Origin of the sequence: Alteromonas sp. Cnat2-8, assembly GCF_022348355.1 — a bacterium.
GTDB classification, from domain to species: domain Bacteria; phylum Pseudomonadota; class Gammaproteobacteria; order Enterobacterales; family Alteromonadaceae; genus Alteromonas; species Alteromonas macleodii.
Genome location: NZ_JAKREX010000001.1, coordinates 57,672 through 980,417, shown reverse-complemented (window position 1 = coordinate 980,417; position 922,746 = coordinate 57,672). Strand labels below are relative to the sequence as shown.

The window sequence follows — 922,746 nt, the reverse complement described above, 5'->3', positions numbered from 1 at the left end:
AAGCTGGTGTTGAAGCTGGACGCACTCTAGTAGAATTCCGCCTAGAAGAAAACGAAGGTGCCGATATTGAAGTAGGCAGTGAAATCACTGTTGAAATCTTTAACGACACTAAGAAAATTGATGTAACTGGTACATCAAAAGGTAAAGGTTTCCAAGGTGCTATCAAGCGCTGGAACTTCAGTTCTCAGCGTATGACACACGGTAACTCTTTGTCACACCGTGCTCCTGGTTCAATTGGTCAAAACCAATCACCAGGTAAAGTATTCAAAGGCAAGAAAATGGCTGGTCAGCTTGGTAACAAGCAAGTGACTACTCAGTCTTTGGAAGTTGTACGTGTTGACGTAGAGAACGGCCTTATCCTAGTTAAAGGTGCCGTACCTGGCGCAACTGGCAACGATGTAATCGTAAAGCCAGCTGTTAAAGCGTAACGTCTGGGGAGTGAACTGATGGAATTAACATTGAAAGACGCGCAAAGCGCTCTTGAAGTATCCGAAGCGACCTTTGGACGTGAATTCAACGAAGCCCTGGTACACCAGGTAGTTGTAGCTTACGGTGCAGGTGCTCGTCAGGGTACAAAAGCGCAGAAAACTCGCGCTGAAGTTCGTGGTGGCGGTAAGAAGCCATGGCGTCAAAAAGGTACTGGCCGCGCGCGTGCTGGTACAATCCGTAGCCCAATTTGGGTTGGCGGTGGCCGTGCTTTCGCAGCAAAGCCTCGTGACTTTGACCAAAAAGTTAACAAGAAAATGTATCGCGGTGCGATTAAGAGCATCCTGTCTGAACTAATCCGTCAAGACCGTTTGGTTGTTGTAGAGAAGTTCGGTGTTGACGCACCTAAGACTAAAGCTCTTATTTCTGCACTTAACGAATATGAACTAAATGACGTTCTAATCGTTACTCCTGAAGTTGATGAGAACTTGTTCCTAGCGGCGCGCAACTTGTACAAAGTTGACGTACGTGACGTAGCAGGCATCGACCCAGTGAGCCTGATTGCATTTGAAAAAGTGCTAATGACTGCTGATGCGGTTAAACAACTTGAGGAGGCGTTAGCATGAAAGAAGAACGTCTACTGAAGGTGCTAGTAGCACCTCACGTTTCAGAAAAGTCTACAATGGCTGCTGAAGCGAACAACACAGTTGTATTTAAAGTAGCTAAAGACGCGAACAAAGCCGAAATCAAAGCTGCAGTTGAAAAACTGTTTGAAGTTGAAGTTGAAGGTGTTCGTACTGTGAACGTTAAGGGTAAAACCAAGCGTCACGGCATGTCTTTCGGTAAGCGCAGCGACTGGAAAAAGGCCTACGTGGTTCTTAAAGAAGGTCAGGACATCGACTTTGTCGGTGGTGCTGAGTAAGAAGGGGATTAGAAATGCCATTATTGAAAGCTAAGCCAACTTCTGCCGGTCGTCGTCACGTTGTTCAGGTCGTAAATCCTGACCTGCACAAAGGTGCACCGTACGCACCTTTGCTTGAAAAGAACAGCAAATCTGGCGGTCGTAACAACAATGGTCGTATTACCACTCGTCACATCGGTGGTGGTCATAAGCAACACTACCGTGTAATCGACTTTAAACGCAACAAAGACAGCATTCCAGCTAAAGTTGAGCGTTTAGAATACGATCCAAACCGTTCTGCAAACATTGCACTAGTATTGTACGCAGACGGTGAACGTCGTTACATTCTGGCTCCTAAGGGTATGCAAGCAGGTGATGCAATCCAGTCTGGTTCGGACGCTCCGATCAAGTCTGGTAACACTCTACCTATGCGTAACATCCCTGTAGGTACTGTTGTACACGCAATTGAAATGAAGCCTGGCAAAGGTGCGCAAATCGCACGTTCTGCTGGTGCTTATGCTCAGATCCTAGCACGTGACGGAAACTACGTTACCCTACGTCTACGCTCTGGCGAAATGCGTAAAGTTCTATCTGATTGCCGCGCCACTATCGGTGAAGTTGGCAATGCAGAGCACATGCTTCGTTCACTAGGTAAAGCTGGTGCTACACGCTGGCGTGGTGTTCGTCCTACCGTTCGTGGTGTTGCCATGAACCCGGTTGATCACCCACACGGTGGTGGTGAAGGTCGTACATCAGGCGGTCGTCACCCAGTAACTCCTTGGGGTGTTCCTACCAAAGGTAAGAAAACCCGAAGCAACAAGCGTACTGATAAGCTTATCGTACGTCGTCGAAACAAGTAATAGCGAGGATTCACCATGCCACGTTCTCTCAAGAAAGGTCCTTTTATTGACCTTCACTTGCTGAAGAAGGTAGAGGCTGCAGTGGAAAAGAACGAACGTAAACCAATCAAAACTTGGTCTCGTCGTTCTATGATCATCCCAGATATGATTGGGTTGACCATTGCGGTCCATAACGGTCGCCAACATGTACCTGTCATTATTAGTGACGAAATGGTCGGCCACAAGTTGGGCGAATTTGCGCCAACGCGTACTTACCGCGGCCATGTCGCGGATAAGAAAGCTAAACGTTAAGGGGTAGGAAGATGGAAGCATTAGCTAAACACCGTTTTGCCCGCACGTCGGCTCAAAAGGCACGCTTGGTTGCGGATCAAATTCGCGGAATGCACGTTGAGAAAGCTCTAGAGCTTCTTGCGTACAGCCCGAAGAAAAGCGCAGCGCTAGTAAAGAAAGTATTGGAATCTGCGATTGCTAACGCAGAGCACAACGAAGGCGCAGACATCGACGAATTACGCGTGTCTAAAGTTTTCGTTGACGAAGGTCCAACTATGAAACGTATCAAGCCACGTGCTAAAGGCCGTGCTGATCGTATCTTCAAGCGCAGCAGTCACATCACTGTGGTTGTAGCGGATAACTAGGAGTAGATAATGGGACAGAAGGTACATCCTACAGGTATACGCCTGGGTATCAGCAAACCATGGACTTCTACCTGGTACGCTAATACTGCAGACTATGCAGACAACCTGTATAACGATCATCAGGTACGTCAGTATCTGACTAAGCAACTAAAGAACGCTTCACTTTCTAAAATCGTGATCGAGCGTCCTGCTAAGAGCATCCGTGTGACTATTCACACTGCTCGTCCAGGCGTTGTAATCGGTAAGAAAGGTGAAGACGTAGAGAAGTTGCGTAACTACGTATCTAAGCTAGCCGGCGTGCCAGCTCAGATCAACATCGCTGAAGTACGTAAGCCAGAGCTAGATGGCCAGCTAGTAGCTGACAGCATCTCTAGCCAGCTAGAGCGTCGTGTTATGTTCCGTCGTGCTATGAAGCGCGCAGTACAAAACGCAATGCGTCTAGGCGCGAAAGGTATCAAAGTTGAAGTTAGCGGCCGTTTGGGCGGAGCAGAGATTGCACGTTCTGAATGGTACCGTGAAGGTCGCGTTCCTCTGCACACTTTCCGTGCGGATATCGATTACGCAACCTCTGAAGCGTCAACTACTTACGGTATCATCGGCGTTAAAGTATGGATCTTCAAAGGTGAAGTTCTAGGTGGTCTACCTACAACTCAAGAGCAAGCACCAGCTGCTCAACCTAAGAAGAAAGGCCGCAACGCTAAGCGAGAGGGCTAATCATGTTACAACCAAAACGCATGAAGTTCCGTAAGATGCACAAAGGTCGCAACCGCGGCTTAGCAGCGGGTAATACTGTTGCCTTTGGTACTTACGGCCTTAAAGCAGTTGGTCGTGGTCGAATGACTGCGCGCCAAATCGAAGCAGCGCGTCGTGCTATGACTCGTCACGTTAAGCGTCAAGGTAAAATTTGGATTCGAGTTTTCCCTGACAAGCCAATTACTGAGAAGCCTCTGGAAGTGCGTCAAGGTAAAGGTAAAGGTAACGTTGAGTACTGGGTATGCCAAATTCAGCCTGGTCGTGTGCTATACGAGATGGAAGGTGTTCCTGAAAATCTTGCACGCGAAGCGTTTGAATTGGCAGCGGCTAAACTGCCATTTAAAACAACCTTTGTAACTCGGACGGTGATGTAATGAAAGCGACTGAACTGAAAGAAAAGAGCGTAGAAGAGCTGAACGCAGAGTTGATTAACCTGCTACGCGAACAGTTCAACCTACGCATGCAGCACACAACAGGTCAGCTTGAAAAAACTGATCAGTTGAGAAAAGTACGTCGTAACATCGCGCGTGTTAAAACCATTCTGACTCAAAAGGCTGATGCGTAATGACTGAGCAAAAAATTCGTACAGTACAAGGTCGTGTGGTTAGCAACAAGATGGATAAGTCTATCACTGTTGTAGTTGAACGTTTTGTTAAGCACCCAATCTACGGGAAGTTCATCAAGCGCTCTACTAAGCTTCACGCCCACGACGAAAACAACGTATGCAATAAAGGTGACGTAGTAACAGTACGTGAATGTCGCCCACTATCTAAGAGCAAATCTTGGATGCTAGTTGACGTTGTTGAGAAAGCTGGCGTTTAATCGCTAACTTTTTTCAAAGTCTTAAAAAAGCCGCTCTCGAGCGGCTTTTTTGTATCTGCAGTTTCTTACACGTGCTTCCATAGGCTTAAGCGTGTTCATTATCAGTGCCGTTGAAGACTAGCGTCTTGTATAAATCAGCGTAGGCATTGGACATCCTTTCTATACCAAATTTACTTGTAACAAGCTTATACAAAGCCTCTCCATATTGTGCTCTTTCATCAGGGGCTTCAATTAGACTAATTAAGCTCTCCCCAATTCCGTCAATATCTCCCGGCGCTACCATAAAACCTGTTTCCTTATGCTTGATAACTTCGGGTATTCCCCCCACAGGACTAGATAACACTGCACATTTATTAGCACCTGCCTGAAGTAAAATATCGCCTAAACCCTCTGAATAGGAAGGATGAACCAGAATATCTACATTAGGGAGTATTTTAGCTACCTCTTTAGTAAAACCGCAAAGCTTCACATGCTCGTCTAGCTTGTGGCGTTCTATAAGTGATTGATAGCTCTCTTTTAGATTTCCCTCGCCAAACAATAAACAGGTTACATTTTCATGCTTGTTCAATACATCGTGCATAGCCAAAATGATATCCGCTTGCCCTTTTTGAGATATGTACTGAGCGAAGTTTGCAATGACGATATGGTCTTCAGGAATAGAGAATGTACGTCGCAGCCAACCGCTATCTTTGCGTTGGGAATACTCTGTTAAGTCTACTGCTGGATATATAACGCGCTGATGTTCTACGCCTTCACAATGTAGTGAAACCACTTTCCTCACACCTTCAGATACGCTGATAACTGCATCGAACTGTTTGTACTTATAAAATGAAAAGTGAGTTTCGGGGTTATCTATTCGCCTTGTGCAAACCGTAGGAACACCTGAAATTTTGGCCAGCATGGCACCCCATACATCCGAACCCCGTTCGCTGTGCACATGAATAATATCTGGGTTAACCCCATTTACGACTTCCAGTAAACGCTTTACACATAGGAAGTCTGACTCACCGGCATACTTAATGGTATGCGTTTCACAATACCCAAAAGCCGTATGACGAATCTCACTGTCTTCAGCGCAAACCAAGTGAAGTGATATATCATCATGGTGCTCTAACGCATTGATGAGGTATGCAACTTGTTCTGCGCCACCGTGAAGATGTATGCCAAGTTCAATGTGAAGAACGCGTATACTCAAATGCCTTCCTTAAAATTTATTTAATATTCTGTATACGCTGCTTTTTTATTTAAGACCGTTTTTTTGCGGCTTTTCTTATATAGTTGTGGTTACATCTTGCTGTTTAAACATCGCTATACGCATAAAGCGAGTGATCAATATATTATTGCCTTTCTCATATACACTATTTACTTACGTATAGGGTCGCTTTGCCCTAGACGCGGGCTATTTAGCCACTACAATGTTGAAAGAATCTATCGGGAACTGCGGCACTAGATAGCTAGAATTACCTGCTTACCGCTGGGAGTGGGTGTTTCGCAGTGCCCAGCACACCGTATTTGAAAAGCATAATTCAACATCGATAGTCGATCACTTGTAGTCGTGCCGTCGAAGTATCTGTATCAAAAAGGATGTATTTATGGTTGTTGCCAATACACGTGGCTATAAACCTACTCTACTTGAAACGCTCTGCCGGTGGGGATATTCGCTTGTATTGGCGATTGCCATTCCCTTCGCATTTATTCATTTATTAATAAAAGCCACGAAAACAAGCGATGACTCGCATCGAGGGAGATTTGAGCGTTTTGGCATAGTTCCAAAGCCGCTCAAGCAGAATGGCTATTTGTTTCACTGTGTTTCAGTGGGAGAAGTCGTGGCTGCTTCATGCGTAATAAAGCGAATAATGCAACACGAGCCAGACGCGCAAATAACCGTTACTACAACCACGTCTACAGGCTCTGCTCGCGTTCGAGATATATTCAAAGACACCGTTCACCATTTCTATCTGCCTTACGATTTGTCGCTGACTATGTCTTCAATGCTGAAACGCATTAAGCCCAAAGCAGTAATGATTACAGAAGTTGAACTATGGCCAAACCTAATTCACGTGTGCTGGAAGCGCAATATTCCCGTTATGGTAATAAATGCTCGCATGACTGAGCGCTCGGCTAAACGTTATAAAAAAATCGGACAACTATTTAACCCTATGTTGGCTAAGCTATCTCACGTATGTGCTCAAGGGCAGAGAGACTATGATAATTATGCATGGCTTGGTGTTGCGCAAGATAAGCTAACCCTCACGAATAATATTAAGTTTGATCAAGCCGCAAATACAGCGAGCTCTTCTGCACATTTTCTCGGGTTAGCTAAGGGTGAAAGGCCAATACTAGTCGCAGGCAGCACGCACGAACCTGAAGAGAGCGTTATCGTTGAATCTGCAAAGGTTTTATGGAACGAGAACCCTCAACTACGGGTGATTATTGTCCCTCGCCATCCAGAGCGTTTTGAAGCCGTAGCAAAATTACTTGAAAGGCATAATCTGAACTTCGTCAAAAGTTCAGAGGTGGATAACGTTCCAGACGATGTGAACGTTATCCTGTTGGATGAAATGGGTAAGTTAAATCATGCTTATGCGGTAGCAACATTTGCCTTTGTTGGCGGCTCTATTGCCGATAGAGGCGGCCATAATGCCCTTGAGCCGGCAGCATTCTCGTTGCCAATAATGATGGGGCCACACACCTATAATAACCCTGTTATCTGCGACTATTTAAAAGAATGTGGCGCATTAAGCATTGTAGAAGATGCTTCTCGCGTTTCTTCAACGGTACAAGAATGGCTTGAATCACCCAGTAAAGCTGAAAAAGCGGGAATGGCCGGTAAAAAGGTACTACAGGATAACAGCGGCGCGTTAGATTCTACTTTAGCGTGTATACATCGCAGTATTCGTTAAATGCCGTCAGTCAAAAACAGCAACTCGTTGTTATTGAACAAAAAAGGAACCCCGCATTTGTGCGTCTGATGCACCAAATTAGGCGCTGTGACAGCTAAAAGATAATGAATAGGGACTTGGGTTTTAGCTATCTATTTGATTATACAGGGATTGTTAAAGTTGGTTCGCTGCTTGCTATAAAGTGTGCGACAGCGTAACAACAGTAAAATCCAAATAAATATGCACCTTTTAAAAAGGGCACTGCGTTGCGCGTTTTCCAGGGAGAGACCTCCTGCCGGTGGGCAGGAGGTTTTCTTACTTTTGCACTTCTACTTTTTCATCTTTTCGTTCTGGTTCAATCAAGCTAATCACACGCCATCCTGCTTTAGGCTGAATACTGTTACCGTTGATAAAAGTATAGCTCTTACCTTCAGCGTTGATCGCAATGAGAGGTGTAGCGCGCTCACCATACTGTTTAATGTACTGCTCGTAAGTAAACTCTTCAGATAAACGGGTGGTTTTCACCATTGAGTCACGGGCAATGGCCGATGCTAAATACCCATAAGTAACGCCTTCATCGAACAGAGTAAGTTTTTTCGCGTATTGTTCGCTAACTTGGTGACTTGGTCGCGTAGATTGTTCGTTATTTGTCAGCGCCCATACTTTGTCTTTGCCCATCGTGTATTCAAAGTGATAAGCAATAAGTGGGTTAAGCTGTTTATAAGGCGACATAATCAGCACGGTACCGAATGTATTCAGATCAAGATGTCGCGCTGCATGGTCAGACATTGGGTTGCCAAAATATACTGGGATATCCTTCATACGCGCTTCTCTTATTGCGTCCCAGTTAGTATCTGCAATGGTAACGTCTAGCTTTTGATTTATCATTTCCGTCGCTAAGGCGCGGTTGAATTTACTGCCACCGAAAATCAGATAGCCAGTTGGCGCAGGCGCTCTCACCTTAAGTAGCGACGCAACAGTGCGTGAAGTAAGGCTCTGTACTACCACTGTTGCAATAATCACCATAAAGACAATAGGAACGATAATACCCGCGCCTTCATAGCCAATTTCTTCAAGCTTTAAAGAGAAAAGGGCTGATACCGCCGCTGCAACAATACCGCGAGGTGCAATCCAGCTTAGCAAGGCTAATTCGTTTAACTTGAGTCCGGTACCAACGGAGGATGCCAATACGGACAAAGGCCGAGCCACAAACATAATGGCGGCAAGCACTACAACGGAGCCCCAACCTACATCCACTACCGATTGTAAGTTCAAACGCGTTGCAAGCAGAATAAATAAGCCTGAAATAAGTAAAACACTGAGGGTTTCTTTAAATTCAAGAATGTCTTCTACGTCTACGTCCTTCATATTAGCCAGTACCATACCAGATATGGTAACGGCCAAAAGGCCAGACTCGTGCGCAACATAATTAGACGCTGCAAACACACCCAGAATAACGGTTAACACTGCGGTGTTAAGCAAATAGTGCGGTATCCAGTCTTTGCGAATAGACAGGCCAAGCAGATAGCCAGAAGCGAGACCAAGTACGGAGCCAATTCCAATGGTTTTGCCAAACGCTATCAGCGTATGGGTAATGGCGGTTTCTTGCGATGCAACGATAAATTCGAAAACCAGTACGGCGAGCAGAGCGCCGATAGGGTCTATGACAATCCCTTCCCAGCGTAAGATATTGGCCAAATTCGTTTTCGGTCGCACGGTTCTGAGCATGGGCACTATAACCGTGGGGCCTGTTACGGTAACAATGGCTCCGAATAGGAAGGATAGCTGCCAAGTAAGATCAAGGCTGTAGTGCGCTGCAGTGGCTGCGACAAGCCAGGTTACAACCACGCCCACAGAGCAAAGGTTGCGAACCATGTTCCCGTGACCCGCGATGTCGCTGAACTTCAGCGTCAGTGACCCTTCAAAAAGAATAATGGCAACAGAGAGAGAAACGACAGGAAACAGCAAATCACCGAATAAGTCGTCCGCGTTGAGCACGCCAAAAACAGGGCCAACCACAATACCGACAATTAATAACGGTAAAATAGCAGGGAGCCTAACCTTATAGGCTAAGTATTGGCAGGTAATTGACAGCAATCCAACTGCAACGAGTGAAAGAAGCGGGTCTGACAAAGTGAGTCCTTAACGTGTTGATATTATTCCATGGTATATCAGCCTAAACATTTGTCATACAGAGACTTTAGGCCAACCTATGTTTATAGCGATATACGCTTGGGCTAAAAGTTTAGACCAATAGACCTTATTTAGCGCACTAAAATGCATGTTAGAGAGTGGGTAGGTTTGATATTATTCGTCACTTATCGTTCTTTTCGGAGCCTTTCATTGAACACTCACTTTAAATTCGCGGCTTTATCAGCATCGCTTGTACTAGCATCGGCATGCGCAGTTCAATATCCCATCCCTTCTGCACAGTTAAAAATAGAAAATATCGTTGAGTTGCCGGAAGAACTTTCAGAAACATCGGGTCTATTTTGCGAAACGGACGGCATGTATTCACTAAATGACTCAGGTAATGCTCCCGTCATTTATCGTATAAATTACCAAGGTGAAATTATTGAACGAACGCGCTTACCGCTCACCAATAAAGACTGGGAAGCAATAACCGCTGACGCTTCATCGTTTTACATTGCGGATGTGGGAAACAATAAAGGCAAAAGAGAGCAGGTCGAAATACATAAAGTAAACCGCTCAAATGTGAATGACATTACCTCTATTACGTTGAAATACGAGGGTAATGACGCTTCGAATAACATTCCTTATGCTCATGATTTCGACTCAGAGGCGATGGTTAAGCATGGCGATGACCTGCTTCTTTTTTCTAAAAGTTGGAAAACTGGTATAACCCATATCTATAAAGTGAACGAAGACGAAGCTGAGCAAACCATTAGTACGTTTGCGTCCATTGATGGACTGCCGGGCGTGGTAACTGGGGTAGACTTCGATCAGCACCAAAATAGGTTTGTTATCACCGGCTACAAATCAGATCCATTTGGAAACTTTGCTACTTTCATGGCTCAAGTATCAAGCGACTTTGCCCTTCTTGATGTATGGCCGCTTGAGCAATATAAACAAGTTGAAGGCATATGCGTGGATAATAGCGGCACATATTGGTTCAGCGAAGAAGCTACGGAAGGTCGCAAAGCATCATTGTCTAGCGCCAGAGTAATGCCATAACAAGTAGCGCCGTAACGAGCAACGCCATAAAAAAGGCGAGCTGATTGAAGTCTGGCAGCCAATCCCCCAAGCTTATTCACGGTTGTGAATAAGCGCTCTTTCACTGTCAGCAGCTGTTCTTTTAAAGTTATCTTTTAGTCGATGTTAGTAAAATGGCTAATACCCAACTGCCTACTTTCCTGTCTATACTGAAATTGTGATCGAATAAGTTGTAGCCAACCACAATTTGAGAGGCAGCGAAAAATGAGGCGATTGAACCAGTCCTTTTTAGCAATGTGTATTTGCCCATGTTTTTTATTGGCGGGTGCAGCAAATGCTTCCGTAGTTGAAAAAGCACAGGAATGGCTCAACAAATACTCAAGCAATGACGATACGTTTTCCCTAACTCTCACTAAAAATAAAATTAAGTTCAAAGGCTGCAAACAAAAGCAGTATCAACTTGCATTTAGCCAAAAACTGGCGCCAATGTTTAACGTTGAAGCTATTGTCCATTACAACAAAGGGTTGCTTGACAACGGTGTTATGTCTCAGCGTGTCAGAAGCCACGAATTTGAAGTGGTTAGCTGGTGGGATAGAGGTGATTATCGGTTGGGGTTAAGCCATAAAGTACGCCCCCGTCATGAGATGAGCATTCCGGTTGCCGATACAATTCGTCTGCCTACCAGTACATCAGCAGGCCTTTATGTAGAAATCCCGTTCAAGGAAGACAAGCACCTTCTTACTGTTGGAGCTATGAGAGAATCGTGGGAAAGTGAAGGAGCATCAATGCAATTGCCATGGCGCTCCAGCCGTGACAATCAAGTAAAAGTAGAATACGCCATCACTTTCTAAATGATGGCGCATAAGGTTGTATTATCTCACCGCTTTGCCATTCATAAGACATAAGTAAACTTAAAGTTTAAATCTGCTCACTTCAGACGAGAGTTCTTGCGCAAGTTCATCGAGCTTGTCACTCACGCTAACCAATATCTTAGTCGCATTCAGGGTTTCTTCACTTGATGCACTAATGTCATTAATGTTTCGACTGATATCTTCAACCACAGTAGCTTGCTCTTCCGTAGCCGTTGCTACTTGCGTGTTCACATCATTAATGTGAGCAATCTCTTCGGCGATATCTTGAAGCAATTTGTCTATTTCATTGGTTGCGGTTACCACATCGATTGTGCGTACTCGACTTGACTCCATTTGCGAAACGGCAGATTTAGAGTCTTGCTGGAACTTATCGATCTTCACCTGTATTTCATCAGTCGCTTGAGCGGCACGTTGTGCAAGTGTTCGCACCTCATCAGCAACGACTGAGAAGCCTCGGCCGTGATCGCCAGCCCGAGCTGCTTCTATAGCAGCATTTAGCGCAAGTAAATTGGTTTGCTCTGAAATACCTCGAATTGTATCGAGGATACCGCCAATGGCTGCGGTGTGTTCATCTAGCGATTGAATAACCCGAGACACATCTTGAATTTGACCCGAAAGACCGTTTATCGCGTGTACTGCACGTTGGGTAATTTCTCGACCGTGAGCGGAGTTAGTGGTTGCCATATTCGCATTTTGCGCAGCATGGGTAGCTGACTGGGCTACTTCATTTACCGTACTGCCCATTTCTGTTAGCGCGGCTGCCGCCTGTAAGGTTTGATCGCGCTGGCTCTTGGTTGAGTTTTCTGTTTGATGAGACTGCTTCGCAACATCTTGTGCTGACGCCTTTAGTGCGTGACTTGTTTTCGCCACTTGCGAAATGGTGCCGTGAAGGTGATCAATAAAGTTATTGAACCCTTCCACTAATCGGGCAATTTCCTTTTGTTCTGGCATAGGAATACGAGAGCGTAAGTCGCCTTGTCCTCTGCCAAGCTGCTGGAAAACATCGGCCAGTGATTCAAGTGGCTTGGTAAGCGTGCCTGCTAGCCAAATACCAATAAGTGCGAAAGCGCCTGCTATCACCAAAGCCCAAATAATAATCTGGCGGCTGCCTGCATTTAGCGATGCGTAGAGCTCATGCTCAGGTACTTGTGCAACCACATACCAACCGGCTTTTTCCACATAGGTACTGGCAAACAGTTGCGTGTCACCTGCCGCGTTGCTGGTGGCCATAGCAAAGCTCTGACGATTGAGTAGTTGCCCTGATGTGCTTGAATCGCTTATGGACGCTAACTTAGCCTTTCCTAATAACTCGGTATTGGGATGCGCGATAATGGTGCCGTTTCCGTCAACAAGAAAGACAAAGCCGGTTTGCGCAATTTTCACCGCATTGATGATATCTAGCAGCTCATCGACCGATTTAGCGACACCCGACATACCTCTGCCGTTTACTTGCTGGTAATTCGCAAAAAGTCGGTAACCTTGACCCGGTTCGTTGTATAGGCTTAGTGAAATTGGTTCGCCGCTATTTTTGTAAGCGAAAAACCACCCATCAAATTCATCGTTTTGTAGCACCCGCAAGAAACCATCTTGGTTCCAATATTTGTAGGTGGTTCTGTCTACAAATGAAGCTACCGTTAAATCGTTAAATTCAACGATATTACTTAAATAGCTAAGGAGACGGCGTTCGCCAGCGCTATCTGCGCCTGCCGACGACCAGGCAAGAATGTCGGGGTTAGAAGCAATGCCGTGAGCAACGGTAAGCATTACACTTGCTTCCCTGTCCACTCGGTTACCAACTTGTTTAAGTAATGAAGGAAGCTGAAGTTCTTCCATGTTCTCTTTAACGAGATCACGGGCAATCCATTGGCTAATAGAACCTACAAGAATAGCAGCAGCGAGCACCGCCACAATAAGAGAAATAATGAGTTTTTGTTTTATACTGAAAGTCATGACTTTCGACCACGTAAGTTAATGCTGAAATTTATGATCAAGGGTGACGTGGCATTGCAGGCACAGCAACGTCTGATACTGAGTCCTAGGCGGGTCAGTACTACTCTCTGATTCTTACGCTAGTGCTATTGTTATTTTTAAAGCGCAGACAAGTTATCGACCTTTTCCCTGCAAAGTTTATACTTTTTGCTAGGGAAAGAGATTGTGAAGCATAATTGACCAATAGGTCAATAGAAAGATGAGGCTTTACAAAAACGTCAGTTACAAAAAAGCCCTCTGCTTTACGAAGAAAACAAGAGGGCCAATGGCGTACTGAAGCTAAATATTTAATTAGCCACAGCTAGGGCCTGTTGCTCTTTGATGTACAGCGAAAAACAACAGGTCCTAGGAAGGGTAAGGACGTTAACTTACTCTTTGCTTTCCTTAGGAATAGGGAAACCACGGTCACGCATCAATGCGTCTACCTTGGCGTCACGACCACGGAACTTGCGATATGCTTCAGCTGGATCCATTGCGTTACGTACGGCGAATAGATATTTCACTAAGCGATCGCCTACTTCTTTATCGTAGAAACCACCCGGTGCTTCCATAAAGGCTTCTGCTGCGTCAGCAGTAAGAACCTCTGCCCACATGTAGCCGTAATAGGCCGCAGCATAACCTTCACCCGAGAACACGTGACCGAAGTGAGGTGAACGGTGACGCATAACGATTTCTTCTGGCATACCAAGCTTCTTAAGCTCTTCACGCTCAAAAGTATCAGGGTCAATCTTGCTAGGATCGGTAGTATGATACTTCAGATCCATAATGGCAGAAGCCATGTACTCAGTGGTTTTGAAGCCTTCATTGAAGGTTGAGGCCTTCTTAATCTTCTCAACTAGTTCTGCTGGAATTGGCTCGCCTGTTTCATGGTGAACCAGATAGTTGTTGATTACCTCATCGGTGGTCAACCAGCGCTCTAATAACTGAGACTGGAACTCAGTGTAATCGCGTACGCCAGAATGCGAAGACGGGTATTCTACGTCAGACGCTAAGAAGTGAAGAGCATGACCAAATTCATGGAAGTAGGTTTCAGCATCATCCCACGAAATAAGTGTAGCTTCGCCATCAGCACCTTTCACGAAGTTCGAATTGTTTGAAGACAATACGGTCTTCTTGCCATCGAACGTGGTGTAAGAGCGATACGTCGTTGCCCAAGCACCAGAGCGTTTACCTTGGCGTGAGAATGGGTCAAGGTACCAAAGACCGATATGCTCACCGCTGTCTTTGTCAGTTACTTCCCATACTTTCACGTCTTCGTGGAAAACGGGTACTTTGCCTTCTTCAACAGGTGTGAAGTTGAAGTTGAACAAGCGACCTGCAACGTAAAACATCGCTTCGCGCAGCTTATCAAGCTGTAAGTACTGCTTTACTTCGTTTGAATCTAGGTCGTACTTCGCTTGGCGCACTTTTTCTGCATAGAAGCGGTAGTCCCATGGCGCAATAGTGATGTCTGCACCTTCTTCATCGGCAATGGCCTGCATGTCGGCCACTTCTTCTTCAACGCGAGCAATAGCGGCAGGCCATACTTTCATCATCAGATCCATGGCGTTTTCTGGGTTCTTCGCCATACGATCTTCTAAACGCCACTGTGCGTAATTTTCGTAACCTAACAGCTCAACGCGCTCGTCTCGAAGAGTTAGGATGCGCTTGATAATGTCATTGTTATCAAACTCGTCGGCATTGTCACCGCGGTTGTAGTAAGTACGCCATACTTTTTCGCGAAGCTCTCGATTGGTTGAGTAGGTCAAGAACGGGTCCATAGACGAACGCGTATTGGTAATCGCATACTTACCTTCTTCGCCGCGAGACTCTGCTGCCGCTTTAGCTGCCTTTACAAACGAAGCGGGTAGGCCGTCAAGCTGGTCTTCAGTAATATAAGTAACGTAGTTTTCTTCGTCTGCTAGCACGTTGTTAGAAAACTTGGTGTGCAGCGTAGCAAGTTCTTGGTTAATTTCAGCATAGCGCTTTTTCGCTTCGCCATCTAACGTTGCACCGTTGCGCGCGAAGCTGTTGTAAGTCATCCACGTAATACGCTGTTCTTCTGGCGTGAGCGATTTCAGTTCATCAGACTCGTACACCGTTTTCACTCTTTCAAAGAGTTTTTCATTTTGCGTAATTTGAGTGAAGAAAGCTGACAGTTTTGGTGACATCTCGGCCTGAATTTCGCGGAATTCAGGGCTAGACTTGTTTGAGCTCCAAATGCCGTAATACGTGAATACGCGTCCAAGCTCTGCACCTGCGCGCTCCATTTCAACAATGACGTTTTCAAACGTTGGTGGCGCTTCGTTATTTGCGATGGCTTCGATCTCTTTAAGATTCAGTTCCATGGCTTTTTCTAGCGCAGGCTTCAAATCTTCCAAATTCATTTTATCGAAAGCAGGCACGCCACCGTACGGGCCTTTAAACTCTTGAAGCAGCACGTTATCAAACTGTGCTTGTTGAGATGTCGCTGTATTTTGTAGATCTGTGCTGGTGGTCTCAGGTGCTTTTTGTTCTGAACATGCACCGAGTGCAACCACAACCGCCATAGCGGTGAGTGATGATTTAAATTTACCCATGAGTTTTCCTGTCTGTTTTTATCTATACGTTTTATGACAAAAACCATCTTAAGATAATGTAAAAATAAGTTAAATGCTCTTTAACGTAATTCCTTGCAGCACAGCGGTTTGAAGAGAAATCGCGCTGATATGCAATTCGTCGAAATTGGTCAAATTTTGATTGGCTTTATGCTGGTTGGAAATTACACTGCGCGCGTTCTGAATAGCTGTCTTCCGCAGCTCGTAAACCACTGACTTTTTTACTGTGATCATCATGTTTGAATTACTTCTTCACGCGTTTCCCGTTGCATTCGCTTTGGCCTCCTTTTGGTCGAACACTGAACGTAAATTACTGCTACTGAATTTAGGGTTATGTATTGCTATTGGCTCACTTTTGGTTTTCGAGCAAGCGTGGGGAGGAGCCGTAGTAATTACGGTGGCGGGGCTGAGTACCAGTTATCGTTTAATAAAACAAAAACTTCTGTCTCCTGTGGCAACCTACATTACATTAATCTCTATGATGGTTATTGTGCTGACGGTGAATAACCTAACCGGTAAAACATCGTTAGTTGAAGCTATGCCGGTGTTAACTTTTATGGCATACCGGTTTGGTGAACTTCACTGTAAGGAAGCGGGTTTAAGGGTATGCATGATCATTGGCTCCATCAACTTCACTGCGTACGGAATAATTACGCAAACGTGGGGATTAGCCATTACTGAAGCCCTGTTTGCAGCCTCGAACCTGTGGTATTACATGAAGCTAAGACGTGCCATGCGTACCAGCCCTGTTTGAAGCATAAAATAGTTCATGTCAGACCGATAACTGCACTAACCTAATGACAAGAATGTGGACGTACTGAAACCGTTGCTTGTATTGAAACCATAGCCGCTTTGTGATTTATTGCGTCTTTAAAGGGAATCAAACTTTCACAGGGAAGACGATGCAACGCAAACCCATCGACAAGGCACTATTTCTTGGTGTTCCAGTGTTTCTACTGGCTCTTTTTATTTTAAATATCACTGCAGAAGGTGAAGTTAAACTCGCGGCTACCCTAGGTAGTGTTGGGCTATGTATAGGCTTTTTCTCTTATTTAAGAAGCAGGCGCTTCGGTAATAGATATCCCATTGAAAAATTGATAGAAAAAGATGGTGATTTTGTGGTGTTTCATTTTTTACAGGGACTTGATCGCCAGCCCCTCAGGGTGAACGCCAATACTATCTATGCGCTTAATTTTTCTCACCATTACCTTGGAGTCATTTTGGAAAGCGGCAACGGTAAAGGGTTTGACTTTCACTACCCTCATAAGGAAGCCGTAATAAAAGCGAGACTTCAAGAGGTTCTTGGTGATGATGGGTTTAACAACGTCAAAGTGAACGTGTAGATAGAGCAAAGGTAGTTTTAGATGGAAGCCCGAAAGTAATGTTTACTCGCGGGCTTTTTTAATTTATCACTGTAAAGACTTACGCAAACACCACGGTCTTATTTCTATGAATAATCACGCGGTCTTCTAAGTGGTAGCGCACGCCATGAGCTAATGCCGTTACTTCACAATCTTTACCCTTACGCACCATATCAGCTGCACTGTCGCTGTGACTAATACGCTTAACGCTTTGCTCAATAATAGGGCCTTCATCTAAATCTTTAGTTACGTAGTGACAGGTTGCGCCGATTAGCTTTACGCCGCGATCATAGGCTTGCTGGTAAGGCTTAGCACCTGCAAAGCTCGGCAAGAAGCTGTGGTGAATGTTTATGGCTTTACCTTGCAATTCTTGGCAAAGCGTATCAGGTAAAATCTGCATAAAGCGGGCAAGCACGGTCAAATCAATTTTGTATTCTTGAAGTAAGGTCATGATTTGCGCAAAAGCGGCTTCTTTCCCTAACGCTTTAAAGTCTACCCAATGGAAAGGGACTTTGTACCAGTCTGCAAACTGCTTCATTTGCGGGTGGTTGCCAATAATAACCGGAATATCACAGTGTAGTTCGCCTGTGTGCCAGCGGTGAAGCAGGTCAACTAAACAGTGAGACTCGAGGCTGGCAAGCAGAGCGACGCGCTGTTTTTTGCTGGAGTCGCTCAGCTTCCAGTTCATCTGATATTCGTTAGCAAGCGGGGTAAATTCTTTAACAAAGCTTTGATGATCTAACTTTAGCGAGTCGGTGCTAATTTCATGGCGCATGAAAAAGCGGCCGGTTTGTAAGTCAGTGTGATGGCTTGCTTCAACGATGGTAGCGTTATGGTCGGCCAAAAATTGCGACACGCTGGCAACGAGCCCAATTTGGTCTGGGCAGTCTATTACTAATCTAAATGTTTGTTGCATTTGGGCAGTTTGAATAAAAAAACAGGCTTTCTTTTTACCTGTGCCGCCATGCGTTGTAAAGGCGACGCGGTACTTTAAACCAGCTTAAATTGCTATAACTCATAATCACACGAGGTCTTAAGCTGAAAAGGTGCGAGTCAAATGGACATCAGTTTACCCAAGTCAGCACTGTATTGCGTTTGCCTTTATTCGTCTGTTATCCCTCGGCGCAGCTTTTCTCTCACCGACATATTGTGTTTTAACGGCCAAGACTGGCGGATAGGGTAGACTACCCCTTGCGGTGTAGAGACAGACTCAAAAAGGTGAAATGCCGAAACGTGAACGTCTACATTGGGGCTGTAAAGGGGAAGAGGCAAGCTCGACGTAGCCTTTCTGACAAGTGTAACGTGAGGCTTATATTCTCTGCTTTCTACCTCTATTGCCGCCTTGCGGGCTGCTTTTCGCGACAATTTGGCGAGTTCACCTAGCGCCTTTGGCGCATCTGTCGGCGAAGCGAAGAGTATCTTAGGACCGTTCCATAATCCCGTCGCATCGAGGGTTAGAGAAAAGGGTTCGCTCACAAGCTGATCGAGTTCATACACCAACGCTTCGTGCTGCCGATGATTTATCTCACCTAAAAAGCTAAGCGTTATGTGGAAGTTCGCCGCCGGCACTGCGTACGGTTGCGCGGGTCCTTGGCTATTGGTGTGCTCGTAGCGCGCATTGGTAGACTTTCGAGAACGGGTATACTCGCTTTTTACCCATTGACGGGGCATAACTTCAGGCAATGCCTGTTGGCGCCAGCTATCTAGAGCAAGTTTTTCTGTGGCGCTAAGATCTAAACCAATAAAGCTTCGCATAGCTTTCCTCCTTCCAATTTGCCCTTTAGCTTGTACATCACGTTAATGTCCATATAAACCTAAGTTTATCATGGCGCTACCTGCGATTTCCAAAACAAGACGCAAGTATTGAGCTATTTGCCAAATCTAAAAAAATAGCAGTGAGGTTCGGGTGCATTGCTCAAATCAGGTACACTATACACATCAACTTATAACACCTTTATGCCCTTTATGTTACAGCCGTTTTCTCACTTACCCGCTTATGAACTCGTTACGCCGCTTGAAGAAGCTGTAGCCGATAGCAACGTCATCATAGGGGCTCCTCCGGGCGCGGGAAAGTCCACCGTACTTCCTTTGTCACTGCTGAAATCATCGCTTAAAGGAAAAATATTACTTATGCAGCCACGGCGCGTGGTGGTGAGAAACCTTGCGGACTACTTAGCTAGGCAATTAAATGAAAATGTGGGCGAAACGGTTGGCTATCGCATTAAAGGGGAGTCGAAAACATCGTCTGCCACTCGGCTTGAGATCATAACCGAAGGGGTGCTGACTCGCATGATTCAGCAAGACCCTGAGCTTGATGGAGTAGCCGCTATCGTCTTCGATGAATTTCATGAACGCAGTATTCACAGTGACTTCGGTTTGGCACTAGCGCTTGAAGTACAGTCTGGGCTTCGCGATGACTTACGATTAGTTGTAATGTCGGCTACCTTGGATGTAGCACCCCTTCAAATGTTGCTCAATGCGCATAGCGTGCCGCCAGTGGTAAACTTGAATACGCAAGGGCGCATGTTTCCCGTTGACATCCGCTACACACAAGATGTGCAGGCGCATGAGTTAGTACCCAAAACCTGCAATATCATAAAGCAGGCCGTAGGCGAACACGACGGTGATATTTTGGTTTTCCTTCCTGGGCGAGGAAGCATCAATGCTGTTGCCAAAGAAATAAAAGGGTTAGCTGAGAGTGCGGACATGGCCGTTCACATGCTCTATGGAGCGTTAAGTAAATCTGTGCAACAAGCCGCTATTACGCCAGACCCGCAAGGCAGACGAAAAGTCATATTATCTACCAATATTGCTGAAACGAGTCTTACCATTGAAGGCGTGACGGTGGTTATTGATAGCCTATGGGAAAACAGTGCTCAGTATCATCCGTCCAGTGACATAACTGCGCTTACCCAGCAGCGCATTTCGCAAGCATCCGCCATTCAAAGAGCGGGGCGCGCGGGGCGTGTAATGGCCGGAACCTGCTATCGTTTGTGTAGCAAAAGCAGCTTCGAGCGTTTGGCCAAATACAATGCGGCGCAAATTGAAAAGGAAGACTTAAGTAGCTTTTTGCTTGATACCTTAGCCTGGGGCAGTAGCCCAGATACCTTGGCACTATTGACTAAACCCACACAGGCGCAGCAGCAGATTGCACAGCAAAAACTTCAGCGCGTTAATGCTATCTCACAATCCAGCATTACTCCCTATGGAAGAATGCTGGCCCAGTTACCCTGTCAGCCCCATTTAGCCCATTTATTGTTGACCGCTAAACAAGGCATTGAGGGGCTTAGCCCACCTGAAAACGAAGCGCTTCGCTACGCCGCACCTTTTGTTGTGGCTCTTAGCGAGAGTAATATCAGTGTAGGTGGCGCAACAAATGTCATGGATGCGCTGCTCCACGCCAATAGCAACACGCGCAGTCAGCTTACACAGCAAGCTACCCGTTATGCGCGCTACGTGCAAAATAATGATGGAAAAGCACAACGCTTTAAGCCTGATATTAACGAACTAGACGAGCAAGCCCTTGGGCTTTGTATCGCTATCGCATTTCCTTTGCAGGTGGGCTATAGGCGCAGTGCGTCAGATAAATCGGCAGAGAGCTCGAATACAACAAATGGTAAGCCTAAGACCGGTATAGTCGAATACAAACTGGCAAGTGGCAAAGGTGCAGAGCTCACTGCTGCTGGTAGTGCGTCCATTTTTAATGAGAGCGAAAATGGCGATGGACCATGGCTGGCAGTGCTCGACGGGCAGCTGATAAAAAGCACGGTGGCAATACGCTTGGCACAGTCAGTGCCTGAAAGCTGGTTGCGTTTAGCCTTTCCTGACGCGTTCAAAGAAAAGCGCAGCGTTATTCTTAACAGCGATACTGGGGTAATGGAAGCCAGAGTAAGTACGGGCTTTTATGAGATAACGTTAAATAGCACACCGGTTTCTGGACAGGAAAAAAGTCGTGAAAAAGCATTCTGGGATGATGCGTTATGCAACTCATGGTTCGCCTATCTTGATGCACTTCCTCTATCAAGCTGGCCGCTTTCTGACGCAGACTGGCAATGGTGGCGAAGAGTGGCAATGGCAGGAAAGCTCAATTTACCACAAGAAAAAGCCTTCGATGAGCCCGACCCCTGGCCGTTGTCATTAAGCGCCCTGGTGCACCAGGCTAAAGACAGTTTAGCGCCTGTCTTAAAAAACTGTAAAAGCATAAAAAATCTCAAGCAGTTACCGTGGAAAACAGCCTTGAATAATGGTTTGTCTTGGCCTCAGCAAGATGCGTTAGCCACGCTCTTGCCAACTCACGTGACTATTCCAACGGGCAGAGAGGCTAGCCTGGATTATCGCGATAATGGAGATGTGGTGCTGTCGGTCAAAATGCCAGAGTTATATTCTCAAGGCACGCCATTAACGATAGCTGGTGGGCGAATTACCGTTGTATGTGAGCTGCTGTCGCCAGCAGGTAGGCCATTACAAACCACCAGTGATTTAGCCGCCTTTTGGCATGACAGTTATAAGGAAATACAAAAAGAAATGAAGGGGCGCTATCCAAAGCACTTTTGGCCAGATGACCCCGCAAATGCATCGCCGACCAGCAAAACAAAAAAGCATATGTAGCGCGCTGATACGGCTACACGAACCATCGTTTTCAGGTGATTTTTGTTTATTTTAAACAAGAGTAGTATCTATACGCCATTTTCCTATATGCCAGTTTCGTACACAGTATGTTTTTTACGACAGTGGTCGTGCGCTGAAACTTGCGCTAAGTTGGAGTATGAAACCTCACTCTTATTTACAGGTTAAACTACGCAATGAAACTATCTTGTATTGCCACTGCTGCTTTTTTATTTGCTACTTCAATTAACGTTCAAGCTCACGATTTTTGGCTAGAACCCACAGCATATCGTTCTCAAGAACCGAATTCGCTGGCATTGCAGTTTAAAGTGGGTCATAAGGAAGATACCTCTCATTGGAACCTTGCATGGGATAGAATAGTCGCGTTGCGCACCTACTCTTTTGACGGTGTAACTGATATGGCTGCTAGTGTTGTACCTAAAACCTCAATGCTGCCGGGCATGGCAAAAACAACCAAGCTCCCATCCGGTACTCACGTCATAGGGTTTGAAAGCTATCACGCCACAAGCACATTAAAAGCGAAGAAGTTTAATCAGTATGCAAAAGAAGAAGGCTTAACTGAGGTATTGGCGCACCGCGAGGCAAGGGGACAAAACGATATCGCCGGCAAAGAGCTGTACTCTAGAAAGGCGAAAACCATTGTGCAAGTTGGCGATGCGGTAACGAACAACGTATTAAAACCCATTGGCCACACATTGGAAATAGTGCCTCTTGAACATCCTTACAAGCTTGCAGGAAACACGCTATCTGTTCAGGTATTATTTAAAGGTAAGCCTTTGAGTAACGCGCTTATTGATGCGTATTCCTTGGTTGATCACAGCGCTAAAGAGCAAGCGGTTAAAACGGATAGTGAGGGCAAGGCGACATTTAAATTTGACGTCGAAGGACCTGTAATTCTGAATACAGTTTGGGGAGTCCCACTTACAAATAGCTCGGCTGCAGATTTCGAAACCTATTTTTCAAGCCTAACGTTTGAGTACTTTCAGTAACCAACAAAGTGAGTGGTTTACACCTTGAAGGCCACTGAAAATACCAAACAGTGAATGCGCGCCAGAAATGGCGCAGCATATATCAAATTTAAGAAGTCGTCGTTTCAAGGTCGATATTAAGTGCAGCCATCACTTCAAGGCCTGGGAAACCATCTGCAATCATGTTGTTACTAATTTGGTAATTGCGAATGCCTTCGCGGGTGGCGGGGCCAATAATGCCGTCAGGCTTACCCACATCAAAGCCCAAATCATTCAGCTTGCTTTGAAGGGCAATAATATCTTTGCGATTGTACGCAGGTAGATCAGGTAACGTGGCTTTAATGCCAGACGCGCCAGCGATGCGGTCGGCCAATACACCCACGGCAATGGCATAAAACTCTGAGTTGTTCCAGCGCATAATAACGCGGAAGTTTTTGTAGGCGATAAAGGCAGGGCCGTTGTGACCAGCTGGCACAATAACATAGGCGGTAGTATCGCCTTCGCCCAATTCAGAACCATCAGCTTTTTTCACGCCTTGGGCGTGCCATTCACTGAGAGATTTTCTATTTTTATAGCCTGACTCTTGATAGTCAAAGTTCTCCGGCAGTTGCACTTCACGACCCCAGCGGAAGCTGCGCTCCCAACCCAAGTTGGCAAGAAAGTTTGCCGCAGAAGACAACGCATCTTCTTCACTTGCCCACAAGTTTATTTGTCCGTCGCCATCGCCATCAATAGCGTAGTGGGTATAGGCCGAAGGCATAAATTGGGTGTGCCCCATGGCACCGGCCCACGAGCCAATCATGTCTTCTTTTTGCAGCTTCTCTCGCTCCATCAATTTCACAGCAACAAGAAACTCTTGGGTGAAGTAGGTGCTTCGTCGTTTATCACAAGCCAAAGTGGCAAGCGAATCGAGTACCGGCATTTTGCCTTTATAAGAGCCAAAGTTTGTTTCTAGTCCCCAAAAAGCGAGCAGATAATGAGGAGGCACGCCGTATTTTTCACTTAGCTTATGCAAAAGTTTGTCGTGCTTTGCATACATCTCTTTACCTTTTTCGGTACGCCAGTCGGTAACGCGCTTGCTGAAGTACCCTGGAAAGGTTTGTACAAATTCTGGTTGGCTTCGGTCTAGCTCAATCACACGATCTTGGTGAACAAGACGAGGAAACACATCATCGATAGTCTGCTGGCTAACCCCTTCCTGCTTGGCTTTATCAGCAAGCGCAGCGGTGCAGCTAGCGAATTGTTCATTGGCTAGCGCTGAATTCATTGTCGCACCCGCGAGAAGCAGCGCCATAGACGTGCGAAGTGACGGTCGAAGAAATGAGGCGTAAGACTTGGCCCCTTTAGGCGAACAAGTAGAGAAAAAAGAAGACTTAAATGAAGCTAAGCGCATAGTACGGTTCCTGTGTTACTTGCCAGCATGCTATCGCATTGTGACCGTGAAACGCGAGTAAAATTCATTTTAGTCCTTCAACATATTAGCGCCATGGGACGTTTCAGAAGTATACAAATTCGGAGTGTGCATATTTGGAAACAGTTGTTGAGAGGCGGCCCGAATGGTAATGTTGATACTATTAAAACTAACGTTTTAAAGGCGTTCGTTAAATCCATATCGCAATATGTGCGATGTCATCCTCAATGATCTTCATGGCGTTTTCACGTGGCAAAAAGACAGACAAAAGACAATCCATCTTCAAAAAGTAAAGCATCAAGCAATGGCAAAGGCTCGGCCAAGCGCTCGTGGTTTTTCAAACTGTTTTGGCGAGTCACTCTTATTGGTTTGGTTGTGCTTGGGGCGTATGCCTTCTACCTTGACGCCCAAATTAAGCATGCGTTCTCTGGAAATAAATGGGAAGTTCCCGCGCAGATCTTCGCCCGTCCGTTGGAAATCAGCAAAGGTGAAGAGATAACGCCCCAAGAAGTCATTGATGAGCTCAATTTGCTGGGCTACCGCAAGGTAACCTTCGCCGACAGCAGCGGTGAATATAGCTATCAAAATAAGGTGCTGACTGTGCAGCGTCGTGCGTTTCAGTTTCCAGAAGGCGCAGAGCCTCTGCGTCATTTAGTGATAACGTGGGAAGGTGCACGTATTGGGGAAATTTATGACAAGTCGCAAGGCCGCCCGTATGGTTCTGCAAAGCTAGAACCTTGGTTAGTAACGCGCATGACTAGCGGGTCTCAAGAAGACCGTATGCTGGTAACGTTAGACACCATTCCTGAAATGTTGCCAAAAGCGCTAACCCTGGTGGAAGACCGCAATTTTTATAATCACCATGGCGTTGCGCCGCTTTCAATATTGCGGGCTCTAATGGCAAACATTGCAGCCGGACGAACGGTTCAAGGCGGGAGTACGCTAACGCAGCAGCTGGTTAAAAACATGTTTTTAACCCGTGAGCGTTCCATTGTGCGTAAGGCAAAAGAAGCCATTATGGCGGTAATCATTGATGCCCGTTACAGCAAATCCGAAATTATTGAAGCGTACTTAAACGAAGTGTTTTTGGGGCAAAATGGCGATATGGCCGTACATGGTTTTGGGCTTGCCAGCTATTTCTATTTTGACCGACCAGCTAACGAGCTCAGTACGCCCGAAATAGCCACGTTGGTTGCTATTATTAAAGGCCCATCTTATTACAACCCACGCAAATATGCTGAGCGCACGAAAGAGCGTCGTGATTTAGTGTTGCGCATGCTGTTTGATGAAAATGAAATTAGTCGTCAAGACTACGAACGTTTTGTGAATATGCCGTTAGGGCTCGCCAGTGGAGCTAGCTTAGCAAGCGGTAAACACCCTGCTTTCATGGAGCAGGTTCGTCGGGAACTCAATGAAATTCTGGCTGAGCCTAGCTTAAGAGATTCGGGCGTAAAAGTGTTTACAACACTTGATATCGTAGCCCAACGACGTGCTGAAAGCGCATTGTCGGGTACGCTAGACGGTTTGCAAAAAGACAGGAAAGTGCCATTACAGGGCGCAATGGTAGTCACAGATAGTGCAAGTGGTGAAGTACGCGCTATCGTTGGCGGAAAAGACTTTGCGTTCAAAGGCTTTAACCGAGCACTAGACGCAAAACGCCCAATAGGCTCGTTGATTAAACCTGCGGTTTACTTAACCGCACTAGAAGATCCAACACAATTTAACTTGGCAACTCCGCTTAAAGACGAGCCCATTACCCTTGAAAGTCGAAATGGAAAAACGTGGTCGCCGCAAAACTACGATAAAGAGTTCAGAGGCCAGGTGCCTTTACTTCAAGGGCTAGTCGAGTCTTTAAATATACCTACGGTTAATTTAGGCATGCAGATAGGGCTTGATGCGCTAGCCGATACGATAGAGCGATTAGGGGTAACCACCCCCGTAGATAAAGTACCGTCGTTGACCCTTGGTGCTTTTGAATTGACACCATTTAGTACAAACCAAATGTATCAGACCCTATCAAATGATGGGCGTTACATACCTCTTCATACGGTGACTTCTGTAGTAACAGCAGATAATGCGCTGCTTTGGAAAAAGGCGGAGTTTTTTGCTCAGCGCACCGATGAAGCAGCAACCTATTTGCTCAACTATGCCTTGTATAAAGTAACCACCGAAGGTACTGCGAAGCGCATCGGTTGGAATTTTGGGAATGTGAATATGGCTGGCAAAACGGGCACCACAGACGATTACCGCGATAGCTGGTTTAGTGGCTTCGATAGAAACAATGTGGTTACGGTTTGGGTAGGCAATGATGACAACCAACCGGTTAATTTGACCGGTGCAGGAGGGGCCTTGCCCGTCTTTATAAACTACATGAAATCTCAGTCACCCAAGTCATTATCAAGGCGTTTCCCAAAAGGCTTAGGCATTGCACATTTTGACGCCAAGACCGGCGCGGTTGTGGTTGCAGGATGTGCTGGGAGTTTAAGCGTACCGGCTATTTTGGATGTGCTTCCTCCACCTCAACAAGATTGTTCAGGCCGTCCTGTAGACAAAGACAGCGACAAGGATGATAAAAGCTGGTGGGAACGGATATTCGGATAAAAAAACTCCAGTAAGAAGATAGAAAACACAATCACTTGGCTGGGATACAGTCCGTGCTTTCTATCTCCCTCTGGAGTAAAAGGCCCAGGGAAGGCAAATCTTTTAGCGGTAGTCGGTTAGGTTCCTATTTGTTTTTATTGCGTTTTCAGTGACCTTTCTGAAGGAATAGGCGCGCTGTTGAAAACACCAGCGCACTGACTCCAAACGCAATAACCGGTCCGAGTACCACCATAAATAGGGTTGCGGCGGTTAACATGTGCATTCTCCTTATGCGTCGTTATCGTCTGAGCTGATAGGCTCAATCGGCGTAATAGTGATGTCAGCAACCAATGCATTTGCTTCTTCTACTTCTGGCTCAAACGTATGGCTTGCAGTTAACACGTCATAAGTCACGCCTAGGTCCAAGTTCTGCTTTACGTCATGCATGGCGCTTTCAACGATGAAATCTGTATGCGAAACAATGTTGTTCTGAGTGTCGTCAGCGAACGCTGATGCGCCCAATACGCTAGTTGCTAAAGTTAGTGCAGTGAAAGTTTTGCGACCGATAAACATAGTAATCTCCAAAAATTAAGTTAGACACTGCACTTGAACATACTGCGTGGCAGCTATCATGTTGCTAAAGGTTTCGATAATAAGTCGTTATCAATTAACAATTAGTTTATAGCGAGGGATGTGCCAACTCGTAAAAATAAGGTAAGCATATGAATTTAATGAATTTTAACTTTTAGTAAAAAATAAAGGTGGAATTGAGGAATTAAATAAATACTAAAATTTAGCGAATTTAATGTAGAGGTGGTCAAAATGACTAACGCAAATTTTTTAACACTTGCGCAGCGACACTGGTGACCATGAGAAAGGTCAGAAATAGGGGCGCAGGTCTATAAAGAAGAGCGGCGCCGCCAATGTATAAAAGAGTGAATAGGTCTAGGACGCTTTACTTCTAAATTGTGAAACCATTGTCACTACTAGCGCAATGATCACACCAGCAGCAATACCAACAACACCATCAGCAAGTATAGACATAACCAGCGATGCGTTAGGGATAAGTGCGGTAAACCAGTCGGTAATAACGTGCAAAAAGCCAATGCTGTGGGTGAGGATGCCACCACCGACTAAAAACATAGCAACAGTGCCTACAACCGCAAGGGTTTTCATTAATGCGGGGGCGGCAACTAATAACGCTCTGCCAATAAATCGTTGAAGGGTGTTCATTGAACCTGTTAACGACTTGCGAAGCATGTAAAGCCCAACGTCGTCCATTTTAACTAGTGCCGCTACCAGCCCATAAACGCCAAGGGTAATCGCTAAGCTTAGTGCTACTAGTACACCAATTTGCGTAGTAAGTGTTGCATCGGTCACTGTGCCTAATGCAATTACAATAATTTCAGCAGACAGTATAAAGTCAGTGCGTATAGCGCCTTTAATTTTATCTTTCTCAAACGCTACCATATCCACATCTTCGTGGGTAAGCGCTTCTATTCTGGCTTCTCGTGTTTTTTCTTCATCTTCGTGGGGAAGATATTTGTGCAGCAGTTTTTCTGCACCTTCAAAACATAAATATAACCCGCCCAGTACCAAAAGGACGGTTATAAGAGAGGGCACAAAAGCACTGATGGCTAATGCCGCAGGAACCAATATTGCTTTATTAATAAGTGAGCCTTTTGCTACTGCCCATACAACAGGTAGCTCTCGGTCTGCTTTAACGCCTTGGACCTGGTCGGCGTTTACCGCTAAATCGTCGCCCAAAACGCCCGCTGTTTTTTGCGCAGCGACTTTCGACATGGTTGCGATGTCGTCCATTAACGTTGCTATATCATCAAGTAGGGCAAGTAAGTTAGCTGCGGCCACGTCGAATATCCTTTGTTATGTATTACAGTTAGAGTAATCCCCAGTAAATAGCAGCTTAGCGTACTTAAAACATGGGTGATATACAATTAGGAATAATGCCGATAAATCACAATTCGTTTTAGGCAATTTTCAAGGCTATCACCAACAGAAAAGGCGAACTCAGAGGAAGTGTGAGTTGAGAAGAGCACGCTCGTGCTCTTCTCATGTTGAAGTTAATTACCCCAAATGTTGTTTACCAGTTCTGGATGATCAACAAAAGGGTTTCGATTGTTCTGGAAATTGAAGGCAGCGTCATTCCTATCGATTTCCTTTTGGCTTACAGGGTCTTGAGAATGCCAGCTTAAAAGCAGAGTTAAGAACCAGCTTTCAAATACTTGATCACTCGTACCATTCAACACTGCGTCGCCATAGGTGCTATTCGTTTCCCAATTTGCAATGACGTTTTCATAACGTGTCGCCATGTAGAAATACGCTCTAGCGAAGTCACCTTTGAACTCGTCGATGGGCTCAAAAACGGTGCCTGTATAACCAGAAGCAGAAGAGCCCGCGCCCAGTTTGGAACCATTCGATGACGTATAAGTAGCACTTGCGACATCACCGTACGGATAGCTACTTCGGCGACCGTTAACGTAGCCGTCGGTTGCAAAAACGTGATGAACATCAGTATTCATAGGCGAGACTGCACCGCCAAACCAGCTGCGCGGGAAGGCGTGTTCGCGGTTATAGCAACTGCCTTCTCCACTATAGCTGCCACACTGGTCAGAACCAGCCGTGTAGCTGTAAGCGTCACTACCATTTGGGTTTTCTGAATACATGTCCAAAATGGAGCCGTCATTTTCATAGTAGCTGTCGCTTGTGTATGAAATATAGAATGTCCAAAGGTCGCCATAGCTTTGTGTATTATGATTTTTGATAATGTTGTAAAGCTCGGTTTTTAACGTATAGCCTGACAGACCGTTGGCACTTGCATAGTAACCAGTGAGTTCTGATGAACCACCACCACTGCCACCGCCACTCGTTGTGCCAACGCTAAAGCTGGTGCTTTCACTCGCGCCGAAAGAGCCGCCATTAGCTACAGACACGCCCTCTATTAGCAAGTTATAGCTGCCAGAGCCATAGGAGCAGCAGATTCCATCGCCATAGGCATCACTAATGGTAAAGGTATATTCTCCATCAGTAAGGCAAACCGCTTCAGTATAACTTTGGTTGCTAGCGTAGCTGCTGCCAGAGGCTTCAACTTGGTTGTTTGCGTTAGTTATTTGCCAACTGGTTTCACTGCCGTAATTGTCGGTAGTTAAGTTCAGTACGCCTGAATGGCTAGCACACGCGCTTCCACCGCCGTTATTGCCACCTGACCCAAGCGTAGTCGGCTCGAATGCGTCTACATAGACGGTTTCTGACCCATCAAAGCCCGTCTGATCATAAAAGCGTAACCCCACCTCAATCTCTTTTGACGCTGTAGCGGAATAAGAGAAAGTAAGCTGTTGCCAGTTTCCAGTTAATGAGTTGTCAGAATAACCTTGATAACCGTCTACATATAGGCGTGCTTTTACAGCACCTTCAGTGTGATATAGCCTCACTGAAAATTCATAATTTTGACCGGCGGTTACATTGATTGTCTGACGGAAGTCAGTTGAACCTTGCGTTGTCGTATTGACGGTAACTGCAGCAGACTTGCTTCCCGAGAATGAGTAGACAGAGTTTTCAGCTACACTAATGCCGGAGTCGATAGTTGACCATGAATTAGGTGCGCCAGACGTCCATGTTTCAAAGTCTCCATTGGAGACCTGACCCATGGCGATAGCGGGTAACAACGCACCTGCCAAGCCGACTATTTGACGTAAGTTTATATTCATTTATTTTCCGTTATTGTCTTTATTTTAAATGTATATTTGTTCCTTAAATGTAGTGTTCGACGCCTTCCTAGGCGTATCAAATATTGCACGTATTTGTGACAAAATGAATAAAAGTGCTTAATCTAACGGCAGAGAGTACTGAGTTAACGGCAAGGAAATAGATGCAAATAAACGGTGAGTTAGGCAAAAGATCAGTACTACCTATTATGGACTGTTGGGAGCAATAAAATGACTGACAGCCCAATTCCATCGCTATCCGTACGCTCATATACGAAGCAAACGTGCCGCCATAAACACAACTACTTTCAGTTAGTGCTGCCCATCAACGGACATATCTTGATAGAAATCGATAATTTTAGCGGGCGAGTCGGCGTAGGCGAAGGCGTATGCATAGCGCCGAATGAGGTCCATTATTTTAGTGCTAACGAACTGTCAAAATTTATTGTGGCGGACTTGGAGTATGTGCCAGTTAATTTAAATGACAGGTTACACCCAATATTTCAGGTAACGTCAGCATTACAGGCGTTTTTATCGTTTGTAGAGATTCAAATTAGCCAGTTTGCTGACCAAGGCCATGAAGAAATACTGGCGCTATTTTTAACCTTGCTAGAAACATCCTTGAAAGGATGCAGCATGGATAAGCGAATGACTCCTGTATTAAGCCATATTCATCGCGACCTTGCCCGAGGCTTTACACAGGTGGAGTTAGCACGGATAGCCTGCATGGGAACAACGCAATTCAAAACACGCTTTAAAGAAGCCACCGGGCATAGTTTACGAGATTACCTTGTAAAAGTGAGGATGGAAAAGGCCAAAGCACTACTTAGAAATACCGATACACCAATGTTGGGTATAGCTCAGCTAACAGGGTATGAAGATGTTGCAGCATTCAGTCGCCGGTTCAAAGCGTATTTCGGGCAACCCCCTAAGTTTTTCAAAAGAAAATAACTATCCTGATGTGACGGTAAATAGTTAAAAGGCGCGGCTAGTTTCGCTCTTCGTCTTTAGGGAGTTTATTGACTCTAGCGTCTATAAAACGTTTGTGGTCGTCCATTTTGGTGCATTCTAAGGTTCCACCAGCAATTCCACTCAATATCGCCAAAGTTTTATTGGTCGTACTGCTACAGTTTACGCGTTTTGAAGGGCGTCGATTTTCATTAGCTTGTATTTGCTGTGTGCTTGGCCCGCTAAGCACAGGACTATTTTTACGCTCTTGAAATGCTTTTGCTGCCTGTTCTGCGTCTTCAGCGACTTTGTCACTGTGATACTTTTCAAAGTAGAGGGCTGCGCCATCTTTTACCGATAGATTCAACGAGCCTGCGCGCCGATTTGCGTCTTTTGATAAAGTGGGCGACGGCAGTGTATTAGTCGGCTTACTTTCAATGGATACCTGCTGTGTATCGGGCTCAGCATTTTTCTGCTGCTTGGGCGCAGGGCTTTCTACAATTTCATTCTTACTATCAAGTGCTTCAGTCGCTTTGGTTGCGTCAGGCTTCAACTCAATTTCTTGCCTTTTAGGGGAAACATCGATTGGTTTAGTTTCTTGTGGTTTAGCTTGGGCAGGAGGGCGTGGAACGGGGGGATAGTACAGTCTGGCGCTTATCTCCGGCGTTCGCTCCAAAACATTTACTCGTGCTTTTTGGTTGTTGATGCCCATTTGAGAAAGTATGACCACTACGATGATCCCAAACACATGTGCACAGCCCGAAATTAATAGTGGGCGCCACGCCGTTTTCTTTGCAACGGAATGGTGTTCAATGCTGCGCTCAGGCGCAAAGAAAGATGGGGTGATAGTCGTCATAGTAAACAACAGACCATGGGCCCTATCGAATAGTTCCATCCTAATTTCATCGCACTTTTTAGTCCTCTCACCTTACCGCAACCTCATACCGCTTCAAAATTGGGCAAATTTTTAACAGTGCACCATTAGTGTGCATTATTTTTGTGCGTTCATGAAGCGTTTGCTTGTATGTATTTGATTTATTTGGCTAATTATTTGTGGCATGGCTCTTGGTTTATCTTCCCATAGTTGGAAACACGACCATAAATCACAGAATAACCAAAACAAACTGGGAGCAACTCATGAAACTAGTCACAGCGATCATCAAGCCGTTCAAGCTAGATGATGTTCGTGAAGCCATTTCAGAAATCGGTATCGACGGTTTGACCGTGACCGAAGTGAAGGGCTTTGGACGTCAAAAAGGACACACTGAACTTTACCGCGGAGCGGAATATCAGGTGGATTTTCTACCTAAAGTCAAACTGGAAATTGCTGTTCAGGATGATCAAGTAGAGCGCCTGGTAGAAGCCATCGTTGGCGCTGCCAAAACAGGCAAAATTGGAGACGGCAAGGTGTTTGTTTACGACCTTGAACACGCCGTTCGTATTCGAACTGGTGAGTCGGATAGCGACGCGCTGTAAGCCACAACGATATATTTGCGGAGAAAACCATAATGGAAATCACTTTTGAACTTGGGTATGCGCTAGATACCTTTTATTTTCTAATCTGCGGTGCACTGGTTATGTGGATGGCTGCAGGTTTTGCGATGCTTGAAGCAGGTCTTGTTCGAGCGAAAAACACCACAGAAATTCTAACTAAAAACGTGGCGCTATTCGCTATCGCTTGCACTATGTACATGATTTGCGGTTACGGCATTATGTACGGTGGCGGCGACTGGGGTCCATTCCTAAGCGGTATCATGGCTGATGGCGCAACAGGTGTCGCTGAAGAGCCAGCAACATATGCTCCTTCTGCTGACTTCTTCTTCCAAGTAGTATTTGTTGCAACAGCAATGTCTATCGTATCTGGTGCGGTAGCTGAGCGTATGAAGCTTTGGGCATTCCTAGCGTTCGCAGTTGTTATGACGGGCTTCATCTATCCAATGGAAGGTGCTTGGACATGGGGCGGCGAAGCAGTATTCGGTATGTATACGCTTGGCGACCTTGGATTCTCTGACTTTGCAGGTTCAGGTATTGTTCACATGGCTGGTGCAGCTGCTGCTCTTGCAGGTGTTCTTGTGCTTGGTGCTCGTAAGGGTAAATACACCGCTGACGGTAAAGTAAACGCGATTCCAGGTGCTAACTTACCGCTTGCAACTTTAGGTACATTTATCCTGTGGATGGGTTGGTTTGGCTTCAACGGCGGTTCAGTACTGGCTACTGCAACTGTTGAAAGTGCAAACTCAGTAGCGATTGTATTTATGAACACAAATGCTGCAGCTGCTGGTGGTGCAATTGCTGCACTTATCGTAGCACGCATTCTATTCGGTAAAGCTGACCTAACTATGGTACTTAACGGTGCACTAGCCGGTCTTGTGGCTATTACAGCAGAGCCTTCAACACCTACACCATTACAAGCTACTTTGTTCGGCGGCCTTGGTGGTATTTTAGTAGTGCTTAGCATTGTTGCACTAGACAAGCTTAAGATTGACGATCCAGTGGGCGCAATTTCAGTTCACGGCGTGGTAGGTCTTCTAGGTCTTATCCTTGTACCTTTCACTAACGATGGTTCAAGCATCTCTGGTCAGCTAATTGGTGCAGCGACTATCTTTGTATGGGTATTCGTAGTGAGCCTAGTGGTATGGCTAGTGATTAAAGCGGTTATGGGTGTACGTGTGAGCGAAGAAGAAGAATTCGACGGCGTAGACATGAGCGAATGTGGTCTGGAAGCATACCCAGACTTCACAAGCAGCCGTTCGTAAGAGAGTCTCGATTAGGCAACGAAACAACAATAACAATAATGCCTTATTACTTCGTTTAAGCCCCGCTAATGCGGGGCTTTTTTCGTTTCATGCAATGTGTTTTAAGACCATTATTGAGCTTAGGAAAAGAGCCTAGGCGTAATGTGACAATAACGCTACACTATGAATCGATAAACTAACGCTAGATTTATTATCGGCAACGTTTTAGTAAAAGGACGGTTATGACTGCAAGTGTGCGACTTCTACCTTTGATACTGGCTTTCTTTAGTATCAGCTGTTTGGGCTATGACAGAATAACGGGGCAACCCTTTGCAAGTCGCTCAGAAGTTATTGCAAAGAACGGCATGGCAGCAACAAGCCAACCATTAGCTACGCAAGTGGCATTGGATATTTTAAAACAAGGCGGCAGTGCAGTTGATGCAGCTATTGCAGCCAATGCCATGTTAGGTTTAGTTGAGCCTACAGGCAGCGGTATTGGCGGCGACCTATTTGCCATTGTGTGGGATGCAAAAGAAGAAAAGCTAGTCGGCTTAAACGCTTCTGGCCGTTCACCCAGACAGTTAACCAAAGCGGTGTTTGCCGAGCGTGGCTTGCATCAAATTCCAAAATTTGGTCCGCTACCCGTTTCTGTCCCTGGCGCTGTAGATGGCTGGTTTGCACTACACGAAAAATTTGGCAAGCTGCCCATGTCTGCGCTGCTTACCCCATCTATCAAATATGCCCGTGAGGGGTTTCCTGTTTCAGAAGTCATTGCCTATTACTGGCAGATGAATCAAGAGCGAATAGGTCATTATGACGGCTTCGCAGAGACTTTTCTTATCGACGGGAAAGTACCGCAAAAAGGCGATGTTTTTAAAAACCCTGGCTTAGCCGTGACCTATGAAAAGATTGCAACAGGCGGGCGAGATGCTTTTTATAAGGGCGATATCGCACGCACTATCGATGCTTACATGAAGTCTCAAGGCGGCTTTTTGTCATACCAGGATTTGTCGTCACATACCTCGGAGTGGGTAGAGCCCGTTTCTGCTAACTATCGCGGGTATGATGTGTGGGAACTTCCGCCCAACGGACAAGGCATAGCGGCACTACAGATTCTCAATGTGCTTGAGCACTATGATATCGAAGGAATGGGGTTTAACTCAGCAGACTACATCCATACCTTTGTTGAAGCCAAGAAGCTCGCCTTCGAAGATCGCGCTAAGTTCTATGCGGATCCAGACTTCAACGATATTCCAGTCGACTGGCTAATTTCGAAAGAGTATGCCGCTAAGCGCCAGAAGCTCATAGATAATGAACGCGCAGCGAATCGCGTTGATGCGGGTATTTATGAAGGGGATACCATTTATCTGACCGTTGCTGATAAAGAGGGCAATATGGTGTCCTTAATTCAAAGTAACTACCGCGGAATGGGCTCAGGCATGACACCTCCAGGGCTAGGTTTTATTCTTCAAAATAGAGGTGAGATGTTTACCCTTGAAGAAGGGCACTTTAATGAATATCGCCCGGGAAAGCGTCCATTTCACACCATTATCCCGGCTTTTGTAACAAGAAACGGTAAGCCAGTGATGAGCTTTGGCGTGATGGGCGGTGGAACTCAGCCTCAAATGCATGCGCAAATTATTGTAAACATTCTCGACTTCGGAATGAATTTGCAGGAAGCGGGGGATGCTCCACGCATACTGCACAGTGGGTCGAGTAGCCCAACGGGCGCGTTGATGACTGATGGTGGCTATGTGAGCTTAGAATCAGGGTTCAGTGAAACCGTTCAGCGAGAACTCATGGAGCGGGGGCATAAGCTTCAACGCGTGGTAGGCGCGTTCGGTGGCTATCAGGCCATCGCTTGGGACGAGCAGAAAGGTGTCTATTTTGGCGCTTCAGAAACGCGAAAAGATGGACAAGCCGCGGGCTATTAAGCACACTAGTGTAAATAATAGGCGGCGGAGTTAATTTGTTCCCCCGTTTGCTGCTTCGCTTTAAAGGGTTTCAAAGTTTGAAGCAGCCGCTACACTTTACGATAAGGTTCGCACAACAAAGCGCGGCGAATGATCGCCAGCAGCGAAACGTCAGAACAAGGCGTTAATAACAACAAGAGCGGCAATGACACAACCACAAAAAGGCCTCTGCGCTGAGCCAAATTTACATGCACAGTATTTACTACTGAACGTCATTGATGACGATAGCCAAGCCGTACGCGCCAAACTATCTCGCGTGCTGGATATATTCGAGCATTTTGAGAATGAGCACTACGAAGCCATGGTAACCGGGGTTGTCGCTATTGGCACCGGTTACTGGGCTGAGGTATACCCCGGTTTGATACCTGTTGAGCTTGCCCCTTTTCCTGATATGCAGTGTGACGATAGAAGTGCCCCCACCATGCCTTGCGATCTCTTCATTCAAATTCGCGCTGATAGGCTGGATATTTGCCATGCGGTTGGCATTGAAGTGATGGATTTGTTGCGTATTCATGTAGAACTGGTGGAGCAGATAAGAGGGTTTAGGTACTTAGATGGCCGTGACCTCAATGGTTTTCTTTATGGCGCAGATAATCCACGTGGAATGAAGCGCAGACAAGTCGGGATTATTGGCGAAGATGACCCTGACTTTAGCGGTGGCAGCTATGTTCACATACAACGCTATCGCCATGATTTAAGGCGTTGGAATAGTCTTTCAAGCCGTCAGCAAGAACAAGTGATGGGCACCACGCAAGAGCACAATTTGGTAAGTAGCGAACAGTCTGAATCTTCGCACTGTGTTAGGGCAAGCACTGTTGCGCCCGATGGCGACGAACCAAGGCTAATTAAGCAAGGCATGCCATACGGTGATATGGCCTCTCAAGGCTTATTCTTTGTAAGCTGTAGTGCCAGTGCGCGGCCATTTAAACAGATGCTCCACAGCCAAATATACGGCAACGGTGAAGGCGATTATGACAGATGGCTGGACTTTACCAGTGCTGAAACAGGTGCTGCGTTTTTCGCGCCATCCATTAATTTTATTCGCCAGCAGGCTAAGTTATCTGAGTCCTAAATTTAACCGTCGCTTATGGCCATTGGGATTAGTAGACTAGCGCACCATCCCAATCCTCCTTAAAATCGACGCTTCTGTAAATTCGACAAACATCTATGTGATGATGCGCTAGCGAATCGTTTGGGCTCATAGCGACAGCGGTCTCAAAAAAAGAAATGGCCTCGTCCCACTGCTGATTTATACGGCATGCGATACCTGCGGCAATCTTGGTCTGAACCGCCAACTTCTTTTCCTGCTCACTCTCTGAAAGGTGGCTTAACACCTCGTATATTTCAATTGGCGCTTTTCGTCCTTTCACTCTTACCCAGTCAAGCAAGCGGGTTTTAATTGGGAAGCCAGACCCTATGGTCTGAAGAACTTGGGCACTTACGATAATATCCGCCTCGTATTTGGGTGTTAAAGCTTCTAAGCGAGAAGCAATGTTTACGCTATCGCCAATGACGGTGGTATCCATCCTATCTTCTGAACCTACCGTACCCATAATAACAGGGCCAAAGTGGATACCTATTCCCATATTAATTGGTTCGTAGTTACTGTTCTTTCTATGGCCGTTATATATTGTCAGCGCTTTGCGTAAGTCGAGCGCAGCATTAACCGCATCCATAGCTTTTTGTTGTGAAGATCCTTCGCGATGATCGAACAGCGCCATAATGGCGTCGCCCATGAACTTATCAATAAAACCGTGGTTTTGATGAATAGGATCGTTCATTCTGGTGAAATAAGAATTAAGAAAGTTCATCAACTCTTGTGGCGTAATACGTTCAGAAAAACCGGTAAAGCCTCTGATATCGCAAAACATAATCGCAACGTCGTTTTCAGCCGCATAGCCAAGACCCAGCGCGTCTACGTCAGAATTCGACATGTGCTCCACAAACTGCTTTGGAATGAATTTTTGAAAGGTTTGTGTAAGCCTTTGGGCCTCATCGGCTGCTGTGTGAAAGTGCGTTTCGTCGTCGTTTTTTGCGACAGTGGTGGAGACATGACGTCGACGTTTAAATTGGCTAGCTCTGTATGCAAACCGACGGCTGCGCCTTACGTGCAAAATTGTGATAGCGACACTGTAGAGAAAAAGCGCGCAAATAGCGCCAAACTGCCAATCCATTGATAACACCACACCTATAAACTGCTTTTAAATGAAGGCTAATAATCTAGCCCGCGAGGAATTCAAGCGTTACGTATGAGAGAAGCAATGAAGAAGAGGCACTAACACGCCACGGTGGGCGTATTAGTGCAAAAATTACCAGAAAGGAATTAACTTAAAGCGTTGAGAACACTTTATCTGCTGCAGCAAGGGTTTGCTCAATGACTGCAGCGTCATGCGCTTTAGAAACAAAGCCCGCCTCATAAGATGCAGGTGCTAAGTAAACGCCTTGCTCTAGCATACCGTGATAGAACTTGTTGAATTGCTCGGTATTACAGTTAATTGCTTGCTTGTAGTTCGTGACTTTCTCTACGTCAGTAAAGAATATCCCAAACATACTGCCGGCAATATTAGTAGTTAGACTAATATTGTGTTTGTCAGCAAGGGCTTGGAAACCATCAACTAGCGTTTGCGTATTTTCGAAAATTGAATCGTAAAGTCCAGGCTGCTTTATTTGCGTTAAAGCAGCAAGACCTGCAGCCATTGCTACCGGGTTACCAGAAAGCGTACCCGCTTGGTAAATTGGCCCTGTCGGTGCTATGTGAGTAATAATGTCACGACGGCCACCAAAACAGCCCACTGGCATGCCGCCGCCAATGACTTTACCCAAGCAAGTCAGGTCTGGTTTGATGTTATAACGCTCTTGCGCCCCGCCGCGAGATACGCGGAAGCCTGTCATTACTTCATCAAAAATCAATACGCTGCCATATTGGTCGCAAATAGCGCGAAGTCCTTCAAGGAAGCCTTCCACAGGAGGGATACAGTTCATGTTACCTGCGACAGGTTCAACGATAATGCACGCAATATCATCGCCATGGGCTTCGAAGATTTCTTTTACGCTGTCTAGGTTGTTGTATTCAACGGTAAGCGTATGCTCAGCAACATTTGCTGGAACACCTGGTGAACTTGGTACACCAAGGGTTAGCGCCCCTGAGCCCGCTTTCACTAGCAGTGAGTCGGCGTGCCCGTGATAGCAGCCTTCAAACTTAACAATTTTGTTTCTGCTCGTGTAGCCGCGAGCCAGGCGAATAGCTGACATAGTGGCCTCTGTACCAGAGTTCACCATGCGTACCATTTCCATAGATGGAACCAGTTCGCTAACCAACTCAGCCATGATCACTTCAGCTTCGGTAGGTGCACCGAAAGATAGGCCGTTATACGACGCTTCAATAACCGCTTCGCGAATTTGGGCGTTATTGTGACCTAGAACCATAGGGCCCCAAGACTGAATATAGTCAATATATTGCTTACCATCCGCATCCCACATGTAAGCGCCATCAGCTTTCGTGATGAAGCGAGGTGTACCGCCTACCGCTTTAAAAGCGCGAACGGGTGAATTTACGCCACCAGGAATGGTTTTTTGGGCGCGGGTAAATAGGGCTTCAGATTTTTGCATGTAATTACTTACTCTTATTGCTGTACCAAACAACGTCACGCTCGTACTTAGTGAGAAGGTTTTCTACACCCAGAGTAAGCGCAAACAATGCCATTCTGACAAGTACACCATTGTCGGTTTGTCTAAAAATGGCGAGGTTTGGATTGAGGTTTAGATCGTTATCTAATTCGTTGGCTTCCATACGTGAATCTCGTGGAAGTGGATGCATGATAACGGTCTTCGACTGAAAGTGTTTCGTGTAAATCGACTGATTAAGGCGGAACTTACCTCGGTATTTGTTGGCTTCTTCTTGAGAAGGAAAACGCTCTTCCTGAATGCGTGTTTGATAGCATATGTCCGCATCCATATTCCCTTCAAGGGTATCGGTAATCGTAAGCTGGTGCCCCGCATTTTCGATGGCGTCTATGATGGGCTGAGGCATGGCCAGCTCTTTTGGCGAAATGAGCGTAAAGCGAATGTTTTTAAACAAACATAACAAGCGAGATAAAGAGTGTACTGTTCGGCCGTAACGCAAATCACCAATCATGGCGATGTGTAAGCCGTCAATGCCGTGACCATTGTATTCCAGTTCACGTTTAATCGTGAACAAGTCCAACAGTGCTTGGGTTGGGTGTTCGTTTGCACCATCACCACCGTTGATAACAGGTACACGACTACCTTCGGCAAATTCTGCCACTGAACCCGCCGCAGGATGTCGCATTGCAATAATGTCGGAATAGCCGCTCAGCACACGGGCTGTGTCGTACAACGACTCACCTTTAGCCAGCGCAGAGCTCGACATACCGGTGGTTTCTCTAACTTCACCACCTAAAAGGTTGAATGCGGTACCAAAGCTAACTCGCGTACGGGTACTTGGCTCAAAGAAAAGGTTACCGAGAATGGCGCCATCTAGCACGGTTGTGCGCTTTTGTCGTTTGGCATAGGGTTGCATGGAATTGGCAACTGAGAACACTTTCTCAATGGCCTCGCGATCGAATTGATTAACCGAAAGAATGTGGTTACCGGTAAAGTCAGACATGCGCTTCTCAATCATCAACGAAAACGGCGCTAGTTTATAATACCGCTGGGGTTAAGTCATTAGCGCAACGTTAATCTTGCCTTACGTTTTTCTCAGTTTGGCGTTTTATTGAAAAGGGCTTTCCACAAATCAAAATGCAAGTGTGCATGTGCGCATATGTCGGCTAATTGTGTTGCTGAGTATAGTGGGTAAAGAGTAAAAGGATCTTTTCAGCCGCGCTATTTACGTGGGCTGTGATCGCTTCGTCTTGAAGCGGAGACTGTATGCCGCACAGCATCATGGTGTGATATTCCCCCTTAAGCAGGGCGCAATAGTCAACTGCCAGCTGTTGGGCGATATCACGGCTTAAGCTACCTTCTCCGAACTTCTCTATGACATCACTCAATGTAGATAGGGAAGCTTCGGGGCCAGCCTGATAAAAAAGTGTTGCCACATGAGGGCTATTTACCGCTTCAGCTATAATTACTCGAAAGATAGCAATGGCTTCAGGATCTTGTAATAGTCGCACAAACTGACAGCCAACTTTTCGTAAACATTCTAATAGTGAGAGTGAACCTGAAGTGGCGTCGATAAGTTGCTGGGTGTCGAGTTGGTATGATCTGCATTTCGATGAGATTGCTGCTTTAAAGAGAGCATCTTTTCCTTCGAAATGAGAATAGACCGTTTGTTTAGACACACCTGAGGCTTTAGCCACAGTGTCCATAGATGTGTTGGCAAAACCTTCTTTTAAGAACAGGCAAGACGCTGCATGCAATATAAGATGGTATTTCTCTTCGCTTTTAGGTCGGCCTTGCTTTCGAGTGGTAGCCACGTTCGTTCTCACTTTATTGACGAATATTTAAATATCAAACTGGACGGTCTAGTATTTATATACTAGCATAGCACAATAAGTATGCAAATATAGCCCAGAGCAAACGCTAAACTGGTTAAAGGAAATGTTATGACTGCTGCAACGACGCCTTCTAAAAGTGGCAAACTCTCACTTATTATCGCTATTGCCGTTTTTACTGCAGCGTTGGTCATTCTTTTGATGACAGCAGGTCTTGGCAATGCGACACAAACGCCAGAGGCAAGAGTTCCCGTTGCAGTGTCCACTGGAACAGTCAAAATTCAATCGGGCTTTGAAACTCCAATCAATGTTTTTGGGCTAATCGAATCCCCGCGGGCCACTTCGCTTTCATTCGATATGGCAGGGCAAGTCAATACATTACTTGTTGAAGAGGGCGATGTAGTAAGCAAGGGAGATGTTCTAGCCCGTCAAGATATTCAGCGTCTCAACGCCAGAAAACGTGAGCTTCAAGCCTCACTTGAGCGTGCGAACGCCGACCTTGAACTTGCTAGAGTAAACAGCGAAAGAACCACGTCGTTGGTTGAGAAAAAGCTAGAATCAGCGCAGCGACTAGACGAAACCAAGGCAAGTCTCAATGTCGCTAAGGCCCAAGTTAGTGAAATGCAGGCCGCCCTTGAATCACTGAATGTAGAAATAGAAAAAACGACCCTTATTTCTCCCTTCGATGGCGTAGTCAATCGACGATTTTTTGATGAAGGCAGTGTAGTTAGCGCTGGAACCCCCGTGTTTGGAATTACGGGCATAGAGAATTATCAGGCACGTTTCGCGGTACCTGCCGATGTTGTGGATCAGTTTGACCTTAATGAGCCGGTGCTGGTTAGCGTCGGGGATATTGATGTGGCGGGTACTGTTACGCAACGCTTACCTGTTCGCAACGTGCAAACGCGAACCATTGATATTTTAGTGACATTAAATAGTAATGAGCGGGTACGCCCCGGTGACATGGCCATTTTGTCTGGCTTTCGTTCTCACTCTGAGACCGGAAGTTGGCTGCCGGTTAACGCGCTAAGCAACGGCTTGCGCGGTTTGTGGCGTGTATTTGTTTTATCAAACGAGCAAAACGCCACCCTTGAAGCCCGTGTAGTGGAAGTTGTATATACCGACGGAAACAACGCGTTTGTGCGCGGAGCGCTTAAAGATGGAGAGGTTTACGTAAGCGAAGGTACACACAAACTCGCACCTGGCCAAATGGTATCAATCCCCAGTCAACATCAAGCTGGGGCACGCTAATGAAGTCATTTAACTTCGGCTCAGATAAATCTTATCCATGGTATACCTTATTTTACCGACGAGGGCATTTACTCATACTGAGTCTTCTGGTGCTAGTCACAGCAGGGTTGTCAGCATTAGGCTCTCTGCCGCGTATTGAAGACCCGCGAATAGATACGCGAAACGCATTAATCATCACTCAATACCCAGGCGCATCGGCGGAACGGGTAGAGGCTTTGGTTAGTGATGTGCTTGAAGACAGGCTTAGAGAAATATTTGAAATAAAGGAAGTGAAGTCCACGTCGCGTGCTGGTATCTCCATCATTCTCATAGAGACGCAAGACTGGATAAATAATTCAAGTAACGAACAACTATTCAGTGAAATTCGCGATGCCATTGGCGCTGCCGCTGAGTCATTCCCTGAAGGTGCAATGGCGCCAGTTTTCGATGAAAAGCGCGGCGCGACAGCGTTCACTTTATTGCTATCTGTGCGAGCAGACCACTTTGAAAATACCCCTATTACACTCACCGCGCGTTTGGCTCAAGAACTTACAGACAGGCTGCGAAACGTTAACGGCACTGAGCTAGTGCGTGTATACGGCGCACCGCAGGAAGAGATTAGCGTCAATATCGACCCTATTAAGCTTGCCGCAACGGGTCTTACCTTACAGCAAGTAAGCAATTTAATAAGCCGCGCCGACCCCAAATTGCCTGCGGGAATGCTTAACTCCCAGCAAAGTAATTTGCGCTTTACAGTGGGAGAGGGCTTAAATGGCGTGAACATGATTGCTTCAATTCCCTTAGTTAACGAGCAAGGCCGCTACTTACGGGTAGAAGACGTCGCTACAGTGGAGCGCAGTTTTACTACCCCTCGCAACGAAGTGGCATTTCTAAATGGTGAAGAGTCTATATTTGTGGCAGCGCGTATGCAGCCGTCACTGCGTTCTGATGTATGGACAGAAAATGCATTAGCAGTAGTGGAGCAGTTCAATAAAGACTTCAGCGGAACCTTAACCGCTACCGTCGCATTTGAGCAAAACGAATATACCGCTACTCGCCTTGCTGACTTATCGATGAACCTGCTTATGGGGTGCGCCGTGGTCATGATGGTTATTCTACTTTTCATGGGGTTTCGTGCTGCGTGGATTGTGGGCCTGGCACTTCCCTTATGCGCCGCTTTTGCCCTGTTCTCTTTAAGTTTTTACGACGAGCAAATTCACCAAATGTCTATCTTTGGCATGATCATCGCCATTGGTTTACTAATCGATAATGCCATTGTTATTACCGATGAAATTCGCATTAATTTACAAGATCCTAATTTAACGCGAGTAGGTGCTATGGCCAAAAGCGTTTCACATCTATTTGTACCGCTTTTGGCTTCAACGCTTACGACCATTTTAGGCTTTATGCCCATCTTTCTTTTAGACGGAAACATTGGTGACTTTGTTGGCCCGATTGCCATTAGCGTGGTGATGGCACTTATTGGCTCGCTGTTTATTTCTCTTACTATCATTGCAGCCCTCGCTGCCCGATTTTTGCCAAAGCACGACAATAGTTTGCAACATGAAATAGCATCGAAGGCGTGGTGGAAAGTGGGATTACAAGCGCCAGAGCTCAGTCTCGCTTTTAAAAAGCAATTGGGTAGATGGGTTAAACAGCCAATTTTGGTGTTACCGGTTATTGCTATCCTTTGTTTATCGGGTTTTGTATTGTCGGGCACCTTGGCGAATGTGTTTTTCCCAAGTGCAGATAGAGACCAGTTCGAAGTGTACCTGTGGACCAAAGAAGGGAGCAGCATCGACAACACAACGAGCTATGTTAAAAAAATAGATAGTGCTATTCGCAGTGAGCAAGGCGTGAAACAAGTTAGTTGGTTAGTCGGGGGCTCTGCGCCGTCGGTGTACTACAACCAGATGATGACGCGTGACAACATGCCTTATTTCGCAAATGCTGTGGTGTCGACAGATACAGTGGATGACGCTGTTGCGCTAGTGGGCAAACTACAACAAGAGCTTGATAGCGCGTATCCAGAAGTACAAATTGTAGTGCGAGCCTTTGGGCAGGGGCCGCCTATTGCGGCGCCTGTTGAGGTAGAGATTTTCGGCCCTGATCTGAATGTGCTGAATGACCTAGGCGACAAAGTACGCATGTTAATGTCTGAAGTCGACGGCATTTCTCAGTCTATAACCAGCGTTTCAATGGGAGAACCCGAGCTTAAAATAAACGCGGACAGCGATAACCTGTCTTACTTGGGGCTTACGCTTTCCGAGCTTGCCAATCAAATGCAGATAAACTTTTCAGGTATTACCGGTGGTTCTGTTTTGGAAAGCACAGAAGAAATTCCTGTACGCGTAAGGCTAGACGAGGCGTATAGACAAAATGTAACGGGCGTAGACGCCATGCCAATTCCGGTTGCAGGAGACAATGCTATTTCTTGGTCGCCACTTGCTGCTGTAACAAACTTAACGCTTCAGCCTGCAACCAGCAGTATTACGCGCCTTGATGGCGAAAGGCTAAATCGTATTCAGGCGTTTTTGCTTCCTGGTGTCCCGGCCATTGATGCAAGTAATCATTTGCGAGATCTTCTCGAAAGTCGATTAATTCTTCCCGAAGGATATCGTATTCATTTAGCGGGAGACGCTGATGAACAGCAGCAAGCATTAGGTAAATTAGCGACCTATGCGCCGGTGCTGTTGGTTCTTATGGTAACAACGCTCATTCTGACTTTTACCAGCTTGCGCATGGCGGGTGTAATCGGATTAGTGGCAATACTTTCTGTAGGGCTGGGTATGTTCAGTCTTTGGATATCTGGATTGCCGGTTGGGTTTAATCCGCTGCTAGGTTGTGCTGGCCTTATTGGCGTAGCAATCAACGGATCGATAGTGGTCATTGCCGCTATCAACGCGAACCCCAAAGCAAAGCAGGGAGACACGAAAGCCATTGTTGAAGAAACCATGAGCTGTAGCCGCCATATTTTATCGACTACTTTCACAACGGTAGGTGGATTGATTCCTTTGCTATTGTTCAGTGAAGGTAGCTTTTGGCCGCCGTTGGCCGTGGTGCTGGCTGGTGGAGTAGGATTCTCGGTAATCTTGTCGTTAGTCTTTACGCCAACTATAGTGGCGGCTTTTCAACGATACCGTTATAGAAATCACACATTGGCATAATTTTACGGTTAAACTATCCCTTTTTAACCCACGTATAAATTTGGCTTACTTAGCGTATGCGAAAATCAAATCCTCTTTTGCGTTGGTGGCAAACCGACTGCGTTAAGTGTAAACGCATGAGACTTTATATCGTTTGGGCCGTAATCATGTTGGTGGTGTATTTTTATGTCTGGTACTAGTGTCGAACCAATCTATATCCGAGCAGCCTCGAAAAGTAACGGTATTAGCAGCCTGGTGCTGGGCTGTATCGGTTTGTGTGTTGCGGCACTGTGGTTAGCCTTTCTTCCCGATTGGCTGTTCTTAGCGGGGATTTTCATCACCAGTGCCGCGTTAGTGTGCTTGCTCGTAGGGTACTTCAAAATTCGTGAGCCCGACTATAGTTTGGAAATAGCCAAAGACTATATTACTTATCGCCACCGTCTGGGCAGTTGGCGTATTCACTGGGACAACCTGCTGCGCGCAGATTGCCCCCGTGTTCGTCATGGGCTGGAGCATATTCCCCTTGAAACCATCGGTTTCAAAATCAAAAGTTACACGGATTTCCTCAATACGATTTCACCACGGCTTGCAACGCACTTGTTAATGGAGCAGCGGCCATTGCTAATGCAGAACACAGATGAGAATTGCGCCTCTGGAAGCTGTTATGAGCAATCTATGTTTGACGATAAGCAGTACGTTATGGAAGACGGGACCATCATTAAAGGCATTAAAGCTATGCTGGCACATCGTATGGTAGAGCTAAGAAAGCGCCTTGGGTATGATATTTTTATCGCGAGCTCAGAGCTAGATAGGGATGCCAGCGAGTTTGCAGGACTTATTGCTCAGTGCCAGAAAGCTAGGCAGTCTTCTGAAGCCAGCTAAGCTCATCGTAGCAATTAGACTTTATTTGCCTAGCTGCGGCTGTCCTTCAATTTACTCTCGTTAAGCACTTTCTTGGCTTCGGCAATAAGGGCTGGTAAGTTTTCCTCGACTAGCTTGTGCTGACCAAGTTTAAGTGAGCTCTCTGTTTCGTTGGCTAAATGCTGCATGCGCGGTAGACCTGTATAGCAACACGCACCGTGTAGTTTGTGAACTTCGGTCTTAAGCCCATTGTAATCTTGATCGTCCCAAAGCGCCGAAAGTGTCTCGATAGTTTCGGGCAGTAACGCAATAAAACTGTCTAACATTTCTTTTGCTGTATCTTGATTTTGATTCGCTCGTTTAAGTGCTAGCTGCCAGTCGATAGAGGGAAAGACGATTTCACCGGGCTCAACATTGTGGCACCACGAATTGATAAGCGTAATAAGTAGCTCAACCTCAATAGGCTTAGGTAAGTAATCGTCCATGCCAGAGGCAAGCAATCTTTCTTGCTCTTCTTTAAACGCGTGGGCTGTCACTGCCACTATTGGGGTACCCATATTCAACGGTGATTTACGAATTTCTCGGGTGGCCTGCAGTCCGTCCATGCCTGGCATCTGCACGTCCATGAGAATTAAGTCAAACTCTTGAGTCTGGCACTGATTGACGGCGTCTTGTCCACTAATCGTTGTGGTGAGCTCGACAGGAGAATGATCGAGCCACGTATGCAGCAGTTTAAGATTCATTTCCATGTCATCAACGGCAAGAATTTTAGCTTTTGGTAGCGTGCCTATTTTCTCTTGTATCGCATTTTTAGCTGGCGTTGTATGGTGGTGCACCAGGCTATCTAACTTGGTAAGCGTCATCGGCATACGCGCTTGTGAATGGAAATGTTGCGACAGGCTTGGGTATTGCGCAAAAGGTTCAGGGCCGGAATACCAAAGTATGCGCTTTTGCGCAGGGAATTGTACAAAACGACTTAAATAGGTATCCCGCAATCCCATCTTACTTACCGGCACAGTTGCCATGAAAAAGTCGTACTGGCCTTTAAGTGACATCAAATAATCTAGTGATTCAACAGAGGTAACCTGCGCACCCAAAATCGATAACATGCTTGCACTTGAGCGACGTGTTGCAGGTACCGGGTCGAAAATAACCACGTTCTTACCTTTCCAGTCTTCACTACTAGTTAACGCATATTTCTGGCTTAACTGGTTCATACGTAGTGATACGTTAAACGTAGAGCCTTGGCCTAATACACTTTTTAGCGTTAGATCACCGTTCATTAAGCGAACCAGCTCTCGACTTATCACGAGACCTAATCCAGTGCCTTGGTAATTACGGTTAAGGGCGTCGTCTACTTGCGAGAAGGCGTTAAATAGCTTTTTTCTGTCTTGTCGGCTTATTCCGATACCTGTGTCTTCAACGGTAATATTTACTTCGTGAATACCATGAGGAAGCGAGCGTCCGCTCACCGAAAACGTAATGGTACCGCTGGACGTGAATTTAAGTGCATTACTTAACAAGTTATTGAGCACTTGCTTAATACGAAACACATCGCCAATGAGTTTTTCAGGGAGCGGGTGCAAATCAAATACAAATTCGATGCGCTTGCTGTGGGAAGATTTAGCCATGATAGTGACCATTTCTTCAAGCAGCTTATTGGGCGAGAAAGGCTGATTATTAATTTGCAGTTTACCGGCCTCAATCTTAGAAAAATCGAGGATATCGTTAACGATTGTTAGCAGGTTGTCCGCAGCCGTGTTAACAATTCTGACTTGCTCTTGCTGGTCAGTGGGCAGCGACGCATTGTTCAACTCTTTGCTGAACCCCAAGATAGCATTAAGAGGTGTGCGAATTTCATGGCTCATGTTGGCCAGAAATTGAGATTTAACGTTACTGGCTTTTATCGCATCTTTGCGCGCGATATCTAAACGGGCATTCTGCTCTTCAATGAGCTCCATATTGTTGCGCAAATCATTTGTTGCTTGCTCAACTTCGCTTTCCAGCTGGCCTCTGCTTTTCTCCATTAATGCAAAGGAAAAGAGCCCTGCTTCTAAGAAAACACCCACCTGAAAACAATAGGTGGTGAAGTCGTTGGAAGGTAAAATTCCGATAAGGCTTAACATACCTATAATTGCGCCTGTGGCGAGCATACTCCATGCAAATATGAAGTAACGCGCGGGCTTAAACTTATTGAAAAATGCTTCGAACCCGGCGTAGATATAACTCAATATCGCCACAAGACCCACGCCGTATACTAGGTTGTTCTTCCAAATAGAAGGAAGCAGATCGACGAAGCACACCAGCCCTGTTAACGCTTGGCAAACCAACAATAAGTTAATGACAGGATGTGCCGTGGGAGAGTGCTTTTCCGTTTCCAAAAATGTCTTGGTAAAAAAGCCTGAGCTTATACCAATAATTACGAATATCAGCTCGGAATGCCCAACCAGCCAAGAGGGGATCCCCTGACTAAACAGCAAGTGCGTATGGCCGCCCCACACAAACTGCCACAGAATAACCGCAGCGATATAGCCAACATAGGCAATCAGACTTTTTTCCCGCACGCCAAAAAATAGAGCAAGGTTATAAATAGCGAGAATAAGCAATCCGCCGTAGAAAAAGCCCCAGAGCAAGCTGTCCATTTGGAAGTAGCTGCTATGTAGCGGTTCGGCTTGAATTCGAAGTGGTGCAATTAGGCTAGACGAGCGACTTTCAATGCGTATGTAAAGGTCGACAGGATCGCTATCAGGCAGCTCAACACGAAAGGTTGGAACACGAAAACGCTGTTCTTTTTGAGCTTTCCCCTGATGGCTTTGCTTTATTACCTTGCCGTTTTGCACCAAATAAAAATCAACACTGTCGAGTTGGCTGAAATTTATTGAGAACACCCAGTGTTTATCGTTTGAAACATTGGCAACAGAAGTGAGTAGCCACATGCCATTATTACGAAACCCAAAGTTAGGGTTGTCATGGGGATGCATAAGGAAGTCATTGCGCCTTCGTGATACATCGCTGATAGTAAGCTGATAATCGGTTTCAAATAAAAAATACAGAGAGTCTGATAAATCTAGCGTACTTTCTTCATCGAAGAGCTGCTCGATATGCTGCGCGCTGGCATTCGAAGGCAGGTAACTGCTTACAACAAGAAATAAAAAAAAGAATACGCGAAAGATAGCCATGATTATCTGTACTTACGTTACCGTTTGATTAGGGGCTTTATTATTTTTTAGTTTTACTCGTAAGAGTGAAAATTGAACGGCAAATTTCACCCAATGCTATTTAACCACTCTCTTTGAAGAATAACAAAACAAACCCTCACCCCATACAGTGAGTAAGACCCAAAAGTCGCGACAATTGGTTTCAAGGATTGCACACAAATGCGGTTTACCCCACAATAGCCTTTAACGCTCGGGAGCTTTCACTAAGTGGTGCGCTAAATTGTCCACAATCGACAGCCTAACTAGCACGAGCGCATTGGTATTAATAACAAAACGAAAAAACTATCATGAGTGACGAGATCATCATTAATCGCGATGGGGTAGAGCAACTTCCTCTTCGACGTTTCACCGAAGACGCTTATCTAAACTATTCCATGTACGTCATCATGGATCGTGCACTTCCACATATTTCGGATGGCTTAAAGCCTGTTCAGCGACGCATCATTTATGCGATGTCAGACCTAGGGTTAAATGCAAACGCCAAATATAAAAAATCGGCGAGAACCGTAGGTGATGTGCTGGGTAAGTTTCACCCTCACGGCGATTCTGCCTGTTATGAGGCGATGGTGCTCATGGCTCAGCCTTTCTCTTATCGCTACCCTTTAGTAGATGGTCAAGGTAACTGGGGTGCGCCGGATGATCCGAAATCGTTTGCTGCCATGCGTTATACGGAAGCTAAGCTCTCGCGCTTCTCTGAGGTGCTGCTGAATGAACTTGGACAAGGTACGGTAGATTGGGTACCTAATTTTGACGGTACGCTAAACGAGCCTAGCGTGCTTCCAGCTCGCTTGCCACATATCCTATTAAATGGCGTGACAGGGATTGCCGTTGGCATGGCGACGGATATTCCTCCTCACAACGTGAGAGAGTTGGCCAACGCGTGTGCCATGTTGTTAGACAACAGCAAAGCCGAGCTTAGCGACGTGCTAGAACACGTTAATGGACCTGACTATCCTACCGAAGCTGAAATTATTACGCCAAAGGCTGATATTCAAAAACTGTACGAGACTGGGCGTGGTTCTATAAAAATGCGCGCGGTGTATATGGAAGAAAACGGTGATGTTGTCATTACCGCTCTACCTCACCAAGCGTCTGGTGCCAAGATACTAGAGCAAATTGCCGCGCAAATGCAGGCGAAAAAGTTACCGATGGTAAGCGATCTTCGAGACGAATCGGATCATGAAAATCCAACCCGTTTGGTGATTACGCCTCGCTCAAATCGCATCGATGTAACTCAGCTGATGCAGCATTTATTTGCAACTACCGACCTAGAGAAAAACTACCGGGTCAACTTGAACATGATTGGCCTAGACGGTCGCCCTCAGGTGAAAGATTTACGTACGATTTTGTCTGAATGGTTGCAGTACCGAAAAGATACCGTGACGCGCCGCTTGCAATACCGTTTAGATAAAGTGTTAGCGCGTTTGCATATTTTAGAAGGTTTATTAATTGCGTTTTTGAATATCGATGAAGTTATCGAAATTATTCGCACGTACGACAAACCAAAACCAGAATTAATGGCGCGATTCGGTTTAAGTGACACACAAGCGGAAGCAATTCTGGAATTGAAGCTTCGTCACTTAGCCAAGTTAGAAGAAATGAAGATTAAAGGCGAGCAAGATGAACTTGCAGAAGAGCGCGACAAGCTCCAGCAGCTTCTAGGCTCAGATCGCCGTCTTAAAACCCTAATTAAGAAAGAAATCCTTGCAGACGCTGAAAAGTACGGTGACGACAGACGCTCACCTATTGTTGAGCGTGGTGAAGCTAAAGCGCTGTCTGAAAAAGAGCTGGTACCTGCTGAGTCTGTAACCGTTGTGCTGTCAGAAAAGGGCTGGGCACGCTGTGCAAAAGGTCACGATATCGATGCGGAAGGTTTAAGCTACAAAGCTGGTGATGCCTATTTATCCAGCGCCGAAGGCAAGAGCAATCAGCCTGCCGTGTTTATGGATAGTTCAGGTCGTACTTTCTCTTGTGACGCTCATGGATTACCTTCTGCACGAAGTCAGGGAGAGCCGCTAACAGGCCGCTTCAGCATAGTGGGTGGCGAGTCATTCCAACACGTCATTATGGCGCAAGACGAAAGCAAATTCTTAGTAGGTTCTGATGCAGGCTACGGCTTCGTCGGCACATTTAAAGATATGGTGAGTAAGAACAAGGCAGGTAAAGCCTACTTATCATTGCCTACTGCGGCGAAAGTGATGAAACCAACACCGGTTACAAATCCAGACTCCGACTGGTGCCTAAGTATTTCTAATGAAGGTCGCATGCTCATGTTCCCACTACGCGACTTACCAAGTTTAGGTAAAGGGAAGGGGAACAAGCTTATCAATATTCCTTCTGCAAAATCGCAATCTCGAGAAGAGTACGTGAAGGTGCTTGCTGTTGTACCTGATGGTGCCGCAATTAAAGTGGGAGCCGGTAAGCGCAACATGACACTGACGGCTGACGACCTTACCCACTATCAGGGAGAAAGAGGCCGAAGAGGGAATAAATTACCGCGAGGACTACAGCGGGTTGATACGGTTGAAGTTGTCTTACCCAGCAAGACCGAAACATCTGAAGATTTGTCATAAAGTTTAAGTTGTTCTTATGCTTAGGTGAACTACACTCAAAAGGGATTAGATGAGGAATTTACATGCTAGGCATAGTTTTTACATCGTTAATCGATATGCTAGAGGAGAAAGTTTCTCCTGAGTTTGCTGACGATGTCATCATGGAAGCTGGGTTAGAAAACGACGGCGCTTATACCGCAGTGGGCTATTACCCGTTTGAACAAATGCAACGCCTGTTAGGTGTGCTGGTGGAGAAAACGGGTAAGTCAGCTAACGAGCTACTCTACGATTTTGGCTATTACTTATTTGGTAAGTTAGGTGCAGTACATGGCGACGTGCTAGCCAATACAGAAGGCATGTTGGATATGCTGGAGCACTTGGACGGCGACATTCATGTTCAGGTTAAGAAGCTCTACCCAGACGCCGACCTACCCCGATTTACGGTGATATCCAGAACCGATAACACCATGCGCTTACAGTATTATTCTGAAAGAGAATTATATCCTTTAGCAGAAGGCTTGATGGACGCAGCCGCAGCTCATTACAACTGCACCCTGGAAAGGGAAACCCATCAACTAGATACGCCTCATACCTACGAATTTAGTATATCTCTCGTTTAACGGAGGCATGTTATGTCAGATGGAACAACGCATAGCACGCCTTCTGGTAGCGACCGTGCTGCGTTACTTGAAAGGCGTTTAAAGCGAGAGCGAAATGCGAGAGAGCAAGCCGAAGCTTTGCTGAGAGAAAAGACGCAAAGTTTGTATGCTACGCTTCAAAAAAGCCAAAGTGCACAGAAAGATTTGGAACTTGCACTATGGGCGTCGCAGGAGTCTTTTTGGAATTGGGAGGCAGAGAATGACATTATGGAATTTCGCTCATTCTCACTACATTCTGAAAGTGTATCTACCTGGTCAGGCACCTTAATTGAGCTTCTAGAGCGGGTACATGAGGACGATTTAGACGGCCTGCAGTTTCACTGGAGCATGGCGCTACACGGCAATCGTGACCGTATAGAGTTTTCCTTTCGCTTAAAGCTCGACAGCGATTTTCAGTGGGTAAGGCTGCGCGGGCGCGTGCTAAAGCGTGGAAAAGCGGGTGAAGCGCTTCAAATTGTTGGTACCACAAAAGACATTACTCAACAGCGAAAAGCTGAACAATCGTTTCACCTAATGGCCTCTGCTTTTGCGAGCTCACGTGAGCCCATGTTAGTACTCTCACCTGATCTTGTTATCACAGAATGTAACGATGCATATATTCAGCTGATTGCTGCGCCTTTCAAAGAGCAATGCATTGGTTTGGATTTCAACCAAATATTCATTGCTGAGAAAGTCGATAAAGTGCAGTTGGCGCTTGATAAACAAATTCGCTTCGAGTCGAAAGTGAAGACGCAAAACGGTGAAATTAAGGTTGTCGATATCTCGGTGGCTTTGTTTGAGACCTACCAGCAAACGTCATCTTATTTGATTGCCACAATGCGCGACATCAGCGATAGAAAACGCAACGAAGCCAAACTACGTCAACTGGCATTGCACGATGAGTTAACCGGCCTTTCCAATCGCAATTCGCTGCGTGAGTCCATCTCCGGGTTAGTACAAAAAGAACAGCACTTTATTTTGGTCTTTATTGATCTGGACGGGTTCAAAGCAATTAACGATAACGCAGGGCATGAAAGAGGGGATATTGAGCTTCAGCGCGTAGGAGCGCTCCTTACTGCCATATTCGGCCCGATAGGGGAAGTCGGCAGGTGGGGTGGTGATGAGTTTATTGCCGTATTGCCTAATCAGAATGTTGAGGAAATTGCTGAACGCTCTGAGCGGCTTATCAGCCAGATAGAAGAAGACGCCATAACCGTAAAAACGTCGGAGCTTAGGCTGTCTGCCAGTATTGGCATTGCTGAATTTCCAGAACATAGTGATAACCTAGAAAGCTTGGTGCAGTGTGCCGACGCCGCAATGTACCGTGCGAAAGAGCTGGGTAAAGGGCAGGCGTTTATTTACGAGTCAGGTCTCTATGAGAGCATGACCCAGCAGGTCAGTATGGTGAATGACTTGCGCAGAACGGTAGAGAACCACCTTCTCGATTTCTATATTCAGGGTAAATATGATCTAAACGGCGAGTTAAAGGGCGGTGAAGTACTGTGTCGCTGGATTTCAGGCTTGCACGGTGTTGTATCGCCAGCAGTGTTTATTCCCATAGCAGAAGAGCACAAGCTGGACAGCGCCATTGGTCTTCAAGCGCTGGAAGCGGCATGTGATTACATTTCAATAATGGAATCGCAGCAGGGTGACGCCATTCCTTTGTCTGTGAATATCAGCGCTAATCAGATGCTTGACCCGGAATTTCCAAATCAGGCAATGTCTATCTGTATGGATAATGATGTGTCTCCCGAATTTATTGAGCTAGAGCTCACTGAGTCGGTCTTTATTCGCGATGAAAAATCAGCACTTAGAGCATTAAACACGTTGAGAGAGCATGGGTTTAGACTGTCTCTGGATGATTTTGGCAGTGGTTTTTCATCTCTTAGCTACTTGCGAAGTTTCCAGTTTGAAGTGGTTAAGGTGGATAAAAGCTTAATTCAGGGTATTCACCAAGATAGCAAAGCCAATGCGCTATTTAATGGTTTGATAGCCATGTTAAAGAGTTTGCAAATAGATGTGGTGGCTGAAGGCGTAGAGTTGGAGTCTTATTTGCCTTTCATGGAGCAGGCCGACATTCAACTAATGCAGGGGTTTTACTTTGATAAACCAATGCCTTACGACCAGTTCTTGGCAAGGCATACTACTGAGCCTAATCGGTAATGTCTTCAGCTAAGCATAAACAAAAAAAGCCCTATCGGGCTTTTCTTAATGACTAAGCAAGCTCGTTACTTAGCATTGGTGCTTTCAAAGATTTTATCTGCCGATGCGGCAACAAAGCCTTTGTAAAGCTTACCATCAGGCATTTCATAGCGTTGTGCAAACTCGTAGAAGCAGCTTGGAATTGCCACAGTTTCGTCGCTAAACGCTACGTCAGCACGGTCAGCCATCGTTGAAGATTGCGCTAAAAATACATCTGGCCCACCTTTAATTTCGCCGCCAGAGGTGTTTAGCACAAAGCCTGCTTCTTTAAGCAATGTGTTTACGTCGGTAAGCTCGTCAGTACGGGTTAAGTGATTAACACTTACCGTAAAGTGGTTAGCACGGAAGCCCCATGCTGCCATCCACGCCGCGTATTCTGATTCGTTAAGCAGTGTGTCGTATTCTGCTTTAGTAACGTCCCAATGCTTACCCGAGTACAAGAAGTTATCTGCATCCACTACAGACTCAGGCATTTGATCAACCATCTTCTTGATAATTGCTTGAGCAGTTTCAGAAAGCTCATTTACACGAAGCTCACTAATAAATACTTTTGGTTTAGTATCGTCAGGGTGCTCGAAATGCTTTGCAGTAAGCTTTTTCGCTTCAAAGTCATAGTCGCCTTTAGCTTCATAACCCAATGCTAAGAAGTGCGCAGCAAGCTTGTCTAAGCGGGTTTTATCAAGAGCAAAAGTTCGAAAAGCTACATGGTCGTTAACGATGTCGTTCGTGTTTTCTTCACCCGCCAAAAGTGCATGAATTTTATGCGCTGAGGGAGTGATGGTAACGTAATCGTCCCACATGTTGCTAAACAACGTATCGATGTTGCTATGCATGGTGGTAGGGTCCTTTCTGTCGTTGACTATTTTTAAACGAATAGTTCGTATAGGGTTGGTACTAAACTGGCCGACACAAAAATCATGTCGGCCTTTTTGTAACGTGAAAAGCTTGGGTTACATCGACAAGCCTGGGCTTAATTTGCCCGGCATAGTAACTTTATCAAGCTCAACTGAAGCAACTGGATACGCACAGTAGTCAGCTGCATAAAACGCGCTTGCTCTGTGGTTACCACTGTCGCCCACGCCACCAAATGGCGCAGCGCTGCTTGCACCTGTAATAGGTCTATTCCAGTTTACGATGCCCGCGCGAATGCGTGCGAAGAAGTAGCGATAATCTTCTTCGTTGTCGCCTAGAAGACCTGCTGATAAGCCAAAGCTGGTGTTATTTGCTTCTGCGATAGCTGCGTCAAAATTGCTGTAACGAATCACTTTAAGTAGTGGACCAAAGTGTTCTTCGTCAGGCAGTGAAGCAAGCATGTCAGTCACATCAATGATGCCAGGAGTAGCAAAACCTTTGTTCTCATCTTTTTGTTCAAGGCGAACCAGTACTTTACCACCAAGGTTTTCAAGCTCTTGCTGTGCTTTTACCATCAGTGCAGCGGCATTGCTTGAGATCATTGCGCCCATAAATGGTTGATCTTCAGCGTCATAATCACCCACCTTAATATTCTTGGTCACTTCGATTAAGCGAGCAAGGATTGCATCACCCTGTGCATCGGCTGGTAAGAATAGGCGACGTGCACACGTACAGCGCTGACCGGACGTAATGAAAGCAGATTGAACGATGTCATGTACGGCAGCATCAACATCAGCCACATCTTTAACAATGAGTGGGTTGTTTCCACCCATTTCAAGAGCCAAAATTTTACCTGGGTGACCTGCGAACTGCTCGTGCAAGATTTTTCCTGTGCGTGAGCTACCCGTAAAGAAAAGACCATCGATATCGTTATGCGACGCCAAAGCCTTACCTGTTTCAACTTCACCTTGTACTAGGTTGAGTACACCCGCTGGCAGGCCAGCAGCATCCCATAGCTTCACCATTTCTTGTGCAACCATAGGCGTCAAATCGCTTGGTTTAAACACAACTGTGTTACCTGCAATAAGGGCTGGAACAATGTGTCCGTTTGGCAGGTGGCCAGGGAAGTTGTATGGGCCAAATACAGCAACAACGCCGTGAGGCTTGTGTCGAATGAAGGCTTTACCTACAGGCATTGGGTTTTCAACGTTACCCGTGCGTTCAAAATAGGCTTTTTCAGAAATACCAATTTTGCCCATCATGGCGCCAACTTCAGTGGCAGTTTCCCACTCTGGCTTACCCGTTTCTTTAGCCATAGCTTTGGCAAGGTGCGCTTTAGCTTCTTCTAGCTTAGTGCCATAAACCTTAATAATCTCAAGACGCTCTTCAACGGTTTTCATGCTCCATACTGGAAGTGCAGCACGAGCAGCGTTAATTGCGTCATCAATTTGAGAGGCTGTCGCAGACTTACCTTCCCAAATCACTTCGTTTTTTGCAGGGTCAATTGACGCTAAGTCATGACCTTGTCCGGCAACCCATTCACCGTTGATAAAATGTGTATGTAGCATAGTGGGTGTCCTTTTAATCTCTGAATGTAACGGGGGCGAAGCGTACGTGCTCTCCCTCTTTGACATTCAATGCAGCAGCGGCTTGGCGAGATAGCACGGCAACTTGCTTTTCTTCGCTTACCGTCATCTCGGTGGCAACTGCACGAAAATCAGATACTGATGTATTAATGATGTAGTGCGTTTGCCCTTGGGCAGCAGCGCTATCGTCAATCACTACAGGCAGTTTTAAACTCGACTGAGCCGTGCGGATGTGGCTTAAGTTTGCTTCTACCGTCGGGCCTGCGTCGAAAATGTCTACGTAGCCGCGGCAAGAAAAGCCTTCTTCTTCAAGAAGCTGAAGAGCAGGGCGTGTTTTGTCATGGACTTCGCCAATGACTTCTTGCGCTTCTTTGCTAAGCAGATTTACGTATATCGGGTACTTCGGCATAAGTTCAGCAATAAACACTTTATTACCAATGCCTGTTAAGTAGTCAGCAGTAGGAAAATCCATTGAGAAGAAATGGGTTTCCAACCACTCCCAAAATGGTGAGCGTCCTTCTTCGTCACTCACACCGCGCATTTCAGCAATAACTGTCTCTGAGAAGCGTTCACGGTGCTCCATCATGAACAAGAATCGAACCTTTGAAAGGAAGCGGCCGTTTATGCCGCCGCGGGCTTGTTCGCGAAGAAACAGCGTACATATTTCAGTAACACCGGTGTAGTCATTACAAAACGTTAGAATGTCTACCGTGTTGTGAATGTTAAGCTCGCGCGAGGCGTGCACTACTTTGCTTAGGTGGTAATGATAGAACGCATCGTCTATACCAACAGCCGCTTCAATACCTGTTGTTCCCACTACCTGTCCGGTAGTGGTATCTTCCATTACAAACAAGTATGACTCATCGCCAGGTTCGGTTACGTTTGGTTTGTTAAACGCAGTTTCTGCACGATCAATTTTACGCTGCAGCAACTCGTCGTTGACAGGTAAAGACGTAAAGCCAATACCTGATTCAACGGCGATTTCTTTAAGCGCGTTATAGTCGGCCTTCGTGATAGGGCGAATGATATTCATGTTCGCTACTCGTGTTGTAATTATTCGGCGTTTACAACGGCAGCAACGGCGCGTTCAAAACGTGCAAGACCTTCTTTGATGTCTTCATCAGGAATAACCAGTGAAGGTGCAAAACGAATAACGTTCATGCCAGCAACAAGACACATAAGGTTCTCTTTCGTTGCAGCCATCATGAAGTCACGTGCACGGCCTTGGTATTTCTCATTTAACGCACAACCTAACAGCATGCCTTGACCACGTACTTCTTCAAATACGTTGTACTTTTCATTGATAGCACCTAGTAGTTCACGGAATAAGGCCTCTTTCTTAAGTACACCTTCAAGCACTTCTGGCTGGTTCACGATATCTAACGCTTTTTCCGCAACAGCACAGGCTAGTGGGTTACCACCGTAAGTACTACCGTGGGTACCTGGCTTAAGGTGTGCAGCGATGTCTGCTGTGGTAAGCATGGCACCAATTGGGAAGCCGCCACCAAGAGATTTAGCGGTTGTTAGGATATCAGGTGTTACGCCAAGACCCATATAGGCATAAAGGTGACCAGTACGACCAACACCCGACTGAACTTCGTCAAAAATAAGTAATGCGTTGTGCTTGTCACAAAGCTCGCGAACGCCTTTTACGAAATCTACATCAGGTGGAATAATACCGCCTTCACCCTGAAGCGGTTCCATCATTACCGCGCAGGTTTTGTCAGAAATTAGCGCTTCAAAGGCAGCTAAATCGTTGTAGTCACAGTGGTCAACAGCGCCTGGCTTAGGACCAAAACCGTCAGAGTAAGCAGCTTGACCACCTACTGTTACGGTAAAGAAGGTACGGCCGTGGAAACCTTTGTTGAAAGCGATGATTTGGTTTTTGTCTTCACCGTGCTTGTCCAGCGCCCAGCGACGAGCTAGCTTCAATGCTGCTTCGTTCGCTTCTGCGCCTGAGTTTGCGAAGTAAACTCTATCTGAAAACGTTGCGTCATTTAGCTTTTTAGCTAAACGAAGGGCTGGCTCGTTAGTGAAAACGTTGCTTAAGTGCCAAAGCTTGCTGCCTTGTTCATTAAGAGCTTTCACAAGCTCTGGGTGACAGTGACCTAAAACGTTAACTGCAATACCGCCTGCAAAGTCGATGTACTCAGCTCCATCTTGATCCCATACGCGTGAACCTTCACCTCGAACAGGTACCATACCTGCTGGGTTATAGTTAGGAACCATTACATCATCAAATGTAGCGCGAGTTACGTTCATCTTTGTTACCTCTGCGTTGGGCGCCAATCACACTGTGTGATTTGGCTTATCGAATCTATGAGCACATTTTAGTACTACTTTGGTCGATAAGCGTTAATTGGGCGCGTAAAAACTAATCGGATTTGTTCAGCAGTATGCCATTTTTTTTAACATTTGTCTTCTATGCAAAGGGCTGCAGCCCTTTATTTATAAGGACTGTGGCTTAATTTGCAGGAAAAGTGAATAACTATTAACTACTGGGCTATATCAATTAGTAATAATCAATTTTTGCGCTGAGAAAAGGGCTGCATACGGGTTTTAATGCACTGTGAGGCAATAAAAAAGGGGGGATAGGACTGGAAGCCTTACCTGTTTAATGTCGCTAAAAACGGGCAAGGCATTGAGCAACCGTCAATAATTTGGGGCATCATGCACATGAAATGAAAAAGGTGCATAACGAGTGCATGAATATCCACTAAAAAATTAATGATTCTCTTCGTTTTTCACCAAAGGAAGGGTGAAAATATCAATAGTTTTGAGTTTTTCGAGTGCACCTGCAGGGTAGCGTTGCTCCATGAAAAGCGGCTTTACTTCTTTCATTTCAACAAGCTTTAACTGGTGTAACATCCGAATTTGTGTGTAGGTTCGGGCTTGATGAAGTACCTTACTGAGTGTTTTAGGCTGTGCGGGTACTTTATCGGCACACGCTCGCATAGGTTCTGCAATAGGCAAGCGCATTAAATGCATCCACTCCAGAATATCCGCGCTGACTGCATCTGCGAATTCTTGCTGTAGAGCAATAAGGTGGTTGGCTGAAGGAGCCACTTTGAGTAGCGCTTCATGTCGCTTTTGCTCTTTGTCTTTCTGGCATTCTTGCAACAGGTGTAGCTGAATTTTATCGAACAGTTTGAAGTAAAGTCTTGTTACGACACAACGCCCCAAATTACTGAGCATCGCAAGGGTATAAGCCTGGTTTTTGTTTAAATCCGTAAGTGCTGCAAGGCGTTTCGCCGTTATGGCAACGCCAGTCGTATAAGGCGTAAGCTTTTGTTTAATTAGCGGGTAAGGGTCGGTAATCTGAGGCATAGCGCGCTTTAAAATGAGCGACGGTATCAATGTGCGTAGGTTTTCAATACCCAAAAAGCTCAATGCTGTGCGCAGTGTCTCTACCACAATGATACGCCCACGGGAGTCTTTGCGTCTAAATTGTGGAGTATTCACCACAACGATTAGTTCATCATAAAGCCATGGCATTGTTGCGGCAATTGGCTCTAGTTTCGAAACCGAGCATGCTTTCACGGAAAGTGCATCAAGAAGCTCGCCGATGTTTTCGGGCAAGTTAAGTACGTTTTGAACGAGTTCGTCGGTATAGCCTAGCTGCTCTGTTAATTCACCTAGAAGGATCTCGTGAAGATGGTGACTCACTGATTCAAGGTATGACGCTTCGGTTTTCTCTTGAAGGCGCTTGTTTTCAATCGCCACTTTTTCAACGTGCAGTAGCAGCCTGCGCGCATCACCTTGCTCCGATTGCTCGAAGCTTACCTCTCCCACCTTGCGCCTTCCTAGCATTTCCAGCACTCGCTCTGGCGATATGATCATATTTTCAAAACGATCATCTATCGTGGGCGGTGTGGTTGCCCCCATTGTCATATTAAAAGCACTCCTGCTCATAACTTTTTGGTGAACGGCAATATTATCGTACATCAGGGGCCTTTATTACTTTCGCTACGGTAATGATGAAAATGGTAGCTACTGCTTGCAAGCAAGCCTTATTTACCCTGCAACTGTTGATATTGCGTGTGCGATGCTTCGTATAATCTTTATTCAGCGCATTGGCTAAAACGAATTATGAAAAGTTAAACGAAAAATCAGTGAATTGCGAGTAATTCTGGCCTTCAAGCGTAACCTTTTACACTATAAAAGCGTATCGGCATCAAACTCGTATACTTAAATTGATTTAAACTGAAGAAATGCATCCAGTACGCTATGACCGTGTTCGGTAAGCAGTGACTCGGGGTGGTACTGCACGCCCCAAATAGGGTGATGATTATGGGAAATTGCCATGATTTCCTTTGTGCCCTTTGCGGTTTCACACCATGCATCAACACTCAGTGAGGCAGGTAGCGATGCGGGATCTAAAACCAATGAGTGGTAGCGCGTCACGTTAAACGGGTTAGGTAAGCCTTTGAACAGGCCACTGTTGCGGTGTGTTAGGGGGGAAACTTTTCCATGCTTAATCTCTTGTGCACCTACTACCTTGGCACCAAACACTTGACCTATAGCTTGATGACCCAGGCATACACCTAAAATAGGAATCTTGCCTGCAAAATGTTCAATCGCAGATAAGCTGATGCCTGCTTCGTTTGGCGTGCATGGTCCCGGTGAAATAACTAACTGTGAAGGCGCTAAGCGAGATATGTCGTCTAAGGTCAGTGCGTTATTTCGCACCACTTCAACGTCGACGCTGAGCTCAGTGAAATACCGAGCGAGGTTATGAGTGAACGAATCGAAGTTATCAATTAACAGCAACACAGCAGTGCTAGTCCTTGGTATTTCTAAGTTGCGAAGGTTTTAGCCATGAAGGATTAAATGAACCCTTCATGGCGTGTAGCAAGATGTTGGAATTCGGCTGTTATGGCTTTGGAATAAAGCCGACCGCTTTGTATACTTTAGCCAAAGTTTCAGCCGCTCGCGCTGACGCTTTCTCAGCACCCTGACGCATTACGTCGTCAAGATATGCTCTGTCTGCGCGAATTTCAGCATAGCGGGCCTGAATGGGTTCAAGTAGAGCAACCACAGCGTCTGCAACATCACCTTTAAGGTGGCCATACATTTTGTCAGTATATTCAGGCTCAAGCTCTTTAATTGATTTACCCGTCGCAAGTGAAAGTAGGGTCAGTAAGTTAGACACGCCTGGTTTTTCAGTTGGGTTAAAGTAGATATTAGCTTGCTCGTCAGAGTCGGTCACGGCACGTTTGATTTTCTTGGCTAACTTCTTAGGATCTTCTAATAAGCCGATGAAGTTATTCGGGTTGTTGTCAGACTTAGACATCTTCTTTTCAGGCTCTTGAAGGCTCATGATGCGCGCGCCAAAGTCTGGGATATACGGGTCAGGTAGACGAAATACATCGCCGTATAGATTGTTAACACGTGTAGCAATGTCACGAGTCAATTCAAGGTGCTGCTTCTGATCTTCACCTACCGGTACTTTATCTGCTTGGTATAGCAAAATATCTGCTGCTTGGAGTACAGGGTAGCTGTATAAGCCTACATTAATGTTATTTTCGTTCTTCGCAGACTTATCTTTGAATTGAGTCATGCGATTAAGCTCACCCATTTGGGCGTAACAATTCAATACCCAAGATAGCTGTGCATGTTCAGGCACATGGGATTGCAAAAACAGAGTACTTTTTTGTGGATCAATACCGCAAGCAAGGTAAAGAGAAAGGCCGTCTAGACAAGCTTCAGCAAGCTGCTTAGGGTCTTGTCGTACAGTAATAGCATGCAAATCCACTATCATATATAAGCAGTCGTGGTCGTCTTGCATGGAAACCCACTGTTTAAGTGCACCCATATAATTGCCAAGGGTAAGTTGTCCTGAAGGCTGACAGCCACTTAATACAACGGGTTTATTACTCATTTCTTTTTACCTGTAATACGTTAAATACTGTGAAAATAAAGCTTGAGAAAATAAAGCTTCAAAAATTATGCTTTAGACAGTGACGCTAGTTCATTGCGCATTTGCTCAATGACATCGCTGTAGTTGGGTTGAGAAAAAATAGCCGAACCAGCCACAAACATATCCGCGCCCGCTTCCGCTATTTCGCGAATGTTATCGACTTTTACGCCACCGTCAATTTCAATTCGAATATCGTAGCCGCTTTTTAATACACGCTGTTTCACCGCGCGCACTTTATCTAAGGTGCTAGGAATAAACTTTTGACCACCAAACCCTGGGTTAACCGACATAATAAGAATGTGGTGCAGTTTGTCCATGGCGTGGTCAAGGTAATGTAGTGGCGTTGCTGGGTTAAATACGAGCCCCGGCTTGCAACCTGCATCGATAATAAGCTGTAGAGAGCGGTCTATGTGCTCAGACGCTTCTGGGTGAAAACTAATATAGCTGGCCCCTGCATTCGCGAATTTTTCAATTAAGTCATCGACGGGCTTCACCATTAGGTGCACATCAATGGGAGCGGTAATGCCGTAGTTTCTTAACGCCTCGCAAATCATTGGCCCAAACGTAAGATTGGGTACATAGTGGTTATCCATTACATCGAAATGCACCACATCAGCGCCAGCCTCTAATACCTTTTCTACGTCTTCGCCAAGTCGTGCGAAATCGGCCGATAGTATTGATGGAGCAATTAGGAATGGTTTCATTGCATGTCCTTTCATTCTAAAAACAACAAGGTGCGTTGCCACTTACGTTTCACCTTTGCGAAAGTTTACCCAAATCCGTGCTTCTTTACTATGCAAAGGGTTAATCAGCGTTAATTTCACGGAAATTTAAGATAAACGGACTTTGTCAGAACGTTGCCCAATTTTGGTGAGCGCGCGTTATGTTGGTGCATTTTTATGCAGCGTTTTTTTGTTTCGGTGACAGCGGATGAATTTTTTAAGTGAAATAATAATTTAAATTTCAATTGGTTAGTTTATTTTTTGCGAGTTTTTTTGATGAACCATAAATGGGCATCAACTTTGCGTTATCCAGACCAAAAAAGAAAACACAGACAGAAAAAACGAATTACAACAAGTTTGAATTTGACTGGAGAACACACATGAAAACATCTACAAAAAGAACAATACTTGCCGCTGCTATTTCTTCAGCGTGTCTGTTAACAGCCATGCCTAGCTATGCAGAAGGTTCATTCACTGCTAACGCTAGTGCAACCAGTAACTACATCTGGCGTGGTCTAACACAAACAACTAACGAAGCCGCAGTACAGGGTGGTATCGATTACGCGCATGAAAGTGGTTTTTATGCGGGTACGTGGGCATCAAATGTAAGCTATGAATCAGACGACATTTACTCTTATGAGCACGACATGTACTTTGGTTTTTCTGGCGAGTCTGAGGGTATCGCGTACGACTTTGGTTACCTTTATTACAACTACGATGATGAAGCAAACTTTGATTTTGCGGAAGTTTACGGCACCGTAGGTATGGGTGGGTTAAGCCTTACTGTATACCTTTTAGCGCACACTGAAGCTGACGAAGGCGAAAATCAAGACTTCGGTTTTGCACAAGCATCGTACACCTCGCTTGATTACAGCATGGAGATCTTAAACGGTACGGAACTTGGTTTCCACGTTGGCTATCACGAAGGCGATTTCGCTGAAGCATTTAACGGCGTAGAGGGTTATGCGGACTACGGTGTTTCGATCGCTAAAGATGGTTTTAGCTTCGCTGTAACTGGCACTAACTTAGATGACGACGGTGCCGATGCATTGGATAACGACGCAGTGAAATTTACTGTAGCATACTCTATGGACTTCGAACTGTAATGACCTTGTAGAGGCCATTGGATGGCCTTTATCAAAACGTTGAGTACTAAAAGCCTAATGTGTTTTCGTTAGGCTTTTCATTTTTCAAAAAGCAACGCATTTTTAACTTGTTCGTAACCTGCTTTTGATTATAATGAGATTAATTTTTAAACGAGTGTAAGGAGTATTCAGGATGAAGGTTCTTCCATTTTTTGCGATTTGTGGAGCGGTAGCGCTTGTTAGCGTTGCGGTTACAAGTACGCCAAATTCACACTCGTCAGTATGCGAATTCCAACCCGTTACGGAGTTCAACCCCAAGTTGCCCGCAAGCCATATTCAAAACCAATGTGCCCGTCATCAAGAGGGTGTTGAGGAAGTCAGTTGGCTGTCATGGATAGCGGGGAAATCATCCTCTTTCCAATTCCACTTTTTAGACCTACTTGAGTTGATGCACAGCGACGAAGGTAATCGAGATTTCACCTCACCTGCTAACGACACTTAGGGGAAAATTATGCAGTCTGGTACTGGTTTTTGGTCAGTTCTAGGTAGTGTAGTTGCTAGTCTATTTGGTGTTCAGAGCCATAAAAACTACGAACGTGACTTTACTAAAGGCACCTTTATCAGCTTCGCCGTCATTGGCGTAATCTTGGTTGTGCTGTTTGTTGTTACGCTTTTTATGTTCGTTAAATGGTATACGGGCTATAGCGCATAGCAATTGCGTGAATACACATTAAAATCGTATGCGGGTAAGGCGGTCGATGCGCTACCTATAAGACGTTTTTTAGGCACCACACACTAAACTGAAGGGCGGTGAAACGTCTTCTTTTTTCGAGTGTTTCGCTTTGGTGCGACGTTAGCTGGAGGGAAATAAGCCAAAATTTCATCCACAGGCTGTCGCTTTGCACCGTTTTGACTTATCGAACGCTTAACTGACAGCATACTGAAATCTGCCCCGTGATAAAGCGACCGAGTTAGCGGTAAATCGTGATTTGAGATGAGGACGGGTATGCCTCGCTTTTTTGACGCGCGGGTGGCGAGCTCAGCCAGCTTCTCTTGAGATTCTTGTCCGAAGCTTCGCGCCGCATAGCTGGTAAACGCTGCAGTCTTGCTGATAGGAGCATACGGTGGGTCACAATAAATAACATTGCCACGCCTAGCTCTAGAAAAAACCTTTTCAAAAGGAAGACAAGTAAACGTCGCTTTTTGCGACTTTTCCGAAAACACAAACATCTCGTCTTCTGGAAAGTAAGGTTTTTTATAGCGGCCAAAAGGTACGTTAAAACGCCCTTGAAGGCTGTAACGACATAATCCGTTGTAACCGTGACGGTTCAAATACAAAAAGAGAATGGCGCGATAATATTCATCTTGTGTGGCGTTAAACTCTTCTCGTAAAGCGTAATACATTTTTTCTTCGTTGCGTTTTCCGTCGAAAAATGAGCGTGCATCGTTAATCAGTGCATCGGGCTGCGCTTTAAGGAAATTGTATAAGTTGATGAGATCAGGATTGATGTCATTAAGCAGGTAGCGTTTGTATTGCGTATTCAGAAATACAGATCCGGCACCAACAAACGGTTCAATGAGTTTATTGGCTTGCGGTAATCTGGCCTGAATATGCTCAACCAAGCTGTATTTGCCACCGGCCCATTTTAAAAAAGCCCGGTTTTTTTTCTGCATCATGCTTAAACGTTACTACCTAGACGGAATGAAGACGGTGGTTTTTCCGTGCGCCGCCGTTCCAAGGGAAAGGGTCGTCTTTATACTTTTATGCTGATCAGTATCAGATATCACCACACTAAAGGTAGATTGTAACTTTCATCAGTAAAACGGACAACCAACAAGTGTCGCAAGAACGGAATTTTGCTCATTTACTGGAAATATTATGACCACACGGTTGTGAAATGACTTAATTTTGCGCTTTGCTCATCTCTGAAAGGATTTGGTTTCCTCGCTTTATAAAAGCATTTTGTTTACCTGGATATTCGGGTAAATTTGTTCGTGCTTGTTGCGCTTGAGATAACGACGTGTAGATTTGCTTGTTAACTACTACAAACCAGTCGCCACCATAGCGCGTCGTTTTATAAATTCGCGTTTGCTCAGTTAGATTGTTTTCTCGTAGGAACTCACTGAGAACAGACTCACTTTTCATCGCTAACAACTGTATAGCGTAGTCATTTTCCCCAATCCAGCCTTCTTGACTCGATTCACTGGCCACAGTGGTTGGCGTTACATTATCGTTGACGCCGTCCGAGTTTGATTTGGCACCTTGAGCAGATTGTTGATCACTTAGCGCACCACTGCTAACCACCTCTGAACCATTGGAATCAGTGGTATTATCTCCAATCGGGGCATTCTCAAACTGGTTACTGTCTGCCTGTTCTGAAGATGGCATAACTTCAGGTAAGGATGAAACCGCATTTTCCCAATTGGTAATCAACGGACCGTTATCTGACGATTCATCAATTAACGAGCCACCAACGTCTGCACTATCATCATTGGGCGCGGAAACAAGCTCTACGTTGCCTATTTGGTTGGTTGCTTGAGTTGCTGAGTTTGATGCTGTTGTTTCGCTTTCATCGGTTTCACCATTGCCTATAAGCTTGTTATAAGCAGAGCCGGGCTCAACCTGCGTTCTTTCAGGTTCTGGCGAAGGTTGACTAATAGGCGCAAAAATCGATGCTAATTTATTACCGTACTGCCAGTAAATAAGGCCAGAAAATGTAGCAAGGAACACGCATATAACAGCGATATAAAACCACTTAGACTTTAACGGGTTGATAAAAGTTTGCGTATTTTCACGCTGTCTATTTTCTAAATGAGCCTGAAAAGCCTCGCGACGTGAAGCAATCATTTTGTCTAGCTCTGACTCGAAGCTAGGCTGTTCGCTAATGACTGACTGGCTGCTAATTATTAGTGGGGTTTCTGTATTTTTTGCAGGAAGCCACTGCTTGGCGCGCTCAGCCCATTCGTTATTCGCGAACAAAAGCACATTTAAATGCTGTTTGTTACCAGCGAACCGGCTTTGTAACACCAAGTCCCATAGTTCTTGCAGTAGTGCATCAGGAAGATTGTGGGCTTGGGTGATGGCTATAAGAATTGGACCTTCGTGACTATTTAGGTCGGAAAGTAGTTCGTTTAGAGGCCTAACGAAGCTACCCACCACTTGACCAAGAAGCTGCCGACAAAGTTGTCGACGGTAGTCAGAGGGCTCCATATTTTCTTGCGCAGTTAAATACGCAATCTCGGTATCATCGTGCTGCTGGAAGACAAAGGCTTCAAGGGTCTTTTGTTGTTGAGCAATAGACTCACCACTGACAAAAATCAGCTGAGAAGAGTAATTGACCAAATATTCCAAACGTTCATGCAGTTCACTTTGCATGGGAGTTTGCCCTTATTCACCGTTGCTTTAAAAACTGTCCTGCAACGCATTTCTTCATGATTCCAACTAACGTAGGGAAGTCAAGATAGACGCGTTGCCTGGTTGTCGCGAGGGCTAATGACTAAGAAAGGATGTCAGTAAGAATGGCGTCCGTGACGTCCTTGGTAACAACCGCTTTGCCTATGCCTTGAGGAAGTACAAATCGAATACTGCCAGCTTCCACTTTTTTATCGCGTTTCATATGCTTAACGTAGTCATCCTTTGTCATACTATTTGGGCCTGCAACCGGTAAAGCAAATGCTTCAAATAGCGACGATACGCGTCGTGTTTCTGACGCTTCAAACCACGTTAATGCTTCAGCAGCTTTACAAGCAATTATAGTACCAGCGGCTACCGCTTCGCCATGCAGCCAGTTACCGTAGCCTTGCTCGGCTTCAATAGCGTGACCGAACGTGTGGCCTAAGTTAAGAATGGCGCGTAAACCACCTTCACGTTCATCTTTTGCTACCACGTCTGCTTTGATTTCGCAGCAGCGAGAAATAGCTTGGGTAAGAATTTCAGTATCAAGCGACGTAAGCGCATCTACATTACTTTCAAGCCATTCAAAAAACGGTGCGTCGTAAATGATACCGTATTTGATGACCTCTGCCATGCCAGCAGCAAACTCTCTCGCGGGTAATGTAGCGAGGGTATCAGTATCAATGGCCACATAAACCGGTTGGTAAAAAGCGCCAATCATGTTTTTGCCGAGAGGATGATTTACCGCGGTTTTTCCACCTACTGATGAGTCGACTTGAGAAAGCAAAGTTGTAGGAACTTGAATGAAGGGCACACCGCGTTGGTAAGTTGCCGCAACAAAGCCAGTAAGATCACCAATTACACCACCGCCAAGTGCGATAAGTGTCGTATCTCTTGCAGCGTTTAGCTCAAGAAGGCGTGTCATAACCACTTCGAATTGGGCAAGATTTTTGTGTTGCTCGCCGTCCGGCAAAATAATGGTTTCAACCTGAACATTACCACACGCCGCTTTAGCGGTTTCTAAATACAGTGGGGCAACAGTTTCGTTGGTAACAATGACGGCAAGTGGGCCTTTTATATAGGCACTAAAAAGGCCAGGTTGCGAAAGCAGCCCAGCCTCTATCTGTATAGGATAGCTACGTTCTCCAAGTTCCACAGTTAAGGTTGACATTGGCGTAGCACCTCCTATTACATATTTAATTTATAAACCAATTTTACTGATAATCTGATTCGCTACAGCACGCGCACTTTGGTCGTCTGTATCAACAATGTAATCAGCAACTTCTTCGTAAAGCGGGTTGCGCATTTCTGCAAGATCGCGAAGTACTTGTTCTGGATCTTCGTTTTGTAGCAAAGGACGACGTTTGTCACGTTGTGTACGGGCAACTTGCTTATCGATTGTCGTTTGTAGGTAAACAACGATGCCGCGGGCAGATAAACGATTACGCACAGCTTTAGTTACAATAGAACCGCCGCCAGTAGCAAGTACAATACCTTGCTTATCTGTCAAATCGTTAATGACGTTTTCTTCGCGTTTACGGAAACCGTCTTCGCCTTCAAGGTCGAAGATCCAGGCAATGTCTGCACCCGTGCGGCGCTCAATTTCCTGATCCGAATCAAAAAAGTCTAGGTGAAGTTCGTCTGCCAGATGTCTACCGATGGTACTTTTGCCAGCACCCATTGGGCCAACTAAAAAGATATTACGTTTTTCAGCCATATTTGCTTATATCACAACTTAATCATGTTAGGGGCAGTGCACTGTTGCCTTACCAGCCTACCCATTGACTCGTGCCTATTTAGTGTCCAATAAGCACCACTCCTTAAACCTCGCTTAAATTTCGAGGCGGGGATTATCTCAGTTTCATGCAAGGCGTTGCAAGTTTTGTTACTAACAAATAGCGTATACCTGTAAATTTAGTTACAAAAAAAGGCTGAAAACCAAAAAAGCGCACAAAAATGCGCTTTTTTGAAGGCTAAAAATGAGGATTATGGTCTTTCAGTGACTATCTTGGGTGTCACAAAGATAAGTAGTTCTCGTTTTTGCTGAAGTTGTGACGAGTTTCTGAAAAGGGCACCAACGACAGGCAAATCACCAAACAAAGGCACTTTCGACACGCCATCAGAACTGGTTTGTTGGAATATGCCACCTAATACGATGGTTTCGCCGTTTTCTACCAATACCTGCGTTTTAATTTCTTGGGTATCGATGGCTACGGCCTCACCAGTAGACGTAGAAACGGTTTCGCCACGGGTATCTTGCGTAACAACTAAATCCAAAATAATGCGATTATCAGGCGTAATATGTGGCGTAACTTTCAGTGACAAAACGGCTTTTTTGAACTCTACTGAAGTCGCACCGCTAGACGTTGCTTGTACGTAAGGTATTTCCGTACCTTGTTCAATGTAAGCTTCATGCTGGTTAGCAACCGTAATACGAGGACTCGCAATAATTTCGCCTTTGTTTTCAGATTCTAGTGCGGAAAGCTCAAGGTCTAATATGGTGCCATCAACCAAGCTCGCAATTTGAAAGCCAATGCTACCCGCGGCGCTGGTCACAGGCAGGTTCACATTAAGGCGATTATCAATGCTAGGCACTATGCCGCCGGCAATGGTGTCTGCGCCCTCAAGGCTTCCCGACACACCATTATCGTCTTGACGGTCGCTGAAACCCCAACGAACGCCAAGCTGCTCGTCTACATCGTCAAGCACAGTAACCATACGGCTTTCAATCAGCACTTGCTTCACTGGAATATCTAACGCATTGATGGTTTTTCTTGCTTCATCAATAGAGGCTAACGTGTCGCGAATAAGTAAAGTGTTGGTTCGTTCGTCTACTGTAACACCCCCTCGCTCAGATAAGATCCCGCCCTCTGTCGACTTTAAGATCGTGGCCAGGGCAGCAGCTTTTGCATAGTTAACAGGAATATTAACCGTATGAAGAGGCGCTAAGTCTGAAACTTGCTTTTTAGATTGAAGGGCTTGGGTTTCACGAGCCGATAGTTCTTCAGCCGGTGCAATTAATAAAATGTTGCCCTCTAAGCGTTTATCCAGACCTTTAACACGCAAAATCATGTCGAGAGCTTGATCCCACGGAACGCCCGACAAGCTTATCGTTACGTTTCCTGTTACGGTGTCGGTGGTCACTAAGTTAAACCCATTAACCTGCGCAATAATTTGTAAAACTTGTCTCACAGGAACATCTTGAAAATCGAGCGAAATGGGGTCGCCTGTGTATTTCTTTTCCGCTTCCAAGGCGTCTTGCTGCGCGCTGTCCATTGGCGTTATCGCCATACGAATTACGCCGTCTTTTACCGTATTTTGAACCGTAACTGGGCCCGAATAATTAACCTCAATACGCGCCCCATCTTTATCTTCGAATGTCTCGATGGTAGAAACCAAGGTGCCGAAATCAGCCACATTAAGTTCTACCAATTGGTCTTCGCCTAACTTGGTGTTTGGTAATGTAAGGGATACTTTTCCTTGTGACTCAATAAGCTGAAGCTTTGGCGCTTGGCCCTCAAAACTCACCAGTGTTACAGCGGTATTGTTAGCTGCTTGAGTAAAGTCGATGTTTGTGACCGTGGTGGTAACGGTTGATGCATTTCGTTTAGTATCAGGGTCGACTAACAAAGGCTCTTGGGCTTTTACTGGCGAAACAAATACGGTTAATGAAAATATTGCAGCCACAGCGAAAGCCAGCCAATACCATCTAGGCACTCTACGATTCAGAGATTTGTTAAATATGTATCGTTCGGCCATGCTTACTCTCCCGCCTTCGATGCTGTAGTCATTGTTGTTGTTTTCCTTTGCCAGCAGCCCGCACCATCAGGTAATAACTGTTCAATAGTAATTGAGTCGGTGCTAATTTGCGTAATTTTGCCATAAAACAAGCCGATACGACTCCCTACTTTAGCTTTATGTAATACGCCATCGTTACTTTTCAATAATGCCCACTGCACTCCTTTAACGGCAAAGTTGCCAGTCAGTGCGAGGGCGTCCACGCCATAGGCTTCCAATGCTTCTTTAGGGCGCTGGAAGTTTGGCTGTAAACAGTTTTCTACCCGCGCTTTTGCTACTGGAGCTGCGTTGTTCTTAGGGCGATCGAACGGGCTTCTTAAGGCGCTTGCCGAATAACTAAAAGGTGGGTGAGTCTTGAATTCTGGATACGGTTCAATTTGTGGCTGAGCACGCTCTTTAACACTCTGTGTATAGGCATGCAGATCGTCGAGTTTAGGTGAACAGCCTGTTACTAACAATATGATTAAAAGAGATAAAAACGAACGAATCATTGTTCATCTCCTTCAATGTCTGTCGAGTTTTCCGAACGATAAGTTTTCGCCTGCAGCTTCAGCGACAGACCATTTGCTTCACGCTTTATGTCAAAATCGTGAAGCGTAACGATACGAGGTAAATCCGCAACTTTGGAAACGAATTCGCCAAAGTTGTGATAGCCACCGCTTACTTCCATTTCGATAGGTAGTTCGGTGTAAAACTCTTTTGGTACTTCTTGTTGCCAGTTAAGCAATTCAAACGTGAGGCCCGATGCGGTACCAACGTAAGTGATATCGTCAAGCAAACCCGGTGTTTCGTTGCTGGTTGGAAGACTTTTCAGCATAGACGAGAAGTCTTCTTTAATTTGCGCGAGTTGGGCTTGGTAAGCTTCTAAATTAGCCGCAATGCGGTACTTTGCTTCGAACTGTAACTTTAGTTCTTGTTCTTTTAATTCAGCCGCATCTTTAATCGGTAATTTGGGGCTTATTAGCATGTAGTAGCTCAACGCACCTACCAATATTGCGACAAACGCCGCCACAACAATGCGAACTTCGTTTGGCCAAATAGCGATTTGTTCAAAGTCGAGTTCGTTGAGTTCTTTTAGTTTTGAAACATCAAACTTCATGGTTATTGCGCCTCACTACTTTCTATTTCTAGCGGAGCAACATTGGGGTTTATCGAAAACGTAAGCGTAAAGTTGCTAATCGCTCTCGCTGCACTGCTGTCAGATTTAATGGTAGAAAGCTCTGCGGCAACGAACACTTTCGAGTTGTCCAGCGCGCGCATAAAGTCGGAAAGACGATTGTTCGAATCACTAGTCCCTTCAATCTCAATACGGTTATTGCTTCTGGTCATAGACTCAAAGGCCACACCGGGAGGAACGAGTTTAGCAAGTTCATCAAATACTATAGGAGCCACATTACGACTTGCTTGCAGTTGCTCAATTAATGCCATGCGCTGCTCAATGGCATTTTTACTATCTTTAACCTTTTTTATCTCTGCAATTTGCGCATCTAAAACCGCGATTTCCCGTTCAAGGTATTGATTACGCGAGTTTTGATTACTTATTTGCTGGTCGATAGCTTGACCAATGAACCAAAAAATCAATCCTACAATGGCGGCAACGGCAAGTAGCCCTGCCAAGTATTGTTGTTTTTGATGTTGGCGCTGCTTCTCTCGCCAAGGTAGTAAATTTACATGTGCCATGGCGTAAAGCTCCGGCTCGCTAGACCCGCTGCAATCGCAAGCTGTGGTGCAATTTTGCTAAGTCTCGTGGCATCAAGTTTAGGGTTTATCGACATGTTGCTAAACGGATTGAAGCAATCAACCTCTAGGCCTAAGTCTTGTTTTAAAATGTCGACTAACGGTTCAATAGTAGCGGCACCGCCGCTAAACAGTATTTTGGTGGGGCGCTCTGCATGTAGCGTGCTCATATACATTTGTAATGCACGGTTGATATTTTGCTGTAGGTTAGCGGCAAATATAGGAAGCGTATCTTCCACCCAATTTCCAGACAGCGTGCCATCAAGTAGCTGACGCTCTGCGGTTTCACGCTCAACCATATGAATGGCGCTAATATCGTTAATTAGTTGATTTAAGCCAAAGGCGTGCTCTTTGGTGTAGATGACGTCGCCGTTTTTTATTACGCATATTTGAAGTAGCGAGGCGCCCACATTAATACAGCAAAGTGGCATGTCTTCGGTATGAGGCGTATGGAAAAAGTCAATGGCATTGCCGATGGCATAATTTTCCATATCAACAATTTTGGGCTCAAAGTTAGCTTCTCTTGCAAGCAGCAAGCGACTGTCTACCAAATCTTTATGCGCAGCGGTAAGTAATACATTTACTTTTCCAGTGTGCGTTGTGCTTGGCCCCATTTCTTCAAAATCCAAATATACTTCTTCAAGCGGATAGGGAATGAGACTGTCGGCTTCGATCTCAATTTGATTTTCTAAATCGTAATCGCTTTGCTCTGGGTCCATATAGACGATTTTACTGATCACTGACGTACCAGCCACAGCAACATTTGCCAGCTTTAATTTTGTTTTTAGCGACTTTCGAATTTTCTTGAGAGCAATGCTTACTGACTCATAATCTTTAATATCACGCTCAGAGAAAGCGATTTTGTTAATTGGCTCACAGGCATACCCTTGAAGGACGAACCCGTCTTTCGATTGCTCTAACCACACCGCTTTTATTTGACGCGTGCCTATATCTAAGCCCACAATGGGCGGCAGCTTTTTCTTAAACAGCGATTTCATGTGCAAGTGTCCAGTTTCAAAGGTAGTTGCTCTAAAGTACAATGTTACTCTAATAGTCTTATGCGTATGGTTCTAGAGATAACACATACGTATAAAATATACGTCATTTCAACAAAATGTCTTGGTATCCGTTACAGTGAAGTACATCAAACCACTTATTTTATTTAGTTTTCTATCAGGCCTTCTTGGTTTTGCAGCACTGGTAGGTATTTACTTTTATATCAAACCTGACCTACCAAGTGTTACTGTACTTAAGGATGTACGCCTGCAAACACCCATGCAGATATACACCAAAGACGGAAAACTTATTTCACAGTATGGAGTTAAACGGCGGATCCCCGTAAAACTTGAGGAAGTCCCGCAAGAATTAATTAACGCCATACTCGCTACCGAAGACAGTCGCTTCTACGAACACCACGGTATTGACCCCATTGGTATAATGCGTGCTGCAGTAAGTTTAGTCCTTACTGGCGAAAAGCGTCAGGGAGCAAGTACGTTAACCATGCAGCTAGCACGAGGGTTTTTCCTCAGTCGGGAGAAAACCTATATCAGAAAGATCAAAGAGATCTTTATAGCACTGCACATGGAGCAAGAGCTTTCTAAGCAGGAAATTCTTGAGCTGTACCTCAACAAAATCGAATTGGGCCATAGAGCTTTTGGTTTTGGGGCGGCCGCCCAAGTGTACTATGGCAAACCGCTTAACGAACTCTCTTTAGCTCAAATTGCTACTATTGCAGGTCTTCCCAAGGCGCCATCAGTGCTTAACCCTATCAGCGGGCCGCAACGTTCTGTCGAACGCAGACGCGTGGTCTTACTTCGTATGCTTGACGAAGAGTACATCACTAAAGCGCAGTTCGATGAAGCTGCCAATGCGCCAGTTTCAGCGAAGAAGCACGGTGCTGAAATTGAAGTGGATGCGCCTTATTTGGCTGACACCATTTATAACGAAATGGTAGAGATTTATGGAAAAGAAGAGGCAGAAACCGGCGGATACCAAGTTTTTGCGACTGCAACGTCAGATCTTCAATTAGCTGCTCAGCGCGCGGTGGTTCGAAATCTTCATGACTATGATGAGCGTCATGGCTATAAAGGTGCCCTTGGCTACTTATGGAATATTCCTAAGCCAGAAGGAAAGGATGACGCGATTCCACAACTTTCATTGAGCTATGACATAAGCGATAAGACAACACGAGAAGAGTGGGATAACGAATCAATCATGCGCGTGCTTGAAGAGATTCCTCACATTAAACCTCTTTTGCCATCGGTTGTTACGAAAGTAAATGAGCAGTCGATAGAAGTGTTGTCTGTAGATGGCAAAGCAATAACGGTAGAGTGGGATGGACTAGATTGGGCCCGACGCTACATTACTGACTTTAGGCAGGGAAGTGACCCCAAAAGCGCTTCAGATGTGACTCAAGAAGGGGCGGTCATTTATATCAGACAGCAAGAAGGGCAGTGGCGCATTTCGCAAATCCCTGAGGTGAGCGGAGCGTTTATCGCACTTAATCCGAAAAACGGTGCGGTTGAAGCGGTTGTTGGTGGCTACAGCTTTTATCAAAGCCAGTTTAACCGAGCAACACAGGCCAAGCGCCAAGTGGGCTCGAACATCAAGCCTTTCGTTTATTCTGCTGCATTAGACAGTGGCTATACCCTTGCATCCATCATCAATGACGCTCCTATTAACCAATGGAATGCGGCGACGGGTGTAGCTTGGCGACCGCAAAACTCGCCAGCTGAATACGACGGCCCAATTAGAATGCGTAAAGCCCTTGGTAAATCGAAGAACGTGGTATCGGTTCGACTATTGCGTGGTGTTGGTCTTAGAGAAACGGCCGATTACTTAACACGCTTTGGTTTTAATAAAGACGATATCCCACTTGACGAAACCGTATCCCTTGGGTCGAGTTCACATACGCCGCTTGAAGTAGTAAGAGGTATGTCGGTCATTGCGAACGGTGGCTACTTAGTAAACCCTCATTTTATCAGCAAAGTGCTTGATGAAAACGGCGATGAGCTTTGGAAAGCAAACCCAGTTTGGGCGTGCAATCGTTGTGAAAATCAAAGCGATCCAGAAATACTACCTGAAGACGAAGAAGCCGATATTGAAGCCTTACTTGCCGCTGAACTAAATCAAGATATTTTACTTGGCGACGTCGATGATGACGAAGCTGCAGAAAAAGTGATTGCGCCTCAGGTTATTACTGCTCAAAACGCTTTCTTAGTGGCAGAAATGATGCGAACGGCTGTGAGAGCAAACGGAAATTGGAGCAAGAAAACCTATTGGTTAGGCACCGGCTGGCGTGCTCGTAATATTCTTCAGCGTACTGACATAGCTGGGAAAACGGGAACCACGAATGACTCGCGAGACACGTGGTTCAGTGGTTTCCACAAAGATTTGGTGGCCACCACATGGGTAGGCTTCGACAACATGGGGCGCCAGTTAGGGCGAGCTACGCGAAACCAAAACCTCATTAACAAGAATGCTGAGAAATTCAACTGGATAGGCAACGCCATGATCGGCATTGAAGATGGAGCTAAAGCTGCTGAGCCAGCGTGGATCAGATTTATGCAACATGCTCTAGAAAATAAACCACATACGCCAATGCCCGTACCAGAGAATATAGTGCGTGTTCGCATTGATCGTACCAGTGGAAAGTTGACCAGACGAACAGACCATACGACACTATTCGAATATTTCCTGCAGGGAACCGAGCCAACGACTTATGTTCGCGATGACGAAGTGTTGGATCCGGCCACGCAGGATACGACTACTGCGCCTGAGCCAGAAGAAATATTCTAATTACTAAGAGGCACGTTGCACGCGTGCCGCTTCAGGCTTAGGTGATGTATTTGCCTGAACACATTATCGGAAAACCAATGTCAGAAGATTCACAGCGATATCTTTATATTCCTCATGCCGGCCCTTCATTGCTGGAAACCCCCCTACTGAATAAAGGCAGTGCCTTCACTGCGCGGGAACGTGCGGCGTTTAACCTGACGGGTCTAGTGCCACCAAGGTACGAAACCATCGAAGAGCAGGTTGAACGTGCTTACATGCAATACAGCAGTTTTGACGAAGCACTAAACAAGCATATTTATCTGCGCGCAATTCAAGACAATAACGAAACCTTGTTTTACCGCCTAATTCAAAAGCACATCGATGAGATGATGCCCATCATCTACACCCCTACTGTAGGTGATGCATGTGAGCAGTTTTCAGATATCTATCGCAGTTCGCGTGGCTTGTTTGTGTCGTATGAAGAACGTCACCAGCTTGATGACATTGTTCGCAATGCTACGAAGCGCAAAGTGAAAGTGATTGTTGTGACTGACGGTGAACGCATCTTAGGCTTGGGAGACCAAGGTATTGGCGGAATGGGCATTCCTATCGGTAAACTATCGCTTTACACTGCGTGTGGTGGAATTAGTCCAGCATACACATTACCCGTAATGTTAGATGTAGGTACTAACAACGAAAAGCTGCTAAACGACCCAATGTATATGGGGGCGCGCCATCCGCGTATTGGACAGGAAGAATACGACGAATTTGTTGATATGTTCATTAACGCTGTGAAGCGACGCTGGCCCGATGTAATGATTCAGTTTGAAGATTTTGCGCAGCCAAATGCTATGCCGTTATTAAACCGCTATCGCAACGACGTGTGTTGTTTTAACGACGATATACAAGGCACTGCTGCCGTTACCCTTGGTACTATTTTGGCGGCATGTAAAACCAAGCAGCAAAAGCTACGCGACATGAAGGTGGTGTTCGTGGGCGCGGGTTCGGCAGGCTGTGGTATTGCTGAAATGCTCATTCAACAAATGGTATTTGAAGGCCTGACTGATGAACAAGCACGTAAGCAAGTGTTCATGATTGACCGTTTTGGTTTGGTAACCGAAGGCATGGAAGGTCTACGCGACTTCCAACAAAAGCTTCAGCAGAAAAATGCTGACTTGGCTGATTGGACGTTCAGTGGAGATTATGCGTCACTACTTGATGTTATGCACTGCGCGCAGCCAGACGTACTTATTGGTGTTTCAGGCCAGCCTGGCTTGTTCACTGAACAAGTTATCCGTGCCATGAAGCAAGGTTGTGAACTGCCAATCATCTTCCCGTTAAGTAACCCCTCACGACAAGTTGAAGCGCGTCCTGAGCAAGTGATTGAATGGACAGAAGGTGACGTGATTATTGCTACAGGTAGTCCGTTCAAGCCTGTAGAGTACGATGGCAAAATATTCCCTATCGCTCAATGCAACAACTCTTACATCTTCCCGGGCATTGGCCTTGGTGTTGTTGCATCTAAAGCGAAGCTTATTAGTGACGAAATGCTGATGGCTGCAAGTAACGCACTTGCTTCAGCGTCGCCATTAGTCAACACGGGTCAGGGTTCACTATTGCCACCCCTTGCTGCCATTGCAGAAATTAGCAGAGAGATTGCTTTTGAGGTGGGTAGAGTAGCGATGGAACAGGGACTTGCTCTTGAAATGTCTGACGACGCATTGCGCGCCAGCATTGAGCGTAACTTCTGGAAAGCAGAGTACCGCCCTTACAAGCGGGTAAGCATCTAGTATCCGTTAACGTTATAAAAAAGCAGGCTTAGCCTGCTTTTTTTGTACTTGTGAGCAACGCTTTCACCATGACTTACAACCCAAAAGCTGAAGTAAGCCACCGTCTCACTGCTCGAACTTCATCCATTTCGCGGCCGAACTCCAACCAAATGTAATATGGTGTTGCCTATGCGCAACATTTCCTATGTGTTGCTCATATGCATTCTCGTTAATAAGTTAGTAACCCACTGTTATTAAATGATTAATTCTTGTTGGCACAATGATTGATATACCTCTTTATAGTTACAACAAGGAGCAAGGGGTGTTATTGATGACCACGTTAAAAAACAAGGTAAGTCCTTTCTACGCGCGAATTATTAAGCGCTCATTCTCTACGTCATTAGTTATGGCCGCTCTTGCAACACTCTCAGCTTGCGATGCACCTAATGTTGATGTTACAGCACAAGATGAAAAGGCTGCTAAAACGGCTGCTAGTACAGTTTCAGAAAGCCCAGTGGATGAGCAAAGTGAAATGTTTGCTTATCTGGATGAGTCCGACTTAATTGATGCCTACTACGAGGTTAAGTAATTCGCGGCTAATCCTTTTTACACGCTATCGATTCTGCCTCGGTTATCGCTGGCATAAAGCTTTATAGCAACTATCGATAGTTCCAGTTTGCGGGCAACGGACTGCTCGCCTTTTATTCATAAAGCCGCGCTCTGGATAAAGCTAAAGCGCGGCTTTTTTATGTCAATAAACGTATATCGCCGTTTATTAGTCGACAGTGTTGAGCTATAAGTCTTTAAAAGCTGTTCTTAGTAGCTATGTATTGCACTAACCTTAACGATAAAGTCATTTAAAGGAATTGCTATGTCGACAGAAAGTAACTACACACCACCAGAAGTTTGGACTCAGGCTGAGGATGACGGCAACAAATGGGCCAGCATTAATCGTCCTGTGTCAGGCGCTACCCATGAGAAGGCTCGTCCTAATGGTGAACATGGTTTGCAGCTATACTCGTTAGCTACGCCTAATGGTCAGAAAGTTACCATCATGCTTGAAGAGTTGTTGGCAGCTGGAGTGAGCGAAGCAGAATACGACGCTTGGCTGATTAACATTGGTGAGGGCGATCAGTTTTCTTCTGGGTTTGTTGACGTTAATCCGAATAGTAAAATTCCTGCTATGGTCGACACGACAACGTCACCAGAAACCAAGCTATTCGAGTCTGGGTCAATCTTAGTTTACTTGGCGGAAAAATTCGGTAAGTTCATTCCGCAAGACGCCCATGCAAAGGCGGAATGTTTCAACTGGCTGTTCTGGCAGGTGGGATCAGCGCCTTACTTAGGCGGTGGTTTCGGGCACTTCTACAGCTATGCGCCATATCCAATGGAATATCCTATCAACCGCTTTACCATGGAAACTAAGCGCCAGTTAGATGTGCTAGACAAGCACTTAGCAAACAATGAGTTTATGGCAGGTAGCGAGTACAGTATCGCTGACATGGCTATATGGCCGTGGTACGGCAATTTAGTGCTCGGAAATCTGTACGATGCAGCCACTTTCCTTCAAGTGCACGAGTACACCAATTTAGTCCGCTGGGCTAAGCAACTAGAGCAGCGAGAAGGCGTTAAACGTGGTCGTATTGTCAATAAGACCTGGGGTGACGATGGTCAGTTAGAAAACCGCCACAGCGCAAAAGATATCGACGACGCACTCACCAAAGCCTAAATAATGGGGTCAGAGTACATTTAATTTGGGTTCAGAGTACATTACTTTGGTTAATCGCCTTTTTAGCATCAGAATGGCTAACGTAGGGCACCAACATAAAACGGGGTCAGAACTTACTCTGGCCCGATAGCTTAAAAAAGTACTCTGACCCCAATTTTCAGATGAGCTCTGCAACACTCTTTAGATAGGCTTTTTGAAGTGGTGTGAAATCCCACTCATTCAAAGCTTCATTAAATTCAAAATTGCCCACACGACCTCGCCAGCGTTCAGTGGGTACTGCCGGCCAATTTTTTATGTACACCAGCTTTCCATGAAGGCAGTGCAACACTTCAATTTGTGGTGATTTGGTATCGGCGTAAGTTACTTTCTCAGAGACAATAGCGCCTTCTTCACAATCTTGGTCGAAAAACACAAAGCCGCGATAGCTGCCGCTTTCTGTAATAGTAATGAGCGATGCATATTCTTTGCTCTTAGATACTTTTCTCAGCGCAGGCAAATAGCCATCGACTCGTTTTATTTGAAGCCCCTGTGATTTGTTGTGCCACTGCCATCCTGAGCTGCCCATAAAAGAAAGCTCGTTATTTTTATCGTTGAAATGGCTTAATGTTTCAAAGGTTTTCCAAGACGCAAAAGTGATAATGCACAGCATTAAAAAACCAGTAATGAAGATGAGTGGCTTTGCCATGTCTCAAGCCCTTAGCATTAGACAAACGTTTGCCTCTTTAGTTACGGACAAAGGTCAAAGCTAGACTTTCATTGCAAAAAAGTAATACGCAGAGAGACAAATGTGCTGTGGCCTTAAAGCGTTCTGGTGCTGGCTTAATAACAGGAGAGACGCCGCTTAACGCTTACCTGACATTAAATACAGCGACATAAAAAGCCTCGCGTATTCGTTGTCTCGATAACACCACATCAATGCATCCTAAGAATGAAACTAATTTCGGACAATGATTCAGTAATTACGATTACAACTATCTATTTTGTTCGTTTTAATTGTTTTATTAAATCAGTGATTATTTGTTTAAACGAAAAGCGTGATTAACACCATTTCTTTAATCACACACTGACACCCAATTTTAGTAAGACTAAAAATCGGTGAGAAATAAACAGAAGGAATTCGCAATGAGTAAGTGTCCATTTTCAGGTGCAGCTATAAAACCTACTGCGCTAACGTCTAGCAATGGTGCGCCCGTTGCCAATGATAATCAGAGCCGAACAGCGGGGCCACGCGGGCCGGTTACGTTCGACAACCATTATTTGTTTGAGAAGCTTGCGCACTTCAACCGCGAGCGGATTCCAGAGCGTGTAGTTCACGCAAGGGGCAGTGCTGCATATGGCACCTTTACGCTAACTAAGAGCTTATCTGACTACACTATTGCAGACTTTCTGCAAAAAGAGGGGCAAAAAACCGACGTGTTTTTGCGCTTTTCTACCGTAGGTGGTGGTCAGGATTCAAGTGACTATGCCCGAGATCCTCGTGGTTTCTCAGTGAAGTTTTATACCGAACAGGGAAACTGGGACATGGTAGGAAATAATACTCCGGTATTCTTCTTACGAGATGGCATCAAGTTTCCTGATTTCATTCACAGTCAAAAGAAAAACCCGCGTACGAATTTGCCGGATCCGCAGGCCGTGTATGAGTTTTGGGCGAACAACCCTCAGTCATTACACCAATCGACAATCTTGATGTCTGATCGCGGTATTCCACTTTCATATCGTCATGTGAATGGCTATAGCTCTCATACGCTGAGTTTCTGGAATAACGCAGGCGAACGCTATTGGGTGAAATGGCACTTTAAAACTAACCAAGGTATTAAAACGCTAACTAGCGAAGAAGCGGCAAAGATGCCTGCTTATGGCGCTCAGCAAGACTTGGTCGAAAGCATTGATAACGGCGAATTTCCATCGTGGACCGTAAATGTGCAGATTATGAATGAAGAGGAAGCGCGTAATTACCACATTAATCCGTTTGACCTAACGAAGGTGTGGCCGCACAGCGACTTTCCATTAATTGAAGTAGGGCAGTTGGAGTTAAACCGTAATGTTGATAACTACTTTGCAGAAACTGAGCAAGCCGCGTTCGCGCCGAGCAATTTGGTACCGGGTATTGGTGCGTCGCCAGACAGAATGCTTCAAGCGCGACTAATTGGATATCAAGATGCGCACAGATACCGCATTGGTGCAAACTACAACCAAATACCGGTAAACGCGCCTCGTTGTCCAGTGCACAATTATCAACGAGATGGAGCCTTTGCGGGAATTAACCCGGCACTTGCAGGAGGTGGAGCCAACTTCTATCCAAACAATCGCGCGCGAGTTGGTGAGCCGGCTGAAGCACCAGAGGTTCAAGAGCCGCCTATGCCGCTAGAGCAAGACGCATGGTTAGATATTTACGATAACCGTGACGAAGATAACTACTCACAGGCCGGTGACCTTTACCGCATTATGAGTGAAGATCAAAAACAGCAGCTGGTAAAAAACATTGCTGACGGCTTAAGCCAAGCTACTAAGGACGTTCAAGAGGCAATGTTCGTGCAATACGACCTAGCTGATAGCGACTATGGTGAACGGGTGAGAAAGGCGGTAGCCAGCAAATAGAGTAAATGGGGTCAGAGTACTTTATTAAAATGTACTCTGACCCCTTTTTTACTGGGTAGCGACGAGGGCGTAAACGTGCAAGCGAATGGCCTGAAGTGCGCGATCTTTCCAGTTACTGTCAGCTAGGCGGTTGCTGATGTTATGCTGACTTAAAGTGATATAACCATGACTTAGCGCCCACAACTGCATAGCCATGTTCTGTTTGTCATCAGTAGAAAGGTCTTTTTTAATTAGCGTCGTGGTGAGTGTAGTGAAGGTGTTGAAAGCTTTTTCACTTACTTTAGCGGAGTCATCACACGGCGTATAACCCTTTAAATTTGAAGAGAAAATAAGCTGGTAGTGAGCCGCATGGGCTTCTGAAAACGTTAAAATACGCTCGCAGCCGTTAATGACTTTCTCTGCTGGAGTATTGCCATCTGATGCCAATATTTCACGCTCTATCAATTCAAACCCTTCAATATAAAGCGCATCTAAAATACCCTGCTTACCTTTAAAGTGACTATAGATACCAATTGTGGACATACCGGCGCCTTTAGCGATGGCGCGAACACTCAGTGCGTTAGTGCCGCCTTTTAGAAATAGCGCAGAAGCGGCATCTAAGATTTTTTCTCGCGTACCTTTTTTCATTTAGTCATCATTTGTATGTTGCGCAATACAACAACGGTATGAAAAGTGATTTATAACGTTGTTATACTTCTTGTTTTACGTTTAACCTGCTGGTTAACAGGTCTTTTATAACAACACTATAGACGACAAATGATGTATTTACCTTTTCTCTAAGTAAGTATTGTTAGCACACAGAATCACGTTGTCACGATGCCGCAACAACACGTTGACTCACACATACTGATTAAAATAATTGGTGACCTTAGGCCATAAATGCTGACATTTACGGGAGAAAAACTTCATGTGACCTATTTCTTTTACGTTGTAGGCCTGTGGATCTAGCTCCTCAACTTCTGCTTCCATATTGGGGAAAACGCTAATCATATCGTGAACGTTATGAATATTAGCAATATCGTCGTCATTGGCGAGCAGCCATTTAGAAGGTATCTGAATGGTGTCGTAGTGATGCTCGTTAACATCACTGCCAAAGCCTGTTTTTACGTAGCCTTTACCGTTACACCATTTTTGCCACTGACGGGCCACTTTTTTAGGTAGTGGCTCTCCCATGCCGACCCACTGAGATTTAGTATGGCCGAACAGTAAATTACTCACGGGAATGTAGAAATTCATGAAGAAATGGGCTTTTAGCAAATAGCTTTTACGCATGTTTCTCAGACTGCCCGAAGAGCTACCAAAATTACAAAAGGCAGTAAGGTCGTGCACATTATGCATCAAACCCAGCAGCTGACCACCTGCACTATGACCAACAAGAAAGTAGGGGACGTTAGGGAAATGAATTTTCAATGTCTCTAGCACCGCTGGCATATCTTGCTCGCCCCATGTTACCAACGACGCATCGCTTTCTTTAACGCTGCTTTTTACCGAACCGCCAATACCTCTGTTATCGAAGGTGATAACACCAAAGCCTTGTTCACATAAATAGGCGGCAAAAGCGCTGTAGAATTGCCGTTTTATACCCGTTGCAGGGCCAATCATAACTGCAGCTTTAGCGGGGGAATGTGGAGTGAAAAGTGAAGCTGCTAGATGAGTACCATCTTCACAGGTTACTTGAATGTCCTTTGTCATCGTCTTGCTCACAAGGCATACCTTAGTTTTCGTTACGCTTCTGGTCATACCAGTAAAGCGCCGATTGTTAAGATTTGCAATAGTACGACTATTTCAATTTCTGATAATTACACATGTTGAACGCAAGTCGCGATTTTCATGTTTTTATGCGCGTGCTTTTGCCGTCTTAACCCAATGCTCAATAGGAGCCGGTTTTCCAAATAAATATCCTTGGAAAATATTGAAACCCATGTCTTTAAGTACACGCAGCTGTGCCTGTGTTTCTACCCCTTCGGCAATGGTCTGCATGTCTAAACTCTTAGCGAGGTCTAGAGTCATCTTAACAATCTTGCGATGTCGTTCAGACGTTTCCACCCTTTCTACAAACTCTCTATCTACCTTTATAACGCTAGCAGACATATCAATAAGCTGGGAAAGTGATGCGTGACCAGTGCCGAAGTCGTCAATAATAATGGTTGCTCCTACATTGGCTAACGACGTTAGGCGTCGCTTAGTCTCGTAATGGCTGGCTAATACAGACGTCTCTGTTAGCTCTAATTTAAGGCGTGCTCCAAGCTTAGGGCTCTCTGAGAAGCGACGTAATAGCTTTTCATAAAAGAGGTCGCTAAGTAATTCTGGCCCCGATAAGTTAATCGCTAGGGGGACCTTGGGTAGGTTGCTAGGCCACTTGTCTAAAAGTGCCAAGGTGCCATCGATAATTTTTTGTGTGAACAGTACTTCCCATTTGTTTTCTTCCACCAAAGGCAGAAACTGAAATGGTTGAAGAACGGTACCAGACTTTGGCTCTTTCAATCTTGCCAGCACTTCGTAGCCCACCGTAACGCCATGGAGCGACACCTGAGGCTGCAAATACAAAGCAAGACACCCATTATCAAGAAGGGCCTTTACCTTATCTTTTTGTTGCGTATTTTCTCGAATAGTTTTCACCGTATTGATACTAAATGAGATGTACGGCGCGAATTCATCGCTTTGGCTTAGCGCTATTGCGCAGCACTCGGCGGCCGCATCTAAACTAATTTCACGACTGGCATGATAATGCCCCGCTCGCCATTTCAGCATATGTTCTACAGTGCCTCGCGCTGAGTTGATAACCATGCTGGTGGGCAATCGACGCTCAAGATAATGTTCTATACTTTGTGTTGAAAGATGTTTGCCTTTTACGGTAAATAAGAATTTAGCGCCAGGGAATTGATATACCGAGACATCATTTGTAAATTCGCTTTGTAAAAGTGACGCTACGCTTAAAAGCAGCTGATCACCTTGACTGTAACCGTATTGCAGGTTTACTTCTCTGAGGTTAGCCAGTTTCAGCAGGACAATATGTCGATTTAAAATACTCTCGCTCGACTCCGCTATTTTCCAAAAGTGATGGTTTTTCAGTCCCGTTAGTTCATTAAAATAGTGCTTCTCATACTGCTGCTTCTTGAATGCATCAAACTCCATCAAGCTTTTTTTATTGGCGGATATGTCATGGCAGTGGATAAGTTGTTTTTTGTGATGCTCAAGGCTAGCAGGTTGAAGCTTAAATTCTCGTTCGGGTGCGTTAAAAATGGAAGCGTGTTGGTTTACGCCCTTTGTAATGGGGTGAGATAAAGAGAAGAGATCTTGAATATATTCACTCTCTGGCCGGTACTTTTTGACTAGCGCTCTTGCAGCCTTGTTAGCCTGAATTATGCGCCCTTGTTCGTCACAAAAGAAAGACGGTGTACCACCATTGTTAAAAATTTCCTGATAACGGCTAACAAGTTTATTAAGCTTTTTGCTTTGTAATAAATTGTGCTCAGACTGTTTTTCTAATGACGACATGACCCGCAGTACAGCCATTGGAATGCAGAAATTGAAAAACAGGAAAATTAACGATGCTAAATACGTGTGGGTATCCGGCAATGTAATATCAATGCCGAACAAAGGAGATACTTGCGTATTGTTCAGCAGTAAATAATACGGAATGAGATTGAATAGCATGGTCGCAATGGATGCTTTCACCCCATACAAAACTCGAACAATAATAGGCAGCGTAAACAGCAAAAGTAAGCCATAACGCGCCGATTCTAAGTCTATTGTGAAGAAGAGTATGCACAGGGAAGCTCCAACTACCGCTAAAACTAAGCACGCAGAAGCGATCTTTATATGCTTCAAGCCTATCGAAAGTGTGGCGAAGAGAAAGGCAGTGAAGCCCAGCGTTAAGTACATAACATAATAAAGTTCCTGTACATACGCAGTATATGAAGAGTGCGCCACGATGGCCGAGGTAAGGACAACGCCAATGAGCAGAATAGTGCGCAGCACACTGAGGCGCCACACGTCAGCATCGGTGGTTCTTAGGTTATCTTCATCAAGTAAAAGATAGTGTTTTAAAATTCTTATTGTTCGAGAAATCACTAGTAAACCGCTGACGTTTAAATAAGTTCAATACTAGAGTGTTGCAAATAATTCACCGGAGTGAATGGTTTAATATAACCCTTTGCTAATGTGAGTGGTAGCAATAAACATAGTCATAACGCTAATATATTCAATATGATATAAAAAGGAGAGGGAAGTTTCCTTACTAATTAACAATAAGGAAACGTCTAAATTGATTGAGCTTAGTGCGTAGGGCCTTATACCGATAAAGTGAATACTTTAGAGTTACGCTGGAAGTTATACAGCTCTTTCTTCACGGCAGGTAGCGCACTTATGTCAGCAGGTTCAAACCCTTGCTCTAAAAACCAGTGTGCGGTAACTGTGGTCAGTACAAAAATGCTGTTAATACCGGCTTCTTTAGCACGGGCGCGCACTTCATCTAAAATCCGTTCGCCACGGTTTTTGCCTCGATAGTCTTGATGGGTTGCCACGCAGGCTAACTCGGCACAGCCGTCTTCAGGGTATAAATACAAGGCTGCACAGGCGATGATCATGCCGTCGCGCACTATCACTATAAACTGGTTAATTTCGTTCTCTAGACGCTCACGAGAACGCTTTACCAATACGCCGCTTTCTTCTAGTGGTTTTATCAGCTTTAAGATACCGCCCACATCTTCGATGGTCGCTGCACGCAGTTGTTCATAATGATGTTCCATTACTAGCGAGCCCGTACCGTCGCGAGTGAACAGCTCTTGAAGCAAGGCACCGTCCTTTTCAAAGCTGATGCAGTGGGCACGGGGAACACCTGCAGCAACGCTGGTGGTAAGGGCACTTAACACCGTATCTTCGGTGGTAATGTCGCCTGCCATGATAAGCTGTTCTAATTGAGGGCGTTCAATGGTGCGAAGTAAACGACCTTCGCGGTTGTATACACCATCAAAATTCGAAAATACGATAAGTTTGTCAGCTTTAAGGGCTATAGCCGCCTGCGTAGCTACATCTTCGTGAGATAAATTAAACACTTCTCCTGTTGATGAATAGCCCATAGGCGATAGCAGCACAATTGAGCCATCGTTTAAGTGGTCGTTAATGCCGGTCGTATCAATACGACGCACTAAACCAGTGTTTTCAAAATCAACGCCGCCTCGCACGCCCATTGGCTTGGCAACGACCAAGTTGCCCGAGCACACGCGTATTTGCGATCCGTGCATAGGTGAGTTTGGTAGCCCCATAGTCAATAAGGCTTCTACCTGAGAGCGTACCGAGCCGGCGGCATCTTTAACGCACTCAAGGGTTTGTTTGTCGGTAATGCGTACACCGCTTTCAAAGCGACCTTCGATGTTGCGAAGGGCAACGCGCTGATCAATCTGTGGGCGGGCACCGTGCACTACGACCACGCGCACGCCTAAGCTGTTAAGTAGGGCAATGTCGTGAATAATATTAGGGAAATTAGGATGTTCGATGGCTTCGCCACCGAACATCAAAACGAAGGTCTTTCCCTGGTGAGCATTAATATAGGGCAGTGAACTGCGAAACAGTTTTATGCCGTCATGATGCGCTAATACCATCTAAGCAGTTCCTTGTCGCTACCCTTGCTTATCCAAGTCTTCCAGCTCTTGATACAGTGCTTTCGTCACGGTTTCTTTGCTGGTGCCGCCCAAGATATTGCGTTGATTCACGCCGTACTCTAGCTGTAGTACCGGGTATACGTCGTCTTCAATTTTATCGCAAATAGCCTGCATGTCGCTGAGTGGTAAATCTTCAATGGCACAGCCTTTGTCGATGGCCTGAAGCACAACGCGTCCTGCAATATCATGGCCTGTTCTAAACGGTACACCTTTACCTACCAGATAATCGGCAAGCTCAGTGGCGTTAGAGAACCCTTGGGTTGCCGCAACGCGGCAGCGCTCTTCGTTTAACTGCAGTGAATCAAGCACTTCGCTGGCAATACATAAACAAATATGCCACTGGTTCACGGTGTCGATAGCGCCTTCTTTGTCTTCTTGCATGTCTTTGTTGTACGCAAGAGGAAGGCCTTTCATGGTAACCAATAGTGCCTGCAAAGAGCCAAACACACGGCCGCATTTACCGCGCATTAGTTCAAGCGCATCTGGGTTTTTCTTCTGCGGCATAAGCGATGAGCCAGAGGTTACGCTATCGCCAAGCTGTAAGAATCCTGCTTCGCCAGAGTTATAGAAAATCATGTCTTCGGCAAGACGTGACAGGTGCATCATGCTAGTGCTGGCTACAAATAAAAGCTCTAGCACAAAGTCTCTGTCCGACACAGCGTCTAGGCTGTTAAGGCATGGAGAGTCAAAGCCCAGTTCTTCAGCAATGGCATGACGGTCTACAGGGAAAGTAGTACCTGCCAATGCGCCAGACCCTAAGGGGCACTGATTCATGCGGACTTTCAAGTCGTCTAAACGACTTAAGTCACGCTTTAGCATTTCAACGTAAGCTAAGCACCAGTGTGCAAAGTGAATAGGCTGTGCACGCTGTAAGTGGGTGTAACCTGGGATGATCGCTTCTTGATGACGGCTGGCGGCATTAAGAAGCGACTTTATTACACCTAAAACATCAGCGCGAAGTGAGGCAATATGTTCACGTACCCACAGACGAAAGTCGGTGGCAACCTGATCGTTTCGGCTACGCCCGGTATGAAGCTTACGGCCAATGTCACCAAGCTTCTCTATAAGCGCAGCTTCAACAAAGCTGTGAATGTCTTCTTCGCTAGATGCGTTAAAGTCTAGTTCACCTGCATCAGCTTTCGCTTTTAACTCGCTCAGTGCGGACTCAAGCTGGGCTTGTTCGTCAACGGTCAATACACCCGCTTTTTGCAGCGCACGCGACCAACTGATAGAGCCTTGAATATCTTGGCTTGCCATAACTTGGTCAAACGGCAGCGAGTCGTTAACCTGTTTAAACATACTACTTGCACCGGATTCAAACCGGCCACCCCACAACGCCATGTGATGCTCCTTAAATGCTGTTCTGACTTAAGCTTTACTTTTGTAGGTAAAGCTTACTGTTCACCTTGTTTTTTCAGTGCTTCGATACGACTTGAAAGGCTGAACAGGCGGATAAAGCCTTCAGCGTGCTTCTGGTCGTAAACATCGTCAGCACCAAAGGTGGCAAAGTCTTCAGAGTAAAGGCTGTTCGGCGATTGACGCTGGGTAACTGTAGCTTGGCCTTTGTATAGCTTAACCACGATATCGCCTGTTACTTTCTTCGCAAAAGAAGCTGCACCAGCTAATAGCGCATCGTTAAGGGCGGTGAACCAACGGCCGTCGTACATCACGTGTGAGAACTCAAGGCCAATTTGCTCACGGTATTTAAGCGCAGCTTTATCTAGCACCATAGTTTCTAGGGCTTTATACGCTTTAAGCAGTACGGTGCCTCCTGGCGTTTCATAACAGCCACGAGACTTCATACCTACAAGGCGGTTTTCTACAATGTCGATACGTCCAACACCATGTGCCGCAGCAACAGTATTAAGTTTCACTAGCGCTTGATATGGCGAGAGTGCCTCACCATCAACGTGGGTCAGTTTACCTTCGTTGAACGACAGGGTTACGCGCTCAGGTGTGTCTGGTGCATCTTCAGGGTCAACGGTCATGGTCCACACTTGCTTGGTAGGCTCTTGCCATGGATCTTCAAGCTCGCCACCTTCGTGTGAAATGTGCCATGCGTTTGCATCGCGGCTGTAAATTTTTGTTGCTGACGCCGTGGTTGGAATATTGCGCTCTGCTAGATAAGCCAATAAGTCTTCACGGCTTACCATGTCCCACTCACGCCATGGCGCGATTACCGTAAGGTCTGGGGCTAGAGCAGCAAAGGTACTTTCAAAGCGTACCTGGTCGTTACCTTTACCCGTACAGCCGTGGCATAGTGCGTCGGCACCTACTTTGCGCGCAATCTCAACTTGCGCTTTGGCGATAACCGGACGTGCCATTGACGTACCCAGTAGATATTCACCTTCGTAAACCGCACCGGTAGTAATAGTTGGGAAGATATATTCGCTTACGAACTCTTCTTTCAAATCAACAATGTGGCATTCGCTTGCGCCAGATGCGATAGCTTTTTCATGAAGCCCTTCTAGTTCTTCATCACCTTGACCCACATCTGCTGCAAATGCGACAACTTCACAGCCATAGTTTTCTTTAAGCCATGGAATGATGGCTGATGTATCAAGCCCGCCTGAATAGGCCAGCACGATTTTTTTAACGTTTTGCATCTAAATAATCCTTCTAAGCGTCTTTTTAGGCGTCTTTTTAAGCGTTAAGTAATTGAGTAAGAATGGCGTTTTGGCCATGCATTCTATTTTCGGCTTGCTGCATTAATAGCGATTTATCGCTATCAATCAACGAGCCCGTAATTTCTAAATCGCGATGGGCAGGTTGGCAGTGCATAACGTAGCTAGCACCGGTTGCTTCCATCAACGCTTCGTTCACCTGATAAGGCATGAACTTTTCTTTGATCACTTCAAGTGGCGTCTCGTCACCCATTGAAAGCCATGTATCTGCATAGATAACGTCTGCGCCGTTAGCAGCACTAAGCTCAGTGCTTTCAACAATCGATACACCCGTTTTCTCGGCAATCGCTTTGGCTTGCGCCACAATTTCAGGTGCCGCTTCGTGCCCCTCTGGCGTGACTACAACTTGGTTGCAACCTAGAAGCGCCCCAACAATTAACAGAGAATGGGTTACATTGTTGCCGTCGCCTACATAGGCCATGGTAAGACCTTCGGTTTTGCCGAAGCGTTCAAACATTGTGAGGTAGTCGGCAAGGCCTTGGCATGGGTGGTACTTATCGCACAGCGCATTGATAACCGGCACGTTTGCCGCCTTAGAAAAGGTTTCTAGCGTCTCGTGAGAAAATACGCGAGCAACAATGGCGTCAGCCCAACACGCAAGGTTAGCGGCGGTGTCTACTGCGTCTTCACGGCCTGCTAATTTGCCCGACTGCACATCTAAATACACCATGTGGCCGCCAAGCTTGTTGATACCAATATCGAAGCTAACGCGGGTTCGCAAAGACGGCTTTTCAAACAGGGCAACAATTGACTTCCCCGCTAGCACGTTGCTGTAACTTGCTGGGGCTTGTTTAATTTCTACAGCCAATTGCAGCAAGTTTTTCATTGCGTCGGGTGTCCAGCCTGCAAAGGTTAGTAGGTCCTGTTTCATTGTACTTCTCCGGCATTGCCTTTTGTAAAGTCGGTGTGGGGTAAATCAGCGTTTTTTGACGGTGTATTTGTCAGGGCTGAGGGCAGTATTTGCGTGCCCGTTTTCTTATTTAAAATGTCGTTGATGTCGGCGGCCCAACTCGCGATGTAAACTGCGCGGCCTAAATTCTCTGCAGACGCGAGTGCCGCATCCACTTTTACTTTCATCCCGTCGGTGATAACGCCTTCATCTGCGTACTTCAATATGCTTGCAGCGTTAAGTTCGCTAATTAGCAATTTGTCACCATCAAGCACACCGTCTACATTGGAAAGGAGTAAAAGTTCAGCGTTAAGAAGCTCGGCAATAACCGTTGCGGCTTGGTCGGCGTTTACATTTAGTAATCTGCCTTGTGGGCTTGAACCAATAGAACTGATAACCGGTAGTGTTGACTGGGCTAATACGCTTTTTAGAAATGATGCGTCTGCTGTCGACGGCACGCCCACGGCACCATACTGGTCAGCTAGAGGCTCACACACCACCATATTACCGTCTAACAACGATAAACCAACAGGGGTTAAGCCTGAAGCCAAAGCCGCTGCGCATAGTTGCTTATTGGCAGAGCCTGCAAGCGCTCCGCAGATATAAGGCATATGTTCATCGGGCGTAACCCGAAGGCCATCTATTTTTGTGCTTTGAAGACCAAGACTCGCCATTAGCGTTTCCACTAATGGTCCGCCTCCGTGAACCACTACAACGGGGCGTGTGGCCTGCACGTCTTTTACGCTTAGAAATAAACGTGTCATTGCGGCGGTGTCGTCGAGTAATGCACCGCCAACTTTAATTACAATTGGTGAAACACTCATAGTACTAACCCTGTCTCTACTGGTTGTTTCGTCATTATGTTAAGGCACTGTATTGCCTGAGAGGCAGCACCTTTCATTACGTTGTCGATTGCAGCGGTAATCACTGCGTATCCAGATGCTTCATCTAACTTCCAATGCAGATCAATAAATGGGGTATGAGCAACGTCATCAATTTTTGGAAAACTCTTGCGCAAACGCACAATGGGTTTATCAGCATAGGCGTCAGTGTACGCTTGTTCAAGTTGTGCGCTGGTGGTACCAGCTTTAACCTTAACGGTTACGGTCGCCAAAATTCCTCTTTTAAAATTACCTAAGTGCGGCGTAAAGATAACGGGGGTACCCAAGTAAGCTTCAATTTCAGGGGTATGGCGGTGACCTAGCACGCCATATGCCTGCAGGCTAACTTCAAAAAAGCTTGTGGTTAGGCTGGCTTTCCTGCCTGCACCCGATACGCCGGAAACAGCGTTAATTACAGGGCGTACGCTTTCATCTAGTAAATTGTTGTGAGCAAGAGGTTTAAGTGCACTAAGGCTCGCAGTGGGATAGCAACCCGGCACAGCGATAACGTCGGCAGAGGCAATTTGCGCTTCGTGCCACTCGGCAAGGCCGTAAACAGCTTGAGCCAAGCTTTGCTCTTGCGTATGTGGAAAGCCGTAGAACTGTTCGAAGACATTCGTGTCTTTTAGCCTGAATGCACCCGACAAATCGAGCACTTTGGCGCTGCCCGAAGATAGGACAGGCATCCAGTCGTGGCTCGCCTCGTGAGGAGTGGCAAGAAAGATAAAATCGACACCGTCAGCCATTTCTTTTAATGCCGCATCCGAAATAGGCGTCAGTGTGGCATTAACGTGAGCCAAGTTGCCGTGAAGCTCTGCAATATTTTTACTCGCATCGCTACTATTCTCAGATACGTAAGTCCCCGCTAATGCAAGTTTAGGGTGCTGAATAACTAACTGAACAAGTTGTGCCCCTGTGTAACCACTGGCACCAATAATCGAAACGCTGTACATAATTAAAAATTCAATAAAAGGAGAAAAAAAACACTTTTTACCTTTGTAAACTGGTTGGGCGTAAATCCTTGCCTAACCGCTACCACATTACAAAGGTAAAAAGTGTGCTACCGCAAAAGCATAGAAAGGCGCACGCATCGTCGTACGCTATGCATCGTGTAGCCAGCCAGGGGAGAGGTAAACTCTTTATCGTTGCCAGTGGTTGAACCAACAACGCGAGTTGGTTGTGTCATCATCAATTCCTATCAAGTCGCAACTCAAAATTATGAGTTGGATGCTTTAACCGTCGACTAGTGTATCTAATCTGAATGTTTATGCAATAAAAATGTATAAATATTTTATTAGGTGGTTGCGGCGACTACGCCACAAAAAATATAACTAATAATATATTTATAGTTGTGACAGTAAGTTGACAAGTTACGCAATAGAACTGAATATTTATACTCACTGTATGGCATGGTTGAGTGGAAATGTTTACCAGTAATGCACGTCGTTCATCATTAATGCGTGATATGACTAGTTACAGTGTCTAACCATGCAAAGCTGGTAAATTGTTACCGTATGTCGACAGTGGCCGTGAGTATTGATTGTTAGGATTAACTCGGAAAATAAAATGGGCAAACTTACCTTGGCGCTTGTTGCGCACGATCATAAAAAGCCTGAGCTACTTGCTTGGGTTAAGCAGCACATTGATGTGCTCAAACAGTGTAATTTAGTGGGAACAGGCACAACAGGCGGTTTAATTGCCAATGAAACGGGGCTAGAAGTTACGCGCTACAAAAGTGGCCCGCTTGGGGGCGACCAGCAGATAGGAGCACTCATCGCTGAGAATAAGCTAGATGCACTTTTCTTTTTCTGGGATCCGCTAAATCCGGCGCCTCACGACCCTGATGTTAAAGCGCTGCTACGACTGTGTTCGGTATGGAATGTGCCAGTCGCCTGCACACCCGCCACAGCTGACCTAGTAATAACGTCGCCGCTTTTTCTGTCACCCGACTACAAGCCAGTTAAACCGAATTTTTAAGATTGGTTAAATCAACGGCCTTGTAGTTTGGTGGGCAGAAGCTGGTCTTTTGATTAATTGAAACCTCGTTGAACGAACTGGTAGGCAGCATCTGCTGCCTTGTTGGTTATTCCGGCGGTTATATCATCAGTCTGAATAGATGCGGTGGCATCACTCGCCTGCGTTTGTGGCGCACCTGAAATGTTAGCACTTACCTTACTGTCGATGCTTGGATTGCTAAAAACTGACGCGAGTAAAGACTGCCCCATCGACCACATATTGTTTGAAATACTTTGACCTGTCACATTCTCTACGGTCAAATCGATAGCGTTATACATTAAGCCGCCAATTCCGCCATATAAAAAACTTCCCGCCAAGCTTGCTGCCGCGGCCGTGTGATTTGACGTGGTTGCTTCATAAATATCCGAAACTATGGGTAGGTGATTTGCAATGTTTAACGCATCAAATCCGTCTTTAAGATCAAGCCCATCGTCTCCGAAAGCGCCGGAATACAAATTATCGAAAAGTGTTGGAGTAGTATCACTTTGATTATTGGCAGCCGTGTTGCTATCACCACTTCCCAGAACGCTAGTAGTAGCATTTACGGACGTATCATTGTTGGTAACTAGTGATTGAAATACATTGTTTTGCAATGCATTTAACAGCGTGCCTTGCATGGTGGCAATTGCATCATCTGATAAAACCCCATTGACGCTACTCGTACCAGAAAGCAAAGATAATGCGCCTTGAACATCGCTGGCTGTGCCGGTAAGTATATTAGATTGTGTTGAGAGATTAGCTTCGCCTGATATTTTGCTGTCGATTGCATCAGCTTCATTCGGTTGATTCTCTATTGCGAGTAACGATGCGAACAAAGACGGCAAAGACTGGCCGCTGGTTGCCGCTTCATTGGCTACTTCTGTTGAATTTTCCGATTTATTTTCAATGTCAGCAGTATGTAAACCAAATTTTGAAAGTAGTGCGCTGACGCCATTTTCAGCAGTGTTAGTTGTTGTGTTTTCTAAGGCCATAACATCCCCTTACCCGCAGGCATATATTTGATTTGTAAAGGTTTTGCAAATAAGTCAAGTGAACGAGATTTCTTTTAATTTGTTCGTTTACACTTGCTCCTGTTAGGTCATGGATGGCACTTAATTTACACACTGCATAAAAACTAATACTGAGCAATGTCATGAAAGTTCGATGCCATATACACACACTAATCGCAATCTTTACACTTGGTGGTTGTGCCCAAACACTCACTGACGAAGAACAGGTTGTTCAAAGTAGCCCTACCAACCCAAATGTGTCGCAACGCGCTGTGAAGCCTGTTGAGGAAGAGCCGTCGCCCGGTGATCCACGCTACTCACCCCCTAGGATGGAGCCAACGTCTACCTTGCGTGTACCCACAGGGTCACTATTTAATCCTGAGCACTCTGTAGGGCTTTATGAACGCCACGCAAGCTTCAAAGTGGGTGATATGATTCTAGTTAAGCTTGAAGAACAGACGCAGTCGGAGAAGTCGCTCGATTTTAATACAGATAAAAACACATCCTTTGATTTGTCTCCCGTCACACTAAAAGTGGGGGGAATTCGAATTGACGAAGATGACGTTGAGGTGGAGCACGAACAGGACAGTGAGTTCGCCAGCTCTGCTAAAACTAAGCAGTCAAATTCGATGAGTGGCAGCATTACCGTGTATGTTACGGGAATAACGCCGGCAGGGAATTTACTGGTAACGGGTGAAAAGTGGATAACGATGAACAGAGGAAAAGAATACATTCGCTTTTCAGGAGAGGTCAGAAAAAAAGATGTGGATGAAAGTAATACCGTATTGTCTTCAAAAGTCGGCAACGCGTTAATTGAGTATAGCGGTACGGGTGAGCTGCAAGATAATCAGCAGCGAACGGTGATTGGCAAGCTGTTTTCAATATTTGGATAAGCGCGATGAAAGGCACTATTTTGCCAAGCTTACGCATCAGTCTTACTGCTTTGCTGGTACTACTTCCTTCTTTGGTTACTCAGCACGCATGGGCTCAATGGGTACAGGGTGAAGCTACAATGGCACTCGCTGGCGCAGAACTTAGCGACGTGAGAACCAGCGCCATACAAAATGCCATTGCTGACGCGGCTTTTCGCAGTGGCAGTACCATTTCCGCGCAGGATATCACGGTAGACGGGCTACTCCTTTCCAGCAAAGCCGAAATTCGTTCTCAGGGCAGAGTTCAAAGAGTAGAGATCATAAGCGAAACACTCAAAGACGACGCGCTTACTGTGGTGGTGAATGTAAACATTACGCCTCTGTTCAATTGCACTAACAACGGACTTGCCCATCGCATTTTAGTGACCGAATTTCCTTTAACATCGCCTCAACAGGCCGCGACTGGCATGCTCTATTCATTTGGCAGCCACGTGTCTCAACGATTTGCTCAGCAACTCAACGGTCTTTATCAAAGTGGAGATGTAAGCCAGATTCCTGTTTCTCTTATTAACGCTAACACCTGGTTAACCTCCAGTCTGTCAGACATTGATTTAACGGCTATGTCGACTTTTCTGCGAAGTGAATATGGGCAGCAGTTCGTGGTATTCGGGTTTGTAAAGGACATTTCTCTTTTCGAACAGGTGTCGCAGGCTACCTCGGTATTTGAAACTGATGGTGTCGCGCTTCGCCGGAATTTTACCGTTCAGGTTTACGTGCTCGACACTTTCAAAGCCAAGGTGATTTTTAATGATAGCTATCACAGCGAGGCCGATTGGCCCTTTTCTCAACATTATTCGGTGGATATGAGCAACAGCTTGTTGTGGCGCAGTGATTTTGGGCGCATGGTCCTCAATACGGTACACGCTGCTATTACTGACATTCACGCGGCACTTCAGTGCGAAACGACTTATGCGCAGGTCATTGATATCTCGCCTGACTACATTGCTATAGATCTGGGTAAAAATAGTGGGTTAGCCGTGGGCGATGAGTTTTCATTGGTTAAGCAACGGGCGCTGCCTGCGTTGGGCTTATCAAGAAAGCCGGGACTGTTTTCAACGAAGACTTTGACTTTGCAGGTGTACGAAGTTTCTGATGACGTCAGCTTGCTTAAAGCGGAGTCAGGTAGTGATAGCGTACATATTGGTGACTTTGTCACGCCGTTAACTCTCTCGGCGAAACGTAGTTTAAAAGAAAGTCAGCAGGTTGGAAGCCAGCCATAAAAAAGGCTGGCCAAGGCCAGCACTTTTTACGGTGGGTTAGGGTGTTACTGAATACTAAGAACGCAGTAAGTCACGTAGCTTTCGACCTTCTTCGCGCTGCGCTTTTAACTCAGCTTGCTGTTCAGGCGTTAGTACTGCAAACATGGCCTGGCGCTGTTTGGCCTTTTCAACACCAGCACTGACAAGGTCGTCTTTGTACTGGGCAACAAGAGCGTTCCAAGAGTCTTGTGAGAAAGACGAGCTTCTAATCAGATCGCGCTGGGCTTCCTTGAAGCTTCGCAACGTTTCTCTATTGGCTTTGGATGTATCCTTGAATGATTCACGAAGTTCAGCAAGATTTGCCAGCTGATCATCGGTCAGGTCAATGCCTTTAAACGGCGTGCCATCCCGCTGGTGATCTCTGTCGCCTCTTTCACCTTTACCGTGAGCACGGAATTTTTTGCCTTTGCCTTCATCATCCATACGTTTTGCAAATTGTGACTTTTGCTCGTCAGACGCGTTGCGTCGCTTATCGCCTCTCGCCGCTCTTTTTTGATCTCTACTTTCTTCGCGTGCCAAGACTTTCGCATGCTGCTCTTCACTTAGCACGTTAAAAATATTGTGGCGTAGTTGCGCAAGCGCAAAGTGTTTCGACTCACGCTCTTCAAGTTGAGTTTGTATAAAGGTGCTGATTTGTGCCTCAGAAGCAGTTTCAAAATCGAAACTTGGCTTCTCACTATCGTGATTTTCAGGTCGAGGGTTAGCGTCTTTAAATGCGCTTATGAGTGTTTTTATCTCTTCGCGTTGTGCGTCGCTTAAGCTTAAACCGCGAAGGTGTTTAACAATTTCTTTAACCGGTTCGTGGTGACGCATACCAGGGCCTGCTGGCTGAGCCAACGCAAGTCCACCTAAGCTAATCGCCGCTACAGTTGCACTAGCAATTAATAACTTTTTCATTGTCGTCTCCTTTTTGTTCGGACACGTTAATCCTAGCGTGATAAATACAAAAAGCAGTCAACACACTGTAAAGCTTCTGTAAAGGTGATGCCGTTTTGTAATTGTAAAGGTCTGAAAAGATATAGTATGCGTTTGTCAGTGTTTTTCGTTTAATTTAGACAAGACTCACCACAAGCGCAGGTTGAAGTTTATAAAAATTACAGGCACTTTCATGAATCAAAGGTCAGCAGTTCCAACCGTTAAAGAGTTTAATACCATGAGTTCAGATTTTCATTTGCAGTCTATCCTTGTTATTGATGATGACCTTGAGCTAACTGAAATGCTCTCCACGTACCTGTCGAGTATGGGTTATCAAGTGCAAGTGCGTAACGACGGCGAAGAAGGGTTATCTGAAGCTGTATCTGGACGACATTACGATCTTATTTTATTGGATGTGATGATGCCAAAGATGGATGGCTTCGATGTGTTGAAAAAACTTCGTGTCAGCCATAGCACGCCTGTACTTATGTTGACAGCAAGAGGCGATGATTACGACCGCATTTTAGGTCTGGAAATGGGCGCCGATGATTATTTACCGAAACCGTTTAACCATCGTGAGCTGGTGGCGCGAATAAAAGCGATTGTGCGTCGTCATAATCTTTCCTCAACGGGAGGAGCGGTGGAACAAGATTTATTTGTGAATGGCATCTTTTTAAGCCCAAGTAGCCAGCTCGCTAAAGTAGACGATGTCGAATTAACGCTAACCACAACTGAGTTTTTAATTTTGCGCTTACTAATGCTAAATGCCGCTCAGCGGGTAACGAAAGAAGAAATAAGCTTAAAGATACTCGGTAAGCCACTGCAAGCTTTTGACAGAAGCATTGATATGCATGTTAGCAATCTGCGAAAGAAAATCAGTGCAGTAGCCGTAGATGAAAAAATAAAAACCATCCGCGGAGTAGGGTACATGTTAATTGTTGGAAGCCATTAATGGTAAAACTGTTACGCAGCATCAGCCCAACGCGGGCCATCATGGGCCGTTTGTTTCTGTGGTTTTGGGCAACGTTCATTGTTACATCGCTTTTGGCCATTTGGGGAAGTCGCCTCTTTTTTGAAGACCTTCAAGTTGTGCAAATAAAGCCTCGCGAAGTAGAAGATTTAAATCAAGCCATTGAGCGGATGCAGCGTGGGCGCTTTCAGGACCTACCGTTACATGAGACGCTAGATCGCAATTCACGTGGCGTGAGAGGTCGACTGGTTGCGGTAGATATTCGCGACAACCGCCTTATTTCAGGTGGAGGCCCTCCGCTTCGTGACAACGATAAAGAAGATTTACTGCGTTTGGTAAATCAAACCTCCCCGATTGCAGTAAAGCGCGGCGCATTCAAAATTCTCGGCCCGGTTTTCTTCGAGCGAGACAATTCACGCTTTGCGCTTTTTGCGGTAAAGCTAGATATGCCCGAAAAGCAAACTCCTCCGGTTCTGCTGTTTTTGGCGATTGCACTTATTACTACCACGCTTTTGAGCTGGCTATTCGCCAAAACGCTGACCAACCCTATTTTGCATATTCAAGGTTCAGCAAAGCGCTTAGCAAGCGGCGACTGGCAAACTCGGGTGGGCAAGGCCGCCAAGCGTCAGGATGAGTTAGGGCAGTTGGCGCGTGACTTTAACAAAATGGCAGAGCAGCTCGAATCGATGTGGGGCGCACAAAAGCGATTATTAGCTGATGTCTCTCACGAACTTCGTTCTCCACTGGCGCGATTGCAAATGGCGTTAGGGCTTGCCCATCAGCAAAACGTAGACCCAGCCACCTTATCTCGCGTAGAACGAGAAGCTGACCGAATGGAAGCGCTAGTTAGTCAATTACTCACACTTAGTCGCGCGGAAGCTGGTGAGGCGAACATGCAAAAGCACGCTTTGTCTTTGGTACTTAACGATGTACTGACCGATGCTAACTTTGAAGCTGCAAATAAAAACAAGCAGTTAAGAATTGACGATATTCCTAAAAAGACGGTGGTCATCGATAGCATGATGTTTTGTCGCGCCGTCGAGAATGTTCTTCGCAATGCCATACGTCATAGCAAACTCGTCACGCATATTACGTTTAGCGAAGATGCGCAGCATTGGTGTATTCACATTACAGATGACGGCGACGGGTTAACCATTGAGGAATGTGAGCGTATATTTTCACCGTTTTACAGGGCAACTCTTGCCAGAGAGCGCGAGTCAGGAGGCGTAGGCTTGGGCTTATCCATTGCAAAAGCGGCAGTTGAGTTGCATCATGGACGCATAATCGCTGAACCTGCTGAGCGCGGTGGGCTACGAGTTACTATGTCATTTCCCAAGTTATGATTGGGAACGTAGATAGCACTCCGTAGCCTAACAAAGAGCGCAATTTGACTGTAATAGGGTATTTATGAACTGGACGTTCACGTCTGAAAATAACTTAGCCAGCACTTTTGCCACGTATATCAATCCCTTCTGGCAAAACAGTGTTACTCAGGGCCACTTCTCTGGGAAAGACAATATCAAGGTACGCTTTGCGCACTGTATCCCAGAATCGCCGCGAGCTACCATTGTAATATGCTCTGGTCGAATCGAATCTTATTTAAAGTACAAAGAGTTCATTTACGATCTCTATCAAAATGGTTTCGCCGTATTCATCTTAGATCACAGAGGCCAAGGTTTGTCAGACAGGATGACCCGTGACCCTCAGCATGGTTATGTTGCCGATTTTGACGACTACGTTGATGACTTCGTTATGTTCGTAGAAACTATTGTAAAGCCACTGCAGCAAGGCCCGTTACAGCTGGTATGCCATTCGATGGGGGGCGCCATTGGTGCACTCACGCTGCTGCGTCTTCCGAATTTGTTTTCAAAAGCCGTTTTAGCTTCACCCATGTTTGGCATTAAACCGGCTCTGCCCAATTGGTTGGCGAATGGCTTAATTCGCACAGGCCTTGCGGTAAATAGGATGAAAAAGAAAGATGCGGGGTACTTTTTTGGTCAAACCCCGTATATCGCGTTTCCTTTTTCACTTAATAAGCTCACCCACAGCAAAACCCGCTATGCCCTATTTCGTGAACTGTATGACGAAGAGCAGGATATTCAGCTTGGTGGCGTGACTACAGAGTGGTTGGCAGCGGCACATCAGGCTATGAACAAAATTGAAAGTAGCGCACGCGCTATTACAACGCCCTCGCTTGTATTAAGTGCAGACGATGACGCGATTATTGATAATAACCGTCAGCGCCGCGTGGCTCAGCTTATGCCAAATGCAAAACTTGAAATAGTGCCCCGCGCTTACCATGAGCTATTCACCGAGTCTGACGACATTCGCGAGCGCTCTGTGGCGCGTATTCTAGACTTTTTGACAGAAGACCCGTCTACATAAGTGCAGCCAAAGCTAACATTTAGTTAGGTAATCATACTTAAGAGCAGCGCTTTCTATTTCACAGGTAATAAAAGTGTGTGCAAGGGTGATGAAGAATGGCGTTTCGGTATAAAATAAACGAGTTGTTAACTGTGAAGGTAATTTAAAAAAGCATGCTCGATATCGTACTCTATCAGCCAGAGATCCCGCCAAATACGGGAAACATCATCCGCTTATGCGCAAACAGTGGCTTTACGTTGCACTTAATCGAGCCCTTGGGTTTTGAATGGGACGATAAACGCGTTCGACGCGCAGGTTTAGATTATCACGAGTTTGCTCACGTAAAGCGCCACGCCAATTTAGACGCTTACCTAAATGATGCTAAGCCAAAACGGGTATTCGCTTGCACAACGAAAGGCAAAGCATTTCACAGCGATGTGTCTTATCAAAAAGGCGATGCGTTAATTTTCGGACCGGAAACCCGAGGTTTACCAGACGACTATATTCAATCGCTTCCCCCAGAGCAGCGTGTTCGCATCCCTATGTTGCCAGACAGTCGTAGTATGAACTTGTCTAATGCAGTATCGGTATTTGTGTATGAAAGCTGGCGTCAGTTTGGTTACGAGGGTGCTCGTTAGTACTTTCTTTAACGCTTACTGTTTTGCTAAAAACTCTTTTAACCATTCAAATCAAAAGCTTATTCAGCCTTTAAAAATGTCTGTAAAGATAGCGTAAATGTAAAGATTGTCTCTCGTGGCGAATCTTTACATTCGCTATATTGCATTCAGTTTTTTTTATGGATCGAATGCTTTGAAACTCCCTCTACCCATTAAAGTACTGCTCATTGCAATTATTGTGTTTGTGCCCGCTTATGCTGTTTATGCATGGCTATACTCACCTCAGACAAATACCGAATATCTCTTTCAAGATGCAAAGATACGAGACATCGAATTAAATTTGGTGTCTACAGGTCAGCTTGAGCCCAAGCGCTACGTAGAGGTAGGCGCGCAGGTTTCAGGTCAGGTAGACAATATTCACGTAGAAGAGGGGGATATTGTTAAAGAAGGCGATTTGCTGGTAGAGATCGATGCCCGTGTATTTGAAACACAAGTACAGAACTCTCAAGCGGCGCTGGACAGCAAAAAAGCACAGCTGGCTCAGCTGCGGGCAGAGCGAGAACTCGCCGAAGTGAGAGCGCAACGCAATCAAAATTTGTTTAAGCAAAATGCAGTCAGCCAAGATGTAGTCGTAAGCAGCGATACAAACCTTAAAGTTATCGATACCAAGATCACGGCGAGCATCGCACAGATTAAAGCTGACGAAGCCTCGCTGGAAGGGGATATTACTAAGCTCGGGTTTGCAAAGATATTTGCGCCAATATCCGGGACTGTAGCCACCTTACCGGTGCGTGAGGGGCAAACCTTGAATGCTAATCAAAACGCCCCCGTGTTGCTTCAAATTTCCGATTTATCAGTAATGACCCTACGCGCAGAAGTGTCCGAAGCCGATGTGCAGAAAATAAAGCGCGGCATGCCAGTCTATTTCTCTACCTTGGGTGATAACAAAACCTTCTACCACTCTACCGTTCGTCAAGTGCTACCTACACCCACCGTACTCAACGACGTGGTGCTATACCAAGTGCTAATCGATGTTGAGAATCCTGATCGCACTTTAATGGACGCCATGACTACTCAAGTGTTCTTTGTGCAAGAGCAGGTGAAAGGCGCGCTTTCTGTGCCGTTAGCGGCAGTAAAAGGACGAGCTCGCAATCAATTCGTGATGCTTAAACAGGGCGATGAGGTGGTTCGCACGCCAGTAAAAGTAGGCATAAAAAATAGAACCCATATTCAAATTATAGAAGGCCTATCAGAAGGTGATGAAGTGGTTGTGGGTCTAGCAGACGGCACCGCAATGCCGGCCGCGGGCATGCGCAGAGTGCCGGGTGGGCAGCCGCCATCAGGCCCACCGCGCCGCCGTGACGGATTCTAATATGTCGTTAATACAGCTTAATGGCGTATCACGTCGCTACAAAACAGAAGGGTTTGAAGTCACCGCATTGGATAACGTTTCCTTATCAATCGATAAGGGAGAATTTGTCGCCATTATGGGGCAATCCGGGTCGGGTAAGTCGACCTTGATGAATATCCTAGGATGTTTAGACACCCCTTCAGAAGGGGTGTACCGTATCCACGGACAGTCAGTATCCTCGCTAAACCCCGATCAACTCTCTGCCCTTCGCTTGAAAACGTTCGGGTTTGTTTTCCAACGCTATCAGCTACTGTCGTCGCTAAATGCGACCGAAAACGTGGCACTGCCAGCAATATACAGCGGTACGTCTAGCGAAGATCGCACTCAAAAAGCGCAACAGCTGCTTGATAAACTTGGCCTTTCAAGCAGAAAAGAGCACAAACCCGGAGAGCTTTCAGGTGGCCAACAACAGCGTGTCTCGGTAGCGCGAGCCTTAATTAATGGTGCAGAAGTAATATTAGCCGACGAGCCCACCGGGGCGCTTGACTCGGCCAGCGGAGAGCAGTTACTGGCATTGCTTCGCGAGCTACACGCAGAAGGGGTGACTATTATTCTTATCACCCACGATAGTGCAGTTGCTGAACATGCCGACAGGCAAATACACTTGCTTGATGGGAAAATTGTAACAGATACCAAAACCGCTGCGCCTAGCACAAGTGAATCAGTTGAAAAGAATGCGGCTTCAGTGCAGCACGCACATTCTCAAGAGCCCAAATCAGTACCGGCAATTAAACCTTTTCCAAGTATCTCACTTTTTTCAGCCCTATCTATGGCGTTCACTGCCCTTAGAATGAATTGGTTTAGAACCTTGCTCACACTCTTGGGGATTATTATTGGTGTAGCGGCAGTGGTGACAATGATGGCCATCGGTGAGGGAGGTAAACAGCAGGTACTAGAGCGCATTGAAACCATTGGCACGAACCTGATATCGATTAGGCCGGGTGGACGAAACATGCGCTCATCCGGTGATATTGCATCGCTGACATTAGCTGATGCCACAGCATTGAAAAGTGTTCCGGGTGTGGCTTATGTCGCGCCGGAAAGAAGTGCAAGGGCAACCATCCGATACAGCGAAAATGATTTTTCAGGACGTATTACAGGCACGACGCCTGACTACTTTCATGCCAAAGACTGGGAAATGGCGCAGGGCGTGTTTTTCAGTGATGAAGACGTAACAAATTATGCGCCTGTGGTGGTAATTGGAGATACGGTAGCTGAGACCTTGTTTGAAGATAAATATCGGGCAGTAGGCGAGTACATTTTGATGCAAAATGCCTTCTATCAGGTCGTAGGCGTACTTCATTCTAAAGGCGCCAGTGCGGGTGGTAACGATATGGATGACGAAGTGCTCATTCCGGTTACAACTGGCCGTTTGAAGGTATTTGGTCGGGATTACTTAAGCAGCATTACCATAAAGGCAGAAAGTACCGAAGTAGCGACTCAAGTAAAAGACGATGTGCTGGCACTGTTGGTAGAACGTCACGGACAAGAAGACGTGATGGTGCGTACCACAGAGTCACTGGTAGAGGCGGTCACGGAAACGCAAGACACGTTAACTTGGCTCTTGGCGTCTGTTGCTGCCATATCTTTGTTTGTTGGCGGTATCGGTGTAATGAATATCATGCTGGTCAACGTATCTGAGCGTAAGAGGGAGATTGGACTACGCATCGCCACAGGCGCAAAACCTCGCGATATCTTGCGCCAGTTCAATATCGAGGCATGGGTAGTGTGTATCTTGGGTGGTATATTCGGCATTCTTCTGGGCTATTTTGTTGTCCTTATCGTTGCTTCATTCAGTGTGCCTGTCGCCTACACGCTAATGCCGCCCGTTTTGGCTTTTGTCACATCTCTCGCTGTAGGGCTCATTTTTGGTTACGCCCCTGCTCAAAAAGCATCAAAGCTTAATCCTATTGACGCGTTGGCAGAGGAGTAACGCCATGCATTCTTTTCGTTTTTCTGTGTCTCTTGCCGCTCGTTCATTACTGTGCGCGTTCTCTTGTATCGTGCTGACCGCAAGCTGCGCTTATTCACCTTCTACAACGTTGCCCGAAACTGACACGCAGGCGCTACAAAAAGCGAAGTCTGTGGACGCGACTAGTCAAATAACAACATCATGGTGGAAGGTGTTCGAGGTGGCTGAACTTGCGCCCGTTATGAAGACGCTTGAAAGCCAAAATTTAACCCTTAATCAAGCCGAGCAGAGGGTGAAACGAGCGCAATTTCTGTTAGCACAAGTTAACGCAGGTGACGTTCCGACTATAACGGCGAGGACATCTGGACGCAGTGGAAGAGACCTAGATAGTGGCCGTTCAAGCCACTCTACCTCAGGTGGACTGGGGTTGAGTTATGACGCGGACATATGGGGTACACGAGATGCTCAGCAGCGAAGTCGTCAGTTAGGTATCGATACTGCACAGTATCAGTTTACCGATGCGCTGTTAGACACCCAGGCGTTGTTTATAAATACCCTTCTTGAGCAGATTTCACTGCAGTCGCGGCTGTCTATTGCGATGCAAAACGTTGAGATTAGCGAAGCGCTGCTAAACCTAGTTCAAATTCGCTTTGAAGAGGGGGATACCTCAGGTATTGAGGTTTCCCAACAGCGCAATACCTTGATCAGTGCTCAGTCGGAGGTGCTGCGACTGAGCAATAGTTTAACGCTTAATGAGCGGGCATTAGCGGTATTGTTAGGTAATGAATCTATGCAATTTAATACGCCTGAACAAAAAGCGCTGCTTTCCCTTTCGCTAACCGATTTTTCACTGCCCGAAGTGGCACCTATATTAAGCGCTGAGGTATTGAAGCAGCGTCCAGATGTTCAGTTAGCTATAGCGCAATTTAAACAGGCTGATTTAGCGTTTTACGAAGCGTCAGTGGCAGGTCTTCCAGGAATGAGCTTAAGTGCAGATATTGGTGTGAGTGATCTTTTAGATTTAGCGCAAGGGTGGACCTTAGGCGCAGCATTAAACTCAGCAGCAACCCTGTTCGACGGGGGACGGTTAGAAGCTGCAGAGAAGGCGGCAAAAACGGATGTTGATTTGGCGATTTTACAGTATCAGCAGACGGTGCTTAGCGCGATAGAAGCGTTGTTAAATAGCCAAACTAACTTGGTATTCAATCAACAAAACTACCGCTACGCGTTAGCCTCGCTCGAGAACAATCAGCAGCTTTATCGTCTTGCGGATATTCGCTACAAAGCTGGTGACACTGACTTTCTGAATTTGCTTAATGCTCAACGTAGCTTTTTCTCGGCTAGGCAATCTGTAATCAGTAGCTATCAAGCCGTACTCTCTTCTGTCATTGCCACCTACAGAGAAAGCGCAGGCGCCGACATCACTTCGTCATAGCATTTAGATTTTCTCAAGCAGCAATACGAAAGCCCTGTGAACAGGGCTTTTTTGTGCATTTTGTAAGGATTGGTATAAAGCCTGTCTGAGTCAGGTTTCGTTCAGCTTCACTCATTAATATAGCCTGTGAACATGCACGAATGATTTTGGAGAAGCATTATGAAACGTATTACCCTGAGTATTATCACCGGCGTTTGCTTAATGATTGCAGGGCAAGCAAGCGCCCATTCAGGTCATCATTCTCACTCGAATAGAGGGGCGAATGAAAGGGTCACTATTATTACGCAACCTGCTCGTCCGATCATTGACGTAGCCATAAGCGCACCTGGCCTGTACGTTAACGTCTTGCCAGGTGCGCATAGGGTAGAGGTTATCGACAATCATCGTTATTACGTTGCTAATAATCATTACTATCGCAAGCATGGGAATCGCTATTTGGTTGTCGATTCACCCTACAAAAAGGTGAAAAAAGTGAAGCACCACAAGCGCAGTCACGCTGGATATCACAACAACACTAAAGTGATCGTGGTAAGAGAAGGCCGCTAAATTCAGGTTAACAAGCTGGAAAAGATAGGAATAGTGGGGCGTTAAGAGGCTGATGGTTTTTGCTACCAAGCAAAAACCATCAAGTATTCACTAGGCTTCTTTTTTGAGGTCTCGACCAAGCAGAGCTAAGGCCGCCTCTTTAGGGGATTTTCCGTGATAAAGCACAGCATAAATTTGTTCACAAATTGGCATTTCTACGCCTACTTTCTTAGATAAAATGTGCACTTCTTCAGTGTTGCGATATCCCTCAACCACTTGTCCGATTTCGTCAATAGCAACATCGACACTCTTGCCTTGACCCAAAGCCAGCCCAAAGCGACGATTGCGCGATTGATTGTCGGTGCAAGTCAAAACTAAATCGCCAAGGCCTGCCATGCCCATGAAGGTCTCTGGGTTGGCTCCTAACTTCACGCCCAAACGGGTAAGCTCTGCTAAACCTCGGGTGATCAGCGCCGTTCGCGCGTTTGCACCAAAGCCAAGGCCATCGGCTAAGCCCGCGCCTATAGCGATAACGTTTTTAACCGCACCACCAAGCTGAACGCCAGTAAAGTCTGAGTTTTTGTATACTCTGAACGACTTTGCGCAATGCAGCTTTGCTGCAAATTCGTCACTCAGCGTATCGTCAGTGGAAGACAGCGAAATTGCAGTAGGTAAGCCTGCTACCATTTCTTTAGCAAAAGTAGGGCCTGATAACACGGCTAGGGGATAGTCGGTACCCAGTATTTCCTCTGCCACATCGCGAAGCAGACGGCCCGTTTTTGGCTCAAGGCCTTTGGTCGCCCAAATAATGCGTTGATGCGGTTTAAGCAATGGCTTTAAGCTTTGAAGCATAGCCGCAAATGCATGGCTAGGTACAACCACTAAAATATCTTGGCTGGCGGCTACCACTTCTTCTAAGTTGGCATTTACCACTAGGGCATCTGGAAATGTTGCGCCTGGAAGATAACGAGCATTCTCACGGTTCGCTTTCATTTCGGCAATGTGCTTTTCATCACGGCCCCAAAGCAGTGTGGGGTTGCCATTTCTGGCAAGACAAAAAGCAAGGGCGGTGCCGTAAGACCCCGCCCCTAATACTGAAACAGACTCTGAAACCGAATGCGACTTCATGTCCACGCCTTTCATGTTCACCTAATTAGGCGTCCATTTTTGGCGCTTCGCCCTGCGCTTGCTGTGCACGTTTTTGCACGTAAGCTGCAAAGATAGCGTCGAAGTTTACAGGCGCCAGGTTAAGTGGAGGGAATGTTCCACGGTTAACCAAGTTAGAAATGGTTTCACGCGCATATGGGAAAAGCATGTTCGGGCAGAACGAGCCCAGCGTGTGCGCTTTGTTTTGGTCTGGCATTTCGCCAATAGCGAAGATACCTGCTTGTTGCACTTCACAAAGGAATGCTGTTTCTTCACCAAGCGTTGCCGTAACGGTAACTGAAAGTACAACTTCAAATACATTTTCTTCTAGCTTGTTAGTGCTAGTGTCGATGTCTAGTTTAATTTCAGGCTTCCACTCTTTAGTGAAAATAGCTGGCGCGTTTGGAGACTCAAAAGAAATGTCTTTTGTGTAGATACGTTGAATATTGAATTGAGCACTCTGTTGCGCTTGTGCGCCCGCTGCTTCGCCGTTATTTGTCTGATTTTCGTCAGCCATGGTATTTCCTATTTAATTGTCGTTTTAATTTAATGTAGTGCGTTGCTGTATGCGCTGACGCTTTACGCCAAACCCAACATTGGATTTAGTTTGCTTTGTGCTTCCAAAGCCATCATATCGTCACAGCCACCAACGTGCTGATCGTCAATGAAAATTTGCGGAACAGTCCAGCCGCCGTTTGCGCGTTCAATCATCTCGTCGCGCAGTTCAGGCTTAACATCTATTGGGTATTCAATAAATTCTACACCTTTTTGCGTTAGCAATGCTTTTGCACGGTGGCAGTAAGGACAGTGGCCCTTGGTGTAAAGTTCTACTTTGCTCATAAAGGTTACCTGTTATTTAGAAACGGGAAGGCTGGCACTTTGCCACGCGTTCATTCCGCCTTTTAATACACTCACATTCGCGAAGCCGTCTTTAAGCATCGCATTTGCTGTACCACGAGCCTGATTACCCATAGCGCATACTACGATAATGGGTTTGTCTTTACTGTTTTCAAGTTTCTTGAAGTTTTTCTCACGCAACTCTTCAGGTTTAATTTGTCTGGCACCCAAAATATGGCCAGCTTTAAACTCTTTCGCAGGGCGTGTATCTAGCACTATCGCATCGTCTTTATTCATCAAAACCGTTGCTTCGTGCGTGCTTAATTCTTTTACTGAAGATGTCCATGCACTGATATAGCTAAATATCAACATGGCAATCAGCGCAACCCAAATACCAGCAAGAATAAAGTTGTTGCTAGCAAATTCAATTAGTTGATCCATTACCTCTAACCCTGTCTACAGACCATGAAAAGAGTGCAAAGTATATAGAAAAATGGGCGAGAAACCAGCTTACCTTTCAGTATGATGAATGTCAGTCATAGCGGGTTTGCGCTAAATACTTTAGATGATTGATATTACGAACAAATTGCACTGGGCATATGGAGGAGCGTCAGATACACTGGAAAACGTTGTTAACAGCAACGATGAAACACATTAAGTCATCAATGAAAAAGTTAAGGTTCTAGGCGCACGTATGTCAGTACGATTATTTCTTTCAATCATTGGGTGCATAGTTGCCCTTGCAATTATGCCGATTGGAAGTAGTGCTATTGCACAAGAAGACGGTGCGAATAGTCAAAAAGAAAAATTAGCTGAGTTACAGGCCGAATTGCGCGCTCGACAGCAAGTATTAGAGAACAATAGAGCCAGTGCACAGGAATTGGAAAATGTGCTGAAGGCCTCTGAACTCGAAATCGCTAAAGTGGCGAAAGCACTATCCAGCACCCGACAGTCACTTAAAAACATTGAGCAAGAACAAGCGAAGCTCGAAGAAGAACAAGAAGGGCTTAAAACGGCTATCCGTAAACAGCAGTCACTTTTATCGAGCCAGCTTAAAAGTGCATTTATGGCGGGGCATTACGACTACGCGAAAATGCTGTTTTACCAAGACGACGCGCGAACCTTCGAGCGTGTCATCACCTATTATCAATACGTGGCAAAAGCGCGCCAAAAAGAGATTGAGAGCTTTAGAGGAAATGTTGCTAGGCTTGAAGAAGTTAACGCAGAGCTTAGCGAAAAAGCCTTGTCACTTGCCGCTTTGAAAGATGAGCAAGAAGGTCAGCGAGCAGTACTTATAACCCGCCAGGACGATAGAAAAGCAACGCTTAAGAAAATAAACAAAACCATAGCCTCTGAAAACCAGCGTATTGCGTCGCTACAAGCTGATGAAAAAGCGCTGAAAGACGCTATTGAAGCGGCGCGGATTGCCGCAGAACGGGCTGCCCGTGAAGCCGAAGTGAGTATGGATGGACTTGCCAAATTAAAAGGTAAGCTGGCAGCGCCCGTAAAAGGCAGAATACGAAACTTATTCGGTAGTCGCCGCCAAGGGCAAGTGTCTTGGAAAGGCATTGTGATAGATGGTGCCGAGGGCGACCCTGTAAACAGCATTGCGCCTGGAAAAGTGTTGTACGCCGATTGGCTGCGCGGATTTGGTCTGGTCGCTATTGTCGATCATGGCGAAGGGTATATGAGTGTTTACGGTCACAACCAAGCGTTACTCAAGCAAGCTGGCGATGATGTCAGGCAAGGTGAACGCATAGCCCTTGTGGGCCGAAGTGGTGGTCAGGAATATCCTAACCTTTACTTTGAAATTCGTCATAAAGGCAAAGCGCTAAATCCAAGCTCTTGGCTAGACTAGGCAGGTTAATCCTAGATTTTCAGAAACTAAGTTGAAACTGAATCAGTTGTTGGTATTCTAGAAAAAACACAGCATTGTGTAGTGTGCGCTTAATAATAATGATGAAAAACGGATGTGACTTAGATGCTTTTGCGTCTGCTAATGCCTTGTATAATCTTTGTTTTATGCGGGCTAATTAGCCTTCAAGTAAAAGCAAAGTCAGACATAATTATAATATTAGATGACCTGGGATACAGGCCGTCCGATGTCGCTGCTTTTTCTCTCCCTAAAGAAATTACCTTTTCTATACTTCCGCAAACGCCGCTGGCTTCTGAAATTGCGTTCCGCGCTGAGCAAGAAGGCAGGGCCGTTATGCTGCATATGCCTATGCAGGCGCAAAGTGGAAAGGACATGGGGCCCCTTGGGTTAACCACTGACATGTTCGCAGGTGCCATTACTTACAATTTGCGAAAGGCAATGAAGAGCGTGCCGAACGCGGTTGGTGTGAATAATCATATGGGAAGTGCGTTCACGGGTCAGCAAAAAGGAATGGAAGCGCTCCTACAAGAAGTGAAACGGCAAGGCTTGTTTTTTGTGGATAGCCGAACCACGGTACTCACAAAAGGTGAAGAAATTGCGCAGCGGTTAGGTGTGCCTAGCGCAAGCAGGCAGGTGTTTCTGGACCATAAGCTTGAGCCTGCATTCTTACTTAAGCAGTTCAACCACATGAAACGTATTGCTAAAAAGAATGGTCACGTTGTGGTGATTGGTCATCCCCACCCAGAAACCGTCGATTTCTTGAAAACTCATTTACCCTCACTTGAAAAAGAAGGTTTAACCCTTACCTCAGTAGCCGACTATTTTTCGCATGCGCCGAAAGTGGCAAAGCAGTTTGGCAAAGAGCGCAATCAAACGGCTTCGCTTAATAACGCCGATGTGAAGGATAGCAAGGTAAGCATGACCGAAGAAAATGCCTTACACAGCAGTGAGCTAATGCACAGCTCCGCAGGAAAAGGCGTTGCTGAGCGTTTGGACACAGCGCCAAACGAATAGCTTTTTTGCCCCATTTTATACGTAGTTAGTTCATTTTCATCTCGTTAAGATCAAAATTTAATGTGGGAACGTTTCTCATTTCTGTGAGTCTGTTATAATATAACGTCTCTGGCGAATAGTTCGCGAACTCATTTTTTCACGGTGGTAATTAGGGTAATGACTCCAATTGACGAGAATCCAACAAAACTAGACAAACTTGGCATTTGGGTGTCGAGCTTGTGTGCGTTGCATTGCCTCGCGCTACCTGTTTTGGTGCCTCTGCTGCCGCTGATCGGTTCTAGCTTTTTTGCACAAGTGTGGTTCGAAAGAACGATATTAACTTTTTCGTTAATTGTAGGTGCGGTCGCCTTGGTTAGCGGTGCAATTCGCTATCATGGCAAATACTACCCGCTGGCACTGCTGTTTACGGGTGGCGCTATCTATTGGCACAAAGATATTTTTGGGCATCACTACGAACCCTTCACCATCGCGATAGGTGCAGCGCTAATTGTGGCCGGCCACTGGGTGAATATGCGATTGTGTAGACAATGTAAGTGCTGCAAAAATACGGTGTTTTCAGACCACCTTTCAACTGAATTTAAGTAGTCAACTAAGCTGCATTTCAAGAAAAGCATTCCAAAAAAAACGAGCCTATGGCTCGTTTTTTTATAGTGTGAGTCTGTATCAGATACGCGCTCTACAGACTTTTCGCACTGAAAAAGTAGGGTTTAATGCGACAACACATTAAGCGCTACATCGGGCACGTTAGTGAATATGCCCGTCACTCCCCACTCTTTAAGCATAAGCATGTCTCTCGGCTCATCTACGGTATAAACGAATACGTCAAATCCGTCTTGCTGCGCCGTTTGCACAAACTGCTTATCAACGGCGTCTAATGCAATGTTTACGGAATAAGCGTTCAGAGCCCGGGCGCTTGCCGTACAGTCGAGTTCGTAGCTTGCAGATAAGGCGCAGATCTTCACTTCGGGCCACTTTAGCGCAATAGCTTGAAGCCAGTGATGGTTAAATGAAGAGATAAGTAGCTTGTCAGCATTAATACCGCTTTGCAGTACCGCCGCTTTAACGTCTTTAATCCAGCTGTCTACGTCGCGTAAGTGTTTTATCTCAATATTGCACCACTTGTCTTTTGGAACACAATTCAGTGTTTCGGTCAGGGTCGGTATGCGCTCTCCATCCCCAATGTCCATTTCTGTAAGGGATTGCCACGGTACGTCAAGTAAATAGCCGGATTCCCGTGCTCTGCGAGACAGGGTTCTATCGTGAAATACAATGATACCGCTGTCGTGCTGATAGGTATCAAACTCAATGCCGTCAGCGTTTTGCTCGAAAGCCAGCCTGAACGCTTTTATTGTATTTTCTGGGGCTGCTTTACTTGCACCTCGGTGGGCTAAAATTAGCATCGACATTTCATCCTCAATTATCTCAGCAAGCGTTAGTCGTCTTTTGTGTTGTGTAATTTATGCGTGTTGAGCGTTTCATAAACTGACGCTGAGGTAATAAGAATTCCACCTAACAACGCACTTAAACCGGGCTTTTCATTAAGCAGTATAATAGCAAGGAAAACACCGTAAAGCGGTTGCATACAGGCAATAAGCGAAAATGTTTTTGCCCTTAAATGACGTAGGCTTGCAGCAATTAGCGCATGAGGCAGCGCGGTAAATACGGTGCCTAAAAGCAATAGCATTAGCCAAGAACTAGAAGATGCAGACTCTATTTCTGCACTACCTACAGGCAGCATTAAAATGCTGATAACTAATGTTTGCCACGCCATAGCCTGCGCACCGCTGTAGTGCTTAAAGTGCTTGCGGTGAATAAGGTTTCTAAACGAATAGAGGATGGCGGAGGCGATACCGATGAGAACGCCAAGGGTAATGTCATTTTCCAGCGATGTCTCAGGCACTATTAAATACACACCAACGACCACTGTAATGGTAGATACGATGTCCTGCCAAACTAATCTTACTCTTTCGAAGAAGGGCTCGATAAGCACCGTGATCACAGGAAAGGTAAAAAGCGCAATCATACCTACAGACACCCCGGCATACTGCATGGCGGCGAAGTAGGTGACCCAATGCAGCGCCATCAGCACGCCTAAGCCCAGGGCAACGCCGTAGTCTTTTTTGGAGTTCAGCTTGATTTTGTTTTTCGCTAATTTCAAAAAGGCAAATAGCGCTATACAGGCAAATACCGAACGAACAAGGGTGATATCACTGGCACTAAGTGGTACAAGCCGAGAGAAAAGGGCTGTACCACCAAGTAAAATTACCGTGAAATGAAGTGAGATTAGGCTTTTCTTAACAGCATCCATAAATTAGCTGTCAGCGCCCTCTGATTTTGTTTCACCCTTCTCATCGCCCGTTGTTTCATCCGCAACTGGTGCATCTTCAACAGAAGCTTGTGCAGTTGATTTAAGCGCCATAGGTTCGCCAAGACGGGTCACCATGCCAGGGGCCAAGTCTTCAAAATCAATCATGTCTTTTTCGAAACACACCACAATGGTCGAACCTAGCTTAAAGCGGCCTAGCTCGGCACCTTTTTCAAGGAAAACAGCTGCTTCGCTGTCTTTTTCATATGACCAGTGCTGAACGTTTTTACCTGCAGGTGGAGTAACTGTGCCTGCCCAAACGGTCTCAATGCTTGCCACTATGGTAGCGCCCACAAGCACCATCGCCATTTTGCCTACAGGCGTGTCGAACAGTGCCACAACGCGTTCATTACGTGCAAACAGCCCCGGAATATTTTGTGCTGTAAGCGGATTTACTGAAAACAGTTCGCCCGGCACATACAACATGTCAGTAAGCGTGCCCTCAATAGGCATATGAATTCTGTGATAGTCGCGAGGGGCAAGGTAAATGGTAGCGAACTTACCATTTTTAAATGGCGCAGCCACATCAGGCTTACCGCCTAATAATGTGGTCAAGCTAAAGTCATGGCCTTTTGCCTGAAAAATGCTGTCGCTATGAATATCCCCAAACTGGCTAACTGTTCCATCAACAGCATGGATAAGTACGTCATCGTTTGCATCAATGGTACGTGCTTCAGGTTTGAGTGGGCGTGTGAAGAACTTATTAAAGCTTCTATAGTGCTCTGGTTCCTCGTGCAACGCTTCTGACATATCAACGTTGTATTGCTTAATAAATGCCTTGATGAAAAAGGTGGTAACGCTACCCATTTCAGCTTCAGCAAGTTTGCCCACAAGGCGTGAAAGCAAATGCTTTGGTGTAACGTATTGTAAATTAACTTTAAGCCAATCTAACACAAAATATCTCCGTTTCTTTTATGCAAGCAATAACGCATTGCATAGATAGCGCTATTGTATAGTAAGTCGTGGTATTAAGAGCAACTTTAGGGTTATGAGTGCTTACACAAAAGCATAAGCATAGGGTTCACACTACAAGACTCATCACCGAATTAGCAGTAGCGATTTAGTATACGGTTACCGTGTACTACTTTGCGGCTGTTACTACAGGTTAAAACCCTACCGTAAAGGCTAGGCACCAGGTGGCTGAGAGTGACTAGGACGCTGCTCTTCCATCGTCGTTAAAATCCGATGGTAGCTATCGAAGCGTTCCGCGCTAATTTTCCCTTCCTCTACAGCTTCTCTTAGTAGGCAGCCGGGGTCATTTAAGTGCTTACAGTCTCTGAATTTACAGCCGCCCAAATAATCTCTGAACTCAATAAAGCCCCATGTAATACGTTCGGTAGGAATGTGCCACAAGCCAAATTCACGTACTCCTGGGGAATCAATTAAATCACCGCCGGCTGGCAAGTGAAGCAATTTGGCCGCCGTCGTTGTATGTTGACCTAGTCCCGAGTTATCTGAAATATCGCCGGTTAATTCATCGGCGTCTGGCAGAACTTGGTTTATAAGGCTCGATTTACCTACGCCGGACTGCCCTACGAAAACGCTGATGTTATCGTTAAGGTATTCATTGAGTTTGCTAATGCCTTCACCGGTTTTGCAACTGGTGAAAAGCACTTCGTAGCCTAAGTTTTCGTACGTCTTAAGCTGCTCTGTAACGGTTGTGCGTTCCTCTTCACTGAGCAATTCTACTTTATTAAGGACAATCAGCGGCGTGATGCCTATGTCTTCACAGGCAACGAGATAACGGTCGATAATATTCAGTGAAAGGGTAGGTAATATGGCGCTAACCACAATAATACGGTCGATATTCGCGGCGATGGGCTTAATACCGTCGTAATAATCTGGGCGAGTCAGGACGGAGTGCCTGTCTTTTACAATTTCAATAACCCCACTTACACCTGACTCAGCGTCATCCCCTTTACTGAAAAACACCTTGTCACCACACACTACTGAGTCTACTGTGCGGCGAATGTGGCAGCGAGATACTGCGCCGTTTGCGTCTTCAACGTCGGCGTGTTTACCAAAGCGACCAATCACAGTACCGCTTTCTAGCGTGCTTTCATCAAGGTTCGCCGCGCCCTTTGACGCGTGCTTTTCACGCAAGCGCTTGCTTCTATTTGCTGCAACTTGTCGTTTCTGTCGTTGTGTAAGTTTTGGTTTTTTCGCCACGATTCTTTTCTAGTTTCACGTATACTATGTCAATAATACCGTTTGTAGGGCATGGTTGCCATGTCTGTAGCGCAAAGAGGAAAGTAATGAGTAAACACGACAGTAACCTTGTTTGGATAGACATGGAAATGACAGGGTTAGATCCTGAAACCTGTGTAGTAATGGAAATAGCGACCATTGTTACCGACGCACAGCTGAATATTTTGGCGGAAGGCCCTGTAATAGCGGTACATCAAAGTGATGACGTGTTAAACAATATGGACGAGTGGTGTACACGAGTTCACGGTGAAAGTGGATTAACTGCACGTTGCCGAGAAAGTAAAATAAGTGTTGAAGAAGCATCAGCGCAAACTATTGCCTTTTTAGAGCAATGGGTAGATGCAGGCAAGTCACCGCTATGTGGAAACACCATAGGGCAAGATAGACGCTTCATGGTTAAGTACATGCCCGAGCTTGAAGCTTACTTCCACTATAGAAATATTGATGTAAGTACAATAAAAGAACTAACGCGTCGCTGGAAGCCTGAAATTTTAGGCGGTTTCGAAAAGAAAGGCGTACACCTAGCGCTTGATGATATTCGCGAGTCTATTGAAGAAATGCGCTATTATCGTGAGAAAGTGTTTACGATTTAGGCATTCAAGCATTGAGGTGCAAAAAAAGTAGAATTAAAGGTTGCGTTACCCCAAAATTTTTGTAAAATGCGCACCACTTCAAACGAAGTACCTCTTTTGTTGCGGGAATAGCTCAGTTGGTAGAGCACGACCTTGCCAAGGTCGGGGTCGCGAGTTCGAATCTCGTTTCCCGCTCCAAATTCACTTGCCATAGGTAAGTACCTATAAGATGCACAGCATCGACTCTATGCGGGAATAGCTCAGTTGGTAGAGCACGACCTTGCCAAGGTCGGGGTCGCGAGTTCGAATCTCGTTTCCCGCTCCAAATTTTTCAGACACCTCAAAAATAAAAACTTATCTTGTTTTTAAGTGCGACCCCTTGATGGGCCCGCGACCGAGTGTCGGCCATCGCTTCACAAAGCACTCAAATTAGTTTTTGCTACAAACCATAACCTCTTATTTTACTGAAAAGCACCGTGCATACTTGCTCAAGAATCGGCAAGTCGTCAGCGCTGAATAACGGTTTAGGACCTACTTTATTAAATACATAAGGTGACCTAATTAACTGCGTATTCTTAAATTTATACGAAAGTATAAATTTGTGTGCGCTTATTACTTCAGCGCCGATTCTGTCTGTCTTTACGCACCGTTGTGAATCCTTATTCATGACTCTTTGCACCTTCCTAGTGCGGTGCCGCCTTGATTTCAACCTAGTTCTCAATAAATCTACATTTTACGAGCTCTTTTGCACATTAAATGTGCATTCGAAAGCCGTTAGTTAAGTCTTTTTGAATATTAAATAGATTTTAGTGGGTAAATATGCATAATGCGCCGTTTTTTAGCGGTAGTTTCACTGTTTACTTGCTTTTTGATAGGCACACCATTTGCAAAATGCATTATGTAAAACGCAAATTGAAAACATATAAAAATAACCATCGCTTTTAGACTCCTCAAAAGTGCCGTAAAGAGCACTCTGGAACGAAAAAGTAATACTTGGAGAAACATACATGGCTTTTGGTTCATCAAAGCAAAACAATATTTCTGCACTAGCAATTGCAGTAGCATCTGCACTTACTGTTAGTGCATCTGCGGTTCAGGCTCAGGAAGAAGCCGCTGTTGAAGAGAAGGATGTCGAAAAAGTAGTTGTAACCGGTTCTCGCGTTGCTCAAGACTCCTCCCTGGAAGCAGCGAGCCCTGTTCTTGCCATTAATGCTGGTGATATCAAAACATCTGGTCAAATAGATTTAGGTGCCATGTTGCGTGAGTCGCCTCAACTACAGGCGTCACTGCCGGGGTCTTTTTCTGCATTTAATGGAACCCCACTAGGAGCAAGCTTACTGGACTTACGCAATCTAGGTAGTGAGCGAACCTTAGTTATGGAAAACGGTCGACGACATGTTTCAGGTATTGAGGGTACGGGCTCTGTTGATGTAAATACCATCTCTACTGCTTTACTTAGAAACGTGGAAGTCCTCACTGGTGGTGCCTCAGCTGTTTACGGCGCTGATGCGGTAACCGGTGTTGTCAACTTTAATATGAGAAACGGAGCCTCGTTCGACGGGCTAGAGCTTCGCACTCAAACAGGTGTGACTGACGATGGTGACGCAAATGAATTCTTTTTATCATTGGCCAACGGCTTTTCTACAGATAAAGGTGATTTAGTATTCGCGGTTGAATACCAAGAAACCAGCCCAGTGTATGCTAGAGATAGAGACTTCGCAGGCTCTGGTCTATATACACAAGTAGCTAATACAGAGGCTACTCAGAGTGCATTTGGTATTGATTCACGCTTCAAGAATACTTGGGTGCCAGATTACAGACTTCCAATTTCAAGTGACAGAGGTGTAATTTCATTAACTGGCAGTGCGTTTGGAGATGTCGCAGGATCCGGCGGCGTGTTAGGTTGCGGCACTATCGGAACGTCCATGTTTCCAACGTGTCAGGTAGTGGGTGAAGACGGCACCTTACGTGCCTACAATCCCGGCGATGTTTATGCTGGACCTTTCGATGCGAGTGGTGGTGATGGTGTACCGGGTAGTCCCGACGCTGAACTTATCCTTCCAGAGTCTAAAAGAGTATTAGTACAGGCAGTGTCAAATTACGAACTAAATGAATTCGTAAATTTCTTTGTAGATGCCAAATTCGTATTTAGCTCGACTAAAGAAACTAATCAGGTGAATGGTTTCAATGACGATATTCCAATCTCACTAGACAATCCGTATATTCCTGCAGCTCTACTATCTCAAATTAATGAATTACAAGCAGAAGGTGAATCACCAAGCTTGGTAATGTCCCGCGATGTTCTTGATATAAACGCTAATTCAAACCCAGAAGCAGAACGTAAAACGTATCGTATTGTTACAGGCTTCGATGGTTATATCCCTAACACCGCTCTAGAGTACGAGGTTTTCTATAACTACGGTCGAACTGATGCCGACATTACTTCGAACTTGCGCATAGAAGATAGATACTTCGCTGCTATTGACGCTGTAACAGATCCAGCAACTGGCAATGTTGTTTGTCGCTCTGACCTAGACAGTTCTGCGCTTCCTCCTACGTCGCCGTTTCCATCTGCGAATGCGAATTTTGGGTTCTTAACTTTCCAGCCTGGTGATGGCTCTTGTGTACCAGTGAATTTGTTTGGAAAGGATTCAATCAGCGCAGAAGCGGCTAACTTTATATTCCAACCTGGCACTGAGCAGAACGATATAACGCAAGAGAATTTCTTAGCAGTAGTATCGGGCGACTCTTCTGATTTATTCGAGCTTCCGGCAGGCCCTGTTATGTTTGCTCTTGGTTACGAATGGAGAAAAGAGTCAAGTACCTATACGCCAGATCCATATTCTGCAGCAGGCTTAACCTTTGGAACATTAGACTCTCGCAACGGCCCAACCAATCCTTCTGACGGTGAGTACGATGTTTCAGAATACTTTGTAGAAGCAACTATACCTTTACTAGAAGGTGTCGATTTCGCTGAGCGATTAGAGCTGCGCACTGCATACAGAAGCTCAGACTACGACCCATATGGTACGCATGACGCTTGGACGATAGGAACAGTATGGTCACCTGTTGATACATTTAGTATTCGAACGACCTTCTCTGAAGCGGTGCGGGTTCCCAACATTAATGAAGCCTTCGCACCTACATTTGCGGCTTCACTTGGTGCAGGAGATGACCCTTGTAACCAAAACTTAATTAGTGCGGGCTCTGAGTTCAGGGAGGCGAACTGTATTGCACTGATTGGCGACGCGGTAGCTGATGGCACTTATGATTCTACTAACTTCCTGTCAGCGTTTGTTTCTGGTTCAACGGGCGGTAACCCAGACCTTGATCCTGAAGAAGCAGAAACCATCACGATTGGTACAGTGTGGAGACCAGATACAGAGCTCGACGGTATGCTGGAAGGTTTAGTAGTGACACTAGACTACTATAATATTGAAATTGATGGCCTGATTGATAGCCTTACTGGTTTTGACATTGCATCTAACTGCGTAGACGCGCCAACAATCAACAACCAATTTTGTGACGCAATTGATCGTGATGCTACAAATGGATTTATCACAGATTTTCGTTCAGGGTTTATCAACCTTGCAGCGGTAGAGACATCTGGTATTGATTTCCGCGTAGATTATGGCTTTGAGTTGGCTAAATTAGTCGACACAGACGGAAGAGTTGAATTCACTATCAACGGAACAAACTTCCTCAAAAATGATGAAGTAAGGGATGTGAGTGCACCTGACGAAGTCACTGATGTTCTTGGAACGTTTGGGCGACCAGAGTGGATCGTAAACATGAGTGCAGACTATATAATTGGTGAACTCGTTGTTGGGTGGAGAGGACGCTACGAAGGAAGCCAGCTACTTCCAGGGCTAGAGAACCAGGATATCGAGAGTGATCCTGATTTTATCAGTCAAACTCACACTGGCTCTGCATTGGTGCATGATTTTTCTGTTTCATACACTTTTGAAGATAGCCTAGAAGTATATGGTGGTATCAATAATGCGTTTGAGGAAGATCCTTACCTTGGCACATTGTCGAGACCGGCAGGGCCTAGGGGACGCTTCTTCTACCTAGGCGTAAATTACACAATGTAACGTCTACACAGATATCAAAAAGCAGCTTTTTAGCTGCTTTTTTTATATCTCTAAATAGGAATTTATTTGCATCACTACTTCGTTGGGATTATGTTAATGTAACTTCATCTGGTCTAACCAGTGGCGCAGGTTTAATAATCACTCGAAAGATAAAAAGCTCCCAACTATCAGCGTGAACAACTATGTCAAAGAATTACGTACTAAATACATATAACAAATTTATGAAGCTGCCCTTTGGCAAGAAGCTATTTAGCTGGTACTCAGCGCGCAGGGCACCTTATTTTTCTACCGTTTCACCACTTATCTCAGACATTAAACCAAACTACTGTGAAGTGCTTATTAGTAAACGTAAAGCGGTAGAAAATCACATTGGAACGGTTCACGTTATTGCTATTTGCAATGGTCTGGAAATGGCCATGGGGTTCATGTGTGAAGCATCCATACCTAAAAACCTTAGGTGGATCCCAAAAGGTATGGAAGTAAAGTATCCGGCGAAAGCAGACTCAGATATTCGTTGTGTAGCAGAAGTGCCAGCTGACGCATGGAAGCCAGGTGATTTACCTATTTCTGTTAAGGCGTATAACGCCGAAGGCACCGTGGTCGTCGAAGGAACCATTACGGTTTGGGTAAGCGAAAAACGCTGATATCACGCTTATAATAAAAGGCCGCGCTTGCGGCCTTTTTTATGCTCTTTTAAAACATTCTATATTAAGTTTTTACTACAGCTACTTTTCTGTTTGACAGAAAATAAAAATCCAACTAAGAATAATCTTGAAAGCGATTAAGGCGCTATATCAGTAGTCTATTTCATTCAACAATTGGTGTTGCAATTTTGTCTGTGTTTACAACGCAGGTATTAGCGGTGGAAGAGGTTAAGATGTCTGTAATCACAAAAGAGCAAGTCGCAAGAAAACCCTTTATAGATAAGAAAAATTACCCGTACGGCTTTGCCCGTTCAGGAGATTTTTCAATTAATGAGAGCAAGCTTCTTCAGGCCCATGGTAGTTTGTTCGCTGCACTAGTGGACGGGAAAATTACGCCAGAGAATGATGAAGAACAAGCCTATTTGGAATCGGCTCTTGGTCATCGAGACCCTGCAACACCGCAAGAGAAAGCGTGGTTGAAATACCAAGCCAGAATAAACCGTCCAAAAACAGCAAGTATTTATGGCTCTAAGCGTGCTGCTGAACAAGATGTTGACGATGACGACGATATGAGCGATAACAGTGATCTTGATATCGACCTCGATGATTAAGCTTATGCCTTTATGCATCTTAAACGTGTAAAGGCGCCTCTCTTAAAGCAATCATGATTATTGTTTGCACTGTTAAAACTGTGTAAATAAATATCCTATTTTCTGTCAAAATTACACTTAAGTCGAAATATTTATCCTAATTATTGCGAATATTGGGATATATATCTCACTTTTACGCAATTTGGTGTTTTATCTTCCTATTACCTTAGATATAGTCGGGGCATCGTCAACGTACGCTGACAAACCCCCCAACCCATTACAGGAGAAAGCACTGTGAAAATGATGTCGGGCGCAGCCATGGTGGTTGAAGCGCTAAAAGATGTAGGAGTGACACACGTGTTCGGTTACCCAGGTGGTGCCGTATTAGACATTTATGATGCGTTATTTGCGCAAGATGATGTCAAACACGTCCTCGTACGTCATGAACAGGCAGCCGCCCACATGGCGGATGGTTATGCACGTTCAACTGGCAAAACCGGCACAGTGCTCGTCACATCAGGTCCAGGCGCTACGAATACCATTACAGGTATTGCTACTGCATATATGGACTCTATTCCGATGGTTATTTTATCGGGACAGGTGCCGTCGAAGCATATTGGTGAAGACGCATTCCAAGAAACTGACATGGTGGGGTGCTCACGCCCTATCGTTAAGCACAGCTTTTTGGTAAAGCGCGCGGTTGATATCCCAGAAGCGATTGCTAAAGCTTATTATATCGCCAACACAGGTCGTCCTGGCCCGGTGGTAGTAGATTTGCCAAAAGATATTGTGAACGTAGCAGAAGAACACCCATACGTGTTCCCAACTGACGTGACCATGCGTTCTTACAACCCAACTGAAAAAGGCCATCCTAAACAGGTCAAAAAAGCAGTTGAGTCGCTACTTAAAGCAGAACGTCCCGTACTGTATGTAGGTGGTGGAGCTGTAGCTTGCGATGCGTCTGCAAAGGTTATTGAGTTAGCCGAGAAGCTTAATGCACCGGTAACTTGTACGCTAATGGGCCTTGGTGCTATGCCGGGTACACACAAGCAATTTATCGGCATGCTAGGTATGCACGGTACGCTTGAAGCGAACAAGACTATGCATAATGCCGACTGCATCATTGCACTAGGTGCACGTTTTGATGACCGTGTTACTAATAACGTTGATAAGTTCTGCCCACATGCGGATATTATTCACGTTGATATTGACCCAGCATCGATTTCTAAAACCGTAAATGCGCATATTCCTGTGGTAGGTTCGGTAGATAAAGTACTTGATCAAATCTTAAGTCAGGTAAATAAGAAAGACTTATCAGGTCAAAGCGAAAAGCTGGCCGATTGGTGGCAACAAATTGAAACCTGGCGCGCTCGTCAGTGCTTAAACTACGCACAGGGCGAAGAGGTAATTAAGCCTCAGCGCGTTATCGAAGCCTTGTACAAACACACAGACGGTAAAGCCTACGTAAGTTCTGACGTAGGTCAGCACCAAATGTTTGCTGCGCTTTATTACCCTTATGATAAACCGCGTCAGTGGATCAACTCAGGTGGTCTTGGCACCATGGGCTTTGGTTTACCGGCTGCAATGGGTGTGCAGTTTGCGCACCCAGGTTCAACCTCTGTGGTAGTAACGGGTGACGGCAGTATTCAAATGAATATTCAAGAGCTATCTACTTGTTTGCAGTACAACCTGCCTATCAAGATTATCTCATTGAATAACCGTGCCCTAGGTATGGTTCGTCAGTGGCAGGATATGATTTACAAAGGACGTCACTCACACTCTTACATGGATTCAATGCCTGACTTTGTGAAATTGGCAGAAGCTTACGGACATGTGGGCATTAAAGTAGACAAGCTTGACGAGCTAGACGCAGCAATGGAGAAATGTTTCAGTTACACAGATCGCTTAGTGTTTATGGACATAGCAGTAGACCAAAACGAACACGTATATCCAATGCAAATTAAGTTTGGCGCAATGGATGACATGCGCTTAAGCAAGACGGAGCGAACCTGATGAAACGTATTATCTCTGTATTAATGGAAAACGCCCCTGGCGCACTATCTCGTATCGTTGGTGTATTCTCACAACGCGGTTACAACGTCGATTCACTGTGTGTGGCACCAACCGACGACGCGAGCCTTTCGCGTCTAACGATTATCACGCACGGCGACGACAAAGTCATAGAGCAAATTACTAAGCAAGTGAATAAGCTTATTGATGTGCTAAAAGTGGTAGACCTTACTGAAGGTACGCACATTGAACGCGAACTTATGCTGATTAAAGTCGCGACTCGCACAGAGTCGGTACGTGCTGAAGTGAAGCGGAACTCTGATATCTTCCGTGCGCGTATTGTGGATGTGAACGTAAACAACTACACCATTGAAATTACGGGCACCACAGACAAGCTAGATGCATTTGCCACGACTATGGGGCAGTGTGCTGAAATTATCGAATCATCGCGCACCGGCGTGTGTGGGCTTGCTCGAGGTGATAGGGCACTTCGTCCTTAAATTTTTTCCCGAGTTTTCGCGCAAAGCGTTTTTTCGAAAGGCTGTCAGTAGACAGCCTTTTTTCATTCTAGGGAATTACCCTAAGTATCGCGCCCATAATAGGCTTCTACGCGCAGGGCTACGCCGTATGAGGTTTTAAAATCCTCTTCACGTAGCCATAAAACGAAAGGCTCTACCTCAAAGAATAGCCAATCGCGCAGCATGTTGTTACGCCACCTAAACCCGCCATAGACTTCTTCTACGCGAAAGTTGGGTTGGCTAAGCCCTTCCACCATAAAGTGAGGAATAACGGCGTTATGTTGATCTACCGAAAACAAATGGTGGACCTCGTGACGCCATAGCCAGTCGTTGGTATCGTCGCGGTAGTAGTAGCGATTATTTTGTCGAACCAGGTGCTTTTTATTGATTTCGTATTGAAAAGCGACGCCCACCTCCGCACCCAAACGGTCACGGGTGTAATAGTAAAGTTCGGCGTCGTATAGCATGGCCCATTGTTTAGAAAAGGCAAAAGCATCTCTGTATCGGGTCATCGCATATAGTTGGTCGCGGCGACCAGCGCCAATTCTAAATGAGTAGTGAGAGTCTTGCTCAGGACGAAAGCGAAGCGCAATGGTCGTTCGATCGCGGTTGTTATTGCCGGTATCCCTCGCGGCTCGTATTGTGTTGTTCTGTGTCTCGTCTTCGTTATCACTTAATAGTAAATCAACGCGTTCTTTTAAAGCCGGTAGGCGAACTCTTACCCTGAAGCGCAAATCCGTATCCGAGAGCATGCCACTTCTTGGCTCCCAGGCAAGTTGAACACGACCTTCGGCTCTGGCTTCCTTCTGTCCTGAAGCACCTATTTCATCTGAACTTTCAAACAAACCATCAAGCTGTTTTACGGTGAAGTCCATGGTGTCGGTGAAGCTACGCTGCCAAATATCAAACCATTGCTCATTAGGTATTGAAGGAGGCAAGGAGTGTGTACTTTCTTTTGTCGAGTTAGCGCGGTTAGAAAGCGTATTTTCTGGCCGAGCAATATCCCGATAGGTTATACCTACACTGGTCGCATTTACGGGGGAGTTCAACGTGTCAGCAGCTGAGTCAGGTGTAACAGGTAAAGCGAGCAATAAATGGCAATAGACCACGGTAAGGCATAGCATTGCTCACTAACTCCTTGTAAAAATTAGCATAGTTGAATGTTTCGACCATTCGCATTGGGGATATACAGAGCATGGATTGTCCCAACCAAAACGTCAATCTTTATTCATTGAAGTAAATATTCAGGTGAAAGCATCAGCAGGCAATGGCATACTGTGCCAATTGATGTAAGGGAGATTATTTTTATGGGTGGTATTAGTGTTTGGCAGTTGCTGATCATACTGGTTATTGTGGTGCTTTTATTTGGTACGAAGCGTCTTAAAGGTATAGGTACTGATTTAGGCGGCGCAATCAAAGGCTTCAAAAAAGCTGTCACCGAAGAAGACAAAGACGCAGACTTTGAACAAAAGAAGCAAGTTGAAGAAAAGTCAGCAGCAGAGCCTGTTTCAACTAAGACGCAGAGCGACGTTAAAGAAAAATCCTAATGTTCGATATCGGCTTTTGGGAGCTATTGGTTATCGGTGTACTGGCGTTGCTTATTTTAGGGCCAGAAAGATTACCGGGTGCCATGCGCTCAACTATAAATACAATTCGTAGCGTGCGTAATGTAGCAACGGGCTTTAAGCAAGAAGTTGAGCATCAGTTGCGCGTGCACGAGTTGCATGAAAATTTGAAAAAAGCAGAGCAGCAAGGGCTTAAAGATCTTTCACCTGAACTTGAACAAAGCGTCGATGAGCTAAAAAAAGCTGCAGAGTCGGTTCATGAACCTTATAAAAAGCAATAGATGTCTGACGCTAATAACCTTATTTCTCATTTAATTGAATTGCGTAGCCGTATTCTCAAAGCCCTTTTGAGCGTACTTATCGTCTTCATTTGTCTTGCGGCGTTTGCGCAAGACCTTTATAAGCTATTGGCGATGCCATTGCTTGAAGCCTTACCTGAAAATGCGAGCATGATTGCAACCGACGTTGCATCACCTTTCTTTGCTCCGTTTAAACTTACACTGGTGTTATCGTTTTTCATTGCTATTCCCTATGTGCTCTATCAAGTATGGGGGTTTGTGGCTCCGGGTTTGTACAGAAATGAAAAGCGCCTGGTAGCGCCTTTACTACTTTCCAGTACGCTGCTGTTTTACGCAGGAATGGCGTTTGCCTACTTTGTGGTATTTCCAATAGCGTTCGCGTTTTTTACAAGCGTAGCACCTGAAGGTGTAACGGTAAGTACAGATATATCCAGTTATTTGAACTTCGTCTTGAAACTGTTCTTTGCATTTGGGGTCTCATTCGAGATACCGATAGCCATTATCTTAATGTGCTGGACTGGGGTAACGGATGCTAAGTCTTTACGAGCCAAGCGCCCGTACGTGGTTGTTGGTGCATTCGTGGTTGGCATGTTGCTAACACCGCCAGATGTTATCTCTCAAACATTATTAGCTATTCCAATGTGGTTGCTGTTTGAAGTAGGGGTTATTGTTGGGGGATTTTACGCGGGTAAAACACCAAAAGACGATACATCTACTGAAACAACAGACAACACATAGATGTTAAAAAAAGAAAGGAATAAAAATGAAAACCCGACTGCTATCTCTTGCCACTATTCTGTGCGCGTTTGGGGCGTTTAATGTACAAGCTGAGACAGTTGCTGATGCATTGGAGAAATGTCGCAACACGGACAATAGTTTAAAGCGACTTATGTGCTATGACAGCGTCGCGAAATCACTCAACAAGTACGAAGGTTCAGACGCTCAGATTGAGCAACTACAGGCCTACAAGAGCAACAATGGTAATCAGATGAAGCCTCGCCCAGCGCCTGTCGCTCAGGGACAAGTTCAAGCCTCTGAACCTAAGAATGACTTTGGACTTGAACATAAGCGAGATTTGTCTGACGAAGCTTCTGAGATTGCGGTCACTATCGCTTCAATCAAGAAGAATGTGCGTGATAAGCATGTTATAACTTTCAGCGATGGTTCTGTATGGCAGCAAACTGATGGAACTTACATGAAGCTTAAGGAAGGTCAGTCGGTAGCCGTAGAAAGGGGCTTATTGGGTGCATTTTTCTTAAGTGTAGAAGGGCTTAACAAGCGCATGAAAGTGAAACGCGTAAAATAAATGCCTTGGTTTGATGCTGGCGTCAACTTGCTTGATAAGCGATTTGACGCCGATGAAGTTATACAACGAGCAAAAGATGCAGGGGTAGAAAAACTCTGCATTATCACCACGCACCCCAGTGAATGGGACGCCGCAGTAGCGCTATATAATAAGTATCCAACCCAATGCTGTTACACTATCGGTGTCCATCCTCACAATGCAAAAGATGTCACGCCAAGTGATTACAAGCGGTTACGCGAACTTGCACAACAGAAAGGGTGTGTTGCAATTGGTGAATGTGGTCTGGATTTTAATCGCAATTTCTCACCACAGCCCGTTCAGTTGGCAGTGTTCGAAGCCCAGTTAGACATTGCGGCTGCATTAGACTTACCCGTGTATTTACATGAAAGGGATGCGTTTGACGAACAAGTCGCGTTATTAACCGAGTATATGCCTCGTATAAAAGGTGGTATTGCCCACTGTTTTACTGGGAATGCAGAGCAGGTTCAGCACTACCTTGCGCTGGGGCTTTACATTGGTATTACTGGCTGGGTATGTGATGAGAAGCGAGGCGAAGCACTACGCGAAGCCGTGAAGTCTATACCTTTAAACCGTCTTATTCTTGAAACGGATGCGCCTTATCTGTTTCCCAAAACCCTTCGACCGAGAAAACGTAATAACGAACCTGCTTTTCTACCCCATATCGCTAAACAATTAGGCGAATATCTGCAAGTTGAGACTGATAAATTACGTATTAGCAGTTATGCTAATAGCTGTGAGTTGTTTTCTCTCAGCTAAACATAGGTTTATATGCAGACAAATCTGAAAGCGATGCGCAAGTATGATGCGGGTCTTATTCTTATCACCCTAGTGGCCGTCGTTGCATTTGTGTCTGTGTTGTTTAGTTTGTCTCCTAACACCAGTGCAACACCACGTTTCTCGCAGCTTACTTATCTCAATGTAGATAATGGCAATGCGCTCGATTTTACTACCATTACTCAAACGCCGCTTACCGACTGGACACCAATATCTTCACCCATTAACTTGGGTATGAACACAAACGTACATTGGTTTTCAATGGTCATTGCGCCAACACAAAGCAATGAAAGTCGATTTCTATTGCACATCGACTATCCCCTTTTAGATAGTTTATACGTTGCGATTTACAGCCAAATAGGCAGCACGCCTATTGCTACTTATTCAGGTGGCGATGGCCTGCACTTTGACAACCGGCCTGTTTCTCATGTGAAGCCACTATTCCCCCTACCAGTAAGCGCTCAGTCGCAGCGGGTGATTATTCGAGTACAAACCTCTGGCAGCGTACGCCTTCCTATTCGTATATGGGAAGAAACAGAGTTTATTGCCTATACATCAAGCCGTAACCTGGCATTGGGGATATTTTTTGGCATCTTGGTAGCAATGGGCGTGAGTAACGCATTTTTAACGGTAACGACAAGTAACGTGTCGTTCCTTTATTACTCTGGCTATGTAATGAGTTTGGCGCTTATATTGGCGACGTTACACGGCTACGGCTTCTCCTATATGTGGCCGGGAAGCACATGGTTTCAAGGTAAAGCAATTCTTGTGTTTGCTAACGCGACTATTATGTTTGCGGCGATGTTTACGCGAAGCCTACTACCTATTAGAGCCCACAGCGTAAAGCTAGATAAAATCACACAGGCAATCAGTTGGGTGTGCGGGTTAAGTATAATCCTCGGCCTTATCTTGCCTTACTCGTTCATGATAAAGGCGTTCCTGTTACTGCTTAGCCTCATCGTTATTTTTACTCTTGGGTTAGGTATTTGGCTAACGCTCAAAGGGGTGGTCGTAGCACGTTATTTTACCATTGCTTGGGGTTTTCTATTAATTAGTGGGCTAAGTGCGAGCCTTGATAACGTTAATATTATTCAGTTGCCTATTTCGTCAAATAACCTGCTGATCATTGGTGGCGCGGTTGAAACGCTCATCTTGGCACTTATCTTAGCGATTAATTATAGCCACAGTCGCGATGATCTCATTGAGGCGCAGCAGTTCGCGCTAGAGCAGGAAAAACAGGCAAATACCGCCAAAGAGAACTTACTTGAAGTACAAAAGCGTTATCAAGATGACCTGGAGTATAAAGTACAAGAACGCACGTTAGAGCTAGAAATTACGTTACGCGAATTGTCTGAAGTTAACCAAGAATTGGAAAGGTTAAATGCAATAGATCCGCTCACGGGAGCGCACAACCGTCGACATTTCGATAAGCGTCTGCGTTCTGAAGGGCGACGCAGTAGACGTGAGCAAACACCATTATCTCTCATCATTGTTGACGTGGATCATTTTAAGCAAATTAATGATCAACACGGACATGATGGTGGTGACGCGTGCTTAATTCACGTCACCAATGTCTTTCAGAAGCACATCCATCGCCCTACAGATGACTTGTGTCGCATAGGTGGTGAAGAGTTTGCCATTATATTGCCTAATACCGATCTTGAAGGCGCTTTTCACGTTGCCGAAAATATGCGAGATAGCCTTGAGTCGACCCCACTTGATTACGAAGGGGAAACCATTAAGCTAACTGCAAGCGCGGGCGTTTCTACAACCATTATTATTGATGAAGAGCACGCGCAAAATCTTTTCAAGTTCGCTGACGAATGCCTTTACGAAGCCAAGGCTGCGGGCCGCAATACAGTAATACATAAACATTTACAGGAAAAACTATGACATCTTCACCTTTCCCTCAAAGAAGAATGCGCAGACTACGCGCCAAAGATGCTTTAAGAGGGCTTGTGGCAGAGCACCGTTTAACCACTGACGATCTCATTTACCCTGTTTTTGTACTACCCGGTGAGAACGCACGAGAAGCCGTACCTTCTATGCCTGGTGTGGAAAGACTTTCTATCGATTTGCTAGTGCAAGAAACGGCGAAATGGGTAGAGCTGGGCATTAGAACGATTGCGCTTTTCCCTGTGACACCTATGTCTCTTAAAACCGAGTGTGCAAGCGAAGCGTTCAATCCTGAAGGGCTTGCTCAGCAAGCTATGAGAGCGCTTAAAAAGGCGTTTCCTGAAGTAATGCTGATGTCTGATATCGCATTAGATCCATTTACGTCTCATGGTCAAGATGGCCTCTTAGACGAAACTGGTTATGTGATGAACGACGAAACAGTCGAGGTGCTCATTAAGCAAGCGTTATCGCATGCTGAAGCTGGCGCTGATATTGTTGCGCCTTCTGACATGATGGATGGGCGCATTGGCAGTATCCGAAAAGCACTTGAAGAAGCAGGTCACATCAATACGTGTATTATGGCTTATTCTGCTAAATACGCGTCTGCGTACTACGGTCCATTTCGTGATGCCGTCGGCTCCGCTGCAAATATAAAGGGCGGCAACAAGAAAACCTATCAAATGGATCCTGCCAACACCGATGAAGCACTCCACGAAATTGCGCTTGATGTAGAAGAGGGCGCTGACATGGTAATGGTGAAGCCAGGTATGCCGTATTTAGATGTTGTGCGTCGTTGTAAAGACGAATTTAAAGTACCGACATTCGCCTATCAAGTAAGTGGCGAGTACGCTATGCATCAAGCTGCTTTTGCTAATGGTTGGCTAAATGAAGACGCGGTAATCCTAGAATCGTTATTAGCGTTTAAGCGCGCTGGCGCAGACGGGATTCTGACTTATTTCGCTCCGCAAGCTGCTGCGCTTTTAGCGAAGCAAAACGACAAGTAATACCAACAACCAAAGGTTCGACAACAAAAAAGCCGTGCAATGCACGGCTTTTTTTTCATGTTTTTTTCCGTTTATCGGTATACATATTTAACGCATTCTATCTGTTTGTAAGTGGTTACTTACAAACGAGTTCGCAGCCAGCTTTATGCTGAAGCCAGCATTCATTTGCTAGCTCTGCGTTGATCAAAGGATGCGATTTCAGCCAGCCTCCAGGGAAAGTAAGTGTCCACTTACTTTCTTCGCACTGCAAAGTTACTTCTGGTATATGTTTATTCTGACGACGCAGACATAACACCACTGCGATACGTAAAATTCGCAATAAGCCTTTTAGCATTGGACGGTAGTCTTCGTGGTACTTTTCAAATACGTCTGGCTTTATGTTTAATCTATGCTGAGCAACTAAATCGCGGATGGCTGCCCGCTGAAGGCGCGTGAAGCCAGGCAAATCAATGTGACTTAATATGTATTCACCATGCTCATGATGGCGCTTATATTCAATGTGAAGACCTATTTCATGAAGCTGTGCGGCTGCACCTAAAATAGTTTCGGTATCTAAATGACAAATATTCTGTTGTGCACAGAGTTGATGGCATAAAGTAAGCGCTACGTGACTAACCGAGTTCGCGTGACTAGCATCTACATGATAACGATGTTTTGCCTGATTAAGGGTCTGCTGACGACGATCATTCTCGGTAACGTTATCTAACATTCCGTAGATAAGTCCTTCTCGAAGCGCACCACCAGAAATATTCATGTGCTTGATATTTAGCGCTTCAAATAAGCTGATGAGGATCGCTAAACCAGACGGGAAAATAGCTTTTCTGTTATCTTCCAATCCGTCGATATCAAGGGTTTTAATGCTGCCGCATTCAATACATTGCTTTTCTAAATGATACAAATAATCTAAGCGGATAGCATCACTAATGCCCTGTGCTACAAGAATCTCAGTAATGGCTTGCGGCGTGCCAGACGCACCTAAACAATTCTCCCAATCGAAACACAAAAATGCGCTAGACACATCGGCAATAAGCGCGTGTGCGGCTTGCTTGGCATTGTCGAAATTGTCTTCGGTGATAGTGCCGCCGGTGAAATAGCGTTCCATAAACGTTACACAGCCCATATCCAAACTCTTAAGATGGATAGGCTGCATGTCGTTGCCGATAATGATTTCTGTGCTGGCGCCGCCAATATCTATGACTAAGCTATTGCCTTGGTTGGCAGATGTGTAGGCTACGCCAAGATAAATTTGTCGCGCTTCTTCTTCACCGCTAATCACTTCAAGTTTGTGATTGAGAATCTCTTCTGCCTTGCGAATGAATACATGCGCATTGGTTGCCAGTCGCAATGTAGCGGTCGCTACAATTTTAATATTAGAAGGGGGGATATCCTGCAGGCGTTCCGAGAATACTTGCAGGCATTGCCAGCCGCGTTCCATGCTTACGTCATCAAGTGCTAGGTCATCATCTAAACCTGCTGCTAGGCGCACTTTCTGTTTAATTTTCCCTATTATTTGCACACTGCCGTTAACAACGTGAACAATCACCATGTGAAAGCTGTTAGAGCCTAAATCTACGGCGGCGTAATACTCGCCGTAGGTTTGTGCGTCGTGCTGGAGTTCTGCCTGCATAAAACCTCGATTCTTATTGAGTACCTTTACGCCTCACTGTTGCGCTCTGTTGTTTCGGTTTTGAGGCTTTCCACGGCCTCTTCCGTTTCCACGACGTGAAGAATTGCGGTTGTTAGGCGTACGTCTTCTACGTGGTTTTGGAGGCGTTACATCATCAAGTAGGGCACTGCGGTCGTAATCGGTAACCGGTATTGCCTTTTGAATGTATTGCTCAATAGCAGGTAAGTTTAGTGCGTATTTTTCGCACGCGAAACTAATTGCAACACCACTTTGTCCTGCACGGCCAGTACGACCAATACGGTGTACATAGTCTTCGGCGTCGTCAGGTAAGTCGTAGTTGAATACGTGCGTTACCGCGTCGATATGAAGACCGCGCGCTGCAACGTCGGTTGCGACTAAAATATCAAGATTGCCTTTGGTGAAATCTTCTAAGATCCCAAGGCGTTTCTTCTGTGGTACATCGCCGCTAAGCAAGCCCACGCGATGGCCATCTGCGGTAAGCCAGTCGGTAACTTTCTCACAGCTATTTTTAGTGTTGGCAAAAACAATGGCCTTTTCTGGCCATTCTTCTTCAAGCAGCGTAAGAAGAAGCAGCATCTTGTCGTCATCAGACGGATAAAATAGCTCTTGAGAAACGCGAGTTGCAGTTGTTTGTTCTGGCGCTACCTGTACGTGGGTAGGGTTGTTCATGTGCTCGTAAGCAAGCTCTTGCACGCGGTAGCTAAGTGTAGCTGAAAATAGCATGCTCAAACGTTCGCTTGCCGGTGGCATGCGGCGGAATAAAAAGCGGATATCTTTTATAAAGCCTAAATCGAACATGCGGTCGGCTTCATCAAGTACGGCAACCTGAATATTCTTCAGTGTAAACACATTCTGTTTATAGTAATCCAGTATGCGTCCTGTCGTACCAATTATAATATCTACCCCTTCTTCCAAAGTTTCACGTTGACTTTGGTAACCTTCGCCCCCATAAATCAAACCAAGCGACAATCCAGTATGCTCACTAAGCAGTTTGGCGTCGTTATAAATTTGAACGGCGAGCTCTCTGGTCGGCGCCATGATAATTGCGCGAGGGCCATTTGATTTGCTGTTATCTGCATTTTCTGCTTTGCTTAGCAAATAGTGAAATGTAGCTACCAAAAAGGCAATGGTTTTACCGGTTCCGGTTTGAGCCTGACCTGCAATGTCGTGACCTTCCAATAAAGGAGGCAGTGCAAGTGCTTGAATTGGTGTACAATGTGAAAAATTAGCTGCCGCCAAGGCGTCAACAACCTTGCCGTTAATCGGCAGGTCAGAAAAGTGAGTATCAGTTAAGTGAGTAGGCATAGCTTATAGCTTATCAGTGCTTGCATTAAAAAACAGTTTCTATATAACACTTATGGTCAGGCTGAGACAAATCAGCGACAGACCAATAATGGAGAAAAGAATGAGCGACAAAATTATCCAGTTATCTGACGATAAATTCGAAGCAGATGTTATCAATGCTGAAGGTCCTGTACTGGTTGACTTCTGGGCTGAATGGTGTGGCCCGTGTAAAATGATCGCACCAATCTTGGAAGAAGTTGCGACCGAGTTTGATGGCAAGTTAACAGTTGGCAAGTTGAATGTCGATGAAAATAACGAAACTCCACCTAAATATGGTATTCGTGGTATTCCTACATTGCTACTTTTCAAAAACGGTAACGTTGCTGCAACTAAAGTAGGCGCGCTATCTAAAGCTCAATTAACAGAGTTTCTTAACGAAAACCTTTAATTGATTTCAAATTGAAAACCGGTGCTAACGAAGCACCGGTTTTTATTTACGCCACAGGGACTAACGTTTCATTCTAGAAGAGCAAGCCACAAATTATTTAACATTTCGGCGGTAAAACGCTGGACGTTGGTTAAATATAGTGCTAACTTTTCTTCAGCGCTCATCCGAGCAGCGTTCTGCTTACGCCCACATCAGGGTGATATCAAATCTAAACTAGAACAGAGTGACTTTAAGTCCTGTAAGCGAAGTTCAAGCACAAAGACCCACCAGTATGAATTTAACTGAATTAAAGAACAAACCAATAAGCGAGTTGGTTAACCTGGCCGAGGAGATGGGCCTGGAAAACATGGCGCGCGCCAGAAAACAAGACATCATTTTCTCAATCCTAAAGACACACGCAAAAAGCGGTGAAGACATCTTTGGTGATGGGGTACTAGAAATTTTACAGGACGGTTTCGGCTTCTTACGCTCAGCTGACTCTTCGTATCTTGCAGGACCAGACGATATTTATGTATCGCCAAGCCAAATTCGACGCTTTAACTTGCGTACCGGTGATACGATTGCCGGGAAAATTCGTCCACCGAAAGACAGTGAACGATACTTCGCCCTGCTAAAAATCCGCGAAGTTAACTTCGACAAGCCTGAAAATTCACGTAATAAAATCCTTTTTGAAAACCTTACACCGCTTCACGCAGCAGATCGCTTGCGCATGGAACGTGGTAATGGCTCAACAGAAGACATTACGGCTCGTGTACTAGATTTGGCGTCGCCAATCGGTAAAGGCCAGCGTGGTCTTATCGTAGCGCCACCTAAGGCCGGTAAAACGCTTCTTCTTCAGAATATTGCACAGTCAATTGCTGCTAACCACCCAGATTGTGAGTTAATGGTATTGCTTATTGATGAGCGTCCGGAAGAAGTAACCGAGATGCATCGTCTTGTTCAAGGTGAAGTCGTTGCTTCAACCTTCGATGAGCCAGCAAGTCGTCACGTACAAGTTGCTGAAATGGTTATCGAGAAAGCCAAGCGTCTTGTTGAACACAAAAAAGACGTGGTTATCCTGCTTGACTCGATTACTCGTCTTGCTCGCGCTTACAACACGGTTATCCCATCATCAGGTAAAGTTCTTACCGGTGGTGTTGATGCGAATGCTCTTCACAAGCCTAAGCGCTTCTTTGGTGCTGCCCGTAATGTTGAAGAAGGCGGAAGCTTAACCATTATCGCAACAGCGCTTATCGATACCGGCTCTAAAATGGACGAAGTTATCTACGAAGAGTTTAAAGGTACAGGTAACATGGAATTACACCTTAATCGCAAAATCGCGGAAAAACGTGTGTTCCCGGCTATCGACTTCAACCGCTCTGGTACCCGTCGTGAAGAACTGCTTACAGCGCAAGATGAACTACAGAAAATGTGGATCCTTCGCAAAATCGTTCACGAAATGTCAGAAATTGACGCAATGGACTTCCTTATCAGTAAGTTGTCGATGACCAAGACAAACGATGAGTTCTTTGACGCAATGCGTAGACAAAAGAGTTAATAGAAACTTAGTAATAAGTTGATATTTAAAGAAAAGGCGCCACTCGGCGCCTTTTTTATTCCCTGCATCGATAAAGCACTTTTCTTATACTTCCGTCTAATACCCTCAGTCTTGTGAATGGGGTATTTTCGTCTGCTTATTGATTTTTAACAGCAATCGTTAGTTCAGTGGTGTGTTCTCCCTTGAGATGATTTACTCTGTCTAAAAAACACCAAAGGAAATAATAGTTATGTACCAGAAATTGCTGTCACTTGCATTTGCAGGATTGGCCTCTGTGTCAGCTGCTAATGCCGCTCAGATCAATGTTGATGAATTAGCGAATAAAGTCGAGCCTGATGTAATTAAATGGCGTCATCACTTTCATGAATTTCCTGAATTATCGAATCGCGAGTTTAAAACCGCTGAATATGTTGCTGACTACCTTGAAAGCCTAGGTTTAGAAGTGCAGACCGGTGTGGCAAAAACGGGTGTGGTAGCTATTTTAGACTCAGGCAAGCCAGGTCCTGTGGTTGCATTACGTGCAGACATGGACGGACTTCCTGTAAAAGAGCAAAACGATTTGTCCTACCGCTCAAAGCAGATGGGCGAATACAACGGAAAAGAAGTGCCGGTTATGCACGCCTGTGGTCACGATACTCACATGGCAATGCTCATGGGCGCGGCAAAAATTCTTACCGAAATTAAGGGCGACCTGAAAGGTAAAGTGAAGTTTATCTTTCAGCCTGCAGAAGAGGGCGCACCCGCTGGAGAAAAAGGCGGTGCGGAAGTTATGGTTGCTGAAGGTGTACTTAAGAACCCTGATGTAGACGCTATTTTTGGCCTGCATATCAATGCTAACACCGATGTGGGTAAAGTGCGTTATAACGCGGGTGGCACCATGGCCGCGGTAGACCCATTTAAAATTGTTATTCACGGTAAGCAAGCCCACGGCGCTTATCCTTGGAAGAGTGTTGATCCAGTGGTTACCGCTGCGCAAATGATCATGTCAATTCAGACTATAGTAAGTCGTGAGTTGAAATTGATTGACGATGCAGCGGTGGTGTCTATTGGCTCTATTCACGGCGGTAACCGTTCAAACATCATTCCAAATGAAGTAGAAATGGTTGGCACAATTCGTACACTCAATGAAGCCGCTCGCGATCACATTTACGAGTCGCTTCCGCGCAAAGTAAAGGCTATTGCTGAAAGTATGGGCGCAGAAGCAGAACTTACGCTACCGCTAGATTACTATTACCCCATTACGTACAACGACCCAGAGCTTACAAAAGCCATGCTGCCTACTATGCAGCGTACCGCAGGCGTTGAAAACACGCTGCTTTCTAAGCCGGTCACGGGTGCGGAAGACTTTTCATTTTTCCAAGAGCAAATTCCAGGTTTATATGTTTGGGTAGGCGGTAAGCCATTGGACGTGTCTGAAGAAGATAGCCCTGCTCATCACACACCGGAATTTTATGTTGATGATGAAGGCATGAAATTAGGCGTGAAGCTTCTAACGAACTTTACCCTAGATTACATGGCTCAACACTAAATCTATTCGCCGGAGACATGCGTTGAAAATTGGCAGTATTTCATTTTCTTTTTCATGGTCTCTGGCCCTTCAAGCACTGCTTGTATGTGTGTTAGGTGCGGGTCTTAATGCTCTCAACCCACCCTTTGATAGCACAGGGATAGCTACATTTGGCATAGGTGCAGCAGTCTACGCTTCACTTCGGTTTTCTCCTTTTATTTCCATTCCTATTGCACTTGTTGTCAGCCTTCCCTTATGGCTTAACGACGGGAGCATAGTTGGAAAAGAAAGCCTTACTCTACTGCCTATCGTGCTTAGCTTTTTTGGCTATAACAAGTCGCTTAAACAGGTGATAAAAGTAGGCGCAGGCTTTTGGTCTATTGTCTTTCTGCCCATTCTCGTTTTAGAGCATTCTCTTTATGATGGCGATAACGCAAATATGCTGTTTTCGGGTGTGCTGGTCACTTGGGTAAGCGGTGTATTTGGTCTTGTAACCGGACACTTTTCGTATTTGGCAGTCCACGGGCTTAAGCGACAAACATCAAGTAAGTCCGAGCGGGTTACGCTGCACTTTCTTTTTGGGTACTTCTTTTCCGGTTGCTTCTTCGTTGCTTCCATGGCAGTAATTTATTTGTCGGTAAGTCTGTTTCAACAACAGCAAGAAAGACAAATTCACAGTTACATGTCGCAGCGGGTGAATGTGCTGGAGTTCCAACTTTCGAATTTTATTCAGCAACACCAAAGTGCCATTATTAGCGCAGCGCAAGTGTTGTCTAGCGAGGTATCAAAAAGCGATTTCGATAATGCAGCGGTGACAAATTTGCGGGTGTTGGCATCGCACAATCCAGAATTTTTGACCTTCCTCATTGCAGATGACAATGGCGATCTTACCCACGCTTACCCGCCTAGCCTGTTGGATAAGGCGAGACAAAGCGGCTTGTCAAATGTGGCTTACAGGCCGTATTTCTTTGAAGTCATGCAGACAGGTAAACCATTCCTTTCAAATGTATTTCAAGGCCGAGGTTTTGGTAACGATCCAATTGTAGCCTTGTCAGCCCCTATTACAGATGCAGATGGCACTCCAAAAGGTATTGTAGAGGGCTCTTTATCGTTAAAGAGCTTTTCTGCTATTGATAACTTAAGCTTGGGTGGTTTTTTGATGCTCATTGAGGATCAAAAAGGCGAAGTTATCTATGCATCTAAAGGCCTGAAGATGAAGCCACTCACTAAAGCACCTTTTTATATTTGTGAACCTGATTGTGCTGTTGAGGTGGAGAACGGGCCTCAGGGGAAAACATGGTTGAGGTTAGCGAAAGATATGCCTTTTGCTAGCTGGAAAGTTAGCTATTACTTCGACAAACGACTGCTAATGGCATCAATGAGTAATTATTTGCTAAAAGACTTGCTGCTGCTATTGGCATTATCTGCATTTGGAACATTCACCGGGTACGTAGTTGCAAAAATGGTCGGCGCGCCTATTCGTCGCCTTGTTCGCTATATTTCCGAATTCGACCCCACACAAAAAGAAGGTGTTAAAGCACCACAAAGGGCACTGCACATTCAAGAGCTCTCGTCGCTAAGCGATGAGTTCGTGAGTTTAGAAGCCCGATTGCTCGATGCATTTGAAGAGCTAAAGGTTGCAAGAGAAGTAGAGCAAAGCCTGAATGTCGAGCTAGGGGAATTGAATCAGTCTTTGGAAAAGCGCATAGAAGAGAAAACCGAGCACCTTGCGTTAGCGCTTAAAGAAGCGGAAGCCGCGAATGTGGCGAAAACGCAGTTTCTCGCTAACATGAGTCACGAGATTAGAACGCCAATGAACGGCATTATTGGCTCATGTGAATTGATGCTCGAGAATGAGTTGCCGGAAAATGTTTCGGCTAGAGCCAAAACAATTTCACGCTCTGCTAGCAATTTACTTATCATCCTGGACAGTATCTTAGATTGGTCGAAGATTGAATCGGGTAAAATGCTTACCGATATTCAAAGCTGTGCCATTCGCGAGTTACTTGAAGCTTCTTGTGACCTCTACCGTCACGCTGCGCAAGTAAAAGGGTACGATATTGCTTTGTATATTAATCAGGGCGTACCTAACGCACTGAACATTGATGCAGGGAAGGTGAGTCAAATCATCAATAACTTACTTAGTAACGCGATTAAGTTCACCAGTGATGGTGTCGTGACGGTTAACGTCAGCTATGCCCACCAAGGACTTAAAATTTCGGTTACCGATACGGGAATAGGCATTGCTCCCAACAAACTACGCCTTATTTTTGATAAGTTTGAGCAAGCCGATCCGTCCACCACTCGAAATTTTGGTGGCACAGGATTAGGTTTGGCCATTTCTAAAGGTTTGGTTGAGCTTCTTGGTGGTGAGCTTTATGTTGAAAGTGAACTGGGTAAAGGAACAAGCTTCACCTTCCACATTCCTGCCACAGTAAGTGAAGAAAAAGAGCATGCAGAAAATGAGGTGATTCCGTCATTACCTGATGGACTACGGGTTTTATTGGCTGAAGACAACGACATTAATGCTGAAATCGTCATGGACATGCTCAAATCGTCCAACATCAAATGTATTAGAACGAAAAACGGGCAAGATGCTGTTAAGGCCGAGAAGAGGCACGATTTCGACGTAATTTTAATGGATTGCCAAATGCCGATCATGGATGGTCATACAGCATCGAAACTTATTCGAAGTGAAGGCAGGAATAAGGACTCGGTCAGGATCATCGCCTTAACCGCCAATGCGTTTATCGAAGACAAAAATGCCTGCTTAGATGCAGGCATGAATGCGCATTTAAGTAAGCCTATTCGCAAGCAGGTTCTATTTGACTGTATTGCCCGTGAACTTGCTCGCGTTTGAGGCTACATCAGTGTTATCGCTCGGCGCTTCGCTAACGAATCGCAGTACAATATACCCTAAGCACGCCGAGACAAGAGAGCCGGTTAAAATGCCCACACGCTCGTCAAAAATTTGATTGATACCTGTCTGTGCAAAGGCTAGTCCCCCAATGAATAAGCTCATTGTAAAGCCAACGCCGCAAAGTAGCGCACAGCCATAGATATGCTTGAAGTTAAGATCCTCTGGTAACTTAGCCAGCTTTAACTTCACCATTAAGTAGCAAAAACCGAATACGCCAATTTGTTTACCCACAACCAAGCCAAGAAAGATCCCAAAGGTAACAGGATGGAAAATACCCTCCGGACTGATGTTACCAAAACTTATGCCGGCGTTAGCGAAGGCGAATAAAGGTAGGATCGCGAAACTCACCGAGCCATTCAAACCGTGCTCTAGTCGCGTTACTGGAGAATAAGATTCGTCTTTCTCATCCCGCATAGGAATAAAGCCAGCAAGTACGACACCTGCCAGTGTGGCGTGAACGCCTGACTTCAACATGGCTACCCACAGAATGATTCCCACAAAAATATAAGGCGGAATATCTACCACATTGCGTTTATTCATTTGCCACAACAGCAATAAACAACCTGCAGCAATATACAGCGCACCCGCGGTAATGTGCTCGGTGTAAAACAGGGCAATAATTACGATAGCACCGATATCGTCAATAATAGCCAGGGTGACTAAGAAAACTTTCAGGCTCGTAGGTACTCGACTACCTAGTAGCGCTAAAATACCTAACGCAAACGCGATGTCAGTAGCGGCGGGAATTGCCCACCCTGCAATGGCTACGGGGTTGTCCCAGTTGATGCCTACATATATCAAGGCGGGTAGTGCCATACCACCTACAGCACCCGCTGCGGGTAAAATAATATCTTTGGGATTGGCCAATTCACCCTCGCAGATTTCTCGCTTCAGTTCCAGACCCACGTGAAAAAAGAATACCGCCATTAACCCGTCGTTAATCCACAGCAATAATGGCTTATCGATAGCCCACGTACCGGCTGATATTTGTACCGGCATACTGATTAAATGATCGTAAAGCGTATCTAGGGGAGAATTAGCAATAATGAGCGCAAGAATCGTTGCACCCATTAACAATATGCCGGGAGCGGCTTCGCGATTTAAGAAGTCAGAGACCACGTCTTGTACTTCTTCTATCACCTCATCAAGTACGTCGGGTTCGTGCTTATCTGTCATCAATAACCTCTAACGCCCGTTCATGGTCAACGTCGCAAAATGTGGAAATAAAAGCGTTCGTTAATCCGTGTAGTCAGGCAACTTTTCTACATAAATTAATTATAGTTAATACGACTGACAGCGAAGAGATAGATCACCCTTATAAGAGAGTAGCCTCAACAACCCTTAAGCGAGTGGCGCTATAATTGACGCCATTTACGGTGGGATTTTGAACGGTTTTACGCTACAATCGCGGCCTTTCCAAGGTTGTCCACTTTACCTACCCCGAGGATCTCTAGATGGCAAAAGTCGCGATTGTAATGGGTTCAACTTCAGACTGGCCTACTATGCAGCAGGCCGCAAAAATGCTGAAGTCGTTTGGTGTTGAATTTGAAGCGAAGGTGGTGTCCGCGCACCGTACACCCAACTTGCTAGTAGAGTTTGCAGAAAGCGCTGCAGATGAAGGTTTTAGCGCAATCATTGCTGGCGCAGGCGGCGCAGCTCACTTACCGGGTATGATTGCTGCACACACGCATTTACCTGTGTTTGGCTGCCCGGTTAAATCAAAGGCGCTCAACGGATTAGACTCACTGCTTTCTATCGTTCAAATGCCGAAAGGTGTTGCGGTAGGTACACTGGCAATAGGTGAGGCTGGTGCAGCAAATGCGGGTCTTCTCGCGGCACAAGTTGTTGCGCTGCAAGACGAAAGCGTACGCAATGCCGTTATCGCTTTTAGAAAATCGCAAACTGATACGGTACTTGCTTCAAGCAATACGTTGGAGCTAGATGAATGAGAGTAGTCGTTTACGGCGCAGGCCAACTTGCTCAAATGATGTACCTGGCGGGTAGCCCGTTAGGTATTGACGTTCAAGCTGTGGACGTAAACAACGATACCGTTGTACATCCAGTTAGCAAAACCCCTCTTGAAATCTCGCTTGCTCAAGCATTAGAAGGTGCAGATGCTCTTACCGTAGAATTTGAGCATGTACCTGAAAGGCTTCTTGAAGACGCGGCGAAAACAAACAAGTTGATGCCAAATATTGACAGCATTCTTGTTGGCGCCGATCGCGTACGTGAGAAAAAGCTGCTTGAAAGCATGCAGGTGGCAAATTGTGAGCACCAAATAGTTACCGACCTTGCCCAGTTAGACGATTGCGTAAAGCAGTTGGGTAGCAAACTTATTCTTAAGGCTAGCCGCGATGGCTATGACGGATATGGTCAATGGCGTTTAAGTGATGAGGCTGACTTACCTGAACTAAAAAATGCACTTCAGGGATTAGATTTGCAGACCGTGCCTTTAGTGGTTGAAAAAATGGTGGCCTTCGACAGAGAGTTGTCATTAATCGGTGTACGCAATGCTAATGGCGACGTACGCACCTATCCACTTGCTGAGAATTTGCATCACCAAGGTCAACTTCACGTGTCGGTTGCACCAGCGACTAACGTTGATGATGCACTTCAGGCCCAGGCTCACGATATTTTTGTGAAACTTGCTGAGGGTATGAACTACGTCGGTGTGCTGGCTGTGGAACTATTCCAAGTAGGCGACAAGCTACTTGTAAACGAACTTGCTCCTCGTGTACATAACTCCGGGCACTGGAGCCAGTCGGGCGCTGTAACCAGCCAGTTTGAAAATCACTTACGTGCAGTCTGTGGATTGCCTCTTGGTGACACGTCAGCCATTGGCCCAAGCGCTATGGTCAACATTATTGGTTGCAGCAGCTTCTCGCGCGATTTGCTAAGCATCGATGGTAGTCATCTTCACTGGTACGGAAAATCTGTTCGTGAAAAGCGCAAGATGGGACACATCAATGTCACCACGAATAGTTATGAAAGCTTGGGTGAAAAGCTCATGGCATTGAGCAAATATTTACCACTTGAGTACTTCCCAAAATTAGTTGGTGAAGCAACGCGATTAAAAGGTTGACACCCACGCGTTTATCGCTAGAATACGCATCCGCTGTCTAGGCAGCGGTTTTTAAAGTGTGCCGACTTAGCTCAGTTGGTAGAGCAACTGACTTGTAATCAGTAGGTCGCCAGTTCGATTCCGGCAGTCGGCACCATTTTTCTTTTTTCCTATGCCAATCTTACGTACACTTGCTTACGAGTATTCATTCGGAGCAGACTGTATGTCATTTTTTTCCAAATCACTTAAACCGTTAGTTATCGTAACTGGCTTATTTTCTTTAAGCATGTCTGCGACTATTTACGCGCATGGCAATGACCATGATAACCATCACATGCCAAAAGAGCAGCACAAGCACGCCAGTAAGCAATCAGAAGTAATGGTAATGAATGGTTATGCCAGAGCGACCTTTGCTTTGGCAAAAACCGGCGCAGTGTACTTTACTTTGCATAATCATAGTGACAGCGATAAAACACTGACGTCTGTTTCAGTATCAAACGATGTAGCAAGTGAAGCGCAAATCCACACAACGGTGATGGAGGAAGACGTGATGAAAATGCGTGAGCTAACTGACGGCGTTATAATAAAAGCGGGCGAAATGGTCTCTTTTGAATCAGGCGGCCGTCATATCATGTTGATGGGGCTGACCAAAGGATTAGAAGAGGGCAGCGAAGTAGCACTAACCCTCACATTTAGCGATGGGAGCGAACTACCAGTTTTGCTACCTGTTAAAAAAGAAGCGGGCGAAAGCCACCATCACCACCATTAATAGAGTGGCTGAGGCAGAATGTATAAAGTCATCGATTAATGCGATGAATGCAATCAACTAAACCGTTAATCTAAATCAAAATTTCTGTAGTACTATTAACTTATATTATTTAAACCAAGATTTTTCAGCGCCGATGAATGGACTGAAGGTAAATCTAAAAAGGGTTTTAACGTTAAGGAGTGTGACATGAGCAAGATTGATATTGGTATTTCTGAGAGCGATCGTAACGCAGTAGCAGAAGGCCTTAAGAAGTTATTGGCCGACTCTTACACTTTGTACCTTCAAACGCATAATTTTCATTGGAACGTAGAAGGTCCGCAGTTCCGTGAATTGCACCTAATGTTTGAAGAGCATTACACAGAGCTTGCCGAAGCGGTAGACGAAATTGCAGAGCGTATTCGTACTCTAGGTGTTGCTGCACCGGGCACATATAAGTCGTTCGCTGAGCTTAGTTCAATTGAAGAAGTGGAAGGTGTACCTGAAGCGACGGAAATGGTGAGATTGTTAACTCACGGTCATGAGCAAGTTGTGAAAACCTGCCGTGAATCGTTAAAGCTAGCGCAAGACGCAGACGATGAGTCATCTGCAGCGTTAATTGGCGATCGTATGCGCGTTCATGAAAAAACAGCGTGGATGCTTCGCGCAACATTACCGAAGTAAATCGCTATATAAGTGCGGTGACAGTGATTTAACATAGGCTTAATCGGCCAGTCACCTTTATCGCATAAGCAAGTAAAATTATCACAAAGGGTACAGCAGCGCTGTGCCCTTTTTTGTATACTGCCTTCCACTAAGAATAATAGAAGAAGCCTGTGTGAACGCGCACACGGCTTTTTAAAATGAGGCTCCTAGCGATGAAACCATCAACTATTTTAGCTGTACCATTCAGACCTGTGAGCGCGCTAGCGCAGTCACTTACTTGTGTATTGGCGCTTACGATCAGCCAATCCGCTTTAGCTCACGGAGATCATAAACATGGCGAAGCGCATGAAATCACCGACAGCGATATTACCGTAACCACGCTCGCTGAAGGGCTTGTTCATCCTTGGGGAATGGCATTTTTGCCAAATGGCGATCTGCTAGTTACGGAACGTGAAGGTGGCATTCAGCGTTTATCAAAAGACGGTAAGTTGTCAGGACGTCTAGGTAATGTGCCTAAGGTGGTTGCGCAAAACCAAGGTGGTATGTTGGACATCGCTATCGACCCGGATTTTGCCAGCAACAACACTATCTACTTCTGTTACAGCAAAGCGAGTGAGGTTGAGGGCAAGCCGGGCAGCAGTAGCAGTGTTGCAAAGGCTAAGCTTACCGACTCAGGCCTTGAAAATGTTGACGTTATCTTTAGTGCCGACTCAGTTGTCGATAACGGCTTTCACTTTGGCTGTCGTTTAGCGTTCGATGCTAAAAAGCACTTGTACATCACCATGGGCGACCGCTACAAGTACATGAAAGAAGCGCAGAACACCGATAACCACTTCGGTAAAATTGCACGCATAAACCGTGACGGCAGCGCAGTAGAAGATAACCCATTCACAGACGGCAAAGCCCCTGAAATATTCAGCTATGGTCACCGCAACGTGCAAGGCGTTACTATTCATCCTGAAACTGGTGCGGTATGGGCGATGGAGCATGGCCCGAAAGGTGGTGATGAAATCAATATCCTTGAACGCGGTGCAAACTACGGTTGGCCTGTGATTACCTATGGCGTTGACTATAGTGGCGACATTATCAGCGACAAAACCCATATGGATGGTATGAAGCAGCCATGGGTGTATTGGGACCCGTCTATTGCGCCAAGCGGCCTAACCTTCTACCAAGGTGAAATGTTCAAAGAATGGAACGGGGATGTACTGGTGGGGTCGTTGAAGTTTACTCACCTTCGTCGCATAAAAGTAGAAGATGGAAAGCCCGGAGAGCAGTTTGAATATGTTCGAGACAATCACGCCCGTATTCGCGACGTTGAAGTTGGCCCAGAAGGTGCCATTTACTTACTGACCGATGCACCGAACGGCAAAGTATTAAAGCTAACCAAATAGCATAATACCAGTCCGCATAGATAAGTGCTCACTCAGAAGGCGCTGGTAAGCTTCATAGCGAAGCGTGGGAATGCAGGAATGGCTGTTCCCTTTCAAATTCTGGTATAAGACGTAGAATGAGAAAAGGCGCCACTTCATTGTTATTGTAAAATGAAGTAAGCGCCTTTTTTATTTATAAGGACATCGGGTCTCGTATTGACTTACTCGCCGTCGTTATTCTTCTTGTAGCGTTCAAACCACGCCACAATATTTCCTACTTTCTGTATTAAGCGAGAAGGGCGGCTTGCAATGCCGTGTGAAGCCCCTGGAATTCGCACCATTGCAGCATCGACACCTTGTAACTTCAGCGCTTGATAATACTGCTCTGTCTCGCTAATTGGCGTACGGTGATCGGCTTCACCGGTTAGCAGCATAGTGGGTGTTACTACGTTGCCCACTAAGCTCAAAGGGCTACGCTGCCAGAGTTTATCCGCAATTGTCCACGGCATATCTGCCATCCAGTAGTTGCTAAAGTACGGGTATGCGTCGGCAGTCAATGAAAAGCTCATCCAGTTAATAACCGGCTTCGCCACAACAGCTGCACTAAAGCGGTCAGTTTTACCAATAGACCATGCGGTAAGGGTTCCGCCGCCTGAGCCGCCAGTAATAAACAGATTCTCTGAATCTATATAGCCTTGCTTAACAACCGCGTCTACCACATCCATTAGGTCGTTATAATCTTCTGATGGGTAGTTATGGTGGATCAAATTACCAAAGTCTTCACCGTAAGAGCTGCTGCCCCTTGGGTTAGCCCATACCACGACATAACCTTGCGCGGCCATTAGCTGAATTTCCATGGCAAAGTGAGGGCCGTAGGCTGCATGTGGGCCGCCATGAATTTCTAAAATTAGCGGGTATTTTTTGCTGCTATCAAATCCTGGTGGCAAAGCGATCCATGCGTCGATAGGCAGCTCGTCCACACTTGATACTACGGAAAGGTCTTGTACTTCTGCCAGTGTTTTATGACCAAGTGCATCGCTGTTTAAATCGGTGAGTTGCGTATCGTCTTTGCCTTTTCTATAAAGCGCCAGGTTGCCAGGCACAGTGCGGCTTGCCGTGGTGTAAACAATGTCGCCTTTATCACTAACTGAGAAGTCGCCCGACGTGTAAGGGCGTCCAAACGCTTGTCCACCTATGCTAACGTCGATAGGTTTCACATCGCCTTTCAGGTTCACTGCAGCAAGTTTAGTTTCGCCATGATCAAGGTAAGAAAAGATTAATCCTCGGCTGTCTTTGCGCCACTCAAATTTGCCTAAGCTTCTATCTAGTGACGTAGTTAAACGGGTGATGTCCCCACTTTCAAGCTCAAGTACCACAAGGTCGCCATTCTGATAAGAAAGCTTTCTGTCGTTGAGCTGAGTAAATGCAAGGTATTTTCCGTCGGGACTCAAGGTTGGTCTACCTTCAGGCCCTTCGATATCGGTAACTTGTTCAACTGCCGCAGTGTTCACATTCACTTTATAGATGTCGCTAAACAAAGGGTGCAGCGCGTAGTCTTCTCGTTGTGGTGTGGCGAAGTAAATCCAGTCATTCTCTTTAGAGAAAGAAAGGGTACCGCCGCTAGGGAATTTTCCAGTTGTTAATTGACGCGGCGTACCGCCTTCAACAGGCAGAACAAATATCTGGTCAAAGCCTTCACGCAAGTAGCCTCTTCCGTCACCTCTATACTGCACCGCATCAATATAGGTGCCTTGGTCAGCCCACTTTGCTCCTTTAGGCTTGCTCGGCATGCCGGTAAACAATGGCTTTTGCTTTTCTTCGGTAAACTGGGTGAAGGCTAAGGTTTTGCTGTCATGAGACCAGGTTAACTGACGAGGTGCTTCGCTGGTGTTGGTCAAGCGCACAGACTGCATGGTATCTAAGTAATAGAGATGGATTTGTGCGCGGCCGTTGACCGATTTTGTATATGCCACCATTTTACCGTTGGGCGATAAGGTAGCCTGTGACAAGTTTTCATCTACACCAATAAACGGGCGATGCTCACCGGATTTAATATTTACTTGCCAAAGTCGGCTTTGTCTTCCGTCAGTCATGACATCCATGCTCTGACGAGAATAAATTACCGTATCCTTATTAAGAAACTGTGGGTTGGCCACAAATTCTAAGTTAAAGGTGTCATCGTATGTCAGCGCATTTAAGCTAGTCGAATCAGAGGTAGATTCCTGCAATGCATTGGCCTGACTTATACCTAAAACCAACAGTGATAATGCAGTCGAGGTAACACATAAGCCTTTTCGTACTGGTCGAAAGGCGAAACGAGACGCAAACATAGTTGTTCCTTTTGTTATTGTTTTTTGCGCTGAGCGCGATAGGTAGAATGTTCGCTGTCGTGTGCTTAGCGTAAATCCTAACGCAAATGTAGCAACCTGCGAACGTTGTCTCTAACCATATCGCTTTCGTTTCTTTTATGTAAAGCGCGTGCGGTGAAGAGGCTGGATTGTCCGTTAAAATTACATATCCAACATTAAGCGCAACGTTTAACAACGCAGGGCGCTAGCAATGGCAGTTGTCATTATTAATAGAGGGCTGGCCGTCCTTTAAGTCATTTGAGCTTTATTCGCCTTTAAGGCTAATTTTGCCCACAAGAATATCTTTAAACATGACCCAGTCGCCCATTAGGCTGTAAAGCGGGTGTTTAAATGTCGCAGGGCGATTTTTCTCAAAGAAGAAATGACCTACCCAAGCGAAACCGTAACCTACTAGCGGAATAAACCACAGTAGCGACCAGCTAGCCATAAATACTGCTAGTGCTATAACGCCGAGAACCAGCCACGAGCCGATAAAATGAAGCGTGCGGCATGTACTATCTCTATGTTCATTTAAATAAAACGGGTAAAACTCTTTGAATGAAGCAAAATGCGTGTCAGCGCTTGTTTGTGTAGACATAAAACCCTCTCGGCCATAAGCATGTATTTTATAGAAGTAGAGTGACTTAGTAGCAGTAGTTTACACTACGTTAACATTCTATTCTGAAATAGATTGTCGTGAATACGACAAAAAGAGAATGAGTTTTTGCAAACATGCGTGCTCACTGGCGCAGATCCAACAAAGTGGCGAATTAAGAGGCGCTTCCTAGTGCAAGGCGCGGTGACCAAAGATAGCCTACTTTAACCTTGTAATTTCAGGCCGTCTGCCCCATATTCCTCTCAATACAAGAAATTAAAGGCCTGCGTTATGGAAAATCTCGTTGCGAATAGCCAAGCAACCATCGTAGATATTACGGTAGAAAACTTTCAACAAATCATCATTGAAGCGTCGCAAGATAAGCTGGTGTTAATCGATTTTTGGGCAGATTGGTGCGAGCCCTGTAAAGACCTTATGCCTATTTTGGAAAAGCTGGCGGGTGAATATAGCCAGCACTTGATCCTGGCTAAAGTAGACTGCGAAGCCCAGCAAGAAGTCGCTGCGCAGTTTGGTATTAGAAGTTTGCCAACGGTGATGGTGGTGCAAAATGGTCAGCCTGTTGACGGCTTTGCGGGTGTGCAACCTGAGCAGCAAATTCGCGAAATGCTCGCTAAATATTTGCCTAATCCTGAAGACGATCTACTTGCCACTGCTGGCAAAGCGATTCAGCAAGGTGATTATGCAGAGGCACTGCCCGCAGCTAAAGAAGCCCTAGCACTTAACCCAGATAACGTAAACGCTAAATATATGCTTATCGATTGCTATATCGAGACCGGATCTATCGATACAGCCAAAGCGTTATTGGAAGAAATTAAGTTGGTTGATCAAGACTCTCGCTATAAGAGCTTAGCGGGAAAAATTGAATTGGCAGAACAAGCCGCCGACACTCCTGAAATTCGTCAGCTTCAAGCAGCGGTAGAAGCGAACCCAGACGACTTGCAGCTTAAAGTTGATTTAGCGGTACAGTTGCAGCAAGCGAACAAAGCACAAGATGCACTAGAGCTTCTTTATAGTGTGTTAAAGAAAGAACTTGGGTTTGGCGACGCCAGAAAGCTGATGATGGATATGGTGAATGCGCTTGCCGACGGCGACCCGTTGAAGTCGGAATACCGCCGAAAAGTTTACAGCTTATTGTACTAACAACGTCAGCGTTTTAGCGGCTGTCGTAGGGGGCAATGAGTCGAGTCTGACTTTGATAAATTGACTGTACTAGGTTCGTACTGGCACTTGCAGGTGAACGAGAACGCATGCTGACGAGTGTCATCGTGTGTATTTCTACTTCGATTGCTGTATTTATTTAGGCGAGAGAATAGGGGAGAACCCCTCTTTGTGCAGCCAATTAAGTGCTTCGAAATACTTTTGAAAATAATCGCGCTCGTAGTTAGCTGATTCAGCGTCACGGTGCTTAGATGGGTGGGTTCGTTCTAATTGGGCCCGCCTAACCATTCCGGTATCCAGCACGTAAGCTGAGCGTGTAAGCCCTCGCGAAATGTTCACCTTTATTGCTTCTGCTAAACGGGTTTGGCATTCAGGCGTAGAAAGCACCCAGCGGCGTCCGTCCATAAGGGCAGCCCAAGGCTTATTGTCGAACTTAGCGATAAGTTCATGCATTTCTTCTATAAAAAACTCTGTCGTTTTCAGGTTCCACGCCCCGGTTGCAAACACCTCAAGTACGTTACCTGAGACATCCAATGAATAATTTCCGTATTTAGGAAAACGCATAAAATACCTTTAATGTTTGTCTGCGTGGAACAGACGGAGCTTGCTAACTCGGCTAACAAAAACATCTTGCCTCTATAGGGTATAGCAGAGTTCTTAAAATTTGCTGTAGTTGTGTTTATATAAGAAATATCACTAAGCACGTCGATTTGGGCAAAACAATTTACACTTAATTTGTAAATAAATGTTTTGTTGCAGGCGCAGATTCATGCGAAAAAGGTAGAAATTTGATAGGGTTTACGCAGTTTTTATATTGGGCACTAGAGCATGGCATATCAGCATTTTTATACGGGTTTTCTTAATGCGAACAAAGGTAAACAGCATTATGCATGTCACAGCCACTACTTTTGGCCCGACTGCACGCGTGATGCAATGCTCAACTACTGGGATGACAGCGCTAAGTATGTTGACGAAAAGTGGGGATATTTCTTCCAAACTTTGGTGCCAGAGCTACAGCAGCGCATTAGCAACATACTGAACACTGGAGCACCACAGCAAATCGTTTTTGCGCCCAATACCCATGAGCTGCTTTATCGCGTAATGAGCTGCATCGATAGTACTGCGCCTTATAAAGTAGTGTCGACAGACAGCGAGTTTCACAGTTTTCAGCGCCAAGCGGCTAGGATGCAAGAGCTGGGTGCGATAGAACTTATTACCGTACCTACTAAACCCTACGATACGTTTGCGTCGCGCTTTAAGGCTGCCATCGCCGAACACGATCCCGAGCTGGTTTTCTTTAGTCAGGTGTTTTTTAATTCCGGATACGTGGTGAACGATGTCACAGATATCGTAAATAGCGTAACTAACGACAATACCCTTATTGTGGTTGATGGCTATCACGGGTTTATGGCAAAGCCTACCGATATAGCGAACATTGCCCACCGAGCCTTTTATCTTGCCGGTAGTTACAAATATGCTCAGGCAGGAGAGGGCGCATGTTTTGCGCACGTACCCGTGGGCTGTGAGCTAAGACCCGCATATACTGGCTGGTTTGCAGAGTTTGGCGAGCTAGATAAGCCTCGTAAGGTTGGCGGCAAAGACAGCGTTCAATATAGCCTAGATGGAATGCGCTTTGCCGGTGCGACGATGGATTTTACCGCGCTCTACAGATTAAGAGCCGTGCTTCGTATGTTCGACGACAATGGCATTGATGTCGCTACAGTTAACGAATACGTAATGGGCATGCAGCGCACATTTCTAGAGAAACTTGCTACCTGCAACCATCCCTTGCTAAACGAAAAACATCTAGCAGTAAGTGATGAAGCAAACCGAGGGCATTTCCTTACCTTTGAATTAGATAGTGCCGATGAAACAAAAGCCCTTGCTTCAGCGCTTAAAGAGCACCATATCCTTACCGATTTTAGAGGAAACCGCTTACGGTTTGGTTTTGGTCTGTACCACACCCCTGAGTACATTGATTTAACCGCACTGAATCAGAAAGCGTAAGTCGTTGCTTTAAACATACGTAAATATTAACGTCACACTTATTTAAGGATAGTTTTATGGAGTGGCTACTACCCGCTTTAGCGTTGGTACTTATTATAGAAGGAATAGGGCCGCTTCTTTTTCCTAATAAATGGCGCAATTATTTACTTCAGATAAGCCAACAGCCCAGCAATCAACTGCGTCAAATTGGCGGAACCCTTGTGATAATAGGCGCACTACTGCTGTTTTATTTCAGTTGAGTTAGCGCCCAGATCTAGGCATTAAGAGGCGTGAAGCGGTGTGAAAACGGAACTCATCAAACACTGCCACACGCTTTACCATAATACATAGTACGAAAAGGAGCGCGACTTTACCGTTGACTGAAAAGTGTGCTCTTAAACCTGTATTCAACATTCAGAGGTATATTTTCAGCCCTTTGAATACCTCATTAGCTTTTAAGCATCCAATGCCCGCGAATAATAGCAAAACGTTATATAAATGGGGCATAGCGCAGACTGCGATAGACCGTCTGTTCAGCTTTTTTACCAGGTAATGTTTAGAAAGCTTTAAAAATTAGCGTCTTAGAATGTTTGTGCTGAAAAATAAGAAGCCAAGCCTTATTTCAAAAAGGCTCGAGCGGCAGTGGGTCATCTTTGTGATTTCAAAAATAAAAATAAAATAGTCGTATTTTTGTTCGAAAAAGAGATGATCCTTGCCCTAGAATTTTGTAGAATCCCCGCCTAATTTTCTTACACATATGATTCATGGCAAAGAACGTTGTGGTACTCGGCACTCAATGGGGTGACGAGGGTAAAGGCAAGGTCGTAGACCTACTCACTGATCGCGCAAAATATGTTGTTCGTTACCAAGGCGGACACAATGCAGGTCACACTCTAGTAATCGACGGTGAAAAAACCGTACTTCACTTAATCCCATCAGGCATCCTACGCGATAATGTTACCTGTATTATTGGTAACGGTGTTGTGCTAAGCCCTGACGCACTAATGAAAGAAATGACTATGCTTGAAGAGCGTGGCGTTCCAGTGCGCGAGCGATTAAAGATTAGTGAAGCTTGTCCGCTTATTCTTCCTTATCACATTGCACTAGACGTAGCGCGCGAAAAAGCCCGCGGCGCAAAAGCAATTGGTACAACGGGTCGTGGTATCGGTCCAGCGTATGAAGATAAAGTAGCCCGTCGTGGATTACGCGTTGGCGACTTGTTTAATGCAGAAGACTTCGCAGCAAAGCTGAAAGAAGTGCTAGACGTGCATAACTTCACGCTTACGCAGTACTATGGCGAAGAAGCAGTAGACTTTGACGAAACCTTAAAAGGTGCAATGGAAGTTGCTGACATTCTTAAAGCAATGGTTGTTGATGTAACTGACGAACTAGACAAAGCACACAATGCTGGCTTGCCTATTATGTTTGAAGGTGCACAAGGTACACTTCTAGACATCGATCACGGTACTTATCCTTATGTTACGTCGTCAAACACTACCGTTGGTGGTGTAGCAACGGGTGCTGGCTTTGGCCCACTTAAGCTAGATTACGTACTGGGTATTGTTAAAGCATACACTACGCGTGTAGGCTCAGGTCCTTTCCCTACTGAACTAGAATGTGAAGTAGGCCAACACTTAGGTGTTAAAGGTCACGAGTTTGGCGCGACCACAGGTCGTAAGCGCCGCACGGGGTGGTTCGATGCAGTTGCGATGAAACGCGCAGTACAAATCAACTCTATTACAGGTTTCTGTTTAACCAAGCTTGACGTGCTAGACGGTCTTGAAAGCCTTCAAATTTGTGTAGGCTACAAAGATGCAGACGGCAACGTGAAAGACGTTCCACCTATGGCGGCTGACGGTTACGAAAAAGTAACCCCAGTTTATGAAGAAATGCCGGGTTGGACAGATAACACCTTTGGTGTAACTGAGTTTGAAGCGCTTCCACAAGCTGCAAAAAACTACATTAAGCGTCTTGAAGAGCTAACAGGTGTGCCGGTTGATATCGTTTCAACAGGCCCTGACAGAAACGAAACTATCGTTTTACGCAGCCCGTACGACGCGTAATAGTTTCACATTAAATATGTTTAAAAGCCCAGTGTTCACTGGGCTTTTTTGTTTGTAATTTTTCGACCTTTTACTTTTATATAATCTTGTTATCGCTTCAAAGTTAACTGTTTATACTTCTTAAGTGTAACGTCAGCCACTTGCACCTAAAATACGAGCTCATTAAACATTAATTAACAATTTAGTTGCGTTGTCTTCGAACATCCCTATTAATATAAGATAGTATCAGTTAATTATTGCGCTGCTTTGCCCGACAACAATCTTAAGACGAGCCATAGAATTGTTGCAGTGGGTGTTATGCTATCGGAGCCTTCTTATGCCAAATAGACCTTCTCTTCACGCAGTGGAAACTGGCGTGTGTTTCGTTGACGTTGTTCACAAGCTTAACGACAGTTTCGATACAGGGAAAACCCAGTCCTTGGAGTGGCGTAAAAGCCAGTTAAAGGCATTAGAAACTTTACTGAAAGACAACCAGCACGACATTTTGCAGGCCCTTAAAAATGACCTGGGCAAATGTAAGACCGAAGCCATGGTAGCGGAACAAGGGTTTCTGCTTTCTGATATCAAGCATACGCTTAAGCATTTGGATAAATGGGCAAAGCCACGCAAAGTATCAACGCCCATGGTGGCATGGCCAGGTAAGAGCTTTCGCAAGCCTGAGCCGCTTGGCACTGTGCTTATTATCGGAGCGTGGAATTATCCGCTTCAGTTATTGCTTGCCCCTTATATCGCCGCTATTGCTGCGGGCAACTGTGCGGTATTGAAACCCTCTGAATTGGCTGAAGAAACCTCGTCGCTGGTGGCTAAGCTTATTCCCCAATATATGGATAATTCATGCGTTGCCGTAATAGAAGGCGGTAAAGATGAAGCGACGGCGCTACTTGCCTGCAAATGGGACCATATTTTTTACACCGGTGGTGAAGTGGTGGGCAAAATTGTCATGAGCGCCGCGGCCAAACATTTAACGCCAGTAACCCTTGAGCTTGGCGGTAAAAGTCCCTGTTTTGTTGATGCAAACACAAACCTTGCTGTCACCGCGCGCCGTTTAGTGTGGGGTAAATGGATGAATGCGGGCCAAACTTGTATTGCGCCTGACTATGTCATTGTTGAAAAGGGCTTTGAGCAAAAGCTTATTGATGCGGTTAAAAAAGAGCTGAAAAAGCAATACGGCAAAGCACCTTTATCGTCACGAGATTACGGCAATATCGTTAATCATCGTCACCTAAAGCGTCTTGAAAGTTACCTTGAAAACGTCAATGTGGTGTATGGCGGCGAGCTAGATGAATCTCGTCCAGCAATGGCGCCTACCCTTGTACTGGAGCCATCGCTAGATAGCCCGCTAATGAAAGAAGAGATCTTCGGCCCTATTCTACCTATTATCACTGTTGACAACATGGAGGCGGGCATTAAGTTTGTGAACAGCAGGCCTAAGCCACTCGCACTTTATGCATTTAGTGATAAGGACGATGTGCTTGATAATATTATCAGCAAAACCAGTTCAGGCAGTGTGTGTACTAATGACACTATGCTGTTTATGACTAACCCTGAGTTGCCGTTTGGTGGCGTAGGAAATAGCGGCATGGGTAGCTATCATGGCCAAGCAGGTTTTGATACATTCAGCCATATTAAAACGGTAATGAAACGTTCATTCGCCCTCGACGTGTTCTTTCGTTATGCACCGTTTTCTAAGTTTAAGCTGTCGTTGCTTAAGAAGTTTTTATAACAGGAGTTTTCATGGTTCAACCTTTTCATCTTGCCATTCCGGTCACTAATTTAACCGACGCAGAAGCGTTCTACGGTGAGTTGTTGGGTTGTGAAAAGGGCCGTAGTGACACCCAGTGGATAGATTGGAACTTCTTTGGCCATCAATTAGTGACCCATTGTGTAGAGGCTATGCCGTCGCTGCCTGCCTATAACGGGGTAGACGATCATGCTGTGCCGGTGCCGCACTTTGGCGTTGTGCTAACCATGGACGATTGGCAAGCACTGGCAAGTAAATTAGAGGCTGCCGATACCGAGTTTGTTATCGCACCTTATATTCGTTTTAAAGGAAAGCCGGGCGAACAAGCCACTATGTTTTTCAAAGACCCTTTCGGCAACGCGTTAGAGTTCAAAGCGTTCGCCGATATTTCTCAGCTTTTCGCTTCATAATAATGGGGGCAGTTGCTCTTTGCCGTACATCAAAGAGCTGCCTGATACTAGGCTAGCGCTTCTTCTTTTTTGGTTTGAAGCGCTTATATAAAAGCGCAACACCTGTAAGGGTGAACAAAAAAGCGCTGCCCGAAAAAGCAATTAACCACGGCGTGTTAAAGTTACTTCTGTCCTTGTAATCCATTATGTGCAACATCCACATAAAATCAAACAGCCGCCATGTGTCGGTACGTACGCGCAGAACACTGCCAGTGTTTGGGTCGATATAAAACCGCGAATTTAGGTCGTCATCGAAGTTTACCTGCCATAATGGCGCAGACAGGTTTTGCACTTCTTGAGGCAACACGCTTAATAGCCGGGTCTCACCAATATCGCCAGTACCTGCGTATTGCCCTTTTGCTGCTTTACGAATAGCGCTTTCTTGCATGGTTTGCAAAGCTTCACCTGTTAATGCGCTGTAGCGATAGGCAATGTTGTCATCCACGACATGATAAACAGGAATAGCATTGAGCGAGCCCGGTTCTGCGAGGCCTACTTCATTTATGCGATGGGTGAGTGATAGCACCGCAGTGCTGCTGTGGTTACGCAAAATATCAGAAGGAGTAACGGAAGCGCTGTGCCATGATGTGGTTACCCTGTTCCTTAAATGGTTACCTCTTACTTCATCTATGGGTAACCAGGCCATAACCAAGCCGCTTAAAAACCATAGGCCTATTTGTACAAATAGTATTAAGCCTAGGTAGTTGTGCGCTTTGCGCATAAATTTCATCATCAGGTTTTTTGGTTTTATTATCAAAAGGCTATAACATCAGAAAACAATAACCGAGTAAACCGAAGAAGAGGGTGGTTTTGAATAAAGCATTAGTGCTGGTAGACGTACAAAATGTGTATTACACCTGCCGTCAGGCGTACAAACGCAACTTTAATTACAACCAGTTTTGGCGTGAACTTACCTACAACTTGGATATAGCCCATGCTTTCGCATACGCCATAGACAGGGGTGACAGCAAGCAGCGTGAATTTCAAAACATTCTTCGTGCTATTGGATTTGAAGTAAAGTTAAAGCCTTTCATTCAACGTGCTGACGGCTCGGCGAAAGGTGACTGGGATGTAGGTATAACAGTAGATGCACTTGAACACGCCGACGATGTTGATGAGATCATTTTGGTGTCGGGCGACGGCGATTTCGATATTCTTGTAAACGCCCTTAAAGCAAAAGGGAAAACCGTAACGGTGTACGGTGTTCCTGCATTAACGGCTGAAAGTATTCAAAAAGTGGCGTCTAAGTACGTGCCTATCGACGCCACGCTGTTGTTGTAGTTTTCAGCTTGTACTTTGTTCAAGGCTGAACTAATAACGCTGAGCCCCCAAAGCTCCACTAATGTGGCTCAGCTAACAGCCCTGTGCTGATAAGGCTGTACTAATATGGTTGTACTAGGCTCTTACCTCGTCCGCTTTTTTCAGATGCGGCTTCTACACCCTCTTTAGTACGCTTAATTAAATGTACATCACCAAAGCGACGGTTATCTATGGTATAGCCCATTGCTTTAAGCTCATTTACCGTTGCCTCTGTAAACCCGTCGTGCATACGAATGGTGTCTTTGGGCAATAGCTGGTGATGAAAACGTGGTGAGTTCACGGCTTCTTCAGCGCTCATATCGTAAAGCAGGGCATTCAATAGCGACTGAGTTACTGACGAAATAATGGTAGTGCCGCCAGGAGAGCCTGTTACCAGAACCACTTGGTCGTCTTTAGTGACCAGCGTTGGCGTCATAGACGACAGCATGCGCTTGTAAGGTTCAATAGCATTCGCCTCACCACCCACTGCGCCGAAGAAGTTAGGCACGCCAGGCTTAGCACTAAAATCGTCCATTTCATCATTCAACAAAAAGCCAGCACCAGTTACAACAACACCGCTACCAAAAGTAAGGTTGATGGTCGTTGTATTAGCAACAGCGTTACCCCATCTGTCCATAATAGAGAAGTGTGTTGTATCTTCGCTTTCTTTTAAACCAGGCTTAACGCTTGGGGTATCAGAAATACTGGTAGGCTGAATATCTGCTGCGCGTTGAGTAATATAGTTAGCGTCAGTGAGCGCTTTTACCGGAACACTAACAAAATCAGGATCGCCCATGTATTCAGCGCGATCGGCAAACACGCGCTTACCAATTTCTGACATAACGTGAATGTATTCAGTGCTGTTTTGCGCTGGCAAATCGTGCGTTGCGTCATAGGCTTCTAGCATGCCGATCCACTGGGCAACGGCAACACCACCAGAACTTGGAGGAGGTGCGGTCACCAGCTCATAACCTTGCCAGTTTAGGTGAAGAGGTTTGCGCCACACGGCTTTGTAAGCCAGTAAGTCTTCATAAGTAATAAGGCCGCCGTTTTGCTGCATAAAATCAACAATATGCTTTGCTACATCGCCTTTATAAAAGCCATCCTTTCCCTGTTGCTGAATCGCTTTAAGCGTTTTCGCTAGCTCTGGCTGTTTGAAGGTAGTGCCTGCTTTAGCGTGTGCAAAATACTCGCTAAAGTTGTTATTGATAGCTGCTTCTTTGGTACGCTCAATATAGTGATCAATGTTATTGGCCAGCTTCTCGTGAACCACAAAACCTTGCTCGGCCAAATCAACGGCTGGTGCGAGTAGACGCTCCCAATCCAATGTGCCGTATTTTTTATGCGCGGCCCACATACCAGCAACGGTACCAGGAATGCCAGACGCTTTAGCCCCAAACAAAGACTCGTACGGTTTTACGTCACCTTGCTCGTCAAGATACATATCGCGATGCGCATTTTCAGGTGCCATTTCACGGTAATCTAAAAAGTCGGTGTTATCTTCAAACTTTATTGTCATAAAGCCGCCACCGCCTACGTTGCCCGCCTCAGGTAGAGTAACAGCCAAGACAAACTGTGCCGTAATAGCAGCGTCAATTGCGTTACCACCTTCTTGGAGTACCTGCATTGCAGCATCGGCACTGTAGCTGTCAGGCATGGCAACGGCCTGTTGGCTAAGCCCTACTGTATTGTTGCTAGCACTATCAACAGGGGGATTTGGCGCATGGGAACATGCTGCCACTACTGAAATAAATGCCACTATTACCGAGATAAACCCGACGTTAGCTATCCGCTTTTTCATTACAAACTCCTTGTTACAGACATTGCTAAACCTTTGCGATTAGCAACTGACTTCCAGCAAGCTTTAATCAACGGCATTAACCAAGCATGATCAAGCTTGCTACAAAATAGGCAATAAGCGTAAGTGCGCCCGCAAATAGTGCGTAGGGAAACTGAGTTTTAACGTGCGTTAATACGTCAGTACCTGCTGCTAGCGAAGATACGGCAGTAGTGTCGGAAATAGGTGAACAGTGATCACCAAATATGCCGCCCCCCAAAATAGCGCCAATGACCAGTGAAGGGGGTAACCCTAAACTTTGAATCAACGGCACACCAATAGGAATTAGGATGGCGAATGTGCCCCATGACGTGCCTGTGGTAAACGACATGATCGCTCCGGCAATAAATAGCATGGGAACAATAAGCACTAAAGGAAGATACTCTCCCACTATGCCCGCGACAAACACGCCCGTTCCAAGCACCTTAAGACTATTGCCTAAGGTTAACGACAGTAACACTATGGTTACTAGAGGAAGTAGTTCACCCATCCCTTTAAAACCAATTTCTACCGCTTCCTTGTGGGTAAAACGTTTGTGGATTAAGAGCAGGCCATAGGCAATGGCAGTGGCTAAAGCAGTAGCGTAAAGTACAGATTTGCTCCCGCTGCCTTCAGACAATACCCCATTACCTGTCCAGAACATGAAGCCAACCATGCTTAATACCATTATTATTAGCGGTACCAACATAAAACGTGCCTTGGTGGCAGGTTCCGTAGTTTGGTTAACCTCTACATGCGTGAGTGCTTTTTCTTCCTCAGCCATGGGGCCGTGCACTTTGTCAGCGGAAATAGTGTAGGCCACAATAAGTAAGGTGAAGATAGCGTAAAAGTTAAAAAATACGCTGCCCCATAAAATTGAGGCTGACGAAGCTGGTAGCTCGTATGCATCGAGAAGGCTGAGTATAAATGCCCCCCAGCCGTTCAATAAAATCAAAATGCAAACGGGCGCGCTGGTGGAGTCGATGATGTAGGCTAAGCGCGCGCGGCTCATGCCGAAACGGTCAAACAGACCTCGGGCGAATATGCCGGCAGTGAGCACACTTAAGTTTGATTCTATGAATACAGCGATGCCAGTGAACATGGTCAAGCCGCCAACTTGTTTGCGACTCTTCGCTACCCCTTTGTTTACTAGAAAGTTGACCGTTGCCGTTACTCCGCCAGAGTCACGTATAAATGCGAGCAACGCGCCCACTAGTACAGAGAAAATAAGCACCCGTGTATTGCCCGGACTCGCGGCGGTATCAACCACGCGCTCTATGGCATTAATGGGCGCCATATAGCTGCTAGCGATATCAGCATTTACCAAAATTAACGCTTCCGCGCACAAAACAGCCAGCGCTAATGCGAGTATGACTTCTTTTTTCCAAAAGACGACGGCAATAGCCACAAGAGGGGGGATGACTGACATCCAATCCATACTTCTTTCCAAACTTAAATTTATGTGTGCCTAGGACTTGTTGAGCTTTGATAAGTTACTACGCTCTACTTGCCCTATAGGTATGTCTATTTGCGTAAGAGAATGTGTGATTGCAGTTCAAAGTTGGCGAACATGCTTCTCTCATTTATGCTAGCGTACCGTATTGTGCTTCGTGTTACCAAGGATTAGATAAACATTGTTATTCCAGCAAGTTATTTGTAAAAAACGTGCTTCATTGATGGGCCTTAGCGCTATCTTGTCAGGCATACTCATTTTATTAAGTGCTTCACTGTTTACTGCTAGCGCAACCGCGCAATCTGAAAGTGCTAACGCTTCGAATAATCCTAAGCCCAGCGCTGATGCCGAAACAATTCGCGCTGTAAAAAACATGCTCGGGCAAAAAATCATTTTGGATTTTCGCTATTTCTGTGAAGACAATACGCCGTCTTCGCGCTGCCGTACGCCCATGACCGTAATTCCACCGTCACTTTTAAATGTGCTTAGTACGCACAACATCGGCGGTGTTATTTTGTTTTCAGAGAACATTCAAAATACCGAGCAGTTAATTACGCTCAATTACACCATGCAGCAGCATATGGTAAAAGCAGGTCGTCAGCCGTTATTTATTGCTGTCGATCAAGAAGGGGGCAGAGTAGCAAGGTTGCCTTCAGACATGCTCTCGCCGTTTGCGGGTAACATGGCCATTGGCGCCACTTTTCATCAGCGAGGCAGCGCATTTGCGCAAAGTGTGGCATCGCATATTGGCCAAACGCTTTTACCGCTGGGAATAAACACCAATTTTGCGCCGTCGGTTGATGTAAATAGCGAGCCGAAGAACCCCGTTATTAACGTACGCAGCTTTTCGGAAAATCCAGAGCAGGTAGCCGCACTCGGGCAGACATTTGTCAGTGCTATGCAAAGTACTGGTGTAATGAGTGCTATCAAACATTTTCCAGGCCATGGTGATACCCATGTAGATAGCCACAGTGGCTTGCCGCAAGTAATGCATAGCAAAGCGCAAGCTATGGCGGGTGACATCCTTCCTTTTGCGAATATCATTAATAGTGCAACGCCTCCTGCAATGGTAATGAGTGCACACATTCAGTACCCGTCTTTAGACGATACGACAATTATTGATAAGCATGGTAAGTCACAAATAGTTCCTGCTACTTTGTCGAAGAAGATACTAAGCAATTTGCTTCGCAACCAATTAGGATATCAAGGCCTTATCGTTACTGACGCGTTAGACATGGCAGGTATTACTCAGTTTTTCTCCCATGAAGAAGCATTAGTCAGTGCATTCAGCGCAGGTGCTGACATTGCGCTTATGCCGTTCACCATAAGAACCCAAGACGACATAAAAAAGTTCGCGTTACTTTTGGATAATGCAGCAAGTCGAATGTCAGAAAGCGCTTTCTTGAAAGCGTCTCATAATCGTATTATTAAGGCAAAACAGCGCTTTGCTTTGCAAAGTTTTATTTCCAAGCCGATGTCATGGTGGCTCAATGAAGCGAAAGAAAATGCTTCAATGAATAATCCTAACAGTTTGAAAAACCGAGGAATTCAAATTGAGAAAGCGCTTTCTAAATCGTCAGTTTCTGTACTCTTCGGGAAGGATGAGTTGCCAATAACTTCAAATCGCTGGTTGGCGCTTATGCCAGACGCAGCAAGATGTTTAGCATTTGAAGCCGCGCTTACACGCGCACGTTCCAACTTCAACAATAAGACTCTGGAGTTTGCGTGTTTGCCGTTAACTGCGTTACCTAAAACCCAATTAGCAATGAATCTACTAAAACAAGCTGACGTGCTGGTGGTTGGTAATATTAGTCCGCTACATGCTAACTATGAATTAGGAGGAGTCGATTTACCTGAGCATGTGAAACGACGCGCAAGCGAGACTGAGGTGATGGCATTTAGCAAAAAAATAATGGTTGCTGCGAAAGCACAGAATAAAACCGTGGTCTTTGCTCCACTGCGCATGCCATATAAAGCGCATGACGTGAAAGAGCTAGCCGATGTTGCTATTGCTACATTTAGTTATGCGGTGAACATTACACAGCAAAGTGATAAAGAAAATCAGCACGTTACGAGCTATAGTCTTAATGCTTTGGTTGATGTAATACTTGGTAGCGCGCTCGCTGAGGGACGTTCACCTGTTTCGTTGAAATAGGTGGCCACGCGAAAGCAGAGACCAAGACCAAAGATATTGCCCATTTAAGTGCGAACAAAGAGCCAAGCCAAAAGCCATTTTAAAAGGAGTTATCGTGAATACAACAAATACATCAGGTGCTACGCAAACTTCATTAGTCGATACGGTATTAAGTGCGTTGTTCCCTTTTGTTCCGCTTCTTGTCGCTATTGTATTGGTAATAAGTGCGCTCATCGCACTGCACTACCTTCTGCTAGCCAAGCAGAGCCATCTTACTAGTGAGCAGAAGTTACCTCGCCAAGTTGGAGTGTTGGTACTTACTATCATTGGCGCTGTTGTAATTGCAATGACGCTCCCTGTAAGTGAGAGTACTAGAAATCAGGTTATTGCACTTATCGGCGTACTTATATCAGGTGTGATTGCCTTTTCTTCTACCACCATGGTAGGGAATTTGATGGCGGGGATCGTACTTCGTGTAAATCGTCCGTTTAAAGTGGGTGACTTTATCAAGGTAGAAGGCTACAGCGGTCGCGTTACCGAAATGGGCTTGCTCGATGTGGAAATTCAGACTGAGAGCAGAGAGCTTATTGCCTTTGCCAATACGCTGATGGTGAATTCGCCCGTTTCTGTGACCAGAGCGTCTGGCGCAATTGTTAGTGTAGATATCAGCTTAGGTTACGATATACATCACAGCATTATTGAAAAGCACTTACTTGTTGCAGCTGAAAATGCCCAGCTGTCAGAGCCATTTGTACAAGTAGTTGGGTTAGGCGACTTTTCAGTAAGTTATCGCATTTCAGGTCTACTAACTGAAGTGAAGAGTTTGCTGAGCGCGCGCTCAAGGCTTCATAAAGCAGTACTCGACGCTTTGCATAATGCCGATATTGAAATTGTTTCTCCTAGCTTTATGAATCAACGCCCCCAGCCCGACGGTTTGAAAATGATAGCTAAATCGCCTGGACACACTAAACAAGAAGAAGCATCTCCTGAAGATGTTATTTTTGACAAAGCTGAAGAGGCCGAGCAAAAAGAAAAAAGTAAAGAAACGCTGATGCAGACGATCGCCGATATTGATGCAAAAATCGCTGAGAGTGACGGCGAAAACAGAGATCAGCTTAAACATCAAAAAGCCACCGCTGAAGCTCAGCTCGCAGCTTTGGTAAAAACAAAAAATGAAGAAGGTTAGTTTTCACTAACTTTTTTAGCTTCCAATAAAGCTGTGTTTATGTGGGTGTGAGTGTTTACTTACATGTTGTATGTTAAGTTTGGCATCGCTATCGCTTCCTCCACATTTACCTTGATAAGAAACCTCAAATCCTCAAGGCTAAAAACGTTTATCTGTACATCAATCCGTGTCTTCGTAAAGCAGGTATGCTTTTCGTTTTTCTCTAAATTTGCTTAACTCTTTCTGCCAACTCTGGCGAATTTCTGCAGGCGTTTTACCGGCTTGAATTTGATATCGTAGCGCATCGGTACCCGCTAATTTGTCGAAGAAATCTGGGCGAGTAAAGAAGGTTTCTTCAGAGGCATCACTGGCGCTGACCATTTTGTTATATTCAGAAAAAAGAGAATAGGCATCTATCAATGTAGCGATATCTAAGCCACTAATTGGTGAGCGCTTGCGAGTTGTTTGCTTAGAGTCAGAGCCTTCCAAAATCAAAGGATCAGCATAAGAAAAGACATTTGCACTTAGCAGAGTATTTTCATGTTTAGGGTGGGGCGCTGCACTATTTGCATTTACCGGTATCTTGGTTTTACCAAATTCAACAAACGGGTGGCCAATAAGTTGGAAGGGAAAGTCAGTGCCGCGACCTATACTCACATCGGTGCCCTCAAAAAAGCACAGCGTTGGGTAAAGGCGTATCGATAAATCGTTTGGCAGGTTAGGACTTGGGGCTACGGGCAATGAATAATGTGCAGTGCGTTGATAATCCTGCACTGGGACAACGGTAAGCTTAGCGTTGTCATAACTGCTCGCGTCAATATCTAACCACTGTTCCCCCACAATCATTCTAGCAAGTTCGCCCAAGGTCATACCGTGTAAGACGGGAATAGGATGCATGCCAATGAACGACGAAAATTCAGATTGAAGTACTGGGCCGTCAACATAACGGCCGTTAGGATTTGGCCTATCTAACACGATAACGTCGATATTACGCGCAAATGCCGCCTCCAACACATAGTGCAAGGTGCTTAAATAGGTATAAAAGCGTACGCCTACATCCTGAATATCGAAAACAATCACATCGATGCCATCCAACATGTCGGGGGTAGGCTTTTTGGTTGCGCCGTAAAGGGAGTGAATAGGTATACCGGTTTTAGCATCAATATTGCTATCTACTTTTTCGCCGGCGCCTTTGTCTCCTCTAAATCCGTGCTCCGGCGACATAATACTTACAACATTAACACTGCGTTGAAGAAGGGCATCAAGCAGGTGCTGATTGCGCTGGCTTGTCTTTATCTTATCTTTTTGTGCAGCCAAGCTGTTGCTCGATTCGCGCTCTTCAGGCTCAACCATGCTAGAAGGCAATGCGCTGTGGCTCGAAACCAACGCGCTTTGGTTTACCACCAAACTAACCCGTTTACCTGCTAGCAAGGGCAGGTATTTCGAATAGCGTTCAGCGCCAACAGTAAACTGCTTAGTGCTTGATACGGGCTGCTTATCCCCTAGTGTAGGCTGCTTTTCTATTAATGTAGGATGCTTCGCGTTGCCACCTGTATCACTTGTATATACATGTGTAGATAAGCTTTGCTGTGCACAGCCGTTAAGCGATAAGCTAATTAGTGCTGAAGATAGTATTGCAATGAATGCGCTCGACGTTAGGCGTCTAAAAACCTTGTTCAATGTGACCGAAGTTAAAACTTTCATAGCATTAGGCTACCGTGGTTATTCGCTTTTATTCACGGCGGAACGTAAATACCCACCGCTAGCATCTAATTGAGCGGCGGCCTGCTCGGCAGATTGCCCCGTTAATACCATTAAAATAGCAACTTTAGCTTTGTTGTTACACGCACTAAGCGCTGCTAAAGCAGCATTTTCACTGCAGTCCGTAGCCTGCATAACTATGCGAAGCGCACGGGCTTTTAGTTTTTCGTTAGTGGCATTCACATCTACCATTAAGTTTTGATAGGTTTTCCCCAGCTTAATCATTGTGCTGGTGCTAATCATATTAAGAATTAGCTTTTGCGCCGTACCCGACTTCATGCGCGTACTGCCAGTAAGTGCCTCAGGACCAACAACTGGGCATATAGCTACATCAGCATGGGTAAAAATAGCGGCGTTAGGGCTACATGCAATAGCGCCAGTAAAGCAGCCAAGCGAACGGGCATATTCCAGTGCACCACTTACATAGGGTGTACGACCGCTTGCCGAAATACCAATAACGGTATCGTTGTGGTTTAAGGACAGCGCTACAAGATCAGCACGCCCCGCGTCGACGTCATCTTCTGCACCTTCTACGGCGTGCTGAATGGCTTTTTCACCGCCAGCTATCACGCCAACAACCAGTTCATCAGGCACGCTAAACGTTGGGCGGCACTCCACCGCATCAAGTATGCCCAGCCTGCCGCTGGTCCCCGCGCCTATATAAACAAGCCTGCCACCATTTCTAATGCTAGTGGTTGCAGCATCCACCGCTTTTCCAATTTGCGGAATTTGCGAGGTAACTGCGTTTGCCACTTTCGCGTCTTCGTTGTTAATGCGGGCAAGAATGCCTTCCGTGTTTAGCGTGTCTATATCGAGGGTGTCTGGGTTTCTGCCTTCGGACACAATTTTATTCAGTGACTGGGCTAATTCGTTAACGGTGGGTTTATTACCTGCCGCTTCATTGTCAGTACTGACTGTATTTTTAATACTGGCGTTGGCGGATGATTCTGAAGTAGAAGAATTGTGCGAAGACATTAAAAACCTTGGGGCAACGAAATTGTGATAATGAGCTAGCGCAAAGCATAACGGTATTTTATGCCATAAGAAACCTTGCGTTAGATGGTACGTTTTTCATTATTAATCCTGCGCAGCTAATACGTTTCTCGTGGTACACTTTGGCTTTCGATATTCTTTCTCATTAAACATTTAAGGAACGTGTTTTTCTGTGAGCCGACAAACGCAAGCTATCATTCATGCTGATGCCCTTTTACATAATTTTAAAGCCCTTGCTGCTTTAGCGCCCTCAAGTCAGTCTATGGCGGTAGTAAAGGCCGATGCTTATGGTCATGGAGCAGTAAATGTAGCGCGCATTCTTCAGCATGTTTCTTCGCGTTTTGCCGTAGCAATAATTGAAGAAGCCATTGCGCTTCGCGACGCGGGAATTTCTGCGCCTATTGTGGTGTTAGAAGGGGCACATCAGGCAAAAGAGTGCCAAATGGCATTTCAGCATAACTGTATATTAGTTATGCACTGCGAAGAACAGCTTACGTGGTTAGAAAGCTGCCCCGAACAGCAGCGCCCGCATATTTGGCTTAAAGTGGATAGCGGCATGCACCGGTTGGGTTTTGCCCTTTCCGATATCGAAGGGATTGCTGCTAAGTACAATCATTTACTTAGCGAGCAAACGGTTATTGCTACGCACTTTGCGTGCGCTGACGATGTAGATAATAACTTTACCAACACGCAAATCGATGCGTTCAATCAAGTAGCGAGTAAATTGGACTTGCCAACCAGCGTGGCTAATTCTCCCGCCACGGTAAACTGGCCTGCAAGTCGAAATGCTTGGAACCGTTTAGGTGTGGGGGTTTATGGCGGTGCCGTTTCTACCTCACAAAATCTCGACATTGAAATCTACCCTGCCATGACACTTCGCTCCAGTGTATTAGCGGTACGAACCATACCGGCAGGCGAAGGAATTGGTTATGGTCAAACCTGGGTAGCAAGTAAGCCCAGCAAAATTGCAACCGTTGGCATTGGTTATGCCGATGGCTATCCAAGACACTGCAAAAACGGTACGCCGGTAATGATTAGAGGTAAACGCGCCTATTTAGTTGGCCGCGTTTCTATGGACATGATCACAATCGATGTAACTCATATCGACAACGTCGCGGTGGGCGATGAAGTTGAACTCTGGGGGCAGAATGTGCCAATTCAGGAAGTTGCGGCTAATGCTGACACTATCGACTACGAATTAATGACCCGCGTTTCTCAACGGGTGCCGCGCATTGTAAAATACCTTTAACTTTCAAAGCAGTGCCAATTTGGCCAATCTTTATATAAGTTTTAATAAAGCACTATTCATTAAAAGAATGAGACTTTTACCCCCATTTTGAGCCTATACTGTATCGGCTTGGTTGCGGGATTGCGGTGAATGTTTCGCCTCCAACTGTGCTGAGCAACAACTCATAAGTGAGGTTTGTATGCGTACTTCGTTTTCTCGTCCAAGAGTGAACCGTGGAGTAGTAAGTCGACCGTCAAGACCTGTTCAGAAGAAGCAATAGGTTTGTTGTAGGCGTCTAGGGATACAAATAAAAGATACAAGAAAGCCCGGTTAGGTTGTGCCTAACCGGGCTTTTTATTTGTTGCCCTAATCATCGCTGCTGTCTCTTTTTGAGGGGAGTAACAGCGAAAATTTATGACCGAATGGCAAAGACTGGCTGAGTAAATTTAGCCGTTTTGTGCGCGAAGCTCGCTGTCTAAGCACTGTTCTAGGCTGTTTTCAGCACGATTTTCCAAGTGATTGGTATCGGCGTTGTTTGACTCAGCGTTTGCCTTTTTTGATTCAGATTCGCCTTGTACTGGGAAGTAACGCTCTGGTCTATGGTTAAGCGAAATAACCATGTTCAAACAAAATGCGGCTAAAATTGAAATCAGCACTAAAGGCCAAGCGATGAAAAACAGAGCACTAAGTAATATACAGCTATCGACGGTTAGCTGGAATGTACCGGCTCTAATATTGAAACGCTGTTGTAAATAGAACGCCATAATACCAACGCCACCAAGGCTTGAGCTATGACGAAACATCATCAGCATACCTACACCAATTAAAATACCGCCAAATACCGCCGCAAAAAATGGATTTACGTGGCTAATATCCACAAACGCTGGAATTTGCTCAGTTAGTACAGAAACCGTGGTGACGGATATAAAGGTGTTAATGGTGAAACGCTTGCTAATTTGCGTCCAAGCTAGGGTGTAAAACGGTAAGTTAATCAGAAAGAATAGCAAGCCGAAGTCCATATCTACGGCATAAGTACCTAACAGCGCTAAGCCTGCCGCGCCACCTACCATTAAGTCTTGAGACTGAAATAAATATACGCCAAAAGCAACAAACAAGCCGGCGCTTATCAGGGCGAAAACATCCTCGATGACACTGTGTTTTGTTTTTTGCATAAGAAAAAGTTTGCGTTAAGAAGACACAGCGTAATTATACGTTTACAACACAGTAGGTTACAGCGAGATGAAAAGTTAACTCGGTGCGATAAATGGCGGAAGGTAAGTTTGCCTTTACGACTTTTAGCGCACCGGTGAATAGGGTGTTGCGTCGATGTAAACGTTGCACCAACCTGGTTCACATAAAACGCAAAAAGTAGAGGAAGCTGCTAGGGAGTCTGATTACTCAACAATAGAGAATACAACGGTATCTTGCTTATTAAATTCTACGCTGCATTTCATAATGCCTAAGTGTAGCGGGCTATATGCTTCGATTTTGCTGCCATTTGCAACAAACTCTGTATCCCACAACAATAAGTTTGCAGTATCTAGCTGGCGTTCGACACTTTTTTTCGATACGCCAGGCGTAAAATTATCGCAGAGAATTATGACTTCGCGCCTTGCTTCTATCCAATAAAACGTCGTAGTGATCAACAGTGCTATTGCCGCTATTGCAACAACATCAGCAATAATGGAACGCTTCATGGCCTGCACGTGCTACTTCTCCTCTACTTCCTTACACTATTCATTTAAAACCTTGCCGCAAAAAATATCGCAACGACAAGGCGCACTTATATAAAGTGCAATTAGGTGGTTTGGATCAAATCCCACTTATTGCCAAACTTATCTCTAAAGATGGCTACCGTACCATACACTTCTTCCCGAGGGGTTTCTAAAAATGCCACCCCTTTGCTTTGCATGGCATTGAAGTCGCGCCAGAAGTCGTCAGTATTCAAAATTAAAAATACTTTATCGGCGGCTTGGCTGCCAATGAGTGCCCTTTCTGTGTCATTTTTTGCTTGCGCCAACAACAAGCTCGTAGCACTGTGTGGTGGGGTTACCAGAACAAAACGCGAGTTTTCGCCGGTTACTTTGTCTTCGGTTAAGGTAAAGTTTAAAACCGTGGTGAAGTATTCAACGGCACTGTCGTAGTCGTCTACAAAAAAAGTAATGGCCGAGAGGTTTTGCGTCATAAATCAGGATCACTTTGAAAGTTAAGCTAAGTTAGCTGCGCATACTACCTAAAAGCTGACTGAGCTGAAATGCGGGTTGTCAGTTATTGCATGAAGTTGAGCGATTTCATTAAGCGCAATATTTTGCGTGGTTTTGTTGATGGACATTTGAATACACTCTGTGGCCACGTCGTTGCGTTTATCGATAACTGTGGTCAATGCTTTACCGTTTATCGTATTCCCGTCTTTTAATACTATGCTCACCTCAAGCCCATACATGCAGGCAATTTCGATGTAGTCGTAAAGCTGGCACGCTATGTTCACATATTCCCCTATTCGCTGTTCAAGTGGCGACCAATTAGTAGAGTAGACCTGACGTTCACAGCAAAACTTTCCGCATCTACCGCGCATACATAGCGCTTCACTTTCCACAGTAAACGACCAATGTTTAAATGCCGCCGCCTCGCGGGGGGCGATTAATTTCCATGAGTCACTTCACAGAAGTCTGACCTTAACAAATGATCTTTTTTTAAGGTTTGCTCAGTATTGTTAGTACTGAAGGATTTATTTTGGTGCGCGATACACCTAAGCGCTTGAACGCCCCTCATGTTTCTTAGAGGCATTTTTTAGCAAAGGGTTCCCGCCAAAAATTCAATACAGGAACAGTAATGAACAAGCTACTATCCGCATTTTCTTTAGTTTCAATAGCCTCGTGCACCTCAAGCTTCGCAAATGCCGACGAACTTCCCTTTAATTTAAGCGGTCATGTTAGGGTTAACTACGGGCATCAAGACTGGCAAATTCCCGAGTTTAGAGATGGTTTCGAATTTGAATCATTCAAACTTGGCGTGTCGGGTGAGTCAGATCAATTTAGCTATAAAGCCGAATATCGATGGTACGAAAACACAGACTTCGACACAGTAAGGTTCGCCGACCTGACTTATCATTTCGATGAGCAAACCGAGATTACAGCAGGTATAACCCAAACACCGTTTGGTTTGCAGCCCTTTGCCAGTAACAACTTTTGGTTCTCGGTAAATTATTATCTAGGCTTCGAAGATGATTACGATGCTGGGGTGAAAATAAACCATGATTGGGGTAACTGGGATTTTCAAGCCGCCTATTTTATGAACGACGAGTACAACGATGCCGCTGAGTTTGGGCGCTATTCGTTCGACGTGGCGGACGACGGTGAATATCGAAATAAAGAAGACGGCCAATACAATTTACGTGCTAACTACACGGCAAACTTTATTCGCGGAGGCACTACCGATATTGGCGTGTCTTACCAATACGGCAACATCTTAAACCTGGATACCCTGGACGATGGTGATATGAATGCCTATGCCGTGCATATGCGCCATACCCAAGGCGACCTAAAAGTCGAACTGCAGTATATCGATTATGAATACGATTTGGCTGCACCAGAAGGGCAAGCAGACGATCGCATAGCGCTATCCTCTTTCACCTTCCCGTTCTTAGCCGCGGCCGACGGTAAAACCTATTCAGCAAACCTTGTGTACTCTGTGCCTTATAAGTTTACTCACATAGAATCACTTACTTGTTACTCAGAGTACAGCGTGGCAAAAGGTGAAGGAAGCGAAGGGAAAAACTCGTCGCAGTGGATAAACGGCTGTAGCTTTGGCTGGGATAAATTGTTTGTATATGTAGATAGTATCCAAGGCAAAAACATGTGGTTCTCAGGCGGTCCGGGCGTGGGACTCGACTTAGGTGGTAGACAAGAAACTACCCACCGCCTGAACATAAACCTTGGTATTTACTTCTAATCACTAACAGGACTTTGACATGCGATTACTATTAATAGCGACATTTATACTAGCGCTAGTTCCAATGCAAAGTTTTGCCCATGCGTGGATGAAACTGCGAATAGCGACCACAGAGTATGCCCCTTATACGTCAACTGATATGCAGCACGACGGTTATATCAATCACATAATCGCTGATGCGTTTTTAGAAACGGGCGTTGTGGTTGAGTTTGTATCTTTACCCTGGGAAGAAGCGCTTGAAGCAACGCTGAAAGGCGAATACGACGCCATCTCATACGGCAATTTTGTGCGCGCCCGGGAAAGTGAGTTTTTCCACAGTAACCCTATTAGTGCGGAAAGCTTGGTGTTTTATGTTAATGCTGAAAAGGGCCCTGATACTTGGGCTGAATTAAGCGACTTAAAAGACCTAAAGATGGGCGTAACAGAAGGGTATTTATACAACGATGAACTTGCCGCTTACATTAAAAGCAGCAGTAATGTTGTGGAAAGTGCCACAGACAAAGACAATTTACAGGCGCTGATTGACGGTAAAATTGACGTTTTTCCCATTGATGAGTTAACCGGATGGTACTTGCTTCAGCGTGATTTCGATAGTGGCGACCGCAGAGATGTGATGCCCATTAAGCCGTTTATCTCAACTGTAACCACGCATTTGTTAGTGCCTAAAGGCGAAAGTGACAGTCAGCTTATTCTGTCGCTATTTAATAAAGGGTTAGAAGAGTTAACGCTGGACGGAAAACTGACCCGCTTTAAACGCCTTCTAAAAGAAGGCTACTATCAGCATCCGCAGAAAAAAGTGAATTTTGACAGACGCTAGCTGGCGTTTCAGGCCTAAGGGGCTATATAAAAGCCCCGCTGGCTAAACGCCAAAGGCATAATAAATTAAACTAAAAGGGCAGTGCGATAATAAAAATAATCTATATACTTCAGTGCACATAATACTGATGTAATGGTTATTTCCTAATGCGCAGCCCTTTATTTGTGCGACTTTACGGGCGTGGTCGTTTTCGCTCGCTGTTGAGCACATGCCTTCTGCTAATACTCGTTGTTATTTGCCCGTTAGCCAATGCGTCGAGTGATGAAATAGCCTTTGATGTCTCTGGCTCGTTTAGAGTGCGCTACGAGTCGTTGAATAACCCTATATTTCCAACATCATCAGCTGCTCGAGAACAAAGTAATCAGCGTCTTTCAACACGCTTTATCGTGAATTCTACGGTAAGTTATCAAAACCTCGCGGCAACGATTGATATACGTGACTCGCGAGTGTTTCTGGATGAAAACGATCCAACGCTAACGGCCAATCAGGTTAATACACTGGAGCCTACACAGTTTTTTATCACCTACAAACCTGAACGAGAATCAGGCTTATACGAAGTGTCTGCGATAAAAGTAGGGCGTATGGAGCTCGACTACGGCAGTCGCAGGCTATTGGCCAAAACAGCCTATCGCAATGCCACCAATAGCTATGATGGAATTGTGGTGGAAGCAAGAGTTGCAGATTGGCAGGTACACGGCGTGTACGTGCTGCCGGTATCTCGCTTTCCTACTGACAGTGAAAGTCTGGACGGGAACGAACGCGCGTTCGACAAAAGCTTTAGCGAGCGAAAATTCTTTGGTGTGTACGCTGCGTCAAAAGACAACAACGTCAAGCTGCAAAGCTACTGGTTAAAAGAAGACGATAGTGAAGCGCTTGCCACCAGAAACCGTGATCTGTACACATTGAGTGTGGACTATACCCAGCCTTTCGATAATGGCCTGATAACAAATATAGAGGTGGTGGGGCAAACGGGAACTTCTTATCAAACCGCATCTGCTAACGATACAGACGAGAAAGACGTTCGTGCATATATGCTGTTTGGTTATGTTGGGAAACAGATTACAGACAACACCTTTCTTAGAGCTGAAGTTGACTATATCAGTGGCGACAACGACACAAGCGATGACACAATCTCTGACTTTGATACCTTATACGGCGTGCGACGTTTTGATTTCGGACCTACTGATGTATATCAGGCTATGCCACGAAGAAACCTAAAAGCAGTGGGGCTTCGAAGCGTGTCTAAGCCAGCAAAAGCGCACAATATTATGCTTGGTTACAAAGCCATGTGGTACCAAAAAGCACCTCAAGACGTGGACAGTTTCATTGGCCATCAAGTGGAAGCTCGCTGGCGTTATCAAGTGCGACCCGAGTTGCGATTAGTGCTAGGTGGAGCCTACCTCAAAAAAGGAGAGGGTTTTGCGCGTGGAGATTACAGCGACAACAGCGCCTTCTTATTCACTGGCGCTTTGTATACCTTTTAAAATCTCCGGCTAAATAGCCCGCGTAAACTGGGTACAGCTGCTTACACTACAAGCCTTGCAGATGAGCGCGTACTCTCTTTTCTGTTTATTATATTACTGATATGGTTAACGGCTATTTTGAAATGCCCATTTAGAGGTTGCCTTGTCGTATTCAGCTGAAACATCGTTTTTTGCCCGTTGTATTGCACTATTAAAATTACTCGGCCCGGGTGTGCTTATGGCAACAGCGGCGGTAGGCGGTAGTCACTTAGTAGCATCAACTCAAGCGGGGGCGAAGTTTGGTTGGCAGTTAGCGCTGCTTATATTGGTAGTTAACTTACTCAAATACCCATTCTTTAGAGCAGGCGTTAGCTACACCATCAGTACAAAACAAACCCTTCAGCAAGGGTACTTGGGAATGGGACGACGATATTTGGCCATTGCCTTGGGTTTGAATACCATTGCGTCGGTGGTCAATGCTGCAGCGCTGTTGTTGTTTGCAGCAAGCTTATTGTCGTATTTTATTCCTTTCGATATCGCCATAACGTTGTCCGCTTCAGTGGTTTTGGCACTTATTTTAATCATTCTACTCGCTGGCCATTTTGAAGGATTGGACAATATCGCCAAAGGCATAATGGGCGTGCTTGTGGTGGCGACTGTCGCCGTATTCGTGGTGGCACTAAGCAATTATTCTGCTTCATCAGCACCTGCCATGGCACCGCCTTCGCCTTGGACGCTCGCTACATTAGGCTTTTTAGTCGTCACAATGGGGTGGATGCCCGCGCCTATTGAAATATCGTCCATTACTTCACTTTGGTTAAAGCGCCAGTGCAAAGGGCAAGCCGTAACGCCAAAGTCGGCCCTTTTCGATTTTAATTTAGGTTATGCAGTGACGGTGCTACTCGCATTGTTGTTTTTGGGCTTAGGTGCATTAATTTTGTATGGCAGCGGTACAGAGCTAAGTACCAGCGGTATCGGCTTTTCCCATCAGTTAATTAGCATGTACTCATCAACCATTGGGCAGTGGGCGCATTGGCTTATCGCACTGGTTGCATTTTTGTGCATATTTGGTTCTGCGCTAACCGTTTACGATGGTTATGCGAGGGTGGTTGCTGAAGCAATAGCGCTTCTTTTTAACAAAGACAAAAACGCACGAAATACGCTGGTAACGCCGGTGTTACTGTTTATGGCAGTGGCGAGTTTTATCATTGTGTTGTTCTTTAAATCTGCGCTATTGGCAATGTTAGGCTTTGCGATGACGCTGGCTTTTGTTACGACTCCAATGTTTGCTTGGCTTAACCATAAGCTTGTGGCACAAACTAAGCTTCATCAAGACGCGGCACCAAACGTGGTAGTGAAGCTGCTTAGCTATTTAGGCCTAATCTATCTATTTGGGTTTCTAATGGTGTTTATATGGTGGAAGTGGTTTAGCTAGTCACTTCCTACCGGAACGAGAGCGCAAAGCACTTTAGGTGCTTCGCAAGTTTCACCTTAGTAAATTAGTTTAATTACGCGCACTTATGCGAGCCCTAGCGCAATACTCATCTATACTGTAGATGACATCGTTTGAGGAGTTCGCAGTTTGGTGCGTGGCAAAAAACTATTTCCTTCAACCCTTTTATTATGGGGTAAGCGTATCATGCTGCTTTCGCTTATGAGTGCGGCAATGTGGGGCTGTTCAAAAGAACCGCAGCAAACTATCCACTGGCACAATGCTTACGATATTGAGCGCGAACTTCATCTTTTGGGGCAGCAAGAAGACCCTCGCGAAATCTACAAAAGGCTTCAAGGTATTAAGCAACAAGCTTCGCTACAGCTTTCTCAAATGCGTGAAGCAGGTAATCAGGACCCGTTATTTAGGGAATGGTTGGAGTCGCTACGCATTAGCTTATCGTTAGCCCCTTTGTACGGCGATACCATTGAAACGTGTAGCGTGTGGCAAGGCGCCATGGAAGACGCTTGGGGAGTGGGAATAGTGCAGTTTAATGAACGAGCCAAACTCGTGTGGCGGGTAATGGTGGCTACCTGCAACGCACGAGTTCGCTCGGTATAGTACTAGGTTTTACTTAGTATAAACGGGGCGAGCCGCTGTTAGCGTTGCCACTTTATCTATCACTTGCTGTACTACTGCATTGTCTTCTGGCGCTGTTAACACATCACAAATCCAATGGGCTAATTGAGCACAGTCTTCTTCACTAAAATTGCGTGAAGTGACCGCAGGTGTGCCAATTCGAATACCACTTGTAACGAATGGCGACTGCGGATCGTTAGGTACTGTGTTCTTATTTACCGTTATATTCACGCTATTTAATATCGCGTCGGCTTCTTTCCCCGTCATTCCTTTGCTTACAAGACTTAGCAGGAACATGTGGTTGTCGGTTCCATTAGAAACTACGTCAAAGCCACGCTTCATAAACACATCAGCCATAGCTTGTGCATTAATGACTACCTGCTTTTGATAAGCGCGGAACTCTGCTGTCATGGCTTCTTTAAGCGCTACCGCTTTTGCGGCGATAACGTGCATAAGTGGGCCACCCTGAATGCCAGGGAAAATTAATGAATTGAATTTCTTTTCAAGCTCGGGGTTTGACTTACACATAATAAGCCCGCCACGAGGGCCACGCAGTGTTTTATGGGTAGTAGTAGTAACCACGTGAGCCGCGTTAATTGGCGAGGGATAAACACCGGCCGCAACAAGGCCTGCAACATGTGCCATATCTACGAGTAAATACGCGCCCACGCTATCAGCGATGTCTCTAAACTTCTGCCAGTCGACCACGCGAGAGTAAGCGGAAAAGCCCGCTACAATCATTTTTGGTTTGTGCTCTTGAGCCAGGGCTTCTACTTGGTCATAGTCAATTTCACCAGTTTCTGTGTTCAAGCCATACTGAATCGCGTTGTATAGTTTTCCCGAGAAGTTAGGCTTTGCACCGTGTGTAAGGTGCCCACCGTGATCAAGGCTCAACCCAAGAATGGTATCGCCAGGGTTTAATAGCGCCATATAAACTGCAGTATTCGCTTGAGAGCCAGAGTGAGGCTGCACATTCACATAGTCAGCTTCAAACAATGCTTTAGCTCTGTCGATAGCAAGCTGCTCTACTTTGTCCACCGCCTCGCAGCCACCGTAATAGCGCTTGCCCGGATAGCCTTCTGCATACTTATTAGTTAGCTGACTGCCTTGCGCCTGCATAACCGCTTTGCTGGTGTAGTTCTCCGATGCAATCAGTTCAATGTGATGTTCTTGGCGTTCGTTTTCTTGCGCAATAAATGCTGCGATATCTGGGTCTTGTTCGTGAAGGTGCTGGTTAAGTGGGTTCATGCTGGCTCCTAAATGTCATTATTTTGTATCTGATACTAGGAGTGTAAAAAGAATAAATAAAATTAATAAAAAATATGGCATTATAATTTTATTAAATGGCCTTGTGAGCAAGTTTGGCATCAGTAAGGCAAAACAGCAGGCAAAGCTAATAGAGAGGTGCAAAGCAAAGTAATGAAAAACTTATCGATAGATTTTCTGCGTTCGTTCGTGCTTATTGCACAGACGGGTAGCTACACTCAATGTGCCGAGCAGCTTCAGCGCACACAGCCTGCCATTAGCTTACAGATAAAAAAACTAGAAGAAATGATTGGGGAAAAGCTATTTTCCCGCGACAAAAATCGCTTGGCACTAACTGGCGCTGGTAGTCGCTTATTGTCGTACGGTGAAAAGATAGTGGCACTGAACGATCAGGCGATGGCCGAATTCGGCAAACCGCAGGTTACGGGAAATATTCGGTTAGGCATTCCCAGCGAATTTAGTACAACGCTTATGCCTAAAATTATTCGACGGTTCACGCAAACCTATCCGGAAATATCGCTAGAGGTGCATTGTGCGCTAAGTAAAGACTTACTTAGTGAGCCGCTTAAAAGCCAGTTCGATTTAATTCTTTCGCTACAAGAAACACCTGCTCCTCAGCAAGACGGCTACATCATTTCAGATCAACTGGTATGGGTGGGGAGTCAGCGCTTTGTAAATAGCGTGCCTGTTAAACTGCCTATTATTGCTGCACCGTCGCCGTGTATTTACCGCAAGCGAGCAACCAATCTGTTATCGGCTATCAAAAAACCGTGGCAGGTGGTGTATACCATTGCTGACTTAAATGGCATACAAACGGCGATTAACGAAGGGCTGGGCATAACCGTTCTTGCAAAGAGTTCAGTGCCACCTGGTCTACACGTTTTATCTAATTCAGAAAGTTTACCCGAGCTTGGGCATGTGGGTGTTTGTTTAGTTAACCCTCAGAAAGTGTCATCGAAAGCGATTAGCTTGCTTACTGAAACCATTACCAACGAAGTCGCAAATTTTTAACAGGAAATAGCAGGGGATAGCTAGCGCGCTTGCTAAACAACAACAAGGCAAGCGCACCGAGAGGAGTAACAGCTTTTCAATAAAGGCCGTCTATGCCTTTTTAACAAATTGTGCAGTTAGCATCATTTCGCCAGCACCATCTACTTTACAATCTAGCTGGTGGTCTTTGGCATCTTTCACATGACGGATAACGGCTTTGGTGCCAATTTTAAGTACCAATGAACTACCTTTTACCTTCAAATCTTTTGCTAACGTAATTTTGTCGCCGGCTACTAACGGTGTTCCGTTGAAGTCTTTTGCTGAGACTTCCTCTTCTACCTCGTTCGGGTTCCACTCGTGTCCACATTCAGGGCAAATAAGTAGAGGCTGATCTTCGTATACATATTCTGATTGGCAATGCGGGCAAGGAGGTAACGACATGTGGAATTCTCTTAAAGTACTAAATTAAAGCGCTCGGGTCATAAAGTGGCTGTTGGGATCGATTGAGTAACTGCCAAATGGACCGCAATCAACAAAACCAAACTTTTTGTATAGGGTTCTGGCCGCTAAAAAGTAGTCTTGCGTTCCTGTTTCTAAACTTACCGAACTAAACCCTTTCATTTTCGCATGTTCTAGGGCAAAAAGTAATAACTGAGACGCTACACCGCATCCTCTAAACGGCTTGGCTGTGCGCATAGATTTTAGCTCGGCGCTATGTGTATCAAGGGTTTTAATAGCGACGCAGCCCGCAAGCTGTTGCTGCTTCCAGCCACTAAAAAAAGTAATGTTCGAAGCTTTTAGTGCTTCAACATCTAATGCATGTACGCTCTCAGGTGGCGATGTAGCATACATATCAGACAAATGCTCTTCTAAAAGCGCTAGCACTTCTCCTCCGGTGAGATCATCAATAATAATCTTCATGTGCTTTGGCCTTTAGGTATATTCTGAATAGACGGCGGTACAAGCCTGTTTGTTATGTGCTTAAGGGTTTAGTCATGTTAAAAAAGCGGTCGTCTTCACTTTTTATGACAAATCCCACTTTTTTATAAAGCGAAACTGTAGGGCTAACTTTGAATACTCGTAAGTCAAGCGAGTTAGTATTGGCCCCTAACGCTAGCCTTTCTGCTTCTTCAATGGCAGCACTGCCTATGCCTTTGTTCTGTGCGCTGGGTATGACCTGAAGGTCGCGCAATATACAGGTTCTACCGTCGTATTGAAGGCGCATAACCCCCACCGTTTCGCTGTCTACTTGAATGTCGTAATTAATGAGCTCTGCGGTAACCCCAAGCACTTTTTCGGCGTCCCAATCAGGCGCAAACTGAGCGTAATAATCGCGCATGTTATTAAAGGTAAACTCAGCAGCCCTTGGTAGGTTCGTACTTGGAATAAAGGTAATCTTCATCGCGTTTTCTTCGTTATTTATTGCAAGCAAGACTCTTATCCGTGACTTCTTGGTGCAAACATAATTATCGCCATACCAATCAAAGCGACAAAGGTGCCCACCAAGTCCCATAACGTTGGCTTCACACCATCAATAAGCCAAAGCCACATAATAGCCATGAAAATGTAAACACCACCGTAAGCCGCGTATACGCGCCCGGCAGCAGTCGGGTGCAGTGATAACAGCCAAGCAAAAAGCGCGAGCGATATAGCCGCTGGTACTAACAACCATATGGACTTATCTTCTTTCAACCATAAGTAGGGCAGATAGCACCCAACAATTTCAGCAAGTGCAGTAATAACAAACAAACCAATGGTTTTTAATTCCAACGGGCAGACCTCTTTTGAAATACTGATGGTGAGCAAACAATGCCCTTTGAAAAGGGCATTAAAGCGCTACTCGCACGCCATGCTAGGAAACTATCTTTCACTAGTTATCGTCGCTTTCAGAGCTAAACAAGCCTCTAAAAAGCGCGGTAAGTGCTCCAGACACCGTATCTTCTATAGCATCGTTTTTGTGGTCACGCTTTTTGCTGTATCGGTTAGTAGATTCTTCTCGCTGTCTTTTTTCAGCACTGGCACTAGCCCCATCAAGAAAGTCTCTTGCAGCCCTATCAGATGTTGAAGCGCACCCTGTTGAGATTACGCATATTGACAAGATTACTATCAATTTAATCTTCATGTTATCTAAATTCCTCTCACCGTATAACGTCTAATAAAGGGCATAATAAAGTGTAGCGTAACAACGATTCGTTATGTACTTTGCTTGCTCATACCTCTAATTGCAAAGAAGTAATAGATTAAAAACCCCAACCACGAAAAGAAAAGGGAAATGACCCCCCATGCTAACTTGTGTATGCCTTTAGCTTTTTTGGATGTTAAGGCAATTAACGCTGGTAGAAGTGTAAGGCTGAAAAGCACGACAAAAATAATGATTTGCCAAAAACTCATATTAAAAGAACTCCTTATCTTTTGGTTTTTAATTACAAGGGCTGCACCAAGCTCACCGAATGTAGACATCTAACCTCTACTCGTTTCTATATCCATTGATTTCAACGAATTATTTTTTATTTACTTGAACTACAGCCTATAGAATCAAGTTTTCTGAATTACACACTATAGTCTTAATCGTCATTTTGTTAAGACATTTACTGCGATTTTTGTTTTGAAGCGTGAGGCATAATTGCGTAAAAAACTGAACAAATTGCTATTACATAAAAAGAATGGAAGAAAAAGCCCACCATATTTAACGCATCTGCTTCACACTGTGTTTGCAGGCCAGAGCAAAAAAAGAACTCCACTACGAATGAAGACAGTACTCCTAAGCCAAAAATTGCCATATAACTGAACAACGGTTTGAGCTTTAGAATTCCAATAATCAGCAAAACAACAACTACTGGAATTACAATAATTAGCGCAGTCTGCATAAATCCCTCTTAGATTGATTTGGCTACTCACAATCCTGTGAAAGAAACTTGGTAGATTACGGCCTGTTAAACCAAATATAAACTGCATACAATTAACAACCAAGTTAGTGATATACCGAGTACTATTTTGAATGTTGGTAACTTAGTTTGTGTTAATGAATAAATCGCATGTGCTGCAGGAATGACAGCGAAACAGCCACCAAGTACTAAGCCTTTAAAAAATCCTGCGATTAACCCCCATTCATCTGCAATAAATGCATAAACCCAAGTGACTCCCCAGGCTACAAAGCAAAATGAAAGCAATAACTTGGCTATTCTGGCTTTTACCTTTACATCTTTGCTTTTCATAAATATCCCGTTAGATAGTTTCCAGAGGTAAATAACGACTTAACATTGTGTCTTCCCTAGGGAAGATACAGTCGTGAGACGAACTTGGCTGATTAGTAAGGCCGACATCTATTTTGAAAGCACACGGCTTGTGGTTACCTGAGCCGTGTTGTCTATTTCATCAGCTTTACTACGCATTGTTTGAAAGGCTCTACTTTCGCACTTAATTCAGGGGGGAGTATTTCGGTACCGTCTGTTAAATCTAGAATGCCTGACACTACTGGTTTGTCAGCTGTCGTATCTATCTTAGCATTTATGGTCATGGAAAAGTTGTAGCCGCTTGGGAGTAGAGATGCGCATTTTTGGACTGAATTTAAGGGAGCTGGGTTACTAAATGATTGAAAGGCTAACAGTGAAGATAGCAAAGTGGCTGAGCCAATAAAAAAAGCTTTTTTGTTCATGGTAATTCCTTTTAACGTATTTTGCTGTCCCAAACTTCGACCTTAACTGATCTACAAAGTTCTGTAGCTAACGTCGCAGCGAACGTGCTCATTGGCTTGTTATATGTGTACAAATTAAAACCTTTCACACCTCACTTTAGTAAAAAACTAGCTACAAAGAGGATGATATTTGTTCTAGGCAATTATTTACTTGCCCATCGGTAACAATAAAACCACCCAACAGGCGGGATCAAGAAGTTGAGCAAGACGGCGTAAATGACAACCAACCCGATATTGTCAGCCTTTCCTTTAGCAAATTTGATGGTAAAGAAAATTACAACTAACGCGAGGATGAAGAGTGCTTGCCCCCAAAATGTTGCATTTAGATTCATAACATTCCTTATTGATGAACTTTCTGAAAAGCATTGGTCTTCCCCATTAAAAGTGGACGTCCATGTTAAGCGTATTTTGCTTCGTATTCATATGGGCTGACATAACCCAATGTTAAATGCCGCCTACTCTGACTTTGAAAAACTTAGTTTTTTCGCTCAAATGTTGATATGACCAAGGAGGGTTTACTACATCAATGTTAGAAACGCCCAGCGTAGCAAGCCCTTCGAGTGAATAGTACCAGCCGATAAAGTCTTCTTTCTCTGCGAACTCTTTATATTCGGAAGATTGCCCTAGTGTTGTTATTCGCTGGTCCACACCAATTTTTTCGAAGAAGTTTCGCTCACGAATTACAGCTGACTTCATATATTTTTCTAAGTTCTGCTTTGTTAATTCCCGCTCTTCCTCTGGAAGAGCATCAATAAACGATGTTATTTCTTTCTCCATTCCGGTTGTACCACCGTGGAAACCAATAATTGCGTGATTTGAAATCCTGTGATGATTTGCTGCAGAAAAAACATAGTTGGCGCATGATGAGAGACAATACTCATTGACCTCAAGCTTTAAATCATAGTCATGAACAATGTCACCAAGATCCATTCCATGATTGATTTCACCGCCTTCGGACGTTATAGACAGCCATTCAACTTTACTCTTACTATTTTTCAGAATTGAAAGAAGTTTCTGATTTGCTGATGGCGATAATTTACCGTGATAAATTACTGTGTTTTCCTTCAAATTGACGGTTGTTTCACTACCTTGTGCTGACACGCATGAAAGAGAAATAATTAAAATAAAAGACCAAAAGAGTTTAAACATGTACCTTCCTTGTGGCATTTAAAGCCCCACTAAGGGGCAAATAGACGTAAGCTATAATACTGAGCGCAGAGAGGGAAGCCTACAAGTATATGTCCCAACCCGCTTGCGTCTACAGCGGTTTGTTATGCCTTACGCCAAAGTTATGCAAGACCTCTAATTATGTCCAGTTTGTTTTCCGGAGCATTTGGAGACATAAAGTTAGAAATGGTTAGGTCGTTTCTTTTAGGGCGCTCTAAAAATTGAACTGGCCATTCAGTTATTCTTTCTTCTTTTATGTGTTCATATTGGCCGGTGATTGGTTCGCTTATGTACTCGCGTTGAAGAACTAGAGCCAACGGTCTTTCTGCACCTGGAATATCGTTGCTACATTCCAATGCTTCTTCAAAAGTGTCGAAAGCGTAGTAATAGTCGCTTCCTTCTTCGAGGTCTGGCGCGCCATCGTGAGGATGACACCATACCCTATATTCGAGAACTTCATCCCAAACATACCCACCTCCGGACTTGGCAACTGCGGGATAGCTTCCAACTTGTTCTGGGTCGAGTACTTCTGGATAAATCTTCATAATCTTCCTTGAGCATAACTTTTAAATAAGGGGCGATAGCACGTAGGGCATAATACCGAAGCGGCCCCGCGAGTTAGCGTCCTAGCGAACGAAGTGTGTGATTTTATTGGCTTGTTAGGTTTGTGGTTAAACATCCTAGTCCTCTGGATACTCTGATAAATAGAGCTCCAGTCCTAAACGAAGCATGATTTCCATGGATTCAATAGACACTTTACCTCCACCACCCAATGCGTCTTCCCTTGGGGAGAAGCCAATATCTGCTGAATACTTACTTGGGGCTAAACTTCTATTTTCTTGCAACCAACTCTCAAACGCTTTCATCTGATCTGGAAGACGCCAGTTGTCTGGTAAAAGCCACGCGATAACTGTGCTTTTACCATTGTCATCTTTGTTTAAATGATCAGATATTTTAATAGGCATGAATGAAAACCTAACACCCTACTAAGGGGCAGTAACACGTAGGCTAAAATTAGGAGCGGAGCGACAGAGCCTACGTACTACTGTCCCAGCGAGAGCCTTGAGTGGTTTGTTATGTGCGAATAAAAACAGCAGCATATTAGTCACGCAGATAACGGACAAATTTAAGCGTTTGTTTGACCGCTAAAAAAGCCATAAATGCTACAGCTACTATAGAAACTATAAAAACGAACCAGGTAGGAAAAAAATTTAGAAATCTAGCCTTTCTGCTTACTAGCTCGAAAGCCGTTCCGTTTTGCCATGCTTCGAAAACAGATTTTGACATCCAGCCAGCTGCAATAGTGACTACCCAGTAAAAAAGAGCTGCCAAAAAAGCAATCTCAGTATCGCCGTTTTCCTTTTGCATGTTAATCCAAGCACATAACACCCGCATAACGGGCAAAAATACGTAGGCTATAATACCGAGCGAAGCGAAGGGAGCCTACGTGTTTTTGTCCCAGCGAGCCCGCGAGCGAGTTTATGCGTTTGTTAGCTTTCATGCTTTTTCAAACCAGAAGTGCATGCTTTTTCAAACCAGAAGTGCATGCTTTTTCAAACCAGAAGTGCATGCTTTTCAGAGCCGCCGATTCACGTTCAGATAGTGGAAAGGATTTAAGTTTCTCTAGTACTATTCCGATTTTTTCTTTTCCGCACTTTTCTACGAAGTAGAATACTAATTCCTCTACGCTTACGTCCCAAGTTGGGAGACAAACTCTAAGCATTTCCAATGGTTCTAGTTTAACTTTAGGTTTGATTTTAAAAAGCATTAAACCAGCATTATTTTGACGCGCAAATGATTCCGGACATGACTCCATAAGGAATATTGAGAATAGCCCGTCAAAAAGAGCTTTAGACTTCGCTTTTCTGAGTTTGTTTTGCAGCTCTCTTCTCTCTGGTTTATTGGTTGAACCATATTTGTCAGAGTAGGAAATAACTAGTTCTGAAACTTCCGTTTTGTTCAATATTACTCCTGAAAGCTAACTTTCCAATAACGGGCGCAGACATGTGGGGCATAATGGTGCAGCCGCCCCGCGTGTATGCGTCCCAGCGAACGTAGTGAGTGTGTTGATTGGGTTGTTATATGACAATGCTAAAATAACCTAAGACCAATAACCGTAGCACGTTAATTGAGGACTTTCTTTCTAAAAAAAAGAGTATAGCTAACCGTTAGCCAGTCATAGTTTACAGAAACAAGTTCCCAGCCTTTATTACCCATATTACCGCAGAGTTCTTCTAATTCTTTGAGCTTTGTGGAGCGCAGCTTGAATACCCCACCTACAGTTTTTACTTCGTATTTAAACCTATCCATATTTGAAAGCGACTCTTGTCATATAACTTTTCAATAACGGGCGCAGGCACGTGGGGCATAATAGCGAAGCGGCCCTGCGTGTATGCGTCCCAGCGAACGAAGTGGGTGGGTTTATTGAGTTGTTATGCATCTAAACCACCGTATATGAGAGTGTAACTGGTGAGCCAATAGAAAAAGAAGCTTTAGTGATAATATTTGGCAGATCAATGACTCTTGAATCGTACTCAGTAACAAATGAAACGAAGATATCTGTATTCTCTACTTCTACACTATTAGAAGTTACAAAACTTCCTATAAATTCCAGTGAAGATGGTGTCAGAGGAACGCACACTACAAAACCACCTAATTTTTTATTAGGTCTACAAGATGAGGCTTTAAGGCTTGATTTGATTTCGTTGGATAATTCTTCTGTAAGCGAAAAGAATCTAAAGCTGATATTTAATTCAATGTCTGAGTCCATTCAATGTGTCCGTAGGTGCATAACTTTCCAATAACGGGCGCAGACATGTGGGGCATAATGGCGAAGCCGCCCCGCGTGTTTGCGTCCCAGCGAACGAAGTGAGTGTGTTGATTGGGTTGTTATATGACATGCCGATTAAACCCTTGAACCACCCCATAATTGCACTGTAGACATTAGCAAGATAGCCAATACAAGCCCAGAGACTAATGATACGCCGATGGGGATCAAGATAACTTGCCATAGTTTCAAAACCATAAAGCGCTTTAAAATGAACGAAAACAACACTATCGATATTACAACTGATGCTGGCTCTACTAAACCCGTCAAATAGGTAACTGAAGCTGAAAAAGCCTGCGTAATTAAAAATAAACCAGTGAGTAACATACTACGCTTGTTTACATTTTCAGTCACTTTGAGTAGGTGGAGAACAATTCGAAAACCTATGAAATTTCCAAGAAGAAATGAAATCAAAAAGAAGACTGGAAACACAAAAGTACCTTTGTCATATAACACTAAGCTAAGGGGCAAATGTACAATGCGATAATCGCGAAGCCGCATTGTATATTTGTCCCAGCAGCCCGCGCAGCGGGATGCGACTTAAGCGTTTTGTTAGGTGCGTGTTTATTCGAAGAAATAACCATACTTGCTCTTAAACTCTGACAGTGGCATATCTATTGCCTTGTATTTAAAACCAACACTTTTTGCCGAAAAGTTAAAGTCACCACCGTGGCCAACTGAAATATGATACGAACCGTTTTCCTCGTTATCGACCTTTTCCACAGAAGCTTGTAGGACTAGGTAAGCGTCGGATGGTGAAGCATCCTTAAAGAATTCCAAGTTAACAGCTAAATCATAAACAGACTCTAGTTCGAATACGACTTCCCAATACTTAGAGTTGATTGTGCCAACCACAGCAAAAGTTAATAAGATCTTTGGAAACTTTGAAAAATCCAGAGTTACATTTGAGTTGTCTAGAAGGTTGCTACAAATAAACTCAATATCCATATCTTTTCTCAAAGTACCTAACTTCCAAATATGGGGCGCAAACACGTGTGCAATAATGGCGAAGCCGCGCACGTGTATGCGTCCCAGCGAGCGGCAGCGAGTGACATAATTTGTTTGTTATACGCAATAGCCAAAATCAACGGCCATATTGCATTATTAAGTAAAAGCCACAAACTAAACATACCGAAACAAAACAAGGAATACCAAATAACTGCAGTTTTTGTTTTAGTGCCAGTGACTTTGAGCAAGCTGAAAGAGCAATATAAGGGAGCAATTGTGATAAGAAAATAGGAATGATGAAAACGCTTATTGGATAACCAACATAATTTGCAATGAAATCGCCTGCATTACCTACATACCAAATTTGAAGTAAAAAATTGAGTAAGCAAACTAATACAACAAGACCAATAAATTCCTTTTTACTCACAGGTTTCCTTTTGCGTATAACTTTTAAATAAGGGGCGCAGGCATGTGGGGCATAATGGCGAAGCCGCCCCACGTGTATGCGTCCCAGCCTGCGCAGCAGGCGACTTAATTTTTTTGTTATACATTTACTTTGTACTTTAAATCGACCGCCTCGTCGCCTGTAACTCCTCTAAAGCCCCACTGATATTTTTCTTGCTCTTTGATGGTGATTTCTACGTCGATTGGCTCAATACCAATAGCGGACTCTATTTCTTTGAAAAGCGTTTTAATAAGTTGCTTTTGCGTATCCGGCTTACGACCTTTCATCAAATTGATTTCGATTACCGTATAAGCATCGCTTCTTCCACCAGGGTAATAAAAGTCGTCTTTTTCTAGAGGCACAAATCTATGTGCTCGTTTGTCTTCGGGCATACCAAGAACTGACTGCATGCAATGATGTATTGCATCTGAAAGTGCAGCTTTAATTGGATTGAGATGTTGATTTATTCCATATATTACAACCACGGATGCTTCCTTGTGTATAACTTCTAAATATGGGGCACAAACAGGCAGGCTAAAATGGCGAAGCCGCCTGCATGTTTGTGTCCCAGCCCGCTTGCGGGCGACATAATTTTTTTGTTAGGTGACATGCTAAATACTACCTTGGATAAACATTACTAATACACCCAACGAAAAGTAAAAAATTGGGAGTAAATCCCAGTAGCCGTAATTGCCATAATTTTTGTAACTACGGACTGATTGCCACACTGACAATGTAAATACCAATAAATACGATGCTGCAATAGCGACTATTTTAATGCTAGAAACTGTCGGATTATTAGTGAAGCCTGCCCCAAATGCGAGAGACATTAGGCTTATAAACAAGGTTAGAGGCAGCAGGATGATGCCCCCGATTAATAAACTAAAATTCCTTGTCAGCCATGTGATCACTTTTGGCACCTAACACCCCACTAAGGGGCGATAACACATGGGCTAAAATTAGGAACGAAGTGACGCAGCCCATGTGTTAGCGTCCTAGCGAGCGAAGCGAGAGCCTTAAGTGATTTGTTATGCACTTGCGGTCTCTCGCCTACCTAAGAAGTATCTTATGTATCTCTTACAAATGAAGTGAACGCCGAGAAACATAAACACCAAATCCACTAAAAAAGTAAAACCAATAACGCCCAATAGCATAGAAGGCTCAAATTCTGGAGAGTTCGGTTGATTTAGGTGATACATCAGTGAGAATGACTCGCAAACCACAGCCCACAACGTTAAGTATGCGATAAGCCTTATTTTTTCGTTTTTGACAAATTGACGTTCATAGTGCTTTGCAAAATGCCAAGATACTGGCAGCAAAGCAATATATAAAATTATAACTAAGCCCATTAAACCTAGATTTTGTTCTGGGAATATTTGACTGAATAATGTGCCGAATCCTAGCCATATGACTGGGAGAATTAGTGCGTAAAGGAATAGTTTAGGTTTTGTTGAGTTGTTCATATTCGAATCATCCATGTCGAGTGCATAACGCCCAATTAAGTAGTGAGCAACGCAATACAAAAGCTACCGCATTGCGCCTTAGACACAATACTCACTGCAAACCAAAACTGCCACGCGTTGCGAATCTGCTTAAATTGTTTGTTATGCGATTTTTCGGCAATGCTAAATTGGCTAGCGAAAACACTACCTTAAACACGAAAAACTACAAACGCGCAGGTAACTTTTTGTGATTCAAGAACCAACGGGCTCAACGTTTTGTAAAAAGACCGCCGCAAGCGCGGAACGCGGCTTTAAAGCGAAGATTTGGCTTTTACTTACACGAAACTCAACGAGCCGAAATTTCAGCAATTACCGACTTTCAGTAAACTTGCCCTTTCCACACTTTGCACACTTTGCACCCGACAAGCTTTCCACGATCAAATGCGATTTTGAATGAGGCAACATCACGAACTTTGACATGTTTTTCGGTTTAAGTGATTCAAGAATTTGAGCCGAAAACACTGATTTGCCGAAACCCAAAAGCGAATTGCCAGAGAGATTAAATTGAAGATATATTAAAATTTAGCCTTGTCGCATAACGGCCCGCATAACGGGCAAAAATACGTAGGCTATAATAACGAGCGAAGCGAAGGGAGCCTACGTGTTTTTGTCCTTAGCGAGCGCAGCGAGTGTTAATGCGTTTGTTAGCTGCCAACGCAATCAGATGGCTGCATAGTAAAACTATGTAATTTTTCCCCATCACTGGTTACGTAGTTTGAAGTCACTGCAACACCCACTTTAGAAAAATAACTATTTTCATTTGAATTGCAGTATTCATTCAGCTGCGCTTCTTCAAGCGGATCAAAAGCCAAAATACCCTCGGATTCATCATGGTCAAGGATATACTCGTAAACAATTGTTCTACCCTCAAGCTGGACTCGATTTAACTTAGTAATGTCGTCAAGAAATATTGGTGTTATTTCATTAATCTGATTCACAACATCTTGTAATTGAGCGTCACTTATTTTCAACGATTCTTTCTTCATGAAAGGCTTCCATACCGAATTCGAAATTAATGAAAGACTTCCGACAGTAACCAGAAAAATAGCTACCATTTTTGTTGCTTTGTCCATGCTCACCTTCTGGCAGCTAACTTTCCAATAACGGGCGCAGACATGTGGGGCATAATGGCGAAGCCGCCCCGCGTGCTTGCGTCCCAGCGAACGAAGTGAGTGTGTTGATTGGCTTGTTAGGACACATACCCACGTTGTTTTAAAAAACCAATTGCGCCACATGTAATGCCAGTAAAAGCACCGATTATTCCATACCAAAGCCCAGCTTCCCCAAGTGGTAATGTGTTATGCATTACTGAATAGGTTATTGCCGAATATGAACAGACTAAACCTACACCAGCACCAATATAACCATAAATTACGGTATTCTGATTCTGAGGTGTTTTTGATGAAATCGGCATAAGCTTTTCTGCTGGGATATTTAATGCGGCAGAAAGCGCTAATTTGGTTTCTAGTGAAGAAGTACCTGAGTTTTCGGCACGCTGGACTGTTCTTAAGCTGAGTCCAGAGGCTGTAGCGAGCTTTTCCTGTGACCACGACTTTTCGAGTCGGAGTGCTTTTACTAAATCTGAGTTAATCATTTCTTCCATTTTTGTGCTCCTTTAAAAAGAGCCTTCAGTTTTCCATTTTAGTTGAAGCAACGGCTACGTCATGTATATGACAAACAACCGCCAAAGGTCAAATTTGGGCCTAACACCCCACTAAGGGGCGATAACACATGGGCTAAAATTAGGAACGAAGTGACGCAGCCCATGTGTTAGCGTCCCAGCGAGCAGCGCGAGCGCCTTTAGTGTTTTGTTATGTGCGTTCACCTAATTCCTTGTAGTAGTGCTCATAATTTAGAGCTAAAACAGACGAAAATATGATGTAAAAGACGAAGCCTATAATGGTGCTCGTAAACAACAATATTCCGAGGCTCAAAACAATGCAACTAGCAATACGTACCCACAACTTTTTTGAATTTGTAAATGTAAGTTTGAGTTCTTTGTTGGTAGTGACGATTGCCCAAGATACTAAAAGGCCAAGAGGAAGCCAAAGTAGATATGCGATGTTTTGAACAGCCATCATTATCGGGATAACTGGAGCGATTAAAACTAGGTTGTTTAAGTAAGAGTTTTGAAACATCTCTTTATTCTTTAGTTCCCTTTAGCACATAACTTTTCAATAACGGGCGCAGGCACGTGGGGCATAATAGCGAAGCGGCCCTGCGTGTATGCGTCCCAGCGAACGAAGTGAGTGAGTTTATTGAGTTGTTATGCACCTAAACCACCGTATATGAGAGTGTAACTGGTGAGCCAATAGAAAAAGAAGCTTTAGTGATAATATTTGGCAGATCAATGACTCTTGAATCGTACTCAGTAACAAATGAAACGAAGATATCTGTATTCTCTACTTCTACACTATTAGAAGTTACAAAACTTCCTATAAATTCCAGTGAAGATGGTGTCAGAGGAACGCACACTACAAAACCACCTAATTTTTTATTAGGTCTACAAGATGAGGCTTTAAGGCTTGATTTGATTTCGTTGGATAATTCTTCTGTAAGCGAAAAGAATCTAAAGCTGATATTTAATTCAATGTCTGAGTCCATTCAATGTGTCCGTAAGTGCATAACTTCCAAATATGGGGCGCATGCGCGTAGGGCATAATGGCGAAGCCGCCCTGCGTGAATGCGTCCCAGCGAACGCAGTGAGTGCCATAATTTGTTTGTTATGTTTCACTTGCTTGATATTCCGCTAGTTCTTTTTGCAAAAGTGCTATGGTTTTCACGGCTTCAAAATTTTGCCGAGCTACATCTCCTTTATACGATGTAAGAAAAGCCGAAACCTTTTTTATTATTTCATCTTGTTCAGAGCTTGATACATTTTTAGAAAATGATAAATCCAGTGTAGGAACGCCGGGTTCGGGACTGGACGGAAATTTTTTAAGAGTATCCTTTACCATTTCCTTCCATATTTTTAGGACTTTTGGGTTCGGATGAAAAAGCTCTCTATCTATTATTGCTTCATTTTGATTAGCCTTAAACGCTTCTAGGCTGGGTAATGTCAATTATGTTGCTCATGTTCATTTTTCCTCCGTGAAACATAAATTCCCACTAAGGGGCGGTAACGCATGGGCTAAAATTAGGAACGAAGTGACGCAGCCCATGTGTTAGCGTCCCAGCGAGCGAAGCGAGAGCCTTGAGTGGTTTGTTAGGGCCGTTTTCGTTTAGTGAACCCATATACTAAAGTTAACGCCCCAACCAATAAAATAACTAAACAGCCTATGATTCCTTTTGGTTCGAATTTAGTATTTTCAATTATTGCTAAAGACAGAATTACAATAGAAAAAAAGGTTAGAATTCCACCTATAGCCATAAATGAAATAGCACTCGGCTTTGCCGCTTTTGTAAAAACAGCTCTAATTAATGCCCAAACACTAAGTGAAAACAACAAATAGTAAAATGTGTAATCAAGAGCTTCTAGTTCACCTTTATATGTCTGATGAATTCCCAAAAATGAAACGGTGCCCGTAATAGTAGAGCATATGAATCCGAGAAAAATCGCTAATATCCTTTCTCTTCTTGTAGGCAGTCTGTCAATAGATTGGGGGTGAGCAATTTTCATAGAGGCCCTAACTTTTAAATAAGGGGCGCAGGCGCGTAGGGCATAATGGCGAAGCCGCCCTGCGTGTATGCGTCCCAGCGAACGAAGTGAGTGACTTAATTTTTTTGTTAGGTTTCACTGCTTAATTCACCTGTGAACTCGATTATTTGCCCGTCATTTAGAGAAACGCCTTCTTCAAGGTCTAAAGTAATCGTTACTGAATTTGATGGGCTAATTACGTACTCGTAATCATTAACCCTTGAAATTACTTTGGCTCTTCCTTTAGTGGTAGCATCTTTGCCCATTTGAGTTACGAATAAATCAAATTCTACAGGCGAAGTATTTGTAACAACTCCAAATTGGATAAAACACTCAAGTCTAACCTTGCTGCCAATCTGAACTAAGGGTAACGATATCTCTTCTGATGATTGAACAGTGACAAAATTTAACAGAGGAACGTTTGTTTCTGACAGTTCAAGTAAAGCCAAATATGGCATACGATCTACTGACTTAATACTTCCATTGACCCTCATGTTTTCACCTGAAACCTAACACCCGCATAAGCGGCACGAAAACGTAGCGGCGTTTAGGTTAAAATTGCGAAGCACAAAGCTAAACGCCGCGCAGTTTTTGTGTCCGAGCGAGCTTGCGAGCGACTTGATGCGTTTGTTATGTACGTGCCAATACGCCCTTGATTTGCTCTTAGATAGACTAATCACCTCCGCCTCCACCGTCGCCGCCAGAATAGTCTGATGAAGAGCCATCGTAGGTTTGACTGTAGTGTGCACTTCCACCATTGCTCTTGCCCCGCTTACTTGGTTTGTTATGTGCTTAGCTCCCGAACTTACCCAGAATATCTCGAAGTAGCTTCTCGGTTTTCTTCGCGTCAGACCTCTTCGGTTTGAATTCTGACAAGCAATCATTCATTTTGGGATGTGAAACAACACCATCAGATTTAGACTTTTCAATGCAATGATTTATTTCTGAACTGGCAAAAACTTCAGTAGCCTCATCGCATGGCACTTCGGTCAACTCTGACCAGCCATGGGTAAGCATACATTCCGAAACAAGCTCTGAGTTTTTATCGTTATTGAATTTACAGGCTTGGTAATCTGCCGTGGGATTGCTTTTTTCTGGATGTAAACGAGCCTTGCAAACTCCCAGATAAACATTCGGATCTGGCTCTTTAGTATTCTGGGTTGCGCAAGCAGAAACAACCGATATACAGACAAATAATATTAAGCCACGATGCGAAAACTCTGTCATTAAAACTCCTTTTGCTGACCGGCACATAACTTTTCAATAACGGGCGCATACACGTAGGGCATAATGGCGAAGCCGCCCTGCGTGTATGCGTCCCAGCGAACGCAGTGAGCGAGTTTATTGAGTTGTTATGTGCCACTGTGCCGTTCCCTCTTATTTGCTAATTGCCAGCCATACCAACATGCGGGAATCATAATGATAGAGCTAAATACTACTTTAGTGTTTAACTCTAAAATACCGAGCAATAAAAATGCTAACGAGAATAGCCCGAAAACGACACACCAAAACTTTAGTGCCAAAGGGGATATTAAACCACCATGCTTTTTAGGTTTGTGAAAAAGCAGCCTATACGAAAGCAACGCAAACCATAGACCTAGGAAGCTTAAAGCCAAAACACCCACTGCTGCGGCAAAGGAAGCTTCACCATTGTCAAAAAGGAAGAAAACTAATCCAAAGAAGATAAGTGAGATAAATGTTGTCACAATGCCAACTAATACTTCACTTAAACGTCCTGTATTTGCTTGATAGTCCATTAATTTTTCCTTGGCACATAACGCCAAGCTAAGCGGCGCGCGTTAGCGCGTCCTTGCTTGAGCGCCTTGTTATGTGTTTTCTGCATTATTGAAAGGAATGGTGCTTGCTAGGCCGTCATCAACATCAAGACCATAAGCAACAGCAATCTCTGCTACAGAGACACCACACTTTTCTCGTAACTTGAAAAGCTCCCGCTCAAGCATCGATGTTTGAACTGGGGTATCGAATTTTGAAAACTTTGGGTGCCCAAGCTTGTTACTAAATTCTTGGCAGGATTTTCTCATTCGCTTTAATGACTTTGCCAAGTTGGAATCACTTGGTAAGGCCTGAAGGGCCTTTGTTAATTCAGATCTAATATCAATGACACTTTGCGCGCAATGGCCTGCATCTTCCATGTTGGCCGGATTGAAAAGAACACGTTTGTCTTCCAGAAACAGGACAATATTTTTCGCCTCATCAGCTTCTATTGTCGGCGCATTCCATTGAATTCCGAATATTGGGCAGCTGAGACCCGTAATATTTTTATAGATTCGTTCAAACTTCAAAGCTTAATCCTTGTATGAACACATAACACCCCAATAAGGGGCAAATACGTGTGCGGCATAATCTAAGGAGGCCGCACACGTATTTGTCCCAACGACCGAAGGGAGTGAGCTTTATTGTTTTGTTATACGCCACGCCAACAATGCTTCTCACAATTCTTTTGTCCCGATCACATTTGGGTAAGGAGTATAACCCCAACGTAAGTACCCGCTAAACAAGTACGTGGTTATAGCGCTAAGGCTAACGAAAAAAGTAATCCAAGACCCACTAGAAACAACATACGCTAATACAAATGAGATGATGCCAACCAGTGCCGCAAAAGAAAACCATCTCTCATGAGCTTTAGTCTCAAAGGTTAACCTGGTCTTGCTGTGCCTCAGAAACTCTTCCGTTAGATTTGTCTTGCAGTTCGGGCACGTAAAGCCTTTCTCAAAGTCCATTTCGCGACCATCTATAGCATCCTTACAAGGGAATATAACTTCACAGTTGCAGCAGCGATATTTCATAATGGCGTATAACTTTTAAATAAGGGGCGATAACGCGTAGGGCAAGATAGCGAAGCGGCCCTGCGCGTTAGCGTCCCAGTGGGCTTTAGCCCACGACTTGATTTTTTTGTTATATTTTGCCGTTTCTTACATCGCGCACTTCTTGCATTCTTAAATGCTCCTCTATTGAGACAAGCACAGCAATAATGCCAGTAAACAAAAAGATTAAAATTGACCAAACAATTATAGGCATCAATGGAATTGCATGTGATAGTGATTCGGTGAATGCCGTCCACAGCGTTACGCCTACTCCTAAAATAAGCATAAAAAGCGAAAAAGTAGCAGCTATTCTGGAAACTAAAAGCAATTTACTAAAATTGCGAGACTCAACAGAGGAAAATGGTTTCAATTTAAACTTCCTTGGTTAATGTACCTTTAAATATAACTTTAAGCTAAGGGGCGATAATACATGGGCTAAAATTAGGAACGAAGTGACGCAGCCCATGTGTTAGCGTCCCGGAGAGCGAAGCGAGAGCCTTGAGTGGTTTGTTAGGTTTTCTCTTGCTGTGAGATAGTGTGCCCATTCTGAGGAAAGTAAACAACTGTTCCTTCTTTGTCTGTAGCCGCGCAGTTTCTAGCACCGCAAAATAGAATGAATAGCGATTCATTTTCATAAGATTTGAGGTTTAACCTTCCAGCTTTTCCTTTTGCTATCGACTCTTGAATTTTTATAGCCTCCTGTTTACCTTTTGATTCAAAGTAAGTCATTCCTATAAAGAAGCTGAAAATAATAAAGACAGTTAACCAAGATAAACGTACTCTTTTTGTGTGCTTTAGCTCAAGAGCAGTGGGCGTTCTCTGCTTGAGTTTAAAAAAACGCCTAAACTTTACAATACGTTTCCCTGCCCCAAAATGAGAACGAACTAACCTGCTCAACTCTATTTTGTATGTGGAATGGACTGTAATTAATATAGCCAAAGCAATGGGAAAAAGCATGATAGTGTTAATGTTAAGGATCATTCCGTGATACAAAATTTGATGGAAATTTCTATCCAGAACATCACTATCTAGTGACAACGCACCAAAATATCCATGTATGTAAGCAGTGCTTGAGCAATACAAAAACACAGTTGAAAATGTAAGGATTAATGCGCTATCTAAAAATCTAATAATAAAGTCTCCAGAAAACTTAACTTTTCAATAACGGGCGCAGGCACGTGGGGCATAATGGCGAAGCCGCCCCGCGTGTATGCGTCCCAGCGAACGAAGTGAGTGAGTTTATTGAGTTGTTATGTACGTGCATAAAACAACCTCGTTTCGTTTGGTGTTAAGCATCGTTAATAGCGTACTTAATAATCCTATCTACTTTTTGTGAAGTCGTCGCTTCTGGTATTGTTTCAATAATTTCCTTGGCGATGAATACTTCCAGAAGGTAACTATATTTGACGCCACAAAAAATGGGATTCAAACCGGACTCATCTTCTGCTGCAACAACAGCTCTAGTACTTGTATTTAATTCCTCATCGACTTTTACCCAGATCGTTGCTTCGTCATCAAGGTCGTCAATTTTTTCAATTACTTCTATTAGTTTCATTTTATGAGACAAAGTACATAACTTTTAAATAAGGGGCGCAGGCATGTAGGGCATAATGGCGAAGCCGCCCTGCATGTATGCGTCCCAGCGAACGAAGTGAGTGACTTGATTTTTTTGTTAGATGGCATTAGCCGCAAGTGTTCGAAGCTCACTTTCGTATCCTTGCAAGTTGAAATTCGTTGAGCACTTATTCATAAAACCATGAAAATAAGGCACCTGCCTAATTTTAGTTCTTTCTGTGTTGCGCAATTCCGAGATTAATTCTGGTACCGAAAAGTGTTTTTCTGTTTTTGGGAAAACAAGAGTAACTGGAAATAATGGAACAACTTTTCGGTTGTTTCTTATTTGAGACCCGTAAAAGCATATGGCTTTTTTTATGCGTGAAGATGCAATACTTTCTGAGAGATTCCAAATGGCAGCAGCACCGATACTGAATCCGACGAGATTTACAGAAGAATCCAAGTTGGTTAGCGAGTTAATCAAATGCTTGCTGTAATTTCCCAAGCCGATATTAGAGGAGAAATACTCATATGCATCGCTTTCTGTTTGGAACATTTTATATTGACCGTCATACGGGTCGACGATGAGATGGTTCTTACAAATGATATTTGCCAACTCTTCAAGAGCTGGTGTTTTACCAAAAATATCTGCAACGATTACAGTAGTCACCTAAATCTCCGTGCCATCTAACACCCGCATAACGGGCAAAAACACGTAGGCTACAATACTAAGCGAAGCGCAGGGAGCCTACGTGTTTTTGTCCCTAGCGAGCGCAGCGAGTGTTAATGCGTTTGTTAGGTGCGTAACTTACTATGAGCTTGAATAATCGAACTCCGAAGCTCGCAAGTAATGTTTACCCACCTTGTTGTTTCTGTTAGCTGTAATTGACAACCAGTTTTGCTAACCAAATTGCAAATATGTGTGAACCACTTGGGATAACCCCATTCTCGGTTTTGCTGACCAACCAAAGCTCTCCGTTTCTGATCCCAGTGAACACCGGCAGCCTCTCGATAAATCATAGGAAAAGAGGATGTTGATGGCATTAAATAAAGGTGTTCTTTGTTATCTATCCCAATTTCTACGATGTCTTCCATTACTACTAGCACCTAACAATTTAGTGTAAGGAAAAAATCCTTTATGCAAAGTGGATAGTTTCCATATATCACATTTATAGTCTTATCACTTTCGCACGTAAATACACTTCCATCAATAACCTACACTTAGTATCTGAAAACACCGTACTTAAGTACGGAATTTTTCCTTTTTATTTTACGATCGAGTCAAAAACCGTAATTCTGTATTTATTTACAGTAATAAAAATCAAAAAAATGAAATCAATGTTCATGCAAATGGTGATTGAGCATATGCGCAACCGTCGCTATGCGAAGCGTTCGATTGAACTCTATAGTAAATGGATAATTAGCTTTATTCGCTTCAATAATAATAAGCACCCATCTGAAATGGGAGACAAAGAAGTTGAAGTGTTTCTGTCTCACCTAGTTAACGCTAAAAATGTGGCGCCGGCCACTCAGGCGAGTGCGTTAAATGCATTGGCGTTCTTATATCGCGATATATTAGAGCGCCCACTTTCATGCGAACTCAACTTTGTTTCAAGTCGTAGGCAAGCCAAGCTTCCAGTTGTATTAACGCAGGAAGAGGTCGTTTCTCTTTTTGAGCAAATTCCTGCCAACCTAAAGTTACCAATATCTTTATTGTACGGAAGTGGTTTGCGGTTAATGGAAGCGGTTAGGCTACGAGTTAAAGACATTGATTTTGACTACAACGCTATTCGCATTTGGGATGGGAAAGGCGGTAAACATCGCATTGTAACGTTGGCTGCGGAATTAAAACCGGGTCTTACACGGCAAATCGCTATGGTAGAAAACTTCTTGGCGGCTGATTTAGAAAATCCAAAATACGCAGGCGTTTATCTACCTCACCGATTACGTTTGAAATACAAAAACGCGCCCAGAGAGTTAGGCTGGCATTATTTATTTCCTTCTTCTCGATTATCTGTCGATCCTGAAAGCAAAAGAGTGCGACGACATCATATTGATGAATCGAGTATACAAAAAGCAATACGGAACACGGCAAAAACTTGTGACATTAAAAAGAAAGTTACGCCTCATACGCTGCGCCACTCTTTTGCAACGCATTTGCTGCAATCGGGCGCTGATATTAGAACGGTGCAAACACAGTTAGGTCATTCAGACGTAAAGACCACGCAAATTTATACTCACGTGCTTCAGCAAGGTGCGCAGGGGGTGATAAGTCCTTTATCTCGTATTTTGAAGTAATCTGAAAAGTAATTAGAATCAACAAAAAAGGGCCCGAAGGCCCTTTTCAATATTTAGCTTTAAAAGCGCTTATTTAAACGCTTATACACGCTCAAATACAGTAGCAATACCTTGGCCTAAACCAATACACATAGTCGCTAAGCCTAGGCTTACGTCTTGTGATTCCATTAGGTTGATAAGCGTACCCGAGATACGCGAACCAGAACAACCTAGTGGGTGACCAAGTGCAATCGCACCACCGTTAAGGTTAATCTTAGTATCTAGGTGGTCCATCCAACCAAGCTGCTTAATACAAGATAGCGCCTGTGCTGCGAACGCTTCGTTAAACTCAGCAAGTTCAATATCGTCCATAGTTAAGCCAGCGCGCTTAAGGGCTTTTTGTGTTGCTGGCACTGGGCCATAACCCATAATTGCCGCATCACAACCAGCCACAGCCATTGCGCGAATTTTCGCACGAGGCGTTAGGCCAAGCTCTTTCGCACGGTCTGCTGACATAAGTAGCATACCTGATGCACCGTCAGACAGCGCAGAAGATGTACCCGCAGTAACAGTACCATTTACTGGGTCGAACACTGGGCGAAGTGCCGCCATGCTCTCAGCAGTGCTCTCTGGGCGTACTACTTCATCGTAGTCAATGAGCTTTAATACGCCGTTTGCATCGTGACCTTCAACAGGCACAATCTCGTTAGCCCAGCGGCCTTCAAGGTGTGCTTTGTGCGCTAGCTGGTGCGAACGTGCGCCAAATGCGTCTTGTTGCTCACGAGTAATACCGTTTTGACGGCCAAGTAGCTCGGCAGTCATACCCATCATGCCCGACGCTTTCGCCGTGTACTTAGCAAGACCTGGGTGGAAGTCTATGTTGTAGTTCATCGGTACGTGACCCATGTGCTCAACACCACCAATCATGTAAATGTCACCACGACCGCTCATGATGCCACTTGTTGCATCGTGAAGGGCTTGCATTGACGAGCCACATAAACGGTTAACCGTTACCGCGCCTGTTGTGCGTGGAATTTTTGTGAGTAGTTGCGCGTTACGTGCAACGTTGAAGCCTTGTTCTTTAGTTTGCTGAACACAGCCCCAAATGATGTCTTCAATTTCCGCTGGGTTTACGCCAGGGTTACGCTCTAGTAGCGCGGTCATTAGCGCAGCAGATAAGTCTTCTGCACGCACATTTCTGAAAACACCGTTTTTTGAACGACCCATAGGGGTACGTACGCAATCGATTACGACCACTTCTTTCATTAGTTTTTCCTCCGGGTCTTATGCGAAATAGGATTTACCAGAAGCGGCCATTTCACGAACGCCGTCTGAGATCTGATAAATAGGACCAAGTTCAGCGTACTTGTCTGCCATAGCAACAAAGTTCGCCAAGCCAATGGTTTCAATCCAACGGAAAATACCACCGCGGAATGGAGGGAAACCTAAGCCGTAAAGTAGCGCCATATCTGCTTCAGCTGCGCTATCTACAATGCCTTCTTCCAGGCAGCGAATTGCTTCGTTTGCCATAGGGATCATAAGGCGTGCAATAATGTCGTCAGCTTCAAAGTCTGTCTTCTCAGCTACGTGTGGCGCCATTAGGGCATATGCTTCTTCAGCAGGTGTTTTAGACGGCTTGCCGCGCTTATCAACACCGTAGTTGTAGAAACCTTTACCGTTCTTCTGACCTAAACGCTCTTCTTTGTAGAACAGTGTTACCGGGTCGTTGTCCAGACGAGCCATACGCTCTGGAATGCCCGCTGCCATTACGTCTGCTGCATGATCGCCCGTGTCGATACCTACAACGTCCATTAGGTAAGCAGGGCCCATTGGCCAGCCGAAGATTTTTTCCATTACCTTATCAACCGCTACAAAGTCAGCGCCGTCGATAAGTAGCTTACTGAAGCCCGCAAAGTATGGGAACAATACGCGGTTTACCAAGAACCCTGGGCAGTCGTTAACCACAATTGGGGTTTTGCCCATTTTAAGGGTAGCGGCTACTACTGCATTGATGGTTTCTTCTGACGTTTTTTCGCCACGAATAATTTCAACAAGCGGCATGCGGTGCACTGGGTTAAAGAAGTGCATACCACAGAAGCGCTCTGGCTTGTCTAGGCTTTCAGCTAGCTGATTGATAGAGATAGTAGAAGTGTTTGAACAGATGATAGCGTCGTCAGCTACGCTCTCTTCAACTTCTTTTAGTACAATACCTTTTACTTTCGGGTTTTCTACAACCGCTTCAATAACAAGGTCAGCATCTTTAAGCGTGCTGTACTCAAGGGTAGGCGTGATAGCGTTAAGTGTTTGCGCCATTTTAGTCGCGTCTACTTTACCGCGCTGCATGCCTTTACCAAGAATTTTCGCTGCTTCAGAAAGGCCAAGGTCTAGTGCACCTTGATTAATGTCTTTCATGATAACTGGCGTGCCTTTCACAGCGCTTTGGTATGCGATACCGCCGCCCATGATGCCTGCGCCTAGCACAGCGTTAAGCTTAGATTGCTTAGTAGCTGCTTTCGCTTGCTTTTTACCTTTGCTTTTAACTAGCTGGTCGGCTAGGAAAATACCAATTTGCGCTTTCGCAGCGTCTGTTTTCGCTAACGCTACAAAGCCTTCATTTTCAAGCTTAAGTGCACCTTCACGGTCTAGGCCCGCTGCTTTTTGAACAGTCTCAACCATTTTGTGCGGTGCTGGGTAGTGTTTGCCAGCTTGCGCAAATACCATAGCTTGAGCAGTACTGAAGCTCATCATGGCTTCGTTTTTGTTTAGCTGTAGTGGGGCTTTTTTAACCGCACGACGCGCTTGCCAATCAAACTTGCCTTCTGCAGCGTCTTTCACCATTGAAAGTGCGCCTTCAACAAGTGCTTCTGGTGCAACAACGGCATCAACTGCGCCTTCAGCAAGGGCTTTCGCGCCTTTTCTGTCGCGGCCAGTGGTCATCCACTCAAGGGCGTTGTCTGAACCAATAAGGCGAGGTAGACGAACCGTACCACCAAAACCAGGCATTAGGCCTAGTTTAACTTCTGGCAAACCAATTGAAGCAGTAGTGTCTGCAATACGCATGTCACACGCCAATGCCATCTCACAGCCGCCACCTAGAGCGAAGCCGTTAACTGCAGCGATGGTAGGGAAAGGTAGGTCTTCGAAGCGGTCGAATACTTGTGATGTATTGGCAACCCACTGTAGTACTTCTGCATCGTCCATGGCGAATAAACCAGTGAACTCGGTGATATCAGCACCTACAATAAATGCAGGTTTTGCACTGCGTACTACTAAGCCTTTAACATCGCCTTTAGCAAGTAGGGCTTGAGTTGCTTCGTCAAGTTCACTCACCGTTTGGCGGTCGAACTTGTTTACTGAACCTTGGGCGTCGAATACCAGCTCAGCAAAGCCGTCTTCTAACAGGCTGACGGAAAGACTTTTGCCTGTGTATATCATTATCATCTCCTTCGGCATTGGCCAGGATGTTAGTGAAGTAATCCAACTAATTTGTAGGGTCGTATGCATTCACTAACGCGTTAGGGTGGCTAGATTCTTTACAAAGCCACACAAAATTTCAACAAAAAATCAAACAAGCGTTTCAATTTTTCTAAGGTAGTGGTCGGATGACTTAAATTCAAGTGTAAATATCGAATTCAAGCTTCATTTCGCCATTGGTGGTTGTATAATGAGCGTTATTGACGCAAAGCGCCAATCCAGCAAAAGAATAATCTACAATCATGTCAACTATGTGTGTAAAGCATAGCTAACGACAGCTGGCACAACATCTTCTTTGGCAAGGAGCCAGGCTGAAATCTTCCCTTCGTTTATCAAACGAACGTAGTGGATCAGTCGCAATGCTGCTTTTTCAGCAACATTTTACAATCAGCTCGATTCGGCAAATTTGCCAGCGCTCATAAGCGTTCGAGTGTAGAGCAGGGTAGGAGTTCTATTGTGTCTGGTTTTTATTTTAGTTCGTGGTTAGGTCAGCGCTCGCTGACAAAAAACAATAAATTGTTCGCCACCGTTGTGGGGGCATTTGTTTGCTCGCTCTCTTCATTTTTCTCTATCGGCGCATGGGCTACACAGCCTTTAACACTACCCGAAGATATTTTCGAAAAGGATCGCGCTCGTTATCTAGAAGTTGAAAAAAAGCTGTTAACGTATTCGAAGCGAAGCGTTCAGCGCCTCGATAACGACATTTATGAACTGGCGCATTATCCGCTTTATCCTTATCTACTTAGACTCAAGCTAGAGCGCACGATGTCAATAAGAACAAAGCGCGAGGTTAAGCAGTTTCTGGAAGATTTCAATGGTCAGCCGGTAAGCTACGGTGTGCGTTATAAATGGCTTAATTACCTTGCTAAGAACGATTATCGCAGCACTTTTTTAGACAATTATCGCCCAGGTATGGGCGCAAGGCTAACCTGTATTGCGCTTAATTACCGTTTAAAAGAAGGTGAAAGCGAACAAGCTATTTTGTCCGAAGTCGACGCCTTATGGCTTCACGGGCAGTCGCAACCGGATGAATGCGATCCGCTTTTTGCTAAGTGGAAAAAAGCGGGCATGATGACACCCGAAATGGTGATCAAGCGCATAGAGATTGCCGCGAAAGAAGATAACCGAAGCATTATCTCTTATCTTAAGCGCCAACTTCCCGGTGATAAGCAATACCTGGCTGACGCGTGGCTATCGGTAACCCGAGACACCAGCCGAGTAAATAGAACGGCGCTCTTTCCACTAAAAAATGCATCGCATGAAGCTGAGGTAATTGTATGGGCGGTCGAGAAACTTGCTTGGCGAAACCCTGACTTAGCCGGCACGGTATTTAACCGCTACAACGACAAAAACGTGTTCTCGCCAGCGCAGCAGCACGTTATGCGAAGAGCAATAGCGCTTAGCTACACGCTAGACCGCCTTCCTCAAGCGCATCATTGGCTTGAACTTGCTGATGTGCAGGGTGCCAGTGAAGATGTAAAGCTTTGGCATATTTCCCATTTGCTTCGCACGAAAAAGTGGCAGGAAGTGGTTAATGTTATTGATAGCGCTCCTGCCAGTTTGCAGCGAGAAGAAAACTATCGCTATTGGAAAGCCCGTGCTTTAGAAGCGCTTGGTCAAACTATGCAGGCTACGGTGCTTTATAAAGAGCTTTCTCAAGAACGCCATTATTATGGCTTTATGGCAAGTGCGCACATAGGCGAAATTCCGTCGCTTGCACACACGCCAGCGCCAAGAGACACAGCGGCTATTGCCAGTGTGGCGAAAACCCCTGCCACCATGCGCTCTGTTGAATTTTTCAGGTTAGACAGAACCACAGAAGCGCGCCGTGAGTGGTTTTATTTACTGTCACATTTACCCGAATCGAAAGTGACCGATGCGGGCATTTTGGCGTATGAGTGGGGCTTGTACGATCAAGCTATTACCAGTTTTGCGCGAAGTGGCTATTGGGATGATGTCGAGCGCCGATTCCCACTGGCCTTTAACGATGTATTCAGCGAAAAGTCGCAGGCATACAGCATTTCAAAATCGCTGGCTATGGCTATTGCACGCCGCGAAAGTTCGTTTAGAAGCGATGCTATCTCTTCGGTGGGAGCGGCAGGACTCATGCAGCTTATGCCGGGAACAGCGCGTTATGTAGCAAAAGAGAAAGTAAGTCGTAACACACTTTTTCAGGTAGACGATAACGTTGAATACGGCGTGCAGTACCTGCGTTATTTAATGGACAAGTTAAACAATAACCCTGTGCTGGTGTCTGCATCTTATAACGCTGGTTGGCGCAAAGTGTTGGAATGGTTACCTGCTAATGAAGCGCTGCCCGTGGATATTTGGATTGAGAATATTCCCTACAAAGAAACCCGTGCTTACGTGAAGGCGGTGATGGCGTATCAGCATATTTACGACCAGCAGTTAGGTGGAAACGAGAATATCTTCCCTCAACTTACCCGCGATATGATCCCATCGGCAGATGCAGTAAGTACACATCCGGTAACAGGTACACTGCAACTAGCACCGCGATAGCTATCAAAGGTTAGGCGTATACGGGTACGCCTTTCATTACGTTATTATTTTACCAGTTTGGGAAACTTAACGTATACAACAGCACAGCGGTCTGAGCCAGTATGCATGTCATGCTGGCCTCGTGATACACTAGTAGCTAACTAACGACTAAAAAGATAAGAGGGGCTATGTCGCAACATAAAGCAACCTACCAACAGCATATCGAAGAGCTTCAAGCTAGAACTCGCGAAGCATTACAGCGAGAAGGGCTAGACGGACTAGTTATTCACTCAGGGCAGGGCAAACGTCTTTTCTTGGACGATAATCACTACCCATTTAAGGTAAACCCGCAGTTCAAAGCATGGGTGCCTGTTATTGATAACCCTAACTGTTGGCTGGTGGTAAACGGTGTAGACAAGCCTACGCTTATTTTCTATCGCCCTGAAGATTTCTGGCACAAAGTGCCACCAGAGCCAAATGACTTTTGGACTGACAGCTTCGACATTAAACTACTTCAACAGGCCGATGCGGTAGAGAAATTTCTGCCTTACGATAAAAGCCGTTTTGCCTATGTAGGCGAATATATTGAAGTGGCAAAAGCGTTGGGTTTTGACAATGTAAATCCAGACCGCGTATTGCATTATTTGCATTATCAACGTGCTTATAAAACCGACTATGAACTTGACTGCATGCGTGAAGCTAACAAGCTGGCGGTGGCAGGTCATAAGGCCGCTGAGCAAGCCTTCCGTGAAGGCAAAAGCGAGTTTGATATCAATCTTGCCTATGCTGCAGCAAGTCGACAAGGTGACAACGACGTACCATATACCAGTATTGTGGCACTTAACGAGCATGCTTCAATTCTGCATTACATGCAGTGTGATACCGTAGCGCCAAAAGAATCACGTTCGTTTCTGATTGATGCGGGTGCAAATTATCATGGCTATGCGGCAGATATTACACGTACTTACGCTCAAGAAGGTGTTCATAATTCAGCGATGTTCCGCGACCTCATTCAAGCGGTAGATAAGGTAACGCTGACCTTAGTCGATTCGTTAAAGCCGGGTGTAGCCTACACAGACATTCACTTGTTAGCCCACGATGGTATTGCGCAAATTCTTCACGATACCGGCATGGTGAATTTAACGCCACCTGAGATTGTGGAAATGGGGATTACACGCACGTTCTTCCCACATGGCATTGGCCATTTCTTGGGGCTGCAGGTACACGATGTGGGCGGATTGGTTAATGATGACAGAGGCACGCCTAAGCCTGCTCCTGATGATCACCCGTTCTTACGCTGCACGCGTATGGTAGAAGCCCGTCAAGTGTTCACTATCGAGCCGGGCCTGTACTTCATCGATAGTCTACTGCGCGACCTTAAAGCGACGCCTGCGTCTAAGTACATTAACTGGGATACCATTGATGCATACAAACCTTTTGGTGGCATTCGCATTGAAGACAACATTATTGTGCATCGCGATAAGAACGAGAACATGACCCGAGATTTGGACTTAAATTAATCGACTTTTTGTGTATAGCCAACACAACCCATCGTTATAAATGCAAAGAGCAGCCTTAAGCTGCTCTTTTTCGTTACGCGCTTTTAAAATGTACGTTCTCTTTGTTGCGTCACCTCGATGTAGAACCACTATACCTGCGGTAACACGCCGCGATTACGAACATTTTAACTCTCGTTGAGTGGGTAATTATCTATGCGGACTGGTATTATTTGTAAACCAATGGTGCTGTGTGTAGTAATCAATAGGAAGATATACAAGTAATGGTTAGAAAGGAGTCGTTATGCCACAAGGCGATATTGTAGGTTTATTAATAATGGCAACGGTGGCGGGTCTTGCTATGCCCGCAGGCGCTATTTTAGCGACTTATCAAGGCATTCAGCCTAAGTGGCTAGAAAAAGAGTTACGCCATGGCATTTTAGCGTTAGGAGCAGGAGCGCTAATTTCGGCGGTGGGACTTGTGCTCGTACCTGAAGGCATAAAAGACGTATCGGTATTTGCGGCCATAATGTGCTTCGTTGGCGGTGCCTTAGCTTTCATGGCCCTTGATATTTACTTGGCGAAAAAGAAAACCGCAGGCAGCCAGTTAGCCGCCATGCTCAGTGATTTTGTGCCTGAGTCTATCGCACTTGGTACTACGGCAGCGTTAGGCGGAGGTACCATGTTATTAGGCCTACTGATTGCAGTTCAAAACTTACCAGAAGGGTTTAATGCATATAGGGAAATGTTGCCAAAGAACAAACAGCGCAGTACCAAACTCATTATTATCTTTGTATTAATGGCGCTACTTGGCCCCTTGTTTAGCTTGTTAGGCTTTTATTATCTAGCGCAGTTCCCCGTTGTAATGAGCGGTATAATGCTGTTTGCCGCAGGTGGAATACTTTATTCGGTGTTTCAGGATATTGCACCGCAAATTCGTATGGAAAACCATTGGCTTCCTCCGCTTGGCGGTATTCTTGGTTTTTTAGTGGGGATGATAGGCTTCATGCTCGAAGGCTAGCTTTTTAATAATTAGCTAGTTTTCGTAATTGGTAATTGCCAATAAAAAAAGCGTGTTGCTTACAACACGCCTTTTCATATCACTTATCGACAATTAGTTATCTATTGCTAGTTAGCTTGTACGCTCAATTGAGATATGTGCCAGCGCGATTAACGCCTCTTTATATTCAGAATCTTCAATAGCGTTTAAGCTGTTAATGGCCATTTGTACTTCTTTTTGCGCACATTCACGTGTGTAGTCCAAAGCACCGGTTTCTTCCATAATGCCTTGAATCCGCGTCAAGTGTGGTAGGCCATTGCTTTGTTCAATAGCTTCTTGAATAAGCGCTTTGTCGTCGTCATTTCTTGCGTGCCACATAGCGTAAAGTAATGGCAGAGTAGGCTTACCTTCAGCTAAGTCGTCGCCCGCATTCTTGCCCATTTCTTCGCTGTCAGCCATGTAGTCAAGTATATCGTCAGCTAGCTGAAAGGCTGTGCCTAGGTGCTTACCGTATTCTTGCATAGCGTGTTCAATGTGCTCATTTTGGTCGGTCAGCACAGCCGCTAACTGCGTAGCAGCTTCAAACAAACGCGCCGTTTTACCGTAAATAACATCAAAGTAACGTGCTTCTGTAGTGCTGGGATCGTTACAGTTCATCAGCTGTAACACTTCACCTTCAGCAATTTGGTTTGTGGCTTCAGACAGTATCTCCATAACGCGCATGCGTTTGAGGCTCACCATCATTTGGAAAGAACGGGTGTAAAGAAAGTCACCCACTAATACTGATGCCTGATTGCCAAAAATGGCATTGGCCGTTTCCCGCCCTCTGCGCATGGTCGATTCGTCAACCACATCGTCGTGCAATAGGGTAGCGGTATGAATAAATTCAACAATCGCCGCAAGGGTATGGTGATCGTTGTTGTCTATTCCCATAGCCCGCGCACTTAACACGGTAAGAAGTGGGCGTAATCGCTTGCCGCCACTGTTTACAATGTAAAAACCAAGCTGATTAATTAGGGCAACATCAGAGTCGACTTGTTGTTGAATCAGCTGGTTGACCGCCTGCATATCATCATTAGACAGGGCGCGGATTTGATCTATATCCATAGGCATGGCAATAAATACTTACTCTTACGTCTTGGGCAATTATTGGTGGCGATTGTACCTTAATCATCTGTACTATCCACCAAATTGTCTTAAAAAATGACGGCTTAACGCATTTACGTGTAATTCCTTAAATACGGTTAAACCAGATGTGAAAAAGGTGGGGCTGCATTCTTCATATAAATTCTGTTCCGTGTTTAGCGGTTTGCCGCATGTACGCCCCCTTAATCGTGCGATCACATGCAATTATAGGTGCTCTCGATAATTTTTCCTGTTAAGTCGCTATTTTTTGACGTTTGTATGAAGAAAACGAAGTGTTTAAGAGCAACTTTGTTTCTCAATTAGGGGAGTAGCATTGCCCCAAATCACAGATACAAAGTGGGGAAGTAGTAATCGTAAAAACGATCCTATTCGTGGGATCCAACAGCTCGATCGCAGTCTGATCGCAATGCATATTTGGGGATCGTTTGCCGATCTCGCTCGCGTGATCTTGCGCTGTTTGGATCGCATTTCTATGTAATTTAACCTATCAATATTTCCATTTTGATTTAATACGACCTAAAAATTTTTACTGTTTTTTTAAAAAAAATTTGTGAATTTTTAACGGTTTTTGGGCATTTGAAGCTGCATCAAATACGCAATTGGGGCATAATTCGCCCCATGTTGGAAAAATAATCTATTTTTCTGCGAATCGGGGTTGTGATTTACGGATGTTTCACGTACAATTCGCGCCCTGTTTTTTGAATTGAAGCGTCAGTGGACGCAGAGCGGAGTTAACTATGTACGCGGTTTTCCAAAGTGGCGGTAAACAACACCGTGTGGCCGAAGGCCAAACCGTTCGTCTTGAAAAAATCGAAGTAGCCCCAGGCGAAACGGTTGAATTTGACAAAGTTTTAATGGTAAGCAACGGTGACGACGTAAAAATCGGCACACCAATCGTTGCTGGTGGTAAGGTGACTGCTGAGGTTGTTACACACGGTCGTGGCGATAAAGTAAAAATCGTTAAGTTCCGTCGTCGTAAGCACTCTCGTAAGCAAGCGGGTCACCGTCAGTGGTTCACAGAAGTGAAAATCACTGGTATCAACGCATAATAGGAGCACGAACACATGGCACACAAAAAAGCTGGTGGTAGTACCAAAAACGGTCGTGATTCAGAAAGTAAACGCCTAGGTGTTAAACGCTTTGGTGGTGAATCTGTTCTTGCTGGTAACATCATTGTTCGTCAACGTGGTACTCGTTTCCACGCTGGTGACAACATGGGTATCGGTAAAGACCACACGTTGTTTGCACTAAAAGACGGTAAAGTTCAGTTCGACGTTAAAGGACCGAAGAACCGTAAATTTGTAAGCATCGTAGCTGAGTAAGCGCGTAAGCTTCTCGCCGAACAGGCTTAGAAAAACCCCGCGCTTGCGGGGTTTTTTGTTTTGTGAAACCTTTCTTTCTTTTTCTGTTCTTAATTAATAGCAATTATATTCTGAAAATGAATTAGCGCTGAGCAAGGTTTTACTTCTCAATTTTTTAGAATGCTGAGTAGACTCAAAAGCGCCGATGCGCAATTTGGTGTAAACTTAGTATTCGCATTAAATAAGTTAATAACCCACGGCATTACAGCCCGGAGTGATAAATGAAATTTGTAGATGAAGCTGAAATTCGCGTTGAAGCCGGTGACGGCGGCAACGGTACAATTGGCTTTAGAAGGGAAAAATACGTACCTAAAGGTGGCCCAGACGGTGGCGACGGTGGTGACGGCGGCAGTGTATTTTTACAGGCCGATGAAAACCTAAATACATTGATCGATTATCGCTTTGAGCGCTTTCACCGTGCTGAGCGTGGCCAAAATGGTCAAGGCGGCAACTGTATCGGTAAGAAAGGTAAAGACCTCACCGTAATGGTGCCTGTTGGCACGCGTGCTACTGATAGTGATACTGGCGAAGTATTAGGTGACCTGACTCGTCATGGTCAAAAGCTTAAAGTGGCACAAGGTGGTTTTCACGGTTTAGGCAATGCCCGCTTTAAAAGCAGTACGAACCGTGCCCCACGTCAAAAGACCAATGGTACACCAGGTGAAATTCGTAACCTTAAGCTAGAGCTTATGCTTCTAGCCGATGTTGGCTTACTTGGTATGCCTAACGCAGGTAAATCAACCTTTATCCGCTCTGTATCAGCAGCTAAGCCTAAAGTGGCTGATTATCCGTTTACAACCCTTGTGCCTAACTTAGGGGTGGTTCGTCAAGATTCACAGCGAAGCTTCGTTGTTGCGGATATTCCTGGTTTGATAGAAGGTGCTGCCGATGGTGCTGGCCTAGGTATACGCTTCTTAAAACACTTAGAGCGCTGTCGTATCTTGCTTCACGTGGTAGATATTTTCCCTGTTGATGAAACCGATCCTGCCGAGCACGCAAAAGCGATCATTGAAGAGCTTGAAAAATACAGCCCTAAATTGGCAGAAAAGCCTCGTTGGTTAGTATTTAATAAAGTCGATTTACTACTTGAAGAAGAAGCTGAAGAACGCTGTCAGCACGTGATCGATGCGTTGGGTTGGGAAGGCCCAGTTTATCAAATCTCTGCGTTCCAAAAGATGAACCTAGATCCTTTGTGTAACGACATTATGGACTTCATTGAAACTCTTCCAGCTGAACTGGAAGAGGAAGAAGAGAAGAAAGAAGTAGAATTCAAGTGGGACACTTACCACAAGAATACACTTGAAGCTCATGATGAGTTTGAAGATGACCTAGATGACGACGACTGGGACGAAGACGATTACGACGTGGAAGTTGAGTATCGTCGCTGAGAAACAGTCGCTGAGAAACAGTCGTTGAGAAACAATCGCTGAGTGACAGTCAATTGCGAAACAATTACTGATAACCAGTGCTCTAAAGCAAATTAGAACAACAAAAAGCTCGCATCGTTGCAAAGACAACGTGCGAGCTTTTTTGTAAGTAACGCGGTTAGGCTAATGCACCCTCATCGTGCTGGCTTACTCATTGGTATGATAGATAACCTTTCCCAGCAATTGAGCGCGAGTAAACTTACCCATGGCCTCTTGGCTTACAGAGTGGGCCTTGTTATCGCCCGTTAAGGTAAACGTTCCGTCGGTGTTAACATGGTCTACCCTTTTGATAATTACGCCGTAAGTGCTGCTTTTAACAACCACGATTTGCCCGCTACGCAGCCACCTAAAAGGCCATCTCATTGCACAGACAAAATCACCGTCGTTTAGAGAAGGCAACATGCTGCTCCCCGTAACCCGCATAATTTTAAACATTTAGAGGTCGGGATAAACCACTTCTTCAGAAGGTGGATAGGGGCACGTTGCTTTTTTGGTTGCGACATCTTTGGTTGCCCAGAAACGCTCGGCAAATTCATTCACTAACGAAAGCAGCTCTTCAGCTTTTTCTCTGCTGACGTGTTGCTTACACCCAGAACCGGCCAGCATGATTTTATGTACAAGCTCGTTAGTGTCTGGAAACTTCTCAAACTGAGGGGCTTTAAAGTAATCGCCCCATATTACCCTGACTTCTTGCTTTACTTTCTCTGCATGGGTTTCCTTTTCTGCTACTAGGCGGCTCATTTGCGCTTGATCTGCGAACGTAAGTGTCTCTTTTTCGGCCAGTTCGTTAAGTAGGTCTACGAAGCGAATAACACTCAACGCAGCCAACTGCGCCGAAAACGGATCGTAAATTTTGCAAGGAATGTCGCAATGTGCGCTAACCGCAGGGAAGGGGCTAACGGCATGAAGTTTTGATAGTAATTGATGAATCATAATTTGTACCCCCTTACTTTGCTGAGCGCTTTTTAGCGTTGAAGTATTTGTAAGCCGCAAAGCCACACGCAGCTGCACAGCCTACAAGCGACGCGTAAAACAGAGCATGCATAACACCGCTAGTCCAGTGTTCATGATCGTGTCCTGCATGAGCGAATGCGCCTGAACTAAATACAGCGGCGTATAGCATTAGAGCTGAGCGTTTAAGGTTAACTTTCATGAATTCTCCTAAAGCGTTAGTAAAAGTAAGGTGAAGTAGTTAGGCGCATAAGTATCGGTGCAACTACACGGCGAAGCGCAGTGGTACATTGCTGTTCACGATGTTGTTCGAGGCGCTGATGACAGTATGAGCTCTGTCGACAATGGCGTTTCGGTGGTGAGGCAGTTTCAGATGAAAGTATGTCTCTTCAAGCAAGCTTGTTAAGCCCATAATCTTAGCTGTCATTGCGCTGTTCTCACCGCCGTCTACCTCAAGCAGAATAACGGCGATATCAAACGCACAGCCAAGGTATGGAATTGCTTCACTGAACTGACCGCTTTGCATAAGCATTGTGCCTTGCATTTCATCGCGCGCCATTACGTGTAGGGCCTGTTCTGGGTTGTTGTAAACCCAATCTGCGTGTTTAGGGCATAGATAGTTTATTTGCATTGTCGCGACCTCCTGTATACACACTAGAACAGTTAAAATAATAATGCAAATGATAACTGTTTCTATTTGTTGGGTGTTAAAGCTATACCCTTTGAGCCAATACACATTTGGTCGCTGATGTTGATATACTGCCGCGGTTCAACAATAAAAACGGCTTTATAGGTAATGAAATGAAGATAGCGATGATTGCTGCTATGGCGAAAAACAGAATTATAGGCGCAGATAATGATATGCCGTGGCACTTACCGGCTGATTTAAAACACTTTAAAGCGATCACCTTAGGCAAAGCCGTCATAATGGGCCGCAAAACCTATGAGTCAATCGGAAGGGCATTACCTGGCAGGCCAAACATTGTTATAACGAGTAATGCTGACTACAGCTTATCTGACGCGACGGTAGTAGATTCACCAGAGTCAGCGATTGAGGTAGCCAAAGCGCTAAGCGCAGAGAACAGCGACAACGATGAAATAATGATTATCGGTGGCGGTACTATTTACCAAACGTTCTTAGATAGCGCTGACACTTTGTATCTCACACATATTGATTTGACTGTTGACGGAGATACACAGTTCCCAGACTATGAGGCGGCAGCAAGTTGGACGGAAGTATCACGTGATGAACATGACGCCGATGAGAAAAATCCTCACCCTTACACATTCGTCACTCTCGTTCGAAACTAACGGAGAGATTGGAACTAGGTTCAATTTAAAATAAAAAAATGCCAGTGTTGTGAAACTCAAAAATTGAGAGCTTCACAACACTGGCATTTTTATTTTTGCGTTGCGCGCAGATGCTACTTCATTTGGTCGAACAGGTTCTCTAATGAAAGACCCTGATGACCCAACATATCGCGAAGACGGCGAAGTGCTTCTACTTGAATTTGACGAACACGTTCACGTGTTAAGCCAATTTCGGCACCCACATCCTCAAGTGTTGAAGGTTCATATCCCATAAGACCGAAACGACGAGCAAGTACTTCGCGTTGCTTAGGGTTTAGTTCTTCAAGCCAGGTTACAATATTACTTTTGATATCTGAGTCTTGTAAGCTCTCTTCAGGGCTAAACTCTTTCTCGTCAGCAATAATGTCGAGGAGTGCTTTATCATTTTCTCCACCAATAGGTGTATCGACAGAGGTAATGCGCTCGTTTAAACGCAACATCTTAGTGACATCTTCCACAGGCTTATCAAGCGCTAGTGCAATTTCTTCTGCAGTTGGCTCATGATCAAGCTTTTGTGAAAGTTCACGAGAAGCACGTAAATAAACGTTTAGTTCTTTCACTACATGAATAGGCAAACGAATGGTGCGCGTTTGGTTCATGATAGCGCGTTCGATGGTTTGGCGTATCCACCATGTGGCGTATGTTGAAAAGCGGAATCCACGTTCAGGATCAAACTTCTCTACGGCACGAATTAGTCCTAAATTGCCTTCTTCGATTAAATCTAGAAGTGCCAACCCACGGTTGTTATAACGGCGAGCAATCTTAACAACAAGGCGAAGGTTGCTTACAATCATACGTTTACGAGAGGCTTCGCAGCCTTTCAGTGAGCGGCGCGCAAAATAAACTTCTTCTTCTGCGGTTAGCAGTGGTGAAAAACCAATCTCTCCTAGATAAAGCTGTGTGGCATCCAGGTTTTTAGGTTGGTCATCCTGACTGAAAATGGCGTCGTCATTTTCTAGTTCAGCGTCGTTAACTAAGGTTTCGTCAGCTTTCATATCAGCTGGCATATCGATGACTTCTAAGTCATCTTGCGGTTTTGATTCTAAGGCTTTATTTGACTTACCCATCATGAATCTCCTGCTACAAGGTTTACCTTATGACGTTTCTCCTTTGTCTTTTTTTATTGTTATTTATTTTTATTATTTTAATGCTGGCAGGTATTTCATAGGGTCTAATGATTTCCCTCTATACCTAACTTCAAAGTGAAGTTTTACCGAATTTGTTCCGCTGTCACCCATGGTTGCAATTTGCTGCCCTGCCGACACCCATTCTCGTTCTTTGACTAAAATAGTGTCGTTGTAGGCATAGGCACTTAGAAAGGTATCTGTATGCTTAATGATAACCAGATTACCGTAACCTCTTAGTGCGCTACCTGAGTAAACAACTTTTCCATCTGCTGCCGCTACGACTTTACTGCCTTTAGCACCAGCGATATCAATACCTTTGTTGCCTGACTCTGACTTACTGAAGGTTCCAACTACCTTACCTTCTGCAGGCCACACCCACTCTTGTACTTTGTCTGGAAAACTCGTCGGTGTTTGTTTTTTGACGCTTTGTGACGGCTTCTTGACAGTTGTAACATTTTGTGGCTTAACAACTTTTTCACTTTCACGATACGCCTGTGGTTGTGGGCGGTCAACCAAACTTTTGTCTACATTTGATGTGGTCGGAGCTGTTGACTGATTGGTCTTGGACTTAGGTATAACGGGGGCTGTAGCCACATTCGAAGGTGGCGTGACGTTTAAAACTTGACCAGGGAAAATGGTGTAAGGAGCTGATAATTGGTTGTATTTTGCTAAGTCGCGATAGTCATTTCCCGTGTACCATGCCACCGCATAGAGGGTGTCTCCCCGTTGAACTTTATAGGTTTTTTTTGTGTATTCTTCGCTTCCATCTGAAACTTGGCTATTTAATAAAACCACGGGAGCGGGTGCACTTCTTCCTGCACAGCCCCCGATGAGTACACAAATATATAACAAAATTCCTATGTGAAGGTGGGGCCTACGCATGTCATCGCAATAGTAAATAAGCGAATATTGCGAGGATGACTACTCCCCATCCAAGCACTTCTACATACTGCCTTAGCTTTTGCTCCATGGCTGCGCCCCCCCAGCGCATGAGTGCTGCGACCAAAAAGAAGCGTGCGCCTCGACCAACAGCTGATGCCAGTACAAATGGCAAGAAGGCCATTTGCAAGAAGCCAGCACTCACAGTGAAAATTTTATAAGGGATAGGTGAGAAACCAGCAAGAAAAACTACCCATACGCCGTAGTCTTTAAACCACTGCATTGCCGTGTCTATTTTGTGGGTATACCCCCAGCTCTCGATAAGCGGAGCCAGCCAAGCATCGAAAGCAAAGTAACCAAGCCAATAGCCAGCTATACCGCCCAAAATCGACGCGATGGTCGTAATAAAAGCGAACTGCCATGCTCTAGCAGGCTGGGACAGTGCCATCGGCGCAAGCATAACATCAGGTGGAATAGGGAAGAAAACCGACTCTGAGAAGCTTAACCCGCCCAAATATTTGGTTGCGTGACGATGTCTCGCCCAGCGTAACGCCATGTCATAACATGGCTCAAAAAGCTTCACATTAGCTCTCCTGCTACAAGGGGAACAAATCGGACCGATTCAATGGTCGATGTTTTTAGTTCACCTTCAATCCTATCAATACACAGTAACGATTGTTGCTCGTTACCTACGGGAATAATCAACCGCCCGCCTTCTTTAAGCTGATCGCACAGATCCTGTGGAAGACTTGCAGCGGCGGCGGTGACAATAATGGCATCGTAAGGGCCCTTGGATGCCCAACCTTTCCAACCATCGCCGTGTTTCATTGCAATATTGTGAAGGTCGAGCTGATTCATTCGACGTTTCGCTTGGAACTGCAATGATTTAATACGTTCAACACTGAATACTTTGGCAAAAAGCTGCGCAAGAATAGCGGTCTGATAACCTGAACCCGTGCCTATTTCTAAGACTTTCTCGGGTTTATTAGGGCTATCTAGCAGCAACTCTGTCATTTTCGCAACAATATAAGGCTGCGAAATGGTTTGGCCTTGACCTATTGGCAATGCCGTATTTTGATAGGCCTTATGTTTCAGCGCGTCGGGTAAAAAGCTTTCCCGCGGCGTACCAGCAATGGCGTTCAATACTGCTTGCGAACGTATTCCCTCGTTATAAAGCAGTTGTGCTAACGCGTCTCCTTTTCTAGAAGCTCTCATGATGTTGCGTACTTTCCTTTATTCTTATCCACAGCCACGCGAGGTTTAGTCTGTTGCGCGCCACGCTTTCTCAATACTCTTTACACCCTGTTAATTGGGGACAAGGTTTCCACGCACTCTCTAAGGACTGAGGTTGCAAAGCAGCCACTTGGAAGCGCAAACGAGATAGTAAATGTATCACCCTTACTCTGCCATTCAAGCTGTGAAGGCCAAATTTTTATCGCACGACGCTCTTGTTCGAACCCGCACTGGCTTAAAAAGTCGATAACTTCACTATTTTGCTCTGCAACAGATTGCTCAAGTGCTAGTGTGTCAGCTTGCGTAACAAGTTCACCTTTACCCCACAGCGGTGCTGAAGGGCATACGTCTTTGGCATTAAAACGACGTTGTGCGTCTTGCTGCTGCTCAGAGTCGTCGGAACCTTCGTTGATGAAAAAGCTATTAGAACCTGAAAGCACCAGTGCGTCGCCGTGAGTGACCTTGTCGAACATGCCTTTTTCTAAGCGTGCAGAAAGCATTTCATTAAATAGCCAGCTGCGCAGTGCAGAAAGCGCCATGGAACGTTTGTTGCGGTGTCTGATGGTTTCACCGTTTACCATTCGCTCGGCCATTACCAAGTTTCCACCGCGTTGCACTTCACCCATGTCATTTAAGCGCATTACGCCAAAGCGTTGTTCGCCGTAATAGTTCGGCACACCGTGCTTTTCAATTTCTTGAAGACGCTCTTCAATGGCCTCAGGATGCAGTACCTGGCGCAAGGTAATCGTAAAGTGATTGCCTTTAAGCTGACCCGTTCGCAACTTTTTATTGTGACGCATTTGCTTAAGCACTTTAACGCCTTCCAGTTCAAAGTTGCTGAAGTCGAAGTCAGGCTTACCCGGCGCGTGAATACCAAACCACTGTTGCGTTACCGCGTATTTGTCTTTGCGACCAGCATAGGTAATTTGGCGTAATGGAAGGTTAACGAAACGGGCTAGCTGCTCAGCGACAAACGCGGTATTGGTGTTGGTTTTTTCAATAAATACAAACTGGTGCTCGCCTTCACCACAAGGGGTATAACCCAAATCCTCTACAACTTGAAAATCGTCGGCTTGGAATTTAAAAATACCGGTGGATACAGGTTTTGCGAAATAGTACTGCCAGTGGTCAGTGTGTAAAGGCTTCATAATTTTTCCAGTAGAACAACGGCGTGAGAGGCAATGCCTTCTTTACGGCCTGTATAGCCTAGCTTTTCAGTGGTCGTTGCTTTTACGTTGATGTCGTCAAGCGATACGTTGCAGTCTTGGGCAATAATCTCACGCATAGCAGTAATATGCGGCGCCATCTTAGGTGCTTGCGCCACAATGGTCATATCTGCATTACTTAAGCGGTAACCTTTCTCCCTTACTACATTGACAACGTGACGCAGCAGCACGCGGCTGTCTGCACCCGCGTATGCGTCGTCTGTGTCAGGGAAGTGCTTGCCAATATCACCGAGTGCTGCTGCACCTAGCATTGCATCACACAGTGCGTGTAGTAATACATCGCCATCTGAGTGAGCTAACAGTCCTTGCTCATAGTCGATACTGACGCCACCTATTGTGATGGGGCCTTCACCGCCAAACTTGTGTACATCAAATCCGTGTCCAATTCGCATTATGATTGTGCCTTTTGATTTTTTGCGCTGTGGCTTTGAACTCTGTAGTTTTGAGCGTTCTGGCCTTGCGCGCTTAATTTTTGCTTAAGATAAAATTCTGCCAAAGGAAGATCGGCCGGATGCGTTATTTTTATATTTGCCGGACTTCCGCTTACCATGGCAACTTTGTAGCCTTCAAGCTCCATGGCAGAGGCTTCGTCTGTGATATTCGCGCCCTGTGATAAACCATTTTGAAGCGCGCGTTTTAGCAATGTTGCTGGAAAAAGTTGCGGCGTTAAAGCGTGCCAAAGACCGTCTCGGTCTTCAGTGTGAGAAATAACATTTGTTGAAGGTTTGACCCGCTTCATGGTGTCACGAACAGGGGTAGCTAGAATACCGCCAGAAACGTTATCACTGTTCATTAATTCGAGCAGCGCGGAAATATCGCTTTCTTCTATACAAGGCCTCGCGGCATCGTGAACCAGTGCCCAATCGTTCTCGCCAAGTGACATAAGCCCGTTCAATACACTATCAGCGCGTTCCTTTCCGCCATCTACAACGCGAATGGGTTTTTCACGTAACCGATATTGATCAAAATACGCGTCACCTGGGCTTATCGCTACGATCACGTCGTCGATTAACGGATGCTGTAGCAGCGCGTCAATCGTGTGTTCAAGAATGGTTTTACCATTTAAGGTGAGGTATTGCTTTGGGCGGTCAGCCTGCATTCGGCTGCCAACTCCGGCTGCGGGGATAACCGCAACAACGCGGGGCGATGTCATTTTCTTCACTTAGAATCTGCGGGCAAAATACGGTAGAAGGTTTCTCCCTTTTTAATCAGACCGAGTTCATTTCGGGCTCTTTCTTCAATGGCTTCTAGACCAATTTTTAAATCGCTAATATCAGCTTTAAGTAGGGCATTGCGCTGAGCGAGGTTGGCATTTTGAAGGGCTTGAGAGTGAACTTCTTGTTTTCGGTTGAAGTAATCGGGAATACTATTTTTTCCAAACCATAGCCTGTATTGCAATAGACCAAGCAGTACTATCAATACAATGGGAAGCCATTTACCTTGCAACACAGATTCACCTGACAATGTGGTTAAGCGGAAAAAAAGCAGAGGCTCTTCGCCTCTGCTGTGTCTTATTATGCCGCGAAGCAGCGTCGAGTCAAAGGCGCATTATTCACCTTGGCCCAATTTTCCCTTCAATTTATCAAACAGCTTACTTTTTTGCTGCTCAACAACGTTGTTAAGTTGAGCTTGAAGCAGCTCCTGAAGGGCGGCACTGTCGCCTTGGGCTGCGCTAAGCATACTGTTTACGTCAACAAGCTCGCCTGATAGCAATGATTGTTCGTTACTTATCATGCTGTTGAGTTTGTTGTTTAATTCATCCAGCTTGTCTTTTTGGCTGGCAGTAAGCTGTGAAAGCGCCGCTTTAGCCAGCTTATTATCAAGATCAGACTTAATGTTAAAGCCAGGATCTGAAAGCGTGCCGTCTAGCAGCATCGTCATGTTTAGGCTGGTTAACGTTTGCAGTGCCTGCGCAATAGCACTGGTGATATCACTGGTGCCAGTTGCTTCCATAACGAGCTGCTGAAGGTCAACTTCGCCTGTACCGGTAAGCATGTTATCAGTGACTTTCATCGATCCATTGGTTTTCATCAGCGCTGATTTAAGCACCGCATTTAGTGTTTCATTACCGCTAAATGAAATGTTAGACATATTCACACCGGCTAGCTGCCATACTTGGCTAGCGTCAACCCCGTTGCCGTCAATCCAGAATTCACCGCTGGAAGTAAACGACTTTAGTAACTCGCCCGCTGCTTCAATAGTAAAGGTGGTGGGGTTACCGAATACTTCGTGAACGTTTGTAATGTTGTTCCATTTGCTGGTGATAGATTCATTTTGCCAAAGCACTGATACATTGGCTTCTTTCACCAAAATCGACGGCACTTCAGTCGGTGCTTCACTTTTTTCTTCACCTTGAATGAGCGGCATAACAATTTGCATTGCTGCCATAAGGTACTCAGTGTATTCCGCCGCTTTGTCGCCAAACACAAAGTAAGTGACTTGAGAAAGTGCCGCTTGGTCACCTGCAATTACCCCTTTTAGCAACGCGTAATCTTCTTGTGGCGCTTTCTTAAGTGCTTCAACACTTTCACTAAGGGCTTGTTTGGCATCGCTCGCTTTTTCCGTGAAATTGCTAATAAGCGCGCGGTCTGCCTGCATTTCTTCTTTCAACTTATCAAAAGAAGACTTTGCCTGTACCAAGGCTTGAGGGTCTTTGTAGTTCGTTTCTTTTAGCTGGGCTACCTGCGTTTTGTAGTACTCAATGCGCGACTTATCAGGTAAAGATTCATAGTCGTCTTTCAAACCTTTTCCATAGGTTTCGTAGGCAGACTTTGCATTTTCAATGGCAGCAGTGGTTTTTAGTGGATTGCGGGCGAGAAGTTCGTCAACCGTAGGCACGGCTTCTTTGGCTTTTGCTTTAATTTCGTCAAATGACAGTGAACGTTCTGGAACGCGATACACTTCACCTTCAGACTCGCGCTGTGTATCGAACTGCACTTTCAGTAAATCAAGATTGTTTACGATAACTTGATCATCTAACAGTGGCTTCAGCTCAACGTCTGCGTGAGCTTCACCTACAAAAACTTGGTTGTGAGTAGGCTTTGTGGGGTTGGTGAGTGCAATACCTTTCAGCGTAACAGTTGTTGGAAAAAGAGAGTGGTCGAACTCGTCGATATTCACTTCTGCTCCATAGGATTCGCCCAGCTTGGACTCAAGAATAGATTTGATGATGGTATTGGCGAACAGGAAATACACCAAAAATAGCAACACGAAAAAACCGACAACCCATAATAAAATAGGCTTACCCTTTGAACCACTGCTCATATTCAACTCCTTGATTTTTTGCGCGTCTGGCTTTTATTGCGCATAAGTCACTACTTTGGTGGCTAGTATATCGCTCAATAAAAAGTAATCGATTAACCGCCACTTATGGTGCCTCTGAGTGTAATGCACTCAGGTCTTTTCTTCCATACGCAGAAGGTAGGTGTATTGATTAAACCATGTGAGCTTTTAAACAACTTGACGTAAGAGAAGCAAAATTCGGCAAAGTTTACTTTTTTTAAAAGAAAATTACCCTGAGCTATGGAGTGGTAGCAGCAGTAAAGTGAGCCTGCTTCTCAATGCTTTGCAGCAAAGCGCAGCAGGCTCGTTGAAATGTGAAATGCTTTAAAGCTTAAAGCGGTTCGCAATGTCCATTATTGCTATACAGCTTGCGCGTAACGCCTGGCTCGCAGCTGCTAATTCATCTGCCGTTCTCAAGCTACTATCAGCAGCACCCGAAAGCGCATTGATGCGCATATTCGCTTCGGTAGCGGCTTCCGCTTGCTGCTCGGTAGCCCGCGCTATTTCGCTACTCATATCTGCAATTTCAGTCATTAAGCGATCAGCTTCTTGTAGATTTTGATTCGCCTGTATAGCGTTGTCTACCGTTTTGGTTGACGCTGACTGGCTTACTTTTACTGCATCTACTGCGCTTTTGGCATTACTTTGCAGCTTTTCTATCATCGCTTGGATTTCATCGGTACTTTGTCCGGTTCGACTTGCCAGTGTACGCACTTCATCAGCTACGACGGCGAAACCTCGTCCTTGCTCGCCAGCTCGCGCTGCTTCTATAGCAGCGTTAAGCGCCAGTAAGTTAGTTTGTTCGGCAATGCCGCGAATTACATCAAGCACTGCACCAATGCTTTCAGTCTGCGCAGCAAGTTCGGTAACAGCGCTACTTACGCTTTCAATATCAGAGGTAAGAGAGCGTATATCGTTTACGGTACTATCCACAACCGAGGCGCCGTTTTGCACGTTACCCCGCGCGCTGCTGGTACTCTTTTCTGCAGAATCTGCGTTATTGCTAACCTCATTTATCTGCGTTGTCATCTCTTCCATGGCAGCGGCAACTTGAAGCATATTTTCATTTTGCGTCTGTGCCTGAGCGTTACTATTTTTACTTGATGTTTCTACAAGTTCTGCTTGCTGGGTCAGTGAATTAATATTCTCACGGATCCCCAACAGCGAATGGCGCATTTTTTCGGTATATTCATTAAAGTAGCGTGCCAAACGCGTTACTTCATCTTGGCCAGTTTCAGGCAACGAGCGGGTGAGATCACCTTCTCCTTGTGAGATATCCTTCATTCGCTCACTTACTTCTTGAACCGGTTTCACTATGCTGCCGCCAATAACATAAACAAGCACCACAACTAGCACTATGCTAACCAGACAAAACACCGCAATCACATTGCGAAGATGAGCAAATTCTTTTTCAAGATTGGTAAGGTAGATACCAGAGCCCACTGTCCATCCCCACGGCTTGAACTCTTTAACGTAGGAAATTTTGTCGGTAGGTGACTCTTCACCGGGAAGCGGCCATACATAATCGACAAAACCTTCACCTTTCGATTTCACTTTTTGCGCCGTTTCTATAAAGAAGGCTTTGCCATTCCCGTCTTTAAAGGTTCGTAAATCTTGACCGTCAAGGGCGGGCTTGATGGGGTGCATAACCATAGATGGCGTTTGGTCTTGGATCCAAAAGTAATTGCTGCCGTCGTATCGTAGCGCTTTGACGGCCTCTAACGCCTGTTGCTTAGCGGTTGCCTCGTCTACGTCGGTGCGCGCCGCGAAGCTACTGAGCATGGTATGAACCACCTCGACCAGGTGCTGATTTTCATCATAAGACTTTTGCTTTAATGCTTCGTAGTGCCTGTTTAAAACAACGGCAGTAAGAAGTACAAATAACAGCGTAATTAGGGCAACGATAATGCCCAAACGTTGAATTAAACTGAATTTTCTTAACCACATCGGCAAATACCTATCTATTTGTATTTTTGTTTTTTTAAAGTGTAGACGGTTTTTATACTTCTACTTATTACTCCAGAGTTAAATTAGACAAATGTACCAAAATTTAAGTATGGCACTTTTTGTGGTGTTTATTCAGCAATCTAAAGGCAGTCGAACTGTTGATTTAAGCTCTTTAAGGGAAATACTTGATGATATATCTGATATGCCGGGGAGTTTTCGCAGTACTGTATCTACAAAGTGGCCGTAATCATCCAAGTCTCTGGCCACCACTTGTAGTAAGAAATCAGCGCCACCTGTGATGTTGTGGCAGCTTAAAACGTTGTCGCAGCGTTGAATAATATCAATAAAGTCACTCGTTGTTTTTGTGTCATGGGCTGTGTAAGTGAGCTGTACAAACGCCAGCACGCCATACCCTAGCTTTCGTTTGTTCAAGTTCGCTTGGTAACTCTCAATGTATCCTTCATTCTCTAATCGTCTTACGCGTCTCCAGCAGGGTGTTTCACTCATATAGAGCTTTTCAGCCAGCTTGGCGTTCGACAATTTTCCGTCCTTTTGAAGTAAGGCTAAAATTTTCTTATCAACATTATCCATGCTCTTCTTTATGTCCTATTTGATGGATTCTTTCCTCAATTAAATATTAATTAAAAGCTTCTTTCAATTTGGGCTATCTAAGCTAATTAGAAAGCAAGGTTATTTCGCGAGTACTCTTTTAGACTTAGTCACAATGGTGTGAACACTTATTAGTCTTATTTTGGAGGGCTGTAATCATGAAAGCTGTGGTATTTGAATCGTTTGGTGGAAAATTAAATATTCAGGACGTAAAGAAGCCCCTGCCAAAATCTCACGGGGTAGTGATACGGGTAAAAGCCACAGGCGTGTGCCGCAGCGATTGGCATGGCTGGATGGGACATGATGATGGAATAAACTTACCTCATGTACCGGGTCATGAATTTGCTGGCGTTGTAGAGTCTGTTGGAAGCGATGTAAAGCGATTCAAAGCGGGCGATAAAGTTACGGTGCCTTTTATTAGTGCGTGTGGAAGATGTTCAGAATGCTCTTCGGGTAATCACCAGGTGTGTGGTAACCAAACACAGCCGGGCTTTACTCACTGGGGCTCGTTTGCAGAATATGTAGAAATCGATTTTGGAGACGTTAATCTGGTTCATCTCCCTGAAGAAATAGACTACGTGACTGCGGCTAGTTTGGGTTGCCGTTTTGCTACATCATTTCGCGCAGTGGTTGACCAAGGTAAGGTGAGCGCAGGGCAATGGGTCGCTGTTCACGGCTGTGGTGGCGTTGGGCTATCTGCTGTGATGATTGCATCGAGTATTGGCGCAAACGTTATTGCCGTTGATATTTCAGATGACGCACTAGCATTGGCGCAAAAGCTTGGCGCTGATGTAATGATTAATGCTAAGAATGAAAAGGATGTGTCTGCGACAATCAAGCGCCTTTCATTAGGCGGTGCGCACGTGTCAATTGACGCCTTAGGAAATCCTATTACCTGTGTTAACTCGGTAAATAGCTTAAGAAAGCGTGGTAAACATGTTCAAGTTGGTCTGCTGTTAGCTGAACAGTCAACGCCCCCTATTCCCATGGATACGGTCGTTGCACATGAGCTTGAAATAATAGGTAGTCACGGTATGCAGGCGTATCGTTACGAGGCCATGTTTGGCATGATCGCCACAAAAAAGCTGAATCCCCAAGCCCTTATTGGAAAGATAATTTCACTTCAAGAAGCGCCTAAAGCGTTGACTGAAATGGACAAATATTCACAACCTGGCGTGACCGTTATTTCTTTTGATGAAAAGTGAAAAACAGGGCTTGTTGAGCAGCGTGTGAAATGTCATCTAACGCACTGAATACGTAGCTTGACAGAGAATCAAAAAAACTTTTCTGGTAGGGGCTTGGCAGGGCGATTTTGTGTGCTACCATCCGCGCAAATTTGGCACTGTCGTGATCTTCATCCAAAAGTATAAAGTTAAAAGAAGAACGACAGGTCAACGCAGGGTTTCGACTTTGCTTGTTTTTTAGCCGCTTCCATGTAACCGTGAGCAGTCTTACACGGCGGGAACGCTTTTTGTTACAGCTATTTCTATGAAAGGGTTGCAATGCTCATTAACGACACACTTCATACAACTTCACCCCTACGCCAGCGTATAAGAGACTACTATCGCATTAGTGAGTCGGTGGCTGTGGATCAAATCCTTCCCATTGCCGAGGTAAACCCACGTGCACGAAGCCGTGCATGGGAACGCGCACGAAAGATGGTGCTTCAAATTCGCCGAGAGCAAGAAGGGCACGGTGGTGTTGACGCATTATTAAATGAATACTCGCTATCTACAGCAGAAGGTGTGGTATTGATGTGCTTGGCTGAAGCCTTGCTGCGTGTTCCAGACAAAGCCACTCAAGATGAGCTTATTCGTGACAAACTGTCTCAGGGACAGTGGACACCTCACTTGGGGAATTCAGAGTCGTTATTTGTTAACGCATCGGCGTGGGGCTTGTTATTTACGGGCAACATGGTGAACTATGCCGACAAGCGCAAGAAAGAACAGTTTGGCTTGTTAAAACAAACCCTTGGCCGCTTAGGTGAACCTGTTATTCGCCGCGCTATGAACATTGCGATGCGCGTTATGGGTCGTCAGTTTGTTATGGGCGAAACCATTGAAGATGCAGTAGATCGCGCCAAAGAGAAAGAAACCAAAGGGTACGTATATTCTTACGATATGCTAGGCGAAGGCGCACGCACTATGCGCGACGCTGAGCGTTACTACGATGCATACGTAAAAGCAATAAAAGTAATCGGTAAAGCGGCTAACGGACGCGGTCCTAAGCGTTCACCGGGGATCTCGGTAAAGCTTTCTGCTATTCACCCACGCTTTGAATTTTCTCACCGCGAACGCGCCATGGCAGACATTCCGCCGCGCTTGAAAGCGCTGTGTATGATGGCGAAAGAATACGATATCGGTTTAACCGTAGATGCGGAAGAAGCTGACCGTCTAGAGCTTTCTCTAGACATTATTGAAGCCGTATTTCGCGATGAAGACCTGAACGGTTGGACAGGCTTTGGCTTGGCCGTACAGGCCTACCAAAAACGCGCAATCCACGTTATAGAGCACTTACGTGAACTTACCCTAGAGGTAGGTCGTCCGCTAATGGTGCGTTTGGTTAAAGGCGCTTATTGGGATACTGAGATTAAGCTTACTCAACAAGCGGGCCTTGAAGAGTTCCCTGTATTTACCCGTAAGTCGTCAACAGATGTGTCATACCATGCCTGTGCGAACCGTCTACTTGAGTATCGCGACACCATTTACCCGCAGTTTGCGACTCACAATGCCTACACAGCGTCTGTTATTGTTGAGCTTGCTGGTGATGACAAAGAAGGTTTTGAGTTCCAGTGTCTGCACGGTATGGGCGATACCCTTTACGATCAGGTGGTAACACAGGATAAAATTCAGTGCCGTGTTTATGCACCTGTAGGTGAACACGAAGACTTATTGGCCTACCTTGTACGTCGTCTTCTTGAAAACGGCGCGAACTCGTCGTTTGTAAACGCTATCGTTGACGATGAAAAACCGGTTGAGTCTTTGCTTGAAGATCCGGTAGAGAAAACACAACGCCTGAAAGTACGCTATAACAAGTTAATCAAAACCCCACGTGGGCTGTATGCGCCAGAGCGCGATAACTCGCGTGGTCTAGACCTTACCGACACCAATGCGGTAACGGCGCTAAAACACGAACTTGAACGCTGGCAGGATTACTACAAAGTGACCGGTGAAGTGCCAGAAGGTGCGACAGCGGTACTTAGCCCAACTAACCACAACGACGTGGTAGGTTATCATCATTACGCTACGCCTGATGATATGCGCAAAGCATTAGATGAAGCCGAAGCTGGGTTTGAAGCATGGTCTAAACGCGATGTAAGCGAGCGCGCTGAAATACTTAATCGAACAGCAGATGCGCTTGAGCGCCACATGGCAGAACTTATCGCTATCTGTATGCGTGAAGCCGGTAAAGTAGCGCAAGACAGTATTGATGAAGTGCGTGAAGCCGTTGATTTCTGTCGCTACTACGCGGCGCGTGCAGAAGAGCTTGCTGAAGATCAACGCTTACTTCCTCGTGGTGTTGTGCTTTGTATTAGCCCGTGGAACTTCCCACTAGCCATCTTCTTAGGCCAAGTGGCAGCGGCACTTGTAACAGGTAACACGGTTATTGCTAAGCCTGCTGAACAAACCAGCATTATTGCGCAGCGTGCGGTAGATATTATGCACTCGGTAGGCCTGCCAGAAGACGCACTGAAACTTATTGTGTCGCCTGGTAAAGAAGTGGGCGAAACCCTTCTACCAGACGAGCGCATTAAAGCGGTAATGTTCACAGGTTCAACGCAAACCGGTACGTTAATTTCTCAAGTGCTTGCAGAACGTGGTGGCGAACAGGTGCCATTGATTGCAGAGACGGGCGGTCAAAACTGTATGATTGTTGATTCAACTGCACTGCCAGAGCAGGTAGTTGATGACGTGATCCACTCTGGTTTCCAAAGTGCCGGTCAGCGCTGTTCAGCGCTTCGCGTATTGTTCGTACAAGATGAAATTGCTGATGACCTTATCGAAATGCTAACCGGCGCCATGAAAGAGCTTACCGTTGGTGATCCAACGCAGCTTGCTACCGATGTTGGCCCTGTTATTGATGAGAAGGCGCTTAAGAGCCTAACCGATCACCAAGAGTATATGGAAGATAAAGCTAAGCTGCTTTATCGCAATGAAATGCCAGCAGGCTTTGAAAACGGTACTTTCTTTGCGCCGACCTTATATGAAATCAAGAACATTGATGTGCTTGAAAAAGAAGTGTTCGGCCCTGTGGTACATATTGTTCGCTTTAAGTCGAAAGACCTTGATAGTGTGCTAGAGCAAATCAATGGCACAGGTTACGGCCTAACTATGGGCATTCACTCGCGTATTGAAGAGCGTGCTAACGAACTAGCGGCCAAGAGCCGCGCGGGTAACGTGTACATTAACCGCAACATGATTGGTGCTATTGTTGGCGTTCAGCCTTTCGGTGGACGTGGATTGTCTGGTACAGGTCCAAAAGCGGGTGGTCCTAATTATCTGCCTCGCTTAATGATGGAGCGTGCCACACCTAAGCCATCGCACATTGATGATGTAGATGGTACTGATGCAGCGCTTGTCGGTGATGAAAAGATTGCCGAGCGTGCGCACGTAATGATGGATAAAGCGAAAGCGGTAGAAGTGCAGTGGCGTCATACGCCGTTGAATGACCGTATTTCTATGGTACGTCAGCTTCTCGCTAAAATTGCGAAAGTGGACATCGTTGACGAGCTTGCTGATGACTTGAACCGTACGCTTGCGACGGCGCGTCAGCAGTTAACCAGTGTTGAACGCAAGCTAGCCAAGCCACAAACCTTGCCGGGGCCAACAGGTGAATCGAACAAGCTTTACCTAGAGCCTCGCGGGATCTTGGTGTGTTTTGCCGATAAAGAAGTAACCTTTGAATACTGGTTACTGTCTATTGTGACCGCGCTATCAACGGGTAACCCGGTAGTATCAGTTGTGTCTGAAATCTTCTATGAAGAAGCCGTTGAAATTCAAAACAAGTTTGAATCAACGGGCGCACCAAAAGGCTTATTCCAGGTAGCGCGTCTTGCGCATCTAGATACCTTGCTAATGGATGAAGATTTATCTGGCGTGGTAGTCGACTCTGGTACTGAGCGTACTGCGCGTATTACAGCAATGCTGTCATCTCGCGAAGGGGCTATCTTGCCTGTTATCACAGCTGAATATAATGACAACCTTATTCAGCGTTTGATGACCGAAAAAACCATCAGTATTGATACTACGGCATCAGGTGGTAACACATCGTTGATGACCCTAGTTGAAGATGATGAATAAGCGGTAATACTTGCGGTAAATACCGACTTGTCAAGATAGCGATTTAATTGAGAGCTATCTTCGCAACATGTCATTCAAAGGCCAGCGCTAAGCTGGCCTTTTTAATACCTTATTCCTACCTTTCTCATTTATTTCTAATTCCTTGCTCTTTCCTTAACCGGACCTTAACCCTGCGTTTGAAATACTCGTGTCAGTTAATTTAAAAAAGCTGCGCATAGACCTTCGAAACTAAGCTGTGCGCCAAATAATAGGCACAAGTCATGGGCAAGATAATACTGACGGTAAATAGCATTACCCTTTGCATTTTGCTGTCTGCATGTACAAGTACTGATGACAGAGCGTTGAGCGAATCGGCATCGTCGTCAACGGGTAACAACGTTGTGTGGCAGTCTCAAGCACGGCAACAAGAATCAACACAAACCTTGCTGCTGAATTCGGACACGACGCTAACCGATGTTATTGATATCAAAGAGTTACCCCACTTAGCTGGTTACATTGATGAAGCCTTGTCTTCTAATGCTAGTCTGCAGCAGTCGTTAATAACGCTTAGAAAAGCACAAGTAGCCATTGATAGTGCAAAAGCGGATAGGAACCTTAATGTTGACGCGAGCTTCTCTGCGTCAAAAAGTGAAACCACTAATAGCAGTGCATCTACCAGCTCAAATACCAACTCCAGTACGAGCTCTTATTCGAGCAGTCCGAGCTATAGCGCGAGCATAAATGTCAGTTGGGAGCTGGATCTATGGCAAAAAATCAGCGATGGAATAAGTGCAGCAAATTTAGATGCAGCAAGTGCCAGAGCCAGCTATCGGTCTGCCAGAGATTCTCTGGTCGCTAACGTAGTAAGAAGCTATATCGACGTACTCACTCAGCAGCAATTACTGAATATTGAGCAGTCTCGGCTAACGGTACTAGAAAATAACGAAGCCGTTATTTTAAAGCGCTATAGCACCGGTCTGGGAAGCCTAGACGATTTAGATACTGCGCGTACAAGCAGTGCAAATACTCGCGCTACTATTGCCCAATATGAAAATGCACTTTTAACAGCAAAGCGCACGTTGGCCGTACTCTTAGGCAGGCAAAACCAATCGCTAAACGAGCTCAACACTCAAGTTAGTTTTCCCGACGTGTTATTGCCGCTAACAACTTTGCCGAAACAGGATCTGGCACGTAGACCCGATCTTCAGGCGGCCTTTTATGCGTTAAAAGCAACAGAGTTTGAAGTCGATGTGGCGTACAAAGCCCTGTTGCCAAGCATTAGCTTGTCTGCATCCCTTTCTGATAATGCCTCTACACCTTCACAAGCTTTGTTTACTAACCCTTTGTGGAGTTTGCTTGGACAGATGACCGCGCCACTGTTTCAGGGGGGCGCTCTAAGGGCGCAAGTTGAAGATGCAAAGCTAACCTCAGCCAATGCCTGGTGGCAGTATCGCGAAAAGTTATTAACGGCGGTACAGGAAACCCAAAATGCGCTGGATAGTGAAACCGCGTTGAGTGCTCGAATTAGCCACACCAACGTGGCATTAGCAAATGCAGAGCGCAGCGTCTCTACCATTGAAGGTCAATATCGACAGGGCCTTGCTGACATCTTGGACTTACTTTCTGTGTATGACACGCGCTTTAACCTACAAGCTCAGGCAGTTGAGCTGCACGCTCAGAAACTACAAAACCGAATTGACTTAGGCCTAGCCCTTGGCCTTGGAGTGTCACAATGAGAAACAAACGAATTATTGTAACCTTACTCGCCGCTGCAAGTATTGCGCTAGCGGTTATGTATACCATGATGAATATGGGCGCCCAACATCCCGGCGCAAAACCGCAGACCGAATCAAAGCCAACGTCTCCAGCAATTTCCGCGAATGCCGAGCAACCACAAAATGCCGTTCAGGCAAAGAAACCTGCAGGTGGTGAAAGGCCAGCAGCATTACCTATTGCCGATAGCGGTGTGAACAGGCTTAAAAGGGCAAGCGACACGTCATCAGTGAATACCACTAATCGCAGCCCAAAGGGAGAACAAAGCGGCAATACTCAGCTGGCTCAAGTAGGCGTTATTGATGTAACCGCCGACAGCTATAACGCTAAGGTGAGGGGGTATGGTCAGGTTGTTCCGCAAGATAGCTTGAGCTTAGTCGCACAGGTTAGTGGTCAAGTTACTGATATATCTTCGTCTTTTAAAACTGGTGCCCTAGTGGCAAATAACACGGTATTGGCACGTATTGATGACACCAACTATCAACAGGCGTTAGCAAGTGCAAATGCTACCTATCAAGCGGCTGTTGTAAGTCTAGAAGAAGAGCGATTACAGGGTATTCAAGCGAAAGATGAATGGACACGTTCAGGGCTTGATGGTGAACCTTTATCGGCATTAGTACTGCGTGAGCCACAGCTAAAGGCGGCTCAGGCCACTTTGGATGAAGCCGAGCAAAGTGTAAATTCAGCCAAGCGAGATTTGGCGTTTACCTCGCTACGTGCACCTTTTAATGCATTGGTGGTCAGCCGTGACATTGCGCTAGGGAGCTATGTTCAAGCTGGCAGTGCGGTCGCCACACTCTATTCTGCAGATATTGCCGAAGTGGCTATTGGCCTTTCACCTAGCCAATGGGCTCAATTACCTTCTGGTGATGAAACGCAGTTGTCTGGTGATGCCTCCCTTAACTGGCCGGTAACGCTTACCGATACCACTACAGGAAATACCTGGGTTGCCAATATCGTTCGCGCTGAATGGCATCAAAGTGATACAACGCGTCAGCGTAACGCCATAGCGGTTATTGAAAAGCCGTTAGCATACTCAACGCCTCTTTTATTCGGCAGCTTTGTGCAGGCAGACATTGAAGGAAGAGCACTCGACAATGTCTGGAAACTGCCGGCTTCTGCTATCTCGCAAAAGCAAGAAGTATGGTTAGTAATGCCATCTACCGGGCAGTTGGCAAAGTTCACGCCTTCGGTTTTGTTTGAAAGCGAAGGTTATGCCTACATCACCCCACCAAAAACCAGTGAAGTTACGGGCGATATTGTGAGTAATGTTGCGGGTAAAACCTCGGGTAACGCTAGCGGCAACAGCATGTCAGAACAGGTTGGCGAAATACGCCAAGCGCTGGTGGTTGCGCGCCCTTTAAACAGCTATCTGGTGAATACCAAAGTATTGCCTGTAGTGGAAGGACAAACAGGAGGGCAAGCTGATGACAAATAATCGAAACAGCGCGCCGTTTGACGGGGGCGAGAGTCCGAAAGGCAATAGGAATAGCGGGAACAACTCCCGGGGAATTATCGCTTGGTTTGCGCAGAACTCAGTAGCGGCCAATTTGCTCATGGTCAGCCTTATCGTGCTTGGCTTGGTTTCCATGAACGATATCCGCAAAGAGGCATTTCCAAGTATGGAGCCACGCTTTGTTACCATTTCAATGACATACGATAGTGGTGACCCTAAACAAGCAGAAGAAGGGATAGCTATCAAAATTGAAACCGCGCTGGAGGCAATCCCGGGGATTAAGCGAATTACGTCTACCTCGAACGCCAGCGGCGCCAGTGTGCAGGTAGAAAAGGAAACCGAATACGATTTAGACACGCTTTTCAACGACATCAAAACCGAAGTAGATAGTATTTCTAACTTCCCGTCGGATGCTGAAAATCCAGTTATAAGCAAAGCACGCCGACAAGAGCACGCTATTTGGGTACAGCTCTATGGTGACGTCGACCACGCTTCACTTCAATACTTGGGGGAGCAATTAGAGCGAGATTTACTGGCAAAAGAGGACATCCGGGAAGTCAGCGCCGGCAGCTTTGTAGACCCTATGATGTCTATTGAAATAGACGAAGGTAAGCTTCAGGCCTACGGATTAACGCTGTCAGACGTAGCTGATGCCGTTAACCAAGAATCGAATACCGCGCTTACAACCAGCTTGCGCAACAAAGAAAAAGTGATTCGTTTAAAAGCGTCTGAACAGTCTTACTGGGCGAAAGATTTTGCCGACATTCCTCTAATTACCGATAGTAATGGCGTCATACTCACCGTTGGTGATGTTGCTACAGTGCGCGACATGTTTGCCGATGATAGCTATCACTTGTCGCGTTACAACGGCACAAATGGGTATGGTATCCAGGTGCTTATGGATGAATATGGTGACGTAACCAAAATGGTACAGCAGGCTCACGAAGTAGTTGATGCGTGGCACGAAAAAGGCTTGCTACCTGAAGGTGTAGAGCTTGAAACCTGGTATGACAAAAGCACGCTTATCACCGAGCGCTTGGCATTACTTACCAGCAATGCGCTTATGGGCATTGTGTTGGTGTTTGTTACTCTTGCCGTATTTCTTAATTTACGCGTGGCATTTTGGGTAGCGGCGGGCTTGCCCTTTATTTTCTTTGGCACCCTGTACTTCATGACCGACAGCTATACGGGAATGACGCTAAACGAAATGACCACATTCGGTTTTATCATGGCCCTTGGCATTGTGGTGGACGATGCTGTGGTGGTGGGAGAGAGCGTGTACGCCACGCGTAAGCAGCACGGCGATACGCTTCAAAACACTATTTTAGGTACCCATAAGGTGGCGGTTCCTACACTGTTTGGGGTGTTGACCACAGTCGCTACCTTCTTCGCGCTATCGAACGTATCGGGTGGCTTAGGTACGCTTTATTCTCAGTTCGGCACTATCGTTACCTTGTGTTTGTTGCTGTCGGTGGTTGAATCGAAGCTGATCTTACCTTCTCATTTAGCCCATCTGCCAACCAAGCAAAAAGCGCGAAGGGGCTTAGGTGGCGTATGGAATAAAGTGCAGCAAAAAGCAGATGGTGGGCTTCAGTGGTTTAACTACCGCGTGTATCAGCGCGTGTTGAAAGTTACCGTAGCCTACCGCTATGCCGCCGTACTGTTGTTTGTTGCCTTGTTTGTCATGGTGGTTAGCTTACCGCTAACGGGGGTGGTAAGAGTAAGTTTCTTCCCTAGTATGCAGGGCGACACCGTATCGGCCAATATGTCGCTTTACAGCGATGCTAGCTACGGGCAAAACGAACGCAACTTAATGCTGCTAGAGAAAAATGCGCTTGAGGCAGACCGCCAACTAACCCAAGAAAACGGCGCAGATAAAAGTGGTATCAGCAGTTTGCAAGTGACGGCGAGTGGCGATCAAAGCGGCACAATCACCATTTCACTTGATGAAGACGCCTCTTATTCTCTTGATGAATTGTCGGCACGCTGGAATGCCTTAACCGGCAATCTAGAAGGCGTAAAAAGCCTCAAAATACGCTCAAGGCGAGAAATGGTTGATGGGTTTAATGTTGAAATTAAAAGCATCAACGACGATACCCTGACGGCAGCTAATGATGCCTTTGTTGAGGTACTCAACAACATTGACGGCGTATACGCAGTTGAGAGTTCACTAACACCCGGTGAAGCCATGATGCGTTTTGAACTTACCCCTGAAGGACGTGCACTGGGATTAAATACCCAAAGCCTATCGCAACAGCTGTTAAAAGCATTTGGTGGAGAGATTGTTCAGCGCTACCTGCGCGATAAAAACGAAGTGAAAGTGCGGGTGCGTTATCCTGAAAAAGACAGGATGAACCCGTCTGATGTAATGAATACACAGGTACGTCTGGACGATGGCACCGTCGTACCGCTTTCTGTAGTGGCTAACGTTATTCAAGATGTACAAGAAAAACAGGTGGTACGTATAGACGGCCTACGGGCCTTAACGGTAAGCGCGTCGGTGGATAGCGATGTTATTACTTCTACAGAATTGGTGAATTATCTTAATAGTGAGTTTGTCCCTCAGTTGGAACGCCAGTACCAAGATTTGGCGCTTTATTTTGCCGGTGAAGCCGAACAGCAAGCTGAAACGCAAAGCTCTATGCAGAGCGTGTTTATATTAGCTTTGCTGTCTATTTTTGCGTTGTTAGCGATACCGCTTAAATCCTACGTACAGCCGCTTATTATAATGACCGCCATCCCTTTCGGTATTGTCGGAGCTATTATCGGCCACTGGTCGAATGGACTAATGATAAGCCTGCTTTCACTGAACGGCATATTGGCGCTTAGCGGCGTAGTGGTTAACGACAGCTTGTTGTTGGTTTCACGATTCAACGCTTTGCGAGAAGAAGGTGTGCCGGTGGAAACGGCAGTTATTGAAGCTTGTACCAGTCGCTTGCGAGCTGTGTTGTTGACCTCAATTACCACCTTTGTAGGCTTATATCCCATATTGGGCGAAACGTCGGTACAAGCGCAGTTCTTAATTCCGGCAGCCGCGTCGCTGGGTTACGGTATATTGTTTGCCACCGTCATCACACTTTTATTAATACCCGCATTACTGTTAATTTATGACGATGTAAGCTGTCTAATGGCAAAGCATTTGGTTAAACCTTTAACGGAGAGTACGGCTAATGATCCGCGTGTTACTAGTGGAAGATGATATAGGTCTGGCGGGCAATATTATCGACTATTTAGAGCTTGAAGACATGGTATGTGACCACGCTGCAAACGGTGTAGCCGCGCTGTCTCTTATCCAAAAGCATCCGTTTGATGTTGTGGTGCTGGACATTAATTTACCGCGACTTGATGGCTTAAGCGTATGTGAGAGGGTGCGGGAAGACGGCAACGATACGCCTATTATTATGCTAACCGCCCGTGACCAGTTGGAAAACAAGCTAGAAGGGTTTCAAAAAGGCGCCGATGACTATTTAGTGAAACCGTTTGACATGCCCGAACTGGTTGCTCGGGTTTTTGCACTGGCGCACAGGCGTTCATCACAAGTGAAAAAGCTGCGCTTTGGCAACGTAAGTTTAGCAATGGGAAGCGACGTAGTAAGTGTTGAGAACGTGCCTATTAAGTTAAGCCCCACAGCATTTACGCTGCTAAAGGCATTGTTACAGCAACAAGGAAAAGTTATGCCACGGGAGCGTCTTCTCGATGCGGTTTGGGGAGAAGATGCGCCAGAGAGCAATGCGCTTAAAGTGCATCTTCATAATTTGCGTAAATCACTGGTGCAAGCGAATGCCAGCATAGAGGTAAAAGCAGTAGCCAGCACAGGCTTTTGTGTGACGTTAAAACCAGAGCAGTCCAATTCAGTGCAAAGTACAAGCGCGGAACCAAAAAGTACAAATAAAGGAAACGATCAGTGGTAAATGGCCTTCGCATCAGCTTAAGACGCTACGTCTTGTGGTCGCTATTAAGTTTGGCCGCCGTAGTTATCGTGCTCTTTTCAATACAAAGCAGCGATAGCTTTTTCGATGGTATGGACGGCATGCTGAGAAATACCATGATACGGGCGGCAGAAAGCGCAGAGCTTGATGACAACAAGCATGCTCAAATTCTCGATTTACATGTTTTTGCGAACTACGAGAGTTTGCCTGTCGAAGTGAAGCAGAGCTTTTCCAAAGAGAGCTTTATACCGTTTTCACTTATGAAAGATATCAACAAACCTGATTGGTTTTCCCGTCCTATTTCGGCTCACTTTGCCGTGTTAGTTCCGTTAGAAAATGGAGAATCGCGATACGTTACCCAAGTGTTTGTTGCGCCACCTTCTGACGGCAAAAAACACTTTAGAATAAACCATGTTATTTACAGCGCCATTGTGGGCGTAGTTGCACTGGTTTCGTTTTTTGTCGCCTTGCTTTTTCTTATGCGCAGCGTGTCTCGCCCCATAGAGTCATTGCAGAGGTGGGCGGCGTCTTTGGATGAACAAGAGCTCGATAAGCCTATCCCAGAGTTTCGTTATAAGGAACTTAACGCGCTAGCAGGGATGATACATGGCAGTTTGCAAAACGTGCGCAACACCCTAAATCGAGAACGGGAATTTGTTAACCATGCGAGTCACGAGCTTAGAACGCCGATTGCCGTCATTAGAAGTAGCGCGGCATTACTGCACAGAGTGATCGATAGTGAAAATACTAAAGGCAATAACGCGCTTGCGCGGGTGGATCATGCCTCAAAAACCATGGCAGATTTGACCGAAACTCTACTTTGGTTAGGAAGAAATGAAGAAGCAGCTTTACCCAAAGAAAAGGTTAATCTTAAAGCAATGGTTGAGGCTCTAAGCCAAGATTTAATGTATTTGCTGTCGGGAAAAGACGTGAGTGTGCAGCTGCAATTGAGCGATTGTGAGTTAACGCTGGCGAAAACGGCGAGCGAAATTGTGATAGGAAATGTGATTCGAAACGCTTATCAGCACACGCAGCAAGGAAGAGTCACAATAAGTCTTTCAGATGCAACGCTCACCGTGTTCAACGAAGAGGACGGCCTTGAAGAAGAGGCGCTTAACGAAAAAGGCCAAGCGACTTTATCTGCGCCGACTATCAGTGAATTAGATGGCGGATTTGGGATAGGGTTAAAACTCATTGATAAGCTTTGTGCGAAGCTTAAATGGGGTTATGCACATGAGAGGATAACAGCTCGAGGGTCAAACGATGAACAAGGTGATATTTCTCGTATGACAAGTGGGTATAGAGTGGTGCTTACGGTACGATAATAGGCGCATATAACTCATCAAAGTGTTTGTACTTTGTCACTTCTAATTCAATTTACCGAAATAAGCTCAATAAAAAACGCCGATGCTAACATCGGCGTTTTTTCGTTTTTTAGCGTTCAGCTATAAAACCTACACTACATCCACTCGCTGCTTCTGCGTTTGCGCTTGGGAAGGTAAGTCAGCATTACGCCCAGTAATATACCCACACCGGCTACCATACCACCGCGTGTAAACCAGGTAACTAGCTCATCTTTATTCGCGCTATCTACTTTGGCGGTAAGACGAGTTATCTCAGAGGCTTGTTCCTCGCTAGTTGTTGTAAGCTTCGATACCTGCTGACGTGCATCGTTAAGTTGCTGGCGAAGTCTGGCGTTTTCAGACTGCGCTGTTTGCAGTGCGCTTTGGCTCTCAGCTAGCTTCTCACTTATGATTGGCAATTGCTCGGCTTGCGACATGGTATTGGACACAAAGCGGCTTTCAACCCAGCCTTCGCGACCTTCATTGTCGGTAATTTGCGTGAATTCAGCATCGTTATCGCGTGCAAGCACAGTAATAGGTGTGCCTGCTTCAATTGAACCTAGAATGCGGTAGTTACGACCAGGTCCAGTATGCATAAAGATAAACAAGTCATCTCTAATGTAATGCGAAGAAGACGCTTCTAAATCAGCGGTATCTTGTAGCGAAAATGCTTGAAAAGAGCATGCAATAAGGGCTGCTGCTAACCACTTTCGAATCATATGAAGTCCAATTTTAGAATTTAAAACGTGAAGATGGTATTGGTTGACCGCGATAAAGGCAAGTTTGTTCCACTTTTGTCTAATTAAAGCATCTTGTTTCATGGCGCCAGCATTGCGAAAAGTAAGCGACAAAGGTAAGGTGTCAGCATCATAAGCTGTGCCTAGCGCAACCATGTCAGAAATAGAATTAAAATTTGTAACGGGTGACAACGCCCACCATGCGTTTAGTCAACGTGTACTTCCTCTTTTCGAAAAAAACAGTATTCAGGTTAACTCTCATCGTGAAATGCGCCTAGAGAACGACTATTACGATACAGATAAGCTCGATTTTCAAAACAATAAAATGGGCTTTCGTGTTCGAGGTAACAATGGTGAATACGAACAGACGCTAAAGACTAACGGCGTGGTCAGCGGTGGTCTGCACAAACGCATGGAATACAATGTGAGCCTTGATAATTCAAGGCCCGACCTCACGCTATTTGAAGCCAGCGCTTGGCCCCAAGATTGGGACGTGGCGGCAAAAAACACGCGTCTATCTAAACAGTTTAGCACTCACTTTACTCGCAATGCCTATGTGGTTAGTGTGGGTGAAAGTGTGGTTGAGATTGTGCTGGACTGTGGCGAAGCAAGTACAGAAAAAGCCAGTTCCCCAATCAACGAAATAGAGCTTGAATTGATGTCAGGTGATATCAACAGTTTGTTTACGTTGGCGGTGCTAATAAACGACAACATGCCGGTACGCCTTAGTGATGTATCAAAAGCGGCGCAGGGATATCAATTACTTCACGGCTTTAACGCTAAAGTTCGACACCTGCCAGATTTCCTTGCGCTTGAAGACACAACCACCACGGAAGAAGCATTTAGCCACGCGGTTCAAACTGCATTGGCGCATTGGCAGCACCACGAGCATGTGTTTTGCGAAAGTGGCTCAATAAAAATGCTGGCTGAAGTTGCTAAAAGCGTACGTTTGTTACTGCAAAGTGTATCGCTTTACTTGCCGGTTCTGCAGTGCCCTGAGCTACTCGCCCTGCATAAAAAGCTGGTCACCCATGCGCAAAAGTGGGGCTGGCAAGACGACTTACAAAGTTTGCGTTACTTGCTCTCTAAAAAGAGCATGTTTAACAAAACACTCAGCAAACATCCTGCAGTAGTAAGCTATTTGCAAGGACGACAAACAGGCTTAATGCAGGCTCATGAGCCTGAAAAGCTGTTTTTCGACAACGATGCCACAGACATTAAGCTACACGCCATAAGTCTTATTCAGAATAAGCCGTGGCAAAAAGTCGCAACGGGTTTTGATCATCCGGTGCTTGATCATGCAAAAGGTTGGCTGTCGCAAGGTTGGCAAACTGTACAGCAAAGCATGCCGCTAAACAAAACCATGGGGCCTGCCAATTACAGCGCTGTAGAAGTGATGCTTAGGCAAACATTATGGAGTGGATTTCTGCTTGGTGACTTGTTTGTAGAAGAGCGGGGTAATTTTCGCGCGCCGTGGTTAGATTTGCTCACTGGTATTGATGAGCTGAATGCGCTGCTTATGTTAAAGCAGTCGATAGACGACGCCGAAGTAGACTCCCATGACGAAGTGCGTAAATGGACAGCAGAGAAACTCAGCACGCTTATTCGAATTATGGAACGAACTCGCACAGTGGCTATGCAACGTGACGTTTACTGGTAATTGTTTTCTATGCATATGTGGTTACTGTAAACATGCACGGTAAAGGCAACTCGAATCTCAAGGATGGAGGGCGCTGATGACCTCAGCCATAAATGACTATTTCCTTTACGCACTGCTTGGCATTTATGCCATTGGCTTTGTGCGTCTGTTTGTTCAAAAAGTCAATTTACGCAGTGGACGCTGGCTAACGGCAGCGTTTTTGTGCTGGCCAGTGTTTATGCTGGATGAGTGGCTTCGTATGGCAAATGCCACAGGGCTGGCTAGTATCTACGGGTTATCAGAAGTATTTGCTGTAATCGCGATTACGTGTTGTTACCGCGCAATAAAACCCATGCTGTTAGCTTATCCTACGGCACGAAAGCGGCTGTGGTGGCCGGTAGTAGTGACCGGCGTTTTTCAGTGCGCCATTCTCCTGATACCCGTAGACGATAAGCAGCAATGGCTCTCATCGTCTCCTCATGGTCAGCCTCTGCTATTGTGGCCTGCCTATATTGCATCACTGTTAACGGGGTTTAGCGTGTTGCTCATAGGTATTCTTATTACCGAGCATATTCAAATGTACCATAGGCACTTACCAGAGCAGGCGGTGGATATAAAAAACCTGAAAATGCCTAGGCTTGCCGGAGTAATGGGAAGCTTGGTTGGCGTTGCGTTTATGAGTATTCTACTTGTGACGGCCGCAACATTCGGCTTCTTCCCTGTTCCTTTTTGGGAAGGGTTTCATCATCTGATGATTGGAACGGCAATTCTAATTGTACTGTTTTCACTAACCTTTATACGACGGACGTCCCCGTCGCCACTCGATTACGAACGCTTAGATGAAGGCAAGGCAACACCTTATGAAATTAGCAGTATTATTTCTAAAGCAGAACGCTACACCATAGAATCAAAGGCGTACAAGGTTCGCTTCCTTACCCTCAGTGAGTTTTGTAAAGGGGCAGATATCGACCCCACCTCGCTCGCATTGGCCTTGCAACTTACTGAAAAGAAAAACTTTAGACGTTTCATTTTCCACTACCGCTTAGAGTACGCCAAGAATGTTCTGCTGCGCAGCGACGCTAAACTTGAAGCCGTGGCAAAACGCATGGGGATAAATTCAGAAAAATTCTTGAGTGAGTATTTGGTTAAACACCTAAACTCCACGCCGCTAAGATAACAAGAGTATTGTGCTAGACGTTGAGTTCGCGTTAGCCACCAAATGCATTTATCAATATTTGATGGGTGAAGGTTTTACGTAAATAAAAGCCGCGAGGACGGGTTTTAATACGCTGACCTTCTGGCCCCAACGCGTCGGTGAGCACTTTCCCGTTTGCCGCCTTAGGACGAATGTGTAAGGCCTCGCCTTGACGAGAGGTGATCGACTCAACCTGTCCAGTTGCAATTTGCTCGACCAGTTCCTCCCAATCGTGTCTTAATACCGCATCTTCGTGTTCATTCGGTCGCCAGTAAAAGCCTGTTGCTACCCGCCTATGGGCCAGCGGAATAGCTCTGTCACCTTCAATAGGTAGCCACAATACCTGCTGTAGTTTGTTTCGCACGTTAGACGTTTCCCATGTAATGCCGGGCGCCATCAAAAGCGGGGCAAAACAGACGTAGGTGGTTTCTAAAGGCGAAAAATGGGCGTCGATGGGAATGGTTTTAAGTTCGATGCCAAGTTCAGGAAAGTCCTGTTGAGGCTTCGAGCCTGCACTCGCGCCCAGCCATTTCTCTATCAGCATGCCTGGCCACCCCTTATGACGTTGTAAATTGGCCGGAATGGCTACATTTGCCATATCCGCAAGCTCTCCAAGCGTCAAGCCTGCTATCGCATGACAACGGGCTAAAAGGCTATCTGGAGATGACGGGGGAGACACTGGTGGCTGCATAAATATGGCTAATTTCCTGTTTGAAAAGCGGGTACGAATATTAAGACTATGATTGGAGCATAGTTTGTGGAAGAATGAAAACATATAACAGTATAGTGTGCCCGGGAGTCTATGTGATAGATGCCGATGGATTCCGTGCGAATGTGGGCATAGTGATTTGCAACAAAATGGGTCAAGTATTTTGGGCAAGACGTTATGGTCAACATTCATGGCAGTTCCCTCAAGGCGGAATTGATGAAGGGGAATCTGCTGAACAAGCTATGTACCGCGAGCTTCACGAAGAAGTAGGGCTGACACCGAAAGATGTCACTATTTTAAGTGTTACCCGTAACTGGCTTAGATATAAGCTGCCGAAGCGATTAATTCGACAAGGCAGTAACCCTGTTTGTATAGGGCAAAAACAAAAATGGTTCTTGTTGCAGCTCGATTGTAACGAGCGAGACGTTAATGTACTTAAAACAGGTCATCCTGAATTCGATGACTGGAGGTGGGTAAGTTACTGGTATCCAATAAGAAACGTTGTATCGTTTAAGCGCGATGTATACAGACGAGTAATGAAAGAGTTCTCGCCTGTAGTTATGTCTGCGCAGCATCGGCCTCAACAGCGCCAAAACGCAGCGCCACATAAACGTGGCAAGAAACGCAGGCGTGGATAAGCGTATGCGAAGTTCAGGTACGCAAGACAGAGGTGTGCGGAGTAAGCAGCGAGTAAACTGCGAGTAAAAAAGGAAAAACCGGTGAGCCCTCAGAGCCAGCAAGGAACAATGTTAACCACGTTAAAGCGTATCGTGCAGGAAATGAATCAAATTCCTGCTCTCGATACGGCGTTGTTTAGGCTAGCCTCACGGGTTAAACAGACCCTAGATGTCGATTCATGCTCTATTTACCTTGCCGATTACGACACCCAAGAATTTATCCTTAAAGCCACTGACGGACTACATCCCGATGCAGTCGAGCAGGTACGCATTGGCTTCTCAGAAGGGCTTATCGGGCTGGTAGGTCAGCGGGAAGAGCCTCTTAATATCGTTAATGCTCATAGCCATCCTCGATTCAAACATTACCCCGAAGTTCAGGAAGAAAACTATAACGCCTTTTTAGGTACGCCTATTATCAACCAACGGCGTGTGCTTGGTGTTATTACCCTTCAGCAATCACAAATGCGCCGCTTCAGTGAAGACGAAGAAGCATTTTTAGTCACCCTTGCTGCGCAGCTCGCGTTAGAAATAACCAATGCTGATATTCGCGGGGCTTTGACGCTGTCAAATTCGAACGACAATACTGCGCGGCAAAAAAATGTGCGTGGTATTGCGGGTTCTCCAGGCCTTGCTATTGGCAAGGGAGTGTCTCCAGACAAATCTATTAACCTTAAAAACTGGGTCGTAAAGCGCACGCAATCTCCTCAAGATCAAATTCAACTCTATCGCAAAGGGGTTGAAGTTACGCGAGGTCATGTCGATGCGTTATCGAAGCGGTTAGATGACGGCATTCCCGACGATGTTAAATCCATTTTTCAGCTATATCATCATCTGCTAGATGCCAACAGCCTTGGGCGGGAAGTAGAAGAAAAAATTCGCCAAGGTTGGGATGCGGCGTCTTCATTAAAAATGGTTGTAGAAAGCTATGCCGCACGCTTTCAAGCAATGGACGACCCTTACATGCAAGAGCGTGCCATTGATATTGTCGATTTATCCGACCGTATTCTTGCCAACATTTTGTATGAAGCGAATGGCAAAAAGGTTACTGAAAAAACGATAACCGAAGCCAGTATTCTCGTAGCTGATGAAGTCTCAGCGCCTATGCTTGCCGAATTTCCAAGAGGTAAGCTAAAAGGCATTATTTCTATTCGCGGTTCAAATAACTCTCACGCGGCAATATTGGCTAGAGCCATGGGCGTGCCTGCAGTGATGGGCTGTCAAAACGTCACGCCAGCACTACTCGAAGACAAAGAGATTTTGCTTGATGGGTATTCAGGCGAGGTCATTGTATCGCCTGAACGTAACATCAAGTCTGAATTTATACAGCTCATTGAAGAAGAGTCGGCCATCGCAGAGAAAATTGACGCCGAGGCTGATAAACCTTGCGAAAGCGTTGATGGCTGTAGAATGTCTCTTTATATCAACGCTGGCCTTTCAGCTGAAGTCGAGCTAAACGCTGAACAAATTGGCGCGGGTGTAGGGCTTTATCGCACCGAGATCCCCTTTATGTTACGCGAGCGTTTTCCTTCAGAACAAGAGCAAGTAAAGCTGTACCGCCAAGTGCTTGAGGCCGCGCCTTCACTGCCTATCACTATGCGTACTCTCGACGTAGGAGGCGATAAGCCACTACCGTACTTCCCAATTAATGAAGAAAACCCATTTTTGGGGTGGCGAGGCATCCGCCTAACCCTTGATCATCCAGAAATTTTCTTGGTTCAGGTTCGCGCCATGCTGCGTGCAAGTGTAGGCCTAAGCAATTTGCAAATTATGCTGCCTATGATCTCCACCGTATCTGAAGTGCAGGAGTCTAAGCGGCTAATTAATCAGGCATATTATGAAATTTGTGATGAGATTGCAGAGTCAGGACAAACGTTAACCAAGCCTAAGTTAGGTATTATGCTAGAAGTCCCGTCGGTACTTTATCAGCTACCTCAATTAGCAAAGCACGTGGATTTCTTTTCGGTAGGCAGTAACGACCTGACCCAATATCTGCTCGCGGTGGATAGAAACAATACGCGGGTGGCAGGGCTCTACAATAGCTATCATCCTGCGGTATTAGGGGCGCTTTACGACGTGGTTCAAAAAGCCAATCAAAATCAAGTGCCCGTGACTATCTGCGGTGAAATTGCAGGTGAGCCAGCTGGAGCATTACTGCTAATGGGAATGGGTTATCGCCGCCTAAGTATGAACGGCTTTAACTTAAGAAAAATAAACTGGCTTATTAGAAAAGTCACGCTGGATGAATGTAAGCAGTTACTTTCATTGGCACTCACCTCTGTTAGCCAAGAAGAAGTCTTTGTGCACTTGAATCAATATCTTGAAACCAAGGGCCTGGGAGGCCTTATCCGAGCAGGTGCTTAAGGAATGGAACCATTAGTTGTAATAGTTCTCAGCTGCCTTATTTTAGGTTCTGTGGTAGGTGTTTTGGCGGGTATGCTGGGCATTGGCGGTGGGCTTATCATCGTTCCTGTGTTGTCGTATTTGCTTATACATTTCATGGGAATGACCACTGAAACCGTAATGCCTGTCGCTATCGCTACCTCATTATCTACCATCATCTTCACAGGAATGTCGTCGGCCTTCGCGCATTACAAGCTGGGTAATATTCAAAGGCATGTTGTGCTTTACACAGGCTTAGGTATTGCTTTTGGCGCATTTGCCGGAGCTCAGGTAGCAAGCCATATTTCTGGTGAACTGCTTAAAGATGTGTTTGCGGTGCTGGTTATTTTAATTGCGATGCAGATGATATTTGGTAAGCAAAAAGCCTCAGAAAATGACGCATCAAAAGGTACGCTTGCGACTGTTGGTGGTGTAGCTGGCTTACTAAGTGCACTTATGGGGATTGGTGGCGGTGCATTATTGGTACCTGCGCTGGTATGGTTTCGTGTTAATGTACGCGCGGCAATTGGCTGTGCTGCCTTTTGCGGACTTATTATTGCCGTTTTTGGTACCACGAGTTTTATTGTGGCCGGTTACAATGCGATAGATGTACCAGAACATAGTTTAGGTTATGTGTATTTACCGGCAACAGCTGGTATTGTTGCCACCTCTATGTTTACCGCAAACATAGGTGCAAAGCTTGGGCAGCGAGTAAATGTTCGTGTGTTAAAAGCGATGTTGGCGTGCTTACTCGTGTTGGTGAGCATTAGAATGATTTTAGGAATTGAATAAAGTAATGGAACAGAGCAGTTATCTGGTATTTCCCAGTATCGACCCCGTTATCTTCAGTGTCGGTCCGTTAAGTGTCCGCTGGTACGGCCTTATGTATTTAGTGGGCTTTATCGCCGCTTACCTATTGGCACAAAAGCGTCTTTCACAAACCAACTGGAGCCGTGAGCAATTAAGCGATCTGCTTTTCTGGAGCTTCGTAGGCGTAATATTAGGCGGACGAATAGGCTATGTGCTTTTCTACCAGTTTGGTATGTTCCTCGACGATCCCTTGTACTTATTCAAAATTTGGGCTGGTGGAATGTCCTTCCACGGCGGGCTTTTAGGGGTGCTAACAGCCTTATTCTGGCGCGCCAAGTGTATGAACACGACCTTCCTTCGACTAGGGGACTTTGTTGCCCCGTTAGTACCCATTGGCTTGGGTGCCGGACGCATAGGTAACTTCTTAAACGCTGAACTTTGGGGGCGTAGCACCGATGTGCCTTGGGCGGTCATTTTCCCTAACGCGGGTAATATCCCTCGTCACCCATCACAGCTTTACGAGTTTGCGCTTGAAGGCGTACTACTCTTTATTATCCTATGGCTATATTCTGCCAAAAAGCGTCCAGTAGGGGCGGTCAGCGGCTTGTTCTTACTTGGTTACGGCACCTTCCGGTTTATCGTCGAATACTTCAGAGAGCCCGACGCACATATTGGCTTATATCAAATGGGACTAAGCCAAGGGCAACTTCTTTGTTTACCTATGATAGCTTTAGGAATAGGATTAATAGTCCGTGCTTACATGCGCGGAAAAGACCATGTTGAACAGCAAAAAATATAAGAATAACGATGAAAGAATATCTCGCTCTAATGCGCCATGTACGTGATACGGGTGTGAAAAAGGAAGATCGAACTGGTACAGGTACGTTAAGTGTATTCGGCTATCAGATGCGTTTTAATCTACAGGAAGGTTTCCCCTTGGTGACAACAAAGAAGTGTCACCTTAAATCCATTATTCACGAACTACTTTGGTTTCTTAAAGGCGAGACGAACATCGCTTATTTGAAAGAGCACGGTGTGAGTATTTGGGATGAGTGGGCTACCGAAGAAGGCGAGCTTGGTCCGGTTTATGGACATCAGTGGCGCAGTTGGGATCGCGGTGATGGCACATCGGTAGACCAGATTGCCGAAGTGGTTGAGCAAATCAAAGACAATCCAGATTCTCGTCGACTTATCGTTAGCGGCTGGAACCCTGCGGTACTCCCTGATACCAATTATTCTCCTAAAGAAAATGCAGCGATGGGCAAGCAAGCACTGCCACCTTGCCATACACTTTTCCAATTTTATGTATTAGACGGTAAGCTTAGCTGCCAACTTTACCAGCGAAGCGGCGATATTTTCTTGGGCGTTCCTTTCAATATCGCAAGTTATGCTTTACTGACCATGATGATGGCACAAGTGTGTGATTTAGAGCCCGGTGATTTTATTCATACGCTAGGCGATGCGCATCTGTATTCAAACCATCTTGAACAGGTAGAGTTGCAGCTAAGTCGTGAGCCTTTCGAGCGCCCAACGATGGAAATTAATCCTGAGGTGAAAGATATCTTCGGTTTTTCCTTCGACGACTTTACGCTTAAAAATTACCAGTCACACCCACACATTAAAGCCCCTGTTGCCATATAAGGAGTTACCATGAGTACTCCTATATTGATTTGCGACGACTCAGGTTTCGCAAGGCGACAGATGGCGCGCAGTTTACCTGATGGGTGGGACGTGGATATTTCGTTTGCCGAGAATGGTGAGCAAGCCCTCGCGCTTGTTCGCGAAGGCAAAGGCGATGTGGTGTTTCTCGACTTAAACATGCCGGTAATGGACGGTTATCAAACCATGGAAGCCATTCGCCAACAGGATCTTCCTTGCTTGGTGGTTGTCGTTTCCGGTGATGTACAAGCGCAAGCGCGAGAAAAAATGCTCGCTCTTGGTGCCCTGGATTTCATAAGAAAGCCAATTGATAACGAAAAACTCAGCCACATCCTAGCCTCTTACGGGATTTACAGTGGCGAGACGCATTCTTCTGGCGCGAGCTTACAAAAAGCGCAAGACGATAGCGACTCAAATGCCGTTTTAGCCAAGCGCCAGATGAGTAAAGAAGATCAATTAGACGCATGCCGTGAAATGGTCAATATTGCCATGGGGCGTGCGGGTGAGAATCTTGCTCAACTGCTAGGCGAGTTTATTGATTTGCCTATCCCAAACGTCAACTTAATTGAAAGCAACGAACTGTCTATGGCGGTTGCGGAAATTAACCGTAACGACAGCGTGTCGGCAGTTTCAAAAGGCTTTATTAGTGAAGGTATAAGCGGCGAAGCGCTGGTTATTTTTAACGACACAAACTCTCAAAACATCGTTGAACTATTAAAGTATCCGCCGTCGGCTTCCTCCGACAAACTAGCGCTAGAAGCACTAATGGATGTTTCCAATATTCTTATCGGGGCCTGTTTAAACGGTTTGTCAGAGCAGTTAAATGTCGCCTTTAGCCACACGCATCCGGTGTTACTGGGGCAGCACCAAGGACTATCAACGCTTTTAAGTGATAACGTGCAGCGTTGGGGCAAGCTCATGGCTATCGAAATAGGTTATGCCATTAAGGCCAGAGATATTTCCTTTGACCTGCTGTTGCTATTTCCTGGTGATGCCATGAACCATATCTATTCTCGGCTGCTCGATGATGACGCTGTGACACAAGACAAGGAAAGTCTATGAATGCATCTACAGACGCACTTTCCACCGGTGCTTTAGTTAATTCTTCTCAAGTACCCGCAGAGCTTCTCGATTCCATTGAAGTGGGCATTGCAGTGCTAGACCGCAACTTCAACGTTCAAGTGTGGAACAAGTTTCTTGAAAACCATGGTGCAAAGAAAGCGGAAGCAATCATTGGAGACAGTCTTTTTTCTCATTTCCCAGAAATAGAAGAAAAATGGCTGAGAACCAAAGTCGACCCTGTGTTCAATTTGAAGAGCCCGGTGTTTATTATTTGGGAGCAGCGCCCTTACTTATTTAAGTTTGGTTGTAATCGCCCTGTAACCAGCGCTGCAGAGTTCATGTACCAAAATGTGACCATGTTCCCTATTGTTGATAAGCGCGGCAACGTAGAGCGGTTTTGTATGCTTGTTTACGATGTCACTGAGCAGGCGCTCGGTAAGCGTGGAATGGAGCATCTTAACGAAGAGTTGAAAACTGCGAGCCGCGTGGACGGTCTAACTGGGCTATATAATCGTCGCTACTGGCAGGAACGCTTTGATGAGATGCACAAACTTTGTGTGCGCCGAGAAAAGCCAAGTACTGCGCTTATGCTCGATATCGACCATTTCAAACGCATTAACGATACTTATGGTCATCAGGCTGGGGATAAGGTGATTAAGATGTTAGCAGCGCTGATTAAGCGCTGTGTGCGGGAAACCGACCTTGCAGGGCGCTACGGCGGCGAGGAATTTGCCATTATTCTGAATGACTCTTCGGTTGAAGATGCCAAGATAGTTGCTGAACGTATCCGACAATTAGCACAGCGTTTAGTGGTAGAACACGAAGGTGAGTCAATAAGTTTCACTGTAAGTTTAGGCCTTGCACAATTCTCTCCTGATTTTAAAGGAGCGATGGCATGGCTTGAGTGTGCCGATCAGGCGCTTTATGAAGCAAAAGAAAACGGCCGAAATCAATATCGCATTTATGCAGCACCTGGCGCGTTATAGTGCTAGGCGTAGGGTGTTTTTGAGCTCTTGAAAGGTGACAGGCTTCACTAAGTGATATCGAATACCTGCCTGCAGCGACGCTTCTTTATCGCTTCTGTGGGCATTGGCCGTAAGGGCGATGATCGGAAGGTCAGGGTGACCTTCTTTCATTATTTTAGCGACTTCCAAACCATTGATATCTGGTAAGTTGATATCCAACAGCACACAGTCAAACGCATTTTCACTCACTCTAATAATAGCGTCGTCACCGGTGTAACTCACAGTAACTTCGTGGCCCATACATTGAAGCATATACTCCACCATTTCTGCATTAATGGGCTCGTCTTCTACCAGCAATACATTGGCCTTTTTCGTTGTTTCAACAACTCTTGCGTTACTTGCTGTAAGGTGATGGAGCGCATCTACAAACCGGTTTCTATCGATGGGTTTTACAAAGCTTTGATAGATGGGCAGTTCACTGTTTGCAATAATGTTGGCAATATCTGGTGTTGCTGATAACACAATAACGGGCGGTACCCGTTCACCAAAAATCGCCTTAAGCGTCCTCACTAGTTCAAGACCATTCATGCCCGGCATATACAAATCGGCAATAATGCCTGAAAACTGGAGTATTTCTTCGTGCAGATTGAGCAAGTTCGCACCAGATGAAAACGTGCGTGCGCTAAAGCCCTCTTTGGTAATAATTGATTGTAAATGCAGCCTAGATATCTCTAAATCGTCAACTACGGCGAAGGTCGCATTAGACGGTGCTGAATTTGTAGCGGGAAGATCCTCAATAGGTTTCAGAGGCAGTAAAATTTTAAACTCTGTACCCACTCCAACTGTACTGGTTACCTGTAGTGCACCGCCCAGCTTATCAACGCTGCGTTTAGCTACAGACAAGCCAATCCCTGCCCCTGGGAAGCGTTGGCCAGTTGAGTGTTCGCCGCGATAGAAGCGTTCAAACATGCGCTTTTGCGTCGCCTCATCAATTCCTATTCCAGTATCACTAATTATAATAACGAGAAAAATCCCTTGGTTTTTCACCAAGGTTGTAACGGTGACGTCGATAAGTCCATTAGATGTAAATTTAACGGCGTTATCAAGAATGTTAACTACCACTTTAGAAAGGGCGACAGGATCCGTTTCAGCGTAATGGGGCACACTGTGACTACAGTGCATATTAAATTCGATTTTTTTGTCTTTTACGCGCACAGAAAACGGCGAGATACATTCGTCGAGCAAGCTGATTAGGTCGACATCTGAAAAGTGCAGGTCGTCTTCAGTGTTATTGGTTAATACATCGGTAAGGTTGTTGGTAAGATTAAGAAGTCGATAGCTGGATTGTTCAGCCTGCTGAATTAGTCTGGTGCGCTGCTCTTCCATGTTAGGAATAAGTTCAAGAGCACTGATAATTGCACTTATTGGCGCTCTGAATTCATGGCTAATCAGCTGCAAAAACTCTTTGTTTTGCAAATCTCTATCGTCATCCACCATGGCAAGTCTCAACTTCGATTTACCAAACTTTTTAGGCGACTTGTTTGCGTTACTTTTGTAAAAAAGCCATGCGATAAAATACCAAAGTACAATGACGACTGCGCCCAAAATAGTAGTGAGAAGCATCTTATTGCGCAACGCCTGAATACGCAGTAACAACGCGTTTTCTTCCGCCTGCATGGCATTGACCATAGGCAGCAGGCTAAATTGCTGTTGAATACGTTGAGTTGCGTCGGCTATCGGCAACTCAATAAGAGTATGAAGTAAATCTAGTGTGGTTTGCGCGACCTGCCGTGCAGACGCGCTATTCAATCCTTCTTTTGCTACTGCAAAGTCTCTTTCGGATAAGACTGTGGGCGAGATTGCTTGGCCTGCACTACTGCGAAGGTATTCAGATATACCTTGAACGGTGACCTGTAGCTCGCGCTTTAAAATAGTGTAATTCGCGGGTCCAGAAAACGCGCTGCTCTCCATCCGAAACGTAAATTGATTGATACTAGACTCAGTGGCAAGAATATTATCCTCTAAATAACTCTGCTGCTTTAAGGCTGTTATGAGTGCTTGTTGCTTGCTCATCAGCGCGATTAAAACCGCAATAACAACCATAGCGATCAACAGTGCTGTAACACTCACTTTTGAAAAAGTGAATGTCCGCGAAATTGATGATGATTTGCGCTGCGACTGGCCAGCCTGGTTTGAGCTCACGTTCATCCTTGCAAGTAATATGCGGTAGAGATACCTACCTTAAATGTAGGCAACTAACGCTAACTTGCAAGGAAGTAGAAAAAAATTACGGTGACTCAACGCGCTTTATGTGGTGCCTAATTGAATACAAAAAGCAAAGGCTGGGAATTACCATGACTGCTGTGAGAATAAAGAACAAGCTCCAATTGCCTTCAAGACCATCTACAACAAAGCCGCTGCTAGAAGCGACCAAGGTTCTGCCCGCAACACTCAGGGAGGCCATGAGTGCGTATTGGGTTGCACTAAACGCCCGATTACACAATAGTGAGATAAACGCGACCATGGCAACGGTGCTCCAAGCCCCTGTAAAGCCATCGACAATAACGGTTATGGCTAAAAGAGATGTGGAAGGGCCTGTTTGCGCGATCAGTGCAAATAGTAAGTTAGACGCGGCCATGGCCACACCCGCAATCATTAATCCGCGGTAAATACCGTAGCGAATGTTAACCAATCCACCTAACAGTGAAAACACAATGGTTACCCACCAGTTGAGTAATTTTGAGTAAGTAGCGATATCGCTATTAGAAAAGCCAATTTCTTTATAAAACACGATACTCATGCGGCCTAGAAAGGCTTCACCGATTTTAAATAGAAAGATAAACAGTAAAAACGACGCCGCTAATTTAACGCCGTTTCGATTGAAAAATTCGGCGAATGGCGTGACCAGAGTAGTTTGTATCCAGTGAAAAACGGGAGACTGCTTTGTATCTTTGGCTGTTATCTTTTCAAGCAAGGCTTCGCGGTCAATTTGTGGCTCGTTCGCTAAACACGTGGCGCACATTAATAAAGCCATGAGAGCACCGAGTAAAAGATAAATGTTTGGCCAAGTCCAAGATGTCATGTCAGCCAAGAAGAACGGGATAGCACCAAGCCCGCCATAACCTGTCCACCAGCCGGCGGTGGCTACTGAAGACGCAGCTGACATGCCGTCTTTGTCGTCTTGGGCAATACAGTCAATGCGAAAACCATCGATGGCGATATCTTGCGTGGCTGAGGCAATAGCAATAAGCAAACCGATTAATGCAACATAAAACAAATCTTGGTCTGCAGTGAGTTGAGACATCACTAAACACAGCAAAACTACACAGCCTTGCATAGCGAAAATCCAACCTCGTCGTTGACCTAATAGTGGGGGCTTGATTTTGTCGACAAGCGGAGACCAGAGAAAATTAAAAGAGTATGTCGCGAAAATAATGCCGAATAAGCCGATGGCCGAGCGAGACAAACCTTCATCTTTGAGCCAAGCAGATAGCACTGAACCAATCATGATCCAAGGGAAGCCACTGGAAATGCCGAAAAGAAATATACTGAGGTATCGTTTGTCGTTAAACGTTTTTAAAGCGTTGAGCAAAACTGCGGCCTTAGGCAAGAATACAAAAGCATATTGAGCCATGAACCACAGTGAGAAGCAATAACGCGTTGAAGTGAAAGTTTTACTATGGACGAATGCCTACGCAGTCGAGTGGGCAATGACCCAAACCTTCAAGGAAATTCACGCAGTTATTTAGTTCATCTACAAGAAACTGGTCGTTAATTAGCTTATCTTCATTCCAATAGTGCACTTGGTGAAGTAAATGCCAAAAAACTCGTTCTTTTTGTGTGTAGGGCTGCGTTAAGGTGTAATCAATTTGCCCCCATTCTTCCATACTATCCCAAAAGAATAGCTCGATCTCCTCGATAGGAAGCTCTCCTTGCCAAAATGCTCTCAAATAGAAACACAGCTGCTTTGCTTTGTTATCTACGAAATCTTGAACACTCACAAGTAACTCAACCGTTTATGTTTGCTAAAAGTATTATAGTTCATAACAATCTTACTGCTTAGGACAGAGGCTTGCTATTTACACCATTAAATTTAGGTAATTGTTTTGGATACTAATTTAGCGTAATCGGTTAATTATCGAATTACCAGCCTAGGTGGCGAGTCCAACCAATAGTGCTATTTGCAACTATCTGAATATGAGGGGATTTCTGAAACTCCTTTATACTAAAGGCTAATAAATTGCTGGGAATAATTATTTGTCGATAGTGCATCTTTAGTGCGTTTTTTGCGCTAATTTTTCGCTTTTGCGTGGTACTGTTCGCCCAGTCGTTAAATCCACTTAGTGACAGATCCAATATTGGAAAGCTGGACTGCGCTATATTATCTATAACTAATGTGTTCGTTGATTCTTCTGGCCAAAAAGGTGAAATGGCTACGAAAGTGTCTGGATGAAGTTGAGGCTGTTGCTCTACGACGGACAAGTAAGTTGTGGCCAGCATGCCTTGTGCAATGACCATACGGTAGCCTGAATTGTCTTGTAAATAATTATTCAATGCATTGAGTTGTAAACTCAGCGCTGAAGTTGCTGATTCAAAATTGAGATACTGCGTAAGTTGATTACTTCTGGGGTGGATATTTTGGGCTGACATAGACGTAGTTTCAGAGTCTGACATGTCGGTGTTTGTAGATTCAGCAGGTAGGTTCTGCTGGGACGTGACATTGACCGGCAAATTAAACGGACTTATCACTACATTCCAGCCTTTTTCAGCAAGCATGTTGGCAAGGCTATTTCCCTGCGCGAGCGTAAGGCTAGAGGGAAAAGGCTCTGTGAGTATGATAGCCACACCCAAAGGTAATGGTGTTTGCGCTTCAATTTCAATAATTGGGGATTCAACTTCTCCAATCATCAAAGGTTTCACTTCTCCAGGCAGATAGGCGTGACTAACATCTGTGAAAAAGTCACAGTGAGCTGTCATAGGCAATAGCGAAACAATAACAGCAAATGTTAAAAGGAGAGCGTGCCTTTTCATAAAATGTGGTTTGCCTTTACCTTAATCTGGATCTATTCAGCTTGGACAGCATCAAATTAATTCGTACATCAAGCGTTATACGAAGGTTATCGGCAGGGTGCGTTAAAACTAAAATGGAGTCTATTGATAAAGTTGAATAGCGTTAAAACGCTACTCAAAACTTTCTGAGAGCGGCTTTGGGCAAAACGGACTAAAAGGGATGGCGACATTAAAGTGCAGCCAATGCCCAAGTGTCGGGTGCGAAAGACTCAAGCTTTCAGCATGAAGCTGTAAACGAGGCGCCATGGATAACGCTTCTTCATGCGCATAGAGTCTATCTCCCAAAATAGGGTGACCCAAAGCAAGCATATGTACTCGCAGTTGGTGAGAGCGACCGGTAATGGGATAAAGGGCAACGAGAGAATAGGGTCGCTCTTTTTCATCCAGTGTGCGCTCAATGACGTCAAAGTGCGTTACGGCTTTTTTACCGCGCTCGAAGTCTACCATTTGCTTTGGCCTGTTTGGCCAGTCGCAAATAAGGGGAAGGTTAACCTCTCCGCTGTCTTGTTCTACATGCCCATGAACACGTGCGAAGTAGCGCTTTTTAGTTTGACGTAACTCAAACTGTTTCGAGATATGGCGATGGCTATCTTTATTAAGCGCCAGCACCAAAATACCCGAAGTCGCCATGTCTAAGCGATGCACTACTGTGGCGGTGGGGTACACACGGTTCACCCGGCTAATCAGCGAGTCGCGGTGCTCTAAAGCTTTGCCCGGAACGCTCAATAGCCCGCTAGGTTTATGCGCAACCACCATGTCCTCATCTTGATACAAAATATCAAGATAAGGTGTCATCGGTGGGTTATAAACAAAACTTGGGTTCGCCATTATGTACTCGTTACTTCACAGTCGCTCTTGAATGTTTAACCTTTCGAGGTTACGGGTTATTTACCACAATACGAATGGCGTCCAGCTGAACATCTGCATCCTGAATAACTTTATCAAGGGCGTTCATTTGCGTTTCAATAAACTCAATTTCGCTGTCACGTACTGCTGGGTTACGCTTTTGAAGATCGCGCAAGCGCTGTATTTCTTCGTTAAGCGTGCTGTGCATTCTGTTAAGTGCGTCGTGTTGCTTTTGGTTAGCTTGCTGATGGGCAAGCTTACGCGCCTTTTCAATGGCAAGCTCAAGCGGCTGTTGCAAGGCTTTTAGAAGCTGAGCCGAGATCTTACGTCCAATTTTACGCTTAACGTCGAAGCTTAATTCAGACGGGTTTCCTTGCGCATCTAAACACACTCGCACGGGCGTTTGAGGTAAGAAGCGACCCAACTGAAGCGCTTTAGGCGCTTGCGCCTGCAGCACAAACAACGCCTCAACCCAATAAGCGCCTTTTGGCAAAGACGGCTCGGCAACGAAGCCCATGCTGCTCTTTCCGTGTACGTCGGTGAGTACTACGTCCATGGCTGTATGCACAAGTGGATGATCCCAACTTAAAAACTGTACGTTTTCTAGCGTTGTGGCTACACGGCGCTTGTAAGTAACCGTCATGCCTTCTGGGTCAAGACCTGGAAGCTGGCTCACCATCGATTCAGTTGGCATAAGAATAAAGCAGTCATTGCCTTTTTCGTCCTGCTGAACACCAATAGCATCGAATACGCGACCCATAAAGCGCGACAAATCTTGTTCGCTATCAAGGGTAATAATGTCTTCAAGCAGTTGTTCTACGCGGCCTTCACCCGAGGCATTAAGCTCAAGAAGACGATCGCGACCGGCTTCTAGTTGCGCTACGAGCTGGCTATTAAGCGTAACACTCATGTTCACTAGCTCGTCACGCGCGCTCATATCGTCAGGGTGTAAGCACGCACCAATAAGCAGAGGCTTAACGTCGTCGAATACACCAGAGCCCGTGGGGCAGGTCTTTTCGAAGGCATTCAGCCCTTCGTGATACCAATCTAGTAATACGTGCTGCGCGGTTTTCGCTAAATACGGCACGTGAATTTGTACGGTTTGGGTTTGGCCAATACGGTCAAGACGACCAATACGTTGTTCAAGCAGATCTGGCGTAATAGGCAAATCGAACAGCACCAAATGGTGAGCGAACTGGAAGTTACGGCCTTCGCTACCAATTTCACTACACAGTAGAATTTGTGCGCCGTCTTCCTCATCGGCAAAATAATGAGCCGCTTTGTCGCGCTCCACAATGCTCATGCCTTCGTGGAATACACTGTGGCGAATACCGGTTTGCGTGCGAATAACCTCACCTAACTCTTGCGCTGTACGGGCGCTTGCGCAAATAAGCAGAATCTTTTCTGGCTTAACGCTTTGCATGAAATCAAGCAGCCATTCAACGCGCGGGTCTTGCTTGGTCCAGCTGTTAACCACGCTTGCCATACGTTCAGGATACAGTGAATAGGTTAAGTCGCCGCCGCTCACTGCATCTGAATAAACCTCAGGCAAAGCCAGTTCGTAAGCGCTTAATTTACGCATCGGAAAGCCTTCGATATTGGCGCGGCGGTTTCTAAACAGCATACGGCCTGTGCCGTGACAATCGATAAGTTGGTGCAGCAGCGCATGGCGATTTTCCGGCGAGCTTAAATCACCCGCATGTTCCATTACGTCAGGCGCGAATTCTGCGAGTTTGCTGCGTTGTTTGTCGTTAGGCTCGGCGTCTGAAAGTAATGGCGCTACCGCATCGGCCAGTTGGCTGTATTTCGATTCTTCATCTAAGAATGCATCGTAGCTATGGAAGCGAGCCGGGTCGAGCAGGCGCAAGCGGGCAAAGTGACTTTCGTGACCAAGTTGATCAGGCGTTGCGGTAAGCAGTAATACACCAGGCGTTTGGTTGGCTAATGCTTCTACACACAGGTATTCGGCTGAGGGAGCCTCACTTGACCACGCAAGGTGATGGGCTTCATCGACAACCATTAAATCCCATCCTGCAGCTTGAATTTGCTGCTGGCGTTTTTCGCTTTTGCTTAGGAAGTCGATACTGCAAAGTACCAGCTGGTCGTTTTCAAATGGATTCACAGCGCTCGCGTCAGACGTTTCGTCATCTTCTAAGCCTTCGCTCTTTTCTATGGCTTCGCAGCGACTTTCATCGTAAATGGCAAAAGGAAGGTTAACGCGGCGAAGCATTTCAACTAACCATTGGTGCATGAGCGAGTCTGGAACCAAAATAAGCACGCGCTCTGCACGGCCTGTTTTAAGCTGCTGGTGAATAATCAATGCGGCTTCAATGGTTTTACCAAGTCCTACTTCATCGGCAAGTAATACGCGCGGTGCGTGTCTGCCGCCTACCTCTGACGCAATGTGGAGTTGGTGCGGAATAAGCGATATGCGCGCACCTGCAAGACCAATGGTGTTTGAACGTAAGTAATCGTATTGATGATCTAAAGCACGCTCGCGCAAATCGAACCATTTAGGGTTGTCTAATTGCTGACTGAACAGGCGCTTTTCAGGTTGGTTCAAGCGAATGTGGCTGTCTAGCATGGTTTCAGGTAATCGCGCTTGCGCTTTGGTGTCTTCGCGAAGCCCGTGATAGATGAAAAGATCTTGGCTTTCTTCTTTTTCAGTAATGGTCATTTCCCAGCCGTCTTGGCTTTTGACCGTTTCGCCAATTTCAAAAATTAGTCGCGTAAGCGGCGCATCTTGCTTAGTATACTTTCGCGCTTCGCCTGTTGCTGGATACAACACTTCGACAGAACGGAAGTCGCTACCGATAACGACACCTAACCCCAGCTCTATTTCTGTGTTGCTTAACCAACGCTGACCAACTGAAAATTGACTATCTGAACTCATAAATCACCAACCTATTTTTCGGGGGGCGGTATTGTACGCATTGCGTTGTGATAAGTCATTAATACTAGCTCATTTGATTTGCGGTTGCAGGTGGGGGGATTGAGTACCTATGCCTTGCGTTAACAAGACGATTAGCACTAGTAGGCCTTCTTTGCTTCACAACGAGAATGCTGGTAGCAAAAGAATAAGAACGTTGACGTGCCCATCAGGCTTGCTTTGTCACAGGGTTGGCGTAAAACTGTCGTATCACTGACCATGGATATTTCTTACTGTTAACCGCGTTACGTTTTTAACGTATGTGAATCGCAGCTAACAGGAGGAAGCGCGAGATGGATATGAAAGTAGACAGTCAAAAGCTTATACAACTTCGCAATGCTAGGGCATGGAGTCAGCAGCATCTGGCAGATGTGTCTGGATTGAGTTTGCGTACTATTCAGCGAATTGAGAAAACACAATCTGCATCACACGATTCAATAGGCGCACTTGCTTCAGTTTTCGAAACGACGCCCGATGCGCTTTTAATGGGTGAAACCCACGCCACCACAAGTCATCCTCAAGGGCTGCCAACCTCGCAAACTTCTACTGCGGGCGAGAATGCCGCAGCTCATCATTCAATTAAGCTGCAGGGTGACCGGCCAGCGTCGTTGAATCCCCAACATGTTCTTTGGATCACGCTAGCGCTCGCCATCAGTTTGTTCGTTGCTATTTATTATGCGCAAACGGTCAATGCAAACAATGGTAGCAACCAAGTAATTGAAGCTGGCAAGCCAGTTAATGTCAGTAGCGAAGTCCTTGAAGATGCAACAAGTTGGCTGGAACTTATCGACAGCGGTGAATATGAACAAAGCTGGAAAGAGAGTGGGGCTATTTTTAGAAGCGGTATTTCAGTAGCTAAATGGACCGAGGCGATGCAGCTAGTCAGGGAGCCATTGGGGGCGGCCAAGTCGAGGGAAATCGCGTTAGCACAAGCGCCAACTTCACTGCCTGGATTGCCTAAAGGAAACTACCTAATTTTGTCGTTCACCACTGACTTTGATTCCCAGACCACAATGAAAGTAGAGACCCTTTCTATGGTGGAAGTTGATGGCGAATATAAAGCAATAGGCTACTTCATTAAGTAGCCTACTCAGGTAACTGGTGCAAAGTTTCAATTCCTTGAATGGCTTTGAAAGCATCATCGCTCGTTGCATTGTTGATGGCTTTGATAAGTTCAGGTGCATTGTAGGGCTCTAACAAGGTTAGGAACGTCGCTGTGCCAGGTGGCATGCCACTATTCACTGCTTTTTGAAGTCGCTTCCATACGGTGAACAGCGACTCCTCACCTAACGTTTTTTGTTGCACCACGCTATCAATGGCGCGGTGCATTATCATCCCGCATGAATAATAAAGATTGAAGTGTCCGTTTTTATAAGCACGAGCCAGCGTTGTTTGCGCCAGCCCTTCAGTACAGCTCTCGAAAGCGCGGGTCATTCGGCTTTCAACGTAGCTATTGGCGTCTTCGTAGAGGAAGTTCATGGCGATTGCCGCAAAGTAGTCGGCGTTGCCCTCGTGCAGCCAAGACTGCTCCTCGTTTTCTGATACACCTTCAGTACTGCCGGGCTGATATAAATGGGCGACTTCGTGAGCAAAGAACCAAAGTGTTTGGTTAACAAAGCTGCTGTTATTGGCCTGCTCATTTAAGTCTTGTCTGTTCCAATGCATAAATATCTGGTTAGGTAGTGTTCCACCTTGTGTAGAGTGATCGTCTACGTTTGCGTAAGAGGCAAATAACATGGGCTTTTCGCCCTTAAGCGGATTAAGAGAATGGGAGAAAAACGCCATCATGTTGGGTATATCTTCTTCTAGCGAAGCTTTAATGCTTTCAGGAAGCCCGGGATCAATTAGGGCAACCACATCATCGGTAATAATTGGCTGTTGCTTACCCACATACACGACTCTTCCATCATTGTTATCTGTCCACGACACGCTGCTTTTCATTACTTTGCCATTCAACAATATGTGTTCATCACTGGGAACATTGAGTGTCAGGTGCCATTTATTATCTTCTTCAGTACAGGCATTAGCACAAGCAAACAGTCGCCCAGAGTGAAAGGTATTTCCACCATCAGAAAAAGGAGAAAATGGTGCGTAATCTTTACCCAAATGTTTATAGGTGGGCGTCAGTAAAAATGACACGGTAGAGAGGGACTTGCCTGACTTCGAGCGCACAAGTTCTTGGTGTTTGGTGTCATCAAAGACGATTTCTATGTCGTTGTCTTGCGCGAACCAACGTGTTGTTCTTGATGTATCTGGGTTTCTAACAAAAGCCAGCGTTTTGGCTGGCGTAGTTAATGTGTAAGTGACTACCCATTTTTCAGACGTATCAGCCGTGCTTTTCTCAACCTTGATTAGAATAGTAGAAGGGGAAGAATCATTGAGCGCTTGGCTATTCGCCCATGCAATTTCAACGTTAAAGCACGCCAGTAGCGCCAACGTCACGCTTATGGCCGTTTTTATTTTTGTGATGTTAAGCCAATTCATAGCTGATCTTTCCCTGAGTGTTATTAATTTAAACGCATCCACTTTATTGAGGTGTTGTGGCATTGGGTTAGCACCCGTGTTTAATTCACCGCTTCAACAAATACACCTTAGCCTATTTGGGTATTAAAAACGCAACTAAAGCTGCGCTAACTGTAGTTAAAGTGTGAGCATTTGTTACGAACCAAGTATGCCAGTTTCTTGTTAATGCAGAATGGGAGCGCTGTGCTATCTCATATTACGTGAAGGGACTGCTCTTCGCTTATCACTTGCTCTAACGAAAAATAAAAAAGAAAAAACAGTGCTAAATCTCAAAAACTGGATTATGGTGGAATTAAGGGTTCGCTAATTTAACAAACGAACCTTTGAGGCAGAAAGAGTAGTACTGCTTCTCAGTCGACGCGAGTAGGGGAAGAAGTCCTGTTTCGAGCGGCATTCTCCTACAACCGTAACTGTAGCTTGTTAGCGCGTGCGTTCATAAATGAACAATACGTCTAACCTGGCTTTATTTACCGGAGTGAAGGATGCCAAGAAAAAATTCTACCGATACTAAGATTTACGTCCTCGATACCAATATTCTGCTGCACGAACCTCACGCTTTTCTCTCCTTTAAAGAACATGACGTTGTTATTCCAATGACCGTATTGGAAGAGCTCGACTACATCAAAGACAGCAAAAAAGACGTGGCGCGTGATGCACGGGTATCCATTCGGGCTATGGAGGATTTGCTCCACGACGCAACGCCAGAAGATATGCTAGCGGGTGTATCGATGGACGGGTTGGGCGCGGGTCAAACGGCACCTACAGGGAGTCTATCTATATTCGCCGACCTCAACATGGTTGAGGCTCAGCAAGTGTTTACCAGCAACGAGAATGACAACCGCATTATTAACGTAGCGCTGCACTTACAAAAGACGTTCGCGCCGCAAAAAGTGGTGTTGGTTACCAAAGACTTAAACATGCGCCTTAAAGCGAAAGGGGCAGGCCTCGCTCATGTTGAAGACTACCGCACCGACCAGCTAATTACTGACATCAAATATTTATCTCGCGGGTTTCATACCTTTGAAGGTAATTTTTGGGATAGCGTAAAAAGCGTGGATAGCCGCAGCGAAGGGCGCGACACTATTCACACTATCCCCAAGTCTATGTTGCCAGAAGCGTATGTAAACGAGTTTTTGCTCGACGAAACTAAACAGTTTGCAGGTTTAGTAGAAGAGATCACCGACGATCATTTAGAGGTGTTGGATTTAGGTTATGAACGCTTGATGGGTCGTCATGCCTGGGGCATCACACCCAAAAATATAGGGCAGGCCATGGCGCTTCATGCGCTGCTAGACCCACACATTGATATGGTTATTCTCACTGGCCCTGCCGGTAGTGGTAAAACGTTACTTGCGTTAGCGGCAGCCCTTGAAATGGTGGTAGAGCGTAACATGTATGACAAAATCATTGTCACGCGAAGCACGCCGGAAATTGCTGAGTCGATTGGTTTTTTACCGGGGACGGAAGAAGAAAAAATGTTGCCTTGGTTGGCAGCAATTACCGATTCTTTGGAAGTACTCCACAAGCACGACGAAAATACCAAAGGTTCTATGAATTACATCATGGAAAAAGCCAACATTCAGTATAAGTCGGTAAACTTTATGCGAGGCCGAAGTATTCAAAATGCGATTGTGATTTTGGATGAGTCGCAGAACTTAACCGCGTCACAGCTTAAAACCATCATCACACGTTGTGGTGAAGGAACGAAGCTGATAGTGGGCGGTAACTTGGCGCAGATAGACAGTAACTATCTGAGCGCAGTGACATCGGGGCTTACTTACTTGGTTGAGAAGTTTAAAGACTTCTCGGGCAGTGCCACCATAAACCTAGACGGCGTGGTAAGAAGTCGTCTTGCGAGTTTTGCTGAAGAAAATCTTTAACCTAAGATAACGCGTAAATTGGTAGTATTGTTTTTATAACAGAATACTGCCCTCACTGTTATACTCCGCTGGTGGGAACTATCGGAGTATAACGTGGCTAAATACGAAGTTTTAGCTCACCAACTTAAAGAGCAGATTGAGCGCGGCGTGTGGGTAGAAAATGAAAAGCTCCCATCGCTTCGCAAACAGGCAGCACAAACAGGCTTCAGCCTAATGACAGTGCTGCACGCCTATCAGATGTTAGAAAGCCAAGGCATAGTCAGCTCCCAAGAACGTTCTGGCTTTCTGGTAACAGCTAAAGCGAGCAATGCCTCAAAAGAGCGTGTACAGGCCACAGAAGCCGTCAGCATTAACGACTTTGTATATGAAGTGCTGCAGGCCTCTCGCGACCCCCACATGTTCAGTTTAGGATTTGCTTACCCCGACCCAAGCCTTTATCCAAGGCAACATTTAAATAAGTCTATTGCAGCTGCCGCCCAGCAAATTTCCTTGACCAGCGCCATGGATAATTTGCCTCCAGGTAACCTGGACCTTAGAAAAATCATCGCTAAGCGCTATGCCGCCAAAGGCGTGAATATATCGCCTGATGAAATCATTATTACCGCTGGTGCGCTAGAGGCGCTGAACTTGAGTTTGCAGGCATGCACCACACCAGGAGACTGGGTGGTGGTCGAGTCGCCGGTGTTTTATGGAACGCTTCAGGCGCTTCAACGTTTAGGTCTAAAAGCGATTACTGTAACGGTATCACCCAACACTGGATTGGATGTAGCTGCACTTGAGCGCGCATTTAAAAATCATAATGTGAAAGCCTGCTGGCTTATGAGCAACTTTCAAAATCCAGTTGGATACTCATTGAGTGACGGTCAAAAACAGCAGGTGGCCGTGTTACTCGATAAGTATAATGTTGCCCTTATTGAAGATGATGTGTATGCCGAGCTTTATGCTGATAAGCGTCCACCTCTGCCAATTAAGCATTTTATGAAAGAGGGAGATAGCATGTTGTGTTCATCGTTCTCCAAGTCTTTAGTGGCAGGGTACAGAATAGGGTGGGTCGCCGCAGGTAAGCGTGCCCTTGAAATACAAAAACAGCAGCTTATGAGTACATTGGCAACCAGTGCGCCGATACAGCTTGCGCTTGTAGACTATTTATCCACAAAAAATTACGAGTCTCATTTAAAGCAGCTGCGAAAAAAACTCATCGCTCGTAAGAAGACGAAAACGGCGCTGCTTGCCGACCTTCTATCAGACGTTGCGACTATTCATACACATAGCGGCGGCTATTTTTTGTGGGTGGAATGCCGGGGGCATGTTGATGCAATGGCTATTTATAAAGAAGCGTTGCGTTTACACATCACCATTGCGCCTGGAAAGCTGTTTAGCTTAACCAATGAGTTTAACCATTGTTTTCGTTTAAACGCGTCGTTTGCTCTGAATGAAGCGAAGCGCAATCAACTGCTTAAGCTTTCGTTATTTATAAAAAGTCTTTCATAAATAACGTGTTATCACTCTGCGTAACGCAAACCGTAGTTTTTGCACATTCTGCATAGGGCGCAGGTTTGAAACAAGAAAAACATACACCTTAAAAATCTGCGACTTCAAAGCCTACACCTCAAAAATTATAGCAACTGATCTATAAAGAAACCCCTAATCTGTTTCTATTTTAACGGCCTTAAATCCCTACCATTAGCGCAAAATTTTCGGAGAAAGCTAATGACGGCAGTTAAAATTCGGCAAGAAGACATCATTGCTTGTACACCCGTAGAAAGCAAAAAAATCTATATCCGTGAGGAAACCGGGCACTTTCAAAAAATACGTCGATACTTGAATGTAGTATTAGTGACGCTGTTTGTTGCGCTCCCCTTTATTCAATACCAAGGACAGCAGGCGATTTTGTTTGACGTGGGGCGTCAAACCCTCACGCTTTTTACATGGGTGTTGTATCCACAAGACCTCATGATTTTTGCCTTTCTGTTTATTCTTGCGGCTTTTGTTTTGTTTTTAGTAACCCGTCATTACGGGCGAGTATGGTGTGGCTTTACTTGCCCTCAAACCGTATGGACTCTCGCTTTCAATTGGGTAGAGCGCCGTATTGAAGGTACGCACAATCAAAGCAAGGCTTTAGATAAGCAGCCTAGCTCACTAACAAAAGTAGTCGTGAAGGGGGCAAAACACAGTGCATGGTTGGCATTAAGCCTTATTACTGCGCTGGTTTTTATGTCTTACTTCTATCCGGCATCTCGTCTATATACTGAGTTTTTCACTTTCTCTGCGCCTGCGTTAATTTCAGGCTGGACAATGTTCTTTGCCGTTTGCACTTATGCCAATGCCGGTTGGCTTCGAGAGAAAATGTGCACGCACATGTGCCCCTATTCTCGCTTTCAAGCTGCGATGTTTGATAACAGTACGTCATTGGTTACTTACAACGAAACGAGAAGAGAAAGTCGCGGACCAAGGAAGCGTTTTTCACAGCACAAAGACTTGGGCGATTGTGTCGATTGTAATTTATGCGTTCAAGTCTGCCCAGCAGGCATAGATATTCGTGAAGGAATTCAGTACGAGTGCATTAACTGTGGCCTGTGTATTGACGCATGCGACAAGATCATGGCCAAATTTGGCTATCCGCTCAAACTTATCAATTTTTCGCGAGCCGGCAGGAATTCTGGGCGTAAATTCACTAACTATCTTTACGGCGCCGCAATCATTGCCATACTGCTCGCAATGGGCGAGTGGGCTATCGACAGGCAGGACTTCGAAGCTTCAATTAGCCGTGACCGCAACGCGCTTTACAGAGAGAACAACGCGGGACACATTGAAAACACTTATACGTTAACCGTTTTAAATAAATCCCGCGTGGCCAAAACCTATGAAATTGCTATAGAAACGCCATCAGATATGCAGCTTATTAACGTACCGACTATAAGCGTAGCACCAGGCGAAAAGCGAAATGTGCCGTTTTCAGTTGAAGCATTGTCGCCAATGGCTAATACCATGCAATCTGTTAGCTTTGTTATTATCGATAAATCTACCAACAGTGTGATTGGCAATGAAGTGATGTTCTATTCAGGGAATAACAGGCAAATGTAGATGAAACTTACTCTACTACTTCTACCTGGTAGCGCCCGGTCACAATGTAGCGCTCTGTATCTTCTGATACTTGTCCGAAGGGAATGAGTGCCGGACCCGTAGGATCATAGAGCACGTAAACGTCGCCATCGTGCTCTATGGTTCGGTCATCTGCCATGGGGGTTAATGCAATTCCAAGCAAAGCGTGGTTGGGCAGGTAAAGCACAATCATCTTTGTAGTAGGTAAAAAAGCTCTTACCATTGAAGACGCTAACACTGCTTTACTGTCACAGTCCCCTAGGTTCTGCATAAGCACACTAATGGGCGGCGCATACCCAAAGCCATTACTCACTACTCTATCTTCTAACGTGTCGTAAGGGATGCTTTGCAGCCAACTGAGAATTAAAGAAAAATAGGCTCTTGAATCTGACTCAGACGCGACTTTCTCGTAAAACGCTTGAGAAACGGACACCAAAGGTTTTACTGACTCAGAGATGTAACGCAGGTGGTCTGGCTTTATGGCACTTTGGTTAAATAAAGTCGTAAAGCGCGTGAAGTAATGTTCATGCAAGTAGCTATCGTAAGCGTTTTGCTGTACGTCACGTAAATGCGCTTGAACGTCTTCTATTTTCTCTTCGTCAGTCCCCGACACTTTAATATTAATGGCTTCTCTCAAGGGCTTGATTGTTACTTTTGCGTCCTTGGGGTCGATAGCCTTTGCTGCTTTGGTCAACGCAACAGTCACGTGTCGCTGTGCTATTTTGGGCTTGTAATTAGTTTGCCTTAGCGGCAAGTCTTCAATTGACTCAAAGGGAATTTCAAACTTGAGGTTATGTCGCTGCTTCGCACCGTCAATCCATTCGTAATAGAACTGCATGCCGGTATCAGTCTTCTTTCTTTTGAACTCGAGTTGTTCAGAGAGCGCATGCTGAACATGGAAAACCACAAGGGTCGTAGCGAGACCAAGGTATCTCGTTACCTTGCCAATAAAGCGCCAAATGTTCTTTTTTTTCGAGTTAGTGTGAAGCTTCATTGTTATCGTTGGGTTAACTCAATAATTGATCACTCATTTTGTGAGTATGCGCGTGAAAATGAAAAAAACAAGGCAAAGGCTATTTTGAAGCCTTTGCTTTGGGTCGTGCCAGCCCATTACCCTAGCAGAGGTCGTCAATAGTGCATTGAGAGACCTTGGGATTGTGCTACTTGATTCAAAAACTGTCGATTAGTGGGTAAACCACTGAGTTGTTGCTGAATACTTTGTACATGTTTTGCGTAGGCCTGCCGCTGTTCAGGGGTGTGTAAATTAGCTTGATAGACATCATTGTACTGCGACCTGAATCCCATGCCGTATAGAACAAACAAATAGCTGGCCGCGGGGAACAATTCCTCACGAAGTTCAAAATCAGATGAAATAGGACTGCGGCTTTTCCACAGGGTTAACCAATCTTGTAACTGGGTGGAGCAGCTCTCTTGGTTCCGCATATCACGCCAGTACGCAGAAGCTTCACGTTCACTCAACACATAATGAAGCTTTAGGAAGTCGACTATTCTTTCCCACTTTTTTTCGAAAGCCTGATTAAACTGTCGACCAGCCGCTTGGCATTCTTTATATGTTCTAGGCAGTTGTTTTGCTATGTGGGTGGCAGATAATTCAATCATGACAAGCGCCGACGCTTCCAAAGGTTCTAGGAAGCCAGCAGATGTGCCGATGGCGACACAATTCTCTACCCAAAGCGTTTTACGGTAGCCCGGTGAGAATGTGATCTTTCTCGCTTTGCTAACATCCACATCAGCGGTTTTCTTGTCGTGCTTTAAGTAGGTCTCCAGTGTTGCTCTTGCTTCATCTTCACTGCAATGCGCCGAGCTATACACGTATCCCACACCTTTTCTCGAAGGCAAACCAATGTCCCAAATCCAGCCACTGTCTTGAGCTGTTGAGTGTGTGGTAGAGGCAATATCAACTGAGCTGTCAACGTAGGGAGCTTGGATTGCGATAGCACTGTCGTTGGCCAGTACGTTGGAGCAAGATGTTAAGGGGACACCATAGTGCTGACCAATTAACCTTGCCGCAAAGCCTGTACAATCTATGAATAGATCACCAGTAATATTACCGTGTTCACGACCCACTATTGCAGCAATAGGTTCTGAAGATGAGCCAACCACATCATCCACATGATCCACAATATGTTGAACACCTAAAACCGTTGTCGCGTGCTTTTGAAGTAGGGCTGCAAACTTGTTTGCGTCAAGGTGATAACCATAGTTTGCAATGCCAGCATACGCAGGCGTTTGACGCTGCTTGGGTGCGAGGTGATGGTCGCATAACGCGGCCTGGGAACATACAGCATGTGCAAAATCTTGCTCTGCTGCGTAGCTTTGCCACCATGCTGCTACGTCGCTTTCAAAGTACCTAAATGGCAGGCTGAAAGGGTGGTAGTACTGATGTTCAATGGTGTCTGAGCGCCAATTGTGAAAACTGGTACCCTGCTTAAAAGACGCATTGCACTGAGCTAAAAAGGTTTCTTCACTGATACCAATTTTAAGAAGCGTACTGCGCATAGTAGGCCACGTCCCTTCGCCTACACCCAATATACTGACATCTGGTGACTCAACTAAGGTGACACTAATATTGTCATCGTGCTTGTGCGTTACAGCGATGATTGAAGCGGTTAACCAGCCAGCGGCACCACCACCTACAACAACAATACGACGAAGGGGGCTATTCGCTTGATGCATATTTTTCCCAAAGCCTACTTTATGAAAACAAAATGTTAACGATTTGGTTTTTCTTAAATGTATATTAAATGGGGCTTAAATGTAAGTGGAAACGTTTACATAATTAGTCGGTAGTCAGGAAATAACGCAATTAACTACGAGTACAGGCAGCATTGTTTACTGCCAATAATACAGAGGGAAATTATTGGGGCAGATGTTGGTAGTCGGTTGGGAAATTGCGGCAGAGCAATGTTGAAGAGGAGGTAAGTAGAAGCCGACGTTCATAAACGGCAAAGCTGGTACAGAGCCCCTTTATTTACACAAAGGGGCAGGAAGGGATTATTGGTACCAGTTTAGTTCGTCACGTAAACTAACAACTGAACCGACGATAATAAGTGTAGGAGGCTGTAATTGCGCCTCTTCTTGCTTAGCCACAATATTGCTCAGCGTGCCTGTTAGTACCGCCTGCTTTTCGGTAGTCGCCGATTGAACTAAAGCGATAGGCGTATTGGCATCAAGACCGTGTTCAATGAGCTTTTCGCAGATAATCGGCAAGCCTGTCAAACCCATATAAAACACAGCGGTTTGATTTTTCTGTGCAAGGGCAGGCCAGTTGAGGTCGATAGTGCCATTTTTTAGGTGACCGGTGGCAAATACCACAGACTGTGCGTGATCGCGATGAGTAAGTGGAATGCCAGCATAGCTAGACGCCCCGCTTGCGGCGGTTATGCCGGGAACTACCTGAAAGTCGATGCCGTGCTGAATAAGTGTTTGAATTTCTTCTCCACCACGTCCAAATATGAATGGGTCGCCGCCTTTTAAACGCACCACACGATTGCCTTTTTTAGCCTCATCAACCATTAATTGGTTAATGTCGTCTTGGGGAAGCGTGTGATTGCTTTTAGCTTTCCCAACATAGATTTTCTCAGCGTCACGGCGTACAAGCTCAAGAATTTGCGGCGATACCAAGCGGTCATAGACTACCACGTCGGCCTTTTGCATTAAGCGCAATGCGCGAAAGGTGAGAAGGTCGGGGTCGCCAGGGCCTGCTCCTACTAAATACACTTGCCCTTCTACTTTTTTGTCTTGAGCGGCGGCTTGCAGTGCTAATTCAAATGCATCATCGGCTTTTTTGTCTTGGCCCTTTTCTACCATTTCAGCAATGTCACCATCGAGCACGTCTTCCCAAAAGTATCGACGAGCGGTAACGCCATTAAGCGTTTGCTTTACTTTGTCGCGAAATTTTTCAGAAAACGCGCCCAATCGACTTAAGTTAGCAGGCAGTACAGTCTCTAACTTTTGACGTAAATAACGAAGCAAAACAGGCGCTACACCACCACTACTCATAGCAATAACGATAGGAGAGCGGTCAACAATAGAGGGGGTGATGAATTGGCAAAGCGGCGTATTGTCCACCACGTTCACCAACACTTTGTTAGCGCGCGCTAAGTCGTGAATATGTTGATTAACATCGCCTTTATCTGTGGCAATGAAGACCATATCTTTATGGGTGAGATCACTATTTTCAAACTCGCGTTCAATAAGTGTCACTTTCTCATTTTGCGCCAATTGCTTCACCGTATCGCAAACCCAAGGCGCCACCACGGTGATGGTCGCAGGTGTCTTCATAATAAGCTCTAGCTTACGGGCAGCAACTTCACCAGCCCCAACAATTAGAACATTGAGTTTTCTGGCGTCTAGGAATAACGGAAAGTAATCCATAAAGGTTTTCTTAGCTTCAAATACAAAAAAAGAACTGACACTATTTTGCGCCAATTCTTTTTAATTAGAAAACAACGAAAACAGCCTTTATATTGCAATTAGTTATATAAAGGCTGAATGTATTGCTATTTAGTTCTTACGCTTACGGTTTTCGCGGTCTCCGCGATTAGGGCGGTCTTCACGATTGCCGCGAGGCGCTCTGTCACCACGGTTACCACGATCGCCACGACCTTTAGCCGGCGGCGTGTCTGACCATTCGCGAATGTTTAAACGCTGACCAGCAACACGGGTGCCCTGTAGCGTATCGCGCGTTTCCTTCGGCATGCCTTCAGGAAGGTCTACCGTGCTGAAGTTGTCATAAATTTCGATAGCGCCAATGTGCTTCGAATTAATATTCGCTTCGTTCGCAATAGCGCCCACGATATTACCAGGCTTAGCGCCGTGAACATGACCCACTTCAATACGGAAGCGCTGCATGCCTTCTTCAGGTTTGCGGTTTCCACGAGGTACTCGTGGCTTTCTCTCACGACCGTCACGAGAGTTTCTGTCGCGGCTATCACGCGGAGGCTTGCTGTTGATATCAGGGCGATCTGATTCTTTAAGAATTAACGGCTCATCACCTTGCGCAATTTTAAGTAGCGCAGCCATTAAAACTTCAGGAGAAGCTTCGTTTTCTTCTTTAATCATCTCAACGATTGGCATTAATGACTCAATGCTATCGTCTTGCGCTGCTTCGGCAACTGACTGCTTAAAGCGGCTCAAACGGGTTTCATTTATCTCGCTAATTGAAGGAATTGGCATCGCTTCAATAGGTTGCTTAGTGGTTTTCTCAATCGAGAACAACAAGCGCTTTTCACGGTGAGAAATAAACAAGATTGCATCACCTTGACGTCCAGCGCGACCAGTACGACCAATACGGTGTACGTAAGATTCGCTGTCGTACGGGATGTCGTAGTTGATAACGTGGCTTACGCGCTCAACGTCAAGACCACGGGCTACAACGTCGGTAGCGACAAGGATATCAATTTTACCCTGTTTAAGTTTTTCAACAGTACGCTCACGGGCTGCCTGAGGAATATCACCGTTTAGCGGCTCTACATCGTAACCACGAGCAGATAGTTTATCTGCTAGTTCAACCGTAGCGGTTTTAGTACGAACGAATATGATCATACCGTCGAACACTTCCACTTCCATGATGCGGGTTAGCGCTTCAAGTTTGTGGTGCGGTGCGATTTGGCAGTAACGCTGGCGAATTGTACTCGCGGTGCTTACCTTAGACGCAATTTTAACGTGCTTAGGATCTTTTAAGTAACGTTGAGTGATCTTCTTAATTGGGCCAGGCATAGTTGCTGAGAATAAGGCCGTTTGGCGTTCTTCTGGTGCGTGGCTAAGAATAAGCTCAACATCATCAATAAAGCCCATGCGAAGCATTTCATCAGCTTCGTCTAGAACTAGGAACTTAAGCTCGCTTAAGTCTAGTGTCTTGCGCTTAATGTGGTCGATGATACGGCCTGGTGTACCCACAACCACTTGAACGCCGCGTTTAAGCTGGCGAATTTGGTTGTCGTACGACTGACCGCCGTATACTGGAAGTACTTTAATTTTTTGACTAAAGCTCGCATAAACCTGAAACGCCTCTGCAACCTGAATAGCTAGTTCACGGGTTGGGGCCAATACCAGTAATTGCGGCTTACGTTGCTCAGGATCGATATTTGCCAACATAGGCAGGGCAAACGCAGCGGTCTTTCCTGTCCCTGTCTGTGCCTGACCGAGTAGATCGTGCCCTTCAAGTAAAAGAGGAATACTCTCTGCTTGAATAGGAGACGGTTTCTCGTAGCCAACTTTTTCAAGGGCTTGTAAGATAGGTTCTGGTAAATTGAGGTCTTTAAATGTCATGTCGACAGTTGTGGTCATTAAGGGTCCTGGTGCATTAAGTAAGGAGGGTGCGGCATACGATTAAACCGTACTTTTTCGGTTTATTATCGCAAGACGCTATACAGCGATGAACTGGCCTTTCGGGCGAGTTTATGAAGCGTATTCGTAGCGTATTTCGCGATATGCTTGCCAGCAGTGTTGCAAAAAACCATATTATATTCGAATAATGGACAGGTTGCCACGAAATTGCACAGTTTAGATGAAATAATAGACAGTACACCATGCGCTATTTTCAATGTGTAGCGATGTGACAATAAAAAGTTGAGGTAGGGCAAGGAATTACAATGACAAAAATGAAACCCAATACATTACTTAAACGCACAACGTTAGCGGTAATGCTGACCAGCGCGCTTTTATCTGGATGTAGTGAAAAATCAATGGAAAGCCATTTGGCAGATGCAAGGAACTACGCCTCTTCTCAACAAATCGACGCCGCCATTGTTGAATATAAAAATGCCATTCAAAAAGCGCCCGATGCCGCAGCACCGCGCTTCGAACTTGGCAAGCTGTACTTGCAGCAAAGTAATTTTTCAGCTGCTGAAAAAGAACTCAACAAGGCAATGGAACTTGGGCATCCTGTTAGCCAAGTCATTCCTTTATTGTCGGTCGCTTACCAACAGTCAGGGGCAGAAAATGCGCTGGCCGAAGTAGATTATCGCGCAGAAGGGATGTCAGCAGTTGAATCAGCCGAAGTGGGTTTTTATAAGCTACAGGCTTTAATGCAGCTAGGTAAAAACGAAGAAGCTCAAACGCTACTGGCTGATTTATCAACCCTAGATACGAGCTCAGTCTACAAAGGCCTTATTGACAGTTATGCCTTTGTTTTAGACAACGACATGGATGGAGCGCTAGCCGCCACCGAGAAGCTGCGAGAACAAGCCCCCACCAATAAAGACGTGCTACAACAGCTAGCAAAAATTTATCTTCAAAAAGGTGAGCCGAGTAAAGCTGCCGAGGTCTACGGCGTGTATGTGAGTCAGTATCCAGACGACGTAACCAGCAAATTTGCCTATGCAGCACTACTGATTGAGATAAGAGAACTCGATAAAGCAGAGCCTATTGTTGATGACTTGTTAGCTCTTAATGAAAATCATCCGCTGCTTAACACCTTTAAAGGAATTATTGAGTCGGCCAACGAAAATTACGCAAAAGCCTTAAAACACCTAGAGATAGCCGTTCAAAACGGCAGAAGTGACCAAGTGGTGCGCTTGGTTGCGGGCTTTAGCGCTTACCAAATACAAGATTTTGAAGCTGCGCAACGTCACCTTACAATGGTTGCGTCTAGCCTTCCCGACAATCATCCAGGCCTTCGCATGCTGGCAGACAGTATGTTGCAGTTAGGTGAGAACGATGAAGCGCTAAAAGTGTTAGCCAGAGTGAAAGGTGAAGAAGGTGTTGATGCTGCGTTATTCTCAAAAGCTAGTTACCAGCTGTTAAAAGACGGCAATGTGGTTGGCGCTAAGCAAATGGTGGAAAAATCTGAAGCGGTGAGTACCACGGCAGAGGATCTCTCTCGTTTGGGTGTGCTGCAATTGTCGTTAAACGATGTCGATGGCCTTGTGAATCTTGAACAGGCCGTTGAACAGTCGCCAGAATCAGTGACGTCACAAGCCACGTTACTACGAGCTTACATTGCTACCAACCAGTTGGAAAAAGCAAAAAGTGCTGCCAAAGAGTGGCACGAACAATCGCCTGACACCGCCGCGCCGCTTATCTACTTAGGCAATATCGCTACCGCAGAAGGAGCTTATCAAGAAGCCGCCCAATACCTTGATAAGGCAAGCAAACTGAAAGGTGCTGAAAATGAGGTGGTATACTCTCGCGCAAAACTACTGGTAGCAGAAGGCAAAAAAGACGACGCGATTTCCTCTCTTCGCGCGTTCATTGATAAGAACCCTGCCGATGTGCCTGCGCTGGCGTTGTGGTTTGCGTTAGCCACTGAAAAAGGTAACGCAGAGCAAGTAATTAAACATACCCAACAACAGTTTAACGCTAAAAAAGGCGACCTGAATTTAAGGCTTTTACTTGCAAGAATGTATTCGCTTAATAATCAGCTTGATAAAACGGTTTCGCTTTTAGCTGATGTAGAAGGGAATGAAGCGTCACCGCAAGCGTTTTGGAATCTAAAAGGCCAAGCGCTCATCGCAACTAACAATTTGAAAGATGCGACAGCATTCTTTGATCGCTGGCTATCGTTTTACCCTCAAGATAAAAACGCGGTATTGGGGAAATTGTTAATTGTTGATTCGCAAAAGCAATTTGAACAGGGGCTAACATTAATAAATAAGGTATTAGCTAAACGTCCTGACGCACAGCTAACTTTATTGAAAGCATACTTCCACAGCCGTCTGGGTCAGGCTAAACCTGCGTGGGACATAATAAATAGTACCGCTGAAGAGGTGAGAGCGCTGCCGTTTGTAAGAGGTGTGATTGCGCGTTTGTATCTTATTGATAAAGCGCCAGAGCAAGCGGTAGAGCATGCAAAAGCTGCTTATGACGCCACGCCAAACTCTGACAATGCTTTGTTATTAACGGCAGCGTTGGAGATGTCGGATAAAAAAGCTCAGGCCCATACGTTCCTTGAAAAACACGTTCAGATGCACAGCAACGACATCCCAAGTGCAATGCTGTTAGCCGAGCGTCAAATTGGCAAAGACCGAGCAGCAGCCATTAAAACTTATGAACAGGTGCTAGCTAAAACACCGGATAACTTTGTTGTCTTAAACAACTTAGCGTATTTGACGTTTGAAGACAAAAACCTTACTCGAGCTGAAGAACTCGCTAAAAAGGCCGTATCACTGCAGCGTGAGAACGCAGACGCCGCGGACACGCTAGCGCAAATATACATTGCTAAAGGTGATAAAGCCGCAGCGCTTAAACTGTACGAGGAAGTCGCTGCACGTCCTATTGCGAACGACGACGTATATTTAAATTATGTGAGTGTATTACTTGAACTCGATAAAAAGGCGCTCGCCTCGCGCAAGCTGGCAAGCCGAGAGTTTAAGTCAGAGGCAGCCAAGCAAAGAGCGGAGTCACTTAAGCAGCAATACGGGCTTTAGACTCGCCCGGGCGTATCTTGCTTTAGCCTAAATCTAGGCATCACCATTTTTGAGAAACTAAAAAGGCCACATCACTGTGGCCTTTTTCAATTGCGCTATTCGGACAGAACGCACTTAGCTGGTTTTGTTTACCGTGCTATTTTGATTATTAGCGGCAAGCTGTGCCTTCAGCTCTCGTAGTTCTTTCATTACATCTTGAAGGGTTGGCTCTACGTTCCCTTGGGCAATTTGCTCTTCAAGTAAGGCGGCTTCTTTTTCTGCTCGTGCTTTTTCGTTTTCTCTTTCCATCACGTTCACCACGATCCCAATCACCATGTTCAAGAACGCGAACGCTGTAAAGAAAATAAAGGTAAGGTAGAAAATCCAGCTTAGCGAGTAAACCTCCTGAGTCTCGTACATTACATCGGTCCAATCTTCGAATGTCATAATTCTAAAGAGCGTCAGCATCGAGATAGTGATATCGCCCCACAGTACAGGGTTGATGGTTTCAAATAAGGTACTGCCCACAGCGGCATATATGTAGAAGATGATAAACATTAACAGCATTACGTACGCTAATTGGGGCAGTGCTTTAACCAAAGAAACTAATAAGATCCTGAGCTCGGGAATGATCGAAATCATACGCAATACGCGGAACACACGCACCAAACGGGCGATAAGTGCCAGTTCGGTATCGTCTGCCGGAATGAGACTAATAACCACAATCAGTGTGTCAAACCAGTTCCAAAAGCTCTTGAAAAAGTAGCGTTTACGTTTTTCAGCCAAAAAACGAATGGTGATTTCTGTTAGAAAGAAGGCACTGATAAACCAATCTAAAAATAGTGTTACTGACGACATGCCAGCTGGCAGTTCATAGGTCTTGGCACCTACGAGTAGCGCTGAAATAACAATAACGCTTATTACAAAGGCTTCGAACCATTTATTGGCTCGAATGCGCTCAAATTTATTTTGAAGTTCAGAGGCTTGCATTTCTATTTATCACTCAAAGAAAAACCGAATAGCCAAAGGGCTTGTGGTAAGCGCCATTGGCTGTATACTAAATAATCAGAAGTGCAGCGTACGCGCACTTATTGCATACAAATGTAGGGGCACAACGGGCGTTTTAAACCTGTCTCGTCGCACGTTACCTAAACGTTTATCAAGCCGAATACACAGGCTTAAAAATAAAGGGCATAATCATGGATGATGAATTACGGTTGTTGCAAGAGAAATTGCATCGTGTAGCGGAACGCTTGTCTAACTTCGCGCCCACAAAGCAAAATGCAGAAGCCTTGCGTATGGAATATCGCCAACTGCTAAGCGCACTTAAGAAATATACACCTACATCGCCAACTTAATCATCATTAACATAGCCCTTTTTCGCGACTCAGCATCGCATTTCTTCAGGTGTCATATTATCTCAGGCATAAAAAAGGGCAGCACTGGCTACCCTTTCTTTCACTATTGAGCATGTACTAAACGCTCAACTATCCAATGCTAATCATTGGTGTTGGTTTCTGCTGGCTTAAGACCACGGTTGATCATAGCCACATCTTCACCTGTCAATGTACCTGCCGCTTGCTTAAGCGTAACCACTGACTGAATAAAGTCATAGCGTGCGCCCGCAAGGTTACGACGTGCATCGAACAGGTTACGTGTGCTGTCTAGCACGTCAACAATGGTACGTGTACCTACATCAAAACCTGCTTCTGTTGCTTTAAGGGCGCTGTCTGCTGAGACCACTGACTGCTCTAAAGCACGAATCGTTGAGATTGACGCTTTTACATTGTTAAACGAGCTGCGAATAGACTGCACAGTTTGACGATAAGTCTGTTCAGCTGCTTGGCTTGCTGCAACATAGTTAAACTTAGCTTGGTCGGTTTGCGATGAAACGCGAGAGCCTTGATAGATAGGCACATTCAATTGAACCGCAACTGACTGACTATCAAGATAAGGTGTTTCAAACTGTAAGAACGGGTTTGAAATATCGTCTTTGCTTCGCGATGCGTTAGCTGTTAAACCAAGGGTAGGTAAGTGACCCGAGCGCGCAATTGAAATATCTTCTTTCGCGATATCCATAGCAAGTCTGTCAACCAGAAGTGCTAAGTTTTTATCCTGCGCAGTTTCTAGCCACTCATCGACAGCCGCTGGCACAGGCATAGTTGCGGCAAAATTCTCTGTGTTTAGCCCAAACAAACGATCGTGATATTTACCTGTAATTACGCGAAGCGCTTCAAGAGCAAATTCAAGCTGGTTCTTTGCTTGGATTTCCTGCGCCACCGTGCTGTCGTAATTGGCCTGAGCTTCGTGTACGTCAGTAATAGCCGTTAAACCCACTTCAAAACGCTGGCGAGTTTGTTCTAACTGGCGCTCAATGGCACGTTTTTCAGCGCCCACAAATTCAACATTGTCACGTGCACGTAGTACGTCAAAATAAGCAGTAACCGTACGCACAATAACGTCTTGCATGCTAGCGGCAAGCTGGGCGTCGCTTTGCTCGGCCACTTTTTCAGCGCGATCCAGCCCTAGCCAGTTTGCGTGGTCGTAAAGTGACATTTGTACCTGCAAACCATAATCGATAGTGTCTACGTCTGTTTCAAATACCACAATTTGAAGGTCATCAGCATTAGCACCTAACGTTTGTGCACGTTCAGCTGTAGAAGTTGTATAGCCTACCGAGCCAGATATCTGTGGTAGAAGGTTTGCGCGGCTAATACTAATCCCTTCAAACGCTGCATCACGTTGCGCTTTCGCTTGGTTTACCAATGGGTCGTTCGCCAGTGCTTGTTGATATACCTGCATAAGGTCATCGGCCAGCGCACCCGTTGTCATCGAAACTCCGATAACCAGCGACAGAAGTGTTCGTTTCATGCTTACGTCTTCCTGTTGTGTTCAAGTTGCGTCGTCATTCGCTCTAAGGGACGACTTAATAAAACCAAGTGTATGAAAATTCAACCACAAACCGAAAGTCCAAACTCGTAACAGTATTTGATTAACTGTAACAGAATATGTGATCTACCCACGCAATTATTATAGTAATAGACGACTTGTAATATGATTTTCTGTTATTCGCTCACACCCCGTTATGCATTTTTAACGCATATACATGGTTGGTGTGTAAATGTACTATGTATGATAAATCTATTTGAACCATAAGTGTCAGCAAATGAGCAAGGAATTCCTTTCATTTACCTCAAATGACGTCGAAATCACTGACATTAAGCCAGTGTATCGTGGTTTCTTTACCATGAATCAGTATCAATTTAAGCACAAGTGTTTTAATGGAGAGTGGAGTGATACCGTCACGCGAGAAATATTTGAACGCGGTCATGCAGTAGGCGTTTTGCCTTACGATCCAGTTCTTCAAGAGTTTGTGCTAATCGAGCAAGTAAGAATTGGGGCATTAGCCACATCTTCAAGCCCTTGGTTGATAGAAATTATTGCTGGCATGATTGATGAAGGTGAAACACCTGAAGCGGTATGCCATAGAGAGTCTATGGAAGAGGCGGGTATCACGTTAGATAAATTAACGAAAGCATTGAGCTATTTGTCTAGTCCGGGCGGGACCACAGAAAGATTACATATTTTTATTGCAAAGACCGACGCTAGCCAAGCGCATGGTGTGCACGGCCTGGAAAGTGAGTCTGAAGATATTAAAGTGCATCGCATTAAAGAGAACACAGCCCTTGAATGGTTGGAGAATGGCCATATTGACAACGCCGCAGCGGTAATTGCGCTACAATGGTTCTTTATGCACAAAACACAACTTCTGGAGCAGTGGCAGACATCGTGACTCAACGCAACCAACGAAAATATGTACCTCATCTTCCTTCCATGCAGGCGCTTTGCGAACTGAACTACTCCCATGTTCTAAGAATTTTGCCTGATTGCGATACGGAAGATTTGAGCTATGAATTTTCGGTAGGAGTGGGCCTGTCTTATGAAATACGCATTGTGGAGTCTGCTCGCTACACCAGTACATTAAGTATTAAGCAAACCACTAAAGACATGCCGTCTTACTTAACGCCTAGTATGACGGTGCGCCTATATCACGACGCTCGCATGGCGGAGGTTATCAATAGCCAAAATACGGGAGCGCTCGAACCCTCTTACGAGTATCCGAACTTAAAGATGCGCCAGCGCAACGAAAAGCATATGGTGAACATCTTTTTAGCTGAGTGGCTAAACTTCTGTTTGCAACACTCCTCAAATGTTACCTCTGAAGCGTGATTACACTTATACAACTCAGTGATTGCCACTTACTGAAAGATAAAAATAAAACGGGATATGCGGGTATAGCGCCCTATGATTCACTAGCACGCGTGCTCAGTAGCGTTCGAGAATATGTTGTTGATAGCGTTGATATTAAAAATTACGTTGCTCAAAAAGCTGCCAGCGAGCCAGAACAGAGAGCAAAGCACCAAGTAATTGTGCTAGTGACTGGGGATATTAGTGGCGATAATTCACCTGAGAGCTACGAGCATTTTATCGCATTGATGGAGCAATATATTGAGCCAGCAAATATAGAATGGTTTGTGCTGGCGGGTAACCACGATAATAATCCGTACTTTGAAAAATATCTTAGCAGCCGTCATTTAAAGAGCAATGACCCGATAAGCTTTCCCAATTGGCAAATACACGGCCTGGATACCCGCGCTATAACCAATAAGCAAACGGCAGCCGGGGAAGTAAAAGAAAGCGATATACAGGCGCTAGAACAAGCGCTAATTAGGTCACCACAGGCCAATCATCTCGTTGCACTTCATCACCACATATTGCCTTCAAACAGTTGGATGGATAAGCACTCGTTAGCTAACGGGCAACAGATAGCCGCGTTAATAGACGAACATCCACAAGTGAAAGCTGTCATTCACGGCCATGTGCATTCGCCATTGCGCCAGCAAATAGGAGTGAACAAAACGCTTTCTTACGCAAGCCCATCTACCTGTTGGCAATGGGAAATGCGTCCCGAATTCGGTGTTAGCAATGAAGCGCCAGGGTATCAGGTGATGAGCTTAATGGATGGTGGCTCGGTGGGCGTTAAGGTTGTTCGGGTTTAGCTTTCGCGCTCTTTGCTTAAGCGTGGCTGTTTTGGAAGTATTTGGCGTTAAGAACAGTTTTGAACTCTCATCGAGTCCATATTAAATATAGAAACAGAGAACACAGAATAGAGAAAAACATGCAGCACATTTTATATCTTCACGGCTTTTTAAGTTCGCCGAAATCCATTAAGGCGCAAGCCACAAAAGCGTATTTTGAGCAGCATCACGCAAACGTTACCCTACATATTCCAGAGCTGTCTAATTTCCCCAGTAAAGTAGAAGGCCAGCTAATTTCACTTATTGAGAACACTCCAGCTCTGCTTGAAAACGGGCTGAAGCTTATAGGTAGTTCAATGGGGGGCTATCTCTCTACGTTTTTGCTTGAAAAATTTGGAGGCAAAGCGGTGTTAATTAACCCTGCAGTTCGCCCCTACGAGCTGTTGCAAGGCTTTATCGGCACTCATGAAAATCCTTACAGCAAGGAAAAGTTTGAAATAGTTGAAAGCGATATAGGGGTAATTCAAGCGTTAGAGGCAGCGTCAATCAAAGAACCAAACAGTTACAAAGTGTTGCTTCAGACAGAAGATGAAACGTTGGATTACCGTTTGGCTGAAGAAAAGTACGCGCAAAGTCACCTGGTTATTGAAGAGGGTGGCGATCACAGCTTTGTAGGCTACGAAAATCACTTGCCTGCTATTGCCGAGTTTTTGCTGAAATAAGCGCATTGCCAGTCTTTACTAGCCCTGCTAACATCAAACATATTGCTGTGCGGCGCTATACTATATAGCTAACCTTAGTGCTGCGTATTTCTTTCTTTGTCGCTGGCTTAAATAACAACCATAACTATGTCAAATCAATACAATTCAGATGCTATCGAGGTTTTAAACGGCCTCGACCCCGTAAAACGCCGCCCTGGTATGTATACCGACACTACCCGCCCGAATCATTTGGGTCAGGAAGTCATCGATAACAGTGTGGATGAAGCGCTTGCTGGGCATGCCTCTAATATCAAAGTAATTTTGCATGAAGACCAATCGTTAGAAGTTATCGACGATGGTCGTGGTATGCCGGTAGATATTCACCCTGAAGAGGGAATATCAGGCGTAGAGCTTATTCTATGTAAACTTCACGCAGGTGGTAAGTTTTCAAACAAAAACTATGCCTTTTCTGGTGGTCTTCACGGGGTAGGGATCTCGGTAGTTAACGCGCTTTCAACCCGCGTAGAAGTGACTATTCGACGAGACAGTAACGTATACCAAATTGCCTTTGAAAACGGCGACAAAGTCGAAGACTTACAAGTAATCGATACCTGCGGTAAACGCAATACAGGCACCCGTGTTCACTTCTGGCCTGACCCGCAATATTTCGACTCGGCAAAATTCTCAGCCAGCCGACTTGTGCACAACTTGCGCGCTAAAGCGGTGTTAAGCCCGGGTCTGCGCATTCGTTTCGACAACAAGATTACCAAAGAAAGCCAAGAGTGGTATTACGAAGATGGCCTTAAAGACTACCTCTACCAAGCGGTAGAAGAGTTTGAAACCTTACCGTCTGACACGCCGTTTGTGGGTACATTCAGCGGCAATACAGAAGCCGCCGATTGGGCTGTAATGTGGTTGCCTGAAGGTGGAGATTTGGTAACGGAAAGCTACGTTAACCTTATTCCTACAGCGCAAGGCGGTACACACGTCAATGGGTTGCGCCAAGGCTTACTGGAGTCAATGCGCGAATTCTGCGAATTTAGAAACTTAATGCCCCGTGGCGTTAAGTTATCGCCTGATGATATTTGGGACCGCTGTGCTTATATCCTGTCGACTAAGATGCAGGACCCACAGTTTGCCGGGCAGACTAAAGAGCGCCTGTCTTCACGTCAGGCCAGCGCGTTTGTGTCAGGCGTGGTGAAAGACGCATTCAGCCTTTGGTTAAATCAGCATACGGAAATTGCTGAAGCGCTTGCTGAAATGTGTATCAACAATGCACAGCGCCGCCTTCGTCAAACCAAAAAGGTTGCGCGTAAAAAGGTCACTCAAGGGCCGGCACTACCAGGTAAACTGACCGACTGCTCATCACAAGATATTTCTTACTCTGAACTGTTTTTAGTAGAGGGTGACTCGGCGGGGGGCTCGGCCAAGCAAGCGCGAGACCGAGAGTTTCAGGCAATTATGCCGCTGCGCGGTAAAATCTTAAATAGCTGGGAAGTTGACTCTTCTCAGGTACTGGCATCCCAGGAGATTCACGATATTTCAGTTGCGCTGGGTATCGACCCAGACTCGACGGACCTATCTGGTTTGCGCTACGGTAAAATATGTATTCTTGCCGATGCTGACTCCGATGGGCTACACATTGCAACGTTGCTATGTGCGCTCTTTGTTCGTCACTTCAGAACCTTGGTAGAACAAGGTCATGTGTATGTCGCTATGCCGCCGCTTTTTAGAATAGATGTAGGCAAAGAGGTGTATTACGCGCTAGATGAAGGCGAGAAGCAGGGCATTCTTGACCGAATTGAAGCGGAAAAGAAACGCGGTAAAGTCAACGTACAGCGCTTTAAAGGCTTGGGTGAAATGAACCCGCTACAGCTTCGCGAAACAACCATGGACCCGAACACCCGTCGCCTTGTTCAGTTGACCATTGAAGACGCGGAAGAAATGATGGAGTTGATGGACATGCTACTTGCTAAGAAGCGTTCTGGCGACCGTAAAACATGGCTTGAAAGCAAAGGTAATATGGCCGAAGTGGCGTTGTAGATTGCAGAAACGCGCCGCTTTTGTGCTTATTTATAGAAGCTTGTATCGATAACGCTGTTCAAACAAGCGACCGCTAGACAAGCAACCTTAACGCTACACTAAACAACGTAGAAACGCCGAGAAACTATCCTGATACGGAAATTTCTCGGCGTTTTAGTTTGTGCATCTGCAATAAAATACTGCCACGCATAATTACGCTGGTGCCGTTTAGGATAAGTAGCGGCCAGCTTTGGCTTAATGGCATTGTTAGGCCAAACAATAAAGTGCTAACGTCTTTTATCAATATATTGCGAAACAGCGCAAATGACAGCGATCCCACTTTTTGTCTGCGCTGCAGTACAAACCACTGGTGCAGTGAACCTTGAAATAAGATAACGGTAACGACCAGCATTAAGGTATTTGCGCCAAGCTGTGCAAGCGTTGGGAATGGCCGAAAAGCAATGGAAAGTGTGCCACCAATAAGGGCTAGCAAGGCAATAGCGGCAACATAGCCTGAAATTGAAGTGCGCCTGTGCTGCCATATTTTCCAAATGATAATGAGCGTAAGTACGAGCGCGCCAAATCGTGTCCACACCAAGTAATGGTTGAAAGGCTCTACCGAAATGCCAAAGAGGAAAATTGAGAAAAAGGCAAAATAGCTAGAGCCAAACTGGTTAAGTGACAGACTGTGGTTAGCATCGTCACTTTCGCTAGAAACGGGCACTTGAAAGCGCGTCATGGCCTTAATTTGTGACCATAATCCTAACCATGTCAGTAAAAACAGCGCGGCACTGGCAAAGCCTAAAATGTGGTAAAGCACCCAATTTGCTCCACGTTGAAAATGTCCTAGCTCGTGAAAGCCACAGTGTACCACAGCACTGGCACTGTTCTGGCATGTTCTGACATATGGCATGAAAACAATCACCATTAACAAAGCACTGCACCAGGATCTAAAGGTGTTATCGTTTTTTCGGTATCGATGACACCCAATATATTTTCACAACCGGTATTGAACTAGCAAGGAGGTTTATTTTGGCATTGCACTCATTTTCTTCATCAACCCGCCAGTTAGCGGTAAGCGATAAAACCACAACGCTGTTATTTGATCACGACGGTACCCTTATTGACTCAGAATCCGTACATTTTGACCTGTGGAAAGACATTTTGCTGGGGTACGATGTTGAATTAAGCGAGGATTTTTATTGTGAAGTGATGGCGGGTATTCCAGTAAAGCAAAATGCTGTCGATCTCGTCGAACATTTTAATATTGATATAGCGCCGCAGCAGCTAGCAGAGCAAAAACACAAAAGCATTAGCGACTACTTAGATAAGCAAGCTTTTCCCTTAATGCCGTTTGCTAAAGAAACCATTGAACAATGTGCAAACAAAGGTTACACCATTGGCATTGTGACTGGGGGAAGTAAAAAGTCGGTGGAAAAAACCTTATCTCAGTATGGTTTAAGTGCTTATATTTCTTGTGTGGTTGCCGTGGAAGATGTCGAAAACAGCAAACCAGCACCTGATTGTTACGCGCTTGCAATGGACAAGCTAGGAAAAATACCCGGTGAATGTGTGGCAATTGAAGATACGCAAACCGGGATGACAGCGGCACTTGCTGCAAACCTAGCCTGCGTTGTGATACCCACGGAATTGTCGAAACATCATAATTTGTCTGGTGCCACAGCGCGGTATACAAGCTTGAAAGACTGGGTGGACTGCGAACTCGTTTTTTAGCGAATGCGGTGGAGGCTAATAGCCGACTTGTCGTGCCACTTGTCACTGGTGGCGCGAAAATAGATAACGTAGTATAACCAGCACGTTAGGGCGTAACTTTCTTTGTTTTACAGCAAAGAACGCCAGAGGCGCTAACTTATTTTTTATTCATTGTTATGACAGGTACAGCTGATTTCTCATGATTTTGCGTAGCGTAAAATGGCTTTTGATTACTTTTGCCATCATTGTTGTTCTGCTTGTAGTAAGCGTTGCTACGATTACGGTTATGGCTGTGCAAAAAGCGCCATTAGTCGCATCGACAGCGCCCACACAGCTAGATGGTGCTGATAGCGTTAACGAACTCCTCGGTCAGCTGCAACAGGCGTTTTCCCGCCGAGAAGAGGGGCATCAAGTTACGCTCACCGAAACCCAAGTCGAAAGCTTAGTGGGTGTGTTACAGCGTGCATTACCTGACTTTAAGGGCGTAGTGAATATCACGCCGTTGGCGGGAACCATTAACGTCACTTACGCTATCAACAATACGGGGTATTATGTAAATGCGTCAGCGCTAGTACTGCCTGGAGATAGCTTGCGTATAGAGCAAGTCCAAGTTGGCGACTTAACCATTCCGGGTCGTTTTTTACTTGGGTTTTTAGAGCGTACGGTGAACTCTTATACGCAATCAGAAATAGCCACCATTGCGTTATCGCGGGTTGAACGTGTGATCATGAGAAGCGGTGAGCTTACCCTTGATGTTGGGCGTTTAGATGAGCTGCTAAGCGAGTTAAACGTGGTGGCGTCGAACATGTCGGTAAGCGAACAGACCGAGCTTCAGCAGTTATCTGCGTACTATTTACGTTATTTGTCTGGTAGAGAAATAGCCTTATCAAATAAACCGGTATCCCTTATTGAATACTTGCGCGAAGGGATGGCGCGGGCGAGAGAGCAAAGCCAAACCCCTGAAGAAGCAGTACTGCATAATAATGCGGTAATCCTCGCTTTAGCGGTTTACGTTGGGCATCATCGTGTTGGGACTCTGGTGGGCGACATACAACCAGATTCCGAAAAAGCGCTAAAGCCTCGCAGAGGTGCTGTGCTGCACAAGCGCAACGATTTGGCTCGTCACTTTATCATTTCTGCTGCATTAGAGTTAATGGCAGAACAAGGTATGTCCCTAGCAATTGGTGAGTTTAAAGAGCTAATGGACCGGGGCAACGGTGGTTCGGGCTATAGCTTTGTAGACTTAGCGGCAGACATGTCGGGTACTGAGTTTGCAAAGGTTGCTACCCATCCAAATACTGCGATGGAAGTGCAAAATGCGATTGCGCGCATTCAAAGTGAACTTGAAATCATCCCGCCTATTGAAGGCCTGCCCGAAGGCTTAAGTAAGCAAGCGTTTACTGAGCAATATCAGCGGGTAGACAGCAAAGCGTACTTAAAAGAAGTGCAGGAAATTAATCGGAGAATTGCCTTGCTGCCGCTTTACCAAAAATAAGTGGTAAGGCGCGTGAGAGTGCGCCGAAAGTAAGAAGCCAACCTATAAAAAGCCCGCTATGAAAGCGGGCTTTGTTTTATTCATTTGCAGTTCTACACTACTTTTGGGATAGAGACTGCTGAAATTGCGCAATGGTCACCAGCGCCAACTCTATTTTTTTAACTAATGGCGCTAGGGCTTGTTTGGCCGCATCATCATCCAGTTCCTTTAGCGATTGCCAGTCATTTGCAATCTCTTGAACATATGGACCAAAGCGTTTTGCTGATGTGCTAAACCCACTGTCATCTGCGAAAACGGCTGCAAACTTCCCTTTTTGATCGCGCTGTAAACTATCTAGTATTTGGTCGGCATCAACAGCTTTGCGGTGCAGCGTTTGAAGTGTTTCTTGAAGTTGTTGATGGACAGCTTGCATCTCTTGGCTCTGTTGCATGGTCACGCCTTTTGTTTCTAATGTAATCCGGTGCACGCGTTAGCCGCACACTTAATGTTCATATATATTGCGCAGCTATCATTATATGCTACGCCGAATGTATCACGGTAAATAATGATTAAAGTTTCGCCTTTCAAGGCCGATAACCTGAAGTCAGTTGTAAATTACGAAGTCTGCGGGTAATTGAGCCGCTTGCTATTTATGTAATGGACAACACGCCGTAAAGGTGGGCAATTCTGCCCATTTTTTTACTTTGCTACAAGCAACAAAGGAAAATGGTATGGATCTACAAGGTACTAGTGCCTCTGGAACGTCCGGTGCGTCACTTGAGTTGGCCTCTCTTAAGTTGGCTAAAAGCCAACAAGAGCAAGAGGGACAAGCGTCGCTTCAGTTGCTGGAATCAGCTTCTGACGTACCAAAATCGTCATCTTCAAACCCCGCGTTAGGCGCCAACGTCGATACCTTCGCGTAAGTTAGGGATGCAACTTTAAGTCGATAGGCGTTTTGCCGGGTTGACCGCCAATTTCTCTCACCAGTTTTGGCACCAAAAAGCCCGGCAGGCGCTTTATCGCTTCTTCCATAATTGCTCGGCCTTTATCGTCACTCACATAAAAGTGGCTCGCACCCTGTACTTTATCTAAAACGTGCAAATAATAGGGTAACACTCCGGCTTCAAACAGCGTTTCGCTTAAATCACTAATTGCATCGGCAGAGTCATTTATTCCTTTTAGCAATACCGATTGATTGAGCAAGGTGACGCCTTTTTCTCGCAATATATTTAAACGCACTTTCAACGTTTCTGACATCTCATTGGCGTGGTTTGCATGCAGCACTAATACTTTTTGAAGCGGCAATGCGCTAAACCATTCAACAAAGTCATGGCTAATTCGTTCTGGTAGCACTACCGGCAGACGGCTATGAATACGCAGGCGTTTTATGTGGGCAATAGCGGCAATTTCGTTGGCTAGCCACGACAGATGATCGTCTTTTGCCATCAGTGGGTCGCCGCCTGAGAAAATCACCTCATTTATTTGGCTGTTATTACGAAGGTAATCAAGCACATCAAGCCATTGGTGTTTGCTTACCGCATTATCGGCGTAAGGAAAATGGCGGCGAAAACAGTACCGGCAGTTTACCGCACAGCCGGTGCGAACCATCAGCAACACGCGAGAATCGTATTTGTGCAATATGCCTTTGCCTGCTGTATCGTGCTCGTCTAACGGATCTTCGCTATAGCCTGGTGATGTTAGAAATTCGTCGCTGAGCGGCATAACTTGTAAAAAAAGCGGGTCGTGTGGATTGCCTTTCTCCATCAGTTCCACAAAATGTCGTGGAACACGCATAGGAAAAAATCGGCGCGCTTTAATATGTTGGGCGTATTTTTCTTGGTCTAAACCTAAGTGTTGCAACAGCTTTGCAGGATCGGTAAAGCTACTTGCTAATTCTTTTTGCCAGTTATGCTCTACAGAAATCGGTTTTTTAGGTATTATTTGTTCCACGAAACTTTTTGTACCTTATGTTTAGACAGAGGAATTATGGCTAATTACAGCACTAACGAGTTCAAAGGCGGCCTGAAAATCATGCTGGACGGCGAACCTTGCAACATTCTAGAAAACGAATACGTAAAGCCGGGTAAGGGCCAAGCGTTTAACCGCGTAAAAATCCGCAAGCTTATTTCAGGTAAAGTTTTAGAGAAAACTTTCCGCTCAGGTGAATCAGTAGAAGGCGCTGACGTAATGGATACGGAGCTTGCCTACTTGTACACCGACGGCGAATTCTACCACTTTATGAACAACGATACATTCGAACAAATCGCTGCAGACGAAAAAGCAGTGGGTGAGAATAAAAAGTGGTTGGTAGAGAACGACGTTTGTACCATTACATTGTGGAACGGTTCACCTATCACGGTTACGCCACCAAACTTTGTTGAGCTAGAGATCACTGAAACTGATCCTGGTCTTAAAGGTGATACAGCGGGTACAGGCGGTAAGCCAGCAACGCTGAGCACTGGTGCAGTTGTTCGCGTTCCTCTATTCGTTCAAACCGGCGAAGTTATCCGTGTAGATACGCGCTCTGGCGAATACGTGTCTCGCGCACAAAAATAATATCTTATACCAGTCCGCATAGATAATTACCCACTCAGCGAGAGTTAAAATGTTCGTAATCGCGGCGTGTTGCCGCAGGTATAGTGGTTCTACATCAAGGTGACACAACAAAGAGTACGGACATTTTAAACTCGCCCTTCGGGAAGGTCTGGCAAGCTTCCTAGCTTCATTCTGGGAATTTGAAAGGGAACACATTCCTGCATTCCCACGCTTCGCTATGAAGCTTGCCAGCGCCTTCTGAGTGGGCAATGATCTATGCGGATTGGTATTAAGCGCATATCGCGCATTCTGTTTATGTGTAAAGCCGGTGCCTTTGTGTACCGGTTTTTTGTTTTAGCTATTCTTTTTAGGTTTGAATACATGCAATCTTGGCAGCCTACTACCACTCATGAAGCCCGTGTTGCGCGAGCAGAATTACTCAGAACAATCCGTGAGTTTTTTTACGCAAGAAACGTGTTAGAGGTCGATACGCCTTTACTTTCAAACGGTACGGTTACCGATGAGCATTTAGATGCGTTTGATACCCAATTCAATTTTGCCTCATCCGGTAAGCCAACGACGCTGTATCTTCAAACTTCCCCTGAATATGCCATGAAGCGGTTACTGTGCGCTGACAGCGGTAGTATTTTTCAGGTGTGTAAAGCGTTTCGCCATGAAGGTGAAGGGCGCTGGCACAACCCAGAGTTCACCATGCTAGAGTGGTACCGCTTAGATTTTGACCATTTTGCGCTAATGGACGAGGTTGACGCCTTGCTGCAAGAAACCTTAAACACAGCTTCGGCTGATAAGATGACGTATCAGCAAGCTTTTCAAACCTATTTAAATATTGACCCGTTAAGTGCTGATGGCGACGTTTTGCTAAAGGCAATGGAAGAGCAGAACATAGATATTCACGCGCCGCAAAATCTAAGCTATGACAGCAAGTTACAACTGTTGTTCAGCTATGTAATCGAACCTGAAATCGGTAACGAAAAACCGTGCTTCATCTACGATTTCCCTGCTTCTCAGGCGGCGCTTGCCAAACTAAGCCCAGTTGATGAACGGGTTGCCGAACGCTTTGAGGTGTATTACCAAGGCGCTGAACTTGCTAACGGTTTTCATGAGTTAAGTGCAGCAAAAGAGCAGCGACTGCGTTTTGAAACTGATAACGAGAAACGCAGAGAACATGGCCTTCCCACTAAGCCCATTGATGAAAACTTTCTAAGTGCGCTTGACGCAGGTTTGCCACCGTGTGCGGGTGTGGCGCTGGGCATCGATCGTTTGCTTATGCTTAAAACCAACGCGAAGCATATTCAAGGAGTGATCAATTTCACAGTGAGTAGGGCTTAGTACCTTCGTGCCCAATTAGCTATGAATTGCTTAAACCTTGGGTTTCAGTAGGCGCGTCCGATTGAATTGCAAAAACATAAGATTAAGTGAGTAAAGCAGCGGTTGACAAGCAATGGGCAATGGATAAAATGTTATAACATCACTAAATAATGTTATAACATCCACAGAGGGATACCCATGAAAATGCGTTCGCTGCTAAGTTTGTCCATAGCGGGGCTGTTAAGTGCGCCTGTGTATGCCACCACAGTAACGGGAAAAGTCACCGACACGGCAGGCCAACCTGTTGCAGGGGCTGAAGTAAAAATCGAAGGCAGTCGCCGTGTAGCATACACCGATGCAAATGGTATTTATCGATTTGATGATGTAAAGCAGCCACATATTCATTTACATGTTTATTCTTCAAACTACATTCATGGTGATAACGACTTAGGCGACGTAAATACGGATCAAAATGTAGACTTCGTTTTAAAGCCTGCATCCGTCGAAAATATCGTAGTTACCGCCAATGCGCTTCAATCATCAGTACTGGAATCTGTTACGCCAGTTACCGTAATTGGTGCGGAAAAATTACGTAAGATAGAAGCGCCAACTTTAGGCGAAACCCTCAAAAACGCGCCTGGTGTGCACAGCACTTATTTTGGCCCAGTTTCAAGCAGCCCAGTTATTCGCGGTAACGATGGCCCGCGCGTAAAGATTGTTCAAAACGGTTTGGATGTATCTGATGTATCTCGAGTAAGTCCAGATCACAATGTCGCCACCACACTTTCAAGTGCAACGCAGGTGGAAGTACTTCGCGGTCCTGCAACGCTTCAATACGGTAGTGGCGCTATTGGTGGTGTGGTGAACGTGGTTGACAAACGTATTCCTCAGTATCAGATAGACGGCGTAGAAGGCGAAGCTGAAACTAGCTATAGCACAGTGAATAACGGCTCGTATACCCGTGCAGATGTAACGGGTGGCAGTGGCAATATTGCATGGCATGTCGACGGATTTTATCGCGATACAGATAACGCGGATATTCCGGGCTTTGCGTCTATCGATCCCGATGAGGATGAACCAAACGGTGTGCTAGAAAGCAGCGCAATGGAGACGCGTAACGTCGTTGCAGGTTTATCTTACGTGGCCGAAGAAGGCTACTTCGGTTTCGCTGTGGAACAACTCGACAACAAATATGGCGTACCTGGCTATAGCCATGCTCATGGTGAGGAAGAGCATGAGGGCGAAGACCACGATCTTGAAGAACATGATCATGAAGAACACGCTGAAGAAGGCGTGTTACTTGATGTAGATATGACCCGTTATCAAGCAGCCGGTGAGTGGCATTCACCCTTTGAAGGAATAACTAACCTTAAATTTGCCGCAGCTTACACCGATTACGAACATGCTGAGATTGAAGACGGTGAGCCAGGCACGGTATTCACAAATGAATCGAGCGACATTCGCCTGTCTGCTTATCACGAAGAAGTGAACGGCTGGCACGGCGTATTCGGGCTACAGTTTAATCATAGCGATTACAATGCCGTGGGCGAAGAAGCCTTTACCCCAGCTAATACTACATCGAGCTACGCACTTTATCTTATAGAACAAAAGAAAGTAGGTAATGTAACCTTTGAGCTTGGTGGCCGACTAGAGCGAACGACATTAGATGCTGATGCCAGCGAAGTGGAACTTGACGTATTGCATGATGAGCATGAAGGCGAGGAGCATGCTGTTGCTTTCAACTTCCCTGACTACGACTTTACCAGCCTATCGCTTTCAGCGGGCGCTAACTGGGAATACCAGGAAGGTCACTCGGTTGCCGTTACGTTGTCACGCAGTGAGCGTGCGCCTAGTCAGCAAGAACTTTTCTCTGCTGGCCAGCATTTAGCAACCCAAAGCTACGAAGTGGGTTTAGTATTTGATATGGATGAAGAAGGCCATATCGAAGAAACACTTAAAGGCGTAAAAGAAGAAGTTAGTACCAACCTAGATATTACTTTCCGTAAGTTTACCGGTAGCTGGGGCTATAGTGCGTCTTTCTTCTACAATCAGGCAGATGACTATATCTTCCAAACAAGCACAGGCTTAATTGCGCTCAGCGAGCACGAAGAACACGATGAGCACGAAGAGGAAGGATTAGAAAGCGAGCACGAAGAACATGGACATGATGAACACGGCGATGAAGAAGGCTTGCCTATCTATTACTTCCAACAAGCTGACGCTGACATTTGGGGCTTCGAAGCAGAAACTTACGTTGATTTATCAGACACGCTACGTTTAACCGTATTTGGTGACTATATCCGCGCAGAAATAGAAGACGACAACCTTCCGCGCACGCCGCCTATGCGCTTTGGTAGTGAATTAAGCTACGTGAACGATGGTTTAAGTGCTGACGTGGGCTTTACGTGGTACGACGACCAAAATGAAGTTGCGTCATTTGAGACTGCAACCGACGGCTACACCTTGGTTAACGCAAGCGTGCAATATGAGTTTGGCACGCAGGGCATTGACTGGGTAGTGTTTGCGCGCGGTGAAAACCTAACTGACGAGGAAGCCCGTGTTCATACATCTTTCTTAAAAGACCAAGCACCGCTTCCAGGTAGAAACTTTACTATGGGTGTGAGAGCGTTGTTTTAATTAAACAACTCCACTGCGGTATACAAGGCGATGTATTGGGGCTCTCAGTACATCGCCTTTTTTTATACTAGGGGGAAAGTGGTCAGTACGATTTTTTCTAGTTGAATAAACTGCAAAGATAAACATGCTTAAGTTGGTAAACGTCGAGCGGTTGTGAAGTAGAGGTGAAAATGAATGAAATAGCGAATTGGTTAAGTACGCAAACCGAAAAACACATGGTGTTAGGTTATGGAAGCTTACTTAGCAAAGACAGCCGAGAGCGCTACTCCAACATTTTTACACCAGGGGTCCCTGTGACGGTTTCTGGCTTCGAAAGGGCATGGGTGACGCGAAGTCTTCATGAAAAGCAGACTTACGTTGGCGCCGTGGCCAATGCGCATAGCAAATTAAACGCCCAGCTTATCCCAACACAAATTAACCCTGCCTTACAGGAGAGAGAAAAAGACTATCGGTTTGTCGAAGTAAGCGCTAAAGCACTCAACTTTCATCAACACAAGGGTTCTGCGTCTCTAGACGATGTGCTTGCACAATTTACCTTTTGGATTTGCGAAACACTCGACTGTACACAGGCAAATGACGCCTATCCCGTACATCAAACGTACGTAGATACATGCTTGAGTGGATGCTTAGAGCACGGTGGTATAGAGGAAGCCGAGCGATTTATCGTCCATACATCGTTGTGGGAGCACCCAAGAGTAAACGACAGAGCGAACCCGAAGTACCCCCGCGCGGCAGTGGTCAACCCAGACCACTTTGAGCACATAGACAGGCTTCTATCAAAGAGATAGTGTTTGCCTTAGGTCTTACTTCTAGTTATACGTTCAAATGTAGAGGTACAAAAGCGAGTACTACATGCGCGTCATAAAAACTTTGCTAAAAGGATTAGTGTGAACACAAACACCGCTATTTTTACAAACGATAAAATAACGCTACGGCCGCTTACTTTTGATGATAAACACTGGGTACTTGCGCTGCAGCAGGACCCGCTATGGCTTAGATACATTGGAAGTAAAAATGTCGATACAGTAGACGATGCGTGTGACTACATTGGCAAAACAAATGCGCAGCGCGAAGAGTGGGGGTATGGCCTGCTGGCTGTCGAATTAACCGAAACCAAACAACCGTTAGGGGTTTGTGGTCTCTTCAATCGCTTTGCATTTGAATGTCCAGATTTAGGCTTTGCCATGCTGCCTGAAGCAAGAGGCAAGGGTATATGTTATGAGGCATGTCAGTGTGTTATAGCGTGGTCTGCCTCTAAGGGCTATCGTTTTTTAACAGCCATGACGCACCCAGAAAATATGGCGTCGCAGAAGCTTTTACAGCGCTTAGGATTTAACAAGCAGGGCTTTTACTTCGACAAAACGTTCCCAAAACAGCATTTGTTCAGGTTGGAATTACAGCCATAAAGCATTGCTCTTTATGGCTGTTTGTATCTGTTAATCGCTATAAGGGCGGTAACACGGTCATCTTTTTAATAATGATCGGCTCAATGGGTACGTTATTCGCGTTAAGGCGAATCGAATATTCAGTTTCTACTTCCGACATGGCATCAACAATATCTTCGCCTTCAACAATTACGCCAAAAACCGCGTAGCCCCAGTCTCTTCCGGGGTTTAAGCTGCTGTTGTCATTCACGTTGAAGAAAAATTGTCGGTTTGCGGTATGCGGGTCACCTTGTCTTGCCATTGCAATAGTGTGCAGATCGTTAGTCAAACCGTTACCAGACTCATTGAAGATATCTGGAAAGTTCGACTTGCCGTTGAAGTCAGCCGTATAACCACCACCTTGCACAACAAAACCAGGCACGATGCGGTGAAAAATGGTGTCTTCGTAGGCGCGCTTATCAACATAACGAAGAAAGTTATTTACGGTAATTGGCGCACGTCTTCTGTCCAGTTCAACCACAATATCGCCCATGGTGGTTTCTATTTTCACCCGAGGGTAATAGTTATCTGGCTGAACCTGAGACCCATCGTCTTTCTTGGCCATAACGGGTGAACTGCTGCCTATTAGCATGATGGCGGTCAGCAGTGATAAAAGTATTTTCTTCATAAAAATGCCTTTAAATGTTTTCCTTAATTCGCGCATGTTTTTTGATCGCTTATCGTTTTGCAGTGCCTAAGATAACGAACTTTTTGTCACTCGCAAGTACCTTAGCGCCACCAAACAACTTTTTAAGTTTAATGTGATAGTCGAGGTGTCGGTTACCAACTACCACTAAGTGACCGCTTTTAATAAGTACGTCCCGGGAATCAGTGAACATTTGCCATGCAATATGGTCAGTGATTGCGTTTTGTTGATGAAACGGTGGGTTACACAGAATTTTGGTAACAGCAGGTTTATTCTCTCTATTGATTAATGTTTCAAGGCAATTACTTGCAACAAACTCACATTGATCAATTTTATCCGGGAAGTTGTTGAGCACATTGAGTCTGGCACTTTCTAATGCCATATAGGACTCATCCACAAATATTACTTTGGCATCAGGGGCAAGAGAGAGGGCATTAACCCCCAGTACTCCGTTGCCGCAGCCTAAATCTACCACCACATCATTAGCGCTCACCGTCATATGTTCAAGCATAATGCGAGCGCCTATATCTAATGACTGTCGGGAAAACGTATTCGCCAGATTGTCTATAGTTAACGCCGTTCCCATCGTACTTTTACACTGCCAACGCGTCGGATAGGGCGAGTCAGATAGTTTTATTGACTCACGAGGCGAAGCGAACACAAGCCGCGATTTCTTCTTGGCAAGGGACGTGGTGGTGGGGCCAATATATCGTTCAAATAGGTTGAGTACGGATTTTGTGATGGTCTTCACTTTACCGGTTGCGATAACACGCGTGTCAGGTGTTATATATTTTTGTAAATCAATAAGCTGCTGTTCAAGAAGTGCAAGGGCGCGGGGGACCTTCAGCACAACAAGACTCGGCGCCTTTTCTGGCTTAAACGTTAAGCTTTGCACGCTAGTCAAGGTTTTCAGCGGCGCGGTTAGCAGGCCGTTTTTATTGCTCGTTTCTGCATTACCCAGTAAATGATTGGCTTTTAAATTCTCAGAGAGTGATCGCAAAGATATGTAGGAGTCAGATACCCAGTAAGGTGCTAAGTGCGAAAACCAACAACCTAACGCGCCGAAATCGTCGTTAAAAATCATCATTGAGCCATCATTGTCACCACTGCCAATTGAAAGCGACGCTTCACTTAATAAGCTCTCAATGTGCTCAATAACGAGTTCATCAGCGCTATCCCATGCTTGAAGGCTTATGTGCTGGTGCTTTTCAGGGTAGCGAATAAGCGAGAATTGTCGGTCGGCAAAAATAAATTCTGTATTCATTGGAGTCTGTTTTCAGAGAAGGCTCAAAGCACTCACATACTTTTGGGAATGCCTATTTGGTTTATGTACGCGCTGCCTATCTTATCATATCAGCCACGCGGCTCTAACAGCCAAGAAGACTCAAAACGCGAATGTTTCGATGAAAATAAAAGGTAAAACGTTTACTTTGTTTTATTTGTGTGAAAATATTGTTAATTAAATCTCGTCTGACCACTTGATAATTAACTGAGAAAACTATGAAAAAACGACTGATAATTCTACTGTCCATTGCCTTTTAAACGCTCTCTCTAAATGTTAAAGCTGAAGTAACTTTCCCTGATGCCGCCTTTAGTAATTTAGATTACGGTTTGTATTGGTTTGACTACAACGACGCGAAAAAAGCGAATGTTAATGAGCCTAATCCATACTACAACGCCAATAATAAAACGGTCATCTACATTCACGGATGGCAAAACGGCTCGGTAACGGAGCGTCGTCGCGAGACGTTGAATCGTTCAAACTCGGGAGGACCTAACGAAGACCTCGCATGGTATTGGTTAGATAGAGGGTATAATGTAGGGATTTTGTATTGGAACCAGTTTGCAGATGAGTCTGAAGTTAAAGATGCAGAAGCCAAGATTCATTCGGCTTCTGGTCCTCGAAATATGCGCTGGAAGTCGTCAAATGGCAGCTACAGCTCGGGACCAAGCTCTTCGGTAACACAGTTACTTTACAACTCACTCACGAATGGAATGCCTAACTTTAATGGTAGCGAGCTCCGCATAGCGGGTCACTCTTTGGGGAATCAACTAGCGCTTACTATTTCAGAGAAATTAGACGATGCGGTAAATAGAGGTGTTCTGACATCATCATATCGGCCAAATCGTATCGCATTGCTCGACCCTTTCTATTCCATAGGCGAAAAATCTTATCTGAATAACGATTGGACTGGTGAGAGAAGTAAAAGCATTGTTGATGCACTAAAAGCTAAGGGAATTGCCATTGAAGCGTATCGTAGCTCGCCGGTTACCAGCACATTCCTTGCTGGTGACAATAACGCTAGCCTAATGAATAGCATTGCACTTTCAGAGCTAAAACCATGGAATTTTGCTTGGTGGCAAGTGGCTGAGAAGCATGGTGCTGCAGTGACTCACTATTTTTGGTCACGAGCTTTCAGCCCGTTGACACTTGACGGAAGCAATACCCAAGTACCGAGCGCATCGGCGAGCAGTACCGTAATCAAAACGTGGATGAACAAGAATAAAGGCGTTATTCAAGACAGCGGTGCATACAGTGCCACACCTGCAGATGACGACTTCAAAGAAAAATCACGCTTATAGAAGTTAACATCAATCTACATTAGCAATGCATGCGTAATTAAGGTGCAATTGGGGGAGCTTCAAAGGTGTGTTTAAGCACTTTTGAGATCAAGTGCCCATAGCCAAAATTAAAAATCACCGGAAATATCATAGTTACGCATGCAGTTTTCTCTTTTCGAGACCCCAGAAAACAATAGCTCATCTCATAAGCTCCCGCTGTCAGAGGGCGATGTCACTTATTTTCCTCAGGCGCTATCAAAAAATGATGCAGATACTTTTTTTGAGTTACTGAAGGCCGAGTTACCCTGGCGTCAGGACTCGATCAGATTGTTTGGCAAGCCGGTAAAAATTCCCCGCCTTCAGAGCTGGCACGGCGATGACGATTGCACCTATACCTATTCGAATTTAACCATGTCGCCAAATCCGTGGACGAACAGCCTTTTAAGTATTAAAGATTGTTGTGAAGCGCTATGTGCTCCAACCCAAAACACAAAGTTCAACAGTGTGTTAGCGAATTGGTATCGTGACGGACAAGATAGCATGAGCTTTCATTCAGATGATGAGCCTGAGTTGGGTATAAACCCGGTTATTGCATCCGTCACCTTAGGTGAAGCAAGGCCCTTTGTTTTTAAGCACAAAGAAACAAAGGAAAAGTATACGCAGGTGCTTGAGCACGGCAGTGTATTAATTATGGCAGGAACAACACAAAGTCATTATGTGCACGGTATTGCGAAGACGGCTAAGCCTATCGGTGGTAGAATTAATCTTACATTCCGACATCTTATTCACAGAACAAGGTAAGCCAAATGCAAGTAAAAGCGTTTCTGGAAACTACGATTGAAGCTGCACTTAATCCGAGTTTTCTCGAGGTTGTAGATGAGAGTTTTATGCACAATGTTCCAGAAGGGGCTCAAAGTCATTTCAAAGTAACGGTAGTGAGTGATGCCTTTGAGGGTAAGCGCTTAATAGCGAGACACAGAGAAATTAACGGTCTTGCGGCTGAAGCGCTGCAGGGGCCTGTTCATGCGTTGGCACTTCACACGTATACGCCTACAGAGTGGGAAGCTCGAGGTGGGCAATCTATGGTATCGCCAAACTGCCTAGGTGGTAGCAAGCACGACCAATAACGCTCTTTTTGTACTAAATGGAAGTAGATTTATGACAAGCAGTGAAACAAAAAACAGCGGCGCGCTAGCCTCTTACTTAGACATCATTAAAACACCCTCTATTCAGGTGTTACTACTTGGCACCGGTTTTTTGCTTATGATGTTGTTTGTCTACATGGGCGTGCTGACTACGTTTGACAATGCGTTATTCAATGTAATTAGCGAAGCAGGCAATGTATCGGGTTGGAAAGAAGACGCGCTTCGCGATATCACCGCGTTAGGCAGTAATACGGCACTTATCTTTGTCACGATTTCAGTTGCCGGAGCCTTGGCGATGGCCGGTGAAAAGAAAAAGGCACTGACTTTTTTGATTGCTGTTGCCGTGGGGATCGCAACGACTTTCTTACTCAAAGCTGGCATCGACAGGCCTCGTCCTCCGCTGCCCATGCAGGATGTAAGTGTGTATACACAAAGCTTCCCCTCTGCACATGCTACCTTATCTACGCTTGTTTATTTCTATATCGCCTATTTGTTAACGTACTTCACGCAAAACGCTTCAGTAAAAGTGTGGATCTACATGGCAGCCACCTTTCTTGTATTTTGTATTGGCTTAAGCCGCATTTTATTGGGCGTGCATTGGCCTAGCGACATTATTGCAGGGTGGTTTGCTGGTGGCAGTATGGCTGCCTTTTGCTTTTATATCATCAAGTGGAAACGCAAACTGCGTATAAAAAGCGAAGGTTAAACGTGCAAGATCTCAAACGGCTAGGCGACATTATTAAGCGGGATCCTTTTCGCATGCGTTGCCTGCGCGCTTTGAGAGCGCTCGATTTACCGCAAGGGTACATTGGTGCTGGATTTGTTCGAAATGCCATTTGGGATGAGTTACACGCAAGAGCGACACCAACTCCGCTTAACGATATTGATGTGATTTACTTTAGTGGTGAAATTAATCCGCCGCAAAGTGTTGCGAGTGCCGATAATACACTGGAATCAGTACCTCAACCGCAAGCTTACTCACCAAATTCTGTCGCCGTCAAACCAGGGCTGAAAGCACAAGAACAAGCCATAGAACGCGAGCTAGCGCGTATGGTTCCTCAAGCTAATTGGCAAGTTAAAAACCAAGCGCGTATGCACGTAGCTCACGAGCACGCTCCCTATCAAAATTGCCACGACGCTATTTCTTATTGGATAGAACGAGAAACCTGTGTTGCGGTTCGTCTTTTAGCCAATGATGATTTAGACATACTCGCGCCATTTGGTTTGGAAGCAAACTTCGCCGGCACCATAAGTATTAACCCAAAATATCCAAGACCCGAAGTTTTTAAACAGCGACTTGCTTCTAAGAATTGGCTTACTGTTTGGCCTTTGTTGACTTTAGTTTCTCCTTAAGAGCTAGAACGCGCTTAATTAAACTAGAAGTGACTCAATTGAGAGTAGCTACCTTTGAGCAGTAGTCTTTGTTGTAATATTTACTATCTTAGCGGCAATAGCCGCTATGGTCGTATTTTCGCTCATAGCTTGTTTTTGCAGTCGACGATACGCGTTATTTTCGCTTAATCCGAATTGCTCCATTACTACCAGTTTTGCTCGCCCAATCAGTTTTTGTTCCTGTATTGCACGCTTGGCCTCTTCGAGCTCCCGACCCATATCTTCTATGTGTTGGGCCTGTGAACGCAGTAAATCATAAAAAGAGCGGTGAGCAGATAAAGTCTTCGTTTGCTCGTTAAGTGATAGCGTTTTGATTTCGTCTTCTTTGGTGTCTTCCGCGAGTCCAGGCATACTTGGATCGAACAATAAGGTGAGCGGTGAGCCATCAGTAGCGTGTTCATCATTGAAGCGCGTAAGCAACTGCTGATGATTGGCCATCTCATTTTTTGCATCGGCGACTTTACTGTTAGCTTGCTGAGTAAGGGCCTCAGTGAGCGCCACTTCGATAGTCTGCATTGCATCCATTCGACGCGTTGCTACATCAAACCAAACTTCCGATATTTCTCCGGCAATCGGACTGCCGTCACCAAGCTGTGCAATCATATTTCTAAGCTGTGTAATATCGATTGCAGCAGGGCTTTTGTTCAACGCGTCTAATGCATCTTTATGCGGCTTACAGCTAAACTCACAGAATATACTGAAGTGATGTTCTTGGGCATGCTGAAGCGCGGCCAGCTTTTCACAAAGGCGAACATCGAAATGAGTTTCTGCGAAACCAATAGCGCCCCACGCCCGCTCCTGCCCAGCGTATTCTTTTGCCTGCATAAAATTGAACAGTGCAACCAATAAGCGAGTGATTGTTGGGTCGCTTGCAATATCTGCCGCTTCAAAAATAACCGTAAGTAAACTGGCAACTAGACGACTATATGCTCGTGTGGATTCCAGTGGTGTCAGCAGCTGCTTGCTTACCTGTTCTCTCAGTCTGGGCAGGTAGTCTGTCGCCTGCATAGCAAGTGTAATGCTGCTCAACAACCGCGGGTTACCCGTGGTGATCTCATCTGTCAGGTAGAGCGATTTCAAGTGGCTTTTCAACATTGACTCCGCTTGCTCGCTAGCACTGACGTACTGCATTCGCTCAGCGGCATAACGCTCGCCTTTTGAAGCAAGAAAGATATTGCTGGCCCCACGCTCTTTTTGCAGTTCATGAATAAGTTCTCGAACGGCAATTACAATTCGACAATTACTAGATAGTTGCTCAAGCACGGTTATTTCGGCGTGCTTGGCCGCTAGCAAAAAGCGCTTAGTGGCGTCGCTACAAAGCGCAATGGTCTGTTCTGGTTCATGAAGCATGTTAAGGCCTGCTAATCTTCGGTACACACGTTTCGAATTTTTTCTTGATGAGTGCATCTATTGGCGAAACGTTTTTTGAAACTCATTGCTCTTAGCACTGAGCAGAGCAATACGTGTACCAAGCAACACTTATGCCCTGTTTATTAGAATTAATGAAGATAAGCGTTAGAGTGAACAAAAACGCCCGGAGTGCTGACATTTCGCGGCATGTGGTTCGGCTGGAACTTTTATTTAAGGTGACTTTATAAGGGGGGACGGAAAGGTTAGCGGCGTCAAGAGGGAAGTTGATAGGGAAGAAGCTGCGCCAAAATGGTGCAGCCTCGCAAAATCTGTGGTTTTGCTTTCCAGATTAGTTTCTGACTACGCGGAGAAACCAACCTACGAACAGTGAAATTAAGAAACCAAAGAAGGCAATCATTGTGGTGATGGTTAGCATTTGTCCAGAAAAATCAGCATTCTCGCCAGTGTGCTCGCTAACCAGCATTCCTGATGCTTTAAAGATAAACAATGCTGCTACAGAAAATAGTAAAATAACGGCGGTCGACATGATAGTGGCTTTCCAATAAGCCTTTGGCGACATCCAATGAATAGCGCCTGCCACTAGCACGCACAAAATTGTAAGAATATAAGGTACCACTTTAACTCCTCGTTGAATAAGACTTGTGCCTTATTGCGACGTCTTATCGTAGCCCCGTATTAGAAATCGAAGCGCATTGAACGACGCGGTTAATAAAAACCATTATACGATGCCATGTACGATGCAATTTGTCAGCATTCGCTATTAAATTAAGCCCTGAGACCGTACATGAAAAATTGACAAGCTCACAGCATTAGGAAAGGGGCAAAGAGCCCTGCGCTTATCACGTAAGCGCCAAGTAGTTCGGACTGGGGTCTGTTGATCTTTGCTGTACATCAACGTTCAACAGGCCCTAGTAACAATCTATTAAAAGATTTTGCGCTACAATGGTGATAGAATCGCCGAAAAAATCTCCTACCTGCTTGGTGTTCTGCTTTAACGCGGTGTACGCCATGGTGGGTTGTTGTGTTTAACATCTTAGCTTCTGAGAGAACATGTTCGATTTAATTACCAGTAAAGACAGCAACGTTAAAAACGACGTGCTATCAGGTATTACCGTGGCGCTTGCCTTGGTCCCTGAAGCCGTTGCATTCGCATTTGTGGCCGGCGTAGAACCAATGATTGGTCTTTATGCGGCTTTCATGATGGGCTTAATCACTTCCGCTATTGGTGGCCGACCAGGAATGATTTCTGGTGCTACCGGCGCCATGGCCGTTGTAATGGTGGCACTGGTTGCCCAACACGGCGTGCAGTATTTATTTGCCGCGGTTATTTTGGCTGGTTTACTGCAAATAATGTGCGGTATTTTCAAGCTCGGAAAGTTTATACGACTGGTCCCATATCCGGTAATGCTAGGTTTCGTAAATGGTTTGGCAATTGTTATTTTCTTGGCGCAATTAGGCCAGTTCAAAGTGACCAACGCAGCCGGTGAATTACAGTGGATGGAAGGTACGCTGTTATATTGGATGCTAGGGCTTGTGGCGCTAACCATGGCCATTATCTATTTACTACCAAAGCTAACCAAAGCTGTACCGGCGTCGCTTGTAGCGATTGTTACGGTGACCTTGTTAGTACATGGTCTTGACCTTGAAGCGCGTACTGTAATCGACTTTGTTCGTGACTTGCTACCAGCTGACCAGCGCGATACCGCAACGCTAGCGGGTGAACTTCCTAGCTTTGCTATTCCTATGGTGCCGTTCACCTGGGAAACCTTCATGATCATTCTGCCTACCTCAGTCATTCTTTGCTTGGTTGGTCTTATTGAATCGCTTCTTACCCTTTCATTAATTGATGAAATGACGGACACCCGCGGACGCGGCAACAAAGAGTGCGTTGGCCAAGGCGTTGCAAATACCGTAAACGGTTTCTTTGGCGGTATGGGCGGTTGCGCTATGATTGGCCAAAGTATGATTAATATTAACTCTGGTGGCCGTGGCCGCTTGTCTGGTATCACCGCGGCGGTTGTATTATTGGGCTTTATTCTATTTGCAGCTCCGCTAATTGAAATGATTCCTCTCGCTGCCCTTGTTGGCGTTATGTTCGTGGTGGTTATCGCTACATTTGAGTGGGCGTCATTCAGAATTATTCGCGGCGTAAACAAAGAAGATGCGTTCGTACTTTTCCTAGTAACAGGCGTTACCGTTATCGCTGACCTGGCTATTGCGGTTGTGGTGGGTGTTATCGTTTCAGCACTGGTGTTTGCATGGAAACACGCTCGTCATATTGAAGCGAGATCCCATATCGATAACGACGGTTGGAAAGTCTATGAGCTAGACGGCCCGCTGTTCTTTGGCTCGGTATCGCATTTCAAAGACCTGTTTGATATCGCCAACGACCCTAATGATGTAGTTATTGACTTTAAAGACTCTCGCATTTGGGATTCATCAGGTATCGATGCGCTAGATACCCTTGCTGACAAATACGAAGAGCAGGGTAAAAAGCTACACATTCGCCATATCAGTGATGAGTGTCGCTCACTGCTTCGCAAGGCCGATAAGTTTGTTGAAATTAATGTGGTTGAAGATCCTCGCTACCGCGTAGCGACGGATAAGCTGGCCTAAGTTATTTGAAAGCCTTAATGCACCAAGTAAACACAGTTTTGCGTTTGTTTGGTGCAGTTGTGAAGTCTGAATAATACTTATTTTGTAGTAAATCAAATAAAAACAATTGTTTACGGTTTTGGCACTGAACTTGGATAGCTATAAACGTAAAGTGTGTTTTGGTGATTTGTGTCAATCGCTGAAAATTGTGTGATTTATAACACTCCGTAAAATGTGTTAGCCGACCTAAACCGTTGGCAAAATAGGCAACGAAGCCCGCATCAACGAAAGTTGAAGCGGGCTTTTTTTTGTCCCGAAAAAAGGGGAATACCATGACTTCATTGGACTCAAAAACGCAAATTGTCGTCGTAGGCAACGGCATGGTGGGGCATCATTTTGTTGAGCAGCTTCACCAAAGCGATGCCAATGTAGAAATAACCGTTTTATGCGGCGAGTCACGCCTTGCGTACGACCGCGTTTATCTGTCGTCTTTTTTTAGCGGCGCGAGTGCTGATGACTTAGCGCTCACTACACCCGCTCAGTACGCCGAGTGGGGCGTAAACGTAGTTACCAATGCCTTGGTTACCGATATAGACCGTGACAATAATAAAGTGACGACTTCTGAAGGGCAGGTGTTTAGCTACGATAAGCTTGTGTTAGCTACGGGCTCATACCCATTTGTGCCACCCATCCCTGGCAACGATCAAGAGCATTGCTTGGTGTACCGTACTATAGACGATCTACTCGCTATTGAAGCTTCAGCAGCAGTGAGCAAAGTAGGGGTTGTTGTTGGTGGTGGGCTGTTGGGTTTAGAAGCCGCTAACGCATTAAAGCAAGCCGGTCTCGACACCCACGTGGTTGAGTTTGCCCCGCAGCTTATGGCGGTTCAGCTAGACCAAGCAGGTGGTAACGTTCTTAAGGACAAAATTGAAGCATTGGGCGTTACGGTTCACACCCAAAAGGCAACGCAAACTATTGAGGCCGGTGATACCTGCCGCTATAAAATGGTGTTTGCTGACGGCACTGCACTAGAAACTGACATGATTTTATTCTCTGCCGGTATTCGACCTTCCGACCAGCTCGGCAGAAAGTCAGCGCTAACACTGGGTGAGCGCGGCGGTATTGTCATTGATAACCACTGCGTGACGTCTGACCCAAACATTTACGCTGTGGGTGAATGTGCGCTGTGGGATAACAAAATCTTTGGCCTGGTAGCACCTGGCTATACCATGGCGCGCACGGCTGTAAGTCATATAACCGGCGGCGATGCCGAGTTCGCTGGCGCAGATATGAGTACCAAACTCAAGCTAATGGGTGTGGAAGTGGGCTCAATTGGCGATGCTCATGAACGCACAGCCGGTGCGCTTAGCTACACCTATTTAAATCAGCCCGAGGGCGTGTACAAAAAGCTGGTGGTAGATAGCGAGCAAAAGTACGTGCTTGGTGCTGTACTCGTTGGCGATACCAGCGACTACGACACGCTCTTACAGTATGCACTTAATAATATTGAATTACCTGAACACCCAGAAAGCCTAATTCTGCCCTCATCCGATGCGGCACCAGCACTAGGTGCCGATGCACTACCAGACACCGCGTCTATTTGTTCATGCCTAAATGTGACAAAGGGCGATATTGTTTCAGCCATTGAAGGCGGCTGTTGTAGCGTTGGCGATGTAAAAGGCGAAACCAAAGCCAGCACAGGGTGTGGAGGTTGTGCTGCCTTACTTAAAAATGTTGTGGATAGCGAACTTGAAAAGCGCGGTGTGGAAGTATCAAAAGCCATTTGTGAGCACTTCAACCATACCCGACAAGAGCTATTTCATATTGTTAAGGTAAACGGCATTCGCACCTTTGACGAGCTACTAGAACAGCATGGTGAAGGTCTAGGGTGTGAAATTTGTAAGCCCGCTGTCGGCTCAATTTTAGCCTCGGTGTATAACGACTACATTCTTAAGGCTTCACATCTTCCTCTGCAAGACACCAACGATATCTACCTTGGCAACATGCAAAAAGATGGCACGTATTCCGTTGTACCGCGTGTACCTGGTGGTGAAATAACGCCTGAGAAGTTGATTCTGCTAGGTGAAGTGGCAAAAGAGTACAACTTGTACACCAAGATCACAGGTGGTCAGCGCATTGATTTATTTGGAGCGCGCGTAGAGCACTTACCTGATATCTGGGAAAAACTGGTCGCTGGCGGTTTTGAAACCGGCCACGCTTACGCGAAGGCACTGCGTACTGTGAAATCGTGTGTGGGCAGCACATGGTGCCGCTACGGTGTACAGGATTCTGTTGGCACTGCCATTGACTTAGAGAATCGTTATAAAGGCTTACGTGCGCCGCACAAAATTAAATTTGCCGTCTCGGGGTGTACCCGTGAGTGCGCAGAAGCCCAAAGCAAAGACATTGGCGTTATTGCTACCGAGCAAGGCTGGAACCTGTATGTTTGCGGGAATGGCGGCATGAAGCCTCGACATGCAGACCTGTTTGCCACCGACCTAGATACCGAAACCCTTATTAAGTACATCGACCGCGTGCTGATGTTTTACGTGAAAACGGCTGATCGCCTACAGCGCACATCGGTGTGGATGGACAACTTAGAAGGTGGGTTAGCTTACTTGCAAGACGTTGTGATAAACGATGCTCTTGGCATTAATAGTGAGCTTGAAGCACAGATGGATGCTGTGGTTGATGCTTATCAGTGCGAATGGAAAACCACCATTGAAAACCCTGAGTCGCGCAAGCGTTTCCGTCAATTCGTAAACAGCAATGCTAGCGACACCAATATTCAGTTTGTTTCAGAGCGAGGCCAGGTTCGCCCAGCTACTGAAGCTGAAAAAGTAGCAGGTAAAGATCAGTTCATTCCTGTCTCTATGGTATAGCCACTGGCTTATCAACCCTGTTAGGAGAATCAAATTATGTCAGCAGCGCAAAATGTAATGGCGTCAGAACCACAGCAAGTGCAATGGCACTATGTTTGTGAGACGAACGACTTAGTGACAAACAGTGGGGTTTGCGCCCTTGTCGACTCACAGCAAGTGGCAATTTTCAGTTTGAAGATAAACGGCGAAACCCAGGTTTTCGCCATTAGTAACTACGACCCTATTGGTAAAGCAAACGTACTCTATCGCGGGCTTCTAGGGTCGATAGGCGGTGCGCCTGTTGTTGCTTCGCCTCTATACAAAGAGCATTACTTTTTAGAAACCGGGCTGTGTAAAGAACACGACGATGTTTCCGTCACAGCTTACGCTGTGAAGGTAGAGGGCGAAAAGGTTTTTGTCGGCGTTTAAGCAAACTGCCTTTATTTGAACGCCCACATGAAAAAAGCCTTCTAGCCAAATGCATTCAAAAGCTTTGAAATCGAAAAAGGTAATGAAATGAATATGCCTACACGACAACCCGACATGATGTCTGAACAATTAAGACAAACAACATGCCCATACTGCGGCGTAGGGTGTGGTGTAGATATCAGTTGCAACGTAAGCCCGCGTGCCATAACCCTGGACACTGTTAAAGGCACGCCAGAGCATCCCGCCAATTATGGAAGATTGTGTGTTAAAGGAACAAACCTGCTTGAAACAAACGACGTAAACGGACGTTTGCTTCACCCAACCATGGCAGGTCAATCGGTGGATTGGGACACGGTCACCGATGTGATTGCGGATAAGATCACCTCTACCATTGCGCAGTATGGCGCGGATGCCGTTGCTTTTTATGTATCAGGTCAGCTTCTCACCGAAGACTATTACATTGCCAATAAGCTTATGAAAGGTTACATCGGCAGTGCCAATATCGATACGAATTCACGCCTATGTATGTCATCAGCCGTTGCCGCGTACAAGCGTGCGTTCGGTGAAGATGTAGTGCCTTGCGATTACACCGACTTAGAATGTACAGATTTACTGGTGATCACCGGGAGTAATACGGCGTGGGCGCACCCAGTGCTTTTTCAACGCATTCAGCGAGCAAAGCTGAAAAATCCGAATATGAAGGTCATTGTTGTTGACCCACGCAAAACCGAAACCTGTACCATTGCCGATTTACACCTTCCATTAAAGCCAGGTAGCGATGTAGCGCTATTTAACGGTTTACTCAGCTATGCAAACGCACAAGGTCGTATAAACAAATCCATTGTTGAGAGCTATGCCGAGGGGCTTGATGAAACGCTTAAAAGTGCAAATGCCTTAACGTTAGATGACGTTGCTAAAGTATGCGACCTGGACGTTAACAGCATTAAGGCCTTCTTTGATGCCTTTTGCGAAGCCTCTAGCGCAATTACTTTTTATTCTATGGGCGTAAACCAGTCTTCTGCTGGTGTGGATAAAGCCCAAGCCATTATCAACTGTCATTTAGCAATGGATTTAATTGCTAAAGACGGTTGTGGCCCGTTTTCAATTACTGGCCAGCCCAATGCCATGGGAGGGCGTGAAGTCGGTGGGTTAGCCAATATGCTAGCTGCACATATGGACCTTGAAAACCCTGAGCATATCAGCGCTGTTAAAACCTATTGGAATGCCCCTGTTATGCCCAAAGGGCAGGGGCTTAAAGCTGTTGATTTGTTTAATGCAGTTGAGAGTGGAAAGGTAAAATTCGTTTGGATAATGGGGACGAACCCCGTTGTCAGTATGCCAAATCGCGGTCAAGTTGAACGCGCACTTTCTAAATGTGACATGGTGGTGGTGTCTGATATTGTTGAATCTAACGATACGCTTAACTACGCGCACATTGCCCTTCCTGCAACGGGGTGGTCGGAAAAAGACGGCACGGTAACAAACTCAGAGCGCCGTATATCACGTCAGCGCGGTATATTGCCTCCACCAGGTAGTGCAAAACACGACTGGCAAATACTGTGTGAAGTGGCGGGTAAAATGGGCTTTGGCGAGGCATTTAATTTTACCCATCCGTCACAAATATTCTGCGAATACGCTGGGCTAACCGGCTATCAAAATAACGGTAAGCGGCAGCTAGACCTGTCACCTTTACAAGCGTTAAGTGAAGCTCAGTACAATGGGCTATCGCCTTTGCAGTGGCCCTTTCAAGCCGTTAAAAAAGCTGAGAATACGGCCAGTTCTAATTCTCAACCTAGCCTTACCAGTAAACGTCCTTTTGAAGACAAACGGTTTTCAACCCCTAGTGGCAAAGCTAAACTTATTCCCGTAACTTACAAAGCGCCACTGCAGGTAACATCAGACGCTTATCCTTTTGTTGTGAACAGCGGCCGAGCGCGAGATCAGTGGCATACCATGACGCGCACGGGTAAAGCGGCAAAGTTACTGGCTCATATGCCAAGTGCTTGCGTGCATATCAACCCTAAAGACGCTGCTGAATTGGGCGTTGAAAGCGGAGATCTTGTTTCTCTTTCAAGTGCAGTATGTAAAGACGCCCCTGTTATTTATCCGGTTAAAGCGGATACGGATATGCGCAAAGGGGAAGTATTTATTCCCATTCACTGGTCGGCGCAATGGGGGTCTCACAGTAAACTAGGCGCACTTTATGCCAGCGCGGTAGACCCTATTTCAGGGCAACCAGAGTTAAAACACGCGGCGGTTGCTATCGCGCCTGCTCATTTCGCTACCTACGGCAAGCTCTTTGTTTCATCAGTAAACCAATCAGCACATAATTCAAAACTTAATCCCTTTAGTGAAGACGCGCTAAAGCATGCGTGTGATTACTGGAATACGACACCGCTTGAAAGCACAGAGGCGTCTTCACCTTTAAATAACTCGGATGCAGCATTATCAGTATTGAATGTTGCTTCGAACAAAGGTCGTCGAGATTTTACACAAGGGTTGATACCTCTGCTGCCGCAAAACGCGGTGCTATTGCAGTTTCATCATCATACATACTCAGTATGCCTTGCGCTTGTCGATGATACTCTTTGTTTCGCGGCGTTTTTAGGCGATGAGCCAGAAAAGGGTGAAAGGGCACCAGCAACTGCACATACAACAGCGCAGGCAGCGCCACATTCAAAAAGCACATGGTCAGTACCTAACGAATGGCTTGCCAGCCTTCTCAACACATCTATTTCTACAGACATACAGCGCAATTTAATACGTGGCCAAGTAGACGACGCATTTTTAAATGGTGATGTAGTTTGTAGCTGTTTTGAAGTGCGCGAAAAAACCATTACACATGCCATCGAAGAAGGCTGTAGTTCGGTGGCAGAGCTTGGTGAAGCATTAAAGTGTGGTACGAATTGTGGCTCGTGTAAGCCCGCCTTGTCTCAGCTGATAGACAAGCATTTAGTCATTGAAACTCAATCTGTTTAGGAGCGTTAAATCATGTCAATTGCAACTAGTTGGTCGTTACCGTTTTTGCGCACCTTATTTAAACCGCAGAAACCTTTGTTAAACCTCTTTTATCGCGATGCTATTTTTACAACGACATCGACGACACGCCAGCGCTCCGATAATCCAAAAGCTCCAGCTAAGCATTCATACTTTGGCAAGTGGTTGAAGTTAGCAAACAGGCAAAATGAAGGTCATAAACAAGGGCAGGTGTTCATCGTCGGTGCTGGCCCTGGCGATGCCGAGTTACTTACCCTGAAAGCGCTTCGTCTATTACAACAAGCTGATGTCGTGCTGTTCGATGCCTTAGTTAGCGAAGATATTCTCGCGCTAATTCCCTCTAAAGTGGTGAAAGAATATGTAGGGAAGCGCTGCAAAAAGCATAGCTTTACTCAAGACGCTATATGCAAGCGAGTGGTTGAATTGGCAAGCAACGGTCACACTGTCGTGCGGTTAAAAGGCGGTGACCCAGCCCTATTTGCAAGAACCTGCGAAGAAACCGATGCACTCACAAAAGCCAACATTCCTTTTGCTATTGTTCCTGGTATTACGGCAGCATCGGGTGTGTCAGCCTATACGGGGATCCCTTTAACCGACAGGCGTTGTGCTCAGTCGGTGAGTTTTATGACCGCACATTTTAAGGACGTGGATCAATGGCCAGAAATGGCACCCATGGCGCAAAATGTATTGAAGCAAACCATGGTGGTTTATATGGGGCTAAGCCGACTTGAAGGGCTATGCAAAGGCTTGATTCATCACAACGTGCCAACCACATGGCCAGTAGCGGCAATTGAAAATGCCACTTCGCCCGAACAGCGCGTGATTACTGGCGTGCTTGCCGATATTCATAGCAAGGTAGAAGCAGCAAATTTAACGGGGCCTACGTTACTTATATTTGGAAAGGTGGTAGAGTCTCGTCAACAGGTAAATACTCTTCTATTACATTCATCCAAGCATGCAGCAACCATTTAGTGAATACATAAAAATTATTGGCAAAGGTCAAAAAGGGGGGCGTAGCCTTACCCGTGATGAGGCTTATCATGCCATGAAAATGGTATTGGCCAATGAAGTGACAGGCGAACAACGCGGCGCATTTCTTATGTTGCTGCGTACCCGTGAAGAAACACCAGAAGAAGTTATTGGCTTTGTCGATGCATGCAGAGAGCTGATAGAGCCAGAAGTTAAAACCCTCACCCCCACGTTAGATATTGGCTGCTACGCGGGAAAGCGTCGCCAGTTACCGTGGTACTTATTGGCCGTAGCGGTTCTAGCCAATAATGGTTACTCGGTTATGCTTCACGGTGCGCATGAACCGGGTTCGGGGCGCCTTTATGCAAGTATAGCGTTACCCCAATTGGGCCTGTCTGAAGTTAGCAGTATTGCAGACGCCAAACAGCAGTTAACGGATAAAGGGGTGACTTACCTTGATTTGTCTTATTTGCTGCCTGCGCTCGACACAATTATTAAGCTTCGTGAGGTATTTGGCCTACGTTCATGCGCTAACACCCTCGCAAGGTTGTTGAATCCCACCGCTGCACAATTTTGCGTACAGGGCGTTTACCATATGCATCTTGACCACAAACACTGCCGCGTTAATGAAAATTATCCATCTATAGATGCGCTTTGCTTTCGTGGTGATGGCGGAGATCCTGAAGTTAATGGTGAACGGGAAACTGAGCTATTTATTACCCGAAATGGTGAGACCGAAGAAGTAATAATGCCGGTGGTTGCTGACAAATGGGCGCTTAAAGATAAAGACATGAACGTTAACAACATGCTTGATGTGTGGGCGGGTAACGCGAGTAGCCTTTACGGTGAACAAGCCGTTTTGAGTACACTTGCCAGCTATTTAGTGCTGCTACAAAAGTGTGATGTCGCAGATGCCTTGTCGCAGGCAAGGCAGCTTTGGGCACAGCGCGATAAAAGCGCAAGGCCATTTTAAGGTCACCTGCGTTTTCTGAGCGGGCAAATATCTATGTTGCTTGATATAAAGCCCTTCTTTTTAAGGAAAAATAGCCAATCGTCGCATTGACTTAATCGTTGCTATACTTGTTAATAGTATTAACAAGTTTTCCTTAAGTGGTGTTATGCGAATCACGCAATGGCTCGTATTTTTAGCTAGCCTGTCGCTCTTATTTCGAGCAGGTTATGCTGTATCTGAAATTCGAGAACAGGTCACAACCTCTAGCGTAACTTTCGTACTAACCGCAGATATGCCTAATATTAGCGACGCACGCACAGGGCGTTACGCTAATCTTCAAACCCTCGTAAAACAACAGCGGCAAATTAGTGAAACCGTCTTCTTCATTTTCGGCGGCGGCTCGATTGGGCCGAGCGCGCTATCCTCGTTTGACCGTGGCTCCCACATTATTGATATTCTCAATTCTCTTGAGCCAGATGTGATGGGGATCACAAAGAGAGAATTTAGTTTCTATGAGGATGAATTATCTCTTCGTTCTTATGAAGCAGCCTTTCCATTGGTAGCCAGCAACGTAATAGACAACCGAGTGGGGCGTTCCCCTGATGGCCTGCACACTTCTGTGATTGTAGAAAAAGAAGAATTAACTCTTGGTGTTATATCAGTTCTACATGAGAGAGTGATAGAAGAGTACCAATTATCTGATATTGCTATAACGCCTCCTCAAAAAGCCATCATGGAGGAGTCTAAAAGATTGCGACAGCAAGGCGCAGATATTATTTTGCTGCACTATTCCTACCCGTTCCCTTTTATTAATACCATGCTGAACAAACGTATTATTGATGTCGCTTTTATAACAGACAGTCGCTTGGACGAGAAAAATATGCTCGAAACTACGCGTCATCCTAATAGTATGGTACTGACACAGCAGGGAACCGCTGTCGTTGCTAGTTTTGTGAAAAATGCTGGGTGGCAAGCAACGTCGTATATAGAACAGCCGTTAGAAGATATAGAGGCTGATGCTGAGTTAAACGAGCAACTCATTGAGTATGAAGCGCGCCTAAAACGGTTGTTAAATATCCAAATTGGCGAATGGAAGATTGCCGTTTCGACTGCGCGCAAAGAAGTGAGAAGTGAAGAGAATCCTTTTGTAAACTTTGTCGCGGATACCATTAAACGCTATGCCAATACTGAAATTGCCTTGATAAACGGAGGCAGTATCCGAGGCAACAAACAATATACGGCAGGTACACCAATTACTCGGCAAGATATTGTCACCGAAATGCCGTTTCGTGCGCATGTTGTGGCTTTGGATATAACTGGCGCTCAGTTAATTCAAGCTCTGGAAGAGGGGCTTTCGCAATATCAAAATTTAAAAGGCGGTTTTCCTCATGTATCGGGTATGTCTTATAGTTTCGACCCGTCAGCGAAAGTGCTTCAACGAGTAAAAAATGTCACGATTAATGGAAAGCGAATAGATAAGTCGAAAACCTATTCGCTGGCTACAAGTAACTTTCTGGCTAATGGCGGAGACGGTTTCTATGCGTTAAAGAATACCGAAAAGCGTCCGGCCTTGAGTACACGTCCCCCTCAAATATCTGACCTTGTGATGCAGGCCATCGTCAATCAATACGATATAAAGCCTAAAACTGATAACCGCATAATAAATATGGCAAAAGGCGGTTGATCAGATGCAGCATAAGAAAAAGACCTTGTATCTGTTTATCATTGCACAATGCAGTGTGATGGGATTTTTTCTTTTGATACTGGTTTTGTCGCTGCTGCGTTTAAATGACGTGCGAAAAGTACTTGACGATATCACCTCGTCTTCTATCCCCACTCTTAGCCAAGCTACTGAAATTACGCGTGAAGTTCAGCACTTAATTTCACTTACTGCGCGATTAACATCGTCTGAAAGCCAATCGTCTCGGCGTATCGTCAAAACCCAGTTGGATGAAACGATAGAGCGCCTGGATTCCTCCAATTTGAAGCTTGAGCAAGGAGACAAGTACTTAGCGACGCAGCTGAATGTACTTACATTAGAAATAGAAGAACTAAACGCATTAGTGCGTCAGCGGATTGATGTCGAAAAAGAAGTGCGGGTGGAAAGGGAAGTACTATTTACTTACTTGAACAATATTTTTGAAGACAATAAATCGCAGTATGTGGGTATTCAATCCTCTCAAACGCTGGTTCCTCTGATATTACAAATTGCCCAAATAAATCAGCAGTTCCAACTGCATGAGTTACGCAAGTTAGAGGACAATATTGAAGAAAGTATCGCTTCCTTGCGTGAGGCGACAACGCTAGACAAGCGCAGCAGCGAACTGGTAAGTGCGCTAGAGGAGGGGGTATTAGGTAAATGGGGCATGATTGATAAACAAGCTAATGTCATGCGCATTCGTGGACGTTCAAGAGGGCGAGGCAGTTTTGTTGAGCACTTGGCTGAAGAAGTCGCGTCAAATATTGAGTTTAGAGCATCTTCAATCACAAAAGACACCTCTTTTTACGCATTGTCTGCCAACCAAGCTGTGTCCAAACAAATAACCCTGTCATTGGCACTTTCATTAATTGTGATGATTATTTGTTGCGCCATCATCTTCTATATCTACAAACGTATTATTCTGCGTTTAATTGCTTTAACCAACTTGGTTGAAAAAAATAGTGAAGAAGTAGCAAGCTTCGAAGGCAGTGACGAGATATCTCGCCTGGCTAAAACCTTCGCACTGTATTTTGAGAGAGTAAAGAGCCAAGAAACCGAATTGATTCGCTTGTCACTTAGCGATCCGCTGACTAACATCCCAAACCGACGGGCATTTGAAATGGAAATGGAAAAGGTAATAGCGATGTCAAAACGGTATGACTGGCCGTTGACGGTAGTTATCTTGGATGTCGATAGTTTCAAACTTTACAATGACAATTATGGTCACCCTAAAGGGGATGAATGCCTGAAAGCCGTCGCTATTGGGCTTAATGAAGTCATTACCCGTAACACTGATTTTTGTGCTCGATACGGTGGTGAGGAGTTCGTAGCGATTTTGCCCAATACCGATGAGAAAGGCGCGAAGGTGAAAGCTGAAGAGATTCGAGATGCGATAGAATCATTAGGGATAGAGCACAGCAAGAGCACAGTTTCACCCGTAATTACCGCAAGTTTGGGCGTTGCAACGGTCAATTTCGTTAATCACCACAACTGGACGTTAACTTCGATCCTTAATACCGCTGATAAAGCTTTGTACGACGCCAAAACGGGCGGCCGGAATCGCTGCGTGTTTTCATCGCTGCCATGAGTATTTTTGTATAGTAAAAAGAGGCGGGTTTATGTCAATCCCCAAACTGGGCTATCTTTAATCTTTATTGGACAAAAAAACTTCAGTTTTATTTGTGTGAAACATCAATAAACTTCATTTCCTCTGCTATCTTTAATCAAAACCAACAAAAACTAGCTTATCGTTTCAGACAACTAACCGTATTTCAGTGTGATACGCCAGTGCCTATTTTGTCAGGGGGGCTTCGTTATGAGCTAAGTCGGCTGATAAATAATGCGTGAAACGAAGTTCATTAGGAGCGCAGGATGTTTTTCAAAAATAAAGAGTTGATAGCCGAAAACCAACGTTTGGAAAAGGAACTGGCGGCATATCAAACGGTTAAGGAAGAGCTTCGTGAAGAAATGTTGTACATTGAGTTGAATGCAGATGGACGTATACGTGCAATTAATGATCTATGTACTCAAGCAACAGGATTTAAGATTTCAGAGCTAGAAGGGAAGTCCCTTGAAAGCCTAATGGACCCGAAATCGCTTAAGAAATCGGACGTTCAAGATATGCTAGGCGCTGTTAAAAATCATCGTCATTGGCATGGCGCAGTTAGCTTCAATAATGCAAAAGGCCATGAGATTTGGGTAAGAGGAATCATACAGCCCATAGATGACGCCTATGGAAATGTGAAGTGTATTTCTTTCTATATGGCAGAGCAAACGCGCAATATTTCTTACAGTAATGAGCTTAGAGATATGATTGCCGCGCTTCATCGCTCTTCTGCTGTTATTGAGTTCAACCTTGATGGCACCATCATAAAAGCCAACGAAAACTTTTTGAAAGGCACGGGCTACAAGCTGGAGCAAATAGTTGGAAAGCATCATAGGATCTTTTGCACAGAGCAAGAGGTGAACTCGGAAGAATACAAACAGTTTTGGCGTGGGCTAGCGCAAGGACAGTTAGAATCTGGACGCTACAAACGCATTGATAGCCGAGGGAATGAAGTGTGGCTAGAAGCGTCATATAACCCCATCAGAAACGAAGATGGTCAGCTTTATAAAGTAGTGAAATTTGCAACGGTAATTACAGAGCAAATGAAGCGGGAGTTCGCCATTTCTGAAGCCGCCAACGTTGCATTCAATATTTCGCAAGAAACTGGAGAGCAAGCACGTAAGGGAAACCAAGTGCTCGATTCTACGGTTAAGGCGATGAACGAATTAACGAAACAGATGGGTAATGCGAGTGAAGGTATTAAGGACCTTGATGAGCAATCCCAAAAAGTTGCGGACTTGGTTAAAAGTATTAGCGGAATTGCCGACCAAACTAATTTATTGGCGCTTAACGCTGCTATTGAAGCTGCACGTGCAGGCGATCAAGGGCGTGGTTTCGCGGTAGTAGCCGATGAAGTCAGGCAGCTAGCGTCGCGAACCAGTAGCGCAACTGAAGAAATCGTAAACGTTGTCGTAGAAAACAGAAAGTTAACAGAAAATGCAGTTCAGTTAATTGAAGCGGGTCAGGAAAAAGCGCGCGAAGCCTTAGAGTATTCAACGCAGTCAGGCAAAGCAATGAGCGAAATCCAAAGCGGTGCCAATGAAGTGGTAAACGCTATCGGGCAATTTACTAAACGCCTCTAGAAAATTAGCGACACAATCAGACAGCTTTAGTCATTGGCCATATTTGTTCAACCTTGGTACCTGCCTTCGCGCACCAAGGTTGAACACCCCCCCTGTTTTGGTGCACCAAAACGAATTCATTCTCACTTTTCTCTTACCTCAATAGTGTAAATGTTCATAAATTTTAATGGCTTACATTTCTGGCACGATGGGTGCTAATTAATCCGTGCAACAACAACGTTGCTGTACAAAGCAACGGGTGCAAACACAAATGCGATGGCAGAGTGGAGTGCACAACACTTACCATAGGGTAAACAAATAGGATTCAGCGGAGAACGGTAAGGAAGCATCATCATCTCCGGCATTTATGGCAAGTGCATAATAATAAAAAATAAAGATGGTTTTATAAGCTAAAGCTTTTAATAAACCTCCCTTAAAGATGAGGTGTGTGAGCGGGAATTCCTGACTTACCATTAACAACTTGATGCGTTTGTAAGAACTCCGATATTACAAACACGGCAACGAAGCCCACCATGCTCGACGGTTAAACGTCGTACGCTGGTGGGTTTTTTTTTGGCTACGAGGAACACGTATGACTGGGTTAAAGACAACATCACTGCTAAAACGCTTTCGAACGGCGAGTGCTGGAGTATGTGCAGCACTTGCCGTCTCTGTAGCAAGTTTTTCTGCGAGTGTGGCAGCACAAGCGCCAGCGGTAGGCTGGCCTGAGAAGGAAGAACTTAAGTTTGGTTTTATCAAGCTCACTGATATGGCACCGCTTGCTGTGGCGTACGAAAAAGGCTTTTTTGAAGATGAGGGCCTCTACGTTACATTGGAAGCACAAGCTAACTGGAAAGTGCTGCTTGATCGCGTAATCGACGGCCAATTAGATGGCGCTCATATGCTGGCTGGCCAGCCCCTTGGTGCAACCATTGGCTTCGGCACGGAATCGCATGTGGTAACAGCGTTCAGTATGGACCTCAATGGTAATGGAATTACCGTTTCTAATGAAATTTGGGACAAAATGAAGGCCCATATTCCACAGGAAAATGGCAAGCCAGTTCATCCTATTAAAGCTGATTATTTAAAGCCAGTGGTTGATGAATACCGCAACGCTGGAAAGCCGTTCAACATGGGAATGGTATTTCCAGTTTCTACACACAACTACGAGTTACGCTATTGGCTTGCGGCAGGTGGAATTCACCCTGGATATTATGCGCCGCATAAAGGCGATACCGCGGGCCAAATTGACGCTCAGGCACTGTTGTCAGTCACCCCCCCACCGCAAATGCCAGCGACGATGGAAGCCGGCACCATCTATGGCTACTGCGTAGGCGAGCCATGGAATCAACAGGCTGTGTTTAAAGGTATTGGTGTACCTGTGATCACCGACTACGAAATTTGGAAAAATAACCCTGAAAAAGTGTTCGGCGTAAGCCAAGGCTGGGCTGACAAATACCCAAATACGCACATTCGCGTGGTTAAAGCCCTAATTCGAGCGGCAATGTGGCTGGATGAAAACGACAATGCTAACCGTCCTGAAGCGGTAAAGATTCTTGCTAAAAGTAACTACGTAGGTGCAGATGAAGACGTACTGGCTAACAGCATGACAGGCACTTTCGAATACGAGAAAGGTGACAAGCGCGACGTGCCTGATTTTAATGTGTTCTTCCGCTACAACGCCACTTACCCATACTACAGTGATGCTATTTGGTACCTCACACAAATGCGCCGCTGGGGTCAAATTTCAGAGGCTAAGTCTGACGATTGGTATAAAGAGACAGCCAAAAAAGTTTATAAACCAGAGGTTTATGCTCAGGCTGCTAAAGCACTGATTGTCGAAGGTAAAGCTAAGGCGTCTGACTTTCCAGAGTTTGGGACGGAAACGGGCTACAAGCCGCCTCAGAGCGAATTCATTGATGGCGTGACGTTTGACGGAAGCAAGCCTAACGCTTACTTAGAGCAATTTAAGATTGGTCTGAAGGGCGACACTGTACTGTAAGTGTCTGATTTAATAGCCCTGCCTTCAGTTCTAACTAGGGCGGGGCATAAACAGCGCAAAAGCGCACATCAAGTGTCAGGAGCAAGCAATGAGCAAGATGACAACCATTCTTCGCCTTCCATCGTCGCCGTCAAACGCCAACTCTTTGTTGAGCCGTTTATATCAATCCACGCCTGCGTTGCTGCTGCCTGTTATCGGCTTGCTGATGTTTTTGGCCATTTGGAATGGTGTAGCAAAAAGTATCGACACGTCGCTGGGGCAGTTCCCAGGGCCTGCACAAGTTTTTGAGCAAGCCGGTGCGTTAATTGACGAACATATTGCACAGCGTGAAAAAGCGGACGCTTTCTATCAACGTCAAGAAGCAAGAAATGCAGCGCGTATAGCGCAGGACCCTACTTATCAGCCAAAAATTAGAGAATTCACCGGTGCGCCAACGTTTTTTGATCAGATATGGACAAGCCTTTACACCGTCATGGTTGGATTCTTAATTGCATCAGTCGTGGCGGTTCCCGTGGGTATACTATGTGGTCTAAGTAAATCTGCTTACACCGCAATAAATCCACTTATCCAGTTATTTAAGCCAGTGTCTCCATTGGCATGGCTGCCGCTCGTGACTATGGTGGTAAGTGCCCTCTATGTCAGCGATGATCCGGCCTTTTCTAAATCATTCGTGACCTCTGCCTTTACGGTTTCGCTTTGTTGTTTATGGCCAACCCTTATTAATACCGCAGTAGGCGTATCAAATATTGATAAGGACCTAATCAACGTAAGCAAGGTATTGCGCCTTACGCCGTTTGCTCATCTCACCAAAATAGTACTTCCATCTTCTATCCCCATGATTTTTACAGGACTTAGATTGTCGCTTGGTATTGGCTGGATGGTACTGATTGCGGCAGAAATGCTTGCCCAAAACCCAGGTCTAGGAAAGTTTGTGTGGGATGAATTCCAAAACGGAAGTTCGGAGTCGCTAGCGAGGATCATGGTCGCAGTGCTCACCATTGGCGCTATTGGCTTTGTACTAGACCGCCTAATGTTATCGATTCAGCGCGCTGTAAGCTGGGACAAGTCGAGCGTACTACGCTAATTTTGAGGAGAATTTTATGCACACTAAACACTTAGAGTTAGAGCAGGTGGGTATCGACTTCCCCACACCGAAGGGGCCATTTACTGCGCTTCAAGATGTAAATCTTAAAATCAGCAAAGGTGAATTTGTGTCGTTAATTGGCCATTCGGGCTGCGGTAAATCAACGGTGCTGAATATCGTCGCAGGTTTGCACCAAGCTACTACCGGCGGCGTAATTTTAGATGGCGCAGAAGTGAAGCAGCCTGGACCTGAACGCGCAGTAGTCTTTCAAAACCATTCTTTATTACCTTGGCTTACGGTATACAAGAATGTTGAGCTGGCCGTAAAATCGACCATGCGAGGCAAGAGTAAAAACGAGATGCGTGACTGGATCATGCACAACCTAGAGCTTGTGCACATGACCCACGCCCTTGATAAATTACCCAGTGAAATATCAGGTGGTATGAAACAGCGAGTGGGCATTGCACGAGCGTTGGCAATGGAGCCAAAAGTGCTGCTAATGGATGAACCGTTCGGTGCGCTAGACGCCCTAACTCGCGCTCACCTTCAAGACTCGCTAATGGAAATTCATGCTGATTTGGGTAACACGGTTATTATGATTACTCACGATGTGGATGAAGCGGTATTGCTATCAGACCGCATTGTTATGATGAATAACGGCCCGGCAGCCACCATTGGCGAAATTCTGGATATTGAGTTGCCGCGTCCGCGAGATAGATTAGCACTTGCAGATAACAAGCAGTACAACCACTACAGACATGAAGTCTTAACTTTCCTTTACGACAAACAAAAGAAGGTTGAAACCGTTTCGTCACGCGCCAACCAAGCGCCTACAACTAACAAACATTCACAACAGCTAGCAAAACCCAGCGGGGTGTCATCTGAAAAAAAAGACGCTAAGAAGTCAGATGCCGCCTAGCTTTATCGGCACCTGACTAGGGCGGAAGCCTTTTCCGCCAACTAACCAAAACCATCACTTTTAACCAGCATTCTACTGCTGGCTGGGTAAGTGTTGACTAATAAAAATCGATACCGATAGGGAATACACATGAACACGTTAAAAAACTTTGGCATTAAGATGCTAACAGCATCTGTTTTGACAGTATTGGGTGGAAGCGTAATGGCCGCTGACATTCACAGCGCATTAAGCGATTCAAAGGCATGGGCGGATCTGAATTTACGCTACGAAGCTGTTGATCAAGACAATGCGTTAGAAGACGCAAGTGCACTGACTTTGCGTACGCGTCTAGGGTTTAGTTCGGGTAGCGTTAATGGTTTCTCATTTACCGCTGAGGTTGAAGACAGTCGTATTGTACTTGGGCAAGATGAGTTTACTGTGGGGCCTACTGGCTTTAACGTAGGTGAGTATTCGGTCATTGCCGACCCTGAAACTACCGAAGTTGATCAAGCTTTTATTCAGTATAAGGCAGATAACTTTACCGCCAGAGTAGGGCGACAAGTAATTACGTTGGATGACCATCGATTTGTTGGCCACGTTGGCTGGCGACAAGACCGCCAGACCTTTGATGCCGTAAGCGCTAAATATGCGGCAACAGACAATCTAGAACTATTCTATAGCTATCTTTACAAACGCAACCGCATTTTTGCTGAGGCGGCAGATTTAGATTCTAAAGATCATATTCTTCATGCTACTTATACATCTAAAATTGGCAAGTTTGTGGCCTACGCTTACCTTTTAGAAGTGGACAACGACACGGATAACGCGTTGGACACGTATGGCGTGAGCTACGATGGAAAGATGAAAGGTGAGAGCGTGAGTTGGGCTTACGGTGGTGAGTTTGCCACGCAATCAAGCGAAGCTGGCGCGGGCGAAACGGCCACCGACTTTGACGCCTCTTATTTAAATGCGTATGTCGCAGCCACGTTTTCTGGCGTGACGGCTAAGGTCGATTACGAAATACTAGGTTCTGACGATGGGTTGTACGGGTTTGCAACGCCGCTAGCTACGCTGCACAAATTCAACGGTTGGACTGATCAGTTCTTGGGCACGCCAGCACAGGGCTTAAAAGATCTTAAGTTATCTCTATCAGGTGGGCTAGCCGGTGGTAAATGGCTTTTGGCTTACCACGATTTCAGCGCTGACGACAGCAGTAACGGTGCTGACGACTTAGGCAGCGAAATTAATGTACAGTATACGAAGAAGTTTGCAGGTAAGTACAATTTTGGCATTAAGTACGGTACTTACGATGCGGGAGATATAAAGGTAGATACCAATCGCTTCTGGATGTGGATTGGTACACGCTTCTAATTGCAATACACTATTACAACGTTATGTTGTAATTAATACTACAGGTCTGGCTGAGTCGTTACTGACTTAGCCATCCTTTTTCAACGGCCACATCAAGCTGCTGCATAACGTAGTCCCATAAAGCCGGTGCGCAAGATTTAAGGTGAGCATTACGCTTCTCAATTTTCTCCCTTGCAATACCGTGACGCTTCCAGCTTCCTCCGTTGTCTTTCATATTTTGAAATACGGGAAGTACGCGGTCCATTGATTTTGCAAATTCTGCATCGGCGGTTTCCGCTGCTTCAAACTCAAGCCATAAATCGAGCATTTCACTACTAAGTGGACTCGGCAATAAACCAAAAATGCGCTTAGCGGCAGCTACTTCTTTCTCGGCTTGTGCGTCGTGATCTGTTTGATGATTGAAAGCAAACATGTCGCCAGCATCAATTTCCACAATATCGTGAATAAGGATCATGCGAATAACGCGGGTCACATCTATAGGTTTAGCCGCATATTCGCTTAGCATATTTGCCATTAATGCAACATGCCAGCTGTGCTCTGCGGAGTTTTCCTGTCGATAGTTATCACAGGGTAGGGTGATCTGGCGCTTAACTGCTTTTAGCTGGTCAAGTTCACAGATAAAGTCAGCAAAGTCACTTACTGCATACATTGGGATGCTCCAAGGCGTAAAAATGGGCGCCTGAGCGCCCATTTAATTATTCAAGGTCTAACGAGAGTATTGGTTATTAACCAAATTATTTTTGCTCAGATAGCCACACGATTAGGTCAGCGATGTCGTCGAAGGTCATGTCAGCAGTGAATGTAGGCTGATATTTACCGTTGATAATAAAGCTTGGCACACCAGTTAGGTGCTCACGATACTCGTCAATTTGCTGTTGATTCTTGCGCACCATGCTATTTACGCCGAAGCTTTTAGCCATTTTGTCAAACTCTTCACCGTCTACACCGTTCACAACGAAGATATTGCGAAGGTCTTTCAAGCCAGTGATAGATGCACGTTGCTTGTGGATATAGTTAAAAATAGCGCCGTTCATCGCGTCTTCTTGCTTCATAGCGCGCGCAATAAGCATGGCTTTAGTTGCATCATCTTGAACTTCAGGTCCAGTAAAACGCATAAAGTTTACGTGCACCTTATTGAATTTCGTGCCGTCGCTTTTCTTTTCTTTAATTTGCGCAACGATTGGTTCGAACTGGAAGCAGTGAGGGCACCAAAATGAGAAGTACTCAGTAATAACAGGCTTATCCGTGGCTTCTTTATCAAGCACAGTATAGTGGGTACCTTCTTTCCATTTAGACGCTGGCTCTTGAGCGCATGCTGTTAGTGGCAAAAGCATTGCCATGACAAACATTACTGCAAACTTTTTCATGGAATATAATCCTATGTTCAAAAAACTATTATCGATACCGAGATTATCACAGGCTTGTTCGCTTAACTAGGACCTGTTCTACTTCAATGCCTTACTACGCGACAAGCTCACTAAAAAACGCGATTCAAGGTTTAGGTAAATGCAGTATTTTATATACGCATGATGAACAGAGTCTGAATCATCAGGCCCTAACAGAAACTCAAAGAAAAAGGGCTATAACCATGTATAGCCCTTTATTGTTTGTTGATTTCACGTTGAGTTTTGCCTTTAAGCAACGCTCAACAGAAGGTTCATTAACGTTACATCACTTACATGCTGTAGTTAACTGAAAGTAGAGCGCGACGCTCTTGGCCTGCATAACCTACAATGTCTTCATAATCAGTATCAAATACATTGTCGACCTTCAACGAGACTTGCCACTGCTTATCTATCTGATAGCCTAAATTAACGGTTGCAAGCGTATAGGCTGACAGCGCCAGAGTCTGAGACGGTTCAGGGAAAGGAGGGAAGAAGGTGTCGTAATGACTCCCTGTGTAAGCTAGCTTGGTGTAGAAGCTGAACTTCTCCGTTCCAAAGTCAGTGTTGTAGGTTAATGAGCCTTGGTGACGGGCACGACGCAGTTCAGTGGTTGTTATACCATTGTCGGTTTGTTCCGCATCTAGATAACTATACGCTGCGGTAAAATCACCATAGCCACTGTCCCAGTTAAGTTCTAGATCAATACCTTCTCGTGAGCTTTCACCGTCGATATTATCGGCACTATATGCGCCCAAATCTGACACAAATACGAAGCCATTGATTTCATCTTCAAGGTCGGTAGTGTATGCGCTGATTTGTGCAGACAGTGATTTCCAGTTTGCCTTAACGCCTATTTCCCATTCTTCACTGGTTTCTGGTTTTAAGTTTGGGTTGCCGATGAAGCTTGCAGGGAAGTAGCCAAAGCGCTCGGTGAAGGTGGGTGTTTTAACAGCTTTACCATAGCTGGTAAAAACAGCGTAGTAATCGTTAAGCTGCCAGGTAAGGCCACCGCGATAACTTACGGCATTGTCGAACTCACTGTTGTTGTCGAATCGTGCGCTTAGTGTTGCGGTTAGCGACTCGGTTAGCTGACCATTTGTCTCGGCAAATACGCTATAAGTATTGTCATGCTGCTTCTGGTTCGGATCGCCAAATGCAATTGGGCCGCGCTGGGTAAAAAGGCGCTGTAGGTATTCAACACCGCCAGCAAAATCCCAGTTATCCATGGTATAGAAACCTGTCCAGTTTAACTCTATGCGCTCACCAGTGGTACCGCCAGTGTCTGCACCTGACTCAGTGTTATCGTTATCGTCTTTGCGATAATGCGCACTAAGCGCTGAGCGATAACCTGTATTTTCCGGAGCAAATTCCCATCTTAATTTCGCGCTAATTTGTGAACCATCCGTCACGTTATCTGAGTCAGCAGGAAGGCCTGTCGTCACAAAATCAGTGCCGTCGTAATCGTTCTCGTACTGAACCGTGCGAAGGTTAGCTATTAACGTATGCTCCGACGTTGCGGCATAATTAATATTAATGCCAGCGGTCATGTTGTCGTAGCCATCATCTTCGTTACCAACACGAGATACGTTGTCACCGTCGGTACGTATGTAGCTGGCGTATGCAGAAATACCTACGTTATCGCTTTGCGAGCGCGCGTTCATGCTGCCCTGCAACGTACCTTGTGTGCCAACGCCAGCAGAGAAGTCTACGTGTGACGCATTATCGGCAAACTGGCCTGATTTCGTAGTAATGCTCAATACACCACCGATAGCGCCGCTGCCCCATCTTGCGCTCTGCGGGCCTCGAAGAAGTTCTATGCGCACCACGTTTGCGCTAGTTAAGTGAGCAAGGTCGACTAGGCTTCCTTGGCCTACGTCGTTGGCAACAACGCCATCAATTAAAACAAGTAGATGGTTGGTTTCACCGCCGCGCACGCGCAGCTCTGTTAAGCCACCAGGACTGCCTGACTGAGACAAGCTAACGCCAGGTAGGCCGCGAATTAGATCGGTAAGTTGAAGTGCGCCCGAAGCTTTAATGTCGCTTTCAGTTAGCACCGATACTGAACCAGGAAGTTTGGTTAACGAAATAGGCAAACGCGTGCCTGTTACTGTTAAAGTTTCAATATCTTGGTCAGAAGTTTGAGCAAAGGCAGGTGTGCTTAAGCACGAAATAACTGCAGCGCTAAGGGCTGCTTTAGTAAAATGTGTACGCATGGTTTTTATGTTGTCTTTGATGCGCTCCACCCGAGCACATGATTAGGGAAAGTGCACGTTTTTGCTTAATTATGGATGTGAGCAAGCAAACGACACCATGAAGTACAGGCCGGTATCCGGGCTTACTCACCATTACTAAAAATGTAATAGCTCTTTTGCCTTCCCATCTAATGGCGTTTAATACGTAACGCATAAAAGACAGTGGCGTATGAAAAGAAAACGACAACGCGTTGAGTTTACCGTTGCGGGGGCAGCATCAGTTTTTCACTGATTTCCCGTTTAACCCTTGTCGCCGTAGTTAATACCAATCCGCATAGATCATTGCCCACTCAGAAGGCGCTGGCAAGCTTCATAGCAAAGCGTGGGAATGCAGGAATGGCTGTTCCCTTTCAAATTCCCAGAATGCAGCTAGGAAGCTTGCCAGACCTTCCCGAAGGGCGAGTTTAAAATGTTCGTACTCTTTGTTGTGTTACCTTGATGTAGAACCACTATACCTACGGTAACACGCCGCGATTACGAACATTTTAACTCTCGCTGAGTGGGTAATTATCTATGCGGACTGGTATAATACGGAGCTAGACAAGAGCACCTACACACTGTCGATTATATCTAAGTTAAAAAGTGATAGCGAATACGGTTTCTTATACCTTACGCTTTTTCGTAACCGCCATAAGATTATCGGCAACGGTCATCGAAAAAGCGTTTTTTCAGCAGTAAAGGGGCTGGCTCAATATCCTAATTTCAGTGGAGGCTCTTGAAGGGCCGATAGCTGTTCTTTCAGAGCAAGTATTTGGCCTTCCCAGTATTTGTCTTCAGCAAACCAGGGAAATGCCCGCGGAAAAGCAGGGTCTTCCCAGCGTCGTGAAAGCCATGCCATGTAATGCACCATTCGCATAGCGCGCAGGGGCTCAATAAGTGGCAACTGTGCAGTGTCAAACGGGTGAAACTCCTCGTATGCTTCAACCAAAGTATCGAGCTGCAATAGTTGTTGTTGGCGGTCGCCGCTTAGCATCATCCACAAATCTTGGATAGCAGGGCCCATGCGGCAATCATCTAGATCAACGAAGGTAGGGCCATCGCGCCACAGTATATTGCCTGGGTGGCAGTCACCGTGAAGCCGAATACTCGATGTTGGCTTATACGCTTTTTCCGTGGCATCAATAACGGGGTTAAGTATGGCAAAAAATGCTGTCTTTAGATGCTCTGGCAGCAGTGTGCTTTGCATAAGCACCTGCTTCGGTTCATCGAGGTAACTTTCAATATCAATCGAGGGACGATGTGCAAACCCTTTAGCATGGGCCACGCGGTGAATACGGCCAATGAAACGCCCCATCCATTCGAGTTGATCAAGGTTGTCATTTTCGAATTGTCTACCGCCCACCGAAGGAAATAACGCAAATCGATAGTCAGTTTCGGCCACGGTGTGGTGATGCAGCGTGCTGCCATTGAGAGAAATGGGCGCAGCCAATGGAATTTCGTTATCGATTAGCTCTGCAGCAAAAGCGTGTTCTTCAAGAATTTGAGCGTCGGTCCATCGACCTGGGCGATAGAATTTTGCTACATAGCGCTGACCGTCTTCAGCCAAAAACTGATAGACGCGGTTTTCATAACTATTTAGTGCTAGCAAACCGCTTTGAAGAAAAATGCCCTGACTTTCCAGGGCATCTAATATGGTGTCTGGGCTAAGCCCAGAGAATGAAAAATCTGTCATCGATAAAGGAACTTAGTTGGCTCATCAACGGTAACCGTTTCCCCATCAATAGTGGTGGTTACACTGATAAAAATATCGGTAACCGTATCTTCCAGATTATAGGCGTCAGTTGCAACTGAAATTGGCGTGCTATACACCGCACCGCCTTCAACTGTTACAGTTTGCTCACCAATGTACTTGTAGTCAGGCAAACCTTTTACAGCAATAGAGTAGGTTTGGGTTTGCTGAGTTTTGTTAAGTACTTTTATTGTATAAACGTTCTCAATTAGCCCTTCATTCGTTTCGCGGTATAGCGAGTTTCTGTCGCGGATAATGTCAACTTCGGTGGGGCTGCGCATCCAAATATTGGCAAACAGCAAGCCTATCATCACCACTAAAACTACAAAATAACCAATTAACTTTGGACGTAAAATATGAGTCTTACCGCCAGCTAGTTCTTCTTCAGAGGTAAAGCTTATCAGGCCTTTAGGATAACCCATTTTATCCATAACACCGTTACACGCATCAACACAGGCGCCGCAGTTGATGCATTCGTATTGTAAGCCATTTCGAATATCGATACCGGTTGGGCATACCTGAACACACAGGTTGCAGTCTATACAGTCGCCTAACCCTTTTTCCTTTACTTGCTCGTGACTAAGTTTGCGTGATCGCGGGCCGCGTTGCTCTCCACGCTTTGCATCGTACGATACAGTAAACGTGTCTTTGTCGAACATAGCAGACTGAAAACGCGCATACGGGCAAATGTGCGTGCACATGATTTCGCGCATGTAGCCAGCGTTTCCGTACGTACACACGGCAAAGAAAATAACCGATAAACCTGCCCAGAAGCTGGTGTTAAATGTTACAAAATCGATAAACAGTTCATCAATTGGCGTAAAGTAGCCAACGAAGGTTAAAGCCGTTAACAGCGCTACCAATACCCAAGCGGTGTGCTTAGCTGTTTTACGCAAAAATTTATCTGCATCCATTTTGCGTGCATCTAGCGCTATACGCTTGTTGCGCGGGCCTTCGAATTTCTCTTCGAACCACGTATAAATGTATACCCACGTTGTTTGAGGACACATAAATCCACACCACACTCGACCAGCGAAAGTGGTGACGAAGAACAGTGCAAAGGCGGAAACAATAAATATATAGGCCAGTAAAGTGAGATCTTGAGGCCATAAGGTTAGAGAGAATATAGTAAATCGCTGCTCGCCGATGTCGAGTAGCACGGCTTGATGCCCGTTGTACTGAATCCATGGAATGATGGCAAAGAGGCCCAAAAAGAAAAGGCCAAACATGCGTCTAAACGTCTCCAGAGGGCCTTGTACAGCCCGCACATAAATACGGCTACGAGAGTCGTGGCGTTTACCCTCAGGTCCACCTTTGGGTTTATGTACTTTTACCGGTGTAACGGTCTTTACCGGTATTTGTTCATTCATAGCTTAACCTTATGTGACGTAACGAACTGCCTGTGCAGTATAACTGCGTTCAAAACGTCATATTTAATGTAGATCAATAATGCGGCGTATGGTGTATCTTTTTAAAGTTTCAGTCAATACTGAAACTTCAGAACTTAAGTCGTTTTTTGTTTTGATTTCCTCAGTCTATGTAACTTTGTAAATAGTTAAATACAGCTACGTGAATAATGAGGATTAATATAACGGCCAGATGCCATTTGATGCCCAACATCGACGATTAGGCTTTACCTACTATACATGAGTATAGTTTGCTGTATTTACAGGTAAACCGATATGACCCTATTATCGTCGATAATAATGTGGTCAATTACCGTTTGAATCGTGTACAGTGAGCATTGTGAAAATGTAAATTGGCAAAGTGTAGTTGAGCACATAGTGAGAAAGGTGCTAAAAATTTGGCGCTATTTGTAGTAAACGTCTGTCAAAGTTAGCTGAGAAGTCATGTTAAGGTTCTTTATCATCGCTGCTGAAATTATTGTTTTGGTAATTGTGCTGCGGTCTCCTTTTGTTCAGTATCTCTTTGAAGATATCCAGAACTCGCTTTCTGAATGGCTAGTTTCAATTGCCACCTTACCGGAGCGAGAGGAACTGCGTAGTTTACAAGATAAAATTAATATCCAGCTGAGTCCCTTAAAGCCTTACCAGCAAACATATGTTCAGCAAATCACCGCTGATAGCGCAAGCGTTAAACGTTTTTATCACACCTATTGTGAAAAGGACGATATAAACCCCAACTTTACGGGAACTAAACGCGTTCAACTATGCCTAATCATTAAACAGTCGTCAGTTATGCAAGTAGCAAAGCGAGATTAGCCAATTTTAACAAGGTTGGTTAAATATAAAGCTGATATAAAAGCCGACAATTGCTGCATGCTAAGCTTTCTCTAAATGTCTTGCTAACTCATAGTTTAAACGACTGAATTTAGGAGCATAAAAGTGAATAAATTACGTACTTTTTCTTGTTTAAGCTGCGCCACAGCGGTGGGACTCCTTACCGTTTTTGCTCCCACTCAAGCCGCTGAGGTGAAGATAACGTGGGAAGAACCTGAGTCTTATAGCGATGTAAGACCAACCAATGAATCTCGTAAACGGTTCCGCGAACGAACGCTACAAGAGCTTGAAGAACACATTGTAGATTTGGCCAGTGATTTACCTGAGTCGCAAGTGCTGTCAATGACAGTAACAAATGTTGATTTAGCTGGCCAAGTTTGGCCAAGCCAGTTTGTCGGCTTCGGTAACGGCGCCGGTAGCGACGTCCGTATCATTAAGCGCGTTGATATTCCTAGAATGACATTTAGCTACTCGTTGGCTAATGCCGACGGTCAGGTCATTTTAAGTGGTGAAGATGTGAAACTTAAAGATATGGATTTTATGGAGTCGAATATTCGTCGCAATCGCACGGAATCGCTTTCTTATGAAAAAGCGATGCTTAACGATTGGTTTTCAGATACGTTTTCAACCCAAGTAGCAGCGAACGACTAATAGTTTCGTTCAAATCATAATAAAGAAGGTCACATATAGTGACCTTTTTTGCGTTCATAGCCCATATTTCACGGGCTATAGCAGAATAAGCTGCCTACAGATAATCAAACTCATTACCTGATATTGCAAGGGTGCTTTCAGGGCCAGCTTTATAAGCGGCTTTGTGCGCATCGCGACGTACTAAGATACGTTCCATGTAGAAGTCACGTGTCTTCATCTTAGACGCTGCAAGTACCGCATTACCTGATGCCTGCGCTTTGTCGGCCATGCTGTACCACAGTACACCAATCAATGAATAGGCGCTGTATGCCAAGTAATCACAAGCAGCAGCTGCAGCGGTGGTGGCATCCATACCTAAGCAATCGGCTGAAGATGCACGCCAGTCATCAAGAATTCCTTGAGCCAGACCCTTCGCCTCACTGTCTTGAATGTCGCTAACTAAAGCGTTAAACGCATTATAGGTCGCTTCCATCATTTGACCGCCATCTCGGGTAAGCTTACGACCAATAAGGTCTAGCGCCTGAATACCGTTGGTGCCTTCATATAACATAGCAATGCGCACGTCGCGCATAAGTTGTTCCATACCCCATTCACGAATAAAGCCGTGACCACCAAATACTTGTACACCTAGGCTGGTGGTCTCAAGGCCCATATCCGTCATAAAAGTTTTGCAGATTGGAGTTAAAAACTGAAGTATCTTGTCGGCATCTTCTTTTTCTTGACCTTCACCAAGCTTCTCAACGTCCATAAACTTGGCATAGAAAAGTGAAAGTGCACGGCAGCCTTCAATCAGTGATTTCTGCGTAAGTAACATACGCGCTACGTCAGGTTGAAAGACGATCGGGTCTGCTTTGCCTTCTGGATTTTGAATTCCCTGAGGTGCGCGAGACTGAACGCGTTCGCGGGCATAGGTCAGCGCGCCTTGGTAAGAGGCTTCTGCCGCCCCTAAACCTTGCAGACCTACTTGGAAGCGTGCATCGTTCATCATGGTGAACATACATGCTAGGCCTTGGTTTTCTTCACCTACAAGGTACCCCGTTGCACCGTCAAAATTCATCACGCAAGTCGGGCTCGCTTTGATCCCCATTTTGTGTTCGATGCTTCCTACTGACAAGCTGTTCGCCTCGCCAGGCTCATTGCTGGCATCTGGAAGGAACTTAGGCACTAAGAATAAGCTGATGCCTTTAACGCCTTTAGGGGCGTCAGGTAGACGAGCTAGAACAAGGTGAATAACGTTCGAACTCCAATCGTGATCACCTGCGGTAATAAAAATCTTATTACCGGTGACTTTATAGCTGCCGTCGCCTTGTGGCTCTGCTTTGGTACTAAGTAAGCTCAAATCTGTTCCTGCATGAGGTTCGGTCAGGTTCATGGTACCTGTCCACTCACCGCTGATTAGCTTAGCAAGGTAGATATCTTTTAATTCTCTACTGGCGTGTTTAGTAACCGCAAGTGTTGCACTTTCAGTAAGCATGGTGGTTAAACGCCAGCTTAAGTTCGCCGCGTTTAGCATTTCGTGAACAGGCACAGCCATGGTGTACGGCAAGTCTTGCCCGTCGTACTCGGCAGTACCTAGCATTGCATTCCAGCCGTTAGCAACATATTCCTGATAGGCATCAGCGAAGCCTTTAGGCGTGGTAATGCTGCCGTCTTTTAGCGTACAGCCTTCTTCATCGCCTTCACGGTTAAGAGGGGCAACCACATCCAAAGCAAACTTTGCACCCTGTGCAATAATTTCGTTGGCAAGTTCGCTATCAAAGTCGCTGATACCGAGCTTTTCGTAGTGAGCATCAAGTCCAAGCCAGTCTTTTAACAAGAACTGAAAATCAGTCGTAGGGGCGTGGTACAGAGGCATGGATGACTCCTTTTTCAAACAAGTGTTTTAATTTTGTCTATTATAGTCACAAAAAGCGTAGTCCGAATAGTCCGTTAAAGGAAAGTTAATAATAAATTTGGATGATGTGGGTAATGATCTATGCGGACTGATATGAGAGAAACACATAGGTTTACCAAGACTCGTGGACTTTAAATGTGCAGTAAAGGTCACACGGGCTCTGATGATGATGACTGACGCATTGATGTTAATATAGAAAAGTGAACTCAAGTGGTAAGCTCGCTTGCAATTCAAATTCTCACTGGCATGCTTAGCCTACATTGAAATAACCCGTTCACATACGCACAAGCAACACGGTACATAAAAACATGAATCCAGAAAGCGCGAAGAAAAACCTTAAACATAGCAGTGATGATGCGCAGATCCCAGTTTGCATTGTAACGGGGGGAAGCTTGGGTATCGGTTTTGCGGTATGCAAGCTGTTTAGTCAAAACGGTTATCAAGTCATTAATTTAGATATCAGAGACTTTGAGCAAGCGTTACCTAATGCTATCTGGAAGCCGTGTGATGTAAGTGTTGTGCGTAATATTGAAGCCTCGGTGAATGAGGTTATTAGTTCTTATCAACGCATAGACGCATTGGTATGTAATGCCGGTATACATGTTTCAGCAACCATTGAAGACACTGATGAAGCGCTGCTTGATAAGGTACTAAACTTGAACGTAAAAGGGGCGTATGGCGCGATTAAGTCTTGCCTGCCAACCATGAAGGAGCAGGGCAGCGGCGCGATTGTGGTGATGGGTTCAGATCAGTCCTTTATTGGAAAGCGCAATTCGTTCGCCTACGGTGTCAGCAAAGGTGCGTTGGCGTCTATGGCGAAAACCACCGCGCTTGACTACGCACCCTATAATATCCGCGTTAACGCGGTATGCCCGGGTACCATCGAAACCCCTCTATTTCATAACGCCATTGATAATTATGTGGCACGTTCTGGGGCAGATAAAAATGAAGTGGTAGCTGAAGAAGCCGCTGCACAACCTATTGGACGTTTGGGCCAGCCCGAAGACGTAGCTGAATTGACTTATTTCCTATGCAGCAACAAAGCGTCGTTCATCACGGGTAGCTTGTATGCGGTGGATGGGGGCTACACAGCACAATAGAAAGAGCACAATAGATAGGGCTGAACAGAAAAGCAACGCGAAATGCCTTATCAGCAATAGCATAAACCAAGGTTTTATAAACAAAGATGAGCAAGCCTTCAATCACTTGGATAGACCCTCATATTCACTTCTTTGCCTTAAACGAAGGGCACTATGGTTGGCTGAAACCAGCCAATGCCCCCTTTTGGCCAGATAAAAAAGCGATTGCAAAACATACTACAGAGCACATGCTCTATTGCGCGTCGTTAGGGCAGTTAGGCGGTTTTGTTCACATTGAAGCGGGTTACGATAACGAAAGACCCTGGCGTGAAATTGCGTTCTTGGAGCGTCATTGTACGCTGCCATTCCGTTCGGTTGGGTGTATCGATTTAACAGGAAATAATGTCGGTAGTCATATCGATAAGCTAAAGCGATACCACTCAATACGTGGGCTTCGTCACATATTAGATGACGATGCTAAAGCACTTTTACGCACCCCTAAGGTTAAATGGGGACTTCATCATATGGCGTCGCAAGGCTTGTCTTTTGAAGCGCAGTTAAATCTTGCAGATAGCAATGCTGTGCATGCGCTGCTAACGGTACTAGAACAAACACCCTCGCTAAAAGTGGCTATAAATCATGCCGCAATAGCGCCGATTGATGTAAATAGCTTTGCGTTTAAAACATGGCGGCAGAGTATTCGCGACTTGAATGAAACGCAGCAAGTTGTGTTTAAGTTCTCAGGATTAGAAATGCAAGATCGCCGTTGGCTGTGGCAGCGTGCGTCTTATATTTTTGAAGCCTTGCTGGACACCGTTGGCACAGATCACATGATGTTTGCCAGCAACTTCCCGCTGTGTCAGTGGCGAATGCCGTATGCCGCGCTTTGGCATGGGTTCATTGATATGACAACGCCGCTTTCTGTAACTCAAAAAGCGGCGCTGCTGTACGAAAATGCGAAGCGATGGTACGACATCGCATAAAGCTAGCTTACTTAAGCTGCTGAACTAGCCTAGGGTTTATTGCCTTCAATAAACCCGTTGGATTTCAGCTTTATTTAAGCGCAGTTACCGTCATGTGCGGCGAGCGATAAACCACCTCATCGTTTAGATCGATACCAATTCCCGGTGTGTCAGGCGCTTCAATGAAGCCGTTTACTGGCTGAGGATCTTGAATGCAAAGTTCACGGTTCCAGTCTTTAATAGCGTAGGTATGGTGCTCGTGAATTAAGAAGTTTGGAATGGCCGTTTCTAGATGCAGGCTTGCCGCTGTCGCTACAGGGCCTCCGCAAACGTGAGCCTGAATACGTACATCGTAAATGTCGGCATAGTCACACACCTTTTTCGCTTCGGTGAAACCACCACAAAGGCCAACGTCAGGCTGAAGTACATCAATAGATTGGTCTTCAAGGTAAGGGCGTACATCCCAGCGGTGGTACAAGCGTTCACCGCCCGCAATAGGCACATTCACGTTCTTCGCTACTTTGTCGTGAAGCTTCGAGTTAAGGTAATTCACTGGCTCTTCGTAATATAGACAGCCAATTTCTTCAACGATGTCACCCAGCTGGATAGCCGTTGATGCACCTAATAAGCTGTGACATTCAAAGATGATGTCGCCATCTTCGCCCATTGTGTCTCTAATCGCCTGAAGACGGGCTTTGAAAAGTTTGAGCTCGGGCTTAGTAAATAGTTTGGTCCTGTCGAAATGGGTGTTGCCGTCTTTATCGTAAACGATGGGGTCAACTTTAACCGCATCGTAACCATCTTTAAGTGCTTTTTCAGTGGCGCGAGCATAGTCAGCGGGGTCGTTAAGCTTGGTTACTTCTTTGTCCCAATCAAACTGTAGCTGGCTGGCGTAGCTACGGAGCTTGCCATTAGTTTTGCCACCCAGTAATTCGTAAACCGGCAAGCCAAGCGCTTTGCCTTTAATGTCCCAAAGTGCAGTATCAATAGCGCTCATCGCAGCATAAATAACCGGGCCGCCGCCTAATCCCCAAAAGCCTTCGCGCAGCATTCTCGACCACAGCAGTTCAGTGTGAAAAGGATTAAAGCCAATCAGCATGGCTTCGGCAATTTCTTTAATCATGTGTGCAGCGGCGCTGTGACCCCAATCATAAGCCAGTCCTGCTTCGCCCACACCGGTAATACCTTCGTCGGTGTAAACGCGAACGAAAACCGGGTTCCACTGAGGGCGCTTAGGGCATTCGATATCAAAAATTTCTACTTTGGTGACTTTCATAATGTATAAACAATTCCTGTTTGAAATAAGTTGGCGTTTAGCTGGCTAAGCTAAATTATTCGCAGAAGCCCGGGTCTAGTTTGTAAGCTTTGCGAAGCATGGCAGGCCATGCTTTTTGGCCGCCTGTTTCGCCGCTGTGAACCACATTAGCCTGTGCGTATATGCCATCAATAATGCTTTGCGGTATCTCGATAACCTCTTCATTAGACTGCATCAGGGCAAGCTGAATTTCGCACGCACGCTGCAAATCATAAAAGCGCATAAAGGCGTCACCAACGGTGGGGCCAAGGGTTAGACCGCCGTGATTAGGCAAAAGCATGTGATTAGTGTCGCCAAGATCGTCCTGCAAACGTTTCTTTTCACTATCATCAACGGCTAAACCTTCGTAGCTGTGATAAGAAAGTGAAGGTAGCGAAAACATTGAATACTGGCTCCAGGGCTTGAGCCCGCCTTTGACAGATGCGACTGAGATTGTGGCTAGTGTATGCAGGTGAATAACGCATTGGGCATCGTGGCGCACTTCGTGGATAGCACTGTGAATGGTGAAGCCAGCGGGGTTTATGCCGTAAGGTGTATCGTCAAGGATGTTACCCTCTAAATCGACCTTAACCAGGTTAGAGGCGGTAACCTCGTCAAACGTCAGGCCAAAGGCGTTAACCAAGTAATGATCAGTGCCCGGTACCTTAGCTGAGATATGCGTGTAAATAAGGTCGCCCCATCGCATATCTGCCACTAACCGATAACATGCTGCTAAATCGACACGAGTTTGCCATTCTTGTTCAGATACTTTGCCTTTAAGGCTTAAGGTTGGCAGTGAAAACAAGCCACTTCTCCTATTCTTTTCATGGTGACAATTTACCAATACCCGCAACAATGAACAATGCTTTGTCAGTGCTGCGTTATATCGAATTGGGTGTAGCCATCGCGCAAGGGAATAAGATCGTCAGCGAAACGCATTGCGTCGTGGTCAAGGGTAAAGGGGTCGGCTTTTACGAGTTTTTTTATCTCTAATTTGGCCCAAGGAGGCGCATCGAAGGCGTCTGGAAGGGTCTCAATACCAGCATCTAAATCACAACCAAATATAGCCAGTCCATTAGATGTGGTGGATAAATATTGGGTAACTTCAACATTGAACCCAGTTTCTTCCCACGTTTCTCTGTGTGCAGTACAGGCGACCGATTCATTTTCAAGCACCCCTCCACCAGGAAAATCCAATTTACCTGAAAGACGGTGTTCTACTAACAGTACCTTATTATTTGTTTTGACTAGGCACGCGGCAGCAATCAAAGGGGCTGGACTGTTTTCTCCAACTTGGTTTTGTTGAGATAAAAGCCTATCGGAAACGCGACAAACCGGCGCGTTGGGTGAAGACTGTGAACATGCGAAAAGCGTTAAAACAGCGAATATAGCTGATAAGCGAAATAAGATGACCATCGATTTGGGTAAAATACTCTAGAAGCTGTTTGTGATTGTTTTAAAAATAATCAATATTAAAAGACAGACTCTACGCAAAAATAACACAACTAACAATAATAACGCAGTACACAATCTTAACGTATAGCGGCGCTTGCGAAGAATCGTAAGTGGATTTTGTGTACTTGAGTATCCTAAACGTTTTGAAAAATACGTGATGGGATACTTTTTTACCTATAGGAAAGGTTATGTCTTCACGATTATCTTTATCGCCTTTGTTGCTTGGCGTAGTACTACTTGCAGGTGTTGTAGTGTATTTGAATATGCCCGAAGAAGAGAGCGCGAGTAATAGTAGCGTGCGGGCGACGCCGGTAAAAACAGCCTTAGTATCATCACAGGCATTCCCCATTACTATTGAGTCATTAGGTACTGCTACCGCCAACGAGTCGGTGAATATTACCGCACAAGTCACCGATACCGTAAAAACGATTAATTTTGAAGACGGCGATAAAGCCACCGAAGGCGAGTTACTGGTTCAGCTAAACAATACGGAAGAACGCGCCAGGGTAGAGGAACTTAAGGCGAATATTGATGAGGCCAAACGCCAGTTCACGCGAATTTCTGACTTGCGTCAGTCAAACGCTACCTCTGAACAACTTCTTGACGAGCAGCAAGCACGGGTTAAAGCCTTACAAGCTCAGCTAGATATTGCGCTAGCTCAGCTAAATGACTTGCAGATACGCGCGCCATTTAGCGGACTATTAGGTAATCGCGAAATCAGTATCGGCTCTTTGGTGCAACCTGGTGACACTATCACTACTTTAGATGACATCAGTCTAATTAAGGTCGATTTCAGTATCGCTGAAAACCATCTAGCAAGCGTGGCTAAAGGGCAGGCATTAAGTGCATCCTCGGTGGCTTACCCCGGAGAAGAGTTTACAGGGAAAATCTCTAACATTGACACGCGACTCGACCCGATTAGCCGCTCTATTCGGGTACGTGCGACGATAGACAACCAAGATAATCGTCTACGCCCAGGTATGCTGCTTACCGTAATTGTTGAAAAGCGCGTGCTGAATACTTTGGTATTGCCGGAAAAGGCGCTGGTTCCCGTTCAAGACAAGCAGTATGTGTATGTCGTTAAAGATAACGTTGCGCATCAAACCGAAGTGGTAATTGGTGAGCGTCGTCCCGGGCTGGTGCAAATTGTTAGTGGGTTAAACGAAGGCGATGAGGTCATTACCGAAGGCACGCTTCGGGTACGCGACCAATCTCCGGTTAATGTATTAAACCGCTAAGGGAGCATATCGTCATGTTATTGTCAGACGTTTCTGTAAAGCGCCCTGTTTTCGCAACGGTTATCAATTTACTGCTGATCATTTTCGGTATTGTCGCTTTTACCATGTTGAGTTTGCGTGAATACCCTGATATCGACCCACCGATTGTCTCGGTGAGTACGACCTATACAGGGGCATCGGCTAATATTGTTGAGACTCGGATCACCCAGCTATTGGAAGATAGAATATCGGGTATTGAGGGGATAAAAAACGTTACCTCGACCTCTCGTAATGGTCGTTCAGACATTACCATTGAATTTAAGCTCTCTCGTGACATTGATGCTGCCGCGAATGACGTGCGCGAGCGAGTAAGTCGCGCACTCAATAACTTGCCTGACCAAGCTGATCCTCCAGAGGTGTCTAAAGCAAATTCCGATGAAAGTGCCGTGGTATGGTACAACTTGCGAAGCACAAACCTAAATACCATGGAGCTAACTGACTACGCCGAGCGCGTATTAGTGGATAGGCTTTCAATTGTCGATGGTGTCGCCCGAGTTCAAATTGGGGGAGGCAGGCGCTATGCCATGAAAGTGTTCTTAGACCGCAATGCAATGGCGGCAAGAGGTATTACGGTAAACGATGTAGAGCAAGTCATTCGCGCCGAGAATGTGGAATTGCCGGCAGGGGAAGTGGAAAGTACTGACCGTAACTTTGAAGTACGGGTTGCGCGAACCTTTCTTACGCCTGACGACTTTGCCGCGCTGACAGTTGCGATAGGCGACAACGGCTATCTTGTGCGGCTTGGCGAAATAGCCCATGTTGAATTAACCGCAGAAGATGACGAAACCGAGTTTCGTGGTGATGGCGTCAATATGATTGGACTCGGTATTATTAAGCAGTCCAAAGCCAACACCTTAGACGTTGCCCGTGCAGCGAAAGCGCAAATTGAAAGAATAGAAGCCACCCTTCCTGATAATATTTTTATTGTACCCAGCTATGATTCTTCGGTATTTATTGAGGCGTCGATTGATGAAGTATATGAGACTTTAGGTATAGCGATGCTAATGGTGGTGATCGTTATTTACCTTTTCCTAGGTAATATTCGCGCCACATTGATTCCGGCAGTTACCGTACCCGTTTCTATTATTGCCGCTTTTATCGTGATGTATGCACTGGGGTTTTCGATCAACCTTCTTACCCTGCTTGCTATGGTGCTAGCCATCGGTTTGGTGGTGGATGACGCCATAGTTGTGCTTGAGAACATCTACCGACGCATAGAAATGGGCGAACCACCTATTTTGGCCGCCTACCGCGGCGCTAAAGAAGTTGGGTTTGCGGTAATTGCAACAACGCTGGTGCTTATCTCTGTGTTTGTACCGTTGGTTTTCCTTGAGGGCAACATTGGAAGGCTATTTACGGAGTTCGCATTGGCCATAGCTGCTGCGGTAGCGTTTTCAAGCTTTACCGCACTTACGTTGTCGCCCATGATGGCGTCGAAAATTCTTAAAAAAAGAACGCGGTCGTCTGGCTTTGGAAGTTGGATGGACAAGCAGTTCTCTAAACTTGAGAACGGCTACTTCAATACGCTAAGTAAAACGTTGCATCAGCCCATTCTGATGCTGCTTATGCTTGCTATTGCTATCGTTGCATTGGTACAGCTTTCTGAAAAAGTGCCTAGCGAGTTCGTTCCCAAAGAAGACAGAGGCAATTTCTTCATTTTGATGAACGCGCAGGAAGGGGCTAGTTTCGAAAGTAACGCAAAGAATCTCGAAAAGATTGAAAGTATCTTAATGCCTTACCGCGAGAGTGGGAAAATCAATCGCCTTTTGGTTAGAACACCTGGTTTCGGCGGTAATGCGGGTATCGCAATTGTGGGGTCTGCAGACTGGGATGAGCGAGATTTCAGTACATTTTCGCTCATGGATGAAATCAGCGCCAAACTTAACAGCGTGCCTGACGTTCGTGCTTTTGCCATCATGCGCAGCGGGATTTCTGGAGGAGGCCTCGGCCGTCCTGTTCAGTTCGTCTTACAAGGCGATACCTACGAAAATCTGGTTGAATGGCGAGACATTGTTCTACAAAAGGCAGCGCAGAACCCAAGGCTCATTCGACTAGACTCCGATTATAAAGAAACCTCACCACAGCTATTGGTGAATATTAACCGCGACAGGGCCGCTGATCTTGGGGTATCAATTAGTGATATTGGCGGCACACTGGAAGTGATGCTGGGTCAGCGTAGGGTGTCAACATTCCTTGATAGGGGCGAAGAATACGATGTCATCATGGAAGGTATAGAGGAAGATTTTCGAAGCCCTAACAGCATAGAAAATTTGTACGTGCGCTCATCTCGCACTGGCGAGCTCATTCCCATGGACAATTTACTCACGTTTGAAGAGCAAGCCACGTCAGCACAGTTAAACCGCTACAACAGAATGCGTGCTGTCACTATTTCTGCCAACTTGGCGGACGGTTATACGCTAGGGCAGGCACTTGAATATTTAGAAAACATTGTAAGTACAGAGCTGCCTGACAATGTATCAATAGATTACAAAGGCGAGTCACAGCTGTATCAGGAAGCGGGTAATTCATTTGTATATGTATTTATGCTGGCACTCGCTGTCACTTACTTAATATTGGCTGCGCAATTTGAAAGCTGGGTGCACCCGTTAGTCATCATGCTGACCGTGCCGTTGGCGCTTGTTGGAGCCTATATCGGGCTATTCTTTAGCGATATGACGATCAATATATACAGTCAAATTGGTTTGGTTATGCTAATTGGACTTGCCGCAAAAAACGGTATTCTTATTGTCGAGTTTGCAAACCAACTACGGGATGCCGGTATGGAGTTTGAATATGCGCTTAAACGCGCAGCCGCGCAGCGCCTACGTCCTATCGTAATGACGGGCTTCACTACGGTATTTAGCTCCTTACCACTTGTACTCGCGTCTGGACCAGGAGCAGAAAGCAGAATGGTTATAGGCATGGTCATTTTCTCTGGTGTTCTCGTTTCTGCCTTCATGACACTTTATGTTGTTCCCACCGCTTATAGTTGGCTGGCAAGAGACACCGGTTCTCCACTTCAACGAACAATGGAGATAGAGAAGCTGGAGCAGTCGATCCCTTATAAAAAAGGCGAATCGTAACCATTAGCGGGGTACAAGCCCCGCTTATCCTTTATTTTCTTCAATACACGCTCAACAAGGGCTGATTCAAAAATATACAGGAAGGGGCTGTAAGGATTATCTTTTACGTATGTTTTTACATACGTAAATATCAGCGCTTATCACTAAGCGTTTTGTGGTGAACTCCCTTAACCTACTGAATAAGATAAAATAATTTGCTTTTTTTTGTTCTCATCATAAATTCTTATTTGTAGTCATAATGCATAAAGGTATGTATTAGACATTTGTATAGTTGCTTAACTTACAACTTCATCTACACTTCGCGCCAAAATCAAACGCTTGTATAAGTCATTAATTTTTAAACGCTAAAATTTTCACGCTCAAATTGGCGAATATGGCAATTGTGACCAATACTTACCCCGTTGTATGAGTATGAGCACACACGCACATGTTTGTCTCAAGCCGTTTAAAAGCTCCACTTTCCGTGCAAACGGGTTAGCAAGAAAGTTAAAAGCGAAGAGCAAGCATTCAACAGACTCTAGAGGACATATCATGAAGAAATGGATACTTGCAGCAGGATTGTGCTGTAACGTAGCTTTTGCCGATGTAGCAGTTATTGTTCATCCAAGTAACGCTGACACCCTCGATAAAGATAGTATTAGCCGTTTATTTCTAAATAAAGCAAAGGCGTTTCCAAGCGGTACGCAAGCCGAGCCAGTTGCGTTAGCTGAAGGCCAATCTGCCACTGATGAATTTAACGGCAAGGTATTAAACAAAACCGCAGCACAATTAACTGCGTTTTGGTCAAAACTAGTATTTACCGGTAAAGGTCAACCACCAAAAGCTCTGGGTAGCGATGCAGAAGTTGTATCTGCAGTAGCAGGAAACCCTGGCGCAATTGGTTACGTCGACGCTGGCGCTGTTAACGACAGCGTACGAGTAGTCGCTACCTTTTAACTGACCGTTTATACAAAGAATTTAAGGAACACGCATGAAAACCAAACTTGCTATCTTATCTATGGCTGGCCTGTTAGCTACTCCGGCACTGGCTGATATTCAAATCAACGGCTTTGCAAACCTTATTGGTGGTATGACACTAGACGATGACGAGTCAGTGTACGGTTACGACAGCGACTTTAACTTCGACCCTGCAAGTGTATTTGGCCTTCAGGTTCGTGGTGATGTTAGCGATAAGCTCTCTGCGACCGCCCAGCTGGTTGGCCGTGGTAGTGAAGATTACGACGCCGATTTTGAATGGGCGTACATGACCTATATGTTGAACAACAACTTCAATATCAGTGCAGGCCGTCTTCGTATGCCTTTATTTAAGTACTCTGCGTCATTAGATATCGGTTACTCGTATCACTGGCTAACACCACCAGATGCTGTATACGGCATTGACTTCAACAACATTGACGGTGTTCGTGTTGACTACATGAACTACTCAGGAGACTGGGAATATGGTGCGCAGTTTACCGTTGGTCGTGTTGAGGCTGATACCACCATTTCAGGAACGCCTGCTGCGTTAGAGTTGGAAAACGTGGTCGCTGTTTCATTTGAAGCAACACGTGATTGGTTCAGTGCGCGCACTTTGCTAGCACGTGGTAAAACAAGTGCTGCGAACGCTGACTTTGACACATTTGTTGGTGGTTTAAATCAATATGGTGCCTTTATTCCTGCGGCGTCTTTAGCCGCTGAAGGCCTGAGTGTTAACGAAGATACAGGTACCTTCTTTGAAGTGGCTGTTGATATCGATAAGTACGATTGGTTTGTGGGTGCAGAATTTACCCAAACAGAAGTTGATGGCTCTGTTATTGCCGATAATAAAGCATGGTACGTTACGGCGGGTATGCGCTTTGGCAAGTTTACACCACATATTACTTACGAAGTTGAAGAAGCGGATAATGGTACTCAGCTAGGTTTAATTGCTGCATTGCCTGCTACGATTGCGACAGGTGATGCAGTGGTTGATGCTACGTGGAACGGCGCAAATGGCTCGCCGGGTATTTACCAAACTGCGGCAGGTATTGCTGCTCAACAGGAGCTAGATGTATCGGCAGTTACTGTTGGTCTTCGTTACGACGTTGAGCCAGGTTTTGCACTTAAAACTGACGTAACTTGGTATTCAGATGATCTAAACGATCTAAATGATGCAACACTGCTCAAAGTAGGCGTAAACTATACGTTCTAACTACTCGTTATGGCCTTGCATTTTGGTGCGAGGCCATAATTTCATTAAAGATTTTAGCTATTGGGTAGATAAATTAGTTATGATGTTTTTTCAGGTAAAACTGAAACGTAGTTAAGCAATTATAAAAAACAGTGGGATAGCTGATGAACTTTCTAAAAAAAATGCCAATTGCGACAAAGATTTTCCTCATACCGGGGATCGCAGCGCTAAGTTTTATTATTTACTTGCTTATCACTGTCTATACCGCACTCAATAATGGTGCAACGCTAGAAAAAGTTCAGAAAGTTCAATTTCCTGCCCTTCAACTATCAGCATCGACTTTAGTTGATATGCAAAAGGTTCGCGATACCCTTGCGAGCGCAGTGACCACTGGTGATCAAGACACCCTTACTATGGCGCAAGAGCTCGCCGAAGAAGCAAAAAGCGGCTTAAACCAAATTGCTTCTATTAGCCCTGAGTTTCGTAGTGAAATTTCCCGCATCTCCTCAGGCTTTGATAATTATTTCGATGTTGCCTACGACGTATCACAGTCTATGGTCAACGGCACTGCCGACTTCAGTCGTTTAGGCGAACTCTCAGCCCAAATGAATCAGTCATACGATGGTGCCATCGCTGCGATGTCTCAATTTCGTGATGCTCAACAGGCGGCATTTGAAGAAGCATTTAAAAACACAGACAGTGCCAATACCTCGTTAATTAGCACAGGCGTCATTTTAGCCGTGGTTGTGACTATATTGCTGTTTGGAACAGCGGTACCTATTGTTCGCGGCATTAAGCAAAGTATTGATGACGTGGTTCGCTCCCTTAAAGATATTGCTCAAGAAAACGGTGACCTAACGGTTCGCATAGAAACCAAAAGCGAAGATGAAATTGGCGAGTTGGTGTATTGGTTCAACCAATTCATGGACAAACTGCAAGGCGTAGTGCGTGATGTGGTAGAAGCGAGTTTACCGCTATCAAACCTAGCGCAGAACTTACGCGGTGTAACGGAAGAAACCCAGCGCACCATTGATGTACAGCAAAAGTCTGCAACCAATGCTAAGCGTGCGGTAGATACGATGAGTGGCTCTGTTGACGGTGTTGCACATAGCGCAGCGCAGGCGGCAAGCGACGCTAACGAAGCAACAACAGCGGCCAGTGAAGGACGTCAAATCGTACAGCAAACCGTTACCAGTATTCAACAGCTTGCTGAGAACGTACGCGAAACCGCTGACGTTATAGCTCGTTTAGAGTCTGATTCTAATAAAGTTGGCTCGGTGCTGGATGTGATCAAAGGTATTGCAGAGCAGACCAACCTGTTAGCACTAAATGCCGCCATTGAAGCCGCAAGAGCAGGTGAGCAGGGTAGAGGCTTTGCGGTAGTCGCAGATGAAGTGAGAACGCTAGCATCGCGCACACAGCAGTCTACGGAAGAAATTCAAAGTACTATTGAACAGCTTCAAAATGCTGCTCACTCAGCGGTAGAGGTAATGTCTCGTGGTACTGAACAAGCAACTAGCAGTGTAGAGACGGCTAATAAAGCGGGAAGCAGTCTAGAAACCATTACCAGTACTATTGGGCGCATCAATCAAATGAACGAGCAAATTGCGCACAATACCGAAGACCAGCGCACTGTAGCGGTTGACATAGTTCGTCACGTTGATGAAATTCATGAGCGTACCGAGCAAACGGCGAGCCGTTCAGGTGAATTAGGCAGCATGTGTAATGAGCTTGCTGACCTGGCGCAGCACCTTGAGTCAATTGCGAAGCAATTCAGAGTGTAACACGCACTAGTTTGTCAAAAGCTATTAAGAGCCTCCGAAAGGAGGCTTTTTTGTGGGCGTAATAAACATAAACAACAAGTCGTGCCGCGCAAGTTAACGGGGTATTGAATAAAACGAAGGCATAAAAAAATCCCCAGCCAAGGCTGAGGATTTTTAATCAAAGTAATGCTTTTTTCTATTCGTCTAAGAAGCTACGTAGCTGCTCAGAACGGCTAGGGTGGCGAAGTTTGCGAAGTGCTTTCGCTTCAATCTGACGAATACGCTCACGGGTTACGTCAAACTGCTTGCCTACTTCTTCAAGCGTGTGGTCAGTATTCATGTCGATACCGAAACGCATGCGAAGTACCTTTGCTTCACGGGCTGTTAGGCCTGCTAATACTTCCTGCGTTGCATCTTTCAAGCTACCGCCAGTTGCTGAGTCGAGGGGCTGAATAATCGTGCTGTCCTCGATAAAGTCGCCAAGATGTGAATCTTCATCGTCACCGATGGGCGTTTCCATCGAGATTGGCTCTTTAGCAATTTTAAGTACCTTACGAATTTTGTCTTCAGGCATCAACATGCGCTCTGACAACTCTTCAGGAGTAGGCTCACGACCCATTTCCTGAAGCATTTGACGAGAGATACGGTTAAGCTTGTTGATCGTCTCAATCATGTGAACAGGGATACGGATAGTACGCGCCTGGTCAGCAATAGAGCGAGTAATCGCCTGACGAATCCACCACGTTGCATAAGTTGAGAACTTATAACCACGACGGTATTCGAACTTATCCACCGCCTTCATTAGACCAATGTTACCTTCTTGAATAAGGTCTAGGAATTGAAGACCACGGTTGGTGTACTTCTTAGCAATTGAGATAACAAGACGTAAGTTAGCTTCAACCATTTCTTTCTTCGCGCGGCGTGCTTTCGCTTCACCGATTGACATGCGACGGTTGATGTCTTTGATATCTGCGATCACCAAGCCAGTTTCCTGTTCAACTTGGTTCATCTTGCTAATACAGCGCTCAATTTCTTCCTGATTTACAGCAAGATCAGCGGCGTATGGTGCACCTGATTTAACTGCTTCATGTAACCATGCATTAGACGTTTCGTTGCCCGCAAATGCTTTGATGAAGTCTTTCTTCGGCATTTTTGCGTTAACCACGCAGAACTTCATTACTAGACGCTCTTGAATACGCACTTTGTCCATCATCTCACGCATGTTCTTAACCATACGATCGAACTGTTTTGGAACTAGGCGGAATTCTTTGAAAACATCGCTTAATGCATTGATTTGCGTGCGAGAGTCAGCATGAGCACGGCCTTTCTTCTCGATAACTTCACGAGTTTTAAGGTATTGCTCACGAAGCTCAGTGAAACGCTCACGGGCTAACTCTGGGTCAACACCGCTATCGTCTTCGTCGCTATCGTCATCATCTTCATCGTCGTCTTCATCATCTAACTCTTCTTCAGATAATTCAGAACCAACGTGAGTAGCCGTTGGAGCAAGGTCTTGCTCATCGTTAGGATCAACAAAGCCAGAGATGATGTCGCTCAAGCGAATTTCTTCTGCTTCGTAAAGATCCCACTGGTCTAATAGATAAGTGATAGCTTCTGGGTATTCAGCAACTGAACATTGTACCTGGTTGATACCATCTTCAATTCGTTTAGCGATTTCAATTTCGCCTTCACGAGTAAGAAGTTCAACCGTACCCATTTCACGCATATACATGCGAACTGGGTCAGTCGTACGGCCAATTTCACTTTCTACAGTAGCTAGTGCCTGAGCTGCCGCTTCTGCAGCATCTTCATCAGCATTCGCTTCTTGCATGAGAAGTTCATCTGCATCAGGAGCTGATTCAGAAACTTGAATTCCCATGTCGTTAATCATGCGGATTATGTCTTCGATTTGATCAGAATCGACAATATCTTGCGGCAGGTGGTCGTTTACTTCTGCAAAGGTTAAGTAACCTTGCTCTTTACCTTTTGCAATCAGGAGTTTAATCTGAGACTGCTTGCTTTGCGCCATATAACCTACACTTCTCACATTCAATTAGTTTGCAATAGAAAAGACAACATACGTCTAGGTATGTTCCCCGTTCTGCTGTAGTACTGCTTTTGTATCAAGGCCGTTAATGCTCGATGCCACGCTGGTCTAAACCATTATGTTGCGATGCACATCTGCTCGGGTTCGGATCTGCCCGTTATGTTCGGCTATATCTTTGCTACTCGTGCTGCTGTATTTTTGTTCACTTTATAGTGAATGAGACACGTTTATCTGTGCCCACAGCGAATTAGCCAGTATAGCAGAATAAACGGTGGTTTTACCAGATTGATGGCCGATTTTTTAGCCAGTGTTTTTAAGCTATAAAACAGCGCATACTTACAGCGCGTATTCCAGACAGCGCGTATTCTAGCTAAACTAATCTTGTTAACTTAATCTCACTAACAAAAGCGTTTAAAAAAGCCTTATGCAAAAGCCTACAGAAGAACAGGCTAACCTCTAGGTCAGTTTGCCCAAGGTTAACTCTTCTGTCTTTCCCTCATAAGCAGGTTCAATTCCTGTTTTTCCGCCTGTGTCAGCGGCTGAACCCGCGAGCGTGAAATTAAGGTTTCAATGCGGCTATCGAAATGCCCGTCCAGTAAGCGAGCGAAGCTGTCGTTGTAAACCCGTTCAGCATCCTCGTCTTTAACCAAGTGTTCTTGTAACAATAATTTCGCGATAGTAGAAGAATGGGGGTGGTCGCGGAAATTTTCAACAAGCTGCGCGGTTTTTGCTTGAGGGTGACTCACGCAATAGCGATGCACATCGCATAATAAATCCATGCCAGCAGCGTTGCTGCCCGCAAAAATATCAATTTGAACGTCTTCACATAGTGTGGCTAATTCAGGTTTATCAAGCAGCAAGCGTATCAGCATGCGAAGCGGTGATAGTTTAGGCTTGTTTACTTGATTGCGATTCGGAGAATAAGCTTGCTTCGAACCTTGATTGGCTTTGGTGATATCTTGCTGAAGTTTAAACCGATCGAACTCGCCAGTGTGCTTGGCTAGTTCTTCCAGCAGCATTTGCTTTTGATCATCACCTAATGTGCTTTCGATAAGCGGCATTGCCGCTTTCTTAAGGGCAATTTTACCTTCTGGCGTGCCCACATTGTGCGTCTTTAATAAGTTTTCAAAGAAGAAGCGGGATAACGGCATAGCGTCATCTAGCATTTCCATAAACGCATCTTTCCCCACCTGACGCACCATAGTGTCAGGGTCCTCGCCGTCGGGTAAGAATAAAAACGAAACACGCACGCCGTCTTTTAACGCGGGCAGGGCGTTTTCTAACGCGCGCCATGCAGCTTCACGCCCTGCGCGGTCTCCGTCATAACAGCATACAATGTGAGACGTAGCGCGAACCAGCATTTGAATATGTTCAGGTGTGGTAGCTGTGCCCAACGCAGCAGTGGCAATATTAATGTCGAATTGACTGAGCGCCACTACGTCCATATAGCCTTCTACAATAACGACGGTATCCAGGCTACGATTTTTTTGTCTGGCAGAATAAAAGCCAAAGAGCTCACTGCCTTTGTGGAAAATGCGGGTTTCTGGCGAGTTTAAGTATTTAGGGCCGCCGTCATCTAATACTCGGCCGCCGAAACCCACAACACGACCCCGCTTGTCCCTGATAGGAAACATAATGCGGTCGCGGAAGAAGTCGTAGGTACGCCCTTGGTCGTTTTTATTGACCAGCTTTAAATCGACCAGTTGCTTGATGCGCTGTGGATCTTTGCCAAAGGTATTTAGCAACGCGTCCCAACTGTCTGGCGCGTAGCCAATTTCCCATTGCTTAACGATATCGCCGCTTAATCCACGGTTTTTCAAGTAGTCGATGGCTTTTTTGCTATTACCATTTTGACGTAACTGGTGCTGGAAGAAGCGCGCAACTTGCTCCATGACTGCATAATCGTCTTGCTGTTGCTGCTTTTTCTCTTCGCTCATGGCAGGGCGACTGCCTTTTTCACGTGGCACTTCAAGCCCGTGATAACGGGCTAGTTCTTCAATCGCCTCGACAAATTCTAAGCGGTCGAATTCCATAATAAACGAGATAGCGTTACCGTGAGCGCCACAGCCGAAACAGTGGTAAAACTGTTTGTCTTGACTAACAGTGAAAGATGGCGACTTTTCGTTATGAAAAGGGCAGCACGCTTGGTAATTTTTACCTGCTTTTTTAAGTTTAACTCGGCTATCTACCACTTCTACCACATCGGTACGTGACAGCAAGTCGTCTATAAAATCGCGAGGTATCTTTCCAGCCATGAGGGTACTTTCAAAAAGGGTTAGTTAAAAAAGATTCAGTTCAAAAAGAATGAGAAAAGCACAAGTCGTAACTGCGCTTCAAGCGACAGGCTACAACATTATGAAAACAGTAATCTACTTTAACAGGGAAGTGTAAAAATGAGAACAATGAAGGTGTGACAATGCACACCTTCTACACGCTTCACTTTTACGAAAGGGCAGAGTTTAAGCGTTCAAACGCGCCTTAATTTTTGCACTCAAAGCACCCATGTCGGTGCGGCCTTGAACCTTAGGTTTCAAGGCGCCCATGACTTTACCCATATCCTGCATACCCGTTGCTCCGGTCGCAGCCATGGTTTCGTCGATAAGTGCATTTAGCTCATCGTCAGTCAAAGGCTGAGGTAAGAAATCTTCAATGTAAGTGATTTCTTCACGCTCTTTGCTAGCTAGGTCGTCGCGGTTTGCTGCGTCATATTGCGCAGCCGCGTCTTGGCGCTGCTTAACCATTTTGGTTAGTACCGCTAAGATTGCGCTATCGTCTAGCGTAATCTGTTCATCGATTTCTTTTTGTTTAATGGCAGCCATTGCCATGCGAATAGTACCAAGACGTACTTTTTCTTTTGCACGCATCGCATCTTTTTGCGCTGCTTTTAAATCATCAATTAGTGCCATGATGTTTCCTGATTTTTTATTAGTAGAGTTTATACCAATCCGCATAGATAATTACCCACTCAGAAGGCGCTGGCAAGTTTCCTAGCGAAGCGTGGGAATGCAGGAATGGTGTTACCTTTCAAGTTCCCAGAATGAAGCTAGGAAGCTTGCAAGACCTTCCCGAAGGGCGAGTTTAAAATGTCCGTACTCTTTGTTGTGTCACCTTGATGTAGAACCACTATACCTGCGGTAACACGCCGCGATTACGAACATTTTAAATTTCGCTGAGTGGATAATCATCTATGCGGACTGGTATTATTAAGCCCCAGGTTGAAAATCAAATGCAACCATTTGAAAAGGAAAAAATGGAGTCGATAAGAATAAGGCCAAAAAAATAAAGGCCCAGAAACGCGAAAGGTGCTGCAATTGCAACACCTTTCAGACTCGTTACTTAACCCTATATTAGTAGAGTTTTACGCGACGTGCGTTTTCACGAGCTAGCTTCTTAAGATGACGCTTCTTAGCGGCAGCTTTCTTGCGCTTGCGTTCCCAAGTTGGCTTTTCGAAGAATTCACGACGACGAACTTCAGAAAGAACACCTGCTTTTTCACAAGAACGCTTAAAACGACGCAGCGCCACATCAAACGGCTCGTTTTCTCTAACTTTAACGATAGGCATTAAACACTCACCTCAAAACTTTTACTGTGTAAATCCGGGTAAAATTGTGCGCTAAAAAGGCCACCCGGGTTAAAAATGGTGCGAAATTCTAATCATATCTACAGAGAAAGTAAAGGATGAATTGCCAAAAAATAGCCAATATTGTGCATTTACCGTTCATTTACCTGTTCACTGGCATTCCATGAATGCAGGATTAAAGGTAAACTCTGCGCTCGTTAAGCACCGTGTTGTTTAACTCGGCTTGTATAAGCGCCCTTTTCAGAATGTTTTCTTGCTCAATTCCCTTTTGATAAATGAGTGATCAAAAGTGTGGAATCAGATGATCCTGACTAGGGTAGTGTTATGATCGCGGCGGGATCATAAAGATGATCGCATCAGATCGCCAGAATTTTTTTCTCAGTTTTTGATATTTGCTTAGTCATTATGGTTCTCAACAATTGTGTGAACACGTGTTGTGATAAAAAGACGACAGCAAATCCAAAAACGAAGCATTGAAGTTAGTAGTAAAAGGGTTACTCCCCATGCGTATTTTAGGAATAGAAACATCTTGTGACGAAACTGGCATCGCCGTTTACGACGATGAAAAAGGGTTGCTGTCGCACGAACTATATAGCCAAGTAAAGCTGCACGCAGACTACGGTGGTGTTGTGCCTGAACTTGCGTCACGGGACCACGTAAGAAAGATCATTCCTTTAATTGAAAAAGCTATGGAAGACGCTAACACCCAACCATCAGAGATCGACGGCGTTGCTTTTACCCAAGGCCCCGGTTTAGTGGGCGCGTTGTTAGTGGGTTCGTCTGTCGGGCGTTCATTGGCCTACGCGTGGAATGTGCCAGCAGTGGGCGTTCATCATATGGAAGGGCATTTATTAGCGCCTATGCTTGAAGACGACGCACCTGAATTTCCTTTCGTTGCTTTATTGGTTTCAGGTGGCCACTCAATGCTAGTTAAAGTCGAAGGCATTGGTCAATATGAAGTACTTGGTGAGTCTATTGATGATGCCGCTGGTGAAGCCTTTGATAAAACCGCCAAGTTACTTGGCCTTGATTACCCAGGCGGCCCTCTTTTAGCAAGATTGGCTGAAAAGGGAGAAGCGGGACACTATAAGTTTCCTCGCCCGATGACCGACAGACCAGGACTAGATTTCAGTTTCAGTGGTTTAAAGACCTTTGCGGCGAACACCATTCGCGATGCTGACCTAACCGGTGGTGATGCTGAGCAAATTAAAGCCAATATTGCCTACGCGTTTCAAGAAGCAGTAGTTGATACGCTTATTATAAAATGTAAGCGAGCATTAAAGCAGACTGGTATGAAGCGTTTGGTTATTGCTGGCGGCGTAAGTGCAAATACAATGTTGCGCAGTGAGATGAAAGCCCTGATGCAAGAGCTAAAAGGTGAGGTGTTTTATCCTAGCTTAGCGTATTGTACAGACAATGGTGCCATGATTGCCTATGCGGGCATGCAGCGTTTGAAAGCTGGGGAAACCTTGGCCTTGTCTTCACAAGCCAAGCCGCGCTGGCCCCTTGATACTTTATCGGCGATTTAGGTATTCATAAAAAACCGGTAATTAGGCGCCACACCTCGTTGTAAACGCTACTATGTCTTCCCTACGTTCACTGGGGAAATATTGAGCATAGCAAGCAGGTAAAACAAAAAAGCATAAATAAAAGGCAATGGGAGCGCATTCCATTGCCTTTTGTTTTACTAAAATAAACATTGAGTAAGGACGTTAAACACCATGCGCTTAGCAACAGACGGAACAAAACAAAATGCACCGCTATTCTATGTAGCATTGTCGTTATTTATTTCCCTTACCTTTGCAGCGCTCACTGCGTCCAATGCATTTGCATCAAGCAAAGCACCCTTGAATGACCTTGTAAAAGGCCTGAAGCAAGAGCAGCAAGATCAGTATGTCGTGCTCATTTCTCTTGATGGATTTCGCCACGACTATATCGAATTACACAACGCGCAACACCTTGGTGCTATTGCAAAGAAAGGGGTAAGAGCGTCGTCTATGACCCCTGTATATCCTTCAAATACCTTTCCCAACCATATTTCACTTATCACGGGGTTATTACCGAAACACCACGGCATCGTGAACAATCGATTTTTTGATAAGTCTCGCCCAACGAAAGAAGGCTACGCGCAGTACAAGCTGGGTTACGGCGGCATGGACAGCACGTGGATTACGGCAACGCCGCTATGGAACTTAGTGGAATATCATGGCATGAAGGCAGCTACCTTCTTCTGGCCGGAGTCTGATTCACGCATATCAGGTACCTTGCCTAGCTACTTCTATCACTACTCTAAATACGCCGATTACCAGCAGCGGGTAGATCAAATTATAACTTGGTTGAAACTGCCTGAGGTGTCGCGCCCTCGCTTTATTGCGGGTTATTTCTCGCTTACCGATTCGGTTGGACATGATGAAGGACCTTTTGCCGACAAAACCAATGATGCGGTGCAGGAAGTGGATGCGCTTATTGGTCAACTTTATGAACGCATTAACGCATTAGATTTGCCGGTAAACTTGGTAGTGGTGTCGGATCACGGCATGACACCCATTGATGAAAGTCAGCTTATAGAAGTTGAGTCTTTATCTATACCTGATAGCTTCATTATTGAAAATGAGGGAGCGCAAGTTCATCTTTACGCCAAAGTGGGCGTGAACGATAAAGAAATCACCGAAGAAACAGAACGTCTTACCCATATAGCCGAAAACCGTTACATTGTGCTTAACGATACCCAGCGCGCTGAGCGACATATGGAAGTGGGAAATAGAACCGGCGATATTATTATTGAGATAGCCCCGCCAGCACGCTTTAAAAACGCCAACAGCATGCATATTAGTAAAGGTGGGCATGGCTACATGAACACGCTGCCTGATATGGGGGCGACGTTTGTAGCAGTGGGACCTGCGTTTAAAACGAATACCATCCTACCTGTGTTTAGCAACCTGGAGGTTTATCCTGCGTTGGCCAAAATACTTGGCATTGCGCCGGTTACGCCGATAGATGGTAAGTTAGATGTGCTGGAAAAGGCGCTTACTCTTTAACTTTTCCCTTATCCCATACTTTACTTTCATTGCCCGCTAAAAGACGGGCAATGTTGTCTTTGTGGCGTAGAATGATAAGCAGCGAAAGCATTGCCACGGGCACGGTATATAAAGGCTTAATCAAAAATGTAAATAACGGCGCAAGAGATACTGCGATAAGCGCGCCTAATGAAGAATAGCCCGTAAGAAACACCACTACTACCCAACTCAAAATAAGCAAACCTGCTAAATCGAGGCCTATAGGGAGCATAGCGCCAAACGCAGTGGCGACGGCTTTTCCACCTTTGAAACCAAAATAGAGCGGAAAGATATGCCCCAAGCACGCGAAAATAGCAATGACGCCTAACATGATAGGCTCTATGCCCAGAAAGTAACTGCCGTAAACGGGAATAGTGCCTTTTAGTATATCCATGACAAGCACGAGGAGTGCTGGAACACGACCGCCCAGTCGATACACATTGGTAGCACCTGGGTTTTTAGAGCCGGCGGTTCGTGGGTCTGGTAAACCAAACAGCTGGCTTATAACCACAGCACTTGAAAGTGAACCGAAAAGATAGGCAACAGCGATCATCAAAAGAGTTAGCGAAATCATTTTGTCATTCTAATTATTAAAAATATTGCCTTTTATTACGTTAAATTTGGTGTGTGCAAGTTCAATGGGCTTTAGTCGCATTAAATTGTGAAACCTTGGTTGCTCCCAGTTGTCATACAGCGGTATAGTTGTGCCACACAAGCGTAAAGCTACTCCATCCAAACGCGATATACCACCGTTTACCAGCAATATGTGGGTGAAAGCGCAGTAGTAAGACCAGTAGTAGGGCCAATATAAACGGCGATAAACTGGTTTGATAACAGTACAAGATGAAAAATTCCATGGGAAAAATTTATATAACAGGGCTTGAAGTAGACACCCTGATTGGTGTTTATGATTGGGAGCGAGTAAGAACCACCCAGCTACTTCTTGATGTAACACTTGATGTTGATTTAAGCGCTGCGATGCAAAGCGACGATGTTGCAGACACTGTAGACTATGCAAAAGTGGCAGAGTGTATTGTAGAAGTAGGCAAAGAAAGCACATTTGAGCTACTTGAAGCTCTAGGTAATAAAGTGATGGACGCCGTTCTTGATAATTTCACCGTTGCGTCAATAACGCTTAAAATTGTTAAGCCTAATATCCTTCCCAATGCGCAAACGGTCGCTGTTGAAATGCGTAAAGAGCGCAATTAATGTCACAACACACCATCTTAATCAGCATTGGCTCTAATATTGAACGTGAGCATTACACCAAGCAATCTTTAGTTGCCCTGAAACAGCACTTCTCAGATGTTGCAGTGTCTTCGGTCTACGAGAGCGAAGCGGTGGGCTTTAACGGCAGCCCTTTTTATAACGCCGCTGCTCGGGCGACGACATCAAAAAGTATAGAAGAGGTGTGCGCAATTCTTAAAGCCATTGAAAAAGACAATGGCAGGGTGCATACAGACAAAAAATTCTGTGCCAGAACCCTTGATCTCGACTTGCTTACCTATGATAGTAAGGTGACCACAACCCCTGTGGTTTTACCTCGCGAAGAGATTTGCTACAACGCGTTTGTGCTTTGGCCGTTAGCTGAACTTGTTCCCAACGACATTCACCCTGAAACGCAAGAAACCTATGCCAAAATGTGGCAAAACTTTGATAAACAGAAACAGCAATTATGGCCGATTGACTTTACTTGGAGTTAAGCAAAGGAATGACACTTTTTGAAATTATTATTTTAGCAATTATTCAGGGCGTTACTGAATTTCTTCCTATCAGCAGCTCTGGACACTTGTTGTTGCCCGCTGAACTTTTTGGTTGGGTAAGTCAGGGCTTAGCGTTTGATGTCGCCGTTCATGTGGGAAGCCTGCTTGCGGTTATGATCTATTTTCGTCAAGAAATCGCTCAGATGACCGTAGCTTGGGTAACACAAGGGTTTAGCAAACAACAATCTACCGACAGTAAGCTTGCTTGGTACGTTATTGTGGCAACTATTCCAGCGGTTATTATTGGCTTTTTAATGAAAGGCTGGATAGAAGAAAACGCACGTACGGCGCTGGTAATAGCGGGTACCACTATTATTTTTGGTTTGCTGCTATGGTACGCCGATGCCACTGCAAAACGCGAACAAGAGCTTGAAGGACTGACACTTAAGCAAGCCATCTATATCGGGTTAGCCCAAGTATTGGCACTCATTCCTGGTACATCTCGCTCAGGTATTACGATGACTGCAGGTTTGATGTTAGGCCTTAAGCGCGAAGCGTGTGCACGCTTTTCCTTTTTGCTGTCTATTCCAGTTATTTTAGGCGCGGGGCTTTTAGCCACTCTCGACCTGCTTAATGCCAACGAAGCGGTAGACTGGTATGCGTTGCTTTATGGCGCGGCGTTTTCATTCGTAAGCGCCTACCTTTGTATCTATTTGTTCCTAAGCTGGATATCGCGTATCGGCATGCTGCCTTTTGTTATCTATCGCTTGGCGTTGGGCGTAATACTACTGTGGTTTGTTTTCGCTTAAGTAAAGAAAAAGGGCGCTATTCTTCGTATGAGGGGTCTTCGTATGAGGGGGTTATTCGCATGAGAATGTGCCCCAGCGCCGCACAATAGCACTTAATTTTTAATTATGTTCGCAGGCAAATGTTTTAACACCGCTAACATAATTGGTAATCACCTAATTGGTAAGGGAAGTGAGATATGGCAGAAACAATATTTGACAAAATCATCAGTAAGGAAATTCCAGCGGATATATTGTACGAAGATGAATTGGCGCTGGCGTTTAAAGATATAAACCCTCAGGCACCGACTCACTTTCTGGTTATTCCGAAAAAGCAAATTGCAACGGTAAATGATATAGCCGAAGAAGATCGCGAAGTGGTGGGGCACTTGTCATTTGTTGCAGCAAAAATTGCAAAGGAGCAAGGGTTTGCTGACCAAGGCTTTCGTACGGTAATGAACTGTAATGAATACGGTGGTCAAACGGTATATCACATTCACCTTCACGTGTTGGCAGGCAAACCGCTAGGCTGGCCTCCTTACACTGAAAACATGAAGCAGCATGTAGAGTAGCGCGTGTAATTAGCGATACAAAAATGCCGCCCTCGATAGTTATCTCAGGGCGGCATTTTTATTTGATAAGTCCAGTGCTTACTTAGTCAGCAAGTCCCAGCACTTTCTTACCCTGATTGAAGTGAATATCAACCGGAATGCTCGCCGCTTCTAAGCGTGCTAAGTCAGAAGCAAGATCAGGCTTAATTACACCCATAGTTTCTACTAGCTTCGCCACGCCATCGTAATCGCCGTCACCTTGTAACGTAAGGATTAGTTCAGATAGTGCTTCTACTGCGGCGCCCATCTTCTCCATATTTACGCGATACATGCCGTCTTCTGTTTTCTCGAAGGCGCCTTGCTGGGCAAAGAAGTCAAAGCGGATCATGTTCGCTTTTCCGTGTGCAGAACTTGCGCCGAAACGCACAGAACGGAAAATGCCAGCCATAAAGGTAACGTAATAATCTTCTAGTGTACCTTCAGTGATTTCACCTTTTTCAAGAAGACTTTGTACCATGTACAAACCTAGAATATCCGCTTTGCCTTCTTCAAGAGCTGACGCATGCTCTTTAAGTGCTCCGCGCACAGTCCCTGAACCATCTAGGGTATTCTTAATTCCTAAACCGTGTGCCACTTCATGAAACATGGTGTTCGCGAAAAAGGCGTCAAACGTAATGTGTTCACGTTGCTCTGGTACAATTAACGTATCCGCAATAGGCACCAAAATAGTATCGAACTTTGCACGCATTGCGTTTTTAAGCTGCAGACGGCGGGTACCTTTTTCTAGCTGTACACGCTCGTCATTTGGCAAGTTAATCGCAATGGTTTTGCTGCCTGCATTAGAGTGACCGGCGTAGTAAACCACATCATAGGCATTTAGGTCCGCGTCAGACCCTGGCATTTCCGCTTTATATGCCTCAGCAACCGGAAGACCTTGCTGTAATTCAGGTAAGAAGGCCGCGTATTTAGCTAGCTTTTCACTCCATGCTAAATCTTTAATGAGTACATAGGCTTCAAACGCTGCGCGATAGCCAAAGAGTTGATCTTCGTAGCTTTCAATAGGACCGATAACCAGCTCAACAGGGTTGGTTTTCATATCCATCCACGCCATGTCAGAAGCCAGGTAGTCGTTTGATAGTAGGGCTTCAGAACGCAGCTGCAAATATTGTTTAAAGCTTTCATCTTCAGCAAGCTCTGACGCTTTTTTAAGTAAGTCAGACGCCTTCATTAATTCACTTTTAAAGGCTTCAGAATAAGGCACCGAATAAAGGTTGCCCGCTTCATCGCGCTTCACCATGGAATAAAGGCCTTGTTTGTCGCCAAAATCTGCCGTGGCAAATTCCTCTTTTTCCATATCATGGGGGTAGAACTCAGCGCCCAGCGCTTTGTCTTCATAGCCACTTAAAAAAGGCGTATCGCCATTTAAGCGATCCCAAGGGCCATAGTTGATCGCTGCAAAGTGACGGACCTTTTCGTCGCTAATTGATGAAAGAAATGCATCTTTATCTTCAAAGAACGCTTGTTTCCAGAACAAGTCGTCCATGATTTTCGATGCATCAATTAACAGTGAAAGCATTTTGTGTTGATTGTCACTCAGGTGTGACAAATCGCTGGTAAGATCTACGCCGTGATAAATAGACAAGCGAGACACATCAACAAGTAAGGTTTGCTCGGAAGCGGTTTCAGGCTTTGCTGTCTGAGTTGGTGTTGTATCTGCGCTTTTGCTGCACGCGGTCAGCATAAATAAACCCGCTACTGCAGCTGCAATAGGAGAATAAGTTGTAATTGTTTTTTTCATAATGACTCTTACCGTGTGGTTTAACCGCATTGATTTACAGTATGCGGGGCGGTGAATAGATAGCTCACTATAGCTATGCTTTTGATTTAATACAAAAGTATGAAAAATATTTGTTTAATATCAATAGTGGTTTGCTACCAGTTGACTATACTTTAAAAAAAGCTCTGGTGGTTCTACCGTTGCTAATAATTCGCATCGACACTGTATTTTTTTAGTTGGTCGAAACTAAAGAGCTACTATAGTATGGTGATAGAAATACCATAATAAAACAATAAACGGTTTGTATTTTAGCGTGAAGCATAGAGGCCTATGTAAGTTAACGCACGGAATGCAACGCACAAACATCGAATCTATTTTAGTCATCAGTTTTGCTGGTGGTCGAGATGATTAACTGGTAAAGCAACCTATCGCCTTCACGAGGCTATTTGGAACTTTCTAAGGGTAGAAATATGTCTACACAGAACGCGCTTTCAACCATTTTGGTTGAAAAAATTAACAATGACACACTCGTCCTTCCCACGCTTCCTGCTATTGCATTGAAAGTCCGCAAAGCGGCAGACGATCCCGACATTAATTTAAACGCGATGGGAGATGTGATTGGTCAAGATCCATCACTTAGCGCAAGAATGATCAAAATTGCGAACAGTGCTTATATGGGACGTAGCGTAAAAGTTACTTCTATCAGCCAAGCGGTTACACGAATTGGTTTACGCCAAATTAAAAACATCTCTACTGCACTCGCTATGGAGCAATTATTCGTCTCTAAAAACGATGTAGTTGCACGCTATTTACAACAAGAGTGGGCAAATACAGTTAATATCGTGGCTAACTCTATGGCGGTGCTTCAGCTTTACATAGCGCGTACCAAAAAGCGTGAAATGAGCATGGATACCATGACACTAGCGGCACTGGTTCACAACATTGGTGTTCTGCCTATTTTGACCGAGGCTGAGCGTCACCCTGAAGTCTTTGCGAACCCTTCATTCCTTGAAGTGGCAATCGATAAATTAGCTGGCCGTATTGGTGCAAGCATTATGACAGAGTGGGGCTTCGGAGAAACCTTCGTTAATGTTTCAAAAAATTGGAAAGACCTAAGCTACATGCCAGAAGAGTTAACCTACATTGATTTCGTTCGTGTTGGCGCTGCAGTTTCAGGTGCGGTAGACAGTCAAAAAGATGCGATCTTAAACTTAGCTATTCAGCGCGGTGTGGTTGAAGATATGGGCGAGCTTCATTCTGATGAGTTTGAAGAGCTTGCAAGCGCAGCGAAGCAGATCTTCTTGTAAGTGTTTTAAGCTAAAAAATACTGCAAAGGCCGGTACTGAAGCATAACTTCAGTACCGGCCTTTTCGTTATGAAAAGCTGAAAAATGGAAAGCTGACAATGAAACAGCACAAAGCAAACAAATGCTGCTACGCGCTAACAGGCTTCTTTTGAACGTAAAGTAGCAATAAACCTAATCCTAATCCCCACACCGCTGAAGTCATAGAATATAAACTAAATCCTGACGCCGTACACAGCATGGTAAGCAACGCAGGAGCCCTGTGGTGCTCTACTTCCATGGCGCGAACCACCGCTCCTTGCAGCGTAGCTAATAGGGCTAGTCCAGCAAGCAGATGAATAATGATACTGGGCATACTCACAAATAGCGCAACGACCACAGACGCTAATAACCCCATGAACAAATACGCCACCCCCGCTGCTATAGCGGCTTTATAGCGCTGCGACTTTTCATCATCCGCTTGCTCGCCCATGCATAGCGCTGCCGTTATCGCCGCTAAGTTAAAGGTGAAACCACCGAAAGGTGCTAATAGGGCTTGAACAATGGCAATGCCTGACAAAATGGGTTTGTGGTCGGGCGTATAGCCATGGGCGTGATGAATAGCTATACCTGGCAAGTTTTGAGAAAGCGTGGTGATAAGAAAAAGGGGAAATGCTAATCCAATGGCAGCACTCAGTGAGAAAGTGGGCGTTACCCAAATAGGCTCGGGCAGGGTGAATATTGATGGCAGCCCTGGTGAGTCGCTTGATAGAGCAACCACACCATCTGCACTACTCATAAACAAGCTAATGGTCACCGACATGATCAGCAACAACAGCATAAGATAGCGGGGAAATAGTCGGCTTCCTACTAAATAAGCCGCGATAAATAACGCAACTAAGTACGGTGCGTCATTAACATCACTGAATATCGCAAGGCATATAGGTAAGAGAATGCCGGCCAAAAGCGCCGATGAGATTGCAGGGGGAATCCGACTTATTTGTTTGAGCAGGCTACGGCTTTGCGCAGTTACAAGAGAAAGCAAGGCACATAGTATAAATGCACCAATGGCTTCACTTAAACGGTAGTCACCGATACTGGTTAACAAAAAAGCCGCGCCAGGGGTAGACCAAGCGGTAACAACGGGCAGTTTGGATAGCCACGAGAACATAATGCAGGTAATGCCCATACCGAGCCCAAGCGCCAACAACCAACTCACTACCATGTCGTCGCTGGCGCCGGCTTTACGCGCTACATCAATGATAATGACAACAGAACTACTGTAACCTACTGTAACCGCGGTTAGCCCTGCGCTGATATGACTTAACTTCCACTTGCTCATGAAAACCCTCGTGATGGAATTTCGATTTGGAATCGACCGAGCGATGAAACACGCTTTTAGTGTCTATCGAATGTGCTACTCTACCTTTTTGTGCGCTATAACGTACAATAGTTAACTTAACATCTGTGCGTTATAGCGCACAACTGGTTTATTAAACTCAGCGTCAAAATAAAAGGCCTTCATTACATGACAAAAGCAAATGCGCAGCCTTCTGCTATTTCAAGAAGTATTGCACACCACCTGCAGTCTGTTCGTAAAGCTCGGGGGCTTTCCCTTGATAAAACCGCGCAGTTGACGGGAGTGTCTAAAGCCATGTTGGGGCAAATAGAACGAGGCGAGTCTAGCCCCACAATCGCTACCTTGTGGAAGATAGCAACTGGTCTTGCGTGTTCTTTTTCTTCTTTCTTGTCAGGTGATGAAACCGCACCTACGTCCCAACATGCCGACAACAAGTTCGCTAACGACCCAAACGTAACCATAAAAACGCTATTTCCGTTTAACTCAGCCACCCAGTTTGAAATGTTTGAACTATGCTTAACGGACTTTCATGAGCAGCACTCTTCGGCGCATCAAATAGGCGTCACCGAACATATTCACGTACTACAAGGAAAGTTAGGGGTTTTGCAAGATGGTCAATGGCAAACCTATCAAGCGCAAGAGCAGTGTATATTACGCGCAGACCAGTCCCACGGTTATCGAGATGAAGTAGGAGAAACGCGCTTTATTGTGGTCATTCACTATCCCACTTAAAGCGGTTGGGCAACTTTCTTGCAAAAGCTAGGAAAAGGCTAGGAGAAAGGCTAGGAAAAAAGCTAAGAAGTATTTGCGCTAAATGACGGTTGCCAGTTCAAACAAGCAAGTTAATTAACAGGACCTAATAAAAAGCCTAACTACCCCAAGGTAATTAGGCTTTTCGATAGCGCTAGGCTATCTTTTTCATCGGCTTAATATTTATTTGCCATAAGTTTATAAACTATCGTCGTTAAGATTAAGCGCACCACGAAGGAAGTTAAGCAGTGTACAAATTTCGGCTGACATAAGCGCGAACTCTGCATCAAGGCGCGCTTCAACCTGATCTTTTGGCACATCGTCAGTTTCTTCTTTAATGCGATCGGTGAACTTAACACGTTTAATGGCGCCATCCTCACACATAATAGCCGTCAACGTCTCTGCATATTCGAATGCAACCTTTTGAACCAGCTTACCGGCATCCAAATGAATACTAATTTCTTCGCTGTCTAGCGGCTGGTTCTTACAACGAATAACGCTGCCAGTGTCATCGGTAGATTTAAGCTCAGCTTCTTCAAGTAGACCTACACCTTCTGGTGTTGACTCAGTAACCCAGTGCGTAAGCTCGCTTTGAAGGCTTCTGCGCGTAAATGGCACTACTGGAAGCGAGCCTATGGCTTTTCTTACCATGGCCAAAAAGGCTTCGGCTTTGCCATCAGATGATGCGTCAACTACGACTAAGTTGTCAGCAAGCGAAATAAAGCCGTGAGTGTAGGTGTTTTTTGTAAATGCCTGGGGCAGCAAACGGGTTTGAATTTCTTGTTTAAGATCTGCCTTGGCTTTTTTACCAACTGGCGAACCGGTTTCCATTTCAATTTTGGCCACCATTTCGTCAAGCTCGGCATTTACCACTGCGCCGGGCAAGATCTTTTCCTGTTTCTTTAGGGTTATCCAAAAACGCTGTTGAACAACATGGAACATGGTGCCTTGCTTACCCGCCTGAGAAAACGGAGAGGCGAACCCCATGGTTGCTAAGTCCTGGCTACCGCACGGGCGAAAAGCGTGTTCGTTAAGGGCACGTTCTAAATCGCCCTCGTCTAGCGATAACGGCTGAGTAATTTGATAGGCTTTTACATTTTTAAACCACATAGTGTAAGCATTCTCTTGATAAAAATAGGGCGCAAGCCTACCAACGTAAGACTCGCGGTGCAATTGAATAAAAGGCCCTAGAAAGCGGGCACCTTAGATTGATAGTGGCAAGAAAGGTTAAGCACTCTTTTTCGGAAAACGAATGGTGTACTGTAAGCCGTTGCCAAGCGTACTGTCGGCCTCTATATGCCCATGCAGTGACTGTGTAACTAGGTTGTACATAATATGTGTGCCTAGACCGCTACCACCTTCTCCGCGTTTGGTAGTAAAGAAGGCATCAAACAACTTACTGAGCTCTTCTTCGCTTAAACCTTTTCCGTCATCTTGGTAGTGGATCACAACATTATCACCATCTTCTTTTACATCTAGTGTTACAGAGCCGGCCGCTTTGCCTTCAAAGCCGTGCGTAATTGAGTTAACCACCATATTGGTAACGATTTGAGCGATGGCGCCGGGTGCACAGGTCACAACTAAATTGTCGGGGCAGGATACGTTAATTTGATGTTCAGTATGCTTAAAACTTGGCTTAAGTGACTGAATAATTTCGTTAATATAGTCGCCCAACACAAATTCGCGCTCGGTTTCACTGGTCTGGTCAACGGCCACCTGTTTAAAGCTGGCGATAAGATCAGATGCGCGTTCTAGGTTACTTAAAAGTAGTAGCGCAGTTTGTTCTGCTTCATCGATGAAGCTTGCCATGTTCTTACTGGTCAGGCTTTTATCTTCGAAGTCGGTTTTTAAATTGTTAAGTCGCTCTTGTAGAAAGCTGGCAGCGGTCACACTCACGCCTAATGGCGTGTTTACGTCATGCGCGATACCGGCCACAAGACCGCCCAGCGACGCCATGCGCTCCGACTCGACTAATTGCTCTTGCGCTTGATGAAGTGTATCCATCGAACTGGCTAGCTCTTGGTTACGTTTGCGCAGTTCGGCTTCTATATACTGACGATTTTCGTTTTCCTGGCGAAGCTCTCGCTGGTGGGCAATAAGCTCGTCTTTTTGCTGCTCTAAGTCGAGCATAATCTGAGACAACGACGCTGTTTTCTTTGCCACTTCTTGTTCTAAAATCAGGTTTTGGTCGTCTAGCTTCTTGTTGGCAAGAGTGAGTTCATTCTGCGCGTCTTTCAGCTTATTGTTTGAAATAATAAGGTCGTCAATAACGTGGTTGTAAGATTCCTTAAGCTGTAATAGCTCGTTGTCATCATCGAGCTTTATGCTGAGTTTGCTCTCTTCTGGGTGCTGAGGATCGAAATTACCCATTTGCTCAGTAATGGTTTGCAGCGGTTCAGAAAGCATGGTGCGAAATGCGGTCATGAACAAGAAGACCAGAAAGGTGGTTTTTACTAACGCATTACCGATAAGAAAAAATACGCCTACTTCAATACGGCTAAAAATAGTATCAAAGCTAGAATACAAGGTAACGTCGCCAACCGTAGATTCGCGACCTGAGAATTTAAATACTAGTGGGAAGCTGTAGCTAAATACGCCGCCGGGATGATCTTCAATTATTTCACGGTCAACCGGAGCAGGAGAGCGCTGAGCACGGATGCCGTACTCGGCAATGTAGTTACCGTTTTCACCACGAACTTGAAGCCCTTCAACAATAGGCAATGACATAAGGCCTTCGGCGATGGCACGCACTTGGTCGTGGTTAAGTTCCCACAAAGCGCGGGTCAGGCTAGAAGAAAAGGTGTTTTTTAGCGTTTGAAGCTCGCCTTCAACGTGATTTTTCGTGCTGAGGTATTCTGTAAAGATCTGTCCTACCGTCACTAGCAGCGTGAGAGAAAAGTACACTGACAACACTCTGGCTAAGAGTTTCCTTGATAACCCTGTCTTGACCGCAGCCATCGATAAACACACCCCTGTTACATCAGACCTTTTAAATCACCGACAACGCTTGGTAGTTGCTCACCTTTGCAACAATAACAGTCGGTTTTATGTAATTTCAAGAATATGCGTAATCGTATGAATAAACAAGATTATGTATTTAAACTTTGGAACAAGCTTGTATTAAACTTGACACATAAATGTAATCGTTTTAATAAAACTGTCACAGACCACATTAATAATAACGGCGTTTAAAAATGAGCAGGAATATTACGATGTCTCGTACAGTGTTGGTGGTTGAGGACGAAGCGCCTATCCGTGAAATGCTTAAGTTTGTGCTTGAGCAATCTGGTTTTAACATTATTGAAGCCGAAGATTTCGACATCGCGCAAGAAAAAATTTGCGAACCTTACCCAGATTTAATCTTATTAGATTGGATGTTGCCGGGAGGAAGCGGTGTACAGCTAGCTAAAAGTTTAAAGCAGCACGAGTTTACTCGTGACATTCCCGTCATCATGCTTACAGCCCGGGGCGAGGAAGAAGACAAAATTCGCGGCCTGGATGCAGGTGCTGATGACTACGTTACTAAACCATTCTCGCCGAAAGAGCTTGTGGCAAGAATAAAAGCAGTGATGCGAAGAGTTACGCCTACATCAAGCGAAGAGCCTATTGAATTTAATGGTCTTAAACTTGAACCGGTATCACATCGCGTAATGGCGAATGAAGAACCGCTAGACATGGGGCCGACTGAATTTAAGTTGTTGCACTTCTTTATGACGCACCCAGAACGTGTCTATAGCCGAGAGCTACTGCTAGATAATGTTTGGGGAACCAATGTTTACGTAGAAGACAGAACGGTAGATGTGCATATTCGACGTTTGCGTAAAGCTATCTCTCGTCACGGACATGATGCTATGATCCAAACTGTACGCGGCGCGGGTTACCGTTTTTCTACTAAGCTGTAATAAATGTAGTGTTTAGGGAGTAACATGGTGTTATTCCCTTGATGTCGCTGCGCCATCTGGGCATGCGCCCAATTCCACCTTTAACAACGCGAGCTATTTCATGTATTACCCGTTCTCTTGGTTGAGAAGTACATTGCGCTTAGTGCTATTCCTTGTGGTTTTTGCGCTAGTCGGGTGGTATTTAGATGATATGTTATTCGCCGTTGCCATTGGCGCAACCCTGCTACTGCTATTTAACTACTGGCATCTTTACAAGCTAAATCGCTGGTTATGGCATAGTCGTAAAATGTCTCCACCTACCGTGCGTGGCGTGTGGGAACATATTTATGAAGGTATTTATTACCTTCAGCGTCGTAACCGCAATAAGCGCAAAGAGCTTGGTGAATTGGTAAAGCGCTTTAGAGAGGGTTCTGAAGCCTTGCCTGATGCGGCGGTAGTGGTTGATGCTAAGGCCTGCATTATTTGGTGTAACCGCCTTGCTCGCTTGGATTTAGGGCTTAAATGGCCGCAAGACTCTGGGCGTCGAATCGACAACTTGTTGCGCCATCCGGAGTTTATTCAGTACTTTCATGCAGGGAATTATAAATACCCCATTGAAGTACCGTCGCCTACCAACCCCAACAAAACCTTTGAATACCGGATTATGCCTTATGGCGATGAGCATTTGTTGCTGATTGCCCGTGACATAACGCGGGTGTCCCAGCTTGAAGAAATGCGTAAGGACTTTGTGGCAAATGTGTCTCATGAATTGCGTACACCGCTAACGGTCATTAACGGATACCTTGAAATTCTTCCTATTGATGAAGACTCCGATCCATTCATGCAAAAAGCGATGAAAGAAATGACATCGCAAACCCACCGTATGCAAAACTTGATAGAAGACTTGCTGGTGTTGTCGCGCATTGAAGCAAGCTCGGAACGCATCTACGAAAATGTTGTGAATATTCCTGTGGTCCTTGCGCAAGTGGAAAGAGAAGCGCAGGCGCTTAATAAAGAGAAAAACCACACAATAAACTTCCACATCGACAAAGAACTCTATGTTTTCGGTGTAGAGACCGAGCTTCGAAGTGCTTGCTCAAACCTAGTGTTTAATGCGGTGCACTACACACCTGCTGGTGGCGAAATTAATGTGTACTGGCGACGTAAACCCAATGGCGCGCAATTTTCTGTGGTAGATAACGGTGATGGTATTGAGCCAAATCATCTAAACCGTCTTACCGAGCGCTTTTATCGCGTGGATAAAGCGCGCTCTCGCAAAACCGGTGGCTCTGGCTTAGGTCTTTCCATTGTAAAACATGTACTAAGTCATCATAATTCCCGTTTAGATATAACCAGTGCATTGGGTGAGGGTAGCAATTTCTCGTTTGTGCTGGATAACGAGTTGATTGCAGAGCAACTGTAACCCTAAGAGGCGAGAAGTGTTGGTGAGCAAAAAGCATGACAAGATGAAAGGGCAACGCTATCGCCTTTCAACGTTACTTTTAGTAATAGGCTTATTGTTACCATTTGGAACCCTGGCTGATTCTCAAAATACTCAAAGCTCGTCATCTGCTTCTGGTAGCTATCAAGTGCCTGCCTATGAACGCAAGCCTGGGGTGGCGGGAAAAATATCCTCAGTTGGTTCAGACACGCTGGCAAACTTAATGACCTTTTGGTCACAGGAGTTTAAAACCCTCTATCCTCAGGTAGGCTTTCAAATACAGGCGTCCGGTTCATCTACCGCTCCGCCGGCACTTATTGAAGGTACTGCCACCATAGGCCCTATGAGCCGAGAATTAAAACCCAGTGAAATACGGGATTTTACGCGAACCCACGGTTACCCGCCTACGGTATTAAAAGTGGCAATGGATGCCATCGCCATTTTTGTGGATAGACGCAATCCGCTGCCGGGTATGACCCTTGAGCAAGTTGACGCGGTGTTTTCTGAAACCCAGTTTTGTGGCAGCAATACAGCCATTACCAATTGGTCTCAGCTCGGCGTTGACGATATAGGCTATCGTTCTCCTATCAGACTGTACGGTCGAAATTCAGTATCAGGTACTTACGGCTTGTTTAAAGTGATGGCGCTGTGCGATGGTGACTTTAAGAATACGGTAAACGAACAACCTGGCTCTGCATCTGTAGTATTGTCCGTGGCCAGCGGTACAGGCGCGATTGGCTATGCCGCTTACGGCTATAAAACCGCAGGAGTTCGCGCTCTGCCTTTAGGTGAGTCGCTAGACAGCTTGATCCCTCTTTCTATTGATACGGTGCGCAACGAAACGTATCCATTTGCCCGATTTCTTTATTTAGTGATAAATAAAAAGCCCGGTGAGCCTTTACCTACTCTGGAAAGGGAGTTTTTGCGCTATATCTTGTCACAGGAAGGGCAGCAGCAGGTGTTAAGAGACGGATATTTCCCCATTCGTGAAGACGTACTGGTACGCCAGCGTCGATTATTGGAATAGAAAAGCGAAAGTAGAAGCCGCATCACTCGCCGTTAAAAGCAAAGGATAAAACTGTGTCGTATATGCCGCCAGCGTGGAAACAATGGGTTGTCAAATGCCTGCTATCAGGGACAGCTGTGCCAACTATCGTGACAACCCTAGCGGAAAACGGTTTTTCTCCCGACACTATTAAAAAAGTGCTCGGCGCCAATTTGCCCACTAATTATCAGTTTTCACCCTCTTCAAGTTTCTACGAGAAGCTAGCAAAAAGTGCTATCGCCCGCGTGGAACAGGCTAAGCCACTTGCCGAGCCCAGTGACATTCAGCTCTTTGCGTACGATGACTTCTTGAGCAGCCAAGAGTGTGACGACATTGTTGCGCTGACCAAAGATAAACTCGCGCCCTCTAAATTGGCAGGAGCCGCTAGCGCTGATGACATTAGAACCTCTTCAACATGTGAATTAGCCTTTCTCGGTAATAAGCTAGTCAAAGACGTTGATAGTCGCATTGTTTCAACCCTTAGTTTGGGCGTGGGAGAAGGAGAAGTTATTCAGGCCCAGCACTACAATGTTGGGGAATATTACAAACCTCACTACGACTTCTTTCCTCCAGGAAGCCCGCAGTACAAAGCGCATTGTCTATCGCGTGGTCAGCGAACGTGGACATGCATGATTTACTTGAATGATGAATGTGACGGCGGTCACACTCGCTTTACCAAGCTAGATATTGCAGTAAGACCGAAAAAGGGAATGGCACTCTTTTGGAATAATTTGCTGCCCTCTGGCGACCCCAACCTTAACAGTATTCATTTCGCAGAACCTGTCACTCGTGGTCACAAAACTGTCATAACCAAATGGTTTAGAACGAAAAACTAAACACCTCAGGCCATGCTTTTAGTTTTATTTTTAATCAATCTTGTTTTATCTAATTGAAAAGTAATAGCTTTACGCTGGCTTTAGTTCAAAGCTGAAAAAGTTCAAATAAATTCGATAAGTTTTTTACTTTGTAACAAAAATGTCACCGATCTCCTTTACTCTCTAGCAAACCTTAGAATCCGTATTACAAAAATCTGGAGAATTTAATGGAAATTCGTAACATATTTAAGGTAAGTGCTATCACGACTGCGCTTGTCCTTGCAGGCTGTGGCGGTGACATCAATATTAATGAAGGTGATGAAGTAGTAACAACTCCAACAACACCAACTACACCTACAACACCAACAACACCGACTACCCCTGATGTAGATACGCCGTTCTCTCTAGGCTTTGCCACAGACGTATCAAGCGAATTCTCAGGAACGATTACAGATAAGCCTGTTTATCGTTTAGATACCGATTTAACTATCACTCAAGATATGACCTTAACGAACGATGCTCACTGGATCATCAAAGGTCGTACGGCGGTTGGTAACGACAACGCTGATGCAGCGGTACTAACTATTCAAGAAGGTACTACAGTAATCGGCGAAGACGGCGATGACTTCTTAGTTGTTCGTCGTGGCTCTCAAATTGACGCATCTGGTACGTCTTCAGCGCCTATCGTGATGACATCGGTACAGGACGTTACTGGTGAAGAAACTTCAATCGGTCAGTGGGGCGGTGTAGTTCTACTTGGTAACGCACCAACTAACCTTTGTAATACGGGTGACGATGCAGATACGTCTGACGAAGAACTTGCAAACTGTGGTGTTTCTGCAGAAGGTGATGCAGGTCTTTACGGCGGTAATAACCCAGAAGATAACTCAGGTACGCTAGAGTACGTTGTAGTTAAGCATGCGGGTAAAGCTCTGGCATCAGGCGACGAGCTAAACGGTATTTCATTCGCTGGTATCGGTTCAGGCACCACAGTTAACTATATTCAGGTTCACCAAAACCTTGATGACGGTATTGAATTCTTCGGTGGTACAGTTAACGTAAGTAATGTTGTACTTACTGATATCGGTGACGATTCACTAGATTGGTCATTTGGCTGGACTGGTAGCGCTACTAACGTTTATATCCAACAGTCAGCTGACGGTGGCGACAACGCAATCGAAGCGGATAACAACGAAGATAATCCGTCTTGGTTGCCGCTAACTAAGCCAACTATTTCAAACGTGACTATTGTTAGTGCAGACAACACCAATGGTGTACGTCTACGTAACGGTACAGCGGGCGTGCTTTCAAACGTTCTAGTAACGGGTTCTGCACTTGCAAACAACTGCCTACGTGTAAACGGTGATGAAGCAATTGCTAACGCTGAGTCGGGCGAGCTTTCTATCACTGATTCAATTGTTGCGTGTGAAACACCTGCGAACAACTTTGGTTCTGACACCATTAACGGTGGCACTACTCAAGCATGGTTTGAAGGCCAAGATGGCAACAGCGTTTTAGCTGCGTCTGCATTAATGCTTGAAGACAACGGTTACTTCCCAACGGCCTCTTCTCCTGTAGCACTTGGCGGCGGTCAATATATTGGTGCATTCAATCCTAACGGCACAGACTGGACTGTAGGTTGGACGGTAGGCGTAAACGGCGGTTTCCCAACTGACGTTCAAAACGCATTTGCACAGGGTCTAGCAACAGACGTATCGGCTGACTTCGACCTAGACAAGCCGGTTTACGAAATTGCTGCTGACACCACATTCACATCTGACGTTACACTTACTAACGATGCTTACTGGCTAATTAAAGGCCGTACTGCAGTAGGTAACGATAACGAAGACAGCGCAACACTATACATCGAACAAGGTACGACTGTGTTTGGTGAGCAAGGTGATGACTTCTTGGTAGTACGTCGTGGCTCAATGATTGAAGCTAACGGTACAGCAAGCGCACCTATCACGTTTACCTCTGTACAAGACCTTATCGGTGACGAAACGGGTATCGGCCAATGGGGCGGTATCGTACTTCTAGGTAATGCACCAACTAACCTATGTAATACCGGTGACGATTCAGATACCTCTGACGCTGAACTTGCTTCATGTGGTGTGGCTGCTGAAGGTGACGCGGGTCTTTACGGCGGTAATAACCCTGCAGATAGCACAGGTTCACTTCGCTACGTAGTAGTTAAGCACGCAGGCCGCGCTCTTGCAGCGGGTGACGAGCTAAACGGTATTTCATTTGCAGGTATCGGTTCAGGTACTAAAGTTGAGTACATTCAAGTTCATCAAAACCTTGATGACGGTATTGAATTCTTTGGCGGTACAGTTAGCGTACGTAACGTTGTACTTACTGATATCGGTGATGACTCGCTAGATTGGTCTTTCGGTTGGACAGGTAACGCGCAAAACGTTTATATCCAACAATCAGCTGCTGGTGGCGACAACGCTATTGAAGCGGATAATAACGAAGACAACCCAGCGTGGCTTCCACTCACTAAGCCTACTATTTCTAACGTGACTATCGTTGGCGCTGACACAACTAACGGCGTTCGTCTACGCAACGGTACTGCGGGTAACATCCGCAATCTAGTTGTTACAGCTGGTGAAGGCTACTCTAACTGCCTACGAGTTAACGGCGACGAGTCGATTGCTAATGCTGTATCTGGCGAGCTTTCTGTAGAACATTCAGTGGTTGCTTGTGAAGCAGGTAATAACTTTGGTTCAGACGCTATCGGTGGTGGTACTACTCAAACATGGTTCGAAGGCCAAACAGGTAACAGCGTGCTTACCGCTGATGCACTAATGCTTTCTAACGATGGCTTTACACCTCGCTCTGGCTCACCACTTCTTGGTGCGGGCGTTGATGTATCAGAAGAGAATGACTTCTTCGCAGCAACTGACTATATCGGTGCATTTGACGGTGACAACAACTGGATGGACGGTTGGACTGTTGCGGTAAACGATAGCATTCCTGCTGACGTTACAACGGCACTAGAGCAAGGCTTGGCGACCGACGTGTCTGCTAGCTTCCCAGATATTACTGACAAGCCTGTTTATCAGCTTGCTACTGACACCGTGTTTACTGCTGATGTATCGCTAACTAACGATGCTCACTGGCTAATTAAAGGTCGTACAGCGGTAGGTAACGACAACGCTGACAGCGCTTCACTTTACATTCAGCGCGGTACTACAGTATTCGGTGAAGATGGTGATGATTTCTTAGTTGTTCGTCGTGGCTCTAAGATTGAAGCGTCTGGTACTGCAACACTGCCAATTACCTTCACATCTTCAGAAGATATGACTGGCGGCGAAACAGCCATCGGCCAATGGGGCGGTCTAGTTATCTTAGGTAACGCACCAACAAACCTATGTAACACAGGTGACGACGGTGATACGTCTGAAGCTGAACTGGCTAACTGTGGTGTAGCCGCAGAAGGTGATGCAGGCCTATACGGTGGAGCAGACAGTGAAGATAACTCAGGTACGCTTCGCTACGTTATCGTGAAGCACGCAGGTAAAGCACTTGCGGCAGGTGATGAGCTAAACGGTATTTCATTTGCGGGTGTAGGTAGCGGCACTGAAGTTGACTTCATCCAAGTTCACCAAAACCTAGATGATGGCGTTGAGTTCTTCGGCGGTACAGTAAACGTAAGTCACTTAGTATTAACTGCTATCGGTGATGATTCTCTAGACTGGTCATTCGGTTGGACAGGTAAGGCGCAGTACGTAGTTATCAAGCAAGATGCAGCGGGCGGCGACAATGCGTTCGAAGCTGACAATAACGAAGATAACCCTGCGTGGACACCATTGACGACACCAACAGTATCTAACGTAACAATTTTAGGTGCAGACAATACAAACGGTGTACGTCTTCGCAACGGTACAGCGGGAACAATCAAAAACCTAGTGGTTACCGGTGGCGCAAACTACAGCAACTGCCTACGAGTGAATGGTGATGAATCAATTGCTAACGCAGCAGCAGGTTCACTAACTGTGACGCACTCAACAGTAGCATGTTCATCTGCGAGCGCATTTGGTTCAGATACAATTGGTACAGACAGCACGCAAGCGTGGTTTGAAGGTCAAGATGGCAACAGCGTTCTTGCTGAAACTGCAGCACTTGGCTTTGATTCAACAGGTTTCGTACCTGCAAGCAATTCAGTTTTATTAGGTTCAGGCTTCGACGCTTCTACTTTGGACGCTTTCTTTGATAGCACAGACTTCCAAGGTGCATTCGACGGTGAGTCTGACTGGACACTGGGTTGGGTAACTGTTGGTCTTCAAGACTAATAAGTGAATGCGAGACACAGTAAAGCTAAGGCGTTTTTACGCCTTAGCTTTTGTGTAAGCGCAGCTACCTGATTACAGTTTCTTAGGAGTTACACAATGAAAAACAATCAAACGTCAGCATTTAAAGTCGGTGGACTTTCGCTGGCTATCGCGTCCATTCTTGGCGCAAGCGCGTTACCGTTATCAGCAGTAGCACAGCAGTCAGAAGACGAAGTAATTGAAGAAGTCGTTGCTACGGGCACGCGACTTAAAGGAACCGCAACGGCGGTTTTACAAGAGCGTCAAAATCAGGCGTTCGTTGCTGATATTCTTGGCGCAGAACAAATTTCTCGTACCGGTGACGGCGATGCCGCTGCTGCACTTCGACGTGTAACAGGTCTTACGCTAGTTGACGGTAAATTTATTTACGTTCGTGGTTTAGGTGAGCGTTATTCAAGCACACAGCTAAATGGCATGACGGTACCAAGTCCGGATCCTACGCGCTCGGTTGTACCGCTTGATTTATTCCCATCAAGTATCATCGAAAGCCTGAACGTTCAGAAATCTTACTCACCCAATATGCCTGGTCACTTTGGTGGTGGTAACGTAAACATTCGTACTAAATCAATCCCATCTGAGTTTGTATTCAACGTAAGTGCAGGTGGCGGTTGGAATACGCAGAACAGCGATACCGGTGTTTTCTATTCTGGTGGCGGCGATGATTGGACAGGTCGTGATGACGGAACTCGTGCACTGCCTGACATTATCAGCTCGGGTCTTGCTGCAAATGGTTCTGCAGGCTTCGAGGGTGACCGTACAAGAACACTGGCTGAAACGCAGGATATCCTTAGTTCATTTAACTGGGACATCGGCCCAGACGAAAAGTCTGTAGACCCGAACTTCAGCTTGGGTACGACTATTGGTAACAATTACGTTTTCGACAACGACTCTGTACTTGGTTTCCTTGCAACGGTTTCTTACAGCAACGAATGGACAGTTGCCGAAGAGATGTTAGGTAACGATATTGGTGGTGGTCAGGAAAATCCACGTTTCACTAAATATCGCGACATGGTGTCAACTGAGCAAAACGTGCGTTGGAGCGGTATGTTCAACGTGGGTTACGAGTACAACAGCAACCACAAAGTAGAACTTGTGAACATGATCCTTCACGACATGCGTGACCGTGTTCGCGATGGATACTACTTCGACGAAAGTGAATCTAACCCTGGCGTAGAAGAATTCCGCCGCATGGATATCATTTTCGAAGAGCGTGAAATGGTTTCTTCACAGCTTAAAGGCACGCACAACTTCCTTAACTTGTTAGACGGTGTGTTTTTCGATTGGTACGTGGGAACTAGCCGTGCGTCTCGTGAAGCGCCAGATATCATGGAAGTAACATTCCAGCAGTTCTACGATGAGTCGGGGGCATTAGAGCTTGAGCGTCTTGATGATACGCCAGGAACTAACCTTAACCGCCAATATCAGGTGCTTTATGATGAGTCTGATACCTATGGCTTCAACGTGTCTACCGCGTTCTTCGGCGATGGCTACGACGTTGAACTTAAAGCCGGTATGGATTACTACGACAAAACCCGTGACGGTAACAATATTGACTTAGCGGTGCGTCACTTTGGTATTTCTTCTGACTTTAAAGAAGGTAGCCGTTTGAATGAAATTTTCTCACAAGAAAATATCTATAACGACGACTTCTACACCAGCTCAACGGGTCGTTCTGTGTTTCAGGACAATACAGGTGCAGGTGATAAGTACTCAGCGGCAACTAAACTTACCGCAGGCTATTTCATGGTTGATGCATTCTTCAACCAGAAGTTCCGCGTAAGTGGCGGTGCTCGTTATGAAGACTTCCAGCAAGTATCGATTCCATTTATCGAGCACTCGGATAAGTTTGCTGACGACACAGATGCCATCATTGACAGCATCTACAATGAATCTGATGTACTACCGTCATTAGCTTTCACTTATATCCCAAGTGAAGAAATGCAATATCGCTTTAACATCAGCCAGACGCTAATTCGCCCTGACTTACGTGATATCAGCTCAACCTTCTTTATCGACCCGCTAACAGAATTCCTTGTACGTGGTTCTCCTTCATTGGTTGAAACTGAATTGACGAATATCGACTTCCGCTGGGAGTGGTATATGTCACAAGGTAACAACTTGTCTGTTGCACTTTTCTATAAAGATATGGAAAACCCTATCGAGATGGTGCAGTTTGACGGCGGTGAAGGTGTACCTCAGCTATTGACGGCGAACGGTCAGGAAGGTGAGTTGTACGGTATCGAGTTTGAATTCTTGCACGACCTTGGCTTTATTGGGGATAACTTCAGTAACTTCTTTGTATCAGGAAACATGACGCTTTCTGACTCAGAAGTAACCATTGGGAGTGGCGATCAAGAATCACTGTTCTCTCAGCAGGCACGTGAAGCTTACGGCGGTACTATCACGGCGACCATTACTAACGACAAACGTCGTCTAGTAGGTCACTCTGAGTGGGTTGCTAACCTTCAGTTAGGTTGGGATTCTGATAACGGTGAGCATTCAGCGTCATTAGTCTATAACTCATTCGGTGAACGTATCATTGCGCCTGGCGTACGTGGTTTTGAAGATGGTATTGAAAAACCGTTCCATTCATTGGATGCTGTTTATACTTACTATCCAGACTTCAACACTACAATTAAATTACGTGTGCAAAACATTTTCAACGACGAGAAAGAAATTGAGCAAGAAGGTCTTACGCTGCGTAAGCTAAGCGTAGGTACAGGTATAAACGCTTCAATTACTTATAACTTCTAAGAAAATACAGCCAGTGCTGCTTCTTCAAAAAGAGAGCAGCAACAATCATCTAAAGCCCGGTTTTCCTGCCGGGCTTTTCTATTTGTGACAATAGTCATCGATTTATGACAGTTTCGTAATAAAACTGTCACAGAAAACTCCTATCCTACGCGCAGAAATTTATAGTCGGATACAACCGATTTCTTTTAACTTTAAAGGTTTGAATGTATGAAGCTTATCAATGCCTTGCTTGTGGCAGGTGCGCTAGCAGCGACACCCGTGCTTGCACAAGACGATGAAGTCTTAAAACCCGTTGTCGATGAGGCAGCGAAAATAAACGAGTCAGCGGCGAAATCGCAAGAAAAGATTAACGGTATTACCGATCAAATCGACAGCAAACTTCAACAGTTCAAAACATTGATGAAAGAAATCGAAGGCCTTGAGGTTTATAACACTCAGCTTCGTAAGCAAATCAATAACCAAGAACAAGAAATGGCAGACCTAAATGCTGCTATCGATGAAGTGTCTGTTGTTGAGCGTCAAATCACGCCACTAATGATGCGCATGATTGACGGCCTAGAGCAGTTTGTTGCGCTAGACGTACCATTCCTTCCAGAAGAGCGCGCAAATCGCGTTGCTGACCTTCGCGCTATGATGGACCGTGCCGACGTTGCTGCGTCTGAGAAATTCCGCCGCGTAATGGAAGCGTATCAAGTAGAGATGGACTACGGCCGCACTATGGAAGCGTACAGCGGTATTCATTCAATTAACGGTCAAGAGCGTGACGTTGAATTCCTACGCCTTGGTCGCACAGCGCTAATTTATCAAACACGTGACGCAAGCATGCAGGGTGTTTGGAACAAGCAAACTCGTCAGTGGGAAGAGCTTGATAGCAGCTACCGTACACAAATTACAAAAGGTCTGCGCATGGCGAAGAAGCAACTTGCACCAGACTTGCTAATGCTGCCAGTGGCAATTACAGACTAAGAGGTTGATGAGAATGTTTAACACAGTAAAACGTATCGCTGTTGGTCTAGCAGCCCTTAGCATCAGCGTTGGTGCTTTCGCACAAAGCGACCGTGCCATGGACTTAGACGCACTTCTTAAGCAACTAGAAGAAGGTCAGTTCGCACAGTCTCAGCAAAACAAACAGCGCGAGCGTGATTTCCAAGCGCAACGTGCAGAGCAAGATCGCATTCTTCGCGAAACTCGTGAAAAGCGCGACCAAATGCTTGCACAATCAGAGCAGCTTGAAACTCAGTTCGAAGAAAACGAATTCAAACTGGCTGACTTAAACGGTGCACTAGACACACGTCTTGGTTCACTTAAAGAGCTATTCGGTGTGCTTCAGCAAATCGCTGGCGACACCAAAAACAAATTCTATAACTCAGTGGTTTCTGCACAAATCCCTGGCCGTGCTGACTTCCTTGATAAGATGGCACAAGACATGGGTTCAAGCTCAAAACTTGCATCAATTGAAGAAATTGAGCGCGTTTGGTTTGAAATGCAGCGTGAAATGACTGAAGCCGGCAAAGTCACTACGTTCAAGACAGACGTTGTTGAAGCAGGCGGTGAAAAAGTGAATAAGTCTGTTGTTCGCGTAGGTCCTTTTGCACTTGTTGCTGATGGTAAATACCTAGAGTACAACGGTGTAACAGGCACAGTATCTGAACTTGTACGTCAGCCTGCTGACCGTTACATGGATTCTGCTGCTGAACTACAAGCATCAAGCGGTGAATTAGTGCAGTTCGGTATCGACCCAACGGGTGGTTCAATCCTAGGTCTTCTTGTTCAAGCGCCTAACCTTCAAGAGCGTGTAGAGCAGGGTGGTGTTGTAGGTTACATCATTCTTATCGTTGGTGCATTCGGTCTTCTACTTGCCCTTGAGCGTCTTGTAACGCTGACGCTTATTCGCATGAAAGTGAACAAACAGCTTAAGAGCAAAGAAGTAAACACAAACAACCCGCTTGGCCGTGTACTTAAAGTACGTGACGAGCACCCAGACGCCGACGTTGAAGCACTTGAACTTCACCTTACAGAAGCGATTTTGGGCGAAGTGCCTAAGTTAGGTCGTAACCTAACTATCATTAAGATTATCTCTGTTGTAGCACCGCTTATGGGTCTACTAGGTACGGTAACCGGGATGATCAACACCTTCCAGGCTATCACCTTGTTTGGTACGGGTGACCCGAAACTGATGGCAGGTGGTATTTCAACAGCACTTGTAACAACAGTACTAGGTCTAGTTGTAGCGATTCCAATGACACTGCTTTATGCAATGCTTAACACACGTTCTAAGAACATTGTGTACATCCTACAAGAACAGGCGTCTGGCGTAATTGCAGAGCGCGCTGAGCGAGGCTAATCATGATCGAGTTTCTAGAAGCAATTCGCGATTTCACAGAAACAGGTGGCCAGGTTCTCCTGGTCATCGGTCTGCTGATATTCGTTATGTGGCTTTTGATCCTCGAGCGTGCGATGTATCTGATGGTTTGGCACAAGCAAGCCAAGAAAGAAGCGATAGCAATGTGGACAGCACGTGCCGATCGCTCTTCTTGGTTCGCAGAGCAGGTTCGTCAGAAAACAATTTCACAGTTAACCATGCGCCTAAACGGCAGCATCCCAATTATCCAGTCACTGGTTGCGCTTTGTCCGCTGCTAGGCTTGATGGGAACGGTTACCGGTATGATTGAAGTGTTCGATGTAATGGCGATTGCGGGCTCAGGTAATGCTCGTTCAATGGCGTCAGGTGTATCGAAAGCCACTATCCCCACAATGGCGGGCATGGTTGGCGCACTTTCAGGCGTATTCGCCGCTACCTGGTTAACTCGTATGGTGAAATCAGAACGCACGCATCTTGAGGATGCATTGATTATTCAACGTTAATGCTAGCTAAGCGTTAAGGTAAGGTATTTATTATGAAGCAGCACTTTCAAAACTTAGTCGATGAAGAAGAAGCAGCCATCGACATGACGCCCATGCTGGACGTTGTATTTATCATGTTGATCTTCTTCATTGTGACTGCGTCATTTGTGAAAGAAGCGGGTATCGATGTTAACCGTCCAGAAGCAGCAACTGCTGTGAAAAAGGATCGCGCTAATATCCTTATCGCTATTTCAGATAAAGGCGAAATTTGGATTAACAAGCGCCGTATCGACGTTCGCGCAGTGCAAGCGAACATTGAGCGTCTTCGCGCAGAAAACCCACAGGGTTCTGTTGTAATTCAGGCTGACAAAAAAGCCACAACAGAAACACTGATTAAGGTTATGGACGCGTCGCGAGCCGCTGGCGTTTACGATGTTTCGATTGCAGCCCAAGAGCAATAAATCATGCCACGATATTTAATCGCATTTGTTATTTCCCTTGCGATCACGTTAGGCCTGTTCTTCTTGATGCAATCGCTTATCAAGATGGGTGGCAGCGCACTAACTGAGCCGCCTAAGGGAAGCGTGCTTGACTTCGTAAGGGTTAAGCAGGATGAACAGGTTGAGAAAAAAGATCGTAAGCCGAAGAAGCCACCTAAGCCTGAAGAGCCGCCACCGCAAATGGAGCAGCCTCAAATGGACTCGCCTTCTCCAGATGCAGAAGGTACGTCGATGGACTTTGGTGCTGAAGTCGGAGACGACATCTCGCTAGAAGGCGGGTTGGCCCTCGAATCCGGTGACGGTGAATATCTTCCTATTGTTAAGGTTGCGCCAGTGTATCCACGACGTGCACTTCAACGGGGTATTGAAGGTTTCGTTATTGTTGAATTTACAGTAACTAAACAAGGCGCAGTACGCGACCCAATTGTTGTTGAAGCTAACCCTTCAGGTATTTTTGAACAAGCGGCTATTGATGCGGCAATGAAGTTCAAATATAAGCCTCGAGTGGTAAATGGCGAAGCAACGGAAGTGTCTGGTGTACAAAACCGTATTACGTTCCAAATTGACGGGTAACAGAACATGATGAGAGAACAGACGAATACATTGCTTAGTGCACTGGCGTTTGCATTTGCATCGGCCACAGTATCTGTACCTACTATGTTCATTGCTTCTAACGCTACAGCGCAAGAGGCTGAGCAGCAAGATGGACAAGAGATAAAAGCTAGCGATAAGCAAACCCGTCGCGTGCCTACGCTTCGCGGTAAAGTCTACGAGCAGCTAGCCCGTGCACAAACGGCAGCTGATGAAGCGGGCAATGTAGAAGAAGCTATTTCCATTTTGAAAGAAGTGGAAGATAAGTCTCATTCTATGAACGCCTACGAAAAAGCGATGATGTACAACTTTTTCGGCTTCATTTATTACAACAACGAAGACTATGCAAAAGCGTTGGAGTCGTTTGCCAAGGTAGTAGAGCAACAGCCTATTCCTGAAAAGTTCGAAATGACTACACTTTTCAGTTTGGCGCAGCTTAACCTTATGCAGGGTAATTACGACGATACCATCACTTACTTAGAGCGTTGGGAAAGTCTTAATGCGGGCCCTGTGCCGGTGAAAAACAAAGTCATCAAGGCCCAAGCGTACTATCAGAATAAGCAGTACGAGCAAGCCGCAACGTGGATTTCTGAAGCCGTTGCCGACCACGAAGCAGAAGGCATGATCCCCGATGAAGGGTGGTTAATTCTTCAGCGTGCTATTTTCTATGAACTCAAGCAGCCTCAAAAGGTTAAAGACGTTCTGGTTAAAATGGTGAAGCTATTTGACGAGCCTAAGTATTGGATCCAGCTAGCGGGTATGTACGGTGAGCTAGGCGAAGAGCGCAAGCAGTTGGCTATTATGGAAACCGCTTATCAGCGCGGGTTCGTTAATACATCCGCTGATGTGTTTAACATGGCGCAGCTTTATTACTATCATCGCGTACCTTACAAAGGCGCTAAGTTGATGGAGCAGGCGATGAACGACGGCGTGCTAGAGAAAAACTTGCGCAACCTTAAGTTCTTAGGCCAAAGCTGGTCACTTGCTAAAGAGCAAGACAAAGCTATTCCCGTTATGATGCAAGCGGCTGAACTGTCTGAAGACGGTGAGTTAGATGCACAGTTAGCGCAAATTCTTCTTAATGAAGAGCGTTTCGACGATGCAATTGCTGCGGCAGACCGAGCCGTTGAAAAGGGCGATTTGAGAAACCCTGGTTTGGTTTACCTGATTAAAGGCATGGCACTTTACAACAAGAAGCAATATGCCCTTGCGCTTAATCAGCTAGCTGAAGCAGAAAAGCATCAGAAAAGTCGTGCCATGGCACAGCAATGGAAGCAGTTTGTGCAGGGCGAAAAGCGTCAGGCAGACGCCATTGCAGCTGAGCTAGGTACAAGTTAAGTATCGTACTTTCGTTAATACATCATTTAAAAGGGTCGAATAATATTCGACCCTTTTTTATGCGCTAGGGAAAAGTACTTGAGGCAATAAGTCAGACACCGAGGCCATCTTTCCTTCTGCCTCTAACTGGTTCCAATAGCGTTTGGTTTCTAAAACCTCTTCCTTTATTGAAAGAAAGCAGTCGACCAATACGGGATCAAAGTGCTGGCCTGAACCTCGTTTAAGATGATCAAAAGCATCATCGTCAGCCCACGCTTTTTTATAAGGCCTTTTCATTGTAAGGGCGTCGAAAACATCGGCGATAGCTACGATACGTGCACTTTCAGGTATCGCCTCTTCCTTTAATCCTCTTGGATAGCCTGTGCCATCCCACTTTTCGTGATGACATAAAGCAATCTCGGCTGCGAGGTTAAAGAGCGGGGTATCACATTGAGACAGTATTCTGTGCCCTATTTCAGCATGAGAGCGCATAACCTCCATTTCGCTCAATGACAATCGCCGAGGTGCTTTTAATATTGCGTCTGCAATACCTATTTTGCCTGTGTCATGCATTGGAGCAGCTTGCGCGAGCAGGCACGCTTTTTCGAAAGGCCAACCGTGAGCCAGAGCAAGACATTGGCTGTAAGCTGCCATCCTCCAAATATGATGACCGGTATCGGTATCATTGTAATGACCAGCGGCAGCTAGCATGCTGATTGCGCTTTGTTGGCTTTTACTTAGTTCCTTAGTACGCGCCGCTACAAGGTTTTCAGCCGTCCGCATTTGATGGGCTAAACTAATGTGGGTTTTAACGCGAGCGAGGGTGATACTCGGTGATACGGGTTTGGTTATGTAGTCTACTGCACCTAGTTTGAAACCTTTTTCTTCGTCCTCTCCTTGAGTTAAGGCTGTAACAAAAATAACGGGTATATGGCTAAGCGCCTCGTTAGCTTTGAGTTTTTTACATACCTCAAACCCGTCCATACCGGGCATCATTATATCTAACAATATAAGGTCGGGAGTAAACTGCTGGGTAATCTTAAGTGCTATTGTTCCCGAAGGCGCAACCTTTACATCATAGTAAGGGCCTAAAATGCCTAATAGAATATCGATATTTGCGGGCTCATCATCAACCACTAATATGCTAAACCTATGTGCTTCATTACGTTGATTATTCATCGGTAATATCGCCTATCAGTTGCGTAATAACCGCTTGAGCACTTTCGAAATCGTAAATGGTAGCATGCTGTTTCAATCGGTTAATCTTATGTGCATAGACCGACTCGCTGTAATTGGCTGCCAATACGTTGATGTATTCAACCGCTTTCGCGTCATAAGATTGAAGCGCCTGCTCAACGTTGCGTAGGGTCGATAGCATGGAGGATTTATCGAAGTTCGTACCGCTTTGATGCATGTTGTCGGTGTCGTTTTTATCGATAGTGTGAGCAATTAGGCGTAGCGTTGCATCTAGCTGAAACGATAAGTTTGTTACGTGTCTTGCATTAACAGCTTCATTTCTCTCTTGTGCTTCTATAAGAGGAAGCAGGCTTTGCTCAAGCGTTGTGGCGCCAATAAGCTGAGCATCTTCAAGCAGAGAGGTTAACAGTTTCGACGTGTTCGTCTGTGTATGAAAAATATCGAGCAAGTCAGACATAACACCACGCTGGCTGTAGGTTTTATAAAACGTTAGCAGCGACGAGATAAACTGGCTCATTTCGTCCGGAGGGTTTATTTCAATGTAGCCTGAATGTATGTGAATATCGATGGTATGAACGATTTCATCCGCGGTAGCGGGCTTAACCAAGTGCTGACACATACCGGCGGTAAGCGCGCTTTCAGAAGCCTCCTGAGACTCATCGGCACTAAGCGCAATAATTGGCGTATACCAGTCTTTTTTCTGGGTAAGTTGTTCTGCAACTTCATAGCCCGATACGCCGGGTAAGTAGCAATCCAAGAGTATAGCGTCAAATTTGCTCATTTCGCATAACGCAAGTGCCTGCTCACCCGATGAAGCAACAGCAACATTAATACCTAGATCAGAAAGTATTTGCTGGCTAATCTCTACACTAATTGCGTCGTCATCTACTACAAGCACATGTTTGTTTAAAAGGCGCCTGGTTCGCCATTTTCGACTTTCAAGGCCTTCTAGTGTCCGCTTACTGAGTGATAGTTGAGCTGGAGATAGTGTTGAAATAAGTTCTGTGTCGGTAAACGGAAGCTCAATGATATTTATATTTTGAACAAGGGCACTTCCCATTCGCTTTTGTACGTCTTGCTTGTTGAGGGGACTGATTAATGTAGTAAGGTTTAGCGACTGATATTCACCAAACTGCATGTGTTTAATGAAGCTATTCCAGCTTTGCTCATCATCTGGTAGAAATGCGATAGTTTGAGAGGCTTTACTCGGCAATAGCCCTTCAACCTGGTCGATTATTTGGCAGTGAATGTTATGTCTGTTCAATGTTGCCGCAAGTATTTCGCATCCTTGGCTCACGCTTTCGTGTGTTTGAATGCACAGTACATTGTCGGGAACCGATACGGGAAGTTGAGGGCCTGTACCAGGGCCTTCATCAGAACAGACAGGCAATGCAAAGGAGAAACAGCTTCCCTTGTCTACCTCGCTTTCCAAGGTTAAGTCACCACCCATCAGTTCAACCAGACGCTTACATATCGCAAGGCCAAGGCCGGTTCCCCCATACTCTCTGGAAATGGATGCATCAGCCTGAACAAAGGCTTTGAAAAGTTTTGATTTTACTTGCTCACTGATACCCATACCGGTATCGGAAACACTGAATGCTAACTGATTTTCGCGCTTTTCAACCGTCAGTATTACGTGGCCGCTGGCGGTAAATTTTATAGCATTACTTAAAAGGTTGAGCAGTACTTGGTATATCTTTTCGCTGTCGCCACGGCATTGCAAATTAGTATGACACCGAATATCGAAAAGCAACTGAAGCTGTTTTTGTTGCGCCTTTACTTGAAAGACTTGAGCGAGTTTATCGATGGTTTTTGTTAAGGTGAAGGGCTCATCAATTATCTCTATTTTATCTGCTTCCACTTTAGAAAAATCGAGAATGCTATTCATCAGGTCTAACAATGCTGTAGAGCTACGCTGCACTTTTTCTAAATATTGCTGACGTTGCTCATTGTCGGTGGATTCTAGGGCAAGGTGAGTGAGGCCGATAATGGCGTTCATCGGTGTTCTTATTTCATGGCTCATTGTGGCAAGGAAGTCGCTTTTTGCCTTGTTAGCACTTTGGGCTTCGTCATACGCCTTTTGGAGTTTTTGTTCTATAGCTTTTTGACCGCTTATGTCGTTGAATACGCCCACGTGTCCATCGGGCTTTCCTTCTTTATCAAGCAGAGGAACCGCAACAATAGATATGGGAAAAAGGCGGCCCCGTTTATCGGTGAAGAAGTCTTCATAAGACGTGTAAGACTGACCGCTTCGGATAGTGAGGTTAACTGGACATTGCTCTCTAGGAAGGAGAGTTCCATCCCCTTTTTGATAATGGACCGTGTCGTGGAAACGTCGGCCTTGTAATTCGTCAAGCGACCACCCTAATAATCGCGAGGCAGCGGGGTTGAGAAACTGTGTTGTACCTTCACCGTTTACGGCATACACACCCTCGCCGATACTATCAGTGATACTTCGATAGAACGCGCGCCCTTCGGAAAGTCTCGTCTCTAATCGCTTTTGTTCTGATATATCGGTGGCAATAGCAATTAGGTGGTCTACCCGCGGCGGCGACTTAATGACGGGAACCAGAGTGGCAAATACGTACCAAGGTTCGCCCAACTTAGTCAGACTATGTACTTCGCCTTGCCAGGTTTGGCCTTGAGATAGCGAAACAAAAATATCTGATTTTTCCTGCTCGGACATATTGGTAATATCGAATGCGGAGATATTTTCCCCAATTATCTCGTCAATTGAAAAACCAGATAGTTGGCTGCACTTGTCATTAGCGCTTAGAATTTTACCGTTTACGTCCATTGTCGCAACAATGCCGTGTTTATCCATGGCCTGCCGCTGTAAAAGCTGCGCGCTCATGTGAACTCTCCTACAACAATGTTGAATTGCAGGACAGAACGACGGCTAGTTTTGACAGACAATGTCAAAAATTGCATATGTGCAACAAAAGTGAATGGGGTATAGATAAGTTATAGTCTGTACCGCGCTTATTTCCAATGAAATCAGATTATCCTTTGGTAGCAATAACCTGATTTTTCAATGGAAAACGCGTAAAACTAGGTATTAAGCACCGCGCTGAATGTGCGGCGCAAGTGGGGGAGTCATTAAGCCGAACGAAGCTCTCTACGTAGAATTTTTCCGACGGTAGATTTTGGTAGCTCGTCAAGTATCGTGATCGACTTAGGGATCTTGTAATTTGTGAGGTGCTGTTTACAAAAATCAATGACGTCTTGTGTCGATACATCGCTTGAAACAGTAATAAATGCACATACTCGTTCACCGGTCTTTTCATCGGGTTTACCCACAACTGCGGCTTCCATCACGCTAGAGTGAGTTGTAAGTACATCTTCAATCTCGTTTGGATAGACATTAAAGCCAGAGACAATAATCATATCTTTTAAACGATCTACAATTTTAATTGCCCCAGATTCGGTGCGAATGCCAATGTCCCCGGTTTTAAAGAAGCCATCTTGGGTCATGACTTTGGCAGTTTCGTCGTCTCGGTTCCAATAACCCAGCATAACCTGAGGTCCGCGAACTGCAATTTGCCCCGACTCACCATCGGCCACCGGCTTATCATGGCTATCCAGTAACGCAACTTCAGTGCCTTCTAGTTCGTGCCCCACCGTGCCGATCTCTTCTTTACCTGGAATGTTAAAAGATACAACTGGCGCAGTTTCTGATAGCCCATAGCCCTCGGTGATGGTGTTCCCGGTTACGTCTCGCCAAATAGATACTGCGGCTTGAGTAAGTGCGGTGCCGCCAGACATTGTGAGGTGTAATTTAGAAAAGTCTAACTTTGCAAATTCAGGGTGTCTCCCAAGACCAACAAACAAGGTGTTGATCCCCATGAATGCTGAAATTTTATGGGGCTTGAGTGTTTGAATGAAACCGTCGATATCCCGTGGATTGGGTATAAGAATTATCTGAGTACCTTTGGCAAAGAGCGCCATCATTCCAACCGTAAATGCATAAATATGATAAAGCGGTAATGGGCATACCAATACTTCTTCACCATCTTTGAAGCCCTCACCAATACGGTCGAGCATTTGGATGCAGTTAGCTAAAACGTTTTTATTACTTAAGGCTGCGCCCTTCGATACCCCAGTAGTACCACCGGTGTATTGCAACATGGCAAGTTCATCTAGAGCAATAGAAGGACGTTCAAATGCAGGCAGTGTATTGCCTAGCTCCACTGCTTGTGTGAATGAAACCGTACCATCAAGATTTGGTGCAGTGTTAGGGTCTAAAAGCTCTGTTGCCGATGTGGTGATAACGGTTTCGATACTAGTATCATCTTTTATGCTAGTGAATTTGGGGAGCAAATCACCCAGAATAACCAGAGCTTTCGCGCCACTATCAGTGAACTGGTGCTTCATCTCGCGTTCGGTATAAAGCGGGTTTGTATTTACTACAACAAGGCCTGCGCGTAAGGCAGCATAAACAACAATAGGGTTTTGAATTAAATTAGGAAGTTGTATGGCGACTTTGGTACCAGGAGACAATTTAGCTTCGTGAACAAAGTAGCGGGCTAACGCTGATGACTTACGGTCTATCTCGGCAAATGTAAGTGTTTGTCCAAGCGCCGTATACGCTGGCCTGTCGGCAAATTTTTGCAAAACGCTTTCAATATAATCGGCTAAGCAGGTCACGTTATCAGGATAAGTTATCATGTTGCTTGTTCCTAGTAGGGCAAAGTAAGTAGGGTGTTTATGCCTTACAGTAGCAAACTTAACTTTTCATTTACATCAGGGTTGGGTTATTTAGTATTATAATTTTTAGTTATCAATTGTTTGTAGAACTATTACTTAAGTAACTATATAGCCCACCAGCACAGATGCCTGCCATGCATTGTGCGGTAAGTCCTAAGGTAGTGCGAGCGCCTGCAATTAGGGTCACATTCAATATGGGCTGCATGGCAATGAGCATTAATAAGAACGACAGGCCTCCCGCTATTGTGAAAAGAATAAATCGGGTACGGTTGGTAGAGCCACTAGCATTTTGATTAAGACGTCTAACAATGAAATGTGTCGCCAAGAACGCCAACAATAAGGTAACGGCAATAATCACGCCGTAAGTAGGCAAAAGGCCTAGTGCATCTTGCCATATCATAAAAAACCAATCGCTTGGATTCATATCGACATCAATTCGAATGAGTCCGATTAAAACGGCACACGAGTGAAACGTACTTGCTAGTAGAAAGCCGACGGCCCATGATGGTAAAAAATGGAAAATAGTGCGTCGTATTAGGTTGTTCATTTTTGTAGTCCAAGATTTGTCGCACAGTGCATTAGAACAAAACTCAACAGGCCTCAAATGGTTTGAGCGTGGCAATTGGGTATACCATAGTATGTTAAGTAAAAGAGGACAATCACAATGAAGTCATGGCGTACGATGATCAGTTTACTGGCTTTTTCTTTATTGGGAGCTGCTTTGGCTCCTGCTTTTGCCGTAACTACTGCCTCTGAACTCACTCAAAAGCACGCATCTAATACTGAGCAACGTGAAGCAGGTAGCTCAAATCTAACGGCCTATGAAAATTTTGACCAGCATGTCATGACAGAAGATATCGCTAGCTCACTGGCGTTTCCCAAGGCCTTAACGACGGTTATCGATAAGGCTCAGGCAAGCACCCATATATTGATAGTAACGCGAGATGGTGAGCTGGTAATTATTGACAATAAGGGGGAAAGTGCGCGGTTTTCTTTAATGCTCGATGACTTGTACACCAAAGGGCAAGGAGGCGTACTCGATCTTCTTATACCCTCGCAATTCCCTGAAGACAGAACCGTGTTGCTGAGTTATTCCAAGGGGAACGATAGTGCAAACCGTCTTGCCATAGTAAAAGGACAGCTCTCCCTTACTTCTGGCATTACTAACATTCAGCCAGTGTTAGCACTGGCACAAGCCAAAGACACGCCTGTGCACTACGGTGGGAAACTGCTTCAACTAGAGGGCAGTGCTTTACACACAAAACAGGGCTTTTTGGTTACGACAGGAGATGGCTTTGATTATCGCGAGCAAGCGCAAGTTATCAGTTCACAACTAGGAAAAGTGCTAGGGTTCACAATAGACGGCAAGCCGTTGGCCAACCCTCCTTTTCCTGATAACCCCTTTATTTTTAGTATTGGACACCGCAATCCCCAAGGGCTTGTAAAGGGGAGTGACAGCAACCTGTTTTTGCATGAGCACGGCCCAGATGGCGGTGATGAAGTAAACCTTCTACAACAAGGCGCAAATTATGGTTGGCCAGTTGTTACACTAGGCAAAGACTATTCCGGCGCTAGAATTTCGCCTTTTTCGACCTATCCGGGTATGACTGGCCCCATTGTAGACTGGACACCTTCTATAGCGCCATCCTCCATGATCTACTATTCCCATGGGCGTTTCCCGATGCTAGCTAATACGTTACTTGTTACCAGCTTGAAAGCCAAAGCTTTGTATGCAGTTAGAGCCGTATCGAACGAATATATCTCTACAAAAATTTTTGAGGGACCTGGGGAACGGCTGCGGGATATTGCGCTTGATCATCAAGGTCACCTGCTTCTTTTGACCGATGGTGAAAATGGAAGAGTGATCGAGGTATCGCCAAGAGGAAATTAGGTACAGAAAACATTAATAAATGAAATTTTGTTTCAAAATTGATGGTAATTTGTACTGGTAGCACCATAAATAAAATGAATGTCTGTCATAAGTGCAACACTATTATTTATCTTTATTGGTCAAACCATTCAAGCTAAATATCGTCATTGATTTCAAATGGTTTGCTTCTAACTACATGAAATTATTGGCTTAATTTTGCTTTTAATTAAAATTCGTTTTTCTATTAAAAATGTAAGTGCTTTAACACAACGACAGTTTAGGCGGGTGAATACCTAACTGTTTACTTTCAGTCATTACGTAACCGCTAAAAATCGGTTAAAATATCCCTCATTTTTATATGCGTATAGCTAAGACCGACTTAACACTACGCCCAAGTAAAACTAAGACCGAGAGAACTATATGAGTTTGTATTCAGAATATCTGGCAGAGATCGAAACCCGTAAAACGGAACTAGGTCTTAACCCTAAGCCAATCGACAGTGCAGATCTGCTGTCTGAAATTATTGCTCAAATTAAAGATACAACAAACGAGCATCGCGAAGACTCTCTAAAATTCTTTATCTATAACACGCTTCCAGGTACTACACCTGCGGCGGGTGTTAAAGCACAATTCCTAAAAGAAATTGTACTTGGCGAAGAAAAAGTAGAAGAAATTACCCCTGAGTTTGCGCTTGAACTACTTTCACACATGAAAGGTGGTCCGTCTGTAGAAGTACTACTAGACCTAGCACTTTCTGATGACGAAGCGGTTGCTAAGCCTGCGGCAGAAGTATTGAAGACTCAAGTTTATCTATACGAAGCTGACACTGAGCGTCTTGAAAATGCATTCAAAGCTGGCAATGCTATTGCTAAAGACGTACTAGAAAGCTACGCAAAAGCTGAATTCTTTACCAAGCTTCCTGATGTTCCAGAGAAAATTGAAGTTGTGACTTACATCGCCGCTGAAGGTGATATCTCAACTGACCTTCTTTCTCCAGGTAACCAAGCGCACTCACGTGCCGACCGTGAACTTCACGGCCAGTGCATGATCTCTCCTGAAGCGCAGCAAGAAATTGTTGAACTTGGTAAGAAGCACCCGAATGCTAAAGTGATGCTTATCGCTGAAAAAGGCACAATGGGTGTAGGTTCATCTCGTATGTCTGGTGTTAACAACGTTGCACTATGGGCAGGTGAGCCAACAAGCCCTTACATTCCATTTGTAAACAAAGCGCCAATTGTTGCTGGTACTAACGGTATTGCGCCTATCTTCCTTACTACTGTTGACGTAACCGGTGGTATTGGTCTTGACCTTAAGAACTGGGTTAAGAAAACTGATGAAAATGGTGAAATTGTTCGCGATGCAAACGGTGACCCAGTACTTGAAGAAGCGTACTCAGTAGCAACTGGTACCGTACTAACTATCGATACTAAGGCGAAGAAGCTTTACAACGGTTCAGAAGAACTTGCTGACGTATCTGCATCATTTACTCCTCAAAAAATGGAGTTCATGAAAGCCGGTGGTTCTTACGCAGTTGTATTCGGTAAGCAGCTACAGTCTTTCGCAGCACGTACTCTAGGTACAAAAGCGCCAGCCGTATATGCAGCGTCGAAAGAAGTGTCTCACGAAGGCCAAGGCCTAACAGCGGTTGAAAAAATCTTTAACCGTAATGCAGTTGGCGTAAATTCAGATGCTCCGCTTCACGCTGGTTCTGACGTGCGCGTTAAAGTAAACATTGTAGGTTCTCAGGATACGACTGGCCCAATGACGTGCCAAGAGCTTGAGTCAATGGCCGCTTCAACGATTTCTCCTGTTGTAGATGGTGCTTACCAGTCTGGTTGTCACACGGCATCAGTATGGGACAAAAAAGCACAAGCTAACATTCCTAAGCTTATGTCGTTCATGAACAACTTTGGTGTAATCACTGCACGTGATCCTAAAGGCGTTTACCATGCAATGACTGACGTTATTCACAAAGTGCTTAACGACATTACAGTAGACGATCGTGCCATTATCATCGGTGGTGACTCGCACACGCGTATGTCTAAAGGTGTAGCATTCGGTGCCGACTCAGGTACGGTAGCACTAGCACTTGCAACGGGTGAAGCGGCAATGCCAATCCCTGAGTCTGTGAAAGTTACTTTTAAAGGTAGCATGAAAGAGCACATGGACTTCCGTGACGTGGTTCACGCGACTCAAGCGCAAATGCTTAAGCAATTCTCTGGCGAGAACGTGTTCCAAGGTCGTGTAATTGAAGTTCAAATCGGTACTCTATTGGCTGACCAAGCATTCACATTCACTGACTGGTCTGCAGAAATGAAGGCGAAAGCATCAATCTGTATTTCAAATGACGAGACAATGATTGCGTCGCTTGAACTTGCTAAGAGCCGTATCCAAATCATGATCGACAAGGGTATGGACAACGAAGCGAACATGCTTCAAGGCCTAATTGACCTAGCTGATAAGCGTATTGCTGAAATCAAGTCTGGTGAAGAGCCAGCGCTTGCGCCAGATGACAACGCGAAGTACTACGCAGAAGTGGTTATCGATCTAGATCAAATCGACGAGCCAATGATTGCTGACCCAGACGTAAACAACGAAGACGTATCTAAGCGTTATACCCACGACGTTATCCGTCCAGTTTCTTACTATGATGGTAAGCCAGTAGACCTAGGTTTCGTTGGTTCTTGTATGGTGCACAAAGGCGACATGCAAATCATCGCACAAATGCTGCGTAACCTAGAAAAGCTTAACGGTTCTGTTGAATTCAAAGCGCCACTAGTTGTAGCTCCACCTACATATAACATCGTTGACGAGCTAAAAGCGGAAGGCGATTGGGACGTTCTAGCGAAATATGCAGGCTTCCAGTTCGATGATGCTAAGCCTAAAGAAGCGGCGCGTACTAAGTACGACAACATTCTTTACCTAGAGCGTCCTGGATGTAACCTATGTATGGGTAACCAAGAAAAGGCTGAGCCAGGCGATACAGTTATCGCGACATCTACACGTCTTTTCCAAGGTCGTGTTGTAGCTGACTCTGCTGAGAAGAAAGGTGAATCACTACTAGGCTCTACGCCGCTAGTAGTACTTTCAACGGTTCTTGGTCGCTTCCCAACGACAGAAGAGTACAAGCAAGCAGTTGCAGGCATTGACCTAACTAAGTTTGCTCCACCTTCTGAAGACTTGGCAGTTAAACCTAAGTTCGAAGCAGATGTAGCCGTTAAGCGCGTATAAGTACTTAACGCTTTTAAACGCCCCAACCTCGGTTGGGGCTTTTTTGTACCCGAAATAATGGGGTCAGAGTACATTAATAGGGTAATGATCCCAGCGATAGCCAACTTGAATAATGGGGTCAGAGTACATTAGTACGGTAATAGAGCTAGCGGTAAACAGCTAGAAAAGTACTCTGACCCCATTATTTTTATGCAGAGTTGTTGTTTGGTACTTATACTGAGTTATTAGTCATTTAATAATACTTAGAAACTCTAATGCCAAAGCAGTACTCTACAAAGCCTGAATCATTTGGCGAAGTCACATCGGCCTTGCAAAAAGCTGGCTTCAAAATTCTGCTGGTTTTTTCTCTACTCATCTTAGCGGTAATCGTCATAGCCCAACCCCAAAATGTGTATGTGGCAGTATTTTTCGGCCTGTCTTGGTGTGCAATTTCGGTAGCGGGAATTATCTTTTCTAACTATAAAGACCCTTTGGCGAAATTGTGGGCAATACTCACCATTCCCGTCGCGCCTTACCTTGTAATAAGCAATGGGCTCATGCCCGCAACCTTAGTTCCAATTGCTACTATTTTTCCCATTTTACTGCTTTCTAATGGTTGGCGAATAAGTGCAATGGTAGTACTCGCATGCTGTACTTTTCTTGTGCCGTTTTACGAAGGGGATTATGACAAGGGCCTTTGGCTAAGGCTTTGTGTGACCAACCTTGTTGTGTCCCTTCTTATCTATGCTCTAGCGAGCCAATTAGAGAAAGCCCTTGTTGAGAGTAAAAACAAAACTCTTGAGCTAAACAGGGCGCTTGCAAGCGAAAAGCAAGCGTCGGCTGCACAATCACGATTCCTCGCCACTATGTCACACGAGATTCGCACGCCATTAAACGGTATTTTGGGATTGACCGATGTAGTGCTTTCTCATGATATTTCGGAAAGTGCACGGCCTAACCTCGAGAAGATTCAGCGTTCAGGACTCTCGCTAAACCGTATTTTGAACGACATATTAGATCTCTCCAAACTGAATGCGGGAAAACTTGCGCTGGAGATCATTCCCTTTGACCTAAAAAGTACTGCCAAAGATTGCGTGGCGTTTTATGCACAATTGGCGCAGAACAAAGGTATCTCACTGAGAATAGAAGTAGATAAAACATTAAATACTTGTGTTGTAGGGGACGCAACGCGCCTTTCTCAAGTGTTAAACAACCTAGTGAGCAACGCGATAAAGTTTACGCATCAGGGCAGTGTCACTTTAGGGCTATCGAAAGGTGAAGCGTCAAAGACCCATCAATTTGTCAGATTTTCAGTTAAGGATACGGGGGACGGGATTGATGCTTCTGAACAAGAACGCGTATTCGATGCATTTACCCAAGCCAACAGCAGCATTAATCGAATGCACGGGGGAACGGGACTTGGTTTACAGATAGTAAAAAGCTTGGTTGAAGCTATGGGCGGCACGGTTTATCTGAAAAGCGCGGTAGGTCAGGGGAGTGAATTTTATTTCGAGCTACCGTTTGAAATTGCAGATAGTGTAATTGGCGCTAAAGAACAGGAAAGCACACCGTCGTTCTCAAACCTTACTGTTTTGGTTGCAGAAGATAACGACATTAACCAGGTCGTAGCAAAATCATTGTTAGAAGACACAGGATTGAAAGTTACGCTTGCTAATAACGGTAAAGAAGCTGTAGAGATTGCACTTAAGCAGCATTTCGACCTTATATTGATGGACTTACACATGCCTGAAATGAATGGCTCTGAAGCCGCTTTAGCGTTGCGAAAAGCTAACATCACTACTCCTATTATCGCGTTCACTGCTGCGGTGGTTGCCGAAGAAATAGATAAAGCGTTAGCATCCGGGATGAATGGATACCTCACAAAACCAGTCAATAAAACGGAACTACACGCTGTGCTAACTAAATACTTGGGCGGAGAAATGTCTACAGAAAGTTCCTGTATTGCTAAAGGGGAATATACAGAGTAATGTGGCTATGAAATTGTCATTAATCCGAATAAACCCCTGTTATACAATAGATAATAATAAAAGTTCGCTTGGCCCAATCAAGTAAATAGTATTACTGCGAAAAGCAAAGCGTCTTATAAAAGGATTTAAGTTTGAAGTCACAAATACATATTATAATTGCCCTGCTATTTTTTGCTTTCACGAGCCTTCCGGCTAACAGCGAAACAGGCAGCGACAGCCAGCGTTACGAATTGAAGGTAGAGAAACTCCAATCTAAAGTGTTAAACGAGCAACGAGAAGTGGTTGTTCAGCTTCCAAAAGGCTACGCCGAAAACCCCGACAAGAAATACCCCGTTATTTATCGTCTAGATGGTGCGGGAAATCTTACTATGATGAATGCAGTGCTAGAATCGCTGCAATCTCAGAATGCTGCTCCGGAAGTCATCATAGTCGCCATTGAAAATACCGACCGACTTCGCGATCTATATCCCACGGCAAATGAAGATCCAAACGGGCCTGTAGGCTATGGCGGTGGCGGTGCAAACTTTCTTTCCTTTATAACCACTGAGCTTATGCCGATGGTAGAGAAGAAATATCGCGTGCATGACTTTCGAGTGATAGAGGGTGCATCAGCCGGAGGTGTATTCGCGTTGTACGCACTTTCCCAGAAGCCTGAGCTTTTTAACGCCGCGCTGACTTACAGTGCTGCGGTGTGGTGGAACTATGGCGCATCTGCAAAAAGTACGGTTGCATTCTTAAAATCTGCCAATCAATTAGACCACTTCATTTACACGTCTATCGGCAATGAAGGCGCGCCCATGCGCCCGTATTATAACGATATGATTTCTGGAATGCGGGCAAATCAACCCGCCGGATTAAGATGGGAGAACGAAGCCTACGAGGGAGTTACCCACAATTTGGTCTCAGCTGCGTCAACTTTCAGCGCTTACCATCATTTGTTCTTATCAGCTTATTTAAGGCCACAGCAGTTCAGTGGAGATATTAAAAGTATTAAAGACTATTACGCCCGTGTTTCAAAGCAGCGAGGCGAGAAACTCGACGCGCCGGAATGGGTTATTCGCGAGTTAGGTTATCACTATGTGGGCGAACAAAACTACGACAAAGCCATCGCCTTGTTTAAATACGATATTGCTGAGTATCCTCAAACGCCTGACGCATATAATGGCTTAGCTTATGGTTATGAGCAGATGGGCGAGTACAAAAAAGCGCTGGAAAGCGTGAACCAAGCTTTAGCACTTTCCTCGTCTGAGCACGATGGCCATCAGGTTTATGTTAATAGACAAAAACGCTTGCAGTCTTTATTGAAGGATTAAGTTATCTTGAACCATAAAAGCACAGTTAAACACGTAAACTGGATCGCCACTGCGGTTTGTATGGTCGGAATCACCTTGGGAACGAGCGGGTGCAGTACCGTCACGACGGGACAAACCGATCGCTGTATTGAGCAAGCTAATAACGCAGATGTTCATGGGGTTTACACCGCCGACGAGCAGCTAAATGCTTGCTTGGAAACTTACAAACTGCGACGTGATAAAGAAAGAACAGCAGGTGAAGCGTTTGCTGAAGACGTGCTGATCTCAGTTATTGATATTATTACCGACTAGATCAGCTTCGATTAAGCGAAAAAACCTTCCTACGTACAGTTATAAAAACAAAGAAGGCAGAGTAATTTACTCTGCCTTCTTTGTTTTTGCTTCTTTATTAAAAGCATAAAAGCAAGCAAAGGTTAACACGTTATAGGAAGAGCCGATGCGAAATTTTTTGACTGCTGTATATGTACTTTCAATCACCGCCATAGCTAGCGTTAATGCTAATCACATGCTCGATACTGTCGAAGGGCTGCAGCTTGCTAAGCAATACGATCAAAGTCGCACTGATATTAACGTAGCTGACTATTGGGTTAGTGAGAAGCTAGACGGTATTCGCGCAAGATGGAACGGTACTGAACTACTTACCCGTAATGGGAACAAGATATTCGCGCCAACATGGTTCACCGCCAACTGGCCAGAAACCACTATTGACGGCGAACTTTGGATAGGAAGAGGGGAGTTTGAACGTACAGCTTCTATTGTGCTTTCAACGATGACAAACATCGAGCTGCATTCTGTCGCTAACGCTTCATCTAGCACAGTGTCTTCAGCAGACACTATAGCCGCAGCAAATTCTCTATCTGCAAAACGCTGGGCCAAAGTTAGATTTATGGCCTTTGACATGCCTATGATGGGTGAGCCCTTTGGTCGGCGACTCAACATGCTTAACAGCCTAAGTAAATCTACACCTAATCCAACGTTTGCAGTTATCCCTCAATTTAAGCTTACGTCTATTGCTTCACTTGATGAAAAGCTGAAGCAAGTAACCCAGGAAGGCGGAGAAGGGTTAATGCTTCATCATGAACAAGCGCTGTACACATCCGGGCGAAGTGACAAGTTACTCAAAGTAAAACGCTTTGAAGATGCAGAAGGGAAAGTACTGGCATTGCTTCCGGGAAAAGGACGATTTAAGGGAATGATGGGCTCGCTTCTTGTAGAAACGCGAGAAGGCATTCAATTTAAATTAGGAACGGGCTTTTCAGAAAATGAGCGCCAATCTCCGCCCGCTATCGGTAGCTGGGTAACCTTTAAGTACTACGGTTTAACCAAAAATGGAAAGCCAAAGTTTGCAAGCTATCTTCGCACCAGACCTCAGACAGACTTGCCCAATTAACAATTATTTACTGCCAGTATAGTCACAATGAACTGCCTCTCACTTACTGTTGTTATACCAATCCGCATGGATAAGTGCCCACTCAGAAGGCGCTGGCAAGTTTCCTAGCAAAGCGTGGGAATGCAGGAATGGTTGTTCCCTTTCAAATTCCCAGAATGAAGCTAGGAAGCTTGCCAGACCTTCCCGAAGGGCGAGTTTTAAATGTCCGTACTCTTTATTGTGTCACCTTGATGTGAACCACTATACCTGCGGTAACACGCCGCGATTACGAACATTTTAACTCTCGCTGAGTGGGTAATTATCTATGCGGACTGGTATTAATCGTTTACGGTTTGCTTCAATTGAAGAATCATCGTGTACAGCTAACCCCTTGTCTTTAAGTCATAAAGCCCTATAACTTTACTACGTGTTAATTGCTAAAGTTACTTTGCTTGTTTCTTTTTAATCGCTTTTTCCGTTTAAAAGTAATGGTATGAATAGCGATTATAAGTGAATTAAAAGGGCGCTAAATTTAAAAAATGAGCCCGTGAAGTTATACTGTTGATGATTTATTAAACACACCTTGCGTCAAGTGCGTACAAGACCGTTTACTCCCATTGCGCAAGCTAACTTAGAGGAAGAGACTGTGTTACAAGACTATCGCAATCACGTTGAAGAACGTGCCGCTCAAAATATTCCACCTAAACCGCTTAACGCTGAACAGGTAGCTGGCCTGGTTGATTTATTAAAGAACCCGCCAGCAGGCGAAGGGGAGTTTCTTTTAGAACTGCTGTCAGAACGTGTACCGCCTGGGGTTGATGAGGCAGCTTACGTTAAAGCTGGGTTTTTAAGTGCAATCGCAAAAGGTGAAGACAGTTGTGAGCTTATCTCTAAAGAGAAAGCCGTTGAACTGCTAGGAAATATGCACGGTGGCTACAACATTGCCACTTTAGTGGAGCTACTTGATGATAAAGCGCTTGCGCCGTTGGCAGCGAAAGAGCTGAAACATACTCTTTTAATGTTTGACGCTTATCACGATGTGGAAGAAAAGCACAAAGCGGGTAACGAGCATGCCACTGACATCATTAAATCTTGGGCTGAAGGTGAGTGGTTTACGTCGCGTAAGTTAATGGACGATAAAATCACTTACACCGTGTTTAAAGTAACAGGTGAAACTAACACTGATGATTTGTCGCCAGCCCCTGACGCATGGTCTCGCCCAGATATTCCTCTGCACGCCCTGGCAGCTTACAAGATGCCCCGCGAAGGTTTAGAGCCAGAAGAGCCAGGTGTTAAAGGCCCAATGGCGCAAATAGAAGAAGTCAAAAGTAAGGGGTATCCCGTAGCGTTTGTCGGTGATGTAGTTGGAACCGGCTCGTCACGCAAGTCGGCAACTAACTCTGTATTGTGGTTCTTCGGTGAAGACTTACCGGGTGTGCCTAATAAACGAGGCGGTGGTGTGTGCATTGGTTCAAAAGTTGCGCCTATCTTCTTTAACACCATGGAAGATGCCGGTGCATTGGTGTTTGAAGCCGATGTGGAAAAAATGAACATGGGTGATGTGATAGACATCTATCCGTTTGAAGGCAAAATCACCAACCATGAAACCGGTGAACTTCTTGCAGAATACAGCTATAAGTCGAAGGTGATTCTGGATGAAGTGCGCGCAGGTGGACGTATCAACCTGATTATTGGCCGTGGCCTTACCGAGAAGGCGCGTGAGACACTAGGTTTAGGCCCAACGGATTTATTCCGTACGCCTGAACAGCCAAAAGACAGCGGCGCGGGTTTCTCGCTAGCGCAGAAAATGGTGGGTAAGGCGTGCGGTGTCGACGGTATTCGCCCAGGCACCTACTGCGAACCTAAAATGACAACCGTGGGCTCGCAAGATACCACAGGGCCAATGACCCGCGATGAGCTTAAAGATCTAGCTTGTCTTGGCTTTACTGCCGATTTAACCATGCAATCATTCTGTCACACTGCCGCTTATCCAAAGCCGGTGGATATAGAAACGCAGCACACGCTACCTGATTTTATAATGAACCGCGGTGGTGTATCGCTGCGTCCTGGCGACGGCATTATTCACAGCTGGTTAAACCGCATGCTGCTGCCAGACACAGTAGGCACAGGTGGTGACTCCCATACCCGCTTCCCATTAGGTATTTCATTCCCTGCGGGTTCAGGTCTGGTCGCGTTCGCTGCGGCTACTGGCGTTATGCCGCTAGATATGCCCGAGTCGGTACTAGTGCGATTCAAGGGTGAAATGCAGCCGGGTATTACGCTACGCGACTTGGTACACGCCATTCCGCTGTACGCCATCAAACAAGGGCTGTTAACGGTAGAGAAAAAAGGCAAGATCAACGCCTTCTCTGGCCGTATTTTAGAAATCGAAGGGCTAGAGAACTTAACTGTAGAACAGGCGTTCGAGCTTTCTGACGCGTCGGCGGAGCGTTCAGCAGCCGGTTGTACTATCAATCTATCTGAAGCGTCGATTGCTGAATACCTGCGTTCAAACATTACCATGCTTCGCTGGATGATTAACGAAGGTTATGGCGACCCTCGTACGCTAGAGCGTCGAGCGCAAAAAATGGAAGAATGGTTAGCTAACCCAGAGTTGATGCGCGCCGATGCAGACGCTGAATACGCTGAGGTTATCGAAATCGATCTTAACGAAATTAAAGAGCCAATTGTGTGCTGCCCTAACGATCCTGACGATGCGAAAACCTTATCTGACGTTGCAGGTGATAAGGTAGACGAGGTCTTCATTGGTTCATGTATGACAAACATTGGTCACTTCCGTGCAGCCGGTAAGCTACTTGAGCAGTACAACAAAACACTGCCAACCCGTTTATGGATGTCGCCACCGACTAAGATGGACAAAGCCCAGTTAATGGAAGAGGGCTATTACAATATTTATGGTCGCGTAGGCGTACGTACAGAAATGCCCGGCTGTTCACTATGTATGGGTAACCAAGCAAGGGTGGATGCGGGAACAACCGTACTTTCAACGTCTACTCGTAACTTCCCTAACCGCTTGGGCGATGGGGCGAACGTATATTTGACCTCAGCAGAGCTTGCCGCGGTGGGTGCCATTGTTGGGCGCATTCCAACTGCTGAAGAGTACATGGAATACGCTAGCAAAATTAATGCAATGTCGGGTGAAGTATTCCGCTACTTAAACTTCGACAAAATGCCTAGCTTTAAAAAGGCTGAGGAAGAAGCAAAAGCGCGCATTATTCCAACATTGAATGTTGCTTAAAATAGTGTATAAACTACAAAGCCGGTGACCGTTAAGGTGACCGGCTTTTTTTATGGCGAAAAGGAATGTCTAATGGGAAAATCTTTCTTTATTGTTGCTGCACTTGTATTAACCTTAGGGTGTGCAAAAGCGCAGGTTGACCCTGTATCGTCGCTGAATTCAGTGGACTTTGAATCCATTACACTTGAGATTGGCGGCAAGCACTATGAAGTTGAGTATGCCAAAACCTTTGAACAACGCGCACAGGGCCTTATGTTTCGCAAAGCCTTGTGTGAAGACTGCGGTATGTTTTTCAAGTTTTCTAGCCCAAAGTTTGCGGGCATGTGGATGAAAAATACCTTTGTTCCTCTAGACGTAGCATTTATCGACAGAAAAGGCGTAATAACGGATATAAAACCTCTCACTCCACATAGTTTGGAGTCGGTCGGATCATCGAAAGAGGTACTTTACGCGTTGGAAATGAACCAAGGGTGGTTTGCCGAGAATAATATAAAAGTAGGCGACCAAATAACGATTGATTAACCGCGCAAAAGGCGCGGTTGCTGCTAGCGAAATGCTAGTTTTATTCTGGAGTTAAATATAGTGACAAATGCCTTATCGATAGCTAAGTTCGGTGGAACTAGCGTTGCGAATTACGAAGTAATGCAAAACTGCGCCCGAATTGTTGCCGGTAATGACAAAACGCGCATTGTGGTAGTGAGCGCTGCGGCAGGTGTAACCAATCACCTAGTAAGCTTAGCGCACACACCTATGACGCAACAGCAAATTGAAGAGACCTGTCAGGCCATTATTAATATTGAGCTTGCCATTCTTAACAAGTTGAAAGATAAAGACGCGGTTGAGCCAAAACTCAACGACTTGTTAGATGAAATGCGAAGCTTAGCGTTTCATGAAGAAATCCTTCACCGTGATGATTTAAAAGATCAGCTGCTTTCAATGGGTGAGCGGATGTCATCGCTGATGTTCTCTTCAGTGCTTGCAGAGCAGGGCGTAAAAACCATGAACTTTGACGTACGTAAGGTGTTACGTACGGACAGTGAGTTTGGAGAAGGTGCGCCGCAAATCGAAGAAATCGAAAAGCTGTCTAAACAATTGCTGGCACCTGAAATTAAAGACGCGATAGTGGTTACTCAAGGCTTTGTTGGAGCCGATGAGGAAGGCCGTACTACAACGCTAGGTCGTGGTGGTTCAGATTTTACGGCGGCGCTACTTGCTGAAGCGCTTGATGCCGAATCGTGTGAGATTTGGACTGATGTAACAGGGGTGTACACAACTGATCCGCGCATTACGCCAGCCGCTCATCCGTTACCTGAACTCAGCTTTGAAGAAGCGGCGGAAATGGCCACTTTTGGTGCCAAGGTACTACATCCTGCCACTATGGAGCCTGCGCTTCGCAAGGACATAAAGGTGTTTGTAGGCTCTAGTAAGGAGCCAGAAAAGGGCGGTACATGGATTGTGCGTGATTGTGAGCACGAACCACCGTATCGCGCTATTACTCGCCGTAAAGAGCAGGTAATGGTGACAGTGAAAACACCGAAGATGATGTATGCGCAAGGCTTCCTACAGCAGGTATTTGCCATCATCGCTAAGCACAAGCTAAGTGTTGATTTGGTTACCACGTCAGAAATCTCGGTATCTTTTACCCTTGATAACCCCGCAAACTCTGTGGCTCAGCGACTAAACAAAGAAACCATTGCCGAACTTGAAACTATCTGTGATGTGAAAGTAGAAAAAGGTTACGACCTTGTCACGGTTGTAGGTAACAACATGCAAACCGCTGTTGGTGTTTCTAGCAAGATTTTAGCTGCGGTTTCAGATTTCAACCTGCGTATGATTTGCTTTGGCGCCAACCCGCACAACCTATCGTTCTTGGTTAACGAGACCGACAGTGACGACGTGGTTCGCAAGCTTCACACGGCGTTATTTGAATAAGCACCTACTGTGCTGAATGACCCCAAAAAACGGTCGCCTTAAAGGCGGCCGTTTTTATTTCACATCAGTTTGTAGATGATTTCAAAATGTCGACCGGTACAATGATTTCGTGACGTTTATTCCACGGTAGGGTGAAAGGCGAGTCGTAGCCCATATAGCTAGGTTCACCATCAAGCTCAATATTATTGTCCCTAAGGGCTTTAAGCAGTTTATTCGTATACTGCTTCTTATCGCTGTCCTTGTTGAAACCTGAATAACGAATAGCGGCTACCGTTCTCGCTGGTACAGTAACCAGCGATACATCTTTGTGCGTAGGCACAGGAGCGCTTTTAATGTCATATTTGCTGGGCAAGAAAAACATCATTGTTTCTGAAGATGAGACTTCGACAGGAGAGGTCATTGCAATTTCTTGAGAGCGCTTTCCAACTTCTACGGGGGACGTCATTGACACATTGCTACTGGATGTATTCTCACCAGAGATATAATTAAAGAGTAGTTGAAATGCTCCGTTATCTTCATTCCCACTAGACATTACGCCTAACGCTTCATTGTAATGCCTCACTTCAATATCTTCATCAAGGGTCTCGATAATGGAATAGGGAAGGGTTTCTGTATCTTTGTAATATAATGGCTCAGCCTGGATCATTGTTGACACCAATAAAGTAGTAATGAAAAGAGGCAAGCGAAAACGGGAAAATATCATTCTTTTTTAGTGGTTTGTTACGAATAGTCCTTATACGAATTAAAGCCGATTAATGCTCAGTTAAACTGTTCTTAAGTAACTATCTATGCATTCCTAAAGTGTGCCAGATTAATTGTTAGACACAAAAAAGGGGCTAAAAGCCCCTTTTTAAAACAGGTTCGTAAAAAGCGTTACACTTTAAACTGTCTGATAGACTGTTGTAACTCTTCAGCAAGTCGAGCCACTTCATGGCTAGACTCAGACGTTTGCTGTGCTCCAGCTGTCGTCTCTTCAGCGATACCCACAATAGTTTCAAGCTTTTCGCTGATCTCTTGTGATACCGTATTCTGTTCACGGGCAGACTGCTCAATTTGAGAGCTCACGTCATGGGCTTTGTGAACGGCGTCAGAGATGATATCCAATGCCTGTGTAGCCTTTTCAGTTTGTGCCACACACGCCGCAGTTTGCTCTTTACCTTGATTCATCACCGATACCGCTTTTTCAGCACCCGCTTGAAGCACTTCAATCATTGCGTTGATTTCTTGTGTCGATTCTTGAGTTCGGCTGGCGAGGGTTCTTACTTCATCAGCAACAACCGCAAAGCCTCGACCTTGTTCACCAGCACGCGCTGCCTCAATAGCAGCATTCAAGGCGAGCAGGTTGGTTTGATCTGCAACACCACGGATAACGTCTAAGATGCCACCAATGCTTGCGCTGTCTTGATGAAGCTTATTGATAACGTCTGCCGCTTCTTGAACGTCACGAGATAAGATCTCAATGGTGTTCTTATTCTCTAGTGAGATTTGGCGCACGTTCTCAGCCTCAGCATCCGCATGGCGAATTTGACTTAGTGTATCTTCAGCGTTTTGCACAACCAGTTGCGACGTAGAGTGCATTTCTGTGGTTGCTGTTGCTACTTGGCCAATTTGTGATTTCTGATCCTGAATTGAATGCGTCGTTTGCGCCGTCACTGCAGACGTTTGTTCTGAGGCGGCTGCCAGCTGTTCAGCACGAACGTTAATGGCTGTAATGAGCTCCTTCAGGTTTCCAATTAGCGTATTGCAGTTTCGGGCTAAAAGACCAAATTCGTCTTGCGCCGAATCGTCTAGACGGTGAGTAAGGTCACCCGATGAAGCCACCGTCAGAAGTTCATTTACACGATAAAGCGGACGTGTGATTGCGCGTACGGTCACGTAGCCAATAAATGCTGCTACTGCAATCGAGATAATAACAACCACAATAACGAACGTGTTGCCCGTCGCAATGGCGCCGTTAACCTGACTTTCTACATGTGACGCTTTCTTGTCTGCAAGATTGAGCAGGTTTTCTAGAGCGACAACCGCTTGCGCGATATTTGAGTCTGAAGCGTTAAGCGCTTTTTCAGCATCATTTCTGCGCTCTAGACGATCAACATGAAGCTGAACCACGCCATCGTTAGCTTTAATCGCATTGATTGCGTTGTTAACCAAGTCGTTAATATCATCAAGAGTACCAGAATCATCGCGGCCGCCCGCAGTTTGCATCATGTCGCTTAATTGCGTGACCACTTTCTCGACAACCAAATCAACTTCGTTGCCTAGCGTCTGTGAACGAACCAGTGTCTCTGTTTTAATGTACTCGTATGAAACCGTTAGCAAAGAAAGCAGCGACGTCTCAAGTTGACTGCCGATTTCTGCCGCACGTCGTAGGTTAGGGTCGCGCTGAACAGCATCTAAGTCTGAGAAGTCTAGAAGGTAGGTAGATGCATCGTCTGCATTGTCTTCAGCGTCACCCAGTCTGTCTTGAATTGTGTTGCGTATATCAAGGTACATTTGGTGATTTTTGTACATCGCTTCAACATTGGTGATATATGCTTCATATGACTCACGTACAGTATTCAGCGTGCTCTTTAGTTCAGGCTCGTTATTAACGGCCTGCGCCAGTTTCTTATATTCACTCTCAAAGGTGTCTTTGGCAGAGTTAAAAGACGCTCGTTTGTCTTTTAAGCCATTTAGATCTTCTTCGATGTAGCTCTCGAAGGTAAGTCGGCCCATATTGAGAAAGCTGGCTTTAAGTGCATTGCTGCCTGCTACTGTGGGTAATGCAACGTCATTTACTTCTTCAGTTGCTGAGCCTATTGAGTTGAGGTTATAAAGTGAAACAACACTAATGACGATCAGAAGTGCGCTAATCGCTACAAATCCCCCGATTACGCGTGTGGCTACCGTTATTTTCATCGGAACTCCTGGATGAGTGTTTTTTATTTTTATCCCTAACGATATTACCCGTCTCAGCAAACAAAATATAGCGATTAAAGAAGCTAGTTTGCTTAATTACTGAGTAGATAATGAGACATTATCGTTACTATCGTAAGTAAGTGTATCGGCTACAATAACTTAATGTTTATTTTATTTAGCACTTAAGTGTAGAAAGTTTAACTGGTAATACCAGTTGATGGGTAAAATTATACACGTAAATATGTGCGAATTGGATAATTGCGGAGCCAGTAAACTCTGGTTTTAGGCAGAAACACTCACAAGCGAAGCGGAGTTCAGGTTTAGCAAAGTCATGCTTTGCCCCCAAACATAGCCTGTATCTAAGCCGATAAATTGATGACTGTTTGTTTGGCCCGACAGAGCTGCCCAATGCCCAAATACCACTCGTTGATCGTCACCGAGCTTTTTATTCTCTACTTCAAACCATGGTTTTAACGTGCTACTAGTGCTGTGGGATACTGCGCTGGGATGAGATTTGTTATCAAAATCGAGTGTGCCATCGGTATGAACAAAACGCATGCGCGTACACGCATTCACAATAAAACGCAGTCGCTCATCACCCTTAAGTTTATCTGACCAGTTGTTGGGTTTATTACCATACATTTCTGAAAGAAAAGCAGCGTAATTGTCGGATTTTAGGATGTTGCTAACTTCGTCACTAAGTGAGACGCACTCATCAATAGACCATTTAGGATAGAGTCCAGCATGCACCATTACTGATTGCTCATCTAACTTCATTGCCAACGGGAACTGACGCAACCAGTCAATAAGTTCGGTCAAGTCTGAAGCATTAAGTAGAGGCTCTAATTTGTCGGATTTTTTTGCTTTGCGGATGCCGTTTGCAACGGCAAGTAAGTGAAGGTCGTGGTTTCCTAAAACACTGCTAAACTGGCTGCCTAGAGACTTTAAAAAGCGCAATGTGCTCAAAGAATCTTCTCCTCGAGCAACTAAATCACCTACTGCGAGTAGCGTATCGTTTTCTTCGTCGAATTTTACTTTATCTAACGCGCGACGAAGACCATCGTAACAGCCTTGTATATCACCAATGACGTACGTGTTACCTTGCGACATAGAAACCTTAATGAAGAATACTTGGAATGGCTAATCGGAAAACGTCGATAGGAACGCGAAAACGCTCGCCGCTCTCTAATTCCATTACATAGTAGCCTTCCATATTCCCAACCGGCGTGTCAATGACAGCGCCACTGGTATAGTCAAAATGCTCGCCCGCTTTCATGATAGGTTGCTTGCCTACAACCCCATCACCTTCAACTTCTGATGTTTTGCCATTTGCATCGGTAATTTTCCAGTAGCGACTGAGTAATTGCACCGTATGGTCGCTATTGTTCTCAATCGTAATGTGGTACGCGAAGGCAAATTGCTTTGAATCTGACGGAAGGTGGTCGGGAAGGTGACGGGTTTTCACCCGCACCTTAATATCAAGTACATCCATAGAGAACTTACTGCTCTTGTTGGTGCTCTTTTGCCGACACAGCGTTTGCTATTGTGGCAAAATCGTTAAGTGATAATACTTCTGCGCGAGAGGTAGGATCGATACCTAGCTCACGGATCTCCTCTTCACTTAAACTGTCTTTCAGCGAGTTGCGAATGGTTTTTCGGCGCTGGTTGAACGCTTGTGCACAGACGCGCTCAAGCGTATTTACAGACTCAACATCTACTGGCGGAGCCTGATGCGGCACTAGCTTCACTACTGCAGAATCAACCTTCGGGGGTGGCTTAAAGGCACCCGGCGGAACATTGAGTACCGGAATGACGTGGCAGTAATACTGCGCCATAACGGAAAGCCTGCCGTAATTCTTAGAACCTGGTCCTGCTGCCAAGCGGTTTACCACTTCTTTTTGAAGCATAAAATGCATATCTTCTATGCAGTGAGCATGATCAAAAAGGTGAAACATTAGTGGTGTCGAAATGTTGTAGGGCAAGTTACCAAATACGCGAAGCTTTTTGTCTTTGACTGGCATTTCTTTAGAAAGGGCGCCAAAGTCCATGGTCATTGCATCTTGTTCAATAACCGTTAGCTTATTGCCGTTAAATGGATGGTGTCTCAATCGCTTAGCAAGATCTCTGTCTAGCTCAATGACTGTGAGTGCATCTACTTCTTCACAAACAGGATCTGTTAATGCGCCTAAACCGGGTCCAATTTCTACCAGGTTTTGTTCATTTTTTGGCGCGATGGCCGCAACAATCTTGCCTATCACGTAATCATCGTGAAGGAAGTTTTGTCCGAATCGCTTTCTGGCCGTATGGCCTAAGTGTGTTTTACTCATTGTTGATGATGTGCAAGCTCGATGGCTTTTTCCAATGCTTTTCTGAAACTACCGGCGTCGGCTTCACCTGTTCCTGCTAAGTCTAATGCAGTACCGTGATCTACCGATGTACGAACGAAAGGTAACCCTAGCGTGATATTCACTGAAGCCCCAAAACCCTTATATTTTAGCACGGGTAAGCCTTGGTCGTGATACATAGCCAGCACTACGTCAGCATTTTCCAGATATTTGGGTTGAAATATGGTGTCTGCAGGTAGAGGGCCTGTGATCTTTAAGCCTTCTTCTCTTAGTTCGTTAAGCGCCGGAATGATGGTATGAATTTCTTCAGTGCCAATGTGACCATCTTCACCCGCGTGAGGGTTCAAGCCACACACATAAATGTGAGGTTCTTTAACGCCAAACTTCAATTTAAGGTCGGTGTTGATGATATGAATGACCTTATGAAGACGCTCTCGGGTGATAGCTTTCGCTACATACTCAAGGGGAATATGCGTGGTGGCAAGCGCTACATTAAGACCTTCAGTTGCCAGAAGCATAACCACATCAATGGTATTGGACTGATACGCAAAAAACTCAGTATGACCGCTGAATGATACCCCTGCTTTGTTGATAATGCCTTTGTGTACGGGGCCGGTAACGACGGCGTCGAAGTCGCCATCCATATTTGCCTGACACGCCTGGCGCAGAGTTTCTACTACGTATAACCCGTTTTCGCTATCAAGCTCGCCTGGCGTAACGTCAACGGATTTATCTATTTGCTTTATAAACAACGAACCCGCATCTTGAATTTGCGGGTTAGTGGCATCGTAATCGATTAGCGTTAATGGCAGCCCCAAGGCGCTTGCTCGTGCTGTGAGCATTTCGCCATCGGCAAACACGACAAGCTGAGCTTGCCATGTTTCCTGGGCCAGTTTTATGATCAAATCTGGCCCGATACCTGCCGGTTCTCCCGGCGTTATTGCTATTTTAATTGGTGTACTCATGAATAACTTATTGTTACGAGTCGACAACTTCTACGTAAGCGGCATCACGCATCTCACGTAACCAGTTCTCGGTTTCCTCTGAAAATTTACGGTTGAAGATAAGCTGGTAAGCTTTATCTTCTTTGCGCTTATCGGTAGCGTCGTCAATACGACGTTCAATAAGCTGAATTAAATGCCAGCCGTGAACAGTACGCACAGGATCACTAAATTCTCCAGGCTGAAGCTGTGCAAGTGCGTCTTTAAACTCAGGCACGTAATTATTTGGATCCGACCAGCCAAGCTCGCCACCGCGAAGGGCTGAACCAGGATCTTCTGAATGCTCTTTAGCTAGCTCTGCAAAATCAGCTTCACCATTTTTCACCTCTTCCTTGAAGCGGTTTAGCATGGCTTTAGCTTTGTCTTCGCTAAGAATGATTGACGGCTTAACAAGAATGTGGCGAGAGTTTACTTCTTCCACCGTGACTTTCTCAATACCGCGCGTATCTAATACTTTTAGGATATGAAAGCCTGCACCGCTTCGAATAGGACCAACAAGAGCATCTTTGTCTTTGTTTTGAATAGCTTCAGCAAAAAGCGTCGGCATGGCGTTAATGTTAAGCCAGCCCATGTCACCGCCTTCGAGCGCTTCGTTACCTGATGATGACGCAATGGCGATTTTAGCAAAATCAGATCCTGACTCTAATAGTGAAATGACTTTGTCTGCACGCTCACGTGCCGATTGAATATCTTCATCTGTAGGCTCTGGCGGGAAACCAATAAGAATGTGACCTAAGCGGTATTCAGCTTGCTCAGCACCTTGCTGTTCCATCAGGTCAATCAAGGTGTCGATTTCTTGAGGTGTAATATAGACACGGCGACGTACATTAGCGCGGCGAACTTCACCCATGATAACTTCTTCGCGAATGTCTTCGCGGTAATCATCGTATGCAATACCTTCTGCTGCCAACTGAGTACGTAGCTCTTCAATTGTTGCATTTTGATTCGCTGCAATATTACTAATGGTTTGCTCTAGCTGTGGGTCGCTGATACGAATACCCATACGCTCTGCCATTTGTAGTTGAAGACTTTTTGAGATCAAGCGCTCAATAGCCTGTGTACGAAGCGCACGATCTGACGGTAGTTGTTGATTATTCGCTTCTGCGTTGCGTTTAACGTCTTGTATTAGCGCATCGATTTCACTTTCAAGTATTACGCCTTGGTCAACAATTACAGCCACGCGGTCAAGCATGACCTCTTGCGCAACACTGTTAAACGAGAGTAGGGCACCTAACATCAATGCACGGATAATGAACTTCATACACACTCTTTTATTATTGGTTGATTGCATTTAAGCGCTGTAAGCGCTCAACTGCGGGTTAATTTAAACTATAAGGCTGACGATAGCCAAACATACCGTCTTGAAGCATGCTTCTTTGGGTACCAGATGACCCGATGCCTTTGAAAATAAATTGTAGCGATATTCCAGAATCAAAATCGTCTGTTGTCTGTTCGCCGCTAGCATTGTAACGGTTGTTCAGACTGCGCTGCGCAACTAATCGCACCGCCCAACAGCATGACTCATACTGGATACCTGCATAGGTTTCTACACTTCTATTGCGTTCAAGATCTCGGTAAGTACGGCCAACCCACTGCCAATTTTCAGAAATAGGCCAGCTTGCCGAAATACCAATTTGATCTATGGTTTCACCACTGAGATCGCGAACATAGCGATGACTTAATTGAATAAAGCGCGAATCATCTTTGCGGTATTCAATACCCACACTGCTTAAGTCAACTTTGTCTGTGTCAGTGGTCACTTGCACATCAGAATGGAAGAACCAGTTTTTATTAAAGCGCCAATCCACTTCAGCGGCGAGCGCTGAACGATCTTGATTCTTGGTTGCCGCAATGACTTTGTTATCTTCAAGATAGAATATTTGACCCACACTAAGAACAAATTGTTCCCGATTGTTTTTATCCAACATGCGTGTGGTCGCGCCAAGGGTGATTTGGTTGTTATCGCTTATCCTATCAAGGCCAGTAAATTCCTGACCTCTAAACAATCCTTCAACGTCGGTTAACAGCGGCGTTGAGTCATAGAATCCAATCGCAGTTTGGTCTTCATACGATGTATAAAGATATTGAATCTTTGGCTCTAAAGTCATCGACATATCGTCGCTGAACCACGATGTATCCCTTTCAAAATATAACGCGCCATAAAGGCGAGCTTGTCCTAATGTGCGTTCAACATCTTCTTTTAAGTCAGTTCCTTCAACATTGTCTTGTTGATAAACCGTTTGAAAAAGCGTGGTTTCTGCGACAAGTTCACCCCATGCTGCGCGAAGCGGCACCGCTAAAGTAGGTGCAACGTGAAAACGAGTAGCCGTTGGAGCGGTATCGAGAGTATTGTCAAAGTGTGCGACTTCTGAGTCTAGGTTGAACTCTAGATATTCACCTAACGCTTTGTTGTAGTTGATTTTGATCTCAGGTACGGCGCGATAGCTATCTGCAGTATTACCCAGTACTTCAAAATCTTTTATCTGCATATTTACGGATAGATTTTGCGAGTAGTAACTTAATCCAACGCTACGATATAGGTGGGTGTCAGCGCGACTGTAATAATCTGAACCAAGATCAACTAAATAGTTGTCGTCACTTAATCCGTTGAAATCAACGTTTAGTAACCAGTTGTCAGCTATAAGCCCTTGATGCTCCAAGCGATAAAAATATCGGTCAGGGTTCCCACTAATATCTGAGTCGCTCGGCAAGTACTCCACGTACGCTTTGCCTTGGCTACGCTCCGTTAGATAACGGAACTCAGTATTCAGCTGAAGACCGCGAAGGGTCATCAATCGCGGTGAGATGGTCATGTCATAGTTGGGGGCAATATTCCAGTAAAAAGGCTGCGTATAGTCGACGCCCGTTCTGCTTGAACTGGTTAACTCTGGAAACAATAAGCCCGTTTGGCGCTCGTTGCTAACAGGGAACGCAAAATACGGTAAATAAAACACTGGAACATCGGCAATGTAGAAGCGTGTGTGTTTGGCTTGGCCCCATACGGTCCCTTTTTCCAAACTAATTTCACTGGCGCGTATTAGCCAGTCTTCATCGCCTTCAGGACACGTAGTGAAGCTAACTTCTTTGAGCACAATTCCCGTGTCTGTATCTAATACAATATCTTTTGCGGCTCCTTGACCCACAAAACCCGTCAGCTGATAGCGGGTATTTTGCATTTCTAAGCGCTCTTCTTCAGAGCGAAGGGTCACAGCATCACTTTCTACTTTAAGCTGCGAGTCTTGATACGTTACGTCGCCTTTCGCAATAAGGTCTCTGCCACTTCCGTTAATTTGTGCTTGAGATGCACTAATTACCGCAGTATCTGACGTGATATCAACATTACCAGAAAACAGCGCTACGGTATCTTGGATAATTTCAGTACGGTTAGCTTCAACTTTAACGTGGCCTTTGGGCATTAATGCCTGGCTACTGAAAGTAACAGGTTCGACTGAGCAGAATGCAAGAGGGGCTGCATCTGACGTTGATTTAGAATTTGAAGCTGTCGTTTCCTGTGCAAACGCGACTGTAGGCAAAAGAGTCGCGGAAACAAGCATGGCGCAGGTGTTTTTCATGCGTTAATGGGCGGCCTGTTTTGTTGTATGTTGCTTTTAAACCCAAGTAAGACGACGTCCGTCTCGGTTAGTTCGACATAACGTTTAAAAAAACAGTGATAATGCACATTACTTCTTGGCAAAGAGTTAATGTAGCTTTCACTCGCTATTACTATTCATATAAGCGCTCAATTCTAAGCACTTCTGTCGTAATTACCAACCATTCAGACAAAAAAATGCACTTTTATATGCACAACACATCAAAGACGGAGGCAATTAGTGGCAGTAAGCTTGATTTCAAGCTGCACAAGCCCTAGTTAATTAACTTATGTATTTGATATGATGATTGGTATAACGCGCTCTGCACGGCGTGATTTCACTACAGTAACATCAACTTTCTAAACAGTGCACCAACGGAGTATGACGCGATGTCAATTTGGGGAAAAATCCTCGGCGCCTTGTTCGGCTTTATGTTTCTTAAAATACCTGGGGCGATCTTAGGGCTGTTAGTCGGGCACTTTTTTGATAAAGCCTATCGCCAAGACTTCAATCAGCTAGGCGGCTTTGGGCGCTTTTTTACCGATCAGGACAATCTGAAGCAGCAAGCTATTTTCTTTCATAGTTTGTTTAGTGCGTTAGGCCATCTTGCTAAGTCTGACGGCAAAGTAACGGACAGAGAAATTCAAATCGCCACAGCATTAATGGACGAGATGCGTTTAACTGGGGATGCCCGTCGTGAAGCTCAGGATGCATTTAGAGAAGGCAAAGCGCGAGACTTTCCTTTAGTCGATACGTTGAAAGGTTTTTATGACGCCAGCCACGGTAGACGGGATATTCTTCAAGTATTCTTAGAGATTCTTATTCAAGCCGCTTTCGCCGACGGTCAGCTTTCACAGGAAGAATACAACGTACTTGAAAAAGTAGCGAAGCCACTAGGCTTTAGGCGTCGTGATTTAGATTATCTAATTTCAATGTATGAAGCTGAAATACGCTTTAGGCAGCGGTCTAACTCTGGCTCAGGACAACGCACTCATTCAGGTCAACGTCAGCACAGCCAATCAGCCTATTCAGAACAGCAAAGTTTAGATGATGCCTATCACATATTAGGTGTGACGGCATCCGACGATGAAAAGACAATAAAGCGTGCCTACAGGAAGCGCATGTCTGAGCATCACCCCGATAAGCTGGTGTCTAAAGGGCTACCTGAACAGGCAATGGAAATTGCGAAAAAGAAAGCGCAAGATATTCAATCAGCCTACGAGCTGATTAAGCAAAAGCGTGGCTTTTAGATGGCAAAAACTCAACGTGAGTTAACTTATGTGCCTGCAGCGAGTCAGGCGCATATCGATGGTTTTATCGAGATGCTTTGGCTTGAGAAAGGACTGTCCGATCATACTCAGCAGAGCTATCGCACCGACCTTACTAAGCTTGCTATCTTCAGCAACAATCAAGGCGTAAAAGATATCGCTGTGCTGACCACTGAGCAGCTTCAGGACTATTTAGCCTATCGTCACGACAAGGGGCTGTCCACACGTAGCACGCAACGTGCGCTTAGCGCTATCCGGGCGTTTTTCGTATTCCTAATTAGTAAGCAGGTTCGTGTTGATAGCCCAGTTTCCGCGCTGTCTAATCCGAAAACACCCAAAGCTTTGCCTTCTTCACTCAGTGAGCAACAAGTTGAAGATTTGCTAAATTCCCCCCTTACCGACGACCCTATTGAATGTCGGGACAAGAGCATGCTTGAAGTGCTTTACGCGACCGGCCTTCGTGTAAGTGAGCTTATTGGGTTAACAATGGATCAAATAAGCCTTCAGCAAGGCGTAGTTAGGGTTGTGGGTAAAGGGAATAAAGAGCGCTTAGTGCCCCTTGGTGAAGATGCAATAGAATGGCTGCTGACCTATATTAAAACAGCAAGACCGATACTCGCCAGTAAAGCTTCTGATGTGGTATTTCTGAGCAAGCGTGGACAGAAAATGACGCGTCAAACATTTTGGCATCGCATTAAATACTATGCGGTGAAAGCGGGAATTGAGCAGCACCTTTCTCCTCACACGTTGCGCCATGCCTTTGCGACACACCTTTTGAATCACGGTGCTGATTTACGCGTTGTACAAATGCTATTGGGGCACAGCGATTTGTCAACGACTCAAATATACACCCATGTAGCGACAGAGCGACTTCAAACTTTAATCCACAGTCATCACCCACGTGGCTAAATTGGCTAAATATACAAATAAAGAATGCTATAAATTGGGGGCTGTGTACGACGAGGCTCAGTGACGACGTATATAAAATAAAAAGGTCTATGGTAGGATACGAGCCATGCAAAACGTTTAGAACATACATTTTCCGTTAGTGCTTTAACGCGGCTGAGTTTAAATGTTGACGTTAAATGTACCGAGGTTAAAAGAAAATTAGCGTTTAACGTGCAATTTTTTGCTAAGTTTTACGGTCTGAACGTTATGAATGTAAAAATTTTTAGCAATTGCTTTAAATGGAAGATACCGATTCAAGCAGTTGCATGTTAAGCCAATAAGTACAAGAGAACTTAAATGGCAAAATGGAGAGTATTTAGTGAAAGCAGTAAAGAAAGTATTGTTAGCCAGTGTAGTTGCGGCAGGTTCTCTATTAGGGCTTAGTGCGCAAGCGGCTGATGAAGCGGCTATCCGTGATAAATTAACCTCAATGCTAGGGTTAGATGTAGAAACTATTGCTGACTCTCCAGTATCAGGGCTGGTTCAGGTATCAACAAACCGCGGTTTATTTTACGTAAGTGAAAACGGGCAGTATCTGCTTCAGGCTCGTGTTTTTAACATTGATGAAGAGATGCGTAACGAAACAGAGCTGGCACTTTCTGGGCTGCGCAAAGAAGGCGTAAAAGAGATGGAATCATCGTCTATTACGTTTAAGGCCAAAAACGAAAAGCATGAAATAAGCGTATTTACTGATATTACGTGTGGCTATTGCCGTAAATTTCACAACGAGATTGATGAACTCAACGATGCGGGCATCACCGTACACTACCTTGCGTTTCCACGTTCTGGATTAAACAGTGAAAACTACAACGATATGGTGTCGGTGTGGTGTGCGAAAGACCCGCAAAAAGCGTTAACTAAAGCTAAAGCGGGTAACGACGTAGCTAGCGCAAGCTGTAAAAATAAAGTGGCAGAGCAGTACATGTTAGGTCAAAAATTAGGCGTGAATGGCACGCCAAATATCGTACTGCCAGACGGTTCATTGATTCCTGGTTATCAGCCAGCTGCGTTGCTTGCTAAAGCATTGGAGGAAGCTGAATAGCCATTCAGTCCTTAACCTTAAATATGATAAAAACGCACGCTTTGTGCGTTTTTTTGTTTTCTGCGGTATGATTCGTCCTCATATTTTCTAGCGTTTTTTCGTACAGTTTTGCTTTGCAGTTCACACGGGCGTTTACTTGGAATCTGCACTAATTATCAAGTGTCCCGACTCCAGTTTTTTTATTTAAAGCCTATTTGAACTGGCATCGACAACTGCATTTACAGTATTGGTTAGTGGTATTTCATGATTTTGCCTATTGTTCGCCGTGAGGTTACCGGCGCCTCGCTTAGTTCCGACTTACATCCTGTTATCGATAGAATTTATCGCGGTCGTAATATTGCGAATTTAGATGACTTGGAGAATGGTCTAAAAGGACTAACACACTTCAATGTTTTGAAGGGCATGCCGCAGGCCGCGCAAATTCTCGCTGATGCTGTTGTACAAAATAAACGTATTATTATTGTGGGCGATTTTGATGCCGACGGAGCAACCAGTACATCGGTATGTATATTGGCGCTTCGAGCCATGGGCTATCAAAACGTTGATTTTCTTGTACCTAACCGTTTTGACTTTGGTTACGGACTTAGCGTGCCTATCGTGGATGAAGCTGCCAAACAGAGGGCAGAGGTTATTGTTACAGTGGACAATGGCATTTCCTGTATTGACGGTGTAACCCATGCAAAGTCGTTGGGTATGCAGGTTGTTGTTACCGATCACCATTTGCCAGGTGACGTGCTACCTCCCGCTGATGCGATAGTAAATCCTAACCAACCTGGCTGTGAATTCCCTTCTAAAAATTTGGCTGGGGTTGGCGTTGCCTTTTACATCATGCTAGCACTTAAAGCCGAATTACAGCAGCAAGGGCATTTCGAAAAAGCGGGAGTAGCGCCACCAAACCTAGCGTCGCTACTTGATATTGTTGCGGTTGGCACCGTGGCCGATGTAGTAGTGCTTGATAAAAACAACCGAATTTTAGTTCATCAAGGCCTTCAGCGGATTCGGGCGGGTAAGTGTCGACCTGGCATTAAAGCATTGGTCGAAGTAGCGAATCGCGATTGTGCCCACTTAACCTCAACTGACTTAGGCTTTGTGGTTGGGCCAAGGCTTAATGCTGCAGGTAGATTAGACGACATGTCCCAAGGCATCGCGTGCTTGTTAGAAGATGAAACCATTCAAGCGCGTATGATCGCTGCGGAACTCGATGCGCTTAACAAGGAACGCCGTGAAATTGAGACCGGCATGAAAGCGCAAGCGGAAAGCGTGCTAGAGCAAATGGCGCTGGATGAAGGCGATATGCCAAGCGCACTGGTGGTTTATCGCGAAGACTTCCACCAAGGGGTTATTGGTATTGTGGCAGGGCGTTTGAAAGAGAAGTATCTTAAGCCTGTTATCGCTTTTGCCCATCAAGACGACGAGATCATTAAAGGTTCTGCGCGCTCTATTCCTGGCGTGCACATTCGCGATGTACTTGATGAAGTCAATACACGCTACCCTGGCGTTATCGAGAAATTTGGCGGGCATGCCATGGCTGCTGGATTGAGCTTGCCCGTAGCTAAGCTACAAGACTTCGAGCGTGCTTTTGTTGATACTGCACGTGCGCACATGGCAAAGCTTGATGGGAATCATGCTTTACTTTCCGACGGGGACTTGTCGTCGAAAGAGCTGTGTTTACCCTTTGCTCATTTATTGCGTCAAGCAGGTCCGTTTGGACAGGGTTTTGAATCACCACTATTCGATGGTGAATTTGCACTACTTGACCAACGCTTAGTTGGCCAAAAGCACCTGAAAATGGTGTTAAAAAGTGACGGCGCTAATGAGGTCGACGCTATTGCGTTTAACGTTGATTTGCATTCATGGCCGAATGCCATGGTTAAGCGTGTACATATTGCCTATCGACTTGATATCAATGTGTTTCGCGGCCAGGAAACCGTGCAGCTTATTGTGGAGCAAATAGAAGCGCGTTAGCAGAAGTAAGCTCACACGCAGAAAAAAGCCAATAAACCTAACAAACGATAAGCGCAAAGTAGGAAAGAAGAGGCAAAGGTGAAAAGCGAAAGACAAAAGCTGGTGGAAAAGCATAGTCAGCTGAATCAAACCGACAATGCTAAAGTGATTTCCCACGTTCAGCGGGAAGAGAAAGACAGCGATTGGGTACGCCACACCATTATGCTAGAAGGCATTGATGTCCCTTTTATCTACCGACGTAAACAGCAATACCAAAGTTTAAAAGGCGCGCGGGTAAACGTAACCTATTATCGCCACGTTGAAGAGGTGGCTGGCATTGAGTTTGAAACCATGAAAGTGGTGAGAATTAAACGCAGCTAATATTAACGTTACCAGCGGTAACACTTTGGCCACAATCAAAACACAGTGAACAACAATGAATAATGAATGGTTAAATGCCTATGTACTGCATAGACGCCCTTACAGGGAGACCAGCTATATTGTTGACTTTTTTACCCTGGAAGAAGGGCGTGTTAGTGCGGTGGCGAAAGGGGTAAAAAACAGCAAATCAGATAAGAAAAGCCTGCTTCAACCTTTTCAGCATCTTCGCTTACAGTTAAGCGGAAAGTCAGAGTTAAAAAATTTACGTCACGTTGAAAGTGTTTCACCCTCCATCAATCTTGTGGGAACGGCGTTATTTTGCGCCATGTACGTTAACGAACTAACTAATCGCGTTATGCCGGCGGGGCTTGCTAGCGATGGCGTTCACAACGCTTATGAAAATGCGTTGTTATCTCTTCGCGATGAGTGCGACATAGAAGTGACCTTACGCCAGTTCGAATTTGCACTACTTGATGAAATGGGGCTGTTGCCCGATTTTACTACCGACGTCGAATACGAAATGCCTATAGAAGAAAGTGGTAGCTACCACTTTCAGATAGACGCGGGCTTTGTGCGCCTGCCTGACGATATGACGGGGACCCGCGGTATGCGAGGCTTTCCCGGACAAGCGCTGCTTAGCTTGTCACAGGGGGAATTTACGCCGCTCAGTAAAAAGGTGGCTAAGGTGCTTTGCCGGGACTTGCTGAAACCGCTAATTGGTGACAAGCCACTTAAAAGCCGCGAGCTTTTTATGCCCAAGCCGCGGTAATAGCATTAAATTATTTTCTCTTAACTCAAACGCTTAATAAGCACGTTCTACAAAAAAATTTGCTACAATTGCGACTTTCCTTAAAAGGGTATTTTTACCCTTAAAGCAACGTATTAAACAGGAAGAGCAGACCTCTTCTATCGCTCTTACAGGCTAGGTGGTGAAATGAGCATGATTTTATTAGGCGTTAACATCGACCATATTGCAACACTACGCAATGCGCGCGGTACGCATTACCCAGATCCAGTGCACGCAGCGGATATTGCCGAGCGTGCAGGTGCAGACGGCATTACGGTTCATTTGCGTGAAGACCGCCGTCACATTAAAGACCGCGATGTACGCATTTTAGCGCAAACCATTAATACCCGACTTAATTTGGAAATGGCGGTAACCGATGAAATGCTGGCAATTGCCGAAGAAGTGAAGCCTGTTTTTTGTTGCTTAGTACCTGAAAAGCGCGAAGAGCTGACTACCGAAGGTGGTCTTGATGTGGCAGGGAATTTTGAAAACATCAAAGCGGCGTGCGAGCGACTCGCTAATGCGAACATTTTGGTGTCGTTGTTCATTGATGCAGACAAAGCGCAAATTGACGCGGCAGCAGCATGTAACGCTCCTTACATCGAAATTCATACAGGCCAATATGCAGAAGCCACCAGCGAAGAAGAGCAGCATAAAGAGCTAGCGCGTTTAGTTGAAGGTATCGAGTACGCCGATAGCTTAGGGCTTAAAGTGAATGCCGGTCATGGCTTGCACTATCACAATGTTAAGCCTATTGCGGCTATCCCTCAGTTAATCGAACTTAATATTGGCCACGCTATCATTGCTCGCGCCGCGTTTGATGGCCTTCATACGGCTGTAGCTGATATGCGTAAACTCATGCTAGAAGCACGAGCAGGCATTTAACCTTAGATTCAAAAGGGTGTAGATAACGTGGCGATTGCAGGGCTAGGTACTGACATTGTAGAGATAGCGCGACTTGGTAAAGGCGATGGCGCTAATGAACGCTTAGCCAAGCGAGTACTTACGCCTGCCGAGTGGCAGCAGTTCAGCGAACACGGTACGCCAGTTCGCTTCTTGGCCAAGCGTTTTGCCGCCAAGGAAGCTGCAGTAAAAGCCCTTGGTACTGGAATTGGAAACGGGATCAGCTGGCAGCATGTAGAAGTGCGCAATAATGATTTAGGCGCGCCAGAGCTCCATTTTTCCGGTGAGTTTGCTGCAATATGCAAAAACCGAGGTATCACGCGAAGCGTGATCAGTATTTCAGATGAGCAGCATTATGCTGTCGCCACCGTTATACTAGAGTCTGAATAGAACAACAGGCCCCAAACCTAATTAGGCGGCTTCTATTTAGTAAGCGCGTGCAGAAACCTCTACTAACATCAAACCACGTAAAGCAAGTAATCGGAGTCACACTTGGCAAACCTTTTTAAACAATCTCGCAGCAAGCAAAAAGGCAAAACGTCGCTTACTGAGCGTGGCGCTTCAAAAAAAGGGAATGCCAGAGCCAACGCGCAGGTCGCAGGACTTCGATTTGGGAAAAGCAAAAATGCAGCGGATACCAGTGAAAGTCAAAAGCCTAACACGGTCACCATTGAAGATTTAGACTGGATGGGCAATGGCGTAGTGCGCGGCAATCCGATGGTATTTGTTGAAGGTGCCCTTGTAGGAGAAACCTGCGACATAGAGGTGCTATCTAGCAAAAAGAAAGTCATTAATGCCAAGGCGACAAATATTCATTCGCCAAGTGATGAAAGACAAGCGCCTTTTTGCCCTGTGTTTGATGTATGTGGTGGGTGTCAGCTACAGCACATAAAGCCCGACGCTGCCCTTGTGCAACGTGACCGTGCTCTTAAAGTGATGATGGAACGTCACCTTGCGATGAAGCCAGACGTTTGGCAAGCACCTTTAGCAGGGCCGCGCCCTCAATATCGCAGAAAAGCAAGGCTGGCTATAGATGCCCGCAACCCCAATCAAATTAAGTTGGGCTTCCGTGAAGCAAATAGCAGTAACGTTATCAATGTAGAAACCTGCCCAATACTGGTTGACCCGCTATCTAAACTTATTGGTCCTTTACGGGATGCGCTTTCAGGGTTCGAGTCAGCGCGTCATATTGGGCATATCAGCCTTATTGCTGGCGATAACACCTCGCACCTTGTTATTAAACACACCAAAGCCCTTGAAGCTGAGCTGATTGATGCAGTGAGCGAATTGGTGAACACGAGTTCATCGGTTGGTGACTACGGTATTGAATTAAAGCTTGAAAATAAGCAGGGGCAAATTCGCAGTGTGGGTCGTGGTACTGATATGGTGATGAACACGGTAAGTGGCTGCTCAATTTCACCCAGTGCCAACGATTTTGTTCAAATAAATAAAGCGGTTAACGAAAAAATGATTAATCAGGCACTAGGTTGGCTAAACCCAAAGCCCAACGAGCGTATTGCTGATTGGTTTAGCGGGCTGGGCAATTTTACTTTACCTATTGCTAAGTTAGGTGCAGAGGTTCAGGCGGTAGAAGGTGTGGCAGAGATGGTGCGCCGCGCCAAAGACAATGCACAGCAACAGGGCATTGAAAATGTAGAGTGGCTGCATTTAGATTTGGCTGATAAGACCAACGTCGAGGCTTCATTACAGCTGGGCTTTGATAAGGTACTACTAGACCCCTCAAGAGAAGGGGCGTTGACCGTTTGTCATGCGCTTGTAAAAGCACTACCAAAAACGATAGTGTATGTTTCTTGCAACCCAAGTACGTTTTCTAGAGACGCGAAGGTGTTGATAGACGGAGGTTATGAAATGGAAAAAGCGGGCGTAGCAGAAATGTTCCCCTTCACCCATCACATGGAAATGATGGCCTTGTTTACGCGAAAGCAGCAGTAACGAGTAAAGGATATGGTATCGACAAGAAAGGTCCACCAAGCCGACCGACCACCCTTTGAAGCGTGGTTAGATAGCCTTGAGTTAAGTGCAGAAACAAAAGAAAAACTAAGTGCAGTGTCATCTATTCCAGAGCGACTGTTGGTTGGTCAGGAAATGGTCGAAATTTTATGCCAGCTTAATATGGATGATGCAACGCTTCAGGCGGCCCTGGTTTTTCCATATTGCGAACAGCACGCCTTAAGTGAAGACGATATTTATGAAGAATTCGGCGGGGAAATACGCGATCTAATCGTTGGCGTGCGCCGAATGGATGCCATTAAATCGCTACATGCGCGTAAAGTGAATGGCTCTGGCTTTGCCGAAAAGTCAGACGAACAGCATATCGACAGTATTCGCCGCATGCTGTTGGCGATGGTAGAAGACGTGCGTGCTGTTGTGATCAAAATGGCAGAACGCATTTGTGCATTGCAGCAGGTTAAGAAAGCCGATGAAGAAACCCGCGTTATGGTGGCCCGCGAGTGCGCTAGCATCTATGCGCCATTGGCAAACCGCTTGGGCATAGGCCAGTTAAAATGGGAGCTTGAAGACCTTGCGTTCCGCTATCTACACCCCATCACCTACAAACAAATTGCAAAACAATTAGATGGTAAGCGCAGAGAGCGCGCCGAGTATATAGAAACCATAGTAGGCGACTTGCAAGGCTTGCTTGATAGCGAAGAAATTCGCGCAGAGGTCTACGGCCGTCCCAAGCACATATTCAGCATTTGGAAAAAAATGCAGAAAAAGCGCCTTACGTTTGAGCAGCTTTTTGATATTCGTGCGGTGCGAATTATTGCCGAGCGACTTCAAGATTGTTACGCCGCGCTTGGCACGGTTCACGCCAGCTATAAGCACTTACCTAACGAGTTTGACGACTATATCGCAACCCCCAAACCTAACGGTTACCAGTCTATTCACACCGTTATTGTGGGGCCTGAAGGGAAGTCGGTTGAGATTCAAATTCGTACGCAAAAAATGCATCAGGATGCAGAACTGGGTGTGGCTGCTCACTGGAAATATAAAGAGGGCAGTACGGGCAAGCAGTCAGGCTATGACGAGCGCATAAACTGGCTTCGTCGCATACTAGCGTGGCAAGAGGAAGTGGCTGAGTCTGGCGATTTGGTTGAAGAACTTCGCAGCCAGGTGTTTGACGATAGGGTGTATGTGTTCACACCCAAAGGCGATGTTATTGACCTTCCCCAAGGTGCTACACCGCTTGATTTTGCTTACTATATTCACAGCAATGTAGGCCATCGCTGTATTGGCGCAAAAGTGAATGGGCGAATAGTCCCTTTCACTTATTTACTGCAAAGTGGCGATCAGATAGAAGTACTTACCGGAAAAGAGCCAAACCCAAGTCGCGACTGGATGCACCCAGGTCTTGGCTATGTACATTCATCACGGGCGCGTGCCACTATCCATTCCTTCTTTAAAAAGCAGGACAGAGACAAAAACCTTGCTGCTGGTAAAGAGCTGCTAGAACGCGAACTTCAGCGTGCCCACTTGCCTGCCAAAGTACCTAATGAGGCATTTGAGAAGTTTAACTTACAGACCCTCGATGACTTGTACACTGCGGTAGGTGCCGGTGATGTGCGCGTTATGCAGGTGATTAACTTTATTCATCACTTGCAGGAGCCGCCAGCTCCAGAACCCGAAATTAGTCCTAAGGTTAAAACGCGCAAAACTGCGGCCGGATCAGGCAAAAAAGATGCAGTGGTGGTGCAGGGCGTGGGTCATTTAATGAGCCAGCTGGCGAACTGCTGTAAGCCGGTTCCTGGCGAAGCGATTTTAGGCTATATCACACAAGGCCGTGGTGTAAGCGTTCATAAAGAAAGCTGCGACCAGCTGCAACACTTGTTGTCACAGCACCCTGAGCGTCAGATAGAAGTGAATTGGTCACAAGAGCTTAAAGTAGGTTTTGAGACGGGTATTGATATATTTTGTCACGATAGAACTGGCCTGTTGCGCGATATTACTACGGTATTGGCGAATGAAAACGTGCCTCTTCTAGGCGTGAACAGCCTAAGTGATAAAAATAGACAGACGGCGCTTATCACTATTTCGATAGAGGTTCAGGACCTCGATACGGTGTCTAAAGTGTTAACCCGATTGCGACAGCTTAAAGGCGTGACCGATGCAAAACGCAAACAAAGCTAAGCTTAGCGAAATGCAGCGGCTGCTTAAAATTATGGCGCAGCTGCGCGACCCGCAATCTGGGTGCCCGTGGGATGTAAAACAAACCATGGAAAGCCTAACTCGCTACACCATAGAAGAAGCCTACGAAGTGGCCGATGCTATTGCCAATGGTGATATGCACGACATTAAAGATGAGTTGGGTGATTTGCTGTTTCAAGTGGTGTTCTACTCACAGATAGCCAGTGAATCGCGTGCATTTTCTTTTGACGATGTGGCGAAAAGCATTAGTGATAAGCTCGTGCGTCGCCACCCTCATGTGTTTGCGAACGCGCTTGCATCTGAAGGTGTCAGCGATACAAATGAAAACGTCACGGTCGAACGTACCCAATTGAACGACAGTGCTTTAAACGCGCAGTGGGATGCTATCAAAGCCCAAGAAAAGCAGCTTAAAAAGCAGCGTTTAAAGCAAAACGACGCAATAGAAACCAGTATTCTAGATAGCGTCCCAAAAGGTATGCCAGCACTTATGTACGCGCAAAAGCTGCAGAAAGCCTGTGCAAAGGTAGGATTTGATTGGCCTGATGCCGCACCTGTCATAGATAAAGTGCGTGAGGAAGTGGAAGAGATTCAGCAAGAGCTGGATTTCAAACAGCGAGCACAAGGGGCACTGAAGACTGGTGTTGTACCTTTAAACAGTGGCGTGCCCGACAACCAACAAGCAATTGAAGAAGAAATTGGTGATGCACTTTTTGCCATGGTTAACTTGGCAAGACATTGCAAGGTAGATGCTGATACCGCACTTAGAAACGCCAGTAACAAGTTTGCTAACCGTTTTAAAGGCGTAGAGCGCTTAGCGGCTGAACAGGGCGACAAGCTCGACGCATTGACGCTTGATGAAATGGAAGCGCTGTGGCAGCAGGTCAAAGAATATTCGTCTTTAAATGTTAAGTGAACTGACATTTTGCTAACTAACAGCTTTCTCCGTTAATTCACTCCCCATAAGTTTACCTACCACAAAGCGTGTAGTGGATTTTTTAAACGTTACTACGCGTTATGGTTAGTTTTCATAATTAGACCAATGTAGATGGAAACTTCATTATTTTGGCGTATGGTTATAAGGTAGGTTTGATTTACGACAAAGCAATGTAGATCCACTTGATCTAATATCTGAGTATAAATTTGGCATATTGGAAGGATGTGTCGCTGGTGTTAGGTCATGACACTTACCAAGGAGTTGGACTGAATTGGGCGTAACCGTTTTATGAAAAAAATACTGTATTCTACACTGGGGCTGTTTTTAACGCTTCTTGGCATTATAGGCGCGTTTTTACCTGTTATGCCGACCACGGTATTTTTGATAGGTGCGCTTTTTTGTTTTACTCAATCTTCACCGCGCCTTGAAAACTGGTTACTTCAACACCCTAAATATGGCCCCAGTCTTATTGCATGGCGCAAGCATGGAGCAATTTCGAAAAAAGTGAAATGCATAGCGTGTTGCAGTATGTTGGTGAGCTTTATTCTGGTTTGCCTGTTCGCATCAATGCCTATTCCAGCTTACATAGGCATAGCTCTATTTATGGGAATAGGCGCGTACTTTGTTGTTACGCGCCCCAGCATGCCTGCTGTATAATTTCTCTTTACAGAATTTACTCACCTTCGACAGTAGCGCACAGTTTATTCGAAGCACATTGCTAAGCGTTAGGTGACAGGTTTAAGAACCTTTAACGGTTTCTACCCAGTCGCTCGTGACTGCTTACCCATTCGTCTGCGACGACTGCAGAACCCAGCGACAGATCGCCACACAATACGGTCGCAGCGACAATTTCCGCAAACTTATTTACGCTGCCCCTTTCTGTGCAGCCAAGTACGCTTAAACATTCGTTTTGTGTAGCTAAACCGGTTCCACCACCGTATGTAGCAACGATTAACGATGGAATAGTAACAGAGAAGTAGTAGTCACCATTTGGCATAATTTCAGCGTAGGTAAACCCCGCCGACGACTCAGCCACATTAGCGACATCTTGCCCGCAAGCGATGAACATGGCGGTAATGCCGTTAGCGAAATGCGCACCATTGTTAACGCTACCTGCCATCAATGCGCCCATATTTGAATATTGGCGCTGTTTAAACAAAGCCTCTGGCGGGCAATGCATAATGTCCGTCATTAGTTTTTTTGGCAGGGTTATTTCTGCTACAACGCGCTTTCCGCGGGTATGCAGCGAGTTTAAGTGCGAGTGCTTTTTATCGGTATCAAGGTTTGCAGCCAGCACAAAGTGTTCAATAGGGCCCGAGTAGTTTGCCTGTATCCACTCGCAGCCTGCTTTGGTAGCTTTGCTTACCATGTTTTGCCCAGCTGCATCACCGCAGGTGAAATTGAATCTTAGCCAGCGAAGCTTAGACGCAGCGTACTGCTCGATATCCCTTAGTTTGCCCACGCTGGTGGTGTTATCACTGGCGCGTTTGATGGCTTCAAAGTTTTGCTCAACCCATTTGCCAAATTCGAGGGCTTCTCTTGCGTTAGAAAACGCGAACATAGGCGCCCGCTGCATAGCATCGTCAATGACTGTGGTAGTTATGCCCCCAGCCTCTCTTGTTAAGCGCATGCCTCTACTGTAGCTGGCGGTCAAGGTGCCCTCTGTTGTTGCCATTGGAACGTAGAACTCACCTTTGGCGTGCTCTCCATTCACTAGCATTGGCCCTGCGAAGCCAATAGGTACCTGTGCAACACCGGCGAAGTTTTCTATGTTTCCCGACAATGTTTCAGGCGGGATAGAATAGTGTCCTAAGTGATTTAGCTGGGTGCCGGTTTCGCGCGCAATAAACTCGCGGCGTGTTCGGCTCATCTCTTGGGTATAGTCGTTGTCTGAGGAACGTGGGATTTTAGGCATTGGGCCACTCCTTTTTTCTTTCATAATAGGAGTGCTGATACCGAATGAGAACTGTTTACAATTTATACATGAGGATAAGTGCCACCTATGTATGCGCTTTTTATGTAGAAAGGCGTTAAATTCACCTTTCTACACGCAAAAAGCGGGGGGGTTGCTTATTTCGAACTCATAAGCGACGCGCAATAGCCCCGCATAAAGCAAATGATACTATGCTTTTTTATCCAATTTTGCCTGAAGTATAGCAATCTCTTCTCTACGTTTTTTATCGGCTAGAGGGCGGTTGGCTTTTTCAGGCGCGTTTTGAGCACGGATTAAGAACCCTTGGGCTTCTTCGTATTCACCATCGTCGAAAAGAAACTCAGCATAAAAGAAGTTTTGGTCCATACCTTCTGGGTTAATTTCTAATGCACGCTTAAATAATTGTTTTGCCTTCTTATCGCTTCCAAAGCTAACTGGCCAGCCTGGTACTTTATGATAAAGTGCCGCTAATACAGTGAGTGCCGTCCCCTCTAATACCGCTTCCTCTTTTTCAATGGCACGTTCTAAATTTTCCTTCGCACTTTCAGCAAAGTCCAGGGCACCTAAACCGCCTTTCGCACTTGCAGTACTTGATTGAGAGATAGCTAGCCAGGTCAGTGCTTCAGCGCTATTTTCTGATTGCTCGACTAACACTTTCGCCTGCGCAATCAGTGCAGAAAATGCCTCTAATTGGGCTTCACCTTCAAGCTCATAGTTCGTTTTTGCCCACGCGTGTTGTAACGGTAGTAAATCAGGGGTGTTTGCATGAACCGTAGATATCGACAACGTAGTAATAAGGATGAATAGAAAAGGAGAGAAGAAATTCTTTTTCTGCATGAAAAGTCGCCTTTATAAGATAGAGGTAGTTAGGAATAAACGAGATAACTCGACAAAATTGTTAGTAATTTCATGAATTATCGTTGAATCGGCGGCTAATCTAACGGTATTTGTAGCGAAAATCTAATACTTGTTGAAAATGGAAAGGCAATAAGATCATTGCCTTTCCCTGTATACCTTCAGGGTGACTAACCTTTTCTCGCTATTTTCGCTTCCAATAAAGCGATCTCTCTTTTGCGACCTGAATCTGCAATAGGACGATCAGCGCGCGCTGGGGCGTCGAGCGCTTTCTTGGCAAACTTGAGCGCTTGCTCATATTTTCCATTATCGAACAAGTACTCGGCGTAGAAATAGTTGGGGTCTATCCCGTCAGGGTTTATTTCAAGTGCATGCTTCAGCAAATTCTCAGCTTTTTTGTCGTTACCAAAGCTAATAGGCCAACCCGGAAGCTTATGGTACAGCACGCCTAGACTGGTCATCGCTGAGCCCGAGAGTGCATTTTCATCTAGTCGCATTGCATGTTCGAAACTCTTACGAGCATCTTTTGCGTAGTCCAGAGCACCAAGTCCCCCCTTGGCACCGGCTGTACTGGATTGAATTATGCCTTGCCAAATCAATAACTCAGGGTTATTGGGTTCTGCCTTTACGAAAGATTTAGCGGTATTAATAAGGGCGACGAATGCTTTTTCCTTTTCTGCATCATCAAGTTCATAGTTAATATGTGCCCATTGATGCTGAAGTATCTTTAAAGGGCTGGTAGCCGTTTCGCTTAAGGCTGATGTCGGCGCTGTACTTTCTGTGACTTCGTTAGCTTGAGCCATAGCAGTGTGACTTAATGCCAGACCGAGTCCCAGAATTACCGTGGTGCTAAGCGTGGTTAATTTCTTCATAATAATGTCCTCGTGTTAAACCAGCTTGTTACCCAGGCGGGTATCGTTTTGAGCGCTGGTCTGTTTGTCTTGTGATTGCGCTTTTTGAAAGGCATAGCGTTTAATTGTTGGAAGTTTCTTTGCCAACGCGTTGTCAACAACACTGGGAACTAGCGCGTTAAGCTTGGCAAAAAAGCGTTCAGCACGTCCTAGCGCGACCCTTGGCAAATTGTTTTCTAACTGTTTAATGAATGCTTGTGCTACTGCATCAGGCTCGTCTGTCTGGTTGCCCAATGCCTCATTTAGCGCATTAGCGCGATCGTCATTTATGTCGGTACGCGTTGAGCGTGGCGCTAGATAGTGAAATTTAATTTTGCTATCGCTGAATTCTCTGTGCATCGCTTCCGTCCAGCCTTTCAATGCGAATTTAGTTGCGCAGTAGGTTCCGTGCGCAGCAAAACCTATGCTTCCAAAAGCTGAGCCTACATTCACGACATGCGCAGACGGTCTACGTTCGAGTAACGGCAGTAGGCGTTGGGTTAGTAGCATCGGAGCCAGCATATTTGTCGACACAATTGACTCGACTGGGGTGCCCTCAAACTCGCCCACATAGGTAATGCCAGCATTGTTAACCAGAATACTTAAAGGAAGTCGTTGGCAGGCACTTACTACTCTATCTTTGCCTTCATCTGACGTAATGTCAGCCACAATGGCAGTATGATGAAGGGTTAAATTTTGTTGCAGCTGTTCGAGCTTCGCCTTACTTCTGCCAGTTAGGATAATGTGCGCGCCTTTTTCATCAAGCGCCTTGGCTATTGCTTGACCAATACCGCCAGTTGCACCTGTAAGAAGTACCACTTGATTACGCCACTGAATATTCATTGTAGTTACCTTAACGTGTTATCAATTTACCTCGGGGGATAAGCACCAGAGGTAAACCCTTGAATTCAAGCAACCTGTTCCAGACCGTGTTCAGGTGTTAATTCGCGAAAGATATCTCCGTATAAGCGATAAAACATGTTCGCGCTGTGAATGATCATTTGCTGCTCTTTGGGGTCAGTAATTTTGTTCATAAGCCCTTCAAAGAAAACAATGTGCTCTTGGTCTAGCGCACCGTGAGAGGTAAGGTATTTAAACGCTGATTTAGGCAGAGATAACTTGTCTTTGATTTGTTTTGCAGCCGCGTCGGCAAGCGCAATACTTGTACCCTCTAAAACGAATACCATGCCGAAGAAATACAGTGGGCTTTTGCGTGCTATTGCATCAAAAGCATAGGCAACCATTAATTCGGTGGCGGGTGCAGGCTGACTTATCCTCGCCTGTTCTTTATCAACGCCACAGGCTGCAAGGTCGTTAAGGATCCACTCTTGGTGACCCATTTCTTCTTCAATGTATTCACCAATTGCTTCTCTTAGCCATTCCTTATCTTCGTTGAGTTTGGCACCTGTAGCCATAAGCAGGGGAACAGTAAACTTAACGTGATGATAAGCCTGTTGAAGAAAGGCAATATAGTCGTTCAGATTAAAATCACCGTTAAAGCAGCGTTGTATAATCGGCGCCTGTAAGAATGACTGTCTGGCATGTTCGGTGTTGCTTTGAAGTTGCTGATAGAAATTCATAAATTATTCCTTGATAACAAATTGAGAAGAAAATGCTGTTGTACTTTGAACGCTGTATTGGTGTTGGTCTTGGCTCTGGTAGAGCATGTCTAAGTCAGTCGCGTAGCGGGTAATTATTGCGTCACGTTTCAGTTTTCCCGTTGGGGTAAGCAGTTGGTTTTCTGGCGTGCAAAGACCGATGGTGGCGAAATTAACAACTTGCGCATAGTCAGGTAACTGCTTATTGATAAGCGCCACGGCGCTTTGAATCTGTGTATTAGAAAGAGTATTGGAAGCGGGTACGAGGAGCGCGACACAGTAGGGTTTAGCTTCGCAATACACCAAAGCCTGCCTAAACAGTCCTGTTCCCAGCAATAAAGATTCAATCCACTCTGGCGATACGTTTCTACCAAAGCTGTTCACCATTATGTTTTTTATACGCCCATTCAGCGTAAGTGTGTTGTCAGAAAAGGCGCCTAAATCGCCGGTTCTGACCTGGGTCGGATAAAATGAGGAAGGTTGATTCAGATAGCCCAGAAAGTGGTTGCCTGTAACTACGATTTCACCCTCTTCGATGTGCAGTTGATTATGACCAAGCGTTTTTCCGGCACTGCCGATCGTATTGCAATTGGGCGTGTTCAATGTTGATACTGATACCGCTTCAGATAAGCCATAACCTTCAAATACTGGTAATCCCTTCGCTTGGGCTTGCGCCAGCAAAGTGGGCGCTACATGTGCACCGCCAACAGCAATGAACATTAGTGATGAAGGTGGTGTCCAGCCCTTATTACATGCCTGTACTAGCACCATTAGCAAGTCGGGCACCAAAATCACAGACGATGGTTGAACGCGGTCTATCAGTGACAGCAGTGCGTTTGGATTAACGAGTTTGCTTCCTTGAAATCCGCGCTCAGATGCTGTGGCTAAATAAACTGTGCCGCCGTGGTACAGAGGGGCGTAAACACCTGCAATATTTTCAAGTAGGGTAGACAATGGCAGTAAACACAGGTGGTTCACTATTTCTGGTTGAACAGCGCGCTCAATAGAATGGGCAACTTTCCATTGCGATTCAGTTGACAGGCACACGCCTTTCGGTGAGCCCGTAGAGCCAGAAGTAAAGGTTATTTTGTTAGTACCTACAGGTGTGTATACACGAGAGTCATGTTTGAGTGGATGAGCGACAATGTCGTGTTCGCTATCAATAACAGTCGGTGACTCACTCCATTCACTTAGTTCACCACCGCGATTGGTCAATAAAAAGTGACACTGGCTCTCATTTAATACATGTTCTTGTTGGGAAGCGGTAAAAAATAGCGGAACGGGGATACAGCAGACGTTAGCCTGTTGGCAGGCTAAATCAGCAATCACCCATGCAAAGCTATTGTCGAAGGCAATGCCCACCCTCTCGGCATTGTGGTTTGTTATCCAGCTTGCGAGGTTCTCGACAGCGCTCAAAAGGGTGCGGTAAGTCATTGAACCGTCTTTGTATTTCAGCGCAACGTCATCGTCGTGCCCGTTTATATACTGATTAAGCAACATACGCTGTTTCCTTTTTTGTGCAGATATTTTGCGTTAACGCATCCACATTTGCGGAAATAAGCTCAATTGCACGTTGGTAATGAGCATTAAGTTCAGGGCAGCCAATAATGTGTTGGGTTACGTGATGTAGCGACAGGGCAGTAACCTGAGGAGCGGTGTCATAATAGGTGCCCCAGTCATCGCTATTCCCTTGAAGTTTTGACACATCGGCTTTAACAAGGGGGTGGAGTTGAATACCCGCGCCCATGAGTAAAGAGGTAAGCTGTGAGGTCGCACTGAAAACCAGATATTTGCTACCACATCGTTTTAAAACGAAGAACAGGGCAAATAACAAGGGGAGGGTATAGCGCGATGCACTGCTAAAAAGGTTACCAACTTCAGCAATATGCGCTCTGTTTACGGTTATCCCTTGTAAGGTGAGGGCAGTTTCTACCGAAGTGTTAAGGTATTGCTCTATAAAAAGAGAATTATACTGACCATCATAGGTGGCAAATCTTGCGCCTGCGGTGGCTTTAACTCCCTTAGCATCAAGAGCAAACAGCATAGGCATAAAGGAAGTCACTCGCGCGTTGTAGCGAGCTTTAAAACCACTCGCTATAAACGCTTCAATACGGCGGCGGGCATTATGTCCATGTTTTGCCGCGATAAAGGTTATAGCGGGCTTTTCCTTTGAGACAATCGCAGATTGCTGACTAGCAACCTGGGTTGGAACAGAAGCTAAAACGTGACTCATAAACATGCTCATTGGTTTTGCGATGTTATGAGTATTTACGCGAGACCTTAAGAGAACCTTAAGTGGGAAAAACTTTTATAAATGTCAGCCCAAAATGTTAAGAACGCCCAAGCTAATTAATCGCTTGAGCCGTCATAGCTATTAAAAACTGGGCCGTTAGCCGGTAAATCACAGGTAGCGTTCGCAGCAGTGGCAGGAAGCAATAACCATTCGTCACGGTGGGCTACACCCAGTGAAGTGGCTTGCGATAAGTCTACACATTGAAATTTGTAGTCACTTGGAACTAACAAAAAACGTTGACGTATTAGCGGTCTAACCCGCTGGCCTGAAATCTTTGTCTGCTCGCGGGAAGGCTCGGAAGTATCGGTCAACCAAGCCCACGCTGTACCGTTTTCTACTTCTTTAGGGGTATGGTAACCAAAATGAGCCATTTCAAAGGGTGAATAAAGCAAATACTGTTCTTTAAAGCTGACTATCCCTACCTCGAAGGCAGTTGAATCCTTCGTCAACATATTACTTATTTGGCTTTCTGCATTTTGAAGGACTATACGGGGAGTACGGTAGTCGTTTAGCAGCCATGCACCGAATGTGGAAGGAATTACAGTTAAAATGAAAAGCCATGCCAGTAATTGGCGGGCGAGTAATTCTCCATCCCCTGCGTTGCGCTTTTTATTGTAAACATAGTAGACAATATGAGTACAAAGCCCAGCGAATCCGAGTACAAGTAATACTATGCTTAAACGAACAAGGGTTTCGCTGTCGCTGTCAAAGCGCGTCATCAGCTTAGCAGCGGTGGGCTCGTGAAAAAGCAGTGCTAAGCCAGCAATCAATAAAACGGCAGATATTAACGAAGTAACTGCGCGCGCAAAAAGCACCAACCCTCTTGATACAGTCGAATTCGCAAGTACCAGACCAGCAACCATACTCAACGCAGGCAGTGCCGGTAAAACATAAACACCACGTTTACCTGGGCTGATACTAAAGAAAATGACAACCAATATTACCCATATCAACAAGGGTGAGTAAGCGGGGTTGTGAGTAAGTACATTTTTTAACGACTTAGCTTTTGATACAAGTATGGCAATTGGAGTTATCCAAAATACAGGAATAACTTCAACAATATAGTAATACCAGGGCTCTATGTGGTGCCAGGCATTGGCATATCGCTCAGCCGTTTGTTTAAACAAAATGTTCGACAAGTATTGTTGTATTTGAGGCTCTTGTTTTACCAAACCAAGATAAAGCAGAGGTGCAAGCCACATCGCCACAACTGATAGCATGATTAAGGGGCCAAACAACATGCGCAATGACCACTTGCCGCGATGTGAGCCGCTGGTAAATGCGAAAAATGCAATGGGGATAAATAAAAGAACAGGTAAAAAGCCAACGCCTTTGGTTATGATCCCAAGCCCCATAAAGAACCATGCTGCAAAGTACCACCGCCAATTAACATGCACATAAAAGTGCTGAATGAGTCCGTAGACGCCAATCCAAATAAAGCAGGCGACAAGGGCATCTATTTGAGCGAATTTGGCTTGAATAAGGAACTGAGGGCTCAGTAGAAGTACGAGCATACTCAACATTGCCGCTTTTTCATTGGCAAGTCTTAGCGATAGCTTGTAGGTTAACCCCAAAGTGACAAGGCTTGCGATAGCGTTAGGCAGGAGCATAGCCACCTTCAGGCTACCCGTAATAAGGTAAAAGAAGGCAATACACCACATAAACACAGGGGGCTTGTCTGGATAAATTTCGCCACCGCGCATGGGCACAAGCCACTGTCCGCTGTTCACCATCTCTTTTGCGACCAATGCGAATCGGGGCTCATCGGGGGGCCAAGCATCTCTGAAACCCAGACCAACAAATATCAGAGCACAGGCAATAAAGAACAGGGTAGATGCATGGCTATTTAAATTAAGCATAAGCCTCACGACGGCTCACTCCTACGAGCAATGCCTGATAAGGATAGAAGTAGAAGAAGGCTAATGATTAAGCCACCAATTTGTAAAGGCTGTTCAAGGGAACTGACAAATCGAGAACCGCTTCCAAGCAAGGTAAACAAAAAAGTTTGAGGCGCAAAGCCGATTGCACTTGCAGCAATAAACGGGAAAAACGGAACGCTTAGCACACCTGCGACGGCGTTTGTGATTAGGTTGGAGCCAACAGGGAATAAACGAACAATTAGCACATTGCGAAAACTTCGCTTGGCCAGTTTGTTTTCAACAGGCTTTAATTTTGTACCTAAAAGACGGACGGCAAGTGAGCGCAGAGGGCCATTTGCTAATGCATAGGCTATGCATGCAGACAATACCGTTAGCAACAAAGCAATTAATCCTCCCTGCAATGCGCCAAAGCCCACTCCGCAAAAAAAACTGACAGCCTGACGGGGAAAACCCATGGTTAAAAGTACAACACAACCACTCAGTATCATGCACAGCGATTGCCAATTTAAATTTGAAATATAGGCATTCAACCAATCTGTATCATCACCGTGCTTCCATAGTTCACCAGTGACCTCAAGCGACACATAGCAGACAAGCGCGATGCTTGCTGCCCCGATGAAAAACTTTATGAATTTTTTGAGGCGGCGAAGATTAGTCTTCATGACCAATTCCGCTGGCAATGTGATTAAGCTTATTTCTGTACATTAGCCATCTGACGCCAAGCATATCGATGATTCCTGCCCAGCCACGATTCCACGCTGTGTAATTTGATTTACCTTCTAAGCGGGCGCGATGATTGACCGATACACATACCACTTCTCCTCCAAGCCTTTTAGTTAAAGCGGGAATATATCGGTGCATATGGTCGAAGTAGGGCAAAAGTAAAAAGGTACTTCTTGGGAGGAGTTTCAAGCCACAGCCCGTGTCTGGTGTGTCGTCCTGTAGGATCCACTGGCGAACACGATTGGCAACTTTAGACTGAAATCGCTTCCACGGGGTATCTTTTCGCTTTTGACGATGCCCGATAACGCAGAAGTGCGCTGCATTAGTCTCTTTAGCTGCGCGAATAAGTCGCGGTATATCAGCAGGATCGTTTTGCCCATCAGCATCAAGGGTGATGATCCACTTTCCTTTTGCCTGTAAAACGCCGTGAAAAACCGAAGTGCTTTGACCGCAGCTCATAGGGTGGACGATGACACGACAACTTACCGGCAAGGTGCTTGAAAGGTTATGCAGCAAGGCTAGGGAGTCGTCGCTGCTACCGTCATCAACAACAATAATTTCTGTCGTTGTACTTGGAACCACTTCTGCAATTTCTCGTAACAAAGCAGAAAGGTTTTTGGCTTCATTTTTAGCAGGTAAAACAACACTGACGTCAAACTGGTGCATAAGAATATTTGGTAAATCATCGAATGACGTGCACTTTAAATGTTGAACCTTAAGGAAAGCTTAAGTTAGGCGCTAAAGTACAAACTTGCATTAAAATTCGTATTCCAAGGACATGCGAAGTGTGTGATCTTTACTGTCACCATTTAGTCCAGCAATAAAGCCCAGTTCCCATTTTAACTGCTTCTGTCGGTCAAAGCGTTTTATACCCATGAATGCTGGACCAACCCCGATAAAATCCTCTGCTACATACACTTCCAATCCAGGTTGTACTTCAGGGATCCAGCGATACCTAAACTTGGCTTTAAATTCGCTTTCCCATTCATTCTCAACAGTTTGACCCCACTCGTACACCAAGCTAACGTTAGTTGTTAAACTGAATTGGCCAAATTCTTTTTCTGTTAGTATCCCCGCTTTAACTTCCCAGTCATCGGTATTGTGCTGCTTTTCCAGCTCAAACAGCGTTGCCCAGTCAGCCCAGTATCGCCCTTGTTCAGTCATCATCCAGCGTAACTCTACTTCGTAGCTTTCTAAGCCAAAATCTTCATTTTCATCCCGCGCACCGACAAGGTATGTCTCGAGGATCATAAACTCTGAAAGTGCATGGCCGAATGAGAAGCGTTGCATTAAAACATTGCCATCGTCATTTTGTCTTGAGGTAAGTCGCCACTCAAACTCACGTTCAAAGGGTAATACATAAGGGTGATAAACCTTATCTACGGTAAAATTATCTGCATAACCGTTACTTGAAAACACGGCGCATAATGCGATAGCAGTAAGGAGAAAACGTCTCACTGTGCGACCTCCTGAATTTCATCAGAGAATCTCTTTTTTGAAGAAAAGAAAGCAATTAAATTAGGCACGATAAGTGCGAAGAAAAACACCAATAAATAGCTCATCGAGGGCGTAGCCTCATAGCCAACAAGAGAATTCAGAAGATGACCATATTCGCTATTGTCACTAATTATTGTGCTGCTATCCCATAGCTGCCTTGGCGATGGGAAGGTGTCAGTTTGTTCCAATAGTAATGCGATATTAGCGGTTTGAGCTGCCACAAATGTGGTTGCAAAAAAGTATGTTGCTCGCTTGCTAACAAAATGGGTGAGCAAAATATTAAGTAGAATCGCGATGCTAATACTTATACCCAGACCAATGATAGTGCCCAAGAGCAATAACGTACTATCACTATTACGTGATAACTCGGAAACAAAATAAACTAAAAAGTGCAGCGAATTGGGTAAGCCAATACCTATTACTAGCAGGGTGAGGCCTAGACTGAACCTATTCGACATGCGTGACGGCAAAAGGACAACAAGGCACATACCCAACCACGCAATAAAAAACAGTATTGATTTGAGATACTCAAATCCGGCACCTTCTGATAGCTGCGATACCAGTCCTAGCTGGGGGTAGGTAAATACAGCGAGCAATACCAGCAGCAACACCCGCCACGCAACGGCAAGCGTAGACACACGCGGCAGCGCCAGCAATACACTAATGAGCAGGAATATGGGCAAGGTGTCACGCAAGAAGAGAACGACAGTATTAATTAGCATCCAGCGTGTCCTCTTTGCTTTTAACTACTACCTTTCCTACGGCGCTATTAGGATGAAACTCGCCAAAAAAAGGATACTCACCGGCTTTTAATGGGCCAATAAAGATGGTCCCTCGGCTTTTCGCAAATATCACTTTTTCTCTGTTCAAAGAAAAGCTATCTATTTCTTCGGGAGTATCATCGAAATTGACAAAGGTTAGCTTTACTTTTTGCCCTGCAGGCACAATCACTTCCTGAGGAAAGAATAAGTGCTCTTTAATTTCCACCACCACTTCAGGTAAGGCGAACGCAAGGGGCGTATAAAAAGCACAAAGGGCTGAAAAGCAGAATAAAGAAATCTTAGAGTATGTAGTCATTGGAAAATGCCACCCTAACTTCTAATCCCCCGAGCGAACTTTCATCTAAAGAGAGCTCAGCCCCGTGTAATACAACGATTTGTTCTACAATGGCTAGCCCCAAGCCGCTTCCCGAATGAGGCGAGCTGTTAGATGCTCTTTTGAACCGGTTTAGCACGACAGCGCGCTGGTCAGCAGGGATGCCTGGCCCAGAATCGCAGACGCTTAAAATAAGCTCGTCTTTCCGTCGTTCAATCTTAATAATTATTTGTGCACCGCTAGGAGAGTATTTACTCGCATTGCTCACTAAGTTCTGAAGCAAGGTGTAAAGGACAAATTGAGAACTTAGCAACCAAGCTTCTTCTCCTTCCAGTGCTATCTCTTGGTTTTTATTTTCAATAGCGCCGTATAGGTCACTAATCACCTCTTGCGCGACCACGTGCACATTTACAGGTTCTCGCTGTTCTGCAAACGTTTCTGGGCTGGTGCGAGTAAGCAAAAGGAATTGATTTACCGCGTGGATCATTCTATCAGTGTCTGCTTTGAGCGGAGCCAACACGTGACCTTTTTCACCTAACTCGTTCGCTATATTGTGAATGTTTATTTTCATCACGCTGAGCGGAGTTCTAAGCTCATGCGCCGCGTTTGATGCGAATTGCTGCTCTCGTTCGAATGCTGAATTCAGTCGCGTGAACATGGTGTTTAACGTAGTAACAACAGGGCTAAGTTCACTGGGCTCACGGGATAACGCAATGGTAGAAAAATCATTACCCTGTCGGCTGGCAAGGAGTTTTGATAGGTGTTTTAACGGCGATAGTCCCCAAGTAATGCCAAAAAAGAGAATGAATGCAAGAATAGGCACACTAATTATAAAAGGGGTGATGGCGGCTACAGTTAGCGAGTCAGTTAAAGTGAAGCGACTACTTACGGGTTGAGCTACCATATACCAGCTATCATTATTCGGGTTAAACCGGGTATGTACCCGCCAGCGTGTACCCAGTGCGTTTACTTCAGAAAAACCCTCGGAGAAGCTGGTTAATGGCGTGCTTAGCGCGTCAGTAGATGAGCTGGCCAGCTTACCTTGTTTCCATACCTGGAAGAAAAGTGTCTGTTGCTGTGTGCGGGTGCCGCTATCTACGTATGAGATTGCCCGGGATAGCTCAACTAACTCGTTATCTAACAAGGTATTCGATATACCCAGTGTTGCGCGGTAGCCTTTAAGTGCTGCACTAAATATCACTAAAACAAGCGCGCTGATCAGTGTAAGAATTAGAAAGCGGCGAATTGAAGACAATTCACTCCCCCGATTTTGAAATACAATAACCGACGCCTCGAATAGTCTTAATAAACTCAGGAGGCATTTTCTTACGCAAATTACTCACGTGTACTTCTATTGTGTTGCTTGCCACTTCCTCTCCCCACTCATAAAGTTTATTTTCCAGCTGATCTTTACTCAGTATGCGCCCTGCGTTTTCAATAAGCGCTTTTAGTAGCATGAGTTCACGTCGAGGTAAGTGAACGTTTTGATTGTCGATAGTAAGCGTATGATGGGCAGTATCAAGGCTGACATTCTTAACACTAACAATGGTGTGAGATGCTGTGCTCAGACGACGCTCAAGTACTCTAATCCTAGCTAACAGTTCTTCTATTTCAAACGGTTTAGGTAAGTAGTCGTCGGCGCCTGCATCTAAGCCAGAGATTTTGTCTAGTGTTTTATCCCGTGCAGTTAATATCAACACAGGAAGCGTTGCGTTTTTCTTTCGAATAGATTTTAGTACGTCGAGGCCATCAGTGTCGGGTAAACCCAAGTCAAGAATGACAATGTCACTTTGGCCCGCTCTAAGTGTTGCAAGAGCATCTGCGCCTGAATAAACACAGTCTACCGTGAAGTTGGCATTCTTTAGTGAAAGGGCGAGGGCGTCAGACAACGGCCTATCGTCCTCTACAAGCAGTACACGCATAAAAAACTCATTGATAAAAAAACAAATCAAAACACTAAACGAGAGACCTTAAGAAAACCTTAAGTGCTTGGTGTTTTACTCTGACATCTCTTTTTCGAGCGCGCGTATTGCTAAATCTTTGTATTTGTCCCACCGCGCGTAATCTAGTTTGTAAGGTATTGTTGGGTTGCCGAGCTCGTGAATTTTTCTACTTTCAGCATCGGCAAGCATTTCTGCTTTTCTGTGCCCTTCGAAGCTATCGAAGATACGTTCGAGTTCTCCATCATCTAGAATCCTGACAAGACCTAATCTCAATCTATTCGCGAGGGCAAGGTTATCCGGGCTAACAAAAAAGTACTCATAGTTGGGGTATTTTAATAGGTGGAACTGCTCTAAAGAGACATGCTTATCTTTGTGGCGTTCTAAATCGCGGTGTACTTCTATGATATTTCTGGGGAAAGCGTCAACTAGCCCCTTATCTACCATAGAGTACATAGAATGGAACCAAAGGCTCCAATCTTCACCACTTACGTTATAGCCATTTGCTTTAAGTACACTTAAATCTGGCCAGTCTGCGCCTTGAACCATGGTTGATTGCTTTAATGCTTCGCCGGTTTGTTGGGCAAAACTGGACTGCTCAGAAGGGTTAATCACCAATACGCGATAACCTGAATAACCTTTCAGCAGTGGTAACTTAATGGGCAGAAGACGCTGCTCTCGGTTACTGTTGGTGACACTCCACATTACATCCGCATCGCCTTTTAGCAAAGTAACAAGCTGACGACTCTGACTCATAGGATGGGGGTGAGGGGTTAAAGCAACATCACCGTATTCTGGTGTTGCTGCGATAACTGCACTGAGTACAGCTACGTGATAACTTCCATAATCATCATCGGCAAACGCACGTGTATATACTAACTCCTCAGCATTAACACTGGCCATAAGTAGCGTGTGTAGCATCATCATTGAAGCTACGAAGCGAGACATTTTCATTTTGTTTTTATAACGGTTCCAAATACAACGTTTTGACGTTACCTCAAATCGGTTTCTATGTCATCGGCAGATGATGGAATTTTATCCATATTTTTTGTTCTTAGGGGTTCGCATTTCCTTCAATTCCTGTATAATTCGCGCCCTGCCCAGTTACGCCCACCTTTGGGAAGGTGGAAGAATCAGCCGGCTCGAAGGGGTCATTGTGTTGATTTTAAGGTGATTTCTGGTGTTCAGAAATCAGTAACGACGATATTATTCGGGTGAATTTGAAAATGAAAACTTTTGTTGCTAAGCCAGAAACGGTACAACGTGACTGGTATGTGGTAGACGCCACAGACAAAACTCTAGGCCGTTTGGCTTCTGAAATCGCACTACGCCTTCGTGGTAAGCACAAGCCAGAGTACACACCTCACGTGGACACTGGTGATTACATCGTAGTAATCAATGCTGAGAAAGTTGCGGTAACAGGCCGTAAAGCGCAAGACAAAATGTACTATGCGCACTCTGGTTACCCAGGTGGTCTTAAAGAGACAAACTTTGAAAAACTAATTGCTCACAAGCCAGAAATGGTTATTGAAAAAGCAGTTAAAGGCATGTTGCCAAAAGGCCCTCTAGGTCGCGCAATGTTCCGTAAAATGAAAGTTTACGCAGGTGCAGAGCACAAGCACACCGCACAGCAACCACAAGTTTTGGACATTTAAGGAGCTATTAACATGGCAGATACTCAATACTACGGCACAGGCCGCCGCAAAAGTTCTACTGCTCGTGTGTTCCTACGTCCAGGCACAGGTAGCATTAAAGTAAACCAACGCGCTCTTGACGAGTACTTTGGTCGTGAAACAGAGTGCATGGTTGTTCGTCAGCCACTTGAACTTGTTGAAATGACTGAAAAGTTCGACGTATACATCACTGTTAAAGGTGGTGGTTCTAACGGTCAAGCGGGTGCAATCCGTCACGGTCTTACTCGTGCTCTTATGGAGTATGATGAAACACTACGTCCAGCACTTCGTAAAGCTGGCTTCGTTACTCGTGACGCACGTCGCGTTGAACGTAAGAAAGTTGGTCTACACAAAGCGCGTAAGCGTCCACAATTCTCAAAGCGTTAATTTTTACGTTTTTTGTATTTGCAAAAACCCGGCCTATGCCGGGTTTTTTATTGCTTTTTTTCGATTACAAGTTGCCTGCGTCCCACATTCAGTAAAGCCTTCAAGCCTCTACAATTCATAACAAAGGTTTAATTTGCTGGTGTTATCTAACCAAATATTCTTCAAAACCTTGATTTTAGGCCTTTCCCTCACTAAACCTAAACACACCTTTTGAATTAAATTATCGCTTAAATATCAGTAAAACCTTGTGTTTATAAGGGCTTTTCTTTTATCATTTGCGGTCGAAAATTTTGAAAACTTTCGTGACCTCGTAAACCAGTAAATTTTTACTGTTACGTCGCTGTCATGACAAGCCATATGATGCATGACGCAAGCGTGATAAAACCAGTATAAGCTTGGGTTACACATCATAATTATCCAAACCTGGAGAAATGTGGATGAGCAATGTATCTGTAGATGCAACAGAGTCTGCACACAATGAAAACCAGCCAGAAAACAACACTCGTCGTCGGTTCTTGACCGTTGCCACGTCGGTAGTTGGTGGTGTAGGTGTCGTTGGTGCTGCTGTGCCTTTTATTGCGTCCTGGAATCCAAGCGCCAAAGCGAAAGCCGCCGGTGCTGACGTTGAAGTAGATATCAGCGGGATTGAGCCTGGACAGTTAGTACGTGTGATGTGGCGAAGCAAGCCTGTGTGGATTGTACGTCGTACGCCTGAAATTCTTGAAGAACTAGGCGCGCACGAAGATAAGCTGAAAGATCCTAACTCTGAAGCTGAGCAGCAGCCTGCCTTTGCTCAAAACCGTTTCCGTTCAATGAAGGAAGAGTACCTTATCCTTGTTGGTATCTGTACTCACCTGGGTTGTTCTCCACAGCATCTTAAAGACGGTGCATTTGAAGAAGTGGTTGAAGGCGTTCCAGATGGATTCTTCTGCCCGTGCCACGGTTCGAAATTCGACATGGCTGGACGTGTATTCCAAAACGTTCCTGCACCGTTGAACCTGGTTGTACCGCCATATCAATTCGTTGATGACAATAACATCATCATCGGTTCAGAAGCGGAGGCCGTGTAATATGAATGCTTTCCTAGGTTGGATTGAAGAACGCATCCCAATGATGCGCGTTGCGAATATGCACGCTCTTCAATATCCTGCTCCAAAGAACATGAACTTCTGGTATGTGTTCGGTTTTCTAGCAACTATTGTTTTGGTAAACCAGATTGTTACTGGTATTTGGTTGACCATGAACTTCGTTCCATCTTCAGAAGGCGCATTTGCTTCTGTTGAATACATCATGCGTGAGATCGACTACGGTTGGATCATTCGTTACATGCACAGTACTGGCGCATCAGCGTTCTTTATTGTGGTATATCTACACATGTTCCGTGGCATGATTTACGGCTCTTACCAGAAGCCTCGTGAGCTTCTATGGGTGTTTGGTATGTTTATTTACCTAGCGCTTATGGCAGAAGCTTTCATGGGTTACGTTCTACCTTGGGGACAAATGTCTTACTGGGGTGCGCAGGTAATCGTATCACTATTTGGTGCTATTCCTGTTGTTGGTCCTGACCTTGTTATCTGGCTACAAGGTGACTACGTTATCTCTGGCGCAACACTAAACCGCTTCTTCGCATTACACGTTATTGCGTTGCCGTTGGTTATCGTTATTCTTGTGTTCCTTCACATTATTGCACTTCACGAAGTGGGTTCTAACAACCCTGATGGTATCGCTATCAAGCACAAGAAAGGTTCACTACCTGAGTCTGAAAAGACGAAGTATGAAATTCATGAATACTACACAAGCAAGTACGACATTGCTGATGACGTATTGCCGTTCTTCCCACACATCGTACTTAAAGACCTTGTGGCGTTCTGTGTATTCTTAGCATTGTTCACTTACGTGCTGTTCTTTGCCCCTGAAATGGGCGGTAAATTCCTAGAGCACCCTAACTTTGAAATTGCTAACCCACTTAAAACACCTGAGCATATCTTCCCTGTTTGGTACTTCACACCGTTCTACGCTGTACTAAAAGCGGTTCCTGATAAGCTATTCGGTGTATTAGCAATGTTCGGTGCAATTGCTGCGCTATTTGCTCTGCCTTGGTTAGACCGTGGTCGTGTTAAGTCATGGCGCTATCGTTGTGGCCTACACAAAGTAAACCTTATCGTGTTTGCAATTGTGTTTATCTTCCTAGGTTACCTAGGTGGTACACCGCAAGAAAACTGGAAAATCATTGCGTCGCAAGTTGCAACGGTAATGTACTTCGGTTTCTTCGTAGCACTGTTCTTGTACAGCAAAAACGAAAACACTAAACCTGTGCCAGAGAGGATTTCTAAATGAAAAAAATGATGTGCTTTTTAGCCTTCTTCCTACCTGGCGTAGCGCTTGCGGCAGGCGGGAACGTACACCTAGATAAAGCGCCTATCGATTTAACCGATAAGGCGTCTTTACAGCGCGGTGCACAATTGTTCATGAACTACTGCTTAGGCTGTCACTCAATGAAGTATCAGCGCTATCAGCGTTCATTCCAAGACTTGGGTATTCCTGACGAACTAGGTCAAGAATACCTGCAGTTCACGGGTGAAAAAGTGTCTGACTACATTACCCGTGCAATGCCAGAAGAAGCCGCTGCTGGCTGGTTCGGTGCTGCTCCACCAGACCTAACGCTAGTGGCTCGTGTTCGTGGTGAAGACTGGATTTACACTTACCTGCGCTCTTTCTATGTTGACGAAAGCCGCCCATTTGGTGTGAACAACACAGTATTCCCAGAAGTAGGTATGCCACACGTACTTCAACCTCTTCAAGGTACGCCAACACGTACTTATGAAGAGCAAATGGTTGATGGAGAGATGGTTAAGCGTTATGTAGGCATTAAGTCAGATGGTACTGGCGCAATGTCTCCTGACGAGTACGACCAAGCCGTTGCCGATATCGTGAACTTCCTAGAGTACACAGGTGAGCCTTCTAAACTTGAATCTCACAAAATCGGTAAGTGGGTACTTATCTTTATCGCAGTATTGTTTGTATTTGTTTACTTACTGAAGAAAGAATACTGGCGAGAAGTGCACTAATCGCACAGATTTATGTATAATATGAAAAGGGGGCTTCTCGCCCCCTTTTTTGGTATTTACTCGTGCTATCTGAAAATCCTAGTAAATAGGGTCTTCAGGTAGCACGAGTTAACGTAATAAGCTTACCGTTTGTAAGCGTAAACTTGTTTCTCGACGGAGGAAATTGAATGGCCGTAGCCGCGAATAAACGTTCTATTATGACGTTGTTCTCTGACACAATTGATATTTATAGCCACCAGGTGCGTATTGTGTTGGCAGAAAAAGGTGTGGGTGTTGAAATCAGCTACACAGATCCTAGCAACTTGTCTGAAGATCTGTTGGAGCTTAACCCTTACGGTACTGTTCCAACTCTAGTTGATCGCGAGCTTGTACTTTACAAGTCGCACATCATCATGGAATACCTTGATGAGCGTTTCCCTCATCCACCACTTATGCCGGTTTACCCAGTATCACGTGGTCAGAGCCGCCTTATGATGCACCGCATCGAGCAAGACTGGTACTCGCTTGCTGCCCGTATTTTCCGTGGCGAAGGTGATGTAGAAGCAGCACGTAATGAGCTGCGTGAAGCTTTGCTATCTCTTGCGCCTGTATTTGGTGAAATGCCTTACTTTATGAGCGAAGAGTTCAGCTTGGTTGATTGCTACCTTGCTCCGCTATTATGGCGTTTACCTGCACTAGGTATTGAACTAAACGGTGCTGGCAGCAAAGAAATTAACGCTTACATGAACCGTATTTTCTCTCGTAGCTCATTTAAAGCGTCTTTGACTGACCAAGAGCGTGAGATCCACAACCCGCTATGACATCTATGACGTCAAACCAGCCCTATTTGCTTAGGGCTTTTTATGAGTGGATTGTTGATAACGACTTAACGCCGTACATTGTGGTAGATGCAACCAACGAGTTGGTTGAAGTGCCGCAGGAATTCGTGAAAGACGGTCAGATCGTTTTAAACGTATCGCCTAGTGCGTGTGTTAACTTTTCTCTTGATTTAGATGGCTTATCGTTTCAAGCGCGCTTCTCTGGGCAACCTAGAAGATTAAGTATGCCTTGTGAAGCGGTAATGGCTATTTACGCAAGAGAAAATGGTGCAGGTACAGTATTCGCCACTGAAGAAGATGTGGCTCGTGCGCAGCAAGAGCGTCCAGAAACATCTGAAGATGTTTCTCAACCAAGCGGCCCGACGTCGCTGGAAGATGCTGATGCAAGCGACGTGAAAGACGCACCTGTTCCACCTAAAAAGGGTAAACCTACCCTTAAAGTTATTAAGTAACTTATTAAATAGCTTATCAAATAACGTATTAGCCTGGTTTTGTGAAGTTTATCTACTCAGCAAAGCCAGCGCTTATCTTTCTTATTCCCGTTAAGTTTTATCTCCCGTTCCCCTTCGCACAAAAGTAAAAACACCCCATTACCTGCGTAATAGGGCGCTTTCAGGTGGTACTGCGTTTGACCATTTAACGGGTTCGGGTTATCACCACGCGGCTCGTTGGGAAATCAAAGCGATGGGCCTCGGTTAGTACCGATGTAGACAGGCCCTCACGGCTTGGATCGTCAGCGTTTGCACTAGTGACTACACCTTGGTGAAGTCTTACTGCATCGGCAAGATCATCCCTCACCACATCATAGCCCGCAGCTTCTCCGCCGCCACCCGCTGCACTAGCGGCAGGGCCTGGCATAGTAGCAGCTGTTTCTGTGTTTGCTTCTGTACCCGCATCCCAAGTCACTGTCATGAACGTTTTTATATCACCAACCGCCATGTTGCTTACATTCGCAGCGTTTAAGCCGGTGAATGCGTCGTTGGTGTTGACCAGCATGGTCGTTACCGTAAGGCGAAGGTCGTCAGCATCGAGTTCTGGAACCACAAGAGTTAGTTCTGCGCCCATTGAGCGAGGACCCAATATGCCCCCAGAGTTTTGCGCATCCAAAAAGTCCGTGGAGTCCATGGCTTCAGTAATGACCATAGACGGGTCACCGCCTTCAGCCATTATTTCAATGCCCATGCTGGCTGGCTCGCCCTCATTAAAGGAATGGAAGCCTGACTCATGCAATATGACGGCGGCAGGTGCAAAGGGCTGAGAGTAAGTTAAGTTGGTAATTTGTACGGTATAAACCGCTGAATTACCGTTGATACCGTCTTGTCCGTCAGAACCGTCCTGGCCATCCGTACCATCTTGTCCGTCAGTACCTGCTTCTCCCTGCGGACCCGCTGGTCCTTGAGGGCCTGTATCACCATCGTCGCCGCAGGCAGCAAGAAGCGCTGAAAGCATCAATAATGTACTGAGTTTAATTACTGGATTATTCATCGTATTGGCTCCTTAAGATGCAGGAACAGTAATAACTACACGTGCTACTGGGTTCAACCAACGGTGTACGGTAGAGTCCAGATCACTGGCACCAGCGGCGCTATCAGTATCACCAAGCGCATTGCGGTGGATGTGTACTGGGCCATCTTCACCATCTTCTATTTCGCCATTAACGATTTGTGCACCCACACCCGTGCCACCTGTACCCAAATCAACAATACGAGTTGGAGCGCCGCCACCGGCAACACCCGGTACGCCATATCCACCCAGCGCGTTTCCGGTTCCAGCTTCAACAACATCTGTACGGGCACTATTTAGTTCATCGTTAAGCTCAGTACCGGCATCGTATGCATTAAGGTAATAAGTGTAGGTACCCGGCTCGGTTGGAATTTCAATACTGTCCATACCAACAAAAGCGTCGTTAGTAGGTATTAGCATGGAAAGTAGCGAAAGATATGGCTTGTCCATAGTATCGAAGGGATAGCTTAACGTAGCTTTCGGCGCGAGAAGTCCGCCAAAACGGTGCCACGTATTTGAACCATTGTCGGTATCAACAGGGCCGAGTAACGCTTCAAAGTTTGCGCCGCTTGAATCAGCATTTTGTTCGTCGTCAATAACACCAGCTTCAGCTAACCACGCTAGAGCTGATGACGCAGGTTGCCCAACTTCAAAGGCATCGACGGTGTCATCGTGAGCTATGACTAAACGCGGCGTAAAACTCTGCGCCTGAGTCAGGTTGGTAATTTCAATGTCTAAAGTGACAGCTTGGCTTACTGATACTGCTGCTAGCGACAAAAGCGTTGCGCTAGCAAGTTTAGTGAATTTCATTTTATTGTCCTTATTTATGGCTTAAATCGCATAAAAATTTAGGGCAGTAAAATGTCCAATTCATCACAGAACTTTCACAAAACGCACACAGATTCGTCTCAATAAATAACAGTGCTGTTATAAATTCTGAATTTATATTTTTTAAAAAAATTGTAATCACTGTGAAAGAAAACCACGAACACACTGGTCTTGTTTTTTATTGGCGAATTAGGAGCGAGATATGATCCTTATCATCTACAGTGGAAATAAGTTTCAACAGAACATATCGCAATGCTTAAGTAAGCATAGCTTTCTTTACGACGCAGTCTCTAATTTTCAATCCGCAGAGTCGTTGCTTAAGGCGCAGCATTATTCGCTCGTTATTGTTGAGTCGCATGGAAATATTATCTGTCTTAATCGTATAAAAGGCCTTGTTGATACGAACCCCGAAAGTTGGGTGATGGCAGTGGAAAGTGACGCGATGACAGGCGATGTGGCCGACGAAGAGGTAGATGAAGCAAACTACTATGAAGTAGGCGTAGATGATTATCTATCAGGGCCATTTGATGCACGTATGTTTATTGCCCGTATTCGCTCCCATATGCGCAGAAGTATGCCTAGCCAAGAACATTTAAGACCATCTCAAGGTAGTGAAGAGCGCATCGAAATAGGACCCCTTAAAATCGACCAGCGATTTCATAGCGTAACCTTAAATGGCCAAGTGCTAACGTTAACGGCTAGGGAGTTTGCGCTACTGGATTATTTTTGTCGTCATCCAAACCAAGTTTTTTCTCGCAATCAATTGCTCAGTGAGGTGTGGGGCTATAACCACGAAGGCTACGAGCACACGGTGAATACCCATATAAATCGTTTACGCACTAAGCTTGATAAAATCAACAGTATTGAAAATGGTGGACAGCTAGTAGAAACCGTCTGGGGTGTGGGTTACAAGTTGAACGTCAATGGATATATAGCGAAAGCGCTTATTGCATGAGTATTTTTTAGCTCACCATGCCCTATCAGGCATGAGAGTTCAAAATTAACTTAAATTAGAAACAGCGTCGCAGTACCTAAGAAAGCAAAAATACCCACTACATCGGTTATCGTAGTTAAGATAACACTGCCAGCTAGGGCAGGGTCTATCTTAAGACGCTTCATGATCATAGGTAAGGTTGCACCCGCTAAAGCAGCCGCAATCATGTTTACCATCATGGCAAAGGCAATAATTACGCCCAGCATGTAATCTTGTTTCCATAACGCTATGACAGAGGCAATAAGCACCGCCCAAATGGCACCGTTTAAAAAGCCGATGGATATTTCTTTACTGATAAGCCATCGTGAGTTACTCGCGTTAACATGGCCTAGTGCCATACCGCGAATAACTAGCGTTAGCGTCTGATTACCCGCTACACCGCCCATACTGGGGACAATGGTATTTAATATAGCTAACACAGCCAGTTGGCTGAGCGTTGCTTCAAATAGATCACTCACCATCGCAGCCATTAGCGCCGTCACTAAGTTTACCGCCAGCCACACCGAGCGTCGTTTGGTACTTTGCATAACGGGTGCAAAGGTATCTTCGTCATCATCAAGACCCGCCATACTCATCATCGAGTGCTCGGCGTCCTCACGAATAATATCAACCACGTCATCAATGGTAATTCGGCCCACTAAGCGATGGTTTTCATCTACAACAGGTGCTGAAAGCCAATTGTATCGCTCGAACAGGCTTGCCACTTCATCGTCTGGCATATTCACAGGAATCGCTTCAGATTCCTCGTCCATAACGTCAGACACTTTATCGTCGGTATCTGCGGTGAGTAAACGGGTAACCGGAACGATACCAACAAGGTTGTCAGTTCGGTTTACCACGTAAAACGTATCCGTATTCTCAGGTAGCTCGCCTTTTAAGCGGATATAGCGCAGAACCACGTCAATGGTCACATCTGGACGTAATGTGATGGTGTCGGTGTTCATGATGAAACCAGCGGTTTCCTCACCGTAAGACAGCGCTTGCTCTGCGCGCACGCGATCTTGTGCATCCATCGAATCTAGAATATCGGCCAATACTGGCTCGGGAAGGCTGCTTAGCGTCTCTGCTAAGTCATCGGTATCCATCTCTTCAAGTGCGTCAACCACATTAGCGGGAAGCATTTTTGTAATGATACCGTTTCGAACATCGTCAGACAGTTCTTCTAAAATGTCGCCGTGAAAGTCACCATCAATGAGCTCCCATAATTCGTCACGGGTTCTGCTTGGGCTAGATTCAAGAATGTGGGCGACGTCTGAAGGCGGTAATTCAAGCAGAAGCTTACGTACAGATACGAATTGACCGTTGGTCAACGCAGCGTTGAGTGCGCGTAACTGAGTTTGTACGTATTTAGAAACAAGCGCTTCTGCCATAAGGCGTTATTCCTACAAGCTAAAAGATGAACAATGCAGGCCATAGAGCCTAAGTGGGCGTAGAATATCGCAATTATGATGAGTCTGTCATGATAATTGCGTAGGTTTTGCGCAGGATTTTAAGATAACTGCGCTAAGTGTTGATTAATTGGTCAATGGATTGGGTAAGTAAGACTATTCGTCTTCGTTAAATCTGCCCTCAATAAGCTCTTCAATAGCTGCAAGTGCATCAACAGCATCACTGCCGTCCACAATCACATCTACCTGTTCACCTTGATGGCTTTCAAGCATCATTAATCCCAATACACTGCTTGCGTCTGCTTCTTTATCGCCTTTTTTTAAGATAATTTTAGCGTCGAATTGATTAGCCAGTTTAACCAGTTGGGTCGCCGCTCTCGCATGCAACCCTAACTTATTGACGATAGTTAGCGTTTTTTGAATAGTCATTACTGATTCAGCTCTCTATGGCGAATTTGAACATCAGGGTGTATTTCACTGAAGGTTTTCGACAGGGTCTGTGCGATATAAACCGAACGGTGTTGCCCGCCAGTACAGCCAATGGCTACGGTTACGTAACTTCTGTTATTGCGCTCTAAATGAGGCAGCCATGTCGTTATTAAATTCTGAATTTGCCAAATGAACTTGGTCACTACAGGCTGCGACCCCAAAAATACTTCTACTGGTGCGTCTAATCCGGTCAGATGTTTAAGGTCGGGCTCCCAGTGGGGGTTAGGTAAAAAGCGGGCATCAAAAACGTAATCCGCATCTTTAGGAATGCCGTGCTTAAAGCCAAACGACTCAAACACAAGCACAAGGCGTGAGCTTTTCTTACCCAAGATACGCTCTCGAATTAACTCTGCCAGTTGGTGAATGGTAAGCTTATCAGTGTCCAAATATAAATCTGCGCGTTCTGCAATAGGAGCAAGTAGGGCAGACTCCGCTTTAATGGCTTCTGAAAGCGATTTATTAAGCTTGGCGAGAGGGTGAAGACGACGTGTTTCGCTAAAACGCTTAACCAGTACATCATCGCTCGCGTCAATGTAAACAATGGTCATCGACCACGAAGAAGGCAGGTAGTCTAGAATTTCCACCAAATCGTCAGGATTTTTAGGTAAGTTTCTCACATCGATACTTACCGCAACCTGATCGTACTCGTCAACAACTGTATGGGTTAAGGTGGGAAGTAAGTTTACCGGGATATTATCAACACAGTAATAACCTAAATCTTCCAATGCGCGAAGTGCGACAGACTTACCAGACCCCGAACGACCACTGATTATTATCAGCTTCACCTACTTTCTCCCTAATACTCTGGTTTTATCACATACGCGTTGTTGAATTAGGCGCCCACTAAACGGTTAATAGGCGCTTAATGTTTAACTTAATGCAGATAGAATATCGTCGCTTGTCGTTGCGCGACGTATTGCTTTAATCGTTTCTTTGTCGCTTAGTTTACCAGCCACGGTGGCCAGCGTTTGAAGGTGTCCTTCGGTCTGCTCCTCGGGAACGAGTAGCGCAAAAAAGATGTCTACGGGTTTCTCGTCAAGGGCGTCAAAGTCGATTGCTGGCGTGCTGGTTACAACAATGGCAATCACTTTCTCAAGGCCCGGCAGGCGTCCGTGGGGCAGGGCGATACCATTGCCAATGCCTGTACTACCCATACGCTCTCGAGCCATCAAACTGTTGAGTACCGTTGCCTGATCAATGTTCTCGTTTTGCTTGGCAGCGATATCAGCGATGATCTCAAGAATTCGCTTTTTACTATTACACTGAACCGCACACTCGGTGCGGTCCAGACTTACGATGGCTTGTATATCCATGCTTAATTAACTACTAATGTTTTTTCAGTTTTTCCTTATGCTTGATTACCTGCCGGTCGAGTTTATCAACCATGCTGTCAATCGCCGCATACATGTCGGTATTTTCTGAGGATGCGAATACTTCAGCGCCACTTAAATGAACGGTCGCTTCGGCTTTTTGATTTAATTTTTCAACGTTCAGGATGACATGCACATTAGAAATGTGATCAAAGTGACGTTCAAGTTTGCTGAACTTCGTATCGACATAATTACGCAAAGAGTCGGTGATTTCGACATGATGACCAGTAAGGTTGATTTGCATATTTCGTCTTCCTTATATTATTAAGCCCGATTAAATAAGGCTTTTGCGTTGGTTCGACGGCGGGATCGACAACGATTCCCGGTACTTTGCTATTGTTCGCCGGGCAACTTTAATGCCTTGTTCGGCCAACAATGAAGCAATCTTGCTATCACTTAGCGGCTTGCTAGGCTTTTCAGCGGCCACTAATTTCTTGATCAATGCACGAATCGCTGTAGATGAACATTCACCACCAGACTCTGTTGCAACGTGGCTTGAGAAGAAATACTTCAATTCGAAGATTCCACGTGGCGTATGCATGTACTTTTGCGTTGTCACTCGCGAAATAGTGGATTCGTGCATATCTACCATTTCTGCGACATCATTTAGCACCATTGGTTTCATCATTTCCGGGCCGTGCTCAAAAAAGCCCATTTGCTGCTGCACAATGCAGTTTGCAACCTTCATTAAGGTTTCGTTACGAGATTCAAGGCTCTTTATGAACCACTTAGCCTCTTGCATGTGTGAGCGGATGAATTGTGAATCGCTACTATTCTTGGCACGGCGACTCATTGCAGCGTATTGTTGATTTACGCTTAACTTAGGCAGACTGTCGGGGTTCAGCTCAACCACCCAACGGCCATTTTTCTTGGTTACTGAGACATCAGGAATAACGTACTCAGGCTCTTTAGTAACTAAAGCACTACCTGGGCGAGGATTCAAGGTTTGCAGTAAACGCATTGCCTCGCGTAGCTGATCTTCTTTCAATCGGCTTTTACGCATAAGCGTACGATAGTCTTTGCTGCTCAGTAAGTCAGAGTACTCTTCAATCAGTTGTTTTGCTTCAGCAAGCCACGGTGTGTCTTCTGAAAACTGGCGCAATTGCACCATCAAACATTCTTGTGGAGAGCGTGAGCCAGAACCAATAGGGTCGAACATCTGAATGCGCTTTAGCACACATTCTATTTCGTCCATTTCAATCGGCTCTTCCATATCATCATCGTTAACCGCTTCTAAAATATCATCAAGGGTAACGGTTAAATAACCTGACTCGTCAATAGAGTCGATGATTGCTGTAGCGATTGCGCGATCGGTATCCGAGAAATGGGTAAGGCGCATTTGCCAAAGAAGGTGCTCTTGAATATCTTCAGTAGTCTCACCTTGGAAGATTTGCTCGTCGTCATTGGATGGACCCGGAGCAGGCGAAGATGAAGCAGAGTAGTATTCATCCCACGTACTGTCGATTGGCAGCTCATCGGGAAGATCGTTTTTCTCAAGTGCATCGCCGGCTTCTAATGTGTCACTAGATGCAGAAGCAGTGGCCTCAGAGCCGCTGTCATCGTTGTCGATATTGTTCTTTTCTAGTTGCGGCTCGTCGTTACCTTCTTCAACTTCTAATAGCGGATTAGAATCGAGCGCTTCTTGGATCTCTTGTTGAAGATCAAGTGTAGAAAGCTGCAGCAGTTTAATGGCCTGCTGAAGCTGAGGTGTCATGGTAAGTTGTTGGCTAAATTTTAGCTGTAAAGATGGTTTCATCTACGTCTTATTTAAATGCTCTAAATTGAATATACCAGAGCGAAACTGAAAAATGACAATTCGGTTACATTAACTATAGCCTGAATTGTTCGCCTAGGTATACATCCCTTACTTTTTGATTACTTAAAACCTGTTCCGCCGTTCCTTGCGCAATAAGCTCGCCATGACTCACAATGTACGCCTTTTCACAAACATCCAATGTCTCTCGTACGTTATGGTCTGTGATAAGGATTCCAATACCCCTATCGCGAAGATGTTGTATTATCTTCTTTATATCATTAACTGATATTGGATCAACACCAGCAAATGGTTCGTCTAACAAAATAAATTGCGGTTTTGCTGCCAGAGCGCGGGCAATCTCAACGCGACGGCGTTCGCCCCCTGACAAACTCATCCCCGTACTATTACGTATATGGTTAATATTAAATTCATCAAGTAGCGCATCAGCTTCTTCTTCTTGCTGTTGTGAATTTAAATCTTTACGGGTTTGCAAAATGGCCATGATATTTTCATGCACTGTGAGCTTTCTGAAAATAGAGGCTTCCTGCGGTAGGTAGCCTATTCCGCGGCGTGCACGCTCGTGCATGGGCTGATGAGTTAGCTCATTGTCGTCGATTTCAATCTTGCCTTTATCCAGATTCACTAAACCAACAATCATGTAGAATGTGGTGGTCTTACCAGCGCCATTTGGGCCAAGAAGACCAACAATTTGACCCGTTGAGACAGACAGACTTACATCTCGAACAACCTGTCTTGACTTGTAAGCCTTAGCAAGATTTTTAGCGCTCAAAGTTGCCATTGCTATTCATTGCCCTCGTTGTCTTTTTTGTCTTTCTTAGACGAAGTTTTGCGAATGGTCTCAGGTGTGAATACTGTGGTCACTCGACCCTCACCATCTTTACCTGCGCCCCCAGTCGCTAGCAATTGCTCGGTAATCATATCGAACGTGATGTTGTCACCCTGTACTTTACTGGTGTCTTGTTTCAACTCTGCGTTTCCGGCAAGAGAAATCGTTCGGTTCACCACTTCATAGCGTATTTCATTAGCTTTTGCTGAAACTGGCGTGCCGTCTTCCAATTGCTGGGAATAGCTTGCAGGCTTCCCTCTAGCAATAAATATTTCACGACCACCACCGTCAGTGGCAATTACTTCCACTTCGTCAGCTTCAATAACCAAAGAGCCTTGAGTTATGAGTACGTCGTCTTTGTACAACGCGGTTTTATTTTTACCGTCGATAAACTGGGTGTTCGAGCCTATTTTTATGGGCTGCGAAAAATCATCTTCACTGGCGTGTACCGCACCGCTAGCGATGGCAAGCAATAAACTAGTTGCTAGGGGAATAAGTGGTTTGTACATGATCTAAAAGCTCGTATTCTTGTGTGCGTAAATTCGCGTTAAACCCATTACTTAAAATGACATATTGGGTGCCCAGTATTTCAACGGGTTGGTCAGATGTCATTTGCTTGGTTTCTAAATTAATTTGAATGTACTCGGTCGATATACTTCTGACAAAGTCATCGCCAGTTTGGTTCTCAATATTAACTTGGTTTTCCAGCTGGATTAGCTCGTTATTGTATAGTGTACCTTCATCAGCGGTTACCACCCATGGTGATGACGCGTTTTCTGTATAAAGGGTGTATTTAGGTTGCTGAAACAATACAAAGCCAAGCTGGTCGTAATGCTCCATCGACTCTGCAAATACTTTGTGATTTAACTCACCGTCTTGATTGTACAGCGTAGTGGTTAGATTTTTTGCTTTGTAGGCGGGCTTTAGCGCATCGTTTTCACGATTCCCCTGCGTTTCAGGCTGCTCTTCCATCCACGTAGGGATGTACATCAGCATCGCCAGAATAAATAGCGCTGATATACTTAATCCTAAGCGATTAAAGCCAAACAGGCTCATACACTAGCTCCAAAAATCTCATTTGCTACCCCTTTGGCCTGCAAAATGGTATCCGATATTTCTCGGACCGCGCCAAACCCACCGGGAAGGGTCGTAATCCAGTTTGCTTGTTTTGCTACGTAAGGATGGGCATCGGCAACCGCAATTTTAACTGAAACGTGCTTGTACATACCCGTATCTGGCATGTCATCACCTACCGCAGCCACTTCGTCAGTGTTTAACTCAAGGCGTTTCATCAGGTCGCTAAGCGCGTCTGCTTTATTCTCTTCGCCTTGAATTATATGTGCAACATTCAGTGCCTTCATTCTATTTTCAACAATGGCAGAGCGACGTCCAGTAATTACCGCGACATTCACTCCATTGCTCACTAGCGCTTTTACACCATATCCATCACGGGTATGGAATGCTTTAAGTTCTTCACCGTCGTTACCTAAGTAAATTCGGCCATCTGAGAACACACCATCAACGTCGCATACCAGCAACTTTATCTTGGCTAGTTTTGCGAAAAGCGAGTCATTTATTTCCGTGTACAAGGTGGTTGTCATTTAAAGCACTCCTGCTTTTAGTAGCATATGCATGTTAAAAGCCCCAACAGGTTTGCGCATATCGTCAGTAACCATTAACGCACTAATTTTATGGGTTTCCATCAAATTCAGGGCTTCTACAGCCAGCTGACCTGCGGTGGTAGTCTTGCCGCCTTTAGTCATTACTTCTTCTACCGTGGCACTGTGTACGTCTACGCGGGCATCGAGAATTCGTCGTAGGTCGCCATCCGTAAAGACGCCTGTCAGCGTACCGTCTGCCGCTATCACGCCTGTCATACCCAACCCCTTTTTAGATATTTCCAGCAGTGCGTCAGCAACAGAAGCACTGGCATGGACAAGGGGGATATCACTGCCGCTTTGCATGATATCGCTAACTTTAAGCAGAAGTTTTCTGCCTAAACTGCCGCCTGGGTGCGAAAGCGCAAAGTCATCTGAGGTGAAACCTTTTTGGTCGAGCAGTGCTACCGCAAGCGCATCACCCATAACCAGTGTGGCGGTTGTGCTTGACGTAGGAGCAAGACCTAGCGAACACGCTTCTTTTTCAACGCTGATATCAAGTACGACATCTGCGTGTTGCCCTAATGAACTGGAAGCACTGTTGGTCATGGCGACCACCTGTATGCCTAAGCGCTTAACTACGGGCAATAAGTTAACTAGCTCGTTAGTCTCGCCAGAATTAGAGATGGCGAGTAAGACATCGCCTTTGCTTAGCATGCCCAAGTCGCCATGGTTGGCTTCACCAGGGTGCATGAAAAATGCAGGAGTACCTGTACTGGCAAGCGTAGCGGCAATTTTATTTCCGATATGCCCAGACTTTCCCATACCACTCACGACAACTTTACCCTTGCAGGCAAAGAGAATATTACAGGCAGCGATAAATTCATTGTTTAAGCGCTCTGCCAGATTAGCAATAGCCTGTGTTTCAATTTCAATAACGCGCTTCGCTGAGTCGATATAGTTCATCTGAGTTTGTGTATTCATGATTATCCGAATAGCCAGAATTGATAGCCGATAAAGCAAGCCAGAAGTATGAATCCATTTGTTCTTGATATTGTACGTTTACCGATTAAATCGAAGCTGAACAAGAACAATAATAATGTTAAACCAAGCATTACGTACATATCTCGGTTGTAAACGTCAGGGTCCAGGATACCAGGCGCGATTAACCCGGGCATGCCAAGTACGGCAAGCAGGTTGAAGATATTTGAGCCGATGATATTACCCAGTGCTAAATCGTCTTCACCTTTCAGTACACCCGCAACACTTGCTGCTAGTTCAGGTAGACTTGTACCAAACGCAATAATCGTTAGTCCGATAACCAAATCCGAAATGCCCATGTATCTGGCAATTTCTACTGCTGAGTTCACCAAAAAGTGAGCACTTAATGGCAGTATTACAAGGCCTACACCAATCCAAATGAGCGCTGACGTATTCGAAACGCCTTTGGGGATTTCATCTGCGGTTTCCGCAACCAGAGGGTCTTCTTTATCTACCTGTAGCGACAACCACGCCATCATTGCCAGTACGAAAATGAACAGGCCTAGTAGGATAATGCCTTCATAAGACTTAAGTTCACCGTCAAACATAAAGCCAATAGCAATCAATGAGATGATAAGGAGTGCTGGAAGCTCGCGCTTTAATGTTGTTGATGAAACAAGCAATGGTTTCACTAGCGCGGTTATACCTAAAACTAGCGCGATGTTCGTGATGTTAGAACCTAGCGCGTTACCCACGGCGGTGTTCATATTGCCATTTGCGGAGGCTATGGCGGAAACCACAATTTCAGGTGCCGAAGATCCCATAGCGACAATCGTTAGTCCGATCATCATTGGAGAAATGCCGATGTTTTTTGCTAATGCTGAGGCGCCATATACAAACCGGTCAGCGCTCCAACTCAGTACAATCAGCCCAACAAGAAAAATGACAATGTTTAAAAGCACAACAACCTGTAATAGAAAGTATTTCGCTAGATTGTCGCAAAAAGAGTGCCATTTGCCTATGCTCGCAGCGTTTTATTTTCGCCAAATACTGTCAATTGACGTAAATTTCCGCTGAATACGCAAATTAGGTCGCACTTACACACACAAGACTTCATATTCAGTTTCAGTTAAGAAACAACAAAATAGGATGGTATTAGGATTGATTTGGGAGGCTTGTAGGATACTAGATGGGCACTTGGGCGTGAGATACCGAATACCAGTCCGCATAGATAATTGCCCACTCAGAAGGCGCTGGCAAGTTTCCTAGCGAAGCGTGGGAATGCAGGAATGGCTGTTCCCTTTCAAATTCCCAGAATGAAGCTAGGAAGCTTGCCAGACCTTCCCGAAGGGCGAGTTTAAAATGTCCGTACTCTTTGTTGTGTCACCTTGATGTAGAACCACTATACCTGCGGTAACACGCCGCGATTACGAACATTTTAACTCTCGCTGCGTGGGTAATAATCTATACGGACTGGTATATATTCGTCTTAATCGAACATAACTTGTAACTTTTTGACTTTGGCGAGGGGCTTGAAAAAGCGTACAATGCCCTTAAATTACACCGCCCAGACAAGGTGTTCTATACCGTGTCTGGCGATAGAAATTCAAAAAAGTACACTGGAGAGTAAACTTTTTTGATTTTATGCGCTCATAAAGTAAACTGTGCAGTAAACCTTAAGAGTGGATCAAGTGAAGGCACAGAAATTGAATACTCACTTACTCTTATAATTTTAAAATTTTCTAAGTGGATTGAACGCGTTATTTTATAAGCTCTCAATCCAACGTCAGGGGTCGACATTTAAGTAACTATGGATCATTTAGTTGAAGTAGATAACCTTACCTTTAAGCGCGCTGATCGCATCATTTATGATGGGATATCGCTAAAGGTACCCAAAGGCAAAATTACTGCGGTAATGGGGCCAAGTGGTATAGGTAAAACCACGCTGCTGCGCCTTATTGGCGGGCAGTTAACGCCAGATGAAGGTGACGTTAGATTCGACGGCGATTCGATTGTTTCTATGTCGAGAAAAACGCTATATGAGACACGTCGTAGAATGAGCATGCTTTTTCAAAGTGGTGCGCTTTTTACCGATATGAGTGTGTTCGATAACGTGGCGTTTCCACTTCGCGAACATACAAAACTTTCTGAAGACGTTATTGCGACAATCGTCGCTTTAAAGCTACAGGCAGTAGGATTGCGCGGTGCAGCTCAATTAATGCCTAGTGAATTGTCTGGTGGTATGGCGCGCAGGGCTGCTTTGGCAAGGGCAATTGCACTAGATCCAGATTTAATCATGTACGACGAACCCTTTGCCGGACAAGATCCTATATCAATGGGTGTGCTGGTTAAGCTTATTCGTGAATTAAACGACGCACTTAATCTAACCAGTATTGTGGTGACTCACGATGTCACTGAAGTACTGACCATTGCCGATTATATTTATATCTTAGCTGACAAGCGGGTTATCGGGGAAGGAACGGCGCAGCAAATCAAAGAAAGTGACTCTGAATTAGTCCAACAGTTCTTGAAAGGAAAAGCAGATGGTCCGGTACCATTTCATTATCCTGCACCTGATTTGAAAGCAAGCTTCTTGGGGGCAGATAAATGAAGTTCTTCCAATCAATAGGCGCTAAAACGATAGGGAAAGTTACCGCAATTGGTAGAGCCGCGCTGATGTTGTTTGGTGCACTTGTCGCTGTCCCTCGAGTAAAAAATATTCCACTGATTATCAAACAACTTTATGTGGTTGGTGTTCAGTCGCTGCTCATCATCATGGTGTCGGGGCTGTTTATTGGCATGGTGATGGCACTTCAAGGCTACACTATTTTAGTGGATTATGGTGCAGAGGGGAGCTTAGGTCCCATGGTTGCACTGTCTCTTTTACGAGAACTCGGGCCGGTGGTTACGGCTCTATTGTTTGCTGGACGTGCTGGGTCTGCGTTGACTGCTGAGATTGGCCTTATGAAAGCCACTGAGCAGTTAAGTAGCTTGGAAATGATGGCGGTAGATCCTTTAAGGCGCATAGTAGCTCCGCGTTTTTGGGCGGGAATGTTAGCGATGCCTATGCTTGCCATTATTTTCAGTGCCATTGGTATTTTAGGCGGCCACTTAGTGGGTGTTGATTGGTTAGGCGTTGATGCAGGCAGCTACTGGTCAATTATGCAATCGACAGTAGATTGGAACCAGGATGTCATAAACGGCGTAATAAAAAGCCTCGTGTTTGCCTTGGTTGTGACGTGGATTGCCATATTTAAAGGTTACGATTCTATTCCAACATCGGAAGGGATCAGCAAAGCGACTACCGAAACGGTGGTCTATTCATCATTAGCAGTATTAGGGCTGGACTTCGTGCTAACCGCCCTTATGTTTGGTATCGAGTAGGGGATCGGAATGAGTAAGTATAAAACGGAAGTAATGGTTGGTGTGTTTGTCATGCTTACAATCGGTGCGTTGTTGTTATTGGCACTGAAAGTAGCAAACCAAACGGTAGCCACCGAAGGCGATACCTACACGTTATACGCAAAATTCGACAATATTGGCGGCTTAAAGCCGAGATCGGCAGTAAAGGTTGGTGGGGTAACGGTTGGCCGTGTGTCATCGATTACGCTAGACCAAGAAGATTTTACGCCAGTGGTTGAGCTGTCAATTTTAAATGAATACAACGGCTTTCCAGAAACCAGCTCTGTGTCTATTTTGACCTCGGGTTTGCTAGGCGAACAGTATGTTGGTTTCCAACCTGGCTTCTCTTTCGACGGTGTCGCTAATTTACAGAATGGCGATTACCTTCAGGATACTAAGTCAGCTTTGGTTCTTGAAGATCTCATTGGTCAGTTCTTATTTAATCGCGGAAGCGACGAAGACTAATCGCAGTATTACGGCCAGACGTATATTACCAGGTCGTTAAATTATTCCAGCGGCGTGATGAAACTTATTAGATTGCCATCAGGTCTGCTAAATAGAGTTTTAAGTTAGGAGAGTAATTTTGAAAAAGTTTATGGTAGCACTTGGCATCTTCATGATGTCTGTAGCGGGCATAGCGAATGCACAAGAAGTTAATGAACAAAACCCGTACGAATTGGTTCAAGACGTAGCAAACCGCACGTTTGAGCGCATCAAAGCGAACCAAGCAGCGATCAAAGCTGATCCTGAAATGCTACGCACTATTATGGAAGAAGAATTAGTACCTCATATCGACTACAAATTCGCTGCTTTTATGGTACTAGGTAAACACTTTAAGTCAGTACCTCAAGAGAAGATGGGCGAGTACATCAGCGTATTTCGTCAATATTTGGTAACAACCTACGCTGTGGCAATGGGCTACTACGACAACCAAGAAGTCATCTTTGAGCCTGAATCATCTTTTGATGATAAAAAATCAGTAACAGTGCGTGCAGTGGTTCAAGATCCAAACCGCCCTGAAATCAAAATTGCTTTTAAAGTTCGTAAAGATAGTAAAACGAACGAGTGGAAAGCCTACGATATGGTTGCTGAAGGCATCAGCATGCTAAACAGCAAGCGTAGCGAATTTGAATCAATCCTTCGTCAAGACGGTATCGATGCAGTTATCGCACTAATGCGCGACAAAATTGGTAAGCCAGTTGAGCTTAAGCAAGGCGAGCCAATCGAAATCGAAGGAGAGGCTGAGTGAGCCTATTTGAGGTAAACGACAAAGGCAATGTAGTGGTTCACGGTCATCTTGACCGTGAAACGCTGTCGAAGAATTTCTGGGATAGTTTGAACGGAAATGAGCGTAGTATCTTGATTAACAATAAAAGATGTCTTGTTGATTTAAGTGATGTTGAGCGCGCAGACAGTGCAGGTTTGGCTTGGCTTATTAATGCCGTTAGGGATGCAAAGCAAAATGGTGTTAGCATGAGCCTATATAAAATGCCCGAGAAGCTACGTAAGCTTGCTAAAATAAGCGACGCAGATAGCTTTTTACCCGTAGAATAAACACCCGTTAGCGAATTAAGAAGTAAGTTATGGAATTGTCTGAAATTGAAAAAATCTTGAAAGATGCGTTAGACCTTCACGAAGTCCATGTAAAGGGCGAAGGTTCGCATTTTAATATTATTGCGGTAAGCGATGCTTTTAATGAAATGAGCCGTGTGAAGCGCCAGCAAGCGGTATATGCGCCTTTGGCTGATAAAATTGCAGACGGCAGCATGCATGCAATTACCATCAAGACGTTTTCAGTAAAAGACTGGGAGCGTGAGCGCCAGTTTAATATTCCTCAATAATAGGCGTAGCACGTGGATAAACTCGTAATTAAAAAGGGCCCTGCGCTCAACGGTACCGTGCGCATCTCTGGCGCTAAAAACGCGGCCTTACCATTGTTGATGACAAGCTTGCTGACCGACTCTCCTTGTCGTTACACCAACGTCCCTCGTCTTCGTGACATCAATACAACGACGGCACTTTTGCGTGAATTAGGGGTTGAAGTCGCACTACCCGCACCTAACGATATCGTTATCGATGCGAGTACGCTACAAAGCGTTACAGCGTCCTATGAGTTAGTACGTACTATGCGTGCGTCTATCTTGGTACTTGGCCCACTGTTAGCTAAGCAAGGTAAAGCGAATGTCTCTTTGCCCGGGGGCTGTGCTATAGGTGCGCGCCCGGTAAATCTTCATTTAACTGGCCTTGAAAAGATGGGCGCGAAGATTGAAGTAGACGAAGGCTACATTCGAGCCGAAGTCGATGGTCGTCTGAAAGGTGCGCGTATTTTCATGGATATGGTAAGCGTGGGTGCCACTGAAAACCTACTGATGGCAGCGGCGCTGGCTGACGGAACAACCATTCTTGAAAACGCGGCACGCGAGCCCGAAATCGTTGATCTAGCAAACTGTCTTATTCAGATGGGCGCGAAAATTAGCGGTGCAGGAAGCGATAAAATAACCATTGAGGGCGTGGAAACCTTAAACGGTTGTGATTATGCAGTGCTGCCTGACCGTATAGAAACCGGTACTTTCTTGGTAGCGGCTGCTGTGACAGGTGGGAAAATACGCTGTACTCATGCGGCGCCAGATACATTAGATGCAGTGCTAGATAAGCTAGAGCAAGCCGGAGCTAAAATCACCACTGGTGATGACTGGATAGAGCTAGACATGGAAGGGCGCAAACCACAGGCTGTGCGAGTTAAAACCGCACCACACCCAGCATTCCCTACGGATATGCAGGCGCAGTTTGTTACCTTAAACTGTGTTGCCGAAGGCACGGGCGTAATTACAGAAACCATTTTTGAAAACCGCTTCATGCACGTGCCAGAGTTACAACGTATGGGCGCAGAAATCGCGTTAGAAGCGAACTCAGCAGTGTCTAAAGGCAGCTCAAGCCTTAAAGGAGCTCCGGTAATGGCTACTGACCTGCGCGCGTCGGCAAGCTTGGTGATAGCTGGGCTCATCGCAGAAGGTGAGACTCACGTGAATCGCATTTATCACTTAGACCGTGGTTATGAAGCCATTGAAGAGAAGCTGGGTGGCTTGGGTGCCATCATTGAAAGAGTGAAAGAATAACTCAAGGTTTCGCACTTCTACGAAAAAGCGCCAGATAGCATATCTATCTGGCGCTTTTTTGTGTCTATTATCTATGCGGGCTGGTATTAAATCTTCACGTTCTAAACTTGGGAAGCCAAACTAATCTGCCAGCTCCAACAATACTTATTGACCAGCGCGAAGCTCTGCAACCGTTGCCGTAAGAGTAATTGAACGCCCGTCGCGGCTGAGCTCAATTTCAAGTTCTGTACCGGGCTCGGTTTCGGCAATCATATCCAACGTTTTTGATGCGCTTTCTAAACGTACGCCGTCTATGGCTACTATGATGTCGCCAGGGCGGATACCCGCGATGTCGGCAGGGCTGCCTTTAGCTACTGCTGAAACGTCTATGCCTGGTCGGTTGCGGTTTTCACCGCCAACAAAACCAAGCTGCCCGCGAACAACACGTCCATTGCTGATAATTTCATCCATGACTCGCTTAGCTAATTCGTAAGGCACGGCAAAGTTAATGCCGTCTACATTGCGAGCGCGATTATTTGAATCTAGCACCTGGAAGTTGGCGTTAGTGATACCCAGCAAAATACCATTGCTATCTACCAGCGCACCACCAGAATTACCTTGGTTCAAAACTGCGTCGGTTTGAATGAAATCAACATAATTAGATAGACCATTTCGTCCGGCTCTGCTTACTATGCCTTGAGTAATGGTTTGTCCCAAATCGAAAGGATTACCAATCGCCATCACCACATCACCCACATGGGTGTCAGGTTCTGACACCTGAGGAATAATGTGCAGGTTATCAGCGGTGACTTTTAACACGGCAAGGTCGGTCAGTGGGTCGGTGCCCACAATTTGCGCTTCCAAAATACGTCCATCTTGAACCGCTACGTAAATGCTATCTGCATCTGCAACTACGTGGTGACAGGTAAGCAAATAGCCATTTTCTGTCATGATAACGCCAGAACCCAAATTGGTGCGCCCACGAGATTGATTTCTGAATAGGCCTGAACCGTTCTCAATACTGACGCTGTAGATATTGACTACTGCAGGCGCAGAGCGACTTAGAGCAGTAAAATAGCTTTCGCGACTAGCGCTTACTGAGGGGGAATTAAAGAACCCTTGAGCAAGGCCTTTGCCTTGACGTAGATCGGGTAGGAAAACTAACAGTAGTGCAGCAACAGCTACGCCAAGAAATACAGATTTTAGTAAGAAGTTAAAAATTGAGCGGCCAGTCACAAATCACACTTTTTGTTATCTGTCGCACTTAATTAATACGTGCCGTTAACTCAGCACTACTTCACAATCTTAAAGCGCAACATTCTTAAATTATCATCTTACGGCAAAGGATATCACTTTATTTAATAAACTACCGTAATGAAACGCAAATTTTGTGCAACTCAATTTGCACTAGCATGTACTTCAAAACCTTTCATGCTGTTCATACAGCCTTATTTACGTGGACATAGGTGTAGCTCGAGAATGCGGCTTATCAGAGGAGCCCGTAAAGAAGCCCCTTTAGGAAGCTAGGAGCACATTGTTTTCAACGGTTATCATTTGAAAACAAAAACGGCGCTTATAAAGCGCCGTTTTTATGCTAACCCTCAGCTTGGACACCAACGCGTCTGAGCTGAGGATGTAATTGAAGTGCTAAATTGCTACTGTCTGATTACCAAATAAAGCGTAGAGTTTCCACGTTTTACATTGAGTGCGATAACGCCTTTGGCTTCGTCTAGTGCATTTCTGAACTCTGCAACCGTAGACGTACGTACGCGGTTAACGCCAATTATCACATCATCAGATTGAAGGCCAATTCGCGCCGCAGGCGCACCACGCTCAATATCAGAAACCACTACACCAGCATTACCAGCATCGTCAGTGCCGTTAGACAGGGTTGCACCTTCTAGGGCTGGGTGAATTTGAGCAGCCGTCACTGTCGTGTCTGTAGCGTCATCTAATACAACGTCTACATTCATTTTCTTACCTTTGCGCATAACGGTGAGCTCAACTTCAGCGCCCGCGCCCATACTCGCAATTTTTGCGCGCAGTTCTTGGAAGCTATGAAGTTTACGACCATTAATGGCAGTAATAATATCACCGGCTTGCAGACCACCTTTTTCAGCGGCAGAGTCTGGCTGCACTTCGCTCACGAACGCACCAATGTTCACTTCCGCATTCATGGCTTCGGCAAGGCCCGCGTCAATATCGCTACCTAAAATGCCTAGAAGGCCACGGCGAACTTCACCAAATTCTGCAATTTGATCAATTAGGCTTTTCATCATATTGGCAGGAATAGCAAAACCAATACCGACGTTGCCGCCGTTAGGACCAAAAATAGCGGTGTTGATACCAACCAGTTCACCGTGAAGGTTAACTAACGCACCGCCTGAGTTACCGCGGTTAATTGCTGCGTCGGTCTGAATAAAGTCTTCATAACCGCCAATGTTCAGGCCAGAGCGACCCAGAGCGCTTACAATACCAGAGGTAACCGTTTGAGAAAGACCAAACGGATTACCAATAGCTACTACAAAGTCGCCTACGCGCAGCGCGTCAGAATCGGCAAGCGGTAACGCTTTTAAATCATCAGGTTCTATTTTAAGTAGCGCGATATCGCTTTGCTCGTCAGAGCCTAGCTTTTTCGCCTTAAACTCGCGACCGTCAGTTAACTTAACAGTGATTTCATCTGCATTATCAACAACGTGGTTGTTGGTAACGACATAACCTTTATCGGCATCAATGATGACACCAGAACCAAGACCTCGGAAAGGGCGTTCTTGAACCTGCTCTTGCGGGGCGCCGAAGAAGTAGCGAAACATCTCGGGTACACGCTGCGTAGAGGTTTGTGTTCCTTCTACCGCAATGCTCACTACCGCTGGGGTAGCTTCTTCTAGCATAGGGGCTAAAGAGGGAACTTCATCTTTCTTATCAGAAAAGAACGGTAACGCCGCCTGTGTGCTAGCAGTAAAGCCCAATGAACTTACAACAACGGCAGACGCCAATAGACAATGGCGGAAAGACATTTTCATGTTCGCTTACACTCCTTCATGTTATATGCGACATAGCATGGTTTCACTAAAAGAGTCCGAGGTCGTGATAAAGTTCCCGATGTTACTGTTTTTCTGCGGTATTCTTATCAGATCCGCCGACGAACAGCCCAGAACCCGAGTTAGCGAAGTCTCTTGGCTGTGTGTCAGATACACGCTGAACTCTCGATTTGTCAGACCCTTTTAGGTTGTTACGTAAATACGTAGTTGCTTGTTCCCCATAAAAAGGAACTTTGCTGTCATCATCGCTGCCTTGCTCAAGCAGCAATTCATACTCTTCAATTTGTTGCTTTAAGGTTTCGCACTGGCTTTCAATGCTCTCTAAGCTTTGACGAGTTTGATGAATGTGGTGTTGCGCCTGCTGTGCGAGGATCTCTTTAACTTGCTTCTCAGTCTGTGCAGTATTGCCTGCGCCCTGCTTTTGTTGAAAAAAGCGACCTGCGAAAAAGCCAATAATTAACCCAACTACTAACAAAGCAAGAGATACTAACAATTCCATTATATTCTCCGAATCAATCTACATCTTGCAGCCGACCTTTACTTCTACGATCTAAAAGCTGCTTTCGACCATACGCTGAATATAGCAAGGTCGAACCCGAAAAGCGCATACATCGTGACATTTATTCGGTGTATGTCGAATTTCAATGTGAGATTCTACCGTGATTTCCATTAAAATTAAGGTCATAATTGAGAAATTCAAGCAGGTCGGTGCAGCAAGCGCCGCTATTGACTTTTGTACGGAGTGGTTTCGGCGATGACGCCATGGGAAAAATATCAGCTAGATCTTCAGTCGTCTGACTTTCATTACGACGCGGCGCAAGAAAATGCAGTAAAAGAACTTCAACGTTTGTTTGATGAACTTACCCAACCTGAAAAGAAAACGACGTGGCGGGTAAAGTTAAAAGCAGCGTTTGGGAAAGGCCATGCGAAGCCTGGTATCCAGGGCATTTACTTTTACGGTGGTGTAGGGCGAGGCAAAACCTATTTAGTAGATACATTCTACGACTGTTTGCCTTTCGAAAAGAAAATGCGCGTGCATTTTCACCGCTTTATGTACCGTGTACACGATGAACTAAAGCAGCTTAAAAACGCACAAGACCCGCTAAAGCTGGTAGCGGCTAAGTTAGCAAAAGAAGCGCGGGTAATATGCTTTGACGAGTTTTTCGTGTCTGATATAACCGATGCCATGATCTTAGGCACGTTAATGGAAGAGCTGTTTGGTCACGGTATTGTGCTGGTGGCGACGTCGAACATAGTCCCTGACGATTTGTATAAAAACGGATTGCAGCGTGCGCGGTTCTTACCTGCTATCGATCTACTCAATCAGAATACCCGCGTGGTAAACGTTGATAGCGGTATTGATTATCGTCTTAGAACGTTAGAGCAAGCCGAAATTTATCACTACCCACTTGATGGCGAAGCCACCGAAAACTTGCATAGCTACTTTTCTCAATTAGCTCCGGAAGAAGGCTCTAAAGGCGAAGATATTGAGGTGAACAACCGAAAAATACCGACGCTTAGAAACGCTGACGGGGTATTGATGATTGATTTTAAAGCCTTGTGTGGCGGGCCCAGAAGCCAGAGCGACTACATTGAGTTAAGCCGTTGTTATCACTCAGTGCTTTTAGCCAATGTTAGGGAAATGGGCCAGCATAATGACGATGTGGCGCGTCGTTTTATTGCGATGGTGGACGAATTTTACGAGCGAAATGTAAAGCTGATCATATCTGCAGAAGTCGCGCTGGAAAGCTTGTATAGCGAAGGCCTACTAAACTTTGAGTTCAGGCGTTGCCTTAGCCGCTTAAAGGAAATGCAGTCCCACGATTATCTGGCAACCGAACACTTGCCGTAAGCATAAATCTATGGGGTCAGAGTACATTTTGAACTCAATGAAAATGTGAAAGCTACCAACCTGTCGCCTTTCTAGGGGCGTTCACATTGGTATTACATGAAAATTAAGGTAGAATTTCGCCCAAATTTTTTGTGTCGCTTAGCCAGCCGTTATTTTGGGCAATGTTTCGCTTGGCAATTTTTAGCACTGTCGCGTTCGGCCATTTATAGAAACGTCGAGTTCGGCAATGCTTCCAAGTAAGGCAGAGCGATGCGCCTGATGAACCGTCAGGCAACAGGTAGCCCGATAAAACCCAACGCAGCATTTCAAATTGCGAGAAAGAGAATTTTAAGATGGGAAGAGCATTCGAAGTTCGTAAAAACGCCATGGCAAAAACTGCCGGCCAAAAAACTAAAGTTTATTCTAAATACGGTAAAGAAATTTACGTATGTGCGAAAAATGGTGGTGCCGATCCAGACACTAACCTTTCGCTTCGCCGCCTAATGGAAAAAGCGAAGAAAGATCAAGTACCAAGCCACGTTATAGAAAAAGCGATTGATAAAGCCGCTGGTGGCGCTGGTGAAGACTTCCAGCCTATGCGCTACGAAGGTTTTGGCCCAGGTAACTGCATGGTAATTGTTGACTGCTTATCTGACAATGCAAACCGTACCATTACCGAAGTACGTAACTGCTTTACTAAAACTAACGCGAAACTTGGTGCACAAGGTGCGGTATCGCATATGTTCGATCACCAAGCGGTATTCCAGTTTGAAGGTGACGACGAAGACGCTATCCTAGAAGTGCTGATGGAAGCTGACGTAGACGTAACTGACGTTGAAGTAGAAGACAATAAAGTGACCGTTTACGCGCCGCACACTGAATTCTATCAAGTAAAGACAGCGCTAACTGAAGCCTACCCAGACATTAGCTTTATTGCCGAAGAAATGAGCTGGATGCCTCAGACTGAAACTGAGATTAGCGAAGAAGACATGCCTATGTTTGAAAAATTCATGGACATGCTTAACGACTGTGATGACGTGCAAGACGTTTATCACAACGCGATTACGCCTAACTAAGTGTTCACAGTAATTAAGTTGTTTAAAATATAATAGAAGCCCGAAATTTTGGGCTTCTAAAAAACTTTGGAAATAAATAAGCTTTTTAGCTGACGTTAGTTTCATAACAACTAATTGCTCCTTGTTCATCAAGCAACAATAAAATCTCTTCTGCAAACCTTTCTAAAATGACATTCATTGTCCATTTCTTTCTACCAAATTCAGTTCCTTTGAACTGGATTGCGATTTTTAAAGTTTTATTCCTAAATGAGTTGGGCACGATAGGCTTTAATACTTCGTCAGCGTGTATAATTTTGTCAATTACTTGTTTTAACGTCACTGGTCTTTCTACAAGCTCGTTGTCATAGTATAGACTTTATGACTTACCAAGCTCGTAGATTGGAAATTTGATGACCTTTTGATATATGTTTACGCTCAATGCAATCGCAAGGTTAAGAAGGTTACTCTATGTAAGGCTTTCGACAGCACCAGAACAACTATTAGAAAAACGTAACCCTTTCCCATCTTCAGAACAGTTACTAGTCGTATAAACTAACCCATGACAGATTAGGCATAGCCTCCTTATTTCGTCAAAGTCTTGCCTATGTTTACCTAGTACAAGTTGCATACGTATCTACGTTTGAAGTTGTTAAGGAGAAAGGTCAGTGTTAATAATTAGCCGACAGTTTTTAATAGAGAGAAATTATGAATTTTTTAGCCATTAGAGTTGGTTGGATGAAAGAGTATAAGGGAATTACGCAAAGTGACTATATTATTGGCGGTGGTAAAAACCCAGAAGAGACTGGCCGCGGTGTGGAGGTGTGTAACTTTCTGACTCATACTGACGGATACGTTTACGGTAATGTTGGAGTTAAGAGAGATAATTTACCCGGTCACAAAGTTGAATTGTCCATAAATAGGTTAGGTGCTAATGATGAGGATGATTTTATTACTGATATTCCAATATTCTTTTTTGGCGGTAAACAATTTAAAGGAATAAATGAAAACCGTTTAATTGGATACTACAAAAAAGCAATAGTGTATCGAAAATCGCAGCGACTACCAGTAGATATGGTAACGCACGAAAAAAATCAACTAAAGTACTATCGATTTAAAGCGAAAGCTGAAGATGTCGTATTATTAAAACAAGTTGATCGGACTACTAAGTTTTCGCCCACGACCCAATCGCAATGGTGTTTTACTCCAAAGAAATATATTAACGTCGTTAAAAATTTCTCTTTTTCAAAAGGTTCCATAGAAAAAAACTCTCCCAGAAAGTCTGGTAGAAAAAATACACCTTATTTACAGCGTATTGAAGTTGAGCGGAAAGCTGTAGCATTAACGATAACGCATTATGAGGAGTTCGGTTATGAGTATATCAAATCCGTAGAAAGCGAAAACTGCGGTTATGATCTAGAGATAGGTAAGGGTAAAGGTAAACTATGTGTAGAAGTAAAAGGTAGAGGCCAACAATCTCCAGACATAACATTGACTCCGAACGAATATAAGTATTTTAAGGAAAGAAAGAAAAACTATCGACTCGTAATTGTTACAGGATGTATGACCGATGAACCAAAAATTTTTATTTGTAAATTTAAGGATAAGAAGTTAATTGTCATAAACAATCAAGAAATGTCAGTAGTTGGAAAGACTGTGGAATCTTTCAGGTTACAAATTAATTAATCATGGGGTGAGACTTTTCTAGATACTTTCAATAATTACAAGCTTAGTTTTTATATAATACAATATTTATAGAAAAACTCAGTAAAGTGATAGTCATGGCAACTTTTTTACTTAGTACTACATAATTATAAAGTAGTTAAGTGTCTAGAGAGTTCTAGTCGATTCACTGGGCTAATAAATACACGCTTCATTACAGGTATACCGTTTCGTACTTGATTGGCGCTAGCAGCTTGAGAATACGATTTTCTTGTTGATAGGTTAGCCCCACATCGCGCATCGCGCCTTGGACATACTCCACCAATATGTAAAATTCACGCTCCTTAATATTGAGACCCGTGTGAGACTCCAACATTGTTTTTCCATCATATTCGCAAGGCCCGCCAATAAGCTCGCATGTTTGCAATACAAGTTGATCTCTTAAATGTTTTTTGGGAACACCTTTGAAGTAATGACCAATTACGGGGTCAGTGTAAATTCGTGTAATCGCTACGCCGTATATGGTATTGAGCGTTTTATGGCCTCCAATTTCTTCATAAAGGCTTTGTTCAGGAGCGCTGGCGCATGCGGTTATCAATACGCTTAACGCAGCAATTACCATTAACCGGAAGCAGTGTCTGATCATTTCGTTCCCCTATCAAAAAGTGCTGTTTACCGTTAGATAAAATCCTGAAGAACTTTCTTGCAAAGGTAAATTGCCCAAATCCACATAGGCAGCGGTAATCGAAATAGATTTATTTGGGAAGTAGGCAATAAAGGCATCAACAACGGTGTCTTCTTCAGCTAAGCCTCCTAATCGATTGGTTTGCGTTCTAAACTCTGTGCCAATTGCTGTGGTAGGGCTAATTAATACCGCTAAAGAGCCCTCCCATTCGAGCTTAGCGCTATCGTTGTTTTCAGAACCAAATCCAAGTAAGCCAAACACATTCGCCTTTGTATATCGCGCGGTAAGATTGGTGAGTAAATTATAACCTGATGGAGTGCCTAACCACAGTTTCGTGGCTGAAAGGTAAACGTCGGTACCACTGTCGTCTTTCGCACCTAGCAGCATTGGTACGCCTACGCCGGGCAAGGGGGTCGTACCGTCGGGTAGCGAAAGAGAGCTGTCGTAGTCTCTGTTTTTCTTGTATTGTGCGCCGATGGATACTTGGGGTATCCATGAGTTTTGAGTAAAGACGCCATCGCCAAGAACCTTAACTTTTGCACCGATTATATCTTGCTCAATGGTGGTGCTGTTGGCGTTTGTAATAGCCCCTTCTGTGAGTAAGGCGAAAACGTTGCTTGTTAACCCTGAAGCAATATCGAGGCGCTGTCGCTGCACGCTAAGCTCTATACGGTCAAACAAACTAACACTTGCCCCTGCTGTTGTAAGGGAATAATCGCTTAGGCTTAAGTACTGAATATTTGCCGAATAACTGACCTCTTCTTTACTCGCGTATCCGCCAATAAATGCCCAAGGTGTAATGCCGCCACCCGCAGTGCCCTCGAAACCTGTAATACCACCAGATGCAATTAAGCGAGATCCACTGTCTGCGAGTACGGGAGACGATGCGAGAAAAAGAGGGAGGAGCAACTGCTTAATCATAAGGTAAACCTAATGTTTTTAAATGGTTTTTTGTAATTCTATTAATCAGCATAGCGCCTATCCCATGAATTGTGAAATGCACGCTGCTGGCGATACTCGCTATTATCGAATTTTTATTATCAAAAAATATTTGAAACTGATTCGTTTTTTATAGGGCTTATCATTGAAAAGCCGAATCTATACCATACACGCCATATTCATTGAGTACTTTAATTTTCTGTTCGCAGCATTCATGCGTGAACAACAAATAGCAGACGTATTGAGGAGTTAGTTGTGTCTCATCCAATTATTGAAGATTTAAATAAGCGTTACACGGTTAAACAGTACGATGCGAGTAAACGCATTTCAGCTGATGATCTGGCGACAATTCTTGAGGCGTTGAGACTATCAGCGTCTTCAATCAACTCTCAGCCATGGAAATTTGTGGTTGTTGAAAGTGATGAAGCCAAGCAGCGTTTACACGATAGCTTTGCCAACAAGCATCAGTTCAATCAGCATCACGCTAAAGAAGCATCGCATACTATTCTGTTTGCTTATGATCCTAAATTTACCAAAGAGAAATTTGTAAAGCGTGTCGATGCAGAAGTATCGTCTGGTCATTTACCCGAAGATATGCGTGAAAACTTCATGGGCGCTTACGCATTTGCTGAAGCGAACACCGATGAGAACGGTAACAACGCGGCTTGGACCAAAGCGCAAGTTTATCTAGCGCTAGGCAATGTTCTTCACACGCTGGCGCGTTTAGGCATAGCGTCTACGCCGATGGAAGGTGTTGACGCCGAATTGCTTGGCGAACAGTTTAAAGATGAGCTAGACGGCCACGTTTGCGAAGTGGCACTTGCCATGGGTTACCCAGATACAGAGCAAGATTGGAACCATGGTTTACCGAAAGCACGCCTAGCAAAAGAAGATGTGATCGCGGTTGTGTAATACCTGACAACACAAGCTTGCAATGAATATAACAAAGCCCGCTTAGTGCGGGCTTTGTTTTGCTTTCTTACTTTTGTGTTCTGGCTTCCATTTCCTGTGTTCACTTATAACTCCTTTTACTTTGCGCACCGACAGACGCGAAAAAACGCGCACTAATGTAAGAAGTATTGCTCTGCGAGTTGTTGATGAATGTCGGCAAAATCAATTTGAAGCTCGTCGATATAGTTGTGCAGCGCTCGTCCTCGAAGTGTCGCAACAGGCTGCTTTTCTAAATCACTAATACTGTGGTCAATTCGCTCTATCATTGCCTCGTTGTCGGGTAAGTTGAGGAACAAGCTCTTTAATTTGTTCAAGCAGAACAACACACTTCGCGGAAACTCTTTACTGTGTAGCATAAACAACAACACATCGCCCGGACGTATGCGAACGCCCATTTTCTGGCGATACATTTGGTAGCCGCTCAGGCTTCTAAGTACGCTCATCCATAAGATGTTTTCGAATGGCAGGTCACTCATGTCTTCGGTAAGGGTCGATGAGCGAACGTCAATTATCCTTGATGTCATATCAGCCCGTTCCAATGCCGCCCCAAAGCGCCAGAAGAAATAGCCTTCGTCGTGGCTCATGCTGGCATCCATGGTTCCAAACATCAGTAAACACTGATTGATTACCTGTTTTAAACTTGCAAAGCGCCCGCGTTTACTTAGAAAGCTTGTACTGTTCTCTTTTACCGATAAGTGAAGTGCGTTCAGCGTTTCCCACACTTCTCTTGGAATAACGTCTCTGATTGTGCGCGCATTATCTCTTGCGTATTGAAGGGAATTTAATATGGAAGACGGATTGCGTGTGTCTACCGTAAGAAACTTAACGACATTCTTCTCGCTGTATTCATTATAAATGGCCTCAAATGGCTCGCGATTTCCCGTTATGTCTAGCAATGGCTCCCAGCCTGGCGAAAACCCTTTGGGTAAGTCCATCAGCAGGAGGTTGTTAACATTAATCAGGCGGGCGAGATTTTCAGCCCTTTCAACGTAGCGCGCCGTCCAATAAAGCGTTTCAGCAACTCGTGATAACATGTCAGTCCCTCCTAATCCACAATCCAAGTATCTTTACTACCACCGCCTTGTGATGAATTGACCACGAGGGAACCTTTAACAAGGGCAACCCTAGTGAGGCCTCCCGTTGTAACATAGGTGTGAGTACCTGATGAAAGGATGAAAGGGCGAAGATCCACATGTCGCCCTTCAATTGTAGAACCGTCAATAGTTGGGACGGTAGACAAATTCAAGGTAGGCTGTGCTATCCAGTTTCTGGGGTCAGCCTTTATTTGAGCAAGGGTTTCTTGCTGCTGCTTTTTGGTTGATTTCGGACCAATTAGCAAGCCATAGCCTCCCGACTCATTGGCAGGTTTGATCACAAGCTTGTCGATGTTGGCTTCCACATATTTGAAGTCTTCGGGCTCGTAACACCGGTAGGTTTCGACGTTAGGAAGCTTAATTTCTTCATCTAAATAATAGCGAATCATGTCGGGTACATAGGTGTACACCACTTTATCGTCTGCCACGCCAGCCCCCGGCGCGTTGACCAGCGTTACCTTGCCTTTACTCCAGGCTCGCATTAGCCCAGGCACGCCCAGCATTGAATCTGGGTTAAATGCTTCTGGGTCTAAAAACATATCGTCAATACGGCGGTAGATAACATCGACCCTGCGTAGGCCTTTAATAGTCTTCATGTAGACGCAGTCGTCTTTTTCTACGGTTAGGTCTCGGCCTTCTACTAGCTCACAACCCATTTCCTGAGCAAGATAGCAGTGTTCAAAGTAGGCAGAGTTGTAGATACCGGGTGTAAGTACCACAACTTCAGGCTTATCCTGAGGACGCGGTGATAGACTCGACAACATGTCGAACAGCTGTGAGGGATAGTCGTTTACGGGAAGAATATCCATTTTCTCGAACATGTCTGGAAAGACACGCTTCAGCACCGAGCGGTTTTCTAACATGTAAGACACGCCAGAAGGTACGCGCAGGTTGTCTTCCAGTACGTAAATCGTGCCGTCGCTATCTCGCACTAAATCAGAGCCGCAGATATGTGCCCAGATACCGTTTGGGGGAGAAACACCTACGCACTGCTTTCTAAAGTTCACGGACTTATCGAGAAGCGCTTTAGGAAAAACGCCATCTTTAATAATCTTCTGATCGTGATACAGATCGTCGATGAACATATTAAGGGCTTTTACGCGCTGTTTAAGTCCTTCTTCTACGCGTTGCCATTCTTTATTTGGGATAATACGAGGAATGATATCGATGGGCCACGCTCGGTCAATTGAACTTCCTTCACCATAAACCGTGAAGGTAATACCCATTTCTTTCACCACCAACTCGGCGGCGTCTTGCGCGTTTTTGAGTTCTTCTTCACTTAATTGCGACAAATAATCCATTAACGGCGCACCGTGAGGGCGGGGTTTTCCATTTTTATCTATCAGTTCATCGTAAAACTCGGAAAAATTGCAGTGTTCTAGACTCACAGCTTTCGACAACGTCTGACTTTGTTTTTGGCTACTCAAACTACGCTCCTTATTGTCCGCGATTCATATCCACTGAAACGTCTAAAACCTGATTTCCACCACCAAACATAATGCCTTTAAGCGGTGTGATATCTGCAAAATCTCGTCCGACAGCTAACGTAACGTGCTGGTCGTAGGGTTTCAAATTGTTGGTCGGGTCGTAATCAATCCAACCAGAGCCCGGTACAAAAAGCGCAACCCAAGCGTGGGTGGCGTCTGCACCAGTAAGCTTTTCCTGACCCGGTGGTGGAATCGTTTCGATATATCCACTTACATAGCGCGCCGCCAAACCAATACTGCGTAAGCAAGTAAGCGTTAGGTGGGCATAGTCCTGACATACGCCCCGCTTGTGCTCAAACACGTGGCTTACTGGGGTGTTAATCGTCGAAAAGGATGGGTCAAAGGTAAAATCGTTAAAAATGCGGTTCATTAAGTCGTCGCACGACTCCACGATAGAGCGGCCAGGCGTAAACGACATCAAGGTATAGTCTAAAATCGCTTTATTGGCCTGCGTTAAGCGAGTAGGAATACTGAAAAACTGCGCTGCCAACATGCTCTGATCTACTGGGTAGCGGATTTGATCTCTCACGCTTTCCCATTGCGTATTGTGCGCAAACAGACCTTGTAATGGTGCTCCTTGAATTTCAACTTCACTGGTTGCGATGACCTGCATTTCTTCATGCAAAGTGGGTATTTCAAACACCGTTACCGTGTTGTCGAAGTAGTCTTTAAACTCTGTCTGATAGTCAGGTTCAGGCACAATGGTGACACTGGCGCTAATTCTCTTTTGATTAAAGGTGTTTAGCGGTATTAGGCGGGCATGGTTTTGTGTCAGGCTCACCTTGTCGGAATACTTGTAGGTAGTGACGTGACGAATGGTGTACTTCATTTTTTCACCTCACTTTCATTTGGATTACTGGCATCAGGTGCACTGACTAATGGAACTGTCGCTTCCTCATCTATTGGTTTTTCGACGATCTGTACAGACGCGGTGCCAATGCCAGACCAGTGCAGTTGTGACGCAGGCTTAGTGTGGCTGAAATATTGAGTCTGCATCATTTCGCTAAATTTCTGCAGTTGTGATGTCACGCTTTTTAGTAAAGACACCAAGCCCGAAGGTGCTTGATTAGTGTTGATATTTAAGGTCTGTCTGTCAGCCAGCGCGAAGCTTGCTTTTAACTGCAACAGAATTTTCTCAGTGGTACTTAAAAAGCCGGGCTTGGCGCTTACCGGCAAGCTTTCGCAAAGCTCGGTAATTTTTTGGATTTGATGGGCTAATGAGCGTGGGTACTCGGCATCTAAAAGCAATAGCTCTAATCCCGTTTCAATACTTTGAAACGCACGATATCGACGCCTGTGGGTAATAGCGCTCACTTGCGCCACCAACACGATTTCCAGCACGTTTTGTTGCTCAGCCTCGGGCAGGGGGAATTGCAGCAGATTTTGCACCATAGACACAAGCTGTTTACTGCGCTCTAACCGTCGTCCAATTTCTATCATAAACGCGCCGTTACTTTTAGACAGGCTGTCTTGAATAGAGCCGTTAAACGCCATGGTAAGCCCAATTAATTTATCCAGCGTACTTTGTAATCTGTGCGTCGGCGTCTGCTCGGTAATGGTACTAAATTCGTGATGTTCCTCTTCTAGGCTTTCGATAATGCGCAAGCTGTCATAAGAAAGTAGCTCTCTCACTTGCAGCGCGCTTTGCACCACCATATTAATGCTACTGTAAAGGCCGCCAGCGAAGGAATTATCGTTAATTAGCGATATCACTAATTCTTTGAATCCTCCTTCGTTCACGGTTATTTTCGCTGTGTCTGGCGTAAGGTAAGGGTAAATTAATGCCTGCTGTTCTAACCCAGATTTAAATCGTAGCAGGGCATTTCTGTGCGCCTCATCGGGGTAAATGGCAAGCTCAGTGAATTTGTCTATAAATACCCTGACCAACCGAATCACGTTTTCACTTCGCTCTACCGCACAGCCCAACCAAAATAGGTTTTCCGCCGTTCTGCTAGGCAGTAGCCCCTCGACTAGCGCTAAGTCTGCATCTGATTGCAGTGATTTGGGAATAGAAGGCGCACGCTCTTGTGGGGGACCTATGGTTTCAACCCACGTGTCCTTTATTTCTGTTTTGCCATCGGTGCGCGCTGCCTTGGGCGTAAAACACATGGCTGAGGGGAGAATAAAAACTTGCCCTTGTGAGTACAACGCATAGCAACGCATAATGACTGGCTTACTTACCAGCCCTTTATCGTGCCAAAATGGCGTATGCGAAAGATTCACTTTCTTGCGCCAGAATAGGTCGGTTAACGCTACCGTTTGTAGTGTATTTGCGATGGTGTCAGCGTCTTTATCACCGTCTAGTTTGAGTTCGGGGTTGACATAGCTCATCAATTCAAACCCAGGCCAATCGCTTTGCATAATGCTGTCTGCAGGAAAGGTTTCTTGCTGGCGAAGCAGTAAAGGTTCACCATTAAAAAACTCAGCGGCCCTATGCAAATTGTTTTTGATCGCAGGAATTTGAATAGCCCCATTGCCCAACGGGTTGAGCAAAACCACGTTTTGAGTACGGACTGCGTGAATAAGCCCGGGAATCCCGAACGCTGAGTAGTCAACTTGTTCCAGTGAATCTAAGAATCTGTCCTCAATCCAGCGCAAAATGACATCAACTTTTCGTAATCCGTCTAAAGCTTTAAGCCAGACTTGTCCTTTCCTCACCGTTAAATCAGCGCTTCTTACCAGGGTGTACCCCATGTAAGTGGCAAGATACGCTTGCTCAGAATAATACTGATCGTCTGGACCTCTGCACAAAATAACAATGCGCGGGTCATTAATCGCAGCGGTTTCCTGGTCAATAGCATGTTGAAGTTGCTCAAAAAAGCCTGCTATTCGCTGCACACCACATTCAGCAAACTCCTCACTCATTACCCTTCTTGCCACAATCCTGTTTTCCAGCAGCAGTCCAAGACCGCGAGGGAACTGGCAGTGATCGTTCAGCATGAAATACTCGCCGTTTACATCTTGGGCTATGTCAAACGCGCTTAGAAATACACCGTTGTTTAACGAGGAAAGCGTGTGGCTCTCGGCAAGATAGTAAGGATGACGCATCAAGTGGTCTGTAGAGAAAACGCCGTTGGTTAGCGTTTGCCTGTCTGTGTTAAGGTCTAATAACACTTTATTGAGCAGTAAGACTCGCTGTTCAATACCGCGGCTGAGCATTTCCCAGTCTTGGCTTGAAATGAGCATCGGCAAGGGATCTAGCTGCCAATTCTGGCGTTCATCGATATCCGCAAAACCACTGTTTCGCATTAGTCGGCGAATTTCATTTGCTCTAAAGGATAGCTCGTCACTGTTAAGGCCTGACAAACGAGAAAATAACGTATTGAGCAGACGTTTGCTCTCATCTGCAGCAGTGCTCGAATTGATATAGCTGCTAAGCCATTCTGGCATGGTGAAATCTTCACTCATAAAATCGATTGTCACTTAAACTATAGTGTAGGAGGCCGGCGCAAATCCAGCGTATTTGGATATTCTTCATTCTCGGCTTCCTCTAAAGGTAAATCAAAATCACTGTGACCTTCATGGTCAACCACATACTGTGTAGCAAAGTGAGGCGACCACTCAGGCATGGAAGGCGATGCCACCGACGGGGTATGACCGTGATCCCAGAATCTGGCAATACGCCTTCCTTCTGCCTCAAAAGCGTTCACAGGCATAGTAGAGAAGTTGCGCCCGCCCGGGTGACTAACATGATAGGTAAATCCGCCTAAAGAGCGACCCGCCCAGCTGTCGTAAACATCAAAGACCAACGGCGCATGTACGCCAATGGTCGGGTGAAGCGCTGATGCAGGGTGCCACGCTCTAAAGCGAATTCCGGCTACATGTTCTCCGCGAATATTGGTGGGTTTTAACGGTAATCTGCGGCCGTTACACGACACTATGTAACGGTCTGTATGCATGTTTGAAACAGTGAGCTGGACGCGTTCCAGTGAGCTGTCAACATAACGCGCAGTTCCGCTGCCTGTCGCTTCTTCACCCAATACATGCCATGGCTCAATAGCGCTAAAGAGGTCTAGCTTAATTTGACCGACTTCACGGCTACCGCAGCGAGGGAATCGAAACTCAAAAAACGGATCGAACCATTCAAGCTTAATGGGAAAACCCGCTGCGTTTAGGTCGCTACATACTTCAGCGATATCTTGCCGTACATAGTGGGGCAGCATAAAGCGGTCGTGAAGCTCTGTGCCCCATCGCACCAGTTTCTTCTTGTATGGTTGTTTCCAAAACCACGCTAGCAGCGTGCGCAGAAGAAGCATTTGCATCAAACTCATTCTGGCGTGAGGAGGCATTTCAAAACCGCGAAACTCTACAATGCCCAATCGCCCGGTGGGTGAGTCGGGGTTGAACAGTTTATCGATACAAAACTCTGCACGATGGGTATTTCCTGTCAGGTCAGTCAGCAAGTGCCGAAGGAGCCGGTCAACTAACCAAGGTGAGGGAACTTCGCCATCGGGAATTTGAGAGAATGCAATTTCTAATTCGTACAGCCTTTCATCCCGAGCTTCATCGACGCGAGGAGCTTGGCTAGTCGGGCCAATGAACAGGCTCGAAAACAAATAGGAAAGACCAGGGTGATGCTGCCAATAGGTAATAAAGCTTCGCAGAATGTCTGGACGCTTTAAAAACGGGCTCTCTAACGGTGTCGGCCCACCCATTGTCACGTGATTTCCACCTCCTGTGCCGGCGTGCCGTCCATCAAGCATGAATTTTTCTGTACCGAGTCGACATGACTTTGCCATGGCATAAAGGGCATGGGTGTTTTTTACCAGAGTATGCCAATCGGATGCAGGGTGAACGTTAACCTCGATAACACCTGGGTCGGGGGTAACCGCAAACTTTTCAACGCGACTGTCGTAGGGCGGAGTATAGCCCTCTAGTATCACTGGAATATTAAGTTTATCAGCGATGGACTCAATAGCGTTCAGCAGCAGCGCATAATGTTCAAAGTGGCTTACAGGCGGCATAAATACGCATAACTTTCCGTCGCGCACTTCTAAACAAAAGGCGGTTAATACTGACTTTTCACCAATATACCCTTTGTGAGACGTTGGGGATGAGAGTGTGCCGGCCATGTCTGCCGGATCCCGTTCTGCTAGCGTATCTGGACTACCTAAGCTACTCAACGGCAGCCGATAACCTAATGGAGAGTCGCCCGGTAACAAGAAGCAGTGCCCTCGTTTAAACGACCATACACTACTTTGCCATCCGTCAAAAACCGTGTCGTAGGCGAGGGGAATAATAAAGCCCACGGGTTTATCTAAACCCTGCTCCAGTTTGGCTAAAAAGCCTTTGCGGGTCATTGCGTGAAGCAGTTCTGGGGCGTCGGGTGACGGGTCTTGCGGCAGGTTACCCTCTTGCCATAAATGATACAGCACGTCTTCATAAGCGGTGACGACAACCTTTTCACTTAAACCCAACGCAGTAGCTAGTTGAGTAGCAAATGTTTGCGCCTCGTTTTGTGAGAAAGAGTAAGTGGCGTTGTTGTCAGCAAGTAGCGCTTGATCATGCCAGATAGGCGTTCCGTCTTTACGCCAGTAACAGGCATATTGCCAGCGAGGTAATGGTTCTCCGGGATACCACTTACCTTGTCCATAATGGCGAAAGCCACTATTACTAAAACTTTCCACCATTTTCATGAAAAGCGTGTGCGCTAAAATGCGTTTCTCCTTGCCGTCGGCAGCGGTGTTCCACTGTTCGCTTTCCATATCATCAATGGAAATAAACGTGGGTTCGCCGCCCATGGTGAGGGTTATTCCTGCATTAACTAAGTCCTTGTCTATTTGGCCTCCAAGCCTATCGATAGCGGCCCACTGAGCATCGCTGTAAGGCTTGGTTACACGGGGCGGTTCGTGCAAACGTTGTACGTTGTTGTAGAAGCTAAATGTCGATTCACACTGATCGATGGCACCGGTGACCGGCGCGGCCGACAGTGGTTCAGGGGTACACGCCAATGGAATGTGCCCTTCACCCGCGAAAAGTCCAGACGTAGGGTCGAGGCCAATCCATCCCGCACCGGGAACGTATACCTCACACCATGCGTGCAGGTCGGTAAAGTCTTTTTCCGGGCCACTGGGGCCATCAAGAGACTTTTCATCACTTGCCAATTGAACCAGATAGCCGGAAACAAAGCGCGATGCTAGCCCTAAATGCCGAAATAGCTGAACCAATAGCCAAGCCGAGTCACGGCAAGAGCCGCCTTTTTTCTGCAGAGTCTCGTCGATGCTCTGGACTCCGGGCTCCATGCGCACACCGTATTCAATTAGGTCGTATACCGCGCGGTTTACACCCACTAAGAAATCTACGGTAGCAACAGGCTCTTCGGGCTGCTGATTGTCAATTAACTGCTGAAACAAAGACGATGCATCTTCTGTCTCAAGGTAGGGTGTTAAGTCTCTCGCCAGCCGTTTTTCGTACGAAAACGGAAAGGATTCAGCGTAAGACTCTAAAAAGAAGTCAAAGGGGTTAATAACCGTCAGTTCGGCAACAAGGTCTACAGTGAACCAGAACTTTTTAGTCTTCTCAGGAAATACTACGCGTGCAAGGTAGTTACCAAACGGGTCTTGCTGCCAATTGATAAAATGATTCTCAGGATAGACTTTTAAAGAGTAACTTTTTATTGGTGTTCGACTATGCGGAGCAGGGCGAAGGCGGAAAGTGTGCGGTGACATACTGATACTTCTATCGTAGTGGTATTCAGTATGATGTGTGATCCCTACAGTGATTGTCATGCTATGGCTCCATTGCCAATTGATATACAAACAGCACAAAAAATCACCTTATATCCAAGTGAGTAAACTTACAAGAAGAAGCGATGGGCAGAAATGTAAAACCCAAAAATTATGTGCTTCAACGGTAATCTCGTTACTCACGATATTGAATAATGTATACTCATCCCAATATATGCGCTATAAAACAGCGCGTGTTTTAAGCACGACTTTTCCTTCACAGATAGACAATTCAATACTTTGAGAGCACTAAACTTTCGCCACGGGTTTTCATCCTACATGCCGCTTTTCATGGCATGGGTACTCTCGTGCCTCATCCTCAGTGCAAGCTTCCAAAGTGGTCAAATTAATAATGAAGTTGAAGTAAGTCAGCAGTCACCACTTGCCCAATTTAATTACGCGGGCAAGAGCTACTCGTTACGGTTTACCGGCACTAAGCTAGAAAACAGTGACGATCAAGGCGATGGACCTGAGGCAATTGTTGAATTGACCTTGGGGTTTGTTGTTCTGGCTATTGTGCTGTGTTTGGGTATGGCAAATGTTGTACCCCGTGCTCGCCAATACTACCGCCAACCTTCTCGCGGCCCACCTTTATCCCTGAGCTAATTCTCTTTTTGCCTTAATGCGCTAGCACGTTCGCTTAGCTGCAAATTAAGGCGCTTCAAAAAATTAGATTATTCAGGATTTTAAAATGGCACGATTTTCATTTCGTGGCTTTGTGTATGTGCTCATCGTTATGCTCGGTTTACTGAGCGCTGCGCCCAACATGTTGCCACAATCAATTAAACAGCAGTTACCTACGTGGTACACCACTTCCACACTATCTTTAGGCTTAGATTTGCAAGGTGGTTCGCATCTGCTATTAGCCGCAGACACCAACGCCTTGTTTGAAAAGCAACTCAACAGCTTTTCGAGCGACTTACTTAGCGAATTGCGCAGTCAAAACGTGCGCTATACAAAAACGTCTCATTCACTCACTCATAAAGATAGTCGTTCTGGAAGTGTCGTCTTTACATTGCGCAGTGCAGATGATGCGAGAAAGGTAAAAGACACCGCATATCAAATTTCCGCTCAGCCAAATGGTTCAAGTGCACTTGATGTAGAGATAAAGCAAAGCACCGTTACCCTTACGCTTAACGAGCTATACACCGAACAACTGGTTAAAGACACGTTAAGCCGAAGTGTTGAAGTAGTTCGAAAGCGTTTGAACGAAACGGGGCTTACTGAGCCTAGCGTTACGCTACAAGGTAAAGACGCCATTTTAGTTCAGATGCCGGGTATGTCTGACCCCACTCAAGTTAAAAAATTATTGGGCACTACCGCACAAATGACTTTTCACTGGGCCGCGAATAGCCAGTCTGAGCAGGTTATGAATAAGCAAGATACGGCGGGTAATACCTATCGCTTAGAGCAAAAAGTGGCGCTAGAAGGTGAACATATTACTGATGCGGCAGGTGTCTTAAGTAGTGAAAATGGCCAGCCAGTAGTGACGTTCCGATTAGACAGCGCAGGTGCCAAGCAGTTTGCCACTATGACACGTGACAACATCGGCCGTGTGCTTGCTATCGTCCTTGACGACAAAGTGGTTACAGCCCCCGTCATAAATAGCGTGATCCCAGGTGGTCGTGGTGAAATAACCGGTAACTTTACATTGCCCGAGGCAGGCAACACTGCACTAATGCTTCGCACAGGTGCGCTACCTGTGCCACTTACCATTATAGAAGAACGCACGGTGGGGCCTGATTTAGGCAGCGATGCCATTCAAACCGGAGTGGAAAGCGGCGTGGCAGGTGCGTTACTGGTATTGGCATTTATGGTAGCGATTTACGGCAGGTGGGGCGCTATCGCAAGTTTTGCTCTTTGTATCAATATGGCGCTGGTGTTTGGCGCATTAACCCTGTTTGGCGCAACACTGACGTTACCGGGCATTGCAGGTTTGATCCTAACCATGGGCATGGCAGTCGATGCCAACATTTTGATTAATGAACGTATTCGTGAAGAAAGTAAAAAAGGTCGTCCGGCAGCCAGTGCAATAGAAGTGGGTTTTGATAAAGCGTTCGCGACTATTGTGGATTCAAACTTCACCACACTAATAGCGGTAAGCTTGTTGTTTATGTTTGGTAGCGGCCCTATTAAAGGGTTTGCAATTACAATTGCCCTTGGTCTGGTGTCTTCGGTATTTACTGCTGTAGCCCTAACTAAAATGTTAATGCTAAGAGTGGTTAAGTCGAAGCACAAGAATACGCAAGATCGCGCGCAGCAGCGCGTTCCTTTGCGTTTTTCATCACCGCTTTTGCGGTTAAGCGATAAGCTAAGCGGTATTAATTTTCTGGCAAAGCGTAAAATTGCACTCGCTGTTTCTGTCGTGCTTACGGTGCTTTCAATCGGGCTATTTGCTAAGCCTGGCTTACATTATGGCGTCGACTTTACCGGTGGCACCATGATTGAGTTGACCACACCAACCCTTAGTACCGATGAGCTAAGGAATGTGATTGAAAGCAATGCCTTTGATCAGATAGCAATTCAAGAATATGGCAGTGAACATCACTATTTATTGCGAGCCCCTGTTCTAGATAGCAGTGGCGAGCTTGAAAATAGCAACGCAAAGCAGACTGACGCACTAAAGCGTGCGATTTCGCAAGCCGACAGTGAGGTAAGTTTTGATAAGATTGATATGGTTGGACCCAAAGTCAGCGGAGGCTTTGCCGAGCTATCCATTCTAGCATTGCTTATCGCAGGTGGCGGCATGTTGGTGTATCTGTGGGCACGCTTTGAAGCGCATTTTGCGAGCGCAGCGCTGCTAACCGTGATACTCGATTTAACCAAAACCATAGGCTTTTTCGCGCTTACGGGCATCGAATTTAACCTAACGGCTGTCGCAGCACTGTTGGCGCTCATTGGTTACTCTATAAACGATAAGGTGGTGGTGCTTGATCGCATCCGTGAATTATTGCGTTTAGACCCAAACAAGCCATTGGCAGATACTATTAATGAGGCCGTGAACAGCACGCTAAGCCGCACGGTATTCACTTCCGTTACCACGCTGTTGGCGTTGTTACCGATGGCTATTTTTGGCGGTGATGCAGTAGAGAGTTTTGCAGTCCCTATGGTTTTTGCTGTCGTGATTGGCACGTCATCGACCTTGTTTATCACCTCTACGCTGCTGTATTTGTTGGGCAGCAGAAGAGAGAAACAAGGTAAAGCGCAGTTAAAGCCTACTGCAGAAGAGATTAAGGCTTCGTTGTCGCACATCCCTTAGACGACACGAGTTCCTTAACTTTATTACCCTGCCGCGTTTCTGTACCTAAATACTTTGGTAACAAAACGCGGTAAGGTAGCAGTATTAACAGGAACCCTTGATGCGTTCAAGCATACCCGAATAATTTACGTGAGAGCGTCAAGGGCAATAAGGAACGTATAATGTTTGCAGTTGATCACATTATTTTACTTAGCGCAGTGCTTGCCATTTTAGGTGTGCTGGCTAGTAAGCTGTCTCCGCGCTTTGGCGTACCTGTATTGGTGCTATTCCTTGGTGTTGGTATGCTTGCTGGTGAAGATGGGATTGGCCGAATTTTCTTTGATAATGCCGATGCTGCGCATGCTATCGGTACATTTGCTCTTATTCTCATCCTATTTGATGGCGGTCTGCAAACGTCAAAAAAGTCTATAGCGCAGGCGTGGAAACCCGCCGCGTTGCTCGCCACTTTTGGGGTAATTGGTACGGCAGTGGTCACCGGTATCGCTGCTATGGTTATTCTCGATTTACCGCTTTATAAGGGCTTATTGCTTGGCGCTATTGTAGGGTCGACAGACGCCGCAGCAGTATTTTCTGTTCTGCGCAACGCTGGTATACGCATTCCTTCAAAAATAAAATCCACACTAGAGCTGGAAAGTGCGTCGAATGATCCAATGGCCATATTCCTCACAATTGGCCTTATAACGCTTATTCAAGACAGTACCACTAAGCCAGTTGACTTACTTTCGCTCTTTGCCAGCCAAATGGGAGTGGGAGCGATTGTGGGCCTTGCCATTGGCGGTATTGCAGTATGGCTTTTCAGACGCGTTACCTTAATGGCCATCGGTTTGTATCCGGTATTTGTGATGTTGTTTGGTGTATTGTCTTTTGGCCTTGCTGCAAACTTAAATGGCAGCGGCTTTCTCGCTACCTTTATTACGGGTGTTATCGTGGGTAACAGCCGCTTTGCTTATCAGCGTAATACGTTCGTGTTTCTGGATGGGCTGGCCTGGCTTGGGCAAATTGCCATGTTCGTTATCTTAGGTTTGTTGGTAACGCCCACCGAGCTGTTTGTTAATTGGAAAGAAGGCCTTTTAATTGCGTTTGTGCTTATTTTTATTGCCCGTCCGCTGGTGGTTATGCCTATTTTGTTGCTTTCGAAATTTTCGTTCAAAGCATCGTTGCTCATCTCATGGGTGGGTTTACGCGGTTCGGTGCCCATTATACTCGCTATATTTCCGCTAATATTCGGCATGCCATACGCAGAGCTCATTTTTAATGTGGTGTTCTTCATCGTGCTTATTTCCGCCTTGTTGCAAGGTTCTACCTTACCTTATGCGGCGCGTAAGTTAGGCTTAGTGTTGGACGATGAAGTAAAGGAGTCGAGTACGCTGGAAATTGTTAAAGTCGCTAAGAGCAAGCGCGAGCTTATAGAAATAGAGGTATCTAAGTTATCGCCAGCACTACATAAAACCATTAGTGAATTAGCCCTTCCCGATAATACGGTAGTGGCGATGATTGCCCGCGGAGAAGAAACCCTTATACCCAAAGGAAGTACCAAAATAGAAATGGGCGATCAAATTTTCATTATCACCAAACTGCTCGATAAAAGCGCCGTTGAGCACTGCTTTTATAGCGAGCAGGAATAGGGTGCTATTGTAAGGTACTTCATGTAGAATGCGCCGCGGAGTTGGCCAGGCAATCGCCGCTTTCGTAAGAAAGGGGAGGAAAGTCCGGGCTCCAAAGGGCAGGGTGCCAGATAACGTCTGGGCGGCGTGAGCCGACGACAAGTGCAGCAGAGAGAAGACCGCCTAAGCATGTTTACATGCCGGTAAGGGTGAAAGGGTGCGGTAAGAGCGCACCGCGCCTCTGGTAACAGAGTGTGGCAAGGTAAACTCCACCCGGAGCAAGACCAAATAGGATCCCTCAACGTGTGGCCCGCATGGGGATCGGGTAGGTTGCTTGAATCAGTGAGCGATTGCTGATCTAGAGGAATGGTTGCCCACGACAGAACCCGGCTTACGGCCAACTCCACTCTTTTCTTAGATAGCTTTTCGAAGCGCTCTGATCGTGCCGCTTTTCCTTGAAATTTTTTCTTAAAGTCGGTTAAAGCTATTCCTGTAGCAGCTGACGGCTATACATATCGAGGTGAAGCCTCTACCTGAAGGGATATTTCCTCAGGCAGAGACATTTATCACTCTTTACTGAAAGAAATAGCGGAACGTCGCACCAATGGTGCGTGGCTGGTTCACCGTAAATCCAAGTCGAGCTCGTCCACCACGTTCTCTATCAAAGGATAGCTGGGCGTTTTCGTCGAACAGGTTGTTTGCATACAGTAATATTTCATAGTCATCGTAGGTAAGACCGAAGCTCATATTAAGCGTGCCGTAGTCGTCTAACAACAAGTCTAATTCCGTTGTTTCTGCGCCAGTGGCACCGCCAAAGGCAAGGCCTGAAGTGAATATACCTGCGCCTGCAACTTGGTCACTAGGCTGGGTTATACGGTCTCCCACGTACTGGTAAGAGCCTTGGAAATAGGTGCTGTTTGAAGAGAATAAAGGCTGCGCTAAATCGTAGGTAAATGCGATGGCAAAGCTCTCTTCAGGTACTGAAGCTAGGCGGTTACCGTCTTCTACGCCACCTAGTACCGCACCATCACCATCAACAACGGTTGAATCGAACTCGGCTTCAATGATGCTACCCGTTAATGAGAAAAAGAGCTGGTCAGTAAACTGACGCGTAAGCTCAAATTCAATACCTTGGGTGTGGGCGTCAGGCACGTTAAATGATACACGTGAAGAGCAAGAACCAGCATCCAATGTAACCTGAAGATCTTCAATATCGTTATAGAAAGCCGAGATGTTAGCTGACCATCCACGACCTGATGATTTCATACCGATCTCATAGTTGGTGAGCTTTTCATCGTCATAGTCTTGGAACGAACCAAAGATGGCTTCATCTTGGTCGGTACACAGGCTTCTATTTAGCGGGTCATTTACACCGCCAAGTCTAAATCCTTGAGACACCTGAGCATTTAAGTTCACGTTTTCGTTTACGCTATACTGGCCGATAACGCGAGAAGTAAAGCCATCTGATTCTGTAGAATCGGTCTGGTTGTCGCCGTTGGCAAATAAGCCCCCAGAGATAAACTGACGCTCTTCTTCATAATCGTAAAAACGAGAGCCCACGGTCATTTTAAAGTCATCGTTCACTTGATAGTTCACTTCACCAAACACAGCAAGCTGCTTCAAGTCGTACGGTAAATAGGCGTTGTAGGGAGAATCAGCTTCAAAACCATTGGCAACCGCTGCTGACGTGCCTTCACCTAAGGTGGCGTCGGTAAATGCGTCGTACCCAGGGGTAGGGAGTGATTGGTCGTAAACACGCTCTGTAGAAGAGTAGAAAGCGCCAACTAGCCAGTCTAGCGCGCCATCGCCATTGGATGCGGCGCGAAGCTCAAAGGTATCTTGCTCTACTTCCGTTCTGTCTAATAAGTTCGACGGTAATAGTACGGCTTCATCAGGAAAACCTAAGTCGATACTTACTGAGCCCGAAAGCGCGCTGGCATCACGACTTACAAGAATATCGCGGTCGGTATAGCTATAAACAAAGGTAAAGTCAGCAACGTCAGCTTGATATTCAGCAGTTACGTCAGCAATCAAGGTATCGTCAGAGAAGCCTTCTTCAAGCAGCAGGTACTGTTCTCGTTCACCCAATTGAATAGCTGGGCGGGTCGTTGTGTAAGGGTTAGCAAACACGTTATACACTTCCTGCCTGTTAAACCCGTTCATTTCCAATTCTTGGAAGATAAGTCGTGGTGTAATGGTGAGCTTATCGTTTGGGGCGATGATGAACGCTACGCGTCCGCCAGTTCTATCGCCGTCGTTAACGTCTTCGCTAAACGCGCCGTTTTCACCTAACGCATCTATAAAGCCTGCGTAATCAGTGCGGTATACCACCGCGCGCATGGCAATGGTGTCGGAAATAGGTACATTTACCATGCCCTTAACGTGACCGCCCACGCCACCGTCTGTCACACTATTAAGATTAGCTTCAAACTTACCTTCAAAGGTATCTAACTCTGGCTGATTGGTGATGTAGCGAAGGGTTCCGCCGATAGAGCCAGATCCAAAAAGCGTACCTTGCGGACCGCGCAGGGTTTCAATGCGGTTAAGGTCGAAAAGGTCGAGATCTGGAGTAAATAAAGACAGCGAGATCACGCTTTCATCGAGGTATACGCCGACCTGCTCCTTAACTCCTGGTTGGTCTCGTACAATTTGACCCGCTGAAACGCCACGCATAGATACTTGGCTTTGGCCTGGTCCTAAGTTTTGAATTGATACGCTCGCCACGTTTCTTGCGACGTCTTCTAAGTTTCCTGCACCGCTGCGTTCAAAGTCTCGCTGCGTTTGTGCGTTGATTGAAAAAGGAATGTCTTCAATGGATTCTGCACGCTTTGTAGCAGTTACTATGATCTGCTCAAAGTCATCGTCATCCTTTTGTTGTGTGTCCTGCGCCATTGCACCGGAGCTAAGCAGCCCCATTACCGCAACGCTAAGTGTGCTTCGTCTAAACGACGATTTTTCTATTTTAAACATAAGTCCATCCAGGTTGGTTGTTTCTATTTTGTTATCAGGCAAGGGCGTAATGTGGCAAAAAAGTTGGGCTATTTCCATAACTTGCGAAACAAATATTTCATTTTTTGTTGTATCTAATGCGGTACGTTTTGCTTGTTAACTTTGTGTTAATTGGAAGTGTGTGGGGAATGTGCGTCTAAAAGGTCAAAAGAAGCGTCTATCTGGCTAATTACAAAAGCAATAATCTAAGTATCATCTTTATGAGAGAGGTGTTGACCCTAAGAGCAAAAATGACTGAGTGATAAAAGCAAGCGGCAGCAATCGGTTTATATCAGCGTCACAGTAAAAGCTGATGGGTTAATTAGAAAGTACAACATGAAAGCATTGTTCAACAGTTAAAGCTAAGAAGGTGAGTAATAGAGTGGAGAAGGCAGTGAATACAAGCGATGTAGTAAAAGGGGTCTTAGCAATTGTTATCGCAAGCTTTCTGTGGGGGACAACAGGCACTGCCGCTCAGTTCGCTCCAGAAATCAGTCCTCTGGCAATTGGTGCCTTTGCAATGGGTATAGGCGGTGTATTGCTTTGTGTTAGTGCCCGAAAATCACTGGTAAAGGATGCACCTATTCTTTTTTCTACACCACTGACCTTTCTGTTTGGCAGTGCATGTGTTGCAATTTATCCGCTGGCCTTTTACAGCTCAATGCGTTTGTCAGGCGTTGCCATAGGCACCGTGGTTTCTATCGCCAGTGCACCACTATTCGCTGCGCTTTTAGAGTACTTTTTAAGTAAAAAGCCTGTGTCTTTAAAATGGTTTATTAGTTTTGTGTTTGGTGCGTTTGGGATTGGCATGTTAGCCATGGGTAAGGCACACGACGCAATGGCATTGTCAGCATCTATAGATGATCAGGTGTTCGGCGTTCTATTGGGTTTAATTGCAGGTTTAACTTACGCTGGATACTCATGGGCCGCGAAGCAACACATTGACGCTGGCGCAAATTCAAAATCTGCCATGGCCGGACTTTTCGGTTGCGCTGCCGTTGCTCTGTTGCCTTCCCTCTGGTTTACCGGTCAAAACTTGTTTGCTAACACTATCCACATTAGCGTTTCACTCTATATGGCTGTGGTGCCGATGTTTCTTGGATATTTGCTATTTGGCTATGGTCTTCGCACTACCGAAGCGAGTAAAGCTACGCTTATTACGTTAATTGAGCCACTGGTTGCGACACTTTTCGCTATTTTTCTAATTGGCGAAGTATTCAAGCCGGTGGGGTGGGTTGGCATGACGCTGGTGTGTCTTTGCCTTTTAATCCAATCGATAAAATTTCCCTTTGCTTTAAAGCGCTATGGCAAAAAAGCAACGGCGTAATGTTGAAACTGCGTGTGGCTTATAATGAAAAGTCAGAATACTTGTTAAGTATTCTATCAATTTGACCCGTTTGTTTTAATTCAACAATGGCGCGGTTAATGGCGGGGAGCTTATCTTTATGTCGATTGTGAACACGCAACGCCATTTGGCCTGCCGTATGGATGGGGCCCATCGCTATTTTTACGTTGTGCATTGAAGACCAGTAACGCGCTGCTGCTTCCTCCATTATGATGACATCTATCCGTTTCATGCCAAGGGCTAAGATAAGGTTACTCTCGGCTTGAAAGTCCATTCTGACGAACTTATCAGAATCAAAATACACATAGCCGGAGATCATCCCTACGGTTTCACCGTAGATAGAAGCGAGGGTTTGGTATCGGCTATGGTTTTCAGGCAGAGTTATAAAGTATTCTGTGATGTCTATAATGGGATCTGAGAAAGTGAAGTCGCCCGCGGGCTCATCTTTAGACAGCCAGCTTGGACTGAAAAAGTCGAAATCAAGAGCGCCTGTTTTAAATGCAAGCATGGCACGTTTGGTAGAGAGCATGACTTTTTCTGTCTTAATATCTGCTCTATTCATAATAAGGGGAAGGATTTCAACTAGAATACCGGCCCTATCTTCGTCGACAGCATTTTCGTACGGGATAGAGCTGCCTGACGTTCCAAGATTATATCGCAGTACTTCATCGGCAGTCGCGCCACCGCCAAAAAGCGAAACGTTAATCAATAAGATAAACGAAACAACTTTTTTGATGTGAGGGGCTAATCTCGCTAAGGCGTTCACTCAAGATGTTCCACTACAATAGGTTAATGAACGGCGCTTTCTTCGCTATTTCTTTCAATGCTTGCCCAATGCTCAACTTTGTCGATGAGGTCAATAGCATCAAAAGGTTTACTTAGGTAATCGTCCATTCCGGCGTTAACGCAGCGCTCTTTGTCACCTTTCATGGCATTGGCGGTTAGTGCGATGATCGGCACATTCAAATAGCGTTCTCCGGCCTCACCATTTCTTATGCGTTTAGTTGCTTCAAAGCCGTCCATTTCCGGCATTTGACAGTCCATCAAGACAACATCAAAGGTCACTTTCATTTTGTTCAGCGCTTCAAGTGCCTCTAGGCCTGATTTGGCACTCAATGTAGTGTGGTTATTTAGGTGCTGTTTAACAATAACCTGATTGATGTCGTTGTCTTCGACAATTAATACTTTGCGTTTTTTCCCTTTTTCCCGTTTCACTCCTGAGGAGTGATGAACTGGCTTAAGCAGGGCTTCGTCGGCTTGTTCAAGCATAATAGTGAAAGAGAACGTGCTTCCGTGACCTTTAACACTCTCAAGTTTTATATCGCCGCCCATGAGTTCGCATAACTGTTTGCTAATAGAAAGACCAAGGCCTGTTCCGCCGAATTTGCGAGTTGTAGAAAGGTCTTCTTGGGTAAAGACATCAAAGATTGTACTTTGCTTGTCTTGTGCGATGCCAATGCCGGTGTCTTTTACGCTACATAAAAGCTTAAGGCTGTTATCTGCATTTTGCTGAATGCTGGTGGTGACTTCAATACATCCACTGTCGGTGAACTTCACGGCATTACCTAACAAGTTCGAGAGTATTTGTCTAAAGCGAACATCATCGCCTTGTACAACGTGAAAGCCTTGTAAATCAAAGTGAAAATGTAGCGCTAACCCTTTTTCTTGGCACATAATCGCGTACTGACTTTGAAGGTTTTCAAGCGACTCTAAAATGTCGAATGGGTTTTCTTCAATTTGCAGTTGGCCTGCCTCAATTTTAGAGAAGTCCAAAATATCATTTACGATATGTAAAAGGCCTTGGATACTAAACTTAGCAAGAGACAGGTAGTGCTTTTGCTCCTCAGTGAGTTCAGAGCTAGCCATTAACTGCAAAACACCAGAAATACCGTGTATTGGCGTGCGTATTTCATGGCTCATACTAGCGAGGAAACTCGATTTAAGACGGGCAGACTCTTCCGCTTTTTCTCGCGCATCCTGAAGATACTGTTCGGTTTGTCGTTGTTGAGTAACGTCCTGTTGAAACCCGATATAGTGAGTGACTTCACCATTTATTTTTACCGGCGTTAAATTCAAACGGTTGTAAAAGGCGCTGCCGTCTTTTTTATAGTTGAGCAGCGTCGTTTCAATAGGCTCGCGCACTGCAATAGCCTTGCGGATTTGGTCAACTGTCTGCTTGCTGGTTTCATCGCCCTGCATCGACCTGCAGTTATGACCGATTATTTCTTCACGACTGTAGCCTGTAAGCTCTTCAAAGGCACTGTTTACGTATATTATTGGTTGGCCGACGCGCTTAATGTCCGAAATGATGATCGACACGGTTGCCTCATCCATAGCGTGAGTGAGCACTTTAACGTGACTTTCAAGAGAGCGTTGTTCAGTTTCGTCGCTACCAACATAGATATCACCACGAATATTACCATTAGCATCGGACAGTGATGTTTTAGTCCAATGAACAAACCGCTCTTGGCCGGTTGATACCGAAAAGTGTGTAAGTTCATTGCTCTGTGAAGAAGCGAGCTTTTGCATAATGAACTTCAAAATACCGTTCTTTTCACCGTACTGGTCATGACAAAAGTCGTCAAAGCGCTTATTAGAAAGTAAAATTTGCTTGTCTTGATCAACCACAACAAGCATATCACCCATTGATTCCAACACGTTGGAAAACTGTTCGTTAGACAGCGAAACCTCTGTCAAATCCCAAATCAGTTTGTCAAACGCTTCGCGAATATCCGCAAGTTCTTGCGCCTCAACTTCACTATCAAGGCGTAGTGAGATCTTATCATCACTGTTTAGCTCATCACTGTTTAGTCGATTCTTAATGTCATTGTACAAAGTCGAAAGTGTTCGCTCGGCAAGCGTTCCCGTCATACTCACCATATGCAAAATGATAAATACGAAGCCTACGATCATTGCCAGCAATACAATCCCAGTCCATGCGGCTTCTCTGTATGCGGTGATGGTGGGTTTAACGCTGTATAAGGTTAGATTTTGCCAATCAGCCTTTTTTATAGCGTAGCCGCTGTCATCAAAATCGGAAAAGCTTGAGTTGGGAGCAATGAGTGATGGCTCACTGCTAAACAGGACATGCCCACTAGAGTCGGTAACAAGCTGGTTAGTCAGTCTGGGATAGGGCGCGAGCAAAGACTGCAAGCTATCCACATACATGACAAGTGCGCCTTCCGCTACGCCTCTAAGTAACACTGGAACGCTTATTAATACGCCGTACTTTGATACCGAGGAGTATGCATTCGATGAACCAAGGGTTTGCTGGCGCCATGCACTACTGAGCGACTCGGGGATAACAGCATTCCAGTTTTTATCAATCACCCGGTTCCCGGCAAAATCAAATAGCGCAAACTCGACACTTTTCGCCTGAGTTAAATTTAACGAGCGGAAAAACATGGGAAGGTAATTATCCCTTTGCTCGAAATCAACCAAGGAATTGATGATGATATCGTTAGCTGCCAAGTCTGCTAGCTGTCTAGTGGTATCGCTAACAATGTAATTGATATCTTGTTCTAAACCATCAACAGATTGTTGTTGAAGCTGGTCGGTTTGTTTAACAATGAAGTGAAAAGAGAGAGCAAACAGAATGATAGACAAAACCGCGACGAGTAAAACCAGTCGCGGAAGCATGCTTGAAAGCAGAAGAGAGCGTAACCTTGGGGGCTGCTGCATTATTGCACGCCCGTTGTTACCAAGTGACCTTTTTCGTTAAACGTAGTCATAAAATAATCCTTTGCCCAGAGTGCATCGTGTCTGTCCTCTGAAAATGGAGCTGTGTAGTGCTTCACTGCACCTTGCACATTTTGAAGAGACTCTAGCGCACCGCGTAATGCGTCTACTTCTATACTACCAGCTTTCGCGGCAGCTGCCGCGATTAAATGAGTTAAATCATAAGCATGAGCCAAACCTGTCACACCACCAATCGCAGTCGCATCCACCAAGCCATACTTACTATAATAGGCTTCTAACAAGCTTTTTGCCTTGGTATTTTTCTGGTGGTTGAAGTGGAAGGTTTGAAGTACTGACACATTGTAGTTAGCGATGGGCTTTGCAAGTAAAGAGGCGAACTGACCCGACGCGACTCCCCAATGCGACACAACTGGGAGAGAGGCGATGCCTTGTTTTGCCATCTCATCGAGTACCACAACACCTTCAGGAACGTTAGTGACAAGAATAATCGCTTCTGCTTTCGCGCTTTTTATTGCCGCGATATCCTCAGAAAAGTCTTTCTGCTGCCAATTTATCCAATGGGTTGCTGTTATATCAATATCATTATTACTTGCAGCTTGTGTTAATGATTCAAGGTTTGAGCGTCCCCATCCTGTTCTTTCCAATACCAACGCGATATTTGAAAGCCCCATATATTTGACGTGATTAATTAGGACTGACGCTGCTTCAGCGTCGCGTACCGACACGCGAAATATGTTATTCGGTGAGTGCCCGTTGTCGATAATAGGCGTCCCAGCTGCCCAAGGAACCAACATCAAAATGTTTTTTTCGTGTATTGGGTCGACTTCAGCGAGAACTACAGGTGTATGAACGCCGCCTACTACCGCAAGTAAATTGGGAGTTTGGGAAAATTGCTCAATGTTATATACACCTCGAGCTGGGTTGCCGCGATGGTCTTTCGCAATAACTTTTATTTGACGACCTAGAATCCCACCAGCGGCATTTATTTCGTCGACGGCAAGCTCGACCCCTCTTGTAATAGCGATGCCACCTTCAACAGCTACCGCTGAAAGATCGGCATCAATACCAATCACCAGAGGTTCCGTTGAACTTAATGCTTTACTTGCAGTAAAAATTGAAAAGACGCAAGCCAGCGAGAGAAAGATAGAAAGTGCACGCATGAATAGGCTACCTAAATGTTAACCTTAAAAGTGTATAGCAATGTGCTCAGTCTTTTAGCGTAAACGTCTTATCCTTTAGTATAAGTTTGATGCTTTTTTGAGAGCTTTTACGAGATTTTTGAGCGCTGGCGACGGGTTGGTGTACTAAACGAGTGCGCATTAATTGTGGCACGATTCTACTATTAGCTTATATTTCGAGAAGAGTGGTTGTACATTTGCTAAACAGTGCTCGACGTTGTTTAGTTGTTCCTCTGGTGACGAGGTAGCAGTAAAACCGCCTGATAAAAATGGTTTGCGTATGTTGCAAGCAAGGATAAACAGCGGTTTGGAGCGTGAGTGCGAAAGAATACCCTGCCAACAATAATAGACATTGAAGCAAGTGGATTTGGCGCAGCGAGTTACCCTATTGAAATAGGTATCGTGCGCTATGATGGTGCAAAGTGGTGTAAGCTACTTCGGCCCTTTGACTCGTGGGTTCACTGGGATCGAAAAGCGGAGTCACTGCACGGCATAACGCAGCAGATGCTGCAAACTCGAGGAGAAGAGCCTCGAAAAGTCTGTGTTGAGTTAAATAACTTCCTTGGCAATACGGTTGTTTACAGTGACGGTTGGGTCGTTGATAACCCGTGGCTAATTAAGCTCTACGCCGCAGCGCAGGTAGAAATGTCTTTCACGTGTAGAGCATTGGAATATATTTTGTCTGAAGCACAAATGAATCAATGGCATGAGGTGAAAAGCCGCCTTGCGAGCCAACTTGATGTTAAGCGTCATAGAGCGAGTTCCGACGCGATGGTAATTCAACAGACTTACGCAAAAACCTTATCATTGGCATAACGGCAACTACGTTTCGTCTTTATGATGGGGTTTAATACTAAAAGCACACTGTGAATGCAATGTAGCGGTGACCTAAAACAAGGATGACTTAAAACAAGTAATTGACGCCCAATGAGAGAGCCATATTCTCTTCTTCCCCAACTTGCCTATGTTCAAGTTCTACCGCCATGTTTAAACCCTCGCTTTTGCCAAGCAGCCAGCCCAACCGAGTAAAAGTACCTACATCATGAGGTAAATAAAGCCACTCTGCGTAATGCTGAAAGGCGGTATTGTTGGTTTTGTACGTTGCATAGACCTTTTGCGGAACCCAAGTGTTAAACCGCCGGCTGGCGCTAAACATACCTTGTGACCCCGCTGGGTAGGTATAACTGTTGTCGTATAGATAAGTTTCGGTTGTAGATTGAATGCGGTACATACTATTTAGCTGCCACCGGGCTATTTTTTTGCTTTTGAATTGGATAGGGCTGTAGTGGGGAGCATTCATTTCCGCGAGCACGGGGGAAGCCGCCATAGACGCAGCCAAAGTAAGTGCCAGAAGAATTCCAGTAACCACATTCATGGAAGAGCCCAAGTTGTTGTTATCATAGCTTGTAAACAACCAGAAACTACAAGCGATAGTGTGTTCGTTATTTAAGCATAGCTGCAAAAAATAGATGATGAAAATATTCTTTGCTGTTTTTTATTTGTTTCGTTGATTTTGCGAGCCAAATAAAAACGCCGCTAGTTTATACCAACACTTTTTTGCAAAGCGTTATAAAAACTGAGCGGCGTATTTAAAAGCGTTATTTGGTTATCGAATTAAATCGATGCTTTTAACGCTTCTGCTTTATCTGTTGCTTCCCACGGGAATTCGTCACGACCAAAGTGACCGTAAGCAGCCGTTGGGCGGTAAATAGGGCGCTCAAGGTCTAGCATTTGAATAAGTCCATACGGGCGTAGGTCGAAGTGTTCACGGACCAGTGCTACTAACGTTTTCTCATCTACCACACCTGTACCGAAGGTATCGATGCTGATAGACGTTGGCTCTGCCACACCAATTGCATAAGACACTTGGATTTCGCAACGCTTAGCAAGTCCTGCTGCAACAATGTTCTTAGCAACGTAACGACCCGCGTATGCTGCACTGCGGTCTACTTTTGATGGATCTTTACCAGAGAACGCGCCACCACCGTGACGAGCCATACCACCGTAAGTATCAACAATGATTTTACGACCTGTTAAGCCACAGTCGCCCATTGGACCACCGATAACGAATCGTCCCGTTGGGTTAATGTGAAAGCGTGTATTTCCATCAATCCATTCACTAGGCAGTACTGGCTTAATAATTTCTTCCATTACCGCTTCGCGAACTGTTTCAGTGCTTACTGAATCACAGTGCTGGGTTGAAAGCACAACTGCGTCGATGCCAACAGGCTTGTCGTTTTCATATTTGAAAGTAATTTGGCTTTTAGCATCTGGGCGTAACCAGTCTAGCTTACCAGATTTACGCACTTCAGCTTGTTTTTGAACAAGGCGGTGAGAGTACGTGATTGGCGCAGGCATTAGTACGTCAGTTTCGTCGCTAGCGTAGCCAAACATTAGACCTTGGTCACCAGCACCTTGTTCTTCAAGGCTTGCGCGATCAACACCTTGATTGATGTCAGGTGACTGTTTGCCAATAGCATTTAATACCGCACATGAATCAGCGTCGAAGCCCATATCTGAGTGCGTGTAGCCAATTTCTTTAACTGTTTTTCGGGTAAGCTCTTCAATATCTACCCATGCAGAGGTAGTTACTTCACCACCCACTAAAACCATACCGGTTTTTACATACGTTTCGCAGGCCACCCGAGCGCGAGGATCTTGTTCTAAAATAGCGTCAAGAACCGCATCTGAGATCTGATCAGCAATTTTGTCCGGATGTCCTTCAGACACTGACTCGGATGTGAATAAATGCGTGGCCATAAATGCTCCGTAAGCGTTAAATTATCAAAATAGTCGTATATTGTACTAAAACAAGTTATAAATACCAGTCTTTACTTCTAGACGTCTAAAAGTCTCTTCGTTACGAATAGTTGACACAACCCGATCACTTATAGGGTTATTCAGGTCGTAATTGTCGAAGTTAATGATGTATTTGTAAAACTAGGCGTCAGATATAACTGTTTTTGCTGTAATGGGAATACGTGATGGTCAGGGTATAGACCATTTTTTACTATGACTTTCGCTATTGGCAATGAAAACCCATTGAACTGAAAGGTGGCATAGGTAAGAATAACGCCACATTCATTCGTATAAAGAAGTAGAGCGAACGCCTTACCTCTACGCTCGTCTAGCTTGCCTAGCCCGCTAAGATACGAAACAAAAGATACAAAATAAATCAGGAGACAACATGCCCTCTCGTCGTGAACTCGCCAATGCAATCCGTGCATTAAGCATGGATGCCGTTCAACAAGCTAAATCTGGTCACCCAGGTGCCCCAATGGGGATGGCTGATATCGCACAGGTACTATGGGGTGATTTCTTATCACACAACCCTGCAAACCCATCTTGGGCTAACCGCGATCGCTTTGTGCTTTCAAATGGTCACGGCTCGATGCTGTTGTACTCTCTTCTTCACCTTTCAGGCTACGAACTGCCAATTGAAGAGTTAAAGAACTTCCGCCAATTGCATTCAAAAACGCCAGGTCACCCAGAGTACGGTTATGCGCCGGGTGTTGAAACGACCACTGGCCCACTAGGCCAAGGTATCAGTAATGCTGTGGGTATGGCACTTGCCGAGAAAGTGCTAGCGGCACAATTCAACAAAGATGGTCACACTATTGTTGACCACCACACCTACGCATTCTTAGGCGACGGCTGCTTGATGGAAGGTATCTCACATGAGACCTGTTCATTAGCCGGCACACTAGGCCTTGGTAAGCTTATCGCGTTTTGGGATGACAACGGCATTTCAATTGATGGTGAAGTGGAAGGTTGGTTCACTGACGATACACCAGCACGCTTCAAGAGCTACGGTTGGGAAGTGATCGATGGCGTTGACGGTCACGATGCAGAGCAAGTAAAAGCCGCTATTGAAAAGGCACAGGCGAATACTGCGCAGCCTACGCTTATTTGTTGTAAAACCACCATTGGTTTCGGTTCGCCTAATAAAGAAGGTACCGAGTCTTGTCACGGTGCACCACTAGGCGAGGATGAAATTGTCGCTACTCGCGAGAAGCTTGGCTGGAGCCATGGCGCGTTCGAAATTCCTGACGATATTTACGCTGGTTGGGATGGCAAAGAGAAAGGCTCAAAAGCGGAAAGCGCGTGGAATGACGCTTTCGCAGCATACGAAGCCGCTTACCCAGAGCTTGCAGCAGAATTCAAACGCCGTGTAAATGGCGAGTTGCCAGCAGATTTCAGCGACAAGGCAGACGCTATCATCGCTGAACTTCAAGCTAACCCACAAAATATCGCGTCACGTAAAGCGTCACAAAATGCACTGAATGCGTTTGGTCCGCTACTTCCTGAGCTATTAGGCGGCTCTGCTGACCTTGCAGGTTCTAACCTTACTATTTGGGAAGGCAGCAAAGGTGTTGAAGCGAACGATGCCTCAGGTAACTACATTTATTACGGTGTACGTGAGTTTGGTATGTCGGCCATGATGAATGGTATTGCCCTTCACGGTGGCTTTAAGGCATACGGTGCAACCTTCCTAATGTTTATGGAATATGCACGCAACGCGGTACGTATGGCAGCGCTAATGAAGCAGCCTGCAATTTTCGTTTACACCCACGATTCAATTGGTCTAGGTGAAGACGGCCCAACTCACCAGCCAGTAGAGCAGGTGGTAGCGCTACGAGCAACGCCTAACCTTGATAACTGGCGTCCTTGTGATCAGGTTGAGTCTGCTGTGTCGTGGAAGTCTGCTATTGAGCGCACTGATGGCCCAACAACACTAATCTTCACACGCCAAGGCTTAGCGCAGCAAGAAAGAACGGCTCAACAAGTTGCAGATATCGCTAAAGGCGGTTACGTACTTAAAGACTGTGAAGGTACGCCAGAGCTTATTCTTATTGGTACTGGTTCTGAGGTTCAGCTAGCCGTTGAAGCCGCAGCGAAACTGACCGAGCAAGGCAAAGCCGTTCGCGTAGTGTCTATGCCATCAACTGACGTATTTGACCGTCAGTCTGCTGACTACCGTGAAAGTGTACTGCCTTCTAGCGTAGTTAAACGCGTAGCGGTTGAAGCCTTGTCTAAAGACAGCTGGTACAAGTACGTTGGCTTTAATGGCGCTATCGTAGGCATGGACACCTTTGGTGAGTCTGCGCCTGCTGGCGACCTGTTTAAGCACTTCAACATTACCACTGACGCTGTAGTAGAGGCTGCACTGTCTCTGTAAGAGGTAATAGATAAGCCTATGGTAAATATTGCCATAAATGGGTTTGGTCGTATTGGTCGTAACGTGTTGCGCGCGCTGTATGAAAGTGGGCGCAACAACGAATTTAACGTGGTGGCCATTAACGACATTGCTAAACCCGAAGGCATAGCACATTTACTTAAATACGATACCGCCCACGGGCGGTTCCGTTTTGATGTGGCCTTAGAAAACAACACGCTTAACGTGGCAGGCGACGATATCACGCTGCTTGCGACAAGCGATATTAAAGACCTACCCTGGAAAGACTTGGGCGTTGATATTGTGCTTGAGTGTACGGGCAAGTTTGATGACAGAGCATCGGGGCAAGCACATTTAGATGCCGGCGCTGGCAAAGTGCTTTTCTCGTCACCGGGGTCACCAGATTTAGATAATACGGTCATTTTCGGAACCAACGAAGACACGTTGACCAGTGAACAAAAATTGGTCTCCAACGGCTCTTGCACCACAAACTGTATTGTTCCTGTCATTCAAGCGCTAGACGCCGCGTTCGGTGTTGAAAGTGGTACGATCACAACCATTCACGCGTCTATGCACGACCAGCAGGTGATAGACGCGTATCACGAAGATTTGCGCAGAACCCGAGCTGCAAGTCAGTCGATTATTCCCGTAGATACACGCCTTGCTGCCGGTATAGAGCGTATTTTGCCTAAGTTTGCGGGTAAGTTTGAAGCTATTGCCGTTCGCGTACCTACTATCAACGTTACTGCCATGGACCTAAGCGTAACGCTTCAAACTAAAGTGACAATCGAGCAAGTTAACCAAGCCTTACGCAATGCAAAAGCGGGGCGTTTACAGGGCATTTTGGATTACACTGAGGAGCCTTTGGTGTCGGTAGATTTCAATCACGACCCTCACTCGTGTATTGTAGATGGCACACAAACAAGAGTCAGTCACAAACAGCTAGTGAAAACACTGGTGTGGTGTGACAACGAATGGGGTTTTGCAAACCGTATGCTCGATACCGCAAAAGTGATGTTCGACGCAAAATAAAGCATTGATGCTGCCAAGGGTTGGTAGCACCAGCCCGCGCAGCTTTCACCGTTAATTTGAGCGTGTCTTACCTTTAACACGCTCTACTGAATTTGAATTAACATAGGAAAGACGATGGCAATTCCAAGCATGAGCGATATGGCCCTAAAAGGTCAGCGCGTACTAATTAGACAAGATTTAAACGTGCCGGTAAAAGACGGCAAAGTAACCTCAGATGCGCGAATCAAAGCATCTATCCCTACAATCAAAGCAGCCCTAGACGCAGGTGCGGCAGTTATGGTGATGTCTCACCTTGGCCGTCCTACTGAAGGCGAGCCTGCTGATGAGTTCTCTCTTCAACCTGTGGTTGATTATCTTAACGATGCTTTAGACGTACCGGTTAAGCTTGTAAAAGACTACCTGAACGGCGTTGAGCTTGCCGATGGTGAATTGGTTATTCTTGAAAACGTACGTTTTAACAACGGCGAGAAAAAAGACGACGAGACGCTAGCGAAACAGTATGCAGCCCTTTGCGATATTTTCGTTATGGATGCGTTCGGTACTGCTCACCGCGCACAAGCGTCTACCCACGGCGTTGCCAAATTTGCACCAAAAGCCTGTGCTGGCCCATTACTTGCTGCAGAATTAGACGCACTTGGCAAAGCGCTAGACAACCCTAAGCGTCCAATGGTTGCTATTGTGGGTGGCTCTAAAGTGTCTACCAAGTTGACCGTGTTAAAAACATTGGCTGAAAAAGTTGACCAGCTGATTGTTGGTGGCGGTATTGCCAACACTTTCATTGCTGCTCAAGGCCATAATGTAGGTAAGTCACTAGTAGAGATGGACCTTACCGAGCAAGCCACGCAGCTTATGAATGAAGCGCAGGCGAATGGCGGTAATATTCCAGTACCTACAGATGTTGTCGTGGGCAAAGCGTTTGATGAGAATACCGAAGCGACGCTAAAAGTAGTCAGTGACGTTGCCGACGACGATATGATTTTTGATATTGGTCCAGACTCTTCAAAGGCGTTAGAGGACATTATCAAGAATGCAGGAACCATTGTATGGAATGGCCCTGTAGGCGTATTTGAATTTGAACAGTTCAGTGCTGGAACAAAAGCGCTGTCTGAAGCGATTGCGGCAAGCGACGCATTCTCAATCGCAGGTGGTGGTGATACACTAGCAGCAGTTGATAAATACGGGATTGCCGATAAGGTCTCTTATATTTCAACAGGTGGTGGCGCGTTCCTAGAATTCTTGGAAGGAAAAACACTACCAGCGGTAGCAGTACTAGAAGAAAAAAATAAATAAGCCTCAACGCTGCACATTAAAGCAGCGTTTTATAGCGCTAGAGAGTTCATAGAAGCTCCTAAAAGCTAAGGCCTAGTACAAATGTTGCCCCACTATGTGTCACGCTCAGTAACAGCATTTTTGAGCGTGACCTTTTAATCGGAAACGATTACACCTGCGAAACAGTGAAGTACGCAGGCATAAATACCAATTTTATTACAGATGTGTTTACTTAAGGTGCTGGCATGCCGCGTCTGAGACAAACAGATCTTTAATAGAATTGGTATAACAATAAACCCTACACCTGTCTATTAAGGCAGTAATATACAAAAGGAGTGTTGCAATGGCATCACAAGCTCAGCAGGCAATGCTGGATAAACTGAAGACGCAAACCGGTTTTATTGCAGCGTTAGATCAAAGCGGCGGTAGTACCCCTAAAGCGTTACGCTTATATGGCATCGAAGAGTCAGAGTACAGCTCAGACGAAGAGATGTTTAATCTTGTTCATGAAATGCGTACGCGCATTATCACCAGCACCCCTTTTAGCGGCGAGCGCGTTCTTGGCGCAATCTTGTTTGAAAACACCCTTGATAGAGAAATTGAAGGCATGTCTTCTGCACACTACCTGTGGCAGAAAAAGCGTGTTATTCCTTTCTTAAAGGTAGATAAAGGTCTAGCTGAAGAAAGCAATGGCGTTCAGGTAATGAAGCCAATGCCTGGTCTTGATGCATTGCTAGCTAAAGCGGTAGCGCAAGACGTGTTTGGCACTAAGATGCGTAGTGTTGTTAAGCTTGCGAATCACCAAGGTATTAAAGATGTTGTTGCTCAGCAATTTGAAGTGGGTAAGCAAATCTTAGCCGCAGGCCTTGTTCCGATTATCGAGCCAGAAGTAGACATCCACAGCCCACAAAAAGCAGAAGCTGAAGCTCTTCTTAAATTAGAGATCCTAACGCAGCTAAACCTTCTAAACGAAGGCCAGGAAGTTATGCTTAAGCTAACGCTTCCAACAGAAGCTAATTTCTACAAAGAACTTGTTGATCACCCTCGCGTGCTTAAAGTTGTAGCGCTTTCTGGCGGCTATAGCCGTGAAGAAGCAAATGCGAAACTGGCAGAAAACCAAGGTATGATTGCGAGTTTCTCTCGAGCATTGACCGAAGGCGTTTCTGCAAAGCAGTCTCAAGAAGAGTTCGAGGCAACGCTAGATAAAGCGATTGAAGATATTTACCAGGCCTCTAAGGCGTAAACTTCTCTTTTGTCAGCACTTCTAAAGAGCGCCTAATGGCGCTCTTTTTCGTTACGAGTTCTTTTGAAGTATTGTGACACCTTCAACTTAATAAGCTCATCTTTATAACCCTGCTAAAGGGATGCCTCTGGGGAATTAAGGTCTTCACTAATACTTTTATATGTGGCTATAAAATACGCCCGCCCACAACACACAGGCAATAACGATGGATAGAAAAACGCCTGCTGATGCTAAGTCTTTTGCTAACCCTGATAGGGCATGAAACTCTGTACCTATTCTGTCGACGGTGACTTCAATGGCGGTATTGATGATTTCCGCAAATAAAATGAAAAAAATGGAAGACATTAAAATTGCACGTTCAAGAAAAGGAATTGACCAAAAAACAAGAACCACGAATGCCACAGCGGCTAGACTGAGTTCTTGTTTAAATGCAGCTTCGTTCTTAGTAAGCCAGCTAAATGCTCGAAGTGAATTCTTTAGAGCCTTAAATACTCGACGCAGGCCTTTTGGTTTGTTGCTTGGGTCGAAGTGCGAGGTGGTACTAACCACAGGGTTTGATTCATTTAGGCTTCGCATTGTTTAAAGATATCCATAGTAGGTTGGTAAGTAATACTCTTTACACTTGATAAACCAAGTAACGTGTCAAACAAGTTGTCTTGAGAGTAAGGGTGGTTGGCCAGGTTTTTAATACAATTTCGGTAGCCTGAATCTTCAAACTTCGACGTCCAAAAAAGCATAGGAATGTGAGTTTGTTCTTGCGGTGCAATTTGATAAGGAAATCCATGCAGATAGAGTCCTTTTTCACCCAAAGATTCACCGTGATCAGACAGATACAGCATGGAAGCGTTTGGCACATTTTTTAATGTATTAACAATCTCTCCAAGTACATAGTCAGTGTACGCAATGGTATTGTCATACGTGTTGATAAGCGCCTGCGAATCACAGTTTTGAATATCACTTCTAGGACAGTCGGGAGAGAATTTGGCAAATTCAGCGGGGTATCTTCGATAGTAGGTAGGGCCATGAGAGCCTATCATATGAAGAACAATAACCCTGTTAGTTGTCGCAGGTGATGACAAAACGTCCTTCAAAAGCTCGTTGAGTAAAACATCGTAGCAAAAATCACCGTCACATAAACTAGGATCTCGGGATGGGTCAAATGCAATAGTTTCAACTCTTTTGCACACCCCCTTGCAGCTACTATTATTGTCTATCCATGTCACATCAGCGCCAGCCCGATGTATGATATCAAGCACATTATCCTGACTTTCCGCAATGCGAACATCATAGCTTTGCCTTGAAAGTCGAGAAAACATACAGGGTACTGACACCGCAGTAGCGGTCCCGCATGAGGTCACGTCGTTGAAACTTACCGCGCCTATGTCGTTCATAAAGGGCGTGGTGTTTCTGCTATAGCCATTACTGGCAAACTTGTCTGCCCTTGCTGTTTCTCCAACAACCAGTACAGTCGTAGAAGGCAAAGCGTTTTTTCTATTTATTATAGAAGGTGTCTTGTCCAGTACCTTGTAAGGAAGTGGCGGATAAAAGTAGGTGTCTCTGAGATATTTGTAGCCAGAATCATAAAATGCATAAGGGATAATATACTTGGCCAAATCTTTGTTATTTCTACCCACCGCAGCATAGTCTTTATAAAGGCCAGCTGCGATAACGATTATTCCAACCACTGCTAATACGTTGAGCTTAAGTAAGTGCTTAACTCTAGCAACTAATTTTCCATTAATTTCCTGATTAAAGACGGCAACAACGGGCACCAATCCTAACAAGAAGAAAAAGAGTAAAAGCGTTGAGTTTAGATAGGCAAATGCTTCACCAGTATTGGTCTCCATCACATTTTGAATCATACTCTTATCAAATATCACGCCGTAAGCGACCGTACCGTATAAAAGAAGTGAACTGACTAACAGTGTCACTGCCACCGTCAATCTTGGCAAAAGAATGGCGCCTAATAGGCTAAGGGCGATGATATTGAAAAAGGTAAGCAACAATGGAACGGACAGAAAAAATATCCACTGGCCTACTGTAGTTGGCGACACAGCGTGATAGACATTTGAAATAAAAGGGAAGTTGAAAACCAGTGTTATTAAGACTGATGTTATAAAAACAAAATTGGCTAATGAAGGGTTTAAATTTAACGAACGTGGAAATTTCAAAGTCAGTTCTCTTGTGTACTACTTGCAGCAAAAGATAACTTTCAAAACTTAAATAAAGCTTAAGCAAAACTTTGGGATTAGCGTTAATGGGAATTTCTATCTAGAACCAACAATTCCAGATGGTTTCCAATTGCAACCACTTGTTATACATAGAGAAACGACGTGCAGTTGCACAAAAAGCTTCCTAGGCCGTCACTTTCTATCGTTAATTAATTCAATATTATTCTCGCCTTCAGTTTATCTTAAGATTGAGATCATAACCTTAGCGAGGAATAAAAATCGACCAATGAAACATGAGAATACTCCTTATAGAAGATTCATTGTCTTTGAGAAATAGCCTGAGCTTAGGTCTAGAAAAACTTGGCCATTCAGTTGATTTAGCTGCCACAGGGCCCGATGGTTTGAGTATGGCGCTTCTTGGTAGCTACGACATTATTGTATTAGACCGCATGCTGCCAGAACTCGACGGGATGGCTATCTTGAAAACGCTAAGGAAAAGACGGATAGAGACCAAGGTGCTCATTTTGTCTGCACGTGCCGAACCTGAAGAGAAAGTTGAAGGCTTGTTAGCAGGCGCTGATGATTATCTATCTAAGCCTTTTTCATTTGAAGAGTTGTCAGCGCGACTTCTCAGTTTGATGAGACGGGGCGTAACAAACTGTATTAACGATCAAATTACTATTAATGGATTGATATTGGATATTCAGGCCAAGTCTTTTTTATTTGGAGAGCAGGCGATTAGTTTAACGCCGAATGAATATCGCATAGTAGAGTGCATGTTCCTAAACAAAGGCAAGGTCGTCACATCAGAAAAATTAAGTGAATTTATTTCCGGTAGTTATGACCATATCTCAAAAAATGCAATTGAAGCGCACCTCTCTTCAGCGCGAAAAAAAGTAAGGGCATGTGGCGCTACACTCCCCATTAAAAGTAAGCGAGGATTTGGCTACGTCGTGGTGGAAGGCGATGAAGTCAATACGTAAAACCTTAACGCGACGCCTTTCTATCACTATTTCTTTGCTGGTGATTGTCGTTTTACTCGCCGCAGATATCGGAGTTGACACCTGGGTCCAAAGAGAATTTAACCAAGGTCTAAAAGCCAAAGTTGGCATGCTTCAAAGCTTAGTCAATGAAGATTTAGACGGCGTTGAGTTTGAGTTTGCCGGCGAGTATTTCCCTGAGTTCGAGGGTGCTTCTTCTCCAGAATACTTTCAATTGTGGTACAAAGGGCAGGTTTTCGAAAAGTCGGAATCCCTTGCACTGTACACTGTCGACGAGCTGCCGTTTGAAAACTTAAGTTTAAACGAGGCGGTGATTAACGACATTACGCTGCCAGATGGTCGTTCCGGGCGTATTATTCACACCAAATACGTGCCTCAAATTGACTCTGAAGACCGCGAAGCATTCTATAGCGTCAGAGGCGAAGAGCAGCGCGACCCCATGGTTATCGCATACGCAACCTCCACTGAACTGTTGAATTTTACTCTTTGGTTTATCGATATCGCATTTTTAGTGGCGCTTATTGTAATTCCGTTAATGGTAAGATTCGTCGTGCGCAACACGGTGTCTTACGCGTTGGCACCACTTGATGCATTAAACAACAATATAAGAACTCTAAGGTTTACTGCCACAGATAAGCACGAAGCATTCTCTACAAACGTTTCAGAACTAGAGCCAATCGTCAGCAGCTTGAACCATTTTATAAACGATAACTACGCCCTATACCTTAGAGAGAAAAGACTTACCTCTGACATTGCTCACGAACTTAAAACGCCGGTTTCTGAACTCATCAACCTGGCGGAAGTTGCCATGAAGTTTCCAGGAGAGGAGCGACTCGAAAAAGATTTTAAACCGCAGATTCTTCGCATTGGGATGCGAATGAAAAACATCATTTCCGGTTTGATGTTAATCCAAAAGCACAGTGCTAAGCAGACTCAATTAAACGACCTTATTAATATTAAAGAGCTCGTTGCTCAAGTTGTCGCAAGCAAAGCGGTAGATAATATTAATGTGGTTGCGAAAGAAAGGGGCGATGTGGTTATTCACTCTAACCGAATTGCGGTGGAGTCTATATTTAGCAACTTGTTAGACAACGCTATTGAGCATGGAAAGCATTGTGAGCCGATCAGCGTGTATATAGGCAAAACGCAATCAGGGCAGGCCCAAATAGAAGTGACAAATACAACGCATACTGAAATTGATGAACGTGACTTAAGACATATGTTTGAACCCCTGTGGCAAAAGGATGCATCACGTACATCAGAGGACAACTTTGGCCTAGGGCTATCAATAGTGAGTGCATTGTGCGGTGCGATTGGGGCAGACGTGTCGGTTTATAAGTTGGATCATAACCACATCTCTTTTTCTGTGACTTTCAAAAAGGCCTCTTAAAAATACGTGCTGTTAAAATGTGTTTTTGCTTGCAGTAAAAAGATATGACGTACACTGCCACACTCAGGAATTCTGAGTTTGTTTGTAACAAATACGTGCAACCGGTTATTGCCTGCGTTTAGTGGCAATACTGGTTCTTGTCAAAGCGTGGTTGGCTGTGTAGCATAGCGCCGCAATTTTCCTTATATATTTGAATTTCTGGAATATTAACCGGTGCATAATCAGCAGTACATGAAGCAGTACACTATATACGCATTAATAGCGTTGTTGTTTACTTGCTTATCTGGACTCAAACAGGATTACAAGCCAATCACGTTCAAGCATCATTTCGATGCTTCTATTTCCGAATATTCCTTCGAGTTTGATACAGAGGAAAGTGCGCCGGAAGAGCCCGCTCCACCACAATATGTTGTGCTGGATTACCTTACGGACTCCTTCACTGAAACCGCAAAGCCACGTCCGCGCTGGCATTTCAAAACATCCCTTAACTACGCAACGCCGTTAACACGAGCGCCGCCTATTGCTTAGTTTCTTAGGCTTAGTAGTTAGCTGCTTACCTAGAAACACCTTAATTCGATATTCATTACATAGCGCCAGCCCTTTTTGCTGGATGTTTTTGCGCGCTTAATTTTCAGCACTGAATTTTATTGCTGAACGCGCGCTAGTGGCGTGCAGCCTTTTTACGAGGCACGTCACGATTAGCCTTTTATTACGAATTTACATTATGAGCAAAAAAGCACTTCTTGCAGTAAGCATTGTTACCGCACTATTAGGTGGGTGTGGCCATGAAGAACATGCTGCGCATCACGAAAAACTTCAATTCAACGTTACTCATCCCATCGTACAAGACACAACGCTGGTAAAAGAGTACGTCAGTCAGATACGTGCCATTCAACATATTGAAGTTAGAGCTATGGAAAAAGGCTATCTTCAATCGACCTTTGTTGATGAGGGACAAACGGTAGAACGTGGTCAGCCCATGTTTAAAATAATGCCGAACGTGTATGAAGCTGAACTACACCGCGCTGAAGCCGAGGCTAAAGCGGTTGAGATGGAGTACAAAAATACAAAGTCGCTTGTTGAACAAAACATTGTATCGCCTAACGAACTCGCCGTGATTGAAGCGCAGCTTCAAAAAGCACAGGCTGAAGTTGAACTGGCGAAGACCCACCTAGCGTTTACTGACGTTAAAGCACCGTTCACCGGCAAAATGGACCGACTGGAAGCTCGCACGGGAAGTCTGCTTGATGAGGGTGAGTTGCTTACCACGCTATCTGATATCAGCACCATGTGGGTGTATTTCAATGTACCTGAATCTGAGTATTTAAAGTACGCGCAGAACAGCGCATCAAATGATCAAACGTCAGTGCGATTAAAGCTTGCCGATGGCAGTATTTACGCGCATCAAGGGGTGATAGATGCCATTGAAGCTGATTTTGATAATCATACCGGTACCATTGAAATGCGTGCGTCTTTCCCTAACCCAGACCAGCTGCTAAGACATGGGCAGACCGGAAATGTCATGGTGGATATTGCCTATCCGGATGCGCTGGTTATTCCTCAGAAGGCCACATTCGAAATTCTCGATCAAAGCTTTGTGTACGTGCTGGATAGCGAGAACAAGTTAGCAACCCGCCACATTAATATCGCTGCAGAACTCCCTAACATTTATCTGGTATCTGATGGCTTAGCGCCGAGCGACACTATTTTGATTGAAGGACTGCGAAGAGTCTCGAACGGCGATGAGATAGAGCCTGAACTTATTTCAGCCAGCGACACATTAGCTGAACTGTCACTGCACGCAGAATAAGGGGGCGCTATGTTTGGAGTTTTCATTAAACGTCCAGTGATGGCCATCATGCTATCGCTGATGATTATATTTTTGGGCGTGTTGTCGGTATTTAGCCTACCCACGTCACAGTTTCCCGATATTGCTCCGCCGCGGGTGCTTATTTCTCTGGCATATCCCGGTTCGAGCGCTGATGTATTGGTGAAGTCATCGCTGGTTACCATTGAGCGTTCAATCAACGGTGTGCCGGGCATGAAGTACATCGTGTCTGATGCGACCAGCGCGGGTGAAGCTACTATTCAAGTGATCTTCGATTTAGATGTGGATCCGAATCAGGCGCTCATTAATGTGAAAACGCGGCTTGACCAGATTATGAACCGGCTGCCCCAGCTCGTGCAGTTAGAAGGGGTGGTACTAGAGCGGGTTCAGCCAAGCATGTTGATGTACATAAACGTTTATAGCACGGACGAAACGGCTGATGAAAAGTTTCTGTACAACTATTCCAATATCAACCTTATCCCAGAGATACAGCGGGTAAACGGTATTGCCAGTGCAAAAATATTGGGAAGCCGCCAGTATGCCATGCGAATTTGGTTAAAGCCTGATCGCATGCGTGCTTACAATGTTTCTGTGGATGAGATCATGGAATCGATAGACGAGCAAAGCTTGATTGGACGCCCGGGACGACTTGGCAGAAGCTCAGGCATTACTGCTCAGTCCAAAGAATACGTGCTTATTTATGAAGGACGTTATGACGAGCCAGAAGAATATAAAAATATCATTATTCGCGCCGATTCCGACGGTCGCTTGCTCAAATTAGGTGATATTGCCGATGTTGAGTTAAGTAGTGAATTCTTCGATATTTACTCAAACAAAGACGGGTATCCTTCCGCTGCGATAGTGCTAAAGCAGAACTATGGAAGCAGTGCCAACGAGGTGATTTCTCAGGTGAAAGCCACCATGGCTGAACTAGAAAAAACGTTTCCAGAAGGCATGAAGTATGAAATTAACTACGATGTTTCCAAGTTTCTAGATGCCTCTATTGAACAAGTGCTGCATACCCTGTTTGAAGCCTTTATTTTGGTTTCCTTGGTGGTGTTCATCTTTCTGGGTGACTGGCGCTCCACACTTATCCCGCTTCTGGCTGTGCCAGTTTCACTGGTGGGAACATTTTTCTGCATGCAGGCCACAGGAGTGAACATTAACCTTATTACCCTGTTCGCTCTGGTGTTAGCGATAGGGATTGTGGTGGATAACGCCATTGTTATCGTAGAGGCGGTTCACGCAAAAATGGAAGAGAGTGCAAGCCTAACTCCTTATATGGCGACCCAGCAAGTACTGGGTGAAATGGGGGGAGCTATTATCGCGATTACACTGGTGATGACGGCGGTTTTTGTGCCCCTTATTTTTATGACGGGCCCGGTAGGTGTCTTCTATCGCCAGTTCTCTATTACCATGTCATCGTCAATTGTTATCTCGTGTATTGTAGCGCTGTCATTAACCCCAGTGCTGTGTGCAATGTTGCTTAAAAACCCCCATTCACACACTAAAAAAGCGACCCCGTTAAGCAAATTAATTGACGGGTTTAATTACTATTTCAATAAATTAACCGGTCGCTATACAGGTATTATCAAAGCTATCGTTACGCGCCGCAGTGTAACCGTAGTGCTGCTTGCGGGCTTTGTGGTAAGTACCTTTGGCGTTAATCAGGCATTACCTACGGGCTTTATTCCCGGTGAAGACCAAGGACAAATCTATGCCATCATTCAAACACCGCCTGGCAGTACTCTTGAAGCGACGAATACAGTAGCGCGAGAGCTGCAAAGCTTGGCGCTGGACGTTGAAGGCGTTTCCTCGGTGTCCTCGCTTGCTGGCTATGAAATCCTTACGGAAGGTCGAGGTTCAAACGCGGGTACCTGCTTGATTAACCTTAAAGACTGGGCTAATCGCGAACAGTCGGTACGTGACATTATTGAAGAGCTGGAAGCCAAAACGCACCACTTAGGCGCGGTTATTGAGTACTTTGAACCGCCAGTAGTGCCGGGTTATGGCGCGTCGTCGGGGTTATCATTTCGTTTACTCGATAAAACCAACACTACCGACTATCAAGAGTTCGACCAAATCAACAAAGCCTTTATGGAAGAGCTCGGTAAACGTGATGAGCTAAAAGGTTTATTTACGTTTTACGCGGCCGATTATCCTCAATATAAAATTGAGATAGATAACCAAGCTGCAATGCAGAAAGGGGTATCTATTGGCGCGGCCATGGAAAATTTGAATATTCTTATCGGTAGTACTTATGAGCAAGGCTTCACGCGCTTTAATAACTTCTTCAAGGTGTACACGCAAAGTGCACCGGAATATCGCCGTTATCCCAGTGACTTAATGGATTACTACGTGAAAAACGAAGAGGGTGAAATGGTGCCTTACTCGGCCTTTATGAAGCTGATTAAAACCCAAGGCCCTAATGAAATTACGCGCTACAACCTTTATACCTCGGCAGCTATTCGGGCAGAGCCTGCAGCAGGGTATACTTCGGCGCAAGCGATAAAAGCGGTTGAAGAAGTAGCGGCTGCCACCTTGCCAAAAGGATACGATATAGGTTGGGAAGGCCTGTCATTTGACGAGGCTAAACGAGGCAATGAAGCCATCGTTATCTTTGCCGTAGTATTGTTGTTTGTATATATCGTACTGGCATCACAGTACGAGAGTCTGCTTCTACCTTTTGCGGTCATTCTTTCACTACCTACCGGTATTCTCGGCTCATTCCTGTTTTTAAAAGGTATGGGGCTGGCCAACGACGTTTATGCGCAGCTCGGCTTAGTTATGCTGGTTGGTTTACTCGGTAAAAATGCCGTGCTTATTGTGGAATACGCAGTGCAAAAAAATCAGCAGGGCTTATCGATTGCTGACGCAGCTGTTGAAGCGGCCAAACAGCGCTTCCGTCCAATCCTAATGACATCGTTCTCGTTTGTAGCAGGGTTAATTCCGCTTGTTATTGCAACGGGGGCTGGCGCAGTGGGAAATAGAACTATTGGTGCTTCTGCCTTAGGCGGTACCTTGTTCGGCACTATTTTTGGTGTGCTGGTTATTCCTGGACTTTACTACTTGTTCGCCAAATTTGAAGAAGGTAAGTCATTAATCAGAAACGAAGATCACGTTCCCCTTACTGAAACTTACCACTATAACGATGAGGTGCTAAGCGATGACAAATAAAAAGCGATTTACCTATAAGCCGTTGTGGTTAGCGCTTAGTAGTGCGTTGTTAGTTCAGGCATGTGCTATCCCTACCATTGAAACGCGAAACCCTAATCTGGATTTGCCAGAGCAATTTAATGCGAAAGTCTCGCAAGTGGATACTCAGGCTGGTCAAGGGGCTAACGAGAGTACGCAAGCAAATATTCAATGGAGTGAGTGGTTTAACGATCCTACACTTTCTGCGCTGGTGGAAACTGCGGTTAAGAACAACCAAGAGGTGTCTATATTAATTCAGCGCATTAATATGGCGTCGAATGAAGTGTATGCACGAGAAGGGGAATATTTGCCTCGACTCTCTGCGGGGGTAGCCGCTGAAACCGAAAAGGTAGGCGAATATACCCGGGAAGGCGCAGTAGAAGAACAGTTAAATATCAAGGAGGACAAAGAATTTCCTGACCCGCTGGCAAACTTGAAGCTAGGGCTTAATGCGTCCTGGGAAATTGACGTTTGGCATAAGTTAAGAGATGCGTCCAAAGTAGCTTCACTCGAATACTTAGCGTCGGTAGAAAGTAAGAACTTTTTCGTTACCCAGTTAGTATCTGAAGTTGCGCGTACTTACTATGAATTGCTGGCGTTAGACAACAAACTAGAGAACCTCGACTCAACCATTTCGCTACAGCGCAATGTTATTCACACTATTAATGCGTTGAAAGAATATGGGCGGGCGTCGTCGCTTCCCGTTGCTCGCTTTAACGCGGAAGTGAAGAAAAACGAGAGCGAGCGTTACTTGATTGAGCAGGAAATTCTTGAAAAAGAGAACACGCTTAATCTGTTGTTGGGGCGCACTCCACAACCTATTAAAAGGAACAGTGATGTGTTACTTAGTGCTGAAATCATTAGCCCGCAGGTGGGTGTACCCTCTGCGCTATTAGACAATCGCCCGGATATAAAACAAGCTGCACTCACGCTTCAGGCGGCAGAGTTAAATATCGATGTGGCTAAAGCTAACTTCTATCCTTCTTTTGAGCTAAAAGCAGGGTTAGGTTTATCGGCGTTTGATAGTCGCTACTTGTTTAATGTGCCTGAGTCATTGGCATATTCATTATCTGGTGATGTTTTTGCGCCATTAATAAACCGCAGGGCGATTGAGGCGGTTTATCAAAATGCCAGCGCCGAACAAATTGAAGCGGCTTACGAATATGAACTGACCGTTTTAACGGCGGTAGCTGAAGTAACAAACAGTTTGTCGAAGCTCGATAATTTGGATAAAAGTGCTGAAGCAAGGCGTCATCAAATTGCTTCACTCGAACAGTCGATTGATATTGCCAATAGGCTCTTTTCGTCAGCTCATGGTGAATATTTAGAGGTGCTGCTTGCGCAACGAGAAGCACTGGAAGCGCGTAGCGAGTTTATAGAAACTCGTCAGCAGCAAATGGCCGCACTGGTCGATTTGTATCAGGCACTCGGAGGCGGATGGCAGTCTTAAAATAAAAAGGAGAGCGCTCGCTCTCCTTTTTTTCGCCTTTATCAAAAGCTGGCTGCGAATTTCAGACTCAACGTGTGACAAAAGCAGAACGCATGCGGTGTTAAATGTTAACGCGTAAAGTTAAAGCGGGCAAAAAAGCGCTCAGCTTCGTCACTATCAAAATCATAGCCATTATTCGTCATCGCTTCCAAAGCATCTTCTACCGTTTCGTAAAAGCCATAAGGAACTTCGGCAGCGTCGTAGCACTGAGAAATCTGATGCTTAGTTGTCAGCATAATGTCGGTATCTAATATCACCACGGCAAGAAACGACAGGCCGCGGGTTCTTCTTACCCGAGTTTGTTTTACAAAAATATCAAAGGTGGAAGGGGGCATCAGGCTTTCACCGTAAAGACAGCTTACTTGTGCCCATTTAGCGCCCTTTTCGAATTTTGAAATGTCAGAAGACATCTTAACTACGCCATTTCTCATGGTTTCGTCATTCCACGGTCCGCGCGCTGAGAAGAGCAGCAACTGACCGCTTACGCTACATTCAAACTCGCCGTGTGGATTATTCATGGGCATTACCTTTAAGCCTTATATAGAAGTTAGCACTTTACCGCTATCACGCAACTAACCATTCGGCTAAAGCCAACGCCCCTGTGTACTGCGCTTAATCGCCTAGCGATGTCGCTCAACGTTTAATCTTTATTGGCTGAATATATTCAGTAATATGGAGACAATAAATGCATCACTACAACGTGATCACCCCATAAAAAAGAACGGATAAGAACAAATAGATTAAGGTGAGATATGTCTTTTACGAGAAATCACAGGTACCCGTCAGTCAAAAAACGGTTTGCTATATGGGCTGCACTATTTAGCGCTAGCACGCTAGCTATGCCAGCCACAGCGCTTGCAAGCAATGAGAGAGAATCTCTTACTACCGACTCTGAACGCTATTTTAAATCGGAAGATATTTTTAATTTGGAATACGTGAGCGAAGTTCAGGTGTCGCCAAACGGTAAATATGTTGCATATGTGCGCCGTTCAAACGACATCATGTCTGACAGCAGCCGCGCCAATGTTTGGCTAGCCTCTGTAGATGGTAAATCAAACCGTCCCTTACTTTCTTCGAAAAAAAATTATTACTCTATTCGCTGGTCTCCAGATGGTAGCCGGTTGGCTTACCTTTCTAATGAAGAAGGTAAACCACAACTGTATGTGCGTTGGATGGATACAGGGCAAACGGCACTCGTTACGAATGTCACCTCAAGTCCTAGCAACATCACATGGTCACCAGACGGTAAGCATATTGCCTTTACCATGAGCGTAGATGCCAAGGAAAAGCCACTAGACGTTAAGATGCCTAAAAAGCCTGACGGAGCAAAGTGGTCTCCGAGCTTTCAATATATTACCAAAGCTCGCTATCAAGCAGATGGTCGCGGTATTCTTGAACCCGCCTACACCCATGTTTTCGTTGTTCCTTCCGATGGGGGCACAGCACGACAGCTTACTTCAGGTAATTATCACCACAATGGGCGCTTAAGTTTCTCTCCTGATAGCGACAAAATCTATTTCTCTGCCAACCGCAGTGACAATTGGGAATATGAGCCTGTAGAGGGGGATATCTTCTCTGTGGATATGATGGGAAATATCGAGCAACTTACCAACGACAAAGGCCTCGAATCATCGCCTGTCGTATCGCCTGATGGAAAGTACATTGCTTACGCTCGTCGAGATGACGAAAAGGTGATGTATAAAAATAGCTATTTGTACGTGATGAAAAGTGACGGTACAGATGCCAAAAACTTAACAAAAGACGTTGATAATTCAGTGTCTAACTTTCACTGGAAAGATAATAAGCACGTTTATTTTCAGCAGTCGGTTCGCGGATTAGCGCAGGTAGATGTAGTATCGCTATCTGGCAGCGTAAAAGCCGTAGCTAAGGGGCTGGGCGGTACAACGTTAGGACGACCTTACGTATTTGGCACTTATCACGCTGTCGGTGATGTAGTGGCTTACACCAAAGGACGTACCGATCGCCCCGCTGATCTGTATGTCACTACGCGAAACGAGCGACAGCTTACTGCACTAAACGAAGACGTTTTAGGTCATAAACAGCTTGGTGAGGTAAAAGAAATTGTCTATTCGTCTTCTATTGATGGTGAAGAAATTCAGGGGTGGTACATTCTGCCGCCAAACTACGACAGCTCGAAAACGTATCCGCTTATCTTAGAAATTCACGGCGGACCTAATCTCGCTTATGGCCCTGTTTTCACGGCTGAACTGCAGCGCATGGCGGCAGAAGGCTACGTGGTGTTTTATGACAATCACAGAGGCAGCACAGGTTATGGCGAGCGCTTTGCATTGCTACTTCAAGGAAAGTACAGCTCGGAATATGACTTCTCAGATCATATGTCGGGTGTAGATGCGCTGATTGAAAAAGGCATCGCTGATCCAGAGCGACTGTTCATTACTGGCGGCTCAGCAGGCGGCATTGCATCAGCCTATGCCATTGGCCTCACTAACCGGTTTAAGGCGGCCGTGGTTGCCAAACCCGTTATTAACTGGCTATCAAAAGTACTGTCTGCCGATTCAGGTCTATATCAAATTCCTTTCCAATTTCCCGGTAAACCTTGGGATAACGTAGAACATTACTGGAAGCGCTCGCCGCTATCGCTAGTAGGAAATGTTACTACCCCCACCATGCTGATCACGGGTGTAGACGATAAGCGCACACCAATGTCTGAAACTGAACAGTTTTATCAAGCATTAAAGATTGAAAAGGTCGATAGTGTCCTGGTGAGAGTACCCGAATCACCGCACGGGATTGCTTCTAAGCCTTCTAGAATGATTGGCAAGGTTGAAAATATTCTGGCGTGGTTTAAAAAATACGACAGCGCGCAGTCACAAAATACGCAAGTTGAAGCTCAATAATTAGTGTGCTGAGACTAAGTGGGGCTAATGTGCCGACTCAATCGGCTCAAGGCCCCATTTTTTTAGTATTCGCGCATACTCGCCATTCGCCTTTAAGATAGAGAGCGCGTTTTTAAGTGAGTTCACTTTGTCTTGCTCAGTCTTAAGGCCTGTGGCAACAAAAAGATCGGCACCCAATGCTTCGATGACATATTCGCTCGTTGCGTCGTTAGGATTAAACCCAGCGTCACTGATTTCATACTTTCCAGTTTCAAAATTGGCTAATGCGAAGTCAATGCGCTCCATGTACAGAAGCTTCCACAGTAGTGCAGGCTCTGCAACTAAAGCTAGGTTTTTATTTTCTTCAAACCCTTCTTGCTGCAAAAAAGAGGCTGAACCATAGCCGCGTATAGAGCCTACTCGAAAGTGCTTTGCTTCGTCTAAGGAATTGATGTGAGGTGTATCTCTTCGCTTTAAGCGAATCAGTGATGCCTGCATGTGATTAACTGAAGAAAGCCACGTAAATTCATCTTCCCGTTTTGGGGTTTTTAACAAAGATAAAAGTACCAGATCCGGATTTTCGAGAGTTTCTTGTACCGCTCGTGCCCACGGCATGTGTTCTAACGAACTACTAAATGGCAGCAGAGGCTTAAGTGCGTTCGCGAGATCTACGTTAACGCCTTGGGCTTTACCATTTTCGTCAATCCAATAGTAGGGCGGTGTAACCTCGCTTAGAAAGTAGACATGGTTGGATGATGCGAAAGTAGAAAAACTTACAACCAGTAATAAATAAATCCAGATACTACGAAACATAACTACTGTTTGGAACCTATAGAGTTAACACTACTTTGAAGGAGGCAGGGTAGAAATTATGCGTAGTATACTCGTTTTATAGGCAAATAGTACGGATATTTGCCTATAAAATGATCAGTTTGGCGTGGTGGCGCGGTGCTGGTTTAAACCACAGTAGGGTGTAGTTGCTCAATATCAGGAACAACAGATAGTTTTAGATCAAGCGCTTTCCAGTAATGGCTTTCTCGCAGTAAGTCAGCAGAGATTATAGGTTTCTCGTCTAACCAGCCATCGGGGAAGGTAATGGTAAGTTCATTCTTTTCTACGTTTACCACCAGGTCAGGTACGAAGCCTTCCTGGCGTTTTATATTAAGCAATACGCCTAAACGCAGTAACGCAATTAAGTGTTTTACCGACTGCTCATCGAAGAGATTAAACGTGGGAAGCTCATTGGTGCGAATTTTCTTTCTATGGAATCGCACCAGTGTGGCTAGCAGTAATTGTTGTTCCTGAGTAAATCCGGGCATGTCTACATTGCCAAGAATATAGGCGCTGTGTTTTTGAATGCCCCGCGAATTAATCTGCATACCGACTTCATGGAGCAATGCAGCCCAGCCAAGCATACTTTTAAAGTCACGACCTTTCAGCTTCCATACTTTTTCTACTTCGTTGAAAAGTGAAAGTGTTGTGTTAAGCACCATGGTAGCTTGGGAAGTGTCTACATCGTAGCGTGTAGCAAGACTACTCGCCGTTCTGCCTCTAATATCAGCATGATGAAGCTCATCTTCCATTTGATAAAGCACGCCTTCGCGCAAGGCGGCTGGCGAGTATACCAATCCCTCGATTTCGAGAGCTTTAAAAATGGCAATGAGAATAGCGAGGCCGCCCGCGATAACGACACGGCGATCTTCACTCAAATCTGGGTAGCTTAACTTGTCGACATGACCAGCACTAACAAACTGCTTCATTAAGTTGCGCAAGCTTTTGAGCGTGACAGGAATATCGTGTCCGTTAGGACGGTCTTGCTGGCAAAGTGTAAACAGCGAACGAATGGTACCCGATGTTCCGATACACTGTACCCAACCCAGTCTGCGATATTTGTTGTCTATTAACTCAAGTTCTTGCTGTGCAGCGGTAATGGCGCGTTCAAAGGCTTTAGGTTTAAGCTCTCCGTCTGGGAAAAAGCGTTTTGTATAGCTCACGCAGCCCATTTGGAGGCTACGGCAAAGTAAAGGGGTAAACCCTTCACCAATGACGAACTCGGTTGAACCACCGCCAATATCAATAACCAGCTGTTGGCCGTCCGAATGGTTAGTATGCGCCACGCCTGAGTAAATAAGTCGGGCTTCTTCTACACCCGAAATTACCTCAATAGGGTAGGGAAGGATGTCTTTTGCTGCGCTGATAAAGTTGCGGGCATTACGTGCCTTACGCAGGGTATGCGTAGCTACAATTCTCACAGAGTCAGGCTCAAAGCCTTTAAGGCTCTCCGCAACGACTTTCAGCATGGCTAGGCCGCGTTCCATCGCCTCATCAGACAAAATGTCGTCTTCGTTGAGACCTTCGGCCAAACGCACTTTTTGTTTAACTCTATGCAGTATTTGCACAGACCCGGCAACAATGCGTGCTACTACTAAGTGAAAACTATTTGAGCCAATGTCTAGTGCTGCGACTTTATTGACTTCGCGGGTTTCCACGTCGTTAAAAACTGATTCGTGCTGGGTCATGTACTAATTATCTTTCCTACAAAGTGTCTTCTAGCTTCTTCAAATAGTCGTAAATTTCTATTTGCGAGCGAAGCTTTTTACGATTTCCCCTGCGAACGTACTTGTTGCTCTGATCCTTGTCAATCACTCGTGCTTTCAGGGTGTCTTTAAATTGTAGCTCCATTATATCAACAATGCGCTGTTGGAGTCCTTTATCGTAAACAGGGCAGCCCACTTCAATGCGGTTGTCCATATTACGGGTCATCCAGTCGGCAGATGAGATATACACTTTTCTTTCGCCGCCGCCCTCAAAAATCATTACGCGAGGGTGCTCAAGGAAACGGTCAACAATAGAGATAATTTCGATGTTCTCGCTAATGCCTTTAATGCCCGGATTCAGTGAACACATGCCGCGAACAATGCCGCGAATTTTAACCCCAGCCTGACTTGCGCGGTACAAATCGTCAATAAGTTCTTTATCAACCAGGTTGTTAATCTTAAAAGTGATTTGCGCTTTCTGACCTTGGTTTAAATGCTGAATTTCCTGACGAATTAACGACTGAATTTTGGTCCGGGCGTTTAACGGCGATATTTGAAGGTGCTGAAATTTATAGCGTCTGTATGGGTATTGAATAAGATCGAATACCGCCACGCCTTCGTCTGCCAACTCTTGATTACGGGTAAATAAGCTGTAATCGGTATAAATTTTCGCCGTTTTCTCGTTGAAGTTACCTGTACCGAAGTGCGCATAGTTCACCATGCTGCCTCGTTCTTCACGCGTTACAATACACAGCTTAGAGTGAATTTTAAGTGTGGGTACACCCAATACGACTCGTATACCTGCATCAGTCATGCGCTTAGACCATTCGATGTTGGCCTCTTCATCAAACCGTGCGCGAAGTTCTACCACAACGGTTACTTTCTTGCCGTTGTCTACTGCGTCAATCAATGAATTCACAATGCGTGAATTACTGGCAACACGATAAATGTTGATGCGTATGGTTTTAACATTCGGGTCGAAAGCTGCCTGACGCAAAAACTCGGTGAAGTGCAGGAAGCGGTGGTACGGGTAGTACAACAATATGTCCCGTGCAGTAATGGCATCGAAAACGGTGTTGTACTTAGAGAAAGCCTTGCTATCGATAGCAGGCAGCGGCGTATGCTCTAAATATTCTCGGCCTACATTCGGGAAGCCAATAAAGTCTTTAAAGTTACGGTAGTGCCCAGCAGCGTGCATGGTATCTAGCTTCGTAATCTTAAGACGCTTGCGCAGGTCAGATTTCATGTCCTCAGGCATGTTAGTGTCGTAAATAACACGTACAGGCTCTGCGATAAGGCGCTGTTTCATACTCTCAGACATTTTTTCAACGAAGCTTTCGTCAATTTCTTCGTTGATAGAATATTCCGCATCACGGGTCATTTTAAACGAGAATGCTTCAATTTCGTCGAACTTCACGAAACCGCGGAAAATGTCTTCAATACATAGCTGAATCATGTCATCGAGCATAACAATGCTCTTTTTCTTACGGCTTTTTTGCGGGGGGATCAGCATAAAGCGCGACATTTCAGAAGTAGGAACCTGAATAACCGCAAACTTAGGGTTGCGGTCTTTTCTTCTGAGCGCAACATATAAATACACTGACGTGCCGTTCAATCGGCTAAGTAAGTCGGTCTTCTTATCAATCAAGATAGGCGCAATATGACGCAGTACTTTATTAACGAAAAAGTTGCGTACCCACTGTTTTTGATAATCGTCTAAATCATCTTTTCGAAGAATGTGAATATTGTAACGCGCTAGGGATTTAACAACGTCCTTATGAATTTGGTCGAACTTCTCAGAAAGCTGTACCACCTTTTTTTGGATCTGTGCCATAAGCACGGTCTGGCGTTCAGCTTCTTCTTCGTTACCGTCGTTCTGCGCAATGGTAATTTGTCGCTTCACGTCAGCAGCGCGCACGCGATAAAACTCATCTAGGTTATTTGAGTAAATACCAAGAAAGCGAATTCGCTCAACGGCGGGGTTGTTTTTATCTGCGGCTTCTTGCAATACGCGTTCATTAAACGCAAGCCAGCTTAGCTCTTTGGGATAATATAAAACGTCGTTATCCATAATGTCTCAATTCACGTTCATAAAAATGGTCAAAGACTGCCATCAGTCAGTGACACTACTGTGACAACACGTATCCTGGTGCATATGTACACGCATTGCGTTGCGGTAATTCCGTTACCTTTCGATGTCGTAATTTTGTATTTGTTATGCGCAATGTTTACGCGATAAATACCAATACGCGCTTGTTACTATCGCTTCGCGGTTATATCTACCACTAAATCGTTAGCTAACGATTCCAGAGCATCTTGCAATGCGCCATCGTCGAAGTCTTCTGGAACTGCAATTTCTGCTTTTGCTTTGAATATAAGGCTGCCCCAATTGGGCGCGCTTTCACAATGCGAAGCAAAGGTAAGAATATTCAAGTTGAACTGATTTAACACGGAAGTGAGCTCTTGAACTATGCCAGTTTTGTCATTGCCCATAACATCAACCGTCAACTTAGTGGTGTTGTTATTTTCGCTACTCGCTACTGCCACTGACTGCACCGACAAATCTTTAATGGCATCTAGCGCATCAATTAAGTTCTGCTTGTTCTCGTCTGAAACATGAACTTCTACAAAGCCTGTGAACATACCTGCCATATGCGCAAAGCTCGACCCTTGCCAGTTGCCTTCGTGCTTGTATACACATTTAGCCAGCGCGTCTACCAAACCCGGCTTGTCTTTACCCATGATGCTGATTACTAATGATTGCATGCAGTGCTCCTTATTGGGCGTGTAGAGAAAAACTTTGATCGTCTTCCTGTTGGGTAATACCATAGGCGCAGAGTAGGTTGCGCGAAGGTAATGCCATAAACTTTCACTTGCTATTAGCATAACAAAACTTACACTGCTCACCAGTGCAATTTAGGGTTATTCTTCTTAAAAATGAAGAATTTCGAAAATAAGAATTACTAAACAGCCGCATGACTTTCGACAGCAACAGCACAAACAAAAAGCGCCAGCGCAGCGACAGGTGGTCACGCTATGTAGTGACGGGCTTTGGCGGCCTTGTTTTGTTGACGTTAGTTATTCTTATCACCCACTTAATAAGCCAAGCTCTGCCTTTGGCATACACCCCTAGCTTACAACACCTTTCAAGCTTTAAAACCCAAGACAACGAAGAAATTATCAGCGCCGGCGACATCATCAATAGCCAGCCGCTGCTGGTTAGAAAGTCTGACTGTAGATTAGGTTTAAAGTTGCTTAAAGGCGATAGTTTGGAGAGTAATCACGATTACATTCGACCTTGTGAGCATAGGTTGTCAGCCCATAGCGTGATGGGAGAGAACTATATTGTTGATGTATCGCCTAATGCTCAAGTGAGGGTCTTGCCGGTTAGATCGTTCAACATGGGCGACAGCACAGCGGTTGATATTGCAACGAGTGCGCCCCAAGCTACGTTGTCCAATAATATTACTTTCGCATTACCTAAAGAAAAATGGCGAGAGCGTGACAACTGGAATATGGCCCTGTCTTCCAAATGGGCTGTGGTGTCTATCTCGAAAGGTAACAGTGTTTTTATTCGTTGGGTGAATCGGCTTCGTCCCACGCAGGTGGTAGACAAACGGTTTTACAATGTAGATAGGTTGGTGCTGCTGCCTGGTAGCGAGAGTGTGCTGCTTCAAATTGAAGATGCGCTTTACCTCAACCGGCTCAGCGATAAAGGGGCATCACTTCTACCCATAATAAGTGGTATTGATGCATCGTTAGATGAGAACATCATTTTTCCTCTCGCTAAAGACCGCACTTTCTTTTTAACGAATACAAAAACGCAGACACTGACTCGCTGGGTGCTGAGTAAAAGTGAAAAAGGCCTCATATTTAAACCAACCTACCAAATAGCGCTTCCAGGAGAGATAGTAAGAGACGTAGCAGAGCATGCCAGTATGAATCTAGTGGCTGTGCTAACCGATAAAGCACGGGTACTGTTGGTAAACCGCGTATCAGGTGATGTAGTGGCGTCGCAACAAATTGAGCGTACCGCCGAGAATATCACCTGGTATGGTAATAAGCTTTACGGCTACTCAGGCAATACGCTTTCAGTATGGGAAGGGAAGCATTTAAGCGGCATTACCACGTGGGCATCGCTGTTTGAGCCGCAACATTATGAGGGGTACGGAGCAGAAGAAACGGTGTGGCAAACCACCAGTGCTTCCGATTTTCAGGAGGCTAAATTTAGCTTAACGCCGCTTTTGATAGGCAGCATCAAAGCTTCTCTTTTGGCACTGCTAATTGCAATACCTGTTGCCATCGGCGCCGCTATATACACCGCATTTTTCGCCAAAAGCCGTCTGCGCAACATTATAAAACCGGCTATTGAGCTATTAGAAGCCATACCCAGCGTGTTAATCGGGTTTATCGCGGCCATTTGGCTGTCGCCGAAAGCCGAGCAGTTTTTGTTTTCCTTTGCCTTTTTCCTTATCGTGATTCCTTTTGTGCTTATAGTTGTTGCTTTGGTGCAACGCCCTATTGCGGAGTACCTACCTAAAAAACTAAGGCATGGTGCAGAACTACTTTTTGCTATAGGTGGTGTGTTCTTTTTAGGTTTTATAAGCGTGGAGTATGCGCCCGCGCTTATTTTCTCGGTGATGGGAGTGGACGGGTTTACGCTACTTGCATCTGAATCGAATAGTCCCATTGGTAAAACCACCATAGTGGTAGCGCTTGCGTTAGGTGTGGCTATTTCACCGAGTATTTATTCTTTAGCTGAAGATGCCATTAACGGCGTTCCAAACGACTTAAAACATGCTTCGTTTGCACTGGGCGCAACTCGCTTACAGACCTTGCTCCGCGTTGTGCTGCACGTTGCACTGCCGGGCATCGTTGCCGCGATAATGCTAGGTTTTGGCCGTGCGTTTGGTGAAACCATGATTGTTCTAATGGTTACAGGAAATACACCAATCTCCAGTTGGGGCTTGATTGAGGGTTTGCGAGCACTTACTGCCAACTTGGCAATCGAACTACCAGAGGCCGATGTATCATCCGCGCACTATCAAATTTTATTTTTTACCGCGTGCATTTTGTTCTTATTTACTTTTTTGGTAAACACCATAGCAGAGCTACTGCGCCAGCATATAAGAAGTAGGGCGTATTATGGTTAATCGAACAATGTTTGGATTAAGCGCAGTTCAGCGCCAGTCGCTGGTTATCAGTCTAACAGCCTTTTTCACTAGCTTACTGCTTATCGCACTGGTGAGCGTGCTCTTGTTAATAAGCTTTCGCGGGACGGCTTATTTTTGGCCTGAACCTATCTATACCGTAAATGGTACACATCAAGACGGTACGGCGTTCTCAGTACTCGCTAATGTATTTGATGACCCCTCAAATGAGGATGTGACCCTGAATTACTCAGATACTCAGCATCCTTATGGCTTTCAAATTCAATTATCGCGAGAAAACTTATCTAGCACATTGCTCGCGAAAAACAGCGCAGACATCAAATTATTGGATGGCAGGCGCGTGTTGGCTATTCCCGAATATATTGTAGTCCCTTCTAAACCGCCACAGACCCTAGACAAAATTGATGCTGTCATAGAGGAAGTTGCCCAGATCAGTGCGCAAATTGAAGATCTCAATACGCGTCATCTAGCGCCTATTCACGAAGCGCTGTCTCAATTTGATAAACGTAACGTGGTGGCTGACGCACCAGCAAGAGAGCGCTTGGTCGCGTCATTTAATGAATATCAAAAGCGTGTTGAAGCTTTAGAGGTGACGCGGGCTGAGTACACCTTGCTGGTAAGTTTTGCAGACGGTACGCCGTTTGTTATCCCTATTTCTAGTATTCAAGATGTGGACTTTGTAAGTCGCTTAAGCACAATGGAGAAGTGGCAGGTAGTGTTTTCAGAAATAGGCGTGTTTTTAACTGATTCGCCTAAGCAAGCAAATACCTCTGGCGGCGTATTCCCCGCGTTGTTTGGCACTGTACTCATGGTATTCTTAATGACCATCATCGTAACGCCCTTTGGGGTGTTGGCCGCTATTTACCTGAGTGAATATGCGCCTAACACGGCACTGACCACCATTATTCGTGTAAGTGTAAGCAATATGGCAGGGGTGCCTTCTATAGTTTACGGCGTGTTTGGACTTGGTTTCTTTGTTTATACCTTAGGCGGCAGTATTGATGAGCTATTGTTTAGTGACACATTGCCAGCGCCAACCATGGGAAGCCCAGGTGTATTTTGGGCTGCCTTAACCATGGCTATTTTGACCTTACCTGTGGTGATAGTGGCGACTGAAGAAGGCTTGCGCAGAGTGCCGGAAGGATTGAAAGCGGGCAGTTACGCGTTAGGGGCAACTAAAATTGAGACTATAGTACGTACCGTATTGCCTATCGCGTCTCCGGGGATTATGACTGGCGTAATTCTGGCGATTGCGAGGGCGGCAGGTGAAGTAGCGCCACTTATGTTAGTTGGTGCGGTCAAGTTTGCGCCAACCTTGCCCATAGATGGTGAATTTCCCTATCTTCATCTTGATAGGCAGTTTATGCATTTGGGCGTGCTTATCTATGACGGAGCGTTTCACAGCCAAACCGATGGAAAAAGCGCAAGTATGATGTTCGCCGCCTGCTTACTATTACTGGTAGTAGTTTTTGTATTAAATATTCTGGCAGTTGTACTTAGAGCGCGCCTTCGTAAACGCTATCTCAAAGGATAATACAGGTCTAGTAACATGTTGAAGTTGTTTGAACACAATACGCTAAACGTAAACGATATTAGTGAAGAGCAAACCGCGGTAGAGGTTAAAAAACTCAACCTGTGGTTTGGCAATAAGCATGTGTTAAATGACATCAGCATGCGAATCCCCAAAAACAAAATAACCGCGTTGATTGGTCAAAGTGGCTGCGGCAAATCTACACTGATAAGCTGTTTCAACCGACTTAACGATTTGTATGACGGCTGCAAATACAATGGTGAAATTATTATTGATGGTCAAAACATCAATAGTCGTAAAATAAATGTGTCACGCCTAAGAACAAATGTAGGCATGGTATTTCAGCGCCCCAATCCCTTTCCCATGAGCATCTATGAGAACGTGTGTTATGGGCTTAAGCTTCAGGGTGTGAAAATTCGACGACACTTAGACGATGCGGTAGAAAGCGCACTAAAACAGGCTGCGTTATGGGACGAGGTTAAAGATCGTTTATTTGAATCTGCCCATGTTTTATCTGGCGGTCAGCAACAGCGTTTAGTTATTGCAAGAGCATTGGCATTAAAGCCCGACATTCTGCTTCTTGATGAACCGACCTCAGCCCTTGACCCACTAACCACACTTTTTATTGAAGAGCTAATGGACGCATTAAAAAAGCAATGCACCATTATTATTGTGACGCACAACATGCAGCAAGCAGCTCGAGTTAGCGACTATACCGCCTTTTTCCATCAGGGCAGGCTAATAGAATATGCAGACAGCGATACGCTGTTTACCATGCCGGACAAAAAACAAACCGAAGATTATATAACGGGGCGATATGGATAACGGTGCAGTGAACGTGCGTTCTAACTTGGAGTTGCGCCGCACTGCTGAAGTTTGGCATGGCGTTGCGGCTTGTAATAATAGTGCAACGATAGGTACTGGCACATTGTCTAGCCGTTATTTATTAAGCTTATGGCGCGAGGAGAAATCACCATGCGACAGGTAGCCTTAAATACGCATATCTCAGGTACCTTTAATATCGAGTTGGAAAACTTGCGTAACTCGGTATTAACCATGGGAGGCGAAGTTGAGCAGCAGCTGGTGGATACGTTAAAAGCGGTAAAGCACAATCACGCCGCTCTGGCTGAAAAAGTGGTGTTAAACGACTTAAAAATTAACTCCATGGAAATTCAAATTGATGAAGAGTGCTTGCGCATTATTGCCAAACGTCATCCTACCGCCAGTGACCTGCGTTTGATTATGACCATTTCCAAAGCCATTACCGATATTGAGCGAATGGGCGATGAAATCGAGCGTATTGCTAAACTGGTAACGCGCAATAAGCTGCCGAGTTCAGATACTATCAAGAGCAGTATGTTGCTTATTGGTGAGAGAGTCGCCGCCATGATGCGCGGCACATTCGACGCTTTTGCCCGTCAGGATGAGGCCGCTGCATTAGAAGTGTACGACCAAGACAACCGCATTGACAGTGAGTACAAACGGCTGCTGTCGTATACCACCTCCGAAATGCAGAAAAGCACTGACGACATGCAGGATTGGCTGGATGTGTTGTGGGCAATGCGCTCGTTAGAGCGAATTGGTGATAGATGTAAAAACGTGTGTGAATATGTGGTTTATCTCACTCGCGGTACCGATGTTAGACATACACCGCTGGAAAATATGCAGCAAAAGCTGGAAGATTTGACGTAAACCTGTCCAAATGGTCAGTGTGATTTTGCGTAGTAATATTCAAATATGAAAGTTCGTGAAATTTATTTGTCATAAAACTGAAATATTTGGTGGTTTTATCATCGCATTCAAATAATTCCGCATACTTTTATCGTTTTTCAGTGATTTTCGCTATGGCTTCTAACATGATTACGTTATCATGCGCCGCAGCCAAGAACAGATCGTGCAAAATTTAATCGAACCTTATGATAAAACACAATTTGTCTTTAACTTCATTCTCTAGCCTTTGTGGTGAAGAGATCATGCTACTTACTCAAGTAGCGTCCAGCCTAAATCGCGTTTAGATCGGGAGCGATTATCCGTGGAATTTTTTGAAAGTTATGGCCTAATTCTTATAATCCTTGCCGCCGGCGTTGGTTTCGTCATGGCATGGGGTATTGGAGCGAATGACGTTGCCAACGCAATGGGTACGTCAGTAGGTTCTAAAGCTTTAACCATAAAACAAGCCATTATCATTGCAATGATATTTGAGTTTGCTGGCGCCTACCTAGCAGGTGGCGAAGTAACGTCTACCATTCGAAAAGGGATTATCGACTCAACCTATTTTATAGACATACCTGAATACCTTGTATTAGGCATGATCTCGTCATTACTTGCAGCTGGAATCTGGCTGGCGGTAGCGTCGTGGTTGGGGTGGCCTGTATCTACAACTCACTCAATTATCGGTGCAATCATCGGTTTTACTGCCACTGGCGTCAGCATGGACGCGGTAGCATGGGACAAAGTGGGCGGTATTGTTGGTAGCTGGGTCGTAACCCCTGCTATATCTGGCGTGATTGCTTATCTTATTTTCATGAGCGCGCACAAGCTTATCTTCCAAACAGCCTCACCGTTTGCAAATGCCAAGCGTTATGTGCCGTTTTATATGGCATTAGCGGGCTTTGTTATGTCGCTTGTTACTATCAAGAAAGGCCTTAAGCACGTTGGTCTAGAGCTAAGCGCCGTTAACGGATATCTGCTGGCGATTGCTATTGCTGTAGCATTGGGCTTCTTGGGTAAATGGTTTATCGGCCGTATGAAGTTCAGCGGTTCTGAAGATGCAGACCTACAGGCGGCTAACGTTGAGAAAGTATTCGCACTGCTAATGGTAGTAACAGCCTGTTGTATGGCGTTTGCCCACGGTTCAAATGATGTAGCTAACGCTATTGGGCCGTTGGCTGCAGTAGTTAGCGTAGTAAGTAGTGGTGGTGAAATTAACTCTAGCACTACCCTTGCACCGTGGATCCTTCCTCTAGGTGGTTTAGGTATTGTTGCGGGTCTTGCGCTATTCGGGCATCGCGTTATCAAGACCATTGGACAGGGTATTACACACTTAACACCAAGTCGTGGTTTTGCAGCAGAACTTGCAGCAGCGTGTACAGTAGTTATTGCATCGGGTACTGGTTTACCTATTTCTACTACACAAACGCTTGTAGGAGCGGTACTAGGTGTAGGTCTGGCGCGTGGTGTATCAGCGCTTAACCTGGGTATTGTAAGAAATATCGTCGTATCGTGGATTGTAACTTTGCCTGCTGGCGCAATCCTTTCGATTATCTTCTTCTACATTCTTAAAGCGTCGTTTGGCGTAGCGTAGAACATAGCGCTAACAAACGTTCGTATTAAGCGAAAAGAATTAAAAAAGGCCGTGCTTGAAGTGAAGCACGGCCTTTTTGTTTGTGGAATGTTTTCTTTAATCAATAGATATAGGCGTTTCAAAACCGCGTGGTTTAACGCCCACTACGGCGCATTTTAGCTGATGAATGGTTTCTTCCGCGGTGTCGCCCATGATATAGCCAGGCACGCCCAAACGTGCCACTGTGCCCATTACGATAATGTCGGTGTCAAGGGACGTGGTAGTGGCTGCAATTTCTCTTCTAGGGTAGCCGTGAACAATGTGCTTCTGAGGCTTTAAATACTCCATTACATCTTCTTCAAGCTCATTGCCTAGCTCTTCAAGCAGTTTATCTAGTTCAGCTTCACGCTCTGCATGGATTTTCGCTAAGTCGGTTTCCATTCTATCGTTATCAACCGATATGAAACCGTCTCTTGCTATGTTCTCAGGAACAGCATCAAAAACGTGAACAATGTGTAGCTGTGCAAACTCTAACAAGGCTATTTGGCTTGCATGGCGTAGAATGTCGCGGTTCAGGTCGCGCCTGATTGAAACTTCATGCTGTGGGTAGTGATAGTTCAAATCTAGTGCTGCAACCACGTTTTTGTATTGGCTACGAGGCTTGTGGTTAATGATCCATACCGGGCAGGGGCACTTGCGGAACAAGCGCATATCTAAGCTTCCGAATAACTTATCCAGAAAGCTTTCTTCTGCTCGCTTAATCACTAAATCGATCTTGTTCTTCTGAACGTAGCGCACAACGTCGATAAGGGGTTGTCCTACTGCTACCGCGGTAGATACGGGATAGTTTTTTCCCCAGCTCTCTGCTTGTTCTTTTAACCAGTGCTGAGCTTGGGTTTCCATAGTTTGCTGAGAATCAACGTAAGAGAAAGACTCCATGACCATGCTGGCGTTAGGTGGCAGTGACTCAAGAGAAAGCATGATGGTAAGTTTAGCTTGATGTGCTTTGGCGATATGCAGCGCCTGGGCAACCGTATCATCCTGACGATGCGAGTCACTCAATACGCATAAAATGTTCTTATAATGTCCTTTCATACTGCCCTCAATAGTTAATCGCTCTATTGACTGAATGATACAAGAGCGGGTCTTACTTCGCTGTAAAAATATCTTACTGGTTTAATCCTAACGCTAGTTGTAGCGGCTTTCCAGCACGTATAACGCATTCTAATACGCTTTATATTTGGAAATTGTACAAACCTATTACTGAAATGCCACTTGCTTAATAAACCAAAAAAATTGTTGTGTTTAAGACTGTTAGGCGCGTGAAAGTAATGGTGAGGTTTTTTTAGGTGTATCAGCTAACTGTTTTTAACAATACTCAGGAACCTTGGTATAAGAGCTCTAGGCTGTATTTAATCTTTATGTTAGATTAATCCAATATCTTTTAATCCATTTTTAAATAACTGAGAGATGCCCATGAAATGGCCTAATCTTAAGCACCTGCACTATTTGGTGACGCTACATCAAGAGCAACATTTTCATCGTGCTGCCCAGCGCTGTAATGTAAGTCAGTCAACATTAAGTACGGCCATTCAGAATCTAGAAGAGCACTTTGGAAGCCAGCTTCTTGAGCGTGAACATAAGACCTTTGTGTTTACGTCTTTGGGGTTGGATATTGTTGAACGTAGTAAAGTATTGCTTCAAGAAGCGGGAGAGCTTGTTGAGTATGCGCAAAACGCGGGTAACTGGCAGCGAGGCACCCTAAAACTAGGTGTTATTCCAACCATTGCGCCATTTTTATTTGAAGGCATGATGGGGGCGTTTTCTGCATTTCTACCCGAGATAAACTTGGAGATGCAGGAAGACACGACCGAGAAGCTGCTACAGCAGTTAACCGACGGCAGATTAGACTTACTTATTCTAGCACTGCCAATGGAAACGCCTGGGTGCAAACAGATGATATTGGGACACGATCCGTTCCATCTTATTGCGCACAAAGATATGGCTGAGCAACTTCCAAACCCAGTCGACATTTCGACCTTACCTAAAAAGAGTATTTTCCTACTTCAGCAAGAGCACTGTATGACTGGGCATGCGGTAAGCGCGTGTAATCTTCAGCACAGCGATCAAATCAGCAGTGTTGCAGCAAGCAGCTTGTATACCTTGGTGCAGCTGGCTAATAGCAAAATGGGCTACACCTTCTTACCTGAACTAGCGATAAATCAATCTATTCTTGAGCACACCGGTCTTAAGAGCTTTCCAGCGGAAGAGCAGGGCTTCCGTGAGATTGGCTTAGTATGGCGTTCAGGTACAACGCGAATGCAGCTGTTTCGTCGTATTGGTGAAATTATCTCGCCTCTATTACCCATTCCCACACTAAAATAGTGCTGGCGCTGAGCGCGCTTTCCTTCATAGTTAGCTAAAGCGGTTGAGCCTATAGGCTCAACCGCTTTTTTACTGCTGACATCAAATATTGTTTTGTGCACCAACCCCAGAGAAGCTCTTCATCCTTCATCTAAAGCGCAGTTTCAGTGGCGTTATTCCCTAAATGGCAATTTATTTATCAAATAAACAAACTTTTTTGCAAAGCTTATCGACTTAATGGTTAAGTAAAAAAATAGAGCGTAAAAACGGGGAACGGCGTGTTTAAAAAACGAGATGAAAAACTCGTGGAACAGGCATTACAGGGTAATAAAAAGGCGTGGTTTACGCTTATATCTCGCTACGAAACCGCTATGTACCAATACGGTATTCGAATGACAGGGAATAGCCATGATGCAGCAGATTTAATGCAGGAGATTTTTATCTCTGTGTTTCGCAGTCTTGCCTGTTTTAAAGGTGAGGGCAGTTTTAAAAGTTGGCTCTATCGCATTGCCCACTGCCGCTGTGTTGAGTTGTATCGCAAGCGAAAGCCGCATTCAGACATTGACGACATACAGGCGCCGCTTTGCGGTGCACCATGCCCAGAAATGCAGCTTTATAGCGACCGAGAGAGTAGAGCGTTAACGCAGGCTATGCAGACTTTACCTTTAGGCCAAAAAGCGGTGGTGGAATTGAAATTCTTCGGCCACTTCACGTTCGAAGAAATTGCACAGCAAATGGATATCTCAGTAAATACCGCTAAGTCGCGACTTTACGCAGCCTTGGCAAAGTTGAAGTTGGAGTTGGAATAATGACCTTATATGACAAAGAAGCCTTATTCTCAGCTTATCTGGACAACTCGCTTGATAGCGAGCAGGAAAAGCAGTTTAACGCGTTGTGCGATTCAGATGCTGAGTTCGCGCAGGCGGTAGAAAATAGCGCCCGTTTGAACAGCGCAAGTGCAAGCTTCGTTGCTCCGGCACTTCCCCAGTGGGACAAAGAACAGACCTTTTTTAAAAAAGATGAACCACGTTCGCTGTCGTCTTGGTTTAGCTTGCCAGCGTGTGCCATGGCCATGTCGGCGTGTGCGCTGTTAGCCGTACTCACCGGCGCAAAGCTGTCGTATAGCGATAACGGTATAGCGCTTACGTTTTCAAACAAAAGCGCCAACAGAGTGGATGAAATGGTTGAGCAGCGCGTTACGCAAGAAGTTGCTAAAGCTTTAGGTGAGCAACGTGATTTCTATCAACAAGCAAACCAAACACTATTCAAAGAATACGCTCAGGCGCTATCTAAACAGCAGCAACAAAGCAGTGCAGAGCTTACTAAGTACTTGTTAGCGTCGAGTAGAGAAGAACGCAAACACGACTTTGCCGAGCTTATTAAATTTATCAACGAGCAGCGTATTGACGATCAAAGATTCTATGCACGCCAATTTACGCGTCTACAGGATGAAATTGATGACATTGAAATAGGGTACAGCGCGGTAAGTTTATCTAACAGCCGTTCTGAAGTGCCATTAACCATGCCGTATGAAACAAACAATCCACAGTCGTCGCTAGATGATTAATGTAATTAGGTGAAATTATGAAACGCTTATTAACTGCTTTACTACTTTGCTCTGCTGCTGGTGGTCTTGCGAACGCACAAAGTGCGCAAAAATATGACACGCTATCGAATGAATTAGAAATAATGTCTGGGGTACTCAAAACGTCCTTACGACAAAATGCCGCAACTGATTCTTGGAGAGTGAGTCAAATCGAAACCAGCTATCTTGCTGGGCAGGGGGCGGTATTTACTTTTTCAGTAAGAGGTCAAAGCGGTAACTGGGTACGAGAGATAGAAACGCTGGTAGAAGGATTAGTTGCCACCGTACCACCTGCACCGCCTGCACCACCAGTTCCGTCTGCAAATTCGTTTAGTGATGTAGATGACATTGTGTTTGAAGCAGCCAGAGAGTGGGAAGCTTACGCAGAAGAAACCAGCCATCGTTTTTCTCAGGCGTTTGCTGACAACAATAGTCGCTTACGCGACTTGCGCAACATGCAGCGTGAACTTGCCTGGGAAGCAAGAGAAGTAGAGCGTGAACTGCGAGATATTACCTTTGAATTGCGTCACGCTGACGAGGCGCGAAAAAAAGAATTACTCGCGCAAAAAGAGCAGTCTGGAGAGCAGCTTAAGCAATTAGAAGCGAAAGAAAAAAGCATGAAGGATGAGCTTAAAGCAATTGAAAAAGAGCAGACTAAACAAATGGAGGCGCGTAAAGCGCAGCAGCAGCAAGCTTACAAAACGTTTCTGGCCGGTTTTGAGTCGGGCATGAGCGAGACCTTATGCAGATTTGGGTCAGGCTTACGCGGTCTGCCGGAAAATGAACATATCAGCATGGTGCTGAAAGATTTTGAGATGGACGAGAGCCGCGAGCGCAAAGACCGAATTTATGTATTTACTCGTGCTGATATAGTGCGCTGTGTTCAAGAAAAAATAGACGCGAATAAACTTCTCACCAACGCTAATATTTATCAGTTTTAAATAAATAAGCTCGGCGCACTTATGAACGCTTTGCTTTGTTAAAACAGCACGCTCGCCTTCGTTAATGAACGTTGATAACGAAGGCGCGCTTTTTATTGGCCTACATTTTAGGTGCAATATGCCCTAATTCTGCTGCCCATGTGAGTTCGGATCTCTTAAGGTTATTTGCCGCACTAGCGCCAAAGCTGTGCAGCGCATTGTAAGCGCTACTAGATGGAACACGGCAATAGTGGCAAAGTGCATAGAATAAAAGGCTACAGCGATGCTGTGAGCCATCGCAGTGTAAGTATATCTTCGCTCCTTCGGTCAACATTTGAGATAGTTCATGAAGGTATTGATGAAGATGCGTATCCTCAGTAGGCGATTCTGACGATGGATGTACAAAGGGAACCCATAGCCACTCTAGCCCAGCCGCAACAGAATTGTCGCGTATAACTGGCGCATGTTCTTCACTGGTCTGAACCGTTGCAATATGGGTAACACCCAGTGACTTAAGGCGTTCAAAATCACTTTCAACAGGTTTTTTACCCAGGCATATATGCCCTGCGTGTAGTGAAAACCACGCAATACCTGGTGTCAACGTAGTGCTGTTTTCCTTTTTCTCGGCGTCTTGCTTGTTTGTTAGCATAAGTTTTTACATGGTTTTGGCATAGCAGCTTAATTTGGGCCTTTTGTTAAACGACAAAATAATAAATTGAAAAGTAGTGGCAGCTACATCCGCCAATCACGAACATGTGCCAAATTGCATGGGTGTACTTTACCTTTTTTGCCACGTAAAAGCACACGCCTACACTGAAACACAGCCCGCCTGCTACCAATAACCATAGGCCAGCACCGGGAAGGGCGACATAAAGAGGGTAGATAAGACCCAGTGCAATCCATCCCATCAGCAAATAAGTCATCACGGATACCTTTGGGAAACGGTGCTGCGCGACGAGCTTAAACGCCACGCCGCCAATTGCCAAGCTCCAGATAATCGCGGTCATAGTAATACCCAACACGCCACCAATCGAAACCAGTAACAATGGTGTGTAAGTACCTGCTATCAATAAGTATATTGCGCTGTGGTCAAATAGCTTAAGCCATCCCTTTGCCTTTTGATGGGAAATAGCGTGATAAAGGGTTGAGCTTAAAAACACCAGAATGAGTGTAGAGCCATAAATAGCTGCAGTGGTTAACGCGAGCGTATCCTCCGCTCGATACAACATAAATACTAAACCCACGATAGCAGCAATAAAGCCAACCCCATGACTAATACTGTTCAGCCACTCTTCCAGTACAGAGTAGGCTTTTGCAGGAATGCTTTTTGATTGCGGCACAGCCTGTGTCTGAATCTGTTCTTGGATCATCACAGCTCCTGTTTTTTTCTTTCTAAGAATAATGGGTAGTAAATGCCCTTAAAGCCTCTTGTCGCACTTTCTCGATAAGACATGCGATCATTTCAGCGACTAACGCTTTCAATTGAAACGTGCAGCTCAGCATTTTCCCTACTACGTCCATTAGGACAATTATAGCGCACACTTGTTCGCTCAATGCGAAAATAATAACAGAAAACGTCAATAATCTGATGACAATCAGATTACAAAAAGAGGTTAAAATACCAATACGCATAGATAATTGCCCACTCACAAGGCGCTGGCAAGTTTCCTAGCAATGCTTGGGAATGTAGGGCTGAGTGGTGATTATCTATCCGGACTAGTTTAAATCTGCATTCTCAAAACAGCCGCCTAATTTGTCCAGTAGGACTTTTAACGTACGGCTTTCATCTGCAGTCATGCCATTAAGCTTGCAGAGCATTTGCACAGGCACGTCTTCTGCTATGGCTTTCTTCTTCTTGCCCGTTTCAGTGAGTTGAACGCGCTTAACGCGTTTGTCGGCTTTATCTTTAGTGACAACTAAAAAGCCTTTGTCTTGTAGCTTTTTGAGAATCAGCGACATAGCACCACCGTCTATGGCCGTTCTCTCCAGAAGCTCGGCAATAGTAATGCCATCGTTTTCCCATAGCGCCATTAAAGTCACATATTGAGGATAGGTGATATCCAGCGCTTTAAGAAGGGGGCGGTAAGCACGAGTGAATGCATTCGACAGCGTATAAAAACGGTGGCAAAGCTGATTTTCCAACTTCAATAATTCTGACATGATGCTTAACCCTTATCGGTAAGGCTTTTTCTTAACAATAATATTTTGCATACAAAACACTTGATCTGCAAGTTGGTTTGGTGATAATTTATTTTGCATGCAAAGTAATTGTTTAAATAAACCTATGAGGAGAGTAACTATGCATAAACTTCAACAAGTCGTTTATACCGGAAGTGCAACAGCAACGGGTGGTCGTGAAGGAACAGCGAAATCAAGTGATGGTAAGCTAGACCTTAAACTCTCTACACCTAAAGAATTGGGCGGTGCAGGTGGAGAAGGGACGAACCCTGAACAAATGTTCGCAGCGGGCTATTCGGCGTGCTTTATCGGTGCACTTAAGCATGTGGCTGCATCGCAAAAAATTAAGCTGGCCGATGACATTAGTGTAACTGGCAACGTTGCAATTGGACCTATTGAACAAGGCTTTGCTATTGCAGTAAAACTGACGGTAGATTTGGGCGATATGGACAAAGCACAAGCGCAAGGCTTGGTGGAAACTGCACATCAAGTATGCCCATACTCAAATGCGACCCGCGGTAATATTGAAGTAGATATTAGCCTTGCTTAATTAAACAGCAAACGAGTCAGCGGTTAACGCAGATAGTTAATGCCCTCGTCAGATAGCTACGCCTTCGTCAGATGGCGTAGCTGTCCTGCACTTATTCACGTTAACCCTTACTGCTTTTCGAAATATAGCGCAGTTACAACGCAGCTCTTCGAATTAGAGTCGCCAGTCATATAACAGATTGATACACTGAGGTCGTATCAATCATCCTTTAGGAAGTTATATGAAAAAATACGGATTACTGGCTACATTCGTATGCGCGCCTGTTTTGTTCGCATGCAGCGACAACAGCAATGTAGACGCAGCCAAGACAGACAAAGATCAAGCCGTCAGCGTAGGCTCGACTTCTGACACTGAAGCACAAAATGTTGCAGTAGCAAACCAAGCTGACGCGGCTATTGCCTCTGGGGTAGATTATCACTCCTTCGCGAACCCTAATGAGATTCGGGTTACCCATCTCAGCCTAAACCTAACTGCAAACTTTGAGACCAAGCAGCTTGTTGGCGACGTAACGCTTGATGTAAAGCGTGAAAAGCCCGACAACAACACATTGGTGTTAGATACGCGAGCATTGGACATTCAAAGTGTTACCGTAGACGGTGAAAGTGTTCCTTTTGAAATGGGAGAGGTTGACCCTGATTTAGGTACACCTCTTACTATTACGTTACCTAGTTCCGCAAACGCAGTAACGGTTGCGTATTCAACCTCACCTGAAGCGTCTGGCGTACAATGGTTAACGCCAGCGCAAACTGCAGGTAAAAAGCACCCGTTCCTGTTTACCCAAGCGCAAGCGGTTCACGCGCGAAGCTTCATTCCGCTTCAAGACTCACCGCAAGTACGCGTAACCTATGACGCGACCATTAAGACACCTGAAGCGCTGTTGGCGGTGATGAGTGCGTCAAACGATCCTACCACCGAGCGCGATGGTGAATATGAGTTTACCATGCCACAGCCTATCCCTTCGTATCTTATTGCGTTGGCTATAGGTGATTTAGAATTTAAAGCCATGGGTGAGCGTACCGGTGTGTATGCTGAGCCTGCGCTACTTGAAAGTGCAGCGAAAGAATTTGAAGACACTGAGGCGATGTTAGAAGTAACAGAAGAAACCTATGGACCTTACCAGTGGGACCGTTACGATCTATTAATTCTACCGCCGTCATTCCCGTTTGGTGGTATGGAAAACCCTCGTTTGTCGTTTATCACGCCAACGGTTATCGCGGGTGATAAAAGCTTGGTTTCATTGATTGCTCATGAACTGGCGCACAGCTGGTCTGGTAACACGGTAACAAACGCTACATGGCGTGATCTGTGGTTAAACGAGGGCTTCACAACCTACTTAACTTACCGAATTATGGAAATGATCTACGGTCACGATCGTTTTAAAAAAGAAGCGGTGCTCGGTTATCAAGACCTGGAGAATGATGTTGCTGCATTAGAGGAAAATGATGAGATCCTGGCTATTGACCTTCGTGGTCGCAATCCGGACGATGTTTTCTCAAATATTCCCTATGAAAAAGGCGCACTGTTTTTACGTGAAATTGAACAAAAAATTGGCCGAGAAAACTTTGATGCTTTCTTAATGCAGTACTTTAAAGACTTTGCTTTTAAGAGCATTACTACCGACACGTTTATTGCTTATTTAGATGATACCTTGTTAAAGCAGTATCCAGATAAGCTAGACGCGGAGCGCATCCAAACGTGGATTTTTGAACCAGGCATTCCCGAGGGAGCGCCACAGCCAGAATCTGATGCGTTCACTAAAATCGATGACACACGAAGCGCTTGGCTTTCTGGCGACGTGAAAGCGGCGGATATTGAAACCGCGCAGTGGACTGTACACGAGTGGCTATATTTTCTAAACAACATGCCCGAATCGCTAAGCAGCGCACAGCTGGCTGAGCTAGATTCAGCGTTTTCACTCACCTCGACTAAAAACAACGAAATTGCTCATAGCTGGTTGATGATCGCAGTAGAGAATAACTATCAGCCTGCCTATGATCGTTTGTATAGCTACTTGGTGTCGATAGGGCGCAATAAGCTTGTTAAGCCCCTTTATCGCGAGCTATCAAAAACACCTGAAGGCAAGGCGTTTGCTAAACGCGCATTTGAAGAAGCGAAACCGGGCTATCACCCACTTACAGTGAAAGCTAATGAAGGCTATGTGAACTAAGACTTTATTAGACTCATGCGAACCGGTCTCGATAAGAAGACCTTCGTTTTTGTGATAGCGACAGTAAAGGTCTACGTTTGTAGATTACCGTTACTTGGCTAAAAAATAAAAGCAGCTCAATTGAGCTGCTTTTTTTGTGTCTGTCACTGGTATAGAAAACGCGATAGGAAAAATAATAAAAATTTGAACAATTGTTCAAATAAAAGATCTGAAAGTTGGGTACAACGTATAGAATTTTACTTTGATGTGTATCTGTACAAAGCAGCTTATCGCGATCTTGCTTGTACTTTGAAGGATTAAACCGACTTTAAGGAGTTTTTATGTATACGCAAAAAATGCATCCAGCAACGACATTTCCCGATGTCTCAGCAACCCTATCCACAGGGGAAACGGTGTCGCTTACCAATAAAGAAGAGGGATGTGATTGGAAAATGGTGGTTGTTTATCGCGGTGAACACTGCCCAATATGTACTAAATTCCTGAACAAATTAGAAGATTATAAAGGTCGTCTACGTGAGCTCAATATTGATTTGGTGGCTGTAAGTGGTGACAGCAAAGCACAGCTCGATGAGCATCTAGACGACCTGTCGATTACGTTCCCTATTGCTTACGGTCTCTCGCAAGAAGATATGGAAAAACTTGGGCTATACATCTCCAAGCCGCGCTCAGATAAAGAAACCGACCACAATTTTGCTGAACCTGCGCTATTTATAGTGAATGAAAAAAACGACATTCATATTGCTGAAATAGCAAACGCGCCGTTTGTGCGCCCTGACTTAGAGCAACTCGTATCAGGCTTGGAGTTTATACGTAACCCAGATAACAACTACCCCATTCGAGGCACCTTCAAAGGATAAGGTTAACAGGCCCTAGTTATGTGTGATTAAAAGGTAAGGCTCTGGTGGTTTTCAGAGCCTTTTTTATTTACATATAGAAACCGTCAAAAGCTAGTCTTAATTTTATCGCTTGCTTGTTGTTTTCTATTGCTTACTCGTTTTCAACTGACACTGAAAAAGCAATGGGGGCCATCTGCTTTTTAAAGTCTTCCAGTGCATCTAAAGGTAGCTCAACATTTATTACCACACTGCTTCCATAGTTACAGTTCGCAATTTTACCTTGAGCTTGCTCTACCAAGTGACGTACAAACTGCTCGTGTTTGAAATCGATGTCTACGCTAAGCGGTTCCAGCTTTATCTCTTGTCTTATCTCAAGAGCATCTATGGCTTGCTGTGCTGCAGCCGAGTAAGCCCTTACCAATCCCCCCGCACCTAATTTAATTCCGCCAAAATAACGCGTGACAATAATCATGATGTCGCCGATATCTTTGTGCTGGAGTACATTTAATATGGGTTTACCGGCAGTGCCGCTAGGCTCGCCGTCATCAGCCATCGCCGCGCTACTTGGCGAGTTAGGGTTGCCAAAAACATAAGCCCAGCAATGGTGTCTGGCGTCGGGATACCGTTGTTTCACACTATCTAAAAGCGCCATTGCACTTTCACGAGAATTTGCAAAGCCGGCACAAGCAATGAATTTGCTTTTCTTAATTTCGTACAGGGTTTCAACCTGTTTAGCTGGAACGGGATAAGTCATCAGCGCATTGTAAGCTAAGACAATTTTTTATTTAAGCCAAATAAGGTAAGCAGTGTGTTTTATCGCTTAATAAAACGAAATTTTAGACGACGATAGGCTCAGATAGAACGCAGTGGTCAAAAATACTACTATTTGGCGAATTATCTTGAAAGGTCGTATTTCGTTTAACGTTCTAGCGGGGGCTTATTTCTTAATTTTAAGTTAAGTTTCTGAATTTAAATAGTTTTATAAAGTTGGCGCAGTGATTGTAATAGTGAATATGAGTGTGGCCAAGGCGTAACGCCACAACAACGTAACTTCGTCCCAATAAGGAAATCATGCTATGAAATCACGTATTACTGCTATCGCTATTGTTGCTCTTACTACTGTGTTCACCGGAAGTGCTTTAGCTTCTGTAGAATTTAAGCCTACCGACGATTCGGTCACCTCTAACCTTTGCGTTGCTGCCGCTACCGGGAACAAGTGGAAGCTACATGAACAAATTAAAGAATCTGCGCTAGATAAAAAGTACGTAGCACAGGACATGACGTGTAACGGACTATCTGTCGCTGCGTTTGTTGATCAATATGGCAAGAACGGGGAAAGCATCAAGAAGTACCTGAATATTCAACAGCAGCAGATTGCTAGCGTGGTGCACGCAAAATAACCCCCCCCCACAATTAAACGGTGCTAGGCTTGTACGTATGCGTACGCGAAAAATCGGCTGTGTGAAAAAGCGGGTTTAAAAAAAGGGCTGTTGATGATACAACAGCCCTTTTTACTAATTTAACATGACTGCTAGCGTAGAATACCTGATACAGTTTCAGATACATTCAATGCGCCTTTTTGAATTTCATCAATAATGCTTTGCACTTGCGCAATCTGTTGACTATTTTGGTCAACACTGTCTTTAACGCCTGCCATTTTCTTCGTGGATTTGTCAGCAAGCTTTCTGTTCTCTGCCACTACACTTTCAATTTCCACAGTTGAATCGCTGGTACGTTGCGCTAGCTGCCTCACTTCATCTGCTACTACAGCAAATCCTCTACCTTGATCGCCTGCACGTGCAGCTTCAATAGCGGCATTTAGTGCTAAAAGGTTGGTTTGCTCAGCAATGCCACTAATCGTTGTCACAATGGTTTCAATTTTTAGCGATTGCTCACTCAGTTCGTGCATAAGTTGATTGGTTTGCTCAACTTCTAACATGGCTGTATTGAAAATCTCAACGCTTCGTTGAAGTGACGAGGCTCCTTCATGGGCAATTTGAGACGTCTCTTCTGCCGTTGATACTGAGAGTTCCGCCGCCTGTGCGATTGCATTCTTTTCGTTAATTGCATCGGTAATGTTAGATGCAAATTTAATAACTTTTACTACTCGGCCCGAAGCGTCAAACACGGGGTTGTACGTTGCTTCCAACCACAATGCGTTACCGTGCGCATCTACGCGCTCAAACTGGCCTGAAGAGAAATTACCGCGGGCAAGGTTATCCCAAAAATTAGGATTTTCTTGATAAAACTTATCGCGACAGAACATGCGATGGTGTTTACCTTGAATGTCGGCCAAACTGTATTTCACTGTTGCAGTAAAATTCTCATTTGCCGTGATAATTGTTCCATCAGGATGAAACTCAATCACCGCCATCGACTTGTTTAGTGCGTCAGTCACTGCTTTACCAGCAAAATAGGCGTTTTCATGTTCAGTGATATCGTGGTAAATGGCATGAATTTCTGTAACGCCATGCTTATTCACCGCTACGTAGCTTGCCTTAAGCCACTTCGTTTCACCTAACGCCGATTTTCTTGCAACCGTGTCGCTAAAGCTGCCGCCATTGACCAAGTGTTGCCAAAACGATTTGTACTGTGACTCAGGTTCAACACCTTCAACGCGCATTGCCGCATGGGAAAACGACGTTGCGGTTGAATTTGGGTAATCCAAAATGGAAAGTAATACGGGAGAGGCAAATGTGCACTGTCCATCAGTACTATAGATGGCATAGGCCATTGTGTTTTTGAACGCATCCAGCGTACCAAGCAAGCCTTGGCTCTCGTCCCTAAGAGCCGAAATGTCATTATTGTATCGAGAACTTGATACGAACATAACGTCTCCGAAAATTACAAGTATAATTAAGAATTAGTGTAGTCTATGTTAACTATATTTAACATTTATGTCGTTTAGACATTAGGCGAAGCCTATGTCTGAGGCATTATCAATTAGGCTTAATTTATTTATAAGTGGTTGTTTTCATTGTTACAGTACGGTAACTATTTCCATCTAACAAGAAACACTCGAACTAATAAGACCACTCGATGCCATTAGAACGCTTTATCCCATTTCGCAAACATGATGTTAGTAGATTGTGTGAAAACGTAATTGTGCAAGAGAGGACTCTTTTTCGTACGTTCTCAACATTGCTCGTTAATCGCATACACTATCAATATCATGAGCAACTTGAGGGTCTGAAAGATAGCTATAACGACTTTGATCCAAACAAAGACACCCGCGATCTTACACCTTTAAGTGAAGCTACGAGAAAGCAAAGCCAAAAGGCGTTTTCGAGTGCGTTTGCCAATCTATTAAACGCAGCCAATTTTGAAAAAGTCACAAACGAAGATTTAGAAGCAGCATTAAACGAAGAGTCGCTGTTTAAAGTGCGCCTTGCGGTTAGCTTCGAAGACTTTGAAGATGTGGTGTTTTATCGACGGGGCGAGTCGGTAAAAACTGAAACGCTGCGTACTTTTTTCGGGTTGCGAAAAAAGCAGGTGTCATTTACCAACTACGACAAAGTGGCTGTTTATATCACTTTTAAAGATGAAGCCTACTTCAAAGAGAAAGGGCAAACGCCAGTTACCTTTAAACCTGGTTCCACCATAGTAAAGCTTTTCCAAAACGTACCTAAAGCAGACTTGGAGATGCTGTTTCCCAATAGCGAAGTCAAAATGCGTCCGCTAGATAAGTTGATCATTAGTGCATCGGCGGCAATAGGTGGCACCGTGGTGCTAGTGACTAAGTTAGGCGCGTCGTTACTTCTCATGGCATCTTTTCTGGCCTTTTGGCTTGGCTTTAAAGACGATGAAGTGGAATTGACTAAGCAAAGCCTAATAACTTTTGGTATTGGCATGGGTGTATTCGGCAGCTTTATCTTTAAGGAATGGACAAAGTTTAAAAACAGAAAAATCAGGTTTATGAAAGCCTTGTCTGACAATCTCTATTTTAAAAATTTAGACAATAATGCAGGCGTGTTTCATACGTTAATTGATGCAGCAGAGGAAGAGGACTGCAAAGAAGCTTTGTTGGCTTATACATTTTTGCTGAAATGTAGTGAAGTGTCTGTAGAAGGTGGTGCTGCATTCTGCGCGGTGCGTGCAGAGCGCGAGATTGCCGCTGGTGGAATGACATTAGCAACGCTTGATAGTGTAATAGAAAGTTACTTTTCAGAAGAGCTTGATTGTGCGCTCGATTTCGACGTTACTGACGCTATTAATAAGCTGGTGGACATGGAACTAGTCGAACAATACGGCGATATTTTTGTGGCGCGGGCGCTTAACGATGCTGTGAAGATACTTGATGACTACTGGGATAATATTTATCAGCCTGTTTGATTGACCCTTTAACATCGATAATAGTACGCCAAGAAATAATAAAGCCTAAGCGAAGCTTTCAAGCCTTATTGCTACTCATTACGCACGTGAATAGCGGAAGGTAAGCGCTGACAGTTTGAGTATTTATCCACTAAAATAACCTTCGTGTTGTGCTTGTTTAACTGTGTCTAAAAAGGCTTTTATTCTTAGCGATTGATGGGGGCGCTGTGGGTGCACAACAAACAGCTGACTGCTGCTTTTTATTGGAAGCACACTCGGTGTCGCCCCCGGCTTAATTTCTTCAAAAAGTGCGACCAGTTCACCCGCCTTACTATGCTTTTTCGCCACATAGCTTGGCAGTCTTGCAATGCCGCGGCCTTCCAGCACATGCTGAATGAGCGCCAGATTATCATTAAGTTTTAACCAGCCTTTAACCGCTGTGCGCTTACCGTTTATGAGCCAGTTATCTTGGTCGGGGCCGCAAAAGCACTGGTGCGCATCTAAATCGCTCAACACTTTGGGTGTGCCGGCTTGCTTAAGGTATTGCGGTGCTGCAACTATGGTGTGGCTATAAGTAAATAATGGCTTGGCCACCATATCTTGCGGCGGGTTGTTAGTAGAGCGAAACGCCAAGTCGAAATGACCTCGGTTTAAGTCGTGCCTTTGATAGCTGGTATCTAAATGGAACGAAACATCAGGATGCTGCTGCGAGAAGGAAAAACACAGTTCGCTTAACAAGTAGTGCGCAAACATATTCGGCGCCGTAATGGCGATAATTCCTTCTAGCTGCGTTTGCTCACGTACTAAATTTTGCTCTAGCTCTACCACGCTGCGATTAATCTTCTGTGTATCGGCGTACACTTGTTTACCTTCGTTGGTAAGACTTACTTGGCGTGTTGAGCGCTGCAGCAACTTTACGCCTAACGCAAGTTCAAGCTCCCTTATTTGCTCCGACAGGTAGCCCCTCGATATCTGCATTTTCTCTGCCGCAGCACCAAAGCTTAAGGTTTCTGCTACCGCACTAAACAGCATCAATCGCTCGACTTTTTTATGTGGTTTCATTGGCTTGTTACTTTTTACACGAGATTAAATCGGAGATAAATATTCACAACATGCTCGAAAAACTGCGTCTTGAGCAACGTCACATCAAAAAATGTAGAGTTAGTGATTATATATGGAATACAGCTATTCGCTATAAAGAATAATGATTTCGCTATTGTGCGCTGAAAGGTGGTAACTGCAAGCGTAAACTTGAGCTATCCGAAAGGCCTTTATTAATTCTTTTTTGCGAGCGATGTATATGAAAAACCTTCCTCTAAATCAGTACATTTCACACGCCAGTCAGCTGGTTTATGGCTGTATGGCTATTGGTGGAGAGTGGGACTTTAACCCATTAACCAAAGATCAAACCCAGCATGCGTTTGCGGCGGTCGATGCTGCGCTAGAAGCCGGTATTACCGTGTTCGATCATGCTGATATATACCGAATGGGTAAAGCAGAACAAGCATTTGGTGAAGTGTTAAAAGCACGCCCTAACTTACGGGAAGAGATAGTGCTTCAGTCTAAATGTGGGATTCGTTTTGAAGATGAACACGGGCCCAAACGTTACGATTTTTCGAAAGACTGGATTGTCACTTCTGTTGAAAACACGCTTTCGCGATTAAATACGGAATATCTCGACCTGCTTTTGCTGCACCGCCCAGACCCATTGATGGAAGAAGAGGAGGTTGCCGCTGCATTTGATGCCTTGTTTGATAGCGGTAAGGTTAAGCACTTTGGCGTGTCGAATATGAGCGGCGTACAAATGCAGCATCTTAATCACTATATTAATCAGCCGCTTATTGCGAATCAGGTTGAGATGAGTCTTACTAACTTAGGCTTTGTGGATGAAGGTATTTATGTCGGTAACCCAGATGGGCAGCATGTGAACTTTACAGCGGGCACACTTCAATACGCAAAGCAAAACAACATTCAAATGCAGTCGTGGGGGCCAGCAAGCCAGGGTAAATATACCGGAGCACCCGCTGCGCTAACTGCGCAAGAAGAAGCGACTAAAAAACTCATTGCGACCTTAGCGCAAAAATATGGTGTAGCGACCGACGCAATCGTGTTGGCTTGGTTAATGCGCCACCCCAGCAACATTCAGCCAATTGTTGGTTCAGCAAACCCCAAGCGTATTAAAGCAAGTGCAGAAGCCGTTACCGTGACGCTTACTCGGGAAGACTGGTACGCATTGTACGTAAGTGCAAAAGGGGTGGAGTTACCATGATGGGTTCTATTTCTTTAACGCAAGCTCAATCAATGATTACAGATAGCATTCATTGGGCGCAAGAAAACAATCAACACATTGCCGTTGCTGTTGTAGACAGCGTGGGTGAACTTATCGCGTTCTCTCGTATGGATGAAACTAGCCCGCAAACCTGTCTACTAGCGCAGAACAAGGCTTATACGGCAGCCAGAGACAGGCAAAAAACCAGTCAGCTTGCTGCGTGGGCAAAAGAAACGAGCAAAACCATTAACTTTTGGACCGACCCTCGCATCACAGGTATGGCGGGTGGTGTACCTGTAAAAGATAAGGCAGGCAAAGTAGTGGGTGCAATAGGAATTAGCGGTATGGCCGAGTTTGATGACGAAGCGCTAGCTCAAAACATTATTGCTCAGTTTTAACCTACTAAGGAACAGGTTAATGATTAAAAAAACATCTAAAATGATAATGGCCTTTACCGCAATATTGCTTGCGTTAACTGCTTGCAGCCCATCTCTTAACAATAGAGACCCTAACAGCGGTGTGACGAACAGTGGCGAGAGCAACAATGCGGCACAGCCACAAAGTAGTTACTTAAAGCGCGACGTGCGCGAAGACGTCTTCTACTTCGTTATGCCAGACAGATTTAACAATGGCGATGTAAGTAACGACAGCGGGGCACCAAAAGGATCGATCTCTCACGGAGGCCTCGACACAACGTCTAAATGGGCGTTTCATGGTGGCGACATGGCGGGCATCGAACAAAAGCTGGATTACCTGAAATCTATGGGGATCACCGCTATCTGGATGACACCTATTTTGCGTAATAAAGCTGTGCAGAAAGGCGGATTTGCCCACCATGGATATTGGATAGTCGACTTCACCGAAATTGACCCTCACTTTGGCAGTAACGCCGATTTAAAGCGCTTGATTGACACTGCGCATAAAAAAGATATTAAAGTATTTTTCGATATCATTACTAACCATACGGCAGACGTGATTAAGTATGAAGAGTGCCACAACGCCGACGGTTCGTTTAAAAGTGGACTAGACCGGTGCGCTTATCGCAGTTTGCAGGAAGTGAAAGAGCAAGGGACTTACCGTGCTTTTGTTCCAAAAAAAGAGCAGGGTGAGAAATTTCCAGAATGGCTAAACGACCCACGCTATTACCACAATCAAGGTGATTCAACTTTTGAAGGTGAAAATAGTTTGTATGGCGATTTTAATGGTTTAGATGATATCGATACCGAAGACCCTGAAGTGGTAAAAGGGATGATTGATATTTACACCAAGCTTATCAGTGAATTTAAACCTGACGGCTTTAGAATTGATACGGTAAGGCACGTTCAGTTGCCATTTTGGCAAGCATTCTCACCGGCAATTATGGCGCACGCTAAAGCTGAGGGAATTGAGAACTTTCATGTATTTGGTGAAGTGTATGACCCAAACCCTGAAGCGCTAAGTTCATTCACAACCGAGGGTAAACTTCCTGCCGTGCTTGATTTTGGATTTCAAAGTGCGGTGGGAGGCGTGTTCTTTGAAGACAAGCCAGTGTCGACCATTGAAACTCTGATAGCGCAAGATCACCTTTACAATGACGAAGACAGCAACGTTGATCAACTGCTTACTTTTCTAGGCAATCACGATATGGGTCGCCCGGGCTTCTTCTTAAATAAGCATTTACCCAATGCGTCTAACGAAGAAAAGCTGCAGCGCAGTATGCTGGCACATGCCATGATGTTTTTCTCTCGCGGCGTACCCGTCGTTTACTATGGCGATGAGCAAGGCTTTACCGGTGATGGTAACGATGTGGATGCCAGAGAAGATATGATGCCATCTAAGGTAGCTAGCTATAACGACAATACGTTGTTAGGTACTGAGCAAACCACCAAAAATGACAACTTCAACCCTCAGCACCCGCTGTACAAATCTATTGCAGAGTACGCTGCCATTCGCAAGCAGCAGCCGTTACTTCAATATGGAGTGCAAGAAAATAAGTTCTTTGATGATAAAAAGCAGGTGTTTGCCTTCGCCCGCGTAGCGAATGACACAATGCCAAACGGGGGCGTGGCGCAACAAAATGACGAAGCACTTTTAGTTGTGTTTAACGTGTCAGCCGAGCAGCAAACGGTAACGGTTTCTCAGCAGTATGAAAGCTACTTAGTTGTTTCAGGAGCCGCTAAAATTTCCGCTTCTGACAACGGTGAAACACAGATTACTCTGCCAGCTTTTAGCTTTGGGTTGTTTTCATCAAAATAATATCCTGAGCACCAGACGTTTATTAAAGCGTGTGGTGCCTCTTTTTTTACCTGCTCCCTGTGAACATGCATCACAGACAAACCATTGTCATAAAACCACAAAATCTCTATAGTTGCTGTACGGTGCGTTGATCAACATCGACACTCCATAGCAGCAGCGCCATTGCGCCGAATGCGTTTCTCTATCTCCAATGCAACAAGCCTGGTTCACTTCTACATGAAAATATTGCATACATCTGACTGGCACTTAGGTCAGAGTTTTTTTACGAAAAGTCGCAAAAACGAACACGCCGCTTTCCTTAAATGGCTTCTTCAACAAGTAGAAGTGCATCAAATAGATGCGATTATTGTCGCGGGTGATGTGTTTGATACGGGCACGCCGCCTAGCTACGCCAGAGAGCTCTACCATGCGTTTATCGGTGAACTTCAGGGGATGCAGTGTACATTGGTGGTGCTGGGGGGAAATCACGATTCAGTATCGGTATTGAACGAAAGTAAGGCGCTACTTAAATACTTAAATAGCCACGTAATTGCCAGTACATACGGCGAATTGAGTGAACAAGTCATTACGCTTAACGATCGCAAGGGGCAGCCCAGTGCCGTACTGTGTGCCGTACCCTTTATTCGCCCACGTGATGTGCTGGTCAGTGAGGCAGGGCAAAGCGGCACCGACAAGCGTCAAGCGCTGGGCGATGCGATAAAGCAGCATTATGGGGCGCTTTATAATGAAGCCTTGTCACTGCGCGCTTCAATTGAAGAAAAACAAGGAGAGGAGGGCAGTAAAAATAGCGCTGCCATTCCTATTATTGCTACAGGGCACTTAACCGCTTTAGGCGTGAGTCAGTCAGAAAGTGTACGCGATATCTACATTGGCACCCTTGAAGGCTTTGACGCCAAAGGGTTTCCGCCCGCCGATTACATTGCACTTGGGCATATTCACAGGCCACAGAAAGTGGCTAAAACCGAACACATTCGCTATTCAGGCTCACCCATACCGCTAAGTTTTGATGAACTAAACACACAAAAGCAAGTGGTGTTGGTTACGTTTGAAATAGAAAGCACAACGCCTACTATCTCAACGCTTCCGGTACCGCGCTTTCAAGCCATGGAAGTCATAAAAGGCGACTTAAAAGCGATTGAGGCGGCCATTAATAAGAGCGATGCCATCACGTTAGCTTCTCAAACAGATGATGCCGTTAGCGAAGTGGATAAACCCCTTAGCGATGTTAATAAACCCCTTAGCGCAACGGATAACGCCATTAGCTCTAAAGACCCAGTGTGGTTATGCATTGAAGTTGAAACAGAAGACTATCTGACTGATCTACAGCAGCGTATTCAGGGCTTGTTAGAAGGGAAAAACGCTGAGATTTTACAGTTGAAACGCAAGCGTAAGCGCACAATAAATAGCTTAACGGAAAAGCAAAACGTCCAGCTTAGCGAACTATCGGTAAACGATGTATTTGAAGCGCGTTTGGCATTGGAGAGCATAGAAGATAATCCAACAAGTGAGTCGGCACAGAGCGGGTCGGTACCAACTGAGTCGGCACAAGCAACCCTGCTAGATGACGACCCAAGCACCCGAGCAATGGAACAAGCCGGTTCAGAGAAAAGCGCTTCACGCTTAAACCGGATAAGGCAGCTGTTCAATGAAGCAGTAGAGCAAGTGCACACCAATGATGAAGATGCTGAAGTACCAGTAGAGACCTCATTGACAAACACAACAGAAAATAAAGGCGAGTAATACAATGAGAATACTGACCTTACGCCTTAAAAATCTAAACGCCTTAAAAGGGGAGTGGAAAATAGATTTCACCCAGTCGCCGTTTATCGACAATGGCCTATTTGCCATAACTGGCCCAACAGGGGCAGGTAAAACCACGCTACTTGATGCCATTTGTTTAGCGCTTTATCACCAAACCCCTCGCTTGGGGCCAATTTCAACGTCTAACAACGAAATCATGACCCGCGGCACGGCGGAGTGTTTGGCGGAGGTTGAGTTTGATATTAAAGGCAAAGCATATCGTGCGTTTTGGAGTATGCGTCGGGCCAGAGGGAAAGTTGAAGGTAATCTGCAAAGTGCCGAAGTTGAGCTAGCCGAAGTTGAAAGCGGTAAGGTATTGGCTACCCAAGTGCGGCCTAAAAGTGAAGAGATTGAAAAGCTGACTGGCCTTAATTTTGCCCGCTTCACCAAGTCTATGATGTTGTCGCAAGGGGATTTTGCTGCGTTTTTAAATGCTAACGAGGCTGACCGAGCCGAGCTGCTTGAAGAGTTAACTGGCACTGAAATTTACGGGCAGATATCACAGGCAGTACATCAGCAATTTAGTGACGCTAAACAAAAGAAAAAAGAGTTTGCGATAAAGCTGGAAGGCGTAACCTTGCTTAGCGACGAGCAAATCGCCCAGCTTGAAGAAGAGCAAGCACAAACCAAGAGCCAAGTCGCAACGTCTAACCAAACACTTGTTCAGTTACAACAGCAACAGCAGTGGCAACAAGCGTTTAACGCCAATGAGCTAACCATAAAAGAAGCCAGTGAAGCGCAGCAGACCGCGAATAACGCCATCAATGAGGCGAAACAACAACTTGATCTTCTCGCCCAAAGTGAGCCAGCTGAAAAGCTTCGCCTGCCATTTTTGCAAAGAAACGGGCTTCAGCAAGACGTAACCCGTTATAAAGAAAGGCTTGAAGAGAAAGCAGCCCAGTTGCCCGACTTAAAAACGCAAAAGGCACAGCTCAGTTTGGAAGTGACCAACGCTGAACAAGCGTTAGTTCTTACAAAACAACAAAGCAGTGAGCTTGAAAAGCGCATAAACGAGCAGGTAGTTCCGCTAGATAACCAAATAGCGCAACTCACTACTGAACAGCAAAAAGCAAACGAAAACGCGGCACGTTTAAGGCAGTCAATAAACGCGTTAACGCTAAAGCGCACAGAAATCGAAAACGCTTCGGCAGATAACAAAACAAAGCTTGGTGAACTGGAAACTTACTTACGTGAACATCACTCACTTAGCGGCATAGCGGAATTTATAAGTGGCTGGAGCGAAACGGCGCGCCATATTGAACATGATAAAAAGCAGTTAGAGACACTGACACAAAGCGTAAAGAATGATCGTCAGGCGCTTTCATCCCTAGATGACGCTATTGCAAAAACAAATGAGTCGTTAAGCGCGTTAACGCAGACCTTCGATGACAAAAACGCGCAAGTAGCCAATTGCGAAAAGGCACTTCAGACCGCGCTATCTGACAAACCAAGTGATACTAATAGTGTTAATGCAACCAGCAAAGCAAACCTTCAGCAAGAGCGTGATACCAAGCTTCATCATTGGGATAACGTGTTGCAGATAGGGCATATTCAACAGCAATATTTGGCACTAGAGCAAGACAGAGTATCGCTGAGTGCGCAGAGGGAAGACTTAGCGAAGCAACTAGCACAGCAGCAATCTGACCGCCAAGCCTTGGTTGATGCTTACAAGCAAACTCGTAGTAATTTAAAAGACATAGAGGCGCTTATCGCCCTGGATGCTGAAGTGGCGCACCTTCGCGCACAGTTAAAAAGTGGCGAGCCATGCCCTGTTTGTGGGGCTAACGAACACACCACGTCTAGCGTGGCGATTGATGTACCTGAAACCATTCAAAAGCGAGATAGCTTAAAGCTGCAGTTAGATGATATTGAGCAGCAAGGGGCGCGAGCAAAAGAAAGCGTTACACAAACTGAATTCACGCTTGCTCAGGTTAATAAGCAGCTAGAACAGGCAAGCGGGCAACGAGATACGCTGCTAGAAAAGTGGCAGCAGATTTCAAGCGTACTTAGTGCTGATATACCGAGCTTTGAAAAGATCGACATTAATACTTCGCAAAGCGTCGCTCAATTTACCCAGCAGTTTAAAACTCGTCTCGATGATATTAGTGCTCAATTAACCCGTTTAGAAGAGTGCGAGCAAGCTCTAAATGCTGCATTGCAGGCTAAAAATGAAGCGCAACAGTTGCTACAAGCCAAACAGTCAGAACTTGCAGTTTCTCTGCAGCAGCGCGAAACCTTGGAAAAGCAATTTACAGAACGTAGTGCAGAGTTAGAGAATAAAACAAAAGGGGTTAACGATGGTATTTTAGCGCTTAGCGAAACTATGACGGCGCACGGTGCTGATATTCACAACTTGGCTATTGATGGAATTGCCACGTGGTTAAATGAAAAAGCCGAAGCGCTTAAAACCTATAAACACAATCATCAGCTACACGCTAAACTTAAAGATGAGTTGCAAGAGGTAGGCAGGACTCTGCTTGTGAACAATCGGGATATTGAAAGTGCCGAGAATCAGCTAAAGGATGTATCTGAAGAGCTTGTGCAGCTAGATACTAGCCTAAAGGCGCTGCGAGACTCGCGCTCAACCGTATTTCCTGAAGGCAATATTGCTGAAACAAGGAATAAGGCAAACGCCGCCCAAGAAATGGCTGAGCGAAATGTAAATGAATGCAAATCTCGCCTACAACAAACGGACACTATATTGTCTCGTTTAGAAGCCGAAATTGCCCAGCTTAATGAGCAAATGCGCGAAAAAGAGCAAGCACTTACAGAGGCAACAGAGCACTTTAGCCGTCAGTTGGCGAGCAGCCCATTTGACGATGAGCAAGCGTTTAGTAATGCGCTTTTAGACGAAGATACCCGCAACACCTTGCTTGAACTGCAAAAGCGATTAGCTCAGCAAAAACAACAAGCGGACTTAAAGCTAGAAAACGCGCTAGCTACCCAACAATCGCTAAAAGCCCATGCTAACGCAGCACAGTGGCAGAGCGAGTTAGAAGAGCACGGTGCACAGTGGCTCGATTCGAAAATTACTCAGCAAGCTCAGCAGCGTGACACCCTGTTATCGTCTTTAGGGCAAATTGAACAGCAGCTAAGCGCTAACAATCAAGCCCGCGAAAGGCAGCAGCAGCTTGTGGATGAGATGGCCGCGTTTGAGGCCTATTACGATGATATTACTTACCTGCACTCGTTAATTGGTTCGGCCAGCGGCGACAAATTCAGACGTTTTGCCCATGGACTTACCTTGGACAACTTAGTGCAGCTTGCAAATCAGCAGCTTGATAAATTACACGGTCGCTATCAGCTAATGCGAAAAGAAAACGAAGGATTAGGTTTAAGTGTACTAGACACCTGGCAAGGTGATGTAGTGCGAGACACCAAAACCCTGTCTGGCGGAGAAAGTTTCTTAGTGAGCCTTGCACTGGCATTGGCTTTATCTGACTTGGTCAGTCACAAGACCAGTATTGATTCGCTGTTTTTGGATGAAGGCTTTGGCACCCTAGATGCAGAAACTTTGGATGTGGCGCTTGATGCCCTAGATAACTTAAATGCCAGCGGAAAAATGATTGGTGTGATAAGCCATATTGAAGCCATGAAAGAGCGTATTCCTACTCAGCTTAAAGTGATTAAACGCAACGGTGTGGGGTTAAGTGCACTAGAAAAACTTTATGCGGTGGGGTGAAAGGAGCAGTTCTTAATTAAAAGGGGATAGGCACTCCGAATCGTGTGTGAAGACTATAAATGTTAGAATCTCGTAGCAGTTAGTTACAAAAAAACACGAATCCTGTCCGAGTTGCGGGACAATATGTATCACAGAGAGCTCTAGACTATTGACATCACAATATGTGTAACCTGTGGAAAAACAATTGACATTATTGCCTGTATTACGGAGTAGGCTGTTATCGACAAGGCTCTTGCATACATTAACAAGCAGACGCTTTCTCGAGCTAAAAAAATTATGTTATACCGCAACTTCTAGTACCACGCAGCACGGCATCATTCAACGACTTTACTTTTTAATATGACTTCAATTTCAGCCCATGGAGCACAAAAACACACCATCACTTTGGCATACAAGATTTTGAGGAGGGAGTTTTGCAGATCTCATTTCAGCTAATTTTTACTTTTTCGATTGAAATGTATTAGTTAAAAATGTATTGAGCAGGGGTTGTAAAAAAAAAGTAAAGTCTAAAACAAATTGATTAATTGTTTAGGCGTTGATAGTTTACTGATAATCACAATATTACAGGGAAGAGCAATGAGTGCGTTGGATTTCGCAACCTCTAGTTATTTGAGTTACTTACTCGACCAAATAAAGGAAAATCATAATAAGGATGCTGCATATGTTTCATATACAGGTCCCATCGATACACTATTCCTCGACTATTACAAAAACCAGATTGAGCAGTTAGCAACAAGCCACAAAAATGGGCTTGCTAGAGATGACTATGAATTAAATATTATTCTCAATACACCGGGGGGCGTAGTCGAAGCTGTCGAGAAAATGGTAGAAATCAATCGCTACCATTTTAAGACTGTAAACTTCATAGTACCTGACATGGCAATGTCTGCTGGTACGATTTTTTGCATGTCAGGTGATAACATATATATGGACTATTCATCATCTCTCGGTCCAATAGATCCTCAGGTTAAAAATGACAATGGTAAGTGGGTACCAGCATTAGGCTACTTAGATAAATATGAGGAGCTTGTGCGTAAGTCTATAGATAATGTTATTTCTGGTGTGGAGTTTGCAAGATTTCAGAATATAGATTTGGCTGAGTTAAGTAGGTATGAGCAAGCTAAAGAATTATCAATAAGCCTGCTTAACGAGTGGCTCGTAGAATACAAGTTTAAAGATTGGAATGTCCATTCGACTACTGGCAAAAAAGTAAGCAAGCGTCAAAAAGTCGCCAGAGCTAAAAAAATTGGTGAAATGCTAATGGATAATAAACTATGGGGCTCGCATGGTCGTATGATTAGTATGAAAACGCTTATTGAAAAAGTTAAGTTGAAAATAGATGACTATAGTAATAATATCCCGCTCCGCAATTCGCTGAATCAGTATAGTGAGCTTATTACTGAAAAGATGCAGCAGAGAAATCTACCTGTTTTCATGCACCACAGAGAAGGTAATTAAAAATGGCAACAATCGTTGAAATGGTAAAAGCTGAGAAACAAAAGCTGGCTTCTTCTGTTTTACCGAAAGAGCAGTTGGAGTACCTAAATTCTTATTCGAAAGCTCTTGCAAGTGGTCTAGTAACCCCTCCAAGCTATGGTTTAGCTGGGATTGACTCGCATTACAGAACCCCTGATTCAATGCATGATTTATCGTAGGCTCATTTAAAGTTAAACGGTCCGTATTTAATATCGGACCGTTTTTAACTAAATGACCTGATTATTAGTGATATCATTGGCGTTTTACCTCTGATTAGGGGAGGAGTACTTCGGCACTTTTAGCAATGCCGATATTTATTCATTGTCGCACTTTTTGGTTTGTTGCGATGAAAGACGCACAGCTAAGAGTTCCAAATTATTGATAGGCATTACACTCAATGGCAATCTATAACGTCAGCGGGTGTTGGGTTTAGCTATTCCTTTTAGGCTGCTGTTCGTTAGATCTCCCAAAGCGCTCTGTGCTAATGATTGAGCGCGCGATTTCAACTGACATCACCCACGGGTTAGTTCGCTTACTTATCTTCACGACAACTCATTTCATGTTTTCTCCGAAGCGCCTACTGGAAAAACTTAAAACCTCACGCAAATACAGCTGCCACTATTTCTAGACGATAGCGTTAATGTTTCTTATGCGGATTGGTACTAATATATTTTGTTTATTGAAATAACTGATTTTCATTGTTCAGTTAAGCAGCGTGATGCTGGTCAAATTCACCGCTCAATAACACGGACTAATTTTGTGTACTGCGTTTTCTAATGGATTGTGAATTGAAAGGTTGCTGAGTGATAATTAGTCAGCACTAAACTGAGCATCACACTAAGACTTGTGTCATGAATGTAAACCCTTATAAACGGCAAGCATACGGTTATTTGCGAGTAACTAAGACCAAACAGGTTCATTTGTGTAACGTTATCCTTTATGGTGCGTCGTCAAAATAATAATGGACCAACATTTATGGATTCAACGTCACGCCCCAGCTTGTTTCAGCGCTACATGAATGGCAGTTTGGTACTGCAAATTATCATTGGTATCGTATGCGGTATTGCGATAGCGAGTTTTTCACCTTCAGCTGCTCAATCAGCAGGGCTATTGGGTAACTTATTTGTAAAAGCCTTAAAAGCAATAGCTCCTTTATTGGTTTTTGTTTTGGTCATGGCATCCATTGCCAACCATAAGCAAAACGAGCAAACCTTTATCAAACCCGTGCTTGTGCTTTATTTGATGGGCACACTACTGGCCGCGCTCACCGCCGTGTTGGCAAGCTTTGCTTTTCCTACAAGCTTAAGCTTAGTGACTTCAGATGTTAGCCAAGCTGCGCCGAAAGGTGTGTCGGAAGTCCTTACTACTTTGCTTTATAACATGGTAGATAATCCGGTAAATGCATTAGTAAATGGAAATTACATTGGTATTCTCACGTGGGCTGTAGGTCTAGGCTTAGGTCTACGTCATGCTAGCGAGGCAACGAAAGCGCTACTTCAAAATATGGCAGATAGCGTAACAACCGTGGTGGGTTTTGTTATTAAACTCGCGCCCTTCGGTATTTTCGGCTTGGTAGCTAATACCATTGCTACAACGGGCTTTGAAGCATTGCTTGGCTACTCTCATTTATTAACGGTACTGATTGGCGCGATGCTATTTATCGCACTAGTGACCAACCCCTTGTTAGTATTTCTGGCAACCAAAAAGAACCCTTATCCTTTGGTGTTCAAATGCCTTAAGGAAAGTGGCATTACGGCATTCTTCACTCGTAGTTCGGCGGCGAATATTCCGGTAAACATGGCGCTGTGTAAACGCTTAAAGCTTGATGAGGACACCTATTCGGTATCTATTCCGTTAGGCGCCACCATTAATATGGCTGGGGCTGCGATCACAATAACCGTGTTGACGCTAGCTGCGGTTAATACCTTGGGAATTTCTGTAGATTTCCCTACTGCTGTATTGTTAAGCGTTATCGCTGCGGTATCAGCATGTGGAAGTTCAGGTGTTGCAGGTGGTTCGCTGCTGCTTATTCCGCTTGCCTGTAGCCTGTTTAATATACCCAATGAAGTGGCTATGCAGGTTGTTGCGGTGGGCTTTATTGTTGGCGTACTGCAAGACTCTGCTGAAACAGCATTAAATAGCTCTACCGATGTCTTGTTTACCGCCGCTGCGTGTGAAAGGGCAGGCGGCCAGTAAACATAAAAGCGTCAAACGTTAAAGCGTTAAACAGTTTAAGTGTGCGAACTTACTGCATCTACTGCTTCAAAAATTAGCCGTGCAGCCAGCTTTGCTGTGCGGCTATCAATATCATAATTGGGGTTCATTTCCGCAACGTCACACAGTCTCCATTGATACCCATAAGTATTTTGGTGCTGTGCTAAAAAGTGCAGTGTGTTGATAACAAGTGTGGGGGAAATCCCCAACGCACTGGGCGCGCTAACCCCAGGTGCTTGTGCTGCTGGAAATGCATCTAAACATACAGTGACGTAAAGCTCATCGATGTCTTTTAGCATCGGAGATAGTAGCTCATCTATTCGCTGCATACACAGTGATTCATCATTTAACGCCACATCGGTTAAATAGCGCGTGTTGGACGTATTGGCAAAGTTAAACAGCGCTGGTGTATTGGCTGCTTTCGATACGCCCAAACAAGCGTAATGAAACGGTGTGTCGTGTAGCTGGCAGTGATCATACACTTGCCTGAACGGCGTACCTGAACTGGTGTTTGGTGAAGGCTTTCTTAAATCAAAATGGGCGTCGAAATTAATAATTCCAATGCGGGCGCTTTCGGGCTTAGCATTGAAAACCCCTTGATAGCTCCCCCATGCAATTTCATGTCCCCCTCCCAGCCCAATGACCAATCTATCATTTTGCTTGAGCGCATAACAAATGGCGTCGGCATATTGGGTTTGTGCCTGGGCTAAGTTCTCTTTAGCGGTAACATTCCCTAAATCAGCCAATGCTGCGCTTGGCCAGTGCCAGGGTAAGTTTGCCAGTGCCTGGCGAATAGCGTTTGGACCAGCAGCTGCACCTACGCGGCCTTTGTTAAATGCCACACCTAAATCACTCTCAAAACCAACAAGGGTAACGGCGTTGGCTAATGAATTATCTTCGCCCACTTCAAGTTCGTTAACTTTTTGATGCCAACGTAGGCCCTCAATGCCGTCTTCACTGTCTATTCTGCCTTGCCACTTAAACATGTTTACCTTCCTTAAACACCGCAACGGGGCGGTGCCCATTAATACAATAGGCGAGCTCTGCCGGCGTTTCGATATCCCAAAGTGTTAAGTCAGCAAGCTTACCTGCTTCAATAACACCTCGGTCGTGCAGCCCAAGTGCGCTAGCCGCGTGTGCAGTGGCGCCGCGTAGCGCTTCTTCTGGCGTAAGTTGAAACAGCACACACCCCATATTTATCGCGGTAAGGATTGAGGCTAACGGCGAACTACCTGGGTTAAAGTCAGTGGCTAAGGCCATGGGCACATTGTGCGCCCTTAGGGCGTCTACCGGCGGCTTTTGAACTTCACTCAAGTAATAAAAAGCGCCTGGTAAAAGCACGGCAACGGTGCCACTTTGGGCAAGTAAGGGAATATCGCTGTCAGCTAAATATTCAATGTGATCTACCGATAGTGCGCCGTACTTAGCTGCTAGCACTGCGCCTTTGCTGTCGCTAAGCTGTTCTACATGAGCTTTAATGGGTAAACCGTGCTGCTGTGCGCAGCTAAACACTCGTTCTGTTTGTGAAGTTGAAAAACCGATAGTTTCACAAAATACATCAACGGCGTCAGCCAAGTTTTTCGAAGCAATGTGAGGAAGTGCCTCGTCGCAAATAAAATCGATATATCCGTCTGAGTCCTCAGCAAATTCATTGGGCAGGGCGTGAGCGCCTAAATAGGTAGTTTGAATACTCACAGGAAGGTGCTGCTCAAGGGATTTTGCCACACGTAACATACGCACTTCAGTGTCTAAATCCAGCCCGTAACCTGATTTGACTTCAATGGTGGTAACACCTTCTTCGCACAGTCGCTTTGCGCGTTTTATCGCAGTGTGAAGCAGGGTGTTTTCGTCAGAGCGTCGAGTTTTTTCAACCGTCCCTTTAATACCACCGCCGCGCTGCGCAATGTCTACATAACTTGCCCCCTGCAATCGCATTTCGAATTCTTCGGCGCGATTGCCGCCATACACTAGATGCGTATGACAATCGATGAAGCCAGGCAATAGCCACGGGTGTTTGGGCGTTGAACCTTCATTTTGGGGAAGTAGGGTAGTGGCATCTATTACGCTTTTGGCCTGCTCAAACACGTCGTCTAATGAGTCATCGCAAGGAAGAAACGCAGCAATTTTGCCGTCTTTTATGGCAATGGCGTGTGGCGGTAATTCGCCATAGGGCAACTTGTTGTCTTGCATAGACGCAATGCGAACATTGTAAATAAGTGTGTCGTACTGATAACCCATAACGTGCTCCACTCTAAGCCACCTCTTGTCTGGTTTTTTCGTCTAACTAGTCGTCTAGTTCTTTGTCTGGCTTTGTCCAGAATCTTTACTGAAACGCAGTGTAAATTTTGAGTTCAGTGTACTTGTGCATACTTGTATATACAAGTATGCTGTTAGCATATTATTAACAATTTAGTTGTGAATGGCCACGATATGCAACCTCGGTACAGAGTAATTAAGACAGCAATTTTGGATGCCATCGAAAGTGGTGAGATGAAGCCGGGTAGCCAAGTGCCTTCAGAAAACCAACTTGCCCAGCAGCACGGTGTAAGCCGAATGACTGCTAGAAGAGCGTTAAGTGAAATGGTGGACGAGGGCATTTTAATGCGCAGCCAGGGAATCGGCACCTTTGTGTCAGATAGTCGCCCTATGAGCTCAATGCTTGAGATCAAAAGTATTCGCGATGAAATAGAGCAGCGGGGGCATAGATACACTAACGAGATATTAGTGTTGGAAACCTCGCCAGCCAGTGATGCTATTGCTCAACGACTGGGTATCGATGTGGGAGAGCCAGTATTTCATAGCATTATCGTTCACTGCGAGAACAATCTACCCGTGCAGTATGAAGATAGGTGGGTTAACCCAGCGTGGATTAACGACTATTTAGATAAAGATTTTAAAGCTCAAACTGCAAACTTTTATTTGAATCAGGTCGCGCCCCTTTCACAAGCCGATCACAGCGTAGAAGCTGTGGTTGTTGAAAAAGATATTGCACAAGCACTACTGATTAAGCCTAAAGAGCCGTGCCTGAAAATTACGCGACGAACCTTCTCTCGAGTGCCCAGCGCAATAACCAGCGATGAGAGCAATATTGGCGAGTCGTCAACGGCGAATGCTCAGATAAAGAACGGTTTAAGGGCGACGTCAGATTCATCCTTAGATAATAGTCCAAAAGCGAGTTCAAGCGCAGTGGTTAGCCACGCGGTGCTGTATCACCCAGGTAGTCGATACCGCTTGGGAGGACACTTGGAGTTCTAAGTGTCATTGCGCCAAAGGCGCTAGCAACTCATTGCTTTCTAAAAAGATGACACTTCCTAATAAAAAACAAATCGGCAAACGTAAGAATATGCCTAGGAGAAGTTTATGAAACGCCTCGACCCTACAAGAGAAATACGTGCCCCAAGAGGCAGTACGTTAAATGCGAAGAGCTGGCAAACTGAAGCGCCGCTTCGCATGTTAATGAATAACCTGGATCCAGACGTTGCGGAGCATCCGCAAAATCTGGTGGTTTACGGCGGTATTGGGCGTGCGGCCCGTGACTGGGCGTCTTACGACAAAATTGTAGAAGTACTCAAGCGTTTAAATACTGATGAGACGTTGCTGGTTCAATCAGGCAAACCTGTTGGGGTATTTCCCACTCACGAAAATGCACCTCGTGTGTTAATTGCTAACTCTAACCTTGTACCGCATTGGGCAAACTGGGAGCACTTTAACGCTCTGGATAAAGAAGGTTTGATGATGTACGGGCAAATGACCGCAGGGTCATGGATATACATAGGCTCGCAAGGCATTGTCCAAGGGACTTATGAAACGTTTGTGAGCGTGGCCAAAACGCATTTTGAAGGAAGCGCTGAAGGACGCTGGATTTTGACTGGTGGCTTGGGCGGTATGGGCGGAGCACAGCCTTTAGCTGCAACCATGGCTGGCTTTTCAATGGTAGCTGTGGAGGTGGATGAAACTCGCATAGATTTCAGAATTCGCACGGGCTATTTGGACAAAAAAGCGCATTCGTTAGATGAAGCCATGCAACTCCTAGAAGAAGCCAAAGAAGCTGGGAAGCCTGTATCAATTGGCCTATTAGGCAATGCCGCTGAAGTATATCCCGATATGCTAGCGAAAGGGATTGTTCCCGACGTTGTGACCGACCAAACCAGTGCGCACGATCCGTTGAATGGCTATCTACCAGTGGGGTGGACGCTAGATCAAGCTGAGGCGCAGCGTAAAAAAGACGAAGCGGGTGTTGTGAAAAGTGCTAAACAGTCGATGGCGCTGCAAGTTAAAGCAATGCTTGGCTTCCAACAAGCTGGCGCTGCTACTCTTGATTATGGCAACAACATTAGACAAATGGCGCTAGAAGAGGGTATTGAGCATGCGTTCGATTTCCCAGGTTTCGTTCCTGCTTATATTCGACCGCTTTTTTGTCAGGGCATAGGGCCTTTCAGATGGGCTGCGCTGTCAGGCGATCCGGAAGATATCTATAAAACGGACGCGAAAGTTAAAGAGCTTATACCCGACAACCCCCATCTACATAACTGGCTAGATATGGCCAAAGAACGTATTCAGTTCCAAGGCCTGCCCGCGCGTATTTGCTGGGTGGGGCTGGGTGAAAGACAAAAGCTGGGGCTTGCCTTTAATGAAATGGTTCGCAGTGGCGAGTTAAGCGCGCCAGTTGTGATTGGACGGGATCATCTCGACTCTGGTTCGGTAGCATCACCTAATAGAGAAACAGAGGCTATGCTCGATGGTTCAGATGCCGTATCAGATTGGCCGCTGCTGAATGCCCTATTAAATACAGCGGGTGGTGCAACCTGGGTAAGCCTTCATCATGGTGGCGGTGTAGGAATGGGTTTTAGCCAACACTCGGGTGTAGTGATTGTTTGTGACGGTACGGACGAAGCGGCTGAGCGTATTGCTCGGGTTCTTCATAACGACCCTGCCACGGGCGTAATGCGTCATGCAGATGCAGGCTACGACATTGCAAAAGACTGTGCTGCTAAGCACAACTTGGATCTTCCCATGGTCAATAGCGTGGCTAATAACCAAATCCCCGATAGAACAGGCACTCATTCAAGCTCGAACAAGAGCTTAGGCGGGGAGAAATAGTCATGTTGCAATCATCTTTCACTGAAAGCAGTGGTGTTAAGCAACTTAACCTTGTGCCAGGCACGTTAACGTTAGATCAATTGCGTGAAGTGCATAGAAGCCACGTTCATTTATCGTTAGATGAAAGTGCAATACCCGCTATAAACGCCGCCGAGCAAGTAGTGCTTAATGTCATTAAAGAGAACCGTACGGTCTATGGTATCAATACTGGCTTTGGTTTGTTGGCTAATACCCGTATTAACGTTGATGAGTTAGAGTTATTGCAGCGCAGTATTGTGTTATCGCACGCGGCCGGTACGGGCGACTTTATGCAGGAAGATACTGTGCGCCTGCTCATGTTGTTAAAAATTAACTCCTTGGCCCGTGGCTACTCTGGCATTCGCCTCAGCGTAATAGAAGCGCTCATTACCTTGTTTAATGCACAGGTTTATCCCGCCATTCCTGAAAAAGGCTCGGTAGGCGCCAGCGGCGACTTAGCGCCTTTAGCACACATGAGTGTGGTGCTGTTAGGGGAAGGGGAAGCTTTTTATAAAGGAGAGAGAATTAGTGCAGCCCAAGCCCTTGAAATAGCGGGCATGCAGCCAATTGCGCTGGCACCCAAAGAAGGCTTAGCACTGTTAAACGGCACGCAAGCCTCGACAGCGTTTGCACTTCAGGGGTTGTTTTATACTGAAAATGCGCTTCATAGTGCTATTGGTATTGGTGCGCTTACTGTTGAGGCCGCATTAGGTTCCCGCGTGCCGTTCGACGCGCGGATCCACGAAGTGCGTGGCCACAAAAGCCAGAGCGATGTGGCGACTGCGTTTAGAACATTGCTAGACACCTCAGAGATTGGTCATTCACATCAACGGTGTGAAAAAGTACAAGACCCGTACTCTCTGCGTTGCCAGCCACAGGTGATGGGAGCGTGTTTACAGCAAATGCGCTATGCCCAAGAGATTTTGGTGGTTGAAGCCAATGGAGTAAGCGACAACCCGTTGGTTTTTGTTGAAAATAATGATGACGCTGATACGCTAACTGGCGATATTCTATCTGGCGGTAACTTTCATGCGGAAACCGTGGCAATGGCGGCAGATATGCTGGCTATTGCACTATCTGAAATTGGCGCACTGTCGGAGCGCAGAATGTCGCTAATGATTGATACGCATTTGAGTGGTTTGCCACCGTTCCTGGTTGAAAATGGTGGGGTAAACTCGGGCTTCATGATTGCGCAGGTTACCTGTGCGGCGCTTGCTAGTGAAAACAAAACCCTGGCGCACCCCGCATCTATCGATTCGTTGCCTACGTCTGCGAACCAAGAAGACCACGTGTCTATGGCTACCTTCGCCGCGAGGCGTTTACGAGATATTTTCGATAACGTTGCAGGTATATTGGCCATTGAGTGGTTAGCGGCCTGCCAAGGGTTAGATTTTAGGAAGCCGTTTAAAACCAGCGAAAAGCTCCAAGTGTTGATGCAGCTACTAAGAGACCAAGTGCCGTTTTACGAGAAAGACCGTTATTTTGCGCCAGACATTGAAAAGGCAAAGCAACTTATTAAGCAGCACGACCTTATGGATAAGACACAGTTAAACCTGTTAGGCTAAAATGATCACAGGCTCGGTATTTCGAGTAAACAAATAAAGATCATGAATAGAGCAGAGGTGGGAATGATATGAAAACAAATGGACGTTGGTTAAGTTCATACGAGGCTCGTACTTCTATGAAAGGCACTTTTAAGAGCGGCTCTTTTGTGAAAAGCACTGTGTTGGGTTTGCTCGCCGCGTCGATGTTTACGTTGGCAGGCTGTAGCGACAGCGAAGTGGGCGATGTGTCTCTTGGTCTTTTTACCACAAAAGACATTAAAATTGATGCGCTTCAAGACCCCATCGTGACAGGTGTAACCTGCCATATTTCAAGTATTGAAGCGAACCTTGACTTGTCGGATCCATCAGACAGTTCAATCGCGTGCAGACAAACCGGCCCTATTACGGCTGAGATGCTAAACGCCATTGATAAGTCAGATTCAGGTGAAGTAATATTCAAAAAATCGAAGAGCGTGTTTTTCAAAAACATGAAGCTTCGAAGAATTTACGATGCCGACTCAAAAACGCTGATTTACTTGTCTTACAGCACCAAAGAGACATCTGGCAGCTATAAACATAGTTTGTCTACGGTGCCACTGTGGGAAACGCTAGCGTTTAAAAAGCCCGCGTAGCGAAACGCATCAACTCAATATTAAAAAGCCCTCTTACATGAGGGCTTTTTTGATGCTAGAACCTTGTCTTTAAGCCATCTACGCGGTTGTAGAGTAGGCTATTAGCAATAGTCTAGAAAAAGCGTGTATAAACCAGCATGGCGTTAAGCGCGGTATCATCGTCTGTCAGCGGGCTATCGCTGATGCTATCGTCAAAGAAGGTGGCGCCAACTTCTAAACGAGTCATGCCGCCCAGAAACTGTCGGGTTGAGATGGCAACGCGTACTTCCGTATTGAGCGCGCTATCGCCGTTATATGCACTTCGAAATGCTGTGGCTTCTTCAGGGCGCACGCCGTAGTAATAGTCGACGTAATTGCTATCTTGGTAGTTTACGCCTATAGACGGCTCGATCATGAAGTTATTTATTCTAAACCTTTTCCCGATACGGGCGGACGCTTGGTAGCCATCAAACTTACCAAGAATATCGGCATTGGTTGACAATGAATAAACCCAGCTACCCGTGTTGTAGTTAAGCCCAACTCCGGCCGCGTAGCTAAAATCTCTGTCGTCCATACCTGTAAATACGGCACTGTCATCTTCTTCATAACCTGCAAATATCGGGACAAGCTGAGCGTCAAGAGTAAAGCCACTTTCGCGAAAAAGTTCATAGCCAATAAATGGTCCGTAAACGCGTAACTTTTCACCGGTGTAGCCGATAATAGGAATAGGAACAACGCGATTATCAAAGTCGGTATATACATCTTGCGATGCTGCGACGCCAAAACCCCACATCCAACCCTGAGGCTGTTGAGCGCCAGCTTGTTGTGCAATAACAGGAGTAGAACTAACACCTACACAAGCTAGAGCTATTGCGCCAATAACGGTTTTTAAATTCATAGGTAAATTTCCTTTTTAATCAAGATACTGCTCTGCTGTGTTCTTCGATCATATTCGCTTGTGCCTATTGAGCTAAGCTGTACGTTTTTACAGCGGCTTCTGAGTGGGCAATTATCTATGCGGATTGGTATAAGGGTCTTCAGGTAACGTGAAAGGCTGCGTTACTGGCAAGAAAGCAAGTTATTCTGTGAAATCGGTGTGGTAAAGTGCATACAACAAGTTGTATTGAATAGTTTAGAGAAGCAGGTAACCCGTGAGTTACAAATATGTAGTGGGTATTGACGGTGGTGGCACCCGGTGCCGTGCATTGTTGCAAGATATTGATGGCAATACATTAGGTGAAGGGGCGGCAGGCCCTGCAAATATAATGACCAACCCCGAACAAGCAATGGGGTCGGTAATAGATGCAACGTTAGACGCAATAGAAAGTGCTGCGTTGCCGATTACATGCGAAGAAGTGTTGCTAGCTGCCGGATTGGCAGGGGCGAATATTCCTCAAGCAAAGCAGACTTTTTTGGCGTTAGACAACCCATTTGCCGATACCGTGGTAATAAGTGATTTACACGCCGCTTGTTTGGGCGCGCACGATAATCAGTCTGGAGCTCTTATTATTTGCGGTACAGGTTCAGCGGCAACCCATTACGACAAGGGTGTGTTCACTGACAAAGGTGGTTACGGCCTGCAAGTTGGCGATGATGCAAGTGGTGCGTGGTTGGGCTTATCAGCTATAAAGCATGTACTGCTTTCTTATGACGGCGTAGAGCCCGTTAGTGAATTAAAGAAGCGAATTTGTGAGCACCTTAATTTAGCGTCACCTCAGCAATTAGTGACCTTGGTGGCAAATTACAACGCTGCAGATTTTGGTGATATTGCCCCAGTGGTTATACAGGCTTATCGAGACCAGTGTGCCGCCGCGACCTCTCTTATTCGAAAGGGAGCAAATTACCTCAATCAGTTGGGTGAAGCATTGATTAATCAGGCTTCTACATTGCCGCTATGTTTGGTTGGCGGTCTCGCTGATGTTTACACGCCTTTACTTTCGTCTTCTATCTCTTCTAATTTAACAGCGCCGCTAAAAAGTGCTGAATATGGCGCTATCAGCTTTGCCAAAAGAGTAAAAAGCGAATGATAGAATCAATTACTGTCGAGCAGGTTTTAACGCCAAAAGGTTGGCTTGAAAACCAAACCATTACTGCTGATAGCGGCAAGATAGTCAGTATTAGCGATGCGACCTCAGCAGAGCTCAATAGTATTTACAACGGAAAGCTCATTCCCGGTTATTTCGACACGCAAGTGAACGGCGGTGGTGGTGTGCTTTTTAACCATAGCCCTTCTGCCGCTATAGTAGAAACCATGGCGCTGGCTCATCTTCGTTTCGGCACAACGTCCATGTTGCCAACTATCATTACCGATAATGCTTCAACAATGGCTCAGGCGGCGGATGCCATTGCGGAAGTAATTGCGGGCGGCCCAGAGTGCATTAAAGCGTTAATAAAAGGGATTCACTTTGAGGGACCCTTTTTGAGTAAAGCAAAAAAGGGTGTGCACGAAGCACAATTTATAAGAACGCCTTCTGACGCAGAGCTTGCAACCTTATGTCGCAAAGATATTGGTAAAGTCTTACTTACTGTCGCACCAGAAACGGTGAGTACTAGCTTCATAAAAGAAATGGTTGCTGAAGGTGTTGTGGTTGCAATTGGGCACACCAATGCCAGCTATGAGCAAGTTCAGGCGGCTATCGACGCGGGAGCTACAGGCTTTACGCATTTGTACAACGCTATGTCTGCATTAACCTCCCGGGAGCCAGGAGCCGTTGGTGCCGCGTTGCTTAATGACAGAGTATATTGTGGTTTTATTATCGATCATCACCACTTACACCGCAAAAGTGCTGAGTTGGCATTAAACGTGAAAACTGCCAACCGCGCCTTGTTGGTTACCGATGCCATGGCGCATGTGGGCAGTGATATTGAGCGTCTTCACTTTTTTAATACCGAGATCGTTAGGCATGGCGATAAACTTACTACGCCAGACGGCAAAACACTGGCTGGCTCGTGCTTAGATATGCATAGTGCAGTTTTGAATACGCACAATGATTGCGGTGTAACGCTAGAAGATGCGAGCAAAATGGCGAGTGCCACGCCGGCTCAATTTATGGGGCTAGCGAGTGACATAGGCAGCATTACCGAAGGTCAGCGCGCAGACTTTTTACTGCTTAATTCCGCCAATGCACTGACCCACGTTTTCAGTAATATGAGAATGGTCTTTTAGGTAGAAATTTAGTATTAACTTAAATGGCTTTGAAATAAGGAAGTGTTATGAAGTTTGTGACAAAGTTTACTGTTCTGTTAGCCGTATTAATGTTGGCTGCAGGGTGTGTTACGCAACGAGGTATGGATTCTGGCGAAAGCGTTCCTTCTCAACCTAATAGCGAGGAAGCCACGCCAACTGAAAGCACAGAGCGAAAAGATGTGGTGCAAGATGGCGACAGCGTAAATGATGGAACCACGAAAGGCGAATCGACTAAAGAGCCAGTTAGCAAGCCAGTAGCGCCACCAAAACAAAAAGTTGGGGTATGGGTTAGCGCTAAAAAGTTTCCCACTCACACGCATATCGGTACCACTAAATTTAACAATTTTACGAAAGAATATAGCTACGACTGGCAATTGAACAACACGCTTTATAGCACATTCAAAAAAGCCATTGAGCAAAACAGTCGTTTCACTGCGGTGGATATCTCTTCTATGGTTGACGATGCAGGCGCCCTAGATTTTGTGATGGGTGAAGGAAATAACGGGGCGTTCAATGACAAACAAAACACGTTAAGAAAATCGTTGTTAGACAAAGGCATTGCCACTGTGATTATCGTTGAAGAAGCGCCGACGGTGGCTATTACCGAGTGCGGTACGTATGGATGTTCAGAGCATCAAAGCAAAGGGTTCGGACTGTTTACGCGTAGTTTTTTGGGTACCGATCACTATATTGCTTCGGCAAGCTTTAACGTTAGTATTGAGCGTTTAGACAAGCCAGTTGATATCTTAACGCTGCCAGTGTTTACCGAATTTCAAGATGATGCGCTAAAAAATGAGCGTGTTGAAGATTTCACACCGCCAGATAACTTTGATGAAATAACAGAACAAGAGTTAGCGCCAATTAAAAATACGATTGTTAACTACTTTGACCGCTTAGCGACAGCGGTTGGCAAGTATTTATCTGGTCAGTAAGCATTTAATATACTGAAACAAAAAACGGGCACTTAAATAAGTGCCCGTTTTGTTATGTGGCTCACTTCATCTATTGATGAAGACATCGATATATAATTACGCGTTTTCTTTATGCGCCAAAAACTCTTCGTAGTTTCCATCGAAGTGATTCAGTTTCTTGTCTTTAATTTCGATGATTTGCGTTGCCAGTGACGAAACGAATTCACGGTCGTGACTAACAAAAATAACAGTGCCATCAAACTTGTATAGCGCATTGTTCAAGGCTTCAATCGACTCCATGTCCATGTGGTTAGTGGGTTCATCCATTACCAATACGTTGATGTCTTGAAGCATTAGCTTTCCGAACAGCAAACGGTTTTTCTCACCACCAGAACATACCTGCACGCGTTTGTTGAAGTCGTCAGACGTAAATAGCAAACGTCCTAACATACCTTTTATTTGCAGGTCATCGTGTTTGGGGCTACGCCATTGGCTCATCCACTCAAACATAGTGATATCTTCGGCAAAGTATTTAGCGTTATCCTGCGGAATGTAACCAATCGCAGCGTTTTCAGCCCACTTATAGCTACCTGCGGTAGGTTCAATGTCATTAACCAAACACTTCAAAAGCGTGGTTTTGCCGGCCCCGTTCTCACCAATAATCGCCAAGCGCTGACCTGCCTCTAATAGCAAGTTCGCGTTATCGAATAACGGAAGATCTGGGTAGCTATGGCCTAGCTCTTCAAGAGTAATAGCAAGTCGGTGAAGTTTCTTATGTTGGTTAAACACAATATAAGGCTTACGACGGCTAGACGCTTTTACCTCAGCTAATTCAATTTTCTCAAGACGGCGGGCACGCGAGGTGGCTTGTTTCGCTTTCGATGCGTTGGCAGAGAATCGCGCTACGAAGCTCTGTAGCTCTTCGATTTCCGCTGACTTCTTAGCATTCTCTGCATGAAGCTGTTCTTGAACGAGCATGGCAGCTTGAATGTAGTCGTCGTAGTTACCCGGATAAACGCGCAGCTCACCGTAGTCGATATCGGCCATGTGCGTGCATACAGAGTTTAGAAAGTGTCTGTCGTGCGAAATAATAAGCATGGTCGATTTACGTTTGTTCAGCTCTTCAGCTAGCCAACTGATGGTGTAGATATCCAAGTTGTTGGTTGGTTCGTCTAGAAGCAGAATGTCAGGCTCGGCAAATAATGCCTGCGCCAAAAGCACACGTACTTTTTTACCAGGTGCGACTTCTTTCATTAAACCAAAATGATAGCTTTCGTCGATGCCAGCAGAGTTTAAGATATCGCCAGCGCGCGCTTCGGCGGTGTAACCATCCATCTCGGCAAATTGGGTTTCCAAGTCCGCCACGCGCATGCCATCTTCTTCACTCATTTCAGCCTTGCTGTAAATGGCGTCGCGCTCTTGCTTAACTTCCCATAGTTCACGGTCACCCATGATAACGGTATCGACTACGCTAAACTCTTCAAACGCAAACTGGTCCTGACTCAAGATACCTAGCTTTGTGCCTGGCGCCATAGAAACGTTGCCCGACGATGGAGTAAGTTTACCGCTTAGAATTTTCATAAAGGTAGACTTGCCACAACCGTTTGCGCCAATTAGGCCGTATCGGTTGCCGTTGCCGAATTTTGCGGAAATATTTTCAAATAATGGCTTAGAGCCAAACTGCATTGTGATATTTGCGGTGGTAATCAAAACAGGTATCCAGGGGTAAAACGATGAGAAGAGATAGTAGTGAAAGCGGTTGTCACTTCACTAATATATAAAAGCGCGCGCACTATAAGGAATTGAGGGCTACATGTCGAGGGAATTTTGAACAGTTTTTGCGCTGATGTGCTTTTTATCCAAACGCTAAAGAAAGTATTAATCCCGATACTGTCTTCTATTGCGTGTTTTTGTCAAAAATTGCACCTGAAACTTAATTCCGTATGGTATGAGGCGTGAAATAGGCGTTTCGAATTCCCCGCTCATTCTACAGATTGCCCCTTATTGTTTGTTGCTCTTTTTTTATTAGCGGCAAGCAAATAATTCCAGCATAAAGAAAATATTACATAAAAGTCAGCGCGCGGTGATGCATCAATGCAGAATTAACGAACAAAGCTTTGATCAGCATTTTTAGTATAAAGGTTACTTAAATCGTAATTTTGAAGAGAAAAAATGGAATCTTGTCTATTATCAAAAAACGCCTTTTTAATTGGTCTTAATCTTGCTGTGCTTATCTACTGAAAATAAACCGCAGAGCGCAAATGCGTCTGCTGAATCAGTGCGAAGTTTTATTTCACTCTAGTTTATCGTGAGTTAGGTAACGCAAAAGAAGAATAAAACTGGGCATTTTAAAGAGGGAAACATCATGAAATTTTTGAAAAAAATTGCGATTGGTTGCTTTTCGGCAACGGTTTTAATGTCTGGCAGCGTGCATGCAGAAGCAATTAGCTCAGATTCCGTAATGCAAACTCAAGCCGCTCACTACAATAAGCAGCAGCTAATTGACATGGTTAATCGTGCAGACGTGCAGCGTAAATTGGTTAGCTTAGGTGTAGATAGCAACCAAGCTATCGCCAGAATCAACGGCATGACCGACAGCGAAATTGCCCAATTAAATGATGAAATTAATCAAGCGCCAGCGGGTGGCGTTGTGGGCGCAGTGCTTACCGTACTTGCTATTATCGCAATTTTGGACCTAATTGGTGTAACTGACGTTTACCCATTTATTCGTCCAGTGAACAGCTAATTGAATGATCAATTCAGTTAAAAAGGCCTGCGCGTTAGTAGGCCTTTCGCTTCTATTTTTGCTTTCAGGCTGTCAGTCCACACCTCAAGCTGACAAGCTGCGGCAAGAGGGACTTGCCTCTTTACCTGAATCTCACACTATTCAATCTGTTCCGTTTTTTCCCCAAGAACAGTTTTATTGCGGGCCTACCACACTATCTGAAGTGTTTGGTTACTATGGTGAAAGCACCTCTCCAAATGACATTGCGCCTAAGTTATTCATTCCCAGTAAAGAAGGGAGTTTACAACTAGAAATGGTGAGCGCTACCCGACAATTTGGTTTTTTGCCATATTCTGACCGAGGGACTTTATCGTCAATTATGTCGTTAGTTAAAGACGATATCCCAGTGATTGTTTTTCAAAATTTGTCCATCCAGTTATTACCCCAATGGCACTACGCTGTTGTTATTGGGTTCGATAGTGATAAGGGGACGGTTACTTTACACACCGGCCTTACGCCTAATCACGAAATGTCGCTTGAGCTTTTTGAAAGAACGTGGGGAAGAGGAAATTACTGGTATTTGGCACCAGTTCCTCCTAATGTAACCTCGCCTGAGATGACACCGTTCACTTATGTAAGTGCGGCTTACGACATGCTTAAAGTGGGAGATAAAGCGCGTTCATTGGCGTTTTTGGAAACCGCGTCGCATACATGGCCAACGTACTGGTTAAGTTATTTCCTGATTGCCAATTATTACTTAGAGCAAAACGACAACCAAGCCGTGGTTTGGTTTGAGAAAGGCTATGAAGTGGGGCAGCACCAACATGTTTATGTTCACAACTACGTATTAGCTTTGCGCGAAAACAACATGCCCGAGAAGGCAAATACAATTCTAAAACAGGGGCTTGAACGCTTTCCCAATAACGAACCGCTGTTAACATTGGCTGAGAAATAAACCTAAACTTTAAGAGTATTCGCATTTACGAAAACTTATCGTCTACTATTAACCTAGGAAGTAATTGTGAAAGTAGGCTATGCCAAAAATACTGAGCTCATCAACAATTTCGTACGAGAACGGAGTAGTCACCACTCGACTCTATGGCGCGTTTAATGAAAAAAGTGCGGAAGACTACAGCGATCGTCTTTTTAAACTAGTCATAGGACTGAATCAACGACCCTTTTCCCTTCTGGCAGATATTAGCCAAGTTGAAGGTGCAACTCCTGAGGCCTTCGACATACTCAAGCGTATTATAAAACGGCTCCCTGATATGGGATTAATCGCGAAAGCTTATGTTTATAAAGGACCTGTTATACGCGGAATAATGTTTCAGAGGATCCCCGAGCTCAAAAGTATGGATTATCTTTTTTTCACAGATATTGACGAAGCTTCTTCGTGGTTGTCTCGCGAATATGAACGCAAACTATCTCTGCTCTCTGATTCCTAATTAGCCTGTAATAAGTTAATAGCGCAATTAACTATCTCATTTCCCACATCTGGTTGGTGCAGTTAACTCTAGTGGTTAACCCCTATGGTGGATGGGCGTTTTTTGCTCGATCCTAATTTGGTTAACGCTATCTAGTCGTTGCTCAGTATTAACGCTGAACGCATTGATAGCTCCAAATTTTAAGGATTGAATAATGAAAAAAAGAACCCTTATATATGCTGCGGTAGCAGCGGCTTTACCTTTCGTAGCAAGCGCCTCCAAAGTACACGCACCCTTAGATACTTCATCGCACCGCATTGCTGAAATAAATCTGACTGACAATGTTGTTAACCCGCCAGCAAACAGCTTGTTTCAAATGGCGTTAGACCAACTGCAAACCACATTCCCATCATCTACATTACGAACAGCTAATGGCCATCTAGATAGTGTTTTTGGTATTGCCATTGATGTTTCAGGCACGTCGCCTGAACAGATGGGGTATGACTTTATTAGTCGACATTCTGCCCTTTTAGGTGGACTAAGTGACGGGGATTTTGTTTTTAACCCTCATCGCAGCAAAGCAGCATTGGGTGGTCATTTAGTGAGGTTTGACCAAGTCATTGATGGTGTAAAAATCAAAGATAGAGGTGTCGGCCTCTTAATAGATGAGTCTCAGGTGGTAAGAGCGCTGTTTGCCGATACAGCTATAAATACGCCTATTGCTAACTCTCAAGTTCTTTCTGCTAATAGCGCGATCAGCGTGGCAACCGCAGATTTAGCGTCTTACAAGCGAGCATTGCCAATAGAAGCTCTTGATGTACTGAACCCTGCCTTTTCTCAAATAGAAAAAAGCCTTGGCATTTTCGCCAAGCCAGTGCCACAGAAAGTGGTGGTACAAGATAACAATAAACTGAAACTCGCATGGAAGTTCTTCTATTACTCTTCAAATCCCTTTGGTGTGTTTGAGTATGTCATCGATGCCCAGTCGGGAGACATTCTGGCGCGTAATGATCGGGTCAAAACCATTCTTCCTTCAGGTGAAAATGAAGTTACGCAAACGGGGCAGGTTGGCTTAGTTCAGCAGACTGCGGATTATTTCCCAACATTTCCACCCATTACGCCATCGATGCAAAGCGAATGTATGATAGAGGACGATGCAGGTGGCTACACCGGCATCCCGAAAGGGATGGAACGCATTAACTTACGTAAGTTTGACGATTCTAACTTTGTGACGGGTGTTGAAGGTTTGCTTACAGGTAAGCACGCGCTTATTGAAAGCGCGATGCTGACAAAAGGGCCTTTTCCACAAGCGGCAACCGGTACGTATCACTTCAGCGAGGATGCTGCCATAGAGGCAAGACCTGTCGAAGATGATCATGTAACGCCTTCTACGGCACATCACATTGACGGCATCAGCCAGTTTATTTACATCACCACATTGCTCGAATATTTAGATTACCTCCATAAGGACGGCGATGCTGTGCATAGTCGTGGCGTGGGCGATGGCTCGTTTCCAAATAGCTACCCTAACGAAGCGGTACCGTTAACTGGTGTGGTACATATTCCGAATGTGCTCGACCCACCAGATAATCCAGCAGATCCTGAGTTTATGGCTAAGCTATTGGGCTTGGACAACGCATTCGCAGTGCCGTTATCACAGGAAATTGCAGGTGAAGAGATCGTGGTTAACCCGACAGCTTACGGCCATGGTTACTTATTCAACAACCTAGCAATGGATTTCTCGGTTCCCATTCATGAAGGCACCCATGCGACAATTACCCCTATCGCAGGTTTTGAAGGCGAGCCAGAAGGTGGCGCGCTTAACGAAGGACAAGCCGACCTATGGGCATACACGGTAGGCGAAACACCAGATTTAGGTACTTACCCCGTTAATTCGTGCGATTTACGAAAATTCTTAAGAGAGCAGGGGGTTAATCCCGACTCATTTGAGTTTATTCGTTCTGCACAGAGCCAAATTCGTTATTCGCAGTTAGGCACAAGAGACAACGCATTTGAAGTGCATCGTGATGGAGAAATTTACGCGGGTGCAATGTGGGACTTAAGAGAGCTTATGGTGGCGCTGCAGCCTAGACAAGACTTTGTTCGCCCCGACCCAGTTACCGGCGATCCTACCCAAGAAACTAGCTTGGGCAAAGAAACGTGGGAACGTATCTTCCTAGGCTCAATGTACGTGCTAGGAATATCTGCGCCAGATACCTTCGTGCGCGCACGGGATGCAGTGTTAATTGCCGATGCCGCCTTATATCCTACCGATCCTTTAGATTTAACTTCACCGGGTCGTCATCATGCATTAATTGAGCGTGTTTTTGCTGCCAGAGAGCTAGGTGCAAACGCGAAAGCACCGTTAGGCGGTCGACAGACTATATCAACGGCAGTGAGCGAGTTTACGGCTACCCAGGCTAAGCCATCGACACCAGACGCTATAGACGCGCATATCATTTCTGATGACGCGATTGAAATTAAGTGGGAAACCGTACCTGACGCTTTTGCTTATCAATTGCTAAAACGCAAAAAAGGGTCGAGTGCGCGTTTGTTTACGGGTGTACCAACCCGAGAATACTTTGACGGCGACCTCACATTCTCTGGCTTCACCCATGTTGAATTTATTGTGGGCGATAATCGCTACATAGACAAAGGGCAAGGTTTAGGGCGTGGTGCAGGTCAAGGCATAGACTCGTTTGACTATGAATACGTAGTGCGTGCAATCAGCCTTAACCTTAATCAGCAAGTTGGTTTTTCTAATATGTCAGGGATTGCTTCAACCGGCTTAAACACGGTGGATGTGAGTGAGCAAGTTGACTACAAGGTGGGTAATGTAAACTACAATAACGGTATCTTTGCCTTTGATATTGCGTTGATAAATACTGGCGACGAGAGAATTTACGGTCCAGTTGATTTCGATATTACTCATATTAGCAATGGCAGTATTACCGTATTGAATGCAGATAATGGTGGCACTGGTCAAAACGGCGACATAGCAAGGTTCCGTTTCGATCAATCGCTAGATGTAGACAGAACATCTGCACTGCGTTATCTAAAGTTTGATAACCCAAATGGAAAACTCTTTACGTTCCAAGCGCGGATCAGCGGCTACGAAGCTGGCGCTTCGTCAACCGGTAGAGGAGAAACGCCTACCTTTGATACGTCTGAGCCAAAAGAACAGTCTGTGGTTTACCATAATATTGAGGAGCACACGGGTGTTGTCTTAATTGGTGCAGCGGATGAAGCATTGGTTGATGGCGTTGACTATGTTGATATCCCATTTACAGCGCTGCCAAGTGCATCAAGTGTAGTTGCAACGCTGAGCGCTGATGTTGAGGTAGTAGCGGTGCCAGATCTTGACTTTGAACTGCTCGATGCCGAAGGCAATATTATGGCGAGCTCCGGCAACTTGGGCTCTAATGAGCAAGTTGGCGGTGGCATTGTCCCCGGAGAAACCTATCGGGTTCGCGTGAATGGTTGGGCTAACGGCCCGACGTCATACCGGGTTGTTATTGATCAGTTTGTAAGTGATATTAACGACGCAAACGTTGATCAAAATGGTAATGCGACAACGGGAACAGTAACGTTTGAGTTTAATCCCGTAACAGGGAAAGTAATACCTTTGAACTTACTTAATTAGTCGCCCGTGAAAACACGAAGAATCTAGGCTAACTAGAAGAAAGGTCACCTACCAACAACTGCCTTTCTAAAGGCCTATAAAACAAACCAAAGCCCCATGTTGTGAAAACTGCATGGGGTTTTTTTATTAAACTCGCCCTCCGGGAAGGTCTGGCAAGTATCCTAGCTTCGTTCATTCCCGCGCTTCGCTAGGAAACTTGCCTGCGCCTTCTGAGTGGGCAATTATCTATGCGGATTGATATAACTGGTGCACCTTTTGCCTCTTCTTTCACGTACTAAGGTGTAGCTAAAAATAAAAAGTGCCTACTCATATATGCAGGAGCCCCGTCAGCCGTGGACAGCACTCAACTTCTTGAAAACCAGCAGGCAATAGCAATAGCCGGATTAGTAGGCGTTGTTATTGTGCTCTTCATTGTTAAACGACTTATTTTGGTGCGTTTGAAAGCTAAAGCGCGTTCAGAAAACAGCAGTATGTCTGATATCTATCGCGTGCTTGTGCTGTCGTTAAATGCCCCACTTAATTTGCTTATCTGGGTTATTTTCCTGCTGTTGGTTAAAAGTATTGTTTCAGTATTTCAGATAGAAGATGAAGGGGCGATTAAAGCGCTAACCATTGTTATCGAAGCTGGCCTCATCATTACTTTATTTCTCTTCTTCGAGCGTTTTGTCACTTACTCGTTGAGTCGTTATCGCGACCAGTCAACCATAGTTAAAAATACCAGCGCAATTGCCGGTGGAGCAGTTAGAGCGCTTTTCGCTGTATTAGCAATTTTGATTATATTAAGCACCATGGGGGTGTCGGTAACACCCATTGTTGCATCGTTAGGCATTACTTCGCTCGCAGTAGCACTAGCGCTACAGCCAACGCTTGAAAACTTCTTCTCGGGTATTCAGTTGGTAATGGATAAGCCCATTCGTATAGGCGACTTCATCGAGCTGGATTCCGGAGAACAAGGTTTTGTAGAGAAAATAGGATGGCGCTCCACGTGGGTTAGAATGCTACCTAACAACATCGTGATCATGCCTAACAGTAAGTTGTCTAATTCAAAGTTGATTAACTACTACTACCCTGAACGCGAACTGTCGGTGCCTGTTGAAGTTGGCGTGCATTATAGCTCTGATTTAGAGCATGTTGAAAACGTATGTTTAGAGGTTGCCAATACTATTCTAGAGCAGCACGAGTTTGGTGTTGAAACTTATCAACCTTTTGTTCTGTTCCACACTTTCGACAATTCTAGTATCAACTTAACAGTGATGCTGAGAACCCGCGAATACTTTAACCGCTTCTTCATAAAGAGCGCCTTTATAAAAATGCTTAAAAAGCGTTTTGATGAAGAAGGGATTGTCATTCCATTTCCAATTACTGCGCTTAACCTAGACCAGGAAGGTGCAGCTCAATCCACAGAGAATTTAACGCCCAAAGCTTAAAAATCTCGCTAAATATGACTTGAGCAAATGATGTCTCAGACTTCTGACGGGGAGTTTTTGCCAAAGATAATCAACATGCGTTTATCCTTATCGCTCTCTTTTCTATACACCGTTTATTTTCACCGAGTGATTTTTGAGTCCTTAAAAGATACCGGTGGTAATTTGAGTTGTATTCTCTTTTCTATAAAGAAAATTAACTTTAAGTTTTTCAAGGTTATACCGTCTATTGTATATTTTTTGTTATATTTATTAATAATTTATTATTAATGCGATTGTTAATTATTTCCTTTTGCCTGCTACTATCTTTTTTGCTACCGGTGGCAAATGGGCGGTAATTAAGTTCCGTTAGTTCGCGTGAAAAGAAGAACTAATTGATGTTGTCTTGTTGAGTAATTGAAGCAGTACGCCCTTCTAATTATTAATCTAAGGACAAAAAATGAAAAAGAACTTACCGATATTTCAATCGACGATAATTGCATCATCAATTGCCTTTGCCGTCTCTACGTCTGCAGTTGCTTCAGGTTTTCACACACAGAACGGAGGCACGACAGGCGGTCAAGGTGGACAAGTAGTGCAAGCTTCTACGGGTAAACAAATTCACGAAGCATTGTGTAATAGAAACACCTCAGAAACGCCAATCATTATTCAAGTCTCGGGTACAATCAATCATGGTAATACTGAAAAAGTGTCTGGAGACAGCTGTAATACCGCAGAAGACAAAATTGAGTTAAAAGACATCGCGAATGTGACACTTATTGGTGTAGGCGGTGGCGCTACATTTGACCAGCTAGGTATACACATAAGGAATTCCCAAAACATCATTATAAGAAACGTTCATGTTAAAAATGTCAAAAAATCGGGCTCACCCACGTCAAATGGCGGAGACGCGATAGGGATAGAAAAAGACGTTCGCAACGTATGGGTTGACCACGTAACCTTAGAAGCTAGTGGTGGTGAAAGTGATGGTTATGACGGCTTGTTCGATGTAAAGGATAACTCGAAATACATCACCTTATCTTACAGCATTTTACGTAACTCAGATCGAGGTGGTCTGGTAGGTTCAAGCGAATCACAAGTTAATAACGGTCCGATCACCTATCACCACAATATCTTTGACAATTTGAACTCGCGCGTTCCCCTTGTAAGGGGGGCAACAGCTCACATTTACAATAACTACTATGACGGCGTTCGCTCTTCAGGGATTAATTCCCGCGCAGGAGCCGAAGTCAAAGTAGAAAACAACTATTTCGAAAATAGTAAAGATCCACTGGGTACGTTTTATACAACAACTGACGGTTATTGGCAGGTTGCGGGAAACACTTTCGGAAGTGGCGTAACGTGGAGCGACTCAGACAGTGACTATGAACCTGCAGGGCCAAACGTTCAATCTACAGCATCAATATCTATTCCCTATAGTTACTCGCTAGATGGGGCATCTTGTATACGAGATATTCTTGAGAACACCGCTGGTGCCAACAAAAATCTTGCAGTATCAGACGGTAGCTGCGGTTCAACTGGTGGCGGTGGCGATACCGGAGGTGGTGATACAGGAGGTGGCGACACAGGGGGAGGTGATAATGGTGGCGGCGATGATAATTCAGGAGGTAATCCGCCAAGCGGCACCAACTTAGCGTTAAATGCACAATCTGACGGTAGCTCTAAGTACAGTGGAACAAGTTACGGGAACGTAAGGGATGGGGATGTATCTACTTACTGGTCTCCGAGCGGAACGACGGGAAGAATTAGCATCAAACGCTTGAATACGACAGTAAATACTGTACGGGTAATTGAGACCTCTACTACTCAAGGTGCGGTAACTTCATGGCAACTTGTGAACAATGACACAGGCAGCGTATTGGCATCAGGAAACTCAATTCCAAGTACTATTTCGTTTTCAAATACCAATTTGGATAAAATCAACTTTGTCATCGATTCTGCGACACAACGACCACAAATCGCAGAGTTTGAAGTGTATTGAGATTAAGTCGGTTGCGCTTGTTCTGAACCTTTTTAGGTGACTCTCGGTGAGAGTTTATTTAACTCAATAAAAAAGCCACGTTGTGTAACGTGGCTTTGTTGCGAGTACGTTAACCCATCAAAGGTGTTAGAAGGTGTAACGTGCAGATACGCCTAATAGGTCAACATCATCAGCTATAACGTAAGTTGCGCCGAAAGAGAATTGTGGTGTAAAGAAATAGTCTGCGCCAATTTCAAAAGCTGTTTCGTCGTCTTCAATGTCGATATAGCGGATAGCACCGCGAAGCTCAAATTGCTCTGACAGCATTGAACGAATACCGGCAGTAATGCCATAGCCATTGTCGTCAGCTTCAGCAGAAGCGAAGCTTGAGTCTAGGTCAACATCCACATACTCATACGTCAACTCACCAAAAAAGTCAGTTGTTGTAGTTAAACCATAGCGGTAACCAACCCCTGCAGAGATATAGTCAAGTTCACCGTCAACACCATATTCGTCTTCACTCAACTGACCATAACGACCTGTCAGGTATACATTTTCGTTAAGTGATTTGAAGCCTTGAATTTGAAAACCGGTTGGCTCGAAGTCGCCTGCGTCTTCAATATCTGCTTGTACGTATCCAGCTTTAACGAAGTCATATGAAGGCGAAGCTGCGAAAGCATTTAAAGAAAGCGCGCCAAAGATACTGGCGAGAATAGTACGTTTCATTGTTTCTAATATCCTTTTAACAATAATTACTCCCAACCACTTCGGGAGCCTCATCATTATGGGGATGGATTTTAGAAATCAAATGGGCAACACGACTCGATTTTCACTATTAAACACCTTAAATGGTGTACGTTTTATCATTGCAACGGCATTGCCGTACAAGAGCTGAGTTAATTCCTCTTCAGTGTTGTACAGATGAGGATACTTGCAACGCTTAAGCTGCAAGAGGACAAACAAAAAGAAATGATAGGTTCTAGGGTAATTAAGGTCACCGCGTAAGCGCCTATTGCTGCCCCTGTTAGGTGAAAAAAGCCGGTTAGTGCCGCTAAAAAACCTGCGGATTTATCAGAGTAGCCAAGCATGATAGTTACGCTGCAGGGCATTGCAATACCAATAAAAAAGAAGGTGATATAGCAATAAGTCAAAATACCCATTAACCCTTTTATTGCGAAGGGGGAAATAAGTAACCAAAAAAGCACAGAAAGCACAGCGATAAACAAGCTTGAATACTTGAATTTAAACAATGGTGAAACAGAGGCTAGTCGAATATTGATTATGCTTCCCATCACAAGAGACAGCGTGGCTAGAAGCGAATATATCGAGAACACAGTTTTGGTGAGTCCGAATTGCTGCATTATCATTGACGGCGAGATGGTAATGAAGCTAAACACAATGCCATAAAGTAGTCCGCTGGCCATCCCCACTGAGACGATTTTCATCATTGTGCTTTTAATAAGCGCTAAAGTATCGCTAAAGACGTTCTCTGAGGTTGTCGGCATATACTGTTTGAGGGTGGTGGAAACTGAAAACAGTAAAAGTAAGGCGAATACTCCCATTACTAGTACAAAATAAAAGATAGATGAAACTCCGAAGGACTCGCCAATTAGTGTACCTACTAGTGGCGCTATTGCTGGCGCGATAGCGAATGCAATGTTGATAAACGAAAGTGAAACATTCAGCTGCTTTTCGCTAAATATCTGACGCGACAGTCCGCGCGATACTGATACACCAACCCCACCGCCTAAGCCTTGAATGACTCTTCCTACAAGAAAGGTATTTTCTTCGGTGGCAAGTGCCACCATAAGCGTACCGGCGATGAATACAAAGACTCCATACAGTAGAAACTTTTGTTTGTTTAGGTAGTCGCAGGCGACACCAGACACTAACTGAGAAAGTGAGAACGCGATAAGAAACACGGCCACGCTTTTTTCAATTATTCCCACATAGCTGTCGTATATAGCAGCCAAATCAAAAAAGAAGGGGCTATAAATGCTGGTAGAGAGTTGGCCAAGAATAGACAAAATGGTGAAGGTTACCGTCAGCGAATAAAACGTATGGCGTGACATGGTGTGCTTCATCTAAGGGGAACCAAACTATGGGTAAAGAAACAGTGCAGTTAGGCTACAGATTTGGTGTTACAGTTTTAATAAAGACGCTTTTTTTGAATTTGAGAAAACTGATATCGTGATGATATAAGCGAGTGGTGACTAGTAATTCTAGAAAAAATGGTGGCCCCACCCTGACTTGAACAGGGGACCTGCCGATTATGAGTCGGATGCTCTAACCAACTGAGCTATGGGGCCATTTTGAGATGTGCTGTGCAGTTTTCAATGCAATTTGCTATGCATAACAACCACAAGCGAGCGCAAGTATAAGCAGTTTTATTTGCCTTGTCACGCCTCGCTGGTGGCTTTGTGATTTGTTTGCTTTATTTTTGTTCACTAAGCTGTAGTTTATGTGCCTTGTTTGGTAATTTTACACGTCGCCACCCAAGAGCTAATGCCAAGCCTAATATGCTAAACAGAGTCGTAGAACCGCCTCCACCAGAGCTATTTGAATTAGTATCCGTTGGCAAGCTCACTACACTTTCGTTTACGGTAACAGTAACGGTGTCGCTGGCGCTAACTCCAAACTCATCGGTTGCAGTTAACGAAAAAGTTAAATTGCTTTGAGATGATGGGGCGGTAAAAGACATGGTTAATGTATCTGCATTTCTGATGGTAACCGTGTCGCCGGCGGTTTGCATCCATTCTACGCTTGTTAACGCGCCTTCGGGGTCTTGGGCGCTTCCCGTTAATTCAACGCTGGCTCTTACATCGGTTTCAACATCTGTTCCTGCGTTTACCACAGGGGCTTGATTGCTCTCATCGTCTTTTATCGTAATCAGCGTTTCTACCACACCACCTAGAAGATTTGTGTCTTGTGCAGCAAGTACTAAACGAAATCGTTCGTTGTCTTCTTCGGTAGTATCGTTAATAAGCGCTATATTTATAGTCTTCGAACTGGTATCGCCGTCGCTCCAAGTTAGCGTGCCGCTTTGGCTGACAAAGTCTTCATCGCTCACTGCTGTGCCGCTTTCCAGTGAATAGTTCACACTTACTTCGCCTTCACTTCCGCCTTGGCGAACAATGTTTAACGCAAGTTCAGAGTCAGTCTCTAAAATAGTGCGTTCGCCAGTGCTTAATTCAATTTTTCCTTGCTGTGCAGTACCGTTAATAGTGACTTGAGCATAGCCGCTACCAAAGGTGATGCCTCCTCCTTGTGGGTTAAATAATCTGACGAAAAATACTTCATTGCTTTCAGTATTTTCATTAGCGCTGATGCTTAACGTGATGTTTTTAGCCTGTGTTTCAGATGCACCCCAACTGAGTTCTCCAGACGCTAACATTACATCGCTGCTGGTGGCTGAACCCGCTATTACTTCATACGCAACTGTCATAGCCCCGGTACCTGTCTTATTAACAGGAAGGCTTAAGGTTGTATCAGCATCCGTTTCATAATTAGCCTGAGAGAAGCCCGCGACTGTTGTTGCGCTTAACGTATTGTCTTTTAATACAAACAAACCGCGCTGAATATCACTAACCAAAATATTACCGCTAGGTAGAAACGGGTATACGCCCCACGCACCATTAAAGTTGGTGCTGTTAAAAGCAGGGTAGGTGTCGAAAAAGCCTGCTTCTAAAGGCGCGGTAGGATCTGAAATGTCTAGTACCGTTAAGCCACGCTCATAGTTAGACATATAGTAGCGGTTACCTCTTACGTAGCCGTTGTGATCGATAGTGCCGTTGTCACTGGTCCAAATGCTGGCAAGCACTGGTGTTGTGAGTGATGAAATATCAAAAATCATAACCCGGGTATTTAAGCTGAAGTTTCGCTCGTCCAACTCATCGTGAACAAAGGCATATTGCTTGTCTTCACTAAACCAACCGCTATGGGTGTAGGCAACCTCGTTATAACTAATACTACTTAGTTCAGAGGTACTATTTGTGTTCGTGTGATCCCAAAGGCGCATTGCATCTTCATTGAAGTCAAGCATAACCGTACATCCATCAGCCGTAGCATTTACACAGTCAGTTTGCGCTCTTGCGTCGGTAACGCGCATAGATGACGCATCGTGCGTATAGTCGGCACGTGTGAGACCGCTAGGTATGTAAGATGCCGTTGGTGTTTGTGGGGAAGTGAGCGCGTATGAACGAAAGGCGCCGCCGTTACTATCCTGGCCAACCAAATGCAGCTGAGGCGCAGCGTCATTTAACGGTGTGTTTAGCGTGTAATCTACGTTAGAGATGTAGATATTGTGTGCACGGTTATCGTCGTTAATCCGCTTCGTTAAGCTAATACCATTAGGGAGGTCGTTAAGGTCAATGATGGTAAAACCTTCTGTTACGCTATCGGCACTGGCATAGGCATACGCTTTAAAACGCCCCGCAGCGCTATCGAAATACTGATAGACTTTAATGTCGCGCCATGTCGTACTTTGACCGGTAATTTCACCTACTACTACCGGTGCTGTTGGCTCGGTTACATCTACAACGGCAATGCTGGCCTGCATGCCAACAATGGCATATTCTCTACGGTTGTTTAAATCGACGTGCCCCCAAATATCGTTGGTACTATTTGATACCGACGACAATACGTTAACAGGTACGTTAGAGAGTAGATCGATATTGCTGCATGGGAAGTCGGCAGCCGTGCCATCTGTGCAAGCTTCATTTGCACTGACTTCGGTACTAAGGACCATGTGCGATGATGCCTGTGCTTGAAGGGAAGACGCGGCTTTTCCGTCAGTTATACTGTCGAACCCTTTTTCATAAAGGGCTTCTGATAAATAGGTAGGCACATTAACTAGTGTAGTTTTGTGCAAGGCAGGCTTCTGTGCCTGGTAATGATCTTCACGAGAAAAGCCTCCTAATACGGGTAAAAGACTGTCGTTTAGAACTTGTGCATGCTGAGCGTTGTCGAAATAATATTGGCCTTCAGCAACGAGAATTTTGTCGCCTTTATTGGCCTGTCGCGCGGCATAGCTTAACGTTTTACAGGGCCTGAAACGGTTGTCACACTTGCCCGCGTCCACGCCGTCTTCGGCAACAAAACGCGCTTTGTCATGGTCTGTGTGTGCTTGTGCACCTTGACTCACAAATGCTAATAGCAGCACTATTAGCGTTAATGGGAATGCATTCATCTTGTCGTCCGCGCAAGTGTGTAATTAGAAAAAGGTAGTTTGTATAAAAAACTACCAGATATCCAAAGGAAGTACATACGTAAATGAAAATGCCTTTTCGCATGAGTGTCATGCCTTCGTTACTCTTTGCGGCGCTAGTGTCGTTAACCGGCTGTGATGTCATTAACCTCAAAGGAAGAGAGCCTGGTGAAATCCCGTTTAAGTTGGTGGGAGTCGATACGGGGGCATGTCCAATGATCATGAGTATTGGACAACAGCGATGGAATATAGATTACTTCGGTTTTTACCTTAGCAAGCCAGAAGTGCGCATTGATGGTAAGTGGCAGCGAGTTAAGTTTAAACAAACCCAATGGCAGACGCCGAATATAGCATTGCTAAAGTTTCACAATAAGTGCAACAACCCTGATGATGCCAATAGCAAAATTGTATTAGATGTATCGGAAGAGCTTTTAAAGCTGTCCACAAACTTGCGCTTCACTATGGGTCTTCCCTTCGACGATAATCACGCTAACCCGCTTACACAGCCTTCGCCATTGAATGACAGTACAATGTTTTGGAGCTGGCAAAACGGTCATAAGTTTTTGCGACTGGATGTATCTAAAGGCTCAGAGGAAACACGCAAATGGTCTTATCATTTAGGTAGCGTGGGTTGCGATTCTGAATCAGCAGTCAGGCCACCTGAAAAATCGTGTGCTTTCACAAACCGGGTGGAGTTTATTCTGCCGATGACCCAGCTTGATACTGATTTAGATTTGGAAGTATCAGTGTCTAACATTGTCGCGCAAGTTGATATAAACGAAGCGCCAAGTTGTATGTTCGAGTCTCCTGAAACTGAGCCCTGTAAAAAGCTCATTCAGAATTTAGTGCACAGGCCTTGGATTAAGTGGCAGTAGCGGCACTTTTAATTTGCACTAGAAGGCGAGCTCTGCTCGCTTTCAAGGCGTCAATTATGGCTCTTGTTACAATGATTTTAGGAGCGTGCAGTAAATCGCCCACGCCTTACATTTGGAATTTGCCTCACAATATTCCACCGCCTCCCGTTCCCGCAGACAATCCTGTGACCGAAGAAAGCGTAATTTTGGGAGAGAAGCTTTTCTTTGATAAGGGCTTAAGTGCTAACAACACGGTTTCATGCAGCAGCTGCCATGAACCAGAGCATGCTTTCTCTGAACCTAAGACGGTTTCAGTAGGCGCGAATGGAGACGCGCTAAACCGTAACGCATTAGCGCTAGTAAACGTGGCTTACAATGCATCCTTCACTTGGGCGCATAACAACTTAGAAAGTATAGAAAAACAGCTGATGATCCCGCTTTTTAATGAACATCCGGTGGAAATGGGCGTAACGGGAAATGAAAAGCGTATATTAAAGCGCTTTGAGGGCAGCGAATATCGAGCGCTGTTTGAAGCGGCTTATGGTGATGACACACCCAATTTAAATAATATCGTAAAGGCGCTCGCTAGCTACGTAAGAAGCTTAGTGTCGTTTAATAGTGCTTTTGATAGCTATGCTTACGCTCAAGATGACGATGCACTAACCGCCCAGCAGCTTGAAGGTTTGAATCTGTTTTTTTCAGAACGCACTGAGTGCTTTCACTGCCACGGAGGTCTGAACTTCACTCAATCGTCGAAGCATAGTTTTCAACCTTTTGCGGCTCAGCCTTTCCACAACACTGGCCTGTATAACGAAGATGGGAAGGGCAGTTATCCGGAATCGGACATGGGACTTTACAGCGTTACCCACAATAAACAAGACATGGGGAAGTTTAGAGCACCTACTTTGCGCAATATAGCCCTTACTGCACCCTACATGCATGATGGCAGTATTGCCACCCTTGATGAAGTCATTGAGTTTTATGCTCGTGGGGGAAATCTGGCTGAAAGCCCTAACCCTTACCGCAGTCCGTTCATAAAAGGCTTTGCGATTTCTGAAGATGAAAAGGCGGCGTTGGTTGCATTTTTGCGCAGTTTAACCGACGAGCAATTTGTAAAAACACACACTACACGCAAAAATTAGCGATTTATTGCTCATTTTGTGTAATTTATGTTTATACTTTGCACACATATATCAACCAAATGCTTATGTGCTGATTGTTAACATCGTGATAAACTCAATCACTTACATTCTTTGTTAATAACTATAAAGCAGGTGAGCGGTCGCGGAGATGAGAATGACTGAAAAACCCTTCATTACAAGTGGTCGAAATACCATCATTCATAAAATAAGAAAATTAGATCTATTGGTGATCAATGGTGATGAACATCCGCCAATTCTTGTTACTTATAAAGGTATTAAGCAGTACGAAGGCAAAGTGCCTGAAAACAAGCGCGATGCCAAGATGATGGACATGGAACTAGTAGATGTAACTACTAGCGATGTGTTTGGCGACGAAAAAACATTATTGTTCGTACAAACCCTAAATGGGAAAGAGTATAAAATCGATTACTCTAAAATTGGGACGAGCATGTTTATTAAGATTCACCAAGACAGTATTTTCTAAAACTCACCTTACCCCATATTGGGGTAGATGTGTTTTTAATTAATGGGGTTAGGCAATCTGGCCCCAGTTATCTGCCTTGAGTGAATTGAACCCTCCAATTACCCTTCCTTTTCCTTTAAGCTGTACGTAATGCTTTTTGAAAATGTTAAACCGGCAGATGTCCACTGGCGTGACTTCCGATGCATTTACGCCACTTACAACACCTGCAGTCTCCAACCCCTCAGCAATTAACTCTGAACAGAACCAGCTATTAAAGTCTTCTTGATTGTAGCTTATGCTGCCGAACAGGGGATGTTCATCAATCGCGTCCACTGCTGAGCCGAATAGCTGTAGCACGTCGTAAGGTTTCCCGTCTTGTTCAAACATGAAGTTAAAGAAGTCTCGCTTATTTTGCTCAAAGATACTTCTTGACGCGCTAGACAAGGGCAGCCACCAAATATCACCGTCATAAGATGCTACTCGCTCGCTTAGTCTATTGGTCATTACCCCTCGCTTTCCTTTATACGATGTTGCTTCCATGACTTGATTAAAATATCGATTAGAATCTTCATCGCGCATCTTCGTTTGCATAACTATTGCCACATGCGTTACCGCAGAGCGTGTCGTGAGTTTGGTCCAACGAGAAAATAAGCTATTGCCGCCAAATGCGATGATGTCACCAGGCTGCATATGCTCTCTAATAAGGTGATATTGTTGCTGCTCTAACATGGCTCTTCCTTGAATACGTGTTAAAAAATTAGATTGTTGTCTGCACCGCTAGGCGGGCAAGAGTATTTGCTTATGATTTTCCACTTTGCAATGTATGCATTTATAAGAATGTTGCAAAGTGTGTGTTAAGTACGACTAATAACAGTTTAGACCGATTATTAAACCTTAGCTTTTGTGTACTTGTCGCAACGTCTCAAATAGCGGTGCTTTAACGTTTTTATAGCGTGAATTTTACAAAGTTTCACTAATTTAATGGTGCGGGGACAAAAGAGGTAGTCACCGCGTTGCCGAATATTATCAGAGGAACTTGTTATGTTTATGTCACGCCGTGTTACCCAACTTGCTTTACTAGGAATAACCTTGTCGCTTACTGCAACAGTAGCGAATGCCGCCCCGTATCCCAAGCATGTAGAAAAAAACTTAATTGCAGTGTGTGAAGCGGTAAAAAGCGATAGCCGTTTGCGATTGCATCGCGCTGTGAAAGCGACGGGTTTTAAAATGCGATATATCCATGAAGGATTAGTGTGCAACGGGCAAGACATGCTTACTTTTGCACTTACTCATAATGCATCTAAAAACGCACAGCTGATTGCTCGTCGCATTAATGCTAGCCCTAGTGTACTAACAGCAAAACGCTAATGAAGAGTTTTCTACCCTGGCGATTGGGCTATGCAGCTTATAGCCCCTTTTTCGCTTATTTTTACTTTTCGCTGTCTACATCCCATCACTTATTAAGACTGGGATAGATAACACTGACAGCTATTACTGCTTGCACTTGCAAGGGATCGCAGATGATCGCACTGGTTTTTTTACACTCTGTTTCTATGCAAAACTCACTTTGCAAAATGCTAGAAAAGCTAGACGTATTCAGTCACGTTTATGGCGCACAATCTGTAGGCCATTGTCTTGCGTTAGCAGAGAAATATCCTCAGTCCATCGGTTTCTATTCAGTCTCACAGTCAAGTCGAAACCTTGCATCACGATATTGGCTTGCAGTAGGAAATAAAGACGAAGAAGCGCTGTTAGCTTTTTCTCACAACGCGTCAGGATTTGTTAAATCACCACTTGAAGAATCCCAAGTATTAAACGCTATAGAGCATGTCAAAACCAAGTACCATTTTTATGAACGGGACTTTCAATTCAATATGCTGGTTAAGGGACTTTGTGAACAATATGGGGTGTCTGAACCTGCGCTTCTAGCTACATTGCGCCAGCAATTGAACAAAAGTGCTCAGCCAAATGTTGTTGGGATACGCGCTGAAAACGGGTGGTGTTGCTTAAATCCAGCAGAGATTAAATGGATTGAAGCTGCAGGTGACTACATGTGTGTTCAAACGCTCTCAGAAAGCTACGTTGTCCGCACCACCTTGTGTGAATTACTTAAGCGTTTGGGAGAGCAGAATTTTAAACGCTGTAACCGCTCTGTGGCGGTCAACGCAAAACATATCGCGCACCTGGAACAAAAACTCAATCAGCAGCGAGTTGTCATGCAAGGTGGCGAAGCGTTCAAGATTACTCACAAGTATTACTATCAGTTTTGGCTAACAGACTGAACGTCAAATCGCATTTCAGTGCAACATTCTACTATACGACCATGGTACTGCTGGTGGTCTAACTCGCTTATCGTTACACTTACTCACTGAATTTTGGGAATAAGTACTAGGACCTGCTAGGCCTAATAAGGAGCGATAGTGCGAGATGTAAGAAACATGATAGTGGGCGCAGTTTTAGTGTTTGCTGCTTATTATCTTGGGCTAGTTGTCGTTAATGTGAGTGCCCTTCCTATTCCAGGCCCATTAATGGGCTTATTCCTTTTACTCGCGATGCTTTTTCTTTTTCCTCAGCTTGAGGTTCACACGGCGCGCTTTGTTACTTTTCCCTTGAAGCATATGTCCTTACTGTTTATTCCAGCCGTACTTGGCGTATCTATTTATTGGGCTGACATTCAGTCCAATGCACTTGCCATTGCTATCGCGATTATTGTGACGACCTCGATAAGTTTAGGGATAACCGCTTGGTTTTCGCAGCAATTGTTTAACAGCAAAAGCGGCAGCGGCTCAGATGTGGCAAGCAAGGGTGGAAAGCAAGAATGAAGGAGGCTCTACATCAAGCATTTAGCTTAACGGGGTTATTGTGGCTTAGCGTTTCAATAATTGGCTACATTATTGCTCTTTGGGTAAACAAAAAATGCAAAGGTCACCCGCTAGCGCATCCCATTGTCGTTACCGCGCTGATTGTGTCAGCTGGCCTTTATTTAACTGAAACAGGGGTTACTGAGTATCAACAGGCGGCTTCTTTGTTGCATTGGTTGCTAGGGCCTATCACTGTGGCATTAGCACTACCCATTTACAGACAATGGCAAAAGCTAAAGCACTACGGCTGGCGGTTAATGGCGAGTATTGCTTTTGGTGGCATACTCGCGCCTTTCACCGCGTGGCTTACTTTGTTTGCACTAGATGCACCGCGTGCAATACAAATTACCATGTTAGCTAAATCAATCACCACGCCCCTTGCTATGGAGTCGAGTGCGCAGGTTGGCGGCATTCCCGCATTGGCTGCCGTTTTTGTCATTGTGACGGGTGTAGTTGGAGCCATTGTGGCTACTGGTGTGTTTGCGATCCTCAATGTACAAAATCGACAGGCGCAAGGTATTGCTATGGGCACGGTGGCCCACGCAATTGGTACAGCCAAAGCTATTCAAATGGGGGAAGACGTGGCGGCGATGGCGACTCTAGGCCTTTGTGTAAATGGTATATTTACTGCGTTGGCACTACCTGTCATTTTTGGTTTCTTTGTTTGAGAGCTTTTTTCGTAACTTGGCGTTCTATCTATTCGCTGTGATTTAGTCTGACCAAGCCTGCAATCACCCGCCTTGACTAAAAGGTGCACAAGCTGCTGTAAAAACGCGTAGCAAAGAATCAACGCGCCGTGATGTTTGTAAGTAAAAACGTGCTGGCAATATTCCCCAAAAGTGCTATTTCTTAGTGAGGTGTTTCGTATCACTATATGCTCGGTATCTATTCAAACAAAAAGTAACCGGGTTACAGCGAAGTGTAAGTTAACTCAAATCGTTACTTCAGTTCACAGTAGTTGTGCCGATACAATTGAAATTGCTAGAAAATACCGGCGGTAGCTGGTTTCAAAAGCTAGGTGGTAAAAGAACTTAATGTTTTCTGTACTCGTATGTGACGACTCGTTAGTTGCGCGCAAGCAGGTGGCTAAATGCCTTCCTCAAGACTGGGAAGTGGCCGTACATTTTGCGAAGAATGGTCAAGATGCTCTATCGGCTCTCGCTGAAGGAAAGGGCGATCTTCTATTGCTCGACCTCAATATGCCCGTTTTAGATGGGTACGGCACATTAGAAGCAATTCAGAAACAAGGTCTTAAAACCAAAGTTATTGTTGTGTCTGGTGATATTCAGCCTGAAGCTCATGAAAGAGTGACATCGCTTGGCGCTTTGGACTTTATTCGAAAGCCGGTGGATCCTAAGAAGCTGGCCGAGGTACTAGATAAATTCAACATTCTTCATGTTGAAGAGGAAGAGCCGGAAGAAGTTTCACCGCTAGACCCTGAAATCCGCGATTGTTACCAAGAAATCACTAACATAGCCATGGGGCAAGCGGGGGATCATTTAGCCCGCACCATGAACGTGTTTGTTGAGCTGCCTATTCCCAACGTTAATCTAATTGAAGTGTCTGAACTTCACATGATGCTTTCTGATATTGAGAGCCATGAACAAGTTACTGCGGTATGCCAAGGCTTCTTAGGGCCAGGTGTTAGTGGTGAGGCATTGTGTATTTTGAGCGACTCAAGCTTTGACGACGTGGCTAAAATACTCAATGTAGAAGGCGAAGTTGACGATCAACTTCAGTTAGAGCTGCTTATGGATGCTGCGAGTATTTTGATTGGAACCTGTTTAACAGGGTTGGCCCATCAAATGGACATTAACTTCAGCCAAGGTCATCCCATTGTACTTGGTCAACATCGTGCCATCACTGAAATTATCAGCATGAACCAAATAAAGTGGAAGCGAACCTTGGCGATTGAGCTTAGCTATGGCTTGGAAGGCTACAATGTTCAGTGTGATTTGATTTTGTTGTTCACGGAAGAGTCTATGAAAATGATGAATTCTAAACTCGCCCACTTGTTGGAGGATTTTTAATGAGCCAGCATTTAGATGAGTTACAAGAATTTCACTGGATGATGGACATGCTTCAAACGGTAGACGTTGGCATTGTCGTACTAGACCGCAACTTCACCGTGCAAGTGTGGAACGGTTTTATGGAAAGTCACAGTGGGCTTTTGCCGAGTGAAGTAAGAGACAAAACGTTATTTTCGTTATTTCCCGCAATCAAAAAAGACTGGTTTATTAAGAAAGCTAAGCCCGTTTTCGACCTAAAAACCCGTGCCTTTATGACATGGGAACAACGCCCTTATTTGTTCAAGTTTCCAAACTACCGGCCGATTACAGGTAGTGAGTCATTCATGTACCAAAACATTACACTTTCTCCTCTTACTTCTGCGACGGGTAAGGTGGATTTTATCAGTATGATGATTTACGACATGACTGATGTAGCGGTAGGTAAAAAGCAGCTAGAAGCGCTACAAGTAACAGTGTCTGAAGCGCAAGAAGCAAGCTCACAATCAGATAGAGCAAAGAAAACCTTCTTATAACCGCTACGTGTAACCCGTGAGAGTATATTGTTTATCTTGCGGTTCTATCTACATCAAGTTTTTACTCGCACTGAGCATAGAACAGCGGCACAGAGTGCGATGGGAGTACGTATGCAATCAAGTTCGTCTTCATTTTCAAGCTACCTTCCTCGCACCGTAATACGCGGGCTTGCAGTTATTGGTGGTGCTTTCATTCTAGCAGCCTGCGGTGGTGGCGGAGGCGGAGATGGTGACTCTAGTGGTGGGGGATCTGGCAATGGCAACTTAGTTGTTAATGCAGGCGCTAACGCTACCGTAACGGAAGGCGTGATCTATTCACTAAGTGCACAAGTGAGTGGTGGTGATGGCACGTACACGTACAACTGGAGCGCTTCTCCATCGCTGACCATTACACATGAAGACACCAGCGCTTCTGCAGCGAGTTTCGTCGCGCCGTTAGTTAATAGCGCCACTGAATACACGCTTACCGTCTCGGTAAACGATCAAAGCGGTAATACGGCTAGTGACTTCACGATAATTACTGTTGCGCCGGTAAACATAGCGCCGGAAGCAAGTATTGATGTGCCTGCGTGGGAAGGCCTTCCAGCAAATACTTTCCCAGGCGGTGTTGAAATTATTTTTGATGGCACGGGAAGCAGCGATACTGACTCATCTACGTCCGATGGCGAAATTGCCGATTATGTTTGGTCTCAAACCAGCGGCACTAACGTTATTACGGGGGTGGAAACGAACCTTTCTACCTTAACAATTACTACGCCTATCGCTAACGAGTCTCAGGAACTCACTTTTCAACTTGAAGTAACTGATAGCGAAGGTGCAACCGACGTAGACACAGTGACAATCTCAGTGCAGTCTGAAACCGAGACACTGCCTGTGGTTGATGCAGGCTTCTCGCAAGGCGTTTTCAGTGGTGAGGTGGTTATTTTGGATGGTGAAGCAAGCACCAGTATTCCCAGTGCTTTACCGCTTACTTATTCTTGGGAGCGCAGTAACAACGTTACATCTAACAATGGGGCAAACACCGGAGTGGCAGCTCGCCCAGTAGATGACAACGATGCACTATCTACGTTTGCTATTGCCCCTTCCGTATCCACCGCGACTGTGGTGGCCTATACACTTACTGTAACAGACGCTAACAACAACAGTGTTGAAGACACCATTAACGTTAGAATACGCCCCATGCCGACGCCGCTATTGAACGACACGGGATTTTTGCAGCAAGCCACTAATAATGCGTTAACAGAGGCGCAGCAAAATGATTTTCCTGGCCAAGACGGACAACGCGGAGCTGATATTATTGAACAGAATGGCTTAATTGAAAAAGCTGGGCGTGGTAAAGCTGGCTTCGACTTTACCCGTTTAAATGCCAATGGCGACGAACAAGACGCCAGCGCAGATACGTGGTCGTGTGTTCGTGACAATGTCACCGGATTGGTGTGGGAAGTTAAAACTGACGATGGGGCATTTCAAGATAAAGACTACACCTATTCTTGGTACAGCGAAGAGGTAAATGGCGGTTTTGAGGGCGACCAGACAGGCGCGAATGCAACGTGCTTATTAACCAGCTGTAATACCTCTGCATATGTACAGGCGGTTAACGCACAGGGGCTGTGTGGTTTTTACGACTGGCGGCTACCTACTCACCATGAACTCTTTTCGTTAATGCATTTAGGCATTGCCGACGACGTGGCCATTGATGAAGATTACTTTCCTAACACCGGTGCAGTCTCTACCGAGCCCCTATGGTATTGGACCTCAGTGCCAAGTGCTGATGGGGTAAACAGTGATGATGCACAAAATGCATGGGCATTGGATTTTGATTCAGGTGTCGATAACTTTCTTAATAAGTCATCAGCGGCGCGTGTTCGTCTTGTAAGAGCAGGGAGATAGTCATGAGCAATAAAGTTAATAAATCCGCTCAACGCGTACTAAAAAGCGCAGTGCTAACTACACTCAAAATGGTTGCAACCTCGACGTTGCTTGCTAGTGCATCGCTTTCAGCTTTCGCCCAAGAGTGTCTGTCTGACGGACTAGAAACCACGCCCAACGATAATTTTGAAGCAGTGACTACCAGTACTTTGTTGGATACCACCACAGATTTAGTATGGAGACGATGTTCCGAAGGGCAAACTTGGGACGGCTCAACATGCAGTGGTGAAGCGGTGAAGTATACGTGGCAGCAGGCGCTACAACTTGCGCAGCAGGCGAGTAACGAAGACCTGCTAGGATGGCGCTTGCCCAACGTTAAAGAGTTGGCCACCTTAACGGAACGCGACTGCGTACGCCCGGCGATTAATAGCTCCCTTTTCCCAGCTACGCCTCCGGATGATTTTTGGACTTCTACCCCTTCGGCAGATGATCCAGACAGAGCCTGGGTTGTTGCGTTCTTTAATGCGAGCCATTCGATTAAAGAGAAAGACCGTTTCATTTACGTTCGACTGGTGCGCACCTACACCAACGAATAGGTGTAGATAAAGATCTACACCGCTTCGTATTAGTCTTTCGTCTAGTATCTGACCCTTAGACTTTTTATCAACAAAGCACGCTCTATAATGCGTGCTTTGTTTTTTTGGTTTGAACGTCAATTTTAAAGAAAATCGACACTCTTGCTTAGAGCCTGTTGACCTTTGGTGAATAACAAAAGTCTACAGGCCCTAGTATCAACCAGCGTTTTGAGTAGATTGATAATATCGACATGTTCAACCTGATTTTTAGCACGTTAGACTCATGATGGCTTTTTATTTCCCAGTAAGCTAGCCACAATGTTGGTATGAAAATGATATCGAGCCTTAAGGCTGCCCTTTTTACAATTTGTTTATTCGCTGGACTTAGCACATCGGCGCAGGCTGAATATACCTGTAATATCGATTTTGCTTACGGTATTGCCGTTAATAACGAACAGCTTCGCGTAATGGATAAAACCCGCACCGTAGTTCAGATTAATGACCAAAACCAGCTATTTGTAGGTGGACGTTGGCAAACCTTGAATGAGCAAGAACGGCAGTGGCTAGAAGAGTATTCTTCAGGGTTACACTATGTAGTACCAAAAATGATTATTTTGGCCACTGAAGGTGTAGATTTAGCTATTGATACCATTGAGCATGTTTACTTAGGCTTAGTAGGCAGTGATCACGACAGCTACGAGCGTTTGAATGCTGCTATGAAGCGAGTTCAAAACCGCGTGAAAGATAAATTCAGGCATGCCAGTAATCATTATTTTATTGGCCCAGGATCACTGGAAAGCGTTGATGAATTTGTGGATAGTGAAATTGAAGCACAGCTTGAGGAAGCAATTTCTACCTCTGTTGGCGGTATATTATCGGCAATCAGCGGCATTAACACCGGAAGTGGCGAAGTAAATCAAGAGAAAGTAGCGGAAATTACTCGTCAGCTTAATAACGTGGGCGAGCATCTTGATGTGGGTGATAAAGCCACCACATTGCGTAAAAAGGCAGAGTGGTTTTGTGAAAAGCTCAAACGCTTAGACGTAGCGGAAGAGAACCTTCGAGCAAGTGTGCCTGCATTCAAGCCTTACAATATCATTACGCGACATGATAAGAGTGAAAACTAGTTGAAATAAGTATTACGTGTACTAATTCTGGTTAAAGACTGAAAAGCCTGCGTGAGCAGGCTTTTTTGATCTAGCTTTTTGGTTGGCTCAAATGGGCAAGATTATACGAAGCACGACAGCAGAGAGTTGAGATATCTACGGCCTTTAGCAGTTACCTGCCAGTGATTATCTGAAATAGAAAGCAGCCCTTGGTGATGAGCATCAGACAGTGCGCGTTTAACGTCATCCGTTAACTCAGTACCTGTGAAGTCACTAAAATCACTCATCGGGCAAGGCTCAACTAAACGAAACCTATTCATAAAAAACTCAAACGGTAGGTCGTCTGCACTAACCAGCGTTTGCGTATCTAAATACGGGCGGCTCATTTCCATATAGCCTCTTGGATGCTTCACTTTAACGGTACGGTGAATTGTGCCATTCGTTGCATCGGTAATCTTTCCGTGGGCACCACAGCCAATGCCTAAATAGTCGCCAAAGCGCCAGTAATTAAGGTTATGGCGGCATTGGTGCCCGGCTTTGGCGTAGCCTGAAATTTCGTACTGGTGATAGCCTGCACGCTCTAAGAGGCTGTGGCCTTTTTCCTGTATTTCCCACAGGATGTCGTCGTCTGGCAGTTCTGGCGGCTTTGAATAGAAAGGCGTGTTTGGTTCGATGGTAAGCTGGTACCACGACAAGTGGTAAGGATCGAGCTCAATGCCTTGCTTCAAATCTGCCATAGCATTCTCTACGCTTTGTTCAGGTAGACCATGCATGAGATCTAAATTAAACGTAGGTAGCCCTGCGCTGTGTGCTTGTTTTACCGCATTTTCAGCTTGGCTCTCATCGTGGATACGGCCTAGCACTTTTAAATGCTTCGGCTGAAAGCTTTGAATGCCCACCGATATTCGGTTTACGCCTGCCTGATAAAAGCCCGCAAACTTACCTGCCTCGACGGTGCCTGGGTTGGCTTCCATGGTTATTTCAGCAGTGTCGCTTAAGTTAACCCGCTGTTTGACGCCGTTTAAGATGTCAGCCATGGCCTCGCTTGAAAACAAACTGGGCGTGCCACCGCCTATAAAGATTGTCTCAACAGGGCGGTCGCCAATGCGTTTGGCATCAATGGCTAAATCGTCCAGCAGGTGCGCCACATATTCTTTCTCGGGTAAATCAGATTTAAGCCCGTGAGAGTTAAAATCACAGTACGGACACTTTTGAACACACCAAGGAATGTGGATATAAAGGCTAAGCGGCGGATTACGCAAAAGTCGCTCTCATATTATCAAGCAAAATCGCTAAGGCGTTGCCGCGATGGCTAATACGGTTTTTTTCGGCTTTCTCCATTTCTGCCGCAGTGCAGCCATGAGTTGGCACGTGAAATACTGGGTCGTAACCAAAACCGTCGTTACCAGAGCGAGCAGTTAAAATTTCGCCTTGCCATTTACCTTGGCTAACTAATGGTACTGGGTCGTCAGCATGGCGCATAAACACTAATGTACAGAAGAAATGCGCTTTACGCTGGGTTTCGCCATCTAGGGCAGCTAATAGCTTGTCGATATTGGTGTCATCAGTTGCATCAGCGCCAGCATAGCGGGCTGAATAGATACCGGGTGCACCGCCAAGGGCGTCAACCACTAGGCCAGAGTCGTCAGCAATAGCAGGAAGGCCTGTTACTTGTGCCGCATGACGCGCTTTAATAATGGCATTTTCAACGAATGTTGTGCCTGTTTCAGGCACATCAGATACACCTAATTCTTTTTGCGCCACAACGTCTACGCCGTAATCTGCAAATAAAGATGCAAACTCACGCACCTTGCCTTGGTTACCTGTGGCTAAAACAATTTTTTCTGGGAATTTCATGGTGCCAGACTCCTCGTTTTTTCTTTGCTCCTGAAATAAGCTCAAACACATTCATCGGGTTACTTTAGGTTATTCAGGACGAACGTTGGGAGTGGTTTGAGCAAACCCTCTGCCGCAGGGATGCGGCAGCGGAGCGCACATGGATGTGTTTACCGCGTGTTTGCGAAAGCCACTCCCAACCTTCGGCCATCGCATCGCTCACCCTCTACGTGCTCAAGTTTTACTTTTTCTTTTTAGGCTTAGCTTTTGCCTTGGCTTTGTCTTTGGCCTTCACTTTCTTCTTTTTCGGGCCAATTTTAGGCGTTTTGTTTTTGGGGCGTAGCTCGTCAATAACGCGAGCTTTAAGTGGTTCGCCCATGTAACGTGCGGTTTTGGCTACCATGTCAAAATCGTGGGCCTCAACCAAAGATATAGCAGTACCTTTGGCGCCAGCGCGGCCGGTTCTGCCAATGCGGTGAACATAAACGTCGGCTTTGCGCGGCATGTCGAAGTTAATAACATGGCTTACGTTAGGCACATCAATACCACGGGCAGCAACATCCGTTGCCAGCAAGATAGGTACCTCACCACTTTTGAAACGGGCTAGCGCTGCAATACGTTTGTCTTGTGGCATTTCACCCTGTAGCCAGCACACTGGAATGTCTCTCGAGGCTAAGAAGTCCTTTAGCATTTGCAGGCGTTCACGGGTTTTCACAAACACAACCGCTGACGTCGTGGTTTCTTGCTTCAAAATATTCACCAGCAAAGCTTGCTTGTGATTCATGTCGTCAGCAAGGTGATACCACTGATGAATTTTGTTCTTCTCTTTGCGCGATGGGTTCGCTTCAATCACTTCAGGATTGTTAAGAATGTCATGAGCGAAAGTCTTAACGCCTTTGCCTTCAAGCGTGGCTGAGAACAATAGGTTTTGCTTGCGCCAGCGCGCTTCGGCAGCAATTTGGTTAACTACCGTTGAGAAACCCATATCCAACATGCGGTCAGCTTCATCAAGGATCAAACACTCGATATCACGGCAATCTGCGGCTTCTTTTTCGATATGCTCAAGCAAACGACCTGGCGTGGCCACAAGAATATCGAGATTCTTGCTTAAGGTTTCTTTATCGGTACCGTAGTTAATACCACCGGTTATTACCCCGCACACAATTTGTGTATGCTTTGTTATGGCTAGGGCTTGTTCGTAAACCTGTAGCGCTAACTCGCGGGTAGGCGTTAGGATCAAAATACGTGTAGCACCAGGCTGTCTGCGCGGATAATCAAGTAAAAACTGGCATGCAGGCAATAAGAAAGCGGCTGTTTTACCCGTACCTGTAGGAGCAGAGGCCAAGATATCTCGTCCATCCAACGCATGCGGGATAACCAGTTCTTGAATGCTAGTTGGAGTTTCAAACCCCATATCGGCAGCTGCGTGACACAGTGCTTCGTCTAATTCGAGTTCTTCGAAAGTCATAGTATAAAAAACGCTCTAAATGAATGGGGCGTATTGTAGCATTGCTATACCAAAACATTGAGAAAAACTGGCGTTAAATTCGCACACCGTAGGTAAATACACATTCTGACGCTAACGGGTTGGTACTGTTGGCGTTAAGTAAGTGCAAGTGCGTTAAATCGAGCTTACTCACTTTATCCTCACTTACAACCCGTGAAATTTCGAAGTAGTAGTTGGCGTACGGTGAATTTGGTTCTTGAAGCTCTAGGTAAGGAAACTGGCGATACTTCCATTTACCCTTTACATCTTCTGAAGATGTGGGCGTTTGAAGTGTGAGGGTATACGTACCGTCTTTATACAGCGTGAGGCGCTCGCCGTTACCACATCCATTGGCGATATAGCTATGGATAAGATCTTGGGCAAGGAGGGTTCCGTGGGGGCGATTGCCGTCAGGAAACACGAACAGCGCCAAAGAGTTTTTAGTATACCAATGATTGCCTTGAGTGAGCGATTGGACACGGTTTATAGAGTAACCCGCATGCTCTGCGATGCTAGTGGTATTGTCGATTGCTTCTGGTGATTGTAGCAGCAATGAATAGAGCAACGTATTTGTAGACACGGATGTAGGAAAATCAAAGTCGTTCACTTCAACATTCAAGCCTTGATCCGTTAACTGTTCAGATAAGGCTTGAACTTTGGACGGCTCAAGATATTTGCCATAAAGGTAGACGGTTGGGGGGCTTGCACATCCACTAACTACAAGGGTAAAAGCTAAAGTTATAAGGTACGTTATTATTGTTTTTTTCACTTAAGAATCTCCAAGCCGATGCCAGATTTTTTCATTTAAAAGGGCGAATCGTTTGTTTAAAGCGAAGCGCGCTTTGAAGCTGTTATTTAACGAGCTGCGAACAAGCAACGAATAACTAGCGAGCAACTGTTGCACAAGAACGCACAAATATAGTTAAGGATTACATTTGTAATCTAAGTTAGATAATAGCGATATGCTTAAGTTGTGTAAACGAAAACTTGTTAGCAAAAAGGTGGGACAAAGGCTGTGAGGGACGGTATCGGCATTAGGTATATCACAGTGGTGTAACCAGTGCGCGGTAATCCCAGCTTTGAAGCACGCCATCAGAGGAGAGGGTAACAACATCACCATCCTCGTTCAGTGTCATAGCGTGAGTGGTGGCTTCGCTTGAGTAGCGTTTAATTTCCCATGAGGCTATCTCTTCGCCAGAGTTAGCATGCCATAGCGTTACCACTGATTTGGGTGATGTTGTCATTAGGTAGTCACCGTTTTCTAAAAATAACCCTTTTCGGAAAAAGCGGAAACGTTCCATAAATTGTAGTTCAGACATCACTTCATGGGTGGCGAGATCAATAATTTCGTGGCTGTTCAGCGCATCGGATATAAAAGCTCGCTGAGCTCTATTGTCTAGCACTGAAGCGGTAACTCGACTGCGATATTGCCTTTCCAGCAACACATCGTTTTTGTCTAAATCCCATAGAAACCAGCGCTTATCTATCCCTCCAGAAAACGCATAGTCATCAGAAAAATAGCCTACATGAAGCACTTTCATTGTATTGTGCTGGTATTGCAATGCAGTGCCGTTATCAAAATTTAGTAGCAATACGGTACCATCGGTCATACCAACTAGTGCGCTGTCACCATGGTGAGATAGGGAAGTTGATGACGCTGTGGCGCCGGGATCTTTACCACTAAAATGCCAACTACCTACCACATCACCTGAGTGCAAGTTAATCAGTGTAGTGCTCCAATAGCCTGTGAGCGCTAACCATGCCTTGTCTTTGGAAAACGTAATGAGGTGCAGTGACTCTTCATCAAGCACGTCACTGTGCCATTTGTAGCGCTCTCGTTTTTCATCAACATCCCAAACAGACACCGAGGAGTCGTCAAAAATGAATGCCGCAAGACGGGCATCCTCCGAAAGCGCAGCTTTCCTCACTGGCTCTTGGGTAAAGCGAAACTCGTGAACAGGTAATACGCGCGTCTCTTCAGTGCAACCAAAAAGCGCAAGGAGAACGGTGAAAAGTAAATAAAAAAGTGGTGACGCTAAAGGTGAGAGAAAGCGTCCGTACGTTTTTCTTTCGATCATTGCTTTAGCACAATTATGTATTAATAGAGGCAATAGCGGATAGCTTTGCCCGGTTAAGCGCGTCTTTTATTCCAGGGCCTTTAACGCCCGTGGCAATGATATCTTGCACGTTCACTTGGTTGGCGGCTGATAATGCATTTTCAATGCGCTTTCGTTGGCGTTGCCAATCTATGCCCTTGTTATGAGCATAAGGCGCAAAAGCGCTAAGTAATAATGTGAAACGTTCCTCTCTACGCCACGCATCACAGCCATTGAACAGGGCAAGTAAATCGGCGGGCGAGTTCTGCGCGTTCAAAAGAAAGCCTTTGAATTTGCAGGCAAGGCTGACGATTTCACTAACTTGGTTTTGCACTTTGAGCCGACTGCATAACTGTTTCGCTTCTTCCTCATTAAGGTGAGTGAGCAGGGCAGTAAACCTTGTTATCAGCCTAGCGGTTTCTGAATCGCTACTTTCAGGTAATGGGGTTTCTGAACCCGTGTATTTAACAACGCTTTCGTTTTCAGCCTTTTCTAGTGCTACCGCCGTTTTTAACGTTTCCAGAGCAGTATCTACGTTTCTTTCAAGCTCAGTAAACCAGTCATTGAGGCCATGGGCTTGGTTTAATACAGTGAAAAAAACATGCGGTGTTTTCTCTAAAAGACTGCGCTTTGTTTCTTGCCATACCCGCTCTGCACTTAGCGTGCTTAGCTCGCCGCTTTGCGCCATAGACTGCATAAGAGCCATGGTTTCAGTGGCGATAGTAAACCCCAAATAAGCATAGCGGGTGGCAAACCGAGCAACGCGAAATACGCGTAAAGGGTCTTCACTAAAGGCTTCAGATACGTGGCGAAGTAGACGGCTTTCTAAATCTTTTTTACCACCATAGGGGTCGATAAGGTTTCCAAGGTTGTCTTGCGCTATCGCGTTAACGGTAAGGTCCCTGCGTAACAAATCTTCTTCTAACGTGACTGAGCTTGACGCATCGCACACAAAACCGGTGTAACCTTTTCCTGACTTACGTTCTGTACGTGCAAGTGCGTATTCTTCCTGTGTTTTAGGGTGTAAAAAAACAGGGAAGTCTTTGCCTACTTGGGTAAAACCCTGGCTGAGCATTTCTTCTGGCGTGGCGCCCACCACGACATAGTCGCGTTCAACAACTTTTCTGTTTAACAGTGCGTCACGCACTGCGCCACCAACGAGATATACTTGCATGCTCTTCCAACGATTTTTTAGTCAGTAATACTTTTTTAGATTGGGAATACATCGACTTTTGACGTGTAACGAAAATCAACCTTCCCAAGGTAACAGAGGCGCAGTATAGCAATGTTACAAATAAAATTCGTAGCCACATCGTTATGCGCTTTCACTTCAAGGTTGCGTCTGGTAGTTTAATCGTCGTTAAAAATTAAAACAGATAGGCGCTTCAGCAACCATGTATTTGAACTACTTCGGGTTAAATGACAATCCTTTTTCGATTGCGCCTAACCCCGATTATTTGTATATGAGTCCAAGGCACAAAGAGGCTTTGGCCCATTTGACCTTTGGCCTCAGAGAAAGCGGTGGTTTTGTAATGCTCACCGGAGAAGTGGGCACGGGAAAAACAACGGTATCGAGAAAACTGTTGCAGCAGCTACCCGATAATACGCAGGTAGCCATGATTTTGAATCCTACCTTATCCGCCCTTGAGCTATTAGCAACGGTTTGTGATGAGCTAGGCTTGGCTTATACACCTGAAAAAGCAAGCCTTAAGTATTTCACCGATTTGATTTTGTCTAAGTTAGCAGAGAATCATCAGTCAGGCATGAATACGGTACTAATGGTTGATGAAGCGCAGCATCTGTTGCCCGAAGTACTAGAACAACTTCGTTTATTGACCAACCTAGAAACGAATCGTGAAAAACTGTTAAAGGTGGTATTGATAGGTCAGCCTGAATTACAGCAGTTGTTAAAGCGTAACGAATTACGTCAGCTGGCTCAACGCATTACCGCTCGTTATCATCTGCTGCCCTTAACTGCGCCTGAAGTTAGTGCTTACATAGCACACCGCTTAAGCGTGGCTGAAGGTGATATCAGTATTTTCAGTAAGTCTACATTGCGTGCGGTGCATCAAATTACTGGTGGGATTCCAAGGGTAATTAATTTGCTGTGCGACCGAGCGTTAACCTTATCTTTTACTAAGCAGCATGCGGTTGTGCAAAAGCCTATATTCTTGGCCGCGGCAGAGCAAATTCTAGGTGAAGATGTTGTCAGTCAGCGCGTGCAAAGCCAGCGTAAATGGTATCTCGCATCGGCGTTTGTTTTGGCCATCATATTCGGCTACGGGTTAGGGAGTTTGTATGTCTAATATCGTTGCCATTGAAAATTTAATGCCCGGTATGGTGATTGTTCAAATTACCAAGCAAAATGGGCCAGTTAAAATTAGAAAGTCAGGTTTAGTGACAAGCGATGCTATGGTGCAGGGCTTGTCTGAAATGGGCGTGCAAGAGGTCGAAATAGACCCTGAGCAAACCGTGGAAATAGCGCCGACAGTTCATCATAGAACTCAGACCCAAGCTTTGCTTCGGGGCGAGCACGACACTACCGCCAAATTTGATAAATCCCTAAACGAGCAGTTTAATCGAAGCTTGTTCTTACCCACAGTGGAAGGGCTTCCGTCAGCATGGAAGCTTTATACCAAGCAAGTTGCGCTTTTTGCCGTCGTTATTCTTGGCGGTTTATGCATTGGCTTTTCCGCCGCTACGGCAAAACGCTGGTGGCCAATGCTAACTGCACCCGCTTCTGTACCGGTGGCAGACTCTGAAAGCTCAGTTTCACAGGTTGAAGCAAGCGGAGGCGCTTCAGCGCTTACGACCACGCAAAGTAGTAATGAAGCACCAGGCACTTCAAGCCACAAAAGTGAACAGGTATCTTCTAACATTCAGGGAAGTGGGCAAAGCGCAGGTTTAAATGAAACTGCTAACACAGCGGTAAATGCCAACGTTAGTAACGGCGTTGCAGCTCAGCAAGGCACGCAAGCGAACGCTATGGTAAATAACCAGTCTGTTGGCAACTTAGCTGCAACGCAAAATACTGATTTAGGTGCAGTTCCAAATACAAACCCAATCACAAATACAAACCCAAACACAACAGGTACTCAGAATCGCTACAATAACGACGTCTCCCAACGTTCTAGCGCCGAGCCAAGTAGTGGATATGAGCGTAGCTCTTCAATGGATACAAGACAAACTGAGACTTCAGGGAATTATGAAGGGAGAGTATTAAATGAAACTACGTCTCAATCTGACGTATCCGTGTCACCAGAACTCATGGCCCGTTTTAATGCTGCCGTTGAAGCGCTAGACTCAAAGGCACAAGATAATACACCCGCTGAAGAGCAAACAAGGGTGACGGTTAAAGACGAACTACCCCGTGTAGATCAGTTACCCGTTCGCTTGTTAACACGACTGCCAACCATGAACTTTAGCGCGCATATGTATGCGTCTCGTCCTGCCGATAGATGGGTGAGAGTCAATGGCCGTCAAATAGGTGAGGGCGACTGGATTGCTGATAGAGTGCAAATCGTCAATATTGAAGCGCAACGTGTGGTGCTTGCTTTCGAAGATGAGATTTTTACTATGGCAGCATTAACCGATTGGTAATTACTATCTGTTAGTTCCAAAAAACACTAACAATAAATACAAAAAAGGCCCTTTAAAAAAAGGGCCTCTCGCTGGTTAAACTGTGTTTTCTACAGCGGCATCTGATTGATGAAAACGTCTTTAAAGAATTTTGGTAAGTTCAAACTAAACTCTTCGGGGCGAACGCCTGACACAATCTCATCGTCGTACTGACTTAAATCAACGCGTTTCACTTCATTGAAATGCTGCGACGTCACGCTGTAAAAGGTCATAACGTGAGGGCTTACGGGGTCTTTAGGGTTGATCTTGCTAACAATACCTAATTTACCGCTCTTTAACCTCACTAAGGAGCCAACAGGGTGCACGCCAATACACTGGATAAATTGTTTTACCAATTCTTGGTCTAAGTTCTCTGTCGCAGTTAGTCGCTTTAGCGCCTGAGTAGGCGTGATACTGTTTTTGTGCGTACGATTAGATGTCATGGCATCGTATGCATCCACAATGGCAGCAATACGCGAGAACTCTGAGATTTCGTCACCAACCAATCCTCTCGGGTAGCCACTTCCATCGACGCGCTCGTGGTGCTCTTCAATGATGCGTAGCGATAGGTCAGAAATATCGCCACACTGTTCAACTAGGTCAGCACCAATTTCAACGTGAGTTTTCATCACTTCCCAATCATCACTAGAAAATTCGCCTGTGTTATTGCGAATTTCATCTGGCAGGGAAGACATGCCGATATCCATCAATAGGGCACCTAAACTCACTTGTTCTGTGGTATCTCTGTCATAGCCAAGAAACTCGCAGAAAATGCCGCTTAGTACACTGCAATTAATACTGTGCTCAAGAAGGTACTGGTCGGTATCCTTGATCATGGTCAGGCAGCTTAGTGCGTCTTTGTTATCAAAAACACTTTCAATAAGGCTTTGCGACAGCGACTCCATGGGAGACAAATCTTTTACCGCCCCATTTTTAAGCGACTTTAAAAAGCTGCTTTGAATGGCAATTGCGCTGCTGTAAAGCTCGTTGGCTTCGTTAATTGAATCACGACCCACTGGCTTAACAACCGGTTTAGTCACTTCAGGCTCTTTTTCTTTAGCTGGCTCGGGTGGCACAGCTGGCTCGGGCAGCTTAGATTTCGCAAGATCTACTTCGACGCTTAAAATACCTTTCGATTTTAGACTATCAATAATGGCTTGGGTTTTCACAATGCCTTTAGAGCGCATTTTAAGTGAACCTGTTTGTTCAAGTACTTGATTGACGTACATTCCTGGCTGCAAATCATCAATGGGTACCTGTTCTAGCATTATCTCTCCTGTGAGGCACAACGTTGCCATAGCCTTCAATTACAATAGAAACGAATAGTACGATATTCCAGTGAAAAAAGTGAGGAGTTTATTAGTCTTTAGTATAGCTAGAGTCGGTGAATGTAGGATTACCGAATTCGTGAGAAAACGCGTGAAGTGTAAATGTGCCGAGAAGTTGCTTATGGCTCAAATCAAGTGAACTGATATTTTTATTGCGGATTGGTATTAGGCGTCTTGATGCGAAGTTAAGGTAGAGGCATAGATGAGAGAAATAAACAGGGTGCCATCTCGCGACAGCACCCATGTGTCATGCTAGGGCGTTGTTAAGCGCTAAAGCCCCACGCTTTTACAACCACGCGGGCTGTTTATCTTCGAAGGCTTCTATAGCACTTGTGAGTTCAAGGGTTTGACCGATAGCATCTAAGCCTTTAATAAGGTTGTTTTTGTGATGCTCAGCAATATCGAAGCTGAAGCTTGTATCGTTAAAACTTACTGTTTGCGCTGGAAGATCAACGGTGATCTTAGTTGCCGGGTCTGCCTTCACTGCAGCAAACAAAGCGTCCATTTGCTCGCTTGATAATGCCACAGGCACTAGCTGATTATTAATGCAGTTGCCGTAAAAAATATCAGCAAAGCTGGTGGCAATAACCGTTTTAAATCCAAAGTCGGCAAGTGCCCACGGCGCGTGTTCTCGGCTTGATCCACAACCAAAGTTTTCGCGAGCTAGCAACAGACTCGCACCTTTGTGCTCAGGCTTATTCAGCGCGAACGCTGGGTTTGGCTCTTTCTCTTCTAAATCCAAATAACGCCAGTCGTGAAACAAATGTTTGCCGTAGCCAGCACGTGTTACGCCAGTTAGAAACTGCTTTGGAATAATTTGGTCGGTATCGACATTGGCCTGATCAAGCGGCGCAGCAATGCCTGTGTGTTGTGTAAAACCTTGTTCAGACATAAGTTACTCCTGATAATCTCTAACGTCAGCAAAGCGACCGGTAATTGCAGCAGCGGCAGCCATTGCTGGGCTTACCAAGTGAGTGCGCGCACCACGGCCTTGACGGCCTTCAAAGTTACGGTTACTGGTAGAGGCACATCTATCGCCTGCCACTAGCTTGTCGTCATTCATACCAAGGCACATAGAGCAGCCTGGCAAACGCCACTCAAAGCCAGCATCGATAAAGATTTTATCTAAGCCTTCTGCTTCAGCTTGGCGTTTAACATTACCAGACCCCGGAACAACAATAGCTGTTACTGAATCGGCGACTTTACCGCGCTTGGCGATTTGTGCTGCTGCACGCATATCTTCAATTCGACCGTTGGTACACGAGCCGATAAATACGTGGTTTACTGCAATATCGGCAAGCTTTTCACCAGGTTTCAAGCCCATATACTCTAGTGCTTTTACTGCGCTCTCTTTTTCAATCGGGTCACTGAAGTCTTCAGGGGCAGGTACCGGTGTGTTTACGCCAATAACCTGGCCTGGGTTAGTGCCCCACGTAACCTGAGGAGCGATATCTGCCGCTTCAAGTTCAACCACAGTGTCAAAGGTTGCGCCCTCTTCGGTATAAAGGGTTTTCCAATAAGCGACAGCGTCTTCCCAGTCTTGACCCTTAGGTGCGTATTCGCGGCCTTCAAGGTAGGCGAAGGTTTTCTCGTCTGGTGCAACAAGGCCAGCTTTCGCGCCAGCTTCAATACTCATGTTACACACCGTCATGCGCTCTTCCATGCTCAAACCGCGGATAGCTTCACCTGCGTATTCGATAACATGGCCAGTAGCGCCAGCGTGGCCAATTTTGCCGATAATGGCAAGAATAATGTCTTTTGCGGTAATACCGACAGGAAGCTTGCCATTTACGTTGATAAGCATGCTTTTCGCGCGGCTTTGTTTCAACGTTTGCGTGGCCAATACATGCTCTACCTGAGAGGTACCAATACCAAATGCCAGCGCACCAAATGCACCGTGGGTTGCAGTGTGTGAGTCACCACACACCACCGTCATACCAGGCTGAATTAGACCTAATTCAGGGCCCATAACGTGCACAATACCTTGCTTTTGGTGGCCCACTGGAAATAGCTGAATGCCGTGTTCTTCACAGTTTTTTGCCAAGGTTTGTAGCTGAAGCGCATTGGCTGGTCCACAGGCATCAATTGCCAATGAACGGGTTGAAATGCTGTGATCCATAGTACCAACCGTGCGATCAGGGCGTCGTACTTTACGGCCTTTTTCATTAAGGCCAGCGAATGCCTGAGGTGACGTTACTTCATGAATTAAGTGACGGTCGATATAAATTAAGCTGTCTTCACCGATTTGGTCAATAATGTGGGCTTGCCACACTTTGTCATATAAGGTCTTGGCCATGAGGTTGTTTTACTCCTGCGCCATTAATTGTTTAACGATTTCATCGCCCACTTGTGACGTGCTTGCCGCTTGGCTGCGTTTGTCAGAAGGAAGTAACTCGCCTGTAAGTACACCTGCTTCTAGCGTTGCCACTACTGCCTTTTCAATTGCGTCGGCAGCATCATTCAAGTTCATGCTGAAACGCAGCATCATGGCGGCCGATAAAATTTGTGCGATAGGGTTAGCAATGCCTTGGCCTGCAATATCTGGGGCCGAACCGCCTGCTGGCTCATAAAGGCCAAAGCCTTCCTCGTTCATGCTTGCCGATGGCAACAAGCCCATAGAGCCCGTCATCATAGCGCATTCATCAGAAACGATATCGCCAAAAAGGTTTGAACACAGCATCACATCGAACTGCGCTGGGTTCTTCATTATTTGCATAGTGGCATTGTCGATGTAGATATGGTCAAGTTCTACATTTGGATAGTCTTTTGCGACTTCTTCAGCAATTTCACGCCATAAACGACTGGTTACCAGTACGTTAGCTTTGTCTACTGAAGTCACTTTGCCGCGACGCTTCTGTGCTGCTTCAAACGCTGCAATAGCAATACGGCGAATTTCACGTTTACTGTAGCGCATAGTGTCATACGCGAATTCTTCTTCGCCTTCACCTTCTCGGCCCTTCGGCTGACCAAAGTAGATACCGCTGGTTAACTCGCGCACTACCAAAACATCTACGCCTGATTTAGCAATGTCTTCACGAAGGGGAGACAGGCTTTCAAGGCCCGGATAAATGCGAGCTGGGCGCAAGTTGCTGAACAGGTCAAAATGACTGCGAAGGGTAAGTAGTGCGGCACGCTCAGGACGTTGCTCTAACGGCAAGGTGTCCCACTTAGGGCCACCGATACTGCCAAACAAGATCGCATCGGCTTGCTCACAGCCCAAAAGCGTTTTTGAGGGTAGCGCTTCGCCTTCAGTATCAATGGCGTAGCCACCTACAGGATATGCAGTACGGTTGAGGGTGACGTTAAACTTCTTTTCAACAGCATCTAAAACCTTATTGGCTTCCTGCATAACTTCTGGGCCGATACCGTCTCCGGCTAATACGGCAATTGAATACTGGCTCATTTATACTCCTGCAACGCGTTCTTGTTGATTTTTTTGCTGATCAATTTGATCGGCTAAATATGTGTTGTTTAATACAAAGATAAGGGCTTTAACGCCGGCTTCCACAATATCTGTAGCCAAGCCGATTCCATGGAAACGACGGCCTTTATATGTAGCGATAACGCTCACTTGCGCCAAAGCGTCGGCACCTTCACCTTTTGAATCTAATTTAAAGTCGACAACTTCTAAATCTTCGTGACCTAGTATAGACATGATGGCCTTATAAGCCGCATCTACCGGGCCGTTTCCAATACTAGACTGGGTAATCTCTTCAGTGCCCACTTTCATTTTAACGGTAGCACTTGGAATGATTTCACGGCCTGAATTAGCTTGAAGATAAAGCAACTGGAAGTGTGCTTGGTCGTGCTTTTGCTTATCGAAGAACAACAAGGCTTCAAGGTCGTAATCGTATACTTGGCCTTTTTTATCCGCTAACTTTAAGAATGCGTCATACACCGCTTCTAAGTCATAGTCTTCGGTTTTATAGCCAAGTTCGGTTAAGCGATGTTTAATCACATGACGGCCAGAGCGAGACGTTAAGTTTAGGTTGTTCTTATTAATGCCCACACTTTCTGGGGTCATGATTTCATAGGTATTTTGCGCTTTTAAGACACCGTCTTGGTGAATACCAGATGAATGGCTAAACGCATTCGCGCCAACAATGGCCTTGTTTGATTGAACTGGCATGTTACAAAGCTGGCTGACTAGCTTAGATGTGCGCGATATTTCGGTAGAATTAATGTCAGTTTCAAAGCCCAACATGTTCTTACGGGTTTGCAAGATCATAGCAATTTCTTCAAGTGAAGCATTACCAGCACGCTCGCCAATACCATTTATCGTACATTCAACTTGTCTAGCACCTTGCTCAACAGCTGCTAATGAATTTGCTACCGCTAAGCCCAAGTCGTTGTGACAATGCACAGAAATGGTTGCTTTATCGATATTTGGAACGCGATTAAACAATTGCTGAATAATACCGCCAAACTCTGTAGGTGTTGTATAGCCTACGGTGTCCGGAATATTTACCGTCGTTGCGCCGGCGTTAATAGCGGCTTCAACCATTCGACATAGGTAATCGATATGGGTACGCCCCGCATCTTCACAGGAAAACTCTACATCGTCAGTATATTTACGCGCATGTTTCACCGCGGCTACGGCCATATCGACAATTTCATCTTGTGACTTGCGAAGCTTGGCACCTACGTGAATCTCTGACGTTGCGATGAAGGTGTGAATTCTGAATTGCTCAGCAACGCTTAATGCTTGTCCGCATGCATCAATGTCACCCGGCAATGCGCGAGATAGGCCACAAACGATAGAGTTCTTAACTTCTTTTGCAATCATTTGTACAGAGCGAAAATCGCCTGGAGAAGAGACAGGAAAGCCAGCTTCGATAATGTCTACGCCTAACCGTTCGAGCGCCAGCGCGATCTGCAATTTCTCTTTGGCACTTAGGCTTGCAGGTAAGGCCTGCTCACCGTCTCGCAATGTGGTATCAAAGATCTTCACTTGATTTGTCATGACGCTCTCTCAGTTGAATAGTTAAAAAAAAACCCGTGCTTGGCACGGGTTTTTGTGAAATTAAATCGCTGGTCGCAATCTACCCGTGCAGTCTGGCTGCCATAAGGAGTAGAGATAGAAGAAGGAAACGAATACGCATGAGCTGTTGTTTCTTTGCTGACCAAGTTGATAGCGACAATGTACCCATGTGGCATGAAGAGGTCAACCATTGTTTACGATAATGAGTATATTTTTCGTGTATAAATGCTTTCTTTTGATTATTTAGGATGTGCATCCTAATACTCTTCGTTATCAGTGAGCTTGGCTAGCAATATCTGTCATTTCGAAGGACTTTGAGTTTTAACTGTAGGGTTGATTAGGATGTTCGTACTAATTTTAACTATATAGATGAAATGTGTGTTGTGGTTACTTATGCAGTTTAGGTGGGTTTTTATTCTGCGTGGGCCTTGTTATCTGCTAAGCAACGTAAAGTTCTTCCAATTGATTTGAGTAGATAAGCGCATTTCGCGAAGGGATAAGGCACGGGGTGAACGCTTGGATTTAAAGCTCCATGCGTGGCCACAGCATGCAGCTGTCATTATCGCCTTTGAAGGCCGCAATAGTATTTTGCTTTGAACTGAAAGTGCCGTAGCCGCTTCCAATTCATCGCGTAGTGTTGTTGAGTGAATGCATTCACCCGAGTTAGCAAACCATCCATTTTTGTTCAGATGGAGCTGGGTATTGTCTTGATTTACCATATCAATGGAATCAAGCTCAATGTGAGAACCTTCCATATTTAAAATTAAAACAGGTACAACAAGACCATACCTAGCGTTTTTCGTATACCAGGCTTCTCGCTTCTCTACATCGTCTAAATGATTAATGCCGGGGCACTTTGCAGATTGCTTGGCATACCAACTTCCATTATGTGTATCTGTTTTTAGTGGGGATGGATTGTTTGAGCTGCCGTTATTTACCATATATCGAGCAATAGCTTTCACGTGATAGGGAAGTCCGCCCATTCGACGCTTTAGCAGCGATAGATTTTTTATCTCGCTATGAGCTAGAGAGACGATTTCTCTTTCATACAGAGCAGTACATATTTCATTGAATTGAGGGTGGCTTCCGCCGAGTTCACCAGCTTCACTGAAAAAGCCAACTTGGGCGCTGGGTAAAGAGTGGGAAAGTTTGTCGCCTGAAGCCATCGGGATTATCAAATACCTGTCTAAAGTTATTTAACCCTAGCAAGATTAAGCGCTTGTTGCTACACGGTTTCATTAAACAATGCGAAAAAATAGACACAAAAAAAGCCGCTATAGAAAGCGGCTTTTCATCATAATCTCAGGCGTCAATTATTGGCCTTTGATTTCGCTACGGCCTTTGTAAGTTGCAGCGTCACCTAGTGCTTCTTCAATGCGAAGTAATTGGTTGTACTTAGCAACACGGTCAGAACGGCATAGTGAACCCGTCTTGATTTGGCCCGCCGCTGTACCTACTGCTAGGTCGGCAATAGTGGCGTCTTCAGTTTCACCAGAACGGTGAGAGATAACTGCCGTAAAGCCCGCATCTTTTGCCATTTTAATAGCGTTAAGGGTTTCAGTTAGTGAACCGATTTGGTTGAACTTGATAAGGATTGAGTTACCAATACCGTTATCAATACCGCGCTTAAGAATTTTAGTGTTAGTTACAAACAAGTCGTCACCAACTAGCTGCACTTTGTCACCAATCTTCTTAGTTAGACTTGCCCAGCCGTCCCAGTCGCTCTCGTCTAGGCCGTCTTCAATAGATACAATTGGGTATTGTGAGGAAAGGTCAGCAAGGTAGTCGCCAAACGCTTCTGAATCGAAGCTCTTATCTTCGCCAGATAGTACGTATTTGCCATCTTTATAGAATTCAGACGCCGCGCAGTCTAGTGCAAGGGTAATATCTTCATTCATTTTGTAGCCAGCGTTTTCAACGGCTTCTACGATTACTGCAAGCGCTTCAGCGTTTGAGCTAAGGTTAGGGGCAAAACCACCTTCATCACCAACCGCTGTGTTAAGGCCTTTAGCAGACAGTACTTTCTTAAGAGCGTGGAAGATTTCTGCACCCATACGTAGTGCTTCTTTGAAGCTCTTCGCGCCAACTGGCTGTACCATGAACTCTTGAATGTCTACGTTGTTGTCAGCGTGCTCACCACCGTTGATGATGTTCATCATAGGTACTGGCATAGAGTATTGGCCAGATGTACCGTTTAGGTCTGCAATGTGCTCGTAAAGCGCTACGCCTTTTTCCGCCGCAGCCGCTTTAGCTACAGCAAGAGAAACTGCAAGAATTGCGTTCGCACCAAGGGTTTCTTTGTTTTCTGTGCCATCAAGGTCAATCATGATGCCGTCGATATCAGCTTGCGCTAGTGCGTCTTTACCGATAAGCGCTGGCGCGATGGTATCGTTAACTGCTGCAACTGCCTTTGTTACACCTTTACCTAGGTAACGAGACTTGTCGCCGTCGCGTAGCTCTAGTGCTTCGCGGCTACCAGTAGATGCACCAGATGGTGCTGCAGCACGGCCCATTACGCCTGATTCTAAGTATACATCTGCTTCTACGGTAGGGTTTCCGCGTGAATCTAAGATTTCGCGTCCGATAATGCGACTAATTTTCGCCATGTTTTTTCCTCAACAATTGAATGGGGCGCAACGGGAGAGAGCACCCCTTTTATTAGAAATTAGTGATTTTCTTTCTGGTATTTTCCTGCCGCAGCAACGAAACCAGTGAATAATGGGTGTCCATCCCGAGGAGTTGATGTGAACTCAGGGTGGAATTGGCCCGCAATGAACCAAGGATGATCAGGGATTTCCACCACTTCTACAAGTCGCTTGTCAGTGGACAAACCACTTACTTTCAATCCTGCAGCTTCAATTTGGTCACGCAGGTTGTTGTTTACTTCGTAACGGTGACGGTGACGCTCATAAATTTCGGCATTACCATACATCTCATGAACTTTTGTACCTTCAATAAGGTGACATAGCTGACTACCTAGACGCATGGTACCGCCAAGATCTGAGTTTTCTGTACGAGTTTCAGTTGTTCCTGCAGCATCTAACCACTCAGTGATAAGGCCGACTACAGGGTAAGGGGTTTCAGAGTCAAACTCTGTGCTATTCGCGTTTTCCATACCCGCAACATTACGAGCGAATTCGATAAGTGCTACCTGCATACCTAAGCAAATGCCAAGATAAGGGACTTTGTTTTCACGAGCATAACGCGCAGCAGCAATTTTGCCTTCTATACCGCGCTCACCAAAGCCGCCAGGCACCAAGATAGCATCTAGTTTTTCTAGAATTTGGGTACCTTTGCTTTCCACGTCTTGTGAGTCAATGTGGTGGATGTTCACAGTTAGACGGTTTTTAAGGCCAGCATGCTTAAGCGCTTCATTAACAGACTTATAAGCGTCAGGTAATTCAACATACTTGCCTACCATGCCAATGTTAACTTCAGCAGTAGGGTTTGATTCTGCGTAAAGTACTTGTTCCCACTCAGATAAGTCGGCTTCTTCACACTCAAGACCGAAGCGGTCTACAACTAGCTGATCCATGCCTTGTGCTTTAAGTGCAGCAGGGATGCGGTAAATGCTGTCTACGTCTTTCAAAGAAATAACGGCTTTGTCAGCAACGTTTGTGAATAGAGCGATTTTCGAGCGCTCACTAGCCGGCAATGCACCTACTGAACGACAAACGAGAATGTCTGGTTGAATACCAATTGAGCGAAGCTCTTTTACCGAGTGCTGCGTAGGCTTAGTTTTTACTTCACCTGATGCTGGCATATAAGGTACAAGCGTTAAGTGCATGAACATAGCGCGTTCACGGCCTACTTCGGTACCTAGCTGACGAATTGCTTCCAAGAAAGGTTGTGACTCGATGTCACCTACGGTTCCGCCTACTTCAACAATAGCTACATCGTGACCTTCAGCACCTTCAATTACGCGGCGCTTAATTTCATTGGTGATATGAGGAATAACCTGAATGGTTGCGCCAAGGTAATCACCGCGACGCTCGCGCTTTAACACTTCTTCGTATACACGGCCGGTAGTGAAGTTGTTGCGCTTAGTCATGCGGGTGCGAATAAAACGCTCATAGTGACCAAGATCAAGGTCGGTCTCAGCGCCGTCATCGGTAACAAATACTTCACCATGCTGGATAGGGCTCATAGTGCCTGGGTCGACATTGATGTAAGGGTCGAGTTTTAACATGGTTACGGTGAGACCGCGAGCTTCCAGAATTGCGGCCAACGATGCTGCAGCAATACCTTTACCTAGCGATGAAACTACACCACCGGTGACGAAAATATAATTTGTCATGCGAAACCTAGAACGTTTGGGTTGTATGGTAAATATAGGCTGAGTTTAGAACAAAACCAGCTACACTTTGGACGGGGCGATAGTATACGCAAATTCATGTGGGCAGACAATCAATTTGCCCACATGATGCGCAATTTATACGCGCTTAAGCTTGCTTTAAGATTGGCTCAGGCGCTTAAGTGTGTAGATAAGGTCTAGCGCTTGGCGCGGTGATAGCTCATCGGGTGACAAGTTTTCAAGGGCTTCTACTACCGGGTGCGGCTTATCAGGGAACAGCATTTCAGCTTGGCCTTTGGTATTTGATGTGGCTTTACCTGATGCGCTTGTTTTATTTCCACCTTTTACCGAGCTCTTCGCTACAAAAGACTCATCGCTGGCGTTCTCTGATCCATCTTCCGTGCTGGTCATAAGGTGTGATGATTCCAACACCGCAAGCTTCTGTTGCGCCGCTTTTATTACCGCCTTCGGTACGCCTGCAAGTTGGGCAACTTGTAAACCAAAGCTTTTGCTCGCCGCGCCTTCTGATACGGTGTGCATGAAGCGTATGGTATCTTCAAACTCCATCGCGTCTAAGTGCACATTCACTACGCCACTTTGCGTTTCCGGAAGCTCAGTTAGTTCAAAGTAATGCGTGGCAAAAAGCGTATAAGCATTTAACTGTTTTGCCAAATAACTCGCGCATGCCCACGCCAGTGATAATCCGTCATAGGTACTGGTACCTCGGCCTATTTCATCCATTAATACCAGAGAGTTTTCTGTAGCATTGTTTAGAATGTTCGCCGTTTCTGTCATCTCAACCATAAAGGTAGAGCGACCTGAGGCTAAATCATCTGATGCACCAATACGGGTAAAGATGCGATCAAGTTTTCCAATGTGTGCATTTTCTGCAGGCACAAAACTGCCGATACAGGCTAGTAACGCAATCAGCGCTGTTTGGCGCATGTAAGTTGATTTACCGCCCATGTTCGGGCCAGTAATAATTAGCATGCGGCGCTCGGTATCTAGCTGTAGCGGGTTGGCAATGAAGGGGTCTTTCATTACATTCTCAACCACAGGGTGGCGGCCGGCATCATAAGTAAGCGCACATTCTTGACTCAAGTGAGGTCGATACCAATCAAGGGAGACTGCGCGTTCGGCAAAACAGCACAGAACGTCGAGCTTGGCTAGCGCCGCGGCAGTTTCAATTAAGTTGTTTAAGTGTGGCGCAAAGTTGTCGAATAAGGCTTCGTAAAGCTGCTTTTCAAGAGCTAGTGCAGCACCCTGACTGCTTAGCACTTTATCTTCGTGCTCTTTAAGTTCTGGCGTTATATAACGTTCAGTGTTTTTAAGGGTTTGCCTTCGAATATATTCAGCAGGCGCTAATGCACTGTTGGCCCGGCTAATTTCAATAAAGAAGCCATGAACTTTGTTATAGCCCACTTTTAGCGTAGAAATGCCGGTGCGCTCGCGCTCACGCTGTTCCATAGCGTCTAAGTAGTCGGTAGCACCTTGTGATAGCTTGCGCAATTCATCAAGTTCGGCGTTGTAGCCCTCGGCAATCACGCCACCATCCCGTATTACCACTGGCGGGTTATCAATAATGGCATCGTTTAACAGGGCTTGAAGCTCAGGGTAAGTGCCAATGGTTTCGCTAATACTTCTGATTTGGCCTGTGTCGAATCGAGCTAGGACATCTTGTAAGTCAGGCAGCGCATTAAACGCATTTTTTAGGCGAGCAAAGTCCCGTGGCCGCGCTGAACGAAGGGCTAAGCGCGCCATAATACGTTCTATATCACCAATGTGCTTTAACGCGGTGCGAATATCTTCAGGGTCATCATTAATAAACGTTTCAACAGCATCTAAGCGGCTGTGCAGTTCATGCTGGTCGGTTAAAGGCGAGTGAATAACACGCTGTAGCATACGACTGCCCATGGCCGTAGTGGTGGTATCCATCACGCTGAACAGCGTATTTTCCTGTCCGCCCGACAAATTATGGGTAAGTTCTAGGTTTCTGCGGGTGGCAGCATCAAGCTGCACGCGGCTGTCTTGCTGTTCGGTCTGAATGCGGCGAATGTGAGGCAGAGCAGTGCGCTGGGTATCCTTTACATATTGTAAAACGCAGCCCGCTGCGCCTAAGCCTTTAGTGACGCCTTTTATTCCAAAGCCATCTAATGTTTTGGTTTCAAACTGCGCGTTTAGTTGCTCTGTGGCGGTATCAATGTCGAATTCCCATTCAGGACGGCGTCTAAGTCCTTTGCGGTTTTCAACTAATGCTAGGCTTTCAAATCCTTCAGGATAGAGCAGTTCAGCTGGATTAATGCGCTGAATTTCAGCAAGTAGGCTTTCATCGCTGTCACATTCAAACACAACAAAACGACCGCTCGTAACATCTAGGGTTGCCAGGCCATAGTGCATACTGTGACCACAAACGGCGGCCAAGATATTATCGCGACGTTCTTCTAACAGCGCTTCGTCGGTGACTGTACCGGGCGTAACAATACGTTGTACCGCGCGCTCAACAGGGCCTTTACTAGTGGCTGGGTCGCCTACCTGTTCGCAAATGGCTACTGACTCGCCCATTTTCACTAAGCGTGACAGGTAGCTTTCCACCGCGTGATAAGGCACACCTGCCATCGGAATGGGTTCACCACCAGATTTTCCTCTGGCTGTTAATGAAATATCCAGTAATTCAGCAGCTTTTTTGGCATCGTCGTAAAACAACTCATAAAAGTCGCCCATGCGATAAAACAGTAAAATATTCGGATGCTGCGCCTTAATAGTCAGGTATTGGCGCATCATAGGAGTATGTGATTCCAAAAAATGCCTCTGCGAATTTGTTGCTGGGTTTAATGCCTGTTGAGGGGAATAAATGATAAACTCACGCCCACTAAGATCAAGCGAAGATCTGATAAAGCACAACAGGTGTAATTAGGTATATCCAAATGAGCACAACATTTTCAACTGATTCGACAGCAAACGCCACCCCTTTAACGCTTGATAGCGCATTATCTGCGCAAGTTCAGGTGTTAGGCGACGCACTAAGGGAAAAAGGTTGGACTGTATCAAGCGCTGAATCCTGCACAGGCGGAGGAATCGCTTTTGCTTTTACCAGTGTGGCTGGCAGCTCTGATTGGTTTAACCAATCCTGGGTGACGTACTCAAACGACGCAAAGCAAAGCATACTGGGCGTAACAGAGCAGACGCTAAAAGAGTCCGGCGCGGTGTCGAAGCAAACGGTAATTGAAATGGCAGACGGCGTGCGCCGTAATAGCGGAGCGCAACTTGTTGTAACGGTGAGTGGCATTGCCGGTCCTGGCGGTGGTAGCGAAGAAAAACCAGTGGGCACGGTATGGTTCGGCTTTTTATGTGGAGAACACGAAGCGCAAATTAAACAGGTGTTTAGCGGCAATCGCGACGAAGTACGTCAACACGCTATTAGCTTTGCGATTACTCACTTAGTTAAAATGTTGAGTGAAAATTAAAAACACTGGTTGAAACTGTATGCTTGTACAGTATAGAATGTGATCATTATTTGGTAATTTCATACAAGATATGGAAAACACCAATACAGAATTTAACCGCAAATCCTAGAGGATACATACGTGGACGATAACAAATCAAAAGCTTTAACCGCCGCAGTTGGCCAAATTGAAAAGCAATTTGGTAAAGGCGCAATCATGCGCTTAGGCGATAACCAAGCCATGGATATTGAAGCGATTTCTACTGGCTCTCTTACCATTGATATCGCTCTAGGTATAGGCGGTTTGCCATGTGGACGTGTTGTTGAAATCTACGGGCCAGAATCATCAGGTAAAACCACGCTAACACTTCAAGTTATTGCTGAAGCGCAGCGCAAGGGTAAAACCTGTGCTTTCGTTGATGCTGAACACGCACTAGACCCGGTATATGCTGAAAAACTAGGCGTAAACATCGACGAACTATTGGTATCTCAGCCTGATACTGGTGAGCAAGCGCTAGAAATTTGCGACATGCTTGTACGTTCAGGTGCGGTAGATGTTGTTATTGTTGACTCGGTAGCGGCGCTTACACCTAAAGCTGAAATTGAAGGTGACATGGGTGATTCTCACGTTGGTCTTCAGGCGCGCCTAATGTCGCAAGCGTTGCGTAAGCTAACTGCAAACATCAAGCGTTCAAATACACTGTGTATCTTCATTAACCAAATTCGTATGAAGATTGGTGTTATGTTTGGTAACCCAGAAACTACAACCGGTGGTAACGCGCTTAAGTTCTACTCTTCTGTTCGTCTAGACATTCGCCGTATTGGTGCAGTGAAAGAAGGCGACGAGGTAGTTGGTAACGAAACTCGCGTTAAGGTAGTGAAGAACAAAGTTGCACCTCCGTTTAAGCAAGCTGAATTTATGATCCGCTACGGCGAAGGTATCAGCAAAGAAGCTGAGCTTATCGACCTTGGTGTTAAGCAAAAGCTAGTTGATAAAGCGGGTGCTTGGTATAGCTACAAGGGCGACCGCATTGGTCAAGGTAAAGCGAACGTAATGAAGTTCTTGAAAGAGAACCCTGAGATCGCAAACGAGATTGAAACCAAGATCCGCCAAGAACTTTTGCTTTCTAAAACAATGAAAGCAGAGGAAGCGGTACCTCAGCAAGAAGACGATGTGCTTCCTGAGTAAAATTAGCGCTTAACCGCATATTAAGAACCCACCGCTTGGTGGGTTTTTTTATGGCTTCATCAAAGGGTATATTAAGAAATATTTACTAACACTTAATGCAAGGCTGAAACTTGTACAACAAATAAAAACAAGGAATGCTGTAATAAATATTTGTAAGTACAGACTACTAGGATGCAATGGCCATTACTGCCAAAGCTGGTTAGTACGCTAAAACAATTTTAAACAAATAGAACGGCATAATTTGCGGCTACAGCAAAGCAAGCCTACAACAATAATGAACGGTGCTACTGTTCACACGTGAGAAGAGGGAAGGGAAATGATTGAAATATCAGGCCTTGCTAAGCGTTTTGAGGTGGAGAACCCGAAAAAGCTTAGCGAACAGGAAAAAAAGGACCCGCGATTAAAAGGGCGCTATTTCCAGTCGGTAAGGGATGTGTCGTTTACTTGCGAAAAAGGACAGGTACTTGGGCTGTTAGGGCCAAATGGAGCTGGCAAAACAACCACACTTCGCATGCTTTCAACAGCACTAAAGCCTGATAGCGGAAAAGTTATCATTGGTGGTGAGGATGTGCTTTCTAACCCTAATATTGCCCGTAAAAAAATTGGCTTTTTATCTAGCTCAACGGGCCTTTATGGTCGTTTGAGTGGCCGAGAGAATATTAGCTACTTCGGTGAGTTGCACGGTATTCCAAAAAATGTGATTAACGCGCGTATTGAAGAGTTAGCTGATTTACTCGATATGCAAACCTTCCTTGATAGACGAGCCGAGAATTTCTCATCAGGGATGAAGCAAAAAGTTTCTATTGCCCGTGCTGTTATACACGAGCCTGAGCTAGTGGTACTTGATGAACCCACAACCGGCCTTGATATTATGGCAACCAGTACTGTGATGGAATTCATTCAACGCCTTAAAGATAAAGGTACCCCGGTTATTTTCTCTACTCACCACCTTGATGAGGTGCAAACCCTTTGCGACAAGGTGACCGTGATTAACCAAGGTGAAACGGTATTTAACGATTCGCTAGCTGCCTTTAGCGCTTTGTCTGGTAATGCCGGGGCTGGCGGGCAAATGCATAAGAGCTTCCTAAAAACACTATCAATGGATTCTGAGGAGATGGGTAATGTGGTTAATCTTTAAAAAGGAATTCAGAGAACTATTACGGGACAAGAAAACCATCATATTCATGATTGGTTTACCGCTTTTATTATTCCCAGCTATTTTCGGTGTCGCGTTCTTTTTCATGAGTTCAGCGGCGGATAAAGCGGAAAATAAAGTACTGAAATACGCGATAGTGGGTGAAGCTTACGCGCCAGCAATTGTACAGTCTTTTAACGACGCATCAGATAAATTCGAACCGGTTCTGATTGGCGATGATACTGACTACGCCAAACTCATCAAAAACGAAACGGTGGATTTTGTTTTGGTTATTCCTGAAACCTTTGATAGCGACGTTTTGCGTTCAGGTCAGCATAACATTGAGCTTTATCTCAACGATGCTGGTCTAAATAAGGTGATGGGGCGCGTATCCGATATCATTGATGAATATACCGATTCATTCCAACAAACCGCTTTTGCGCAGCTTAATCTAGATGAAACTCAGCAAGAGGCCTTGCTAAAGCCAATCAAGATAGAAAAGCAAAATGTCGCCGACGATCGCGAAGTGTGGGGTGAACGCTTAGGCGGTATGCTGCCATATTTCATCTTCATCTTATGCCTTCAAGGCGCTATGGCCCCAGCGGCTGACTTAGGTGCCGGTGAGAAAGAGCGTGGTACATTAGAAACGCTACTTATATCGCCCATGGACCGTCATAAGCTGGTACTGGGTAAGTTCTTTACTATCGCTACTGCGGGTATAATTACTGCGCTTATTACCGTTTCTTCCATGGCAATATGGGGACTGGTGTTATCGCAAGGCATGGCCGTTGAGTTTGTGGTTAAGATCATGTCGATGATTGGTCTTGTGGACTTCCTGCTGATCTTCCTGATGTTAGTGCCGGTAGTAGCAGTGTTCGCCGCTATCCTACTATCACTTTCAATTTATGCTCGCTCGTTTAAAGAGGCGCAAAGCTACATGGGGTCGTTAATTATGGTGGTTATTTTCCCTGTAATTATAGCCATGATGCCGGGTGTAGAGCTTAAAGGCGGCTGGGTTTGGGTACCGCTGACAAACGTTGCCCTAGCGATGAAAGAGCTGTTCAAAGGTACCATGGACTACTTTGCGCTCTTTGGCATATTTACGTCTACCGCAGTGATTGCAACCGGATTAATTTTCTTCTGTATCCATTGGTTTAATAAAGAAAAGGTTCTGTTTAGATAACAAAACTACTTATCTAGCATTCTTGTAACAAGCCCGCTAAACGCGGGCTTATTCTTTATTGAAGCAAGGCTTTTTTATGTGGTGGACAAAATTGATACTCGAAGTGAAGGTTCAATACACTTTAGTTTTGTGTTTACTACACTTCAAAGTCGATACGCTTGATAATTCCCTCCCAACCAGGAGGGATTTTTCCTTGAAGGACATAAGAATAGGCCAGCAACTCGGCAATTACATAATACAGCGATTCAGGGATATCTTGCCCCACATCAAGGGTAGCAAGGACTTCGCTTAAGTAAGGGTCTTCATGAATTAATATCCCGGTTTCTTCAGCCATGGCTATAATGGCTTCCGCCAAATCTCCGTAGCCTTTTGCTACCACTTTAGGTGCGTTTTTCTTATCGCCGCCGTCATATTTTAGTCCGATGGCGCGTTTTGTCTTTTGCGAATCAGTCATAAACGCTTTACCTAAACCCTAGTTTCAAAGATTTGATGAGGACGCGAATTTAATGTGTCCGGAATGTGGCCTCGCTGGTAGCTGGTGTTTTCAACAACCAGGCCGAGCGAAGTAAGACGTTTTTGCAAATAGGGTAGGGTATCGCCAATGCGCCTAAGTACTTCATCGTTGGATGCATATAAGTCTAACGTAATGGTGTTTTTATCAATTTTTGATTTTGCCAAAACTTGTCCGCTGTCACCAATGTCCAGCTTCATCGTGATATTCCAAAGAGAACGTTGGCCTGCTTGTGCGTGCTTATTGTCTTGGCCACCCAGCTCTCGTTTTATCAAGAGTTCTGGTGGACTTTGATGTTGTGAAAGTGATGGCAATATATAATAGAAACTATCTTGCCCTTGAATACGGCTATCTACATTAGCAATTTTGTTTTGCTGGTGGCTACTTAGCAGCGTTTTAAGTTGAGAAAGCAGCTGTTGTCTGCCGTCTAACTGGTTCATGTCTTGGCTAACGCGACTTGGTTGAGTCGTTACCCCCATATTCGCTAACGTTTTTGAAACGATAGAGTCAGGCGCATCTATTTGCGTTTTTAAGCCAGGCTGACGCTGCATGGCACGCCCCGCTAGTGCTAATTGAACTAAGGCGATCAGCCCTTGAACGAAGCTGGAAGCGTTTACGGGTGAGGATAAGTTTATTGGTGTGGTAACCAGCGCCTGTGAGGATATAAGCTGCTGCAAGCGTTGCGACAATCCTTGCTCGTTCATATCGGGCGTTAGTTTTTTCGCGCCGTTTTTTACATCGCCGACAGCGCCTACGTTCTCGCCAGCTACGCTCTCGTTTGATTTTGAACCCGCTATAGTGACGTGACTATCTGAAACCACTGGTGGTATCTCTGCGCCTTTACCTTGTGTAGCCGCAAGTTGAGCAGCGATGTTGCTCAGTAAGCTATTTGATAAGCCTTTTGCCTGTGAGCTTAACGCTTGTGCGATAGAGGCAAGTGATACAAGAGATGATTTACTCCCACCGTCTTTTCCTTGCATGCCATTATTCTCTGCTGAAGCGGTTTCTTTCCCTTCCGTCAATATAGCTTTTGCTGTTGCTAGCAGTTGTTCGCTGGAAGGCTTAGGCGGTCCGATAAACTCTCCATTAGATATTTTGACTTGCGAAGGCTTCGCGTTGAGTGCATCAAGGCCTTTTAGGTGCTGCAAAATTTTATCGAAATGCTGGGCTCCATGTGCTTGAGGAGCGCCGCTGCCTGGCGGTGACTTTCCATTCTCAACAATAGCAACGAGTTGGCTTAATGCTTGGCTGGTACTGCCTGTTTGGCTCAATAATACCCGAGAAAGTGTACTAATTGCGTTGTGTACATCCGTTCCTTTAAGCGATGTGGAAGCCGCTGCTTTTAGGTTTGTAATGGATGAAGAGGCTTCGAGCGAGCTATTTCCCGTGACGGCATCGAGCCCTTTCGCCGTCACTTTTGGTAATTGTGTAAGGTCAAGTTTATTTACCTGCTCCAGATTCAAAGTTGGAGCCGAAAGGGAAGGGGCCTTGCTCTGCGGCAAACTTATTTGTAATAACGCGCTTTGTTGCGCAGTGCGAATTGAGAGTTTGCTACCCGTTAAGGTTAACGCTGAGAGCACTTTTAACGCGCTGGTGTCTGCACCTGAACTTTGTATCAGCGCGTTAAGTTGTGGCGGGTTACTCAAGTTATGCTCAACAGCAACGCCGCCTTGCTTAAGAGCGCTGGAAATTAGCTGTTGCTGTAAGTTGGTACTTACATTTTTATGGGTTATAGCGGCGAAATTATTGTGGTTGGCTCTTGGGGCAGCGCTTCCATTGGAAAAACCTTGAGAGATTTGCAGCGCGATTCCACCGTTGCTAGCTCGGCTTAGTCCTATAACAACCTGCTGGCCGACCAGCTTTTGAAGCGCTGCTTTCGCCGTGCTATCCAGCTTTTCAGTGTTTATGTCTGTAAGGGGAACACCCTCGTTTTTAGCCGTGGTGAGAATGAGTTGCCCAAAGTTTTCGCTCTTTGTAGAAATAGACAGCTGACCCTTAAGCGTAACGGCGGCGTTATTTGCAGCAAGCGCTTGTGCCACGGCTTTCAGTAATTCAGCTTTATCAGGCGCAGACAATGACGCGCCTTGTTGAGACAAACTTGTAGAAAGGAGTATTGCAGACTGAGCGCTTAACTGACTCTGCGGAGCATTTTGAACACTTTTCGTTTCTGGGTTTGAGACCTGGTCTGAAGTTTGAGGCAGAAGAGCAATTTGCGCATTATGAATAGCGTGTTTGGAGAATTTAGCGCTAACTTCTGCGGGTAATACAACGTGCAATACTTGGGCGACCGACGGCGCTAAATTTGACGATGCATTACTCGATGTCATCGTTATCGATAGCACTCGTTCAGGCAAGCGCTCAACTATCACTTTCGCCGCATTGTCTAAAACGGTAGCCTGCGAAAGCGCAGCGTTGGCAATCACAGGCGTTGCTCCTCGACTCGATCCTTGAGTAGTGGCATCTGTAGACGATAAAGCGGCCGAGACAGGCGACGTCGGGCCAGTTGTTTGATTTAGAGCGGCTGCCAATAGAAATGATAGAGGTGTTGTCATAATTGAGATATCGGCAATGTCGCGCTTTTCCTTACTTATTTGAGTATAGCAAAGCTCTGATTGGCAGTTTCGTTATTGACCAGTTGATAAGATGAAGCAAAAGAATTCATCCTTTAGGCGGAGGGATAACACTTACTCACGACGGATGGCTCTCAGGAAAAATACCTTTGTCATTGAAGTAAATCATATTTAATTGGAATTCGCGACTGCGAAAAAGCGTTCATGTGGTAGACTAGCGCCATTTTTTAGAACCTCTTTTTAAGGTTGGAGTAGCCAGGTAGTGTTAGAGGCGCGCGAATTAACCTGCAGCAAGCGAGACAGAACCCTTTTTGAAGGGCTTTCACTGGTTGTCGAACCCGGTGAGTTGCTGTATTTACGCGGCCCTAACGGTGCAGGGAAAACCAGCTTGCTGCGCATTTTAACAGGACTGAGTTCACCTGATTCAGGTGCAGTATTGTACAACGGCATGGACATTTCAGAGGACAAGACAGGTTACTACCAAGACCTTTTTTATCTTGGCCATAAAAGCGGAACTAACGGCAGCCTCTCTGCCCTAGACAATCTATCGTTCTGGCTAGCTCAGCATAATGTATCGGTGCCTGTTAACACGCTTTTTGATGTATTAGAGAAAGTGGGATTAGTTGGACTTGAAGATGTGCCCGTAAGGTATTTATCGGCCGGTCAACAACGTCGCGTCGCGCTATCGAGACTGTGGCTAAAGCCAGCAAAGGTGTGGATACTGGACGAACCGTTTACAGCGCTTGATGTGAAAGGGGTTCACATGCTTGAAAAAAGTATGAAAGAGCACGTTGGTCGCGGCGGTCTCATCATTACTACTTCGCATCAACACCTATCAGAAACTGCAGGGGAACACCGTGTATTCGATTTGGAGTACCGCTTTTAATGTCATTGTACCAAGGAATTTTTAAGCGCGACATGCAGGTTGCGTTCAAGCAAAAAGCAGAATTAGTGCAACCTCTGATGTTTTTGCTGATGGTGGTGACCTTATTTCCCTTAGGCGTTAGTCCGTCTCCCGACACCCTTCAACGCATTGGACCAGGGGTAATATGGATTGCGGCAATTTTGTCATCGCTCATGGCGATGGAAAGGCTTTTTCGCGATGACTTTCAAGACGGGGCGCTAGAGCAGTACATGTTATCTGGTATGCCATTACCAGCGGTGAGTGCGGTAAAAGTGGCTGCACATTGGCTGGTTAGCTTTGTACCATTATTGCTGTTGTCTCCGCTACTAGCCATGTTTTTGAATTTAACGGTCGATATGTATATCGCTCTTGTCTTAACCTTGATATTGGGGACGCCGTTACTTTCCTTAATTGGTGCCATTGCAGTAGGGCTTACCGTTGGATTGCAAAAAGGTGGAGTACTGTTGGCACTGCTACTAATCCCTGTCTTTATTCCGTTACTGATATTTGCCACGTCGGCTGTGGATTCTGCCGCACTGCAATTACCTTATCATGCGCAACTTGCTATTATTGCCGCCATGCTTTTATTGGCTGCGGCATTGGCACCGTTTGCCATCGCATATTCTTTAAAAGTGAGTCAAAACTAATGTGGAAGTGGTTACATCCCTACGCAAAAACAGAGCGAGCCTATCAGCTTTGTTTAACTTTACAGCCTTGGTTTTGGGTTGGCGCTCTAGCGTGTTTAAGCGTAGGCACCGTGTGGGGGCTGGCCTTTGCGCCTCAAGATTATCAGCAGGGCGATTCATTTAGAATCATCTATATCCACGTACCTAGCGCCATTTTGTCTATGGGCACCTATGTGGCCATGGCGATTGCGGCCTTGGTGGGTATGGTTTGGCAGTGGCGCACCGCTTATATGAGCATGATTGCTATGGCGCCTATCGGCGCAGTAATGACGTTTATTGCTCTGTTCACCGGCGCCGCTTGGGGTAAACCAATGTGGGGCGCTTGGTGGGTATGGGACGCACGCCTAACATCAGAACTTATTCTGCTTTTCTTGTACATGGGCGTGATTGCGCTTTACGGTGCTTTTGAAGATAAACAGCAGGCGGGTAAAGCCGCAGGCGTAATGGCGCTTGTAGGCGTAGTAAATATCCCCATTATTCACTACTCGGTAGAGTGGTGGAATACGTTGCATCAAGGGGCGACTATCAGTAAATTCGACAACCCTTCAATTGCCCCTGAAATGCTGTGGCCGTTGTTAATTAACCTGCTGGGCTTCGCTTTTTTTATTGGAGCTGTTACCACTGTACGATTACGTAATGAGATTGTGCTTAGAGAAATGCACCGACCTTGGGTACAAGCGCTAGCAATGAATAAAGCATTAAATCAACAACCTGGTGATGCGGCTACTGCTAGTTTAAAAGAGGGCAGTTAAGATGCAGTTTGAATCCTTTGCCGATTTTTTAAATATGGGAGGCTATGCATTTTATGTATGGCTTTCGTTTGGCGTTACGTTCTTAGCAATGGGCATTATCGCTATTCAGAGTTTTAGTAAACATCGCGACCTGTTAAAGCAGGTAGTGGTGGAAAAAGAACGCAAAGCGCGTATTAAAAAAGCGCGACAGCAACAGCAAGACAACACCTAAGTGTTAATGTGAAAAGTGAACTTAGCATTCAATTGCGTTTTTATCGTTTATTAGTTTTTTCGAAGTGAGAGTTGCATGAACCCGAGACGAAAGCAGCGACTAGCCGTAGTGGGAATTATCGGTTTTTTAATAGTAAGTGCAATTGGACTGATGCTTTACGCCCTAAACGACAGTATTGACCTTTTCTATACGCCGAGCGAGATCATTGAAGGTAAAAACGGACAGAAACCGCAGGTTGGCCAGCGTCTTCGTATAGGCGGTATGGTGGTACCTGGTAGTGTGAAAAGGGATCAAGAAAGCTTAGCGGTGAGCTTTGACCTTATCGATACTGGCCCAACGGTGACTGTGACTTACACCGGCATCCTTCCTGATTTATTCCGCGAAGGCCAAGGCATTGTAGCAACGGGTGTACTCACTGGCGCGAGCAACATTAAAGCGCAGGAAGTGCTGGCGAAGCACGATGAAGAATACATGCCGCCTGAGCTAGCTGAAAAAATGAAGGGCATTAAGCACGTTAAACCTGAAAACATGCCTTCATACGAGTCGTCTACCGGCAGCGGAGGCAAGTAAATAATGGTGCCAGAAATTGGAAATATTGCGCTCACTCTTGCGCTAGTGCTCTCTATATTATTGGCAGTCTATCCGCTTTGGGGGGCTCACCGTCAGCACGAAGCGTTAATGGCAACGGCCAAACCGCTGGCGATAGGCTTATTTACCTTCACGCTTATTGCCTATGTATGCTTAACCTATGCCTTTGTAACCGACGACTTTAGTGTGGCCTATGTTGCCCAGCACTCAAATAGTCGACTTCCGATTTACTATAAGATTACTGCTGTATGGGGCGGCCACGAAGGCTCATTTCTGCTGTGGGTGCTGATGCTTTCCATATGGACAGTAGCAGTGGCGATATTCAGCAAGGGTATTCCTCTTGCTATGGTCGCACGGGTGCTGTCGGTATTGGGAATGGTGGGCATCGGTTTTTACTTATTCATGCTGCTTACCTCAAACCCGTTTAACAGCATGCTGCCATTTTTCCCGGTCGATGGGCGAGATCTTAATCCGCTGCTGCAAGATTTTGGCATGATCATTCACCCGCCTATGCTGTACATGGGTTATGTTGGCTTTTCTGTCGCGTTTGCTTTTGCAATTTCAGCATTAATTTCAGGCCAGCTAGACTCAACCTGGGCACGCTGGTCAAGGCCTTGGGTCATTTCTGCCTGGGCGTTTCTTACCGTGGGCATTGCGCTGGGTAGCTGGTGGGCGTATTACGAACTTGGCTGGGGTGGCTGGTGGTTCTGGGATCCAGTAGAAAACGCCTCTTTCATGCCTTGGTTGGTCGGTACTGCGCTAATGCACTCGCTAGCCGTAACCGAAAAGCGAAAAGCGTTTAAGTCGTGGACCGTACTGCTGGCTATTGCCGCATTTAGTTTGAGTTTACTTGGCACCTTCTTAGTACGTTCTGGAGTGATTGTTTCGGTACACTCGTTTGCAAGCGATCCTACCCGAGGCTTATTTATACTGGGAATATTGATTGTACTTAGTGGCTTTGGCTTGCTGCTTTACGCTATGCGTGCTGCTTCACTTAAAAGCCCTGGCCGCTATCAAGCGTTTTCCCGTGAAGTGTTGTTAATGGGTAACAATGTATTTTTGTGCGCAGCAACACTGGTTGTATTGTTGGGTACACTACTGCCTCTTGTACATAAAGAGTTAGGTCTAGGCAGTATTTCGGTAGGCGCTCCGTTCTTCAATCAAATGTTCACGTTATTGATTGTGCCATTCGTACTAATGCTCGGTCTTGGCCCGCTTACGCGCTGGAAACAGCAAAAAGCCAGTGAATTACAAAAACAGCTATTAATCGCTGGCGGTATTGCGCTAAGTGCCGGTGTACTAGTTAACTTTGCCTATGACGAGCCAACCTATATGGGTGTATTAGGTATGGTATTAGTGTTTTGGATCCTAGTGACTACGGTGCAAGAGGTGATGCAGCGCTTATCGGCTATGCCATCAGGTAACAGTGATAATGCATCGGTGCTAGTTAAACTTCGCAAGCTTACGCCAAGTCACTGGGGAATGGTGCTGGGCCATGTGGGTTTTGCTATCTGCATTATCGGTATTACCCTTGTTTCAAACTACGAAATGGAGCGGGACGTGCGCATGGACATCGGCGATACCGTTTCTCTTGGCGGTTATGACTTTAGCTTTAGAGATGTCGTCAAAGTTCAAGGTCCGAACTTTGAGGCGGACAAAGGCGTATTCGACGTTTATCAAGACGGTGAATTGATCGCGCATCTAGAGCCAGAAAAGCGTTTGTATATCGTACAGCGTATGCCGATGACTGAAGCCGCTATTCACTCAAATCCTATAAGAGATTTATTTATCGCTATGGGCGAGCCTTTAGACAATGGCGCATGGGCCATCCGTATTTATATTAAGCCATTTGTGATCTGGCTATGGGCGGGCGCAGTGGTTATGGCTATAGGCGGTATCTTCTCTATTAGCGACAAACGTTACCGTATGGCTAAAGTAAAAAAGATAAAACGTGTATTTGGTGGGAAAGGTGAAAGCGACGCTGAGCAATCTCATGGTCAAGTATCCACTCCATCAAATGCTTCAGTGAAAGGAGGCGCATAATGAAAAAGGCACCACTCGTTGCTATTCCGTTAGTGTTGTTTTCTTTGCTGGTCATTTTTCTGTTTAAAGGGCTTTTTTCTGACCCCAGAGAGTTAGATTCTCAGGTTCAGGATAAGACGTTACCTACATTCTCACTGCCAGACCTGATGAAGCCAGAGGTGACCTATACACCTGAAGATTTAAAGGGCAAGGTCACCATATTAAATGTATGGGGTGTATGGTGCGTGACCTGCGCTGTTGAGATGCCGTACCTAACTCAGCTAAAGAACGAACAAAACGTTCACTTTGTGGGTTTGTATTTTGATCAGGACTTAGACCCAGACTTTGGCACAAAAACACTGAGCCGTGTTCAGCAAGAAGTTACCGACATGCTCAGCCGTTACGGTAACCCTTACGCGTATAATATTTTTGATGTCTATCGCGATACGTCGCTCGACCTTGGAGTCACAGGAGCGCCAGAACACTTTGTTATCGACGCTGAAGGCATTATTCGTATGCACCACATAGGCGATATTAACGAGCGGGTGTGGAACTCCAAAGTTGGCCCGTTATATACCAAGCTGGTGGCAGAAGCGTCTGGCAAAACAGGTAATGACAAAAAGGTAGATGTAGATGCAGTGATGGCCTCAGAGCCTACATTGTCGAACACGCTTAATGAAAAGAATAATCAAAGTACCGCAATTGCACAGGGAGGGGAATAATGATGTTATCAAAAACTTCCTCCCACAGTCTCGCGAGTTTGAAAGCCATTGCCCTAAACGTTTTAGCACTGCTGTTTGTGCTTAGCGCTTATTCGGTAATTGCGGCAGAAGATAAGTTCTCTTTCGATACGCCTGCTCAGCGTGAGAGCTTTTTAAAGCTTACCGCCGAATTACGTTGCCCTATGTGTCAAAACCAGAATATTGCTGATAGCGACGCCATGATTGCCCATGACATGCGCCGAAAAGTGTACGCGTTACTAAAGCAAGGCAAAACAGAGCAAGAAGTGATTGATTTTATGAAGTCACGCTATGGCGATTTTGTGCATTATCAACCGCCAGTTACGGCTGCGACCTTGTGGCTTTGGGCCGGTCCAGTCTTGTTTATTTTCATTGCCTTAATTGTGGTGGTTCGCCGCAAATCGGTAACACCACCAGAAGATATGGCTGCTAAGTTAGCTAAAGCAGATGAAATGTTGGAGCGAGAGAAAGAATGAGTTGGTCTGAGTTTTATATTATTGTTTCAGGCTTAATTACGCTTGTTCTACTAATTGTCGCTTTCCCATGGCTGCGTAATAAAAATCACGCAAAACAAGACAGTTTAAGCAATACGCAAATTGTTAAGCAGCGCCTTGCCGAACTTGATCGTGAAGTGCAAGAAGGTCTCATCAGCGAGCACGATAAGCGCCAAGCCGTTGATGAACTAAAACTAGCGCTGGTAGATGAAAGCGCATTTCAATCTCATAAAACGGGTAATGCAAAACTTCCGCTCGCGATTGGCGCCGTGCTTGCGATAGCCTGCGGAGTAATTGTATATGCGCAGGTAAACCAAATGGGTCGTGTTACCCAGGTAAGCCAAGCCATTGAAGCGTTGCCAGAATTGAGTCAACAGCTTGCCAGCGGTAATGCGAACAACCTGACCCAACAAGACATTGCTAGCCTTGCTCTTGCTATACGCCAGCGTTTGAGAGAAGAGCCCGAAGATGACACGGGATGGATGTATTTTGGCAGATTGATGCTGAGTATTGGTCAAGAAGTGCAGGCCATTGAAGCTATTGATAAAGCGGTAAGTTTGGCGCCGTCTAACTCTGCTAATCGCATTACGCTCGCGCAAGCCTTGATGACCACAGGGGATGTAAACAACTTAGAACGAGCACAATCTATCTTATTGGGCTTGCTTAACGACAATCCAGAGAATGATAATCTTGCGCTGATGATGGCGGTGGTCTCTGCTCAACTTGGCGACCTTGAAAATACCCAGCGTTTTTATAAGCAAGTTGAAGGTAAGTTGCCAGCTGATAGCGATATGGCGCAACGTTTAGTGGCGCGTATAAAAGAGCTACAAGGGAATACCAGTGAAATGGCAGCGCTACAAAATACAGGTGCTGAAATTACTGATACACCAACAGCGCAAAATGCCAGTAGCGAAGCGAAAAATGCTAGTAGCGAAGCTCAAAGTGATAGCAGCGAAGCGCAAACCGGCTTTAATATTACGGTGAATTTATCTGACGACGCTTACATAAAAGCGCCTAAAGATGGTTTCTTGATAGTGTTCGCTCAAGATGCGAACTCTGACAACAAAATGCCTGCTGCTGTGGTTAAACTGCCGATAGATGACTTCCCCGTTTCCGTTACTCTAACCACAGAGAACGCAATGATGCCACAATTCACGTTGGCCACGCTTTCTGATGTGATGGTTACCGCAAGACTATCCAAAGATGGTAATGTGGCAGTTTCAAAAGACGAATGGCAAGGTAGTGTGAGTGCAAGCGTTACTGCCAACGAAATATCTTCATTAAGCGTTATTATTGATAAGGAATTATAAGTATGGAACTGTCTAAATCACTCGCAACCGGGTTGATTATTGCGGCAAGTCTTTTAGGTGGCTGTGCGAGTAACCATACTCAAGATCAGGCTCAAGCGTATTCTCAAGACGCTGGGTCGAACCAAGCTGTAGTGGATACTTCAGACCCCCGTGACCCGTTCGAGCCGGTTAACCGTGAAATCTGGGACTTTAACTGGGATGTGTTGGATGCTTATATCTTACGCCCAATAACAGTTACCTACGTGACTGTGATGCCTCAGCCTGCGCGAACTGGTTTGGTGAACATCACGGACAACCTACAAGAGCCTGCGAACTTTTTGAATAATATGTTTCAAGGCAAGGTTGATGATGGCTTAGATAGCTTGGCTCGTTTTTTGATTAACACCACAGTAGGGTTAGTTGGCACGTTTGATGTCGCGTCAAAAATTGGCATTGAGCGTAAACGCGAGCAGTTTGGTGAAACTCTAGCTGTATGGGGATTAGATACTGGGCCTTTCTTAATGCTGCCGTTTTTAGGCCCAAGCGATCCGCGAAGCTTCACCGGTGATTATGTTGACGGTTTTGCGTTTCCAATGTCGTTACTCGAAGGGTCTGTAAACTTAGCGCGTATTGGCATTTCGGTACTTGAAACACGAGCTCAATTACTTGATCAAGAGGCGCAGCTTGAGCAGTCTGTTGATGACTATGCTTTTGTGAAAAATGCTTACTTTGAAAACTTGGAGTTTCGCGTTACCGACGGTAAAAGCGGCGATAAAGCCATTGATGATGAGCAGCTAGATGACTTTGCTGATTTTGAAGCAATGCTGGAAGGCAATGACTTTGATAGCTATGAAGAAACGTCGGAAGAAGATGTTGATGAGTCGACAGATTCAGAAGATTCGTCAGTTGATGACAGTGAGAAAGCTAAGCTAAAAGAAAAAGACGCCAAGTCGAAAGACGGCAAATAGAGAAAGAGTAATAATTAAAACGATGTTGGATAATGCTCGGGGGCAGGGTTTAGTTATTGTTATCTAACCTCTACTTCAACGTCACTCTAGCTATAAATGCCCGCACAAAAAAAGCCATGCTCAACAGCATGGCTTTTTAGTTCTAGGTATGTGAACAAGCCTATTGGCAGCGTTCAAACGACAAGCTAATCCTTTGGATAGCCCATCGGGTTTTGTGACTGCCAGTTCCATGTGTCGGCACACATGTCTTCCAAGCCTTTTTCTGCATGCCAGTTAAGCTCTGTAGCAGCTTTTGTTGGGTCGGCATAACAGGCTGCCACATCGCCGCTTCTACGCGGTGCAATCTTATAAGATACGGTTTTACCCGAGCCTTTTTCGAAAGCTTTGATCATTTCGATGACTGAATAGCCCTGACCTGTACCCAGATTGTATTTGTCTAAGCCCATGTTAAGGTTTAAACGATCAAGTGCTTTCAAGTGACCATTGGCAAGGTCAACAACATGGATATAGTCGCGAACGCCTGTGCCATCAACGGTATCGTAGTCGTCACCGAACACGCTTAGCTGCTCTAGCTTACCCGTAGCAACCTGAGAGATATAGGGCATTAAGTTGTTCGGAATACCGTTCGGATCTTCACCGATCTGGCCAGATTCGTGTGCGCCAACTGGATTGAAGTAGCGAAGCAATACAATGTTCCACTCGTTGTCCGATACGTAAAGATCGCTAAGCATATGCTCAACCATAAGCTTCGACATACCGTAAGGGTTTGTCGGGTGGCCTGTGGCCATATCTTCACGTAGCGGTAGCGATGCTGGATCGCCGTAAACCGTTGCAGATGAGCTAAACACAATATTCTTTACATTGTGCTTCTGCATAGCTTTACATAGCGTGAGCGTGCCGTACACGTTGTTTTCATAGTACGAAAGTGGCTTTTGCACAGACTCGCCGACGGCTTTTAAACCGGCAAAGTGAATAACGGCATAAATGTTATGCTCGCTGAATATATCATCTAACACGGCGGTATCGCGAATGTCACCTTGAACAAAAGTAACCGACTTGCCTGTTAACGCTTCTACGCGACGAAGTGATTCAGCACTTGCGTTTGCAAGGTTATCCAGCACTACAACACCGTAGTTTTGTTCAAGTAACTGTAAAACTGTGTGACTACCTATATAGCCTGCACCACCAGTGACTAAGATGGTCTTCATGCATTCTCCTTGCTAGACGGTTGCGCAATGTATTTAGCGCAGATGGAATATTGAATAGGTTTTACAACCAATGGATAAATTAAAAATACCACAAAAGCCCAAAGTAACGAGGTCCAATTTGACGCGGTTTGAAGAATAAATGCGAATACGGGGACAATGACGAGTAACTTTAGCACATTCAGTAAAGTCTTCTCAGGGACAGATAGCCGCTTTGCGGCCTGATCAAGCAACTTAACGCGCTCTGTCAGTGGAAGACCTTTTAAGGCAGGAATGTCTCTGGTAGAAAAATAAAACTTCATAGGTTTATGCAAATGCCCTTAATAAAAAACCGCCGGAACGTTACGTTGCGGCGGTTATTGTAGGGTAATTAGTCAGCACTTAAAACATGCTAACAATAAATTACGCTTTTTGTTCAATGCCTGCTTTTTCCCAGAAACGAGATTTAAAGCTCATTAAACCAATCACGATGGCAATGGCGATGCTAAATAGGGCAATCTGAAGATACAGGTCTGGCATTTGCTCTACGTTTTCTGGGTCGAAGTTACCTGAAAGTAAGCCAGCAATGATGTTACCAATAGAGTAAGTCAGTACGAATACCCCCATCATTTGCCCTGCGAAACGCTTAGGCGATAGCTTACTTACTGCACTTAGTGCAACTGGGCTTAGGCACAGCTCACCAACAGTGTGTAAGAAGTAAGTGGTAACAAGCCACATAGGCGCAACTTTAAGGCCTTGTGCAGCATATTGAGACGCCATAAACATTACCAAGAAGCCCGACGCCATAATAACGATACCAATGGCACACTTAATTGTGTACGACGGGTCGATCATTCGTTTCGCTAGGTTAATCCAAAGAGCAGCGAAGAAAGGCGACAAAATAATGATAAATAGCGAGTTTGAAAGCTGGAACCATACCGTTGGGATAGCGTCCATCCCAAACCAAGAGGTAAGTAGCGAGCCGCTTTCAAGTACGCGGTCGGTGTAGTTCTGAGCGAATAAGTTGAGTGAAGAGCCAGCTTGTTCGAAACCAGACCAGAAACACGCTGAAGCAACACACACTAAGAACAACGCCCACATACGCTTCTTCTCGTTGTCGCTTAGCTGACCTTTGAAATAAATAAAACCAAAGTAAGCGAAGAAAATAATGGTAAATACAACGGCAACTTGTTGAGCAAGAGCTACAGGCTCAATAACGATAGTGCCCATGTGCGCAAGCACAATTACCACAACAGCAAGTGCAATCACTGCCCATACGCCCATCCATGCGCGCTGTTTAGCCGCACCTTGATATGGATTTGCAGGAGCAACAGAATCAGCCGATAACGAACGGTTGCTGAAGTAATATTGAATTAGGCCGATTGCCATACCGATGGCAGCTGCACCAAATGCATAGTGCCAGCCCCAGTTTTCCTGTAAATAACCGGTAACTAGGTAGGCGATGAGTGAACCGATGTTAATGCCCATGTAATACAGCGCATAACCACTGTCACGACGGCCGTCGTCGTCGCCATATTGCTGGCCAACCATCGCAGAAATATTAGGTTTTAGTAAGCCAGTACCTGAAGCAACAAGGATAAGGCCGACGAAGAAAAGGTTTTGCAAGTCTATGGCAAGTACCACGTGGCCCGCGAAGATGATAATACCGCCATACCATACGGCGTTTTTACCACCAATTAAGCGGTCTGCTAACCACCCGCCCGGTAAGCCTAGAAAATATACCGCACCTGTGTATAGGCCGTAGATTGCGCCAGCGGTTGCAACGGTAAAGCCCAAACCCTGCGTTTGTAAGCTCGCGGTCATGAAAAGAACAAGTAGCGCGCGCATACCGTAGTAACTCATGCGCTCCCACATTTCTGTAAAGAATAGCGTTCTTAGGCCCCCTGGATGGCCGAAAAAGCTAGTATCGTTAGATGGTTTCATAATTATATTTTAATTCCATATTGCTTATGGTTGTTATTGTAGAGCACTTATAGGATAGGCTCTTTGATAGTCGTCCGTAAGGCGGATAGCTTCTTATACTAGAGCTTGCTTAAAGACACAAGATTTGGGCGACAAACTTCATCAAAGCGGTGTCAACCGACTAAGTCTTGAGCGACTTAGTCGATTAAACTGTTGGCTTGCTAAACAGATGGAGGCACTAAAGCTCGCGGATAGTAGCTACTACAATTCGTACTATTCCATAAATAAGCAGCAATGACACACCAAAAAGAACAAGGTTATAGATAACCGTGGGGTAAGCATTATCATCTGGAAGGGTAGGTGATTCTACAGTTACCAAGTGTTGTAGTTTTTGGTATGCCTCTACGCGCGCGTTTTCTAGTGTAATCAGCGATGAAGAGTACGCTTGAATAGCCAATTGAAGCTGAACCTGAAGGTTACTGTATTGCGCCATTAATTCACTGACTGACAGGGCTTCGCTTTCTCCTTCAGCGGTACTGATACGCTCTTTTTGCTTTTCTACTTCTTTTTGTAGTGCAGCTATTTCGCGCTTAATGTTTATCACTTCTGGTGCGACGTTAGACATCATGGTCGACATTGTGCTTAGCTCAGCTTTTTTCTGGGCAAGGGTCGCTTCCAATGAAAAAGCGATTTGCTGAAACGCTGCACCTTCAGCAGTAGGGTCGAGCACGTTGTACTTGGATTGGAAGCCTAAAATTTCAGTTTTTGCTTGTTGCAGCTTTTGTTCAACAATCTCGTGTTCACCCTTGGCAAACGTTAGTTTTGATTTAGCCAAGTTGTTATTGATGTTATTAATAAACTCTTCCGCTTTATCAACAATAGCTTGGTTTATTATTTGGGCATATTCAGCGTCAAAAGCGCGGGTTCGCAAACTAATTACAGAAGATGCTGAGTCCACGCTAACTTCAATATGGTTCAGATAAAACTGATAAAAGTCCTCTTGCTTGTGTGACGATGACAGGCCACTAAACAAATCGGCTTTGTCTGACATGTAATGATCTCGAAGGCCAATTGTCTCATCGAGATACTTAATCATATCTGCAGACTGAATATACGCTTCTACAAGCTGACTTTCCGTGCCGCCGGATGCACCAGAAACACCAGCTGCCATCAAGAGAGATGAGGGGTCGAAGCTACTGCCGCCGTCACTTGATTTTACAATAAGTTGGCTTTTACTTTCGTATTGAGGTGCAGCCCATAAAACAAGATATAGGGCGTAAAGCACCCATGGAAGAACAAGCAACAGCATTTTGTGTTTGCTGAGAAGGGCATTGAGCTGTGTAAGAGATTTTTCCACTGTGATTTGAACCTATTTTAGTGATTTCTTATTGTCTGCATCCTGCGTATAAACGTCGATGCCTTCTTCGAGATCGTGATAATAAGTAAGTTTGCCTTCATCTATGATAACGGCAGACGTACAGAACTCGCGGATTTGGTCAAGTTCGTGGCTAACCATAATAACGCCCGCTTGTTCACTTTTTTCTTTTAGCGATAAACGCGCTTTTTTTCTAAAAAGCGGATCGCCTACAGATGTCGCTTCATCGATAAGGTAAATATCAAAATTAATATTCATGCAGCACGCAAATACGAGTTTGGCGCGCATACCAGATGAGTAAGTTTTTACAGGAAGGTCGAAGCGTGCGCCGAGTTCGGCAAATTCTTGCACTTGCTCTTCGTATTCTGGAAGCGATTTGACGTTGTTAATTCGGCCCACAAAACGCGTATTTTCACGCCCTGTCATTTGCGGGTGTACACCTGTTTGAAGGGCAACCGGCCACGACATGGATTTATTCGTTAAAACTCGGCCTCTGTCAGGGTATTCGCTTTTTGCTAGCATACGGAAAAGAGTCGACTTACCCGCGCCATTTTTACCTAAAATTGCGACGTTATTTTCCGTAGGAAAATCAAAATTCAAATTTTTGAAAATATATTGAGGGCCCATTTTACTGGGGTAACTCTTTGTTAAATTCTCAATTCTTATCATCGAGACAACACCTTCTTCCATGTGATGTGATACATCGAAAGGCTTAGGAAGAGAAAAATTATAGTAATTTCAATTAGAAAGCCAAGGGATACGCCCTTTGTTCCATAGGATTCGAAACAGGCGTAACGGGCGAGTTCATTGAAATGAACAAGAGGATTCCACGTTAAGTAAGGCCAATACTCTTCAGGCAGATCTTGAAGACTGAAAAAAACGCATGAAATAAACATTAATGGGCGGGTAAGCATTGATTTTATCTTATCCACTTCCGGCACGAATGCGGCAGCGATAGCAAAAATCATCCCTATGGATATTGAAAATACCCACAAAAGAAGAAACAGAGATATCAGCAGCAACGGGTCATTTACCGTAAAGGTCTCGCCCATCAGGTAAAGCGCAAGACATAGTAATGCGACAACAACGACTTTAACAGAAAACTCTAAAAAGCCAGCAGTGAGCATTGCTGATATGGGTTGAACCTGTCTGAACGCATAGAGCGGCTTATTTCTGCGCACAGAAGTTGATACTGACTGGAGGCATGTAGTCAAAGACTGCAGGCCGACCATTCCGATCATCATAAACAGAAAAAGAGGAATAGAGTGGATATCATCGCCGCTGATCAGTCCACGAAGGTACGACAGCGCGAAAATAAAGGCAAAGGGCTCTAAAAATGCCCAGCCTAAGCCAAATTTATCGTTAAATTTACTTTGAAGCTCGCGCAGGAAAAGCGCGAATATCACGCCTCTCCATGCGTAGAGTTGGTCTTTAAACGTTACCATGTTTAGTTAGTAGCTACGTTGGCTGCAATAGCAATCTGATAAACAATCTGAGTAATGTCTTTAACCGCTTGCAATAGCTTGGTATCGATAGCAGGCAATACGATGATCTGATCACCTGGTTCTAACTTACTATCGTTGCTAGCTAGGAATGAGCTGTTGATGCTGGTAAAGGTAACATTACCATTCTTACGAACAATAAGGATTCGTTCGTCTTCAGCACGTTCAGTGAATCCGCCGGCCCAAGCAACATAATCTTCAGTCGTGGCTTCTGGGTTAAAGACTACTGACTGAGGAAGTAACACTTCACCACCTACGTGCACTAAGTCAGTTACCTCTGGGATGACAATAGTGTCATTCGGTTCTAGCAGAATATTTGCGATATCACCATTTTCAGAAACTACGACTCTGCCTTGAGGCTCAATTTGGCGAGCACGTGCGATAAAGTCAGCGACAAGCTGAGCTTCTTGGGCACGGATGGCTCCTTCACCCGTCGAGCTAATGGGAGCGGTATACATGCTCCGCTCAAGACGCTGAAGACCTTCTTCGATGATTTCTTTTTGCTTTACAGCAACGCTTTCTCTTAACAGATAAATGTTCTGTGTATCAGAAAGGGCAGTGTCTGCTTCAATATGATCTAACACATCGATAAGGCGAGTACCTTTATCAACCATAATCTGAGATGCGCCAGCAAATGCCCCAGCCACATTAATGCGATAGATTTGTGGCTCGTGGTCAGCAAGGTATTCAACAGTGTCGCCTGCATTTAGCTCAAGCGAAGCAAATTCATCCAGACTCAAGTAGCGAGCAAACTGTTTGTTATTTCGAATACCAGATACCGAAGCATGCGATGCAAATTCTCCTGGTCGTGCAAAGTAATTCACCACGCCGCCGTTTAATTCTTCGTTAAGAAACTCAAAGGTGAAGCTATTACGTGCGCCGGTTTCAACCACTATAGTGTTGCCAATTGGGTGCACTAATATGGTATCGCCATCTTTAAACGACATCTGAGGCAACTTACCATTTCTGAAAAATGCATATAAATCGGCAGTAGCGACTACTTTACCATTGCGCACTACGTCTATCTGCCTAAAACTTCCGCGCTGAAAATCAATACCACCAGCGCGTTTTAGGTAATACAGCACGCTATCTGAGGCGAGGCCTGCATATTGACCAGGTCTTAGCACCGGGCCAGAAACGAAAATTGACACGGGCGTTGATGTAAGAAGGTTAACGTAAACATTTACATCGTTTGTATAAACCTGTCTGATTTTTGCAGTAACGGTTTGATTTACACTGCCAGCAGGTGTATTTGCAACACGGATAGGACCAATGTTAGGAATAAAAATATTGCCTTGATTATCAACGGTTACTACGTCAGAAAAGTTAACCGCCCCCCACAGCCATATTGAAATTTTATCGCCCGGTGCAACGAGATAGTTATCATTAAGACCTGTGCTGCGTTCTGACTCAAATCCACCAATAAATAAGTTGGCTGCAAAAGGTGGGTTTTCCATAGGCGCTTGCGCAGGAAAAACAGTATCAATAGTTGGCTCGCCAGGTAAGTTTACGCCATTACGAGGCTGGGTTGAAAACTGTCCCATGGTATTCGCAGAACTGCTAGCGCCTGGAAGCGTTCGCTGGGTTGAAATACTCAGTGGCGATACGGACTGATTAGCAATGCCGCTACTCTGGCTCTGCTGAGCTCTTTCTCTTAATTGCTGCAATTGTTCCACGCTTTGCGCGCTTGCAGTGCCCACATAAGTGAAAAGAAGTGACGTTGCACAAGCCGCTAGCGTCAGGCGCTTTAAAGTTTTTTTGATGCTGGTTGACTGCATTTATCTATTCACCTTGCACTGTTGCCGAAGCTACTAAGGGAGTAATAACTCGCCATTGACCGTTTCGCTGACATGTCGTCATTTTACGCTGAATATCAGAAGACGCTGTTTCACCGTCTTGTAAAGAAAATCGGATACATTTATTGCCTGTGGCAGATATATAGTGCTTCAAGGACTCGTATTGGTGGCCATTGAAGCGTATTGAAAATGATTCCTGCGTATCATGATAAATGTTGGCTTTTGGAATATTTATTGCAAGCTCTTTGTCCGGTGCAAGGGAATAAGCAAGAGAAGAATGCACCAAAGGAATGTCAGCCTTAGTGGCGGTAGGAGTGTTAGAACACCCAGCTACGCCTATCGTAACTACGATAGGTAAAATTAGACGAGATAATTGTTTGAACATTAGCTTTCATATCCATATAGCAATTTCGCGCTAGGATAACATAAGTTTTAAAAAAAGCATGTTCGCTATCGCAGTTGCTGAATTGTCTGAGTCTTCACCAAGACAGCAATATAGAAGACAAGTTCATATCAATAGTGTAGCTCGATATGTTTTTGGCATTGCAAAGACTGGAAATAGACGAGTAAGTTAACAGGTTAAAGGAATAAAGAAGTTATTCAATCGTTACAACAGAAGCTGAGATAGTTCGAGAGAGGCGGCGAGAAGACGCACAACAGGTTCTCTTTTTAGCGGTGATTAAGGTTATTCTCGCAACAAATGAGTTTTTGACACGTTTTGATACGTTATTTATGCATGAAGGGTGGTTACTTAGACAAATGTTTTATATTATATCGAAGTTTTCTATCCGCATACTCATAACAAGATGCCCTCATCGCGCTGGAAGAAATGGAAGTTGTAAATAAATGGAAGCAACATTTAGTTTTTTATCAAAATTTGCATGTGTATTGACAGAAACTACTACAAATAGCTGTGTTTTTGTCGGTAACGCGAGGTTGTGTGTTTTATGCTAGCTTATTTGCAGTTTGTCCCGCTTTTTACTGCATTTTTCGTCGCCCTTATCCTTTTGGTGGTCATGACGCCTTTAGCGCATCAATTTGGCTTAGTTGACCAACCATCAGCGCGAAAACGTCACGCCGGAATTGTACCTCTAACAGGTGGTGTGGCTATTTTTATGGCCGTGCTTGTTGCCAGCGTCGCGACAGATGTGTGGATGAAAAACAATCCTCTGTTTTTCACCGCATCAGCATTTGTTGTCTTGCTTGGTATGTTGGATGACCGTTTTGACCTGAGTGCCAAAGGCCGCCTTATGTGCCAATTTGGTGTTGCAGCGATCATGGCATGGAGCGCGCAAAACTATATTACATCTTTGGGTAATATCTTCGGAACAGGTGAGGTATTTCTCGACCTAGGTGGGTATTTCTTTACGATCATTTGTGTGGTCGGTGTCATTAATGCGTTTAACATGATAGACGGTATTGATGGATTAGCCGGCGGTATGAGCCTTGTTATTCTATTAACAGTTGCGGGCTTTTTGATCTTTACTGGTAACGGAGCCTCCATCATGGAGCCGCTTATCATCGTTGCAGCTATTGTTCCGTTTCTTGCTTTTAATTTGAGTTGGAAAGGGTTTAAAGGCAATAAGATATTTATGGGTGATGCTGGCAGTATGTTCGTTGGGCTCACTATCGTATGGTTGCTTGTTGATCACACTCAAGGTGAAGCTGCCGCATTTAGGCCCATTACTGCGGTGTGGTTAGTCGGCCTTCCATTAATGGACATGGCCGCGATCATGTATCGCCGTGCACGGAAGGGGCAATCAATGCTCAAACCTGACCGTCAGCACCTTCACAATATCTTTATGCGTGCAGGGCTTAGCAGTAGAAAGTCGCTTGTTGCTATCCTTTTGCTCGGAGCATGTTATTGCTTAATCGGTATATTAGGAGAAGTCTATCAGGTAGCTGAAGCCGTCATGTTCTGGGGCTTTATTGGACTACTCGTCGTGTACAGTCTTGTTATCCAACATATTTGGAGTGTACTGCGCTTTGTGAAGCGATTAACCGCATAGTTTGAGTAAAATCGTGGCAGGCTTAGTAAAATCTCTGTAACATGCCAACAAATAAAAGCGCACACGTAAGGCGCTTTTATTTTCTTTGTTACTTTTTTACGTTGGTAAAATTTCTTGATAAATCAATTCTCTATTCTTCAAAATAACAATAAAAAACAGCATGTCGAATCGATAATTGCTATGGCGGTTTATCAGGCTGACAATGCGAAGTGGCTTCGCGAAGCCATTGAAAGTATGACTGAGCAGTCTTACACAGATTTTCTATTCGTTATTGTCGCCGACGGACCTGTACCTCAAAAAACAAGTCGCGTACTAGAAGATGTAGCAAGCAAAGACGATAGAGTAATTATAGCGTCGAATAGTCACAATGTGGGGCTAGCAAGTAGCATGAACTCAGTTGCTGAGTTCGGTATGCAGTTTAACCCATCGTTTTTCATAAGAATGGATGCGGATGATATTTCTGAAGAAAACCGCCTTCTACGTCAAATAACCTACCTTAAAAAGCACAGCAATATTTCGGTGCTAGGTTCAGCACTAACGGAAATTAACGAAAGTGGTGTAAAGGTTGGTGCGCGAGTAATGCCCGCTTCACACAGGCAGATCGTTCGTATCTTGCCAAGACGATGCTCGCTAAACCATCCAACAGTAGTTATTCGTTACAATGTATTTAATGATGGACATCGTTACGACAGTGACTTGTTAAACACACAAGACTATTTTTTCTGGATAAACTTAGCGTCTAAGGGTTATATCTTTAGGAACTTAAAAGATCGACTTTTGAAGTTCAGACGAGTTAATAACTTTTATAAACGTCGTGGCTTAAGTAAGTCGCTCAACGAGTTCAGAGCACGTTTATATGCCATACGTAAATTAAAGCAACTTTCACCCTATAACTTTTTTTACGCTTGTGGTGTTTTAGCATTGAGGTTAATGCCTGGAAAAGTGGTTAAACTTGCCTATAAACTTGATAGACATTTACTGGAAAGGTTTGGTAAACATTGAGCGTCGGCGTTGTTGTTATACTATTTAATCCTGATGTTGAGCTCGTGCGTAGTCTCATCGATGCGTTTTGTGCCCCTGACTGGAACGTCATCTTAGTTGATAATTCTCCAAGTCCTCAGCAGGCTCTTTTAACAACTGATGTTACTTATCTTCATTACCCCTCAAATATTGGTATCGCCCACGCTCAGAATGTCGGTTTGAAAGTGCTCTTTAATGAGGGAAGCGACTACGCCTTTTTGCTTGATCAAGATAGCTTGTTCTCTCCCGATATTGCTGTTGAGTTAGTGAGGCAATTCCAAGACCTTGAGCAACGTTCCCCAATTGCAGCCATAGGCCCTTCTATCTATTGCCAATTTTCAGAGTGTGTCGATCAGGGGGTTCTGCAAAAAGGGAAGCAGGTTTCCGAAAAGTTAAAAACAGTAAAGCAAATCATTGCCTCAGGCATGTTAATTTCCAAACGTGCTTTTGAACGCGTAGGTGAAAAAGAAAATGAGCTCTTTATCGATGGCGTTGATCACGAATGGTGCTGGCGTGCTCGAGCCAAGGGCATGGTTATCTATCAGTCGCTCAGTGCATGTATGCCTCATCGACAAGGCGATGATAGAGTGAAAGTTTGCGGTGTGACATTCAAGCAGGGCGCACCGATAAGGCTCTACTATCAGTTTCGCAACGTACTCATTTTAGCTCGCCGCCATTACGTACCTCTTTATTGGAAACTTCGTCATGTTTGTGCAATACCTCTGAGGTATCTTGTAAACAGATATTGCTTTGAGCAAGGCAAAACGCGAGGCGCTTTCATGTGGGCAGGGCTCAAAGACGGATTAAAACGCAAAACCGGCCCCATAGAGCATGCACTAATTCCAAAAAGTAGTGTGAAAAAAAGCGACACTTGATGTGTAGGAAAGGAAGGACAAACCATAAACGCTTTCACTATTATGGTGCATTAGATATTATTTATCCCTAATTTTGTGCTTTTATCGGTGGTTTTGAGCTGTTTTGCCCATTTTCAATACGCAGACGCTCTAAAAAGGTAATTGGAACATCGATTGCATTAGTCTTGCGAATAACGGTGAATATATCTCAGCTTAAGGAATAACAAACGGCTGAAAGTCGACTTAGGCGTGTATTTAGGATTTTAAAAAAGGATATTAACTATGAGTCAGGTTAAAAAAGCGGTAATCCCTGTAGCGGGCCTTGGGACGAGAATGCTCCCAGCAACGAAAGCTATTCCAAAAGAGATGTTGCCAGTGGTTGATAAGCCATTGATCCAATACGTGGTAAGCGAATGTGTTGCTGCAGGACTAAAAGAAATTATCCTAGTAACGCACGCGAGTAAAAACAGTATTGAAAACCACTTTGATACCTCTTTTGAACTAGAAGCCACACTAGAAAAGCGTGTAAAACGCCAACTGTTAGAAGAAGTTCAGTCAATCTGTCCAAAAGATGTAACTATCATGCATATTCGCCAAGGCGTTGCGAATGGACTTGGGCACGCAGTACTTTGCGCTCGACCTTTGATTGGCGATGCGCCATTTGCGGTAGTATTACCTGACGTTATCATTGATGATGCAGCAAGTAATCCTAAAAAGGATAACCTTGCAGACATGGTTGCCAAATTTAACACCAGCCGAGTAAGTCAGGTCATGGTTGAGCAGGTACCAGACGAAGATATCTCTAAATTTGGTATCGCAGACCTAGACGGTGCGGCAATTGCGCCAGGTGAGTCAGCGAAGATTCACAAAATGGTAGAGAAGCCGCCTCGCGACGAAGCACCTTCTGACCTTGCTGTTGTAGGCCGATACGTTCTGTCAGAAAAAATCTGGGATCTGTTAGAGTTCACGCCTCCAGGAGCAGGTGGTGAAGTTCAGCTTACTGATGCGATTGACGCATTGATGAAACTTGAACAAGTTGATGCCTACTACATGAAAGGTAAGAGTCACGATTGCGGTAGTAAGTTGGGTTACATGAAAGCTAACGTTGAATATGCGTTACGTCACCCATCGTTAGGCGACGAATTTAAAGAATACTTAGCGTCTGTTGTTAAATAGTCTTACTAGGGCCTGTTGACTCTTTAGTGTAGATGAAAGAACAGCAGGCCTAAGGCAACTAAATAGCGTTAAACGATTAAAAATGCGCCCTTGCGGCGCATTTTTTGTGTGTGGAGCCAGCGTACCGCCTATTCGCTTTAGTCCTTCTATCTTACCTGTACATAGCCTTCAATTTTATTAAGCATCTTTTCACCGATACCTTTCACTTGAGTTAATTGTGCGACCTCAAGAAACGGGCCTACTTCTTCACGATATTTAATAATAGCTTTCGCTTTAGATTGTCCAACGCCGGGTAGGGTAATTAATTGCTCTACGGTCGCCGAGTTTAAATCGATACGTTGTTGTTGGCTTGTACCTTCATTAGCTTGCGCATTTTCGCTATCCGCTGGTTGAGCGTGAACCGCTGGCGTTTGAATGGCTAGTGCAGATAGTACGAGTAAACCTGAGATTAATTTTTTCATCATCTTTCCTTGTATGTTGCTAAGCGCGCCATAAAGCGTAATCGGCGCAATATTTAAGTAAATGGGTTTAAGTTATGTACCAAAGCGCGCTGACTTTTGTAACCTAGATGCAAGCGGAGCAGGCCTCTTTAAAAACTTCCTGTCTTCTGTTGTAACCAAGTTACAAAGCTCAGCACACTTCAACGTGTACAAAGGAAATAATAAAGGTGAACGAGAAAAGCGGTAGTCCAGTTTTAGTACAGTTTAAAGCAGGGGAGTGATTAATAGAGGCATAAAAAAAACGGGCTATTAAGCCCGTTTTGAAATAATTGAAAGGTGTAAGCTAAAATGCTTATAGGCGGTCAAGAAGCGCCTGAGTGAACTCGGTTGTACCTGCTTCACCACCAAGGTCACGTGTTGTGCGATCGCCAGACTCGATTACGTCTTTTAGTGCTGCGCGAATTTTCTCTGCTTTATCGCCCATGTTTAGGTACTCAAGCATTTGCGCTGCTGCCAAGATTACTGACGTCGGGTTAGCTAAGTTCTTACCAGCAATGTCTGGTGCAGAGCCGTGAACGGCTTCGAAGATTGCACAATCTTCACCGATGTTTGCACCTGGTGCCATACCAAGACCACCGACAAGACCAGCACATAGGTCAGATAGAATGTCACCGAAAAGGTTAGTCGTAACGATAACGTCAAACTGATGCGGGTTCATCACAAGCTGCATACAGCAGTTATCAACGATCATTTCAGCCGACTCGATGTCAGGATAACGCTCACCAACTTCACGGGCTACTTTAAGGAAAAGACCTGATGTTGACTTAAGGATGTTAGCTTTATGAACAGCTGTTACTTTCTTACGACCTTCACGGCGTGCTAATTCATAAGCAAAAACAACGATTTTTTCAGCGCCGTCACGAGTGATCTTACTCATTGCTTCAGCTTCGTTACCGTCTTCTGATACAACTTGGCCAAGACCAGAGTACATACCTTGCGTGTTTTCACGAACGGTAATGATATCGATGTCTTCGTAACGTGCTTTTGTACCTTTGAATGACATCACAGGACGAAGGTTTGCGTACAGTTTGAACTGCTTACGAAGACTAACGTTGATTGAAGTAAAACCTTCACCAACGGGGGTCGTTAAAGGACCTTTAAGCGCAACTTTGTTTTTTGCGATTAGGTCTAAAGTTTCTTGAGGTAGAAGCTCGCCATGTTCTTCCAGTGCGACTAGGCCAGCATCGGCATAGTCATAGGCAAAGTCACAGCCAACCTTATCTAAAATTTTTGTGGTTGCATCGATAATGTCCGGGCCAATGCCGTCACCGCGAATGACTGTAATACGTTGCTGAGTCATGTGGAGGGATCCTCTGGTAATTCTGTTGTCAAAATCGTTAGGTTTATTCAATTTGTAGCTTGGCGTTTATGAGCCAATTTCTGCCTGCTTACTTATTATAATGGAAAATGTAGGGAAAAAGGGTTAAGCACTGCAAAAGTTGCCGTATTTTATACGATACCTGGCGCAAGTTATAGCCATTCGTAAAGATTAATTAAATAGCCGAGTACGATGTTTAGGAGTAAATGACGTTACTGCGCGAGCGGACAGAACAATAGTGACCCATTAGCGTCTAGTGCGTTTACCACATCATCTCGTCGAATACCTAGGATATTTAAAAGTGTTTTGATATTGATATCCTGAAGTAATGAATAAATATCCTGATTAAATAAGCATGCTTTGGCGATTGCGAAGCTCAACACCAGAATTGCTTGTTCCTTTTGAAGTGATTTAGGAACGTCCGTACTTACTTTACTGCATTGGTGTATAACGGCACGCCACGTCGAGCTTTGATGCCAACTTCCAGCAAGTTCAGAAGCGATTGCTAGCCAAGGCGTGTCAGATTTGACCTTGAATGCGCTATTAATGGACACAGCTTTGGTGAGGTCGACGGGTAATGCTCGTGACACTTTAAACCCTGGTAGCGTGAACAAGGGAGTACAAACAAAGGTCATCGTCAGTGCGGCAGATTGCGGCGAAAATTTCGAATCGGCGAGTTGTGCGAAATAGCTTGCAAATGAACAAGCCAATAAAGTCAATTGCTTGCACATGCCCATCAGTGGAAATTGGTTTTGCGTTAGCCGTTCTAACAGCGCAAATTGAATAAGCATGTCACCCACACGTTCAATGCCGTAGGTCAAAACCGCCTGTTTAATGCTTTTAACCGGAAGCTGAAGACGGTTGTCCTGACTCGCAGTGTGCATCAAAAAGTGATTAAACGTGGGCACGCTTTCAATTTTTTCGCAAAGTTGTTCAATATCTACATCGCGCTTTTGCAGCTCATCGATAATAGTTATAAGAGCTTTAGGGGGATGCTGAATAGCGAATGTAGAAGGTAAAAGTGGTGTGCCGCCATGATTTACTCTCGCAGTGGCGGTATCAGTGTAAAGAGCAACAAAGTGCTCAAACGGCATTGATAGCGAAACGGGAGAGCGTATTGACGATAGAGGCAGCCACTTTCCATCGTCATCATCTTGGCTAAGCATAAATACGTAGCCATGATTTTGCTGAATGTCGACTAGCGCGCCCGGTACGCCGTTTGCGTAAACCTTTGCGCCAGGTAGCACACCATTAAATAGGTTGATAAGTGGTGCAATAAGGTGACGATGATGTGCTGGAAGGCGTAAAACAATCTGAGTGAAAACCTCACGATAATCTGCTTTTTTTGTTTTAGTAGCGAAAACATTTGCTAGGAGACAAAGCCTTTGCACCATATTAAGCCGAATGTCTGCAACGTAGTTAATTGGCTTGTCTGACCGAAACGCTTTTTGAAGTTTAATGATATCCAGCCAAATCGAGAGATTGTGTTTACGCAAAAAGCGAATGATATTGGCCGTTTGGTCGCTTGGTGTTCCTTTACTTGAAAGCCAGAGGGATGCGAGTAAAGACGCAAGCACATGTTGTAAGTAGTGGTCGTTTAATCGGCAAAGCTTGCCAAACAGCGCCAATAATAAAAGATGTTGAGTATCTTTGGGAAGGTCATTATCGATGTGTAACGTTGTTGCAGCAAGCGCTGGATTGGCGTTTACTAAGGTCAGGATCCGTTTAGCGCTTTTCAACCAATGGTTTATACGCTGCTCGACAGAAAGTTCAGTGTTACCTAACTGAACCAGGCGTTTAAGCGTGGAAATGATGTCGCTCACTCCCCATCCTTCTAACTTTTTTGGTAACTGGAGTAAGCCCCTTCACCCCATGCAATAAGTTTGTCGTTTTCAAAAAGCAACGGTGTACATTCATCTTGCGTGGTTAAGCCGTCAGCGCGCACATGTTGTGTCCTAAAAAACATAACTTGAATAGCTGTGGCACCCTGTCGCTTGGCTTCTGTAATGTCAGGTGAGCCCAGTAACGCCAAAACTTCTTCTCTTGTACTGCCTAACTTTAACTTGGTTATTTGGACACGGTTATATTCTTCACGGTCTTTCCAATCCATATTCTCAGGCTTATCGGGATAGAACGCGATAACCATAAAAACAAACACCGCATAAAGGGCGATGCCAGCTAAAATTAGACGAATAACCTTGGTATTCATGACCGTTACTTCTCGTTTTTCTTTACTTGAATGCTACTGCAAGCCAAAGCCCGACATTGTTCGGGAGCCGAGCATAGGCTAAATGTGCACTACATTCATTCGTTAAACAATACTCTCTAATAGTGTACCGCAAAACGACTACTAAACATAAGTAGTAAACGTAAGCAAATGCGTCTTGCCACGGTCTCGTGTTATTCGCTGTTTCTCTTATCGTTCTTTACAACGTAACATGGTTCGTACGCGCTACCAGGCAGCTTCATTCTATGCTGTTTTACAAACGACTCGAGTAGTGTATCAACCTTCTCCATCAGTGTACTATCACCGGTGAGCTCAAACGGACCATGTTTTTTGATCTGAGCAATGCCTTCTGCTTTTACGTTACCCGCAACAATGCCTGAAAACGCTTTGCGCAAATTGGCCGCTAGATCACTTTTACTTTGATCTAAGTGCAGTTGAAGGTCGGCCATACTCTCATGCGTTGGAATAAAGGGCTGTTGAAAGTCTTGTTCAATTTTTAATGACCAATTAAAGCTGAATGCGTCACCCATCGCACCTCTGAACTTCTTCACTTTTTCAAGGTGTTTATTCATGGTGCGTGCTACTTCTTCTGGATCATCTACAATGATTTGATATTTTGACTGTGCTTCTGGACCCAGTGTTGCACCAACAAAAGCGTCTATGGCTTCAAAGTATTCTTCGCTACCAGCAGGCCCTGTTAGAATGAAAGGAAAAGGTTGCTGCGCATTGCGTTCATTCATCAAAATGCCAAGCAGATAAAGTAATTCTTCGGCAGTGCCTACACCGCCTGGAAACACGATAATGCCATGTCCGAGTCTAACAAATGCCTCTAAACGCTTTTCAATATCAGGCATGATAATGAGCTCGTTGACAATGGCGTTGGGCGGCTCGGCGGCAATAATACTCGGCTCAGAGATGCCAATATAACGGCCTGTCTTGTGGCGTTGCTTTGCATGACCTATGGTGGCGCCCTTCATTGGCCCCTTCATCGCTCCAGGCCCACATCCTGTGCAAATATTCATGTCACGTAAGCCGAGCTGATAGCCCACTTCTTTCGTGTATTTGTACTCAACTTGATTAATGGAATGGCCGCCCCAACAGACAATTGTGTTTACGCCATCGTTCCCTTCAAGCGCTTTAGCGTGGCGTAGCATGTCAAACACCATGTCTGTGATGTCGTTACCTTCAGCCGGTGCGGTTTGGTGAAGAAATGCGTACTTGTTACCCATATAAAGCAGGTCGCGAAGGACCGCAAATAGATGTTCGTGCACACCACGAACAAGTTTTTCGTCAACGAAAGCCACTTCAGGAGGGTTCACGAGTTCTATTTTTACGCCCCGTTCACGACGAATGAGTTTTATTTCAAAATTTTCATAAGGAGCAAAAAGTGCTTCGAAATTGTCTTCGTCAACGCCGCTGTTCAATACTGCAAGGCAACAGTTTCTGAACATAGCAAAGAGCTCGCTGTTGGTGGCGTCTTGAAGACGAGAAACTTCTACTTGTGATAGCTGGCTCATCCAGCCAACAGGGTTAAGCTGCACTTTCTTCATATTTTTACTTCCTATAAGTCAGTGCTTAAATCAGTGACTACGAGGTTGCGGCCGTTTCGTTTTGCTTTATAGAGGTACTCATCGGCGCGTTCAAACACAGTTTCAGTAGTATCATTGTCATTGAAACAGGTTGCGCCAAAAGATGCGGTGATTTTTACTTTTTCTTGCTTGAATTTAAACGGCATTGCAGCAAATTTAGTTCTAACTTCATTAAGCTTTTTATCTATATCTGCCATCTGCGCCTGAGGCAGTAGCATTACAAACTCTTCTCCTCCCCACCTGGCAATAAAATCATTTTCGGACAAACTTTGCTTTAAGAATTTACTCACTACCTGAAGGGTTTTATCGCCTGCTGCGTGCCCGAATCTATCGTTGATTGACTTGAAATGATCAATATCCACAACGGCGACCGCAAGCAAGTCACCATTTTCTTTAAATTTAGTGAAAGCCGCTTCTAGTCTCTCATTATACGCCTGCCTGTTTGGAAGCCGAGTGAGGGGGTCGGTGCGGCTTTGCATTGCTTGTTCGGCCAGCTTCTTTTTATAGACGCTAGTTTGCTGCTGAAGTGTATCTATTCGCGATTGCATAGAGGAGAGCAGTGCCATTAGCGCTTCTTGACCTTGCTGGTCGTTACTTTGTTGCTCGCTTAACGTAGTCACAAGCTTTTCTACGCGAAACTGTGTCTGCTCTTTAAGTGCTTCTAGAGAACTGCTTTCCGATACGGCTTCTTCAATGTGAATAATGTCACGTTTAAGTTGCTCATTACCAGCTTGGCGCTGCTCGAACTGGGCTTGGCTGCCTTGGATCGTATTGCTGACGTCGCTACTCACTTCACCTAATGAACGGTGCAGACTCTGAATCACTTTTCCTGTTAAGCTCGCCTCTGACATAGCGTCTTGAACGATCATGCGCAAAATTACAACGCAGCTTTTAAGCAGCTGGTCTTCATCCATGCCTTCATCAAGACGTTGCTTTATATCATTGAGTTGCTGATCGTTAGGTTTTTTTTGCGCATAAGAAGCAATAAGGTGATTAAGCTCAACCAAAATAGAACGGTAGTGAGGGTTATCATCTTTAATCGAACGAGCCGATGTGCTTTCATTGTTGGTGGACTTAGTTTCTGTGGTTTCAGATGGCTCAAGTCCAACCATTTCCTTGTTAAGCGCAATGCGGTGAAGCGCAATGGCTTTTGAGTAAAGTTTATAAATACTGAAGATATCACCTACAGGTTGATTTAGCTTAATCAATTCCTGCGTGGTTAACCCTTTTAATTCAGTATCTTCAAATACAATTTTCTGTAGTTGTTTCATTGCATCTTCTAGCGATGAAACAGTATCAACACTGTATTTTCTAAGCGTTATTTCTTGATGCTGAAGTGATTTGTTGAGTTTCTCTATGCTCACAGCGGCAAGACTAAAATTAGGTGTGCCTGAAAGGTGGCCTCGTAACACCTTAAGTTCAGTATCGATCTTATCCGAGAAGCCCTCATAAAATGCTGAGAGTTTCACAATAAACTGACAAAGAAGCGCGTTATTTTGTTTTAGGGTTTGTAGTTGTTTTGCTTCCATAATCTCGTCTTTGTTCTAATTCGCTATTACTGCCGCGGCTTAGGTAGCGTTGGTAGGTACTTCACCGTTATATTACTGACGTGCTTGACGATGATTAGCATAAGGCGCTTCGTAATTTGAACGGAAAGGGTTGATATCTAGACCTCCTCGTCGTGTGTAACGCGCACAAACGGTTAACTTGTCTGGCTGACAATGTTTCATGATGTCGTTGTAAATGCGCTCAACGCATTGCTCATGAAACTCGTTATGTTGCCTAAAGCTAATTAGATATTTCAAAAGCCCTTCGTGTTCAATGGCTTTTCCTTCATACCTAACTTGAATACTAGCCCAATCTGGCTGACTTGTGATTAAACAATTAGATTTAAGTAAATGAGAAACAAGCGTCTCTTGAACTCCTGCTTCACTTTTCGCAACAGTCAAATATTGAGTATTAGGGGAATATTGATCGATTTCTACATCCAGACTATCTAACAAGGTTCCGTTAAATTCTTGGAATTGTAGCGAAGAAAACTGCTCTGGAAGAATTAGCTTTACCTCGACAGGCTCCCCTGCGCACGCTGACAAATCCGCTTGAAGCACTTGTCGTACGTCCTCTGCTGAAGCGAATTTTGTTTGGTTGAAGCTATTCAAATATAGCTTAAATGATTTTGATTCGATTAGGTTCTTTGAGGTAATAGGAACGTGGCATTCTAAAATTGCCACATTAGGTTTACCCTTTAAATTAAGCCAAGAAAGTTCGTACCCTGTCCAAGTGTCGATACCATCAAAAGGTAAACCTGAGCCGGCCAAGTTCAACGTATCACGACTTAGACTGCGCGGCACGCCTTGCAACAAGTCAGGATTATATTCAAATTCATAGTCAACCTGTTTACCTAAGGAGAGGTCATCAGGTGCAGAGATAGTAATTTTTTGAGGTGAGTTGTCCGTCGACATAAGAACCTTTTATGTATCTACGCGGGATTTAAATTGTTGAACTGCACAGCGACACACAGTCTTACGGCGCAGTAGAATTAACCCCAGTATTGACTTAACTGTTTAGTTGTATAGTGTACCCCAAAAATACGCAGGTAACGTCATAATGGCTCTAACAATTTCAGCACAATTAGATAAATTTGTATCATCTTATGTCGAACAGGCCGAGGGCGAGGGACTCAAGATAGCATTTGATAGCGAGTGGCCCTCGCCGTGCTATGAGACGACGGCGCAAGACGGTAAGCTTGTTAGATGGTCTCCTACGCTTCAATCGCCTGTGCAGTCTTTCAGTAATGTTGAAGAGGCATTATCGCTAAAGCTAAATCCTGACTACTGCGAGTATTTTACTCGTTACTACAGCGATAATTTAAAGGCTAACGCCCCGCAAGGTCGCTGTGAATTGCTTCAAGTTTTCAATACCGAAGATTTTGAAAGATTACAGCAAAACTTGATTGGGCATTTGTTGATGAAGCAAAGACTTAGGCAAGCGCCAACATTGTTTTTTGGTTTAACTGACGAAGAAGATTTTATTTTAACCGTTGTCAACGAAAGTGGCGAAGTGGCACTTGAGCAGGTTGGCAGAGAGCCTGCCAAAATTCTTGCGCCATCTCTTGCGGTGTTTATTGAGCAACTTACACCTGCTATATGACGTTAATGCTTTGACTGACGTCAATCAGACCTAAAATTACCGGCCTGCAAGACTAAAAGCTATTGGGCGTTAATAATTTGATGTAGCGCCCGCTTTAACTCCGCCACTTCTTTTTCTAACGTCTCTACCCGTGCATGCAAATTGCCCGGCTCATCAGTTGTGGCAACAGGATTTTGTTGCGCTACGTTTTCTTCGTTAGATACCTCTAGCTTAGGTTTGTGTGCGTTAAATCGCTTAATCGCTTCAATAGCTTCGGTTACCGATACCTTAAAGGGAGCTTTTGCACGTAAAATGCCTACGGACGGTGTTTTTCCTTCTTTATGCATTTGAAGGCACAAAACGTGAAGTTGCTGCAGGTTAGCGTTACTCATAATACGAAAATGGTTTAAAGTCATGAATAGTCGCAGTGTAGCCTGTCTACGTAGTCAATTTCACTAATAAGTTACTGATTTCACTATTTTTCAAAGTCTTCGTAGAATGGTGTTATTAAGATTGTTATAAAAATCAATGATTTAATTTTTGGCCTTAATCTTGTTTACCAATCATAACTTACATTATCACGCATAAACGCAGTGGTTCTTACGTTAGCGTATTTATGTCTATTCAGTGTCGGTTCACAAAGTAGGCGTAGTATCGAATAAAAACAACACACATAATTAAGGAATTCACATGAAAACGGTTCTTCTTTCAGTAGCTTTGGCATCTTCAGTTTTGCTTTCAGGTTGTGTCGTATCAGTAGGTGGCGGTTCAGATAGTCACTATGGTGCTGATTGGGAAGACAGAGAGTTTAACAATCGTAAACACATTGCGGATCTTGAAACAGGGACAACTTACGAAAGTGTATTGAGAAAAATGGGCGTTGCGGATTTCAATGAACTGTTCGAAAAGCAAGACGGCACATATCGCGTACTTTACTACCGAACTCAAAAAACGATGGGCGATGGTATCACCACAAAAGACGAGTGTACGCCGTTGGTTTTCAGAAATGGAAACTTAGTTGGCTGGGGTGACAGTGCTTATAGCTTAATGCACTAATAATCGTTAGTTGGTAATTGATTACGAAAGTAGGCATTACTAACTGTTTTTAAATGTTAATAAAAAGTTAACATGCAGGGGTTTTTCGCGTAGGCTAAAGTTTAATCAGTTTAAGTGGGTGGTTGGCGCAATGATAAAAGTTGTGCGGTAGTGTCCACTTCTCTCATTTTGTTTAAATGGGTAAAAGCAGCTGTATAACTTTGCGTACAAGGAGCCCCTGATGAATACTGATGCTATTAATAATGCAATAGCCCCCTTGCAAGACACGGTTAAAGCCATCTATCTATCTGTAGATGATCTCAAAGTTGCCGCCTCTATTCTTTACAATGCGTATGTAGATGACCCATTGTTCATTGACATTTTCCAAGCAGAAAAAGAAGGTTATGAAAGCCGTCTACGGTCAGCTATCCGTGAAGAGCTCAATGCATTTTGGGTTGCAGAGCAGCCGATGATTGGCCTGTTCGATGATGAGCGGCTTATTGCCGTTGCATGCTTGACCGCGCCCGATGCAGCATTTGGTTCAGGACGTTACTGGCACTGGAGACTGCGGATGCTTTTAACGGCAGGTTTGTTTGGTACAAAGCAAATGCTAGAGAAAGAAGAAAAAGTGCGAGCATTAGTTCCCGCCGATAACTTCCACATGCTGAGTTTCATCGCAGTACATCCAGATTATCAACATCATGGGCTTGGGCATATATTACTTGGCGCTATTGATAGCGTGGTAGAGGAAGATGAAAAAAGTGAGGGTGTTTCAGTGTTCGTGACCATAGAAAAACATCGCGCTTTCTTTAACGATGACAATTATCAGGTTGTAGGACAACTAAGCCTTTCTCATGTGAACGGTGAGGTAATGTTCAGGCTAAAATGATGTTTTTTTATTCGTTGTGATACTCCTACCAAAACGTCATACGTTGCAGTTCCAATCTTTACACCAAATTTACTACAGCGTTTGTAAGACATTTCCTACAAACGCTGTGAGTGATCTTACCTAAATGATGAAAGATTAATTTATACTAAAGTATAAAGCTATTGATTATATTGAAGTTTTTAAAAGTTAGTCAAAAGTCGTACAAGAATCTTTCTTAAATCTCTGTAATTCAATATGGCGGTAATAATTGGAAGGGATACTATGAACATGTCACAAGGAAACACGACGAGTCACGGATTGAGTCAAGGATCATCAACGGAATAAGTTAGGACAACTTAAGGATGAGACTCCCACAAGGCAATGGGGAAAGGGAAAGGAAAGCAGATAGGACACTGCATTAACAGGATGTTAGAAACGGATTTTAAAGGATATAAAGGGATTCAGGGACGTAAAATGTGAAAGGACTTCGCATACAGGATGTAGCAGGGAAAAATGGACGAGAGCTAGCAAGGAGCTAGAGGCAAGAAGCCAACGGCAGGATAGCCATTAAGGAATTTCTAGTTTGCATGGACGAGCAAACCAAGGACGAAAGAAGGACATGCTAAGGGATTGGCAAAGCTGTAGCAGGATGTACAGCAAATAATGGAATGAGGGAAGGGAACGTCAGCGGAGTCTGACAAGGACAGCCTCAGGAAGAGGAACACTGTATGAAGGATGTACAGTAAATTAGGATAAAAGGAAAGGGACCTACGCATGGATGTGTAGCTCGCACAGGAAGGCGCGAGAGTAGATGGAAAGGGGCGTATACGGATTTTAATCGGGAAGATTTTAGTCGCAAAGGATCGCGGAGAAGGATACTCAAAATTCCAGGAAAAAGGGGAGCCGCTAGGTTCCCCTTTTTTTTTGCGTTGTTTATTACCAATCCGTATGCATTTGTTATGTAAAACCTGACCTGAATGGTGAATTAAGAGCCGCTCACGCTCTTCGACATAGAAGCTTAAACCCTATGCGGCGGCACCTCTGTTCGCATAACCCTTACACCTATTAATTCAACTTCCCCAGTATATCGGTCCTCACCATTACTCGAGAACTCAAAGTTGAATACACTGTGCCAGTCTGGCTTACCATATTTAAACGAGAACCGAGTTTTTGCTCTTGCCACGCTCAACAACTGCAAACCATGTTTATCGCAGTATTGTTTTAGGTAAGCGTTTGTTCGTTCAGAAATAGCCCGTATGCGCCAAAACTGATAGCCAGTAAACCCGATAACCATCCACACCACTAACTCAAGTAACGTCATTTACTTTCTCGCTTGTGCAAACAATTGTTGAAATGCATTGGTGAGAATCTGAGGGTTGGCTTTGGAATGCAGGAGTGTTAGCACTTGTCTGCGTAACTTCGGGACTTGTACTAAATCTGAAAAGAACCCTGCGAATAAGGCGCCCTTATGACCCTCTTTTTCATCAACGTTTGCCGCCTGCTCTAAAAAGGCACTAAGCAGTAGTGGTTCCATTTGCTCGAAATGGCGTGCTGCAATAACGCTTAAAATATCAAGTCTCTGCGACTTTTCGCTTTTTAATAATTCGAGTAGTTTGTTGTTGATGGTCGGGTGGAAACTACCTTCTGACGTGCCTCTCAGCGCCGCTAAATTGATGTCGTCACTTTTATCTATCTCAATTAAATACGCCGCTAATAGATTTTCAGGCAGAGAAACGCTTTCGCTCATTTCCATCAATGTGTTAAGGAAAACGTCCGAGTAAAGTGAGGTGTTGGTTTTAATTGCCTGCGCTAATACATCTTGTTTGGGGTGTTGGCTTAGACTTTGTACAAAGTCGGCCACGCTTTGCATGGATATCTGCTGCCAGTCAACCAGTTGTGGGGCTTGAATGTAGGCCTCAACTTTCTGCGCCTCCTCACTTAAAGGTTGGTTTAGGGTGCGTTTAACTAGTGCGTTAAATTGAGCGAGCTGCGATTGATTGGGAACAAACGAATAAGGATTATCAGGCAAAGTTTGCGCGTTTTCAGTATCTTCAGCAACAGACTGACCTAGTGCATCAACAATAATCTCTAGAAAATGATTTCTTGCTGCGGCAACCACTAAGCCTTGCTCATCAAGCGGCAGTTTCACAAACCAAATATAGTGTTGGGTAGAAGCATTTTTATTCCAAAAGACGATGCCGAACCACGCATGCTGCTGACGAGGGTAGGGCGCGTAAGCACTGCCGTTTTCTATTTCTAGAAAGGTTTGACTATCGGTGGGTTCAAGGCGACGACCTAAATCAAAAACCTGATATTCAGTGCCTGCATGTAACAAAAACTCGCTGATAGAATTAATACCGTTAGCGCTCATAACTCGTTCCAAAATACTGCTTTAATCAAAATTTGCCAGGCTGTCACATCTATTCAAAGGGGCACGTCGATGAGATACCGCCAACAAAGACGGGTAATGGTATCACAGCAGAAGAAATTCAACGATAAGACACGTGGACTTATGTTGACCTTTAGCCCCTGATATACTGCGCGCTTCGAAATAGAAGCGTTTTTGAATTGCGGAGAGGATGTGATTAAAACGAATAGCACTCATCACATTGCATTAAGTAAAGCATTGATACAATTAGAAACAGACATGTATCAGGATGGTATTTGGCCAAATGAAGAGCCTGCGGAACAAGACCTAAAAAATGCCACGGAAAGCTCAGTTCCTTTTGCGGTCGACTGTTTAGCGTTTGAGAGTTGGTTGGCTTTTATTTTTATTCCCAAAATGCGCATTTTGTTGAAACAGGAAATGCCTTTACCACCCATGCAAATTACGCCTGCAGCAGAAATATATCTGTCATCGGCGCATCAACGCACTCTGTCCCAGCTTCAAGTTATTGATAATATTGCCAATGGAGACATTAGGTGAGCAAACACAACGCACTATGCAGAACGATTTAAAAGGCCAATTAACTGTGCATTCAGATGAGCAAACAATAGGAAAGGTAGACGTTGGTGAGGAAGATAGCGTTAATGCTCTTCATTTACCTGTGCTGTACCAAGATGAACATATCATCGCGATTGAGAAGCCGCCTGGCCTACTAGTACACAGAAGCCCGATTGATAGACATGAAACGGTGTTCGCAGTACAGACACTTAGAGACCAAATAGGCCAGCACGTCTATCCTGCTCATCGTTTAGACCGACCCACTTCAGGTGTGCTGGTGTTTAGCTTTAGCTCAGAAATTGCAGCAAAGCTTGGACAGCAGATGATGGACAAGCAGGTAGTAAAAACGTATCACGCTATAGTTCGCGGTTTTGTGCATCACACAGGGTATATCGATTACGCCCTAAAATACCGCTACGACAAAATTGCAGACAAGCATAAGCGCCCGCAGCAGCCGCCACAACCAGCATCAACTATGTATCAGTCAGTGGCAAAATTCGAAGTGCCTGAGCCTGTGGGCAAATACCAAAGTGCACGATATTCGCTAGTTAAGCTTTCTCCTAGTACCGGTCGTAAACATCAGCTTCGTCGGCACATGGTTCATATTCGTCACCCCATTATCGGCGACACGACCCACGGGGACGGCAAACAAAACAAATTCGCCAAGCAGCACTTTAATTTTAACAATTTGGCCTTAAGTTGTACTCAAATGGGCTTTTCTCATCCTATCACTGGAAAGTGGGTAACGATTAATTCACAGATGCACAGTGAAATGCGACTATGGCTCGAAAAATTAGCGCCGTTTTGCGTTTAGGTTGATAAAATAGTAAGAATTTCAGCCTGTCGACAAAGGCGACGATCATTGGTTTAAGAGGTAAAAATGGCAACATTGAAAATTATTGCGGGTACAGTTTACGGCAATGCGCAACACGTAGCTGAGCAGGTGGAAGAGAACTTAGCTGAACAGGGAGTGGATTGCTCACTAGAAAGCGACCCGTCGGTTGCAGATTTTACTGATGCTGACGCACTTTTGATCATTACCTCTACAACAGGGCAGGGCGATGTACCACCAAACCTTGAGTTTGTGTTTTCAGATCTGAAAGACGAATCGCCTATGCTAACCGGCAAGCCATTCGCGGTAGCAGCGCTAGGCGATAGCAGCTATGGCGATAGTTTCTGTGGTGCGGGTAAACAGTTTCAAGCGTTACTGACCGAGCTACAAGGTAACGCAGTTGCCGATATGTTAGAGGTTGACGCGATTGAAACCCTAGAGCCCGAAAAAGACGTAGTAGAGTGGGTTAACACCATTAAAGATAAGCTGTTGGCTTAAGTCTTAGGAGTGTCCTGATTACGAAAAGAAAGAGGCGCATAAGCGCCTCTTTTAATTTGTGAGTCTTTCAGCATGTGGCTCAGCTAATTGAAATTAACCCGAGCCGTTAGCGATAAGCCAGAAATACTGCTTATTCTACGCCGCGAAGTAGCGCGTTGATACCTACTTTCGCGCGGGTCTTCGCATCTACTTTCTTCACGATGATAGCGGCGTAAAGGCTGTATTTACCATCTGCGCTTGGCAGGTTACCCGCCACGACTACTGAACCTGCTGGTACACGGCCATAGTGAACTTCACCGGTTTCGCGGTCATAAATACGAGTGCTCTGACCGATGTAAACGCCCATTGAGATAACAGAACCTTCTTCAACAATCACGCCTTCTACGATTTCAGAACGCGCGCCGATAAAGCAGTTATCTTCAATAATGGTGGGGTTAGCCTGAAGTGGTTCTAATACGCCGCCAATACCCACGCCACCTGAAAGGTGAACATTCTTACCAATTTGCGCACACGAGCCTACTGTCGCCCATGTATCAACCATAGTACCTTCGTCAACGAACGCACCAATGTTTACGTAAGAAGGCATAACAACCGCGTTCTTGCCTACGAATGTACCCGTACGTACCGCTGCTGGTGGAACAATACGCGCGCCGTCAGCCGCAAACTGTTCAGCAGTATAGTTTGTATACTTAAGCGGTACTTTGTCATAAAACTTACTTTCGGCGCCTTCAATCACATCGTTGTTGTGAAGACGGAAGAAAAGTAGAACAGCTTTTTTAAGCCATTGATGTACTACCCATTCGCCAGCAATTTTTTCTGCAACGCGCGCTTTACCTGTGTTTAAAAGGTCAATAGCTTGTGCTACTGCATCTCTTACTTCATTAGGTGCAGATGAAGGGCTAATGCTATCGCGATTTTCGAAGGCGTCTTCAATGATGGCTTTCAATTCATTCATGGTATTGTGATATCTTCAAGTTGGTCGAGTTTGAACAGGATACGCTTTTTAAGGTTCACCTGTTGTTCTTGGGTTAATGCTTTGCCAGCCTCATTGCTGACGATAAAAATATCTTCGGCTCGCTCACCAATGGTGGCAATTTTCGCAAGCTTAAGCGTCATATTAGTATCAACGAATGCGTGACCAATTTTAGCTAAAATGCCCGGAGCGTCTAGGGCTTCTAACTCAATAAGCGTGGCTTCATCGTTGATATTGAAAAAGCGTACCTTAGTAGGCACATCAAGTTGTTTCATTTGCCGAGGCAATTTACGCTTATTTTCGTGCGAACGCCCCGGCTTTTCAAGTTGGGCAGAAATAGCATTTTCAATGGACGCAATGCGAGACTCTGAGCTTATACGACTGCCGTCATTTTCAAGAATAAGCATGCTATCGAACACATAGCCATCTCTGGTCACGGTAACGTGGGCGTCGTGAATTGAACAGTTGCGACTGTCCAGCACTGACGCGACTTGCGCAAACAATGCTTTTCTATCTTTGCCGTAAACAAACACCTCAGTGCCACCTTTCGCACTGTTATCATTTGCTTTTACTAACAGGCCATCGTGCTCTGGTGTAAGCCATTCATTCTGAGCTTTAATAATTTCATCAGTATGCCACGCGATTTGAGTAGGCTTAAAGCGAACAAAGTAATCGTCGTCCAGGCGGGCCCACAATGCATCAATAGCAACAGGCTCAATAGCGCGCTCTTGCAAAATTTGCCTTGCTTGGTGTTTGTGAGTAGTTACTCGCTCGTTCAATGTTACTTGACACTGTAGTCCATTATCCAATGCCTTTTGCGTCATTAAATATAATTCGCGAAGTAAAGATGCTTTCCAGTCGTTCCAAAGGTTGTCATTGGTGGCACGAATATCGGCAAGGGTTAGCGTATAAAGCAAATTAAGGTGATTGTGGCTTCTTACCGCGCCAGCAAACTCGCTTATAACGTCTGGGTCATAAATATCGCGGCGTTGGGCTACCACTGACATCAGTAGGTGGTTTTCTACAAGCCATGCAATCATTTCAGCATCGTCGCTGGGAACATCGTGTTGCTGACAGAACTTTGCTACATCTTGGGCGCCTAATGTAGAATGATCGCCATTTCTACCTTTGGCGATATCGTGGAAAATAGCAGCGATATAAAGCACTTCTGGTTTATCGAGGTTTTTACAAATTCTGCCGCAGCGCGGGAAGTCCTTATTTGCCTTTGAGAAAAAGTAGTTAACGTGCTTCACCAATCGGTGAGTGTGTTCGTCCACCGTGTAGGCGTGAAACAGGTCGAACTGCATCATACCTACAATGGCATCCCATTCAGGAAGATAAGCTTGTAAAATGCCGTATTGATGCATGATGTCCCATGCAAAATCAAAGAACTCAGGCTGTTTCATTAAGCGCATGAATTTTTCGCGGCACAGCGGGCGCTCAACATAGTATTCTGCTTCAAAAGCGCGGTGAGCGTTGCGCAGTTGACGTATGCAAATCGTACTGAGGCCTTGTACTTCTGGCGTGTTGGCCACCAAATGCAGAAAGTCCAAGATTGCTTCGGGAGAGGAGAATACGGTTTCGTGTCGTGGCGATATCATATTATCGAGCAGCTCGAAATCTTCGTTTATGATCACGCTTTTCTGAACGCTTTGGTTCAGCATGTCGTACTTGAAGCGCTGAAGCAGCATTTGATTCAGTTCAGACACCCGCGCCACTGTGCGGAAAAAGTCCCGCATCATTTTTTCGACAGACGATTTACCTTCTTCACCATACCCCATCATTTTTGCAACGTCAGGTTGGTAATCAAACAGCAGCCGGTTTTCGCTTCTGCCTGCAACCAGATGTAGTGCACAACGCATTTTCCAAAGGTGCATGCGACAAGCAATTAATTCACTGTGCTCTTGTTCTGTAAAGTAGCCGTGGCCTACTAAATTCCAGCCGTCATATTCTTTAAAATGCTTTTTGGCGACCCAGCCAATAGATTGAATATCGCGCAAACACCCGGGGTTTTCTTTGATGTTAGGTTCAAGGTTATAAGCGGTACCGTTGAATTTGGCGTGGCGTTTTTTTTGCTCGTCATACTTGGCAGAGAAAAACGCTTTGCTCGACCATGAGTTTCGACCGTTAACTTCATCCCACAATTTATCAAAGGTGGCTTCACTGCCGCAAAGTAATCGGCTTTCCACTAAATTGGTCGCAATCGTAATATCGTCTTTTGCTAGCTTAACCGTTTCTTTGATAGTGCGAACTGACTGGCCAACATCTAATTTGATATCCCATAAAAGGGTGATGAACATGCCAATTTTTTCTTGTACATCGGGCTTAAGTTTCTTTTTACTAACTATGAGTAAATCGATGTCTGAATGAGGTTGCAGATGACCACGGCCGTAACCACCAACGGCGCAAAGCGATAATTCATCGACGGTATCTAAACCATAAAGTTGCCAAAGATGACAAAGCAATGCATCGACGAACTGTGCACGACCGGTAACGAGTTGATTAACCGGCGTAGCGTCGAAGGACTCCGTTATCCAGGCATAACTGGCTTCCACGCACGATTTAATGGCGGGGATTTCATCAACAGAGCTAATTGTGTCGATATTCTTTATCAGTGATTGCAGCGTCAAAATACACCTTTGAAATAGACTTCTTTTTAGACGCTAAGAACAATAGCATGAATTGCTAGTAGTTCGCAGTAGCAAATTAATGCATAAGTTAGGTTGAATTGTGAATATTTATGGTTTTTTGTTATAGGTGTGTAGCGCAGTAAATATGAGGGGAGTGGGCACACGATGCCGAACTTTGATAGTTGGAATTTGAGCTAACGAGCCAATAAAAAAGCAGCCGCGAATTCAACGGCTGCTTTGCATAATTCGATAGACTCAATCTTCTGAAATCATATTTTTAACGCGATTATTCGAAACGTTATCAATATTGTCGAAGTCGATTTATCCGTGAGAAATGATGCGTTCCAAGGTTTCTTCTTCGCGAAGCGTAAGAATCTCAACGCCGGTTTCAGTGACCAATAGGGTGTGCTCCCATTGGGCGCTTAAACTTCTGTCTTTAGTTACCACAGTCCATTGGTCTGGTAGCACTTTGGAGTAGCGCTTGCCTGCGTTTACCATAGGTTCGATGGTAAAGCACATGCCTGGCTCTAACACATCACCCGTCCCTGGCTTACCGTAGTGAACAATTTGTGGTTCTTCGTGGAAACTAGCGCCAATACCGTGGCCGCAGTATTCACGAACTATTGAATAGTTATGCGCTTCAGCATGGGTTTGACAAATATGACCGATATCGCCAAGACGCATGCCCGGTTTCACTTGTTCAATAGCTTTGTACAAGCATTCTTGGGTAACGCGAATTAGGCGTTCTGCAAGAATAGAAGGCTTACCCACCACAAACATTTTTGACGTATCGCCATGATAGCCATCTTTAATAACTGTCACGTCGATATTAATGATGTCGCCGTCTTTCAGTTTCTTGTCAGAAGGAATACCGTGGCAAATACAGTGGTTTACCGACGTACAGATAGACTTTGGAAAAGGCGGGTGGCCGTAGTTTAAAGGCGCAGGTACCGCTTTTTGCTCATTTACAATGTAGTCGTGGCAAATAGTATTTAGCTCATCAGTGGTAACGCCTTTCTTTACGTAAGGCCCTATCATAGTAAGCACTTCGGCTGCCAATTTACCGGCTACGCGCATTTTTTCGATTTCTTCTGGGGTTTTGATAATAGCTGTCACAGCGCCTCTCAAATCGTTTGAAACTAGTTTGATGAAGAATTTTGATTACTTACGCATTATAACACTATTCAGGTCATTCTTAGTAAGGTGATGATATTGTTGGTTTTTATCTGCTAAAGGCAGAGGTGGAAAGCGAGCTCATTAAGGGTTCTATACTTTCTTTAACCTAAATACTTCAAATTGTCGCTTTTTACCCTCAAAACTTGAGGCTTAGGTGGTATTGTGGTATAAAGCGCGCGCCCTGACGGAAAGCTCATTTTGCCACGTGCATTTGGCACCGTTTTAGAGGGTAAATTTATTTTATTAAAACACACATATACCGACACTTCGTATCGGGGTGTTCAGTTCAATTTAGGTTGGTCTGAATCGATACAAGGGGTATATGGAGGCCTAACCCCAAGAGGAAAATAAAATGGCTAATGTTTCTATGCGTGACATGCTGAAAGCAGGTGTGCATTTCGGTCACCAAACTCGTTACTGGAACCCAAAGATGAAGCCTTTCATCTTCGGCGCTCGTAACAAAGTTCATATCATCAACCTTGAAAAAACGGTTCCACTTTTCAACAACGCACTTAACTACCTTTCAGGTGTTGCGTCTAAGAAAGGTAAAATCCTTTTCGTTGGTACTAAGCGCGCAGCTGGCGAAGCAGTTAAAGATGCTGCTCTTAAGTGCGACCAGTACTACGTAAACAAGCGTTGGTTAGGTGGTATGCTGACTAACTGGAAAACAGTACGTCAGTCAATCAAGCGTCTTAAAGATCTTGAGCAGCAAAGCCAAGACGGTACGTTTGAGAAGCTAACTAAGAAAGAAGCACTTATGCTTCAGCGCGAAATGGACAAGCTTGAAAACAGCCTTGGCGGTATCAAAGACATGGGCGGTCTTCCAGACGCGATCTTTGTTATCGACGCAGATCACGAGCACATTGCTGTAACAGAAGCTCGTAACCTAGGTATTCCTGTTGTTGGTGTTGTTGATACTAACTCTAACCCAGACGGTGTTGATTACATCATCCCTGGTAACGACGATGCTATCCGCGCTATCCAACTTTACTTGGATGCTGCTGCAAACGCTATCAACTCAGGTCGCGAAAGCAACCTTGAAGTACAAGCTGAGCAAGACGACTTCGTAGAAGCAGCAGAGTAATTCTGATTGCTTACTGTCATATCTTAATAATATGGCAGTACTACAATACGAAACGTATTGAGAGGGGCGACATCGCCCCTTTTACCTAACGAATTTATATTTAATGCTGAGGAATTGAAAAATGGCAGTGACTGCAGCACTAGTTAAAGAACTGCGCGAACGTACTGGCGCAGGTATGCTGGATTGTAAAAAAGCCCTGGTTGAAACGGATGGTGACATTGAGTTAGCCATTGAAAACATGCGTAAATCAGGCCAAGCGAAAGCGGCTAAAAAAGCAGGCCGTATCGCAGCTGAAGGTGTAATCCTTACTAAGGTTGAAGCAGGTCGTGCGACTATGCTTGAACTAAACTGTGAAACTGACTTCGTAGCACGTGACGAAGGTTTCCTTAAGTTTGGTAACGAGCTACTAGAAGTAGCTGCTGCTAACAACATCAACGACATCGAAGCGCTTAACGACGCAGACATGAACGGCGTTAAAGTTAGCGAAGCGCGTGATGCACTTGTTGCTAAAATCGGCGAAAACATCTCTCCTCGTCGCGTTATCAACGTTGAAGGCGATACACTAGGCGCGTATGTACACGGCGGCCGTATTGGTGTTATCTCTATTCTTACTGGTGGTGACGAAGAGCTTGCGAAAGACGTTGCAATGCACGTTGCAGCTGCAAGCCCGCAGTTCGTTAAGCCTGAAAACGTTCCAGCAGAAGTTGTTGAGAAAGAGAAAGAAATCCAAATCGAAATCGCTATCCAGTCTGGTAAGCCAGCTGATATCGCTGAGAAAATGGTTGCAGGCCGCATGAAGAAGTTCACTGGCGAAGTGAGCTTGACTGGTCAGCCTTTCGTTAAAGATCCTTCAATCTCTGTTGCTGAGCTTCTTAAGAACAACAGCGCAGACGTAATCAACTTCGTACGTTTCGAAGTTGGTGAAGGTATCGAGAAGAAGACTGAAGACTTCGCTGCTGAAGTAGCTGCTCAAATGGCTGCTGCTAAGAAATAATTGAGTGTTTATCTTTTGCATTAAGCAATAGTTAGATAAACTACAAAGCACCTCTTAGGAGGTGCTTTTTTATAGCTGAACGTCTTTAGTGTTGCCATTGCAATGCGTAAGTGTGAAGCTAGGCGAGATTAAGTACGCGCCTGCCTGACAAACGAAAGCGCTTTGTCCTATGTTTTTTACATCAGTGGCTTGTCGAAAGACATAGGACAAAACGGGTTTACGAGGACAATTCAAACTATGAGTATCACACCAAAATCAGCATACCGACGCATTTTGTTAAAGCTTAGTGGTGAAGCCCTAATGGGGGCGGAAGGCTTTGGCATAGACCCTAAAGTGCTAGATAGAATGGCACAAGAGATTAAAGAGCTGGTTGAACTTGGTGTTCAAGTTGGTCTTGTTATCGGTGGTGGTAACTTGTTCCGTGGCGAAGGCTTAGCAAAAGCGGGAATGAACCGCGTTGTTGGCGATCACATGGGAATGTTAGCTACCGTTATGAATGGCTTAGCCATGCGCGACGCGCTTCATCGTGCATTTGTAAATGCTCGTATGATGTCAGCTATCCCACTTAATGGCGTGTGCGATGCATACAACTGGGCCGAAGCTATTAGCCTTCTTAAGTCAGGCCGCGTTGTTATCTTCTCTGCGGGTACGGGCAATCCTTTCTTCACTACAGACTCAGCGGCTTGCTTACGCGGCATCGAAATTGAAGCCGATGCGGTATTGAAAGCGACAAAAGTTGATGGTGTTTACAGCGATGATCCGGTGAAAAACCCAGAAGCAACGCTTTATGAAGAACTGACTTATCAAGAAGTACTAGAAAAAGAACTTAAAGTGATGGACTTGTCAGCGTTTACTTTGGCGCGCGATCACAGCTTGCCAATTCGCGTATTCAACATGAATAAGCCAGGTTGCCTGAAGCGTGTTGTGATGGGCGAAAAAGAAGGTACTGTTATTCGCCACGCTGACAACGATTAATTAAGAACAATAGGATACAAATCGTGATTGATGAAATTGAATTAGATGCGCAAGAGCGCATGGAAAAAAGCCTAGTTTCTTTAAAGGGCCAATTCAGCAAAATTCGCACTGGTCGTGCGCATCCAAGCCTTCTAGATGGCATCATGGTACCTTATTACGGCGTAGACACGCCGCTAAAGCAAGTGGCTAACGTTGTTGCAGAAGACAGTCGTACTCTAGCGTTAACTGTGTTTGATAAAAGCGCCATTCAAGCGGTAGAAAAGGCCATTATGCAGTCTGACCTAGGTTTAAACCCAATGAGTGCAGGTGGTTCAATTCGTATTCCACTTCCTCCACTTACTGAAGAGCGTCGTAAAGACCTTATTCGCGTTGTTCGCAACGAAGCAGAAGGTGGTCGTGTCGCTATCCGTAACATCCGTCGCGACGCGAACGGTGACATCAAAGATCTTCTTAAAGAAAAAGAAATCAGTGAAGATGAGAGCCGCGCTGCTGAAGAGAACATTCAATCTATTACTAACGATTTCATTAAGAAAGTTGACAGCATGCTTGCTGACAAAGAAAAAGAACTAATGGAAGTATAAGTAAGTATTATGATTGGAAAGCGTTTAAGCGCAGCCAAATCGACAAAAGCAGAGGTGCCAGCAGAATCTGCTGGCCCGAAGCACGTTGCAATCATTATGGATGGCAATGGTCGATGGGCGCAAAAGAAAGGGAAAATTCGTACCTTTGGTCATAAAGCCGGGGTAGAGTCTGTTCGTTCTGTTGTGCGCTTTGCACGTCAAAACGGTATTGAATCACTTACGCTATTCGCGTTTTCAAGTGAGAACTGGAAACGTCCTGAGGAAGAAGTCAGTGTCTTAATGGAGCTGTTCAATCTTGTCCTCAATAGTGAAGCAAAAAGACTACACAAAAATGGTGTACGTCTACAGGTTATTGGTGATGTTGAGGCGTTTGATGCCAAGCTGGTCGAAAAAATTCGTAAAGCTGAAGACATGACCAAAGACAACAAAGATTTGGTCTTGAATATCGCCGCAAATTACGGTGGTAGATGGGACATTGTAAACGCGGCTAAGCAGCTTGCTACGCAAGTGAAAAGTGGCGAACTTGATGTGGAAAGCATCTGTGAAGACGCACTGAATGCGCACATTTCAACAGCTAACCTTCCTGAGTTAGACCTTCTTATTCGCACAGGTGGCGAACACCGTATTAGCAACTTCTTGCTGTGGCAATGTGCCTATGCAGAGTTGTACTTTACCGACGTACTATGGCCCGACTTCAACGAAGACGTGTTTCAATTGGCCGTAGACGATTTTAACGTTCGCCAACGTCGCTTCGGTTTAACCGGTGAACAGGTAGTCACAGCCGATGGTTAACACCATACAGGCAATTATCAGGCTTGCCCTGGTAACGATAGCCAAGGGCAAATTATGCTAAAACAACGAATAATAACTGCATTAATCCTCGCGCCACTGGCGCTTTACGCTATTCTTTTTCTTCCTATTTTTTGGTTTGAAATAGCCATTGCTGGTGTTGTCGGCATTGGCGCTTATGAATGGGCGAATATGTCGGGCGTATGTGAACGTCCTAAAAAGCTCATTTATATGGCAGGTGCCTTTGCCATATGTATAGCCTTGTCTCTTATTGTTGATGCCAGCACGATTTGGTATCAAGGCCAATTACATGGTTTATACCGTGCCATATTAACGGTTGCCGTATTATGGTGGATAGCGTCTTTATTTATGGTGCTAGCCTATCCCAAATATTCCAAGTTCTGGAAAGACAGTCGCAGCGTTAGAACCCTATTTGGGGCACTTACGCTTATACCCACATGGGTAGCGGTTGTTGCGCTTCGTACGAGCTTGCACGATGTTGATCCTTTCTACGGTGCTTCACTCATCTTCTATGTGCTGGGGATTGTTTGGGCTGCAGATATAGGTGCATTCTTTGTTGGCGTAAAATTCGGACGCCATAAGCTACGCCCTAACGTATCGCCAGGTAAAAGTTTAGAAGGCTTGTTAGGCGGTATTGCAGCTTCATTCGCTATTATCGCTTTTGCGGCCCTTCACTATCAGGTAGAGCCTTCGCGTATTTGGCTTCACCTTGCTATTGGCGGTATTACGGTGGCTGTTTCCGCCCTTGGCGATTTAAACGAAAGCATGCTTAAGCGTTGTGCGGGCATTAAAGACAGCGGCAAAATTCTCCCTGGACACGGTGGTGTACTCGATAGAATCGACAGCTTAACCGCGGCATTCCCTGTTTTTGCGTTCTGCTATGTAACCTGGATGGCGTAATGCAAACAGTAACAGTGTTAGGAGCCACAGGCTCCATTGGTTGTAATACACTCGACGTAATAAACCGCCACCCAGACAAATATCGCGTATTTGCTATTACTGGCAACTCACAGCTTGAATTGCTTATGGAGCAGGCCCAGAAATGCGCGCCGCGCTATGTGGTAATTGCTGATGACGCTAACTACAAACTAGCCTGTGAGTTAGCATCTCAGTACGGTGTGGATGCAGAAATTCTCTCTGGTGCTAAGGCGCTGGAAGAAGTATCCAGCGCGCCTGAAGTTGATGCTGTAATGGCAGCCATTGTGGGTGCAGCAGGGCTTTTACCCACACTGGCAGCAGTAAAGGCGGGTAAACGGGTTTTGCTTGCCAATAAAGAAGCGTTAGTCATGTCTGGTGCTTTATTTATCGAGGCTGCGAACCAAAGCGGCGCTGAAATTCTTCCTATTGACAGCGAACACAATGCCATATTCCAGTGCCTACCGCACGATTATGAATACGGTAACTTTGCCGCATCCGGCATTCGTAAAATTCTCTTAACGGGTTCTGGTGGTCCGTTTAGAGAAAGACCGCTTGATAGCTTCTCGTCAATTACAATCGATGAAGCCAGTACACACCCTAACTGGTCGATGGGCAGAAAAATTACAATCGATTCTGCAACTATGATGAACAAGGGGCTGGAGTTTATTGAAGCCTGTTGGCTGTTCGGTGCTGGCGCAGATGATATTGATGTGGTTATTCACCCGCAAAGTATTATTCATTCTATGGTGCAATATGTTGATGGCTCGGTGATCGCACAAATGGGCAATCCTGATATGCGTACCCCTATTGCTTATGGTTTGGCGCATCCTGAGCGAATCGAAGCTGGCGTGACGCCGCTCGACTTTTCTGACATTGGCAATTTCAGTTTCCAAACCCCTTGTTTTGAGCGTTATCCGAATTTGAAGCTGGCTATTGATGCGTGTAAAGAAGGGCAATGTGCAACAACACGAGTGAACGCGTCAAACGAAGTGGCTGTCGACGCCTTTCTAGAAGGCAAAATTCAGTTTTGCGATATTGCTAAAGTAAATGACGCCACGCTTAATGCTATGCCCAATGTGTCGGTGAATTCTATTCAGCAAATACTAGAGCAAGACAGCCTTGCAAGAGCAAAAGCTAACGAGATTATTCGAGGTAAATTCCAGTGCTAGCATTTTTATGGAGCCTTGGTGCATTCATTGTAGCCTTAGGTATTTTGGTTGCTGTACATGAGTGGGGGCACTTTTATGTGGCTCGTAAATGCGGTGTGCAGGTAGAGCGCTTCTCAATTGGTTTTGGAAAGCCTATATGGCGTAAAACAAGTAAATCAGGCACGGAATATGTCATCGCTATGATCCCATTAGGTGGATACGTGCGCATGCTCGATGGACGCATTGATGACGTACCGCCTGAGTTAGAAGACAAAGCGTTTAACAATAAACCCGTTTTGCAGCGCATGGCGGTTATTGCTGCTGGCCCTGGCGTTAACTTTATTTTTGCGTTTTTCGCACTGTGGTTGATGTATCTGGTGGGGCTGGAAACGGTTAAGCCAGTAGTTAAACAGGTTGAGCCAGAAAGCATCGCAGCTATCGCTGGTGTGCAACCTGGTGATGAAATTATTAAAGTTGGCGACAGGAATACGCCTGATTGGGAAGCGGTAAACCTGGAAATAGTCTCAAACATTGGCGCCGAAAAAGCCAATGTTACGGTTAAAAATTCGTCAAATGTTGAAAAAGAACTGACTTTTACACTGGGTTCTTGGAACTTTGACCCAGATAGCGAGTCTCCTTTAAGCAGCTTAGGCTTAACCCCTTATCGTCCAGATGCAACGTTAACCGTTGGGTTTGTAGGTGAAGGAAGCGCGGCTCAGCAAGCGGGTTTAAAACCCGGTGATGAGCTTCTTGCATTAAATGGCGCTAAGTTGTCATCGTGGGAGCGATTAGTTGACGTTATTGTTGAAAGTCCCGGCGAGAATATCTCGCTTGATATACAAAGGGATGGACAACAACTGACGTTAGATGCCACGATAGCGCGCCGCGATACACCACAAGGGCAAAGTGGATATCTCGGTGTAAGCCCAACATTTGAGCCTTGGCCAGAAGGGTATGTGTTTACGCATCAATATGGCATTATAGAGGCTATTGGGAAGGCGCTAGATAAAACATGGCGTCTTATGACACTCAGTGTCGAAATGATAGGTAAGCTCATCACGGGCGACGTGTCAGTGAAGAATTTGAGTGGGCCTATCTCAATTGCTCAAGGTGCGGGAACAAGTGCTGGGTATGGACTTGCGTACTTTTTGAGTTTTCTTGCCTTAATAAGCGTAAATTTAGGCATAATAAATTTATTACCCTTGCCCATGCTTGACGGTGGTCACCTCATGTTTTTTATCGTGGAGTGGATCACAGGCAAACCTGTGCCTGAAGCGGTTCAGGAATGGGGTTACAGAATAGGTGGCGTGCTTCTGTTTATGATCATGGGTATCGCAATTTTTAACGATATCGCTCGCATAACCTGATACAAATCAGGAAGTACAAAACAGCTAATACAAAACGCGGCCAGGAAAAGAAAAATAGATGAAGTTAAAACAGTTAGTAGCAGCCGGAGCCATTCTTTCCAGTGCTAGCTTTGCCAATGCTGCGGCGCAAGACAGCGAATTTGTCGTTGAAGACATTCGCGTAGAAGGTTTGCAACGAGTTGCACTTGGTGCAGCCTTAACCTACTTGCCCGTTCAAGTTGGCGACGAGCTTAATACATTCAGGGTAACGCAGCTTATTCGCTCGTTGTACTCTTCAACTCACTTTGAAAATGTTGAAATTCTCCGTGATGGCAATACGCTTGTCGTGCGTGTCGCTGAGCGTCCTACCATTAGTAATATCATCTTTGAAGGCAACGATGATATTAAAGATGAGCAACTTCAGGAAAGCTTAGACGGAAACGGCGTTCGTATTGGTGAGCCGCTCGATAAGACCGTACTAACCTCTATCGAGAATGGCCTGAAAGACTTCTTTTACAGCATAGGTAAATATAATGCTGACGTGACGGCTATTATAACGCCGCTACCGCGTAACCGTGTTGACTTGAAATTACTTTTCGAAGAGGGCGACGCGGCTGAAATTGAACAAATCAATATTGTAGGTAACGAAATCTTCTCAGACGAAGAGCTGATGGAGGCTTTCGAGCTGCAATACGATACGCCTTGGTGGGATTTCCTGTCGGAAACTCGCTACCAGCAGCAAACGCTGCAAGGGGATATGGAAACGCTGCGTAACCATTACTTAAACCGTGGTTACCTTCGCTTTAACGTTGACTCTACACAAGTTTCAATGACACCTGAAAAGTCAGGTATCTATATCGCCATGAACGTAACAGAAGGTGAGCAATACACTATCTCTGAAGTTGAGCTGGTAGGCGATGTACTCGGGCACGAAGAGTATATTGAACGCGTGCTTCCGCTTACTACGGGTGAATTGTATAACCAAGCAGAAGTAACGTATACAGAAGAATTTATCAGTAAGTATCTTGGTCGCTTTGGGTACGCTTACCCAACAGTAACTACGGTTCCTGAAATTAATGATGAAGACAAAACGGTTAAGCTTACGCTGTCCGTTGACCCTGGCAAACGTATCTACGTCAACCGCATTAAATTTAACGGCAACGTAGTAACAGCCGATAGCGTTCTGCGTCAAAATGTCAGCCAGATGGAAGGTACGTGGCTGTCGAATAACTTACTTGAGTCTTCAAAGAACCAGCTTTCTCGACTTACTTATATGGAAGAGGTTGAATTTGAAACGGTACGTATCCCGGGTTCAGAAGATAAAGTAGACGTTAATTTTAACGTAAAAGAACAGCCATCGGGCTCGTTTAATGCTGGTATCGGCTATGGTGACAGAACGAAGCTAAGCCTACAGGCGGGTATCCAGCAAGATAACTTCTTGGGTACAGGTAAACGTGTGGGTCTTAACCTAAGCACGGTTTCATATCAGCGCAGTGCGCAAATCACGTACAACGACCCTTATTTTACCATTGACGGTATTAGTTTGGGCGGAAGCTTGGGCTATAGTGAGTTCGACGGTTCTGACTTTAACGTTATTCAGTACAACTCTAAGCGCTGGTCTATTGGTGCGAACATTGGTTATCCGATTAACGAGTTTAATCGTATTAACTTCGGTTTGACCTACAGCAACGTAGAGCTATTCAACCGTGGTTACTACGAGCAAACTGAGCAATTCTATAATCAGTTTACTAACGGTGAAGATCCTGATGCGGCTATTAAATATGATAGCTTCTTGGCAAGCGTAAGCTGGAGCAGAAGTACGCTTAACCGTGGTCTGTTCCCTACTGCTGGTTCGTCTCAGCGTGCGTCATTCAGCATTACCACGCCTAACTCAGACGTGAACTACTTCAAGACAGTATTTGACGGTAAGTGGTACTTCCCATTATCTCGTAACCAGCGCTGGTCTTTCCTAGCGCGCGTACGTCTTGGCTACGGGAATGGTTACGGTGATATTAACGGCAATGAGCAAATATTACCGTTTACAGAGAACTTTACGGCAGGTGGTTCTGACTCACTACGAGGATTCGAGAATAACACGGTAGGTCCTCGCGGTGTATTCCTAGGCAATACGGGCACTATAGTTGGACCTGATGGCGAAGTGTTCCCGGGCGATCCAGCTGATGCGCAGCTGTCTTGGTCGACGCGAAGCCTAGGTGGTAACGCGATGGCACTTGGCGGTATCGAGCTTATTGTTCCTACGCCATTTGTTGAAGAAGAAATGGATAACTCAGTTCGTACAAGTTTGTTTGTGGATGTGGGTAACGTGTGGGATACTGAGTTCGACTATGACTATTACCGTCAGTTTGACATAGCATCTACACAACGCGGTGAGCTATTGGACTATTCTGATTGGAGCCTGTATCGTAGCTCGGCAGGTATATCGGTCCAATGGGTATCGCCAATGGGACCGATGGTATTCAGCTTCTCGAAAGCGATACAGCAACGTGATGGTGACGATGCGAGATTCTTCACTTTCAACATTGGTCAAACTTTCTAAGACATTAAAGCGAGCGCATCTAAGATGCGCTCTATAATAAGATTCACAAAAGGAGTTCCCTTTGAAACAGTTGGTTAAACATATCGTTGCAGGAGCAATGTTGGGTAGCGCTTTAGTTAGTACATCTGTAATGGCAGAGCAGAAAGTTGCGGTTGTCGATGTGCAAGGTATTTTCCAAGCGATGCCTCAAGCGGCTGAAATTCAAAACGCTATTCAGGCTGAGTTTAAAGATCAGCTTGAAGAAGTGAATCAACTGCAGCGCGATGGTCAGTTCTATGCAGAACGTCTTCAACGCGACGCGGCAACAATGAGCGATGCAGAGAAGAAAGAACTAGAACAAAAAATCTTGTCAGTACGTGAAGAGCTAGCTAAAAAGGGTCAACCTTTACAGCAAAATATCCAACGTCGTAGCAACGAAGAGCGCAACAAACTTCTTGGTCTTATCAAGCAAGCTATCGACTCTGTTGCAGCGAAGCAAGGTTACGACCTAGTGCTGAATGCTGGTGCAGTTGCGTTTGCAAAAGAAGAGCACGACTTATCTGAGCAAGTTCTTCAGCAAGTAAGCAAAACCAACTAATCAACTACACGAGTAGTTGTAAAATTTATCAGGCCAACTCCCCAAAGGTGTTGGTCTGATTTGTTTTTTGCGCTTAACAGCGTATGGTTGCCGCCGTTTTTAGTTTTTACGGCGAGTTTGACCAAAATACCAATCACAAACATTGGTATAAAACAGTTGTAGGTCATGCTTGTATACAGGAGAAAGTTTTTGGCCAATTCACTTAATACCATCGAAATTCAGGAAATATTGGAATTACTACCACATCGGTATCCGTTCCTACTTGTTGATCGTGTAACAGACTATGTTCTGGGTGAGTCTGTAAAGGCTTATAAAAATATCACTATCAATGAGCCGTGTTTCATGGGGCACTTCCCTGAACAGCCAATTTTCCCAGGTGTATTAATTCTTGAAGCGATGGCACAGGCCGCCGGCGTTTTAGGTTTTAAGACCATGGGCAACAATGATAAGTTATACTTGTATGCAGGGATTGATAATGCACGCTTTAAGCGTCCTGTTGTTCCAGGTGACAGGCTTGAGTTTGATGTTGCTCTGGTAAAAGAGCGCAGAGGGATTTGGAAATTTAAAGGTACTGCAAGCGTCGATGGTGACATCGCTTGTGTTGCAGAGTTTATGTGTGCGATGAGAGAGATAGCGTAACGTGATCCATCCTACTGCGGTAATTTCAGAAAGTGCAAAAATTGGTGAAAATGTCACTATAGGTCCATTTTGTGTGGTAGACGACAACGTCACCATAGGCGATGGCTGTATTCTGAAATCACATGTGGTGGTACGCGGCCCAACGCGTATCGGTAAAAACAATAAGTTTTATCAGTTTTCTTCAATAGGTGAAGACTGCCAAGATAAAAAATATGCGGGTGAACCTACTGAGCTTGTTATTGGTGATGATAATGAGTTTAGGGAAGGGGTAACCGTTCACCGAGGCACTATCCAAGACAACAGCATTACTATAATCGGTTCTCGCTGTTTATTTATGGCCAACTCTCATGTTGCCCATGATTGTGTTCTTGGCAACGACATTATTATTGCAAACAGTGTTGCGATTGCAGGCCATGTTCACATGGACGACCACGTCATTGTTGGCGGTGCCGCAGGTATTCACCAGTTCTGTAAGATTGGAGCCCATTCGTTCTTGGGGGCTGGCGGCATTATTCTGCGCGACGTGCCTCCCTTTGTTATGGTCAGCGGCCAGAAAAATATTCCTCAGGGTATTAATTCTGAAGGACTTAAGCGTCGTGGCTTCAGCAAAGAAGAAGTTATGGCCATTAAACGCGCTTACAAAGCAATATACCGTGAAGGCAATACCGTAGACGAAGCCATTGAAAAACTTGCCGAACCCGCACAGGAGTTCCCTGGTGTGGCCCTTATGGTGAAGTTCTTACAAGACTCTGAGCGAGGCATTATTCGCTAATTATGTCTAAACCAATCCGTATCGGCATGGTTGCCGGAGAGCCCTCTGGTGACATCCTTGCCGCCGGAATGGTTGCAGAGTTAAAACGCCAATGCCCTGATGCTGTTATCGAAGGTATTGGCGGTCCAAATATGATAAACGTGGGTTTTCATAGTCTGTTCGATATGGAAACCTTGTCGGTTATGGGGCTTGTTGAAGTTCTCTCCCATCTACCTGCCATCTTGAAAGTTAAAAAGCAGCTTCTTGCTCACTTCGAGCAAAATCCGCCAGATATTTTTGTGGGTATTGATGCGCCTGATTTTAATCTAAGAGTAGAAAAAGCGCTTAAAGCACGCGGTATCAAAACCATTCACTATGTGAGTCCTACTGTGTGGGCGTGGCGTGAAAAGCGCATCCATAAAATAGCGAAAGCGACTAATCGTGTGTTGGGTTTATTTCCTTTCGAGCAGCAGGTTTACGATAAATACCATGTTCCCTATACCTTTGTGGGACACACAATGGCTGACGCTATAGCAATTGAGCCCGACCAAAATGCGGCGCGCCAAGAATTAGGTGTAGATAGTAATGCTTCCGTATTGGCTGTACTTCCCGGCTCACGAAGAGGCGAAGTAGATACGCTACTTCCAGTATTTCTGGAGACCATAGAAGCTATTCATGCTAAACGCAGCGACATTCAATTTCTTATTCCTGCGGCAAATGAGCATCGTCTTGCGCAAATAAAAGCACTCTTACTTGAAGCTGATAATGCAGAAGAACGCTTACCTATTCAGGTAACCCAAGGTACATCGCGGGATGCGATGATAGCTAGCGATGTTATCTTGCTCGCATCAGGCACGGCTACCTTAGAAGCGATGCTGTGCAAGCGCCCTATGGTAGCTGCCTACAAACTGGCACCGCTCACGTATAAAATTATGCAGCGCTTGTACAAAGCGCCGTTTTTCACTTTGCCAAATTTATTGGCTGATGAGGCAATTATTCCTGAATTACTCCAAGAAGAGGTAAACGCAGAGAATATGAGCAATCAGTTACTTAACTTTTTCGAAAGTGATAATTCTGCTCTGATTTCCCGTTTCACCGACCTCCACCATACGCTAAAATGCAATGCTGATAAAACAGCAGCAAAAGCTGTCGTGGAGGAATTGTTTGCATAAGTTAATTGCCGGCGTTGATGAAGTAGGTCGCGGCCCTTTAGTAGGTGATGTGGTCACCGCCGCGGTCATTCTTGACCCTGAAAATCCCATTGAAGGGCTTACAGACTCTAAAAAACTGAGTGAAAAAAAGCGCGTAGCCCTTGCCCAAGAAATTCGTGAAAAAGCACTCTACTGGAATATTGGTAGAGCGAGCCCAGAAGAAATAGACAAACTTAATATACTGCACGCTACCATGCTCGCCATGATCCGCGCAGTGGAAGGTTTGCCTGTAAGGCCTGACTTTGTGCTCGTAGATGGCAACCGTGTTCCGGCGTGGAACTTTGAATCTGAAGCGGTAGTGAAAGGCGACAGTCTGCACGCAGAAATTTCAGCTGCGTCCATTATTGCCAAGGTAGAGCGAGACAACGATATGATCTCGCTCCACGAGGCCTACCCGCAATATAACTTTGCCGGGCACAAAGGTTACCCCACAAAAGCACACTTTGAAGCCATCGCTGAATATGGCATCTTAGATTGCTATCGAAAAAGTTTTAAACCTGTAAAAGCGCTACTCGAAGAGAAATAACATCATGTCATCGCCATTTATTCATTTACGTGTTCACAGCGACTTTTCGATGATGGACGGCCTGAATAAGGTTAAACCTATTCTAGGTAAAGTGGCCGCGCTTGGCATGCCTGCCGTGGCGATCACCGACCAAATGAATATGTGTGGCTTGGTAAAGTTTTATTCCGAGGCACATAACTTAGGTATTAAGCCCATCATCGGCACTGATTTTTGGGTTACTAATGAAGTCTTTGGCGATGAACCTTTCAGACTAACCCTTATTGCGATGAATAATGAGGGATATAAGAACATTACTATTCTTATCTCCAAGGCCTATCTTCGTGGACACTTGGCACACCGTGCGGTTATCGATCAAGAATGGTTAGCAGAACATAGCGAAGGCGTTATTGTTTTATCGGGTGCACAGCAAGGCGATATTGGCGTAGGTTTAATGAAAAACAACGCTAAAATTCTCGATAGTGCCCTTGAGTTTTATCAAACCCATTTTCCTGACCGCTTTTATTTAGAGCTGATTAGAACCGGTAGGCAAGGTGAAGAGGATTATTTACACCTTGCCGTAGAGCTTGCTGAGCAGCGCGGGTTACCCGTAGTAGCCACGAACGAAGTATGCTTTATTGACCAAGAGGGTTTCGAGGCTCACGAAATTCGAGTGTGTATTCACGATGGCTATACGCTTGATGATAACCGCCGCCCTAAACGATACAGTGACCAGCAATATCTGCGCACTGCTGAGGAAATGGTTGAGTTATTTAGCGATATTCCTGAAGCCATAGAAAATACGGTTGAAATTGCTAAGCGCTGTAACGTTACCGTACGGTTAAACGAGTACTTCTTACCGCAATTTCCAACCGGCGGCATGACTACCGAAGACTTCTTGGTTAAGGTGTCTGAAGAGGGGTTGGAAGAACGTTTAGAATTTCTATTTCCCGATGAAGAAGTGCGCAAAGCAAAACGTCCGGAGTACGATGACCGACTTCGCATCGAGCTTGAAGTTATCAACCAAATGGGTTTCCCAGGCTACTTCCTTATTGTAATGGAGTTCATTCAGTGGAGTAAGGATAACGGAATTCCGGTAGGGCCAGGGCGGGGTTCTGGTGCGGGTTCACTGGTGGCTTATGCCCTAAAAATTACCGACCTAGATCCGCTTGAATTCGACTTGCTATTCGAACGTTTCTTGAACCCAGAGCGTGTATCCATGCCCGACTTCGACGTCGACTTCTGTATGGATAGACGAGACGAGGTAATCGACCACGTTGCTGAGCTTTACGGGCGTCAGGCGGTATCGCAGATCATTACGTTTGGTACTATGGCGGCAAAAGCGGTAGTGCGCGACGTAGGCCGCGTACTTGGTCACCCTTACGGCTTTGTAGACAGGATCTCAAAGCTTATTCCACCCGATCCAGGCATGACGCTTGAAAAGGCGTTTAAAGCCGAGCCACAGCTACCAGAAGTGTATGAAAGCGATGAGGAAGTGAAAGACCTTATCGATATGGCGCGAATACTTGAAGGGGTTACCCGAAATGCCGGTAAGCACGCCGGTGGTGTTGTTATTGCGCCAACCACAATCACAGATTTCTCGCCGTTGTATTGTGATGACGAAGGTAAAAACCCCGTAACCCAGTTCGACAAAAACGACGTTGAAACGGCGGGCTTGGTAAAATTCGACTTCTTAGGTCTTCGTACGCTGACTATTATTCAGTGGGCAATAGATATGATCAAAGAAGGGAAGAACGTTGATGTCGATATCAGCGCCATTCCTCTTGAAGATCCTAAGAGTTTCAGAACCCTTCAAAACGCCGAGACAACTGCGGTATTCCAGCTGGAATCTCGCGGTATGAAAGAACTAATTAAGCGCCTTAAACCTGACTGCTTCGAAGATATTATCGCACTGGTGGCCCTTTTCCGTCCGGGCCCGCTGCAATCAGGCATGGTAGATAACTTTATTGATCGTAAGCACGGACGTGAAGAAATTTCCTACCCCGATGCAGAATATCAGCACGAGTGCTTGAAAGAAATTCTAGAGCCTACCTATGGCATTATCTTGTATCAGGAACAGGTAATGCAGATAGCCCAAGAAATGGCGGGCTACTCACTGGGCGGCGCTGACTTGCTTCGTCGTGCTATGGGTAAGAAAAAGCCTGAAGAAATGGCGAAGCAGCGCGGCACGTTCGCCGAAGGTGCGAAGGGCAATAATATTGACCCGGACCTTGCGATGAAAATCTTCGACTTGGTAGAAAAGTTCGCGGGTTACGGTTTTAACAAATCTCACTCTGCCGCTTACGCTTTAGTGTCTTACCAGACTTTGTGGCTGAAAGTGCATTATCCTGCGGAATTCATGGCTGCGGTAATGTCGGCGGATATGGATAACACCGATAAAATTGTGACGCTTGTCGATGAATGTGAGCGCATGGGCATCGAAATACTGCCGCCAGATTTAAATGCGGGTAAATACAAATTTACCGTCGATAGCGAAGGTCGCATTGTTTACGGTATCGGTGCGATTAAAGGGGTAGGTGAAGGCCCAATTGAGGCGATTATTGAAGCGCGAGAGACCCAAGGGGCATTTAAGGATCTTTTTGATTTCTGCGCCAAGATAGACATTAAACGGGTAAACAAGCGAGTGCTAGAAAAGCTAGTACTAGCGGGGGCAATGGACAACTTAGGCCCCCATCGCGCTAGTCTTATGGCGAGCTTACCCGAAGCCCTTGCCGCCGCTGGACAGCATGCAAAAGCCGAGTCTTTTGGTCAGTCAGACATGTTCGGGTTACTGACTACCGAGCCAGAAGACGTGAAGCAAGCGTTTGCCGACGTCCCTGAGTGGCCTGAAAAAGTATGGCTAGAAGGTGAAAAAGACACGCTAGGCTTGTACTTAACCGGCCACCCCATCAATCAGTATGCGGAAGAACTGCGTTACTACACTGACGGTCGATTAGTTGATTTAAAACCAACCAATAAAGATCAAATGGCCAGTGCGGTAGGACTGGTGCTTGGCGTACGCGTAATGACGAACAAGCGGGGTCGTCGCTGGGCCATAGTGACACTGGATGATAAGAGTGCCAGAATAGACGTACGTTTCTTCCCAGATATGTACGAACAGTTCGAAAGTGTGTTAGAAACTGACAGAATATTGCTTATAAAGGGACAGGTCAGCTTTGATGATTTCTCTGGGGGCAATACAATCACCGCCCGTGATGTAATGGACATTGTTCAGGCACGAGAGAAAAACGCGAGAGCGCTGGCACTTAATATTGATACCCAGCTGCTTGAACCGAAGAAAATGAGTCAGATGCAATCTATCCTGCAGGCATTTAACGGCGGAAGTTGTCCTGTTCAGTTAGCGGTAACCCATCCAGACGCGGAAGTAACCTTGGCGTGTGGTGCAAGATGGTACGTTACCCCTGAAGACCAACTTTTGCACGATCTCAAACAATGTTTGGGAGACAAAGCCGTTTCAATTCTCTACCATTAGGGGCAAGAGGTCGATAGATTGGACATCTCGCGTTTGCATAGACGAGCGTAGTACGAATAGGACATGAAATGAGTATACAGTTTTTGGACTTTGAACAGCCAATAGCCGAACTAGAAGCAAAAATTGAAGAGCTTAGGTTGGTGAATCAAGGTGGCGAGTTTGACGTTGGTATTGAAGAAGAAATCAATAAGCTTCGCGGTAAAAGCGCAGAGCTGACTAAAAAGATCTTTTCTGATCTTGGCGCATGGCAAGTTTCTCAACTTGCACGTCACCCAATGCGTCCTTACACGTTAGATTACATTCCTCGTATTTTTACCGAATTCGACGAGCTAGCTGGCGACCGCGCGTTCGCTGACGATAAAGCGATTGTTGGTGGCCCAGGAATGCTTGATGATCAGCCTGTGATGATTATTGGTCATCAGAAAGGGCGTGACACCAACGAAAAAATTAAGCGTAACTTCGGTATGCCTAAACCAGAAGGCTACCGTAAAGCTTTGCGTCTTATGAAGATGGCTGAGCGCTTTAACATGCCTATCATCACTTTTATCGATACGCCGGGAGCGTATCCAGGTGTTGGCGCTGAAGAGCGCGGCCAAAGTGAAGCAATCGCGAAAAATTTATTCGAAATGGCTGAGCTTACTGTTCCAATCGTGTGTACCGTAATCGGTGAAGGTGGTTCAGGTGGTGCACTAGCGATTGGTGTTGGCGATCGCGTTAATATGCTCCAATATTCTACGTACTCAGTTATTTCACCAGAAGGTTGTGCGTCTATTTTGTGGAAAAGCGCAGAAAAAGCCCCACTTGCTGCTGAAGCGATGGGCGTAAGTGCGCCACAGATTAAAGAGCTAGGCCTGATTAACAGTATTGTTGAAGAGCCTTTAGGTGGTGCACATCGCGATCACAATGGCATGGCGGCTAATTTGAAGGCCGTGATTAAGCAGCAGCTTAACCAGCTTAAAGAACTAGATAAGACTAAATTGATGGAAGAGCGTTACCAGCGTTTAATGTCGTTTGGTTATTGCTAATTTCATTAAGAAAACTAGCATAAAATTGCATTTAGCCGCTATGTACACCTGCGCTCTATCAGTTTAGACGCTTGATATAAAATCTCGCGAGCGGTGGCTTAATTCATGTTGGTTCATGTAATGTGGCATAAGAACATGGGGGTTGTTTACCATAGGTAACCAACCCCTTTGTGTTATTAGAAAGTGTGTTATTAGAAAGCCAGTGCTAAGCCAAGTACCCCTAATAGAAATTGAGTTGAAAGAATAAGGTATTACCGGTCTGTGACCCCTCTACAATCCCCAACAATCGAACATATCGTTAGCCGCATAGCGACATCTCTTACCGATGTAAAGCTACCACTTCAAACGCCACTCGTCGTTGCTTACAGCGGTGGTGTGGATTCGACCGTTCTGCTCCAAGCCGTTATTGCGTATAGGGAACAGTTTGAAAGCCCAATTCATGCTGTACATGTACATCACGGTTTAAGTGATAATGCCGAACAGTGGGCAAAGCACTGTGAATTACAGTGTCGTCTTGAAGACGTAGCATTTCATTTGTATCGAGTTGATGTTGATACGGGGTCGAGAAAAAGCCTAGAAGCAGAAGCGCGTAAGGTTCGATACAACGCGCTTATAGAAGTGTGTGATCAAATTGGCGGTGTGCTGTTATTAGGGCAACATGCCGAAGATCAGCTTGAAACCGTATTGCTTCAGCTTAAACGCGGTGCTGGTCCTCAGGGCTTAGCGGGTATGGGAGAAGTTCAGTACCGAGGTGACACCTTGATAATGCGCCCTATGCTAGCACTAGAGAAAGCCGAGATTGTGGCTTATGCCGAAGAAGAAATGTTGCAGTGGGTTGAGGATGAATCTAATCAGCAAAATAGCTTTGATAGGAACTTCTTAAGGAACGAAATTATACCTCACTTGCTGGCGCGATGGCCTAAGTTGACCAAAACCGTGGGGCGCAGCGCCGAGCTTTGTGCTGAACAAAGCGCACTAGTCAGCGATTCTGCCCAAAAATATTTTGAAGATTGTAAACGTTCAGATTTAAGGCTAAACGGGCCAAAGCTTGCTGCATTGTCGTTACCGTGGCAGGCTATGGTCATTCGCGCGTGGTTTCGAGCTAAAGGCGAGCTGTCGCCGTCAAAAGCACAGACAGACCAAGTTCTCGCAATGCTAAAGGCAAAGCACGACGCAACCCCTGAAGTAAACTTTAAATGGGGCAGGGTAATACGGTTTGACCAAGACCTTTATTGGGTGGTGAACGCTACTCATGAAGTACCGCAAAACCTAGAATTAGCGCCCAACCAAGATATCGCGCTTCCTTGGCTTAGAGGCCATATTCGAATTGCAGTGCCAAAAGCGCGAGAAGAAGATACCGTTTCTCTGCAAACCAATGCTCGCAACCTTAAAGTAAAGCCAGAAAATGCGAACGTATCTAAGTTGCTGAAAGAATGGTTTAAGGTATGGCGCGTGCCAAGGTGGGAGCGAAACGGCGTGCCGGCAATCTTGATTAACGACGAGCCCATCGCACTGATTGTTGAAGGACGGTGTGTTTATCTGCAGCCCAAAGCGCCAGATATAGAAATAACCTTTAGTCTCGACTGAATCTATGTAGCACTAAAAGTGCCTTTTTTTGGAAAGGGCTAGATACTCTTGTTTATGGTATCCATGGCAATAATGTGCAAAAGCGGCATTGCTTTGCCGCCATCCTGATAAATTCAAATCGCGACGTTACGCTGCGTGATAGCTATTTTTGCCAGAGTTTTTCACGCGATACAGGGCGTTGTCAGCACGGTCAAACAAGCTGCTTATCGTGTCGCCGTCGCGATAAATCGCGCCGCCAAGGCTGCTTGATACGCCTAAGCGAGATAAGTAGCTAGAGCTATTGATACTCATTTGAATACGCTGGGCTGCACAAGCTAGTTGCTGTTGCGACTGACAGTCTAGCAAACAACAAAACTCATCGCCGCCATAGCGAAATGCTTCGTCTTCATCCCGCAGAACATTAGATAAATGTGATGCAACATGGACAAGTACTTTGTCACCTTCGCCATGACCAAAATTATCATTCACATACTTAAAGTTGTCTAAGTCGATCACCAAAAGTGCGAAAGGATCATCGTGTCTTTGCGCCCAGCCGAGTTGTCTTGTCATTGACTGCTCAAAGCCCGCTCGGTTACCTAAGCCAGTTAACACATCTTTAGTCGCCATCTGTTGCACACGCATCAATGAAAGAGCGTGCTTTACTTGTTTTCCAAATAAATCATGCAGTTGGAATAGACTCTCCCGTTGCGATAACGACAAGGGTGAACTAATGTAGTAATAGACATGAGCTTGATCGCCATTAACGGCATTGGCACCTTGTAGTGGTAAATCAATGAGTGTTGACGATATCTTTGCATTACCGTACACCCAACGCGAGTCAAAGTCAGACAAGCTAAACCCGACAATAGGTAACAACGTGTTTAGCTGCTGAAAATACACGCCACCTAACTCTTGTAGTTCAAGAGTAGAAAGTAGCTGCGTGATAAAGCCTGATAATTCACTAAAAGAGAGTGATTTGCCTGTGCTTTCAGCAGGGTAAAAATTGTTATGTTGTGTGCTATCGTAGACTGACGTTGAAAAATCCACAGTAGTGCCCCTATACAAAATGCGTTGATATGCAAAGAAACAAGTGTCAAAGCCCTGACGTTTCTGTGGCCACATCTGCATTTTCGCGGAATTTATGGCGATCACAGCGGCAAAACTTGCCGGATCTGCATTTACACAGGGGATTTTGCAAACTAGATGCCAACAAAGTGTTTCAGGCACTAGTCTTTAGTTTAAAGCGTAAAATCGCGTGATTTATCGCGCCTGTTTTACAAATGGAAGTTTATGTAGCTTTAGGAGGTAGTGTGGGGACGAGCTTTTTAAATATCGTGATATTGATGTTCATATCGGTATGCGCGGTCGCATTATTTAAACGCATTCATCTCCCTCCTATTCTTGCTTATCTGTTTGCCGGCGTACTCGCGGGTCCACAACTATTATCTGTGTTTGCCCACCCAGAAGAAATGCACCTGCTCGCTGAAGTGGGCATAGTGTTTTTGCTCTTTTCACTTGGTCTTGAGTTCTCGTTACCTAAATTGTTGGCAATGCGCTCTTTAGTATTCGGTGTAGGATTAGGGCAAATGGTGTTTACCACGGCAGTGTTTACCTGTGTTCCTCTGTTTCTCGGCATTCCAATGAGTGCGTCCATCATTATTGGTGGTACGCTGGCGTTAAGCTCAACCGCTATTGTAATTAAGCAAGCAACCGAAATGGGCATTCTTAATAACAGGCGTACACAATTAGCGGTAAGTATCTTGCTCTTTCAAGACTTAGCGGTGGTTCCGTTCCTAATTGCTATTCCTCTTTTAGCCCAGACTGGTGAAGTAAGTATTGCGCTAGCTTTAGGCGAGGCGTTGCTTAAAGGTGTGTTTGTCATTGCGTTTCTAATGTCAGTGGGTAAGTGGTTACTACCTTGGGTGTTTAGAGAGGTAGCAAGAACAAGGACTGACGAACTGTTTGTTCTGACCACTATATTGATTGCCCTATTGGCAGGAGGGCTAACTTATTACTTCGGGCTATCCATGGCGCTAGGCGCTTTCTTGGCGGGTATGATGTTGGGGGAAAGCCAATACAAGTATCAACTTGAAGCCGACATTCGTCCGTTTCGAGATATTTTAATGGGGTTATTTTTTGTTACCGTGGGTATGCAGTTAGAACTCACTGTACTGTGGAACAGCCTGTTTGAGATTATTTTTGGCGTTTTTGCTTTGATGATAGTTAAAGTCATTTTAGTAAGAGGCGCATCTCTATTAGTTAAAACCGATGCAATAGATGGCTGGTCTGCTGGGGTTAAACTTTGTCAGATTGGCGAGTTTAGTTTTGTAATTGCTGCGCTTGCTACGACACACGGCGTGTTAACGTCAGAGCAGTCATCGCTGATTGTGTGTATGGGTGTAATCAGTATGGCGTTAACCCCGTGGCTTATGAATAACAGCGTCACTATAGCAAGGCGTATTGTTAACAAGGATATCTCGTTCGATGACAATGTGAGCTTTGGTAATGCAGAGCCGTTAACCAACCACGTCATTATTTGTGGGTTTGGCCGCGTTGGACAGTCGGTAGCTCGCATGCTGAAAATGGAAGGCATTCATTTTGTTGCCATAGATATGGATCCTGTCAGAGTACACGAGAGTCGAAACGCGGGAGAGCCCGTCATCTTCGGTGATGCGAGTCAAAAAGATATATTGATTAATGCCAATGTAGAAGGTGCCAAGCTTGTGCTTGTTACGTTTGATCAAGTCGATAAGGCCAAGCAGGTGATAACGCAGACCCGAAGCATTACGAGCACTACAGATGTTATGGTGCGTACCAAACGAGACTACCAACTTGAAAGCCTATACAGCGCGGGTGCCAATCAAGTCGTGCCAGAGCTTCAAGAGGGGAGCTTGATGTTGGTATCGCAGGTGCTGCATTACGCCGGCGTGCCGATGTCTCGCATTTTGAAACGGGTGCGAGCTGAGAGAAAAGGTCGCTATGATCATATGCACGGCTTTTACCCGGGAGAAACAACAGAGATCACTTACGGCACAGAAGACAAGTTAGAGTTTATTCATGCTGTGGTGTTGTCCGAACACGCTTCCTGTATTGGCAAAGCCATAAAAGATATCGATTTCTCGAGAATGCGAGTAGCGATTAAAGGCCTAAGGCGGGATGGAAATGAAGTTAAAGACCCAGACCAAGACGCTATTTTGCAAGCCCATGACGTGCTAGTGATTGCGGGTAAACCCCGGCGTGTAGAGCGAGCAGAGCGAAAACTACTAGAAGGGAGCTAGCACGCAGTTAAACTTAGCGTTGTTTAATCTAGCGCGCTTGCCATGGAACGTGTGTTGAATTACGTGAGTTCAAGCTTACGCTACGCGGTCGCTTTCTAAGTCTGCAAATTGCTTTTTTAGGTCGTAGCGCTCGTCTGTCACTATCTTCTCAAGCACAGAAACTCGTTCCTTAAGCTCTGCAATTTCGGCTTTATAAGCATCGGTTTCTTTGCTGCTAAGTTTCTTCTTACTTTTGTCTTTTGCACTTTCGACAATGGTAACTAAGGCCCAGGCACAAATGGCTACTATTGCAATCGCGGTCATATTCACGGTGGTATCCCTCACAAATGGCTTTAAAACAGTGTAGGTGAAAATTTGGCCTGTTGCCTAATTCACCCCGTATTTAGTTAAATACTTATCGGTAAAATTACTGCTTCGCTTCAGGTACTATAGCGGTTATCTAACATACTTTTTAGTAAAAAATGTAACCTGTTAAGTCCATCACACTAGCAGTGTTATAATGAGAGATTGCAAGTAGGTTGCCAAGTGACAAAAGTCATTACTTTCTAAGAAGTTAGAATGTTTACCTAAGCTAATACAAAATAAATGTTAATGAATTTCACCAAATAAAGTAGCAAAATTGACGAATGAGTGACCAAAATAGCAACCGTCCAACACCAAATTTCGACCTTGCAAACAAGCAAACGCAAGAAAAAGAGGCTGTGCAGGAGCCGTTGACTGAAATCGCAATGGAAGACATCGCGACAGAAGAAGACATAATGTGGATGAAACATGCGTTAACGCTTGCCGATAAGGCTGAGTCGATTGGTGAGGTGCCAGTCGGCGCCTGCGTAGTGTTAAACGGTGAGCTTATCAGTGAAGGCTTCAATACGCCGATAACGGATAATGACCCATCTGCGCATGCAGAGCTACGCGCTGTTAAAGAAGCAGCAGCTGCGGTGCAAAACTACCGACTTATTGATGCTACGTTGTATGTGACATTAGAGCCCTGCTCTATGTGCGCAGGTATGCTGGTACATGCACGGGTAAAGCGGGTGGTGTTTGGCGCAAAGGATGCGAAGACAGGCGCTGCGGGCTCGGTCATGAACCTATTGCAACATCCTGCGCTTAATCATCAACTTGAGGTTGTATCTGGCGTATTAGCTGACGAATGTGCTAACAAATTGTCAGATTTTTTTCGCAAGCGCAGGAAAGAAATAAAGGCTGCCAAAAAGGCGAAAAGACTGCTAGAGGGGGATGCTTCAAACTAATTTATAGCGTTGCCTGAAGTTGTGCTTATTCGTGTTTTCGCCCATTTGGTATATACCGGTTACATGGTCAATCATTGTGAACCAGATGGCATAGAGGTGGCTTAGCCAGGCGTACGGGTTAACTGAGTGAACATATCGCTGGTAACAAATAGCTTGCGGCGCTGAAGTACTTTTTGGTGACAACGCTTAAGCATAAGTCTGCGTCTGTTGTTGTTTTTCAATTTTATTCCTTTTTTCATAAATCGATTTTTTTTCATTTGTTCTCCTTTCTCGCGTTGTGGCCACTTTATGTTTTTCGTGACCACTTTTCTTCCTTCGTGCGCAGCTCTCTTTATTTGAACAAGTCTCACGTTATTCGAGAGATGTTGTCATTTAAGAGCTGCAGCTCTTCTAGAGCTTGTCATCGTTGAGAAAATAATTATTACTGAGAAAGTAAGTCAGTGTCTGACTAACTTCTTTTTAGGGTACGGTACAAAGATGACATCGAAATGACAGTTTTCAAGAGAGAAGTAAGGTGAACTGCGTCAAATTTTTCCTTGTTCGTCCAACCATACTAAGCTGTCATAATAACGACGAATATTTTCCACATACTGTAACGCTTCATCGCCTCTTGCATAGCCATAGCGAGTAGTACGGTAATATTTCTTTTGCCTAAGCTGTGGCAAGCGACGCTTTACATCTACCCAAAGGTCTGGATTGCCACCTTGTTGCTCGGTAAGAATGCGTGCGTCTTCTAAATGGCCCATACCAATATTATACGACGCCATAGCCATCCAGGTTCTATCTGGCTCGCTAATTCGCGCAGGTATGCGATTGAGCAAACTGGCAAAATAACGAGAGCCTCCGCGAATGCTTTGTTCAGGATCGGTTCTGTCATCTACGTTCCAGTCACTTGCCGTATCCATGGTGAGCATCATTAGACCGCGAACGCCAGTTCTTGAAATAGCGTCACTGTCCCAGTGACTTTCTTGATAACTCATGGCCGCAAGCAGTCGCCAGTCTAATTCACCTGCATACTGTTGAAATAAGGGTTTGTATTGAGCAAGTGCTGTCTCGGCGGCATAATTAAACGCACGACTGTCGACGTAATCAAACTGGCGAATATGGCCAAAGTACTTGTCTTCTAACACCGTAAACCAGCCTGACTGATGTACAGTACCAAAATATTCAATCAGCGCTGCTTTCACGGAGTCATCTTGATGTAATGGGAGCGCCCACGCCATCGGCATATCTTCATTAAGGGTTTTTGCCACGGCTAAGTTAGGATATCGCCTGCGTTGAAGGGCTAGACGGTTACTGTCTGCTACTGTAAAAGCAATGTCGCCATTGGCAACTTGTTGTAACAGTTCTTCGGAGTCAGAATCTTCGGTGGTAACAAGTTGGGTTTTTATTATTGGGCTTTCACTATCACTTGCTTGGTCGGTTACCTGGCCTAATAAACTAGACAGTAAGTGAGCTTGGCTGCTACCCGCCACAGTAACAATAGGGGCATCAAGTTCTAATAAGTCTCTAGGTCTCGATGTCCCTGCTTGGAAGACGAGCTCTTGTTGAACGTGTTGATAGGCTGGACCGTAAGCAAAACGACTTTTAAGTGAAGGCGTTACCGCATCGCCTGTCGCGACAATGTCCAGATTACCTTCTTCTAACTGTTCTAACATGACTTCATAGCTGTAGAAGGGGTAAAGGTCGAGCGTCACGCCAAGGTAATCGGCAAATCCTGCCAGCAGTTCATATTCAAAACCCTGCGGCCCCTCTGCGCCGTTATAAAATGTTCCTGCACCATAAACAGTTCCCACGCGGATCGACTCTCGTTCCAACAATGAAGAAAGGGCAGTGGGAACAGAAGGAACGCCACAACTCATAACAGCAATAGATAATATGATTATTAATTGTAGTTTTAATCGTTTTTTATAGTCTTGTGACTGCATAGACCTTTACTTGTTGTCATTAAACCATCTAAGTTTAAAAAAAAGTTCATGTAAGCGCGTTATGAGGTTACTTACTGCGCATAATTACTCTATAATCCGCGCCGAAATACTCATCAATCCAAGAGGCAACGCGTCGCATTGGTGGTCGTTGTTTCTAACAAACCAGGTAAATCAATATGTTGGTCCTTCGAGGCGCTCCTGCACTATCAGAGTTTAACCAAACTAAACTGATTGCAAAGCTGGGTCAATCCGGCGTTAGGGTTAAAAACCTATATAGCGAATATGTTCACCTAGTCGATTCCCAAGGTGACTTGTCTAAGCAGCAAATAGAGATACTCGAGAAGCTGCTCACTTACGGCCCCGCGAGGCAAGCACAAACCCCTTCTGGAACCTTCTTCCTCATTACTCCTCGCCCCGGCACTATCTCTCCCTGGTCTTCTAAAGCCACCGACATTGCTCACAACTGCAGTCTAAAAAATATCAACCGCATAGAACGAGGTTGTGCGTTTTATATAGAAACAGAAAACGGTGTGAGTGAAGATGATTTTGCGCTTATCGCTAGTTTCTTACACGACAGAATGACCGAATCAGTGTTCACCAATACTGATGAAGCTGCGGTACTCTTTTCACATACCGAAGCCAATACTTTTACCAGTGTAGATGTATTAGGCGAAGGCAAAGACGCGCTAGTTAATGCAAATGTGTCGTTAGGCCTTGCTTTAGCTGATGATGAGATTGACTACCTGTTTGATAGCTTTACTAAGCTAGGCAGAAACCCGACTGACGTTGAACTTTATATGTTTGCGCAAGCAAACTCTGAACACTGTCGCCACAAAATTTTTAACGCTAGCTGGACCATTGATGGCGAGGACCAAGAGAAGTCGCTGTTTAAAATGATCAAAAACACCTACGAGTTGTTACCTGATCACGTGTATTCAGCTTACAAAGACAACGCAGCGGTAATGGAAGGGTGGCAAGCAGGTCGCTTCTTCCCGAACCCGCAGTCACACCAATACGAATACCATCATGAAAACATTGATATTTTGATGAAGGTAGAAACCCATAATCACCCAACGGCAATTTCACCTTTCCCAGGTGCGGCAACAGGCTCTGGTGGTGAAATCCGTGATGAAGGTGCTACTGGTCGTGGTTCAAAACCTAAAGCGGGTTTGGTTGGTTTTACCGTATCTAACTTACGTATTCCTGGTGCTGAACAGCCGTGGGAATTCGAATACGGCAAGCCACAGCGCATTGTAAGCGCCCTTGATATTATGCTTGAAGGCCCACTAGGTGGCGCAGCGTTTAACAACGAATTTGGTCGTCCTGCGCTACTGGGTTATTTCCGTACCTTTGAACAAGAAGTCAATAGCTTCAACGGTGTTGAAGTGCGCGGCTATCACAAACCTATTATGTTAGCTGGTGGTTTAGGTAATATTCGTCGCGAGCATATTGAAAAAGGCGAAATTACGGTAGGCGCTAAGCTTATTGTGCTTGGCGGCCCTGCAATGAACATTGGTCTTGGCGGCGGTGCAGCCTCATCAATGGCATCTGGCCAGTCAAACGAAGATTTAGACTTCGCTTCAGTACAGCGAGACAACCCTGAAATGGAGCGTCGCTGTCAGGAAGTGATTGATGCATGTTGGCAGTTGGGGGATAACAACCCTATTCAGTTTATCCACGATGTGGGCGCAGGTGGTCTTTCAAATGCACTGCCTGAGCTGGTTAATGACGGTGGCCGCGGCGGTAACTTTGAACTTAGAAAAGTATTGTCAGATGAGCCAGGTATGACACCTCTGGAGCTATGGTGTAACGAATCCCAAGAGCGCTATGTTTTATCTGTCGCGCCTGAAAATATGCCAGTGTTCGAAGCAATTTGTGCCCGCGAACGCGCGCCGTTTGCTGTGGTTGGTGAAGCCACTGCCGAGCAGCACCTCAACCTGAACGACAGCCAGTTTGACAACAAACCTATCGATATGCCTCTTGATGTACTTTTAGGCAAGCCGCCTAAAATGCACCGCGACGTAAACTCGACCAAGGTTAGCTCGCCAGCACTAGACGAGGCAGGCATTACCTTAAGTGATGCAGCAAATCGCATTTTATCTTTGCCTACCGTGGCAGAGAAAACCTTCCTTATCACCATTGGCGACCGTTCGGTTACCGGCCTTGTAAGTCGCGATCAAATGGTAGGCCCATGGCAGGTGCCAGTGGCAGATGTGGCGGTTACTGCAACAGCGTTTGACACCTACCACGGTGAAGCGATGTCGATGGGTGAGCGTACGCCTGTCGCGTTACTATCGCACGGCGCGTCTGCACGTCTTGCTGTGGGTGAAGCGTTAACCAATATTGCCGCAGCAAACATCGGCGATATTAAGCGCATTAAACTGTCAGCAAACTGGATGGCAGCAGCTGGACACCCAGGTGAAGATGCGGGTCTTTATGAAGCGGTTAAAGCAGTGGGTGAGGAGCTTTGCCCAGAGCTAGGCCTAACCATTCCTGTGGGTAAAGACTCTATGTCGATGAAAACCGCATGGAATGAAAACGGTGAAGATAAAGCGGTGACTTCTCCGCTATCACTCGTTATCTCTGCCTTTGGCGCAGTAAAAGATATTCGCAAAACCCTAACGCCTCAGCTACGTACAGACAAAGGCGCAAGCCGCTTGCTGCTACTCGACTTGGGCGAAGGGAAAAATCGCTTGGGCGCAAGCTGCCTGGCACAAGTCTATACTCAGCTTGGTGATAGCCCAGCAGATGTGGTCTCTGCAACTCGCCTTAAAGCCTTCTTTGACGCAATGCAGACGTTAATTGAAAAAGGCTTGGTGTGTGCTTATCACGACCGTTCAGACGGTGGCCTGTTTACCACCGTTGCTGAAATGGCCTTTGCTGGTAAAACAGGTGTAAGCATTAACCTTGATAGCCTAGTTGGAAACGACATTGCCGTATTGTTCAATGAAGAACTAGGTGGCGTAATCCAAGTGCTTGAAAGCGATATGGATGCCGTTAACGCAGTACTGACTGAATTCGGTTTAACTGAATTGGCTCACGATATCGGTACGCTTAATAGCACCGACATGATTGAGTTTAGTCGCGGTGGTGTTGCTGTACTTGCAGATAGCCGCGTATCAATGCGTACAACATGGGCACAAACCACGTTTGAAATGCAGAAACTGCGTGATAACCCTGAGTGTGCTGAACAAGAACACGCGGCAAAGCAAGATGCTGCCGACCCAGGTTTGCATGCTGCGTTGTCTTATGATGTAAACGAAGACGTAGCAGCGCCCTATATTGCCAAAGGCGTTAAGCCAAAAGTGGCGATATTAAGAGAGCAGGGCGTAAACTCGCATCTAGAAATGGCGGCTGCATTTACCCGTGCAGGCTTTGATGCTATCGATATGCACATGAGTGACGTGTTGGCGGGTCGCATTACTCTTGAACAGTTTGCGGGCCTTGCGGCTTGTGGCGGTTTCTCTTACGGCGATGTATTAGGTGCAGGTGAAGGTTGGGCGAAATCTATATTGTTTAACAGCATGGCTCGCGATCAATTCGAAGGCTTCTTCAACCGTAACGATACGTTCAGCTTAGGTGTGTGTAACGGCTGTCAGATGCTGTCGAACCTTAAATCACTGATTCCAGGTACTGAGCATTGGCCACATTTCGTGACCAATCAGTCGGCGCGATTTGAAGCTCGTGTTGCAATGGTCGAAGTGATGGAGTCTAAGTCTGTGCTGCTTGATGGCATGGCAGGTTCGCGTATGCCTATTGCAGTGTCGCACGGTGAAGGTCAAGCTGAATTTGCCAATGACAACGCGCTGTCACAAGTAGGCGCGCAGGTGGCGATGCGTTATGTAGACAACTACGGCAAGCCAACCATGCAATATCCGGCAAACCCGAATGGTTCACCGCAGGGGATCACAGGCTTAACTTCACAGGACGGGCGAAGCACAATTATGATGCCGCACCCTGAACGTGTATTCAGAGCCGTGGCAAACTCGTGGCGTCCAGACGATTGGCAAGAAGATGGTGCGTGGATGCGTATCTTCAGAAATGCCCGTAAATTTGTTGGGTAACAAAGCACTGTTAGTTCGATAAAAACAGGGGGAAACCCCTGTTTATCTTTCGAAAAAATACTGTTTAATAAACGTTCATACCATAAATAGGTGTCAAAGCTTTGGCAAAGTGTCAAAAATCTGATTTTTGCCCTTGTCATCAGTTTGTCACTGATCTATTGTAGTGCAAGCAAGGAATGCGATTAGGTTACAGGAGTTGAGTTAGGGTTGTACCAGTGAAAGGCATGCGCCAGCTGGTTTAAATAATAAGAGACGACCGATGAATCGTTCTTCTAAAGGGTTTGGCTTAACCGGAGTGGCTGTAGCTGTAGTGCTGATGTTCGTAACTGCTGTTTTTAGCACATCTGCGAAGTCTGCCGAAGCTCCAACAACGCTAAGTGTGCAGTCTTCAGTTAAGTAGTCTGAAAGAAAAATTCTAACGCCCGTATCAAGTTGCTTGATACGGGCGTTAATCATTAGGGGACAATAAAAACGTTCAGCATATAGCGCTTCATGAGAAAAGCCTAAAAGCTACACCTAAAGACAAGCCCAAAAAAGCAAAGCTGACTCAACGAGTTCTTGCCCCTCATTTTATCCTTTCTTATTTTTTTCTCTGTTAATTAATTTCTGCTGCGGATGCTTTTTCAAAAGCACATATGTAGCACCAAAGCCTCCGTGCATCGGTTGAGCCGTATGGTAGGCAATGACTTCGTCTAGTTCTCTTAGCCAATGGTTAACATAACTTTTTTTCAAAGCGGGAAAGGGTTTGCTATTTTCACCTGTTCCATGTTTTATGAGCAGTGCACGAACCCCGCGTTCGTGACTAGATTTAATGGTGCTATAAATCAAGTCTCGGCTTTGTTCTAAGGTTTTCCCTGAAAGTGTTACGTTGGCCTCTAATGGGTATTTACCAAGGCGAAGTTTTTTAAAAACGCCGTCTTGAATACCGGGCTGCTGGAAGTGTATGAAATCATCAGGGGGTACCGGCTTTACACCTTCCATGCTCAGTGGATTAGCGAGTTTTCCGCGGACGCTTAACTGCCTAGCCGCTCGTTTTTGTTTTTCAGCGAGCGCCTTTTCAGGATCGTGTAATAAAGCCTTATCATCTGAAGCGATTGGTTTTACATCTTGCATTTCTGCAAAAAACGAATCGATATCGTCGTTTTCAAATTGGCTCATATTAATCCCCGTATAAGCTACTTCTCTATCTTTTATACGCTATTTCTGCCCCGTTGGTCTATGGAGCATAACCGCTCGATATATCACCGGGCGCAACGAACAGCAGCACCGTCGATTGCAGTGTAATAATAAAGTGGGGATTAAATTCCAAAAATCATCGTTTAGTAAATGGCACCGGGTTCCGCTAAAGCTTCAATAGCATCCCACTCTTCTTCAGAAAATGGGCACTGCTCAGCTGTTTCGGAACAACTATCAGCGTTATCAGGTGGGGGGAAATCGAAAGTCATAATGCTCTCCTGTTTTGAAGAGTATTACTTAAATTGGCTAAATTACAACCAAAGTATAATATATTCTTCAATATTACAGGCGACGGTGTGTATAAGCATCTTTACTAAAAAGCAGAAACGTTGCGCAATTAATGGCGTCCCCAGCTGGAATCGAACCAACATCTAAGCCTTAGGAGGGCCTTGTTTTATCCATTAAACTATGGGGACCTAATGCGTAGGGAGTTTTATTATACGTAGTTCGGGAAAATACGAAACCCTTTGTCAACGAGGTGCAGCGCTATGAGAAGAATGTCTCTGTCATTGACGTGAAAGTAATGTGCCCATGGCCTGGTTTTCTAATGCATATAAAAAACCCTCGTAGATACGAGGGCTTTGGCTATGGTCAGCGTATTTTTAAATATCCGTAGGTGGAAGTTTATCAATCGCCGTTTTCAGTACCTCTGACTCGGTAGGAGATGTCGCGCCCACGTCACTTCCGCTTTCTTTAGTTGTTTCAACTGCTGAGTCGCTTGAACTTGTCGTTGAAACGCTCTCAGAACCTGAATCAGTCGAAGTAGGCTCTGTTGAAGGAAGAATCAAATCTTCCGGAGGAAGGTCAATGTCCACAACATCAACAGTCACTTCAGTAACAGGCCCAGTAGTAACAATATCGCCTTCTTCAGGAAGGGTGATTGTGTCTTCTGGTACTGTTCCAGAGGTGATAGGTTCTGGCGCTGTACTTTCTGGTGTAGAAAGCTCAGGCGAAAGCGGGCTTGTACCCTCGTCCGGCGCGGTGGGCACAGGACCGCCAATATCAACCGTATCAAGCTTAGTGCCAGACAGGTCGATAGTATCTCCTCCACCGAAACCATCGCCCACAGTGGTACCAAGTGTGCTTACCTCGTCTTCAGGTAGCGTAATGATATCTGGTGTACTCTCTACTGGCTCCGTTATCGATGAAGGCTCGCTCATAAGCGGTGCAGTAGGCTCGTTTTCTGGTGTTATCAGTCTAGTTTCAGCGTTTAGATCGACTGTTTGAAGCGTTTGCCCTGTTAGGTCAATGACGTCAGGTGCTGTAGGCTCGTCAGTAACCACGGTGCCGCTGCTATCTGATGCACTTACAGACTCAGATGAACTGCTCACTACCACTTCAGGTACACCTTCACCAGATGCCGTTACAAACACGTTAAATTCTGCCTGTTCGATAGTGCCGTCTGGATATTCGATACGGTAAGTAAAAGTATCCGTTAAGGTCCCACCAAATACGGTTTGCGTGTTGTCCGGGGTATAAGTGTATGCGCCAGTTTCATCAATTTGCAGCGTACCGTAATCACCCACTAACGTAATGCCGCCAGTCGCATCTTGGAAGGTTGTTCCATCAGTAGAAACGGTTACGTCGTATGTTGGGCCAAACAGTATATCGTTTTCGAACAGATTGCCGGTGGCGGTTTGTACGCCGCTAACTTCAAACTGGTCAAGATAGTTGATGGTAGAAGACAGGTCTACACTAATACTTCCGGCTACGCCAACGCCAGTTGTACCGCTCATCGACAGACGGTACAAACCTTCAGTTAATCCGTTGACGGTAAGCACGGTATCGCCATCAATGCCTAATAAGCTAATCAACTCGCCATTAGGGAAAACCCTGTACGCTTCCCACGCGCCGTTTTCGAACTTTTCTACGGTAACAGTAAGGCTTGAAACCAGTGACAGTAGGCTGCCGTTATCAACGTTTAACGTAATATCTTGAGTTGTATTTGTTGCAACGGCAAATGTACTGCTGGTATCGCTAAAGCTGCCCCCTAGCCCCAATAAATAGCCATGAGAAAGTGCATCTAGGTCACTAGGGCCCGTTTCCGAAACAAAGTCGTAGGTCAATTCAGCATGTGCCGAGTCTGCGGATACGCCTTGCCCTGATAGATTGAAGTTCAAGTTTGCAGTAGACGTATTGGTTCCATCTGAAATGGTATAGCTGAAACTATCCGTACTGCCTAAGCCATCACGCACGCCGTTGGCTACATAGGTGTAGCTGCCGTCTTCAAATATAGTTAAATCGCCATAATCACCTTCAATGGTAATGCCAGATAAACCAGTACCCAATACAGTCACTGACTCTCCATTGGTATGAGTAACTTGAGTAACAACGCCTCCTTCGGCAATACTGTCACTAACGTCGCCTGAGCTAGCGGCATCGATAACATTACCTGATGTGGTAATGCTGCCCGCAAACGCATACTCGGTTAACGTTGAAGTCACATCAGTTTGTTGCAGTAAGGTGAGCGTGTTGCTAAGTAGTGCCTCGGCGACGGCATCGAGCGCTACGTCGACCAGCAAACTTAGACCTAACTCGTTAAGACCCGTAGTGATTCTGCTAACTAAATCCGCTGCGCCAATTGAATCAGCCGTGCTAAGAGCAGGTTCAAGTATGAGTGCCCGTACTATAGTTCCTAGTCCAAGACTGTTCAGAACACTGGCATTAGTGCCGTTCAATGCGTCTTCTACAGCAGTTAAGACTGCATCCTGATTCTCTTCACCAAGAGCAACGCCACCGCTACCTAACTCCGTCAACGTAATTGAGCCGTCGCTGTTTTGGTCAAACAAGGTTTCTAAAGCGCTCTCGTCATTGCGCACAACAACCGTATAGTCTCCAGCGGGTAGTCCCGAGAATTTAGCAACCAGCGTATTGTCACCTGTTAACCCCAGAAGATTAACGCCTGCGACATCTCCAATTAACGGGTTATCAGGAGTCATAGCTGTAGCGACTACATTGCCACTAGAATCCACAATTTCAATAATGTAGGCATCGGCAACGGCAACGAGAGCCTCTTGGCTAACTTCAACCACTATTTCACCGAAGAACCCAGGGTCAACCGTAAGCGTGGTACTTGCAGTTGGGGAGCCCGCAGCAGGCGATCCTTCTGCTAAACCAATGACCTGTAAATCACTGTCGGTGACAGGGGCATTAACGATAGCAGTTTGCGCACCGAGCTCCATATCATTACTGTCGTTTTGTGCGACAACTGGCGGGAAGTCACTTCCCGAAATAGTAATGGTGAGCGCCGCAATATCAGAGGTTTCACCATCTGACAAGGTGTAGTTAAATACTTCATCTTGTCCAATAGCACTGCGGTCACCATCGGCGGTATAGGTGTAAGTACCATCTGCGGCAATTTCAAGCACGCCATAGTTACCTTGGATAGTAACCGTGCCTGTGGCAGGAACCACAACACTGTCGCCTGATGCGTTAGTAACCAGCGTCACTTGAGCGCCGTCTAAAATGGTATCCGCACCCACGCCACTTAAATCACCGTCAATTAGGTTACCTTGCGCCACTAAATCACCTGTGTAGGTGTATTCCGTCAATGTGGTGGTGATATCAGTGTCTTGCAAAACGGTTAACGTATTGCTGAGTAACACGTCGGCAAGAACAGCAGCGATATCGTCTAAGAAACCTAACAATCCAAGATCTGTGAGTGGACCCGTGATCGCTCCTACGAGGTCTCCTGCACCGATTACAGTAGTGGTGTCTAGAACTGTTTCTAAAATACCTCTTACCTGGGTGCCTACAGTGCCTAGCGGAATGCCTAGAATACCGCCGTTCAACGTTGTTTCGACCGTATTAAGCACGACATCCTGGTTTTCAGGCCCGAGGACCACACCCGCTGTGCCTAGTTCATCAAGGTCAATATCGTTGCTGTTGTCGTTGTCTAACAAGTCTTCGAGTAAGTTTTCATCGTTGCGAACAACCACGCTATAAGTGCCTGCAGCTAGACCTGCTAGCGAGAAGGAGATGGTTTCATCCCCTGAGACATTGAATACCTCAAGTCCGCCAACGTCCGTAAGTTGCGAGTCAGCGCTGACTCCTTGATAGACCAGCTGGCCACTTTCGTCGTATACCTCGACTATGTAGGCATCGGCAACAGCAACAAGTGCAACTTGTTCGACTTCTATGAGCACTTCACCCACATTATCAGGTGATACCGTAAAGGAGGCGCTTGCATCCACGCCACCTGTAGATTCTGCTAAGCCAATCACCTGCACGTCGCTGGTGGTTTCCGGTGGATTTACAGTAACCACAGGTTCGCCCATATCAACGGTGTTACCGTCGTTTATAGCATCGAGAGCCTGTACGACAACATTCTGACTTGCTGTGCTTGCCGAGTTACCTGCTTCGTCGGTGACTGTTGCCACCACCGCGTAGGTACCTGCTGGTAGCGTTGTGCCTGTTAAATCAAGGCTCCAATTACCGCTGCCATCAATGGTAAGTTCAGGGTCAGTGCCAAAGGTATAGGACGTGCCATCAACGGTAACGGTTAGGGTAGTATTGTCACCAAGGTCAACCGTTCCATTAAAGATTAGCGTGCTATCGCTAGTAATAAAGTCTCCAGCCACCCCTGAGTCGTTTGAGATACTGTCGAACGTTACTGTCTGACCGTTATTGTTTTCATCAATACTGGTATCGATAACAACGGTACCTGTGTCAGTAGCAAGATTGCCTACCGCATCTGTGGCGGTAACCACAGCCGTGTAATTGCCTTCCGCAAGCAGAGCGACGATATTATCAGCCAGTGTCCACGTGCCGTCACCATTGTTGGTAGCGGTGTAATCGTTGCCGTCAATGGTCACCACCACAACCGCATTGGGGTCGTTCACCGTACCGGTAAGCTCAGGCGTGGTGTCGTTGGTGGTCAGATCGTTTATTGCAACCGTAGGCGCGGTGGTATCAATAACCACTGTACCTGTGCTGGTCACCGTGTTGCCCGCAGCGTCTGTCGCGCTTACCGAAGTCGGGTAGCTGCCTTCAGCGAGTGTGGCGACTACGTTATCAGCCAGTGTCCATGTGCCGTCACCGTTATTGGTAGCGGTATAGTCGTTGCCGTTTATGGTCACCACCACAACCGCATTCGGGTCGTTCACCGTACCGGTAAGCTCTGGCGTGGTGTCGTTGGTGGTTAGATCGTTTATTGCAACCGTAGGCGCGGTGACATCAATTATTACCGTACCTGTATTGGTAACAGTATTACCCGCGGCGTCTGTTGCGCTTACCGATGTTGGGTAGCTGCCTTCTGCTAGCGTAGCAACTGCGTTATCAGCCAGTGTCCATGTGCCGTCACCGTTATTGGTAGCGGTATAGTCGTTGCCGTCAATGGTCACCACCACAACCGTATTGGGGTCGTTCACCGTACCAGTTAGCTCAGGCGTGGTGTCGTTGGTGGTTAGATCGTTTATTGCAACGGTAGGCGCGGTGGTATCAATTATCACTGTACCTGTGTTGGTGACAGTATTACCCGCGGCGTCCGTTGCAGTAACAGATGTTGGGTAACTGCCTTCTGCTAGCGCAGCAACTGCATTGTCAGCCAATGTCCAGGTGCCATCACCATTGTTGGTAGCGGTGTAATCATTACCGTCAATGGTCACCACCACAACCGCATTCGGGTCGTTCACCGTACCGGTAAGCTCAGGCGTGGTGTCGTTGGTGGTTAGATCGTTTATTGCAACGGTAGGTGCGGTAGTATCAATTACCACTGTTCCTGTATTGGTGACAGTGTTGCCCGCGGCGTCTGTTGCAGTAACAGATGTTGGATAGCTACCTTCAGCAAGCGTAGCGACTACGTTATCAGCTAACGTCCAGGTGCCATCACCATTGTTGGTAGCGGTGTAATCATTGCCGTCAATGGTCACCACCACAACTGCATTCGGATCGTTCACCGTACCGGTAAGCTCAGGCGTGGTGTCATTGGTAGTAAGATCGTTTATTGCAACCGTAGGCGCAGTGGTATCAATTACTACAGTACCAGTGTCGGTATCGGTATTACCCGCATTGTCAGTTGCAGTAACAGATGTTGGGTAACTACCTTCAGCGAGTGTAGCGACTACGTCATCAGCCAGCGTCCACGTACCGTCACCATTATTGGTAGCGGTATAGTCGTTGCCGTCAATGGTGACTACTACAGTAGCCGTTGGGTCATCAACCGTACCCGTTAGCGCAGGCGTAGTGTCGTTGGTCGTTACATCATTGATGGTTACGACAGGTGCCACGGCGTCTACCGTGTCAGATACCGGCCCACTGGTGTTGCCCGCTTCATCAGTAGCCGTTGCCGTTACTACAACTCCATCTGCTAATGGTGTATCTGGCGTTACGCTCCAATTGCCGTCGCCATCAGCGATCACGGTGAAATCTGGCGTGCCGTCTCCGTCTACATCCACATTTACCGTTGCGCCCGCTTCGGCTGTGCCGGTAATTTCAGTGCCGTTGCCCGCTTCAACGGTAGGCGCCGTTGGTGCTGTGGTATCAATAACCACTTTACCAGTATTCGTACCCACATTACCTACTGGGTCGGTTGCAGTAACCGTTGCGGTATAGCTACCTTCAGCAAGTGCCGCCACCGCATCGTCAGCCAGTGTCCACGTGCCATCACCGTTATTGGTGGCGGTATAGTCGGCTCCATTGATGGTAACAACCACCGTGGCTGTTGGGTCGTCAACCGAACCAGTAAGTGCCGGCGTTGTATCGTTCGTTGTTAAATCGTTAAAGGCAACCACTGGCGCAGCCGCGTCAACCGTGTCTGAGGCTGGGTTGCTAATGTTACCCGCTGCGTCAGTTGCCGTTACGGTCACAATTACGCCATCGGCAAGCGGTGTATCAGGCGTAATGCTCCAATTACCGTCGCCATCAGCGATGACGGTGAAATCGGGCGTGCCGTCGCCATCCACGTCTACATTTACGGTTGCGCCAGCTTCAGCGGTACCGGTAATTTCAGTGCCGTTGCCCGCATCCACAGTAGGTATGGCAGGTGGTGTAGTATCAATCACTACGGTTCCTGAATTTGAACCCACATTGCCATCGGCATCCGTGGCAGTAACGGTAGCGGTATAGCTACCATCTGCAAGTGTAGCCACTGCATCGTCAGCCAGCGTCCAGCTTCCATCCCCATTGTTAGTTGCGGTGTAGTCCACACCATCAATGGTCACTACTACGATAGCGTTTGGATCGTCAACCGTTCCGGTTAGCTCTGGTGTGGCGTCATTAGTGGTTAAGTCATCAATCGTGACGACTGGCGCAACAGCATCTACTGTATCTGACGCTGGTGCACTGACATTGCCAGCTTCATCAACCGCTGTTGCCGTAACAACCACGCCATCGGCCAGCGGTGTAGTGGGTGTTACTGACCAATTTCCATCGCCATCAGCAATGACGGTGAAGTCTGGCGTGCCGTCGCCATCTACGTCCACATTCACGGTGGCGCCTGCTTCAGCGGTACCCGTAATTTCAGTGCCGTTGTCTGCATCGACGGTAGGCGCTGCTGGTGCAGTGATATCAATCACCACAGTGCCAGAGTTAGTTCCGGTGTTACCATCGGCATCAGTGGCAGTAACCGTAGCGGTATAGCTACCTTCAGCCAGCGCGGCAACGATATCGTCAGCCAGAGTCCAGCTGCCATCACCATTGTTTGTAGCGGTATAGTCTGTACCGTTAATGGTAACGACCACAATGGCGGTTGGGTCGTCCACCGAACCGGTAAGTGCAGGCGTGGTGTCATTAGTCGTTAGGTCGTCAAAGGCAACGATTGGCGCAACAGCGTCTACCGTATCAGAAGCCGGGCTACTCGTATTGCCAGCTTCATCGGTTGCTGTTGCCGTGACAACCACGCCATCCGCTAGCGGTGTTGTGGGTGTTACTGACCAGTTACCATCGCCATCAGCAATCACTGTGAAATCAGGTGTGTCATCACCGTCAACGTCTACGTTTACGACAGCGCCTGCTTCGGCTGTGCCGGTAATTTCGGTACCGTTGCCTGCATCAACAGTAGGCGCAGCTGGCGCAGTAGTATCGATAACACCGCCATTTTCGTTTGCGGTTGCCGTATTACCCGCGCCATCTGTTGCACTTGCGGTGACTGAATAGTTACCTTCAGATAAAGCTGCTGGCACATCTACAGAGAAGGTGCCATTAGCTTGAACAATGGCGCCAAATGTTTGGGTGTTTCCTGCACTATCGGTAACGCTAATGGATACGGTGCTGCCTGGCGCAATATCTGTAGTACCGGAAATGGTCGGTGTGGTGTCGTTTCCTGTACCAAGCGCGTCCAAGGTTAAGTTTGGCACGGCTGTATTGATATTGCCGCTGGTAGTATCAGACGCCGAGTTTCCAGCGGCATCAGTGGCGGTAGCAGTAACATCGAAGTTTCCGTCTGCCATTGCATTGGGCACGTCGGCGCTGAAATTACCAACGCTATCGACAATAGCCGTAAATGTCTGTTCAGCTCCCGCGCTGTCGGTGACGGTTATGGTCACTGAACTACCTGGGCTTAAATCGGTGCTACCCGTGATCGTTGGCGTGGTATCGTTACCTGTGCCTTGTGCATCTAAATTGATCGTCGGCGCGGTAGTGTCTACGCTACCGTTTGTTTCAGTGGCAGTTGTCTCATTACCTGCAGGGTCTTGGGCAACGGCGGTAACGGTATACCCTCCTTCAGCCATAGGGCTTGGCACATCGACCGAGAAACTGCCGTCTCCCTGAACGGTTGCATCGAAGGTTTGGCTTACACCTGCATTATCCGTCACAGTAATCGTTACCGTAGCACCTGCAGGCAGGTCAGTATTCCCTGATATTGTAGGCGTTGTGTCACTGTCTGGGGCTAGTGTATCTAACGATAGAGTAGGGGCTGTCGTATCAATAACGCCTGTATTGTCTACGACGGTAGTGCTATTACCCGCTTCATCACTTGCCGTGGCTTCAACACTGTATGCACCTTCTGCCAAAGGCGCAGGCACATCCACTGTAAAGTTTCCATTTACATCAACCGTAGCTGTGAGGGTTTGAACATTTCCGGCGCTGTCAGTTACCACAAGCGTAACTTCACTACCCTGCGCAAGGTTTGTGCTACCAGATAGGGTAGGCGTTGTGTCATTGCCTTCCTCAAGTGGCGTTAAGGTTAGTGATGGTGCTGTAGTATCTATACTTCCAGCATCACTGGCTGTTGCTGTATTACCTGCCTCATCACTGATGGTAGCGCTTACCGTGAAGTCGCCTTCAGCTAAATCCGTACCTGGGGAGATAGAGAAAGAACCATCGGCCTGTACCACTGCGCTTAAGGTCTGGGTCGCACCAGCGCTATCCGTTACCAAAATAGTGACCACAGCGCCCGCAGGTTCATCGGTTGTACCGGTAATGAGTGGCGTCGCGTCGTTAGTGGTATCGGCAACATCTATAGTAAGTGTAGGTACTAGAGTATCAACTACGCCTGCTTCGTTATCGGTTGTACTGTTGTTTGCTTCATCGGTGGCGGTTGCTGAAACAGTGAAGTTTCCTTCAGCCATCGCCGCTGGTACATCGGCAGAGAATACGCCGCCCGCGCCAACCAATGCAGAGAACACCTGTGTATTACCCGCACTATCAACAACCGTTATTTGCACTGTAGAACCTTGCGGTAAATCTACAGTACCGCTTATGGTTGGGGTTGAGTCGCTAACTGTACCTGGCTCGTCCAGCGTAATAACAGGTGAAATTGTGTCGATTAGGCCGGTTTCAGCGTCGGACGCTGTATTGCCAGCTTCATCAACGACCGTTGCCTGAACTGTGTAGCTACCCTCAGCCAAAGTGGTGGGTACGTCTACGCTAAAAGAGCCGTCGCTTTGTACGGTTGCTGATAAGGTTTGTATATTACCAGCGTTATCGGTGACGGTAATTGAAACCGTGCTTCCGGCTGGCTGGTCTGTTGTGCCGCTAATGGTTGGTGTTGCATCATTGCCAATGCCTTGCTCTGCCACATCAATAGCCGGTGATGTGGTATCTACCACACCGCCAGTTTCAGAGTCAGAACCGGTATTTCCGGCGCCGTCAGTTACTTCTGCGACAACTGTGTAACTACCTTCGGCCAGGTCTGACGGTACGCTAGCGCTGAAGGTGCCATCTCCTTGTACTGTTGCGGTAAAGATTTGAACTGCTCCAGCACTATCTGTCACTGTTAAAGTGACGGTAGCACCAACTGGCGCGTTAGTTGTGCCTGAAATAAGAGGCGTAGCATCGTTTGTCTGGCCAAGGGCATCTAGCGTAATGTCCGGGGCGCTTGCATTAATATTGCCGCTATCCGTCACTGTCGTGCTATTGCCCGCAGCATCGCTCGCACTTACTGTTACATCGTAATCGCCATCAACAAGTGCGCTGGGTACTTCAACTGAGAAAGTGCCATCCGCGTTTACCGTAGCAGTAAGGTTCTGTACATTACCGCCTGCATCGGTGACAACCAGTGTAATTGTTGCTCCCTCTGGCAAGTCGGTAGTACCGCTTAATACTGGCGTTGCGTCATTGCCGCTGGCCACTGGATCTAAGTTGATAACAGGTGGGGTGGTGTCAACTGTACCGTTGTTATCAACCGCTGTGTTTTGATTACCTGCATCATCAGTCGCCGTCACCTCTACGGTGTAATCGCCTTCTGCAAGGTCAACCGGCACATCAGCGCTAAAGCTGCCGTTCGCTTGAACGGTGGCTGTGAAGGTTTGCGTATTGCCCTGGTTGTCAGTCACGCTAATGCTTACCGTGTTGCCCGCAGCCAAGTCGGTGGTTCCCGATATAGTCGGTGTAGCGTCGTTGGTTAGGCCTTGTGCGTCTAACGTTATGGTGGGGGCTGCTGTATCTATGACACCGTTATTATCTATTGCGGTTGTTGAATTACCCGCATCGTCAGTCGCAGTGACAGTCACACTGAAACTGCCTTCAGCTAAATCGGCAGGAACATCAGCACTGTAAGTGCCATCGTTTTGAACGGTTGCTGTGAATGTTTGGGTATTTCCAGCGTTGTCTGTCACGCTTATGCTAACCGTGTCGCCAGCATTGAGGTCTGTGGTGCCAGAGATAGACGGCGTTGCATCATTGCCAAGCCCCTGTGTATCGATGGTTATCGACGGGGCTGTGGTATCGATGTTACCGCCATTTTCGGTTACCGATGCACTGTTACCAGCGCCGTCTGTGGCGGTGGCAGTAACAGAATAGTCACCTTCAGGTAAGCTTGCAGGAACATCAGCCGTAAAGCTTCCATCACCTTGAACTATGGCACTGAATGTCTGTGTGTTTCCAGCACTGTCAGTCACAGTCAGCGTTACAGTGCTACCTGGCGCTACGTCGGTATTACCTGAAATGGTCGGCGTCGTGTCGTTGCCCGAACCAAGAGGATCAAGGGATAGGGTAGGCGCGGCAGAGTTTATGTCGCCGCTCACTGTATCTGTAGCAGTATTGCCAGCAGCATCAGTGGCCGTTGCAGTAACGTCGAAGTTTCCGTCAGCCATAGGATTAGGCACATCTGCACTGAAGTCGCCGTTACCATCAACAGTTGCAGTAAATGTCTGCACAGTGCCAACGCTGTCAGTTACTGTAATCGTTACTGTGCTTCCCGCGGCCAGGTCGGTATTTCCGCTAATGGTAGGAGTGTTATCGTTACCTGTACCAAGCGGATCCAAAATGATAACAGGTGCTGTGGTATCTACGCTGCCACCCGTTTCAGAATCAGAACCTTGGTTACCTGCTGCGTCTTGAGCCGTTGCGGTAACCGTATAGTCACCTTCAGCTAGTGGTGAAGGTACGTTGGCTGAAAAACTGCCGTTGGTTTGTACCGTAGCGGCAAAGGTTTGCGTATTACCCGCACTGTCGACCACCGTTAATGTAACAATGGCGCCAGCTGGAAGGTTTGTGGTGCCAGAAATAGTTGGCGTAGCGTTATTCTCTGGCGTTAATTCGTCAAGGTTTAGCTCAGGTGGCGTGATGTCGATAACACCTGAATTATCGAGAACCGACGTGCTGTTGCCTGCTTCATCAGTGGCAGTAGCTTCAACACTGTACGAGCCTTCAGCAAGGGCACTGGGTACATCAACCGTAAAGTTTCCTGCAGCATCAACTGTTGCTGTAACCGTTTGAATGTTGCCAGTACTGTCTGTAATAACCAAGGAAACCACGCTACCTTCGGCTAGATCTGTACTTCCCGAAATGGTTGGCGTTGTGTCGTTGCCTAATCCTTGAGGGTCTAAGGTTAGGGTAGGCGCTGTGGTGTCTATGGTACCTGTTGCATTGGCTGACGCACTGTTGCCAGCATCGTCGGTGGCCGTTGCAGTAACCGTATAGTCACCTTCGGCCAGTGCGGCTGGCACATCCACAGTAAAGTTGCCGTTTGCGTCAACAGTTGCGGTGACAGTTTGGGTATTGCCAGCGTTGTCGGTGATCGACAGCGTTACGCTCTCACCTGCTGCTAAGTCCGTAGTGCCTGAAATGGTAGGCGTAGTATCGTTATTTGAACCCAGCGCATCTAGTGAAATAACGGGGGCGACAGTATCGACGATACCGTTATTGTCGGTGACAGAGGCACTATTTCCGTTGCTGTCTGTAGCGGTAGCGGTTACTGAGTAATCACCTTCGGCAAGAGGCGCGGGGACATCAGCACTAAAGTTACCGCTCGCATCAACAAGTGCAGTAAAGGTTTGGGTGTTGCCTGCACTGTCAGTGACAAAAAGCGTCACTGTTGAACCCGCGGGTAGGTCAGTCGTACCCGAAATGGTTGGTGTAGTATCGCTAACCGTAACTTGCGCATCTAGTGTCAGCGCAGGGGCACTGGTATCTAACGTACCGGTATCAGAGGTGGTGGTTGTATTTCCTGCATCGTCTGAGGCACTTGCTGTTACCGTGTAGCTACCATCCGGTATAGCGTTTGGAACATCTGCGCTGAAGTCACCATTCGCGTCCACAATGGCGTCAAAAGTTTGTGTATTGCCTGCGCTATCTGTGACGGTTAACGTTACCGTGCTTCCCGGTGCTAAATCAGTGCTGCCCGATATGTTAGGCGTTTCATCGTTGCCTGTGCCCTGCGGATTTAGCGTAAGTACAGGGGCGGTGGTGTCAATATTGCCACCGTCCTCAGTTACGGTTGTTGAATTACCTGCATCATCTGTTGCAGTAACTTCGACGCTGTAATCTCCTTCAGGCAGTGGAGACAATACCTCTGTTGCAAAGTTGCCGTCAGCATCAACCAATGCGTTAATGATTTGCGTGTCGCCATTGCTGTCAGTTACGGTGATCACAACGACAGAGCCTTCAGGTAAATCTGTATTACCTGAAATAACCGGCGTAGTGTCATTACCTGAATCTAACGGGTTAACGGTAACAATAGGCGCTTGTGTATCAATACTTCCATTTGTTTCGTTTGCCGTCGCGGTGTTGCCTTGTGCATCGCTTACTGTTGCCGTAACGGTAAAGTCGCCTTCAGCCAGAGCGCTAGGCACATCGGCACTGAATGTACCGTCTGCTTGCACGGCTGCTTGGAAACTTTGCGAGTTACCATTGGCATCTACCACAGTAATGGTAACCAGTGTGCCAGGTGCCACGTCGGTAGTACCTGTGATAGTTGGGGTAACATCGCTGGTAGCGCCTTGTGTATCAAGGGTTAACAGCGGCGCTTCGCTATCTACATTACCTGTTGTATTGGCATTCGCGGTATTGCCTGCACTGTCGGTTGCAGTGGCAGTCACAGTAAAGTCGCCGTCAGCTAGTGCGTTTGGCACATCTACACTGAAGCTACCATTTGCATCGACCAAGGCATTGATAGTTTGCGTGTTTCCAGCGCTATCTGTAACGACAAGCGTTACCGTGCTTCCTTCAGGAAGGTCAGTGGTGCCTGAAAGCGTAGGTGTGGTGTCACCCGTGCTGCCAGGGTTTTCTAGGGTAAGCGTAGGCGCGGTGGTATCTACAACGCCGCCATTGTCGGTTACTGTTGTCGTATTGCCATCGCCGTCAGTTGCGCTGGCGGTTACGGTGTAAGCGCCATCAGCGAGTGGAGTGGTAACATCTGCACTAAATGTTCCGCCTGTGCCTACAGTCGCGGTAATCGTTTGCGTGTTACCTGCGCTATCCGTTAAGGTTAAGGCAACCGTACTTCCTTCAGGTAAGCTGGTGGTACCTGAAATAACGGGCGTGCTGTCATTCGTCTCGCCTTGCCCATCTAGCACTAACGTGGGTGCATTAGTATTAATGTTACCCGTTGCGTTGTCTGTAACGTCATTGCCTGCTTCGTCTTCTGCCGTGGCGGTAACCGTATAGTCTCCGTCAGCCAGTTCTTGCGGTACGTCGACAGAGAAATTACCGTTAGCATCGACTAAGGTGTTGATGGTTTGCGTGTTACCTGCGCTATCTACGACTGTTAGCGAGACAACACTTCCTTCAGGCAGATCGGTGCTGCCCGATAAAGTTGGTGTGGGATCGTTGCCAGACCCCACTGGATTTAAAGATAGCGATGGCGCAGTCGTATCTACAATGCCGCCGTTTTCTGTCACGCTAGCGGTATTACCATTTTCATCGACAGCGGTTGCTGTAACGGAGTAGTTACCTTCTGCTAATGCGCTAGGTACTTCTGCGCTAAAGCCTCCGTTTTCATCAACAACGGCTTCAATAGTTTGCTGGTTACCTAAGCTATCGGTGACCACCAGTGTTACCGTGCTACCTTGTGGTAAATCTGTTGTGCCACTAATAAGTGGCGTGGTGTCGTTGCCAATGTCTTGTGGGTCGAGCGAAAGCGTTGGTGCTGCGGTATCAATATTGCCCTGTGTGGTTGCAGAGTCTTGATTACCCGCATCGTCAGTGACAGTGGCGGTAACGGTAAAGTTGCCGTCGGCAAGCTCTGCCGGCACATCAACAGAGAAGGTACCGTCATTTTGGACAACAGCGTCAAAGGTTTGCGTATTTCCTGCACTGTCTGTAACAGTGATTGATACACTGCTACCCGGTGCCTGGTCTGTGTTACCTGAGATGGTTGGCGTAGTATCATTGGTACTGCCTTGAGCATCCAAGTTAACCAGCGGCGATGTAATATCGATATTACCGCCAGTTTCCGTTGCCGTTGCAGTATTGCCGTTCGCATCGGTCGCTGTAGCCGTTACGCTATATTCACCTTCAGCTAATGGATTGGGCACATCAGCACTGAAATTACCAGAACCATCTACCGTTGCCGTAAATGTTTGCGTATTGCCAAGCGCATCGGTAACAGACAGTGTAACAGTGCTGCCAGCGGGTAAATCGGTAGTACCTGAGATAGTAGGCGTGGTGTCGTTGTCATCACCCAGTGGGTCAAGGGTTAAGCTTGGCGCATTGCTGTCCACTGTGCCAGTTTGTGACGTTGAAGCACTATTTCCCGCAGCATCGGTGGCTGTTGCTTCAACAGTGTAGTCGCCGTTAGCGAGTTCAGCAGGCACGTCTGCGCTAAATTCGCCGTTCGCGTCTACTGTGGCAGTAAAGGTTTGGCTGTTTCCAGCACTATCGGTAACGGTAAGTGTAACCGTGCTGCCCGCTTCCAAGTTTGTAGAACCGCTAATTGACGGTGTCGTGTCGTTACCTGTGCCAAGTGGCTCTAGTGAAATGGTGGGGGCTTGCGTATCAATGTTGCCGCCATTTTCAGTAACAGTCGTTGTATTGCCGGCCTCGTCTGTTGCACTGGCCTCTACGGTATATTCACCCTCAGTCAGCGGCGTTTGCACGTCGACGCTAAAATCACCGTTCTCATCAACGACGGCATCGATAGTTTGTGTGTTGCCCGCGCTGTCGGTCACCACAATAGTTACTGTTGAACCAGGTGGTAAATCGGTAGAGCCTGAAATCGTTGGCGTGGTGTCGCTACCGTCAGTTTGCGAGTCTAAAGAAAGCGCTGGTGCGGTAGTGTCTATGTTGCCACTGTTGTCGACAGCGGTAGTTGTATTACCCGCTGCATCAGTTGCTTCGACAGAAACCTCATAGTTGCCTTGTGCTAGCGCTTCTTCGACATCGGCGCTGAAATTACCATTTTCATCAACAACGGCGGTAACAGTTTGTGTATTACCCTGACTATCGGTGACGGTAATAACGACCTCGCTGCCCGCGGGCAAATCTGTATTACCTGAGATAGTCGGTGTTGTGTCGTTAGTATCCGTTTGCGGGTCGATGTTCACAATCGGTGGGGTGGTATCAAGTACAGTAGTGGCCGTGGCGGTAGAGCTATTGCCATTTTCGTCTGTCACCGTCACTTCAATCTCGTATTCGCCTTCTTCAGAGCCAGGAGGGAATGCAACATTGAAGTTGCCATTCTCATCGGTTGTCCCCGTTATTGTCTGGCTGTTGCCGTCGCTATCGGTGATAACAACCACAACTTCTGAATTAGGGGCGTCTGATGAACCCCCTATGCCTTCACTACCGTTGGTAGGAGAGCCGGTTTCAATAACAACGTTAGGGCCTTGGGTATTAATAACTGCATCGATGGAGGTTGAAGCGGTATTGCCCGCCACATCAGACACAGTAGCGGTTACCGTGAAGTCGCCGTTTGCGAGTGCTTGCGGGACTTCAGCGCTGAAGCTACCGTCTTCTTGCACTGTTGCAGTAAGGGTTTGCGTAGTGCCATCTGAATGTACGATTTCTAGCGTTACAATTGCACCCGGTTCTGCGTCGGTGTCGCCATTTATCACTGGCGTGTCATCATTGGTTGAGCCAATAGGATCAAGGCTGATTATCGGCGCCGTGGTGTCAATTTCGCCAGTCACTGTGGTGGTAGAACTGTTGCCTGCTGGTGTTGTTACAGTAACATCTACCGTGTACTCGCCTTCGCTAAGTTCCGCTGGCACATCTTCGTTGAATGTGCCGTCAGCGCCCACTGTAGTAACGATTGTTTGTTCGTTACCCTCGCTATCTGTAACAACAATGACGACTTCACTGCCAGGAGGGGCATCGGTTTCACCAGACACGTTTGGCGTAGTATCGTTCGTTGGCGCAGGTTGATTTACGGTCGTCGAAGGACTTGTAGAATCGTAATCGCCGCTTGCTGTTGCTTGTGCTGTGTTACCCGCACCATCCGTCACCTCGGCAGTTACGCTGTATGTACCCTCAGCCACCGCATTTGGAACTTCAACGGTAAAGGTACCATCGGCAAGCACAGTGGTGGTAAAGGTTTGAGTAACGCCAGCACTATCGGTAACGGTAAGGGTTATCGTGCTTCCGGGCACGGCATCCGTTAACCCCGAAAGTGTGGGTGTAGCATCGCCATTTATTCCTGGGTCGTTTAATGAGATGGTTGGCGCCGTCACGTCGATAGCACCCTGAGCGTCAGCATTGGCCGTATTGCCTGCTTCATCAGTCACGGTGGCGTTAACGGTAAATTCGCCTTCAGCTAGTTCAGACGGTACGTCAGCGCTGTAAGTGCCGTCAGCCTGCACAATGGCGGTCACGGTTTGAGTAACGCCTGCGCTATCGGTAATGGTTAACGTAACTGTGCTGCCAGGCGCGGCATCGGTAGTACCTGAAAGGGTAGGCGTGGTGTCGTTACCTGTCGCTATGGTGTCGATAGTAATTAAAGGTACGGTAGTATCAATCACGCCGGCAGTATCTGTGGTTGCTGTGTTGCCCGCTTCGTCGGTCACGCTGGCGTTAACGGTAAATTCACCTTCAGCTAATTCAGCAGGTACATCGACGCTATAGGTGCCGTCTGCTTGCACAGTGGCAGTTACAGTTTGCGTGTTGCCCGCGCTATCGGTGATAGTTAATGTAACTGTACTACCCGGTGTAGTATCAGTGGTACCTGAAAGGGTCGGCGTGGTGTCGTTACCTGTCGCTATGGTGTCGATAGTTATCGACGGTGCAGTGGTATCAATTACGCCCGTGGTGTCTGTGGTTGCTGTATTGCCAGCCTCATCCGTCACGCTGGCGTTAACCGTAAATTCACCCTCGGCCAATTCAGCAGGTATATCAACGCTATAGGTGCCGTCTGCTTGCACAGTGGCAGTCACGGTTTGCGTGTTGCCCGCACTATCGGTAATAGTTAATGTAACTGTGCTACCCGGTGTAGCATCAGTGGTACCTGACAAGGTTGGCGTAGTGTCGTTACCAGTCGCTATGGTGTCGATAGTGATCGATGGTGCAGTGGTATCAATTACGCCCGTGGTGTCTGTGGTTGCTGTATTGCCAGCCTCATCCGTCACGCTGGCGTTAACGGTAAATTCGCCTTCAGCTAATTCAGCAGGTACATCAACGCTATACGTGCCGTCTGCTTGCACAATGGTAGTCACGGTTTGCGTATTGCCCGCACTATCGGTAAGGGTTAGCGTAACTGTGCTACCCGGTGTGGCATCAGTGGTACCTGACAGGGTAGGCGTGGTGTCGTTATCTGAACCCGGCGCATTAATGGTAATCGTTGGGGCGGTGGTATCAATTTCACCTGTAGTATCAGCGGTTGCTGTATTGCCAGCTTCATCCGTCACGCTGGCGTTAACGGTAAATTCACCTTCGGCCAATTCGGCAGGTACACCAACACTATAGGTGCCGTCCGCTTGCACAATAGCTGTCACGGTTTGCGTATTGCCTGCACTGTCGGTAATGGTTAGCGTAACTGTGCTGCCAGGAGTGGCATCAGTAGTACCTGAAAGGGTAGGCGTGGTGTCGTTATCAGAACCAGGCGCATTAATGGTAATGGTTGGGGCGGTGGTATCAATTTCCCCTGTAGTATCAGCAGTTGCTGTATTGCCTGCTTCATCGGTCACGCTGGCGTTAACGGTAAATTCGCCTTCCGCTAATTCAGTGGGTACATCAACGCTGTAGGTGCCGTCTGCCTGCACAATGGCAGTCACGGTTTGAGTATTGCCTGCACTGTCGGTAATGGTTAGCGTAACTGTGCTGCCAGGAGTGGCATCGGTTGTACCTGAAAGGGTAGGCGTGGTGTCGTTATCAGAACCCGGCGCATTAATAGTAATAGTTGGAGCGGTAGCGTCAATTTCACCAGTGGTAGAACTATCTGCAGTATTACCTGTAGGTTCTAATACGGTAGCATCTACCGTGAACTCACCATCAGCCAGTGCATTTGGTACGTCTACACTGAACGTACCGTCGTCTTGTACTATGGCGGTAACAACCTGAGTGTTTCCCTCACTATCGATAACGGTTAGTGTAACTGTACTGCCTGGAATTGCTGAAGTAATGCCTGATAGTGTTGGCGTGGTGTCGCTTGTTAAGCCAATCGCATCTAGGGTAAGTGAAATGTCTTGTGCTTGCTCGCCTGTTCCAGAAAACTCAACTGGCGTAACATCGTCGTTGCCATTTGCACTTTGATCGAACTGGAAACCCACTGGATCGACTTCTTCATTTATGCGATCAACGCGCACAAAATTACTACCGCCGTCAGTACCAGCGCCGCCATCTAGACCCGCCGCGGTTGCTTCTAACGATTCTAAAATGTCTCCATCACCAGCAAGTACATCAAGAAAGTCAGCGTCACCTTCTTGGTTGTTACCATCTACGCCGTCAACACCGTCAAGTAATGCTGTTAGCTCATCCACACTTTCATCAAAAACAGCAAATTCATCGTCAGAATTGTTTTCGGTGAAATCTAATTGCAGCGGGAAAGTAACACTTTGTCCAGCTGGAAGTGTGCGAAGTTCTCCATCTACACTTACGGTAACAAATCCATCAGGTGATATGTTTAATACGTCGCCTTCCGCCACCGTCATACCGACAGTAACATTGACCTGTTCACCTGTTTCACCACGTACTAAAGAAGCCTCGCCGTTTACTTCTGCAATGATTACTTCAGCCATAATTCCCTCTCAATCGATAAATTTTCTCGCTATACAAAAAGCGTAGCAGGGCTTTTTTATCTCGTTACCGGACCGTGGTACGGGGGACACATATCCTTTGGTATAAAGCCTAGGTAGTTCCCCCTAATTTATTAATTTTTAGTCTAATAATTGTGAGTCAAGTTTGCAGAAATACACATAGCGTCTACTTTTTAAAAGTAAGAAACGACACAAATGTCGCTTAGTATTTATATAGTGAGATGCATATATGAAGTTGATAAATTCAGTGCTTTCCAAGGTTGTTATTGGAGCAACTGGCGCTGTGCTAGCTCATGCTGCTATTGCTCAAAGTAATGGTGTTGGTGACTCGTCAGTCAGTTTGGAAGACTACGTTCGCAAGGTAGTAAACGAAAACCCAGAAGTGCAAGCCAGCTGGCGTCAACTTCAAGTTGCTATGTCAGACGTTGATATTGCTCGTGGCGGCTTTCGCCCTCAGGTCGATGTGTTGGCATCAAGTGCTTATACCGATAGAAACTACGGGCTAGATCGGGAGTACATGGGACATACCGCGCAAATCGCCTTAACTCAGATGCTGTACGACGGTTTCTTAACAAGCAGTGAAGTTAAACGTTTTAAACAAGCGCAAGTGGTACGCTTTTTCGAACTAATGGGTGAAGTAGAGCAGAAATCTCTGGATACGGCTCTCGCCTACATGGATGTAAAGATGTTTCGTGAGCTCTTAAAACTCGCTGAAGAAAACTTAATTACTCATGTGGACGTGTTTAAACAAATTGAAGAAAGTGTAGAAGCAGGTGTAGGTCGTCGTGCCGATTTGGAACAAATTAGCGGACGTTTGTCTCTGGCCGAGTCTAATGTGCTTACCGAGCTGTCTAATCTGCACGATGTTACCGCGCGGTTTTTACGGTTGGTGGGCGAGAAGCCCGCGAATAACTTGCAGCCGGTAACGTTAAACTCTGCGTATGTTGATGCTAGTGTTACGGATATTCAAACCTTACTCACTAACGCCTACGGCACCAACCCCCAATTTAATGCTGCTATTTACAACATTGATGCCCAGCGTTACGCCGTGGACAGTGCAAAAAGTCTTTATCATCCGCAAGTCAATTTAACCGCAAGTTATGGCGCACAAACGCGAGACCAAGCTGCGCTAAATAACACCATTACTGAAGCCAGTGTTGGCGTTAACTTTTCTTATAACTTGTATAACGGTGGTTCGGACCGCGCAGCGATTCGACAAGCATTATCACAGGTAGATTTAGCAAAAGACTTGCGGGACAAAGCCTGTATCGATATGAGACAAACGGTACAAATTGCTTATAACGATATTATCAATATTACTGAGCAGCTACCCTCACTGAATGCCCACCGCCTGTCTTCAGACAGAGTAAAGTCTGCATACATGGATCAGTTTACCATTGGTGAACGTTCCCTATTAGACTTACTCGATTCCGAAAACGAGTACTACGAATCTAGTCGCGCATATTTAGAAGCACAATACACCTTAGAAAAGGCGCGTGTAAGACTGCTTGCGGCCTCGGGGAGCTTGGCACAAACGTTAGGAATTACAAAAGATGGCGTGCCTGATGTACTGAACAAAGCTGAAGAGAGAATAAGCTACGACCCTAACTACGTTTGTCCGGTCGTTCGTACAAACTTTGAAGATGAACTTAATATTCTTAAGCGCGACACAGATGGCGACGGCATTGTGGATTTGTGGGACGACTGCGTCGATTCTACACCAGGTGCCATGGTCGACGACTTTGGTTGTGAAGCCAAAGAGCCTGATATGGCGCCAGAACCAAGTGCTGCAGATTTTACGTTAGATAATGCGAAGATAATCAATTCATTCAACGTCAATATCGAATTTGCGTCTAATTCTACCGAGGTTTTGCCTGAATACGAGAACTCGCTTTGGGATGTCATTGAAGCCTTAAACAATGACCCAAATTCAGGGGTGATTATTCATGGTCACGCCTCTCTAGATGGGGATGCAGCCTACAACCAGCGGTTGTCTGAGCGCAGAGCTAAGGCGGTTGCGTCGCTGCTTATGAATAAAGCGAACATAGAAGCTAGAAGAATTACTGCGGTTGGTTACGGAGAGAGTCGTCCGCTGGTTGATGAAGAATCAGACGCGGCGAACGCCCGTAATCGCAGAATTGAAGCGGCTATTATCCAGCTTCCTTCTAACGAATAGCAATGTGTAGGCCTATATGAAGGAAAAGAAGGTCGTAGACGACATATCCTATTTGGAACAGCAAGGAGGCGTATTGATGGATTGTTTGATTACGATCTGTCATGCGCACCATCTGGATGTATCTCGAGTCAGCCTGCTCAGTGGGCTTCCCTTAGATAGCGGCGAATTATCGCCCACAGGATTTGAGCGTGCAGCTAAACGGGCGGGACTCGTCAGCAGAACGGTTAAGCGCGATTTAGACCACATTAATACTGCGCTTTTGCCCGCTGTATTAGTCTTAAATGAAAAGCAAGCCTGTGTACTACATGGCTTAGAGCCTACCCATGCAAGAGTTTCGTATCCAGAACTAGATGACGCCGTGGTTGAAGTTCCCAGAGATGAACTTGCTGCCCGTTATACTGGGTACATCATATTTGCTCGACCCGAGATGCACGCGCATGAGACCAATGCTCAAATTGACAAATCCTCAGTAGGGCACTGGTTGTGGTCATCTATCAAATCTGCAAAAGGGCTGTATAGGGATGTACTAATAGCCTCTGTTTTTATTAGCCTGCTTTCCATTGCCCTGCCTCTTTTTGTAATGAATGTATACGATAGGGTGGTGCCAAATGCGGCACTGGAAACCTTGTGGGCGCTGGCGATCGGCGTGCTTTTAGTTCTCGCGGCAGATTTCCTGTTACGCATGCTTCGGCAGTACTTTGTAGAACTGGCGGCAAGTCGGCTAGATGTCACGCTTTCTGCAAAAATTATGGAAAAAGTACTGTCTATAAATTTGGCCAGTAGACCAGCAAAAAGCGGTTCCTTTATAAACAGCTTGCAATCTTTTGAGAGTATTCGGCAGTTTTTTGGTTCTGTAACGCTGGTGGCATTGGTTGATTTGCCATTCGGGCTCCTGTTTGTCGTTATCATAGCCATGATCGATTTTTACTTGATCATTCCTATTCTTATTGGCGCCACCGCGCTTTTCCTATACGCCATGAAAGCGCAGCGCGTAATGCGTTCTCTTTCAGAAGAGTCGATGGAGATTAGCTCTCGAAAAAGCTCCCTCGTTACCGAAAGCGTGACTTCTTTAGAGGACATTAAGGCTTTTGGTTACCAGAGCCGAAACCAAAGTGCGTGGGAAAAACAGACGATATTTCTAGCCAAAGTTAACGCCAAGCTGCGTTTGGTTTCGATGTCGGTAAATAATGCTGCACTTTGGGTTCAGCAGTCAGTCGGCGTTGTAATCATTTTAACTGGTGTATATCTGATCATTGAAGGTGTAATCACCCAAGGTGGATTGATTGCTGCCTACCTATTGTCTAGCCGAGCTATGGGGCCGGTCTCCCAGGCTGCGGCTTTATTGGCGCAATACCATCACGCTGAGACGGCGAAGAATGCCCTTGACGATATTATGTCTTTACCGAGTGAGTCAGGCAGTAATAAGCAGATAAAAAGTAATATTGTGCTTAAGGGTAATATTGATGCAAGCCAGCTTTGCTTTAAATATCCGGATGAAACCGTACTTGCACTCAAAGACATAAACTTCTCAATTAAACAAGGTGAGCACGTAGCGATTTTGGGCAAAAACGGATGCGGAAAATCTACCTTGAACAAACTGCTTATGGCCTTTTACCGCCCTGAGTCTGGGCAGTTACTCGTGGATGGCATTGACCTTCAGCAATACGACCCGACACTACTTCGCAAACAGATAGGTTACGTGCCACAAGACGTCAGCCTTTTCTACGGTTCATTGAAAGACAATATTATGTCTGAAGATTTACATATCGATGAAAGTGACTTTTGGGAGGTACTGACTCAGTGTGGTTTGGCGAAACTTGTTAATGGAAATGCCAACGGGGTAGAACAAAATGTAGGTGAGCGAGGTAGCTTACTTTCTGGTGGTCAGCGACAAGCAGTAGCGATGGCTAGAGCGATAGTGCGAAACCCTGCGATATATATCATGGATGAGCCTACCTCAGCCATGGACTCAACGAACGAAGCGCAGATGAAGGAAACCATAAAAGCAGCGACATCCGGCAAAACACTCATCATCAATACTCATCGTACTACGCTGCTTGACCTTGTTGAGCGCGTGATTGTTGTCGAGAACGGAAAAGTTATTGCTGACGGTAAGAAGGAAGATGTACTTGTTCAGTTTAAACAGCCAAGTCAAATACTTAAGAGGGCGCCATGATTTTAAACAGTGGTGGTGAGAAAAAAGACTGGTTGCAGCGATTAATGCGAGGTTGGCTAGCGCCACCTCCAGGTCAGGACTGGGTATTGGAAGCCGAGTGGTCACGTATAATGCAAACGCCGGTGAAAGCCCGTGGGCTTTTGTATTTGGTATCACTAGTTTTATTTCTTTTGGTGGTGTGGTCGTATTTTGCAGAGATTGATGAAGTTGCCAAAGGCGATGGTAAAGTCATACCGTCACAGCAACTACAGGTTCTCCAATCCTACGACGGAGGAATTGTACAGGATATATTAGTACGAGAAGGGCAAACGGTTGAAGCTGGGCAAGTGTTATTAAAGGTTGATCCTACCCGTTTTTTGTCAAGCCTTGAAGAAAACACAACCCAGTTTGCGGCGCTGGCGGCGAAAGTGCAGCGCTTATCAGCGCTTACCCAAGGTGACGTGTTGCGGTTTAATCGAGAGCTTCGCGAACAGGCTCCAACGATCGTTGATAACGAACGCAAGCTCTACAATTCCAACTTGGCGGAGCTTGATGAAGTTGCAGCAGGATCGGATTCTCGTATTATGCAACGCCGTCAAGACGTGGAAGAAGAGCGAGCGAATCTTTCCCAGTATCAAAACGTTTTGTCCCTCTCAAAGAAAGAGCTCTCTGTGACCAAGCCATTACTTGCATCAGGTGCTGTGTCGGAGATTGAAATCCTTCGATTGGAACGTCAGATAGTAGAGCTAGAAGGAAACATCACCAAGTCCAAGGTAGCGATTGAGCGTGGGTTAAACGCCATCGAAGAAGAAATCATAAAGAAGGAAGAAGCGCGTCTTAAACTGGTTAATCGATGGAACCAAGAATTGACCGAAGCCACCGCCGAAATGGCGACATTGCAGCAGTCTCAAACCAGTTTAGAAGATGTGGTGTCACAAGCAGCGCTGAGATCGCCAATCAATGGTACGGTGCAGCGCTTGCTCATCAATACCATTGGTGGGGTCATTACTCCAGGCAGCGCGGTAGTGGAACTCGTTCCTCAAGACGATCAACTTATTGTTGAGGCAAAGGTCTCGCCTAAAGACATTGCGTTTATTCGAGAAGGGCAGCAGGCCATCTTAAAATTCAGTGCTTACGACTTCACTATTTATGGCGGTATGTCCGCTGAAGTCCGACATATCAGTGCAGACGCCATTACCAACGAGAAAGATGAAACCTACTATTTAGTCAGGCTTGAAACGAAGAAAAGCATTGCTGATGAAGCGTTAGATATTTTACCTGGAATGATCGTACAGGTAGACATATTGACGGGAAAGAAAACAGTCCTTAACTATATCTTATCCCCTCTGTTCAATGTTACAGCCTCTGCGCTGCGGGAGCGTTAAATGAGACATTTCATTGCCGAGAAAGATTTGCAAGGGGCGCTAACCCAGTATTCGTGGACCAGCTATAGTCGGGTTGATCAACTAACATGTGATCAAACTGATTGTATATGGATATTGGCAAGCGATGAGAACTGGCGGCAACAGCTAATTGAAGCCAAGCAAAAAGTAACACAAGTGGTATTACTGACCTACAAATATGACCGTTTAGAGATGCAAACAGCGCTGATGCTAGGCGCTAGGGCGTATTGTCACGCATTAGGAACCCAGTCTCTTTTATTTTCGGTAGCGAGGGTGATAGAAGCCGGAGGAATGTGGTTACCTAATGAGTTGCTTTTAGTGACAACATCTAATGTGGCGGTCAATCTGCAGTCTAAACGCGTGTTACCTGCTTTAAGTGGCTTAACGAACCGCGAAAAGGACGTATTGAGCGGCATTTTAGATGGGTTAAGCAATAAAGAAATTGCAAGAGAGCACGGTATTACCGAGCGTACCGTTAAAGAATATGTGGGTACGCTCTTACACAAATTTGAGGCAAAGGACCGAATCAGTCTATTACTCCGACTTGGTGAATTTAGTCATCTAAAAGATGCTCTATAACTTCCATGTGTGATACAACGCCGTCAATACCAAGTTCTATAAAGAGCGCTTGATGGTCAGAGCGTTTAACGCCGTCGGCGTATACTTTAATACCGAAAGTATGCGCCAGTGAGCAGAAGCCTCGAAGGAAAGCGTGATTAGCTGGGTTGAAGTCTATGTCGGCCATAAATGCGGAATCAATTTTCACATAGTCTAGCCCCATCTCTTGCACATCTAACAGTTGCGAGAACGATTCGCCTACGCGTTTAAGGCCTATTTCGCATTCTTTAGCTTTAAGCGTAGTGCAAAAGTCGCTAAATTCGTCAGGGAAACGTGTTGCTGTAGATTCCCTTACTTCGAAACACAGCTGTTTAGCTGCTTTTGAGTTGCTGCCTATTTGATAATAAAGCTGTGCAAGGGTTTCAGGGTCTAGCATGAACTGTTCGGAGCAAAGAAAAGCAAACTTCGATTCTGTGCCAGAACGGTTAATGTAATCAATAAGGTGAATAATGGTTGTCAGTTCTAACTGTGGCAACAAACCTAAGTAACGTGCCCAGTGGGTATAGAAGCCGCTCTTTCTAAGCTCGCCGTCTATGTTCACCCCAGCCCAGCTTTGGTAATGAACCAAATTTCTGTCTATATCGAGCACTGGGAAATTAAATGTTTCTACATCGCGCTCATCGATAGCACGTTTGAGCTCTTGCTCCCATCGCTTCTCTTCCACAAGTGAAATGAATTCTCTTAGCGGGGCCTCGACAAACGGTTCGTCCATTTCATCCGCTTCGGCTTCATCTATCATTGCATCAGCGCGCATAAGTGCGTTTGAAAAGCTGTCATCCGGTCGTAATTTCACAACCGACTGAAAGACTTGAGGGTCGCCATCGCGGCTAAATGCACTTAAACACGCACCGTGTAATGCTTCAGATATAGTAACGGCATCGTGTGTTTCGGTGAGGAGAATAGCAAATTCATTTTTTTGCATTCTAGCAATACGACTGTCGGTGAAAAGGTGATGATGCATAGAAAGGCAATCATTAATTTCTTCAACGAAGTCGCGAATACGATTTTTACGTATATTGGCCGGGGAGCGCAAGAAACCTTCGCCCTCAGTAAATCTCACAAAAAAGACGCAGTTGACGCCTTCTGTATCGCGAAAGGCAAGTTGGCCTTTTAAAATCGATATAAAATAGTCTCTGTTGGCAACACCAGATTCGTCGTCGAATTGGGTTTTATAGCGCATGAGATCAAGGCGGGAATTTTCCTCCTCCATAATCTTCTTGGACGTTCTCGCTAAGAAGTTCATCGCGCGAACCACACGTTTGAGTTCTAGCGTGCGAGGTTCGGGCAGTTGAACAAATTTCATTTCACCAAAAGACTCGGCTTGACTAACAACGCCATCCAGAGGTCGAATAATAAAACGAAGTGCCCACGCGCCTATTATTCCTGAGAAGATACCTACAAGGGACAAGCCAAAAATGAGCCGTTGAGTAGCGCGCCACATAGATGCGACGGCGAAGCTGGTGTCGGTTTCAACATATATCGTACCGTACTGACCCCACCCCTCGCTAACCTGAGCAATACCTGGATTGACATTCGGTGAGAAATTGTCTGCAAACCATCTGGGCGTGTCTTCATCTAATTGCACTTCGTGGGTGTGGGCAGACACAATTTCGCCGTCCGCTTTTTGAAGTACAATTGTCGCGTAGTGTCCTATATCGAATTGGGACATGATGAAAAGGTCTAAAGATACGGGGTCTTTTTCTAATCCACTTAGCGTTAACGCCATCATACTTGCGTTATCTAAGTTTTTTGAGTAAAGCTGTTCTTCTACGTATTGCTTCGTAGTAATTCCATGAATTGTCACGCTACCTGCAATTGCAACAAGGACAACGACTACAATGGCTAGCCATAATTCTCTTGTTATTGACATAAACTCCTAGGACCTTCTGCTAATCCCCTCTTGCTTCATGCGCTCAATAACGTCACGCCACCTAGATAGTCTACTGGTAGACGAAGAAACCTGTGCCGTTTTGCCTGGTTGCCAAATACCTGAGTCGTTAAAACTAAAAACAGGTATCAGGTCTGTGCGCTGTGAGCCGGGTAATACATTAGACACTAAGCTGTCTAGCACAAGGGGATCCGATGAAGGGGAGTCATAGTATCCTAAAACCATATGTGCTTGTGTTACTCGACTTCTACCAATCTTCGCTTTTACATAAATTAGGCGAAGTTTAGAACTATCGATACCTAAGTGTAGCAGAGCTACGTATTTTGCAATGGCATAATCCTCACAATCTCCGCGAGAATGGCCAAAAAGTTCAGAAGGGGTTGCCCAGTAGTCTTTTTCTTTAAACACAATATCGTCAGTAGCATACTGAATATGCTCATCAAAGAAAGCGTTTACACCAAGCAATTGATCTTTGACACCCTTACTTTCAAGAGCGTGTAGGGCAGCTTCTAGCGCTGCAACGTGTGATGCTTTATCAGCTCCAAATTTATTTTTTACTTCCTGTTCAAGCTTTGGAAACTCGATTACATACTGATCCTTCATTTGCTGTCCAGCCAGTAGCAGGGCCACTAATGCTAAGCAGTGCGACGCAAATAGAGAAAGGGTCATAACTTCATTATTTTAGTTATACTAAAGTATAGGCGAGAGTAACCGTCTTCACCTAAAGTTTAAGTATAATTTGCTATACGTAGTTATAGGTATAACATGGCTGTGCTGATAAACCAACCATGATTTCGAATGCTAAAGTGGAAATCGAGAAAGACTATTTTTTTACTACAAAATCGTGTTCTTGAATGTTTGCGATAATTCCTGCACCTTCGTTTACTACTAGAGACGAATTACCGTAGGCACTACTCACTACAAATTTGCCAGGATATAGCGAGTACTGTAAGTATTTACGGCCACGGTTATCGACAATCTCTTTAGCTTGATAAAGGTATAGTTCATCTTTTTCAGAAATGCCATTGTCTCTGCCTAAAGATACAGAAATTTTATCGCCGGCAACATTAATCACTCTACCTGTCATTGGCTGGCATGCAGTGGCTTCTTTTATGTCTTCAATCGCTTCTGCTATTGTCGCGTTGACAGTTTGCCCATAAAGCGACTGCCAAAACTTCGTCGAAAATTCATCTACATCTTCGAATCTGTCGAATGTCCATTCTCCTTGATTCTGATAAGACTTAGTCAACAACAGGCCTCCATTAATGCCGTCATAGACTTGAATGGTCATAGCAAAGGAGCGTCGAGAAGTACCCTCACGCCACGGTGTAAAAACCGAAGCCTCTTCCCGTGTCATGCTTAAATCATCTATCATGCCCACCAGCACAAATTGAGTATTACTTTGCGCTGAAAGCGTGCGTACATTTTGGTCAGTATATCGACTGTCAAATTTTGCAGTATGTGGCGCGATATAGATAATATCTAGGTTTTCAGTTTTATTTCGCATGGCCTGCGCTAACTGCTGGGTGAATGAAGCATCGAAATTGGGAATATTACCCTGTGTTAGCTGCGCTCTGTTACGTACCCTGAAATGTGTAGTAGCGAAATGTTTTTGGTCATTTTGTGCGGCGCACACTTTTCCTCTTGGAAAAATGTCAGCGCGAATACTTACCGTAATCACATCGCCGCTATAAACTTCATCAACTAGTTCCAATTGTTCAACTTCGCCGGTAGAGCGAATGGTCATCTCTTCATTTTTAAGAAGACCATTTGTAAGCTTGGCGACACTATGAACTGATGCGCCTGCAAAAAGCATGGCTTGCTTAAGTGCCTCTTGGGTAGCCGCATGTCTGGCAGTTTCCTTATCACCATTTTGCACCACAGCCTGTCCTGTAGCCTCGTACCACACGGCATTTGCTTGCCCAACCAAAAATGCAAACAGGCAAATTACCGCCACGACTGCATTTAAAATAGTTACCAGCTTTGTTTTGCTAATATGTCGCACCGCACACCTCTGGAGGTTTTTATCTAACTGCGCTATGCAAAGCGCCCGGTTTATGAAGCGAAGTATGCGAAAAGAGTGCCAGTTGATGTGGTTTCGTCGCCATTAAATCAATCGGGCGCATATCTTGCACATATCTTGCAACGCGTATCTTGCTAAAGGTTTGTAAAAAGCGTCAGTTTAGATATGTCAAAATCTGCTACCGCGAGTATGGCAGTATCTCGTAGTTACAAGGCTGCCACCGACGAGAGCAGCGTAACTACACATTTGATTTTATTAATAATGCAATTTGGAAATGAAACTATGTGCTTGAAAAAAATACATAAATCAAAATCGCTGCTGCTGTCTTGCTTTCTTGGTTTAGCAATAAGCACTGGTGGATGCGGCATTATTGATAAACACGTTGAGTGGGAAACAATAGAACCAGAAAGCTATCCCGTGCTCAAGGCGGTGGGCTATGCGCCAATTTCCTCCCAGCATGGCGAAAGCGACAGCATGAAGCTTATAATGGCGATGAAAGCGTCAAAATTAGATGCATACCGAGAGCTAACTGAACAAGTCTATGGTCAAAAAATTGAAGGCAATCAGTCTCTGTCTCACTTGGTTATAGATAGCGAAACATTGCGAGCATCTGTAGAGGGGGTCATTAGAGGCGCTGAAGTCGTTAAAGCCTATCCAGTAGGTGAAGATACATACGTCACCGAACTCGCTTTAGATATGCAGCAGGTTTACGATATATATCTGTCGACCGCAAAACCGCGCCGAGTAAAGGATGTTAAGTATTATTAAACGTTAGCGAAAGGGGAGTTTGCGCAAGTGGCTGTATCGTGAAGTCTTGAAACATGCGCAAATTCACAGAGATATAATTTACTTTTACCGGTTAAGGCTTAATGGTTAAAGCTCGCTGAGTGGGGTTTACTGAAATCGCAAAAAATTAGGCGCTCACTCCCGACCCTAAAGTCCCGCCTTTCGGCTTTCCTTTTTTGTCATAGGTGAGCGATTCTTTGGCACGAACTTCCATCATCAAGTTACGTAAGTGTGTGAGGCGTAGCTGTCCTTGCTCTACGGCTTTTTGATTGACCTGCGTGCGGTATTTGCAATCGTCCAGAAGTTTCTTTGCATTAGTCATTAATGCTTCATCTTCTTCTGACATTGAGCCTTGATCGCTAATTGTGCGCTCAATGCTTCCATCGAGAGCCTGAATAGACGTTAACAGTGCTGTCTTTTCGTCTAACAAGTTCATTAAAGATTCGGCGTCTCGCGAACTGATAAGTTGCAATTCTTTTTCAAGCAATACGGCAAGTGAAGACAGTTGCTCCACTTGCTTTATTAGTGCTTGTGTCAATTGGCTTTCTTGTTCAGTCACGTTAGCTCTCTTCTGGTTAGTTACGAGTTTTGTCGCTCACTATTTAGCGCCAAAAATCTCACCTTCTAGTTTTGCAATCTTGTTGGCAAGCACTTCAGGATTAACTTTATACTCGCCACTTTGAATCGCTCGCTTAAGGCGATCGACTTTATCTTGGTTCACAGGCGCTTCCGAACCTTTCTTCTGAACCTGGTTGAGCTGCTGAGCAGATTGCGTCAACGATACAGAATCCTGACGAGGAACTGATGCGGTTTGCGCAGCCTGTGTTGATGCCTGCTGTGGAGATTGCTGCGTTTGGTTTTGCTGCGCAACCTTTCCATTATCAACGGGGGTTTTCGGTAACCCATTGTTTATATTGTTAATTGCCATAATTAGTCCTCACTACTTTTTCGCCTCTGTAAAGTATATCGGCCTTTTGGCTAATTTCTTTAGCTAAATTGTGAACAAAAAAGTAGATATTCGCTGCCTCGTTTATAAGTGTATCACGACTTCTTCAGGGCTTGCGACTCTTGCTATCACCGCCTTTTGGCTACTGGCATTAATTACCTTAATATTGTCACCAACAACACCGTCTTGCTGAGCGATTCCGGCTGTTTTCACTTCCATACCTGCTACCTCAGCAGTTATGGTAATTCTGTCGCCTTTGCACACAAAGCATAGCATATTTGACTGTATAGCTTGTCCGTCAGTCACTCGGCGTTTTATTCTAGCCCCAATAAGCGCTTCTAGTTCAGTAAATGCGGTATGGCGTAATCGTCTTACATCAACTTTTGCCAGAGAGAGATTCGATGATGTCAGTACGGTTCCTGGACTTATTGCGCCTTGGGTGACAACAATTTCTTTGGTACGCGTTACTTGCCCGCTGGTAAAAAGGTACCATTCATTATTTCTACAGCTCACTCTAACTGATATATACGATTGGCTCAGCGCTTCTTGCGACGCATTGTATTCGAACCCAGTTGGGCAGTCAGGAATATTTATCCTATCGTCTATCTTCACAATAGACACATCAATGCTAGTATCCTGCGTATTATCAGCAAGTTGAGTTATTAGGTATTGTTTTGCGCCTTCTTCAACCTGTTTGTGATTGGTTTGTGTCGCCAAGCAGTTCATAGAAAGCACACTGAAAACGGTCAATGACAGTAATCGTGTGAATGTAAGGCGCGTTTTGGCGTTCATATTTTTCATCATGACTTTTCGTGTTCAGTTTACAAGTTATTGACTATGCTTAATACGGCCGATTTGCTTAGTGCAAATAAATAACAGCCAAAGTAAATCCATAAGGTTTACAAGCACGAGCGTCAACGCAGGATCATTGATTAAGTTAAGGTATAAACCCTTACTAAAGACTGAAAAATGCTATTTAGTGTCATTTTTCTGTCGTTTGACCTGCAAAAATTTAGTGATATTGTCTATCTTTATCATAAGAGGCAATGATCATGCCCAGTATTACTTAGAGGTGACCTATGTCGGGGATTTTAGATTCAGTAAACCAGCGCACGCAGCTTGTTGGGCAGAATCGCTTAGAGTTGCTGCTGTTTAGACTGAACGGCCGCCAACGCTTTGGAATTAACGTTTTTAAAGTGCGGGAAGTGCTTCAGTGTCCTCCGCTAACAGCAATGCCGAAATTAAACCCGTTGGTTCGTGGTGTGGCGCACATCCGTGGTCAAACCATATCGGTCATTGATTTAAGTATGGCAACACGCGGCCGTAAAATTGAAGATCTCTCTAATGCCTTTATTGTCATTGCGGAATATAACCGTTCAGTTCAGGGCTTTTTGGTGGGTGCCGTAGAGCGTATCATCAACACCAATTGGGATGCGATCATGCCGCCACCTCAAGGTACCGGCAGAGCAAGCTATTTAACGGCGGTGACTGAAGTTGAAAATGAACTTATTGAAATTCTAGACGTTGAGAAAATTTTAAATGAAATTTCTCCGTTGAATGCCGAAGTAAGTTCAGAGGTGGCAGAAGGTCTGACAACCGAAGGCCAAGAAAACAAAATTATCTTTATTGCAGATGACTCTGCGGTAGCGAGAAACCAAGTTAAAAAGGCCCTAACTTCACTAGGCTTAGAAATTGAGCTAGCTAAAAACGGTCTTGAAGCATTAAACAGGCTTAAAGAAATTGCGGAAGAGTACGGCGATGTAACGAACCGTGTAGGCGTGCTGGTCTCAGATATCGAGATGCCAGAAATGGACGGCTATACACTAACCGCCGAAATTAAGAATACGCCTGAACTTCAAAAGCTTCATGTTGTATTGCATACGTCGCTCAGTGGTGTCTTCAACCAAGCTATGGTGCAAAAAGTAGGGGCTGATGACTTTATCGCGAAATTCCACCCCGATGAACTTGCTACCGCGGTACAAAAGTGGCTAATGACTGAGTGCGAATAACGGAGCAAGATAGGATTGGCTAATAAAGACGTTTCGCCAGCAAGTTACCTCAAGTTTAGAGAGTTTTTGGAAAAGCAATGCGGCATAGTATTAGGTGATAATAAACAATACCTAGTGCGCAGCCGTTTAGCTTCATTACTCTATAAGCATAAGTATGAGTCTGCTGACGAACTGATTGACGTGGTTGTGAAAGGGTTCGACAGAACTTTACTACAGAACGTTATTGACGCAATGACCACAAACGAAACGTTGTGGTTTCGAGACAACTATCCCTTCGATTTACTTGTAAAAGAGTTACTACCAACACTATCGGCAAAAAATCAGAAGCTTCGCATATGGAGTGCCGCTTGTTCGTCTGGACAAGAGCCTTATTCTATTGCGATGTCTGTACTTGAATATCAGCGCCAAAGGCCAGGTGCATTAAGAGCGGGTGTTGAAATTGTTGCTACAGATTTATCGTCAGAAATGCTGCAAAAGTGTGAGTTAGGTATTTATGACGAACTGTCCCTTGCAAGGGGATTGTCCCCGCAAAGGAGACAGGCCTTTTTCCAGCAAAATGATAGCGGGCTTATGCAGGTAAAACCCGACGTTCGTCGGATGGTAAGCTTTAGAAGTCTAAATTTACTTTCGAGCTATGCAGCACTTGGCCGCTTTGATATCGTTTTTTGCCGTAATGTTTTGATTTATTTCTCGGCCGAAGTAAAACAACGCATCCTGCAACAAATTGCCGGACAGCTGCAGCCTCAGGGTGTGCTTTTCCTTGGCGCCTCTGAATCGATCAGTGCTGCAAGTGATACCTATAGTATGGTTAAGTGCCACCCTGGCCTTTACTATCAAAAAAAATGATCTAACTTATCGGCCTGATAAATAATACTTTTTTTACGATCAGGTCGACACTTTTGACTTACACCCTCCGTCAAAACCTCATTATGGCATTTGCCTTGCTAACTATTTCTACAAACGACAGTAAAACGGCAAGATTCGATATTTAATTGTCCGCTTACATTGTCACCACGAACAAATTTTTAGTATGTCAGAGGTCATGTTATGGCTATTAACCTAGATAAGCTGGTTGGCTTTCATGAGTCAGCACTCACTATACGCACAGAGCGTATGGAAGTGATTTCTGGAAATCTAGCGAACGCAAACACGCCTGGTTATAAAGCGCGGGACATTGATTTTAATAAAGCAATGCAGTCGGCTATGCGAGAAGCATCTGGTGGTACAGCCAATCACGCTTCTTCAGGAATGGTGCGGACAAATGATCGCCACTTAAGCGGCAATTCTACGTCAGTAGCGGCAAACTTTGACATGCAATACCGCATCCCAACGCAACCAGACACTGGCGACGGTAATACGGTTGAAGTTCAAGCGGAAAGAAATCGGTTTTTAGACAATGGATTGCGCTACCAAGCCAGCCTAGAATTTTTGAACGGAAAAATTAAAGGCATGAAAAAAGCGCTTAGCTCAGGAGGTCAGTAGTCATGAGTTTATTTAATGTAATGCAAATTTCGAGTACGGGTATGGAGGCGGAGAATGTACGTCTTAATACTACGGCAAGTAATATTGCCAACGCTAACTCGGTTAGCAGCAGCTATGACGAAACATACCGAGCTCGCCATCCAGTTTTCGCTACGGCGTTGCAAGATGCAATGCGCGACCAGTCGAAAGGTGCAGGTGTTCAAGTAAAGGGTATTGTAGAAAGTGATGCTCCTTTGCAAGTGGAGTATTCACCTAACAACCCGATGGCAGATGAAAACGGCTACATCTATAAACCCAACGTGAACATTGTGGAAGAGATGGCGAATATGATGTCAGCGTCCAAAGCGTATGAAACTAACGTGCAGGTTGCGGACACCACAAAGCGTATTTTCCGTCGCGTACTGCAGCTAGGTCAAGGGCAGTAACTTGCCGCTTGAATAATGTGAGGATTACTCAGTGAATACCATAAACAATACTGGCTTAAATACTGATCTGTATTGGCAAGAGGAAACCGTCAAAATAGCTGACGGCACCGAGCAGCAGTTAACCCAGGAAGATTTCTTCTCAATGTTAACTGAGCAGTTAGCCAATCAGGATCCCACTGCACCCGTTGATAACGATCAAATGGTAGCGCAGATGACATCATTTACGATGGCCGACGGTATTTCCCAGCTTAACGAAAAGTTTGAGTCGTTTGCAGCTTCAATGACATCGAATCAAGCGTTACAAGCCTCTAGTCTTATCGGGCAAAACGTGCTGGTTCAAGGTAACGTGGGTTATATGGCCAATGAAGGCGATGGCATTTCGGGTGTCATCGTGAATGAAAAAACAGTTCAGAATATGACGATCACTATTGAGAACCAGTTTGGTGAAGTCATAAAAACCATTGATGCAGGCACACAAAGCGCTGGCAACATTGAGTTTGAATGGGATGGCAAAGATAAGCATGGCAACCAGATGGCACCGGGTGAATATGTTATCAGTGCCACTGGCGAGTTGAATGGAGAAGGTGTTCAGCTGAATACCGCCGTTAATCGCCATGTTGGAAGTGTAAGCTTGGCTGGTAGTGGTCAAGGCGTAATTTTGAATTTGGATGGTGATGTCAGTATCAATCTTGATGACGTCATTCAAATCGGCAGTTAGTAGGAGAATCAATAATGTCTTTTAATATTGCACTGAGTGGCGTATCAGCCGCACAAAAAGATTTGGATGTAACCGCCAACAACATCGCAAACGTAAATACAGTTGGCTTTAAAGAATCTCGCGCTGAATTTGGCGATGTTTATGCGGCATCACTGCTTTCAGGTGGCAAAACTAAAGTAGGTGACGGTGTACTCACTCAAGAAGTTGCTCAGCAATTTTCTCAAGGTAGCCTTCAGTTTACCAATACCTCGCTTGATTTGGCGATCACAGGTAATGGTTTCTTTGCGACAGTACCTGAAATTACGTCTCGCGACTTCTCGTTCACACGTGCGGGTCAGTTCAAGTTAGATAGCGACAATTTCGTGGTTAACAGTAACGGCGATAACTTATTGGGTTTCCCCGTTAACTCTGATGGTACAAGTGCCTCGGTAGCACTTAGTACTACAGAGCCAGTACGTATCCCAGATTCTTCGGGTTCTCCCGCACAAACCACAGAAGTTGACATTCGAATGAACTTGCCTGCTGGTGATGCAGCCCTAGATCCACAAGATTTTGACCCTGAAGATCCGCTTACCTACAACGCAGCAACATCGGTAACCGTTTACGATTCGTTAGGTGATAGTCACGTAATGACCTATTACTTCATAAAGGATGCGACACCGGGTGTTGATAATGAGTGGTATGTTGCTACTGCAATCGATGACACGCTAGTTGATATGACAGATTCAGCGGGTAATGACACAGACCCAGCAACAGCAGTAAATAGTGTCGGTGGTAACACTGGTAACGCCGTAACAGCATCTAAACTCATCTTCTCTCAAGGCGGTGATTTCGTTGGTATGGAAACGCCTGATGGCCTACCTACACTTGATTTCAAAATGGAAACAGAAGCGCTAGGCGCAGGTATTCTTGCTAATGGCTCAGATCCTACGCAGCAAATAAGTATAGATTTCAACCTCGATGTTAATAGCGCTACGCCTAATGAGCCGACTCAGTTCGCCTCTGCGTTCGAGGTTACATCATTAGAACAGGATGGTTTGCCTGTAGGTCGATTGACGGGTATCGATATCGGTCCTGACGGCCTGGTTCGTGCAACGTTCTCTAATGGTACGTCTGAACCTATTGTTCGTGTCGCTTTGGTTCGCTTTTCTAATGAACAAGGCCTAACTCAAGAGAGCAGTACTCAGTGGAAGGAAAGTATTCTTTCTGGTGAGGCACTAGCGGGTGAAGCAACAACTGGTACTTTCGGCGAAATTAACTCTTCGGCGCTAGAACAAGCTAACGTTAACCTTACCACTGAGCTCATCGATATGATTATCGCTCAGCGTAACTTCCAGGCAAACTCGCGTGCGCTTGAAGTGAACAACTCGCTAAACCAGACTATCCTTAACATTCGATAGTTTGCAGTAAGCTACATTAGCAGATTGCTAAGCGGCAAATTTTAGGCGCGGAAAACCGTACCTATTTGACCCGATTTAGAAAGGTCGCAACAATGCGACCTTTTTATTTTTCTATATATATCAATTCAATACCGCCCTTATTTTTCAATTGCACTAAATATCCACAGATTGGCACTGCCTTTGCAAAATCTTGTTTAAGGTTTAATCAGAGTCAAAAGTCAGTCATGGACAAACTTCTCTATATTTCAGCAAGTGGCGCCTCCCAAGACCTTCTCGGAACAGGGATTAGGGCCAATAACTTGGCTAATGCACAGACAACGGGATTCAGAGCGCAGTTAGAGCAGGCAAGGTCAATGCCGGCCTACGGCGAAGGTTTGCCGACTCGCGTGTTTTCCATGACAGAAAGCCCGTCGAATAATTACGAGTCGGGTCCGATGATTAAAACAGACCGCGACTTAGACGTAGCCATCCAAGGTGATGGTTGGTTCGCTGTACAAGATCAAAATGGTCAAGAAGCTTACTCGCGTGATGGAAATTTCAAGTTAGGCGATGACGGAATTTTGACAGATATCCACGATCGCGTCGTGCTTGGTGACAATGGGCCAATATTCCTTCCTGTTCCTTTAGATAATCTCAATATTGCGGCCGATGGCACGTTGTCAATGAGACAGTTAGGTGCCCCTGCCAATGTTATTGAAGAAGTGGGGCGACTTAAATTAGTTAGCCCAAACTATGCAGACATGGAACGTGGGAACGACGGCTTATTTAGAATGGAAGATGGCTCAATAGCGCCAGCCAATGCCAACGTGAAAGTAATGTCGGGCATGCTTGAAGGTTCCAACGTCAATGCGGTTGACGAAATGGTAGACATGATAAGTCTGCAACGTCACTACGAGCTTCAAGTCAAAATGATGAAGCAAGCAGAGAAACTAGATCAAAGTGGCAATGCGTTATTACGCATTCTGTAAACGAATTTTTATCATCGTTGCCCCATGAGCAACGTCGGAGGTTAACATGCATCCAGCACTATGGATAAGTAAAACCGGACTAGACGCCGCACAGACTGATGTGGCAGTGGTATCTAACAACCTAGCCAATGCGTCAACTGTGGGCTTTAAAAAAGACCGCGCGGTGTTTGAAGATTTGCTTTATCAGAATATCAATCAGCCAGGCGGTCGTTCGTCTGCTGACACAGAGCTTCCTTCTGGGCTTATGCTTGGTTCAGGCTCGAAGGTCGTTGCTACTCAAAAAGCACATACGCAAGGTAACCTGTTAACCACTGAAAACGCGCTTGATATGTCAATTCAAGGTCGTGGTTACTTTGAAATATTGCAGCCAGACGGCACCATTGCATATTCAAGAAATGGTCAGTTTTCACTGAACGACCAAGGCCAAATTGTTACATCTGGCGCGGGTTTTTTGCTTCAGCCTGAAGTGGCTATTCCCGAAGATGCGCAACAAATCACAATTTCTCAAGATGGTGAAATTAGCGTGAGCATACGGGGCCAAGCTGAACCGCAGGTACTCGGTCAGCTTAATATTTCTGACTTTGTTAACCCAACCGGATTACAACCAACCGGACAAAATCTTTATGTAGAGACAGCGTCAAGCGGTGCGCCTATTCAGGGGGTCCCTGGTCTGCAAGGATTGGGTTATATCTCACAAGGCACGTTGGAAACCTCTAACGTAAACGTGACCGAAGAGTTAGTAAACCTTATCGAAAGCCAGCGCTTGTATGAGATGAACTCAAAGGTTATCTCATCGGTCGACCAAATGCTTGGTCAGGTTATTCAGCAACTTTAGTAGGTAGCATCATGCGTATTTTAGGTTTATCTGCTGCACTTCTGATACTTGGCGGTTGCGCCAGTACAAACGAGCCTCCCGTTCAGGCAAACGACCCGTCGTTTGCACCGGTAGTGCCAGATTACCCGCGTGAAACGGTAGTAGAGGATGGCTCGCTTTTTCGTTCGCAGCTTGCTAATAACTTATATTCTGACGTTACCGCAAGAAGAGTCGGTGACATCATCACTGTAACGTTAAGCGAGAATACCCAAGCGAGCAAATCAGCCGACACTAGCACAGCGAAAGATTCAAACGTCAATCTTAATCCTATTACCGGGCTTGCTGGGCAGGCGATAAACATTGGCGGAGAGTCCGTACAATTAGGAATAAGTTCATCCCGAGATTTCTCCGGTGATGCCACTGCTAACCAAAGCAACAGCTTAAACGGCGCTATCTCAGTTACTGTGGTCGACGTACTTCCTAACAGCAACCTTGTTATTCGTGGCGAAAAGTGGCTAACCCTGAATCAGGGCGATGAATATATTCGTCTTACCGGTATCATTCGTCCGGCAGACATTAGTCCCGAGAATGAAATCGTGTCCACTAAGGTTGCAAATGCGCGTATCCAATATTCGGGTACGGGAAGTTTTGCGCGAGCACAAGAAAAGGGTTGGTTAACCAAGTTCTTTGATTCTGCTTGGTGGCCTCTTTAGGTTTTAGGATAGGAGAGTGAACATGCGTTTGTTTTCAGTAGTATTAGCCGCTTTCACAATGCTTTTATCTTCACAGGCAGGTGCGCAGCGCATTAAAGATGTAGCGAGTATTCAAGGCGTACGTAGTAACCAATTAGTGGGATATGGTCTTGTTGTAGGTTTGCCTGGAACGGGTGAACAAAGCCCGTTTACCGAACAAAGTTTCAGAACCATGCTGCGCAACTTTGGTATCAGTCTTGACGCTAACACCAAGCCAAAAATACGAAACGTGGCCGCAGTGGCGGTACACGCCGACCTGCCTGCTTTTGCAAAACCCGGACAAACCATTGATATTACGGTTTCTTCAGTTGGCGAAGCGGCCAGTCTTCAAGGCGGAACGCTGCTCCAGACGTTTCTTCGCGGTGTTGACGGTAAAGTCTACGCTGTAGCGCAAGGCAGCTTAGTCGTGAGCGGGTTTGGCGCACAAGGCGGTGATGGCTCTCGTATTGTCGTTAATACGCCAACGGTAGGCAGAATTCCAAACGGTGCGATGGTAGAGCAATCTGTACCAACAGGCTTTGCCAATGGCGACACGTTAACGCTTAACCTCCATTATCCAGATTTCTCAACAGCCAAGTCGCTTGCAGATACGATCAACGAGCGCTTAGGTGCACAGCCGGAAAATGGCTATGTTATTGCTAAGCCCATTGATGCAGCGTCTGTTCGCGTGTCGGCCCCGCGAGATGTCGGTCAGCGCGTGGGCTTTTTGGCTACCTTAGAAAACTTCGAATTTACACCAGCTGATGCGCCAGCGCGTGTGGTAATAAACAGCCGCACAGGCACCATTGTTATTGGCAGTGACGTTCGCTTGTTACCAGCAGCAATTACTCACGGCGGGCTAACGGTGACCATCTCTGAAAATCAGCAAGTTTCTCAACCTAACGCGTTTGGTGAAGGGCAGACTGCCGTTACCACTCAGTCGATTGTTGATGTCGATTTGGCAGATAGCCGCATGTTTAAGTTTGAGCCAGGCGTTACTCTGGACCAGCTTGTGCGCGCGGTAAATGAGGTGGGCGCTGCGCCGGGCGATTTAATGGCAATTTTGGAAGCATTACGTCAAGCAGGCGCATTGCGTGGAGAGCTCGTTATTATTTAAAACGAGCAAAGAGCATTTACGAGACGTTAGTAAAATAAAGTCACAGCGGAATAAGCACGATGGAATCACTTAGCACAAAAAGTCAGCTTGATATGGCTCGCAATGTCCACGATATGGGCAGCATAAACAAAATGCGTGAAGCCATTGCGTCGGGCGACGAGACGGTATTGCAAGAAGCTGCCCAGCAGTTTGAAGCGATATTTGTGCAAATGATGTTGAAATCAATGCGTAAAGCACAAGATGCCCTTGCTGACGAAAATAGCCCATTTAATTCACAGCAAGTTAAGTTTTATCGTGATATGCACGACCAACAGCTAGCGACAGACCTCACTTCCGGTGGCGGTTTAGGTCTCGCTGATGTCATTGTTAAACAGTTAGGTCAAACTGAGGATAGCTATACGCCTGCCAGTGTAATCAGAAGTGACGGAGACTTATCATCACTTAACAGAAACCGTGTGTACAACGTAACTGAGGCGCAGGATATTGCCCTTTCTTCACAGTCTATTCGCAGCCAGTCAGCACAAAAAGATGCCATGTTCGAAAGTCCCGAGCAGTTTGTAGAGAGCCTAATGCCAATAGCTGAGAAAGTGGCAGCAAAATACGGAATGGATCCTAAAGCAATAATTTCCCAAGCCGCGGTTGAAACCGGGTGGGGCAAATTTGTTATCCATAAAGCGGATGGGGAAAGCTCGCACAACTTATTTGGCATCAAAGCAAATAAGGGATGGCAAGGAGAGCAGGCTGTAGTCGACACGTTGGAATTTAACAATGGACTACCGCAAAAACAAAAGGCTGCTTTTAGGTCCTACTCGTCAGTAGAAGACGCAATGGAAGACTATGGACGCTTTATCACATCACAGCCTCGCTACAGCCATGCTGTCGAGAATGCTTCTGACGCAGCGCGCTATACCCATGCGCTTCAAGAAGCGGGTTACGCTACCGACCCTGAATACGCGCGCAAGATAATGGCAGTGTATAACAGCGATCGTCTCAGCACGTTAATGCCATAGCATTGGAGATTACATTGTGAGTTCTGTCGATTTATTCTCATTAGCCACCAGTGGTGTTAACGCCAGTAGTAAGCTATTACAAACGACCAGTAACAATATTGCCAACGTCAACACGCCAGGCTATGTTCGCGAGCGCACTGAGCTTCAAAACAGCCAAGTCTTCGGTGTAGAGATCGGCAATACCGAACGTATCATCAACGTATTTGCTCAAAATCAATTGCGCAGGGACATTACTTCTGTCGGCGAGCTTGAGACATTCTCTAGTAAAACAGCGGCCATTGACAATCTACTAGCGAGTGAGGCTAACTCAATCTCCCAAGGATTGAGCGAGTACTTCGCCGCGTTGCAAACAGCTGCTGACGATCCTACTAACCTGGCGTCTCGCGACCAAGTGTTAGGGAAATCTGAGTCTTTGTACCAACGAATGAAGACACTGTCTGATTATATGTTGGAGAAAGAAGAAGAATTAAACCTAGAGTTCACGTCGATGGTGAATCGAGCGAACACCTTGATTGGCAATATTGGCGATCTAAATCGCAATATTGTTATTGCCAATGGTAACAATACCAGCGACCAGCCTAGCGCATTGCTTAATGAGAGAGATCAAGCGATAGACGAGCTCGCTTCAATCATGGGAATAACAGTTAAAGAAAGCACCACGCAAAATGGAGCGGTAACAATTAACCTGACTTCTGGTGAGTCATTGGTATTAGAAAATGGCGCATTTAATTTATTTGAACTGAATACTAATGCTGACTTAACGTTCAAGCAGCTCAAACTAGAAACAAACTTTGGCTCACAGACAAAAGCTGATGCCTCAATACGTATCGTAGAAGATGATTTAGGTGGCGCACTTGGCGGTTTATTCGGGTACAGAAACGAAATTTTAGGCCCTGCAATGCGGGATGTTGGTCAGCTATCAGTAGCATTCGCCGATGCAATGAATACGCAAAATAAATTGGGGATGGACTTAGACGGCCAACTTGGTAGCAATATTTTCGATATACCTTCGTTTCGCGGATTAGCATATAGCGATACCAATGGTGACTATGTTGTAACTGCACAAATTACCGAAGGTAAAGGTGCAGAGCTAACGGATGCTGACTACAAAATTGAGGTTACGGCAGTAACTGCGGGCGTGCCTAGTCAAATAGAAATTACGCTATTAAATGCAGATGGCACACCGAAAAAAGACGCTTCTGGCAATGATATTATCTATTCCAATTACGCGGTTACAGCTGGGTTTAATGAATTGCCCGGTGGTATTGAAGTTGATTTCTCAGGAACCGATCCCTATACCGTGGGTAATGAGTTTCTCATTCAGCCAACTAAAGATATCGCGTCTAAGATTACACTAGAGACAAATCGCCCTGAAGATTTAGCGTTTGCAAGCCCGGTGAGAGCAGGTGCAAATAATACAAATTTGGGAAGCGCAAATGTCATTGACGTTACGGTATCTAACACAGAAGTCGGCGCTTCTGCTTTTGACGGAGCGGGTGGGCTGTTAAATTCAGCGCCAGCTCAAATTAACTTTACGGCCGCAGATACATACGACGTTGTAGATGGAAGCGGTAATGTTTTAGCTACAGTAACTGGCACAACTGATTTAACTAACCTCATTAGTCAAGCGGGAATAAGCCCAGATCCAGGCTTTGATTTGAGCTTGGATGGCGTGCCAAAAGCTGGGGATAGTTTCTCGATCAGCTATAATACAGATGGCTTTAACGATAACAGTAATGCGCTTAATTTAGCGGCTATTCAAAACGAAAATACCGTGCAAGTCAGCAGTGAGGCAACGAATACACCACGTACCTTCCAAGATGCTTATGCATCTATGGTTGGCCGAATTGGTGAAGATGCCTCGATGGCAAAAGTAACACTTGCTTCGGCGGAAGCCATGAAGGTTCAATCGAAGAATTGGTTTGAGTCTGTCTCTGGCGTTAGCTTAGACGAAGAAGCCGCAAATTTAATAAAGTATCAACAAAGCTATGCTGCCGCAGCGCGAATTTTGTCTACGGCGCAAGAATTGTTTAATACCATTTTGCAGTCAGCAAGGTAGGTGAGTTATGCGTATATCAACGAATCAAATTTATGATCAAAACATGCGCTCGATTATGCAAAATCAGGGCGATTTGGCAAAGACTCAAGAGCAGCTAGCTTCTGGAAAACGCATTATCACTCCGAGTGACGACCCCGTTGGTGCGGCAAAAGTATTACGTTTAACCGAAGAAATCGATGAGCTAACCCAATTTCAGCGCAACAATGATCTAGTAACAGGTTCGCTCGAACAGCAGGAAGCGGTATTGACGAATATTACCAATTCGGTTAACCGTGCTAGAACATTAATCGTTCAGGCGGGAAATGGCATTTTGGATGATCCTGACAAACGAGCTATCGGGTCAGAGTTAGAGCAAATTAAGCTCGAAATATTTGATTTGATGAACACGCAGGATGCAGATGGTAATTACCTGTACGCAGGTTATCAATCTGGCAATCAAGCATTTACTTTTAACCCGGCTTCGGGAGGTAATGCAATATCCTTTTCAGGCGATGCCGGCGTAAACTTCATTCAGCTTTCAAATAGCTCGAAGATTCAGTCTACCAGTAACGGGTATGAAGTTTTTGAGAACGTACTATCTCGTTTCAACTTTTCAGTAACAGCGAATACGGTAACCTCGTTAGAGGGAGCGACAATTAAGGAGCAAGGTACTTTCGATACCTTTTTTAATAATAATTATGATAATGCTAACCTAACAAACAACGACTTTAGGGTAGATTTTCTCGGAACAGGTCAGGCTCAGCTTGTTAATCAAAACAGTGGTGCAGTTATTGAAACGGTAGGCTACACCTCAGGAGAGCCCTTTACGCTGAAAGGTATGCAATTTGAAGCCGTTGCGTCACCAGGCGACTCGATCAGTTTTTCTCTAGATCAACCTGAGAAAAAAAGCATGGCTCAAACAATCCATGAAGTGCAGTCTTTACTATCAGACACTTCAATTAATCATGGAGCGCTACAGGATGCTATCGCCGATGCATTGGTAGGTCTGGATAACGGCCTAGAGAAAATATCTCTAGAGCGCGCTTCCTTGGGAAGTCGCTTGAATATCGCTGAAAGTACTTATGAAAGTAACCTAGACATGGAAATTGCAGCGAAAGCCCAGCGCTCTTCAATTCAAGATGTTGACTACGCTGAAGCATCGACTGAATTTGCGAAACAGGAAACTGCGTTAAGTGCGGCACTGGCAACATTTCCGCAAATTTCCAACCTTTCCTTATTTAACTACATTTAGCCGGGGTTAAAATAACGACTTAACCCCATCAATTTTGGCTACATAGACTCTAGCCTGATTATCTATATGGCTTGAATAGTAAGACATGTAAAGTAGATCATTATCTAATATCAGGCCAGGATAACTTGTATCACCGCTACTGGGCATTGTTAGTATTTCGGTTAGTGTTTTATTTGTCTTATCGAAATGCCAAAGTCGTGTCGAAAACTCTCTGGTTTCCCAGTTCACATGCCGACCAGCAACAAGGAATGTTGTTTTAGTGAGCGCTATGGCACAAGGCCCACCAATATAAATTCCCAAGTCATGCCAGAACCACTTTGTATAGGGAGGCGTAGATGTGCCAAATTGAGCAGAAAATGTATCGGCATCTCGTCTTAAAAATACTGTTGCTTCACCGTCGTGGTCAAACAAGAGGGCGCTTTCATTTGGGAATCCCTTGTTATTTTTAGCAAGACCGAAAACGTTTGGTTTGTGGACGCGCATTGCGCGGGTGGGGTCGCCTTCGTAAAGCGAAATGTAATCAGCGGGGCGGTGATAAGCAAAGCCGAATGCCTTGTTGTTTATCCATTGCGGCTTCCATATCCACCAGCCATCATCGCCGAACCAGTGTTTGCTAGACCAAGATTGTCCAGTTGTGGAGAAAACACTTAGCATCTTAGTATGTGCTTGTTCATTTTCATCAATTGTCTTAGCGAAGGCCGTTACTATTGCTCTTTGACCGTCGTACATCAATTTAGGATCTCTTAAATCGGTACCGAGCTCTTTAATCAATACTTTGTTGATCACTTCTAACGTTTCTTTACGCAAAGTAAGGATAACAATAGCGCCATCTCTGCTCACATGATCTGTTGCTTGGCGATAGCAGCACAGCAGTGAACTGCTACTTTTGTCGAAGGGATTCTCCATCAAATCAGTAAAGGCTGCATGAACTGCAGGTGGTGATACACGACTAATTTCAACTATTTGAAGTTTTTGTTTCAATTGAAATCTCCTTTAAAAATCTGATGGTTACTGAAAGTTCTTGTCTCGTCGAGCGGCAATATATTACCGCTAATCGGCAAATATCGTAATTTTTTCTAAAGAGAATTTATATGTTGTCGATACAGTTTCTGAGAGAGCCAGTTCATCAATTACCCCTCAGGTCTTGATGACTACTAAAACAAAACGTCGGAAATCCCGACAGCCAGCGCACGCTGGACTGAGAGTGTAGGAGAGACTTTATGTCTATGTTCGTTAATACCAATGTATCCTCATTGAATGCCCAGCGTCAGCTTTTTGATGTAAGCAATTCATTGAGTACTTCATTTGAACGTTTATCTTCAGGCTTCCGTATCAACAGCGCTGCTGATGATGCTGCAGGTCTTCAGATTACCGATCGTATGACCTCACAAATCGAAGGTCTAAACCAAGCCGTTCGTAATGCTAACGATGCGATTTCATTGTCGCAAACTGCTGAAGGCGCGTTGTCTGAGACAACAACAGCACTTCAACGTATTCGTACTCTAGCTATTCAATCACAAAACGGTATCAACAGTTCTGCAGACCGCGCAGCGCTTCAAAAAGAAGTATCTGCACTACGTACAGAAATTTCACGTATCGCTACAACCACTGAATTTGCTGGTGTAAGTATCCTTTCAGGTGCGTTCTCTGCTTCGTTCCTAGTAGGTGCAAACTCGGGTCAGACAATTTCTGTTAACTTGTCTACACCTACGCTTACTGCTGCGGGTGTTTCAGGTTTTGGCCCATCGGGTCTTGGTATTGGCACTGGTGATGTTCTTTCAGCAGAAAATGCTTCTACAATTCTTGATAATGTGGACAGCGCAATTTCTGCTATTGGTAGCTTACGAGCTGATTTGGGTGCTTTGCAAAACCGCTTCCAGTCAACTATTCGTAACCTAAGCAATATCTCTGAAAACGTGTCGGCTGCACGTTCACAGATTAAAGATACAGATTTTGCTACGGAAACCGCTAACTTGACGCGTAACCAGATCATTCAGCAGGCAAGTACTACTGTATTATCTCAGGCTAACCAGCGTCCTCAGGCTGCTTTACAGCTTCTAGGCTAATCGCCATTAACGTGAAGCCAGGAGGTAGTGCTCTAGTTCACGTGCGTTCAAAGCTGGTCTTTTGAAGACCAGCTTTTCTATATACCGACCTTTCAAACGCGTCATTCCCCTCATTTATACTATTCGTGCACGTAAAATTACCCTCTAACACTCTGGAATATATAGATTTTTAATTTATATCCGCCGTTTTTCTAAAAATTAGCAAAAAATACCTAAAGTAAAATTCGATCTTTGACGATAACTATTACAAAGGGGAGATAAACCATGTTTCTTTTCTCTACGCTTCTAAAGCTAATGTTTAAGAGCGTAAAAAGCACAGTTTGAATACAAGTTTTTTTAAATTAACTGTATTTAAAAGTTAGGAAAAACAGTGCTTTAAATCGAATAAAATTATTTGAAAAAATTACTAAAGTAAATTCAAGTAAAGGTCGATAAAAAATGGAGTTTGCTGATGAATGGTTAGAGCTGCTGACCGGCGAGATTAGAGCCAGGAGGTAGTGAGAGGTTTGAGGTTCTGGAACACCAAACCCACCGACCAGCAAAGAGAAGTAACTTCTCTACTTAGCAAGTTCCATTGGTAGTGTGCCAATGAAACGTCAGATTAAACTGACATGTAATTCAAAGCACAGGCTATGCCAAATATTTAAACTAATCGCGCAAATAATAAAACCAATAGCGCAACACTCGAAACTGTTAGGAGAGACCCATGAGTCTATTTGTTAATACCAACGTGTCATCTTTGAATGCACAACGTCAATTGTTCACTACCGGTAATAACTTAAGCACCGCGTTTGAACGTCTTTCATCTGGTTTTAGAATTAACAGTGCTGCAGACGATGCCGCGGGACTGCAAATTACTGACCGTATGACCTCGCAAATTCAAGGTTTGGATCAAGCGGTACGAAATGCTAACGACGGTATTTCACTAGCACAAACTGCTGAAGGTGCGATGGCTGAAACTACCACTGCTCTACAACGTATTCGTACGTTGGCGATTCAATCGCAGAACGGTATTAATAGCTCAGCTGACCGAGCGGCGCTGCAAAAAGAAGTTTCTGCATTGAGAACTGAAATTTCACGTATCGCAACAACAACTGAGTTTGCTGGTGTTAGTATTCTTTCAGGTGTGTTCTCTGCTAGCTTTTTGGTAGGCGCAAACTCTGGACAAACAATTTCAGTGAATCTATCGACTCAAGCATTAACCGCAGCAGGTGTTAACGGCTTCAGTGCTACAGGGCTTGGAATTATATCTGCCGACGTTTTGACCGCAGCGGGTGCGTCTGCTCTTCTTGACGATGTAGATGCAGCAATCTCTGCAATTGGTGGCCTTCGCGCAGATTTGGGTGCTATTCAAAACAGATTCCAATCTACGATTAGAAACCTGAGCAATATCTCAGAGAACGTATCAGCGGCAAGATCGCGAATCAAAGATGCAGACTTTGCCACCGAAACGGCAGAACTAAGCCGCAACCAGATTTTACAGCAAGCTAGTACTACTATCCTGGCACAGGCTAACCAGCGTCCACAGGCTGCACTTTCACTACTAGGTGGTTAATTAAAAGACGCTTGAATTTGGGAAGGAGTTGAGAGGCCATCCCCTGAAAAAGGATAGCGGCCGTAAGGCCGCCCCTTTGAGAAAGCGTCGACTAACAGGACTGAGAGTGTAGAAGTGTTGGTTGAGAGGCCAGTTTATCCTACTAAATACCTGCCAGCCGACAGAAACTGAATTTGCTCAATCTCCTAACGTGAGCAAATTGGCCGAGATTAAATAGTCTCGGCCTTTTTTTTTAGTAATACCGAAACATCCCGCCAATTTCAAACAAATTGCAGAGCACGACAATTTGTTCAAAATATACCTTGCAGCATCAATGCCAACTTTAAATTTAGAGTAAAAGATTTCGCCTGTCTTATTGATAAGACATGCAGTGGTACTCTCATTCCAATTCTTTTTCCAATTCTCATTCCAATTCTTTGCCGTTCAATTAACAAGCCGATTCTGTCTTGCGTATGAGAAGTAGGTACTGCCGCTTCGTTGCGAAAAAGACAAACCTTCTTGAACGCTTTAACTCGTTTTAATCATTGCTTGATAAATCAACCGAACAAATGTGATCTTTTTAAATTTTTATAAATTTATTTGTCAACTAATTCAGTAGCTTATCTGTTTGTTTCGAAAAAAGACAAAAAAAACGAAAAAAAAACTAAAGAACCTAAAGGGTTGGCCGATACCAATAGTTGAGGGGTAATTTACTTTACTTTTAACAGAGGCGTTAGCTCGGAGTAGTGACCAAGCTAATTTGAACTGGAAGGATTTGATCGTACCACATTGGTCGACGAGTCCCTAGGAGGTATTCCAATGAGTTTATTCGTTAACACAAATGTGTCTTCGATCAACGCACAACGTCAGCTTTTTGACGTAAATGATCGTCTTAACACGTCGTTCGAAAGATTGTCTTCAGGTTTTAGAATTAACAGTGCCGCAGATGATGCTGCAGGTCTTCAAATTTCTGACAGACTTACTTCGCAAGTTGAAGGCTTGAACCAAGCAGTACGCAACGCGAACGATGCTATTTCTTTAGCACAAACAGCTGAAGGTGCGATCAGTGAGATTACTACGAGCCTACAGCGTATTCGCCAGCTATCAATTCAATCGCAAAACGGCATCAACTCTTCTGCTGACCGTTTGGCGCTTCAAAAAGAAGTATCAGCGCTACGAACTGAAATTTCACGTATCGCAACGGATACTCAGTTTGGTAACGTTAACATCTTAGATGGTAACTTTTCTGCTTCATTCCTAGTGGGTGCTAACGCAGGTCAAACGATTTCAGTAAACCTTTCAACCGGTAACCTAGGATCAATTACTGGCTTTAGTACAGCCGGTCTTGGTATTGATGGTGATAGTGTTGAAACTGCTTCAGGTGCTGCCGCGCTATTAAGTGCCGTCGATGCTGCAATATCTGGTGTTGGGGGCGTTCGTGCTGATTTAGGTGCGCTTCAAAACAGATTCCAGTCGACTATTCGTAATCTGAGTAACATCAGTGAGAACTTGTCTGCGGCACGCTCTCAAATCAGAGATACGGACTTTGCTGCGGAAACGGCTGAATTAACGCGTAACCAGATTATTCAGCAAGCATCTGTTTCAGTTCTGAGCCAGGCCAACCAGCGTCCACAAACTGCGCTATCGTTGCTTGGATAAGCTATAATACAATTTAGCCTTAGTTGAGATGTAACGGGTGCTTGCTTAGGCAGGTTCCCGTTTTGTCGTTTCAGAAGGGGGTAGAAACGTGGAAATACCGAATATTCAAAATGGTCAGCCTTTTGCATCAAGTACAGCGATAGGTACTTCAACAGGTACAGCACCAAATACAGCATCGTCGGTAAGAGACAGTTTAAGTTCACCTAAAGAAGTTAACAGTGACGCAAATCGTTTAGATGAGCTTGCTAAGTCTTCTTCATCTCAAAGCAACAGCGTTGAGGTAGAAGATGAAAATTTATCTCAAGGTTTATCTGGAGAAGTCGATAACCAAGGTGGAGAGAGGAATGTTGCTGACCTTGAAGAGGCGGTGGCAAAAGTTGAGTCATTTCTAACTGTTCAAAACAGGGATTTAACTTTTTCAATCGACGAAAATACCAATCGTTCGGTTGTGACAGTTAAAGATAGTCAATCTGGAGACGTTATTCGGCAGATTCCTTCCGAGGAGCTTTTAAAGCTTGCTGAAAGAATTCAGGAATTACAGCAGGATGTAGGGAATAGCGTAGGGGTGTTTATCAACAATCAGGTTTAATGAGGTAGGTTATGACTATTCAGTCGCTAGGTGTAGGTTCAGGTTTAGCTCTTGATGATCTTGTCCAGCAGCTTTTAGATGCTGAGAGATTGCCTAAAGAGGAAAGGCTCAACACAAAAGAAGAAAAGATCGAAGCAGAAATCTCTGGTCTTGGACAGATAAAGTCTAAGTTGTCAGATTTTAAAGATGCTGTCGATGACTTACGTAGCGATACTGATATTAACGGTCGAGAGCCTACAATCGTTAATCCTTCAGAAGATGACGACGTTTTATCTGCTGATGCGTCGAGCTCAGCATTACGCGGAAGTTACGATATTACCGTGCAACAACTTGCATCGGGAAGTCGCATAACTACAGACGCGGGTGCTTTCACTTCAAGTTCAGATCCTGTTTTAAGTTCTGGAACGGGTTCTTTGACCTTTAGCATTCCTGGTGGTGATTCATTTACTATCAACGTTGATTCTGGCACATCTCTTGTAGACCTCAGAGAAGCGATCAACAGCGCAGACGATAATTTCGGTGTAACCGCAAATATTATTGATACAGGTACTGCCGAAGGGCCTCGCCTGGTGTTTCTGTCTGAAGAGACCGGTGATGGCAATGATCTAGTTATCAACAATGATACAGGCGCTGCAGAACTAGACAGACTTTCAACTGCGGGTGGAACTAATAACATTAGCGCTGCTAACATTGAATCTGCCAAAAACGCAATTGCATTTGTTGACGGAATTGAAGTTCAAAGCCAGTCAAATAAGTTCGAAAACACAATTCAAAACGTCACTTTTGATGTTAACGAGATCTCACCCAAAGATAATGCGGGCAACTTTTTGTCGACGACGTTGAAAATCGGTTTTGACAAAGAAGGTCTTGAACAGAAAATTAGGGATTTTGTAGATAACTATAATGCGATTATTGACGAAATTGGAACGTTGACGCGCTATGGTGAATCTGAGTTGGAAGAAGATGGTGCGCTTGCTGGAGACTCATTGTTAAGAGGAATCCAGTCTGGACTATCATCTATCATTGGCGATAACGTGTCTACTTCACAGCTCGGTGGGTTATTCAGACTTGGTATAGAGCTAGACGAAGATGGAAAGTTAGAAATTAGTTCGTCAGACTTTGGAATTGGGTCTGGGGAAGACAGATTAAAAGATGCGTTGGAAGACAATTTCGACGATATCGCTACATTGTTTACAGACGAAAATGAAGGTATAGCGGTTCGCTTATACGATTTCGTTGATGAGTTTACGTCATCTGGAGGCCTTATTTCTCTGCGCGAAAAAACGGCGAAAGAGAATAGAGAAGGTGTTTATTCTGAAAGGGAAACTTTGGAGCTTCGTATGTTCAACTATGAGCAAATCTTACGAAGCAAGTACCTTAACTTAGACCAGACTGTGGCACAGTTGAATCAGACAAGCTCGGCATTATTAGCCGCACTATAACGTACGAGTTTCGGAGAAAGTATGTCTCTTAAAGGTATTAATGCCTACAAAAAAGGTAATTTAAAGCAAGATGTTGCCAATGCAGATCCTCACAAGTTGACCTTGATGCTGCTTCAAGGCGCGCTAGACAGGATTGCATACGCGAAAGGTGCAATGGAACGAAAAGAGTTGCAAGAGAAGGCGACATTTATTTCGAAAGCAACGGCCATTATTATTCATCTGCGCGATACGTTAGATGTAAAAGTGGGCGGCGAAGTTGCTGAAAACATGTTTGCCCTCTATGAATTTATGATCGAGAAACTGAACGAGGCTCATGTTAACAATGATATAAAGTTGTTAGATGAGGTATCTTCACTGTTATCGCCGATTAGAGATGCTTGGGTGCAGATTCCCCAAGAAGCAAAAGAAGAGGCGTTTCGAGCGCAACGAGAAAGTAAGCAAGCGATTTGAACGTCGATAAGTTAAACCATTCATCTACACCTCTTTTCCTAAGCAAAGTTAACGCAGCAATTGCGGTTTGCGTGGCAGCAGAGCCTGCCGCGCTTTCAACTGAAACTTTCCATCATCTAATCAGCCTGCGACATTCGTTGGTTCTACGCGAGTTAAGCAGACTCTCTGGAAATGAACGCACTACCTTCGCTGAAAATGAACTAATTATTAATCAAGAATTAGAAGAACTTGCGCTTAAGTTGAAGTTAGCTGCAAAAGAGGAGATAGTTGGCTTTTCAAGAGCGCAAAAAGCGGCAAAGAGATATAAAAAATAATGCTTAAAGCTATTAAATTCTACCTTTTAGATGATGAAGATAAACAAACATCGCTAGAAGTTGAATCTGCGTACGCGATTAAAAAGAACAAAGAAAAAAGCCTAATAGCTTTCAAGCGCGTAATGCCGGCTATCTTTACTCAGCTCATTCGGGCGAGAAGTACATCCACCTCAGTTTTCGTTAACAAAGATAAAGAACTCGATATTGTCGACTTTAATAGCGGCAAGGTCTTTTACGGGGAACAGGTAACCGCAAGTATTCACCAACATGTAGACTCGTTTATAAGTTCTCCTTGGGTATTGGACAAAAACGGCTTTTCTCGGCAATCCAAGCCTATCGAAGACGATGCAGAAGTGTTAGTTGTACTGGGGTTGGCTCTTGGAATTCACCTACTTAAATTGGTAAATGAAACTAACTTCAAAAGTATCGTCCTTTACGAGCCTAATTTTGAATTCACACATTGCTCTATGCTCACCGGTGTTTGGCCAGAAATTTTCAAAGTTGCTGCAGAGAAGGGAACGGCAATTTATTTTCAAAGCCAGTTAGACGGTAGTTCTGTATTAGAAGATTTAAGTGAATTAAAGCAGGTAAGTCCTTTTGCTTCAGTTCATTTTTATCAGCATTATCATAGTGCGAGCTTTGACTCAGTACTTAAAAGTCTATCTGGGTTAACAATTAAAGACGTGCAAAAGCGGCTATTTTCATTTTCTTCCTCGCAGCCATTTGACGACTATTTAGTTCCTTGGAGTCCGGTGGTTACATCCAATGATTGGGCGACCAGTAACCTTAGTAAAGACGTTTTTGATAATAACATTGAAGCGTTTGCGAAGTATTACCCTGATATAGCTAAAGAATTCAGCGACTACAAGCCGGTCAAGTGGGAGCCAAAAGCTAATCAATCAGGTGAAGTAAACCTCTTCCATATAGAGACCTGCACACCGCTTTACGGTGACAGCCCAAAACGCGAGTCTGAACTAGCTTATGAAGCATTTGTGAAGCAGCCCAACCGCGATAACCTAATATTAGGCTACGCAGGGGGGAAACTCATTCATTATTCGCATCATAAAATGGTAAGGAAAATCCAAGAACATTTGGCGGGAATGGAAGAGGAAGAAAGTAAGCTACCGGAAACCGTTAAATCGATGCTCCTTTTTGGCATGGGAGCAGGATATGAGTTAGAAGCGCTCAGTGACTCGCGAGATATAGAAAAACTCTTTGTTTGCGAACCCAACCGAGACTACTTTTTTGCTTCTCTGTTTGCGATAGATTGGGCGGCAATTCTGAACAAAGTTGAAGAAAAACGGCACCGTATTTACCTTAACATCGGGGATGACGGAACTAACCTCGTACGGGACCTTTTAAGTCAATTCCACTCTATCGGAACACATATCATTGCCAATACCTACTTAACACTCGGTTATGATAACGAAGTGCTTCTTCCTGCGGTTGATAAGCTAAGAGAAGACCTGCGCTTAATTGTCGCCATGGGGGAATACTTCGAGCATTCTCGCTTTGGCACGACGCATACGAAATGGGCGGTAGAAAATAATATAGGCTTTTATCGCAAATCTGGCGTGCCGGAGCTCAGTAGAAATTTAAGTGAGGTAGCGGTATTTATCGTCGGAAATGGCCCCTCTCTTGATAATTTACTGCCCCTTTTGAAGGAAGAAAGGGAGCGAGCTATAGTCATATCTTGCGGCACAGCCTTACAGGCAATGCACAGTAATGGTATTGTTCCTGACTTTCACGCAGAAGTAGAGTCGAACCGAGCGTCTTTCGATTGGGCATCGCGTATAGGCGATAAAGACTATTTAAAGCAGATCAATTTTATCAGCTGTAATGGTGTTCACCCTGATACAATAAAGCTCTATAAAGACACCTTTCTCGCTTTCAAAGAAGGTGAGTCGTCAACGGTTTTTATGAAGGAACTCTTTCCTGAGTTAGAATTGCCATACCTTCATTTTTCCTATCCTACCGTATCGAATTTTGTCATTAATTACGTGTTAGAACTGGGCTTTAAACAAGTTTATCTATTCGGCGTTGACTTGGGGATGGTTGATGTTAATCACCATCACTCTAAATCCTCAGGCTATTATAAAAAAGATGGCGGAGAACTGTTTAATCACGCAGAGCGCATAGACACTTCATTGGTAGTGCGAGGGAACTTTAGACCCTATGTAAATACCAAGTTTGAATTCAACATGTCAAAGTCGGTGATTGAGAAAACTTTATCTGCTTTCAGTGATGCCGATGTTTATAATTTAAACGATGGCGCAAAAATCGTTGGAAGTCCTCCATTAGAGCAAGACGCGTTAATTATTACTAATTCATTGGAAGACAAACAGGCTGCGATGAGCTGGATTCAAACTCAGGCTCATGTTCCTATTCCGGTAGCTGAATTCCAACAACGTTTTGCTAAACGGTTTAATCATGATGCGCTAATAGAGGACATCACCAATTTTAAAGCGCTATCTGACAAAGAATTTAATGGGCGCGAAGATATCGATAAACTGGTGTTCGATCAGCGCAAGTTCTTAGTCGAGGCGTATTTGCGTAAAAGCTCCATTTTATTTTTTTACTTCAATGGTACTTCGAATTACATAAACAGCATTTTCAGTAAATTAACGCATTTCAAAAATGACGAACTAGTGATGGAGAAATTCGAAGCTATTAAATCGTGTTGGCACAACTTTCTTGATGACGCGTTAACGAGTGTTTCGATGTATCCTGATGCTTTTGACTCAGTTTCAAGTTTCACAAAAGAAAGACAAGAGATCACCTTATCAGAATACGTAAAGAGTAAGAACGTGGGCTTTATTAGTGATTCTGCTAGCCATATTATTGAGACTCTTGGCCTAAACGAAAATATTGATAACAGTCAACATCGCTATCAACTTGAATTTATCTCAAGTGCTGCTGATTTGAAAAAGCGCAAGCCTGAAGTTAGCCGAGCGGCATTCATAACAAACGAACCTGAACTCTTGCTAGAATTACATGAAGGTTTCAACACAGCGGAAACCGACGTTTTGGTATTCAGTCCCTTTAACAATTCGGATAAAAAAGGCGTGGAAAAATCCGTGTTTACTGCGGTACTCGCGCTAGTTTCGAGCAATAAACTGAAATTGGTGTTTCCTAAGCTTGAGAAAGAGGATTGGGGGAGTTTTTTCGATGATTACTTCCACAAGTTGTCAAATAGTATGACGTCTTTTGAAACGTACAGCATGTTTGCTTTAGCTTCTGAGCCTCTTGCCGATAAAGAGATGACCAATGAAGCCGGTGATAGATTTTGGTTATGTCCAAGACCGTTAGAAGCATCACTTTGTAAAACAAAGATCATTTTTAATAAAAAGAAGTCGTCTTAGCGTGAGCAAATTACTCAATCACCGTGCCACTAGCGTCAGAAGTAGCTAAACCGATATACGCTAACAGCAGAGACACTTATGAATGTAGCAATAATCCCAGCGCGAGGTGGTAGCAAACGCATTTTGCGAAAAAACCTCCGCCTTTTTTGCAATAAACCTATTATTGCCTGGTCTATAGAAGCTGCTCTAGCCTCAAAGGAATTTGATAAGGTTATTGTAAGTACTGACGATGACGAAATTGCGCAGTTTGCTATTGAAAAAGGGGCTTTCGTTCCGTTTGTTCGTCCAGCTGAATTGTCTGATGACCATGCGGTAACTCGCGATGTTGTTAATCACGCGTTGACATGGCTGGCCGACAACGAAAAACCAGCAAATTACTGTTGTGTGCTTTACGCTACCGCACCTTTTGTTACATCGGAAGACTTAGTGAATGCGTTTGCAAAATTAAAAAGTTCGAAGAAGGACTTCTGTTTCTCTGCAACAAGCTTTCCTTTTCCTATTCAACGTGCTTTCCATTTTACGCCGCAAGGTGATATTGAAATGTTTGATAAACAGCACATGAAAACACGCTCTCAGGATCTGCTGGAAGCCTACCATGACGCAGGGCAATTCTACTGGGGCAAGGCTGACGCTTTTCTAAAGAATTTGCCAATGTATTCTCATCACGCCACCGCGTTTCTGATGCCAAGATACCGCGTGCAAGATATCGATACCGAAGAAGATTGGGAAACCGCAGAGCTTCTATTCAGAGCGATCCAGTCTCGAGGGCTGTGAAAATGAACAACTCGATTACAGCGTTGGTGCGCGTAGACAGTGGTGAACACATAGGAACTGGCCATGTTATGCGCTGCCTTACACTGGCAAAGCTATTAAGAGCGCGCGGTATTTCAATATACTTTATTTCAAAGCCTCACAAGGGGCATTGTTTAGATGAAATCAGACGCGCAGATTTTAAGGTAATCGAGTTACCGACTTCCAACGCTCAAGAATACGCAGGAAACTGGTGTCCTCACGCTCATTGGTTAGGTGGAACAGAATCCAATGATGCGCGTGAGTCATTAGCGGCATTGCACCATACAACATTAAACGAGCGCGTTATTGTTGTTGTAGATCATTTTTCTTTGACTTCACAGTGGCACATTGCGTTAAAAGAAGCCCTAAATGCAAAAGTTGTCGTTATTGATGGGCTGGCCGACCGAACACTAAAATGTGATGTATTGATTGACCCTAATTTAGTACTTGATGCTCAGAAAAAATGGGATGGAAAAATTCAAAATAATACTAAGCTCATGATCGGTCCCCAGTATTTTCCGTTGCGAGAAGAGTTTGCATTTTCCCCCCCTACATTGCCTCAAGCACTAAAGCGCATTTTTGTATGCTTTGGAGGAATGGATAAAGACAATGCCACTCTATTTATCTGCGAGCTGCTCGCAAAGTGGTGCACAAGCTTAAATGAACCCGTTAGCGTTGACGTCATCATTGGAGAGCATCACCCATTTAAGCCGTTAATACACGCATTTTGTACTCAGCACGGCTTTAAATTACATGTGCAAGCTTCGAATATTTCATCATTAATGGCGCAGGCTGACCTGGCAATTGGTGGTGGTGGCACCATGTCCTGGGAGCGTTGTAAAATGGCGCTACCGACCCTTGTCCTCGCTATTGCACAAAATCAAGTTGCGCAAGCGATCGCATTAGAAGAAAAGGGGGCCGCGGTCTATGTTGGGGACTACAGCACAGAGTCGAAGCGCTTAGAAAAAATTCAACAACGCGTTGTCAATGTGCTTGAGAATTTGCGATGCTCTCCAGATACATTGAAAACAATGTCACAAAGCGCGTTATCGATTATGGAAGCATACAACCACAATCAACCGTGGGTAGATGAAATTATCAAATAAAGGCAGGATGTGTTGAAAAAGGTAGTGATTATAGGTGGTGGCGGTAACGGCTTGGTTGTCGCACAAATCGTGCTTGATCTAATAAAGATTGGCGAGCCTTTAGAGCTAGTCGGCTTTTTGAATGACAATATTCCTGCAGGTGAATATATAGAGCGATGGCCAGTTTTGGGCGCGCCCCATGAATGGGAAAGTTTAGACGAAGATACGTTATTCGTTTATGCACTGTTGTCCGTGGGAAAAATGAAAGCCCGTGCAGAAAAGTTTAAGCGTCTCAACATTCCACAGCACCGGTTAGCTACGCTGGTACATCCGTCAGCGAACATCGGTTTTAACGTTAAACTCGGTTGCGGTGTTGTCATTGCAGCAAATACTGTGCTTCAGCCCGGTACAAGAGTGGGTGACAACTGCTTTATTCGCGCTAATGCTAATTTAGGGCATGATGTTGCGGTTGATGATTTAGTCGATATAGGCCCTAATTCAACACTGTGTGGCTATGCACACATTGAGGAAGGTGTACAAATAGCGCCAAATTCCGTTGTGAGAGACAGCGTGCGTGTTGGGATGTACAGCACAGTGGCAGCAGGAGCAGCAATTTTTAAGGACGTTGCCCCTGAGTCTACCATGTTGGGAAATCCGGCTAAGAGGATTCGATAATGAAAACACAGCTCAAATTTAAAGGCTCGAGAAACTACCTCCATAGTACCGACTTTTATACGTGGTTTAGCACTGCAGTGTGTGAAGAAAATCAAATCGTAACCAAACTCGTGTTTAAACAATTGATTCATCGGCAGTGTGAGGCTTTGTTTGGGCAGCTCGAAGATGATGTTGAAAAAAACATTGTTGGTACAGTTGAGCTTCTTGATAAGAACACACAAGAAAGAACGCGAGGCGTGATTGTTGAGACAGAAGGGCAAGTACAGGAATCCTACCCATTTGACGAAGATATACTAGTACAACGTGCTGATGTCATGTCTGATGAGCAGCAGGCGACTTCTTTTTTTCGTAACGACTGCACAACTGTAGAACTAGTGGTTGCCTTGACGAAAAAACTCCATAACACACTCTTTAGTCTAAAGACGGGCAAGTGGTTAGTGGGGCAGCTTAACTTTTTTGATGAACTGCCGATAGGTTATGAAAGTCTTTCAATTAAAACCACGCGGATAATGCAAAACAAGTTTTCAATTAACGACGTTGTTATCGATGGAAAACGTTTTGGAACCGTACGGTTCATTGTTGGAGAATAGCATGATAGGCATTAAAGCTATTTCAAGTTACATACCGAAAGAAGGTGTCGATAACTTCAAACAAGCAGAGACCTTCGAGGAGTCGGCATCATTTGTTGAGACTAAGCTTGGCGCGCGCTTTTTGCCAAGGTTAGAACAAGGTGATGACACCTCTGATATAGCGGTAAAAGCGGTTGATGCGTTGCTGTGTGAGTTTGATCTTGCCAAAGAAGACATCGATGCCCTTATTGTTGTAACACAAAACCCCGACGGGCAAGGCTTGCCTCACTGTGCGGCATTAGTTCATAAAAAGTTAGCACTACCTACTCATGTTGCGGCGTTTGACGTTTCACTTGGGTGCTCAGGGTATGTATATGGGTTATCGATTTTACAAGGCTTCTTAGCGGCTTCTGGCAAAAAGAATGGTGTATTGGTAACCGCTGATCCGTATTCAAAAGTAATTACAACGCCTAATAGAACAACCTCTATGCTGTTCGGCGACGCCGCTACTGCCACATGGATGGGTGAAAATCCACAGCTTGTGGTGTCAGACTGCTCATTTGGTACTGATGGAAAAGGCGCTGAACATTTAAAGGTTGAACAAGGCGAGCTTTATATGAATGGTAGGCAAGTTTTTAACTTTGCCTCGTTGAACGTTGCTCCTGCAATAAAAACGTTATTAGAAAAGAACGATTGGCCCGAAGAGAGTGTGGACGCGTTTATTTTACACCAAGGAAGCTTAGCTATTGTTGACGCCATAGCAAGACGCTTCAAAGGTAGTGAAGCTAAGTTTATTAAAGCACTGGAAAATACGGGTAACACCGTTTCTTCGTCTATCCCCCTAATATTGAAAAACTATTTGTCTAACGATAACTCAGCGCGACTCGTTTTAAGCGGGTTTGGGGTCGGGTTTTCGTGGGCCACATGCCTATTAAAGAGGAATGAAGAATATGTTAACTGAAGCAGATGTAAAACAAGCAATGACTGACTCTGGTGTGACTACTGATGTAAGCAACCTAGGCAGCGAACAAGCATTTTCTGAGTATGGGTTAGATAGCTTAGATCTATTCAATCTATTTGTTGAACTTGAAGGTAAGACTGGCGTTACTGTCCCAGATGAAGATCTCGATAAGTTAACGTCTATTAACGACGTGCTTGTATATTTTAATAAGTCTTAGCAGATGTATCCATTTAACGACCAAGTCTTCATCATTGCCGAGCTGTCTGCCAATCACAATAACGATTTTGATTTGGCCGTCGATACGATAAAGGCGATGGCGAAAGCAGGTGCCAATGCGGTTAAAGTACAAACATACACCGCAGATTCGCTAGCTATCAATGTTGATAATGACATTTTTGGAAAGCGCAAAGAAGGGCTGTGGAAAGGGCGTACTTTGTGGGATTTATACAAAGAAGCGTCTATGCCTTACGAATGGCACGAGCCACTGCAGAAAGTGGCTCAAGAGCTAGGCTTGGTGTTTTTTTCTAGTCCATTTGATGTAGATGGCGTGGCATTTCTAGAGCAACTGAACGTTCCCCTATACAAAATAGCCTCCTTTGAAATCACAGATATTCCTTTAATCAGGGCGGTAGCAAAAACGGGGAAACCCATAATTATTTCTACGGGAGTTGCTCAAGAGGCGGATATTTCCTTAGCATTGGAAACCTGTCATAGGGAAAACAACCATCAGGTAACACTACTAAAATGCACCTCGAATTATCCCTCCACTCTTGCTGATGCTAATCTGAAAACCATGGCCGATATGCGCGCTAGATTTGATGTGACTGTAGGTGTTTCTGACCATACCATGGGCTCTATTGTACCCATAACAGCTACCGCATTGGGAGCGAGAGTAATAGAGAAGCACTTCATTTTAGACAGATCGCTTGGTGGGCCAGATTCAGCGTTTTCGATGGAGCCTAGGGAATTTTCTGATATGGTAGAAAGCGTTCGCCAAGTAGAGCAGACTTTAGGTAAAGTCACCTATGCGGTAAGCGAAAAAGATAAGCTAAGACGTCGTTCGCTTTACGCCAGTGCACCCATTCAAAAAGGGCAGCCCTTTACCCACGATAATGTTAAGTCACTTAGAACTGGGTTTGGCTTAGCACCGCAACATTTAGACGCACTTCTTAGTCGTGATGCGTCTAAACATTACAACATTGGCGAGCCTATATTAGAACTTGAAGTTAACTCGATAATTGATTAACAACGTCAATTGTCGTATCGACTATGTATTGCGCTTCTTCTTGCGTTAACGACGGGTAAAGAGGTAGCGTAATAGCATGGTGATAGTATTGTTCGGCATGCGGGTAGTCACCTTTTTTGAAGCCTAATTTTTGATAAAATGGCTGAAGGTGAATGGGAATGTAGTGGACGTGAGCAAAAATTCCCTTCGCTCTCAAGGTCTCTATAGCAATTTTATGCGTTTCAGAGTTCAACCTTGTGGCTCTTACAACGTACAAGTGATAGCTACTGTAGCAGTTACTTTTTACATCCAGAGGCGTGATATTGGCTTGATGTTCGAATGCATTGTCATAAAAAGCCGCGAGTACATTTCTTTGCTCAACGAATTGAGCCAGTTTTGTTAGCTGACTTGTGCCTAGTGCAGCCTCTACATCGTTCATGCGGTAGTTAAAGCCCAATAGCACCTGTTGGTAGTACCAAGGTCCATGAGAAACTTCTGTCATTTCGTCTTGAACTGCCGTAACGCCGTGGCTTCGCATCAGCTGAATTTTTCGTGCTAACTCGTTTTTATTAGTTAACGCCGCGCCCCCTTCCATCGTAGTGATTATCTTAACGGGGTGAAAACTGAAAACCGTAATGTCTGAATACTGACAGCTTCCAACTGGCTGATCGCGGTATTTCGCGCCAATAGCGTGAGAAGCATCTTCGATAATACGAAAGTGATATTTTTCAGCGAGCGCCGCAATAGCTTTCATGTCGCATGATTGACCTGCGAAATGCACGGGAATGACAGCTTTGGGAAGGGTCCCATGCTCTTTAGCCTGCGCTAACTTTGCGGCTAATGCACTTACATCCATATTGCCTGTTGTGGGCTCTACATCAACAAAGTCTACCTCGGCACCGCAGTAAAGTGCACAATTCGCAGAGGCAACGAAGGAGTTGGGGCTGGTCCATACCGTATCGTTTTTCTCTACTCCAAGAGCAAGGCAAGCGAGGTGCAGTGCTGACGTAGCGCTGTTAACCGCTACAGCATGCTTAGCACCGCTTTGCAGAGTCAGAGCTTCTTCAAAGGCTGGTACGGCTGGGCCTTGCGTTAGCCAGTTGGATTTTAGTGAATTAACGACGGTGTTAATGTCATCTTCATCAATCGACTGACGTCCGTATGGGATCACTTATCCGCATCCTTATTACAGGAAACTATTTCCTCTACCGTGAGAAAATGTGGATTTGTATCAGATACATATTCGAAACCATCTGAAACTGGCTTACCTACTTCCTCCAGTCCGTTTGAAGTAAAGTTATTACTCCTGTGGAAGAACTTGATGGATGGTGCAATGACAAAGTGATCGTCATATTCGAAAGTGTGAAAGGCCATGTCGCCAGGGCACATCATTTCGTGAAGTTTCTCGCCAGGTCGAATACCCACTATCTTAATTGGTACACCTGGTGCCATGGCTTCGGCTAAATCGGTAATTCTAATTGACGGTATTTTGGGCACAAATATTTCGCCACCCATCATGCGTTCGAAATTCTTCAAAACAAAGTCGACGCCCTGCTGAAGTGTTATCCAAAATCGCGTCATATCTTTATGCGTAACCGGAATATGGTCAGTGCCTTCTTCAATGAGCTTATTGAAAAACGGAACAACCGAGCCTCTAGAGCCCACTACATTCCCGTATCTCACTACAGAAAATCGAGGTCTGCCCGCGCCAACCATATTATTTGCTGCAACAAACAGCTTATCGGAAGCGAGCTTAGTCGCACCGTACAAATTAACGGGGTTAGCTGCTTTGTCGGTCGACAGCGCGATAACTTTGCTTACCGAATTATCAATAGCTGCGTTTATAACGTTTTCAGCGCCATCGATATTAGTGCGGATGCACTCCGTGGGATTATATTCAGCAGCCGGAACTTGTTTCATGGCGGCAGCATGGATAACGTAGTCTACCCCTTGCATTGCGCGCGTAAGGCGGTCTTTATCTCGCACATCACCGATAAAGTAGCGCATGCAGGGAGCATTAAATTTCTGCTGCATTTCGAACTGTTTTAGCTCGTCACGCGAATAGATAATTAAGCGCTTGGGGTTATAGCGTGATAACAAATTTTCGGTGTATTTATGACCGAACGAACCTGTACCACCTGTTATCAATATAGACTTGCCGTCAAACATAGATCGCCCACGATTTTTATGATTATCGTTTAAATATATCATGTGTCGGCAACAATGCCATAAACCATTAGTTTTTAACGAGTCTTCCTTAAATAAAAAGTGAAATACTCAACAGTAACGATACCGTTGAGCCGTTGGGTATTCATTTTCATACTCTTTAAAAAAACAGTCACTCGTTATTCTTCTGTCTATTTACTACACTATATTAAGTGAAAGTTTAATAGGGTAGCCTCATGATTAAAATAGGTTCCGATTCAGGTAACTCGCTTATTGGTCAAATCCAAGAAAAGCAAAATAACCTGTTTGAGAAGCTTGCCAGTGGTAAGAAAATTAACGATGCAACTGACGGCTCAGCGGCCCAGCAAATCATCGATCGGTTAACTTCAGAAGTAGAAGGCAACCGCCAGGCTATTAATAACGTTTACGACGGAATTTCGGTGGCGCAGGTTGCAGAGGGTGGTTTAGGCAGCATCAATGACGATGTAAACCGCATTCGCGAACTTACCTTACAATCTGGTAATGGTGTTTTGAGCAGTGGCGATCGCCGTGCTATCCAATCTGAAATAACACAGCTACAAGAGAATATCTCCCAAACCATTGAGCAGACGAATTTTGCTGGCAAGCCGTTATTATCTGAAAATGGCTCACTTGAATTCCAATCAGGTTCAAGTGCGGGTCAATCAATAAGCGTCAATACACAAGATGTTGCTGCTCAATTAAATGATGTACTGGCTATCGATATTACATCTGGCACTAGCATTGAAGATGCGCTAGGTGCAACTGATGCTGCAATTGAAACGCTCGGTAACGCGCGAGGCGATTTAGGTGCTACCCAAAACCGTTTCGAGAGTGCGGCGCGTTCTCTTACTCAAGCTAACGTGAACACCGCTGAAGCGCGTAGCCGCATTCAAGATCTTGATTTTGCTCAAGCTGTGTCACAGCAGGCGTCAAACGATGTGCTTGGTCAGGCGGCGCTAACCGTTCAAGCGCAAGCGAATCAGCAGCAAAGTCAGGTTTTATCACTGTTGAGTTAAACCAACATACGTTAATTTTGCTAAAATTAATCGAAAGAAGCAGGGTAACCTGCTTTTTTTATTGATACATTTCCGAAAACAGCGGTTGCGCTCCGATCTTTTGTCGTTACAATTTATAAATGCGCTAAACTGTAAATAATAACAAAGCGTTCTCGGGGAATTGATGAAGAACATTTTGCTGGTTAGTGACAACCAGGAACTTATTCAAAACTTGGAAACTATCGTTACCTTCATGGGAGAATCGTGTCAATCGCGAGGCTTTAGTGATTGCGAACGGTATTTGCAAGATAGTGGAGCTGATGCTGTTCTTATAGAGCACATATCGCCAGCCATAGTCAGTGGACTGGTTGAGAAGTTTCCTCACATACCATTTGTAGCATTGGTTGAAAATAATAGCCAAGCATCAGCAGGTTGTAATCTCGTTAGCGTTATTGCAACGCCATTAACCTATCCCGTTTTGACCCAAGCTATCCATCGTTGCCAAGAATACTCAAGGCGCAAACCGAGCTTGTCTCGTACATCGGGAACAAAGACGCGACTGTTTAGAAGCCTTATTGGTAAAAGCGAACAAATACAAATAGTTCGTCGATTAGTTGAACAGGTTGCTCCGACTGATGCCACTGTCTTGATTCTAGGAGAGTCTGGAACGGGTAAAGAGGTCGTTGCACGTAATGTTCACTTCTTATCTGAACGCAAAGACGGGCCATTTATTCCGGTAAACTGCGGTGCCATTCCTGGCGAGCTGTTAGAAAGCGAGCTATTTGGTCACGAAAAAGGGGCGTTTACTGGCGCAATCAGCGCGCGTAAAGGCCGTTTTGAGTTAGCGGAAGGCGGTACGTTGTTTCTGGATGAAATCGGCGATATGCCGCTTCAGATGCAGGTTAAATTATTGCGCGTGTTACAAGAGCGTACCTTCGAGCGCGTAGGTGGCAACAAACCCCTTCAGTGTAACGTACGCATCATCGCCGCGACGCACCGCAATTTGGAAACCATGATCAATGAAGACAAGTTCCGTGAGGACTTGTATTACCGACTCAACGTATTCCCGATTGATAGCCCTGCACTTAGACAAAGAAAAGACGATATCCCCTTACTGCTCCAAGAGCTAAATAGCCGTATCCAAGGTGATGGGGTGGAAGGAGTGCGCTTTACCGAGCAAGCGATCGCCTCGTTAATGGAGCACGAATGGGCAGGCAACGTTCGTGAGCTGTCTAACTTGGTTGAACGCTTAACAATTCTTTATCCTGGTCAAATCGTTGATATCGCCGATTTACCTGAGAAATATCAATACGGTGATGTACAGGCTTACGAGCCTGATTATCCAGAAGAAATTCTTGAGCGTGAAGCATTCAATGCACTCTTTGCTGAAGCGGCCGCGCAAGAGCCAGAAGAAGACCTTAACGAGCAAAGCCATGAGGGTCTGAACGGAATGGTTTCTTCATCTTTACCTGAAGAAGGGGTTAATCTCAAAGAGTATCTTTCTGAGTTGGAAGTAAACCTCATTCGACAGGCGTTAGACAATCAAGATTGGGTGGTGGCTCGAGCTGCCGACAAACTTGGTATGCGCAGAACAACGCTCGTCGAGAAAATGCGGAAGTACGATATTCAACGTACTGAAGAAGCGTAATGTCAGGTAATTGACGTTGCGCTTTCCTCTATAATTTTATCCTATCTAACTGAAAAATAAGCCAATGATGAATTGGCACATCTTCTGCTTTATCTAAGTCATAGTTTAACAGCGTCTGCAATTTGACGAGGGCAATATGGCTTTTGACAGCACACCACAATCAACTGAGTACTCAGCATCAAGCTATGCGTTAGATAGTATTGATAATGCGATATCTCGTGATGAATACGACCCGTCAAGCAGTGACGATATTTCGTCTTTACGGTTGCAGGCGAGTCGACTTGAACACTTACTTCAGGTAATGCCTGCGGGCGTTATCGTTATAGACGGCAAAGGGATCGTACGCCAAGCCAATGAACAAGCGAAAGCACTGTTAGGTGAACCGCTGGAAGAGGAAGTGTGGCGAAGTATTATCACGCGCTCATTCAAGCCTCGCGCTGATGACGGTCATGAAGTCTCACTTGTTGACGGTCGCCGAGTGAAGCTTTCTATCACGCCATTAGAAAATGAGCCTGGGCAATTAATAGTTATTACCGACTTAACCGAAACGCGGCAGCTGCAAGCACGCGTGAGTCATATGCAGCGCCTGTCTTCTTTGGGAAAAATGGTAGCATCTTTGGCTCACCAAATTCGTACGCCTCTTTCTGCGGCCATGCTCTATGCGTCTAATTTAACGCGCAAAGGCTTGGGACAAGAAGCACAAACTCAATTTGCAAACAAGCTAACTGACAGGCTTAAAGAGCTAGAGAGTCAGGTTAACGACATGCTGCTGTTCGCTAAGTCAGGGGAAGAACAAGTGGTCAGCCAAATTAGCTTGGGAGAGTTGTTTACTTCAATTGAAGGCAGTGCCCAAACCATGACGGCTCAAGCACAGCAAACGCTAACTTTTAGTGGCTTCGATAAAAACGTATCTATTACCGGTAATCTTACAGCGCTTCAAGGCGCGTTATTAAACCTTGTTCACAACGCGAGCCAAGTTACTCCGAAAGGGGAGTGCGTACACGTAGAAACTGCAGTGTCTGATAAACGTTTGCATGTGGCTATTATAGATAAAGGTCCTGGCGTACCGGATAAACTCAAAAACAAAATTTTTGAACCGTTTTTCACAACTAAAACTCATGGCACGGGCCTTGGCCTTGCGGTGGTTAAATCCGTCGTAAACGCCCACAACGGTTTGCTTAGCGTATCAAATATGCCAGAAGGTGGGGCGTGCTTTAGTGTGTCTTTGCCGTGTGTTGTGAATGCTCAATCTTCACAAACATTGACTCATGTTGCGTAGGTCATAGGAGAGAATAATGTCTAAAACTACCATTTTAATTGTTGAAGATGACGCAGGATTACGCGAAGCACTCCTAGACACCCTTCTGTTAGGTAACTATGAGGTTGTTGCCGCTGACTGTGCTGAAGAAGCGTTAATGGTGCTGTCTTCGCGCTCCGTCGACTTAGTGGTAAGCGATATTCAAATGGGCGAAATGAGCGGTTTAACGCTACTTAAAAGTATCAAGACCAAGTACCCCAATATGCCAGTGCTATTGATGACAGCCTATGCCACTATTGATGATGCCGTGCAGGCAATGCGCGATGGCGCAACAGATTATCTATCAAAACCGTTTGCCCCTGAAGTACTGCTTAATTTAGTGGGACGCTACGCGCCTGCACAAAAAATAGAGTCACGCACGCCTATTGTTGCTGACCCTTCTAGCTTGAAGTTACTTGAGCTTTCTCGCAAAGTCGCGAAGTCCGACGCCACTGTGATGGTAATGGGACCAAGCGGTTCGGGTAAAGAAGTGCTGTCTCGCTATATTCACGATCAGTCGCCGCGCAGTGAAGCGCCATTTGTCGCCATCAACTGTGCAGCCATACCAGAGAATATGCTAGAAGCGACCTTGTTTGGTTACGAAAAAGGTGCGTTCACCGGCGCAATCCAAGCTTGCCCGGGTAAATTTGAACAAGCCCAAGACGGTACGCTGTTACTTGATGAAATAACCGAGATGGATTTGGCGCTTCAAGCTAAACTGCTACGCGTGTTACAAGAGCGCGAAGTAGAGCGTCTTGGCGGACGTAAAACGGTTAAGCTCAACGTCCGTGTTATTGCTACAAGTAACAGAGATTTGAGAAAAGCAGTGGATGCGGGAGAGTTCAGAGAAGATTTGTACTACCGCTTAAATGTATTCCCTATTGAGTGGCGCCCGCTTTCGGAACGTCCGGGTGATATTGTCCCTCTTGCCGAACACCTGGTTCAGCGTCACGCTAGTTCTCAAGGGCTGGGTACTATCAGGTTAAGCGCAGCAGCACGCAATAAGCTATCACAATACAGCTGGCCAGGGAACGTTCGCGAACTAGAAAACGTGGTTCAAAGGGCGCTTATTTTATGTGAACACAATGAAATCGACGCCAGCGATTTAATGATTGACGAAGACATGACTGCACCTGTTGAAACACTGCAAGAGCATGTTGAAGAAAATAGGCTAGGGTCTGAGCTGCGCTACCAAGAACATCAAATTATCCTCGATACATTGGTGTCGTGTAACGGCAAGCGTAAAGATGTGGCAGAAAAGCTCGGCATTAGTCCAAGAACCCTTCGTTACAAATTAGCGCGCATGCGCGAAGACGGTATTGAAGTGCCCGCATAAGGTCGCTTTCTACACTTTCGGTTTCCTCGTCCTTATCCGTCGCCTTTGTAGTAAAGAAGGCGGCGGTTTTTTGTTGCTCACACTAAATCAAACGCCATAAATTTGGCTAACCCTCTTATTTTTGATTTATCTTATTGATATATATTGTTTTTTAAAGTTGGCAAGCCCTTTGCTAAATCCCCTCTATACATAAGTTATACGCCGATGTTCAGGCGGTCTCGAAAAAGCACTAGGAGTGGTTATGGACGTTAAAGCCAATAGTTTGTATCAAGAAATGCAGAACATGATTGGGCAAACTCGTCTTCAAGTTAATGAGCCTCAACAGCAGCCGCTTAGTGAAGTTAATAGCTCGGCAAGTGATTTCTCGACCATGCTAAAGAATGCGGTAGATGGTGTAAACGGCATGCAGCTCGAATCTAAAGACGCGCAGCAGCGTTTTGAAATGGGCGACCCTAACTTAAGTCTAGCTCAAGTTATGCTGACGAAAGAAAAGGCGGGCATTGCTTTTGAAGCCACTGTTCAAGTACGTAACAAAGTACTTGAAGCCTATAAAACAATAATGAATATGCCGGTGTAGGTGGAGTAGGTTATGGCTGAAGCTACAGGTACAAACCTTACGGTTCCTGATCAAAATCAAGCAGTGGACAATGAGCCAGAAAACAAATCTGGTTTTATGGACACTTTAGGTAGCGCAGATATGATGCGCCAAATGGCCCTTGTGGTTGTTTTGGTAATCTGCGTCGCCATCGCTATTTTTATTCTTATCTGGTCGCAAGAACCTGATTACCGTCCACTTGCGAAAATGGAAACCCAAGAGCTTATTGAAACTCTCGATTATATGGATGCAAACCAAATCGACTATAAGCTTGAAGGCAATATTGTTTACGTGAGAAGTGACGAATTCCAAAACATCCGTTTAGGCATGACCCGCCAAGGGCTAACAAAGGCCTCTGATGCCGGTACCGATATCATTATGCAGGATATGGGGTTTGGTGTGAGCCAGCGTGTTGAGATGGAACGTTTAAAACACGCCCGCGAGCAACAAATCGCGGCTACCATCGAAGATATCGCAAGCATTCAAAAAGCCCGTGTCTTGTTAGCTATGCCTAAAGAGAACGTATTTGCGCGAAGAGAGAAGAAAGCGTCGGCAACCGTTGTGCTAACGGCTAAGCGCGGTGCCGTTATTGCAGGTGAAGAGGTTGATGCTGTTGTCGATATCGTTGCGTCTGCAGTTCAAAACATGGAGCCGTCTAAGGTAACAGTAACAGACAGCAATGGTCGTCTGCTGAACTCAGGCTCTCAAGATTCTATGAGTGCTCGTGCCAGAAAAGAATACGAGATTGAGCGCCAGCGTGAGCAAGAGTACTTAGAAAAAATTGACGCGATACTGATTCCAGTATTGGGCATAGGTAACTACACAGCACAAGCTGACGTTACCATGGACTTTACAGCTATGGAACAAACACAGCGTAGCTACAACCCTGATTTACCTGCGGTTCGCAGTGAAATGATAATGGAAGAAAACAGCGTAGGTGGAGGTGTTGGCGGTATTCCTGGTGCACTGTCTAATCAGCCTCCGTTAGATTCTAATATTCCAGAAAATGCTGTGGGCGGCAGTCAACAAACTATGCCGGGGCGCACAGCGAAAGAATCAACACGCAACTACGAACTTGATACCACTATCAGTCATACCAAGAAACAGACAGGGGTTATTCGCAGATTAAGTGTATCTGTGGCGGTGGACTATACCCAAGTTGCGGGTGAAGACGGTGCGATGACGCCAACACCGCGTAAACAAGAAGAGATTCTCAACATACGTAGGCTTTTACAGGGCGGCATTGGCTTTGACGTTACCCGTGGTGATTCGTTAGAAGTTGTAAGCGTGCCCTTTACTCGGATGGACGCAGGGGAAATTGAAGACGCGCCTATTTGGGAGCAGCCCGGATTTCTACCAATTCTTAAGCTAGTTGTTGGTGGCTTGGTTATAATAGTGCTTATCATCTTCGTGATTCGTCCTATGCTACGTCGTCTTATTAATCCTGATGAGTCGAACGACGCCGATGAATTTGATGCAGACGAGGGCTTAGATTTAGGCGACGACACCATTAGCATGTTAACGTCTGACTTTGACGAAGGACAGGTAGGTTTTGCGCCAGATGGTTCACTCATGCTGCCTGACCTGCACAAAGATGAAGATGTACTTAAAGCTGTACGTGCCCTTGTGGCCAATGAACCTGAGTTATCAGCCCAAGTCGTGAAGGGCTGGTTAATGCAAGACGAGTAGTGAGATAAGATTATGGCTGAAGAACTTGCCAATGTTGACGAGCCGTCATACGACGTCAGTAAATTAGAAGGCGTAGAAAAAGCGGCCATCTTGCTGCTGAGTCTTTCTGAAGAAGACGCCGCCCAGATATTGAAACACTTAGAGCCCAAGCAAGTACAAAAGCTCGGTACTGAAATGGCAAAAGTGGACGATATGACGCAAACCAAAATTACGGCGGTTCATAAGCACTTTATCGAAGAAATTCAGAATTACAGTACCATTGGCTTCCAAAGCCAAGACTTTGTTAAACGTGCGCTAACAGCCGCGTTAGGTGAAGATAAGGCGGCAAACCTAATTGATCAAATCCTGATGGGAAGCGGTGCAAAAGGCCTAGACTCATTGAAGTGGATGGATTCTAAGCAAGTAGCCAGCATTATTCGCAATGAGCACCCGCAGATTCAAACTATCGTATTGTCTTATTTAGAGCCTGAACAAAGTGCTGAAATATTGGCGCAGTTCCCTGAAAAAGTGCGACTCGACTTGCTAATGCGTATAGCAAATCTAGAGGAAGTTCAGCCGGCTGCACTACAAGAGCTGAACGAAATCATGGAGAAACAGTTTGCAGGTCAAGCGGGTACACAAGCAGCCAAAATGGGCGGCTTGAAGTCTGCAGCGAACATTATGAACTACCTAGATACCGCGATAGAAGGTCAGTTGATGGATGCTATTCGCGAGCAAGACGAAGAGATGAGCCAGCAAATTCAAGACCTGATGTTTGTATTCGACAATTTAGTCGATGTAGACGACAAGGGTATTCAGGCCATACTGCGCGAAGTACAGCAAGACGCGCTGCTTAAAGCCATTAAAGGTGCTGACGAAGAGCTCAAAGACAAAATTATGCGCAACATGTCTAAGCGTGCTGCTGAAATGCTTAATGATGATTTGGAAGCGCTCGGTCCTGTGCGTATTAGTGAAGTGGAAACAGCGCAGAAAGAGATCCTTTCTGTTGCCCGTCGACTTTCTGACTCTGGTGAAATCATGCTTGGTGGTGGCGGTGGCGAAGAGTTCCTGTAGGAACGCTAGTCCCGTCACTCATTTAGCCTAGGTAAATATATGACTGCCAAAAAAAGTTTCAGCGAAAACGAAGTAAATGAAGCTAAAAAATGGGACCTACCTTTCGTTGATGACCCCACTGCACCCCGAGAAAACGAGCCGACCAACGCGTTAAACAAACGTTCGGACTGGAAGTATGAACCGCCTGAAGTTGAGGAAGAGATTAAGCCGCCTACCGCTGAAGAAATAGAAGCTATACGTCAGGCTGCTTATGATGAAGGTTATCAGGAAGGTAAAGAAAAAGGTTTTGAAGAAGGAAAAGCGCAAGGCCTTGAAGCAGGTTTAGCGGAAGGTAAAGAGCAAGGTCACACCGAAGGACTTGAACAAGGGCTTGAAGAAGGCCGCCAGCAAATGACGGCACAAGCCGAAGTGTGGCAAATGCTTGCTGAAAAATTTCACGACCCACTCTCGCAAGCCAACGATGAAACCCGAGATCAATTGGTAAAACTCGCCGTTACTCTTGCAAAAGCAGTTATTAAAACAGAGGTAAGTACTAACCAACAGGTTATAATGCAGGCGTTAAGCGAAGGTATTAAGGCGCTACCAATTAATCAAGCTGACTATCAAATTCATATGAATCCTGAAGATATTGAATTGGTAAAAGAGCATTTTGGTGAAGAGGAAATTACCAAAAAAGGCTGGAATTTGGTTGAAGCAACAGCAATGGAACGCGGTGGCTGTGACATTACCACTGTGCAAAATGCCGTAGATGTGTCGATTGAGCGTCGATGCCGCGACGTTATCGATAAGTTTCTTTTAAACCAAGGTTTATCTAATGACTAGCCCTTGGCATGCCCATTTTGAATCACTTACTAAACAAGTGACATCGCCACCCGTTGTTGCAGCGGGAAAATTAGTTCGGGGCATAGGGCTTACCCTTGAAGCTGTAGGTTGCCAGCTGCCGGTGGGCAGTCAATGTTTAGTGCAAACCATTGAAGGCGAAATAGAAGCTGAAGTAGTTGGCTTTGGTGATGATATTACCTATTTGATGCCCACTGAAGCGGTTCGCGGTATTGTGCCAGGGAGTCGCGTTATGCCGTTAAACCGGCAAAGCGGTTTGCCGGTAGGTATGGGACTGTTGGGTCGTGTGGTCGATGGCAACGGTCAGCCCCTTGACGGACTGGGTGAAATTAATGCCGACGCGCGAGCTCCCACCACGCGTCCTCCTATGAACCCGCTCATTCGCCGTCCAATCAACACCCCTATGGATGTTGGCGTACGTGCCATCAATGCGTTAAATACGGTTGGCGTTGGTCAGCGTATGGGGCTTTTTGCAGGAAGTGGCGTGGGTAAAAGTGTGCTACTTGGCATGATGACCCGAGGCTGTGAAGCCGATGTGGTCGTGGTTGGGCTTGTAGGTGAGCGTGGCCGAGAAGTAAAAGAGTTTATCCACGAAATACTGACAGAAGAAGAACGCCAACGGGCGGTTGTAGTGGCAGCGCCAGCCGATACTTCACCGCTTATGCGTTTAAAGGGCTGTGAGACGGCGGTAACTATCGCTGAATATTTTCGTGATAAAGGCATGAAAGTACTGCTGCTGATTGATTCTTTAACACGCTATGCCATGGCGCAGCGCGAGATTGCGTTGGCTGTGGGTGAGCCACCGGCCACAAAAGGTTATCCACCTTCGGTATTTGCTCGGCTTCCCGCTTTGGTTGAGCGTGCAGGTAACGGTAGCGAGCGCCAAGGCTCTATCACGGCTTTTTATACGGTGCTAACCGAAGGTGACGATTTGCAAGACCCCATTGCCGACGCCGCTCGCGCTATATTAGATGGTCACGTGGTGTTGTCGCGAACCCTTGCCGATAGCGGTCATTACCCTGCTATTGATATTGAGGCGTCAATAAGCCGTGTAATGCCTATGGTCGTGAGCGAAGAACATCAATTGATGGCGCGTCGTATTCGACAAGTTTATTCAAACTACAAACAAAACCAAGACCTCATTTCTATTGGCGCTTATGCGAAAGGTTCAGACCCGCGTATTGATCTGGCTATTCGCGCAGAGCCTGCAATCAACGCTTTATTGCAGCAAGGGATGAAACAAGTCATACCGTATGACGAGAGCTTAGAAGGCATGGCTGCACTGGCTAAAGGGCTGGGGCAAGGCTAATGTATAGTGCTGCAATGCAAGTTAGCTTGCCTATGATCCAGAAGTCGTCAACTTTTCAAAAGGTATCGCATAATGTCTAAACAACTAGAACGTTTAGCCGAATTCGAGCGCGAAAAAGAGCAGCGAGAAGCCCGATACTACAAACAGGCCCAACAGAACGTTAATCAGCAAAAGCAAAAGCTAACCAGTCTTGAGCAGTACCGCATTGACTACATAAAAGGTATTCAACAAACCGGTCAAGCAGGTGTTACCGCCACCTATTATCAGCAGCATTTATCCTTCGTTGGAAAACTGGATAAAGCATGCGAACAACAGATGCAAGTGATTGCTCGTGCACAAATGGCGGCGGATCAGCGAAAGCAACTTTGGCTAAAGCAACAACAAAAAGTGAAAGCTGTTACCTTGTTGCTAGATAAGAAAAAGTTGGCAGAGCAGAAAAAAGAAGCCAGAGCTGAGCAGGCCATGATGGATGAGTTCGCTACCCAACGATTTTTCAGAGCTAAGCGCTCGCCTTTCTGATAATTAGTCGAGCCTCTGCCACTTTGGCTCAACCCTTGCAAAAACCATTTCATAATGTACTAGCGCGACGTAATTACTTTGCAATCGCTACTACGGTAAATCATCGTTTCTTTGAGTTTCATCACACAGTATAGCGTTTGAAATTCAGCGAGGGCGACTAAGGGCCGTAGCGAAAAATCATAGCGATACATGCTGACTAAGTAATGCTAAGTGATTGTAATTAAAGTAAGCGTTGGTGGGTTTGCGATGAAATGGCATCAAGTTTTTTGTAATAAAACGCCAAGTGAATCATTCGCATCACGATACGTCTTCTTGGTGAAAGACGATTTAAATGTAGGACGGTAGGACAATATGCAACAAGTTGCCGCACGTAAAACAGACATTGCCGCATTACCATTCTCTGCTTCTGGTACGGCGAAAGCCGTTGGAACGGGTATCGGAACTCAGCAACAAGCGAACAATGAAAATAACCAAGCATTTAACCGACTTTATCAAGACGCGAAAACGACCAAGTCAGATTTTGTTTTAAACGAAAAAGAAGATCAGGTTGCTCAATCTCGAGCAGCAAACCGTTCGGACAGAGCGGCTCCCCAATCTTCAGTCTCCAGTGACACGATCAAAAATGGTAAAGACCGCGATGCGGGACATACGGATTTACCTGTTCGTGACGAAGTGACAGATATTCCAGCTGAGTCTGAAGCTGACTCTCATAATGCAAATCAAGAAGAAAATGCAACGCTTGGTGCACACGAGGTTGCGCAAGGTTCAGCAACGACAACGCAGCCTTCAACTGACGGTGAAAATACCAATCTCGTTATTGACGACGCTGAAGGCGCCGTTGAACAAAAAAACGTGACCGACGCCCAGTATGTCATTGGAGAAGGCGGCAGGAAAGATGCCGAGGCTGGCGTTATTACCTCACCTGGCACGCCAGATGGAAAGCCAAGCAAAGACGACGGCGAGCCAGACTGGATTGCCTACGTTGAGACGGTAGCCAATCGTTTTGGAAAAAGTGATGAATCTTCAGGTGAATCAGGTACCACAGAAGATAAGGGTATCTCTGAAGCTGCAGGCGAGGCAGTTAACGTCGTATCTATAAAAGAAAGCGGAAAACTTTGGAAGCTTCCGGAGGATGTGGATGCGAGCGATATGCCATCGGTCATGGCTCATCTTTTGTCGCAACTTAATAGTAACAATGATGGTGAATTAGCCATCGAATCCCTGTCGTCTGAAGCACAACAAACACTCACTGCACTAACTTCACTTCTTATTGGTGGCAACGCTAACAATCAACAGAGTGGAAGTGATAGTGAAACGAACAATGCGTCTTCAAATGCGCAAACCGATATCAATACTAATTCAGATAAAAAAGTAAAAAATGACAATGAGCTTTCAGCATTAATTGCCAAGCTCATGCAGACTGAGCACACAGAAAATCCCGAACAAGGTCTAGCGTCAGACACTGAAGCCGCAAATGCATTAAGCGGTATGTTAGAAACGTTAAATGGGCTATCTGAAAGCGGTAAAAAATCGGCCGATGAATCGCTCGTACTAAGTCTACTAGCAGATGAACTTAACAATATTCAGGCCAAATCTCTTGATGACAATCTCGCTGAGGCTCAAGAGTTATTGGCCGAGTTAACTTCAGAGACAGCTGTTGCCGGCAGCGTGGCGATTAATGCAGCAGCATCAAACGACGCTAAATCAGCATCATCTGAGGGGCTGTTAAACGTTGAAAACAGCGGTGAGCAAACCAAGGTAGTTGATTCTTTTGGTGCTACAGAAATTTCAAGCGACCTGCTTTCAGCGATAAGTGAGCTATCGCCACAAAGCGCGCAAAAGGCAACAGAAGCGTTTGCAGAGCGTGTAGTCGCGGCTCTGCCTGGTGGTGCACAGCAACAAGCGGTGAAGGCTAACATTATCGCTGGCATTAACGAGTTTCAGCAACAAGTCCAGCAAGGTAGAGAGCCTGGCATTGATTTATCAACTATTGTAGCCGATGCCGCAAAAGATGCTGCGGTAAGTGCTGATGTGGTTGCTTCAATGACAGCGCGTGTAGACGGTCAAGCCAGTCAATTCTTAAATTTGATGACGCAAACTCAAGCAAGTGCTCAACACGCTATTGCTGGATTGGTCAATCCAACTGAATCGGTTATGCAGGAAAACTCTCAGCTTCGCGCTGAAGCGTCAAAAACTCAGCAGCAGTTTGAAGGTTTTGATAAAGCGGTCAATATTCATAAGAGCGACGGCCAGCAGCAGCTTAGTGAGAAAATTCGCTGGATGGTTAATGCGCGAAATACCATGGCTGAAATTCGCTTAGATCCTCCCGAGCTTGGCAGTATGCAGGTGAGAGTAAATGTGGCGGGTGACGCTGCAAGCGTGAGCTTTGTTGTGCAATCACAGCAAGCTAAAGATGCGTTGGCCGATGCTATGCCTAAGCTAAGGGATATGCTCTCAGAACAAGGTATTGAGTTAGGCGACGCCCAAGTTAGGAAAGATAATTCTTCTGGTCAAGAAAATGGCCAGCAACTTGCAGGAAACAGTCACCAAGGTCAGGGAGCTGGGGATCGTGGAGAAAATGACGGTGTAGACGACACGGATGGCATGCGGGTTATTGAGCAGTCGATTTCGCGCGCGGACAAGGGCGGCATAGACTTTTACGCTTAACCACATCCCGTATGAATTATTACCAATAGGTCGCATAGAGAGAATACGTAAACGCTGCTATGTTTTGAATGAAAGGAGTGAGCAGTAGGTGGTATTAGGAAGCGTGAAGACGCAAAAAATTACCCGTACACATATTGTTTTCCTCAAATTATGGCATTGCCATTTTTGACGGAACCTTGATAATACGTTTTTTCCGAGCATTACTGACGAGTTACACATGGCTGAAGAAGAATTACAAGTAGAAGAAGGCGGTAAAAAGAAAGGCAAAATGATGTTGATCATCATTATCGCTGTGGTTCTTTTAGGAGGCGGTGCAGCTGCCTATTTCTTATTGTTTGCAGGCGGTGATGAGCCAGCAGCCGAACAGCTTGCAGAGACTGATGCCGCCGCAGCGGCTGCGAGCGCACCAGCATCAGCAGCAGGGAAAGCTGAAATGGGCACTGCGCTTTACGTAGCGATGCCGCGACCATTTGTTTTTAACGTGCCGGGCGCAGGAAGAGACAGGTTGGTTCAGATAAAAGTGCAGTTGCTTGTGCGCGGTTCTGACAATGAAGAGCTGGCGAAGACGCATATACCGCTAATTGAAGGGACATTACTACAGGCTTTTAGTACTTCAAACGCAGACGATCTGGTTACCGAAGCCGGTAAAATTGAGCTTCGCGAGCAGGCAGTAACTGAAGTACAAAAAGCATTAAAGGACATTACGGGCAGCGATGTAGTTGAGCGCGTATTGTTCACTGGGTTTGTCATGCAGTAATGCATTGACTAAGTAAGGTAGAAGACGGTGAGTGATTTATTATCTCAAGATGAAATCGATGCCCTATTACACGGGGTAGATGATGTAGAAGAAGAAGAGGTCGGCGGCAGCGACTCTGATGCTTCTACGCTCGAGTACGACTTCTCCTCGCAAGACAGAATAGTGCGTGGGCGTATGCCTACGCTTGAAATAGTTAATGAACGTTTCGCACGTCACATGCGTGTGAGTTTGTTCAACATGATGCGACGTTCAGCTGAAGTATCGATTAACGGTATTCAGATGATCAAGTTTGGCGAATATATTCATACGTTATTCGTTCCAACGAGTTTGAACATGGTGCGTTTCCGTCCACTTAAAGGTACGGGGCTTATCACCATGGAAGCCCGCTTGGTATTTATTCTGGTAGACAACTTCTTTGGTGGTGATGGTCGCTATCATGCGAAAATTGAAGGCCGGGAGTTTACGCCAACGGAGCGCCGTATTATCCAGATGCTGCTTAAAATAATCTTTGAAGATTATAAAGAAGCCTGGGCACCGGTCATGGATGTGTCGTTTGAATATTTGGACTCAGAAGTAAACCCTGCGATGGCGAACATTGTGAGCCCGACCGAGGTGGTGGTCATCAGCTCGTTCCATATCGAACTAGATGGCGGCGGTGGCGACTTCCACGTGTCCTTGCCATACTCAATGTTAGAGCCCATTCGCGAATTGCTTGATGCAGGTGTTCAAAGCGATAAAGAAGATACAGACTTACGTTGGAGTAAGGCCCTTCGCGATGAAATCATGGACGTTAAGGTGGCGTTAACTACGCATATGCTAGACGTTGATGTACCGCTTCGCGATGTGATGGAGTTTAAACCTGGCGATATCATCCCTGTGGAGATGCCAGAAACCATCACAGTATTAATTGAAGATTTACCCACATTCAGGGCTAAATTAGGTCGCAGTCGCGACAATTTGGCACTGAAAATTGTAGAGAAGATTGCAAGACCGACTTCAGTGAAGTCTGAGCTACAGTTATTAACCCGCGGTGGGCGCATTATTGATAATGACGCAGAACTGCAAGTACTCGAAGAAGACCTGTAAGGTAGAGGGGAGTTCCCATGAGTGAAGACGGTATGGACGATTGGGCAGCGGCAATGGCCGAACAAGCCGAATCTGAAGCGGAACAAGAGGCTGGCGATAACGAAGACGTACAAGTTGCTGAACTTGACGAATTAACTGACGACGCGCCGATTACGCAAGAAGAAAAGAAAAAGCTAGATACTATTTTAGATATTCCTGTGACTATTTCGATGGAAGTCGGTCGTAGTCAAATAAGTATCCGAAATCTGCTACAGTTGAACCAGGGTTCTGTGGTGGAGCTGGATCGTGTTGCCGGTGAGCCACTAGATGTATTAGTTAATGGCACGTTGATTGCTCATGGAGAAGTAGTAGTGGTCAACGACAAATTCGGTATTCGATTAACGGATGTTATTAGTCAAATTGAGAGAATCAAGAAGCTCAGATAAAACTTCTTATAAAATAAGGGGTTGCGCAATGCTGCCCCTTTTATTTAGCCAGATAGCCGTCGCGCAGTCGACCCAGTCAATTACCAATCCCACGTCGGTACTGTCAATTTTCCTATCCTTGCTCGTCGTCGTTGGCGTCATTTTCGCCCTGGCTTATGTGATGCGTCGATTTAATGTCACTGCGATGGGTGGAAATCAAATTAAAGTCGCGGCCAGCATGGTTGTTGGCACAAAAGAAAAAATTATGGTGATTCAGGTAGGTGAAGAGCAGCACCTCATTGGTGTAACCAGTCACAACATCTCTCATTTAAGCAAATTAGATAAGAATCTCGATGTGCCTGTGAAAGGTGTGAACAAAACCACAGGCGAGCAACAAAATGGTGCCGATGCGTTTAAACAAAAACTTGTTGCTGCCATGGCGGAAAAGCTCAACCCGAATATAGAAAAGAATAAAACAAAGGAAGAGTCGAGAGATGCGTAAGTTTGCCTGGCTACTTTTAATACTGCCCTTATTACTTCTCGTTGAGCCCGCCTATGCTCAACAAGGGATTTCTGCAGTCACGGTTACAACCAATCAAGATGGTTCTCAAGACTACACCATGACGCTTCAAGCGCTGTTTATCATGACAGCGCTAAGCCTTATTCCTGCGTTTATCATGATGATGACCTCTTTCACGCGTATTATTGTGGTGTTGTCTATTTTGCGTCAGGCGATTGGCTTACAACAATCACCGTCAAACCAGATACTCATTGGCGTTAGTTTGTTTTTATCCATGTTTATTATGGCGCCGGTATTCGAAGAGGTGAACGAGCGAGCTTTACAGCCTTACCTTAACGAGCAGCTCACCAGTTTAGACGCTCTTGAGCAAGCCAAAGGCCCAATGCGTGCGTTTATGCTTTCTCAAACACGGGTAAAAGACTTAGAAACGTTTGTACGAATAGCCGGAGACGAAGGAAAATACGCTGATACCAATGAAGTACCGCTAACCATCCTTATTCCCGCATTTGTAACCAGTGAACTTAAAACCGCGTTTCAAATTGGTTTTATGCTATTTATTCCCTTTCTTATTATTGACTTGGTAGTAGCGTCTATATTGATGGCTATGGGGATGATGATGCTTTCACCTATGATTGTATCCTTGCCGTTTAAACTCATGTTGTTCGTGTTAGTTGATGGTTGGAACTTGATTTTTGGCACGTTGGCGACCAGCTTCGGTATGGGCGTCTAGGAGGGCTTATGTCACCAGAAGTCTTTGTAGAAATACTGCGAGAAGCCATGTTCATGGTTATCGTGTTGGTATCTGCGGTGATTGTTCCAAGCTTGATCGTAGGCCTAGTTGTCGCTGTTTTTCAGGCGGCGACCAGTATCAACGAGCAAACCATGAGCTTCTTACCTCGTTTACTTGTTACGCTTCTCGCGCTTAGCTGGGGAGGCAACTGGCTAGTGCAACAGCTTATGGACTTTACTTTCAGAATGGTTGATATGATCCCGCAGGTTGTGGGATAGAAGGCTAAAGCTGTGGAAGTCGAACTCGCGACCATCAATCAATTCCTAGCAGACATGCTGCTGCCGTTTATGCGCATTAGCGGCTTATTCGTGGCCATGATTGGCTTGAGTGCTAAATCCATTCCACCGCAGGTAAGAGCCTTGTTGGGTATAATGCTCACGCTCATTATCATGCCGGTAGTGCCTCCGTCACCCATAGAAAATTTGGTGGATGTGGGCACATTTTTAATCGTTATTCAGCAATTACTTATTGGCATTGCTATTGGTTTTATATCAATGATGGTGCTCAATACCTTTGTGCTTGCAGGTCAAATTATAGCAATGCAAACCGGTTTGGGCTTTGCGTCTATTGTTGACCCAGTCAATGGTATTAACGTGCCAGCGGTAGGTCAGTTTTATCTGATATTGGCGACTTTGTTGTTTTGGACTTTGGATGGGCATTTGTCCATGATCCAAATGATAGTCATGAGCTTTGAGGCGTTTCCCATAGGCGAAGCATGGTGGACCGGTGAACAGTTCCGCGATATTGCCCATTGGGCCGGCTGGATGTTTATATCGGCAGTGACCCTCTCCCTTGCGCCAATCGTCTCGCTGCTTATCGTGAACTTGGCGTTTGGCGTAATGACCAAAGCTGCACCACAGCTAAACATTTTTAGTATTGGTTTTTCCATTGCTCAGGTAATGGGATTACTGATTATTTGGATAACACTTGATAACTTTACTGCACACTTCGAAACCCAATGGTTTAGAGCCGAACAGTTTATGTGTGAACTATTGAATATTTGTTCGTAGGAAAACATGGCAGATTCAAGCGAAAAAACAGAAGACCCCACGGGGAAAAAACTCGAAGATGCCCGAAAAAAAGGGCAGCTAGCCCGATCCCGTGAACTCTCTACGACCCTAGTACTTATCGTCAGTGCTTTTATGTTCTTGTTTGTGGGCGGGTGGATTGCTGAATCTGTTTTTAAACTTACTCAGAGAATGTTCATTCTCTCTCGTGACGAAACCTATGATATCACCCACATGTTTGGCGCATGGGGTGAAGCCTTTTCGGCAGTAGGTCCTGCCGTGCTGCTATACATGGTTGTGGCAATGATAGCGGGCATTTATGGCTCTATCGCCCTTGGCGGTTTTAACTTTACCTGGGAAGGTGCAAAACCTAAGGGTTCAAAAATGAGCCCTATTCAAGGCTTCAAGCGTATGTTCGGCATGAACGGCTTGGTTGAGTTACTCAAGTCTATAGCGAAAGTGGTGGTCATAATTGGCATGGCCATCGGAGCGTTACTGTTCTTTGAAGATGAAGCGCTCCACCTTGATATGGAGCTTTATCCGGGAAACTTCTTTCACGCACTCGACATGCTTAAGTGGGCGTTTCTTATTCTGGTGTGCGGCATGATCCCTATCGCGCTCATTGATGTGCCTTATCAAATGTATAAGCACAACAAAGAAATGAAGATGACCAAGCAAGAGGTTAAAGACGAACGGAAAAATGCGGAAGGCGACCCTATGGTTAAAGGCCGAATTCGCCGTCTGCAATATCAGGCTGCAACCAAGCGCATGATGCAGGAAGTGCCACAAGCAGACGTAGTGGTGACTAACCCGACCCATTTCTCGGTTGCTATCAAGTATGATGAGAAGGGAGTGAGGGCGCCGGTTGTGGTCGCTAAAGGTGCTGATGAGCTGGCGATGCACATCAGAAAAATTGCTACCGCCAACGATGTGCCGCTGATCCCTTCTCCCATGCTTGCCCGCGCCATTTTCTACTCCACAGAAGTGGACGATGAAATTCCTAACGCCTTATTTATGGCGGTAGCGCAGGTGCTAGCGCACGTTTATCAGTTGAAAGCGCATAGAGCAGGGAAGGGCAAGCGACCTAAGCCGCTTAAACGAGATTTGCCAATACCACCAGAATATCGACGTTAATTGCGCAGTAAACATCGAAAAGTTTTAGCGTAAATAAAGTGGGCAGTTTCATTCGGTACTGCCTAACGTTTACGTAAAATGCAGCGTTACCAGCGAGCTAAGGTTCCTCTCACATCAACATGAACGAAAGGCCCGTGCGCCGCATTAGCACCGTAAATACCAAGCCCACCGATTCTTGGGCCGAAAGCGCCTTGTTTAGACATATTTGAGATAAAGTTGGCTAGCCATACCGCATCTTCGCGGTTTACCACACCGTCTTTATTGAGGTCATCCATCACCCCATCTTTCGGTGACTGATCGATATAGAAATCCGCTGCGCCACCCCAAACGTGACGGCTGTACTGAACATTGCCAATAGCTTTGTTGTAGAACGGAGTGCGATATCCACTCATTATGGTTAAGCCTTCAACAGCATGCCCTTCGTCATTTAAGGTGTGCAGTATTTTTTCCAGTTTCAACAAAAGGCCTGCTCGCAAATGTACATATTTGGGAAATCCTTGTTGCTGCTTGGATAGAAATTGACCTAGGGTGAAATTGGGCGACAACCTTACGTCCGTTTGTTCTGGCGATACTTCAATAAGTCCTGATGGGGGTAAATAAATGGGATTGTTTTTTAAAGGCTTATCAGGATATTTACCAATTGTGTAGCCGTTTAACTTACCTGTTTTGTCTACCTTTTCCAAAGATGTCATCACAAAGACGTTGAGCGTCGCAGTTTCTCCTGACTGCGCGTTGGTGGTTTTAAGTACATAGTGCCCTGATTTCTTAGGTGCCATTATTGGCGCTTTCCCCACAACCCCGCTAACTATTGGAAGGTTCGAACTCGTCTTTAGTGCCTCACCGTTCGCATGGTGAAATTGAAAGTTCCCAGTATGGCTTTTGTTGTCAAACTCAACAGTGAACGTTTTATTCGGCATTACGAAAATAGAGAAAATAGGGTAGGGGACCGTATTTCCATTAATAGCAAGCTTAGAGTTGAGCATGTCATTGTCAAAGGAGAACGCATCACTGGCGCGCACTACAGTTAAAAGAGCAATCAGCACTAACAAACACTTACGCACGTTTAAACTCCTTCAATTTCTCAATAATATGGCTGTCCCGATTGTATGCATCGCGGCGAAATACAATGGTTCCTGCTTCATCTGCAAACGCTGTGAAGTACACAATAAGAACAGGTATAGGTTTCTTCAAATATAGTGTACTGGTCTCTTCACTTTGAAGTAATTGCTCAGCTTGCGGTATTGCCTCTGTCTGGCCTGAATGAGTGAGTACCCATTGAGACAGCTTCAAAGGGTTAGAGACTCTGATGCAGCCAGAGCTGAAGTTCCTTTCTAATTTCGAAAAAAGGCTGTGATCGGGCGTGTCGTGAAGATAAATGGCATGCTTATTTGGAAGCATGAATTTCACTTTACCAAGGGCATTGTGCGGACCGGGCTTTTGTCTGAGTGTATAGTGAAATGTACCACGGCTAACATTTGTCCAATCAAACTCATCGACAGGGCTGAAGCCGCTGACACCGGCGGGCTGGGCTTCGTAACCTTGCTCAACCAATAAAGAAGGATTGGTTTTTAATTTCGCCAGCTTGTCTTTAGTGGCTATACTGAAAGGCACGGTCCAGTAGGGGTTAAACACCATATACTTCATTGATTCAGCGAAAACGGGCGTTTGCCTCACTGGTGTACCGACAATCACAGGCATTCCCAATGTTTCCTCACCTTCAGTAAATCCTCTCAACTGAAACGAAGCAATGTTAACGCGTAAATATGTTGACCAAGTTTGATGAGGGAGCCAGCGCCAACGCTCTAAGTTTGCATCAATTCTTTCTAACCAAGAAAACGTGGTGGCATTTAATGCTTCTAAAGTGGAACTTCCCACGATACCATCTGGCTCTAAGCCCGCAGACATTTGAAACTGCTTAACCGCGTCCAGTAAATCTTTATCGAATAACTCTGAATAGGTGCCTGGCCCTAAAAGACGAGACTTCAGCAACACAACTCTTTCGCTCGTTGAGTTCAGCTTAAGTGTTGGGCCAACTGGAATTTGTGTGGTAACTGTAGAAACTGCCGTGAGTAAACTACGCTTTTTTTCTAACAGTAACTGGTATTCATGGTGTGATGGCCACATGGCCCGCAATGTTGCAGAAACACCGTTAGTTAATGCGTGATTTAGCGATGCCACAGGATCCGCTTCTCTTTGCTTAAGGAACCACTGCGAATCTGCATTGGCGGGGCTAACAAGCCCATTTAATCGATGCAGAGTTTGACTGATAAAGGCATCGGTTGCTAGTACATCTAAGAGTGCCGTATTGGCGTCGCGACTTTCGAGCATTGATGCGTGGTAATACTCGGGCGAGAAGCCATGTAACTCTGAATCAGCAATTTCATGGAGGAGTTCCTGAAGACGGTTTTCAGCATCACTAGTACCAAACCATATAAGCTGATAGCCCTGTTGAGTGTAGACCTCGCTTACCAAAACTCTATTGTGCACACGAGATGGGTTACTATTTTGTGAACCGTATATCTCCACTGAATCAACTAGCAAATTCTCCACACGCTGTCGTAAGTTAGGTTGTTTAGATGCATGAGCTACATGACTAAAAGTCAGCATGATGACAAGGCTGACCCAACAAAACGTTGCAACACGATTTTGTAGTACTACCATGAATAATCCTTTTAAAACGAAGAGTAGGCCCTAGGAATAGTGACGTAATTATAAACTGTTCGTATGTCCCTCGGATACAAAATCTTAATCGCTCTATACAAGTCACTGTAGACAGTAATCACGCATGATTACAGCTCAGATTTGGATAACTTTTGCGTAAAACACAAAGCTGGCACGTTAGTTGAAAACTCACTAGAAGATTCACATAAAGCGTCAATTTTCTGATAGAGAGACACCAAGCCATGCAGTTATCCGGTTATCTTCAGCGATTCGATAAAAATCAGCTGCAAAATTTTACCAGTGGTTTAGGCGCACCCATCGTCCTTTTGGCAATTATGGGCATGGTTATATTGCCTATGCCGCCATTCTTACTGGACGTGCTGTTTAGCTTTAATATTGCGTTGTCGCTAGTCATTATCTTGGTGGCTGTACTTACCCAGCGTCCAGTAGATTTCGGCATTTTCCCCTTGGTGTTACTTATCGCTACCGTTTTGAGACTAGCGCTTAACGTGGCTTCTACTCGCGTTGTTTTACTTTACGGACATGAAGGCGGCGATGCAGCAGGTAAAGTTATCGAAGCCTTCGGTGAGGTCGTGATTGGTGGTAACTACGCCGTAGGTATTGTTGTTTTCGCCATTCTTCTTATTATCAACTTCAAAGTTGTAACCGCAGGCGCAGGACGTATTTCAGAAGTAAGCGCTCGCTTTACGTTAGATGCTATGCCCGGTAAGCAAATGGCCATAGATGCTGATTTAAATGCAGGGTATATAGATCAAGACCAAGCACGTAAACGCCGTGAAGAGATTACCGCAGAAGCGGATTTTTACGGGTCGATGGACGGTGCGTCAAAATTTGTAAAGGGTGATGCGGTCGCAGGCCTTTTCATCATGCTGATTAATATTGTCGGTGGTCTTTTTATTGGCATGATTCAGCACGGGCTTTCATTCGGTAACGCTATAGAAATCTACACCATATTGACCATCGGTGATGGTTTGGTGGCGCAAATTCCTTCATTGTTACTTTCGGTCGCTACAGCCATTATCGTTACTCGTGAAAACGAGACCCAGGAAATGGGCAAAGAAATCCGCGGTCAGCTTGGTAATAATCAAGCCCTCTATATAGCCTCGGGGGTTCTATTTGTGATGGGTATCATTCCTGGGATGCCTCATATCGCATTCTTAGGGTTCTCATTCTTGATTGCAGGCTTTGCTTACTGGCAGTCGGTCCAAGAAAAGAGAAAGGCCGCAGAGCCCAAAGTGCCAGACAATGTGGTAAAAGATGAATCGGTTGCGCCTGAAGTGAAAGAGCTTGGCTGGGATGATGTTCAGCAGGTAGATACCATCGGATTGGAAGTGGGCTATCGCTTAATTCCTCTTGTCGATAAATCCCAAGGTGGCGAGTTGTTGACGCGCATTAAAGGCGTACGTAAGAAACTATCGCAAGAACTGGGTTTCCTTATTCCGCCTGTCCACATTCGCGATAACTTGGATTTAGAGCCCAACACTTACACCATCGCTATGCTAGGCGTAACGATAGGCGATTCCATCATCAGTCACGATGAAGAACTTGCTATTAATCCAGGGCAAGTGTTCGGTAAATTAGAAGGGCGTGCCACTAAAGACCCCGCGTTCGGCTTGGACGCAGTATGGATTAAGCCCAATAAACGGGAGCATGCACAAACCCTTGGGTACACAGTAGTAGACGCTGCGACCGTTGTAGCGACCCATTTAAGCCAATTACTCTCTAACAATGCATATCAATTATTAGGGCACGAGGAAGCGCAACAACTTCTTGATATGCTTGCCAAGCAGCATCCGAAACTGGTTGAAGGATTAGTACCAGACATTCTTCCGCTAAGCACCGTCGTGAAAGTACTGCAAACCTTATTGTTTGAAGGCGTGCCTATTCGCGATATGCGTACAATCGTTCAAACACTCAGTGAGTACGGCACGCGCAGCCAAGACCCCGATGTTTTAGTGTCTGCAGTGCGTATTGCCCTTAAACGTTTAATTGTCCAAGAAATTACTCAAGGTGCAAAAGAGATACCTGTCATAACCTTGGCGCCAGAGTTGGAACAGATGTTGCACCAGTCACTTCAAGCAGGTGGCGAAGATGGCGCTGGCATAGAACCAGGTCTGGCAGACAAGCTGCAAAAATCATTGCAGCAAGCCAGTCAGCAGCAAGAGTTAGAAGGAGAGCCTGCAGTACTCCTTACCTCAGGCATGCTACGACCCGTTCTGTCTCGCTTCTTAAAATATTCGGTTGTTGGGCTTCATGTTCTGTCTTACCAAGAAGTGCCTGACGACAAACAAATAAAAATAGTCAGTTCGGTCGGTCAATAATCTGACACTGGGTGATTGGAGAGGTTGCAATGAAAATTAGACGTTTCTTCGGCAAAGATATGCGTGAGGCGTTAAGCCAAGTTAAAGCTGAATTGGGCAGTGACGCTGTGATCATGTCAAATCGCAAAGTCGCTGACGGTATTGAGCTTGTCGCAGCCTACGACAAAGAACCTGAAGCGAAGTTGTTTACGCCGAAAGCGTCTCCACAAGCAGCTGCAAAAACACCTGGCCAAAAGGCAGTGCCTAGCTTGAGCGAAATCATTGGTGACGACGGTCCTGATAGCCTTAAAGCACTGCTAGAAAAGCAGCACGGTGGAAATAATGGCGTAGCGAGTCCCGCGCAACCTAACCAACCAATGACAGCAAATGCTAAGCACGCCAATGAAATTGCTTCGCACTTAGACTTCTCAGAAGCCTTTATTGACGACGTAGAAGCCCAGCAGTCTTCTCATGAACCAGTTCGTCAGAACGCTTTCCCAGAGCATCAAGCGTCGAGTATGGATGATACCGCTGTGACGCAGTCAGCGGAGCTTGCGCAAATCAAGGAAGAGCTAGCGTCTCTTCGCGATGTATTGCAATATCAAGTGGCCGACTTGATGGAAGCTAAAAACAAACGTCAAAAACCTGTTCATCAATATCTAATCACCCGTTTAACCGATATGGGGTTAAGCAACGCGTTAGCGAAACAGCTTATTAGCTATACGCCGTCACATTACAACGAACGAGATGCATGGGTATATCTTCTTAACCTATTGGCTAATCGCATAAATGTGACAGGAAACGATATACTTAGCGCACAAGGTGCTGTTGCATTAGTAGGACCAACAGGTACCGGTAAAACAACTACCGTTGCGAAACTTGCTGCCCGCTATGCGCAAAAATACGGTGCAGAGTCGGTTGCGATGATTACCATCGATACGTATAGAATTGCCGCCTATGAGCAGCTAGCGACATACGGAAAGATTATTGGCTGCACGGTGAGAAAAGCGCAGACTAGTGAAGAACTTGCGGATTTATTATTCCAACTTCGTCATAAGCGACTAGTATTGATTGATACGGCTGGATTTAGTCAAAGAGATAGTCGATTAATTAAACAAATTAAGCAGTTTGATAACGGACAAATGCCAAATGTTAAAAAATATTTGGTAGCGCAAGCAAATACGCAATATCCTGCTTTGCAGAGAATCATTCAAGCGTATGATGATATTGAACTAAGTGGCTGTATTTTCACAAAGTTAGATGAGTGCTACTCTTTAGGAGAGGTGCTTAGTGCAGCGGTTGAATACCAATTACCGGTTAGTTATGTCACCGATGGTCAAAAAGTACCTGAAGACATTAAGATTGCAGAAGCGAAATCTTTGGTTTCCGCTGCTGCAAAGCTTTATAAAAAGTACGGTTTGAATCATACTAGTGGTAACAACGCAATTAAAACAGCATAAGCAGTATGATTGACGACCAAGCGAGTAGCTTAAGAAAAATGAAGCAATCACGGTTAATCAAAGTAATCGCCGTCACCGGTGGCAAAGGTGGCGTAGGTAAAACAAACATTACATTGAACACCGCTATCGCCATGGCGAAGCAAGGTAAACGTGTAATGGTTCTCGATGCGGACCTCGGTCTTGCTAACGTAGACGTTATGTTAGGTTTGCGTGTTGAGAAAAACTTATCCCACGTGCTTTCCGGCGAATGTACACTTGATGAAGTATTAGTGACCGGTCCGCACGGAATAAAGATTGCCCCTGCCACATCAGGCACGCAGTCGATGGCAGAATTGTCGCCAACGCAACACGCTGGCCTAATTCGTGCCTTTAGTGAGCTGCGCTCGCAAATTGACGTGCTTATCGTTGATACAGCGGCAGGTATTTCAGACATGGTGTTGAGCTTTTCAAAAGCCTCACAAGACATCATGGTCGTTGTGTGTGACGAGCCTACTTCATTGACAGATGCGTATGCATTGATAAAAATTCTGAATAGAGAGCACGGTGTTTTCCGCTTCAAAGTTGTGGCTAATATGGTGCGCGACGTGCGAGAAGGCCAAGAGCTATTTAGTAAATTGAGCAAAGTGACAGGGCGTTTTTTAGATGTTGCACTAGAATTAGTGGCGACAGTACCGTTTGACGAGAACATTCGTAAAGCAGTGCGTAAACAAACAGCCATTGTCGATGCTTACCCAGGTTCACCGGCAGCCGTTGCAATAACACAGTTGGCGAGTAAAGCCTTAACATGGCCTATTCCAGCGCAGCCAGGTGGCCATTTAGAGTTTTTCATTGAACAATTAGTTGCAGAAAAAGCCGTAGGAAGTCAGCGTTGAACAGCAAGGCAGCCGCTTATCAACAACAAACCGATAAAGCGCAGTTAGTCGAAAGACATGCGCCATTGGTTAAGCGTATAGCGCATCACTTGATAGCGCGATTGCCGGCTAGTGTTCTTGTAGACGATTTAATTCAATCAGGCATGATTGGATTATTAGAAGCCGCGCGAAACTTTGATGGTTCAAAAGGAGCCAGCTTTGAAACGTTTGCCGGTATTCGCATTCGCGGTGCTATGCTAGATGAAATTCGCAAAGGGGATTGGACACCGCGTTCAGTCCACCGAAATGGTCGAGCGATCACTGAAGCAATTTCGCAAGTAGAAAGCGAAACAGGCCGCGATGCTAGAGATTCTGATATTGCTGATAAGCTTAATGTAAGCTTGCAGGACTATCACCAAATGCTTAATGAAGTAAATGCCGGAAAGCTGGTAGGTATTGAAGATTTAGGTGTGTCAGAAGATGTTATTTCGACAGAGCAAAATCGAGGTAGCGACGCACCACTGGAAGATTTGATGCAAGGCGCTTTCCAAAAAGCGCTTGCCCATGCAATTACGACATTACCTGAAAGAGAAGCGATTGTACTTTCGCTGTATTATGATGAAGAGCTGAACCTAAGAGAAATTGGTGAGGTTCTTGATGTAAGTGAATCGAGAGTCAGTCAAATTCACAGTCAGGCCATGTTAAAACTCAAATCACGAATGAAGTCGTGGCAAGCTGACGAAGAATAGAAATTAATAACAATTAACCCCTCACTGGAGGCTATTTTGGACAAAAGCATGAAAATTCTCGTGGTCGATGATTTTTCTACCATGAGACGTATCATCAAAAACCTACTTAAAGATTTGGGTTTTTCCAACATCCAGGAAGCGGATGACGGAAGTACTGCATTGCCTATGTTGCAGCAAGGTGATTTCGATTTCGTAGTTACCGATTGGAACATGCCTGGAATGCAGGGTATTGACTTGCTTCGCGCGATTAGAGCCGATGACAAGCTCAAGCACCTACCAGTACTTATGGTTACTGCTGAAGCGAAGAAAGAGCAAATTGTTGCCGCCGCGCAAGCAGGTGTTAACGGCTACGTTGTTAAGCCGTTCACTGCAGCAACACTTAAAGAAAAATTAGATAAAATATTCGAACGTTTAGGTTGATCCAGACGCTCACCAGAGAAATGAGGTTTACTGGATGTCAACGAATGTAAACGTTCCAATTTCGTTGGAAGAAGCAAAACAGCTTGTCACCTACCTTGAAGAGGGTGACAACGCTTCAGCCAATGCCCTATTAGAAGCGGCCTCAATGAAAGAAAACGTTGAGTTATTTGCTGAAGTAGGGAAACTGACGCGTCAGCTCCATGACGCGCTGAATAATTTCCAAATAGACGACCGCATTAAAAATCTCGCGACCGATGATATTCCCGATGCACAATCCCGCCTAACCTACGTAATTGAAGAAACTGAAAAAGCTGCTAATACTACTATGGATGCCGTTGAAGCGAGCATGCCTATAGCTGAAATGCTGTCGGCGCGCATCGAAAAGGTAATGCCTGAGTGGAAGAAGCTGATGAATCGCCAAATAGAGTTGGGTGAATTCAAGGCTTTATGCGCAGACTTAGACGAATTGTTGGAAGAAGGTTCGGCACAGTCAGCTAAACTTACACAGTTACTTACAGAAGTATTGATGGCTCAAGGTTATCAAGACTTAACTGGTCAGGTTATTCGCCGCGTTATCGACTTGGTTAAAGAAGTGGAAGACAGCTTAGTTAACATGCTTACCATGTTTGGTGAACGCGACGGTGCAGAACAAACTAAACCATCCAGCGTTAAGGCCGATAAGGTTGATGGTGTAGAGGCAGAAGGCCCTATCATTGATGCCGATAAGCGCGACGACGTCGTGTCAGGCCAAGATGATGTAGATGATCTTCTGTCTAGCTTAGGTTTTTAGGGGAGCGGGCGCATGTCGTTTGATGTTGACGAGGATATATTACAGGACTTTCTAGTTGAGGCTGGAGAGATACTTGAACAATTACAAGAACAGCTCGTTGATCTTGAGAACAATCCTGAAGATGCGGATTTGCTGAATGCAATTTTCCGTGGTTATCACACAGTTAAAGGGGGAGCAGGGTTCCTGTCTCTTACCGAGTTAGTAGAAATTTGTCACGGTGCGGAAAACGTCTTTGACGTAATGCGTAACGGTCAACGAACACTAACCCCTGAACTGATGGATATTATTCTGCAAGCCACAGATGTGGTGGTTGAAATGTTTGAACGAGTGAAAGCTCGGGATCCATTAGAGCCAGCAGATGCACACCTAGTAGACTTGTTACACAAACTAAGTCGCCCGGAATCTCCAGATGAGAATATTTTTGGTGAACAAAGCGCGCCGGCGTCAGAACCTGAGCCCGCGATTGAAGAGCCAGAATTAGTTGTTGAAGAGCCTACTGCACAGGCACCAAGTTCTGGTGATAGCGGCGGTATTGACGAAATCACTGAAGATGAGTTTGAAGCGCTGCTTGATGAGCTTCATGGCTCTGGGGCACCAGGACAGTCCTCAGCGGCTAAAAGCGAACCTGCAAAGGCTGATGCACCTGCTGCCGCTAGTGATAACGACGATATCACCGACGAAGAATTTGAAGCGCTGCTCGATGATTTACATGGCAAAGGCAAGTTTGGTGGTGAAGAAGCTGCGCCAAAGGCAAATACACCAGCTCCAGCACCAGTTACGCCGAGTGCAGCTGGTGATGAAGAAATCACCGATGACGAATTTGAAGCACTGCTTGACCAACTGCATGGCTCAGGGCAAGGGCCTACCAAGCAGGGAGCCGTTTCAAAGGCGCCAGAGCCTCCTGTAGATAAGGCAGCAACAGAAGCGGTTCAAAAAGCGAAACAAGCAGCGCCAGCTGCGCCAAAAGCGACGCCTGCTTCTAGCGCCGCAGCGCCAGCTAAAGCAAGCGCGCCTGCTGCACCAAAAGCAGCGCCTAAAAAAGATGAGAAGAAGGCGGCACCAGCTGCGCCTCCTGCTGAGACTACAGTACGTGTAGATACCAAGCGTCTTGACCAAATTATGAACATGGTGGGTGAACTCGTACTAGTGAGAAACAGGCTAATAAGCTTGGGTATCAACAGTAACGACGAAAGCATGTCCAAAGCCATTGCCAACTTAGATGTGGTAACGGGCGACTTGCAAGGTGCGGTAATGAAAACCCGCATGCAACCTATCAAGAAGGTGTTTGGTCGTTTCCCTCGCGTTGTTCGAGACCTCGCTAGAAGCTTGAAAAAAGAAATAACCCTTGAGCTTGTGGGTGAGGAAACTGATTTAGACAAAAACCTGGTTGAAGCACTGGCCGATCCACTTGTGCATTTGGTGAGAAACTCCGTCGACCATGGTATTGAAATGCCTGATGATCGTGCTGCAGCGGGTAAGCCGCGCATGGGTACGGTTCAGCTATCGGCATCTCAAGAAGGCGATCATATTCTTCTAACCATCGAAGATGATGGTAAAGGAATGGATCCTGAAAAGCTTAAAGAAATTGCTATTAGTCGCGGTGTACTAGACGCAGACGCAGCTGCACGTATGTCGGATGTTGAAGCGTTTAACTTGATATTCGCGCCAGGGTTCTCAACCAAAACAGAAATTAGTGATATTTCTGGTCGCGGTGTGGGCATGGACGTGGTTAAGACCAAAATTAACCAACTTAACGGCACCGTGAACATTGATTCACAGCTAGGAAAAGGCACGCGACTGGATATCAAAGTTCCGCTAACGCTAGCCATTCTTCCGACGCTAATGATTGTTGTAGGAAAACAAACCTTTGCGTTACCATTAGGCGCGGTGAACGAAATAATAAATATGGACATCAAAAAGACCAACACGGTCGATGGCCAGCTAACAATGATAGTTCGTTCAAAAGCAATTCCGTTGTTCTTCCTTGGTGAATGGTTGATTCGAGGTCCCAAAAACATCGATAGAGAAAAGGGACACGTTGTTGTAGTGCAAATTGGTACACAACAAGTAGGATTCGTAGTAGACGCGCTAATAGGCCAAGAAGAAGTGGTTATTAAACCTCTTGATGCATTATTGCAAGGCACGCCTGGTATGGCGGGAGCCACGATTACATCAGACGGTGGAATTGCACTAATTTTAGATATTCCGAGCCTGCTTAAACGGTATGCGCGTAAACCCATCAAGTAAGGCGATGAATTAACAGGAATAATAATCCATGGTCTTTAAAGTCCTTGTCGTGGACGACTCGACTTTTTATCGTCGTCGAGTAAAAGAAATACTCGATGGCGATAGGGAACTTGAAGTTGTTGGGGAAGCGAGAAATGGGCGCGATGCACTTGAAAAAGCAGAAGCGCTTAAGCCGGATGTGATAACGATGGATGTTGAAATGCCTGTCATGGACGGCATTTCAGCTGTAAAGGCCATAATGGACAAACGGCCTACACCTATTCTTATGTTTTCTTCGCTTACGCATCATGGTGCGCAAGCGACATTAGATGCGTTAGAAGCGGGCGCGCTCGATTTCTTACCTAAGAAATTTGAAGATATCGCGCAGGACAGAAAAGACGCATCGCGCTTGTTGTGTACAAAAGTACGCTTAATAGCGCGTCGTGGTATTGGTCTTAAGCGTCCGTCGTTTCGCTCTACAGAGGCAAGAAAGCTTCCTGATAATGCGCCAAAGCAGGCGTTCTTTAAAACATCAGGGTTGCTATCAGGGCATAAAGACGCAGCCAAACAACCAACCGTTTCGTCTGTAAGAGCGACGGGAAAGCACTACAAGTGTTTGGCAATTGGGGCTTCTACAGGCGGGCCTGTGGCGCTTCAAAAAGTGCTGTCTCCTTTACCTGCAGAGTTTCCTTACCCCATTTTGCTTGTACAACACATGCCTGGAACATTTACTACGGCATTTGCACAGCGTTTAGACACAAACTGTAAGATTAGAGTAAAAGAAGCCGAGCACGGTGACATTCTAAAACCAGGTCATGCGTATCTTGCTCCCGGTGGGAAGCAAATGTTGCTAGAAACCATAGGTGCGAATAAACGCATTGCCATTGTTGACGCAAATGCGAGTGACAAGGTGAATTATAAGCCCAGTGTTGATCTCACTTTCAGTTCTCTGGCTAAAGCTTATGGTGGGGATGTATTAGGAATTATATTGACGGGTATGGGGGCTGACGGCAGAGAAGGATGTCGAATGCTCAAGGAAAAAGGCGCAACGATTTGGGCTCAAGACCAAGATTCCTGTGTTGTGTACGGTATGCCTCAAGCTGTAGCCGTTGCCAATATATCCAGTAAAAATATAAACATTGATGATATGAGCAGTTGCGTTCAAACCGAAATGCGATAGCAGTTTGAACAGTAATGGAACAGCAAATATGAAAGTGTGGACAGTAGCGAATCAGAAAGGTGGTGTAGGAAAGACTACCACTACGGTGAGCCTTGGCGGCTTGCTTGCACAGCAAGGCAAGCGAGTGCTCATGATTGATACTGATCCACATGCATCGCTGAGTTATTACTTCGGTATCGATGCAGAAGCGTCAAGTCATTCAGTTTACGATATTTTTATTAAGTCTAATGACATTACGGCCGATAATGTTATGGATTGTCTGTGCCCGACAAAGTTAGACAACTTATATGTGCTTCCTGCAACAATGGCGCTCGCGACCTTAGATAGAACGATGGGTAGCGAACAAGGTATGGGCTTAGTCCTAAAAAAAGCGTTGGCAAAAATCGCAGGGGAATTCGATGTTGCTATCATCGATTGCCCTCCAGTGCTTGGGGTGCTGATGGTTAACGCTCTTGCAGCGTGTGACAAGGTTATCGTGCCTACCCAAACGGAATATCTGGCGCTTAAAGGGCTAGACAGAATGATTCGTACCATGGAAATTATGGGACGTTCGTTGGACAAATCCTTTGATACTGTGATTATTCCAACTATGTTTGATAAGCGCACTAATGCGGCGCTTGCATCGCGAAAGCGCTTAATGAATGACTATGGTGAGCGCGTGTGGGAAGGGGTTATTCCCGTCGACACGCACTTCAGGGATGCAAGTTTAGTACAGCTTCCCATTTCCGCAGCGTACCCCAAAACACGTGGTGTGTCTGCGTACGAGAAACTATTAGCGGTATTGGAGAAATAACGAGAACATGAGCAAGCAATCGCCTTTTGCCCGTGAAGAAGTGATGGAGGCATACCTTGATAGCCTCCTCAAAGAGCCAGAAGCACCGGAAGATGTGACTGCGCGCACGGCAAAATTGCTCGAGCAGGCTTCTCAGCAGATGGCTGAAACGGCACTTGCTTCTACCGCCAATGAAAGTGAGCCGCAATCGAATGAACAAGAAGCGATAGCGGAAAAGGTTACATCGTTAATTGAAACGCAAAAAGCAGAGACAATTGAAGATGAACAGCAACAGTCTCACGCAGAAACTTTAGTAGAAAATGAACAAGAAGCTGCGTTAAACCGCGCTGAAAAAACAAAAGTTCCACTAAAGGATACTCTCGGTTTTCGCTTTCAGGCGCTATTCTTTGAGGTTGCAGGGTTAACACTTGCGGTGCCTTTGACGTCGCTAGGTGGGATCCACCAAATTGAGAAGATTGGCCCTTTATTTGGAAAACCTGATTGGTTTATGGGTGTAATGTTGCACAGAGAGTCTAAACTAAGTGTTGTTGACTCTGCAAAATGGGTAATGCCAGAAAAATATGACGAAAACCTCGCACAATCGCTTAACTACCGATATCTTATAATGTTAGGGGAAAGTGCGTGGGGTCTGGCTAGTGAAAAGCTAGTCAATACGGTCAATTTGACTACCGATGATGTTAAATGGCGCGAGTCCACAGGTAAGCGTCCCTGGTTAGCAGGGATGGTTAAAGAAAAAATGTGCGCGTTAATTGACGTTGAAGAATTAATATCTATGCTTAACAAAGGCTTAGGCAGTAACGACCAGACGCCATAGTATTGGGAGCCAGGTTCATGAGCGACGAAAGAATAAATAATAACGCCACCGACAGCAACGACGAAGTCCTTCAATGGGTAACGTATCGCTTAGGTGAAGAAACTTACGGTATCAACGTGATGCAAGTTCAAGAGGTCTTGCGTTATACCGAAATAGCCCCTGTACCCGGTGCACCTGACTATGTACTTGGTATTATCAATCTGCGTGGTAACGTAGTAACGGTTATCGATACACGTGCTCGTTTCGGATTACCGCCAACAGAAATTACTGACAATACCCGTATCGTTATTATTGAGTCTGACGAGCAGGTGGTTGGTATTCTGGTGGATAGTGTCGCTGAGGTGGTTTACTTGAAATCTTCAGAGATTGACAGTGCCCCTAACGTAGGTACTGAAGAGAGTGCTAAGTTTATCCAAGGTGTAAGTAACCGCGACGGCGAACTGCTTATTCTTGTAGATCTTAATAAATTGTTAAGCGACGAAGAGTGGGATGAGCTTAGCAACATCTAAATAAATGAATAGGCGGTATTGTTTATAATACTGCCTACATTTCCCCAAGGGTTATGTCCATGGATTGGCAGCTTGCTGCACCTACCTTATTAGAACTCATACTGTGTATTCTTGTAGTTATACTCATTGCCGCGATGGGTGTGCTGTATTCACACATTAAGCAGTTGCGTTCTGCATTAAGCGAAAGCGAACATGCTAACGCAGAGGCTATTGCCCGCACTGAAGCCCTTGCTAAAAATGCAAATAATCAACAAACTGAGGCGCAAGCACGCACCTTGGTGATCACTCGACACCTTCAAGAGTTAGACGAAAAGCAAACTGATATTGAAAACCAGCTTCGAGAACTCAAGCTTCAAGATCCTTCCCTACGCCTATATCAGCGTGCGGCGGACTTAGTCAAGCAAGGCGCTAGCATTGATGAAATTATTGAAGCCTGCGACATTCCTCGTGCCGAAGCTGAGATGTTGGTAATGGTGCATAAACAAAATAATTAGTATTTTTGAGCACCAGAGAAAAAAACGTTTAGACGTCTAGACGTAAAGATGTTGACATATCGCCAGTTATAGACACAATACAGATATTGTAATTTATCACTGGAGCCCTCTATGCCAATTCGTATTCCTGAGCAGTTACCCGCGCAGAATGTACTACTAGGTGAAAACATTTTTACCATGGACATGGACAGGGCTGCCAATCAGGATATTCGTCCTCTTGAAGTCGGTATTCTTAATTTAATGCCGAACAAGATAGAAACAGAGGTACAGTTACTTCGTCTATTATCGAACACGCCACTGCAAATAAACGTGGATTTAATTCGAATTGATAATCAAGCGCCGAAGAATACCCCCCAATCGCACATGGATGCTTTCTATCACGACTTTTCAGCGGTAGCGAATAAGAAATACGATGGCCTTATTGTCACCGGTGCGCCTCTCGCGCTTATCGATTATGAGGAAGTAAAGTACTGGGAAACCATGACCACCATATTGGAGTGGGCGCAGCGTCACGTGAACTCAACCCTTTACTTATGTTGGGCTGCTCACGCCGCCATGTATCACTTTTACGGCATTACACGAGAGCTTAGAGACGAAAAGTTTTCAGGTGTCTTTAAACATAAAGTGAATGACCCGAACAATGAGCTATTAAGAGGCTTTGATCCTTCATTTTACGCACCACATTCCCGTTATGGGCATATTAACACCTCGTTGTATAACAGCGTCGATGGACTTAGTGTTGTTGCAGAGTCTGACGATGTAGGCGCTTATATTGTGGCGTCAGAAGATAAGCGCATGGTATTTGTAACGGGTCACCCGGAATACGATCCAGATACACTTAAAGACGAGTATTTTCGAGATATTGCCGCGGGACAAACGCCAGTAATTCCAAAAAACTATTTTGAAGGGGATGATCCAGCCAAGTCTCCTATTGTACAGTGGCGCTCACACGGCAGCCTATTGTTTACAAACTGGCTGAATTATTATGTCTATCAGACCACGCCTTACGATTTAAGTCAGCTTGCTGAAAAGTCACAGCCAAAGAGGTAGCACGTGAGCCAAAGACCAAATTCTAGCGCGCAGACAACGCTTACAGAAGCCGCTAAAAAGCGCATCCTTATATTAGACGGCGCCATGGGCACCATGATCCAGCGCCATAAGTTAGAAGAAGAAGATTATCGCGGAACACAGTTTGCCAACTGGCACTGCGATGTTAAGGGTAACAACGATTTGTTGGTTCTTACTCAGCCCGATATCATCTATCAAATTCACTGTGATTACTTTGAAGCTGGCGCGGACATTATTGAAACGAATACGTTTAATGCTACGACTATCGCTATGGCCGATTACGATATGCAGGCTCAATCCCGTGATATTAATTTAGCTGCAGCTAAATTGGCGCGTAAAGCTGCGGATGAGTTCACAGCAAAGACACCCGACAAACCCCGTTTCGTGGCAGGTGTACTTGGCCCAACAAATCGCACTGCTTCAATTTCGCCTGACGTTAACGACCCAGGCAAACGCAATGTTACTTTTGACGAACTCGTGGAAGCGTATAGCGAGTCTACCGAAGCGCTCATTGAAGGCGGTGCAGATTTAATCATGCTCGAAACCATCTTCGATACACTTAATGCGAAAGCGGCAGCCTATGCGGTAGAGTCGGTCTTTGAAAAGCTGGGTATATCGCTGCCCGTTATGGTGTCTGGCACGATTACCGATGCCTCAGGGCGCACGCTGTCTGGTCAAACCGCGGAAGCGTTTTATTATTCCATGCGACACATCAGTCCATTCTCATTCGGCTTAAACTGTGCTCTTGGGCCAGACTTACTGCGCCAATACGTAGATGAAGTTGCTACTGTTAGTGAGTGCTTAATTTCAGCGCACCCTAATGCTGGTTTACCCAACGAGTTTGGTGAATACGACATGGAAGGCCCTGAAATGGCCGAGCACATCAAAGAATGGGCGCAGTCAGGGCTAGTGAATATCGTAGGCGGCTGCTGCGGCAGTACGCCGGAACACATTCGCGATATTGCTAACGCTGTCAATGGAATTGCGCCAAGAAAAGTGCCACAGTTTGAACCCAAAATGCGTTTGTCAGGCCTAGAGCCGTTTGTACACTAGGAGGGCATTATGAGCGCAGAATTTTCTACATTTATTAATATCGGTGAGCGCACCAACGTTACAGGCTCTGCTCGCTTTAAACGACTTATTCTTGAAGGTGATTATGAAACTGCACTTGATGTCGCAAGGCAACAAGTAGAGAACGGCGCGCAGATCATCGATATCAATATGGATGAGGCCATGCTTGATTCAAAGCAGGCCATGATCACCTTTTTGAACCTCATCGCCTCTGAGCCTGATATTAGCCGCGTACCTATTATGATCGATTCGTCTAAATGGGATGTTATCGAAGCAGGGCTTAAGTGTGTACAGGGCAAAGCGATTGTTAACTCTATCAGCTTAAAAGAAGGGGAAGCGCTCTTCTTAAACCAAGCCAAGCTAATAAAGCGTTATGGTGCAGCAACCGTAGTGATGGCTTTTGACGAGACCGGCCAGGCCGATACACAAGCCCGCAAAGTTGAGATTTGTCAGCGTAGCTACAAGCTGCTGACAGAAGAAGTCGGCTTTCCACCTGAAGATATTATTTTTGACCCTAACATTTTTGCAGTAGCGACGGGTATTGAAGAGCACGATAACTACGCGGTTGATTTTATTGAAGCGACCCGCGAGATACGTAAAACCTGTCCGTACTCACATATTTCTGGTGGCCTTTCTAATATTTCATTCTCGTTCAGAGGGAACAATCCGGTTCGCGAAGCTATGCACTCGGTATTCCTATATCACGCTATTCGAGCGGGTATGGATATGGCTATTGTGAATGCAGGTCAGCTAGAGGTATATGACGAAATACCGGCTGAACTTCGAGATGCGGTTGAAGACGTGATTTTAAACCGCAGAAGTGATGCCACTGAACGCTTACTCGATATTGCACCGAACTATCAAGGCGATGGAAAGGCTGCCGCAAAAGAAGATTTATCCTGGCGCGAACAAGAGGTTAATAAGCGCTTAGAGCACGCCCTAGTTAAAGGGATAACCGACTACATCATTGATGACACCGAAGAAGCGCGCCAGCAAGCTGAGCGCCCACTACACGTTATTGAAGGGCCATTAATGGATGGCATGAACGTGGTAGGGGATTTATTCGGTGAAGGTAAGATGTTCCTTCCTCAGGTGGTAAAGTCGGCTCGCGTTATGAAAAAAGCGGTAGCCCATTTACAGCCATACATTGAAGAAGAAAAGTCAGACGACGCTAAAAGTAACGGCAAAATTCTATTAGCCACGGTAAAGGGCGATGTTCACGATATCGGTAAAAATATTGTTGGCGTGGTACTTCAGTGTAATAACTTTGAAGTGATTGATCTTGGCGTAATGGTGCCAGCGGCGACAATCTTACAAACCGCTAAAGATGAAAACGTTGATATGATAGGCCTGTCGGGCCTTATTACACCTTCACTAGATGAAATGGTTCACGTTGCCAAAGAAATGGAGCGTCAGGGCTTTGATATTCCGCTTCTTATTGGCGGGGCGACTACGTCTAAAGCGCACACTGCGGTAAAAATTGAACAAAACTACCATGCGCCTGTAGCCTATGTTCCAAATGCTAGTAGAGCAGTAGGCGTATGTCAGCGCCTTCTAAACAAAACGTCCCGCGATATTTACGCGCAGGAACTCGCAAAAGAATACGATACGGTACGTGAACAGCACGCCCGTAAAAAGCCGCGCAGCAAGCCGGTGACATTAGCTCAAGCCAGAGAAAACGCTTTTAAGCCAGATTTTACGACTTTACCAGTAAAACCTGCGAACCTAGGTGTAACACCGGTAACCGCCGATTTGGCTACGCTGCGTAACTACATTGATTGGACGCCATTTTTCTTAACCTGGTCTTTGGCAGGCAAGTACCCACGTATACTTGAAGATGAGGTGGTGGGAGAGCAGGCAAAGTCACTGTTTAACGACGCCAACGCCATGCTGGATAAAATTATCGAAGAGAACAGCCTTCAAGCGAAAGGCGTTATCGGTTTGTTTCCTGCCAACCGCGTTAATGACGATGTTGAAATTTATATTGATGAGTCGAGAAACCAGATTCAAGGTGTTGCCCATCACTTGCGTCAGCAAACCCTAAAAGACAAATTCGCTAATTATTGTTTAGCAGACTTTGTAGCTGAGAAGTCGAGTGGCATAAATGATTATGTGGGCGCTTTTGCCGTCACCGGTGGTATAGGTGAAGACGAGCTTGCTGACAGCTATATTCAGACTGGCGATGACTACAACGGCATTATGGTTAAAGCGGTGGCAGACAGGCTTGCCGAAGCGTTTGCGGAATATCTGCACGAGCAAGTGCGTAAGCATTACTGGGGTTACGCCGCTGACGAATCACTAAGTAACGAAGAACTTATTCGTGAAAAATACCAAGGCATTCGACCGGCACCAGGCTACGCCGCGTGTCCCGAGCATACTGAAAAGCAGCTTATTTGGGATTTATTGTCAGCAGAGCAGCATACAGGTATGAAGCTTACAGAAAGTTACGCCATGTGGCCGGGGGCGTCAGTATCGGGTTGGTATTTTGCTCACCCTGATGCCAAATACTTTGCTGTCGCCAAAATTCAAGCCGACCAAGTAGAAGATTACGCCACACGTAAAGGCTGGACCTTAGAAGAGGCTGAAAAGTGGTTGGGTCCAAACTTAAGTGATTAATGCTGATTAGGCAGGTAACGTGTATGCAAATCGAAAAGCCTTTTAGTCAGGCTTGTGAGAACAACAAGCGCGCCATTTTGAGCGTGCTTGAACGTAAATTTGCCAATTGCCGACAGGTATTAGAGATAGGGAGTGGAACAGGTCAGCACGCCGTATTTTTGGCTGAGCATTTGCCCCATCTTATTTGGCACACAAGCGATCAACCACACTATCACGAAGGTATTGCCGCGTGGCTGAGTGATTCAAATACGCGGAATGTGAAACCTCCCATAGCATTTACCGTTGGGCAAGATGACTTTCCCAACCTCGACATAGACGGGATTTTTACGGCAAACACCGCGCATATCATGCAAAAAGAAGAGGCGAAGCTACTAATGGAATCAGTAGCGTTGCACTTACCCAAAGGGGGCGTATTCTGTCAGTATGGCCCTTTTACACATAGTGGTAAGTTTACTTCTGAAAGTAACCAAGCCTTCCATACTTCGCTTTTAGCGCGTGGTTATGGTGGCTACCGCGATATCAATGAGCTTACTGCTTGGGCAGGCGAGTTAAGCTTGCAAGAAATAATCGACATGCCCGCCAATAACCATATGCTTATTTGGCAAAAACGCTAAAGAAGTGTCAAGGCTGCAGCACTTTGCTTTAAAAACAGTTAAAGCAAAGAAAGTCAGCACTCACATCAAAGGAGTAACTATGAGCTTTAAAGTAAACCATTATTTCGACAATAAAGTGAGCTCGATTGGGTTTGAATCTGCAAACGGCCCCTGTACCTCGGGCGTGATGTCGCCGGGTGAATATACATTTTCTACATCACAAAAAGAGCTAATGAAAGTGGTTGAAGGTGAGCTAGTTGTGAAGCTTCCGGGAAGTGACGAATGGCAATCTTTTGCTACAGGTACCAGCTTTAATGTACCCGCCGATGCTTCTTTTGACGTAAAAGTGTCTACGCCTACCGCTTATCTTTGCTTTTACAGCTAATTCTTAAAAGCGCTTAATTCACTCTGTATTTAAACTTTCGTAGAATTGACTTTCAGAGGTTGTAAAATTTCTCTGTATATCTCAAAGTATTAGAAGTGCAAGCGAGCTCGGCTCACTTGCGCTTTTATACTAATAAAACTAAACCTGAAATGTGTGCGAATTATCAGGGCCTGTTGACCTTTGATGTACGAATTTTGGTCTAAATGGAAGCCTTTTAATCGCGAAACAGTCCTGCAAGCCTAGTGGGCTAAGTTAAAGGGCTGTGACAAAGAGTAAAAGGCTTCCATAACGACCCCTTCGGGCAGCGCCTTTGTGCCATCTATACTGCGTTGAATGTTTTCGACTTAGAACCACGAAACCGTCAAACATCCGCCTTGTCTAGATGGCACAAAGACCGCTGCAAAAACGTACTAAAAAGGTCAACAGGCCCTAGTGCTGGAATACACTTTTCACACGTTGTGGCGTTTAGTAAACAATGAGAAGTACAAATGAAATCCATATCACTCCAAAAAAAGTTCATGCTTATCGTTGGCGGTAGCATAGCTTTGATGTTACTCATTACGGCGTTTTTCTTAGTCAATACCGTTGCAGATAACACCCGCAGTCGCGTAGAAAAAGAGCTTAAATCCTTAGTTGCACGTGAGGCTAATGACGTTGAAGGCTTCTTCGCAACCTATGGCGGCGTTGCTAGAGCATTCCTAAGTAGTCCTTTTCTACAAGATTTTTTTACACGCCATAACACGCGAGGGGCGCCCGAAAGCCAACTGACTCAATCCAAAGATATCTATGCCACGTTTGAGGGCATCAGCAGTCAAGATCCCATTATTAAATCGGCGTTCTTTGGTTCAGCTAAGACGGGTGAATACTTCTATGAAGAGGGCCGAGTCGGCGTCGACACTTCGGGTCCTGATGCTGGCAATCCTAACGCGGGTTACTTTGCAACCAAGCGTCCGTGGTTTACTACTGCCGTTGAAAAAGGAAAGCTATATGTAACGCCTCCTGCTGTCGATTCCCAAGATGGAAGCGTATCTGCAGTAGTACAAACCCCGATATACAAAAATGGAGCGTTACTAGGCGTTGGCGGTGTCGATATTCTTATTAGCACGGTGGGTAAGGTCATAGATGCCATTCGTTATGAAGAACAAGGCACGGCGTTTTTACTCGATGAAAACCAAAACATTGTTTACTTTCCAAAACAGAGCAAAGCGTTGCCACTAAGCTCCTCTATTCGCAACTTTGACAGCGTGTTTGATAGCACTGAAGGGTTTGGCAAGTTGGCAAGTAATATAGCGGCTAATGAATCTGGTATTGTGCACGTAACCTGGAAGGGGGAAGACTATGTTGCGGTTTTTGAGCACGCTCAGTTAACTAACCCACAAATGAATTGGTCGCTGGGCATTCTTATCCCTGCAAGCATCATTGATAGCCCTATAAATAATGCAATTACTACGGCAATTATCGTCGCCTTTGTGATTATTGGATTAATAGCGCTTATTACTTATTTTGCGAGTGCTAAAGTCACTCAACCTTTGGTCGAAATGCGCAACGCAATGGCGGAAATAGCGCATGGCGACGGCGACTTAACCAAGCGTCTGGAAGTTAAGAGCAACGACGAAATCGGTGCGCTTGCCATAGAGTTTAATACCTTTACCGATAAACTAAGATCATTGCTAAAAGATACTGCCGTTAACACTAAGGCTGTTTCTGATGCAGCGGATCACCTTCGAGATGTGAGTCACGCGACTAGCAAGGAAATTAACCAAGAGCGTAGTCAGGTGGACAATGTGTCTACGGCAGTCACGCAGATGGCTGCTACCGTCGTTGAAATTTCAAAAAATGCGGCACAGTCCAGTGACGCCGCGACTAAAGCAGATGAATTGGTACAAGCCGGCAGTGAGCAAGTGCAAGATGCCATGAGGGAAATTCGCGCGCTGGCTGACGCCATCAGTCAGGGTGTTGAAGTTGTGGGCGGATTGAGCAAAGAGTCAGATAGCATCGGTGCTGTAGTCGATGTAATTAACAGCATTGCTGAACAAACTAATTTACTGGCATTAAACGCAGCCATTGAAGCGGCGAGAGCCGGTGAACAGGGGCGCGGCTTTGCCGTTGTTGCAGATGAAGTTCGCTCATTAGCAAGTCGTACACAAGAATCGACGACTGATATACGAAAAATGGTAGAGCGATTGCAGGCGATGTCTGAGCAGACCAACAGTGTTATGCAGGAAGGACAAACCCGTTCTCAATCTGGTGTCGATAAGACAGAGAAAGTGGTCGAAACGCTTAAAGACATTACCCAGTCTATAGGTTTGGTTCACGAGCAAAGTACTCACATAGCACTGGCGACCGAGCAGCAAACGGAGGTGGCGCAAGATATTAATAAGTCGCTCGTAGCTATCACTGGTTTAAGTGATAAAACTAGTCAGCATGCAGAAGAGTTAGCTGTGGAAGCTACGCAGTTAAGTGCCGTCTCTGGTGACTTAAAAGAATTGGTGGGGCAGTTTAAAATTTAGCGCCATTCATACCGTTAACCGCGCCTAATGCGCGACAGTCTTTAATTAGAGCGTTGTCGCTTGCCAACATTGTTGGCAAGCGAATTATTTTATTCCCTAGTTTGACATAAGTTTCCGAAATACAGTTTGGAAAACCTATGGCTTGTGCGTTTGCGAAAGGGCAATGAAATCATCTACAAACCCCAATACGTCCTGCGCTTTTCTATGACCCAAGTACAGCGTTTTTGATACGCCTTGTTCACCTAGCGACCGACAAGTCAGGAGATCGCTTTCTTTTGATTCATCAATTAACCATTTAGGTAGCGCAGTAACACCACGTCCCGCTGCTACCATTTGTAAGATGATCTCTGTGGTTTCAATCGTTTTATGTTGCCTCACTGTGCAATTGGCAGGAGTAAGAAAATGCGTGAATACGTCCAGTCGACTGAGTTCTACGGGGTAGGTGATAAGGGTCTCATTGCTTAAGTCTTTCGGTGTAACAAATGGTTTCTCTGCCAAAGGGTGGTGCTTATCCATTACCAACACTTGTTCATATTCGAACACTGGCGTGTAGGTAATGGTTTCAAGTGAAAGAGGGTCTGGCGTGAGCAATATATCAATATCGTACCCGTGAAGCGCTTGTAAACCGCCAAAAGAGAACGCGCGGCGTACATCTACATCAACATCTGGAAAGGCTTTCAAAAAAGGCGCCACTACCTTGAGCAACCATTCAAAACACGGGTAGCACTCCATTCCAATACGTAATATGCCCTGTTTACCATCGGCGAATCTGCGTAATTGGGCTTCAGTATGCTCAAACTGGGGTAAAACTCGGTGAGCTAAGCCCAATACACTCTGACCCGCCTGAGTCAGCGTTAGTCTTCTGCCGTCTTTTTTCCAAAGCGGTACGTCAAAATGGGCTTCCAACTTTTTCATTGCGTGACTTAACGCTGACTGGGTTAGAAAAAGCGATTTTGCCGCTTCTGTCATCGTGCCTTCAGCATCTATCGCTCTTACTATTCGTAAATGTTGTCTATCAATCATAATAAATTACAACCAGTTTAACGTTTTTGAAGAGGGCTTGGGGCAGCACTGACTATAGTCACGGCGTCCGACAGGCGAGTTTCAATTATCTCTTTTATGATAATTGATATTTCTCTAAAGGTCTTTCGTCCAGGCGCAGTGTTTCTCCACGCTAATGAGTGCTGACGCTCAATAGGCATATCGGCAATCTCACACACGTGTAATGCTTCAGGCTTGTGCAACTCAGAATGAATATAAAGCCCGGGTAGGAAGGCTACACCCATGCCCATTACCACCATTTGACGCAAAGTATCTAGGCTGGTGCCCTCATAATCTCGCTGTAAATCTGCCCCAATCTCATCGCAAATGCGCTGCACTTGATGATGAAAGTGATGTCGGTCTTCGAGTGTTAACACTTTCTCGCCGCTTATTTCTTCTGGCTTAACATAGGCTTTTCCTGACAATTTGTGATCAGAAGGCGTGACGAATTTTAAAGGCTCTTTGAAGAGTGGTTGCGTGATCAATTGAGAGTTCTCGCCCGAAAGTGGGGAAAGAATTAGGTCATATTCACCACGCAGTAGACCGTGTTGCAATGCGTTAGGGGCGCCTTCTCGAACATAGAAGCGCAAGCCGGGCTTCCGCTTGTGTAGATCTGGTAGCACAAAGGGAAGTAAATAAGGCCCTAGTGTTGGCGGTATCCCTAACCGGTAGGTTACAACTTCACCCTCGGACAAGTCTCGTGCAATTTCGCTGAACCGTTGAGAGGCCTGCAGCACCTCTTCCGCTGCATCAAGCAAGGCTTTACCTTGGGGAGATAACAGCGTCCCTGTGCGTGAACGTTCAAAAAGCGTTAGCCCTAAGAGGTTTTCTAGCGCACTGATCTGACTGGTCAGAGTAGGCTGACTAATTCCCAGTATTCCCGCTGCTTGCCTGAAGCTTAGGTATTTAGCCACTGCAACAAAATAGCGGATTTGGTTAATTGACGGGGTCTTTCCGTTGAATTGCATGGTGAAAATGGCTCTCTCTTACTATGCTTATGGGTAGTGTTACGTAAGCAGTGATAGTATTTAGCTATCGCGAGTTAGTATATTAAACTATTAATCTATCAGGTGAAACTGGCGTAATTACATAATCATTACAATTATTAAAAAATTGGGAGTTATATATGGATCACGTTATCTCAGGTGTTGCCAAATTCCAGAAAGAAGTTTACCCAAACAAAAAAGCTACGTTTCAAAAACTAGCTACTGGGCAGAACCCTGAAGTGCTTTTCATTACGTGCTCTGATTCACGTATCGACCCGAACTTAGTAACACAAACTGATCCGGGTGAGCTATTTATCTGCCGTAATGCGGGCAACATCGTACCTCCTCACAGCAACCAAACTGGTGGCATGACAGCGTCTATTGAGTTTGCAGTTGCTGCACTGGGCGTTTCTCACATTGTTATTTGTGGCCATACTGACTGTGGTGCAATGAAAGGCGCCATCAACCCTGAAGGCTTAAGTGCGCTTCCGCATGTAAAAGAGTGGCTAGGTCATTGCCGTGTTGCAACTGAAGTTGTTAAAGAGCGCTGTGGCCATTCAGACCTTTCTATTGACGACCTAGAAGCGGTAACGAAAGAGAACGTTGTTCAGCAAATTCAGCACCTTCGCACTCACCCTGCTGTTGCTGCAAAAATTGCAACAGGTCAGGTTAAACTTCACGGATGGGTTTATAACATTGGTTCAGGTGAAGTGCTTTACTACAACACTGAGTCTGGTGAATTTGATGTAATGGACGAGTCTACTGCCGAAGCACAACTTGCTCGCGGTGAATAAGGTCTATAACTATGGTAAAAATTAACCTTTCAAACCTACGAGGCGATTTTACCGGCGGTTTAACAGCCGGTATCGTTGCTTTACCACTGGCGCTTGCACTTGGTGTAGCGTCAGGCTTAGGCCCAATGGCGGGTCTGTACGGTGCTATTGCGGTTGGCTTCTTTGCCGCACTTTTCGGTGGTACACCAGCACAGATTTCTGGTCCAACGGGGCCTATGGTTGTTGTTCTTGCAGGCTTGTTCGCAAGTCTGTCAGGCGACGCCAGCCTTATATTCACAGCTGTGATATTGGCCGGTATATTCCAGATTGTTTTTGGTGTCCTTGGTGTTGGCCAATACATTCGCCTGGTGCCTTACCCGGTAATATCGGGCTTTATGTCGGGCATCGGTGCAATCATCATCATTCTTCAAATCGGCCGCTTACTGGGTCATGAGCCGCCAGGCGGAACAATCGGCGCATTGACATACTTGCCAACCGCGCTTGCCGATATTGATTTTGCAACCTTAGCGTTAGGCCTTGGTACCTTGGTTATTGCCTACAAATGGCCACCGCAATTAGGCAAGTATGTGCCTGGCGCACTGGCTGCACTTATCATTGGCACGCTTGTAAGTTTAGCGTTGTCTGTGCCAATTCTTGGTGATATCCCGACGGGTTTACCTAGCCTTCACCTTCCAGTATTTGACCAAAGCAAAGCACTGCTTATTCTTGAAGCCGCGTTTATTCTAGCTGTGCTGGGAGCCATCGATAGTCTACTTACATCTCTTGTTGCTGATAACATGACGCGTACCCGTCACGATAGTAACAAAGAGCTAATCGGCCAAGGTATTGGTAATACATTTGCTGGTCTTATCGGCGGTATCGCAGGTGCAGGCGCAACGATGCGTACTGTTGTAAATATCCGTAGCGGTGGTAAATACAACATATCAGGCATGGTACACGCGCTAGTTCTTCTAGCAATTGTGTTAGGTCTTAGCCCGCTAGCAGCGCAAATTCCTCACGCTGTTCTTGCTGGTATCTTGGTTAAAGTTGGCTTAGATATCATCGACTGGAGTTACTTGAAGCGCGCTCACAAAGGCCCACGTTGGGACTTCGGCCTAATGATTATGGTGCTTGCGCTAACGGTATTTGTAGATCTGATCACAGCAGTTGGTGTTGGCGTGGTATTCGCAGCATTAGCTTACGTTAAGCAAATCGCACAGCTGCAAATTGAAGAGCTTAAGAAAATCCCTGAGTCGTTAAACGACCCTAAAGAAAATGAGCTATTGGAATCTCTTAAAGACAAAGTATCAATCTTTAGTTTTGGCGGGCCACTAAGCTTTGGTGCGGCTGCCGATTTGGGCCACCACGTTCGTGAGCGTGTGAAACCGGGTTCTAAAGTCACCATTTTAGATTTCTCGCGCGTTCCACTTATGGATGTTTCTGCTGCGATGGCAGTTGATACAGTTACCTCAGATGCACTAGCGGCAGGTCGTCAGCTGGTTATTTGTGGTGCTAATGCAGAAGTCAATAAGGTGCTTGAGGGCGTAAACGAAGCGCACCCAGGTATCCCCAACTTTGACACGCTACACGACGCCTTGCTTTACGCAGAAAAGCAAGTAGCCGGGACTGAAAGCAAAAACACCCGTTTTCAAGCCGCAACGCAGTCGTGAAGTAATATCAAGGTAAGATAAACCTTTCCCTTTTGGCCCTCCTTAGTGAGGGCTTTTTTGTGTCTGTTAGGCAAAGATTTCTTTGCTAAATTTCTGGGTCCGTTTATAGCTGATGCGTGTTTACTTGGATGTCATTGAGTAAACAAACATGGAAAATGTTTTATTAATTGATTGTTCAATTAAACTTAACGCTACTGTAACAATTCCTCCCTAGAGTAGTGAGTAAACATTACACAACTACTTTGGGAAACACATGAAAACACACAATAAACTCTCGTTAGCTGTACTTGCAGCACTTTCGTCTATGACTACACCTACAGTGGCGTGGGCAGAGGAAGCAGAGCGTGCTGACGAAGAGCGCATAGAAGAAATTACCGTTGTTGGGCGAAGCGTTTCTTACGCGAATAACGCAACGAGCGACGATATGTTTAAACAACAGGCTAATCTTAGCAGTGTGTTAGCCGCGGTTGATAACCTGCCGGGTGTGCTTATTAACGAAGGTGATACCTTTGGGGCTGATGACTGGTCAACGTCTATTGTTATTCGTGGCTTTCAAGTAAACCTAAACGAGCAGCAAATTGGCATGACGGTAGATGGCATCGCCAACGGTAACTCGAATTACGGTGGTGGCGCGAAAGCGAATCGCTATATCGATACCGAAAACGTAAAAGGCGTTGAAGTTTCTCAGGGTACAGCGGATATCGCTTCCCGTTCACACGAAGCTTTGGGCGGCACACTGAATTTCACCACCATTAACCCGTCTGCGGAGCAGGGCTTAATAACCAGTGTAACTGCGGGTTCATTTGATGCGTCAAAATACTATGTACGCTACGAAACAGGCGAAATCTTTAAAGATACTTACGCGTGGATAAGCCTTTCAAGTCAAGAAAGTTCTGACTTTATGCAGCAGGCAGCAGAGAACACCCGTGATCATTTAGCCATGAAGTTTATCTCTACCGTTAACGACGTGTCTCTTACAGGTTACCTGTCTTACGACGATACCCACGAAGATAACTACCAGCGCATATACGGGCTGGCGCAATATGAACAAAATCCAGATTGGGACCAGTTAACTGACGAGTGGACAGGCGTGCCTTATCAAGATCAGGCGTATCGTCGAGGTTGGTCTACCCTACGCGAAAACCTTTTCGCTTATTTACAGGCTGACTTTACTATTGGCCAGGTCGATTTTATGACCAACGTGTATTATCACGACAATGAAGGACGCGGCGAATGGGTTCCCCCCTATATTGTTGATATCACTGATGACGGAGCAGAAGGGCACTCAGAGCTTATTGTTGGAAATACGGTATTCGGTGGAGAGGAGCTGGGACAAATCTACTTTGTTGATAGACAAGGCAACCAGCTAAGCCCTATTGAGGGTTGTCAAAGCTCACTGACCTTCCCTTATGGTGGTGCAGGTGCAGAATATGACCCAGGCTGTCATGCGCAAGGCGCTATTCCCGTGGGCTCATATCGTCACACCCATTATGATAAAGAGCGTTTTGGCATTAATGCTGATGCTGTGTGGTACACCAAAATTGGTGATTTTGATAATACCGTACGTTTTGGTATTTGGTGGGAAGACTATGAGCGTGGCGAGTCTCGCGATTGGCATAAAATTACCAACTCGTCTATTAGCGTCGATTATGACAACGTGCCTTACTGGGTGCAGTACGACAGAACCTTCCCAGTTGATACCTTGATGTACTATGTGGAAGATGAGCTTGATCTAGGCTTTGCCCGCATTCGCGCTGGTGCCAAGAAGTTTAACGTAGATATCGAGAAAACGGACAACTTTGATTCAGCCAACAACTTAGCGGTGAATACTGACTCAGATACCTTATTCTCAGCCGGTATCGTTGCACCTTTACCCATTGAAGGAGTGGAAGTTTTCGCAGGTTACGGTGAGAACTTTGCGGCAATCAAAGATGCACAACTAGAGCGCAACGATACTGACCTTCGCTTTATAAAGCCAGAAACCGCTGACAACATCGACGTAGGTTTCCGCTACTCTTCACCTGGCTTCAATGCCAGCGTGACTTACTACAATATTGAGTTTAACGACCGTATTCAATTTACCAGTAACGAAACCTCAGAGGGCATAGACTTTCTTGAAGCGGCCGCGGGTGGATACAAAAACGTGGGCGGTATTGAGTCTAGCGGTTTTGAAATTTCAGCAGACATTATGCTAACCGAAGAGTTCTCGTTGTTCACTTCTATTACCTTAAGCGAGTCAGAATATGTTGCGACGGTAGGTAGTTCAGGTACGCAATACGATACACTTGACGATGCGCTGGCAGCCATCGCTGATCCTGAAAACCCTGAAGTGTCACTGGTAGCTATTGAAGGTAATACGGTTATCGGTACGCCTGACACTATGGCGGTAATTAGCCTTGATTGGGCACGCGATAACTACTTTGCAGGCCTGTCTACCAAGTACGTTGATAGCCGCTACCTGGATATTGATAATGCAGCACAAGTTGATGACTATATCGTTAGCGACTTCTATATTGGCGGCTTTATCGAAAACATTGGTTCAGGTGCTGAAGAGCTAGAAGTGCGTTTAACAGTAAACAACCTGTTTGATGAAGACTATGCGTCTACTATTGCACCAGGTGCATTTTGGATTGGCGCACCTCGCGCTGTTGCAGTCAACGCACGCTTAACCTTTTAATCGTGATATCATGCTTGCGGCGGCATTGTGCTGTCGCAGGTTATTTTTTAGATTTAAGGTTTGGAGTTGTAGCATGCCCAAGGTGGGAATGGAGCCAGTTCGCAAGAAGCAATTAATAGAAGCAACGCTAGAAGTGATGGCAGAAGTTGGCTATCACGGTACAACGATTAGCTTGATTAGCAAAAGAGCTGGGCTTTCTTCAGGGATAATCAGTCACTATTTTGGTGACAAGCAAGGTTTAATTGAAGCAACGATGCGCCACCTTCTCGATGCGCTAAAAATTACGCAGCGTATTGACGCTCCCCTAGAGCGGATTGATTTCATTATTGAAAATAACTTTTCACAAACGCAAGGGGCGAGTTCCGCCACCAATACCTGGTTTAACTTCTGGGCGTTGTCACTACACAACGAAGGCTTGCATCGTTTGCAGTGTATTAACCACAAACGCTTAGAGCGTAATTTAGCGTTTAGTTACCGCAAGCTACTTAAACCTGAGCAGGTCAAAAACGCCGCTGCGTCTACCGCTGCATTAATTGATGGGTATTGGCTTCGTTATTCCATGGGCAGTGTGGGTAACGGTGATTTTTCAGAAGCTGTAGCCCGTTGTAAGCAATACGTTCGCGATTTAGTTGCCCAATACGGAAGATAAATAAGCAAACGAAAGTTAAACAAGTACTCGCGGCTGGCGTATAAGTACCACTGATCGAATACTGATTAGAAAAATAAAAAGGGCGGTTCGAGATAAGTCGAACCGCCCTTTTTAATTATCTACACTTTCTAAATGAGCTATGCGGACTGGTATTAGCTGGCGCCAGATACAAATCGCTATCCGGCGCGAGAAGCTAGCATGTGCTCACTAAGAGCTTAACTCAATGAGTTACCAAATTCTCACGCGCTCTTCTGGCGCAAGATAAAGTGCATCACCTGGTTTCACGTCAAACGCTTCATACCATGCATCATGGTTTCTTGGAGCTTGTGCACGATAACGACCAGGCGCGTGTGTACCTGCGCGAAGTTGATTCAGCATGCTTTCTTCAGTGCGTTTTTCTTTCCACACTTGTGCCCATGCAAGGAAGAAACGCTGATCGCCTGTTAGGCCGTCAATTACCGGCGCTTCTTTGCCGTTAAGGCTAAGTTTGTAGGCGTGGTAAGCCATGGCTAGACCACCCACGTCACCAATGTTTTCACCCAAGCTGTTGCGACCATTTACGAAGTTACCTTCGATAGGCTCGTACTGGCTGTATTGCTCGGCTAGCATATCCGCTTTTTCTTCAAACGCTGCGCGGTCAGCATCGGTCCACCAATTGCGCTGAATACCGTTTGCATCTGACTTCGAGCCTTGATCGTCAAAACCATGTCCCATTTCGTGACCAATTACCGCACCGATTGCACCGTAGTTAACTGCTGCGTCGGCGTTTGGATCAAAGAATGGTGGTTGCAAAATAGCCGCTGGGAATACAATTTCGTTGAACGAGCTATTGTAGTAGGCGTTAACGCGCTGCGGTGTCATACCCCAGCGATTGCGATCCGTTTTCTCTAGCTCACGTTCTACCGATTGGTCTTGGAAGAATGTGCGTAGGTTTCGAACATTGCCTACTAAGTCTTTGTCGCTGATGGTTACGCCGTCGAAAGACTGCCATTCGTCTGGGTAGCCAATTTTAGGGTTAAATGCCATTAGCTTTTCTTTGGCATTTACCTTGGTTTCTTCGCTCATCCAGTCTAGGTTTTCAATACGCTCACCTAGTGCTGTACGCAAGTTTTCAACCAGCTCTGCCATCTGCTCTTTTGAGCTTTCTGGGAAGTATTCGTTTACGTAGATCTTGCCGATAGCAAAACCAAGTGACTCAGTACCAGACATTTGGCTCACTGCGCGTTTCCAACGAGGACGAGGCTCTTGCTGACCGCTTAGTGTACGACCAAAGAAGTCAAAGTTGGCTAGGTAGATATCTTCAGAAAGGAAATCCGCATTGTTTGAAATAGTGTGATATTTCAAGTACGACTTCCAATCAGCGAGATCAGCTTCGTTAATAATTTTAATAACGTCTTTTACTGGCTCAGGCTGTGTAATATTTAGCTCAGGTACCTTATAACCGGTTTGAGCAAAATACGTATCCCAATCAAAGCCAGGGTACTCGTCAGACAGCTTGCTACGTTCAATCTGGTTAAGAGTAAGATCGCGGTCACGGCGTTTTTCGCGAGGCCACTGAATTTCTGCAATTTGTGTTTCAAGGGCAAGAATGTTCGCCGCTTTTTCAGCTGCGTTTTCTTCGCCTGCAAAATTTAGCATCTGCTCGATGTGCGCTACATAAGCTTCACGAATTTTAACAAAACGTTCGCTATCGCTCAGGTAGTAGTCGCGATCAGGAAGGCCTAAACCACCAACACCAACACTTAATTGGTATTCATTTGGGTCAAGGCGGTTGTACCACATACCGCCGCCAATTGGCGTGGTTGAGCCTACTAACCAGCTGTTACCAAATGCTTTGGTTAGGTCAGTTTTGTTTTCAATGCTATCGATAGACGTGAGTACGTCTTTAATTGGCTCAATACCTTTTTCGTTGATGGTATCTGTATCCATATAAGCAACGAAAAAGTCGTGAACAAGCTTCTCTTCTGCATTTAGTGAAGACTTTTCCATTAGCCCATCAATGATGTTTTTAACTTGCTCTTCACTACGCTCTGCAAGACCCGTAAACGCGCCGTAGCGAGTTTTGTCAGCGGGCAGCTCGTAGTTGTCGTACCATGTACCGCTCGCGTACATGAAGAAGTCATCACCAGGTTTTACCGCTTCATTGCGAGCGGTCAAGTCTACGCCAAAAGAGCCTAGTTCCGCTTCGCCCTTCATTTCTGGCGCTTCAACATTGCTGGTTTGTTCTTGGGCTTGTTCAGGCTGACCGCAACCAGCAAGTCCCAAAGATGCCGTAATCGCTACGGCAAGAAGTTTATATTTCATCGTTTTTCTCGTTGTGATTATAAGTGTCGTCGTTAGGTGCAGTGACACTCGTTGTTTTTAAAGTAGGCACAAATTCCTTGTTAAACGGTAAAGCATTCCGTGCCTGATTAAAATAGCTTGCGATATGTGGCGTTTCTCGCTGTAAAAAGTCTGCTACAGCAGTGTGAAACGACGGATGTTGTAATTTGTGATGAGAACGGCAATAAATGGGCTCGAAGCCTCGAAGTATTTTATGTTCACCTTGGGTGCCGGGATTAAAAAGCGATAGCTTTTTCTCAATGGCGAATTCAATGCCTTCAAAATAACAGCAGGCAAAATGTAGCCCGTCTATTTCTTTCAGTGCTCCCCAGTATCTGCCATACAGTCCTGTCTCATCATAGAAAAAGAGGGCGCTGGCTACTGCTACCTCATTCTCTATTGCCGTCACTATAAGCATGTTATCGCTCATGCTCTCGACTAGCTGCTCGAAGAACGCATCGTTCAAATATCCCACGTGACCGCTTCGTTTTAAATAGGTTGCTTTGTAACACTTTGTGAAAAACTGCAGTGTCTCTGGACTAATCTCATTGCCAGTATGATGGGTAAAGCGGACGCCTTGCTCGTTCAGTTTACGTCGACTTTTCTTGATATCTTTTCTTTTGCGGGAGGTAAGCGCGTTAAGAAAATCGTCGAAATCACCATAACCGTAGTTATGCCACTGAAACTGAACTGCGTATCGGGTCAGGTAGTGGTTGGGAATACTGGGTTGAACTTTGAATTGGTCATTAGGCAAATCAGCGGCTAATGCACTGGCCTCAGGCTCGCCTTTACCAATAAGTTGAGCCGAGGTGCTTTCATTGGGAAATAGCCAATGAAAAGAAGATAAAGCCTCACCAAATACGGACTCTACATACGCTGTCAATGTATTTTCCAGTTCACTTAAAAGTGACGGAGTAAGCGCAATATGTCCATCAGAAAGTAGTCTAGAGCCTGTTACGGGGGTAAAGGGGATGGCCGATATCCATTTAGGATAATAGTCGAGACCGTGCTGTGCATAAGCATTAGCCCATGCGTGGTCAAACACGTATTCACCGTAGCTGTGAGTTTTCAGGTAGCCGGGAATAACAAGATTTGCAGCCTCATGCTGACCTTTCGCTATAGCAATATGGCAAGGCTGCCACCCAGATTCATTGCTGCACGAGCCGCTGCGTTCTAGCGCATGTAAAAATTCATAAGAAACGAAAGGACCCGATTCTTTTGCGAGGTATTGCCAGCGCTCTTTAGAGATCTGTTCAATCGAATCTATTATTGTTATGCGATAGTTGGATGCTGTCATGCAGTTTACATCATGTAGAGGTTAAGTGCGTAAAACGCTAGATAGTCGCAATGTACGAGTAATTAACGCTAAAATAACGCGGTTTCTACGTTTAATACAGAAGAGTAAGTTTACAAAAATGTCAGAGTTCGACCGAAAAATCATTACCGACGCGATTACTCGCATGCTGGCACGACGAGAGCATAGCTTTAACGAGATTATGCGAAAGTTGCAGCAGAAGGGAATAGCGAGTGATGCTTTCATGCCTATTCTGGAGGAATTCAAAGATGCTGATATCCAAAGCGATGCTAGATTTGCAGAAAGCCGAGCTCGCGCACTGTATTTAAAAGGGAAGGGACCCCGCGCAATTAAATTAGACTTACAGCAATACGGTGTAGATGAAAATACTGCAGAACACGCAATGAGAGAGATTGACGCTGACTGGTTTGAAAGTGCTAAAAAAGTAAAAGAGAAAAAGTTTGGCGAGTTTTATGAAAACGAATTCGCGTTGAGACAAAAGCAGAAACAATTTCTTCAATATCGTGGCTTTTACCAAGATCACATTGAATATGCGGTAAGCGCAAACGAATCTAGCTAAAACGGCTGGTTTACGCTCATGTTGACCGACAAATAGATGCCGTTGGCGATTCGTTTTATGAATACTGGCTATTTTCGTCTACTTAAAGTGAAATTTGAGCCTATCTTCTCCCCGTTACACTTAACAAAATTGCGTTATCCATGGTATTGTTGCGCAAATTTGTGTGCATTTTAATTATCCAGAGAATTATAGCGAGGATAAGCGTATTGCGTATTCGCAAACTGCCCCGATTATAAAGCTCATTAGAACAGGCAAATCGCACGTTTCAAAAATAGAATAAAGGAAGTTAGGTTTTCAATGACATTATCAACTGCTGACTTACGTAACAAGTTTATCGATTATTTTAAAAGCCATGGCCACCAAGCGGTGGCGAGCTCGTCACTGGTTCCGGCAGATGATCCCACACTTCTTTTTACTAACGCGGGCATGAACCAGTTTAAAGACTGTTTTTTAGGTGCGGAAAAACGCAGCTATACCCGTGCGGTATCGTCACAGCGCTGCGTTCGCGCAGGTGGTAAGCATAACGACCTTGAGAACGTGGGTTACACTGCGCGTCACCATACCTTTTTTGAAATGCTGGGTAACTTCAGCTTTGGCGATTATTTCAAAAAAGAAGCGATAGAGTTTGCGTGGAATTTCCTTACCAAAGAAATTGGTTTGCCAAAAGAAAAGCTCTTAGTCACCGTTTATTCTGAAGATGACGAAGCTTTCGACATCTGGGAAAACCATATTGGTGTTCCAAAAGAAAAGATTATTCGCATTAGTACGTCAGATAACTTCTGGTCTATGGGCGATACCGGTCCATGTGGTCCTTGTTCTGAAATCTTTTACGATCACGGTGCGCACATTTGGGGAGGTCCTCCGGGAACACCAGAAGAAGACGGCGACCGCTTTATCGAAATTTGGAACCTGGTATTTATGCAGTTTAACAAACAAGCTGACGGTACCATGGAGCCACTCCCTAAGCCTTCAATCGATACCGGTATGGGCCTAGAACGTATTTCCGCTATCTTGCAGAACGTGCACAGCAACTACGAAATCGACCTTTTCCAAAACTTGATCAAATCGGCAGCATCAATTGTTGGAAGCGAAGATTTAGAAAATAAATCGCTACGGGTTATCGCCGATCACATTCGTTCGTGCAGCTTCTTAATTTGCGATGGCGTTATGCCATCAAATGAAGGGCGCGGATACGTATTACGTCGCATTATTCGTCGCGCTGTTCGCCACGGCTATCAGCTTGGCGCAAACGATATCTTCTTCTACAAGCTTGTGGCATCACTTGCAAAAGAAATGGGTGAAGCATACCCCGAACTTGTAGACCAGCTACCGGTAATTGAAAAAGTACTGCGTGTTGAAGAAGAGCAGTTTAGCAAAACGTTAGCCCGTGGTATGGCTATTCTAAACGATACACTAGAAACTCTAGAAGGCGACACAGTGCCGGGTGACGTAGTGTTCAAGCTTTACGACACCTATGGTTTCCCTACTGACTTAACCAATGATGTAGCACGTGAGCACGACCTTAAGATTGACGAAGAAGGTTTTGAAGCTGCTATGCAAGCACAGCGTGCCCGTGCACAGCAGGCTAGCAACTTTGGTGCAGACTACAATAGTAAACTCGCCATTGACCACACAACCTCATTTACTGGGTACACCGATGTAGAAGGCCAGGCGAATGTGGTTGAACTTATTGCCGACAATGCGTTTGTTGAGAAGCTTGAAGACGGTCAAGAAGGCGTTGTGGTATTAGACAGCACACCGTTCTACGCTGAAAGTGGTGGTCAGGCTGGAGATAAAGGTGTGCTTCGCGTGGCAAACGGTGAATTCATCGTTACCGACACCCAAAAAATGGGTAATGCGTTTGCACACAAAGGTATTGCTAAAGGTTCGGTATCTAAAGGTGATACGGCAACCGCAGCGATTGATGCAGCAAATCGTGAAGCCATTAAAAAGAACCACAGCGCAACGCATTTACTTCATGCAGCACTGCGTGAAATTTTAGGTGAGCACGTAACTCAGAAAGGTTCATTGGTTGAAGCGCCGCGCATGCGTTTTGACTTCTCGCATTTTGAGGCAGTAACGGCTGAGCAACTTGCTGAGATTGAAAGACGAGTTAACCAAGAAATACGTGCAAACCACACGTTAGCAACTGAACTAATGGATTTGGATGAAGCCAAAGCATCAGGCGCAATGGCGCTATTTGGTGAAAAGTACGACGAAAAAGTTCGCGTGGTAACCATGGGGCCATTCTCTGTTGAGCTATGTGGTGGTACTCACGTTACACGTACTGGTGATATTGGCTTGTTTAAAATTACCAGTGAAGCGGGTATTGCATCGGGCGTTCGACGTATCGAAGCAGTTACTGGCGAGCATGCACTTGAAGTCGTGCAAACCCAACAAGCGACACTGTCTTCATTGTCTGCGTTATTGAAAACAGACAGCCAAAATGTACTTGATCGCGTAGTTTCTCTACAAAATCAGACTAAAGAATTAGAAAAAGCACTCAATTCTGCGAAACAAAAACTGGCGAGTCAGCAAGGTGCTGATATGCTTAGTAATGCAGTAGAGATAAATGGCGTTAAAGTTCTTATTGCGAATTTGGAAGGTGTTGAAGCGAAGTCATTGCGTTCAATGATGGATGACATTAAAAACCGAATTGGTGAAGGGATCGTAGTATTAGGTGTGGCTAATGACGCGAAAGTGAATCTTATTGCTGGCGTTACTAAAAACCTCACTAGTAAAGTTAAAGCGGGCGAGCTAGTTAACTTTGTTGCATCACAAGTAGGTGGCAAAGGGGGCGGTCGTCCAGATATGGCACAGGCAGGCGGTGACCAGCCTGAAAACTTGGGCCAGGCGCTAGATTCGGTTAACGCTTGGTTACAAGATAAGCTATAATTATTTTTGTGTATAACAGTGAGTTTTTGAAGTGACGCAGAAACATGGAATCACTGTCGCTTCCATCGGGTCGTGCCGATGGGTTGGCAAATCTTAATGGATGATGTTCAGTATTAAGGAACAGGAGCAAGCGAATGCTTATTTTGACTCGTCGAGTTGGTGAAACGCTTATGGTTGGTGACGATGTAACCGTTACCGTACTAGGTGTAAAAGGGAATCAGGTACGTATCGGTGTGAATGCACCAAAAGAAGTTTCTGTGCACCGTGAAGAGATATACATGCGCATTCAAGCAGAAAAAGGCGGTCAGCCAGGCTCTGCAGAATAATTGCATTATACGCTTCATTGGAAAAGGTCAGCTTACGCTGGCCTTTTTTGTTTTAAGTGAGTAAATCTTATCGGGCTTTAGCGCAAGTCTATTGTTTCTGTTCTATTTCGCCAGAAATGACGTTGTGATGTCTCGCGCTAACGACCAAGTTAAGTCTCTGGGTCGTGCACAGCTTTTTTCTAGCACAATGCCTTCTGGGTGGACGATTTTTAAATCGAGACATTAACCGCTTTATCTGAGATTTTGGAGCGCTTTTAAATAACTTAAGTAAGTAATACGAATCAGCGTACTTGGTTATGAACAAATAAATTCAAAACTTTTTGATATTATTTTTGAAAAATTGACTAAATTATTAAGGCGGGTCAGTTAAAACTGCAATGAAGCTGCGCATGTTCAAATGCAAATTAACGAGCATCGTTAAATAAAATTCGGTTTAATTGCTTGTATTGCGAACAAATTACTGGTTTTTTGCTCGAATCGTTTAAAATGGCAGCGGGTGAACAATTTCTTTATAAAAAAGGTTTGACTCAGGCCAATGAATCCGTAAAATGCACCCCGCAGTCAAGGAGAGGTGGGTGAGTGGCTGAAACCAGTTCCCTGCTAAGGAACCATACGCATATACGCGTATCGAGGGTTCGAATCCCTCCCTCTCCGCCATTATTCGTTGGCAGTGACGGCCAACAACAAGTTTTGCGCGTGTGTAGCTCAGCTGGATAGAGTACCTGGCTACGAACCAGGCGGTCGGAGGTTCGAATCCTTCCACACGCGCCACTTATTTTAAAGCGTCACCTTTTGATGTAAAATTCAAAAGTACACAAGTTTACGCGTGTGTAGCTCAGCTGGATAGAGTACCTGGCTACGAACCAGGCGGTCGGAGGTTCGAATCCTTCCACACGCGCCACATTGAAAAACCCACCTTTTTAGGTGGGTTTTTTCATTTCTACTCCTTTTATTTTTGTTCTCTCCACTTTCGTCTAAGCGCGCTGTTCAAAATTTAAGCTAAACTTAATATGTCTAACAGCAGTAAAGCGCGAGGTACGCTATGGCACATCCATCTACTACTTTTCGATTTTTAGCAGAACCTACCGACGTAAACTTTGGCGGTAACGTTCACGGTGGCATTGTAATGAAATGGATTGACCAAGCAGCCTATGCCTGTGCCGCGCAGTGGTCCAAATGTTACTGCGTCACGGTGTCTGCCAATGGCATACGTTTCATAAAACCTATAAAAGTAGGTCAGCTAGTTGAGATAACCGCATCGTTGGTACACACTGGAGCGTCAAGTATGCATATCTATGTTGTGGTTAAATCGGGCGACGCCACGGAAAACACTACGTCTGTCGCAAATCGCTGTTTTATAACTTTTATGGCGGTGGACTGTGAGGGAAGCCCAGTAAATGTGCCTGCTTACGTACCCGAGGATGAACGACATATGCAGCTAGAATTAGTGGCGATGCATGCGAAAGATTTCGCTAAACAGCTAGACAGTGACTTTACGGAAAATATAGGCTTTCATTAAGGCGTGAGTATAAATGAACGTAAACGTAGATTGCTGGCATCGGCAACGCTTATGCTAATTCCTAAAATATACTTTTGTTGCAAATTTATTAAAGAATAATGCATTAAGTTTCATTTTGGCGGGTTTTATTCATTTTAAAGTGGTTTTTTATGCTGCTTTGTTGTGTTTTGAAAAACCACGTGATACTTATTCAGGTACGAAATAACAACAGGTTTGAATATGAATTCGGGATCCGTCGCTAGCCTGCTCTTTGAAGCAGCTTCTCTTATGCTTATAGGAATGGTATTTGTTTTCTCATTCTTAGGGCTTCTTATTGTGGGTATTCATCTCATTGCCCGATTTTGTGAAGCTTTTCCCGGTGAAACAGCAGAGCCTTCAGCTCATTTAAAAGGGCCTTCAGCTAATTTGAGTCGAAACAATCAAGCGGTACAACCAGGAATAGACGGAAACGTTATCGCAGCTATTTCTGCCGCAATTCATACCCATCGCCAAAATTCTAAAAAATAAAGCCTAATCAGGAGTTACCATGTCTAAGCCTCTGGCCCTTACCGAGCTGGTTCTGCGTGATGCCCACCAATCCCTTCTTGCTACGCGCATGCGTATTGAAGATATGCTTCCCATAGCGGAAAAACTAGATAAAGCTGGCTTTTGGTCAGTTGAATCTTGGGGTGGTGCTACATTTGATGCCTGTATTCGTTATTTAGGGGAAGACCCTTGGGAGCGCATCAGAAAGCTAAAAGCAGCCATGCCTAACACGAAACAGCAAATGCTGTTGCGTGGTCAAAACCTATTGGGTTACCGCCATTATGCTGACGATGTTGTCACTCGCTTTGTAGAGCGTGCTCACGAAAGTGGCGTAGATGTATTTAGAATTTTTGATGCCATGAATGACATTAGGAATTTGAAAACCGCAATAAAAGCGACCATAGACAGTGGCGCTCACGCGCAAGGGACAATTTCTTATACGGTAAGCCCTGTGCACAATCTTAAGCTTTGGCTCGAAATGGCGAAACAGCTTGAAGACCTAGGGGTTCATTCTATCTGCGTAAAAGATATGGCTGGGCTTTTAAAACCGTACGAGTGCGAGGCATTGATTACCGGATTAAAAGAAACGGTTGATGTACCAATTGCCATGCAGTGCCATGCCACAACAGGGTTGAGTACGGCGACGTATCAAAAAGCTATCGATGCCGGTATTGATATGCTGGACACGGCTATTTCTTCAATGAGCATGACTTATGGCCATAGCGCAACTGAGACCATGGTTTCTATCGTAGAAGGTACTGAGCGCGATACGGGCATTTCATTGCCTGAGCTTGAAGACATTGCCAGTTACTTCAGGGAAGTAAGAAAGAAATACAGCAAGTTCGAAGGCAGTCTCAAAGGGGTAGATGCACGTATTCTTTTGGCTCAAGTACCGGGCGGAATGCTAACCAACATGGAAAGTCAGCTTAAAGAGCAGGGCGCTGAAGGTAAATTCGAAGAAGTGTTAAAAGAAATTCCACGGGTAAGGGAAGATCTTGGGTTCATTCCTCTTGTTACGCCAACCTCACAAATCGTGGGCACGCAGTCAGTGCTTAACGTACTCACCGGCGAGCGTTACAAAAGCATTACAAAAGAAACTGCAGGCGTTCTTAAAGGTGAATATGGCGCTACCGCAGCACCAGTAAACAAGGAGTTGCAGGCGCGTGTGCTTGATGGCGCAGAGCCCGTGACATGTCGCCCTGCTGACAATATTGCACCAGAGCTGGATACACTGAGTAAAGAGCTTGATGAACTGGCTGAGAAAAAGCAACTATCGCTGTCAGACGATAAAATTGATGATGTTTTGACTTATGCCTTATTCCCGCAGATAGGCCTAAAGTTTATCGAAAACCGCGGCAACCCTGATGCGTTTGAACCTGCACCTAGCGCGCAAGAGTCGCAAAGCTCGAGTGCGACTAAGCCTGCTGAAGCCAAGTCAAGCTCACAAGGGGCTACCGCGAGTGAAACTTACGACGTAAACGTAGATGGAAGAGTGTATCGCGTAGAAGTGGCACCTTCAGGTACGCTGACGAGCGTTACACCTGCTAGTGGCTCTCAGACGCAAGCACAGCCTCAAACCAACAGCGCTGCGCCATCAGACTCTAACTCTTCTCAGTCTATTGATGCACCGCTTGCAGGTAACGTGTTCAAAATCTTGGTGAGAAACGGCGACAGCGTGTCAGAAGGCGATGTGGTGATGATCCTTGAAGCCATGAAAATGGAGACAGAGATCCGCTCCGCATACACCGGTACGGTCACCGACATTACTGTTAGTGAAGGCGATGCCGTAACCAGTGGTCAACCGTTAATCTTATTGGGGTAGTACATGGATAAGTTAATGGTACTTTGGGATAGTACCGCGCTTGCGCACTTTGAAGCCGGCCAGCTTATAATGATGGCAGTGGGTTTCGGCTTGTTGTACTTGGCCATTGTTAAAAAGTTTGAGCCATTGCTTTTACTGCCCATTGGTTTTGGTGCATTGCTTACTAACATCCCTATTGCTGGTTTTTCAGAAGCGGGTGGGTTGCTGCACTACATATACAAAATCGGCATAGATACAGGGGTATTTCCTCTGCTCATCTTTATGGGCGTAGGCGCAATGACTGATTTCAGTGCGCTTATTGCTAACCCCAAAATGTTGTTACTTGGCGCAGCCGCGCAGTTCGGTATTTTTGCTACCTTGTTTGGCGCGATTGCGCTAAACCTTATACCTGGCTTTGAGTTTACGTTAAAAGACGCGAGTGCCATTGCTATCATAGGTGGCGCGGATGGGCCGACGGCTATTTTCCTCGCCTCACGCCTTGCGCCTGATTTGCTTGGTGCGATTGCAGTCGCTGCATACTCTTATATGGCGTTGGTACCTATTATCCAGCCACCTATCATGAAAGCGCTGACCACAAAAGAAGAGCGCGAAATAAAAATGGGTCAACTACGACCTGTGTCAAAGCGAGAGAAGATTATTTTCCCGCTTGCTGTGCTGTTTATGACTATCTTGTTTTTACCGGCCGCAACGCCGCTTGTCGGCATGTTCTGCTTCGGTAACTTAATGAAAGAGTGTGGCGTGGTAGACAGATTGAGCAAAACAGCCCAAAACGAGCTCATCAATACGGTCACCATTTTCCTTGGTTTAGCAGTAGGATCAAAGTTATCAGCTGAAGCATTCCTTACGGTCGAGACTTTAGGTATTTTGGGGCTTGGGGCTATCGCGTTTGGTATAGGCACTGCCGCAGGCGTACTCATGGCCAAGCTAATGAGTAAGCTGTCGGGTGGCAGTATAAATCCACTGATTGGCGCAGCTGGCGTCTCTGCTGTGCCGATGGCAGCCAGAGTGGTGAACAAAGTTGGGCTAGAAGCTAACCCTCATAACTTCTTACTTATGCATGCAATGGGGCCTAACGTGGCTGGCGTGCTAGGTAGTGCGGTTGCCGCAGGTATTCTGTTGGCTCTGGTTGGCTAGAAAGCACGAATGCATTGCTGTACAAGGGGCAATTTATTTGCCCCTTTTTTATTGCATGGCGTTTGTTCAAAAAAGGCTTTCTAGGGTTTTCTTTTTGTGACGAGTAGAGCGTGCCAGTTCGGTACGTAAGTGCGCTTCTCAAAGAAAACAGCACCCAAACGATAAGCTCTTTATTCTCGAATTGTGTTTTGTGGCACCAGAGATTGGTATGCGGTAACGAGTTTCTTAGTGCGCGTATGCTGGGGCCACCTAAAGATAGTTTCGGTCTTGCCTTCTTCTACAATTTCACCGCCTTCCATCACAATAATCCTGTCTGCAATGTGTCGTACAATACCCAAGTTGTGACTAATAAAGATAAACGCCAAGCCAAGTTCTTGCTGAAGCTTCAATATAAGATTCACCGTTTGCGAACGAATGGAAGGGTCTAACGCTGCAAAGGGTTCGTCAGCCACCAACACTTTGGGCTTTAACACAATGGCTCTGGCTAGCGCTACGCGCTGCTGCTGTCCATCAGAAAGCATATGTCGATAAAAGTAATAGTGTTCGCGCAAGAGGCCTACCTTCACCAACATATCTTCTATAATTGGTTTGCGTTCTGCTTCGCTTAGGCCTGTATTCAAACGCAATGGCTCATCCAAAATTTTTCCCACAGGAACCGATGGATTCATCGACTCGGAGCTATGCTGCAAGATCATACGAATGTCATGGGTACGTTTTTGCTGGCTATCTTTAGACTGGTATTTGGCTAAATATTTGTGCGTGTTAATTTCAATTTCACCTGCATCAGCAGGCAGTGCACCTACCAAGAGCTTAGCCAACAAGGATTTGCCTGAGCGATTTTCACCAATAATTGCAATGGTTTCACCGCGCTTTACGCTTAAGTTCACTGGACCAAGTTGAAAAACTTCAGGACGTTTTAGCCAACGTTTCCTCTCGTTATGAATAAACGTGAGATCTTTAACCTGCATGATATCCATTACAGCTTCTCCATATGTAGAGGGAAGTGACAGCTGTAATTGTGATCGTGAATTTTACGCACGGCTGGCGTTTGTACACAGGCGCGCTGTGCACGAGGGCAGCGTGGACCTAACCGGCAACCAATAGGCAAATGCTGTAGTGTGGGAATAGAGCCACCAAGCGTGGGTAGCAGCGATTTCGGTGGCAGATCTTTTCTGAAGCTTGGCGCGCTGTCTAGTAATGCTTTTGTGTAAGGGTGCAGAGGGCGCTTCTTAATGTGCTTCATTCTACCTGATTCTACAGTCTGCCCTGCATACAACACCGTCATAGAGTGAGACATACTTGCAATTGCCAGTAGGTCGTGACTAACAAACAAGATCGAGAGCGAGCGGGTCTGATTCAAACGCGTGAAGAGCTTCAGAATTTGTGTTTTTGTTGTAGGTTCCATTCCCCGAGTTGGGTCATCGGCGATGAGCAATTTAGGCTGTGAAACCAGGGCCATCGCAATCATGAATTTTTGACCTATGTCAGCCGGTATTTGATGAGGAAAAGCGCTTAAATAATGCTTGTGGTACTTTATTCCTACTTTGTGAACGGTGCTTATTGCGATCTTTTTGCGGTGTTGTGCTCGTTGCCAGAACCAGCTCCCTTCAACAAATTCATCGGGAATGCTCTCTTCCAACTGCTCTCCAAGCGTTGCCGATGGGTCTAAACTTGCCTGTGGGTTTTGGAATACGACCGCTATTTCTCGGCGCATTACCTCACGACGCTGCTGCACAGACATACTCAGCAGGTTTTCACCATTCCAACTCATGCGGTCAGCCGTTAAATTCCATTGGCTAGGAAGGGCTCCGCAAATGGCGGACACGATCAAGCTTTTGCCTGAGCCAGACTCTCCTACCAGTGCGCGAATTTCCCCGCTGCTAACCGACAGGTTAACCTTATCCAACGCTTTAATTGCGCCATCGCTGCTCTGCATTTCCAAGGTGAGGTTTTTAATATCAAGCATTGGCATATTAATGACTCACTCTTTTTTTAAGTGCTGAACGCAAACCGTCACCCACAATGTTGATAGATAGCACCATGAAGAATATTGCCATGCCGGGGACGGCAACGTTCCACGGTGCTAGATAAGCAACATCTAGCCCATCAGCTAGAATAACGCCAAGTTCCGGAAGCGGTGACTGTGCGCCTAAACTCAGAAAGCCAAGTGCTGATATGTCGATAACTGCAATAGAAAGTGCAAGCGTGCCCTGTACAACCAGCATTTCGGTCATGTTGGGTAGTATAGAATGAGCAAAAAGTTGCCATCTACTGGCACCGTCCAATTTAGACGCCACTATATATTCTTTTTTCATTTCGGCGCGTACAAAACTTCTTGTGTGGTGCACAAACTGTGGAATAAGCGCAAGGGTAATTGCCCACATGCTGTTAACCAAACCGGTACCCAATATTGCAACGATAATAATCGCAATAAGTAGCGTGGGAATGGCCATAAGTGCATCGAGTAAGTGGTTGACGATACTTGAGCGAACACCTCGCAGCATGCCTGCGAAGGTCCCAAGGCTAACGCCGACTAACATGGCCAGCACAACAGTAATGAATGCGGAACCCAATGTGATGCGACACCCATAAATTATGCGAGTAAATAGGTCTCTACCCAACGCATCAGTACCGAAAAGGTGCGATATAGAGCCATTAGCTAACCAGCTAGGCGGTATTAACAGTCCGTCGATATTTTGTTCCACGGCATCATAGGGAGTGATGATTGGTGCGAACAGCGCACACATAACAAACAAAGCCAGCATAGTCAGGCCAAGCATGGCGATGTGGCTCGCTCTAAATGATGCCCAAGTCCGTTGCCACGGCGACGGATGGAATTCTTCGTCGTATAAACTAAACTGTGGCACGTTCGTATTTCTCTCTGCTTGGGTCAATCATTCGGTTAAACAAATCAACCAGAATCGTGAGTGTAATTACCACCGTGGATACTGCCATCATACCAATTCTAAGGGCAGGGTAATCTCGTTGATAAATAGCTTGAATCAGCCAATTACCGATCCCCGGCCAAGAAAACAAGGTTTCGACAATCATCGCGTTTGTTATTAATGTTGTAATTTGTATCGCCATTAGCGGTAATATGGGCAGTAACGCGTTACGCAGAATATGACGAAAGAATATCTGCCAACTTGAAAGGCCTCTAGATATTGCTGCAGCGATATAGGGGCGGTGTTTCACGTCTATAACAGAACGTCTTGTTATACGTATCATCGAAGCGGTGGCGATAGCACCAATGGCAAACGTAGGTAATGCTAAGTGCGATAACGCATCTTTGAAGGCTAAGGTCTTGTTTTCTACGTCAGACAATAAAATATCAATGAGAATAAAGCCTGACACGGGTTCGATGTTATAAAGCAAACTGATACGACCCGACAGCGGCGCAGCGTCTAGCTGCAAACTGAAAACCAATATAAGCAGGAGCGCAAACCAGAAAACAGGAAAAGAATAGGTCGTTATACTTGCACTATTTATTAGGTGATCAGACGTTGAATAGCTGCGAATCCCTGCATAATAACCAAGCGGTATACCAATGAATAAGGCCATCAACATGGCATAGGTTGCCAGTTCTATTGTGGCTGGCATCGCAATACCTACCTCTTCTCTCAACGGCAGGCCTGATGTAAAGCTGTATCCCCAGTCACCAGTGAGCAAATTGCCTATATAATAGAAAAACTGGAAAACATAGGGCTGATCTAGTTTAAATTGCCGCTCCAATGCTGCGCGTTGAATTTCATTTTGCGGCACGAGTCCTGTTAGGTTTTCAAGTGTATCGCCTGGAAAAAGATAGGCGAGTGAAAACGACATAATCGCTAACACCAAAAGCGTTAATATAAATAAAGTGCAGTATCTTACGAGGATCTGGATCACAGTGCTTTTTTTACCCCACCAAATCGTACACCGCCAAAGGGATTAATGGTCATTCCTTCTAGTTCATTCCTGTATGCCTGATAGCGGTAGGCGTGTGCGATGGGAACGAGAGGAAGGCGTTCGTATAATAATCGGTTAACTTGCCGGTATATAGCTGTGCGCTCTTCAATATCATCTGTCTGAAGGGCGTCGTTGAGTAATTTATCATAGTCTTCACTGCACCACATGGCACGATTTGTACCTGAGGGTATAGCACCACAGCTCAATAGCGGACGATAGAAGTTATCTGGGTCTCCGTTGTCGGCAGACCAACCAATTAATACCGAGTCGTGCAGACCTTCCTGAAGATGGCGTCTGAAGGTAGTCCAATCGTAACTGACAATGGTTGCTTCTACGCCTACATCACGTAAATAACGCTGAATGAGCTCGGCCATCTTCGTTGCGTTAGGATTGTATGAGCGTTCAACAGGCATAGCCCATATCGTCATAGAAAAGCCGGCCTTAACACCGGCGTCAGCTAATAATTTGCGCGCTAGAACTGGATTGTAGGCGGTATCGTCTGCGTCATTTTGAAACGCCCAACTTGCCGCAGGCAGCAGGGTCTTAGCTCTAGTAGCACTGTCGAAATATACCGCTTCTAGCAATGTGTTCTTATCGATTGCGGCCGCTAGCGCACGTCTTACATCTTGGTTATCAAAAGGAGGGCGTTGAGTGTTAAACGCCCAAAATCCAATGTTTAGTCCTGGTTTTTCCGCTAGCGTCAGATCTTCTTTTGCCCGAATCACTTCAAGTTCAGTCTGTGCAGGAAAAGCGGTAGCGTCACATTCACCGGTCATTAATTTAGCCAGTCTCAGTGAGCTTCTTGGCGTAATGTCAAATATAAGCTGCTCTACAACAGGGCGCGTTTCGTCATCGTTTTGTGCTGTACCATCTTGAACAGTATCTTCGCCACCTTGGCCATTTTCAACTTCTTGGTTGGCACTCTCTACAGTATTGTTATCGCTTAGGACTTCATCACTCGTAGGCGCATCTTCCATTTGGTCACGCCAATAGTTGTCGTGGCGCAGGAACTTAATGAAATGATCTTTGCGATAGCTATCGAATTTAAAGGGGCCAGTACCTACTGGAAGCTCATCGATTTTGCCCGGCGTGCCGGTCTGTGCCAGCTGGTTAGCATATTCTTCTGATAAGATAACGGCGAAATCGGTTGCTAGATTTGCCAAAAATGAGCTATCCCTGCGCTTAAGTGTAATTTCAACGCGGTAGCCGTTTACGCGCTCTACCGACGCGATATTTTGTGCAAGGCCTATGCTTTCGAAGTAGGGATAGCGCCCCCCAGATACGTAATGGTATGGATGGGAGCGTAGGCGCCACCTGTCTATACTGAAGATAACATCGTCGGCGTTAAAGTTTCGTGTTGGCGTGAAGTAGCGCGTATTGTGAAACCATACATCCTTTCTCAGTTGAAAAGCGTAGGTAAGACCGTCATCACTCACTAACCAACTACTCGCCAAACTAGGCACGATGCGGCCAGACTCAGGGTCGAAATCAAGCAGTCTGTCGTAGAGTTGGTGTGAAGATGCATCTGACGTTGTACTTGATGTATCTAGCTGCGGATTGAAGGTAACTGGATTGCTTTCAGAGCAGTATATAATACCCGTATTGTAAAACGCTTGTTTGTTCTGCTTAGCACAGGATGCAACAAGAAGCGCTGTACATATACATAATGACAAACGCTTTACCAAACCATGGGACATGCTTTACGCCTCGACGCTTTCCGCGGAAGAATCTAGTAAGTTATATTTTTTGAGATAGCCTCGCAGCTGATGATACGTCAGGCTCAATTTTTCAGCAGTCTTCTTCTGATTAAACTGACTGTCAGCAAGTGCCTGTTTTATCATATCTATCTCATGTTGTTGAGAACGTTCTTTCAAATCTATGGGATATTCAACAATTTCTGGCTTTTTCACTGGTGCCAGTGGCGTAATGTCTGCACTTTCAATGCGTTCATTGGTGGCAGCGGCCTCTGAAGGGGACTGAGTAGCGGGTGAGTCGGACGTATTCACTCTGTCATTGGTCTTCACTCTACCTTTAGGGCGATAAGCTGACTCAAAGGGGTCAAGAACGATTTCATGTACGGGCAGATGAGGATTATTTGTTCGATAAACTGCACGTTCGACCACGTTCTTTAGTTCACGTATATTGCCTGGCCAATCGTAATCAAGAAGGGTCCGCTTTGCCTTCTCTGTAAAGCCGCTGAATAATTCCATTTCCATTTCACGGGCCATATTAATAGCAAAGTTTTCTGCCAACATCATGATATCTTCCCTACGCTCGCGTAGCGGAGGAATGGTAATTACGTCAAAGGCAAGTCGGTCGAGTAAGTCTGCACGAAATTCACCTGCATCGGCAAGCGCGGGTAAGTCTTCGTTTGTAGCTGCAATAAGGCGTACGTCAGTTTTTACTGACTTGCTTCCGCCAACGCGCTCAAATTCGCCATATTCGACAACGCGCAGTAGCTTCTCCTGAATAAGGCCAGAAGTATTAGCCAGTTCATCAAGAAATAAGGTGCCGTTGTGGGCCACTTCAAAGCGACCTTCGCGGCGTTTTGAGGCACCGGTGAACGCACCTGCTTCATAACCGAATAATTCACTCTCCAATAGGCTTTCACTTAAGGCAGCACAATTAAGCTTAATATAGTTCTGATCCCAGCGCTTAGATAAGAAGTGAAGTCGCGCGGCAATAAGCTCTTTACCTGTGCCTCGCTCACCTATTACCAGCACAGGTTTATCTAGCGGTGCAATTTGTGAAATTTGCTCTAAAACTTCTAGAAAACTATTCGCTTGGCCAAGTAAATTGTCTTGCTGTCGATACCTACTCATTAAATCCCTCAAAAGTTAGTCATTTCGACCAATTAATAGTGTAGAACAAAACATATTGAGAAACGAGTATTATTTGAACTCATAAAAAGTGTATGAAAAATAGCAGGTTAGCACAGTTATAAAGTTGGCAAGCATATTGAATACAACTAATACCAAGAGTAACCTATTTATCAAGTGTGGTGTTTTTTTAACACTTACCATTTTTAGCAAGAGGTAATTATTATGGGTATCTTCTCGCGTTTTACAGATATTGTGAATTCGAATATTAATGCGCTTTTAGATAAAGCGGAAGATCCTGAGAAAATGGTTAGATTAATCATTCAGGAAATGGAAGACACATTGGTTGAGGTGCGCTCAGCATCAGCAAAGACCTTAGCCAACAAAAAAGAAATTGTTAATCAAATTGCAAAGTATGAAAGCGATGCAAGTGACTGGGAAGCCAAAGCTGAGCTTGCTTTGAGCAAAGACAGAGAAGACTTGGCGCGTGCTGCGCTGCAGGAAAAGAAGAAGTCTGCAGAAGCTGCTGAAGCGTTAAGTAAAGAGCTGGCTATTGTTGATGAGCAAATCAGCAAACTTCAGGATGAAATTGGTCAGCTTCAAGAAAAGCTAGCGGATGCGAAGAGTCGCCAAAAAGCGATTATCATGCGCCAGAAAACTGCAAGCTCTCGTCTTGAAGTGAAAAAGACGCTGGATAGCACTAAAGTAGATAATGCGATGGGACGCTTTGAGCAATATGAGCGTAAAATCGATGACCTTGAGTCGCAGGTTGAAGCTTACGATCTAGGTAAGAAAACGTTACAGGATGAGTTTGCTGAACTAGAGGCCAGTGACAAAGTTGAAGACGAACTTGCTGCGCTTAAAGCGAAAGTAAAAGGTGCAAACACAAGCACCGAAAAATCAGAATAATAAGAATAGGGTGTACCCTCTGGATGTGAAATCGGAAGGAGGGTAATTACATCAGAGTTTGTAGGAGAGATTGAGATGGATGAAGGTACGATTGCAATGTTGGTGATGCCCCTTGTGGTGTTTTCAATATTCGTTGCTCCAATTTGGCTAATATTACACTATCGAAGCAAGAAGCAAGTGAATCAGGGATTGAGTGCAGAAGAGCACGCATCTTTGCAAGACTTAGCCGAGAAAGCCGAGAAAATGAGCGAACGCATTGAGACTCTAGAGGCCATTTTAGACAGCGAGGCACCTGAGTGGAGGAATAGAGCATGAGAAACGGTAAGCAGCTCTATCGCAACCCAGAAAATGCAAGAATTGCAGGCGTGTGCTCGGGTGTAGCTGAATATTTCGGCTTAGAAACTTGGTTAGTAAGGATTTTAGTTGTAACAGGTTTCTTCTTGTTAGCCGGACCTTTCATCTTTGTTGCATACATTGCAGCTTGGTTCATTCTCGATAAAAAACCTGTTGGGTTAAAAAATGCACCAACGCAACCTGTTTTCTCAAAAGGTAAGGGATGGACAAATCCCAACGGTGGTCAGGTAAAAAGCCCAAAAGTGGAAGTGAAAACGAAAGTTTGGCAGGCGGGCGAGCCACCAAAACAAGCGTTTCACGATATTCGTAATCGTTTTGAAAAAGCAGAAGTTCGACTTCGTAAAATGGAAACTTATGTAACGTCTCGCGAATATCAACTCAATAAAGAAATTAGCCGTCTTTAATTAGCGATGGCGCACCAAGCAAACTTGACTGAAGCCGCTCGTGATGAGCGGCTTTTTGTTTTATAAAACAATGCGTTTACTTGGTTTTGTAAAATTCCTGTTACAGCAAGATCGAGTCGCTCGTAAGGGCTTACACTTTTCGACGTCGCGAATTTCATTAGACTGATAGACAAGTTTTTCAACTCTTATTGGTTACAGAAGTTATGCCAAAATCAACGCAATACCAGTCGAGACAATCTGACGAGAATGGCATTATCCATTGGTCAGACGAAGAGAACCAAATTTGGTCTGAACTCTATGCGAGACAAATTCCGCTGGTGAAAGAAAGAGCGTGCCAAGAATACTTGGACGGGCTTGATTTGTTGAAGTTAAATGAAAAGGAAATCCCTCAGCTACCCGACATCAACAAAATACTGATGGAGAAAACGGGTTGGCAAACAGCTGAAGTGCCTGCGTTAATTAATTTTGGCGAATTTTTCAGATTACTGGCGAATAAGCAATTTCCTGTTGCCACCTTTATTCGCACCAGAGAAGAATTCGATTATTTGCAGGAGCCGGATATTTTCCATGAAGTTTTCGGTCATTGTCCGCTACTAACCAATCCTGCATTTGCTCATTTCACTCACACTTACGGAAAGTTGGGCCTTGCTGCCAGCAAAGAAGACCGAGTTTATCTTGCTCGTCTTTATTGGTTCACCGTAGAGTTTGGATTGGTGAGAGCCAAAGATGAATTGAAGATATACGGTGGAGGCATCTTATCTTCTCCTGGCGAGACAATATATGCGTTAGACAGCGACACACCTCTGCGTAACCCGCTCACTGCTATTGATGCATTAAGAACACCTTATCGTATCGATATTATGCAGCCTCTTTATTATATCTTACCGGAATTCGACCATCTGTTTGAATTAGCGGAAATGGATATTATGGCACTCGTAGAAGAAGCGAAGTCTTTAGGGCTATTTTCCCCACTTTTCCCACCTAAAGAGAAAAAAGCCAGCTAACACTATTGTTAATTAAATGTGTTTTATATAGGATGCCGCTCACTGAAGCGGCATCTTTTTTATTTGGTATGCGCGGCCTTTTAATCATGCTCTCTGCGCGTTCTTAAATGTGTGATTCATCGCAAATTTAACCATCTGTAACATTTATCTTGTTATCTTTTTGTAAAAGTATGATACTCTGTACATATATGTTTACAAAATAGCTATAACACCCTATGCGTCTAGAAATAAGCTGTCAGGATCGTCTTGGTATCACTCAAGATGTTTTAGATATTCTCGTTACTAAAGAAATAGATTTACGCGGTATTGAAATTGACCCAGCGGGGAAAATTTTCCTTAATTTTCCCAATATCGAATTTGCAGATTTTCAACACCTCATGCCTCAAATTCGTCGCATCGATGGTATCGACGATGTGAAGACAACGCTTTTCATGCCAGGAGAGCGTGAAAAAAATCAGCTTTCCGCTATTTTAAGAACGTTGCCCGACCCTGTGTTTTCTATCGACGCCAAAGGCAATATCTTGCTATGCAATGAAGCGGTATGCGCGGGGCTAGAAATTCCGAGTAGCGAAATAGAAGGCATTGAAATTGGCGAAGTTGTGAAAGGCTTTAACTTTACTAAATGGATGGACGGTAAATCGCCTGGCCCTCAATCTTCGAAAGTGAAGTTTATTCAACAGGATTACCTAGCCGATATGCTGCCTATTACCGTGCCTGACGGCGAGCAGAATATGATCATGGCAGGTGCTGTGGTGATATTAAAATCAGAGATGCGACTAGGACAGCAATTTACCGCGTTCCACCAGTCTCCCACTGATAGCTTTGACCGCTTTGTCACTCAGTCTCCGTTTATGAAGCGAGTCGTTCATGAAGCCAAGCGAATAGCTGATTTGGATGCACCTATTTTAATTTTTGGTGAAACAGGCACAGGCAAGGAAATGATTGCCAGAGCATGTCACCAGTCTAGCCGTCGCAGTGAAGGTGCATTTTTAGCTTTAAACTGCGCGTCTTTACCTGACAGCGTGGCAGAAACCGAATTATTCGGTTACGCAGCGGGGGCATTCAATCAGCCTAATGCAAAAGTGGGGCTATTAGAGCAAGCAAAAGGCGGTACGCTTCTTCTCGATGAAATCGCTGATATGTCTTCTCAGCTTCAAGCTAAACTGCTCCGCGTTCTAGAAGACGGCGAATTTAGAAGAGTAGGGGATTCTGAGCCAGTTAAGGTAGACGTGCGATTTATATGCACCACCTGTCGTGACTTAGGCCAGCTTGTAGAAGAAGGACGATTTAGAAAAGAACTGTACTACCGCTTAAACGTACTAAGTTTGGTTATGCCTTCTTTAAAAGACAGAAGGCAGGATATCGTTCCTCTAGCCGAGTCTTTCATCGTTCAACACAGTACCAAGTTAGGTCGCCGTCCTGCGAAACTCAGTAAATCCTGTGTTGATTTTCTGCAGCAGTACCCGTGGCCGGGTAATGTGAGACAGCTACAGAATGCGTTGTATCGCGCGTTATCACTCCTTGACGGTAAGGAGATTACCAAGGAAGACATTCAGCTTCCAAGTTGTGCGCCAAGCGTCACTTATATTGACGAAAACTTTGACGGCACATTAGATGAAGAAGTGAAAAAGTTTGAAAAGGACTTGCTCAAGCGGTTATATCCTTCTTACCCAAGTACCCGTCAATTGGCTAAAAAACTGGGATTAAGTCATACGGCAATTGCAAATAAGTTACGTGAGTACGGCATTAACAAGGCAACGGTTAAGCTTTAATTAGATGGGAGCATTGACCTTTGCCATAGGGTGAAGGTCAATGTGACCAAGTATATTTGACGTCGTTTAGCAAAGTAAAAATGGCAAATGGTCAACGCCAATTTTTATATCGTTAATGCGTTTTTGTACCTCATAGCAATATCAATTCATCTGTTACGATAAATTTACATCGCCCACGGAGCAAGCGGGCAGCGCTATACCTGCTCAATAGAGGCTTACTAGCGTACATCCTTTCTTACAGCCAAATAAAACTTCGTCAACAGATCACTTCTCAACGCACACCAACTAGTGGCATAACTATAATCATGGAATTGTGTGTGATGCTGCCGCGTAAAAAGATATAGGTCTTTTATTCAGAACGTATTAATAAAAGACAAGAGCGCCAAGCTGATGAATAATTTTTCGAGGAAAGAACAATGAAACTAGCAACCTATAAGAATGAAACCCGAGATGGCTGCCTAATGGTAGTGTCGAAGGACCTTTCTCGAGCATGCAGTGCACAGGACATTGCGAAAACGATGCAAGACGCATTGGATAATTGGAAAGAGATTGCCCCTCAGCTACAGATGAAATACCAAGCGCTAAATGACAATGCGTGTGACAGCGTGCCGTTTGACGCATCTCGCTGTGAGTCGCCTCTGCCTAGAGCTTACCAATGGGCTGATGGAAGTGCTTACGTGAACCATGTGGAATTGGTGCGAAAGGCGCGTAATGCAGAAATGCCGGAAAGCTTTTGGACTGACCCATTGATGTATCAAGGTGGTTCCGATGACTTTATTGGACCCGAGGATGACATCATACTTCCAAGTGATGATTGGGGAATCGATTTTGAAGGTGAAGTCGCTGTTGTTACCGATGATGTTCCTATGGCGTGTACGCCTGAACGAGCTTCAGAGCGCATTCGACTTATTATGTTAGTTAACGACGTGTCACTTAGAGGGTTAATCCCAGGCGAATTGGCGAAGGGGTTTGGCTTCTTCCAATCAAAACCTGCGTCTAGCTTTTCTCCGGTTGCTGTAACACCAGATGAATTAGGTGATGCGTGGAAAGATAGCAAAGTGCACTTGCCTTTGCGTTCAACCTACAATGGTGAACTATTCGGTAAGCCTGAAGCGGGTCAGGACATGACGTTTGATTTTGGTCAGCTAGTCGCGCATGCCGCCAAGAGCAGAAACCTAGGTGCAGGTGCTATCATCGGCTCGGGTACAGTGTCTAATAAACAGGGTACAGATCATGGCTCTGCCATCGCTGAAGGCGGTGTGGGTTATTCATGTATTGCAGAAGTGCGCATGATTGAGACTATTCGAGACGGCAAACCTTCTACTCCTTTCATGCAGTTTGGCGATCGTATACGCATAGAAATGCTAGATAAAGAAGGCCACTCTGTTTTTGGCGCCATTGAACAGCAAGTTAAGCCGCTTAGCTAAAATTTTAAAATGAAAAGTAGTGTGGGGTAATAACGTGGTTTACTCAGTAGGCACGTTGTTGTTTTCCCCACTATAATTATAAGAGGGAGTAGAGCGTTTAGATTCATCAAAGCCCCTTACTCCTACCAAAAACGTTTAATAGGTGTGGTAGTACCATGAGTATAAAACTTTACGGCTATTGGCGTTCGACCGCCTCTTACCGCGTGCGGATTGCGCTGAATTTGAAAGGGGTTGAGTACGAGTATGTACCTGTCCATCTTGTAAACAACGGTGGCGAGCAGCATAGTAGCGAATATACGCGTCTCAATCCTGCGCACCTTGTCCCTACTTTGGTTGACGAAGACGAAGATATTATTCTGAATCAATCGTTATCAATCATCGAATATCTTGATGAACGGTATGAAGGCGAACACCAGCTGGTGCCTGAACATCGAACAGAGAGAGCCAGAGTCAGAGCGCTAGCACAAGATATCGCGTGTGATATTCAGCCTTTGGGTAATCTACGTGTACTGAATGCGCTAAAAGGGAATTTTGAGGCGTCACAAGATGATGTGGCGAAGTGGGCATCCCACTGGATAACGCTGGGGTTCGACGGCATTGAAAAGCGTCTTCAGACCCAAGCTGGAAAGTTCTGCTTTGATTTCGATGTTACGCTGGCTGATATTTGCTTAGTACCCCAAGTGTATAATGCGCAACGTTTTAACGTCGATATGAGTCGCTACCCTTTAATTAGTAAGATAGCGAAGAACTGTAACGAGTTAGATGCTTTTGAGCGGGCTAAGCCCGAAAATCAAATAGACGCCACTTAGACTGACGGGGGAGAGTAGAAATGTACTCTGACCCCATTTTTTTTGAGTTATTGGCGTTTAATCGGTAGCTCGGTGGTGTTTTTCACCTGCTTTAAGGCGAAGGTTGAGCTTAAATGATCGACAAGAGGCAGGTGAGTTAATTTCGTTTTAAGTAAGAATTCGTACTCTTCAATACTTTCCACTATCACTTTTAGTAAGTAGTCTTTTTCACCGCTGGTGGTATGACACTCCACGATTTCATCGATGTTTTGTACGGCATTTTCAAAATCGGTTAGCGAGTCACCGTCATGGTTTTTCAACGTGACATAGATAAAGACCGACACACCTAAATTCAGTTTTTTGCTGTTTAGTAATGTGACTTTACCAAGAATGATGCCGTCGGCTTCCATTCGTTTGACACGTCTCCAGCACGGAGTATGCGACAATCCTACACGCTGGCTTAAATCTGCCATCGACACCGTGGCGTCTTGCTGAAGTACGCGCAAAATCTCACGGTCAAATTTATCCAATTTCATTAACACTGTTTCCGTCGTTTTTATGATGTTTATTATATATCAAAAAAAATTCTAGGATAGCTGTCCTAGAAAAATTGTAATCAATTCTATTGCGTTTCAGTTTGTAAATTTCATTAACAAACTTTGCAAGACCTGTCCTCAAAACAATCGGATACACTTGGCAAAATGTTGCTGATCTTTGCGAGGCCGATAAGTGTACCGCAAATCATCTTCAGACTCTCACATCATCCCAAATGAGCGGCGTTTCGTTTTCGTGACAGCTAGACCTTGGGTAGGCTTTAATTCATCACAGTATTAATAGGGAAAATATGTCAGTTTTTGATCACCCGGAGTTCAATAATCACGAACACGTTGCGTTTTATCATGACGAGAAGGCGGGCTTGAGCGCCATTATTGCTGTACACAATACCAATCTGGGGCCAGCACTTGGCGGTTGTCGCATGTGGCCCTACGTAAATAGTGGTGAGGCATTGACCGATGTGTTGAGACTGTCAAAGGGGATGACGTATAAAGCAGCCATGGCTAACTTGGAGCTTGGCGGCGGTAAATCTGTGATCATCGGCGACCCTCGTAAGGCTAAATCGCCAGAAATGATGAAGGCAATGGGCAAGTTTGTTGAATCATTGGGCGGCAAATATTTCACTGCTGAAGACTCTGGTATTTCAGTAACGGACTTGCAAACCATGGCAACCGAGTCGGATTACATCGCTGGTGTTAATGCTAAATACCACTATGCGGGCGAAGTACCTGACGGAAACCCGGCTCCGTCTACAGCATACGGTGTGTTTGTGGGATTGAAGGCGACGGTAGAGTACGGCTTGAAGCGCAGCCTTGATGGCGTCAGTGTTGCTATACAAGGTATGGGGCACGTTGGCTACCGTCTTGCAAAGCATTTGCATGAGCACGGTGCCAAGCTTTATGTTGCGGATATCTATCCCGAGGGTGTTGAAAAAGCAGTATCTGAATTTGGTGCGACAGCTGTAGCGCCGGAAGAAATACTGAGCTTAGATGTGGATGTGTTAGCGCCATGTGCGTTGGGTGCAGCCATTAACGATCTGTCATTGCCTGAAATCAAAGCCAAAGTAATTGCAGGCGCTGCAAATAACCAGCTTGCACGTGAAGATATTGGTGAATTGCTTCAACAGCGCGGCATTCTGTATGCGCCAGATTACGTGATCAACGCGGGTGGCGTTATCGACATCTTCCATCAGCGTATGGAATCGAGTTCTAATGAAGCGCTTCGCGCACATATTGAGCAAATCGGCGAAACGCTAAAAGAAATTTATACCCGTGCAGAGCAAGAAGGGGCGGCGACAAACCGTGTTGCCAACCTTATTGCCGAAGAGAGATTTTCTTTAAAGGGTTGAAAACTCTCAACCAAATAGTCATAATGCGCCCCGCACTCAGGCAGGGGCGAATGACTTTGCTTTGAATGCGATTTTCTATGGTGGGCTTTTGGTCCTCCCGCAATGATACTCTGTGAACCCGGTCAGGCCTGGAAGGGAGCAGCCGCAGCAGACGACTCATGTGCCGGGATGTGGCTGGAGGCCCGCCACCCAAATTCCTTATTCGTCTTCTTTTTTAGTCTTTTCTATTTCATCTAAGTACTTGAGTGCTTTACTAATAGCATGCTCAACATTCATTTCCATTTGATTTCGTTCGCTCTGAGGCAGGTAAAACGCCATGTCTACTTCGTAGCGGATATAACGTGGTGGAACCTGATTTAAGGCAAGACAGCACAAGTCTGCTAAGTAATCAGGACTTTTCGTGGTATCGAGCCCCAGCTTACTGATTCTTTCTAAAACCAGGTGTTCATAATAGTTATGGATGTCGTCATCTAGTTTCATGTTCATTCCCCTTATAATTGTTGTTAGCGCCCTGCGTAAAAGTGCTGTGGTATGCAAATATGTTGTGCGGAAAATACAGCACTTGTCCAATTAATTGGACACATTTTTATACAAGCTAAATGGCACAACACGAACCTTGGCTATATATCCTTATAATGTATAGCTTGTATTCTGTGGATGTCGAGTCGACGGTGATAGAATTACGAAGTTAAACAAAGCAATAAGGCAAGAACGACATGAAAAAAAATATAGAGCCCTGCTACTACGGCGATTACCTACAGCTTGATAAGATTTTGGGGGCGCAGGACTTACAGAGTGAGAAGTACGGTGACGCGGCGCACGAAGAAATGCTGTTCATTATTGTTCACCAAGTTTATGAGCTTTGGTTTAAGCAGGTTCTTCATGAATTAAATGCAGTAATTGATACGTTTAATCAAGAAACAGTTAAAGATCAGCAGCTAACGCTAGTGGTGCATCGCTTACAGCGAGTCATACAAATTCAAAAGTTAATGAACGATCAAATTGCTATCATGGAAACCATGACGCCACAGCAGTTTTTGTCGTTTAGGGACTACTTGGTGCCAGCGTCGGGCTTCCAAAGTATACAGTTCAAGCGTTTAGAAATATCACTGGGCCTAAAGCGTGATTTCAGAATCGACTTTGATAAGCAAAGCTTCTACAACCGTCTGACTGATAAAGATAGAGCGTTATTGGAAACCCTTGAAAGCAAACCCAGTTTGTTTGAGCTGGTCGACAAATGGCTTTCAAGAATGCCGCTTCTAAAAACGGAAGGTTTCGATTTTTGGCAATATTATAAAGATGCGGCAGACGAAATGTTGAAAGACGACCACCATACAATTTCAACTAGTGACATGCTATCTGATACAGAGCGGCGACAAGAGCTAAAAGACTTACAAGCAACAATGGAGAACTTTGATGCGTTGTTTGATGATACGCAGTTTGAAAAGTTAAGAGGCGAGGGCAAGTTCCGCTTGAGTCATAAAGCATTGCTTTCTGCATTGTTTATAAAGCAGTACTCTGAAGAGCCTATCTTTAATCTGCCGTTCCAGCTTATTACCGCACTCACAGAGATAGACGAGCAACTCACTATATGGCGCTATCGTCACGCAATGATGGTTCAGCGCATGCTGGGCACTAAAATTGGCACTGGTGGATCGTCAGGACATCATTACCTCAAGAAAACCACTGAGTCTAATCGTATCTATTTAGACTTTTTTAACATGGCAACCTTCTTACTTCCCAAAAGTGCATTGCCAGAATTGCCTGAAACTGTAAGAAGACGACTGGGGTTTTATCTGCAATAGTTTGAAAAGTAAGCTTTTATGCGTTTTTTCTTACTGTTATTCGTCGCATTTTTCTCTGCATGAAATTTAAACGTAAACAACAAAATCAGTAAGTTAGCTGCACTTTTATGGTGCAGCTAACCGCATCTTATCGAAGAGCTCTTGATTTTCATCCTGTCAATATGTCAATTATACAAAAGGATAATTTTAAAAAATCCTAATAAAAACATTAGTTTAATTCTGTTTTAAGGTGTTTTTAAAAAACCTAAACAGAGAAAAACTTTAATAAGAAATGAAAACCAGGGAAAAACAATGACGTTTAATAAAACGCTTACGGCGGTGGCTGTTGCCGCGTCGATGGGCCTCTCTGCGCCTGTATTCGCGCAAGAGTCCAAAGGTACAATTACTGGCACATCAGTATCAGCTAGTACAGAACAAGCTCTTGCAGGAGTAGAAGTTACTATTGTAAATCTGGAAACAGGGTTAACCAGAACTATTGTTACAGACAGTGACGGTAGATATACCTTTCCTCTTCTTCCACCTGGCAATTATAGCTTAACCGCTAAAAAAGATGGCTTCTCTGTTGCGCAAGAAAAACAATTCAGTGTAAGGCCTTCAGGTAAAACAAATTTGGATGTCGCTCTCGAAGCGGGTGATATCGAAAGAATCTCTGTGCGTGGAACTTCAATTTCCAATATCGATGTGACTTCGAGTGAGTCACAGCTATATGTTGACCAAGAGTTTATATCTAAAGTTCCAGTACCTCGCGATATTTCTTCAGTAGCGCTACTTGCTCCGGGTACCGTTTCTGGTGATTCCGACTTCGGTAACTATGCTTCGTTTGGCGGTTCTTCAGTTGGCGAAAACGTTTACTATGTGAACGGTATTAACGTTACAAACTTCCGTAACGGATTGGGGGGATCAGAGCTTCCATTTGAAATGTACGAATCTTTCGAAGTAAAAACAGGTGGTTACTCAGCCGAGTTCGGGCGTTCAACAGGTGGTGTTATTAACGCACGAACCAAGAGCGGTAGCAATGAATTCAAATGGGGAGCCAGCGCATATTACGAGCCAGCAGCCCTTAGAGCTCACCAGCCCGACGTATTCTACAGAACTCAAGAAGATGCAGAAGAGGCTGGAACAGCCTATTACGTTGTTAACAAAGAAGACGAAACAGGTGAGACAAACGTCAACCTGTGGGCTTCTGGCGCGCTTATTGAAGACAAACTCTTTTTCTTCGGCTTAGTAAATCAAAAAGTACGTCAGCGTGATTACGCAGAGACTACAACGATCTACGACCGCGAAGGTAACGACACGTTACTCAGTGCAAAGCTTGATTGGTACATTACGCCCGAGCACATACTAGAATTTACGGCATGGGATAATACTGAAGAGCTAGAATCTGAAAAGTTCCTATATAGCCCAGATAGCGACAATGTGGGATCGTCGTTAGGTGAATATACGCTGGAGCGTGGCGGCACGACTTGGGGAGCTCAATATACAGGCATCATTACCGATGATCTTACCGTGAGTGCCCAATACTCGGTTAACAAGACGAGCTACAGCAATCTGAACAATGGCGCCAATCCGCTAGGTGATGCTCCGGTTATTTACGACAGATTTACCAACATAGAGTATGGTGCTTACGGCTTAACGACGCCTTCAGTTCAAGAAGATAAACGTACGGCGATTCGCTTTGACGTAGAGTGGTACGTTAATGCAGACCATGTTCTCAAAATTGGTATCGATAATGAGGACCTTGAGGCTTATGAAAATACTTCTCGCGCAGGTGGCGTTGCATACCGATATGAAAACTGTGGCGATAATCTAGATGAGCCGAGTAATGCAGACTGCCAAGTTCGCCAAGAGTTTTATGTAAACCAGGGCGACTTTGAGACCAAGAGCTTCGCTTATTATGTTGAAGATACTTGGACAGTGACAGACAACATTACTGCAAGAATTGGTCTTCGTAATGAAACCTTCGAAAACTTTAACAAAGCCGGTGAAAAATTTGTTGATGTAAGCGATCAGTGGGCACCACGTTTGGGCTTGAGCTGGGATGTAAAAGGTGACGGTGAGAGCAAAGTATTTGCAAACTACGGCCGCTACTATCTTCCAGTTGCGACGAATACAAACATTCGTCTGGCGGGTGATGAACTCTATACACGCCAGTATTTTGATGTTGAGTCAATAAATGATGATTTCACGCCTGTATTAGGCGAGGCTACTGGCAGTTTGACGGTATACAGTGACGGTACGCTTAAAGGAACGACAGAAACAGTTAATGCCGACCTCGACCCTATGTATCAAGATGAATATATTCTGGGTTATGAGCAAGTCATTAACGAATCTTGGAGCTTCGGTATTAAAGGGACTTACCGCGACCTGAAGAGCTCTCTAGAAGATATTGCTATCGATGCAGGCTTCGACGACTACATTCAACAAGAGTTTGGTTCATCGTGTACACTATGTTCTGGCTTCCACTATTATGTTTTAACAAACCCAGGCAACGATGTAACAATTACCACAGATCCAGATGGAGATGGTGATGTACCATACGGAACATACACTATTCCTGCTGATATGTTGGGTTACCCTGAAGCTGAACGTCAGTATGCCGCGGTTGATTTGACTGTTGACCGAGCGTGGGATGATATTTGGATGATGAGCTTCACCTATACGTGGAGCCATAGTTGGGGTAACACTGAAGGTGCTGTTCGTTCTGATAATGACCAAACAGATTCTGGTTTAACAACAAACTTTGACCAACCAGGCCTTCTTGATGGCGCATATGGTAATTTACCGAATGACCGCCGTCATGCTGTTAAACTAACAGGTGCTTACCAGCTCTTTGAGAACTTTACACTGGGAGCAAACTTCCGTTGGACATCAGGTAGACCACTTAACTCTTTTGGTTATCACCCAACAGATCTTTTCGCAAGCTACTATGATGCGGAGTCATTTGTAAAAGATGGTGAGTTAGTTTCTCGTGGCTCTGAAGGTCGTACGCCTAGTACTTGGACTTTGGATTTGAGTGCGAAATACCTTATTGAGCTAGAGCAAGCGGACGTAGCACTTCGTGCTGACATCTTTAACCTATTCAACAATGATGATGCTACTCAGCTTAACGAAATAAACGAGCGTTATGCTGGACAAAGTGATGAAGGTATATTCCTTGGAGAATACAACCCAAGTTACGGGTTGCCTACATCTTTCCAAACGCCACGTTACGTGCGCTTCAGTGTAGAAGTAAATTTCTAAACAAGGTCGAAAGCCCAGCATAGCGCTGGGCTTCTTTTTTACTATGAATCATCTATTGCAAAAGTTAGTTTCAGCCTCAAAATCAGTAAATAAGTCACAGGTTGAGGCGATAGTTAGCGACTTAATCAACTTACAAGCACCTTTACAAGAAAGATGGGTTGGAGTAGGGCAAATAGCAAAATCGTTTGGCAGTTATAGACTAGCTAAGCGCTGTATCGAAAAATCGCTTGAACAAAGCCAAAGTGATCAAATGGTAGCGCAAGCCTTGGGAATGCTCTCTGATTTAGGAAAAACCGAGTTGGCATACGAATACCTGCAGTCTATCGGCAACAGAGTGTCGTCGTCTGTAGTGCTATTACACTTAAAAGGAGTACTCGCTTATCAACTGGGTTACTTCACTCAAGCAAAGCAGTCGCTCAGAGCAGTCTTAAGAACAGTCCCAACGTCAGGGGAAACACTCCACTTATTATCAACGATGTCTGATCCAGAGGAAGCAAAAGAGCTTCAGAAGGAACTAGACACCTTACTATCTAGCATGGACAAGGTCCCTTTATCAGTGTCCAAAGCATGCTTTTACAACGCCTTAGGAAATACCTACCTAAAAACCTCCGAAGTGGATACCGCTTACCAGTATTTTGAAAAATGCGCAGAAACCATGCGAGCGATCTCACCAAAGGATAAGTCATTTGATTACTCATTAATTAAGGATTGGAGAAACGAGAACGTTAAGTGCGCAGAGTTTAAGCCTTCTAGCTTCACAGACGAAAGCGTTTCAACGAAAAGCTCTCCAATTTTTATTTTGGGAATTCCTCGAACTGGAACAACGCTTGTAGAACAAGTCATCATTCAAAATACAGAAGCGCAGAGTGTGGGGGAAATAGATGCCTTTCCGATGGCAGTAGATAACGTATTAAAAACTAAAAATGCTCTAGAGCGCCTAAAAAAAACTCGCTCTTTTAGATGAAGAAAAATGCAGTATGATAGCTGACGAGTATTTTAAGATTTGTAGCGAATATGGGATATCAAATGCCCTGATCGTTGACAAAAGCTTAAGTAACTTGCGATATGCTTATGTAATCAAGCACGTTTTTAATAAAGCAATCTTTGTTGTCACCAAAAGAAACGAAATTGATAACGCATGGTCAATATTCAAGACGCAATTTAGTAATAGTTTACATTGGTCTTGGGATATTAGAAAAATAAAAAGTGTTATTGATAATGAGTCTAGATTAGCGAAAATTTTGGCTAATTCTAAAGAGATAGCACCAATAGTAATACAGCTAGAAACCTTGCAAGACCAGCCACAGGAAACAATAAAACAAGTAATTAATAGGGTTTACGAAAAGCAAGGCGCTACTCGTGAGACTGAGTTGCTATCTTTACCTCCATATGAAGCAGGAAAAGTAGATACAACAGCAGTAAGAACTGCAAGTATGTATCAGGCTCGACAGCCGATAAGCAGCGACCATGCCCACTCTAAAAACATTCCCCCCAAGTTCGAAAAAACATATTCAGATATTCAATAGTTGAGTATTTGAACTGTAAGCGGCCGTCATCGATTTTGCTGTTCACCGCATAGATGAGTTCATTAAACTTTAGTCTTGGTTTGAAGTGTATGAAAAGTGAGCTAAAAAAGTCCGTGCTTGTAAAGTGTATGTAAAATGTAAGTTAATATTTACAGATTAGAGTTAAAAGACAAAAAAAAATTGAACTTTTGTGAAACACCCGTCTGATCCCAGTTGACCCTTCGCACAGGATGTGGTTATTATCAAAGTGAGGCTTTGACCTTACTAATAATAATTCGTTATATAAACGATTTAAGAAACACACACTAAGAGTTTTAGTGGTCCAGGGAGACAATACATGTTTACAAACTCTAAGCTGGCTAAATCAGTGAAGTTAGCGTGCGCATTCGGTGCTGCATCATCTATCGGCTTCACTGGTGCAGTTAACGCACAGGAAACCGAACAAGCAGCGGAAGCAGTAGAAAAAATCGAAGTAACAGGTTCACGTATTCGTCGTACAGACATCGAGGGTGCAAACCCAGTTACAGTAATGTCTCGAATCGACATTGAGCGATTTGGTGTAACGTCTATCGGTGACGTTCTTCAGGCTATCCCTTCTGCAGGTTCTGCTATTAACACCAACAACAACAACGGTGGTAATGGTACAACTACAATCAACATTCGTGGTATCGGTTCAAACCGTACTCTTGTTCTAGTTAACGGTAAACGTTGGGCTCCAGGTCTTACCGGTTCAGTTGACCTTAACAACATCCCAGCAGCAATTATCGAGCGTATCGAAGTACTTAAAGATGGTGCGTCTGCTGTATATGGCTCTGACGCGATAGCTGGTGTTGTAAACATCATTACTCGTCAAGATTTTGAAGGCGTTCACGCGTCTGGCTACATGGGTCAGTACGATGAAGGCGATGGTAACAAAGAACAGTGGGATATCGGTTTCGGTACCTCTAACGACAAAGGTAACGTTTACTTTAATATTTCTTATGTAGAAGAAGAGCCAACATTCGCGGGTGATCGTGAAATTTCAGCGGTTCCCGTATTCGGTGCACCTACTGGTTACGGCGGTTCATCAGGTACACCTAATGGCCGTTTCTGGTACTTCGATGATGAAGGTACTTCTTTTAACGTTCAAAACGATGGCAATGGTGGTCTAATCCCGTGGACTGGAAGCAGCGCTTTCAACTTCGCGCCACTTAACTACCTTTCAACGCCTCAAGAACGTACCAATATTTATTCTCAGGGTCGTTATGAACTGACTGATAACCTTACTGTAAACGTTACAGGTTTTTACGGTAACCGTCGTTCGTCTCAGCTTCTAGCGCCTACACCTTTATTCGTGGGTAACGCAGCAGGTACTACCGGTATCACTATTGCGGCAAACAACCCTTTTAACCCAACGGGCTTAGACTTGACTGACGCAGCCGGTTTCGGTGAGCCTAACAGTCTATTCTTCGCTGGTCGTCGTATGCTTGAAGCTGGTTATCGTCAGTTCGCTCAAAACGTAGACCAATTCCAGTTTAACGGTGGTTTTGAAGGGGTTATCGAACTAGGTGACAAGGAGTTCTTCTGGGACGCGACTTACACGTACGCCGATATTACGCAAAATACGTTGACTGACGGTTTGCTTAACATGGACCGTGTTGCATTGGCGCTAGGCGATGTTGACGCTTGTAACAATTCTGATGATGGATGTGTACCTCTGAATTTCTTTGGTGGCGCGACTGCAATCGGGGAAGGTACAATCACCCAAGAACAGCTTGATTACATTCAATTTACTGCACAAGATGCATTGAATTCTTCTCTAGAGAGCTACACTGCTAACCTTTCTGGTGAAATCATGGAGCTACCTGCGGGTTACCTTGCTTTTGCTACAGGTTATGAAAAGCGCTGGCAGTCTGGTTACGATCAGCCTGACGCACTAATTGCAGCGGGTATTACTTCTGGTAACTCTCGTCAGCCAACTTCAGGTTCATTTAGTGTTGAAGAATTCTATCTAGAGCTAGCTGTTCCTCTACTTTCAGATATGCCTGGCGTAGAGCAACTAGACCTTGAACTAGCGACTCGTTACTCTGACTACAGCAACTTTGGTGATACAACAAACTCTAAAGTTGGTCTTAAGTGGCGTGTAAACGAAGACTTAATCGTTCGTGGTACATGGTCTGAAGCGTTCCGTGCTCCTTCACTATCAGAGCTTTTCTTGGGTAACAGCGATAGCTTCGTTACACTTCAAGACCCTTGTAACGGCGGTGAAGCAGGAAACCCAAGCGCACCAGGTTGTGCGGGTATCCCATCAGCTTACGAGCAGCCTAACCCTCAAATCAGAACAACCGTTGGTGGTAACGCTGACCTACAGCCTGAAGAAGCAGAGAGCTTCACATACGGTTTCGTATACTCTCCAGCACAAGTTGAAGGCTTATCAATCACGTTTGACGTATTTGATATCGAAGTTGACAACGCAGTATCAACTGTTGGTGCGCAAAGTATCCTAGATGCGTGTGCTGAGACTGGTACGCAATTCTGTTCACTAATCGAACGTAACTCAGGTGGTGTTGTAACTGAGCTATTTAACGGTCTTGTGAACCTTGGTGGTCAAACAACATCTGGTTTCGATTATAACGTTGCTTATAACTTCGAAACTGAGTTTGGTGATTTCCGTCTTAACTGGGATGGTACTTACGTAGATGAGCGCACTACTATTATCGTTGACCCTGTAACTGGCGAGTCAATTACAGAGAATGACGCAGGTCGCGCTTTTGACCGTGACGTAATTCCACGTCTTCGTACCAACCTGTCTGTTACTTGGGCATACGAAGATTGGACTGCAAACTACCTAGTACGCTTCATCGGCCACACTACAGAAGCTTGTTCGTTCGATGACGATACGGATGAGAATGGTAACTACCTAGAAGATACGCTATGTAGTGATCCAGGTGAGACTACATTTGATGATGACGGTAACCTAGTCAAAGATAGCTTCAACGAGCTTGAAGATATGGCTTACCACGATGTGTCTGTTGGTTATGCAGTTACTGATAACCTTCGTCTAACGCTTGGTGTTAACAACCTTTGGGATACAGACCCAGAAGTTTCTTACACTACGTTCGCGAACAGCTTCGACCCATCAATGTATGAAATCCCTGGAAGATTCTTCTACGGTCGTGTAAATCTTGAATTCTAATTCAATGATTGCATAAGATTTTCAAAAATTTAAAGGCCTCGTAAGAGGCCTTTTTTGTAGGAGAATATTGTGAAGAGCATTGAACAACTCCTGACAAAAGCAGATTTGCATTTTCAAAGGAACGAATACAGTCAAGCTTATGATTGTTTACGCATTGCTGGTCAGTCAGGACATTTGTATGCCGCATTAGACTACGCTTATCACATCGCACCAAATAGCCCCAAAGCAGCTATCGACTATCTGAGCGCATTACCAGACAACTCAAAACCTACTGTAAGGTTTCACTGTTTACTCATTTCACGGTTTTATCTATTTAAAGAAATGAATTATGAGCTGGTGAGTGAGCTCGTCAGGCTTGCTTCAGCAGGGCATGCAGAGTCCTTAATTGTATTACTTAGTTGGACTGAGCAAAACACATCGGTTTACGCTCAATTGAAGGGTACATTAGGTCGCCATAATCCCAACATTTATCGTCAATTGTTCATGGGAGACCCTAATTACGCCGATGTTTCTACGTCTTTATGTGAAGATACAACCATCACCACGGTACTTGAAAAGCAAACCTCGCTACTAAATAAAACTAAAACTGCTGTTGATAGCAACGGTATCGTTTGTGAAATGAGCGGCGTACTGTCAGATATTGAATGTGACTACATGCTTCTTCGATACAAAAGTTTACTTCAGCCATCTATGGTTCTAAATCCATTGAATGGTAATCCCATGAAAGATGATATTCGCACGAGTGAGGTCGCTATTATCACTAATCAATGGGTAGATTGGATAAGTCGCGAAGTAGAAGTGAAGATGAGCCGTATGTCTGATACAAAACCTCAGCATGGTGAACCACTAAATTTACTGAGGTACAAAGATGGCCAAGAATACAAACCGCATTATGATGGGTTTACTGATACTCAACTAAAGCAAACCAGTATTATTGAAGAGGGAGGCCAGCGTACCCATACGATACTGGCATACTTGAATTCATTGAGTGAGGGCGCTACTCACTTTCCCAAATTAGGGATAACGATCTTTCCAGAAAAGGGAAAACTAGTGAGTTTTCTTAACGTTGATAAAAATTTGGCCTTAGAAAAACAGAGTTATCATTGTGGCCAACCTGTCTTCACAAACGAGAAATGGATGCTTACAAAATGGGTGAGGTCAAATCGCACCGAATATGGTACGTTAGTTTTCGGAAGTAATTGTAAATAAATGTTCAAGGAAGCAAAATGAAAAAATTTATCCTAGTAAGTCTAGTGACAGCATTCGCAATCTCTGGATGTAATTCAACATCAAACTCTTCATCAAGCGATGTGGCAAGTAACGAAGACGATGGCATGGTGTGTAAGATGGAGCGAAAAGTCGGTTCAAATATGATGCGCCGAGTTTGCTATACAGCAGAAGAAAGGGAAATGATGGAAGAGGCCGCACGCGAAAGCTGGACTCGTATGCAAAGAGGGACTGAAACTTCAGGCTCAGGCTTGTAAAGTGAACGAAGGCTACTATAAAGTAGCCTTCTCGTTTCTAACGCTACTTATTAAAATGACAAAGCAAATTGAACAAGCCCTTAAACAACAGAATTTTGATCTCGCTACAGCGCTTTATTTAGAGTGGTACGAATCTTCTCCCCTAGACTTCAATATCGAAGGTAGCCAGCCTTCACGTGTTAAAGCTACACATATTGCTAACGCCGCAAATCTAGCGCGAAGAGCAGGTTTCAACGAACTGCAGTTTGTTAAAGATATATCTCCGCGATTAGGTGAAATGGTCAAAGTTTTGTTTGGTCTTGCACAACCTTCTTTTTCAAACCCGCTTCAACGACCTAATTTCATTTATATTCCTGAGCTTACCAGTAAACCGTTTTACGATATTCAGGAATGTGAAGGATTAAAGAGTTGGATACAGAGATTGCAGCCTTTTAAAGATGAGTTGTTGGATATAGGCAAAGTATCAAAAAGCAAATATGTTGAAGAGTTTGAAAATCTACCGAATTTGGAAGAGTGGAACAAGCTAAGAGATGAATGGCTCTCTACCCATCTAATAAAAGGTGGGGAACACAGTGAAGTGTTTAAATCGTTAAGTGAACCGCTCCGTGAAGTATTGGAAAGGGCACCATTGGCGCATTGTCCACCTCATGCACCTGAAATGTTTGTTTCTGTGCTAGAGCCTGGGGCATACATCCCTCCGCATTACGGAATTTCAAATTGTAAGCTTACCGTGCATATACCTTTAAAAGTCACAAAACATGCATCGTTGAAAGCGGGAGAAGAAATATTCAAGTGGGAAAATGAACAATCCGCGATGATCTTCGATGATAGCTTTCTACATTCCGCAAAAAATGAGAGCGATGATGTAAGAATTGTGCTTATTTTTGATATATGGCATCCAGACTTATCTTCGTTAGAAAAGGAAGGATTGGCAAAGTTTATGACAAAATTTGCTGTCTGGAACAATGGGGTAGGTAAGTTAGCTAACTTAGATGCACAGTTACGAAGAAAATAATAATAGTATGAATATAGTACAACAGCTCGTCTCTGCTTATAACCAGAAGCAATATCAGCAGATCATCCAATTTATTGAGAAGCAGTTATTTCTGTTGCAAAAAGACCCAGTATTTATTCAACTATTCTGTGGCTCGCTTCGCCAAGTTCAGCGAGTGAAAGAAGCTGAGAAATATTTAGTAAAAGGGCTGAAGAAATTTAAAAATCACCCCGAATTATCAAATGCTTTAGGTAATTTATACCTATCCACTCGGCGAATTGACTTGGCAGTATCAACCTTTCAAAAGGCGAGTAAATTAGCGCCTAACAATGTTGATTTACACTATAATTTGGCACGTGCACTAATTGAAAAAAATGCGTTAAAGCAAGCGCGTATAGCAGCAGAAAAAGTTCTAGCGTTAGTGCCGAATCACGTGCAAACGAAGCTAATTTTGGCAGACATTTTTTCGAAGCAATCAGACTTTAATGAAGCCATAATCGTCTTAAAAGATGTCTTAGCTATTAGTCCAGAAAATATTGTTGCTTTGAACAATATCGCCAATTTGTATCGCAAAATTGAAGACTATGAACAAGCATTAAAGCATTTTGAATTAGCGCTTTCTAAAACTAATGCTAACCCTACTATTTTAAGAAATTATGCAGCAGTACTCGCGCTATCAAATCAAAGAGAGCGCGCGGAAATGGTGTATCTGAAAGCATTGAAAGTTGCACCATCTGATTGGGAGCTTCAGGAGGAGCTGGCCAAGTTTCTATGGGAAGAGGGAGTTGATGCGCCATTTGTTCATATTGAATCATATATCAAACGACAACCTGAAGACGATAGCTTCAGGTTTCGTTTTATTCAGTTGCTAATACAAGCCGACGAATATCATGCGGCAAAAGAGCAATTAGACTTACTTACTACAGAAGCGATTAAGACTCACGAAATTGCGCCATTGAGGGCCAGAGTGCTCAGAGAACTAGGTGAGTATGAGGCTTCTATTGTTGAAATAGAAAATGCCAAAATACAGTCAAATAAAGTGGCGCTATTAAGTGAGAAGGGCTATTCGCTGCTTTGTTTGGGGCGCGCAAAAGAAGCACTCAACTGCTTCAACCAATTGATAAAAATAGAACCACTAAACCAAGGTTGGTGGACAATGTTATCTACATGTTGGTCTATGGCCGAACAAGAAAACCGTTATAAATGGTTGTGCGACTATGACAAGCTTGTTTACGTTAACGCTATTAAACCTAGTCCAGTTGATACTGCTAATTTCAATGAAAAACTAAAAACTGCCCTTGTAGAAAAACATCAGAATCAACGGCATCCTATTGGACAATCATTGAAGAATGGGACGCAAACATATGAAGATTTATTCGTCACATCCTTACCTATCATTAAAGAATTGTCGGAAAACATTTTAGCGCAGGCAAAACTATTTACCGCGCAACAGTGTGCTGACAAAACCCATCCGTTTTTATCACGGTTAAGCGATAAGCTTAAATATATCGGTTCTTGGTCAGTAAGGTTAAGAAATGGAGGCTTTCATAAGTCTCACTACCATCCAGAAGGATGGTTAAGCGGCGTTTACTATGTGGATGTGCCTAAAGCCGTTGATACAGATGGGCAAGGCTGGTTGATGTTTGGTAGGGCTGATATTGCGAATCAACGATTTGAAGGGGATTATGCAGTCAAACCCGAAGGGGGGACGGTCGTTCTGTTTCCATCATACATGTGGCACGGTACTAACGCTTTTACCACTGATGAACACAGATTAACCGTTGCCTTCGATATTATTCCAAACGAAATCTAAACGTAGTTACACTTTTTCTAGCTTAAACGCCAGGGTGTAACGGGGCGTGTAACAAATTCTATTGGGCGGTCTACCGACGTGTTTGATCGCACCATGGAAAATTGCAACACGAGCAGGTTTTGGTGTGCACGCGAATAAGCAATCGTCGTTGTTGTCATAGAACAACGTTTCTCCTCCCCACTCAATGTCCCATTCAGGTGCAATATAAACCAAAACAGTGAACTCATTCGCATCAGGTGCACAATCTGTGTGCGTAAAAAGCATATCTCCATACGATGCGTGATTCACATATCCTCTATAAGCACTAAAATCTTGTTTTGTAATACCGCGAATGGCCTCAATCGCTCTGTGGTATACGGGAAGGGTTCTAATTTGCTCAGATGTTAGATTCACTGCCCAATGCCGATATTCTTGTGTATCAGGTCTAGCAATTTCGTCTCGCTTGAACGCGCTTACTTGTAAACCTTTGAATAAGCTTTCCGCTTCTGCCTGAGTACAAAGGTCGTCGAAGATCCACAGGGGTTTGTTCTCAATCGTAATGTGGTGAGTTGGCGTGAATGTCATTGCATACTCGTCTGTATTTTGGATTTTTCATGAAGTTTATATGATTAGTCCTTCTTTTAATAGCAAGTAACATCTAGGTTAAAAATCATATCTAATTTCTGCGAGTAGCCAGAAATGCGCGCTGATAAATTGTTAAATAAACTTGGTAATTGATTGTTAGTTAATCGATTAAGGTGTCAGTGATGCTCTATTCTTGTCTGATGTCATTATTTTGGAATGAAATCTGCACTGCTAATGAACACAAATTAGGCAGACGGAATGAAATCTACTAGGTGTAAACAGTGTGTTACTTGACTAAACGTAACATTCCATGTGAGTATAATACGTTCGTAGTACTGACAATTGACGTCGGCGCTACATTCCTGAAACAAAATTGTGAAAGTTTTATACGCCCCTTGCCCGAATATTTTCCTATCGGCGAGGATTCAAATAAGAAATTTGGTTGGGAACTATGTCCAAAATGAGCAAGAGAACTCTTATTGCTTCTACTGTTATGGGTGCATTCGCACTAACAGGTAGCGCAGTCTCTGCAGATACGCTTGAAGATCTTCATAAAGAAGAAGCGAAAATCCACGCGGCTGCAGCGAAATCTCAAGAAAAAATCAATACGTTGTTTGAACAGTCTCAAGAACTACTTGTTGAGTATCGTCAAACAGTAGATGAGACAGAAAACCTTAAAATCTACAACGATTACATCGCAAGCCTAGTTGCAGACCAGCAACGCGGTATCGATTCATTACAACGTCAGATCGACAGCATCGAACAAACTAAGCAGGGCATCGTTCCTCTTATGTTCCGCATGATCGACAGCCTAGAGCAGTTCATCAAGCTAGACCGTCCAATTCACTTAGACGAGCGTCTACAGCGTGTTGAGCGTCTTCGCGACCTTATGGCTAACTCTAACGTAACTGTTTCAGAACAGTTCCGTCAGGTACTAGAAGCTTACCTAGTTGAAGTTGAATACGGTACTAAGATCAACTCTTACCAAGGTACTATCGACGACGCAGGCACAGAAGTTACTGTTGACTTCTTTAACCTAGGTCGTACGGCGCTAGTTGCACTTTCTCTAGACCAAACTCACGCATGGGTATGGAACAACGAAAGCCGCGCATGGGAAAAACTGGGTGACGAGTATCTGTCTTCAGTTGTTGACGCAGTTAAAATGGCTAACAACGTCATTCCTGCGGATCTGATTAAACTACCAATTAGCGCAGCGGAGTAATTGTTAATGAAACCAGTATTCAAATCTCTTTTAGCCGCTGCGACAGTTGCAGTTGCAGCAACCGGAGCGCAGGCTCAGGAAGCAAAGAGCCTGAAAGATCTTCTAGACCAGGTTCAACAGAACCGCGTTTCTGAAGCTCGCCTAGATAAGCAACGCGAAGCTGAGTTCCAATCAGCACGTGCTGACAAGCAAGCACTTCTTCGCAAAGCACAAGCAGATCTTAAAGCTGAACAAGCTCGTGGTGACCGTCTACAGAAGCAATTCTCAGACAACGAAGTTACATTAAACGAGAAAGCTGCTGAGCTAGACCAAGCTACAGGTACACTTGGTGAAATGTTCGGTGTGGTACGTCAAGCATCTTCTGAAGCTTACGGCCGTATCTCTACATCAATCGTAAGTGCACAATTCCCTGGCCGTGGTCAGTTCCTTGCTGAAATGTCAGAAGACTCTAAAGGTCTTCCAAACATTAAAGAACTTGAAGACCTATGGTTTGCTCTTCAGAAAGAAATGACTGAAGGCGGTGAAGTAGTTAAGTTCACTACTGAAGTTGTTAACCTTGACGGCGGTTCTTCACAGCAAGAAGTTGTTCGTGTTGGTACTTTCAACCTTGTTGGTGAAGCTGGTTACCTAGCGTATGACGCTGAAGCTGAAGTTGTTCAGCCTCTTGGTCGTCAACCAGATGGTCACTTTGTAGCTTCTGCTGACGAACTAATCGGCGCTACTTCTGGTTTTGTTCCTTTCTTTGCTGACCCTTCTCAAGGTGCAATCCTTGGTCTATTGAAGCAAAAAGCGACAATGTCTGAGCGTTATCATGCTGGTGGTCCAGTTGGTTACACAATCACAATTATGCTTGCGATTGGCCTACTAATTGGTATCTACAAAATGATCACACTAACGATCACTGGTGGAAAAATGCGTTCACAGCTTAAGAACGTAAACAATCCTTCAGAAGGTAACCCACTAGGTCGTATCCTTAAAGTTTACCAAGAGAACAAGACTGCTGATGCAGAAAACCTTGAGCTTAAACTTGATGAAGCGATTCTTCGCGAGCTTCCAAAAATTGAAAGCGGCATTAACGTTATCAAGATCTTCGCAGCGATTGCTCCTCTACTAGGTCTACTAGGTACAGTACTAGGTATGATCGAGACATTCCAAACCATCACACTATTCGGTACAGGTGACCCACGTATGATGGCAGGAAGTATCTCTATGGCTCTTGTAACTACTGCTCAAGGTATTATCGCGGCTCTGCCTCTAATCCTTACTCACAGCATCGTAGCTTCTCGTAGCAAGTCAATCATCCACATTCTTGATGAGCAAACTGCGGGTATCGTAGCTGCTCACTCAGAGTCGGAGAAAGCGTAATATGAATTACCTGATTGGATTATTCGAATCGGTCAGGGACTTTATCGCTACCGGCGGTGACGTACTATACTTCGTTGCTGCCGCGCTCTTTCTCATGTGGGTTTTAATGATTGAGCGTTACTGGTATTTAACCTCGGTCTTCCCAAAGGTGAAGAAAAACATCATCGCGAATTGGGATGCCCGAGCAGATACCACATCATGGTATGCGCATAGAATCCGTGACGCGTGGATTTCTCAAGCGTCAGACGACCTTAACGCTAGAATGCTGATTATCAGAACCATTATTGCAATGTGTCCACTAATCGGTCTACTTGGAACAGTAACCGGTATGATCAGTGTTTTCGAGACAATGGCAACACAGGGCACCAGCAACGCTCGTCTAATGGCAGCTGGTATCTCTATGGCAACGATCCCGACAATGGCGGGAATGGTAGCCGCGCTATCTGGACTGTTCATCAGTTCACGTCTTGAAGCGAAAGTGAAGCTGGCAAGAGAAGGGCTAGTTGATAGCCTGCCACATCATTAGAGAGAGAGATTATGGCTCGAAAAGTCAGAACCGAGGAAGAAGATGCACAGATCGACATGACGCCCATGTTGGATATCGTGTTTATCATGCTGATCTTCTTTATCGTTACCACTGTTTTCGTTAAAGAAGCAGGGATCGAAGTCAACAAGCCAGATGCGAGCCAGGCGATTCTTCACAAAAATGCAAACATTTTCATCGCCGTAACTGAAGACGGAAATGTTTGGCTAGACAAGCGTGAAGTAGCGCCGGACAGCGTAAGAGCGAATATTGAGAGACTGCTTACCGAGCAGCCTACAGACTACGTAATCATTCAAGCTGACGTTAAAGCGAAGCATGGTTTAGTAGTTGAGATTATGGATCAGGTTAAAGCCGCTGGCGTTAACCGAGTCTCGGTAGCGGCAAGGGGATAAGATGTTACGTATAATTGTATCTATACTTTTAGGTGCTGGTGTTGCATTTGCCCTTTTCGTTCTAATGGCCAAGTTGATTGAAAATTCATCTAGACCAGCAGACGAAGTACCGCCTGCACCGGTTATCGATATTGTAATGCAGGAACCAGACGACCAAACGCAAACGCGTACTCGTGTTCCACCACCACCGCCGCCTCCGCCGCCACAGCCTCCTAAAATGGAGCAAGTTGAGCCGGAAACTGCGGAACCTGATGCAGATGGCTTTAGCTTAGCTATTCCAGCTATCGACACAGGTGGTGTTGGTGTAAACATCGGTGGTGTTGGTGCAATGCAGCGTGATGGTGAAGCAACACCTATCGTTCGTATCGACCCGAAATATCCACCTGATGCAGCCCGTGACGGCCGTGAAGGTTGGGTAAGACTGTCTTTCACTATCAACGAAGTTGGTGGTGTTGAAGATATCGAAGTTATCGAAGCTGAACCTAAGCGCGTATTCGACCGTGAAGCACGTCGTGCTCTACGTAAGTGGAAATACAAGCCTAAGATCGTTGATGGCAAGCCAGTTAAACAACCTGGCATGTTCGTACAGCTAGACTTTAAACTGGAGCAATGATCATGATGAAACGTACATTCAAAATGTCAGCCGTTGCTTTAGTGCTAGGCGCAGGCGCGGTGCTTTCAGCACCCGCTGCCCTAGCGCAGTCAGCACCTGTTGTTTGTCCTGGATATGAGAAAGGAAAAACAACGCTTGTAGGTGAGCGTACCGGTAAAAAAGTTCAGAAAGCTTTTGAGTTCTACAATGAAGACCAAGTTAATGAAGCACTAAACGTACTTTACGAAATCGACGCATCTGACGATTTCGATCGAGCTTACGTAAAGCGTTTTATTGGTAACTTACTTGCTGCGCAAGAAGGTCAAGGTGGTAAAGCTTTAGGGTATTTGGTTGAATCAGTTGAACCGAAAGTTCTAAACGACCTTGAACACTCTCAAACACTTAAATTACTAGGTGATTTGAGCATGCAGGAAGAGAAGTACACTGATGCCATTAAATGGTATAACGAGTGGATGGACTTCACGTGTAAAGAAGACGCAGACGTATATACGCGTTTGGCACAGGCTTACTTTGAATCTAAGCAACTAGCGAAGATGGTTGAGCCAGCAGACAAAGCGATTGCTTTGTATGAAGAGCCAAACAAAAACCCGTATGTATTAAAGCTAACTTCTTACTACGAGCGTAAGATGTACCCTGAAACGGTTGCTGTTGCGGAAGATCTTGTTAGAACTTTCCCTCAGGAAAAGACTTGGTGGTCACGTCTTGGCTTTTTCTACATCTTAGTTGAAGACTATAAGAAAGGTCTTTCAACGCTAGAACTTGCTTATATGCAGGGTTATCTAGAGAAAGAGTCAGAAATAAAGACGCTTGCTCAGCTTTATCAAAGTAACGGTATGCCTTACAAGGCGGCTAAGTTGCTTGAAAAGCACGTGAAAGAAGGCTTGCTAAAAAATGATGCCGATATGTTAGCAAACGTAGCTAATGCTTATCACCAGGCAAAGAACTTCAAAACGGCTGCTGACTTGTATGCACAAGCTGCTGCTAAGAGTTCAGACCCTGAGCATTATCGTAAGCAAGGTACACTTTTACTTGTAGCGGAAGACTACAAAGGCGCTATTAAAGCACTAGAGAATGCTCTAGAGCGTGGTGCTGAAGACCCTGAGAAGATTCACTTCACGTTAATGGAAGCGAACTTCTACGCAGGTAACTTCAAGTCTGCTTACAAGCACGTACAAGAAGCTAAGAAAGATCGCTCTCTACGCCGCAACGCTGCAGCGTGGGAACCTTATATCAAGGAAAAAGCAAAGAACCGCGGTATTAGTATCTAATATGTGGTTTTAGCAAAAAAGCCTCCCTTTGGGAGGCTTTTTTTTGCCCTTAATTTAGTAAGTGAGCTTTTCTCGAATGGGATTTTGTTTATAGGGCTTTAACACCAGCCCGCATAGATCATTAGCCTCTCAGCGGTATTTAAAATGTTCGTAATCGCGGCTTGTTAACGCAGGTATAGTGGCTCTACGCCAAGCAGATTATTTGTACTTTCAGGCTACAGACTTTCTATTATTTGAAAGCAGGCAGAAGTGCTTCTCTTATAACAATAGTGACTTCTTTTAACCCACTTGCTTTTAGGTTTTCTTCGTTGAATGTAGAAACACGTTGCTTCGCATTCATATCTGAATGTGTAAGTACTTTTCTGAGAAAGCGCTTCGTGTTAATGATTTCAACAAGACGCCATAGCGTATACAGTATTGTGTTATTTGGCTTGTTCAGTTGAGTATTTGCGCTTGGTGTAGGGTGAGTCTCTGCATAACGCGCAATTTTATGTAATATCGGCCAAACATCATCTAAAGTGCGTGTGCCTTGGGTAAAATGTACTAACTTTTCTACATAGATTGTCAGTATGCTAATGGGCACGTTGTCTAACTGGTTATCGAATTGAAAGCTCTCTTTGAGTGCTATCAATTCAGAAAGCAGTTTTTTTGCTCTGTTGGAATGAGGATATAACGCTAGTGCACTGGTTTCGCCACTGGCTTTATTAGGCTTTCGCCCATAGTCTACAATCTCAAATCCATTTCTTGTCCAAAAGCTGTCTAACTTTTGTGTCGTTCCATAAGAAGTACAGATAGCGTCAATACTTTGCTTTTTGGCTTCATTACTAACTCTTTGTAGCAAGTAACTGCCCATACCCTTACTCTGCACCACCGTATCGACGGCAATACGATTAATACGCCAATATCTAAACGTTGCTGTTTTTGCATCAGCAGACAACAGAGCAAGTCGCTGTGCACCTAAATGCCCTTTAGGACGACGTTTTCCAGACGCAATGCCCAAGGCGGTATCGTTCAGGTAGTCGCTACCTTCAGCGTTTATGATTGCAGTACCTATCACGTTGTCGTTGAATTTAAGTATGGCAACAAGTATATCCGGGCTATCCATCAAGCGCATAAAATCATCGGGTGTAGTTTGATAATGGGCTAATGAAAGTAGCGACATTATTTGCAGAAGCGCCTCTTCGGAAATGCTTTTAAACGAACTTATGGAAAAATCGTAATCTATCGGTGGGTTAATACTGTTTTTGAAATTAATCTCGCCAATATTGCGCGCCGCATCTCTGTCCTCAAATAAACAAGTCGTATTGAAAAAGGCTTCAATGGGATCATGTTCGAACCATCGTAACGGCGTTGATAGTCTTAAATGGATAGCTGATGGCGGTAAACTAGGGATGAGTTTGTGAATAAAACCACTGCCTGAACCTTCATAACCCAAAAGCGTAGTACTAAGCACCCACTGCTTGTGGTTGGCTATGATCCGGTATACATCCGGGAGGGGGATTGAAGCCGCTTCATCAACAATTACAACGTCGTACTTTTCATCTTCTGTGGTATATAACAAGGCACTGTCAGGGGGCACCCATTTTACACTGCCAAACGTCGCTGCCTCATTCTTATCACCAAGGATTAGTTGGGTTTGAATGTTAGCGGTGGATGGTTGTTGTGTTCTGACACCTGCTATTTCGTACTGGTGAATACGTGAAAGCACGTTCTTCACATTATCAAAGCGTTCACTGGTTAATAGTACATTTTTACCCTGTCTGATTAGGCTTTCAATGAATATACCTAATAATGATGACTTGCCTCTGCCTCTTGGGGCGGTAATCAGCGCGTTTAGTTTATTAAGTGAGTGTGCTTGATATAAACGACTGTATGCCTGCTCTTGCTCTTCTGATTTAAATAGTGAGCCTCTATAGACGTTTGACGTTACGCCTTGGCTAATGCGGTACATAGCCGTATCTGGAAGTGTGGTTTTTTCTTCAGTGTGAAGTGCCACGTAGTCGTTGTTACGCAGGTGCTTTATAAAGCGTTCGAGGTATCGACTTTGTGTAAGCGTAAACCCCTCCGACAGGAACGAGACCGAAATATTGTTGACCCATTCACTCAATGCAGGGCAAATAAGTATTAAACAACCACTGCGTTTAACGATCCCCGCCACTGCCATCACGTCGCCAGGTTTGAATGAATCGCGACAGTCTAATGTGGCAATGTCACATTCGCTCCCCAGTACTTGTTTGCGGTTCTTTCCCTTAAGTGTATCGCCAGCAAAATTCACAACGCTTATAGATGAAACTTCATCTACAAAGGCTTGAACGCTACGTATGGCAGCTTCACAAAAATCATCATTGCCAGATATTACAAGCATTCTCCGGTGAAGCGGGCAAGTCACGTTTGATAAGTGTGAAGCGTGAGAGCTTTTTTTGCAGCCATTTTCGCCGCTATTTTCAAAGTAGGGGGCTAATAGCCATTCGCGTAATTGAGTTAGCGCCATGAATCAGTTTTTTCGGTATAATCTAACGCTATAGTAGCGATTTATTATGAGGAATTCGAATGCGCTTTCTTTCTCGGCGTCTAGTTATGCCAAACGACCTTAATTACGCCAATTCTTTGTTCGGTGGCCGCGCGTTAGAATGGATAGACGAAGAAGCTGCAATTTGGGCTATTTGTCAGCTAGAAACTAATTGCTTGGTAACTAAGCATATTGGTGAAATTAGTTTCGAATCACCGGCTATGCAGGGTGATATCGTAGAGTTTGGTCTAGAAACTAAAGCTGTAGGCCGTACGTCTATTACCGTAAGCTGCTTGGTACGCAACAAAGCAACCAAGAAAACCATCTGTTTTGCAGACGATATCGTTTTCGTAAAGGTTGACCCTGATACGCGTCAACCAACCGCACACGGCAAAACGTTGGAAGGTTTAAAAGCACAAACTGACGATGAAGTACGTCGCCTAAATATGAATATTGACGCTGAATAGCCCTAAGCTTTCAACGCCTTATATCATATATAAAACCTTACGTTAGCTTAACGTCTTATCTGCTTGACGGCGTGTATCGAACTGGTAGACTCCGTCGCAGAAGTTGAGTTTGCTAGTTTTAGCCGCGCAACACTATACCAAGGGGTGTCCGTTTTCGGTCTGAGATCCACATTCGTGGGAACCCTTAAACCTGATCCGGATAATACCGGCGTAGGGATGGTTCACAATATAGCCTTATCACCTGCCGTTAGACCCGGATCTTTTTTCTTAAATAAGAATAAGAGATCCCATGTATAAAACACTTTTCACACTTTCACTGCTTGCTAGTTCCGTTGCGGCCTATGCGCAACAAACCAATGTAAGTAACACTTCAGATAGCACGCCATCAGATATTGAGCGCGTCATCGTATCTGGTGATTTTCGTCAAACTACACTCGACCAGTTAAGTGCTAGCGCGACCATTTTAGATCAAGAGCGTCTTCGCAGTAGACAGCCGAGCCATATCGACAGTGTGCTAAACAGTATTCCAAACGTAAACTTTGCAGCTGGTGCGTCTCGCGGCCGCTTCGTGCAAATTCGCGGTATTGGAGAGCGTAGTCAGTTCGCCGAGCCTATCAATCCTTCTGTAAGCTTTATCGTCGATGAATTTGATTTTTCAGGCCTTGCTGCGGCAGGTCTTATTTTTGATACTAAACAACTAGAGGTATATCGCGGACCTCAGGCTACCTTATACGGCACAGGTGCATTGGCCGGAGCGGTTAAACTCTCCAGTAATGACGTGGGTAGCGACGCCCCAGACTACGTTGAAGCCCGCATTGGGAACAAAGAGAGTTACCGTATTGAAGGCGCCACTGGTGATGATATCAACACGGATTGGGGCTATCGTGTTGCGCTGGTTCATAATCGCAGTGATGGCTTTGTAGAAAATACGTTCTTGAATAGAAGCGATACCGCGAATATCGATGAAACCGCACTGCGCTTTGCCGTTGAAGGCAGCGTAGATGAGCGAACCACACTTGCACTTACTTATCGCTGGTACGATATCGATAACGGTTACGATGCATTCTCGCTAGACAATGACAACAAAACGCTGTCTGATGAACCAGGATTTGACGAACACCAAACCCACGCTGTTAGCGCGCGCTCTACAACCAATACAGCAGCGGGCGACTTTATTCTAATTGCCACCCATGCTTCTCACAATATTGCTTATGGCTACGATGAAGACTGGACATTCACAGGGTTTCACCCGTGGGGTTACACGTCTTTTGACGCCTATTATCGCGATGTAGAAACACAGACCGGCGAGATGCGTTTCGTGTCGTCTGACAGTGCCGCACTTTTTGATGGTATGACTGACTGGACAATAGGCGTGTTTTATAAAAGCACGGAAGAAAAGCTGCTACGTCAATACACTTATTTGGATAGTGACTTTGCCAGTGAATACACGCCTACGACGACCGCTATCTATGCTCAGACTGAAAGTCGTTTGAACGAAAATTTAGTACTGGTAGCAGGGTTAAGAGTAGAAAACTACGATTTTGATTACGCTGATAACAACCAACTTACTCGCGCGTTCGACACCACCATGGTAGGCGGGAAAGTCGCGCTTCAGTATACGCAGGGCAATCACTTCTATTACGGCAGTATTTCACGCGGATATAAAGGTGCAGGCTTTAACCCCGACAGCCGCGTGAATGACAATCAGCGATTCTTCGACGAAGAATATAACTGGAACTACGAAATAGGTGTAAAGGGCCCATTACTTACGCCTGACCTAATTGCTCGTGCTGCAATTTTCTATATGGATAGAAAAGATACTCAGGTGAGCGATTTTGACGTTATCACTCGTGATGACGGTACGGCAGGGTTCGTAGACATTATTGATAATGCTGATTTAGGAACAAACAAAGGAGCCGAGCTGGAGCTTAGCTGGATTGCTAGTGATGCATGGCAGCTAGATGCAAGTGTTGGATATCTAAGCGCTACCTTTGAAGGGTATACGCTTGCAGACGGTACTGAAGTGTCTGAGCAAAGGCAGGCTCAATCACCTAAGTGGACCGCAAACCTGTATAGTGAGTACGCACTTACAGATAACATGCTCTGGCGTGTAGATGTAGATTACAAAAGCGAATACCGTTTTTCTGACGGCCATGATGTAACCTCGCCAAGTACTACGCTGGTTAATTCGGAGATTGTGGTGTTACACGGTGATTGGCAGACATCACTGTGGGTACAAAATGCCTTTGATCGTGAGTACTACACCCGTGGATTCGGTGGTTTCAGCAACGACCCTCGCGATGAGTATGCCTTCGATGAGCCATATTACCAAATAGGTAACGGTCGTCAGTTTGGCGTTACTGTTAAGTACGCGTTTTAAAATAAAAGGAAACAGACATGCAAGTTATGGTTGAACTGTCGTTGTACCCATTGGTTAACGAATACATTCCACCTATTCAAGATTTCATTGATAGGTTAAATAGCTATAGTGATATTGCAGTTTCAACAAGCTCAACCAGCACGCAGGTTACAGGTGACTATGGCGTGGTTATGAAAGTACTTGGCGAAGAAATGCAAAGGACCCATGAAGAAGTGGGGCAGGCTATTTTCGTTGCTAAGTTTTTAAACTTTGATGCCATGCAATCTAGAAAATCATCTTAATGGCTAACTTTTTTTCTGAGTTTACCTCACAAATTGCCGCTACTTCGCTTTTAGAGTGGGTAGCGGTTGTCCTCGCTATTGCCTATGTGCTGTTAGCCGCAAAACAGAACAGCTGGTGTTGGCTGTGCGCTTTTGTGAGTACCGCAATTTACACCTGGCTATTTTGGCAGGTGACTTTGCCATTTCAGTCTGCGCTTAACTTCTTTTATATGATAATGGCGGGATACGGTTATTATCAGTGGTCGAAAGGGGCGGAAGATGGCGATGTTAAGCCAGTGCTTCATTGGCCGTTCTGGGCTCATTTGCTCATTGTGCCGAGTATGTTATTGCTCGCTTGGGTTCTGTCTGAGGTGGCAGGCTCACAGTTCAATAGTGAGTACCTACTATTAGATGCGAGCATTAATTTATTGAGTGTAGTCACAACATTTATGGTGGCGCATAAAATCCTGCAAAACTGGGTTTATTGGTTTTTCATCAATTTAGCGTCCGCATACTTATACCTGCAAGTGGGTTATGCATTATCTGCTTGCCTGTTCTTAGGCTACGTTGGTTTTGCGGTATTTGGGTATTACCAGTGGCTAGTACAATATAAAAAACAAGGTGAACAGGTTGGATATCATCGCCACGCTGCAAAAGGCGCTTAATCTTAGTGACAGTGCGAAAATTTTGTCACACCCTGCTGGAGCGGTAAATCACGTTTACCGCGTTCAAGAGCTCGCAGATAGTCAGTTACCCTTGATTGCAAATAACCTTCAAAGTAGTGGGCAACCAAAATCGGATCATAACCCTGTCGACTTAGCGGTGAAATGGATGGGCGATGATGACTTTAGTGGGGTTAATCGTGCGCACCAATTTGCTTTGCAGCAACAGCTTTATAGGTTGGGAGTAGCGCCGCAACCTATATGGTTAAGCGATGATGAAACCATCTGGGTTGAGCAGTGGCTAGAGCACAGTGACAGTGCGACGCTTTCGATGCTTGAGCTGGCCAACACCCTCGCTCGTATTCATTCTTTGCCCATTACCGCTAGGCCATTAGATTTAGCATCAAGATGGCAGCATTATATTAATGTTGCACAGCTCGATATGAGCAGTGAGCTTTATCTAAAAGCCCAATCATTGCGGAAACAAGTAATAAAAAGTGAACAAGACGATGACGACTATGTGTTATGTCATAATGACTTGCTAACTAATCACTTATTACTGAGCGCAGATAACTCACTCAAAATTATTGATTGGGAATATGCCGCCATGGGAAACCGCTACTTCGATTTAGCAAGTTGCTGCCTTATCAATAAACTTGAAATCAATGAAAGTAGAGAGCTCGTTAAGCATTACGCCAAGCTAATGAACATCGATGAGCACGACGCGATAGCGAAATTTGATCTGCACACCGAGATTGTCGCTATCACTAATGACCTGTGGTTTGCTGCGCTTAACGCCAATAAGGTCTAATTGTCATAAACTGCTCCGCATTTAAAAGTGACGCTGCATAGAAGTCGGTTTAAAAGCGGGCAATAAGACAAAACACAGGTGATGGATAAAGGCTATTTGGTGTTATTCGATTGAAAAAACAGCGCATTGCGTGTTAATTAAGCATGCAGTGCATGGTAGTGATAAAAAGGCTTTACCTTTTTAATGTCATCCGTATAATGCACAGCGCGCTAGGGGTGTAGTTCGAATTGGTAGAACAGCGGTCTCCAAAACCGATGGTTGGGGGTTCGAGTCCCTCCACCCCTGCCACTTTCTCTTCTTGTGAACGTTTACGTTCAAATCCTATATCGTTTCTTTGTTAAATTCTTCTTAAATTTTTTTGGTTTCTGTTGCTAGTGCTTAATTTTCTGCAGCTGTTTTATTTCCTCTTATACCAAGGGCTAGGCATTATAAATTCGCGAATAATACTTAAGAATCAACGCTTATGAATTAACGCTTGAGCATTAAAGAGCAAGTACAATCCAAGCAAAAGAACGCGATAGTTATTCAACCAAGCCTGCAACTTTAGTAAACTAAACAAATATAATGAACTATTCACGTTAGGTGTCTTTACGCAATGTCTCTTACTTCATATCAGCAGGCGGTTTTACAGGAAATGGGGATCCCTGTTTGGATCACCAAAGACGCCTACGCTGAGCTAAAGCAGGAAGACCAAGCGAAACAAAACAACGCCAATGCAGCACAACGCAACGTCGGCAGTACAAATAGTTCATCGACACAGTTACCCTACAGCCAAAACGCTCAAACCAATAAGCCGCCTTCAACGCCAATATCTCAAGAAGAAAAGCAATCACGGCTTGCTCAGTTGCGGGCAAATGTTGGCAGTAGCGCGAAAGATAAGGCTAAGCCTAAAGACGGCGGGGCAGCAAAACTTTCCACACCCGGCGGGTCGCACAATGACGGGAAAGCAGGGCAAACCGAAACAGGTGCTTCACAGTCACACAACATTTCGCCGTCTTTCGACAATGCGGTTACCTCGCAAGAGTCTTTAACAAAGTCTATTGGCGCAAAAGGGCCGGTATCGCCTGAAGGTATCCCGTTAAGTGCCGAACAGAAAGCTAAATCACAGCAATGGCTGAAGGACATGCAGCTAGCCTGTGTTCAATTGGGTATACCTTCACAGTGGGCTAGCACCATAATGATTGGCCGTACGCTATCGGTAACCGAAACGGCCATTATATTGCCAGCCACACCGCTAAAACTCACAGCTGTGCAAAAACGGGAGCTGTGGGCGCAGCTTATCAGCGCAGCACGCGAATTAAACCACTCCGCTAACGGACAGTAGTCGCGTCGATGAAGTTAACAATCGTACCGCCACAAGGCTTTAACGAGCACATTGAACTTGCGCATGCTATCCATCAAGAGGCACAAGTGTCGCCTTGGAAACTAAGTACCTTCGCAGACTGTTTCACGAAACCCTATTACGGGGTGTTTGCCTTTGAAAATGACAAGATTGTTGGCTATGCCATCATGCTTGAGGTCGTTGATGAAGCTACGCTGATGGATATTGCGGTAGACAGTGGCGCAAGAGGCAAGGGTGTAGGTCGCGCTTTAGTTGATTTTGTCATTGAGACATCGGTAAAAAATGCAATGCGTGAAATGTGGCTAGAAGTGCGTGAAAGTAACCATACTGCTATTGCGCTTTATGAGAGCTCGGGGTTCGAGCATATAGAAACCCGCAAAAACTATTACACCGTAAAAAGTAATAATGACGGTTATGACAAGAGTAATGGAAACAGCGCACAAAAAGAAAACGCTAAAATCATGAAGTGGACAAATCCCACCTTAGCCTAGTGTTTGTAATCCTAGGCATATACGTTTCGCGTATATCAAAGCATTATCTGAACTCAGCATACGCTTCAAGACCATAGCCGTGCGTGTTTAAATTAGAACACGTCCCCATCAATCAAGGTAGAAATAGCATGGCTAAAGTGCTCAACAAGGCTTTAATCTCATCAAAACGATTTGCTATAAATGTGGTTACCTACAAAGAGGGTCATAGCGTGTTAGAACATAATGACCCTATGGGCAGCGGGCGTTACTTTAAATTTAATGTAGTACTAAAAAAGCCGAAGCGCGGCGGTCAATTTTGGGCAGAGAAAGTCATCTTTAATCTCTTTAACCGCATTTACTTTTTTCGGCCAGATAAGTACATGCACAGCGTAAGCAAAATAGAAAAAGGGGAGCGGAAGCTGCTGTCTGTTGCATTGTACCTGTAGGTCATAGTGTTTATCAGTGATTAACCACCCGTATAGCAAAGTTTCCACAAGGTTTTAAAAAGTTGACCATTTGGTCGATAAATTGGCGTCTTTGCACGGTCAGGAAGGTTTTAATCCCTTGCTAATTCACTTATATTTGCGCCCTCAAAATTCTCCGCCTACATTCAGCTTACCAGGCGGTAGAAACTTCTCTTAACGCAGTTCGTGTAATTGGATTTTTTAAAACGCATGTCTTCATCATCGGTGGCGGAAAAAGAGCAATCAAAAGGCATTAAAATGCTTTTGGTTGCGGTGTTGTGTTTAGGACTTAACTGGCCAGGCATGAAATTAGGGCTTGAGATTGTAGGGCCTGTATGGATGGTGTGCTTGCGCTTCTTGTTAAGCCTTCCGGTACTCGCGCTGTTTGTACTTATCACCAAAAAACGTTTACCGGTGCTCAATCGTAAAGATCGCTCGGTGGTGTTTGTCGTTGCCTTTTTCCAGTTTATCCTATCAATGGGGCTTATTACTGTCTCACTGCAGTTTATTCCTGCCGGCACGGCCAGTATTCTTATTTACACTACACCGCTTTGGATGCTGCTTATCGACACGCTATGGTATCGGCAACGTCCGCCTTCTAAGCGATTAATTCTAACCGGTATATCTACCATTGGCTGTGCAATGATTTTATTTGCTTCGGGACAACCGGGCGCATGGCTACCGCTCTTTGGTATGTTGCTGGCATCTGCATTGTGGGCGGTCGCTATTCGAAGAGTGTCTTTTCATAAGTGGAAGGGAAGCGTCATTGAAGCTGTCTTCTGGCAGTTTACCATCGCAGGTTTCGCCATGCTTGCTATTGCACTGATAGTTGAACCAACACCTAATTTTGGGGCTTACGATATAAGCGATTGGTTACTATTGGCGTACATTGGGCCAGTGGCAACGGGTCTCGGTTTTGGCCTCATGGTAGCGGCGGGGCCTAAATTACCCCCAGATAAAATTGTTCTTATTAGTACACTCACGCCGATAGTGGGTTATGTAAGCTCTGTGATATTGCTTAAAGAAACGCTGCTGCCTATGGTTATGGCCGGTGCAATATTGATGATAGCCGCGCTAATAGTAAATGGCCTTCCTCAAAGCACACTTAAAAAGATATTAGGTAAAGGCCACGCGAAATAAAGGTAAGTTAAAGAGTTAGTCGAGGCTGTATAAAATCTAAAAACGCAGAGATACGAGACGATACTGCACTATTTTTATAGTATACCGCTTGTACCGACTCTCTGCGGTTTGGACTGACGATATCGTCGCGAAATAGCGCTACCAGCGAGCCTGCACTGATATCTTTGTGTACCATAAAGTGAGAAAGTAACGCGATACCTTGACCCGCCAAGCACAGCTGGCGAATAGTTTCGCCGCTTGACGCACGAAGACTGTACTGCAAGTTAATATCTTGCTTGAGCGGCCATTTATTTAGACTTGGTGAGTCGCTAAAGCCAATCAGTTTGTGTTTGTTTAGCGTGCTAATTCCATCCTCACCTTCAGATATGGGATATTTTTCAAGATACTGTGGGCTTGCCACAATATGCAGCTTACTTTTTCCTAAACGTCTAGCGTGCAAGTTAGAGTCGCTTAAATCACCAATACGTATTGCGATATCGGTTTTATGTTCCAACAGGTCGATAATGCTGTCGTGACTGGTGATATCGAGTGTTATGTCAGGAAATGCTTCTCGAAATTCACCCACTAACGGCGCTAGCTGGTGGAACACAAACGGGCTCGCAGCATCAACCCGAAGTTTTCCAGAAGGAGCGCGCTTTAATAGCCGTAATGCCTCTTCACCTTTTTCTAATATATTTAGCCCGTCTCTGGCATATTGCAGGAAAAGCTCCCCTTCTTCTGTTAATTCCAGCCTTCTGGTAGTGCGATTCAATAGAGTTACATCTAAGCCATCTTCAAGACGAGTAACTGCTCTACTCACTTTTGCGACCTGCTGATTGAGTAGATTGGCAGCACTGGAAAAACTACCTGTATCCACAACGGTTAGGAACGCTTCTAAATCTTCAGTTTTTGATGAGACTGGCATCGCACACCTTATATTTTCAAATATCGCAAAAGTATTTTGTCATTAGTGCTGTTTTTTGCAAATAAATTTATCGTCAAACTGTACGCACTTTATTAATGGCTTTCAAAAAACGGTGTAGTTGTTCGTTCTAGAAGCCAATGGTGGCGTTGTTAATCAAGCCATCTCGTTAATTACTTTTTGAGGATAATTGAAATGCCTATTGCATTATTTGCGTTAACGTTAAGTGCGTTTGCTATTGGCACAACAGAGTTCGTGATAGTGGGGCTTGTCCCCACCATTGCTACTGATCTTGGCGTTACGTTACCAAGCGCAGGCTTACTGGTAAGCTTGTACGCCGTTGGTGTTGCCGTTGGCGCACCGGTTCTTACCGCCCTTACGGGTAAGTGGAATAGAAAGCATGTTCTGCTTAGCTTAATGGCGCTATTTGTGGCTGGTAATATTCTTGCTTGGCAAGCGCCTAGCTACGAGAGCTTAATATTAGCTCGCATTTTGACAGGCTTAGCGCACGGTGTGTTCTTTTCCATAGGGTCAACTATTGCTACAGGGCTAGTGGCGAAAGAAAAAGAAGCCAGTGCTATTGCCATTATGTTTACGGGCTTAACCGTAGCCTTGGTTACTGGCGTACCTTTGGGTACCTGGATTGGTCAAAACTTCGGTTGGAGAGCAACCTTCCTTGTGGTTTCCGCGCTTGGCACACTTGCGCTAATAGGCAGTGCGTTGCTGGTACCGAACAACCTTAAACAAAGTAAACCGGCCACCTTGAGTGAACAAATGAAGGTGTTGGTTCAGCCTCGTCTGGTATTAGTGTATCTAATGACGATATTGGGCTATGGCGGCACATTTACGGCATTCACCTATCTCGCTCCTATATTGCAGGAAGAGGCGGGGTTTGCGCCCTCAGCCATCAGCTTAATTATGCTGGTTTACGGTGTATCTGTCGCGGTAGGCAATATTTATGGCGGCAAGCTTGCTGACAAAAAAGGCCCAATCCGCGCGTTAACTATCATCTTTTCAGCCCTTGCAGTCATCTTGTTTGCCCTGACGTTTACCATGGGCAGTAAAGTTGCCGCAGTGGTCACCGTTTTAGTGTGGGGCGCCTTTGCCTTTGGCAATGTTCCAGGACTTCAGGTGTACGTTGTTCAATTAGCAGAGAAGTTTACCCCTAATGCTGTTGATGTCGCTTCAGGTTTAAATATCGCGGCATTTAACATTGGCATAGCAGTGGGTTCAATTCTGGGCGGTGCAATTGTAGACGGCATGCAGTTATCTGATACCGCGTGGATTGGTGCAATTATTTCTGTTGCAGCGTTACTTGTTACGCGTTACAGCGGCTACTTAGACAAGCGCGCACTCAGTACTGCGAATACGGCGAATAACACAACGAGCGCGTAGGGAGGTCATAATGACGACAAATACCTTTGATAAGCTTGCACAACACACGTTCTCAATAGGTGTAGAGCTTCCGCTAGATAACGACTGGGCGCATTTCGACGCCACAAAAGGTACGCCATTCGGCGTACCTGATATGACCGAGCATCACAGCCGTATTCAACTAGCCGACAAACTAGGGTTTAAAGCAGCGTGGGTACGAGATGTGCCAGTTTATGACCCTAGCTTTGGTGATGCGGCTCAGGTTTTCGAAACCTTCACTTACCTGGGCTATTTAGCAGGTATCACAGACAATATTCTATTAGGCACAGCCGCCGTTGTTTTACCTCTTAGGCAGCCATGGCTTGTCAAAAAGGCGGCAGCAACGGTGCAGCAGCTAAGTAACGACCGCCTTATACTCGGTGTAGCCAGTGGGGATAGACCCGTTGAGTATCCGTTGTTCGATGTCGATTTTGACAGTCGCGGCGAGCACTTCAGGCAGTCACTGGAAATTGTAAAGCACGGTGAGAATTCCCTTAAGCCTGGCATGTCGCTGTTACCGCGTTCAACAATGCCGCCATTGTACGTTGCAGGGCTCGCTCAGCAAAGCCCTCAGTGGGTTGGAGAAAATATGGACGGTTGGCTGGCGTATCCAGGTACACCGAACGAGCATGTAAAGCGCGTAGAACTATGGCGAAATGTCGCGGGCAACAAGCCGTACGTTAGCTTTATTCATCTTAATTTGGTTGAAGACGATGAAGCGCCCATAAAACGCCACCGGTTCGGGGTTGAAACTGGTGTAAATGGGCTTATCAAAGAACTCAATGCAATGAAAGAAGCGGGGGTTGATCATATTGGCCTGCACTTCAGACGTAATATGCAACCAGTAGAAGTCGCGATGCAGCGCATTGCTGACAATGTATTACCTCACTTTCATAAATAACGGAACCAACAAGGAGGCATCATGCCGAATGTAAATCAGTCACAATCTAAAATTCCTTCGCTAGGTTTAGGCACGTTTCGCTTAAAAGACGATGAAGCCTATAACAGCGTGACAATGGCACTTGAAGTGGGTTTCCGTCACATTGATACGGCGCAAATTTACGGCAATGAAGAAGCGGTAGGTCGCGCTATTAAAGACGCTATTGCAAACAATCTTGTTGCACGTGAAGACCTTTACGTCACCACCAAGGTGTGGAATGACAAGCTGAATAAAGCAAGCTTTGTGGATAGCGTAAAAGAGAGTTTGGAAAAGCTTCAACTGTCGTACGTTGACCTGCTACTTATTCATTGGCCGTCACCGGAAAACGGCGAAAGCATGGAAGAGTACCTAGGTGAATTGCTGCGCGTTAAGGAACTGGGACTCACAAAAGAAATTGGTATTTCTAACTTTACCGTGGCACAAATTGAAGAAGCGGTGAGTATCTTGGGCGAGGGCGTTATTTCCACGAATCAGGTAGAGGTACACCCTTATCTTACTAATGAAAAAGTGCGTGCAGCGTGTGAGAAACACGGTATCACAGTAACAGGATATATGCCGTTTGCTGTTGGCAAAGTGCTAAAAGACGAGACCATCATTGCAATTGCAGATAAGCACGGCGTGAGCACTGCTGAGGTAGTGGTAGCCTGGGAGTTGGCCCATGGTTTAGTCACTATTCCATCGTCGACTAAGCGCAAGAATCTGGAAACCAATTTCAAAGCGCTTGAACTTACCTTAGGCGCCGACGATATCGCAAAGATTGACGCGCTAGATTGTGGCGACCGTCAAGCTAACCCAGATTTTTCACCTGCGTGGGACTAATCGGAAAAATCACTGTGTTAAGGAGCTTTTATGCAAGCTAACGTTTGGCAATTTGAACAAGCTGGCGCATCACTGGTAAAGCAGGTGCGCGAATTTTCTGAACCGAAGGCAGGGCGTATTGTCGTGCGCAACTATGCTATTGGCATTAACCCAGTTGACTGGAAGTTTATCGATGATAACCCGCGCGACTGGGAAAAAGGGCATATTCCCGGTGTGGACGGTGCGGGTGTTGTTGTCGCTGTAGGTGAGGGCGTTGATAAAAGTCTATTGGGTAAGCGTGTGGCTTACCATCATAGCCTAGGTGAAAACGGAAGCTTTGCCGATCATAGTGAAGTGTATGCTAGCCGTGTAATGGTCGTGCCGGAAAGCGTTGATTTTGCACTAGCTGCTGCGTTGCCATGTCCAATGCTTACTGCCTGGCAAGCGTTTAGTAAAGTGCCGGTCCGAAAAGGGGCTGACGTGTTAGTCAGCGGTATGGGCGCCGTTAACAAATTGCTGGCGCAAATGCTTTCTCAGGCCGGTTTTAATGTACATGTTATCTCAGGGAGCTTTTCGCAAGAGCAAGCCGATGAGATGGGCGTAAAAGCCATCCATCGCGGTAAACCTGAAGGACAAACATTTTACGCACTTTTCGACGCGAACGGGCCAGACTATGCGGCGTCACTTGTACCGCTTCTTGAAGCTAATGGTCACGTAGTGAGTATTCTAGGTCGTATTGAAGTGCCTGTTGATGCGCCTTTTACGCGTACTATTTCTTATCATGAGATAGCGCTAGGTGCGCTGCATGATTATGGCGATTTGTCACAGTGGCAGCGTTTGGTGAAAGACGGTGAGGCTCTACTTGAGCAAGTTGCTGCGCAAACGTTGGTTGTCGAAATACCTAACGTGTTTGAATTCGATAATTTGAACAACGCGCTGCAATTTTCAAAAGAAGACAAGCGAAAGGCAGTGGTTGCGGTTTCATAAAGCCGGAATGATTAAGGTCCTTCTCTATCCTTAGCGATCTAAAGGGCTTCCTCTGCTCGCCTAAAGGCTTCGACGATATCGTCGAAGCCTTTTTTATTGGGTCAGTACATTTCAAGGTCAACAGGCCCTAGAAGTAGCAAATCAACTTTTCGTCCACAAATTTTAACCAGTAAGCGTTATAACTACGGGCCTTTTAAGTAAACGTGTGGTGTCGTGTAGGCTGGAATTTGTTAAGTAGACTGTGTACGACATAAATAACGCACAGGCTAAGTGCAATAGCTACGACTACCGATGAAAAGCGATACAGCGCACTATAAATAATATCCTGTTGTGGAGAGAGTGACTGGCCGTACAAAATGCCAAACGTGGTAAGTACGCCAAAGCCCGTGCCAGCACCACCACCGCTAAGCACATGCTGGCGGCTGATGAAAAATACCAATATCCATAAGCTGAAACTTGCGAAAAACAACGTGTCACTGTAGTTGAGCAAAATGAGCTGGGCGAGCAGGGCAAGATTACATCCAATTAGCGTGCCCAGCGCTCGCTGCCAGCCACTCAATGTGGCTCCTTTCCAACACAGTGGAAAAAGAATCAATACACTTGCTGCTTGTGCTGATATCGAATCTACTAAGTCGAAGGTTTGAAATACAGCAAACGATAGCGTGGCGACAGTGGTGCATAATATGACTTCGTGGCGAATACTTGCTTTATCTTTTGCCGCTTTGGGTAAAGGCGTGCGCGGCTCCTCATCGGGAAAAACAATATGCAAAGCGAATGCAATTATCAATGCCAACAGAATTGCACCGATGTTTGATATCACTAATGCGTAGATATCTATTCCATCGCTGCTGTAGCTGGCAAAGTGTAGCTGCAGCGAAAGTCCTACAAGGGAAAACGCACCGAATAAATACAGCGTACCTTTACTCATTTGCCAAAACAGAAAAGCGAAAGTGATGGCGATTAGCGGCGTGATCAGCAATGGGTGGCTTCCGAACAAGCCGTATACCACTAAAACAGCCGCCGCCGGAAAGATAGTTGCGGCAAGAAATTGTCGAATAATGTGACCATTTAAAACGGCTACCAGTCCAAGCAACAAAATAGGGTACAAGGTAAAAAATATCGGATTAGGCCAATCCAGCGCTTTCGATATAGCAAAGCCCAACGTGGCGCCGGAGGCGATCCTAAGCATCTGCTGGACATCATTTTTACTTAGCTGTGAATCCATAATTTAAGTCTAGTAAATGAAGTGCAGCAGGCTTATAAAGTGAATTTGAATGTTCGCTGCCACACTTTCAATAGGGTTGTCTGGAACTATCTGCACGGTAGCGCGAGCGCCACTGGTGAGGTGGCTTAACGATATTTCTTGTTCTACAAGCTTAATGTGGACACGTTGGCGCTGTGCATCTCGTACCCATCGATTCGACTTTTCAACGCTTGCAAGGGTGCCGTTAGCGGCAAGTTGGCCGTCGCTTACACCAGCTTCAAATTCTTCCACTTTAGCTTCAAATACTTTACCCGGTAGTGCATCAAAAACGACGTTAGCGCGAATGCCTTCTCTTACATTGGCGAGTGATTTCTCTCGAAAATCTGCAACCACATCTAGCGTGTTATCGACAACTGAGGCAAGGGGCGTACTTTGTTTAGCATAAGTGCCTTGAGTTACCTGCATGTTTGCCATTATGCCGTCATGCGGTGCTTTAATTTTGGTATAGGCTAAGTTCAACTCTGCCCGTTTAACCGCATTTACCGCTTCTAGATATTTTAGGTTTTTGTCACCTTGCTCACCTCTTGCAACAACTTGCTGGTTTAGATCGGCTTCAAGCGCACTAATTTCAGCTTCAGCGCTTTTAAGTTGCGCGTACGCTTTGTCCACGTTTTGTTGAGATACCGCTTTAGTTTGAACTAAGGAATTGAGTCGTTGAAATTCACTGTTGCGTTCGTCGTAAACCGCCGATGCAGCGTCTATTTTGGCTCTAATCGCTTCCGCTTTCGCATCTATCTGAGCATTCTCTAACTCCACATTTGCCAAATCAATTTGCGCCTTTTCAAGGGCAATTAGGTAAGGTGTCTCATCTATAACAAATAAAACCTGCCCTTCCTTGACGGTTTGGTTATTTTTGACAAGCACCTCGTTTATCGGCCCATTTATCTGAGGAGAGATTTGCGTGACCTGATGATAGACTCTCGCCTGTGGTGTCATTGGCATGCGTATATCTGCAATAATAAAGTAGATAAAACAGATGGCAAAAGCGACTAAAGCCAGCTTTATATAACTAGCAAATTCCTGATCTGGTGTTCGTTGACTCACTTAAGTGACTCCAATAATTTTGCGGCATTAACTTCAATTTTTTGAACACATTTAGCCATAATGCGTAACTCTTCTTCAGATACTCCTGCGTACACTTCATCTCGCAGCGCCATCAATGTACTTTCGATATCATTCATTCGACCTTTGCCCATATCTGTGAAGTAAAGTAAGCGACTTCGTTTGTCGTTAGTATCTGTAACGCGTTTGATTAACCCGGTAGTTTCGAGCTGTTTAATTGTGCGAGTTAAGCTAGGCATTTCTATTTCCAAGCTTTCAGCCACCATCTGTTGCGTACAGCCCTCACCAAGTAATGACATATGAATCATTACGCGCCATCTTGACTCTGTAAGATCGAGATGAGCGACCGATTCAGTGACAGTTCTTCTGCACTTTTGCGCAGTGCGGGCAAAAAGCGCAATAAGTTGAAGTGGCATAGGTTCTGAAAATGACATGTAAAAACCGTTAATTTAATTAGCATGCTAACTATTTTATTTGTTTAGCATGCTAAGTAAATGGCATTGAGATGAGAAAGAGATTTTGCAAGTTGAGCGTGAATTGAACGGGGGGAAGGCTCTCCATTGAGCAGGAAAATGGGGAAATTTGCCTTACGGTGCCCGAAAATCAGGCATACTCTCTCAGTCCATTTTAAGTTAATGCAGCCTTTGTGGAGTGATTAAAGCGTTAATAACGACTTTAGCTTTTTGAGATATCGACGGCTCACGGGAACTGAATCTCCCGTCTTCATTAGAAGCGTAGCAAGGCCATTATCCAGGAGTTTAATTTCCGCAACGCATGATAACCTCACCAAGTATTGACGGTGACATCGAACAAGCGCGGTTCTCTCTTCTAAGGTTTTCAATGTGAGCTGCGTGTCTGCTTGTTGTTCTAGCGATCTAACATGTACGCCCGCCACATCGCTGTAAGCAAAATGAATATCAGATTCGGGTAGCAGTAATATGCGCTGATGACCTACGCAAGGAATATGTACTAACGTGGGGGAGGCAATAGCGTCAATGTCAGTTTGGGGCTGAGTTCTCTTTTTAAGCCTGGCAAGTGTTTTATCAAGCCGCTCTGGTTCCACAGGTTTGAGCAAGTAATCAAACGCGTTATCTTCAAATGCCTGAAGGGCATACTGTTCAAATGCGGTGACCAGCACAACATAAGGCATGGTGTCTAAATCAAGCATAGCCAGCATATCGAGTCCAGAGAGCTGGGGCATTTCTATATCAAGAAATATAACATCCGGACGGTGTTGTTTAATTAATGCCAACCCCTCTATGGCGTTCGCGGCCTCACCTAAGACTTGTACTTCATTGGTTTCGTTGAGTAACTGGCAAAGCTCCTCTCTGGCGAGCGGTTCATCGTCAATAACAAGCGCGCGAAATGCTGAGTTCTTAGTCATTGTTAGCCCTGATGAGAATGATAGTGAGTGTGTGGAATGGAAAAGGACATCCGAGTGAACTGGTTAGTTCGACACTCGATCACCAGGCCTGCTCGTTGACCAAACTGATGAATAAGCCGTTTATCTACAATATCCATCCCTAAACCTGCGTGTTGTTTTTTTGTAGGTTTGTACAAGCCAGCATTATCTTCAACGAGAATGTGAATGTGGTTATCTGTTGTACATCGTACATTCAAAGTTAAATGCCCACCCTCTATTCGTTGGGCGATACCGTGTTTAACCGCGTTCTCAACCAGTGGCTGTAACGTAAAACTTGGTAGAAGCGCTGACATGGCAGCATCGTCACACTTGATGGTAACCTGTAGGCGTTCGGCAAAACGCGCCTTCTCGATTGCCAGATAAGCATTAACGTGGTCAATCTCTTCTTTTAGTGTCACCACCGCGGTGTTTTGCTTTAAGTTTATTCTAAAAAAGCGTGACAAGCTTAGCACGAGCTCTCTGGCCCTTTTGGGATCGCGACGAATAATAGCGCTAATCGTATTGAGCGCGTTAAATAGGAAATGAGGGTTGACCTGTGCATGCAGCAGCTTGATTTCAGACTGTGAGAGCAGATCTTTTTGCTGCTGATACGCGCCGTAAACAATCTGACTTGACAGTAATTGAGCGATACCTTCTGCCATTGACAGGGTAACCGTCGACATAAACTTCCGTTTGGGTTCGTAAAGCTTAATGGTACCTACCACCTCAGAGCCTGAGTGAAGTGGAATAATCAACACTGAACCCAGCGGACAACTTTTGTTTAATGTGCACTGATAAGGGCGCTCAGCGCCATCTAAATGGACTATTTTGTTATTGTTCAGTGACTCCATCGTACTTGATGACGATATGGGGGTGTTTGGTAGGTGATGATCGGCACCCGTTCCGATAAACGCCAGAATCTTTTCTTTATCAGTAATCGCTACCGCACCCACATTCGTTTCTTCATAGATAATACGTGCTACTTTTTCTGCATTAACTGGGGTGAATCCAGATGTGAGCACGCCCACTGAGCGATCTGCTATGGATAGTGCACGTCGTGAAAAAGTGGCAGAGTACTTTTCAAAAATCGTTTTTTTGTCAGATAAGATACTGATAAAAAGTGCGGCCCCCACAGAATTTGCAATGACCATAGGTGCGGCTATAGCGCTGACCAGTGCGTAAGACTTTTCAAAAGGCTCGGCAACGGTAAGCAGTATAGCCATCTGAAACAACTCTGCTATGAAGGTAATGACACCAACTTTCCATGGGTTGAAAAGATCTAGACTTTTGTTCTGGCGAACATAGTAAACGTGCATGAGGCCGCCAATAAGACCTTCCAGCGTGGTGGAAATAGCGCAGGCAACATCAGTAAAACCACCCAATGAATAACGATGGAGGCCGCCGGTCAATCCTACGGCAAACCCAACTACTGGACCGCCTAGTAATCCTCCTATAACTGCCCCAATGGCTCTGGTATTGGCAATGGCGTCGTCTATTTGCAGACCAAAATACGTGCCCAGAATACAAAAGGAAGAAAAAACTACATACACCAAGTACCGGTGTTTGCGATGAGAAGAAATGCTGAGAATAGGAAGAAAAAGCGGTGTTTTACTCAGCATATATGCGAGCACAAGATACACACACATTTGTTGAAGTAGCAAAAGTATGAGTTCCATGCTTGCCAATATTACCGCCGATTAAAAATGAGCCTCATTATAACCCATGTCAAAAGTACAAAATAAATAGCCGCCCTATATAAAGGGCGGCTCATCATATTACACGTGTTTAGTGTAGGTAGTTACGCGTCTACCGGTTGGGAAGGTTTTTCAACATTCACAGATGATGGCTCAAGCGGCGCTTCACCTTTCCCCTTGGAAATTCGAATGACGTAAACCGTGGTGATTAGCGATGCGATAAGCCCGATGGTTGTCGATACATTCATCGCCATACCGAAACCCAAGGTGTCGTTGTTTAGAATAAAGGTAACGCAAACGGCCGTCATAAATATTGCTGGTACCGTAGTTATCCAGTGCAGTTTATTATGTCTTAGTAAGTATGCAGACGCGGTCCACAGCATCATGACGGCTGTTGCTTGGTTGGCAAATCCGAAGTAGCGCCAAATTACGCCGAAATCGACTTGGGTAAGAATACCGCCAAGCACAAACAATGGGGCGGCCATGAACAAGCGGTTACGTATACCTTTTTGTTCAACGTTAAAGTACTCGGCCATGATAAGACGACTTGAGCGAAATGCGGTGTCGCCAGACGTAATAGGAAGAATAACCACGCCAAGAAAAGCCAGTACGCCACCAACAACACCTAAAAGACCGAATGATGAGGCATAGACAACGTTTCCAGGGCCACCATTGGTAATAGCTGCTGATAGTCCTTCTAAATTGTCGAAGTAAGAAAGGGCAATGGCACACCAGATAAGGGCAATCACACCTTCACCTATCATTGCACCAAAAAACACAAAACGTCCGTTCTTCTCGTTCTCCATACAGCGAGCCATAAGCGGGGACTGGGTGGCATGAAATCCAGAGATAGCGCCACAAGCGATAGTGATAAAGAGCGCTGGCCAAAGAGGCATATCGTTAGGATTTAAATTCGTCAGCATATCACTTGCCGTGAATTGGCTAAGTATCGAGTGCTGGTCAGAATAGCTGGCCGCGGCTAATAATCCCACCGACATGAAAATAAGAAGGGCTCCGAAAAACGGATAAAAACGACCAATAATTTTATCTACGGGAACAATGGTAGCCAAAATATAGTAGGCAAAAATAATGGCGACCATAGTGCCAACTTCAACATGCCATGATGTCTGATCATTAACGAGATTTGTGATCATGCCTGCGGGCGCTGAGACAAAAACTACACCTACCAGTAGAAGCAGCACAATAGCGAACAAGTTCATAAAGTGCTTAGCGCCTCGGCCCAAATAACGGCCAGATAAGCTAGGCACAGATTCGCCATTGTTGCGAACTGACAGCATGCCTGAGAAATAGTCGTGAACAGCGCCGGCAAAAATGCACCCTAATACAATCCAAAGCATGGCAGCTGGGCCATATAGTGCACCCATAATAGGACCAAATATAGGGCCTACGCCAGCAATGTTCAGAAGCTGAACGAGATACACCTTCGGTGTAGACATGGGAACAAAGTCTACGCCGTCTTTTTGGCTATGTGCAGGAGTGGGGCGTGCTGGTGTGACGCCAAATACCTTCTCAACAAAGGCGCCATATATAAAGTAGCCAGCAATAAGCGCGGCTACGCAAATTAGAAACAATATCACAGGGCGTTGTCCTTATTTTTATAAATAGGGTTTATAAAAAGGGTCTGTCACTTGTGTTGTAAACGGTGTGTACAACAATGTTTGAAATAGGTTAACGATGTGAAAGTGTGTATGCATGAAAAAAAGCAGTGAGTGGTCGCATAGCAAATTAAGCGGTAGGGAGTATGTAATTTCGCTCTACTGTTACGTGCAGTAAAATGCTAAAATCCGCGCAATTAATTACCAAGCCGTATCAAGCGTTTTACCGCAATACTGAATTTGCGCGGAAAAGCATTGCTTATCCGTTATGAAACGCGCCTGTAAGTAATTGATTTACAGGGATAATAGATAACGAAGATAAGTATTGATGTCAGATAAGAAGCTTCTAGAAGAGATTAAAAAGCGACGTACGTTCGCAATCATATCGCACCCGGATGCGGGTAAAACCACGATTACCGAAAAAGTATTGTTATTCGGACGCGCCCTGCAAACTGCCGGTACCGTAAAAGGTAAAAAGTCAGGTCAGCATGCTAAATCTGACTGGATGGAAATGGAAAAAGAGCGTGGTATCTCGGTAACCACCTCGGTCATGCAGTTTCCATATAGCGATCACTTAGTAAACCTGCTGGATACTCCGGGGCACGAAGACTTTTCTGAAGATACCTATCGTACACTGACGGCCGTTGACTCATGCCTTATGGTTATCGACGCAGCGAAAGGTGTAGAAGACCGAACCCGTAAACTTATGGAAGTCACCCGTTTGCGCGATACGCCGATTGTGACTTTCATGAACAAGCTTGACCGTGATATTCGCGATCCTATGGAACTGCTCGATGAAGTAGAAACCGAGCTTGATATCCTGTGTGCACCAATTACTTGGCCAATTGGCTGTGGTAAGAGCTTTAAAGGTGTATATCACCTTCACCGCGACGAAACTATTTTGTATCAAAGCGGCCAGGGTCACACTATCCAAGACGTGCGCATCATCAAAGGGTTAGATAACCCTGAGTTAGATACTGCAGTAGGAAGTGACCTCGCTGAAACCTTGCGTGACGAGCTTGAGCTTGTACGCGGAGCATCTAACGAATTTGAACAAGAGCTTTTCTTGGAAGGCCAGTTAACGCCAGTATTTTTCGGTACAGCATTAGGTAACTTCGGTGTTGATCATATGCTTGACGGTTTGGTTGAGTGGGCACCTGCGCCACTTGGACGCGAAACCGAAGAGGGGACTATCGAAAGTACCGATGGTAAGTTCAGTGGCTTCGTATTTAAAATTCAGGCCAACATGGACCCGAAACACCGTGACCGCATCGCGTTTTGTCGTATTGTGTCGGGCAAGTACGAAAAAGGCATGAAAATGCGCAACAGCCGTTTAGGTAAAGATGTGCGTATTTCTGATGCATTAACCTTCTTGGCTGGTGACCGTTCATTGCTAGAAGAAGCCTATGCCGGCGATATCATCGGCTTGCACAACCACGGTACCATTCGCATAGGGGACACCTTCACGTCAGGCGATAACTACCGCTTTACGGGTATTCCAAACTTTGCGCCTGAGCTATTTAAACGCATCCGCTTGAAAGATCCGCTTAAGCAAAAGCAACTGCTGAAAGGGCTGATCCAGCTTTCTGAGGAAGGGGCGGTACAGGTGTTTAGACCGCTTGCCAACAACGATTTGATTGTGGGCGCAGTAGGTGTGCTTCAGTTTGACGTAGTTGTCGCTCGCTTGAAAGCCGAATACAACGTAGACGCGCTTTATGAGCATATTAACGTGAGCACTGCCCGCTGGGTTTACTCTGACAATGAGAAGAAGCTTGATGAATTCCGCCGTAAAGGTGAGCAAAACCTTGCACTAGATGGCGGCGATAACTTGACGTACATCGCACCTACTATGGTGAATTTACAGCTAGCGCAAGAGCGCTACCCTGATATTCAGTTCAAGAACACGCGCGAAAATTAAGCTAATAAAGATTAAACAAAGACACAATATATTATGAATATACATGCACTATTAGTTAACCGTTTCACTGAAGCTCTACAAGAAATGGGCGTAGAAAATGCGCCAGTGCCAGTTTCGCGCAGCGCTCGACCTGAATTTGGTGAATATCAGTTTAACGGCGCGATGGCGCTAGCCAAGCAGCTTAAGCAAAAGCCGCGCGATATTGCAGAGAAAATTGTTGAGACTGTAAAGCTCGACGATATTGCCAGCAAGCTAGAAGTGGCGGGCCCTGGTTTTATCAACGTTCATTTAAATGACGAATGGCTGTCTAATCAGTGTGAGTTGTCGCTAACCGACCCACGTTTAGGTATTGCTAAGTCAAAAGAACAAAACATTGTTGTTGATTACTCATCGCCTAACCTGGCCAAAGAAATGCACGTGGGCCACCTGCGTACTACTATCATCGGCGATGCTGTGGTTAAAGTGCTTGAGTTCTTGGGCCACAACGTTATTCGTCAAAATCACATGGGCGACTGGGGCACACAGTTTGGCATGTTGCTTGCGCACCTTTCAGACAAGCTACAAGATGAAGTGGCTGAAACTGCGCTCTCTGATCTTGAAGACTTTTACCGCGAAGCCAAAGTACGCTTTGACGAAGAAGAAGGTTTTGCCGACCGCGCCCGTGAATACGTAGTGAAGCTGCAGGGTGGTGACGCTCAGTGTCTGGCGCTATGGGAAAAGTTCATTGACGTGTCTATTGCTCACTCAGAAGAAGTGTACGACAAGCTAAACGTAAGCCTGACCCGTAAAGATATTATGGGTGAGTCGGCTTACAACGACGATTTAGCCAACGTAATCAGTGACCTTAAAGCGAAAGGCCTTGCAGTAGAAGACCAAGGTGCGCAGGTAGTATTTATACCTGAGCTTGCTGATAAAGAAGGTAACCCTGCGGTTTACATCGTTCAAAAGTCGGGTGGCGGCTATTTATACGCAACGACAGACCTTGCGGCAATGCGCTATCGCAGCGGCAAGTTAAACGCTGACCGTACGCTGATTCTTACTGACGCGCGTCAGGCACTGCACTTCAAGCAAACTGAAATTGTGGGCCGTAAAGCGGGCTTTATGAAAGAAGAGCAAACTTACGAGCATTGCCCATTTGGAATGATGCTAGGCAGTGACGGTAAGCCATTTAAAACGCGTACTGGCGGTACAGTTAAACTGGTCGAATTGCTTGATGAAGCCGTTGAGCGTGCGGGCAAACTTATCGCCGAGCGCGACAACGATTTAAGCGAAGACGAGCTTAAAGAAGTCGCTCACAAGGTGGGTATTGGCGCTGTGAAATACGCTGACCTATCTAAAAACCGCACAACTGATTACATGTTTAACTGGGACTCCATGCTAAGCTTTGAAGGTAACACGGCGCCTTACCTTCAGTATGCTTATACCCGTGTGAAAAGCTTGTTCAGAAAAGCGGGTGTGGATATGGCCACCATGCCAGTAGATATCAATATTGCTGAGAAACAAGAGCACGCGCTAGCTGTATTACTTGTGCAGTTTGAAGAGGTGATTGGTACAGTATCTCGTGAAGCCACGCCTCATGTACTGTGTACTTACCTCTATGATGTGGCTTCAGCGTTTATGTCATTCTACGAAGCATGCCCGATGTTAAAAGCCGGTATTGAGCCAGCTGTACGCGATAGCCGTCTAGCGTTGTCAGCTCTGGTTGCCAAGACGCTAGAGCAAGGATTAACCCTACTTGGCATCGAAACACTAGAAAAAATGTAGTGTTCGCGGTACAACATACATATTGATAACAAAGAGGCTGACATTGATTGTCAGCCTTTTTTTATGCGAAACATAAGCGTCAACCCTACAACGCTCGTTTGCGCTAATCGTGATCCTTATACCAGTGGGCATAGATTATTGCGTACTCAGCGAGACTTAAAATGTTCGTAATCGCGGCGTGTAACCGCAGGTACAGTGGTATAACATTTCGATTAGAACCGATTGGGCGATAGCTTCCTATAAATCAGACAACTAGAACACTACTTAAATTAACGACAGGAAACTCAAATGACTAAGATCCTTGCATTTGCAGGTAGTACCCGTAAAGGTTCATTCAACCAAGCTATTATGAAAGTTGCCGCAGAGGGCGCACGTGAGGCTGGCGCAGAGGTTACCGTTATAGACCTCGCTGACTTTCAAATGCCGTTGTTTAATGAAGATGAGGAAGCCGAGTTTGGTATGCCTGAAAAAGCACAGGCGTTCAAAGAATTGCTAATGAGACATGATGGTTTTCTTATTGCTTCACCAGAATACAACTCAAGCTATCCCGCACTGCTAAAGAATGCCATCGACTGGGCATCGCGCATGGGGGAAGGCGAAAAGCCATTACAAGCATATCGCGGTAAGGTGGCTGGAATTATGGCTGCGTCTGCTGGTGGGCTAGGCGGCATGCGCGTGCTGGTGGTACTAAGAATGTTACTTGAAAATCTAGGTACTATGGTGCTGCCGAACCAAAAAGCTATTGCGAAGGTAAATACGCTTATGGAAGATGGCGCAATTACGGATGAAAAGACGATTAAGCAGCTTAAAAATTTGGGTAAAGAAACTGCCGAGCTTGCCGCCAAAGTAAAATAGCTGAAAGTAGGTAATCAAATTTGAAGCCTACTAAATAAAAACTGGCCACCTTGTAATTGCAGTATCTACACGTGGCTAGTCTTCGGTGAATGTTCGAGGTTTTAGTTTTGTGCACGGTTAGTTGAGGGTGCTTAAATTCAACTTTTAGCGTGTTACTATAGACAAATCATTACTGCAAAATCTGCTACAGACGCACATATCTCCAAAAATAAAATATTCATGAAACTTACTCAAGAAATAATAAATCAAGCAATGCAGGCGTTCGGTGCCGGTGAATTTAGCCGAGTCATATCGACGCTTTCTCCTGTCTATGAGCAGCATCCAATGGCAAAAATGGTATATGCTACGGCACTAGGAAAGGTTGCTGAATTTACTACGTCGTTTGAAATATTTGAAAGCCTTCAGTCTGATTATCCTCAAAACACTGATGTGGCGTATAATTATGGTCTATTGCTAAAAGAAGCTGAGCGGTTTGATGACGCACAAAAGCAGCTTTCAAAAGCGATAGCAATTAACCCAAACTACCACGTTGCTTTTCATGCACTTGGAAATTTAATGTCTGAGCTTGGCCGATATGAAGAAGCACAGTTAGCATATGAAAAAGCAATAGCAAAAAATCCTAAAAATATTCAGTACGGACAAAGCCTGAGTAAGTGTCTTTATCAGCAGGAAAAATGGTCTCAGTTGGTCGCGCATATTAAAAGAGAGGGTCTTCATCTAAGCGATAAACTTAGCGCTGAACTGTATACAGAAGCATGTTACAGAATCCATTCGAGAGGAGAATTAGCTAAGCAGAGTAATATGCTAAGTTCAACGTACTCAGATTCTTATTCGATCCACTATTTTTTGGCGTTGTCAGCATTGGAGTCGAAGCGTTACGTTCATGCAAAGCGTCATCTTGAAAAATCACTTTCCCTCGCTGATTCATCGGATAAAGAAGAGTTACTGACGTACTTAGACTATGTTTCTTGGCTACTCAATGCCACTAAAGACAACCTTGATGTCCTCAATAGAAAGTTTGAAAACACCGATAACATTCAGTTACTAGAGCTGGCCTTTAATATTAACGAAAACAGGCGTGAGCTAGCTGAAGCTGAGAAGTTTCTTGGCAAAATTCAATTAATTCAAGCTGAGGGCGACAAGGAGCAACACGAGTTAAAACGTTCGCTGTTGGCCTTCGCAAAAGGAGAGTTTGAAGAGGGGCTGCGAATTAACGAGCACTTCTTAGTAAAACAACCCAAAAGCCTTCCTCATCTTTACCAGAAGATTAGAACCCTTGAAAAGCTCAAGCGTTTTAGCGATGCCGAAGAGGTCATCAGGTTTATCGCACATAACGTGAATAACCTTCATTCCAGTAAATTCGCAGATTTGTCCTCTGGCGTCATGCTCAATGGTTTTGATGTATCACCTTCTCCTATCGTTAACACGTCAAGTAACAGCACAAACATTCTCTTTATTGTTGGATTTCCTCGTTCGGGAACGACATTGATAGAAAGTTTGTTACTTAAAAATGCGAATGTTGAGTTATTAGAAGAAACAGATGCTGTCGAAACCTTTTATAACCAGATGGTTGAACGCGAGATTGTTGACCCTGAGACGGGTGATATAAAGCGGACAAACCAAAGTGAACTAGACGCTTTGGCAAATGACTATCTTAAGCATTTAACGGCTTATTCTCCTAGTGTTGACAGCAATAAACTCATCGTAGATAAGATGCCGCTTAACTTCCCTTATTTACCTGCAATGTTGACCTTATTTCCTAACGCAAAAGTACTTTGTTGCCTACGTAACCCGAAGGCAGTTGCGTTGAGTTGTTTACAGTTCGAGGAAATAAACTTGTACACCGTTGAGCAATTCGCTGAGGCTTATAATAAAGTCTTCACGTGCTGGGAAAAAATGGAACCAATCTTAAGGGACAGAGCAATAAGCATTAAATATGAAGATGTTGTTGCTGACCCTGAATCTTCTATAGCATCCATATATCAGTTTTCAGGGCTGACAGAAGGGGAGACTAAGACCTTAGAAAGTAATAGTTCGCCTTTGTTCCAAACACCGAGCTACTATCAAGTTAGTCAACCAGTGTATAAGTCTTCAATGCAAAAGTATGAGAACTACCCAACGCTTTTCTCTGAATGTCCCCCTCTTTTAGATGAATGGGAGCAAAAGTGGGGATATTAAGAAAGTAAGTATGAATGGGTATTAGTGAAGGTAATGGGCGCTGGCTATATCGAACGGCTCAATGTTTTCTTTCCACCCAATCACAGTTACCAGTTAATAGGACAGTTTATACATTCGTCCATGAAAGTGCCCTGAAATGTTGCGTAGTGGATGCGCGTGCCGGTTAGGTTCGCTCGATACAAACTTGCATCGTTCAGTTTTGCTTCCTGAATATTGGCGTTAATCAGTGAAGCACCTTCAAAGTTTGCTTTGTTCATCCAAACCCGCTCTAAGCGTGCAGCACGTAAGTTGGTGTTTACCATTGTCGCACCTGATAAACGCGCTTGGTCCAGGTTAGCACCTGAAAAGTTGGAGTTAGTGAAATCAACCCCTTGACCGAAAAGCGCCCAGCCATCTACGCCTTCTAAGTTAGCGTTGCGAACTTTTGAGCTGCGTAAATCTGCGTGTTTTAAGTTGGCGGTAGCTAAATCAGCGTGATCTAGGCTACTTTTCTTAAACGTCGCATAGCTTAAGTTGGCGTGCCTTAAATCTGTTTTGTTGAACTTAACGTTGGTGAATACTGCTCCGTGCAAATTTGCATGGCTCAAATCAGCACCGCTTAAGTCTGTGTCGCTACACACTGTCTTTGGTTTTATTTCACATCCGTTGATAATTTCCACGTCATCTTCGAAATCGGGAATGGCACTGGCAGTTGCTGAATATAGGACAACTAATAATATGGGGAGTTGTTTGGTTGCTTGAAAACGTAAGCGCATGAGAGCTCCTTAATGCCGAGAGGCGTTTTCACCGCCTCTCGGTTTGGTTTGTTGCAAAGATAAAGCTATTGTTTAGCTACGTTTTGCTTTTTATTGTGATTAGGAAGTTTAAATACCCAGAACGAACCACCTTGCGCGACAGGTTTGGTGAGTTCAGCCATATCTCCTCCCCATAGCGGTACTGCACCACCATACCCCGACGCTAAGCCGATGTATTGCTCACCATCCTCTTCCCAGGTGATAGGGCACGAAATGATGCCCGAGCCCGTTTGGAACTTCCAAAGTTCTTCACCGGTTTCCTCATCGAAAGCTTTGACATAGCCATCGCCCGTTCCGGTAATAATGAGTCCGCCTTTCGTCGCCAGTACCCCAGCCCACATAGGAAGTTTCTCTTTGTGTGTCCATTTTATTTCACCTGAAATGGGGTCTACGGCACGAAGTACGCCCACATGGTCGTCATACATGCGCTTAATTCTAAAACCCTGTCCTAGGTAAGCGGCACCTTTCTTATAGGTCACTTCTTCCGTCCAGTAGTCTTCTTTCCAGTGGTTTGCGCCCATATAGAACCAGCCGGTATTCTGGCTGTAGGCCATCGGGTTCCAGTTCTTCCCGCCCAAGAATGGAGGCGATACCTCTATTGACTTTCCTCGTTTTTCACCCGGCTCAGGCAGTGGTGGGCGCTGTCCTTCTACTTCAACTGGGCGACCCGTGTCAGGGTCTATATGTGTGGCCCACGTAATGTTATCTACAAAGGGAAAGCCTCTGATGAATTCACCGTTTTGTCTGTTAACTACATAGAAAAAGCCATTTCTGTCTGCATGAGCCGTCGCTTTTATGAGCTTTCCATTATCGTAATAGTCGAATAGAACAAGTTCATTGTTGCCAGAGAAATCCCATGCGTCGTTAGGTGTATGTTGATAGAACCATTTAACCTTACCAGTGGTTGCATCTACACCCACTTGTCCAGAAGTATAAAGGTTATCCCAATCTCGTGGGTCGCCGCCTTTGGCGGTGCGTTTCCATGTATTCCAAGGAGCGGGGTTACCTGCACCTATGATGATAGTGTTAGTTTCAACATCGAAGCTTGCACTCTGCCATGGTGCGCCACCACCGTGGTGCCAAGCCTCAACCATTTCGCCGTTTTCATCCTTTGGCCACGTTGTCACTTCGTATGAACCACCCGTGGGTGTGCTGTCTTTTCCATTTAATCTGCCCATGTGCCCTTCAACAAATGGACGCATCCAAATCTCTTCACCGGTTTCAGGATCGCGTGCAAACAGTTTTCCTACAACACCAAACTCATCACCTGATGAACCGTGAATAAGCATGACCTTTCCTGACTTTTGGTCTTTAACAATCGTAGGTGCCCCCGTCATGGTGTAGCCTGCACGATAGTCTTCAAAGCGCTTCTTCCATTTTACTTTGCCCGTTAGCCGGTCAAGGGCAACAACGCCAGCATCCAGCGTACCGAAAAAGACTAAGTCACCATAAATTGCTGCGCCGCGATTTACCACGTCACAACACGGTCGAATACCTTCTGGAAGGCGGTGGGCGTAGTCCCACAACTTCTTACCTGTTTTTGCTTCATAGGCGTAGATACGGGAGTAGCTACCGGTTACATAGACAATACCGTCGTACACGATTGCTTGGGACTCTTGACCCCGTTGCTTTTCATCACCAAAACTCATCACCCAAGCCGGAGATAGCATGTGTACATTTTCTTTGTTGATTTGATCAAGTCCGCTGTAACGCTGAGCTTCTGGACCCATACCATACATCAGTACGTTCTCAGGCGTCTTGGCATCATTTTCAATGTCTGCCCATGTCACGCCATCGTCCGCATATAAATGTGAACTCGTACCTAAACCAATAATTACGCTTAAGGCCAATGAAGCCTTTGAATAGAACTTAGCCATAGTTTTATTTCCACTGTTACCTTGATGTTGTGTTAACAGTATGTAACTAAGTAGAGGCCCTGATAAACGGATTCCGTCCTTCAAAATACGGGAAAAATTCCCTTAGATTGAAGTGTAATGAAAACGCTAATATATTGATTTGCATGAGGTATCTTTATCATGAGACAAAGTTAGTACCAAAGGGGTATAAAAAAGATACGAAAGTACAGGGAAGTTTTCCCGACCTTGTTTTGTGACGCTTGTTTAGCTGGCAATTTTGATATAACCCTGCTTTATAGCAAGGTGAACAAACTCGGCATTTGTCTGTAGCTCAAGCTTTCGCTTGAGCTGGGTGATAACGTTTGAGACCGTCTTTTCAGAAATGTTGAGGCTTTCAGCGACCTGTTTTCGGCAAAGCCCGTTCGCTATACCAAGGAATATATCCAACTCTCTTTGTGTCAGATCTGTTAAGTTGCCTCCGGAATGTGACAGGTTGAATGTAGCGAGCTCAATGGCAGTATTGTGTTCTAAATAACGGCGGCCTTTAATGATAGATGTCACCGCGCTTATCAGTACATCAGGTTCACTTTGTTTACTAACATACCCCATTGCCCCTAGTTTCATAGCTCTATCGATGATGGAAATATCATCGAACATGCTGAACATAAGTACTTTTGCGTGCTCCCAGCGCTGAACAATATATTCCGCTAGCGTGAGTCCGCTGGTGGTTCCTAAATTAATGTCTAAAATAATGAGGTCGAAGTGGTTGGCACGAAGTGCATTTGTGGCTTGCTGCGCATTTTTTGCATTGGTGACGACAGCGCCTTCGAGTACCGAAGATAACAGCGTAGAAAAGCCTTCTCTCACTATTGCGTGATCATCAACAAGTAAAATTTCCATAGCTGCGCTTTATTCATATCACCATAGAATGAGCATGCCACGGTAGGCGTGTGAGACGAATAGCACTTTAGTGCTCATTCATCTCACACTTTAGTAGGATATAAGTTAATTCAAACCGCGCTGTGTTTCTAAGTAGCTAGCAAAGCTGCCAAGCCAATGGCTGCCCATATAGTGCATGTCACCAAACACCGCGTTGAGCCCGGCCTCACGATGTGAACTTAATGCTTTCTTAAGCACAGGTAAGCGTTTGTCACCTTCAGGCAAAGCTTGCATTATGCCTTCTATCATCCACGCTCGGCTGATGTTTAGCCCGTCTAGGTGAGCGAGTTTACCATCCGTCTTGTCAGTCACTGTAGCGGGAGCTAGCCAATTTGATGTTCTAGCTGTGAGGCTTGGAAAGAACGCTGAAAGCCATTGGCTATAGTCCTTTTTAGACATTACTCTTCGCATTAAATCAGCTTCGGCCAAACACGGTGATAAGAAATCTTGTCCCGAAGGCTCGTAGGCAAGAGGGCACTGTGTATCGTCTTGATAGTAGTCTTTCACCCTGGACGTTAACAGCGCTTCAAACTCCTTATTACCTGCTGTTTTCGCCCAATCCAACATTAAGCCAAAAGCAAAGGCGGTTTGGCTATGCTCACCCGTACGGATTGGGTAAGCTAATTTGGGTAACCATGCGCTTACTCTGGCTACAATTTCGTCCTCGAGAGGACGTAAAGTATTTAGCCATTTTGTTGCTTCAGGAAGGGAAGATTGACGTAGTTCAGCGGTTAGCTGCAGGAACCAAGCAAGACCATAGGGGCGTTCAAATGAGGCATTGTTTTCACGCTTAAGGCTCGTCAATTCACCTTGGATATTTTTAGGCGTAAAGCTGATGTTGAGCTTTTCAATGATCTCATCCTTATCCACTGCATCTTGCGCAGTGTTTAGCATTCTTACTAAAAGCCAATGGCCATGAACCGACGAGTGCCAGTCTAAACAACCATAAAATGAAGGGTAGAGTTGATTGGGTGCCTTAACGTCATCGCCGTTATTCATCATGTGTTTCACTACATTTGGAAACTCTTGATGAATACAATGAAGCGCGAGGTTAGCAAAAACGCTTTCGTAATTGTTGTTAGGAATGTCAGTGTTGGCGGTCGCGTCTGCGGCTCGGTTAATACTAGTGTTGCTTGTGTTCGCAGTTTCAACAGTCGACGAAATGGTAGCAAAGGCAGTGTGTGCAGCAAACGCTGTGGCAAATGCAACTGTACAGCTAACAACGTTTTTTATTTTGATCATAATTTTGCGCGCTTTATCAATGAGAAGTATATCGCCAATGTATAGAGATAAACGCTTTGAATAAAGTGCTGCGCGATACATAACGCCCCAGCACTTTAAACAGCAGAAACAGGCTATTTAAGCAGGGGCTCCGATGGCCTCTAGTTTGGTGGTGTATTCATCGAGTGAGCCAATGGTCTTTTCTACCCAACCAGCATTATAGTAAGTTTCACCATACCGCTCTCCGCTGTCGCACATAAGCGTTACGATCGATCCCACTTCTCCTCGCTGCTTCATTTGTTCAGCAATACTTAATGCGCCCCATAGGTTAGTGCCGGTAGACGGGCCGGCTTTAATTCCCATGGTGTTGTTTAACCAATGCATGGTTGCAATACTGGCGGCATCGGGAACGGCAATCATGTCATCTATTACGTCATGTTGAAAAGAGGCTTCCACTTTAGGGCGTCCTATCCCTTCGATGCGGCTACCACGGGTAGCAGTAAGTGTATGATCGTTGTTTTTGAAGCTATCAAAAAACACACTGAATTCTGGATCTACCACGACAAGCTGAGAAGAGAGACCTTTGTAGCGAATGTAACGCCCTATGGTGGCTGATGTTCCACCTGTACCTGCACTCATAACCACGGTGTGTGGAATAGGGTGGGGCTCGGCTTTCATTTGCTCAAAGATACTCTCAGCAATATTGTTATTGCCACGCCAATCTGTAGCGCGCTCTGCGAAAAGGAACTGATCCATAAAGTAGCCATTAAGCTCGTGAGCTACTTTGGTTGCTTCGCTGTGCATTTGCGTAGGGCAATCTACAAAGTGACACTGCCCGCCATATCGCTCAATAAGCGCGATTTTACTTTGGGCGGTAGATTTAGGCATAACCGCAACAAACGGAACGCCAATCATTTTAGCAAAGTAAGCTTCAGACACCGCTGTACTGCCTGACGAGGCTTCAACCACAGTAGTTCCTTCTACAATTTTTCCATTACAAAGGGCGTACAGAAAAAGGGACCGGGCTAGACGGTGCTTTAGGCTGCCTGTTGGATGGGTGCTTTCATCTTTAAGGTAGATATCAATATCTCTAAAAGCGATCTGCTCTAATTTGATTAAGTGCGTATCAGCCGAACGTTGATAATCTGCATTGATAATATTGATCGCTTTTGAAACCCAGCTTTTCATAACTTTCTCTCATTCACCCAAAATGTGAAACGTTAAGCGTAGTTCGCTTGACGCTAGCTGTATAAAACAAAATTAGAATATCAGTTAAGAGCGAGTATTTGATTCTATTATTTTAGTATTAGTGTTTTATAGTAAAAAATATTTCTTTAATGGGTCTCATTTGTGAAAATAAATTCCGTTTTTATGTAAGGGCGAGAGCATGACCATCGTTGTTGATACAACGATCTTTAATAAAACAAAAAAGTTCAGATAAGCCGCAAAAGTTGCTATCTTTGCATTTCGCTTTTACTTACAGGTAACAACATGAAAAATAAGGCGCTTTTCTGTGCAATAGCTTTTTTACCCGCATTATTTGTATCTACCCTGGCTAGCTCGCAAGAAGAGCAAATGCTTAAAGTCGCAACGTTTAATGTAAGTATGGAAGCCACTAACTACAAAGCGTTGGGTATGGAGCCAAGCGATCAGGTACTTCAATACGTTCTTTCAACGGGTGAGCATAGCCAAGTTAAAAACATTGCTGAAATTATTCAACGCGTTAACCCCGATATCTTGATGTTGAATGAATTTGACTACATTGCAGATAAGCGTAAAGGGGTAGATGCATTTGTTAAGAACTACCTGAATGTTTCACAAGGCGGCCTTGAGCCTGTGGATTACCCATATACGTATGTGGCCACAGTCAACACAGGGGAGCCCACGAAATTCGACTTAGATAACAATGGCAAAGCAGAAGGTTTTGGTGGCGATGCATATGGCTTTGGGCTTTATCCCGGGCAATATGGCATGGCGCTTTTGTCGAAATACCCTATTGATGTTGATGGTATTCGCACCTTTCAGACGTTTAAATGGCATCACATGCCTCATCCACAGGTTCCTATTATTCCCGATGAGAGCGGAAGTACTGATAAGGGCAAGCCATGGTACGACGTAGAAGAGTGGGCCGCGCTAAGGTTGAGTTCTAAGTCTCACTGGGATGTGCCGGTGAAAGTAGCGGGCAAAACCGTACACATACTTGCTATGCATCCAACACCACCTAATTTCGATGGAAGCGAGGATCGCAACGGCAAGCGCAACTTTGACGAAATTAGGCTTATGGCAGATTATCTTTCTCCGGATAAAGGGGACTACATTTACGATGATAATGGCGAGAAAGTCAGCCTGTCAGAGAACGCGCGTTTTGTACTTGTTGGTGATTTTAACGCGGCGGATATTGGAGATAAACATCGCGAGGGTGTAATTGAACAGTTGACCGAGCACCCGTTAGTTAATAACGACATCATTCCAACAAGCGCAGGTGGTGCAGGCGCGTCAGGTGCAGAGTTTAGTAACCGCTTTACTGCCTATTGGGGAGCCAGAGCTGACTATGTTTTGCCATCTCGATTTGGTTTCGATGTGAACGATGCTGGCGTTTTCTGGCCTGCAAAAACCAGTGACCTATATCGATTAGTTAAAGACCGCGAAGCCAGCTCAGATCACAGGTTAGTCTGGATTAGCTTGTCGTTGACCGAAGATAACTAAAAACCACAATTTTTGTGTTAGTTAATAGATAGAGGTATTATTACATCGTCTATCTAATAATGTACCGAGAAGCCATTGAAGTTTGTGTCTCTCACTTTTGTGATGTGTTTGCTGTGGGTGATACCCATAGATGGCTTTTCGGTAGAGTCTTCTCAGCTCATGCCGCTCAACCGGTATTTCCCTCAATCGTGGGGAACGAAAGACGGGCTTCCTCACAATAGTATTCACGCATTAGCACAAACGTCCAATGGGTATCTATGGGCGGGTACTTGGGAAGGTGTTGCTCGGTTTAATGGTCAGCAGTTCACTGTATTTACCCGCGGCGCGCAAACAGGATTACCAGACTCCGGCATTCGAAGCTTGTATTACAACAAGCCCCGCGACGAGCTACTGGTGGCAGGAAACCGAGGCGGTGTAACGTCGCTTATCGCAGAGCAGTGGCATGCTCAAGCACCTCTGTCTTCAATGGTTAATCATGCATTCAGAGACAGTAATAACGTGTTGTGGTTTGCGCTGGAAGACACGGGGATTGCAATGAGAACGCCTGACGGCACGCAAAAAGAATACATTGTAAATTCGAGTGCTTACCGCATAATCGAAGACGGATTTGGCGTAATCTGGTTTGCAACAAACCAAGGGTTATTCAAATACATAAACGATAAATTTCAGCTAGCTGTACCCGACCACAACATACTCTCTGGTCCATCATTTACTCTCGCTCTTGATAGCAAAAAACGTGTTTTAGTTGGCACGGAACACGGTGTTTGGCAGCAAAGAAACGGTACCTTCGCGCTACTTCACAGCTCACTTGCCGACAAATCAATTAGTAGTATTTTGCTTGATCATCAAAATAGCATTTGGGTAGGCACCATCAATCATGGCCTTTATCGTCTAAGTGACTTAGGCCTAGAAAAACTGGATGCAACAGCAGGTCTTCCCAATAACCGCGTTTTTTCACTGCTTGAAGATTTGGAAAAAAATATCTGGATTGGCACTAATGGTGGTTTGTTTAGGCTGCGTCGTGCGCTATTTACCACATTCTCGCAAAGCCAAGGAATGAGTGGAGACTTTTTGCGAACTGTTTTGCAAACGTCTGATGGCAAACTTTTATCAGGTGGAAGTGCTGGATTAGATATATTTTCCAATGATGCGTTTTCCAGCGCATCGCTCACTACAGGTGAAGCTTTCTCTGTACTCAGTTTGGCAGCGGTAACTGAAGAGGTAACGTTAGTCGGCACCTACACAAAAGGTGTGCTGCGATATGAAAATGACCAACTTACTCCTTACCTCAATAGACATTTAGGGTTACCGAGTAATGAAGTAAGGGCCATTCTTTTAGCGAGTGATAACAGTGTTTGGTATGCCACGGCGCAAGGTGTAGTTCAACAAACGCCAGATGGAAAGCTAAGCCATTTCAATGAACAAAATGGGCTACCTGCCCATTTTTCGATGGGCTTGGCAGAAGATCGTGAAGGACGAATCTGGATTGCTACAGGGATAGGGCTCGCCTATATCCAACAGGGTATTGTGCACGTAGTTTCGTTTCCTGAACATTCAGATGCGCAGCACGCGTTCAGTTTTAGCGTTGTTGAAAAGGGAACTTGGATTACAACCGATCGAGGTCTTGCGTATTTTGACAATGCTACTAAGGCACTTAGTGTAATCGAAAAGTCGCAGGGGCTCCCCGTAGATAAACTGTTTTCGATCGGTATAGATCACAACAGCGGTGTATGGCTAAGTTCAAACCAAGGGGTCATTCTCACTTCACTATCAAGTCTTAAGGAGTGTCTGACACATCCAAGTGCATTATTGGAATTTGAGCATTTTAAGGAAGAAAATGGCCTGGCGAGTATTCAAATCAATGGTGGGTCACAGCCATCTCAGTTTGTCGATGTAGACGGAAATGTTTGGCTTCCTACTGCGAAAGGGCTTGCCACAGTAACGCCTGCAAACCTTGCCATGTTGAGTGAATTCCCTATTCCGGTAAGTATAGAGGCGGTACTACTGGACGGTGCTGACCAGCAATTTGATACGGATAAAAGGGAAGTAGACGTAACACCGTTAACCACGCGAGTTGCGTTTCAGTATGCAGGGTTGGGTTTCGCTATGCCTTCGCGTATAGAGTATCAGGCTATGTTAGTAGGATATGACCAAGATTGGGTTAACCGTCATCAATTTAGAATGACTGAATACACTAATTTAGCACCTGGTCGTTATCAGTTTAAAGTACGTGCTCGTTACATTGGAGGCACCTGGCAAGAGATTACGTCACCATTTTCTATTCGCGTGCTACCAAGCATTTATCAGACATTTGCTTTTAAATTCTCGGTTTTTCTTTTCTTCTGTTTTGTTATCTATGCACTTTATAAAGTACGTTTTCATCACTTGAAAAAATCAGAAATGATTTTAAAACAAAGGGTCGATGAACAAACCAGATCACTAGAATTACAAACCAAGCGGTTCGAGTTCCAAGCAACTCACGATGATCTAACCGGCATTGCAAATAGACGAGCATTCGACCGCTGGCTTGTACAATATTTTAAAGAGGCTAAAGCGAAACAATCTCCTCTATGTCTTGCCGTTATCGATATTGACCATTTCAAACAGGTAAATGATCAGTACTCTCACATAGTAGGGGATAAAGTCATTACTGAGGTGGCCCGTATATTAAATCGCGAAGTTCCGCATTATGCTAAATGTGCAAGGTGGGGCGGCGAAGAGTTTACTGTGTTGTTACCCGAATATGACTTGGTAAATGCAAGGGGGGCTATGGATCATGTTCGAAAAATCGTGGCAGCACATGATTTCAGTTTTATAGCGCAAACGCTGAAAGTCACAATCAGTATTGGTGTAGCAAGTGCAGATGGCGCGAGAGATCACGACAGAATGTTAACCCATGCCGACCAAGCACTTTACACTGCAAAAGAAAATGGCCGCAACCAAGTGACCATTTTCGAATAAACGATAAGTGAGGTAGTTGTTAATTACTACAACATCTTTAACCTGACTTTGCCGTAAAGCCTTACTGTGGCGATTGGCCCAACTGCGCTTCTTCGCGATCTCGTGAAACTGCCTCGAACAGCGTAAAGTAAGCCACCACAGCAAGATTAGCGACAAACCAAAGGTCTTTAATAACGAACTGACCTAGGCGGTTGACGATAGTCGTGCTGTTAAAGGTATCCGGCACAGTAAACAAAAACGTTTGTGTCATCAGAAAAACCGATAAACAAGCCAGTCCGCTCGCAATGACCATCGGCTTGTTCTTAGTAAAGATGCCGGCACCCAATAGCAGTGCAAAGAGGACATCAAACCCACCAATTACATTCGATGCCCCCTGTACGCTAAACACAGCATATAGCCACGACATAAACGGTGATGTTTCAACTAGCCCAACAATCGCATTAGCTTCAAACTCGAAAAACTTCATGCCTCCTATCCATAATAAGACCATGGCTACAGGAGCAAAGTTGAGGTATGTCAGTTGCTTGTGCGAAAATTTTTCGCGATAAAACAAGAATAGGAAAAGCGGTAATACTGCGAAGTACTTGATGATGCCTTGACCGCTGCCAATAATCGGGAAGCCCCCTAAATCGGCCATCCATCTCGTTGGTGATAATAACGTCAGCAATGGAATGGCAGTTACAAAAGCGGCATATAGTGTTACTGCTTTTGCTGAAACAAGGTTAAAACGTGCTGCAATGGTCATTAACGGTAGTAACAGCAATGCGATACCAGAAAAAGCACCAAGGGCACTCTCGCTCAACACAGTGTCTAACGAGTAGAAATTAAATGTAGCGATAAGTGCATTGGGGTTTGCACCCAATAAAAATGTTAGGCCAAGAACTGCGAAGCTAAAAGTGAGCAATGCGGTGACCATGTTTTCGGTTTGGTTTAGTGTCATAAAGCGTCCGTAAATACTGCTAGTTTTGCGAAGTGTATGTAGAGACCCGTCGAGGTAGCACTAAAATTTCATAGGTTTGATAATTTATTAGGCATAGCGCAATAAGCAAATAAGGATTTATCGACAAAGTAAGAACTTATCTAATAGCGGTTGTCATAAGTAGCAGCGGTCTTAAATAAATTAGGTCTTAAGTAATGTGGGGCTTAAATAGTTTGGCTTTTAAATAGTAGTGGTTTAAAAAGTAAAATAAATTGAGAGAAAAAATGAAACAAGCAAGCAGTAGAGCACAGAAGCGTTTTAGGATCTGGTTAATAGCAGGCGTGTGTGCAGCGTTGTCTGCTTGTGGCGCTCAGCCCCCAGAACCTATTGATGAGCCAATCGCGAGTGTTGAAGACGTCGAAAAATTAGAGCAAGTTGTTGATACCTCTTTGCCTTTGGTGCAGCAGGCCTATTCCATTGAGTCTGAAAAAGTGTGCGATAAACACGGTGGTAACTGGAAGAAAGTAGGCCGACAGCAGGCGCATGCTTGTGTGCTACCAGCAAACGATGCTGGTAATGCGTGTAATGACAGCAGCGAGTGCGAAGTGGCTTGTGTTACGAAAAACAATAATATGGAAGCGGGAGAAAAGGCGCGCGGCGTGTGTTTAGAAAGTACGGACTTATTCGGCTGTAGAGCCTATGTGTCTAACGGCGTTGTGGAGCATACCTTGTGTGTTGACTAAGAGGTTGTTTAGCAAACGAACGTTGAATGAAGCGCACGCCATCGGCAATGCGCTTCACAACAACGCGGGTTAATTAACGTTGGGGAACTCGATTTTGTCCAGTTCGCTCGCCGTTTCATTGCACTCACCTAATAGGTGAAGCCTATCTTCGGTTTGGTGTGTATCTATTTCTAGAAAGCCCGTTTGGCAGTAACCGGTCTCATCCAGTTTCTCATCTAGAGACGTATAAAGTTGCTCAGTCATTCTATCGCTGCTATGTGACGAGCCTTCGCGATTTTCCTGTCCTTGGCGACCGCCACGACCACTTCGTTCGCCTCCCTGACCACGGCCGCCTTTACCGCCACCTTTGGCACTGTCACGATGCTGCATTAACGGAATGCTAAAGGCGAAGAGCTTGGTACCGTCTTGCTTGATCTTCGTTTCAAAAAATATTTCATCCATGTCTAAAGGTGGTGGCCTATGAGCGCACGCACTGACAATCAAAGAGGTCGTTATTACTAATAGTGTTTTATTCATTTTATTTAACGCTTATTTGAACCACGTCACTTTGAGATTCAAAGGCCTCTTTAGTTGCAGCACCCAGTGTAAGTTTTAAGTAAAGCATTTCGGTATGCAAACTTCATAACGAGCGTATCGTTACAAGCAACACTCATTACGTTATGCATTTTACGTCAAAAAGAAGCGGCATTGCCGAAGCGACAAGTCTCAACCAGATAGTCAATAAGTGCTCGGGTACGGCTTGGCACATGCTTACGAGAAGGATAAACCAAGGTAAACAACAAGGTTTCACTTCCAAGTGAAGGGAAAATTCGTACCAGTTCGTTAGATGCGACTTCTTTTTGCACAGTTGAAGGTAGCAGCGTAGATATTCCCAACCCTGCTTTGACCATTTCTTGAACAAGGTGAGGAGAATTACACAGCTCGTAATGTTTGGGTGTAATGTCGATTGGTGTGTTGTCCAGCATTAGGTAATGCATGATTCGTGAATTTAACTGAGATAGCAAAATCCAGGTATGATTATTCAGTTCTGCAATAGTCTTAGGTTCACCATATTTCTTGAGATAATCAGGGCTAGCATATAAGGCGAATTGTTCTTGATATAAGACCCTACCGACGAGCGAGTCGTCTCGTGGCAAACCAATTCGAAGTCCTACATCAATATTCTGAGCGATAAGGTCGAGCTTATCGTCACTGCTCACTATGTGTAAATCTATTTCAGGATAGCGGCGCTTGAACTCAGGCAGCAACGGTAATAAAAACTTGTGTGCAATGTCGTTGGTGACTGTTATTGATACTCTTCCTTTTGGCGCTGTTTGACGCAGCTCTTCATCAATACCATGCAAAATCTCGTGGCACTTTTTCGCATGGGAAAATACAGCATTTCCCTCGTCAGTAAGCATGAGCTGTCGAGTGGTTCTTTGCAGTAATCGCACGTCAAGAGATGCTTCTAAACCTGCCACTTGCTCGCTAACTCTAGATCGACTGGAGCCTAAACGGCGGGCAGCTTCCGCAAAGCTTCCACATTCTACTACGCTGGCAAATATGGCGAGTGCCTTAAGATGTGAATAGTTAATTGTACTCATATTCGTGACAATTTGTTCTGTATATGTCTACTTATCATAACAGTGTTTCACGCACATAATCACCTCTGTGTTCAACCAGTACTCATTTAATTCATAGAGGATAGATTATGATTGCAGTAACCGGCGCTAACGGACAATTAGGTCAAAAAGTTATTCAAACACTGCTTAATACAGAGAAGGCAAACACAATTGTTGCACTAGTGCGCAACCCTGATAACGCACACGCATTAAAGCAGTTGGGAGTAGTAGTACGACAGGCCGACTATAATAACCCGGAAACGCTTAAGTCAGCTTTTGAGGGTGTTGAGAAGTTGTTGCTAATATCAGGTACAGAGTTTGGGAAACGCTTTGAGCAGCACAAAGCGGTAATAGATGCAGCTATGGCACAAAACGTTAGCCTCATTGCTTATACCAGTTTGTTGAAAGCAGATACGTCTCCTTTGCTGTTAGCGCAAGAACATAAACAAACCGAGGCTTACTTTAAAAATGTGTCAGCGCCTTTCGTGTTTCTTCGAAATGGGTGGTACACGGAAAATTACACCGATAATGTAGACAGCGTACTGCAGATGGGAGCGGTGGCAGGCGCTGCAAAGCAGGGAGTTTTGTCTACCGCTAGCCGACAAGATTATGCAGACGCCGCAGTGGCCGTTCTTCTATCATCGCAAAATCAAACAGGCAAAATTTATGAGCTTGCTGGCGACACGGGCTTTACGCTAATGGAGTATGCTTCCACCCTATCTGAAATTACCGGCGAAGATATTGGTTTTTTAGACATGGATGAGAGCGCTTATAGAGAAGCACTCATTAAAGCTGGGCTGCCTGAAGGTATGGCAGCAGCGTTAGCAGATTCAGAGCATTACGCCGCCTCGGGGTGGCTCCAAGATAACAGCGGCACCTTATCATCACTACTTGGTCGTCCAACTGCAACTCTGCGTGCAACACTTGCTGCGAAAATGAAAAGCTGAGTATTTGAAAGCTAAGTGAATTACCATCCCATGCGCATTACCTTGAATTATCATTCAAGTGATGCGCTTATTGTGCAACACTTGCGTATTCATATTTTAAATCACTTGCATCCGCAATTTGCTTATTTACAGGGATAGGTTCCATGCTTTCCAACATCATTCGCTTTGCGAAAAACATCGTCGTGTCGTTAATTGCAATCTTTGTGTGTTTTGGTGTGCTCGACTTCTTGTGGCTTGGCGTTATTGCGGATGGCTGGTATCAAAGTGAAATGGCTCCTCTACTTAGAAGTCAATTTATCACGTGGCCTTGGGTGGTTTTTTACCTCATGTATGGATGTGTGGTGTTTGTACTTGCTGTGGTGGCGAACAGAGATAAGTCGTTACTTTATGCAGGGATCGATGGCGCGCTTCTAGGGTTGGCCAGTTATGGCGCCTACAACTTAACGGCGTACAGCATTATTGAAGGTTTTACTTTGTTTATCATGTTGATTGATTGGGCGTGGGGTACGTGCCTAACCAGCGCTAGCGCCATGGCCGGCTGGTTAGGGTTTCAACTGGTTAAGGGAAAGAGTAGCGAATAATGCGTTTTAACACGCTGGCGTATTGTTTTAAAAAGCCGCCAGTGTTGTAGTGCATGCCGTGTTTTTCGAATACGGCTTTTACCTTGGGGGCCATCTCTCGGTAGCGTCTGGCTGGGATATCTGGAAACAGGTGGTGCTCAATTTGAAAGCTTAAATGCCCAGTAAGCACGTGAAACAGGTTTCCGCCCTTTATGTTCGACGAGCCCAGCGCTTGTCGGTAGTACCATTGCCCTCGGGTTTCATTAACACAATCTTCTTCTTTAAACGTTTCCACATCACCAGTGAAATGGCCGCAAAAGATAATAGTAGATGTCCATAAATTGCGTAACAAATTGGCGAAAAGGTTGCCGGTAAATACCCATAAAAATAACGGCCCAGCTAACAAAGGAAATAGCATATAATCTTTTACCAACTGACGTGCGCCCTTGCTAAAAAAGCGCTTCTTTAGTTCACTATGAGTAACCTGACTCTTACGGTTGTCCTTCTTTTTTCCAAAAAAGACCCGCTCAGCGGCCATTTCGTGATACGACACACCCCACTGAAATAAAACACTAAGTACGATGTAAGTCGCAAACTGCCATAGGTTTTTTACACGCCATCTAAAATCGTTTGACAGGCGAAGCAAGCCGTAGCCAAAGTCTCTGTCTTTCCCAATAATATTGGTATACGTGTGATGCTCATAATTATGAACGCGATTCCAGCTCGCACCATCGCAGGCAATATCCCACTCATAGCCTTTCGAATTAATGTGTTTGTCGTTCATCCAATCGTACTGGCCGTGCATTACGTTGTGGCCTATTTCCATATTATCGAGAATTTTTGCTGTAGCTAAACTCAATACGCCGGCAACCCAGAGCAGCGGTTGAATGAACCCCAACATTAAAAGTATCCGTCCGCTCCACTCGCAAATTCGCTGAACAAGAATAATACGTCGGATATAGGCCGCATCTTCAGCGCCCACTTTTCGTTTAATGTCAGCTTTAATTTCATCAAGCTGAGCGGCAAGTAACTCGTAGTTCGGTTTCTCTTTAGTGCTCGTTGACCGAATAGCTTTGGTTTCACTTATCGGAGAATGCGCCTGTTCGATGGCTTCTTCACGGTGTTGGTTGTCTATTGCAACGCTGGTGTTCATAGTTGAATCTCCAAATCAGTAACGGCTTGTGATACACACAGCTGAATAAGTTGCTCTGCGCTATCTGAAAGCTCACCCGTGCGGGTATCTCTCACTACGCCCCGTTTCTTAACACATTGGCATTGATGACAAATTCCCATGCCACAGCCATAAATCACAGGTTGTTCTGCTTGCTGAAGTTGTATAAGTAGGGTTTGCTGATTGTCGATAGCCAAAGATTGGCCGTTGTGTACCAGGGAAAAGGTTTCGATTTCGGTAAGGCTGGTGTTGCTCACCACAGGAAGCGCAGCGAAGTGCTCGCTCGAAACAGGCACGTTGATCGCTTTTGCATAACTTCCAACTTGCTCGAACATGGCATGTGGACCACACACTAACCAGTGTGCATTGGCAAAGTTACACAAATGCGCTTCTACGTCTCCGTCTTTTTGTTTGCTCAAAATATCATAGGTGAAGTGCTCACAGCGCTGACTGAACGCTGATAATTCATTGAGTAATACATGCTCGTCTGGCTTAGCAAAATAAAGTAAGTGTACCGGTGTATGGTTTAGCTGCGCGTTGTTGACGGCATCGTCAAGCATGGCAATGAAAGGAGTTATACCCGAGCCGCCCGCTATCATAAGTAGGGGCTTTTCAACCTTCGGCCAGATAAATTCCCCCATAGGGGCTGAGATATTTACCCATTGATTAGGCACACAAGAGTGAAGATAAGGTGTTAATGCGCCCTGAGCTTTAACCTTGGTTACAAGACGAATCTGCTTTTCTTTTTGTCGGGTGTTAGCACCACTCGCTATGGTAAACACGCGAGTGGTGAGCCTGCCATTAATTTCTATGGTTAATGCGATATGTTGCCCTGCAACATGCGTTGGCCAAGACCTCTCTGGTATAAGTAACACCTCGAGCATATCCGTGCTCAGTTTTTTTACGGTCACAACCCTAGCTCTGAAATACCCATCGCGCCACGCGGGTCTAACTTGCTGCATCAGCACTTCCCAGTAGCCCTTCCAAGAGGCATGGTGAAAAATGCGATCAGTGAATTTATCTAGTAATAGTCTCAATGTAGAAATCACACCTGTATTTCGTCGGAATATCTTAAATACAAAAAGGATGAAAATATTTTAGCTTACACTTGTACGCTAACTCAGCGCACAAGTGTAAGCTTAATTTTTTCTGCGTCAAGAGGAGATGCATGAAATTTGGGATAACGTCGTCGAAATACACCGGTACTTTTGTGAAAAATGCAAAAGTGCTTTGTTAAAAGTACGGGTTCTAACCCAGCTATAGGACCTTATATTTACCGTTATTTAAACGTGTAAATTGCAAGAATAAAGTTCAAAGGATCGTATTATGAAATTATTTGAAACCCTATCGCTGGCTGGAAAAACGCTGAACAATCGGGTTGTTATGCCGCCAATGACCCGCTCCCGCTCAACACAGCCGGGAGATGTGCCCAACACCCTTATGGCTGAATATTACGCTCAGCGCGCAAGTGCAGGGCTTATTGTGAGTGAAGGCACACAAATTTCGGCACTCGGTAAGGGTTATGCGTGGACGCCGGGTATTTATACCAAGGCGCAAATCGATGGCTGGAAGTTGGTAACAGATAAAGTCCATGAAGCGGGTGGTGTGATGTTTGCGCAACTTTGGCACGTGGGCCGCGTATCCCATCCTTCAAATACAGAGGGGCAGCAGCCAATTAGCGCATCGGCGATTCAAGCAAAAGGCGTAAAAGTATTTGTTGATGAAGGCGGCAACCCTGGCTTTGTTGAGTCGGTCATGCCCCGAGAAATGAGCATTGAAGATATAAAAGCCGTGGTGGAAGAGTATCGCGTTGCGGCGCGCAATGCCGTAGATGCCGGATTTGATGGCATTGAGTTGCATTCGGCTAATGGTTACTTGCTTAACCAGTTTATCGATTCTCAAAGTAATACAAGAACTGATGAATACGGCGGAAGTGTACAGAACCGTATTCGATTCTTGAAAGAAGTGGTGCAGGCTGTGTCTGAGGAAATTGGCGCTGATAAAGTAGGTGTACGTTTGGCGCCCCTAACAACATTAAACGGGACGGTCGACGACAATCCCGAAGAGACCTATCTTGCGATTGCTTCTATGCTTAATAGTTTCAAGATTGGCTATATGCATATTGCTGAAGCCGACTGGGATGATGCGCCGCAAATGCCAATATCATTCAAGATGGCTATTCGTGAAGCCTATAGCGGTCTGCTCATTTATGCCGGAAAGTACGACACAGAGCGTGCCGAACAAGCTCTAACTGAAGGGTGGGCAGATATGATTGGTTTTGGTCGACCTTTCGTGGCGAACCCAGATTTACCCTACAGACTAGCGAATAATGTACCGCTGAATGAGCACAACCCCGATACGTTATTTGGCGGTGGTGAGAAGGGCTACACAGATTATTCTTTTGCTAAATAGCCGGAAATTCCAGCGGGTGTGTAAAAAACACTTTGCTCAGGAAAAAGGGGCAATCTATTAAAAATGAGCATGGCTCTTTTTTACCAGAACGAACAGCACTTAAAACATGTTGTTCGTTCTAAATCTTACTTTCGTCAGTCATCAGTTAGACTCATTACGTAACAGTTATACGCAGTGATGTGTTAACACCGTTGATACTCACCGAGTCATTTCTGCACGTTACGGTTAATATTTACGATTGCGATATAGCCAAGTGAAAATTCCGCTTCCCGCTATTAACATTGACGTGGCAAGCCACAATTTAGAAATGGGCGTGCCGTTGGGGCACTGCAACGCCATCGTTGCCCCCGCAAGGTTCTGGCAATCGACGAGTTGGCCCAAGGCCAATACAAAAAGACCGAGAAGTACGCCGATAACGGCATAAGACAAATTATTGAACGACATACTTTTCCTAAAAGATTTTCCAAACAATTCGCACTCTAAACTCACGCGACACTAAGTAGCAATGCTCCAAACTAGTGCAGCTGAAGGCTGCTTTTTCAAACATTTACTCTATTTGTATGGGCTAAGACAGCCTACCCAACAGTATGTGCGCGCCATTGAACGGTGATAATACTCGCTTCAACGAAGGTGCTTAAAATCCATACGAAAATTAGCACAAGCTCAGTGTCGCAATATTTGCGCCAACCCCTATCAAAATTCCTTCAAATTCGGTACTATCCGCGGTCTTAAATTTTTAACGAAATAAGCGGACTATGTTTGAAATAAACCCCGTTATGAATGCGATAAAAGATATCCGCGAGCGCACTGAAGCGCTTAGGGGGTATCTTTGACTTTGATGCAAAGTCAGAGCGTTTAGAAGAAGTTAGCCGAGAGTTAGAAAGTCCTGATGTTTGGAATGAGCCAGACAGAGCGCAGGCCCTCGGCAAAGAAAAAGTCACCCTAGAGCAAATCGTAGAGACGATCCACAAGCTCGATCAGGGAACTGAAGACGTTGAAGGTCTTGTTGAATTGGCCGTTGAAGCCGAAGATGAAGATACCTTCGTTGAGGCCCAAAGTGAGCTTGAAGGCTTAATTGAGCAGCTAGAAGTGCTTGAGTTTCGCCGCATGTTTTCTGGCCCTAACGACGAAAACGACTGCTATATTGATATTCAGTCGGGCTCTGGTGGTACAGAAGCACAAGATTGGGCCAACATGCTGCTGCGCATGTATTTGCGTTGGGGCGAAGCGCACGGTTTCAAAACGGAACTTATTGAAGTGTCGGAAGGCGAAGTCGCGGGCATTAAAAGTGCTACGCTGCGCGTTCAGGGCGAATATGCGTTTGGCTGGCTACGCACAGAAACAGGCGTACACCGCTTAGTACGTAAATCGCCGTTTGACTCGGGCAACCGCCGTCATACGTCGTTTTCATCTGCGTTTGTATATCCTGAAATTGATGACGACATCGATATTGAAATCAACCCGTCTGATTTACGTATAGACACCTATCGCGCATCGGGCGCGGGTGGCCAGCACGTAAACAGAACAGATTCAGCGGTACGTATTACCCATGAACCTACGGGCATTGTGGTGCAGTGTCAGAACGACCGCTCGCAGCACAAAAACAAAGACCAGGCGATGAAGCAGTTAAAAGCCAAACTTTATGAGTTTGAACTGCAAAAACAAAACGCCGAAAAACAAGCGATGGAAGACAGCAAGTCTGATATCGGCTGGGGAAGCCAAATACGTTCTTACGTTTTGGACGACTCCCGCATTAAAGATTTGCGTACTGGCGTGGAAACACGCAACACTCAAGCCGTGCTGGATGGCGACTTGGACAAATTTATTGAAGCCAGCCTGAAATCTGGGCTGTAAACCGAACAACGAAGTGAAAGGTTATGACTGACCAACAAACAGACGATAACAAATTGATTGCAGAGCGCCGTGCTAAGCTAAGCGCTATTCGCGAGCAGTGCCGTGCAAACGGTTTCCCAAACAGCTTCCGTCGCGAAAACTATGCGGATGAGCTTCAAGCTAAGTTCGGTGAATTCGACAAAGAAATGCTACAAGAGCAGGGTAACAAAGTAAGCATCGCTGGCCGTATTATGGCAAAGCGTGGCCCTTTCATGCTGCTTCAAGATATGACTGGCCGTATTCAGGCATATGCAGATAAAGACACGCAAAAAGCCCTTAAAGCAAAATATGGCGCACTAGATATTGGCGACATTATTGGCGTGGCGGGTGACCTGCATAAGTCAGGTAAAGGCGATCTTTACGTGAACATGGAGCAATACGAGTTGCTAACCAAAGCACTTCGTCCATTGCCAGAAAAATTCCACGGTTTGAGTGACCAAGAAACGAAATATCGCCAGCGCTACGTTGATTTGATCACAAGTGAACAAACGCGCAAAACGTTCATGATCCGTAGCAAGATCGTAAACGGTATTCGCAATTATCTTACCGAACGTGACTACCTTGAAGTAGAAACACCGATGCTTCAGGTTATTCCTGGTGGCGCGACGGCGAAGCCGTTTGTGACTCACCACAATGCGTTAGATATCGATATGTACCTGCGTATTGCACCAGAGCTTTATCTTAAGCGCCTAGTGGTTGGTGGTTTTGAGCGTGTGTTCGAAATTAACCGTAACTTCCGTAATGAAGGCTTATCAACCCGTCACAACCCAGAGTTTACTATGCTTGAGTTCTATCAAGCGTATGCAGACTACAACGACCTGATGAACCTTACCGAAGATATGCTGCGCACGCTGGCAGAAGATATTCTTGGTACAAGCATTATCAAAAACACAACTAAAGACGCTGAAGGTAACGTAACGTCTGAAGTTGAATACGATTTTGGTAAGCCGTTTGACCGCTTAAGTATGGGCGAAGCTATTCTTAAGTACTGGCCAGAAGCTAACGAAGAAGCTATTCGCGACCCAGAGGCGAACCTTGACGCGCTTAAAGCAATGGCAAAACAGCTTCACATTAAAGAGCCTGAAGTTGATGGCATTTGGGGTGCGGGTAAGTACCTTTGCGAAATCTTCGAAGCAACAGCAGAAGAGAAGCTTATTCAACCTACGTTTATTACAGAATATCCGTGGGAAGTATCGCCGCTTGCGCGCCGTAACGACAACAACCCATTTATTACCGACCGCTTCGAGTTCTTTGTAGGTGGACGTGAATTAGCGAATGGCTTTAGCGAGCTTAACGACCCAGAAGATCAGGCGGAACGTTTTGCGAAGCAGGTTGAAGAGAAAGACGCTGGTGACGATGAAGCCATGCACTTCGACGATGATTACATCCGCGCCCTTGAATATGGTTTGCCGCCAACAGCAGGTGAAGGTATCGGGATTGACCGTCTAGCTATGCTATTTACTGATAGCTCAACAATTAAAGATGTTATCTTGTTCCCACACATGAAGCCTCAGGCGCCGAAAGACGCGCAAGAAGCGGGCGAACAAGAATAATCTTAATCCTTAAATTGCGTGATTTAGGTGCTCGGCGCTGTTAAAGCTTCAGCGCCTTAACACGCTCTACTAAAAGGGT

790 protein-coding genes, 9 tRNA genes, 2 other RNA genes and 2 riboswitches (2 of these 803 running past the window's edge) are annotated in these 922,746 nt (G+C 45.2%); of the genes, 467 read left to right on the top strand and 334 right to left on the bottom strand.

Annotated elements, in window-relative coordinates:
• The 10 genes in view from rplC to rpsQ are tightly spaced (at most 18 nt apart) and all read left to right on the top strand, a layout consistent with a single transcriptional unit that may run on beyond the window.
• Positions 1-428 carry the 3' portion of a 50S ribosomal protein L3 gene (rplC, locus tag MHN00_RS04240; RefSeq protein WP_014947975.1) on the top strand. 211 nt of this gene lie to the left of the window's left edge, so the window shows 428 of its 639 coding nt (coding positions 212-639); the start codon falls outside the window, past its left edge; its stop codon occupies positions 426-428.
• 18 nt (positions 429-446) lie between these two features.
• Complete coding sequence (rplD, locus tag MHN00_RS04235) at positions 447-1,052, top strand: 50S ribosomal protein L4 (protein WP_012516958.1); 606 nt, start codon at positions 447-449, stop codon at positions 1,050-1,052.
• Entirely contained in the window at positions 1,049-1,348 is a 300-nt protein-coding gene (gene rplW, locus MHN00_RS04230; RefSeq protein WP_012516959.1) for a 50S ribosomal protein L23, read from the top strand. The genes rplD and rplW overlap by 4 nt, the downstream gene beginning before the upstream one ends.
• Before the next feature lie 14 nt (positions 1,349-1,362).
• A complete protein-coding gene (gene rplB, locus MHN00_RS04225; protein ID WP_071816770.1) occupies positions 1,363-2,187 on the top strand; it encodes a 50S ribosomal protein L2 in 825 nt (274 codons plus the stop codon).
• Positions 2,188-2,202: 15 nt separating this feature from the next.
• On the top strand, positions 2,203-2,478 hold the full coding sequence (gene rpsS / locus MHN00_RS04220; protein ID WP_012516961.1) for a 30S ribosomal protein S19: 276 nt from the start codon (positions 2,203-2,205) through the stop codon (positions 2,476-2,478).
• An 11-nt stretch (positions 2,479-2,489) separates the two neighbouring features.
• Entirely contained in the window at positions 2,490-2,822 is a 333-nt protein-coding gene (gene rplV, locus MHN00_RS04215; RefSeq protein WP_014947977.1) for a 50S ribosomal protein L22, read from the top strand.
• Between the two features lie 9 nt (positions 2,823-2,831).
• Positions 2,832-3,536 (top strand): 30S ribosomal protein S3, encoded by a 705-nt coding sequence (rpsC, locus tag MHN00_RS04210; protein WP_014947978.1) that lies wholly within the window; start codon positions 2,832-2,834, stop codon positions 3,534-3,536.
• A gap of 2 nt (positions 3,537-3,538) precedes the next feature.
• Positions 3,539-3,949, top strand: a complete 411-nt coding sequence (rplP, locus tag MHN00_RS04205) for a 50S ribosomal protein L16 (RefSeq protein WP_014947979.1) — start codon at positions 3,539-3,541, stop codon at positions 3,947-3,949.
• On the top strand, positions 3,949-4,140 hold the full coding sequence (rpmC, locus tag MHN00_RS04200; protein WP_014947980.1) for a 50S ribosomal protein L29: 192 nt from the start codon (positions 3,949-3,951) through the stop codon (positions 4,138-4,140). The genes rplP and rpmC overlap by 1 nt, the downstream gene beginning before the upstream one ends.
• Positions 4,140-4,397, top strand: coding sequence for a 30S ribosomal protein S17 (rpsQ, locus tag MHN00_RS04195; RefSeq protein ID WP_014975444.1), 258 nt, complete (start codon positions 4,140-4,142; stop codon positions 4,395-4,397). The genes rpmC and rpsQ overlap by 1 nt, the downstream gene beginning before the upstream one ends.
• A gap of 85 nt (positions 4,398-4,482) precedes the next feature.
• On the opposite strand, the gene MHN00_RS04190 is transcribed toward rpsQ, so the two are convergent.
• Positions 4,483-5,592: a glycosyltransferase family 4 protein gene (locus MHN00_RS04190; RefSeq protein ID WP_239300363.1), complete on the bottom strand. Its 1,110-nt coding sequence runs from the start codon at positions 5,590-5,592 to the stop codon at positions 4,483-4,485.
• A gap of 397 nt (positions 5,593-5,989) precedes the next feature.
• Here MHN00_RS04190 and MHN00_RS04185 point away from each other — a divergent pair, with 397 nt between their 5' ends.
• On the top strand, positions 5,990-7,300 hold the full coding sequence (locus MHN00_RS04185; RefSeq protein WP_039225126.1) for a 3-deoxy-D-manno-octulosonic acid transferase: 1,311 nt from the start codon (positions 5,990-5,992) through the stop codon (positions 7,298-7,300).
• Positions 7,301-7,594: 294 nt separating this feature from the next.
• Here MHN00_RS04185 and MHN00_RS04180 read toward each other — a convergent pair whose 3' ends face one another.
• Positions 7,595-9,412 (bottom strand): sodium:proton antiporter, encoded by a 1,818-nt coding sequence (locus MHN00_RS04180; protein ID WP_239300361.1) that lies wholly within the window; start codon positions 9,410-9,412, stop codon positions 7,595-7,597.
• A 210-nt stretch (positions 9,413-9,622) separates the two neighbouring features.
• Here MHN00_RS04180 and MHN00_RS04175 point away from each other — a divergent pair, with 210 nt between their 5' ends.
• Together MHN00_RS04175 and MHN00_RS04170 are read left to right on the top strand one after the other, a co-directional pair.
• Positions 9,623-10,474: a hypothetical protein gene (locus MHN00_RS04175; RefSeq protein ID WP_239300359.1), complete on the top strand. Its 852-nt coding sequence runs from the start codon at positions 9,623-9,625 to the stop codon at positions 10,472-10,474.
• A 243-nt stretch (positions 10,475-10,717) separates the two neighbouring features.
• Complete coding sequence (locus tag MHN00_RS04170) at positions 10,718-11,305, top strand: hypothetical protein (protein ID WP_239300357.1); 588 nt, start codon at positions 10,718-10,720, stop codon at positions 11,303-11,305.
• A gap of 60 nt (positions 11,306-11,365) precedes the next feature.
• On the opposite strand, the gene MHN00_RS04165 is transcribed toward MHN00_RS04170, so the two are convergent.
• The 3 genes from MHN00_RS04165 to MHN00_RS04155 form a co-directional block, all read right to left on the bottom strand.
• On the bottom strand, positions 11,366-13,276 hold the full coding sequence (locus tag MHN00_RS04165; protein ID WP_239300355.1) for a methyl-accepting chemotaxis protein: 1,911 nt from the start codon (positions 13,274-13,276) through the stop codon (positions 11,366-11,368).
• Between the two features lie 407 nt (positions 13,277-13,683).
• The gene (locus MHN00_RS04160; protein WP_239300353.1) at positions 13,684-15,873 is read right to left on the bottom strand and encodes a M3 family metallopeptidase; all 2,190 of its coding nucleotides are present in this window, start codon (positions 15,871-15,873) and stop codon (positions 13,684-13,686) included.
• Positions 15,874-15,942: 69 nt separating this feature from the next.
• Positions 15,943-16,128 (bottom strand): hypothetical protein, encoded by a 186-nt coding sequence (locus MHN00_RS04155; RefSeq protein WP_014975451.1) that lies wholly within the window; start codon positions 16,126-16,128, stop codon positions 15,943-15,945.
• On the opposite strand from MHN00_RS04155, the gene MHN00_RS04150 reads away from it, so the two are divergent.
• Both MHN00_RS04150 and MHN00_RS04145 read left to right on the top strand, forming a co-directional pair.
• The gene (locus MHN00_RS04150; RefSeq protein ID WP_014947990.1) at positions 16,127-16,645 is read left to right on the top strand and encodes a YgjV family protein; all 519 of its coding nucleotides are present in this window, start codon (positions 16,127-16,129) and stop codon (positions 16,643-16,645) included. The two genes, MHN00_RS04155 and MHN00_RS04150, sit on opposite strands and share 2 nt — an antisense overlap.
• Positions 16,646-16,793: 148 nt before the next feature.
• A complete protein-coding gene (locus MHN00_RS04145; RefSeq protein ID WP_168532954.1) occupies positions 16,794-17,234 on the top strand; it encodes a hypothetical protein in 441 nt (146 codons plus the stop codon).
• A gap of 79 nt (positions 17,235-17,313) precedes the next feature.
• Here the strand turns inward: MHN00_RS04145 and purU are convergent, their stop codons facing one another.
• Entirely contained in the window at positions 17,314-18,168 is an 855-nt protein-coding gene (gene purU / locus MHN00_RS04140; RefSeq protein WP_239300351.1) for a formyltetrahydrofolate deformylase, read from the bottom strand.
• A gap of 185 nt (positions 18,169-18,353) precedes the next feature.
• Positions 18,354-19,007 (bottom strand): RNA 2',3'-cyclic phosphodiesterase, encoded by a 654-nt coding sequence (gene thpR, locus MHN00_RS04135; RefSeq protein WP_239300349.1) that lies wholly within the window; start codon positions 19,005-19,007, stop codon positions 18,354-18,356.
• Positions 19,008-19,163: 156 nt separating this feature from the next.
• Here thpR and hrpB point away from each other — a divergent pair, with 156 nt between their 5' ends.
• Both hrpB and MHN00_RS04125 read left to right on the top strand, forming a co-directional pair.
• Positions 19,164-21,860 (top strand): ATP-dependent helicase HrpB, encoded by a 2,697-nt coding sequence (gene hrpB, locus MHN00_RS04130; protein WP_343213206.1) that lies wholly within the window; start codon positions 19,164-19,166, stop codon positions 21,858-21,860.
• Between the two features lie 194 nt (positions 21,861-22,054).
• Complete coding sequence (locus tag MHN00_RS04125; RefSeq protein ID WP_039225118.1) at positions 22,055-22,867, top strand: DUF4198 domain-containing protein; 813 nt, start codon at positions 22,055-22,057, stop codon at positions 22,865-22,867.
• Positions 22,868-22,955: 88 nt separating this feature from the next.
• On the opposite strand, the gene MHN00_RS04120 is transcribed toward MHN00_RS04125, so the two are convergent.
• A complete protein-coding gene (locus tag MHN00_RS04120; protein ID WP_239300345.1) occupies positions 22,956-24,239 on the bottom strand; it encodes a lytic murein transglycosylase in 1,284 nt (427 codons plus the stop codon).
• Between the two features lie 267 nt (positions 24,240-24,506).
• Here MHN00_RS04120 and mrcB point away from each other — a divergent pair, with 267 nt between their 5' ends.
• Entirely contained in the window at positions 24,507-26,858 is a 2,352-nt protein-coding gene (mrcB, locus tag MHN00_RS04115) for a penicillin-binding protein 1B (protein WP_014975459.1), read from the top strand.
• Positions 26,859-27,125: 267 nt separating this feature from the next.
• On the opposite strand, the gene MHN00_RS04110 is transcribed toward mrcB, so the two are convergent.
• The 3 genes from MHN00_RS04110 to MHN00_RS04100 all read right to left on the bottom strand — a co-directional run bounded on the left by MHN00_RS04110 (position 27,126) and on the right by MHN00_RS04100 (position 30,562).
• The gene (locus tag MHN00_RS04110; RefSeq protein WP_014975460.1) at positions 27,126-27,410 is read right to left on the bottom strand and encodes a hypothetical protein; all 285 of its coding nucleotides are present in this window, start codon (positions 27,408-27,410) and stop codon (positions 27,126-27,128) included.
• Between the two features lie 372 nt (positions 27,411-27,782).
• Positions 27,783-28,706, bottom strand: a complete 924-nt coding sequence (locus tag MHN00_RS04105) for a DUF808 domain-containing protein (protein WP_239300343.1) — start codon at positions 28,704-28,706, stop codon at positions 27,783-27,785.
• Between the two features lie 212 nt (positions 28,707-28,918).
• On the bottom strand, positions 28,919-30,562 hold the full coding sequence (locus MHN00_RS04100) for an endonuclease (RefSeq protein WP_069943606.1): 1,644 nt from the start codon (positions 30,560-30,562) through the stop codon (positions 28,919-28,921).
• A gap of 228 nt (positions 30,563-30,790) precedes the next feature.
• Between MHN00_RS04100 and MHN00_RS04095 the strand changes: the two genes are divergently transcribed.
• Positions 30,791-31,510: an AraC family transcriptional regulator gene (locus MHN00_RS04095; RefSeq protein WP_239239535.1), complete on the top strand. Its 720-nt coding sequence runs from the start codon at positions 30,791-30,793 to the stop codon at positions 31,508-31,510.
• Positions 31,511-31,547: 37 nt separating this feature from the next.
• Here the strand turns inward: MHN00_RS04095 and MHN00_RS04090 are convergent, their stop codons facing one another.
• Positions 31,548-32,402: a hypothetical protein gene (locus tag MHN00_RS04090; RefSeq protein ID WP_239239538.1), complete on the bottom strand. Its 855-nt coding sequence runs from the start codon at positions 32,400-32,402 to the stop codon at positions 31,548-31,550.
• Positions 32,403-32,644: 242 nt separating this feature from the next.
• On the opposite strand from MHN00_RS04090, the gene glnK reads away from it, so the two are divergent.
• From glnK to MHN00_RS04070, 4 genes are all read left to right on the top strand, one after another.
• Entirely contained in the window at positions 32,645-32,983 is a 339-nt protein-coding gene (gene glnK / locus MHN00_RS04085; protein WP_012516988.1) for a P-II family nitrogen regulator, read from the top strand.
• 32 nt (positions 32,984-33,015) lie between these two features.
• A complete protein-coding gene (locus tag MHN00_RS04080) occupies positions 33,016-34,263 on the top strand; it encodes an ammonium transporter (RefSeq protein ID WP_014948004.1) in 1,248 nt (415 codons plus the stop codon).
• 221 nt (positions 34,264-34,484) lie between these two features.
• Positions 34,485-36,176 (top strand): gamma-glutamyltransferase, encoded by a 1,692-nt coding sequence (ggt, locus tag MHN00_RS04075; protein WP_014948005.1) that lies wholly within the window; start codon positions 34,485-34,487, stop codon positions 36,174-36,176.
• Between the two features lie 184 nt (positions 36,177-36,360).
• Entirely contained in the window at positions 36,361-37,287 is a 927-nt protein-coding gene (locus tag MHN00_RS04070) for a Dyp-type peroxidase (protein WP_014948006.1), read from the top strand.
• A 28-nt stretch (positions 37,288-37,315) separates the two neighbouring features.
• On the opposite strand, the gene MHN00_RS04065 is transcribed toward MHN00_RS04070, so the two are convergent.
• The 4 genes from MHN00_RS04065 to MHN00_RS04050 form a co-directional block, all read right to left on the bottom strand.
• Entirely contained in the window at positions 37,316-38,389 is a 1,074-nt protein-coding gene (locus tag MHN00_RS04065; protein WP_131137941.1) for an adenylate/guanylate cyclase domain-containing protein, read from the bottom strand.
• A 154-nt stretch (positions 38,390-38,543) separates the two neighbouring features.
• A complete protein-coding gene (gene hemL, locus MHN00_RS04060) occupies positions 38,544-39,824 on the bottom strand; it encodes a glutamate-1-semialdehyde 2,1-aminomutase (RefSeq protein ID WP_014948008.1) in 1,281 nt (426 codons plus the stop codon).
• 4 nt (positions 39,825-39,828) lie between these two features.
• Positions 39,829-40,842, bottom strand: a complete 1,014-nt coding sequence (locus MHN00_RS04055; RefSeq protein WP_014948009.1) for an aspartate carbamoyltransferase — start codon at positions 40,840-40,842, stop codon at positions 39,829-39,831.
• Positions 40,843-41,005: 163 nt separating this feature from the next.
• Complete coding sequence (locus MHN00_RS04050) at positions 41,006-41,653, bottom strand: TetR/AcrR family transcriptional regulator (RefSeq protein ID WP_014975467.1); 648 nt, start codon at positions 41,651-41,653, stop codon at positions 41,006-41,008.
• A 129-nt stretch (positions 41,654-41,782) separates the two neighbouring features.
• On the opposite strand from MHN00_RS04050, the gene MHN00_RS04045 reads away from it, so the two are divergent.
• The 3 genes from MHN00_RS04045 to MHN00_RS04035 all read left to right on the top strand — a co-directional run bounded on the left by MHN00_RS04045 (position 41,783) and on the right by MHN00_RS04035 (position 46,929).
• Entirely contained in the window at positions 41,783-42,922 is a 1,140-nt protein-coding gene (locus tag MHN00_RS04045) for an efflux RND transporter periplasmic adaptor subunit (protein WP_014975468.1), read from the top strand.
• On the top strand, positions 42,922-46,068 hold the full coding sequence (locus MHN00_RS04040) for an efflux RND transporter permease subunit (protein ID WP_239300341.1): 3,147 nt from the start codon (positions 42,922-42,924) through the stop codon (positions 46,066-46,068). Before MHN00_RS04045 ends, MHN00_RS04040 begins: the two co-directional genes overlap by 1 nt.
• 165 nt (positions 46,069-46,233) lie before the next feature.
• On the top strand, positions 46,234-46,929 hold the full coding sequence (locus MHN00_RS04035) for a DUF2982 domain-containing protein (protein ID WP_239300338.1): 696 nt from the start codon (positions 46,234-46,236) through the stop codon (positions 46,927-46,929).
• A 29-nt stretch (positions 46,930-46,958) separates the two neighbouring features.
• Here MHN00_RS04035 and MHN00_RS04030 read toward each other — a convergent pair whose 3' ends face one another.
• Positions 46,959-50,087, bottom strand: coding sequence for a hybrid sensor histidine kinase/response regulator (locus tag MHN00_RS04030; protein ID WP_239300336.1), 3,129 nt, complete (start codon positions 50,085-50,087; stop codon positions 46,959-46,961).
• Between the two features lie 326 nt (positions 50,088-50,413).
• On the opposite strand from MHN00_RS04030, the gene parC reads away from it, so the two are divergent.
• From parC to MHN00_RS04015, 3 genes are all read left to right on the top strand, one after another.
• A complete protein-coding gene (parC, locus tag MHN00_RS04025; protein ID WP_239300334.1) occupies positions 50,414-52,699 on the top strand; it encodes a DNA topoisomerase IV subunit A in 2,286 nt (761 codons plus the stop codon).
• Between the two features lie 62 nt (positions 52,700-52,761).
• Positions 52,762-53,298, top strand: coding sequence for a heme NO-binding domain-containing protein (locus tag MHN00_RS04020; protein WP_014948016.1), 537 nt, complete (start codon positions 52,762-52,764; stop codon positions 53,296-53,298).
• A gap of 12 nt (positions 53,299-53,310) precedes the next feature.
• Positions 53,311-55,479 carry a bifunctional diguanylate cyclase/phosphodiesterase gene (locus MHN00_RS04015; RefSeq protein ID WP_239244600.1) on the top strand — a complete coding sequence of 723 codons (2,169 nt, stop codon included), beginning with the start codon at positions 53,311-53,313 and terminating at the stop codon, positions 55,477-55,479.
• Positions 55,480-55,544: 65 nt separating this feature from the next.
• Here MHN00_RS04015 and MHN00_RS04010 read toward each other — a convergent pair whose 3' ends face one another.
• The 8 genes from MHN00_RS04010 to rpe form a co-directional block, all read right to left on the bottom strand.
• The gene (locus tag MHN00_RS04010) at positions 55,545-56,351 is read right to left on the bottom strand and encodes a DUF1338 domain-containing protein (RefSeq protein WP_039217670.1); all 807 of its coding nucleotides are present in this window, start codon (positions 56,349-56,351) and stop codon (positions 55,545-55,547) included.
• 117 nt (positions 56,352-56,468) lie between these two features.
• Positions 56,469-57,938, bottom strand: coding sequence for a succinylglutamate-semialdehyde dehydrogenase (gene astD / locus MHN00_RS04005; protein WP_239300332.1), 1,470 nt, complete (start codon positions 57,936-57,938; stop codon positions 56,469-56,471).
• A gap of 13 nt (positions 57,939-57,951) precedes the next feature.
• On the bottom strand, positions 57,952-58,989 hold the full coding sequence (gene astA / locus MHN00_RS04000; protein WP_014948020.1) for an arginine N-succinyltransferase: 1,038 nt from the start codon (positions 58,987-58,989) through the stop codon (positions 57,952-57,954).
• A 20-nt stretch (positions 58,990-59,009) separates the two neighbouring features.
• Complete coding sequence (locus MHN00_RS03995) at positions 59,010-60,218, bottom strand: aspartate aminotransferase family protein (protein WP_014978113.1); 1,209 nt, start codon at positions 60,216-60,218, stop codon at positions 59,010-59,012.
• Positions 60,219-60,680: 462 nt separating this feature from the next.
• Positions 60,681-61,847: an HDOD domain-containing protein gene (locus MHN00_RS03990; RefSeq protein ID WP_039231175.1), complete on the bottom strand. Its 1,167-nt coding sequence runs from the start codon at positions 61,845-61,847 to the stop codon at positions 60,681-60,683.
• Between the two features lie 297 nt (positions 61,848-62,144).
• Entirely contained in the window at positions 62,145-62,729 is a 585-nt protein-coding gene (locus MHN00_RS03985) for an aminodeoxychorismate/anthranilate synthase component II (protein ID WP_014948023.1), read from the bottom strand.
• A gap of 100 nt (positions 62,730-62,829) precedes the next feature.
• The gene (gene trpS, locus MHN00_RS03980; protein WP_039225099.1) at positions 62,830-63,837 is read right to left on the bottom strand and encodes a tryptophan--tRNA ligase; all 1,008 of its coding nucleotides are present in this window, start codon (positions 63,835-63,837) and stop codon (positions 62,830-62,832) included.
• Positions 63,838-63,902: 65 nt separating this feature from the next.
• The gene (gene rpe / locus MHN00_RS03975; protein ID WP_239300330.1) at positions 63,903-64,580 is read right to left on the bottom strand and encodes a ribulose-phosphate 3-epimerase; all 678 of its coding nucleotides are present in this window, start codon (positions 64,578-64,580) and stop codon (positions 63,903-63,905) included.
• A gap of 305 nt (positions 64,581-64,885) precedes the next feature.
• Here rpe and MHN00_RS03970 point away from each other — a divergent pair, with 305 nt between their 5' ends.
• The 3 genes from MHN00_RS03970 to MHN00_RS03960 all read left to right on the top strand — a co-directional run bounded on the left by MHN00_RS03970 (position 64,886) and on the right by MHN00_RS03960 (position 66,395).
• Positions 64,886-65,704 carry a TorF family putative porin gene (locus MHN00_RS03970; protein ID WP_239300328.1) on the top strand — a complete coding sequence of 273 codons (819 nt, stop codon included), beginning with the start codon at positions 64,886-64,888 and terminating at the stop codon, positions 65,702-65,704.
• A 172-nt stretch (positions 65,705-65,876) separates the two neighbouring features.
• A complete protein-coding gene (locus tag MHN00_RS03965) occupies positions 65,877-66,185 on the top strand; it encodes a hypothetical protein (RefSeq protein ID WP_014948027.1) in 309 nt (102 codons plus the stop codon).
• 9 nt (positions 66,186-66,194) lie between these two features.
• Entirely contained in the window at positions 66,195-66,395 is a 201-nt protein-coding gene (locus tag MHN00_RS03960; protein WP_014948028.1) for a DUF2970 domain-containing protein, read from the top strand.
• Between the two features lie 83 nt (positions 66,396-66,478).
• Here the strand turns inward: MHN00_RS03960 and MHN00_RS03955 are convergent, their stop codons facing one another.
• The 9 genes from MHN00_RS03955 to pilM form a co-directional block, all read right to left on the bottom strand.
• Complete coding sequence (locus MHN00_RS03955) at positions 66,479-67,360, bottom strand: Dam family site-specific DNA-(adenine-N6)-methyltransferase (protein WP_239300326.1); 882 nt, start codon at positions 67,358-67,360, stop codon at positions 66,479-66,481.
• A 226-nt stretch (positions 67,361-67,586) separates the two neighbouring features.
• Complete coding sequence (locus tag MHN00_RS03950) at positions 67,587-69,059, bottom strand: cell division protein DamX (RefSeq protein ID WP_156077806.1); 1,473 nt, start codon at positions 69,057-69,059, stop codon at positions 67,587-67,589.
• A 121-nt stretch (positions 69,060-69,180) separates the two neighbouring features.
• Positions 69,181-70,248, bottom strand: coding sequence for a 3-dehydroquinate synthase (gene aroB, locus MHN00_RS03945; protein WP_156077807.1), 1,068 nt, complete (start codon positions 70,246-70,248; stop codon positions 69,181-69,183).
• Between the two features lie 30 nt (positions 70,249-70,278).
• Positions 70,279-70,794: a shikimate kinase AroK gene (aroK, locus tag MHN00_RS03940; RefSeq protein ID WP_014948032.1), complete on the bottom strand. Its 516-nt coding sequence runs from the start codon at positions 70,792-70,794 to the stop codon at positions 70,279-70,281.
• A gap of 269 nt (positions 70,795-71,063) precedes the next feature.
• Positions 71,064-72,836 carry a type IV pilus secretin PilQ family protein gene (locus MHN00_RS03935; RefSeq protein ID WP_101563361.1) on the bottom strand — a complete coding sequence of 591 codons (1,773 nt, stop codon included), beginning with the start codon at positions 72,834-72,836 and terminating at the stop codon, positions 71,064-71,066.
• A gap of 2 nt (positions 72,837-72,838) precedes the next feature.
• A complete protein-coding gene (locus tag MHN00_RS03930) occupies positions 72,839-73,366 on the bottom strand; it encodes a pilus assembly protein PilP (protein ID WP_014948034.1) in 528 nt (175 codons plus the stop codon).
• On the bottom strand, positions 73,363-73,974 hold the full coding sequence (locus MHN00_RS03925; RefSeq protein ID WP_014948035.1) for a type 4a pilus biogenesis protein PilO: 612 nt from the start codon (positions 73,972-73,974) through the stop codon (positions 73,363-73,365). The genes MHN00_RS03930 and MHN00_RS03925 overlap by 4 nt, the downstream gene beginning before the upstream one ends.
• A gap of 2 nt (positions 73,975-73,976) precedes the next feature.
• Positions 73,977-74,555, bottom strand: a complete 579-nt coding sequence (locus tag MHN00_RS03920) for a PilN domain-containing protein (RefSeq protein WP_014948036.1) — start codon at positions 74,553-74,555, stop codon at positions 73,977-73,979.
• Complete coding sequence (pilM, locus tag MHN00_RS03915; protein ID WP_131137956.1) at positions 74,543-75,610, bottom strand: type IV pilus assembly protein PilM; 1,068 nt, start codon at positions 75,608-75,610, stop codon at positions 74,543-74,545. Before pilM ends, MHN00_RS03920 begins: the two co-directional genes overlap by 13 nt.
• A 136-nt stretch (positions 75,611-75,746) precedes the next feature.
• Here pilM and MHN00_RS03910 point away from each other — a divergent pair, with 136 nt between their 5' ends.
• The 4 genes from MHN00_RS03910 to yghU all read left to right on the top strand — a co-directional run bounded on the left by MHN00_RS03910 (position 75,747) and on the right by yghU (position 81,887).
• Positions 75,747-78,410, top strand: a complete 2,664-nt coding sequence (locus MHN00_RS03910; protein WP_069943617.1) for a PBP1A family penicillin-binding protein — start codon at positions 75,747-75,749, stop codon at positions 78,408-78,410.
• A 77-nt stretch (positions 78,411-78,487) separates the two neighbouring features.
• Complete coding sequence (locus tag MHN00_RS03905) at positions 78,488-80,179, top strand: NAD-dependent malic enzyme (RefSeq protein ID WP_014948039.1); 1,692 nt, start codon at positions 78,488-78,490, stop codon at positions 80,177-80,179.
• A 310-nt stretch (positions 80,180-80,489) separates the two neighbouring features.
• Entirely contained in the window at positions 80,490-80,747 is a 258-nt protein-coding gene (locus tag MHN00_RS03900; RefSeq protein WP_239300324.1) for a hypothetical protein, read from the top strand.
• 282 nt (positions 80,748-81,029) lie between these two features.
• The gene (yghU, locus tag MHN00_RS03895; protein ID WP_014975482.1) at positions 81,030-81,887 is read left to right on the top strand and encodes a glutathione-dependent disulfide-bond oxidoreductase; all 858 of its coding nucleotides are present in this window, start codon (positions 81,030-81,032) and stop codon (positions 81,885-81,887) included.
• A 157-nt stretch (positions 81,888-82,044) separates the two neighbouring features.
• On the opposite strand, the gene MHN00_RS03890 is transcribed toward yghU, so the two are convergent.
• Entirely contained in the window at positions 82,045-82,572 is a 528-nt protein-coding gene (locus MHN00_RS03890; RefSeq protein ID WP_014948042.1) for a hypothetical protein, read from the bottom strand.
• Positions 82,573-83,009: 437 nt separating this feature from the next.
• Here MHN00_RS03890 and MHN00_RS03885 point away from each other — a divergent pair, with 437 nt between their 5' ends.
• Positions 83,010-84,485 (top strand): catalase, encoded by a 1,476-nt coding sequence (locus MHN00_RS03885; RefSeq protein WP_239300322.1) that lies wholly within the window; start codon positions 83,010-83,012, stop codon positions 84,483-84,485.
• A gap of 48 nt (positions 84,486-84,533) precedes the next feature.
• Here MHN00_RS03885 and MHN00_RS03880 read toward each other — a convergent pair whose 3' ends face one another.
• From MHN00_RS03880 to argC, 9 genes are all read right to left on the bottom strand, one after another.
• Positions 84,534-85,112: a TetR family transcriptional regulator gene (locus tag MHN00_RS03880; protein ID WP_239300320.1), complete on the bottom strand. Its 579-nt coding sequence runs from the start codon at positions 85,110-85,112 to the stop codon at positions 84,534-84,536.
• Positions 85,113-85,322: 210 nt separating this feature from the next.
• Positions 85,323-86,177, bottom strand: coding sequence for an alpha/beta fold hydrolase (locus MHN00_RS03875; RefSeq protein WP_014948047.1), 855 nt, complete (start codon positions 86,175-86,177; stop codon positions 85,323-85,325).
• A gap of 144 nt (positions 86,178-86,321) precedes the next feature.
• The gene (locus MHN00_RS03870) at positions 86,322-88,559 is read right to left on the bottom strand and encodes an EAL domain-containing protein (RefSeq protein WP_239300318.1); all 2,238 of its coding nucleotides are present in this window, start codon (positions 88,557-88,559) and stop codon (positions 86,322-86,324) included.
• 218 nt (positions 88,560-88,777) lie between these two features.
• Positions 88,778-90,088: an amino-acid N-acetyltransferase gene (argA, locus tag MHN00_RS03865; protein ID WP_075177760.1), complete on the bottom strand. Its 1,311-nt coding sequence runs from the start codon at positions 90,086-90,088 to the stop codon at positions 88,778-88,780.
• An 18-nt stretch (positions 90,089-90,106) separates the two neighbouring features.
• On the bottom strand, positions 90,107-91,489 hold the full coding sequence (argH, locus tag MHN00_RS03860; protein ID WP_014948049.1) for an argininosuccinate lyase: 1,383 nt from the start codon (positions 91,487-91,489) through the stop codon (positions 90,107-90,109).
• A 53-nt stretch (positions 91,490-91,542) separates the two neighbouring features.
• Positions 91,543-92,754: an argininosuccinate synthase gene (locus MHN00_RS03855; RefSeq protein ID WP_101563371.1), complete on the bottom strand. Its 1,212-nt coding sequence runs from the start codon at positions 92,752-92,754 to the stop codon at positions 91,543-91,545.
• A gap of 37 nt (positions 92,755-92,791) precedes the next feature.
• Positions 92,792-93,703 (bottom strand): ornithine carbamoyltransferase, encoded by a 912-nt coding sequence (locus tag MHN00_RS03850; protein WP_239300316.1) that lies wholly within the window; start codon positions 93,701-93,703, stop codon positions 92,792-92,794.
• Positions 93,700-94,545 (bottom strand): acetylglutamate kinase, encoded by an 846-nt coding sequence (gene argB / locus MHN00_RS03845; RefSeq protein ID WP_156077816.1) that lies wholly within the window; start codon positions 94,543-94,545, stop codon positions 93,700-93,702. Before argB ends, MHN00_RS03850 begins: the two co-directional genes overlap by 4 nt.
• Positions 94,542-95,555, bottom strand: a complete 1,014-nt coding sequence (gene argC / locus MHN00_RS03840; RefSeq protein ID WP_239300314.1) for an N-acetyl-gamma-glutamyl-phosphate reductase — start codon at positions 95,553-95,555, stop codon at positions 94,542-94,544. The genes argB and argC overlap by 4 nt, the downstream gene beginning before the upstream one ends.
• Before the next feature lie 613 nt (positions 95,556-96,168).
• Here argC and MHN00_RS03835 point away from each other — a divergent pair.
• Positions 96,169-96,579, top strand: coding sequence for a methylglyoxal synthase (locus tag MHN00_RS03835; protein ID WP_014948054.1), 411 nt, complete (start codon positions 96,169-96,171; stop codon positions 96,577-96,579).
• A 53-nt stretch (positions 96,580-96,632) separates the two neighbouring features.
• On the opposite strand, the gene MHN00_RS03830 is transcribed toward MHN00_RS03835, so the two are convergent.
• Complete coding sequence (locus tag MHN00_RS03830; RefSeq protein ID WP_239300312.1) at positions 96,633-97,589, bottom strand: hypothetical protein; 957 nt, start codon at positions 97,587-97,589, stop codon at positions 96,633-96,635.
• Between the two features lie 161 nt (positions 97,590-97,750).
• On the opposite strand from MHN00_RS03830, the gene MHN00_RS03825 reads away from it, so the two are divergent.
• Both MHN00_RS03825 and MHN00_RS03820 read left to right on the top strand, forming a co-directional pair.
• Positions 97,751-98,500 carry a flagellar basal body L-ring protein FlgH gene (locus MHN00_RS03825; RefSeq protein ID WP_239300310.1) on the top strand — a complete coding sequence of 250 codons (750 nt, stop codon included), beginning with the start codon at positions 97,751-97,753 and terminating at the stop codon, positions 98,498-98,500.
• Between the two features lie 5 nt (positions 98,501-98,505).
• Positions 98,506-99,759, top strand: a complete 1,254-nt coding sequence (locus MHN00_RS03820) for a flagellar assembly protein T N-terminal domain-containing protein (protein WP_239300308.1) — start codon at positions 98,506-98,508, stop codon at positions 99,757-99,759.
• 54 nt (positions 99,760-99,813) lie between these two features.
• Here the strand turns inward: MHN00_RS03820 and MHN00_RS03815 are convergent, their stop codons facing one another.
• A complete protein-coding gene (locus MHN00_RS03815) occupies positions 99,814-100,695 on the bottom strand; it encodes a Spy/CpxP family protein refolding chaperone (protein ID WP_239300306.1) in 882 nt (293 codons plus the stop codon).
• Positions 100,696-100,951: 256 nt separating this feature from the next.
• On the opposite strand from MHN00_RS03815, the gene MHN00_RS03810 reads away from it, so the two are divergent.
• From MHN00_RS03810 to MHN00_RS03775, 8 genes are all read left to right on the top strand, one after another.
• A complete protein-coding gene (locus tag MHN00_RS03810; RefSeq protein WP_039225152.1) occupies positions 100,952-101,665 on the top strand; it encodes a response regulator transcription factor in 714 nt (237 codons plus the stop codon).
• A complete protein-coding gene (locus tag MHN00_RS03805) occupies positions 101,665-103,026 on the top strand; it encodes an ATP-binding protein (protein ID WP_239300304.1) in 1,362 nt (453 codons plus the stop codon). Before MHN00_RS03810 ends, MHN00_RS03805 begins: the two co-directional genes overlap by 1 nt.
• Before the next feature lie 64 nt (positions 103,027-103,090).
• Complete coding sequence (locus tag MHN00_RS03800; RefSeq protein ID WP_061439251.1) at positions 103,091-104,068, top strand: alpha/beta fold hydrolase; 978 nt, start codon at positions 103,091-103,093, stop codon at positions 104,066-104,068.
• Between the two features lie 152 nt (positions 104,069-104,220).
• Positions 104,221-104,685 (top strand): tRNA (uridine(34)/cytosine(34)/5-carboxymethylaminomethyluridine(34)-2'-O)-methyltransferase TrmL, encoded by a 465-nt coding sequence (gene trmL, locus MHN00_RS03795; RefSeq protein ID WP_039225063.1) that lies wholly within the window; start codon positions 104,221-104,223, stop codon positions 104,683-104,685.
• Between the two features lie 172 nt (positions 104,686-104,857).
• Positions 104,858-106,036: an efflux RND transporter periplasmic adaptor subunit gene (locus MHN00_RS03790; protein ID WP_232362799.1), complete on the top strand. Its 1,179-nt coding sequence runs from the start codon at positions 104,858-104,860 to the stop codon at positions 106,034-106,036.
• Position 106,037: 1 nt separating this feature from the next.
• Positions 106,038-108,008, top strand: a complete 1,971-nt coding sequence (locus tag MHN00_RS03785) for a MacB family efflux pump subunit (RefSeq protein WP_061439253.1) — start codon at positions 106,038-106,040, stop codon at positions 108,006-108,008.
• Between the two features lie 4 nt (positions 108,009-108,012).
• Positions 108,013-109,422: a TolC family protein gene (locus MHN00_RS03780; protein WP_239300302.1), complete on the top strand. Its 1,410-nt coding sequence runs from the start codon at positions 108,013-108,015 to the stop codon at positions 109,420-109,422.
• Positions 109,423-109,581: 159 nt separating this feature from the next.
• The gene (locus MHN00_RS03775; protein ID WP_239300300.1) at positions 109,582-109,968 is read left to right on the top strand and encodes an NAD(FAD)-dependent dehydrogenase; all 387 of its coding nucleotides are present in this window, start codon (positions 109,582-109,584) and stop codon (positions 109,966-109,968) included.
• Between the two features lie 90 nt (positions 109,969-110,058).
• Here MHN00_RS03775 and gpsA read toward each other — a convergent pair whose 3' ends face one another.
• The 4 genes from gpsA to MHN00_RS03755 form a co-directional block, all read right to left on the bottom strand.
• Positions 110,059-111,090 carry an NAD(P)H-dependent glycerol-3-phosphate dehydrogenase gene (gene gpsA, locus MHN00_RS03770; RefSeq protein WP_049588317.1) on the bottom strand — a complete coding sequence of 344 codons (1,032 nt, stop codon included), beginning with the start codon at positions 111,088-111,090 and terminating at the stop codon, positions 110,059-110,061.
• Between the two features lie 10 nt (positions 111,091-111,100).
• A complete protein-coding gene (secB, locus tag MHN00_RS03765) occupies positions 111,101-111,610 on the bottom strand; it encodes a protein-export chaperone SecB (RefSeq protein WP_014948068.1) in 510 nt (169 codons plus the stop codon).
• Between the two features lie 62 nt (positions 111,611-111,672).
• On the bottom strand, positions 111,673-111,933 hold the full coding sequence (gene grxC / locus MHN00_RS03760) for a glutaredoxin 3 (protein ID WP_014948069.1): 261 nt from the start codon (positions 111,931-111,933) through the stop codon (positions 111,673-111,675).
• A gap of 12 nt (positions 111,934-111,945) precedes the next feature.
• Positions 111,946-112,371 carry a rhodanese-like domain-containing protein gene (locus MHN00_RS03755; protein ID WP_014948070.1) on the bottom strand — a complete coding sequence of 142 codons (426 nt, stop codon included), beginning with the start codon at positions 112,369-112,371 and terminating at the stop codon, positions 111,946-111,948.
• A 253-nt stretch (positions 112,372-112,624) separates the two neighbouring features.
• On the opposite strand from MHN00_RS03755, the gene MHN00_RS03750 reads away from it, so the two are divergent.
• From MHN00_RS03750 to MHN00_RS03740, 3 genes are all read left to right on the top strand, one after another.
• Positions 112,625-113,788 (top strand): peptidoglycan DD-metalloendopeptidase family protein, encoded by a 1,164-nt coding sequence (locus tag MHN00_RS03750; RefSeq protein WP_239300298.1) that lies wholly within the window; start codon positions 112,625-112,627, stop codon positions 113,786-113,788.
• A 123-nt stretch (positions 113,789-113,911) separates the two neighbouring features.
• A complete protein-coding gene (locus MHN00_RS03745) occupies positions 113,912-114,820 on the top strand; it encodes a divergent polysaccharide deacetylase family protein (protein WP_239300296.1) in 909 nt (302 codons plus the stop codon).
• Between the two features lie 156 nt (positions 114,821-114,976).
• Positions 114,977-115,405, top strand: coding sequence for a MerC domain-containing protein (locus tag MHN00_RS03740; protein WP_014948073.1), 429 nt, complete (start codon positions 114,977-114,979; stop codon positions 115,403-115,405).
• 122 nt (positions 115,406-115,527) lie between these two features.
• On the opposite strand, the gene MHN00_RS03735 is transcribed toward MHN00_RS03740, so the two are convergent.
• The 4 genes from MHN00_RS03735 to rsgA all read right to left on the bottom strand — a co-directional run bounded on the left by MHN00_RS03735 (position 115,528) and on the right by rsgA (position 119,354).
• A complete protein-coding gene (locus MHN00_RS03735; RefSeq protein WP_343213208.1) occupies positions 115,528-116,220 on the bottom strand; it encodes a glycerophosphodiester phosphodiesterase in 693 nt (230 codons plus the stop codon).
• Between the two features lie 32 nt (positions 116,221-116,252).
• On the bottom strand, positions 116,253-117,128 hold the full coding sequence (locus MHN00_RS03730; RefSeq protein WP_239300292.1) for a DMT family transporter: 876 nt from the start codon (positions 117,126-117,128) through the stop codon (positions 116,253-116,255).
• Positions 117,129-117,131: 3 nt separating this feature from the next.
• A complete protein-coding gene (gene asd / locus MHN00_RS03725; protein ID WP_239300290.1) occupies positions 117,132-118,079 on the bottom strand; it encodes an archaetidylserine decarboxylase in 948 nt (315 codons plus the stop codon).
• A gap of 231 nt (positions 118,080-118,310) precedes the next feature.
• Entirely contained in the window at positions 118,311-119,354 is a 1,044-nt protein-coding gene (rsgA, locus tag MHN00_RS03720; protein WP_014975509.1) for a small ribosomal subunit biogenesis GTPase RsgA, read from the bottom strand.
• Between the two features lie 86 nt (positions 119,355-119,440).
• On the opposite strand from rsgA, the gene orn reads away from it, so the two are divergent.
• The 8 genes from orn (at position 119,441) to ilvN (ending at position 127,803) form a co-directional block, all read left to right on the top strand.
• A complete protein-coding gene (orn, locus tag MHN00_RS03715) occupies positions 119,441-119,986 on the top strand; it encodes an oligoribonuclease (RefSeq protein ID WP_014975510.1) in 546 nt (181 codons plus the stop codon).
• A gap of 101 nt (positions 119,987-120,087) precedes the next feature.
• A tRNA-Gly gene (locus MHN00_RS03710) sits at positions 120,088-120,163 on the top strand.
• Between the two features lie 51 nt (positions 120,164-120,214).
• Positions 120,215-120,290 (top strand) — tRNA-Gly (locus MHN00_RS03705).
• 682 nt (positions 120,291-120,972) lie between these two features.
• The gene (locus tag MHN00_RS03700; protein WP_239300288.1) at positions 120,973-124,059 is read left to right on the top strand and encodes a TonB-dependent receptor; all 3,087 of its coding nucleotides are present in this window, start codon (positions 120,973-120,975) and stop codon (positions 124,057-124,059) included.
• A gap of 182 nt (positions 124,060-124,241) precedes the next feature.
• Positions 124,242-124,703: a hotdog fold domain-containing protein gene (locus MHN00_RS03695; RefSeq protein ID WP_101563384.1), complete on the top strand. Its 462-nt coding sequence runs from the start codon at positions 124,242-124,244 to the stop codon at positions 124,701-124,703.
• 233 nt (positions 124,704-124,936) lie between these two features.
• Complete coding sequence (locus MHN00_RS03690) at positions 124,937-125,314, top strand: DUF413 domain-containing protein (protein WP_039225146.1); 378 nt, start codon at positions 124,937-124,939, stop codon at positions 125,312-125,314.
• A gap of 273 nt (positions 125,315-125,587) precedes the next feature.
• Positions 125,588-127,306, top strand: a complete 1,719-nt coding sequence (locus tag MHN00_RS03685) for an acetolactate synthase 3 large subunit (RefSeq protein WP_014975512.1) — start codon at positions 125,588-125,590, stop codon at positions 127,304-127,306.
• A complete protein-coding gene (ilvN, locus tag MHN00_RS03680; RefSeq protein ID WP_014975513.1) occupies positions 127,306-127,803 on the top strand; it encodes an acetolactate synthase small subunit in 498 nt (165 codons plus the stop codon). Before MHN00_RS03685 ends, ilvN begins: the two co-directional genes overlap by 1 nt.
• Positions 127,804-127,883: 80 nt before the next feature.
• Here the strand turns inward: ilvN and MHN00_RS03675 are convergent, their stop codons facing one another.
• Positions 127,884-128,945, bottom strand: coding sequence for a hypothetical protein (locus MHN00_RS03675; protein WP_239300286.1), 1,062 nt, complete (start codon positions 128,943-128,945; stop codon positions 127,884-127,886).
• A gap of 177 nt (positions 128,946-129,122) precedes the next feature.
• Here MHN00_RS03675 and tatA point away from each other — a divergent pair, with 177 nt between their 5' ends.
• Genes tatA through hemB form a run of 7 tightly spaced genes read left to right on the top strand, consistent with a single transcriptional unit; the run spans position 129,123 to position 134,686 of the window.
• Positions 129,123-129,368, top strand: coding sequence for a Sec-independent protein translocase subunit TatA (tatA, locus tag MHN00_RS03670; RefSeq protein ID WP_230633705.1), 246 nt, complete (start codon positions 129,123-129,125; stop codon positions 129,366-129,368).
• Positions 129,368-129,667, top strand: coding sequence for a Sec-independent protein translocase protein TatB (tatB, locus tag MHN00_RS03665; protein ID WP_239300284.1), 300 nt, complete (start codon positions 129,368-129,370; stop codon positions 129,665-129,667). Before tatA ends, tatB begins: the two co-directional genes overlap by 1 nt.
• Positions 129,668-130,423, top strand: a complete 756-nt coding sequence (gene tatC / locus MHN00_RS03660) for a twin-arginine translocase subunit TatC (protein ID WP_014948088.1) — start codon at positions 129,668-129,670, stop codon at positions 130,421-130,423.
• Positions 130,424-130,448: 25 nt separating this feature from the next.
• Positions 130,449-130,991 carry a hypothetical protein gene (locus tag MHN00_RS03655; RefSeq protein ID WP_014948089.1) on the top strand — a complete coding sequence of 181 codons (543 nt, stop codon included), beginning with the start codon at positions 130,449-130,451 and terminating at the stop codon, positions 130,989-130,991.
• Entirely contained in the window at positions 130,992-131,768 is a 777-nt protein-coding gene (locus MHN00_RS03650; RefSeq protein ID WP_039225048.1) for a TatD family hydrolase, read from the top strand. It begins immediately after the preceding gene.
• Between the two features lie 12 nt (positions 131,769-131,780).
• Positions 131,781-133,679, top strand: coding sequence for a diguanylate cyclase (locus MHN00_RS03645; RefSeq protein WP_239300282.1), 1,899 nt, complete (start codon positions 131,781-131,783; stop codon positions 133,677-133,679).
• A complete protein-coding gene (gene hemB / locus MHN00_RS03640) occupies positions 133,676-134,686 on the top strand; it encodes a porphobilinogen synthase (protein ID WP_239300280.1) in 1,011 nt (336 codons plus the stop codon). The genes MHN00_RS03645 and hemB overlap by 4 nt, the downstream gene beginning before the upstream one ends.
• A 115-nt stretch (positions 134,687-134,801) precedes the next feature.
• On the opposite strand, the gene MHN00_RS03635 is transcribed toward hemB, so the two are convergent.
• The gene (locus MHN00_RS03635) at positions 134,802-136,313 is read right to left on the bottom strand and encodes a guanosine-5'-triphosphate,3'-diphosphate pyrophosphatase (protein WP_239300278.1); all 1,512 of its coding nucleotides are present in this window, start codon (positions 136,311-136,313) and stop codon (positions 134,802-134,804) included.
• Positions 136,314-136,346: 33 nt separating this feature from the next.
• A complete protein-coding gene (gene rhlB / locus MHN00_RS03630; protein WP_014975523.1) occupies positions 136,347-137,639 on the bottom strand; it encodes an ATP-dependent RNA helicase RhlB in 1,293 nt (430 codons plus the stop codon).
• A 100-nt stretch (positions 137,640-137,739) separates the two neighbouring features.
• Here rhlB and trxA (MHN00_RS03625) point away from each other — a divergent pair, with 100 nt between their 5' ends.
• From trxA (MHN00_RS03625) to MHN00_RS03610, 4 genes are all read left to right on the top strand, one after another.
• A complete protein-coding gene (trxA, locus tag MHN00_RS03625) occupies positions 137,740-138,066 on the top strand; it encodes a thioredoxin TrxA (RefSeq protein WP_012517074.1) in 327 nt (108 codons plus the stop codon).
• Between the two features lie 271 nt (positions 138,067-138,337).
• Entirely contained in the window at positions 138,338-139,603 is a 1,266-nt protein-coding gene (rho, locus tag MHN00_RS03620; RefSeq protein WP_014948094.1) for a transcription termination factor Rho, read from the top strand.
• A gap of 229 nt (positions 139,604-139,832) precedes the next feature.
• Complete coding sequence (locus MHN00_RS03615; RefSeq protein WP_014948095.1) at positions 139,833-141,131, top strand: amidohydrolase; 1,299 nt, start codon at positions 139,833-139,835, stop codon at positions 141,129-141,131.
• Between the two features lie 22 nt (positions 141,132-141,153).
• Positions 141,154-143,970, top strand: coding sequence for an ATP-binding protein (locus tag MHN00_RS03610; protein WP_239300276.1), 2,817 nt, complete (start codon positions 141,154-141,156; stop codon positions 143,968-143,970).
• Here the strand turns inward: MHN00_RS03610 and nhaA are convergent.
• Positions 143,932-145,206, bottom strand: coding sequence for a Na+/H+ antiporter NhaA (gene nhaA, locus MHN00_RS03605; RefSeq protein WP_239300274.1), 1,275 nt, complete (start codon positions 145,204-145,206; stop codon positions 143,932-143,934). The two genes, MHN00_RS03610 and nhaA, sit on opposite strands and share 39 nt — an antisense overlap.
• Positions 145,207-145,484: 278 nt before the next feature.
• On the opposite strand from nhaA, the gene purE reads away from it, so the two are divergent.
• From purE to MHN00_RS03575, 6 genes are all read left to right on the top strand, one after another.
• Complete coding sequence (gene purE / locus MHN00_RS03600) at positions 145,485-145,979, top strand: 5-(carboxyamino)imidazole ribonucleotide mutase (RefSeq protein ID WP_014948098.1); 495 nt, start codon at positions 145,485-145,487, stop codon at positions 145,977-145,979.
• Entirely contained in the window at positions 145,976-147,112 is a 1,137-nt protein-coding gene (locus MHN00_RS03595) for a 5-(carboxyamino)imidazole ribonucleotide synthase (RefSeq protein ID WP_014978177.1), read from the top strand. The genes purE and MHN00_RS03595 overlap by 4 nt, the downstream gene beginning before the upstream one ends.
• 60 nt (positions 147,113-147,172) lie before the next feature.
• Positions 147,173-147,248: transfer RNA gene (locus MHN00_RS03590), tRNA-Thr, on the top strand.
• Positions 147,249-147,314: 66 nt separating this feature from the next.
• The gene (locus MHN00_RS03585; protein ID WP_239300272.1) at positions 147,315-147,860 is read left to right on the top strand and encodes a copper chaperone PCu(A)C; all 546 of its coding nucleotides are present in this window, start codon (positions 147,315-147,317) and stop codon (positions 147,858-147,860) included.
• A gap of 186 nt (positions 147,861-148,046) precedes the next feature.
• Complete coding sequence (locus MHN00_RS03580; RefSeq protein ID WP_014948101.1) at positions 148,047-148,520, top strand: Dps family protein; 474 nt, start codon at positions 148,047-148,049, stop codon at positions 148,518-148,520.
• 194 nt (positions 148,521-148,714) lie between these two features.
• Positions 148,715-149,896, top strand: coding sequence for a PQQ-dependent sugar dehydrogenase (locus MHN00_RS03575; RefSeq protein ID WP_239300270.1), 1,182 nt, complete (start codon positions 148,715-148,717; stop codon positions 149,894-149,896).
• A gap of 200 nt (positions 149,897-150,096) precedes the next feature.
• Here the strand turns inward: MHN00_RS03575 and MHN00_RS03570 are convergent, their stop codons facing one another.
• Both MHN00_RS03570 and MHN00_RS03565 read right to left on the bottom strand, forming a co-directional pair.
• Positions 150,097-152,205, bottom strand: a complete 2,109-nt coding sequence (locus MHN00_RS03570; RefSeq protein ID WP_239300268.1) for a S9 family peptidase — start codon at positions 152,203-152,205, stop codon at positions 150,097-150,099.
• Positions 152,206-152,488: 283 nt separating this feature from the next.
• Positions 152,489-152,821 (bottom strand): DUF962 domain-containing protein, encoded by a 333-nt coding sequence (locus MHN00_RS03565; protein WP_014948104.1) that lies wholly within the window; start codon positions 152,819-152,821, stop codon positions 152,489-152,491.
• Positions 152,822-153,109: 288 nt separating this feature from the next.
• Between MHN00_RS03565 and trxA (MHN00_RS03560) the strand changes: the two genes are divergently transcribed.
• Entirely contained in the window at positions 153,110-153,979 is an 870-nt protein-coding gene (gene trxA, locus MHN00_RS03560; RefSeq protein ID WP_014948105.1) for a thioredoxin, read from the top strand.
• Between the two features lie 153 nt (positions 153,980-154,132).
• Here trxA (MHN00_RS03560) and MHN00_RS03555 read toward each other — a convergent pair whose 3' ends face one another.
• On the bottom strand, positions 154,133-154,561 hold the full coding sequence (locus tag MHN00_RS03555; RefSeq protein WP_014948106.1) for a hypothetical protein: 429 nt from the start codon (positions 154,559-154,561) through the stop codon (positions 154,133-154,135).
• Positions 154,562-154,825: 264 nt separating this feature from the next.
• On the opposite strand from MHN00_RS03555, the gene MHN00_RS03550 reads away from it, so the two are divergent.
• From MHN00_RS03550 to MHN00_RS03530, 5 genes are all read left to right on the top strand, one after another.
• Positions 154,826-156,004 carry an aminotransferase class V-fold PLP-dependent enzyme gene (locus tag MHN00_RS03550; RefSeq protein WP_239259193.1) on the top strand — a complete coding sequence of 393 codons (1,179 nt, stop codon included), beginning with the start codon at positions 154,826-154,828 and terminating at the stop codon, positions 156,002-156,004.
• Positions 156,005-156,060: 56 nt separating this feature from the next.
• Complete coding sequence (locus MHN00_RS03545) at positions 156,061-156,243, top strand: DUF2065 domain-containing protein (protein ID WP_014948108.1); 183 nt, start codon at positions 156,061-156,063, stop codon at positions 156,241-156,243.
• 504 nt (positions 156,244-156,747) lie between these two features.
• Positions 156,748-158,046: an adenylosuccinate synthase gene (locus MHN00_RS03540; RefSeq protein ID WP_014948109.1), complete on the top strand. Its 1,299-nt coding sequence runs from the start codon at positions 156,748-156,750 to the stop codon at positions 158,044-158,046.
• 316 nt (positions 158,047-158,362) lie between these two features.
• A complete protein-coding gene (locus MHN00_RS03535) occupies positions 158,363-159,769 on the top strand; it encodes an aldehyde dehydrogenase family protein (RefSeq protein ID WP_049588355.1) in 1,407 nt (468 codons plus the stop codon).
• Positions 159,770-159,780: 11 nt separating this feature from the next.
• Positions 159,781-160,197, top strand: a complete 417-nt coding sequence (locus MHN00_RS03530) for a VOC family protein (RefSeq protein ID WP_239300266.1) — start codon at positions 159,781-159,783, stop codon at positions 160,195-160,197.
• Between the two features lie 52 nt (positions 160,198-160,249).
• On the opposite strand, the gene MHN00_RS03525 is transcribed toward MHN00_RS03530, so the two are convergent.
• Positions 160,250-160,957: a PepSY domain-containing protein gene (locus MHN00_RS03525; RefSeq protein ID WP_239300265.1), complete on the bottom strand. Its 708-nt coding sequence runs from the start codon at positions 160,955-160,957 to the stop codon at positions 160,250-160,252.
• A gap of 89 nt (positions 160,958-161,046) precedes the next feature.
• On the opposite strand from MHN00_RS03525, the gene MHN00_RS03520 reads away from it, so the two are divergent.
• Positions 161,047-161,517 (top strand): NYN domain-containing protein, encoded by a 471-nt coding sequence (locus MHN00_RS03520; RefSeq protein ID WP_014948113.1) that lies wholly within the window; start codon positions 161,047-161,049, stop codon positions 161,515-161,517.
• 100 nt (positions 161,518-161,617) lie between these two features.
• Here the strand turns inward: MHN00_RS03520 and ggt (MHN00_RS03515) are convergent, their stop codons facing one another.
• Positions 161,618-163,336, bottom strand: coding sequence for a gamma-glutamyltransferase (gene ggt / locus MHN00_RS03515; RefSeq protein WP_014948114.1), 1,719 nt, complete (start codon positions 163,334-163,336; stop codon positions 161,618-161,620).
• Between the two features lie 76 nt (positions 163,337-163,412).
• Complete coding sequence (locus tag MHN00_RS03510) at positions 163,413-164,789, bottom strand: Na+/H+ antiporter NhaC family protein (RefSeq protein WP_039225029.1); 1,377 nt, start codon at positions 164,787-164,789, stop codon at positions 163,413-163,415.
• 196 nt (positions 164,790-164,985) lie between these two features.
• On the opposite strand from MHN00_RS03510, the gene MHN00_RS03505 reads away from it, so the two are divergent.
• Both MHN00_RS03505 and MHN00_RS03500 read left to right on the top strand, forming a co-directional pair.
• Complete coding sequence (locus MHN00_RS03505; protein WP_014975537.1) at positions 164,986-166,959, top strand: glycoside hydrolase family 3 N-terminal domain-containing protein; 1,974 nt, start codon at positions 164,986-164,988, stop codon at positions 166,957-166,959.
• Between the two features lie 94 nt (positions 166,960-167,053).
• A complete protein-coding gene (locus MHN00_RS03500) occupies positions 167,054-168,124 on the top strand; it encodes a mechanosensitive ion channel domain-containing protein (protein WP_239300264.1) in 1,071 nt (356 codons plus the stop codon).
• A 159-nt stretch (positions 168,125-168,283) separates the two neighbouring features.
• Here MHN00_RS03500 and MHN00_RS03495 read toward each other — a convergent pair whose 3' ends face one another.
• Together MHN00_RS03495 and murQ are read right to left on the bottom strand one after the other, a co-directional pair.
• Positions 168,284-169,807, bottom strand: a complete 1,524-nt coding sequence (locus tag MHN00_RS03495) for a DUF1343 domain-containing protein (protein ID WP_239300263.1) — start codon at positions 169,805-169,807, stop codon at positions 168,284-168,286.
• A gap of 18 nt (positions 169,808-169,825) precedes the next feature.
• The gene (gene murQ / locus MHN00_RS03490; RefSeq protein ID WP_239300262.1) at positions 169,826-170,839 is read right to left on the bottom strand and encodes an N-acetylmuramic acid 6-phosphate etherase; all 1,014 of its coding nucleotides are present in this window, start codon (positions 170,837-170,839) and stop codon (positions 169,826-169,828) included.
• 190 nt (positions 170,840-171,029) lie between these two features.
• On the opposite strand from murQ, the gene alr reads away from it, so the two are divergent.
• The gene (gene alr, locus MHN00_RS03485) at positions 171,030-172,106 is read left to right on the top strand and encodes an alanine racemase (protein ID WP_239300261.1); all 1,077 of its coding nucleotides are present in this window, start codon (positions 171,030-171,032) and stop codon (positions 172,104-172,106) included.
• Positions 172,107-172,531: 425 nt separating this feature from the next.
• Here the strand turns inward: alr and MHN00_RS03480 are convergent, their stop codons facing one another.
• From MHN00_RS03480 to MHN00_RS03465, 4 genes are all read right to left on the bottom strand, one after another.
• Entirely contained in the window at positions 172,532-173,257 is a 726-nt protein-coding gene (locus tag MHN00_RS03480; protein ID WP_014948121.1) for a YitT family protein, read from the bottom strand.
• A gap of 222 nt (positions 173,258-173,479) precedes the next feature.
• On the bottom strand, positions 173,480-173,791 hold the full coding sequence (locus MHN00_RS03475) for a hypothetical protein (RefSeq protein ID WP_014948122.1): 312 nt from the start codon (positions 173,789-173,791) through the stop codon (positions 173,480-173,482).
• Between the two features lie 92 nt (positions 173,792-173,883).
• Positions 173,884-174,270, bottom strand: a complete 387-nt coding sequence (locus MHN00_RS03470; RefSeq protein WP_039225021.1) for a VOC family protein — start codon at positions 174,268-174,270, stop codon at positions 173,884-173,886.
• A gap of 48 nt (positions 174,271-174,318) precedes the next feature.
• The gene (locus MHN00_RS03465; RefSeq protein ID WP_239300260.1) at positions 174,319-174,660 is read right to left on the bottom strand and encodes a Rho-binding antiterminator; all 342 of its coding nucleotides are present in this window, start codon (positions 174,658-174,660) and stop codon (positions 174,319-174,321) included.
• Positions 174,661-174,917: 257 nt separating this feature from the next.
• Between MHN00_RS03465 and MHN00_RS03460 the strand changes: the two genes are divergently transcribed.
• From MHN00_RS03460 to MHN00_RS03440, 5 genes are all read left to right on the top strand, one after another.
• On the top strand, positions 174,918-176,036 hold the full coding sequence (locus tag MHN00_RS03460; RefSeq protein WP_014975544.1) for a porin: 1,119 nt from the start codon (positions 174,918-174,920) through the stop codon (positions 176,034-176,036).
• 19 nt (positions 176,037-176,055) lie between these two features.
• On the top strand, positions 176,056-176,853 hold the full coding sequence (locus MHN00_RS03455) for a transporter substrate-binding domain-containing protein (RefSeq protein ID WP_014975545.1): 798 nt from the start codon (positions 176,056-176,058) through the stop codon (positions 176,851-176,853).
• Positions 176,854-176,999: 146 nt separating this feature from the next.
• A complete protein-coding gene (locus MHN00_RS03450) occupies positions 177,000-178,337 on the top strand; it encodes an alginate export family protein (RefSeq protein WP_239300259.1) in 1,338 nt (445 codons plus the stop codon).
• 142 nt (positions 178,338-178,479) lie between these two features.
• Positions 178,480-179,751, top strand: a complete 1,272-nt coding sequence (locus MHN00_RS03445) for a divalent metal cation transporter (RefSeq protein ID WP_239300258.1) — start codon at positions 178,480-178,482, stop codon at positions 179,749-179,751.
• A gap of 150 nt (positions 179,752-179,901) precedes the next feature.
• Positions 179,902-180,369 carry a hypothetical protein gene (locus MHN00_RS03440; RefSeq protein WP_014948129.1) on the top strand — a complete coding sequence of 156 codons (468 nt, stop codon included), beginning with the start codon at positions 179,902-179,904 and terminating at the stop codon, positions 180,367-180,369.
• A gap of 9 nt (positions 180,370-180,378) precedes the next feature.
• Here MHN00_RS03440 and glyA read toward each other — a convergent pair whose 3' ends face one another.
• A complete protein-coding gene (gene glyA, locus MHN00_RS03435; RefSeq protein WP_061439323.1) occupies positions 180,379-181,635 on the bottom strand; it encodes a serine hydroxymethyltransferase in 1,257 nt (418 codons plus the stop codon).
• A 171-nt stretch (positions 181,636-181,806) separates the two neighbouring features.
• Here glyA and MHN00_RS03430 point away from each other — a divergent pair, with 171 nt between their 5' ends.
• Positions 181,807-182,664: a LysR family transcriptional regulator gene (locus MHN00_RS03430; protein ID WP_239300257.1), complete on the top strand. Its 858-nt coding sequence runs from the start codon at positions 181,807-181,809 to the stop codon at positions 182,662-182,664.
• Between the two features lie 90 nt (positions 182,665-182,754).
• On the opposite strand, the gene MHN00_RS03425 is transcribed toward MHN00_RS03430, so the two are convergent.
• From MHN00_RS03425 to MHN00_RS03270, 32 genes are all read right to left on the bottom strand, one after another.
• Complete coding sequence (locus MHN00_RS03425; RefSeq protein ID WP_014948132.1) at positions 182,755-183,084, bottom strand: zinc ribbon domain-containing protein YjdM; 330 nt, start codon at positions 183,082-183,084, stop codon at positions 182,755-182,757.
• Positions 183,085-183,108: 24 nt separating this feature from the next.
• Positions 183,109-183,564, bottom strand: coding sequence for a GNAT family N-acetyltransferase (locus MHN00_RS03420; RefSeq protein ID WP_014948133.1), 456 nt, complete (start codon positions 183,562-183,564; stop codon positions 183,109-183,111).
• A gap of 52 nt (positions 183,565-183,616) precedes the next feature.
• Positions 183,617-184,045: a GNAT family N-acetyltransferase gene (locus MHN00_RS03415; protein WP_239300385.1), complete on the bottom strand. Its 429-nt coding sequence runs from the start codon at positions 184,043-184,045 to the stop codon at positions 183,617-183,619.
• 35 nt (positions 184,046-184,080) lie between these two features.
• On the bottom strand, positions 184,081-184,413 hold the full coding sequence (locus tag MHN00_RS03410; protein ID WP_157160426.1) for a YnfA family protein: 333 nt from the start codon (positions 184,411-184,413) through the stop codon (positions 184,081-184,083).
• 100 nt (positions 184,414-184,513) lie between these two features.
• Positions 184,514-184,765 (bottom strand): hypothetical protein, encoded by a 252-nt coding sequence (locus tag MHN00_RS03405; RefSeq protein ID WP_014948136.1) that lies wholly within the window; start codon positions 184,763-184,765, stop codon positions 184,514-184,516.
• A 71-nt stretch (positions 184,766-184,836) separates the two neighbouring features.
• The gene (locus tag MHN00_RS03400) at positions 184,837-185,103 is read right to left on the bottom strand and encodes a hypothetical protein (protein ID WP_232375988.1); all 267 of its coding nucleotides are present in this window, start codon (positions 185,101-185,103) and stop codon (positions 184,837-184,839) included.
• A gap of 128 nt (positions 185,104-185,231) precedes the next feature.
• A complete protein-coding gene (locus tag MHN00_RS03395; RefSeq protein ID WP_014948138.1) occupies positions 185,232-185,510 on the bottom strand; it encodes a hypothetical protein in 279 nt (92 codons plus the stop codon).
• A 66-nt stretch (positions 185,511-185,576) separates the two neighbouring features.
• Complete coding sequence (locus MHN00_RS03390; protein WP_061439334.1) at positions 185,577-185,858, bottom strand: hypothetical protein; 282 nt, start codon at positions 185,856-185,858, stop codon at positions 185,577-185,579.
• 152 nt (positions 185,859-186,010) lie between these two features.
• Positions 186,011-186,298 carry a hypothetical protein gene (locus MHN00_RS03385; protein ID WP_061439335.1) on the bottom strand — a complete coding sequence of 96 codons (288 nt, stop codon included), beginning with the start codon at positions 186,296-186,298 and terminating at the stop codon, positions 186,011-186,013.
• Between the two features lie 483 nt (positions 186,299-186,781).
• Entirely contained in the window at positions 186,782-187,486 is a 705-nt protein-coding gene (locus MHN00_RS03380; protein ID WP_239300256.1) for a hypothetical protein, read from the bottom strand.
• Between the two features lie 140 nt (positions 187,487-187,626).
• Positions 187,627-188,049: a GCN5 family acetyltransferase gene (locus MHN00_RS03375; RefSeq protein ID WP_239300255.1), complete on the bottom strand. Its 423-nt coding sequence runs from the start codon at positions 188,047-188,049 to the stop codon at positions 187,627-187,629.
• A gap of 135 nt (positions 188,050-188,184) precedes the next feature.
• Positions 188,185-188,469 carry a hypothetical protein gene (locus tag MHN00_RS03370; RefSeq protein WP_014975558.1) on the bottom strand — a complete coding sequence of 95 codons (285 nt, stop codon included), beginning with the start codon at positions 188,467-188,469 and terminating at the stop codon, positions 188,185-188,187.
• Between the two features lie 136 nt (positions 188,470-188,605).
• Entirely contained in the window at positions 188,606-188,872 is a 267-nt protein-coding gene (locus MHN00_RS03365) for a hypothetical protein (RefSeq protein ID WP_239300254.1), read from the bottom strand.
• Between the two features lie 139 nt (positions 188,873-189,011).
• Complete coding sequence (locus MHN00_RS03360; RefSeq protein ID WP_239300253.1) at positions 189,012-189,467, bottom strand: hypothetical protein; 456 nt, start codon at positions 189,465-189,467, stop codon at positions 189,012-189,014.
• 161 nt (positions 189,468-189,628) lie between these two features.
• Entirely contained in the window at positions 189,629-189,814 is a 186-nt protein-coding gene (locus tag MHN00_RS03355) for a hypothetical protein (protein ID WP_179982270.1), read from the bottom strand.
• A gap of 130 nt (positions 189,815-189,944) precedes the next feature.
• Complete coding sequence (locus tag MHN00_RS03350) at positions 189,945-190,274, bottom strand: hypothetical protein (protein ID WP_069943674.1); 330 nt, start codon at positions 190,272-190,274, stop codon at positions 189,945-189,947.
• Positions 190,275-190,895: 621 nt separating this feature from the next.
• The gene (locus MHN00_RS03345; RefSeq protein WP_239300252.1) at positions 190,896-191,351 is read right to left on the bottom strand and encodes a hypothetical protein; all 456 of its coding nucleotides are present in this window, start codon (positions 191,349-191,351) and stop codon (positions 190,896-190,898) included.
• Between the two features lie 64 nt (positions 191,352-191,415).
• Entirely contained in the window at positions 191,416-191,706 is a 291-nt protein-coding gene (locus tag MHN00_RS03340) for a hypothetical protein (RefSeq protein ID WP_069943686.1), read from the bottom strand.
• 116 nt (positions 191,707-191,822) lie between these two features.
• Positions 191,823-192,209: a tautomerase family protein gene (locus tag MHN00_RS03335; protein WP_061485962.1), complete on the bottom strand. Its 387-nt coding sequence runs from the start codon at positions 192,207-192,209 to the stop codon at positions 191,823-191,825.
• Positions 192,210-193,870: 1,661 nt separating this feature from the next.
• A complete protein-coding gene (locus MHN00_RS03330) occupies positions 193,871-194,299 on the bottom strand; it encodes a hypothetical protein (protein ID WP_239300251.1) in 429 nt (142 codons plus the stop codon).
• Between the two features lie 116 nt (positions 194,300-194,415).
• Positions 194,416-194,829, bottom strand: coding sequence for a helix-turn-helix transcriptional regulator (locus MHN00_RS03325; RefSeq protein WP_239300250.1), 414 nt, complete (start codon positions 194,827-194,829; stop codon positions 194,416-194,418).
• A 671-nt stretch (positions 194,830-195,500) separates the two neighbouring features.
• Positions 195,501-195,830, bottom strand: a complete 330-nt coding sequence (locus tag MHN00_RS03320; protein ID WP_069943674.1) for a hypothetical protein — start codon at positions 195,828-195,830, stop codon at positions 195,501-195,503.
• A 119-nt stretch (positions 195,831-195,949) separates the two neighbouring features.
• Positions 195,950-196,288, bottom strand: coding sequence for a hypothetical protein (locus tag MHN00_RS03315; RefSeq protein WP_069943675.1), 339 nt, complete (start codon positions 196,286-196,288; stop codon positions 195,950-195,952).
• A gap of 143 nt (positions 196,289-196,431) precedes the next feature.
• Positions 196,432-196,845 carry a hypothetical protein gene (locus tag MHN00_RS03310; RefSeq protein ID WP_239300249.1) on the bottom strand — a complete coding sequence of 138 codons (414 nt, stop codon included), beginning with the start codon at positions 196,843-196,845 and terminating at the stop codon, positions 196,432-196,434.
• Between the two features lie 107 nt (positions 196,846-196,952).
• Positions 196,953-197,357 carry a hypothetical protein gene (locus tag MHN00_RS03305; RefSeq protein ID WP_069943677.1) on the bottom strand — a complete coding sequence of 135 codons (405 nt, stop codon included), beginning with the start codon at positions 197,355-197,357 and terminating at the stop codon, positions 196,953-196,955.
• Between the two features lie 298 nt (positions 197,358-197,655).
• Positions 197,656-198,090: a hypothetical protein gene (locus MHN00_RS03300; protein WP_069943678.1), complete on the bottom strand. Its 435-nt coding sequence runs from the start codon at positions 198,088-198,090 to the stop codon at positions 197,656-197,658.
• Positions 198,091-198,215: 125 nt separating this feature from the next.
• Positions 198,216-198,620, bottom strand: a complete 405-nt coding sequence (locus MHN00_RS03295; protein WP_069943681.1) for a hypothetical protein — start codon at positions 198,618-198,620, stop codon at positions 198,216-198,218.
• Positions 198,621-198,689: 69 nt separating this feature from the next.
• Complete coding sequence (locus MHN00_RS03290) at positions 198,690-199,166, bottom strand: DUF6650 family protein (RefSeq protein ID WP_069943682.1); 477 nt, start codon at positions 199,164-199,166, stop codon at positions 198,690-198,692.
• Between the two features lie 613 nt (positions 199,167-199,779).
• Positions 199,780-200,058 carry a hypothetical protein gene (locus MHN00_RS03285; protein ID WP_069948994.1) on the bottom strand — a complete coding sequence of 93 codons (279 nt, stop codon included), beginning with the start codon at positions 200,056-200,058 and terminating at the stop codon, positions 199,780-199,782.
• Between the two features lie 140 nt (positions 200,059-200,198).
• On the bottom strand, positions 200,199-200,726 hold the full coding sequence (locus MHN00_RS03280) for a hypothetical protein (RefSeq protein WP_239300248.1): 528 nt from the start codon (positions 200,724-200,726) through the stop codon (positions 200,199-200,201).
• 250 nt (positions 200,727-200,976) lie between these two features.
• Positions 200,977-201,243 carry a hypothetical protein gene (locus tag MHN00_RS03275; RefSeq protein ID WP_158297391.1) on the bottom strand — a complete coding sequence of 89 codons (267 nt, stop codon included), beginning with the start codon at positions 201,241-201,243 and terminating at the stop codon, positions 200,977-200,979.
• Positions 201,244-201,360: 117 nt separating this feature from the next.
• Positions 201,361-201,912, bottom strand: a complete 552-nt coding sequence (locus MHN00_RS03270) for a hypothetical protein (RefSeq protein WP_239247655.1) — start codon at positions 201,910-201,912, stop codon at positions 201,361-201,363.
• Positions 201,913-202,571: 659 nt separating this feature from the next.
• Here MHN00_RS03270 and MHN00_RS03265 point away from each other — a divergent pair.
• Positions 202,572-203,540 carry an integron integrase gene (locus tag MHN00_RS03265; protein WP_069943689.1) on the top strand — a complete coding sequence of 323 codons (969 nt, stop codon included), beginning with the start codon at positions 202,572-202,574 and terminating at the stop codon, positions 203,538-203,540.
• Positions 203,541-203,621: 81 nt separating this feature from the next.
• Here MHN00_RS03265 and fadA read toward each other — a convergent pair whose 3' ends face one another.
• A complete protein-coding gene (gene fadA / locus MHN00_RS03260) occupies positions 203,622-204,785 on the bottom strand; it encodes an acetyl-CoA C-acyltransferase FadA (RefSeq protein WP_069943690.1) in 1,164 nt (387 codons plus the stop codon).
• A gap of 18 nt (positions 204,786-204,803) precedes the next feature.
• Positions 204,804-206,954 (bottom strand): fatty acid oxidation complex subunit alpha FadB, encoded by a 2,151-nt coding sequence (gene fadB / locus MHN00_RS03255; RefSeq protein ID WP_069943691.1) that lies wholly within the window; start codon positions 206,952-206,954, stop codon positions 204,804-204,806.
• Between the two features lie 495 nt (positions 206,955-207,449).
• Between fadB and MHN00_RS03250 the strand changes: the two genes are divergently transcribed.
• The 3 genes from MHN00_RS03250 (at position 207,450) to MHN00_RS03240 (ending at position 212,009) form a co-directional block, all read left to right on the top strand.
• Positions 207,450-209,513, top strand: coding sequence for a transglycosylase SLT domain-containing protein (locus MHN00_RS03250; protein WP_239300247.1), 2,064 nt, complete (start codon positions 207,450-207,452; stop codon positions 209,511-209,513).
• 167 nt (positions 209,514-209,680) lie between these two features.
• Entirely contained in the window at positions 209,681-211,012 is a 1,332-nt protein-coding gene (pepQ, locus tag MHN00_RS03245; protein ID WP_014948148.1) for a Xaa-Pro dipeptidase, read from the top strand.
• Positions 211,013-211,292: 280 nt separating this feature from the next.
• Positions 211,293-212,009 carry a divalent cation transporter gene (locus MHN00_RS03240; RefSeq protein WP_014948149.1) on the top strand — a complete coding sequence of 239 codons (717 nt, stop codon included), beginning with the start codon at positions 211,293-211,295 and terminating at the stop codon, positions 212,007-212,009.
• A gap of 111 nt (positions 212,010-212,120) precedes the next feature.
• Here the strand turns inward: MHN00_RS03240 and ispB are convergent, their stop codons facing one another.
• A complete protein-coding gene (gene ispB, locus MHN00_RS03235) occupies positions 212,121-213,095 on the bottom strand; it encodes an octaprenyl diphosphate synthase (RefSeq protein ID WP_014948150.1) in 975 nt (324 codons plus the stop codon).
• Between the two features lie 776 nt (positions 213,096-213,871).
• On the opposite strand from ispB, the gene rplU reads away from it, so the two are divergent.
• The 3 genes from rplU to cgtA all read left to right on the top strand — a co-directional run bounded on the left by rplU (position 213,872) and on the right by cgtA (position 215,883).
• Entirely contained in the window at positions 213,872-214,183 is a 312-nt protein-coding gene (gene rplU / locus MHN00_RS03230) for a 50S ribosomal protein L21 (protein WP_012517169.1), read from the top strand.
• Positions 214,184-214,198: 15 nt separating this feature from the next.
• A complete protein-coding gene (gene rpmA, locus MHN00_RS03225; protein ID WP_012517170.1) occupies positions 214,199-214,456 on the top strand; it encodes a 50S ribosomal protein L27 in 258 nt (85 codons plus the stop codon).
• Positions 214,457-214,716: 260 nt separating this feature from the next.
• The gene (gene cgtA / locus MHN00_RS03220; protein WP_014948151.1) at positions 214,717-215,883 is read left to right on the top strand and encodes an Obg family GTPase CgtA; all 1,167 of its coding nucleotides are present in this window, start codon (positions 214,717-214,719) and stop codon (positions 215,881-215,883) included.
• A 186-nt stretch (positions 215,884-216,069) separates the two neighbouring features.
• On the opposite strand, the gene MHN00_RS03215 is transcribed toward cgtA, so the two are convergent.
• From MHN00_RS03215 to MHN00_RS03200, 4 genes are all read right to left on the bottom strand, one after another.
• Positions 216,070-216,345: a S24/S26 family peptidase gene (locus MHN00_RS03215; RefSeq protein WP_275444158.1), complete on the bottom strand. Its 276-nt coding sequence runs from the start codon at positions 216,343-216,345 to the stop codon at positions 216,070-216,072.
• A gap of 12 nt (positions 216,346-216,357) precedes the next feature.
• On the bottom strand, positions 216,358-216,855 hold the full coding sequence (gene sodN / locus MHN00_RS03210; RefSeq protein WP_014948153.1) for a superoxide dismutase, Ni: 498 nt from the start codon (positions 216,853-216,855) through the stop codon (positions 216,358-216,360).
• A gap of 13 nt (positions 216,856-216,868) precedes the next feature.
• Positions 216,869-217,075, bottom strand: a complete 207-nt coding sequence (locus MHN00_RS03205; RefSeq protein WP_014978232.1) for a hypothetical protein — start codon at positions 217,073-217,075, stop codon at positions 216,869-216,871.
• Positions 217,076-217,138: 63 nt separating this feature from the next.
• Positions 217,139-217,504: a hypothetical protein gene (locus MHN00_RS03200; protein WP_039224426.1), complete on the bottom strand. Its 366-nt coding sequence runs from the start codon at positions 217,502-217,504 to the stop codon at positions 217,139-217,141.
• A 182-nt stretch (positions 217,505-217,686) separates the two neighbouring features.
• Between MHN00_RS03200 and folA the strand changes: the two genes are divergently transcribed.
• Positions 217,687-218,184, top strand: coding sequence for a type 3 dihydrofolate reductase (folA, locus tag MHN00_RS03195; protein WP_039231980.1), 498 nt, complete (start codon positions 217,687-217,689; stop codon positions 218,182-218,184).
• Positions 218,185-218,297: 113 nt separating this feature from the next.
• Here the strand turns inward: folA and rpoS are convergent, their stop codons facing one another.
• The 11 genes from rpoS to MHN00_RS03140 form a co-directional block, all read right to left on the bottom strand.
• A complete protein-coding gene (gene rpoS / locus MHN00_RS03190; protein WP_014978235.1) occupies positions 218,298-219,290 on the bottom strand; it encodes an RNA polymerase sigma factor RpoS in 993 nt (330 codons plus the stop codon).
• Between the two features lie 72 nt (positions 219,291-219,362).
• Positions 219,363-220,232, bottom strand: a complete 870-nt coding sequence (locus MHN00_RS03185) for a peptidoglycan DD-metalloendopeptidase family protein (RefSeq protein ID WP_039224429.1) — start codon at positions 220,230-220,232, stop codon at positions 219,363-219,365.
• Between the two features lies 1 nt (position 220,233).
• Positions 220,234-220,812: a YqaA family protein gene (locus tag MHN00_RS03180; RefSeq protein WP_014948159.1), complete on the bottom strand. Its 579-nt coding sequence runs from the start codon at positions 220,810-220,812 to the stop codon at positions 220,234-220,236.
• Positions 220,809-221,444, bottom strand: coding sequence for a protein-L-isoaspartate(D-aspartate) O-methyltransferase (locus MHN00_RS03175; protein WP_014948160.1), 636 nt, complete (start codon positions 221,442-221,444; stop codon positions 220,809-220,811). The genes MHN00_RS03180 and MHN00_RS03175 overlap by 4 nt, the downstream gene beginning before the upstream one ends.
• Before the next feature lie 80 nt (positions 221,445-221,524).
• Positions 221,525-222,610, bottom strand: a complete 1,086-nt coding sequence (gene truD, locus MHN00_RS03170) for a tRNA pseudouridine(13) synthase TruD (protein WP_039224431.1) — start codon at positions 222,608-222,610, stop codon at positions 221,525-221,527.
• Entirely contained in the window at positions 222,607-223,080 is a 474-nt protein-coding gene (gene ispF / locus MHN00_RS03165) for a 2-C-methyl-D-erythritol 2,4-cyclodiphosphate synthase (RefSeq protein ID WP_014948162.1), read from the bottom strand. The genes truD and ispF overlap by 4 nt, the downstream gene beginning before the upstream one ends.
• Entirely contained in the window at positions 223,080-223,841 is a 762-nt protein-coding gene (gene ispD, locus MHN00_RS03160; protein WP_110288548.1) for a 2-C-methyl-D-erythritol 4-phosphate cytidylyltransferase, read from the bottom strand. Before ispD ends, ispF begins: the two co-directional genes overlap by 1 nt.
• Positions 223,842-223,846: 5 nt before the next feature.
• Positions 223,847-224,137, bottom strand: coding sequence for a cell division protein FtsB (gene ftsB, locus MHN00_RS03155; RefSeq protein WP_014948164.1), 291 nt, complete (start codon positions 224,135-224,137; stop codon positions 223,847-223,849).
• A gap of 99 nt (positions 224,138-224,236) precedes the next feature.
• Positions 224,237-225,952, bottom strand: coding sequence for a TIGR03545 family protein (locus MHN00_RS03150; RefSeq protein WP_039224435.1), 1,716 nt, complete (start codon positions 225,950-225,952; stop codon positions 224,237-224,239).
• Positions 225,953-226,294: 342 nt separating this feature from the next.
• Positions 226,295-227,917: a methyl-accepting chemotaxis protein gene (locus MHN00_RS03145; protein ID WP_239300245.1), complete on the bottom strand. Its 1,623-nt coding sequence runs from the start codon at positions 227,915-227,917 to the stop codon at positions 226,295-226,297.
• Positions 227,918-228,049: 132 nt separating this feature from the next.
• Positions 228,050-228,508, bottom strand: coding sequence for an Lrp/AsnC family transcriptional regulator (locus tag MHN00_RS03140; protein WP_239300243.1), 459 nt, complete (start codon positions 228,506-228,508; stop codon positions 228,050-228,052).
• Between the two features lie 176 nt (positions 228,509-228,684).
• Here MHN00_RS03140 and MHN00_RS03135 point away from each other — a divergent pair, with 176 nt between their 5' ends.
• The 7 genes from MHN00_RS03135 (at position 228,685) to MHN00_RS03105 (ending at position 242,288) form a co-directional block, all read left to right on the top strand.
• The gene (locus MHN00_RS03135) at positions 228,685-229,731 is read left to right on the top strand and encodes a zinc-dependent alcohol dehydrogenase family protein (RefSeq protein ID WP_239300241.1); all 1,047 of its coding nucleotides are present in this window, start codon (positions 228,685-228,687) and stop codon (positions 229,729-229,731) included.
• Positions 229,732-230,028: 297 nt separating this feature from the next.
• Positions 230,029-233,826 carry a bifunctional proline dehydrogenase/L-glutamate gamma-semialdehyde dehydrogenase PutA gene (putA, locus tag MHN00_RS03130; protein WP_039217490.1) on the top strand — a complete coding sequence of 1,266 codons (3,798 nt, stop codon included), beginning with the start codon at positions 230,029-230,031 and terminating at the stop codon, positions 233,824-233,826.
• 260 nt (positions 233,827-234,086) lie between these two features.
• Positions 234,087-235,541, top strand: a complete 1,455-nt coding sequence (locus tag MHN00_RS03125) for a TolC family protein (protein ID WP_239300239.1) — start codon at positions 234,087-234,089, stop codon at positions 235,539-235,541.
• Positions 235,538-237,016, top strand: a complete 1,479-nt coding sequence (locus MHN00_RS03120) for an efflux RND transporter periplasmic adaptor subunit (RefSeq protein WP_239300237.1) — start codon at positions 235,538-235,540, stop codon at positions 237,014-237,016. The genes MHN00_RS03125 and MHN00_RS03120 overlap by 4 nt, the downstream gene beginning before the upstream one ends.
• Positions 237,006-240,233, top strand: a complete 3,228-nt coding sequence (locus MHN00_RS03115) for an efflux RND transporter permease subunit (RefSeq protein ID WP_239300235.1) — start codon at positions 237,006-237,008, stop codon at positions 240,231-240,233. Before MHN00_RS03120 ends, MHN00_RS03115 begins: the two co-directional genes overlap by 11 nt.
• Positions 240,205-240,945, top strand: a complete 741-nt coding sequence (locus tag MHN00_RS03110) for a response regulator transcription factor (RefSeq protein WP_239300233.1) — start codon at positions 240,205-240,207, stop codon at positions 240,943-240,945. The genes MHN00_RS03115 and MHN00_RS03110 overlap by 29 nt, the downstream gene beginning before the upstream one ends.
• The gene (locus MHN00_RS03105; RefSeq protein WP_239300231.1) at positions 240,939-242,288 is read left to right on the top strand and encodes a HAMP domain-containing sensor histidine kinase; all 1,350 of its coding nucleotides are present in this window, start codon (positions 240,939-240,941) and stop codon (positions 242,286-242,288) included. Before MHN00_RS03110 ends, MHN00_RS03105 begins: the two co-directional genes overlap by 7 nt.
• Before the next feature lie 134 nt (positions 242,289-242,422).
• Here MHN00_RS03105 and MHN00_RS03100 read toward each other — a convergent pair whose 3' ends face one another.
• A complete protein-coding gene (locus MHN00_RS03100) occupies positions 242,423-243,235 on the bottom strand; it encodes a TIGR04211 family SH3 domain-containing protein (protein WP_014948175.1) in 813 nt (270 codons plus the stop codon).
• Between MHN00_RS03100 and MHN00_RS03095 the strand changes: the two genes are divergently transcribed.
• A complete protein-coding gene (locus MHN00_RS03095) occupies positions 243,198-244,703 on the top strand; it encodes a CYTH domain-containing protein (RefSeq protein WP_014948176.1) in 1,506 nt (501 codons plus the stop codon). The genes MHN00_RS03100 and MHN00_RS03095 overlap by 38 nt on opposite strands.
• A gap of 76 nt (positions 244,704-244,779) precedes the next feature.
• Positions 244,780-245,859 carry a DNA mismatch repair protein gene (locus MHN00_RS03090; protein ID WP_049587333.1) on the top strand — a complete coding sequence of 360 codons (1,080 nt, stop codon included), beginning with the start codon at positions 244,780-244,782 and terminating at the stop codon, positions 245,857-245,859.
• Positions 245,860-245,890: 31 nt separating this feature from the next.
• On the opposite strand, the gene mutH is transcribed toward MHN00_RS03090, so the two are convergent.
• A complete protein-coding gene (gene mutH, locus MHN00_RS03085; protein WP_239300229.1) occupies positions 245,891-246,568 on the bottom strand; it encodes a DNA mismatch repair endonuclease MutH in 678 nt (225 codons plus the stop codon).
• 113 nt (positions 246,569-246,681) lie between these two features.
• On the opposite strand from mutH, the gene rppH reads away from it, so the two are divergent.
• The 7 genes from rppH (at position 246,682) to MHN00_RS03050 (ending at position 254,159) form a co-directional block, all read left to right on the top strand.
• Positions 246,682-247,224: an RNA pyrophosphohydrolase gene (gene rppH / locus MHN00_RS03080; RefSeq protein WP_014948179.1), complete on the top strand. Its 543-nt coding sequence runs from the start codon at positions 246,682-246,684 to the stop codon at positions 247,222-247,224.
• A 108-nt stretch (positions 247,225-247,332) separates the two neighbouring features.
• Positions 247,333-249,624, top strand: coding sequence for a phosphoenolpyruvate--protein phosphotransferase (gene ptsP, locus MHN00_RS03075; RefSeq protein WP_039224899.1), 2,292 nt, complete (start codon positions 247,333-247,335; stop codon positions 249,622-249,624).
• A 3-nt stretch (positions 249,625-249,627) separates the two neighbouring features.
• Positions 249,628-250,434, top strand: a complete 807-nt coding sequence (locus MHN00_RS03070) for a sulfite exporter TauE/SafE family protein (protein ID WP_239300227.1) — start codon at positions 249,628-249,630, stop codon at positions 250,432-250,434.
• A gap of 4 nt (positions 250,435-250,438) precedes the next feature.
• On the top strand, positions 250,439-251,251 hold the full coding sequence (gene lgt, locus MHN00_RS03065; protein WP_014978255.1) for a prolipoprotein diacylglyceryl transferase: 813 nt from the start codon (positions 250,439-250,441) through the stop codon (positions 251,249-251,251).
• Between the two features lie 8 nt (positions 251,252-251,259).
• The gene (locus MHN00_RS03060) at positions 251,260-252,093 is read left to right on the top strand and encodes a thymidylate synthase (protein WP_239300225.1); all 834 of its coding nucleotides are present in this window, start codon (positions 251,260-251,262) and stop codon (positions 252,091-252,093) included.
• Between the two features lie 9 nt (positions 252,094-252,102).
• On the top strand, positions 252,103-253,173 hold the full coding sequence (locus MHN00_RS03055; protein ID WP_039224447.1) for a response regulator: 1,071 nt from the start codon (positions 252,103-252,105) through the stop codon (positions 253,171-253,173).
• Positions 253,170-254,159 carry a sensor domain-containing diguanylate cyclase gene (locus tag MHN00_RS03050; RefSeq protein WP_014948185.1) on the top strand — a complete coding sequence of 330 codons (990 nt, stop codon included), beginning with the start codon at positions 253,170-253,172 and terminating at the stop codon, positions 254,157-254,159. Before MHN00_RS03055 ends, MHN00_RS03050 begins: the two co-directional genes overlap by 4 nt.
• Here the strand turns inward: MHN00_RS03050 and MHN00_RS03045 are convergent.
• From MHN00_RS03045 to rapA, 6 genes are all read right to left on the bottom strand, one after another.
• The gene (locus MHN00_RS03045) at positions 254,154-256,346 is read right to left on the bottom strand and encodes a response regulator (RefSeq protein ID WP_239300223.1); all 2,193 of its coding nucleotides are present in this window, start codon (positions 256,344-256,346) and stop codon (positions 254,154-254,156) included. The genes MHN00_RS03050 and MHN00_RS03045 overlap by 6 nt on opposite strands.
• A gap of 79 nt (positions 256,347-256,425) precedes the next feature.
• Complete coding sequence (locus MHN00_RS03040; RefSeq protein ID WP_239300221.1) at positions 256,426-257,772, bottom strand: MFS transporter; 1,347 nt, start codon at positions 257,770-257,772, stop codon at positions 256,426-256,428.
• Positions 257,773-257,815: 43 nt separating this feature from the next.
• Positions 257,816-258,139 (bottom strand): hypothetical protein, encoded by a 324-nt coding sequence (locus tag MHN00_RS03035; protein WP_014948188.1) that lies wholly within the window; start codon positions 258,137-258,139, stop codon positions 257,816-257,818.
• A 142-nt stretch (positions 258,140-258,281) separates the two neighbouring features.
• The gene (locus MHN00_RS03030; protein ID WP_014948189.1) at positions 258,282-259,169 is read right to left on the bottom strand and encodes a DUF3530 family protein; all 888 of its coding nucleotides are present in this window, start codon (positions 259,167-259,169) and stop codon (positions 258,282-258,284) included.
• A gap of 150 nt (positions 259,170-259,319) precedes the next feature.
• Entirely contained in the window at positions 259,320-260,036 is a 717-nt protein-coding gene (gene rluA / locus MHN00_RS03025; RefSeq protein WP_014948190.1) for a bifunctional tRNA pseudouridine(32) synthase/23S rRNA pseudouridine(746) synthase RluA, read from the bottom strand.
• Positions 260,037-260,085: 49 nt separating this feature from the next.
• Complete coding sequence (gene rapA, locus MHN00_RS03020; RefSeq protein WP_239300219.1) at positions 260,086-262,947, bottom strand: RNA polymerase-associated protein RapA; 2,862 nt, start codon at positions 262,945-262,947, stop codon at positions 260,086-260,088.
• Positions 262,948-263,276: 329 nt separating this feature from the next.
• Between rapA and MHN00_RS03015 the strand changes: the two genes are divergently transcribed.
• Positions 263,277-264,068, top strand: coding sequence for a DUF4019 domain-containing protein (locus MHN00_RS03015; RefSeq protein WP_156077864.1), 792 nt, complete (start codon positions 263,277-263,279; stop codon positions 264,066-264,068).
• A 1-nt stretch (position 264,069) separates the two neighbouring features.
• On the opposite strand, the gene MHN00_RS03010 is transcribed toward MHN00_RS03015, so the two are convergent.
• A complete protein-coding gene (locus MHN00_RS03010; protein WP_239300217.1) occupies positions 264,070-265,467 on the bottom strand; it encodes a hypothetical protein in 1,398 nt (465 codons plus the stop codon).
• Positions 265,468-265,988: 521 nt separating this feature from the next.
• Between MHN00_RS03010 and MHN00_RS03005 the strand changes: the two genes are divergently transcribed.
• The 3 genes from MHN00_RS03005 (at position 265,989) to ccoG (MHN00_RS02995) (ending at position 270,470) form a co-directional block, all read left to right on the top strand.
• Positions 265,989-267,386, top strand: a complete 1,398-nt coding sequence (locus MHN00_RS03005) for a PhoH family protein (RefSeq protein ID WP_239300215.1) — start codon at positions 265,989-265,991, stop codon at positions 267,384-267,386.
• A gap of 93 nt (positions 267,387-267,479) precedes the next feature.
• Positions 267,480-268,877: a PLP-dependent aminotransferase family protein gene (locus tag MHN00_RS03000; protein ID WP_239300213.1), complete on the top strand. Its 1,398-nt coding sequence runs from the start codon at positions 267,480-267,482 to the stop codon at positions 268,875-268,877.
• A gap of 219 nt (positions 268,878-269,096) precedes the next feature.
• Positions 269,097-270,470: a cytochrome c oxidase accessory protein CcoG gene (gene ccoG / locus MHN00_RS02995; protein WP_239300211.1), complete on the top strand. Its 1,374-nt coding sequence runs from the start codon at positions 269,097-269,099 to the stop codon at positions 270,468-270,470.
• 7 nt (positions 270,471-270,477) lie between these two features.
• Here ccoG (MHN00_RS02995) and MHN00_RS02990 read toward each other — a convergent pair whose 3' ends face one another.
• From MHN00_RS02990 to MHN00_RS02975, 4 genes are all read right to left on the bottom strand, one after another.
• A complete protein-coding gene (locus MHN00_RS02990) occupies positions 270,478-271,482 on the bottom strand; it encodes a hypothetical protein (protein ID WP_232380195.1) in 1,005 nt (334 codons plus the stop codon).
• Between the two features lie 134 nt (positions 271,483-271,616).
• Positions 271,617-273,185: a tryptophan halogenase family protein gene (locus MHN00_RS02985; protein WP_039219992.1), complete on the bottom strand. Its 1,569-nt coding sequence runs from the start codon at positions 273,183-273,185 to the stop codon at positions 271,617-271,619.
• 318 nt (positions 273,186-273,503) lie between these two features.
• Positions 273,504-274,886 (bottom strand): siroheme synthase CysG, encoded by a 1,383-nt coding sequence (gene cysG / locus MHN00_RS02980; RefSeq protein ID WP_069943717.1) that lies wholly within the window; start codon positions 274,884-274,886, stop codon positions 273,504-273,506.
• A 129-nt stretch (positions 274,887-275,015) separates the two neighbouring features.
• Positions 275,016-276,800, bottom strand: a complete 1,785-nt coding sequence (locus tag MHN00_RS02975; protein WP_239300209.1) for a DEAD/DEAH box helicase — start codon at positions 276,798-276,800, stop codon at positions 275,016-275,018.
• A gap of 305 nt (positions 276,801-277,105) precedes the next feature.
• Between MHN00_RS02975 and prsT the strand changes: the two genes are divergently transcribed.
• On the top strand, positions 277,106-279,880 hold the full coding sequence (gene prsT, locus MHN00_RS02970) for an XrtA/PEP-CTERM system TPR-repeat protein PrsT (RefSeq protein WP_239300207.1): 2,775 nt from the start codon (positions 277,106-277,108) through the stop codon (positions 279,878-279,880).
• 114 nt (positions 279,881-279,994) lie between these two features.
• On the opposite strand, the gene MHN00_RS02965 is transcribed toward prsT, so the two are convergent.
• The gene (locus MHN00_RS02965) at positions 279,995-280,849 is read right to left on the bottom strand and encodes an ion transporter (protein ID WP_069943718.1); all 855 of its coding nucleotides are present in this window, start codon (positions 280,847-280,849) and stop codon (positions 279,995-279,997) included.
• 209 nt (positions 280,850-281,058) lie between these two features.
• On the opposite strand from MHN00_RS02965, the gene MHN00_RS02960 reads away from it, so the two are divergent.
• Complete coding sequence (locus tag MHN00_RS02960; protein WP_014997260.1) at positions 281,059-281,217, top strand: hypothetical protein; 159 nt, start codon at positions 281,059-281,061, stop codon at positions 281,215-281,217.
• Between the two features lie 139 nt (positions 281,218-281,356).
• On the opposite strand, the gene tolC is transcribed toward MHN00_RS02960, so the two are convergent.
• On the bottom strand, positions 281,357-282,730 hold the full coding sequence (tolC, locus tag MHN00_RS02955; protein ID WP_049587315.1) for an outer membrane channel protein TolC: 1,374 nt from the start codon (positions 282,728-282,730) through the stop codon (positions 281,357-281,359).
• A gap of 295 nt (positions 282,731-283,025) precedes the next feature.
• On the opposite strand from tolC, the gene nudF reads away from it, so the two are divergent.
• From nudF to parE, 5 genes are all read left to right on the top strand, one after another.
• Positions 283,026-283,652 carry an ADP-ribose diphosphatase gene (nudF, locus tag MHN00_RS02950; protein ID WP_049587314.1) on the top strand — a complete coding sequence of 209 codons (627 nt, stop codon included), beginning with the start codon at positions 283,026-283,028 and terminating at the stop codon, positions 283,650-283,652.
• A gap of 41 nt (positions 283,653-283,693) precedes the next feature.
• Entirely contained in the window at positions 283,694-284,089 is a 396-nt protein-coding gene (locus MHN00_RS02945; RefSeq protein WP_014978277.1) for a DUF1249 domain-containing protein, read from the top strand.
• Positions 284,086-284,919, top strand: a complete 834-nt coding sequence (locus MHN00_RS02940) for a metallophosphoesterase (RefSeq protein ID WP_239300205.1) — start codon at positions 284,086-284,088, stop codon at positions 284,917-284,919. Before MHN00_RS02945 ends, MHN00_RS02940 begins: the two co-directional genes overlap by 4 nt.
• A 119-nt stretch (positions 284,920-285,038) precedes the next feature.
• Complete coding sequence (locus MHN00_RS02935) at positions 285,039-285,620, top strand: YqiA/YcfP family alpha/beta fold hydrolase (protein ID WP_168477079.1); 582 nt, start codon at positions 285,039-285,041, stop codon at positions 285,618-285,620.
• Between the two features lie 126 nt (positions 285,621-285,746).
• Entirely contained in the window at positions 285,747-287,642 is a 1,896-nt protein-coding gene (parE, locus tag MHN00_RS02930) for a DNA topoisomerase IV subunit B (protein WP_014975634.1), read from the top strand.
• Positions 287,643-287,766: 124 nt separating this feature from the next.
• Here parE and MHN00_RS02925 read toward each other — a convergent pair whose 3' ends face one another.
• Positions 287,767-288,441, bottom strand: a complete 675-nt coding sequence (locus MHN00_RS02925; RefSeq protein WP_239218091.1) for a hypothetical protein — start codon at positions 288,439-288,441, stop codon at positions 287,767-287,769.
• Positions 288,442-288,653: 212 nt separating this feature from the next.
• Between MHN00_RS02925 and MHN00_RS02920 the strand changes: the two genes are divergently transcribed.
• Positions 288,654-289,355: an HAD family phosphatase gene (locus MHN00_RS02920; RefSeq protein WP_061439484.1), complete on the top strand. Its 702-nt coding sequence runs from the start codon at positions 288,654-288,656 to the stop codon at positions 289,353-289,355.
• 178 nt (positions 289,356-289,533) lie between these two features.
• The gene (locus MHN00_RS02915) at positions 289,534-290,829 is read left to right on the top strand and encodes a hypothetical protein (RefSeq protein WP_239217980.1); all 1,296 of its coding nucleotides are present in this window, start codon (positions 289,534-289,536) and stop codon (positions 290,827-290,829) included.
• 97 nt (positions 290,830-290,926) lie between these two features.
• Here MHN00_RS02915 and MHN00_RS02910 read toward each other — a convergent pair whose 3' ends face one another.
• Complete coding sequence (locus MHN00_RS02910) at positions 290,927-291,259, bottom strand: hypothetical protein (protein ID WP_239300203.1); 333 nt, start codon at positions 291,257-291,259, stop codon at positions 290,927-290,929.
• A gap of 280 nt (positions 291,260-291,539) precedes the next feature.
• Between MHN00_RS02910 and MHN00_RS02905 the strand changes: the two genes are divergently transcribed.
• Entirely contained in the window at positions 291,540-291,731 is a 192-nt protein-coding gene (locus tag MHN00_RS02905; protein WP_044556911.1) for a hypothetical protein, read from the top strand.
• Position 291,732: 1 nt separating this feature from the next.
• On the opposite strand, the gene epmB is transcribed toward MHN00_RS02905, so the two are convergent.
• Positions 291,733-292,758: an EF-P beta-lysylation protein EpmB gene (epmB, locus tag MHN00_RS02900; protein ID WP_156077876.1), complete on the bottom strand. Its 1,026-nt coding sequence runs from the start codon at positions 292,756-292,758 to the stop codon at positions 291,733-291,735.
• Positions 292,759-292,794: 36 nt separating this feature from the next.
• Between epmB and efp the strand changes: the two genes are divergently transcribed.
• The 5 genes from efp to MHN00_RS02875 all read left to right on the top strand — a co-directional run bounded on the left by efp (position 292,795) and on the right by MHN00_RS02875 (position 298,715).
• Positions 292,795-293,364: an elongation factor P gene (efp, locus tag MHN00_RS02895; protein WP_014975647.1), complete on the top strand. Its 570-nt coding sequence runs from the start codon at positions 292,795-292,797 to the stop codon at positions 293,362-293,364.
• A gap of 360 nt (positions 293,365-293,724) precedes the next feature.
• Entirely contained in the window at positions 293,725-294,693 is a 969-nt protein-coding gene (epmA, locus tag MHN00_RS02890; protein ID WP_187446220.1) for an elongation factor P--(R)-beta-lysine ligase, read from the top strand.
• A 177-nt stretch (positions 294,694-294,870) separates the two neighbouring features.
• Positions 294,871-297,309: a TonB-dependent receptor gene (locus MHN00_RS02885; protein WP_239300201.1), complete on the top strand. Its 2,439-nt coding sequence runs from the start codon at positions 294,871-294,873 to the stop codon at positions 297,307-297,309.
• Positions 297,310-297,479: 170 nt separating this feature from the next.
• Entirely contained in the window at positions 297,480-298,097 is a 618-nt protein-coding gene (locus tag MHN00_RS02880; RefSeq protein ID WP_239300199.1) for a gamma-glutamylcyclotransferase, read from the top strand.
• Between the two features lie 99 nt (positions 298,098-298,196).
• On the top strand, positions 298,197-298,715 hold the full coding sequence (locus MHN00_RS02875; RefSeq protein ID WP_110288520.1) for a GNAT family N-acetyltransferase: 519 nt from the start codon (positions 298,197-298,199) through the stop codon (positions 298,713-298,715).
• 37 nt (positions 298,716-298,752) lie between these two features.
• Here MHN00_RS02875 and MHN00_RS02870 read toward each other — a convergent pair whose 3' ends face one another.
• Positions 298,753-299,361 (bottom strand): peptidylprolyl isomerase, encoded by a 609-nt coding sequence (locus tag MHN00_RS02870; protein WP_014975652.1) that lies wholly within the window; start codon positions 299,359-299,361, stop codon positions 298,753-298,755.
• A gap of 49 nt (positions 299,362-299,410) precedes the next feature.
• Complete coding sequence (locus MHN00_RS02865; protein WP_014948223.1) at positions 299,411-300,643, bottom strand: methyltransferase; 1,233 nt, start codon at positions 300,641-300,643, stop codon at positions 299,411-299,413.
• Positions 300,644-300,990: 347 nt separating this feature from the next.
• On the opposite strand from MHN00_RS02865, the gene MHN00_RS02860 reads away from it, so the two are divergent.
• From MHN00_RS02860 to MHN00_RS02840, 5 genes are all read left to right on the top strand, one after another.
• Positions 300,991-301,962: a hypothetical protein gene (locus tag MHN00_RS02860; RefSeq protein WP_239300197.1), complete on the top strand. Its 972-nt coding sequence runs from the start codon at positions 300,991-300,993 to the stop codon at positions 301,960-301,962.
• A 138-nt stretch (positions 301,963-302,100) separates the two neighbouring features.
• Positions 302,101-302,742 (top strand): alpha-ketoglutarate-dependent dioxygenase AlkB, encoded by a 642-nt coding sequence (locus tag MHN00_RS02855; RefSeq protein WP_075175956.1) that lies wholly within the window; start codon positions 302,101-302,103, stop codon positions 302,740-302,742.
• A gap of 5 nt (positions 302,743-302,747) precedes the next feature.
• Entirely contained in the window at positions 302,748-303,068 is a 321-nt protein-coding gene (locus MHN00_RS02850; RefSeq protein WP_014948226.1) for a BolA/IbaG family iron-sulfur metabolism protein, read from the top strand.
• A gap of 31 nt (positions 303,069-303,099) precedes the next feature.
• Positions 303,100-303,792 (top strand): phosphatase PAP2 family protein, encoded by a 693-nt coding sequence (locus MHN00_RS02845; RefSeq protein WP_239300195.1) that lies wholly within the window; start codon positions 303,100-303,102, stop codon positions 303,790-303,792.
• A 2-nt stretch (positions 303,793-303,794) separates the two neighbouring features.
• A complete protein-coding gene (locus MHN00_RS02840) occupies positions 303,795-304,439 on the top strand; it encodes a nucleotidyltransferase family protein (protein WP_239300193.1) in 645 nt (214 codons plus the stop codon).
• Positions 304,440-304,487: 48 nt separating this feature from the next.
• On the opposite strand, the gene MHN00_RS02835 is transcribed toward MHN00_RS02840, so the two are convergent.
• A complete protein-coding gene (locus MHN00_RS02835) occupies positions 304,488-305,828 on the bottom strand; it encodes a nitrate regulatory protein (RefSeq protein WP_014975658.1) in 1,341 nt (446 codons plus the stop codon).
• 349 nt (positions 305,829-306,177) lie between these two features.
• On the bottom strand, positions 306,178-306,465 hold the full coding sequence (locus MHN00_RS02830) for a hypothetical protein (protein WP_014948232.1): 288 nt from the start codon (positions 306,463-306,465) through the stop codon (positions 306,178-306,180).
• Between the two features lie 434 nt (positions 306,466-306,899).
• Between MHN00_RS02830 and MHN00_RS02825 the strand changes: the two genes are divergently transcribed.
• From MHN00_RS02825 to MHN00_RS02765, 13 genes are all read left to right on the top strand, one after another.
• Positions 306,900-308,465, top strand: a complete 1,566-nt coding sequence (locus MHN00_RS02825; RefSeq protein WP_014978293.1) for a SulP family inorganic anion transporter — start codon at positions 306,900-306,902, stop codon at positions 308,463-308,465.
• A gap of 311 nt (positions 308,466-308,776) precedes the next feature.
• On the top strand, positions 308,777-311,326 hold the full coding sequence (gene nirB / locus MHN00_RS02820) for a nitrite reductase large subunit NirB (RefSeq protein ID WP_239300191.1): 2,550 nt from the start codon (positions 308,777-308,779) through the stop codon (positions 311,324-311,326).
• Positions 311,327-311,362: 36 nt separating this feature from the next.
• Positions 311,363-311,734 (top strand): nitrite reductase small subunit NirD, encoded by a 372-nt coding sequence (gene nirD, locus MHN00_RS02815; RefSeq protein ID WP_014975661.1) that lies wholly within the window; start codon positions 311,363-311,365, stop codon positions 311,732-311,734.
• Between the two features lie 87 nt (positions 311,735-311,821).
• On the top strand, positions 311,822-314,713 hold the full coding sequence (locus MHN00_RS02810) for a nitrate reductase (protein ID WP_239300189.1): 2,892 nt from the start codon (positions 311,822-311,824) through the stop codon (positions 314,711-314,713).
• 12 nt (positions 314,714-314,725) lie between these two features.
• Positions 314,726-315,703, top strand: a complete 978-nt coding sequence (cobA, locus tag MHN00_RS02805) for a uroporphyrinogen-III C-methyltransferase (protein WP_239300187.1) — start codon at positions 314,726-314,728, stop codon at positions 315,701-315,703.
• Positions 315,687-316,673 (top strand): glycosyl transferase family protein, encoded by a 987-nt coding sequence (locus tag MHN00_RS02800; RefSeq protein ID WP_239300185.1) that lies wholly within the window; start codon positions 315,687-315,689, stop codon positions 316,671-316,673. The genes cobA and MHN00_RS02800 overlap by 17 nt, the downstream gene beginning before the upstream one ends.
• 145 nt (positions 316,674-316,818) lie before the next feature.
• The gene (locus tag MHN00_RS02795) at positions 316,819-318,336 is read left to right on the top strand and encodes a 5'-nucleotidase C-terminal domain-containing protein (RefSeq protein WP_239300183.1); all 1,518 of its coding nucleotides are present in this window, start codon (positions 316,819-316,821) and stop codon (positions 318,334-318,336) included.
• A 4-nt stretch (positions 318,337-318,340) separates the two neighbouring features.
• Positions 318,341-319,939 carry a GGDEF domain-containing protein gene (locus MHN00_RS02790; protein ID WP_014948241.1) on the top strand — a complete coding sequence of 533 codons (1,599 nt, stop codon included), beginning with the start codon at positions 318,341-318,343 and terminating at the stop codon, positions 319,937-319,939.
• Between the two features lie 284 nt (positions 319,940-320,223).
• Positions 320,224-321,540: a methyl-accepting chemotaxis protein gene (locus tag MHN00_RS02785; RefSeq protein WP_239300181.1), complete on the top strand. Its 1,317-nt coding sequence runs from the start codon at positions 320,224-320,226 to the stop codon at positions 321,538-321,540.
• Positions 321,541-322,111: 571 nt separating this feature from the next.
• Positions 322,112-323,521, top strand: coding sequence for a CmpA/NrtA family ABC transporter substrate-binding protein (locus tag MHN00_RS02780; RefSeq protein WP_239300179.1), 1,410 nt, complete (start codon positions 322,112-322,114; stop codon positions 323,519-323,521).
• An 88-nt stretch (positions 323,522-323,609) separates the two neighbouring features.
• Positions 323,610-324,605, top strand: coding sequence for an ABC transporter permease (locus MHN00_RS02775; protein WP_239300177.1), 996 nt, complete (start codon positions 323,610-323,612; stop codon positions 324,603-324,605).
• A 16-nt stretch (positions 324,606-324,621) separates the two neighbouring features.
• Positions 324,622-325,524, top strand: a complete 903-nt coding sequence (locus MHN00_RS02770; protein ID WP_014975666.1) for an ABC transporter ATP-binding protein — start codon at positions 324,622-324,624, stop codon at positions 325,522-325,524.
• Positions 325,525-325,653: 129 nt separating this feature from the next.
• Entirely contained in the window at positions 325,654-326,874 is a 1,221-nt protein-coding gene (locus MHN00_RS02765; RefSeq protein ID WP_014948246.1) for an alginate export family protein, read from the top strand.
• Between the two features lie 58 nt (positions 326,875-326,932).
• Here MHN00_RS02765 and MHN00_RS02760 read toward each other — a convergent pair whose 3' ends face one another.
• The 5 genes from MHN00_RS02760 to ccoG (MHN00_RS02740) form a co-directional block, all read right to left on the bottom strand.
• Positions 326,933-327,523 (bottom strand): HD domain-containing protein, encoded by a 591-nt coding sequence (locus tag MHN00_RS02760; protein ID WP_014948247.1) that lies wholly within the window; start codon positions 327,521-327,523, stop codon positions 326,933-326,935.
• An 85-nt stretch (positions 327,524-327,608) separates the two neighbouring features.
• Positions 327,609-328,241 carry a thiol:disulfide interchange protein DsbA/DsbL gene (locus tag MHN00_RS02755; RefSeq protein ID WP_014948248.1) on the bottom strand — a complete coding sequence of 211 codons (633 nt, stop codon included), beginning with the start codon at positions 328,239-328,241 and terminating at the stop codon, positions 327,609-327,611.
• A 308-nt stretch (positions 328,242-328,549) separates the two neighbouring features.
• The gene (locus MHN00_RS02750) at positions 328,550-330,472 is read right to left on the bottom strand and encodes a TonB-dependent receptor (protein ID WP_239300175.1); all 1,923 of its coding nucleotides are present in this window, start codon (positions 330,470-330,472) and stop codon (positions 328,550-328,552) included.
• Between the two features lie 89 nt (positions 330,473-330,561).
• A riboswitch (cobalamin riboswitch) is annotated at positions 330,562-330,796 on the bottom strand.
• Positions 330,797-331,199: 403 nt separating this feature from the next.
• Positions 331,200-332,183: a serine/threonine protein kinase gene (locus tag MHN00_RS02745; protein ID WP_239300173.1), complete on the bottom strand. Its 984-nt coding sequence runs from the start codon at positions 332,181-332,183 to the stop codon at positions 331,200-331,202.
• On the bottom strand, positions 332,180-333,610 hold the full coding sequence (gene ccoG, locus MHN00_RS02740; RefSeq protein ID WP_156077887.1) for a cytochrome c oxidase accessory protein CcoG: 1,431 nt from the start codon (positions 333,608-333,610) through the stop codon (positions 332,180-332,182). The genes MHN00_RS02745 and ccoG (MHN00_RS02740) overlap by 4 nt, the downstream gene beginning before the upstream one ends.
• A gap of 480 nt (positions 333,611-334,090) precedes the next feature.
• Between ccoG (MHN00_RS02740) and MHN00_RS02735 the strand changes: the two genes are divergently transcribed.
• Positions 334,091-334,462 (top strand): hypothetical protein, encoded by a 372-nt coding sequence (locus MHN00_RS02735; RefSeq protein ID WP_014948251.1) that lies wholly within the window; start codon positions 334,091-334,093, stop codon positions 334,460-334,462.
• A 123-nt stretch (positions 334,463-334,585) separates the two neighbouring features.
• Complete coding sequence (locus MHN00_RS02730; protein ID WP_014948252.1) at positions 334,586-335,131, top strand: DUF3016 domain-containing protein; 546 nt, start codon at positions 334,586-334,588, stop codon at positions 335,129-335,131.
• A gap of 94 nt (positions 335,132-335,225) precedes the next feature.
• Here the strand turns inward: MHN00_RS02730 and MHN00_RS02725 are convergent, their stop codons facing one another.
• Positions 335,226-336,986 carry an acyl-CoA dehydrogenase family protein gene (locus tag MHN00_RS02725; protein ID WP_239300171.1) on the bottom strand — a complete coding sequence of 587 codons (1,761 nt, stop codon included), beginning with the start codon at positions 336,984-336,986 and terminating at the stop codon, positions 335,226-335,228.
• A 347-nt stretch (positions 336,987-337,333) separates the two neighbouring features.
• Here MHN00_RS02725 and MHN00_RS02720 point away from each other — a divergent pair, with 347 nt between their 5' ends.
• Positions 337,334-338,125 (top strand): SDR family oxidoreductase, encoded by a 792-nt coding sequence (locus MHN00_RS02720; protein WP_239300169.1) that lies wholly within the window; start codon positions 337,334-337,336, stop codon positions 338,123-338,125.
• A gap of 86 nt (positions 338,126-338,211) precedes the next feature.
• Entirely contained in the window at positions 338,212-339,087 is an 876-nt protein-coding gene (locus tag MHN00_RS02715) for an amidohydrolase family protein (protein ID WP_239300167.1), read from the top strand.
• Positions 339,088-339,157: 70 nt separating this feature from the next.
• On the opposite strand, the gene MHN00_RS02710 is transcribed toward MHN00_RS02715, so the two are convergent.
• The 3 genes from MHN00_RS02710 to MHN00_RS02700 all read right to left on the bottom strand — a co-directional run bounded on the left by MHN00_RS02710 (position 339,158) and on the right by MHN00_RS02700 (position 341,776).
• On the bottom strand, positions 339,158-340,342 hold the full coding sequence (locus MHN00_RS02710; RefSeq protein ID WP_014975676.1) for a mandelate racemase/muconate lactonizing enzyme family protein: 1,185 nt from the start codon (positions 340,340-340,342) through the stop codon (positions 339,158-339,160).
• A 55-nt stretch (positions 340,343-340,397) separates the two neighbouring features.
• Entirely contained in the window at positions 340,398-341,165 is a 768-nt protein-coding gene (locus tag MHN00_RS02705; protein WP_014948258.1) for a class II aldolase/adducin family protein, read from the bottom strand.
• A gap of 65 nt (positions 341,166-341,230) precedes the next feature.
• Positions 341,231-341,776, bottom strand: coding sequence for an NUDIX domain-containing protein (locus tag MHN00_RS02700; RefSeq protein ID WP_101563482.1), 546 nt, complete (start codon positions 341,774-341,776; stop codon positions 341,231-341,233).
• A gap of 227 nt (positions 341,777-342,003) precedes the next feature.
• Between MHN00_RS02700 and MHN00_RS02695 the strand changes: the two genes are divergently transcribed.
• From MHN00_RS02695 to MHN00_RS02675, 5 genes are all read left to right on the top strand, one after another.
• Entirely contained in the window at positions 342,004-343,053 is a 1,050-nt protein-coding gene (locus tag MHN00_RS02695) for an efflux RND transporter periplasmic adaptor subunit (protein WP_014975679.1), read from the top strand.
• A gap of 14 nt (positions 343,054-343,067) precedes the next feature.
• The gene (locus MHN00_RS02690; RefSeq protein ID WP_239300165.1) at positions 343,068-346,175 is read left to right on the top strand and encodes an efflux RND transporter permease subunit; all 3,108 of its coding nucleotides are present in this window, start codon (positions 343,068-343,070) and stop codon (positions 346,173-346,175) included.
• A 531-nt stretch (positions 346,176-346,706) separates the two neighbouring features.
• Positions 346,707-347,111: a phosphate ABC transporter substrate-binding protein gene (locus MHN00_RS02685; RefSeq protein WP_039224509.1), complete on the top strand. Its 405-nt coding sequence runs from the start codon at positions 346,707-346,709 to the stop codon at positions 347,109-347,111.
• Between the two features lie 34 nt (positions 347,112-347,145).
• A complete protein-coding gene (locus MHN00_RS02680; protein WP_239300163.1) occupies positions 347,146-348,345 on the top strand; it encodes a topoisomerase IV in 1,200 nt (399 codons plus the stop codon).
• Between the two features lie 143 nt (positions 348,346-348,488).
• Positions 348,489-350,108: a methyl-accepting chemotaxis protein gene (locus MHN00_RS02675; protein WP_039224512.1), complete on the top strand. Its 1,620-nt coding sequence runs from the start codon at positions 348,489-348,491 to the stop codon at positions 350,106-350,108.
• A gap of 175 nt (positions 350,109-350,283) precedes the next feature.
• Here MHN00_RS02675 and rpoD read toward each other — a convergent pair whose 3' ends face one another.
• From rpoD to rpsU, 4 genes are all read right to left on the bottom strand, one after another.
• A complete protein-coding gene (gene rpoD / locus MHN00_RS02670; protein WP_014948265.1) occupies positions 350,284-352,116 on the bottom strand; it encodes an RNA polymerase sigma factor RpoD in 1,833 nt (610 codons plus the stop codon).
• A gap of 494 nt (positions 352,117-352,610) precedes the next feature.
• A complete protein-coding gene (gene dnaG, locus MHN00_RS02665) occupies positions 352,611-354,389 on the bottom strand; it encodes a DNA primase (RefSeq protein WP_239300161.1) in 1,779 nt (592 codons plus the stop codon).
• 204 nt (positions 354,390-354,593) lie between these two features.
• Complete coding sequence (locus MHN00_RS02660) at positions 354,594-355,040, bottom strand: GatB/YqeY domain-containing protein (RefSeq protein ID WP_014948267.1); 447 nt, start codon at positions 355,038-355,040, stop codon at positions 354,594-354,596.
• A gap of 441 nt (positions 355,041-355,481) precedes the next feature.
• Complete coding sequence (gene rpsU, locus MHN00_RS02655) at positions 355,482-355,697, bottom strand: 30S ribosomal protein S21 (protein WP_012517258.1); 216 nt, start codon at positions 355,695-355,697, stop codon at positions 355,482-355,484.
• Between the two features lie 521 nt (positions 355,698-356,218).
• On the opposite strand from rpsU, the gene tsaD reads away from it, so the two are divergent.
• Positions 356,219-357,244, top strand: coding sequence for a tRNA (adenosine(37)-N6)-threonylcarbamoyltransferase complex transferase subunit TsaD (gene tsaD, locus MHN00_RS02650; protein WP_039224515.1), 1,026 nt, complete (start codon positions 356,219-356,221; stop codon positions 357,242-357,244).
• A gap of 192 nt (positions 357,245-357,436) precedes the next feature.
• Positions 357,437-358,753, top strand: a complete 1,317-nt coding sequence (locus MHN00_RS02645; protein ID WP_239300159.1) for an ectonucleotide pyrophosphatase/phosphodiesterase — start codon at positions 357,437-357,439, stop codon at positions 358,751-358,753.
• Here MHN00_RS02645 and plsY read toward each other — a convergent pair.
• Complete coding sequence (gene plsY / locus MHN00_RS02640) at positions 358,743-359,345, bottom strand: glycerol-3-phosphate 1-O-acyltransferase PlsY (RefSeq protein ID WP_014948270.1); 603 nt, start codon at positions 359,343-359,345, stop codon at positions 358,743-358,745. The genes MHN00_RS02645 and plsY overlap by 11 nt on opposite strands.
• Positions 359,346-359,626: 281 nt before the next feature.
• On the opposite strand from plsY, the gene folB reads away from it, so the two are divergent.
• From folB to MHN00_RS02620, 4 genes are all read left to right on the top strand, one after another.
• A complete protein-coding gene (gene folB, locus MHN00_RS02635; RefSeq protein WP_014948271.1) occupies positions 359,627-359,980 on the top strand; it encodes a dihydroneopterin aldolase in 354 nt (117 codons plus the stop codon).
• Positions 359,980-360,474 (top strand): 2-amino-4-hydroxy-6-hydroxymethyldihydropteridine diphosphokinase, encoded by a 495-nt coding sequence (gene folK, locus MHN00_RS02630; protein ID WP_014948272.1) that lies wholly within the window; start codon positions 359,980-359,982, stop codon positions 360,472-360,474. Before folB ends, folK begins: the two co-directional genes overlap by 1 nt.
• Before the next feature lie 8 nt (positions 360,475-360,482).
• Complete coding sequence (locus MHN00_RS02625) at positions 360,483-361,283, top strand: undecaprenyl-diphosphate phosphatase (RefSeq protein ID WP_014948273.1); 801 nt, start codon at positions 360,483-360,485, stop codon at positions 361,281-361,283.
• A gap of 176 nt (positions 361,284-361,459) precedes the next feature.
• Positions 361,460-361,831 (top strand): histidine triad nucleotide-binding protein, encoded by a 372-nt coding sequence (locus MHN00_RS02620; protein ID WP_014948274.1) that lies wholly within the window; start codon positions 361,460-361,462, stop codon positions 361,829-361,831.
• An 82-nt stretch (positions 361,832-361,913) separates the two neighbouring features.
• Here the strand turns inward: MHN00_RS02620 and MHN00_RS02615 are convergent, their stop codons facing one another.
• Positions 361,914-363,608 carry a Zn-dependent hydrolase gene (locus MHN00_RS02615; RefSeq protein WP_239300157.1) on the bottom strand — a complete coding sequence of 565 codons (1,695 nt, stop codon included), beginning with the start codon at positions 363,606-363,608 and terminating at the stop codon, positions 361,914-361,916.
• 449 nt (positions 363,609-364,057) lie between these two features.
• On the opposite strand from MHN00_RS02615, the gene MHN00_RS02610 reads away from it, so the two are divergent.
• On the top strand, positions 364,058-364,894 hold the full coding sequence (locus tag MHN00_RS02610) for an HDOD domain-containing protein (RefSeq protein WP_014948276.1): 837 nt from the start codon (positions 364,058-364,060) through the stop codon (positions 364,892-364,894).
• 126 nt (positions 364,895-365,020) lie between these two features.
• Here the strand turns inward: MHN00_RS02610 and MHN00_RS02605 are convergent, their stop codons facing one another.
• Positions 365,021-366,211 (bottom strand): benzoate/H(+) symporter BenE family transporter, encoded by a 1,191-nt coding sequence (locus MHN00_RS02605; RefSeq protein WP_239244954.1) that lies wholly within the window; start codon positions 366,209-366,211, stop codon positions 365,021-365,023.
• 186 nt (positions 366,212-366,397) lie between these two features.
• Here MHN00_RS02605 and MHN00_RS02600 point away from each other — a divergent pair, with 186 nt between their 5' ends.
• Positions 366,398-366,961: an XRE family transcriptional regulator gene (locus MHN00_RS02600; RefSeq protein ID WP_239300155.1), complete on the top strand. Its 564-nt coding sequence runs from the start codon at positions 366,398-366,400 to the stop codon at positions 366,959-366,961.
• A gap of 216 nt (positions 366,962-367,177) precedes the next feature.
• On the opposite strand, the gene rdgC is transcribed toward MHN00_RS02600, so the two are convergent.
• On the bottom strand, positions 367,178-368,089 hold the full coding sequence (rdgC, locus tag MHN00_RS02595) for a recombination-associated protein RdgC (RefSeq protein WP_014948279.1): 912 nt from the start codon (positions 368,087-368,089) through the stop codon (positions 367,178-367,180).
• 117 nt (positions 368,090-368,206) lie between these two features.
• Positions 368,207-369,937, bottom strand: a complete 1,731-nt coding sequence (locus tag MHN00_RS02590) for a HAMP domain-containing sensor histidine kinase (RefSeq protein ID WP_039224522.1) — start codon at positions 369,935-369,937, stop codon at positions 368,207-368,209.
• Between the two features lie 254 nt (positions 369,938-370,191).
• Between MHN00_RS02590 and phoB the strand changes: the two genes are divergently transcribed.
• The 12 genes from phoB to MHN00_RS02530 all read left to right on the top strand — a co-directional run bounded on the left by phoB (position 370,192) and on the right by MHN00_RS02530 (position 386,525).
• Positions 370,192-370,881 (top strand): phosphate regulon transcriptional regulator PhoB, encoded by a 690-nt coding sequence (gene phoB / locus MHN00_RS02585; protein WP_014948281.1) that lies wholly within the window; start codon positions 370,192-370,194, stop codon positions 370,879-370,881.
• 100 nt (positions 370,882-370,981) lie between these two features.
• Positions 370,982-372,283, top strand: a complete 1,302-nt coding sequence (phoR, locus tag MHN00_RS02580) for a phosphate regulon sensor histidine kinase PhoR (protein ID WP_239300153.1) — start codon at positions 370,982-370,984, stop codon at positions 372,281-372,283.
• 16 nt (positions 372,284-372,299) lie between these two features.
• The gene (locus MHN00_RS02575; protein WP_239300151.1) at positions 372,300-373,328 is read left to right on the top strand and encodes a phosphate ABC transporter substrate-binding protein; all 1,029 of its coding nucleotides are present in this window, start codon (positions 372,300-372,302) and stop codon (positions 373,326-373,328) included.
• Positions 373,329-373,390: 62 nt separating this feature from the next.
• Positions 373,391-374,182 carry a 2OG-Fe(II) oxygenase gene (locus tag MHN00_RS02570; protein ID WP_239300383.1) on the top strand — a complete coding sequence of 264 codons (792 nt, stop codon included), beginning with the start codon at positions 373,391-373,393 and terminating at the stop codon, positions 374,180-374,182.
• A gap of 206 nt (positions 374,183-374,388) precedes the next feature.
• Complete coding sequence (locus MHN00_RS02565; protein ID WP_101563490.1) at positions 374,389-378,459, top strand: hypothetical protein; 4,071 nt, start codon at positions 374,389-374,391, stop codon at positions 378,457-378,459.
• Between the two features lie 96 nt (positions 378,460-378,555).
• Positions 378,556-381,252, top strand: coding sequence for a TonB-dependent receptor (locus tag MHN00_RS02560; protein WP_039234969.1), 2,697 nt, complete (start codon positions 378,556-378,558; stop codon positions 381,250-381,252).
• Positions 381,253-381,459: 207 nt separating this feature from the next.
• Positions 381,460-382,218 (top strand): DUF3450 domain-containing protein, encoded by a 759-nt coding sequence (locus MHN00_RS02555; RefSeq protein ID WP_014948287.1) that lies wholly within the window; start codon positions 381,460-381,462, stop codon positions 382,216-382,218.
• 13 nt (positions 382,219-382,231) lie between these two features.
• Positions 382,232-383,596 carry a MotA/TolQ/ExbB proton channel family protein gene (locus MHN00_RS02550; protein WP_014948288.1) on the top strand — a complete coding sequence of 455 codons (1,365 nt, stop codon included), beginning with the start codon at positions 382,232-382,234 and terminating at the stop codon, positions 383,594-383,596.
• A 2-nt stretch (positions 383,597-383,598) separates the two neighbouring features.
• On the top strand, positions 383,599-384,117 hold the full coding sequence (locus tag MHN00_RS02545) for a MotA/TolQ/ExbB proton channel family protein (RefSeq protein WP_012517279.1): 519 nt from the start codon (positions 383,599-383,601) through the stop codon (positions 384,115-384,117).
• 32 nt (positions 384,118-384,149) lie between these two features.
• The gene (locus tag MHN00_RS02540; RefSeq protein ID WP_014948289.1) at positions 384,150-384,557 is read left to right on the top strand and encodes a biopolymer transporter ExbD; all 408 of its coding nucleotides are present in this window, start codon (positions 384,150-384,152) and stop codon (positions 384,555-384,557) included.
• A gap of 3 nt (positions 384,558-384,560) precedes the next feature.
• Positions 384,561-385,169, top strand: a complete 609-nt coding sequence (locus MHN00_RS02535) for an energy transducer TonB (RefSeq protein ID WP_014948290.1) — start codon at positions 384,561-384,563, stop codon at positions 385,167-385,169.
• Positions 385,170-385,175: 6 nt separating this feature from the next.
• The gene (locus tag MHN00_RS02530; RefSeq protein ID WP_239300149.1) at positions 385,176-386,525 is read left to right on the top strand and encodes a tetratricopeptide repeat protein; all 1,350 of its coding nucleotides are present in this window, start codon (positions 385,176-385,178) and stop codon (positions 386,523-386,525) included.
• A 57-nt stretch (positions 386,526-386,582) separates the two neighbouring features.
• Here MHN00_RS02530 and MHN00_RS02525 read toward each other — a convergent pair whose 3' ends face one another.
• The 4 genes from MHN00_RS02525 to MHN00_RS02510 form a co-directional block, all read right to left on the bottom strand.
• Positions 386,583-387,683 (bottom strand): HD domain-containing phosphohydrolase, encoded by a 1,101-nt coding sequence (locus tag MHN00_RS02525; protein WP_075175982.1) that lies wholly within the window; start codon positions 387,681-387,683, stop codon positions 386,583-386,585.
• A complete protein-coding gene (locus MHN00_RS02520; RefSeq protein ID WP_239300147.1) occupies positions 387,676-390,555 on the bottom strand; it encodes a PAS domain-containing hybrid sensor histidine kinase/response regulator in 2,880 nt (959 codons plus the stop codon). Before MHN00_RS02520 ends, MHN00_RS02525 begins: the two co-directional genes overlap by 8 nt.
• A 245-nt stretch (positions 390,556-390,800) precedes the next feature.
• Positions 390,801-392,369 carry an AMP-binding protein gene (locus MHN00_RS02515; RefSeq protein WP_039224530.1) on the bottom strand — a complete coding sequence of 523 codons (1,569 nt, stop codon included), beginning with the start codon at positions 392,367-392,369 and terminating at the stop codon, positions 390,801-390,803.
• A gap of 112 nt (positions 392,370-392,481) precedes the next feature.
• Positions 392,482-392,955, bottom strand: coding sequence for a hypothetical protein (locus MHN00_RS02510; protein WP_239244971.1), 474 nt, complete (start codon positions 392,953-392,955; stop codon positions 392,482-392,484).
• A gap of 117 nt (positions 392,956-393,072) precedes the next feature.
• Here MHN00_RS02510 and MHN00_RS02505 point away from each other — a divergent pair, with 117 nt between their 5' ends.
• The 9 genes from MHN00_RS02505 to lysC all read left to right on the top strand — a co-directional run bounded on the left by MHN00_RS02505 (position 393,073) and on the right by lysC (position 407,349).
• Positions 393,073-394,299 (top strand): PQQ-dependent sugar dehydrogenase, encoded by a 1,227-nt coding sequence (locus MHN00_RS02505; protein WP_239300145.1) that lies wholly within the window; start codon positions 393,073-393,075, stop codon positions 394,297-394,299.
• A gap of 399 nt (positions 394,300-394,698) precedes the next feature.
• Positions 394,699-397,509 carry a bifunctional aconitate hydratase 2/2-methylisocitrate dehydratase gene (locus MHN00_RS02500; protein ID WP_014948296.1) on the top strand — a complete coding sequence of 937 codons (2,811 nt, stop codon included), beginning with the start codon at positions 394,699-394,701 and terminating at the stop codon, positions 397,507-397,509.
• 254 nt (positions 397,510-397,763) lie between these two features.
• A complete protein-coding gene (locus MHN00_RS02495; protein ID WP_239300143.1) occupies positions 397,764-399,476 on the top strand; it encodes an ATP-binding protein in 1,713 nt (570 codons plus the stop codon).
• Between the two features lie 131 nt (positions 399,477-399,607).
• Entirely contained in the window at positions 399,608-400,789 is a 1,182-nt protein-coding gene (locus MHN00_RS02490) for an alpha/beta hydrolase-fold protein (protein ID WP_239300141.1), read from the top strand.
• A 6-nt stretch (positions 400,790-400,795) separates the two neighbouring features.
• Positions 400,796-401,080 (top strand): hypothetical protein, encoded by a 285-nt coding sequence (locus MHN00_RS02485; RefSeq protein ID WP_039224537.1) that lies wholly within the window; start codon positions 400,796-400,798, stop codon positions 401,078-401,080.
• A 145-nt stretch (positions 401,081-401,225) separates the two neighbouring features.
• Positions 401,226-402,179: a DNA ligase gene (locus tag MHN00_RS02480; protein ID WP_239300139.1), complete on the top strand. Its 954-nt coding sequence runs from the start codon at positions 401,226-401,228 to the stop codon at positions 402,177-402,179.
• A 625-nt stretch (positions 402,180-402,804) separates the two neighbouring features.
• The gene (acnB, locus tag MHN00_RS02475; protein WP_014948301.1) at positions 402,805-405,417 is read left to right on the top strand and encodes a bifunctional aconitate hydratase 2/2-methylisocitrate dehydratase; all 2,613 of its coding nucleotides are present in this window, start codon (positions 402,805-402,807) and stop codon (positions 405,415-405,417) included.
• 72 nt (positions 405,418-405,489) lie between these two features.
• The gene (locus MHN00_RS02470) at positions 405,490-405,939 is read left to right on the top strand and encodes a DUF192 domain-containing protein (RefSeq protein ID WP_014948302.1); all 450 of its coding nucleotides are present in this window, start codon (positions 405,490-405,492) and stop codon (positions 405,937-405,939) included.
• A 60-nt stretch (positions 405,940-405,999) separates the two neighbouring features.
• Complete coding sequence (lysC, locus tag MHN00_RS02465) at positions 406,000-407,349, top strand: lysine-sensitive aspartokinase 3 (protein ID WP_014948303.1); 1,350 nt, start codon at positions 406,000-406,002, stop codon at positions 407,347-407,349.
• 64 nt (positions 407,350-407,413) lie between these two features.
• Here lysC and MHN00_RS02460 read toward each other — a convergent pair whose 3' ends face one another.
• The 8 genes from MHN00_RS02460 to lptD form a co-directional block, all read right to left on the bottom strand.
• Positions 407,414-407,995: a heme-binding protein gene (locus MHN00_RS02460; RefSeq protein WP_014948304.1), complete on the bottom strand. Its 582-nt coding sequence runs from the start codon at positions 407,993-407,995 to the stop codon at positions 407,414-407,416.
• Between the two features lie 227 nt (positions 407,996-408,222).
• Positions 408,223-410,247, bottom strand: coding sequence for a methyl-accepting chemotaxis protein (locus MHN00_RS02455; RefSeq protein ID WP_014948305.1), 2,025 nt, complete (start codon positions 410,245-410,247; stop codon positions 408,223-408,225).
• Positions 410,248-410,529: 282 nt separating this feature from the next.
• Positions 410,530-411,357 (bottom strand): symmetrical bis(5'-nucleosyl)-tetraphosphatase, encoded by an 828-nt coding sequence (locus tag MHN00_RS02450; protein ID WP_239300137.1) that lies wholly within the window; start codon positions 411,355-411,357, stop codon positions 410,530-410,532.
• A gap of 7 nt (positions 411,358-411,364) precedes the next feature.
• Positions 411,365-411,739: a Co2+/Mg2+ efflux protein ApaG gene (gene apaG / locus MHN00_RS02445; protein WP_014948307.1), complete on the bottom strand. Its 375-nt coding sequence runs from the start codon at positions 411,737-411,739 to the stop codon at positions 411,365-411,367.
• Positions 411,740-411,746: 7 nt separating this feature from the next.
• Positions 411,747-412,574, bottom strand: a complete 828-nt coding sequence (rsmA, locus tag MHN00_RS02440; protein ID WP_014948308.1) for a 16S rRNA (adenine(1518)-N(6)/adenine(1519)-N(6))-dimethyltransferase RsmA — start codon at positions 412,572-412,574, stop codon at positions 411,747-411,749.
• On the bottom strand, positions 412,571-413,557 hold the full coding sequence (pdxA, locus tag MHN00_RS02435; protein WP_110288484.1) for a 4-hydroxythreonine-4-phosphate dehydrogenase PdxA: 987 nt from the start codon (positions 413,555-413,557) through the stop codon (positions 412,571-412,573). Before pdxA ends, rsmA begins: the two co-directional genes overlap by 4 nt.
• Positions 413,558-413,570: 13 nt before the next feature.
• A complete protein-coding gene (surA, locus tag MHN00_RS02430) occupies positions 413,571-414,884 on the bottom strand; it encodes a peptidylprolyl isomerase SurA (RefSeq protein WP_268746292.1) in 1,314 nt (437 codons plus the stop codon).
• A gap of 28 nt (positions 414,885-414,912) precedes the next feature.
• Positions 414,913-417,165 (bottom strand): LPS assembly protein LptD, encoded by a 2,253-nt coding sequence (gene lptD / locus MHN00_RS02425; protein WP_239300135.1) that lies wholly within the window; start codon positions 417,163-417,165, stop codon positions 414,913-414,915.
• 407 nt (positions 417,166-417,572) lie between these two features.
• Between lptD and djlA the strand changes: the two genes are divergently transcribed.
• The 12 genes from djlA (at position 417,573) to MHN00_RS02365 (ending at position 430,214) form a co-directional block, all read left to right on the top strand.
• Entirely contained in the window at positions 417,573-418,433 is an 861-nt protein-coding gene (gene djlA / locus MHN00_RS02420) for a co-chaperone DjlA (protein WP_156077916.1), read from the top strand.
• On the top strand, positions 418,434-419,360 hold the full coding sequence (gene xerD, locus MHN00_RS02415) for a site-specific tyrosine recombinase XerD (RefSeq protein WP_239244994.1): 927 nt from the start codon (positions 418,434-418,436) through the stop codon (positions 419,358-419,360).
• A 358-nt stretch (positions 419,361-419,718) separates the two neighbouring features.
• A complete protein-coding gene (dsbC, locus tag MHN00_RS02410; RefSeq protein WP_014948313.1) occupies positions 419,719-420,441 on the top strand; it encodes a bifunctional protein-disulfide isomerase/oxidoreductase DsbC in 723 nt (240 codons plus the stop codon).
• 243 nt (positions 420,442-420,684) lie between these two features.
• Positions 420,685-422,406, top strand: a complete 1,722-nt coding sequence (gene recJ / locus MHN00_RS02405) for a single-stranded-DNA-specific exonuclease RecJ (protein ID WP_239300133.1) — start codon at positions 420,685-420,687, stop codon at positions 422,404-422,406.
• Positions 422,407-422,484: 78 nt separating this feature from the next.
• Positions 422,485-422,766, top strand: a complete 282-nt coding sequence (locus MHN00_RS02400; protein ID WP_014997360.1) for a hypothetical protein — start codon at positions 422,485-422,487, stop codon at positions 422,764-422,766.
• 55 nt (positions 422,767-422,821) lie between these two features.
• Positions 422,822-423,535: a DNA repair protein RecO gene (gene recO / locus MHN00_RS02395; protein WP_239300131.1), complete on the top strand. Its 714-nt coding sequence runs from the start codon at positions 422,822-422,824 to the stop codon at positions 423,533-423,535.
• Positions 423,536-423,700: 165 nt separating this feature from the next.
• Positions 423,701-424,438 (top strand): pyridoxine 5'-phosphate synthase, encoded by a 738-nt coding sequence (pdxJ, locus tag MHN00_RS02390; RefSeq protein ID WP_239300129.1) that lies wholly within the window; start codon positions 423,701-423,703, stop codon positions 424,436-424,438.
• 27 nt (positions 424,439-424,465) lie between these two features.
• Entirely contained in the window at positions 424,466-424,846 is a 381-nt protein-coding gene (gene acpS, locus MHN00_RS02385; protein WP_075175998.1) for a holo-ACP synthase, read from the top strand.
• A gap of 102 nt (positions 424,847-424,948) precedes the next feature.
• Positions 424,949-426,409 (top strand): 23S rRNA (uracil(1939)-C(5))-methyltransferase RlmD, encoded by a 1,461-nt coding sequence (rlmD, locus tag MHN00_RS02380; protein WP_239300127.1) that lies wholly within the window; start codon positions 424,949-424,951, stop codon positions 426,407-426,409.
• Positions 426,410-426,421: 12 nt separating this feature from the next.
• Positions 426,422-428,605, top strand: coding sequence for a GTP diphosphokinase (gene relA / locus MHN00_RS02375; protein WP_239300125.1), 2,184 nt, complete (start codon positions 426,422-426,424; stop codon positions 428,603-428,605).
• Positions 428,583-429,536, top strand: a complete 954-nt coding sequence (mazG, locus tag MHN00_RS02370; protein ID WP_239300123.1) for a nucleoside triphosphate pyrophosphohydrolase — start codon at positions 428,583-428,585, stop codon at positions 429,534-429,536. Before relA ends, mazG begins: the two co-directional genes overlap by 23 nt.
• A gap of 309 nt (positions 429,537-429,845) precedes the next feature.
• The gene (locus MHN00_RS02365; protein WP_239300121.1) at positions 429,846-430,214 is read left to right on the top strand and encodes a YbaN family protein; all 369 of its coding nucleotides are present in this window, start codon (positions 429,846-429,848) and stop codon (positions 430,212-430,214) included.
• A gap of 91 nt (positions 430,215-430,305) precedes the next feature.
• Here the strand turns inward: MHN00_RS02365 and MHN00_RS02360 are convergent, their stop codons facing one another.
• The 16 genes from MHN00_RS02360 to MHN00_RS02285 form a co-directional block, all read right to left on the bottom strand.
• Positions 430,306-431,472 carry a hydroxymethylglutaryl-CoA reductase gene (locus MHN00_RS02360; RefSeq protein WP_239300119.1) on the bottom strand — a complete coding sequence of 389 codons (1,167 nt, stop codon included), beginning with the start codon at positions 431,470-431,472 and terminating at the stop codon, positions 430,306-430,308.
• A 207-nt stretch (positions 431,473-431,679) separates the two neighbouring features.
• The gene (locus MHN00_RS02355; RefSeq protein WP_239245016.1) at positions 431,680-432,327 is read right to left on the bottom strand and encodes a hypothetical protein; all 648 of its coding nucleotides are present in this window, start codon (positions 432,325-432,327) and stop codon (positions 431,680-431,682) included.
• Between the two features lie 188 nt (positions 432,328-432,515).
• The gene (locus tag MHN00_RS02350; RefSeq protein WP_061439581.1) at positions 432,516-433,217 is read right to left on the bottom strand and encodes a tetratricopeptide repeat protein; all 702 of its coding nucleotides are present in this window, start codon (positions 433,215-433,217) and stop codon (positions 432,516-432,518) included.
• Positions 433,218-433,232: 15 nt separating this feature from the next.
• Positions 433,233-434,078 carry an SDR family oxidoreductase gene (locus MHN00_RS02345; protein WP_061439583.1) on the bottom strand — a complete coding sequence of 282 codons (846 nt, stop codon included), beginning with the start codon at positions 434,076-434,078 and terminating at the stop codon, positions 433,233-433,235.
• 65 nt (positions 434,079-434,143) lie between these two features.
• Entirely contained in the window at positions 434,144-434,815 is a 672-nt protein-coding gene (locus MHN00_RS02340) for an iron-containing redox enzyme family protein (protein ID WP_014975712.1), read from the bottom strand.
• A 3-nt stretch (positions 434,816-434,818) separates the two neighbouring features.
• On the bottom strand, positions 434,819-436,333 hold the full coding sequence (locus MHN00_RS02335; RefSeq protein WP_061439588.1) for an AMP-binding protein: 1,515 nt from the start codon (positions 436,331-436,333) through the stop codon (positions 434,819-434,821).
• Positions 436,323-437,066 (bottom strand): thermostable hemolysin, encoded by a 744-nt coding sequence (locus MHN00_RS02330; RefSeq protein WP_061486929.1) that lies wholly within the window; start codon positions 437,064-437,066, stop codon positions 436,323-436,325. The genes MHN00_RS02335 and MHN00_RS02330 overlap by 11 nt, the downstream gene beginning before the upstream one ends.
• A 116-nt stretch (positions 437,067-437,182) precedes the next feature.
• Positions 437,183-438,985, bottom strand: coding sequence for a glycosyltransferase family 39 protein (locus MHN00_RS02325; protein ID WP_061486930.1), 1,803 nt, complete (start codon positions 438,983-438,985; stop codon positions 437,183-437,185).
• 5 nt (positions 438,986-438,990) lie between these two features.
• Positions 438,991-439,668 carry a VTT domain-containing protein gene (locus MHN00_RS02320; protein WP_014975715.1) on the bottom strand — a complete coding sequence of 226 codons (678 nt, stop codon included), beginning with the start codon at positions 439,666-439,668 and terminating at the stop codon, positions 438,991-438,993.
• A complete protein-coding gene (locus MHN00_RS02315; protein ID WP_014975716.1) occupies positions 439,658-440,395 on the bottom strand; it encodes a glycosyltransferase family 2 protein in 738 nt (245 codons plus the stop codon). Before MHN00_RS02315 ends, MHN00_RS02320 begins: the two co-directional genes overlap by 11 nt.
• Positions 440,396-440,485: 90 nt before the next feature.
• Positions 440,486-441,187: a hypothetical protein gene (locus MHN00_RS02310; RefSeq protein WP_014975717.1), complete on the bottom strand. Its 702-nt coding sequence runs from the start codon at positions 441,185-441,187 to the stop codon at positions 440,486-440,488.
• Complete coding sequence (locus tag MHN00_RS02305) at positions 441,184-441,948, bottom strand: hypothetical protein (protein WP_014975718.1); 765 nt, start codon at positions 441,946-441,948, stop codon at positions 441,184-441,186. The genes MHN00_RS02310 and MHN00_RS02305 overlap by 4 nt, the downstream gene beginning before the upstream one ends.
• Positions 441,938-442,303, bottom strand: a complete 366-nt coding sequence (locus tag MHN00_RS02300; RefSeq protein WP_014975719.1) for a cupredoxin domain-containing protein — start codon at positions 442,301-442,303, stop codon at positions 441,938-441,940. Before MHN00_RS02300 ends, MHN00_RS02305 begins: the two co-directional genes overlap by 11 nt.
• The gene (locus MHN00_RS02295) at positions 442,287-443,576 is read right to left on the bottom strand and encodes an ATP-binding protein (RefSeq protein ID WP_014975720.1); all 1,290 of its coding nucleotides are present in this window, start codon (positions 443,574-443,576) and stop codon (positions 442,287-442,289) included. Before MHN00_RS02295 ends, MHN00_RS02300 begins: the two co-directional genes overlap by 17 nt.
• A gap of 1 nt (position 443,577) precedes the next feature.
• Entirely contained in the window at positions 443,578-444,243 is a 666-nt protein-coding gene (locus MHN00_RS02290) for a response regulator transcription factor (RefSeq protein WP_014975721.1), read from the bottom strand.
• A gap of 75 nt (positions 444,244-444,318) precedes the next feature.
• The gene (locus tag MHN00_RS02285) at positions 444,319-445,209 is read right to left on the bottom strand and encodes a hypothetical protein (protein WP_231513039.1); all 891 of its coding nucleotides are present in this window, start codon (positions 445,207-445,209) and stop codon (positions 444,319-444,321) included.
• Between the two features lie 278 nt (positions 445,210-445,487).
• On the opposite strand from MHN00_RS02285, the gene rplM reads away from it, so the two are divergent.
• The 7 genes from rplM to MHN00_RS02250 all read left to right on the top strand — a co-directional run bounded on the left by rplM (position 445,488) and on the right by MHN00_RS02250 (position 450,659).
• The gene (rplM, locus tag MHN00_RS02280) at positions 445,488-445,916 is read left to right on the top strand and encodes a 50S ribosomal protein L13 (RefSeq protein ID WP_014948329.1); all 429 of its coding nucleotides are present in this window, start codon (positions 445,488-445,490) and stop codon (positions 445,914-445,916) included.
• A gap of 12 nt (positions 445,917-445,928) precedes the next feature.
• Complete coding sequence (rpsI, locus tag MHN00_RS02275; protein ID WP_014975723.1) at positions 445,929-446,321, top strand: 30S ribosomal protein S9; 393 nt, start codon at positions 445,929-445,931, stop codon at positions 446,319-446,321.
• 437 nt (positions 446,322-446,758) lie between these two features.
• On the top strand, positions 446,759-447,391 hold the full coding sequence (gene petA, locus MHN00_RS02270; protein WP_014948331.1) for a ubiquinol-cytochrome c reductase iron-sulfur subunit: 633 nt from the start codon (positions 446,759-446,761) through the stop codon (positions 447,389-447,391).
• Between the two features lies 1 nt (position 447,392).
• Entirely contained in the window at positions 447,393-448,658 is a 1,266-nt protein-coding gene (locus MHN00_RS02265) for a cytochrome bc complex cytochrome b subunit (protein ID WP_014948332.1), read from the top strand.
• Positions 448,655-449,389 (top strand): cytochrome c1, encoded by a 735-nt coding sequence (locus MHN00_RS02260; RefSeq protein ID WP_014948333.1) that lies wholly within the window; start codon positions 448,655-448,657, stop codon positions 449,387-449,389. Before MHN00_RS02265 ends, MHN00_RS02260 begins: the two co-directional genes overlap by 4 nt.
• Before the next feature lie 167 nt (positions 449,390-449,556).
• Positions 449,557-450,189 (top strand): stringent starvation protein SspA, encoded by a 633-nt coding sequence (sspA, locus tag MHN00_RS02255; RefSeq protein ID WP_012517332.1) that lies wholly within the window; start codon positions 449,557-449,559, stop codon positions 450,187-450,189.
• Positions 450,186-450,659, top strand: coding sequence for a ClpXP protease specificity-enhancing factor (locus MHN00_RS02250; protein WP_014948334.1), 474 nt, complete (start codon positions 450,186-450,188; stop codon positions 450,657-450,659). The genes sspA and MHN00_RS02250 overlap by 4 nt, the downstream gene beginning before the upstream one ends.
• Before the next feature lie 184 nt (positions 450,660-450,843).
• Here the strand turns inward: MHN00_RS02250 and MHN00_RS02245 are convergent, their stop codons facing one another.
• Together MHN00_RS02245 and MHN00_RS02240 are read right to left on the bottom strand one after the other, a co-directional pair.
• Positions 450,844-451,692 carry a spondin domain-containing protein gene (locus MHN00_RS02245; RefSeq protein WP_131136030.1) on the bottom strand — a complete coding sequence of 283 codons (849 nt, stop codon included), beginning with the start codon at positions 451,690-451,692 and terminating at the stop codon, positions 450,844-450,846.
• A 12-nt stretch (positions 451,693-451,704) separates the two neighbouring features.
• Entirely contained in the window at positions 451,705-452,520 is an 816-nt protein-coding gene (locus tag MHN00_RS02240) for a spondin domain-containing protein (protein WP_039224560.1), read from the bottom strand.
• Between the two features lie 220 nt (positions 452,521-452,740).
• Between MHN00_RS02240 and MHN00_RS02235 the strand changes: the two genes are divergently transcribed.
• Positions 452,741-453,493, top strand: a complete 753-nt coding sequence (locus MHN00_RS02235; RefSeq protein ID WP_131136029.1) for a response regulator transcription factor — start codon at positions 452,741-452,743, stop codon at positions 453,491-453,493.
• Positions 453,494-453,543: 50 nt separating this feature from the next.
• Here the strand turns inward: MHN00_RS02235 and mgtE are convergent, their stop codons facing one another.
• The 12 genes from mgtE to MHN00_RS02175 form a co-directional block, all read right to left on the bottom strand.
• The gene (gene mgtE, locus MHN00_RS02230) at positions 453,544-454,902 is read right to left on the bottom strand and encodes a magnesium transporter (RefSeq protein ID WP_014948338.1); all 1,359 of its coding nucleotides are present in this window, start codon (positions 454,900-454,902) and stop codon (positions 453,544-453,546) included.
• Positions 454,903-455,076: 174 nt separating this feature from the next.
• Positions 455,077-455,349 (bottom strand): HPr family phosphocarrier protein, encoded by a 273-nt coding sequence (locus tag MHN00_RS02225; protein WP_014948339.1) that lies wholly within the window; start codon positions 455,347-455,349, stop codon positions 455,077-455,079.
• Positions 455,349-456,194 (bottom strand): RNase adapter RapZ, encoded by an 846-nt coding sequence (gene rapZ / locus MHN00_RS02220; RefSeq protein ID WP_014948340.1) that lies wholly within the window; start codon positions 456,192-456,194, stop codon positions 455,349-455,351. The genes MHN00_RS02225 and rapZ overlap by 1 nt, the downstream gene beginning before the upstream one ends.
• A gap of 84 nt (positions 456,195-456,278) precedes the next feature.
• Positions 456,279-456,722 (bottom strand): PTS IIA-like nitrogen regulatory protein PtsN, encoded by a 444-nt coding sequence (gene ptsN / locus MHN00_RS02215; RefSeq protein ID WP_014975727.1) that lies wholly within the window; start codon positions 456,720-456,722, stop codon positions 456,279-456,281.
• Positions 456,723-456,735: 13 nt separating this feature from the next.
• Positions 456,736-457,023, bottom strand: a complete 288-nt coding sequence (hpf, locus tag MHN00_RS02210) for a ribosome hibernation promoting factor (RefSeq protein WP_012517338.1) — start codon at positions 457,021-457,023, stop codon at positions 456,736-456,738.
• A 30-nt stretch (positions 457,024-457,053) separates the two neighbouring features.
• Entirely contained in the window at positions 457,054-458,535 is a 1,482-nt protein-coding gene (locus MHN00_RS02205; RefSeq protein WP_014948342.1) for an RNA polymerase factor sigma-54, read from the bottom strand.
• Between the two features lie 73 nt (positions 458,536-458,608).
• Positions 458,609-459,334, bottom strand: coding sequence for an LPS export ABC transporter ATP-binding protein (gene lptB / locus MHN00_RS02200; RefSeq protein ID WP_014948343.1), 726 nt, complete (start codon positions 459,332-459,334; stop codon positions 458,609-458,611).
• A gap of 2 nt (positions 459,335-459,336) precedes the next feature.
• A complete protein-coding gene (lptA, locus tag MHN00_RS02195; RefSeq protein ID WP_014948344.1) occupies positions 459,337-459,891 on the bottom strand; it encodes a lipopolysaccharide transport periplasmic protein LptA in 555 nt (184 codons plus the stop codon).
• On the bottom strand, positions 459,860-460,438 hold the full coding sequence (gene lptC, locus MHN00_RS02190) for an LPS export ABC transporter periplasmic protein LptC (RefSeq protein WP_014948345.1): 579 nt from the start codon (positions 460,436-460,438) through the stop codon (positions 459,860-459,862). The genes lptA and lptC overlap by 32 nt, the downstream gene beginning before the upstream one ends.
• Positions 460,435-460,983, bottom strand: a complete 549-nt coding sequence (kdsC, locus tag MHN00_RS02185) for a 3-deoxy-manno-octulosonate-8-phosphatase KdsC (RefSeq protein ID WP_014978397.1) — start codon at positions 460,981-460,983, stop codon at positions 460,435-460,437. The genes lptC and kdsC overlap by 4 nt, the downstream gene beginning before the upstream one ends.
• Entirely contained in the window at positions 460,984-461,964 is a 981-nt protein-coding gene (locus tag MHN00_RS02180; RefSeq protein WP_239300117.1) for a KpsF/GutQ family sugar-phosphate isomerase, read from the bottom strand. It abuts the gene before it with no gap.
• Positions 461,965-461,966: 2 nt separating this feature from the next.
• Positions 461,967-462,923: a calcium/sodium antiporter gene (locus MHN00_RS02175; protein WP_014948348.1), complete on the bottom strand. Its 957-nt coding sequence runs from the start codon at positions 462,921-462,923 to the stop codon at positions 461,967-461,969.
• An 848-nt stretch (positions 462,924-463,771) separates the two neighbouring features.
• Here MHN00_RS02175 and mlaF point away from each other — a divergent pair.
• From mlaF to murA, 7 genes are all read left to right on the top strand, one after another.
• Positions 463,772-464,572, top strand: a complete 801-nt coding sequence (gene mlaF / locus MHN00_RS02170; protein WP_014948349.1) for a phospholipid ABC transporter ATP-binding protein MlaF — start codon at positions 463,772-463,774, stop codon at positions 464,570-464,572.
• Positions 464,569-465,345: a lipid asymmetry maintenance ABC transporter permease subunit MlaE gene (gene mlaE, locus MHN00_RS02165; RefSeq protein ID WP_039219616.1), complete on the top strand. Its 777-nt coding sequence runs from the start codon at positions 464,569-464,571 to the stop codon at positions 465,343-465,345. Before mlaF ends, mlaE begins: the two co-directional genes overlap by 4 nt.
• A 9-nt stretch (positions 465,346-465,354) precedes the next feature.
• A complete protein-coding gene (gene mlaD, locus MHN00_RS02160; protein WP_014948351.1) occupies positions 465,355-465,828 on the top strand; it encodes an outer membrane lipid asymmetry maintenance protein MlaD in 474 nt (157 codons plus the stop codon).
• A 118-nt stretch (positions 465,829-465,946) separates the two neighbouring features.
• On the top strand, positions 465,947-466,612 hold the full coding sequence (locus MHN00_RS02155) for an ABC transporter substrate-binding protein (RefSeq protein WP_014948352.1): 666 nt from the start codon (positions 465,947-465,949) through the stop codon (positions 466,610-466,612).
• Complete coding sequence (locus MHN00_RS02150; protein ID WP_061094266.1) at positions 466,609-466,917, top strand: STAS domain-containing protein; 309 nt, start codon at positions 466,609-466,611, stop codon at positions 466,915-466,917. Before MHN00_RS02155 ends, MHN00_RS02150 begins: the two co-directional genes overlap by 4 nt.
• Before the next feature lie 29 nt (positions 466,918-466,946).
• On the top strand, positions 466,947-467,204 hold the full coding sequence (locus MHN00_RS02145) for a BolA family protein (RefSeq protein WP_012517351.1): 258 nt from the start codon (positions 466,947-466,949) through the stop codon (positions 467,202-467,204).
• 12 nt (positions 467,205-467,216) lie between these two features.
• Entirely contained in the window at positions 467,217-468,479 is a 1,263-nt protein-coding gene (gene murA / locus MHN00_RS02140; protein ID WP_014948355.1) for a UDP-N-acetylglucosamine 1-carboxyvinyltransferase, read from the top strand.
• Between the two features lie 144 nt (positions 468,480-468,623).
• Here murA and MHN00_RS02135 read toward each other — a convergent pair whose 3' ends face one another.
• From MHN00_RS02135 to MHN00_RS02125, 3 genes are all read right to left on the bottom strand, one after another.
• Complete coding sequence (locus MHN00_RS02135; protein WP_014948356.1) at positions 468,624-469,694, bottom strand: trypsin-like peptidase domain-containing protein; 1,071 nt, start codon at positions 469,692-469,694, stop codon at positions 468,624-468,626.
• 419 nt (positions 469,695-470,113) lie between these two features.
• Positions 470,114-471,475, bottom strand: a complete 1,362-nt coding sequence (locus MHN00_RS02130) for a DegQ family serine endoprotease (protein ID WP_014948357.1) — start codon at positions 471,473-471,475, stop codon at positions 470,114-470,116.
• Between the two features lie 88 nt (positions 471,476-471,563).
• Positions 471,564-471,998 (bottom strand): DUF1043 family protein, encoded by a 435-nt coding sequence (locus tag MHN00_RS02125; RefSeq protein ID WP_014948358.1) that lies wholly within the window; start codon positions 471,996-471,998, stop codon positions 471,564-471,566.
• A 255-nt stretch (positions 471,999-472,253) separates the two neighbouring features.
• Here MHN00_RS02125 and zapE point away from each other — a divergent pair, with 255 nt between their 5' ends.
• Positions 472,254-473,351 carry a cell division protein ZapE gene (zapE, locus tag MHN00_RS02120; protein WP_239300115.1) on the top strand — a complete coding sequence of 366 codons (1,098 nt, stop codon included), beginning with the start codon at positions 472,254-472,256 and terminating at the stop codon, positions 473,349-473,351.
• Between the two features lie 103 nt (positions 473,352-473,454).
• Here the strand turns inward: zapE and MHN00_RS02115 are convergent, their stop codons facing one another.
• A complete protein-coding gene (locus MHN00_RS02115; RefSeq protein ID WP_239300113.1) occupies positions 473,455-473,655 on the bottom strand; it encodes a hypothetical protein in 201 nt (66 codons plus the stop codon).
• A 28-nt stretch (positions 473,656-473,683) separates the two neighbouring features.
• Between MHN00_RS02115 and MHN00_RS02110 the strand changes: the two genes are divergently transcribed.
• Positions 473,684-474,406, top strand: a complete 723-nt coding sequence (locus MHN00_RS02110) for a YebC/PmpR family DNA-binding transcriptional regulator (protein ID WP_069943781.1) — start codon at positions 473,684-473,686, stop codon at positions 474,404-474,406.
• A gap of 85 nt (positions 474,407-474,491) precedes the next feature.
• Here MHN00_RS02110 and MHN00_RS02105 read toward each other — a convergent pair whose 3' ends face one another.
• Positions 474,492-474,725 (bottom strand): hypothetical protein, encoded by a 234-nt coding sequence (locus tag MHN00_RS02105; RefSeq protein WP_187448021.1) that lies wholly within the window; start codon positions 474,723-474,725, stop codon positions 474,492-474,494.
• 365 nt (positions 474,726-475,090) lie between these two features.
• Here MHN00_RS02105 and MHN00_RS02100 point away from each other — a divergent pair, with 365 nt between their 5' ends.
• Complete coding sequence (locus tag MHN00_RS02100; RefSeq protein WP_239300111.1) at positions 475,091-476,068, top strand: DUF3883 domain-containing protein; 978 nt, start codon at positions 475,091-475,093, stop codon at positions 476,066-476,068.
• Between the two features lie 190 nt (positions 476,069-476,258).
• On the opposite strand, the gene MHN00_RS02095 is transcribed toward MHN00_RS02100, so the two are convergent.
• Positions 476,259-476,690 (bottom strand): group 1 truncated hemoglobin, encoded by a 432-nt coding sequence (locus tag MHN00_RS02095; protein ID WP_014948363.1) that lies wholly within the window; start codon positions 476,688-476,690, stop codon positions 476,259-476,261.
• A 12-nt stretch (positions 476,691-476,702) separates the two neighbouring features.
• Positions 476,703-477,650, bottom strand: a complete 948-nt coding sequence (locus tag MHN00_RS02090) for a DUF3034 family protein (protein ID WP_239300109.1) — start codon at positions 477,648-477,650, stop codon at positions 476,703-476,705.
• A 273-nt stretch (positions 477,651-477,923) separates the two neighbouring features.
• On the opposite strand from MHN00_RS02090, the gene MHN00_RS02085 reads away from it, so the two are divergent.
• Positions 477,924-478,580 (top strand): NAD(P)H-dependent oxidoreductase, encoded by a 657-nt coding sequence (locus MHN00_RS02085; RefSeq protein WP_069943783.1) that lies wholly within the window; start codon positions 477,924-477,926, stop codon positions 478,578-478,580.
• A 152-nt stretch (positions 478,581-478,732) separates the two neighbouring features.
• On the opposite strand, the gene MHN00_RS02080 is transcribed toward MHN00_RS02085, so the two are convergent.
• Genes MHN00_RS02080 through MHN00_RS02060 form a run of 5 tightly spaced genes read right to left on the bottom strand, consistent with a single transcriptional unit; the run spans position 478,733 to position 487,928 of the window.
• Complete coding sequence (locus tag MHN00_RS02080) at positions 478,733-479,653, bottom strand: alpha-E domain-containing protein (RefSeq protein ID WP_014948366.1); 921 nt, start codon at positions 479,651-479,653, stop codon at positions 478,733-478,735.
• 11 nt (positions 479,654-479,664) lie between these two features.
• On the bottom strand, positions 479,665-481,140 hold the full coding sequence (locus tag MHN00_RS02075) for a circularly permuted type 2 ATP-grasp protein (RefSeq protein WP_239300107.1): 1,476 nt from the start codon (positions 481,138-481,140) through the stop codon (positions 479,665-479,667).
• Between the two features lie 10 nt (positions 481,141-481,150).
• A complete protein-coding gene (locus MHN00_RS02070; RefSeq protein WP_239300105.1) occupies positions 481,151-482,029 on the bottom strand; it encodes a transglutaminase family protein in 879 nt (292 codons plus the stop codon).
• Positions 482,026-484,608: a circularly permuted type 2 ATP-grasp protein gene (locus MHN00_RS02065; protein ID WP_239300103.1), complete on the bottom strand. Its 2,583-nt coding sequence runs from the start codon at positions 484,606-484,608 to the stop codon at positions 482,026-482,028. The genes MHN00_RS02070 and MHN00_RS02065 overlap by 4 nt, the downstream gene beginning before the upstream one ends.
• A 20-nt stretch (positions 484,609-484,628) precedes the next feature.
• On the bottom strand, positions 484,629-487,928 hold the full coding sequence (locus MHN00_RS02060; RefSeq protein WP_239300101.1) for a transglutaminase family protein: 3,300 nt from the start codon (positions 487,926-487,928) through the stop codon (positions 484,629-484,631).
• A gap of 288 nt (positions 487,929-488,216) precedes the next feature.
• Between MHN00_RS02060 and MHN00_RS02055 the strand changes: the two genes are divergently transcribed.
• From MHN00_RS02055 to rnpB, 4 genes are all read left to right on the top strand, one after another.
• Positions 488,217-488,531, top strand: coding sequence for a hypothetical protein (locus tag MHN00_RS02055; protein WP_232298263.1), 315 nt, complete (start codon positions 488,217-488,219; stop codon positions 488,529-488,531).
• An 85-nt stretch (positions 488,532-488,616) separates the two neighbouring features.
• Positions 488,617-491,184 carry a protein translocase subunit SecD gene (gene secD, locus MHN00_RS02050; protein ID WP_239300099.1) on the top strand — a complete coding sequence of 856 codons (2,568 nt, stop codon included), beginning with the start codon at positions 488,617-488,619 and terminating at the stop codon, positions 491,182-491,184.
• A gap of 161 nt (positions 491,185-491,345) precedes the next feature.
• On the top strand, positions 491,346-492,809 hold the full coding sequence (locus tag MHN00_RS02045) for a potassium/proton antiporter (RefSeq protein ID WP_049586178.1): 1,464 nt from the start codon (positions 491,346-491,348) through the stop codon (positions 492,807-492,809).
• 37 nt (positions 492,810-492,846) lie between these two features.
• An RNA gene (rnpB, locus tag MHN00_RS02040) (RNase P RNA component class A) lies at positions 492,847-493,197 on the top strand.
• A gap of 164 nt (positions 493,198-493,361) precedes the next feature.
• Here rnpB and MHN00_RS02035 read toward each other — a convergent pair.
• Positions 493,362-495,758: a TonB-dependent receptor gene (locus tag MHN00_RS02035; RefSeq protein WP_170826494.1), complete on the bottom strand. Its 2,397-nt coding sequence runs from the start codon at positions 495,756-495,758 to the stop codon at positions 493,362-493,364.
• 400 nt (positions 495,759-496,158) lie between these two features.
• Between MHN00_RS02035 and MHN00_RS02030 the strand changes: the two genes are divergently transcribed.
• Positions 496,159-497,103 (top strand): EamA family transporter, encoded by a 945-nt coding sequence (locus MHN00_RS02030; RefSeq protein WP_239300097.1) that lies wholly within the window; start codon positions 496,159-496,161, stop codon positions 497,101-497,103.
• Between the two features lie 19 nt (positions 497,104-497,122).
• Here MHN00_RS02030 and MHN00_RS02025 read toward each other — a convergent pair whose 3' ends face one another.
• From MHN00_RS02025 to MHN00_RS02015, 3 genes are read right to left on the bottom strand one after another with little or no spacing between them, the layout of a single operon-like run.
• Positions 497,123-497,887 carry a transporter substrate-binding domain-containing protein gene (locus MHN00_RS02025; protein WP_239300095.1) on the bottom strand — a complete coding sequence of 255 codons (765 nt, stop codon included), beginning with the start codon at positions 497,885-497,887 and terminating at the stop codon, positions 497,123-497,125.
• 23 nt (positions 497,888-497,910) lie between these two features.
• Complete coding sequence (locus MHN00_RS02020) at positions 497,911-500,802, bottom strand: ATP-binding protein (RefSeq protein WP_239300093.1); 2,892 nt, start codon at positions 500,800-500,802, stop codon at positions 497,911-497,913.
• A complete protein-coding gene (locus MHN00_RS02015) occupies positions 500,802-501,980 on the bottom strand; it encodes an ABC transporter substrate-binding protein (protein WP_049586185.1) in 1,179 nt (392 codons plus the stop codon). Before MHN00_RS02015 ends, MHN00_RS02020 begins: the two co-directional genes overlap by 1 nt.
• A gap of 336 nt (positions 501,981-502,316) precedes the next feature.
• Between MHN00_RS02015 and MHN00_RS02010 the strand changes: the two genes are divergently transcribed.
• Positions 502,317-502,814 (top strand): exonuclease domain-containing protein, encoded by a 498-nt coding sequence (locus tag MHN00_RS02010; protein ID WP_014948380.1) that lies wholly within the window; start codon positions 502,317-502,319, stop codon positions 502,812-502,814.
• 88 nt (positions 502,815-502,902) lie between these two features.
• Here the strand turns inward: MHN00_RS02010 and MHN00_RS02005 are convergent, their stop codons facing one another.
• Together MHN00_RS02005 and metK are read right to left on the bottom strand one after the other, a co-directional pair.
• Complete coding sequence (locus MHN00_RS02005; RefSeq protein WP_014975740.1) at positions 502,903-503,373, bottom strand: hypothetical protein; 471 nt, start codon at positions 503,371-503,373, stop codon at positions 502,903-502,905.
• Between the two features lie 239 nt (positions 503,374-503,612).
• Positions 503,613-504,758 (bottom strand): methionine adenosyltransferase, encoded by a 1,146-nt coding sequence (gene metK, locus MHN00_RS02000; protein ID WP_014948382.1) that lies wholly within the window; start codon positions 504,756-504,758, stop codon positions 503,613-503,615.
• Between the two features lie 427 nt (positions 504,759-505,185).
• Here metK and tkt point away from each other — a divergent pair, with 427 nt between their 5' ends.
• The 4 genes from tkt to MHN00_RS01980 all read left to right on the top strand — a co-directional run bounded on the left by tkt (position 505,186) and on the right by MHN00_RS01980 (position 510,718).
• A complete protein-coding gene (tkt, locus tag MHN00_RS01995) occupies positions 505,186-507,177 on the top strand; it encodes a transketolase (RefSeq protein WP_239300091.1) in 1,992 nt (663 codons plus the stop codon).
• A gap of 18 nt (positions 507,178-507,195) precedes the next feature.
• On the top strand, positions 507,196-508,206 hold the full coding sequence (epd, locus tag MHN00_RS01990) for an erythrose-4-phosphate dehydrogenase (RefSeq protein WP_239300089.1): 1,011 nt from the start codon (positions 507,196-507,198) through the stop codon (positions 508,204-508,206).
• A gap of 114 nt (positions 508,207-508,320) precedes the next feature.
• Complete coding sequence (locus MHN00_RS01985; RefSeq protein WP_239300087.1) at positions 508,321-509,496, top strand: phosphoglycerate kinase; 1,176 nt, start codon at positions 508,321-508,323, stop codon at positions 509,494-509,496.
• A 322-nt stretch (positions 509,497-509,818) separates the two neighbouring features.
• Positions 509,819-510,718 carry a fructose bisphosphate aldolase gene (locus tag MHN00_RS01980; protein WP_014948386.1) on the top strand — a complete coding sequence of 300 codons (900 nt, stop codon included), beginning with the start codon at positions 509,819-509,821 and terminating at the stop codon, positions 510,716-510,718.
• Positions 510,719-510,874: 156 nt separating this feature from the next.
• Here MHN00_RS01980 and MHN00_RS01975 read toward each other — a convergent pair whose 3' ends face one another.
• Together MHN00_RS01975 and MHN00_RS01970 are read right to left on the bottom strand one after the other, a co-directional pair.
• Positions 510,875-511,294, bottom strand: a complete 420-nt coding sequence (locus MHN00_RS01975; protein WP_239300085.1) for a diacylglycerol kinase — start codon at positions 511,292-511,294, stop codon at positions 510,875-510,877.
• On the bottom strand, positions 511,282-512,889 hold the full coding sequence (locus MHN00_RS01970; RefSeq protein ID WP_239300083.1) for a phosphoethanolamine--lipid A transferase: 1,608 nt from the start codon (positions 512,887-512,889) through the stop codon (positions 511,282-511,284). The genes MHN00_RS01975 and MHN00_RS01970 overlap by 13 nt, the downstream gene beginning before the upstream one ends.
• A 293-nt stretch (positions 512,890-513,182) precedes the next feature.
• On the opposite strand from MHN00_RS01970, the gene MHN00_RS01965 reads away from it, so the two are divergent.
• From MHN00_RS01965 to MHN00_RS01940, 6 genes are all read left to right on the top strand, one after another.
• A complete protein-coding gene (locus MHN00_RS01965) occupies positions 513,183-513,872 on the top strand; it encodes a response regulator transcription factor (RefSeq protein ID WP_239300081.1) in 690 nt (229 codons plus the stop codon).
• A complete protein-coding gene (locus MHN00_RS01960; RefSeq protein WP_039219540.1) occupies positions 513,856-515,280 on the top strand; it encodes a HAMP domain-containing sensor histidine kinase in 1,425 nt (474 codons plus the stop codon). Before MHN00_RS01965 ends, MHN00_RS01960 begins: the two co-directional genes overlap by 17 nt.
• A gap of 231 nt (positions 515,281-515,511) precedes the next feature.
• Positions 515,512-515,808, top strand: a complete 297-nt coding sequence (locus MHN00_RS01955; protein ID WP_061094315.1) for a hypothetical protein — start codon at positions 515,512-515,514, stop codon at positions 515,806-515,808.
• A gap of 196 nt (positions 515,809-516,004) precedes the next feature.
• Positions 516,005-517,090 carry an efflux RND transporter periplasmic adaptor subunit gene (locus MHN00_RS01950; protein WP_239300079.1) on the top strand — a complete coding sequence of 362 codons (1,086 nt, stop codon included), beginning with the start codon at positions 516,005-516,007 and terminating at the stop codon, positions 517,088-517,090.
• Between the two features lie 9 nt (positions 517,091-517,099).
• Positions 517,100-520,285, top strand: coding sequence for an efflux RND transporter permease subunit (locus MHN00_RS01945; protein ID WP_239300077.1), 3,186 nt, complete (start codon positions 517,100-517,102; stop codon positions 520,283-520,285).
• Positions 520,275-521,753, top strand: coding sequence for an efflux transporter outer membrane subunit (locus MHN00_RS01940; RefSeq protein WP_239300075.1), 1,479 nt, complete (start codon positions 520,275-520,277; stop codon positions 521,751-521,753). Before MHN00_RS01945 ends, MHN00_RS01940 begins: the two co-directional genes overlap by 11 nt.
• A 107-nt stretch (positions 521,754-521,860) precedes the next feature.
• On the opposite strand, the gene MHN00_RS01935 is transcribed toward MHN00_RS01940, so the two are convergent.
• The gene (locus tag MHN00_RS01935; RefSeq protein WP_239300073.1) at positions 521,861-522,310 is read right to left on the bottom strand and encodes a hypothetical protein; all 450 of its coding nucleotides are present in this window, start codon (positions 522,308-522,310) and stop codon (positions 521,861-521,863) included.
• 234 nt (positions 522,311-522,544) lie between these two features.
• Between MHN00_RS01935 and MHN00_RS01930 the strand changes: the two genes are divergently transcribed.
• Entirely contained in the window at positions 522,545-524,671 is a 2,127-nt protein-coding gene (locus MHN00_RS01930; RefSeq protein ID WP_239300071.1) for a S9 family peptidase, read from the top strand.
• Positions 524,672-524,695: 24 nt separating this feature from the next.
• Here MHN00_RS01930 and MHN00_RS01925 read toward each other — a convergent pair whose 3' ends face one another.
• The 4 genes from MHN00_RS01925 to MHN00_RS01910 form a co-directional block, all read right to left on the bottom strand.
• Positions 524,696-525,463: a transporter substrate-binding domain-containing protein gene (locus tag MHN00_RS01925; RefSeq protein WP_239300069.1), complete on the bottom strand. Its 768-nt coding sequence runs from the start codon at positions 525,461-525,463 to the stop codon at positions 524,696-524,698.
• A gap of 143 nt (positions 525,464-525,606) precedes the next feature.
• Positions 525,607-527,169: an exopolyphosphatase gene (ppx, locus tag MHN00_RS01920; protein WP_239300067.1), complete on the bottom strand. Its 1,563-nt coding sequence runs from the start codon at positions 527,167-527,169 to the stop codon at positions 525,607-525,609.
• 16 nt (positions 527,170-527,185) lie between these two features.
• Positions 527,186-529,258: a polyphosphate kinase 1 gene (gene ppk1 / locus MHN00_RS01915; RefSeq protein WP_239300065.1), complete on the bottom strand. Its 2,073-nt coding sequence runs from the start codon at positions 529,256-529,258 to the stop codon at positions 527,186-527,188.
• 188 nt (positions 529,259-529,446) lie between these two features.
• Entirely contained in the window at positions 529,447-529,953 is a 507-nt protein-coding gene (locus MHN00_RS01910; RefSeq protein WP_014997439.1) for an ACT domain-containing protein, read from the bottom strand.
• Between the two features lie 209 nt (positions 529,954-530,162).
• Here MHN00_RS01910 and MHN00_RS01905 point away from each other — a divergent pair, with 209 nt between their 5' ends.
• From MHN00_RS01905 to MHN00_RS01885, 5 genes are all read left to right on the top strand, one after another.
• Positions 530,163-532,340, top strand: a complete 2,178-nt coding sequence (locus MHN00_RS01905; protein WP_239300063.1) for an ABC transporter permease subunit — start codon at positions 530,163-530,165, stop codon at positions 532,338-532,340.
• Positions 532,333-533,892, top strand: a complete 1,560-nt coding sequence (pstA, locus tag MHN00_RS01900) for a phosphate ABC transporter permease PstA (protein ID WP_076011279.1) — start codon at positions 532,333-532,335, stop codon at positions 533,890-533,892. Before MHN00_RS01905 ends, pstA begins: the two co-directional genes overlap by 8 nt.
• 15 nt (positions 533,893-533,907) lie before the next feature.
• Positions 533,908-534,714 carry a phosphate ABC transporter ATP-binding protein PstB gene (pstB, locus tag MHN00_RS01895; protein WP_239300061.1) on the top strand — a complete coding sequence of 269 codons (807 nt, stop codon included), beginning with the start codon at positions 533,908-533,910 and terminating at the stop codon, positions 534,712-534,714.
• A 150-nt stretch (positions 534,715-534,864) separates the two neighbouring features.
• Entirely contained in the window at positions 534,865-535,581 is a 717-nt protein-coding gene (gene phoU / locus MHN00_RS01890; protein ID WP_014948403.1) for a phosphate signaling complex protein PhoU, read from the top strand.
• 340 nt (positions 535,582-535,921) lie between these two features.
• Entirely contained in the window at positions 535,922-537,193 is a 1,272-nt protein-coding gene (locus MHN00_RS01885) for an inorganic phosphate transporter (RefSeq protein WP_039219516.1), read from the top strand.
• Between the two features lie 96 nt (positions 537,194-537,289).
• Here MHN00_RS01885 and MHN00_RS01880 read toward each other — a convergent pair whose 3' ends face one another.
• Positions 537,290-538,267 carry a universal stress protein gene (locus MHN00_RS01880; RefSeq protein WP_039219513.1) on the bottom strand — a complete coding sequence of 326 codons (978 nt, stop codon included), beginning with the start codon at positions 538,265-538,267 and terminating at the stop codon, positions 537,290-537,292.
• Between the two features lie 381 nt (positions 538,268-538,648).
• Here MHN00_RS01880 and MHN00_RS01875 point away from each other — a divergent pair, with 381 nt between their 5' ends.
• From MHN00_RS01875 to MHN00_RS01860, 4 genes are all read left to right on the top strand, one after another.
• A complete protein-coding gene (locus MHN00_RS01875; protein ID WP_014997445.1) occupies positions 538,649-539,557 on the top strand; it encodes a hydrogen peroxide-inducible genes activator in 909 nt (302 codons plus the stop codon).
• Positions 539,558-539,814: 257 nt separating this feature from the next.
• Positions 539,815-540,345: an RNA polymerase sigma factor gene (locus MHN00_RS01870; protein WP_076011276.1), complete on the top strand. Its 531-nt coding sequence runs from the start codon at positions 539,815-539,817 to the stop codon at positions 540,343-540,345.
• Positions 540,345-541,103: a hypothetical protein gene (locus tag MHN00_RS01865; protein WP_239300059.1), complete on the top strand. Its 759-nt coding sequence runs from the start codon at positions 540,345-540,347 to the stop codon at positions 541,101-541,103. The genes MHN00_RS01870 and MHN00_RS01865 overlap by 1 nt, the downstream gene beginning before the upstream one ends.
• A 17-nt stretch (positions 541,104-541,120) precedes the next feature.
• Positions 541,121-542,062, top strand: coding sequence for a hypothetical protein (locus MHN00_RS01860; protein ID WP_014978448.1), 942 nt, complete (start codon positions 541,121-541,123; stop codon positions 542,060-542,062).
• Between the two features lie 100 nt (positions 542,063-542,162).
• On the opposite strand, the gene MHN00_RS01855 is transcribed toward MHN00_RS01860, so the two are convergent.
• The 3 genes from MHN00_RS01855 to MHN00_RS01845 all read right to left on the bottom strand — a co-directional run bounded on the left by MHN00_RS01855 (position 542,163) and on the right by MHN00_RS01845 (position 544,201).
• A complete protein-coding gene (locus MHN00_RS01855; RefSeq protein ID WP_239300057.1) occupies positions 542,163-542,690 on the bottom strand; it encodes a hypothetical protein in 528 nt (175 codons plus the stop codon).
• Positions 542,691-542,736: 46 nt separating this feature from the next.
• Complete coding sequence (locus tag MHN00_RS01850; protein WP_014948411.1) at positions 542,737-543,411, bottom strand: hemolysin III family protein; 675 nt, start codon at positions 543,409-543,411, stop codon at positions 542,737-542,739.
• Between the two features lie 346 nt (positions 543,412-543,757).
• Complete coding sequence (locus tag MHN00_RS01845; protein WP_131135990.1) at positions 543,758-544,201, bottom strand: MarR family transcriptional regulator; 444 nt, start codon at positions 544,199-544,201, stop codon at positions 543,758-543,760.
• 139 nt (positions 544,202-544,340) lie between these two features.
• On the opposite strand from MHN00_RS01845, the gene MHN00_RS01840 reads away from it, so the two are divergent.
• The 3 genes from MHN00_RS01840 (at position 544,341) to MHN00_RS01830 (ending at position 547,793) form a co-directional block, all read left to right on the top strand.
• Positions 544,341-544,769 carry an organic hydroperoxide resistance protein gene (locus MHN00_RS01840; RefSeq protein ID WP_014948414.1) on the top strand — a complete coding sequence of 143 codons (429 nt, stop codon included), beginning with the start codon at positions 544,341-544,343 and terminating at the stop codon, positions 544,767-544,769.
• Positions 544,770-544,989: 220 nt separating this feature from the next.
• Positions 544,990-546,936, top strand: a complete 1,947-nt coding sequence (locus MHN00_RS01835) for a M1 family metallopeptidase (RefSeq protein WP_239300055.1) — start codon at positions 544,990-544,992, stop codon at positions 546,934-546,936.
• A gap of 320 nt (positions 546,937-547,256) precedes the next feature.
• The gene (locus MHN00_RS01830) at positions 547,257-547,793 is read left to right on the top strand and encodes a redoxin domain-containing protein (protein WP_239300053.1); all 537 of its coding nucleotides are present in this window, start codon (positions 547,257-547,259) and stop codon (positions 547,791-547,793) included.
• A gap of 130 nt (positions 547,794-547,923) precedes the next feature.
• On the opposite strand, the gene MHN00_RS01825 is transcribed toward MHN00_RS01830, so the two are convergent.
• Positions 547,924-548,526, bottom strand: a complete 603-nt coding sequence (locus MHN00_RS01825; protein ID WP_239300051.1) for a YigZ family protein — start codon at positions 548,524-548,526, stop codon at positions 547,924-547,926.
• Positions 548,527-548,848: 322 nt separating this feature from the next.
• On the opposite strand from MHN00_RS01825, the gene MHN00_RS01820 reads away from it, so the two are divergent.
• A complete protein-coding gene (locus tag MHN00_RS01820) occupies positions 548,849-549,172 on the top strand; it encodes a DUF3718 domain-containing protein (protein WP_014975772.1) in 324 nt (107 codons plus the stop codon).
• Between the two features lie 131 nt (positions 549,173-549,303).
• Here MHN00_RS01820 and MHN00_RS01815 read toward each other — a convergent pair whose 3' ends face one another.
• Positions 549,304-550,602: a PAS domain-containing methyl-accepting chemotaxis protein gene (locus tag MHN00_RS01815; protein ID WP_239300049.1), complete on the bottom strand. Its 1,299-nt coding sequence runs from the start codon at positions 550,600-550,602 to the stop codon at positions 549,304-549,306.
• Between the two features lie 209 nt (positions 550,603-550,811).
• On the opposite strand from MHN00_RS01815, the gene MHN00_RS01810 reads away from it, so the two are divergent.
• Positions 550,812-552,104 (top strand): TMEM143 family protein, encoded by a 1,293-nt coding sequence (locus MHN00_RS01810; protein WP_239300047.1) that lies wholly within the window; start codon positions 550,812-550,814, stop codon positions 552,102-552,104.
• Between the two features lie 123 nt (positions 552,105-552,227).
• Here MHN00_RS01810 and MHN00_RS01805 read toward each other — a convergent pair whose 3' ends face one another.
• Positions 552,228-553,145, bottom strand: a complete 918-nt coding sequence (locus MHN00_RS01805; protein ID WP_239300045.1) for a LysR family transcriptional regulator — start codon at positions 553,143-553,145, stop codon at positions 552,228-552,230.
• Positions 553,146-553,383: 238 nt separating this feature from the next.
• Here MHN00_RS01805 and MHN00_RS01800 point away from each other — a divergent pair, with 238 nt between their 5' ends.
• The 8 genes from MHN00_RS01800 to sstT all read left to right on the top strand — a co-directional run bounded on the left by MHN00_RS01800 (position 553,384) and on the right by sstT (position 565,741).
• On the top strand, positions 553,384-554,352 hold the full coding sequence (locus MHN00_RS01800) for an aldo/keto reductase (protein ID WP_239300043.1): 969 nt from the start codon (positions 553,384-553,386) through the stop codon (positions 554,350-554,352).
• The gene (locus tag MHN00_RS01795; RefSeq protein WP_230962216.1) at positions 554,349-554,750 is read left to right on the top strand and encodes a heme-binding protein; all 402 of its coding nucleotides are present in this window, start codon (positions 554,349-554,351) and stop codon (positions 554,748-554,750) included. The genes MHN00_RS01800 and MHN00_RS01795 overlap by 4 nt, the downstream gene beginning before the upstream one ends.
• A 19-nt stretch (positions 554,751-554,769) precedes the next feature.
• A complete protein-coding gene (locus tag MHN00_RS01790) occupies positions 554,770-556,587 on the top strand; it encodes an alpha-amylase family glycosyl hydrolase (protein WP_239300041.1) in 1,818 nt (605 codons plus the stop codon).
• A 216-nt stretch (positions 556,588-556,803) separates the two neighbouring features.
• Entirely contained in the window at positions 556,804-558,327 is a 1,524-nt protein-coding gene (gene sbcD, locus MHN00_RS01785; RefSeq protein ID WP_239300039.1) for an exonuclease subunit SbcD, read from the top strand.
• 4 nt (positions 558,328-558,331) lie between these two features.
• Positions 558,332-562,069 (top strand): AAA family ATPase, encoded by a 3,738-nt coding sequence (locus MHN00_RS01780; RefSeq protein ID WP_239300037.1) that lies wholly within the window; start codon positions 558,332-558,334, stop codon positions 562,067-562,069.
• A 576-nt stretch (positions 562,070-562,645) separates the two neighbouring features.
• Positions 562,646-563,527 (top strand): ATP-dependent Clp protease proteolytic subunit, encoded by an 882-nt coding sequence (locus MHN00_RS01775; RefSeq protein WP_239300035.1) that lies wholly within the window; start codon positions 562,646-562,648, stop codon positions 563,525-563,527.
• A gap of 2 nt (positions 563,528-563,529) precedes the next feature.
• Positions 563,530-563,724 (top strand): hypothetical protein, encoded by a 195-nt coding sequence (locus MHN00_RS01770; protein ID WP_239300033.1) that lies wholly within the window; start codon positions 563,530-563,532, stop codon positions 563,722-563,724.
• Positions 563,725-564,520: 796 nt separating this feature from the next.
• Positions 564,521-565,741 carry a serine/threonine transporter SstT gene (gene sstT / locus MHN00_RS01765; RefSeq protein ID WP_039224946.1) on the top strand — a complete coding sequence of 407 codons (1,221 nt, stop codon included), beginning with the start codon at positions 564,521-564,523 and terminating at the stop codon, positions 565,739-565,741.
• A gap of 35 nt (positions 565,742-565,776) precedes the next feature.
• Here the strand turns inward: sstT and hutG are convergent, their stop codons facing one another.
• Both hutG and hutI read right to left on the bottom strand, forming a co-directional pair.
• Positions 565,777-566,745 carry a formimidoylglutamase gene (gene hutG / locus MHN00_RS01760; RefSeq protein ID WP_101563564.1) on the bottom strand — a complete coding sequence of 323 codons (969 nt, stop codon included), beginning with the start codon at positions 566,743-566,745 and terminating at the stop codon, positions 565,777-565,779.
• The gene (hutI, locus tag MHN00_RS01755; RefSeq protein WP_239300031.1) at positions 566,738-567,997 is read right to left on the bottom strand and encodes an imidazolonepropionase; all 1,260 of its coding nucleotides are present in this window, start codon (positions 567,995-567,997) and stop codon (positions 566,738-566,740) included. The genes hutG and hutI overlap by 8 nt, the downstream gene beginning before the upstream one ends.
• Before the next feature lie 192 nt (positions 567,998-568,189).
• Between hutI and MHN00_RS01750 the strand changes: the two genes are divergently transcribed.
• The 4 genes from MHN00_RS01750 to MHN00_RS01735 all read left to right on the top strand — a co-directional run bounded on the left by MHN00_RS01750 (position 568,190) and on the right by MHN00_RS01735 (position 573,053).
• Positions 568,190-569,014 carry a UTRA domain-containing protein gene (locus MHN00_RS01750; RefSeq protein ID WP_239300029.1) on the top strand — a complete coding sequence of 275 codons (825 nt, stop codon included), beginning with the start codon at positions 568,190-568,192 and terminating at the stop codon, positions 569,012-569,014.
• Between the two features lie 105 nt (positions 569,015-569,119).
• On the top strand, positions 569,120-570,859 hold the full coding sequence (hutU, locus tag MHN00_RS01745) for a urocanate hydratase (RefSeq protein WP_239300027.1): 1,740 nt from the start codon (positions 569,120-569,122) through the stop codon (positions 570,857-570,859).
• Between the two features lie 2 nt (positions 570,860-570,861).
• The gene (hutH, locus tag MHN00_RS01740) at positions 570,862-572,442 is read left to right on the top strand and encodes a histidine ammonia-lyase (protein WP_239300025.1); all 1,581 of its coding nucleotides are present in this window, start codon (positions 570,862-570,864) and stop codon (positions 572,440-572,442) included.
• Between the two features lie 182 nt (positions 572,443-572,624).
• On the top strand, positions 572,625-573,053 hold the full coding sequence (locus MHN00_RS01735; protein WP_239300381.1) for a CreA family protein: 429 nt from the start codon (positions 572,625-572,627) through the stop codon (positions 573,051-573,053).
• 112 nt (positions 573,054-573,165) lie between these two features.
• On the opposite strand, the gene MHN00_RS01730 is transcribed toward MHN00_RS01735, so the two are convergent.
• On the bottom strand, positions 573,166-573,930 hold the full coding sequence (locus MHN00_RS01730) for a MipA/OmpV family protein (protein ID WP_239300023.1): 765 nt from the start codon (positions 573,928-573,930) through the stop codon (positions 573,166-573,168).
• A gap of 253 nt (positions 573,931-574,183) precedes the next feature.
• On the opposite strand from MHN00_RS01730, the gene MHN00_RS01725 reads away from it, so the two are divergent.
• The 3 genes from MHN00_RS01725 to MHN00_RS01715 are packed head-to-tail and all read left to right on the top strand — an operon-like array spanning position 574,184 to position 577,151.
• A complete protein-coding gene (locus tag MHN00_RS01725) occupies positions 574,184-575,059 on the top strand; it encodes a BadF/BadG/BcrA/BcrD ATPase family protein (protein WP_239300021.1) in 876 nt (291 codons plus the stop codon).
• Complete coding sequence (nagA, locus tag MHN00_RS01720) at positions 575,056-576,198, top strand: N-acetylglucosamine-6-phosphate deacetylase (protein ID WP_239300019.1); 1,143 nt, start codon at positions 575,056-575,058, stop codon at positions 576,196-576,198. The genes MHN00_RS01725 and nagA overlap by 4 nt, the downstream gene beginning before the upstream one ends.
• 47 nt (positions 576,199-576,245) lie before the next feature.
• Complete coding sequence (locus tag MHN00_RS01715) at positions 576,246-577,151, top strand: hypothetical protein (protein ID WP_239300017.1); 906 nt, start codon at positions 576,246-576,248, stop codon at positions 577,149-577,151.
• Positions 577,152-577,247: 96 nt separating this feature from the next.
• Here MHN00_RS01715 and MHN00_RS01710 read toward each other — a convergent pair whose 3' ends face one another.
• Positions 577,248-578,840: an ABC-F family ATPase gene (locus MHN00_RS01710; RefSeq protein ID WP_014951404.1), complete on the bottom strand. Its 1,593-nt coding sequence runs from the start codon at positions 578,838-578,840 to the stop codon at positions 577,248-577,250.
• A 655-nt stretch (positions 578,841-579,495) separates the two neighbouring features.
• Between MHN00_RS01710 and MHN00_RS01705 the strand changes: the two genes are divergently transcribed.
• The 6 genes from MHN00_RS01705 (at position 579,496) to MHN00_RS01680 (ending at position 588,327) form a co-directional block, all read left to right on the top strand.
• Complete coding sequence (locus MHN00_RS01705) at positions 579,496-579,876, top strand: PA2779 family protein (RefSeq protein ID WP_187447122.1); 381 nt, start codon at positions 579,496-579,498, stop codon at positions 579,874-579,876.
• A 4-nt stretch (positions 579,877-579,880) separates the two neighbouring features.
• Positions 579,881-580,810, top strand: a complete 930-nt coding sequence (locus tag MHN00_RS01700) for a PA2778 family cysteine peptidase (RefSeq protein WP_239300015.1) — start codon at positions 579,881-579,883, stop codon at positions 580,808-580,810.
• A gap of 79 nt (positions 580,811-580,889) precedes the next feature.
• Positions 580,890-581,300 (top strand): hypothetical protein, encoded by a 411-nt coding sequence (locus MHN00_RS01695; RefSeq protein WP_039224650.1) that lies wholly within the window; start codon positions 580,890-580,892, stop codon positions 581,298-581,300.
• A 193-nt stretch (positions 581,301-581,493) separates the two neighbouring features.
• Positions 581,494-584,922 (top strand): M36 family metallopeptidase, encoded by a 3,429-nt coding sequence (locus MHN00_RS01690; RefSeq protein WP_239300013.1) that lies wholly within the window; start codon positions 581,494-581,496, stop codon positions 584,920-584,922.
• 332 nt (positions 584,923-585,254) lie between these two features.
• Positions 585,255-586,349: a mechanosensitive ion channel family protein gene (locus MHN00_RS01685; RefSeq protein ID WP_239300011.1), complete on the top strand. Its 1,095-nt coding sequence runs from the start codon at positions 585,255-585,257 to the stop codon at positions 586,347-586,349.
• A gap of 436 nt (positions 586,350-586,785) precedes the next feature.
• Positions 586,786-588,327, top strand: coding sequence for a pectate lyase (locus MHN00_RS01680; protein ID WP_239300009.1), 1,542 nt, complete (start codon positions 586,786-586,788; stop codon positions 588,325-588,327).
• Between the two features lie 126 nt (positions 588,328-588,453).
• On the opposite strand, the gene MHN00_RS01675 is transcribed toward MHN00_RS01680, so the two are convergent.
• The 4 genes from MHN00_RS01675 to MHN00_RS01660 all read right to left on the bottom strand — a co-directional run bounded on the left by MHN00_RS01675 (position 588,454) and on the right by MHN00_RS01660 (position 593,494).
• Complete coding sequence (locus MHN00_RS01675) at positions 588,454-589,032, bottom strand: porin family protein (RefSeq protein ID WP_014948444.1); 579 nt, start codon at positions 589,030-589,032, stop codon at positions 588,454-588,456.
• Positions 589,033-589,202: 170 nt separating this feature from the next.
• Positions 589,203-590,378, bottom strand: a complete 1,176-nt coding sequence (locus tag MHN00_RS01670; protein ID WP_231506417.1) for an MFS transporter — start codon at positions 590,376-590,378, stop codon at positions 589,203-589,205.
• A gap of 160 nt (positions 590,379-590,538) precedes the next feature.
• Positions 590,539-590,615 (bottom strand) — tRNA-Ile (locus MHN00_RS01665).
• A gap of 125 nt (positions 590,616-590,740) precedes the next feature.
• Positions 590,741-593,494, bottom strand: a complete 2,754-nt coding sequence (locus MHN00_RS01660) for a choice-of-anchor B family protein (protein ID WP_239300007.1) — start codon at positions 593,492-593,494, stop codon at positions 590,741-590,743.
• Between the two features lie 83 nt (positions 593,495-593,577).
• Here MHN00_RS01660 and MHN00_RS01655 point away from each other — a divergent pair, with 83 nt between their 5' ends.
• From MHN00_RS01655 to MHN00_RS01645, 3 genes are all read left to right on the top strand, one after another.
• Complete coding sequence (locus tag MHN00_RS01655; RefSeq protein ID WP_014948461.1) at positions 593,578-594,387, top strand: MbnP family copper-binding protein; 810 nt, start codon at positions 593,578-593,580, stop codon at positions 594,385-594,387.
• Positions 594,388-594,443: 56 nt separating this feature from the next.
• Positions 594,444-595,508 (top strand): MbnH family di-heme enzyme, encoded by a 1,065-nt coding sequence (locus MHN00_RS01650; protein ID WP_239300005.1) that lies wholly within the window; start codon positions 594,444-594,446, stop codon positions 595,506-595,508.
• A gap of 154 nt (positions 595,509-595,662) precedes the next feature.
• The gene (locus MHN00_RS01645) at positions 595,663-595,992 is read left to right on the top strand and encodes a hypothetical protein (RefSeq protein WP_014948463.1); all 330 of its coding nucleotides are present in this window, start codon (positions 595,663-595,665) and stop codon (positions 595,990-595,992) included.
• Positions 595,993-596,040: 48 nt separating this feature from the next.
• Here the strand turns inward: MHN00_RS01645 and MHN00_RS01640 are convergent, their stop codons facing one another.
• Complete coding sequence (locus MHN00_RS01640) at positions 596,041-596,700, bottom strand: hypothetical protein (protein WP_239300003.1); 660 nt, start codon at positions 596,698-596,700, stop codon at positions 596,041-596,043.
• A 312-nt stretch (positions 596,701-597,012) separates the two neighbouring features.
• Between MHN00_RS01640 and MHN00_RS01635 the strand changes: the two genes are divergently transcribed.
• The 9 genes from MHN00_RS01635 to MHN00_RS01595 all read left to right on the top strand — a co-directional run bounded on the left by MHN00_RS01635 (position 597,013) and on the right by MHN00_RS01595 (position 604,945).
• Positions 597,013-597,339, top strand: coding sequence for a DUF3718 domain-containing protein (locus MHN00_RS01635; protein ID WP_014948465.1), 327 nt, complete (start codon positions 597,013-597,015; stop codon positions 597,337-597,339).
• Between the two features lie 152 nt (positions 597,340-597,491).
• Complete coding sequence (locus MHN00_RS01630; RefSeq protein ID WP_239259738.1) at positions 597,492-598,253, top strand: LytTR family DNA-binding domain-containing protein; 762 nt, start codon at positions 597,492-597,494, stop codon at positions 598,251-598,253.
• 138 nt (positions 598,254-598,391) lie between these two features.
• Positions 598,392-598,793, top strand: a complete 402-nt coding sequence (locus MHN00_RS01625) for a CidA/LrgA family protein (RefSeq protein ID WP_039224692.1) — start codon at positions 598,392-598,394, stop codon at positions 598,791-598,793.
• Entirely contained in the window at positions 598,790-599,500 is a 711-nt protein-coding gene (locus MHN00_RS01620) for an LrgB family protein (protein ID WP_110288404.1), read from the top strand. Before MHN00_RS01625 ends, MHN00_RS01620 begins: the two co-directional genes overlap by 4 nt.
• Before the next feature lie 366 nt (positions 599,501-599,866).
• On the top strand, positions 599,867-600,862 hold the full coding sequence (locus tag MHN00_RS01615) for a response regulator (RefSeq protein ID WP_014975809.1): 996 nt from the start codon (positions 599,867-599,869) through the stop codon (positions 600,860-600,862).
• Positions 600,862-601,374, top strand: coding sequence for a PAS domain-containing protein (locus MHN00_RS01610; RefSeq protein WP_239300001.1), 513 nt, complete (start codon positions 600,862-600,864; stop codon positions 601,372-601,374). The genes MHN00_RS01615 and MHN00_RS01610 overlap by 1 nt, the downstream gene beginning before the upstream one ends.
• Positions 601,375-601,485: 111 nt before the next feature.
• A complete protein-coding gene (locus MHN00_RS01605; protein ID WP_239299999.1) occupies positions 601,486-603,264 on the top strand; it encodes a DUF1566 domain-containing protein in 1,779 nt (592 codons plus the stop codon).
• A gap of 2 nt (positions 603,265-603,266) precedes the next feature.
• Entirely contained in the window at positions 603,267-603,839 is a 573-nt protein-coding gene (locus tag MHN00_RS01600; protein WP_080986373.1) for a DUF1566 domain-containing protein, read from the top strand.
• Between the two features lie 311 nt (positions 603,840-604,150).
• The gene (locus MHN00_RS01595) at positions 604,151-604,945 is read left to right on the top strand and encodes a YggN family protein (RefSeq protein ID WP_014975812.1); all 795 of its coding nucleotides are present in this window, start codon (positions 604,151-604,153) and stop codon (positions 604,943-604,945) included.
• A 101-nt stretch (positions 604,946-605,046) separates the two neighbouring features.
• On the opposite strand, the gene hemW is transcribed toward MHN00_RS01595, so the two are convergent.
• From hemW to MHN00_RS01565, 6 genes are all read right to left on the bottom strand, one after another.
• A complete protein-coding gene (gene hemW / locus MHN00_RS01590) occupies positions 605,047-606,186 on the bottom strand; it encodes a radical SAM family heme chaperone HemW (RefSeq protein WP_239299997.1) in 1,140 nt (379 codons plus the stop codon).
• Positions 606,179-606,781 (bottom strand): XTP/dITP diphosphatase, encoded by a 603-nt coding sequence (locus MHN00_RS01585; protein WP_239299995.1) that lies wholly within the window; start codon positions 606,779-606,781, stop codon positions 606,179-606,181. Before MHN00_RS01585 ends, hemW begins: the two co-directional genes overlap by 8 nt.
• Positions 606,782-607,001: 220 nt before the next feature.
• A complete protein-coding gene (gene srmB / locus MHN00_RS01580) occupies positions 607,002-608,228 on the bottom strand; it encodes an ATP-dependent RNA helicase SrmB (RefSeq protein WP_039224695.1) in 1,227 nt (408 codons plus the stop codon).
• Between the two features lie 73 nt (positions 608,229-608,301).
• A complete protein-coding gene (locus tag MHN00_RS01575; protein WP_239299993.1) occupies positions 608,302-609,015 on the bottom strand; it encodes a hypothetical protein in 714 nt (237 codons plus the stop codon).
• A 274-nt stretch (positions 609,016-609,289) separates the two neighbouring features.
• Positions 609,290-610,324, bottom strand: coding sequence for a WD40 repeat domain-containing protein (locus MHN00_RS01570; RefSeq protein WP_239299991.1), 1,035 nt, complete (start codon positions 610,322-610,324; stop codon positions 609,290-609,292).
• Between the two features lie 13 nt (positions 610,325-610,337).
• Complete coding sequence (locus MHN00_RS01565; RefSeq protein ID WP_239299989.1) at positions 610,338-611,516, bottom strand: CCA tRNA nucleotidyltransferase; 1,179 nt, start codon at positions 611,514-611,516, stop codon at positions 610,338-610,340.
• A gap of 220 nt (positions 611,517-611,736) precedes the next feature.
• Here MHN00_RS01565 and MHN00_RS01560 point away from each other — a divergent pair, with 220 nt between their 5' ends.
• Both MHN00_RS01560 and MHN00_RS01555 read left to right on the top strand, forming a co-directional pair.
• Complete coding sequence (locus MHN00_RS01560) at positions 611,737-612,648, top strand: AAA family ATPase (RefSeq protein ID WP_014948480.1); 912 nt, start codon at positions 611,737-611,739, stop codon at positions 612,646-612,648.
• The gene (locus tag MHN00_RS01555; protein ID WP_239299987.1) at positions 612,641-613,942 is read left to right on the top strand and encodes a general secretion pathway protein GspB; all 1,302 of its coding nucleotides are present in this window, start codon (positions 612,641-612,643) and stop codon (positions 613,940-613,942) included. The genes MHN00_RS01560 and MHN00_RS01555 overlap by 8 nt, the downstream gene beginning before the upstream one ends.
• 89 nt (positions 613,943-614,031) lie before the next feature.
• On the opposite strand, the gene MHN00_RS01550 is transcribed toward MHN00_RS01555, so the two are convergent.
• The 9 genes from MHN00_RS01550 to mutS all read right to left on the bottom strand — a co-directional run bounded on the left by MHN00_RS01550 (position 614,032) and on the right by mutS (position 627,344).
• Positions 614,032-615,228, bottom strand: coding sequence for an HD-GYP domain-containing protein (locus tag MHN00_RS01550; protein WP_156077980.1), 1,197 nt, complete (start codon positions 615,226-615,228; stop codon positions 614,032-614,034).
• A gap of 346 nt (positions 615,229-615,574) precedes the next feature.
• Positions 615,575-616,180, bottom strand: coding sequence for a 3-isopropylmalate dehydratase small subunit (gene leuD / locus MHN00_RS01545; protein ID WP_014948483.1), 606 nt, complete (start codon positions 616,178-616,180; stop codon positions 615,575-615,577).
• A gap of 3 nt (positions 616,181-616,183) precedes the next feature.
• Positions 616,184-617,584 (bottom strand): 3-isopropylmalate dehydratase large subunit, encoded by a 1,401-nt coding sequence (leuC, locus tag MHN00_RS01540; protein WP_014975820.1) that lies wholly within the window; start codon positions 617,582-617,584, stop codon positions 616,184-616,186.
• Between the two features lie 9 nt (positions 617,585-617,593).
• Entirely contained in the window at positions 617,594-618,691 is a 1,098-nt protein-coding gene (leuB, locus tag MHN00_RS01535) for a 3-isopropylmalate dehydrogenase (protein ID WP_187446934.1), read from the bottom strand.
• The gene (gene leuA / locus MHN00_RS01530) at positions 618,692-620,251 is read right to left on the bottom strand and encodes a 2-isopropylmalate synthase (protein WP_239299985.1); all 1,560 of its coding nucleotides are present in this window, start codon (positions 620,249-620,251) and stop codon (positions 618,692-618,694) included.
• A 449-nt stretch (positions 620,252-620,700) separates the two neighbouring features.
• Positions 620,701-621,435: a hypothetical protein gene (locus MHN00_RS01525; protein WP_239299983.1), complete on the bottom strand. Its 735-nt coding sequence runs from the start codon at positions 621,433-621,435 to the stop codon at positions 620,701-620,703.
• 147 nt (positions 621,436-621,582) lie between these two features.
• Positions 621,583-622,875 carry a phosphopyruvate hydratase gene (gene eno, locus MHN00_RS01520; protein WP_239299981.1) on the bottom strand — a complete coding sequence of 431 codons (1,293 nt, stop codon included), beginning with the start codon at positions 622,873-622,875 and terminating at the stop codon, positions 621,583-621,585.
• 59 nt (positions 622,876-622,934) lie between these two features.
• The gene (locus MHN00_RS01515; protein WP_239299979.1) at positions 622,935-624,566 is read right to left on the bottom strand and encodes a CTP synthase; all 1,632 of its coding nucleotides are present in this window, start codon (positions 624,564-624,566) and stop codon (positions 622,935-622,937) included.
• A 156-nt stretch (positions 624,567-624,722) separates the two neighbouring features.
• Positions 624,723-627,344, bottom strand: a complete 2,622-nt coding sequence (gene mutS / locus MHN00_RS01510; protein ID WP_239300379.1) for a DNA mismatch repair protein MutS — start codon at positions 627,342-627,344, stop codon at positions 624,723-624,725.
• Between the two features lie 143 nt (positions 627,345-627,487).
• Here mutS and MHN00_RS01505 point away from each other — a divergent pair, with 143 nt between their 5' ends.
• The 4 genes from MHN00_RS01505 (at position 627,488) to MHN00_RS01490 (ending at position 631,512) form a co-directional block, all read left to right on the top strand.
• Positions 627,488-628,027, top strand: a complete 540-nt coding sequence (locus MHN00_RS01505; RefSeq protein ID WP_239299977.1) for a CinA family protein — start codon at positions 627,488-627,490, stop codon at positions 628,025-628,027.
• Between the two features lie 120 nt (positions 628,028-628,147).
• Positions 628,148-629,194, top strand: coding sequence for a recombinase RecA (recA, locus tag MHN00_RS01500; RefSeq protein WP_014948506.1), 1,047 nt, complete (start codon positions 628,148-628,150; stop codon positions 629,192-629,194).
• Between the two features lie 316 nt (positions 629,195-629,510).
• Entirely contained in the window at positions 629,511-630,332 is an 822-nt protein-coding gene (locus MHN00_RS01495; protein WP_061484952.1) for an ATP-binding cassette domain-containing protein, read from the top strand.
• Entirely contained in the window at positions 630,316-631,512 is a 1,197-nt protein-coding gene (locus MHN00_RS01490) for an ABC transporter permease (RefSeq protein WP_239299975.1), read from the top strand. The genes MHN00_RS01495 and MHN00_RS01490 overlap by 17 nt, the downstream gene beginning before the upstream one ends.
• A 136-nt stretch (positions 631,513-631,648) precedes the next feature.
• Here the strand turns inward: MHN00_RS01490 and MHN00_RS01485 are convergent, their stop codons facing one another.
• Both MHN00_RS01485 and MHN00_RS01480 read right to left on the bottom strand, forming a co-directional pair.
• Positions 631,649-631,966 carry an EscU/YscU/HrcU family type III secretion system export apparatus switch protein gene (locus MHN00_RS01485; protein WP_014948509.1) on the bottom strand — a complete coding sequence of 106 codons (318 nt, stop codon included), beginning with the start codon at positions 631,964-631,966 and terminating at the stop codon, positions 631,649-631,651.
• An 11-nt stretch (positions 631,967-631,977) separates the two neighbouring features.
• A complete protein-coding gene (locus MHN00_RS01480) occupies positions 631,978-634,575 on the bottom strand; it encodes a flagellar hook-length control protein FliK (RefSeq protein ID WP_239299973.1) in 2,598 nt (865 codons plus the stop codon).
• A 280-nt stretch (positions 634,576-634,855) separates the two neighbouring features.
• On the opposite strand from MHN00_RS01480, the gene ccmA reads away from it, so the two are divergent.
• From ccmA to MHN00_RS01430, 10 genes are all read left to right on the top strand, one after another.
• Positions 634,856-635,479 carry a cytochrome c biogenesis heme-transporting ATPase CcmA gene (ccmA, locus tag MHN00_RS01475; RefSeq protein ID WP_069943848.1) on the top strand — a complete coding sequence of 208 codons (624 nt, stop codon included), beginning with the start codon at positions 634,856-634,858 and terminating at the stop codon, positions 635,477-635,479.
• Positions 635,479-636,144, top strand: coding sequence for a heme exporter protein CcmB (gene ccmB, locus MHN00_RS01470; RefSeq protein WP_069943849.1), 666 nt, complete (start codon positions 635,479-635,481; stop codon positions 636,142-636,144). Before ccmA ends, ccmB begins: the two co-directional genes overlap by 1 nt.
• Positions 636,144-636,935 carry a heme ABC transporter permease gene (locus MHN00_RS01465; protein ID WP_014948513.1) on the top strand — a complete coding sequence of 264 codons (792 nt, stop codon included), beginning with the start codon at positions 636,144-636,146 and terminating at the stop codon, positions 636,933-636,935. Before ccmB ends, MHN00_RS01465 begins: the two co-directional genes overlap by 1 nt.
• 1 nt (position 636,936) lies before the next feature.
• Positions 636,937-637,146: a heme exporter protein CcmD gene (gene ccmD, locus MHN00_RS01460; RefSeq protein WP_014975830.1), complete on the top strand. Its 210-nt coding sequence runs from the start codon at positions 636,937-636,939 to the stop codon at positions 637,144-637,146.
• Positions 637,147-637,221: 75 nt separating this feature from the next.
• On the top strand, positions 637,222-637,716 hold the full coding sequence (gene ccmE, locus MHN00_RS01455) for a cytochrome c maturation protein CcmE (RefSeq protein WP_061094378.1): 495 nt from the start codon (positions 637,222-637,224) through the stop codon (positions 637,714-637,716).
• A 3-nt stretch (positions 637,717-637,719) separates the two neighbouring features.
• On the top strand, positions 637,720-639,777 hold the full coding sequence (locus MHN00_RS01450) for a heme lyase CcmF/NrfE family subunit (protein ID WP_239299971.1): 2,058 nt from the start codon (positions 637,720-637,722) through the stop codon (positions 639,775-639,777).
• Positions 639,777-640,478 carry a redoxin family protein gene (locus tag MHN00_RS01445; RefSeq protein WP_239299969.1) on the top strand — a complete coding sequence of 234 codons (702 nt, stop codon included), beginning with the start codon at positions 639,777-639,779 and terminating at the stop codon, positions 640,476-640,478. The genes MHN00_RS01450 and MHN00_RS01445 overlap by 1 nt, the downstream gene beginning before the upstream one ends.
• A 2-nt stretch (positions 640,479-640,480) precedes the next feature.
• Positions 640,481-640,972: a cytochrome c-type biogenesis protein gene (locus MHN00_RS01440; protein ID WP_239300377.1), complete on the top strand. Its 492-nt coding sequence runs from the start codon at positions 640,481-640,483 to the stop codon at positions 640,970-640,972.
• A complete protein-coding gene (gene ccmI, locus MHN00_RS01435) occupies positions 640,969-642,300 on the top strand; it encodes a c-type cytochrome biogenesis protein CcmI (protein WP_239299967.1) in 1,332 nt (443 codons plus the stop codon). The genes MHN00_RS01440 and ccmI overlap by 4 nt, the downstream gene beginning before the upstream one ends.
• 2 nt (positions 642,301-642,302) lie before the next feature.
• Positions 642,303-643,247 carry a VacJ family lipoprotein gene (locus tag MHN00_RS01430; RefSeq protein ID WP_239299965.1) on the top strand — a complete coding sequence of 315 codons (945 nt, stop codon included), beginning with the start codon at positions 642,303-642,305 and terminating at the stop codon, positions 643,245-643,247.
• A 185-nt stretch (positions 643,248-643,432) separates the two neighbouring features.
• Here the strand turns inward: MHN00_RS01430 and galE are convergent, their stop codons facing one another.
• The 8 genes from galE to MHN00_RS01390 all read right to left on the bottom strand — a co-directional run bounded on the left by galE (position 643,433) and on the right by MHN00_RS01390 (position 651,412).
• Complete coding sequence (gene galE / locus MHN00_RS01425) at positions 643,433-644,455, bottom strand: UDP-glucose 4-epimerase GalE (protein WP_014978530.1); 1,023 nt, start codon at positions 644,453-644,455, stop codon at positions 643,433-643,435.
• Positions 644,452-644,754, bottom strand: coding sequence for a DUF6170 family protein (locus MHN00_RS01420; protein ID WP_014975838.1), 303 nt, complete (start codon positions 644,752-644,754; stop codon positions 644,452-644,454). Before MHN00_RS01420 ends, galE begins: the two co-directional genes overlap by 4 nt.
• Positions 644,755-644,854: 100 nt before the next feature.
• On the bottom strand, positions 644,855-646,375 hold the full coding sequence (locus MHN00_RS01415) for a peptide MFS transporter (protein ID WP_076011129.1): 1,521 nt from the start codon (positions 646,373-646,375) through the stop codon (positions 644,855-644,857).
• Between the two features lie 217 nt (positions 646,376-646,592).
• Positions 646,593-647,711, bottom strand: coding sequence for a capsule biosynthesis protein (locus tag MHN00_RS01410; RefSeq protein WP_069943856.1), 1,119 nt, complete (start codon positions 647,709-647,711; stop codon positions 646,593-646,595).
• A gap of 12 nt (positions 647,712-647,723) precedes the next feature.
• Positions 647,724-648,398 (bottom strand): ABC transporter ATP-binding protein, encoded by a 675-nt coding sequence (locus MHN00_RS01405; protein WP_014948525.1) that lies wholly within the window; start codon positions 648,396-648,398, stop codon positions 647,724-647,726.
• On the bottom strand, positions 648,395-649,174 hold the full coding sequence (locus tag MHN00_RS01400) for an ABC transporter permease (RefSeq protein WP_014948526.1): 780 nt from the start codon (positions 649,172-649,174) through the stop codon (positions 648,395-648,397). The genes MHN00_RS01405 and MHN00_RS01400 overlap by 4 nt, the downstream gene beginning before the upstream one ends.
• Before the next feature lie 2 nt (positions 649,175-649,176).
• Positions 649,177-651,009 (bottom strand): polysaccharide biosynthesis/export family protein, encoded by a 1,833-nt coding sequence (locus MHN00_RS01395; protein WP_239299963.1) that lies wholly within the window; start codon positions 651,007-651,009, stop codon positions 649,177-649,179.
• Positions 651,010-651,013: 4 nt separating this feature from the next.
• On the bottom strand, positions 651,014-651,412 hold the full coding sequence (locus MHN00_RS01390; RefSeq protein WP_239299961.1) for a hypothetical protein: 399 nt from the start codon (positions 651,410-651,412) through the stop codon (positions 651,014-651,016).
• 562 nt (positions 651,413-651,974) lie between these two features.
• Between MHN00_RS01390 and wecA the strand changes: the two genes are divergently transcribed.
• From wecA to galU, 4 genes are all read left to right on the top strand, one after another.
• Complete coding sequence (gene wecA / locus MHN00_RS01385; RefSeq protein ID WP_014948529.1) at positions 651,975-653,036, top strand: UDP-N-acetylglucosamine--undecaprenyl-phosphate N-acetylglucosaminephosphotransferase; 1,062 nt, start codon at positions 651,975-651,977, stop codon at positions 653,034-653,036.
• Between the two features lie 114 nt (positions 653,037-653,150).
• Positions 653,151-654,038, top strand: coding sequence for a glycosyltransferase (locus MHN00_RS01380; RefSeq protein ID WP_239299959.1), 888 nt, complete (start codon positions 653,151-653,153; stop codon positions 654,036-654,038).
• Entirely contained in the window at positions 654,035-654,931 is an 897-nt protein-coding gene (locus MHN00_RS01375; RefSeq protein ID WP_275444103.1) for a glycosyltransferase family 2 protein, read from the top strand. The genes MHN00_RS01380 and MHN00_RS01375 overlap by 4 nt, the downstream gene beginning before the upstream one ends.
• A 261-nt stretch (positions 654,932-655,192) precedes the next feature.
• Entirely contained in the window at positions 655,193-656,086 is an 894-nt protein-coding gene (galU, locus tag MHN00_RS01370; protein WP_014975843.1) for a UTP--glucose-1-phosphate uridylyltransferase GalU, read from the top strand.
• A gap of 146 nt (positions 656,087-656,232) precedes the next feature.
• Here galU and MHN00_RS01365 read toward each other — a convergent pair whose 3' ends face one another.
• The 7 genes from MHN00_RS01365 to queF all read right to left on the bottom strand — a co-directional run bounded on the left by MHN00_RS01365 (position 656,233) and on the right by queF (position 664,182).
• Positions 656,233-656,547, bottom strand: coding sequence for a helix-hairpin-helix domain-containing protein (locus tag MHN00_RS01365; protein ID WP_014978538.1), 315 nt, complete (start codon positions 656,545-656,547; stop codon positions 656,233-656,235).
• A 331-nt stretch (positions 656,548-656,878) separates the two neighbouring features.
• Positions 656,879-657,886, bottom strand: coding sequence for an isocitrate dehydrogenase (locus MHN00_RS01360; RefSeq protein WP_014948534.1), 1,008 nt, complete (start codon positions 657,884-657,886; stop codon positions 656,879-656,881).
• A 230-nt stretch (positions 657,887-658,116) separates the two neighbouring features.
• The gene (locus tag MHN00_RS01355; protein WP_239299955.1) at positions 658,117-659,727 is read right to left on the bottom strand and encodes a histidine kinase; all 1,611 of its coding nucleotides are present in this window, start codon (positions 659,725-659,727) and stop codon (positions 658,117-658,119) included.
• A gap of 11 nt (positions 659,728-659,738) precedes the next feature.
• The gene (locus MHN00_RS01350) at positions 659,739-660,113 is read right to left on the bottom strand and encodes a DUF3192 domain-containing protein (RefSeq protein WP_014948536.1); all 375 of its coding nucleotides are present in this window, start codon (positions 660,111-660,113) and stop codon (positions 659,739-659,741) included.
• A 191-nt stretch (positions 660,114-660,304) separates the two neighbouring features.
• Positions 660,305-661,681, bottom strand: a complete 1,377-nt coding sequence (gene ppnN, locus MHN00_RS01345; protein WP_014948537.1) for a nucleotide 5'-monophosphate nucleosidase PpnN — start codon at positions 661,679-661,681, stop codon at positions 660,305-660,307.
• A gap of 11 nt (positions 661,682-661,692) precedes the next feature.
• Positions 661,693-663,249 (bottom strand): diguanylate cyclase, encoded by a 1,557-nt coding sequence (locus tag MHN00_RS01340; RefSeq protein ID WP_239299953.1) that lies wholly within the window; start codon positions 663,247-663,249, stop codon positions 661,693-661,695.
• A 72-nt stretch (positions 663,250-663,321) separates the two neighbouring features.
• Entirely contained in the window at positions 663,322-664,182 is an 861-nt protein-coding gene (queF, locus tag MHN00_RS01335; protein ID WP_101563634.1) for an NADPH-dependent 7-cyano-7-deazaguanine reductase QueF, read from the bottom strand.
• 145 nt (positions 664,183-664,327) lie between these two features.
• Here queF and syd point away from each other — a divergent pair, with 145 nt between their 5' ends.
• A complete protein-coding gene (gene syd / locus MHN00_RS01330) occupies positions 664,328-664,870 on the top strand; it encodes a SecY-interacting protein (protein WP_101563636.1) in 543 nt (180 codons plus the stop codon).
• A 59-nt stretch (positions 664,871-664,929) separates the two neighbouring features.
• On the opposite strand, the gene MHN00_RS01325 is transcribed toward syd, so the two are convergent.
• The gene (locus tag MHN00_RS01325) at positions 664,930-665,265 is read right to left on the bottom strand and encodes a hypothetical protein (protein WP_039230542.1); all 336 of its coding nucleotides are present in this window, start codon (positions 665,263-665,265) and stop codon (positions 664,930-664,932) included.
• 274 nt (positions 665,266-665,539) lie between these two features.
• On the opposite strand from MHN00_RS01325, the gene MHN00_RS01320 reads away from it, so the two are divergent.
• Complete coding sequence (locus MHN00_RS01320) at positions 665,540-665,905, top strand: DUF3192 domain-containing protein (protein ID WP_239299951.1); 366 nt, start codon at positions 665,540-665,542, stop codon at positions 665,903-665,905.
• 220 nt (positions 665,906-666,125) lie between these two features.
• Positions 666,126-666,773 (top strand): GNAT family N-acetyltransferase, encoded by a 648-nt coding sequence (locus tag MHN00_RS01315; RefSeq protein ID WP_014948543.1) that lies wholly within the window; start codon positions 666,126-666,128, stop codon positions 666,771-666,773.
• A gap of 997 nt (positions 666,774-667,770) precedes the next feature.
• Here the strand turns inward: MHN00_RS01315 and MHN00_RS01310 are convergent.
• Both MHN00_RS01310 and MHN00_RS01305 read right to left on the bottom strand, forming a co-directional pair.
• Positions 667,771-668,073: a DUF3301 domain-containing protein gene (locus MHN00_RS01310; RefSeq protein WP_014948544.1), complete on the bottom strand. Its 303-nt coding sequence runs from the start codon at positions 668,071-668,073 to the stop codon at positions 667,771-667,773.
• On the bottom strand, positions 668,074-669,123 hold the full coding sequence (locus MHN00_RS01305) for a DUF3549 family protein (RefSeq protein ID WP_069943863.1): 1,050 nt from the start codon (positions 669,121-669,123) through the stop codon (positions 668,074-668,076).
• 210 nt (positions 669,124-669,333) lie between these two features.
• Between MHN00_RS01305 and MHN00_RS01300 the strand changes: the two genes are divergently transcribed.
• From MHN00_RS01300 to MHN00_RS01290, 3 genes are all read left to right on the top strand, one after another.
• Complete coding sequence (locus MHN00_RS01300) at positions 669,334-669,678, top strand: YqcC family protein (protein ID WP_239299949.1); 345 nt, start codon at positions 669,334-669,336, stop codon at positions 669,676-669,678.
• A complete protein-coding gene (gene truC, locus MHN00_RS01295) occupies positions 669,662-670,510 on the top strand; it encodes a tRNA pseudouridine(65) synthase TruC (RefSeq protein ID WP_239299947.1) in 849 nt (282 codons plus the stop codon). The genes MHN00_RS01300 and truC overlap by 17 nt, the downstream gene beginning before the upstream one ends.
• A 66-nt stretch (positions 670,511-670,576) precedes the next feature.
• Positions 670,577-671,026 (top strand): flavodoxin, encoded by a 450-nt coding sequence (locus MHN00_RS01290; RefSeq protein ID WP_061484989.1) that lies wholly within the window; start codon positions 670,577-670,579, stop codon positions 671,024-671,026.
• Between the two features lie 130 nt (positions 671,027-671,156).
• Here the strand turns inward: MHN00_RS01290 and dapD are convergent, their stop codons facing one another.
• From dapD to map, 3 genes are all read right to left on the bottom strand, one after another.
• Positions 671,157-671,981, bottom strand: a complete 825-nt coding sequence (gene dapD / locus MHN00_RS01285) for a 2,3,4,5-tetrahydropyridine-2,6-dicarboxylate N-succinyltransferase (protein ID WP_239299945.1) — start codon at positions 671,979-671,981, stop codon at positions 671,157-671,159.
• Positions 671,978-674,629 carry a [protein-PII] uridylyltransferase gene (gene glnD, locus MHN00_RS01280; protein ID WP_239299943.1) on the bottom strand — a complete coding sequence of 884 codons (2,652 nt, stop codon included), beginning with the start codon at positions 674,627-674,629 and terminating at the stop codon, positions 671,978-671,980. The genes dapD and glnD overlap by 4 nt, the downstream gene beginning before the upstream one ends.
• A 321-nt stretch (positions 674,630-674,950) precedes the next feature.
• Positions 674,951-675,745 (bottom strand): type I methionyl aminopeptidase, encoded by a 795-nt coding sequence (map, locus tag MHN00_RS01275; protein ID WP_014948551.1) that lies wholly within the window; start codon positions 675,743-675,745, stop codon positions 674,951-674,953.
• A 412-nt stretch (positions 675,746-676,157) separates the two neighbouring features.
• Here map and rpsB point away from each other — a divergent pair, with 412 nt between their 5' ends.
• From rpsB to tilS, 17 genes are all read left to right on the top strand, one after another.
• The gene (rpsB, locus tag MHN00_RS01270) at positions 676,158-676,889 is read left to right on the top strand and encodes a 30S ribosomal protein S2 (protein ID WP_014948552.1); all 732 of its coding nucleotides are present in this window, start codon (positions 676,158-676,160) and stop codon (positions 676,887-676,889) included.
• Between the two features lie 121 nt (positions 676,890-677,010).
• Positions 677,011-677,883, top strand: a complete 873-nt coding sequence (gene tsf, locus MHN00_RS01265; RefSeq protein ID WP_014975850.1) for a translation elongation factor Ts — start codon at positions 677,011-677,013, stop codon at positions 677,881-677,883.
• Positions 677,884-678,120: 237 nt separating this feature from the next.
• On the top strand, positions 678,121-678,858 hold the full coding sequence (pyrH, locus tag MHN00_RS01260) for a UMP kinase (protein ID WP_014948554.1): 738 nt from the start codon (positions 678,121-678,123) through the stop codon (positions 678,856-678,858).
• Between the two features lie 23 nt (positions 678,859-678,881).
• Positions 678,882-679,439 (top strand): ribosome recycling factor, encoded by a 558-nt coding sequence (gene frr, locus MHN00_RS01255; RefSeq protein ID WP_014948555.1) that lies wholly within the window; start codon positions 678,882-678,884, stop codon positions 679,437-679,439.
• Between the two features lie 9 nt (positions 679,440-679,448).
• The gene (uppS, locus tag MHN00_RS01250) at positions 679,449-680,231 is read left to right on the top strand and encodes a polyprenyl diphosphate synthase (protein ID WP_014948556.1); all 783 of its coding nucleotides are present in this window, start codon (positions 679,449-679,451) and stop codon (positions 680,229-680,231) included.
• Between the two features lie 54 nt (positions 680,232-680,285).
• Positions 680,286-681,149 carry a phosphatidate cytidylyltransferase gene (locus MHN00_RS01245; protein ID WP_014948557.1) on the top strand — a complete coding sequence of 288 codons (864 nt, stop codon included), beginning with the start codon at positions 680,286-680,288 and terminating at the stop codon, positions 681,147-681,149.
• Positions 681,149-682,336: a 1-deoxy-D-xylulose-5-phosphate reductoisomerase gene (gene ispC, locus MHN00_RS01240; protein ID WP_101563645.1), complete on the top strand. Its 1,188-nt coding sequence runs from the start codon at positions 681,149-681,151 to the stop codon at positions 682,334-682,336. Before MHN00_RS01245 ends, ispC begins: the two co-directional genes overlap by 1 nt.
• Complete coding sequence (gene rseP, locus MHN00_RS01235; protein ID WP_014948559.1) at positions 682,330-683,682, top strand: sigma E protease regulator RseP; 1,353 nt, start codon at positions 682,330-682,332, stop codon at positions 683,680-683,682. Before ispC ends, rseP begins: the two co-directional genes overlap by 7 nt.
• A 58-nt stretch (positions 683,683-683,740) precedes the next feature.
• A complete protein-coding gene (gene bamA / locus MHN00_RS01230; RefSeq protein ID WP_014975852.1) occupies positions 683,741-686,218 on the top strand; it encodes an outer membrane protein assembly factor BamA in 2,478 nt (825 codons plus the stop codon).
• A gap of 61 nt (positions 686,219-686,279) precedes the next feature.
• Positions 686,280-686,795, top strand: a complete 516-nt coding sequence (locus MHN00_RS01225) for an OmpH family outer membrane protein (RefSeq protein ID WP_014948561.1) — start codon at positions 686,280-686,282, stop codon at positions 686,793-686,795.
• A gap of 189 nt (positions 686,796-686,984) precedes the next feature.
• Positions 686,985-687,434 (top strand): 3-hydroxyacyl-ACP dehydratase FabZ, encoded by a 450-nt coding sequence (gene fabZ, locus MHN00_RS01220; RefSeq protein WP_014948562.1) that lies wholly within the window; start codon positions 686,985-686,987, stop codon positions 687,432-687,434.
• Between the two features lies 1 nt (position 687,435).
• Complete coding sequence (lpxA, locus tag MHN00_RS01215) at positions 687,436-688,206, top strand: acyl-ACP--UDP-N-acetylglucosamine O-acyltransferase (protein ID WP_239299941.1); 771 nt, start codon at positions 687,436-687,438, stop codon at positions 688,204-688,206.
• Between the two features lie 2 nt (positions 688,207-688,208).
• Positions 688,209-689,357: a lipid-A-disaccharide synthase gene (gene lpxB / locus MHN00_RS01210; RefSeq protein ID WP_239299939.1), complete on the top strand. Its 1,149-nt coding sequence runs from the start codon at positions 688,209-688,211 to the stop codon at positions 689,355-689,357.
• Positions 689,350-689,922 carry a ribonuclease HII gene (gene rnhB / locus MHN00_RS01205; RefSeq protein WP_239299937.1) on the top strand — a complete coding sequence of 191 codons (573 nt, stop codon included), beginning with the start codon at positions 689,350-689,352 and terminating at the stop codon, positions 689,920-689,922. Before lpxB ends, rnhB begins: the two co-directional genes overlap by 8 nt.
• Before the next feature lie 4 nt (positions 689,923-689,926).
• Positions 689,927-693,391, top strand: coding sequence for a DNA polymerase III subunit alpha (gene dnaE / locus MHN00_RS01200; RefSeq protein WP_239299935.1), 3,465 nt, complete (start codon positions 689,927-689,929; stop codon positions 693,389-693,391).
• A gap of 68 nt (positions 693,392-693,459) precedes the next feature.
• Positions 693,460-694,416: an acetyl-CoA carboxylase carboxyl transferase subunit alpha gene (gene accA / locus MHN00_RS01195; protein WP_039223230.1), complete on the top strand. Its 957-nt coding sequence runs from the start codon at positions 693,460-693,462 to the stop codon at positions 694,414-694,416.
• 261 nt (positions 694,417-694,677) lie between these two features.
• Positions 694,678-696,003: a tRNA lysidine(34) synthetase TilS gene (gene tilS / locus MHN00_RS20525; RefSeq protein ID WP_239299933.1), complete on the top strand. Its 1,326-nt coding sequence runs from the start codon at positions 694,678-694,680 to the stop codon at positions 696,001-696,003.
• Between the two features lie 126 nt (positions 696,004-696,129).
• Here the strand turns inward: tilS and MHN00_RS01185 are convergent, their stop codons facing one another.
• Positions 696,130-697,029, bottom strand: coding sequence for a GGDEF domain-containing protein (locus tag MHN00_RS01185; protein WP_239299931.1), 900 nt, complete (start codon positions 697,027-697,029; stop codon positions 696,130-696,132).
• 263 nt (positions 697,030-697,292) lie between these two features.
• Here MHN00_RS01185 and MHN00_RS01180 point away from each other — a divergent pair, with 263 nt between their 5' ends.
• A complete protein-coding gene (locus MHN00_RS01180; protein ID WP_239299929.1) occupies positions 697,293-699,260 on the top strand; it encodes a cation:proton antiporter in 1,968 nt (655 codons plus the stop codon).
• 75 nt (positions 699,261-699,335) lie between these two features.
• Here MHN00_RS01180 and MHN00_RS01175 read toward each other — a convergent pair whose 3' ends face one another.
• A complete protein-coding gene (locus MHN00_RS01175) occupies positions 699,336-699,563 on the bottom strand; it encodes a hypothetical protein (RefSeq protein ID WP_014975858.1) in 228 nt (75 codons plus the stop codon).
• Between the two features lie 323 nt (positions 699,564-699,886).
• Here MHN00_RS01175 and tadA point away from each other — a divergent pair, with 323 nt between their 5' ends.
• Entirely contained in the window at positions 699,887-700,510 is a 624-nt protein-coding gene (gene tadA, locus MHN00_RS01170) for a tRNA adenosine(34) deaminase TadA (protein WP_239299927.1), read from the top strand.
• Between the two features lie 101 nt (positions 700,511-700,611).
• On the opposite strand, the gene MHN00_RS01165 is transcribed toward tadA, so the two are convergent.
• Together MHN00_RS01165 and mltF are read right to left on the bottom strand one after the other, a co-directional pair.
• A complete protein-coding gene (locus tag MHN00_RS01165) occupies positions 700,612-700,767 on the bottom strand; it encodes a hypothetical protein (protein WP_014975860.1) in 156 nt (51 codons plus the stop codon).
• Between the two features lie 267 nt (positions 700,768-701,034).
• Positions 701,035-702,438, bottom strand: coding sequence for a membrane-bound lytic murein transglycosylase MltF (gene mltF, locus MHN00_RS01160; protein ID WP_239299925.1), 1,404 nt, complete (start codon positions 702,436-702,438; stop codon positions 701,035-701,037).
• Positions 702,439-702,614: 176 nt separating this feature from the next.
• Here mltF and purL point away from each other — a divergent pair, with 176 nt between their 5' ends.
• Positions 702,615-706,502: a phosphoribosylformylglycinamidine synthase gene (purL, locus tag MHN00_RS01155; protein WP_239299923.1), complete on the top strand. Its 3,888-nt coding sequence runs from the start codon at positions 702,615-702,617 to the stop codon at positions 706,500-706,502.
• A gap of 259 nt (positions 706,503-706,761) precedes the next feature.
• Positions 706,762-706,902, top strand: coding sequence for a hypothetical protein (locus tag MHN00_RS01150; RefSeq protein WP_162889815.1), 141 nt, complete (start codon positions 706,762-706,764; stop codon positions 706,900-706,902).
• A 170-nt stretch (positions 706,903-707,072) separates the two neighbouring features.
• On the opposite strand, the gene smrA is transcribed toward MHN00_RS01150, so the two are convergent.
• The 4 genes from smrA to MHN00_RS01135 all read right to left on the bottom strand — a co-directional run bounded on the left by smrA (position 707,073) and on the right by MHN00_RS01135 (position 727,507).
• Positions 707,073-707,660 carry a DNA endonuclease SmrA gene (gene smrA, locus MHN00_RS01145; protein WP_239299921.1) on the bottom strand — a complete coding sequence of 196 codons (588 nt, stop codon included), beginning with the start codon at positions 707,658-707,660 and terminating at the stop codon, positions 707,073-707,075.
• A gap of 161 nt (positions 707,661-707,821) precedes the next feature.
• Entirely contained in the window at positions 707,822-707,947 is a 126-nt protein-coding gene (locus tag MHN00_RS20410) for a hypothetical protein (protein WP_262385737.1), read from the bottom strand.
• A gap of 132 nt (positions 707,948-708,079) precedes the next feature.
• Positions 708,080-708,154 (bottom strand) — tRNA-Arg (locus MHN00_RS01140).
• 186 nt (positions 708,155-708,340) lie between these two features.
• Entirely contained in the window at positions 708,341-727,507 is a 19,167-nt protein-coding gene (locus MHN00_RS01135) for a BapA/Bap/LapF family large adhesin (protein ID WP_239299919.1), read from the bottom strand.
• A gap of 247 nt (positions 727,508-727,754) precedes the next feature.
• Here MHN00_RS01135 and MHN00_RS01130 point away from each other — a divergent pair, with 247 nt between their 5' ends.
• The 4 genes from MHN00_RS01130 (at position 727,755) to MHN00_RS01115 (ending at position 733,838) form a co-directional block, all read left to right on the top strand.
• Complete coding sequence (locus tag MHN00_RS01130) at positions 727,755-729,701, top strand: TolC family outer membrane protein (protein ID WP_239299917.1); 1,947 nt, start codon at positions 727,755-727,757, stop codon at positions 729,699-729,701.
• A 76-nt stretch (positions 729,702-729,777) separates the two neighbouring features.
• A complete protein-coding gene (locus MHN00_RS01125; protein ID WP_342340373.1) occupies positions 729,778-731,877 on the top strand; it encodes a type I secretion system permease/ATPase in 2,100 nt (699 codons plus the stop codon).
• A complete protein-coding gene (locus MHN00_RS01120; protein WP_039224798.1) occupies positions 731,874-733,241 on the top strand; it encodes an HlyD family type I secretion periplasmic adaptor subunit in 1,368 nt (455 codons plus the stop codon). Before MHN00_RS01125 ends, MHN00_RS01120 begins: the two co-directional genes overlap by 4 nt.
• Positions 733,242-733,838 carry a response regulator transcription factor gene (locus MHN00_RS01115; RefSeq protein ID WP_239299913.1) on the top strand — a complete coding sequence of 199 codons (597 nt, stop codon included), beginning with the start codon at positions 733,242-733,244 and terminating at the stop codon, positions 733,836-733,838. It abuts the gene before it with no gap.
• Here the strand turns inward: MHN00_RS01115 and MHN00_RS01110 are convergent.
• From MHN00_RS01110 to MHN00_RS01100, 3 genes are all read right to left on the bottom strand, one after another.
• Entirely contained in the window at positions 733,813-735,747 is a 1,935-nt protein-coding gene (locus tag MHN00_RS01110) for a LapD/MoxY N-terminal periplasmic domain-containing protein (protein ID WP_239299911.1), read from the bottom strand. The two genes, MHN00_RS01115 and MHN00_RS01110, sit on opposite strands and share 26 nt — an antisense overlap.
• Positions 735,748-735,753: 6 nt before the next feature.
• Positions 735,754-736,434: a transglutaminase-like cysteine peptidase gene (locus tag MHN00_RS01105; RefSeq protein ID WP_039224806.1), complete on the bottom strand. Its 681-nt coding sequence runs from the start codon at positions 736,432-736,434 to the stop codon at positions 735,754-735,756.
• 154 nt (positions 736,435-736,588) lie between these two features.
• A complete protein-coding gene (locus MHN00_RS01100) occupies positions 736,589-737,770 on the bottom strand; it encodes a flagellar assembly protein T N-terminal domain-containing protein (RefSeq protein ID WP_239299909.1) in 1,182 nt (393 codons plus the stop codon).
• A gap of 300 nt (positions 737,771-738,070) precedes the next feature.
• Between MHN00_RS01100 and MHN00_RS01095 the strand changes: the two genes are divergently transcribed.
• Positions 738,071-738,556: an LPP20 family lipoprotein gene (locus tag MHN00_RS01095; protein ID WP_014948587.1), complete on the top strand. Its 486-nt coding sequence runs from the start codon at positions 738,071-738,073 to the stop codon at positions 738,554-738,556.
• Positions 738,557-738,701: 145 nt separating this feature from the next.
• Here the strand turns inward: MHN00_RS01095 and flgN are convergent, their stop codons facing one another.
• The 3 genes from flgN to flgA form a co-directional block, all read right to left on the bottom strand.
• Positions 738,702-739,133 (bottom strand): flagellar export chaperone FlgN, encoded by a 432-nt coding sequence (gene flgN, locus MHN00_RS01090; protein WP_239299908.1) that lies wholly within the window; start codon positions 739,131-739,133, stop codon positions 738,702-738,704.
• 39 nt (positions 739,134-739,172) lie between these two features.
• Entirely contained in the window at positions 739,173-739,502 is a 330-nt protein-coding gene (gene flgM / locus MHN00_RS01085) for a flagellar biosynthesis anti-sigma factor FlgM (protein ID WP_014948589.1), read from the bottom strand.
• A 102-nt stretch (positions 739,503-739,604) separates the two neighbouring features.
• A complete protein-coding gene (flgA, locus tag MHN00_RS01080; protein WP_014948590.1) occupies positions 739,605-740,321 on the bottom strand; it encodes a flagellar basal body P-ring formation chaperone FlgA in 717 nt (238 codons plus the stop codon).
• 278 nt (positions 740,322-740,599) lie between these two features.
• On the opposite strand from flgA, the gene MHN00_RS01075 reads away from it, so the two are divergent.
• From MHN00_RS01075 to flgL, 13 genes are all read left to right on the top strand, one after another.
• Complete coding sequence (locus tag MHN00_RS01075) at positions 740,600-741,529, top strand: chemotaxis protein CheV (protein ID WP_014948591.1); 930 nt, start codon at positions 740,600-740,602, stop codon at positions 741,527-741,529.
• 15 nt (positions 741,530-741,544) lie between these two features.
• A complete protein-coding gene (locus MHN00_RS01070) occupies positions 741,545-742,375 on the top strand; it encodes a protein-glutamate O-methyltransferase CheR (RefSeq protein ID WP_014975874.1) in 831 nt (276 codons plus the stop codon).
• Between the two features lie 201 nt (positions 742,376-742,576).
• Entirely contained in the window at positions 742,577-743,011 is a 435-nt protein-coding gene (gene flgB / locus MHN00_RS01065; protein ID WP_014948594.1) for a flagellar basal body rod protein FlgB, read from the top strand.
• 2 nt (positions 743,012-743,013) lie between these two features.
• The gene (gene flgC / locus MHN00_RS01060; RefSeq protein WP_012517627.1) at positions 743,014-743,436 is read left to right on the top strand and encodes a flagellar basal body rod protein FlgC; all 423 of its coding nucleotides are present in this window, start codon (positions 743,014-743,016) and stop codon (positions 743,434-743,436) included.
• Positions 743,437-743,467: 31 nt separating this feature from the next.
• Entirely contained in the window at positions 743,468-744,154 is a 687-nt protein-coding gene (flgD, locus tag MHN00_RS01055) for a flagellar hook assembly protein FlgD (protein WP_012517628.1), read from the top strand.
• A gap of 14 nt (positions 744,155-744,168) precedes the next feature.
• Complete coding sequence (gene flgE, locus MHN00_RS01050; protein WP_239299906.1) at positions 744,169-745,554, top strand: flagellar hook protein FlgE; 1,386 nt, start codon at positions 744,169-744,171, stop codon at positions 745,552-745,554.
• 224 nt (positions 745,555-745,778) lie between these two features.
• Entirely contained in the window at positions 745,779-746,522 is a 744-nt protein-coding gene (locus tag MHN00_RS01045) for a flagellar basal body rod protein FlgF (protein WP_012517630.1), read from the top strand.
• Between the two features lie 46 nt (positions 746,523-746,568).
• Positions 746,569-747,357: a flagellar basal-body rod protein FlgG gene (flgG, locus tag MHN00_RS01040; protein WP_014975875.1), complete on the top strand. Its 789-nt coding sequence runs from the start codon at positions 746,569-746,571 to the stop codon at positions 747,355-747,357.
• A gap of 11 nt (positions 747,358-747,368) precedes the next feature.
• On the top strand, positions 747,369-748,049 hold the full coding sequence (gene flgH / locus MHN00_RS01035; RefSeq protein ID WP_014948599.1) for a flagellar basal body L-ring protein FlgH: 681 nt from the start codon (positions 747,369-747,371) through the stop codon (positions 748,047-748,049).
• A 22-nt stretch (positions 748,050-748,071) separates the two neighbouring features.
• Complete coding sequence (locus MHN00_RS01030; protein ID WP_014975877.1) at positions 748,072-749,184, top strand: flagellar basal body P-ring protein FlgI; 1,113 nt, start codon at positions 748,072-748,074, stop codon at positions 749,182-749,184.
• Positions 749,185-749,243: 59 nt separating this feature from the next.
• Positions 749,244-750,194: a flagellar assembly peptidoglycan hydrolase FlgJ gene (gene flgJ, locus MHN00_RS01025; RefSeq protein WP_014975878.1), complete on the top strand. Its 951-nt coding sequence runs from the start codon at positions 749,244-749,246 to the stop codon at positions 750,192-750,194.
• A gap of 16 nt (positions 750,195-750,210) precedes the next feature.
• On the top strand, positions 750,211-752,253 hold the full coding sequence (gene flgK / locus MHN00_RS01020) for a flagellar hook-associated protein FlgK (protein WP_014975879.1): 2,043 nt from the start codon (positions 750,211-750,213) through the stop codon (positions 752,251-752,253).
• A 7-nt stretch (positions 752,254-752,260) separates the two neighbouring features.
• Positions 752,261-753,484 (top strand): flagellar hook-associated protein FlgL, encoded by a 1,224-nt coding sequence (flgL, locus tag MHN00_RS01015; protein ID WP_075176129.1) that lies wholly within the window; start codon positions 752,261-752,263, stop codon positions 753,482-753,484.
• 6 nt (positions 753,485-753,490) lie between these two features.
• Here the strand turns inward: flgL and MHN00_RS01010 are convergent, their stop codons facing one another.
• Positions 753,491-754,465, bottom strand: a complete 975-nt coding sequence (locus tag MHN00_RS01010; RefSeq protein ID WP_014975881.1) for a hypothetical protein — start codon at positions 754,463-754,465, stop codon at positions 753,491-753,493.
• A gap of 239 nt (positions 754,466-754,704) precedes the next feature.
• On the opposite strand from MHN00_RS01010, the gene MHN00_RS01005 reads away from it, so the two are divergent.
• The 15 genes from MHN00_RS01005 to pseI all read left to right on the top strand — a co-directional run bounded on the left by MHN00_RS01005 (position 754,705) and on the right by pseI (position 770,228).
• Entirely contained in the window at positions 754,705-755,550 is an 846-nt protein-coding gene (locus MHN00_RS01005; protein WP_014975882.1) for a flagellin, read from the top strand.
• Positions 755,551-756,256: 706 nt separating this feature from the next.
• Entirely contained in the window at positions 756,257-757,105 is an 849-nt protein-coding gene (locus tag MHN00_RS01000) for a flagellin (RefSeq protein WP_014975883.1), read from the top strand.
• A gap of 798 nt (positions 757,106-757,903) precedes the next feature.
• Complete coding sequence (locus MHN00_RS00995) at positions 757,904-758,743, top strand: flagellin (RefSeq protein WP_014975884.1); 840 nt, start codon at positions 757,904-757,906, stop codon at positions 758,741-758,743.
• A gap of 88 nt (positions 758,744-758,831) precedes the next feature.
• Positions 758,832-759,332: a flagellar protein FlaG gene (locus MHN00_RS20520; RefSeq protein WP_039224830.1), complete on the top strand. Its 501-nt coding sequence runs from the start codon at positions 758,832-758,834 to the stop codon at positions 759,330-759,332.
• An 11-nt stretch (positions 759,333-759,343) separates the two neighbouring features.
• On the top strand, positions 759,344-760,774 hold the full coding sequence (gene fliD / locus MHN00_RS00985; RefSeq protein WP_014975886.1) for a flagellar filament capping protein FliD: 1,431 nt from the start codon (positions 759,344-759,346) through the stop codon (positions 760,772-760,774).
• A 21-nt stretch (positions 760,775-760,795) separates the two neighbouring features.
• The gene (gene fliS, locus MHN00_RS00980; RefSeq protein WP_014975887.1) at positions 760,796-761,224 is read left to right on the top strand and encodes a flagellar export chaperone FliS; all 429 of its coding nucleotides are present in this window, start codon (positions 760,796-760,798) and stop codon (positions 761,222-761,224) included.
• Complete coding sequence (locus MHN00_RS00975) at positions 761,221-761,538, top strand: hypothetical protein (RefSeq protein WP_101563681.1); 318 nt, start codon at positions 761,221-761,223, stop codon at positions 761,536-761,538. The genes fliS and MHN00_RS00975 overlap by 4 nt, the downstream gene beginning before the upstream one ends.
• A complete protein-coding gene (locus MHN00_RS00970; protein WP_239299904.1) occupies positions 761,538-764,900 on the top strand; it encodes a 6-hydroxymethylpterin diphosphokinase MptE-like protein in 3,363 nt (1,120 codons plus the stop codon). The genes MHN00_RS00975 and MHN00_RS00970 overlap by 1 nt, the downstream gene beginning before the upstream one ends.
• A 78-nt stretch (positions 764,901-764,978) precedes the next feature.
• The gene (gene pseF / locus MHN00_RS00965; protein ID WP_075176133.1) at positions 764,979-765,674 is read left to right on the top strand and encodes a pseudaminic acid cytidylyltransferase; all 696 of its coding nucleotides are present in this window, start codon (positions 764,979-764,981) and stop codon (positions 765,672-765,674) included.
• 2 nt (positions 765,675-765,676) lie between these two features.
• The gene (gene pseG, locus MHN00_RS00960) at positions 765,677-766,798 is read left to right on the top strand and encodes a UDP-2,4-diacetamido-2,4,6-trideoxy-beta-L-altropyranose hydrolase (RefSeq protein ID WP_239299902.1); all 1,122 of its coding nucleotides are present in this window, start codon (positions 765,677-765,679) and stop codon (positions 766,796-766,798) included.
• A 9-nt stretch (positions 766,799-766,807) separates the two neighbouring features.
• Positions 766,808-767,452: an acetyltransferase gene (locus MHN00_RS00955; RefSeq protein ID WP_039224837.1), complete on the top strand. Its 645-nt coding sequence runs from the start codon at positions 766,808-766,810 to the stop codon at positions 767,450-767,452.
• A complete protein-coding gene (locus tag MHN00_RS00950) occupies positions 767,452-768,042 on the top strand; it encodes a hypothetical protein (protein WP_239299900.1) in 591 nt (196 codons plus the stop codon). The genes MHN00_RS00955 and MHN00_RS00950 overlap by 1 nt, the downstream gene beginning before the upstream one ends.
• Before the next feature lies 1 nt (position 768,043).
• On the top strand, positions 768,044-768,982 hold the full coding sequence (locus MHN00_RS00945) for a ketoacyl-ACP synthase III (protein ID WP_239299898.1): 939 nt from the start codon (positions 768,044-768,046) through the stop codon (positions 768,980-768,982).
• Positions 768,972-769,199, top strand: coding sequence for an acyl carrier protein (locus tag MHN00_RS00940; protein WP_014975895.1), 228 nt, complete (start codon positions 768,972-768,974; stop codon positions 769,197-769,199). The genes MHN00_RS00945 and MHN00_RS00940 overlap by 11 nt, the downstream gene beginning before the upstream one ends.
• Before the next feature lie 3 nt (positions 769,200-769,202).
• Positions 769,203-770,228 (top strand): pseudaminic acid synthase, encoded by a 1,026-nt coding sequence (gene pseI / locus MHN00_RS00935; RefSeq protein WP_014975896.1) that lies wholly within the window; start codon positions 769,203-769,205, stop codon positions 770,226-770,228.
• Here pseI and pseC read toward each other — a convergent pair.
• On the bottom strand, positions 770,209-771,378 hold the full coding sequence (gene pseC, locus MHN00_RS00930; protein WP_239299896.1) for a UDP-4-amino-4,6-dideoxy-N-acetyl-beta-L-altrosamine transaminase: 1,170 nt from the start codon (positions 771,376-771,378) through the stop codon (positions 770,209-770,211). The two genes, pseI and pseC, sit on opposite strands and share 20 nt — an antisense overlap.
• A complete protein-coding gene (gene pseB, locus MHN00_RS00925; protein WP_014975898.1) occupies positions 771,375-772,376 on the bottom strand; it encodes a UDP-N-acetylglucosamine 4,6-dehydratase (inverting) in 1,002 nt (333 codons plus the stop codon). The genes pseC and pseB overlap by 4 nt, the downstream gene beginning before the upstream one ends.
• Positions 772,377-772,609: 233 nt before the next feature.
• Between pseB and MHN00_RS00920 the strand changes: the two genes are divergently transcribed.
• The 19 genes from MHN00_RS00920 to flhB all read left to right on the top strand — a co-directional run bounded on the left by MHN00_RS00920 (position 772,610) and on the right by flhB (position 792,040).
• Positions 772,610-773,410, top strand: coding sequence for a flagellin (locus MHN00_RS00920; RefSeq protein WP_239299894.1), 801 nt, complete (start codon positions 772,610-772,612; stop codon positions 773,408-773,410).
• Between the two features lie 163 nt (positions 773,411-773,573).
• The gene (locus MHN00_RS00915) at positions 773,574-775,037 is read left to right on the top strand and encodes a sigma-54 dependent transcriptional regulator (protein WP_239218636.1); all 1,464 of its coding nucleotides are present in this window, start codon (positions 773,574-773,576) and stop codon (positions 775,035-775,037) included.
• Between the two features lie 136 nt (positions 775,038-775,173).
• Positions 775,174-776,316 carry an ATP-binding protein gene (locus MHN00_RS00910; RefSeq protein ID WP_239299892.1) on the top strand — a complete coding sequence of 381 codons (1,143 nt, stop codon included), beginning with the start codon at positions 775,174-775,176 and terminating at the stop codon, positions 776,314-776,316.
• 16 nt (positions 776,317-776,332) lie between these two features.
• Positions 776,333-777,670, top strand: coding sequence for a sigma-54 dependent transcriptional regulator (locus tag MHN00_RS00905; protein WP_239299890.1), 1,338 nt, complete (start codon positions 776,333-776,335; stop codon positions 777,668-777,670).
• Positions 777,671-777,911: 241 nt separating this feature from the next.
• Positions 777,912-778,247 carry a flagellar hook-basal body complex protein FliE gene (fliE, locus tag MHN00_RS00900; protein ID WP_014948630.1) on the top strand — a complete coding sequence of 112 codons (336 nt, stop codon included), beginning with the start codon at positions 777,912-777,914 and terminating at the stop codon, positions 778,245-778,247.
• Between the two features lie 12 nt (positions 778,248-778,259).
• A complete protein-coding gene (gene fliF / locus MHN00_RS00895; protein ID WP_014948631.1) occupies positions 778,260-779,954 on the top strand; it encodes a flagellar basal-body MS-ring/collar protein FliF in 1,695 nt (564 codons plus the stop codon).
• A 12-nt stretch (positions 779,955-779,966) separates the two neighbouring features.
• Positions 779,967-781,007, top strand: a complete 1,041-nt coding sequence (fliG, locus tag MHN00_RS00890) for a flagellar motor switch protein FliG (RefSeq protein WP_014975903.1) — start codon at positions 779,967-779,969, stop codon at positions 781,005-781,007.
• A 39-nt stretch (positions 781,008-781,046) separates the two neighbouring features.
• On the top strand, positions 781,047-781,829 hold the full coding sequence (gene fliH, locus MHN00_RS00885; protein WP_014975904.1) for a flagellar assembly protein FliH: 783 nt from the start codon (positions 781,047-781,049) through the stop codon (positions 781,827-781,829).
• Positions 781,822-783,156: a flagellar protein export ATPase FliI gene (gene fliI, locus MHN00_RS00880; protein WP_014975905.1), complete on the top strand. Its 1,335-nt coding sequence runs from the start codon at positions 781,822-781,824 to the stop codon at positions 783,154-783,156. Before fliH ends, fliI begins: the two co-directional genes overlap by 8 nt.
• Positions 783,157-783,228: 72 nt before the next feature.
• Positions 783,229-783,675 (top strand): flagellar export protein FliJ, encoded by a 447-nt coding sequence (gene fliJ, locus MHN00_RS00875; RefSeq protein ID WP_014948635.1) that lies wholly within the window; start codon positions 783,229-783,231, stop codon positions 783,673-783,675.
• Between the two features lie 351 nt (positions 783,676-784,026).
• Positions 784,027-786,342, top strand: coding sequence for a flagellar hook-length control protein FliK (locus tag MHN00_RS00870; protein ID WP_014975906.1), 2,316 nt, complete (start codon positions 784,027-784,029; stop codon positions 786,340-786,342).
• Between the two features lie 217 nt (positions 786,343-786,559).
• Positions 786,560-787,099, top strand: coding sequence for a flagellar basal body-associated protein FliL (gene fliL, locus MHN00_RS00865; RefSeq protein ID WP_014948637.1), 540 nt, complete (start codon positions 786,560-786,562; stop codon positions 787,097-787,099).
• Between the two features lie 27 nt (positions 787,100-787,126).
• A complete protein-coding gene (gene fliM, locus MHN00_RS00860; RefSeq protein WP_014948638.1) occupies positions 787,127-788,185 on the top strand; it encodes a flagellar motor switch protein FliM in 1,059 nt (352 codons plus the stop codon).
• 17 nt (positions 788,186-788,202) lie between these two features.
• Positions 788,203-788,610: a flagellar motor switch protein FliN gene (gene fliN, locus MHN00_RS00855; protein ID WP_014948639.1), complete on the top strand. Its 408-nt coding sequence runs from the start codon at positions 788,203-788,205 to the stop codon at positions 788,608-788,610.
• A 28-nt stretch (positions 788,611-788,638) separates the two neighbouring features.
• Positions 788,639-789,091, top strand: a complete 453-nt coding sequence (gene fliO, locus MHN00_RS00850) for a flagellar biosynthetic protein FliO (protein WP_239299888.1) — start codon at positions 788,639-788,641, stop codon at positions 789,089-789,091.
• Positions 789,084-789,839: a flagellar type III secretion system pore protein FliP gene (gene fliP / locus MHN00_RS00845; RefSeq protein ID WP_014948641.1), complete on the top strand. Its 756-nt coding sequence runs from the start codon at positions 789,084-789,086 to the stop codon at positions 789,837-789,839. Before fliO ends, fliP begins: the two co-directional genes overlap by 8 nt.
• 8 nt (positions 789,840-789,847) lie before the next feature.
• Entirely contained in the window at positions 789,848-790,117 is a 270-nt protein-coding gene (gene fliQ / locus MHN00_RS00840) for a flagellar biosynthesis protein FliQ (protein ID WP_012517675.1), read from the top strand.
• Between the two features lie 12 nt (positions 790,118-790,129).
• Positions 790,130-790,909, top strand: a complete 780-nt coding sequence (gene fliR / locus MHN00_RS00835; protein ID WP_014978604.1) for a flagellar biosynthetic protein FliR — start codon at positions 790,130-790,132, stop codon at positions 790,907-790,909.
• A gap of 6 nt (positions 790,910-790,915) precedes the next feature.
• On the top strand, positions 790,916-792,040 hold the full coding sequence (gene flhB, locus MHN00_RS00830) for a flagellar biosynthesis protein FlhB (protein WP_069943908.1): 1,125 nt from the start codon (positions 790,916-790,918) through the stop codon (positions 792,038-792,040).
• A gap of 86 nt (positions 792,041-792,126) precedes the next feature.
• On the opposite strand, the gene MHN00_RS00825 is transcribed toward flhB, so the two are convergent.
• A complete protein-coding gene (locus MHN00_RS00825; RefSeq protein ID WP_061485038.1) occupies positions 792,127-793,101 on the bottom strand; it encodes a D-Ala-D-Ala carboxypeptidase family metallohydrolase in 975 nt (324 codons plus the stop codon).
• Positions 793,094-794,701, bottom strand: coding sequence for a L,D-transpeptidase family protein (locus MHN00_RS00820; protein WP_014975911.1), 1,608 nt, complete (start codon positions 794,699-794,701; stop codon positions 793,094-793,096). Before MHN00_RS00820 ends, MHN00_RS00825 begins: the two co-directional genes overlap by 8 nt.
• Before the next feature lie 242 nt (positions 794,702-794,943).
• On the opposite strand from MHN00_RS00820, the gene flhA reads away from it, so the two are divergent.
• From flhA to MHN00_RS00730, 18 genes are all read left to right on the top strand, one after another.
• Complete coding sequence (gene flhA, locus MHN00_RS00815; RefSeq protein WP_039224872.1) at positions 794,944-797,043, top strand: flagellar biosynthesis protein FlhA; 2,100 nt, start codon at positions 794,944-794,946, stop codon at positions 797,041-797,043.
• A 29-nt stretch (positions 797,044-797,072) separates the two neighbouring features.
• Positions 797,073-798,482 carry a flagellar biosynthesis protein FlhF gene (flhF, locus tag MHN00_RS00810; protein ID WP_061485040.1) on the top strand — a complete coding sequence of 470 codons (1,410 nt, stop codon included), beginning with the start codon at positions 797,073-797,075 and terminating at the stop codon, positions 798,480-798,482.
• A 5-nt stretch (positions 798,483-798,487) separates the two neighbouring features.
• The gene (locus MHN00_RS00805; RefSeq protein WP_014948648.1) at positions 798,488-799,354 is read left to right on the top strand and encodes a MinD/ParA family protein; all 867 of its coding nucleotides are present in this window, start codon (positions 798,488-798,490) and stop codon (positions 799,352-799,354) included.
• Positions 799,351-800,082 carry an RNA polymerase sigma factor FliA gene (locus MHN00_RS00800; RefSeq protein ID WP_014948649.1) on the top strand — a complete coding sequence of 244 codons (732 nt, stop codon included), beginning with the start codon at positions 799,351-799,353 and terminating at the stop codon, positions 800,080-800,082. The genes MHN00_RS00805 and MHN00_RS00800 overlap by 4 nt, the downstream gene beginning before the upstream one ends.
• 36 nt (positions 800,083-800,118) lie before the next feature.
• Positions 800,119-800,502, top strand: coding sequence for a chemotaxis response regulator CheY (gene cheY, locus MHN00_RS00795; protein ID WP_012517682.1), 384 nt, complete (start codon positions 800,119-800,121; stop codon positions 800,500-800,502).
• Between the two features lie 34 nt (positions 800,503-800,536).
• A complete protein-coding gene (locus MHN00_RS00790; protein WP_014948650.1) occupies positions 800,537-801,292 on the top strand; it encodes a protein phosphatase CheZ in 756 nt (251 codons plus the stop codon).
• A 12-nt stretch (positions 801,293-801,304) separates the two neighbouring features.
• Positions 801,305-803,539 (top strand): chemotaxis protein CheA, encoded by a 2,235-nt coding sequence (locus MHN00_RS00785; RefSeq protein ID WP_239299886.1) that lies wholly within the window; start codon positions 801,305-801,307, stop codon positions 803,537-803,539.
• A 28-nt stretch (positions 803,540-803,567) separates the two neighbouring features.
• Positions 803,568-804,698 carry a chemotaxis response regulator protein-glutamate methylesterase gene (locus MHN00_RS00780; protein WP_014975914.1) on the top strand — a complete coding sequence of 377 codons (1,131 nt, stop codon included), beginning with the start codon at positions 803,568-803,570 and terminating at the stop codon, positions 804,696-804,698.
• A 28-nt stretch (positions 804,699-804,726) separates the two neighbouring features.
• A complete protein-coding gene (locus tag MHN00_RS00775) occupies positions 804,727-805,491 on the top strand; it encodes a ParA family protein (RefSeq protein ID WP_014948652.1) in 765 nt (254 codons plus the stop codon).
• 7 nt (positions 805,492-805,498) lie between these two features.
• Positions 805,499-806,305, top strand: coding sequence for a chemotaxis protein CheW (locus MHN00_RS00770; protein WP_014948653.1), 807 nt, complete (start codon positions 805,499-805,501; stop codon positions 806,303-806,305).
• A 17-nt stretch (positions 806,306-806,322) separates the two neighbouring features.
• On the top strand, positions 806,323-806,814 hold the full coding sequence (locus tag MHN00_RS00765) for a chemotaxis protein CheW (protein WP_014948654.1): 492 nt from the start codon (positions 806,323-806,325) through the stop codon (positions 806,812-806,814).
• A 59-nt stretch (positions 806,815-806,873) separates the two neighbouring features.
• Complete coding sequence (locus MHN00_RS00760) at positions 806,874-807,308, top strand: DUF2802 domain-containing protein (protein WP_014948655.1); 435 nt, start codon at positions 806,874-806,876, stop codon at positions 807,306-807,308.
• 111 nt (positions 807,309-807,419) lie between these two features.
• Positions 807,420-808,358 carry a homoserine O-succinyltransferase gene (gene metA / locus MHN00_RS00755; RefSeq protein ID WP_039224879.1) on the top strand — a complete coding sequence of 313 codons (939 nt, stop codon included), beginning with the start codon at positions 807,420-807,422 and terminating at the stop codon, positions 808,356-808,358.
• Between the two features lie 3 nt (positions 808,359-808,361).
• The gene (locus tag MHN00_RS00750) at positions 808,362-809,429 is read left to right on the top strand and encodes a homocysteine S-methyltransferase family protein (RefSeq protein WP_239244414.1); all 1,068 of its coding nucleotides are present in this window, start codon (positions 808,362-808,364) and stop codon (positions 809,427-809,429) included.
• A 9-nt stretch (positions 809,430-809,438) separates the two neighbouring features.
• A complete protein-coding gene (metH, locus tag MHN00_RS00745; protein ID WP_239299884.1) occupies positions 809,439-812,063 on the top strand; it encodes a methionine synthase in 2,625 nt (874 codons plus the stop codon).
• A 23-nt stretch (positions 812,064-812,086) separates the two neighbouring features.
• The gene (locus MHN00_RS00740; protein WP_049588026.1) at positions 812,087-812,677 is read left to right on the top strand and encodes a DUF938 domain-containing protein; all 591 of its coding nucleotides are present in this window, start codon (positions 812,087-812,089) and stop codon (positions 812,675-812,677) included.
• A 79-nt stretch (positions 812,678-812,756) separates the two neighbouring features.
• On the top strand, positions 812,757-813,041 hold the full coding sequence (locus tag MHN00_RS00735) for a pyrimidine/purine nucleoside phosphorylase (RefSeq protein ID WP_014948660.1): 285 nt from the start codon (positions 812,757-812,759) through the stop codon (positions 813,039-813,041).
• Positions 813,042-813,529: 488 nt separating this feature from the next.
• Complete coding sequence (locus MHN00_RS00730; protein WP_039224888.1) at positions 813,530-815,551, top strand: methyl-accepting chemotaxis protein; 2,022 nt, start codon at positions 813,530-813,532, stop codon at positions 815,549-815,551.
• Between the two features lie 135 nt (positions 815,552-815,686).
• Here MHN00_RS00730 and MHN00_RS00725 read toward each other — a convergent pair whose 3' ends face one another.
• The gene (locus tag MHN00_RS00725) at positions 815,687-816,574 is read right to left on the bottom strand and encodes a LysR family transcriptional regulator (protein WP_039223024.1); all 888 of its coding nucleotides are present in this window, start codon (positions 816,572-816,574) and stop codon (positions 815,687-815,689) included.
• Positions 816,575-816,591: 17 nt separating this feature from the next.
• Positions 816,592-817,560, bottom strand: a complete 969-nt coding sequence (locus tag MHN00_RS00720) for a hydrogen peroxide-inducible genes activator (protein ID WP_014948663.1) — start codon at positions 817,558-817,560, stop codon at positions 816,592-816,594.
• A 158-nt stretch (positions 817,561-817,718) separates the two neighbouring features.
• Between MHN00_RS00720 and MHN00_RS00715 the strand changes: the two genes are divergently transcribed.
• From MHN00_RS00715 to betI, 4 genes are all read left to right on the top strand, one after another.
• Complete coding sequence (locus MHN00_RS00715) at positions 817,719-818,372, top strand: carbonic anhydrase (protein WP_014948664.1); 654 nt, start codon at positions 817,719-817,721, stop codon at positions 818,370-818,372.
• A gap of 11 nt (positions 818,373-818,383) precedes the next feature.
• Positions 818,384-820,021: a SulP family inorganic anion transporter gene (locus tag MHN00_RS00710; protein WP_014948665.1), complete on the top strand. Its 1,638-nt coding sequence runs from the start codon at positions 818,384-818,386 to the stop codon at positions 820,019-820,021.
• A gap of 253 nt (positions 820,022-820,274) precedes the next feature.
• Positions 820,275-822,698: a TonB-dependent receptor gene (locus MHN00_RS00705; protein WP_014948666.1), complete on the top strand. Its 2,424-nt coding sequence runs from the start codon at positions 820,275-820,277 to the stop codon at positions 822,696-822,698.
• Between the two features lie 73 nt (positions 822,699-822,771).
• Complete coding sequence (gene betI, locus MHN00_RS00700; RefSeq protein WP_272492344.1) at positions 822,772-823,347, top strand: transcriptional regulator BetI; 576 nt, start codon at positions 822,772-822,774, stop codon at positions 823,345-823,347.
• Positions 823,348-823,575: 228 nt separating this feature from the next.
• Here the strand turns inward: betI and MHN00_RS00695 are convergent, their stop codons facing one another.
• Positions 823,576-825,651 carry a M13 family metallopeptidase gene (locus tag MHN00_RS00695; protein WP_110287704.1) on the bottom strand — a complete coding sequence of 692 codons (2,076 nt, stop codon included), beginning with the start codon at positions 825,649-825,651 and terminating at the stop codon, positions 823,576-823,578.
• A complete protein-coding gene (locus tag MHN00_RS00690) occupies positions 825,641-826,966 on the bottom strand; it encodes a GNAT family N-acetyltransferase (protein ID WP_239299882.1) in 1,326 nt (441 codons plus the stop codon). The genes MHN00_RS00695 and MHN00_RS00690 overlap by 11 nt, the downstream gene beginning before the upstream one ends.
• Before the next feature lie 118 nt (positions 826,967-827,084).
• Here MHN00_RS00690 and MHN00_RS00685 point away from each other — a divergent pair, with 118 nt between their 5' ends.
• From MHN00_RS00685 to MHN00_RS00640, 10 genes are all read left to right on the top strand, one after another.
• Complete coding sequence (locus MHN00_RS00685) at positions 827,085-827,543, top strand: regulatory protein RecX (protein WP_239299880.1); 459 nt, start codon at positions 827,085-827,087, stop codon at positions 827,541-827,543.
• 297 nt (positions 827,544-827,840) lie between these two features.
• The gene (gene alaS, locus MHN00_RS00680) at positions 827,841-830,438 is read left to right on the top strand and encodes an alanine--tRNA ligase (RefSeq protein WP_014948671.1); all 2,598 of its coding nucleotides are present in this window, start codon (positions 827,841-827,843) and stop codon (positions 830,436-830,438) included.
• A gap of 134 nt (positions 830,439-830,572) precedes the next feature.
• On the top strand, positions 830,573-830,764 hold the full coding sequence (gene csrA, locus MHN00_RS00675; RefSeq protein ID WP_012517705.1) for a carbon storage regulator CsrA: 192 nt from the start codon (positions 830,573-830,575) through the stop codon (positions 830,762-830,764).
• 565 nt (positions 830,765-831,329) lie between these two features.
• Positions 831,330-831,421: transfer RNA gene (locus tag MHN00_RS00670), tRNA-Ser, on the top strand.
• 37 nt (positions 831,422-831,458) lie between these two features.
• Positions 831,459-831,535, top strand: a tRNA-Arg gene (locus tag MHN00_RS00665).
• A 53-nt stretch (positions 831,536-831,588) separates the two neighbouring features.
• A tRNA-Arg gene (locus MHN00_RS00660) sits at positions 831,589-831,665 on the top strand.
• 141 nt (positions 831,666-831,806) lie between these two features.
• Positions 831,807-832,283 (top strand): acyl-CoA thioesterase, encoded by a 477-nt coding sequence (locus MHN00_RS00655; RefSeq protein ID WP_039223004.1) that lies wholly within the window; start codon positions 831,807-831,809, stop codon positions 832,281-832,283.
• Between the two features lie 219 nt (positions 832,284-832,502).
• Positions 832,503-832,790, top strand: a complete 288-nt coding sequence (locus tag MHN00_RS00650; protein WP_041693403.1) for an OadG family transporter subunit — start codon at positions 832,503-832,505, stop codon at positions 832,788-832,790.
• Positions 832,791-832,809: 19 nt separating this feature from the next.
• Entirely contained in the window at positions 832,810-834,630 is a 1,821-nt protein-coding gene (gene oadA / locus MHN00_RS00645) for a sodium-extruding oxaloacetate decarboxylase subunit alpha (RefSeq protein ID WP_239299878.1), read from the top strand.
• A 3-nt stretch (positions 834,631-834,633) separates the two neighbouring features.
• Positions 834,634-835,764 carry a sodium ion-translocating decarboxylase subunit beta gene (locus MHN00_RS00640; RefSeq protein WP_014948675.1) on the top strand — a complete coding sequence of 377 codons (1,131 nt, stop codon included), beginning with the start codon at positions 834,634-834,636 and terminating at the stop codon, positions 835,762-835,764.
• Between the two features lie 170 nt (positions 835,765-835,934).
• Here MHN00_RS00640 and MHN00_RS00635 read toward each other — a convergent pair whose 3' ends face one another.
• Genes MHN00_RS00635 through pspF form a run of 6 tightly spaced genes read right to left on the bottom strand, consistent with a single transcriptional unit; the run spans position 835,935 to position 842,531 of the window.
• On the bottom strand, positions 835,935-836,741 hold the full coding sequence (locus MHN00_RS00635; protein WP_014948676.1) for an ATP-binding cassette domain-containing protein: 807 nt from the start codon (positions 836,739-836,741) through the stop codon (positions 835,935-835,937).
• On the bottom strand, positions 836,741-837,736 hold the full coding sequence (locus tag MHN00_RS00630; protein WP_014948677.1) for an oligopeptide/dipeptide ABC transporter ATP-binding protein: 996 nt from the start codon (positions 837,734-837,736) through the stop codon (positions 836,741-836,743). Before MHN00_RS00630 ends, MHN00_RS00635 begins: the two co-directional genes overlap by 1 nt.
• Before the next feature lies 1 nt (position 837,737).
• Entirely contained in the window at positions 837,738-838,631 is an 894-nt protein-coding gene (locus tag MHN00_RS00625; protein ID WP_061094498.1) for an ABC transporter permease subunit, read from the bottom strand.
• The gene (locus MHN00_RS00620; protein WP_081099430.1) at positions 838,618-839,586 is read right to left on the bottom strand and encodes an ABC transporter permease; all 969 of its coding nucleotides are present in this window, start codon (positions 839,584-839,586) and stop codon (positions 838,618-838,620) included. The genes MHN00_RS00625 and MHN00_RS00620 overlap by 14 nt, the downstream gene beginning before the upstream one ends.
• Before the next feature lie 59 nt (positions 839,587-839,645).
• The gene (locus tag MHN00_RS00615; protein ID WP_239299876.1) at positions 839,646-841,406 is read right to left on the bottom strand and encodes an ABC transporter substrate-binding protein; all 1,761 of its coding nucleotides are present in this window, start codon (positions 841,404-841,406) and stop codon (positions 839,646-839,648) included.
• A 3-nt stretch (positions 841,407-841,409) separates the two neighbouring features.
• Positions 841,410-842,531 (bottom strand): phage shock protein operon transcriptional activator, encoded by a 1,122-nt coding sequence (gene pspF, locus MHN00_RS00610; RefSeq protein ID WP_239299874.1) that lies wholly within the window; start codon positions 842,529-842,531, stop codon positions 841,410-841,412.
• A gap of 222 nt (positions 842,532-842,753) precedes the next feature.
• On the opposite strand from pspF, the gene pspA reads away from it, so the two are divergent.
• The 7 genes from pspA to maiA all read left to right on the top strand — a co-directional run bounded on the left by pspA (position 842,754) and on the right by maiA (position 849,207).
• Positions 842,754-843,437, top strand: a complete 684-nt coding sequence (pspA, locus tag MHN00_RS00605) for a phage shock protein PspA (protein WP_014948682.1) — start codon at positions 842,754-842,756, stop codon at positions 843,435-843,437.
• Positions 843,438-843,512: 75 nt separating this feature from the next.
• Positions 843,513-843,752, top strand: coding sequence for an envelope stress response membrane protein PspB (gene pspB, locus MHN00_RS00600; protein ID WP_014948683.1), 240 nt, complete (start codon positions 843,513-843,515; stop codon positions 843,750-843,752).
• Positions 843,749-844,195 carry an envelope stress response membrane protein PspC gene (gene pspC, locus MHN00_RS00595; protein WP_014948684.1) on the top strand — a complete coding sequence of 149 codons (447 nt, stop codon included), beginning with the start codon at positions 843,749-843,751 and terminating at the stop codon, positions 844,193-844,195. The genes pspB and pspC overlap by 4 nt, the downstream gene beginning before the upstream one ends.
• A gap of 203 nt (positions 844,196-844,398) precedes the next feature.
• Entirely contained in the window at positions 844,399-845,199 is an 801-nt protein-coding gene (gene phhA, locus MHN00_RS00590; protein ID WP_239299872.1) for a phenylalanine 4-monooxygenase, read from the top strand.
• Positions 845,200-845,414: 215 nt separating this feature from the next.
• Positions 845,415-846,971, top strand: coding sequence for a transcriptional regulator TyrR (gene tyrR / locus MHN00_RS00585; RefSeq protein WP_014948686.1), 1,557 nt, complete (start codon positions 845,415-845,417; stop codon positions 846,969-846,971).
• 416 nt (positions 846,972-847,387) lie between these two features.
• Positions 847,388-848,398 (top strand): fumarylacetoacetate hydrolase family protein, encoded by a 1,011-nt coding sequence (locus tag MHN00_RS00580; protein ID WP_239299870.1) that lies wholly within the window; start codon positions 847,388-847,390, stop codon positions 848,396-848,398.
• A gap of 155 nt (positions 848,399-848,553) precedes the next feature.
• Positions 848,554-849,207, top strand: a complete 654-nt coding sequence (gene maiA / locus MHN00_RS00575) for a maleylacetoacetate isomerase (RefSeq protein ID WP_014975930.1) — start codon at positions 848,554-848,556, stop codon at positions 849,205-849,207.
• 47 nt (positions 849,208-849,254) lie between these two features.
• Here the strand turns inward: maiA and MHN00_RS00570 are convergent, their stop codons facing one another.
• Positions 849,255-849,722 (bottom strand): Lrp/AsnC family transcriptional regulator, encoded by a 468-nt coding sequence (locus tag MHN00_RS00570; protein ID WP_014948689.1) that lies wholly within the window; start codon positions 849,720-849,722, stop codon positions 849,255-849,257.
• 308 nt (positions 849,723-850,030) lie between these two features.
• Here MHN00_RS00570 and MHN00_RS00565 point away from each other — a divergent pair, with 308 nt between their 5' ends.
• Both MHN00_RS00565 and ffs read left to right on the top strand, forming a co-directional pair.
• On the top strand, positions 850,031-851,089 hold the full coding sequence (locus MHN00_RS00565; RefSeq protein ID WP_014948690.1) for a Glu/Leu/Phe/Val dehydrogenase dimerization domain-containing protein: 1,059 nt from the start codon (positions 850,031-850,033) through the stop codon (positions 851,087-851,089).
• 86 nt (positions 851,090-851,175) lie between these two features.
• An RNA gene (gene ffs, locus MHN00_RS00560) (signal recognition particle sRNA small type) lies at positions 851,176-851,272 on the top strand.
• A 15-nt stretch (positions 851,273-851,287) separates the two neighbouring features.
• On the opposite strand, the gene MHN00_RS00555 is transcribed toward ffs, so the two are convergent.
• A complete protein-coding gene (locus MHN00_RS00555) occupies positions 851,288-851,569 on the bottom strand; it encodes a late competence development ComFB family protein (protein WP_014948691.1) in 282 nt (93 codons plus the stop codon).
• A 236-nt stretch (positions 851,570-851,805) separates the two neighbouring features.
• Between MHN00_RS00555 and MHN00_RS00550 the strand changes: the two genes are divergently transcribed.
• The 9 genes from MHN00_RS00550 (at position 851,806) to MHN00_RS00510 (ending at position 865,126) form a co-directional block, all read left to right on the top strand.
• Entirely contained in the window at positions 851,806-852,894 is a 1,089-nt protein-coding gene (locus MHN00_RS00550) for a tryptophan 2,3-dioxygenase family protein (RefSeq protein WP_069943926.1), read from the top strand.
• A 291-nt stretch (positions 852,895-853,185) separates the two neighbouring features.
• Complete coding sequence (locus MHN00_RS00545) at positions 853,186-856,134, top strand: TonB-dependent receptor (RefSeq protein ID WP_039226416.1); 2,949 nt, start codon at positions 853,186-853,188, stop codon at positions 856,132-856,134.
• Between the two features lie 55 nt (positions 856,135-856,189).
• Entirely contained in the window at positions 856,190-857,098 is a 909-nt protein-coding gene (locus tag MHN00_RS00540; protein WP_239299868.1) for a hypothetical protein, read from the top strand.
• Between the two features lie 13 nt (positions 857,099-857,111).
• Positions 857,112-857,660 (top strand): sulfotransferase, encoded by a 549-nt coding sequence (locus MHN00_RS00535; RefSeq protein WP_239299866.1) that lies wholly within the window; start codon positions 857,112-857,114, stop codon positions 857,658-857,660.
• A gap of 337 nt (positions 857,661-857,997) precedes the next feature.
• A complete protein-coding gene (locus MHN00_RS00530; RefSeq protein ID WP_239299864.1) occupies positions 857,998-860,835 on the top strand; it encodes a TonB-dependent receptor in 2,838 nt (945 codons plus the stop codon).
• Between the two features lie 69 nt (positions 860,836-860,904).
• A complete protein-coding gene (locus MHN00_RS00525; protein ID WP_239299862.1) occupies positions 860,905-862,044 on the top strand; it encodes a 2OG-Fe(II) oxygenase in 1,140 nt (379 codons plus the stop codon).
• Positions 862,045-862,061: 17 nt separating this feature from the next.
• The gene (locus MHN00_RS00520) at positions 862,062-862,319 is read left to right on the top strand and encodes a hypothetical protein (protein WP_239299860.1); all 258 of its coding nucleotides are present in this window, start codon (positions 862,062-862,064) and stop codon (positions 862,317-862,319) included.
• Between the two features lies 1 nt (position 862,320).
• Positions 862,321-863,334, top strand: a complete 1,014-nt coding sequence (locus tag MHN00_RS00515; RefSeq protein ID WP_239299859.1) for an aspartyl/asparaginyl beta-hydroxylase domain-containing protein — start codon at positions 862,321-862,323, stop codon at positions 863,332-863,334.
• Between the two features lie 7 nt (positions 863,335-863,341).
• Entirely contained in the window at positions 863,342-865,126 is a 1,785-nt protein-coding gene (locus MHN00_RS00510) for a putative 2OG-Fe(II) oxygenase (protein ID WP_239299857.1), read from the top strand.
• Between the two features lie 6 nt (positions 865,127-865,132).
• Here MHN00_RS00510 and MHN00_RS00505 read toward each other — a convergent pair whose 3' ends face one another.
• On the bottom strand, positions 865,133-865,690 hold the full coding sequence (locus tag MHN00_RS00505; protein ID WP_014975937.1) for a 2OG-Fe(II) oxygenase: 558 nt from the start codon (positions 865,688-865,690) through the stop codon (positions 865,133-865,135).
• 460 nt (positions 865,691-866,150) lie between these two features.
• Between MHN00_RS00505 and MHN00_RS00500 the strand changes: the two genes are divergently transcribed.
• From MHN00_RS00500 to MHN00_RS00475, 6 genes are read left to right on the top strand one after another with little or no spacing between them, the layout of a single operon-like run.
• Positions 866,151-866,912, top strand: a complete 762-nt coding sequence (locus MHN00_RS00500; protein WP_014948702.1) for a DUF3450 domain-containing protein — start codon at positions 866,151-866,153, stop codon at positions 866,910-866,912.
• Positions 866,913-866,918: 6 nt separating this feature from the next.
• The gene (locus MHN00_RS00495) at positions 866,919-868,277 is read left to right on the top strand and encodes a MotA/TolQ/ExbB proton channel family protein (protein ID WP_156078053.1); all 1,359 of its coding nucleotides are present in this window, start codon (positions 866,919-866,921) and stop codon (positions 868,275-868,277) included.
• Position 868,278: 1 nt separating this feature from the next.
• Positions 868,279-868,803: a MotA/TolQ/ExbB proton channel family protein gene (locus tag MHN00_RS00490; protein ID WP_012517736.1), complete on the top strand. Its 525-nt coding sequence runs from the start codon at positions 868,279-868,281 to the stop codon at positions 868,801-868,803.
• Between the two features lie 11 nt (positions 868,804-868,814).
• A complete protein-coding gene (locus MHN00_RS00485; protein ID WP_012517737.1) occupies positions 868,815-869,213 on the top strand; it encodes a biopolymer transporter ExbD in 399 nt (132 codons plus the stop codon).
• Between the two features lies 1 nt (position 869,214).
• A complete protein-coding gene (locus MHN00_RS00480) occupies positions 869,215-869,826 on the top strand; it encodes an energy transducer TonB (protein ID WP_014948704.1) in 612 nt (203 codons plus the stop codon).
• Positions 869,827-869,828: 2 nt separating this feature from the next.
• Positions 869,829-871,094, top strand: a complete 1,266-nt coding sequence (locus MHN00_RS00475) for a tetratricopeptide repeat protein (RefSeq protein WP_239245485.1) — start codon at positions 869,829-869,831, stop codon at positions 871,092-871,094.
• A 229-nt stretch (positions 871,095-871,323) separates the two neighbouring features.
• Here MHN00_RS00475 and MHN00_RS00470 read toward each other — a convergent pair whose 3' ends face one another.
• Entirely contained in the window at positions 871,324-873,585 is a 2,262-nt protein-coding gene (locus MHN00_RS00470; protein ID WP_239299855.1) for a GNAT family N-acetyltransferase, read from the bottom strand.
• A gap of 59 nt (positions 873,586-873,644) precedes the next feature.
• Between MHN00_RS00470 and MHN00_RS00465 the strand changes: the two genes are divergently transcribed.
• From MHN00_RS00465 to MHN00_RS00420, 10 genes are all read left to right on the top strand, one after another.
• Positions 873,645-874,070, top strand: coding sequence for a hotdog domain-containing protein (locus MHN00_RS00465; RefSeq protein WP_012517742.1), 426 nt, complete (start codon positions 873,645-873,647; stop codon positions 874,068-874,070).
• A 130-nt stretch (positions 874,071-874,200) separates the two neighbouring features.
• A riboswitch (TPP riboswitch) is annotated at positions 874,201-874,304 on the top strand.
• 55 nt (positions 874,305-874,359) lie between these two features.
• Positions 874,360-876,450, top strand: coding sequence for a TonB-dependent receptor (locus tag MHN00_RS00460; RefSeq protein ID WP_156078056.1), 2,091 nt, complete (start codon positions 874,360-874,362; stop codon positions 876,448-876,450).
• Between the two features lie 17 nt (positions 876,451-876,467).
• Positions 876,468-876,731, top strand: a complete 264-nt coding sequence (locus MHN00_RS00455; protein WP_014948708.1) for a hypothetical protein — start codon at positions 876,468-876,470, stop codon at positions 876,729-876,731.
• On the top strand, positions 876,731-877,375 hold the full coding sequence (gene pnuC / locus MHN00_RS00450) for a nicotinamide riboside transporter PnuC (RefSeq protein WP_039226441.1): 645 nt from the start codon (positions 876,731-876,733) through the stop codon (positions 877,373-877,375). The genes MHN00_RS00455 and pnuC overlap by 1 nt, the downstream gene beginning before the upstream one ends.
• Positions 877,341-878,183 (top strand): phosphotransferase, encoded by an 843-nt coding sequence (locus MHN00_RS00445; RefSeq protein ID WP_239299853.1) that lies wholly within the window; start codon positions 877,341-877,343, stop codon positions 878,181-878,183. Before pnuC ends, MHN00_RS00445 begins: the two co-directional genes overlap by 35 nt.
• A 211-nt stretch (positions 878,184-878,394) precedes the next feature.
• Positions 878,395-878,471 (top strand) — tRNA-Trp (locus MHN00_RS00440).
• Positions 878,472-878,778: 307 nt separating this feature from the next.
• A complete protein-coding gene (locus MHN00_RS00435) occupies positions 878,779-879,507 on the top strand; it encodes an alanine acetyltransferase (protein WP_239299851.1) in 729 nt (242 codons plus the stop codon).
• 8 nt (positions 879,508-879,515) lie between these two features.
• On the top strand, positions 879,516-880,016 hold the full coding sequence (gene rimI / locus MHN00_RS00430; RefSeq protein WP_239299848.1) for a ribosomal protein S18-alanine N-acetyltransferase: 501 nt from the start codon (positions 879,516-879,518) through the stop codon (positions 880,014-880,016).
• Positions 880,017-880,144: 128 nt separating this feature from the next.
• On the top strand, positions 880,145-880,441 hold the full coding sequence (locus MHN00_RS00425) for a hypothetical protein (protein WP_014975948.1): 297 nt from the start codon (positions 880,145-880,147) through the stop codon (positions 880,439-880,441).
• Between the two features lie 228 nt (positions 880,442-880,669).
• Complete coding sequence (locus MHN00_RS00420) at positions 880,670-881,599, top strand: DMT family transporter (RefSeq protein WP_014948714.1); 930 nt, start codon at positions 880,670-880,672, stop codon at positions 881,597-881,599.
• Positions 881,600-881,606: 7 nt separating this feature from the next.
• On the opposite strand, the gene MHN00_RS00415 is transcribed toward MHN00_RS00420, so the two are convergent.
• Positions 881,607-882,503: a LysR family transcriptional regulator gene (locus MHN00_RS00415; protein WP_014948715.1), complete on the bottom strand. Its 897-nt coding sequence runs from the start codon at positions 882,501-882,503 to the stop codon at positions 881,607-881,609.
• Between the two features lie 192 nt (positions 882,504-882,695).
• On the opposite strand from MHN00_RS00415, the gene MHN00_RS00410 reads away from it, so the two are divergent.
• Genes MHN00_RS00410 through MHN00_RS00395 form a run of 4 tightly spaced genes read left to right on the top strand, consistent with a single transcriptional unit; the run spans position 882,696 to position 886,638 of the window.
• The gene (locus MHN00_RS00410; RefSeq protein WP_239299845.1) at positions 882,696-883,895 is read left to right on the top strand and encodes an MFS transporter; all 1,200 of its coding nucleotides are present in this window, start codon (positions 882,696-882,698) and stop codon (positions 883,893-883,895) included.
• Positions 883,896-883,905: 10 nt separating this feature from the next.
• Positions 883,906-884,814 (top strand): TIGR03571 family LLM class oxidoreductase, encoded by a 909-nt coding sequence (locus MHN00_RS00405; RefSeq protein ID WP_239299841.1) that lies wholly within the window; start codon positions 883,906-883,908, stop codon positions 884,812-884,814.
• Between the two features lie 21 nt (positions 884,815-884,835).
• Positions 884,836-885,672 (top strand): 2,5-didehydrogluconate reductase DkgB, encoded by an 837-nt coding sequence (gene dkgB, locus MHN00_RS00400; protein WP_239299838.1) that lies wholly within the window; start codon positions 884,836-884,838, stop codon positions 885,670-885,672.
• Between the two features lie 30 nt (positions 885,673-885,702).
• Positions 885,703-886,638, top strand: coding sequence for an alcohol dehydrogenase catalytic domain-containing protein (locus MHN00_RS00395; RefSeq protein ID WP_239299836.1), 936 nt, complete (start codon positions 885,703-885,705; stop codon positions 886,636-886,638).
• 193 nt (positions 886,639-886,831) lie between these two features.
• Here the strand turns inward: MHN00_RS00395 and MHN00_RS00390 are convergent, their stop codons facing one another.
• The 6 genes from MHN00_RS00390 to MHN00_RS00365 form a co-directional block, all read right to left on the bottom strand.
• On the bottom strand, positions 886,832-887,863 hold the full coding sequence (locus tag MHN00_RS00390) for a DUF2955 domain-containing protein (protein ID WP_020743114.1): 1,032 nt from the start codon (positions 887,861-887,863) through the stop codon (positions 886,832-886,834).
• A gap of 9 nt (positions 887,864-887,872) precedes the next feature.
• Positions 887,873-888,946 (bottom strand): HlyD family secretion protein, encoded by a 1,074-nt coding sequence (locus tag MHN00_RS00385; protein WP_239299834.1) that lies wholly within the window; start codon positions 888,944-888,946, stop codon positions 887,873-887,875.
• Positions 888,943-889,398: a MarR family transcriptional regulator gene (locus tag MHN00_RS00380; RefSeq protein WP_014948722.1), complete on the bottom strand. Its 456-nt coding sequence runs from the start codon at positions 889,396-889,398 to the stop codon at positions 888,943-888,945. The genes MHN00_RS00385 and MHN00_RS00380 overlap by 4 nt, the downstream gene beginning before the upstream one ends.
• Positions 889,399-889,619: 221 nt before the next feature.
• Positions 889,620-890,348: a two-component system response regulator BtsR gene (btsR, locus tag MHN00_RS00375; RefSeq protein WP_239299832.1), complete on the bottom strand. Its 729-nt coding sequence runs from the start codon at positions 890,346-890,348 to the stop codon at positions 889,620-889,622.
• Between the two features lie 2 nt (positions 890,349-890,350).
• Positions 890,351-892,042 (bottom strand): sensor histidine kinase, encoded by a 1,692-nt coding sequence (locus MHN00_RS00370; RefSeq protein ID WP_239299830.1) that lies wholly within the window; start codon positions 892,040-892,042, stop codon positions 890,351-890,353.
• 122 nt (positions 892,043-892,164) lie between these two features.
• Entirely contained in the window at positions 892,165-893,658 is a 1,494-nt protein-coding gene (locus MHN00_RS00365; RefSeq protein ID WP_014948725.1) for a carbon starvation protein A, read from the bottom strand.
• Between the two features lie 346 nt (positions 893,659-894,004).
• Between MHN00_RS00365 and prfC the strand changes: the two genes are divergently transcribed.
• The 4 genes from prfC (at position 894,005) to MHN00_RS00345 (ending at position 900,391) form a co-directional block, all read left to right on the top strand.
• Positions 894,005-895,594, top strand: a complete 1,590-nt coding sequence (prfC, locus tag MHN00_RS00360; protein WP_014948726.1) for a peptide chain release factor 3 — start codon at positions 894,005-894,007, stop codon at positions 895,592-895,594.
• A 33-nt stretch (positions 895,595-895,627) separates the two neighbouring features.
• Positions 895,628-897,358, top strand: a complete 1,731-nt coding sequence (gene argS / locus MHN00_RS00355; RefSeq protein ID WP_239218376.1) for an arginine--tRNA ligase — start codon at positions 895,628-895,630, stop codon at positions 897,356-897,358.
• A gap of 288 nt (positions 897,359-897,646) precedes the next feature.
• Positions 897,647-898,213, top strand: a complete 567-nt coding sequence (locus tag MHN00_RS00350) for an NAD(P)H-dependent oxidoreductase (protein ID WP_239299828.1) — start codon at positions 897,647-897,649, stop codon at positions 898,211-898,213.
• A gap of 219 nt (positions 898,214-898,432) precedes the next feature.
• Positions 898,433-900,391 (top strand): sulfotransferase, encoded by a 1,959-nt coding sequence (locus MHN00_RS00345; protein ID WP_101563764.1) that lies wholly within the window; start codon positions 898,433-898,435, stop codon positions 900,389-900,391.
• An 86-nt stretch (positions 900,392-900,477) separates the two neighbouring features.
• Here the strand turns inward: MHN00_RS00345 and MHN00_RS00340 are convergent, their stop codons facing one another.
• From MHN00_RS00340 to MHN00_RS00320, 5 genes are all read right to left on the bottom strand, one after another.
• Positions 900,478-901,146 carry a pentapeptide repeat-containing protein gene (locus tag MHN00_RS00340; RefSeq protein WP_239299826.1) on the bottom strand — a complete coding sequence of 223 codons (669 nt, stop codon included), beginning with the start codon at positions 901,144-901,146 and terminating at the stop codon, positions 900,478-900,480.
• 65 nt (positions 901,147-901,211) lie between these two features.
• On the bottom strand, positions 901,212-903,062 hold the full coding sequence (locus MHN00_RS00335) for a methanol/ethanol family PQQ-dependent dehydrogenase (protein WP_239299824.1): 1,851 nt from the start codon (positions 903,060-903,062) through the stop codon (positions 901,212-901,214).
• Between the two features lie 243 nt (positions 903,063-903,305).
• Positions 903,306-903,941: a response regulator transcription factor gene (locus MHN00_RS00330; RefSeq protein WP_014975961.1), complete on the bottom strand. Its 636-nt coding sequence runs from the start codon at positions 903,939-903,941 to the stop codon at positions 903,306-903,308.
• A gap of 105 nt (positions 903,942-904,046) precedes the next feature.
• Positions 904,047-905,303, bottom strand: coding sequence for a DUF2891 domain-containing protein (locus tag MHN00_RS00325; protein WP_239299822.1), 1,257 nt, complete (start codon positions 905,301-905,303; stop codon positions 904,047-904,049).
• Between the two features lie 36 nt (positions 905,304-905,339).
• A complete protein-coding gene (locus MHN00_RS00320; RefSeq protein ID WP_110287728.1) occupies positions 905,340-906,389 on the bottom strand; it encodes a PLP-dependent cysteine synthase family protein in 1,050 nt (349 codons plus the stop codon).
• Positions 906,390-906,692: 303 nt separating this feature from the next.
• Here MHN00_RS00320 and MHN00_RS00315 point away from each other — a divergent pair, with 303 nt between their 5' ends.
• Together MHN00_RS00315 and MHN00_RS00310 are read left to right on the top strand one after the other, a co-directional pair.
• Positions 906,693-907,907: an endonuclease/exonuclease/phosphatase family protein gene (locus MHN00_RS00315; RefSeq protein ID WP_239299819.1), complete on the top strand. Its 1,215-nt coding sequence runs from the start codon at positions 906,693-906,695 to the stop codon at positions 907,905-907,907.
• A 102-nt stretch (positions 907,908-908,009) separates the two neighbouring features.
• The gene (locus MHN00_RS00310) at positions 908,010-910,868 is read left to right on the top strand and encodes a diguanylate cyclase (RefSeq protein ID WP_343213207.1); all 2,859 of its coding nucleotides are present in this window, start codon (positions 908,010-908,012) and stop codon (positions 910,866-910,868) included.
• Positions 910,869-910,929: 61 nt separating this feature from the next.
• Here MHN00_RS00310 and MHN00_RS00305 read toward each other — a convergent pair whose 3' ends face one another.
• Positions 910,930-911,808: a DUF417 family protein gene (locus MHN00_RS00305; protein ID WP_239299817.1), complete on the bottom strand. Its 879-nt coding sequence runs from the start codon at positions 911,806-911,808 to the stop codon at positions 910,930-910,932.
• Between the two features lie 263 nt (positions 911,809-912,071).
• On the opposite strand from MHN00_RS00305, the gene MHN00_RS00300 reads away from it, so the two are divergent.
• The gene (locus MHN00_RS00300) at positions 912,072-912,530 is read left to right on the top strand and encodes a hypothetical protein (RefSeq protein ID WP_239299814.1); all 459 of its coding nucleotides are present in this window, start codon (positions 912,072-912,074) and stop codon (positions 912,528-912,530) included.
• Between the two features lie 69 nt (positions 912,531-912,599).
• Here MHN00_RS00300 and MHN00_RS00295 read toward each other — a convergent pair whose 3' ends face one another.
• Together MHN00_RS00295 and MHN00_RS00290 are read right to left on the bottom strand one after the other, a co-directional pair.
• Positions 912,600-912,971: a hypothetical protein gene (locus tag MHN00_RS00295; protein ID WP_014975967.1), complete on the bottom strand. Its 372-nt coding sequence runs from the start codon at positions 912,969-912,971 to the stop codon at positions 912,600-912,602.
• Between the two features lie 230 nt (positions 912,972-913,201).
• On the bottom strand, positions 913,202-914,113 hold the full coding sequence (locus MHN00_RS00290; protein WP_239299812.1) for a LysR family transcriptional regulator: 912 nt from the start codon (positions 914,111-914,113) through the stop codon (positions 913,202-913,204).
• A 107-nt stretch (positions 914,114-914,220) separates the two neighbouring features.
• Here MHN00_RS00290 and MHN00_RS00285 point away from each other — a divergent pair, with 107 nt between their 5' ends.
• Entirely contained in the window at positions 914,221-915,078 is an 858-nt protein-coding gene (locus MHN00_RS00285) for an SDR family oxidoreductase (protein ID WP_049585798.1), read from the top strand.
• Positions 915,079-915,221: 143 nt separating this feature from the next.
• A complete protein-coding gene (locus MHN00_RS00280; protein ID WP_014948742.1) occupies positions 915,222-915,659 on the top strand; it encodes a DUF2177 family protein in 438 nt (145 codons plus the stop codon).
• On the opposite strand, the gene MHN00_RS00275 is transcribed toward MHN00_RS00280, so the two are convergent.
• Together MHN00_RS00275 and MHN00_RS00270 are read right to left on the bottom strand one after the other, a co-directional pair.
• Positions 915,637-916,791, bottom strand: a complete 1,155-nt coding sequence (locus MHN00_RS00275) for an acyl-CoA desaturase (RefSeq protein WP_239299810.1) — start codon at positions 916,789-916,791, stop codon at positions 915,637-915,639. The genes MHN00_RS00280 and MHN00_RS00275 overlap by 23 nt on opposite strands.
• Complete coding sequence (locus MHN00_RS00270) at positions 916,788-917,846, bottom strand: FAD-binding oxidoreductase (RefSeq protein WP_239299808.1); 1,059 nt, start codon at positions 917,844-917,846, stop codon at positions 916,788-916,790. The genes MHN00_RS00275 and MHN00_RS00270 overlap by 4 nt, the downstream gene beginning before the upstream one ends.
• Positions 917,847-918,135: 289 nt before the next feature.
• On the opposite strand from MHN00_RS00270, the gene MHN00_RS00265 reads away from it, so the two are divergent.
• Positions 918,136-919,221 carry an alkene reductase gene (locus tag MHN00_RS00265; protein ID WP_049585804.1) on the top strand — a complete coding sequence of 362 codons (1,086 nt, stop codon included), beginning with the start codon at positions 918,136-918,138 and terminating at the stop codon, positions 919,219-919,221.
• 225 nt (positions 919,222-919,446) lie between these two features.
• Here MHN00_RS00265 and MHN00_RS00260 read toward each other — a convergent pair whose 3' ends face one another.
• The gene (locus tag MHN00_RS00260) at positions 919,447-919,665 is read right to left on the bottom strand and encodes a hypothetical protein (protein ID WP_014948746.1); all 219 of its coding nucleotides are present in this window, start codon (positions 919,663-919,665) and stop codon (positions 919,447-919,449) included.
• 311 nt (positions 919,666-919,976) lie between these two features.
• Between MHN00_RS00260 and prfB the strand changes: the two genes are divergently transcribed.
• A protein-coding gene (gene prfB / locus MHN00_RS00255) for a peptide chain release factor 2 (protein ID WP_152910863.1) occupies positions 919,977-921,075 on the top strand; the annotation gives its coding sequence in 2 pieces (ribosomal slippage) (positions 919,977-920,051 and positions 920,053-921,075; 1,098 coding nt in all).
• A 23-nt stretch (positions 921,076-921,098) separates the two neighbouring features.
• On the top strand, positions 921,099-922,667 hold the full coding sequence (gene lysS / locus MHN00_RS00250) for a lysine--tRNA ligase (protein WP_239299806.1): 1,569 nt from the start codon (positions 921,099-921,101) through the stop codon (positions 922,665-922,667).
• A 40-nt stretch (positions 922,668-922,707) separates the two neighbouring features.
• On the opposite strand, the gene MHN00_RS00245 is transcribed toward lysS, so the two are convergent.
• Positions 922,708-922,746, bottom strand: the 3' portion of a protein-coding gene (locus MHN00_RS00245) for a 2-dehydropantoate 2-reductase (protein ID WP_156078072.1). Its footprint extends 903 nt past the window's final position; 39 of the gene's 942 nt are visible here — the last part of the coding sequence; its start codon lies beyond the right edge, outside the window; it ends in the stop codon at positions 922,708-922,710.

Coding starts and splice junctions, on each gene's coding strand:
- rplD (WP_012516958.1), top strand. CDS start 447: ATGGAATTAACATTGAAAGACGCGCAAAGCGCTCTTGAAGTATCCGAA.
- rplW (WP_012516959.1), top strand. CDS start 1,049: ATGAAAGAAGAACGTCTACTGAAGGTGCTAGTAGCACCTCACGTTTCA.
- rplB (WP_071816770.1), top strand. CDS start 1,363: ATGCCATTATTGAAAGCTAAGCCAACTTCTGCCGGTCGTCGTCACGTT.
- rpsS (WP_012516961.1), top strand. CDS start 2,203: ATGCCACGTTCTCTCAAGAAAGGTCCTTTTATTGACCTTCACTTGCTG.
- rplV (WP_014947977.1), top strand. CDS start 2,490: ATGGAAGCATTAGCTAAACACCGTTTTGCCCGCACGTCGGCTCAAAAG.
- rpsC (WP_014947978.1), top strand. CDS start 2,832: ATGGGACAGAAGGTACATCCTACAGGTATACGCCTGGGTATCAGCAAA.
- rplP (WP_014947979.1), top strand. CDS start 3,539: ATGTTACAACCAAAACGCATGAAGTTCCGTAAGATGCACAAAGGTCGC.
- rpmC (WP_014947980.1), top strand. CDS start 3,949: ATGAAAGCGACTGAACTGAAAGAAAAGAGCGTAGAAGAGCTGAACGCA.
- rpsQ (WP_014975444.1), top strand. CDS start 4,140: ATGACTGAGCAAAAAATTCGTACAGTACAAGGTCGTGTGGTTAGCAAC.
- MHN00_RS04185 (WP_039225126.1), top strand. CDS start 5,990: ATGGTTGTTGCCAATACACGTGGCTATAAACCTACTCTACTTGAAACG.
- MHN00_RS04170 (WP_239300357.1), top strand. CDS start 10,718: ATGAGGCGATTGAACCAGTCCTTTTTAGCAATGTGTATTTGCCCATGT.
- MHN00_RS04165 (WP_239300355.1), bottom strand. CDS start 13,276: ATGACTTTCAGTATAAAACAAAAACTCATTATTTCTCTTATTGTGGCG.
- MHN00_RS04160 (WP_239300353.1), bottom strand. CDS start 15,873: ATGGGTAAATTTAAATCATCACTCACCGCTATGGCGGTTGTGGTTGCA.
- MHN00_RS04150 (WP_014947990.1), top strand. CDS start 16,127: ATGTTTGAATTACTTCTTCACGCGTTTCCCGTTGCATTCGCTTTGGCC.
- MHN00_RS04155 (WP_014975451.1), bottom strand. CDS start 16,128: ATGATGATCACAGTAAAAAAGTCAGTGGTTTACGAGCTGCGGAAGACA.
- MHN00_RS04145 (WP_168532954.1), top strand. CDS start 16,794: ATGCAACGCAAACCCATCGACAAGGCACTATTTCTTGGTGTTCCAGTG.
- purU (WP_239300351.1), bottom strand. CDS start 18,168: ATGCAACAAACATTTAGATTAGTAATAGACTGCCCAGACCAAATTGGG.
- thpR (WP_239300349.1), bottom strand. CDS start 19,007: ATGCGAAGCTTTATTGGTTTAGATCTTAGCGCCACAGAAAAACTTGCT.
- MHN00_RS04125 (WP_039225118.1), top strand. CDS start 22,055: ATGAAACTATCTTGTATTGCCACTGCTGCTTTTTTATTTGCTACTTCA.
- MHN00_RS04120 (WP_239300345.1), bottom strand. CDS start 24,239: ATGCGCTTAGCTTCATTTAAGTCTTCTTTTTTCTCTACTTGTTCGCCT.
- MHN00_RS04110 (WP_014975460.1), bottom strand. CDS start 27,410: ATGTTTATCGGTCGCAAAACTTTCACTGCACTAACTTTAGCAACTAGC.
- MHN00_RS04100 (WP_069943606.1), bottom strand. CDS start 30,562: ATGAATATAAACTTACGTCAAATAGTCGGCTTGGCAGGTGCGTTGTTA.
- MHN00_RS04095 (WP_239239535.1), top strand. CDS start 30,791: ATGACTGACAGCCCAATTCCATCGCTATCCGTACGCTCATATACGAAG.
- MHN00_RS04090 (WP_239239538.1), bottom strand. CDS start 32,402: ATGGAACTATTCGATAGGGCCCATGGTCTGTTGTTTACTATGACGACT.
- glnK (WP_012516988.1), top strand. CDS start 32,645: ATGAAACTAGTCACAGCGATCATCAAGCCGTTCAAGCTAGATGATGTT.
- MHN00_RS04080 (WP_014948004.1), top strand. CDS start 33,016: ATGGAAATCACTTTTGAACTTGGGTATGCGCTAGATACCTTTTATTTT.
- ggt (WP_014948005.1), top strand. CDS start 34,485: ATGACTGCAAGTGTGCGACTTCTACCTTTGATACTGGCTTTCTTTAGT.
- MHN00_RS04070 (WP_014948006.1), top strand. CDS start 36,361: ATGACACAACCACAAAAAGGCCTCTGCGCTGAGCCAAATTTACATGCA.
- MHN00_RS04065 (WP_131137941.1), bottom strand. CDS start 38,389: ATGGATTGGCAGTTTGGCGCTATTTGCGCGCTTTTTCTCTACAGTGTC.
- hemL (WP_014948008.1), bottom strand. CDS start 39,824: ATGCAAAAATCTGAAGCCCTATTTACCCGCGCCCAAAAAACCATTCCT.
- MHN00_RS04055 (WP_014948009.1), bottom strand. CDS start 40,842: ATGTCTGACTTTACCGGTAACCACATTCTTTCGGTTAATCAATTCGAT.
- MHN00_RS04045 (WP_014975468.1), top strand. CDS start 41,783: ATGACTGCTGCAACGACGCCTTCTAAAAGTGGCAAACTCTCACTTATT.
- MHN00_RS04040 (WP_239300341.1), top strand. CDS start 42,922: ATGAAGTCATTTAACTTCGGCTCAGATAAATCTTATCCATGGTATACC.
- MHN00_RS04035 (WP_239300338.1), top strand. CDS start 46,234: ATGTCTGGTACTAGTGTCGAACCAATCTATATCCGAGCAGCCTCGAAA.
- MHN00_RS04030 (WP_239300336.1), bottom strand. CDS start 50,087: ATGGCTATCTTTCGCGTATTCTTTTTTTTATTTCTTGTTGTAAGCAGT.
- parC (WP_239300334.1), top strand. CDS start 50,414: ATGAGTGACGAGATCATCATTAATCGCGATGGGGTAGAGCAACTTCCT.
- MHN00_RS04020 (WP_014948016.1), top strand. CDS start 52,762: ATGCTAGGCATAGTTTTTACATCGTTAATCGATATGCTAGAGGAGAAA.
- MHN00_RS04015 (WP_239244600.1), top strand. CDS start 53,311: ATGTCAGATGGAACAACGCATAGCACGCCTTCTGGTAGCGACCGTGCT.
- MHN00_RS04010 (WP_039217670.1), bottom strand. CDS start 56,351: ATGCATAGCAACATCGATACGTTGTTTAGCAACATGTGGGACGATTAC.
- astD (WP_239300332.1), bottom strand. CDS start 57,938: ATGCTACATACACATTTTATCAACGGTGAATGGGTTGCCGGACAAGGT.
- astA (WP_014948020.1), bottom strand. CDS start 58,989: ATGAATATCATTCGCCCTATCACGAAGGCCGACTATAACGCGCTTAAA.
- MHN00_RS03995 (WP_014978113.1), bottom strand. CDS start 60,218: ATGAACGTAACTCGCGCTACATTTGATGATGTAATGGTTCCTAACTAT.
- MHN00_RS03990 (WP_039231175.1), bottom strand. CDS start 61,847: ATGACAATGGGGGCAACCACACCGCCCACGATAGATGATCGTTTTGAA.
- trpS (WP_039225099.1), bottom strand. CDS start 63,837: ATGAGTAATAAACCCGTTGTATTAAGTGGCTGTCAGCCTTCAGGACAA.
- rpe (WP_239300330.1), bottom strand. CDS start 64,580: ATGAAACCATTCCTAATTGCTCCATCAATACTATCGGCCGATTTCGCA.
- MHN00_RS03970 (WP_239300328.1), top strand. CDS start 64,886: ATGGGCATCAACTTTGCGTTATCCAGACCAAAAAAGAAAACACAGACA.
- MHN00_RS03965 (WP_014948027.1), top strand. CDS start 65,877: ATGAAGGTTCTTCCATTTTTTGCGATTTGTGGAGCGGTAGCGCTTGTT.
- MHN00_RS03960 (WP_014948028.1), top strand. CDS start 66,195: ATGCAGTCTGGTACTGGTTTTTGGTCAGTTCTAGGTAGTGTAGTTGCT.
- MHN00_RS03955 (WP_239300326.1), bottom strand. CDS start 67,360: ATGATGCAGAAAAAAAACCGGGCTTTTTTAAAATGGGCCGGTGGCAAA.
- MHN00_RS03950 (WP_156077806.1), bottom strand. CDS start 69,059: ATGCAAAGTGAACTGCATGAACGTTTGGAATATTTGGTCAATTACTCT.
- aroB (WP_156077807.1), bottom strand. CDS start 70,248: ATGTCAACCTTAACTGTGGAACTTGGAGAACGTAGCTATCCTATACAG.
- aroK (WP_014948032.1), bottom strand. CDS start 70,794: ATGGCTGAAAAACGTAATATCTTTTTAGTTGGCCCAATGGGTGCTGGC.
- MHN00_RS03935 (WP_101563361.1), bottom strand. CDS start 72,836: ATGGCCGAACGATACATATTTAACAAATCTCTGAATCGTAGAGTGCCT.
- MHN00_RS03930 (WP_014948034.1), bottom strand. CDS start 73,366: ATGATTCGTTCGTTTTTATCTCTTTTAATCATATTGTTAGTAACAGGC.
- MHN00_RS03925 (WP_014948035.1), bottom strand. CDS start 73,974: ATGAAGTTTGATGTTTCAAAACTAAAAGAACTCAACGAACTCGACTTT.
- MHN00_RS03920 (WP_014948036.1), bottom strand. CDS start 74,555: ATGGCACATGTAAATTTACTACCTTGGCGAGAGAAGCAGCGCCAACAT.
- pilM (WP_131137956.1), bottom strand. CDS start 75,610: ATGAAATCGCTGTTTAAGAAAAAGCTGCCGCCCATTGTGGGCTTAGAT.
- MHN00_RS03905 (WP_014948039.1), top strand. CDS start 78,488: ATGTCAGAAGATTCACAGCGATATCTTTATATTCCTCATGCCGGCCCT.
- MHN00_RS03900 (WP_239300324.1), top strand. CDS start 80,490: ATGACCACGTTAAAAAACAAGGTAAGTCCTTTCTACGCGCGAATTATT.
- yghU (WP_014975482.1), top strand. CDS start 81,030: ATGTCGACAGAAAGTAACTACACACCACCAGAAGTTTGGACTCAGGCT.
- MHN00_RS03890 (WP_014948042.1), bottom strand. CDS start 82,572: ATGGCAAAGCCACTCATCTTCATTACTGGTTTTTTAATGCTGTGCATT.
- MHN00_RS03885 (WP_239300322.1), top strand. CDS start 83,010: ATGAGTAAGTGTCCATTTTCAGGTGCAGCTATAAAACCTACTGCGCTA.
- MHN00_RS03880 (WP_239300320.1), bottom strand. CDS start 85,112: ATGAAAAAAGGTACGCGAGAAAAAATCTTAGATGCCGCTTCTGCGCTA.
- MHN00_RS03875 (WP_014948047.1), bottom strand. CDS start 86,177: ATGACAAAGGACATTCAAGTAACCTGTGAAGATGGTACTCATCTAGCA.
- argA (WP_075177760.1), bottom strand. CDS start 90,088: ATGGTATTAGCGCATCATGACGGCATAAAACTGTTTCGCAGTTCACTG.
- argH (WP_014948049.1), bottom strand. CDS start 91,489: ATGGCGTTGTGGGGTGGCCGGTTTGAATCCGGTGCAAGTAGTATGTTT.
- MHN00_RS03855 (WP_101563371.1), bottom strand. CDS start 92,754: ATGCAAAACGTTAAAAAAATCGTGCTGGCCTATTCAGGCGGGCTTGAT.
- MHN00_RS03850 (WP_239300316.1), bottom strand. CDS start 93,703: ATGAAACAGGACCTACTAACCTTTGCAGGCTGGACACCCGACGCAATG.
- argB (WP_156077816.1), bottom strand. CDS start 94,545: ATGAGTGTTTCACCAATTGTAATTAAAGTTGGCGGTGCATTACTCGAC.
- argC (WP_239300314.1), bottom strand. CDS start 95,555: ATGTACAGCGTTTCGATTATTGGTGCCAGTGGTTACACAGGGGCACAA.
- MHN00_RS03835 (WP_014948054.1), top strand. CDS start 96,169: ATGGGCAAACTTACCTTGGCGCTTGTTGCGCACGATCATAAAAAGCCT.
- MHN00_RS03830 (WP_239300312.1), bottom strand. CDS start 97,589: ATGGCCTTAGAAAACACAACAACTAACACTGCTGAAAATGGCGTCAGC.
- MHN00_RS03825 (WP_239300310.1), top strand. CDS start 97,751: ATGAAAGTTCGATGCCATATACACACACTAATCGCAATCTTTACACTT.
- MHN00_RS03820 (WP_239300308.1), top strand. CDS start 98,506: ATGAAAGGCACTATTTTGCCAAGCTTACGCATCAGTCTTACTGCTTTG.
- MHN00_RS03815 (WP_239300306.1), bottom strand. CDS start 100,695: ATGAAAAAGTTATTAATTGCTAGTGCAACTGTAGCGGCGATTAGCTTA.
- MHN00_RS03810 (WP_039225152.1), top strand. CDS start 100,952: ATGAGTTCAGATTTTCATTTGCAGTCTATCCTTGTTATTGATGATGAC.
- MHN00_RS03805 (WP_239300304.1), top strand. CDS start 101,665: ATGGTAAAACTGTTACGCAGCATCAGCCCAACGCGGGCCATCATGGGC.
- MHN00_RS03800 (WP_061439251.1), top strand. CDS start 103,091: ATGAACTGGACGTTCACGTCTGAAAATAACTTAGCCAGCACTTTTGCC.
- trmL (WP_039225063.1), top strand. CDS start 104,221: ATGCTCGATATCGTACTCTATCAGCCAGAGATCCCGCCAAATACGGGA.
- MHN00_RS03785 (WP_061439253.1), top strand. CDS start 106,038: ATGTCGTTAATACAGCTTAATGGCGTATCACGTCGCTACAAAACAGAA.
- MHN00_RS03780 (WP_239300302.1), top strand. CDS start 108,013: ATGCATTCTTTTCGTTTTTCTGTGTCTCTTGCCGCTCGTTCATTACTG.
- MHN00_RS03775 (WP_239300300.1), top strand. CDS start 109,582: ATGAAACGTATTACCCTGAGTATTATCACCGGCGTTTGCTTAATGATT.
- gpsA (WP_049588317.1), bottom strand. CDS start 111,090: ATGAAAGGCGTGGACATGAAGTCGCATTCGGTTTCAGAGTCTGTTTCA.
- secB (WP_014948068.1), bottom strand. CDS start 111,610: ATGGCTGACGAAAATCAGACAAATAACGGCGAAGCAGCGGGCGCACAA.
- grxC (WP_014948069.1), bottom strand. CDS start 111,933: ATGAGCAAAGTAGAACTTTACACCAAGGGCCACTGTCCTTACTGCCAC.
- MHN00_RS03755 (WP_014948070.1), bottom strand. CDS start 112,371: ATGGATCAACTAATTGAATTTGCTAGCAACAACTTTATTCTTGCTGGT.
- MHN00_RS03750 (WP_239300298.1), top strand. CDS start 112,625: ATGTCAGTACGATTATTTCTTTCAATCATTGGGTGCATAGTTGCCCTT.
- MHN00_RS03745 (WP_239300296.1), top strand. CDS start 113,912: ATGCTTTTGCGTCTGCTAATGCCTTGTATAATCTTTGTTTTATGCGGG.
- MHN00_RS03740 (WP_014948073.1), top strand. CDS start 114,977: ATGACTCCAATTGACGAGAATCCAACAAAACTAGACAAACTTGGCATT.
- MHN00_RS03735 (WP_343213208.1), bottom strand. CDS start 116,220: ATGCTAATTTTAGCCCACCGAGGTGCAAGTAAAGCAGCCCCAGAAAAT.
- MHN00_RS03730 (WP_239300292.1), bottom strand. CDS start 117,128: ATGGATGCTGTTAAGAAAAGCCTAATCTCACTTCATTTCACGGTAATT.
- orn (WP_014975510.1), top strand. CDS start 119,441: ATGAGTAAACACGACAGTAACCTTGTTTGGATAGACATGGAAATGACA.
- MHN00_RS03700 (WP_239300288.1), top strand. CDS start 120,973: ATGGCTTTTGGTTCATCAAAGCAAAACAATATTTCTGCACTAGCAATT.
- MHN00_RS03695 (WP_101563384.1), top strand. CDS start 124,242: ATGTCAAAGAATTACGTACTAAATACATATAACAAATTTATGAAGCTG.
- MHN00_RS03690 (WP_039225146.1), top strand. CDS start 124,937: ATGTCTGTAATCACAAAAGAGCAAGTCGCAAGAAAACCCTTTATAGAT.
- ilvN (WP_014975513.1), top strand. CDS start 127,306: ATGAAACGTATTATCTCTGTATTAATGGAAAACGCCCCTGGCGCACTA.
- MHN00_RS03675 (WP_239300286.1), bottom strand. CDS start 128,945: ATGCTATGCCTTACCGTGGTCTATTGCCATTTATTGCTCGCTTTACCT.
- tatB (WP_239300284.1), top strand. CDS start 129,368: ATGTTCGATATCGGCTTTTGGGAGCTATTGGTTATCGGTGTACTGGCG.
- tatC (WP_014948088.1), top strand. CDS start 129,668: ATGTCTGACGCTAATAACCTTATTTCTCATTTAATTGAATTGCGTAGC.
- MHN00_RS03655 (WP_014948089.1), top strand. CDS start 130,449: ATGAAAACCCGACTGCTATCTCTTGCCACTATTCTGTGCGCGTTTGGG.
- MHN00_RS03650 (WP_039225048.1), top strand. CDS start 130,992: ATGCCTTGGTTTGATGCTGGCGTCAACTTGCTTGATAAGCGATTTGAC.
- MHN00_RS03645 (WP_239300282.1), top strand. CDS start 131,781: ATGCAGACAAATCTGAAAGCGATGCGCAAGTATGATGCGGGTCTTATT.
- hemB (WP_239300280.1), top strand. CDS start 133,676: ATGACATCTTCACCTTTCCCTCAAAGAAGAATGCGCAGACTACGCGCC.
- MHN00_RS03635 (WP_239300278.1), bottom strand. CDS start 136,313: ATGCAGGCAGAACTCCAGCACGACGCACAAACCTACGGCGAGTATTAC.
- rhlB (WP_014975523.1), bottom strand. CDS start 137,639: ATGCCTACTCACTTAACTGATACTCACTTTTCTGACCTGCCGATTAAC.
- trxA (WP_012517074.1), top strand. CDS start 137,740: ATGAGCGACAAAATTATCCAGTTATCTGACGATAAATTCGAAGCAGAT.
- rho (WP_014948094.1), top strand. CDS start 138,338: ATGAATTTAACTGAATTAAAGAACAAACCAATAAGCGAGTTGGTTAAC.
- MHN00_RS03615 (WP_014948095.1), top strand. CDS start 139,833: ATGTACCAGAAATTGCTGTCACTTGCATTTGCAGGATTGGCCTCTGTG.
- nhaA (WP_239300274.1), bottom strand. CDS start 145,206: ATGACAGATAAGCACGAACCCGACGTACTTGATGAGGTGATAGAAGAA.
- purE (WP_014948098.1), top strand. CDS start 145,485: ATGGCAAAAGTCGCGATTGTAATGGGTTCAACTTCAGACTGGCCTACT.
- MHN00_RS03595 (WP_014978177.1), top strand. CDS start 145,976: ATGAGAGTAGTCGTTTACGGCGCAGGCCAACTTGCTCAAATGATGTAC.
- MHN00_RS03585 (WP_239300272.1), top strand. CDS start 147,315: ATGTCATTTTTTTCCAAATCACTTAAACCGTTAGTTATCGTAACTGGC.
- MHN00_RS03580 (WP_014948101.1), top strand. CDS start 148,047: ATGAGCAAGATTGATATTGGTATTTCTGAGAGCGATCGTAACGCAGTA.
- MHN00_RS03575 (WP_239300270.1), top strand. CDS start 148,715: ATGAAACCATCAACTATTTTAGCTGTACCATTCAGACCTGTGAGCGCG.
- MHN00_RS03570 (WP_239300268.1), bottom strand. CDS start 152,205: ATGTTTGCGTCTCGTTTCGCCTTTCGACCAGTACGAAAAGGCTTATGT.
- MHN00_RS03565 (WP_014948104.1), bottom strand. CDS start 152,821: ATGTCTACACAAACAAGCGCTGACACGCATTTTGCTTCATTCAAAGAG.
- trxA (WP_014948105.1), top strand. CDS start 153,110: ATGGAAAATCTCGTTGCGAATAGCCAAGCAACCATCGTAGATATTACG.
- MHN00_RS03555 (WP_014948106.1), bottom strand. CDS start 154,561: ATGCGTTTTCCTAAATACGGAAATTATTCATTGGATGTCTCAGGTAAC.
- MHN00_RS03550 (WP_239259193.1), top strand. CDS start 154,826: ATGGCATATCAGCATTTTTATACGGGTTTTCTTAATGCGAACAAAGGT.
- MHN00_RS03545 (WP_014948108.1), top strand. CDS start 156,061: ATGGAGTGGCTACTACCCGCTTTAGCGTTGGTACTTATTATAGAAGGA.
- MHN00_RS03540 (WP_014948109.1), top strand. CDS start 156,748: ATGGCAAAGAACGTTGTGGTACTCGGCACTCAATGGGGTGACGAGGGT.
- MHN00_RS03535 (WP_049588355.1), top strand. CDS start 158,363: ATGCCAAATAGACCTTCTCTTCACGCAGTGGAAACTGGCGTGTGTTTC.
- MHN00_RS03530 (WP_239300266.1), top strand. CDS start 159,781: ATGGTTCAACCTTTTCATCTTGCCATTCCGGTCACTAATTTAACCGAC.
- MHN00_RS03525 (WP_239300265.1), bottom strand. CDS start 160,957: ATGCGCAAAGCGCACAACTACCTAGGCTTAATACTATTTGTACAAATA.
- ggt (WP_014948114.1), bottom strand. CDS start 163,336: ATGAAAAAGCGGATAGCTAACGTCGGGTTTATCTCGGTAATAGTGGCA.
- MHN00_RS03510 (WP_039225029.1), bottom strand. CDS start 164,789: ATGGATTGGATGTCAGTCATCCCCCCTCTTGTGGCTATTGCCGTCGTC.
- MHN00_RS03495 (WP_239300263.1), bottom strand. CDS start 169,807: ATGAAAGTTTTAACTTCGGTCACATTGAACAAGGTTTTTAGACGCCTA.
- murQ (WP_239300262.1), bottom strand. CDS start 170,839: ATGTCTTCGCACAATTCTTCTACTTCAGAATCATCCGCCAACGCCAGT.
- MHN00_RS03480 (WP_014948121.1), bottom strand. CDS start 173,257: ATGCAAAAAACAAAACACAGTGTCATCGAGGATGTTTTCGCCCTGATA.
- MHN00_RS03470 (WP_039225021.1), bottom strand. CDS start 174,270: ATGACGCAAAACCTCTCGGCCATTACTTTTTTTGTAGACGACTACGAC.
- MHN00_RS03465 (WP_239300260.1), bottom strand. CDS start 174,660: ATGCGCGGTAGATGCGGAAAGTTTTGCTGTGAACGTCAGGTCTACTCT.
- MHN00_RS03460 (WP_014975544.1), top strand. CDS start 174,918: ATGAACAAGCTACTATCCGCATTTTCTTTAGTTTCAATAGCCTCGTGC.
- MHN00_RS03455 (WP_014975545.1), top strand. CDS start 176,056: ATGCGATTACTATTAATAGCGACATTTATACTAGCGCTAGTTCCAATG.
- MHN00_RS03450 (WP_239300259.1), top strand. CDS start 177,000: ATGCGCAGCCCTTTATTTGTGCGACTTTACGGGCGTGGTCGTTTTCGC.
- glyA (WP_061439323.1), bottom strand. CDS start 181,635: ATGAACCCACTTAACCAGCACCTTCACGAACAAGACCCAGATATCGCA.
- MHN00_RS03430 (WP_239300257.1), top strand. CDS start 181,807: ATGAAAAACTTATCGATAGATTTTCTGCGTTCGTTCGTGCTTATTGCA.
- MHN00_RS03425 (WP_014948132.1), bottom strand. CDS start 183,084: ATGTCGTTACCTCCTTGCCCGCATTGCCAATCAGAATATGTATACGAA.
- MHN00_RS03420 (WP_014948133.1), bottom strand. CDS start 183,564: ATGAAGATTATTATTGATGATCTCACCGGAGGAGAAGTGCTAGCGCTT.
- MHN00_RS03415 (WP_239300385.1), bottom strand. CDS start 184,045: ATGAAGATTACCTTTATTCCAAGTACGAACCTACCAAGGGCTGCTGAG.
- MHN00_RS03405 (WP_014948136.1), bottom strand. CDS start 184,765: ATGAAGATTAAATTGATAGTAATCTTGTCAATATGCGTAATCTCAACA.
- MHN00_RS03400 (WP_232375988.1), bottom strand. CDS start 185,103: ATGTCTACATTCGGTGAGCTTGGTGCAGCCCTTGTAATTAAAAACCAA.
- MHN00_RS03395 (WP_014948138.1), bottom strand. CDS start 185,510: ATGCAGACTGCGCTAATTATTGTAATTCCAGTAGTTGTTGTTTTGCTG.
- MHN00_RS03390 (WP_061439334.1), bottom strand. CDS start 185,858: ATGAAAAGCAAAGATGTAAAGGTAAAAGCCAGAATAGCCAAGTTATTG.
- MHN00_RS03385 (WP_061439335.1), bottom strand. CDS start 186,298: ATGAACAAAAAAGCTTTTTTTATTGGCTCAGCCACTTTGCTATCTTCA.
- MHN00_RS03380 (WP_239300256.1), bottom strand. CDS start 187,486: ATGTTTAAACTCTTTTGGTCTTTTATTTTAATTATTTCTCTTTCATGC.
- MHN00_RS03375 (WP_239300255.1), bottom strand. CDS start 188,049: ATGAAGATTTATCCAGAAGTACTCGACCCAGAACAAGTTGGAAGCTAT.
- MHN00_RS03370 (WP_014975558.1), bottom strand. CDS start 188,469: ATGCCTATTAAAATATCTGATCATTTAAACAAAGATGACAATGGTAAA.
- MHN00_RS03365 (WP_239300254.1), bottom strand. CDS start 188,872: ATGCAAAAGGAAAACGGCGATACTGAGATTGCTTTTTTGGCAGCTCTT.
- MHN00_RS03355 (WP_179982270.1), bottom strand. CDS start 189,814: ATGGATAGGTTTAAATACGAAGTAAAAACTGTAGGTGGGGTATTCAAG.
- MHN00_RS03350 (WP_069943674.1), bottom strand. CDS start 190,274: ATGGACTCAGACATTGAATTAAATATCAGCTTTAGATTCTTTTCGCTT.
- MHN00_RS03330 (WP_239300251.1), bottom strand. CDS start 194,299: ATGGACAAAGCAACAAAAATGGTAGCTATTTTTCTGGTTACTGTCGGA.
- MHN00_RS03325 (WP_239300250.1), bottom strand. CDS start 194,829: ATGGAAGAAATGATTAACTCAGATTTAGTAAAAGCACTCCGACTCGAA.
- MHN00_RS03320 (WP_069943674.1), bottom strand. CDS start 195,830: ATGGACTCAGACATTGAATTAAATATCAGCTTTAGATTCTTTTCGCTT.
- MHN00_RS03310 (WP_239300249.1), bottom strand. CDS start 196,845: ATGAAAATTGCTCACCCCCAATCTATTGACAGACTGCCTACAAGAAGA.
- MHN00_RS03305 (WP_069943677.1), bottom strand. CDS start 197,357: ATGAGGGTCAATGGAAGTATTAAGTCAGTAGATCGTATGCCATATTTG.
- MHN00_RS03300 (WP_069943678.1), bottom strand. CDS start 198,090: ATGACAGAGTTTTCGCATCGTGGCTTAATATTATTTGTCTGTATATCG.
- MHN00_RS03295 (WP_069943681.1), bottom strand. CDS start 198,620: ATGGACTATCAAGCAAATACAGGACGTTTAAGTGAAGTATTAGTTGGC.
- MHN00_RS03275 (WP_158297391.1), bottom strand. CDS start 201,243: ATGAAACTAATAGAAGTAATTGAAAAAATTGACGACCTTGATGACGAA.
- MHN00_RS03265 (WP_069943689.1), top strand. CDS start 202,572: ATGAAATCAATGTTCATGCAAATGGTGATTGAGCATATGCGCAACCGT.
- fadA (WP_069943690.1), bottom strand. CDS start 204,785: ATGAAAGAAGTGGTCGTAATCGATTGCGTACGTACCCCTATGGGTCGT.
- fadB (WP_069943691.1), bottom strand. CDS start 206,954: ATGATATACACAGGCAAAAGTCTTTCCGTCAGCCTGTTAGAAGACGGC.
- pepQ (WP_014948148.1), top strand. CDS start 209,681: ATGTCGCAACATAAAGCAACCTACCAACAGCATATCGAAGAGCTTCAA.
- MHN00_RS03240 (WP_014948149.1), top strand. CDS start 211,293: ATGCCACAAGGCGATATTGTAGGTTTATTAATAATGGCAACGGTGGCG.
- ispB (WP_014948150.1), bottom strand. CDS start 213,095: ATGGATATAGATCAAATCCGCGCCCTGTCTAATGATGATATGCAGGCG.
- rplU (WP_012517169.1), top strand. CDS start 213,872: ATGTACGCGGTTTTCCAAAGTGGCGGTAAACAACACCGTGTGGCCGAA.
- rpmA (WP_012517170.1), top strand. CDS start 214,199: ATGGCACACAAAAAAGCTGGTGGTAGTACCAAAAACGGTCGTGATTCA.
- cgtA (WP_014948151.1), top strand. CDS start 214,717: ATGAAATTTGTAGATGAAGCTGAAATTCGCGTTGAAGCCGGTGACGGC.
- MHN00_RS03215 (WP_275444158.1), bottom strand. CDS start 216,345: ATGCGGGTTACGGGGAGCAGCATGTTGCCTTCTCTAAACGACGGTGAT.
- sodN (WP_014948153.1), bottom strand. CDS start 216,855: ATGATTCATCAATTACTATCAAAACTTCATGCCGTTAGCCCCTTCCCT.
- MHN00_RS03205 (WP_014978232.1), bottom strand. CDS start 217,075: ATGAAAGTTAACCTTAAACGCTCAGCTCTAATGCTATACGCCGCTGTA.
- MHN00_RS03200 (WP_039224426.1), bottom strand. CDS start 217,504: ATGCAAATAAACTATCTATGCCCTAAACACGCAGATTGGGTTTACAAC.
- folA (WP_039231980.1), top strand. CDS start 217,687: ATGATTGCTGCTATGGCGAAAAACAGAATTATAGGCGCAGATAATGAT.
- rpoS (WP_014978235.1), bottom strand. CDS start 219,290: ATGGGTAAGTCAAATAAAGCCTTAGAATCAAAACCGCAAGATGACTTA.
- MHN00_RS03185 (WP_039224429.1), bottom strand. CDS start 220,232: ATGCGTAGGCCCCACCTTCACATAGGAATTTTGTTATATATTTGTGTA.
- MHN00_RS03175 (WP_014948160.1), bottom strand. CDS start 221,444: ATGAGAGCTTCTAGAAAAGGAGACGCGTTAGCACAACTGCTTTATAAC.
- truD (WP_039224431.1), bottom strand. CDS start 222,610: ATGAAGCCTTTACACACTGACCACTGGCAGTACTATTTCGCAAAACCT.
- ispF (WP_014948162.1), bottom strand. CDS start 223,080: ATGCGAATTGGACACGGATTTGATGTACACAAGTTTGGCGGTGAAGGC.
- ispD (WP_110288548.1), bottom strand. CDS start 223,841: ATGACATCGCCCCGCGTTGTTGCGGTTATCCCCGCAGCCGGAGTTGGC.
- MHN00_RS03150 (WP_039224435.1), bottom strand. CDS start 225,952: ATGAGCAGTGGTTCAAAGGGTAAGCCTATTTTATTATGGGTTGTCGGT.
- MHN00_RS03145 (WP_239300245.1), bottom strand. CDS start 227,917: ATGTGGTTAAGAAAATTCAGTTTAATTCAACGTTTGGGCATTATCGTT.
- MHN00_RS03140 (WP_239300243.1), bottom strand. CDS start 228,508: ATGGATAATGTTGATAAGAAAATTTTAGCCTTACTTCAAAAGGACGGA.
- MHN00_RS03135 (WP_239300241.1), top strand. CDS start 228,685: ATGAAAGCTGTGGTATTTGAATCGTTTGGTGGAAAATTAAATATTCAG.
- putA (WP_039217490.1), top strand. CDS start 230,029: ATGCTCATTAACGACACACTTCATACAACTTCACCCCTACGCCAGCGT.
- MHN00_RS03125 (WP_239300239.1), top strand. CDS start 234,087: ATGGGCAAGATAATACTGACGGTAAATAGCATTACCCTTTGCATTTTG.
- MHN00_RS03120 (WP_239300237.1), top strand. CDS start 235,538: ATGAGAAACAAACGAATTATTGTAACCTTACTCGCCGCTGCAAGTATT.
- MHN00_RS03115 (WP_239300235.1), top strand. CDS start 237,006: ATGACAAATAATCGAAACAGCGCGCCGTTTGACGGGGGCGAGAGTCCG.
- MHN00_RS03110 (WP_239300233.1), top strand. CDS start 240,205: ATGATCCGCGTGTTACTAGTGGAAGATGATATAGGTCTGGCGGGCAAT.
- MHN00_RS03095 (WP_014948176.1), top strand. CDS start 243,198: ATGTCAGAAATAGAATTAAAATTTGTAACGGGTGACAACGCCCACCAT.
- MHN00_RS03090 (WP_049587333.1), top strand. CDS start 244,780: ATGACCTCAGCCATAAATGACTATTTCCTTTACGCACTGCTTGGCATT.
- mutH (WP_239300229.1), bottom strand. CDS start 246,568: ATGCAGCCACCAGTGTCTCCCCCGTCATCTCCAGATAGCCTTTTAGCC.
- ptsP (WP_039224899.1), top strand. CDS start 247,333: ATGTTAACCACGTTAAAGCGTATCGTGCAGGAAATGAATCAAATTCCT.
- MHN00_RS03070 (WP_239300227.1), top strand. CDS start 249,628: ATGGAACCATTAGTTGTAATAGTTCTCAGCTGCCTTATTTTAGGTTCT.
- lgt (WP_014978255.1), top strand. CDS start 250,439: ATGGAACAGAGCAGTTATCTGGTATTTCCCAGTATCGACCCCGTTATC.
- MHN00_RS03060 (WP_239300225.1), top strand. CDS start 251,260: ATGAAAGAATATCTCGCTCTAATGCGCCATGTACGTGATACGGGTGTG.
- MHN00_RS03055 (WP_039224447.1), top strand. CDS start 252,103: ATGAGTACTCCTATATTGATTTGCGACGACTCAGGTTTCGCAAGGCGA.
- MHN00_RS03050 (WP_014948185.1), top strand. CDS start 253,170: ATGAATGCATCTACAGACGCACTTTCCACCGGTGCTTTAGTTAATTCT.
- MHN00_RS03045 (WP_239300223.1), bottom strand. CDS start 256,346: ATGAACGTGAGCTCAAACCAGGCTGGCCAGTCGCAGCGCAAATCATCA.
- MHN00_RS03040 (WP_239300221.1), bottom strand. CDS start 257,772: ATGGCTCAATATGCTTTTGTATTCTTGCCTAAGGCCGCAGTTTTGCTC.
- MHN00_RS03030 (WP_014948189.1), bottom strand. CDS start 259,169: ATGAAAAGGCACGCTCTCCTTTTAACATTTGCTGTTATTGTTTCGCTA.
- rluA (WP_014948190.1), bottom strand. CDS start 260,036: ATGGCGAACCCAAGTTTTGTTTATAACCCACCGATGACACCTTATCTT.
- rapA (WP_239300219.1), bottom strand. CDS start 262,947: ATGAGTTCAGATAGTCAATTTTCAGTTGGTCAGCGTTGGTTAAGCAAC.
- MHN00_RS03015 (WP_156077864.1), top strand. CDS start 263,277: ATGGATATGAAAGTAGACAGTCAAAAGCTTATACAACTTCGCAATGCT.
- MHN00_RS03010 (WP_239300217.1), bottom strand. CDS start 265,467: ATGAATTGGCTTAACATCACAAAAATAAAAACGGCCATAAGCGTGACG.
- MHN00_RS03005 (WP_239300215.1), top strand. CDS start 265,989: ATGCCAAGAAAAAATTCTACCGATACTAAGATTTACGTCCTCGATACC.
- ccoG (WP_239300211.1), top strand. CDS start 269,097: ATGACGGCAGTTAAAATTCGGCAAGAAGACATCATTGCTTGTACACCC.
- MHN00_RS02990 (WP_232380195.1), bottom strand. CDS start 271,482: ATGAAGCTTCACACTAACTCGAAAAAAAAGAACATTTGGCGCTTTATT.
- MHN00_RS02985 (WP_039219992.1), bottom strand. CDS start 273,185: ATGCATCAAGCGAATAGCCCCCTTCGTCGTATTGTTGTTGTAGGTGGT.
- cysG (WP_069943717.1), bottom strand. CDS start 274,886: ATGGATTACTTTCCGTTATTCCTAGACGCCAGAAAACTCAATGTTCTA.
- MHN00_RS02975 (WP_239300209.1), bottom strand. CDS start 276,800: ATGACCACAACTGTCGACATGACATTTAAAGACCTCAATTTACCAGAA.
- prsT (WP_239300207.1), top strand. CDS start 277,106: ATGACAAAAATGAAACCCAATACATTACTTAAACGCACAACGTTAGCG.
- MHN00_RS02965 (WP_069943718.1), bottom strand. CDS start 280,849: ATGCAAGCCTCTGAACTTCAAAATAAATTTGAGCGCATTCGAGCCAAT.
- MHN00_RS02960 (WP_014997260.1), top strand. CDS start 281,059: ATGGATGATGAATTACGGTTGTTGCAAGAGAAATTGCATCGTGTAGCG.
- tolC (WP_049587315.1), bottom strand. CDS start 282,730: ATGAAACGAACACTTCTGTCGCTGGTTATCGGAGTTTCGATGACAACG.
- nudF (WP_049587314.1), top strand. CDS start 283,026: ATGAGCAAGGAATTCCTTTCATTTACCTCAAATGACGTCGAAATCACT.
- MHN00_RS02945 (WP_014978277.1), top strand. CDS start 283,694: ATGCAGGCGCTTTGCGAACTGAACTACTCCCATGTTCTAAGAATTTTG.
- MHN00_RS02935 (WP_168477079.1), top strand. CDS start 285,039: ATGCAGCACATTTTATATCTTCACGGCTTTTTAAGTTCGCCGAAATCC.
- parE (WP_014975634.1), top strand. CDS start 285,747: ATGTCAAATCAATACAATTCAGATGCTATCGAGGTTTTAAACGGCCTC.
- MHN00_RS02915 (WP_239217980.1), top strand. CDS start 289,534: ATGATTTTGCGTAGCGTAAAATGGCTTTTGATTACTTTTGCCATCATT.
- MHN00_RS02910 (WP_239300203.1), bottom strand. CDS start 291,259: ATGCAACAGAGCCAAGAGATGCAAGCTGTCCATCAACAACTTCAAGAA.
- MHN00_RS02905 (WP_044556911.1), top strand. CDS start 291,540: ATGGATCTACAAGGTACTAGTGCCTCTGGAACGTCCGGTGCGTCACTT.
- efp (WP_014975647.1), top strand. CDS start 292,795: ATGGCTAATTACAGCACTAACGAGTTCAAAGGCGGCCTGAAAATCATG.
- epmA (WP_187446220.1), top strand. CDS start 293,725: ATGCAATCTTGGCAGCCTACTACCACTCATGAAGCCCGTGTTGCGCGA.
- MHN00_RS02885 (WP_239300201.1), top strand. CDS start 294,871: ATGAAAATGCGTTCGCTGCTAAGTTTGTCCATAGCGGGGCTGTTAAGT.
- MHN00_RS02880 (WP_239300199.1), top strand. CDS start 297,480: ATGAATGAAATAGCGAATTGGTTAAGTACGCAAACCGAAAAACACATG.
- MHN00_RS02870 (WP_014975652.1), bottom strand. CDS start 299,361: ATGAAGAAAATACTTTTATCACTGCTGACCGCCATCATGCTAATAGGC.
- MHN00_RS02865 (WP_014948223.1), bottom strand. CDS start 300,643: ATGAATACAGAATTTATTTTTGCCGACCGACAATTCTCGCTTATTCGC.
- MHN00_RS02855 (WP_075175956.1), top strand. CDS start 302,101: ATGCAGTTTTCTCTTTTCGAGACCCCAGAAAACAATAGCTCATCTCAT.
- MHN00_RS02850 (WP_014948226.1), top strand. CDS start 302,748: ATGCAAGTAAAAGCGTTTCTGGAAACTACGATTGAAGCTGCACTTAAT.
- MHN00_RS02845 (WP_239300195.1), top strand. CDS start 303,100: ATGACAAGCAGTGAAACAAAAAACAGCGGCGCGCTAGCCTCTTACTTA.
- MHN00_RS02835 (WP_014975658.1), bottom strand. CDS start 305,828: ATGCTTCATGAACCAGAACAGACCATTGCGCTTTGTAGCGACGCCACT.
- MHN00_RS02825 (WP_014978293.1), top strand. CDS start 306,900: ATGTTCGATTTAATTACCAGTAAAGACAGCAACGTTAAAAACGACGTG.
- nirB (WP_239300191.1), top strand. CDS start 308,777: ATGACTTCATTGGACTCAAAAACGCAAATTGTCGTCGTAGGCAACGGC.
- nirD (WP_014975661.1), top strand. CDS start 311,363: ATGTCAGCAGCGCAAAATGTAATGGCGTCAGAACCACAGCAAGTGCAA.
- MHN00_RS02810 (WP_239300189.1), top strand. CDS start 311,822: ATGAATATGCCTACACGACAACCCGACATGATGTCTGAACAATTAAGA.
- cobA (WP_239300187.1), top strand. CDS start 314,726: ATGTCAATTGCAACTAGTTGGTCGTTACCGTTTTTGCGCACCTTATTT.
- MHN00_RS02800 (WP_239300185.1), top strand. CDS start 315,687: ATGCAGCAACCATTTAGTGAATACATAAAAATTATTGGCAAAGGTCAA.
- MHN00_RS02795 (WP_239300183.1), top strand. CDS start 316,819: ATGCGAATCACGCAATGGCTCGTATTTTTAGCTAGCCTGTCGCTCTTA.
- MHN00_RS02790 (WP_014948241.1), top strand. CDS start 318,341: ATGCAGCATAAGAAAAAGACCTTGTATCTGTTTATCATTGCACAATGC.
- MHN00_RS02785 (WP_239300181.1), top strand. CDS start 320,224: ATGTTTTTCAAAAATAAAGAGTTGATAGCCGAAAACCAACGTTTGGAA.
- MHN00_RS02780 (WP_239300179.1), top strand. CDS start 322,112: ATGACTGGGTTAAAGACAACATCACTGCTAAAACGCTTTCGAACGGCG.
- MHN00_RS02775 (WP_239300177.1), top strand. CDS start 323,610: ATGAGCAAGATGACAACCATTCTTCGCCTTCCATCGTCGCCGTCAAAC.
- MHN00_RS02770 (WP_014975666.1), top strand. CDS start 324,622: ATGCACACTAAACACTTAGAGTTAGAGCAGGTGGGTATCGACTTCCCC.
- MHN00_RS02765 (WP_014948246.1), top strand. CDS start 325,654: ATGAACACGTTAAAAAACTTTGGCATTAAGATGCTAACAGCATCTGTT.
- MHN00_RS02760 (WP_014948247.1), bottom strand. CDS start 327,523: ATGTATGCAGTAAGTGACTTTGCTGACTTTATCTGTGAACTTGACCAG.
- MHN00_RS02755 (WP_014948248.1), bottom strand. CDS start 328,241: ATGAAAAAGTTTGCAGTAATGTTTGTCATGGCAATGCTTTTGCCACTA.
- MHN00_RS02750 (WP_239300175.1), bottom strand. CDS start 330,472: ATGCGTACACATTTTACTAAAGCAGCCCTTAGCGCTGCAGTTATTTCG.
- MHN00_RS02745 (WP_239300173.1), bottom strand. CDS start 332,183: ATGACAGATTTTTCATTCTCTGGGCTTAGCCCAGACACCATATTAGAT.
- ccoG (WP_156077887.1), bottom strand. CDS start 333,610: ATGAATGAACAAATACCGGTAAAGACCGTTACACCGGTAAAAGTACAT.
- MHN00_RS02735 (WP_014948251.1), top strand. CDS start 334,091: ATGTTAAGGTTCTTTATCATCGCTGCTGAAATTATTGTTTTGGTAATT.
- MHN00_RS02725 (WP_239300171.1), bottom strand. CDS start 336,986: ATGCCTCTGTACCACGCCCCTACGACTGATTTTCAGTTCTTGTTAAAA.
- MHN00_RS02720 (WP_239300169.1), top strand. CDS start 337,334: ATGAATCCAGAAAGCGCGAAGAAAAACCTTAAACATAGCAGTGATGAT.
- MHN00_RS02715 (WP_239300167.1), top strand. CDS start 338,212: ATGAGCAAGCCTTCAATCACTTGGATAGACCCTCATATTCACTTCTTT.
- MHN00_RS02710 (WP_014975676.1), bottom strand. CDS start 340,342: ATGAAAGTCACCAAAGTAGAAATTTTTGATATCGAATGCCCTAAGCGC.
- MHN00_RS02700 (WP_101563482.1), bottom strand. CDS start 341,776: ATGGTCATCTTATTTCGCTTATCAGCTATATTCGCTGTTTTAACGCTT.
- MHN00_RS02695 (WP_014975679.1), top strand. CDS start 342,004: ATGTCTTCACGATTATCTTTATCGCCTTTGTTGCTTGGCGTAGTACTA.
- MHN00_RS02690 (WP_239300165.1), top strand. CDS start 343,068: ATGTTATTGTCAGACGTTTCTGTAAAGCGCCCTGTTTTCGCAACGGTT.
- MHN00_RS02685 (WP_039224509.1), top strand. CDS start 346,707: ATGAAGAAATGGATACTTGCAGCAGGATTGTGCTGTAACGTAGCTTTT.
- MHN00_RS02680 (WP_239300163.1), top strand. CDS start 347,146: ATGAAAACCAAACTTGCTATCTTATCTATGGCTGGCCTGTTAGCTACT.
- MHN00_RS02675 (WP_039224512.1), top strand. CDS start 348,489: ATGAACTTTCTAAAAAAAATGCCAATTGCGACAAAGATTTTCCTCATA.
- rpoD (WP_014948265.1), bottom strand. CDS start 352,116: ATGGCGCAAAGCAAGCAGTCTCAGATTAAACTCCTGATTGCAAAAGGT.
- dnaG (WP_239300161.1), bottom strand. CDS start 354,389: ATGGCTGGAAAGATACCTCGCGATTTTATAGACGACTTGCTGTCACGT.
- MHN00_RS02660 (WP_014948267.1), bottom strand. CDS start 355,040: ATGGCACTAATTGATGATTTAAAAGCAGCGCAAAAAGATGCGATGCGT.
- rpsU (WP_012517258.1), bottom strand. CDS start 355,697: ATGCCTATCGTTAAAGTTAGAGAAAACGAGCCGTTTGATGTGGCGCTG.
- tsaD (WP_039224515.1), top strand. CDS start 356,219: ATGCGTATTTTAGGAATAGAAACATCTTGTGACGAAACTGGCATCGCC.
- MHN00_RS02645 (WP_239300159.1), top strand. CDS start 357,437: ATGCGCTTAGCAACAGACGGAACAAAACAAAATGCACCGCTATTCTAT.
- plsY (WP_014948270.1), bottom strand. CDS start 359,345: ATGATTTCGCTAACTCTTTTGATGATCGCTGTTGCCTATCTTTTCGGT.
- folB (WP_014948271.1), top strand. CDS start 359,627: ATGGGAAAAATTTATATAACAGGGCTTGAAGTAGACACCCTGATTGGT.
- folK (WP_014948272.1), top strand. CDS start 359,980: ATGTCACAACACACCATCTTAATCAGCATTGGCTCTAATATTGAACGT.
- MHN00_RS02625 (WP_014948273.1), top strand. CDS start 360,483: ATGACACTTTTTGAAATTATTATTTTAGCAATTATTCAGGGCGTTACT.
- MHN00_RS02620 (WP_014948274.1), top strand. CDS start 361,460: ATGGCAGAAACAATATTTGACAAAATCATCAGTAAGGAAATTCCAGCG.
- MHN00_RS02615 (WP_239300157.1), bottom strand. CDS start 363,608: ATGAAAAAAACAATTACAACTTATTCTCCTATTGCAGCTGCAGTAGCG.
- MHN00_RS02610 (WP_014948276.1), top strand. CDS start 364,058: ATGTCTACACAGAACGCGCTTTCAACCATTTTGGTTGAAAAAATTAAC.
- MHN00_RS02605 (WP_239244954.1), bottom strand. CDS start 366,211: ATGAGCAAGTGGAAGTTAAGTCATATCAGCGCAGGGCTAACCGCGGTT.
- MHN00_RS02600 (WP_239300155.1), top strand. CDS start 366,398: ATGACAAAAGCAAATGCGCAGCCTTCTGCTATTTCAAGAAGTATTGCA.
- rdgC (WP_014948279.1), bottom strand. CDS start 368,089: ATGTGGTTTAAAAATGTAAAAGCCTATCAAATTACTCAGCCGTTATCG.
- MHN00_RS02590 (WP_039224522.1), bottom strand. CDS start 369,937: ATGGCTGCGGTCAAGACAGGGTTATCAAGGAAACTCTTAGCCAGAGTG.
- phoB (WP_014948281.1), top strand. CDS start 370,192: ATGTCTCGTACAGTGTTGGTGGTTGAGGACGAAGCGCCTATCCGTGAA.
- phoR (WP_239300153.1), top strand. CDS start 370,982: ATGTATTACCCGTTCTCTTGGTTGAGAAGTACATTGCGCTTAGTGCTA.
- MHN00_RS02570 (WP_239300383.1), top strand. CDS start 373,391: ATGCCGCCAGCGTGGAAACAATGGGTTGTCAAATGCCTGCTATCAGGG.
- MHN00_RS02565 (WP_101563490.1), top strand. CDS start 374,389: ATGGAAATTCGTAACATATTTAAGGTAAGTGCTATCACGACTGCGCTT.
- MHN00_RS02560 (WP_039234969.1), top strand. CDS start 378,556: ATGAAAAACAATCAAACGTCAGCATTTAAAGTCGGTGGACTTTCGCTG.
- MHN00_RS02555 (WP_014948287.1), top strand. CDS start 381,460: ATGAAGCTTATCAATGCCTTGCTTGTGGCAGGTGCGCTAGCAGCGACA.
- MHN00_RS02550 (WP_014948288.1), top strand. CDS start 382,232: ATGTTTAACACAGTAAAACGTATCGCTGTTGGTCTAGCAGCCCTTAGC.
- MHN00_RS02545 (WP_012517279.1), top strand. CDS start 383,599: ATGATCGAGTTTCTAGAAGCAATTCGCGATTTCACAGAAACAGGTGGC.
- MHN00_RS02540 (WP_014948289.1), top strand. CDS start 384,150: ATGAAGCAGCACTTTCAAAACTTAGTCGATGAAGAAGAAGCAGCCATC.
- MHN00_RS02535 (WP_014948290.1), top strand. CDS start 384,561: ATGCCACGATATTTAATCGCATTTGTTATTTCCCTTGCGATCACGTTA.
- MHN00_RS02530 (WP_239300149.1), top strand. CDS start 385,176: ATGATGAGAGAACAGACGAATACATTGCTTAGTGCACTGGCGTTTGCA.
- MHN00_RS02525 (WP_075175982.1), bottom strand. CDS start 387,683: ATGAATAATCAACGTAATGAAGCACATAGGTTTAGCATATTAGTGGTT.
- MHN00_RS02520 (WP_239300147.1), bottom strand. CDS start 390,555: ATGAGCGCGCAGCTTTTACAGCGGCAGGCCATGGATAAACACGGCATT.
- MHN00_RS02515 (WP_039224530.1), bottom strand. CDS start 392,369: ATGATAACTTATCCTGATAACGTGACCTGCTTAGCCGATTATATTGAA.
- MHN00_RS02510 (WP_239244971.1), bottom strand. CDS start 392,955: ATGAACAACCTAATACGACGCACTATTTTCCATTTTTTACCATCATGG.
- MHN00_RS02505 (WP_239300145.1), top strand. CDS start 393,073: ATGAAGTCATGGCGTACGATGATCAGTTTACTGGCTTTTTCTTTATTG.
- MHN00_RS02500 (WP_014948296.1), top strand. CDS start 394,699: ATGAGTTTGTATTCAGAATATCTGGCAGAGATCGAAACCCGTAAAACG.
- MHN00_RS02495 (WP_239300143.1), top strand. CDS start 397,764: ATGCCAAAGCAGTACTCTACAAAGCCTGAATCATTTGGCGAAGTCACA.
- MHN00_RS02480 (WP_239300139.1), top strand. CDS start 401,226: ATGCGAAATTTTTTGACTGCTGTATATGTACTTTCAATCACCGCCATA.
- MHN00_RS02470 (WP_014948302.1), top strand. CDS start 405,490: ATGGGAAAATCTTTCTTTATTGTTGCTGCACTTGTATTAACCTTAGGG.
- MHN00_RS02460 (WP_014948304.1), bottom strand. CDS start 407,995: ATGATCCAGGCTGAGCCATTATATTACAAAGATACAGAAACCCTTCCC.
- MHN00_RS02455 (WP_014948305.1), bottom strand. CDS start 410,247: ATGAAAATAACGGTAGCCACACGCGTAATCGGGGGATTTGTAGCGATT.
- MHN00_RS02450 (WP_239300137.1), bottom strand. CDS start 411,357: ATGTCGCAAGGTAACACGTACGTCATTGGTGATATACAAGGCTGTTAC.
- apaG (WP_014948307.1), bottom strand. CDS start 411,739: ATGGATGTACTTGATATTAAGGTGCGGGTGAAAACCCGTCACCTTCCC.
- rsmA (WP_014948308.1), bottom strand. CDS start 412,574: ATGAGTAAAACACACTTAGGCCATACGGCCAGAAAGCGATTCGGACAA.
- pdxA (WP_110288484.1), bottom strand. CDS start 413,557: ATGAGTACACCAATTAAAATAGCAATAACGCCGGGAGAACCGGCAGGT.
- surA (WP_268746292.1), bottom strand. CDS start 414,884: ATGCAATCAACCAATAATAAAAGAGTGTGTATGAAGTTCATTATCCGT.
- lptD (WP_239300135.1), bottom strand. CDS start 417,165: ATGAAAAACACCTGCGCCATGCTTGTTTCCGCGACTCTTTTGCCTACA.
- djlA (WP_156077916.1), top strand. CDS start 417,573: ATGTCAATTTGGGGAAAAATCCTCGGCGCCTTGTTCGGCTTTATGTTT.
- xerD (WP_239244994.1), top strand. CDS start 418,434: ATGGCAAAAACTCAACGTGAGTTAACTTATGTGCCTGCAGCGAGTCAG.
- recJ (WP_239300133.1), top strand. CDS start 420,685: ATGATTTTGCCTATTGTTCGCCGTGAGGTTACCGGCGCCTCGCTTAGT.
- recO (WP_239300131.1), top strand. CDS start 422,822: ATGAATAATGAATGGTTAAATGCCTATGTACTGCATAGACGCCCTTAC.
- pdxJ (WP_239300129.1), top strand. CDS start 423,701: ATGAGCATGATTTTATTAGGCGTTAACATCGACCATATTGCAACACTA.
- relA (WP_239300125.1), top strand. CDS start 426,422: ATGGTATCGACAAGAAAGGTCCACCAAGCCGACCGACCACCCTTTGAA.
- mazG (WP_239300123.1), top strand. CDS start 428,583: ATGCAAAACGCAAACAAAGCTAAGCTTAGCGAAATGCAGCGGCTGCTT.
- MHN00_RS02365 (WP_239300121.1), top strand. CDS start 429,846: ATGAAAAAAATACTGTATTCTACACTGGGGCTGTTTTTAACGCTTCTT.
- MHN00_RS02360 (WP_239300119.1), bottom strand. CDS start 431,472: ATGCCTAAAATCCCACGTTCCTCAGACAACGACTATACCCAAGAGATG.
- MHN00_RS02355 (WP_239245016.1), bottom strand. CDS start 432,327: ATGCAGAAAAAGAATTTCTTCTCTCCTTTTCTATTCATCCTTATTACT.
- MHN00_RS02350 (WP_061439581.1), bottom strand. CDS start 433,217: ATGAAGAAATTAACCACGCTTAGCACCACGGTAATTCTGGGACTCGGT.
- MHN00_RS02345 (WP_061439583.1), bottom strand. CDS start 434,078: ATGAATATTCAGTGGCGTAATCAAGTGGTACTTCTTACAGGTGCAACT.
- MHN00_RS02340 (WP_014975712.1), bottom strand. CDS start 434,815: ATGAATTTCTATCAGCAACTTCAAAGCAACACCGAACATGCCAGACAG.
- MHN00_RS02335 (WP_061439588.1), bottom strand. CDS start 436,333: ATGTTGCTTAATCAGTATATAAACGGGCACGACGATGACGTTGCGCTG.
- MHN00_RS02330 (WP_061486929.1), bottom strand. CDS start 437,066: ATGAGTCACGTTTTAGCTTCTGTTCCAACCCAGGTTGCTAGTCAGCAA.
- MHN00_RS02325 (WP_061486930.1), bottom strand. CDS start 438,985: ATGCTTAATTTAAATAGCCATGCATCTACCCTGTTCTTTATTGCCTGT.
- MHN00_RS02320 (WP_014975715.1), bottom strand. CDS start 439,668: ATGAAGACTAATCTTCGCCGCCTCAAAAAATTCATAAAGTTTTTCATC.
- MHN00_RS02315 (WP_014975716.1), bottom strand. CDS start 440,395: ATGCACCAGTTTGACGTCAGTGTTGTTTTACCTGCTAAAAATGAAGCC.
- MHN00_RS02305 (WP_014975718.1), bottom strand. CDS start 441,948: ATGCTAATTAATACTGTCGTTCTCTTCTTGCGTGACACCTTGCCCATA.
- MHN00_RS02300 (WP_014975719.1), bottom strand. CDS start 442,303: ATGACTACATACTCTAAGATTTCTTTATTCTGCTTTTCAGCCCTTTGT.
- MHN00_RS02290 (WP_014975721.1), bottom strand. CDS start 444,243: ATGCGTGTACTGCTTGTAGAGGACGATAGGCCGTTGTCTGACGCCCTC.
- MHN00_RS02285 (WP_231513039.1), bottom strand. CDS start 445,209: ATGTCTCGCTTCGTAGCTTCAATGATGATGCTACACACGCTACTTATG.
- rplM (WP_014948329.1), top strand. CDS start 445,488: ATGAAAACTTTTGTTGCTAAGCCAGAAACGGTACAACGTGACTGGTAT.
- rpsI (WP_014975723.1), top strand. CDS start 445,929: ATGGCAGATACTCAATACTACGGCACAGGCCGCCGCAAAAGTTCTACT.
- petA (WP_014948331.1), top strand. CDS start 446,759: ATGAGCAATGTATCTGTAGATGCAACAGAGTCTGCACACAATGAAAAC.
- MHN00_RS02265 (WP_014948332.1), top strand. CDS start 447,393: ATGAATGCTTTCCTAGGTTGGATTGAAGAACGCATCCCAATGATGCGC.
- MHN00_RS02260 (WP_014948333.1), top strand. CDS start 448,655: ATGAAAAAAATGATGTGCTTTTTAGCCTTCTTCCTACCTGGCGTAGCG.
- sspA (WP_012517332.1), top strand. CDS start 449,557: ATGGCCGTAGCCGCGAATAAACGTTCTATTATGACGTTGTTCTCTGAC.
- MHN00_RS02250 (WP_014948334.1), top strand. CDS start 450,186: ATGACATCTATGACGTCAAACCAGCCCTATTTGCTTAGGGCTTTTTAT.
- MHN00_RS02245 (WP_131136030.1), bottom strand. CDS start 451,692: ATGAATAATCCAGTAATTAAACTCAGTACATTATTGATGCTTTCAGCG.
- MHN00_RS02240 (WP_039224560.1), bottom strand. CDS start 452,520: ATGAAATTCACTAAACTTGCTAGCGCAACGCTTTTGTCGCTAGCAGCA.
- MHN00_RS02235 (WP_131136029.1), top strand. CDS start 452,741: ATGATCCTTATCATCTACAGTGGAAATAAGTTTCAACAGAACATATCG.
- mgtE (WP_014948338.1), bottom strand. CDS start 454,902: ATGGCAGAAGCGCTTGTTTCTAAATACGTACAAACTCAGTTACGCGCA.
- MHN00_RS02225 (WP_014948339.1), bottom strand. CDS start 455,349: ATGACTATTCAAAAAACGCTAACTATCGTCAATAAGTTAGGGTTGCAT.
- ptsN (WP_014975727.1), bottom strand. CDS start 456,722: ATGGATATACAAGCCATCGTAAGTCTGGACCGCACCGAGTGTGCGGTT.
- hpf (WP_012517338.1), bottom strand. CDS start 457,023: ATGCAAATCAACCTTACTGGTCATCATGTCGAAATCACCGACTCTTTG.
- MHN00_RS02205 (WP_014948342.1), bottom strand. CDS start 458,535: ATGAAACCATCTTTACAGCTAAAATTTAGCCAACAACTTACCATGACA.
- lptB (WP_014948343.1), bottom strand. CDS start 459,334: ATGGCAACTTTGAGCGCTAAAAATCTTGCTAAGGCTTACAAGTCAAGA.
- lptA (WP_014948344.1), bottom strand. CDS start 459,891: ATGTACAAACCACTTATTCCCCTAGCAACTAGTTTATTGCTTGCCATC.
- lptC (WP_014948345.1), bottom strand. CDS start 460,438: ATGAGCCTGTTTGGCTTTAATCGCTTAGGATTAAGTATATCAGCGCTA.
- kdsC (WP_014978397.1), bottom strand. CDS start 460,983: ATGACAACCACCTTGTACACGGAAATAAATGACTCGCTTTTCGCAAAA.
- MHN00_RS02180 (WP_239300117.1), bottom strand. CDS start 461,964: ATGAATACACAAACTCAGATGAACTATATCGACTCAGCGAAGCGCGTT.
- mlaF (WP_014948349.1), top strand. CDS start 463,772: ATGGATCATTTAGTTGAAGTAGATAACCTTACCTTTAAGCGCGCTGAT.
- mlaE (WP_039219616.1), top strand. CDS start 464,569: ATGAAGTTCTTCCAATCAATAGGCGCTAAAACGATAGGGAAAGTTACC.
- mlaD (WP_014948351.1), top strand. CDS start 465,355: ATGAGTAAGTATAAAACGGAAGTAATGGTTGGTGTGTTTGTCATGCTT.
- MHN00_RS02145 (WP_012517351.1), top strand. CDS start 466,947: ATGGAATTGTCTGAAATTGAAAAAATCTTGAAAGATGCGTTAGACCTT.
- MHN00_RS02130 (WP_014948357.1), bottom strand. CDS start 471,475: ATGTCTTTCCGCCATTGTCTATTGGCGTCTGCCGTTGTTGTAAGTTCA.
- MHN00_RS02125 (WP_014948358.1), bottom strand. CDS start 471,998: ATGGAATTGTTAGTATCTCTTGCTTTGTTAGTAGTTGGGTTAATTATT.
- zapE (WP_239300115.1), top strand. CDS start 472,254: ATGACGCCATGGGAAAAATATCAGCTAGATCTTCAGTCGTCTGACTTT.
- MHN00_RS02115 (WP_239300113.1), bottom strand. CDS start 473,655: ATGCTGCGTTGGGTTTTATCGGGCTACCTGTTGCCTGACGGTTCATCA.
- MHN00_RS02110 (WP_069943781.1), top strand. CDS start 473,684: ATGGGAAGAGCATTCGAAGTTCGTAAAAACGCCATGGCAAAAACTGCC.
- MHN00_RS02100 (WP_239300111.1), top strand. CDS start 475,091: ATGAATTTTTTAGCCATTAGAGTTGGTTGGATGAAAGAGTATAAGGGA.
- MHN00_RS02095 (WP_014948363.1), bottom strand. CDS start 476,690: ATGATCAGACACTGCTTCCGGTTAATGGTAATTGCTGCGTTAAGCGTA.
- MHN00_RS02090 (WP_239300109.1), bottom strand. CDS start 477,650: ATGATTAAGCAGTTGCTCCTCCCTCTTTTTCTCGCATCGTCTCCCGTA.
- MHN00_RS02080 (WP_014948366.1), bottom strand. CDS start 479,653: ATGTTATCACGAGTTGCTGAAACGCTTTATTGGACGGCGCGCTACGTT.
- MHN00_RS02070 (WP_239300105.1), bottom strand. CDS start 482,029: ATGAAGTACACCATTCGTCACGTCACTACCTACAAGTATTCCGACAAG.
- MHN00_RS02065 (WP_239300103.1), bottom strand. CDS start 484,608: ATGAGTGAAGATTTCACCATGCCAGAATGGCTTAGCAGCTATATCAAT.
- MHN00_RS02060 (WP_239300101.1), bottom strand. CDS start 487,928: ATGACAATCACTGTAGGGATCACACATCATACTGAATACCACTACGAT.
- MHN00_RS02055 (WP_232298263.1), top strand. CDS start 488,217: ATGGCATGGGTACTCTCGTGCCTCATCCTCAGTGCAAGCTTCCAAAGT.
- secD (WP_239300099.1), top strand. CDS start 488,617: ATGGCACGATTTTCATTTCGTGGCTTTGTGTATGTGCTCATCGTTATG.
- MHN00_RS02045 (WP_049586178.1), top strand. CDS start 491,346: ATGTTTGCAGTTGATCACATTATTTTACTTAGCGCAGTGCTTGCCATT.
- MHN00_RS02035 (WP_170826494.1), bottom strand. CDS start 495,758: ATGTTTAAAATAGAAAAATCGTCGTTTAGACGAAGCACACTTAGCGTT.
- MHN00_RS02020 (WP_239300093.1), bottom strand. CDS start 500,802: ATGCAGCAGCCCCCAAGGTTACGCTCTCTTCTGCTTTCAAGCATGCTT.
- MHN00_RS02015 (WP_049586185.1), bottom strand. CDS start 501,980: ATGCGTGCACTTTCTATCTTTCTCTCGCTGGCTTGCGTCTTTTCAATT.
- MHN00_RS02005 (WP_014975740.1), bottom strand. CDS start 503,373: ATGAATGTGGTTACTGGAATTCTTCTGGCACTTACTTTGGCTGCGTCT.
- metK (WP_014948382.1), bottom strand. CDS start 504,758: ATGGCCACGCATTTATTCACATCCGAGTCAGTGTCTGAAGGACATCCG.
- tkt (WP_239300091.1), top strand. CDS start 505,186: ATGCCCTCTCGTCGTGAACTCGCCAATGCAATCCGTGCATTAAGCATG.
- epd (WP_239300089.1), top strand. CDS start 507,196: ATGGTAAATATTGCCATAAATGGGTTTGGTCGTATTGGTCGTAACGTG.
- MHN00_RS01985 (WP_239300087.1), top strand. CDS start 508,321: ATGGCAATTCCAAGCATGAGCGATATGGCCCTAAAAGGTCAGCGCGTA.
- MHN00_RS01980 (WP_014948386.1), top strand. CDS start 509,819: ATGGCATCACAAGCTCAGCAGGCAATGCTGGATAAACTGAAGACGCAA.
- MHN00_RS01975 (WP_239300085.1), bottom strand. CDS start 511,294: ATGCGAAGCCTAAATGAATCAAACCCTGTGGTTAGTACCACCTCGCAC.
- MHN00_RS01965 (WP_239300081.1), top strand. CDS start 513,183: ATGAGAATACTCCTTATAGAAGATTCATTGTCTTTGAGAAATAGCCTG.
- MHN00_RS01960 (WP_039219540.1), top strand. CDS start 513,856: ATGAAGTCAATACGTAAAACCTTAACGCGACGCCTTTCTATCACTATT.
- MHN00_RS01955 (WP_061094315.1), top strand. CDS start 515,512: ATGAAGCAGTACACTATATACGCATTAATAGCGTTGTTGTTTACTTGC.
- MHN00_RS01950 (WP_239300079.1), top strand. CDS start 516,005: ATGAGCAAAAAAGCACTTCTTGCAGTAAGCATTGTTACCGCACTATTA.
- MHN00_RS01945 (WP_239300077.1), top strand. CDS start 517,100: ATGTTTGGAGTTTTCATTAAACGTCCAGTGATGGCCATCATGCTATCG.
- MHN00_RS01940 (WP_239300075.1), top strand. CDS start 520,275: ATGACAAATAAAAAGCGATTTACCTATAAGCCGTTGTGGTTAGCGCTT.
- MHN00_RS01935 (WP_239300073.1), bottom strand. CDS start 522,310: ATGAATAATCCACACGGCGAGTTTGAATGTAGCGTAAGCGGTCAGTTG.
- MHN00_RS01930 (WP_239300071.1), top strand. CDS start 522,545: ATGTCTTTTACGAGAAATCACAGGTACCCGTCAGTCAAAAAACGGTTT.
- MHN00_RS01925 (WP_239300069.1), bottom strand. CDS start 525,463: ATGTTTCGTAGTATCTGGATTTATTTATTACTGGTTGTAAGTTTTTCT.
- ppx (WP_239300067.1), bottom strand. CDS start 527,169: ATGACCCAGCACGAATCAGTTTTTAACGACGTGGAAACCCGCGAAGTC.
- ppk1 (WP_239300065.1), bottom strand. CDS start 529,258: ATGGATAACGACGTTTTATATTATCCCAAAGAGCTAAGCTGGCTTGCG.
- MHN00_RS01910 (WP_014997439.1), bottom strand. CDS start 529,953: ATGCAATCATTAGTAATCAGCATCATGGGTAAAGACAAGCCGGGTTTG.
- MHN00_RS01905 (WP_239300063.1), top strand. CDS start 530,163: ATGACTTTCGACAGCAACAGCACAAACAAAAAGCGCCAGCGCAGCGAC.
- pstA (WP_076011279.1), top strand. CDS start 532,333: ATGGTTAATCGAACAATGTTTGGATTAAGCGCAGTTCAGCGCCAGTCG.
- pstB (WP_239300061.1), top strand. CDS start 533,908: ATGTTGAAGTTGTTTGAACACAATACGCTAAACGTAAACGATATTAGT.
- phoU (WP_014948403.1), top strand. CDS start 534,865: ATGCGACAGGTAGCCTTAAATACGCATATCTCAGGTACCTTTAATATC.
- MHN00_RS01880 (WP_039219513.1), bottom strand. CDS start 538,267: ATGAAAGGACATTATAAGAACATTTTATGCGTATTGAGTGACTCGCAT.
- MHN00_RS01875 (WP_014997445.1), top strand. CDS start 538,649: ATGAAATGGCCTAATCTTAAGCACCTGCACTATTTGGTGACGCTACAT.
- MHN00_RS01865 (WP_239300059.1), top strand. CDS start 540,345: ATGACCTTATATGACAAAGAAGCCTTATTCTCAGCTTATCTGGACAAC.
- MHN00_RS01860 (WP_014978448.1), top strand. CDS start 541,121: ATGAAACGCTTATTAACTGCTTTACTACTTTGCTCTGCTGCTGGTGGT.
- MHN00_RS01855 (WP_239300057.1), bottom strand. CDS start 542,690: ATGCTAACAAACAAGCAAGACGCCGAGAAAAAGGAAAACAGCACTACG.
- MHN00_RS01850 (WP_014948411.1), bottom strand. CDS start 543,411: ATGATCCAAGAACAGATTCAGACACAGGCTGTGCCGCAATCAAAAAGC.
- MHN00_RS01845 (WP_131135990.1), bottom strand. CDS start 544,201: ATGTCAGAATTATTGAAGTTGGAAAATCAGCTTTGCCACCGTTTTTAT.
- MHN00_RS01840 (WP_014948414.1), top strand. CDS start 544,341: ATGCATAAACTTCAACAAGTCGTTTATACCGGAAGTGCAACAGCAACG.
- MHN00_RS01835 (WP_239300055.1), top strand. CDS start 544,990: ATGAAAAAATACGGATTACTGGCTACATTCGTATGCGCGCCTGTTTTG.
- MHN00_RS01830 (WP_239300053.1), top strand. CDS start 547,257: ATGTATACGCAAAAAATGCATCCAGCAACGACATTTCCCGATGTCTCA.
- MHN00_RS01825 (WP_239300051.1), bottom strand. CDS start 548,526: ATGACTTATCCCGTTCCAGCTAAACAGGTTGAAACCCTGTACGAAATT.
- MHN00_RS01820 (WP_014975772.1), top strand. CDS start 548,849: ATGAAATCACGTATTACTGCTATCGCTATTGTTGCTCTTACTACTGTG.
- MHN00_RS01815 (WP_239300049.1), bottom strand. CDS start 550,602: ATGTTCGTATCAAGTTCTCGATACAATAATGACATTTCGGCTCTTAGG.
- MHN00_RS01810 (WP_239300047.1), top strand. CDS start 550,812: ATGCCATTAGAACGCTTTATCCCATTTCGCAAACATGATGTTAGTAGA.
- MHN00_RS01805 (WP_239300045.1), bottom strand. CDS start 553,145: ATGAAACCACATAAAAAAGTCGAGCGATTGATGCTGTTTAGTGCGGTA.
- MHN00_RS01800 (WP_239300043.1), top strand. CDS start 553,384: ATGAAAAACCTTCCTCTAAATCAGTACATTTCACACGCCAGTCAGCTG.
- MHN00_RS01795 (WP_230962216.1), top strand. CDS start 554,349: ATGATGGGTTCTATTTCTTTAACGCAAGCTCAATCAATGATTACAGAT.
- MHN00_RS01790 (WP_239300041.1), top strand. CDS start 554,770: ATGATTAAAAAAACATCTAAAATGATAATGGCCTTTACCGCAATATTG.
- sbcD (WP_239300039.1), top strand. CDS start 556,804: ATGAAAATATTGCATACATCTGACTGGCACTTAGGTCAGAGTTTTTTT.
- MHN00_RS01780 (WP_239300037.1), top strand. CDS start 558,332: ATGAGAATACTGACCTTACGCCTTAAAAATCTAAACGCCTTAAAAGGG.
- MHN00_RS01775 (WP_239300035.1), top strand. CDS start 562,646: ATGAGTGCGTTGGATTTCGCAACCTCTAGTTATTTGAGTTACTTACTC.
- MHN00_RS01770 (WP_239300033.1), top strand. CDS start 563,530: ATGGCAACAATCGTTGAAATGGTAAAAGCTGAGAAACAAAAGCTGGCT.
- sstT (WP_039224946.1), top strand. CDS start 564,521: ATGGATTCAACGTCACGCCCCAGCTTGTTTCAGCGCTACATGAATGGC.
- hutG (WP_101563564.1), bottom strand. CDS start 566,745: ATGTTTAAGTGGCAAGGCAGAATAGACAGTGAAGACGGCATTGAGGGC.
- hutI (WP_239300031.1), bottom strand. CDS start 567,997: ATGGGTTATCAGTACGACACACTTATTTACAATGTTCGCATTGCGTCT.
- MHN00_RS01750 (WP_239300029.1), top strand. CDS start 568,190: ATGCAACCTCGGTACAGAGTAATTAAGACAGCAATTTTGGATGCCATC.
- hutU (WP_239300027.1), top strand. CDS start 569,120: ATGAAACGCCTCGACCCTACAAGAGAAATACGTGCCCCAAGAGGCAGT.
- hutH (WP_239300025.1), top strand. CDS start 570,862: ATGTTGCAATCATCTTTCACTGAAAGCAGTGGTGTTAAGCAACTTAAC.
- MHN00_RS01735 (WP_239300381.1), top strand. CDS start 572,625: ATGTTTACGTTGGCAGGCTGTAGCGACAGCGAAGTGGGCGATGTGTCT.
- MHN00_RS01730 (WP_239300023.1), bottom strand. CDS start 573,930: ATGAATTTAAAAACCGTTATTGGCGCAATAGCTCTAGCTTGTGTAGGT.
- nagA (WP_239300019.1), top strand. CDS start 575,056: ATGATAGAATCAATTACTGTCGAGCAGGTTTTAACGCCAAAAGGTTGG.
- MHN00_RS01715 (WP_239300017.1), top strand. CDS start 576,246: ATGAAGTTTGTGACAAAGTTTACTGTTCTGTTAGCCGTATTAATGTTG.
- MHN00_RS01705 (WP_187447122.1), top strand. CDS start 579,496: ATGAAATTTTTGAAAAAAATTGCGATTGGTTGCTTTTCGGCAACGGTT.
- MHN00_RS01700 (WP_239300015.1), top strand. CDS start 579,881: ATGATCAATTCAGTTAAAAAGGCCTGCGCGTTAGTAGGCCTTTCGCTT.
- MHN00_RS01695 (WP_039224650.1), top strand. CDS start 580,890: ATGCCAAAAATACTGAGCTCATCAACAATTTCGTACGAGAACGGAGTA.
- MHN00_RS01690 (WP_239300013.1), top strand. CDS start 581,494: ATGAAAAAAAGAACCCTTATATATGCTGCGGTAGCAGCGGCTTTACCT.
- MHN00_RS01680 (WP_239300009.1), top strand. CDS start 586,786: ATGAAAAAGAACTTACCGATATTTCAATCGACGATAATTGCATCATCA.
- MHN00_RS01675 (WP_014948444.1), bottom strand. CDS start 589,032: ATGAAACGTACTATTCTCGCCAGTATCTTTGGCGCGCTTTCTTTAAAT.
- MHN00_RS01670 (WP_231506417.1), bottom strand. CDS start 590,378: ATGTCACGCCATACGTTTTATTCGCTGACGGTAACCTTCACCATTTTG.
- MHN00_RS01660 (WP_239300007.1), bottom strand. CDS start 593,494: ATGAATGCATTCCCATTAACGCTAATAGTGCTGCTATTAGCATTTGTG.
- MHN00_RS01655 (WP_014948461.1), top strand. CDS start 593,578: ATGAAAATGCCTTTTCGCATGAGTGTCATGCCTTCGTTACTCTTTGCG.
- MHN00_RS01650 (WP_239300005.1), top strand. CDS start 594,444: ATGGCTCTTGTTACAATGATTTTAGGAGCGTGCAGTAAATCGCCCACG.
- MHN00_RS01645 (WP_014948463.1), top strand. CDS start 595,663: ATGACTGAAAAACCCTTCATTACAAGTGGTCGAAATACCATCATTCAT.
- MHN00_RS01640 (WP_239300003.1), bottom strand. CDS start 596,700: ATGTTAGAGCAGCAACAATATCACCTTATTAGAGAGCATATGCAGCCT.
- MHN00_RS01635 (WP_014948465.1), top strand. CDS start 597,013: ATGTTTATGTCACGCCGTGTTACCCAACTTGCTTTACTAGGAATAACC.
- MHN00_RS01630 (WP_239259738.1), top strand. CDS start 597,492: ATGATCGCACTGGTTTTTTTACACTCTGTTTCTATGCAAAACTCACTT.
- MHN00_RS01620 (WP_110288404.1), top strand. CDS start 598,790: ATGAAGGAGGCTCTACATCAAGCATTTAGCTTAACGGGGTTATTGTGG.
- MHN00_RS01615 (WP_014975809.1), top strand. CDS start 599,867: ATGTTTTCTGTACTCGTATGTGACGACTCGTTAGTTGCGCGCAAGCAG.
- MHN00_RS01610 (WP_239300001.1), top strand. CDS start 600,862: ATGAGCCAGCATTTAGATGAGTTACAAGAATTTCACTGGATGATGGAC.
- MHN00_RS01605 (WP_239299999.1), top strand. CDS start 601,486: ATGCAATCAAGTTCGTCTTCATTTTCAAGCTACCTTCCTCGCACCGTA.
- MHN00_RS01600 (WP_080986373.1), top strand. CDS start 603,267: ATGAGCAATAAAGTTAATAAATCCGCTCAACGCGTACTAAAAAGCGCA.
- MHN00_RS01595 (WP_014975812.1), top strand. CDS start 604,151: ATGATATCGAGCCTTAAGGCTGCCCTTTTTACAATTTGTTTATTCGCT.
- MHN00_RS01585 (WP_239299995.1), bottom strand. CDS start 606,781: ATGAAATTCCCAGAAAAAATTGTTTTAGCCACAGGTAACCAAGGCAAG.
- srmB (WP_039224695.1), bottom strand. CDS start 608,228: ATGACTTTCGAAGAACTCGAATTAGACGAAGCACTGTGTCACGCAGCT.
- MHN00_RS01570 (WP_239299991.1), bottom strand. CDS start 610,324: ATGATCGAAAGAAAAACGTACGGACGCTTTCTCTCACCTTTAGCGTCA.
- MHN00_RS01565 (WP_239299989.1), bottom strand. CDS start 611,516: ATGCAAGTATATCTCGTTGGTGGCGCAGTGCGTGACGCACTGTTAAAC.
- MHN00_RS01560 (WP_014948480.1), top strand. CDS start 611,737: ATGTATTTGAACTACTTCGGGTTAAATGACAATCCTTTTTCGATTGCG.
- MHN00_RS01555 (WP_239299987.1), top strand. CDS start 612,641: ATGTCTAATATCGTTGCCATTGAAAATTTAATGCCCGGTATGGTGATT.
- MHN00_RS01550 (WP_156077980.1), bottom strand. CDS start 615,228: ATGCTAGAACAGGTACCCATTGATGATTTGCAGCCAGGAATGTACGTC.
- leuD (WP_014948483.1), bottom strand. CDS start 616,180: ATGTCTGAACAAGGTTTTACACAACACACAGGCATTGCTGCGCCGCTT.
- leuC (WP_014975820.1), bottom strand. CDS start 617,584: ATGGCCAAGACCTTATATGACAAAGTGTGGCAAGCCCACATTATTGAC.
- leuB (WP_187446934.1), bottom strand. CDS start 618,691: ATGAGCCAGTATTCAATTGCCGTATTAGCCGGAGACGGTATCGGCCCA.
- leuA (WP_239299985.1), bottom strand. CDS start 620,251: ATGACAAATCAAGTGAAGATCTTTGATACCACATTGCGAGACGGTGAG.
- MHN00_RS01525 (WP_239299983.1), bottom strand. CDS start 621,435: ATGGCTTCAGGCGACAAACTTTCCCACTCTTTACCCAGCGCCCAAGTT.
- eno (WP_239299981.1), bottom strand. CDS start 622,875: ATGGCGAAAATTAGTCGCATTATCGGACGCGAAATCTTAGATTCACGC.
- MHN00_RS01515 (WP_239299979.1), bottom strand. CDS start 624,566: ATGACAAATTATATTTTCGTCACCGGTGGTGTAGTTTCATCGCTAGGT.
- mutS (WP_239300379.1), bottom strand. CDS start 627,344: ATGATGCGCCAATACCTGACTATTAAGGCGCAGCATCCGAATATTTTA.
- MHN00_RS01505 (WP_239299977.1), top strand. CDS start 627,488: ATGAGCACAACATTTTCAACTGATTCGACAGCAAACGCCACCCCTTTA.
- MHN00_RS01495 (WP_061484952.1), top strand. CDS start 629,511: ATGATTGAAATATCAGGCCTTGCTAAGCGTTTTGAGGTGGAGAACCCG.
- MHN00_RS01490 (WP_239299975.1), top strand. CDS start 630,316: ATGTGGTTAATCTTTAAAAAGGAATTCAGAGAACTATTACGGGACAAG.
- MHN00_RS01485 (WP_014948509.1), bottom strand. CDS start 631,966: ATGACTGATTCGCAAAAGACAAAACGCGCCATCGGACTAAAATATGAC.
- MHN00_RS01480 (WP_239299973.1), bottom strand. CDS start 634,575: ATGACAACACCTCTATCATTTCTATTGGCAGCCGCTCTAAATCAAACA.
- ccmB (WP_069943849.1), top strand. CDS start 635,479: ATGTCATTGTACCAAGGAATTTTTAAGCGCGACATGCAGGTTGCGTTC.
- MHN00_RS01465 (WP_014948513.1), top strand. CDS start 636,144: ATGTGGAAGTGGTTACATCCCTACGCAAAAACAGAGCGAGCCTATCAG.
- ccmD (WP_014975830.1), top strand. CDS start 636,937: ATGCAGTTTGAATCCTTTGCCGATTTTTTAAATATGGGAGGCTATGCA.
- ccmE (WP_061094378.1), top strand. CDS start 637,222: ATGAACCCGAGACGAAAGCAGCGACTAGCCGTAGTGGGAATTATCGGT.
- MHN00_RS01450 (WP_239299971.1), top strand. CDS start 637,720: ATGGTGCCAGAAATTGGAAATATTGCGCTCACTCTTGCGCTAGTGCTC.
- MHN00_RS01445 (WP_239299969.1), top strand. CDS start 639,777: ATGAAAAAGGCACCACTCGTTGCTATTCCGTTAGTGTTGTTTTCTTTG.
- MHN00_RS01440 (WP_239300377.1), top strand. CDS start 640,481: ATGTTATCAAAAACTTCCTCCCACAGTCTCGCGAGTTTGAAAGCCATT.
- ccmI (WP_239299967.1), top strand. CDS start 640,969: ATGAGTTGGTCTGAGTTTTATATTATTGTTTCAGGCTTAATTACGCTT.
- MHN00_RS01430 (WP_239299965.1), top strand. CDS start 642,303: ATGGAACTGTCTAAATCACTCGCAACCGGGTTGATTATTGCGGCAAGT.
- galE (WP_014978530.1), bottom strand. CDS start 644,455: ATGAAGACCATCTTAGTCACTGGTGGTGCAGGCTATATAGGTAGTCAC.
- MHN00_RS01420 (WP_014975838.1), bottom strand. CDS start 644,754: ATGAAGTTTTATTTTTCTACCAGAGACATTCCTGCCTTAAAAGGTCTT.
- MHN00_RS01415 (WP_076011129.1), bottom strand. CDS start 646,375: ATGAAACCATCTAACGATACTAGCTTTTTCGGCCATCCAGGGGGCCTA.
- MHN00_RS01405 (WP_014948525.1), bottom strand. CDS start 648,398: ATGATAAGAATTGAGAATTTAACAAAGAGTTACCCCAGTAAAATGGGC.
- MHN00_RS01400 (WP_014948526.1), bottom strand. CDS start 649,174: ATGGTAACGTTTAAAGACCAACTCTACGCATGGAGAGGCGTGATATTC.
- MHN00_RS01395 (WP_239299963.1), bottom strand. CDS start 651,009: ATGCAGTCAACCAGCATCAAAAAAACTTTAAAGCGCCTGACGCTAGCG.
- MHN00_RS01390 (WP_239299961.1), bottom strand. CDS start 651,412: ATGTTCAAACAATTATCTCGTCTAATTTTACCTATCGTAGTTACGATA.
- wecA (WP_014948529.1), top strand. CDS start 651,975: ATGCTAGCTTATTTGCAGTTTGTCCCGCTTTTTACTGCATTTTTCGTC.
- galU (WP_014975843.1), top strand. CDS start 655,193: ATGAGTCAGGTTAAAAAAGCGGTAATCCCTGTAGCGGGCCTTGGGACG.
- MHN00_RS01365 (WP_014978538.1), bottom strand. CDS start 656,547: ATGAAAAAATTAATCTCAGGTTTACTCGTACTATCTGCACTAGCCATT.
- MHN00_RS01360 (WP_014948534.1), bottom strand. CDS start 657,886: ATGACTCAGCAACGTATTACAGTCATTCGCGGTGACGGCATTGGCCCG.
- MHN00_RS01350 (WP_014948536.1), bottom strand. CDS start 660,113: ATGAATACCAAGGTTATTCGTCTAATTTTAGCTGGCATCGCCCTTTAT.
- ppnN (WP_014948537.1), bottom strand. CDS start 661,681: ATGAAGAAAGTGCAGCTTAACCCTGTTGGCTGGATGAGCCAGCTATCA.
- MHN00_RS01340 (WP_239299953.1), bottom strand. CDS start 663,249: ATGGAAGCAAAACAACTACAAACCCTAAAACAAAATAACGCGCTTCTT.
- queF (WP_101563634.1), bottom strand. CDS start 664,182: ATGTCGACGGACAACTCACCTCAAAAAATTACTATCTCTGCACCTGAT.
- syd (WP_101563636.1), top strand. CDS start 664,328: ATGGCTCTAACAATTTCAGCACAATTAGATAAATTTGTATCATCTTAT.
- MHN00_RS01325 (WP_039230542.1), bottom strand. CDS start 665,265: ATGACTTTAAACCATTTTCGTATTATGAGTAACGCTAACCTGCAGCAA.
- MHN00_RS01320 (WP_239299951.1), top strand. CDS start 665,540: ATGAAAACGGTTCTTCTTTCAGTAGCTTTGGCATCTTCAGTTTTGCTT.
- MHN00_RS01315 (WP_014948543.1), top strand. CDS start 666,126: ATGAATACTGATGCTATTAATAATGCAATAGCCCCCTTGCAAGACACG.
- MHN00_RS01310 (WP_014948544.1), bottom strand. CDS start 668,073: ATGACGTTACTTGAGTTAGTGGTGTGGATGGTTATCGGGTTTACTGGC.
- MHN00_RS01305 (WP_069943863.1), bottom strand. CDS start 669,123: ATGAGCGCTAACGGTATTAATTCTATCAGCGAGTTTTTGTTACATGCA.
- truC (WP_239299947.1), top strand. CDS start 669,662: ATGGAGACATTAGGTGAGCAAACACAACGCACTATGCAGAACGATTTA.
- MHN00_RS01290 (WP_061484989.1), top strand. CDS start 670,577: ATGGCAACATTGAAAATTATTGCGGGTACAGTTTACGGCAATGCGCAA.
- dapD (WP_239299945.1), bottom strand. CDS start 671,981: ATGAATGAATTGAAAGCCATCATTGAAGACGCCTTCGAAAATCGCGAT.
- rpsB (WP_014948552.1), top strand. CDS start 676,158: ATGGCTAATGTTTCTATGCGTGACATGCTGAAAGCAGGTGTGCATTTC.
- tsf (WP_014975850.1), top strand. CDS start 677,011: ATGGCAGTGACTGCAGCACTAGTTAAAGAACTGCGCGAACGTACTGGC.
- pyrH (WP_014948554.1), top strand. CDS start 678,121: ATGAGTATCACACCAAAATCAGCATACCGACGCATTTTGTTAAAGCTT.
- uppS (WP_014948556.1), top strand. CDS start 679,449: ATGATTGGAAAGCGTTTAAGCGCAGCCAAATCGACAAAAGCAGAGGTG.
- MHN00_RS01245 (WP_014948557.1), top strand. CDS start 680,286: ATGCTAAAACAACGAATAATAACTGCATTAATCCTCGCGCCACTGGCG.
- ispC (WP_101563645.1), top strand. CDS start 681,149: ATGCAAACAGTAACAGTGTTAGGAGCCACAGGCTCCATTGGTTGTAAT.
- bamA (WP_014975852.1), top strand. CDS start 683,741: ATGAAGTTAAAACAGTTAGTAGCAGCCGGAGCCATTCTTTCCAGTGCT.
- lpxB (WP_239299939.1), top strand. CDS start 688,209: ATGTCTAAACCAATCCGTATCGGCATGGTTGCCGGAGAGCCCTCTGGT.
- dnaE (WP_239299935.1), top strand. CDS start 689,927: ATGTCATCGCCATTTATTCATTTACGTGTTCACAGCGACTTTTCGATG.
- accA (WP_039223230.1), top strand. CDS start 693,460: ATGAGTATACAGTTTTTGGACTTTGAACAGCCAATAGCCGAACTAGAA.
- MHN00_RS01175 (WP_014975858.1), bottom strand. CDS start 699,563: ATGACCGCGATTGCAATAGTAGCCATTTGTGCCTGGGCCTTAGTTACC.
- tadA (WP_239299927.1), top strand. CDS start 699,887: ATGAGTGACCAAAATAGCAACCGTCCAACACCAAATTTCGACCTTGCA.
- MHN00_RS01165 (WP_014975860.1), bottom strand. CDS start 700,767: ATGAAAAAAAATCGATTTATGAAAAAAGGAATAAAATTGAAAAACAAC.
- mltF (WP_239299925.1), bottom strand. CDS start 702,438: ATGCAGTCACAAGACTATAAAAAACGATTAAAACTACAATTAATAATC.
- purL (WP_239299923.1), top strand. CDS start 702,615: ATGTTGGTCCTTCGAGGCGCTCCTGCACTATCAGAGTTTAACCAAACT.
- MHN00_RS01150 (WP_162889815.1), top strand. CDS start 706,762: ATGAATCGTTCTTCTAAAGGGTTTGGCTTAACCGGAGTGGCTGTAGCT.
- smrA (WP_239299921.1), bottom strand. CDS start 707,660: ATGAGCCAATTTGAAAACGACGATATCGATTCGTTTTTTGCAGAAATG.
- MHN00_RS20410 (WP_262385737.1), bottom strand. CDS start 707,947: ATGACTTTCGATTTCCCCCCACCTGATAACGCTGATAGTTGTTCCGAA.
- MHN00_RS01135 (WP_239299919.1), bottom strand. CDS start 727,507: ATGGCTGAAGTAATCATTGCAGAAGTAAACGGCGAGGCTTCTTTAGTA.
- MHN00_RS01130 (WP_239299917.1), top strand. CDS start 727,755: ATGAAGTTGATAAATTCAGTGCTTTCCAAGGTTGTTATTGGAGCAACT.
- MHN00_RS01125 (WP_342340373.1), top strand. CDS start 729,778: ATGGATTGTTTGATTACGATCTGTCATGCGCACCATCTGGATGTATCT.
- MHN00_RS01120 (WP_039224798.1), top strand. CDS start 731,874: ATGATTTTAAACAGTGGTGGTGAGAAAAAAGACTGGTTGCAGCGATTA.
- MHN00_RS01115 (WP_239299913.1), top strand. CDS start 733,242: ATGAGACATTTCATTGCCGAGAAAGATTTGCAAGGGGCGCTAACCCAG.
- MHN00_RS01110 (WP_239299911.1), bottom strand. CDS start 735,747: ATGTCAATAACAAGAGAATTATGGCTAGCCATTGTAGTCGTTGTCCTT.
- MHN00_RS01105 (WP_039224806.1), bottom strand. CDS start 736,434: ATGACCCTTTCTCTATTTGCGTCGCACTGCTTAGCATTAGTGGCCCTG.
- MHN00_RS01095 (WP_014948587.1), top strand. CDS start 738,071: ATGTGCTTGAAAAAAATACATAAATCAAAATCGCTGCTGCTGTCTTGC.
- flgM (WP_014948589.1), bottom strand. CDS start 739,502: ATGGCAATTAACAATATAAACAATGGGTTACCGAAAACCCCCGTTGAT.
- flgA (WP_014948590.1), bottom strand. CDS start 740,321: ATGAAAAATATGAACGCCAAAACGCGCCTTACATTCACACGATTACTG.
- MHN00_RS01075 (WP_014948591.1), top strand. CDS start 740,600: ATGTCGGGGATTTTAGATTCAGTAAACCAGCGCACGCAGCTTGTTGGG.
- flgB (WP_014948594.1), top strand. CDS start 742,577: ATGGCTATTAACCTAGATAAGCTGGTTGGCTTTCATGAGTCAGCACTC.
- flgC (WP_012517627.1), top strand. CDS start 743,014: ATGAGTTTATTTAATGTAATGCAAATTTCGAGTACGGGTATGGAGGCG.
- flgE (WP_239299906.1), top strand. CDS start 744,169: ATGTCTTTTAATATTGCACTGAGTGGCGTATCAGCCGCACAAAAAGAT.
- MHN00_RS01045 (WP_012517630.1), top strand. CDS start 745,779: ATGGACAAACTTCTCTATATTTCAGCAAGTGGCGCCTCCCAAGACCTT.
- flgG (WP_014975875.1), top strand. CDS start 746,569: ATGCATCCAGCACTATGGATAAGTAAAACCGGACTAGACGCCGCACAG.
- flgH (WP_014948599.1), top strand. CDS start 747,369: ATGCGTATTTTAGGTTTATCTGCTGCACTTCTGATACTTGGCGGTTGC.
- MHN00_RS01030 (WP_014975877.1), top strand. CDS start 748,072: ATGCGTTTGTTTTCAGTAGTATTAGCCGCTTTCACAATGCTTTTATCT.
- flgJ (WP_014975878.1), top strand. CDS start 749,244: ATGGAATCACTTAGCACAAAAAGTCAGCTTGATATGGCTCGCAATGTC.
- flgL (WP_075176129.1), top strand. CDS start 752,261: ATGCGTATATCAACGAATCAAATTTATGATCAAAACATGCGCTCGATT.
- MHN00_RS01005 (WP_014975882.1), top strand. CDS start 754,705: ATGTCTATGTTCGTTAATACCAATGTATCCTCATTGAATGCCCAGCGT.
- MHN00_RS01000 (WP_014975883.1), top strand. CDS start 756,257: ATGAGTCTATTTGTTAATACCAACGTGTCATCTTTGAATGCACAACGT.
- MHN00_RS00995 (WP_014975884.1), top strand. CDS start 757,904: ATGAGTTTATTCGTTAACACAAATGTGTCTTCGATCAACGCACAACGT.
- fliD (WP_014975886.1), top strand. CDS start 759,344: ATGACTATTCAGTCGCTAGGTGTAGGTTCAGGTTTAGCTCTTGATGAT.
- fliS (WP_014975887.1), top strand. CDS start 760,796: ATGTCTCTTAAAGGTATTAATGCCTACAAAAAAGGTAATTTAAAGCAA.
- MHN00_RS00970 (WP_239299904.1), top strand. CDS start 761,538: ATGCTTAAAGCTATTAAATTCTACCTTTTAGATGATGAAGATAAACAA.
- pseF (WP_075176133.1), top strand. CDS start 764,979: ATGAATGTAGCAATAATCCCAGCGCGAGGTGGTAGCAAACGCATTTTG.
- pseG (WP_239299902.1), top strand. CDS start 765,677: ATGAACAACTCGATTACAGCGTTGGTGCGCGTAGACAGTGGTGAACAC.
- MHN00_RS00950 (WP_239299900.1), top strand. CDS start 767,452: ATGAAAACACAGCTCAAATTTAAAGGCTCGAGAAACTACCTCCATAGT.
- MHN00_RS00945 (WP_239299898.1), top strand. CDS start 768,044: ATGATAGGCATTAAAGCTATTTCAAGTTACATACCGAAAGAAGGTGTC.
- MHN00_RS00940 (WP_014975895.1), top strand. CDS start 768,972: ATGTTAACTGAAGCAGATGTAAAACAAGCAATGACTGACTCTGGTGTG.
- pseI (WP_014975896.1), top strand. CDS start 769,203: ATGTATCCATTTAACGACCAAGTCTTCATCATTGCCGAGCTGTCTGCC.
- pseB (WP_014975898.1), bottom strand. CDS start 772,376: ATGTTTGACGGCAAGTCTATATTGATAACAGGTGGTACAGGTTCGTTC.
- MHN00_RS00920 (WP_239299894.1), top strand. CDS start 772,610: ATGATTAAAATAGGTTCCGATTCAGGTAACTCGCTTATTGGTCAAATC.
- MHN00_RS00915 (WP_239218636.1), top strand. CDS start 773,574: ATGAAGAACATTTTGCTGGTTAGTGACAACCAGGAACTTATTCAAAAC.
- MHN00_RS00910 (WP_239299892.1), top strand. CDS start 775,174: ATGGCTTTTGACAGCACACCACAATCAACTGAGTACTCAGCATCAAGC.
- MHN00_RS00905 (WP_239299890.1), top strand. CDS start 776,333: ATGTCTAAAACTACCATTTTAATTGTTGAAGATGACGCAGGATTACGC.
- fliE (WP_014948630.1), top strand. CDS start 777,912: ATGGACGTTAAAGCCAATAGTTTGTATCAAGAAATGCAGAACATGATT.
- fliF (WP_014948631.1), top strand. CDS start 778,260: ATGGCTGAAGCTACAGGTACAAACCTTACGGTTCCTGATCAAAATCAA.
- fliG (WP_014975903.1), top strand. CDS start 779,967: ATGGCTGAAGAACTTGCCAATGTTGACGAGCCGTCATACGACGTCAGT.
- fliH (WP_014975904.1), top strand. CDS start 781,047: ATGACTGCCAAAAAAAGTTTCAGCGAAAACGAAGTAAATGAAGCTAAA.
- fliI (WP_014975905.1), top strand. CDS start 781,822: ATGACTAGCCCTTGGCATGCCCATTTTGAATCACTTACTAAACAAGTG.
- fliJ (WP_014948635.1), top strand. CDS start 783,229: ATGTCTAAACAACTAGAACGTTTAGCCGAATTCGAGCGCGAAAAAGAG.
- MHN00_RS00870 (WP_014975906.1), top strand. CDS start 784,027: ATGCAACAAGTTGCCGCACGTAAAACAGACATTGCCGCATTACCATTC.
- fliL (WP_014948637.1), top strand. CDS start 786,560: ATGGCTGAAGAAGAATTACAAGTAGAAGAAGGCGGTAAAAAGAAAGGC.
- fliN (WP_014948639.1), top strand. CDS start 788,203: ATGAGTGAAGACGGTATGGACGATTGGGCAGCGGCAATGGCCGAACAA.
- fliO (WP_239299888.1), top strand. CDS start 788,639: ATGCTGCCCCTTTTATTTAGCCAGATAGCCGTCGCGCAGTCGACCCAG.
- fliP (WP_014948641.1), top strand. CDS start 789,084: ATGCGTAAGTTTGCCTGGCTACTTTTAATACTGCCCTTATTACTTCTC.
- fliQ (WP_012517675.1), top strand. CDS start 789,848: ATGTCACCAGAAGTCTTTGTAGAAATACTGCGAGAAGCCATGTTCATG.
- flhB (WP_069943908.1), top strand. CDS start 790,916: ATGGCAGATTCAAGCGAAAAAACAGAAGACCCCACGGGGAAAAAACTC.
- MHN00_RS00820 (WP_014975911.1), bottom strand. CDS start 794,701: ATGGTAGTACTACAAAATCGTGTTGCAACGTTTTGTTGGGTCAGCCTT.
- flhA (WP_039224872.1), top strand. CDS start 794,944: ATGCAGTTATCCGGTTATCTTCAGCGATTCGATAAAAATCAGCTGCAA.
- flhF (WP_061485040.1), top strand. CDS start 797,073: ATGAAAATTAGACGTTTCTTCGGCAAAGATATGCGTGAGGCGTTAAGC.
- MHN00_RS00805 (WP_014948648.1), top strand. CDS start 798,488: ATGATTGACGACCAAGCGAGTAGCTTAAGAAAAATGAAGCAATCACGG.
- MHN00_RS00790 (WP_014948650.1), top strand. CDS start 800,537: ATGTCAACGAATGTAAACGTTCCAATTTCGTTGGAAGAAGCAAAACAG.
- MHN00_RS00785 (WP_239299886.1), top strand. CDS start 801,305: ATGTCGTTTGATGTTGACGAGGATATATTACAGGACTTTCTAGTTGAG.
- MHN00_RS00780 (WP_014975914.1), top strand. CDS start 803,568: ATGGTCTTTAAAGTCCTTGTCGTGGACGACTCGACTTTTTATCGTCGT.
- MHN00_RS00775 (WP_014948652.1), top strand. CDS start 804,727: ATGAAAGTGTGGACAGTAGCGAATCAGAAAGGTGGTGTAGGAAAGACT.
- MHN00_RS00770 (WP_014948653.1), top strand. CDS start 805,499: ATGAGCAAGCAATCGCCTTTTGCCCGTGAAGAAGTGATGGAGGCATAC.
- MHN00_RS00765 (WP_014948654.1), top strand. CDS start 806,323: ATGAGCGACGAAAGAATAAATAATAACGCCACCGACAGCAACGACGAA.
- MHN00_RS00760 (WP_014948655.1), top strand. CDS start 806,874: ATGGATTGGCAGCTTGCTGCACCTACCTTATTAGAACTCATACTGTGT.
- metA (WP_039224879.1), top strand. CDS start 807,420: ATGCCAATTCGTATTCCTGAGCAGTTACCCGCGCAGAATGTACTACTA.
- metH (WP_239299884.1), top strand. CDS start 809,439: ATGAGCGCAGAATTTTCTACATTTATTAATATCGGTGAGCGCACCAAC.
- MHN00_RS00740 (WP_049588026.1), top strand. CDS start 812,087: ATGCAAATCGAAAAGCCTTTTAGTCAGGCTTGTGAGAACAACAAGCGC.
- MHN00_RS00735 (WP_014948660.1), top strand. CDS start 812,757: ATGAGCTTTAAAGTAAACCATTATTTCGACAATAAAGTGAGCTCGATT.
- MHN00_RS00730 (WP_039224888.1), top strand. CDS start 813,530: ATGAAATCCATATCACTCCAAAAAAAGTTCATGCTTATCGTTGGCGGT.
- MHN00_RS00725 (WP_039223024.1), bottom strand. CDS start 816,574: ATGATTGATAGACAACATTTACGAATAGTAAGAGCGATAGATGCTGAA.
- MHN00_RS00720 (WP_014948663.1), bottom strand. CDS start 817,560: ATGCAATTCAACGGAAAGACCCCGTCAATTAACCAAATCCGCTATTTT.
- MHN00_RS00715 (WP_014948664.1), top strand. CDS start 817,719: ATGGATCACGTTATCTCAGGTGTTGCCAAATTCCAGAAAGAAGTTTAC.
- MHN00_RS00710 (WP_014948665.1), top strand. CDS start 818,384: ATGGTAAAAATTAACCTTTCAAACCTACGAGGCGATTTTACCGGCGGT.
- MHN00_RS00705 (WP_014948666.1), top strand. CDS start 820,275: ATGAAAACACACAATAAACTCTCGTTAGCTGTACTTGCAGCACTTTCG.
- betI (WP_272492344.1), top strand. CDS start 822,772: ATGCCCAAGGTGGGAATGGAGCCAGTTCGCAAGAAGCAATTAATAGAA.
- MHN00_RS00695 (WP_110287704.1), bottom strand. CDS start 825,651: ATGAAATATAAACTTCTTGCCGTAGCGATTACGGCATCTTTGGGACTT.
- MHN00_RS00690 (WP_239299882.1), bottom strand. CDS start 826,966: ATGACAGCATCCAACTATCGCATAACAATAATAGATTCGATTGAACAG.
- MHN00_RS00685 (WP_239299880.1), top strand. CDS start 827,085: ATGTCAGAGTTCGACCGAAAAATCATTACCGACGCGATTACTCGCATG.
- alaS (WP_014948671.1), top strand. CDS start 827,841: ATGACATTATCAACTGCTGACTTACGTAACAAGTTTATCGATTATTTT.
- csrA (WP_012517705.1), top strand. CDS start 830,573: ATGCTTATTTTGACTCGTCGAGTTGGTGAAACGCTTATGGTTGGTGAC.
- MHN00_RS00655 (WP_039223004.1), top strand. CDS start 831,807: ATGGCACATCCATCTACTACTTTTCGATTTTTAGCAGAACCTACCGAC.
- MHN00_RS00650 (WP_041693403.1), top strand. CDS start 832,503: ATGAATTCGGGATCCGTCGCTAGCCTGCTCTTTGAAGCAGCTTCTCTT.
- oadA (WP_239299878.1), top strand. CDS start 832,810: ATGTCTAAGCCTCTGGCCCTTACCGAGCTGGTTCTGCGTGATGCCCAC.
- MHN00_RS00640 (WP_014948675.1), top strand. CDS start 834,634: ATGGATAAGTTAATGGTACTTTGGGATAGTACCGCGCTTGCGCACTTT.
- MHN00_RS00635 (WP_014948676.1), bottom strand. CDS start 836,741: ATGGATATCATGCAGGTTAAAGATCTCACGTTTATTCATAACGAGAGG.
- MHN00_RS00630 (WP_014948677.1), bottom strand. CDS start 837,736: ATGCCAATGCTTGATATTAAAAACCTCACCTTGGAAATGCAGAGCAGC.
- MHN00_RS00620 (WP_081099430.1), bottom strand. CDS start 839,586: ATGTCGTTTTCACTCGCCTATCTTTTTCCAGGCGATACACTTGAAAAC.
- MHN00_RS00615 (WP_239299876.1), bottom strand. CDS start 841,406: ATGTCCCATGGTTTGGTAAAGCGTTTGTCATTATGTATATGTACAGCG.
- pspF (WP_239299874.1), bottom strand. CDS start 842,531: ATGAGTAGGTATCGACAGCAAGACAATTTACTTGGCCAAGCGAATAGT.
- pspA (WP_014948682.1), top strand. CDS start 842,754: ATGGGTATCTTCTCGCGTTTTACAGATATTGTGAATTCGAATATTAAT.
- pspB (WP_014948683.1), top strand. CDS start 843,513: ATGGATGAAGGTACGATTGCAATGTTGGTGATGCCCCTTGTGGTGTTT.
- pspC (WP_014948684.1), top strand. CDS start 843,749: ATGAGAAACGGTAAGCAGCTCTATCGCAACCCAGAAAATGCAAGAATT.
- phhA (WP_239299872.1), top strand. CDS start 844,399: ATGCCAAAATCAACGCAATACCAGTCGAGACAATCTGACGAGAATGGC.
- tyrR (WP_014948686.1), top strand. CDS start 845,415: ATGCGTCTAGAAATAAGCTGTCAGGATCGTCTTGGTATCACTCAAGAT.
- MHN00_RS00580 (WP_239299870.1), top strand. CDS start 847,388: ATGAAACTAGCAACCTATAAGAATGAAACCCGAGATGGCTGCCTAATG.
- maiA (WP_014975930.1), top strand. CDS start 848,554: ATGAGTATAAAACTTTACGGCTATTGGCGTTCGACCGCCTCTTACCGC.
- MHN00_RS00570 (WP_014948689.1), bottom strand. CDS start 849,722: ATGAAATTGGATAAATTTGACCGTGAGATTTTGCGCGTACTTCAGCAA.
- MHN00_RS00565 (WP_014948690.1), top strand. CDS start 850,031: ATGTCAGTTTTTGATCACCCGGAGTTCAATAATCACGAACACGTTGCG.
- MHN00_RS00555 (WP_014948691.1), bottom strand. CDS start 851,569: ATGAAACTAGATGACGACATCCATAACTATTATGAACACCTGGTTTTA.
- MHN00_RS00550 (WP_069943926.1), top strand. CDS start 851,806: ATGAAAAAAAATATAGAGCCCTGCTACTACGGCGATTACCTACAGCTT.
- MHN00_RS00545 (WP_039226416.1), top strand. CDS start 853,186: ATGACGTTTAATAAAACGCTTACGGCGGTGGCTGTTGCCGCGTCGATG.
- MHN00_RS00535 (WP_239299866.1), top strand. CDS start 857,112: ATGATAGCTGACGAGTATTTTAAGATTTGTAGCGAATATGGGATATCA.
- MHN00_RS00530 (WP_239299864.1), top strand. CDS start 857,998: ATGTTTACAAACTCTAAGCTGGCTAAATCAGTGAAGTTAGCGTGCGCA.
- MHN00_RS00520 (WP_239299860.1), top strand. CDS start 862,062: ATGAAAAAATTTATCCTAGTAAGTCTAGTGACAGCATTCGCAATCTCT.
- MHN00_RS00510 (WP_239299857.1), top strand. CDS start 863,342: ATGAATATAGTACAACAGCTCGTCTCTGCTTATAACCAGAAGCAATAT.
- MHN00_RS00505 (WP_014975937.1), bottom strand. CDS start 865,690: ATGACATTCACGCCAACTCACCACATTACGATTGAGAACAAACCCCTG.
- MHN00_RS00500 (WP_014948702.1), top strand. CDS start 866,151: ATGAGCAAGAGAACTCTTATTGCTTCTACTGTTATGGGTGCATTCGCA.
- MHN00_RS00495 (WP_156078053.1), top strand. CDS start 866,919: ATGAAACCAGTATTCAAATCTCTTTTAGCCGCTGCGACAGTTGCAGTT.
- MHN00_RS00490 (WP_012517736.1), top strand. CDS start 868,279: ATGAATTACCTGATTGGATTATTCGAATCGGTCAGGGACTTTATCGCT.
- MHN00_RS00485 (WP_012517737.1), top strand. CDS start 868,815: ATGGCTCGAAAAGTCAGAACCGAGGAAGAAGATGCACAGATCGACATG.
- MHN00_RS00480 (WP_014948704.1), top strand. CDS start 869,215: ATGTTACGTATAATTGTATCTATACTTTTAGGTGCTGGTGTTGCATTT.
- MHN00_RS00475 (WP_239245485.1), top strand. CDS start 869,829: ATGATGAAACGTACATTCAAAATGTCAGCCGTTGCTTTAGTGCTAGGC.
- MHN00_RS00470 (WP_239299855.1), bottom strand. CDS start 873,585: ATGGCGCTAACTCAATTACGCGAATGGCTATTAGCCCCCTACTTTGAA.
- MHN00_RS00465 (WP_012517742.1), top strand. CDS start 873,645: ATGCGCTTTCTTTCTCGGCGTCTAGTTATGCCAAACGACCTTAATTAC.
- MHN00_RS00460 (WP_156078056.1), top strand. CDS start 874,360: ATGTATAAAACACTTTTCACACTTTCACTGCTTGCTAGTTCCGTTGCG.
- MHN00_RS00455 (WP_014948708.1), top strand. CDS start 876,468: ATGCAAGTTATGGTTGAACTGTCGTTGTACCCATTGGTTAACGAATAC.
- pnuC (WP_039226441.1), top strand. CDS start 876,731: ATGGCTAACTTTTTTTCTGAGTTTACCTCACAAATTGCCGCTACTTCG.
- MHN00_RS00435 (WP_239299851.1), top strand. CDS start 878,779: ATGTCTCTTACTTCATATCAGCAGGCGGTTTTACAGGAAATGGGGATC.
- rimI (WP_239299848.1), top strand. CDS start 879,516: ATGAAGTTAACAATCGTACCGCCACAAGGCTTTAACGAGCACATTGAA.
- MHN00_RS00425 (WP_014975948.1), top strand. CDS start 880,145: ATGGCTAAAGTGCTCAACAAGGCTTTAATCTCATCAAAACGATTTGCT.
- MHN00_RS00420 (WP_014948714.1), top strand. CDS start 880,670: ATGTCTTCATCATCGGTGGCGGAAAAAGAGCAATCAAAAGGCATTAAA.
- MHN00_RS00415 (WP_014948715.1), bottom strand. CDS start 882,503: ATGCCAGTCTCATCAAAAACTGAAGATTTAGAAGCGTTCCTAACCGTT.
- MHN00_RS00410 (WP_239299845.1), top strand. CDS start 882,696: ATGCCTATTGCATTATTTGCGTTAACGTTAAGTGCGTTTGCTATTGGC.
- MHN00_RS00405 (WP_239299841.1), top strand. CDS start 883,906: ATGACGACAAATACCTTTGATAAGCTTGCACAACACACGTTCTCAATA.
- dkgB (WP_239299838.1), top strand. CDS start 884,836: ATGCCGAATGTAAATCAGTCACAATCTAAAATTCCTTCGCTAGGTTTA.
- MHN00_RS00395 (WP_239299836.1), top strand. CDS start 885,703: ATGCAAGCTAACGTTTGGCAATTTGAACAAGCTGGCGCATCACTGGTA.
- MHN00_RS00390 (WP_020743114.1), bottom strand. CDS start 887,863: ATGGATTCACAGCTAAGTAAAAATGATGTCCAGCAGATGCTTAGGATC.
- MHN00_RS00380 (WP_014948722.1), bottom strand. CDS start 889,398: ATGTCATTTTCAGAACCTATGCCACTTCAACTTATTGCGCTTTTTGCC.
- btsR (WP_239299832.1), bottom strand. CDS start 890,348: ATGACTAAGAACTCAGCATTTCGCGCGCTTGTTATTGACGATGAACCG.
- MHN00_RS00370 (WP_239299830.1), bottom strand. CDS start 892,042: ATGGAACTCATACTTTTGCTACTTCAACAAATGTGTGTGTATCTTGTG.
- prfC (WP_014948726.1), top strand. CDS start 894,005: ATGTCAGATAAGAAGCTTCTAGAAGAGATTAAAAAGCGACGTACGTTC.
- argS (WP_239218376.1), top strand. CDS start 895,628: ATGAATATACATGCACTATTAGTTAACCGTTTCACTGAAGCTCTACAA.
- MHN00_RS00350 (WP_239299828.1), top strand. CDS start 897,647: ATGACTAAGATCCTTGCATTTGCAGGTAGTACCCGTAAAGGTTCATTC.
- MHN00_RS00345 (WP_101563764.1), top strand. CDS start 898,433: ATGAAACTTACTCAAGAAATAATAAATCAAGCAATGCAGGCGTTCGGT.
- MHN00_RS00340 (WP_239299826.1), bottom strand. CDS start 901,146: ATGCGCTTACGTTTTCAAGCAACCAAACAACTCCCCATATTATTAGTT.
- MHN00_RS00335 (WP_239299824.1), bottom strand. CDS start 903,062: ATGGCTAAGTTCTATTCAAAGGCTTCATTGGCCTTAAGCGTAATTATT.
- MHN00_RS00330 (WP_014975961.1), bottom strand. CDS start 903,941: ATGGAAATTTTACTTGTTGATGATCACGCAATAGTGAGAGAAGGCTTT.
- MHN00_RS00325 (WP_239299822.1), bottom strand. CDS start 905,303: ATGTATCGCGCAGCACTTTATTCAAAGCGTTTATCTCTATACATTGGC.
- MHN00_RS00320 (WP_110287728.1), bottom strand. CDS start 906,389: ATGAAAAGCTGGGTTTCAAAAGCGATCAATATTATCAATGCAGATTAT.
- MHN00_RS00315 (WP_239299819.1), top strand. CDS start 906,693: ATGAAAAATAAGGCGCTTTTCTGTGCAATAGCTTTTTTACCCGCATTA.
- MHN00_RS00310 (WP_343213207.1), top strand. CDS start 908,010: ATGTGTTTGCTGTGGGTGATACCCATAGATGGCTTTTCGGTAGAGTCT.
- MHN00_RS00305 (WP_239299817.1), bottom strand. CDS start 911,808: ATGACACTAAACCAAACCGAAAACATGGTCACCGCATTGCTCACTTTT.
- MHN00_RS00300 (WP_239299814.1), top strand. CDS start 912,072: ATGAAACAAGCAAGCAGTAGAGCACAGAAGCGTTTTAGGATCTGGTTA.
- MHN00_RS00295 (WP_014975967.1), bottom strand. CDS start 912,971: ATGGATGAAATATTTTTTGAAACGAAGATCAAGCAAGACGGTACCAAG.
- MHN00_RS00290 (WP_239299812.1), bottom strand. CDS start 914,113: ATGAGTACAATTAACTATTCACATCTTAAGGCACTCGCCATATTTGCC.
- MHN00_RS00285 (WP_049585798.1), top strand. CDS start 914,221: ATGATTGCAGTAACCGGCGCTAACGGACAATTAGGTCAAAAAGTTATT.
- MHN00_RS00280 (WP_014948742.1), top strand. CDS start 915,222: ATGCTTTCCAACATCATTCGCTTTGCGAAAAACATCGTCGTGTCGTTA.
- MHN00_RS00275 (WP_239299810.1), bottom strand. CDS start 916,791: ATGAACACCAGCGTTGCAATAGACAACCAACACCGTGAAGAAGCCATC.
- MHN00_RS00265 (WP_049585804.1), top strand. CDS start 918,136: ATGAAATTATTTGAAACCCTATCGCTGGCTGGAAAAACGCTGAACAAT.
- MHN00_RS00260 (WP_014948746.1), bottom strand. CDS start 919,665: ATGTCGTTCAATAATTTGTCTTATGCCGTTATCGGCGTACTTCTCGGT.
- lysS (WP_239299806.1), top strand. CDS start 921,099: ATGACTGACCAACAAACAGACGATAACAAATTGATTGCAGAGCGCCGT.